This is a genomic window from Lysobacter sp. P5_C4, from assembly GCF_054049695.1.
Genome location: NZ_JBFULX010000001.1, coordinates 226,058 through 932,063, shown reverse-complemented (window position 1 = coordinate 932,063; position 706,006 = coordinate 226,058). Strand labels below are relative to the sequence as shown.

Sequence of the window (706,006 nt, the reverse complement as noted above, 5' to 3'; positions counted from 1 at the left end):
GTGTACGTGCTGTCGAAGGACGAAGGCGGCCGCCACACGCCGTTCTTCAAGGGCTACCGCCCGCAGTTCTACTTCCGCACGACGGACATCACCGGTGCCGTGACCCTGCCCGAAGGCGTGGAAATGGTCATGCCGGGCGACAACATCAAGATGGTGGTCGAGCTGATCAACCCGGTCGCGATGGACGACGGCCTGCGCTTCGCGATCCGCGAAGGCGGCCGTACGGTCGGCGCCGGCGTGGTGGCGAAGATCCTCAAGTAATGCGGGTGTGATTTCCGGGAGGAATGGGTTGCCATTCCCCCCGGAGACCCACTAGAATGCAAGACCCTCGCGGCCAACCTTCAACGGATGGCCCAGGGACCAGCGAACTGAGGGGCAGGATGCACCTCGTTTTCGCCAGACAGGGATATGTCGCGCGGTGGTGCTCCGCCCGTTCCGAAGTTCTTCGGGACACTCATGGCGGGGCCGCTTGCGCGTTCACGACTCCGTCTGGGCGGACCGGGAAACCGGCCCGCCCTTGATTTTGCAGGGACGCTTTCGCAACACGCTCCACCGCTCCAAAAGAACCCCGGGGCCGGCACACCAGAGGCCGACCCTCCGCTCTTTCCAGAGGAATTCCCGTCATGGCGGACCAGAAGATCCGGATTCGGCTGAAGGCATTCGATCATCGTTTGATCGACCGCTCGGCCAGCGAGATCGTCGAAACGGCCAAGCGGACCGGCGCGCAAGTGCGCGGCCCGATCCCGCTGCCGACCAAGCTCGAGCGCTTCACGATTCTCACGTCGCCGCACGCTGACAAAGATGCGCGTGACCAGTACGAAACCCGCACGCACAAGCGCGTGCTCGATATCGTCGACCCGAACGACAAGACCGTGGACGCGCTGATGAAGCTCGAACTCGCGGCTGGCGTCGACGTGCAAATCAAGCTGACCTGAGGCCTGCCACCATGACCGCGAAGAAGCATTCGTTGGGCATCGTCGGCCGCAAGGCCGGCATGAGCCGCGTGTTTACCGAAGATGGCAAGTCCATCCCGGTGACCCTGATCGAAGCCACCCCCAACCGCATCACCCAGGTGAAGACGGTCGAGACCGACGGCTACAGCGCCGTGCAGGTCACCGTCGGCGTCAAGCGCGCCGCCCTGGTGAACAAGCCGGCCGCCGGCCACCTCGCGAAGGCGAAGGTGGAATCCGGTCGCGGCCTGTGGGAACTGCGCGTGGCCGACGACAAGATCTCCGACTTCCAGGTGGGCGGCGAAATTCGCGCCGACATCTTCGAAGTCGGCCAGGCCGTCGACGTCCAGGGCATCACCAAGGGCAAGGGCTTCCAGGGCACGATCAAGCGCTGGAACTTCACCATGGGCGACGCGACGCACGGCAACTCGCTGTCGCATCGTTCGCCGGGTTCGATCGGCCAGCGCCAGACGCCGGGCCGCGTGTTCCCCGGCAAGAAGATGTCGGGCCACATGGGCGCCGAAACCCAGACCACGCAGAACCTGCGCGTCGTCAAGGTCGATGCCGAACGCGGCCTGATCGCCGTGCGCGGTGCCGTTCCCGGTGCGCCGGGTGGCGACGTGATCGTGCGTCCGACGAGCAAGGGAGTCTGACGATGGAACTGTCCATCAATAACAGCAAGAACACGTTGTCCGTTTCGGACGCCGTGTTCGGCCGCGAGTTCTCCGAAGACCTGGTCCATCAGGTCGTCGTCGCCTACCGCAACGCGGGTCGCGCCGGCACCAAGGCGCAGAAGACGCGCTCGGAAGTCAACGGCACCACGAAGAAGTCGAAGAAGCAGAAGGGCGGCGGTGCGCGTCATGGCGCGCTGACGGCTCCGATCTTCGTCGGCGGCGGCGTGACGTTCGCGGCCAAGCCGCGCAGCTTCGCGCAGAAGGTCAACCGCAAGATGTATCGCGCGGCGATCGCCGCGATCCTGTCGGAACTCAACCGCCAGGGCCGCATCACCGTCGTCGAGTCGTTCGACCTCGACGGTCCGAAGACCAAGGGCCTGATCTCCAGGCTCAAGGATCTCTCGGTCGGTCGTCGTCCGCTGATCGTCACCGAAGACGCGTCGGAATCGCTGTACCTGTCCGCGCGCAACCTGCCGTACGTCGAAGTGCGCGACGTGCAGGGTCTCGACCCGGTCGCCCTCGTCGGCGCCGATTCGGTCGTGATCACGGCCGATGCGGTCAAGAAGATCGAGGAGTGGCTGGCATGAGCGCGATCACCAACAACGTGTACGAAGTAATCCGCGCGCCGCGCGTGTCCGAAAAGACCGCGCGCCTCCAGGAAGTGTCGAATCAGTACGTTTTCGAAGTCGCGAAGACCGCCACCAAGGCTGACATCAAGGTCGCGGTCGAGCAGATTTTCGACGTCAAGGTCGAAGCGGTGAACGTGGTGAACGTGAAGGGCAAGAACAAGTCCTTCAAGTTTCGCCAGGGTAAGCGCGGCGACTGGCGCAAGGCGTACGTCCAGCTGGCCGAAGGCCAGTCGATCGACGTGATGATGGCCAAGGCCTGAGGACAGACCCATGGCATTGATGACTTTCAAGCCCACCTCGCCCGGTCGCCGTTCGGCGGTCCGTGTCGTGACGCCGGACCTCCACAAGGGGGCGCCGTTCGCCGCGCTGGTCGAGAAGAAGAGCAACACCGGCGGCCGTAACCACCATGGCCGCATCACCACGCGCCACATCGGCGGTGGCCACAAGCAGCATTACCGCATCATCGACTTCAAGCGCGACAAGGAAGGCATTCCGGCGCGCGTGGAGCGGATCGAATACGATCCCAACCGCACCGCGCACATCGCGCTGCTGTGCTACGTCGATGGCGAGCGTCGCTACATCATCGCCCCCAAGGGCCTGAAGAGCGGCGACCAGGTGATCGCGGGCCGCGACGCCCCGATCAAGGTCGGCAACACGCTGCCCCTGCGCAACATCCCCGTCGGCTCCACGGTGCATTGCATCGAGATGAAGCCCGGCAAGGGTGCGCAGCTCGCCCGTGCCGCCGGCGCCGGCGTGCAGTTGATCGCCCGCGAATCCGGTTACGCCACCCTGCGTCTTCGCTCCGGCGAAATGCGCAAGGTGCCGGCCGAATGCCGCGCGACGATCGGCGAAGTCGGCAACGTCGAGCACAACCTCGAAAAGCTGGGCAAGGCCGGTGCGAAGCGTTGGCGCGGTATCAAGCCGACCGTCCGCGGCGCCGCCATGAACCCGGTCGACCACCCGCACGGTGGTGGCGAGGCGAAGGCTGGCCAGGGCAACCCGCATCCGGTCACCCCGTGGGGTGTCCCGACCAAGGGTTACAAGACGCGCAAGAACAAGCGCACCACGCAATTCATCGTGCGCGATCGCAGGGGTTAATCGGCCATGGCACGTTCACTCAAAAAGGGTCCGTTCGTCGACCACCACCTGATGAAGAAGGTGGAGACCGCGGGCAACAACAAGAAGCCGATCAAGACCTGGTCGCGTCGTTCGATGGTCATGCCGGAAATGGTCGGCTTCACCATCGCCGTGCACAACGGCAAGAACCACATCCCGGTCCTGGTCAACGAAAACATGGTTGGCCACAAGCTCGGCGAATTCGCACTGACCCGGACGTTCAAGGGTCATGGCGGCGACAAGAAGAGCGGGAAGTAAGGAGATGACCATGGAAGCGAAAGCCATCCTGCGCTCTGCGCGCATCTCCGCCCAGAAGGCCCGCCTGGTCGCCGACCAGGTGCGCGGTCTCTCGGCCGAGCGCGCCGTCAACCTGCTGAAGTTCTCCGACAAGAAGGCCGCCGGCATGATCCGCAAGGTCGTCGAATCGGCGATCGCCAACGCGGAGAACAACCAGGGCGCCGACGTCGACGACCTGCGCGTCACCTCCATCATGGTCGACGAAGGTCCCACGCTGAAGCGCTTCATGGCGCGTGCGAAGGGCCGCGGCACCCGGATCCTCAAGCGCACCAGCCACATCACTGTGGTTGTCGGTGCCGGCAAGTAAGGCGGAGATAAGACGATGGGTCATAAAGTTCATCCGACCGGTATCCGCCTGGGCATCGCCAAGGACTGGAACTCCAAGTGGTACGCCGGCAAGAAGCATTACGCCGACTACCTGATCGCCGACCTCAAGGTCCGCGACATGCTGCGCAAGAAGCTTGCGCAGGCCGGTATTTCGAAAATCCTGATCGAGCGTCCGGCGCAGAACGCGCGCGTGACGATCCACACCGCCCGCCCGGGCGTGGTGATCGGCAAGCGTGGCGAGGACATCGAAAAGCTGCGGAAGGAAGTCAGCGACCTGATGGGCGTCCCGGCGCACATCAACGTCACCGAAGTCCGCAAGCCCGAACTCGATGCGCAGCTGGTCGCCGAATCGATCGCGCAGCAGCTCGAGCGCCGCATCATGTTCCGCCGTGCGATGAAGCGCGCGGTCGGCAACGCGATGCGCCTCGGCGCGCTGGGCATCAAGGTCAACGTGGCCGGCCGCCTCAACGGTGCGGAAATCGCCCGTTCGGAGTGGTACCGCGAAGGTCGCGTGCCGCTGCATACGCTGCGCGCCGACATCGACTACGGCTTCGCCGAAGCGAAGACGACCTACGGGATCATCGGCATCAAGGTGTGGGTCTACAAGGGTGAAGTGTTCGACTTCAGCCAGGTCGGCCAGGAAAAGCAGGACGACACGCCGCGTGCGGAACGTGGTGAGCGCGGCGATCGCGCCGACCGCCCGCGTGGTCCGCGTCGTGAACGTGAGGCGAGGGATTAATCATGTTGCAACCCAAGCGAACCAAATACCGCAAGATGCACAAGGGCCGTAACGACAGCCTGAGCTGGAGCGGCAATGCCGTTTCGTTCGGCGAGTTCGGCCTGAAGTCCACTGCATTCGGCCAGCTCACCGCGCGCCAGATCGAAGCGGCCCGCCGCTCGATCAGCCGCTACGTGAAGCGCGGCGGCAAGATGTGGATCCGCGTGTACCCCGACAAGCCGATCACCAAGAAGCCCATCGAAGTTCGAATGGGTTCGGGCAAGGGCAACGTCGAGTTCTGGGTCGCGCAGATCCAGCCCGGCCGCATGATTTATGAAATCGAAGGCGTCAGCGAAGAAGTCGCACGCGAGGCGTTCCGCCTGGCCGCGGCCAAGCTGTCGGTCACCACCACTTTCGTTACCCGGACGGTGCGCTGATGGAACTCAAGGCCCTGCGTCAGAAGAACGCCGGCGAACTGAAGGCCCACCTGGTGGACCTGCAGAAGGAGCAGTTCGCGCTCCGCATGCAGAAAGCCACGGGCCAGCTGCCCCCGGCCAAGACCCATGAAGCCCGCCGTGTCCGCCGCGAAATCGCGCGCGTGAACATGCTGCTCGGCAACGTGGCCAGCAAGTGAAGGACTCGACGATGAACGAGACAACCAAGAAGCTGCACACGGTCGATGGCCGCGTCGTCAGCAACAAGATGGACAAGACCATCACCGTGCTCGTCGAGCGCCAGGTCAAGCATGCGCTGTACGGCAAGTACATCCGCCGCTCGACCAAGCTGCACGCGCATGACGCCGAGAACGCCTGCAAGGAAGGCGATCTCGTGCGCATCGCCGAATGCGCGCCGATGTCGAAGACCAAGAACTGGCGTGTCGTCGAAATTCTGACGCGCGCAGCCGAGTAAGGAAGGAGAGACAGCCATGATCCAGATGCAGAGCTATCTCGATGCCGCCGACAACTCGGGCGCCAAGGAACTGATGTGCATCAAGGTGCTTGGTGGTTCCAAGCGCCGCTATGCCCACATCGGCGACATCATCAAGGTGACCGTCAAGGACGCGATCCCGCGCGGCAAGGTCAAGAAGGGCGACGTCTACGACGCCGTCGTGGTCCGTACCCGCAAGGGTGTGCGCCGCGCCGACGGTTCGCTGATCCGCTTCGACGGCAACGCCGCCGTGCTGCTCAACAACAAGCACGAGCCGATCGGCACGCGCATCTTCGGGCCCGTGACCCGCGAGCTGCGTTCCGAGAAGTTCATGAAGATCGTCTCGCTCGCGCCCGAAGTGCTCTGAGCGAAGGAACCCATATGAACCGTATCCGCAAGGGCGACCAGGTGGTCGTCATCTCCGGCAAGGACAAGGGCAAGCGTGGTGACGTGGTGCGCGTGGCCGGCGACAAGGTCGTCGTGTCCAACATCAACGTCATCAAGCGCCACACCAAGCCGAACCCGCAGCTCGGCCAGGCCGGCGGCGTGATCGAGCGCGAAGCGCCGATCCATATTTCGAATGTCATGCTGTTCAACCCTGCCTCCGGCAAGGGCGAACGCATCGGCTTCAAGGTCCTGGAGGATGGACGCAAATTGCGTGTGTTCCGCTCCAGTGGTGAATCGATCGACGGCTGATAGGCCGTCCGAGGAAATGTCATGACCCGGCTTGAAAAGATTTACAAGGACGAAGTGGTGCCGAAGCTGATGAAGCAGTTCGGCTACACCAATCCGATGCAAGTGCCGAAGCTCTCCAAGGTCACGCTCAACATGGGCGTGGGCGAGGCGGCGGCGAACAAGAAGATCCTCGAGAACGCGGTGGCCGACATGGCCAAGATCTCCGGCCAGAAGCCGTTGGTCACCAAGTCGCGCATCTCGGTGGCGTCCTTCAAGATCCGCGACGGCTGGCCGATCGGCTGCAAGGTCACCTTGCGCCGCGCCCGCATGTTCGAGTTCCTCGATCGCCTGATCAACATCTCGCTGCCGCGCGTCCGCGACTTCCGCGGCGTGTCGGGTCGTTCGTTCGACGGCCGCGGCAACTTCAACATGGGCGTCAAGGAACAGATCATCTTCCCGGAGATCGATTTCGACCAGGTCGACGCCATGCGCGGCATGGACATCGCGATCACCACCACGGCGAAGACCGATGCGGAGGCCAAGGCCCTGCTCGAAGCCTTCCGCTTCCCGTTCCGCAACTAAGGGCACGACATCATGGCAAAGACCTCGATGGTCAACCGCGACGTCAAGCGCGCCAAGCTGGCCAAGCAGCATGGTGCGAAGCGTGCTGCGCTGAAGAAGATCATCTCCAGCACGACCGCGTCGTACGAAGACAAGATGGAAGCCGTGGTCAAGCTGCAGAAGCTGCCGCGCGATTCCTCGGAAAGCCGCCAGCGCACGCGTTGCGCGATCACCGGCCGTCCGCGTGGCGTCTACCAGAAGTTCGGCCTGGGGCGGAACATGCTCCGCAAGGCGACGATGAACGGTGACGTCCCGGGCCTCCGCAAGGCGTCCTGGTAATCCGTTCCAAGCTCCAACAGAAGTATTCGCATTCCGCGGATATCGGTGCACTCAAAGGTAATATTCAATGAGCATGACTGATCCCATCGCCGACATGCTGGTTCGCATCAAGAATGCGGCCGCCGTCGGCAAGCCGGCTGTTTCGATGCCGTCGTCCAAGATCAAGGTCGCGATCGCGAAGGTCCTCGAAGACGAGGGTTACATCGCGTCGTCGCGCGTGACCAAGGACGGCGCCAAGTCGGTCCTCGAAATCGCGCTGAAGTACTACGAAGGCAAGCCGGTCATCGAACGCCTCCAGCGCGTTTCGAAGTCCAGCCTCCGCCAGTACCGCGGCAAGGACGCGCTGCCCAAGGTCCTCGGTGGCCTCGGTGTCGCGATCATCTCCACGTCCAAGGGCATCATGACCGACTCGCAGGCGCGCCAGCAGGGCGTCGGCGGTGAAGTCCTGTGCGTCGTGGCCTAAGGGAGTAACGACTATGTCGCGCGTCGCCAAGCAACCGATTGCCCTGGCCAAGGGCGTCGAAATGAACATCCAGGCCGAGAACGTGACCGTCAAGGGCCCGAAGGGCACCCTGTCGATCGCCAAGCCGGCCGGCGTCGAAGTCAAGGTCGAAGACGGCAATGCGCTGCTCTCGGCCAACGATCCGTCGCTCCTTCCGATGGCGGGTACGCTCCGCGCCATCCTCGCGAACATGGTGCAGGGCGTCAGCCAGGGCTTCGAGCGCAAGCTCGAGCTGGTCGGCGTCGGTTACCGTGCCGCGATGCAGGGCGCGGACCTGAACCTCTCGCTCGGTTTTTCCCACCCGGTGCTGTTCAAGGCGCCCGAAGGCATCACCATCGCCACGCCGACGCAGACGGAAATCGTCGTGTCCGGCGCCGACAAGCAGCGCGTCGGCGAAGTGGCGGCGAAGATCCGCGGTTTCCGTCCGCCGGAACCGTACAAGGGCAAGGGCGTGAAGTACGCCGGCGAGAACATCATCCGCAAGGAAGCCAAGAAGGCCTAAGCGGCCTTCAGCTTTCGGAGACATACGCATGAACAAGAAACCCGCCCGCCTGCGCCGCGCCAAGTCGACCCGCGCGCACATCCGCGAACTCGGCGTCCCGCGCCTGTCGGTGCTGCGCACCGGCCAGCATCTGTACGCCCAGGTCTTCACCGCCGACGGCTCCAAGGTCCTGGCTTCGGCCTCCACCGTGCAGTCCGACGTCAAGGAAGGCCTGAAGAACGGTCGCAACGCCGACGCCGCCGCCAAGGTCGGTCGCATGATCGCCGAAAAGGCCAAGGCTGCCGGCGTCGAGAAGGTCGCGTTCGACCGCTCGGGCTACCGCTACCACGGTCGCATCAAGGCGCTCGCCGATGCGGCGCGCGAAGGCGGCCTGCAGTTCTAAGCAAGCACTTTTCAACCGTCGATACGGTCGGTATCGGACGCGGGCGGGAGTTCTCCCGTTCGCGGTGCACCCGCGGCATACCAACAACTCCAAGCGGCCAAGAGCCGTAATTCCCTTTACTACCGAGACAAGACAATGGCAGAACAACGTGAATCCCGGGGGCGCGATCGCCGCGACCGCGAGGAAGTCGATGACGGCATGATCGAAAAGCTGATCGCGGTCAATCGCGTCAGCAAGACGGTCAAGGGCGGTCGCCAGTTCACCTTCACCGCGCTGACGGTGGTGGGCGACGGCAACGGCAAGGTCGGCTTCGGTTACGGCAAGGCGCGCGAAGTGCCGGTCGCGATCCAGAAGTCGATGGAATATGCGCGCAAGAGCTTCATCCAGGTCGACCTCAACAACGGCACGCTCTGGCACGCCGTGAAGTCGGGCCACGGTGCGGCGCGCGTGTTCATGCAGCCCGCCTCCGAAGGTACCGGCGTGATCGCCGGCGGCGCGATGCGCGCCGTGCTCGAAGCGGTCGGCGTCAAGAACGTGCTGGCGAAGGCCGTCGGTTCGCGCAATCCGATCAACCTGGTGCGCGCCACGCTGCGCGGCCTGGGTGAGACGAGCTCGCCGAACAAGATCGCGGCCAAGCGCGGCAAGAAGGTCGAGGACTTGAACCATGGCTAAGTCGCCCGCAAACACCGGTGGCACCGTCAAGGTGCGCCTCGTCAAGGGCCTTCGCGGCACGCAGGCGCGTCATCGCCTGTCCGTGCGCGCCCTCGGCCTCAACAAGCTCAACGATGTGCGCGAGCTGAAGGACAGCCCGCAGGTGCGTGGCCTGATCACGCAGCTGCACTACCTCGTTCGCGTGGAGGATTGACCACATGCGTATGAATACCCTCAAGCCCGCCGACGGCGCCCGCCAGGAACGCACCCGCGTCGGTCGCGGCATCGGTTCGGGCCTCGGCAAGACCGCGGGCCGCGGCCATAAGGGCTCGTTCGCCCGTAGCGGCAAGGGCAAGATCAAGGCCGGCTTCGAAGGCGGCCAGATGCCCATGCAGCGTCGCCTGCCGAAGATCGGTTTCCGTTCCAAGATGCAGAAGGACGCCGCCGAAGTGCTGCTGTACCAGCTGGACAAGCTGGACGCCGGCACGATCGACATCGCCGCGCTGCGCGCCGCCAAGCTCATCCCGCAGGCCGCCCGCAAGGTGAAGGTCGTGAAGAAGGGCGAAGTGACCAAGAAGTTCGTGCTCCAGGGCCTGATGGCCACGGCGGGCGCGAAGGCCGCGATCGAAGCGGCCGGCGGCCAGGTCGGGGAGTAAGCGACGCATGGCGCGAGGCGCAGCTGCGAATCTCGGTGGCGGGCTCGGTAAATTCACCGAGCTCCGCCAGCGTTTGTTCTTCGTCCTTGGCGCGTTGATCGTCTATCGCATCGGTTGCTACATCCCGGTGCCGGGCGTCAACCCGCAAGCGATGATCCAGCTCATGGAGTCGCAGAAGGGCACCATCGTGGACATGTTCAACATGTTCTCCGGTGGCGCGCTCCAGCACTTCAGCCTGTTCGCGTTGAACGTCGTCCCGTACATCTCGGCATCGATCGTCGTGCAGTTGATGACGCAGATCCTGCCGAGCTGGAAGGCGATGTCGAAGGAAGGCGAGTCCGGTCGCCGCAAGATCACGCAGTACTCGCGCATGGGCGCGGTGTTCCTCGCGGTCGTGCAGGCCGGTTCGATCGCCTGGGCGTTGCAGCACCAGGTGGCTTCCGGCGGCATGCCGGTGGTCTACAACCCGGGCCCCGGGTTCGTGTTGACCGCAGTGGTTTCGTTGACCGCGGGCACCATGTTCCTGATGTGGCTGGGCGAACAGGTCACCGAGCGCGGCATCGGCAACGGCGTGTCGCTGATCATCTTCGCCGGTATCGTCTCCGGCCTGCCGGGCGCGGTGCTCACCACGTTCGAACAGGCGCGCAACGGCGACATCTCCGCGTTGCAGGTGATGTCCATCGCCCTCATCGTGATCGCCTTCACCTTCCTCGTCGTGTTCGTCGAGCGCGGGCAGCGCCGGGTGACGGTCAACTACGCGCGCCGCCAGGGTGGCGGTCGCAACGCGTACATGAACCAGACCTCGTTCCTGCCGCTGAAGCTCAACATGTCGGGCGTGATCCCGCCGATCTTCGCGTCGAGCCTGATCATGTTCCCGGCCACGGCATCGACCTGGTTCGGCCAGGCGGGGCAGGCCAACTGGCTGCAGCGCGCGGCGCAGTCGCTGGCGCCGGGCGAGCCGCTGCACATGATCCTGTTCGCGGCGCTGATCATCGGCTTCGCGTTCTTCTACACCGCGCTGGTCTTCAACTCGCAGGAAACGGCCGACAACCTCAAGAAGTCGGGCGCGCTGATCCCGGGCATCCGTCCCGGCAAGGCGACCGCCGACTACATCGACGGCGTGCTGACGCGCCTGACCGGTGCGGGTGCGGCCTATCTGGTGCTGGTGTGCTTGCTTCCTGAAGTGATGCGCACGAAAATCGGCGCCTCGTTCTACTTCGGTGGCACGTCGCTGCTGATCGTGGTGGTGGTGGTGATGGACTTCATGGCGCAGATCCAGGCGCACCTGACGTCCCACCAGTACGAAAGCCTGCTGAAGAAGGCGAACCTCAAGGGGTCGCGCGGCCTGAGCGGCCGCTGATCGAAATACACCGCGGCACCGGCCCAGCCGGTTCCGCACCCGACCCGGGTTTCGCCCGGGTCGACCAGGGCGACTCGCGCGGCGGTCTCGTGCGCGGGTGGGTCCGGACCAGACCGCGCGCCGGAGTAGCGCGCGGGGCAAGGGCAGGGCGGGGTTCGCCGTCATGTCCGGGCAGTCCGGAATCCGTCGCCGGAGCATGGGCACACTCCCCATGCCGGGTTCAGGGCCTTGCTGGCCCGGGGCTTCCAAGTTCCACGAGACCACGCTAAACTTTCTTGTTCCCTTGCCGGCTCGAACTCGTCCGGCGGCCATCAGTTTTGGAGATCGCGTCATGGCGCGTATTGCGGGCGTCAACCTGCCTGCCCAGAAGCATGTCTGGGTCGGGCTGCAAAGCATCTACGGCATCGGCCGTACCCGTTCGAAGAAGGTCTGCACCGCTGCGGGCGTTGCTTCGAACATCAAGATCCGCGACCTGTCCGAACCCGACGTCGAGCGCCTGCGCGCCGAAGTCGGCAAGTTCGTGGTCGAAGGCGACCTGCGTCGTGAAGTCGGCATGGCCATCAAGCGTCTGATGGACCTGGCCTGCTATCGCGGCCTGCGTCACCGCCGTGGTCTCCCGCTGCGTGGCCAGCGCACCCGGACCAATGCACGCACCCGCAAGGGTCCGCGCAAGGCCATCAAGAAGTAAGGAACCCACACCATGGCCAAGCCGGCAGCTGCCGCAAAAACGAAGAAGAAGATCAAGCGCGTCGTCACCGACGGCGTTGCGCACGTCCACGCTTCGTTCAACAACACCATCGTCACGATCACCGACCGCCAGGGCAACGCGCTGTCGTGGGCGACTTCGGGCGGCGCGGGCTTCCGCGGTTCGCGCAAGTCCACCCCGTTCGCCGCCCAGGTTGCCGCCGAAAAGGCCGGCCGTGCTGCGCTCGACTACGGCGTCAAGTCGCTGGAAGTCCGCATCAAGGGTCCCGGTCCGGGTCGTGAGAGCGCCGTGCGTTCGTTGAACAACGTCGGCTACAAGATCACCAACATCATCGACGTGACGCCCATCCCGCACAACGGGTGCCGTCCGCCGAAAAAGCGCCGCGTCTGAGGAGCTGAAGAAAAATGGCTCGTTATATTGGTCCCACCTGTAAGCTCGCCCGTCGCGAAGGCGCCGATCTCGGCCTGAAGTCGCCGGCGCGCGCGCTCGATTCCAAGTGCAAGCTGGAGCAGAAGCCCGGCCAGCACGGCGCCACCGCCCGCAAGGGCAAGCTGTCCGACTATGCGACCCAGCTGCGCGAAAAGCAGAAGGTCAAGCGCATCTACGGCCTGCTGGAGCGTCAGTTCCGCAACTACTACAAGAAGGCGTCCACCAAGAAGGGCAACACGGGTGAAAACCTGTTGCAGCTCCTCGAGACGCGCCTGGACAACGTCGTCTATCGCATGGGCTTCGCCGTCACCCGCCCGGCCGCGCGCCAGCTGGTTTCGCACCGCGGCGTCACGGTCAACGGCAAGCCGGTGAACCTGCCGTCGTTCGCCGTCAAGGCTGGCGACGCGATCGCGCTCTCTGAGCGCGCGCAGAAGCAGCTTCGCGTGCAGGAATCGGTCACCGTCGCGCAGCAGATGGATCTGTCGCCGGCATGGGTCGAAGTCGACGCGAAGAAGTTCGCCGGCGTGTTCAAGACCGTGCCGGACCGCGCCGAGTTGCCTGCAGACATCAACGAAGCGCTGATCGTCGAGTTGTATTCGAAGTAACGGTTCGCAAGTTGCATCAGACATGCGATCAGACGTGGTCGCATGTCGCCCTATTGGAGACGTTACAACATGACGGTTACCGCAAACCAAGTCTTGCGCCCCCGCGGTCCGCAGATCGAGCGTATCGCTGAAAACCGCGCCAAGGTCGTGATCGAACCGCTGGAACGCGGTTACGGCCACACGCTCGGCAACGCGCTGCGCCGCGTGCTGCTGTCCTCGATCCCCGGCTTCGCGATCACGGAAGTCGAGATCGACGGCGTGCTGCATGAGTACACCACGGTCGAAGGCCTGCAGGAAGACGTGCTCGAGGTGTTGTTGAACCTCAAGGACGTGGCGATCCGCATGCACACCGGCGATTCGTCCACGCTGAACCTTGCCAAGCAGGGTCCTGGCGTCGTCACCGCCGGCGACATCAAGACCGACCACAACGTCGAGATCCTGAATCCGGCGCACGTGATCGCGCACCTCACCAAGGACACGGCGCTGAACATGCGCCTGAAGATCGAGCGGGGTTTCGGCTACCAGCCGGCCGCCGCGCGTCGCCGTCCGGACGAAGAGACCCGCGCGATCGGTCGCCTGATGCTGGATGCCTCGTTCTCGCCGGTTCGCCGCGTCGCTTACGCGGTCGAAGCCGCGCGCGTCGAGCAGCGCACCGACCTGGACAAGCTCGTCCTGGACATCGAGACCAACGGCACGATCGACGCCGAGGAAGCCGTGCGCACCGCCGCCGACATCCTCAGCGACCAACTGTCGGTGTTCGGCGATTTCACCCACCGCGACCGCGGTGCGGCGAAGCCGCAGGCGAGCGGCGTGGATCCGGTGCTCCTGCGCCCGATCGACGACCTCGAGCTGACGGTGCGTTCGGCCAACTGCCTCAAGGCCGAAAGCATCTACTACATCGGCGACCTGATCCAGAAGACGGAAGTCGAACTGCTCAAGACGCCGAACCTCGGCAAGAAGTCGCTCACCGAGATCAAGGAAGTGCTCGCCCAGCGCGGCCTTTCGCTCGGCATGAAGCTCGAAAACTGGCCGCCGGCAGGCATCGCCTCGCACGGGATGATGGGCTAGGCAGCATCGATGCCTGCGCGGTTTTCCGCGCAGGCATCGGTTTGAAACAAGCAACACAACCGACGCGGCTTAAGTCGCGCGGCGCGCCGCCCACGGAGGGTCGGCCAGGGCCAACGCAGTCCGAGTTCGAACGCCAGGATGGCGACAACGAAATCCAACGACACAAGATTCGAAAGGAAACCAACCCATGCGCCACAAGAAAGCCGGACGCAAGTTCAGCCGCACCAGTGCCCATCGCGATGCGATGTTCAGCAACATGGCCGCCTCGCTGTTCAAGCACGAATTGATCCGCACCACGCTGCCGAAGGCGAAGGAACTTCGCCGCGTCGCAGAGCCGCTCATCACGCTCTCGAAGATCGACGGCGTCGCCAATCGCCGCCTTGCCTTCTCGCGCCTGCGCGACAAGGAAGCGGTCGGCAACCTCTTCACCATCCTCGGTCCGCGCTACGCCTCCCGTCCGGGCGGTTACCTGCGCATCCTCAAGTGCGGCTTCCGCGCCGGCGACAACGCGCCGATGGCGTATGTCGAACTGGTCGACCGTCCCGAGGCGGCCACCGAGTAATCGGTCGCCCCATGCGATACCTGGAACCCCGGCCTCGTGCCGGGGTTTCTTTTTTTGGCGACGCAGGACGCGCGCCACTTCCCATCGGGCCCAAGCTCAGCCACGCTTGCGCGCATGAACGACAACGCCGCCACCTTCCGCCTCCGTTTCCTGCTCGGGTTCGTCGCATGCGCGGCGCTGATCGGGTTCGCGCTGTTTTCGCAAACCCACTGGCATCTCAACCCGTGCCCGCTGTGCATCTTCCAGCGCATCGCCTTTGCGGCGCTGGGCCTGGCCTTCCTGGTCGGCGGCGTATTTGCCCCGCGCGGCACGACGGGGCGCCGCATCTTCGGTGTCATCGCGATGATTCCCGCGCTCGCCGGTGTCGGCATCGCGGGGCGCCACGTGTACCTGACGCACCTTCCGCCGGACCAGGTGCCGGCCTGCGGCCCGCCGCTCGAATTCATGATGGACGCCAGCCCCTTCGCCGACGTCGTGCGCCAGGTCCTGACCGGCTCGGGCGAATGCGCAAAGGTCGACTGGCACTTCCTTGGTCTGTCGATGCCGGCCTGGGCGTTGCTGTGGTTCCTGCTGTTGACGGGCCTGATTGCGATGAGCGCATTCCGCCGCCGCTGAACGGTGCATTCCGGCGGTTGCGGGCGCTCCGTCCCCGGCCCATGATGCGACGACGCACTGCAACAATCGGCGTCGTCCCATGGCAAATCCAGATCGCTCGCTGCTTCCCGTGAACCTTCCCGTCGACTGGGCGCCCGACAGCTGGCGCGCGCGCCCGGCGACGCAGATGCCCGTGTATCCCGATGCGGACGCATTGAACGAAACGCTGCGCGAACTGCGCGGCCTTCCGCCGCTGGTCACGTCGTGGGAAATCATCGCGCTCAAGCAGCATCTGGCCGACGCGCAGGAAGGCAGGCGCTTCCTGCTGCAGGGCGGCGACTGCGCGGAGAATTTCGCCGAGTGCAACTCCGACGTCATCTCCAATCGCCTGAAGGTGCTGCTGCAGATGAGCCTGGTGCTCGTTCATGGCCTGCGCCTGCCGGTGGTACGCGTCGGTCGCTTCGCAGGGCAGTACGCCAAGCCGCGTTCGACCGACGATGAAACGCGCGACGGCGTGACGCTCCCGAGCTACCGCGGCGACATCGTCAACGCCCCCGGCTTCACCGCCGCCGAGCGCACGCCCGATCCGCGTCGCATGATCAAGGCGCATGCGCGCTCGGCGATGACGATGAACTTCGTGCGCGCGTTGATCGATGGCGGTTTCGCCGACCTCCACCATCCCGAATACTGGGACCTGCGCTGGGTGGGCCATTCTCCGCTCGCCGACGAATACCACCGCATGGTCGCGAGCATCGGCGACGCCGTGCGCTTCATGGAAACGCTGTCCGGTTCGCAGGTACACAACCTCAACCGCGTCGACTTCTACACCGCGCACGAAGCGCTGCTGCTGCCATACGAAGAAGCCCAAACGCGCCAGGTGCCACGCCAGTGGGGGTGGTTCAACCTGAGCACGCACTTCCCGTGGATCGGCATGCGAACGGCTGCGCTCGATGGCGCGCACGTCGAATACTTCCGCGGCATCCGCAATCCGATCGCGGTGAAGATCGGGCCCAGCACGACGCCGGATGGTTTGATGAAACTGATCGACGTGCTGAACCCGGAAGACGAACCGGGCCGCCTGACGCTCGTGCATCGCATGGGTGCCACGCAGATCGGCGGCAAGCTGCCGGCGCTGCTCGACGTCGTACGGCGCGAAGGCCGCCGCGTCCTCTGGGTCTGCGACCCGATGCACGGCAACACCGAAAGCACGGCCAACGGTTACAAGACGCGCCGCTTCGGCAACATCCGCAACGAGTTGGAACAGGCCTACGAACTGCATGCCGTCGCCGGCACGCGCCTGGGTGGCGTGCATCTGGAGCTGACGGGCGAAGACGTCACCGAATGCCTCGGCGGCGCGCGTGAGCTCACCGAGAGCGACCTGGTGCGCGCCTATCGCTCGACGGTCGACCCGCGCCTGAATTACGAACAGGCGCTGGAAACCGCGATGCTGATCGTGCGCAAGCAGGCGCAGTTGATGGCACCGGTGCACGCGTGAGGCGTTCGTTGATCGCCATCGCCGCGGCGGGTTTCGCGGCGAGCGCTTTCGCGGCCAATCCGACCATCGAAACGCAGGACAGCGGCGTGAGCGTGCGCCTGCGCGGCATTTCCGCGGTCGATCAAGACATTGCATGGGCGAGCGGGCGCGAAGGCACCGTACTCCGCACCGTCGATGGCGGCGCACATTGGATCAACGTGTCGGTGCCGGAGGCGAAGGCGCTCGATTTCCGCGATATCGAAGCGTTCGACGCGAATACGGCCGTCGTGCTGAGCATCGGGCCGGACGAACAATCGCGCGTCTATCGAACGGAAGACGCGGGCAAGTCGTGGAAGCTCGCATTGAAGAACGACGACGAGCGCGCGTTCTTCGATTGCATGGTGTTCGAAGGACAAAAGGGTTGGATGCTCGGCGATCCGGTCGACGGGCGTTACCAGGTTCGCGAAACGCACGATGGCGGACGCACGTGGGCGTTGCGACCCGATGGTCCCGAAGCGCTGCAAGAGGAAGCCGCATTTGCGGCGAGCGGCACGTGCATCGCGCGCGGCATGAAGGACCAACTGTACGTCGCGGGCGGTGGCGCCGCTTCGCGCATCCACGCGACGCGTGCGCAATCCCCGGCGTGGAAACCGTATCCCACCGACATGCCGCATCGCGTTCCCGCGGCCGGCATCTTCTCGATCAGCAACGCCGTTGGAGCGCGTTCGCTGCTCGTCGGCGGCGACTTCGAACATGAAGCGCAAGGCAGTGCAGCCTTCCTCGACCACGGTGCCGACGGCTTGGTGGTCACCTTGTTGCCACCGCCGCCCGGCTATCGCTCGGGGGCGGCGTGTTTTTCCATGTCGCTGTGCATCGCAGTGGGCCCGACTGGCGTCGAGGCGGTCGATGCGCCGCCGGGCGGCACGCCAACGTGGCGGCCGCTGTCGAAGGCCGGCTACGACGCGATCGATCGCGCCGGCATGACCGCCTGGGCGAGCGGCGACAAGGGCCGCATCGCCCGCATCACTTTTTCGTCGAAGCAGCCGCAGGCAACGTCGCCGTCGAATCCGTAGCCGGCGCCGTGGTCCACACCGGCATCGCGTTCGCCTTCGACGAGGGCAACGCAGTCTTCCCCAACACCACCGTCGGAAGGAACGTCGGCGCACGCCGCAGCTTGCTGCGCTGCTCGTACGCATACCCGACCGACAGCAGCTTCGATTCGCTCCACGCCGGCCCGATGAACACCACGCCGATCGGCAAGCCGTGGCTTTCGCCCATCGGCACCGTCAGGCTCGGATAACCCGCCACCGCGGCGACACCGTAACCGGCACCGACGAAGTGATCGCCGAGCACCTGGTCGGTCGGCCACGCCGGCGACATCGCCGGCGCGATCAGCACCTCGACGTTCGATTGCTTCAGCGCCGCATCGATGCCATCGGGGCCTGCGAGGCGCCGCGCTGTCGCTTTCGCCTCCAGATACGCCGGATCGCCGAGCGATCCCTTGGCGTTCGCCTTCTCGAAGATCTCCTGCCCAAAGTAGGGCATCTCTTCGGCGACATGCTGGTTGTTGAATTCGATCAGTTGCGCGAGCGTCTTCGGCCCTGCATCGTGCTTGCGCAGGTAGTTCTCCACGCCCGCCTTGAACTCGAACAGCAGCACTTCGAATTCCGGATCGTCCCACTTGCCCTTGGTCGCGATCTCCGCATCGACGACCTGCGCGCCCGCGGATTTCAGCGTGGCGACCACGCGCTCCATCGCTGCATCGACGTCGGGATGCCAGCCCATTTCCTTGCGCAGGATGCCCACGCGCAGGCCTTGCAGCGCGTTTGCGTCGAGCCGCTTCTCGTAGTCGAACACCGCCTTGCCGACGTTGTTCGCCGTCGCCGAGTCGCCATCGTCGCGCCCGACCATCGCCGACAGCATCGCAGCCGCATCCGACACCGTGCGCGTCATCGGGCCCGCGGTGTCCTGGCTGCTCGAGATGGGAATGATGCCGTCGCGGCTCACCAGGCCCACTGTCGGCTTCAACCCGACCAGGCCGGCGACCGACGCCGGGCAGATGATGCTGCCGTCCGTTTCCGTGCCGACGCCGACGACGGCGAGGTTCGCCGCGATCGCGGTGCCCGTGCCCGCGCTGGAACCGCAGGGGTTGCGATCGAGCGCGTACGGGTTCTTCGTCTGCCCACCACGGCCGCTCCAGCCCGAGCTCGCACGCGTCGAGCGGAAGTTGGCCCACTCGCTGAGATTGGTCTTGCCCAGGATCACCGCACCCGCGGCGCGCAGGCGTTGCACGAGGAAAGCGTCGCGCGAGGGCTTGTTGTCCGCGAGTGCGAGCGAGCCGCCGGAGTTCACCATCGGCACCGCGTCGATGTTGTCCTTCAGCAACACGGGAATGCCGTGCATCGGGCCGCGCACCTTGCCGGCCTTGCGCTCGGCGTCGAGCGCATCGGATTCCGACAGCGCCCGGGGATTGAGTTCGATCACCGAATTGAGGGCCGGCCCGGCCTTGTCGATCGCCGCGATGCGATCCAGGTAGGCCTGCGTCAGCGCGTGGCTCGTGAGATCGCCCTTCGCCATGCGCTGTTGCAGGCCGGCGATGTCGGCTTCATCGAAGGCGAAGGCGGGCACCGTCGATGCAGCCGGCGCACCGGGTTTCGCGGTCGATGGCGTGGCGGTCTTTTCGGCAGGCCCACGCGGCTGRCAGCCCGTGGCCGAGAGGAGGGCGAGGGCGAGCAAGGCAAGGCGCATGGCGAGGTCCCCTTGGCGGCGGCGTGCCGCGAAGGCGGAGCATCGCGCGGCTGGGGAGCCGGGGCAACCGCAGCGCGGCTCAGCGGCGTCGCTTGAGCAGGTCGCGTGCGAGAACCCAGACGACCAGCACATTGATGGCCAGCACCGCGACCGACACCCACCCCGGGTGGCGGATCAATGCGTAGAGGTCGAAAGGCAGATAGATCGACGCGGCAAGGCAGCCGAGCAACGAAGCCCATCCCTTGTCGCGCCACAGCCCCCACGCTTCGATCACATGCAGCACGCCGTAGATGCACACGGCCGCCGCGGCGAAGTGCACCGAATGCGGGTTGATCGCGTTGGCGAGCCACGCCATCGCGCCGTGGTTCGGCTCCAGCTGGAAGCGCGTGATCAGCTCGTGCACCCAGCGCTTGAGCGGGATGGGGCCGATCAATTCCAGGCCACTCGCGGCAGACAGCGCGAGCAACCCCTTGATCCCTTCGATGACCGCGATCATCCGCAGGCCCGGATGGGCCCGCGGATCGTGCACGTAAACCGTTGTCGAGCGCTCCGCTTCCACGCGTGGCGCCGACTCCTGCATCACGCAGCGCGCGAAGCGCGCTTGCGGTCGGTTTCGGTGCGCGACTTCTTGCGCAGTCGGATCGCCTTCGGCGTGATCTCGACGAGTTCGTCGTCGTCGATGAATTCCAGCGCCTGCTCGAGCGAGAACTTGATCGCCGGGATCAGGCCTTCATCGTCGTCCTTGCCGGACGCGCGGAAGTTGGTGAGCTGCTTGCCGCGCAGCGCATTGACCGTCAGGTCGTTGTCCTTCGAATGGATGCCGACGATCTGGCCTTCGTAGATCTCCTCGCCCGGTTCGATGAACAGGCGGCCGCGTTCCTGCATCGCCATCTGCGCGTAGGCAGGCGACGGGCCGGTGCCGTTGGAGATCAGCACGCCGTTCTGGCGCTGGCCGATCTGGCCTTCCGCCTTCGGGCCGTAATGGTCGAAGACGTGGAAGAGCATGCCGGTGCCGGCGGTGATCGTGCGGAACTCGGTCTGGAAACCGATCAGCCCGCGCGCGGGAATCAAATAGTCCAGGCGCACGCGGCCCTTGCCGTCGGGTTCCATGTTCTGCAGCAGCGCCTTGCGCTCGCCGAGGCGGCCCATCACGCCGCCCTGGAATTGTTCTTCCATGTCGACGACGAGCGATTCGAACGGTTCGGACACCACGCCGTCGATCGTCTTGATGATCACTTCCGGGCGCGAGACCGCGAGCTCGTAGCCTTCGCGACGCATGTTCTCGATGAGGATCGACAGGTGCAGTTCGCCGCGGCCGCTGACCTTGAACTTGTCCGCGTCGCCCGTGTCCTCGACCTTCAGCGCGACGTTGTGCTGCGTTTCGCGCGTGAGGCGGTCGCGCAGCTGGCGCGAGGTGAGGAACTTGCCGCCGCTGCGGTCCTTGACGCCCGCGAACGGCGAGTCGTTGACCTGGAAGGTCATCGAGATCGTCGGTTCGTCGACGGTGAGCACCGGGAGTTGTTCGACGGCCGTGGGATCGCACAGCGTGTCGGAGATGCCGAGGTTTTCGATGCCCGAGAACGCGATGATGTCGCCGGCCTGCGCTTCGGGCACTTCCACGCGCTCAAGGCCCATGAAGCCGAGCACCTGCACCACCTTGCCGTTGCGCGTCTTGCCGTCGCGGTCGATGACGGTGACCGTCTGGTTCGTCTTGACCTTGCCGCGCTGGATGCGGCCCACGCCGATGATGCCGACGTAGTTGTTGTAGTCCAGCGAGGTCACGCGCATCTGGAACGGGCCGTCCGGATCGACCGGCGGCGCGGGCACGTGCTCGCAGATCGCTTCGAACAGCGGCGTCATGTCGCCGTCGCGCACACTTTCGTCCATGCCGGCGTAGCCCTGCAGGCCCGAGGCGTAGACGGTGGTGAAGTCGAGCTGGTCGTCGGTGGCGCCGAGGCGGTCGAACAGATCGAAGGTCTGGTCGAGCACCCAGCTGGCGCGCGCGCCGGGGCGGTCGACCTTGTTGACCACGACGATCGGCTTGAAGCCCATCGCGAACGCCTTCTGCGTCACGAAGCGCGTCTGCGGCATCGGGCCGTCCATCGCATCGACGAGGATCAGCACCGAATCGACCATCGACAACACGCGTTCCACTTCGCCGCCGAAGTCGGCATGCCCCGGGGTGTCGACGATGTTGATGCGCCACACCTCGCCCGTCTTCGGGTGGGTCCAGCGGATCGCGGTGTTCTTCGAAAGGATCGTGATGCCGCGTTCCTTTTCGAGGTCGTTGCTGTCCATCACGCGGTCCGGGACCACGGCGCGCTCGCTGAGGGTGCCGGACTGCTTCAGCAGCTGGTCGACGAGGGTGGTCTTGCCATGGTCGACGTGGGCGACGATGGCGATGTTGCGGAGGCGTTCGACGGAAACGGACATGATGAATGCGCGCCGGGGGCGGCGCGAGGTCGCTTGAGAGAGCCGGCGAGTATACCCGTGCGCGGGGACGAAACGCTGACTGGAGTATCCTCGGCGGCTTTCCCGCAGGAGCCTCCCGCATGTCCCTGGTCGCCGTTTTCGAAACCGCCCGTGGCCCCATCCGCATCGAACTGGCCCCCGACAAGGCCCCGCTGACGGTCGCCAATTTCGTCAACCTCGCCAAGCGTGGCTTCTACGACGGGCTCGACTTCCACCGCGTCATCGCCGATTTCATGGTCCAGGGCGGCTGCCCCGAGGGCTCCGGCCGCGGCGGCCCGGGCTACCGCTTCGAGGACGAGACCGGCAACGGCCTGCGCCACGACCGCGGCGTGCTCTCGATGGCCAATGCCGGCCCGAACACCAACGGCAGCCAGTTCTTCATCACGCACGTCCCGACCCCGTGGCTCGACGGCAAGCACACCGTCTTCGGCAAGGTCGTCGAGGGCATGGACGTGGTGGATGCCGTGAAGCAGGGCGACAAGATCGAGCGCGTGCGCATCGAAGGCGATGCCGATGCCGTGCTGGCCGCGAAGGCCGACCGCGTGGCGGAGTGGAACAAGATCCTCGCCGCCTGAGGATTACCCCTCCCAGCGAAGCGTGTCGAACATCCTCGACACCTTCGCCCCATCGCGCGGGAAGTAGTACTCGCGCGGTGCGATGAAGATCGCCAGGGCCAGGCCCTTGTCGTGTTCGAACATCGCGACCAGGCCCTGGTACTGCAGGCCTTCGGAGGTCTGCAGGTCGACGTCGAACCGCAGCCCCGCATGCGTGCCGAACGTCGCCGGCCGCAGGTTGCTCGGCGTCACCCCGACGAAGCCTGCGCTCAGCAGGCCGTCCGCGACGAGGTCGCGCAGTTCGTCCTCGCGCATGCCCTTGTGGTAGTACGGCGCGTCCGGCCGGCGCTTGCTCTCGCGCTGGCCGAGGAAGATGTAGTCGCCTTCCTTCACCGTGTGGATCAGGTAGAGCAGGTTGAGCAGCTCGCCGTCGATCGTCCACAGTTGCGAACGATTGGACGTCGCGCGCGTCCATTCCATTTCACTGTTCAGCACGAGTTTGCCGGCGCGCACTTCGCCCGGCGTGACGAGCCGGCTGGTGCTGCTGCCGGTGGCGCAGGCGGCGAGCATCAACGCGGTCGCCAACGCCACCAACGCATTGCGGATGAATGTCATGCGATGCATCAACGCGTGCCTCCGAGTTTGTCGAGCGCGCGCTGCACGAAGGCGCGATCGTCGGCGTTCGGTGCGTGGTCGAGGTAGGTCTGCAATGCAGCGCGCGCCTCGTCGGTGCGTCCGGCTTGCGCCAATGCATACCCGTGTTCGCGCCACGCACCGGCCGGCGTGCCGGGCAGGGTGATCGCGGTTGCGAACAGTTGCGCGGCCTTCGCGTCATCGCCGGGCTGGTCGTGTCGGCGATACGCTTCGCCCAGGTAGAAGGTCAGCATGCCTTTGTCTTCCCTTGGCGCGTCGTCCAGCAGTTCCTGGATCACCAGTTGCGAGCTTGCATAGCGACGCTGCGCGAGTTCGGCGACCAGCCAACCCTCGAGGAAGGGCCGCGTCGCTTCGCGGTACTGCGCCTTGTTGCGCACGTCCGGCGGATCGGGCACGGCCGCGGCGGCGGCGCGCACGTCGGCCAGGCGTTCCTCGGTGGCCGGGTGCGAGGCGAACACCGTGCTGCGGCTGATGTATTTCAGCGTGTTTTCCTCGCGCAACATGCGCGCCCACACGTCGGCGCCGGCGCGCGGATCCCAGCCCTGCGCAACGACGGCCTCGAAGCCGAGCTTGTCGGCCTCGCGTTCCATGTCGCGGCTGAACTTGAAGATCGTGGCGTAGATGCCGAGCGAGCCGAACATCGCGGTATTCGGGAAGCCGGCGCCGTAAGCGAGCACCTGGAAGGCGCTGAGGAATGCGCTGGTGTCCTTCATGCGCCGCCATTGGCGCAGCGTGTGCTGCGCGCGGAAGTGGCCGGCTTCGTGGCCGAGCACGAAGGCCAGTTCGGCTTCGTCGCGAATGCGCAGCAACGCGCCGGTCCACACGATCATGGTGCCGTTCGGCGCCATGCTCGCGTTGAAGGCGGGCACGTTCATGATGTAGACCCGCAGGTCCTTGCAGTACCCGGCCGATGCGCGACAGGCGACGTCCTTGACGTAGGCGTTGAGCGCCGGATCGCGCACGCGGATCGGCGAGCGCTGGAGGTCTTCCTCCGACTTCTCCATCGCGTACCAGAGTTCGTCCTCGTCGGTGCCCGCCACCGGGCGCGAACCGGGTTCGCTCTTGCGCATCGGTTGCTGCGTGGCGCAGCCCGCGAGCACGACAAGTAGTGCGACCGCGATTGCGACGCGCGCGACCGGGCGGCTCATCGCTGGATGCCCTCGAGCAGGTCGCCCGCGGTTTCCTGTGCGCCGGCCTGGTCGCGCAGGTCGCCGGTCTGGTCGACGAGGAGGTTGTGCCAGACGACCTGCCCGGTGCGCAGGTCGACCAGGGACGCCAGGCCCATCTGCTGTCCGCCGCCGATGTCGCCGCCGAGCAGGAGGAAGCCGATGACGCGCATGGCCGCACGCCCGCCACTGGTGTAGCTGTCTCGCACGTAGGTGAACAAGGCGTAGTCCGCGCCCGTGGCTTCGCGCAGGGTCGACACGCCCGGGCCGAGGGTCCAGTCGAACTTGTCGTGCTTGTTGCGCAGCGTGCCGGGCCGCCCGTAGTTGAGGATGCTGATCGACACCGCCTGGTTCAGCAGGTACAGCTGCCGCAGCCGGGTTTCGGGGCCGGCGTCCTTCGGCAGGTAGAAATCGGGCTTGAGCGTGAAGCCGACCGCCTCCAGGCGCTGGCGCGCGGCATCGGGGAAGTTCTTCCGCGCCGCCTCGGTCCAGGCCTTGCGCGGTTCGGCCATGCCGCCGGCGCCGACGGCGTAGAGCTCGATGTCCGGCTCCACGAGGACCACGGTGGTGCCCGACATGACCACGGGCTTGCCGCGCGCATCCTCGACCTGCCGCACCTGCGTCGACATGCAGCCCGGCAGGCCTGCAACGACCAGGACCAGGAGGGCGAAAACGATGGAAAACCTGCGTGCGACTGGCCGGTGCACTGCGGCCGACAGCGTCCCCTGTGCTAGCATTTCCGGCTTCCTTGAAGAGGTTTTCGCGATGCCTGAGCTCGCCCGGCGCATTGGTCGCGCCAAGCCTAGCGCAATCATGGTGGTGGCCGAAAAGGCCAAGCGATTGAAGTCCGAAGGTCGCGACATCATCAGCTTTTCCATCGGTGTACCGAACTTCCTCCCGGGTGACCACGTCTATGCCGCTGCTCGTGAAGCGTTGGCGAAAGACAGCGGCCAGTACGGCAGCAACCGCGGCAGCGATGCGCTCCTCGACGCTTTCCTCGCTCACATCGCGCAGATCGGCCTGAATGGATACGAACGCGCGAACGTCGCCACCGGCATCGGCGCCAAGCACGTGATCTTCAACCTCGCCGAGGCCCTGCTCGACGAAGGCGACACCATCTGCTTCGCGACGCCCTACTGGACCAGCTACTTCGACATCGCGGAGATCGTGAACGCGAAGATCGACCTGCTTCCGTGCCCTGCGTCGCAGGACTACAAGATCAGGCCCGCCCAGCTCGACGCCGCCCTGGCGAACAAGCCGAAGGTCTTCCTGTTCAACAACCCGTCCAACCCGACGGGCATGGTGTACTCGAAGGACGAGATCTCGGCGCTGGCCGACGTCGTCGCGAAGTATCCCGACACCTGGGTGATCACCGACGACATCTACAACCGCATGGTGTTCGACGGCCTGGGTTACCACAACTTCGTGCACGCGCGCCCCGAGCTGCGCGATCGCGTGATCTTCCTCGACTCGCTGTCGAAAACCTACGGCATGCCCGGCTGGCGCGTCGGTTTCCTCGCCGGCCCGAAGAATGTCGCGAATGCCGTCGCGACGATGAACTCGAACCACATCACCAACATCCCGGAAGTGGTCACCGCCGCGGCGATCGCTGCGCTGAGCGGTCCGCAGGACATCCCGGCGCAGAAGAACGCCGAATTCTCGGCCAAGCGCGACCAGGTGCTGGCGATGCTGGCCACGCTGCCGGGTGTCGTGTGCCCGCGTCCGCAAGGCGCGTTCTACGTCTTCCCCGACATCAGCGTCGCCTTCGGCAAGACGCACGGCCCGACGGGCCAGAAGATCGGCAACGACGTCGATTTCTGCAACGCGCTGCTCGAAGCCAAGGGCGTGGCCTGCGTGCCGGGCTCGGCCTTCGGCGAACCGCGCGCGCTGCGCATCAGCTACACCTGCCCGACGCCGCAACTCGCGCCGGGCCTGGAACGCTTCAAGCAGTTCTTCGAAGAGCTGCAGTGACACCGCACGCACCATCCCCACAGATTTCCGGAGCCACCGCACCATGAAGACCCCCGTCCGTGTTGCCGTCACCGGCGCCGCCGGCCAGATCGGCTACGCCCTGCTGTTCCGCATCGCCTCCGGCGAGATGCTTGGGAAAGACCAGCCGGTCATCCTGCAGATGCTGGAGCTGCCGCTCGACAAGGCGCAGGCCGCGCTGAAGGGCGTGATGATGGAGCTCGAGGACTGCGCGTTCCCATTGCTCGCCGGCATGGTCGGCACGGACGATCCGCGCGTCGCATTCAAGGATGCCGATGTCGCGCTGCTCGTCGGCGCGCGTCCGCGCGGCCCGGGCATGGAGCGCAAGGACCTGCTGCTCGAGAACGCGAAGATCTTCACCGAACAGGGCAAGGCGTTGAACGACGTCGCCTCGCGCAACGTCAAGGTGCTCGTGGTCGGCAACCCGGCCAACACCAACGCCTACATCGCCATGAAGTCCGCGCCGTCGCTGCCGGCGAAGAACTTCACCGCGATGCTGCGCCTGGACCACAACCGCGCGCTGTCGCAGCTGGCCATCAAGGCCGGCGTGCAAGTCGCCGACATCGACAAGCTGGTCGTGTGGGGCAACCACTCGCCCACGATGTATCCCGACTACCGCTTCGCCACCGTCGGCAATGCATCGTTGAAGGACAAGATCAACGACGCCGACTGGAACGCGAACGACTTCATCCCGAAGGTCGGCAAGCGCGGCGCCGCCATCATCGAAGCGCGCGGTCTGTCCTCGGCCGCTTCGGCCGCGAACGCCGCGATCGACCACGTGCGCGACTGGCTGCTCGGCAGCAACGGCAAGTGGGTGACGATGGGCATTCCCTCCGACGGCAGCTACGGCATCCCGAAGGACGTGCTGTACGGCTTCCCGGTCACCACGCAGGGCGGCGAGTACACGATGATCCGCGACCTGCCGATCGACGACTTCAGCCGCGAGCGCATGGACAAGACGCTCGCCGAGCTCGAGGAAGAGCGCGCCGGCGTGGCGCACCTACTTTGATTCCTACGAGGCGGCCGCAAGGCCGCCTCGTCACTTGTGGATGCATGACATGACGCAACTTTCCGCCGGTGCCCGCTTCCGCAGCGCCGTCCGCGACGAAATCCCGCTGCAGGTGATGGGTGCCATCACCGCCTACGCCGGCCTGATGGCCAAGCGCACGGGTTACAAGGCCCTGTATCTCTCCGGCGGCGGCGTCGCCGCCAATTCGCTCGGCGTGCCGGACCTGGGCATCAGCACGATGGAAGACGTGCTCGTCGATGCACGGCGCATCGTGGATGCCACGCAACTGCCGCTGCTCGTCGACATCGACACCGGCTGGGGCGGCGCGTTCAACATCGCGCGCACCATCCGTTCCTTCATCAATGTCGGCGTCGCCGCCGTGCACTTGGAAGACCAGGTCGGGCAGAAGCGTTGCGGGCATCGCCCCGGCAAGGAAGTGGTGACGAAGGACGAGATGGTCGATCGCATCAAGGCCGCGGTGGACGCGCGCACGGACGAATCGTTCGTGATCATGGCGCGCACCGACGCCGCGGCGGTCGAAGGCGTCGATGCGGCGATCGATCGCGCGTGCGCCTACGTCGAAGCCGGCGCGGACATGATCTTCCCCGAGGCGATGAACACGCTCGCCGACTACAAGCGCTTCAAGGCCGCGGTGGAGGTGCCGATCCTGGCCAACCTCACCGAGTTCGGGTCCACCCCGTTCTTCACCACCGATGAGCTGCGCGGTGCGGACGTCGACATCGCGCTGTATTGCTGCGGCGCATATCGCGCGATGAACAAGGCCGCGCTGAACTTCTACGAAACCGTGCGCCGCGAAGGCACGCAGAAGAACATCGTCGATACGCTGCAGACACGCGCGCAGTTGTACGACTTCCTCGGTTACCACGCGTACGAAGACAAGCTCGACGCATTGTTTTCGCAAGAAAAGAAGGGATGACCATGAGCGAACAAGTGCTCCCCAAGGCCAAGAAGTCCGTCGCACTGAGCGGCACCGCCGCGGGCAACACCGCGCTGTGCACGGTCGGCCGCAGCGGCAACGACCTGCATTACCGTGGCTACGACATCAAGGACCTGGCGACGAAGTCGACCTTCGAGGAAGTCGCGCACCTGCTGGTGCACGGTGCGCTGCCGACGACATCGCAGCTCAAGGCCTACAAGACCAAGCTTGCGCGCCTGCGTGGCCTGCCGGCCATCGTGCAGGAAGCGCTGGAGCTCGTTCCCGCCAATGCGCATCCGATGGATGTCATGCGCACCGGTTGTTCGGTGCTCGGTACCGTGCTGCCCGAGCGCGAAGGCCACCCGGCGCCGGAGGCGCGCGACATCGCCGATCGGCTGATCGCCAGCTTCGGGTCGATGCTGCTGTACTGGTGGCACTTCACGCGCAACGGCCGCCGCATCGACGTGGAAACCGACGACGACAACGTCGCCGGCCACTTCCTGCACCTGCTGCACGGTGAGCCCCCGTCGAAGCTGCATGCCGATGCGCTCGACAAGTCGCTGATCCTGTACGCCGAGCACGAGTTCAACGCCTCGACGTTCACCGGTCGCGTGATCGCAGGCACCGGTTCGGACATGTACTCGTGCATCACCGGTGCGATCGGCGCGCTGCGCGGCCCGAAGCACGGCGGCGCGAATGAAGTCGCGATGGACATCATTTCGCGCTATGCGACCGCCGATGAGGCGGAAGCCGACATTCGCGCGCGCGTGGAGCGCAAGGAAATCGTGATCGGCTTCGGCCACCCGGTCTACACCGTGGGCGACCCGCGCAACCCGATCATCAAGGAACTCTCGCGCAAGCTGTGCGCGGAGGGCGGCAACCCGACCTTGTTCGACGTCAGCGAGCGCATCGAAACGCTGATGTGGGACATGAAGAAGATGTTCCCGAACCTGGATTGGTACAGCGCGTCGGCCTACCACATGATGGGCATCCCGACGCCGATGTTCACGCCGCTGTTCGTCGTCGCACGCACGACCGGTTGGTCGGCGCACGTGATCGAGCAGCGCGAGGACGGCAAGATCATCCGCCCGAGCGCGAACTACATCGGGCCGGACGATCGCGACTACGTGCCGATCGAAAAGCGCTGATCGAAGAAAGCAAAAGGCCGCGCGATTGCGCGGCCTTTTTTCATGCCAGTCCCTGCGTCTCCATCGCCTTCCGCACGCCCGGATCCTTGTGCATGCGGTCGAAGTGCGCGTGCAGGTTGTCCAGGCCCGACAGATCGACGCCCGTCGCCTTCGCCCAACGCGTCGTCACGAACAGGTAGGGATCGGCGATCGAGCGAGCGCCCGCCAGCCATTGCTTGCCGTCGAGCTGCGCGTCGATGCGCTCGTAAAGTTTCCGCAGGTTCTTGCGCGAGTTGTCCTGGAGCGCTTCGATCGCCTTCGCATCGCCGAGGAAATCGTATTTGCCGAAGAAGGCATGGAACTGCGGATGCACGTCGGCATTGACCATCGAGAGCCACTGATTGACCGTGGCGCGCGATTCGGGCGAACCATCGCCGCCCAATTTCGCCTCGGGGAATGCATCGGCGAGGTAGTTCAGGATCGCGACGTTCTGCAGCAACACCTTGCCGTCATCCAGCTTCACCGCAGGCACCGCGCCCGCGGGATTGATCGCGAGATATTCGGGTTGCCCGCGTTCCTCCCGTGTCACCAGTTGCGCCGTGAAGGGCTGGCCGATCCACTCCAATGCGATGTGGTCGGACAGTGCGCACGTGCCGGGCGTGTAGTAGAGCTTCATGGCGACTCCTTCAAGGCAGGCCGCCATGATCCCCAGCGTTGCATCAAACGGCAATCACGCGCGCGGCAACAGTGTGGCCGCCTGCATGCAACAACAACTCAACCGTGGCGCGGCTTGAGCGTCTGCACGCGATAGAAGGTGTGATCGCCGATCTTTGCGACCTGGAACGCATTGCTCCACACGGGCGTGGCGATGTCGTGCGCGGCGAAGTGGCTCGCGCCGGGCACGATTTCGTGGCGCTGCGCGAGCGGCAGTGCCCAGTTGCGTTGCGCTTGCAGCGAGACGTTCACCGCGTTCGACCACGCTTGCCCACCACGCAGCCGCGTGTCGGCGGGCACGATGGTCGGTGCGAACTGCTTCTTCGCGGTCACCACCGAGCAGAGGTTGTCGCCCCAGAGGCCGCTGTCGCGGCGGCGCAGGGCCACTTCGGCGACAGCCTGCTGCCCGAGGGGCGACTGGTCGCGCGCCTCGAGGTACACGGTCGTACTCAGGCACAGCGAGTCGGCGGCAGGCTGCGGCAACACGTGCGACAGCCAGAGGATCCATGCCAGCTTCATTCGTCGGACTCCTTGCTCCGTTGCGCCGCCGGCCCGGGAGGGCCCTGCGACATGGCGTACTGGGGAGGGCGGCGGCTCTAATGGCTGCCTTTGCCCGAACGCGGCCCTTGGGAAGGCGGGTCGCGAGGGTGCCCCGCATCTGACGGCGGGGCGTGAAAGTGTGCGCACGTTAACGATCGCGTTCCCAACGAACCCTGAACCGATTTCGTAAGTTGCGGATTTGCTTGTGTTTTTAATGTGAATGCGCTAGCTCAAAGTGACACGAGCGGCTTGAACCCGCCCCAGAACATGCGTTTGCCGTCGAAGGGGAGATTCTTCGGATTCGCGAATTCGGCCAGGCGTGGATCTTTCATGACCTTGGCGTTGATACGGTCGCGCTGGGCTTTCGACTTGTAGACGATCCACGAGAACACGACGAGCTCGCCGGGCTTGCGCTTCACCGCCTGCGGGAAGCTGGTGTGCTTCCCGGGCTGCACGTCGTCCTCGATGTTCTCCCGATACTCGAGCGCGCCGTATTCCATCCAGATCGCACCGCCCTTGCGGGCCATCCTGCGGTAGGCGGCCAGGTTCTCTTCGGGCACGGCCAGGACATAACCATCGACGTACATGGGGCGGCACTCCTGCGGTCGGGGGCAGGCCGCGAAGCCTACGACGCGCAGTGTTAAAGCTTCGCTGCCAGCGCCGTGCCCTGTGCGATCGCGCGCTTGGCGTCGAGTTCGGCCGCGACATCGGCGCCACCGATGACATGCACGTTGCCCGAAGCCTGCGGCAACGCATCGAACAAGGTGCGACGCGGCTCCTGCCCCGCGCAGACCACGACATGGTCCACCGGCAACAAGCGTTCTTCACCATCGATGCGAATGCGCAGGCCCGCGTCGTCGACGCCGAGATAGTCGACACCGCCCAGCATGTGCACGCCCTTGGCCTTTAACGTGGCGCGATGTATCCACCCGGTCGTTTTACCGAGCCTTGCGCCGGGGCGGCCTTCCGTTCGCTGGAGCAGCCAGACTTCGCGCGCCGGCGGCTGCGGATGCGCAGGCGTGAGCCCGCCGCGCGTTTCGAATGTCGGATCGACGCCCCATTCGCGCATCCACCGATGCGGATCGAGCGAAGGCGACGCGCCTTCGTGCACGAGGAATTCGGCGACGTCGAACCCGATGCCTCCCGCGCCGATGAGTGCGACGCGCGGACCGCAAGTCACCCGTCCTTCGATCACGTCCGCATAGCCGACGACCTTCGCGTGATCGGCGCCGGGGAACGACACCGCGCGCGGAAGCACGCCGGTGGCGACGACGATGGCGTCGTAATCCTTCAACGCATCTGCGTCGACATGCGTTTGCAGATGCAAGGCCACGCCCGTCTCGGCGATGCGATTGCGGAAGTAGCGCAGCGTCTCGGCGAACTCTTCCTTCCCCGGAATGCGCCGTGCGAGATTGAACTGCCCGCCGATCGCATCGCTGGCATCGAACAGGTGTACGGTGTGCCCGCGCGCGGCCGCTTCCGTCGCGCATGCAAGCCCCGCTGGCCCCGCGCCGACGACGGCGATGCGGCGTGGAACCACCGCGCGCGCAGGCACCAGTTCGGTCTCCGCGCACGCGCGCGGATTCACCAGGCAACTTGCGCGCTTGTTTTCGAACACGTGGTCCAGGCACGCCTGGTTGCACGCGATGCAGGTGTTGATCGCATCGGCGCGCCCCGCACGCGCCTTGTTCGGCCATTGCGGATCGGCGAGCAGCGGGCGCGCCATCGACACCATGTCGGCGCCGCCCGCCGCGAGCACGGCTTCGGCGACATCGGGCATGTTGATGCGATTGGTGGCGATCAACGGCAGGCGCACGTGCGGGCGCAGTTTGGCGGTGACGCTGGCGAACGCTGCGCGTGGCACGGACGTGGCGATCGTCGGAATGCGCGCTTCATGCCAGCCGATGCCGGTGTTGAGGAGCGTCGCACCCGCGGCTTCGATCGCCTGCGCCTGCTGCACGATCTCGCGCCAATCGCCGCCGCCGTCAACGAGGTCGAGCATCGAGAGGCGATACACCAGGATGAAATCGGGGCCGCACGCTTCGCGCACGCGTCGCACGATTTCCACCGCGAAGCGCATGCGTTGCGCCGCATCGCCGCCCCAGCGGTCTGCGCGCTTGTTGGTGCGCGCAACGGTGAACTGGTTGATCAGATAGCCTTCCGATCCCATCAGTTCCACGCCGTCGTACCCCGCTTCGCGTGCGAACACCGCCGCGCGCACATACGCCGCGATCTGCCGTTCGACACCACGTGCAGACAACGCACGCGGCGTGAACGGATTGATCGGTGCCTGCAGTTTCGACGGCGCGACCGACAGCGGGTGGTACGCGTAACGCCCTGCGTGCAGCAACTGCAGGCAGATGTGCGCACCGTGCGCGTGCACGGCCTGCGTGACCTGGCGGTGCGGGCGCACTTCATGGCGCCACGACAACTTGCCGGCGAAGGGCTTGAGCCAACCCACGATGTTCGGCGCGAAGCCGCCGGTGACGATCAGCCCCGCGCCGCCGGCAGCGCGCTCGGCGAGGTAGGCCGCGAGCTTCGGGAAATCGCGCGCGCGATCCTCCAGGCCCGTGTGCATCGAGCCCATGAGGATGCGGTTGCGCAGCGTCGCGAACCCGAGGTCGAGCGGGCGGAAGAGCTGTGGGTAGGCGCTGGCCTCGACGGCGGGCGGGAACTCGGAGGGCAGGGCGGACATGCGCATACGCCGGCGTACGGGATGGGCGAACCATGCCCGCATTCGTCGTACCGCTCAAGTCATTCGAACGCGAACGCGTCCAGGGCCAGCGTCCCGAGCTCGTGCGACTGGTGCAGGTGACGCATCGTCGGGGCCCCGCCCGCGGCGCCGAGGGCGACGAACAGCGGCATGAGATGTTCGACCGTCGGGTGCGCGCGCCTCGCGTTCGGCGCGCGTTCCTCCCAATCGGCGAGTGCGTCCGGGTCGTTGGCGCGCAGGCGTTCGCGCATCCAGTCGGCGAACGCCGCCGCCCACGGTGCGAGCGGTGCGTCGGGCCGGTGCCAGTCCAGGTCGCCCAGGTTGTGCACGAAGCCGCCGGAACCGATCACCAGCACGCCGTCGTTCCGCAGCGGCGCCAACGCGCGACCCAGCGCGATGTGCGCCCGCGCATCGCCGCGCGGATCCACCGAGATCGGCACGACCGGGATGTCGGCCTCCGGGAACATGCGCAGCAGCGGCACCCAGGCGCCGTGGTCGAGGCCGTGGTCGGAGGCGATGCGAACCGGAAGGCCGGCGGCGTTGATCGTCTTCGCGATCGCCTGCGCGAGGACCGGCAAACCCGGTGCCGGATAGCGCAATGCATACAGTTCGGGCGGGAAGCCGCCGAAGTCGTGGATGGTGCGCGGCAGCGCGGCGGCGCCGACGTGCGTGGGCGCGGCCGTGAAGTGCGCGGACGCGACGACGATCGCACGTGGCGTCGGCAATCGTTGGCGCAGGCCATCCAGGAAGCGACCGGCGGGCGAATCCTGCACGGCCAGCATCGGCGAGCCGTGCGAGAGAAAGAGTGTCGGCAAGGGCTTGTCCATGCGTTCGAAGATGCGCGCGCAAGCGCCTCCGACCAACCCGGGCGGCTGCGTCGGTGCGTTGCATCCCTGCAACGCGGGGCCGCCCAGACCGATAGTCGGGCCGTGAAACGCGTCGCCGTCTGGCAAAATGCCCGGCTTCCCTCCGCCGACCGCCTACGCATGAGCCACTTCGACGTTCGTTCCGCCGTTCGCCCGAATCCCGACCAGCCGATGGTCGACATCGCCGACTACGTCATCGATTACACGATCGGCTCGCAGGAGGCGTACGACACCGCACGCCACATGCTGCTCGACTCGCTCGCCTGCGCGATGCTCGCGATGAAGTTCGAGGGCTGCGTGAAGCACCTCGGCCCCATCGTGCCGGGCGCGACGCTCCCCGGCGGCGCCGTGGTGCCGGGCACCGGTTACGAGCTCGATCCGGTCCAGGCGGCCTTCAACATCGGCACCCTCGTGCGCTGGCTCGACTTCAACGACACCTGGCTGGCGGCCGAATGGGGCCACCCGTCCGACAACCTCGGCGCCATCCTCGCCGTCGCCGACTGGTTGAACCGCAAGGCCCTGCGCGAAGACTCGGGCAAGAAGATCACCGTGCGCGACGTGCTCGGCTGGGCGATCAAGGCGCACGAAATCCAGGGCGTCTATGCCTTGCAGAACTCGTTCAACCGCGTGGGCCTGGACCATGTGATCCTCGTGCGCCTGGCCTCCACCGCGGTCGCCACCGCGATGCTCGGCGGCACGAAGGACGAAATCATCACGGCGGTCTCGCATTCGTGGATCGACAACGGCGTGCTGCGCACTTACCGCCACGCGCCGAATACCGGCCCGCGCAAGAGCTGGGCCGCGGGCGATGCCTGCCGCCGTGCCGTCACCCACGCGCTGAACGCAGTGGAGAAGCAGGTCGTCGGCTACCCCAGCGCGCTCAGCGCGAAGACCTGGGGCTTCTACGACGTCGCCTTCAAGGGCAAGGCCTTCGAGTTCGAGCGGCCCTTCGGTAGCTACGTGATGGAGAACGTCCTGTTCAAGATCTCCTTCCCCGCCGAATTCCACGCGCAGACCGCGGTGGAATGCGCGATGCAGTTGCATCCGCAGGTGAAGGGCCGGATCGAGGACATCGAGCGGATCGAGATGGAAACCCAGGAAGCCGGCGTCCGCATCATCGACAAGACCGGCCCGCTGGCCAACTACGCCGATCGCGACCACTGCCTCCAGTACATGGTGGCCGTCCCGCTGATCTTCGGGCGCCTGACCGCCGACGATTACAACGACGACGTCGCGGCCGACCCCCGCATCGACGCGCTGCGCGCGAAGATGGTGGTGAAGGAGAACCCGCAGTTCACGAAGGACTACTTCGACCCCGAAAAACGCTACATCGGCAACTCGGTGCAGGTGTTCTACAAGGACGGCTCGAGCTCGGAGAAGGTGTCGATCGATTTCCCCATCGGACACCGGAAACGTCGTGCCGAAGGCATCCCCGTGTTGATGGCAAAGTTCCAGGCCGCCATCCGGGCGCACCTCCCGGCGGCGTCGGCGGACCGGCTGATGGCCCTGGCCGGGAAGCCGGCGGAACTGGAAGCGATGTCCATCTCGGACTTCATGAACCTTTACCGGGTGTAAGATTCGGCCGCCTCGCAGAGGGTTGGCACCCACCAACTGTTATGCTAGCGTTAACAAGGCCTTCATGCGCCCCGAATTAAGTTGGCCTGGATGCCGTGCGGATCGCGGCCGTCTTGAATTGAAAAAGCGATTGGTTTCTTTACCCTGATCAAGGAGCTGAACATGAACAAGAAACTCCTCTGCGCCGCGCTTCTGTGTGGCCTTGGCGTCGCGCAGGCGGCCGCCGCGCAGTCCTTCGACGACCGTTGGTACGTCGCAGGTTCCACCGGCGTGAACTTCCAGGACACGGACCGTGACACCGAAGACTCCATCTTCGGCACCCTCGGCTTCGGCAAGTTCCTGAACCCGAATTGGTCGGTCGACTTCGAACTGAACTACCAGAACCCGGACAAGCAGTCGAATCCGAACCTCTGGTGGAGCCAGTACGGCGCCTCGGCCGATGCCCGTTACCACTTCCGCAGCGCCGACGCGAAGTGGTGGCCCTACGTCCGCATGGGCCTGGGCTGGCAGCGTCATGAAGAAGAGTTCATCCGCGACCCTGCGTTCGGTACGCCGGACGGCGGTTTCCCGGCCGAGCATTCGGACAACAACGCCGCGCTGAACCTCGGCGCCGGCCTGCAGTTCGATTTCGGCCGCGTCGACCTCCGCACGGAAGTCGGTACGCGCATCGATTTCGACGACATCCAGGCGCGTCCGGCCCAGCAGCAGGAAGACTACTTCACCGATATCCTCGCTTCGGTCGGCCTGACCGTGGCCCTCGGTCCGGAGCCGGCAGCGCCGGTTGCCCCGGCCCCGGCGGCCCCGTCGTGCGCCGATGCGGACGACGATGGTGACGGCGTCAACAACTGCGACGACAAGTGCCCCGGTTCGCAGGCTGGCCAGACCATCGGTCCGGACGGCTGCCCGGTGCCGGTCACGATCGACCTGAAGGGCGTCAACTTCGACTTCGACAAGTCGACGCTGCGTCCGGACGCCGTCGCGATCCTCGGCGAAGCCACCGAAATCCTGAAGCGCTATCCCGAACTGAAGGTTGAAGTCGCCGGCCACACCGACTCCGTCGGTTCCGACGCCTACAACCAGAAGCTCTCGGAGCGTCGCGCCAAGGCGGTGTACGACTACCTGACGAGCAACGGCGTCGATGCCGCTCGCCTGGTCGGCCCGAACGGTTTCGGCGAAAGCCGCCCGATCGCGCCGAACACGAACGACGACGGTTCGGACAATCCGGAAGGCCGTGCGCGCAACCGCCGCACCGAGCTGAACGTCCAGAACTAAGTTCGACGCGTTCCACGCAACACGAAGAAGCCCGGCTAACGCCGGGCTTCTTTTTTTTCTACGCCGATCACACGCGATGTGTCCTGATCCGGTTGTTCCACACCGACGGGGTGCCTACACTCCGATGGAACTGACGGAGATGGCCATGCGATACACACTCGTTGCCTTGGGATTGTTCGCGTTGTCGGGCATGGTCCACGCGCAGAACAACTGCACCCTGGCCTCGGCGCCGCGTGCGCTGCCCATCCAGCCGACGGTGTTGCCTGCGCTCGCCCCCGAACTCACCGTACCGAGCCACCAGCTCGGCGCGCCGACCGGCGTGCTCGCGCAGGCCTACGATGAGTCGCAGACCGTCGACAACGTGCTGTTCCGGCTCAAGCTCGAAGGCTGCCGCAGCATCGCGAACGCAGCGCCCGCCGCATCCCCGGCCAGTGGCGTGATCGATCCGTCGACTTACAAGCCGGCCACGCAATTCGACAACACGCCGTGGCGGTTCGACATGAACCAGAACGGCAAGCGCATGACGGCCGAAGAATTCGACCAGTGGATGAAGGCGCGCGGCGTGCGCGTCGCGAAGGGCGGCAGCGCCGCCCCTGCCGCCGCGCCTGCCCCCGCATCGTCGACCGCTGTGCCTGCGACGACGACGCCCGATCCCGCGACGCCGAACGCAACGCCTGCGGGCACGCCGCCCGGCACGCCTCCCGGCACGACGTCGCCGCCGCCCGCCACGCCCTGATCGCAGCCGCCCGACATCCCGCTGGCCAATCCCGCGACCACCCGGCACGGACTCGCACGCGCGCTCTCAAAGCGCGGCGTGTGTTCGCGCACGCAAGCCGCTGAATGGATTCGCGCAGGCCGCGTGAGCGTCGACGGGCGCATCGTGCGCGACCCCGAGTTCCCCACGATCGCCGGCCGCCATCGCATCGCGCTCGACGGTCGCGCGCTGGACGAATCACCCGCGCGCCGCGTCGTCGTACTCAACAAACCCCGCGGCCTGGTCACCACCGCGCGCGACGAGCGCGGGCGCGATACGGTGTATCGGTGCTTCGACGGCGCGGACTTGCCCTGGCTCGCGCCCGTCGGCCGGCTCGACAAGGCGAGTGAAGGGCTGCTGCTGTTCACCAACGATCCCGCGTGGGCCGCGCGCATCACCGATCCGGCGACGGGCCCGGACAAGCGCTATCACGTGCAGATCGATGCGATCCCCGATCAGGCGTTGCTGACGGCGCTCGATGACGGCGTCGAGGACGAAGGCGATACCCTGCGCGCGAAATCCGCGACGGTGCTCCGAACCGGAGAACGCACCGCGTGGCTGGACATCGTCCTCGACGAAGGCCGTAACCGCCAGATCCGGCGGATGCTGGCGGTTTTGAACATCGACGTGTTGCGATTGGTGCGCGTCGCAATCGGCCCACTCGAACTCGGCGAATTGGCCAAAGGCGCCTGGCGCGAATTGACGCCCGCGGAAATCGACGCCCTTATCCCTTGAGGACGCTCAGTTCCTTGCCGATGCGAACGAACGCATCGATCGCACGATCCAGGTGTTCGCGCGTATGCGCCGCGCTGATCTGCGTGCGGATGCGCGCCTTGTCCTTCGGCACGACGGGGAAGAAGAAGCCGATCGCGTAGATGCCTTCCTCGAGCAGCCGTTGTGCGAACTTCTGCGCAAGCGGCGCGTCGTACAGCATCACCGGTGCGATGGGGTGCACGCCCGGCCTGATGTCGAACCCGGCCTGCGTCATGCGTTCGCGGAAGTAACGCGTGTTCTCCGCCAATCGATCGCGCAGTTCGCCTGCCGACGACAGCATCTCGAAGGCCTTGATCCCCGCGGCCACCACGTGCGGCGGCAACGAATTCGAGAACAGGTAGGGCCGCGAACGTTGGCGCAGCAGTTCGATGACTTCACGCTTCGCGGTGGTGAAGCCGCCGAGCGCGCCACCCATCGCCTTGCCCAGCGTGCCGGTGAAGATGTCGATCTTCTCCAGGACACCCTTCACCTCGGCCGAACCCCGGCCCGTCTGGCCGAGAAACCCGGTGGCGTGGCATTCGTCGATGTGCACCAGTGCGCCGTAGTGTTGTGCGAGCGCCGTGATCTCGTCGAGCGGCGCGATGAAGCCGTCCATCGAGAACACGCCGTCGGAGGTGATCATGATCGTGCGCGCGCCGTCGGCCTTCGCCTGCTTGAGCTGGACTTCCAGGTCGGCCATGTCGCAGTTGGCGTAGCGATAGCGCTTGGCCTTGCACAGGCGCACGCCGTCGATGATCGAGGCGTGGTTGAGCGCGTCGGAGATGATGGCGTCGTTTTCGTCGAGCAGTGGTTCGAACAAGCCGCCGTTGGCGTCGAAACATGCGGCGTAGAGGATCGTGTCTTCGGTGCCGAAGAAGTCCGCGATCGTCTTTTCGAGCTGCTTGTGCAGGTCCTGCGTGCCGCAGATGAAGCGCACGCTGGCCATGCCGAAGCCGTGCGTGTCGAGTGCGTCCTTGGCCGCGGCGATCACGTCGGGATGGTCCGCCAGTCCGAGGTAGTTGTTCGCGCAGAAATTCAGAACGGTGCGCCCGTCGGCGAGCGTGATCTCCGCCGACTGCGGGCTGGTGATGATGCGCTCGGACTTGAAAAGGCCGGCGTCGCGGATTTCGTCGAGGGTGCGGACGTAGCGATCGGTTAACGACATTACGGCTTTCCTTGGAAAGTCCGCACATGGATGTGCGGGCTCGTGCGAGGGACTCGCATGAAGATCAGTTCCAGCTCAGCACGACCTTGCCGGCCTTGCCCGATTCCATCAATTCGAAGCCTTCCTGGAAATCGTCGATCGGCAACTGGTGCGTCAGCACCTTGCCGAGCGGGAAACCGCCGAGCACGAGCTGCGTCATCTTGTACCAGGTCTCGTACATGCGACGGCCATAGATGCCGTGCAGCACCAGGCCCTTGAAGATGATCTTGTCCCAGTCGGCACCTGCGCCCCTGGGCATGATGCCCAGCATCGCGATCTTGCCGCCGTGGTACATGCAATCGAGCATGTCGTTGAACGCGCGCGGGTTACCGCTCATTTCCAGGCCCACGTCGAAGCCTTCCATGTGCAGGTCGGCCATCACGTCCTTGAGGCTGGTGTTCGACACGTTGACCACGCGCGTGGCGCCCATGTCGGCGGCGAGCTTGAGGCGATAGTCGTTGACGTCGGTGACCACCACGTTGCGCGCGCCGATGTGCTTGCAGATGCCCGCGGCGATGATGCCGATCGGGCCCGCGCCGGTGATCAGCACGTCCTCGCCGACGACATCGAACTCCAGCGCGCAATGCGCGGCGTTGCCGTAAGGGTCGAAGAACGCGGCGAGTTCGCTCGGGATCTGATCGGGGATCGGCCACAGGTTGCTGGCCGGCATCACGATGAATTCGGCGAACGCGCCATTCCGGTTGACGCCGATGCCGACCGTGTTCGGGCACAGGTGCTGGCGGCCCGCGCGACAGTTGCGGCAATGGCCGCACACGATGTGGCCTTCGGCCGACACGCGCTGGCCGATCTTGTAACCGGTGACGCCCGGGCCGAGGTCGACGATGCGGCCGACGAATTCGTGGCCGATCACCAGGCCGGGCTTGATGTTGCGCTGGCTCCACTCGTCCCACAGGTAGATGTGCAGGTCGGTGCCGCAGATCGCCGTTTTCTCCAGGCGGATCAGCACCTCGTTGGGGCCCGGGGTCGGCACCGGCACCTGTTCCATCCAGATGCCCTTGCCGGCTTCGCGCTTCACCAGCGCTTTCATCATCGTCATGTCGAGCCCGCAACCGTACGGAAGAAGGCTGGAATTATAGGCCGCCGGACGGCCGCTTATACTCGCGGACCGTTCACCCGCCAGGATCGCCTTGCCGATGCGCCGTCGCTTGCTTGCACCCCTGCTGCTCTGCGCAGCAACCGCCCAGGCCGACGAAGGCATGTGGATGCCCTCGCAACTGCCCGACATCGCCACGCAGCTCAAGGCCGCGGGCTACAAGGGCGATCCCGCGCAACTGGCCGACCTCACCCGCGCGCCGATGAACGCGGTGGTGAAGGTGGGCGGCGCCACCGGCGCCTTCGTGTCGAAGGACGGCCTGGTGCTGACCAACCACCACGTGGCGTTCGGCGTCATCCAATACAACGCCAAGCCCGATCGCGACCTCATCCACGACGGCTTCATCGCGGCCGACCGCGCCGGCGAACTTCCGGCCAATCCCGACTTCCGCGTGCTGGTGACCACCGGGTTCGACCGCATCACCGATCGCATCCTCGGAAACGCGCGCGGCAAACAGGGCCGCGCGTATTTCGACGCGATCGACGCCGCCACCAAGGCCGTCGTCGCCGATTGCGAACGCGAGGCCGGCACGCGCTGCAGCGTCGCGAACATGGATTACGGCAGCGACTTCTACCTCATCAGGCAACTCGAACTGCGCGACATCCGCCTCGTGTACGCGCCGCCCGACGCCATCGGCAACTACGGCGACGAGGTCGACAACTTCATGTGGCCGCGCCATTCGGGCGATTTCACGTTGTTGCGCGCCTACGTCGGCAAGGACGGCAAGCCGGCCGATTACGCGCCGGACAACGTGCCCTACGCGCCGCCCGCGCACCTGCAGGTGTCCACGCGCGACGTGCAACAGGGCGACTTCGCGATGCTCGCCGGCTACCCGGGCATCACGTATCGCCATCGCATGGCCTCGGAGTTCAAGAACCAGATCGAATGGCAACTGCCTTCGCGCGTGGCGCTGTTCGACGGGCTGATCGACACGATCGACGCCGCCGCGAAGGGCGACAAGACCGCGCAGGTCGCGTACGCCTCGCAGGTGCAGTCGATGAAGAACAACCTCAAGCGCGCGCAGGGCGAACTCGACGGCCTGCGCCGCAGCGACGCGGTGCGCGTGCGCAATACCGAGGAAGCCGCGTTGCTCGCCTGGTTGGACAAACAGCCCGACGGTGCGACCGCACGCAAGGACATCGATGCCGCGCAGTTGCTGCTGGCCGATGCGATGGCCACGCGCGACCGCGACCAGCTCGTTTCCTCGATCCGCGGTTCGACGCAACTGCTGCGCGCCGCGCTCACCGTGCAACGCCGCGCCATCGAACGCGCCAAGCCCGATGCGGAGCGCGAATCGGGTTACCAGGAACGCGACGAAGCCTTGATCGTCGGCGCCTTGAAGCAAGTGCAGCGCCGCTACGACGCAAAGGTGGAGAAGGCGATCCTCGCGCACCTGCTCGCGCAATATCGCGCGCTGCCGGCCGCGCAGCGCCTGCCGGAAATCGACGAGGTCTTTGGCACGACCGACGCAATCGCGACGGCGAAACTCGACGCGCTGTACGCCGGCACGAAGCTCGGCGACGAAGCGCTGCGACTGGGCACGCTGCAGGACGCGAACGTCGCGGCGAGCACCGACCCGCTGCTCGTCGCCGCGAAAACGCTGTTGCCGGCATACCTGCGCATCGAAGATGAGGGCAAGCAGCGCGAAGGCGAGCTGTTGCGCCTGCGACCTGCCTACATGCGTGCGCTGAGTGCCTACAGCAAATCACAGGGCCGCGCGGTGTACCCCGATGCGAACTCCACGCTGCGCGTGAGTTACGGCAAGATCACGCCGATGTCGCCGCGCGACGGCGTCGACTATCGTCCGCTGACGACGGTGCAGGGCATCGTCGAGAAGCACACCGGAAAGGCGCCGTTCGATGCGCCCAAGCCGCTGCTCGATGCGATCGCGAAAGGCGATTTCGGAACCACCGCCGACCCCGTCCTCAAGACGCAGACGGTCGACCTGATGACCAACCTGGACACCACGGGCGGCAACTCCGGCTCGCCGGTGCTGGATGCGGACGGAAAACTCATCGGCCTGAACTTCGACAGCAACTGGGAGGCGGTGAGTGCGAGCTGGTATTACGACCCGCGTTACAAGCGTGCGATCCACGTGGACATGCGCTATCTGCGCTGGCTCCTGGCGAAGGTCTATCCCGCGCCCGGTTTGTTGCAGGAAATGAACCTTCCGGCCGAGTAGGCATTCAAGAAAGTTCTGCTGGAGCGCGCCCCCGGGGCGCCTCCAGTCTTCTCGCACGGGCCATCCGGCCCACGACGAGGAGCACCCCATGCGCCTGTTACGAATCGCAGTGGCCGCCGGCCTGCTGCTTCCGCTCGCGGCGCATGCCGCGAAGCCGGTGACCTGCGCGAAGATCGACCGGGCGCAGGTCGTCGCACTGTTCGAGACATGGAACGCGACGGCCATGAAGGGCACGCCCGCGCAATTGGCCGCGCTGTACACCGACGACGCCGTCCTGCTGCCTGCCGTGTCGAACAAGCCGCGCTACACCAGGGCCCAGCGCATCGAATACTTCTCGAAGTTCGACCAGAAGCGGGCCGTCGGCCGCGTCGACGAACACCACGTGCAGTTGGGTTGCAACGCCGCGATCGACTCCGGCGTGTACACCTTGGCGCTCGCGCAGGGCGGGCACGTCAAGGCGCGTTACACCCTGGTGTACGTCCACGACGGCAAGCGCTGGCTGATCGCCAACCACCCATTCTTCGGCGATGCCCTCGATCCACGAGCCGGAGTGAACCTCAGGCGTCGGGCAGGCTGTAATCGAAGGTGTAGAAGTGCTGGTCATCGACGATGTCGATGGCCATGCGCCCCTGCAATCCCGCGAGGCCGTCGGTGCCCGAGTCGGGGACCACGGCCAGGTCGAGCGACGGCGTGCCGCGCGCCATCACGCCCAGGTGGCGGAAGAGGAACGTGCCGCCGCGGCCTTCGAGCGTGGCGACGACGCGTTCGATCGCGACATAACACCCCGAGCCCGGCGTGGCGGTCATCGCCGCCATCATGTGCACGACGCTGGTGGCTTGCAGCGGGCCTTCGAAAGTCTTGTCGAAACGGAAATGCCCGGCCTCCACGCCATCGCCCATGTCGACGGCCGGTTGTGCACTGCGCTTGACCTCGAACGTGCCTTTCGCCTGCGTCATCGGAGTTGCTCCGTGGAGGGAAGCGCATGTTAGGCTGCGGGCGTCGCGGATTCCCATGCCAGCCGGCCCCGTTTTCCGACACGCGTCATCGCAACTGGTCCCACCGGGCGCACCGCGCCCGATCCCGCAATCCGTTCCGCCGGCTCGCAAGGTTGTCCGCGCTCCTTCCACACCCGGAGCGTGCGAATGAAAGTCCTGGCCTGCGATGGCATCCATGAAGACGGTTTGGCGCTGTTCCGGCTCGCGGGCTGGGATGTCGCGGTCGCCGAACCCATCAAGAATCCCGACGACCTCGCCGCGGCCCTCGCCGACGTCGATGCCTTGCTCGTCCGTTCGGCAACGCCGGTACCTGCCGCGGCGCTCGAACATGCGCGACGCCTGCGCGTGATCGGCCGCGCCGGCGCGGGCGTGGACACCATCGACGTCGACGCCGCCACGGCCAGGGGCATCGCGGTGATGAACGCACCCGACGGCAACACGCTCGCTGCGGCCGAACATGCGCTCTCGCTGTTGTTCGCGCTCGCACGCCACATCCCGCGCGCCGACGCGGGCATGAAAGCCGGGCAATGGCCGAAGGCGGGCCTCACCGGTTTCGAACTCGAGGGCAAGCGCCTGGGCGTCGTCGGCCTGGGCCGCATCGGCGGCACCGTTGCGCGCAAGGCGCAGGGCATCGGGATGGAAGTCGCGGCCTACGATCCCTTCCTGCCCGCATCGGCGGCGGGGAAGGGCAGCGTGCCGCTGAAGTCGCTCGACGACCTGCTCGCGTGGGCCGACATCGTCACGCTGCACATCCCGCGCACGAAGGAAACCACGCACCTGCTGTCCGAAGCGCGGCTGCGCGCGATGAAGCCCGGTGCCTACCTCATCAATGCCGCGCGCGGTGGGCTCGTCGACGAAGCTGCGCTGTTGCGCCTGCTCGACGAAGGTCACATCGCCGGCGCGGCGCTCGACACCTTCGCGACCGAACCCTTGCCGAGCGATTCACCGCTTCGCCCGCATCCCAAGCTCATCCTCACGCCGCACCTGGGTGCATCGACCAGCGAAGCCCAGCAGGCGGTCAGCACGATCCTCGCGCGGCAGGTGATCGATTTCGTCGCCACCGGCGCCGTCGCCGGTTGCGTCAACCTTCCGCCGCTCACCGCGGAGGCCGCGCGCGAAGTCGGCCCGTGGATGCCACTGATGTCGTCGCTGGGCCGCCTCGCAGCGCGCCTGGTGCGCGCGCCCACCCAACTGACCGTGACCTATGCCGGACGCACCGACGCGCTCGACACGCGCCCGCTCACGCGCCTGCTCGTGGCCGCGTTGCTCGGCCAGCACTCCGGCCGGGTCACGCCCGTCAACGCGCTGCAGGAAGCCCATGCGCGCGGCCTGGTCGTGGCCGAAACGATCGGCGGCGACGGCGATGGGTTCGACCGCCTGCTGCGCATCCGCGTGGAAGGCGCAGACCGCGTGCGCGAGATCGAAGCGACCCTGCACCGCGGCCCGCGCGTCGTGCGCCTGGATGGCGTCGAGATCGAATTCGATCCGCAAGCCCATGTGTTGCTGCTGCGCAACGAAGACCGGCCGGGCATGATCGGCATCGTCGGTTCGCAACTGGGCGCCGCGGGCATCAACATCGTGAACTTCGCGCTCGGTGCGGCCGGCGACGGGCAGGCGCGCGCCGCCATCACCGTCGACCAACCGCTCGACGACGCGCAATTGGCCACCCTGCGCGCCACGCCCGGCGTGCTTTCGCTGCAACAGGTCTGACAAAAATGAAAATCCTGCTCGCCCGCCACGGCGAAACCGCGTGGAATGCCGAAGGCCGTTACCAGGGCCAGGAAGACATTCCGTTGTCCGACGTCGGCGAAGCGCAGGCGCGTTCGCTCGGCGAACGCCTGCGGCACGTCCACATCGATCGCGCGGTCGCATCCCCATTGAAGCGCGCGCTGCGCACGGCCGAACTCGCGCTGGGCGAAGATCGCGTCGCGAAACTCACCACCGACGCCGGGCTGATGGAAATCGCGCACGGCACGTGGGAAGGCCTGCTCGCCGCGGAGATCCGCGAACGCGACCCCGACCGCCTGCACGCATGGCGCCACGCCCCGCACGAAGTCCTGATGCCCGAAGGCGAATCGTTGCAGCACGTCGTCGACCGCGCGTGGCCCGCGTTGCAACGCGCCGCCGAAGGCCTCGGGGCGCAGGACACCCTGCTCGTCGTCGCGCACGATGCGGTGAATCGCGTGCTGTTGTGCAAGGTGATGGGCCTGCCGCTGGCGCGCCTGTGGACCTTCCGCCAGGCGCCGACGACGCTGAATCTGCTCGAAGGCGACGACATCGATCACCTGGACATCGTGCGCATGAACGATGCGACGCATCACACGGCATTGTTCGGCGAAGCCGTGCACCGGGCGCTGTGATGGCGCTGCAGCGCACCTTGGACGACTGGCTCGACTACATCGAGCGCCAGCATCCGAAGTCCATCGAACTCGGGCTAGAACGCGTGCGCGCAGTTGCGCAGCGCATGGAACTAGTCGCCCCGGCGGAGAAATCGATCCTCGTCGCCGGTACGAACGGCAAAGGCTCCACGGTCGCCTTCCTCGAAGCGATCGCGCGCGCGTCTGGCCTGCGCGTCGGCACCTACACCTCGCCGCATCTGCTGCGTTACAACGAACGCGTGCGCATCGACGGCGCGGAAGCGGACGACGCGCACCTGGTCGATGCCTTCGAAGCCGTCGAAGCCGCGCGCGGCGACACTCCGCTGACGTATTTCGAATACGGCACCCTCGCTGCGTTGTGGTTGTTCGATCGGGAACGCCTGGATCTCGCAATCCTCGAAGTCGGCCTCGGCGGGCGCCTGGATGCGGTCAACATCGTCGATGCGGATGTCGCAGTGATCACGACGGTGGACCTCGACCACCAGGATTGGCTCGGCAACGACCGCGAAGCGATCGGCAAGGAGAAAGCCGGCATCGCGCGTGGCTGGAAGCCGCTGGTATTGGGCGAAGACGATCCGCCGTCGAGCGTGCTCGGCCACGCGTATCGCATCGGCGCCTCCGCGATCCGCGCGAATTGCGATTTCTTCTTCGAACCCAACGATGACGGAAGCTGGCGCTGGCGCGAAGTCAATTTCGCGATCGACCTGCCAATGCCGGCGCTCGCCGCGCCGGTGCAGATGCGCAACGCGGCGACGGCCATCGCGGCCTTGCGGGCGCTCGATGTCCCGATGACGCGCGAGGCGCTCGGCGAAGGGGTGGCGGGCGCGCACCTGGCCGGTCGCCTGCAATGCTTGCGCAAGGACGGCATCGACATCGTCCTCGACGTCGGCCACAACCCGCAGGCCGCGCGCGCACTGGCGCAATGGCTCGCCGCTACGTCCGTCGAAGGTCGCACGCTGGCGGTCTACGCCGCGCTCGCAGACAAGGATGCGGCGGGTGTGGTCGCGGCGCTGGCCCCGCACATCGATGCCTGGTGGCTCGCCGGAATCGGCGACGCAGGGCCGCGCGGCACCGATGTCGAGGCCTTCGCCGCACGCCTTGCCGGCACGCAGGCCGCGGAAGGCGCGCGCCACGCCACGGTTTCGGCGGCGCTCGCGGCCGCGCTGGCGGAAGCGAGACCGGGCGATCGGATGTTGGTCTTCGGTTCGTTCCACACCGTCGCCGATGCGATGCGTGCCCTGGGTTCAGAAGGCGGCGCGGGGCGAAGGCTATAATTGCCGCCGGCAACATCGCCCGGTCGCCGTGGTCCAAGCCCTCTCGATGGAACCCGCACTGAAACAGCGCCTCGTCGGCGCAGCCGTGTTGGTCGCGCTGGCCGTGATCTTCCTTCCCATGCTGATCCAGGGGCCCGCGCCCGAAAGCGGCGTGGCCGATGTCCCGCTGGAAGCGCCGGCCGCACCGCAAGGCGAGTTCGAAACCCGCGACCTCCCGCTGGTCGCGCCCGAAGGCGAGCCGGCCGAAGGTGCGCTCGGGATGGAGAGCACGCCGGCGCAGCCCGCGATCGCGAGCGCGGCGAGCGTGAAGCCCGCAGCACCGGCGACGGTCGTGAGCGCCCCGCTCAAGGATGCCGCGACGGCCACGACCACCCAGACGCTCCCCGAAGACGCCGCACCGCAGGCGCCCGCGGCGATCTACCCCGCGCCGACCGCGGGCGGCAACTACGCGGTGAACGTCGGCAGCTTCGGCAGCGCCGGCGCCGCCGACACCCTCGTCGGTTCGATGCGCACCGCCGGGCTGGCCGCGTTTCGTGAAGCGGGCAGCGTCGATGGCAAGACCGTGCAGCGCGTGCGCGTCGGTCCCTTCGCCACGCGTCCGCAGGCAGAAGAGGCGCGCTTGCGCGCGGCCAAGGTCAAGGGCACCGCGACGCCGCGCGTCGTGGCGCTCGATGCCGAAGTCGCTGCCGCCACGCCGCCGAAGACGGTCGCCACCGCCGCCAAGCCGACGACCAAGCCTCCCGCGCCGCGCACCATCGCCCCGAAACCGACGGTCGCCTCAGTGCCCGCCGCTTCCGGGACCGGGTTCGCCGTCCAGCTCGCCGCGTTCAGCAAGTCGGCCGATGCCGACGCCCTGCGCGACAAGCTGCGCGCCGCCGGATTCAGCGCCTTCACCGAAGCGGTGTCCACCGACAAGGGAACCCTCACCCGCGTCCGGGTGGGCCCGGTGTTGAATCGCGCCGAAGCGGACCAACTCAAGGCGCAGGTCAAGAGCAAAGTCGGCCTGGATGGCGTCGTCCGTCCGCATCCCTAAAGCGTCAGGAATCCCCAATCCATGTGCGGCATCGTCGGAATCGTCGGAACCTCGGAAGTCGCAGCGCAGCTCTACGACGGCCTCACCGTGCTGCAGCACCGCGGCCAGGACGCTGCGGGCATCGCCACCACCGACCGCCACCGGCTGCGCGTGCACAAGGGCAACGGCTTGGTGCGCGACGTCTTCGACGCGCAATCGATGTCGCTGCTCGAAGGCCGCGTGGGCATCGCGCACTGCCGCTACCCCACCGCCGGTTCCGAAGGCGCGGACGAATCACAGCCCTTCTACGTCAACTCGCCCTACGGCATCGCGCTGGCGCACAACGGCAACCTCGTGAACACCGACGCGCTGCGCCGCGAAGTGTTCGAACAGGACCGTCGCAACGTCAACACCGAATCCGATTCCGAAGTCCTGCTCAACGTCTTCGCGCATGAGCTCGACACCCAGAAGGCGCTGACACCGCAATCGGTGTTCAAGGCCGTCGAAGGCGTGAACCGTCGCGCGAAGGGCGGCTACGCCGTCGTGTGCGCGGTCCTCGGCCTGGGCCTGGTCGCCTTTCGCGATCCGCACGGTATCCGCCCGCTGGTGCTCGGCAAGCGTTCGTCCGCCGGCGGCGACGAATACTGCGTTTCCTCCGAATCGGTCGCGCTGGACATCCTCGGCTTCGAACGCGTGCGCGACGTCGCGCCCGGCGAAGCGGTCGTGATCACCGCGCGCGGCGAATTGTTCACGCAACAGACCGCGCCGTCCGACCTGACGCCGTGCATCTTCGAGTTCGTGTACTTCGCACGCCCCGACTCGATGATCGACGACATCTCGGTGCACAAGGCGCGCATGCGCATGGGCGTGACGCTCGGCGAGAAGATCCTGCGCCTGCGCCCGGACCACGACATCGACGTCGTGATCCCGATCCCCGACACCTCGCGCGATGCCGCACTGGAAATCGCGAACACGCTCAACGTGAAGTACCGCGAGGGCTTCATCAAGAACCGCTACGTCGGCCGCACCTTCATCATGCCGGGGCAGGGCGAGCGCGCGAAGTCGGTGCGTCGCAAGCTCAATCCGATCCCGCTGGAATTCCGGGGCCGCAACGTGCTGCTTGTCGACGACTCCATCGTCCGCGGCACCACCTCGCGCCAGATCGTGCAGATGGCGCGCGACGCCGGCGCGAAGAAAGTGTATCTCGCCTCCGCCGCGCCGCCGGTGCGCTATCCGAATGTCTACGGCATCGACATGCCTTCCACCGACGAACTCGTCGCGCACGGCCGAACCGAGGCGGAGATCGAACAATTGCTCGGCTGCGACTGGTTGATCTACCAGGACCTCGCCGATCTCGAGACCGCCGTCGCCGGGCCGAAGCATGTCGGCCGCAAGTTCGACAGCTCGTGTTTCAGCGGCGAATACGTGACGGGCATCGACCCCGACTATTTCGAACGCATCCGCCAGTTGCGCTCGGACGACGCGAAAAAGAAACGCCGCATCGCGTCCTGACGCCATGGCCTCGCTGTTCGATGCAGCGCGCGCGTGCCTCGACGCGGACACGCCCGAGGCCAAAGTCGCATTGACCGCGCAGGCCGCGGCGGATTTCGCCGACGGCATGTTCGCCACGCTGGAAGACGAGCGCGAACCCGATCCGATCCGCATGCCCGGGCGCCCGCAGCGCCCGCGCCTCGTGCATCCGCGCGACCTCCCGCGTCGCGGCTTCGGCAGCGACGAAGGGCGCGCAGCCTTCATCCACGCCGTCGCGCACATCGAATTCAATGCGATCGACCTGGCGTGGGATGCGGTGTATCGCTTCCGTCATTTCCCCGCCGACTACTATCGCGATTGGGTGGGCGTCGCCGCCGACGAAGCGCGCCATTTCGCGATGCTGCGCGAACGCCTGCAGGCGTTCGGCCACGACTACGGCGATTTCGATGCGCACAACGGCCTGTGGGAAATGGCGGAGAAGACCGCGCACGATGCACTGGCGCGCATGGCGCTCGTGCCGCGCGTGCTCGAAGCGCGCGGACTCGACGTCACGCCCGGCATGATCGACAAACTCCGTTCGCTCGGCGACGACAAGACCGCCGACATCCTCGTCGTCATCCTGCGCGAGGAAGTCGCGCACGTCGCCGCGGGCTCACGCTGGTATCGCTGGTGTTGCCAGGTGCACGACATCGAGCCACACGCGATGTTCCGCGAGCTGCTCGCCGAATACGCACGCCCGGTGCTGCATGGCCCGTTCAACCTCAAGGCGCGCAGGGCGGCGGGCTTCGATGACGAGGAACTGGCGTCGCTGCAGCAACTCGACGCCGAATCGAAGCGGTAACTCAGCCCAGCGCGGACAATTTCGCGCCGTCGCGATCCACGCGCAACACCGAACCCTGTTCATACCAATCGCCGAGCACGATCCGCGTGCCGTGCTTCTCGTCGTGCACGTTCGGCCGATGCGTGTGCCCGTGGATGAGGCGCGGAATCCCGAATCGGCCCATCGCCGCGTCGACCGTCGCCGGCGCGACATCGGTGATCGCTTCCATCAACCCCTCGCGCTGCAACCCCGACTGGTGCGCCTGGCTCGCAGCGCGTGCTTGCTGCGCGAACGCGATGCGGCTTTCCAAGGACTGCGACAGGAATTGCGCCTGCCACTTCGGATCGCGCGTCTGCGCACGGAACGCCTGGTAGGCCGTGTCGCCCGTGCACAAGGTATCGCCGTGCATCAACACCGCGGGCGTGCCTTCGATCACCACGACGGCGGGATCCGGGAGAATGCGCATGCGCGCACGCGCCGCGTAATCCTCGCCGAGCAGGAAATCGCGATTGCCACGAATGAAGTACGACGGCGTGCCGGAACGTGCAAGCGCTGCGAGGCGATCGGCCACGAACGCGCCGACCTCCGAAGGATCGTCATCGCCCACCCACGCCTCGAACAGATCGCCCAGGATGTAGAGCGCATCGGCCCCACGGGCTTCACTTTCCACGAAATCACCGAACAACGCGGTCATCGCGGGTCGTTCGGCGTCGAGGTGGAGGTCGGAAATGAAGAGCGTGGTCATCGCGGGCATTCTAAGCGGCCGAGGCGTAAAATCGCGGACTTTCCGATTCGTCACCTGCGACCCCCATGGCCGTCCGCACCCGTTTCGCCCCGAGCCCCACCGGTTACCTCCACATCGGCGGCGCGCGCACCGCGCTGTATTGCTGGCTGGAGGCGCGCCGCCACGGTGGCGCCTTCATCCTGCGCGTGGAAGACACCGACCGGGAGCGCAGCACGCAGGCGGCGATCGACGCGATCCTCGAGGCGATGGAATGGTTGGGCCTGGATTACGACGAGGGCCCGGTCTACCAGACGCAGCGCCTTGCGCGCTACCGCGAAGTCGCCGAGCAGATGGTGCGCGAAGGCACGGCGTACTACGCCTATGAGACGAAGGAAGAACTCGAGGCGATGCGCGAAGCGGCGATGGCCGCCAGCGAGAAGCCGCGTTACAACGGCGCGTATCGCGAAGCGAATGCGGGCTTCCGCGACGACCGCAATCGCGTCATCCGCTTCAAGAACCCCGTCGATGGCACCGTCGTGTGGGACGACAAGGTCAAGGGACGCATCGAGATTGCCAACGGCGAGCTCGACGACCTGGTGATCTTCCGTTCCGACGGCTACCCGACGTACAACTTCGCGGTCGTGGTCGACGACATCGACATGCAGGTCAGCGATGTCGTGCGCGGCGACGACCACGTCAACAACACGCCGCGGCAGATCAACATCTATCGCGCGCTCGGCAAGCCGGTGCCGCATTTCGCGCACCTGCCGATGATCCTCGACGAGCAGGGCGCCAAGTTGTCCAAGCGCACGGGCGCGGCGGACGTCATGCAGTATCGCGACGCCGGCTACCTCCCGCACGCGCTGCTGAATTACCTCGCGCGCCTGGGTTGGTCGCATGGCGACCAGGAGATCTTCTCGATCGCCGAACTGATTTCGCTGTTTGACCTGAAGGACGTCAACGCGAAGGCCTCGCGCCTGGATTCGCAGAAGCTGGGCTGGCTCAACCAGCAGTACCTGAAATCCGACGATCCGGTCGAAGTCGGCAAGCACCTCGAATGGCACCTGCGCAAGGCCGGGTACGACCTCGCACAGGGGCCGAGGCCGGCCGACATCGTCATCGCCATGCGCGACCGCGTGCAGACCCTGAAGGACATGGCCGAGCGCGCAGCGGTGTGGTTCGGTCCCCTCACGACCTACGACGATGCCGCCGTCGCCAAGCACCTCACCGCCGGTGCGCGTGCGCCGCTCGCCGACGCGCGCGATCGCCTCGCCGCGCTGGCGCAATGGTCCGCCGAGGGCGTGAGCCAGGCCCTGCATGCGTGCGCAGAAGCGCTCGGCATCGGCATGGGCAAGGTCGCGCAGCCGATGCGCGTGGCGATCACCGGCACGCAGGTCAGCCCCGACATCTCGCATACCGTGTACCTCGCCGGGCGCGACCAGGCGCTGGCCCGCATCGACGCGGCCCTTGCAAAGCTGCCTGCCGGGGACTAATTCAAGACGATGGGCATCCACGCTTCCTGCACCGACCCCAAGCATCACGTCCACGATGGCGACGCCTTCGTGCACGAGGTCGAGCGGGCGTGCGAGGTGCGCGGGCTGAACCTCACGCCCATCCGCGCCACCGCGATGCGGCTGATCGCCGACGCGGGCCGCCCGATGAAGGCCTACGAGTTGCTCGATCGCATGAAGGCCACGCACGAAGGCGCCGCGCCGCCGACGGTGTATCGCGCGCTCGACTTCCTCGTCGAAAACGGGTTCGTGCACAAGCTGGCGTCGATCAACGCCTTCGTGGGTTGTCACCACCCGGGTGGGGAGGCACACGCGGTGCCCTTCCTGATCTGCGACGCGTGTCATTCGGCAACGGAGCTGGAGGACGACAGCATCGTCTCTTCGCTCGACGCCTCGGCGCGCGCGCTGGGCTTCGCGCCGCAGGCCCAGACGCTGGAAGTGCACGGCATCTGCGGCGCCTGCCGGGGCTGAACAGGGCAGGGAGCTCCCCCGTTCGGGGGTGTTCCCCTTGTTGGGGAATGTTATATTGTTTCACCGATGTCGCCCGCCCAAGCCTCCCATCGCTTCCTCGACCGCCTCGGCGCCGCCGGTTCGCTGGTGTGCGCCGTGCATTGCGCGTTGCTGCCGCTGGCGATCGCGGCCTTGCCGGCGCTTGGGCTCGCGTCGGCCAAATACGACGGATTCGAGCGGGCGTTCATCGCCTTCGCGACCCTGGTCGGCTGCTTCAGCGTGTTCTGGGGCTACCGCCGACACGGCGGGGTCCGCGCGTTGGGCCTGCTGATCCCGGGCCTGGCTGCGCTCTGGTCCGGCATCCTGCTTCCGCTGGTGCATCACAACCTGGTCTTGCACGCACTGGTGATGACCGCCGGCGGCACGCTCGTGGGCCTGGCGCACCTGGCCAACCTGCGGCTCGTCCACATCCACAACGCCAGTTGCGTCCATTGATCTGCTAGGCTTTGCGCCCTCGCGCGCAACCTGCGCGCAGATTTCGATACCGCATACCAGGAGCATCACGATGGGCAAGGGCGACCGCAAGACCGCCAAGGGCAAGCGTTACAACGCGAGCTACGGCAACGCGCGTTCCAGCGCGGCCACCAAGGCGACGGGCACGGGCGCCGCGCCGGCCGTGAAGAAGACCGCGACCAAGACGGCGGCTGCCGCCAAGGCCCCGGCGAAGAAGGTCGTGGCGAAGAAGACCGCTTCGAAGGAGTAATCCTTCGGCGCAAGCGTCAACGAAGAAGCCCCGCGATTGCGGGGCTTCTGCTTTTCCGGCCTTGCGCGGCGTGGTCAGTGCTTTCCGGCGTGCGCCTCGATCTCCCCCCACGCGCGCAGCAGGTTCCCGCCGAGGATCTTCCGGACATCGGCTTCCGAATACCCGCGCTTGAGCAAGCCATCGACGAGCACCGGATAGTCCTTCACCGACTTCAGGTCGACGGGCAGTTCGCCCGACACGCCATCGAAGTCCGAACCGATGCCGATGTGGTCCACGCCGACCAGCTTGACGCCGTAATCGATCTGGTCGAGCACCGCATCCACGTGCAACACCGGCGCCGGATGCGCCTTCGTGAACTGCTTTTCGAACGCGTCGATTTCCTCCGACGTCTTGCCGGCCTTCTTCATCGCCGCCATCTGCGCACGCTTGTCCGCCCACTCGCGCGACTGCTTGTCGGACAGGAACACCGTGCCGAAGGACACCTGGATCACGCCGCCTTCCTTCGCGATCGCTTTCGCCAGATCGTCGGGCAGGTTGCGATGCCAGGTCGGCGTGAAGTGGCGGAAGCCCGAGTGGCTCGCGATCACCGGGACGTCGGTGACACGCAACACGTCGCGCACCGCATCGTCGGAGACATGCGAGACATCGACGATGATGCCCAGGCGATTCATTTCGGCGACCACCTTTTCGCCGAACGGGCTCAGCCCGCCCCACTTGTGCGTTTCGACGTACGACGAGTCCGCGATCCGGTTGTCCGCGCCGTGGCACAGCGTGATGTAGCGGATGCCTCGGTCGAAGAAAAACTGCAGCTTGCCCAGGTCCTCGCCGATCGGGCCGCCGTTTTCCATGCCCATCGGCAACATGACCTTGCCGACGTTCTTTTCGACCTCCTTCGGCGAGAGCAGCAGCGCGAACTTGTCGGGCGCGCGCGCGATGAGCGAGCGCACCGCGTCGATCTGCAGGTTCGCGATCGTCCACGCCTTTCCGGCTTCGTCTTCCTCGGCCGAGGTGTAAATGGACATCCACGGCACGTCGAGGCCGCCTTCCTTCGCGCGCGGGTAATCGAACTCGCGCTTGGGCGCCAGCACGGTCAGGTCGTTCCAACTGTCGATCAGGTTTTCCGGTGCATCGATGTGCGTGTCGACGATGAGCGCGTCCTGCGCGAGCTTGCGCGCGGCAGCGGACGGTTCGGCGGCGTGCACGACACCGGCCAGGCACAACGGAAGAAGGGCCAAAACGTAACGACGCATGCAACGCACTCCCCGGACGAAGACAAGGTCACGCAATGCGGGCACCGCCTGCGTGGACGGAATGAACCAGATTCCCGCCGAGCCAATAGCACAACTCGGACGGATGGCGCACGTGCCAGGCGACGAAGTCGGCGCGCATTCCCACGCGCAACTGGCCGCGATCGTGCAGGCCGAGCGCACGCGCACCATGCATCGTCGCGCCGCGCAGCGCTTCCTCGGGCGTGAGGCGGAAGTGCGTGCACGCCAATTGCATCGCCTGGCGCAGCGACAACAAGGGGGACGTGCCCGGATTGCAATCGGTCGCCACGGCCATCGGCACACCGTGTGCGCGGAACAGATCAAGCGGCGGCAAGGTCGTGTCGCGCAACACGTGGAATGCGCCCGGCAGCAGCACGGCGACGGTGCCGTTTTCCGCCATCGCGCGCACGCCGGCGTCGTTGGTGTGCTCGACGTGGTCCGCGGACAGGCCGCCGAATTCCGCCGACAACTGCGCGCCACCCAGATCGCTCAACTGGTCGGCATGCAGCTTCACCGGAAGGCCCAGCGCCCGTGCCGATTCGAAGACACGCCGCGTCTGCGCGGGCGTGAACGCAATGCGTTCGCAGAAGGCGTCCACGGCATCGACGAGGTCTTCGGCATGGAGGTCCGGCAGCCAGGCGCACACGGCCTCGATGTATCCGTCGGCGTTGTCCTTGAACTCCGGCGGAAGTGCGTGCGCCGCCAGGTAGGTCGTGCGCACGGTGATGCCGAGCGTCCTGCCGATCTCGCGCGCAACACGCAGCATGCGGCGCTCGCTTTCGAAATCCAGTCCATATCCCGACTTGATTTCCAGCGTCGCCACGCCGTCGCGCAACAAGGCCTGCGCGCGCGGCAGCGACTGTTCGAGCAACGCAGCCTCATCGGCCTCGCGCACCGCACGCACGGTCGAAATGATCCCGCCACCCGCGCGAGCGATCTCTTCGTACGTCGCGCCCTGCAACCGCATTTCGAACTCGCGCGCGCGATCGCCCGCGAACACCAGGTGCGTATGCGCATCGACCAATGCCGGCGTGACCCAACCCGACGCACGGATCACCTCGCGCGCGAGTGCGTCGGGCGAACCCGGCAGTTCCGCGCGCGGCCCGACGAATGCCAGCACGCCATCCTTCCACGCGAGCGCGCCATCGCTGATCTCGCCGTAGCCCGCGGGGCCGGAGAGCGTCGCAAGGTCGGCGCCGAGGAGCAGGCCGTCGAAGGGGAGGTTGGCGTCGGGCATCCCCGTGGATTGTAGGGTCACGGCCGCGGGGCGAGAATGCCTGCATGGAGACCCTGCACGCGGAACGCCTCTGGACCCCCGGCGGCTGGCGCATCGACGCCGGCTTTACCCACGACGCGGGGCGCATCGTCGAATGCACCGGCGCGCAACCCAGCGAAGGCGCGGCGTGGGTGGTGCCCGGCCTGGCGAACCTGCATTCGCACGCGTTCCAGCGTGCGATGGCGGGGCAGGCCGAGCGACAGACCCACCCGCAGGATTCGTTCTGGACCTGGCGGGAGACGATGTACCGCTTCGCCGCGCGTTTCTCGCCCGACACGCTGCAGGCCGTCGCCGCGCAGTTGTATGTCGAAATGCTCGAAGCCGGTTACACGACGGTCTGCGAGTTCCACTACCTCCATCAATCGCCCGATGGCCGCCCGTATACCGATCCGGCCGCGATGTCGCACGCGCTGATCGCCGCCGCGCGCGAAACCGGGATCCGCCTCACGTTGCTCCCTGTGTTGTACATGACCGGCGGCTTCGACGGCCGCGCGCTCACGCAACGCCAGAAGCGCTTCGGCAATGACCTGGATGGGTTCGTCCGCCTGTTCGAAACCCTGCATGGCGAGCAGGATCAAACCCTGCGCGTGGGCATCGCGTTGCACAGCCTGCGTGCCGTACCGCCGGACGCGATGCAGCTGGTGATCGAGCAACTTCCCGACGAGACCCCGGTGCACATCCACATCGCCGAGCAACTGCCTGAAGTCGTCGACTGCGTGGCATTGCGCGGCGCGCGCCCTGTCGAATGGCTCCTCGCGAACGCGAACGTCAATCGCAACTGGACCCTCGTCCACGCAACCCACATGGCGCAAGCGGAAATCGAAGGCGTCGCGCGCAGCGGCGCAACGGTGGCCATCTGCCCGACGACCGAAGCCAACCTCGGCGACGGCCTGTTTCCGTTGCGCGCCTTCCTCGAGGCCGGGGGCTCGTGGGGCATCGGCTCGGATTCGCACGTGTCCGTGTCGCCGGTGGAAGAGCTGCGCTGGTTGGAATACGGGCAGCGCCTGGTCACGCACCACCGCAATGTCTCCGTCGGCACCACGACGACGAGCGCCGGCGAATCATTGCTGCACGATGCGCTGGCGAGCGCGGAGCCCTCGACCGGCCACGCGGTCGGCTGCTTCTACAACGGCGCCTGCGCCGATTGGCTGGTGCTCGATCGCGACGCACCGCAGTTCATCGGCGCCACCACGGACGATGCGATCGATCGCTGGCTGTTCGCCGGCAACGCGCCGCACATTCGCGAAGTGCATGTCGCCGGCAAGCAAGTCGTGCATGAAGGCAGGCACCGCGGGCGCGAGGCGATCTTCACGCGGTTCAAGGCGGCGATGCATACGCTGCTGGCGTGACGCAAGGCGATTCCAGGGCGAAGACCGGTTGGCGCACGCGTTCGCGACGCGTGTTCGAGAGCGCGATCATACGCGGCGACGATTGGGTCGACGCCGCCTTCGATCGTTTGAACACGCGTTTCGGGCGGCATCGGCCGCAGCACATCGCCGCGTATCGCGGATTCGCCGATGCACGGGGCGTCGAGCTGCTCGGCCGCGTGCTCGCGCAGAAACCGCTCGGCGGGCCGGGCGAACGCGACGATTGGTGGGACAACCTGCTCAACACGTATCGGCGCTTCGATACCGATGAAGTGCCGCGCGTGCCGATCGCGGCCACGTTCCGCGAGATGCGCCAGGACACGGTGACGGACCAGGAGGGCTACTACGCCGCAAGTTTCGTACCGACGGCCCCGGCAAGCGACACGTTGTGGTCGGAAGCACGCGTCGCATTGCAGGACGGCACGCTCGACACTGCGCAGCCCGTCCTGCAAGTGCTGCCATCGGCGCGCTTCGGCATCATCTCCGACATCGACGACACCATCCTGCAAAGCAGCATCACCGATTGGAAGATCGCCGCGCAGCTCACCTTCCTCGGCAACGCGCGCACGCGCAAGCCGCTGCTCGGCGTGGCGAAGTTGTACGCGGCATTGCAGGCGGAGACGAACCCGCTGTTCTATGTCTCCAGCTCGCCGTGGAATCTGTACGACCTGCTCGAGGACTTCCTCGAACTCAACGCGATCCCCGCCGGCCCGATCTTCCTGCGCGACATCGGCACCGACACCGGCAAGTTCATCAAGACGCCGGGGCATGGGCACAAGCTCGAGCGTGCCCGCACCCTGATCGCGCGCAACCCGCAATTGCGCTGGGTGTTGTTGGGCGACTCGGGCCAGGCGGACGCGGAGTTGTACGCGCAAGCGGCGCAGGAATTCGGCGACCGCATCGCCGCGATCTACATCCGCGATGTCGATCCCGATGCCGACAGCCCACTGGATGTCGGCGTCGACGCCTGGATCGGGACGGTCGCCGGAACCAAGGTACCGATGTTGCGCGCGAAGGATAGCGTCGCCATCGCCGAACACGCTGCGACATTGGGGTTGATCGCTCCGGCGGCGATACCGACGATCGTCGCGGAAGTGCGCAAGGACGCCGCACGACCGACGTTGACGGAGGCTGCGGTCCAGGAAGCCGTGGCGTCGCCACCCGGATCCACATGATCGTCGGCGACCGCCGAGCGCGATCCCTCGCGTTGGTTCCAGTGGTGCTCGCGCATGCGGAGGCGACATGGCCAGGATCCAAACGCGTCGACGTCTGCTTCGACAACTCGGCGGCGCCGGCGTCCTCGCGCTGGCATCGCCCTGGCGGACGGCCATCGCCGCGCTTGCGGCCACGCCCGCACAGACGGCGGGTCCATTTCGCCCAGAGCCACTGCCCCTGGAGCGCGACGCGGACCTCACGCTCGTCAAGGGCGCGAAAGCCCCTGCGGAAGGACACATCATCCAGGTGGCCGGTCGCGTGCTCGACGTGGACGGCAAGCCCATCCGCGGCGCGGTGATCGAGATCTGGCAGGCGAACACGCATGGGCGCTATGCCCATCCGCGCGACGTCAACCCTGCGCCACTGGACCCGAACTTCCAGGGCTATGCGCGCTTGATCACCGATGCGGACGGACGTTACCGCTTCAAGACCATCAAGCCCGGCGCGTACCCGATGAACCCGATGAATCCGGTCGCGGTGCGAACGCCGCACATCCATTTCGACGTCGCAGGCAAACGCACGCACCTGGTGACGCAGATGTATTTCCCCGGCGAAGCGCTCAACAAGGGCGATCGCATCTTCAGCGCGCTGGGTGCGAACGGCAGCGCCGCGGTGGCGACGTTGCTCCCGCCGACCGACGACATGGCCTCGAGCGAGTTGCTGTTCGGTTGGGACATCGTGCTCGCCTGAGCGTGCGCACACGGCGTCCGTGAGGCGAGACGCGGGCGCAAGACGCTGCAGAAGCGTCTGCTCGCCAACTCCGTCGGCAATGCGATCGCGCGCAGTGGTTAGTCTGCGGGCATGCGATTGCTGCTGCTCCTGTTGTTCTGGTTTGCGACGCCTGCCGGCGCGATGGTGGGGCGTGTCGATGCATTGCTGATCGACGACGTAGGCCTGGCCCGGACGAAGGTCGCGCTCGATGCGATGGTCGACGGCACCGTCGATGTCGCGTCGGTGCTGCGCGCGGTGGAGGAGATGGAGCGCGTCGTCGTCGTGGAGGTCGGCGTGGACGCTTCGGTCCGTGCGCGGGTCGACGGGTTGCTGCGTGTATTGCACGTCGCCGGCCCATGGAACGCGCATCGCCCGTTCGCGTACGACTTCGACGATCCCTTCGCGCGGGTGCCACGCAATCGCTTGCTCTCGACATATCTGGAAGCGCGGCGCGGCAACTGCGTCACGATGCCGGTGCTGTTCGCGATCCTCGGGCGGCGGCTCGGGCTGACGGTCGCGCTCGCCAAGGCCCCGCACCATTTGTTCGCAAAGGTGCGCAATGAGGACGGCACGTGGCTCAACCTCGAAGCGACGGGCGGCGGATTGAAGTCGGACGCGGGATACGTGCGCGACACCGGCATTTCCGAACGCGCCCTGGCCCACGGCGTGTACCTGCGACCACTCACGCGGGAAGAGGAGATCGCGGCGCTCTCCGCCGACGTCGCGGCAGCCCTGGAACGGCGTGGCGCGTTCGAAGACGCCATCGCGATCGCCGAACGCATGCTGCAGATCGATCCGAAGGATGTCGACGCGATGGTGCGCCTGGGCTCCCTCCACGGCCGCATCCTCGATCGCGACTTCCACGATCGATGGCCCGATCCGGCCGACGTACCAGGCGCGCGACACGCCGAATACCGCGAACGCAGCGCGGCAAACGCTGCATGGTTCGCGAAAGCGGAGGCCCTGGGCTGGCGCCAGCCCATGCCGGAAGAGGAAGCGGCTTACTTGCGTGCGACCGAACGCGCGCGCTTGCCCGCGCTGCCCCTCATCCCGCCTTCGTGACGATCCGGATCTGGCTGTGCAAGGTCCGGTGGACCGGGCACTTGTCGGCGATCTGCATCATGCGTGCGCGCACCTTCTCGTCGATGTCGCCTTCGATCCAGACCGTGCGCGAAAGGCAATCGACTTTCGCATTCGGGTCCAGTTCGCAATTCTCGCAGTCGACCTCATGCACCTTGTCGTGTCGCACGTGCACGCGGATGTCGGTCACCGCCAGGTGCTTCGCCTTCGCGTAGGCGTGCAAGGTCATCGTCGTGCACGCCGCGAGCGCGCCGGACAGCAAGCCGTAGGGCGAGGGACCCGCGTTCGTGCCGCCGACGGAGACCGGTTCATCCGCCAGCAGCGGATGCCCACCGATGTCGAGTGTCGTGCGGAAGCCCGTGTTGTCGGAATGCGCCCGGGCCTGGCCTTCTTCCTGGCCGGCAGGCAGCGTCGCGTCGTCAGCCATGTCGAACTCCTCGCGCGCCGTGCACGCTCAAACCATCGGCAGCTTCAGGCCCTGTTCCCTGGCGCATTGCTTCGCGATCTCGTAACCGGCATCGGCGTGGCGCATCACGCCGGTGCCGGGGTCGTTCCACAACACGCGTGCGATGCGCTGGTCGGCGGCTTCGCTGCCATCGCACACGATCACGACGCCCGAGTGCTGCGAGTAGCCCATGCCCACGCCGCCACCGTGGTGCAGCGACACCCACGTCGCGCCACCGGCGACGTTGAGCATCGCGTTGAGCAGCGGCCAGTCGCTGACGGCGTCGCTGCCGTCGCGCATCGCTTCGGTTTCGCGGTTGGGCGAAGCCACGCTGCCGCTGTCCAGGTGATCGCGGCCGATCACGATCGGCGCACTGAGTTCACCGTTGCGCACCATTGCGTTGAAGGCGAGCCCGAGCTTGTGGCGCAGGCCCAGGCCGACCCAGCAGATGCGCGCGGGCAGGCCCTGGAAGCTGATGCGCTCCTTCGCCATGTCGAGCCAGCGGTGCAGGTGCGCGTCGTCGGGAATGAGTTCCTTGACCTTCGCGTCGGTCTTGTAGATGTCTTCCGGATCGCCGGAGAGCGCGACCCAGCGGAACGGGCCGATGCCGCGACAGAACAGCGGGCGCACGTACGCCGGCACGAAACCCGGGAAGTCGAACGCGTTCGCGCAGCCTTCGTCCTTCGCCATCTGGCGGATGTTGTTGCCGTAGTCGAACACGGGGATGCCCATGTCTTCGAAGGCGAGCATCGCTTCGACGTGCACGCGCATCGATTTCTTCGCGGCATCACGGACGCGGCCCGGATCTTCGCTCTGCATGCGCAGCCACTGCTCGACCGTCCAGCCGATCGGCAGGTAGCCATGCACCGGATCGTGCGCGGACGTCTGGTCGGTCACCGCATCCGGGCGCACGCCGCGTCGCACGAGTTCGGGCAGGATTTCCGCGGCGTTGCCGAGCAGCGCGATCGACTTCGCAATACCGGCAGCCGTGTACTTCTCGATGCGTGCGAGTGCGTCGTCGAGATCGGTCGCCTGTTCGTCGACGTAGCGCGTGCGCAGGCGCATGTCGATGCGCGACTGCTGGCACTCGATGTTGAGCGAGCTCGCACCGGCGAGCGAGGCGGCCAGCGGTTGCGCGCCGCCCATGCCGCCGAGGCCAGCGGTCAGGATCCACTTGCCGGTGAGGTCGCCGTCGTAATGCTGGCGGCCCATCTCGACGAAGGTCTCGTACGTGCCCTGCACGATGCCCTGCGACCCGATGTAGATCCACGAGCCGGCCGTCATCTGGCCGTACATCATCAGGCCCTTCTTATCGAGCTCGTTGAAGTGTTCCCACGTTGCCCAATGCGGCACCAGGTTGGAATTTGCGAGCAGCACGCGCGGGGCATCAGCGTGCGTCGGGAAGACGCCGACGGGCTTGCCCGACTGGATCAACAGGGTTTCGTCGTCGCGCAGGGTTTTCAGCGCCGCGAGGATCGCGTCGAAGCATTCCCAATCGCGCGCCGCACGGCCGATGCCGCCATAGACCACGAGTTCGGCGGGATTCTCGGCCACTTCGGGGTCGAGGTTGTTCTGCAGCATGCGGAACGGCGCCTCCGACAGCCAGGACGGGCAGGACAACTGGCTGCCGCGCGGGGCGCGAATCGTGCGGCTGTAATCCTTGCGGGTCGACATCGAGCGCTCCGGCGCGTGGGGACCCGCGATTATCCCTCAGCCCTGCGGGCAGGTCTTGCGCCCGGCACGGAAGTCGGCGACTTCGGCATCGGTGGCGGGCCTGGGCGCAGCACCGCCATCGAGCAGCACGCGCCAGGTGCCGTCGCTGTCGCGATGCCAGGTCGAGACGAAGGTGGAGAGCGAAACGCGCCGGGGCGTCTTGCCGGCGGGCGATTCGAGCAGGGCGCGGCCGGTCGAATACGCGATGTCGCCCTCGCCGCCGATGGCGACGGCCGTGGGATACCACGACAACACGAGCGCCGAGCCATCGACGATGCCCGCCCAATCCTTCACCACCGCGGCGCGGCCGCGCACCGGGGCGCCCGAGCCCACGCCGAACACCGCGCCGGTGTTGACGAAATCGGCGAAGGCTTTCGCATCGTGCGCCTTGACGCTGTCGGCGAACGCGAGTTCGCGCGCCCAGACCGCGCATTCGGCCTTGCTGAAGGTCGGCGACCTCGCGGCTTCCTGCGCCAACACCGGCGAGGAGACAGGCAGGCCGGCAAGGATTCCGACAACGAGGGCGATGCGCATGACCGACTCCATGGTGGGCGAAAGTCGCCACCTTGCGCCTGCCGGTGGCTGCAGGCCAGCGACTTAAGTCATGCGATTGCGGTCACGGGGTCGACGCGGGCCCGCCGTATCATCGCGCGATGGGGATCCTGTTCCGGGCCGCGCTCGCCCTGCTGCTGAGCTTCGGACTCGCGTCCTGCGCCGCCACCCGGCCGGGGGACGCGCCGCCCGTGCTGCTGGTCTCGATCGACGCGTTTCGCGCCGATTACCTGGATCGCGGCGTGACGCCCAACCTGGTGCGAATCGCGAACGCAGGGGTCCGCGCCGACGGCATGCGCCCGTCCTATCCCTCGCTGACGTTCCCGAACCACTACACGCTGGTCACCGGCCTGCGCCCGGATCGCCACGGTCTGGTGCACAACACGATGCACGATGCACGGCTGGGCGAGTTCCGGGCGGCCAACGAAGACAACGCAAGCGACGCACGCTGGTGGAACGGTGCCGAACCGATCTGGGTGACGGCGGAAAAACACGGACTGGCGACGGCGACGATGTTCTGGCCCGGCTCGCAGGCGCCGATTCGCGGCGTGCGCCCCACGCATTGGCGCGCGTACGACAGCGCATTCCCCGACGACGCGCGTGTCGACCAGGTCGTCGCGTGGCTCGCCGAACCCGCGCCGCGCATCCGCCTGGCGACGCTGTACTTCGAACGGCTCGACAAGACCGGGCACGACTACGGCCCCGATTCGCCGCAGATGCTGGAGTCGTTCGCGCGGATCGATGCGTCGATCGGCCGCCTGCTCGATGGTTTGCAGGCGAACGGCCTGCGGGATCGCGTCAACCTGGTGATCGTCTCCGATCACGGCATGGCAGAAGTGGCGCCGGGGCATGTTGTCTCGATCGAGGACATGGTCGATCCGCGGGACGCAGGCGTGGTGTCGACCGGGCAGGTCGTCGGCTTCGCGCCACAACGCGGGCATGCGGACGCTGCGGAGCGCGCATTGCTCGGCCGCCACGGCCACGCCGAATGTTGGCGCAAGTCGCAACTGCCGCCACGGTGGAAATTCGGCACGCATCCGCGCGTGCCGCCCATCGTGTGCCAGATGGACGAAGGCTGGGACGCGATCCTGCGCGACGCAGTCGCCAGGCGTCCCGCGCATCCGCGCGGTTCGCACGGCTACGATCCAGCGTTGCCTTCGATGCGCGCGTTGTTCATCGCGCAGGGCCCGGCATTCGTGCCGGGCGTGCGGTTGCCGGTGTTCGACAACGTCGATGTGTATCCATTGTTGGCACGCTTGATCCACGTGCCACCGGGCGAACACGATGGCAGCACGGACGTGTTCACGCCCGCGCTGCGTTGAACGCCATCAGCGGCGCGAATGGCCCGCTTCAAGCTCGGCACGCGACAGGAAACCGTCGCGATTCTCGTCGAGCCACGCGAAGCGGTCGGCCATGCGCGGCATCTTGTCCTGCACTTCGACGCGGCCGAGTTTGCCATCGCGATTCAGATCGGCTTCCTTGAAGCGCGCATCGAACTCGGCACGGCGCTCCGCCTCGCGCAGCGGGCGCATGCGCTCGTGGTACGCAGTCGCTTCGGAACGGACGATGTAACCGTCGCGGTTGGCGTCGAGCGCGGCGAAGGCCGGTTCGTCATGCTTGCGCTTTCCCGCACGCGCGGCGCGCTCGGGATGCTGCGCGCGCGTGGCGTCGCGTTGGGCGCGGCCGGCATCGAATTCGGTGCGGCTGATGCGGCCGTCGTTGTCGGTGTCGAGACGTTCGAGGCCGCCGTGGTGCATGCCGCGATGGGCGCCGGCGGTGCCCGCGGGCGTTTGTGCAAAAGACAGCGCGGGCAGCAGGAGCAGCGCCGCGGCGAGGGCATGGATCTTCATCTGGACTCCGTCGTGCACGGCAGGGGCGCCGCGCGTGGTTCCGGTAACGCCTGCCGCTTGTCGCAGTTGACGCGGCGCTTATGCCATTCAGTCGGCATCCGGATTCGCGAAAACGCGTGTTCAGGCTGAATATCAGTCGCTTACGTCGCTTTTTTCTCACTTCGCTATCACCGCGCGATTCCTAGGATTCCACCCCAGCAGCAGCCGACGATCCATTTTCCATGTCGCCGACCGATTACGAATATCTCTTCATCCTCGACGCCCTGGAGCGGAAAGAACCCATCTTTCCGTTCATCGTGCAGGCGTTGTCCGAGTCGGGCCTGGTCGACGTCAGCGAGCAGGGCATCAGCCTCACGCCTGCGGGCGAGTGCCTGATGCAGCAGGTCGCCGAAAAAGAGGCCGACCCCGCGCACTGAGTGCAGTCGCGCGCGCAGGGTTTCGCGCACCGCCACCGGCGCTCAACCGAGCGCTACCGGTAGGACATGAATCCATTCAGCCCAAAGCGTGCGTGCGCGCACAGTTGCCGTGGCAAAACGTGCGCCAGTGCACGAATGTACAAAGTCACGGGACACGCTTCGACGCATCCACGCAAATCGAACGGGACACTATGCCGGCGCGATCGCCTGCAGGGGGTGGGTGGTGCGCCTGCAGGGGTTTTGCCATGCCGCACGAAGTCGAGGTCAACCAGTACCTGGGACTGACCGTGTTAACGCTTTGGGGCCTGGTCTGGGTGGAAGAACGCCAGGCCGCGCTCGATGAAGTCATCGCACAGATCGAAGAGGGACGGCCGTATCGCATCCTCGTCGACATGATCGGTGCCAGTTGCGCGAACGATTCGCTGGAAACCAGTGCCGCGTTCGCGCGCCGCCTTTCCACCGAGCGCAAGCTCAAGGGCTGCCGCATCGCGTACCTGTATCCGGACAACGCGCGCATCAACCTGGCGGTCGAACGCCTGGCGCAAGCGCGCGATTTCCGTTTCCGCCGCTTCACCACCACGACCGAAGCGCTCGACTGGCTGCTCTCGCCGCCAACGCGCATCAAGCCTGCGCTCGTGATCGAATCGCAGGCCGAGCCCGACGCGTTGACACTCCTCGCCGGCCTGCGCAACGGCCGCTGGGTCGCCTGACGCTCAACCCGCCAGGCGAATCACCGCCTGCGTTGCGCGGTCCACTTCTTCGGGTGTGTTAGCGAGGCTCCCCGCGAGCCTCGCGTACGTGACGGCATACGGGCTCGTACTCGCGACGACCTTCTGCTCGCGCAGCCGCTTGACGATGTCTTCCGGCTTCATCCCGTCGATTTCGAACGCGACCAGGCCGGCCGACAACGCCGGCGTTTGCGGCGTATGCACGTGGATCTTCGGGTGTCCGGCAAGTTGTTGCTTGATGCGCGTGTTGAGTTCGGCGATGCGGTTGGCCACGCGCGCGCGGCCCATCGCCTCGTGCATTTCGAACGCCGCCGACGCCGCCCATTGATGTTCGAACGCATGGAAGCCGCCGGGCGCGACACGTGATGCATTGGTCGGGCCATTCACCGGGCGTTCTTCGGCCCACGCGTTGTACGACTCCCATTCGGTGAAGTTCGGCACCGTCGGGCGCAGGCGTGCCCATCCTTCGGCGTTGGACCACAACAGGCCGGTGCCGCGCGGCGCGAACATCCACTTGTGCGTGCCGGCCGTGATGTAATCCGGCCCGAGTATCGCGAGCGATTCATCGACCGCGCCGATGCCGTGCACGCCGTCCATCACGAGCAGCACGTCGGGATGCTTCGCCTTCAAGGCCTGCGCCATCTCTCGGATCGGCAACCGCATGCCGGTGCTCGAATGCACCCACGTCAATCCGACCACGCGCGTCTTCGGCCCGATGCCGGCGAGCAGGTTCGACACCAGACTGTCGACGCTCGCATCCTTGGCATCGTCGTACAGCTTGATCCTGCGCGCGCTCGCGCCGCTGCGTTCGTTCGCCAGGCGGATCGCTTCGTGGTGCGAGTAGTGATCGTGCGTGGTGACGACGACTTCGTCGCCGGCCTTCAGCGGCAGGCCGTGGTAGATCAGCGCAAGGCCTTCGGTCGTCGAGCGCGTCAGCGCGACATCCTCCGCGCGGCCGCCGATGTACCTGGCGATCGCCGATTGCACCTTGAGGGGCACGTTCGCCGACTCCTCTTCGAACATGCCGTGTTCGATGACGTGGAACGGGTCGCGGTCCATCGCGCTGCGCCAGGTCTCGATCGCATCGCGCACGGGCGCCGGATGGCTGGCGATGAAGAACGTGGCGAAATGCGCCCAGGCCGGGTCGAGCGCGAACTGCGCGCGCACCGCGCCCCAGGTCGACAGATCGGGCAGGGGCTTGCTTCCCGCCTCCAGTGCCGCAAGCAGGGAGCCGGCGGCCAGCGTGCCCGTGAGGGCGACGGGCGCGGCGAGGAAGCGACGGCGGGTGAGGTCCATGAACGCGCTCCGGCGGCGGATGACCTCCGGGGCAACGCATGCCCGGTTCCGGAACGGACAATTCTTCCCGCGGTTCACTCCCGATTCGATCCGCGGCGGCGCCCAACGCCTACACTGGGCCGCAACATTTCCCGTGTTGCAGTCCGTCATGCGCCTGACCTGGCCCGCCTTGTTTTCCGCCGTCCTCGCCGCCGCCCTGGTGGTGGCGGGCTGTACGGCCGAGCAAGCCGGGTCGCCGAAGACGCCGAACACGCAGACCAGCGCCGACAACAGTGCGGATTTCGGCGCGGTGTCCGTCGATCCCCCGCCGCCCCCGAAGAAGAAGGCGAACATCGCCAGCACGACCGAGTGGCCCGAAGCGAAGCTGGAGTCGGGCACCGCATCGATCAGTTGCAGCACCGAGTACGTCGAACAGGGCGACGGCGAGACCTTCTCCGACCTGTCGTTCTTCTCCGTGCTCGACGCGATGCTGCCGTGCAAGGACGCGGGCGTGGTGCGCCTGCGTTATCGCGGCCGCGTCGCCGGGGATTTCACCAACCTGATCGAGCGCGTCGGAAACATGGCCGCGCGCATGGACATCCCGCAGCGCATCCTCGACATCGATTCCAGCGGCGGCCAGGTCGAAGACGCGATCCGCGCCGGCGACATCATGGCCGAAGGCGGCTGGACCATCTGGGTGCGCGAAAACGCGGTGTGCCACAGCGCGTGCGTGCTGTTGCTCGCCGGCGGGGACGACCGCGTGATCTCCGGGGCGGTTGGCATCCACCGCATCATCCGCATCCAGTCCGAAGCCTCTTCGCGCGCGGAGTTGAGCGCCGAGCTGCACGAAGTGCACGAAGCGATGAAGGATTACCTGCAGCGCAACGGCGCGGGCGTGGCGGTCGCCGACTTCATGATGACGGTGCCCAACCGCAGCCTGCGCCTGCTCACGCAGGACGAACTGAGCGAGTTCGGCCTCACCGGGCGCAACGCCGCGCAGGAAGACCTGGACCGCATCCGCCTCGTGCGCCGCTGCGGCCTGGACTTCGCCCGCCGGCTCGACGGCTTCTATCGAACGTACGAGCAAAAGTGCGCCACGCTCGACACCGGCGTCGACGCGATCAACGACTGTGGCCGCGCGCTGCGGCCGAAGTTCGGGTTCCCCGACGACAAATGCCCGGCCGACAGCCCGCTCGCGGCGCTCGACGCCAAGCCGGTCGAAGGCGCGGTGGACAAGGACGCCGAAGACAAGGCGTTGGAAGTCGCGACCAAGGCTGAGGATGTGAAGGAATCGGAAGCCACGCCCGCCAAGCACCGTGAATAGGTGCTAGCGTGTGCCCCGTTCCGGGGGGAACGGGGGACGATCGATGGGGCGCAAGACGAACAAGAGCGCGCGCGCCGGACGCGGGCGCTGGATCCTGCTCACGGGTTTGCTCGCACTCGGCGGCGCCGGATGGCTCGTGCACGCGCAGGCGCAGCAATTCGCGGCACGCAGCCTCTCGCTGGTATTCACCGGCGCCGGGGACACGACGATGGGCCGGGTCTGGTTCGACCCCAACGGCGACGTGGTCGTCAACGACGTCGCCGTCTACCTGAGCACGCCCACCCTCGCGCCCGATACGACGTCCGAGACCTGGGCCGGCGACACCAACACGCTGCGCTTCGAACGCATGCGCGTGCACGCGCCGGGCGGCTGGATGTTCTACGTCCGCAACCTGCTCGACCCCAAACTCGACAAAGCGCAACTCGACGAATGGCACATCGCCTTCGAAGGGTTCACCACCCGCGCGGGGTTCGATCCTTCGCTCGGCACGCTCGGGCCGATCGGCGCGATGAGCGCCTCGCCCTTCGAAAGCGAAGGCTGTTCGCGCCACGCCTTCTTCGTGCGCGAGGAACTGGACACCATGGGCCTGCAGGCCGGCCCCGCGACGTTCGACATCTCGCTGCGCGAAGCGGACAGCCGCGTGGACACGCGCCTGGTGCTCAACACGCCGGGCGCTTCGCGGCTGCAATACGACCGCGTCGAGACGCTCGCGGCGCCGACGAGCCTGTTGGCGATGGCGCAGGCGGCTACATCGACCGTTTCGGAGCGTTGGGACGTCAGCGACCAGGGCTTCGTGCGCGCGCGCAATGCGTTCTGCGCGCGGCAGGACGGGATCGATGAAGCGACGTTCGTGTCGCGCCACGTGATGTCGGTGCAGCGCTTGCTGGAAACGCGCGGGCTGCAGGCGGACGCGCGGACGGTCGCGGCCTATCGCGATTTCGCCGCCAATGGCGGTCAGCTTGCGTTCGGCGGCACTTATGCCACGCCGCTCCACAGCAGCGAGCGTGCACAGGCGCGGCGCAACGGCAGCGCGTTGTTGCGCCTGTCCGCCCGGCTCGAACACGGCAGCCAGCAAGGCGACGTGCAATTCAGCGGCACGGCGCCACGCCCGCTCGACGCAGGGGACGGCGCCACGTTCGCGGCGATGACGAAGGAAAACGGCGGCACGGTGCCGTCGGTCGGGAGCGTGTCGACGTCGAAGTCGGCGATCCTCGCCTCGCCGGTGGCGAGCGATGCGGCCGCGCACGCGCAGCCGCAATATGCTTCGTCCTTGCCGACCGCAACGCCGGCAATGGCGCCGGGCGGCCGGTTGGAATGGGACGATCTGCCCGCGATGCAGGGCCACATGCTGCAGGTGTTCACGATGCACAACGCACCGCGCACGGCATTGCTGATTTCCGTCGACGCCAACGAAGCGCACGTGCGTGCGCGCATGCCGGGCGGGAGTGCGGATTACCGCATTTCGCGCGAGGCGTTCCTGCGGGCGACCCTGATCCAGTAATCAGGCGACGACGTCGATCCCGACGTCGCCGACCACCACGCGCGACCCCGCGCGGATCTTGCAGCTCTTGCGCAGCTCCACGACCCCATCGACCTGGACGGCGCCTTCGGCGACCAGGTGTTTCCCCGCGCCGCCGCTGTCGACCACCCCGACGAGTTTCAGCAGTTGGTGCAGTTCGGCGAAATCGTGGGCATCCAGGGTGAATTCGAGGCGTTGCATGGGGGTCCTGAAGATGGGGAAGGCGCTGTCACGGCCAAGGGCGCACAATAGCGCCCCCCGTTGAGGCCGGAGTGCCCATGTCGACCCCTGCCGGCGAAGCCGCCCCGTCCCTGCGATTCGCCGATCTCGGCCTGCCTCCCGCCGTGATGGCGGCGGTGGATGCTGTCGGTTATGAGTCTCCCTCGCCGATCCAGGCGGCCACGATCCCCGCGCTGCTGCAAGGCCGCGACGTGCTGGGCCAGGCCCAGACCGGCACCGGCAAGACGGCGGCCTTCGCGCTGCCGATCCTGGCGCAGGTCGATCTCACCCAGACCAAGCCGCAGGCCCTGGTGCTGGCGCCGACGCGCGAGCTGGCGATCCAGGTTGCCGAGGCCTTCCAGAAATACGCTGCCAAGTTGCCGGGCTTCCATGTCCTGCCGATCTACGGCGGCCAGAGCTACCAGCCGCAGTTGTCGGCGCTACGCCGTGGCGTGCATGTCGTCGTCGGCACGCCGGGCCGCGTGATCGACCACCTGGACAAGGGCACGCTCGATCTGTCGAACCTCAAGTCGCTCGTGCTCGACGAAGCCGACGAGATGTTGCGCATGGGCTTCATCGACGATGTCGAGGCGGTGCTGAAGAAGACGCCGCCCGGCCGCCGCATCGCACTGTTCTCCGCGACGATGCCCTCGCAGGTGCGTCGCATCGCGCAGACCTACCTGCGCGACCCGGTCGAGGTCACCATCGCCTCGAAAACCAGCACCGCGGCGAACATCCGCCAACGCTATTGGTTCGTCGCCGGCATGCACAAGCTCGATGCGTTGACGCGCATCCTGGAAGCCGAGAAGTACGACGCGATGATCGTGTTCGCGCGCACCAAGATGGCGACCGAGGAACTCGCGGAGAAGCTGGCCGCGCGTGGCCTGGCCGCCGCCGCGATCAACGGCGACGTCGATCAGAAGATCCGCGAGCGCACGATCCAGCGGTTGAAGGACGGCGATCTCGATGTGCTCGTCGCGACCGACGTCGCCGCGCGCGGCCTGGACGTCGAGCGCATCAGCCATGTGCTGAATTACGACATTCCGTACGACACGGAAAGCTACGTGCACCGCATTGGTCGCACGGGACGTGCCGGGCGCAGCGGTGACGCGATCCTGTTCGTGACGCCGCGCGAGAAGGGCATGTTGCGCTCGATCGAGCGCGCGACGCGGCAGCCGATCGAAGAAATGCAGTTGCCGAGCGTCGAGGCGGTGAACGACAAGCGTGTCGCGAAGTTCCTCGATCGCATCACCGATGCGTTGAAGGTCGAGGGGAACGAGCTCGATTTGTTCCGCGACCTGATCCTGAAGTACCAGCGTGAGCACGATATCCCGGTTGGCGATATCGCAGCGGCGTTGGCGAAGATGGTGCAGGGGCGTTCGCCGTTGTTGCTCGCGCCGGAGAAGGCGCGTGCGGCGCGCGAGGAGCGGCCTGCGTTCGATCGCGGGGAGCGCGGCGAGCGTCCGCAGCGTCCTGCGTTCGAGCGCGGGGATCGTCCGGAGCGTGCGCCGCGCGAGAAGCGCGACGTCGGTCCGCGCCAGGCGCCTTCCGAGGGCATGGAGACGTATCGGATCGAGGTCGGTCATCGCCACGGGGTGAAGCCGGGCAACATCGTCGGTGCGATCGCGAACGAGGCGGATCTGGAGAGCAAGTTCATCGGGCGGATCGATATCCACGATGATTTTTCGTTGCTGGATCTCCCGGAAGGCATGCCGCCGGAGTTGATGACGCATCTGCAGAAGGTGCGGGTGGCGGGGCAGATGATGCGGTTGTCCAAAGCCGGGGATGCGCCGTTGCCTGCGCATCGGCCTGCGCCGCGGCCGCATCGGAAGGGGCCGCCGACTCGGCGCTGAGTCCTGCTGAAAAGCGGGTGCGCTGAAAGCTGACTTCGTTCGTTGCGTTCGCCTGCACCAGGGCGGCGCAGCGGCGCGCCGCATTGAAGGCCACATTGCTCCGCAAGAGCGCACGCTCCGCAATGTGGCCTTCAACGCGACGTCCGCTGCGCACCACGCTTCAGGTTTGCTCGACACCCGTGCGTGAGTGCGTTCGCCATGACTGATGGGTGCGCGCCTATTGCCAGCACACCAGAAGGGCGGCGCCTTGCCCGTCGAGGGCATCGCGGAGCCGAGCTCCAGTCGCGCGTTCTCCTCGATGCCCTCTCTCGGGCATCGGCGCCTTCGCGGCGAGCTGCATGTACATGGGATTCGGAATGTGCGGCGACGGGTGCTCCGACTGGCGAGCAATGCATCTTTCCCGGAGGGCGAGGTTCCGTCCCTCTGGTGGCAACAAAAAAACCCCCGCTTTCGCGGGGGTTTTTGATCATCAAGCAACCGCCAGCGACTCATTGGCGGCTTCCGCCACCGCAGGAGGTGGAGCAGCCTTCGGCACCTTCACCACCGTGCGCTCGACCGTATCGCGCGCCAGCGCCGACAACCCGTAGAGGCGCGCGACACGCCCCCACGCGATTGCCATCACCACCAACTGCACCAGCAGGAACCCGAGCACCATCCCGCCGACCGACGCCGCACTCACGCGCGTACGCGCCAGGCCGAGCGCGATCGCCAACCCTTCGCCGACCAACATCGTGCCGAGATACACCACCAGCACCGCCACCGGCCGACGGAAGAACACCTTCACCCCGCGCCACCAAGCCTTGACCGCCGAACGACGCGCCGGATCGATCGCCAACATCGCGCGACCCGATTCCACCGTCGCATGCGCCAACACCACCAACACCGCCAACACGATCGTGACGATCAGCGATGCGTTGTCGGCGTTGGACTCGAGGATCGCCGTCTCGCCCTGGTGCTGCGCCCACTTGCTCAACGGCGCACTCAGCGCGAACGCGACACCCATCGGCACGATCGCCCACGCCAACATCCGCGCCATGCGCCCGTACTCGCGCAACCCGAACTGCAACAGATTGCCGAAACGCAACGACTGCCCCGCGCGGATCGAGGCGACCACCATGCCCGTCAACCACGGCGACAACAGCAACGCGATCACGACGCCCGTGATGCCCGCGGCGTCGATGGCCGCACCCTGGTACTTCATGATCGGCGAGAACACTTCGATCATCCATGCCAGGTCGAACCGCTCCGCGATCTCCTTCGCATGCACCGAATAATCCAGCCGCTCGGACAAGGCCATCGAAATCGGCAGCACCGCCACCAGCGTCGGCAACAACAGGCCGACGGCCCACAGCAACAGCAAACGCCATTGCAACGCGCGGCCCAGGCCGCCGACCAGGGCGCTCAATGCGCCCAGCTTGCGATCGTTCGTGTTCATACGGTCACCAGGAGGGCGAGGAGGGACTGGAAGAAGCCGGCGATGTCCGCCGTCCAGCGGCGCGTGGCCGAGCTGTCGGGTTCCCGCAATCGACTGTCGTCGAGCCGGTCCTTGTCGAGGAACACCCGATGCTCCGGATCGATTTCGACCGACGCCGCCTGGCTCTTCGTCACCAGGCGCCAGCGCGCCCAGCGTTTGTCGCCGTTACCCGGCAGGCGCAAGGTCTGCGACGTACCGTCTTCGAAACGCACCAGCACCGTCTGCGGCACCACGGCGCCCGCGCGACGAACGACGATGTACGTGGCGTACTCGAACGGGCCTTCCCCATCCTTCGCCTTCGGATGCGCCTTTTTCCACGCATCGCGCGCGTCGGAGATGGACTTGTCGATTTCCGACGGCTTGCGCTCGACCACCTTGCCCTTGACTTCGACCAGGCCCGGTTCTGGCAGGATCTCGTCGCTCTCGAACTCGGTCACGCGGTCGTCGACCTTGCGCACGTTGTAGACCTGCTCGGCGAACACCTTCTCCACCAGCGCGCGCTGCCCCGTGCCTTCGGCCATCGATTCACGGAAGTCGGCGATCGAAGGGTGGCGGAACTTCCACTGCGCGTAGTACTGCTTGAACGCGCGTTCCAGCGCGTCCTTGCCGACCTGCTGTTCCAGGTCGTGCATCACCGTCGCCGTGCGCGCGTACACCGTGCCGTAGCTGTTGCTCGACATGCGGTCCCACGCGCTGTTGCCGATCGGGTCGGCGGGCTCGCCCGTCATCGCGCCGAGGCGCTGCTGCTCCCACTCGCCCAGGCCGACGTCCACGCCGACCAGTTTCGTCAGCCACGTCTGCGCGGTCGCGTGCTGGTTGGCGGCGACGATCTGGCGGTGGTCCCAGTATTCGTTCAGGCCTTCGTCGAGCATCGGTTCTTCGAATTCGTTCGAACCGAGGATGCCGTAGAAGTACCCGTGGCCGAACTCGTGGATCGTCACGAAGTCGAGCGCGTACTGTTCCAGCCGCCCCTTGGTCACGTCCTTGTAGCTTTCCGAGGTGAAGAACGTCGGATATTCCATGCCGCCGGCTTCGCCCGCGTTGTAGGGCGGGATGACGGCGGTGACGGTCTTGTACGGATAGTCGCCGAGGGTCTTCGAGAAATACGTCAGCGATTCGATCGTCGCGTCGAGCACGGGCTTTGCGTTGCTCGCGTATTCCGGGTGATAGAGCACGCGCACTTTCACCGGGCCGTTCGCGCCGTTGTACACGCCGTCGAGCGGCCTGGCGTAGCGGTTGTCGGCGGTCCATGCGAAGTCGTGCACGTCGCCCTGCACGTAGCGATGCGTCGTCATGCCCTTGTGTTCGACCGGCGTGCCCTGCAACTCGCCGGTCGCGCCGACGGTGTAGTCCTTCGGCACGGTGATCGACACGTCGTACAGGCCGTAGTCGGCGTAGAACTCGCTGTGCAGGTGGAATTCGTGCACGTTCCAGCGCGGCGCGGTGGCACCACGCTCGCCCGGCAATTCCAGCACGCCGATCTTCGGGAACCACTGGCCCACCAGGTGGAAGGTGCCGAAGTAACCGGTGCGCGCAACCACGCGCGGCAGCTGGTTGAAGAAGTCCATGTCGATCGTCGTGGAAGCGCCGGCGGCGACGGCTTCGGGCAGATCCAGGCGCACGACGGTGCGGTCGGTCGACGGGCCATTGTCGGGATGCACGTAGGACCACGGCACCGTGGCGCCGTTCTGCACGACCTTCGTCAGGCGCGTGTAGCCGTAGCCGCCTTCCTCGGTTTTCACTTCGCTGCGGAACCCGAAGTGGTTGTTGCGCTCTTCGGTGTTGAACGTGCTGCCCGGGCCTTCGAACGCGTTGAGGTACAGGTGCAGGTAGACGGCTTTCACCGGGCGGTCGCTGCGGTTGCGCCAGGTGAGTTGCTGCTTGCCGTCGATGGTGTGTTTCTTCGGATCGAGCGTCGCTTCGATCTTGTATGTCACCACGCGGTCGGACAAGGTTTCTTCGGCGCCGGTGCGCGCGCCGCCCCAGGCGTTCGGTGCGCTGGGCACCGTGACGGCAGTGGGGTTGGCTGAAGCGAACGGAATGTCATCAAGCACGGGTGCCGCGGTTGCGGGCGCGACCGGCGCCGTCGCGACCTGCGCGGTGGCGACGAGCACGCACGCGCTTGCGAGCGCCAGGCCGACGGCCCAGCGCGGGAGACGAATGGATGGATTCATGTGTGTGCGCCTCTCAGCGGCCGTTGACGCTGTACCGCCCGGGCCCGAGCAGGGCCAGCGCGATCGCGGTGAACAGGTACATGCCCTGCAGTTCGAGCGCCCAACCGCCTTGCTCGTTGAGGTGCCCGATGTCGCCCATGTGCACCAGGGCGAAGGCGAAGAGCATGTTGGCTGCGACAAGCAGCGCGCCGATGCGGGCGTAGAAGCCGGCGACCAGCATCAGTGCGCCGACCACTTCGCCGAGCAGCACGCCGTAACCTAGGACTCCCGGCAGTCCATGCGATTCGACCAGGCCTACGATGCCGCCCATGCCGCCGCGCAGTTTCGCGATGCCGTGCAGCAAGATCAGCAAGCCGAGTGCGACGCGCAGGATCAATCGCCCGAAATCGTTCTGGGTGTTCTGGTTCATTACTCCCCCTTGGATTGAAATGTCAGGTGCCGATCCCGACGCCCCTGTCGGATCGGCCACTCGCCGAGCATAGCCCCGCCCGCGCCCGCTGTCGCATGCACCGGGCCTCGACGGGAGGTGCGGGATCGTGGTCGCCTGTCCAGGACAGGAAGCCGCAATGCGCACGAAGCGTTTGAAGTTCGCCGAAGGCTTCCGGGTCGCGTTCGAAGTGCGCAAGGCGCAGGCCGCGGAAATGGTCATTGCGCCGGGTGATTCGGAAGGTGGGCCGGACAACCGCCATCGCGGCGCGGACCAGTGGTTGTTCGTGGTGGAGGGGCGTGGGCAGGCGATCGTGGAGGTCGAAGGCCGCAAGCGTCGGGTCGCGCTGGAACCGGGCATGTTGATCGTGATCGAGCGGGGTGAGCAGCATGAGATACGCAACACGGGCCGCCGGTTGCTGCGCACGTTGAACTTCTATTACCCGCCGGCGTTCGCGAAGGACGGGGATCCGAAAGGCCCGGGGAAAACGCGTTAGTTCAACGGCAACCTGAGCGCCCGACCGTTCCAGTCCAGCAGCACGCCATCGGGCTGGATGTCGGCGATGACGAGCGCGCCGAGGCGGTCGCCGACGCGCAGGCGCGTGCCGTCGATGATCACGAACCGCTGCGATGCAACATCGTTCCACATGTGCATGCTGAGTTTCAGCGGGGGAAGTTGTTTGCGTTCTTCGGCCCCGAGGTCCGACACGCGTTGGGTCATGTCGATCGCGACGGGCGCGGGCGCCGGCGTGCGTTCGATGCGCGGCGGTTGTGCGATCACCGGCGGCGGTACATCCGCGATCGGCGCAGGTTTCGCGGGTGCCGGCGGCGCGACCACGATCGGCCGACGCAACGCAGGCGCCGCGCGTTGCGTGTCCGTCGGCATCGCTGCTGCAGGCGCGGGCTGCGCGAGCACTGGCGTGTCGCTCTCCGGCACCACGCTGATCGGCGCAGGCCCGCGGTCGCGCATCGCGAACCACGCGAGCACCGCGGCGATCGCCAGGGCGCCGGCGATCCACGGCCACCGTTGCGGCGGCGTCGCCGCGATCGGCGCGGCCACCGCGGGTTCGGCCAGCAGATCGGGCACGACCGCGCGACGGCGTTCGGCTTCGGACTTGCGCAGCGCTTCGAGGATCAGCGACATCGGCGTTCAGTCCAGGGTCGTGCGAAGGCGGGGGCCGGGGTCGCGCGCGGCGAGGGCGAGCAGCGTTTCCGGCCCGACCACGCCATCGGGCGCGAGCCCGCGCGATTGCTGGAAGCCACGCACGGCCTCGCGCATCGCGTCGTCGAGCAGTGCCGGGCCGGTGTATCCGGGAAGATGCGCATGCACCCAATCGACGGCGGGGCCGCGGCCGTCGGAGGACGGCACGTCGACGAGCGTTTCGGGCCCGCGCCACAAGGCCGCGTATTCGCCCGTCCATGCGTCCTGCAGGGCGACGCGCTCGATGTCGAACGTCTCGTTGCCCAGGCGCACGCGTGCGCGCACTGCATCGGCGCCGAGCAACAACGCCCACGTCGACGCGCGATTGGCGCGCAAGCGCAGCAACGCCGGCCGCCCTTGCGCGAACAACTTGTCCAGGCTCGCCGTGCCGCGCAGGCAATACAGGCCGGGCTCGACCGCAGGTGGGCACGCCGCGGCGAGCGTCGCTTCGGCCGTCGACTGCCATTGCGAAAGCAAGGCCTGCCACGCGGACACATCCTTCGCGTCGGTCGCCTGCACGCGCGCGGCGAGCGCATCGGCCGCGAGCGTGGGGACCGCGATGGGCTTGAACGGCGACTTCGCGGGCACGGGTTTCGCGACCACCGCCTTCGCCACGGGCGTCGCACGTGCTTCGGCCGGTGGTGTGCGCGGCCAGAAGAACCACGCTGCGGTGGCCGCAAAGAGAACGCTTGCTGCAGCGACCCAGCGCAACGGATGCGCATCGCGTCGCCTCGGTGCCAGCGCCTCGCGTGCCGCGCGATCGATGTCCTGCGCTTCGATCGCCAGCGTGTCGTGCGCATATCCACCGAGCAACGCGCGCTCGGCGATCACGTTGACCAGGCGCGGCACGCCACCGGAATGCTTGTGGATGCGCGCGACCGCATTCGCCGAGAAGGGCGAATGCAACCCGCCCGCGACGCGGAAGCGATGCCGCACGTACGCCGCCGTTTCATTGGCATCCAGCGGCATCAGGTGGTAGCGCGCGGTGATGCGTTGCGCGAGCTGGCGCATGTCGCCGCGCGCGAGGATCTCGCGCAGTTCCGGTTGCCCGAGCAGGATGATCTGCAGCAACTTCTGCGTATCTGTTTCCAAGTTGGTCAGCAAACGCACCTGTTCGAGTGCGTCGACCGACAGGTTCTGCGCTTCATCGACGATCAGCACGACGCGCAGGCCCTTGGCATACGCATCGAGCAGGTACGCATTCAATGCATCGACCAGCGCCTTCGTGCTGCCGCGCGCATGCGCGATGTCGAGGTGCAATTCCTCGCACAGGGTTTCGAGCAACTCGATCGCCGACAGGCGCGGATTGAGGATCAGCGCGACGCGCGTGTTCTCGGGCAGTTGCTCCATCAGCAGGCGGCACAGCGTGGTCTTGCCCGTGCCCACTTCGCCCGTGAGTTGCACGAATCCGCCGCCACCGCCCTGGCCGATGCCGAACAACAGGTGCGCCAGTGCGTCCCGGTGGCGCTCGCTGAGGAACACGAAGCGCGGGTCGGGCGTGATCGAGAACGGCGGTTCGCGCAGGGACCAATGCTCGAGATACATGCCGCGCAGCGTGCCAGAAACCAGGCGGGGTGCGCTATTCGGCCGCGCCCTTGGATTCGGAGGCCGCGAGGACTTCCGGGTGCGACAGCGGCCTGGGCTTGCCCATCAGGGGATGGATGAACACGGCCGCCAGGATGATGGCCACGCCGGCGTAGAAGGCCGGTGTGAGTTCGCGTTGTTCGCCCAGCAGGAGGATCGCGAGCACGATGGCGTAGACCGGTTCGAGGTTGACCGCCAGTTGCTGCGCGAACGCGCTCATGTGCCGCAGCGCCGCCAGCGAGAGCGCGAAGGGCAGCAACGTGCAGGCCAGCGACAGGGCGAGCAGCAGGCTCAGGTCGCGCCCGCCCGGCAGCGCGAAGACCTCGCCGGCGAACGCACCGGCCGTGCCCGGGATCAGCGGCAACACCGGGATGAGCGCGGTCAACGCGATCGTGCCAGCGCCGAGTTCGAGCGTGGTGACGGTGAGCGGATCGCCATGTTCGACCAGCCGCTTGTTGAGCGCGCCGAAAATCGCGACGAAGAAGGCCGACAGCGCGCCCACGGCGATGCCCGCGCGCATCCCGGCCGGCACGCCGCCGACCACCAGCGCCACGCCCGGCAGGACCGCGACGCCGAGCAGCAGGTCGCGCTTGGAAAACCGCGTGCGCGCGACCAGCGGTTCGATCAACGCGACGAACACCGTCGCCAGCGCGATGCAGGTTGCGCCCACCGATGCATTCGACAACTTGATCGAACCGTAGAACGTCAGCCAGTGGAGCGCGACGAGCACGCCGATGCCCGCATACGCGCCGCGCAGGCGCCACGACAGCGCGCGAATGCCGCGCCACACGCGCGGGATCAACAACAGCGCGGCGACCACCAGCACCATGCGCCACCACACCAGCGGCAGGGCCGGCAGCGTGATCGCCTTCCCGAGGATCGCGGTGAAACCCCACAGCACCACGCACAGGTGGATCTGGAAGAAGGCTTTCGAACGCGCGGCACGCGCTTCGGGCGACAGGGCGGGGGCGTTGGGCATGCGGCTATTATGGCGGCGTGAGCGACGACTTCCTCGACTATCTCCACGAGCTGTCCGCGGACTTCGGCCCGATCTCCACGCGCGCGATGTTCGGCGGGCACGGCGTGTATTTCGAAGGCCGCATCATCGGCATCGTGATCGACGATGCGTTGTACGTGAAGGTCGACGACATCACGCGGCCGTCGTTCGAAGCACAGGGCTGCGCGCCCTTCGTCTACGAATCCCGCGGAAAGACCGTGCCGATGTCCTATTGGTCGCTTCCCGCCGAGGCGATGGACTCCGCGCAGTCCTTCCTGCCGTGGGCGCGGCGCGCGAACGAAGCGGCGCTGCGCAAGCCCATCAAGCGTGCACGCAAGCCACGCGCGAAGAAGCCTTAGTCGGGCGCCACCGACAGCAACCAGTCGACGAACACCTGCGCCGCCGGCCGCAATCGCCGGTGCGCGGGATACACGATGTGATAGCCCCAACGCGCCGCCATGCGCGGGCCGGGGAGTTCGACCAGGCGCCCGTCGCGCAAATACGGCACGACGATGCGTTCGCGCGCGAGCGCCGCACCCATCCCGTTCGCGGCGGCGAGCAGCGCGTCGGTCGTATCGCTGAAGCTGTAACGCTCGTCGAGCGCGGCGCCGTGCACGCCGGCGAAGCGGAGCCAGTCGTGCCAGCCTTGGCGCGCGTGGTCGAGGAGCAGCGGCACGCGCGGGATGTCGGCGGGCGTGGCGATGCCTTCGATGCCCGCCATGCGCGGCGAGGCGACGGGGAACAACACCTCGTCCATCAATCGATGCGACGACAGGCCCGGCCAGTGCCCGGGCCCATGGCGGATGCCGAGATCCAGGCCACCCTCGTCGAAGCGGGCCAGCGCGGTTTCGGTATCGAAGGCCAGGCGGATGTCCGGGTGTTTCGACGCGAAGCCGGGCAGGCGTGGCAGCAGCCACGTATAAGCGAGCGAGTGCAGGGTGGTGATGCGGACGCGGTGTTCTTCGTCGCGGTCGCCGCGCAGCGTGCGCAGCGCGCCTTCCATGTCGGCCAGTGCGCTTCCCGATGCATCCGCAAGGCGCCGTCCTTCGGCGGTGAGGGTCACCCCGCGCGCGTGGCGTTGGAAGAGCGCGACCCCCAGGCGCGATTCGAGCTTGCGCACGTGGTGGCTGATTGCGCTGGCCGTGAGGTTCAGTTCCTCGGCCGCGTGGGCGAAATTCTGGTGGCGGGCGGCCGATTCGAAGGCCGAGAGGGCGGGGAGCCAATCGGGGCGCAGGACCATGGGAGCCTCAAATCTGGTTTGTGTCTGGCGTCGAAAGTATGCGCTTGTACGGGCTACGGGGAAGCGGACAATGCACCGCCTGCCAAGAGCCATTTTTGAGGCTACCCCGGATGAACACGCTCGCGTCTTCCCCCGTTATCGATGCGCGCACCACGCCGGCCTGGATCACCCCCGCGGAGATCGGCCTGCTCGGTGCCGTCTGGGGCGCCTCGTTCTTGTTCATGCGCGTCGCCGCGCCCGAATTCGGCGCCGCCGCGCTGGTCGAGGTCCGGCTTGCATTGGGCGCGCTGGTGCTGTTGCCGTTCCTGTGGCGGGCGCGCGCGCAATTCCCGAAGCGGATCTGGCCGAAGCTCGCGCTGATCGGCGCGATCAACTCGGCCGTGCCCTTCGTGTTGTTCGCGTGGGCGGCGCAGCGTTCGCCGGCGGGCGTCGGCGCGATCTGCAACTCGATGACGGTGCTGTTCACCGCGCTGGTCGGGTTCCTGTTCTTCCGCGAAAAGATCAGCCTGCGGCGCACGATCGCCTTGTTGGTCGGCTTCGCCGGCGTGGTCGTGCTGGCGAGCGGAAAAACGGAAGGCGCGAGCATCGGGTGGGCCGTCGCCGCGGGCACGGGCGCGGCGGTGCTCTACGGATTCGGCATCAACCTGGTGCGTCGCCACGTGACCGGATTGCCGGCGGCGGCGGTGGCTGCCTCGACGATCGGTGCGTCGGCGTTGCTCGTCCTGCCGTTCGCGATCGCGCAATGGCCGGACCATGCGATTTCCACGAAGGCGTGGGGCGCTGCCGCCGGGCTGGGCGTGTTGTGCACCGGTTTCGCGTTCGTCTTCTACTACCGGCTGATCGCGCGCGTGGGTCCTGCGCGCGCTGCGACCACCACTTACCTCGTGCCGTTGTTCGCGGTGGTGTGGGCGTGGCTGCTGCTCGGTGAAGCCGTGACCGGGACGATGCTCGCCTCCGGCGCGTTGATCCTCGGCAGCGTGGCCTTCAGCCAGAAAGCGAAGTGATCAACGCACCGGTGGCTTGCGCAACAGCGTGATCGCGAAGCCTGCGACCACTGCGGCACCCACGATCAGCAACACCCACAACATCCAGTGTTTCCAATCTTCGGGCGTCGTCCGCCGCTCCAGAGCGGCGGTGCCCTCGCGCTGCGTCGGCTCGCCGAGCGAGGCGGGCATCGGTTGCCAGTCCTCGCCCTTCGACGCACGCATCGCGTCGACCAGGCGCGGCAAGGGCGCATCGCCGCGCATCGCGCGCGCGCTGCCCGCCACGAGCGCATACGGCGGCGTGCCCTGCGCCAGGAACACGACGACTTCCGGCCGATAACCGAGTTTCAGCGCAGGCGGCGAGGAGGGCGTGCCCGATTCGGCGACGAGCCGCCATTGCCGATCGCGCACCGGTGCCCCACCGATCGACGCGGGCGCAGAGGTCGTCGCGCCATCGCGCGCCGCGACGCGGAAGGCCACCCACGGGCCGGCGCGCCAAGTCCACGGCGCATCGTCGTCGTCGCGACTCTCCAGCCGCCATTCCACCGCCGCGTTGCCGCCAGCGATCACGTCCGCACGCTCCACCGGAAAGCGCCCGGGCGATTGGAACGCATACGTCACGCGACCGTGTTCGCGTCCTTCGCGGCCCTGCACGGTTTCCCACGCCCAGTTGCGTTCGCCCGCGGGCATCGCGATGCGCGCACGCACGTCGTCGAACGCGAACGCCTCGTCGCCGAGCGGCACCAGTCGCACGTACTTCGCCGGCATGCCGAGCGGAACATCGTTCTTCGCAAGCCGACTTCCCGACTGCTGCAGATCCAGGAACTGCAGGCGCGGATGCAGCGTGCGCCACACCTGCAGGTCGTCGCTGGTTTCCACGCGGAAGGCCGCCTGCACGTCGGCGCCCATCGGGAAATCGAAGACGAGCGCTTCCACGCCTTCGGGCCAACGGCTCAGGTCGAGCAGGAACGCACGCGGCGCCGGCGCATCGCCATTGCCTGGCGTGACCTGCGCTTCGATCGACAGGATGCGGCCGGTCGTATCGCGTCGCGCGATCAGCGAAAGCCCGCCGTCATCTTCGCCGCGCGGCGCGCGCACGACGAACCACGGCACCGATACGAATCGCGGCGGCGAGGCCAACGGCGCATCCGGCCCGAACACATCGGCGGCCACCGACCGGCCTTGCGCATCGACGACATCCACGTCCCGCAGGGCAGGCGAGGTGATCGCGCGATAGACGTTCGCATCCAGCTCGACGCGATACGCACCCGCGTCCGCCTCCGGCAAGGCGATCGACCATTGTTCCGCGTAATCCCCGCGCACCTGCGCCACGGCGAGCGCCGGCAGCAATGCGATCACGAACGCCCAACGCTTCATGCCGTCGCCTCCGAAGGCTGCGCGCGCGGCGGCGCCGGCGCGAAGTAACCCACCACCGTGCACAGCAGGCCGAAGGCGATGAACGAGCCGATGCCGAGCGCATTGCCGAGATTGTGCCGATCCACGAGCACCAGCTTGAGCAACACCACGCCCATCAGCAACGCACCGGCGAGCCACAGGGATCGCTGGCCGCGCTTGGAACCCAGCACCCAGGCGATCACGCCGAGCACGCTCCAGGTCACCGTCAGCGAGGTCTGCGCCAGGCTCGTGCCGACCAGGTGCGCATCCCACGCCACGCCCCCCCAGGCGTGCACCGCGTGCAACACTACCGAGGTGATCCACGCGAAGCCGGCGAAGGCCGTCAGCAGCACGCGCACGCGCGCGAGCCACTCCGGCGCCGTGCCCCAGGCACACCAATGCCACAACAGGGCGAGCGCTGCGAATTGCACGACTTCCATCGGGTTCAACACGGGGAGCCACGGCAACGGACTGCTGCCGCCGGGCAGCGCGAGGCTGCAGACCCACCCGATCGCGAGCACGAGGAAGACCAGGCCCGGCAACAACGTCGCCATCTCGTCGAAACGCTCGTGCAGGGGCGCGGCGAGCCATTGCCAACGCCATTGCGCGATAGTCGCCATCGCCAGCCATGGCAGCGCGATCGCCGCCACGCCCCAACCCTGTGCCAGATGCAGCGTATCGACGACCCAATACAGCGTGAGCGATGCGACGAACGGCCACACCAGCCACCACAGCAACTGTGCCCACGATGCGAGGCGATGCTCGCCCGTGCGCAGGCAATGCAGGCTGCGGATGCCGAACACCGCGTAGGCGATCCATGCCAGCCCGCCCGCGTCGCCGAAGGGTTGGTCGTGCAGGATCGTTTGCGCAATCGCCATCGGCACCGCGGAGGCGATGGCGAGCAATGCCGTGCCGATGAGCAGCGTCGTCGGGCGGCGACGGTGCGCTTCGGCCGCGAACCAACCGGTGGCCGCGTATGCGGCGAGCAGGAAGTCCGGTTCGGAATTGCCGGGCGCGAATTCGAGGACTTCACGCGTGATCGCGCCGATCCACCACGCCAGGCCCCACGCGTAGTAGAGGGAGAATTGCGGGATTTGTTCGTTGCGGCGATACACCCACGCCGTCGCCAGCGCGCCGACCGCAACGATCAGCAGGCCCATGAACTGGCCATTCGCGATGGCGGGCCCGACGACGCCGTGATCGTTGCCGAATGCAGACAGACATGCACCCGCTGCGATCACGTGCAACACGAAGGCCGCGATTTGCGGAACCACGCGTTGCTGCCGTACGCCCAGCCAGGCGAGGGCGGCGCCTTCCAGTGCGAACACGCCAGCCGTCGCGCGCGCCGACAAGGCAAGCGGCACGGACAATGTCGCGAAACCGACCGCGAGCAACGCGTACGCATCGCCGAGCACGCGGTTGGCGCCACGCCGGAAGACGAACCACGAAAGCCCCGCGTAAATCCCCGCCAACGCGAGCGCGTCGAATGCCAGCGGCATCCGTGCCCCGCGCATCAGCGCGGCCTGCAATGCGAAACACACCAGCGGCGTGGCGAAGACCAGCGTGCCGTCGACGAAATCGCGCCGCTCCATCGGCTGCCGCATCGCGTGCACGAGCGGAATCAGGAGATAGAACGCGAAGAACAGCAGCAGGAAAGGTTCGGTGGTGCGGAACTTGTCCGGCGCGTAGTCCAGCACGCCCCACGCCCCGCCGATGCCGAAGGTGAACACGAAGCCCAGCAGGTTGAGCACGCGCCACGACTTCCACCACGCGATCGCGAAGATCGCCGCGTTGAGCACCGCGTAGTAGGTGAACAAGGCGACGTGATTCCCGCCGCCGGTCGAGAGCCACAACGGCGAGAGGAAACCGGCGAGTACCGCGAAGAACGCCAGCGCCTTGGCATCCTGCACCACCGCGAGCACGCCCGCGCCGAACACCAGCACGACCGTGAGTGCGAACGCCGCGTTGCCGGGCACCAGGTCGTACAACTTGAAGGCAGCGAAGACGGCCATCATCAGGATGCCGATCGCGCCGCCCTGGAGGCTCAGGGCGAACACGCGATTGGTTTCGCGCTTGCGCCACGCGAAGACGAGCGCGGCGATCGCGACGCCGGCGACAACGGACAGGCGCAGCGAGATCGGCGCGTTGAGCCAGCCCTGGTCGGTCGCGTACTTCAGCAGGGCCGCGACACCGGCGAACAACACCAGGACGCCGATCTTCACCGGCACGTTGCCTTCGGTGAACCAGCGTTTGATCCGGTCGATGCCCTGGCCGATGACGTCCGGCGCCGGTTGGGCGCGTTCGAACGCGGGGCGCGGGGTTGGCCGGGACTTCGGCGGCGGAGGCGGGGCTTCGCGCGGTGCGATCGGCGCCGCGACCGGCGGCGCCTGCGGTTGCTGCGAAGCTGCCGCGGGCCGCTGCGAAAGCAGGTCGCGCAGCCGTTGCAGCTCGCGTTCGAGCGCCGACATGCGCTTGTTCGCGTTGCCGTTGTTACTAATGGCGATGATGGCCAGGACGAGCGCGGCCAAACCCAACAGACTTTCCACGGACGTCCCCTTCCCCTGGATGACCCGCGCATTCGATCAGCGCGCGGGCCGGAAGGCAAATCGGGCTCAACCCTTGGCCAGCAGCTCGATCAGGGTGGTCGCCGCCGCGGGGTTGCGTTCCTTGTCGGCGTTGATGAAGAACACGAACACGTCGCGGTGTTTCGCCTTCGGCGCGGCGCCTTGCAGGCGCGGCAGGTCTTCGGGGTCGCCCCCGTTCGCCCAGGTGCGCGCGCGTTCGGCCCAGGCGAGGAGTTCGGGCCGCGTGTATCCGGTCACGAGGTTCGAACGTGCGCGCATCAGGCGCGCGTAGACGAAATCCGCGGTGACGTCGGCGAACGAGGGCCACTCCGTGGAATCGGTGAACACCAGCGCCGCGTTTTTCTCGCGCGCCAGGTCCACGAGCGTCGCGTCCACCGACGCGGCGTCGCGCACTTCCAGCGCGTGCCGCACGGGTCGGCCGTCGGCCGATGCCGGCAAGGCATCGACGAAACGCGCGAAATCCTCGCGATCGAGCTTGCGTTCGAATTGCCACGAGATCGCGCCGAGCTTCGCGCCCAGCGTCGCGATGCCGCCAACGAAGGCGTCGACCTGGCCCGCCGTGTTCGCCAGCACCTTCGCCTGCACGATGCGCATCGGCGCTTTGGCCGTGAACAGGAAGCCGTCCGGCGTTTCGTCGCGCCAGCGGGCGTAGGTGTCGGGTTTTTGCGCGCTGTAATAGGTGCCGTTGATTTCGATCGCGCTCAGGCGCCGGCTCGCGTATTCGAGCTCGCGGCGCTGGACCAGGCCTTCGGGGAAAAAGGTTTCGCGCCACGGGGCGTAGGTCCATCCCCCGACGCCCACGCGGATCCCGTCGATCGCGCCGGGGGCGGTGAGACCGAGGTCGGCATCCTTCGCGCGCGGGGCAGCCATGCCCATGAGGGTAGCGCGACATGACGACCGGGACATCGACGCGGCCTCCACGCTGCGGGAAACTCGGTCTTTCCGTTCCGGACCCTCGCCCCATGCCCCGACTGACGACCCGCTCGACCCTGTGCCTGGCGCTGTTCGCCGCGCTCGCGCTGCCGACCCTGGCGCATGCGCAGGCCGCCGCCGCGCGGCCCGCAGCCGCGGCACAGGCCGAAGACGCGCGACTTGCGGGGTTCGATGCCTACGTCGAGGCGGTGCGCAAGCAGTTCGAGGTGCCGGGCATCGCGGTGGCCATCGTCGAAGACGGGCGCATCGTCTACGAACGCGGCTTCGGCCCGCGCGAGCTGGGCAAGCCGGCGCCGATCGACGCACACACGATGTTCGCGATCGCCTCCAACACCAAGGCCTTCACCTCGACCTCGCTGTCGATGCTGGCCGACGAAGGCAAGCTCTCGCTCGACGACCGCGTGATCGACCACCTGCCGTGGTTCCGCATGAGCGATGCGTACGTCACGCGCGAAATGCGCATCAAGGATCTGCTCGCGCACCGCAGCGGACTGACGCTCGGCGCGGGCGACCTGCTGTACTGGCCGACCACGACGTACACGACCGAAGAAGTCGCGCATCGTTTGAAGGACGTACCGCTGGGCGGTTCGTTCCGCGGCCAGTATGCGTACGACAACATCCTGTTCGGTGTCGCGCAGTTGGTGATCGAAGAGGCCAGTGGCATGAAGTACGAAGACTTCCTGCGCCAGCGCATCTTCGCGCCGCTGGGCATGGACGAAACGCGCTTCAACAGCGACACGCTCGAGGCGGGCGACAACGTCGCCACCGGTTACGCGCTCGCGGACTTCAAGACGCTCGAACCGGCGCCGCGCATGACCTGGCACAACGTCTCGGGGGCAGGCGGCATCTATTCGAGCGTCCACGACTTGAGCAAGTGGATGAACATGCATCTTGCCGGCGGCACGTACACCGACGCGAACGGCAAGGAACACCAACTCGTCAGCAAGAAGCGCCAGCAGGGCATGTGGACGATCGTCACGCCCATCCCGGTGAACGAGCCTTCCGTTCCCGAACTGCGCCCCGGCAAGCCGAATTTCCTGGGTTACGGGGAAGGCTGGCAACTGTCCGACTACAGCGGCAACAAGCTGGTGTGGCATACCGGCGGTTGGCCGGGCATGGTCTCGCGCCTGACGCTGGTGCCCGACAGGAAGATCGGCGTGATCGTGTTGACGAGCCAGGAAGTCGGCGCGGCCTTCAACGCAGTGACGATGCAGGCGCTCGACGCGATGTTGCGCACGCCGAAGCACGATTGGCTCGACGCGTACGGCAAGGCGGTCGCGAAGTCGAAGGCGAAAGCCGACGAAGACATGGAAAAGCACGTGGCCGCGCGCAACGCGAACGCGAAGCCTTCGTTGCCGCTCGCCGCCTACGCCGGGACGTATCGCGACCCGTGGTACGGCGATGTGGCCATCAAGAACGAAAGCGGCAAACTGGTGCTGCGTTTCACGAAGACGCCGGACCTTGTCGGCGACATGACGCCGTGGCAGCACGACACGTTCGTCGTGCGCTGGCGCCAGCGCTGGTTGAACGCAGACGCGTTCGTGAACTTCAACCTCGATGCCGACGGCAAGATCCGGGAAGTGCGCATGGATCCGATGTCGCCGATGACGGACTTCAGCTTCGACTTCCAGGATCTGCGGCTGAAGCCCGCCGAGCAGGAGTAACGCCTGCCGACGCGCGTCTTACTGGATCGGCTCGTCCAACATCAACTCGCGCACGAACCGCACCGGCGGGGCCCCGTACGACAACACCTGGTCGTGGTAGGCCTTTGCGTTGAACTTGGCGCCTTGTTTCGCTTCCCACGCCTTGCGCAGGTCGAAGTGTTCCTGCGCACCGACGAAGTACGTCGGCAATTGTGCGGAAGTCAGTTGCGCGCGCACCCATTTGCCTGCCGCTTCGCGTTCCTGCTGGAAGGTCTGGCGCGTCATCAGGTCCATCGCCTGCTCGCGCGACCAGTTTTCCACGTGCACGCCCTGGTCGAGGATCGCGTTGCCGATGGTGCGCAGGTAGAACTTCAGTTGCACGAGGCGGAACAAGGGATCGTTATTCATGTATCCCGCGTCGGCCATCATGTCTTCGGTGTAGACGGCCCACCCTTCGGCGAACAAACCCGAGCGCAACACACCGCGCAACAGGTCCTTGTTCTCGCCCGAATGCGCGCCTTCCAGGTAGTGGCCCGGCATCGCCTCGTGGATCGACAGCAGGTGGATCATGCGGCTGTTGTATTCGCGCAGGAACGAATCGACCTGCGCGGGCGTCCAGTCGTCCGGGATCGGCGAGATCGCGTAGTACGTGTCCAGGCCCTTGTCGAGTGGGCCGGGGGAGTCGCAATACGCGACAGACACGCCGCGCTGGAATTCCGGCATCAGGATGACCTTCACGGGCGCATCGGGCACGGTGACCAGTTCCTCCTCGCGCGTGAACTTCGTCGCGTCGGCCAGCGTCTGCTTGGCGAAGGCGACGACGTCCTCGCGCTTCGGGCGATCGGCATATGCCAGTTCCAGCGCGGCTTCGATCGCTTTCTGTTGTTGATCGCCGGTCGGCGATTCCGGCAGCGCCGGCGCATTCGCCTTGTCCTTCAGCACGGTGCGCGCGATGCCGTACATCTGCGCGCGCACGCGCTCGAGTTCGGACTCCGCACGTTGTTTGATGTCCGCGCGCGAAAGCGACGACATCAACGCGAACTTCAACTTCTGGTCGTACAGCTTCGCGCCGATGCGGAAATCGCCCTTCGCATTCGGCACCAGCGTGCCGTCGAGCCACTTCTGTTGTTCGCCGACGGCCTTGCGCAGCCCGGCGATGGCGGCGTCGAGGCGCTTGCGGTCTTCGCCCTGCAACTGGCCGGCGGCAGGCACGATGAACTGGTCGACGAGGCCGACGACGCCTGCGTTCTGTTTCGACACGGTTTCCGCATGGATCTTCGGCACACGCGCCGGATCGAGGTTCTCGCGCATCTGCGCGAACAACGCCGGCAGCCTCTCCATGCGCGCGGTCGCCGACTTCAGGCGCTCGGGCATGGGGGCGAAGTCGCGCGCCATCAGGTTGTAGAGCGCGCCGCCGGCGAGGCTGTTGTAGAGCTGCGGATCCCACGCCCAGGATTGCAGCGTCTGGAGCGCGAAGAGATCGCCGCGCACCTGGTTCGTGAGCAGGAGCAGATCGACTTGTTTCTCGCGCGACAGGGACGCCTGGTCGATCGCATCCAGTTCGCCGAGCAGCTTGGTGTTGAATTCGACCTGCGCCTTGCGGCCCACGGCGGAGTAGTCGTCGACCGTCGCGTCGAAACGGTGGTCGCCGATCTGCGTCGCGCTCACCGGGTTCAGGCGCATCCATTCGTCGAGCCATTGCCTGGTCACCGCGTCGAACTTCGCGTCGGCCTGTTCGGTGGACGCGGTGGCGGCGGTTGCGCCCTCGGCCGGCGCCGTGGGGGCTTGCCCCTGGCAGGCGGCGAGCGTTGCGGAGAGGACGGCAGCGGCGAGCAGACTGTGGCGCATGGGGTCAGGCCGGCGAGGAGGAGGGGCCGAGCATAAAGGCCCGCGCGTCGGCGCGCATGGGCCTGCTAGGCTGCGACCACTCATCGGGGAGCCTTCCATGCGCGCATTGCTGGCCGTCGTGTTGTTGCTCGGGATTTTCAGTGCGCCGGCGCGCGCGGCCTGTCCGCCCGAGGGCAAGACGCGCGAGCAACTCGAGGCGCTCAAGCTCCTGAAATGGACCGTGCCCGATGCGGTCGATCGACAGGGGCTGGCCGAAGGGCTGGTGGATTGCCTTGGCGATGCGGATCCGACGTTGCGCGACGGCATCGCGTATGAAGCGCTTGCGCACTGGATGCGTGCAGGCGAGATCGACGAAGCCGGATTGCGTTCGCTGCGCGACCGCTTGTACGCAGGGCTGGAGGCCGGCGATCCCGATGGTTTCCGTCGCCCGTTCGATGCACTCGTGCTCTCGGAAGTTGCGCGCACCGATCGCATCAAGCCGTGGATGACGCCGGAGGAACGCGGGGCGATGGTCGAGACCGCGTCGCACTTCCTGGAATCAGTGACCGACTACCGCGGCTTCGATGACAAGCAAGGCTGGCGCCACGGCGTGGCGCACGGCAGCGATTGGTTGATGCAGCTCGCGTTGAATCCCGCACTCGATCGCGGGCAGCTCGATCGGATGCTTGCGGCGATCGCGACGCAGGTCGTGCCGTCGACGTCGCATGCGTATGTCTACGGCGAACCGGGACGGCTTGGGCGGCCGGTGATGTTCATCGCCAAGCGCGAATTGCACACGGCAGCGGAGTGGGAGACGTGGTTCGTCGCGCTTGCACCCAAGCTCGGTGCGTCGAAGGACTACAACGACAACGGATGGTTGCTGCGACGGCACGATCTGCTGGCGTTCCTGACCGGGTTGTACCTCGAAGCGGACCGCAGCGACGATCCGCAACTGCAAGCGCTCGAAGCACCGGTCGTCGCGGGATTGAAAGCGGTGCCGTGATGCAAGGGACGAATCGCGTGATTCGCGAGACGTGAGCGAATTGAGCGAGTGATGCGATCTTCCGCACGATGTGTGCATCCCACGCATCGTCACGGAGAGATCGATGAAACGCATTGTGCTTTTGGTCGTGCTGGCCCTTGGGCTGGCGCCGCTGTTTGCCTCGCAGGCGCAGCGGATGTGCTTCCAGGATCGCCGCGTCAAGGAAGTCAAGATCGGTTACGTCGATGTCTGGGGCAAAGGCCCGGACGGCGGCGACGCGGTCTATTTCACGCTCGATAACGGTGCATTGTTTCCGCTCAACGCCTCCTACAACCTGGATTGGGCGCGCGGCCAAGCCTTGTACAAACTGCTCATGACTGCAATGGCCGGCCAGTACAAGGTCAGGGGTTACGACCACTTCGGGACGTCCTGCGACGACATCGACGAGTTGCACATCTACCGGTGAGTCGGGCGGCGTGCGCTCTTCGCGGGCTGCGCGCTCATCGACGCATTGCAAAATGCGACGCAACATCGCCGATGCGACGCCCGCCAGGCTTCAAAAGCTGCTCAACGACTGACGCTCAGTCGTCTTCGGCGTCGAACTCGGCGAGCACATCCAAGTCGAAGGCCAGCGCCTCCACCGTTTCGCGCACCTTGCGCGCGGTCGAGTCGTTCGGCGCCTCGATCTCGACCTCGTGCACGTCCGCGCCGCTGCGCAGGTCGCTCAGGCCGGCCGAACTGGAGTCGGCATCGTCCATGTGCGGCATCAGGTCCGCCACCTCCTCGACGTGCTCGATGCCGTCGAGGCTTTGCAACAGGTTGATGATCGCGCGCGCGTCGTCTTCGCTTCCGGTGACACGCAGTCGCAGGGTAGGCATCGCGGGTTCTCGGCGGTGGGGGACGCCGATGAGGCTAGGGAGACGGAAGCTAAAAACGCGTGACGAACCGCTGACTTCGCCAGCCGCACCGGTAGCGGCGCGGGACGAATCGCGCGATCTGCGAGACGCGAACGAATTGAGTGCGTGATGCGGTCTTCCGCACGATGTGTGCATCCCAAGCATCGTCACGGAGAGATCGATGAAACGCATTGTGCTTTTGGTCGTGCTGGCCCTCGGCCTGTCGCCGCTGCCTTCGGCGAAGGCGCAGCAGATGTGCTTCCAGGATCGCCGCGTCGCCGCGGTCAACATCGGCTACGTCAACGGCGACATGGGTCCCGACGGGGGCGATGCCGTGTACTTTCGTCTCGTCGAAAACCCGAACCGTTGGTACGCCCTCAACAAGAGCTACAACCTGGACTGGAATCACGGCGAGGCGCTGTACAAGATGCTGATGACGGCGATGGCGGGTGGCTTCAGGATTCGCGCCTACGACCACTTCTACCCATATTGCGACGACATCGACCAGATCGAAATCTACCGCTGACGGCAGGCCGCACATGTCTCGCATCCTTTCGATCCTGCTGACGGCGGCCTGCCTGCTGCTGCCCGCTCTCGACACCGCCGCGCAACCGATCACTCGCGTCTATCGCGCAGACTCGCGGCCGCCGCACGAGATCTTCGCCCACGGCTTCCAGGGTCGCGGCGCCAACATGGACCTGCTCGCCCACACGCTGGGGGAGTCGTGCGAGGAAACCAGCATCGCACGCGCAAGTACCTGGGTGAGCACGAGCGCCCGCCGGGAGACCGCCGTCGGCTTCGCGATAGGCCATCTGGAAGGCATCCCCGGCCACGGCCCGCAGAACGCGATGTACATCTACACGATCCGCCCCGACCACTCCTATGTCGATGTGCGTGCCGTGATGCGTCGCGCCGCAGCCGCCGGCCGTGCCGGCCAGGATGGGTACACGGCCGCGCAAGGGCAGACACTCGAGCATCTGATTTACACCACCGTGATCGGCGGCGAGGAAGAAGTGGTGACGCACCACGTCGATCCAGGCAACATCCTCAGCGCGGACATCGTGTTCTTCGACGCGAACGACGACTTCATCGAAGAGGCGACGGTCGTGAACGACGATTATCGCCAGCTCGACAGCGAGGCGAGCGATATCGTCGCCGACCTGCAGGCGTTCGTTCCCGCGGCATCGATTCGCGTCGGGTACGGCGAGGACTCCGACAGCGACAGCTCGTGCTCCATGACCTGTGATGGTGCGGGGCTCGGCATCGGATCGCGCTCAGTCCTCGACCATGCGCCGCCACCGGCGCATTGCAACGTGCGTAGCGGGTTCTCGCCGATGCTTCTCGACGTCATCAACGACTGAGGATCTCGCGTGAACATGCATTTCATCCTTCGCGCGTTCCTGGCGCTCGCCCTGTGCGCGATGGTCTTGCCGTCCGCCGCGCAGCTCAATCCCGGCCTCGACGCCTCGACGCCGATCCGCGTCGTCTACCGCGTCGATACGGTGCACCCGCTCACGGCTTTCATCACGGGGTTCACCACGCGCGGCATGAATGAAGACCTGCTCGCGCTGACGTCGGGCGTCCCGTGCAACCCCCAGAACCCATCGCCGGGCCCGGGATGGGTGGTCATGACGGCGGACCGCGGACAGGCGGTACGGTTCGCGCAACAGGTGCTCGAACAGCTACAGGCGACCGGGGCGAATCGTCGCGTCTATCTCTTTGCCATTCGGGCCGATGCGGACTTCATCAGCGTGCCGGGGGCCTTCTACAGCGCGATCGACGCCGGGCGCGCGAATCGCGCCCCCTACACGCCGGAACTTGCCAACGCGCTGGAGTACCTGCTTTACACGCGCCCGATCCTGGGTGACCAGTTCGTCGTTGCGTCACGCAACTTCATCAATGCCACGTCGCTGTGGATCGAGGGCGGCGAGGTTGTGGAGAACGGCTCGCCGACCACAAACGCCGGCTACATCCACGATCCCTCGACGGCGGCGACGACCGACGTCCCCGATGGGCGTCTGCCAGCCCTGCTGCCGCCGTACGCGATTGCGTCGAGCGAAGCAGCGGCCACGGGCACTTGCGCCATGTCCTGCGATCGCGCCACGTCGGCGAGCAGCTTTTCGCTGGACGGCGAGATCGACTACGCCACCCAATGCAGCCGGAGCGACGCAATGACGCCGCTGCTGTTCGACATCATCAACGGCTGACGATCAGTTCTCGTCCTCGTCGAATTCGGCGAGGACGTCCAGGTCGAACGCCAGGGCCTCCACCGTTTCGCGCACCTTGCGCGCGGTCGAGTCGTTCGGCGCCTCGATCTCGACTTCGTGCACGTCCGCGCCGCTGCGCAGGTCGCTCAGGCCGGCCGAACTGGAGTCGGCATCGTCCATGTGCGGCATCAGGTCCGCCACTTCCTCGACATGCTCGATGCCGTCGAGGGATTGCAGCAGGTTGATGATCGCGCGCGCGTCGTCGTCGCTTCCGGTGACACGCAGTCGCAAGGTAGGCATCGCGGCGCTCTCGGCGGTGGGGACGCCGATGAGGCTAGGGAGCCGGAAGCTAAAAACGCGTGACGAAAAGACTACTTCACCGCCCGCACCGGCAAGGGCACGTTGCACAAATCGATGTGGCCCGCGGGGCGCTTGTACCACTCGTCCTTCCGGTTGCGGCGCGATTCGACCAGGGTGCCGAAGGTCTTGCTGTCGGTACGCAACAGCTCGAGCTTGGTGCGGTCGGCTTCGGGCACTTGGCTGGCGAGTTTCACCGAGGCGATCGGCACGTATTGCTTCGGGTCTTCGTAGAAGCCGAGCGCGCCGGTGCCGCGCGGCAGCACGCTCAGCAACTCGATGCCCTGCACGACGCGGCCCACGAGCGTGATGTTGCGGTCGAGCATGCGTGGCGACTGCCCGGTGACCGCATAGAGCGACGTGCCGTCGCTACTGTCGGCCGCGACATCGCGCCCGGCACCGACCATGCCATAGCAATGCGCGAGCCAGGCCTTGCCCGCTTTCGGGTCGCGCGCAGCGGGGAAGCCGTCGGAGAAACCGACTTGCGGCGCCCACCCGTCGCTGTCGGGGAGCCGCACGAACGGGGCACCGTTCGCGTTGCGTTCGAACTCGGCCGGCAATTTCAGCTTCGCCGTTCCCCGCTTGCGCTGCTTCGCCGCATCTTCTTCCGGGTCGCCCCATTGCGCGACGTAGTTGTCCTGCGAACGAATGACGAACAGGCCGTCCCAGTAACCTTCCTTCGCGAGCGTGCGGATGTTGGCGACATGCTCGGGCGCGAAGGTCGGCGCGAGCTCGATGATCACGCGGCCGGCGGGCAGCTGCATGTAGAGCGTGCGATCCGGATCGAGCGTGCGCCAGTCGGACTTCGGCGACGCATCCAGGATCTCCTGCATCGACGGCACCTTGGGCTTCTCGTCCGCTGCGAGCGCTGCAACCGAGGCGAGAGCGAAAGACAGTGCGAGGGCGAGCGAGCTGACGTGCGAGCGCATGTGGAACTCCGTCGTGACGTATGCGACGGAGTCTGAAGCTATTGCTGCAGTTCCCGCAACACGACCGAGGGCGGGACGTCGACCACGCGTCGCGTCGCAATCAGGCCCGTGACCAGCGCGGCGACCAGCCCGATGCCGCCGCCGGCCGCGGCCAGCGCCCAGTTCGGTTCCCACGGCAGCCCGAAGACCCGTTCGGAGAGCACGCCCGCCAGCACCGATGCCGCGATCGCCGCCACCAGGCCCGACAACAACCCGATGGCCGCGAACTCCGAGGCCTGCGCCAATCGCAATTGCCTGCGGCTTCCGCCGAGCACGCGCATCACGCCGCCTTCGAGCAGGCGCTCGTCCTGGCTCGCGCTGATGGCGGCGAGCAACACGAGGATGCCGGCCGCCAGCGAGAACCAGAACACGACCTGCACAACCGCCGACACCTGGTCGGCGGTGGCGCGCACCTGCGCGAGGGTCGCTTCGATATCGATGACGGTCAGGTTCGGGAAACGTTCGACGAGTTGCGCGGTGAAGCGAGGCTCGGTTTTCGGCACGCTGACTGCCGTGATCCAGCTCGCCGGATAGCCGTCCAGTGCACCCGGGGAGACGAGCACGAAGAAATTCGGGCGGAAGCTGTCCCAGCTGACTTCGCGGAAACTGGTGATCTTCGCTGCGAAGGGTTGGCCGGCGATGTCGAAGGTGATGCGGTCGCCGAGTTGCCATCCGAGCGAATCGGCGAACTTCCGCTCGACCGACAACTCCGGCGACTTCGGCACGCGATCGCCCCAGAAGGTGCCGGCCGAAAGGCGATTGTCCTCGCGCAGTTCGCTGCCGAAAGACAGATTGAACTCGCGTTCGGCGCGGCGCTGCATCTGCGGGTCGTCGGGATAGTCCTTCGCGGTGACCGCCTTGCCGTTGCGATCGAGCAAACGCGCGCGCACCATCGGGTACAACGTCGGCGCAGCAAGCCCGTTGGACGTGACGAATTCGCGCACCGGTGCGAGCTGGTCCTGCTGCACGTTGAGGATGAAACGATTCGGCGCATTCTCGGCGAGCGAGAGTTGCCAGCGATCGAGCAGGTCGGTGCGCACGAAGGTCAACAACAACAGGGCCATCAGCCCGAGACCCAGCGCCGACACCTGTGCGACCGCGGTCCCCGCGCGTCGTCCGACATTCGCCAGCCCGTAGCGCAGGCTGCCGCGCAAACGCGTGCGAACTTTGCGAACGACGAGGATCATCGCCCAGGCGAGCAAGGCCAGGACCAGCAACGTCCCTGCGATGCCGCCGAGCATCGCGGTGGCCGGCGTCGGCGATTCGGCCTTCCACCACAGCAGCGCCGCAAGACCCGTGAATGCGGCGACGCCGACGATCCACGCACTCGGTTCGGTCGGATCCAGGTCGCGCCGCAACACACGCAACGCCGGCACGCGGCGCAATGCGAGCACGGGCGGCGCACCGAAGGCGATCAAGACGACGAGGCCGACCGCATAACCTTGCAACGCCGGCAACCACCCGGCCGGCGGGATCGAAATCGCAAGCACGCGTGCGAGCCATTCGCCGATCGCCCATTGCAGCGCAAAGGCGATCGCGACGCCCACCGTGCACGCGATCAACCCGAGCCACGTCAATTCACCGAGATGCACGGCGACCAGCGTGCGCTGCTGCGCACCCAGGCAACGCATGACGGCACTGCCGTCGAGATGACGCGCACTGTGGCGACGCGCCGCCATCGCCACCGCGATCGATGCAAGGATGACGGACACCAGCGCCGCAAGCCCGAGGAAACGCCCCGCGCGATCCAGCGCCGAACGCATTTCCGGCCGCGCGTCCTCGATCGTTTCGATGCGCTGTCCGCGCCCGCGTTGCGTGCGCGCGGTGTCGAGGAACCGCGCGACCGCCGGGCCGTCGCCTGCGACGACGAGTCGATAGCCGACACGGCTGCCTTCCTGCACCAGGCCGGTCTTCGGCAGGTCGGCCAGGTTGATCGCCACGCGCGGCGCGGTGTTGAAGTAATCGAAGGCCGCGTCGGGTTCCTGCGCAATCAGGGCGGCGATGCGGAAGTGCGCATCGCCGATGACGAGGGCATCACCGGCCTTCGCATCGAGCGTCTGCGCCCCGGCGACGGTCATCCAGGCAGTGCCGGATGCCGGTCCTCCGCGCGCATCGCGTTCGACACCGCCGATGCGATCGACCAGGCGGAACGTGCCGCGTAACGGGAAATGCGCATCCAGCGCGCGCAGTTCGCCGAGCTGCAGGCGTTCGCCCACGCGCACCATGCTGCGCAGTTCGACGGTGTCGGCGTGCTGCAGTGCCGGCGCGTTCGCGGCATGGCGCACCGCACCGGCGATGGGCGAATCCGAACGCACCACGGCATCGCCGCCGAGCAGGCGGTTCGCTTCCTGCGCCAGTGCGCGGCCAGCGCGATCGGTGACGAAACCGACGGAGGTGATCGCGACAACCGCGAGGACGAGCGCGACGAACAGGATGCGCACGTCGCCGGACGCGAAGTCGCGGCGCAATTGCCGCCATGCGAGCACCAGCGGATTCATGCGACGCGGCGACCGCTGTCGAGCCGGATCTGGTGCCTGCAGCGCGCCGCGAGGTGTTCGTCGTGCGTCACGAGCACCAGCGTCGTACCGGCGTCGGCGTTGAGCGAAAACAACAGGTCGATGATCGCCTGGCCGGTGTGCGTGTCGAGGTTGCCCGTCGGTTCGTCGGCGAACAGCAGCGCCGGTTGCGTCACGAATGCGCGCGCAAGGGCGACGCGCTGTTGCTCGCCGCCGGAGAGTTGCCGCGGGTAATGCCCGAGGCGCGCGCCGAGGCCGACCTTCTCCAGGATGCGTCGCGCAGGCGCCTGCGCATCGGCATCGCCGCGCAATTCAAGCGGCAGCATCACGTTTTCCAGCGCCGTCAGCGTCGGCAGCAACTGGAAGCTCTGGAACACGAAGCCGACCTTTTCGCCGCGCACGCGCGCGCGGCCGTCTTCGTCGAGCGTCGACAGCGATTGGCCATCCAGGTGCACGCTGCCGGAACTCGGCGTGTCGAGGCCCGCAAGCAAAGAAAGCAGCGTGCTCTTGCCCGATCCCGACGCGCCGACGATGGCCACCGCATCGCCGCGTTCGACCGTGAAGGCCACGTCCTCGAGGATCGTCAGCGCGCCGTCGGGCAGCGGGACGGTCTTGCCGAGGCCACGGACATCGAGCGCGACGGGGGAGGTGGGGGCATGCATGCGGCTTTCAGCGCGCAGTCCAACGGAATCGGCCATGCTGGGGGCGAACCATGCGAAGGAGCGGGGGATGTTCCAAGCTTATGCGGGAGCCACGGGCGTGAATCAATGGGCCATCGGTCGCTTGCGCGCCTTCGCCCGCGTGTTCGCGACATTGGCGATGTGCCTGGGATTGTTCGCGCCGCTGCATGCCGCGGTGCCCGCGAAGGCGCCTGCAACTGCGCAGCGCACGGTTCTGGTCATGGGCGATTCGCTCTCCGCCGCTTACGGCCTGGCCGCTTCGCAAGGTTGGGTGGCGTTGACTGCCGGCCGCATCGCGCAGGAGAAACCCGCCTGGCGCGTGGTGAACGCGAGCATCAGCGGTGAGACCACCGCCGGCGGCGCCGCGCGCATCGACGGCGAACTCAAGCGTGTGCAGCCCAAGCTCGTCCTCATCGCGCTGGGCGGCAACGACGGCTTGCGCGGGCTACCGCTGGCGCAGACCAAAGCCAATCTCGAACGCATGATCAAGGCCTCGAAGACCGCCGGCGCCCAGGTGCTGCTGGTCGGCATGCGTATCCCGCCGAACTACGGCCGCGAATACACGCAGGGCTTCGAAGGCAACTACAGCACGCTTGCGAAGCAATACACGGTGCCGCTGATTCCCTTCCTGCTGGAACCCATCGCCCGCGACCGCGCGAACTTCCAGGACGACAACCTCCACCCCGTGGCGGGCGCGCAGCCCAAGCTGCGGGACCATGTGTGGAAGACCCTGGGGCCAATGTTGAAGTAATCCTGTGTCCCCCAAGCCGGGGTGACTAGTGGCACATTCACTAGATCGAACTGCGTACTAGTCTGCGCTTCAACCTAGTGACCACCGGCCAGCGATGGACACCCCCGACCGCGATGCCCTCGACCAAGCCCTGCGCAAGTTCCAGCGCGAGCTGAGCGCGGGCACCGTTTCGCTCGCCCTGCTGGCCGTGCTCGCCACGGCGCCGGGGCCGATGTACGGCTACCAGATCGCCAAGACCCTCGAACGCAGCGGGGAGGGCGTCCTCAGCGGCAAGCAGAGTGCCCTGTACCCGGTGCTGCGCAATCTCGAGAACGCCGGCTTCCTCGGCAGCCACGTCGAACCCTCGATCGCCGGCCCGCCGCGCCGCTATTACGCGATCACGCCCGCCGGGCGCACCGCGCTTTCCGAATGGACCGCCGCCTGGCGCGCCACCCGTACTTCCGTCGACTCCGTCCTCGAAGGACTCCTGCCATGAACGCGTTCGACAACAGCGTCCGCCTTCCACACTCGATCCCCGAATACCTCGAGCAACTGCGCGAAGCGCTCGCCGGCTCCGACCCCGCGCTCGTGCAGGACGCGCTCTACGACGCCGAGGAATACCTGCGCTCGGAGCTGGCCGAAAACCCCGGCATGCCCGAAGCCGACGTCATCGCATCGGTCGCCGGCAGCTACGGCGCGCCGCACGAAGTCGCGGACATCTATCGCGACACGGAAGTGCGCGTGCAGACCGCATTGCGCCAGCCGCGACCGGCGCCGCGCGAATCGGCGCTGGGCAAGTTCTTCGGCGTCGCCGCGGACCCGCGCACGTACGGTGCGTTGTTCTACTCGGTGCTCGCCCTGGCGACCGGCATCTTCTACTTCACCTGGGTCGTGGTCGGGTTGTCGCTATCGGCGGGCCTGTCGATCCTGATCATCGGCATCCCGGTCGCGATCCTGTTCCTCGGCTCGGTGCGCATCCTTTCGCTGGTCGAGGGCCGCATCGTGGAAACCATGCTCGGCGAACGCATGCCGCGCCGGCCGTTGTATTCGGCGCGCGGCAAGGGATGGGTCGATCGGATCAGCAACATGTTCTCCGACCCGCGCACGTGGTCGACGCTGCTCTACATGGTCGCGATGTTGCCGCTGGGCATTCTCTATTTCACGCTGATGGTGACGTTGTTGACGGTGGCGGTGTCGCTCGTCGCCGCGCCCGTGCTCATGGGCTTCGGCGCGTTCGATGGTTGGTGGCTCAACCACTACGACGTCGGGCCGATCGTGCTCAACGACTTCTACGTCGGCTCGACGCTCGGTTGGTGGTCGTATCCGTTCGTGTTCGTCGTCGGCGTCCTGCTGCTCTTCGGCACGCTGCACCTGGCCCGTGGCATCGGCAAGATGCACGGGCTTCTCGCCAAGCACCTGCTCGTGAAGAGTGCGCAGTACGCGTGAGCATCGGAAAGCGGTTTTTCAAAAGGGTTTCGCGAGCACCAGGAACACGATGCCGACCAGCAGCAGGACCGGCACTTCGTTGAACCAGCGCAACGCGGTCGGGGAGGGCAACGGATTGCCCTTCTCGACGCCCTTCAGCCAGCGCCCCGCCAGCGTGTAATGCACCAGCATCAACGCGACGAGGGTGAGCTTGGCGTGCAACCAGCCACCGCTCATGTGGAAGTGCAGCCACAACACCAGGCCGAATGCGAAGGCGAACCCGAACATCACGTGCCCGAAGCGGTAGAGGCGCTTGCCCATCAGCACCAGGCGCGCGCGGACTGCGGGCACGTCGCCGGCTTCGGCGATGTTGACGAGGATGCGCGGCAGGTAGAAAACGCCGCCCATCCAGGCCATGACGAACACCAGGTGCGCGGTCTTTGTCCAGAAGTAGGCCATGGGCGTTAGCATCTCGGAATGGAAAAGAATTACGACCAAGCATACTTCGACCGCTGGTACCGCCGGGGCGGCATCGGCGACCGCGCCCGCCTGGCGCGCAAGGTGGCCATGGCCGTCGCGGCGGCCGAATACCATCTCGAACGGCCGATCCGCACGGTGCTCGACATTGGCGCCGGCGAAGCCGCCTGGCGCGCACCGTTGCTGAAACTGCGGCCCGGCCTGCGTTACCTCGCCTTCGATTCGAGCGAATACGCGGTGCACCGTTACGGGCGCAGCCGCAACCTGCACTTGGCGCGCTTCGGCGATTTCGAACATCTGCGACCCTGCGCGCCCGCCGATCTGCTGGTCTGCAGCGACGTGCTGCATTACCTGCCCACGCGCGAGCTCGACCGCGGGCTGCAGGGCCTGGCGGACCTGTGCGGCGGCGTCGCCTTCCTCGAAGCCTTCGCACGCGAAGACCACGCGGTCGGGGACGAACACGACTTCCAGGCGCGGCCGGCGGCCTTCTACCGCAAGCGGTTCGACGCGGTGGGCTTCGCGCAGGTCGGCTCGCATCTTTGGTTGTCGCCGGCGCTCAGGGAGCGCGCGACGGCGCTGGAAATCGGTTAGCGCGCGGGCTTGAAATCCGCGGGCTTCGGCAATTCGACCGGCACACCGTCGGCATTGCACGTCTTCGCCGCGCACAACCGCGCGCGCAACACCGGCGTGGCCTGTACGAGGAAGTGGAACAACACGTTTTCCTCGACACTGCCGCGCACGGCCTCCGCACCCGGGCCCTTCGCCCAGACGCCGACATCGTCGCCGCCGTGGGTTTCCGCGCCCATCGGGACCAGCGCTTCCTGCAGGTAGTCGACGGCTTGCGTATCGACATCGTCCAGATCAGGGCGCCTCGCACCGGGTTTGGGCGCCACGTAGCCCGGGCCGTTCGCGTAGCCAAGCGTGGTGTAGGGCTGGCCATTCCTGTCGACCGCGTATTCGCTGCCCGACGAATCCTCGCCGCTGATGCCGCGCACCTTGTCGAGGATCGGATTGCCGCGCTTCGGATAACCGGCGAAATACATCGTGTGCGCGTGATCGGCGGTGACCAGGATCAGGGTGTCGTCGCTGGTCGCTTCGTCGGCGGTGCGCACCGCATCGGAGAACGCGATGGTTTCCTCGAGCGCGCGCCGCGCGTTGCCGTCGTGGTGCGCGTGGTCGATGCGGCCGCCTTCGACCAGCAGCACGTAGCCCTTCGCATTGCGTTGCAGGTGCGTGATCGCGGCACCCGTCATCTCCGCGAGCGTCGGCTCCGGCGTATCGGCCTTGCGATCGGCCGTGTACGACAGATGCTGCGGCGCGAACAGACCGAGCACGCGCGGCGCATCCCTTGCTTGCGCCAGTTGCGTCGCATTCGTGGCATACGCCCCGTCCTGATACTTCGCCTGCCATTCGGCGACGAGATTCCGGCCGTCCTTGCGCATGCCCTTCGCGGAGGGCGTGCCGACGTCGGCCTGCGTGTTCGGCGTGAACTTCGCGCGACCGCCGGCAAGTGCGACATCGATGCCGTCGCCGAAACCGAAGTCGACGAACTGCGCAGCCAGATCGCGACACCCCGCCGCCGCCTTCGCCGCGGGCAGGTAGCTGTCGTCTTCCCAATTGCGATCGGGCCCGTGCGCGAAGACGGAGGCCGGCGTGGCATGCGTGAGTCGCGTGGTGGTGACCACGCCGGTCGACAGCCCCGCCGATTCGCCGAGTTCGACGATGCTGAGCAAGGTGTTGTCTTCCACCGCTCCGCAATCGCCGCGTGCATTGCCCGGCCCGATGCCGATCACGCCCAGTCGCGTTTTCACGCCGGTCGCGATGGCGGTCATCGTCCCCGCCGAATCCGGTGTCTGGTAGTCGGTGTTGTACGTCCGGCTGAGCGCGGTGTTCGGGAACGCCTCGAACGCCAGCAGCGTTTCTTCGCCCGGATTGCCAGCGCGCTGGCCGGCGAGGATGCGCGCGGCCGCCACCGTCGGCAAGCTCATGCCGTCGCCCAGGAAAATGATCACGTTGCGCGCGTGGCCCTGCATCGCGCCGTTGCCCGCCGCGCGCGCGGCGCCGGCGCGGTACCACCAGGCGGCGGTTTCGCCGTCGGGGTGGTGGACCTGCGGGACGACGATGGCGTGGGGCGGCGCGGAGATCGCCGCCGGTTGCGTGCCGGGCGCGCTGGCGCAGGCGGTGAGGAGCGCGGCGAGGGCGACGGGCGACAAGCGCATGGGGCCACCGGTGGAGAGGGAAGGGCGATGATACGGAACGCCGCTGTTCCGCCCATGCACTCGCGACCACGACGGCCGCTCGGCTAAGGTCGGCGTTCGACTTTCCGTGGATGGTGCGATGGCATTGGTTGCAGGCTGGTTGCGGATTCCCTTCTGGCAGCGCGTGCTCGCCGGTTTCGTGCTGGGCGCGCTCGCAGGCTGGTTGATGGGTCCCGCGGCCGAGCGGTGGTTCCAGCCGCTGGGCGATGTGTACGTCAACCTGATCAAGATGATCGCGATCCCGCTCGTGTTGTTCGCGGTGATCAATGCGGTCGGCGCATTGCACGGTCAGAAATCGATCGCCGCACTCGCGGGGCGCACGTTCGCGTGGTTCGCGGTCACGGCCGTGCTTGCGGTGTGCGTGGGCCTTGCCGTGGGCTGGATCGTGAAGCCGGGCGTCGGCGTCGGCGCCTTGGCGATCGCATCGGACTACACGCCGAAGAACGTGCCCGGCCCGCTCGACGTGCTGCTCAACATCGTCCCGCAGAATCCCTTCCGCGCGTTGTCGGCGACCGCCGCGGGCAAGACGGCCGACGGCACGAGCGTCATCGTGCCGAGCAACTCCACGATCCTGCAGGTGATCTTCTTCGCGGGCCTGATCGGCTTCGCGTTCGTGAAGCTCGGCGAAAAAGCCACGAACCTGCGCCTGCTGGCACGCGAAGCGAACGACACGATGATCCAGGTCACGCGCTTCGTGCTGGAATTCACGCCGCTGGGCACGTTTGGTTTGATTGCGGGCCTGGTCGGCGCGTACGGCTTCGAGAAGCTGTTGCCGCTGGGCAACTTCGTCATCGCCTTGTTCATCGCGTGCATCGTGCAGATCGTCGTCGTGTATGGCGCGTTGTTGCTGATCCACGGCCTCAATCCGCTGAAGTTCTTCCGCGGCGCGGCGCCGGCGATGCAGGTCGGCTTCGTCGCCTCCAGCAGTTTCGCGGCCATGCCCGTTTCGTTGCGCGCGGTCGAGCACAACCACGGCGTCGACAAGGATTACGCCGCCTTCGCCGTGCCGCTCGGCGCAAGCATCAAGATGGACGGCTGCGGCGCGATCTATCCGGCGCTGGCCGCGGTGTTCATCGCGCAGTATTCGGGCATCGAGTTGCACGCGGGCACGTACGTGACGATCGCATTGGCGTCGGTGCTCGGCAGTTTCGGCACCGCGGGCGTGCCGGGCACGGCGGTCATCATGGCGACGGTGGTGTTGAGCGCCGCGGGCTTGCCGCTGGAGGCGATCGGGTATCTGTACGCGATCGACCGGGTGCTCGACATGATGCGCACGATGACCAACGTCACCGGTCAAATGTTGGTGCCGGTCCTGGTCGCGAAGGAAACCGGGTTGCTCGACCGCACGGTGTACGAGGCGGCATCGAGCAATGTCGGGGTGGAGCATGCGAGGGAGCCGGCATGAGCGAGATCGTTCTGGTCGAGCGTTTCCCGGCGGTCGATGATTACTTGCGGGTGCGCACCGCGGCCGGCATGCATCCGATTTCGCGCGAGTGCGCCGAGCGTGGTTTGCCCAACACCGTCTACGGCGTGCGGTTGGAGCGCGATGGCGAGGTCGTCGGCATGGGGCGAGTGGTTGGCGACAACGGTTGTTTCTTCCTGATTGTCGACATTGCGGTCGTACCTGGGTTGCAAGGACAGGGCCTGGGCAAGCGTGTCGTTGCGGCGCTCGATGCCTGGTTGTTGGCGAATGTTCCGCCGTCTGCTTATGTATCGTTGGTGGCCGATGGCGACGCCAAACACCTCTATGCGAAGTTCGGGTTCGTCGAAAGCGCGCCTGTCGCTGTGAACATGGAGTACGTGATGGGTCCCGCTGGCGAGAAAAGTGTCGCGCATTTGGGTTTGTAGTAGAGCGCGCCACGAACCTATCAGCGCGCCGCCCGAACGTGGGGAGTTCCAAATTTTTTTGGGAAAAAAATTTGAAACTCCCCACGCTGGGGCATCACCTTGCGGGTCGCTTCGATCAACGGGCTTTCGCCCGAGCTGTCATTGGGGGCTGCAAAGCAAGCTTTGCAGGGAGCCGATCGTTTTCAACAGCGATGGTGGAAGCCGCCTTGGCCATCTCCCTACGGGGGAGATGGACGGCGGTGTTAGGCCTTTGGCACGGAATTGGCATTTTGCAGGGAGTCGACGCTTTTCCAGGTAACGCGAACGAACCAAAGCGTGCCAATCGTCCCGGCGACCATGAGCAAAACCGAGCCGGCTCCAATCAGGACTGAAACGATGTTTGGCACGGGCCAAGGCTCCCAACCGCGACTGACCAGCAGTTCCTTGTAGTAAAAGGCTTGGAAAGCGGCGCTGCAGAATCTGAGTATTTGTATGACGGACGCGAACGCATACAGGCCCGATACCAGCAGATACATGGGCTTATCGAATCGCTTACTCGCGACGTATGTGGATACGATTACGGCAAATGTAAGCGTCAGCCAGATTTGAAGAATTGAATTCGTAAGATCGAGCGCGGAATAAAGCGCGCCATAGATCAGCTCTTGGGTCAGCGAATGCGGTATGGGCATGTCCAAAGGCCTGACACCTGGATTTGATTCGTGTGACGCCGAAAGGTAGCAAGTATGCCTCCTGCCAGGCGTGTTCAACTTTCGGAACGCACGTACGTCGACCCCTTGGCGCACGACAGAATGCTGCTCAGGTTGACGATGGCCCCATCAAGCGCATGTCCGCTTTGTCGAGGCGGATGCAGTGCCTCCCACTAATCTGCGGGGCTTTCAGCCCTGCCCTTCGCGAAATTGATCGGATTCCTGCAAAGCTTGCTTTGCAGCCCCCAATGACGCCTAGAGCGGAAGCCCTTGATCGAAGCGACCCGAATGGTGACGTTCGGGCGGCGCGCCAATGACGAAGAGCGACGCTCTTAGCGAATGGCAGCCCGCTGCTTCGCAAGCTCGGCATCGAACTTCGCCTCGGCCCCATCCGCGTACGCGACGCACGTCATCGGCGACGGATGCGGGTTCGCAGCATCATTCGGCGTCCACCCATTGCATCGGCATGCGGCGTGATCAACACATCGCACGGTAGCTTCCGCACGACATCGAACGTGTGCTTGTACGCCTCCACGATCCGCGGAAACCGCGCATTGCCGATCAACTTGTAGCCCGGTGCACTGAGGCTATCGACGTAAGCGATGCGCATCGGCTTGCCGTCCTTCGTGTCCGTCCACGTCCAACTCGTGCTGCCAGGCGTGTGGCCCGGCGTGAAATGACCCGTGAGGCGCATCGCACCGAGTTCGACGACTTCGGCGTCCTGCAATAACGATCGACCTGCGCAGGCGGAAAGGTGATGCCGTCGCCGAAATGAATGTCGTCGGTGCCGCCCCTGGCGAGCATCGCCGCGGATTCGGCGTTGGCGACGACGCGCGCACCCGTCGCGCGTCGCAACGCAGCGACCGGGCCGGCGTGATCGGCGTGCGCGTGCGAGACGAGCAGCCAGCGCAACTGGTTCGGCGCGACGCCGATCTTGCGCATGTTCGCCAGCAACATCTCCGCGGCCTGCGGCATGCCGCCGTCGATCAGCAACGCGCCTTCGGGCGTCACGACCAGGATCGCGCTGATCGATTCTGTGCCGATGTACCAGGTGTGGTCGGCCAATTGCAGCGGCGCGATCGGCTGGCGCCATGCGTCGGGCACCTCGTAGGCACCGGATTGCGGCAAGGGCTGCTCGCGTCGCGGTGCATCGGCGGCGAAGGAAGAGAGCGCCGAAAGCGACAACAAGGCGACGGCGACGCGCGTCGCGCGAAATGGCAGATGCATGGCGGACCGGGTCAGTTGACGGAAACGGCGCGCGTCGGCCGCGCGAGCCGCGCGCCGAGCAAGGCCATGGGGACGGGCAGCACGACCCCGAGGATCGCGACCCACGTCGGATGATTCGGCACGATGAGGATCATCCCGATCACGCCCAGCAAGACGAAGAGTGCGACGACGATCGCCGCGGTGCGTGGCCATGCGCGCGAGATCTTCGCGGCGACCCAACCGCCGGCGAACGCGCCGGCGACCCAGGCGAGCACGAGCATCGCCAGCGCGGCGAACGGCGCGGCGGCGAGGATGGCGGCGAGGTTGGCGGTCTCCTTCGGATCCAGGCCCGGCGGCGGCGGATACAGCAGGTGGCTGGCGTATTCGATGCCGGCGATGACGATGTACATCACGACCAGGCCGGCGAGCACGCCGAGCACGCATTGCAGGATCGCCTTGCCCATCGTGTGTCGCTCCGTGGTGTTCGCATCAGGATGCACTTGCGCGCGCGCACGCTGCAAGGCGTCCTTCGCACCGGCGGCGTAGACTCGCCGGCGTCTCCGTCGTCGGATCCCGCGCCCATGGCCGGACACCAGCGCAACCTCAACCTGCGGTTCCTCGCCGAACCCTCCGACGTCAACTACGGCGGCAAGGTGCATGGCGGCGTCGTCATGAAATGGATCGACCAGGCCGGGTATGCGGCGGCGGTCGGATGGAGCGGGAAGTACTGCGTCACCGTCGCGGTCGGCGGCATCCGCTTCGTCGCCCCGGTACGCATCGGCGACCTGGTGACGGTGTCGGCGACGCTCGCGCGCACGGGTACCAGTTCGATGCAGTTCGCCGTCGACGTCCGCGCCCGCGACCCCATGGGCGGGGAAGGGCGGCTGTGCACGCATTGCATCATCGTGTTCGTGGCGCTCGACGGCGTCGAAGGCAAACCGGTGCCGGTCCCGCCCTGGGTGCCGTTGACCGACGAGGACCGCGCGATGGCCGAGGAAGCCGACCGGATGATGCAGGCCGTGCGCGACCCGGCGGCCCCCTGAAATGCAGAAGGCCGCCTTTCGGCGGCCTTCGAATGCATGCGTCGCAGCGGCGACTACATCGCGACGCGGCGGCCCTGCAGGTAACGACCGGACCAGTAGCTCGACGCCAGGCTGTCCACGCGCACGTCCTTGCCGCGGCTCGGCGCATGCAGGAAGCGGCCTTCGCCGACGTAGATGCCGACGTGGGTCACGCGGCCGCGCAGGCCGAAGAAGACCAGGTCGCCCGGCGCCAGGGCCGAGCGGTCGACGGCTTCGCCGGTCGTCGCCATCTGGCGCGAGACACGCGGCAGTTCCATGCCGAGCACACTGCGGTAGACGTAACCGACCAGGCCACTGCAGTCGAAACCGTCGGTGGACTCCCCGCCCCAGCGATAGGGCGTGCCGAGGAGCGACATGGCCTTGCTGAGGACGCCGGAGATGCGCTCGGTCAGCTTGGGCTTCTGCTGTTGGTCGAGGACGGCATTGGGATCGAGCTCGGCCAGGTCGCCGAAGATCGGGCGCACCTTGAGGTGCGCGGCCATCGTGTCCGGCGTGTCGAGCTGCACGGCGGACTGCGTGCCGGCCGCCACGACGGTGGCGTCCTGGGCGAAGGCATTGGTGGCGGCGACGCACAGCGCGGCGGCGCAAATCAGTCGGAACGCGCCCGCGCGCATGCGCTGGGCGGTGGTGGCGGGCTGGGCGGTTGTTGCGTTGGTCGTCACGAAGCCATCACTGAATCGAGGTCCGGGCGACCTTACCGGCTGACGACGGGGTGAAGGTTCAAAAAGCGTTAGCGCCGCGTGAACCCATGCAAGATTCGTGACCGTCCTTCGTATTCATGCGCCCGCAATGGCCGCTTGATTTTCTGAATGCGCTCTATCGGAGGACCCGTCGGGCGCCGGCGTAGTGCTGGGCCCAATACGGGCCATCGAGATGGTCCAGCCGCACCGTCCCGCCCGTGCTCGGGGCATGGACGAAGCGCCCTTCGCCGACATAAATGCCCACGTGCGTGACCGCGCTGCCGCTGGAGAAGAACACCAGGTCGGCTGCGGCCAGGCGGTCGACGGCGACCTTGGGGCCACCCGATGCAGCAAGATCCCGCGAGGTGCGGGGCAACTGCACCGCCGCCATGTCGTGGAAGACGTAGTTCACCAACCCGCTGCAGTCGAAGCCACCCTCGGGCGTGTTGCCGCCCCAGCGATAGGGCGTGCCGACCAGGCCGATGGCGCGCATCAGCACTGCGTTGGCGCGCGCCGGGTCGGCTGGCTCGATCACGGGCCAGGCGCGCGGCATCGCCACGCGCGCGCTCGGCGCGGGCGCGCGCACCTCCGGCCCGCCGCCGCAGGATGCGAGCAGCACGGTGGCGACCATTAAAAGGAGAAGGCGCGCCCGCGCTGGCGCGGGTGCCGCGATGCCCGGATAATGCGCGACCCCGCGGGCCGTGCTGCGATCGACTTTCATCGTCGTCGAGTGTGGCCGCTTTCACGCGGCGCTAGCAAGCGCCCCCATCGTGCCTGCGCATCGCAAGGCCACCGGAACCCCGATGAAGATCGAAAAAGACCGCGTCGTCCGCTTCCATTACACCGTCAACGAGCGTGCCGCCCATGAAGCCGGCGAGACCGCGATCGAATCCTCGACCGACCGCGAGCCGCTCGCCATCCTGATTGGCCACGGCAACATCATCCCGGGCCTGGAGACGGCAATGGAAGGCCACGAGGCCGGCGACAAGTTCGGCGTCGACGTCGCGGCCACCGATGCCTACGGCGAAATCAAGGAAGGCCTGAGCCAGCGCGTGCCGAAGAAGCATTTCGGCAACCAGCGCCTGGCCCCCGGCATGCAGGTCGTGCTGAACACCAACTTCGGCCCGCGCGCGGTGACGATCCAGAAGGTCGGCATGAGCGTGGTCGACGTCGACCTCAACCACCCGATGGCCGGCAAGGACCTGCACTTCGACGTCGAGATCGTCGAAGTGCGCGAAGCCACCGCCGAAGAGCTGGAGCACGGCCACGTGCACGGCGATGGCGGGCATCACCACTGACAGGGAACCGGCCTGTCGTCCCACTGACTTCCGGCCCTGACCGACCGGCCCTCCGCGTGGCGTAATCCCGCCACACGGAGGGCACCATGACCGAAACACGCTTCACGCCGATCGCAACGCACGACCGCATCACGACGCTCGACGTCATCCGCGGGGTCGCGCTGTTCGGCATCCTCCTGATGAACGTCGAGTTCTTCAATCGGCCGATCAGCCAGCTCGACATCGGCTTGCCGGGGGGCATCACCGGCATCGACTACTGGGCCGGCTGGTTCGTCCACGTTTTCATCCGCAGCAAGTTCTGGACGATGTTCTCGCTGCTGTTCGGCATGGGCTTCGCGGTCATGCTGTCGCGCGCGCAGGCCGCGGGACGGCCGTTCCTCGCGCCTTACATTCGCCGCACGCTCGCGCTCGCGCTGTTCGGTTTCCTGCATTGCGTGTTCATCTGGAACGGCGACATCCTGTTCGATTACGCGATGGCGGCGGCGTTCCTGCTGATCGTTTTCCACGGCAATCCGAAGCGATTGTTGTGGATCGCGGTGATCGCGTTCATTGCGGCGGCGGCATCGGGCATCGCATGGGTCGCGGGCTGGCACCAGATGATCTGGGCGCCGGCGCTCGCGTTCGGCGGCGTGTTGCTCCTCCTCGGCCTCCCCGCCTGGGCAATCGGCAAGTGGCCCGTCAACGGATTGCGCAATGCAGGGCTCACGCTGTTCCTGTTGCCGTGCATGGGCATGCTGGTCATGGGCCTGGTCACGCCGCAGGCGACGCAGGCCGAACGCGACCGCGCCGCGCGCGTGGATGCCAAGACGCCGGCCGAACGCACCGAATTGATCAAGTCGCTCGCCGAGCGCGCGAAGGCCTACAAGGAACACGACGACAAGGTCGCGACCGAGCGCCGCCTCAATGCGATGGGTTCATACGCGGACAACGTCGCGTTCCGCCTGGGCGAATGGCCGAAGGATGCGCTGAGCCACATTCCGTTCTCGCTGAGCTTCGTGCTCGGCATGTTCCTGCTCGGTGCGTGGTTCATCCGTTCGGGGCTGATGACGCAGCCTGCCGCGCACCTGGACTTCTACAGGAAACTCGCGCTGTTCGGCATTCCCTTCGGCATCGGGCTGTCGGTCGTCGGCGCGGCGATCGCCACCACGCACGTACGCGGCATCAACGATGCCTTGTTCACCTTCTCGCAGGGCCTGATGTTGATCGCGTCGCTGCCTGCGTGCCTGGGCTACGTCGCCGCGATCGTGCTGCTGTTCCATTCGCCGCGCCTGCGCGGGTTCGTCGCACCCTTCGCGCAGGCCGGGCGCATGGCGCTCAGCGTTTACATCGCGATGTCGGTGATCGGCACGCTGTTCTTCTACGGGTATGGACTGGGCTACTACGGCATGGGGCGGGCGTGGCAGTTGCTCTGGTGCGTCGCGGTGTTCGCGGTGTTGCTGGTGCTGGCGAACCTGTGGCTCAAGCGCTTCCGCTACGGCCCGCTGGAATGGGCGTGGCGTGCGGTCACCTACCTGCGCGCGCCGTTGATGCGCCAGGAACGATTGCAACCGGCATGAAAAGAAAACGGCCCGCACTGCGGGCCGTTTCCGTTTTGTCGCGCGAAGGTCAGTTGACCGAAACCGCGCTCCACGCACGCGCGACGGCGTTGTATTGCGTCGAACCCGACCCATACAGATCGGCCGCCGCCTTCAACGTATCGGCACGCGCCTTCGGATAGGTCTCGGTGGAGGTGAAATACACCGTCAGCGCGCGATAGTAGATGCGCTGCGCGGCGTCGCGGCCGATGCCGGTCACGCCGGTGTCGCCGTTGCACACCAGTTGCGAAGGCGTGTAGTTGAAGCCCGGGGGATTCACCGCGCCTTCGGCCAACAGGTAGAAGAAGTGGTTGCCAGGGCCCGAGGAGTAATGCGGATCCACGCCGGTCAGCCCGCCCGCCGGATAGCAGTTGTACGAACGACCGCCGTCCGCATCGCCGGGGCGGAACATGTAGCGCAGCGCCGTATGGCCCGTCGGGTTGGAGCGGTAGATCTTCTCGCCGATCATGTAGTCCGGCACGTCGGCGGCGTTGTTGGCGAAGTACTCGACCATCGTGCCCATGATGTCCGAGGAGGATTCGTTGAGGCCGCCGGCGTCGTTGGAGTAGGTCAGGCCCGCCGTCGCTTCGGTCACGCCATGCGTCATCTCGTGGCCCGCGACGTCGATGGCGACGACCGGGAACCAGCTCGAGGTCCCCAGGCCATAGGCCATGAACTTGTACGGCGCGCCGTACCACGCCGCGTTGCCGCCCGTCGCCGGGCCGCCATTGCGGAACATGATGTTGACCACGCTCTTCACGCCGACGCCGTCGTTGTAGATGCCGCTCCGGTTGAAGATCGTCTTGTAGAAGTCCCAGGTGGTGGCGACGCCGTAGTGCGCGTCCGAGGCTTCGGAGGCGACCGACGACTCGCTGTTGTTGCCCCAGTTGTTGTCGGCGTCGGTCATGATCGCAGCCGTGTTGTAGACGGTGTCGATGACCTTGCCCTTGCCGTCGCGCGTGTTGCCGCCGCCGCGCGTGGGATCGACCAACTGGTAGCCGCTGCCGGTCGAATCGGCGACGATCGACACGTCGCCGAGGAACAGCGTCTGGCCTACGCCCGTTGCCGCGGTCGTCTGGATCCGGTTCCACTTGTCGAGCACCTTGCCGGACTTCGCGTCGATGAAGTAACGCATGTCGGCGTCACCGTCGCGCTTGGAAACACCGCGGACGCGGATTTCGTAGGCCAGCGCGGGGCGCGCGCCGCCCGCATAGATCACCAGGCCCTGGCTGCCGATGTCGTGCAGCGTGCCGTTGAAATCGGCGCCGGCGGCGAGGATGGCATCGTCCGCGCTGCGCGTGGCGCGCAGGAGCGGGCGTTCGCGGGTCTTCATGCCAAGCGAGGCCGACTTGAACTGCCCGTTGCGCGAATGCACGACCACGTCGCCGCCGATGACCGGCAGACCGCGGTAGGTGCGGTCGAAGCGGACGTGTTCGGTGCCGTCGGCGTCGACGATGGTGTCGCGCACGACGAAGGCATCGCCGGTGGCGCGTTGCGCAGCGGCGCCGTGCGTGGCCAGCAGATCGTTGGCGCGCTGGGTGGCGGCGGGGTTGGATTTGCCGGCGATCGCCGGGGCGGAGAGGACAGCGAGGCCAGCGAGCACGGCCATGTGCAGTACACGAGCGTTGGAATGCATTCGAATGGAACCCCTGAGTCGGTGGTAGGTGGCCCGGTTCGTGGTCCGGGCCTGTGCTCCCCGGCCTTGCCATGCACCGGGTCAGGCGACTCTGTTGTGCAACGCGCAGGAATGTCATGCTGCGCCACAACAGGACGCTGAACGGCTTCATGTCGGTCAACGCCACTTCACGCGATTCCGCTGAGTCACGCACAGATGCAGGACACGACGACTGTCGAAACCCTCATCGTCGGGGGAGGGGCCGTAGGGCTATGCTCCGCGATCGCCTTGCGCGAGGCGGGCCGTCACGTCGTGTTGATCGAAGCCAGGCACGTCGGCGCGGGCGCATCCCACGGCAACTGCGGCACGATCACGCCCAGCCACGCGGGCCCGCTCGCGCAACCGGGCATGATCCAGAGCGCACTGCGCATGATGTTGCAGCCCGATGCACCGCTGTATATCCGTCCGCGTATCGATCCGCTGTTGTGGCGCTGGCTGCTGCGCTTCGCCGCACGTTGCAACGTGCGCGACTTCGAACACAGCGCGCGCGCGAAGGGCGCGTTGCTCAATGATTCGCGCGTGCGGTTGGGCGAATGGATCCGCGACCTCGCGCTGGAATGCGAATTCGTCGAATCCGGCGAGGACTACGTGTTCCGCGACGCGCGGCGCATGGCGCACGACTACAGCGAAGCGCCCTTGCTGCGCGATCTCGGCGTGCAGGTCGAGGTGTTCGACGGCGCCGAGTACGAAGCGCTCGAACCGGCGTTGAAACCCGGTGTCGCCGGCGCGATTCGTTTCGCCGGCGACGCCGCACTGCGCCCCGATCGCTACGTGGACGAACTCGCGCGCGCATTCCGCGGAAAGGGCGGGCAGATCGTCGAAGGCTGCGCGCTGCAAGCGATCGAACGCGACGGCGATGCATGGCGCGTGCGCACCTCCACCGGCACCTGGCGTGCGCGCGAAATCGTGTGCGCGCTCGGCGCATGGACGCCGCGCCTGGCCGAAGCGATCGGGCTCGCCGGTTTGCGCGGCGCGATGCAGCCGGGCAAGGGCTATTCGATCACCTACGATCCGCCGGCGCGCGTGCCGAAGCATCCGCTGGTGTTGCGCGAACGCCAGGTGTGCGTGACGGCGTGGCCGAGTGGGTATCGGCTCGGCAGCACGATGGAGTTTTCCGGCTTCGACGACACGCTCAATGCGCGGCGCCTGTCCGCGCTCGAACGCGGCGCGGCGGAATACCTGCACGAACCCGTTGGCCCGGTCGTACGCGAGCGCTGGTTCGGCTGGCGCCCGATGACCTGCGACGACATCCCGATCATCGGCCCGGTGCCGCGCCGCGAAGGCATCTGGCTCGCGACGGGCCACGGCATGATGGGCATCGGCATGAGCACCGGCACCGGTCAACTCATCGCCGACCTGGTCACCGGGCGCACGCCTGCGATTGATCCTGCGCCCTACGCACCTTCACGGTTCGCTTGAGAATAAACTCCGGCGTCATGGACGCCATCTTCGAGCTGCATCGCGGCACCGCGCCGCTCCTGGTCAGCCTGCCGCACGACGGCAGCGCCATTCCACCCGCGCTAGCAGCGCGCATGGTCGAACGGGCGCGCATCGCACCCGACACCGATTGGCACGTGGCGCGACTGTACGAAGTCGCGCGCGCACTCGGTGCGTCGATCCTGCGGCCGCGCCATTCGCGCTACGTCGTCGATCTCAATCGACCGCCCGACGACACCTCGCTGTACCCGGGCCAGAACACGACGGGCCTGTGCCCGGCGGTGCAATTCACGGGAGATCCGGTGTATCTCGAAGGGCAGGCGCCGGACGAAACCGAAATCGCGCAACGCGTGGAGACGTACTGGCGCCCGTATCACGAAGCGCTGCAAGGCGAGTTGCGTCGCCTGCGCGATGCGCACGGCCGCGTCGTGTTGTGGGAAGGCCACACGATCCGCGGCAGCGACTTGCCGTTCCTGTTCGACGGGCGCTTGCCGGATCTCAATCTCGGCACGTCCGGCGGCGCGAGTTGTTCGCCCGCGTTGCAGGCGAAGCTGGAAAGCGTGCTCGCTGCGCAGAGCGAATTCGACTGGGTGAGCAACGGGCGCTTCAAGGGCGGGTACATCACGCGCCACTACGCCGCGCCCGGCGACGGCATCGACGCCGTGCAACTCGAAATGAGCCAGCGCCTTTACATGGACGAGGATTCGTTCGAGTACGACGCGGTGCGTGCGGCCCGCGCGCAGGATGTGATCCTGCGATTGCTCGCGGCAGCGATCGCCCGATGATAAAAAAAGGGCGGCCCGGAAGCCGCCCTTCTTCGTGTCGCCATCGCGCGCGCGTTACGGCGCGCCCGCAACCTTCGCGTTCGGACCGATGTACTTGTCCAGGAACGTCTGCATGCGGCGGTAAAGCTCCGCGATGTTCTGCGGATTGGCGAACCCGTGGCCTTCACCGTTGCCCAGCATCACTTCCGGGGTCTGGCCGGCGTCCTTGAGCGCGCCTTCCATCGCACGGAACTGGTTCATGCCGACGTTGTCGTCGGCCTTGCCGTGGACCAGCATCACCGGCACCTTGATTTCCTTCGCGCGCTTGGCGGGCGACTGCGTGGCCAGCGCCGCCATGTCGGTACCGAGCGAACGCGCGTACCACCGTTCGATGTCCTCGGATTCGGTTTCCTTGCTCCTGCTGAGCAGCGGCAGGTCGTACACGCCTACGTAGCCGATGGCGCACTTGTACATGCCGGGGTTGAGGATCGGCTGCATCAACGCCGAGTAGCCGCCGAAGGAGGCGCCGTACATGCAGATGCGGTTCGGATCGGCGAGCTTCTGGTCGATCGCGTACTGCACGCCGTCGGTGATGTCGTTCTGGATCATCCCTCCCCACTGCTTGAAGGCCTGGTTCGAGAATTTGTCACCGCGGCCACTGGAGCCGCGATAGTTGACCTGCAGCACCGCGTAGCCGCGGCTGGCGAGGAACTGCACGTCGTCTTCCCAGCCCCAGGTGTCGGAAACACCGAACGGGCCGCCGTGGGGCATGACCACGAGCGGCTGCGGGCCGGGCGCCGCACCGACCGGTGCGGTGTAATAGCCGTACACCTTCGCGCCATCGCGGGTGGTGAACTCGACCGGCTTCATCTGCGCGACCTGCTTGCCTTCCAGCCAGGGCCTGCGCGCGCCGATCTGGACGATCTTGTTGCCGTTGGCGCGGTCGAGCACGTAGTAGTCGCCGGGCGCGCGGTCGCTGGCCGTCCAGAACAACAGCTTCTGGTCGTCGCGCGTGAACTGCAGGAAATACACCATCCGGCCCTTGAAGCGCTGCATCAGGCCCGCGTGCAACTTTGCCCACTCGCTGTTCGGGTCGAAGTACTGCACGGCGGGGCCCGGCGAGGTGTAGGTCACGCCGAAGGGCACGCCCTTGCGGCCGCCCGTCATGATCGTGCCGACATCCACGCCGTCGCGGCCCACGATCTTGGTGCGCGTACCGGCGGCCAGATCGATCTTGTAGAGCGTCGTGGCTTCCTGGTCGTCCGAGACGCGCGCATAGAGGGTGTTGTTGTCTTCGGCGATGTATCCGCCTTCGATTGCGTAGCCGGCGATCGACTTCGGGAGCGGCGTCCACGGCGAGGAAGGCGTCGGGCGGTACGACATGCGCGGCACGCCATCCTTGGACTGCGAGTAGGCCACGCGCGCGATGCCGTCGTGGTCCCAGACCAACTGGCTGTCGACGTCGCCGTCCTTGATGCGTTCGATTTCCTGGCGTGCGCCGGTGCGCGTGTCCACCTTGAACACGACGGTGTCGCCGTCTTCGCCGCACTGCGAGGGCCAGCAGTAGAACTTGACCAGCGCCTTGCCCGGCTCCTTGTCGAGCGCGCCGGCCATGATGGCCCAGCCCATGTCCTTGTTGCGGCCGGTGCGTGCACCGTCGTCCGGGATGAAGGCGAACAGAGTGCGCTGCTTCTTGCCGGTGATGTCGGTCGACATCAGTTCGCCGAGGTTGCTCTTGAACTGCTCGAGCGGGAAGCGCTTGGCGCGCTGCACGGTGACCTGGTCGTCGTCGGTCCAGGTCACGTCCATCACGTGCGAGTTTTGGCCGAAGCGCAGCGTCTGGACGGTCGAGCCATCCTTGACGCGCGCGATCTGCAGGTTGGTTTCCTTGCCGTCCACGGACGGCACGGCCAGGGCGATGTATTCGCCGGTGGGCGACAGCGCGACCTCGTCGAGGTCGGGATACCTTGCGAAATCCTCGACCGGAATCTGTTGGGCCATCGCGGGTGCGGCGACGAACGCGAGCGCGCCGAGCCAGCGCGCAAGTGTGGTGCGATGCATTGCGGACTTCCTGTGCTGAGCCTCTCCCCGAGGCGAGCGCAAGGTTACCGAACCGACGGGCGGCGCACCATGGTGGTGCGCTTCCGGTAGCGGATCACACCTCGAGGGTGGCGAGATCGCCCTTGGCTTCGAGCCAAATCTTGCGATCGCCAGCGCGTTTCTTGGCCAGCAACATGTCCATGAGCGAGCGCGTCTCGCCGTCGTCATCGACCGTGAGCTGCACCAGGCGGCGCGTGTCGGGGTGGATGGTCGACTCGCGCAACTGCTGCGGGTTCATTTCGCCCAGGCCCTTGAAGCGGGTGACGTGCACCGCGCCCTTGAGCTTCTCGCGTTCGATGCGTTCCAGCAGCAGGCGCTTTTCTTCTTCGTCCAGTGCGTAGAACACCTGCTTGCCCACGTCGACGCGGAACAATGGCGGCATCGCGACGAACACGTGTCCCGCGCCGACCAGCGCGGGGAAGTGCTTGAGGAACAGCGCGGTGAGCAGCGTGGCGATGTGCAGGCCGTCGGAGTCGGCGTCGGCGAGGATGATGACCTTGCCGTAGCGCAGGCCCGTGATGTCGTCCTTGCCCGGATCGCAGCCGATGGCGACCGCGAGGTCGTGCACTTCGGTGGACGCCAGCACGCTGCCGGAGGCGACTTCCCAGGTGTTGAGGATCTTGCCGCGCAGCGGGAGGATCGCCTGGAAATCCTTGTCGCGTGCCTGGCGCGCGCTGCCGCCCGCCGAATCGCCTTCGACCAGGAACAGCTCGGTGCGCGAGAGATCCTGCGAAATGCAGTCGGCGAGCTTGCCGGGCAGGGCGGGGCCCTGCGTGACCTTCTTGCGGACGATCTGTTTCTCGGTCTTCAGGCGCGCGCTGGCGCGTTCGATCGCCAGCTGCGCGATGCGCGCGCCCATTTCGGTGTGCTGGTTCAGCCACAGCGAGAACGCATCGTGCGCGGCGCCTTCGACGAAACCGGCGGCCTGGCGCGACGACAAACGTTCCTTGGTCTGCCCGCTGAACTGCGGGTCGGTCATCTTCACCGACAGCACGAAGGCCACGCGGTCCCACACGTCTTCCGGCGCGAGCTTCACGCCGCGCGGCAGCAGGTTGCGGAAATCGCAAAACTCGCGCAGCGCATCGGTGAAGCCGGTGCGCAGGCCGTTGACGTGCGTGCCGTGCTGCGCGGTGGGAATCAGGTTGACGTAGCTTTCCTGCACCAGCTCGCCCTCGGGCAGCCATGCGACGGCCCAGTCGACGACCTCGGTGTCCTTCTTCAGCGAACCGACGAACAACTCCGGCGGGAGGATCTCGCGCTGGCCTTCGGCGTTGAGCTCACCGCGCAGGTAATCGCGCAGGCCATCTTCGTAGAGCCATTGCACGCGTTCGCCGGTGGCTTCGTCGAACAGGCCGACCGTCAAACCGGGGCACAACACGGCCTTCGCGCGCAGCAGGTGCTTCAGCGAGCGCAGGTTGAATTTATTGGTGTCGAAATACTTCGCGTCGGGCCAGAAGCGCAGGCGCGTGCCCGTGTTCTTCTTGCCGACCGAGCCGACGACTTCCAGCTTTGACGTGCGATCGCCGTTGGCGAAGCCCATCTTGTATTCGTTGCCGTCGCGTTTGATGAAGACTTCGACCTTCTTCGACAGCGCATTGACCACGCTCACGCCCACGCCGTGCAGGCCGCCGGAGAAGGTGTAGTTCTTGTTGCTGAACTTGCCGCCCGCGTGGAGGCGCGTGAGGATCAGCTCGACGCCCGGGATCTTCTCCTCGGGGTGGATGTCCACCGGCATGCCGCGGCCGTTGTCGGAGACCTCCGCGCTGCCGTCGCTGAACAACACGACTTCGATGGTGTCGGCGTGGCCGGCCAGGGCTTCGTCGACGGCGTTGTCGACCACTTCCTGGGCGAGGTGGTTCGGGCGCGCCGTGTCGGTATACATGCCGGGGCGGCGTTTGACCGGATCGAGCCCGGACAGGACTTCGATGTCGGCGGCGTTGTAGCGGGAATTCATCGCGTGCGGGGGTTCCGGTCGTTCGTCACGCAGGATAGCGTGAACGGCCCGGCGCAGGCCGGGGTCGCGGGTCGGGCCCGCTACCGGTAGACTACGGCTTTCCGGAAGCCCGCTTTCCCATGACGCCTCCAGTTTCCAGGACGCCGCTCGTATTCGTCACGGGCGGCGTGGTCTCCTCGCTCGGCAAGGGCATCGCCGCGGCCTCGCTGGCCGCCATCCTCGAAGCGCGCGGCCTGCGCGTGACGATGATGAAGCTCGACCCCTACATCAACGTCGATCCGGGCACGATGAGCCCGTTCCAGCACGGCGAGGTGTACGTCACCGACGACGGCGCCGAAACCGACCTCGACCTCGGCCACTACGAGCGCTTCATCCGCGTGCGCCTGTCGCGGAAGCACTCGGTCACCACCGGCCGCATCTACGAGAACGTGATCCGCAAGGAGCGCCGCGGCGACTACCTCGGCGGCACCGTGCAGGTCATCCCGCACATCACCGACGAGATCAAGCGTTGCATCGACGATGCGACCGCCGGGTTCGACGTGGGCCTGGTCGAGATCGGCGGCACGGTGGGCGACATCGAGTCGCTGCCCTTCCTCGAAGCGATCCGCCAGATCCGCACCGAACGCGGCCCCGAGGGCGCGCAGTTCATGCACCTCACCCTGGTGCCCTACATTGCCGCTGCCGGCGAGCTGAAGACCAAGCCGACGCAGCACTCAGTGAAGGAACTGCGCTCCATCGGCATCCAGCCCGACATCCTGCTGTGCCGCAGCGAGCAACCGCTGCCCGACGGCGAGCGCCGCAAGATCGCCTCGTTCACGAACGTGCCGGAGAAGGCGGTCATCTCGGCCGTCGACCTGGACAACATCTACAAGATCCCGATGTGGCTGCACGCCCAAGGGCTCGACAGGATCGTCGTCGAGCGGCTGGCCCTGTCGGGCAAGGCGAAGGCCGAGGCCGACCTCTCCGAATGGGAAGCCGTCGTCGATGCCGCCGAGCATCCGGTCGACGATGTCACCATCGCGGTCGTCGGCAAATACGTCGACCACCAGGACGCGTACAAGTCGCTCGCCGAGGCGCTCAAGCACGGCGGCCTGCGCCAGCGCACGCGCGTGCGCCTGAAGTGGATGGAATCCTCGGACGTCGAGAAGGACGGCGCGAAGGCGCTCGAAGGCGTCGACGGCATCCTCGTGCCCGGTGGCTTCGGCGATCGCGGCTTCGAAGGCAAGGTGATGACCGCGCGTTACGCGCGCGAGCACCAGGTCCCGTACTTCGGCATCTGCTACGGCATGCAGGCGGCGGTGGTCGACTACGCACGCCACGTGCTCCACCTGTCCGACGCCAATTCCACCGAGAACGACAAGCGCAGCGAACATCCGGTGATCGGCCTGATCACCGAATGGCGCACGGCGACGGGCGATGTCGAACGCCGCAACGAAGAAAGCGATCTTGGCGGCACGATGCGCCTGGGGTTGCAGGACCAGCGCGTCAAACCCGGCACGCTCGCGCACAAGCTGTACGGCAAGGATGTCGTCGGCGAACGCCATCGCCATCGCTACGAGTTCAACAACCGCTATCGCACGCAGCTCGAGGACGCGGGCCTGGTCATCAGCGCGAAATCGATGGACGACCTGCTCGTGGAGATGGTCGAACTGCCGCAGGCCACGCACCCGTGGTTCCTTGCGTGCCAGGCGCACCCGGAATTCCTGTCCACGCCGCGCGACGGCCATCCACTGTTCGTCGGCTTCGTCCGCGCCGCGCGCGAACACAAGGCCGGTGGCCGGCTGTTGAAGGAGGCGAGCGCATGAAGCTCGCGCATTTCGAGGTCGGCCTCGACAAACCGTTCTTCCTCATCGCCGGTCCGTGCGTCATCGAATCGATGCAGTTGCAGCTCGATACCGCGGGCACGCTGAAGGAAATCACCAGCGAGCTCGGCATTCCCTTCATCTTCAAGTCCAGCTTCGACAAGGCCAATCGCACGTCCGGCACGAGCTTCCGCGGCCCCGGGCTGGAAGAAGGTTTGAAAGTCCTGGCCGAAGTAAAGCGCCAGCTCGGCGTGCCCACGCTGACCGACGTCCACGAATACACGCCGATGAATGAAGTGGCGAGCGTGGTCGACGTGCTGCAGACGCCGGCCTTCCTGTGCCGCCAGACCGATTTCATCCGCAATGTCGCCAGCGCCGGCAAGCCGGTGAACATCAAGAAGGGCCAGTTCCTGTCGCCGTGGGAAATGAAGCACGTCGCCAACAAGGCGAAGGAAACCGGCAACGAACAGATCATGGTCTGCGAGCGCGGCGCGAGCTTCGGCTACAACAACCTCGTCAGCGACATGCGTTCGCTGTCGGTGATGCGCGACACGCATTGCCCGGTGGTGTTCGACGCCACGCATTCGGTGCAGTTGCCCGGCGGCGCGGACGGCAAGAGCGGCGGGCAGCGTGAATTCGTGCCGGTGCTCGCGCGCGCGGCGATGGCCGTGGGCATCGCGGGCATCTTCATGGAAACGCACCCCGATCCGGACAAGGCGCTCAGCGACGGTCCCAACGCGTGGCCGCTGCCGAAGATGCGCGCGTTGCTCGAAACGCTGCTGGAAATCGACCGGATCACGAAGAAGAACGGATTCCTGGAAAACACACTGACCCAATGACAACCATCGCAAAGATCCACGCGCGCGAAATCCTCGACAGCCGCGGCAATCCCACCCTCGAAGCGGAGGTCACGCTCGCCGACGGCAGCTTCGGCCGCGCGATGGTGCCTTCGGGCGCCTCGACGGGTACGAAGGAAGCGGTCGAACTGCGCGACGGCGACAAGACGCGGTACCTCGGCAAGGGCGTGAAAACCGCGGTCGCCAACGTCAACACCGCGATCGCCAATGCGCTGCACGGTTTCGAAGGCGACCAGGAAGCGCTCGACCGCCGCCTGATCGACCTGGACGGCACCGAGAACAAGGGCCGCCTGGGCGCGAACGCGCTGCTCGCTGTGTCGCTCGCCAATGCGCATGCGGTCGCCGCGTCGCGCAAGCTGCCGCTGTGGCAGTCCTTGTCCAACGGCGCAGCCGTCGAGCTCCCCGTGCCGATGATGAACATCGTCAACGGCGGCGCGCACGCCGACAACAACGTCGACCTGCAGGAATTCATGGTGTTGCCCGTCGGCTTCGATTCGTTCGCCGAATCCCTGCGCGCCGGAACCGAGATCTTCCACGCGCTGAAGTCGGTGCTGAAGGGCCGCGGCCTGAGCACGGCGGTCGGCGACGAAGGCGGCTTCGCGCCGGACCTGCGTTCGAACGAGGAAGCGCTGGAAACCATCCTCGAGGCGATCGGCAAGGCCGGTCATCGCGCCGGCGAAGACGTGGTGCTCGGCCTGGATGTCGCCTCCAGCGAATTCTTCGAGAACGGCAAATACAACCTCACCGGCGAAGGCAAGCGCCTGACGTCGGAACAGTTCGTCGATTTCCTCGCCGGCTGGTGTGCGCAGTATCCGATCATCACGATCGAAGACGGCATGGGCGAACACGACTGGGCCGGCTGGAAGCAGCTCACGCAGCGCCTGGGCGAGAAGGTGCAGCTGGTCGGCGACGATCTGTTCGTCACCAATCCGCGCATCTTCAAGGACGGCATCGAGCAGGGCGTCGCCAACGCGATCCTGATCAAGGTCAACCAGATCGGCACGCTGACCGAAACCCTGGAAGCCATCGCGATGGCCGACAAGGCGCGTTACGCGGCCATCGTCTCGCACCGTTCGGGCGAAACCGAGGACACGACGATCGCCGACATCGCGGTGGCCACCACCGCGACGCAGATCAAGACCGGTTCGCTGTGCCGCTCCGATCGCGTGGCCAAGTACAACCAGTTGCTGCGCATCGAAGAGCAGCTCGGCCCCGCGGCGCGTTACGCCGGCCGCAACGCGTTCGTGTCGCTGAGGCGCTGAGGCCGCGATGCGCGCCGGCGGCACCTCGCGTGTGATCGCGGCGCTCATCGTGCTGCTGGCCGTGCTGCTTGCGTGGCTGCAGTACAAGCTGTGGTTCGGGCAGGGCGGCGCGGGCCAGGTGCAGGCGCTGTCCACGCAGGTGCAACACCAGGCGCGCGACAACACCGGCCTGCGCCAGCGCAATGCCGAGGTCGCGGCGGAAGTCGAGGATCTGAAGTCGGGCGAGGCCGCGGTGGAAGAGCGCGCGCGCAGCGAGCTGGGGATGATCAAGCCGGGCGAGACTTTTTATCGCGTGGTGGAACCGAGTTCGGCGTCGAGCGCCCCCGCAACGCCGGCCGCGGCCGAAGACGGCGAGCAGGAAAAGCAAGACGAGGACGGCCAGTGATCTGGGCGATCGTGCCTGCCGCCGGGCGCGGCACGCGTTACGGCGGCGCCGTTCCCAAGCAATATCTCGACATCGCCGGCGTGCCGCTGATCGCGTATTCGCTCAGTGCGGTGCTCTCGCACCCGTCCGTCGGCGGTGTGATGGTGGTGCTCTCGGAAGACGACACCGCGTGGCCGGGCTGGACGGAAATCGATGGCAAGCCCGTGCGTACGTGCGTGGGGGGCAGCGAGCGCTGCGATTCGGTGCTCGCGGGCCTGGCGGCATTGCCCGACGACGTGCGGCCCGACGATTTCGTACTCGTGCACGATGCGGCGCGCCCGCATTTGCGCGCGTCCGACCTGGAGCGCTTGCTGGACCTGGGCCGCGGCGACCCTGTCGGCGCCATCCTCGCCGCGCCCGTTCGCGACACGCTGAAGCGCGCGGGCAACGATGGCGGCATCGATGCCACCGAATCGCGCGATCGTTTGTGGCGCGCGCTGACACCGCAATTGTTCCGTCGCCTGCAACTCACGCGCGCCCTGGAAGCGGCGCGCAACGCGGGCCTGGTGGTCACCGACGAATCGATGGCGATGGAGCGCCAGGGCCATCGCCCCCTGCTGGTCGAAGGCAGCGACGACAACCTGAAAGTCACGACGCCCGCCGACCTGCCGCTCGCCGAATTTCTCCTGCGCCTGGCGCGCGAACGTCGCATGCCCGGGGCCACGCCATGAATGTCCGCATCGGCAGCGGGTTCGACGTCCACGCCTTCGGCCGCGGCGATCACGTGATGCTCGGTGGCGTGCGCGTTCCGCACGATCGCGGCGTGATCGCGCATTCCGACGGCGATGTCGTGCTGCATGCGCTGTGCGATGCGATGCTCGGCGCGATGGCGCTGGGCGACATCGGCAAACATTTCCCGCCGAGCGACGCGCGCTGGAAAGACGCCGACAGCCGCCTGTTCCTCCGCCATTGCCGCGCGTTGCTAGCGCAACATCGCTGGACGCTCGGCAACGCGGACATCACGGTGATCTGCGAGCGTCCGCGCATCGGGCCGCACGCAGGTGCGATGCGCGGCCTGATCGCCGCCGATCTCGGCGTGGCGGTGGACGCGATTTCGATCAAGGCGACGACCACCGAAACACTCGGCTTCACCGGCCGCGGGGAAGGCATCGCCGCGCAGGCGGTGTGCCTGCTCGTGCGCGAGTGAGCGTGCACGCATTCGGCGCGCCCGTGCTGCGGGCGCGGATGCGCGCGACGCCGGAGGATTTCCGCGTCGACGAACTCGATGGCTTCGAAGCGAGCGGGGCCGGCGAACATCTTCTGCTGACCATCGAGAAGCGCGGCATGAACACCGCGTTCGCCGCGAAACGGTTGGCGCAATGGGCGGGCATCGCCGAACTCGGCGTGAGCTACGCGGGCCTCAAGGATCGCAACGCGGTGACGACGCAGCGCTTCAGCGTGCACCTGCCGAAGAAGATCGCGCCGGACCTGGCCGCCCTGGAATCCGACGACATGCACGTGCTGCAGTCGACCTGGCATTCGCGCAAGTTGCCGCGCGGCGCGTTGGCCGGGAACCGCTTCGTGCTGACGTTGCGCGACATCGACGGCGAACGCAGCGCGATCGAAGGCCGCCTGCGCGCGATCCAGGCGCGCGGCGTGCCGAACTTCTTCGGCGAACAACGCTTCGGCCGCGAAGGCGACAACGTGGCGCAGGCGCTGCAGATGTTCGCGGGGCGTCGCGTGAAGCGCGAGCAACGCACCATGTTGCTGTCGGCGGCGCGTTCGGCGTTGTTCAACGACGTGCTCGAACGGCGCGTGGCGGAGGAAACCTGGGACCGCGCGATCGACGGCGATGTGTGGATGCTCGACGGTTCGCGCAGTGTCTTCGGGCCGGAACCCCTCGACGATGCGCTGGCCGCCCGTCTGGCCGCGTTCGACATTCATCCGACCGGGCCGCTGTGGGGGGAAGGCGAATTGCGCACGACCGGTGCGGCGCGTGCCTTGGAAGAAGCCGCATTGGACGACGCGAAGTCGCGCGAAATACGCGCAGGCCTCGAAGCCGCCCGACTGAAACAGGAGCGGCGCGCGCTGCGCCTGCGACCGCAGGCGATGGCGTGGGACTGGATCGCGAACGACGGATTGCGGCTGACCTTCGAATTGCCGCCGGGCAGTTACGCGACGACGGTCCTCGGGCAGATCGGCGACATCGCCTAACGCTTCGGCGCCAGCAACACCAGCACCGCGCCGGTGCCGCCCTGGTTCGTCGGCGCCGATGCGAACGCCAGGACCTCCGATCGATGCCGCAGCATCCGATCGACCAGGTTCTTCAACGCCGGCGTCTTGCTGTCGCTGTTCAGGCCCTTGCCGTGGATCACCTTCACGCAGCCGAACCCATGCTGCCGCGCATGGACCAGGAACTCGCGCAGCATCGCTTCGGCGTGCTTCGCATCGGTCCAATGCAGGTCGAGTTCCTCCTGCGCCGCGTATTCCCCGCGACGCAACCGCTGCAACGTGCGCGCCGGCACCGAGTCCCGCCGATACGACAGCGCATCCCCCGCTTCCAGCGCATCGGCGGACATCGCGCGTCGGAACTCGCTCAACGCCTGCGCTTCGTCACGCGCGGCCATGCGCGCGGCGGGGCGGGGCCGCGGCTTCGGCGGCGGCGCGGGCTGCGTCGGCAATTCGCGCACGGGGCCGATCGCGTCGCGGAACAACGCGGCGTCGTCGACCGGTTCGGGCGGCGGCTCGGGATGCGACTTGCGGACCATGCCGCAAGCCTACTTCAGTCATCGGCTATGATGCGGTGGACGCCGGAAGGACAACTGCTTTGCGCGTATTGGTCAGCAACGACGATGGTGTCGACGCCCCCGGCATCCGGATCCTCGCCCAGGGGCTACGCGATGCAGGGCATGCCGTCACCGTGGTCGCGCCCGACCGCGACCGCAGCGGCGCCAGCAATTCGCTCACCCTGGACGGCCCCGTGCGCGTGGTCGCGATGGAAGACGGTCGCTTCAAGGTCTACGGCACGCCCACCGACTGCGTGCACGTGGCCATCACCGGCATGCTCCAGGAAGAGCCGGACATCGTCGTTTCCGGCATCAACACCTCGGCGAACATGGGCGACGACGTCATCTATTCGGGCACCGTCGCCGCCGCGATGGAGGGCCGCTTCCTCGGGCTGCCCGCGGTCGCGATGTCGCTCGCATCGTCCGACCACGATGGGCGCCATTACGAAACCGCCGCGCGCGCCGCGGTCGAGATCATCGCGCGCCTGGCCACCGACCCGCTGCCGGCCGACACGATCCTCAACGTGAACGTGCCCGACCTTGCGTGGGAGGACGTGCGCGGTTTCGAAGTCACGCGCCTGGGCAACCGCCATCGCGCCGAGCCCTGCGTGCCGCAACAGGATCCGCGCGGCCGCACGTGGTGGTGGATCGGCGCCGCCGGCCCCGAACAGGACGCAGGCCCGGGCACCGACTTCCACGCCGTGCGCACCGGCCATATCTCCATCACGCCGATCCACGTCGACCTCACGCGCTACCAGGCGCTGGAACAGGTCGCGAGCTGGGTGGGCGGTCTTGCCGCTTCCCTGGAGGAGGATCGCACGTGACCGCGCGCATCCGCCTGCAGCCCGAGGCGATCGGCATGGGCATGACCTCGCAGCGCGTGCGCGATCGGTTGATCGAACGCCTGCAGGCCACCGGCATCTCGGACGACCGCGTACTCAATGCGATCCGCGCGGTACCGCGCCATCTGTTCGTCGATGAAGCCCTCGCCACGCGCGCCTACGAAGACACCGCGCTGCCGATCGGCCACGGGCAGACGATTTCGCAGCCGTGGGTCGTCGCGAAGATGACCGAAACCTTGCTAGAACATCCCGATCGGAGCGGGGGGCGCCCCCCGGGTTCGCCGCCGATGCGCGTGCTGGAAATCGGCACGGGCTCGGGCTACCAGGCCGCGATCCTCGCCGCGCTGGGCCTGGAAGTGTTCACCGTCGAGCGCATCGGCGAATTGCTGCGCACGGCGCGCAAGCGCTTCCGTTCGCTCGGCTTCAACATCCGCAGCAAGCACGACGATGGCCGCATCGGCTGGCCGGAACTCGCGCCGTTCGACGCGATCATCGTCACCGCCGCCGCGCCCGCGCTCGTCGATGCGCTCACCGCGCAGCTAGCGCCGAATGGCACGCTCGTCTGCCCGGTCGGCGGCAGCAGCGGGCAAACCCTGATCCGCCTGCGCAAGGATGAAGCCGGCATCGTCGACGAAGCGCAGCTCGCGCCCGTCGTATTCGTGCCGCTGTTGCCAGGGATGGTGGACTGACGCATGAAGCTGTTCGGTCCGCTCTACGAACGCACGCTCGCGCTCGCACGCCACAAACGCGCGACGACGTGGCTCGTCGTGCTGAGTTTCTTCGAAGCGATCATCTTCCCGGTCATGCCCGAAGTGATGCTGCTGCCGATGTGCGTGGCGGCGCCGCGGCGCGGGTTCTGGTTCGCGGGGCTGAGCCTGGCCGGTTCGATGGTCGGCGCGGTGCTCGGTTATTACCTGGGGCACTACGCGTTCGAAGCGCTCAAGCCGATGTTCGCCTCCCTCGGCATGTTGCACGGCATCGAATCGGGCATCGCGCTGGTGCACGCGAAGATGATCGAATCGCCATGGGCGGTGTTCTGGATGCTGGTACTCGCCGGCTTCTCGCCGATTCCGATGAAGGTGTTCACCTGGTCCTCTGGCGTGGTCGGCGTGCCGATGCTGCCGTACCTGGCGAGCATGTTCGTCGGCCGCGGCAAGCGCGTGTTCCTGCTGGCGTTGCTCATCCGCCTGGGCGGCGAGCGCGCCGAACGCATGTTGCACAAATACATCGAGCCCATCGGCTGGTTCGCGCTGGTGCTGCTCGCAGGCCTGGTCGGTTTCCTGGTGTGGAAGGCGCGCGGCGGATGAAACCCTCGATCCTTCGAATCGGAATGATGGCGGGCTGCGCGCTCGCGCTCGCCGCGTGCGGCAGCAGCACCGTGTACCGCACGAATGCGCCGGCGTCGCCGCCGCCCCGCGTGTCGACGCCCAAGCAGGGCCAGTCGGTCGTGGTGAACCGCGGCGACACGATGTACGGCATCGCGTTCCGCAACGGCATCGACGTGCGCGATCTCGCCGCGTGGAACGGCGTCGGCGCGCCCTACACCATTTATCCCGGGCAGCATCTGCGCCTGTATCCGAAGGGGGCTTCGTCGGTGGTCACGACGAAGCCTTCGCGGCCCGTGACGCCGACACCGACGTCACCCAAGCCCGCCGCGCCCGCACCGCGCCCCGTGCCGCCGCCGCCCGCGGCGAGCCCGATCGCATGGACGTGGCCGGCCAATGGCCAGATCCTCAACGGTTACGTCGCGGGCGAACCGACGAAGCAGGGCATCGACATCGCCGGCAGCGGCGGCGATCCGGTGCGCGCGGCGGGCGATGGCGTGGTCGTGTATTCGGGTGCCGGGCTCGTCGGTTACGGCGAGCTGATCATCGTCAAGCACAACGACGCCTGGCTCTCGGCGTACGGCCACAACCGCAAGCGCCTGGTCAACGAAGGCCAACTGGTGAAGGCGGGGCAGCAGATCGCGGAGATGGGCCGCACGGGCGCGGCGCGCGAAATGGTGCACTTCGAAATTCGCTACAACGGCAAGCCCGTGGATCCGCAAACGTACTTGCCCAAGCGCTGAGCGCTCAACGCGGGAACACGAACCCCGCGACCACCCGCCGCCCTTCGCCCGCCAACACGCTGTACGTGCGCGCGACCGCGGCGTTGTCCATGACTTCGAAACCGATGCCCTGCGACAGGCAAGCATGCAGCACGGCCGCCGACGGAAACACCTGGCGCGGGCCCGTGCCCAGCAGGATCAACTCCGGTTGCAGCGCGAACAGCGGCGCCAGATCGCCGGGTTCCATGGCCGTCGCATCGGTGACGGGCCAGTCTTCGACCAGCGCCTCGGGCGCGATCACGAAGCTGGCGCTGATCTCGCGCTCGTTGACGAGCGCGTGGCGGCCATCGGCGCCGCGCAGGTAGAAGGTGTAGTCGGGTCGTTCGAGATTCAGCTGCATGCCGGGCGAACCTGGATCAGCCCCGCGGCAGCACGATCTGCCGCTTGTCCTTGCTCGGGCGGTACAGCACGGCGGTGTGGCCGATGCGCTGGACCAGCGCGGCGCCGGCGCGTTGCGCCAGGTCGGCGATCATCGCGTCGCGGGTTTCACGGTCTTCCGCGCCCACTTTCACCTTGATCAGCTCGTGCTGTTCGAGGGCGTTGATGACTTCCGTCACCAAGGAATCGGTGATTCCCTTGCCCCCGACCTGGAGTATGGCATTCAGGTCGTGCGCCTGGCCACGGAGGAAACGGGTCTGCGCGCTGGTCAACTGAACTGCGGACGGCATTGGACAATCGCGGGGGATGAACGGGGGAGGGGCAGGGTATCATGGCGACCCAGAGGACCCCCGCGCATGGCAACCCGCAGCAAGTCCAGCCAGCGCTGGTTGAAGGAACACTTTTCCGACCCCTTCGTGAAGAAGGCCCAGGCCGAAGGGCTGCGCTCGCGCGCGGCCTACAAGCTCGAGGAACTGGTCGAACGCGACCGCCTGCTGAAGCCCGGCATGGTGGTGGTGGACCTCGGCGCGGCGCCCGGCGGCTGGTCGCAATGGGTGCGCGCGGAGCTCGACCGGCTGTCGCACAACGGCACCCAGGACCCCGGCCGCGTGATCGCGCTGGACATCCTGGAGATGCCCGGGCTCGCCGGCGTGGAGTTCCTTCATGGCGATTTCAGGGAGGATGCCGTGTTATCGGCACTGGAAGACGCCCTTGGCGGGAAGCCGGTCGACCTTGTGTTGAGCGACATGGCCCCCAACAAGAGTGGCGTGGATGCGGTGGACCAACCGCGGGGCATGCACCTGGCCGAGCTGGCGATGGAATTCGCCGACGGCCACCTCAAGCCCGGCGGTACGTTCCTGATCAAGCTGTTCCAGGGCGTGGGGTTCGACGAATACGTAAGGCAGCTGCGGCGGCGTTATGCCAAGGTGGCGATTCGCAAACCGGCGGCCTCGCGCAAGCGGTCGCCGGAGGTTTACGCCCTGGCGCAGGGCAAGCTGGCCGGAAGGCCGGCCAACTGAATGATGTGATCGCGACCCCGTCGCGGAGTACAGGATGAACGACTTGGCCAAGAATCTGATGTTGTGGGTGGTCGTCGCCGTCGTGCTGATGGTGGTGTTCCAGAGTTTCAGCCCGAAGATGGGCGGCGGCCAGGAAGTCGTCTATTCCCAGTTCCAGTCGGATGTCGTGAACGACAAGATCAAGTCGGTCGACATCGGCGAGGACGAGAAGACGATCGAATTCGAGCGCAAGGACAGCACGAAGGGCAAGACCATTGCCCCGCGTCGCGACGAGCGCCTGGTCGACGATCTGATCAACCACAAGGTCGACATCAAGCAGGCGCCGCCATCCAGCGGCATCTCGCTGCTCGGCATCCTGATCAACATCGGTCCGTTGCTGCTCTTCATCGGCATCTGGATCTACTTCATGCGCCAGATGCAGCAGGGCGGCGGCAAGGGCGCGATGTCCTTCGGCCGTTCGCGCGCCAAGCTGCTCAACGAAGACCAGACCAAGGCCACCTTCGCGGACGTCGCCGGTTGCGACGAGGCGAAGGAGGAAGTCGCCGAACTCGTCGAGTTCCTGCGCGACCCCGGCAAGTTCCAGAAACTCGGCGGCAAGATCCCGCGCGGCGTGCTGATGGTCGGTCCCCCGGGCACCGGCAAGACGCTGCTCGCCCGCGCGATCGCTGGCGAAGCCAAGGTGCCCTTCTTCTCGATCTCCGGTTCGGACTTCGTCGAAATGTTCGTCGGCGTCGGCGCGAGCCGCGTGCGCGACATGTTCGAACAGGCCAAGAAGCACGCGCCGTGCATCATCTTCATCGACGAAATCGACGCGGTCGGCCGCCATCGCGGCGCGGGCCTCGGCGGTGGGCACGATGAGCGCGAGCAGACGCTCAACCAGTTGCTGGTCGAGATGGACGGGTTCGAGGGCGGCGAAGGCGTGATCGTGATCGCCGCGACCAACCGTCCCGACGTGCTCGATCCGGCGCTGCTGCGCCCGGGCCGTTTCGACCGCCAGGTCACCGTCGGCCTGCCCGACGTGAAGGGCCGCGACCAGATCCTCCGCGTGCACATGCGCCGCGTGCCGCTGGCCGACGATGTCGAAGCGATGACCATCGCGCGTGGTACGCCGGGCTTCAGCGGCGCCGACCTCGCCAACCTCGTGAACGAAGCGGCGCTGTTCGCCGCGCGCGAGAACGCGAAGGACGTGCGCATGGAGCACTTCGACCGTGCGCGCGACAAGATCCTGATGGGCACCGAGCGCCGTTCGATGGCGATGAGCGAGCAGGAAAAGACGCTCACCGCGTATCACGAGGCCGGCCACGCCATCGTCGGGCGCCTGATGCCGGAACACGATCCGGTCTACAAGGTCACGATCATTCCGCGCGGCCGCGCGCTGGGCGTGACGATGTACCTGCCCGAAGGCGACAAGTATTCGTACAACCGCACGGCCATCGAATCGATGCTGTGCTCGCTGTACGGCGGCCGCGTCGCCGAAGAGCTGATCTTCGGCAACGACAAGGTCACCACGGGTGCCTCGAACGACATCGAGCGCGCGACCAAGATGGCGCGCAACATGGCGACCAAGTGGGGCCTGTCGGATGAACTCGGCCCCATCGCGTACGGCGAGGAAGAAGACGAAGTGTTCCTGGGCCGCTCGGTCACCCAGCACAAGAACGTTTCGGACGACACCGCGCGCAAGATCGACGAAGTCGTGCACGGCATCCTCGACAAGGCCTACGCCCGCACCAAGCAGATCCTGACCGAGAACCTCGACAAGCTGCACGTGATGGCGAAGACGCTGCTGGAGTACGAAACCATCGACGTGCCGCAGATCGACGCGATCATGGAAGGCCGCGAACCGCCGCCGCCGATGGGCTGGACGCGCAACAACAAGGGCGAAGCGCGCCCGCTGCCGCCGATCGGCGGTCCGGCGGCGCAGACCTGAACCCGGTGCGGCCGCAGTGCTACGGCAAATGCGTTGATTGAACGACAGGGCTCCCTCGGGGGCCCTCGTCGTTTGTGGATCGTCCAGGGATCGATTGTTGTAGCTTCAGTCCCGACCGTCGCGGAGTTCGCATGCCCGACATCACTGCCCGCCTGCGCACCACCTTGTCGGAGTTCCGTCGCCGACGCGTCTTCCGTGTCGCCGCGGTGTATCTCGTCGTCGGGTGGGTGCTGGTGCAGGTCGCGGATGCGACGTTCGAACCGTTGGGTTTCCCGGCGTGGGCGCCCCGCCTGCTGATCGTGATGCTCGCGCTGGGGTTCGTGCTTGCGCTCGCGCTGGCATGGATCTACGACATCCAGCCGCATGGCATCGAACGCACGCCCGCCTTGCCGGATGCGGACGATGCGCAAACGCCCGCGCGCCGCGCGAGCGACCAGGCGCCGACGCAACCGGTGGCGCCGCCGCCGGACGCCTCCGTCGCGATCCTCCCGTTCTCCGACATGTCCGAGGCGGGCGACCAGGATTATTTCTGCGATGGCCTGGCCGAAGAGATCCTCAACGCGCTCGCGAAAGTGCGCGGCCTGCACGTCGCTTCGCGCACGGCGTCGTTCCGCTTCCGCGACGGCAGCGCGACGCCCGCCGACATCGGCCGCGAACTGCACGTCGCCGCGATCATGGAAGGCAGCGTGCGCAAGGCCGGGGACCGCGTGCGCGTCACCGCGCAACTGGTCAACGCGTCCAACGGCTACCACCTGTGGTCGGAGAACTTCGACCGCAACCTCGCCGACATCTTCGCGATCCAGGAAGAGATCGCACGCAACGTCGTCAATGCCGTGCGGCCGACCCTGCAGGCGCCGGTCGCTTTCGACCTGCAGAAACGCGCGCCGCGCGACATGCGCGCTTACGAGTTCTACCTGCGCGGCCGCCAGGCCAGCGCGCGCATGACCGAAATCACGATGAAGCAGGCACCGTCGATGTTCCGGCGCGCGATCGAACTGGACCCCGAATACGGGCAGGCCTACGCGGGCCTCTCCGATTCGCTGTGCGAGCTGATGCTCTGGCGCATGGTGAATCCCGACAGCGGTGCACTGGAAGAAGCGCGCGCGGCCGCGCACAAGGCGCTGGACCTCGACCCGGACCTCGCCGAGGCGCACGTCGCCAAGGGCCACTCGCTGATGATCGCCGGCGACCACGACGGCGCGACGGAAGCCTTCGAACATGCGCTGAAACTCGACCCGGAACTCTACGTCGCGTATTACTTCTATGCGCGCCACTGCTTCACGCAGGGAAATTACGCGCGCGCCGTCGACCTGTTCGTCGCCGCGCACCGCGTGCAGCCCGATGAATTCCAGGCCCTCGCGCTCGCGGTCAACGCAGCCGAAGCAGGCGGCGACCAGGAGCGCAAGCAGAAGCTCGCCATCGAAGGCCTGGCGTGCGCCAGCCACCAGGCGCACATCGACCCCGAGAACGCACGCGCGCACTACATGACCGCCGGCCTGATGCAGCACCTGCGCGTCGGCGACAACGGGCACGCGGAGATGGCGTATGCGTTGCGCATCCGCCCGAACGACTTCGACGTGCTCTACAACGGTGCCTGCTTCCATGCGCTCGACGGCGACGCGGAGCGGGCGATCGAGTTGCTGGAGCGGGCCGTGGAGCACGGCGAAGGCTCGCTGGACTGGATCGAACACGACTCCGACCTGTGGACGCTGCGGCCGTATCCGCGCTTCGAGGCGATCGTGGCGCAGTTGCGCGCGAGCGGTTGAGCCTTTAAAAACGTTCCATGTTCGACACCACTCCGCAACTGGATTGCAACGGCCGCGTCGTGCGCTTCGACCGCACGCGCGTGATGGGCATCGTCAACGCCACACCGGATTCGTTTTCCGATGGCGGCGAGCATGCGAGCCCGCAGGCGGCAATCGCGCATGGCATCCGCCTGGCGGAGGAGGGCGCCGACATCCTGGATGTCGGGGGTGAATCCACGCGCCCCGGCGCCGACGAAGTGCCGCTCGAAGAAGAATTGCGCCGCGTGATCCCGGTGATCGAAGGGTTGGTACGCGCGACGTCGCTTCCGATCAGCATCGATACTTCGAAGCCCGAGGTCATGCGCGCCGCGGTCGCCGCGGGTGCGGGCATGATCAACGATGTGTACGCGCTGCGTCGCGAAGGCGCGCTGGAGGCCGCCGCATCGCTCGGTGTGCCGGTCGTGCTCATGCACATGCTCGGCGAGCCGCGGTCGATGCAGGAAGCGCCGGTGTACGACGACGTCGTGGCCGACGTGCATCGCTTCCTCGCCGAGCGCATTTTCGCGGCAGAAATGGCGGGGATCGCGAAGTCGCGCATCGTGGTCGATCCGGGGTTCGGGTTCGGCAAGAACCGCGACCACAACCTGGCGTTGCTCGCGCGGCTGGAGACGATCGCCGAACTCGGCGTGCCGGTGCTTGCGGGCCTGTCGCGCAAGAAGACGATCGGCGATCTGACCGGTCGTGCGGATCCGCACGAACGCGTTGCAGGCTCGGTGGCCGCGCACCTGCTGGCCGCGCAGCGGGGTGCGCAACTGGTGCGCGTGCACGACGTGGCGCCGACGGTGGATGCGTTGAAGGTCTGGGCGGCCGTCGCTGCGCAGCCGGCGGTGCGGGCGCGGGAAGCGAAGCCTGCGATTCGTTGGCCCGACGAAGATTGAGCAGTTCCCGGCGTTCCGGCGAAAAAAGCCGCTGTAATCGCTTCCGACCCTTGCGTGCGCGGGCGCGCGCGGCCTAGTCTCGGGCCTTCACCCGGTTGGGGGTCGCATGTCCACGGTCGAAGCATGACACCCGCGCAAGAGCCGACGGCCTCGGTCGACGCCGCGCTGGCGCACGCTTCGCGATTGCTGGCGACGGATCCGGCGCTCGCCGGCCGCCAGGCCGCGGAGATCCTGCGCGTCGTCGACGGCCATCCGGTTGCGCTCCTGCTGCTCGGTGCGTCGCACAACGCCTGCGGCGATGCCGCGGCGGCCACGCGCATCCTCGAACCGCTCGCGCGCGAACAACCCAAGTCGCCGGCGGTGCAGTTCGAACTGGGCATCGCGCTCGGGCGTGGCGGCCGCGGCGACGATGCGGTTGCGGCGCTGCGTCGCGCGGTTGCCCTCAAGCCGGAATTGCCGCGCGCCTGGCTCGCGCTGGGCGACCACCTTTCCGCGGTCGGCGACCTCGCCGGCGCGCAGGAAGCCTATGCCACGCACCTCGTGCATTCGGTGCGCGAGCCGAAACTCATGCAGGCCGCCGCCGCGTTGCAGGCGAACCGGATTCCTGAAGCCGAAGCGTTGCTGCGCGACCACCTGCGCAGCGCGCCCACCGACGCACCTGCGCTGCGCATGCTCGCCGAAACGCAGGCGCGCATGGGTCGCATCGAGGATGCCGAGTCGCTGCTCGCGCGCTGCCTGGAACTGGTGCCGGGTTTCGACGCCGCCCGCCATCACTACGCGATGGTGTTGCATCGCGCGAACAAACCGGTCGAAGCGCTGGTCCAGGCCGACGCGCTGCTCGCGAAAGATCCGGCCAACGCCGGCTATCGCAACCTGCGCGCGGTGGTCCTGTGCCGCACCGGCGACTACGAGACCGCGATTCCCCTCTACGAAGCGCTGGTGCGCGAATACCCGCATCAGGCGCGCCTGTGGCTCAGTTTCGGCCACGCGCTGAAAACCGCCGGCCACGCTGCGCGCGCGGTCGAGGCGTATCGCGAAGCCGCGCGCCTGGAACCACGCTTCGGCGATGCGTGGTGGAGCCTGGCGAATCTCAAGACCTTCCGCTTCGCGCCCGAAGACCTCGCGACGATCCGCGCGCAACTCGCGCGCGGCGACCTCGCCCCCGAGGACCGCCTGCACCTGGACTTCGCGCTCGGCAAGGCGCTGGAAGACGCCGGCGAATACGCTGCGTCCTTCGAACATTATCGCCGCGGCAACACGCAACGCGTCGCGATGATCCCGTGGGTGGCGGAGGACAACACCGCGCGCGTGCGCAAGGCGATCGCAACCTACACGCCGGCATTCTTCGGCGAACGCGCCGGCAGCGGGAGCCCGGCGCGGGACCCGATCTTCATCGTCGGCATGCCGCGCGCCGGTTCCACGCTGGTCGAGCAGATTCTCTCCAGCCATCCCGACGTCGAAGGGACGATGGAGTTGCCCGACCTGCTGTCGATGACCAAGGACTTGCGCCGTCGCGGCGAAGCGATGGGCGCGCGCCATTACCACGACGTCGTGTCGTCGCTGGACATCGGGGAATTCCGGGACATCGGCGACGAATACCTGGATCGCACGCGCATCCACCGCAAGGCCGGCGCGCCGTTGTTCATCGACAAGATGCCGAACAATTTCCAGCACGTGGGCCTGATCCACCTTGCGTTGCCCAATGCGCGGATCATCGACGCGCGCCGGCACCCGCTGGCCTGCGGGTTCTCGATCTTCAAACAGCAATTCGCGCGCGGGCAGGACTTCAGCTTCCGGTTGGCAGACATCGGCCTGTACTACCGCGACTACGTCGCGCTGATGGCGCACTTCGATGCGGTGCTGCCCGGTCGGGTCCATCGCGTGCATTACGAGACGATGGTCGAGGACACCGAGCAGGAAGTGCGTCGCCTGATCGATTACTGCGGCCTGGCGTTCGACCCCGCGTGCCTGCGCTTCTTCGAGAACGACCGCCCGGTGCGGACGGCGAGTTCGGAGCAGGTGCGCCAACCGATCTATCGCGAAGGCCTGGACCAGTGGCGTCACTACGACGCCTGGTTGGGCGAGCTTAGGGAAGCCTTGGGACCGGTGCTGGCGGCGTATCCGTCGGTGCCGCCGCGGCTGCTCGACTGAGTCAGTTCACACCAAAGGGAGGAAAGGGGAAATGGGAATTTCGAACACGTCTCGCGTGACAGCGCGCCGGCCGCTTGCGAGGCATGCACTCGCCATGGCGGTGATCATCGGGTGCCAGTCGGGCATCGCATTCGCGCAGGATGCGCCAGCATCGGCGCCGGCAGCGCCGGCCGACCAGGCGGCGCAAACCACGCCGCCCGCACCGGGCAAATCGCGCACCGCGACGCTGGAAACGGTGACCGTCACCGCGCAGAAGCGCGCAGAAGACCTGCAGAAGGTGCCGATCAGCATCCAGGCCATCAGCAGCGAGACGCTGGAACAACACCAGGTCTCCAACTTCCAGGATTACGTGAAGCTGCTGCCCAGCGTCACCTTCGGCACGGCCGGCGGCGGCGTGTTCTCCGGCCCGGGCTTCCTGCAGGTGTACATGCGCGGCGTGGCCAGCGGCGGCGACGGTAACCACTCCGGTCCGCAGCCGAGCGTCGGCGTGTACCTCGACGAGCAGCCGATCACCACGATCACCGGCGCGCTCGACGTGCACATGTACGACATCGCGCGCGTCGAGGCGCTCGCCGGGCCGCAGGGCACGCTGTATGGCGCGAGTTCGCAGGCGGGCACGCTGCGCATCATCACCAACAAGCCCGATGCATCGGCGTTCGCAGCGAGCGCCGCGGCCGAAGTCAGCGTGATCGAGGAGGGCGGGCTCGGCCACGTGCTCGAAGGCATGGTCAACGTGCCGATCGCGAAGAACGCCGCCGTGCGCGTCGTGGGCTGGAACCGCCACGATGCGGGGTATGTCGACAACCGTCCGGGCACGCGCTTCTTCCCCGCGGCGGGCATCACGCAGAACAACGACATTCTTGCCCGGGACAACTACAACGAAGCCAACGCCACGGGTGCGCGTGCCGCGCTGAAGTGGGACATCACCGATGAATGGACGATCACGCCGTCGATCATGGGGCAGCGGCAAACCGCGACGGGCAGCACCGGTTGGGATCCGAGCGTCGGCGAGTTGCAGGTCAACCACGCCTATCCCGAATCCTCGCGCGATGTCTGGAACCAGGCCGCGCTGACGGTGCAGGGCAAGATCGGCAACTTCGACATCACCTATGCCTTCGGCCACCTCAACCGCAACGTCGAATCCGAAGCCGACTACAGCGACTACGGTTTCTGGTACGACACGCTGGCCGACTACACGTTCGTCGACGACAACGGCAACTTCGTCAACCCGTCGCAGTACATCCAGGCGAAGGACGCCTACCGGATGACCAGCCACGAATTGCGCGTGGCCTCGCCCGGCGACAACCGCCTGCGCTTCGTCGGCGGCCTGTTCTGGCAACAGAACAAACACGACATCGAACAGCGTTACCGCATCGACAACCTGGCGGCCGATTCGGAAGTCGGCGGCTGGCCCGACACGATCTGGCTGACCGAGCAGGACCGGCAGGACAAGGATGAAGCGGTGTTCGGCGAGTTGACTTTCGACATCACCGATGCCTGGCACGTCACCGCGGGCGGCCGCTGGTTCCGCGCGCGCAACAGCCTGAAGGGCTATTACGGCTTCGGCTTCGGCTACTCCGACGGCGGCGATCCGCCGTACGGCGAAGGCGCGTGCGTGGCCCAGTACGGCGCCGACCGCTCGAACTGGGTGCCGTACGAAGGCGCGCCCTGCCTGGTCAACGACCGCGAAGTGCGCGAGTCCGGTTCGCTCGGACGCTTCAACGTGACCTGGGACATCAGCGACACCAAGCTGGTGTACGGCACGTATTCCGAAGGTTACCGGCCCGGCGGCATCAACCGCCGCGGCACGGTGCCGCCCTACGTCTCCGACTACCTGAAGAACTATGAGCTGGGTTGGAAGACGATGTGGCTCGACAAGCGCCTGGCCTGGAACGGCGCGGTGTTCCGCCAGAATTGGGACAACTTCCAGTTCTCCTACCTCGGCGCGAACGGGCTGACGGAAATCCGCAACGCGGGCGCCGCACGCATCGACGGCCTGGAAATGGAACTGCAGTGGGCGATGACCTACAACTTCATGCTCACCGGCGGCGTCGCCTGGTACGACGCGAAGTTGTCGGAGGACTACTGCGGTTACGGCGATGTCGCAGGCAATCCGATCAGCGTCTGTCCGGTCGGTTCGATCATCCCGGTCACGGGCGAGATCAACACCATCGGCCCGCAGGCGGTGAAGGGCGATCGTTTGCCGATCACGCCGCGCTTCAAGGGCAACCTCACGGGTCGTTACACGTGGGACGTCGGCGAATACGAGGCCTACGCGCAAGCTGCGGTCTTCCACGTCGGCGATCGCACGGTCGACCTGCGCGACCTCGAACGCGGCATCCTCGGCGACCCCAGCATCAACTACACGCCGTACCAACACCTGGATGCCTACACCACGCTCGACGTGTCGGCGGGCTTCCAGCGCGGTGCGTGGAAGCTGGACTTCTTCGTCAGGAACGCGACGAACGAGCTGGGCGACCTGACGCACTTCGCCGAGTGCAACATCGGCACCTGCGGCGGCCAGCCGTACACGGTGAGTACGCCGCCGCGCACCTTCGGCGTGCGGTGGTCGCGCGACTTCTGAGTTGAGTCCCCGGTCCCCGCCAGCCGCGCTGGCGGGGCTCCGGCTACACTCCCCGCACCACAGGGGAGTCCCGCATGACCGCCAGCACGCCGCTCGTCGTCACCTTCGCCATCTATCTGCTCGCGATGGTCGCCATCGGCGTGATCGCGTGGCGCTCGACCAAGAGTTTCGACGACTACATCCTCGGCGGGCGTTCGCTGGGCAGTTACGTCACCGCCTTGTCCGCCGGTGCCTCCGACATGAGCGGTTGGCTGCTCTTGGGCCTGCCGGGTGCCTTGTATCTCGGCGGATTGTCCGAAGGCTGGATCGCCGTGGGCCTGATCCTCGGTGCATGGGCCAACTGGAAATTCGTCGCCGGCCCCTTGCGCGTCTACACCGAGCGCACGAAGAACGCGCTCACGCTGCCCGATTACTTCACGCATCGCTTCGACGATCGCTCGCGCATCCTGCGCGTGTTGTCGGCGCTGGTGATCCTGGTGTTCTTCGCCGTCTACTGCGCGAGCGGCATCGTGGCCGGCGCGCGCCTGTTCGAAAGCGTGTTCGGCGTGCCGTATGCGCAGGCGCTGTGGTGGGGCGCGGCGGCGACGATCCTCTACACGCTGGTCGGCGGCTTCCTGGCGGTGAGCTGGACCGACACCGTGCAGGCTTCGCTGATGATCTTCGCCCTCGTGCTGACGCCGGTCGTGGTGATCATCGGCACGGGCGGGTTCGACGAATCCCTGGCGCTCATCCGCTCGATCGATCCGGCCAAGCTCGATCCCTTCAAGGGTGGTGCGATCGGCTTCGTCGGCATCGTTTCGCTGCTGGCATGGGGCCTGGGCTATTTCGGGCAGCCGCACATCCTGGCGCGCTTCATGGCCGCCGACGACCTGCGCACGATCCCCAAGGCGCGCCGCATCGGCATGACCTGGATGGTGCTGTGCCTGTTCGGTGCGATGGCGGTCGGTTTCTTCGGCGTCGCGTATTTCGCCCACCACCCGGGCGTCGAGCCGGTGACGGCGAATCCAGAACGCGTGTTCATCGTGTTGTCGAACCTGTTGTTCAATCCGTGGATCGCGGGCGTGCTGTTGTCGGCGATCCTCGCGGCGATCATGAGCACCCTGTCGTGCCAGCTGCTCGTGTGTTCGAGCGCGCTGACCGAAGACTTCTACAAGGGCTTCCTGCGCCCGAAGGCCTCGCAGCGCGAACTGGTGTGGTTCGGCCGCGCGATGGTGCTTGCGGTCTCGCTGCTCGCCATCTGGATCGCGCGCGATCCGGACTCGCGCGTGCTCGGCCTGGTCAGCTACGCGTGGGCGGGTTTCGGCGCGGCGTTCGGGCCGGTCGTACTGTTTTCGCTGTTCTGGTCGCGCATGACGCGCAACGGCGCGCTCGCAGGCATGGTGGTGGGCGCGGTCACGGTCATCGCGTGGAAACAGATCGCGGTGGATCAATACGGCAGCGCGCTGTACGAAATGGTGCCGGGCTTCGCCGCGGCATCGGTCGCGATCGTGCTCGCGAGTCTGCTCGACCGCCTGCCGGTGGAATCGGTGCGCGCCACGCACGCGCAGGTGCACGCCGCACTCGGCGAGAACGGCTACTGAGCGATGGAGGACCGTCGCCCGCGCGCGCTCGCCATCGCGGGGCCGACGGCGTCGGGCAAGACCGCGTTCGCGCTGGAATGCGCGGCGCGGTTCGACGGCGAAATCGTCAGCGTCGATTCGGCGCTGGTTTATCGCGGGCTCGACATCGGCGCGGCCAAGCCGACCCGCGATGAGTGCGCGCAGGTCGCGCATCACCTGATCGACGTGCGCGATCCGTGGGAAACCTATTCGGCCGCCGATTTCGCGCGCGATGCGCGGGCGGCGATCGACGACATCCTCGCGCGCGGCAAGACGCCGATCCTTGCCGGCGGCACCGGCCTGTATTTCCATGCCTTGCTGCACGGCCTGGCGCCGATGCCCGAGGCCGATCCGCTGTTGCGCGCGGCGATCACCGAGGAAGCCGCGCGCGTGGGGTGGCCGGCGATGCACGACGCACTGGCGCGTGTCGATCCCCAAGCCGCGCGCCGCATCCACGCCACCGACCCGCAGCGCATCCAGCGCGCGCTGGAGGTGTATCGCGCGAGCGGGCGTCCGATCTCCGAATGGCAGCGCACGCATGTCCGCGACCGCCTGCCCGTGCGCGTGTTCAAGCTGGTGCTGGCGCCTCGCGATCGCGCGGTCTTGCACGAACGGATCGCGCGCCGGTTCGACGCGATGCTACGGGCCGGTTTCCTCGACGAAGTGCGCCGACTTCGCGCGCTGCCGGGACTGCGGAACCATGCCGCGCCGCTCGACCTGCCCGCGATCCGCGCCGTCGGCTACCGCCAGGCATGGGAATTCCTGGCGGGGCAGGGCGACGAAACCGCCTTCCGCGATCGCGCCATCGCCGCCACCCGCCAACTCGCCAAGCGCCAGTGGACCTGGCTGCGCGGCGAACTCGACGCGGTATGGCGCGATCCGGCGACAGACCAGCGGGATCTGCGCGTGCTCGCGGAAAATTTCCTCGCCTGAAGCCCGGGGGGCCCTGATCCGGGACCTCCGTCATGCGCGCGCCAACCGGCTGTCCGTGTACGATTCAGGCTGTCGCCGCCGCGGGGAGTTGCGGGTCGGGCGATGCGCGGTGGCCTGCCGCGTTCGGCACACACACAACAACAATTGGGGAAACACCCATGTCCAAGGGCCAATCATTGCAGGATCCTTTCCTGAACGCGCTGCGCCGTGAACGCGTCCCGGTCTCCATCTACCTGGTCAACGGCATCAAGCTCCAGGGTACGATCGAGTCCTTCGACCAATTCGTCGTCCTGCTGCGCAACACCGTCAGCCAGATGGTCTACAAGCACGCGATCTCCACCGTCGTGCCGGCGCGCAACGTGCGCGTGGGCCCGGGCGGCGGCTACGTGCAGGCCGGGGACGGCGCCGCGGAAGACACCGGCGCGGACGAGGAACAGTAAGCACTTCCGTGCCTTTCGCACGCCGTGGTGTAAAACCCCTGCATGTTCGAACGTAGCAAGAAGGGCGAGACCGCCCTGCTGATCCAGCCGCACGCCGGTGGGCCGCCCGACGATGGCGCCGTGGAAGAGTTCGCCGACCTGGCGCGCTCGGCCGGCGCCAGGGTCGCGCACATGCTCACCGCGCGCATCGATCGGCCCAACCCCGCGACCCTCATCGGCAGCGGCAAGCTCGAAGAAGTGAAGGCCGCGGCCGACGCCACCGGCGCCGACCTCGTGCTCGTCAACCATCCGCTGACGCCCGGGCAAGAGCGCAATTTGGAAAAGGCGCTGGAGCGGCGGGTCGTCGACCGCACCGGCCTGATCCTGGACATCTTCGCCCAGCGTGCGCGCAGCCACGAAGGCAAGCTGCAGGTCGAACTGGCGCAGTTGCGCCACATGGCCACGCGCCTGGTGCGCGGGTGGACCCACCTGGAACGCCAGCGCGGTGGCGCGATCGGCCTGCGTGGTCCCGGCGAAACGCAGCTGGAAACCGACCGCCGCCTGCTACAGAAGCGCGTCGAACAATTGCAGCGGCGCCTGGAAAAAGTGGAAGTGCAGCGCACGCAGATGCGTCGCGCGCGCGTGCGCAGCGAACTGCCGCGCGTCGCCCTCGTCGGCTACACCAACGCGGGCAAGTCGACGCTGTTCAACGCGCTCACCGGCGCCGATGCGTACGCGGCGGACCTGTTGTTCGCCACGCTCGATCCCACCGTGCGCCGCATCGCGCTGCCGGGTGGTTCGGTGGTGCTGGCCGACACCGTCGGCTTCGTGCGCGACCTGCCGCACGAACTCGTCGCCGCGTTCCGTTCGACCCTCGCCGAGGCACGCGAAGCCGACTTGCTGCTGCACGTGATCGACGCCGCCGACCCCCTGCGCGACGAACGCATCGCGCAAGTCGATTCGGTTCTCGAAGAAATCGGCGCGGGCGAGATCCCGCAATTGCTCGTCTACAACAAGATCGATCGCATCGAAGGCGCGCAAGCACGCCACGATCTGCCGACCGATGGCCACGATCACGCGCATCCCCGCGCCCCGCGTGAACGCGTGTGGCTTTCCGCGCGCGACCGCGATGGACTGGACCTGCTGCGCGACGCCCTCGGGGTGCGCCTCGGCCTGCGGCGCGTGTCCGGCGAAGTGCAACTGCCCGCGGGCGCCGGCCGACTGCGCGCGCGCCTGCACGAGCTCGGGGCGGTCCTCGCCGAACATCACGACGAACACGGCTGGACCCTCAGCCTGGACCTCGCGCAGGCCGATGCCGAGCGCATCGTGGCCCACGCCTACGGGGAACCGCTACGGCCGCTCTTGCTTGAGGGCACCACGGCCCCAACCTGATACTGGTCCGATAGAATCCGCCGGTTCGCGCGCTCAAAACGTGCGCCGGCCTCCGGCGGGGGAGTCTCCCCGCGGCCCACAGGAGCGTGCATGGCCTGGAATACCCCCGGCGGTCCGTCGAACAAGGACGGTCGCAATCCCTGGCAGAAGCGTGGCGGCGGTGGTTTCGACCGCTACCTCGAACCCCTGCGCGGCCTCTTCGGGGGCAATGGCGGCGGCATCGGCCGATGGGTCGCCGTGCTGCTGGTCCTGTGGCTCGCCTTCAACACCTTCGTGCTGGTGACCGAGCAGCAACGCGGCGTGGTGCTGCGCTTCGGCCAGTTCACCCGCGTGCTGCAGCCGGGCCCGCACTTCAAGTGGCCCTGGCCGATCGAACGCGTCACCAAGGTCGAGGCCACGCAGATCCGCACGTTCAACGAGACCGTGCCGGTGCTCACGCGCGACGAGAACATCGTGCGCGTGGAAATCAACGTGCAGTACACCGTCGCCGATCCTCAGCAGTACCTGTTCAGCAGCCGCGATGCCGGGCGCGTGCTCGAACAGGCGGCGCTCAGCACCGTGCGCGAACAAGTGGGCCGCTCCACGCTCGATACCGTGCTCGGCGCGCGCGGTGCCTTGTCGGTGACCTCCAAGCAGCGCCTGCAGGCCTCGCTGGATGCCTACAAGACGGGCTTGTTCGTTTCCGAGCTCAACCTGCCCAACGCGCGTCCGCCGGATGAAGTGAAGCCCGCATTCGACGACGTCAACAGCGCGCAGCAGGACAAGGACCGTACGACCAGCGAAGCGCAGGCCTATGCGGCGAAGGTCGTGCCCGAAGCGCGCGGCCAGGCCGCGCAGATCCGCACCGGCGCGCAGGGTTATCGCACCGCGATCATCGCGCGCGCCACGGGTGATGCCACGCGCTTCTCGCTGCTCGTCGACCAATACAAGGGCGCGCCCGACGTGACGCGCAAGCGCCTGTGGCTGGAGACGCTGCAGGAGGTCTTCTCGAAGAACCGCAAGATCGTCGGCGACGGCCGCCAGCTGCTCTACGTGCCGCTGGGCGCGCAGAACGCGGGTGCCGGTTCGGCGAATGCGCCGGCTGTCGTGCCGATGGAATCGGTGGCGCCCACCGTCGAAACGCTCGGCCCCGAGGGCCGCCCGACGCGCAATCCGCGCACCGCCGGCGAGGAGGAGTCGCGATGAAGTTCCCCATCTGGATCCCGCTTGCCGTCGCCGCGCTGCTGGCGCTGCTCGGTTCGGTCTTCACCGTGCGGGAAGGCGAGGGCGCGATCGTGCTCAACCTCGGCCGCGTCGTGCGCACCGACATCGGCCCCGGCCTGCATTTCAAGTGGCCGCTGGTCGAATCCAAGCTCGTCTTCGACCGCCGCCTGACCGTGTTCGACTCCGACCCGGAGCGCTACCTCACCGCCGAGAAGAAGGACATCAGCGTCGACTTCTTCGCGATCGGCCGCATCGAGGACCTGCGCACCTTCTATCGATCGACCAACGGCGACGAGCAGACCGCCGTGCTGCGCCTGGCGCCGATCATCCGCGACTCGCTGCGCAACGAGATCAACGCGCGCACGCTGTCGCAGGTGGTTTCCGGCGACCGCGCGCAGATCGTCGACAAGCAGCTCGCGGCGATCAACCGCGGCGCGGCCTCGCTCGGCGTGCGCATCGTCGACCTGCGCATCAAGAAGATCGACCTGCCCACCGACAGCGAAGTCATCGGCAACGTCTACAGCCGCATGCGGGCCCAGCGCCAGCAGGTCGCCAGCCGCCTGCGCGCCGAGGGCGAGGAGCAGGCGCGCCAGATCCGTGCCAACGCCGATCGCGACCAGGTGGTGATCGTGGCCGACGCCGAGCGCGATGCGCAGAAGCTGCGCGGCGAGGGCGATGCCGAGGCCGCCCGCCTGTATGCCGAGGCGGCCAACCGCGACCCGGGTTTCTTCGCGTTCCAGCGCAGCCTGGAGGCCTACCGGGCCGCGTTCCGCGACGGCTCGACGGTGATCTCCCTCGACAAGGACGACCCCTTCCTGCAGTACATGAAAGACGATCGTTAAGTCGCCTTCACGAATCCGGGGTTACGGCGAGCCGCCGAATCCCGGATAATCCACAAAAGCCGGACGGGCCCACAGCCCTCCGGCTTTTTCCGTGAATGCATGCCAGAAAACCAGGAGCAAAGCCGTGGGCCAGTCAGTTGTCGTACTCGGGGCGCAGTGGGGCGATGAAGGCAAGGGCAAGATCGTCGACCTGCTGACCGAGAACATCGGGGGCGTCGTCCGCTTCCAGGGGGGCCACAACGCCGGCCACACGCTCGTCATCAACGGCAAGAAGACCGTCCTGCACCTGATTCCCTCCGGCATCCTGCGCCCGGATGCGCTGTGCATGATCGGCAACGGCGTCGTGCTGCACCCCGGCGCACTGCGCAAGGAAATCGACGAACTGGAAGCCACGGGCGTCGACGTGCGCTCGCGACTGAAGATCAGCCCGGCGACGCCGATCATCATGCCGTACCACATCGCGCTGGACCAGGCGCGCGAGAAGGCCGCCGGCGGCAAGGCCATCGGCACCACCGGGCGCGGCATCGGTCCTGCGTATGAAGACAAGGTGGCGCGTCGCGGCATCCGCGTGGCCGACCTGAGCTATCCGAAGGAACTCGCGGAGAAGCTGCGCGAAACCCTCGACTATCACAACTTCGTGCTGACGCAGTACCTGAAGGTCGACGCCGTCGACTTCCAGAAGACGCTCGACGAAGCGCTCGAATTCGGCAAGTACATCGAGCCGATGAAATCCGACGTCGCCGGCATCCTCCACGAGCTGCGCAAGCAGGGCAAGCGCGTGATGTTCGAAGGCGCGCAGGGTTCTCTGCTCGACATCGACCACGGCACGTATCCCTACGTCACCTCGTCGAACACCACCGTTGGCGGCGCGCTCGCCGGCACCGGCGTCGGCGCCGATGCGATCGACTACGTCCTCGGCATCGCGAAGGCTTACGCAACGCGCGTCGGCGGCGGACCGTTCCCGACCGAACTGGACGACGCCGTCGGCCAGGGCATCCGCGACCGCGGCCAGGAATACGGCGCCACCACCGGCCGCCCGCGTCGTTGCGGCTGGATGGACATCGTCGCGCTCAAGCGCGCGGTGGCCATCAACGGCATCACCGGCCTGTGCATCACCAAGCTCGACATCCTGGACGGGATGGAGAAGCTGAAGATCTGCATCGCGTACGAATACCGCGGCAAGCGCACCGAATACGCGCCGCTCGACGCCGCCGGCTGGGAAGAATGCACGCCGGTCTACCTCGAGTTCCCCGGCTGGAGCGAGAACACGCACGGCATCACCGAGTGGGACAAGCTGCCCGCCGCCGCACGCGCGTACCTGCGCGCGCTGGAAGAACTGGCGGGTTGTACGCTGGCCATCGTTTCCACCGGCCCGGACCGCGACGCGACGATCGTGCTGCGCGATCCCTTCGCCTGAACTGATCACGGCGCATCGACCGGTCCATCCCCGAAGCTCGGCGGATGGACCTGAAGTCGGGCTATCCCTACTGGGCCGTCAAGAACGGCCTGATGGCGACCTTTCCCGCGTTGCAGCGCGACGTGCGCTGCGACGTCGCGATCATTGGCGCGGGCATCACCGGTGCATTGATCGCACGCGTGTTCGCCGCGAACGGTTACGACACCTGCATCGTCGAACATCGCGACGTGGCCTGGGGCAGCACGGCCGCGAGCACGGCGCTGCTGCAGTACGAGATCGACACGCACCTCACCGAGTTGGCGAAGCGCTACGGTGAAGACGACGCCGCGCTCGCGTACCACGCCTGTGTGCAGGCGGTCGACGAAGTCACCGACATCGCGCGCGAGATCCGCGACGTGGGGTTCGCGCGCACCAAGTCCCTGTACTACGCGAGTAAGTCCCGGCACGTGCGAGGCCTGCGCGAGGAACTCCATGCACGGCGCCGCATCGGCATCGACGTGCGGTGGCTGTCGCAGGATCGCCTGCTGACCGGCTACGGCATCGACGCACCCGGCGCGCTATTGAGCGGCAATTCGGCGCGCGTGGATCCCTATCGCATGGCCTCCCGGCTGCTGCGACGCCTCGCGGGCCAGGGTGTGGCGATCTACGACCGCACCTCCGTGACTCAACTGCATCCGACTTCGCGGCGCGTCGTGCTGGAAATCGCGAACGGCACGCGCATCACCGCCGACCACGCCATCGTCGCCGCGGGCTACGCCGCGCAGCAGTGGATCCCGCAACGCGTGGCGAGCAACCGCAGCAGCTATGCCTTCATCAGCGATCCGCTGGACGACGACGGGCTGGGGTGCATCGCGGACACGGTCGTCTGGGAAACCGCGCGGCCGTATCTCTATATGCGCAGCACCGAGGACGGCCGCGTGCTCGTCGGTGGCGAGGATGATCGCGTCGACATCCCGCAGCGTCGCGATGGTCGCGTCGATGCCAAGGCGCGCAAACTCGTGAAAGGCGTGGAAGCCGCGATGCCGGGGCTCCCGACACTCGTGCCCGCATTCGCGTGGGCCGGCACGTTCGCAGAAACGAAGGATGGCCTGCCGTTCTTCGGCCCGCACGCGTCGCTCGGTCCGCGCGTGCAATTCGCGATGGCTTACGGCGGCAACGGCATCACGTATTCGACGCTGGGCGGTGCGTTGTTGCGTGCGCATGTCGAACGTCGCGCGCATCCGCTGAAGCGTTTGTTCGGGTTCGAACGGTTGGGTTGAGAGCGGTCGCCAAGCTCGGAAGAAATCTCCTCGGGGTGTGGTCGAAGGTTGGTAGCGACAATGCGGCTCCAGTTCTTCATCGGAGTCGTGAAATGCGCCCATCAGTGATCCTGCTGGCTACCCTCGCCGCCGGTCTCTCTGCGCCGGCGAGCGCAATCGTCGTCAACGAGAATCTGTTCGCGTCGCATGGCGGCCAGGTCTCCAATATTCACGCGACCATCGCCACGGCGTTCGCGCCGATGCAGGCGACCAGTCGCGCAAATCCGTTCTACACCGTCGGCGATCTCGGCCATTGCAGCGCGACGTGGCTCGGTGATCGCGATGGCTACGCGTGGTTCCTGACCTCCGCGCAATGCGTCGCGGATAGCAACGTGCCGATGCAGGCCGTCGTCATGCGCTTCGTCGACTGGCAAGGGACCGTCATCGCCGACGGACAGGGCTGGCGTTACCTGCCGCCCGCGCGCATCGATCCTGCATCGGGCTTGCCACTGGCCGCGACCGACATCGCGCTGGTCCGGTTGCCTTCGAAGGCGGCGATCCGCGATGCGGCCGGTCATGCCGTCGAGCCCGCTCGCCTGTACGCGGGTGCGAATGAGCGGACACGGCCGACGACCTTCATCGGCCACGGCGCCTGGGGTGTCGGCTCCCAGAATAATTCCCATTGGACCGCCCTCGATGGCAGTCGCCGCGTGCTCGGACGTTCGATCACCGACGCCTACCGCTATAGCGATCACACGCTCGTGGCGGGCTATTCCGCGAAAGGCGCGACCACCCGCAGCGCGCGGACCACGGCGAGCGACGGCGGGGCGCCCTGGTGGCAGCACCAGGAGGGTGTCTGGGCGATCGTCGGCACGACGCACGGCAATACGAACACGCAATCGCACGCAACGCGCGTGTCTCCATATGTTGCGTGGATCAAGAGCGTCTTTCCCGATGCGCGCTCGGATCTGGACCCCGCCGCGAAGCTGACTGACCTGGCGCCGTACGTCTCGCGCGCCGACGCGCACCTCGCATGGTCCGTTCCGTCGGGACAACCCGGCGTCACGGGTCCTGTCGGTAACATCCAGTCAAGTGTAGCGATCCTGGTGGACGCGACCGATCAGGTGACCGGCGTCAAGCGGACTGTCCATCTCCGGGCGGGACGTCCCGCAGGCGGTTCGCTGGACGTGCGCTTCGATCCTGCGGATAACCCGGGGCTGCCGAGCGGCGCCTATCGCGCAACCTTTGCCGTCGACGCGACAACGAGCCAGGTTCTGCAAGAGCGCGTGCGGATCGCGATGGACGTCGTGCGCGGTGTGCGCGGTCGCGTCACGCACTCGTCCCATTACGTGTCGCCCAATTGGTCGCCGATCGCCAATGGCGCAGTGTATTTCGTCGTGCCTGCCGCACAGGGCATCGCTTCCGGGCCAACGGGTTCCACCTTCTACGGGGACCATGACACGCACTCGATTATCCGCGTTCAGGTGACGCGAGACGGCACGTCGCAGCCTGTGACGCTCACGCTGCGAGGCGAGCGCACGAATGGTTGCAGGTGGCGCTCGATGAACTCGCATATCCATTGCACCGTGTACACCGTCTACCAATACACGGGCATATTGCGTGCGTCGTATCACGCCACGGACAACGCTGGCCTGGCACCGGGTCGCTATCGCGGCACGGCCTACATCGAAGCCAAGGGCTGGCAGCGTACGCTCCGTGACGTGATCGCACTCGAGGTCGACATCGACACGCGCTGATCCGCTGACCGCGGCAACGGCTGCGCCTGCGGCAGGCCCTTCACGGCGCCTGCCGCTGCCGCCGGGTCAAATCCGCGCAACATGAAGCCCTCCGCGCGTTCCCCTGAAGACTTCGTCCGCGTCCGCGGCGCACGCGAACACAACCTCAAGGACATCGACGTCGATGTGCCGCGCGATGCGCTCGTCGTGTTCTCCGGGGTCTCGGGTTCGGGCAAATCGTCGCTTGCGTTCGGCACGTTGTATGCCGAGGCGCAGCGGCGCTATTTCGAATCGGTCAATCCGTATGCGCGGCGTTTGATCGACCAGGTCGGCATTCCCGACGTCGACAGCATCGAAGGATTGCCGCCTGCAGTCGCGTTGCAGCAGCAGCGCGGCACGCCGAGCGTGCGTTCTTCGGTCGGCAGCGTCACGACGTTGTCGAGCCTGGTGCGCATGCTGTATTCGCGCGCCGGCGAGTATCCGTCGAAGCAGCCGATGTTGTACGCCGAGGATTTCTCCCCGAACACGGCGCAGGGCGCATGCCCCGAGTGCCACGGGCTCGGCAACGTCTACGCCGTGACCGAAGCATCGATGGTGCCGGATCCGGCGCTCACCATCCGCGAGAAAGCGATCGCCGCATGGCCGCCTGCATGGCACGGGCAGAACCTGCGCGACATCCTGGTCACGCTCGGCTACGACGTCGACATCCCCTGGCGCGATCTGCCGAAGAAAGACCGCGACTGGATCCTCTTCACCGAAGAACAACCGACCGCACCGGTGTATCCCGGCTTCACGCCGAAGGAGACGCGCGCTGCCGTGCGCCGCAAGGAAGAGCCCGCCTACATGGGCACCTTCATGGGCGCGCGCAAATACGTGCGGCATACCTTCGCGACGACGCAAAGCGGGACGATGAAGAAGCGCGTCGCGCGCTTCATGGTGGGCAGCGTTTGTCCCGTGTGCGAAGGCAAGCGCCTGAAGCGCGAAGCGTTGTCGGTGAAGTTCGCCGGCCTGGATATCGCGGAGCTCACGGCGTTGTCGCTGGATCGCATGTCCGACGTCCTGCGGCCTGCGTCGGAAGGCCGCTTCGGCGATGCGAAGAAAGTGGCGACGCTGGATCGCAGATCCGCCAAGGCCGACACCGCGCGCCGCGTCGCCGCCGGCGGCTCCGCGCACGCGGCCGCGCCCGACGTGYGGCGCACGCCCAATCTGTCGGAAGAAAAACGCATCGCCGCGCAGCGGCTCGCCGAAGACCTGGTAGATCGCATCGGCACGTTGCAGGCGCTCGGCCTGGGGTATCTGGCGATGGATCGCACGACGCCCACGCTGTCGCCCGGCGAATTGCAACGTTTGCGCCTGGCCACGCAGATCCGCTCGCACCTGTTCGGCGTCGTCTATGTGCTCGACGAACCGTCGGCGGGCCTGCACCCGGCGGACAGCGAAGCCTTGCACAAGGCGCTGGACCAGTTGCGTGCGGCCGGCAACACGATCTTCATCGTCGAACACGACCTCGACATGATGCGCCGCGCGGATTGGCTCATCGATGTCGGCCCGGATGCCGGGCAGCACGGCGGCCGGATTCTCTACAGCGGGCCGCCGGAGGGCCTTGCGCAGGTCAAGGCGTCGCACACGCGGCGCTATCTGTTCGGTCAAGCGCTGCCCGTGCATCGCGAACGCCGAACGCCGCAGGCCTGGCTCGAACTTGCGCACGTCTCGCGCAACAACCTGCACGCGCTCGATGCGCGTTTTCCGCTGGGGGTCTTCACCGCGGTGACCGGCATCTCCGGTTCCGGCAAATCCAGCCTGGTGAGCCAGGCCCTGGTCGATCTGATCGCCGCGCATCTGGGCAGCGCGCCCGAAGCGGAGGAAGAAGAAAGCGAAGTGCCCACCGTCGTGCAACAGACGGCGGGCCGCATCGCTTCAGGCGCCGACGCGATTCGCCGCCTGGTCAACGTCGACCAGAAACCCATCGGCCGTACGCCGCGTTCGAACCTCGCCACGTACACCGGATTGTTCGACCATGTCCGCAAGATGTTCGCTGCAACCAAGGCCGCGAAGGCGCGCAAGTACGATGCCGGCCAGTTTTCCTTCAACGTCGCCAAAGGCCGTTGCCCGACCTGCGAGGGCGAGGGCTTCGTCAGCGTCGAGTTGCTCTTCATGCCCAGCGTCTTCGCGCCATGCCCCACCTGCCATGGCGCGCGCTACGACAAGAAAACGCTGGAGATCCAGTGGCAGGGGAAGAACATCGCGCAAGTCCTCGGCATGACCGTCGACGAAGCCCTCGCATTCTTCGAGGACGAACCGGTACTGCAACGGCCGCTCGCCTTGCTCCACGACATCGGCCTGGGCTACCTGCGCCTCGGACAACCGGCGACTGAACTCTCCGGTGGCGAAGCACAACGGATCAAGCTCGCGACCGAACTGCAACGCGCCCAGCGCGGTGACACGCTGTATGTGCTCGACGAACCGACCACGGGGCTGCATCCGGCCGACGTCGATCGCCTGATGCGCCAACTGCACGGGCTCGTCGATGCGGGCAACACCGTCATCGTCGTCGAGCACGAAATGCGCGTGGTCGCCGATGCCGATTGGGTCGTCGACGTGGGGCCGGGGGCGGGGGAGGCAGGCGGGCGGATCGTCGCGGAAGGCACGCCCGAGGCGGTGGCGAAGGCCCGGCGCAGCCGTACCGCGACGTATCTCGCGCACGCGCTTGCGAGGTAACAAGGACTTACGGGTCAACGGCGCGTGAAACATGACTTCCGGCGGTGGGGCGCGCACGCCGCGAACCCTCAACATCGACAAGTTCCGCCCGCAGGGGGCGGCCACGAATCCCAAGGATCCACGCATGCGTCGTCTTCTTGTTTCCGCCATCGCGATCGCCCTGGCCGGCGCCACCCTCGACGCCGCCGCGCAAACCGCCGCGCCGCATGTCGCGCCGCCCGTCGTCGATGCGACGACGCAGCTTCCGCGCAACGTGCGCCCGACGCACTACACCATCGCCATCGTGCCGCACGCGGAGAAGATGACGTTCGACGGCAAGATCTCGATCAGCGTCGATGTCCTGGAGCCGACGAACAAGATCGTGCTCAATGCCGTCGACATGACGTTCGCCAATTCCGTCCTCAACCCGGCCAACGGCAAGGTGCAGAAGCCCAAGGTCAGCATCGATGCCGCGTCGCAGACCGCGACGTTCACCTTCGACGAGCCGCTGCCCGCCGGCCAGTACGCGCTCTCGACCGACTACACCGGCAAGATCGGCACGCAGGCCAACGGCCTGTTCGCGATTGACTACGAAAACAAGGATGGCAAGCAGCGCGCGCTGTACACGCAGTTCGAGGCCTCCGATGCCCGCAAGTTCATCCCGTCCTTCGACGAACCGAACCACAAGGCGGTGTTCGATCTGTCCGCCGACGTGCCGGCCGGGCAGATGGCCGTCAGCAACATGCCGGCCGCCGATTCGAAGGACCTGGGCAACGGCCTGAAGCGCGTGAAGTTCCAGACTTCGCCGAAGATGTCGACGTACCTGTTGTTCTTCGGCGTGGGCGACTTCGATCGCGCGACCCGCATGGAGGGCGCGACCGAACTGGGCGTGGTCACGCAGCGCGGCGTCTCCGACCAGGCGAAGTTCGCGCTGGATTCGGCGGCCCACGTGCTGAAGGAATACAACGACTACTTCGCAACCCCGTATCCGTTGCCGAAGCTCGACAACGTCGCCTCGCCGGGCCGCAGCCAGTTCTTCGGCGCGATGGAAAACTGGGGCGCGATCTACACCTTCGAATACGCGTTGCTGCTCGACCCGTCGATCTCCACGGCGTCGGACAAGCAGGGCGTGTTCTCCATCGCCGCGCACGAGATGGCGCACCAGTGGTTCGGCGACCTGGTCACGATGAGCTGGTGGGACGACCTGTGGCTCAACGAAGGCTTCGCCACCTGGATGGCCGCGCGCACCACGCAGAAGCTGCATCCGGAATGGAACACGGTGCTCGAGAAGGTCGGGCAGCGTGAAGCGGCGATGGGCCTGGACGCGGTCGCGACGACGCACCCGGTGGTGCAGAAGGTCGAAACGGTCGAACAGGCCGCGCAGGCCTTCGATTCGATCACCTACCAGAAGGGCAGCGCCGTCATCGGCATGCTCGAAGGCTACGTCGGCGGCGACAAGTGGCGCGACGGCGTGCGCTCGTACATCAAGACGCACGCCTACGGCAACACCAAGTCCGACGACCTCTGGCACGCGGTGCAGGATGCATCGGGCGTGCCGATCGTCGACATCGCGCACGACTTCACGCTGCAGCCGGGCATCCCGCTGATCCGCGTGGAATCGGCGACGTGCAAGGGCGGCAAGACGACGCTGCAACTCAAGCAGGGCGAGTTCACGCGCGACCGCGCCGACAAGCAGTCGCTGGCGTGGCGCGTGCCGGTGATCGCACAGAGCCTGGGTGGCCAACCGGTGCGCACGCTCGTGCAGGGTGGCGCGGCGTCGCTGGAAGTGCCGGGCTGCGGCCCGGTGGTCGTCAACGCAGGGCAGAGCGGCTACTACCGCACCTTGTACACGCCGCAGCAGTTCGCGCAGTTGCGCGACGGATTCACCAAGATCGCGCCGATCGACCAGCTCGGTGTCATGGGCGATGTGTGGGCGCTGGGCATGGCGGGCCTGCAGGCCTCGTCGGATTACCTCGACCTGGCGATGCGCGTGCCGGCCGACGCCGACCCGCAGATCTGGGGCGATGTCGCCGACAGTCTGGCGTCGCTCGATCGTTACTACATGGGCGATGCGCAGCGACAGGCGCGCTTCCGCAAGTTCGCGATCAAGACGCTGCGCCCGGAAATGGAACGCGTGGGCTGGGAAGCGAAGGCGGGCGAAACCGATCCGGTCGCGATCCTGCGCACCGAGTTGATCGGGACGCTCTCGCAGTTGGGCGACGAGCAGGTCGTCGCCGAAGCGCGTCGTCGTTTCGCCGCTTCGGAAAGCGATCCGAACGCGATGCCGGCCCCGCTGCGCCGCACGATCCTCGGCGTGGTCGCCACGCACGCCGATGCCGCGACATGGGACAAGCTGCATGCGATGGCGAAGACCGAGAAGACGCCGCTCGTGCGCGACCAGCTCTACACGATGCTCTCGATCGGCCAGGATCCGGCGATCGCGCAGCGTGCACTGGACCTGGCGCTCACCGACGAACCGGGCGAAACCAACAGCGCCGGCATGATCTCCGCCGTCGCGCGCCAGCATCCGGACCAGGCCTTCGATTTCGCGCTGAAGAATTCGGCGCAGGTCGGCAAGCGCGTGGACTCGACCTCGCAGAGCCGCTACTACCCGGGCCTTGCGAGTTCGTCGCTGGATCCTGCGATGGTCGGCAAGCTGCGCGCCTACGCCGAGAAGAACCTCGCGGCCGGCTCGCGCCGCCCGACGGACACGGCGATCGCGAACATCGAGTACCGGATGAAGATCCGAAAGGATCGCCTGGCCCAGATCGACGCCTGGCTGGCGAAGAACGGCGGGTAAGGGGTCCTGCGGGAGCGGTATTCCCTCGAGCGCGCGCTGCGCGCTCGATCCCTTGGGAAGGGGATGAAAACCGAGGGGCCCGGCCGGAGTGGCGGTCGGGCCTGCGTTGGACGATAAATAGCCAATCCGTTCTGGTCGGGCCCCACCCTTCCTGTCATGAACGCCATGCTCCGTCGTCTCGTGTTTCCGGCGCTGCTTTGTGCCGGCCTCGCGCATGCGCAGGCGCCGCAGCCGGCGTCCACGCGCGCGCTCGCCGCGCAAGCGCAGGCAATTCGGGCGCAACTCGGGCCGACAAGCGACACCATCGGCGAAGACCGCGCCGGTTTCCTCCGGCGCCAGTTGCTCGCATCCCTCGAACGCCGCCAGGACATGGTGCGCGCGATGCGCGACGTCGAGCGCCTGTCCGGCAAGCCCGGCGCCGTGGCGCCGCCCGACAGCCTGCTCGCGCTCGACGACCTGCGGCGCGAAATCCAGCGCCTCGACGCCGATCTCGCCAGCGGCCGGCGCCGCACTGCGTTGCTCGAACAGGAGCGGACCTCCAACGCCGCGCAGCTGACCGACAAGGTGGCCGCCGAACGCACGTTGATCGAGGCGCGCGCCGACGTCGATTCCATCGCGTTGGCGAAATTGGAAACGGCGCTGACCGAATCGGCGACCGCCGAAGTCGACCAGATGTTGCACCTGCTCGCCCTGCAGCAGAAGTTCGCGCAGGCGCAACGCGATGCGATCGCCGCCGCGTTGGCCGCGTCGAACAAGAACAACGTCGCGGTGACGCCGCACGACGCGGCGGCGGTCGACGCGCGGCTGCGCGCATCGGGCGAGGCGTTGCGCCGTCGCATGGCCGCGGCGACCACCGAACGCGAGCTTGCACGCGCCAACCTCGCGGCGGCCGGCCCCGGCGCGTCGGCGTTGGAACTCGAGGCGTTGAAGGAGCGCGTCGCGAATGCCGACATCGACATCGAACTCACGCGCGAAGCACGCACCAACCTCGCGACCGAACAACTCGCCCGGCAGATGGCGATCCGCATCTACCGCGACCACGACGAAAGCGCGATCGTCGAAGCCCGCCGCTACGGCCCCATCCTCGTCGAGCGCCTGGAGCGGCGCCGCGATTTCCTCGCGGCCATGTCCGACCAGGTGCTCGCACGCAGCGGTGGCTTGTCGACCGAGCTTGCGCAAAACCCCGGCGCACCGGATGCGGCCGACAAGCGCGCGCTGCGCGATGTGTTCGATCAACGCCTGCAGGTGGTCCAGCGCGCGCGCTTCGACGAATCACGGCTGATCGACCTCATCGCACGCATGCGCGAGGACTTCGACGCACGCGCCAGCGCCTACGGTTGGCGCGAACGACTGGGCCTGGCGTGGGCCGTCGCGCGCGATGCGATCTCGCGCGCATGGAACTTCGAGGTGTTTACCGTCAACGAGACCGTCGACGTCGAAGGCCGCAAGACCCAAGTGCCGCGGGGCGTTACCGTCGGCAAAGTGGTGCAGGCCCCGCTGCTGCTGGTGATCGGTTTGTTCCTCGCGGCGAAACTCACGTCATGGTGGGAGCGCTGGTTGCATCGCCGGCGTGGAATGGACGAAGGACGCGCGCGCCTGTTGCGGCGTTGGGCGCTCGCCTTGCTCGTCGCGGCCTGCGTTCTCGCGAGCCTGGCGATCGCCGGCATTCCGCTGGCGGCGTTCGCCTTCATCGGCGGCGCCGTCGCGATCGGCATCGGCTTCGGCATGCAGGCATTGTTCAAGAACCTGATCAGCGGCGTGCTCGTGTTGGTCGAGCGCCCGTTCCGCCTGGGCGACGTGATCGAAGTGGGGACGCTGCGCGGCATGGTGGTCGACATCGACCTGCGCACGTCGGTGGTGCGCGACGCCGACGGCGCCGACACGCTGATCCCCAATTCCGTGCTGATGGAAGAGAACGTCAAGAACATCACCTATCGCACGCGCATGCAGCGCCAGGCGCTGAGCGTCGTCCTCGATGGAGGCTCCGATCCGCGCGCGGTCGTCGATGCGATGCGCGTCGCCGCGCAGCGCCACGGGCAGCTGGTGGAAGATCCCGAACCGACGGTGCTGCTCGACGATTTCGCGGACAACGGGCTGCGTTTCACGCTGCATTACTGGATCGAACTCGTGCCCGGCATGGACCGCCGGCGCGTCGCGAGCGACCTGCGCATGATGTTGCTCGGCGCGTTCGAAGACGCCGGTATCAAGATGGCGCCGCCGCCCGTCGGGCCGCCCGTCGTGCGTTAGGGCGTATGATCGCAGCAGGTCTCCAGGGAGGCCACGCCGATGCCGCTCGCCAAACTCACGCGCCCGAAGTTGCACCAGGTGTTGCCGCGGGAACGCCTGTTCTCGCGCATCGAACAAGCCGCCCGGCCCATCGTGTGGGTCGTCGGCCCGCCGGGCGCCGGCAAGACCGCACTCGTCGCGAGCTGGCTGCAACAGCACAAGGTGGGTGGCGTCTGGTACCAGGTCGATGCCGGCGATCGCGACCTCTCGACCTTCTTCCATTACCTCGACCGCGCCGCGCCGCCCGCGCGCAAACGCGATGCGCCGTTGCCGACGTACACACCGGAACACGGTGCCGATCCGGCGGCCTTCGCGCGGCTGTATTTCCGCGCGTTGTTCGAACGCTTCAAGCCGCCGGCGGCGCTGGTTTTCGACAACTACCACGAGCTTCCCGCAGGCGCGCCCCTGCATGCCTTGCTGGAAGCGATCGCGCGCGAAACGCCGGAGCGCGTCGTCATCGTCGCGACCAGCCGCGGCGAACCACCCCCGGAATGCGCGGCGCTGCGCGCGATGGACCGCGTCGCATTGCTCGACTGGGACGAGCTGCGGCTGACCTTCGATGAAACCCGTGGCATCGCGCAGATGCGGCAACACCTGGACGATGCGACATTGCGCGCGGCACACGCCCAATCCGATGGCTGGCCGGTCGGACTGGTGCTCACGCTGGAACAAGTGCGGGGCGGCCACGCAGACACGGCGCTCGCGCAGGCGCAGGGGCGCGAGGTGTTGTTCGGCTACTTCGCCGGCCAGATCCTGGATGCACTGCCGGCGGCGGTGCAGGTGCAGTTGATGCGCATCGCGCTGCTGCCGCGCGCGACCGCGGCGCAGGCGGCGTTGATCGCGGGCGATCCGGGCGCGGGCCACTTGCTCGATTCGCTGTATCGCAAGCGCCTGTTCGTCGAGCGGCGCGGCGAGGCATGGCAATTCCACGATCTGTTCCGCGCGTTCCTGCTCGAACGACTCGAGCATGCGATGCCCCCCGACGCCCTCGCCGCCGTGCGACGCGATGCCATTGCGCTGCTCTCGCAGGGCGAACAGGTGGAGGCCGCGTTCGACATCGCGGCGACGGCGAAGGATTGGCCGGCTGCGACGCAACTCACGCTGCGCTTCGCGCCGCTGTTGCTGGAACAGGGGCGCCTGGCCACGCTCAAGGGCTGGTTCGACGTGTTGCCGCAGCAGGTGGAAGACGCCTCGCCGTGGATGGCGCTCTGGCGTGGCCTTGTCGCCGTTCGCCGCACTGCAGGCGCGGGCGCGGTTCGAAGCGGCACATGCGGGTTTCGGCGACACCGAGCCGATGGGCCGCATTCTCGCCATCGGCGCGATCCTCGCGACGCATTACCTCGAATTCGACCACGGCCAGGTCGACCGGTGGATCGACTTGTTGCTGCCGCAGTTGGAACACCCGCCGCCGTATCCCGCGCCCGCGGCGGAATTGCGTGTCAACGCCGCGCTCCTGTTCGCACTGAGCTTCGCGCGCCCGCGCGCGGACCTGACCGATGCGTGCGTCGCCCGCCTGCGCACGCTGTTGCAACGCGACGACATCCCGGTCAACGCGCGCGTCGATGCGGCCACGCTGATGCTCGCCTACCACCAGATCAACGGCGAGTTCGACGAAAGCGATCGCATCGTCGCGATGGCCTCGCCGTGGGCCGCCGATCCGCGACTCACGCCCAGCTATCGCGCGTTGTGGCTGCTGCAACTCGCGCATTTCCGCGACAAGCAGGGGAACGATGCCGAGGCATTGAAGATCTACGACCAATCGCAGGCGATCGCGAACGACAACGCGCTGATGCTGCCGCCGCTGCGCATCTTCGCGCATCTCGGGCGTGCGATCGCTGCGCTGTGCGCGGGCGATGCGGAGACGGCCGAAGCCGAGCGCGTGCGTGCCGAAGCGTACTGGACGTTCGCACGCAAACTCGATCGCGCGCTCGATGGCGCGATCCGTACGTGGATCGCGCTGCTGCGGCACGAGTACGAAACGGCGCGGAAGATCGCGCGGGAAGTCGTCGTGGGCATGGACGACTTCGGGCCCGTGTGGCTGCGTCTTGGTAGCCGCCTGTTGTTGGCGATCGCCGAATTCGAGGTCGATCCCCGGGCGGACCTGGCACCGATCCTGGAGGAAGCGCGCGCGTTCCTGCCCGGATCGTGCCTGCGGCACCACATCCACGCCGTCGAAGCGGTGGAGGCGTGGGTCCAGTTGCGCCGCGGCGGTCCGAACGCTGCACGCGCCGCGATCGAACGCAGCGTCGCCGGCCTCAATGCGCACCACGGGCAGTTCATGTTGCGCATGCATCCGACCTTGTTGTCGGAAGTGTATGGGGCGGCGCTGCAGCTGGGTGTCGCCGAAGGCGATGCGCGGCGCGCGATCCGCGAGTACGCGCTGCGCGCCCCCGATGCCGACACGCCGCGCTGGCCGTGGTTGTTCGAAGTGCGCACGCTCGGGCGGTTCGAAGTGTTGCGCGAAGGCCAGCCGCTCGCGTTCTCGCGCAAGGTGCCGAAGAAGACGCTGGCGCTGCTCAAGGCGATCATCGCGCTCGGTGGGCGCAGCGTGTCGGAACAGCGCCTGCTCGACGCCTTGTGGCCCGACGAGGAGGGCGATGCCGGCGCGCGTGCGCTCGATGCGACGGTGCTGCGCCTGCGTACGCTGCTCGGCGATTCGGCAGCGGTCGTGCAGCGCGGCGGGCGCGTGACGCTGGATCCGGAACGCGTGTGGGTCGACGTGTTCGCGTTCGATCGCGCCCTGGCCGCAGCCGACGAGGCGGCGCATCGCCACGAACCCGATGCCGAAGCCCAACCACTGCAGCGTGCGCTCGAACTCTACAGTGGCGCATTCCTCGTCGAAGACGAAGGCGAACCCTGGCCGGTCGCAGCCCGTGAACGCCTGCGCGGGCGTTTCATCCACGCACTGGCGCGCCAGGCCGAACGCCACGAAGCGGCCGGCGATGACACCGCCGCCATCGCGCTGTACATGCGCGGCATCGATGCCGATCCGGCGATCGAATCCTTCTACCAAGGCCTGATGCGCTGCTACGAGCGCAGCGGCCGTCGCAGCGAGGCGATCGCGGCGTACCAGCGCCTGCGGCAGATCCTCTCGATCACGCTTGGGCTGCAGCCCTCGGCGAGCAGCGAGCGGCTGTACCAGGCCCTGAAGGGCTGACGCGAGCCCGTCCTCGGCGATCCGTAGGCAATAAATCGGCGGCCCCGGTCGATCCTCTCCGTGTCCCCCACGGAGTCCCGCGTTGACCGCTCCCATCCGCTCTTTCGTCGTCCGCATCTACCGCCGCAATGGGCGCGGTGGACTCGACGGCGTCGTCGAGGACGTGTCGACCGGCCGTAGCAGGCCGTTCCACTCCATCGCCGAGCTGTGGGCAGCACTGCGTGGCACCCGACGCTCCCCTGGGCGCAAGGACGCGCCGACTGCCCCCCTTGCCGATTGATTCCCACGGATTCCCCCCATGCGCCGCATCCCCCGTTCCCCCATCGTCCGCCTGCTGCCGGCTGCATTGGCCGTTGTCCTTCTCGCCGCATGCTCGCGCGCCGCCACCCCCACCGAGGACGCGCCGCGCCCGGTGCGCACGCTGCGCGTGGGTGCATCGAACGATGGCTCCGATGCGCTGTATTCCGGTGAGATCCGCGCACGTCGCGAAGCCGCGCTGGGGTTCATGGTCGGCGGGCGCGTCCAGTCGCGCGCGATCGAAGTCGGCGACACGGTCGTCGAAGGCGCGGTGCTCTTCCGCCTGGATCCCACCGATGCTGCGTTGAACGCCAACGCCTCGCGCAGCCAGGTGGCCTCGGCGCGCAGCCAGTACGAACAGGCGAAGGGCGATTACGCACGTTTCTCGCAACTCTCGGCAATGCAGTACGTCTCGCGGTCGGAACTCGACAAGGCGCGCATGAACCTGCAAACCGCGCAGGAGGCGCTGCGCGCGGCGCAGGCCAACAACGGCGTGGTGGCGAACCAGGCGAACTACACGACGCTGCGTTCGACCGCCGGCGGCGTGGTCACCAGCATCGAAGCCGAATCGGGGCAGGTCGTTTCCGCGGGGCAGGTCGTCGCACGCGTCGCCGAAGACGGCGAACGCGAATTGATCGTCAGCATTCCAGAATCGCGCGTGGACGAATTGCGCACCGCGCGCTCGCTCGGCGTCGAACTCTGGGCCGATCCGCGCCATCGTTACACCGGTCGCCTGCGCGAACTGGCGCCCGATGCCGATGCGGTCACCCGCACCTACAGCGCGAAGATCACCGTCGTCGGCGCCGACGCCGCGGTCCGCCTGGGCATGACGGCAAAGCTGCACGTCGCGCTGCCGACCAAGGGCACGCTGCGCCGCCTGCCGCTCACCGCGATCTTCGACCCGAGCGGCAAACCGCATGTCTGGATCGTCGACCCGAAGACCGCACGCGTGCGCTTGCGTCCGGTGACGCTCTCGCAGGCGCAGGGCGACGGCGTACTCGTCAGCCGTGGGCTGCGCGACGGCGAGATCGTGGTCACCGCGGGCGTGAACCTGCTGCACGCAGGCCAGAAGGTGCGCATGGACGTGGCCTCGTGAAAGATTTCAACCTCTCGCGGTGGGCCATCGCGCACCCGCAGTTCGTGTTGTTCCTGATGCTGTTGTTCGCGGCCGGTGGCATCTTCGCCTGGCGCAACCTCGGGCAGATGGAAGACCCGAACTTCACCGTCAAGGCGATGGTCGTGCAGGCGAAGTGGCCGGGCGCCGGCGCCGATGCGATGTCGCAACAAGTCACCGACCGCATCGAGCGCAAGCTGCAGGAAGTCGCCGAAGTCGATTACCTGAGCAGCTTTTCGAAGCCGGGCTTCACGCAGATCACCGTCGCGCTGCGCGACGAACTGCCGGCCTCGAAGGTGCCGGATGTCTGGTACCAGGTGCGCAAGAAGCTCGCCGACATCCAGCATGAATTCCCCGAAGGCGTGCAGGGACCGATGTTCAACGACGAATTCGGCGATACGTTCGGGAATCTGTACGCCTTCACCAGCGACGGCTTTTCGAACGCCGAGTTGCGCCGCTTCGTCGACCAGGCACGCGACGAATTCCTGCGCGTGCCCGACGTGAGCAAGGTGCAATACATCGGCGTGCAGGACGAAAAAATCTTCGTGGAGACCTCGTCGGCGAAGTTGGCGTCGATCGGCTTGGACCCGCAGATCGTCGAGGACACGTTGAAGGCGACCAACGCGATGGTGCCTGCCGGCGTCGTGCAGGCCGGCCGCCAGCGCGTTGCGTTGAAGATCACCGGCGAATTCGATTCGGTCGAGGCCATCAAGGACATCGGCCTGGATGCGAACGGGCATACCGTGCGCCTGGGCGACATCGCGCGCGTGTATCGCGGCTACACCGATCCGGTCGACACCAAGATGCACTTCGACGGCAAGGACGCGATCGGCCTGGCGATCGCGATGCGCTCGGGCGGCGACGTGATTCGCATGGGCCGCGACCTGGATGCCGCCGTCGCGCGCGTGCAGCAGGCGCTGCCGGTCGGCGTGGAGATCCACGCCGTGTCCAACCAGCCCAAGGTCGTCCACGAATCGGTCCACGAGTTCACCAAGAGTCTGGCCGAAGCGATCCTCATCGTGCTGGCCGTGAGCTTCCTGTCGCTCGGGTGGCGCACGGGCATCGTCGTCGCACTGTCGATTCCCCTGGTGCTGGCGATGACCTTCCTGGTCATGTATTTCCTCGGCATCGACCTGCAGCGCATCTCGCTGGGCGCCTTGATCATCGCGCTCGGCCTGCTCGTCGACGACGCGATCATCGCGGTGGAGATGATGGCGCTGAAACTCGAACAAGGCTGGGACCGCGTGCGCGCGGCGAGCTTTGCCTACACGGCGACCGCCTTCCCGATGCTGACCGGCACGCTGATCACGGCCGCGGGCTTCCTGCCGGTCGGCATGGCGAAATCCAGCGCGGGCGAATACACGATCTCGATCTTCCAGGTCGTCGGCATCGCGCTGATCCTGTCGTGGCTGGTGGCGGTGTTGTTCACCCCGTACCTCGGCTACAAGTTGCTTCCCGAACGCAAGGCGGGCGCCGAACACGCGCACGAGATCGATACCACGCGCGGCTTCTACGGATTGTTCCGCCGCCTGCTGGAGGCGTGCCTGCGCCGTCGCGGGCTGGTGCTGGGGTGGACCGTCGCGATGTTCGTCGGTGCGATGGCGCTGTTCCAGACGGTGCCGGAGCAATTCTTCCCGGCCTCGAGCCGCCCGGAACTCATGGTCGACCTGTGGTTGCCGGAAGCGGCGAGCATCAAGGCAACGGATGAAGCCGTTTCGCGGCTGGAACACGCATTGCGCAACGATCCCGATGTCGAAGCGGTGACCGGTTACATCGGCGGCGGCAGCCCGCGCTTCTATCTGCCGCTCGACGTGCAATTGCCGAACACCAACTTCGGCCAGGTGATGGTGATGACGAAGGGCGAGGCGGCGCGCGAGCGCGTGTACGCGCGCATCGAAGCCCTGTTCCGCAACGGGTATTCCAACGTCCGCGGGCGCGTGTCGCGCCTGGAAAACGGACCGCCCGTGGGGTATCCGATCAAGCTGCGCGTTTCCGGGCCCGATCCGGCGCAGCTGCCCGCGGTCGTCGCGCGGGTGCAGGCCGCGCTGCGCAAGGATCCGGCGATCCGCGACGTCAACTCCGATCTCGGCGAGCGCTTGCAAACCGTCCGGTTGATCGTCGACCAGGACAAGGCGCGCGCACTGGGCGTGTCGTCCAAGCAGATCGCCGACACGACGCAGAACTCCTTGTCGGGTCACGCCACCACGCAATATCGCGAAGGCGACCGCCTCATCGATGTCGTCACGCGGCTGGAAGGCGCCGAGCGCACGGATCTGTCGAATATCAAGGATGCCAAGCTCTACACGCGCGAGGGCAAGTACGTGGCGCTTTCGCAGGTCGCGCGCATCGAACTGGGCAGCGAAACGAGCATCCTGTGGCGTCGCAATCGCATCCCGACGGTCACCGTGCGCGCGGACGTCGAAGGCGCCGAAGCGCCGGAAGTCACCAAGCGCACGTGGCCCGCGGTGCAGGCCATCGCCGACAGCCTGCCGCTCGGTTATCGCATCGAGATCGGTGGTGCGGCCGAATCCAGCGAAGACAGCCAGAAGTCGATCGGCGCGGTGGTCCCGCTGGCGATCGCGGTGATCCTGGTATTGCTGATGATGCAGTTGCAGGACATGAAGAAGACCGCGCTGGTCGTGGCGACCGCGCCGCTGGGCATGATCGGTGTGGCGTTGATCCTCGCGGTGTTCCGCGTGCCGTTCGGGTTCGTGGCGCTGCTCGGCACGATCGCGCTCGCCGGCATGATCATGCGCAACTCGGTGATCCTCATCGACCAGATCGACCAGGACCTCGCGCAGGGCCTCGCGCCCTGGGATGCGATCGTCGGCTCGACCTTGCGCCGCTTCCGCCCGATCGTGCTGACGGCGATGGCGGCCATCCTCGCGATGATTCCGCTCACGCGTTCGACCTTCTGGCGCCCGATGGCGTGGGCGATCATGGGCGGCTTGTCGGTGGCCACGTTGTTGACGCTGATCGTGTTGCCGACCTTGTATGCGTGGGCGTATCGGGTGCGATGCGAGACGCCGGTTACAACCGCTCCGTCGGTTCCAGCGCCCCGACTTCAGCCGGCGAACACTCCCGCATCCGCGAGTTGACGTGCATCTCCCAACGCCAGATCGCCCATCCAAGCAATGAAAACGCCGCTGCGCCCAACGCCAGGTGTACTGCGTGATGGCTCAACAACGGAGACAGCACGCCGGCGATCACCGCGTTCGAGACCAGGCCGGTGAACGCCTGCAGGGACGAGGCACTGCCGCGCTGCCGCGGGTACATGTCGAGGATCGCGAGGGTCAGGATCGGAAACACCAACGCGATGCCGAAGGAGTTGAGCATCATCGGCAACACGGCCCACGGCACGGTCGGCACGTCGAAGGCGAGGTTGTAGGCGATGTTGAGTGCCGCCGCCAGGCCGCAACACGCAAACCCGATGCGCACCTGCGTCGTGCCGTTGACCTTTCCGGCAATGCGGCCGGAGGTGAACGCGCCGAGCATCATGCCGCCGATCATCGGCACGAAGAACCACGCGAAGCTGCGTTGGTCCAGCTTCAGCAGATCGAGCACGAAGGCCGGCGCGGAGGCGATGTAGAGGAACAGCGCGCCGAAATTGAACGTGCCTGCCGCCGCCAGCCGCTGGAAGCGCGGGTTGAGGAAGATCGCGACGTAGTTGCGCAGCAAGGGCCGGGCGCGCAAGGGCAGGCGCGCCGGTTGCGGATGCGTTTCCGGCAGCGCGGCGAGGGTAGCGAACCACAACACGATCGAGAACGCGACGAGGAACCAGAAGATCACCGGCCACGCCGACCAGCCGAGGATCCAGCCGCCGATCACCGGCGCGATGGCGGGCGCGATGCCGAAGATCATCGACACCTGGCTCATCAGGCGTTGCGCGTCGTTGCCCTGCAGGACGTCGCGGATTACCGCGCGCCCGACGATCAGGCCGACCCCGGCACTCAATCCCTGCAACGCGCGAAACCACAGCAGCGTCGTCAGGTCGCTGGACAACGCGCAACCGGCGGATGCGATCGCGAAGACGAACAGGCCGGCGAGGATCACGCGCCGGCGGCCGATCGCATCCGACAACGGCCCGTGCACGAGGCTCATGAGTGCATAGGCGATGAGGTAGACGGAGATCGTCTGCTGCATCGCGACCTTGTCGGCCGCCAGCTGCGCGCCCATTTGCGGGAACGCGGGGAAGATCGTGTCGATCGAGAACGGGCCGAACATCGCCAGCCCGCCCAGCAGGACCGCCAGGCGTCGCGTCGAAATCGCCTTCCCTGGCGCTGCGTCCACGATCAGCGGTCCTCTTCTTCCTCGTGCTGCTCATCGCGCACGGCAACATCCAGCGTGCACGACTGCGCGCCGGCCGCGGCGGTACAGGTGCACTTGCCGTCGTCGAGCAGTTCGCGCGCGCGACCCTGCGACTTGCCTTGCTTCGTCCAGTCGCGCGCCTGCTTGTTGGCGGCGGCACAGGCGGCTTTCTCGTCCGCGCCCTGGGCGGTGAACGACTTGCGTGCGTCCTGCGCGTGCGCGATGGGCGCGGCGAGCAGGACGGCGGAGATGGCGAGGGAAACGGCGGTCAGGCGCATGGGCGACACCCCTGGTTGGAACCAAACGCTGGCGATCCAGCGCCGCGCATTCTACGAATCGCCCGCGTGCCGCGACATGAACGCCGTCACGCGCCCCGCAGCGGCGCGGGTTTCACGCCCCGTCGCGGTAGGTCGCGCGCAGCAATTCGTGGAAGTGGTGCACCGCGTTCTCGCGCAACGGGTTGAGGCGACCGGCCACGTACGAGCCCGAGGACAGCCCGCGCTGCACGTCCTCGCAGATGGTCAGATCCTCGACCTGCACTTCATCGCTGAAGCTCAGATCCGCGGTGCGCCGCGCCTGGCCGGCGGCGCTGTCGTCCATCGCGTAGTAGAAATCGAACTCGACGCGGCAACGGTCGACGCCCAGCGGCACCACGCGATTGGTCTGCAAACGACCGGGCACGATGTTGAGCATCGTGTTGGGCCACATCCAGTAATACAGCGCATCGCCGTTGCCGTAGAGCTCCTCGCCACTTTCCAGCGGGCTCCACTGGAACGAATACCAGCGCGCGGTCTGCGTGACGTAGCTGCGGTAATCGAGCAGCTTGTTCAACCCGGGGTGCACGTGCGGGACGTGGTAACCCTCCAGGTAGTTGTCGATGTAGACCTTCCAGTTGCAGCCGACGTCATAGGCGACGCGATGATGGTGGCCGTAATGTTCGAGCCCGCGTTCGGCACCGATGCGCGCATCGATGCCTTCGACGAACGCATCGAATTCCGGCGCGCGCTGCGCATCCACGCATGCGAACACCAGGCCCTGCCACACGCGCACGGCGAGCTGCGGCAGCTTCACGTCGGCGACATCGAAGTCCGGCGCATCGCCCATTTCCGGCGCCGAACGCAGCGTGCCGTCGAGCGTGTATGTCCAGCCGTGATAGCGGCAACGCAAGGCCTTCGCACCCAGGCCGTCGCACTGCGCGAGCGGGCCCGCGCGATGGCGGCACACATTGTGGAAGACACGTACGACGTCGTCCGCACCGCGCACCGCGATGACGGGCAAGCCTGCGAAGTTGCCGATCGCGTGGTCGCCCGCATTGCGCAATTGGCACACGTGCGCGATCAACTGCCAACCGCGATCGAAGATCAGCGCACGCTCGACGCCGACATAGGCCGGGTCGGCGTAGAAGCGCGCGGGCAGGGCGGTGGCGTGGTCGAGCGGCTGCGGGGCGAGGTCCGCGGGCGGTGCCGGGACATGAAGACGGGGGGCGGTCTCGTTCATCCGTGCAGAATACGCCCGGCACCGGGGCGGGTCACGTCGCTTCGACCCTGCGCTCGTTAGGGTTGTGGCGAATTGCGACGTTCATGCACGGGGTGCGCATGCCGGATTTCGGCCCCCAACGCGAGTCCATGGTCCGGCGGCAGATCGCCGCGCGGGGCATCGACGACCCCGCCCTGCTGGCCGCGATGCGCAGCGTGCCGCGCGAGCGCTTCGTCGATGCGACCCTGCAGGACTTCGCCTACGACGACGGGCCGCTGCCGATCGCGGCGGGGCAGACGATTTCGCAGCCTTACATCGTTGCGCGCATGATCGAAATCGCGCGCGTTTCGCAGGGTGATCGCGTGCTCGAGATCGGCGCGGGTTCCGGCTATGCGGCCGCGGTGATGGCGCAGATCGCCGCGCGTGTGTACGCCATCGAACGCCATGCGCAATTGACGCAACTGGCGCAGGCGCGCTTTGTGGAATTGCATTGCGACAACATCGAAGTGCGCACCGGCGACGGTACGCATGGATGGCCGGAGGCTGCGCCCTTCGACGCGATCCTCGCCGCCGCGGGCGGGCCCGATGTGCCGGAGACATTGAAGGAACAACTCGCGATTGGCGGGCGCCTGGTGATGCCGGTGGGACGGACCTTGCATCATCAGCGCCTGGTGCGCGTCATCCGCACCGATGCATCCGGGTTCGAAACGCGGGAGTTCGACGATGTCGCGTTCGTACCGCTGATCGGCACCTACGGGTGGGCCGAGGATGGTTCGCGCCCGATGCCGTCGCCGCCGCACGATCGCGAAGATGCGCCCGTCACCACCTTGCCCGAGAGGATCGCGCAGGCCGCCGAAGCCTTGCCCGCGTTGGACGATCCGGCGTTCGGCGCGTTGTTTGACCGGTTCGCCGATGCGCGCGTGGTGCTGCTCGGCGAAGCGAGCCACGGGACCTCGGAGTTCTATCGCGCGCGCGATGCGATCACGCGGCGTCTGGTCGAACACCATGGCTTCCGCATCGTCGCCGCCGAAGCGGATTGGCCGGACATGGCATCGCTGGATCGCTACGTTCGCCATCGCCCCGCGCGCGAGAACGAAGACACGCCATTCCAGCGCTTCCCGACCTGGATGTGGCGCAATCGCGAATTCGAAGCGCTGGTGCAATGGTTGCGCAGCTACAACGCGGACAGGCCGGCGGGCGATCGCGCCGGCCTGTTCGGCCTGGATCTCTACAGCCTCGGCGCCTCGATGCGCGCGGTGATCGATTATCTCGACGGCGTCGACCCCGACGCCGCCCGCCTGGCCCGCGAGCGTTATGCCTGCCTCACACCGTGGACGCGCGACCCCGCCGAATACGGGCGTGTGTCGATCACCGCCGGCCACGCGTCGTGCGAGCCGGCGGTGTTGAACAACCTCATGGCGCTGCTGGAAAAGCGCGCGGAGTACATCGCCGAAAACGGGCCGGGCGAAGCGTCGGCGTGGTTCGATGCAACGCAGAACGCGCGCCTGGTGCGCAACGCCGAGAAGTACTACCGCACGATGTACGAAGGCGCGGCGCAATCCTGGAACCAGCGCGACGAACACATGTTCCAGACCCTGGCGCAATTGCTGGTCGCAGGCGGCGCGAACGCGCGCGCCGTGGTATGGGCGCACAACGCGCACATCGGCGATGCGCGTGCCACCGAGATGGGCATGCGCGGGGAGCTCAACCTCGGCCAGTTGTGCAAGGAACGCTGGGGCGGGGAGGCGGCGACGATCGGGTTCGGTACGCACGCGGGCACCGTTGCGGCGGCCTCGGACTGGGATGCACCGATGCAGGTGATGAACGTGCTGCCGTCGCTGTCGGAGAGCCACGAGCGCTTGTGCCACGAGGCAGGACGCGAGGGCGCAGGCGGGTCGCGCTTCCTGCTCGACCTGCGCGAAGGCGTGCATGATGCATTGCGCAAGGCATCCAGCGAGCCGCGCCTGGAGCGCTTCATCGGCGTGGTCTATCGGCCGGAGACCGAACGCTTCAGCCATTACGCGCAGGCAGTGTTGCCTGCGCAGTTCGATGCGTACGTGTGGTTCGATACGACCAGGGCGGTCAGGCCGCTGGGCGCCGACCGCTTTTCGAAGGACGCCGTGCCCGATACGTATCCGTTCGGCCTGTAGATCAACCCGCCTTCTTCGTCGGCGCCGCCGTGGCGGGCGTCGCATTCCAACCGCAGGTCTTCCCTTCGTTCTGCTTCTTCAGCCACGCCTGCAGTGGCGCGAAGTATTCGAGCACGGGCGCGGCATCCATCTTGTCGCTGCCGGTCATCTCCTTGAGCGTCGCCTGCCAGGGCTGGCTTGCGCCGCGCGCGAGCATCGCCTCGAACCTGGCCCCCGCGACCTTGTTGCCGTAGAAGCTGCACGCGTGCAGCGGGCCCTTGTAACCGGCCGCGTCGCACAAGGCCTTGTAGAACTGGAACTGCAGCACGTGCGAAAGGAAATAGCGCGTGTAAGGCGTGTTGCCCGGCACGTGGTACTTCGCGCCGGCGTCGAAGAATTCCTCGCCGCGCGGCGTCGCCGGTGCAACGCCCTGGTACTTCGCCTTCAGGTCCCACCACGCCTTGTTGTATTGGTCGGGCTTGATCGAACCATCGAACACGCCCCAACGCCAACGGTCGATCATCAGGCCGAAGGGGAGGAACGACACTTTCGCCAGCGCCATGCGCATCTGCGCATTGATCAGGGCCTGGTCGCTCTGCTGTTGTTCGCCGACCAGCCCGATCGACTGCAGGTACTGCGGCGTCATCGCGAGCACGATCGTGTCGCCGATCGCTTCGTGGAAACCATCGTGCGCGCCACTCTGGAAAATCGGCGGCAGCTGCTTGTACGCGGTGTAGTAATAGACGTGGCCGAGCTCGTGGTAGATCGTCGTGAAATCTTCCTCGTTCGGCTTGATGCACATCTTGGTGCGCACGTCGTCGGCCATGTCCATCGGCCAGGCGCTCGCATGGCACACGACGTCGCGATCGCGCGGCTTGATGAACTGCGACTTCTCCCAGTACGACGCCGGCAACTTCGGCATGCCGAGCGAGGTGTAGAAGTCTTCCGCGCGCTCGGTCATGTGCTTGGCAGTGGCGAGCTCGCCGATGACGCGCATGTCGGCGAGGTCGTCGGCGGTCGGCGAGCCGTCATGCTGTGCGAGTGCGAGGTTGTAGTCCTGCGTGGCCAGTTCCTGCAGTTTTTCGGTGACGTTGAGGTCGCCGCCATCGGGATACGGCTGCAGGATGTCCCACAGATTGCTCCAGTCCTGCTGCCACATGTTCCCCATCAGGTGCGCGGGCAGCATGCCGCCGGCGACTTCGCCACGGTCGCCGTACTTCGCATCCAGTTGCGTGCGCGCGTAGCAATGCAATTGGTCGTAGAGCGGTTTGACCTGGCCCCAGAGGCGGTCGGTTTCCGCGGCGAATTGCGCGGGCGTCATGTCGTAGCCCGAGCGCCACAACTCGCCGGTGTCGGCGTAGCCCATGTCGCGCGCGCCGGTGTTGGACAGGTCGACGAACTTGACGTAGTCCTGCTTCATCGGCTGCGCGATGCCGTGCCAGCCCTGCCAGGCGTCGAGTTGTTCGTCGTAGTCGCGGCTGGTGCGCAGGACGTCTTCGAGTTCGCCGAGTTGGCGGCAGGACTTCGTGGTGCCGCTGCCCTTGCAGTACGTGCCCTTGCCGTACATGCCTTCCAGCTTGCTCGCCAGCTTCGTCAGCGCTTCGAGCTGCGCAGGATCCTTCGGCGGCGGGAGGTCGGCCTGCAGTTTGAGCAGCTGGATCGCGCGCGCGGTCTGCGGCGAGAGTTGTTCGCCTTCGTACTTGCGGGATTGCTCGATCCAGCCGCGCAGTTGCGTAAGGTTGCGTTCTTCGGCCTTCGCCGACACCAGTTCGCTGTCGCTGTTGATGTAGGTCGAGGAGAGCCATTGCGCGGAGGCGAGTTCCGGGTAGCCCTTTTTCATCTCGGCATTGACGCGCGCGACGAACTGATCCGCCGTTTCGCCCTTCGGCGCCGGCGCGACGCCCGCATGGCCCGGCGTTTCTTCGGCGGGCTTCTTGCAGCCGGCGACGGCTAGCACGCCCGCGGTGACGGCGACGGCGAGCAGGAGGTGGCGTGGCTTCACGGGGCGATCCTGAGGCGGGCGCCGGGCGGGCGCGAAGACGGCAGGCTAGCAAAGCGGCTGTTACGGGAGTAGAGCCCGCCTGAAACCTATCAGCGCGCCGCCCGGATCGTGGTTGGTCGCCGAACCTTCTCCGGCGACACAGAGAAGTAGCAGCACGCAGTGCGTTGGCGCGATGCGGAACATTGCACATCCCTCGAACCAGAGAGATCGCTCATGCATCAATTCCTCAACAAGCTCCTGCCGGTCGCGTTGCTTGCGATCACGGCTCCCGCGGCGATGGCGCAGAGTTCCGGCGACGTGGCGATCGGCGGCACGCTTGTACCGGGTTCCTGTACGCTCACTCTGGTGAACGGCGGTGTCCTCGACCTCGGCCAGATTCCGACGTCGACTCTGCCCGAGAGCGGCTACTCTGCCAACATGGATCGAACCATGTCGGCTTCGGTCGGATGCAGCGGTGCAACCCGGGTGATGTTCACGATCTCCGACAACCGGATCGCGACGCTTCCGGATCCGTCACAAAAGTTCCGCATGGGGTTGGGTCTCACGTCGACCGGCAAGCCCATCGGCTATTACAACGTGTGGTGGAGTTCGGCGACGCGAGACGGCTTCGCTGCCACAGTCATTTACAGTGACAACGGGACGAGCTGGAGCAATGACTTCAGCACACAGTGGGGCAAATCGAATATTGCCAGTCCAAGTATCCCGTACCGCGCAATCGGCAACGGCACCTTCGCTGACGGACCGATCGCTCTCAACACAGCCACGTTCGAGATGACGGTGAGAACCAAGCTCCTCGGCAGGAACGACCTGCAACTCACCAGCGATGCATCGATCGACGGCAGCAGCACGATTGAGATCGTGTACCTCTGAGGTCAGACCGTCGGATCCACCAGCGATTTGGATTCGGCGTCCACCAAACCACGACGCGCCAGCCACTCCCAAGCTTCCGTCGCATCCTGCTCGACATAAGCACGCGCAGAACCCAGGCGGAACGTGTACCCCCACGCATCCATGTCGGCGAACACGCGCGCGGCGCCGACGCCCGGGATCGCGTCGCCCAGCAGGGATTGCAGGACGCAGACCGCATCTTCTTCGGCGACCGAATCGGTGGCGTCGGTGTGTACGGCCGAACGTTTTTCCGGCGGCAACACGATCAGGTGCGCGGCTTCGTGCAGCAGCGAATGCACGGGCGTGTCGGCGCGCGCATAGACGGTCGCGCCGACGAGCCCGGCTTCGGGCTCGCCCCAGTAACTGCCGGGAATGGGTTCGCCGTCGTCGACGTGCACGAGTTGCAACCCGTACGCGCCGAGCAACGCGGCGACGTGGCCGTGTTCGATGTCGGAGAGCGTGAGCACCGACACCGCGTCAGCCCATCGCGGCGCGTTCCTCCGGCAGGGCCACCGAGATGTCCAGCACGTCGTGTTCGCCGTCCTTGACCACGTCGACCTTCACTGCATCTGCGTCGACGTTGACGTACTTGCGGATCACCTCGAGCAACTCGCGTCGGAGGAGGGGCAAGTAATCGGGGCCGCCGTGGGCGCTGCGTTCCTGCGCGATGATGATGCGCAGGCGGTCCTTCGCGACGGCGGCGGTGTTCTTCTTGGGCTTGAGGAAATCGAAGATCGACATGCGTCAGCCCCCGAACAACTTGCTGAAGAATCCCTTCTTCTCGGCAGTGATGAAACGCATGGGCCGCTCCTGGCCCATCAGGCGCGCGACGGCATCGTCGTAGGCCTGGCCTGCATTGGATTCGAGGTCGAGGATCACCGGCTCGCCCTTGTTCGAGGCGTTGAGCACGTCGCCGGATTCGGGGATCACGCCGATCGTCTTGAGGCCGAGGACTTCCTCGACGTCGGTGATCGACAGCATTTCGCCGGTTTCCACGCGGTTGGGGGCATAGCGCGTCAGCAGCAGGTGTTCCTTCACGCGCTCGCCGTTCTCGGCGCGGCGCGTCTTGGAGGCCAGCAGGCCGAGGATGCGGTCGGAGTCGCGCACCGAGGAGACTTCCGGATTCACCACGACGATCGCCTGGTCGGCGAAGTACATCGCGAGGAAGGCGCCCTTCTCGATGCCGGCCGGCGAATCGCACACGATGTAGTCGAAGCCGTCTTCGGCAAGATCGTTGAGGACCTTCTCGACGCCTTCCTTCGCGAGCGCATCCTTGTCGCGCGTCTGCGAAGCGGCCAGCACGTGGAGCGTGTCGAAACGCTTGTCCTTGATCAGCGCCTGCTTCAGCGACGCCTCGCCGTGGATCACGTTGACGAAGTCGTACACCACGCGGCGCTCGCAACCCATGATCAGGTCGAGGTTGCGCAGGCCGACGTCGAAGTCGATGACGGCGACCTTCTTGCCCTGGCGCGCCAGGCCGCAAGCGATGCTTGCGCTGGTCGTGGTCTTGCCCACGCCGCCCTTGCCGGAGGTGACTACGATGATTTCGGCCAAGTGGAAACTCCCTCGATTCTTGTTGTTGTTGTCAGTCCAGCGCCGCGATGCGGAGCTGCCCCTGGTCGAGCCAGACCTGCACGGCCTTGCCGCGCAGTTCCTTCGGAATGTCTTCCAGCACCTTGTAGTGGCCGGCGACGGCGACGAGTTCGGCGTGGAATTCGCGGCAGAAGATCCGCGCCTTTTCGTTGCCTTGCGCGCCGGCGAGTGCGCGACCGCGCAAGGCACCGTAGATGTGGATGGAGCCGTCGGCGATCACTTCGGCGCCTGCACCGACCGTGGTCAGCACGGTGAGGTCGCTGTTCTCCGCGTACACCTGCTGGCCACTGCGCACGGGCGCGGCTTGCATCATGCCCGGAGCGGCGGCCGCTTGCGCAACCGGCGCGGGTTTGGGTTCAGCAGCGGGTGCGGTCTTCGACGCAGCGCGCGCTGCGGGCGCCGGTTCGGCCGGCGCTTCTCCGGCGCGTTCGTATTGCGCGCGGAACTTGGCGAGCAACGGAAGCCCGAGTGCAGCCGACAGTTCTTCGATCTCGCGCGTGCCGTAGGCCAGCGCCACCGGGAGCACGCCGGCTTCGCGCAGGCCTTCGACGAGCTTGCGCGCGGTGTCGACGTCGGGCGTCTTCGACAAGCCGCCGAAATCCAGGATCACCGCGGCGCGTTCGAACAGCTTGGGGGCGCGCTGCACGCGGTCGCGCATTTCGGCCGCCAGCTGCGCGACGTCGAGCGTGCGCACACGCAGGTTGGCGATGCCGACCTGGCCGATCTTGAGTTCGCCTGCCTGTTCGTAATCGATGGCCGTGCTCACGCGCACGTCCCGGTCGGACGGTGCGCGAGCGTGCGCGACTGCGGGCGCGGCATCGGCAACCACGGCGCGGCGGGCAGGGCATCGCCGTAGGTGTCGCGCACCCAGGCGAAGCTGCACAGGTCTTTCATCAGCATCGCGGCGCGGTGGCCGTTGTGCATGACGTTCTGGCCGACTTCCCGGAAGCCGAAGCTGCCGTGGAAGAGCAGGGCGTGGTCGGTGCCCGGCTCGAGCAGCACTTCGCAACACAACTGCGGATAGCGCAGTTCGGCGTAGCTCTGCACGTCAGCGTACAGCGCGCGGCCCACGCCGCCGCCACGGCGGCGCGAGGCCACCACGATGCGGTCGATGTAGAAGAACGCGGGCTGGCGCGCGCGGAACCAGGCGAAGTTGTCGCTGTCGTGCGCGGTGTCCGACCCGAACCCGACCAGGAACCCGGCGATCGTCCCGTCGCGCTCGGCGACGCGGAAGTATTCGGCGGAATCGAAGAAGCTGCGGAGCTTTGCCGCGTCGAGCGGCAGGATGGCGGGGCCGGCGGCGTTGTTGAGGGCAAGGACGGAATCCAGCTCGTGCTCTCGCACGTCGCGGACAACAATCGACATTGACGGCTCCGTTCTTTTCTCTGTTACGGGCGAGGAGGGACGCGCTGTCCCCGGCGCTGGCGCGGATTATCGCACGCGATCCGGTGGCCGGGGCATGACTTTCGGCCTCCCGCACCTGCCGCCCGGGAGGGCTAGGATTGGGCATGTTCGCCCGATTCGGCCACGACCGCCTCCTGCGCTATGCCGGCCTGTTCACCTGGGCCGTCGTCAGCCTGCCCCTCGTCTATTCCTGGCTCGTGCCCTTGCTCGGCGACGGGGCCGATGCGCAGCTCGCGCTGCGCCCGATGCCCTGGCAAGGCTGGCTGTCCTACTTCGCCTTCGGGGTGAGCTATGCATGGCTCACGCGCGGGCTGGGCGTGCGCCGGCGCACGGTCGGCGATTTCGCGCTGTTGCTGATCCTCACCCTGGCCGCGGTCGGCGTGAGCTACTGGAACGAGAGCGGCCTGGGCAGCGTGTTGCTGATGGTCGCCGCGTGCGTGCTGCCGTGGCTGTTGCCGCTCCCGCTCGGCGTGGCGTGGCTGGTCCTGAGCCAGCTCGCGGTGGTGCCGGTGTTCGTGCACGGGCTGAACTTCCCGCTGCTCGAAGCGCTGATGCAGTCGGTGCTGTACGCGGGCTTCTCGGGGTTCGTGTTCGTCACCAGCCTGGTCGCGCGGCAGCAGGCGCAGGCGCGCGAGGAGCAGCGACGGCTGAATTCCGAATTGCGCGCCACGCGGGCGTTGCTCGCCGAAAGCGCGCGCGTCAACGAGCGCACGCGCATTTCGCGCGAACTGCACGACCTGCTCGGCCATCACCTCACCGCGCTGAGCCTCAATCTCGAAGTCGCGGGCCACCTGTCCGACGGCCGGGTGAAGGAGCACGTGCAGCAGGCGCATACGCTCGCGCGCCTGTTGCTGACCGACGTGCGCGAGGCGGTGAGCCAGTTGCGCGAAGGCGGGGCGATCGATCTCGCGGCGGCGCTGCGCCCGCTCGCGGAAAACGTGCCGTCGCTCGCGATCCACATGGACCTCGAAGAGCCGCTGACGCTCGACGATCCCGAACGCGCGCACGTGTTGCTGCGGTGCACGCAGGAAATCATCACGAACGCCGTGCGCCATGCGGGCGCACGCAACCTGTGGATCGACGCGCGCCGCGTCGACGGCGGCATCGTCATCCAGGCGCGCGACGACGGCACCGGCGCCGAAGCGCTCGTACCCGGCAACGGGCTGCGCGGCATGCGCGAGCGCCTTGCCCAGCACGGCGGCGACCTGCAGGTCGAATCGGGCTCCGGCGCGGGGTTCGCGCTGCGCTTGCGCTTGCCTGCCACCATGCTGGGCGTGCCCCTGGCGAACGCCGCGGCCGCTTCGGTGTCCAACCCCTCGCAACTCCCGCCCGAGCAGGGGCAGACCACCCCCGAAGGAGCCACCGCGTCATGAACACCGCCACCATCCGCATCTGCCTGGTCGACGACCAGACCCTCGTGCGGCAGGGCATTCGTTCGCTGCTGGCCCTCGCACCGGGGATGGAGGTCGTCGCCGAGGCCGGCGACGGGCGCCAGGCCGTCGAGGTCATTCCCCAGGTCCAGCCGGACGTCGTCCTGATGGACATGCGCATGCCGGTGATGTCGGGCCTGGAAGCCCTGCAGGCACTGGGCCGCGCCAACACGCTGCCGCCGACGATCATCCTCACCACGTTCGACGACGACCAACTCGTCCTTGCGGGCCTGAAGGCCGGCGCGAAGGGCTACCTGCTGAAGGACGTGACGCTCGAACAGCTGGTCGGCGCGATCCAGACGGTCGCCGCGGGCGGATCCCTGGTCCAACCGGCCGTGACGCAGCGGCTGCTGTCGGGCCTGGAACACATGCGCAACGACTTCGTCAGCCTCGACCGTCCCGACCCCCTGACCGATCGGGAGACGGAGATCCTGCGGCTGATGGCAAGCGGCTTTTCGAACAAGGAGATCGCCAATTCGCTGGGCGTGGCCGAAGGCACGATCAAGAACCACGTGTCCAACATCCTGTCCAAGCTCGGCGTTCGCGATCGCACCCGCGCCGTGCTGAAGGCCTTCGAACTGCAATTGGTGTGACGGCGGCCCGGTGTGGCGAGGGGCCGCATGCGCCCCCGCATGCCGGCGGCTCGCAAGCACGGCCGCTCACCTGCTAGCATCGCCGGTCTGTGCGGGCCGCCCGGCGGCGGCCCGGTCTGGAGACCTTCCGAATGACCCGTTTGATCGAGATCCTGATTTCCCTGGCGATCGTCGCCGTGCTGTTCGTCGTCGTCGGCATCGCGCTGCCGTCTTCGCGCCACGTGTCCGAAAGCATCGAGACGAACCGCAAGATGGTCATCGTGCGCGACACGCTCACGAGCCCGCGCCGTTTCAAGGAATGGAACACCCTGGCGCTGCGCGACCCGCGCATGGAGTGGAAGTTCTTCGGTCCCGACACCGGCGTCGGCGCCGGCTTCGAATACAACTCGACCAACAAGATGGTCGGCTCGGGCAAGTGGACGCTCACCAAGAACGAGCCCAACCGCATCGAATACGACATCGTCGACCGCAGCCGCGGCAGCGACAAGAAGACCGTGTTCTACCTCAAGCCGACGGGCCGCAACAATCGCAACGTCGAAGTGATGCAGACCTACGACGTGGATTACGGCTTCGACCTGTTCGGCCGCTACTCGGGCCTGTACGTCCGCGCGATCGGCGACGACATCAAGCTGGGCCTGGGCAAGTTCACCAACATGCTCGCCGGCGTGCCGAACTACGACTACAACGCCGACTTCGGCCGCAAGACCCAGGCCGACCTGCCGAAGGTCGTCGAACTCCCGGCGGAGAACCTGTTGTTCGCGCCGGCGACCGTCGAACGCGACCCCGACAAGATCCAGCAGGCGATGAACGCCAACCTGCAGTGGATCCGCAAGGTGATGGACGCCAACGGCCTGGAATCGGCCGGCCCGATCCGCGTGATCACCACCGAGTTCGCAGCCGACGCCTACTCCTTCGACACCGCGATGCCGGTGCGCAAGAAGGGCCAGACGGGCCCGGCCGCCGAAATCCCGGCGCCGAAGCTCGAGCAGCAGGTGCAGTTCATCCGCACGACGCCCGCGCGCTATGCGAGCGCCGGCTTCACCGGCCACATGATCAACCTGGCGAAGGTCCGCGACTCGCTGCGCGCCTGGACGATGACGCGCGGCTACGAGACCACCGGCCGCCCGTTCGAAGCGTGGACCAACGGCGTGGACCAAGGCTTCACCGACGAGGGTCACTACCAGTTGTACTGGCAGTTGAAGTAAGCCTTCGACAGTGCTGTGAAAGTCGGACGCCGCGCTTGCGGCGTTCGTCGTTTTGGAGGAACGCAATGCGCACGGGAGACCGCACGATCACGATCCGCCTGGCCGGTTTCGCCGGCGGTCTGTTCGCCGCGTGCGCGGTGGCGCTGTCCGCGTATGCGATGCACGCGACCCTCGCGCCGCACGCGCGGGAACAACTGATCATCGGCGCGGCGTTCGCCTTCGGCCAGGGCATCGCCCTGGCGGCACTGGCGCGCCACGGCGCGCATTGGCTCGGCGCGGTGTCGCTGCTGGCGCTGCTCGCGGGCGTGCTGTTGTTCGCCGGCAGCCTCGTCGGCGCCGCGGTGTTCCAGACACCCACGACATTCGCGCCGCTCGGCGGCATGATCACGATCGCGGGCTGGCTGCTGTTCGCCCTGCATTGCCTGCGACGCTGAAGGAGACACGATGGCGCGACGCACACGGGGATTCGACACCGATGCAGCCTGGTCGCACCTGACCAGGCGTGACCGCAAGCTCGGCAAGTGGATGGAGAAGCTCGGCCCCATCGCGCCCGATCCCCGCTGGCGCAAAGCGTTCGACCCGGTCGACGCGCTTGCGCGCGCGATTCTCTACCAGCAGTTGAGCGGCAAGGCCGCGGCGACGATCGTCGGCCGCGTGGAAACCGCGATCGCCAGCGACCGCTTCCATTGCGACACGCTCGCGCGCATCGACGATGCGGCGCTGCGTGCCTGCGGCGTTTCGGGCAACAAGTCGCTTGCATTGCGCGACCTGGCCTTGCGCGAGGAACGCGGTGAGCTCCCCACGCTGCGGCAGATGGCGACGATGGACGAGGACGCGATCATCGCCGCGCTCGTCCCGGTGCGCGGCATCGGCCGCTGGACGGTGGAGATGATGCTCATGTTCCGCCTCGGCCGCCCGGATGTATTGCCCGTCGATGACCTCGGCATCCGAAAGGGCGCGCAGGCCATCGACAAACTCGACGAAATGCCTGCGCCGAAGGTGTTGCTCGCGCGCGGCGAAAAGTGGGGGCCGTACCGCACCTACGCGAGCCTGTATCTCTGGCGCATCGCCGATCTGGCGAATGCGCCGAAGGCGAAGGATGCCAAGCCGGTGAAGCGTTCGCAGGGGTGAAGCCCGTCAGGCGTGCGTCGGACGCGCCGGCGATTCCACGGGCGTGCGCGTGCCGAAGCGACGTTTGAATTGCAGTGCAGGGCGCTCGACGAGGAACCAACTGGCCGCCGCGAAGGCGAACGCCAGCACACTCGCCCAGAGCACGTTGTGCATCGGCGCCCCCGGCGAGAAGGTTTGCACGAGCTGCGCCGAAGGCCAGCCGTACAGGTAGAGCCCGTACGACAGGTCGTGATGCACCAGCTTCGAAGGCACCTGCGCGAACGCGAGCCACAACGTGCCGTACGCCACGAGCGCGAAGTAGGGCGCGGCGAACCAGGGCGTACCGCGCAACACGGCCGCCAGGACCACCAGCGCGAGGAGCGGCATCCACGACAACCGGAGGCGATCGCGCCACAGCCACGCGGCCGTGCCGCTGGCGAAGAACGCGACGCACCACAGGTCATTCGCCAACCAGTCCGGCAGCGGCGCGCGGAACCAGGCGAACGCGGCGATCCCGGCGAGCAAGGCCAGCCACGGCAACAGGTATCGCTTCGCCGTCAACACGCCGACCAGCGAAGCACCGAGCAACAACAGATACAACCGCGCTTCCACCGGCAGCGTCCACAACGACCCATTGACTGCGGTCTGCGGCAGCGTCGCGAACACGCCGGGGAGATGGAACTCGGCACGCCACAAGGTCGCGTTCGACCACAGGTAACGCCACGTTTCCACCGACCAGTAGTTCGCCGACGTGGTCATCCACGGGCCCAGTACGAACACGCTCAGCAGCACGCAGACGACCAACGCCGGCAGGATGCGCAGCGCGCGCGACCCCAGATACCCGCGCACGCTGTTGCGTTGCAGGCTCGCGGCGATCAGGAACCCGCTGATCACGAAGAATATGTCCACCGCGATCGCACCGGCGAACTTCACCTGCGTCGCACGTGCCAACAGATCCCCGCCCGGCGTCCCCGTGATGGCCCATGCGTGGCCGTAGATCACGAGCCAGGCGGCAATCAGGCGCAGGACATTGAAGTGGTTGTGGCCGGAGGTCCAGGCGGACGCCAGCGTGCGTTCACCCGCCACGCCAACACCAATGCCAGGGCTCGTAGACGATGCCGTGCGGGTTGTCGCGCGGGTAACTCAGCACGAATCCATGGCCTTCGGCGTTGTCCTGCAACCACGCGAACGCGCGCGTCTTCTCGAAGGTTTCTTCGGCCGGCGGTTCCTCCGGCGTGCCGATGTCGAGCGCGCGGCCGCCGTGGTGTTCGCTGAATCCGGGTGCCGCGTTGACGGTGAGGATTTCGTCGATCGTCTGCCCGCGTGCGAGCTTCCGTTCGAAGATGCCGAGCTGGTAATCGTGCGAGCGCCAGCCGCTGATCGATTCGAGCACGATGTCCTCGCGCAGCGCTTCGGCCTGCAGATGCAACCACGCGCGCGCCGCGCCGGGGCGCAGCCACAACGGACGGCGGAAGCGGTCGAAGCCCGCGAAGTCTAGGCGATCGGGTTCGGCGACGAGCGACAGGCCGGTGCGTTCCGCGTAATCGTCTTCTTCGATGTCGAGCTGGTCGAGGCGCTCATGCAGGCGGGCGAGGGGAAGTTCGTAGACGCGCTCCAGGCCCGAGCGTTCGTGCGGCGAGAACGAATCCAGTGCGTCGAGCGCTTCGCCGATGCCGTCTTCGCGCTGCAAGGACGGCACCAGCGGCATCAGGCCTTCGGGCAACTCGGCGGCGAGAAAGCGGCCGTCGCGCTTTCGGCGCAACACGCGCAAGGCGCGCGAAAGGACGCGCGCATCGTGGTTGCTGCGCGCGCGGAGCAAGCCGCCGGGCCACAGTTCGATGTCCGGCGTGTTGAGCAAGACCCTGGCGATGCGTCGCATGCGCCAAGGTTACCCGACGCGGTCAGCGCGTGCGCCAGCCCCATGCGGCCAGGCCACCTGCGAAGAGGGCTGCGATCCACGAGGCCGCGACCGGAACCGCCTGGCCTCCGATGTCCACCGGCGCGCCGACCAACGCGCGCCAGGCCTGCAACAACGCAACGACGGTGAACACGATCGCCGAAGCAGTGACATATCCACGATGCGACGTCGCCATGGCGCTCTCCTCAGAGGGGTTTCTTGAGATACAGCTGCACGGGCTTGAAGGGGTGCGTCTGCACGACGCTCACCAATTCCCAGCCCTGCAGGCCCAGTTGCACCAACTTTTCCTGGATCGCCTCGCGCGAGCGGCCCATGAAACCGGGCTTGACGTCCACGACCTGGTAATTCCAGCGGTCACTCGCCATCGTTCTCGTCCTCTTCCTTCGCCGGCGGCGGCGCCGGCAGGCGCCCCGCTTTGCGCAATGCATCGCGCAACACGTATTCGATCTGCGCGTTGAGCGAGCGGATCTCGTCGTCGGCCCATCGCTGCGCGGCGTTCAGCACGTCGGCGCTGATGCGCAGCGGATAGGCCTTCTTCTCACCCATCAGTAGAGCGTGCCCGCGTTGACGATGGGCTGCGTGGAGCGCTCGCCGCACAGCACGACCAGCAAGTTGCTGACCATCTGCGCCTTGCGTTCCTCGTCCAGGTGCACGACGCCGTTCTTCTGCAATTCGGCCAGGGCCATCTCGACCATGCCCACCGCGCCGGCGACGATGCGCGTGCGCGCGGCGATGATCGCGTTGGCCTGCTGGCGCTGCAGCATCGCCTGTGCGATTTCCGGTGCGTACGCCAAGTGGCTGATGCGCGCGTCGATCACCTGCACGCCGGCATCGGCCAGGCGTTCGGACAGTTCCTGCGAAAGATGCGTGCTGATTTCGGCGGCGTGGCTGCGCAGGGAAAGCTGGCCTTCCTCGTGCTGGTCGTAGGGATAGCTGGTGGCCATCGCGCGCAGCGCGGACTCGGACTGGATCTGCACGAAGCTTTCGTAGTCGTCGACGTTGTAGACCGCTTCGGCAGAATCCACGACCTGCCACACGATGACCGCCGCGATCTCGATCGGGCTGCCGTCGAGCTCGTTGACCTTGAGCTTGCCGCTCTCGAAGTTGCGCACGCGCTGGCTCACCTTCCGCTTGGAATAGAAGGGGTTGTTCCAGCGCAGGCCGTTCTCCTTGACCGTGCCGACGTACTTGCCGAACAGGCTCAGCACCGCGGCCTTGTTGGGCTCGACCATGTACAGGCCGAACAGGCAGAAAAATGCGAGCAGATCGGCCAGCAGGCCGCCGATGATCCACGCCGGGGCTTCCATGCGGATGCCGTTGAACATCAGGGATCCGCCGACCAGCAGCACCGCCAGCAGCAGGAGCAGCACGGGGATGCCCGCGGCGGAACGGATGGGGTTCTCTTTCATCGAAGGCCTCGCAAGCCCCGGGATTGGGGCGCAGCGATGTGATATCACTCTGATATCAGCTCCGCAAGCGGCGGGCGACGAATGGCGCTTTCAGGGGTTCGCAGGGAGCCAAACCAGGGGCGCCGGGCTGAACTCGCCGGTCGCGATCAACCCCTTGCCGTCCGGCAGCCACGCAACCGCTTCGGCCTGGTGCAGCCAGGGCAGCGGCTGCGTGGCGGGCTGTCGTGCGACCGCGCGCGACCAAGATTCCCCGGGGGTGCGCGCATAGAGCAGCAAACGGTCGTAAGTCAGCACCGCGAGCGTCAGCCCATCGGGCGAGAGATCGGCCGCCGTGACCTGGCGGCCGAGCGCGACGCGCCGCGCACCGGAGGCATCGCCGCCGGAGTGCGCCGGGGCTTCGGCCAGCGTGCCGATGCGGCGTGCGACGACGACGCCCCGCGCCGGGCGCAGGGGCACCGAGAACAACTGCGCCGGTTTGCGCTTCTTCGAGATCAGCAGCACTTCGCCGGCCTGCACATCCACCGCGACGGCCTCGCAATCGCGCGGGCCGTCGGGCCAGCGGAAGGCGATCGACCACGCCGCCGACACCACGCCGCCGTCGACCAGCGGGTCGGGTTCGGGAACCACATGCAGTTGCACCGTGCGGCGCAGCCCGCCGTTGTCCCCCGTGTCGCCGATCAACAGCCAGTGGCGCCCCTGCAGCACGAATGCGTCGAGGTCTTCCCAATCGGTGTTGCGCACGCCCGCCACGCGCACGCTCGCGATGCGCGAACCGCGCCGCGAGATCGCATGCAACATCGGCCCGTTGCCGCCGTCCTGCAGCAACCACAGCGTGTCGCGATGCAGCGTGGACGTCGCAAGGCCGCTGGTTTCGTCGATCGAGCCGTCGAGGATCACGCCGGCCAGGCGCGGCTGCGGGCCTTCGCCGTCGCACGCGGCAAGGAGCGCGCAACAGGCGAAAGCGGACAGGGCACGGGGCAGGCGCATGAGGCGCGCAGGATGGCATGGCCGGCGCGGGTACACTACGCGCCCCGTCTTTCGGCACCTGTTCGATGCCCACGATCGGTACGCCCCTGTCGCCGCACGCCACGCGCGTGCTCCTGCTCGGCTCGGGCGAACTGGGCAAGGAAGTGGCGCTCGAACTGCAACGCTTCGGCGTGGAAGTCATCGCCGCCGACCGTTACGCCGACGCCCCCGCGATGCAAGTCGCACACCGCAGCCACGTGCTCGACATGCTCGACGGCAACGCAGTGCGCGCGCTGATCGAACGCGAGCGTCCACACATCGTGGTGCCCGAGATCGAAGCGATCAGCACGCCGACACTCATCGAGATCGAGGCCGAAGCCAAGGGCGACCTGCGTGTCATCCCCACCGCTCGGGCAGCGCGGCTGACGATGGATCGCGAGGGCATCCGTCGCCTTGCCGCGGAAACACTCGGCCTTGCGACCTCCGCGTATCGCTTCGTCGACACGCTCGACGATTATCGCGACGCGGTGCGCGCCGTCGGGCTGCCGTGCGTCGTGAAGCCGGTGATGTCCTCTTCCGGCAAGGGCCAGAGCCTGGTGCGCACGCAAGCCGACGTCGACGCCGCGTGGGACTACGCGCAGACCGGCGGCCGCGCCGGCGCGGGCCGCGTCATTGTCGAAGGCTTCGTCGACTTCGATTACGAAATCACGCTGCTCACCGTGCGCCATGCCGGCGGCACGCATTTCTGCGAACCGATCGGACACCTGCAGCGCGACGGCGACTATCGCGAAAGCTGGCAGCCGCAACCGATGTCGCCCAGGGCGCTCGAGCGTTCGCAACACATCGCCAAAGCGGTCACCGACGACCTCGGTGGCTGGGGCGTGTTCGGCGTCGAGCTTTTCATCAAGGGCGACGAGGTGTGGTTTTCCGAAGTCTCCCCGCGCCCGCACGACACCGGCCTGGTGACGCTCGCATCGCAGGACCTCAGCCAGTTCGCGCTGCATGCGCGCGCGATCCTCGGCCTGCCCATACCGGCGATCCGCCAACTCGGCGCCACCGCGTCGTGCGCGATGCTGGCGCAAGGCCACGGCGTTCCCGTGTTCGACAACGTCCAGGGCGCATTGCGCGAACCCGACACCGCGCTGCGCCTGTTCGGCAAACCCCGCGTGGAAGGCCACCGCCGCGTCGGCGTGACGCTCGCACGCGGCACCGACATCGACGATGCCCGCGCCCGTGCGCGCGATGCCGCCGCCGCCATCACCATCCGTTTGGAACAATGACGCGATGAACGAATCCGAAGGCTACGCCGTCTACTTCTTCCCGCAGGCGCTCGAAGCGTTGGGCGAGGCGATCAAACCCTACCTGCGCGAGGGGCCGGGCGGCGAACATGTGCTCTGCCACGAAATCGACACGGCGGGCGCGTTGCTCGAAATGACGATCCAGGCGCAGTCCAACGACGGCCGCACCGTCGCCCTGGAATTGATGGTGCCGCAGTCGATGGTGCGGATGGTCGTCTCGGCGCACAGCGAAGCGGGCTTCGGTTTTTCGCAGCGCGTCGCGCCGGCGTTGATGGCCTCGCTGCCGCCGGTGTCCGCGGCGGCGCCGGCGGCACAGGCGCCGACGCAGGCGGTTCCGCAAGCGGTCGAAACGCCGAAGGCCGAAAGCACGCAGTTGCCGCCCGAAGGCTGAGGCTTAGGCCAGCGCCTGCCAGGCACGCCCGTCGAAGGATTCCAGCGGACGGAAGCGCCGCTTGTAATCCATCTTGTCGTGCCCTTCGATCCAGTACCCGAGATACAGGTGCGCGCGATCGTCGCGCTGCGCCCACGCGATCTGCCGCAACAACGACAAGGTCCCCAACCCGCGCTCGGGCAGGTCGGGATCGAAGAACGTATAGACCGCGGACAACGCATTCTCGACGACGTCGGTGATCGCCACCGACAACAACTGCCCGGGCCCCTTGCCCTGGCTGCGCTCGCGCAATTCCATGAAACGCCCGTGCGACCAACTGCCGATCAGGAATTGGTCGAATTCGATGCCGCCATGCTCGTCCATCCCGCCACCGCGATGCCGCGCACGCAGGTAGCGCTGATACAACGCCAATTGTTCTTCCGTGCGCTCGGCCGGCACGATGCGCGCCTCGATGTCGGCATTGCGCGCAAGGCAACGGCGCTGGCTACGACTGGGCACGAACTGCGCGACGGGAATGCGCACCGCGACGCACGCGCGGCACCCCTGGCAATGCGGCCGATACACGATGTCGCCGGAGCGGCGGAATCCCCAACCCAACGCGAGCGGATACAGATTGGGCATGCGCGGATCGCGCGGATCGAGCACGAGGTCGCGGGCGATGCGCGTGGGCCAGTAACCGCACGCGTGGTCGCCGGTGTGGAAGACGCGGAGCTCGTCCTGGTCCGGGGTGTTGTTCGCGCCCATGGGTCGAGCATACCGCCATCGAATGCGAAGACGTTGTCGCGCCGTCGTCACGCGGCGTCGTGAAATCCGCGTCAGAACGTAATGCGGCCCGCCGCCACCAGGCCGGCGATCAGCCCGCCGAAGCCGCCCAGCGAACCGACGACCAGGCCGACGCGGCACAACATGCGCTCGCGGCGCCTGCGCCTGGCCGCGCCTTCGGGGTCGACGCGCGCTTCGACGGCGAAACGACGCGCTTTCGCGCGCGGCTGCACGACACCGGTCTGCCAGAACACGATGGACATGAACACGCAGGTCGCCACCGTCGCCGGTACCCACCCGCGGGTGGAGGTCGTGGTCAGCAGCATGGATACCAGGTAACCGATGATCGCCAACACGTTCACGATGGCCGAACGGGTGAGTTCGCGCCGTTCTTGCGCGTCCATCGCTTCGCCCATCTGCTTGCGCCAGCCCCAGAAGACGCTCGCGCTCGCCGCCACCAGCCCGATGCCGATGCCGGTCGCGGCGCCGAGCAACACCTGGCCGATCGTCTTCGCACCCAGGCCGGCGCCGCCGATCATCGTCGCGGCGGCAGCCGATGGACTCGCCACCACGAGCGCACTGGTCACAATGGTCGCGAACGCGGCGGCCGGGGCCGAACCTTTCGCGAAATCGGCGAACCGCTCGAGCAAATCTTCCTGGACCTGTTGGCGCGCGCGCGACAGGCGCTTGCGCACCGCGGCGTCCGACAAGCCGAGCAGCGCGGCGACCTGCCTGGAACTCTGTCCTTCGCGGTAGAACAGCAACAAGGTTTCGCGGCTGTCCTCGGGCAAGGCGGAAATCACGTCGGCGGCGGCGCCGTGCCGCTCGGCGTCGATCAATGCGTGCAAAGGCGAAGGCGCGGGATCGGCGGCGGCGGCGATCGCGGCTTCCATGTCGTCGACCGGGAAGGGGCCACGCACTTTCGCGCGCAGGTGATCGCGCGCCAGATTGCGCGTGATCTGCCGCAGCCATGGCAGGAAGCTGTCCGCATTCTGCAGTCGGCGCAAGTGTTGCCACGCGCTCAGGAACGCGTCCTGCGCGATGTCCTCGCTGCTCGGCACGTCGCGCACGATCGCCAGTGCGATCGCGGTGATCGTGTTCTGGCAGGCGACGACGATGCGCCCGTAGGCAGCGCGGTCCCCGTCGCGCGCGGCGGGGAGTTCGAGGCGGATCAGCTGGTCGACGGTGGTGTCCATGCGTATCCAGACGTGGGCGCGCGCCCGATGTGACTCAACGCACCGAAAGGACGCGCAGCACGCGCCAGGTGGCCTCGGTGCGCCGGACCAGCAGTGTACGGACCTGCGTGGCCTGCGCGCCTGCGCTGGTGACCGCAAGCTCCACCGTGCCGGTGCCCGAGCCGTCGGTGCGGTAGCCGCGGATGTCGATCAACACCGATGCCGTCGCCGTGGTGTCCGTGCAATCCATGCGTGCCGTCGAAGCAGGAAGGGCGGCAAGCTGCGACTTCGTGGCCACGACGCCATCGATGCGCAGGCAAGCCACCGCCGGTGTGTCCGTGGCCAGCTCGACGCCGGCCAGCATCGTCGCAAGCGCGGGCGGCGTTTCGACGGGATAGGCCCCCGGCACCGGTTCGGCGGGCGCCATGGAACGCGCAGCCGCGGGGGCGCGCGCATCGGGCCGATGTTTGTCGACGACCGCGGGCGCGACGGCCGCCGCCGTATTCGCCCGATGCGCCGCAACCCACGCAAGCCCGACCGCGACGACGATCAGGACCAGCAACCCGATCTTGTAACGGAAGGCGCGCTTGGTCGGCGCCGCCGCGGCGCGCACTTCGAAATTCCCAATCGCAGACTCGGGCAGGAAACTGTCGCTCCCGCCGCGCGTGGAATCGAGCAGGCCCGCTTCGCGCAGGATCTGCCGTGCCCGCGGTTGGTCTTCCGAGCGCACCACCCACACTGCGGGAATGGGCGACCCCATTTCGGATTCCTTGTACGTGCGCCGCCCGCTCCACGCGCTCTTGTAGGACCGCCCGTGCGTGATGCGCACCTCGATGCCTTCGTCTTCCAGCAGCTTCGCGATGCCTTCGACGTTGTGGATGCGCGGGCTGGAAAAGACCTGCCGCATCTCAGCCCTTCGCTTCGTCGACGACGCGGATCAGGCCTTCCTGCGCCGTGCTCGCGACCAGCTTGCCGGAGCGATCGTAGATCTGGCCGCGGGCCAGGCCGCGCCCCTCCTGCGCCGTCGGGCTGTCGATGGAATACAGCAGCCATTCGTCCGCGCGGAAGGGACGATGGAACCACAGCGCGTGATCCAGCGAGGCCATCAACACATTCGGTTGGTAATAGCTGATCCCGTGCGGGAAGGTCGCGGTGCCGAGCAGATGGAAGTCAGACGCATACGCCAGCAATGCGCGATGCAACTCCGGCGCATCGCCGACACGCTCGCCCAACCGGAACCACACGTGCTGGAAGGGCGGGCGCTTGGGCGGATTGAGCTCGTCGCGCGGATACACGTGGCGGAATTCGAACGGCCCCTGGCGCGACAACCAGCGCTGCACCTTCGAGGGCAAACGTGCGAGATGGTCGGGCGTGAGATCGGCCGTCGGCGCGATGTCCTCGGGCATGGGCACGTCGGGCATCGAGAGTTGATGCTGGCCCTGGCCTGCTTCGGCGCGCTGGAAGGAGGCGGCGAGGAAGAAGATCGGCTGGCCGTGCTGCACCGCGGTCACGCGGCGAACGGAAAAGCTGCCGCCGTCGCGCGTGCGGTCGACGAGATAGACGATCGGTGCATCGATGTCGCCCGCGCGCAGGAAATACGCATGCAGCGAATGCGCCGCGCGCGCTTCCTTCACTTCATCCATCGTTGCCTGCGCGGCCGAGAGCGCCTGCCCGAGCACTTGCCCGCCGAACACGTACTTGGTGCCGATGTCGCGGCTCTGGCCGCGGAACAGGTTGTCCTCGAGGCGTTCGAGGGACAGCAGTTCGATGAGTTCGGAAACGGGAGGCGCGGTCATGGGCGCAGTATAGACGGCGCCTCTTGCCTCAAGGCTCGAACCGCTTCAAGCGGACCGCGCGCAGCACGCGATCCCAGGGAAACAACGGCCCGGGATCGCGCTTGCGATGCACCAGCTTCGTCGGGTCGTCTTCAGCAGGCACGGTCGTCGTGTCCAGATCCTCGTGCCCCGTGATGAATTGCAGCGCCGGATAGTCTTTCGCCAACACGTTCAGCAGGGCGATCAACGCGATGATCTGCGCATCGGTGTACGGCTCGTCCATCGCCTGGTGGGTCGCATCCAACCAGTTCGGGTAGCGCCCGGTGTTCACCAGTTCGATGCCGATCGAACGCGGGTTGTAACCGCGCGTGTGGTTCGCCACGCGCTCGAGCGACACCCACAGGTGCACCGTGCCGTCCCGGTCGATGTAATAGTGGCCGCTGTTGCCCTGGCCCGAATCGGGATAGCGCACGCGCTCCCCATAGTCACGCGCGGTCGCCAGGTCCGGCAGTTCCGTGCAATGGATGACCACCAGGTCGATCTGCGCACGCGGGCGCGCGTCGAGCTGGGCTTCGTAGGGCAGGGGCGTGGTTTCGACCGGAAGCTCCGGCGGCGGCATGGGCACCATGGCCACGATGCTAGCATCGCAACGTTTCCTCCCCCGAACGTCAGAAATGCCTGCCATCCCGCCCCCCGGTTCCGCGCTCGGCCGCCTCATGGCGACACTGCCGCGCGCCGGCCGCGTGGAATGGATCGGCGTGCGGCCCAAGCGCGACGTGCCGATGGCGCCCATCGACGCGGTCGAAGCACGGGCGGGCAAGGGCCTGGTCGGCGACCGTTACACCGGCGGTAGCGGCAAGCGCGGCGTCACGCTCATCCAGGCCGAACACCTGCCCGCGATCGCGTCTCTGGCGGGCCACGAATCGGTGTCGCCCGTCTTGCTCCGCCGCAACGTCGTGGTCTCCGGCATTCCGCTGATCGCGTTGAAGGGCCGGCGCTTCCGTATCGGCGACGTGGTGCTCGAAGGCACCGATACGTGCGATCCGTGCTCGCGCATGGAGGAAGCCCTGGGCCCCGGTGGGTTCAACGCGATGCGCCACATGGGCGGGTTGTGCGCGCGCATCGTGGAAGGCGGGCAGTTCCGCATCGGCGACGCGGTGTCGGCGATCGAAGACAAGGACGGTTGATGCGCGGTCATTGCATTTTGTCGCACGGGTTCGAAAGCGGACCCGATGCCACCAAGGTCACGGCGCTCGCCGAGGTGGCCGAACGTTTCGGCTGGAGCCACGAACGACCGGATTTCACCGACCTGGATGGAAAGCGCGAGGTCAGCGATCTCGGTGATGTCGCGGCGCGCGTGAAGCGTTTGCTGCGCATCGCTTCCGAAGCCGCGGCGAACGGCCCGATCGTGCTCGCCGGTTCGAGCCTCGGCGCATGGATCTCCGGCCACGTGTCCTTGCAGGTGCCGGTCGCCGGTTTGTTCCTGATGGCGCCGCCGATCCATTTGCATGAGGCGCATCCGTTCGATGCCGCAGGCGTGCCGACGTCGATCATCCACGGTTGGGAGGACGAACTGATTCCTCCGCGCGATGTCGTCGCATGGGCGCAATCGCGTCGTGCCTCGCTGCTGATGGTCGACGACGGCCATCGCCTCACCGCGCATGTCCAGGCCAGCGCCGACGCGTTCGCTGCCCTGCTTGCGAAGCTCTGACATGAAGTTCTTCGCCAGCTGCGGCAAGGGTCTCGAATATCTGTTGACGGACGAGTTGCTCGCGCTGGGTTGCGCGCGCGCGACCGCGACGATGGCAGGCGTGAACGTCGAAGGTGAACTGCTCGACGCGCAGCGTGCCGTGCTGTGGTCGCGCCTGGCCAGCCGCGTGCTGTGGCCGATCACCGAATTCGATTGCGCGGACGAACATGCCTTGTACGCGGGCGTGTCCGCAGTCGATTGGGAAACACACCTCGGCCCGGGCCACACGCTCGCCGTGGACGCGCACGTTTCGGGCGAAGCGCTGACGCACGCGCGTTACGCCGCGCAACGCGTGAAAGACGGCGTCGTCGACGTGCTGCGCCAGAAAACCGGCGCGCGCCCCGATGTCGACATCGAATCGCCGGACGTGCGCCTGAACCTCGTCGTGCGCAAAAACCGCGCGATCCTGTCGATCGATCTGGGCGGCGGTCCGCTGCATCGCCGCGGCTGGCGCAGCGCGCAGGGCGAAGCGCCGTTGAAGGAAAACCTCGCCGCCGCGGTGTTGATGCGTGGCCAATGGCCGGCGATGTATCGCGATGGCGCGGGGCTGCTGGATCCTATGTGCGGCAGCGGTACGTTGCTCATCGAAGGCGCACTGATGGCGGGCGACGTGGCGCCCGGCCTGCAGCGTCACGGTGCCGCGATGCCGACGCGCTGGCGCGGGTTCGATGCCGCCGCATGGAAAACGCTGGTGGAAGACGCGCAACGCCGCCGCGATGTCGGGCTGCTTGCGCTACGCCCGGCGTTTTTCGGCAGCGACGCCGACGCACGCATCCTCGAAGCCGCACGCGGCAACGCGCAGGCGGCTGGCGTCGGCCATGTGCTCGACCTGCACCCGACATCCGTCGAATCACTCGCGCGCGCAACCGACTTCGGCCCGCGTGGCCTCGTCGTCTGCAATCCGCCCTACGACGCGCGCCTGGCGGCCGATCCCGCGCTCTATCGCGCACTCGGCGACGCACTGCGCCGCAACGCGCCGGAGTGGCGTGCCAGCCTGCTGTGCGGCGACGACGAACTCGCACGCGCCACCGGCCTGCGCGCGAACAAGCGCTACCAACTGTTCAACGGCGCGATCGAATGCACGCTGATCGTGTGTGACCCGATCGCGCCTCCGCAGCGTTCGGTCGATGCACCGCCGCCCGTTTTGTCGGAAGGCGCGCAGATGGTCGCCAACCGCCTGCGCAAGAATTTGAAGAAGCTGAAGACCTGGCGCGAGCGCGAAGGCATCGACAACTTCCGCGCCTACGATGCGGACCTGCCCGAATATGCCGCCGCGATCGACGTCTATACCGACGCCGATTCGCGCGAGCAATGGCTGCACGTGCAGGAATACGCGGCGCCGGCGGAGATCCCGGAAGAGACCACGCGCAAGCGCCTCAATGCATTGCTGGCCGCCGCGCGCGACGTGTTCGGTATTCCGAAAGAGCGCATCGCACTCAAGACGCGCAGCGTCGGCAAGGGCGGCAGCAAGTACGGCCGCTTCGACCGGCGGGGTGAATATCTCGTCGTGCGCGAAGGCAATGCGCGCCTGCGGGTGAACCTGTTCGATTACCTCGATACCGGCGTGTTCCTCGACCACCGCCCGCTGCGCCTGCGGATCGCGAGCGAAGCGCGCAACAAGCGCTTCCTCAATCTGTTCTGTTACACGGGCGCGGCAACCGTGCAGGCCGCGCAGGGCGGGGCGTCGAGCACGACGAGCGTCGACTTGAGCGGCACTTACCTGCAGTGGTTGACCGACAACCTGTCGGAGAACGGGATCGGCGGCGGCCGTCACCGCCTCGTACAGGCCGACGCGATCCAATGGCTCCTCGCCGACCGCGGGGACTACGATCTGATTTTCTGCGACCCGCCCACGTTCTCGAACTCCGCGCGCGCGAACGACTTCGACGTGCAACGCGAACACGTGCGCTTGCTGCGCGCCGCGCTGATGCGGCTGGCACAAGGTGGCTCGCTGTATTTCTCGAACAACTTCCGCCGCTTCAAACTCGACGAAGTGGCCCTGTCCGATATCGCGTCGATCGAAGACGTCACCCCGTCCACGATCCCGCCGGACTTCGCACGCGACGCCCGCATCCACCGTTGCTGGCGCTTGCGGCGCCTGGGCATGGACGCGCGGGGATGAACGCGCGGGCTGGCTGGTTGGCGCTGTTCGGACAGTGGTTGCGCAATCCGCTGCAGACCGCGTCGATCGCGCCCTCCAGCCGTGATCTTGCGCAGGCGATGGTCGATGAATTGCCGCACGACACGCGACGCGTCATCGAACTGGGTGGCGGCACCGGCTCGGTCACGCGCGCATTGATGGCACATGGATTGCGTGGCAACGACCTGCTGGTCATCGAGCTCAGCGAATCGCTGCACGCACATCTGCGCAAACGCTTCCCCGCGGTGCGCGTCGCGTTGGGCGATGCGAGCGACCTGCCGCAGATCGCCGCGCATTGCGGATTCCTTGCGGGCGGTTTGGCCGATGCGATCGTGTCGAGCCTCGGTTTGCTCGCGATGCCCGAAGATCTGCAGCAACGCATCCTCGCCGCGTCCTTCGCCTGCCTGCGCCCCGGCGGACGATTCATCCAGTTCACGTATGGCCCGCAGGCACCGGTTTCCGAATCGGTGCAGCAGGCGTTGCGTTTGAAAGTGCGGCGGGGCGGCTTCGTCCTGCGCAACGTGCCACCGGCGACGGTGTACGTTTACGAGCGTAGCTGAGCGGCTACAGGCGCCGATATGTCGGTGGATTGATCTGACTCCCGCCTTTCCAAACCCTGCGTTCCACCCACGGCACTGGCATCCCCCGGCGCCCGCCTCCATCGTTCCGGCATCGCAACGAAGGAGGTTCCCCATGTCCACCACTTCCCGGTCCACGGCGCGCGTCGCCCGCAAGCTGCGCGGCCAGCCGACGTCCGACGGCGCCGGCGTGAAGCTCACGCGCGTGATCGGCACGCCCCAGCTCGACATGCTCGACCCCTTCCTGATGCTCGATGAATTCGGCACCGACAAGGCCGAGGATTACCTCGCCGGGTTCCCCGACCATCCGCATCGCGGGTTCGAGACCGTGACCTACATGCTCGACGGGCGCATGCGCCATCGCGACAACCACGGCAACGAAGGCCTGCTCGTGCCGGGCAGCGTGCAATGGATGACGGCCGGCCGCGGCCTGGTGCACAGCGAGATGCCCGAGCAGCAGGAAGGCCGCATGCGCGGGTTCCAGTTGTGGGTGAACCTGCCGAAGGCCAACAAGATGGACGCGCCGCAGTACCAGGAGTTCGCGCCCGATCGCATTCCGGTGGCGCAGCCCGCGCCGGGCGTGTCGGTGAAGGTGATCGCCGGCAGTGTTGGCGAGGTGCGCGGCCCGATCGTGCAGCCTGCGACATCGCCGGTGTATCTGGACATCGAACTCGCGCCCTCGACCACGTGGTCGTATGCGTTGCCGGAAGGGCACAACGCGTTCGCGTATGTATTCGAAGGCGATGCGTCGATCGGCGAAGGCGAGGACGCGCGTGCGCTTGCGAAGCAGGAACTCGCGGTGCTCGGCGGTGGCGATACGCTCGTTGCCTCGTCGGGTGCCGAGGGTGCGCGTTTCATCCTCGTGGCCGGTCGCCCGTTGCGCGAGCCGGTCGCGCGTTACGGCCCGTTCGTGATGAACACGAAGGAAGAGATCATGCAGGCCTTCGCCGATTTCCAGGGCGGCCAGTTCTGAGTCTTTCGCGCCGTCGTCGCGCGATGACGGCGCGGTTCAGGAATGCGTCCTAGACTTGCGGCCACACCCATGCAAACGGAGTTGCCCATGCTTCGCACGACCCTCGCCGCGCTGCTCGCGGCCTGCACCCTGACCGCCTGCGCCAGCAACGCGTCGGGCGGTGGCGGCACGACTTCGCAGGAGACCACGATGCGTTCGATCACTGCCGGCGCGTCCGAGAAGCTCGCGCCGAAGGAAACCGTCCGCTTGCCCGACGGTGCGACGTTGCAGTACGTGTCGGTGACGCAGGATTCGCGTTGCCCGCCGAACGCGCGCTGCATCCGCGCGGGTGATGCCGACATCGAGTTCGTGTTCGCCAATGGCGCGCAGGCGACGGTGAAGGCGAACCTGCCCGAAGCGCCGTCGAAGAACATGGGTGCGTGGCGGTTGACCGTCGAAGCGCTCGAATTCACCGAGAACCCGGCCGTCACGATTCGCGTGGACGCCGCACAGCAAGGGTAGAAAGATGACCACGATCGTTGCGCCGCGTGTCCATGATCTCGGCGGTTTCCAGGTGCGGCGCGCCGTGCCGTCGATCCAGGCGCGCAGCGTGGGGCCGTTCGTGTTCGTCGATCACATGGGCCCGGCGTTGTTCGAGCCGGGCCGCGGCATCGACGTGCGTCCGCATCCGCACATCGGCCTGGCGACGGTGACCTTCCTGTGGGCAGGCACGATTTCGCATCGCGACACCTTGGGCAGCGTGCAGGACATTCGTCCGGGCGATGTCAACTGGATGACGGCGGGGCGTGGCATCGCGCATTCGGAGCGCACGCCGCCGGGCACGCGCGAGGCCCCGCATCCGGTGCATGGGATGCAGACGTGGGTGGCGTTACCGAAGTCGCATGAAGAAACCGAACCTGCGTTCTATCACCACGCGGCGGATGCGTTGCCGTTGATCACGCAGCCGGGCGTCACCTTGCGCGTGATCGCGGGGCGTGCGTTCGGCGAGGAGTCGCCGGTGGCGGTGTTCACCGATACGTTCAACGTCGCGGTCGACATGGCGCCGGAGGCGGAGTTCGAGGTCGACGCGCGTTCGGTCGAGCGTGCGTTGTACGTGCTCGAGGGGAAGGTGCAGTTGGATGGCACCGACATTCCCGAGCAGCACCTGGTCGTGCTGGATCGCGGTGTGAAGCATCGCGTGCGTGCGCTCGGCATCGTCAAGGCGATGTTGTTGGGCGGTGATCCGCTGGATGGGCCGCGGCACATGTGGTGGAACTTCGTGTCCTCGTCGAAAGAGCGCATCGAGCAGGCGAAGCAGGATTGGCTGGACGACAGGTTCGGGAAGATCGCGGGCGAGACGGAGTTCATTCCGTTGCCCGAGCGTTGACCGGTTGCGCCCGAACGGGCGCCGTCCGTCCGAAATGCCTGCGCCCGGCGCACGGCGCGCGAATCAGGTCCATATTCATCGCTGCCCGACGACTGGACGGCTTTCCCGACCAGCGAACTTCGAATTTGGTGGTGATGTCCCCTTGAACGCCCTGACTGCCGTTGAACTGGAAATCGCGTCCTTCTCCGCAATCCTTCGCCGTTGCTTCCGCGGCGCGAGTTGGGAGGCTGTCAGCTACTACGCGGAAGATGCGTGGTCGGCGGCACCCGACAGGGCCATTTCACGGTGGCAGGACGTTGAAGCGCGCGTCCGGACAGCATGGGAAGCCGCGGAAGCCGTGGCCCGATTGCGCCGCGCGGATGACGCCCCGAAACCGCCCAACTAAACGCGCATCCCCCGCGCCCCCAGATGCTGCGCCATCTGCACCGGCTCGGGCATCCGCTCTTCGGCAACGAACCGCTTCACCAGATCCGCAGCCGACGCCATCGCAACCCGATGCCCCGGCGAGACGATGATCGGCGTGACCTCGGGCTTCGAACGCAACACCCAACCGATCTGCTCGCCGTGATCGCGCAGCGCCGTATACGCCCCACGCACCTGCTGCAGGTCCGCCGCCGTGCCCAGCAACAACTTGTTGCCGATGCCGATCGTCGGCAACCCCGACACCACGCCGAAATGCGATGCGATCCCGAAGCGCTGCGGATGCGCGATGCCATCGCCGTCGAACAACACCAGGTCCGGCGCCTGCGGCAACATGTCGAGCACGCGCAACAACGCCGGCATCACCTGGAACGACAGGAACCCGGGGACATACTTCGTCGACGCCGACACATGCGCCACCTGCGCATCGATCAAGTCCAACGACTCCGCGTCGATCAACACCGCGACCGCGCGCGTCCGCGTCCCCTCGTCCTCCATCGCCACCGCGAACCCGGCGACGGCACGCAACGGCGAACGGAAACCATCGCGCAGCAACACGCGCCGCGCCATCAGGTCCTGCATGGCGCGCGCCTGCGCGACACTGCCGTCCCAAGGGTCGAGGGGATTGGGTTCGAGATTGGCCATGGGTCAGAGCATACCGGCCGCGCGCGAAGGTGCCGGCCAAGCGGCCGTCACGCCAGCGCCGCCCAGGCCCAGCCGCACAGCGCGGCCAGCACCAACAAGGTGGCGAGCGCCACGATGTTCCCCGTGCCGCTGCCCGGGATCATGACCGCACGGCCTGGCCGCGCCGGGTCGTAATACACGTCCACCATGCTCCCCCTGCGCAGCCCGTGCATCACCTCGAGCGCCTCGCCGAAGGCCAATAGCGCCATCGGGCGATAACTCAGCCGCCGCCCACGGTAAGCGCGGCCGTCGACGGCGTAACTGTAATGCGCGAACACCGAATGCCGGCCCTCGCTCTGGGGATCGCCGATGTCGCTTTCCTGCCAGATGCGCTCGAGCGTGCCCGTCGTATGCGACCAGTGCAGCGAATCCAGGCCGAGCCGGATGTGCCACGCCTCGCGCGCGGCGAGGGCGAGCAAGGCCAGGATGATGCAGGCCATCCATGCATTCACGACGTCCCCCTCGGCCGATCAGGCCGCCCGCTGCAATGCCGTCAGCAGTCCCCGCGCAGCCTGCACCCGCGCGGCGGCATCGGGCAAGTCCAGCTTCAGGCGCAGCTTGTCGGGGCCGTCCATCGCGTAGTGCTGCGGCTGCTTCTGGATCATCCGGATGACCGTCATCGGGTCGACATCGGGCTTGGACTCGAACTGCAAACGCCCGCCCGCCGGCCCCAGGTCGATCTTGCGAATGCCGATGCGCGTGGCCTGCAACTTCAGCTCCGCGATCGCGAACAGATGCTTGGCAGCGTCCGGCAACAGGCCGAAACGATCGATCATCTCGACCTGCAGGTCGCGCAGTTCATCGGCCGAACGCGCGCTGCTGATGCGCTTGTACAGCGTCAGGCGCGCGTGCACGTCCGGGAGATAATCGTCGGGAATCAGCGCCGGCACGTTGAGCACCACTTCGGCACCGCGATGTTCGAAGTTGGGATCCTCGTCGGGCAGCTTGCCTTGCCTGATCGAACGTACGGCGCGTTCGAGCAGTTCGGTGTACAGGCTGAAACCGACTTCCGCCATCTGGCCGCTCTGGTCTTCGCCGAGCAGTTCGCCTGCGCCGCGGATTTCGAGATCGTGCGTGGCGAGCGTGAAGCCCGCGCCGAGTTCGTCCATCGACGCGATCGCTTCCAGGCGCTTGCGCGCATCGGCGGTGATGCTGCGGTTGTCGGGCGCGACCAGATACGCATACGCACGATGGTGCGACCGCCCCACGCGCCCGCGCAGCTGGTGCATCTGCGCCAGGCCGAGTTTGTCGGCGCGGTTCATGATGATCGTGTTCGCGTTCGGGATGTCGATGCCCGACTCGATGATGGTCGTGCACAGCAGCACGTTGAAGCGTTGCTTGTGGAAGTCGAACATCACGCGTTCCAGCTCGCGCTCGGGCATCTGGCCGTGTGCGATGCCGATGCGCGCCTCGGGCACCAGGTCCTGCAGGTCGCGCTGCATGCGGCCGATCGTTTCGACGTCGTTGTGCAGGAAATACACCTGCCCGCCGCGCGCGAGTTCGCGCTGGTGCGCTTCGCGCAGCAAGGCGCCATCCCACGGCGTGACGAAGGTCTGTACCGCAAGGCGATGCGCCGGCGGGGTGGCGATGATCGACAAGTCGCGCAAACCCGCCATCGCCATGTTGAGCGTGCGCGGGATGGGCGTGGCGGTCAGCGTGAGCAGGTGCACGTTCGCACGCAACGCCTTCAAGGCTTCCTTCTGGCGCACGCCGAAGCGCTGCTCTTCGTCGACGATCACCAGGCCCAGGTCCTTGAAGCGCACGTCCTTCTGCAGCAGCCGATGCGTGCCGACGATCACGTCGATCTTGCCTTCGGCGAGTTTGTCGAGTTCGGCCTTGATTTCCTTCGTGCTCTTGAAGCGCGAGAGCACCTCGACCTTCAAGGGCCAATCGGCGAAACGATCGCGGAAGTTGCGGTAATGCTGTTCGGCGAGCAGCGTCGTCGGCACGAGGACGGCGACTTGCTTGCCGCCGGTCGCCGCGACGAACGCCGCGCGCACCGCGACTTCGGTCTTGCCGAAACCCACGTCGCCGCACACGACGCGATCCATCGGCTGCGACGAGGCGAGATCGCGGATGACCGCTTCGATCGCCGCGTGCTGGTCGGGGGTTTCCTCGAAGGGAAAGGTGGCCGCGAACGGTTCGTACAACGCGCGATCCACGTCGAGCGCGATGCCTGCGCGCGCCTGCCGCCTGGCCTGGATCTCGAGCAGTTCGGCGGCGACGTCGCGCACCTTTTCGGCGGCCTTGCGCTTGGCCCTGGTCCACTGCTCGCCGCCGAGGTTGTGCAACGGCGCGGTTTCCGGCGACGCGCCGGAGTAACGCGAGATGCGATCCAGTTGCGCGACCGGCACGTACAGCCGATCGCCCTTCGCGTACTCGATTTCTAGGTATTCGGCGGGCGTGCCGCCGGCTTCGAGCGTGACCAGGCCCCGATAACGGCCGACGCCGTGGTCTTCGTGGACGATCGGCGCGCCTTCGCTCAACTCCCCGAGGTCACGGATGATCTGTTCGGGTTCGCGGCCCGCGCGCTTGCGGCGACGCGGTTGCGAGGCGCGTTCGGGGAAGAGTTGGCGCTCGGTGAGCAACGCGATCGGCGTGCCACCGACGAGTTCGCCGTCGAGTGCGAAGCCGTCTTCCAGCGGTGCGACCGCGATGGCGAAGCGCATTGTGCCCGCAAGGAACGCGTGCCAGTCGGCGACGGTTTCGGGCTTCACGCCGGCGGCGTGCAGCACATCGAGCAAGGCCTCGCGACGGCCCGCGGAATCGGCGGCGATGAGCACGCGGCCGGGATACGTCGAGAGGAAGGACTGCAGCGGGCCTGCGCCGGCTTCGCGGGCCGCGATCGGCACATCGGGCGCGGGTTGATCGCCGAGCGCCAGGGCTTTCGCCGACTTCGCATCCTCGCCGCCAACCACATCCACGCGCGGGCGCGCATTCAATGTCTCGCGCAATTGATCGGGCGTGAGGTACAGCTCGTTCGGCGGAAGCAGCGGGCGTTCGATGTCGTGGCGGCGTTGCTCGTAGCGTTCGGCGGTTTGCGCCCAGAACACATCCGCGCACGCGAGCGCGCCTTCGGTGACGATCGGCAACATCCGATCGCCGAGGTAATCGAACAGCGTCGCCGTCGTGCCTTCGTTGCGCGTGGCCTCGAAGAACAAGGGCAGGTAGTACTCGATGCCCGCGGGCGCCAGGCCGACCTTCAGGTCCTGGAACAGCGCGCTGCGGCGCGTGTCGATGTCGAAGCGCTCGCGCAGTGCATCCATCGCACGCTTGCGTGCCTCGTCATCGAGCGGAACTTCGCGGCCCGGCAGCAGTTGCACCGCATCGACCTTCTCGAGCGAGCGCTGCGATTCGGGGTCGAACGCGCGGATCGAATCGATCGCGTCGTCGAACAGCTCCACGCGATACGGCTCGTGCGCTCCCATCGGATACACATCGAGCAGGCCGCCACGCACAGCGAAGTCGCCCGGATCGAACACCTGCGGCACGTTGCGATAGCCGGCGCTTTCCAGGCGGCGCTTTTCCGCGTCGAGATCGAGCACCTGGCCGACGCGCACGTCGAAAGTGTTGCCGACGACGTAACGCATGGGCGCGACGCGTTGGAGCAGCGTCTGCACCGGCACGACCACGATGCCGCGCTTGAGCGTCGGCAGTCGCAGCAGCGCGGCCAGGCGCTGCGACACGATGTCGGCGTGGGGGCTGAACTGGTCGTAGGGCAGCGTTTCCCAGTCGGGGAAGGGCAGCACCGGCAGGGCGGCGTCTTCGCCGAGCAACGTGCGCAGGTCCGATTCCAGCTGGTGCGCCCCGTGGTTGTCCTTCGCGACGGCGAGCACCGGACCGTCGTGCACGCGGGCGGCGCGCGCGATGTGGAAGGCAAGCGCGGAGGCGGAGGCAGGTGCGCGCCACCAGGTGCGCGATTGTCCGGCACGGGGGAGGGGCGGGGCGTTGTTGCCGGGGTCTTGCGGGGTATCGTTCATGCGCTCGCAAATAGCTGGCACCGCCGGGCGCGCGATGCGCCCAGCGGAGGGAGCGCAATTCTATCGGAAGCGCATGTCACGGCCGCGCTTCGCGCACCGGAACAACCGACTACGCGGCGCGCGGTTCGTCGTGCGCGTGTTCGCCGCGACCGGGTTGCAAATCGAGCACGACGCGCACCAGTCCCGGTTGCTGCGTTGCCTCCCGACGGAAGCCCAGGGACTGCGCGAGCGCAAGCATCGGTTGGTTGTGCTCGAGCACGTCCCCCCACAGGCGTTCCAGGCGGCGGCCCTTCGCCCAGCGCACGAGGCGGCGCATCAGGTGCCGTCCCAGGCCCAGGCCCGAGATGTAGTGGCTCACTAGGATGGCGAATTCGGCTTCGCGGCCGCTGTCGGAGATCGATGCACGCGCCACCGCGCCGACCAGGGCTTCGCCCGGCGGCAAGGGCTCGGCGGCGACGAGTGCGAATTCGCGCTTGGCGTCGGGACGCGCGAGCTTTTCCGCCATTTCGGGCGTCAGCTCGCGCACCGCGTGCAGGAAGCGCTGGCGGATCTCGTCGGGTTCCAGCAGCGCGAAGCCTTGGCGCAGCGGGTCGGCGTCTGCCGGCCGGATCGGCCGGATGAGCACCTCACGGCCATTGCTGAGCCGGATTTGCTCGTGCCACGGGGGAAGTCGGTTGCGGGCCGCCATTCAGCGACATTGCCAGAGGTCAGGTGAAGCCCAGCTCTAGACGGGTGGCTAGCAGGCCGCCAACACCGGGTTTAACGGGGGCAATTGTTATCCTGCGGGCTCCCCTGTTCATGTACAGAAACGCCAATGGCCGGTAGCGGCGACTCCAATCGCGCAATTCTCTTCGCCCTCGGGGCCAATTTCGCCATCGCCTGCGCCAAGGGCGTGGCGGCGTACTTCACCAACTCCAGCGCGATGATCGCCGAAACGGTGCATTCGCTGGCCGACTGCGGCAACCAGTTGCTGTTGTTGCTGGGCCTCAGGCAGGCCAAGCGCCCGCCGAACAAGGACTATCCGCTCGGCTACGGCAAGGCGATCTATTTCTGGTCCTTCCTGGTCGCGCTGATGCTTTTCTCCGTCGGCGGCATGTTCAGTCTCTACGAAGGAATCCACAAACTGCATAACCCCCAACAGATCGAGCACTGGTGGTGGGCGGCCGGCGTGTTGACCTTCGGCATCGTCGCCGAAGGCATCTCGATGCGTGCGTGCATGCAGGAAGTGAACAAATGCCGCGGCGATCGTTCGTTGTGGCAGTGGTTCCATGAGAGTCGGCAGGCCGAACTCGTCGTGATCTTCGGCGAAGATCTCGCGGCCTTGCTGGGCCTGGTGTTCGCACTGATCGCGATCGGGCTCTCGGTGGCCACGGGCGACCCGACATGGGATGCGATCGGCACGATCGGCATCGGCGTGTTGTTGATCGTCGTCGCGGTGTTCGTGGCCGTCGAAGTCAAGGCGCTGCTGATCGGCCAGAGCGTGGATGTCAACGTGCAGGCCGACATCCGCGCCTTCCTCGAAGCGCGCCCGGAAATCGCGCGCGTGCTCAGCCTGATCACGCTGCAGCTGGGCAACGAGATGATGGTGTCGGTGCACGCGGAGATGCACGAAACCGACACGTCGCGTGCGTTGATCGACGGCATCAACGCGATCGAAAAAGACCTGAAGGCGCGTTTCCACACCGTCCGCTGGAGTTTCTTCGAACCGGAGATGCCGGGCTGCGGCACGGCCGACCAGGATTACGGGCCGGCGATGTAAGCATCAGGCCGGCGCGCGCAACCATTCCATGTGCGCGTTGCCGCCGGTCGGTTCCTGCAAGGCATTGCGCAGGGCATTCAGGGTCGGCTTGAACTGCCTGTCGAATTGCCAGGGCGCATTCAACAGCAGCAAGCCGCTGCCGTTCATGCGCAGGGGCGAGTCGTCGGGCCGCACCAGCAACTCGATGACGAGCGCCGATCTGGCTTCGATCGCCGCGGCCCGCCGATAGAAGGGTGGCAACGAGCGACGCAACTTGATCGGATACCAAAGCGCGAACATGCCTTGCGGCCAACGCTGCAAACCGTCGCGCAAGGCGGCGATCGCGAGATCGAATTCCTCCAGTTGCGCTTCGTACGGCGGGTCGATCAGTACCAGGCCGCGCGAAAGGCGCGTCTGCCCCGAACGCGGCGGGAGCAGCGCTTTCATCGCCGCGTAGCCGTCGGTGCGTTGGTGCACGATCACGCGCGGATCGTCGCGGAACTCGATATTCAGGATCGAGGCTTCGTCGGGCTGCAATTCGCAGCAGGCGATGCGGTCCTGTTCGCGCAGCGCATGGGAGAGCAGCCACGGGGAACCGGGATAGGCCCGCGGGCCATGCGCCGCGCGGCAGGCATCGATGGCGGACAGGTAGCGGCTGATGTTCACGTCGCCGGTGGCGCGGAGCCTGGCGACGCCGCCCTCCGACTCGCCCGTTTTCTGCGCGGCTTTCGCATCGAGGGAGTACAGCCCGCGCCCGGCGTGGGTATCGAGCGCGAAGCACGCGCCCGGCTTGGCGCGCAGGGACTCGCACAGCGCGAGCAGGGCGACGTGCTTGAGCACGTCGGCGTGGTTGCCGGCATGGAAGGCGTGGCGATAGTTCATGGTGCGCAGGATAGCCGGTGGGCGGCTATGCTCCGCGCATGCGCCTGCTGCTTGTGGAAGACGAGACCGCCATCGCCGACACCGTGGCCTATGCCCTGCGCGAGGACGGTTTCGACGTGCGCCATTGCCTGACCGCCGGCGACGCGCTCCGCGCCTCGGCCGAAGGGCGTTTCGACCTGGCGATCCTCGACGTCGGGCTGCCGGACCTCGGCGGTTTCGCGCTCTGCCGCGAGTTGCGGCGCGGTGGCGACCTGCCCGTGATCTTCCTCACCGCGCACGCGGCCGAAGCCGAGCGCGTGCTGGGCTTCGAACTCGGCGCCGACGATTACGTCACCAAGCCCTTCTCGCCCCGCGAGCTGGTGGCGCGCGTGCGTGCCGTCCTGCGGCGCGTGGCCGCGCACGCGGCGCCGGCGCCGGGGCACGGCTTCGCGCACGATGCCGAAGGCCACCGCATCCGCTGGCGCGGGCGTTGGCTGGACCTGACGCGCTACGAATACGGCCTGCTCGCCGCGCTGTTGCAGCGCCCCGGCGCCGTGCTCACGCGTGCGCAATTGATGGACCGCGTGTGGGGCGATGCGCTGGAGAGCGGCGACCGAACGGTGGACACGCACGTCAAGACCCTGCGCGCGAAATTGCACGCCTTCGACCCTTCCTGCGACCCGATCCGCACGCATCGCGGCATGGGCTATTCGATCGACGCCTGAGGCCGCATGCGCATCGGCCTTCGCGTTTTCCTGGGGTACTTCGCGATCGTCGCGCTCGCGGCCCTGCTGCTCGCGCGCGTGTTCGTCGCCGAGGTGAAGCCCGGCGTGCGGCAGGCGATGGAAGATACGTTGGCCGAAACCGCCAACCTGCTTGCCGAGATCGCGACCGACGATTTCCTCGCCGGCCACATCGCCGACGGGCGCTTCGCCGAGCGCGTGGAGGCGGTGAAAGCGCGCGACCCGGGCGCGCAGATCTGGGGCTTCCAGAAGCGCGCGGTGACAACGCGCATCTACGTGACCGATGCGCGCGGCATCGTCGTGTTCGACAGCGCCGGGCGCGATGTCGGCAGGGATTATTCGCGCTGGAACGACGTGTATCGCACCTTGCGCGGGCACTACGGCGCGCGTTCGACGCGCAGCGATCCCGATGATCCTAATTCGACCGTGATGCACGTGGCCGCGCCCTTGCGCGATGCGAGCGGGCGCATCGTCGGCGTGCTGACCGTGGCCAAACCGAACCAGACGCTCGCGCCCTTCATCGCACGCAGCCAGGCCAAGGTCATGAAGTGGGGCTGGTTGCTGATGGGCGTGGCCTTGTTCATCGGATTGGCGACGGCGTGGTGGTTCGCGCGACAACTCGGCGCATTGCAGCGTTACGCGCACGCGGTGACGGCGGGCGAGCGCGCAACGCTGCCGAACGCCGCCGGCGAGTTCGGCGAGCTGGGGCAGGCGCTGGAAACGATGCGCACGCGGCTGGAAGGCAAGCAGTACGTCGAGCAATACGTGCATACGCTGACCCACGAGATGAAGAGCCCGCTCGCCGCCATTCGTGGCAGTGCCGAGTTGCTGGAAGGGCCGATGGCCGAAGCGGACCGCGCGCGGTTCGCCGGCGCCATTCGTGCGCAGAGTGAACGCCTGGCGCAGATGATCGACAAGTTGCTGGCGCTGGCGGCGGTGGAGCACCAGCAGACGCTCGAAGTGCGCGAGCGCCTGTCCTTGAACGACGTCGCCGCCGATGCGATCGCGCATTGCGCGAAAGGCGACGTCGAGATCCGCCACAACGGTGGCGAATGCCACGTGGCAGGCGACCCGTTCCTGTTGCGGCAGGCCATCGTCAACCTGCTCGACAACGCCGTGTCGTTCTCGCCGAAGGGCCGCCTTGTCGATGTCGACGTCGCTTCCGATGGACAGGGCCGGTGCCACGTGCGCGTGATCGATGCCGGCCCCGGCATCCCGGACTACGCGATGCCGCGTGTCTTCGAGCGCTTCTACTCCTTGCCGCGTCCGGAAGGCGGCAGCCGCAGCAGCGGCCTGGGCCTGTGTTTCGTGGCCGAGGTGGCCGCGTTGCACGGCGGCCGCGCGACACTCGGGAACGTCCCGAACGGTGGGGCGATCGCGACGCTCGAACTGCCCGAGGCCTGACTTCACCCACGCCACACACGCCCGCCATCGGCGCTGCACCCGACGGCGCGAGGCTGCGCGCATCCCGGCCAGGAAAGGACCCTGCCATGCGCTTCGCCTTCAAAGCGGTCATCGTTTTCTTCCTCACGCTCGGCTTGTTGATCCCCTTGATGCTCATCCACGGGACCATCCAGGAGCGCGAGGCCTATCGGGAGCAGGCGATCGCGAACGTCGCGGCCACCAGCGCCGGCAAGCAGGCCGTGTTGGGGCCGGTGCTGGTCGTGCCTTATGTCGAACTCGTCGAGCAGGACGAAGTCACGCCGCAGGGCACGCGCAAGGTATTGCGCGAGCAGGCGGGCAAGTGGACCTTCTTCCCCGAAACACTCGCGATCGACGGCACGATGAAGCCCGACACGCGCAGGCGCGGCCTGTATCGCGTGCCGGTGTACGAACTGGACATGCATGCGGTCGCGGCGATTCGCGCGCAGATTCCCGCCGATGGCGTGCGTCCGCGGCGCATCGGGCGGCCCTTCCTCAGCGTCGGTGCCTCGGATGTGCGCGGGTTCGTCGGGACGCCGGCGTTGAAGGTCAATGGCAAGCCGGTGGCATTGAAGGCGGGCTTCGGAAGCCAGCCGATCGGCGGCGTGCACGCACGACTGGACGCGCCGGCCGCAGGGCAGGCGCTGGCGCTGGACCTGGCGTTCGATGCGGTGATCGGCGGGACCGAAGCGCTCGCCCTGGTGCCGATCGCGCGCGACAACCGGTTCGCACTGAAATCGTCGTGGCCCGATCCGATTTTCGGCGGCAGTTTCCTGCCGCGCACGCGCACGGTGGATGCCAACGGGTTTCGCGCGCAGTGGGAGATCTCCTCGCTGGCGACGAGTGCGCAAACCTCCTTCGTCGAGGCGAACGAACCGGCGAGCCTGCTGCGACTGGCTTCGATGCGCGGCGCGGATACGGCGACCTCGGGCATCGCGACCTCGGGCATCGACGCGGTGGGCGTGACCTTGTTCGATGCGGTCGACAGCTATACGTTCGCCGATCGCGCGACGAAGTACGGGATCCTGTTCGTGCTGCTGACCTTCGTCGGCTTCTTCATGTTCGAGCTGATCAAGCAGTTGCCGATCCACCCCATCCAGTACGGCCTGGTGGGCCTGGCGCTGGCGATCTTCTTCCTGTTGCTCGTGAGCCTGAGCGAGCACATCCCTTTTGGTTCGGCCTACCTTGCGTCGGCTGCAGCGTGCATCGGGTTGCTCGGGTTCTACCTGAGCGCGGTGTTGCGGAGCGTGCTGCGCGGCATGGGGTTCGCGGGGATGTTGGCGCTGTTGTATGCGGCGTTGTATGGCGTCCTGGTATCGGAAGACAACGCGTTGGTCCTTGGCGCCGGCCTGCTGTTCGTCGTGCTCGCGACGGTCATGGTGGTGACGCGCAAGGTGGATTGGTACGCGTTGCAGCGCTGAGCCTGGTCCAGGGCGCGGTGATCCCGCGCCCTTACGTCTTCAGAACAGCGTCGCGCCCGGTACGCACCACAACGACAACGAAGCGATCGCGGTGCCGATGGCCGTCGCCGCCAGTAAATCGCTCGGATAATGCAACCCGAGCACGACGCGCGACACCGCGACTGTCGAGGCGAACGGAACAAGCACCCACGCAAGGACCGGGTAATACGCCAACGCAACCAACGTGAACGCCACCGCGTGCAACGTATGCCCCGACGGAAAACTGAACTCGTCGAGCGGCGCGACCCACGCATGGATGCGCGCATCGGATGCGAACGGGCGGGGGCGTTTCGTCCAGCGTTTGAGCAACGCATACAGGCCGACCGCGATCGCACCGGTCACCGCCAGATGCGCTGCAGCCAACACGCCATGGCGTCCATCGAAGAGCACCATCGCCGCCATCAACGCATACCAGGCCCCGCCGTCGCCCAGTCGGCTGACCCACGCGAACACCGTGCGAACGCCGCGGTGTTCGCACCAGTGATTGGCCTTCAGGCACCAGGCCGAGTCAATCCGGGGCAAGCTGGGCATCGGCGATCCTCCTGCGTGCGGCGAGCATCTGTAGCAGGGCGTCGAACTGCGCGGCGACCTGGTCGGGGTGCAAGTGTTCGATGGCACCGCGCGCGGCGACGCGCATGCGGCGCAAACCGATCTCGTCTTCCGCCAGGCGCACGGCCGCGGCAATGAACGCGGCGGCGTCGCCATCGGGCACGCGCAGGCCGTGTTCGCCGTGGCGCAGGTGTTCGCGTGCGGCGCCGTAATCGAAGGCAATCGTCGCCACGCCGCTGGCCATCGCTTCGAGCGTGACATTGCCGAAGGTTTCGCTGCGGCTCGGGAAGAGGAAGATGTCGCCGCTCGCGAAATGGCTCGCGAGGTTTTCCCCGCGCTGCAGGCCGGCGAAGATGATGTCTGGGTTGGCTTGCGCGAGCGGTGCGCGCAAGGGGCCGTCGCCGACGAAGACCATCCGCGATTCCGGCCGCACGCGTTGCAGCGCACGAAACGCGGCGATCGCCAGCGCGAGATTCTTTTCCGCGGCGATGCGGCCGACGTGGATCGCGACCAGCGTGCCGTCGCCCGCGCCCCATGCGCCGCGCAATCGCGCATCGCGTTTGACGGGATGGAAGAGCGCGCCGTCGACCGCGCGCGCCAGTCGCAGCGGGTTGGCGAACTGGCGTTGCGCCAGGTAGTCCTGCAATTCGCGCGTGGCGACGAGGGTGACGTCGCCCGCGTTGTGGAAGCGCCGCATCCAGCGCAACGCGATCGGTTCGAGGAATCCGAATCCGTAATCGCGCATGTAGTGATCGAAGCGCGTGTGCAAGCCGGTGGCGACCGGCACGCCGAGGCGACGCGCGACGCGCCGCGCGGCCCAACCGAGCGGGCCTTCGGTCGCGATGTACACCGCGTCCGGGCGACGCGCGCCCCAGTGGCGCGTGAGCGCTCCCAATGCGGGCGCACCGAATCGCAAACCCGGGTAGCGCGGCAACGGGAAGCCGCGGACGAGGAGGGTGTCGTCTGTCGTTGCGCCGTCGCAGGGCTGGCGTGGACGCACCAGGTCGATGGCGTGGCCGCGCGCGCGCAGGCCCAGCGCGAGGCTCTCGACAGTCAGCGCGACGCCGTTGATTTCGGGCGGCCAGGTTTCGGTGACGATGGCGTAGCGCATGTCGGGCAGGGTCGTTCGCGTCGATGACCGGCCGGTTGCGCGTGCGTGACAGTTCCGCGGAGTCGAGCCGCCTGCCTTCGCAGTGGGCGGCAGGCCGTTCGTCGGGACGGCGCTTGACACCGGGTTGGTGTTCGTACTGTACTAGTCATCACAGTACACGTAGGACACCCAATGCCCCGCACCCAGGCCCTGATGCTGCAGATCGCCACCGGCGACCCCCGGCCGATCAGCAAGCAGATCGTCGACGCCGTGCGCATGAAGATCGCCACCGCCGAGCTCTCGGCCGGCGACCAACTCCCCAGCGTGCGCGGGCTGGCCCAGCAGCTGACCGTCAATCCGAACACGGTCGCAAAGGCCTACGCCGAGCTCACCGCCGAAGGGTGGGTGGAATCGCGGCAGGGCCTGGGGCTGTACGTCGCGCCGCCTCGTCAGCGCTTGAGCGATGCCGAGCGAAGTCGGCGCCTGGACGAAGCGATCCAGCGATTCCTGCACGACGTGATCGCGCTCGACTTCGCGCCTGACGAGGTGCAGGCGCGCCTGATCCACGAATTTCTCGCGCTTGCGCCCCGCAAGTCCGCCTGACCTGCCTCCGAGTTGAGTACGACCCCCATGGCTTCCAACGAATACGTCATCGAGACCAGTGCGCTGAGCAAGCGCTACGGCCGCAAGCTCGCGCTCGACCATCTCGACCTGCGCGTGCCGCGCGGCCGCATCCACGCGGTGGTCGGCGCCAATGGCGCCGGCAAGTCCACGCTCTTCCGCATCCTGCTCGGCTTCCTGCCGCCGACGGCAGGCACCGCGCGCATCCTCGGCCGCGATTGCGAGCGCCTCACGCCCGAGGACCGCGGCCGCATCGGCTTCGTCAACGAAGAACACACGCTGCCGGGCTGGATGCGCATCGCCGCGGTGATCGACATGCATCGCCGCCAATACAAAGCGTGGAACGAGGCCGCGTTCCAGAGCGTGCTCGGCCACTACCACGTGTTGCCCGAACAGAAGGTTGCGCAACTCTCGCGCGGCGAACGCGCCGGCTTCAACCTCGCACTCGCGCTCGCGCAGCGGCCGGAACTGCTGGTGCTCGACGAACCGACGCTCGGCCTGGACGTCGTCGCCAAGCGCGCGTTCCTCGAATCGCTGATGTACAGCAATGCCACCGACGAATGCACGGTCATCTATTGCTCGCACCAGATGGAAGAGATCGAGCGCGTCGCCGACAACCTGATCATCCTCGAACGCGGGAAGTTGATGCACATGTCGGCGCCCGACGATTTCTGCGCGCGCGTGACGCACTGGGTGGCCGACATTCCGTTCAAGGGCCCGGATCCCCAATCCGTGCCGGGCCTGCTGCAACTGCAGCGACTCGACGGTTTGCACCACTACCTCGTGCTCGACCAGGACGAAGACTTCGCGCAATTCCTGCGTGCGAGCGGTGCGCGCTCGGTGCAGAGCATGCCGGTGAGCCTGGACCGCGCCGTCAACGGCTTCCTCGCCAAGAACCACGCCGCGCCGACGCAAGCGCACGCATGAAGTCACCGGAAATCATCGCCATGATCGACATTTTCAAAGCCGAACTGCTCCGCTTCCGCTGGTGGGCAGCCGGATGCCTCGTCCTCCAGCTCATCGTGCTGGGCTTCCTCACGCGCCTCATCGACCTGGCGCAACAACCGGACATGGTCTACCAGGTGTTCACCGTCGCGTACGGCGCGCTGGGCCTGTTGCTCGGCCTGTACCAGATGGGCGGATATCGCCGGCCGAACACGTGGCTCAACCTGCTGCATCGTCCGATCGCGCCATGGAAGATCGCACTGGCGCTGACCGGTGCGGGTGCGGTGCTGCTCGCCGTCGGCATCGCGCTGCCGGCGCTGGTGGTCGCCGGATGGCAGGAGTGGATGACGCCACGCGTGGTCGATGCGCGCCACGTGTTGCTGATCGTGGCGGCCTGGTTGGTCGCGAGCTGCGCCTATCTCGCCGGGTGTTACGTGATGCTGTCCGACCGCCGCGTCGGCTTCAGCGCGGGCGTGTTCCTCGCCTTGTTCGCGGCCTCCGAAGCGACGGGGCGCGGCGCGCTGTTGCTGCAACTGTTGGCGCTCGCGTGGTTGGCGGCAATGGTGTTCGCGGCGTTCAAGCCCGATCTGAGCGCGGCACCGCGTGGCCTGGCGCGGACGGTGATCGTCGCGGCGCCGCTGCAGGTCGCGATGTGGATGGCGCTGGTGCTGGTCGGCTTCGGTGTCGAGTTCCTGTGGATCGCGCAGGGCTCGCATCCCAACAACGTCGAGGTGCCGAGGGCCGGCGGCGAGAAGGAATTGGAAAATGCCGAAGGCAAGGATGTGTTCCGCCTCGGCCTGGCCAACAGCAAGGATCCGGAAGCAGCGCTGTGGCGCGAGCAGGCGCGCATTTCGGAGATCTTCGAAGTCGGGCCCGGCATGCGCACCGTGCCCGCGCGCGGGCAGCTGATGAACCTGGCGCCGATGGAGTTCGATGCGAAGGCGCCGGACAGCGAGCGCAACATCCGCTGGGTCTTCAGCCACGACACGATGCATTTCGAAGGCTACGGCACGAGCGATCATCGCCGGGCGGGCACGCTCGGCGTCGCCGGCGACGCGCCGTTCCCCGCGCCGGTAATGCCCGGTCCGAAGAACCTCCTGTTCGACCGCATGACGGTGTATCAGTACGACGAAGATGCACGGCTCGTGCTGCCGCGCGTGCGCCTGCCGCAGGGCGAACGCTTGGCGGGTTTCGGTGAGGCCGGCGACGACGTCGCGGTGCTCAGCGATCGCGCGCTGTACTTCTACGATGCACGCGAGCTGGAGAACGACGACGGCGTGCTCGTGCCGCGCCAGCGCGTTCCGCTGCCAGGTGCGCCCGGCGACCTGCAACGCGTGGATGCGATGGAACTGCTCGATGGCTGGCTGCTTTCCTTCTCCTTCGTGCGCTCGTCCTACAACGCCGAAGGGGCGCTGCCGTTCCAGGAGATCGTGCGGGTGGACGACGACGGCCGCGTGCATGCGGTCGCGCGTCGCGACGTTGATCGCGACTACTTCGATGCGTGGCGCTATCAGGATTGGTTCCCGTCGCCGGTGGTGTATGCGGTGCAGAAGGCGGCGAAGAATGCGTTCGCCGGCGGCATGGCGCCGCTGCCGAAGCACGCGGCGCCCGTGCCGGACGCGATGAAATGGCTCGCGGGGTTGTTGATGCTCGCATCGCTGCTCGGCGCGGCGTGGCGCACGCGGCAGACCGCATTGTCGACACGTGCGCGCATCGCCTGGCTCATCGTTTGCGGCATCGTGAGCCTGCCTGCGTTGATGGCCCTGTGGCTGCTGTATCGAAAGCGCGAGACGGTGGACGACATCGACGTCGTGGCGCAGCCCGCCATCGCCTGAGCCCGGAGAACACACGATGATCAGGTTCCCGAAGTGGTTCAGGCAGGCGCTGCTCGCCCTCGCGATGGCGGGGTGCGGCAGTGCGGTGGCGCAGGACGCGCTCGACGTGCACGCGCTGCAGGCGGCCGTCGCCGCCGAACGCGCGCAGCCGCGCGCGCCGCAACTCCCGCGCATCGCGTTCCTCGCCACGTCCAGTCTGGACGGCGCGTGGTTGTCGGCCGATGGCCGCCGCGTCGCCTGGCTGCGCGAGGAAGGGCGGAATCGTTCGCTGTGGATCGCATCCACCCTCCGCGGCGCACCGGTCCGCACCTTGGCGAATACCGATGCGCAGGCACTGGCGTGGTCGCGCGACGGGCGCTGGTTGTTCCTGCAGTCGGCGCGCCAGGTGTTCGCGCTGGCGATGACGGGGCAGGGCGGGTCGGGCGCGATCGCAAAGCTCGGCGGACGTTGGCCGCGCACGCTGCTCGGCGCCGATCCGGTGATGCCGGCGGCCATCCTCGTGCTGGAGAGTCCCCCGGTCGTGTCGCGCCTGGACAAGCGCTGGCGCGTGTTCCGCATCGATGCGCACGGCCATCAGGCGCTGGTGCGCGAAGGCAGGCGGCAGATCGTCGACGTCGCCTTCGATGCGCGCGGTCGCCTGGCGTTCTTCACCGACGTCGCCGATGCGCGCTATACGGTGTTCCGCGTGCGCGGCGCGAGGACGACGCCTGCGCTGCAATGCATCGACCTCGCGCGCTGCACCTTGCTCACCGCTTCGGCCGATGGGCGGACCGCCACGCTGCTCACGGATGTCGGATCCAACCTCCGCCGCCTCGCGCGCCTGGAAGCAGACGACACGCTGACCACGCTCCACGTCGATCCGCGGGGCGCGGCCGACCTGCAGGATGTCGCGATCGATCCGCGCACGCAGCAGCCGGTGATCGCCGGCTACCGCACGATGACCGCGGTCAACCACGGGCTCACGCCCGACGCGCAGCGCCATGTCGCACGCATCCAGGCGCGTTGGCCGCAGCGGAACCTGCGCATCGATGTCGGGACCACGCGATGGCTCGTGCGCGAACGCGCGGGCACGATGAAGGGCGAGCGCCTGCACGTTTACGATCCCGCGACGGGCGCGTTCGTCGCTCTGTTGAACGACGTCGATACGCGCTGGCGCGGCAAGCCCGCGCCCGCGCTGGCCGAACGCGCGCTGTCGCGCAAGATTCCCTTCGCCTATCGCGCCGCCGACGGCATGGCCATCCACGGCTACGTGCTCGTGCCGCATGGCGTGGATCCTGCGCACGCGCCCATCGTCGCGAACGTGCACGGCGGGCCGTTCGCGCACGTCGGGCCGGAATTCTCGAGCGTCTCGCAACTGTTGGCCAATCGCGGCTACGTGGTGTACGAGCCCAACTTCCGCGGTTCGACCGGTTTCGGACGCGCCTACATGCGCGCCGGCAAAGGCGACTTCGGCAACGGGCGCGTGCAGCAGGACATCGTCGAAGGCGTGCGGTTCCTCGCAGCGCAGGGCATCGGCGATGCCTCGCGCGCGGGAATCGTCGGGGCATCGTTCGGTGGCTACTCGACGTTGTTGGGCGTGACTTTCCAGCCCGAGCTGTTCCGCGCCGGCGTCGCGGCGGTGCCGCCCGCCGACCTGGGTTGGGTGTTGCGCTGGTATTCGCGCACGATCGACCAGATGGCGCCGGGAATCCCGATGTCGACCAGCATGCGCCTGCTCGAGATGGATCCCGCGGACCCGACGGTGGCCGCGCGCCTGCGCGCGCAATCGCCGATCGCGCATGCAGCGGAATTGAACCGCCCGGTCTTGTTGCTGGCCGGCGGCGACGACGAACGTGTCCCCATCCGTAGCGTGCTGCACTACGCGGCGGCGTTGGAATCGCATGGCAAGGACGTGAGCCTGTTCGTCGACGAGGACGCGCGCCATTCGGTCGCCGACCCGCGAACCCGCGAGGCGTATCTGTATCTCATCGAACGCATGCTGCACCGCCGATTGGGCGGCGCTTCGCCCGAGGCGCCGGATGCCGGGCTGCGCGCGACGCTGGCGAAACGGATGCGGCTGAAGGGCAGTGACTTCCGCGATTGAGCCGGGGCTTCAATCCGCGGTGATTTTCAGCGCGATGCCGAGGTCGGCCGCATCCTTGGGTTCACCGCTGATGTCTTCGCGCAACAACGGGCGCTGGTCAATCCAGCGCTTGTCGAGCGTGAGCAGCAGGTTGTCACCGTTGGCGACGGCTTCCACGCGCGGGATTTCGTCGGGTTCGTGCGAGCGGTGCAGCAGCACGGCCAGGCGAAGCAGCGCCGCGCCGCGTTTCGTGCGAGCGAGCAGGCGATCGGGGATCGCGTCGAACGCCGATTTCGGAATGCCGCGCCGATGCGTGCGCACCAGCGATGCGAGCACGCGTTGTTCCTGTTGCGAAAAGCCGGAGATGTCGGAATGTTCGAGCACGTACGCGCCGTGCACGTGGTATTGGCTATGCGCGATGGCCAGGCCGAGTTCATGCAATTGCGCCGCGCGCGAAAGCATTGCGCGCGCTTCGGCGGGCAAATGCCATTCCGCGGCGACCTGGTCGAACAGGCTGAGCGCCGTCTGTTGTACGCGCGCCGCCTGTGCGGGATCGATACCATAGCGTTGCATCAGTGCCGCGACCGAGGCATCACGCGGATCGTCCGCGCCGCCGCGACCGAGCATGTCGACCAGCACGCCTTCGCGCAGTGCCGCCTTGCTCACCGCCATGCGTTCCAGGCCGAGCACGCCGAAGGCCGCCTCGAGCACGAGCAACCCGCCGGCGATGATCGGCTTGCGTTCGGCCGACAACCCCGGCAGGTCGATCTGGTCGATCGTTTCGGCCTGCAGCAAGCGATCGCGCACTTGGGGCAGCGCTTGCGCGGTGACCGCGCCCTTCGTCAGTTTCATGGCCGCGCAGATATCGCCGATCGCCTTGTTGGTACCCGACGAACCGAGCGCTTCGTGCCAACCCAATGCGCGATAGGTGTTGGAGAACTGCTGGAACTCCGCCGCGACTTCGGTCAGCGCCTTGTTCCACCGCTTGCGCGAAAGCTTGCCGTCGGGAAAGAAGCGCCGCGTGCTTGCGACGCAACCGGCCTGCAGGCTTTCGCGTTCGATCGCTTCCATGCCGCTACCGATGATGCATTCGGTGGAACCGCCGCCGATGTCGATCACCAGCCGCAACTCGCCGGGATTGGGCGGCTGCGCATTGGCGACGCCGAGATACACCAGGCGCGCTTCTTCGCGGCCGGACACGACTTCGATCGCATGGCCCAGCGCGGTTTCCGCCGGCAGCAGGAACACTTGCGGCATGGCGAGTTGGCGCACGGTGTTCGTCGCGATCACGCGCACGCGCTGCGGCGGAATCTCGCGCAAGCGCTGGCCGAATTTCTCCAGGCTGACGAGCGCGCGCCGCAGCACGACCGGATCCAGGCCGCCCTTTCCGTCGAGGCCTTCGGCGAGCCGCACCATGTCGCGGATGCGGTCGACTACGCGCAATTGGCCGAGTACGTAACGCGCCACGACCATGTGGAAACTGTTGGAACCCAGGTCGATGGCGGCGAGCAGATCGCCGTCCTGCAACGGCAACGCGGTGGCGCGCGGGCGGGCGAGGATCTCGTTCACGTGCAGATTTTCGCCAGCAACCAGTTCTGCGCCGAATGCGGCATCTCGTCGCCGGTGGGGACCACGCGTTCGTAACGGCCGTCGGCGTCGAGCGACCACGCGTTGCAGTTGTCGGCCAGGTAGTTGACGAGCGCTTCCTCGCGCACGCGTTCGGACAGCTCCGGCGCAAGGATCGGAAAGCCGGTCTCGATGCGGCGCAGCAGGTTGCGCTCCAGCCAGTCGGCGCTGGAGCAGAACAATTCGGGATCGCCGTCGTTGGCGTACCAGTAAACGCGGTGGTGTTCGAGGAACCGCCCGACGATCGAACGCACGCGGATGTTCTCCGACACGCCCGGCACGCCGGGCCGCAACGCGCACGCGCCGCGCACGATCAGGTCGATTTCCACGCCCGCCTGCGATGCGACATAGAGCGCGCGGATGACCTGCGGCTCGTTGAGCGCGTTCATCTTGGCGATGATGCGCGCAGGCTTGCCGGCGCGCGCATGGCGCGTTTCGCGATCGATGCGTTGCAGCACGCCCGCATGCAAGGTGAAAGGCGACTGCAGCAGGCGCTTGAGTTTGACCGCGGGCGCCAGGCCGGACAGCTGGCGGAAGATCAGGTCGACATCGTTGCCGATGTCGGGATCGGCGGTGATCAGGCCGAAGTCGGTGTAGGCGCGCGCGGTGCCCGAATGATAGTTGCCCGTTCCCAGGTGCACGTAGCGCCGCAGCTTGCGGCCTTCGCGACGCACCATCAGCAGCATCTTCGCGTGCGTCTTGTAGCCGACCACGCCGTAGACCACCTGCACGCCCGCGTCCTGCAGGCGATCGGCGAGACCGAGGTTGGCTTCTTCATCGAAGCGCGCGCGCAACTCGACGACGACGGTGACGTCCTTGCCGTTGCGCGCGGCCTGCACGAGCTGGTCGACGATCGGCGAGTCCTTGCCCGCACGGTACAGCGTCTGCTTGATCGCGAGCACGTTCGGGTCTTCGGCCGCCTGCTTGATCAACTCGAGCACGGGCGCGAAAGAATCGAACGGGTGGTGCAGCAGCACGTCGGATTCGGCGACGCGTTCGAACATGCCGTCCATGTCGCGCAGGTTGCGCGGCTGGAAGGGCATGTATTTCAGGTCGGGGCGCTGCACCAGGTCGTAGACCTGGATGACGCGGTTGAGGTTGACCGGCCCGTTGATGCGATAGACCGCGTTCTCCGGCAGGTCGAAGTTCACCAGCAGCGTGCGCACGATTTCCGTCGGGCACTGCTCGGCGATCTCCAGGCGCATCGCGCGCAGGTAACCGCGGCCGACGAGTTCGTCGCGCAAGGCCAGCGCGAGGTTTTCGACTTCCTCTTCGTCGACGATCAACTCGGAGTTGCGCGTGACGCGGAACTGGTACGCGCCTTTCACCTGCATGCCGGGGAACAGCTCGTCGACGAACGCCGACAAGACGGCGGACAGGAACACGAAGTCGGTCGGGCCGCCGGAGACCTCCGGCGGAATCTGGATGATGCGCGGCAACGATCGCGGTGCGCGCACGATCGCCAGGTGCCCCGCACGGCCGAAGGCGTCCTTGCCCTTCAACACGACGACGATGTTGAGCGACTTGTTGAGGATCTTCGGGAAGGGATGCGCCGGATCGAGCCCGAGCGGCGAGAGCACCGGCAGGATTTCGTCGCGGAAGTAATCGCGCAGCCAGCGCGTCTGTCGCGCGCTCCACGCATCGCGCGGCGCGATGCGCACGCCTGCCTGCGTGAGTTGCGGGCGCAGTTCCTCGTTCCAGCAGCGGTATTGCGCGTCGACCAGGTCCTGCGCGCGCGCGTGGATTTCCTTCAGCACCGTCGCCGGCGCCATGCCGTCGGGGCCCGGCGGCACGCCGAAGTCCTGCGAATGGCGCACGGTGGCCGCGCGGATCTCGAAGAACTCGTCGAGGTTGGTGCAGGAGATGCACAGGTAACGCAGGCGCTCGAGCAGCGGCACCTGCGGGTCGCGCGCCTGCGCGAGGACGCGGAAGTTGAAGTCCAGCTGCGAGAGCTCGCGATTGAAGTACATCGCGGGGTCGCGGAGCGGGTCGACGTCCTGGGGTGTTTCGATGGCGGCGTTCATGGTTGCGTCGACGGGGCGTCCGTGGATTCTGCCTCAGCCGGGGCAGGGAAGCCGTCGCAAGGGTCGCGCGGCAGGACGCGATCGGTGGGGAAATGACCGGCGAAGGTGCTGCCCTGGCCGACTTCACTGTCGATCGACAGGCGCGCGCCATGCAGGTTCAGCACGTGTTTGACGATCGCAAGGCCGAGGCCCGTGCCGCCGCTTTCGCGCGAACGGCTGGTCGACACGCGATAGAAGCGTTCGGTGATGCGCGGCAGGTGCGCGGCGGGGATGCCGTAGCCGGTGTCGTTCACCGCCAGCACCGCGCCGGCGCCTTCGGGGGCGAAACGCACGGTGATCGTGCCGCCGACGGGCGTGTAGCGCACCGCGTTGCTGACGAGGTTGGAGAAGGCGCTGTGCAATTCCTTCGTCGAACCGCGCAGGTCGAGCGGCGTGCCGCGCGCAAGGGTCATGTCGTCGACGACGACGCGATGGCGGCCCTGGCTCAGGGCTTCGGCTTCGCGACGCAAGGTGGCGAGCATCGAGGCCATCGACACCGGGTCGTCGACGACGCCGTCCTGCGCTTCCAGGCGCGAGAGCGTCAGCAGGTCTTCGACGAGCTGCGTCATGCGCTGCGATTGACGCTGCATTTCGGCGAGCATCGGCGCCCATTCGGGCTGGTCGGCGGGATCGAGCAGATCGAGGTAACCGTGCACGACGGTCAGCGGCGTGCGCAGTTCGTGCGAAACGTTCGCGACGAAATCGCGGCGCATGTGTTCCAGCCGCATCAGCTTGGTGACGTCGCGTGCGACGAGCAGCCATAGTTCTTCGGAATAAGGGATCAGGCGCAGGCTCAGGCGCGTGGCCGCATCCACGGGCGAGGGCGTGTCGTGCAGGGGCTCGGCGTTGCGGCCGGCGGCGAGCCAGCGCGAGAGCGACATCGAATGGAGGCGTTCGCCCAGCGGCGCGCCCGCATCGCGCGGATAGCGCAGGCCCAGCAGCGTGGTCGCCGCGGGATTGAACCATTGCACGCGCTGGCTGTTGCGTTCGATTACCACCACCGCATCGGGCAATGCCATCGCCGCGGCGCGGTACGCGCGCAGCATCGCAACCAGGCGGCGCTTGCGCGCGCGCACGTCGGATTGGCTGCGGTGCAGCAGGCGGTCGAGTTCGTTCCAGACCCCATCGCCTTCCGGCGACGGGATGCGGTTGCCGGCGGAGAGGCGCGCGAGCACGCCGTGCAGGCGCGCGTAATGCCACGCGACGATCCCCAGCGCCGCCACGGTCACCACCGGCCACGGATACCCGACGAGCAGCCCGACGACCACGGCACCGCCGAGGACGGCGGCGAGCTGGCCGAGCGTGCGGGTCCAGGTCTGTCGTGCGCGCGGTGGCATGCCCGCCAGTCTAGACCGCGGCGGAGAAGCGGTAGCCTGCGCCGCGCACGGTCTGGACCATCGGGTCGAGCTGGTGCGGTTCGAGCGTCTTGCGCAGGCGGCGGATGTGGACGTCGACGGTGCGCTCCTCGACGTACACGCTGCCGCCCCACACGTGGTCGAGCAGTTGCGAGCGGGTGTACACGCGCTCGGGATGGGTCATGAAAAAGTGCAGCAGGCGATATTCGGTGGGGCCGATCTGCACCGGTGCCTCGTCGGCGAACACGCGATGCGCCGCGCCATCGATGCGCAGGCCGCCGACCTTGACGCTGCCGTCCTCGTCGTCTTCGCGCGAGCGGCGCATGACCGCGCGGATGCGGGCCAGCAGTTCGCGCGCGGAGAACGGCTTGACGACGTAATCGTCCACGCCCGCTTCCAGGCCGCCGACGCGATCGTTTTCCTCGCCGCGCGCGGTGAGCATGATGATCGGCACTTCGCGCGTGAGGTGTTCCTTGCGCCAGCGGCGGGCGAGTTCCAGGCCACTGGTGCCGGGCAGCATCCAGTCGAGCAGGATCAGGTCCGGGACCTTGTCGGCGATGGCGGACTGGGCTTCGCGGGCATCACCGGCATGGACCGGTTCGAACTCGGCCTTGCGCAGGGCGAAGGCCACCATGTCGCGGATGGCCGGTTCGTCGTCGACGATGAGGATGCGTTTGAGCATGGCGGTGGCGTCGGGGCCCATGGAGCCCGCGTCTTGCGGGCCATGGTGCCAGTAGACGACGGTTTTGTGACCGTGGGGTGACACGGTCAAAAGTGCGCTGCCCGGGCTAGTTCCTGTCGACCTTGTCGTCCTTGACCCCCTGGCGGTGCAACTCGAGCACTGTCGGGGTGATCTGCGCGATGCGCGCGTCGATACGGGAGCGGGCGTAATAGTCGAGGTCGCCGCGCTTCTTCAGGTTCTCCAATTGCACCAGCGCGCGTTCCGGTCGACCGTTCAGGTATTCGGCTTCGGCGTGGGCTTCGCCGGCGCGGATGGGGTCGCCGGCCAGGTCGCTCGCGCGGGCGAAGGTCTCCTGGTAGACCGGGTCGTCCGCGGCCTGCGACGCCAGCGCGCGCAGGATGCCCTGGGCCTTCTTGCCCGAGGCCGCATCGCCGCGTTCGCCCAGGACCTGCGCGTAGGTCAGCACCACCGCGCGATTGCGCGGCATGCGGTCGACCAGGCGTTGGAAGCGTGCATCGGCATCGGCCTTCTTGCCGGCGCGGGCTTCCATTTCGCCCATCGCGAGCTGCAGCCAGGTGTCGTTCGGGGATTTCTTCAGCACGGGGTCGAGATCGGAGATCGCCGCCGTCGCCTGGTTGGCCTGCAGGCGCGCGAGCGCCAGGCCGTATTGCTGCGCATCGTCCAGCGGTGCCTTGTTGCGCATCTGCTCGTATTCGCGCACGGCTTCGGCGGGCGTGTTGGCGCTCAGCACGCGCATGCGCTCCCTGGCCCAGCCGAAGTTGCCCGTGCCCGCCGCGGCGAGCGAGGCCTGCGGCAGGCGGATGTTGCCGGGCAGCATCGGGTTGGCGGTGGTGGGCGCGGCGAAGTTGTTGGTCGCCTTCATCGTCGCCGCGCGTTCCTTCGCTTCGCTGATGCGCGTGACGGTGATCGGATGCGTTTGCAGATAATCGGGCGTGCGTTCGCGCGAACCGCCCTGGTTGGCGCGCACCCAGCCCTGCAGCGTGGTGAAGAATTCGGCCATCGCCTTCGGGTCGTAGCCGCTGCGCCAGAGCGTCTGCATGCCGACGCGGTCGGCCTCGGCTTCGTTGTCCCGCGTGTAGTCGATCTGGCGCTGGTACATCAGCCCCTGGCCCACGGACAGCGCGGCCATCGTTGCATCGTCGCTCGAATTCCCGCCGGCCTGTTGCGCGACGAGGATCGCGCCCAGCATCGCGAGCAGGATCGGCACGCTTTCGCGCTGCGCGCGTTCGACGCCGCGCAGCACGTGGTCCTGCGTGACGTGCGCGATTTCATGCGACAGCACGCTGGCGACCTGGTCCTCGCGCGTGGCGGCGAGCACGAGGCCGGCGTTGGTGCCGACGTAACCGCCGAGCGTGGCGAAGGCATTGATCTGCCGGTCCTTCATCAGGAAGAAGGTGAAGGATTGGCGCGGCCGGTCGCTGTTGGCGGCGAGCTTGTGGCCGACCGCCTGCAGCCAGTCCTCGAGGAGGGGGTCGTCGAGGATGTAGCCGTAGTGGCGCAACTGGCTGAGCGTCATCGCGCCGTATTCGGCCTGTTGCGAGGGGCCGAGCACTTCGCCGGCCGACGAGCCGATGTCGGGCAGGCGCGACTTGTTGTTGGCGTTCTGCGCCAGCAGGGGCGCGGACAGGGCGAGGGTGGCCAGCACGGCGAGGGCGAGCGGGGCCAGGCGTCGGGGAGATCGATGGGTGGATTGCACGCAGGCTTCCTCGCACGGGGCCGGTGAACCACCGGTTAATTCATATAACCACGCTTCGAATACGCAGCGCCTACGCAGTGTTGCACCCATGGTCCCCCGAAGGGGTGGAAATGCGCCGCGCCGCGTCCCATATTCCCGACCATCGCACGCGCCACAAGTTTCCGGAGCCACCATGACCCACCCCATCATCACCATCTACAGCACGGCGATCTGCCCGTACTGCGTCGCCGCCAAGAACTTCCTGAAGAGCAAGGGCCTGGCCTGGAACGAAGTCCGCATCGACACCGCACCCGGCGAGCGCGACAAGATGGTGGAGCGCACGCGTCGCACGTCGGTGCCGCAGATCTTCGTCGGGGACACGCACGTCGGCGGCTACGACGACATGATGGCGCTGCATCGCGCGGGCAAGCTCGAGCCGCTGCTGGTGGGCGCATGAGTGCCGGGAGCGAGGAAGACCGCGTCCGCGAATTCACCGAGTTCCGCAAGCGGATGAACGAGCGGATCCTGGCCGAACCCAACCAGGTCGTCCGCCGCTTCTTCGCGCTCGATACGCAGACCTACCAGGCCGGCGCGCTCGACGTGAAGACCAAGGAATTGCTCGGCCTGGTCGCCTCGCTGGTCCTGCGGTGCGACGACTGCATCAGCTACCACGTGGCGCAATGCCGCGAGGCCGGCGTGAACCGCGACGAGATGTTCGAAACCTTCTCCGTCGGCCTGGTGGTCGGCGGCTCGATCGTGATCCCGCACTTGCGGCGCGCGGTGGATTTCCTCGACAAGCTCGAGTCCGGGCAAAGCGCGTCCGCGTCCGCCCACGATCACGGCTGACCCTACGCCCCCGGACGGCGCCACGCGCCGGTCTGGCATAATTGCGGGCTCCCACACCCCGACGGCACGCGGCTGCGTGCCGTCCGCACGTCCGGAACGCCTTCAATGACGCAGACCCCCGCACCGCACACCATCACCGTCCTTCGCGGCGACGGCATCGGCCCCGAGATCATGGACGCCGCCTTGTTCGTCCTGGACACGATGGACCTCGGCCTGCAGTACGAGTACGCCGATGCGGGCATGACGGCGCTGGAGAAGGTCGGCGAACTGCTGCCGGCGGCGACGATGGATTCGATCCGCAAGAACCGCATCGCGCTCAAGAGCCCGCTGACCACGCCGGTCGGCGAAGGCTTCAGTTCGATCAACGTCGAGCTGCGCAAGCGTTTCGACCTCTACGCCAACGTGCGTCCGGCGAAGAGCTTCCCGAACACGAAGTCGCGTTTCCCCACGGGCGTGGACCTGGTCACGGTGCGCGAGAACACCGAAGGCGCGTACATCGGCGAAGGCCAGATGCTTTCGGAGGACGGCGAGACCGCCGTGCTCACGCAGAAGGTCACGCGCCGCGGTTCGGAGCGCATCGTGCGTTACGCGTTCGAACTCGCGCGCCGCACCGGCCGCAAGAAGGTCACGGTGGTGCACAAGGCGAACATCCTGAAGTCCACGTCGGGCCTGTTCCTCAAGACCGCGCGCGCGGTGGCCGCCGAATATCCCGACATCCAGTGCAACGAGATGATCGTGGACAACTGCTGCATGCAGCTGGTGATGAAGCCCGAGCAGTTCGACATCATCGTGACCACCAACCTGTTCGGCGACATCATTTCCGACCTGTGCGCCGGCCTCGTCGGCGGCCTGGGCCTGGCGCCGGGCGCGAACATCGGCACGGACGCGGCGATTTTCGAAGCCGTGCACGGCTCGGCGCCGGACATCGCGGGCAAGGGCGTCGCCAACCCCTGCGCGCTGCTGCTCGCCGCGGCGCAGATGCTCGACCACCTCGGCATGGTCGACAAGGCGGAGAAGCTGCGCGGCGCGATCATCGCCACGCTGGAAGCAAAGGATTCGCTGACGCCGGACCTGGGCGGCGAGGGGAACACGATGTCGTTCGCGAAGGCGATCGCAAAGCGCGCTTCGGTGTAAACGCAATCGGTTCGGGAGCGAAAAAAAACGGCGCCCCGGGGCGCCGTTTTCGTTTCGGGGTGCGCGCGCGTCAGTCGCGCAGCTTCGACAGCAGGCGCAGGAACTCGATGTACAGCCACACCAGCGTGAGCATCAGGCCGAACGCGGCGTACCACTCCATGTACTTCGGCGCGTTTGCATCCACGCCCGATTCGATGAAGTCGAAGTCGAGCACCAGGTTCATCGCGGCCACCACCACCACGAACAGGCTGAAGCCGATGCCGATCACGCCGGATTCGTGGATATACGGGATGTCGGTCCCGAACAGGCGCAGCACGATCGTCGCCAGGTAAATCAGCGCGATGCCGCCCGTGGCCGCCACGACGCCGAGCCTGAAGTTTTCCGTCGCGCGGATCAGGCCGGAGCGATACGCCATCAACAGCGCGAACAGCGTGCCCATCGTCAGCAGCACTGCCTGCATCACGATGCCCGGATAGCGCGCTTCGAAGACCGCGGAGATCGCACCGAGGAACAGTCCTTCGGACAGCGCGTACAGCGGCGCGGTGACCGGCGCCCAGGTCTGCTTGAAGATCGTCGCCAGCGCGAACACCAGCCCGCCGACGGCGCCGCCGATCAAGAAGATCGGCAGGTTGGGCGAAACGCCGGCCGCGGTGGGGGCGACGCTGTTCCAGGCATACGCGCCCGTAAGCACCGCGAGCAGGAGCAGCAGACCGGTCTTGTTGACCGTGCCGTTGAGAGTCATCGCCTGGCCGTCGCGCGTGACGACCGAGCCGCTGCCGATGTCGAGGAACGTGGATTCCTTGAGCGCCGGATTTCCCGTGCGAAGCATGGTGCTGCCCCTTGTGCGAATGATTCGGGGAGCATAGCGTGGACCGCCCGCGTTGACAGGCGGGGCCGCAGGTTCCCAGAATCCCGCGTCCCGGCACGCCCGGGGACCGGAAAACACCGGGGTATAGCGCAGTCTGGTAGCGCGCCTGCTTTGGGAGCAGGATGTCGGGGGTTCGAATCCCTCTACCCCGACCACATCGAAGCGCCCGTAGCTCAACTGGATAGAGCACCGGCCTTCTAAGCCGGCGGTTGCAGGTTCGATTCCTGCCGGGCGCGCCACGAGGCGCGCAGCGCCTCGGGCGCCGAACTTTTGCGGAGGCAAAAGTTCGTAACGGGCGTCAGGCCAAATACCCGCGCTGTCGCGCGCCCCTTTTACTAAAAGGGGCTACTTCGAAACCTGCGTTCTACCTGGGCGGATGGATGATCAAGGGCGCATTGGTCTTGGTTTGGGTGGTGGTTTTCGTTGCGCTGGATCTGTACGCCAATCTCGTGCCGCTGTGGTGGGCCGACGCGCCTGCGCGTTGGTTCGTTTACGCGGGCGCGTTCTTCGTGCTCGCATGGCTCGCCGGGCGATTCGCGTTGGGTGTGCAGTCGCTGGCGGGGTTCGGGCTCGGGCTTGGGCGGGCGTGGGGTCGGGAACTCGGGATCGGATTCGCGCTGGGCGCGGGCGTCTGGTTGCTGAAGAACGCCGTGTTCTTCGCGATGGGCAAGTTCCAGGTCGCTGGCTGGATGGACGGCGCGGACATGGCGAAACTCATGGCGCAGGCGGCGATCGGCATGTTGCTGGCCTCTGCGATCAACGATCTGCTGATCCGCGGGTACTGGTTCGCGTGGTGCAGGCGCGCGGGTCGCTTGCGGTGGTTCGTGGTGGTCGCCACGGTGCTGTACGTGCTCGACGACGGGTGGAACGCAGGCTTCGCGCCGCTGGATCTCGCCTTTTCGACCGTGCTCGGCATCGCGCTTGCGTGGACGGTGCTGAAGACCGGCCGCATTTGGATGTCGATCGGCATCCACTGGGGCGGCAACATGGTGTACCGGGCGATGTCGGGGTTCGATGGGCACGGCGTGATTGCGCTGTCGGATGTCCGGCAGGGCGAACGTTACGAACTGGTCGCGATCGCGATCACCGCGCTGCTGATGCCCGCGGTGTGGTTTCTCCTGCGTGAACGCCGGGACGTCGCGCCGATTGCCGAAGCGGCCTGAATTGGACCGGCGGCTTGCATCCCCACGCCGAGTCCTGAAGAATAGCCGGCCGCTCGCAGGTGATCGCAAGCGCCGTGGTGGCTGTAGCTCAGTTGGTTAGAGTACTGGATTGTGATTCCAGATGTCGGGGGTTCGAGTCCCCTCAGCCACCCCATTCCGTTTCGCAGCCCGCACGTTTACAATGCGCGCCGCACGGGCCGTTAGCTCAGTTGGTAGAGCAGTTGACTCTTAATCAATAGGTCCAAGGTTCGAATCCTTGACGGCCCACCAATAAGAAGAGGGATCTGGCAGCAATGCCAGGTCCCTTTTTCTTTGGCGCCTGCGGGTACGATCCGCCGACGGCCCAAACCTCGCCAGCGCTCCGCGACCGCCGCCACCGGTAGCTTGCGTAGGAAGTTCATGAGCGCCCCCGTGCGCGTGTCGGAGTTTCCCATGCGCCGATCCTTCCTCCTCCTCGCCTTGATGCTCCTGGCGGCCTGTTCCGACGGACGACGCTTCTCGCCGGAGGCCTGGGCGCAGGAGGACCGGTTCGATCGGCATGTCTTCACCTCCGACCTCATCGCGCGGCGGCTGTTGATCGGAAAGGGCTGGGGGGAAGTGCACCACATGCTCGGCCAGGGGCGCACGCTGGGGCAGGAGGCGTCGACCTGGGACGTGGGCGTGGACGCCGACACCGGGGCGCCGATCGTGCTGCAGGTCGATTTCAAGGACGGCGTCGCCACGCACGCGGCGGTCCATCGCGAATGACCGCCGGCCTGCCGTGGCGCGGGAGCCTGCGCGCCGGGCACAATGCGCCCTCGCGAGAGTGGCGGAATTGGTAGACGCACTGGATTTAGGTTCCAGCGCCGCAAGGCGTGCGGGTTCGAGTCCCGCCTTTCGCATGTTGGAACGGCCGCCGGGTGGCGGCCCGGGCTGCTTTCGGCCAAACTACCCCGTTCCGCCGCCGCGCTTCCGTGGCCGGCCTGCCACCCTCAAGAAGAGCTCCCAGCAATGCAAGTCTCGGTCGAAACCCTCGGCAACCTCGAACGCCGCATGACCTTCCGCCTGCCGGCGGAGCGAATCGACACCCAGGTCGGTGGTCGCCTCAAGGAAATCGCGCGGACCGCGCGCATCAAGGGCTTCCGCCCCGGCAAGGTGCCGACCAAGGTCATCGAGCAGCGCTACGGCGACCAGGTCCGCCAGGAAATCCTCGACGGCATGCTGCGCGAAAGCTTCGACGGCGCCGTGCGCGAAAACGAACTCCGCCTGGCCGGCGCCCCGCGCATCGAGCCGAGCAGCGACGTGGCCGGCGAAGGCGAGCTGGCGTTCGTCGCCACGTTCGAAATCGTGCCGGACTTCGGCGACGTCGACGTCACCGGCCTGGAAGTCGTGCGCCACACCGCCGAAGTCGAAGACGCCGACATCGATCGCATGATCGACAACCTGCGCATGCAGCGCCAAAGCTGGAACCGCGTCGAGCGCGCGGCGAAGGAAAACGACCTGGTGACGATGGAGAACTTCTCCGAAGTCGACGGCGTTCGCCGCCCGCCGGAAGGCGCCGAAAAGGGCAGCACGGTCGTCGGTTCGGGCGCGATGCTCAAGGAAATCGAAGCCGCCGTCGTCGGCATGTCGCAGGACGAAGAGAAGACCGTGCAGGTCGACTTCCCGGCCGACTGGCGCATCCCCGAGTTCGCCGGCAAGACCGTGTCGATCACCGTCAAGGTGCTCGAAGTCTCCGAGCCTGTGCTGCCGGAAGTCGATGCCGCGTTCATCCGCAGCTTCGGCGTGAAGTCGGGCGAGGCCGAGCAGTTCCGCGCCGAGATCCGCAGCAACCTGGCGCGCGAGCTCAAGGGCGCGCTGATGCAGCGCCTGCGCAAGGAGGTCGGTGAGCAGCTGATCGCCAAGTACGCGTCGGTCGAGATGCCGCCGCGCCTGGTCGAAAACGAAGCGCGTTCGCTGGCCAACGGCATGGCCGACCAGGCCCGTCGCCAGGGGCAGCAGGTCGCCGTCGACCAGTCGCAGTTCATGGAGCCGGCGCGCAAGCGCGTGCTGGTCGCCCTGCTGGTGGGCGAGATCGCCCGCCGCAACGAGCTGCGCCTCGACCAGCGTCGACTGAACGAAACGATGCGCTTGATCGCATCCACCTACGAACAGCCAGAGCAGGTCATTGAGTTGTATCGCAACGACCCCCAGCTCATGGCTGGCCTGCAGAATCGCGTGATGGAAGAACAGGTGATCGATTGGATCGCCGAACGCGCGACGCACACGGAGCAGGCGCTATCCTTCCAGGATGCCATCCGCCAGTGACGGAAGGCGCCGCCAACGAGAACCGGACACCATGAGCCTCGAAACGAAAGCCCTGAACCTCGTGCCGATGGTGGTCGAACAGACCAGCCGCGGCGAGCGCGCGTACGACATCTATTCGCGGTTGCTCAAGGAGCGGGTGATCTTCCTCGTGGGCGGCATCGACGACCACGTCGCCAACGTGATCGTCGCGCAGATGCTCTTCCTCGAGGCCGAAAACCCCGAGAAGGACATCAGCCTCTACATCAACTCGCCGGGCGGCATCGTCACGGCAGGCATGGCGATCTACGACACCATGCAGTACATCAAGCCGGACGTGAGCACGATCTGCGTCGGGCAGGCCGCCTCGATGGGCGCGCTGCTGCTGGCCTCGGGCGCCAAGGGCAAGCGGTATGCGCTGCCCAATTCCCGCGTGATGATCCACCAGCCGCTGGGCGGCTTCCAGGGCCAGGCCACGGACATCGACATCCATGCCCGCGAAATCCTGACCCTCCGCCAGCGCCTGAACGAGATCCTGTCCCGCCATACGGGCCAGGCCCTCGAGACCATCGCCCGGGACACCGAGCGGGACAACTTCAAGAGCGCCGAGGCTGCGCGTGAATACGGCCTGGTCGACTCGGTCCTCGAGCGCCGGCCGGACGAATCGATCCAGGCGGCGTAAGTTGGGCTTCAGCCTCCTGATCGTGGAACCAAATCACTGCACCTTCGGCTCGGTGGACAACCGGGCCGCGGATGCTATTCTCGGGCCGCTTCCGTGTGGCCGCAGCAGGTGTGGGGAATGAGCGAAGACCGTCAAGGCCGAACCGGCGACAGCAACAAGATCCTGTATTGCTCGTTCTGCGGGAAAAGCCAGCATGAGGTCCGCAAACTGATCGCGGGCCCGAGCGTGTTCATCTGCGATGAATGCGTCGAGCTGTGCAACGACATCATCCGCGAGGAACTCGAGGAGAAGGCGCAGTCGGCGCGTAGCCACCTGCCCAAGCCCCGCGAGATCCTCGACGTGCTGGACCAGTACGTCATCGGCCAGTCGCGCGCGAAGAAGACGCTCGCCGTGGCCGTGTACAACCACTACAAGCGCATCGAGAGCCGGCAGAAGAACGACGACGTCGAACTGGCGAAGTCGAACATCCTGCTGGTCGGTCCGACCGGTTCGGGCAAGACGCTACTGGCCGAAACGCTGGCGCGCCTGCTCAACGTGCCGTTCACCATCGCCGATGCGACGACGCTCACCGAAGCCGGCTATGTCGGCGAGGACGTCGAGAACATCATCCAAAAGCTCCTGCAGAAGTGCGACTACGACGTCGAGAAGGCGCAGCAGGGCATCGTCTACATCGACGAGATCGACAAGATTTCGCGCAAGAGCGAAAACCCCTCGATCACGCGCGACGTGTCGGGCGAGGGCGTGCAGCAAGCGCTGCTGAAGCTCATCGAAGGCACCGTCGCCAGCGTGCCGCCGCAGGGCGGCCGCAAGCACCCGCAGCAGGAATTCCTGCAGGTCGACACGCGCAACATCCTGTTCGTCGTGGGTGGTGCGTTCGCCGGCCTGGACAAGATCATCCAGCAGCGTTCGACGGAAGCCGGCGGCATCGGCTTCGGCGCGAAGGTCAAGAGCGCCGAGCGCAAGACCGACATCGGCAAGGTGTTGTCGGAAGTCGAGCCCGAAGACCTGATCAAGTTCGGCCTGATCCCCGAGTTCGTCGGCCGCCTGCCGGTGGTCGCCACGCTCGAGGAACTCGACGAGCCGGCGCTGGTGAAAATCCTCACCGAGCCCAAGAACGCGATCAGCAAGCAGTTCCGCAAGCTCTTCGAAATGGAAGGCGTGGAACTCGAGATCCGGCCCGACGCGCTCACCGCGATCGCCCGCAAGGCGCTCAAGCGCAAGACGGGCGCGCGCGGCCTGCGCACGATCGTGGAATCGGTACTGCTCGACACGATGTACGAACTGCCGTCGCTGGAAAACGTCAGCAAGGTCGTCGTCGACGAGTCGGTCATCGAGCACAAGTCCGAGCCTTACCTGATCTACCAGACGCCGCCCGCCACGCCCAAGGCCGCAGGCGCCGAATGAGTCCCCGGACCGGCGTGGAACCCGCCGGTCCCTCCCGCCGCTGCATGAGTTCGCCCATTCCCCGGATGGGCGGCGAAGCCGCTTGTCCGGACAGCTGCGTGAACGCGTTCGGACACGGTCACGATTGCGCCTACGGGCGCTTGCATCCCCGTCTTTTGCGCCCCATAACCGAGGCTACGGCGTGCGGTGTGCACCGCGTTGACTCGCCCCCCGGTAAGGTCCGGGGAAGGTCGCGCCGAATTTCGTCCAACCCAGTTTCGACCCACTGAAATTCCAGCCGGAGATCCCATGACCCAGACCGCCGAAACCTTCGACCTGCCGGTGCTGCCGCTGCGCGATGTCGTGGTGTTTCCGCACATGGTCATTCCCCTGTTCGTCGGCCGCGACAAGTCCATCCGCGCCCTCGACCAGGCGATGGAAGCCGACAAGCGCATCCTCCTCGTCGCGCAGAAATCCGCCGACACCGATGCGCCGGGTGCGAAGGACCTGCACGAGATCGGCACGCTGGCGCAGGTGCTGCAACTGCTGAAGCTGCCCGACGGCACGATCAAGGTGCTGGTCGAAGGCCTCTCGCGCGCACGCGTCACCGAAGTCGAGGAACACGACGGCGCCCTGAAGGGCACCGGCGCCGTGGTCGAATCCGAATCCGCGCGCGAAACGCGCGAAGTGGAGGCGATCGCGCGCTCGCTGCTCTCGCTGTTCGAGCAGTACGTCAAGACCAACCGCAAGCTGCCGCCGGAATTGCTGCAGACCCTGAGCGGCATCGACGATCCCAGCCGCCTGGGCGACACGATTTCCGCGCACCTGGGCGTGCGCATGTCGGACAAGCAGAAGCTGCTGGAAGCACTCGACATCGGCGGCCGCCTGGAATTGCTCGTCGGCCTGGTCGAAGGCGAGATCGACGTGCAGCAGCTGGAAAAGCGCATCCGCGGCCGCGTGAAGTCGCAGATGGAGAAGAGCCAGCGCGAGTACTACCTCAACGAACAGATGAAGGCGATCCAGAAGGAACTGGGCGAGATCGACGAGGCGCCCAACGACCTGGACGAGCTCGCGCGCAAGATCGCCGAAGCCGGCATGCCCAAGCCGGTCGAAGCCAAGGCGAAGGCCGAACTGGGCAAGCTCAAGCAGATGTCGCCGATGTCGGCCGAGGCCGCGGTGGTGCGCAACTACCTGGAATGGCTGCTCGGCGTGCCGTGGAAAAAGAAGACCAAGGTGCGCAAGGACCTCAAGGTCGCGCAGGAAGTCCTAGACGCCGATCACTACGGCCTGGAGCGCGTCAAGGAACGCATCCTGGAATACCTCGCGGTGCAGGCGCGCGTGCAGAAGTTGCGCGGCCCGATCCTGTGCCTGGTCGGCCCGCCCGGCGTGGGCAAGACCTCGCTCGGCCAGTCGATCGCGAAGGCGACCAACCGCAAGTTCGTGCGCATGTCGCTCGGCGGCGTTCGCGACGAAGCGGAAATCCGCGGGCATCGCCGCACCTACGTCGGTTCGATGCCGGGCCGCATCGTGCAGAACCTCAACAAGGTCGGCAGCAAGAACCCGCTGTTCGTGCTCGACGAAATCGACAAGATGTCGATGGACTTCCGCGGCGATCCTTCGTCGGCGTTGCTCGAAGTGCTCGATCCCGAACAGAACAGCGCGTTCAACGACCACTACCTCGAAGTCGACCTCGACCTGTCCGAGGTGATGTTCGTCGCCACGTCGAACTCGCTCAACATCCCGGGCCCGCTGCTCGATCGCATGGAAGTGATCCGCATCCCGGGCTACACCGAGGAAGAGAAGCTCAACATCGCCCTGCGTTACCTCGTCACCAAGCAGCTGAAGGCCAACGGCCTGAAGGAAGACGAGCTGAAGATCTCCGAGAACGCGATCCGCGACATCGTGCGTTACTACACGCGCGAATCGGGCGTGCGCAACCTCGAACGCGAAGTCGCGAAGATCTCGCGCAAGGTGGTCAAGGAACTCGCGCTCGCCGGCCCGAAGAAGAAGTCGAGCACGGTCACCGTCACCTCGAAGAACCTCGACAAGTATCTCGGCGTGCGGCGCTTCGATTACGGCCGCGCGGAGCAGGAAAACGAGATCGGCCTGGTCACGGGCCTGGCGTGGACGGAAGTCGGCGGCGACCTGCTGCAGATCGAATCCACGCTCGTGCCGGGCAAGGGCCAGCTGATCCTCACCGGCCAGCTCGGCGATGTCATGAAGGAATCGGCATCGGCGGCGTTGTCGGTGGTGCGCGCGCGGACCGATCGCTTCGGCATCGACTTGGACTTCCTGACCAAGTTCGACGTCCACCTGCACGTGCCCGAAGGCGCGACGCCGAAGGACGGCCCGAGCGCAGGCATCGCGATGGCGACCGCACTGGTGTCGACGCTGACGAAGATCCCGGTCAAGGCGGATGTCGCGATGACCGGCGAGATCACCCTGCGCGGCAAGGTGCTGGGCATCGGCGGGCTGAAGGAAAAGTTGCTGGCCGCGATGCGCGGCGGCATCCGCACCGTGATCATCCCCGAGGAGAACCGCAAGGACCTCACGGACATCCCGAAGGCGGTGACCTCGGGCATGAAGATCGTGCCGGTGAAGTGGATCGACGAAGTGCTCGATCTGGCGCTGGAGCGCCCGCTCTCGCCCATCGGCGCCGCGAACCCCGCCGACGCGAAGGGCGAGGTGGCGCCGCCCGCCACGCCGCCGGCACAGCAGCACGACGTCACCCACTGAAGGCACTGAACGGTCGCGCCCAAGGCCCGGCACTGAACGCCGGGCCACTGAACATCGGTTCACCAATTGGCCATTGACAATCGAAGTATCCCGGAAACCGCGCAGTTGCGCGGTTTTCCGGTTGCCCGGGCCATACCCCGCTGGTATAACGACCGCGTCCGCCGCCAATGCGTGAAGCGCATTGCGGCTCGTCGACCGGGGAACGCCAGCCAGGATGCCCGCGCCAACCGCGCGCGCATCGGCCTGCCCCGGTCCCAATCCGCGGTTTATCTCCGGGAGTTCCCAACGCATGAACAAAGCCGAATTGATCGATGCCGTCGCCGAAGGCGCAGAACTGACGAAGGCCGATGCCGGCCGCGCGGTCGATGCCGTCATCGCTGCGATCACCAAGGCCCTGAAGAAGGGCGATACCGTCACCGTCGTGGGCTTCGGCACGTTCGCGGTGCGCAAGCGCGCCGCGCGCGAAGGTCGCAATCCGCGCACGGGCGAAACGATCAAGGTCGCCGCGTCGATGAACCCCGCGTTCAAGGCCGGCAAGGCGCTGAAGGATGCGGTCAACTGACCACCGGTGCAGGATCGATCGGGACGGGTGCTTAGCTCAGCGGTAGAGCGTCTCCTTTACACGGAGAGGGTCGGGGGTTCGATCCCCTCAGCACCCACCACCCGATGCCGATTTGCAATGAAGTTCCATCGAAGTGTTGCAGGAGCGAACTCAGCTCTTGTATGATTTCGGGCTCAGCGGAGTGGTAGTTCAGTCGGTTAGAATGCTGGCCTGTCACGCCGGAGGTCGCGGGTTCGAGTCCCGTCCACTCCGCCACTTGTTCCATGCAAAAGCGCCCGAAAGGGCGCTTTTGTTTTTTCCGGCGCGCGCGCGCCGAAGCGGCTAAACTGCCGGGCTCACGAATTCGTCACCGCCGCCCATGCTGCAGAAACTCCGCGACAAAACCTCCGGCTGGATCGCTTCGGTCATCCTCGGCCTGCTCACGATTCCCTTCGCCTTCTTCGGCGTCGAGCAATACATGCAGCAGCAGAATGAAGACTGGGTCGCAAAGGTGGAAGCTCCGCCGACGTGGTGGGAGGGCGCGCCCAACGTCTGGCCCGTCTCCTATCTGTGGACGAAGGACGAAATCAATTCGCGCGACTGGCGCCAGCAACTCGAGCGCGCCCGCGCCGAGCAACGCCAGCAGCTCGGCGAGAATTACGACCCGCAGGTGTTCGATACCGCCGAGAACAAGCGCGCGATCCTCGAACAACTCATCGACCAGCGCGTGCTGAAGATGGCCTCCGGCCGCGCCGGCGTCGCAGCGAGCGATGCGCAGGTCAAGCGCGCGATCCTGGAGATGCCGGTGTTCCAGGTCGACGGCAAGTTCAGCCCCGAGCGTTACCAGATCGCGCTCGCGTCGCAGAACCTCACGCCCAAGGGTTTCGAGAACGAAGTGCGCGAAGGGCTGGCGGTGGACACCTTGCCGCAGGGCCTGGCGGCATCGGCGTTCGTCACGAATTCCGAAATGGACCGCCTGCTCAGGCTGCTCGCCGAAGAGCGCAGCGTGGCGTGGGTGCAGTTGCCGGCCCCCCCGCCGGACAACGGCCCGGTCTCGGGCAAGGAAATCGATGCGTACTGGGCATCCCATCGCGACGAATTCCGCGCGCCCGAACAGGTGACGATCGAATACGTCGACATCGACGCCAATGCACTCACCGTGCCGCCGGCGGACGAAGCCACGCTGCGCCAGCGCTTCGACAAGGAAAAGAGCGGCTTAGGCAGCGGCGGCGAACGCCTCGTTTCGCACATCCTGGTCGCGGTCCCGGCCGACGCCACGCCCGCGCAGCAGCAAGCTGCCGAAGCAAAGGCGAAGCAGCTCGCAGCGCAAGCGAAGGCACCCGGTGCGGACTTCGCGGCGCTCGCGGCCGCCAACTCCGATGACGGCCTGTCGAAGGGCAAGGGCGGCGACCTGGGTTGGGTCGGCAAGGGCGTGATGGAAAAGCCGTTCGAAGACGCCGTGTTCGCGATGCAGGGCGGCCAGGTCGAAGGGCCGGTGCGCACGCAGTTCGGCTGGCACGTGTTGCAGGTGCGCGAAGTCAAGGGTGCGACCGAAGCGAACTTTGACGACGTGCGCGCCCGCCTTGCCACCGAGCAGGCCGACGCCGATCGCGAACGCATCTTCAACGACATCTCCACCAAGATGGTCGACCTGGTCAACAAGAACCCGACCGCGCTCGATCCGGCCGCCAAGGCCGCGGGCCTGGCGGTGAAGACGCTCGGCCCGTTCCCGCGCGGCGGCGGTCCCGGCATCGCCGGCAACCGTGCGGTGCAGCGTGCGGCGTTCGCCGATTCGGCGATCCAGGATGGTTTGGTCAGCGACACCATCGAAGTGGGCCCCGACCACGTGGTCCTGTTGCGCGTCACGCAGCACACGCCTGCGCGGGAACTGCCGCCGGCGCAGGTGCGCAACCAGATCGTCGCGGCAATCCGCGTCGAGCGGACGCAGAAGGCCGCGCAGGCCCTCGCCGATGCGATGGTCGCCAAGCTCAAGGCCGGCACCCCGCTCGCTGCCGTCGCCGCCGAACGCGGCCTGGCCCCGACGTCGATGCCGAACGTCCAGCGCGGCGCGCCGCTGCCGTCGCGCGAAGCGACGGAAGCCTACTTCTCCGTGCCGGCGCCGGCCGCTGGCAAGGTCTCGCCCGGCAGCGTCCGCCTGGGTGACGGCAGCCACGTTGTGTTCGCCGTGGACAAGGTCGTCGCGGGCGATCCGGCGAAGGCGACGGCCGAAGAACGCGCACAGTTGCAGCGCCAGCTCGCGCAATCCGGCGGTACCGACGATGCCAAGGCCTACGTCTCGACGATGCGCAAGTCGATGAAGGTGCAGGTGGCGGAAGAGCGGATGTAAGCGCGCCGCAAGCTGCAACAAAAAAGCCCGGCATCGCCGGGCTTTTTTTTCCCACGCTGCGGTCGGATCACTCGATCCCGGTCATCCCGAGAATGTTGTACCCCGCGTCCACGTACGTCACTTCCCCGGTCACGCCCGCGGCGAGATCCGAACACAGGAAGGCAGCGACGTTGCCGACGTCCTCGATCTTCACGCTGCGGCGCATCGGTGCATACGCTTCCACGTGGCCGAGCATCTTGCGGAAGTTCGCGATGCCGGCGGCGGCGAGCGTCTTGATCGGGCCGGCGGAGATCGCGTTGACGCGCGTGCCTTCCGGACCGAGGTTGAGCGCGAGGTAGCGCACCGTGGCTTCCAGGCTGGCCTTCGCCACGCCCATGACGTTGTAGTTCGCCAGCGCGCGCTCGGCACCGAGGTAGCTCAGCGTGACGATGGCGCCGTTGCGATGGGCCATCATCGGGCGTGCGGCGTTGGCCATCGCGGCGAGCGAGTAGGCGGAGATCTCATGCGCGATGTTCCAGTTCTGGCGCGTCAGGCCGTCGAGGAATTCGCCTTCGATCGCTTCGCGCGGCGCATAGGCGATCGCGTGCACGAGGATGTCGAAGGAATCCCAGTGCTGCTTCAGCGCATCGAAACAGGCGGTGATCTGCGCGTCGTCGGCGACGTCGAGCGGAATGACGATGTCGCTGCCGTATTCCTTCGCGGCGTCTTCCACGCGCGATTTCAGTTTTTCGTTCTGGTAGGTGAAGGCGAGTTGCGCGCCTTCGCGGTGCATCGCCTCGGCGATGCCGCTGGCGATGGAGCGCTGGCTGGCGACGCCGGTGATCAGCGCGCGTTTGCCCTGCAGGAAACCCATGGAACCTCCGATGTTGCGGCGCGCCGGCGGGGCGGCGGGGGCGACAAGTGTGCCTGCGCCGCGCCTCAGGGGCCAGCCGCCGCGGAGGCCGATGCGTCTTCGGCATCGATGCGCAGCACCATGCCCGGGCGTATCTTCGCGCCCTTGTCGAGCTTGTTGCGCGCGATGAGTTCGCGGGTCGCCACGCCATAACGATGGGCGATGACCGAGAGGGATTCGCCACGCGCGACCTTGTGCGAACGCGGCTGCGCGCCCACGGCCAGCACTTCGCCGACGACGGGGGAGGGCAGCGTTTGACCGGCCGGTTTGACGGGCGCATCCAGCGCGACACGCACGCCGTCGTCCATCGGCACCGGTGCGAGCACGCGCAGGGCGCCCTCCTTGCGCGCGACGACGCGGCCGCCTTCGAACGCAGGATTGAAGCGGCGCAACTGTGCCGCATCCAGGCCCCGCATCTGCGCGAACGCATCCAGCGACTTCACCCCGGAGGGCAGCACCTGCGCGTCGAGGTGCGCGACCGGCCGATCGAGCGAACGCATCCATTCTTCGCGGTCGTCGGCCTGTTCGAGCAGGCACGACAACGCGCGCAACTTCTGCACGTAGGCATGCGTGATCGGCGAGAGGCCGGGCAGCGTTTCGGGTTTGGCGTTGCGTGCGTTCTGGCCTGCGCGGCGCAGCGAAGAAAGCACGCGATATTCGCCCGCGTTGTATGCCATCACCGCCAGGCGCCAATCGCCCGCGAACATGCCGTGCAAGGTCTTGAGGTAACGCACCGCCGCGCGGGTGGAATCCACCGGCGACAGGCGACCGTCGTAACCGGTGCGCATCGCGACGTCGTGGTTGCGTGCGGTGGTCTGGATGAACTGCCACAGGCCGGCCGGGCCGCTCGGGCTGCGCGCGCCGGCCTTGTAGCCGCTTTCGACGAAGGGGATCAATGCGTATTCGGTCGGAAGGTCGGCTTCGCGCACGGCATCGACGACGTAGCCGAACAAGGGCAGGACATCGTCGTTCGCGCTGGCCATGCGGCGTGGTGCATTCGCGAAGTGCTGCTTCCAGCGCGCGTTGCCGCCGGACGGGCAGGTGGGGTCGGCGAGGCCTTCGCGGAAGCTGGCGTAGATGTCGCGGCCGCTGCGCGTGTTGCGTGTTGCGAGGATGTCGTCGACCGGCGCCTGTTCGGCGCCCGGTGGCGTCTTGGGGATTTCCTGCGAGCCCGCCGATGCGATCGGCGCCGCGAGCGCGAGGCTCGCGGCAAGTCCGAACGCGAGGCGCCGGCGCAAGCTCATGCGCGGAACCCGTCTTTCCAGCGCCGCAATTCGGCGAATGCATCCACGCGATCGAGCAACCCTCGGCCGACGTGTTTCGAGACCGCACCGCGCACCTCGGGCACGTCGATGCGCAGGAAGGGATTGCACGTGCGTTCGTCGTCGAGCGTGGTGGGCACCGTGGGCTGCGATGCCAGGCGCAGGCGCTGCGCTTGCGTGCTGCGATCCTGCAAAGCCGCATTCGACGGGTCGACCGTCAGCGCGAACGCTGCGTTCGCGACGGTGTACTCGTGCCCGCAGCAAACCCGCGTCGAACCCGGGAGTGCGGCAAGGCGGTCCAGCGAGTCCAGCATTTGCATCGGGCTTCCCTCGAACAACCGGCCGCACCCGAGGCTGAAGAGGGTGTCCCCGCAAAACAAGACTTGATGGCCGTGGAATGCGATGTGGCTCACGGTGTGGCCCGGAATCTCATGGACCTCGAAGACCCAGTCGTCGATGCGCGCGGTGTCCCCGGCGCCGACGCGCTGCGTGGCGGTAGCGATCCGGTCGTCTCGCGGCCCGATGACCGGCAGGTCGGGTCGCTCGGCGAGGAGGGCGGGCACCCCGCCGATGTGATCGTGGTGGTGGTGCGTCAGCAGGATGCCGCGCAGCGACAGGCCTTCGCCCATGGCGCGCAGGACCGGGCCCGCTTCTCCCGGATCCACGACAAGCGCCGCCCCGTTCTCGTCGACGAGCGCCCAGATGTAGTTGTCCTCGAACGCCGGAAGCGGTCGCAATCGCATCGATGGCCTCTCCACGCGGAAGGGGGCATCCCGCAGAATAGGGACCATGCCGCTCCCCGGAACGCCCCGTCAACCTGAACAAGCCCCGCTCGCGGGCGCCTGGTTCGCCACCGTTGCAGGTCGCGCCGTGCTCGACAGCGAGGACGAGATCGTTCGCAAGGCCGCCTCCGAGCGGCCGGGCCAGCCCTGGCTGCGCCTGATGCCGGTGGAAGGCCTGGCGGCGCTCGGCGAACGCGAGCTCCCGTTCCATGTCGCCGGCGGCGCGTTCCACGGCCCGGTGCGCTGCGCGTTGCCGTTGCCGTTCGCCTCCGACTCGATGGGCACCGCCGTCCTCCAGCACGTCGCCGATGGCGCGGTGCTTCCCTCGGCGCTGCTGGAGGAAGTCGCGCGCGTCCTCGTGCCTGGCGGTCGCCTGTGGCTGCTCACGCTGAACCCGCTCGCGCCCTATCGGATGCGCTGGCTCCGCCAGGGACCCACTGCTTCCGAACCCGTCCGCTGGCGTCGCCGCCTGCGCACCGCCGGCCTCGAGCCCGAAGCGGTGTCGCAAGGCGTGGGACCCCGTTGGAATCCCATTCCCAACGCGTCCCTGCAACAGGGCGCAGGCATGCGCGCCGCCTTCCTGCTGCGCGCGGAAAAACGCGTCGTGCCCCTGATCCCGATCCGCCCCCGTCCCCTCGTGCGTCTGTCCAACGGCGTGCCCGCCGCATGACGGGCAAGCAGGTGGAAGTGCATACCGACGGCGCGTGCCTCGGCAATCCCGGTCCCGGCGGATACGCGGCGTTGCTGCGTTACAAGGGGCGCGAGCGCGAAGTCGTCGGCGGCGAAGCGCACACGACGAACAACCGCATGGAACTCATGGCCGCGATTTCCGGCCTGGAATCGCTCAGCGAAGCCTGCACGATCGTCCTGTTCACCGACTCGCAGTACGTTCGCCAAGGCATCTGCGACTGGATGCCGAACTGGGTGCGCAGGAACTGGAAGACAGCGGCAGGCGATCCGGTCAAGAATCGCGACCTGTGGGAGCGCCTGCACGCCGCCACGCAGCGCCACACCATCGACTGGCGTTGGGTGAAGGGGCACAGCGGCGATCCGGACAACGAGCGCGTCGACCAACTCGCGCGCGACCAGGCACTGAAGTTCAAGGGGATGGCGACGCAATGAGGCAGGTGGTGCTCGATACCGAAACCACGGGCTTGTCCTGGGACAAGGGCAATCGCGTGGTGGAAATCGGTTGCGTCGAACTCGTGGAGCGCCGCCCGACCGGCCGCACGTTCCAGCGTTACCTCAAGCCCGATTGCATCTTCGAACCCGGCGCGCAGGAAGTCACCGGCCTGACGCTGGAGTTTCTGGCCGACAAACCGAAGTTCGAAGAGATCGTCGATGAATTCCTCGCCTTCATCGAAGGCGCGGAACTCGTGATCCACAACGCCGCCTTCGACCTGGGCTTCCTCGACTACGAACTGTCGCGGATCGGCGCGCACCTGGGGTGCGTGCGCGATCGCTGCAACGTCGAAGACTCCCTCGCACTGGCGCGCCAACGTTTCCCCGGCCAGCGCAACTCGCTCGATGCGCTGTGCCGCCGCCTCGGCGTAGACAACTCGCATCGCCAGTTGCACGGCGCGCTGCTCGACGCCCAACTGCTCGCCGAGGCCTACCTTGCGCTGACCTCGGGGCAGGGCGAGATCGGCTTCGCCGCCGCCGAGGATCCGGCGCGCGCTGTGGTCGCCGAATTCGCCGCCAGCGGCGGACCGCGCCCGCGCATCACGGCCACCGTCGACGAACTGGCCGCGCACGATGCGCGGCTGGCCACCCTTCGGAAGAAAGCCGGCCGCGCGGTCTGGGATGTCTTGCTGGAAGAAGACGAACCGGCCGTGCTCCTGCCCGCGTAACACCGGGTGGAGTAGCCCCTTCGCAGAGCGAATCAGTGGCGCCGGACCAGCACCACGGTCACGTTGTCCGATCCACCGCCGTCCAGCGCCGCCGCCACCAGCGTATCGACGCACTCCTGCGCGCTACATTCGTCGTGACCGAGCACGTCGGCGATGTTGCCGTCCTCGACTTCCTCGGTCAGCCCGTCGCTGCACAACAGCAATTGCATGCCCGGGCGCAATTCGCCGGTCATGGTTTCGACGTTGAGCTGGTTCGGATCGGTCACGCCCAGCGCCTGCGTCACCACGTTGCGATGCGGATGGCTGCGCGCCTGTTCGGCGGAGATCGCGCCCTGCGCGATCAACTCCTGCACGTAGGAATGATCCTGCGACAACTGCGCCAGGTGCCCTTCGCGCCAGATGTACACGCGGCTGTCGCCGACCCAAGCGACTTCGAAACGATTGCCGGAAATCCGCGCGGCGACGACGGTGGTGCCCATCGGCAGCGCGTCGTTGCGACGGCGCGAAGCGCGGATGATTTCTTCGTCGGCGATGCGGATCGCCTGCGCGAGCGGCGTGCCGTCGCGCACTTCGCGCACGATCGTCTCGCGCGCCAGCGCACTGGCGACCTCGCCGTATTCGTGGCCGCCCATTCCGTCGGCAACGAGCCACAACCCCAGCTCGCTGTCGCCGTAGTAGGTGTCCTCGTTCAATTCCCGACGCAGGCCGACGTGGGTCAGGTGTCCGAATTCGATCATGGCGGAAGACGAGGAGGGAGGGCCCGCGAGGGGAGTTGCATTCATCAACGGCATGATCGTTGCGATCCGGCCGTGCATGCCACGCGAACCTCCCGAACCGCGGAGGCCGTCACGTTGTCCGTACGCCACCCCACGGAGCCGGCGCCTTCAGGGCGCGGCGCCGGAGCGGTAGTCCTGGTACGACTTCTCCTCGACGTAGGCCGAGCCCAGCGCGAGGTTGATGTCCTTCTTGATGCGGGCGCGTTCGTCGTTCTCGAAATACACGCTGCGCGCAAGGCGCACGAATTCGGCGTCGAAGGCCTGGTCCTTCTCCTTCACCCGAATGTCATCCTCGATCACCCAGAGCCGTTCGTTCACGGCCTTGAGGTCGGCGCGCAACTTGGCGACGTCGCCGCCGGCGGCCGGATGCGCCATCCAGGTCTTCTCGAGTGCGGAGAGTTCGTTACGGACGTTCGCCAGCTTGGCGGGGTCGGTCATGCGCTCGGACTTGATCTGCAGGATCGCGATCTTGTCGAGGAGTTCGCCGTAGGAGACCGGGACCAGGAGTTCGGACATGGGCGCGCCGCGATGAGGGAACGGGGGCGCACAGTCTACCCGCGCTTGTCCCGCGCGAGGCACACGCTTATCATGCACGCCCCGCAGCCCGGCGGCTTTTGCAGAAACGCCCGGGCACGCCCGCTTCCAGGAGAGGTGGCAGAGCGGTTGAATGTACCTGACTCGAAATCAGGCGTGCGTTTATAGCGCACCGAGGGTTCGAATCCCTCCCTCTCCGCCATAAAAGAAAACGCCCCTGAACGGGGCGTTTTTTTTATGCCAAAGCAACAGCCGCACTCGGTCTGACGCCTCGCCACGTGACGTGGTGTGGTGCCCTTGTCGCTCCACGGACGCGGCATCCTGCCCACCGAGTCGCGAGCGCGCGGCCATCCATGGCCGCGCTCCAGTGCACCACACCACGTCACGCAGCGAGGCTCACCGAGATTCAGTTGTCGTCCTCTTCGATTTGCCAGGACGACGATCCGGCCAGTGCGAAGCTTGCTTCGCACCCACGGATGAAGGCTCGGGCGAAAGCGGAGGGGAGCGCCTCAGAAAGCGACGGCTAATACCGCCCAGCCCGCCGATCCGCGCAAAACCGTTCGAACGCCTGCACCGCATCGTCCACGGTGATCAGGTCCATCGCGCCTTCGCGTTCGATCTTGGTTCCCCACGGCAGTTCGTCGGCCGATTTGCCGAGGAACTTGCGCGCGGCGGCGTCGTAACGATCGACGCAATAACGCAGGTCCGAATACGGCCCGCTGCGGCGCGGATTGCTCGGCGCGTGCAGCCCCAGCACCTTGGTGCCCATTGCATTGGCGATGTGCGTCGGGCCGGAGTCGGGTGTCATCACCAGGTCCGCGCGAGCGAGCAGCGCCGGCAACTGTTTCAAGGTGTCCTTGCCCACGAGGTCGAGCGCGGGGGACTGCATCGCAGCGAGGATCGCGTCGGCGACCGAACGTTCCAATGCACTGCGCCCGCCGCAGAGCACGACGCGCCACCCTTTCGAGACCGCGTGATCGGCCACCGCCGCGTAACGCTCCGCGCGCCAGTTACGCAGCACGTGGCTCGAACACGGCGACACGACCAATGTCGGCGCCCCGTCTTCGTCCCATTGCGCCCGCGCCCAGTCGTGCGCCGACTCGGGCACCGGCATGTTCCAGACCACTTCGTTCTGCACGATGCCCAACGGCTCGCAGAAACTCCCGATCGCATCGAGCACGTGGATGCCCGGGCGATCGGCGATGCGTTCGTTGACGAACAAACCGTGCAGATCCTTCGAACGCGCGGCGTCGTACCCGATGCGACGCTCGGCCGGGATGCAAGCCGAGAGCAGGTTCGCGCGCATCGCCACCTGCATCAGCAGCAGCGCATCGAACTTCCGGCCGGCCATTGCCCGGCGCAACGCCAACATGCCACCGAGCCCGCTGCGCTTGTCGTAGACGAGGAACTCCACGCCCGGCAGCCCCTCCAGCAACTTGAACTCGCCCGTACCCACGACCCAGGTGATCGCCGTCTCCGGCCAGGCCTGGCGCAGCGTGCGGACCAGCGGAACGACATGGGTCACGTCGCCCAGCGCCGAAAGGCGCAGCAGGCACAGCGAGCGGGGAGGGGGCGACGTTGCAGGCACGTTGCTTGCTAGACTCGTTGGGACATGGCCGCGTTCGACGCAAATGAAAGCCTGACGCCGTTCCGCGAGGGACTGGGGTATGGGGCGATTCTGTTCGACCGCACGCACCTGCGGCAAGCAGGCGTGGAGCACGCGGTGCCCGAATGGTTCGATCCACAGCACTGGGGCAGCCACGCCCACCCGGTTTCATCGGGCGGGCGCGGGGCGGCGTGGTTCGTCGACGGGCCCTTCGGCGGCGCGGTGTTGCGGCATTACCTGCGCGGGGGCCTGGCCGCGCGCATCAGCCGCGACCGCCACCTCTGGCGCGGCAACGACCGCGTGCGCAGCTTCGCCGAGTTCCGCCTGTTGCGCGCACTGCGCAAGAAGCAGTTGCCGGTGCCTGCACCGATCGCCGCGTATTACGTGCGCAAGGGCCACCGTTATCGCGCGGCGATCCTGCTCGAACGCATCGAACACGTGCATTCCCTCGGCCACCGCGCGAACACCCCCGGCGACACCGCCCCATGGGAAGCGGCCGGACGCCTGGTCGCGCGCTTCCACCGCGCCGGCCTCGACCACGCCGACCTCAACGCCCACAATCTGCTCTTCGACGACGCGGGCAATGGCTGGATGATCGACCTGGACCGCTGCGTGCTGCGCATCCCCGCCACGAAATGGCGTGAACGCAACCTCGCGCGCCTGAAGCGTTCACTGCTGAAACTGCGCGGCGAGCGCGGCACCGACGACGTCGAGCGGGACTTCGATCGCTTGCGCGAGGCCTACGAAGCGCAATGGAACAAGGGCTACTGAAATGACCGCCGCGGCTTGGTCCCTGCGCCTGCAGGGCGTCGGCAACGCCTTCGCCACCGAACTGGGTTCGGCGATGGCGACGATCGAACGCGACGGCGCGCCGTGGCTGGCGATCGACTGTGGCCACGACGGTCTCACGCACTACTTCGCGCACTACGGGCAGGCGCCGCGCGCGGTGTTCGTCACGCATGCGCACCTGGACCATGTCGGCGGGTTCGAACGCCTCTTCGGCGCGAGTTATTGGGACGATGCGCTGCGCGGTCGCGTCGCGCTGTATGTCCCCGCGCCGCTGGTGCCCGTGTTGCAGCAACGCATTGCCTCCTACCCCAACGTGCTTGCCGAAGGCGGCGCCAATTTCTGGGATGCCTTCCACCTGGTGCCCGTCGGCGATCACTTCTGGCACGACGGCGTGCGCATGGAAGTGTTCCCGACGCGCCACCACTGGCCCGACACCAGCTTCGGCCTGCGCCTGCGCGGCAGCATGGTGTGGACGGGCGACACGCGGCCGATCGCGGAGCAACTCGCGAAGTTCGCCGACGCCGGCGAGATCGTCTTCCACGATTGCGCCTTGCACGGCAATCCCTCGCACAGCGGCATCGAGGATCTGGAACGCGAGTATCCGCCGCAGCTGCTCGCACGCTGCTGCCTGTATCACTACGCGAGCGAAACCGACGGCGCGCACCTGGAAGTGCGCGGGCATCGCATCGCGCACGCCGGCGAAGTGTTCGCGCTGGCACCGACGACGGCCGCGATGGCGCCGATGCGATGAGCGCGCAGGTGCCTTTCGTTCCGATGCGTGCGCACCCGCTGGATGCGCTCGGCCGCCCGTTACGCGACCTGCGCCTGTCGGTGATCGACGCATGCAACTTCCGTTGCCCGTACTGCATGCCGGCCGATCGCATTCCCGACGATCATGGGCTGGATGCGGCCGCGCGCCTGTCCTTCGACGAAATCGAAACGCTGGTGCGCGGCTTCGTACGCGTGGGCGTGCGCAAATTGCGCTTGACCGGCGGCGAACCGCTGTTGCGCAAAGGCCTGCCGGATCTCGTGCGGCGCCTGGCGCGCATCGACGGTCTGGATGATCTTGCGTTGACCACCAACGGCAGTCTGCTGACGGCGCATGCGCAGGCCTTGCGCGAAGCCGGCCTGCATCGCATCACGGTGAGCCTGGATGCGTTGTCGCCGGAGATGTTTTCCGCGATGTCCGGTGGACGGGGCCGCATCGAAGCGGTGCTTGCGGGGATTGCCGCGGCGCGGGCAGCGGGCTTCGCACCGATCAAGCTCAATTGCGTCGTGCAGCGCGGCGTGAACGAAGGCGAGGTGTTGCCGCTCGCGGAATTCGCGCGCACGCACGGTCACGTGCTGCGCTTCATCGAATACATGGACGTGGGCACGTGCAACGGGTGGCGTCGCGAGAACGTCGTGCCATCGGCCGAACTGCGCGATCGCCTGCATGCGCACTGGCCGCTGCGCGCGCTCGATCCGAATTACCGCGGCGAAGTTGCAGCACGTTACGCCTATGAAGACGGCGCGGGCGAAGTGGGTTTCGTCAGTTCGGTCACCTTGCCGTTCTGCGGCGACTGCCACCGCGCACGCGTGTCGGCGGACGGCACGCTGTACACCTGCCTGTTCGCCGCCGAGGGGCAACCGTTTCGCACGCTCGCGCGGCAGGGCGAGGCTGCCGTGGTGGAGGCACTCGCGCAAGCGTGGGCGCGCCGCGCGGATCGCTACAGCGAGATCCGCGGCGCGGCGACGACCTCGCGACGCCATGTCGAGATGTACCTGGTGGGCGGCTGAAGATGGCGCGCAAGAAGACACTCACGCATGTGTCCGCCGAAGGCCGCCCCGCGATGGTGGATGTCGCCGGCAAGGCGATCACCGCGCGCGCCGCGAGCGCCGCGTGCCGCGTGAAATTCCCCGCCCACATTGCGCGCCAACTGCGCGCGAGCGGCCTGCGCAGCGCGAAGGGCGCGATCGTCGACACCGCGATCATCGCCGGCACGATGGCGGTGAAGAAAACCTGGGAGCTGATCCCGTTCTGCCATCCCCTGCCGATCGATGCTTGCAAGATCACGATCGACTGGTCGGGCGAACGCGAACTCACCATCGCCTGCACGGTGCGCACGACCCACCGCACGGGCGTGGAAATGGAAGCGCTGACCGGCGCGACCGTCGCGGCGCTCACCGTCTACGACATGTGCAAGGCGCTGACGCACGCGATCGTCCTCGGGCCCGCGAAGCTGACGGGCAAACGCGGCGGCAGGCACGACGTCGGTGACGTGCGATGAGCGCGCGGGTGACGGTGCTCTACTTCGCCTCGCTGCGCGACGTGGCCGAAATCGAACACGAGACGTTCGATACCAACGCGCCCGATTTGCGCGTGCTGTACCTGGAACTCCGCGCGCGTTACGGCTTCGCGCTCACCGCGGACCGATTGCGCGTCGCGGTCGACGGACGATTCGCGCGCTGGGAAGACGCGCCGCGCGACGGCAGCGAGATCGCCTTCATCCCGCCGGTGTCGGGCGGTTGAAATGAATCGGTTCGCGCTGTCCGATCAAGCTTTCGACGTGGCGCCGCTGCGCGCGCAATTGCTCGACGCGCGCGGGGGCGGGTACGCGAGCTTCGAAGGTTGGGTGCGCGACCACAACGCCGGTCGCGCAGTGACCGGCCTGCGCTACGAGGCCTACGCCGCGTTGGCGCAGGCCGAAGGCGAGCGCGTGTTGGGGGAGGCCTGCGAGCGTTTTGCGATCCTCGACGCGCGCTGCGTCCACCGGACGGGCGAGCTGGCGATCGGCGAACTCGCCGTTTGGGTCGGCGTGGCCGCCGCGCACCGCGACGCCGCCTTCGCCGCCTGCCGGTGGATCATCGACGAAGTGAAGCAGCGCGTCCCCATCTGGAAGCATGAACGCTATGCGCAAGGCGATGCGGATTGGCTGCATCCGGAGTGAATCCGGGACGCCCGCGCTTGTTCGGCGCAGGGGCGGGGGCTAGAATTCGCGGCCCGAACGTCGGCCGCAAGCCGCCCCAGGGGTTCCAGCGGAGAGGTGTCCGAGCGGTTGAAGGAGCACGCCTGGAAAGTGTGTAAGCGGCTAAACCCCGCTTCGCGGGTTCGAATCCCGCTCTCTCCGCCACATTCCGCGACGGCCCGCCAAGGCGGGCCGTCGCGCTGAAACAGTCCATGGTGGCCCCGCCGGCCCCTCGCGACGCTAGATCGAAAATCCCGCCAGGGCCGGAAGGCAGCAACGGTATCGGTCGATGCGGGTGCCGAGGTCAGTCGGCGGGGTCATCGCCATTCCGGCGACGTGGCATCATTCACGCATGTCTTATCTCGTCCTTGCGCGGAAATGGCGGCCCCGGCGGTTCGCGGAGCTCGTCGGTCAGGAACATGTCGTGCGGGCGCTCACCAATGCGCTCGATTCCGGGCGGGTGCACCACGCCTTCCTGTTCACCGGCACGCGCGGGGTGGGCAAGACGACCATCGCGCGCATCTTCGCCAAGTCGCTGAATTGCGAGCGCGGCACGTCCGCCGAACCGTGCGGCGAGTGCAACGCGTGCCGCGACATCGACGCGGGCCGCTTCGTCGACCTGCTGGAGATCGACGCGGCCAGCAACACCGGCGTGGACGACGTCCGCGAGCTGATCGACAACGCGCAGTACATGCCGAGCCGCGGCCGGGTGAAGGTCTACCTGATCGACGAAGTCCACATGCTGTCGAAGTCGGCCTTCAACGCGCTGCTCAAGACTCTGGAGGAGCCGCCGGGCCACGTGAAGTTCCTGCTGGCGACGACCGACCCGCAGAAGCTCCCGGTCACCGTCCTTTCGCGCTGCCTGCAATTCAATCTCAAGCGGCTGGACGAGGCGCAGATCACGGGCCAGATCGCGAAGATCCTGGACGCCGAAGGGATTCCCGCGCAGCCCGGCGCCATCCGCCAGCTCGCGCGCGCCGCCGACGGCAGCCTGCGCGATGGCCTCTCGCTGCTGGACCAGGCCATCGCCTACACCGGCAGCCAGCTCGACGATGCCGCCGTCGCCGCGATGCTCGGTACCGTGGATCGCACACAGATCGCCGGTTTGCTCGACGCGCTCGCCGAGGGTGACGGCGCGCGGATGCTCGGGATCGTCGGCACGCTCGCCGACTTCTCGCCCGACTGGAACGGCGTGCTCGATGCGCTGGCCGATGCGCTGCATCGCGTGCAGGTGCGCCAGCTCGTTCCGAACGCCGAAATCGACGAGGACCCTGTTCCGGTCGATGCGCTCGCCGCGAAGTTGCGGCCCGAACTCGTGCAACTCTGGTACCAGATGGCATTGAACGGCGGCCGCGACCTCGCGCTCGCGCCGAGCGCGCGCGCCGGATTCGAGATGACGGTGTTGCGGATGTTGGCGTTCAGGCCGGGCGCAACCGCGGCGGACACGGGAAGCGGCAAGCCAGCTGCCGCGACGGGGGGTGAGGTGCGTGGTCCGAAGGCCGCGCGCGAAGCGCTCTCGATGGATGCGCCGCCGCCGCGTGCCCCGCAGGCAGCGCCACCTGTTCCACCGGTTCGCGACGCCGCGCCGCAACCCATCGCCCCGGTGCGCGAGCCCGAACGCCGCGTGGCGCCTGCGCCACCGATTTCCCAACCCGCTTCGCAGCCCGTTACGCAGGCCGCGACGTCCAGCACGATCCTCGACGCCACCACCTGGCCCGAAATCGCGGCCAATCTCGGTCTCGGCGGCCCCGCGAAGGAACTCGCGGCGCACGCCGGTTTCATCGCCTACGACGACGGTGTCCTGCGCCTTTCGCTGTCGCCGGGCGACGATCACCTGAAGGCCGATGGCCTGGTGAAACGGCTCGCCGACGCGCTCGCGCGCACGCTCGGCGCGACGCCGCAGATTCGTTTCGAATCCGAAGTGGCGCGCGGCGAAACGCTGCACCAGCGCACCGCGCGCGAACGCGACGCGCGCCAGGTCGCCGCCGAACAAGCCTTCCTCGGCGACCCCGACGTGCAGCGCCTGATGCAGCGCCACGGCGCGAGCGTCGTGCCCGATTCCATCCGCCCCTTCGACGAGGCCTGACCGCCCCGTCGCCCCACACGAGAGAACGCCCCCATGAAGGGAAACATCGCCCAGCTCATGCAGCAAGCGCAGAAGATGCAGGAAAACATGCAGCGCGCGCAGGAAGAACTCGCCAAGCTCGAAGTGACCGGCCAGTCCGGCGGCGGCATGGTGAACGTGACGATCAGCGGCCGCATGGAATGCCGCAAGGTCCGCATCGATCCCTCGGTCATGGCCGATCCGGAAATGGCCGAAGACCTGATCGCCGCGGCCTTCAACGACGCGGTCAACAAGGTCAATGCCGAATCGCAGTCGCGCATGTCCGCGGCGACCGCCGGCATGCCGATTCCCCCGGGCATGAAGATGCCGTTCTGACCGGCGCCGATTTCACGCCGTGGCATTGATCGATCAACTCATCGAAGCGCTGCGCGTGCTGCCGGGCGTCGGCCCGAAGTCGGCGCAGCGCATGGCCTACCACGTGCTCGAACGCGAGCGCGTCGGCGGCAAGCGCTTGGCGGACGTGCTCGCGCAAGCGGTCGAGCAGATCCGCCATTGCGCGCGCTGCCGCGACTTCACCGAAATGGAGTTGTGCGCGATCTGCGCGAGCGCCTCGCGCGACGCGCACCTGCTCTGCGCGGTGGAGTCGCCGGCCGATCGCCTGGCGATCGAACAGGCGACGGGTTATCGCGGGCTTTACTTCATCCTGCAGGGAAAGCTCAGCCCGCTCGACGGCATCGGCCCGCGCGAACTCGGCCTGGATCAACTGGACGCGCGCATGGGCGAGGGCGAGGTGCAGGAACTCATCATCGCCACCAACCCGACGGTCGAAGGCGAAGCCACCGCGCATTACCTGGCGCAACTCGCGCGACGCCACGGCGTGCGGCCGAGCCGGCTCGCGCACGGCGTTCCGTTGGGTGGCGAACTGGAATACGTGGACCGTGGCACGCTGTCGCATGCGTTCGGGACGAGGAGTGAGATGACATGAACAACGACGACACCATCTTTCATCGCATCGCGCGTCGCGAGATCCCGGCCGACATCGTCTATGAAAACGACGACGTCTTCGCGTTCCGCGACATCGCGCCGCAAGCGCCGGTGCACGTGCTGTTCGTACCGAAGGAAACCGTGCGCACGCTGGATGCGATGAAGCCCTCGCAAGCGCAGATCGTCGGCAAGCTGGCCTACGCCGCCGCGGAATATGCGCGGCAGGAAGGCTTCGCCGAAGACGGGTATCGCGTGGTGATCAACTGCAACGCCAATGGCGGGCAGACGGTGTTCCAGTTGCACCTGCACTTGCTGGCAGGTGCGCCGTTGGGGCGGTTCGGAACGCCGAAGTAAGCGCGCTCGCTTACCAGTAACCCCACCACGGCCACGGCGCCGGATACGTCAGCACATCCACGCGTTCCCGGATCGGCCACAGATAGACGACGTCCGCGGCGACGCGCGGGAAGCGGTAGTCGTGGTCGCCGATCTTGCGCGTGTCGAACGCCTCGATGCGGCCGGTGAAGGTCACTTCGCGGTTGGGTTCGAACACCGCCGGGTCGTAGAACCCGTTGCGGCATGCGATGAAACGGCCGTCGTCGGTGTCGGAGTTGTAGTGCGGGCGCGCGCTGGAATCCAGCGGCGTGGCCAACACTTCGAAACACGTGTTGTCGTCGCGGGGCAGCGTCTGCACGATGCGGCCGCCCCAGCGCACGACCGAACCGGTCTGCTGCGCCGCCGCGGCATCGCGCGGCGTCATCGCCAGATAGTCGCCCTGCAAGGGCACCGGTTGTGTCACGCAGGCGGCGAGCAGGACACTCGCCACGGCCAGCGCCGCGTATCGGAACGTTGTCATGGCACGTCTCCCAAGGGTGCGTCCCGCCAGGGCTTCAATGATGCACAAGATACGCGCAGCCGGCGTTACGGGCGGTGCGCGCGCAGGTCCCGGAGCAGGGCGTTCAGCGATTCGTCGGCTTCCCCCGGACCGATCCCGTACCGCCACCGGCTGAATCGCAGGCCGAGGCCGCGCAGCGCCTCGTCGCCCTCCGCCCGCGCGCGGTGGACCCGCTCGGCCCAGTCCAGCGCGGGCTCGTGCGGCGCGCGCGCCAGGCCCAGTTTTCCGTAACGGCCCCCGAGGCGGTGCCAGGCCCGCAGCAGGGGGTCGCGCTCCCGCGCATCGCGGCTCAGGAGCCAGACCGTCGCGGCCAGGCACGACAGCGCGACGAGCGCGAACAGCATCAGCAGCATCTCGGTGTCGATGTCGCCCAGGCCGAAGGGACGGAACAAGGCCCGCTGGCGATCGGCGTTGAAGCCGAGCACGAACTCGTTCCACCCGCTCAACATCCAGTCGCCGACATTCCACATCGGTTGCAGCGAGGCCAGCAGGTCGCCCGCGGCCGCGCGGTCGGCGAGCGTGTCGAACACGCGCTCCGGCGCCACTGCCGCGGTCGGATCCATGCGCACCCACCCGCGGCCGGCCAGCCACACTTCGGCCCAGGCGTGCGCGTCGGAGCGACGCACGATCCAATAGTCGCCGACCGGGTTGTAATCCGCCCCCGCATAACCGCCGACCACGCGCGCGGGAATCCCCGCCGCGCGCATCAGCACGACGAAGGACGAGCTGAATTGCTCGCAATACCCGCGCTTGTCGACGAACAGGAACTGATCGACCGCATTGCGCCCCGCGAGCGAGGACGCCAGCGTGTAACCGAAGTCGCGGCCGAACCAGTCGAGCGCGCGACGCGCGATCGCCGCATCGTCGTTCCCCGCGGCTTGCCGCCATTGTTGCGCTAGCGCAATCGTGCGTGGATTGAAGCCCTGCGGCAATTGCAGGTTGCGGGCGCGGAGGAACGGCGCGAGCGCCTGCGCGCCGAAGTGCGCCACGTTGCCCGACCGCATGCGCCAGCGCGTCACCGCATCCAGCGGACGTTCGACCCGCAAGGCGCGATCTTCGCCGAAGAATGCGTTGGGGGGCGCCGACAGCGGAACGTCCAGCGCGATGAGCTGCCGACGGTCGGTCGGCTCCATCGACAACTCGTAGTCCCACTGCACGCGCGCGCCCTCCACGGGCGCGACCGGATAGGCCGAGGACCAGGGCCCGCGCGACCACGTGCGACCATCGAAATCGCTGAACACCGGGCCGCGGAAATACATTTCATCCGTCGGCGGCGTGCGCCCGAAGAAGCGCACGCGCGCGGCGGGCGTATCGTCGAACATCAGCTCTTCCCATCGCCCCGGCGACATGCTGTCGGCCAGGCCCGGGCGCGAGATCGCGCGGTCCGGCACGCCCCACAAGGGCGAGGCCAGGCGCGGGAACAGCCAGAACGCCGCCAACGCGATCGGCAGCCCGAGGCCGATCATCCGGCCGGTACTCGCCAGCCGTCTCCACCACGGCGTGTCGTCCGCCAGTTCGCCGGATTCCAGGTCCGACAGGCGCTGCATCGCGATCAATGCGCAGACCACGGCGACCAGGCCCATGCCGAGCGACAACGGGCCCTGGTCGAGGAGGAAGGTCGCGAATGGCGCGAACAACGCGAAGCCCAGCAGGCTGCGCGCGTCGCGCACGCTGTCGGTTTCGGCGGGCTTGACCGCGAGCATCGCGGCGAGGATCGCGCAACCGGTATCGCGTCCGAAGTTGACGCCCATCGATGCGAACACCACGCCGGCCATGCCGAGCGCGAGGACGGCGCGCAACCACGCCGCCAACGGACGCCGCCATGACCCCAGCGCGACGGCGATGCAGGCGACCGCGATCCCGGTCGCGAGTTTCGGTTCCAACCGCAACAGCAAGGGCGTCACGCACGCGGCGCCTGCGACGAGCACCATCGCGCGCGAGCGCGGATCCAGGCGGATGCGCGTGGTGGACGGCGTCGCGCTCATGCGTGCCCCGGCAGCAGGGCGAGCGCGCGCAGGCACGCATGGCGATGCGCGGGCCCGTGCGCCGGGCCGATCGGCGCATGCCCCGGCACCACGAGGCGATAACGCCGCGCATCGCGTTCGGCTTCGTCGACCCAGCGTGCGAGGCGACGAATGCGCGCCTCGGTTTCAAGGCCATGCAACGCTTGCCAGTCGAGCACGATGTCCGCCGATTGCGGGCGCTCGTATTCGCGCACCAGCAGGTTGCCGTGGCGCGCCGTGGGTTTCCACGCGATGGTGCGCGGCGGATCGCCGCGACGGTATGCGCGCAGATGATGCACGTCGTCGCCGAGCGGATGCAGGCGCGCGGCCGCGGCTTCGCCCGCGCCTTCGGGCAGCGGTGGGCCATCGGCTTCGGGATGCGGATACACGAGCAGGGGTTGCTCGGGCCAGATCCACGACCACGCGCGCACGATGCCGAGCGGGCGCGTGGTCGACACGCGCAGCCGCGGCACGTCGAACCAGCCGCGTTGCGCCGTCGGCAGCGCGATTTCCACGTCGCCGGCGCAATTGTCCAACGACAACTTGCCGGCGCCGCCGCCGCAATCCACGCGCAAGCCGCGGCGCGCGCGGCCGCGCCGATCGGCGCGCGCGTGGATGCGGACGAGGATGGGCGTGCCGGCCGGCACGGGGTCGCCGCCGACGGCGACGAAGCGCATGCCGCTCAACTGCAGGTGCGCGCTGAGCAGGCTCGTCATCGCCGCGCCTGCGAGCAGCAGCATCAGCAACAAGGCCGGATTGTTGTTGTAGTTGAGCGCACCCAGGCCCATCGCCATCAGCGCGGCGGAAAAGAACAGGCCGAAGCGCGTGGGCAGCACGTAGATGCGGCCGCGGTGGAGTTGGATCGGCACCGCTTCGGGCCCGCGCGGGCGCGCGAAGGCCTCCAGCCGTGCGCGCAGCGCGTGCAGCGGCGCGCGCATCGTCAGTCGACGGGAACCGCGTGCAGGATCGCGCGCGCCAGCGATGCCCCATCGCCGGCGTCGGCGTCCGCAGCCAGGCGATGCGCGGCGACGGGCGCGAACAAGGCCTGCACGTCTTCGGGGACGACGTGTTCGCGACCGAGCAACAACGCGTACGCACGCGCCGCACGGAGCAAGGCCAGCCCCGCGCGCGGCGAGAGCCCGACGCGCACGCCCGGATGGCGCCGGCTGCGCGCGAGCAAGGCCTGCACGTACGACACCAGGGCCTCGCCGGTGTGCACGTCGCTCGCGGCGGTGCGCAGCGCGAGCACGTCGGCATTGCCGAGGACGGGTTTGGCCTGCGCGATCAGTTCACGGCGGTCGGTGCCGGCGAGCAGTTCGCGTTCGGCCTCTTCGCCGGGATAGCCGAGGGTGAGGCGTAGCAGGAAGCGATCGAGCTGCGAATCGGGCAGTGGATACGTGCCCGCCAGATCCACCGGATTCTGCGTGGCGATCACGAAGAACGGCGAGGGCAGGGCATGCGTGCGCCCGTCGACGGTCACCTGGTGTTCGGCCATCGCTTCGAGCAGCGCGCTCTGCGTGCGCGGCGGCGCACGGTTGATTTCGTCGGCGAGCAGCACGTGCGCGAAGATCGGTCCGGGATGGAAATCGAAGCGCCGGGATTGCGCATCGAACACCGATACGCCGAGGATGTCGGCCGGCAGCAGGTCGGAGGTGAACTGCACGCGTTGGAATCCGAGGCCGAGCGTGGCCGCCATCGCGTGGGCGAGCGTGGTCTTGCCCAGGCCCGGCAGGTCTTCGATCAACAGGTGACCATCGGACAACAGCGCCACGAAGGCCAGGCGGACTTCCTGCGCCTTGCCCAGCATCAGCGTGTTGACCTGGCCCTGGGCATCCCCGAGGGCCTGGCCGAGCGCATCGGGTAGCATCTTCGCGGCCGGGAGTGCAGACATACGCTTCCTGCTGGGTTGGGCACGATGTTCGATGGAGTGTACGAGTTCGAGTCTAACGAGGCCGGGGTCGATGCGGAACGAAGAAGACGCACGACGCGCACGACGCGCGTTCGGGTGGACATGGGCCGCGGTGGCTGCGATCAAGTTGCTGGTCGCGGTGCGCCTGCCGCCGTTCGTCGACGAAGCCTTCTACTGGCAGGAGGGCCGGCACCTCGCGCTCGCCTATTCCGACGTGCCCGGCCTGACGGCGTGGCTCGCGCGCCTCGGGACGGCCGTTGCAGGCACCAATGTCTTCGGTTTGCGCTGGCCGTTCCTGTTGATCGGCATGGTCCTGCCATGGCTGATCGTGCGCATCGCGCGGCAAGCGTGCGCGCCCGAGGAGGGCGACCGCACCGGCGAAGTTTTCGCATGGCAGGCCGGTTTGCTTGCGGTGCTGTTGCCGTTGGGAGGCACGCTCGGGTTGCTCGCGGTGCCCGACGTGCCGCTCGCGCTGGCGACGTTGTTGTGCGTGGATGCCGGTGCGCGCCTGTTGCGCAAGGTCGACCCCGCCGGCGCGCTCGAACTCGCCGCGGGCCTGGCCATCGGCGCATTGAGCCACTATCGCTTCGCGGCCGTGATCGGCGTCGGGCTTGTCGCGTTGCTCATGATTCCGCGCGGGCGGCACGTCCTGAAGGACGTGCGCACGTGGGTCGCGCTGGCGATCGGCGCGGTCGCATGGACGCCGCTCATCGTCTGGAACCTCGACAACGCCGACGCGGGGCTGCGCTTCCAGCTCGTCGATCGCCATCCCTGGGATTTCCATTTCGACGGCGCGTGGTTCTTCGTTATCCAGGCGCTGCTCGCCACGCCGCTGTTGTTCGCCGCGATGGCGCATGCGGCGGTGCGCGGCTGGCACGGGCAGGGCGCGGACGATCGCAACCATGCGAAGTACTTCGCGTTGCTCGGCGGCGGCACCGTGGTTGCGTTCTGCCTGCTCGGGTTCTTCGCGGACAACGAACGCATCAGTTTCCACTGGACGCTCGCCGGCCTGTACGCGTTGGTGCCGCTCGTGCCGGCGACGCTCGCGCAATGGCCGCGTGGCTGGCGCCGCGCGACGTGGGCGCTCGCGGTGGCGGGGTTGGTCGCGATCCTCGGGTATTACGTCGTCGTGTCGAGTTCCGCCGCGCGCGCGCGGTTCGCGGCGGCGAAGTGGTATCCGGCCAATTTCGCCGGCTGGGATGCGCTGGCCGAAGCGGTGCGCGAGGAGCGCGCGAAGATGCCGCGCGATGCGCGCATCGTCGCCGACAACTTCAAGGTCGGTTCGGAGCTGGGGTTCGCGCTCGACGCGCCGGACATCGCGGTCCTGCCGCATGCCCTCAACGTGGCCCACGGGCGCGCGCCGCAACTGGCGTTGTGGAAGCTGCGCGTGGACGATCGCGCGTCGCTTGGCGAGCAGCCGCTGCTGCTCGTCGTCGGTGCGTCCGAAGTGCGGTACCGCGATTTGCTGCAGCACTATCACGCGCTGTGCGACATGCTTGGCCCGTTGCCACCGCCGCGCGTGGTGAACATCGACCACGGGCGCCAGCGTTTCCTGTTGTTCCGCATGCCGTCGCAACGCGCGACCGGCGAATGCACGGCACCGGCGATGGCGTACATCGATTCGCCGCTGGCCAAGGCGCGCGTTTCGCGCAATTTCGAAGCAGCCGGCTGGGCGTTCAAGGATGGCGTCGGCATCGCGCGCGTGGAAGTCACGCTGGATGGCGAAGTGGTGGGACTGGCCGATTACGGGCAGCAGCACGTCGGCATTCGCGGTTACTGGCGCGAATCCAACGATCCGCAGCACCCCTACGTCGCCTGGACCGCGCGCGTGCGCGTTGGCGCCGTATCGCCCGGCGTGCATTGGCTCGGGTTGCGCCTGACCGGGCGCGATGGCAGCGTCGAGCAATGGTCCGAACAACCCTTGCGGATCGTCGACTGACCCTCAGGGCAGCGCGAAGCCTGCGGCGCGGAGCATGCGCGCCGTCGCGATCATCGGCAGGCCGATCAATGCGGTGGGATCGTGCGTTTCGATCGCATCGAACAGGGCGATGCCGAATCCTTCGGACTTGAAGCTGCCTGCGCAATCGAAGGGTTGTTCCGCATCGACATAGCGTTCGACTTCCTCGCGCGACAAGCGCCGGAAGCGCACGCGCGTGCAATCGACCGAATCGAACGCGACATCGCCGCGCCGCACGCTCACCGCGGTGCGGAACACCACGGTGCGCGCGGACATCGACAGCAGTTGCGCGATGGCGGTGTCGCGATCGCCCGACTTGCCCAGCGGCGTGCCGTCGCGGTCGGCGACCTGGTCCGAACCGATGACCCAGGAATGCGGATGCGCGGCAGCGACGGCTTCGGCCTTGGCGCGCGCCAGGCGCAGGACCAGCGAAGCCGGGGATTCGCCCGGCGCCGGGGTTTCGTCGACGTCGGGCCGCACCACGTCGAAGGGCAGGCGCAGCCGGCCGAGCAACTCCCGCCGATAGGGCGAGGTGGAGGCGAGGATGAGCCGCAACGGTGCTGGGTGCATCGCGTCAGGCTTGCGGCGCGCGGGCGCGCTCGATGCGGGCCAGTTGGGTCTCGATCTGGGCGCGGGCGGCGTCGATCGACGCGCGCACGGCCTGCAGCTCGTCCAGCGAGGCCGCCTGGCCGTGCTGCTGGAGCCACAGCCGCTGGCGAAGCATTTCGCGCAGGGCTTGCTGGACCGGGTTGTCGTCGTCGCCGGCGACGGCCTCGATCTCGGCCCGGGCCACGCGCAGGCGCGCCTCGAGGGCGTCGGCGGAGTCCAGCAGCGCGGCCATGGCCCGCTGGCGGCCCCGGCCGGCCTGGCGTCGCATCAGCAGGATGAACAGGGCCACGAGGACCACCGCGGCGATGAGGAGGACAAGGGTGGTGGTCACGCAGGCTTCCGTGGACAATCTCCGCATCAGTCTGCCGTCCGATTCCCTGCCTTATCAAGCAGTTCGAAGTCCGGCGGTTTGACACCGATGGGGTGCGTGCCTAACAATTCCCGGCTTATGTCCGCCGATACGCCTAACCAATTGGCCGGTCACCCGCGAGGGCTCCCGGAACAACTGGACGCCTGGCGCATGGTCGCCGCGCAACGCACCTTCGAAGGCGCGCTGCCGCTGGCCGGCATGCCCCGGTTGAAGGGCGCGCTCGCGGACACCGAAGGCAGTGCACGCGTCGAGGTCGAATTCGGCCAGGACATGTTGCGCATCCCCTTCGTCGAATTGCGGATCGACGCGAAGCTCCCGCTGGAATGCCAGCGCAGCCTCAGGAAGTTCGCACTGCCGGTACAGATCGTGCAACGGCTCGGTCTGATCCGCGACGAGGAAGGGGAGAACGCGTTGCCGGAAGGCTACGAGGCGCTGTTGATCGGCGACGATGGCCTGCTGCGGCTCGCGGAGCTGGTGGAGGACGAACTCATCCTCGCCGTCCCCGTGGTCCCCGTGGCGCCCGGTACCGAGGCGGTCGAGCGCGACTGGACCGCATCGGAAGAAGAAATACAGCGCGCAAGCCCGTTCGCTGGGCTGTCCGCGCTGAAGGACAAACCGAAGGGCTGATACCAGCCCCTCGACAATTCAAAAAGCTTTCATCGGAGCAAGACCATGGCTGTCCAGAAGTCCCGTGTTTCCCCGTCCAAGCGCGGCATGCGCCGCTCGCACGACGCCTTGACGGCCAAGCAGCTGTCGACCGATCCGACCACGGGCGAAACGCACCTGCGCCACCACGTGACCGCCGACGGCTACTACCGCGGCAAGAAGGTCGTGCCGTCGAAGAACCGCATCGTCGAAGAGTGACGATCGCGGCGCCGGCGCCCAAGCGCGCCGGCGTCCCCAGGCCAACCCATCCAGGGCAGGGGCATGACCCAAGTGTTCGCGCGCATCGCCGGTACCGGTAGCTACCTGCCGGAAAAGATCCTCACCAACGACGATCTCGCCAAGCTCGTCGATACCAGCGATGAGTGGATCACCTCACGCACGGGCATCCGCGAGCGCCATATGGCGGCCGAGGGCGAAACCACCGGCGATCTCGCGTACCACGCCGCCGTTCGCGCGCTTGAAGCCGCGGGCGTGCAGGCCTCCGAACTCGACCTGATCATCCTGGGCACGACGACGCCGGACCTCGTGTTCCCGTCGACCGCGTGCCTGGTGCAACACCGCCTGGGCGCGCTCGGCTGCCCGGCGTTCGACGTCAACGCCGCCTGCTCGGGTTTCATCTACGCGCTCACCGTCGCCGACAAGTTCATTCGTTCCGGTGCGGCGAAGACGGCGTTGGTGATGGGTTCGGAAACGCTGACCCGCATGGTCGACTGGACGGACCGCACCACGTGCGTGCTGTTCGGCGACGGCGCGGGCGCGGTCGTGCTCAAGGCGGACACCGACACCGGCATCCTCAGCACGCACATGCACGCCGACGGCAGCAGGAAGGAATTGCTGTGGAGCCCGGTCGGCGTCTCGGTCGGCTTCAAGGCCGAGGAGAACGGCGGCGTGCGCATCCAGATGGCGGGCAACGACGTGTTCAAGCACGCGGTGAAGGCCCTGGATTCGGTCGTCGAGGAAGCCCTCGAGGCCAACGGCCTGGATCGCCACGACATCGACTGGCTGATCCCGCACCAGGCGAACCTGCGCATCATCGAAGCCACGGCCAAGCGCCTGGACATGCCGATGGAGCGCGTGGTCGTCACCGTCGACAAGCACGGCAATACCTCTTCGGGTTCGGTGCCGCTGGCGCTGGACGAAGCGGTGCGCGCGGGCAAGGTGCAGCGCGGGCAACTCGTGTTGCTGGAAGCCTTCGGCGGCGGCTTCACGTGGGGCTCGGCGCTGATTCGCTACTGATCGTTCGCGCCGCGCCCGCGGCGTGTCGAACTCCGCAGTCCACGCGCGACATTCGCGCTCCACAACATACGTCGTCGTACAGACGCCCCGCGGCGAACGCACTTATCATGCCGCCCTCTTCGCAACGGGTGACCGCGTGAGCAATCCCCAACTCGCCTTCGTTTTTCCCGGACAGGGTTCGCAATCGGTCGGCATGCTCGCCGAACTGGCCGCGGGCGATGCACGCGTGCGCGCGGCGTTCGACGAAGCCTCCGAAGGCGCGGGCGCGGATCTGTGGTCGCTTTCGCAGCAGGGCCCGGAAGACCAACTCAACAAGACCGAATTCACGCAACCGGCGCTCCTCGCCGCCGGCGTCGCCGCATGGCGCGCATGGCTGGGTCGCGGTGGTGCACAGCCGGCGCTGTTCGCCGGGCACAGTCTCGGCGAATACGCGGCGCTCGTCGCCGCCGGTGCGCTCTCGCTTCACGACGGCGCGAAGCTCGTCCGCCTGCGCGGCCAGCTGATGCAGGACGCCGCGCCTGCCGGCACCGGCGCGATGGCCGCCGTGCTCGGCGCGGAAGACGCACTCGTGCTCGAAGTGTGCAAGGAAGCCTCGGGCGACGAGATCGTCGTTCCCGCGAATTACAACTCGCCGGGCCAGATCGTCATCGGTGGCCACGCGGCCGCGGTGGATCGCGCGCTCGAACTGCTCGCCGCACGCGGCGTGCGCAAGGCGGTGAAGCTCGCCGTCAGCGTGCCTTCGCATACGCCGCTGATGCGCGAAGCGGCCAATCGTTTGTCCGAAGCGATGAACGCGCTTGCGTGGTCCGCGCCGGATCGACCGGTCGTGCAGAATGTCGATGCCGAAGTGCACGACGGCGCGCAATCCATCCGGGACGCACTCGTGCGCCAGCTCTACCTGCCGGTGCAATGGACCGGTTGCGTGCAGGCGCTCGGCGCGCGCGGCGCAACGCGCATCGCCGAATGCGGGCCGGGCAAGGTGTTGACGGGCCTGGTCAAGCGCATCGACAAATCCTTCGACGCGCGTGCCATCGGCACGCCCGCCGAAATGGAATCGGCGTTCAACGAATGGAGCCAGGCATGAGCGAACAACCGTTGAAAGGCGAAGTCGCGTTGGTGACCGGCGCAAGCCGCGGCATCGGTGCGGCGATCGCCGAAGAACTCGCCACGCTCGGCGCGACCGTGATTGGCACGGCAACCACCGATGGCGGCGCCGCCACCATCGGCGAGCGTCTTGCCCGCAAGGGCGGCCACGGCCGCATGTTGAACGTGACCGATGGCCCGTCGGTCGAAGCGCTGATCGATGCGATCGGCAAGGAATTCGGCGGCGTCTCCATCCTCGTCAACAATGCCGGCATCACGCGCGACAACCTGCTGATGCGCATGAAGGACGAAGACTGGCAGGCGATCCTCGACACCAACCTGACCAGCGTCTACCGCACCTCGAAGGCCGTCATGCGCCCGATGATGAAGGCGCGCAAGGGCCGCATCATCAACATCGCATCGGTCATCGGCGTCACCGGCAATGCGGGGCAGGCGAACTATGCCGCCGCGAAGGCCGGCATCATCGCCTTCAGCAAGTCGCTCGCGAAGGAAATCGGCAGCCGCGGCATCACCGTGAACGTGGTCGCCCCGGGCTTCATCGCCACCGACATGACCGCGAGCCTGCCCGAGGACGCCAGGTCCGCGCTCGTCGGCCAGATCGCGCTGGGCCGCCTCGGCGAACCGACGGACATCGCCCGCGCCGTAGCCTTCCTGGCCGGGCCGTCGGCGGCCTACATCACCGGCGAGACCCTGCACGTCAACGGCGGCATGTACATGCCCTGACGGCAGGCCCGCCGCCAAACCCGCTCAACCCCACCGGCTATCCGGGATCGGCCTCCACGCGCCGCCGCCCGGCTTCCACTACACTACCCGCCTGAACAGACTCCCTGGAGGAGCACGATCCATGAGCAGCATCGAAGAACGCGTCAAGAAGATCGTCATCGAACAGCTTGGCGTCAAGGAAGAAGAAGTGACCAACAGCGCTTCGTTCGTCGACGACCTCGGCGCCGACTCGCTCGACACCGTCGAACTGGTGATGGCGCTCGAAGAGGAATTCGAGTGCGAGATCCCGGACGAAGAGGCCGAGAAGATCACCTCGGTGCAGCAGGCCATCGATTACATCAAGGCGCACGTCAAGGCCTGAAGCAAGGCCTGACGTCGCAGCCACGGGGCCGCTTTCGCGGCCCTGTGTGTTTCTGCGATTGCATTCGCCGCCGTACGTGACCATTTCGTCCGGCGGGTTCAAAGATTCGAGGAGCACTCTATGCGTCGCGTCGTCGTAACGGGAATGGGCATCGTCTCGCCGCTGGGCAACGACCTGGCTAGCACGTGGGACGGCATCGTCAACGGGCGGTCGGGCATCGGCCCGGTGACGCACTTCGATGCGTCCAACCTGACCACGCGCATCGCCGGCGAAGTGCGCGACTTCGACGTCACCCGCTGGGTGTCGACGAAGGAAGCGAAGAAGATGGATGAGTTCATCCATTACGGTGTCGCCGCCTCGCTGATGGCGCGCGATGACGCCGGCCTGGTCATCGACGAATCCAATGCCGAGCGCATCGGCGCGATCATCGGCTCGGGCATCGGCGGGCTGCTCGGCATCGAAGAGCAAACGATCAAGGCGCACGAAGGCGGCCCGCGCAAGATCTCACCCTTCTACGTGCCCAGCACGATCATCAACATGGTCCCGGGCCAGGTGTCGCTGCTCACCGGCGCCAAGGGTCCCAATTTCTCCGCGGTCTCCGCGTGCGCCACGTCGAACCATTCGATCGGCATCGCCATGCGCATGATCCAGCATGGCGACGCCGACGTGATGTTCGCCGGTGGTGCGGAGCGCGGTTCGACGCCGACCTCGATGGGCGGATTCTGCTCGATGAAGGCGATGTCCACGCGCAACGACGATCCGACGCGCGCCTCGCGCCCGTGGGACAAGGACCGCGACGGCTTCGTGCTCGGCGACGGCGCCGGCATCCTCATCCTCGAGGAATACGAATTCGCGAAGGCGCGCGGCGCGCGCATCTACTGCGAGCTCGCCGGTTTCGGCGCCAGCTCCGACGCCTTCCACATGACCGCGCCGAGCGAAGACGGCGACGGCCCCGCGCGTTGCATGGCCGCGGCCTTCCGTGACGCAAAGATCAACGCCGACCAGGTGCAATACCTCAACGCGCACGGCACCTCCACGCCGCTGGGCGACGTGGCCGAAACGCTCGCGATCAAGCGCGCGCTCGGCGAGCACGCCTACAAGACGATGGTCAGCTCCACCAAGTCGATGACGGGGCATCTGCTCGGCGCCGCCGGCGGTGCCGAAGCGGTGTTCTCGGTGATGGCGCTGCACGCGGGCATCATTCCGCCGACGATCAACCTCGACAATCCCGGCGAAGGCTGCGACCTGGATTACGTGCCGAACGTGGCCCGCGAGAAGACCATCGACATCGCGGTGTCGAACGGCTTCGGCTTCGGCGGCACGAACGGCACGCTGGTGTTCCGCCGTATCTGATGGCCTGACGGCACGCGCAGGAAACTGGCCCGTGCTCGTCACGCACCCACTCGATTCCACCCTCGACCTGCTGGCCCTGCACCGGCAGGCGCCGGCGCGTTACCCCGTGCTGCTGGAATCCAGCGCGCACGGCACCGCGCAGGGGCGTTGGGACATGTTGTTCGTCGATGGCGGACAAACGGTGCGGCTGGAGCGCGATGGTGTCGTGCGCGACCAGGCCGGGCGCGCACGCGACGGCGATTTTCTTTCCGTGCTCGATGATGCGTGGCGCGCCGCGCGCGTGCCGCGCGACGAGCCGCGCTGGCCGTTCCGCGGTGGCTGGGTGGTGTTCCTTGCCTACGAACTGGCGGGGCAAGTGGAACCGGTGCTGCGCTTGCCGCAGGCCGAAGGCCGCGTTCCCGTTGCCTACGCGATGCGTAGCCCCGCCGCGGTGTTGCGCGATCACGCCACGGGCGAGGTGTTCGCGATCGCCGAAGCGGCGCAGCGCGCATGGATCGATACGATCCTCGCCGATGCGCACGCTGCTTCCACCTTGTCGCAACTCCCCGACTGGCGCGCACCGGCGAGGATCGAAGAAGACGAACCCGCGCGCTTCATTGACGGCGTCGAACGCGTCATCGAGCACCTCGCCGCCGGTGATGTATTCCAAGTGAATCTCTCGCGCGGTTGGCGTGCGCGTTTCGATGCGCCCTTGCCGGCGGCCGAATTGCACCAGCGTTTGCGCACCGCCAATCCCGCACCGTTCGCCGGGCTGTTCGCGGGACCGGACTGGGCGGTCGTCAGCTCGTCGCCCGAGCGCCTGGTTTCGATTCGCGGCGATGCGGTGGAAACGCGCCCGATCGCCGGCACGCGCCCGCGGTTGCCCGGCGACGATGAAGCCGCGCGCATCCGCGAACTCGTCGGTCATCCGAAAGAACGCGCCGAACACGTGATGCTCATCGACCTGGAGCGCAACGACCTCGGTCGCGTGTGCACGCCGGGCAGCGTGGAGGTCGACGAGTTGATGACCGTCGAGAGCTACGCGCACGTCCATCACATCGTGAGTAACGTGCGCGGTCGCCTGCGTGCCGATGCCACGCCCGGCGACGTGATCCGCGCGGTGTTCCCCGGCGGCACGATCACCGGTTGCCCCAAGGTGCGCTGCATGCAGATCATCGCCGCGCTGGAAGGGCAGGGGCGCGGCGCGTACACCGGCGCGTTCGGCTGGTTGAACCGCGATGGCGACCTGGATCTCAACATCCTGATCCGCAGCGCGGAGCTGGAAGGCGACACGCTGCGTTTCCGCACGGGGGCAGGCATCGTCATCGATTCGGTCCCGCAGCGCGAACTCGACGAAACACGCGCGAAGGCGCGCGGGCTGTTGCGCGCCCTGGGTGCCGGCGAATGAGCGGACGCTCGTTCATCGGCGAGGTGCGCATCGATGCGTTGCCGGGCGACGCGCGCGGATTCTCGTACGGCGACGGCGTGTTCGAAACGATGCGCGTGCATCAGGGCACGGTTCCGTGGTGGGCCGCGCATCGCGCGCGCCTGGCGACGGGCGCCGAGCGATTGCGGCTGTCGATGCCGTCGGCGAACGCGATCGACGCCACGCTCGCCGAGTTGTTCGACGATTCCGGCGACGGTGTCGCGAAACTGATCGTCACGCGCGGCGGTGGCGGCCGCGGTTATGCGCCGGACGTCGATGCACCCCCGGTCTGGCGGCTCTCGCGCCATCCGCTGCCCGCGCCCGGGCGCGAAGGCGGCCTGGTCGTGCGCTGGTGCGAGACCCGGCTCGCGGTGCAGCCTGCGCTGGCCGGGCTCAAGCATTGCAATCGCCTCGAACAAGTCCTCGCCCGCGGCGAATGGCAGGACCCGTCGATCGACGAAGGCCTGATGCGCAGCACCGAAGGCGACGTGGTCTGCGCGACGGCGGCGAACCTGTTCGTCCTCCACGGCGATCGCTGGTCGACGCCGCGCATCGACCGTTGCGGGGTGGCCGGCACGTGCCGTGCGTGGCTCCTGTCGCAGACCGGTGCGGCGCAAGACCGCCTGGCCGCGGCCGACGTCGAAACCGCCGACGCTGTCCTGCTCTGCAACGCCGTGCGCGGTATCCTGCCCGTGGCCCGGCTGGGCGAGCGCACGTTCGCGCCGCATCCGGCCGTGGCGGACCTCGTGCAATGCCTGGCGCTCGCGCACCCCGGCTTCGCTGCAGGACCGACGCAATGACCCTGGAGGTGGCGTGACACGCAGTCGACGCAGCCGGCGCCAGCCCGGCCCACGCCGCAGCCGCGGCATGTCCAAACTCTTCGTTCTCGTCGTGCTGCTCGCACTGGCGGCAGCGGCCTTCTGGGCGTGGCAGCGCTACACGGGGTTTGCCGATGCGCCGATGGCGGGAATCGAGCAGGGGGAAACTCTCGTCGTGAAGCCCGGCGATTCCCTGGCCAAGGTCGTCGCGCGTTTGCGCGAATCGGGTGTCGAAACCGGTCATCGGGTCGAATGGCAGGCGCTCGCGCGCGAGCTCGGCGCCGCCAACAAGCTCCAGGTGGGCGAATACGCGCTCGATCCGGGGACGTCGCCGCGCGACCTGCTGAAGGCCTTGCGCGACGGCCGGGTGATCAGCCGCGGCTTCATGATCGTGCCCGGCTGGACCATGCGCGACGTGCGTGCCGCGCTCGCGCGCGACCCCACGTTGCAGCACGAAACCGGCGAGATGACCGACGCCGCGCTGATGGCGAAGCTCGGCCACGCGGGCGAACATCCCGAAGGGCGCTTCCTGCCGGAAACCTACCAGTACGTGCGCGGCGACAGCGACCTGGACATCCTGCGTCGTGCGCACGAAGCGATGGCCCGCGCGCTCGATGCGGCGTGGGACGCACGCGCCAGGGACACCGTGCTCAAGTCGAAGGAGGAAGCGCTGATCCTGGCTTCGATTGTCGAGAAGGAAACCGGCGTGGCCGACGAGCGTCCGCAGATCGCGGGTGTATTCGCGCGGCGCCTCAAGCTCGGCATGCGCCTGGAAACCGACCCGACGGTCATCTACGGCATGGGCAGCGCGTACGCCGGCAACATCCGCAAGGCGGACCTGCAGGCCGACTCGCCCTACAACACCTACAAGATCGCCGGCCTGCCGCCCACGCCCATCGCGATGCCCGGCATCGACGCGTTGCGCGCGGTCGCCAATCCCGCGGGCGGCGAGGCCCTGTACTTCATGGCGGTCGGCGACGGCAGCGGGCGGCATGTTTTCAGCAAGAATTACGCCGACCACCAGGCCGCGTGGCGTGCGTACATGGCGCGGTATCGCGCAAGAACGCGGGCGCAATGAACGGCCTGGTGACGCAACCGCGCTTGATCACGCTGGAGGGCGGCGAGGGCGCGGGCAAGTCCACGGTCCTCAACGCCCTGCGCGATGCGTTGATGGCCACCGGTGCCGAAGTCGTCTGCACGCGCGAACCGGGCGGCACGCCGCTCGCCGAGCGCATTCGCGCGCTGCTGCTGGATCCCGCGCACGAGCCGGCATCGGCGGAGACCGAACTGTTGCTGATGTTCGCCGCGCGCGCGCAGCACGTGCGCGAGACGTTGCTGCCTGCGCTGCAACGCAATGCGTGGGTGTTGTCGGATCGCTTCACCGATTCCAGCTTCGCCTATCAAGGGGGCGGGCGCGGGCTCGATCCCGCGCTGATCGCCGACCTGGAACGCCGCTTCGTCGTCGTGCGCCCGGGGCTGACGCTGTTGCTCGACCTCGGCGTGCTGCAGGGCCGCGAACGCACGCGCGGGCGCGACCTCGTGCCCGACCGCATCGAACGCGAGCGCGACGAATTCTTCGAGCGGGTGCGCGCGTCCTACCTCGCGCGCGCCGGGGCGGAGCCTGGACGCATCCGCGTGATCGATGCATCGGCCTCCGCCGAAGACGTGGCGCTGCGCGCGACGACGCTGTTGCAGCACTACATCGAGCATGCGCTGTGACACCGCTTCCGCCCTGGCAACAGCGCATCTACGAACACCTGCTGTCGGTGCACGAAGCCGGGCGGCTCGGCCATGGCGTGTTGTTCGTCGGGCCGGCGGACATCGGCAAGCGCGCCGTCGTCGAACGCCTCGCGCAACGCGTGCTGTGCCGGCAACCACCCCCGTCGGGCCTGCCGTGCGGTGCGTGCAAGAGTTGCCAGTTGTTCGTGGCCGGCACGCATCCCGACTACAACCTCGTGAGCTTCATCCCGAACACCGAAGGCACGAAGCTACGCACCGAGATCATCATCCAGCAGATCCGCGATCTCTCGCAGCGCCTTGCGCTCACGCCGCAGTACGACGGTGCGCAGGTCGCACTCATCACGCCGGCGGACGCGATCAACCACGCCGCGGCGAACGCGCTGCTCAAGACGCTCGAAGAACCGCAACCCGGTCGCTATCTGTGGTTGCTCACCGCGCATCCCGCGCGCCTGCCCGCGACGATCCGCAGCCGCACGCATCGCGTCGAATTCCATCTGCCGCCGCGCGCCGAAGCCCTGGCCTGGCTCGGCATGCAAGGCCACAAGCCCGCGGCCGCCGAGGAAGCGCTCGATGCCGCGCGCGGCCATCCGGGCCTGGCGGACGACTGGTTGCGGAACGACGGGCTCGCGTTGCGGCGGCAGGTCGCCACCGACCTCGACAAACTGGAGCAGGGCACCGCCGGCGCGCTCGCGACCGCGCAAGCATGGGTGGCCGATGAATACGCCGGACTGCGTCTAAGACATGCGGCGGACCTTGCTTTGCAACGGGCCACGCGCTTGACCGATCCGGGGCGAACCCGCAGTCTGGCCGCGTGGTTCGATGCTGCGAACCGCACCCGCGAGCTGCTGCGCACCACGGTGCGCGCGGACCTCGCGGTCACGGAATTGTTGTTGGCCTGGCGCGGCGATGCGCCGGCGCCGGTCGCACGAGGGGACAGGAGATGAGCGCAGTGGCAGGGGCAGGCGGGGCACGGCAGGGCATCCTGTCGCTCGCCATCAAGGACAAGGCGGCGTTGTACAACGCGTACATGCCGTACCTGAAATCCGGCGGCATCTTCGTGCCGACGCCCAAGCGTTACTTCCTCGGCGACGAGGTCTTCCTGCTCCTGACCTTGCTCGAAGAAAAAGATCGCCTTCCGGTCGCCGGCAAGGTCGTGTGGGTCACGCCGCCGGGTGCGCAAGGCAATCGCGCCGCCGGCATCGGCGTCCAGTTCGCCGACAGCGCCGAAGGCGAAGCGGTGCGCCACAAGATCGAGACCGTCCTCGCGGGCACGCTGACCGCGGACAAGCCGACGCACACGATGTAGTTGCGTCAGCGCAGCGCGGGCGAATCCCACCCCGCGCGCGGCGCGAAGCGCGCACCGTACTTGCTTTCCAGCGCCTTCAACTTCGCGACGAGCACGTCCGCGCCCACCGCACGAACATGCTGGATCGGGCCGCCGCGGAACGGTGCGAACCCCGTGCCGAAGATCACGCCCGCATCGAGCAGGTCGGCATCTGCGACGACACCATCGTGCAGGGCCGCGACCGATTCGTTGAGCATCGGCAGGATCAGGCGATCCTCGAGATCGTCCGGCGCCCTGTAATCCTTCGGCAACTCCGGCTTGCGCGGTTTCCCTTCTTCCCAGGTGTAAAACCCCTGACCGTCCTTCTTGCCGCGCTTGCCGGACTCGAGCTTGTTCGCAAGGCCCGCGGGAATCGGCAACCCGAGGAAGGGCGCAAGTTCGCGCCCCACGCCCGCCGCGACATCCAGGCCCACGGTGTCGACCAATTCGATCGGCCCCATCGGCATGCCGAACTTCACGGCCGCCTTGTCGATCGCCGGGCCCGGGATACCCTCGGCGTAAGCGGCCATCGCTTCGAGCATGTACGGGAACAACACGCGGTTGACGAGGAAGCCCGGCGTGCCCGCGACCGGCACCGGCAGTTTGTCGATCGCGCGGCAGAACGCCGCGAGGCGACGCTCGGTGTCATCCGCCATGGCCTCGTGCCGGATGATTTCCACCAGCGGCATCAACGCCACCGGATTGAAGTAATGCAGGCCTGCGAAACGCGATGGCCGCGCCAGGCCCTCGCGCAATTCGCCCAGCGGAATCGACGAAGTGTTCGTCGCCAGCAATGCATCGGGTTTGAGGTGCGGTTCGACTTCCGCATACAACGCACGCTTCGCCTCCGGCTGTTCGATGATCGCTTCGATCACCAGGTCGGCGTTTTGCACGCCTTCGCCGAACAGATCGCCGCGCAGGCGCGCCGACACCGCCGGGCGTTTGCTTTCCTCCTTGACGCGTTTGGCGAACATCTCCTGCGCACGCGCAAGCGCGCCGTCGATGAAACGCTGCTCGCGATCGGCCAGCGTGACTTCGAAGCCCTTGTAGGCCGACCACGCCGCGATGTCGCCGCCCATCACGCCCGCACCGACGACGTGCACGCGCGCGATGCCGTGATCCTTGCCGCCCAGGCCCTTCAGGCGTTCCTGCAGGAAAAACACGCGCGTGAGATTGCGTGCGGTCGGCGTGGACGCGAGTTTCATCACCGACTTGCGTTCGGCGGACAGCAGCGACTGCACGCCGCCACTCGCGCGACGCCAGGTTTCGATCAACGCATACGGCGCCGGGTAGTGTTCCCTGCGCGCCTTGCGTGCGACTTGCTTGGCGAGCATCGGCGCGAGCGCCTGTCGAACCAGCCAGGTGTTCGTCAGCCACGCGAGCGCGCCCTGTTTGAACGGACGCGCCGTGCCCTTGCGTGCGAGTTCGATCGCGGCGTCGGTGAGCATCGCCGGCTCGACCACCCTGTCGACCAGGCCGATCGCCTTCGCTTGTTTGGCCGACAGCGCACGGCCGGTCAGCATCATGTCGAACGCCGCGGGCGCACCGACCAGGCGCGGCAGGCGCACGCTGCCGCCCCAGCCCGGATAGATGCCGAGCTTCACTTCGGGCAAGCCCATGCGCGTGGACGGGTCGCTGGAGGCCACGCGGTAACGGCAGGCGAGCGCCAGTTCCGTGCCGCCGCCCATGCAGTGGCCGTGGATCGCAGCGACCGTGGGACACCGCAATTCCGACAGCCGCTGGAAGACTTGCTGCCCGCGACGCAGCGCATCGCCCACGACGCCCTTCGCGTCGAAGGCCGCGAATTCGCGGATGTCGGCGCCGGCGATGAAGCCCGCCGGTTTGGCTGAGCGCACCACCAGGCCCTTCGGCGGGTCCAGCGCGAGGCGTTCGAGGATGCCGTCGAGTTCCAGCAGGACATCCTGCGCGAGCGTATTCACGCTTTCGCCCGCGCGGTCGAAGCTGAGCACGACGATGCCGTCGGCAGCGGATTCGGCACGCCAGTGGCTGAAGCGCAAACCGTCGAGACCAGCAAGCATGCGGCCACCATTCGTCGAGGTACGGGAGAGGGGTCTATGATCCCGGCGACGTTTGGATGCCGTCAATGCCGCCCCCATTAGTCTCTCGTGTCGGACGAAGGCGAGGGTGAAGCCCGAACCGACGCGCGGCGGGCCCAGTGAACTTTCCCGCCACCGACTTGTCCCAATGCCCGGCCTCGGCCGAGCTGAGCATCCAGGAGTCCCCGGCGCGGCCATGGCCACCGAAAACGAATCGCAAGAACTGGACCAGGCGCTCGTCGCGCGGGTGCAGCGTGGTGACAGCGTCGCCTTCGACCTGCTGGTGCGGAAGTACCAGCATCGCGTGCAGGCGTTGATCGCGCGTTACATCCACGACTGGAGTGAAGTCCAGGATGTCGCACAGGACACGTTCATCCGCGCGTATCGCGCGATCGGGAACTTCCGGGGCGATGCGCAGTTCTACACCTGGCTCCACAGGATTGCAGTCAACACCGCCAAGAACCACCTTGTCGCGCACAACCGCCGCCCGCCGACAGACGACATCGACGTCGCCGACGCCGAGCAGTTCGATTCCGGCATCCGGTTGCGCGACACCGACACCCCGGAGCGCGAGCTGATGCGGCAGGAAATCGAACGAACGGTGATGCGTGCGGTGGAGCGCCTGCCCACCGAACTGCGCGAAGCCATCACCCTGCGCGAAGTGGATGGATTGAGTTACGAAGACATCGCCGAACGGATGCAATGCCCGATTGGCACGGTGCGCTCGCGGATCTTCCGCGCGCGCGAGGCCATCGACGCGGAACTGCGCCCCGTGCTCGACACCGAACCGAAACGCGAGCGTGCCACCCGATGAACACCACGATGACCCACGACCCCGGCTCGAGCCAATACGATTCCGATCGCGAAGCGCTGAGCGCATTGTTCGACGGCGAACTCGTCGGCGACGTCGCACGTTTCGCACTCAAGCGCCTCGACCACGACCAGAATTGGCGCAACACCTGCGACCGCTGGCAACGCATCGGCGATGCACTGCGCGCGCAGAGCGCCGCGTTGCCGCTGTCCTTCCCCGAGCGCGTACGGGATGCCTTGCGCGATGAAGCCGCCGTCGCGGCAGTGCCCGCGCGTCGCGCCGCCGGTGGTGGCATCCGTTGGGGCAGTGTCGGCATGGCAGCCTCCGCCGCGCTGGTGGCCTTCGTCCTGGCGCGCATGCCGTTCGGTTCGGACGCCGCGCACGAGGCTTCGCCGGCACAGGTGGCCGCGCACTTGCAGCAACCGGCACCGGCGCAATCGCCCTCGACGCCGGATCCCGGCTTGCAGCAGGCCTCCGCCGCCGTGGCGATCGCCGCCGTCGCGCGTCCGTTGTCGGAGCGCGTCGCGCAACGTTCGCGGAATGTCGAACGCGGCCGCGCCGCGACCGATCGCGTGGTGAGTACCGCCGTCGGCGCGCATTCGGGTGTGTCGAATTCCGCTGCGCAGATCACCGGCGAAGCGCCGCAACCCGCGACCGCCATCGCCACGAACCTTGTCGCCGATGTGCCGGAATTGCCCGCGAGTGCGGCATTGCACGCCGGCACGTTGCACACCGGGTTGATGCAAAGCGAATCGCTCCAGGTCGAGCCCGCGCGTCCGTGGCCGCGCGCCGTCCTGCCGCGGCTCAATGGCGGCGGCACGTTGTCGGCCGATTACGCGGCCGGCCCGTCGTTCTACCCGTTCTCGCCCGGGCCGACCTTGCAGCCCGCGAATGACGACACCGCGCCCGCGGCGCCGCCGGAACCCTGACGGCACGCCGGCACGCACCCTTCCGTTCACGCCACTTCGAGGCCCCGGTCCCGATGCGCAACCTGCTCCGCAACATCCCCCTCCGCAACGCCTTCCTGGTCGCGATGACCGCGACCGCCACGTCCGCCGTCCTGCTGTCGACCGACCTGGCCGCGCAGACCGCGCCGCCCCCAACCGCGCCCGCGGCGGCGCCCGCGCCGCAGATGGTCACGGGCTTGCCCGACTTCACCCATCTCGTCGACCAGGTCGGGCCCGCGGTCGTCAACGTCACCGCCAACCTCGGCGCTGGCCAGGGCGACCAACCGGCGATGGACGACGAGGAGGAAATGCCGGAGTTCTTCAAGCGCTTCTTCGGCCCGGGCATGCCGATGCCGCAGATGCCGCCCGGTGGGGGCGGTGGCCAGGAACGTGGCGTCTCGATGGGCACCGGTTTCATCATCTCCAACGACGGCTACGTGTTGACCAACCACCACGTCGTCGACGGCGCGGATGAAGTCACGGTGCGCCTGTCGGATCGCCGCGAGTACAAGGCCAAGGTGGTCGGCAGCGACGAGCAGTCCGATGTCGCGCTGCTCAAGATCGCCGCGACCAACCTCCCGTTCCTGCGCATGGGCGATTCGCGCACGCTGCGTCCGGGGCAGTGGGTCGTGGCGATCGGTTCGCCCTTCGGGCTCGACCATTCCGTGACCGCGGGCATCGTCAGTGCAGTGGGCCGTTCCAATCCCTACGCCAACCAGCAGTACGTGCCCTTCATCCAGACCGACGTCGCGATCAACCGCGGCAACTCCGGCGGTCCATTGCTCGATACGCGCGGGCAGGTGGTCGGCATCAATTCGCAGATCTTCAGCAACTCCGGCGGCTACATGGGCGTGAGCTTCGCGATTCCCATCGATGTCGCGATGAACGCGGTCGACCAGCTCAAATCCAAGGGTCGCGTGAGCCGTGGCCTGCTGGGCATCGGGCTGGAAGGCATCGACAACGACCAGGCGCGCGCGCTGGGCCTTCCCGACACGCGCGGCGCACTCGTGCGTGAAGTGCAGCCCGACAGCGGCGCGGCCAAGGCCGGCGTGCAGCGGCTCGACGTCATCCGCGCGTTCAATGGCACGCCGATCGAGGATGCCTCGTCGCTGCCGCCGCTGGTGGGCGCCCTGCCGCCGGGTGCGAAGACGACGCTCACGATCATGCGCGACGGCAAGGCACGCGACGTGACCGTCGTGCTGGGCGAACTCGCCACGGCGCAGCCGCGCGTGATCCCGACCTCCGCCACGCCGGCACCGACCTACCGCAACCCGCTGGGCATCGTCGGCGAAGACATCGACTCGGCGCAGCGTCGCCGGCTCGGCCTGGACAACAACGAGGGCGTGGCGATCGCCCGCATCGAAGGCCTGGCCGCGCGACGCGCAGGGCTGCAGCCGGGCGACATCATCCTGGCGGTCGGGCGCAATTCCGTCGGTTCGGCGGCACAGCTGGATCGCGAACTGACCACCGTGAAGCCCGGCGACACCGCCATGCTGCTGGTGCAGCGCGGCGGGTCGAGCCGTTACATCGCCGTCTCCCCCCGCCCGGCGGCCGAAACGCAGTAACTTCTGGCCGCATCGCGCGGTCTCCGCGCCCGTCCCGGACCCGGGACGGGCCGCGGGCGCCGGTCAATCAATGCGATAATGCCGCGCTTTTTTCCCGGCCCAGGCTCGATGCAGCATATTCGCAACTTTTCCATCATCGCCCACGTCGACCACGGCAAATCGACGCTGGCCGACCGCATCATCCAACTCTGCGGCGGGCTCGAAGCCCGCGAGATGGAAGCGCAGGTCCTCGACTCGAACCCCATCGAGCGCGAGCGCGGCATCACCATCAAGGCCCAGTCCGTCTCCCTCCCGTACACGGCGAAGGACGGCATCACCTACCAGTTGAACTTCATCGACACGCCGGGCCACGTCGACTTCTCCTATGAAGTCTCCCGTTCGCTCGCCGCGTGCGAAGGCGCGTTGCTTGTCGTCGACGCCGCGCAGGGCGTGGAAGCGCAGTCGGTCGCCAACTGTTACACCGCGGTGGAGCAGGGGCTGGAAGTCGTGCCGGTCCTGAACAAGATCGACCTGCCGACGGCCGACGTGGACCGCGTCAAGAAGGAAATCGAAGCGGTCATCGGCATCGACGCCGAGGACGCGGTGGCCATCAGCGCGAAGACCGGCCTGAACGTCGCCGACGTGCTCGAGGCGATCGTGCACCGCATCCCGCCGCCGAAGCCGCGCGACAGCGACAAGCTGCAGGCGCTGATCATCGACTCCTGGTTCGACAACTACCTCGGCGTCGTGAGCCTGGTGCGCGTGATGCAGGGCGAGATCGTGCCGGGCGCGAAGATGCTGGTGATGTCCACCGGCCGCACGCACCAGGTCGAAGGCGTCGGCGTGTTCACGCCCAAGCGCAAGCCGCTGAAGAAGCTCGGCGCGGGCGAGGTGGGTTGGATCACGGCGTCGATCAAGGACGTGCACGGCGCGCCGGTCGGCGACACGCTCACGCTGGCCGCCGATCCGGCGACCCAGCCGCTGCCGGGCTTCCAGGAAATGCAGCCGCGCGTGTTCGCCGGCCTGTTCCCGGTGGATGCCGAAGACTATCCGGCGTTGCGCGAAGCGCTCGAAAAACTGCGCCTCAACGACGCCGCGCTGCGCTTCGAACCGGAAAGCTCCGAGGCGATGGGCTTCGGTTTCCGCTGCGGCTTCCTTGGCATGCTGCACCTGGAGATCGTGCAGGAACGCCTGGAGCGCGAGTACGACCTCAACCTGATCACCACCGCGCCGACGGTGATCTACGAAGTGCTGAAGACCGACGGCACCGTACTGTTGCTCGACAACCCGGCCAAGCTTCCGCCGACGAACTACATCGAGGAAATCCGCGAGCCGATCATCCGCGCCAACGTGCTCACGCCGCCGGACTACGTGGGCAACGTGATCACGCTGTGCGAGGAGAAGCGCGGTTCGCAGGTCGGCATCACGTACATGGGCAGTCAGGTGCAGATCAGTTACGAGCTGCCGATGGCCGAAGTGGTGCTCGATTTCTTCGATCGCCTCAAGTCCGTCTCGCGCGGTTACGCCTCGCTGGACTATCAGTTCGTGCGCTTCCAGGCCGGCCCGTTCGTGCGCGTGGATACGCTGATCAACGGCGACAAGGTCGATGCGCTGTCCATCATCACCCACCGTGCGCACTCCGAACGCCGGGGCCGCGACCTCACCGAGAAGATGCGCGAGTTGATCCCGCGGCAGATGTTCGACGTGGCGATCCAGGCCGCGGTCGGCGCGCAGATCATTTCGCGCAGCACGGTCAAGGCGCTGCGCAAGAACGTGCTGGCCAAGTGTTACGGCGGCGACGCCTCCCGCAAGAAGAAGCTCCTCGAAAAGCAGAAGGCGGGCAAGAAGCGGATGAAGCAGGTCGGTCGCGTGGAGATTCCGCAGGAAGCCTTCCTCGCCGTCCTGCAGGTCGATAACAAGTAAGCTTGCCCCGGCACGGACCGGCAACAAGGAGCTGGCATGGTGTGGTTCGAAACGATCCTGGTGGTGTTGACCCTGCTCACCGGGATCATCTGGCTTGGGGACAAGCTGTTCTTCGCGAAGCGTCGCAAGGAGGACGCCGGCCTGCTCGACGAGAAAGAGCCACTGCTCGTCGACTACTCGCGCGCGTTCTTCCCGGTGCTGGCCATCGTGCTGGGCCTGCGCAGCTTCGTCGCCGAGCCCTTCCGCATCCCGTCCAGCTCCATGATGCCCTCGCTGCTGATCGGCGACTTCATCCTGGTCAACAAGTTCGCCTACGGCCTCCGCCTGCCCATCAGCAACAAGAAGTTCGTCGCCATCGGCGAGCCCAGGCGTGGCGACGTGGTGGTCTTCAGGCCGCCTCACCACCCCGACCAGGACTGGATCAAGCGCGTCATCGGCCTGCCGGGCGACACCATTGCCTACCGCGACAACACCGTGTTCGTGAACGGCGTCGCGCTGAAGTACCAGCAGATCGGCGAATATGCCGGCAAGGGGCAGGGGATGGACATGACCGGCGCGGACCTGCGGCAGGAAGGCCTGCCGGGTCGCCCGCACCCCGTCCTGGAACGCGAGGACTCTCCGTTCTCCATGCAGGGGGAAGGGGAATGGGTGGTCCCGCCCGGTCACTATTTCGTGATGGGCGACAATCGTGATAATTCTGAAGACAGCCGTTTCTGGGCGGTGCACTTCCTGCCGGAGGAGAACCTCCGCGGCAAGGCATTCCTGATCTGGTTCAACTGGGACAAAGAGGCCGGTGGCGTGGATTTCTCGAGGATCGGCTCGAACATCCCGTAGCCGTCGCCGCACTTGAATCGACCCGAGGGGAAGGGGACAACATGAAGCGTTCGCAAAGCGGCATCTCGATGTTGGGATTCATCATGATCCTCGCGGTCGTGGGCGTCGGCGTGTACGTGGGAATGAAGGTCATCCCGATGTACACCGAGTTCTACGCGGTGAAGAAGTCCCTTGAGGGCGTGGCGCTCGAGCCGGGCGTCAACAACGCGCCGCCGGATCGCCTCAAGACGATGTTCTTCCGCCGCCTCGACGTGAACTACTCGGAAAACGTGAAGCCCGAGAACGTCGCGGTCGAGCGCATGGAAGGCGGCTGGCACATGACCGTGTCGTATGAAGTGCGCCGTCCGATGATCGCCAACCTGGATGTCGTCGGCAATTTCGTCGCGGAAAAGGACATGACCCACGGTGGTCCGGCCGACTGACGCCCTCCGCCTGCCCGGATACGACTTCGTCGATCCGGGCCTGCTGGCGCAGGCGCTCACGCACCGCAGCGCCGCGCCGCTGCACAACGAGCGGCTCGAATTCCTCGGCGACGCGCTCGTCAACCTGTTCGTCGCCGAAGCCCTCTACAAACGCTGGCCGCGCGCCGACGAAGGCACGCTGACGCGCGCGCGCGCCGAACTCGTTCGCGAGTCGTCGCTCGCCGCCATCGCCCGCACGCTCGACCTCGGCACGCACCTGGTGCTCGGCCCCGGCGAGATGAAGTCGGGCGGCCATCGCCGCGATTCGATCCTGGCCGACGCGGTCGAAGCCATCGTCGGCGCGATCCATCTGGATGCCGGGTTCGATGCCTGTCGCGCCGCGGTCCTGCCGTGGTTCGAAGCGGCCATCGAGGCGCTGCCGCCGCCGAACAAGATCGGCAAGGACGCGAAGACGCGCTTGCAGGAGTGGTTGCAGGGGCGCGGGAAACCGCTGCCCGTGTATCGCCTGGTCTCCGAGAGCGGCGACGAACACGCGAAGATCTTCCGCGTCGCCTGCACCGTGGCCGATCCCGCCGTCGAAAGCGAAGGCGAAGCCACGTCGCGCCGCGCAGCGGAGCAACTGGCGGCCGAGGGCGTGCTGCAGAAAATCGATCCGGCCTGAGCCATCGGCGTTGAATCAGCGCGGCTTCGACAACCGCCCCAGTTCCGCCAGCATCTCCCACGACTTCAACCCGCGCGCCCCCAGGTGATACGCGAGCACCTCGCGCATCGTGCGGCGCAGGCTCGCAAGATCGTCGGACTCCGGTTGCACGTCGCCGGCCAACGCCAACAACGCGCTTCCGGTTGCGGCCATGTCGCGATCGGTCTGTCCCCGATCGTGACGAACGCGCCGCGCCCCTTGTTCGGGATCGAGGCGATAGCGCGCTGCAGGATCCAGCGGCGTGCCGTCGGTATCGGCATCCAGGACCAGGCCGAATCCGAGCGCTTCGAGCAGGTCGCGTTCGAACCGGCGCAGCGTCCACGCCAGCGGTGCGTCGCTGGCCAGGTGCGTGCGTACTTCGCCGTACGCGTCGAACAATTCGGGGAGCGCATCGCCGCGTGGCGCCAGGCGCAGGACCAGTTCGTTGACATAGAACGCGGCGAGCGCGGCGTCGCCTTGCAGCAGGGGCGCGGCATCGAGCGCTTCGGCACCGCGCAATTGCGCGAGTTCACCGCGCAGCACCGCATCCAGGCGAATGTGTTGCATCGGCTGCAGCGCTGCGCGCAGCACGTGTCGCTTCGGTCCCTGCACGCCGCGCGCGATCAGGCCCATGCGGCCCTGTTGGTCGGCGAGGACTTCCACGAGCAGACTCGTCTCGCGCCACGGGCGCGCGTGCAGCACGTACGCGGCTTCGCCGGTGATGCGCACGCGTCAGTCGTGGTATCCGAGCGTACGCAACGCGGCTTCGTCGTCCGACCAGCCCTCGCGCACGCGCACCCAGGTCTCCAGGAACACCTTGCCGTCGAACAGGCGTTCCATCTGTTCGCGCGCACGCGTCCCGATCTCGCGCAGGCGCTCGCCCTTGTTGCCGATCACGATGGCCTTCTGCCCGTCGCGTTCGACCCAGATCACCGCGTTGATGCGCCACATCCGGCCGTCGAGTTCGAACTTCTCGATCTCCACGGTCGTTGCGTACGGCAGTTCGGCCCCGAGCTGGCGCATCAACTGTTCGCGCACGAGTTCACCGGCGAGGAAGCGCTGGCTCTTGTCGGTGATCTCGTCTTCGCCGTACAGCGCGGCCTGTTCGGGCACGAGCTTGAGCAGGTCGTCGACGAGCGCCTCCAGGCCTTTCTTCTTCAGCGCGGAAATCGGATGCACCGCGGCGAATTCGCGTTCGGCCGCGACCTTCGCGAGGAAGGGCAGCAGCGTGGTCTTGTCCTTGATGCGGTCGACCTGGTTCACCGCGAGCACGACGGGCACGCCGGCTTCCTTCAGCGCTTCGTAGGCCAAGGTGTCTTCGTCGTCCCAGCGTCCGGCTTCGATCACCAGCAAGGCTGCGTCCACGCCTTCCAGCGCACCGCGCGCGGCGCGGTTCATCCAGCGATTCATCGCGCGCTTCTGCTCGCGATGCAGGCCGGGGGTATCGACCAGCATCAGTTGCCCGTGCGGGAACGTGGCGATGCCGAGCAGCCGGTGGCGCGTGGTCTGGGGGCGGTTGGAGGTGATGCTGATCTTGAAACCGACGAGCGCGTTGACGAGGGTCGACTTGCCCACGTTCGGGCGGCCGATCACGGCAACGTGGCCGGCGCGGAAAGGTTGGGTATCCATGGGCGGGGATTGTAGTCCCCCGGCGGTTCCGGGGCCCGTCATCCGCAATGACGAGGTTGCCGCTATCCTCCCGCCCCAATGACGCGCGCACTGATCACCGTCTGCCTCCTGGCCCTCGCGGCCAACGCGCACGCGCGCACGCTGGAGGCGGACATCGCGAAGATCACCTTGCCGATCGGCACGCTCGAAGGCGTCCACGTGCAACTGGACTGGCCCGCGGACGCACCGCAAGGCACCTTGCGGCTGCGCACGGCGCACCTGGCGGCCCCGGACCTCGGCGTCGACGCGCGCAACCTCGCGTGGACCTGCCCGTTGCAGCGCATCGATGCACACGGCTGGGGCTGCGACGGCGAATTGCGCGCCGGCAAACACACCTTCCGCCTCGGCATCGCCTTCGACGAAGCCGGCCTGTCGGGCAGCCTGCGACAAGGCCGCGGCACGATGGCCGTCCAGCGCGGCACCGCGACGCCCGACCTCACGCGCATCGATCTCACCCGCGTTCCGATCGCATGGGCGCAAAGCCTGTTGTCGAAAAGCTGGGCCGACGCACGCCTGCAAGGCGGCACGCTCGATGGACGCGTCGATGTCGCCGCGCCGAAGCAAGCCCCGCTGCGCATCTCCGGGAAGTTGCAGGCCGCAGGCGTCAAACTCGAAACCACCGATGCGAGCATCGCCACCGAAAATCTTGGCGGCACGTTCGATTTCGACTATCGCATCGACGAGGCGCCACGCCCGTCGCTGCTCACGCTCGACGGTACGCTGCACGGCGGCGAACTCCTCGCGGGCAGCGCCTACATCGCTTTGCCGACGACGCCCGTGCGCCTGTCGATCAGGGGCGAACATCGCGACGGCGCGGGTTGGTCCTTGCCGTCGATCGCGTGGATCGACGGCGACACGCTGACCGTGCGCGGCCGCGCCGCGTTCACGGAGGACGCCACGCTGCGCCTGCTCGATGTCACGTTGCACAGCGGGGACCTCGCCCCCGTGCGCGACCGTTATCTCTCCGGTCCGCTCGGCACCGCGGGCCTGTCCGATCTCCGGCTGGCCGGCGCGCTCGATGCGCAATTGCACTATGAAGGCGAGGCGCTGCAATCCTTCAGCGTCGTGCCGCGTGCGGTCGACATCGAAGACGGCGATGCACATCGCTTCGCCTTCATCGGCCTGGGCGGCGACCTGCGTTATTCGCGCACGACACCGGTGGAGAGCGCGCTGACCTGGCGCGAGGGATCGCTGTACGAATTGCCCTTCGCACAGGCGCGCTTGTCGATGCGCAGCGCAGGCGGCGCGATCGCGCTCACCGACGCCGTGCCCGTGCCTTTCCTCGGCGGCACGCTGCGCTTCGAAAACATGACGCTGCGTCCGCCGTCGGGCGGGCAGGGCGCCGATGCGGTGTTCGGCCTCGGCGTCGAACACCTGGACATCGGCAAACTTGCGACGACCTTCGGCTGGCCCGCCTTCCGCGGCGAACTCACCGGACGCCTGCCGCGCGCGCATTACGCGAACGAACGGCTCGACTTCGAAGGCGGTCTGTCGATGGCGATGTTCGACGGGCGCATCGACGTCTCGTCGCTGTCGATGGAACGCCCCTTCGGCGTCGCGCCCACGCTCGCGGCCGACCTTGCGATCGAAGACCTCGACCTGCTCGCGCTGACGGAGGTCTTCGACTTCGGCAGCATCAGCGGGCGGCTCGACGGGCGCATCGATGCCCTGCGCCTGGTCGACTGGGCCGTGACCGCCTTCGACGCCGACCTGCACACCGACCCCACGCACAAGACCCGCCAGCGCATCAGCCAGCGCGCCGTACAGAGCATTTCCAGCGTCGGCGACAGCTCCATCGTCTCCAGCCTGCAGGGGAAACTGATCGGGCTGTTCGACGACTTCGGGTACAAACGCATCGGCATCGGCTGCCAGCTGGCCAACGAGGTGTGCCGCATGCGGGGCATCGGTTCAGCCGGCGACGGATTTACTATCGTCCAGGGCGCGGGCCTCCCGCGCCTGACGGTCGTCGGCATCCACGACAACGTGGATTGGCCTACGCTGGTGGAGCGCCTTGCGGCGGTCGCCGGCGGCGAGGTGACCCCCGAGGTCCGCTGATGGACGATGCCACCCAACCTACCCGAGGAGTGTTTCGATGTCCGGCAAAGCCCGCAGCAAGTTCGCGCCGACCGCGGCGAGTTTCGCCGCCATGGCGCTGCTCAGCGCCTGCGTCACCATCAACGTCTATTTCCCCGCGGCCGAAGCGAAGGAAGCGGCGAAGGAATTCGTCGAGAAAGTGATCGGCGATGAAATGCCCGGCGCGAAGCCGGAAGCCAAGCCGGAAGAGAAGAAGCCGGGCGGTGGCGGCGGCATGGCCAGCCTGCTGCGGCGCATCGATCCGCTGAGCCTGGTCGGCATCGGCAGCGCCTACGCGCAATCGCAACCGGACATCACGATCAAGACGCCGGCGATCCAGGCGATCCAGTCGCGCATGGCGGCGCGCTTCGATGCGTCCTTGCGCAAGGGTTTCGACCTCGGCGCGCTCGGCTTCAGCAAGGATGGCCTGGTGGTGCTGCGTGATGCGGCGTCGCTGGAGTTGAAGGACCGCGTCGGCATGCAGAAGGCCGTGGCCGACGACAACCGCGACCGCGAAGCGGTCTACAAGGAAATCGCGGTCGCCAACGGCCATGCCGATTGGGAAAAGAACATCCGCAGCGTCTTCGCAAAACAGTGGGTCGACAGCGCCCGCGGCGGCTGGTGGTACCAGGACGCCTCGGGAAGCTGGAAGCAGAAATAAGACGCAGGGGGCGGGCCGGGCGATAATGCCCGGCCCCATCCCCGCAGTCTTCGCATTGGCCCGCCTCGACCAGACCCCATTCGAAATCCGGATCACCGGCCTCACCCACGACGGCCGCGGGGTCGCCCGCCGGGCCGATCCCAAGGTCCCCGGTGCAGGCAAGGCGATCTTCGTCGCAGGCGCGTTGCCCGGCGAGACCGTCATGGCGCAGCAGACCGCGCGCCATAAAAGTTTCGATGAAGGCAAGACCCTCGAGGTGCTCGTCGCCGCGCCCGAACGCGTGATCGCGCGATGCCCGCATTTCGGCGTCTGCGGCGGTTGTGCGTTGCAGCACCTCGACGAAGGCCAGCAGATCCACGCCAAGCAGCGCGTGTTGATGGAAAACCTCGAACGCATCGGCCACGTCACGCCCGACACGGTGTTGCCGCCGTTGGTCGATGCGGCCTGGGGCTATCGCCGCAAGGGCCGCTTCTCCGTGCGGCGCGTGGAGAAGAAGGACAAGACGCTCGTCGGTTTCCGCGAACAGGACCCGCGCTTCGTCGCCGACCTGCGCGAGTGCCACACGGTGATTCCGCAGATCGGGACGAAGATCGCCGCGCTCTCCGCGTTGGTCGATGGGATGGATGGGCGTCGCGAGATACCGCAGATCGAGTTCATCGCGGGCGACGACACGATTGCGTTGGTCTTTCGTCATCTTGCGCCGTTGTCGCCGCGCGATACGCAAGCCTTGGAAGACTTCGCGAAGGAACACGATTTCGCCATCTTCCTGCAGCCCGGCGGCATCGATTCGGTGCACGCGCTGTGGCCGCATCAACCGAAGCTGGCTTTCACGCTGCCGGCCTGGGACATCGAACTGCAGTTCCGTCCGCTCGACTTCATCCAGGTCAACGCGGGCCTGAACCAGCACATGATCGCCAACGCATTGGCGTTGCTCGACGTGCAGCCGGGGGATCGCGTGCTCGATCTGTTCTGCGGCCTGGGCAACTTCACGCTGCCGCTGGCGCGCACCGCGGCCGAAGTGGTGGGCGTCGAAGGCGACGCCGGCCTGATCCGCCGCGCGCGCGAGAACGCGACGCACAACCAGCTCACGAACGTCGACTTCCACGCCGCCGACCTCGCGCAGGACCTGTCCCAACACGCCTGGATGCGCGCCGGTTTCGACCGCCTGCTGCTCGATCCGCCGCGTTCGGGCGCCGATGTGGTGTTGAAACAACTTTCCCTCGACGGCCTCGAGCGCATTGTCTACGTCAGCTGCCATCCGGCCTCGCTGGCGCGCGATGCCGGGTACCTGGTGAACGAGCGCGGCTGGAAGTTGCGTGCCGCCGGCGTGATGGACATGTTCCCGCACACGGCGCACGTGGAGAGCATCGCGATGTTCGAACCGCGCTGAACGTATGATCCGTCGAAAGACCAAGGAGTCCCCCGCATGCTCGTGATCGGCGTCGCCGGCACCGAACTCACCGCACAGGAACGCGATTGGCTGCAGCACGACGCCTGCGCCGGCGTGATCCTGTTCACCCGCAACTTCGCTTCGCGCATGCAAATCGCCGAGTTGTCGCAGGCCATCCGCGAAGCCGCGCCGCGGCCGCAGCTGATCTGCGTCGACCAGGAAGGCGGCCGCGTGCAACGGTTCCGCGACGGTTACAGCGCGCTGCCCTCGCTGGAACAATTCGGCAAGCTCTACGGCAGCCTCCCCGACCGCGCGATCGCGTTGGCGAAGGAACATGCATGGGTGATGGCGAGCGAAGTGCGCGCCAGCGGCGTGGATCTGAGTTTCGCGCCGGTGGTTGATCTCGGCCGCGGCAACCGCGCCATCGGCGACCGTGCATTCTCCGCCGATCCGCAGATCGTCGCCGAGTTCACGCGCGCCTATGTCGAAGGCATGCACGCGGCGGACATGGCCGCGACGCTCAAGCACTTCCCGGGCCATGGCTCGGTGCTGGAAGACACGCACTTCGACGATGCGGTCGACAACCGCACGCTCGACGAAATCCGCGCGCTCGACCTGATGCCCTTCGTCGCCGGCATCGACGCCGGCGCCGACGCGGTGATGATGGCGCATGTGGTCTATCCGAAGGTCGCGCCCGAACCGGCGGGCTACTCGCCGCTGTGGATCGAAGACATCCTGCGCAAGGAGATGGGCTTCAAGGGCGTGGTGTTCTCCGACGACATCGGCATGGCCGCGGCGTTCTCGGCCGGTGGCGTGAAGGCGCGCATCGATGCGCACCTGGATGCCGGCTGCGATGTCGTGCTCGTCTGCCATCCCGAACTCGTCCCCGAGTCGCTCGCCGCCGTCGAAGGCCGCAAGCTCAACACGATGGCGCTCGCCGGTTTGATCGGTCGCGGCCCGCTCGCATGGGAAGGCCTGCTTGCCGATGCGCGCTATACCGACGCGCACGCGCGCTTCGGCGGCGACCTGGCATGAACGCAGCGCCGCTGGCCGATGCCTTGAAGCGTTCGGTCGTCGTGCACGACCGGCAGGCGATCGAGGAAGCGATCGCGCGCATGTCGGTACGCATTCGCAACGATTTCGCGGGCAGCGTGCCGGTGTATCTCACGGTGATGCACGGCGGATTGCCGTTCGCCGCGCAGCTTGCGCTCGAACTCGGCGCGCGCGGGCTCGACCTGGAATTCGATTACCTGCATGCAACGCGTTATCGCGGCGCGCAGTCGGGCGGCACGCTGCACTGGAAGCATCGGCCTGCCACGCCCTTGCGGGGTCGGCGCGTGTTGCTGGTCGACGACATCGTCGATGAAGGCCATACGTTGTCCGAAGTGCGCGCGTGGTGCCGCAGCGAAGGCGCCACCGACGTGCGCATCGCCGCGCTAGCGGTGAAGGCGCACAACCGCTGCGTGCCCGGCCTGACGGCCGACTACTCGGGCCTGGTCGTGCCGGATCGCTACGTGTACGGCTACGGCATGGACTATCACGAACAGGGCCGCAACCTGCCGGCCATCTACGCGCTGGAGTGACGATGCACCACGCCGACCTCGCCCTCGCGGTCATCGGCGGCACCGGTGTGTACCGGATCGCCGAACTGGAAGACGTCGAAAGCCACCTGCCCGAAACGCGTTACGGGTTTCCTTCGGGGCCGGTGCGGGTGGGGCGCATCGCCGGCAAACGCGTTGCGTTCCTCGCGCGCCACGGGGAAGAACACGGCGTGCCGCCGCACAAGATCAACTACCGCGCCAACCTCGTCGCGTTGCAGAGGGTCGGTGCCACGCGCGTACTCGCGCTCAACACGGTCGGCGGCATCACCGACCGCTTCGGTCCCACGGTGCTCGCCTGCCCGGACCAACTGATCGACTACACCTGGGGCCGCATTTCGACCCTGTCCGAGGAACCCGGCACCGACGTGTTGCACGTCGACTTCGGCGATCCCTATACGCCGGCGTTGCGCGCGCAGGTCATCGCTGCAGCGCAGGGTGCGGGGGTCGCGCTGGTCGAGGGCGGTTGCTATGGCGCGACGCAGGGCCCGCGCCTGGAGACGAAGGCCGAGATCGCCCGCATGCGCCGCGATGGCTGCGACCTCGTCGGCATGACCGGCATGCCGGAAGCCGGCCTGGCCCGCGAGCTCGGTCTGTCGTACGCGTGCCTGGGGATCGTCGCGAACTGGGCCGCCGGATGCGGCGATGCAGCAGAGATCACGATGGCCGAAGTGCTGGCCAACGTTGAAACCGCTTCCAACGGGATCCCACCCCTGCTGAGGGCGCTGCTGGGCGGTTTGGGCAGCTGAACGGCTGTTGCCATCCGTTCATACTCATGCATACTCGCGCCGTGCGCGGAGGCCCCCGCACCCGGCGCACGCACACGCAACCGCACCCAGACGAGGTCACACAGGTTATGCAGTACGGCACCGTGAAGTGGTTCAACGACGCGAAGGGTTTCGGGTTCATTGCCCCGGAAGACGGCAGCGCCGATGTGTTCGTGCATTACTCGGCGATCAACAGCAAGGGCTTCCGTAGCCTCCAGGAAGGGCAGCGCGTGAGCTATGACGTCGTCCAGGGCCCGAAGGGTGCCCAGGCCGCCGGCGTGGTGCCCGTCGCCTGAGCCTGAAGCGCATCGTTTCGCTCGGAAAGCCCCGCGCATAGCGGGGCTTTTTTATTGGGGCCGATGCTATCGTCGATCGCGTGAGCTCGGACAACCAGCCGCCGGAATTCGCCCCGCGCGACCTGTGGCGCGACGATGTCGCCCTGCGCGAGTCGATGGCGCGCGAAGGCGCCGCGGCGTTCGCCGATCGCGTCGCCGCCTACGCGCGGCTCGCCGGCGACACCCTGTACGCACTCTCCTTCGACGCACATCGCGACCGCCCGCGCCTGCGCACGCACGACCGCTTCGGTGCGCGCATCGATCGCGTCGAGTTCCATCCGAACTACCACGCGCTCATGCAGGCGGCGGTCGAACACGGTGTCGCCGGTCTGTCCTGGCGCACGTCCGCGCCGGGCGCGCACGTCGCGCGCGCTGCGCTGAGTTACCTGCACCACCAGGTCGAACCCGGCACGAGTTGCCCGCTGACGATGACGCATGCGGCGGTGCCCGCATTGCGTCGTGCACCGGCGCTGGCGCAGTGGGCCGACAAGGCGGCCGCGCCGCATTACGATCCGCGCGAGCTACCGATCGCCGACAAGCGCGGCGTCACGCTCGGCATGGGCATGACCGAGAAGCAGGGCGGCTCGGACGTGCGTGCCAATACCACGCGTGCGCAAGCGATCGGCGGCGAGGAGTACGCGCTGACAGGCCACAAGTGGTTCTTCTCCGCGCCGATGTCCGACGGCTTCCTCGTGCTCGCGCAAGCGCCGGGCGGCTTGACGTGTTTCCTGTTGCCGCGGCGCCTGCCCGACGGTTCGAAGAACGCCTTCACCCTCACGCGATTGAAGGACAAGCTCGGCGATTGGTCCAATGCTTCATCGGAAGTCGAATTCCAGGCCGCACGCGCCACGCGCGTCGGCGAGGAAGGACGCGGCATCGCCACGATCCTCGACATGGTGATGCTCACCCGCCTGGATTGCATGCTCGGCTCGGCGGCCGAAATGCGCATGGCGCTGGCGCAGGCCCTGCATCATGCGCGGCATCGCCTGGCGTTCGGGAAGCTGCTCGCCGATCAGCCGTTGATGCGCAACGTGCTCGCCGACCTGGCCATCGAATCGGAAGCCGCGCTCGCGCTGTCGATGCGCGTTGCGCGCGCGGTGGATGCAGCGGCGCAGGACGCGCGCGAGGCCGCGTTCGCCCGCATCGCGACGGCGATCGGCAAATACTGGATCTGCAAGCGCGCGCCGGCCTTCGTCAACGAAGCCCAGGAGTGCCTGGGCGGGAACGGATACGTCGAGGAATCGCTGCTGCCGCGGCTGTATCGCCAGGCGCCGCTGAATTCGATCTGGGAAGGTAGCGGCAACATCCAGTGCCTCGACGTGTTGCGCGCATTGCATCGCAAACCGGAAACCGGCCAGGCGTTCTTCGCCGAACTGGGCGAAGGGCTGCATCCCGCGCTCGATGCGGCGATCGCGCGCCTGCGCACGATGCTGCACACGCCGGAGGAAGCGGGCGCACGCCTCCTGGTCGAACGGATGGCGCTGGCGTTCAGGCCTCGATCCTGCTGCGCGCGAATGCGGCCATCGCGCCGATGTTCTGCGAAAGCCGCCTCGCCGGTACGCACGGCCTTGCGTTGGGCACCTTGCCCGTCGACGACGCGGCGTTCGAAACGATCCTGTCGCGCGCGTTGTAATCAGTCGGCGAAAAAGCCCCGGCCGCGCGCGGCTTCCAACTGCGGCGCAAGCCACGCCCACAGCGCCGGGCAACCGGCCTGGATCGGCGGACCGACCTTGCGGATCACGCGCTCGTACACGATCCCGTTCTCGACCCAGCTTCCGCCCCCGTTGGCGAGGTTGAGCAGCACGGGCATCGCACGATCGGCCGCGTGCGCGAAACGCGCTTCGGGCGTCCCGCCGTCTTCGAACTCTTCCCACAACGCGAGGAAACGCGCGCCGTGTGCATTGGGCAGCATCCCGAAGATCCGCTCGACCGCGACGCGTTCGGCCGCCTTGCGTTCGGCCAGGCCCGTGTCGTCGTAGACGATGGTGTCGCCGGTGTCGATCTCGCCGATGTCGTGCACCAGGAGCATCTGCATCACGCGGTGCACGTCGACACCAGGGTCTGCGAATTCGGCCATGGCACCGGCAAGCATCGCGATCTGCCAGCTGTGTTCGGCCGAGTTCTCGTAGCGGTCCAGGCCGATGGGCCTGGACTTGCGCGTCACGCCCTTCAGGCGATCCAGTTCGAGGATGAAGTCCACGACATGTTGCATGCGGTCAATCCAGGAATTGCAGGCGGGCGAGATCGGCGTAGAGCCCGCCCTGCGCGAGGAGTTGCGCGTGCGTGCCTTCGGCCACGATGCGGCCGCGGTCCATCACGACGATGCGGTCGGCCTTCAGCACGGTGGCCAGGCGGTGCGCGATCACCAGCGTGGTGCGGCCCTGCATGAGGTTTTCAAGCGCATGTTGCACGGCGCGTTCGCTCTGCGCGTCGAGCGCGGAGGTCGCTTCGTCGAGCAACAAGACCGGCGCGTCCTTCAGCAAGGCGCGCGCGATGGCGATGCGCTGCTGCTGTCCGCCGGACAGGCGCGCGCCGCGTTCGCCGAGTTCGCTTGCGTAGCCCTGGGGCAGGGCGGCGATGAAGTCGTGCGCTTCGGCCGAGCGCGCGGCCTGTTCGACGTCCGCATCGGTGGCCTCCAGGCGGCCATAGCGGATGTTGTCGCCCGCGGTCGTGGCGAAGATCGTCGGCGCCTGCGGCACGAGCGCGATCGATTCGCGCAGGCGCGCGGGATCGAGCCTGCGCAGGTCGATGTCGTCGATGGCGATGCTGCCGCGTTGCGGATCGTGGAAGCGCAGCAGCAACGCGAACACCGTGCTCTTGCCGGCGCCCGACGGCCCGACCAGCGCCACCGTTTCGCCGGGGCGAACGTGCAGCGAGACGCCTTCCAGTGCCGGGGCATCGGCGCGCGAGGGATAGTGGAAGACGACGTCGTCCAGGCGGATGTCGCCGCGCAAGGGCAGGGGCAACGGCGTCGGATCCGCAGGCGCGACCAGCAAGGCGCGTTCCATCAACAGGTCGTTGATGCGGCCCATGCCGCCGGCCGCGCGCTGCACGTCGTTCCACACTTCGGCGAGTGCGCCGACCGAACCGCCGCCGAGCATCGCGTACAACACGAACTGCCCCAGCGTGCCCGCGCTCATGCGCCCGGCCACGACGTCGTGCGCGCCGGACCACAACACGATGATGATCGCGCCGAAGAAGGCGGTGATCGCGATCGCGGTGACGATCGCCTGCATGCCGATGCGGCGGCGCGCGGTGGCGACGGCGCGCGCCACCGCGTCGACGAACCGACCGCGTTCATAGGGTTCGCGCGCGTGCGATTGCACCGTGCGCACGTTGCCGAGCACCTCGCTGGCGAGCGCATTGGCATCGGCCACGCGATCCTGGCTCTGGCGCGACATCTTCTGCAGGCGCCGGCTGCCGATCACGATGGGCGCGACGAACAGCGGGATGCCGACCATCGTGTACGTCGCAAGCCGCGGGCTGGTGACGAACATCATCGCGATGCTGCCGAGCACCATGATCAGGCTGCGCAGTGCGACGGAGATGCTGGAGCCCACGAGGCTGCGCAGCAGTTCGGTGTCGGCCGACAGGCGCGAGACGAGTTCGCCGCTGCGCGTGGATTCGAAGAAGGCCGGATCCAGCCCGAGCAAGTGGCTGTACAGGCGCTGCCGGAGATCGGCGACGACGCGTTCTCCCAGCAACGAGACGAAATAGAAACGCGCCGCGGTGGCCAGCGCGAGTGCAGCCGTCACGCCGAACAGCAGCGCGAAGGTCGCGTCGATGTTGCTTGCGCTGTGGAAGCCGTCGTCGATCATGCCGCGCACCGCGACGGGCAGCGCGAGCGTCGCGGCGGAGGACGCGCACAGCGCCAGCAACCACGCGGCGAACAACCCGCGCTGGCGATGCACGAAGGGCCACAGCCCGCGCAGGCTGACGACCTTGCCCTTGGCCTGTGCGGTTTTCTCGATCTGTGCGGATGCGTCGGCCATCAGCCATTGTCCCCGATGCGCGCGCGATTGCGCGTGGCGTCGCGCAATTGGGCGGCCAGGGCGTCCACGCGATCGGCGGGAAGGCGGACGCGCAGGCGCAAGCCATCGGCATCGAAGCTTTCCGCGAGTCGCTGCGCCCCATGCGCCGCAAGCGCGGCATGCACCGGTCCGGTGTCGTCGAAGCCGGCAAGGATGTCGAGTTCGCGCCAGTCCACCAGGGCTTCGCGCGGTGCGATTCGAAGGCATTCGGCCGCGGCACCACCATAGGCGCGCACCAGCCCGCCGGGACCGAGCTTCACTCCGCCGTACCAGCGCGTGACCACCACCATGACGCGATCGAAACCCTGGCCGTCGATGGCCGCGAGGATGGGCCGGCCCGCCGTACCCGCGGGTTCGCCGTCGTCGCTGGAGCGGTAGTCGCCGCCGATGCGCCAGGCCCAGCAGTGGTGCGTCGCGGGCGTGCGCGCGATGTCATCGAGGAAGGCGAGCGCTTGCGCGGGTGTTTGCACCGGCGCGGCCTGCGCGAGGAAGCGGCTGTGCCTGACCTCGATGGCGTGCGAGGCGGGTGCGGCGAGCGTGTCGGTCATTCGCCGAGCGCGCGCAGGTCCTCGGGCAACGGCTGGCCCGGGTAGCGCGCGCGGAAGGCATGCAGGCTTTCGCGCGCCTGGTCGAGTTGGCCGGCGTGCACGAGTTCGCGGATGCGCAGCAGCCAGGCATCGCGCACGGCCGGGTCGTTCGCCGTGGCGGGAGGCACGACTTCTTCGTCGGCTTCGGCGGACGCGGGTTCTTCGGCGCGGGCGGCTTTCGCGGCGACGTCGGCGGCCGTGGCCTGGCGGCGGCGTTCGAGGGCAGCGTCGGCCTGGTGTTGGGCGGGCGCGGCTGCGGCCGCGGCCGGCGCGGCGCTGCCGCGCGCGTCCGCCTCGCGCGCGATGTGTTCGGCGTTCGGAACCGTCGTGCTTTCGAAGGTCGTGACTTCCCTCGGTGTCGGCGCGGCCGGCGCGGGATGCACCGCCTCGTCGAGCACGATCGCCGGCTTGTACCCGAAGGCCTGCGGTTCGGGTTCGACTTTCGCGCGCGCCGGTGCGCGCGGGGGCGATCGCGGTTGCGTCGCCACCGATTCCTCCGGCGGCGGCGCCGGCACGTTCATCGGCCGGCGTGGCACGACGCGCGCGGACATCGACGGCGGCGGGGGCGGGCGATATTCGACCGCGTCTTCCGCGGGCGCCTGCACCACGGGGGCGGCCGCCGGCGTACCGGGCATCTCGCGCAGGTTCCAGGCGATACCGCAGGCGATGGCGAGCGATGCGGCGAAGCCGAGCGTCGTGACCCACGCCTGCGGCCTGCGCTTGCGGATCGGCGTGACCTGCGCAGGCCCCGCATGGACGGTTTCCGACGCGGCCGCATGCGCCATCGCGAGGATGCGCGCATCCAGCGAAGGCGACGGCTCGCCCTGCGGCCCGACCTTCGCCAGGCGCTGCGCGAGCGCGCGCTCTTCAGCGGTCAATCCGCCCTGGTCGCGCAAGTTGTCGTCGCGAGTGTTCATGACGCTTCCGCTTCCCGATCCGTACCCGGCTTTTCGCCGGCAAGGCCCGTGCGCAACTTGTCCATCGCGTAACGCAACCGCGATTTCACCGTTTCGCGCCCGACACCCGTGATCGTGCCGATCTCCTCCAACGACAGTTCCTGTTCCAGGCGCAGCAACACCACCTCGCGTTGTTCCGGCGGCAGCGCATCGAGTGCGAGCTGCAAGCGCCGGCGTTGTTCGAATTCCGACAGCTGCCGCTCCGGCGTGTCGGGGTCCGGAATGCGGGCCGCGCGCTCGTCGCCATCCTCGGGCGCCGCTGGGCGGTATTTCATGGCCCGCCAATGATCGCCCAGGCGGTTGTGTGCGATGCGATACAGCCAGGTCCCGAAGGGCGCGTCCGGCTTCCACCCGGCGCGCGCGGCGATCACCTTCTGCCAGACGTCCTGGAAAAATTCGTCCGCCAGGGCCGGGTCCCGCAAGTGGCGGAGGAAATAGCGATACAGGCGGGTCCGGTGGCGGCCGTACAGTTGCTCGAACGCAGCGCCGTCGCCCGATACCCAATCGAGCATCAGCTTCTCGTCGCTGGCCTGTACCCCGTCTTCCATGGCGCGCAGCGTACGGGCTGGCGCGAGGGCGGGGAAGCGGCCGTCGAGGGCAAGGGCGGCGGTCACGTGACTTTCCAACGGCCCGGGTGGCCGCGCGGGGTTCCGGGGCGGGCGCGGATTTCCGTTCATCGGGTTCATGGAGCCTCGCAACACCCTCGCCCGGACCGGCCGTTGCCGATGGCACGAAGCATGTATCCTCGACCCCATGTCTGGGGGGACGAAGTAACGTGCGCAGCCCGGAGTTGGCTGGAGCGACAGGGGTCGCGGCATCGTCCGCAGGGCCGGCACTCGTGCGCGCGGTCCGCGAGGTGTTGCCGACGGACGCCCGCATCGTGGTGTGCTGGCGTGACGCCGGCGGCGACGCCTACTCGGCGGACGACGCGGCACCGGCGGCCTTGATCGCGCGCGCCCTCTCCACGCTCGGCACCAAGGGCCGTGCACGCGACGCCGAACTCCTCGATCACTGGACCACCGAGGTGGGCACCGAGATCGTGCTCGCCGCGCAAAGCGTTTCGGGTGTCGTCACGCCCTTGCGCGATGTCTGGCAGGCGATGGCCCGTCGCACCGTCGCCGCTTCGCTGGAAGCCTGGCAAGCGCGCAATCGCATCGCGACGCTCGAAAAGAGCGAGCGCCTCCAGCAGGCCCTGTACGAAATCGCCGACCTGGCCGGGTCGAGCCTCGAGATGCACGAGATGCTCCGCCGCATCCACGCGGTCGTGGGCTCGCTGATGTATGCCGAGAACTGCTTCATCGTGTTGTACGACGAAGTGCGGCAGTCGCTGCGCTTCCTCTACTTCGCCGACCGCCACGACCCCTACATCGCCGACCCCTCGCACGAGATCCCGGTCGCGGAAGTGCCGACGAGCCTGACGATGGCGCTGCTTCGCCATGGCGAACCCATGCTGGGTCCATCCGCCGCCTTGCGCGCGAAGTTGCTGATTCCGCCCGATCCCGTGCATGGCCCCGATTCGGAAGACTGGCTTGGCGTTCCGATGCGCCGCGAAGGCACCGTGTGCGGCGCGATCGTCGTGCAGTCCTACGAACACCGCGCCAGCTACAGCGACGAAGACCGCGCGCTGCTCAGTTACGTCGCGCAGCACATCCTCACCGCGCTCGACCGCCGGCAGGCACGCAGCGAGCTCGAACGCCGCGTCGAAGAACGCACGCACGCGCTGCAGGAAGCCAACCGCGTGTTGCAGGCGGAGATCGTCGAGCGCCAGCGCGCCGAACGCTTGCAACGCGCGCTGTTCCGCATCGCCGAGTTGTCGATCACCTCCGAAACCCTGGAGCGCTTCTACGCCGAAGTGCACGATGTCGTCGGCGAACTGCTGTACGCGCGCAACTTCTACATCGCGCTGCTGGCGGGCGAAGGCGACGAACTCGAATTCCCGTACTCCATCGACGAACGCGACCCCAACCGCCCGCGCCGCAAGTTCGGCATGGGCATGACCGAATACGTCATCCGCACCGGCCGCGCCGTGCTCGCCGACCGCAACGCCATCGAAGCGCTGGATCGCGAAGGCAAGGTCAAGACGATGGGTACGCTGTCGCACAACTGGCTCGGCGTGCCGCTGTTCCGCGATGAATCGGTGGTCGGCGTGATCGCGGTGCAGAGTTACTCGCCCGCGGTGGCGTTCACGCCGCGCGACCAGGAGCTGCTGACCTTCGTCGCGCACCACATCGGCGCCGGTTTGCAACGCAAGCAAGCGCAGGAAAACCTCAAGGCCGCGCACGCCGAACTCGAAGGCCGGGTGGAAGAACGCACGCGCGAACTGGCCGCGGCGAACGCCGAGCTGATGGCGCAGATCGGCGAGCGCATGCACGCCGAGCGCCGCCTCACGCACCAGGCGCAGCACGACACGCTGACCGGCCTGCCCAATCGCGCGCAGTTGCTCGAACGCCTGGGCCACGCGATCCAGCGCGCACGCAGCGGGACCGACGAGGGGCGTACGTTCGCGGTGCTGTTCCTCGACCTGGACCGTTTCAAGCTGGTCAACGATTCGGTCGGCCACGCGGTCGGCGACGAATTGCTGATCGAAGCCGGGCGCCGCATCGTCGCGGCAGTGCGCGCGGGCGATACCGTCGCGCGCCTGGGCGGCGACGAATTCGCGATCCTCGTCGAACAGATCGACGGGCCGGGCATGGCCGAGGAACTCGCCGGCCGCGTGCTCGGCGCGCTCGGCGCGCCGGTGTGGATCGCGGGCCGCGAATTGTTCCCGACCGCCTCGATCGGCATCGCACATTGGATCCCGCGCTATCGCAGCGGCGAAGACATGCTGCGCGACGCGGACGCGGCGATGTACCGCGCCAAGGGCGCCGGCCGCGACCGCAGCGCGGTGTTCGACGAAGCGATGCGCGACGAAGCCACGCGCATCCTGGACCTGGAAGCCGACCTGCGCCGCGCGATCAACGCCGACGCCTTCGAACCGCATTACCAGCCGATCGTGCGCATCGCCGACGGCACCGTGCTCGGCCACGAAGCGCTGTTGCGTTGGCGCCACGAGAAGCGCGGCGTCCTCTCGCCCGCCGAGTTCATCGGCGTGGGCGAGGACAGTGGCCTGATCGAACAGGTCGACTGGCTGCTCTACGCGCGCGTGATCCAGGACATGGCCACGTGGAATAACGATGGCTACGTGTCCGTAAACGTTTCGCCGCGCCACTTCCGTTCGGCGGACTTCGCCGAACGCCTGCTCGGGCTGCTCGAAGGATCGAACGTCGATCCGGCGCGCCTGCGCATCGAGATCACCGAAGTGGCGCTGTTCGACGATGCGCCGCGCGCGTTGCGCACGCTGAGCGACCTGCGCCGCCACGGCGTGCTTGCCTTGCTCGACGACTTCGGCACCGGCTTCTCGGCGCTGTCGTATCTGCACCACTTCCCGATCGAGTGCCTGAAGATCGATCGCAGCTTCATCAACGGTCTGTCGACCGCCCAGCCGGAAAGCCTTGCGGTGATTCGCGCGATCCTCGCGCTGGCGGGCACGCTCAACATCGACACGATCGCCGAAGGGATCGAGACCGAAGCGCAACGCGATGCGCTGATCGGTTTGGGGTGCGAAAGCGGGCAGGGGTATTTGTTCGCACGGCCCGCGGCGCGTTCCGCCTGATCCATCCGGGAATCGTCTGCTAGTCGCCCTGCGCGCTGACTCGCGAAGGTAAGGCCTTCGCGCGGCCGCGCGCACGCAAGGTTTCGGACGATGACGGCACAGGGAAGGGCGCGCGTTGCGCTGCTTGCGGGCGCATTCGCATTCGGTTCGGCGGCGCAAACGCCGCGCCATGAAACGACGACGTACGCCGACGACCTCGATGCCTGGGTGCTGGGGCAGGTGGCGTCGTCGAAGACCTTCGATCCGGCGACGAATGCCTGGATCGAAACCGAGCGCACCGACTACGACGCGACGACCGCGCTTCCCGTGCGTCACTACGCGTTCGGCGCGCTGCAGCAGACGCTGGCGCACCACGCCGACGGCACGCTCGCAAGCGTTTCCGACGCGCGCGACAGCGCCACGTTCGATTCGACGGTGCGCTATCTCGACTGGTACCGCGGGACGCCGCGGCGCGTCGAGTATCCGGATGGCACGCAGGTGCGTTCCGGCGTCAATGCCGATGGCACGATCGCCTGGGTCATCGACGAAACAGGTGCCAAGACCTGCCAATCCTGGGATGCGACGGGGCGTTGGGCGGGGACGACGTTTCCGTCCGAAGCACAGCCCGGCGTGTGCGATGCGAGCACGTGGCGGCCGACGGTAGCCTCCTTCGTCCCATCGACGCACGCACAGATGGGCCTCCCCGCGGGGCATTGGCGCCGCACGGTGCAGACCGGCGATCGCCGCGAGATCACCTATTTCGATGCGCTCTGGCGGCCGGTGCTCGTCGATCTCCACGACACGACCGATATCGGCAACACGGCGCGCCGGACCGTTCGGCGCTTCGATGCGCTGGGGCGCGAGACCTTCGTGTCGTATCCGGTGCATGCCTTGCACGGCGTCGACGACATCACGTTGGGGTCGCGCACCACCTACGACGCACTCGGCCGCGCGACGCGGGTGGAGCAGGACAGCGAGCTCGGGGTCCTCGCCACGCGCCATGCTTACCTGGCAGGCTTCATCACGCTGACGACCGATCCGCGCGGGCACGCCACGCGAACCGGTTACCTGGCCTGGGATACGCCGTCGCATGACTTGCCGACGGTGCTGCTGCATCCCGAAGGCGCGCGCACCGACTTCGCGCGCGACATCTTCGGCAAGCCGACCACGATGTCGCGCAGCGGCGGCACGCATAACGCATGGAACGGTCGCTATTACGTCTACGACGCGCAGCAACGGCTGTGCAAGCGCGTGGAGTTGGAGACCGGCACGACGTCGATGCAGTACGACGCCGCCGGCAACCTGGTGCGCGAAGCGACGGGCCTGCCGTGGTCGGACACGGCATCGTGCGCGGTGGATGCGACGGCGTTCGATGCCCGTGCCGTCCATCGAACGTGGGACAGACGCAATCGCCTCACCGCACTCGCGTTTCCCGACGGATCGGGCGACCAGGCCTGGGCGTACACGCCGGATGGCCAGCCCGCGCGCATCGAGACGCGCAACGGCACGACGCTCGCCGTCAACACCTATGCCTACAACGCGCGCCGCCTGCCGGCTGCCGAAACACTCTCCCAACCGGGCTGGTACGCGTGGACCTTTGCGACGCAGTACGACGCGCTCGGGAACATCGCGGCGCACGTCTATCCGAAGGAGACCATCACCTACCAGCCCAATGCGCTGGGGCAACCGCGGCAGGCCATCGGCGCGCACACCTACGCGACGGACGTTCGTTTCCACACCAACGGCGCGCTCAGGAGCTTCGCTTACGGCAACGGAATCGCGCACTCCGTGGCGCAGGGCGCGCGCAAGCTGCCGGAACGTGCGCGCGACTTCCACGGCGGCACGGTCGTGCTCGACGAGAGCTACGACTTCGATGCGGCCGGCAACCTCGCCGCGATCAGCGATGCCAGGCCGGGCGCCCGCGGCGATCGCACGATGGAATACGACGGCCTGGACCGCCTCGTGGCGACGCAGTCGCCGATGTTTGGCAGCGCGCACTACACCTACGACGCCCTCGACAACCTCACGCACGTTTCCATCGGCGGCGCACACGCCCGCGACCACCACTACTGCTACGACGCGAAATGGCGCCTGACGAATGTCATGGTCGGCGGTTGCACCGGCCAGAGCGTGGTGGGCCTGGGCTACGACGCGCAAGGCAACCTCGAAAACCGCAACGGCCAGGCCTACCGATTCGATTTCGGCAACCGCCTGCGCGAAGCGACGGGGCAGGAACACTACCGCTACGACGGCCACGGCCGCCGCGTGCTGGCATGGAGCCCGACAGCCGGCAATATCCTCTCCTTCTACGACCGCGACGGCGTGCTGCGTTACCAGGAGGACACGCGCCGCGGAATCCACGCGCGCCACGTCCACCTCGCGGGGCGGTTGATCGCGACGCGCGAAACGACGCCCGCGACCGGCGCGTCGATCGTTCGTTTCCAGCACACCGACGCACTCGGCAGCCCGGTCGCGGTGACCGACGGCAATCGCGCGGTCGTGGAGCGCAGCGAGTACGAACCCTACGAGTTGCTGCTCAATCGGCCCGTCTCCGATGGGCCCGCATATACGGGCCACGTCAGCGATGCCGCGACCGGGATGCTGTACATGCAGCAGCGCTATTACGACGCGGAGATCGGGCGGTTCTTGAGTGTCGATCCGGTGGTCGCGGATGGTTGGAAGGGCGGAAACTTCAATCGGTATTGGTATGGGGCAGCAAGCCCGTACACGAACTACGACCCCGATGGCCGCTTCGCGTTTCTGATACCTGTTGCCTATGCCGCGTATCGGGCGTACTCGGCGCACGACACGGCGACGTCGACAATCGGCAATGCTCGGGTGCTGGCCGACTCGTCGGCGACCGGCGCACAAAAACTTACGGCAGGCGCGGAAATCGTTGGCGGCCTACTCGGCGGCAAAGCTGGCCGACAGGCTGCGGGGAGCGTCGCACGAGCAGCGCCGACCAAGCCCGACTTCGTTGTGACCCCTTCAGGGAACGCGATGGCGACCAACCGTAACTACGACCTGGTTGATTCGAACAATGCCGGAGGGGATTGGATGCAGATCCACAACAAGCACCAACACGGCAACCAGACAGGCGTTTCACATACCCACGTCCCCGTGCAACATAACGGCAGCCGTGAACGCCATTCGCGCGACACGACCGGCCCCGATATCGACACGGCCGACGCCAAATTGCGAGCGGGCGATCTACGCGAACGAACCAATATGAAGGACAGGGGAGGGCCGCTGCCATGACCGAGTTTTGCGTTCTGTCGCGTCGGAATGGAATCGAACGTTCCACCAAGTCATTGTCATTGCGCCCGTTGGTCGAAGCCTCGTTCGAGGCGGAAGTCGCAGGTCGGCTCTCCATCCCGATCGCGGGGCTTTGGATTCCCGCGTGGCGAGGTGACGCGGTGGACGATGTTCTGGTCAAGTCCAGATTGGCGATGCTGGATGGCACACGGTTCGAAGACACGGACGCGTACGCGATGTTCCTGGAGCTCGGTCGAGTTGGAAGCCGCGTCGTATGCTGGTACGCAGACTATTTCCAAGAGTTGCCGCGTGTTGAACGCTCGGATGGAATTTTGGACTTGGTAAAATCGGCCATCGGCACGGAAGAGTGCGAGCTTTATCTCGACGCGATCCTGGACAGCGCGGACGCATGATTAGGCTCAAACATCCCGCACCACCAACAATCGCGGTGAATCACACGTGTCCGAAAGTCGGAAACGCTCACTACCACGGCACCACTCAATCAGGGGAAGCCAGCCGAGTCCACCATGGATACGACCGCTGAATACGGGTACTGGTCCGGCATCGCAGAGATCATTCCGATGCCGGGTAACCTCGTGCTGGAAGGAGCATGCGGGGCGTATGTCTATGTCGTCGGACTTGCGCGCTCGGAAACGGAGTTCGTCGCGAACGTCGAGGCAGCGTTGTCTGCGATGGATTTCGACCTGTTGGAAATGACGGAAAGAGAGGTGATTCCCACATTGGAGCGTTGGTCCGGCGCGGATGACGGTCTTCGCGAAAGGTGCTCAAGCCTGAGTCTGGAGCACCCAATCGAGCTCGGAACGTTTCATGCCTTCAGGGACTGATGCATGAAGAAACGGATGCGTTCGCGGTTGGATGGGAACAAGATTCACGTTGCGGAACCCGCTGAAGGTAGCTGTGGCTAGCTGGAAGCGACTTCGTCAAACATCCCGCACCACCAACAACCGCTCCTCCGTCATATCCAGGATCGCACTCCGCACGCCTTCCCGCCCCAGCCCGGAGTGCTTCACGCCGCCATACGGCATGTTGTCCACCCGGAAGCTCGGCACATCCCCCACGATCACCCCGCCGGCTTCGATGCCGTCCCAGGCACGCATCGCATGCGCGATCGAGCCGGTGAAGACACCGGCCTGCAAGCCGAAGTCGCTCTCGTTGACCAGGGCGATCGCCTGGTCGAAATCGTCGAAGGCCTCGATCAACGCCACCGGTCCGAACGCTTCCTGCCGATACAGGTCGCTGTCGTGCGGCACTTTTTCCAGCAACGCCGCGGGAACGAGATTGCCTTTCCGCTTCCCACGCACGAGCGCCTTCGCGCCGCCTGCGATCGCCGCATCCATCCAAGCATCGACGCGCTTGGCCGCGGCTTCGTCGACCATCGGGCCGATGAAGACGCGTTCGTCCTTCGGATCGCCCATGCGCAGTTTGGCGACGGCATCGGCCATCTTCTTCTTGAACTTCGCGTACTGCGCGCGGTGCACGAAGATGCGCTGCACGCTGATGCAGCTCTGGCCGGATTGGTAGTACGCGCCGAAGACCATGCGTTCGACGACGGCGTCCAGCGCTTGCCCGGGGTCTTCGTCGACGATGCAGGCCGCGTTGCCACCCAATTCGAGCGTCACCTTCTTGCGGCCCGCGCGCGCCTTGAGGTCCCAGCCGACGAGGCCGCCGGTGAAACTCAGCAGCGCCAGACGTTCGTCCTCCACCAGCAGCGACGCGTCTTCGTTGGAACAGGGCAGGATGGAGAACGCGCCGCGTGGCAGGTCGGTTTCGGCCAGCACCTCGCCGATGATCAGCGCGCCGACCGGGGTCTTCGCGGCGGGTTTCAACACGAACGGGCAACCCGCCGCCAGCGCAGGCGCCACCTTGTGTGCGACGAGATTGAGCGGGAAGTTGAACGGCGTGATGAACGCGCAGGCGCCGATCGGTACGCGCTTGACCATGCCGCGATAACCGCGCGTGCGCGGCGAGATCTGCAGTTCGAGCACTTCGCCGTCGATGCGCGTGGCTTCGCCGGCCGCGATGCGGAAGGTATCGACCAGGCGCGTCACTTCGCTGCGCGCATCCTTGATCGGCTTGCCGGCTTCGATGCACAGCGCGAGCGCGAGTTCTTCCTGGCGCTCGGAGAATCGCCGCACGCAGTGTTCGAGTACGTCGCGGCGCTGGTCCGGGGCGAAGGCGGCCATCGCCCCGCGCGCCTTGTGCGCTGCCACGATCGCCTTGCGCACCAGCGCGGCATCGGCGAATCCCACGCGCGTGGCGCGCTTGCCGGTGAACTTGTCGAGCACGTCGAGTTCCGACGTGCCCGGAATCGGCGCATTGGCGAGATAGCAGGGGTAGTGCTTGGCAAGTGCGGGCTTCGACAAACCTAGCTTCGCCATGGCGGTCTCCTTCGTGCCTTCACTCTTCCGGTTCGATCACCCGCAACGGCAGCGTGCCGTCGCCCAGTCTTGCCCGCACGCGCTGGCCGGCCTGCACATCGTGCACGCTGCGGATGACGTGGCCGTCGTCGCGCTGGAGGATCGCGTAACCGCGCGCCACGGTGGCGAGTGGGCTCACCGCTTCCAGCGAACGTGCCAGGCCCCGCAGGTGCACCTGGTCGTGGCGCAGGCGGCGGATCATTGCGGCCTGCGGGCGCGGGCGCAGCGCCTCCAGGCGTTGATGGAGCAGGGCGATGCGCCGCCTGGGCGCCATCGTGCGCAGCACTGCGTCGGCGTGTCGCATGCGTGCGCGCAGGCGTTCCAGTTGCTTGCCGAACGCATGTTCGAGACGACGCTGTGCTTCGGCCTGGCGACGACACAACAGATCCAGGCGCGCGCGCGGCCGCAGCGCATGCAGGCGCAAGGCAGCACGATCGGCGCGCTGCGCATCGCGATGCAGGCGATGCGACATCAAACGCGTCGCGCGGCGTTGCAGGCCCTGCAGGCGCAGCGCGAGATCGTGGCGGCTCGGCGCCAGCAACTCGGCGGCGACGGACGGCGTGGGCGCGCGCAGGTCGGCGACGAAATCGCTGAGGCTGAAGTCGGTTTCGTGGCCGATCGCGGAAACGACCGGGACGGGGGATTGCGCGATCGCGCGCACGAGGCGCTCGTCGTTGAAGGCCCACAGGTCTTCGAGCGAACCGCCGCCGCGCGCGAGCAGGATCGCGTCGTAGCGCGCCGAGCGATACGCACGTTGCAGCATCGAAACGATCTGCGCCGGCGCGGCCTCGCCCTGCACGGGGACGGGCAGCACGTCGACGTGCATCAACGGGAATCTGCGGGCGAGCACACTCAGCACGTCGCGCACCGCGGCGCCGGAGGGGGAGGTCACCACCGCGAGGCGCCGCACGAAGGCCGGCAGCGGCCGCTTGCGCTCCGTTTCGAACAGGCCCTCGGCCGTGAGCTTTTGTTTCAGTTCTTCGAACGCGCGGCGCAGCGCGCCTTCGCCGGCTTCCTCCAGCGAATCCAGGATCAGCTGGTAGTCGCCGCGCGCTTCGTAAAGCGTGAGGCGGCCGCGCGCGAGCACGCGCAGCCCTTCGCGCGGGACGAAGTTCAGCCACTGGCTCTTGGGCTTGAACAACGCGCAGCGCACCTGGGCGCGTGCGTCCTTCAGCGTGAAATACAGGTGCCCCGACCCGGGCCGCGAGAGGTTGCCCAGCTCGCCTTCGACCAGGACCGACGGGAACGACCCCTCCAGCAGGTCGCGGGCCAGCGTGTTGAGCTGGCTGGGCGAGAGAATCCGGCGGGCGTCGTCGCGGGACATGCGGGGGCGGGAGGCGGTGGGACACGGTAGCGCAGGCAGGGCCGTGGGTCACGCACGGTAGAATGCGGGCATGTCGATCGATACCCGCACGCCCGCCGCCAACGACCATTTGCCGTGCCACGCCACGCGCTTCGGCCCCATGCCGCGCCGCGCGACGCGGCAGGTGTACGTGGGCGGCATCGCGGTCGGTGGCGCCGCGCCCGTCGTCGTGCAATCGATGACCAACACCGACACCGCGGATATCGCCTCGACGACCCGGCAGGTCGCCGAACTCTGGCGCGCGGGTTCCGAACTCGTCCGCGTCACCGTCAATACGCCGGAAGCCGCCGCCGCCGTCCCGCGCATCGTCGAGAAGCTCGGGATGATGGGCGTGCAGGTGCCGATCATCGGGGACTTCCACTACAACGGGCACCAGTTGCTCGCCGGTGAGCCGGCCTGTGCGCGCGCACTCGCGAAGTACCGCATCAATCCGGGCAACGTGGGTTTCGGCAAGAAGAAGGACCTGCAGTTCGCGCAGTTGATCGAATTCGCGATCGCCAACGACAAACCCGTGCGCATCGGTGCGAACTGGGGCTCGCTCGACCAGGCGCTGGCCGCGCAACTGATGGACGAGAACCACTTGCGCGCCGACCCGTGGGACGCCGGCCGCGTGCTGCGCGAAGCCCTGATCCGCTCGGCGCTGGATTCTGCGCATCGCGCCGTCGAACTCGGCCTGCCCGCCGACCGCATCGTGCTCAGCGCGAAAGTCAGCGGCGTGCAGGAACTCATCGCGGTGTATCGGGAACTCGCCACGCGCGGGGACTTCGCGCTGCACCTGGGCCTCACCGAAGCGGGCATCGGCAGCAAGGGCATCGTCGCCAGCAGCGCCGCGCTCGCGGTGTTGTTGCAGGAAGGCATCGGCGACACGATCCGCATCTCGCTGACACCCGAACCAGGTGCGTCGCGCACGCAGGAAGTCATCGTCGCGCAGGAATTGCTGCAGACCCTCGGCCTGCGCGCGTTCACGCCGATGGTCACCGCATGCCCGGGTTGCGGCCGCACGACTTCCGAATTCTTCCAGGAACTGGCGAAGACCGTGCAGAACCACGTGCGGGACAAGATGCCGGAGTGGAAGGTCACGCATCCCGGCGCGGAGAACCTCACGCTGGCGGTGATGGGCTGCGTGGTGAACGGGCCCGGCGAATCGCGCCACGCCAACATCGGGATTTCGTTGCCGGGTACGGGCGAGGCGCCCGCCGCGCCGGTGTTCATCGATGGCGAGAAGGCGAAGACGTTGCGCGGTGACAACATCGCGCAGGAGTTCGTCGGGATGATCGACGACTACGTCGAGCGCAAGTTCGGGCGGTCGGCGCTGGCCTAGCGCGCCTTGTAGGCGGTGAGCGCCGCTTCGCGCGCGCTCGCCAGGTCGACGATCGGCGTCGGGTAATCCTGCGTTCCCAATTCCGGCACCCATCGGCGCACGTACGCGCCGTCGGGATCGAAACGCTTCGCCTGCAACAAGGGGTTGAAAATGCGGAAGTAGGGCGCCGCATCGGCGCCGGTGCCGGCGACCCATTGCCAGCCGAGCGTGTTGTTCGCCAGGTCGGCATCGACCAGCGTGTCCCAGAACCAGCGCGCGCCTTCGATCCAATGCGTGCGCAAATGCTTGGTCAGCAGGCTCGCGACAAGCATGCGCACGCGGTTGTGCATCCAGCCGGTTTGCCACAGTTGGCGCATGCCGGCGTCGACGATGGGGATGCCGGTGCGCCCGGACTTCCACGCATCCAGTTGCACGTCGTCGATGCGCGCCCAGGCGAAATCGTCGAAGCGCGGATCGAGGTTGTGGTTCGTCGTGCGTGGAAAATGATGCAACAGGTGGTGCGCGAACTCGCGCCAGAACAATTGCCGCAGGTAGGCGATGCGTGCCTCTTTCGGTGCGTCGCATCGGGCGATCGTCGCGTAGACGCGCTGGATCGAGATTTCCCCGAAATGCAGGCGCGGCGATAGTGAGGAGGTGCCGTCGATCGCGGGCAGATCGCGCGCTTCGGGATAGGCGGCGACCTTCGCGACGAACGCGTCCAACGCTGCGCGCGCGCCGGCTTCACCCGGTGTCCGCTGTGTCCAGAAGCCGCGATCCCAGGCAGGAGAGGGCGACGGCAGCAACGCATCGAGCGATGCGCCTTCGATCGTCACCGCCGGCAAGCGCGCAGGCGCGTCGAACGTCCGCGGCGTGCGCAGGCGCGCGGCCGCCGCCTTCCAGAATGGCGTGAACACCTTGTACGGGTCGCCGGCTTTCGTCGCGACGTCCCACGGTTCCATCAGCAGCGCGCCATTGTGGCTTTCGGCGGACAGGCCCGATCGGCGCAGCGCGCGTTTGAGTGCGGTGTCGCGTTGTTCGATGGCCGGTTCGTAACGCCGCGTCCAGAACACCGCCTCGGCTTGCGTGTCGTGCGCGAGGCGTTCGATCGCGGCCTGCGTCGGCCCGCGCACGCAGACCAAGCGCGACCCGCGCGCCCGCAGCGACATATCGAGCGCGATCAGCGACCGACGTCGCCACGCATCGGATGCCGCTCCCGGCCCCCATTCTCCTTCCTCTTCCGGCGCATGCACGTACACGGGAATCGGCGCGTACCCCTGCGCAAGCGCCGCCTGTAGCGCGGGCTGATCATCGAGGCGGAGATCGTCGCGGAACCAGATCAGGGCGGTCGGCATGCGCGCAGTATCGCCGGCGCGCGTCGAAGGTGGCGTCACTGCACGTCGAAGGCGTAACGCAGCTGCAGTCGGAAGGAGAGCAGCGGATCGCTGTCGGCCGAACCGTCGGGCGTGCGCAAGGTCGTCAGCGGCATGTACAACACTTCGACCGCGGCGCCCCAGCCCTTGCGCAATGTACGGCCGACGCCGAATGCGACATAGCCGACATCGTCCGTCGCCGTCAGCCGCGAGTAATCGCGCAATCCGTAGGTGACCGCGTCGACCTGGACTTCGTTCTCCATGCGCACCGCGCCGCCGCCCAGGTGCCACGTCCACGGGCCCTGCTGCAATGCAGCCGTTGTTTCCAGGCCGTAGTAATTCAGTTGGAGCGTATCGCTCGAGGGCGCTTCGCAGCCGTAGGGATTGCGGGTGTAGTCCTGCACGCCGGCCAGTTCGGACGGGCAGGTTACGTCGCCGACCACCGCACCGTGTTGCCCGAACGCCCGCAGCGACACGACCACGCCATGCGCATCCACCACGCGCCGCGCGATCGCGGCGGCCCACAGGTCGCGCGCTTTCGCGCCCTGGATCTCGACCGGCGGCGTCCACGCCAGCTCGGCCACGAAGCCGCCCGGCAGCCCGATCCAACCCCGCACGCGCCCGAACACCGGCGACTTGTTGAGGTCTTCGTTCTTCTGTCCGTTGAACCCGATCGCGCTCTTGCGCGCAGGAATGTGCGGCACGTCGCCAAGTTCGACCGCCGCTTGCCAATGGCCGGGGGCGAGCGCAGGCGACGGCCCGAAGGACGTCATCAACGTCGAAGCAGTCCGGTAATGCATGGCCCAGGCTTCGGGCCGGTCGCCGTCGAGCGCCTCGTCCGCGCGAAGCACCTCCTGCGCGGCAGCGGGCAAGGATGCGATGGCCAACAGGCCGGCGACGAGGGAAGGCAGGTGCGAGGGCATGCGCACCAATACTGGCATGCGCCCTCGCCGGTTCAAGCGGCGTCGCCGCCAGGCGCGCCCGGACGCGTCATGCGCCCGGGCCCGGCGTCATTCCCAGTCGTGGCCGCCCGGGGCCGGCGCCAGCGCAGGCACGCCGAACGAGGCCTGGATACGTGCCACCAGGTCGTCGGTGATCGCTTCGGCGATGCGGGCTTCCCAGTCGCGGAGCGTGCGTTCGTCGGCGTGGTTGGCCTGGCGCATTTCGTCCAGGACCTTCTCGAGTGTCTTGATGTTCATGGCCTTCCCCCTGTGAAGCGTGGCCTGCCAAGGATGAGCTACTTCGGTGAATGCGGGGTGAGATTCGCGCGATCTCCCGGCCCGGCGGCTCGGGGAAGGCGCCGGGCGGCGAACCGGCTTTTGCTACCGTGGCAAAAAGCTTCGGAAAAACTGCATGCGACCCGGCCAACACGCGTTCCTCTCCCTCGTCGCCCTGCTCGCCACCGCTTGCGCAACGCAACAAAGCGCTGCGCCGCCCCTGTCCCCGGCAACCACCCCGGAAGAGGCGGACCTCGTCGACATCCGCACCCTGCTGCCCGACATCGACCTCGACATCCGCTACGCGGGCGCGAACAATTTCACCGGTGCCCCGGTCGAAGGCTACGAGGCGCCGAAATGTTTCCTGCTGCGCCCGGCGGCCGAAGCGCTCGCCCGGGTGGAACGCACGCTGCGCGACGACCACATGCGCCTGCGCCTCTACGATTGCTATCGCCCCGTGCGCGCCGTGCGGCGCTTCGTCGACTGGGCGCACGCGCCGGAAGACGGGCGCACGAAGGCCGCGTATTACCCGGGGTTCGACAAGCCGGCCTTGCTCGGCGATTACATCTCGCCGACCTCGGGCCACAGCCGCGGCGCGACCGTCGACCTGGACCTGCTCGAATGCGACGACACCGGCGTTGCGTGCGCGCCGCTGGACATGGGCACGCATTTCGACTTCTTCGACACGCTCGCGAACACCGATTCGAAGAAGGCCACCCACGCGCAACGCGCGAACCGACATCGTTTGCGCGATGCGATGGCCGCGGGCGGATTTCGCGCCTATCCGATGGAGTGGTGGCACTTCACGCTGGACCCCGAGCCCTCACCGCGCGTGGCGTTCGACATCCCCGTGCGTTGAATCCAGATACAGCGCGGCGATCTTCTTCGCCGTCGCGTAAGGCTCGGGCTCATTGCGATTGGTCAGCACCACGACGGTGAGATGCCGTTGCGGGTAACGCACGATCACGTTGCGGAAGCCCACCGTTTCGCCGGAATGCCAGAGCGTTTCGCCGGTGATGCGCCAGCCGAAGCCGTATTCGACCGTCGGATCGTCGGTCTTCGTCGCGGGCGTGAACGCCAGCTTCCACACCGATTGCGGGAGCAGGCGATCGTCGTAGAGCGCGGCGTCCCAGCGTGCCAGGTCGTCGATGGACGAGTAGATGCCGCCGTCGCCCAGGACGGCGCTGGTGGTGCTCTGGTCGGTGCGCGTCCAGGCCCCGTTCTCCAGCGTGTAACCGAAGGCGCGGTGCGCGACGGTCGAGATGCCGTTTTCGTAGGCGACGGTGTCGTGCATCCCGAGCGGCTGGAAGATGCGCGTGCGCAGGAAATCCGCGTAATGCTGGCCCGAAGCGCGCTCGACGATCAACGACAGCAGCGCGTAGCCGCTGTTGCTGTAGCGATAGCCGGTGCCGGGCGCGAAGTAATGCTTCGGTTCCTTTTCCAGCAACTGCAACACGCCGATGTCATGGATCTGCGCCGTGTCCTTCGGATCCATCAGGTCTTCGTAATCGATCAGGCCCGAGGTGTGCGTGAGCAGGTGGCGGATCGTGATCGCATCGTCTTCCGGCGGCAGCGTGGGGAGGAAGCGTTTGATCGGATCGTCGATCGACAGCTTGCCGTCCTGCGCGAGCAGCAGGATCGACGCGGCGTTGAACTGCTTGCTGACCGAGGCGAGGCGGAAATTGGTCTGCGGCGTGACCGGGGTTTTCGCTTCGAGATCGGCGAAACCGTAGCTGCGGCGTGCGATCGCCCGGCCGTCGCGAAGCACCAGCACCGATGCACCCGGGCCATTGCCGGCGTAGGCGTGCATCAGGGTGTCGAGGCCGTCGGACATGGCGGGTTCGTTCGAAGTGGCGCAGCCCGCCAGCAGGACGGCGGCTCCCAGCAACAGGCTCTGCATGATGGCGCGCTGCGGCATGGCATGGCTCCCCCTCGGATCGCCGGAGTGTACGGCGACTTCTTCCCCGCTTCACAAACGCGCCATCGGCGGCTCACCGAACATGGACAGGCTGGCGCCACTTTCATCGCAGGAGCACCGTCATGGCAGAAGACCTCCGTAGCGCCGGCAACCGCTGGAGCCTGGCGATCTGGACCGGCGCAGCCGCACTGCTGGCCGTGCCCGCGATCGCGATGCGCTTCACGCGGGAGGTGCAATGGACCACGCTCGACTTCGTCACCTTCGGCATCATGCTGGCCGCCGCCTGCGGCAGCTATGAGCTGCTCGCGCGCAAGAGCGCCAGCCTGGCGTATCGCGCAGGCGCCGCCGCGGCGGTGGGCACCGCGTTCTTCCTGGTGTGGGTGAACCTCGCCGTGGGCGTGATCGGCGACGAGCACAACCCCGCCAACCTGATGTACGCCGGCGTGTTGCTGGTCGCGATCGCCGGCGCGGTCTTCGCGCGCTTCCGCGCACGGGGCATGGCGCGCGCGATGGTCGCCGCGGCCGTCGCGCAGGCCCTGGCCGGCGTGATCGCGATCCTCGGCAGGCTCGACGTGCCGGTGACGATGCTGGGCATCACGGCCATGTACGTGGTGCTGTGGATGGTGGCGTCGGCGTTGTTCGCAAAGGCGGCGAACGCGTGATGCGTTCGTTGCGGTCGGCCTAGACTCCACCGCGTTCCGGCGAATCCTGCAACAAGGTCTTCGCCAGGCGCACCGCATCGATGCGCTTTTCGTAGTAATGCGCGAACACGCCCTGCACGCGATAGCCCCGGTGGCGGTAGAACGCGATCGCACCGGGGTTGTCCGAGCGGCATTCGACATCGATGCGTTCGATGCCGGCGATGCGCGCCGCATCTTCCAGCCAGGTGAGCAATCGACCGCCCAGGCCTTGGCGCCGTTGCGTGGATTGCACGCCGAGCAGCACCAGGTGCGCGGTCGTATCGCCGTAATCCATGATCGCGAAGGCGTGCAAGCCGCCGTGCGCGTGGATGACGGCGACGTTGGCCGTGCGACTGCGGATGGCGGCGAGGATGCGCGCGGGCGTGTAGCGCCAGCGCAGGCCGTGTTCGATTGCCTCGCGCGAGAGCGTCGCGATGGCTTGCGCATCGTCCGGTGTCGCGAGACGGATGGTGGGAAGGCCCAGCACGAGCGGAGTCTATGCCCGTCGGCGCGACGATTCCAACGCGATTTGCAGCGTCGGCGATCGCATCGGCGGATGCGTCGCGCACCCGCAGTCACTGCGCGCGCCGTCTACTGACGCATTCATCGCGCGTCGCGGGAGCCGGTATGCGGAAGTGGACAGGGGCAATCGCCATCGGGTGTGTTTCGTTCGCCGCCGCGGCGCAGGTCACGATTCCCGAGGAATACGGCAAGACCGTCAAGACCGCCGAGGTGGTTGCGGCGCTCGGTGAGGATCTGTTCGGCGATGCCACCAGCCTCTACACCGGCGCAACCACGTTCACCGCCACCGACGTGAGTCTGCCGGGCAACAACGCGTTGCCGGTTTCGATCGGGCGCAGGTTCGTCGTGCAATCCCGCGTGGCCGGCGAGCGCAACGATCTGCTGTCGCGCGATGGCGGCTTCGCCGATTGGGAACTCGACATCCCGCACCTGCATGGCGTGTTCGCGAAAGGGAAGGGCTGGCAGGTCGATGGTTGGAATGAAGCGGGGAAGGATCTGCGCTGCGCGCTGAGCCAGGCCAACACCGCGGAGGCGCCCGAGGCGCAGGGGAAACCCTTCGGCGGCTGGGAGGGTTTTACGTATTGGAGCGGGAACTCGCTTTACGTCCCGGGCATTGGCGACCAGGAGATGTTGACCGTCGACGCGGCGGCCAATCCCCACATGCCGAAAGATGGCAAGCACTACCGTTGGGTCACGAACAACCAGTGGTATTTTTCCTGTCTGTCGAACACGGCCAACGGCGTGGCCGGCGATGCGTTTCTTGCGGTGGCACCGGACGGCACGCGTTACCACTTCGATTGGTTCGTTACGCAGTTCGCGCCGTGGATCACGCGCAACGTCGAGGAAGGCGGCGGCACCGGCGATCGGGCCGTCCCCAGGGCGCCCGTGAGCACCAACGCGTCGGTGCTTGATCGCGAAGAGGTGCGCATTCTGCCCACGAAGATCGTCGACCGCTTCGGCAACACGGTGACCTACACCTACGATCCGGCGAACCCGCGCCGGCTCACCCGCATCGCCGCCAGCGACGGCCGTGCATTGACGGTGACCTGGAGCGGAGCACGCATCTCCGCGGTCAGCGACGGGACGCGCACGTGGCGTTACGTGTATGGCAATGGCCTGACGGAAGTGCTCCTGCCGGATCAGTCGAAGTGGCGCATCGACTTTGCGAACCTGCGCGAGGCCTACACCAGCCCCGCCGCCAGGAATGCGGAGCTCCGGTGTTCGCAACAAACCGCCTCGACCTCGCAGAACGCGTACACGGGCACCCTCACGCATCCGTCGGGCGCGGTGGGCGAGTTCGCGTTCGGCTCGCAGATGCACGGTCGGTCTTACGTCGACAAACAATGCCCCTCGACGCCCGGGTCGAACGTCGAAGGCGTCGTATCGCTGCAACCGTTCTATTTCGAAGTCGTCGGCTTGACCAGCAAGACGATCAGCGGCCCGGGATTGACGACCGCGCAATGGACCTACGTCTTCGGCCCGGTCAATCGCAGCTGGGCGCAGAACTGCGCAGCCAACGCGTGCCCGGAAACGAAGGTCCTGGAGGTCACGGGGCCTGGCGATTACCGTCGTTACACCTTCGGCAATCGCCACCGCGTCTCGGAGGGGAAGCTGTTGACGACGGAGGTCGGGACCGGGCCGTCGAACATCCTTCGCGCCGAGGTCAACACTTACCAACTCGATCCCACGGGCCAGGCCTACCCGGCGATCATCGGTCGATCGCCTTACCCGCGTAGCGACCAGACCGCGACGAAACACACACCCCTATGGAAGCGCGTGATCACGCAGCAGGGGCACGCGTTTACGTGGGAGGTTGCGAAGACGTGCGGGGCGAGCGGTAAGGCGCTGTGCTTCGATGTGTTCGCGCGGCCGACGAGTGTCGTGAGATCGAGTGCGCCTGCTGCACCGTGAGCAGCACAAGAAAAGGGCGCCTTTCGGCGCCCTTTTCAATTCATGGTGGAGCGGAGGAGGATCGAACTCCCGACCTTCGCATTGCGAACGCGACGCTCTCCCAGCTGAGCTACCGCCCCACGAAGTCGCGCAGTATACGGAGGCGCCGGACGACTGCCAAGCGGGAACGGGCGATCCGCACCGCGTCGCGGATTCGAAAAGGCCCGTTCAGTTCCCGACCGTCGCCAGCAGCGGCTTGAGCCGCGCTTCCAGTTGCTCCCGCCGCCATCCCGACAACGCGCCGGGCCAATCGTGGCCATCCAGCAGCGTCTCCAGCCAACGCCGCGAGGCGAGGACGCCATCGGGCAGGCCGAGTTCGCGTGCGACTTCCGCGGTCGTGTCCTGCAGTTTGCGCAGGGCGGCCTTGTCGCGTTCCTCGCTGCGCGGGGGCGGGGCGTCTGCTTCGTCGGGGAGCGGGGTGGTCAGCGCGGTCCAGATGGCGTCGACCAGGCTGCGCGGGGATTTGGGGATCGCGTCGAGTTGACGCTTCAGACCGTCGCGGTCGATCGGCGGGGTGCGCGCGAGCGTGGTCGCCAGTTCGTTGTCGAGGATCCAACTGCGCGGGCGGTCGCTGATGCGGGCGTAGGCATCCCGCCAGCGCAGCAGGCGCAGAAGGCGGTGTTGTCCCGCGGTATCGAGGAATTGCGCCGAACGCATCGACAGGTGCGGCCAGCGTTCGCCGGCTTCGTCGACGCCTTGCGCCAGGCGCGCGCTGTCTTCGTCGAGCCATGCGCGGCGGCCGAGGGAATCGAGTTGTTCGGACAGGCCGCGATACAACGCGTCGAGGTGCACGACGTCGTCGGCCGCGTATTTCAGTTGCGAATCGGTGAGCGGTCGGCGCAGCCAGTCGGAGCGTTGTTCGCCTTTTTCCAGCGTCACGCCGAGCAGTTCCTGCACCAGGCGCTGATAGCCCATGCCTGCGCCGACGCCCGCGAGCCCGGCGGCGATCTGCGTGTCGAACAACGGCGTCGGCGCCACGCCGCACGCGCGCTTGAACGCCACGATGTCTTCCGATGCGCTGTGCATCACCTTCAGCACGTCGGGGTCGGCGAGCATCGGGGCGAGCGCGTCGCACATGCCGTCCTTCAGCGTGTCGGCCAGGAGGATCTGCGGCGTGCCGTCGGCGTCGTCGAGCGCGATCTGCACGAGCGCCAGTTGCGGCCAGTAGGTGCGTTCGCGGATGAACTCGGTGTCCAGTCCCACGCGGGTGGGGCGGTGCGCAAGGCGCGCCGCGAGGTCGGTGGGGTCGGTGATCCAGTGATGCACGAGGGGTCTTGCTGGAAGGACAAGGCACCAGACTAACCGGGCGGGCGCGCCCACGTCACGGTTGCCCCCGATGGCGGGGATGGCCCACCATCGTCGCGTCACGGCCCCACGGACGTTCATGACGCCTCCACGGACCCGCTCGCCCCGCCTGCTTGCCTTCGCGTGCGTTCTCGCGCTCGCCGCCTGCGATGGCAAGCGCGCGGACCAAGCCGCCACCCCGGAAGCCGAACGCAACCCGCTGGTGACCATCACCGGCGAGGAAGCCGTCGTCGTTCCCGCATGGCAACCGCCGCCGGTGATCATCGCCCCCGGCGAAGAAGCCGCCGTGCTGGCCGAAGCGAAGCAGGCGCTCGCCGAAGGCCGCCTCTTCGGCGGTCCGCGCGACGCCGTGCCCCTGTTGCTGGAATTGCACGCGCGCCAGCCCATCGACGCCGATGTCCAGAAAGCGCAGGCGCGCGCGATCGCGCTGTTGATCGCGCAGGGCGATGCCGCGCTCGGCCGCATGGACGAGGATCCGAACGGGCTCATCCGCGCGCATGAAGTCGGCGAAGTGGGGCGCACCGCCGCGCCGGACGATGCGTCGATGCGCGACTATCTTTCGCGCGTGGATCGCGCCGATCAATCGGTGCAGCTGGACCATCGCGGCGAGCGCGAACTGCAAGCCGGCCGCCTGGGCGAAGCGCCGGGCGACCGCGGCGCGCTGGATTATTTTCGCGAGGCGATGGAGCGTCGCCCCGGCGATGCGCGCGCCTCGCAAGGCATCGCGGCGGTCGAAAGCGCGCTGATCCGCCGCGCGGAAGAACGGGCGTCGCAAAGCGATTTCGCAGGCGCGGAACAGTGGCTGGTCCTCGCCGATCGCGTGCGGCCGGGCATGACGACGGTCGACGACGCGCGCGCGCGGATCCTGTCGCAACGCCGTGCCCGCGCCGATGTCATGCGCGACAAGGGTATGGCGGTGCTGATGCGCGAGAACGGTTTGCCCGAAGCGCGGCGCACCTTGTCGGAGATGTTGCGCATCGCGCCGCCGGGCGATCCGGCCGCGGCGGAGTTGCGCGCGCGCATCGACCAGGTCGCGCATTACGGGTTGTTCCGCGTCGGCCAGGTGTTCACCGATGCCTTGCGCAGCGGTGCGCGCGGGCCGCAGATGGTGGTCGTGCCCCACGGCGGTTTCCGCATGGGCGCGCGCGATGGGGAAACCGATGCGTCCCCGTCGGAGCGTCCGCTGCATTACGTGCGCTTCGAACGCGGGTTCGCGATGGCGCGCACCGAAACCACGGTCGGCGAATTCCGCCGCTTCGTGGAGGCCACGCAGTACAAGCCGCGCGCGTTACGACGCGGGCACTCGATCGTCTACGACGAGCGCAGCGGGACGCTGGTGCGCCGCAGCGGCGTGGATTGGCGGCACGATTATCTCGGCGAACTCGCAGCCGATACGATGCCGGTGCTGCACGTCAGCGCGCGCGACGCCGAAGCCTATGCGCACTGGCTCTCGCAGCAGACCGGCGAACGTTATGCCTTGCCGAGCGAGGCGCAGTTCGAATACGCCGAGCGGGCGGGCAGCGAAGGCAGCCTGGCGTGGGGCAGCCGGATACCGCCGCGCTTCGCGGGCAACGTGACCGGGGCGAGCGATCGCTCGCCGACGGGCCGCGTCTGGCGCAACGCCTTCCCCGGCTACTCGGACGGGTACTGGGGGCCGGCGCCGACGGGCCGTTATCCGGGCAATGCATTCGGTCTTCACGACCTGAGCGGCAACGTCAGCGAGTGGGTCGCCGACTGCTGGCACGTCGGGTACCGGCGCGCCCCCGCGGACGGACAGCCTTGGGTCAATCCCGGCTGCCGTCGGCGCGTCATCCGCGGCGGGTCGTGGGTGAGCGCACCGGCACAGGTGCGCTCGGCCTGGCGTTTGTCCACGGATGGCGACACCACCAATGCGCGGCTCGGCTTCCGCCTCGTGCGGGAACTGTAGGGCGCAAATCACCTTCGAGGAGCGGCGATGAACAGTCCCTACGGCAACCAGGCGTCAGGACGGCGCGGTATCGGGTTCGGCGGGATTCGCTGGTGGGTGTTGTTGTTGTTCGCTGGCTACGCGGCGTATTACTGGTTCTCCAATCGCGTCGACGATCCGCTCACGGGCGAAAAGGTGCTCATCGACCAGAGCATCACGCCCGACGACGAGAAGGCGCTCGGCCTGCAGGCCTGGAACGAATTGCAGCAGACCGAGCAGATCGTCCCGCCGAGCGATCCGAATGCCGCGGCGGTTCGCCAGATCGCGCAACGCCTGATCGCGAAGATTCCCGAGGTCTCCGACGCGCTCGCCGCCGAGCACAACATGCAGGCGCCGCACATCGAAAAGAGCTTCGATTGGGACGTGAACCTGATCCAGTCCGACCAGGTCAACGCGTTCTGCCTGCCGGGCGGCAAGATGGCGGTGTACACGGGGCTGATCCCGGTCGCGCAGAACAACGACGCGATGGCGGTCGTGATGGGCCACGAGATCACGCACGCGTTGTTGCGCCACGGTGCGCAGCGCATGTCGGAACAAAAACTCGCGCAGATGGGCCAGATGGCCGGCGCGATGAGCGGCATGGACGCGCAGCAGATGCAGGCGGTGATGGCCGTGTACGGCTACGGCCGCGCGCTGCCCTATGCGCGCAAGCAGGAAACGCAGGCCGACGAAATGGGGCTGATGCTCGCCGCCGCGGCGTGCTTCAACCCGGAAGAAGCGATCCCCTTGTGGCAGCGCATGGAGCAGGCGAGCGGCGGACAGGCGCCGCCCGAATTCTCCAGCACGCACCCGAACCCGGGCACGCGCATCCAGAACCTGCAGGCCTTGATGCCGAAGGCGATGGAATATCGGAAGAAGTTCTGCGAGACGGCGCACTGAGCGCCGTCTTCGGTCAGAAGCTCATGAACAGGCCGCCGTTCACCGGGATGTTGGCGCCGGTGATGAAGCCCGCTTCGTCGTTGGTGAGGAATTCCACCGTGCGGGCGATTTCGCTCGGCTTGCCCAGCCGACCGACCGGCACGCCTTCGACGATCTTGACGCGCACGTCTTCCGGTACCGCCATCACCATCGCGGTTTCGCAGTAACCCGGCGACACGCTGTTGACGGTGACGCCCTTGCGCGCGACTTCGCGTGCAAGCGCCATCGTGAAGCCGTGCATGCCGGCCTTGGCCGCGGAGTAATTGGTCTGGCCGAACTGGCCGGTCTGGCCGTTCACCGAGCTGATGTTGACCACGCGGCCGAAACCGCGCGCCGTCATGCTGTCCACCACGTGGCGGCACATGTTGAACACGCCGTCGAGGTTGATGTTCAGCACGGCGTCCCAGTCGGTGCGCTCCATCTTGCGCAGCGTGCCGTCGCGCGTGATGCCGGCGGCGTTGACGAGGATGTCGATCGGGCCGCGTTCGGCTTCGACCTTGCGGACGAGCGCGCCGCAGGCGTCGAAGTCGCCGACGTTGCCGGATTCGAAATGCACGTCGAGGCCGTCGACGTCCTGGCGGAATTGCGCGATGCGCTCCTCGCGCGCGCCGAGGTCGGCGGCGACGACGGTGCGCCCTGCGCGGGCGAGGGTCTTGCAGATCTCGGTACCGAGACCACCGATGCCGCCGGTCACGACGGCCACGCGCTTGCTCATGGGAATCCTGATGATTGGTGCACTGCAACAGCCGGCAGCGTGCCAGCGGCAGGAGGGGCCGTCAACGCACGCCGGTCACATTCGCGGCGTGTCACCGTGGGGATCAGGCCTTCGTCTTGTCCTTGGCGTCCTTCTCGTCCCGGGCCGGCGTGGCGCGGGGCGCCGCGGGGCGGCCCATGCCGCCGACCAGGCCGTTCTGGAAGTCCTTCCACATCTCGAGGTTCTTCTCGGTCAGCTGGTTGAGCATCGTCCACGGCGCCTGGCCGATCAGGCCGCTCATCTGCTGCCGGAACTGTTGCTGCTGCTCGAGGAACATCTGCATCGAGCGCTCGAGATAGTTGCCCATGAAGCCCTGCAGCGAATCCCCGTAGAACCGGATGATCTGGCTGAGCAACTGGGTGGAGAGGATCGGTTCGCCGTCCTGTTCGTGCTCGGTGATGATCTGGAGCAGCACGCAGCGGGTGAGGTCCTCGCCGGTCTTGGCGTCGCGCACCTCGAACTCCTCGCCATCGACGATGAGCTGGCGCACGTCCTCGATGGTGATGTAGCTGGAAATCCGCGTGTCGTAGAGACGGCGGTTGGGATATTTCTTGATGACGCGAAGTGGCATGCGGTCGACCCCCGAAGACGGCGTGCCCGAGCATGGCGCACCGCAACAGGGGATTGCAACAGGCCTGTCAAGACCCTCAGGTCATGAAGGTGAACCCGGTTTCAGGGGCCGGTCACCGATGCCGCCTCACCAGCCCATGTATTGGCCGCCGTTCGCCGAGAGGTTGGCGCCCGTGATCCAGCCCGCTTCATCGGGAATGAAGAAGGACACCGCGTACGCGATTTCGTCCGGTTCGCCGAGGCGGCCGGTGGGAATCTGCGCGACGATCTTGTTGCGCACTTCCTCCGGCACGGCCATGACCATGTCGGTGCCGATGTAGCCCGGGGACACGGTGTTCACGGTGATGCCGAACTTCGCATTCTCCTGCGCCAGCGAGATGGTGAAGCCGTGCATGCCCGCCTTGGCCGCGGCGTAGTTGGCCTGGCCGTACTGGCCCTTCTGCCCGTTGATCGAGGCGATCTGGATGATGCGGCCCCACTTGCGCGCCCGCATGCCTTCGATCACCGGGCGCGTGACGTTGAAGCAGGAATCCAGGTTGGTGCCGATGACTTCGCGCCACTGCAGCGCGCTCATCTTGTGGAAGGTGGTGTCGCGGGTGATCCCCGCGTTGTTGACGAGGATCTCGACGGGACCCAGCTGCGATTCCACCGCGCGGACCATCGCCTCCGCGTCCTGGTCGCTGGAGACGTCGCCGGGCGCGAGCGCGACCTCGATGCCGTCGGCGCGCAACCGTTCCTGCCAGGCGCGCGCCTTCTCCTCGTTGCGGTAGTTCGTCGCCACCCGATGCCCGCCCAGCGCCAGCCGCCGGCAGATCGCCGTGCCGATGCCGCCCGTGCCGCCCGTCACCAAAGCCACCCTGGATGTCATGTGCCTCTCCCTGGACTGTCGTGTGATGCAAAAAACGTCGGTCGGTCCAGTCTAGGACGCGATTGCGACACCTGTGTTGTGCAACGCAACGGATTCCGACGAAATGCGCGCTGGCGAGAAGGCGGCCAGCGCCGCGGCGAGCGTTCCAGCCACGTCGGTGCACGATTCCAACGCCGCCGGCGCCTGGCCCAGTGCGCGCCACGCCATGCGCAGCGCGGGCAGGGGGTTGGCGTCGTCGATTGGCGCGGCGTCCGTTGACTTCGAGAGCTTGCGCCCCTGCGCGTCGACGATCAGTGGCAGGTGCGCATAACGCGGCGTGGGCAGGCCCAGCGCGCGCTGCAGGAGGATCTGGCGTGGCGTGGAGTCGAGCAGGTCGGCGCCGCGGACGACATCGGTGATCGCCTGCGCCGCATCGTCGACGACCACCGCGAGCTGGTAGGCCCAGAAGCCGTCGGCGCGCCGCAGGACGACATCGCCGACCTCGGCGCCGACATCCTGCGCCACGCGCCCGTGGATCGCATCGTCGAAGGCCACGGTCTCTCCGACCGGAACACGCAGGCGAATCGCCGGCACGCGACCGGGTTGCGGCCCGGAGACGCAGGCGTGGTGCAGGCCGCCGCTGCCGGCCAGATCGCCGCGGCTGCACCAGCATTCGAATGCCGCGCCGCTGGCGAGCAGGCGATCGAGCGCATCGCGATAGGCCGCGTCGCGCGCGCCCTGGCGCAGGATCGGGCCGTCGGAGCGCAGGCCGAAGGCTTCGAGCGTGCGGAGCTGGCGTTCGATCGCGCCGGGTTGTTCACGCGGCGGATCGAGGTCTTCCACGCGCACCCACCATTCCGCGCCTACGTGGCGGGCGAGCAGCCAGCTCCCGAAAGCGGCGAGCAGGGAGCCCGGATGCAGCGGCCCGGTGGGCGATGGCGCGAAGCGTCCACGTCGCGCTTCGGGATGCCGGTGGTGCTCGGTCGGGTCGGTTCGCATCGACATTGCGCTTGAATTTAAACGAACATCGCCTCACTTCCCCAATACGGCCGCTTTTTCCGGCGGCGCGGATGAGACGACCCATGTTCAAGCGCCTCGTGTTGTTCCTTGCCACCAACCTTGCCGTCCTTGGCCTGTTGAGCGTGGTGATGGCGGTCCTCGGCATCAACCCGCAGTCGGCCGCCGGCCTGGTGATGTTCGCCGCCGTCTTCGGTTTCGGCGGCTCCATCATCTCGCTGCTGATTTCCAAGTGGATGGCCAAGCGCGCCACCGGTGCCCACGTCATCGAGCAGCCGCGCAACGAAACCGAGCGCTGGTTGTTCGACACCGTGCAGCGCCAGGCGAAGGCCGCCGGCATCGGCATGCCGGAAGTGGCGATCTACGACGCACCGGAAATCAACGCCTTCGCCACCGGCGCCAACCGCAACAAGGCGTTGGTCGCGGTGTCCACCGGCCTGCTGCGCGCGATGGATCGCGATGAAGCAGAAGCCGTCCTCGGCCATGAAGTCAGCCACGTCGCGAACGGCGACATGGTCACGATGGCGCTGCTGCAAGGCGTGCTGAATACCTTCGTGATCGTGCTGGCGCGCGTGGTCGGCCGCGTCGTCGACGGTTACATCAGCGGCAATCGCGAGGGCAGCGGCGGTGGCTTCGGCTACTACATCATCGTGTTCGTGCTCGACCTGGTGTTCGGCCTGTTCGCGAGCATGATCGCGATGTGGTTCTCGCGACACCGCGAGTTCCGCGCCGACGCGGGCGGCGCCACGCTCGCCGGCCGCGACAAGATGGTCGCTGCATTGCAGCGCCTGTCGCTGACCTACGGCGAAAGCACGCTGCCCAAGCAGGTCGCCGCGTTCGGCATCAGCGGTGGCGTCGGTGTCGGCATGCGCCGCTTGCTGATGTCGCATCCGCCGCTGGAAGAGCGCATCGAAGCGCTACGCAATTGGCAGCCCTCCACGAATGCGGTGCGACAGAACGTCGTGACCTGATAGCGGGTAGCCCCCTTTTGGTAAAAGGGGGCGCGGCGACAGCCGCGGGGAAATTGGAAGGTGATAAGCCCAGGGTCCAGAGTTCGCATCGCGAACTCTGGAAGTTTTCGCGCATGCGAAAACTACTGGAAGTCGTAGTCCATGTCCGGGCCGGCGGCGGCCAGGAAGTGCCCCTGCACGTAGTCGACGCCGCTGGTGAACAGGAATGTCATCGCCGCCGCGTCCTGCACGAATTCGGCGATCGTTTTCGCACCCTGTTCGGTCGCACGCGCGCTGAATTCCCGGATCTTCGCCTGGTTGTCCGGGTTCTGCGCGAGTTCCTGGATGAAGGCACGGTCGATCTTCACCATCGCCGGCTCGAAGTGCTGCATCAGCTGGAAGGAATTGAGGCCCGTGCCGAACTGTTCCAGGCCCACGCGGCAACCGAACTGCTTCACCGTCGCACGGAAGGCCTGGGCCTGCTTGAGGTGCGTGAACACCTTGGATTCCGGCAACTGCAGCACCAGGCGATCGCCCGGCACCTTGTGCAGGGCCAGTTGCTCGCCGATGAACTTCGCCAGCGTGTCGTCGCCCAGGGAGGCCTGGGTGATCTTGACCAGCAGCGTGGTGTCCTTGCGCTGGCGTGCGCGTTCGGCGATGACCTGCACCGCGCGGCCGGCGACCCAACGGTCGATTTCCCACAGCAAGCCGTGTTCCTCGGCCACCGGCAGGAACATCTGCGGCGCGACGAGCTCGCCTTCGGCCGCGCCGCGCAGGCGCAACAGGGCTTCGTAGGTCTCGCCCGGTTCGCCATGCAGGCTGATGACCGGCTGGTAGTGCAGGACGAAGCCATCGCCGTCCACGGCTGCGCGGATGCGCTCGACCCACGCGCGAACGCGTTCTTCCTCGGCGCGGTCCACCGCACCCGGATCGAAGATCTCCGCGCGATTGCCGCCGACCGCGACCGACGACTGCACGCCCTGGCTGGCCTTGGCGAGCACCTGCGTGACCGAAGCGATCTTCTCGCCGATCTGCACGCCGCCGATGCTCACCGTTGCAGACAGCGAACGCTCGCCGACTTCGAACACGTGGCCTTCGAACGCCGCGCGCACGCGCTCGGCGAGCGCGACGGTGCCGACGTGGTCGCTGTTCCTGGACAGCACCGCGAATTGATGTTCGCCGAAACGTGCCGCGACGTCGTCGGGGCCCAGCGCGGTGCGCAGGCGCCCGGCGAGACCGGCGACGAGGTCGTCGGCGGCATCCAGCCCGATTTCCTGCAACAGCCGCACGAAGTGGTCCGGCTCGATGAGCACCAGGCCGAGGTGCGTGCCGCCCTGCGCGGTGCCGCCGACGGCGGATTCGAGTTGCTGCAGGAACGTCGGGCGGTTGAGCAGGCCGGTGACCTGGTCGCGCTGGCGCAGTTCCTCGACTTCGCGGGCCAGTTCCGGGTCGGTTTCCTGGCGGCGGAAGACGATCTGGATGCACGCCTCGCCTTCGTAGAAGGCCGAGGTGAATTCCATGGTCGCGGGGAAGCGGTTGCCTTCCTGGTCTAGCGCTTCGAGCTCGTAGCGCGGCGGCGGGACGTCGCCCTTCGACAGGCCCTTGAGCAGCGTCTTGAAGTTGGCGACATGGCTCGGCGCGACGAGGTCGAGCAGCGACATGCCTTCGATGTCTTCGAAGGAATCGAAACCGAACATCTCCAGGTAGGCCTGGTTCGCGCGGATATGCATGCCTTCGTGCACGTAGGCGATGGGTTCGCGCGAGGAGTCGATGAGGGCATCGCAACGGCGCTCGGTCTCGCGCACCTGCGCTTCGAGCAGGCGCTGCGCGCGGCGGGCCTCGAGGTCTTCCCATTCGGCGCGCACGGTGGCGAGCACGTGCGGCATGCGGCCGCGCAGGATCAGGCCGCGCACGCCGCGCTCGCTGGCCTGCAGCAGGGTGTTGTCGTCGACGGTGTCGACCACCATCAGCAAGGGGATGTCCTTGCCGCTGGCGTCGATGGCCTGCATCGCGGCGGCCATCGTGGGCTGCCTGGCATCCTTCGCCGCGATCACGAGGTCGAGCGCGCCACCGACGAGGGCGGGCAGCGATTCCTCGTTCTCGGGGCGCGACACGCGCACGGCGATGCCGGCGTTGCGCAATCCGCTGACGATGGCTTCGGCCGCCTCGACACTGTCGTCGACGATCAGCAATCGCAGCACGCTGTCCTGTTTGGCTCGCATCCGGGGCTCTCTGGGTCGTGCGGTCGACCGGGGAGGGGAAACGGTTCCGGCGACGGACGGTTGACCTTATGGCACGAATGGTGGGCGCAGGTCCATGCGCCACCCACTCAAACGAGGGGTCGCTTGCCCGGATCGCCGGGGAGTTCACGGACCAGGCGTGGGACCAGGTACCCCGACAACCGGGCCGCGAGTGCGCGATGCAGGAGGATGGCCCGCGCGTCGTCGACTTCGAAATGGGCCGTGCCCTGCACGCGGTCGAGCTGGTGCAGGTAGTAGGGCAGCACGCCGGCGCGGTGGCCGCGTTCGCTCAAGGCCGCGAGCGCATCGACGGAGTCGTTGACCCCGCGCAGCAGCACGGCCTGGTTGAGCAGCATCGCGCCGGCCGCGCGCAGGCGGGCCAGGGCCGAGTCGACGGCGGCGTCGAACTCGTTCGCGTGGTTGGCGTGTACGACCACCGTCACCGGCCACGGCAATGCCCGCAACCACGCGAGCAAACCGTCGTCGACGCGGTCCGGCAAGACGATCGGCAGGCGGGTGTGGATCCGCAGGCGCTTCAGATGCCCGATGCCGGCCAGCGCGTCCGTGAGTTCGGCGAGCTTCGGCGTGGCCAGGGCCAGCGGGTCGCCGCCGCTGAGCAGGACTTCATCGAGGGTCGGGTCGCCTGCAATGTGCGCGATCGCCAGCGTCCATGCGCCGGCCGCGGCGGTGTCGCCCGCGTAATCGAAGTGGCGGCGGAAGCAATAGCGGCAGTGGATCGCGCAGCTGCCGGTGGCCACGAGGAGGGCGCGGCCGCGGTACTTCTGCAGCACGCCGTGCGCGGTGCGCGCCGCCGTATCGCCCACCGCGTCGAACCCGAAGCCCGGCACGAGGCGGTCCTCGTCGTCCAGCGGGAGCACCTGCCGAAGCAGGGGATCGGCCGCGTCGCCATGCCGCATGCGCGCGACGAAGGCACGCGGGACGCGCAACGGGAACTGCGCGGCGGCGGTTTCGGAAATGCGCGCGGCCTCCGCATCGAGGCCGAGCAGTTCGAGCAGTTCACGCGGATCGCGCACGGAATCGCGCCACTGGTGGCGCCAGTCCGGCGCGGGCAGCGGCGGGAGGGGAAGGGGTTCGGCTATCATGGCGAGCTCGACATTCTAGCCGGCCCCGTCGCGGGTCGGCCGGCAAGCAGACAACGTTTAACAGGAGCGACACCGTGGCCAGCCTCGGCATGAACGACGTCAAGACCGGACAGAAGATCCTGGTCAACAACGACCCCTGCGTCATCATCGACACCGAATACGTCAAGCCGGGCAAGGGTCAGGCGTTCACGCGCGTGAAGTACCGCTCCATCAAGTCCGGCCGCGTCGTCGAAATGACGATGAAGGCGACCGACAGCGTGGAACAGGCCGACGTCGTCGACACCGACATGCAGTTCCTCTACGCCGACGGCGAGTACTGGCACTTCATGAACCCCGAGTCCTTCGAGCAGGTGCAGGCCGACAAGAACGGCATGGGCGGCGCGGACAAGTGGCTTAAGGGCGAGGAAGAATGCGTGGTCACGCTGTTCAACGGCACGCCGATCATGGTGACGCCGCCGAACTTCGTCGAACTGAAGATCACCGAAACCGATCCGGGCGTCCGCGGCGATACCTCGGGCGGCGGCGGCAAGCCGGCGACGCTGGAAACCGGCGCGGTCGTGCGCGTGCCGTTGTTCGTCGGCCAGGAAGAAACCATCAAGGTCGACACGCGCTCGGGCGAGTACGTCAGCCGCGTGAAGTGATGGACCCCTCCGCCCTCCTCCAGCTCGTGGTCTGGTTTGTCGGCGTCATCGTCGCTGCCGGCGCGGTGCTGTGGCTCTGGAACACGACGCTGCCGCGCGTGTTCCCCGGTCGCGTGCGCGGCCTGCGTTACGGCGAAGCGCTGCGCCTGATGCTGCTGGCGTGGCTGCTGTTCGGCGCCGGCGCCTTCGGGCTCACCTACGCGCTCGGCGCGGGCCTCTGGTAAGGATGGCGCCGGAAGCCTGCGACCTGCTGATCGAAGCCGGCCACGTGGTGCCGGTGGAACCGCACGGCGTCGTCCTGGCCGACTACGCGGTGGCGGTGCGCGGCGGCGCGATCGTCGCGGTGCTGCCGATCGCCGATGCCCGCGCGCGTTTCACCGCCGCGCAGACCGTCTCCCGGCCCGACGGCGTCCTGGTCCCGGGCCTCGTCAACRCACACGTGCACAACCCGATGACGCTGCTGCGCGGCGTCGCCGACGACCTGCCGCTCATGCAATGGCTGCAGGGCCACATCTGGCCGATCGAAGCGGCGGTCGTCGCGCCCGATTTCATCGCCGACGGCGTGACGCTCGCCATCGCCGAAATGCTCCGCGGCGGCACCACCTGCTGCAACGAAAACTACTTCTTCCCCGACGTGCAGGCGGCGACGTACCGCAAGCACGGCTTCCGGGCGCGCGTCGGCTTGCCGGTCATCGATTTCCCGACCGCGTGGGCCCGCACGGCCGACGAGTATTTCGATCGCGCGGGCGAAGTGCACGATCAGTGGCGCAACGATCCGCTCGTCGCCACCGCGTTCGCACCGCATGCGCCCTACACCGTGTCGGACGCGAACTTCGAACGCATCCGCATGCTCGCCGACCAGCTCGACGTGCCGGTGCATTGCCACGTGCACGAGACCGCGCACGAAGTGAGCGAAGCGCGCAAGAACCTCGGCCAATCGCAGATCGCGCGCCTGGATCGCCTCGGCCTGGTGAACGACCGCCTGATCGCGGTGCACATGACGCAACTGACCGACGCCGAGATCGCGCTGTGCGCCGAGCGCGGCGTGAGCGTCGCGCATTGCCCCGAATCCAACCTCAAGCTCGCATCGGGGTTCTGCCCGGTGGCGAAGCTCGCGGCCGCGGGCGTGAACCTGGCCATCGGCACGGACGGCGCGGCCAGCAACAACGACCTGGACATGTTCGGCGAGATGCGCACGGCCGCGTTGCTCGCCAAGGCCGTCGGCGAAGACGCTTCCGCATTCGATGCGTTTTCCGCGCTACGCGCGGCGACGCTGGGCGGTGCCAAAGCACTGGGCTTCGAGGACACGATCGGTTCGATCGAAGCGGGCAAGCAGGCCGACTTGGTGTGCGTGGATCTTGCAGCGCTCGAAACGCAGCCGTTGCACCACGTGGTCTCGCAACTGGTCTACGCCTGCGGGCGGCACCAGGTGAGCGACGTCTGGATCGCAGGCCATCGCAAGCTCGAGAACCGGATCCTGGTCGACATGGACGTGGACGCCATCGTCGCCAACGCGCGCCAGTGGCGCGACCGCATCGCCGCGGTGCGCACGGCATAGCCATCGGTCGAATCCAATGACGCAAGCCCAATCGAACGAAGAAAACTTCCGCCAGGCCGAGCTCGACCGCTTCAACGAGCTCGCGCATCGCTGGTGGGATGCCAATGGCCCGCAGAAGGCATTGCACGCGCTGAATCCCGCGCGCCTGGGCTACATCACCGATCGCATGCCGCTGCAGGGGGCGCGCGTGCTCGACGTCGGCTGCGGCGGCGGATTGCTGAGCGAGGCGATGGCCGCGGCCGGCGCCGAGGTCACGGCGATCGACCTGGCACCGGACCTGCTGAAGATCGCGCGCCTGCACGGCATGGAATCGGGCGTGAAGGTCGACTATCGGCAAGTCGCCGCCGAGGCCCTCGCCGAAGAATTGCCGGCGACCTTCGACGTCATCGCCTGCATGGAAATGTTGGAACACGTGCCCTCGCCGCCGTCGGTGCTCGCCGCGTGCGCGACGATGCTCAAGCCCGGCGGCCGCCTGTTCCTCTCCACGCTCAGCCGCACGCCGGCGGCGTTCGCGTTGGCGATCGTGGGCGCCGAGTACATTGCCCGCATCCTGCCGAAGGGCACGCACCAGTACCGCGACTTCATCAAACCGTCCGAACTCGCAGCGTGGCTGCGCGAGGCAGGGTTCGAACTCGAGGATGTCAGCGGCCTGGTGTACGAGCCCTGGCGCAACGCCGCACGCATCGGGCGCCGCACCGACGTGAACTACCTCGCCTGCGCGCGCAAGCCAGCGTGAGTGCAGTGACGTTTCCCAAGGCGGTGCTGTTCGATCTCGACGGCACCTTGCTCGACAGCGCACCGGACATGCTCGCCACCGTCGATGCGATGCGCGCCGCGCGCGGACGCGGGCCGATGGAGATGGCGGTGTTGCGGCCCGTCGTTTCCAAGGGCGCGCGCGCGATGACGGCCGCGGCATTCCCCGACATCGCCGCAGACGAGCGCAACGCGTGGATCCCCGAATTCCTCGCGACCTACGAGCGCGAACTCGGCCGCCATGGCGCGCTGTTCGATGGCATCGAGGCGATGCTGCGCGCACTGGAAGACGCCGGATGCCGCTGGGGCATCGTCACCAACAAACCCGAATATCTCGCGCGCGCCCTGATGCCGATGCTCGGCTGGGAAACGCGCTGCGCGGTGCTGATCGGCGGCGACACGCTGCCCGAACGCAAGCCGCATCCGCTGCCGTTGTTGCATGCGGCGCAAGCGATGGGCTTGGCAGCCTCCGAAGTCGTCTACGTCGGCGACGACGAACGCGATATCCAGGCCGCACGCGCCGCCGGCATGAAGTCGGTCGTCGCCCTGTGGGGGTATCGCCTGGACGAGGACGATCCGGTCGCTTGGCAAGGCGACACGATGGTCGAGCGCCCCTCCGAACTCTGCGCGCCGGGCCGTTGGCCGTGAGCGCCGTGCGCGATCCCTCCGTCGACACGACGCTGGCGAAGTGGCGCGAACGCTGGCCCGAATGGCCGCTCGCCGAACCCTTCGTCGCGCCACTGCATCGCGAACGCGCGGTGGCCTGGTTCGCGCTGCGCGACGAGCTGATGCATGCAGCGTGGTTCGGCAGCGATCCGCGCCCGGGCGAAGCGAAACTCGCGTGGTGGGCCGAAGAGCTGCACGGTTGGGCGAAGGGCGTTCGCCGCCATCCGCTCGGCATCGTGTTGCAACGCGAGCCGTCCGCGTGGCCCGTGCTGGCCGCGACCTTGCCCTCGTTGCTCGCGACCCGGGAGCGGGCGGCGAGCATCGACGATGCATTCGCAGGGCTCGAACCGTTCGCGCAAGGCGTCGCGACGATCGCCTCGACCTTGTTCGGCAGCGGCGACCCTGCACCCGCGCGCAGCGTCGTCGCGGGCCTGCTGGGCGAACACGCACTCGCCGGCGGGGATGCGGCCGCGCCGCTGCAATCGCTCGCGAAAGCGGGGCAGGGTGCGCAACCCGGCGTCGCATCGCGCCTGTGGGCGCGCACCTTGCTCGAGCAATGGCCCTCGCCGCACGGCGGCACGGTGCCCGGGCGCCTGCACGCCGCGCTGGTGCGCGAGCGCCTGCGCCGCTATGCCGCCGGCAGCGCGCCCGATCGTCCGCTGCCCGGCTGGCGCGCGCTGCTGACTTCTTGGCAAGCCGCCCGCCGCTGAACGCACCGTTGCACCGATTTCGTCACGACCCCCGCCCGGCGCTGGCTACAATGCGCCCCTCATGACCGCCTCCCGCCCTCCCGCGCAACTCCCCGACGTCGCGTTCGAAGCGGCGGCGCTGGCGCGTCCGCTGGACTGGGTCGGCATGGACCGCATCGCGATCCCGGTGCGCATCCACGACGCCGACGGCCAATCGGTGCAGGTGGCGGCCGATGTCGACGTCGCCGTCGACCTGCGCGACGGACAGGCGCGCGGCATCCACATGTCGCGGCTATACCTGCAACTGCAGCAGGCCTTCGCAAGCGAAGCGATCACGCCCGGCGGCCTGCGCCGCGTGTTGCAGGGCTTCATCGAATCGCAGAAGGGCGCCTCCACCCGCGCCCGCCTGCACATCCGTTACGAACACCTGCTGCAGCGTCGCGCGCTGGCGAGCGACAACGTCGGCTGGAAGCGCTACCCGGTGACGATCGAAGCCGAACTCGCGGACAGTCATCTGCATCTCGCGCTGGGTTTCGCGGTCGAATATTCGAGTACGTGTCCCGCGTCCGCGGCGCTTTCGCGACAGGTCAACGCCGATCGTTTCGCCACCGATTTCGCTGCCGCGCGGCCAATCTCGGCGCAGGTCGTGAGCGATTGGCTCGCGTCGGAGCGCGGTTTGGCGGCCACGCCGCACGCGCAACGCAGCCGCGCCGACGTGCGCGTGGTGTTGCGCCCCGCGTTCGATGAGCTGCCGTTGTTGGACCTCGTCGACGCGGTGGAAGCGTCCCTCGGCACGCCCGTGCAGACGGCCGTGAAGCGCGAAGACGAACAGGCCTTCGCCGAACTCAACGCCGCCAACCTGATGTTCTGCGAAGACGCCGCGCGCCGCGTCGCCGGTGCGTTGTCGCGCGACGAACGCGTCGACCGCTATGAAGTGCGCGTGGCGCATTTCGAGAGCCTGCATCCGCACGACGCGGTCGCCCGCGTGTCGGGCAGCAACGCGGCGCCCTGAGGCGCTACTCGCGCGCGAACTCCAGGCGCTGCCCGTTCGGCGCGCCCACCAACTGGCTGCCGTCATACGCCAGTACGCCGTTGACCCACGTCGCCCCGATGCGCGAATGGAAGGTGCGGCCCTCGAACGGCGACCAGCCGCACTTCGACAGCACATCCTCGCGGCGCACCGTGAAGGGCACATCGTCGATCAACGCCAGGTCCGCCATGTAGCCCTCGCGCAGGAAGCCGCGTTGCGCCACATCGAACAGCTGCGCCGGTGCGTGGCACACCTTCTGCACCACCTGCGCATTCGTCAGCCGGCCTTCGTGCACCAACTCCAACGCGGCGACCAGCGCGTACTGCACCAACGGCAAACCGCTCGGCGCCCCGGTGTACGGGCGCGCTTTTTCTTCCAGCGTGTGCGGCGCGTGGTCCGTGGCGAGGACGTCGATCACGTCGTCGGCCAGCGCAGCGATCAGGGCTTCGCGATCGCTCGCTTCCTTGATCGAGGGATTGCACTTGATCAGGTTGCCCAGCGTCGCGTAATCGGCGCGGTCGAAGCGCAGGAAATGGATGCAGGTTTCGGCGGTGATTTTCTTGCGCGTGCCATCGGCGCGGATGAGCGGGCCGCGTTCGAACAGCGCGAGCTCGTCGGCCGTGGAAATGTGCAGCACGTGCAGGCGCGTGCCGTTGCGGCGCGCCAGTTCCTGCGCGAGCATCGTGGACTTCATGCAGGCCTGCCGCGAACGGATGTCGGCGTGGAACTCCGGCGGGATGTCGTCGCCGTACTTCGCCTTGTAGCGCGCCAGTTCGGCGTCGATCATCGGCGTGTCTTCGCAATGCGTGATGATCGGCGTGGGCGCGTCGCGGAAGATCGCGTCCAGGGTTTCGGGGTTGTCGACCAGCATGTTGCCGGTGGAGGCGCCCATGAAGACCTTGATGCCCGGCGCGCGGAGCGGGTCGAGCGCGCGAATGGCCTCGATGTTGTCGTTGCTCGCGCCCATGTAGAAGCCGAAGTTGGCGTGGGCGCGCCCGGTCGCGCGCTTGTATTTGTCTTCCAGCGCCGCGCTGTCGAGCGTGGGCGGGTTGGTGTTGGGCATGTCCATGAAGCTGGTCAGCCCGCCGGCGACGGCCGCTGCCGATTCGGTCGCCATGTCCGCCTTGTATTCCATGCCCGGTTCGCGGAAGTGCACCTGGTCGTCGATCATGCCCGGCAGCAGGCGGCGCCCGGCGGCGTCGACGACGTGCTCGCCCTCGCGCGCGGACAGCCCCGTCCCGATCTGCGCGATGCGGCCGTTCTCGATGCGCAGGTCGCCTTCGACCTCGCGGCCTTCGTTCACCAGGCGGGCGTTGACGATCAGCGTGGGCTTCGATGTCGCGGGCATGGGCGGTCCTTGGCGATGCGAACTTGGCGGTGCGACGCATTCACGTGCGTGCGCGGGGTGGCGTTCATTTTGACGAAGCGGGGGGGCACGGGGTCGTGTCCGCCCGGGTGGAACGGGTGGCAGCGCGCGACGCGGCGCGCGGCGAGCCAGGTGCCGCGCAAGGCGCCGAAACGCGCGATGGCCTGCATGGCGTACTCCGAGCAAGTAGGCGCGAAGCGGCAACGCGGACCCAGCAGTGGGCTGATCCAGCGCTTGTACGCGCGCAGGGCCCGAATGAGCAGTCGATCGATCACGATTGGTGAAATGCGGCCTCTCACGAAGGGTTTCGCGGGTTGCCGCCCTTGTCGGGGCAGGGTATAACAGCGCGCTTTCCCGCCTCAAGGGAACGAGGGACGTACCGCTCGTGGCAGCGAAGAAACCAGCGAAGAAGGCCGCCAAGGCCGCGAAGAAGGTCGCCAAGCCGGCGGCGAAGAAGATTGTGGCGAAGAAGCCCGTCGCCAAGCCCGTAGCCAAGAAAGCCGCGCCGGCCAAGAAACCGGTCGCGAAGAAGGCTGCGCCTGCGAAGAAGCCTGCGGTCGCGAAGAAGGCTGCTCCGGCGAAGAAGGCACCGGTCAAGGCCGTGAAGCCCGTCGCCAAGCCCGTCGTTGCGAAGAAGGCAGCTGCGCCGGTCAAGCCGGTCGCCAAGGCCGCTCCCGCCAAGGCCGCGCCGCCCGCGAAGCAGCCTGTCGCGAAACAGCCCGTCGCAAAACAGCCCGAAGTGCGCGTCGCCGCGGTCAAGAAGCCCGCCGCGAAGCCCGCGACGAAGAGCGCGCCGGTGACGCCCGCGAGCAAGCCCGAAGCCAAGGCGCCCGCCCCGCAGGCGGCGACGAAGTCGGCGAAGCCATCGCTCGCCACTTCGCCCAAGCCGGCCTCGTCGGCAGCGCCCGCCGTCACGTCGCGCCCACGCCCGGAAGGCAAAGTGGCAGTTGCAGTGGCCGCCAAGCCGGCCGCACCAGCACCCCGGGGCAAGGTGAAAGTCGTCGAATACAAAACGGATGAGGCCACGGGCCGCCCGATCATTCCGCCGGGCTACAAGCCCGCGCAGGATGAGGAATACATGAGCACGCTGCAGGTGGAATATTTCCGCCAGCGCCTGCTCAGCTGGCGCGCCGACCTGGTCGAAGAGTCGAAGCAGACCATCGAGAACCTCAAGGACGAAGTGCGCGACGTCGGCGACGAAGCCGAACGTGCGACGCGCGAGACCGAGAACTCGCTGGAACTGCGCACCCGCGACCGTTATCGCAAGCTGATCGGAAAGATCGACAGCACCCTCAAGCGCCTGGACGCCGGCGAATACGGCTACAGCGTGGACTCGGGCGAAGAAATCGGCCTGGACCGCCTGGAGGCGCGCCTGACCGCCGAACGCACGATCGACGAGCAGGAACGCTGGGAACACCTGCAAAAGCAGATGGGCGATTGACCGAATGAAAAAACCCCGCGAAAGCGGGGTTTTTTTTGGGTCAGTGCAGGTCCTTCAAGTTCAACCTGCGCAACTTCGGCGCGAACCGCGCCGTGATCCCGACGATCGAAATCGTCATGCACCCACCCAGGATCACGCTCGGCACCAGGCCGAGGAACTTCGCCGCGAGCCCCGATTCGAACGCGCCCAGTTCGTTCGACGAGCCAATGAAGATGCCGTTGATCGCCGACACCCGCCCGCGCATGGCGTCGGGCGTGGCGAGTTGCAGGATGGTCGAGCGCAACACGACCGACACGCCGTCGCACAGGCCGGACGCGAACAACATCGCCACCGACAGCCACAGATGCTGCGACAGCGCGAAGCCGATGATGCACAGCCCGAAGCCGGCCACCGCGAGCAACAAAACGCGCCCCGCATGTTGCTCCAGCGGCTTGCGCGCCATCCACAAGCCCACCAGGACCGCGCCGGCCGCTGGCGCACCGCGCAGGATGCCCAGCGCTTCGGGGCCCGCGTGCAACACGTCCTTGATGAAAGCCGGCAACAGCGCGACCGCGCCGCCGAACAACACCGCGAACATGTCCAGCGCGAGCGCGCCAAGCAGGATCTGGTGGCCGAAGACGAAGCGCAGCCCTTCGCCGATGCTGGCGAAGATCGGCGCGCGTTCGTGCGGAATGTGCGGCTCCTCGATGCGCAGCGTGGTCAACAACACGGCCGCGGCGACCGCGAACACCACCGCGATGCCGTACGCCGACGTCTTCCCCGCAAAGGCCACCATCGCACCGCCGAACGCCGGGCCGAGCACGAGGCCGAGCTGGAACACGACGCTGCCGAGCCCGGCGCCGCGCGCGTACTGCTCGCGCGGCAACACGCGCGCGAACAAGGTGTTGTAGACCGGCGTGAGAAACGAACGCACGCTGCCGGTCAACGCGATCGCCGCGTACATCAGCCACGTGCCCGCCACGATCCATCCGGCGGCGATGCAGGCCAGGATCACCGCCGTGATCGCCAGGCCCATGCACGCGAACGCACCCAGGCGCCGGCGCCGCAGATGGTCGACGAGATAGCCGGCGAAGGGCGCCACGCAGAAATACGGAATGACTTCCGCCAGGCCCACCAGGCCGAGCGCCAGCGGATCGCGCGTGAGCTCGTAGATGTGCCAGCCGACGGTCACGGCGACCATCTGGTAGGACAACATCGTGAGGATGCGATAGCTGAGCAGCCCCAGGAACGCGCGATTGCGCAGCGGCGAGTCCGCGGCGGTCAGTGCACTCACGCGGCGGCCTGCGCGCGCTCGCGGATGAAGGCGAGCAGCGCGGCGTGGCCGTTGCTGCGGGTGGGCGAAAGATGTTTGGCGAGGCCGACGTTGGCGACGTAGTCGGGTTGCGTGCCCAGGATTTCCCGCGCCGATCGTCCCGAATACACGCGCAGCGCGAGGAAACACAGCCCCGCGACGATCGCCGAATCGCTGGTGGCCACGAAGTCGAGCCGTTGCGCATCGCCTTCGCCGACGATCCACACCATCGACTGGCACCCCAACAGGCGATGGTCCTCGGTCTTGAACGCATCGGGGAATGGCGGCAATTTGCGGCCCAGGTCGATCAGGTACTGGTAGCGCTCCGACCAGTCGCCGAAGAAGGCGAACTCCTCCGCGATCGCCGCCTGTGCGTCGGCGGCGGTGGGCTCCAGCGGAAACACGCGGTGGTCGGCGACGGTGTTCATGCGCGTTTCCACCGTACGCCCTGCGGCGTGTCTTCCAGGAGAATGCCGTCGTCGGCCAGTTGCTTGCGGATGGCGTCGGCGCGGGCGAAGTCCTTCGCGGCTTTCGCCGCGATGCGCGCATCGATCAGGCCCTGGATGCGTGCGTCGTCGTCGTTCGACGTATCGCCCGCGATCCACTCGGCGGGCGCGCGTTGCAACAGGCCCAGCGCAAGGCCCGCACCCAGCAGCGCGGATTTGGCTTCGCGACGCGCGTCGGCGCCTTCGGCCTTGCGCGCATCGCCGGCAAGCCGCGCGATTTCGGCCAGCGCCTGCGGCGTATTGAGGTCATCGTCGAGCATGTCTTCGATCGATTGCGGAATCACCGCCGTTGCCTCGACATCCGCCAGGTCGCGCAACGTCCCGTACAAACGATCGAGCGTGCGGATCGATTGCTCGACCAGCGCCGGCGTCCAATCCAGCGGCTGCCGGTAATGCGCGGACAGCAACGCAAATCGCAGCGCCTCGGAACGACCGGGGTAACGTTCGAGCAAGGTGTGGATGCGCTCGACGTTGCCGAGCGACTTCGACATTTTCGAACCACCGAACACCAGCATGCCGTTGTGCAGCCAGAAGCGCGCGAACGGCTTGCCACCGTGCGCGCATTCGCTCTGCGCGACTTCGTTTTCGTGGTGCGGGAACTGGAGGTCGATGCCACCGGCGTGGATGTCGATGGTCTCGCCGAGGTGCGCTTCGGCCATCGCCGAGCATTCGATGTGCCAGCCCGGCCGACCGCGGCCCCAGGGCGACTCCCAGCCGGGGAGATCGTCGGACGAGGGCTTCCACAGCACGAAGTCGCCGGCGTCCTGCTTGTACGGCGCCACGTCGATGCGTGCGCCGGCCAGCATGTCCTCCGGCGATTGGCGCGAGAGCTTGCCGTATCCGGGATAGCTGCCGACCGAAAACAGGACGTGGCCGTCCGCGGCGTAGGCATGGCCGGATTGGATCAGTCGCTGGATCATCGCGATGATCTGCGGGATGTGCTCGGTCGCCTTGGGTTGCAGCGACTGCGGTTGCACGCCCAGCGCCGCCATCTCCTCCAGGTACACCGCGGTGTAGCGCTCGGTGATCGTGGCAATCGGGACGCCGGCCTCGCGCGCGGCCGCGTTGATCTTGTCGTCGACGTCGGTGATGTTGCGCGCGTAGCGCAGCGCACCGTAGCGGCGGCGGAGCAGGGCGGCGAGCACGTCGAACACCACCGGGCCACGCGCATTGCCGATGTGGACGTAGTTGTAGACCGTCGGGCCGCACAGATACATCGTGGGGCCGGCGACGGGGTCCAGCGGCGCGAAGGGCTCGACCCGGCGCGTCAGGGTGTTGTGGAGGCGAAGGGCCATGGGGCGGCAAATGGGGGAATCGCGCCATTCTAGCCGTCGGGAATGCCTTGATTCAGGCCCGAGCCCGAGTCCGGCCCTTACACTGAATGCGTGCGACTCCTTGCCCCCCTCCTGAGCTCCATTGCCCTGGCCACTGCCCTGGCTGGCATGCCCGTGCATGCACAGGATGCGGGGACCACGGTCCTGCAGAACGAAAACGTGCGGATGGACTTCGCGCAGGTGATGCGCGTGCAGCCGATCTACCAGGTGCTGCGCGCCACGCGCATGGAGCCGCGTTGCGCCGCCGGGGATGCGGACGACGAGAAGGGATTGGCCAAGATCGTGGGCGCGGTGAAGGGCGCGGTGTCGCGCAAGCCCGATCCGCCCGAGCAGCCGGCCAATTGCGAAATGATCCCGGTGCAGCGTGAATTCCGCCGCCCCATCGCCTACGACGTGGATTACGTCTATCGCGGCACGAAGTACCGCTCGCGCCTGCCCTACGACCCGGGCAACCGCCTGCGCGTGCGCGTGAGCGTCGTCCCGTATATCCCGCCGAGGAAGCCTTAGCCGCGGCGCATGCGCGCGGAAGCATTTGCAACCTCCGGCCTCCGATGCGACCATGCGCGCCCGATGCAGACCCTTCGCGCCGACGCCGACATCCTCACCTCCGCCTACATGGCGGCGGGCATGACCTCGCGCGCGCGCCGACCGCTCCCCCACATTTTCGCTGGGTAGCGCGCGCCGTCGTATCGGATCCGCCGGAAACCCAGCCCTCGCGCTGGGTTTCTTCGTTCATGGCCCGGCGATTTCCTCCCCACAGGACGCTCCATGAAACAGGTTCCGCTCCGCCATTTCCTCAACACCCAGGATTGGAAGCGCGAAGAGCTCGACGCCGTGCTCGCGCTCGCCGCCGCGTACAAGCAGGCGCCGCTCGGCCTGCGTGCGCTGGAAGGCAAGTCGATCGCGCTGGTGTTCTTCAATTCCTCCCTGCGCACGCGCACGAGCTTCGAAATCGGCGCCTTCCAGCTCGGCGGCCATGCCGTGGTGCTGCAGCCCGGCAAGGATGCATGGCCGATCGAATTCGACCTCGGCACCGTGATGGATGGCGAAGCCGAAGAGCACATCGCCGAAGTGGCGCGCGTCCTGTCGCGCTACGTCGACCTCATCGGCGTGCGCGCCTTCCCGAAGTTCGTCGACTGGTCGATCGATCGCCAGGACCGGGTATTGAAGGGCTTCGCGAAATATTCCGCCGTGCCGGTGATCAACATGGAGACGATCACCCATCCCTGCCAGGAACTCGCGCACATCCTCGCGCTGCAGGAACACTTCGGTACGTCGGACCTGCGCGGCAAGAAGTACGTGCTCACCTGGACCTACCATCCCAAGCCGCTCAACACGGCCGTCGCCAATTCCGCGCTCACCATCGCCACGCGCATGGGCATGGACGTGACGTTGCTCTGCCCGACGCCCGAGTACATCCTCGACGAGCGCTACATGGGATGGGCGCAGCAGAACGTCGCCGAGAGCGGCGGCTCGCTGCAGGTCAGCCACGACATCGAAGGCGCTTACCGCGGCGCGGACGTCGTGTACGCGAAAAGCTGGGGCGCGCTGCCGTATTTCGGCAACTGGGCGCCGGAGAAGCCCATCCGTGATGCGAACACGCACTTCATCGTCGACGAAGCCAAGATGGCGCTGACCAACGACGGCGTGTTCTCGCACTGCCTGCCGCTGCGCCGCAACGTGAAGGCCACCGACGCGGTGATGGATTCGCCGCGTTGCATCGCGATCGACGAAGCCGAGAACCGCCTGCACGTGCAGAAGGCGGTGATGGCATCGCTCATCGGCCAGCGTCGCTGATTCCCCAGGATTTCCGGAATGCCAATGAACAACAAAGACATCGTCCTCGCTTTTTCCGGCGGCCTCGACACCTCCTTCTGTGTGCCCTACCTGCAGGAACAAGGCTGGAACGTGCACACGGTGTTCGCCGATACCGGCGGCGTCGACGCCGAGGAACGCGCGACGATCGAAGCGCGCGCCGCCGAACTGCGCGTGGCCTCGCACGTCACCATCGACGGCGGCCCTGCGATCTGGGACGGCTTCGTCAAGCCCTTCGTCATGGCAGGGGAGGGCTACCAGGGCCAATATCCGTTGTTGGTGTCCGACCGTTACCTCATCGTCGACGCGACGCTCGCACGCGCCCATGCACTCGGCACGCGCGCCATCGCGCATGGCTGCACCGGCATGGGCAACGACCAGGTGCGTTTCGATCTCGCGGTGAAAGCCAGCGGCGACTACACCATCGTCGCGCCGATCCGCGAAATCCAGAAGCAACACACGCAGACGCGCGCCTACGAGCAGGCCTACCTGGAAGAACGCGGCTTCGCCGTGCGCGCCAAGCAGAAGGCCTACACGATCAACGAAAACCTGCTGGGCCTGACGATGTCGGGCGGCGAGATCGACACGTGGGAGGCCCCGGGCGAAGGCGCGCGCGGTTGGTGCGCACCGCGCGAACAATGGCCCGACGAGGCGTTGCAAGTCACGATCGCCTTCGTCAAGGGCGAAGCGGTCTCCATCGACGGCAAGCCGATGCCGGGCGCGCAGTTGCTGGCGAAGCTCAACGCGTTGTTCGCGCCCTACGGCGTGGGCCGCGGCATGTACACGGGCGATACGACGATCGGCCTGAAGGGCCGAATCGTGTACGAGGCACCGGGCCTGGCCGCGTTGCTCGCGGCGCACCGCGCGCTGGAAGAAGCAGTGCTCACCAAGCAGCAGAACCGCTTCAAACCCGATGTCGCACGCAAGTGGGTGGAGCTGGTGTACGAAGGCTTCTACCACGATCCCCTGAAGACCGACCTCGAAGCCTTCCTCGCCTCGAGCCAGCGCATGGTCAATGGACAAGTCGTGCTCGAAACGCGCGGCGGCCGCGTCGATGCGGTGGCCGTGCGCTCGCCGCACCTGCTCCATGCGAAGGGCGCCACGTATGCGCAATCGGCCGACTGGGGCGTGGAAGAAGCCGAAGGCTTCATCCGCCTGTTCGGCATGAGCAGCACGTTGTGGGCCCAGGTGAACGAAAAGGATCGCTGAGGTGCTCGACCACGTCCTTCGCCATCTCGAAGCGCTCGTGTCCTTCGACACGCGCAATCCCCCGCGCGCGATCACCACCGGCGGCATCTTCGACTACCTGCGCGCGCAACTGCCGGATTTCCGCTGCACGGTCACCGATCACGGCGAAGGCGCGGTGTCGCTGCTCGCCGTGCGCGGCACGCCGCGCCGCGTGTTCAACGTCCACCTGGACACCGTGCCGAACGCCGCGGGCTGGACACGCCCGCCGCATCGACTGTGGGTGGCGAAGGGCCGCGCGATCGGCCTGGGCGCATGCGACATCAAGGGCGCGGCGGCGGGCTTGATCGCCGCGGCCAATGCGACGAAGGGCGATGCCGCGTTCCTCTTCAGCAGCGACGAAGAGGCGAACGACCCGCGCTGCATCGACGCCTTCCTCGGGAGCGAACACGGTTTCGCCGAAGCGATCATCGCCGAACCGACGCAGTGCGAAGCGGTGCTCGCCCATCGCGGCATCAGTTCGGTCGTGCTGCGTTTCCAAGGCCAGGCCGGCCACGCCTCCGGTGCCGATGCGCTGCATACCAGCGCGTTGCATCACGCGATGCGCTGGGGCAGCCGCGCGCTGGATTATGTCGAGTCGCAATCGCACCAGCGCTTCGGCGGGCTGACGGGGCTGCGGTTCAATGTCGGTCGCGCCGAAGGGGGCATCAAGGCGAATGTCATCGCACCGAGCGCGGAAGTGCGCTTCGGCTTCCGTCCGTTGCCGTCGATGGCCTTCGAGCAGTTGCACGATGCTTTCGGCCGCCTCGCAGAACCGGGCGCGCTTGCGCGATACGAAGAAACCTTTCGTGGTCCGTCCTTGCCTGCGGGCGATGTCGCGGCCGCCGAGGCGCACCGCCTGGAAGCACGCGATCTCGCCGATGAACTCGGCCTGCCCATCGGCAACGCGGTCGACTTCTGGACCGAAGCCTCGCTGTTTTCGCGCGCGGGCATGACCGCGTTCGTCTACGGTCCCGGCGACATCGCGCAGGCGCACACCGTCGACGAATGGGTCGCCCTCGACCAGTTGCAGCGTTACACCGATTCCATCGTGCGCATCCTCCAGGCATGAACATCATGCACATCCACGACCCGCAGACCCGCCAGACCATCGTCCGACTGCTTTCGAGCATGGCCGGTGCGAAGGAAATCTCGCAGTACCTCAAGCGCTTCTCGCAACTGGATGCGGCGCGCTTCGCCGTCGTTAAGGTCGGCGGCGCGGTGCTGCGCGACGACCTCGAAGCGCTGACCTCCTCGCTCGCCTTCCTGCAGGACGTGGGCCTGACGCCCATCGTGCTGCATGGCGCGGGCCCGCAACTGGACGCAGCGCTCGCCACCGCCGGCATCGAAAAGCGCACCGTGCACGGATTGCGCGTGACTTCACCCGAAGCCCTGGCCATCGTGCGTCGCGTGTTCCATGCGCAGAACCTCAAGCTCGTCGAAGCGCTGCAGGCGCAGGATGCGCGCGCGACGTCGATCGTCAGCGGCGTGTTCGAAGCCGACTATCTCGATCGCGACACCCTGGGCCTGGTCGGCGAAGTGAAGCGCGTCGAGCTCGCACCGATCCAGGCCAGCCTGCAGGCGGGTTCCATCCCGGTGATCGCGAGCCTGGGCGAAACCGCGGGCGGGCAGATCCTCAACATCAACGCCGACTTCGCCGCCAACGAACTCGTGCAGAAACTGCAGCCGTACAAGATCGTGTTCCTCACGGGCACCGGCGGCTTGCTCGACGATGCGGGCAATGTCATCGATTCGATCAACCTGTCCACCGAGTACGACCATCTCATCGCGCAGCCATGGATCCATGGCGGGATGAAGGTGAAGATCGAGCAGATCAAGGCCTTGCTCGACACCTTGCCCTTGTCCTCGTCGATCTCGATCACGCGGCCGGCGGAACTGGCGAAGGAACTGTTCACGCACACCGGTTCGGGCACGCTCGTGCGGCGCGGCGAACGCGTGCTCACGGCCACGCACTGGGGCCAACTGGACCTGCAACGCCTGCGCACGCTCATCGAATCGGCGTTCGGTCGCAAGCTGCTGCCGCAATACTTCGAGACCACGCAGCTGCACCGTGCCTACGTGAGCGAGAACTACCGCGTCGCGGTCATCCTCACGCAGGAAGACGCGGGCGTGTATCTCGACAAGTTCGCCGTGCTCGACGAGGCGCAGGGCGAGGGCCTCGGGCGCGCGGTGTGGAGCGTGATGCGCGAAGAGAACCCGCGCCTGTTCTGGCGCTCGCGCCGCGGCAACCCGGTGAACGCCTTCTATTTCGCCGAAAGCGACGGCTGCCTGAAGCAACCGCGCTGGGATGTGTACTGGTACGGAGTTGACGCACTCGACGCCATCGCGCGCTGCGTCGATCATTGCGCGGGCCGCCCCGCCACCCTGGAGGACGCAGCATGACGACCGCCGATTGGACGACGCCGCCCACGCTGCGCGGCCGCCATGTTTCGCTGGAAGCGCTGGTGCCCGCGCACGCCGAGGGCCTGCGCGCCGCGGTGGAAGACGGGCGCCTGTACGCGCTGTGGTACACGAACGTGCCGGAGGCGAAAGATGTCGAGGCCTACATCGAAGGCGCCTTGGCGAAGCAGGCGAAGGGCGAGCAGCTCGCCTTCATCGTCCGCGACGGCGCGGGCAGGGTGGTCGGCACCACGCGTTACTACGAACTCGCGCCCGACGTCCCGCGCCTGCAGATCGGTTACACCTGGTATGCGGCGAGCGTGCAACGTACGGGGCTGAATACCGAGGCCAAGCTGTTGTTGCTGGGCCACGCGTTCGAAACGCTGCACTGCGCATCGGTGGGTTTGCAGACGAGTTGGTTCAATCTCGCGTCGCGCACCGCCATCGCGCGCCTCGGCGCGAAGGAAGAGGGCATCACGCGCAACCACGTCCGCCATCGCGACGGCACGCTGCGCGACACGGTGAACTTCTCGATCATCGATGCCGAATGGGCCGCGGTGAAGCAGAACCTGATCGGCCGTTTGGGGCGTTACGCATGAGCGGCAAGGCGACCATCGGGATCGTCGGCGCGCGCGGCCACGTCGGCACCGAGTTGATCAAGCTGATCTGCGGGCATCCGCGCTTCGATCTGGCCTATGTGTCTTCCCGCGAGCGCGCCGGGCGCCTGGTCTCCGAATTCGAACCGGCGTATCGCGGCGCCTTGCGTTACAGCGCACCCGCGACCGAAGACTTGCCGACGCTGGGTGCGGACGCGGTCGTCCTCGCGTTGCCGAATGGCAAGGCCGCGGCGTGCGTGGCGGCTTTCGATTTCGCCGACGTCGATCCGGCCATCGCCGATCCCGTCATCATCGATCTTTCGGCGGACTTCCGATTCGATCCCGCCTGGTACTACGGCTTGCCCGAACTCACGCGCGCGCGCCATGCGGGGCAGCGCCGGATCAGCAACCCGGGTTGTTACGCAACCGCGATGCAACTCGCGATCGCGCCGATGCGCGAATATCTCGACGGCCCGGTGCAATGCTTCGGCGTCTCGGGATATTCCGGTGCCGGCACGACGCCGTCGGACAAGAACGACCCCGACACGCTGCGCGACAACCTCATCCCCTATGCGTTGACCGGCCACGTGCACGAGCGCGAGGTCAGCGCGCAGATGCAGCATCCGGTCGAATTCATGCCGCATGTCGCCCCGCACTTCCGCGGATTGACCATCACGGCGAACCTGCATTTGCGGACGGCCTTCGATCGCGAAGCGGTCCTCGCCCGTTACCGCGAGGCTTACGCCGGCGAAGCGCTCGTGCGCGTGCGTGATGCGGCGCCCTGGGTGAGCCGCATCGCCGGCCGGCAACACGTCGAACTCGGTGGATTCACGCTTTCCGAAGACGCGCATCGGCTCGTCGTCGTCGCCACCGAAGACAATCTGCTCAAGGGCGCGGCGACGCAGGCGCTGCAGAATCTCAACCTGGCGTTCGGCTTCGACGAATTCGCCGGCATCCCCATCGACACGCACGCGGAGGCGGCATGAGCGACCTGTTGTGGCAGAAGCCGGGCGTCCAGGTGGATGCGCAGATCCAGGCCTTCCTCGCAGGCGACGACGTGCTGCTCGATCGCGCCTTCTTCCTGTACGACATCGCCGCCAGCCGCGCGCATGCGCAGGGGCTGGCGAACATCGGCATGCTGACGGCGGAGGACCTGGCGGCATTGGAACACGCGTTGTCGGTGCTGGCCGAAGACTTCCGAAGCGGTGCATTCGTGCTCGACGAACGTTTCGAGGACGGGCATTCGGCGATCGAAGCGCGCCTGACCGAACGCCTCGGCGATGCGGGTCGCCGCATCCATGCCGGCCGCAGTCGCAACGATCAGGTGCTGGTCGCGACGCGACTGTGGCTCAAGGAAAAACTCGACACCGTGCAGTTGCTCTGTCGCGAAGTCGCTGGCGTCGCGCTGGACCGCGCACAGGCGGAAGCCGCCCTTCCCATGCCGGGCTACACGCACCTGCAGCGCGCCGTCGTCTCCTCGGCAGGCATGTGGTGGGCCGGATGGGCGGAAGCCTTCATCGACAACGCGCAGCGTGCGGCCGATACGCGCGCGTGGGTCGATGCCAACCCGCTCGGCACGGCCGCCGGTTACGGCGTGAACCTGCCGCTGGATCGCACGCACACCACGCAAGCGCTTGGCTTCGCCCGCATGCAGGTCTCCCCGATGTACGCGCAACTCTCGCGCGGCAAGTTCGAACTCGCCGCACTGGAAGCCCTCGGCAGCGCGATGGGCGACCTGCGTCGCCTGGCCTGGGACCTGAGCCTGTTCACGACCGCCGAATACGGTTTCCTGCGGTTGCCTGCGCAATACACGACGGGCAGTTCGATCATGCCGAACAAGCGCAATCCCGACGTCGTCGAGTTGATGCGCGGGACCTACGCAAGCGTCGCTGCCGCGCGCAGCGAGATCGAACACCTGTTGTCCTTGCCCGGTGGCTATCACCGCGACCTGCAGATCACCAAGGGCGCGTTGTTCCATGGCTTCGGCAAGGGACTGGCCGCGCTCGCGCTGTTGCCGGACCTGTTGCGCAACCTCGACTGGAACGTGGCGCGCATGCGCGAAGCGATCGATCCGTCGATGTATGCCACCGATCTTGCCGTCGATCTGGCCCGGCAGGGCATGCCGTTCCGCGATGCCTACAAACAGGCCGCCGATCCGGCGCAATGGGCGCAGGGCGACCCCGCAACGAGTCTCTCGGTGCGTCTCTCGCCGGGTGGCGCAGGCGACATGCAGTTGGACGCGTTGCGCAAGCGACTGGGTTGAGCCGGCCTCACTCGCGGGTGAGCACCACGTTCCCCATGTCCACCGCAAACACCCCTTCGTCCAGGTGCACTTGCCGCGTCAGCGGCCGATAGCCGGCGCACGCGATCACGACCTCGTAGTCGCGCACGTTCTTGTCGATGGGAAAGGATTCCTGGAACAGCGTCGCGTTGACTTTGCGCGTGTAATCGCCTTCGTCCGGCGTGCCCTTGAACTGCGGCAGCGACAGCCGGCATTCGCTCTGGCGCGGTGTCGGAACGAGCAGGGCCCCGCGGAAGGTGACATAGCCATTGTTGGAACACGCGGCGAGCCAAACCGCCGACAACACCAGCATCGATCCCCGAAGTCGCATGATCCCGGCCTCCTTTGCGTGCCGCCAGCAATACGCCGCCGGGGGCCGGGCACGCAAGCGGGAAACGATCCGACGAGAGGGTATTGACGCTCACCGGCTTTTCATATCAATTAGATAGGAAATGCTGACCAACCGGGCCAGGTATGGAATTCGAGCGATGTGCGCGCTGGCGGGCGCGCGCGGCGAATCCTTGCAGGCCAAGGCCATCGCGGCCCGTGCGGACGTCCCGGTGAAGTTCCTCGAAGCCATCCTGGTCGACCTGCGCCGCGCCGGTTTCGTGCGCAGCGCGCGCGGCAAGGCCGGTGGGCATGCGCTGGCGCGGCCGGCGGAGGAGATCGTGGTCGGCGATGTGATTCGTGCGATCGATGGGCCGCTCGCACCCGTGCGCTGCGCCAGCGTCACCGCTTATGCGCCATGCGCCGATTGCAAGGACCCCGAAAGCTGTGCGGTGCGCGGCCTGATGCGCGAAGCGCGCGAAGCGCTCGCCTCGGTGCTCGACACCTGCACGTTGCAGGCGCTGCACGACCGCGCGCATCCCCTCCACGCAGTCGAGTTCTCCGCATGAATCACGCCACGCCATCACGCCCAGCGAATGACCCGCAGACGAACCTGCCCGACCCTGAAGCCGAAGTGCTGCGCGCCATCCGCGACACCGCGTTCGGCACCGTCGAGGTGACCGTGCACGGATCGCGCATCGTCCAGATCGTCCGCAGTGAGAAGACCCGATTCGACCAGCGTTGACGCGCTGCCCACAACCGGCCGACCGGACCACCGGAGGCGATCCCACCCCGCAGGGGAGACACCCGATGGTCCGTGCTTTGGTTCCGCTATCCCTCGCGCTTGCCTGCGGCTTCGTGATGCCGCAAGCGCGCGCCGCCGATCCGCCGACACCGCAAGACCCGCAAACCCTGCAGGACATCGAAGCGCGCGTGCGTCGCCTCGAAGCCCTGCTCGGGCAAACACCGCCGGCGTCGCAACCCCCCGCCGACCTGTCCTCGCTCGACCAGCGCCTGCGCGTGCTGGAGCGGAAACTCGCCGCGCAGCCTGCAGCCGTGCCCGCAACGCCATCGCCATCGCCGACGCCCGCGAAGGAAGCCAAGGCTGCGGACACGCCCACGGTTTCCTTCGACGACAAGGGCCTGTCGTGGAAGTCGTCGGTCGGCGGGGGTTCCGAATTGCGCCTGCGCGCCTTGTTCCAGTACGACGGCCGCCACTGGTTCGACGACAACATCGTGCAGGACGACACCTTCCTCCTGCGCCGCCTGGAACCGACGATCGAAGGCAACTTCGGTCCGTTGCTCGCGTATCGCTTCACCGGGCAATTCGCCGGCGATTCGGCAAGCACGGTCGATGCCTACGTCGATGTCCGGCTGGATCCGCGCGCGACGGTGCGCGTGGGCAAGACGAAGGTGCCGCTCGGGTTGGAGCGCTTGCAATCCAGCGCGACGACAAGCCAGGTCGAAAACGGGCTGCCCTCCGAACTCGCGCCCGGCCGCGACGTCGGCGTGCAATTGCAGGGCAAGTTCGACGGCCCCGGCTTGTCCTACGCATTGGGCGTGTACAACGGCACGGTCGACGGACGCGATGGTGCATCGACGAACCCCGACGGCGATTTCGAACTCGCCGCGCGCGTGTTCTTCGAGCCGTGGAAGGGCGGGGACGGCGCGTTGTCCGGCCTCGGCTTCGGCCTGGCGGCCACCCACGGCGACAAGAACGGCACCGGCACCGACTTTCTTCCCCGCTACCGCACGCCGGGGCAACTGACGTTTTTCAGCTATCGCAGCGACGTCGCCGCCGCCGGCACGCAGGACCGCTGGTCGCCGCAACTGTATTGGTACGCCGGTCGCTTCGGCGTGCTGGGCGAATACATCGCCTCGCAGCAGGAGGTTGCGCGCAACGGCGTGACCGATGCGATCGACAACCGCGCCTGGCAGATCAGCACGAACTTCACGCTCACAGGCGAACCCGCAACCTACCAGGGCGTCGCCAAGCCCGACAATCCCTTCGCCCTCGGCGAAAGCGGCTGGGGCGCACTCGAACTCACGGCGCGTTACGGCGAACTCGACATCGACGACCGCGCATTCCCGCTCTACGCCAACCCACTCACGGCCGCGGCCGGCGCGCGAAGTTGGGGCGCCGGTTTCAACTGGTATCTCAACTCGCACCTCAAGCTCGTCGCCGATTACCTGCATACGACTTTCGACGCGGCACCCGGCGGCATCGAACGCGATGCCGAAGATATCCTCCTGACCCGCGCGCAATTCTCCTTCTGAGGCCCCCGCCATGACGAAGCCCTTTTTCGCGACGCTTGCGCTTGTCCTCCTCGCCGGTGTCGCGTCGGCGAAAACCACGTTGCTCAACGTGTCCTACGACCCCACGCGCGAACTCTACGAAGACGTGAACCTCGCTTTCGCCGCGCAGTGGAAACGGCAGACCGGCGAAGAGGTCAACCTGCGCACCTCGCACGGCGGTTCGGGCAAACAGGCGCGCGCGGTGATCGACGGCCTCGGTGCAGATGTCGTCACGCTCGCGCTCGCCGCGGACATCGACGTCATCGCCGAGAAGGCCAGACTCCTTCCGGCGAACTGGCAAACGCGCCTGCCGCACAACAGCGCGCCGTACACCTCGACCATCGTGTTCCTGGTGCGCAAGGGCAATCCGAAGAAGATCAAGGATTGGAACGACCTCGCGCGCCCCGGCGTCGCCGTGATCACGCCGAACCCGAAGACCTCCGGCGGCGCACGCTGGAATTATCTCGCCGCGTGGGCGTGGGCCTCGCGCGAATATCGCAGCGGCCCGAAGGTCGTCGACTACATGGGCAAGTTGTTCCGCAACGTGCCCGTCCTGGACACCGGTGCGCGCGGCGCGACGACGACCTTCGTCGAACGCGGCATCGGCGATGTGTTGATCGCGTGGGAAAACGAAGCCCTGCTCGCGCAGGCCGATGCGCAGACGCGCGGCAAGTTCGAGATCGTCGTGCCGACGCTCAGCATCAAGGCTGAACCGCCGGTCGCGTGGCTGGATGTCAACATCGACAAACACGGCACGCGCCAGCAGGCCGAGGCGTACCTGAAGTTCCTCTACACGCCGCAGGGCCAGCAGATCGTGGCGAAACATTTCTATCGCCCGGCCGAACCGGAAGGTGTGTCGGCCGCGGCCCTCGCGCGCTTCCCGAAGGTGCCGATGGTGACGATCGACAACGCCTTCGGCGGCTGGAAGAACGCGCAGAAGGCGCACTTCGCCGACGGCGGTTTCTTCGACCAGATCTATCGCACGGGCCGCTGAGCGATGTCGGTCGTCGCAACACGGCTGTCGCGGCGGATGCGCAATCCGCTCCCCGGTTTCGGATTGAGCCTGGGCCTGGGCATGGCGTGGCTCGGGCTGATCGTCTTGCTGCCGCTGGCCGCACTCGTCCTGCGGTCGGCAGGATTGGGCGGCGAAGGCTGGATGCGCGTGCTCGAGGATCCGCGGGTCCGTGCGTCGCTGGTGTTGAGCTTCAGTGCATCGGCGGTCGCGGCGGTGATCGCTTCGCTCGCCGGCGCGCTCGTCGCCTGGGTGATCGTGCGTTACCGGTTCCCCGGTCGCCGACTGATGGATGCGCTCGTCGATTTGCCGTTCGCGTTGCCGACGGCCGTCGCCGGCATCGCGCTGACGGCGATCTATTCGGCGAACGGTTGGGTCGGGCGCTTCGTCGAACCCTACGGCTACAAGATCGCGTACGCGCCCGCTGGCATCGTGATCGCGCTGGTGTTCATCGGATTGCCGTTCGCGGTTCGCACGCTGCAACCGGTGCTGGAGGTTCTCGGCCGCGACCAGGAAGAAGCGGCGGCATCGCTCGGTGCGAGCCGCTTCACCACGTTCCGCCGCGTCGTGCTGCCCGAACTCGCGCCCGCGATGCTCACCGGTTTCTCGCTCGCCTTCGCGCGCGCGCTCGGCGAATACGGATCGGTGATCTTCATCGCGGGTAACCTGCCGTTCAAGACGGAGATCGCACCGCTGCTGATCACGATTCGCCTGGAGGAATACGACTACGACGGTGCGGTCGCGATCGCGGCCTTGTTGTTGGCCGCGTCGTTCGTGTGCCTGATTGCGATCAACACCTTGATTCCCGCCTTGTTCGCGAGGAAGCGCGATGTTTGAGAAGGGCGCCCCCGTCGATCCCTTGCAGGCACCGCGCTGGCTGCGTTGGGGCCTCACCGCGCTGGCCGTGCTCGTCATGGCCTTGCTGCTGGTGATGCCGCTGGCGATGGTGCTCGGCGCGGCATTCTCGCAAGGGGTGAAGGTGTGGTTCGCCGCGCTGATCGAACCCGATGCGCGTTCGGCGCTCGAATTGACACTGATCACCGCGGCCGTGGTCATTCCGCTCAACGCCTTCTTCGGCCTTGCGACCGCGTGGGCCGTGACGCGTTTCGAGTTCCGCGGCAAGCGCATCCTGCTCGCGCTGATCGACCTGCCATTCGCGGTCTCGCCGGTCGTGGCGGGCTTGTGCCTTGTGTTGTTGTTCGGGCGGACCGGCTGGTTCGCGCCGCTGATCGATCACTACGGCGTGCAGATCCTGTTCGCGCGGCCGGCCATCATCCTGGCGACGATGTTCATCACCTTTCCGTTCGTCGCGCGCGAATTGATTCCGCTGATGGAACAGCAGGGCACGGAAGAGGAACTCGCGGCACGTTCGCTGGGCGCAGGCCCGTGGCAGATGTTCCGGCGCATCACCTTGCCGAACATCAAGTGGGCGCTGCTGTATGGCGTGCTGTTGTGCAGCGCGCGCGCGATGGGCGAGTTCGGCGCGGTGTCCGTAGTCTCCGGCCATATTCGCGGGCTGACCAACACCTTGCCGCTGCACATCGAAATCCTCTACAACGAATTCAATTCGACGGCGGCCTTCGCGGTCGCCTCACTGCTCGCGGGCCTGGCGCTGGTGACGCTCGTCGTGCGCTTCTGGCTGGAAGCGCGCCACGGCGATGCGCTCGCGCGCGCCCATCGGAGACACTGAGCCGGCATGGACCTGCACCTCAACGGCATCGCCAAACATTACCCCGGGGTGGCGGCCCTGGACGCGGTCGACCTGGACATCGCGTCGGGCGAGCTCGTCGCGTTGCTGGGTCCCTCCGGATCGGGCAAGACGACCTTGCTGCGCGTGATCGCGGGCCTGCTGCATCCGGATGCGGGGCGCTTGCATTTCGGCGACACCGACGCGACGTCGATGCGCTTGCGCGAGCGCAACGTCGGCTTCGTGTTCCAGCAGTACGCGCTGTTCCGCCACATGACGGTGGCCGAGAACATCGCCTTCGGCCTGCGCAGCCGGCCACGTGCGCAACGTCCCTCGCGGCCGGAGATCGCGAAGCGCGTCGACGAATTGCTCGCGCTGATCCAGTTGCCGGAACTCGGCGGGCGATATCCCGACCAGTTGTCCGGCGGCCAGAAACAACGCGTCGCATTGGCGCGTGCACTGGCGATCAAGCCGAGCGTGTTGTTGCTCGACGAACCCTTCGGCGCGCTCGATGCGAAGGTCCGCGTGGAATTGCGTCGCTGGTTGCGGCGCCTGCACGAGCAGACCGGCCAGACGACGGTCTTCGTCACGCACGACCAGGAAGAAGCGCTCGAACTCGCCGACCGCGTGGTCGTGATGCGCGACGGCCGCATCGAGCAGGTGGCATCGGTCGACGAGATCCACCGCGCGCCCGCCTCGCCCTTCGTCTTTGAATTCATCGGCCGCGCGAACCGCCTGGAAGGCGAAGTGCGCGAGGGGCGATTCCACATGGCAGGCCATCCGCTCGCCTTGCCGATGGAAGGCGATTACGCCGGTCCCGCCGTGCTGATGACGCGGCCGCACGATCTGGCCATCGTCAACGCAGGCGAAGGATTCGCCGCGAAGGTGGTCGACCTGTTCCGTCGCGCCGACCGCATCACTGCCGAACTCGAGTGTGCGGGCCAGGCGCGCACGATGGAGCTCGACTTGCCCGACACGCAGGATGCGCAGGTGCCGCGCGTGGGCGATGTGGTGCGCGTGCGCCCCGTGCGCGCGTCGGTCTATCCGAACGACCGGCCCGGCTAGGGCGTCTTCGCGGGGGCGACTTCGATCGCTTCGAGCGCCAGCCATTCCAGCGCCTGTGCGCGCGTCTCGAACATGCGCGCCGGAATGTGCCGGATCTCGCACGCGAGTTGCGCCGGAAACGCGAAGACGCTCGGCACGCCGACCAGGGCGACGCGCGCAGTCGGAATGGCCAGGTGCGTGATCGTGCGCGCGATGAAGTCCGCGCGATTGGCCTTGTCTTCCTCGACGGGCGTGGCGTGCGTGAAGTCGACGAGCAGCCGGTCGGCCTTCGCTTCGCGCAGTTCGCGCGCGGCACGTTCGACGGCCTGCGCACGCTCGAAGTAGCCGACCACGCCCGTGTAACGCACCTCGATGGTGCGCGCGTCCAGGGATTGAATCGACCAGGGCATGGATTTCCTCCTCCGGCTCAGGGCGTGCCGCCGGCTTGCCGGGCGGGGGCGTCGTGGGAGGACCGCGTTTCGGGCAGTTCGAGAGACACAGTCTGCAGCAATTCGCGGTAGGCGTGTTCGGACATCGCGACCGGCGAATAGACCGCGCGGCGATTGCCATCGGCGGACTGCCACCGGCATTGGTACAACAGCGCCGAGCCATTGGGCAGGTCGCGCCAGAGCTGCGCCGGTGGCGCATCCAGGACCTGCTGCAGGCCGTGCAGGGGGCCGCCGACGAAGGTGACGATGACGCGGGTATCCGGTGGGGTCATACGCAAGGGTAGGCGGCGGGTTTCGGGGAATTCTGCCAAAGGCCGCTGTGCGAAAGCACAGATCGCCGCCGCCGCATTCAGCGACGTCGAGGCAATGCGTTCGCCGCGTGAAGGTTCACGCCGGTTTAGCAAAACGCGTCCCAGAATTTCCCTCCCCCGAAGAGCTGGCGAGCGGAACCATGCGGTGCAGCGTCTACACCGGGCGCGGGGAATTGGTGCTGGTGCCCGATTGCATGAAAGCCTCGCGCGAGGCCGAGCGCGGGCATGGACCGCTGCGCCATTGCGGGACCTTCGAAACCGACGGGTTGACGCCCGACCTGGCAGAGCGCATCGAGCAAGCCGTGGACGATCGCTTTTATGCCGTGTTGCAACCGGACCTCGCGTTGCGCCTGGGTTACGACCCGGGTTGCGGATTGCCGCTTCCGCAAGGTTTCGAATGGTCGCTGGCTGATTTCTGGGCGCCCCATGTCGGCGCGACGCTTTACTACAACAACGGCAGCGCCCGCGTGCCGGTGGCCGAAGTCACGCCCGACGACGCCGAACGCGGTTGGTACGCGATCACACGCCTGTTCCGACCGTGGCCGTTCCGCGGCACGCGCGTGACGAACACGCGCGCGGCCGCCGTGCATTACCTCTCGATGTGGGCCGACGCGAACGCTGAAGTCCTCCGCGCCGAAATCGCGATGGTGTCCCGCTAGCTGCGCGTGCCGCGATCGCCTGACAGCAGGCCGGCGATCGCGTGGGAAATGGCTTGTGCCGAATAGGGTTTCTGCACGACCGGCACACCGCGGAATTCCGCCGGCAAGCCGGATGCGCCGTAGGCCGACGCGAACACGAACGGCACGCCGCGTTCGTGCAGCGTGCGCGCCACCGGATACACCAGGTCGCCGCCGAGATTGATGTCCAGGATCGCCACGTCGAAGCGTTGGGTTGCGACGCGTTGTGCGTCGGCGAGGCGGCCGGCAGAGACCACCTCGTAACCTTCGTCTTCCAGCAGGTCGCTCAGCACCATCGCCAGGCACATCTCATCCTCGACCATCAGCAGGCGAGGGCGGTGGGCACCCGGCTCGGGCAAGGGAGCCGTGTCGATCACGTCATGGCGCCTTCCTTGAGCGGAAACTCGATCATGCATGACAAGCCTGTGGGGACGAAGTCGAGAGTGACGTTGCCCCCCAATTCATGGCGAATGCCGTCGTTCAGCAAGCGTGTGCCGAAGCCGCGGCGTGAAGGCGTCGCCACGGCGGGCCCGTCGCGCTCTTCCCAATGGACCTGGAGCCATCGGACCGCGTCGCGCGGGCGGACTTTCCACCGCACGCGGACGTTGCCGCCGGAGAGCGAGAAGGCGCCATGCTTCGCGGCGTTGGTCGCCAGTTCGTGCAGCGCCATGCCCAGCGCGAGCGCTTCGCGCGCGGAGAGGCGCACCGTTTCCCCCGCCAGGTCGGGCGCTGCGTCGCGGCCGGAAGCGTAGGGCGCCAGTTCTTCAAGCAGCAGCGCCCCCAGGTCGGCACCTCGCCAGCTTTCCTTCGCCAGCAGATCGTGCGACCGCGACAGCGCGTGCAGGCGGGCGAAGAAATCGCCTTTGAATGCTTCCAGGTCGTTCGCGTTCGCCAGCGTCTGCGTGGTGATCGCCTGCACCGTGGCGAGCGTGTTCTTCACGCGATGGTTGAGTTCGCTCAACAACCGTTCGCGATCGGTCACGTCGCGCGCGATGGTGGAGCCGCCGATCACCACGCCGTTCGGATCCAGCACCGGCGAACTGCGCACCGACACCGCGAGTTGCGAGCCGTCCTGGCGCTGCCAGGTCATCAGGCGTTCTTCCGCCGGTTCGCCTGCACCTGCCACCACCAGGGCCTGTTTGTCGTCTTCGGCCTCCGACCGCAGCAATGTCCCGAGCGATTGCCCGATCGCGCGGGCGGCCGGATAGCCGAACATCCGTTCGGCGCCGGCATTCCAACTGGTGACCGTGCCGTTTGTTGAGTGCCCGATGATTGCGTCCTGCGAAGAGAGGACGATCGCCGCCAGGCGCCCGCGTTCGTATTCGAGCTGCTGGCGTTCGGTGATGTCGATGAACGTGAGCACGACACCGTCGATGACGTTGTCGGTCGTGCGATACGGGCGCATGCGCAACAGGTATACCGCGCCGTCGACGCCGCCGGGCAACACGCGCTCGACCATCGCCAGCGTGCGCAGCACCTGTTTGACGTCCGCCTTGAGCTGCGCGTACGGAATGCGCGCGGTGATCTCGGTGATCGGGCGGCCGTGGTCGCCTTCGCGCAGATGGAACAGGTCGCTGATCGCGGGCGTGAACCCGCTGACGTGCAGCGAGGAATCGAGGAAGAGGGTGGCGATCTGCGTGCGTTCCAGCAGGTTCTGCAAATCGCTGTTGAGGCGGCCTAGCGCCTCGTTCTTGCTGTTGAGCTCGACGTTGACCGTCTGCAGTTCCTCGTTGATCGACTGCATTTCCTCCTTCGAGGTTTCCAGTTCCTCGTTGGAGGATTGCAATTCTTCGTTGACCGACTGGTATTCCTCGTTGGCGGACTTCATCTCCTCGTTCGCTGTCTCGAGTTCGTCGATCGCGGTGTGGAGTTGGTCGCGCGTGGTCGCCAGTTCGAGGTCCAGTTCCTGCACCCGACGCACATCGCCGCGGGCCGCGCGCTTGCCTTCGGCCGCGGTCGGCGGCTCGCCGGGCTTCACCGCGGGCGCGAGTTCCTTGAAGATCAGCACGAACAGGTTCGAACCGCGGTCATCGCGCTGTTCGTCCTGTTCGTGGATGGGCTCGGCGATCAGGCGCACCGGGATGCGCTCGGTGCCGCGTCCGCTGATCGCGCCCTCCTGCATCACCGAGGCCTGGCGCGCGGCGGCCTGTTGCAACGCCGTGCGTGCGGGCGCGCGCAGCCCCTTGTGCAGCAGCACGAACAGGTTGAGGCTCGCCGTGCCCGACGTCGGCCCGAGATAGCGACCGGTATCGCCGAAGAATCGGAGCACGTCGTGGTTGGCATCGACGACCACGTACGCGGGCGCATGCCGCTCCAGCGCGCGGCGCGCATTGCGATCGATGATGTCTTCCGTCCCGCCGGTGCGCATGCTCGCGAACGAACGCGCGCCGCTGTCCACCGATGTCAGCCTGCGCGAGGCGATCACCGGCAGCGCGCCGTGGCTGTCGTCGCGCCGGACGTAGAGTCGGTGCTTCTTGTCGAGCACCGAGAACAGCGTGGTGTTGCGACCGAGGCTCTCCGACGGGCCGAGCATCAACACGCCTGCCGAACGCAGCGCGTAATGGAAGGTGCGGATCACCTGCTCCTGCAGTTCGCTGTTGAGGTAGATCAGCAGGTTGCGGCAGGAAATCAGGTCCACGCGCGAGAACGGCGGATCCTTGATCGCGCTGTGCGGCGAGAAGACGATCATTTCGCGGATCGGCTTGACGACCACGTAGTAGTCGCCGTCCTGCACGAACCAACGTTCCAGCCGCTCGGCCGACACACCCGGCAGCGGCCCGCGGAAACGCCCGGCGCGCGCACTGTTGATCGCACGGTCGTCGATGTCGGTGGCGAAGATCTGCACCTTCGGCCCGCCACGGCGATGGGCGATCGCCTCGGACAACGCGATCGCGATCGAGTACGCCTCCTCGCCCGTCGCGCATGCGGGGATCCAGACGCGCAGCGTGTCGGCCGCGGTGCGGTCGGCGAGCAGCATCGGGATCGCCTGGTCCTGCAGCACCTCGAAGGCTTCGGGATCGCGAAAGAATTCGGTCACGCCGATCAGCAGTTCGCGGAACAGGTTGTCGAGTTCGCGCGGGTTGTCCTGGAGGAAGGCGATGTAACCCTCGACCGTATCGGTCTGCGCCACCTGCATGCGCCGCTGGATGCGGCGCACCAGCGTCTTTTCCTTGTACTGGCTGAAATCATGGCCGACCTGCGCGCGCAACATGCCGGCGATGGTCTGCAAGTGCGCGGCCAGGTCCTGACGCGTGCCGTCGGGGCCTTTGTTTGCGCGCGTGCGGCGCAAGTGTTCCAGGTGCGCGGCCAGCCGGTCGGGCATCGCTTGCACGGGCAGGACGTCGTCGACCATGCCGGTCGCCGCTGCGCTCGCCGGCATGCCGATCATCGCGACGTGGTCGACGCTCGCCTGGGCGAGGGCAAGACCGCCGCGCTCCTTGATCGCACGCAAACCGCGCGCGCCGTCGCTGCCGCTGCCGGAGAGCACGATGCCTACCGCGTTGTCGCCCTGGTCTTGCGCAAGCGACTCGAAGAAGCTGTCGATCGGCCAACGATATTGCCGCGGCGGCGCAGGCTTGCTCAGCTGCAGCAGCCCGTCGTGGATCGTGAGCGTGGCGTCGGGCGGGATGACGTAGATGTGTCCGGCCAGCACGGCGGTGCCATCGGTGGCTTCGTGTACCGGCACCTGCGTGTGGCGCTGGATCAGTTCGCCCAGGATGCTCGAGTGGTCGGGCGAGAGATGCTGCACCAGCACATAGGCGATGTTGCCGCCGGGTTGCACGTGGTCGAAGAAGGCGCAGAAGGCCTCCAGTCCCCCGGCCGACGCGCCGAGGCCGACCACCAGCGGAAGCTCCGGTTCGCGCGGGCGTGCCTCGTCGGTGGTGCCCTTCGCCTTCGCAATGGGCTTGCTGGTGGTGCGAGGCTTGTCGGGCGAAGTCGTCATCGAGGCGTCGGGCCGAAGCGGATGCCCCAGTATCCGCCGCTGATACGCGGCTGGGCAAACCGCTGCGAAGCTCAGGCGGGGGCGTTCGCCGCGAGCGTTCCCGCCGTGTACGCATGCCCCGTGTGGCAGCGATACCGACGCGGATGCTGGTCGCGCAGTTCAAACAACACGCCGTTGCAATCCGGGCAGGTGATCCTGGAGGGCGTCGCGATGGCCTCCAGATGTTCCATGGCATTGCCCTCCGATACGCTGAGGTGATGTTCGCGAAGCAGCGCGTCCGGGACGGGCGTTGCGTTCGTGTCGACCAGGGGCTGCGTGACGAGTGACGTCAGCAATCCCGCCAGGCCGGTGCGCGTGGTGACGTGATCGATCGCGACGTTGGCCACCGCGCTGGCGGGCATGTCGCGTTCTTCGGCTTCGTCGGGGTCCTGCACGACGGTTTGCCCGCCGCAAGCCTTGATCGCCTGCAGCCCGGCCGTCCCGTCGTCGAGCCTGCCGGTCAACACGACGCCGATCACGCGCGGGCCGTAAGCGATCGCCGCCGAACGGAACAACGGATCGATCGCGGGCCGCGCGTGGTTCTCCTTGGCGCCATGCCACAGCGCGATCCGTCCGCGGTGGAGCATCAGGTGACAGTCGGGCGGCGCGACGTACATGCGGCCATGTTCGAGTCGTGCGTCGTTGGTCGCATGCGCGGCGGGGTTCGGCCCGGCGCGCGCGAGCAACTCCGGCAACGTACTGGGGTGCGCGCCGATGTGCATGACGATCAGCACACTCGCGGGAAATGCCGGCGGCAAGGAGGCGGCGAACTCCAACAAGACCTGGAGACCGCCGGCCGAAGCGCCGATGGCGACGATGTCGCGCCGCGCGGCAGGGTGGTCGTTCATGCGCGCATCGTCCACGCGTGGGAACCAAGCTGAGGACCCCATTGCAACCCACAACCGGGACGCCGCTCCGCCCACGTCCGGAGCGGCGTCCCGACCCACGACATCAATCGATCAGCTGTTGTTGCGACCGCCACCACCGCGATCTTCGCTGGTGAACTGGCCTTGCTCGTCGCGCTCCTGGTCCTGGTTGTTGCCACCACGATTGCCACCGCCCTGCGAGCGGGATCCACTGGCCTGCATGTCGCGATCGCTGTCCGAACCACCGCGATTGCCGCCCCCACTGGCCTGGCCACCCTTGCGACCGGCTTCGCGCGCTTCTTCCGACGTGAATTCGTGCGCGTTGCCGCTCTCGTGCGCCGCACGCCCGCCTTCTGCCGCGATCGCGCGCTGCTTGTCCTCGTCCATCGAAGCGAAACCGCGCTCGCTGCTGCGATCGCCCTGGTTTCCGCCCTGGTTCTGTCCGCCCTTGCCCTGCTGGTTGTTGCCCGACTGCTGGTCCTGACGTGCCATTTTCGAATCCTCCGTGAGTTGTTTGCGTTGCAACGACCGCGCACTGGTTTGTCGTTCGTCATCGCGGGCGTTGGAGCCGATCGTGCAATGCGCGTTGTCAACGCAAGAACAAGCCAGCCGTAGATACCTGAATCAATGCGGACGCAACACCACCTTGCGGCAATCGTCCTCGGCCTTGTCGAAAATCTTGTAGGCCTGCGCCGCGTCTGCAAGCGCCATGCGATGGGAGATGATCACGTTCGGCGCGAGCTTTCCTTCCATGATGAATTCGAGCAGCGCCGGCATGTATTGCTGCACGTGCGTCTGGCCCATGCGGAATGCCAGGCCCTTGTCGAATGCATCGCCGAACAGGAAGGCATGGATGAAGCCCGCGTAGACGCCCGGCACGCTGACCGTGCCGCCGCGCCGCGTGGCCGCGATGCACTGCCGCAAGGCCTTGCCGCTGCTGCCTTCCAGCTTGAGGTTGGTCATCGTGGTCTCGATCACGCTGCCCTTGGCTTCGAAACCGACGGCTTCGATGGACGCATCCACGCCGCGGTTGTTGGTCCGCTGCACGATGACCTGCGCGGGGTCGTCGTCGACTTCGAAATTGATCGGCTCCACGCCCCACGTCTGTTTCGCGAACTCCAGCCGATAGGGATGTTGGTCGACCATGAAGATGCGTTCGACACCGAGCAGGCGAGCGCATGCGGCCGACATCATCCCGACGGGGCCCGCGCCGAAGATCGCCAGGGTCGAGCCTTCGCCCACTGCTGCATTCAGCACGGCCTGGTAGCCCGTGGGCAGGATGTCGGAAAGGAACAGCACTTCCTCGTCGGAGATGCCTTCCGGAATCTTGAGCGGGCCGACGTTGGCCTTCGGCACGCGAACGTACTCGGCCTGGCCACCGGCATAGCCGCCGTACAGGTGCGTGTAGCCGAACATGCCCGCGCCGGAACGGATGTCCTTCTTGTTGAGGATCGCGCCACGGTCGGGATTGGTGGTTTCGCATGCGGCGTACAACTGCTTCTGGCAGAAGAAGCAGTCGCCGCAGGAGATGGTGAAGGGCACGACGACGCGGTCGCCCTTCTGCACGCGCTTCACGCCGGGCCCCACTTCTTCGACGACGCCCATGAACTCGTGGCCCAGGATGTCGCCGTCTTTCATGCCCGGCACCTTGCCACGGTACAGATGCAGGTCCGATCCGCAGATCGCGGTCGCCGTGACGCGCAGGAGGATGTCCTCCGCATCGCGGATGGTCGGGTCGGGGACGGTTTCCACGCGCACGTCGTGCGTGCCTTGCCAGGTCAGTGCTTTCATTGTCGGCTTCCTCGAGGGGCCGGCTTCGACAATGCACGGCGCGATATCAAACTCGCGAAACAGCGGCCGTCGTTCAGTCTGTCGGTTCAGGAACTGCGTAGCTGTGCAAAATGGCCTCGATCGCGACCGCGTTGCGCTCGAGCGCGCGATCCAGTTCGCGGCGCAGGGTCGCATCGGTCTTGCGCACGCCCATCGAGACATCGAAGCGCATCGGCCATTGCGGGCCGTCGAGCCACGGCGTGACCGGCGCGATGTGCAACGGGACACGCGCCTGTTTCGCGAAGTAGCCCGCGGTCGGGCCCCACGCCACGGCGACATCGATGTCGCCCGCGGCCACCGCATCCACGATCGCGCGCTGCGGCGCGGTGCCCGCATAGTCCCCGTAGAGCATGTAGCCGCGGACGTTGGCGACCAGGCCGCGACGGGAGAGCGCATGGGCGGGCGGCGTGTTTGCACCATCGTCCCCGATGAGCTGGACGCCGATCGTGGCCGTCGCCAATCGCGGATCGTCCAATGACACCAGGTCGTGCAGCGCGCCGTTCTCGCGAACGACGAAGACGTAACCGGATCGGTAATACGGGCGCGTGGTGGCGATGCGCTCCATGCCGCTCGCGATGCCGGGGATGATGTCGCAATCCTGCGTATCCAGCGTATTGCGGATCGCGCCACGGCGTTGCGGCCACCACAGGTAGGTCACCGTCGCATGCAGATCGCGTGCGAGCACCTCGACGATCTTGTTTTCGAAACCCTCGCCCGCGCGGTTGGAAAAGGGCAGGTTGTTGGGGTCGGCGCAGACGCGCAGCTCGCGGCCGAACGCGGGCGCGCAGCAGAGCAGGAGTGCGAGGACGATCAGGCGTTTCATGGTCCCACCGCCACGCCCCACGGCTTGCCACCGGTGCGGATCGTCGCCAGCGTGCGTCGTGTCTTCGTATCGATCACGGTGACATCCCCGGACAATCCGCTCGCTGCATAGACGCGGGTCGCGTCGCGCGACAGGTCGATGCCCCAGTTGCGGTGACCGACCGGGTGGTAGCGCAGGATCTGGCCGCTGCGCGCGTCGATCTCCGCCACGTGATCGCCGCGGCCCAGCGCGACATAGGCGCGCGTGCCATCGTCGGTCAGCGCGATGCCGACCGCCTGCACGGTATCGGGCGCGCGTGGATCGCGGTCGAAGTCGATCGTCCGCACGACGCGGCGCGTGCGCATGTCGAATACGGCGACCGTGGCGCGCGCTTCGGACGACACCCACAGCCACCGCCCATCCTCCGTGAACACCGCGTCGCGCGGGCGCGTGCCGACGGGGATATTGTCGACGACTTCGCGCGTCTTCGCATCGATGAAATGCACGAGGCTCGCGGTTTCCGACGTGCAGACGACCCAACGGCCGTCGGGACTCGCGGCGATGCCTTCGGGTTCGGCGCCCACGGGCACTTCGGCCTGCAATTTGCCCGTGGCGATTTCGACGAAGGACACGAGCGCATCGTTTTCGTTGGCGATGTAGATCGTCCTCCCGTCCGGGCTCAACGCGAAGCGTTCCGGATCGGGGCCGGAAGGCACATGCGCGACGACCTTGCGCGTCGCCAGGTCGATCACGTCGATGCGATCGTCGTCGCTGACCGCCACGTACAGGCGTTTGCCCGCGCGGTCGATCGCGATGCCGCGCGGCCGCGCGCCGACGGCGATGTTCGCCTGCACGCGCCAGTCGGGTGCCTGGATGACGTGGACGACATTGGCTTCTTCGTCACTGACATACACGGTCTCCGCGCGCACCGCCGGTGCGATGGCGACCAGCGCGACGAAGGCCGCCACGCGCGGATTCAAGCCGCGCGCAAGCAGGGCGACACCGGCCGCGGCGTGCACCAATCCGCCCGGCACCCACATGAGCAGGCCCGCGAGTTGCTGGTCTTCGACCGGGCTCAAGCCATAGGCATCGAGCCCGAGACGCGCGTAGCCGACGTACCAGGGACTGGTCGACAAGGCCATCAATGCACCGAGGGCGCCGGACACGACCGCGGTGAAGAACAGGCAGCCGACCGCCATGCCCACGTTCGCACGGTGCGCACGCAACACTGCCCACCAGAACAACAAGGCGGTGACCAGGAAACTCAGGTGTTGCGCGACGTGCCAGCCGGGCGAGGCGAGAGCGAGGTCGAATGCGGCCGGCGCATGCCACCCCCACAATGCGACGGCCTGCAACAGCGTCGCGACGACAGGTGCAGTGATCGTGCTCCACACACGTTGCCAGCCGGGGTTCAATCCCGCTTCGCCGAGCCTGAAACGCCAGCGTTGCGGCAAGGCCCACAGTGCGATGCCGAGCGGGCGCGACAGCACCAGCAAGGGCGCCGCGATCAACATCAACAACTCGTGCTCGATCATGTGCGCGGCGAAGGAACGTTCACCCGCCGCGTGCAAGGGACTCACCAACGCCCCTGCGAGCACGATCCAGCCAAGCCCGAACCACACCGCCTGCTTCGAACCCGTGCGCACCGAACGCGCGCGCAATCGCGCGAACCCGATGGCGAACCACGCCAGGCTGATGAGCAAAGGCACGACGACCCAGGCATCGAACGTCCATCCAGGGCGCGGTCCTCCCTTGTCGCCATGCGCGAACGCGGCCAATGGCGCGAAAGCCAGGCCGACCAGCAACGCGCCCCGCAACGTCTTCAGGTGCCGCATGCCGGCACCACGTAGCCCGCGAACGTCTGCCACGCGACCGCGATCGACATCAGCAGCGCCGCCAACATCCCCAGGTGCGCGATGAATCGGCGCCCGCCGCTGCGTGCCTCCGCGGCATCCAGCGCGCGGACCGCACGCCACGAGAGCACGCATCCAAGCGCCATCCACACGAGCACGCCGACAGCCGCGAGCAGGAACAGACGTCCGTCGCCGAGCCGGCAGTCGAACCGCAACATGTCCGACAACACCTGGTGGTGCAGCGCATAACCGCTCAGCGCGGCGAACAGCGCCGCCCACGGGGCGTATCGCGACGCACCGGGCGGACGCGGGGCAGGGCGCGTCACACCCATCGCGGCGTCCAGTAGATCGTGAAGTAGAGGATGACCCAACTCCATACGATGAAACGCCAGTACAGGGCGTTATCCATCACGTCGGAGAAGCGGCGCCCGTCGATCTTCTTCGGCACCAGGATGGCGGCGAGCACGCAACTGTCGTACACGTCGGTAATCGTGTGGAAGGTGTGCAGCGCAAGCAGCGCCCACACGATCGAACCATAGGCCGTGATGTCCCACCGCACGTTCATCGCATGCATTTCGAGCCCGCGCAGCACGATGAGCGCGAGGCCGAACGCGATCATGACCAGGAGGCCGATCCGCACCGCGCGTGCATCCTGGAGCTGCGCCTTCTTCTCGAGCCACCAGTTCGGGATCTCGCTCAGCACGGCCACCACCGTGAACGCCGTGGCCCAGAACAGGGGCGGTGGCGCGCTGTGCGGCGGCCAGTGCGCTTCGTTGCGCAACAGGTAGAAGTAAACGCCGAGCGCCAGGATGAAGCCCATGCCCTCGATCAGCATGAAGCCGATGACGCCCCAATAACCCATCGACGTCGCGCCGAACGCGTAGTCCGGCAACTCCGAGACATCCCCCGTCGGCAGCCAGCGGCGCTTCGTGGTGCCAGCGTCGATCATGCGGGCTCTCCCTCTTCATCGGAGGCCTGCGTTTCCGGTTGCGACTTGCGCGGCCAGAACCAGATCGTCATCGCGATGCCGGCGGGGATCGCGCCCCAGATGAAGCCCCACTGGTCGAAGATCGACCACACGAATGCGATGGTGATGGCGATCGCCGAGAAGAACGGCCAGATGTCCGGGCCAGGCAACTTCCAGCGATTGACGGGGAAGGCATCGATCGGCGTGGTGAGCAAGACTTCGCGTTCGTCCTTGCGCGTGCCTTGCAGCGAAGGCAGGTCGCCGCGGGGCGCACCGACGTCGTTCGCCCAAAGCGGATGGCGATTCTCGACGACCGGAATCGCGGCGAAGTTGTACGGCGGCGGCGGGGACTCGGTGGCCCATGTGAGGTCCGGCGCGCCCCAGGGATCGGCGGGCGCCTTTTCGCCGCGCAACACGCTGCGGACCACGTTGACGACGAACAACAGGACGCTCAGCGCGATCAGGTACGAACCCGCGGTCGCGATCAGGTTCCACAGATCCCAGCCCAGGCCGGCCTGGTAGGTGTAGACACGCCGCGGCATGCCGATGATGCCGAGCCAGTGCATCGGGAAGAAGGTCACGTTGAAGCCGATGAAGAACAACCAGAACTGCCACTTGCCCAAGGTTTCGGACAGCATGCGGCCGGTGAACTTCGGGAACCAGAAATACAGCGCGCCCATCAGCGGGAACACCGCGCCGCCGATGAGCACATAGTGGAAATGCGCGACGACGAAGTAGGTGTCGTGCACCTGCAGGTCCAGCGGTACGGAAGCAAGCATCACCCCGGTCATGCCGCCGAGCACGAACAGGACGAAGAAGCCGAGCACGAACAGCATCGGCACGCGCAACGACACCTTGCCCGTCGCCATCGTGGCGATCCAGCAGAACACCTGCACGCCGCTGGGCACCGCGATCAACATGCTCGCCGCGGTGTAGAAACTGTTGCCGAGCGGCGGCAGGCCGGTGGCGAACATGTGGTGCACCCACAACCCGAAGGACAGGAAGCCCGTCGCGACGAGTGCCAGCACCATCGGCGTGTAACCGAAGATCGGGCGGCGCGAGAAGGTTTCCACCAGCATCGACAGCATCCCGAGCGCCGGCATGAAGATGATGTACACCTCCGGGTGCCCGAAGAACCAGAACAGGTGTTGCCACAACAACGGGTCGCCGCCTTCGGCCGGGTTGTAGAACTGCGTGCCGATCAGGCGGTCGGTGATCAGGAAGGTGCTGCCCAGCATCACCGACGGCATCGCGAAGATCACCATCAGTGCGGTGACCAGCATCGCCCAGGCGAACAACGGCATGCGCGCCAGCGTCATGCCTGGCGCGCGCATCGTCATGGTGGTCGCGACGATCTCCACCGCGATGCACAGCGCGGAGACCTCGGTGAAGGTGATCATCTGCGCCCAGAAGTCGGTGCGCTTGCCGGGCGAGAAGTCGGAAGAAGACAGCGGTACGTACCCGGTCCATCCCGCTTCCGGGCCGATGTCCATCGCGAAGGCGATGAAGATCATGATGCCGCCGAACAGGTACACCCAGTAGCTGAACGCGTTGAGTCGCGGGAAGGCGATGTTGCGCGTGCCGAGCATGATCGGCAGCACGAAGACCGCGACGGCCTCCATGATCGGCACGGCGAACAGGAACATCATCACCGTGCCGTGCATCGAGAACACCTGGTCGTAGGTGTCCGGCCCGAGCAGTTTGTTTTCGGGAATGGCCAGCTGCGTGCGCATCGCCAATGCCATCAGGCCGGCGAGTGCGAAGAACACGAGGGCGGTCGCGATGTAGCGCCGGCCGATGCGTTTGTGATCCACGGTCTTGAGGAAACCGATCAAGCCGGGGCGATCGCTCCAGGTGTTGAGCAACGCGACATCGCGATTGTCGGGGCCGTCGAACGCGAGCATCAGTGCAACCCCATCAGGTAATCGACGACGGCGGTGGTTTCCGCAGGCGTGAGCGGAACGGCGGGCATGTTCGAACCGGGTTTGAAGTGTTGGGGATCGGTGATCCATGCGGCCATGTCGCCGCGCCGCATCGGCAGGGTGCCGGCGGCGAGCGTGCGGCGGCTGGCGACGTGCGTCAGGTCGGGGCCGAGGAGGCTGTTCGCGTTGGTGCCGCGCACCGCATGGCAACTCGCGCATGCGGTGCTTGCGAATGTACGTGCGCCCATTTGCGCAACCGCGGTGGCGGGCGCGACCGAAGGCGCACGCTGGCGCGCCTGCCACGCTGCGAAGTCCGCCGCCGATTCCACCTGCACGTCGAGCGCCATGTGCGCGTGCTGCAAGCCGCAGAACTCCGCGCACTGCCCGCGGAAGCGACCCGCGACGCGCGGCGTCAACAGGATCGCGTTCGCATGGCCGGGAATCAGGTCTTCTTTCCCGCTCAGCGACGGCACCCAGAAGCTGTGGATCACGTCGCCTGCGCGCAATTCGATGCGCGCGGTGCGGTCGCGCGGCAAGTGCAGCTCGTTCGCGGTCGTGAACTGTTTCGACGGGTCGGGATCGAGGTAATCGATCTGCCACCACCATTGCTTCGCGGTGATGCGCACGGTGAGTGCGTCGTTGCCGGCGTGCAGGCGGCGGTCGGTGAGGTAGCTCGCGGCCACCAGCCAGGTGAGCAGGCCGACGACGAGGATCGCGAAGGCGATCAGCGCCTTGTGCAACAGCGGGTCGCGTGCCTGGCCGGTCGAGGTCGCGCGCACGCGCGTGATCAACACGTAGCCAAGCCATAGCAGGATCAGCACGTACACGGTGCCGCAGATCCACAGCATCAACGTCCAGACATCGGCGATCGCCGAGCCCTGGTCGGCCGCCGAGGCGAGCATCGAATGTGCGTCGGGCCCCGTCATGGCTGCGGCGGATTTGCGGCGGAGGGATCACCGCCGACCGGAGGTTGCTTCGGCAGTTGCGTCATTGGTGGCGCGGCGGACATGCCTTCGCGACGGCTCGGTGCTGCGTCCTTGCCCACGTTGCCCGACATCGCGCGGATGTACGCGGACAATTGCCAGATCTGCGCATCGGTGAGCTTGCCGCGCCACGCGGGCATGCCGTTCGGCCGCCCTTCGACGATGGTCGCGTGGATCTGGTCGATGTTGCCGCCGTAGCGCCACTGATCGTCCATCAACGCCGGGCCCATGCCGCCGCCACCGCCCGCGGCATGGCAGCCGGAGCAGTTGAAGGCCTTGTACCAGCGGCCACCTTGCGAAATGTCGAACGCGTTGCGTTCGTAATGTTTGCCGATGTCGCTGACGGCCTCGGGCAGGCGGTCCCCGGGTTGCAACGTGGTGAGGGACGGATGCGCGACGGGCTGCTCCGGCGCTGTCGCGTATTCGCGCTTCTCGCGCTCGCACCCGCCGCACAGTGCGGCGAGAATCGCGACCACCGCGCACAGCTCACTTCGGAAGCGCGAATACATAGAGCGTGCCTCCGGGCGAAGTGCGTGACTTGAGATCCTTCACTGCGTTGGCGAAGCCGCCGCCCGCCGTCTGGTCGCGCGCATCGAGGTTGCCGACGACGATCGCGCCCGCCCATCCGCCGATGCCCGACAGGATCGCGATGTATTGGCGACCGTCCGGCCCGCGATAACTGATCGGTTGCCCGATGATTCCGCTGTCGGTCTTGAACCGCCACAGCAGCTTGCCGCTGCGTGCATCCAGCGCCTTGAACCAGCCATCCATCGTGCCGTAGAACATCACGTCGCCACCCGTCGCGAGTGCGCCGCTCCACACCGGAAGGTCTTCCTTCACTTCCCACGCCGCCTTGCCGGTCACCGGATTCCACGCGGTGACGACGCCCCGATTGCCGCCGGGCCCCGCATACATTTTCACGTCGGCACCGACGTAGGGCGTACCGGCGATGTAGTTGACTTCGTTGGGCATGAAATCCATGCACAGGTTGATGTGCGGGATGTAGAGCAGCCCGGTGCGCGGCGACCATGCCGACGGATTCCAGTCTTTCGCACCCGGCGAAGCGGGGCAGACCTGGCGCACCACGCGGCCCGTCTTCGGCTGTTTCTCCATGTTGTAGGCAGGCCGGCCCGTCTTCAGATCGATGTGCTTGATCGAATTGACCGGGAAGAACGGCGTCGCAGACAAGACCTGGCCCGTCGCGCGATCCATCACGTACACGAACCCGTTACGTTCGGCGCGCACGAGCACCGTGCGCTTCACGCCGCCGATGGGCAGGTCGAGCAGCAGGTTTTCATTGACCGCGTCGTAGTCCCACAGATCGTGCGGACTGAACTGGTAGAACCAGCGCGCGCTGCCGTCGTCCGGATCGCGCGCGAAGATGCCCGCGCTCCACTTGTTGTCGCCGGGGCGTTGCTCGGCATTCCACGGGCCGGGATTGCCCGTGCCGTAATAGATGAGATCGAGCGCGGGGTCGTAGGAAATCCAGCCCCACGGATTGCCGCCGCCGATCTTCCAGGCTTCACCGGGCCAGGTGTGCACGCCGAGGTCGCGACCGCGATCGCTTGCGTAGTAGGGCTTGAACGACGGACCGATCAGCACGTCCTTGTCGGGGCCGGTGCTCCAGGCCTTCCACGCGATCTTGCCGGTGTCGACGTCGAGCGCGACGAGCCAACCGCGCACGCCCATCTCGCCGCCCGCGTTGCCGACGAGCACCTTGCCCTTCACCACCATGGGCGCCATCGTCACGGTTTCGCCCTTGTTGATGTCGCCGAGTTTCGTGCGCCATACGGGCTTGCCGCTGTCCGCATCGACCGCGATGGTGTCGCCGTCGAGCGTGTTGATGATCACCTTGCCCTGCCAGAACACCGCCCCGCGGTTCACGACGTCGCAACACGCGACGCCTTGCGAAGCCGGGTCGGGCTTGGGGTCGTACATCCATTTCTGCGGCGCGCCCGGCTTGGCCAGGTCGAGCGCGATCAGCCGATTGGGGAAGGGCGTGACGATGTACATCGTGCTGCCGACGACGATCGGCGCCGCTTCCTGTCCGCGATTGATGCCGGTGGAAAAGGTGAAGGCGACCTGCAATTTGCCGACGTTCGCGGCCGTGATCTGCGCAAGCGGGCTGAAGCGCGTGCTCGCGTAATCGCCCGGCGCCATCGTCCACTGACCATCGGGTTGTTTCGGCGGCTGCGGTTGCGCTGCCTGCGCACAGGCGCACGCCGCCGCGAGCGCAATCATCAACACGGACTTCATTCGATGGAGGCCTCGCCTGATGTCTTCCATGGGGGTCCAACCGGTGCCGCGCAGGATCGTGGGCCGGTGGAAGTGGACGCGGCGTCAAGCGACACGACCACGACAGGCGAGCTGCTAAGAACGTGGTCATGATCAAGCGCACGCGCGTCATCGGCTACCACGCATCCCATGAGCAGTTCGGTCCGGCGCAACTGCTGGACCACGTCAGACACGCGCAAACCGCCGGGTTCACCGCGGCGATGTGCTCCGACCATTTCCATCCCTGGAGCGACGCGCAAGGGCAGTCGGGCCATGCATGGACCTGGCTCGGCAGTGCGATGGCGACCACCGATTTGCCATTCGCCGCCGTGACAGCACCGGTCGGGCGCTATCACCCGGCGATCGTTGCGCAGGCGGTTGCGACGCTCGGCGCGATGCACGGCAACCGCTTCACGCTGCTCGCCGGCAGTGGCGAAGCACTGAACGAAGCGATCACCGGCCGTCGATGGCCGGCGAAGGACGAACGCAACCGCCGCTTGCGCGCCGCCGTCGAAGCGATGCGTGCGTTGTGGCGAGGCGAAACGGTCACCGTCGACGATCCGCGCGCCGGTTTCCGCATCGCGCAAGCTCGCCTGTACACCTTGCCGCCGGCGATGCCGAAGGTGTTCGTCGCCGCGATGAGCGAAGCCACCGCGCGGTGGGGCGGGGCGTGGGCCGACGGGCTTGTCACGCTCACGATGCCCGACGATCGCCACGGCAAGATCCTCGAAGCATTCCGGGAAGGCGGCGGAAAGGACAAACCCGCGTGGCTCCAAGTCAAACTTGCCTACGACGAGACCGACGACAAGGCGCTCGACGGGGCGCACGCGCAGTGGCGGACGAACGTGCTTGCGGGCGAGGTGTCCCAGGAGTTGCGCACGCCGAAACAGTTCGAGGACGCGGCGTCCACCGTGACGAAGGACGACATCCGCAAGGCCGTGCGTGTTTCGGCCGACCTCGCGCGTCACATCGCATGGCTGAAGGCCGACAGCGCGATGGGCTTCGACACCTTGATGCTGCACAACGTCAACACTGCGCAGACACGCTTCATCGAAGACTTCGGGCGGGTCGTCATTCCGGCGTTGGAGAGTGCCGATGCGTGAAATTTATCCGGAGGTGCGGCTGCGCGTGCGCGCGGAGTCCGCCCTGACCTCGCGCGGCGATACGGTGCTTTCGACCCGGCTCGACGGTTCGATCGACGGCGACGAAGAACAGGGGTTGTTCGTCCACCAGACGCGACTGGTCAGCCGCCATCGCATCACGCTGGCCGGGCGTCGCCCCTTGCTCGCGACCGGGTCCAACTCGCGGCAGGACCGATGGGACGGCTACCTGATCGTTCCGCCGCCGGGTGGCGAGGGAGAAGAAGCCTCGCTGCCGCAGACCGCGTCGCAGGAGACCTTGGAACTCGCACTCACGCGCGTGGTGGGCGAGGGGATGCACGAGGATCTCGATGTGCACAACTACACGCGCGAGCCGGTCGAAACGACGCTCGTCCTGGAACTCGACGCGGACTTCGCGGACCCCGAGGAAACCAAGGGCGATCGCAAGCACCACGGCGCGATCACGCGCACGTGGACGAAGGACGCCGCTGGCGCGCACGTCCTGGAGATCGCCTACAAGGTGCGTCGTCGCTATGCGCATGGCAGCGAGCGGGGCACCGCGACGCTGGACCGATCGGTTCGCATCCGCATCCTGCATGCCACGTCGCCACCGCGACGCCAGGGAAAGAAGCTCGTTTTCGATATCGCATTGCCGCCGCGCGGCCATTGGCATGCGTGCATCGAGTATGGCGCCCGCATCGAAGACAAGGTGCTGCCCGCGCCCGACTGCATGTTGCGCAGCGGCATGGCCGAGACAGACCGCACGCACGCACCGTTCCTGGAGGAGGCGACGTCGTTCGAGTCCGCGGAAAGCGAGACCCTCGCCCCCGAAGTGATGGCGATGCTCGAGCAGGCGCGCCACGACATCAGCGCGCTGCGCCTGCATCGACTGGATCGCGGGCCGCGCGCATGGACGGTGGTCGCCGGCGTGCCGATGTACATCGGCCTGTTCGGCCGCGACACCTTGGTGGCGGCCTGGCAGGCCGCGCTCTGCGGGCCGGAGTTGTTGCGCGGCACGCTGCCGGTCCTCGCCGACCTGCAGGGAACGCGCAACGACCCATGGCGCGACGAACAACCCGGCCGCATCCTGCACGAAGCGCATGAAGGCCCGCTCGCGCACCTGCAGTTCAAATCCAAGGGGCGCTATTACGGTTCGATCAGCAGTTCGGCCCTGTTCCCTTATTGCGTGGCGCAACTGTGGAGTTGGACGGCCGATCGCGAAGCCGTCGGGCCGTTGATCGATCCCGCGATGCGCGCGCTCGAATGGCTCGACCGCGTCGGCAACGAAGGGTGGAAGGGTTTCCACGCCTACAAGACGCGCGCGAAGGAGGGGCTCGAGAACCAGAGTTGGAAGGATTCCAGCGATGCGCTCGTCGATGAAGACGGGCGGAAGGTGGGCCAACCCTCCGCGGTGTGCGAAGAACAGGCGTCCGCATTCGCCGCCAAGGTCGCGATGGCCGAAGTGCTGCATGCGTTCAACCGCAAGGCCGAGGCCAGGCGTCTGTTCCGCGAAGCGATGGAGTTCCGCAAGCGGTTCAACGAAGCGTTCTGGCTGGAGGACCTCGGCACCTTCGCGATGGCGCTGGACCCGAAGGGAAAGCCCGTGCGTTCGGTCGGGTCCAATGCGCTGCATTGCCTGTCCAGCGGCATCGCCGACGAAGCCCTGGCGCCGCGCACGCTGGATCGCCTTTTCCAGGCGGACATGTTCAGCGGGTGGGGCATCCGGACGCTCTCGTCGGACCACCCGGCCTACAACCCCTACGCCTATCATCGCGGCACGGTCTGGCCGGTCGAGCACGGGCCGTTCGCCATCGGCGCCTATCGCGCGAACGCGCGCGAGCGCGTCGACCAGGTGGCGCGTGCGATGTTCGAAGTCGCCACGCTGTTCGATTCGGCGCGGCTGCCGGAATGCTTCAGTGGCCATCCGCGCGACCCCGCGCATCCGTTCCCGTCGCTGTATCCACCGTCGAACGCGCCGCAAGCCTGGTCGGCGACGACGCCCTTCACGCTCGTGCAGGCGCTGCTGGGCCTGCAGCCGTATGCGCCGCAGGGCTTGTTGCTGGTCGATCCGCGATTGCCGCATTGGTTGCCGACGTTGCGGCTGAAGGGCTTGCGCGTGGGCGATGCCGTGGTGGACCTGCGCTTCTTCCGCAAACCCGATGAAACGACGGACTTCGAGATCGAGCAGCAGCGGGGTGAATTGCGCGTCGTGCAACGCGCGACCCCCTGGGCGACGACGCTGCAGTTCGGCGATGCGCTGCAGCAGTTGCTTGCCGCCTGAGAGCTAGTCGGCGGGCCAGGCGATGGTCGTCATCAGGGCATTCTCGGCCTGGCGCGAATCCAATCGGGAATGTTGCACGATGATCGGGCCGTCGGCTTCGATCACGCTCGCGTAGGGCGTGTCCGTCGGTACGGGTTCGGGATCGGTGAGGTCGTTGAAGCGCAGATGCTTGGTGCGCTGGCCATCGAGCGTCAGCACGTAGGGCCCGACCGGCGCGCGATCTTCGAAGTACAACGTGATCTCCACGCGCACGGCCGACGCGCCGGTGTTGAGCAGGCAACAGGTTTCATGGCTCGCCAGCTGCGGTTCGGGCCCGTTGCTCCATGCGGGCAGGTAGCCCTCCGCGATGACCCAGCGTGTACGGCCGAGCGCCGGCATCTCGCGGGCGCCCGAACCTGCATTCGATGGTGTCGCCATCCGACGTCGTCAGTTCGACAACGCGGAGGCCGACAACGCCTCCGACAACCAACTTCGCACGTTTTCAGCATGCCGCTGTTCGGTCGTCAGGGCTTCCGAGAAGCGCTGGACGAGCTTGGCCTGCATCAGGCCCATGCTTTGCACTGCGGTCATGTCCGCGCAGGGCGTCTGCGTGGTCGGATCGCCGCCCATCTGTTCGATCGCCTCGACCAGCAAGGCGTAATGCCCGGCCTCTTCGTCGCGCTGCAGACGGACCTCGGCGAACGTCATGTCGCCCGGGAAAGTGTCCTTCTGCAGGTCCCCGTTCATGCGTGCGCATGCGTGCTGGAAGCGCTGGGCCTCCAATTCCAAACCGTCCAGCAGGATGATCCGCACGCGCGTAAACGCATCGTCGTCCAGCTTGCTGATGGGTTGTTGCACCAGGGCGCGCCAGGTGAAGCGTTGCTTGTCCAGCGAGCATCCCTTGATGTCTTTGAGGCTCAGAGTCATTGCGTTGCTCCCGGATGCGCGTGCGGCGGACATGCGGCGCAACATGGCGAACACGTTGTGTCGGTGATGTACAAGCGACAGCAAGAAACGCGCGCTGTCGCTCTCACCGATGGACGAGCGCCCGCGCTGCACGCCGGGGCTGCGCTTCTATCAATGGATGATGGAGAAGGCGACGTGCGCGAGTTCGAAGCGCTCGCCGGCCGCGCCGCGGGCGATCCGGCGAGCGCTGCCGACGCCGATCAACTGTTCTCGCCGCCGCAGACAACCCATCGTTCGCCCCAGGCCACGATGCGGTTGTGATAGTCGACGCGATTGCTGGGCCGGCCCCGTTCGGCTTCGGCGTGCGTGCTCTGCGGATACAGCACGAGTTCGACCGGCGTGCGCGTGTAACGGATGAGATGCGCGAACACTTCCTCGGATTGGCCGCGCGGGCACCGCCCGTCGTTTTCGCCCTGCAGCAGTAGCGTCGGCGTGCGCGCGTTCGGGAGCGCGTCGAGGACGGACACGTCGTGCCAGCGCGCGCGGTGATCGGTCGCTTCGCCGTCCATCAGCCACGGGGTGACGTAGTGCCCGGTGTCCGAGGTACCGAAGTGCGACTCGAGGTTCGCGACCGGGGCACAGACGACCGCCGCGCGAAACAGATCGCTGTGGCCGATGGCCCACGCCGAAAGAAAGCCGCCGTAGGATTTCCCGGCGCAGGCGACGCGGTCGTCGCACACGCCTTGCGCTTGCAACCGACGAACGACGGCCTCGTATTGCGGCAGGTCGAGCGCGCCCCAGCGACCGCGCAGCCGGCGTGCGAATGCGGTGCCATATCCGGAGGAGCCCACGGCATCGGGTGCGACGATCGCCCAACCCTTCTGCAGGAACAGGTACCAGTAGGTGTGCGCCGCGAAATCGACGAGCACGTTGCTGTGCGGCCCGCCATGCATGTCGACCAGCAGGGGAAAGGGGCCTTTGCCCCGGGATGGCGTCAGTACCCAGGCGCGGATCGACTCGATGCCCCCATCGCCATCGGGCACATCGAAGCGCCGACGCACCACCTTCGGTCGCGGCCGCTTGCGGAACCAGCGGTTGAATCGGGTGTGCCGGCGTTCGTCGGTGCCGTCCCACCGCATGCTGTGCACTTCTTCCAGGCGACGCATGCTGGTCGAGACGAACGCCAGGCGATCTCCCCAGGCGGCGCACAGGTTCACCGCGCGCAGCGCGCGATCGATGACCCGGACCGCACCGTCGCGCATCGTCACCACCGCGAGGCGCATCAATCCCTGGTCGATGCAGACCATGGCGATGCGGTCGCCGTCCGGGTGCCAACCGATCTGCGTTCCCGGCTCCAGTTCGAAATCCTCACCGCCCAGTTGCACCGGTGCGTCGTCGCCGTGCACGTCGACGCACCACAGCCGCGATCGCGAATCGCCCGGTTCGACCGAGCCGGAGAACAGGATGCGCCGATTGTCCGGCGACCACGTCACGGAGGAAATCGAGGAGATCGTCGACACGCGACGTCGCGCATTGCCGCCATCGGCGTCGGCGATCCAGAGATCGGCATGGCACCGTTCGCGCTCGGGGCGATCGCGCACGTAGGCCAGATGCCGGCCATCGCCGGACCATCTTGCGGAGGCGATGTCGAAGTCGCCCTTGGTGAGCCGCGTGGCTTCGCCCGTTTTCGCATCGATGCTGAACAGGTGTGTGCGCTCGCCGACGAGGATGCCGCTGCCGTCGCGCTTGTACGGCAGGTAGCAGACAACGGCGGGGGAGCGCTTGCCGTTCGGCGCATCGGGGTCGTGGTCCTCGTTCCAGTTGCAGGCCGCACTGACGAGGAGCGCACTGTCGTCGGGCAGCCAACCATGCAGCGTCGAGACGGCTTGATGCAGATTCGAAAGCCGGCGCGCTTCGCCGCCGTCGCCGGGCATCAGATGCACCTGCGATCCGCCGTCGCCGCGCTTGGAGATGAAGGCGAGCAAGGTGCCATCGCTGTTCCACTTCGGCGTGCCGACACTGAACTCGGCGGAGGTCATCGGCCGGGGGGCCTCGTCGACGTTCGACAGGCACCACGCCGTCGTTTCGTAGTCGTCGTCCTGTTCCTTCGCGCGCGTGAGGTTGAAGACGAGTCGGTCGTGCTGCGTCGACCCGTTCAGTTCAGCCAGCGTGCGGTGTTTGAAGACGTCGGTGGCTTCGAACGCTTTCATCCTTTCGCGGTGCTCCTCGTGGCCCTGCCCGAGTCTGGAACGCTGCTCGTGAACGCGTCGCGCATGGAAAAGCGTGTCGCGTGCCAGAAATTCTTTCCGTGCCGAGTCTTTTCGATGACGCACCGTTGACTTGGGTGCGTGCACGTTCCGCTCACCAGACAACGGAGTCGCCACAAATGAACAGCAGGACGCGCACCGCGCTGATTTCCACGATCCTCGCCACCGCGTGTGCGGTGGTGGTGCCCGCCGCCATGGCGCAGGAAAAGGCCGCCGCCACGAAGGATGCGATGCAGGCGTCGACGAAGGATTCGGGAGATGCCACCGCGCTCGCCGTCGTCGCCACGGTCGACAAGGACGAGATCGCCGCGGCGAAGCTCGCGCTCACCAAGAAGATGAGCAAGGGCGCCGAAGACTACGCGCACATGATGGTCAAGGACCACGAAGCCAACCTGGCCGAGACGAAGAAGCTGAAGGCCTCGTCGGGCATGAGCCACGACCCCGCAGCCGAAGCGCAGAAGAAAGACGACGAAGCGATGATGGCCAAGCTCAAACCGCTCGAAGGCAAGGCATTCGAAAAGGCCTACATCGACGGCATGGTCGCCGGCCACACCAAGGTACTGGGCAAACTCGACACCGAGTTGCTGCCGAAGGCCTCGGACGCCAAGGTCAAGGCGCACCTGACGAAGACGCGCGCCGCGGTCTCCGCGCATCTGGATGCCGCGAAAGCACTGCAGGGGCAGGGTTGATCCCTGCGCCGTTCGAAGGTCCGCGAAGATGGGCACCGAACAACTGCTGAGTCACGACCTGCTTCGCCAAAGCGAGCAGGTCGCCACCTTCGTCAGGGCGCTGCATGTCGTCGCCAGCCAGTACGCGTGGGACGACGTGGAGCCCTATGCCGAGGAAGCGTGGACGCAGATCTCCGATGGGTTGCGTTGGCCCGAGATCCGCGAGTTCGTCCGGGAGGCGTGGGTCGGTTGACCTACGCCGCGGCGTCTCGCATCAGTGTTGCGAGGCAGTGACGACCTGGTTGTCGAGTGTCTTGTGTGTTGCCATGTGTCAGGTTCCTGTTTGCGAGTGCGGTGCTTCCAGCGGTTTGGATTGCGTCGAATTCTTCTGCCGCAACCAGATGCTGAGAAGCACGATCGAGAGAACGGCGAGGAATTCGCTCTGCCAGTTCTGGAAGGACTCGAACCAGAAATCCGCGGAGACCAGATAGCCTTTCAAGTCGATGGGCGACTCTCCCTTGGCCGCGCGCTCGACGAGGTCGCGGTGCCAACTGCCTTCGGCATGCAGGCCGAAGGACAGGACGAACAACGCCATGAAGGCCATCGCAAGCGAGTGGCTGTACAGCGCCTTCCAGATTCCACCCGCGCGCACGGGCCAGGGCGGCGGACCGGGATCGATGCGGGGATCTTCTTCGGCCTCGGTCATCGGCCGCGATTCCGCCGATCCCTTCTGCCGCAGGACGACGGTGAGGAGGACGTACATCCCCATCTGAAGGAACTCGCTTTCCCAATTCTCGAACGTGGCGGACATCGCGTGGCCGCTGACGAAGTAATGCGGGAAATCGAGCGGCTGCAATCCGAGTTCGCGCCGTTCTTCGTTGTAAACCGACTGGCCGGTCACGAATTGACCGGCCAGTGCGCCCAACATCAGGAATGCCGCGACAAGCGACAGCCCGTTGCGGCGGAAGAACGAAGGCGGGTGCCGACGGTTGTCCTGCCCCATGCCTTACTGGCGCGTGGTTTCGCGCGACATGCCGCTGGCGGCCTTCGCCTTCTCGTTGACCACCATCTTCATGGCGTCGTCCGAGCCCTTCCAGCTTTCGTACTCCTCGTCCATGTGTGCGCGTTCCTCGGCGCTGAACATCTCGCGCGCCATCTTGAACATCGTCTTCTCTTCTTCCTTGGCGTGATGGTCGATGAACTCGCCGAACACCTTCACGCGGCCAGCGAACTCGGGCGTGCCCGGCTCGGCCTGGTGCACTTCGGGGATCACCGAGTTCTCGACGGCGTGGTGCTCGGCGAGAGCTTCGGCATGCGTCTGCAGGCCCTCGCGGTCCGCACGTTCCTTGAACGCCGGGTAGAACACCTGCTCTTCCCACTTCGCGTGCGGGATGAGGCTGTCTTCGATCTGCTCCAGCAGATCCACCCGCCCCTTCACGGCGCGGTCGGTTGTGTCCTTGATCTGTTCGAACAACGCGCGCAGGGCGTCGTGTTCTTCTTTCAACGTCTTCAGGATATCGCGTGCCATCGGGGTCCTCCGGTTGAACTGCAAGCGGCGATGCTGGACCCTCGGCGGTCGACACAGCGTCAATGCAACGGCTTTTACGCAACGTTGGCGCTCCTCAATCGACGGTCTGGTGCATGCCACGCACGCATCGAACCCATCGGCGAAGACCGCGCTGGTGACGGCGCCTTCGCTCTAAACCTGCGCGCCCCAGGCATGCGCGCGCGCTGGCATCCACGGACGGCGTGCGTTCGCCATCGCCCAACGCTCGAGCGCCGCCATGGCATCTTCAGGCGACGCCGCGCGTTCCGTCGTCCACCCGAAGCCGGCATTGCTGGGGTGCGAGAGATAGCAGATGTGGTCGAGCGTGCTCACGATGCCGACAGGTTGTCCGTTCGCGACAAGCCAGGACGCGGTGCCCCAGGACGAAGACTGCCGCTGCCATTGGAATCCTTTCGGGAGCATGGAAGATCTCGCTTGCAGTGACTGCGCCGGAGGTTCGCGCAGCGCATGTGTATGCGGCGCATGTTGGACGTGGGTGTGGATAACCGATTCAGAAATCGGTCAGGCGACTCGCTCGGCGTCCGCAAACTCTCAGTGGCGACGATCGCTGACGACCTTGACGACGGCCCTGGCGCCTGCCTTCGTCTTTTCCATCACCATCGCACCGGCAGCGCCCACTGAGGACTTCCACTCTTCGTACTGCACGTCGAGTTCCGCGCGCTCGGCCGCGGTGAACAGCTTCCGCGCCATCTTGAACATGGTGGTCTCTTCTTCGGTCGCGTGATGATCGATCAACTCGCCGAAGACCTTGACGCGCCCCGCGAACTCGGGCGTATCGGGCATGGAGGCGTGGACGTCGGGGATCACGGAGGTTTCCACCGCGCGGTGCTCGGCCATCGCCTCGGCGAAGGTCTTCTGCCCGTCGCGGTCCGAACGTTCCTTGAAAGCCGGATAAAACACTTCCTCTTCCCACTTCGCGTGCGGGATCAGGTTGGCTTCGATCTTTTCCAGCAACTGCACGCGGGACTTCTTGGCGCGATCGGTGGTCGCATTCATCTGATCAAACAGATCGCGCAGGAGGTCGTGTTCGGTTTGCAGCGTCTTGAGGATGTCGCGTGCCATGGCTGTGTTCTCTTGCATCGGGTGATGCCACTGTCGGGTGTGGTGAGTGGACAGCGCGTGCATGTCCGCGTCACGACGCGCTTCGTAACGTGCTTGATCCACGCATCGAGATGACTCCATGGCACGTCGCAAGCCGCCGTCTTCCACGCCCGCTTCACGAACCGGCGGCCGCGCCGCCGCACGCAACACCGACAGCGGCGGTGCCCGCGGCGTTCCCAAGGGCACCGGCGATCGCATCGCCGAGCGAGCGGCGGATGTCGACGCGACGGTGGAAGCGATGCCGTTCAACGCCAACAAACCGTTGGAGTACGGCTACGACAACGCCCATGCGCCGCAGGAAGGCGAAGGCGTCGAAGCACCGAGCCCCGACGTGGGTGCCAGTACGCTGACCGAGGTCAACACTTCCGACAAGCTCGGCACGCGCGCAAGAAGCGGCGAACCCGTCGACGTGGGCCCGCTCGATCCCGTGCGCACCGATGCCACCGCGCGCCGCCTGACGACCAACCAGGGCGTGCCCATTTCCGACAACCAGCATTCCCTGAAGGCCGGGCTGCGCGGGCCGGCGTTGCTGAAGGATTTCATCCTCCGCGAAAAGATCACCCACTTCGACCACGAACGCATTCCCGAACGCATCGTGCATGCGCGCGGCAGCGGCGCGCACGGCTTCTTCGAGAGCTACGCATCGTTGACCGACATCACGCGCGCGGCGCCGTTCCGCGAAGAGGGCAAGCTCACGCCGGTCTTCGCGCGTTTCTCCACCGTGCAGGGCGAGCGCGGTTCGAAGGACACCGCGCGCGATGTGCGCGGCTTCGCGGTGAAGTTCTATACCGACGAAGGCAACTGGGACCTGGTGGGCAACAACATCCCGGTGTTCTTCATCCAGGATGCGATCAAGTTCCCCGATCTGGTCCACGCAGTGAAGCCCGAGCCGCACCACCAGATGCCGCAGGCCGCGTCGGCGCACGACACGTTCTGGGACTTCGTGTCGCTGATGCCCGAAAGCACGCACATGCTCATGTGGTTGATGTCCGACCGCGCGATCCCGCGCTCGTACCGCATGATGCAGGGCTTCGGCGTGCATACCTTCCGGTTCGTCAACGCGGACGGCGAAGCCCGCCTCGTCAAGTTCCACTGGACGCCGAAACTCGGCACGCACGCGCTTGCCTGGGAGGAAGCCGTCAAGATTTCCGGAGCCGATCCCGACTATCACCGCCGCGATTTGTGGGAAGCCATCGAAGCGGGCGAATACCCGGAATGGGAATTGGGCGTGCAGGTCTTCACCGAAGAGGACGCGGCGCGTTATTCCTTCGACATCCTCGACTCGACCAAGCTCATTCCGGAAGAGTTGGTGCCCGTGCAGCCGATCGGGCGCATGGTGCTCAACCGCAATCCCGACAACTTCTTCGCCGAGACCGAACAGGTCGCGTTCTGCACGGCGCACGTTGTGCCGGGCATCGACTTCACGAATGATCCCTTGCTCGCAGGTCGCATCCACTCGTACGTGGATACGCAGCTCACGCGCCTGGGCGGTCCGAATTTCCACGAGATCCCGATCAACGCGCCGATCGCGCCCGTGCACAACAACCAGCGCGACGGTTTCCATCGGCAGGCGATCAATCGCGGTCGGGTTTCGTACGAACCCAACAGTCTTGCCGGCGGTTGCCCGTTCCAGGCCGGGCCCGCGGGTTTCGTTTCATTCCCCGAGCCGGTGAAGCAGGACGAGCTGCGCGGTCACCCTGAAAAATTCGCCGAGCACTACAACCAGGCGACGCTGTTCTTCAACAGCCAGACGCCGGAAGAGCAGGCGCACATCGCCGGCGCGTTCCGCTTCGAGTTGAGCAAGGTGACGGTGCCCGCCGTGCGCGCGCGCATGCTCGCGGGATTGGTGAACGTGTCGGTGGATCTCGCCGGCCAGGTGGCGAATGGACTCGGCATGGAACTGCCCGAAGCATTGCCGCGCGCCATCGCCCGCGTGCCGAAGCCGGAAGTGAAGGCATCGCCCGCGTTGTCGATGTTGTTCCGTCCGGGCGAGGCCGGCGTGCGCACGCGCAAGTGCGCGATCCTCGTCGCCGATGGCGTGAACGGCAAGACGGTCGAGACGGTGCAGCGCGCGTTACTCGACGCCGGCGCGGTTCCCCGGCTGATGGGCGTGCGCATCGGCCCGTGCACCACCGACGCGGGCGAGATGCTCGATGCCGACGTCTCGCTGGAGAACGAGCCGGGGGTCCTGTTCGACGGCATGATCGTGCCGGACGGCGTGGACCGCATGGGCGAGCTGCGCATGGATGCGCGCACGCTCGACTACCTCAAGGAACAGTTCCGGCACTGCAAGACGCTGCTGGTGTTCGGCGATGGCGAATCGTTGCTGGCGTCGGCGGGAATTCCGCGCGCGCTGCCGGATGGCTCGCCGGATGGAGGCGTCATCGTCGGCGCCGATGCGCGAAGCGCGGTGCGGGCCTACATCGAGGCCGCGGGCCGCAGGCACTGGGAGCGGGAGACCGATCCGCCGCGGGTTTGATCCGGGCACAAAAAAAGGCCCGCACTGCGGGCCTTTTTTACTTTCGGCGAGAAATTGGTCGGGGAGACAGGATTCGAACCTGCGACCTCTACGTCCCGAACGTAGCGCTCTACCAGACTGAGCTACACCCCGACAGCCGAGCCGCGAATTCTAGCGGGAGGCCCGAGGCCGAGGCAAGCCTCGGATGCTGCGGATGTGGGCGGGGCAGGGGCGCGGCGCCCAGCCGCTAGACTATGTCGCTTGCGGCCGACCGCGGCGGATTGCCCGGCGCCGGCGCCCTTCGACTCCTGGAGCCTGTTTTGAGCACGCCGATCAAGCCCCGCACGCCGTCGGGCGTCATGGAATTGCTGCCGCGCGACCAGATCGCCTTCCAGCGCATGCTGGACACGATCCGCCGGACGTTCGAGCAGTTCGGCTTCCTGCCGGTGGAAACCCCGGTGATGGAGCTGTCCGACGTGCTGCTGACCAAGTCCGGCGGCGACACCGAGCGCCAGGTGTACTTCGTCCAATCCACCGGCGCGCTCGAAAACGCCGGGCGCGAGGGCCGGCCGGAGCTGGCGCTGCGCTTCGACCTGACGGTCCCGCTCGCGCGCTACGTGGCCGAACATGAACACGACCTCGCCTTCCCCTTCCGCCGCTACCAGATGCAGCGGGTCTATCGCGGCGAGCGTGCCCAGAGCGGGCGTTATCGCGAGTTCTACCAGTGCGACATCGACGTGATCGGCAAGGATTCGCTGTCGCCGCGCTTCGACGCCGAGATCCCGGCGGTCATCGCCTCGGTGTTCGAACACCTGGCGATCGGCGATTTCACGATCCATTTCAACCATCGCAAGTTGCTGCGTGGCTACTTCGAAGGCCTGGGCATCGGCGATGGCGAGCAGCAGTCGGCCGTGTTGCGTGAACTCGACAAGCTCGACAAGCGTGGGCCCGATGCCGTGCGCACGACCTTGCTGGGCGAAGGGCACGCGTTGGCGCAGGACGTGGTCGACGCGCTGATGGCGTTCTCGCAGGTGCGTTCGAACGGACACACCGATGCGCTGGCGAAGCTGGATGCCTTTCCGCAGGGCACGGCGTTGTTCGAAGAAGGACGTGCGGAACTGCGCGCGATCCTCGCGCAACTGCAGGCGCTCGGCGTTCCCGAACACCGCTACGCCCTGAACCTCTCGATCGCGCGCGGCCTGGATTACTACACCGGCATCGTCTACGAAACCTTCCTCGACGCGCATCCGCAGATCGGTTCGATCTGTTCGGGCGGCCGTTACGACAATCTCGCGAGCCATTACACGAAGTCGAAGTTGCCCGGCGTCGGTATCTCGATCGGCCTGACGCGCCTGTTCTACCAGTTGCAGAAGGCGGGGCTGGTGTCGACGGCCGCAAGTTCGGTCGACGTGCTCGTCGCGCTGATGGACGATGCGCTGTTGCCCGATGCGCTCGCGCTCTCGCAGCGCCTGCGTGCGGCGGGGCTCAACGTGGAAACGCAACTCGAACCACGCAAGCTGGCCAGGCAGTTGCAATACGCCGATCGCGCCGGTATCCGCTTTGTCGCCATTGCCGGCGAAGACGAGATCGTGCGCGGCGTCGTCGCCGTGAAGGACATGCGCAGCGGCGACCAATTCGAACTCGCCGAGGCGGACTTGCCGGCGAAGCTCCAGGAGACCGTGCAATGAGACCCGTTCGCCTCGATGGCCGTTCGCTGACGCAACGCATGCTGGTGGAAGTCGCGCATGGCGCGATCGTGGAGCTCGACGCGGTTGCGTTGAAAGCCGTCGCGCGCGCGGCGGAATTCCTCGCCGAACAAGTGGCGCGTGAAGAACCGATCTACGGTGTATCGACGGGGTTCGGCAGCAATGCCGACAAGTTGCTCGGCGGTCATCCCTTGCGCGAGGCCGACGTCAGCCGCTCGTTGCACCACGAATTGCAGAACAACCTCATCGTCACGCACGCGGTGTGCGTCGGCGATCCCTTCCCGCGCGAAGTGGTGCGCGCGATGCTGTGCATCCGCATCAATACGCTGCTGCGCGGGCATTCGGGCATTCGCGTGGACACGCTGCAGGCGCTGGCAGCGATGCTCAACGCGGGTGTCGTGCCCGTGGTGCCGCAGCTGGGTTCGGTCGGTGCGTCGGGCGATCTTGCGCCGCTCTCGCACCTGGCCATCGTGCTGCTCGGCGGGGGCGAAGCGTTCGTCGACGGTGAGCGTGTCTCCGGCGGCGAAGCGTTGAAGCGCAAGGGCCTGCACCCGGTGTCGCTGTCGTACAAGGAAGGGCTCGCGCTCAACAACGGGACGGCGCAGATGCTTGCGTGCGGTTCGCTCGCGTTGCAACGCCTGGAGGAATTGCTTGACACGGCCGACATCGCGGCGGCGATGACGATCGACGCGTTCGCCGGTCGCCTGGGCGCGTTCGCCGAACAGGTGCATGCGTTGCGCCCGCATCCGGGGCAGGTGCATGCCGCTGCGCATTTGCGGCAGTTGCTCGAAGGTTCGACGCTCGCCAACATCCCGTACCACCTCGTGCCGAAGTTCTGCAGTTGGACGCCGGACGCGTGGGACGACGCGGCCTCGCACGCGCAGCCCTTCGACATCGGCTGGCAGTGGGTGCCGTTCACGGCGCGCCACGGCCGCGAGAAGTTCTACACGCGCTTCCGCCCGTTCCGTGGCGGCAAGAAGCACCAGCCGCAGGACAGCTATTCGCTGCGCTGCGTGCCGCAGGTGCACGGCGCGGTTCGCGATGCAGTGGAGCAGGCCAGGCGCGTGTTCGACGTCGAACTCAATGCGGTCACCGACAACCCGCTCGTGTTCCCCGACGCGCAGGCCGAACACGTGGAGGAGCAGGTGATCTCCGCCGGCCACTTCCACGGCATGCCCCTCGCGCTGGCGATGAGCTACGTGAAGGCGGCGATCCCGGTGCTCGCCTCGATCAGCGAGCGCCGCCTCAACAAGTTGCTCGACCCCGCGACCAACGATGGCCTGCCGGCTTTCCTCATCGGCAACGAGGACGGCACCGAATCGGGCCTGATGATCGTGCAATACACCGCTGCGGCCATCGTCAACGACCTCGCCAGCCGCGCAATGCCGGCGTCGGTGTATTCGATCCCGACCAGCGCGAATGCCGAAGACCACGTGTCGATGGGTGCGAACGAAGCGCGCCACGTGCTCGCGATGGTTGCCGACCTGGGCAAGGTGCTGGGCCTGGAACTGATGACCGCCGCGCAAGCGCTGGACTTGCGCCGCGACATGATCAACGCCGCGCGTGCGCTCGCCGAACGTGCGGATGCCGAGGGATTCGCGGCGAAAGTGCAGGGCGCGCCCCCGAAGGACAGCGCGGAACGCGCGCGTTTCCTTGCGGAAGTCGATGGGCTGCGCAAGGAACTCGAACAAGCGGTGGAATTCCGTCCGGGCCGCGCAGTGGAAGCCGCCCATGCGGCGATCCGCACGCGCATCGCACCGATGGAGCGCGACCGTGCGCTCGATGGCGATGTCGCGATGGCGGTGCGGCTGGTGACGGAGAACGTCGTCCTCGATGCCGCGCGCGCGGCGTTGAACGACTGACATGCGGGCGAACCGCTGGTGCGCGCTGGCCCTGGCAACGGGCTTGGTCGCGCCGGCGCATGCCGCGGAGCCGCAGCGCTTCCTCGTCTTCGGCGATCCGCAGCCGAAGTCGGACGCCGATGTCGATTACTTCATTCGCGACGTCGTCGCGTCGGCGCGCCCGGTTGCGAAAGGCAGCGCCGCCACGATCATCCTCGGCGACATCGTCCAGGACAAACCGGCGCTGTATCCCGGCATCAAGGCTGCGACCCGGCGCCTGGGCATCCCCATCCTTTTCGCGCCCGGCAACCACGACATGGATGCCGGCGCTGAATCGGACGCCTCGGCGCTCGGCCATTGGCACAAGGCTTTCGGCGCGGATACGTACCTGCGGAGGTTCGCGTCCGCGAATGTCATCGTGCTCGACGATGTCGTCGCGCTGCCGGGCACGACGCCGGGTTACGTCGGCGGGTTGCGCGAGGATCAGTTCGCGAAGATCGAAGCCTGGTTGCGCGACCTGCCGCGCGACAAGCTCCTGGTCCTCGGCGCGCACATCCCGTTCTTCGAGACCTCGACGGTGCAAGGGGTCGAAAGCTTTCGCTCGGCCGATCGCAAACGTCTGTTCGCCTTGTTGCGTCCGTTCCCGCATGTGCTGTTGCTGAGTGCGCACACGCACAACCAGCAACAGTTCTTCCACGATGCGAAGGACGGGTGGCAGGGCGCGCAGCCCCTGCATGAGTACAACGTGGGTGCGGCGTGCGGTGCGTTCTGGTCGGGCGCGCCCGATGCGCAGGGCATTCCCGACACGACGATGAGCGACGGCACGCCGAACGGATTCGCGACGCTCGATGTGCAGGCCGACGGCAGTTACGCGCTCGCCTGGCATCCCGCGCGCGACCCGGCGGACACGCAGATCGCCTTGCACGCGCCGAAGGTGCTGCGTCGCGGCGCCTGGCCCGCGTGGGGCTTATACGCGAACGTGTACATGGGCCATGCCGGCACGCGCGTGGAATATCGCGTGGACGACGGCGACTGGATGCCGATGCAACGCGTGGCGCAGCCCGATCCGCGGCTGGTCGAGGAGAACGTGCGGGACGATGCGGCCGAAACGCTGCGCGGGTTCGATCGCTCGCCGGAGGCGACGCCGTCGACGCATCTGTGGCGCGGTACCTTGCCGACGAAGCTCGATGCAGGGCAGCACAGCGTCGAAGTGCGGGCCTTCGATATAGGGCGCGGCGAAACGCGCACGACGACCACGTACCGCCTCGACGACCGCTAGGGCGTGATGTCCGCGAAGGATTCCACGCGCGCGTGGCCGTGCGTCGCTTCACCCGTGCGGGGCGTCGGGTAGTCCTCCCGCCGATCCAGCAACACCGTGCGCATGCCCGCATCGCGCGCGGCATCGAGTTCCTCGACGATATCCGACAGGAACACGATGTCGCCCGCATTCCCGCCGTAGTCGGCCGCGATCCGGCGATAGCTGTCCGCATCGCGCTTGTGCCCGACTGCCGTATCGAACCAGGCGGTGAACATCCCCGCCAGGTCGCCCGCATCGGTGTGTGCGAACAACAACTTCTGCGCCGGCACCGAGCCCGACGAATACACCGCGAGCGGATGTCCCGCATCGTGCCAGGCGCGCAACGCCGGCGCGACATCCGGATACAGCGGTGCGGTGAAGTCGGCGTTGCGATAGCCCGCGTCCCACACCATGCCTTGCAACGCCTTCAGCGCAGTGTGTTTGCGGTCTTCGTCGATCCAGCCCTGCAGCGTCTCGACGATCATGTCGTCGCTGCACACGCCGCCGTTTTCCATCGCGACCTGGTCGAGCCAGCGGCGCACTTCCGGTTCGTTGCCGTGTTCGCGCACGAAGCCCGGCAGCGCGCGGCGCGCGTACGGGAACAACACGTCGCGCACGAAGGAGATGCTGCTGGTGGTGCCTTCGATGTCGGTGAGGATGCGCGTCACTCGCGCGCCTGCCCTACTTCGAAACGTGGGAAGCGCGTGGCGATATCCGCGCCGGTGAAATGACCGACCCAGCCATCGGGCTCGGTGAAGAAGCGGATCGCGACGAAGCGCGGCTCCGGCCCCATGTCGAACCAATGCGTCATGCCATCGGGGACGGCGACGAGGTCGCCCGCTTCGCACAGCAACTCGTAGACGCGCCCCTCGACGTGGAGCGTGAACAACCCCGAGCCGTCGACGAAGAAGCGCACTTCATCTTCCTTGTGGAAGTGTTCGTCGAGGAACTTCTTGCGCATCTCGCCGCGGTTCGGATTGTCGGGGGCGATGCTCACGACATCGACCGTGCGGAAGCCGCGGTCGGACACCAGGCGATCGATGTCGGCCTTGTACGCGGCCAGGATCGCCTCGGGTGGATCGCCGGCCTTCACCGGCTGCGTGGCCTCCCAGCGTTCGAAGGAGACGTTGATCGGCGCCAGTTCGCGCGCGATGTCCTCGAGCGTGCGCGCGACGACGACGGGCTGGTCGGGGTGTTCTTCTTCGAAGATGCGCAGGCGGCTCATCGTTGCAGTTTCCTCAGTTCCAGTTCGCAGCCGATCAGGAATTCGAAGGCTTCCAGGTGGCGGCGCGCTTCGGCCATGTCGGTGCCCCATGCGTAGAGCCCGTGCCCGTCGATGAGGTAGCCACACATCGGGCGGCGGTCGAGCAGGGCGTCGACCTGCGCGGCGAGCGTATGCATGTCCTGCGAATTCGGCAGCACGGGCACGACGATTTCCGTTTCGTGCGTGTCGTTGCCGCGGAAGGCCTTCAGCAGTTCGTAGCCGTCCAGGCGCACCTGGCCCGCGCCGGCGAACAGGCGCGAGGCGATCGTCTGGTTCTGCGAATGCGTGTGCAGGATGCAGCCGACGTCCGGGAAGCGCTTGTAGAGCTGCGTGTGCAGCAGCGTTTCGGCCGAAGAGCGACGGTCGGTGGCGACCGGCTGGCCGTCGAGGTCGACGACCATGATGTCGTCCTCGGTGAGGTGGCCCTTGTCCTTGCCGGACACCGTGATCGCGGCGTGTTGCGCATCGATGCGGCGCGAAAAGTTGCTGCTGGTGGCCGGCGTCCACCCGCGCGCCGCGAGTTCGGTGACGTTGGCGACGATCTCGGCGGCCGCGCGATGCAGCGCTTCGCGGTCGAAGGGGAGGGGGGCGTCCATGCGGGGGAGTTTACCCGCTGCTTGTTCAGCCGCTGCAAACGCCGCGCCCCAAAAGGAAACGGCGCGGTTGCCCGCGCCGTTTCGTGTGTCGCCTGTCGCCGGTTACGGGCCCGGATTCGGGCCTTCGTGCACCAGCGGATCGGCCACGAGCGGGTCGGCGTAACCGTGCAGCAGCTTCTCGTTGCCCGGTGCCAGGTGGCTGCGGCCACGCGCGTAGACGAAGTACACGATCAGGCCGAGGACCGCCCAGATGCAGAAGTACTTGATCGTCGGGTTCCAGCCGAGGCTGAAGAACAGCAGCACGCAGCCGGCCATCGCGAGCGGGCCGACGATCCAGATCAACGGCGTGCGGAACGGACGGTGGCGGCCCGGATCGGTCTTGCGCAGCACCATCACGCCGGCGGCGACCATGAAGAACGCGAAGAGCGTGCCGGAGTTCGAGATGTCGGCCAGCATGCCGACCGGGAACATCGCCGCGAACAACGAGACGAACACGCCCGTGATCCAGGTCACCACGTGCGGCGTGTGGAAGCGCGGATGCACGCGGGACAGGCGCTCCGGCAGCAGGCCGTCGCGGGCCATGGTGAACAGGATGCGCGTCTGGCCGAAGATCATCATCAGCACGACCGACGGCAGCGCGACGATGGCGGCGATGGCGACCCAGTTGCCGACGCTCGGCCAACCGATGTGGCGCAGCACGAAGGCCAGCGGTTCCTTGCTCATCGACAGCGGGCCACCCGGCTGCGCGCCGACGGCGCCGACGGCGGCGTAGGCGACCAGCAGGTAGAACACGGTGCAGACGGCGAGCGAACCGATCAGGCCGATCGGGATGTTGCGGTTCGGGTTCTTCGTTTCCTCGGCGGCGGTGGAGACCGCGTCGAAGCCGACGTAGGCGAAGAAGATCGACGCCGCGGCGCCCAGCACGCCGACGCCCGAGAGCGGGGTGCCCCAGCCGTTCGGAAGCATCGGGACGAAGTTCGCGTGGCTGACCGCCGGAATGGCGAGTGCGATGAACGCGGTCAGCGCGATGATCTTGACGATCACCAGGATGGCCGTGAACTTCGCCGACTTCGACGTACCGATCACCAGCAGCCAGGTGATGAGCAGCGAGAGCAGGAAGGCGATGAGGTTGAACGAGCCGCGCGCGACGGTGCCGTCGGCCAGCGTGATCGTGTCGCCCGGGCCCGCCGTCAGCGCGACGGGCAATGGCATGCCGACCGCATTGAGGAACCCGTTGGCGTACCCCGACCAACCCACGGCGACCGCACCTGCGGCGACCGCGTACTCGAGGATCAGCGCCCAGCCGACCATCCATGCGATGAGCTCGCCCAGGACAGCGTAGGAGTAGGTGTAGGCGGAGCCGGAGACCGGCACCATCGCCGCGATCTCCGAGTAGATCAGCGCCGTCAACGCGCAGACGAAGCCTGCGATGACGAACGAATACATCATGCCCGGGCCGGCCTTGTTGGCTGCCACCGCCGTCAGCACGAAGATGCCGGTGCCGATGACCGCGCCGATGCCGAGCATCGTGAGGTCGAATGCGCCGAGCTGGCGCGTAAGCGACCGCTTGGCGGCGGTCTCCAGGATCAGGTCCAGCGGTTTCCTGCGTTCGAACAACATTGCGAGCTCCCCAAGGCGAGTCGGTAGTCCCAGATAGGCCGGGTGGGTGGGGCCACCGCGAACCGTCGGAACATACAGTGCGCCGCCTTCACGGCACAAGGTCCGCACGTTTGGTTGCAGGGATAATGCTCCCCCTCCCGTCAGGAATCCGCGAATGAACAGGTCGGAACTCGCCCCCCAGCGCGCAATGCTCGCCCGCTACGCCGCGCGCTGGCCGGCCGAAGCGGCGACCGTGGCGCGGTTCGCGGCCCTGCTGGACGACGCGCAGGACCCGTTCCTGCGCGAACGGCTGGCCGGCCATTTCACCGCTTCGGCCTGGTTGGTCGATCGTGCGGGTGCGCGCGTGTTGCTCACGCATCATCGGAAGCTCGATCGCTGGCTGCAGCTCGGCGGCCACAGCGACGGCGAACGGGATTTCGCGCGCGTGGCCCTGACCGAAGCCGAGGAGGAATCGGGCCTGACGGGCTTGTCGGTGGAGGCGGAGATCTTCGACCTCGACGCGCACGAAATTCCGGAACACAAGGGCGTGCCGGCGCACATCCACTACGACGTGCGATTCATCGTGCGCGCCCAAGAGAACGAAGCATTCGTTGTCAGCGACGAATCGCACGCGCTGGCATGGCGTGCGATCGCGTCCTTGCCGGCCGACCCCTCGATGGATCCGTCGGTGCGGCGGATGGCGGAGAAGTGGCTGTCGCGCTGAACCTCAGTCCGCGCGACCGCCGAATTCGCCGGTGGTGGTGTTGACCCACACCTTCTCGCCGGTGCCGATGTATTCGGGAACCATGATCTCGATGCCGGTGGTCAGCTTCGCCGGCTTCGGGCGCTTGGTGGCCGTGCCGCCCTTGAGTTCGGGCGGGGTTTCGATCACTTCCATCGCCACGCTCTGCGGCAACTGGATGGCGACCGGCGCGTCGTCGATCAGCTGCACGTAGATGCCCGTGAGGTCCTCGACGATGTAACCGGCGGCGTCGCCGATCGCGTCCGCGTCGAGCGTGTACGGCGTGTAGTCCTCGTCGTCGAGGAACACGAACGCGTCGCCGTCCTTGTACGAATACGTCGCCTGGCGCCGGCTCATGTCGACTTCGCGCAGGTCGTCGTCGCCGTCGAAGCTCGCATCGAGCTTGGTGGCGCCCGGGATGCTGTACATCACGAAGCGGAAACGCACGTTGCCGCCGCGGCCCTGCGGCGAACTGCGTTCGATGTCGCGCACTTGATAAACGCCGCCGTTGTGTTCGACGACGTTGCCTTTCTTGATGTCGTAAGCCTTCATGGGATCACTTCGGTGCGAGGCGCGTGGCGCCGTCGAGGCGGATCGTTTCGCCGTTGAGGTAGGTGTTGCCGAGGATGTAGGCGACGAGGTCGGCGAACTCTTCGGGCTTGCCCAAGCGCGAGGGGAAGGGGATCGAAGCGGCGAGGGCCTGCTGCACGTTGTCCGGCATGCCGTCGACCATCGGCGTCCAGAACACGCCCGGGGCGATGGTCATCACGCGGATGCCGAAACGCGCGAGTTCGCGCGCCATCGGGAGCGTCATGCCGACCACGCCGCCCTTCGACGCCGAATACGCGGCCTGGCCGATCTGTCCTTCGTACGCAGCGACCGACGCGGTGTTGATGATCACGCCGCGCTCGCCGTCGGTGCCGGGGTCGTTGTGCTGCATCAGGTTCGCCGCGGCCTTCGCCACGTTGAAGCTGCCGACGAGGTTGACCATGACGGTCGTCGAGAATTGCGACAGCGGCATCGGCGCTTCCTTGCCGAGCACGCGGCCCGCACCGAGGATGCCGGCGCAGTTGATCGCGACGTTCAGGCCCCCGAGGAAATCCTTTGCGGCGGCGACGTTCGCGGTGACGCCCGCTTCGTCGCTGACATCGGTCTTGAAGAAGGTTGCTTTGGCGGCACCGAGTTGTGCAATGGCGGCCGCGCCCTTTTCTTCGTTGACATCGAACAGCGCGACCTTCGCGCCGTTGGCGACCAGGTGCTGCGCGACCGCGAAGCCCAGGCCGGAGACGCCGCCGGTGACGATGGCGCGGGTGGAAGACAGTTGCATGGGTCAGTCCCTGCGGGCGGTAAAGAGCCGGGGATTTTAGCCTATGGCGCGGCCGCGTCCGGCCGGCGGGCGACCGCGCCGTCCTTCATCACGAAGACCGGATGGCGCAAGGCGCCGATGTCCTGCGTCGGGTCGCCGGTGAAGGCCGCCAGGTCGGCGCGCAAGCCGGTGCGGATCGCGCCGAACTTCGCGTCCTGGCGCAGCACCTTCGCCGCCACTGTCGTGCAGGCCTGCAGGGCTTCCACCGGCGTCATGCCCAGGCGGACCAGCCATTCGGGCTCGCGGAAGTTGTCGCCATGGGCGAACACGCCGACGTCGCTGCCGCAGGCGATCGTCGTGCCGGCCTTGCGCGCGCGGGCGAAGGCGGCGGCGACCTCGCGCATTTCCTGCGTCGGCTGCGATTGGCCGGGGACGTAATGTTCGAAGTATTCGCCATAGGCTTCGGTGGCGGTCAGCGTCGGCAGCCATGCCACGTTGTGCTCGCGCATGCGGCGGAACGTTTCGTCGGAGACTTCGTAACCGTGTTCGATCGTGTCGGCGCCCGCGTCGACGGCCATCCGCACGGCCTTGTCGGTCATCGCGTGCACGGCGACGGGGCGGCCGGAGAGGTGCGCGGCTTCCACCATCGCTTTCAACTCGGCGGGCGTGAATGTCGGTTGCGTGCTGCCGTCGGTGCCGATGCGGTAGTCGCCGTAAAGCTTGATCCAGTCCGCGCCGTGACCCGCCTGGTCGCGCACGGCGGCGATGCCGGCGTCGACGCCGCTGACTTCCTGCGCGCCGCGCGGCAGGTTCAGATCGTCGCGAAAACCACGCGGGCCGGGGCCGTAGCTGGCCGTCGCGACGATCGCCTTCGTCGCGACGAACAAGCGCGGACCATCGGTCAATCCGTTTTCGATCGCATGCTTCATCGCGACATCGTCGTAGTTCGCGCCTTCGGTGCCGAGGTCGCGCAGGGTGGTGAAGCCGGCCTGCAACGTGTCGTGTGCGTGGCGCGCCGCGCGCAGAACGCGTTCGGCCTCCGGCTCTTTCAGGACCTGGTCGTTCCAGAGCGTCTCGTTGTAGGGATGCAGGAAAATGTGCGAGTGCAGGTCGATCAATCCCGGCACCACCGTCGCGCCGGGGAGGGCGATGCGCTGCGCATCGGCAGGTGCGCCGATGGTTTCCGCATCACCGACGGAGGCGATCGCGCCGTCGCGCACGAGCACGACCCACCCGGCGTGTGCCGCGCCTTCGCCGGTCCACACGCGATCGGGTTGCAGCAAATAGGTGGGCTTCGGCGCCTCCGCGGCGAAGGCCTGCAACGACACCAACGCCAGCAACGCCAGCAACGCACCCAGCCATGCACGCATCGTCAGAGCTCCAACAGATAGAACGTGTTGCAGCCGCCGTGGCCGGTGGCGCCCATCGGTTTGTCGATGCGCCGGAAGCCGGTGCGTTCGTACAGGCGCATCGCCGCATCCATCCCCGCAAGCGTTTCGAGATAGCAGCGCTTGAAACCGAATGCGCGCGCTGCGTCGAGCGACAGGCGCATCACTTCGGCACCGGCGCCCAGGCCGCGCAACGACGACAGGAAATACATCTTGCGCAACTCGCAGGTATCCGCATCGCCGCCTTCCAGCGGCGCAACGCCGCCGCCGCCTTCCACGATGCCGTCGCGTTCGACCACCCAGTACGCGCTGCGTGGCTGCGCGTAACTGCGGCTCATCCAGTCGACTTCGGGATCGTTGATCGCGAACCCCGCGCCGCTCGCGCCGAATTCGGGCATCACGGTGCGGATGATTTCCGCCATGCGCGCATCGTCGCGCGCTTGTATGGGACGTACGGACACTTCAGGCATGGGCTTTCGTGGGGACGTGGCGCGCGATGCGCAGGGCGAGTTCTTCCGGCATCAGGCCCGGGGCGAAGAGGAACCCCTGGCCGATCTTGACGCCCAGGCGGATGAGGAATTGACGTTGCGCATCGCTCTCGACGCCTTCGGCGACGAGGCCGAGGCCCAGGCTTTGCGCGATGCCGGCGACGGCCTGGCAGATCGCGACGTCGGAGGTGTTGTGCGGCACGCCCGAGAGGAATTGCTGGCTGAGTTTCAGGCCATGGATCGGCAGGCGGCGCAGGTAGTTGAGCGCGCTGTAACCTTCGCCGAAATCGTCGATGCTCAACAACACGCCGAGCATGCGCAGCCCCGCGAAGGTCGTCAGCGTATCGGGTGCATCTTCGATCAACACGCGCTCGGTGAACTCCAGTTCCAGCGCGTCGCCGGGCAGGCCGGCGCTTGCGAGCGCTTCGGACACGGTTTCGGCGAGGTCTTCGGCGAGGAACTGGCGGTAGGAAACATTCACCGCGACGCGTTCGATCGACAGGCCTTCGTCGCGCCAACGCCGCATCTGCTGGCACGCCTCGCGCAACACCCAGCCGCCGATGCGCACGATGTCGCCGGTGTTCTCCGCGTGCCCGATGAAATGATCGGGGCGCATTTCGCCGAGCGTGTCGTTGCGCCAGCGGATCAAGGCTTCGGCGGCGACGATGCGGCCCGTCGCCAGTTCGACCTGCGGCTGGTAGACCAACTTGAATTCGCGATTGTCGACCGCGCGCCGCAGGTGCGTTTCCATCTGCAGGCGTTGCAACTGCTGTTCGGCCAGCGCGGGGCTGAAATCCTGCCAGCCGTTGCGCGCGCGGCGTTTGCTGTCGTACATCGCGACGTCGGCGTTCTGGATCAACCCTTGCGGGCGATCGCCATGTTCGGGCGCGCGCGCGATGCCGATGCTCGCGGTGATCGTGAATTCCTCGCCGGCCATGCGGAAGGCATCGCCGAACGCCTCGAGGATCGCAGCCGCCAGCCGTTGCGGACGCTCGGGATCATCGCCGGTCTGGCACACGACGAGGAATTCGTCGCCGCCGAAGCGCGCGATCAAACCTTCGGTCGCAACCGCGCGCTGGATGCGGCGCGCGGCGCTCGCGATCACCTGGTCGCCGGCGGCGTGGCCGAGGACATCGTTGACGACCTTGAAGCGATCCAGGTCGATGTAGAGCACGGCGACGTCGGAATGCGAGGGGTCGGACAATCGCGCCTGGAGTTCCTCCAGCACCGCGTCGCGGTTGAACAACATCGTCAGCGGGTCGGTGCGCGCCTGCACGCGCAGGGTTTCCTCGGCCTGCTTGGTTTCGGTGATGTCCTGGAACGTGCCGGTCAGGCGCGTGCCCGTCGGGTCGGCGGCTTCGGCTTCGCCGATGATGCGGATCCACAGCGAGTGCCCGTCGGCGCGGATGCCCTGCAGGTCCATCTCGAAGCCTTCGCCGTGTTCCACCGCGCGCGTCAGCGCTTCGTGGAAGCGCTTGCGTTCGGATTCGCGCAGGCACGCCTGCAACTCGCCCATGCTCGCCGACGCGCGCGCCAGCCCGAGCATGCGTTGCGCTTCGCCGGTGAGATACACGTGCTCGTTGTTGGCGTCCCATTCCCAACCACCGACGTGCGCGAGGTCCTGCACGCGATCGAACAGCGTGATGTCGCGCTTGAACCCGGTGACGTCGGAAAACAGCGACAACACCTGCATGGGGTGATCCTGCCCCGGCGCGAACTGGGGCACCGAGGTGATCGACAGCCAGGTCAGGCGGCGTGTGCGCAGGTTCAGGAAACCGAGCACGGTACTCGGCGAAATCGTGCCGGTGCGCAGTGCGCGGAACGAGGGAAGGTCCTGGTCGTCCAGTTGCTTGCCGTGTTCGTCGAAGACACGCCAGTGATCCAGCGCGAGTTCTTCCACCAGGCTGGCGCCTTTCGGGATCCCCAGGATGCGCATCGCTGCCGGATTGGCGTACGCGACGCGGCCATCGGCCTTGCGCACGAGGATGCCCTTGTCGATCACTTCCATCAGCTCGCGATAGCGGACTTCCGCTTCGTGTCGTTTGCTGAGGTCGCGGGCGACGGCGACGATGCGGGTCTCGCCGCCATCGTCGAACCCGGCCGAATGCACCTCGACGGGGAAGCGCGTGCCGTCGGCACGCATGTTGGTGACTTCGACGACGTAGGTGCCGCCGCGATTGAGCACTTCCCACACCGGCGCGAGATGGTCGCGCGGAAGATCGGGATTGAGGATGTCGATGTTCTTGCCGATGATGTCGCCGCGCGGGCGGTTGTACGCCGCAATGCCCGCGGTGTTGAGGTCGAGCACCGTGCCTTCCCAGTCCAGGATGCTGACCGGGTCGGGCACCGCGTCGAACAATGCGCGGAAGCGATTGCGTTCCACCTCGAGCGCCGCGCTGGCGGCTTGCAGCGCAGCCTGCGCGTCCGCGAGTTTCCGGCGGAGCGCGTCGTCTTTCACGCCACTGCCCGCGCCTGGGTGACCTTGCTGCTGCTCGAGCGACCGAGGAGATCGGCGAGCCAACGGCCGGTGTCGACGAGTCTGTCCAGGTCGATGCCGGTCTGCATGCCCATGCCGTGCAGCATGTAGACGACGTCTTCGGTCGCGACATTGCCGGTCGCGCCCTTCGCGTAAGGGCAGCCGCCCGTGCCGGAGACTGAAGCGTCCGCCACGCGCACGCCTTCTTCCAGGCAGGCGAGCAGATTGGGAAGCGCCTGGCCGTAGGTGTCGTGGAAATGCACGGCGAGCGCACGCATCGGCACTTCCTGCGCGACGGCGCGCAACATCGCGCGCGCTTTCGCCGGCGTGCCGACGCCGATCGTGTCGCCGAGCGAGATCTCGTAACACCCGAGCGCATGCATGCGCTTGGCGACGCGCACGACGTCCGCGACCGCCACTTCGCCCTGGTATGGGCAGCCGAGCACGGTGGAAACGTAGCCGCGCACGCGCACGCCTTCGTGGTTCGCACGTTCGAGGACGGGGCGGAAGCGTTCGATCGATTCATGGATCGTCGCGTTGATGTTCTTTTGGTTGAAAGCCTCCGATGCCGCGGTGAACACCGCGACTTCGTCGGCGCCGACGGCGCGCGCGCGGTCGTAGCCCTGTTCGTTCGGCACCAGCACCGGATAACGCACGCCGTGCTTGCGCGTGATGCCCGCGAACACTTCGGCGGCGTCGGCCAGTTGCGGCACCCACTTCGGGCTCACGAAGCTCGTCGCTTCGATCGTCGACAGCCCGGTGGCGGTCAGGCGATCGATCAGTTCGATCTTCGACGGCGTGGGGACCAGCGTTTTTTCGTTCTGCAGCCCGTCGCGCGGGCCGACTTCGACGATGCGGACGTGGTCAGACATCAGCTTCAAGCGTCACGAGGACGGCGTCGGCGTCGACGAAATCGCCGGCAGCCGCACGCACTTCGCCGATGCGCCCGTCGCGCGGCGCCTTGAGGCTCAATTCCATCTTCATCGCTTCGATCACGAGGACCTCCTGCCCTGCGCGGACGGCGTCGCCCGCGCGCGCCTTCACGACCACAACGCGACCGGGCATGGGCGCGAGGACACGGTTGCCGCCATCGCCGGCCGCAGCCGCATCCCGACGATACACCCCGACCGGCTCCAGGCGCAGGCGGCGCTGGCCGTCGTGGGCCACGGTGCGCTGGGCGTCGAGATCGATCGTGAAACGGCGGCCCTCGCCGTCGATGCGCGCGCTCAGCGCGCTGCCTTCGAGGCGGGCACCGGAGACCACGTGCGCCGCGCCCGCATGTTCGATGCGGTAGTCGCCGCCGCTGCCGTGCGCGGAAAGCACCAGGCGCTCCCCGCGATGCAGGAAGGCGAGATCGCGCTTGCCCGCGTGGCCCAGGCGCCAGCCGTCGGCGATGGCCCAGGGCGACGTCGGATCGCTCGACGCAGCGGCCGCTTCACGCGCTGCGCTTTCCTGCGCGAGCAATTGCGAGGTCGCGGCGGCGAGCAGCAGGCCCCGGTCGACTTCCGTCGGCGGCATGAATTCGTCGAGGTGGCGATCCAGGTACGCGGTGTCGATGGTGCCGTCCACGATCGCCGGATGGCGCACGAGGCGTTCGAGGAACTCGATGTTCGACTTCGGCCCGCCGATCTCGCATTGCGCGAGCGCATCGCGCAAGCGGGCGAGGGCAGACGCGCGGTCGGCGTCATGGACGATCAGTTTCGCGATCATCGGGTCGTAGAAGATCGTGACGGTGTCGCCGGCGACGACGCCCGAATCGATGCGCACATGGCCGTTGGTTGCCGGAAAGCGCAGGCGTTCGAGCTTGCCCGAGCCCGGCAGGAAGCCGGCTTCCGGATCTTCGGCGTACAGGCGCACTTCGATGGCGTGGCCGTCCTGCGCGATGTCCTCCTGCGCCAGCGGCAATGCTTCGCCGGCGGCGACGCGGAGTTGCCATTCGACGAGGTCCAGGCCCGTGACCATTTCGGTGACCGGGTGTTCGACCTGCAGGCGCGTGTTGATCTCCATGAAGTAGAACCCGGTCGGCACGCCGTCTTCGCCGGATTCGACGATGAATTCGCAGGTGCCGGCGTTGACGTAGTCGATCGCGCGCGCGGCGGCGACGGCGGCGTCGCCCATCTGCTTGCGCAATGCGGGCGTCAGTACGACCGAAGGCGACTCTTCGAGCACCTTCTGGTAGCGACGCTGCGCCGAACACTCGCGTTCGTTGAGATGCAGCGTGTGGCCGTGCGTGTCGGCGAAGACCTGGATTTCGATGTGGCGTGGGCGCGTGACGTAGCGTTCGAGCAGCACGCGGTCGCGGCCGAAGGCGTTGCGCGCTTCGCGCTGGCAGGATTCGAGCGCGGGCAGGAATTCATCGAGCACGCGCACGATGCGCATGCCCTTGCCGCCGCCGCCGTGCGCGGCCTTGATCATCAGCGGGAAGCCGATGCGCGCGGCTTCGCGCGCGAGCACGTCGGGCGATTGGTCTTCGCCCGTGTAACCGGGCACGACGGGCACGCCCGCTGCCTGCATCAATTCCTTTGCGCCGGCCTTGCTGCCCATCTTGCGCATCGATGCTGCGTGCGGGCCGATGAACACCAGGCCGGCGGCTTCGACCGCATCGGCGAAGTCGGCGTTTTCGCTCAGGAAACCGTAGCCGGGGTGGATCGCCTGTGCGCCGGATTTTTTCGCGACTTCCAGGATCGCATCGCCGCGCAGGTAACTGTCCTGCGGACGCGGGCCGCCGATCGGATACGCGGCATCGGCCAGGCGCACGTGTTGCGCATCGGCATCGGCTTCCGAGAACACCGCGACGGTGCGGATGCCGAGGCGGCGACAGGTGCGGATCACGCGGCAGGCGATTTCGCCGCGGTTGGCGATGAGGACCGTATCGAACATCAGGTTTCCGTCCAGGCGGGTTTGCGCTTGCCCAGGAAGGCCGACAGACCCTCCTGGCCTTCGGGCGAAACGCGGAGGCCGGCAATGAGCGCCGCATTCTCCGCATCGATTGTGTGGGCGTCGTGTGCGTTCGCAACGCGGCGGACGAGTGCCTTGGCGGTCGACGCGGCCACCGGGCCGGCTTGCATCAGCAAGGCGACCTGGTGCTGCACGGCGGTGTCGAGCGCCGCTTCGTCCGCGACGACTTGGTGCACCAGGCCGATGCGATGGGCTTCGTTCGCGTCGAACCGCTCGGCGGTGGCGAACCAGCGCCGCGCCTGGCGTGCGCCGATCGCGGCGATCACATAGGGTGATATCACGGCAGGCAGCAGGCCGAGGCGGGCTTCGGTGAGGCCGAAGGTGGCGTTGGCGCTCGCGATCGCGATGTCGCAGCAGGCGACCAGACCGACGCCGCCACCGAAGGCCGCGCCGTGGACGCGGGCGATGGTCGGCTTCGGGAGTTCGTCGAGCGTGCGCATCAGGCGCGCCAGCTTCAGCGAGTCCTCGCGGTTGTCCGCCTCGGTGGCCGCCGCCATGCCACGCATCCAGTTCAGGTCGGCGCCTGCAGAGAACGAGGCGCCGTCGCCTTCGAGCACGAGGACGCGGATGGCGGGGTCGCCGCCGATCTCGTCCAACGCCGCCGTGAGATCGGCGATCAGGTCGGCGTCGAAGGCGTTGTGCAGCTGCGGCCGGGCCAGGCGCAGGCGGGCGAGGGCGCCCTCGCGGAGCAACTGCAGGCTGTCGCGCATCGGGCCGTCCGTCAGGGAAAGAAGCCGAATGATAAGCCGGCCGGCCGTAGTGGTATTCTTGAGAACAATTCCTATTCGCCCGGCCACTGCCCAGTGAGTACCCGCCCGTGAGGCTGACCGACCTGCCGCGCCGCATCGCCGCCGCCGTCGAACGCGTCGAAGACCACGCGCCCAACGACGCCATCGCGCGCCGCCTGCGCGAACTCGGCTTTGTCGCGGGCGAATTGGTGGAAGTGGTGGCCGCTGGTCCGCTCGGCGCCGAACCGTTGCTCGTGCAAGTGGGCTTCACGCGATTCGCGCTGCGTCGCGCCGAAGCGCAACGCATCGTCGTGCGTCGCCACGAGGTCGTTGCATGAGCGCTGCCCTCGCAACGCCGCTGCGCGTCGCACTCGTCGGCAATCCCAATTGCGGGAAGACGGCGCTGTTCAACCTGCTCACCGGCAGCCGCCAGAAAGTGGCGAACTACGCCGGCGTCACCGTCGAACGCAAGGAAGGCCGCTTCCATGCGCCGTCGGGCCGCTCCTATGCATTGCTCGATCTTCCGGGCGCCTACAGCCTGCACGCCGCAAGCCTGGACGAAGCGATCACGCGCGATCTTTGCCGCGGCTTCTATCCCGGCGAACCCGCGCCCGACGTCATCGTCTGCGTCGTCGACGCCACCAACCTGCGCTTGCACCTGCGCTTCGCGCTCGAAGTGCGCGCGCTCGGCAAGCCGATGGTGCTCGCGGTCAACATGATGGATGCGGCCAAGCGTCGCGGCATCGAAGTGGATCTGGCGAAACTCGAAGGCGAACTCGGTGTCCCCGTCGTGCCGACGATCGCCGTGCGCCGCGATGGCGCACGTGCATTGGTCTCGATGCTCGATGCGATGTCGTCGAACATGCAGGCGCCTGCATCGACGCCCACCGATGTCGACCCCGAAGCACTGCACAAAGAGACGCGCCGCCTGCTGTCGCTCGCCGTGACGATGCCGCGCCGCACCGCGGAGATCGACGACGCGCTCGATCGCTGGCTGCTGCATCCGATCCTCGGGCTGGTCGCACTCGGCGTGGTGATGTTCCTGATCTTCCAGGCCGTGTACGCGTGGGCAACGCCGTTGATGGACGCCATCGACGCCGGCACGTCCTGGCTGGCCGAGTTCACCCGCACCACCTTGCCCGCGGGACCGCTCAACAGCCTGCTCGCCGACGGCATCATCTCGGGCGTCGGCGGCGTGATCGTGTTCCTGCCGCAGATCCTGATCCTGTTCCTCTTCATCCTCGCGCTCGAGGAGTCCGGTTACCTGCCGCGCGCGGCGTTCCTGCTGGATCGCACGATGGCGAAGGCGGGTTTGTCGGGGCGTTCGTTCATTCCGCTGTTGTCGTCGTTTGCATGTGCGATCCCCGGGATCATGGCGACGCGTTCGATCCAGGATCCGCGCGATCGCCTGGCGACGATCATCGTCGCACCGCTGATGACGTGTTCGGCGCGTTTGCCCGTGTATGCGTTGCTGATCGGCGCGTTCATCCCGAAGCGCGACATCGGCTGGTTCAACATGCAGGGCCTGGTGCTGTTCGCGCTGTACGCCGCCGGCATCCTCAGTGCGCTCGCCGTGGCGTGGGTGATGAAGAAATGGCGCCGCGACAAGAGCGAGCATCCGCTGATGCTGGAGCTGCCGTCGTACCGCATGCCGCACCCGCGCGACCTCGCGCTCGGCCTGTCGGAGCGCGCGATGATCTTCCTCAAGCGCGTGGGCGGCATCATCCTGGCGATGACGGTGCTGCTGTGGGTGCTGCTGTATTTCCCGCACGGCGGCACGGACGTCACCAACAGTTTCGCCGGCCATATCGGACGCGCGATGCAGACGGTGTTCGCGCCGATCGGCTTCAACTGGCAGATCTGCATCGCGCTGATTCCCGGCCTGGCGGCGCGCGAAGTGGCGGTGTCGTCGCTCGCGACCGTGTATGCCTTGCAGGCGGCGGACGATGCCGCGGCGTCGGCCGCGTTGTCGCCGATCATCGCCAGTGGCTGGTCGCTGGCGACGGCGCTGTCGTTGCTCGTCTGGTACATCTACGCGCCGCAATGCCTGTCGACGCTGGCGACGATCAAGCGCGAGACGGGGTCCTGGAAACAGATGGCGATCAGCGCCGGCTATCTGTTCGCGCTGGCGTATCTCGCGTCATTGGTGACCTACCAGGTCGCGGTCGCGATGGGAGGCGGGTGATGCACGCCGGGCTCCTCGCGCAGTACGTCGTGGTCGGTGCCGTGGTCGTCGCGAGCGGTGCATTCGTGTTGCATTCGCGCTGGCCTGCAGGCGTGCGCAAGTTTCGCGTCGCGTGCGCCGTGCCGCTGGTGCGCGAGGCACGGCCGAAGTGGGTGCGGAAGGTCGGCCTGTGGGTCGCGCCGACAGTGCGCAACGCCGCCGCATGCGGCGACGGCGGTTGCGACGGGTGTTCCTCGCACTGAGGATCAGTGGCGACGCTTGCCCTTCGCGCCGGTGGCTTCGATCATTTCGACGACCACCGAGAAGGTGCGCTTCTCATCGGGTTGCAACGCACCCACGCCGACGACCTGCCGCGTGACTTCCTCGCCGCGATCGTTCCGGATCGAAAGCACCATCGAATACTCGAACACCGTGTCGCCGTCGGGCGGCGAGATCGTGCCTTCGACCTGCAAGGGCTGGATCGCTGTCTTCGCGCGCGCGAGTGCGGCCTCGTCGTAACGCAGGTGGCCCCGGCACGCGGGGCACACGCTGGCGCTTTCGAGGATCGTCGCCTTGCAGTGCGGGCAGGTGCGCGTGGCACCTGCCGTTCCAGGGCGCGCGGCGCTCATGCTCAGGCGTCGTCGCCCTTGCGGCCCTTGTCGTCCCAACCGAATTCGACCGCACCGCGCATGCGCGAGCCGGCGGCGACGGTGAACGACTGGGCCTTGAGATCGCCATTGAGCACGCCGGTTTCCAGCAGCTCGACGCGCTGCGCCATTTCGACGTTGCCGTCGAGTTCGCCCGCGATGATGATCTTCTGCGCCTTGACGCCGCCGGTGAGCTTGGCGCCCTTCTCGATGGTCAGGTCGCCTTCGACGTTGACGTCGCCCTTGAACTGGCCGGCGATGCGCACATGGCCGGTGCCGTGGATCTTGCCTTCGATGGTGAGCTCGGCGGCGATCACCGATTCACCGACCTGGCGCGCGGCCGGGCGCGGGGCTGCCTGCGTCGGAGCCGGGGTGGGGGTGGCGGCAGCAGGCGTCGGCACAGCCGTGACCTCGGGCTGGAAGCGGGCCGGTTCCGACGACGGGGGCGGGTTGCCGGTGGCGGGCTTGGTGGGGGCCTGATCTTTCCAAAGGGCCATGGGCGGGAAATCCTGCTGCATTGAGGGAAACCGAGGCTAGCACCCGTCACGCGGTTTTGACGCTGCCTCGGAGGGCATTTCCTTCAGGCGGCGGACAGCTTGATTTCACGGTTTGGCGTATTCATCGGTGCATGCATCACATTCGGAAAATCCCGAAACGGCCCTTTTCGATCGGTGCGTTGAGCGCTGCAGCGAGCCCCAGCCCAAGCACGCGACGCGTATCGGCCGGATCGATGATGCCGTCGTCCCACAAGCGCGCACTCGCGTAATACGGATTGCCCTGCGACTCGTATTGGTCGCGGATCGGCGCCTTGAACGCTTCTTCCTCGTCGGCAGACCAGGCCTTGCCCGAGGCTTCGATGCCATCGCGCTTCACCGTCGACAGCACGGAGGCCGCCTGCTCGCCGCCCATCACGCTGATGCGCGCGTTCGGCCACATCCACAGGAAGCGACCGCCGTACGCGCGGCCGCACATCGCGTAGTTGCCCGCGCCGAAGCTGCCGCCGATGACGACGGTGAACTTCGGCACGTGCGAGCACGCCACCGCCGTCACCATCTTCGCGCCGTCCTTCGCGATGCCCGCGTTCTCGTACTTGCGGCCCACCATGAAGCCGGTGATGTTCTGCAGGAACACCAGCGGGATGTCGCGCTGGTTGCACAGTTCGATGAAATGCGCGCCCTTGAGCGCGCTTTCCGAAAACAGGATGCCGTTGTTGGCGATGATGCCGACGGGATACCCATGGATGTGCGCGAATCCGCACACCAGCGTCTTGCCGTAGCGTGCCTTGAACTCCTGGAATTCGCTGCCGTCGACGATCCGCGCGATCACCTCGCGGATGTCGAACGGGCGGCGGGTGTCCTTCGGCACGATGCCGTACAGCTCTTCGCTCGCGAACAAAGGCTCACGCGCGGGCTGCGTGGCGACGGGCACCGTCTTGCTTCGATTGAGGTGCGCCACGAGGTTGCGCGCGATCTGCAGCGCATCGCGGTCGTCTTCGGCGAAGTGATCGGCGACGCCGGAAACCGACGTGTGCACGTCGGCGCCGCCGAGCGATTCGGCATCGACGACTTCACCGGTCGCGGCTTTCACCAACGGCGGACCGCCGAGGAAGATCGTGCCTTGCTCGCGCACGATGATCGATTCGTCGCACATCGCCGGCACATACGCGCCGCCCGCCGTGCACGAGCCCATGACGACGGCGATCTGCGGAATGTTTTCCGCGCTCAACCGCGCCTGGTTGTAGAAGATGCGGCCGAAGTGTTCCTTGTCCGGGAAGACTTCATCCTGCAGCGGCAGGAACGCGCCGCCGGAATCGACAAGGTAGACGCACGGCAACTGGTTCTCGCGCGCGACTTCCTGCGCGCGCAAATGCTTCTTCACCGTCATCGGGAAATACGTGCCGCCCTTGACCGTCGCGTCGTTGGCGACGATCACCACTTCCTGGCCGTGCACGCGGCCGATGCCGGCGACGATGCCCGCGGCGGGCGCGGCGCCGTCGTACATGCCTTCGGCGGCGAGCGGTGCGATCTCGAGGAAGGGGGAACCCGGGTCGAGCAGGGCGGTGATGCGGTCGCGCACCAGCAACTTGCCGCGTTCGGTGTGCTTGTCGCGGGCCTTGGGGCCGCCGCCTTCGGCCGCGCGCTGCAGGCGTGCATCGAGCTCATCCACGAGTCCGCGGTGATACGCCGCGTTGTCCTGGAAGTCCTGCGAGCGGGGGTCGAGGCTGGAGGCGAGTGCGGGCATGTTGCGTCGCTTGCGGTCGAATGGTCCGCAGGATAACCGGCGGTGGGTTGCTGAGCCCAAAAAGAAGCCCGCCTTGCGGCGGGCTTCGGGTCTTGCAGGAAAATCGAAGAATTACTTCTTCGGCTCTTCCTTGGCTTCCGTCGCGGCGGCGTCGGCCTTGGCGGCGACGTCCTTGGCGGTGTCGGCGGTCGCGGCGGCGGCGCTGGTGGCAGCAGCAGCGGCGGCGTCGGTGGCCTCGGTCACGGCGGCGCCGGTTTCGGCAGCGGCTTCACCGGTGGCGGCAGCAGCGGCGTCGACGCCTTCGGCGGCGGCGGTGCCGGCAGCGTCGGCAGCCTGGGCGGCCTGGTCGCCAGCGGCGGCGGTGGCGTCGGCGGCCTGGGCGGCTTCGGTCTGGGCGGTCGGGGTTTCGTTCTTGCAGGCGGCGAGAGCGAGGACGCCGGCGGCGAGGAGGACAGCGAGCTTCGTGTTCATGGAATCTCTCCTGAGGAGTTGTCTGAAGGATGCTAACGGGTCAGGCAACGCCAGTGCGCGTGGCAGTCCGGTCGCGTTGCGGCCGGCTTCATTCGTTCACTGACTACGGCTGCGTGTTCGGTTTGACAAGAAAAGGCCGCCGGCAAACCGGCGGCCTTCGCATTGTAACCACAATTCAGCCCCGTGAAGGCGGGCGTGAATGCGGTGTCGACGTGCCTGCCGGATTACTTCTTGGCGGGGGTCGCGCCGTCGTTGTTGGTCTTCGCATCGGCGGCGGCAGCGGCTTCTTCAGCCGAGTCCTGCGCCTGTGCAGCGGCGTCGGCCGAGTTCTCGGCGGCGTCGGCAGCGTCATCAGCGCCCGTAGCGGTCGGGTTGGCCGAAGCAGCGTCGGCCTGGGTGGCAGCGGCGTCGGCAGCGGCAGCGGCCGTGTCGGCGGCGGCCTGGGCGGAGTCGGCGGTGGCCGCATCGCCCGTGGCGGCGGCGTTGTCGGCAGCCTGCTGGGCTTCACCGGAAGCCTTCTGCGCTTCGGCGGCCGAGTCGGCAGCCTGCTGGGAGTTCGTGCAAGCAGTCATGGCAAGACCCAGGGCCATGGCGAGCAGTGCCTTATTGATGGACATGTCGTTCTTCCTCGTCGTTAGGATGGCAACGCGCTTCTGCGCGCCAATATCAATCTCAACCGGCGGTTGTCGCGTGTCAAGTGTCTTGGCCGGAACCTTTCAGCTTCGTCGTTATGCTCTTCACGCAAGTTCGACGGCGATTGCGGTCGCTTCGCCACCACCGATGCACAGTGCAGCCACGCCACGCTTGCCTCCGCGCGCTTTCAACGCATGCAACAAGGTGACGATCAAACGCGCGCCACTGGCACCGATCGGATGACCGAGCGCAACCGCGCCGCCGTTGACGTTCAACTTTTCGTGCGGGATGCCGAGCTCGCGCATCGGCGCCATCGCCACGCACGCGAACGCTTCGTTGACTTCGAACAGATCCACCTCCTCGGCCTTCCAGCCGGCCTTCGCAAGTACATTCGCGATCGCAGTCACCGGCGCGGTGGTGAACCATTCCGGCGCCTGCGAGTGCGTAGCGTGCGCGACGATCCGTGCGAGCGGCGTGAGGCCCCGTTTAACGGCTTCTTCAGATGACATCAGCACCGTTGCGGCGGCGCCATCGTTGATGGACGAGGAGCTTGCGGCCGTGATCGTGCCGTCTTTCTTGAACGCAGGTTTAAGCGTGGGGATTTTCGCGACGTCGATGCGGCCCGGGCCTTCGTCCGTATCGATGCTGACATCGCCCTTGCGGCCGGCGACGACGACGGGAACGATTTCGTTCTTGAACGCGCCCGACTGCACCGCGCCCTGCGCACGACGCACGCTCTCGGCGGCGTAGGCATCCTGTTCTTCGCGCGTGAACCCGTACTTGTCGACGCAGGTTTCGCCGAACACGCCCATCGCCAACCCGTCGTAGGGATTGACCAGGCCGTCGGTCTGCATATGGTCGAGCATCTGCATCGCACCGAACTTCGTGCCGACGCGCGAACCATTGAGCAGATGCGGCGCGTTGGTCATCGACTCCATGCCGCCGGCGACGACGACCGTGGCGGAACCGGCCTTGATCAGGTCGTGCGCGAGCATCACGGCCTTCATGCCCGAGCCGCAGACCTTGTTGATGGTCATGGCGCCGGCGGAGGTCGGGATCTTCGCGCCGATGGCCGCCTGGCGCGCGGGCGCCTGGCCGAGGCCGGCGGGGAGCACGCAGCCCATGATGACGTCGTCGACCTGGTCGGGCGCCACGCCCGCATGGTCGAGCGCGCCGGTGATGGCGGCGGTGCCCAGGGTCGTGGTCGGAACGCCGGTGAACTGGCCCAGCAGGGAACCGATGGCGGTGCGCTTGGCACCGACGATGACGATGTCGGACATGGAAAGGACTCTCGGGAGGTCAGTCGGGCCGGCAAAGATGGTGCCGGGTCGCCCCCGATTCTAGGTCCGTTTGTTGCAGTGCCGCAAACCTCACGGCCGGGTCAGGACTTCCCGTCGAACAACTCCCGTCCGATCAACATCCTGCGGATCTCGTTGGTCCCCGCGCCGATGGCGTAAAGCTTCGCATCGCGCAGGATCCGACCCGTCGCGTACTCGTTGATGTAGCCGTTGCCGCCGAGGGCCTGGATGGCCTCCAGGGCGACCTGCACCGCGGCCTCGGTCGCATGCAGCAGGCACGCGGCCGAATCGATGCGCGACTTGTGCCCCGCGTCGAAATCCCGACCCACCTGGTAAGCGAACGCGCGCGAAGACTGCAGCGCCGTATACATGTCCGCGATCTTCGCCTGCATGATCCCGAAGGTGCCGATGGCTTCGCCGAACTGCTTGCGCTCGCGCACGTAGGGCAGGGCGATGTCCATCGCGGCCTGCATCAAACCGATCGGGCCGCCGGTGAGCACCAGGCGCTCGGTGTTCAACCCCGACATCAACACCTTGACGCCCTTGTTCACTTCACCGAGGACGTTCTCCTTCGGGATCTCGCAATTCTGGAACACCAGCTCGCACGTGTTCGAACCACGCATGCCCAGCTTGTCGAGCTTCTGCGCGGTGGTGAACCCCTTCATGCCCTTCTCGACGAGGAAGGCCGTCATGCACGCGCTGCCGCTGTCCTTGCCGGCGGTGCGCATGTAAACGATCAGCACGTCGGCTTCGGGGCCGTTGGTGATCCACATCTTGTTGCCGTTGGCGACCCAGACATCGCCGCGCAACTCGGCCTTGCACTGCATCGAACCGACGACGTCGGAACCGGCGCCCGGCTCGCTCATCGCAAGCGCGCCCTTCCACTCGCCGCTGCACAGCTTCGGTAAATATTTCTCGCGCTGCGCCTGCGTGCCGTTGGCGTAGAGGTTGCTCACGCACAGGTTCGAATGCGCGCCGTACGACAGGCCGATCGAACCCGACGCCCGCGAGATCTCTTCCATCGCGACCAGGTGCGCGAGATACCCCATGTCGCTGCCGCCGAGTTCGCCCGGCACCGTGAGGCCCAGCAAGCCCATCTGCCCGAGCTTTGGCCACAGGTCCTGCGGGAAGACATTCTCCTCGTCGATCTTCGCCGCGCGCGGCGCGATTTCGGCGTCCGCGAAACGGCGGACCGTCTCGCGCAGTGCATCGATGTCTTCACCCAGCGGAAAAGCGCGCATCACGACTCCGGCATTCTTGTTTCGGAAAAGCAGAACGGGGCCGAAGCCCCGTCCTGAATCTACAACTTAGTGACCGCGGATTCGACCCTGGAAGCGCGGCTGCGCCCGGCCCAGCGGCAGCTTCAGCTTGCCGATCGCGCTGATGCGCTCTTCGGCGAGGCGGTCGGCGGCCTTGTAGGTCGGGATGCCGTCGCGGTCGCTGATCTCGTAGATGCGCGCGAGGTTGTGATAGATCGTGCGCATCATGCGCATCGCGCGTTCGCGGTTGTAACCGTCGATCTCGAGCGAGACGTTCATCACGCCGCCCGCGTTCACCGCGTAGTCCGGCGCGTAGACGATGCCGCGCTTCTCGACTTCATCGCCGATCTGCGTGTTCGCCAGCTGGTTGTTGGCCGCACCGCAGATGACCTTGGCCTTCAGGCGGGGCAGCGTCTGCTCGTTGACCGTCGCACCCAGCGCGCACGGCGAGTAGACATCGGCCGGCACGTCGTAGATCTCGTCCAGGCCCACGGCTTCGGCGCCGTATTCGCTGACGGCCTTGTCGACCAGTGCCTTGTTGATGTCGGTGACGAAGATCTTCGCGCCGCGCTCCTTGAGCAGCTTCACGAATTCCATGCCCACGTGGCCGAGGCCCTGCACGGCGTAGGAATACTTGCCGACTTCCTCGTCGCCGTACTTCTTGTTGAGCGTGGCCATCAGGCCCTGCAGCGTGCCGTAGGCGGTGAACGGCGAGGGGTCGCCCGAACCACCGTGCACCTGGTGCACGCCGGTGACGTACTCGGTCTCGCGGTACACGTATTCCATGTCGTTGACGTCGATGCCGACGTCCTCGGCCGTGATGTAACGGCCGCCGAGGGATTCGACGAACTGGCCGAACGCGCGGAACAGCGCTTCGGACTTGTCCTTCGCGGGGTCGCCGATGATGACGGCCTTGCCGCCGCCGATGTTCAGGCCCGCCACCGCGTTCTTGTACGTCATGCCGCGCGACAGGCGCAGCACGTCGTTGAGCGCCTCGGCCTCGGTCTTGTACGGCCACATGCGCGTGCCGCCCAGCGCGGGGCCGAGCACGGTGTTGTGGATCGCGATGATGGCCTTCAGGCCCGCATCCTTGTTGTGGCAGAACACGACCTGTTCGTGGCCGTAGGTATCGAGCGTTTCGAAAATCATCGGTTGCTCCGGTCGAGCGCGCCTTCGATGCGCGTGATGCGCATCACAGGGGCGACGACAAGTCGAGGTAAGTCGTTGAGAATGTTGGCCACTGCGGTCGGGGGGCGCATCGAGGCGCCCTCCGCAGGCGGCGCAGTCTACTCCAAACCCCCGGCGGGGTCGTGTGCGGCGCCGTAACAATCGGCCTTCACGCCGTGAAGCCCGCCCGGTGCTTGTCCCCTCTACCGGGGGGAGCGGACTCAGCGTTCGAGCGCTGCTTTCAAGGCGGCCAATCGACTCGTGATCTCGTCAGCGTCGATCACCCCATATCCGAACACCACCGCCGGCGCGGCCAGGGGCGCCATCGCGTACTCGGCGATCGACTGCGCCCCGGGCGTGTGCTCCCGCATCAACTGGAAGAACCGCTGCGCGCCCTCCGGATCCCGCAAGCGCGCCGCCGAATGCATGCCGGCCTCCGACGGAATCGGATCCAGCCACTTGTCCAGCGACTTCAACCCCGCGAACAACGCCTCGCGCCGCTCCGCATAAATCCCGCGCATCTTCCGCACATGCCGCGCCATGTGCCCGTCGCGGATGAACTGGGCCAGCACCGTTTGCGTGATCGCATCGCTGTGTGAATCCACGCAGTTCTTCACCTGCGCCAACGGCCCCCGCGCCCACGGCGGTGCGACGATGAAGCCCTTGCGCAAGGCCGGGAACAAACTCTTCGAAAACGTGCCGACGTAAAACACGATCCCGTCTCGATCCAAGGTCTGCAACGCATCCAGCGGCCGACCACCGAACCGGAACTCCCCGTCGTAGTCGTCTTCGATGATCACCGCATTGCGCGACCGCGCGTAATCGAGCAACGCCATCCGCCGACGCAGCGACAACGCCGCACCCGTCGGCGATTGATGCGACGGTGTCACCATCACGATGTCGACATCGTTGTCGCCCAGGCACTCGACGCACAGCCCTTCATCGTCGACGCGCATCGGCACCAACGCCGCGCCGACCGCCGCGAACGCCGCGCGCAACGACGGATAGCCCGGATTCTCCACGGCCACCCGCGTCTTCCCCGGCGTGACCAACAAGCGCGCCAAGAGATCGAACGCCTGCTGCGCGCCCGACGTCACGATCACATCGTCCGCCGTGCACGCCACCGCACGTGCGAACGCCACGTGCTGCGCGATCGCCGTACGCAACGGCGGCAAGCCTTCCGACGGCGCATACCGAAACGGTTGCTTCGAAAACGCCTGCAACGCCTGCGCCGTCAACCGACGCCACAATGCATGCGGGAAATGCCGGTGATCCCCGACGCCCAATCGAAAACTGCACTCGGGCAGCGCGCGCACCGGCTCCGCCGGCAGGAACGGCATCCGCCAGAACGGCGCGAGCCGCGCATCCTCCACCGGCAACGGCGCATCGGGCTTGCGCATCGCCCGCCCGCGCACATCGGCGACGATCGCCTTCGCGCCGGGCCGCGGCATGACGTAGCCCTCGGCCACCAGCAAGTCATACGCACCGACGACCGTGTTGCGTGCGACACCCAGTTCGACCGCCAGGGTCCGCGACGAGGGCAGGGCGGCCCCGGCAGCCAGGCGCCCGTCGAGGATCGCCGCGCGCAACTGCTGATGCAGCGAACCGGCCAGATGACCCGCTGACCCCGTCAAATCGGGGGCGAAGGGCAGAACTGGTTCCATGAACTCTCTCCGAACTGGCCCGGATGCTGGGCCAGATTAGCGCGACCCTAGGCCCACGGACACCATCGGAGGAACCGATGCTCGACCTCTACTACGCCAAGTCGCCCAACGGCATGAAGTTGAAGCTTTTCATGGAAGAACTCGCCGACATCGGCGGCCCGCAGCCTGCGCACCGCTGGCACCTCGTGCGCCTGTCGCGCGGTGAACAGCGCAAGCCGCCGTTCCTCGCCATCTCGCCGAACGGCAAGATCCCCGCGATCGTCGACCACGCGCCCGCCGACGGCGGCGCACCGTTGCCGTTCTTCGAATCGGCGGTGATCCTGGAATACCTCGCCGACAAGACCGGTCATTTGCTTTCGCGCGACCCGCGCACGCGCATCGAAACGATGCAGTGGGTGGTCTGGCAAGTCGCGGGCCTGGGCCCGATGGCCGGCCAGTCCGGCTGGTTCCGCCAACACGCGCAGCAACGCGACGTGTATGCGATGGAACGCTATACCAAGGAAACCCACCGCCTCTACGGCGTGCTCGACCAACGCCTCGAAGACCACGCCTACATCGCTGGCAATGCGCACTCCATCGCCGACATCGCCTGCTACCCGTGGATCGTTTCGCACTCCGGCCACGGCCAGAACCTCGACGACTTCCCGAACCTCAAGCGCTGGTTCGCAGACGTCGGCGCACGCCCTGCAACGCAACGCGCATTCGCCGACTACGAAGACGTCTACGCCCACCCGAAGTTCACGCTGGACGACGAGGCCCTCGCATGAGCACCGCCTGGATCTGCAACACGTGCGCGACGCAGTACGCACCAAGCGACACGCCGCCCACGCATTGCCCGGTGTGCGAAGACGACCGCCAGTACGTCGATTGGCAAGGCCAGCAGTGGACGACGCTCGAAACCCTGCAACGCGAACACACCCTGCGCATCGCCGACGACGACGGCCTGCTCGGCATCGACATGCCGGGCTACGCCATCCCGCAGCGCCTCCTGCACCTGCGTACCGACGGCGGCAACATCCTGTGGGAATCCCTCGGCCTGGTGACCGATGAAGCCGTGAACACACTGCAAGCCGCCGGCGGCGTCGACTGCATCGTCATCTCGCACCCGCACTTCTATGCGTCGATGGTCGAATGGAGCGAAGCGCTCGGCGGCGTTGGAATCCTGCTGCATGCAACCGACCGCGAGTGGGTGCGCCGTCCATCGAATGCGATCCAATTCTGGAAAGGCGACACGCTCGCGCTGTCGAACGACATCACCCTGATTAACGTTGCCGGCCACTTCCCGGGCAGTACTGCGCTGCACTGGAAAACCGGTCCCCGGGGCAACGGTGTCCTGCTCCCGGGCGATGCACCGCACGTCGGCCAGGACCGCAAACAAGTCAGCTTCATGCACAGCGTGCCGAACTTCACCCCGATGAAGCCGAGCGCCGTGCGCCGCATGCGCGCGTTGCTCGCGCCGTACGACTACGAAGACGTGTACGGGTTCTCCCGCGGCCGCAACATCCTCGGCAACGGGCGCGCGGCGGTGGAGGCCTCGTTCGACCGCTTCCTGCAACTGGTGGCGGCATGAATGCCTTCATGCACGATGCGTTGCGCGGCGCGATTCCTTCGCGCGCTGTAGCGACGGCGGATCTCCCGTGGGTGCCTGCGTCGGAGCCCGGCAAATGGGCGAAGCCGCTGCGCTTCCTCGGCGACCGCGGGTTCGTCGAACTGCTGCGCATGTCGCCCGGCACCGTGATGCCATTGCATCGCCACACCGGCGAAGTGCATGTGCATCAACTCACCGGCCAGCGGCAACTGTGCACCGGCGAGATCTTCGGCCCTGGTGATTACGTGCACGAACCAGCGGGCCACGTGGATTGGTGAAAGATCGTCGGCGACGAAGATTGCGTGGTCTTCGTCGTGGTGATGGGCGAAGTGGAGTTCATCGGCCCGGGTGGTGAAGTGCGTGCGGTGGCGAATGCTTGTACGCAGCGCGCCGACTACATTCGTTACTGCGAAGCCGAAGGGATTCGTCCACGCGACCTGGACGCGATTGGTGGGGCTGCGGTAGTAGAGCCCGCCTGAAACCGATTAGCGCGTCGCCCGGAACGTGGGTAGTTCCAAATTTTTTTGGGAAAAAAATTTGAAACTACCCACGCTGGGGCATCACCTTGCGGGTCGCTTCGATCAAGGGGCTTTCGCTGGGGCAGTCATTGGGGGCTGCAAAGCAAGCTTTGCAGGTAGCCGATCGTTGCCGGGAAGCGAATTGGTAGCTCCCTTCCGCCGGGAGAGGGTCGGCGAAGTGGGTGTCCGCTATCGGAGAGAAGCGGACGTTCAAATCACGAACGTAAGACAGGCCAATCCTGTCCTGGGACCACCCCTTTCAACCCTATCAAGCGGTCAGGGTTTTGGTGCGCTGAGGACCCGCATCAGCGGTTCAGTGTTGGTGACCTCCCAGTCGGCGACCAGCTTCCCGTCGCGGACTTCGTGGGTGATCGAGATTGGCAGGGTCACCACTCGGCCCGTTACCGGTTCACCGGACAGCGAACCGCGGTGCGTTCCCGTGCCAATCATGGTCAACGACACAAACGTCCCGTCTGCAACGATACGAACAGGCGTGCTCTTCCAGTCCGGGAACGCTATGCGGGCTGCGGCATTACCCCGCTTGAAAGCGTCCCACGAGAGCGGCCTGAAACCGTCGGCGGATACGACATAGTGTTTGTATCCGGCGGCAAGCATGGTTTCGGCTTGCGCATAATCGCCACGCGCGACCGCATCATGGAACGCGAGGACGAGTTGTCGATTGGCGGCCGCCTGATCCGCCGTGGCTGCTGGCGCATGCGTCGCACAAGAGGACAGGAGGAAGGCCACTGCGGCGAATGCGAACCTGAGCGTCATGGCCATCTGCCTTATAGGGTGAGGGCCACTTTGCCATATCTCGCGTTGCACAAAAAACGGAGTTCGGTCGGAAGCGGTCATTGGCGGGTGCAAGGCCCCCGCAGGCGCTTGCGTCCGCTATCGGCCAAAAGCGGACTCCGAATGCGGCGGTTACGCCGAGTCGCGAAGCGGCTGCGGCTGCTGCTTGAAGGAATTGTCAGGCCGCTCGCGGCGTGGCCAGTAGTCCAAGGCGACGGCTGCAAAGCACGCGATGAGTAAGGCGCTGAACTCCCAACCGCCTTCACCGGGACCGATGATGAAGAATCCGAGTTGCCAGTGAATCAGCGCAATACCCGTCGCAAAAATGACGACGAGCAAGGCACATAGGGTGCGCACGAGAATGCCCAAGACGATCAGCAAGACGCCACCGGTCTCAGCCAGGTTGACGAGCTGCGCCTGGGCGTACGGGAATGGGAATCCAAAATGCGCGAGCGCCTCGCCGAGCGGACCGACCTCGCCGTACAAGTAGCGGTGCACTCCATGGGTAAAGATGATCGCGCAGGCGGTGAGCTTGACGAGATCAACGGCGACGTGGCCACTACGAATGATCTGGATGTGCGGCTTCATGACTCCCCCTAGTCTCAAAGTGCGGCCTTGTTCGATTTGGGTCGAAAGCGGACGCTCCGGTTCGATGTCCGCTATCGGCCAGAAGCGACATTCGCTAACGCCTGAATTGAGCCGCCCCGCGAAGCGGCTTCGGCTTCAATCCGTTCGCTGCCACCATTGTTAGGCGGCCTCCAGGATCGAGATGCCTGCGCCGGTGTCAATCTCACGATTGAAAGAGAAGCCTGCCGCATCAAAGAGCGCCTCGTATTCCCGGCGGGTGCGTTGCTTTCCGCCGATTAGGGCGAGCATATGGATGTCCAGCATCTTCGACCAGGCCGGGCCGGGGTCGTCAGGGACCATTTCTTCAATCAGCAGGAGCTTGGCGTGCGACGGCGCCGCCCGCCGGATCGCTTTCAGGATGGAGACGGACTCGACGTCGCTCCAGTCGTGGATGACTTCCATCACCAGATAAGCGTCGCAGACCGGCAGTTGGTCCTTGAAAAAATCTCCGGCCTGCCGTGTAAGCCGCGATGACACCGCGCCAACCTTGTCCTCCACTACATGCGGGAAATCGAACAGCACACCCGTTGCGCTCGGCACACGCTCGAGCAAGGCGCTCAACAGGTGGCCGCGCCCACCGCCGATGTCGCCGATCACCTTGAACTCCGAGAAGTCGTATGCGCCAAGAATGCCGGCGATCTGGGCGTGTGCTTTAGTCACCATTGTTGCGTTGAATATGGTGTTCGCATCCGGGTGCTGTGCCAAGTAAGCCCAGAGTCCGCCAGGGGTGACCTTCTCCCCGACCTGCAGGCCGGTGCATACGGACTGCTCCATCTCCCCGAACGTCGCCCAGAAGGGTGGCAAGCCGAACATCCGCACGTAATCGCGCATGGACTGTGGATGATCGGTGCGCAACATCCGAGACGCCGGCGAATGGCGGAACTTGCTATCGAAAGATTCGAACACGCCGTGCGCGGAAAGAAGCCGCAGGACGCGGCCCAATGCCTCCGGGTGGGCGCCGACCGACACTGCCAGCTCGGCGGCTGTTCGAGGGGTCTCGTCGAGCTTGTCGGCGACGGCGAGATTCGCGACGACATGCAGGCTCCGCGACAGACAGTACCCGCCCGCGATCTGTCGCAGCGTTTCGAACGGATTGGCTTCGATCATCGGAACTTCTCCTGATCTAGATGCCGTAGACGTTGAATTGCTGGCAACGTCGTCCGCGCTTCCGGGAGGCCAGCCGCGCGCCTTCCGGACCGCGTCGGCGCGAACGGCAGGCGGAATGTCCGCTTTGGGTCGGAAGCGGTCGCTCAGGCGCGATGTCCTCTATCGGCCAGAAGCGGACGTTCCTACTACCTGCCGGCACCTCTAGCAACTTCTCGAAAGTTCACAAGCGCCAGCCACAGAAACCCAGCTCCACCAACCAGCCAAAACAGGACGCATGCGAGGAACGCCTTTGGAGAGGTGGCGCGAAGGACCTCGATGGATTGCCCCTTGCTAGGAAACTCCACGGAGCCGTCGAGAACTCCCGTGATGCAAAAGTAAAAGCAGGTGCCCGCTAGGAACAGGATCATCGCTGCCATGAGGATTTGAAAGGACGGTCTCATTTCCCTGGTCCTGCCGGAACGAAGAGAGAACACAGCGTAACGAATGTCCGCTTTGGGTCGAAAGCGGTCACCCAGTGGCAGCTTCGGGCACAAGCGCGCACTTGCATCCCACTGTGCCCCTCTACCATTGCCGGATGCCGGACCAACTTCTGAAAATTGTCTTCTACGGTCTTTGCATCGCGCAGGGGCTGGTGGGATGGCTCGCTTTCGGTGTGTCAGCCGACGGTCGGTTCGATAGGCTCGTGCAAGGCGGTTACACGCTTCCAACAGTCGCGTCGGTTCGCCGTCTGCTGATGTCCGTCATGGCGTGGTCCTTGATGTTCGCGTGCGTCCTGGCTTGGATCGCGCCAATGTGGACGGTCGCGTTGACCTGGACTGCGTTCTCTTTTGCGGCCGCCAATCTCTTCGTCCCCGCAGTCATGCAAAACGGCTTGAAAGGCTCCCTATGGCTGGGGCGCAATGCGTGGGCTTCGTTGGGCGTACGGGCGGCGGCTGCGGCTTACCTAACGTGGCAGGCGCCGCGAATGCTTTAACGATGGCCGCCGGCGCGGATCCATTCAAATGTCCGCTTTGGATCGAAAGCGCACGCCGCGCGCTGTCCCGAGATCGATCGGCTCCCTGCAAAGCTTGCTTTGCAGCCCCCAATGACTGCCCCAGCGAAAGCCCCCTGATCGAAGCGACCCGCAAGGTGATGCCCCCACGTTCGGGCGGCGCACCAATAGGGCGCGAGCGGGCTTCACTACCCGCCGCCCGACGCCACCCCAATGCGATACGCTCCCCCCACGCACCCAAGGGGAAGGGACCAATGCGCACCATCGCACTCGCCATGTCGCTGACGATGCTCACCGCCTGCGCGTCGCAACCCGACGCACCCGCGCCCGGCACCGGCAACGCAACCGCCGTCCACGACGACCGCCTCGACATCGCCGAACAAATCTTCCGCTCCCTCCTGGGCAAGAACGAATCCACCGACCCTGCGAACCAGAAACCCGCCGTCCTCTGCTTCGACCGCGAACGCAACCCGGACGACGCCTTCATGGCCCGCTTCCACGACTTCGCCCCGCGCGTGCACCGCTGCTCGGAAGGCAAGGTTGGAACGCTCAATGGCGGGCGCGGCATGTCGGAATTCCAGCTGCGCAAGACCAACACCCCCGCACTGCGATTCAACGTCGGCGACATCAAACTCGTGTCGTCCACGCACGCCACGGCGAAAGCGGGCTACTTCGAAGCCGGCCTGAGCGCCGGCGGCTGGACCTTCGAGCTCGACAAAACCGCCTCGGGCTGGGTGGTCACGAAGCGCGAAATGAACTGGATTTCGTAGAAAGTGATCGGCTTCCTGCAAAGCTCGCTTTGCAGCCCCCAACGACTGCCCGGGCGGCAGACCCGATCGAAGCGACCCGCAAGGTGATGCCCCAGCGTGGGGAGTTTCAAATTTTTTTCCCAAAAAAATTTGGAACTTCCCACGTTCGGGCGGCGCGCCAACAGGTTCCGAGCGGGCCCTCCCGAGGACCAACCGGGCTCTCCCGGGGGGAAGAGGGCCTTTAACGCCCCCAGCGCTACAATCCGGAATCAGCCGAATCCGTATTGAGCGCCGCCCATGAGCACCCCTGCGACCGAAGTCGTCACGTCCCCCCAGACCGAGACCAGCCCCCTCCGCTTCGTTACCGCAGCCAGCCTCTTCGACGGCCACGACGCCGCGATCAACATCATGCGCCGCCTCATCCAGGGCCAGGGCGCCGAAGTGATCCACCTGGGCCACAACCGCTCCGTCGAAGACGTCGTCCGCGCCGCCCTCCAGGAAGACGCCGACGCCATCGCCCTGAGCTCCTACCAGGGCGGCCACGTCGAATACTTCAAATACATGGTGGACATGCTCCGCGAACGCGGCGCCTCCCACATCCGCGTCTTCGGCGGCGGTGGCGGCACCATCACCCCCGAAGAAATCCGCGAACTCCAGGACTACGGCGTCGAACGCATCTACCACCCCAACGACGGCATGCACATGGGCCTGGTGGCGATGATCGAAGACGTCGTCCGCCGCGCCGAAGCCGCACGCCAACCGGTGGAGACCCCGCACCAGGTCGACCTCTCCAACGAAATCGCCATCGGCGCGATGCTCAGCGCCATCGAAGAAAGTGCCCTGGAGGAAACCGAGCTGGCCCACCTGCGCAAACAATGGCAACTGGCCGGCGGCAAGACCCCCGTCATCGGCATCACCGGCACCGGCGGCGCGGGCAAATCCTCGGTGACCGACGAACTCCTCAACCGCTTCCTCGCCTCGTTCCCCGAGATGCGCATCGCGGTGATCTCCGTCGACCCCACGCGCCGCCGCACCGGTGGCGCGCTGCTCGGCGACCGCATCCGCATGAACTCGCTGCGCAGCAAGCGCGTCTTCATGCGCTCGATGGCCACCCGCCGCCAGCACATGGCGACGAACATCGTGCTGAAGGACTGCATCGCGTTCCTCAAGTCCCTCGGCTACGACATGGTGATCGTCGAAACCGCGGGCATCGGCCAGAGCGATTCGGAAATCGTCGACCTCGTCGACTTCCCGATGTACGTCATGACCAGCGACTTCGGCGCGCCGAGCCAGCTGGAAAAGATCGACATGCTCGACTACGCCGAACTCGTCGTGCTCAATAAGTTCGACAAGCGCGGCGCCGAAGACGCCCTGCGCGACGTGCGCAAACAGTGGAAGCGCAACCGCGTCGCCTTCCAGACCAAGGACGAAGACGTCCCCGTCTACCCGACCATCGCCAGCCAGTTCAACGACCCCGGCATCAGCTGGATGTTCGCGAACTTGATGCGCCTGCTCCGCGAGAAGCTGCAGCTGCCGGAAGACAAGTGGACCCCGACCGTCGACACGACGATCAAGGAACCGCGCGCCACCGTCCTGATCCCCGGGGCACGGGTACGCTACCTCGCCGAAATCGCCGAACAGGGCAGGGGCATCAACGCCCGCATCGAATCGCAGAGTGAGATCGCCGACCGCGCGCAGGCCTATTGGCAATCGCTGCACGCGCTGGAAGACAACGCACTGCCGAAGGCGCTCGACCTCTACGCCACCGACGCCGTCATGGACGGCGACAAGACACTCGCGACGCTCCGCCAGCGCTACCAGGACGCCATCCATTCCCTCAGCAGCGATGCGATCAAGCTCCTGCGCGAATGGCCCGCACGCCTGAAGTCGATCACCGACGAATTCAACGAATACAAAGTCCGCGACAAGGTGATCCGCGTCGACAACTACCGCGAATCCCTCTCGCACCAGAAGATCCCCAAGATCGCCGCGCCCACCTACAAGAGCTGGGGCGAGCTGCTGACCTTCCTGCAGAAAGAAAACCTGCCGGGCGACTACCCCTACACCGGCGGCGTGTACCCCTACCGCCGCACCGGCGAAGACCCCATCCGCATGTTCGCCGGCGAAGGCACGCCCGAACGCACCAATCGCCGGTTCCATTATTTGAGCGTCGGCCAGCCCGCCGCGCGCCTGTCCACCGCGTTCGACTCGGTCACCCTGTACGGCGAAGACCCTGCCGTGCGCCCGGACATCTACGGCAAGATCGGCAACTCCGGCGTCAACATCGCCACGCTCGACGACATGAAGAAGCTGTACTCCGGCTTCGACCTCTGCGCGCCGACCACCAGCGTTTCGATGACGATCAACGGCCCCGCGCCGATCATCCTCGCGATGTTCATGAACACCGCGATCGACCAGCAAGTGGAAAAACACCTGCGCGCCGAACAATCCCGCTGGGACGAAGCGCACGACAAGATCGAAAAACTGTTCGAAGGGCGCAAGCGCCCCGAATACAGCGGCATGCTCCCCGAGACGAACGACGGCCTGGGCCTCGGCCTGCTGGGCGTCACCGGCGACCAGGTCGTCGATGCGGAAACCTACGCACGCATCAAGGAACACACCCTCAAGACCGTGCGCGGCACCGTGCAGGCCGACATCCTGAAAGAAGACCAGGCGCAGAACACCTGCATCTTCAGCACCGAGTTCGCCCTGCGCATGATGGGCGACATCCAGCAGTACTTCGTCGACAAGCTGGTGCGCAACTTCTACTCGGTGTCGATCTCGGGTTACCACATCGCCGAAGCCGGCGCGAACCCGATCTCGCAACTCGCCTTCACCCTGAGCAACGGCTTCACGATCGTCGAGTACTACCTGGCGCGCGGCATGAAGATCGACGACTTCGCGCCCAACCTGTCGTTCTTCTTCAGCAACGGCATGGACCCCGAATACACCGTGATCGGCCGCGTCGCCCGCCGCATCTGGGCCCGCGCGATGCGCGAACGCTACGGGGCCGGCCCCCGCAGCCAGATGATGAAGTACCACATCCAAACGAGCGGACGCTCACTACACGCCCAGGAAATCCAGTTCAACGACATCCGCACCACGCTGCAGGCGCTGTACGCATTGTTCGACAACTGCAACAGCCTGCACACCAACGCCTACGACGAAGCGATCACCACGCCGACCGAAGAAAGCGTGCGCCGCGCCGTGGCGATCCAGATGATCATCAACAAGGAACTGGGCCTCAACTTCAACGAGAACCCCTGGCAGGGGAGCTTCATCGTCGACAAGCTGACCGACATCGTGGAAGAAGCGGTTTACAAGGAATTCGAAGCGATCAGTGAACGCGGTGGCGTGTTGGGCGCGATGGATACGATGTACCAGCGCGGGAAGATCCAGGAAGAGTCGTTGTACTACGAGCACAAGAAGCACGATGGGTCGTTGCCGTTGATTGGCGTGAATACATTCCTGCCGAAGGATCATGGCGGGGACATCGTTACGGAGATCGAGTTGATTCGGTCGACCGAGGGGGAGAAGGGGCAGCAGATTGAGAATGTTGCGAATTACCAGGCGTTGCGGAATGGCGACAAGGGCCTCTCGTTCTTGCAGAAGACTGCACGCGACCGTCAGAACGTCTTTGCCTCGCTGATGGAAGCGGTGAAGACGCATAGCTTGGGGCAGATCAGTCACGCCCTTTACGATGTGGGCGGCGAATACCGGCGGAACATGTGACCCGTTTTGTGCGCTGCACGAGTGACAATTGGTCACCAGCGTCCGTCAGGGCTTGCTATCTCTTTGATTTCTTGATGGATTACTAATGATTGGAGCTTGGCCCCCGCGTCACCTGTGGAACGTTATTCTTACAAATATGGTTCACCGAACTGACAAGCTAAAAACAAGGCACTCGAATCTTGATTAAGCGAGAGCTAAAGAACCTGTCGCTAGCGAGAGACGACTCCCATCGCTACGTTTATAGCGCGCAGGAGATTGAGGAAACTTTTGATTCACCCCTTCTGCATGACGTAATTGGCTCTCCAGCATTTAATAGGTTGAAGTCAATTAATTTTCTTGGAGCAATTGACTATCTCCTTCCAGAGAAGGGCAAGCGCCCTTCAAAGCGTCACTCTAGATATCAGCATAGTTTGGCGGTAGCGGGCCTCGCTAAGCTTTACTGTGAATTGATGGACTACGAAGGAAGCGACTTCAATTACTTTGTCGTTTCTGCGCTCTTGCATGACATCGGGCACGCTCCCCTTTCGCACAGTTTAGAACCTGTGTTTCGGTCCCGATTTGAAATCGATCACCATGTCTCCGGCGAGAAAATAATTCGAGGAGATGTGGAGATTGGGAGAAAACTCGCACGAACGCTCGTACATCATGACATCAACAATTTTCGCGTTATGTCAATCATTGCGGGCGTCGATGAGCCGAAATTTAACGATCTGTTTTCTAGATCAATCAACGTAGATACGATCGAGGCAATTCTTCGCTCGAACTCCTACATCTACGAAAACGATTTGCAGCTCACCGCTCCACGGGTGATTCAAGCGCTTGTGGAGGGAGGCAGTTGGGGCGAAGAAGTGCTTGATGCGTTCTGGGAGCGGAAAGAAGACGTATATGGAACTCTTATTCAAAGCCGTATGGGGTTTATGGCGGACTATGTCTGCAAGCGCTACATGGAGGTTCACGCAAGCAACTTCCGAGAGAGTTACTACTACGGCACTGAGGCTGAGCTGAAAGCCGACCACGGAGAGCTGTTTGGAATACTTGAGCGGCTAGGTGAGCATCAAGTTATTCCTGATTATCTCGTGCCAGACGGTCAAGAGATTGCGTGCACGAGGCGTACTTTTTACATCGATCCGAAGGTCAAGCTCACAGATGGCCAGAGCATTAACCTCAGATATCGTCAAAAGAAGCGTCCAATGAAGTTCGAATTCAGAAAGGTAGGGGGCTGGAATGAATTTGGAGAAATTGGGGAACATCAGGGAAGCCTTGGCCTACTCTGACGAGAGACTCACCGAAATCCGCGCAGCGGTTTCCGGAGTGCTTGGCAACAGGAATGACGTCTGCGTTGTCACTGTGGGGTCCCTCGCCAGGCGCGAGGCAAGCGCTCAGTCGGACTTGGACTATTTTGTAATTGCCAACAATGGGTCGGATGCCAAGGCGCTAGTCGATGAGGCGTTGCGACGGTTGGACGTTAAACCACCCTCTGCGGGCGGGCCGTTCGGGAAAACAATTGAGCCAGACGAGTTGACGGGGACAATTGGCGGCCTCGATGACGATAACGACCGATTGACGAGGAGAATGTTGTTTCTTCTTGAGTCGGATTGGCTATACAACGACGATCTTTACTTGAAGCATTTCGCTGATTTGATCGACCGTTATGTCAAAGACACGATCACCGAAAGTCAGCTTGCTAGGTTCCTTTTAAACGACTTGATTAGGTATTACCGCACGATCGCTGTCGATTTCGAGCACAAGACGACTGATGGAGGAAAGACTTGGGGCGACCGGAACATCAAATTGATGTTCTCCAGGAAAATGATCTACTTCAGCGGAATTCTTGCTATCGCGGAGACAGCTCAACGGACGCCTGCTTCCAAGCGTGAGGTGCTGCAAAAGTACCTGCGGATGACGCCGCTACAGCGTGCTAGCGAAATTTGCGGCCTCGGAGCCGATAGCATTCTTGCGCGATACGACGCATTTCTCGGCAAGATGAAAGACCCGGACGTCCGCGGATTGCTGCAACGTACGAAAGACCTGGCATCGGGTCATTCGCCGGAGTTCCGCGATTTTAAGAACGACGGGCACCACTTCTCTTGGGAGCTCTATCGCGTCCTTTCGACGATTTACGATGTTGCGCATCCAATTCATCAAGCGATTGCCTTTTGATGTCACGGCGTCCAGGAATAGCGCTCGATTTTGATGGAGTAATTGCCGACACGGGGCGACAAAAGGTCGATTGGTTAAGAGCCAACATTTCTAGAGACTTGTGTCCCGGCTCGACTGATCGAAGCACCTTAGTTCCGATGATTGGTGAGACGGCATACGACCAAATGCAGGCTTCGGTCGGCTTCGAATCGACTCTCTCGGCGCTTCCTGTAGAGGATGCCGTTCAAGGCGTTATGCGGCTTGCGGGTCGATATGAAGTCCACATTCTGAGCTTTCGGATCGAGGAAAAGCGTTTGTGGATGGTGCGGTGGCTTGAGATTCATGGGCTGTTTGATGCCGTCAAGAGTGTTCATTGCGGGACTGCGGCCGCAAAGGTGAAGCAGGCTGCCGCAATTGGATGCCAGATTCTCGTGGATGACGATGTGCGACATTTTGAGATGGCGGAGGGGTATGGGATTACGCCCATCCTATTTGCTGCCTCGCACACGCTTGAGGGGCAACATCGCCATGTTGCAGGCTGGCGACAGCTCCTTAAATTGCTTGAGTTGGATTGACGAGCGAGGCCTGACCTCATGGATTTTGCGAGCGCCCTAAAGCCCGATATATATCGGGTTGTTGCAGTAAATCTCGTGCCCGGGTTCGTTGGGACGGCGCCTTGGATTGCAGGTGTCTTTTGGACGCGTCTCCAAGACTCTGCTACCTGGCAACAGGATGGGCTCCTCATTCCTATTGGGATCACACTGGCTGCCACCGTCATGGCAGCCGGACTCCTATTTGAAGACATAGGTTCCCGCATCGAGGTCCATTGGGCTGATCGATGGCTATTAAAAAATTATCCTCGGTTGGCTCGCGGATGGCGCACCTATCTTTCGACGAAGCGTGACAACGAGTTAATCGCCCAAGGCTACCTGCGGGCAATTCTATTGCGATTCAAATTTGAGCTGTCGATGATTCCGGCACTGCTTTGTAGCGCGTCTGGCTTGATCGCTGCGCATAGCTGTGGCGATGGACTAGGCCGAGGTCAAACACAGATTTTGTCGATGACGCTATTACTCTTGATGGCCTTGCTGCTGCAGGAGGTTCGAAGTGGAGCCGGTGTTTTGGCAAAGACACGTCATGTGATCATTCGTGCGGCGCGAATGGACACGCAATCTGCTGTGCGCTAAGACTATTCTCATGATTGCAGGCGACGTAAGCCGCGCGTCTAGCGACAAATGCTGTTGGATTCCGGTGCGACGTGGGGCGAGACTCGGTGTTGGGAGTTTAGAAGCTCCGTGCACAGTTATCGTTGTCGCGTTTCTGCTCTGATGCGGTTCGCCGCGTCGGGAGGGTGGCCAATAAAACACCCATTTGGGGAATACGCCCACCGTCTGTGCACGGCTTCTAACCTCCCGACACCCTTGCCAAGCGCAACGCCTGGCAAGCGTCCCCCCACATGGAGGTCATCATGCGCACCAAGTCCCCGCGCGCCCGCGCCAAGCCCGCGATTCCCAACGTCATCATTCCCCCCGCAGCGCACCTGTGCCTGATCCAGATGCGCGACCACCTGCGCCTGCTGGCGTCCCTCACCGACCACGGCACCGTCGCCAACGATCTCGCCCACAGCGTGCGCCCCGACGCGATGGCGTGGTGCTTCTCGTCCCTGGCGCGCGATCTCGACGCGATCATCGTTGCGTCGAGACCGCAACTGAACTGAAGCGACGACCGCTCGTCGGCATTGCCCCGTGGTGCGGATGCACCAAGTGTCAATGGTCGCCGCGCGCAGCGCATGCGATGACTTCCGCACACAAACAACGCGGAGTCGTCGCATGTCGCAAAACCTCGTTTCGATCACCGTCACCCCCGAGCAGGCGGCCACCGTCATGCAGGCGCTCGCGCAGATCGAGGCGGTGCTGAAGGACTGCATCACGCTCGAACCTGCGCAGCGCAAACGAATGACCTTCGCGGGCCCGAAGACCGTGGACTTCATGCGCACCACCATTCGTGCCGCGTCCAACAACCCGGACGTCATCCCGCCCAACCTCGACATCGCCGCGGCCCAGGCGGACGTGGCCGCACTGGACGCGTTGCTGCCGATCCTGGAGCGGGTGGGGCAGTTGCGGCAGCGGCTCGACGACACCATTGCCGCGCTCGGTAGCGATTCGTATGCGACGGCGCGTACGGCCTACGCCCAGCTCAAGTTGTCCGGGCTTGCGGCGGGCCTGGAGGAGCTGGTCAAGGGCCTGGGTGGCACGTTCGCGAGCAGGGGCCGGAAGAAGAAAAAGTGAGCCGGCATGCTCGCGGAGGATGTCGACATACGTCGCGAGGATGTCGAGATCGGAAATTTCCCAATTGAGATCCTTTCAACGGATGTCGGAGGGGGAAATTTCCATCTCGGCTTCCTCCAAACGCATGTCAGTTGGGAAAATTCTGATCATGAGATGCGTTTGGAGGATATCAACGGACAAAGTCTGTCCGTCGAGATGCTTGTTCCTCATGTAGGAAGACGAATTTGCGTTGCCGCAATTCCTTCAGATCGCAGCAGATGGAGGAATCACATCGAGATATCCCTCAAGGGATTCAGGCCACCAGCGCCCCTTTGCCATCCGGCGGAGCACAAATGACCTGTAGGTCTCGGGAGGAGACGGGTTCTTGCGCTTGTGTCGACGCGCATTGCACAGCCTGCAGGCGGCCGCGATGTTCTTGCGCGTGTCCCGCCCTCTGTCTTTTCGCGCCACCAGATGCTCGGCGGTGCACTGGAACGGGCGGGCCGTGCGTGGGCGCAGCCCCAGCTCGGAAGGAGAACGCAGCCACATCCGCACGGTGCAGTAATAGCAACGTCCGGACTGGGTGCGAAATGCGATTGCTCTAAGGTGTTGGCGCTTTTGCATAGGAAGGTCCTCTGGCTTGGGGTACCCCGTCGCCTTTCAAAAGGACAATCGGGCACCTGGAGCCAAGGGCTATGCAGGCCTAAAACCGGGACTGAGAAGCCACCGGCAAGCTGTTATAGCGCCGACGAAGCACGAGTGCAACGGTGCGCTTGCAACTATGGCTGTTCGCCGAAATTGGGTTTCGGCGTTTCCGGGCGCGCGCTTCCACCGCGAGATCACGCCTTTACTTGTCCAGGAAGATTGATCCGAGCCCAACCTTGTTCTTGAACTGCCACGCAAGTTGCAGACCGAGACCCTGTGAATCGGGATAGACATGGAAGTGATCGATGCCATATTTGAACAGTCTGCGTCGATAGTCTTTAACCACGGCCGCCTTGATGCGAAAGCTCTTGAGTCCTTTTGGATTGAATAGCTTTGTCGGCTCAGGATGAATTGTGAAGATTCCGCGTTGCGCTCGAATGCGGTCAAAAGCGAGGGGCGCTGTGAACCTTCCTTCCGACTTGTTTGTGAAAGGGCTCATGTTGCGGTGATCCACCTCGTGGACGTACCGAGAATATTGGACTGCGTAGAGAATGCGATCCGACTCGGTATCCGACTCAAGTGCGAAATACAACGCGACCAGTGGACTAACCGACCAGTCAAGCAGGCGGGTTGGAACTCCGATGTGCTGTGCGTATGCGAGCCAGTCCCAATCGTCGAAGCGGTGGTTGTTGATCAGCGAGATTGCCCTGTTCTTGAACTCATCAAGAAGACGCTGTTCTTGCGCCAGCTTGTAAGGGCCATAAACGGCTTCGCGGCCAATGCTCGGAATCAAGTAATGCTCGGGGGATGAGACGCCTCGAAATATCCAGCCTGTGTCTCGCATCGCCTCTAGCTTGCCATGGAGATCCGTCCAGCTCTTGATCTCGATGTGCGAGGCGTCAATCTGAGCCTTAATTGCTGCCTTGCTGGAAGATTTTTTTGCGGTCACCACAAAACTCCTTTTTTGCTGCAGCGGTTGTATTACTGTCCCCGCACTTGACCAGGTCGACCTTCGTACAACTCCGGTGTGTTGGCTTCGAGGACCTTGATCGATTCCTCTGTCCTACGTTGCTGTTCGCGAATTTCCTCGGGTGTCGGATCGTGCCGCGTGTAGGCGGGCGGGGCAGCTTCGGCGTTCTCGATCACGAACGCGTGCGCCTGCGCCGGTTGTGGCTGGGCGATGGGGCGCTGCGGTTGAACGGGGGCGGCCGCGGTCGGTGGGCGGGGCATCCAGTTCTGCGGCAGAAACGCGTGCTGCATCCAAAACATGAAGGCCAGCACGATGAGGATGGGCACGAGCAGGGCGAAGGCTGCTTTGAAGATCAAGACCTTCGCCGTTACGCCGGCCGTCCTGTACATCGCCGAGCTCCGCCTCCCACCGCGAATCCGATCTTCCGCCGCCCTGAGCAACCGCTCGCCGACATAGGCGGCAGCGCCCTTTGCGTTGGCCCGGAGATTCGACGGGTTCGAGCCAGCGACCCGAGAGCTCGGTGATTCCGGCGGCTCAGGCAACGGCCCCAACATCGCGCGCAAATCGTCACCGTCGACCAACTGCACGTGGCCTTGCTTCGTCGCCGCTTCGATCGCCGCGCGCGTGAACTCGCCGCTCGTGACGAGAATCGCGCCGGTCGCGCCTTCATTGACCATCACACCGATCAACTGATGCACGTCGTTATGCGGCACCTTCATCGCGTTCCAGTGCTTGCACTGGACGATGATGTACTCCTCGTTGCGACGCAGCTTGAGGTCTATGCCGCCGTCATAACGAGTCGCACCGCTGCCAGTACCGCAGTGGTCGACTTCGTAGCCGGCGTAGCCGTAATGCTTGGCGAGCAAGCGCTCGACTTCCGCCCAGTCTGTACGGGCGAGCGCATCGTCGCGCCTTTGGGAAACACGTTTGAGAGACATCCTGCCCCCTGCAGGATCGAACGACGTCGATCCTACCAAGACGCCGCGACATGGGTCGCGGGTTCGCCTTCAATGTCCGCAAGTGGTATCGGCTAGAGCCTTCGTGTGCACCGCCGGTCACCAACGGGCGCACTCCAACTCTTGTTCTGCGAAGAGAGCCATGTTCAGCGAGCGGGCGGGTTCCGATAAACGGTTGTCCGACCGCGCAAATTCCGCTCGTTTCGCTGATTGGGGCACATGCAGGCGGGCTGAAGCAAGGCTTGTTGAAGCCGATCGAGTGAGCGAATGGAAACTGCTGACAGGCGTACCGTTTTGCTTGGCCTTCTGGGCGGATTTGCAATGGCGGCAACGCATTGCGCCCATTGTCAGGACTTCTTCCCCCAGTCCAGTAGGAAGCCAAAATCAACAACGTCGCCAAGCGCAGCAACGGGTGACGATGACATCTTCCCCCAGTCGACCAGGCGGAGTGGCGGCTCCCGTTCTGCTTTGGAGAGTTCAATCGCCTGTGCGGACTTCTCATCTTTCGACAACGCGGGCGGTATGCCCGCTGCCATGTCCAGGCAATCAGGCATTCCTTGGCTGGACCAGGTGCTGTCGCAAGAGCTCTACGTGATGATGCATGTCTACAACCTGATGCCCGGATTCCTGTTCTTCAATGAGCCTGGCGGAAGTAACGCCATGGCAACACCGCAGCAGTTGGGCGGACCGCCTTTTAGGAATGGGACTGTCTTGGTTGGACGCAATTTGACGGCCGAGTTGCTGAGCAAGTACAGCGGGCGTTCCCCGATCTCGTCAGGCGATCACGCGCTCGGTGCCGTCGTCGCGCACGAGTGGGCGCACATCGCGCAGTTCAATAGCGGCGTGAATTTCGGGGGTGGTAAGAGCCCAGAACTGCATGCCGACTTCGTATCGGGCTGGTATCAGGCCGGACGCGTGATATCGGGTCGAGGGCTGATCAACCTCAACTTCGCGGAAGCCGCCGAAGAACTGTTCAACAGGGGTGATTTCGCGTTCAACTCCCCTGACCATCATGGTGTTCCGCAAGAGCGAGTGGCGGCTTATGCGGCCGGTATGCAAACGGCTCAACAGGGGATTCTCAGTTTCGGGGCCGCATTCAACGCGGGAATCAACTATGTCAGCTGAGGAAGCCTTCATGAGAAAGAATGCGCTGGTGGTCGGTCTGTCACTCTTCTTTGTTCCGCATCTCGCGTTTGCAGACGACTGCTCTTCCATCAAGAACGTCGTCGAAATGTTGAAGCAGAATCCGGAGGCACTATCAAGAGCACAGGACACGCGGGGTGAGCCCTTGCCGGATGACCCAGGTGAGAAGAAATTCTTTCCAACGGTCACGCTTTCCGGTGCGCATGTGTGCAAGTACAYGATTTACAAAGAGGATGAAACATCTCCCTCATTCCAGACAGCTGACATGCTTGTGTACAGCTGCGAATGGGCCCTTTCCAGTGGCGAGGAAGGAATGGAGATGGCGGCCAGCATCAGAGATGCAACGGAATCATGCCTGGACATGAAGCCAGAAGCAGTCGACAGCAGTGATAGCGGATCCGTAAATTTTGCTCGCTTCAGGTTCAAGGAAGATGGGGCGGCAACGCAGCGCGGTCCTGGGAACCTTGCTATCAACGTATCGAGCACTGAGCGCACCCGAGGAAGACATGCAGGGGAGGCGCGGATGAAGTACTCGATAAAGCTTTCCTACGATGAGGATTGATTCGTCTGCAAGACGTCTAGCTTGGTGGTAGAAAGATTGAAGAACGTCAGTCCTTTGAGGAAGGGCTGTCGCGAGTGCCTTCCGGCATCGTGGAATCCACGCCGGAAGACGACAAGTCCTGGCGGTCCGCATGGCGGGTCACGGCATCGACCAGTTCAGCCGTCCAATCCTCAGCAAACGCCTGGATTTGCTGCGTAAGCCATTCGCTGGCACGAATCCCGGCCGGCAGCGCGCACCCGGCGGCGCCGCCATCTGCGCGGAGCTCGCGCCAGTGTTGCAACAGCGCCGCCGGCTCGGGGTGGCTTTGTATCAAGGCACGTAGGGCCATCTGCTGCGCCGCCAGTTGCGCCTGCACGATCGCGACTTCTTCGCGCCAGTTGTCCATGGATTGGTCACTCACCCGCGCATAAGGCAAACGCCCCGCACGGATGCGGGGCGCGTGGGTCAGCCATTGAACGTCGAACCCACCTGGATGCGCCGCGGGGTCGTCTCGGGGCGCTTCGGAATCACGATCTGCAACACGCCGTTGTGACCGGTCGCCGTGATGCCTTCCGGGTCCGCACTGTCGGGCAGCGCGAACCGGCGATGGAAGCCGCCGTGTTGGCGCTCGACACGCGAGAAGCGCTCGCTGTCGTCGATGTCGCTCCTTCGCTCGCCCTTGATGGTGAGCAAACCCTTGTCCATCTGCACGTCGATGTCGGCGGGGTCCACGCCGGGGATATCGGCATACAGGACAAAGCGATTCGGCTCCTCCTTGATGTCGACCAGGGGAATCCACTGGCTGGTGACGACCGACGACTCGTCCTTGGAGCCGCCTTGCAAGAAACTGCCTTCGAAAAGCCGATCGATGATTTGGCGGACCGGGTCCGTGGTTCCCTGTCCGCCCCACTGCGGATAGCGAGCCATCACGTTCATCGCATGTCTCCATTCAAGCTGTTGGTGTGGGGATGGGCCAGCCCATCCGCGCGGGAAAATAGCGCTGCTGGCCGTGTTTTCAAGATGGGGCGGCGGGTCGTTGGCGATTTTTAAGGGATGTAAAGGCGCCATAACAATGGCCTCGCGGACGAGGCCGGGTGCTGCGAATGTGCGCGCGTTGGCGGGGTGACGGGGCGCGAGGATGCAACGCACTCGCGTAGACGAAGCTGGCGGTTTTTTAGCTTGCTCCGTTACGCCTGCGGCAAGAACTTTGCTACGTCGATCTTCAGGCCCTTCCCGGGCAAGGCCATCAGGGTCGAGGTGCCGTGCGCAATCAGTTCGCCGGCTTCGTCGAACACACTGGCCTCGGCGTAGCTGATCTGCCGGCCCGCCCGTAGGCAGCGTCCGTCGGCGCGCAGCTTGCCGCCCGCTACTGCCTTGAGGTAGTTGAGCTTGAGGTCGACGTTCACGAGGCCGGCGTCCTCAGGCAGGCGCATGAACCCGGCCCAGAACGTCGCCGTGTCGATCAGTGTGGCGAGCACGCCCCCATGCACGATCCCGAACGGCTGCATATGGCGCTCGCCCAGCGTCAGCTCGATCCGGCAGCTGTCGAAGGCGAGCGCGGCGATCGTCATTCCGATGAGGTGGGGATAGGGCGCTCCGTGCACGCTGTCTTGGACGGCGGCGACGTACGCAGGATTGGGAGTCATGGGCAAGTCCATATCGGGTCGGTTCGCGAACAGCGTTGGCCTGGACCACAGCCGCCGTCAAGCGTCCGCTGTCGGCCAGAAGCGGACATTCACTCGCCGGACCTACGGTGGCGCGCCAAGTCTTAGTAGAGCATCGGGGCAAACTTAAGAATCACCACGTCATTTCGAATCAAGGCATAAAAATCTGTGCCCGTCGTTTCCTCGACTCCGGAGCAATTTACATACCGCAATTGATCTCCTTCCCGAAATTCGGCGCTCATGGTTATCCACCCGCCATGCGTTTCTGGAGAGGGGTTGCCCATCAGCTTGGAGCCTTCGATAACTTGGTTCGAGGTTAAAGGGACCGATATCGCACAGCCATGCATCCCCATTCGGTCAGCAATCGACGAAGGCTCATAATTCCAGGTGAATCCGTAGACCGACGCGCAACTCGTTAAAGCCAAGATCACGCCAAAAGGGAGCACGCGCGAAATGGTCGAGAGCAGCGCGAGGGCCTCGGCGCCTAGCGCCGCCAAGGAAGATTCATCGAGTTGGCTGTCGGCAATCTGCATGGCCGGCCGATCGTGCCAGATGGGCACGCCAAGATGAAAGCGCGAATATCCGCTTTGGGTCGAAAGCGGCCCCAAGCAACTTTCAGCTGCACCCGCTCTTCGCAGTCCCAATAACGATCGGCTACCTGCAAAGCTAGCTTTGCAGCCCCCAGTGACGGCGCGAGCGCCCCCCGATCGAAGCGACCCGCAAGGTGATGCCCCAGCGTGGGGAGTTTCAAATTTTTTTCCCAAAAAAATTTGGAACTCACCACGTTCGGGCGGCGCGCCAATGATGGAGTGGCGCTACAGCGGCTGGAGATGACTCTCTCGGGCGCTTGACTCAGAAAATCCACAGGTGTACGAAACTTTTTGGGGTTCCATTTGTCTTGAGCCCTACGACTTCTGCACGCCCTAGCCGAATCGGCGAGGAGTTGCCATGAAGCGCACCATCGGTCCAGCCGCGTCCCTCCTGGCGTTGGCCATCGTTCTATCTGCCGGCGAAGCCCGCGCCGCCTCCGTCACCAGCACCGACCTGCATGTTCATGCCGGCCTCAACTGCGTGCCCAGGCCCGGCGACTCAGCAAAGCTGGCCTACAACCTGTCGGAAGGCGTGCGCAACATCAGCACGACCACGACCGCGACCGTCTACTGCCCAGCGGACACCGTGCCCGTGAAGCAGGGCGCGAACTACGCCGGTGCTCCCCAGGCCGTTCGCGTGTTCGTCATCGACCGCAGCAGCACCGCGAGCGTCAGCTGCACGCTGAAGGCGATCGTCGAGAACAACGGCTTCGCCAGCACCAACACCTACCCGGTGAAGTCCTCGGTCGGCTCCTTCCCGGGCATTCAAGTGCTGCAGTGGACCCAAGCCGACGGGATGATCGCCATCGCCAACTACACCTTCCGGGTGAGCTGCACGCTGCCGAGGGCCACGGACGCAAGCCACCAGTCGGCAGTGCAGCAGACCGAAGTCGAGGTGCTCAGCAGCCTGCTCGTCCAATGACGAGTGTGCCGTCGCCGAAGGCATGCTCGCAGCGTTGAATGACTGACCTAAAGCAAGCCTGCGGCACGCGCGGCTTGCACCTGCGCGGCCGCCTTTGCCCGGGCGGGTGCGATCGTGCGGCCGTAACGGGGGTCCTTGCGCAACGCGGCGAGCAACGGGTCGCAGTCGAGGTCGGCGATCCCCTGGAAGAATCCGGCGTCCACACCCTGCCGCAAGGCGCGCAAGGCCGCCTCGTGATTGCCCAGGTGCTGGTTCCCTTCCACCTGCGTCCATGCGCGACCCCCGATCACGGCCGCGTAGGGACGATTCGCAACCGTTGCCATCGCCGCGCGCACCAAGCCTTCGCCGCGCACGCGATCCCCGCCCAGCAGCATCGCGTTCCCAGTCTCCAGCGCCTCGTTCGCCTCGGTTGGGTAGACACCGCCCGGCGGCGCGTCGAACCACCGCGGGTGCTGCCTGCGCTCGAGCCCGATCAGCGTCGCATGATCCCCCATGCGCATGGCGAAGGCGGCGGCGTACGCATCGCCCGCGCCGTCTGGCAGCCGCGCAACGAGCGCATGCGCTGTCTTCCAGTCTCCGCGCAGGGCCGATAGCCGCGCTTGCGCGACCCCGACCGCCGGGTGGTTCGGCACGCGCGCGGCCAGTGGTCGCAGGCACGCGTCGGCCGCATCCAGTGCACCGAAGTTCATGAGCGTGAAGCAACGATCCACGCGCAGGCCGAAGGCCTCTGGCGCAATCTGCTCGAGGCGCTGGAAATCGTGCAGGGCCGATACGAGATCGCCGCGCGCGACGTGGATGGCGCTGCGATTGCCATAGCTCCGCGCCATGTTCGGCTCTTCGGCGATGAGCTGGTTGATCTCGGCGAGTGCTTCCTCCAGGCGTCCTGCCGAGCCGAGTGCAAAAGCGTGCGTGCTGCGTATGATCGGGGAGAGTGGGTCGAGCGCGCGCGCCTGGTCGAAGTACCGCATGGCCTCCTCGCAGCGTCCCATGCGATACGAGAGCAATTCGGCAAACCGCTGCCAACCGGTCGCGTAACCCGGCGCAAGCGCCAGGCCGCGTCGATACGCGCGTTCCGCGCCTTCCAGATCGTTGTCCATTTCCAGCGAGGCGCCCCGGGCGACTTCTGCCTCGCCCAGATCCGGGGCAAGTTGCAGCGCGCGCTCGAGATAACCCTGCCGCGCGCGACGCTCTGCCTCGCTGATGTCGCCGTAGATCTCGAGCAGGAGCAGGGCATCGTGCGCTCCGACGTACGCGCGCGCGAACGTCGGGTCGACCCGGATCGCGTGTTCGAAGTGTACGAGCGCTCGCCGCATTTCGGGAACGTCGCGTCGCGGCAGCAAAGCCATGCCTCTCAGGAAAGCATCGTAAGCGGCGAGGCTGTCGGTGCGCCTGCGCACGAGCCGCTTCTGCGTCGAGGCCGGCAACTGGAGCGACAGCGCTTCGACGACCGATGCGGCGATCTCATCCTGGATCTGGAATACGTCGTCGAGACGCCTGTCGTAACGCTTCGACCAGATTTGCGCATTGTCCTTCGCGCGGACCAACTGCACGGTGATGCGCACCTTCCCGCCCACCTGTTGAACGCTGCCCTGGAGCAGATGCGCGGCGCCCAGTTGCCGGCCGATCTCTCGCATGTCGGTCGTCTTTCCCTTGAACGCGAAGGACGAATTTCGCGCGATGACCTTGAGGTCGGGAACCTGAGCGAGCATGTCGAGCGTCGTCTCCGCCAGGCCGTCGGAGAAATACTCGTTCGTGGGATTGCCGCTCATGTTGACGAAGGGCAACACGGCGACCGATCGCTCGGCCATCGTGCGCCCGTTGCGCAGCGCGGGTTGTCCGTAGAAGTACCAACCGAGCGCCAGCACCACCAGCCCGAGGCTGATACCGACGATCCGTTTGTTGCCAACCGAGCTTGTGGCGAGCTTGACGCCCTCGGGCGTCAAATCGAACGCCCATGTCAGCAAAAGGGCGAACGGAAGGCCGAGTGCGAAGAGGAGAATGACGACGCGCAGCGTCCACGCCGGTGCATCGAACGCGGGCAACGCGATCGAAGCCGCCTGGATCGCCACCCAGGCGACGACGAGGTAGACCATGGCCACGCGAACGACCCGGCGTTGCTTCAACTCTGCGAGGAAGGACATGGGCGGCTCCATCGTCCACTGGGGGAGCAAACGTGGAGGGGGCCTGTGCAAGGTCAGCCGCCGCAGCAAGGCCATTTCACCCATTCGGCCTTCGCCGGATGCGCGCGCCCCTGGCGTTGACGGCGGGCCGGCGATTTATCGGCAACGGTACTCACGCGCTGCAACCCGCGTGCACGCATCCGGTGCACCGTACTGCTCCCATGCATCCACCCACCCGATGCGCCGAGCCACCTCGGGAAACGCCGGCAAGCGACGCATGGGTGCATCTTCCGGCGACCAGATGCGGAAGACGATGCCCGTATCGTCCTGCGACACAGGCCCGGCGAACAACGCCAGCCCCTTCGCGTATTCCCCAAGCCGGATGAGCGAAACGACAGTCCATGCGGGCACGATCGCGGGCTTCGTTGCGAGGCAGTCTTCGATGATCCGCAGCGCGCGCGCCCGGGCATTGCCGTCACCGCCGATCACACCCGCAAGCAGCGCGTCGTACTTCTCCGGCGCAGGGTTGCCGCACGTCGTCGGGTTCTGTTTCAGCGCGACGGCCATCAACCGCCGGGCTGCGGCGATGTCGCCGCGCTGCCGCATGACTTCGCCGAGGCCGGACTTGGCGAGCGACAGGCCGAGCGCATCGGTCTGCGTGAACAGCACCTCCGCTTTGGCGAGATCGCCGGCGTACATGTACTGATAGGCGCGCCAGTTGACCGCGTTCGGCAACATCGGATCGATCGCGATCGCGCGGTCCAGTGCCTGGATCCCTTGCCGCGTGTAACCGGTGACGATCAGCCATTGCCCCAGGTACATGTGGGCCGACGCATCCTGCGGCTGCATCTGCACTGCGCGATCGAGGAACGCGCGTGCCTCCGCGAAGCGCCGCTCGTAGCGCCACATTTCGAGGCCGAGCGCGTAGACCGGTTCGGCCAACGTGGGGTCCAACACCATCGCAGAACGCGCGTGCCGCTCGGCTTGAACACCACGCTGCGGGTCGCGGACATTCACCACCATCTGCACCAGCGCGAGCCGCGCGTGCGCACGCGCGAACTTCGGATCCAGCGCGATGGCACGTTCCAGCCAGTCGATCGCGTCCTTCGCGTGCGCGTAGTCGCGCTTGTTCATGACTTGCGTGGCGCGCAGGTACAACTGGTAGGCCTCGGGACTGGTCGTGGATTCAGCGACCAGACGGGACTTTTGTTCGCCGATCAACGTCACCTGCAGCTCGTCCGCGATCGCATGCGCGATCTGGTCCTGCAACTTGAAAACATCCGACAGGTCGCCGTCGTACTGCTTCGACCATAAATGGATGCCATCGGCGCTGCGAACGAGTTGCGCGGTGATGCGAACGCGATCGCCCTGCGTGCGCACCGAGCCTTCGAGCACATGGGCGACACCGAGCGACTTGCCGATGGTACGCAGGTCGACGTTGCGGCCCTTGTAGGAAAACGACGACGTCCGCCCGGCCACCCGTAGATCCCGGATCTGCGCAAGCGCATTGAGGATTTCCTCCGACATGCCGTCGGAAAAATATTCCTGGTCGTGCTTCGGGCTGAGGTCGGTGAAGGCGAGGACTGCGATCGACTTGTCGTCGAGCGCCGGTGCCGCATTCGCGTCGACGACGGATTGACCGGGCCGCACGCTCGGCTGGCCGACAAAGTACCAACCCAACGCCAGCACGCTCAGGCCGATGGCAACCGCGAGGACGCGCTTGTTCCCGACCGGCGATGCGTCGAGCCGCATCCCCTCGGGCGTGAGATCGAGCGCCCACGTCAGCACGAGCACGACCGGGAAGCCGAGCAGCGCCACGAGAATGAAGACGCGCAGCGCCCACGACGGAGCGTCGAAGGCGGGGAATCCGATGCTTGCGGCCTGCACGGCCAGCCAAGCAGACACCAGGTAGACGGCGCCGACCTTGATGACCTTGCGCCGCTTCAGTTCGGCGAACAGATTGCCGCTCATGCGTCCGACTGCCCCCTGTTGGCGAGCCCCCTGCACACGGGAGGTACCTTACAGCAAGGGGTAGGGGGCTCTGGTGGGCTTGCCCAACCGGGGTCAAGTCAGACGCGGCGACACGGTGCGGTTGTTGCAACGCAACCGGCACCCTGCCTCTAGCAACCGCTGCGGGCAGGCGCAACGACGGCAAGTCCCTTTGCCGCATCCTGCACAGTTGGCGGCGTGAGGCTGAGGCTGACGTGCCCCTTGTAGTCGAACTTGAAGTTGACGACGTCGTCCTTGAAGTTGATCGAACCCTTGGCGTCCGCAAAGTCCCCGGTGCCGCCCACGATGGGGTGATGGCAACGACCGTGGATTTCCTCCGCGAACGTGTCGTCCGTGTACTTCGCCGTGAAGGTGTAGGTCGTCTCGAATGTTCCGCACGCCGTGCCGTTGAGGCAGCCGACGAAGATCTCGGATCCTTGCTCGACATACGTGCCGCTCGGGTTGAACCTGGAGGCGGAGACGTACGTGTACCAGCAGCCATCCAGGCTCCCGGAGAGATCGATCGGAGGGTAATCCCCCGGATTGGCGGGTGGACTCCCGACCGGCGGTTGACACGCGCTGTTGAACACGCCGATGCCGGAGACCTGCGTGGTTCCCGCACTCGCGGGCATCACAAGCACGGCGAACACCACTGCCGCCACGAATGACGTGAGGACATGTGGGTGGGTTCTCATGACGGTTCTCCAGGGAGCGGGTGTGATCGCATCCCACCGCCGGCAACCCCGTCCGCGGAAGTGACACGGGGTAAAGTCACCGTGACCTGCGCAGCCGCTTCGCGGCGTTACCAATGAGGCGCGTGGCGGCGGAGCGACATGAACAAGCAGCCCGGCATGGCCTCACACGACGATGGGGAACCGGACCAGGAGGCCATCCGCCTGCAGCTGGCGAAGATCCTGGCCAGCCCGCTGTTCTCGAATGCCCCGAGCCAGGAACGGATGCTGCGTTACGTGGTCGAGCACGCGCTTGCCGGCGAGGCGGGCCGGCTCAAGGAATACACCCTCGGCGTGGAAGTGTTCGACCGTGGCGGCGACTTCGATCCGCGCCAGGACACGATCGTGCGCGTACAGGGTCGGCGCCTGCGCGACCGGCTCGCCGACTATTACCGCGAGCAGGGTATCGATGACCCGGTCGGGATCAGCCTGCCCAAGGGGCACTACGTTCCCACCTACCATTGGCGGCAGGTCGGGCCCCCATCCGCATCCGACACGGACGGCCGCAAACGCCACTTCGTCATCATCGGCTTGCTCGTGCTCGTCCTTGGCGGAGTTGTCTGGGGCAAGTTCGGCACCGGGCGACCGGATGTCGGGCGCACGTCACCGGACGCGTCGATCGCCGTGCTGCCGTTTGTCGACATGAGCGCCGACAAGGACCAGGAGTACCTTGCCGACGGCCTGTCGGAGGAGATCACCAACCTGCTGGCCGGCGTCCGCCAGCTCAAGGTCACCGGGCGGACCTCGGCGTTCTCGTTCAAGGGCACCAACACGCCGATCGTGGAGATCGGCCGCAAGCTCGGCGTGGCGCACGTGCTGGAAGGCAGCGTGCGCAAATCCGGCGACCGGCTGCGGGTCACCGCACAGCTGATCAAGGCCGACGACGGCTTTCACCTGTGGACGAAGACTTACGACACGGAACTGAAGAACATCTTCGCGATGCAGGACCAGGTCGCCCGCGACGTGACGCAGGCGCTGTCCGTCAAACTCGACGCGGTCATGCTCAACCGCGCGCAGGGCGGCACCACCAACGTCGATGCCTACGACCGCTTCCTGCGCTGGCGCCAGCTGTTCCTCTCCGACAACTTCGACGCAGAACACGACCGCCAGCGCATTGCGCTGTCGCGTGAGGCGGTGACGTTCGACCCGAATTTCGTCCTTGGCTGGGATGCGCTGGCGACATCGTTGCGTGGCCTCGCCGACGATGTCGACGATGTGCAGGCTGCGCAACTGCGCGATGAAGCAGATCAAATCTATCTGCGCATCGCCAAAATGGCGCCGGAGAGCTGGATCGCGAAGCGCGAACGCGCCTACCGCCTGTGGCGCGAGGGCAAGCGGGCGGAAGCCATCGCCGTCGCCAAGGAAATCATGGACGGCGGACCATTGACCTACGAGCACTGGTTTCCCTACATCAACCTGATCTTCGCCGTGGGCCACCTCGAGGAGACCATGGAGTTGGTCGAGCGATTGCGGACCATCGAGCCGCAGATGATGTTCCTTTCCCGCGACCTGCAGTACGACTACATCGCCGCTCGCCGCTTCCCGGAATCGGCAACCGAGTACCGGCGCAGCCTGGCGCTGGAGGGCAACCCCGTCGGACCCGCCGAAGTCGCCTTCGCGCGCACGCTGGCGGGCAAGGACGCTGCGCCCGAAGCGCTGGAGGATCTCCATCGCCAACTGCTGCACAGTGACGACAAGATTTACCGTCTGCCGTTCTTCCGCGATCTGCGCCCCGTGCTGCACGACCGCGACGCCATGCTGGCCATCCTGCGCAGGGCGGCCAAAGATCCGGTCTATGGCGGTGACGGCGCGTCGGTGTTCCTGCAAGCGTTCCTGGCCGATGCACTGGGCGACGCCGACCTGGCCGCGGTTGCGCTGCGCAGATCCCTGGAAAGCCGCGAGGGCTTCCGGAACGGCAGCATGGTTTACACGGATTACTTCAATTTGTGGATCGAGCCGTATTCCCGGCTGCGCAGCCACCCCGAATTCAAGCGCCTGCTGATCGAGATGGGCGTGGTCGATTACTGGCGGAAAACGGGCAAGTGGGGCGACGGCTGCAGGCCGGTGGGCGCCGACGATTTCGAGTGCCGGTGAACGGGATGCCGTGCCTTCGGGCGAGTGCATGAACCGGTCGTTTCCCAACGGCTTTTTCAGCTGCCGCTACAGGACGTTCGTTGCAGCGTTCACCGCCGCGAATCTGTTGTTGTTCGGATGGCCGCTGTATTCCTACGCGCTGTCCACGCTGCATGCCGACACCTGGTCGGGGATATTGGATGTGCTGGTCCTGACCGTCGTGCAGGCGGTGCTCATGGTGATGACGCTGACCGCGGTGTCGCTGCTGTCCCTCAGGGCGATGAAAGCGGTGTGCATCGTCCTGCTCGTCGGCAATGCCCTCGCGTTGTATTTCATCGACACCTACAACGTCATGCTCGACAAGACGATGATGGCCAACGTCTTCGACGTCGACCGCGGGGAGGCCTTCGATCTCTTCCATCCCAAACTCGTCGCTTACCTGCTCGTGTTGGGTTTGCTCCCCGCATGGATCGTCGCCAGGACGGCGATCTTCGATTACACCCGGCCCAGGCGCCTGCGCTTGCTGGTGATCGCCGGCGTGCTCGGATGCATCGTGGTGTATGCAGGTTCGTCCACATGGTTCTGGTTCGACAAACATGCCAGGCCACTGGGCGGGTTGATGTTGCCGTGGGCCTACCTCGCAAACTCGGCCCGCATGTGGGAAGACACGGCAACTGCCAATCGTAAGCAGGCGCCATTGCCGCCACTACACTTCGCCGACGCCCATCCCGGGCGCAAGACGATCGTCGTGCTGGTCATCGGCGAATCGGCGCGCGCGAGCAACTTCTCCCTCTATGGCTACGGCAGGGACACGAATCCCGAACTCGCCAGGGCCGGCGTGATCGCGCTGCCCGACGCGCACACATGTGCCACGTACACGATCGCGGCGATCCGCTGCATGTTGTCGTCCATGGGGCGTGATGCGCCGGCGCGTGTCACCCAGGAAACCCTGCCGAATTACCTGCAGCGCCACGGCGTGTGGGTCATCTGGCGGTCCAACAACTGGGGCGAGCCGCCGGTGAAAGTCGGGCTGTACCAGCGTGCGGACGACATCCGCAAGACCTGCACCGGCACTGGTTGCGAGTCCCTCGACCATGACGAGGTGCTGCTTCATGGCCTCCAGGACATGCTGACGGACGCCACGTCGCGGCGCATCTTCGTGGTGCTTCACCTGGCAGGCAGCCACGGCCCGACTTACTACCGCAAGGTCCCGCCGGCATTCGCGCGATTCCAACCGGTCTGCCAATCGGTGGACCTGGGCGCGTGCAGCCAGGCCTCGCTGGTCAATGCCTACGACAACACGATCCTCTACACGGACCACGTGCTGGCCGAAACGATCAAGCTCTTGCGGGAGATTCCGGAAAGCGCCTCCACCATGCTCTACATCTCCGACCACGGCGAGTCCTTGGGAGAACACGGCCTTTACCTGCATGGTGTCCCCAATGCGATAGCGCCCGATGTCCAGCGCGTCGTGCCGTTGATCGTATGGATGTCTCCCGGGTTCAGTGCATCCAGGCAGGTGTCCGCCGAGGACATGCGCGCAAAGGCGCCCTTCGGCGACGACAACATCTTCCACAGCGTCCTGGGTGCCTTCGGCGGCAGCAGTGCTGTCTACAAGCCCGGTTTGGACTTGTTCGACCCTGCGAACCAAGCCAATGATGGAGGCACGCTTCCGCCCCGAAGCCACTACGGAATCAGCAACACTTTCCCGGCACTCCCGCGCCCTTCCAGAATCGCATGCCCCCGCGCCCCCTCGCGCAACGGAACACGCGCTGCGATCGCCACGCGCAATTGCCCCGCGCGCACCGCAGCGAACAACCGATCGGCGCGCTGCTGCCGCACCTGCGCCGTCGTCAACACGTTCCACAAATCCCCGCCGACCAACGTCAACGAACGATCCATCAACACCCGTGGCTCCACCGGATCCGGATCGCCCGCCGCCATGCCATAGAACACCACCGTGCCGCCGATCCGTGCCAGCGCCATGCTGTCCCCGAGCGTGCGCCCGATCGAGTCGTACACCACGTCGACGCCGTCGGGCACCAGGGCGCGCACGCGCTCCACCCACCCAGCGCCAGAATCCAGCGCATGCAGCGCACCGCCCGCGAGCGCGGAACGACGCTTGTCCTCAGACGAAGCGAGCGCGATCACACGCGCCCCCTTCGCATTCGCCAACTGCACCAACAACTGCCCGACACCGCCACCGGCCGCGTGCACCAACAACGTCTCGCCGGCCTGCACGGCATGACTGTCTTCGAGCAGGAACTGCGCCGTCAGGCCTTGCAACAACAACGCGGCCGCCGTCTCCGCATCGATGTCGTCGGGCAACGCGATCAACCGCTCCAGCGGCACCGCCACCTGCTCGGCGTTCGCGAAGGCACAGTCGGCGAACGCGACACGCTGGCCGACGGCAAATGCGCCGCCGATATCCTGCGCGTGCAGCGCCGCGATCACCCCCGCGCCCTCGTAACCGGCGATCCACGGCGGCGACCCGGCCAGATGGTAGCGGCCCTGGCGGCGATAAATGTCGGCGAAGTTGAGCCCGATCGCTTGCGTGCGCACCACGGCCACGCCGGGCCCGGGCTGCGGGTCGGGCAGGGCGGTCCATTCCAGGACCTCGGGTCCCCCGAATCGCGAGAATGTCAGTGCGTGCATGGCGGGCCTTCGCAGGAAATGTATCGCCGATCAGCCAGATGAAGATGTTATCGGGTTCCCCCCGCCTAAAATGCGGGCCACCGACCCCGCCTTCGAATGCACCGCATGCTGCGACTGACCGACCTCAAGCTGCCGCTGGACCACCCCGAGCCGGCATTGCGCGAGGCGATCCTGGCGCGACTCGGCATCGCCGCGGACGAGTTGACCGGCTTCACCGTCGCCAGGCGCAGTTACGACGCGCGCCGGCGCGGCGCGATCGTGCTGATCTATTCGGTCGACGTCGACACCCCGCGCGAAGCCGACATCCTGCGGCGCCTGCAACGCGATGCAGAATCCGCGCAGTTCGCGCACGCCGGGGAAAGCGGCAAGGTGATGCCCACGCCGGACACGCACTACAAGTTCGTCGCGCGCGCACCCGACAACCTTCCCCTCCGCCCGCTGGTCATCGGCATGGGCCCGTGCGGCCTGTTCGCCGGCCTGGTGCTCGCGCAGATGGGCTTCCGGCCCATCATCCTCGAGCGCGGCAAGGCCGTGCGCGAACGCACCAAGGACACCTGGGGCCTGTGGCGCAAGAAGGTGCTCGACCCCGAGTCCAACGTGCAGTTCGGCGAAGGCGGCGCAGGCACGTTCTCCGATGGCAAGTTGTGGAGCCAGATCAGCGACCCGAAGCATTACGGGCGCAAGGTGATCGACGAGTTCGTCAAGGCGGGCGCGCCGGAGGAAATCGCCTACGTCAGCAAACCGCACATCGGCACGTTCCGCCTGGTGGCGATGGTGGAGCAGATGCGCGCGACGATCGAATCGCTGGGCGGCGAAATCCGTTTCAGCCAGCGCGTGGATGATCTGCTGGTCGACACCGACTGCGATGGCACGCGCCACGTGCGCGGCGTGACGCTAGAGAGCGGCGAACAATTGCGCGCCGACCACGTGATCCTCGCGCTGGGCCACAGTGCGCGCGACACCTTCGCGATGCTGCATGCACGCGGTGTGTTCCTCGAAGCCAAGCCGTTCTCGATCGGCTTCCGCATCGAACATCCGCAATCGCTGATCGATACCGCGCGCTTCGGCCCGCAGGCCGGGCATCCGCTGCTCGGCGCGGCCGATTACAAACTCGTGCACCACTGCCGCAACGGGCGCTCGGTGTACAGCTTCTGCATGTGCCCCGGCGGCACCGTGGTCGCCGCGGCCAGCGAGCCCGGGCGCGTGGTCACCAATGGCATGAGCCAGTATTCGCGCAACGAGCGCAACGCCAATGCGGCGATCGTGTGCGGCATCACGCCGGAGGATTACGCGGCGTACGGCGAAGGCCCGCTCGCCGGCATCGAACTGCAACGGCACTGGGAAGCGCGTGCGTTCGAACTCGGTGGCGGCGAATATGAAGCACCGGGGCAACTGGTGGGCGACTTCCTCAAGGGCCGCGCCTCGAGCGCATTCGGCGGCGTGCTTCCTTCTTACAAACCCGGCGTGCGCCTGGGCGACCTTGCGCCCTCGCTGCCGGACTACGCGATCGCCGCGATCCGTGAAGCGCTACCGGCCTTCGACAAACAGATCCGCGGCTTCGCGATGCACGACGCGGTGTTGACCGGCGTCGAAACCCGCACGTCCTCGCCGGTGCGCGTCACGCGCGGCGAGGACGGGCACAGCCGTAACACGCGCGGGTTGTTCCCCGCGGGCGAAGGCGCAGGGTATGCGGGGGGCATCCTGTCGGCCGGCGTGGATGGCATCCGCACGGCCGAAGCGGTCGCGCTCGATATCATTTCGCGCAGCGCGCGCGCGGCCTAGCGCGCCACGCGCACTGCCCGGATGCGCAACCGTCCTCCCACCCTCGATGGATTGCCCGCAAGCACCCTGCAACTACCGCCGGGTCCATGGCCGACCGTGCTGGATTGCCTGTGCGAGCGTTTCCCGGCGGTCACGCGCGCCCAATGGCTGGAGCGCATGGCGCGCGGGCGGGTGGTGGACAGCGCCGGGAACTCGCTGACGCCGGAAACCCCGTATCGCGTCGGGCGCGAAATCCATTACTACCGTGAAGTTCCGGACGAGGCGCCCATCCCATTCGAAGACGTCGTGCTGCATGCCGACGCCGACCTGCTCGTGGCTGACAAACCGCATTTCCTGCCGGTCGCGCCCACCGGTGCGCATGTCCACGAAACCTTGTTGGGGCGCCTGATCCGTCGAACCGGGAACGCTGCATTGGCGCCACTGCACCGCATCGACCGCGAGACCGCGGGTTTGGTGTTGTTCTCGACCAACCCGAAGAGCCGCGCCCGTTACCAGGCGCTGTTTCGCAAGCACCTCATCGAAAAACACTACGAGGCAATCGCGCCAGCGCTGCCCGATGTTCAATTCCCATGCACACGTTCCAGCCGCATCGTCGCCGGCGACCCGTTCTTCCGCATGCAGGAGATCGAAGGCCCGGCGAACAGCGAAACCCGGATCGACGTCATCGCGCGCGGCGATGCGTACTGGCGTTATGCATTGACACCGATCACCGGCCGCAAGCACCAGTTGCGCGTGCACATGGCCGCGCTGGGCGCGCCGATCGCCAATGACGCGCTCTATCCGTCACTGCGCCACCGCGCGAAAGGCGATTACGCGGCGCCCTTGCAACTGCTGGCGAAGCGCCTTTCGTTCGTGGATCCGCGCAGTGGCGTCGAGCGCAGCTTTTCGAGCCATTTTCGACTTCAGGGCTGATCGACTGCGCGCCAATGATGGTGGAACGCCCTTTGCCAGGACTTACTCACGCACATAACGCAAATGCGTAGCGCCCGAACCCTCGGTCACCTTGTCGATGCGAAACCTGGGCACCGGCCCCGAAAGGTTTTCGAAAAGCCGCCTGCCCCCGCCGAACATCACCGGCGCCAACGCGATCTCCAGCTCGTCGACCACGCCCAGGTTCAAGTACTGCTGCACGACGTCTGCGCCGCCCGAGATGCGAATGTCTTTTCCACCCGCAGCTGCCTTCGCCTGCGCAAGCGCACGCTCGGGTCCCTCGTTGACGAAATAAAACGTCGTCCCACCTGGCCGCACCCATGGCGCGCGCTTCTCGTGCGTCAGCACATAAACCGGCGTGTGGAACGGCGCCTCCTCCGGCCATGACGCCTCGCCCTGCTCGAACATCCGCTTGCCCATGATGTTGGCGCCGATGCGCTCCATGGTCTGGTGCACCAGGTCATTGACCGGACCGGTCTCTCCGCCGGGCCCGAACCCGTGGCTCTCGCGGAAGGCCTGCTGTTTGAGCAGCCAGCCCATCAACGCACCCCACTTCGCGCCCCAGAGCTCCGGCTTCTGCCAGTTCTCCAGGGTCATTCCTTCCGGCGCCATGTAGCCATCGAGGCTCAGCCCGATGTTCACGAAAACCTTGGCCATGACTCTCCTTTTCACGACTTTGCAGATCCGACCGCGCAAAGATCGCTGACAACGGCGACTTCACGCAATGCCGCCGCAACGCACGCGCGGGCTTGCGTCCGGCGGCCAGGACGGCCCATTTGCGCCGCCGGTTGCGTTTCCTTCCCTGATCCCCCAAGGAGCCTCGCGATGAAAGAGACCCACCTGGGCGGGAGCGGGGACGTGTTGCCCGAATGAGCCATCGGGCAACCACATGTTGAGCATCCGCCAGTTGCGCAAACGCAAGGTCGCGCAATGGGTGCTCGGCTACACGGCGGTCGCGTGGGCCTTGTTGCAGGGTGTCGGCCTGCTGGCCGGCACCTACGGCTGGTCGGCCGTGCCCATGCGCGTGGGCGTGGCGCTCGCGGTCCTCGGGTTCTTCCTCACGCTGGTCATCGCCTGGTTCCAGGGCGAGCGCGGCCAACAGAAAGTCACGCGCGTGGAGGTCATGCTGATCGCGATCCTCGTGATCGTGGGCGGCGCGTGGCTCTGGCAGACCGTGCGCACGACGTCCGAAGCCGTCGCCTCCGTGGCGACCCAGGGCACCGACATCCCGACGATCGAAAAGGACCCTTCGATCGCCGTGCTGCCGCTGGAGAACTTGAGCAGCGACAAGCAGCAACAGTATTTCTCCGACGGTATTTCCGAAGAACTGCTCAACGTGCTGAACAAGGTGCCGGAATTGCGCGTGATCGCGCGCACCTCGAGCTTTGCCTTCAAGGGCCAGGACCTGCCCGTGCCGGAGATCGCGCGCCGCCTCCACGTGGCCTCGATTCTGCAGGGCAGCGTACGCAAGGCGGGCAGCCGCGTGCGCATCGCGGTGCAATTGGTCCGCGCCACCGACGGCGCGCAACTTTGGTCGGAGAACTACGATCGCAACCTCGACGACATCTTCCAGGTGCAGGACGAGATCGCCGCGTCGGTCGTGGACCAACTGAAGATCAAACTGCTCAAGGCGCCCACCGTCACGCCCGTGGATCCGCGGGTCTACGCGCTGGTCCTCCAGGCGCAGGCGCTGCTCGACCAGCAGAGCAAGGAAGGGCGCGCGCAGGCGCTGCTCGTGTTCAAGCAGGCACTGTCCATCGCGCCGAACGAAGCGCGCGCGTGGGCGGGCCTGGGGCGCGTCTACATCAACCAGTCCATCTACAGCGAGATGCCGCCGGCGGATGCGGCGAAGCTGGCGCGCGAGGCGCTGGACAAGGCGCTGCGCATCGACCCGCGCAACGTCATTGCCATCACCGGCCTGGCGCGCCTGGCCGCGGACTTCGACTTCGACGCGCAGGCCGCCGCCGATTACAACAAGCGCGCCTTGCAGATCGAACCGAACAACCTGGTCGCCATCAACACGCTCGGCATCCTGCTCAGCAACGTGGGTCGCTTCGAAGATGCGCTGCCGCTGTACGACTACCGCGTCGCGCACGATCCGGCGAACCCGACCGCCTACAACAATCGCGGCATCACCCGTTACTACGCGCGGCAATGGGACGCGGCGATCGACGACTTCCGCACCGCGCTGCGCCTGAGCCCCGCCTTCGTCGGCGCACGCAACGGCATCGCCGTCTCGCTGCTGGTGGGGAAGGGCGACGCGGCCGGCGCGTTGCGCGAGATCGCCGGCGAGCCGGATGAAGCCTCGCGGCTCCAGGTGCGCGCGCTGGCCTTCCACGCCCTCGGCCGCACGAAGGAATCCAATGCGGCCCTGCAGGGGCTCATCAGGGCGTATGGGGACCAGCAACCCACGCTGGTCGCGTTGGCGTACGCCTATCGCGTCGACCGCGACGCCGCCTTCCAGTGGCTGGACAAGGCCGCGGAACTCCACGACCCCGCGGCCACGTCGGTGGCCTTCGACGTCCTGACCGACTCGCTGCGCGACGATCCGCGTTGGCTGCCGTTCCTGCGCCAGATCGGTTACGCACCCGACCAGCTTGCGAAGATCCGGATCGACGTGCCGAAGCCGGGCACGTGACGCGGGGTTAGTCACACCGCTTTGGGGGAGTCGAACCGCGCGATTTCGTCGTTCTATCTGGTTGGTAGCCAACGGAGGACGAAATGCAGATCAAACGTACGCCATGCCTGATCGGCCTGGCCCTCATCGCGACGGTGGCCCTCGCCGGCAACCCCAAGTTCCTGCGCGCCCCCAGCGCTTCGCTCGGATCGCCCAAGGTCATCGTGCGATGGACCGAAGTCGGCCTCGGCAGCGTCGACAGCGTCAGTTACACCGCGAGCGCCACGGCCGGCGCCCGCTACCAGTGCGTCAATCGCGGCAACAATTGCCCGGCCGCGTCGAACAAGGCGGACGTGTTGGGCAACGTCTCCGTGGGCGGCACCTTCGACGTCGACAAGAACGGAAGGATCTCCGAATCCCTGATCATCCCGGCCCCGCCCTCCAACCTGGTGTGCCCGAGCGGTCAGGTCGTGGGCGTGGTCTCGGTCGTCTTCACCAACATCACCTTGACGGATGTGACCAATGGTCTGTCCTCGCCGACCAACCCGTCGGCCCTGACGTACAACGCGTCCGAGTGCCCGTGACACACGCGGCGTAACGACGAAAAAGCAGGCAAACCCACCCGGGTCGGGTTAACCCCACCCGGTTGGGGGAGTCGCGCGGCGCGATCCCGTCGTTCTATCTGTTTGAAGCCGCCTTCCGGCGCGGCAACGGAGGACGACATGCAGACCAAACTCAGGCTGTGCCTGCTTGCAATGACCGTCGTCGCGACGGCAGCCGTGGGCGGCGGCCGCCCGCACTTCCTGCGCGCGCCCAGCGCCAGGCTCGGATCGCCCAAGGTCATCGTGAACTGGGCGGAAGTCGGCCTGGGCAACACCGGCAACGGCATCACTTACGTTGCGAGCGCAACAGCCGGCGCCCACTACCAGTGCGTCAAGAGCGGCAACGTTTGCCCGCGCCCGGGCGCCAAGGAAGAAGTGTTGTACAACGTGCACGTCAGCGGCACCTTCAGCGTCGACAAGAACGGGAAGATCAGCGACACCCTGATCATTCCGGCACCCGAAAGCTCGCTGGTCTGTCCGAAGTACCAGCACGTGAGCGTGGTCTCCGTTGTCTTCACCGACATCAAACTGACGGATGTCAGCAACGGCGTGTCGTCGCCGGCCAATCCGTCGGCGTTGTCGTACAACGGGCCCGAATGTCCCTACTAGACGCGTTGCCGCGAGCGAAGCAGTCCACCGGGTGACCCATTGCCGGGATGCGCAATCGCCTCCCGGCACCGATGGACTGCCTGCCAGCACTACTGCAATCCAGCGGGCGCGTGACCCGTCATGCGCGGCTCACGCGAGGAACGCCATCGTGGCGATGGTGCATCGCACCAATACCGCCACGTCCTGGAATCCCATTGTCTTTTCTCAGCAAGCTTTTCGCCCGCAAATCAGCCACGCTCGCCCGGCCCGACCCCGATGCATTGCAGGCGCAAATCGGCAAAACGATCGACGATGCGCTGGCTGCCGCCGGCCTTTCGGGCTTGCCTGCGACCGCGCCTCCCGGGCGAGCCGAGCGCGCGCCTCGACACGAGCGCGCCACACCACTGCCAGGGACATTCCTGGAGCATGCATTCGTCCATACGGCCGGAAAGCGCCGCTACAAACTCTACGTGCCGACGCAATACCGCGCGGATGCGCAAATGCCGCTGTTGTTGATGCTCCACGGCTGCACGCAGTCGCCCGATGATTTTGCGGCCGGCACGCGCATGAACGCGCTCGCCGAGCAGCATGGATTCCTGGTGGCCTATCCGGCGCAAAGCGCGAATGCCAACGGTTCCAAATGCTGGAACTGGTTCCGGCCGGGCGATCAAACACGGGAGGGTGGTGAGCCCGCGCTGCTCGCCGCCCTGGCCCAGGACATCGCGCGCAACTACGCCGTCGATACCGAACGCGTGTACGTGGCCGGTCTGTCGGCGGGCGCTGCCATGGCGGTGATCCTCGGCGCGACCTATCCGGATGTCTTCGCAGCTGTCGGCTCCCACTCCGGGCTGCCGTATCGCGCGGCCCATGATGTCCCTTCCGCCTTTGCGGCCATGGGCGGACGCGATGTCGCCTACGCCTCCAACGACGACGTACCCCCGCGAACACCGGCCGCGGTCACCCCGCTGATCGTGTTCCAGGGCGACAGCGACATAACCGTGGCCCCGCGCAATGCCGACACGCTCGTGCGGCAGGCCATCGGGGAAGCGGCGGTGCTCGCGCCGGAGAAACATGTGAGCGAGGGCGAGGGCGCCGGCCGGCGCTATACGCGCTCCACTTACACCACGACGCGTGGCGATGTGCTGGTCGAGTCCTGGCAGATCCATGGTGCAGGGCACGCATGGTCGGGCGGAAGCGTCGAGGGGACTTACACCGATCCGCAGGGGCCCGATGCCTCCGCGGAAATGGTGCGGTTCTTTCTGCACACCGCGTCGGCTGCTAGTGCAAGGATTTGAACGCCGCGCGCATTTCCGACGCGAACAGTAGCGGCTCTTCCCACGCTGCGAAGTGCCCGCCCTTCTGCGCCTCGTTGAAGTAGGCCAGGCTCGGATAGCCGCCCTCCGCCCAACGCCGCGAGGGTTGGTAGATCTCGCCGGGGAAGACCGTGAACGCCGCCGGGATCGAGAATTTCTTCGGACCGAAATACGGCGGCTTGTTGTCCCAGTAGCTACGCGCCGAAGAGACCCCGGTGCCCGTCAGCCAATACAGCGTGATGTTGTCGAGCACGTCGTCGCGCGTCAGCCGCTCCGGCGGCTGTCCCGCGGTCGGCGTGCGCATCGCCGCGAGCACCGTCGCTGCCGGCTGGTCGTCGCCGTCGCCATGGTCGATCAGCCACGCCGCGAGCGCGACGGGAGAATCGGCAAGTCCGTAAAGCGTTTGCGGGCGCGTCGCCATTTCGATCGCATAGCCGGCGTTCTTGACGAAAAAGCCCTGCAGCTTCGCGAGCGCGCTCCGCTCCTGGTCGGTGATGTCCGACGGCGGCGGTGCGCCGGCCTGGATCGTGTTCGAAATGGTTTCCGGAAGCGCGAACAAGAAGTTGGTGTGCATCCCGACGAGTTCTTTCGGCGCCTGGACCGCCATGGCGTCCGTGATCTGTCCGCCGACGTCGCCGCCCTGCGCGACGAATCGCGTGTATCCCAGTCGCTTCATCAACTCGACCCATGCGCGCGCCATGCGGGCGTGATCCCAGCCGGTCGTCGTCGGTTTGCCCGAAAATCCGTAACCGGGAATCGACGGAATCACGACATCGAAGGCATCGTCCGCGCTGCCGCCGAAGGCCGTCGGGTCGGTGAGCGGGCCGATGAGTTTGATCTGCTCGATGATCGAGCCGGGCCATCCGTGCGAAATGATGACGGGCAGCGCGCCGGCGTGTTTCGAACGCACGTGGATGAAGTGGATGTCGAGCCCGTCGATCTGCGTCATGTACTGGGGCAGGGCATTGAGCTTGGCCTCGCACTTGCGCCAGTCGTAGTCGGTGGCCCAGTAGCGCGCCAGGTCCTGGAGCGGCGCGAGCGGCACGCCCTGCGAAGTGTCCGCCACGGTCTCCTGCGCGGGCCACTGGGTCGCGTTGATGCGACGCTTCATGTCCGCCAGTTCGGTGTCCGAGGCCTCGTAACGGAAGGGACGAATGGCTGGATCGGCGTTCGTGGTGGTTGCCTGTTGGCCCATGGCTGCAGTCCTCTTCGAGGAGACGCACGCCGGGTACGCGACCGAGCGGCCGCGCACGTCGCACGGTGGATTGAACTGCGTACGATCTGCTTTCCGCGGTGCGTGAGCCATCCCCTGCTCGGTGCATCGGCGACAGGTCGACGCGATGGCTGTCGTGAGAAAGACTGTTTCCGCTCGCGGCATTGCCCCTTGGTGCTGATTGCACCAAGGCGCAATGGTCGCGCTGCACCGCGCATGCGATGAGTGCAGCACCTCCATCGACGCGGAAGTTTCGCATGTCACAAAATCTCGAATCGATCACCCTCACTCCGGAGCAGGCGGCGACGCTCATGCAGGCGCTCGCGCAGGTGGAGGCGGTGTTGAAAGAGCTGCCGCTGGCGCCCGTGCAGTGCGAGATGCGGTTCATGGGCACGAAGCGTGTCGAAGTGGTCGATGTCGCCGCGCCGGAAACGTTGCCGCCGGTCGCCAGCGTGGAGGAACGTGCGCCAGCACGTACGCCAGCACCTGGAGGTCGCCCTCTCCGCCTTCGGCAGCGGCTCCAGCGCCACCGCACGCGACGCCTGCACGCCACTGCGTCGACGAAGCAACTCGAACAGGAAATACCGGCCGCATTCCACGTTTGAATGGCGTCGGCAGATCAGTCGTTGCTTTCCGCCGCTTCCCGCCCCTGTTGGCGAATCACGGCCTCCTGTCGCGCATCCTCGATCGACATCAGCACCGCGCCCACGTCGGCCTCGTGCGTGCTGAAGTGGAACTTGCCGGTGAGCGCGGTGTCCGGTTGCAGTTCGCCGGCCTCGTACAGCGCCCACATCTCCTCGCCGTAATGCAGCATGTCGAGGTCCGGCGCGAAGAACGCGAGCGCCGAACGGAGCTTGTTGACGTCGCGCAACAGCATCGCGCGCGCGTGGTTGTTGCCCGCGGCGCTGACGGCCTGCGGCAGGTCGATGATCACCGGGCCGTGCGCATCCACCAGCACGTTGTACTCGGACAGGTCGCCGTGGATCATGCCCAGGCACAGCATGCGTACGACCTGGCGCACCAGGAAGACGAAGTATTCGCCTGCACGCTGCGCATCGAGTTCCACTTCGCTCAAGCGCGGCGCGCTGTGGCCTTCGCCGTCGACCACCAGTTCCATCACCAGCACGCCGTTGAAATAACCGAACGGCATGGGCACGCGCACGCCGGCCGCGCTGAGTTGGTACAGCGCATCGACTTCGGTGTTCTTCCAGGCTTCTTCCAGGGCTTTCTTGCCGTATTTGCTGCCCTTGTCCATGGCGCGTGCCTGGCGGCTGCCGCGGACCTTGCGGCCTTCCTGGTATTGCGCGCGCGCCTGGAAGCTCCGCTGGGCCATGTCTTTGTAGACCTTGGCGCAGCGCAACTCGTCGCCGCAGCGCACGACGTAGACCGACGCTTCCTTGCCGCTCTTGAGTTGGCGCAGGACGGCGTCGATCACGCCATCGTCGAGCAGGGCTTGCAGGCCGGCAGGGGTTTTCATAAGCGCGTGGCCTGGAACGGGCACGCATTATCGCCCACCCTCACAAGGAGAACGGCGACCCTTTCGGGCCGCCGTTGTCTTTACCTGGAACGAGGACGCTTACGGCGCGGCGCAAACCGCGGGCACCGCGAACGATTCGCGGATCACGACCTTGGTTCCGCGCGCCGAGCCATGCGCACCGACGCCGACACCGTATTTGGCGAACGCACGCCACACCAGGCATTCCTGGCCCACGTTGGTCAGCGAGGCGAGGATGCCATCGCGCATGTCTTCGAACGTCGGCTCGGCCGGCGTGTAGTTCATGCCATCGACGAGGACCGCCAGCGTCTGGTCGGCAGTGAAGCCTGCCTGCTGGAAGTTCGTCCACACCTGCCAGCCGATCGCGCCGTACACCTCGCCGTCGAAGTGCACTTCACTCCCCGTGATGTCGCCGTAGGTGCGCGAGTAATTCGTATACGGCTCGGTGCGCAGGCCGTTCGCGATGCCCGTGGAGTATTCGGCGACGACGTCGTTGTTGTTGACGATGACCGCGAGCACGTCGCTCATGCCTTCGCCGATCGCGCCGCCCAACGGGCCTTCCATGCGGCCGATCATGCGCCAAGTCAGGCCGTGGCCGTATTCGTGCCACACGATGTCGGAGTCCAGGTCGCCGTCGCGGCGGATCAGCGGCGGATCGATCACGCGGATGGTCGCTGCGATCGGCGAGGCAGCGCGGAGCGTGGCGCCCGCCGCCTGCGTCACCATGACCGCGGGAATCTGCGGCTCCGTGCCGCCCATGACGACCGGATCGCCGGCGCGGTTGTTCGCGACGATCAGGCCGACCGCGCCCGCCGCCACGGCGTTGGCCGCCTTGACGACGAAGTCGCACGTGCCGCGGTCGACCAGTGCGATGCGCCCGGCGACATTGGTGGTCAGTGCCTCGCAACCATCGGCGTTGCTGGCACCGCCGCCATCGAGCGCGGCGACGACCGTGCCCTGGAAGCCCGCAGGCGTGAACGGCGGCGAGAACTCCGCGCGACGCGCTGCGAACGTATTGCCGCCGGCGATCACTTGATGGTCCGGTTGCGGCGAAGACCACAGGTACATCTGCATGCGCGGATTGCGGCCGTCGCGTGGCGTCGCGAAGTTGGCGTTGTCGGTGCTGCCGCCGTCCTGCGCTTCGGCGTTCACGGAGTCGTTGCCCGTGCCTCCCAAGCCAAAATTGTTTTGTTGGAAGTTGCCCGCCGCTTCGTCGAAGCCGGCTGCATACAGGCGATCGTGGATCACGTTGTTGAGGTAAAACAGGTTCTGCACCGCGACGTCGGGGTTGTTGCCGACCGACGGCTGCACGCTGGGATCCAATGTCGCGAGGAAGCGGCGGTCCGACACGCGCGTGCCGCCGGCATCGGGCAGGCCGTTGTTGTCGGTGTCCAGATAGGCGTGGACGTTGTTGCCGGTGATGTTGTCGCTCAGGTGGCTGCCGTTGAACAACCAGTTCGTCGGTCCGCTGATGATCGCCTGCGGCGTCTTTTCCGGGTCCACCGTGAAGACGCGATAGTCGTCGCGCGCGGTGCGGTGGCTGGTGTCGAGCACGCGGCCGTCGCCGGAGACCAGCGTTTCGACGAGGTCGTTGCCGGCGTCGCGCCAGGTTTCGACGAGGAAACCGACTTGCAGGCCGCCATCGGACAGGGGCACGGCAACGCGCGTGACGATCGGCCCGTCGTGGAAACCCTTCGCTTTCGCGAACTTCGTTGCCGCGCCGATCTTCTGCAAGCGCGCGGGCGCAGCGCCGGGGATGTTGCGCGCGACGAGGGCGACGCGCAGCGCTGCGGCTTCGTCGACATTCGCGGCCTTCAGGCCCGTTGCCGGAATCGACGCAAGGTTTTCGATGACGCTCACCAGCGCGCCGTTGCGGCCGACGGCAGCCTTCACGTAAGCGCCATACACCCGCAGGCCACCGACTTCCTGCTGCATGCGCAGTTGGCGGACGCCCTTGCGGTCGGGCTTGTCCGAAAGCACGCGCAAGGCGTTGACGGCCCCGGCGCCGTGGCCCTTTCCACGCAGGAAGTTCGAGACGATGGTCGAAGGCGCGGCCTGCGACGGCGCGGTCAGCGCTTGTCCGTTGCCGGCGCGGGTGATGTGGGTGGCGGCGCGTTCGTCGCGCGATGTCGGGGTGGCGGCGGCCGCCTGGACAGCGAGGGCGACGGCAGCGGACAGCAGGCCGACCGCGCAGGTCGTTGCGAGGACTTTCATGCAGGGTAACTCCCGGAGTGGTGGGGGGAAGCACGGAGAACGCGAACATCGCCCCTTGCTCGCGTCGCCCGATTGGGCGACCGGGCTCGTTCGTTCCGGGTGAAAAACGCTCTACGGTCGCTTGGGTTCCTGAAGCCCGTGCAGAATCCTCACCATTGGCGCGGAGGGGATCAGGGTTCCGTCACCGGTCCCCACCGCATGTGGAAGTCGACGTTTTCGACGTTGTCGGGTTTCCCGCATCCACCGGCGACCAAGCCTTGGCAGGTCAGCACACGCCATCGGACTTTCGCGGGCGGCGGTAATGGCGAGCTGTCCGTCGTGAGTACGTGTGGCTTGTCGTATTCCAGGCGATCCAGTTTGGATCGGTAGCAAGGATCGGACGTGGGGCTGAACCAACAGGTGCCCGTCGGGGCGGCGGTGGCGCTGTAGTCGCAATAGGCAGAACCGGCCGCAGCGGGCTTGTGGCTGTCGCACTCCGGCCCTTGCGCCGTGCAGGAGAACTGCTCGTTCGCATCCTGGAACACCAGGCATCCACCGCCCGTCACGCCCGGTTTCCCATCCGGCATCAGGGCTTCCAGGTCGCCATCCGGTGCGCCGACGAGTCGAAACGATCCGGAGGCGGTTTGTTGTTGCACGTCCACCGGCCCCGGCTCGACTTTGAAGGATGTCGTGCCGAACGCACCGGCGAAGAATGCAGCGATCGCGAGCAACGCAGTCCGGCGCATCGGCATTCCCTGTGCAGGCCCACCCGAGCCAACGACGCGAGGTCGCCGTTGCCGGCCATGTCGGCGCCGGGCGGCCACGGACCGCTGCCGCGATCCGTGGCGCCGTGATCACCACTCCCAGGGATTCCGTTCGAACTCGCCGACGGCTGCAACGATCCATGCGGGGTTGGCGACCGTCGCCAATGGGAACTGCAATGCCGCGTTGGCCGACGGCCAGATCACGTTGCGTCCGCCGACTGCATCGCGCCACAGCACATCAGCGGTTCGGTCACCGTCGAAATCGCCGACGCCGACGACCTGCCAGCTCAGCCTGGACACCGTCGCGAGCGCCACGGCACGTGTCGCGAGCCCCCGATGCCAGACGACGTTCCGGCCGGTCGTGGAATTCCGCCAGAGAATGTCGGCCATCCTGTCGCCATCGAAATCACCCACGCCCGCGACCTCCCACGCGAGATTCGTGATCGCGGTCATTGCCCGAGGGGCGTGCGAGTCCGCGCGCAGCCAGATCGTATTGGCGCCCGTCGCCTGGTTGCGCCAGAGGACGTCGGCGTACATGTCGCCGTCGAAGTCGCCGATGCCCACGACTTTCCAAGCCGGAGGGACCGTGGCAAGGACGTCGTTGTAGCGGCCGTTGTTGCCCGTGCGCCACATCACGTTTCTTCCGGTCGCGGTGTCCCGCCACAGCAGGCTGTAGTGATCGTCGAAGTACCCGCCCCCCGCGAACGTCCAGGTTTGTTTGGGGATCGTCGGCAAGTCGTAGGCGGCCTCGACCTGTGCCGACACCCATTCCAGGTTGCGGCCGTCCGCCCGATTGCGCCAGATGACGCCCATGGCGCCGTGCAAGCCGGTCACCTTGGTCCCGACCACCTGCCAGTCGAGAGTCATGCTCGCGACCGGCTTGGTCTGCAGATGATTTCCACCTCTCCAGACCACGTTCGCACCGGTTGCGGTGTTGCGCCACAGGATGTCGGCCGTGTCTTGTGCAAACGCTGCCGGACAGGCGCAGCCAAGTGCGACTGCGATGCAGCATGCGAATTTGGTGTTCATGGCATCGCTCCGCGCTACTGCCGGGTGGAAACCGCGTGGCCGCACAACTCGCCCATGACGCTGCCGTCCGCCGCGAATCGCACGGCGTGGACCGGGCCGGCGACGCGCTTGCCGTCGTTGCTCATCAGGAACAGGCGGTCGACGGTCTGGTGGCCGTCGTAAGTTCCATCGGGCAGGTACCAGTCGAAGAGCAGGTGCATGCGGTATTGCCTGGTGTCGGCGTTGTATTTCCAGGTGCCGAGGCCTTCGACGCGCACGGGGTTCGGCGGCACGCTCTCGAGCATCGTGCCGCCTGCGTGGAACTGGAGGGTGTTCCGGATCTGGATCGGGTACTGGCCGCTGCCACAGGGGCCGACGGCCGCCTGGGTGCGCCAGATCCCGACGATCTTGTTGGCCGGGGTGTTGGGGCACCCGTTGGTCCAGGGGTCGACGGCGACCGCAGTGCTCGTCGCTGCGATGGCCGCGAGTCCGATGAGGAGGCCTTTCATCACCATGATCTTCTCCATTGGGGGCAGGGGCGCCTTGCGGCGCGGGGCGACCGTCCCCCTGCGATGGCCTGCCACGCCATCGATTTCCGGTGAAAGAATCTGAAATCTGGTGAATCCATGCCCCCTGCGGCCGCCCGGCGTTACCGCTTCACGACGTACCGCCTCGACACCCGGTCCCGGGAACTGCGCGAGGGCAACGGCGCGCCTCTGCCATTGACGGCGAAGGCCTTCGACACGCTGGCCTACCTGATCGAGCACCGTGACCAAGTCGTCTCGCGCGATGAATTGCTCAGTGCGGTCTGGCCCGGGCGCGTCGTCGAGGAAAACACGCTGACGCAGGCGATCGCGGCCCTGCGCCGCGCCTTCGGCACGCAAGGCGGCGAGCACCGTTTCATCGTCACCGTACCGGGGCATGGGTATCGGTTCGTCGCGGATGTGCAGGAAGACGACGCAACGGCAACGCCGAGTCCCGCGATCTCTGCCGTACCTCCGCCACCAAAACGATTGCGGCGCCCGATGCTCGTCGGCTTCGTCGCGCTGCTGGTGGTCGTCGCAGGCGGCGTCGCCGCGTGGCGCTCGCGCACGCCCGACGTGGAACCTGCGCAGGCGAACGCGACCTTGGCGGTGCTGCCGTTCCGCTCGCTCTCGAGCGGTCCGCAGGACGAGATGCTTTCGCTCGGCCTGGCCGATGCGCTGATCACGCGCATTGGCAGTTCGACATCGCTGCAGGTGCGCTCGCTGGCGTCGAGCCGGCGTTTCGACGACGCCGATCCGCTGGACGCCGGGCACAAACTGGGCGCGCGTTACGTCGTCGAAGGGACGACGCAGCGCGGTGGCGATCGCATCCGGGTCAGCGCGCGACTGATCGATGTGCAGAAGAGCCGGACACTGTGGTCCGGCACGTTCGACGAACGCTCCGGCAATGTGTTCACGCTGCAGGACACGCTGGCATCGGCGATGACCGACGCGCTCGCACTCACGCGCACCGACGTGGCGGTGCACAGCCCGTGCGATGGTGAAAACGCGGTGGCCTATCGCGCGTATCTCGCGGGTCGTTACCAACTGGATCGACCGAGCGGGCCGCGCATGCGCCAGGCGCTGGCGTCGTTCGCCCGCGCCATCGACCTCGATCCGACCTGCGCCCGCGCTTACGCCGGCATGGCGTATGCGTATCGTGCGTCGGTCATGACAGGCGACGCGGATCCGCGCGTGGCGTTTCCCCTCGCGCAAGCCGCCATCGCGCGTGCGCTGGCCATCGACCCACGGCTCGCCGAAGCGTATTCGTCGCGCGGCTTCGTGCAATTCTGGTACGACTGGGATTGGGAAGCGGCCGAAGCGTCGCTCAAGCACGCGATCGAACTCAATCCCAGCCTGGCCGAAGCGCACCTCGCGTATGCGCACCTGCTGGCGAACATCGGCCGCCACCAGGAATCCGCGGTGCAGGCACGGCAGGCCTACGCGCTGAATCCGCTGTCGCCGTTGGTGTGCATGCTGGTGTCCTCCTTCCTCGAAGAAGCCGGCTATGCGGACGAGGCGCAACGGATCCGTGCAAGCGCGCTCGCCATCGAACCGGACTTCTGGGTCACCTCGATGGCGCGCGGCCTGATGAAGATCCGGAAGGGCGACCGCGCGGGCGGGCTGGCGCAGATTCGCCGCGCAACGACCCTGTGCGGCGACTGCTCCCTCGCCCTTGCGTCGCTGGTGCAGGGTGAACTGGCTGCGGGAGACCGGGCCGCTGCCGAGCGCATCCGCGATGCACTCGACCGTCGGTCGCAAACCGGCTACGTCCCCGGAAGCAACCTCGCGCTTGTGTACAACGCGCTTGGCGATCGCGACGGAGCGTTGGCACAGCTCGAGCGGGGGTATCGCGAACGCGACGTCCGCATGACCTTCATCGAAGTCGATGCGAACTGGGACAACCTGCGCAAGGACCCGCGGTTTGCCGCATTGCGCGCACGCATGAACTTCGCAGGCCCACGCGCGGTGGATCCGCCGCCGACGCCGGCCCCGGATCAGAAGGAATACGTGATCGACAGTGCCAAGGTGCGCGGCGCGCCGTAGTAGGCAGTGGCCAGGCCGACGAATTCAAACCAGAAGCTCCCCGTTCGGTACACCTTGTCGGAGAGGTTCTGTCCGATCAGCGCGACTTCCCAATCATGCTTCGGCGATGCCCACGTCAGCGAGGCGTTCCACACCGTGTGCCCAGGCTGCAGGACGATGGGAGCGACGTCGGTCGTCGGGTACAGCGCGCCCTGGAAGCTGACGTCGAGTCGCGCGTCGAAGGCGCTGCCGCCCGGGAGTGCCCATTCGCCGATCGCGCTTGCGCCCGCCGTCCAGTCCGGTGCGTTCGGGAACCGCGCGGTCGCGGCGATGTCGGTGCCTCCGCTGATGTATTCGCCGTATCTCGTGTCCAGGTAGGCGACGTGTCCGAGCAGGCGCAGGTGTTCGCCCGTTCGCGCCGAAGCCTCCAGCTCGACACCCTGCATCGTGCCCTGGCCGGCATTGCGGAAATCCCCGAACGTATCGTCGTCGATGCCATTGCCATCGGTGTCGATGGGCACCGCGGCGCTGAGCTGGATGTCGCTGTAGTGGGTGTGGAAAACCGCGGCGTCCAGGGTGATGCGCCCGTCGCGCCATTGCGCTTTGGCGCCGAGCTCGAGCGACGTGGCGGTTTCATCCTGCAAGGGCAGCGCGGACGCAGGCACGGCAACCGTGTCGGCACGAATGTTGTAGGTGCCGCCCTTGAAGCCACGCGTGGCCTGAAGGTAATACATCGCCGTCTCGGTCGGTTTCCAGGTCAACGCGATGCGCGGCGAGAAGGCGCTGAACGTCGTGGTGTCCGTGAAGTACGCGCGAAAGGCAAACGTGTGCAGGAACGTCGGATCGGTGAATCGCGAGATCACGGATGCGCGCTTGTCCTCATGTGTGTAACGCAGGCCGAGTTCCGCGGTCGCCTGCGCGGTCATGTCCCAGGACACATCTGCGTACAGCGCGTTGGTGCGCGTCCAGACGGCGCCGCTGGTCACGGCGAAAAACACGCCGCCGTTGACGACGTTCCCGGCACCGGCGGCTTCGCCGTCCGACCAGTAAAGGCCTGCCACCGCGTGCGTGTTTCCGCGGTTCCATTGCAACTGGAATTCCTGCGAGGTCTGTTCGTCGTGGAAATCCCGGTTGAGTGTCGCCACCGGTTGCGGGAGTGTGTCGAAGTCCACGTAGCCGAACGAATCCCCCGTGCGCCGCGCGGTGACCGATTTGAACCGCCAGACCTCGTCGATCGCCCAGTCGACGGTGAGCGAGCCGCCTTCGGCATCGGTGTCGTCCCGGTTCGGCGCATCGCTGCGGACATCGAAACGGCCGGGGTCGGGGGGCGTGTACGGTGGGAACGGGCTGGTCAGCAGGCGATGCGCCCCGATGACATGGGAACGGTCGCGATAACGATCCCAGGCGAGGCGTACATCCACGCTTTCTGCCGGCAGCCAGTCGAAGGTGGCGCGCATCACGCTCGCGTCGCGATCCGAGACGTCTTCGCCCGTGACGAGGTTCCTCCCGTAGCCATCGCGCGTGTAGCGACCGAAGGCGAATCGCGAAAGGAAGGTGTCGCTGAAGGGAATGTTGATCAGCGCCTTTCCGTCGAGGCGACCGTAGTCCCCCGCCGTGACGGATACGCTGCCGGAAAAGTAGGGTTCCGGCGACCGCGTGATGTATTTGATCGCGCCGCCGATGGTGTTCTTGCCGTATAGCGTGCCCTGCGGTCCGCGCAGCACTTCGATGCGTTCGACGTCGAGGATGTCGAGCAACGCCGCCTGCGGACGCGCGAGATACACATCGTCGATGTAGATCGCCACGGCCGGCTCCACGCCCCAGACCGGGTCGTACTGGCCCACGCCGCGAATGGTGGCCGTCACGGCGCTGTTGAACGCGCGCGCGTTGTAGAGCACGAGGTTCGGCGTGGCTGCTGTCAGCGCTGTCAAGTCGTCGGCCGCGCGCGACTTCAGCTCGCTTCCATCCAGGGAGGTCACCGCGATGGGCACATCCTGCAGAGCTTCGTCGCGACGCCGTGCAGTGACGATGACGCGGTCGAGCTCGGTGGGCGTTGCGCTCTCCGCGCTCGGTGCCGGGAAGGAATCCTGCGCGAACGCCACGCGCGCAAGCGCCATCGCCAGGAGCGGCGACGCGCTGCGTGCGGCAGTCCAGCCACGTGTGCGCTCCGGCACCGGAGTTCCTCCGAACGCCGGCGTTGGCGGCCGACCCAGTCAGGAACGCGGGGCGGGGTGGGTCTCGGCCAGTGCGCCGCCGCACTTCGTTGCTCACATTCGGACGTAGGAATAGATCCCGAAGATCCAGGAGAACACGACCAGCAAGATCCCGACCGAACACACCATCTGCACCTTGCGGCTTTTCGACAATGCCGCGATGAAGCAGAGCACCGCCATGCCCAGGTTCGTAACGAGATAGCCGGGACCCAGGCTCCTGAAATGCGCGATCCCTTTCAACCGCGTATCCACCAGGTCGAGCAAGGGGTAGAACGCGAGTAGTCCGAAAATAAGCCGGTGGTTCCTGTGGTACATCGCGTGGATGTCCAGCGGCCTTTCGTCCCAATCGGGCGGAAGCAGTTGTGCGGCCATCGTCACGAGCAGTGGATTGAGCAATACGAACCACGTCGTCGGATAAGACCAGTTGGTGGTGTCGCGCCATGAAAAGACGCCCCACCAGCAATCGACGAGGACAACGAGGATGATCGCGTTGCAAAGCAGGTAAGCCGCGTCGAATTGATGGCTGCCGCGCCTCCTGAGCAGCTGCCCGAATCCGAACAGGACCTGCGAGATGCTCAGGCCGACGACGATCGAGACCAGTACGCCGAGGTGTCCGAATGCGAGCATGGTTCGTGCGCCTTCAGTCAGCGACGGGCGGACGCGGCGTCGGATGGGCCTGTTATCCGGGTCCGGTTAACAAGCCGACGCAGAAGTGGGCGGGAACGGGCCAACGCATGCCAAGCTGACGGCATGCCACCGCGTCCACGCGCCATCGTCGTCATCGGAGTCGCGGGCAGCGGCAAGACCACGGTCGCGCGCGCACTGGCCGCGCACTACGGCGATGTGTTCCTCGACGCCGATGATTTCCACACCCACGATGCGAAGGCGCAGATGGCGGCTGGGGAGCCGTTGAACGACGCGCAGCGCGCGCCGTGGGTCGGTGTACTGGAACGTGCATTGCGCGAGCACGCGGGCCGGGGCCGCTCGATCGTGCTGGCGTTCTCGGGTCTGCGTGCCGCGCATCGGCAATGCCTGCGCGAGAGTGGCATGCCGACGCGCTTCGTGTTCCTTCACGCGTCGCCGTTGGTGATCGCGGAACGACTGGCCGGGCGCACCGGTCATTTCATGCCCCTGCATCTGTTGGCCAGCCAGCTCGATGCGCTGGAGCCGCCGACCGGGGAGCAGGACGTCGTCGTCGTGGATGTCGCAGGTCCGCATGCGCAGGTGCTCGAGCAGGTCATTGCGGCATTGGACGCCACGACGGTCCCCGCAGCGTCACCGCCAAGCGACTAGACTCCGCATCCCGTTCCCGCAAAGCACCCGACCCATGGCGCTCAAGGCCACCGTCATCAAGGCCGAGCTTCAGCTCAGCGACCTGGACCGACATCACTACGCGACGTACCCGCTCACCCTGGCCCAGCATCCCTCGGAAACGGACGAGCGGCTGATGGTGCGGTTGGTGGCCTTTGCGCTGTTCGCCGACGAGCGCCTGGAATTCGGCAGGGGCCTGAGCAACGAGGAAGAGCCCGATCTGTGGCGGCGCGATTACACCGGGCAGATCGAGCAATGGATCGACCTCGGGCAGCCCGACGAGTCGCGCATTCGCAAGGCGTGCGGCCGCGCGCGGCAGGTCATCGTCGTGAATTACGCCGGGCGCGCCGCCGATCTTTGGTGGGAAAAAATTGCAGGTGGCCTTTCGCGCCTGGGCAACCTCACCGTCATCGACATCGACGGGGCGACGGTCGATGCGCTGGCCGCGATGTTCCAGCGCAGCATGCAGCTCAACGCGCTGCTCCAGGACGGCGAGCTGCAGTTGATGGGCGACGGCGGAACGGTCGCCTTCCACCCGCGCATCCGCATGGCGGCGGCCGCGAAAGCGGCCTGATCGCGGAGCCCGCGGATGAGTGCGCATTTCGACGCCGTGGTCATCGGCGGAGGTGCCGCCGGGCTGATGTGCGCGTTGACCGCGGGCCGGCGCGGCAAGCGCGTGCTGGTCGTCGAACACGCCAACCGCGTCGGCAAGAAGATCCTGATGTCCGGCGGCGGGCGCTGCAATTTCACCAACACCGGCGCCTCGCCCGACAACTACCTGTCCGCCAATCCGCACTTCTGCAAGTCGGCCCTGGCGCGCTACACGCCGTGGCAGTTCATCGCCATGGTCGAGCGCCACGGCATCGCGTATCACGAGAAAGAGTTGGGGCAGTTGTTCTGCGATGTCTCGTCCAAGTTGATCGTCAAGATGCTGCTGGACGAGTGCGACGCCGCCGGCGTGCGCGTGGAAACCAGCTGCAGCATCGAGCGCGTGAACCACGGCGACAGCGAGGAGGCGCGGTTTCGTTTGCATACCACGCACGGTGTGTTTTCTGCGCCGGCGTTGGTGGTTGCGTGTGGCGGGCTGTCGATTCCCAGCATGGGTGCGACGGGATTCGGCTATGAACTGGCGCGGCAGTTCGGTCACGCCGTGTTGCCCACTCGCGCGGGGCTCGTGCCGCTCACGCTGAGCGGCAAACATCAGGAGCGCCTCGCCGACCTCAGTGGCGTGGCATTGCCCGTGACCGCGCGATGCAACGGCGCCAGTTTCAGCAACTACTTGCTGGTCACGCATCGCGGCGTCAGCGGTCCGTCGATCCTGCAGATCTCTTCGTTCTGGCAACCGGGCGATGAACTCCGCCTGGATCTGCTGCCCGGCCAGGATGCTTTGGAAGCCTTGCAGCAGTGGCAACGCGATCGCCCGGCGGCCGAGCTCAAGACGGTGCTCGGCGACGTGCTGCCCAAGCGCTTCGCCCAACGACTGTGCGAACACTGGCTACCGAATCGGCCGATGAAGCAATACAACGCGCCGCAACTGCGCGAGATCGCGCAAGTCCTGGGCGACTTCTTACTGGTGGCGAGTGGCACCGAGGGGTATCGCACCGCGGAGGTCACGTTGGGTGGCGTCGACACGGACGAGCTGTCTTCCAGCACGATGCAGTCCAGACGCGTGCCCGGGCTGCATTTCATCGGCGAAGTCGTCGACGTCACCGGTTGGCTGGGGGGCTACAACTTCCAGTGGGCGTGGGCCTCGGGGCATGCCGCCGGAAACGCGATCTAGGCGCCGGGGCCGCAGGCCCGTGCGGGCGATTCCCCCGCTTTCACCTCGGCTTCCCAAGCTCAGCGGAACAGTACGGGCCTCTGAATTGCCCTCGGACGTCCCGCATGCCGGCTCGCCAGCCCCGTCGCCGCTTCCTCGCTGTTCGCCTCGCAGCCGCCCTGGCCCTCGTTCCCGCGGTGGGGCTGCTCACCGCAGCCACGCCGGTCGACGGGTTCAACGGGGACCCCGACCGCCTGGTCCTGGTCACGGTGCACTGGGCCAACCGGGCGCAGTTGCAGCAGATCGCCGGCCGCTTCGACCATTTGCGGATCGACGAAAAGCGCCACACCGCGCAGGTGGAGGCCAACGCCGCGGACCTGGCGATGCTGCGCGGCATGGGCCTGCGCGCGGAAATCGACGACGCGGCCACGCAGCGGATGCGCAAGGGCGAATCGCRGATGGCGAAGGCGCTCGCAGGGCAGGCCAGCCTGACCGCGCAGAACGCGATTCCCGGCTTCGTCTGCTATCGCACCGTCGAGGAAACCTATTCGACGATGGACCAGCTCTCGGCGAAGTACCCGTCGCTGGCGAGCGTGGTCGACATCGGCCCGACCTGGGCATGGGCGAAGACCGGCGGTGCGCAGGGCTATCGCATGCGCGTGCTGCGGTTGAACAACGCCGCCACCGACGCCACGGTCCCCAACAAGCCGAACATGGTCGTGCTCGCCGCCATCCATGCACGCGAATACACGACCGCCGAACTCACCACGCGTTTCGCCGAGTGGTTGGTCAAGGGCTACGGCACCGACCCCGATGCGACGTGGATGCTCGACAACTTCCGGTTCCACTTCTTGCTCCAGGCCAATCCGGACGGGCGCAAGAAAGCCGAGTCCGGCTTGTCCTGGCGCAAGAACACCGACACGGACAACGGGCCGTGCAGCGCCAACGCCTACGGCGTCGACCTCAATCGCAATTTCGGTTGGCGCTTCGGCACGGTGGCGAACGGATCGAGCCCCGATCCGTGCAACGTGACCTACCGCGGGCCAGCCGCGCAGTCGGAAAACGAAGTGCAGAACGCGGTGCGCTACATCCTCGGCACGCCGGGGGCGGGCGGCACGTACAGCGGTGGCATCCTTCCCGACCGTCGCACCGACACGGGCGTGGCGCCGGCCGACTATCGCGGGATGTTCCTCGACATCCACAGCTTCTCGCAGCTGGTGTTGTGGCCGTGGGCGAACACGCAGACCAACGCGCCGAATGGACCGGCGCTGCAGACCCTCGGTCGCCGCCTGGCGTATTTCAACAACTACAAGCCGGTGCAATGGATCGGCCTGTACGCCGCCGATGGCACGAACACCGACACCGTGTACGGCGTGAGCGGGGCGCCGAGTTACACCATCGAATTGGGGCAGGAATTCTTCGAGGATTGTTCGACCTTCGAGTCCACCACGTATCCGCAGAACTTCAACGCGCTGAAATACGCGGCGCGCAACCTGATGAATCCCTACACCTCGCCGGGCGGGCCGGACACGACCGCGGTGCGGGGTTCGGCGATCTCGGTGGAACGCGGGCGGGCCCTCGCGGTCTCGGCGTGGTTCGACGACTCGCGTTACAACCAGAGCAACGGCACCGAGTCCGTGCAGGCCGTCACGAGCGCCGCCGCCTACCTGGATGCCGCGCCCTGGGCGAGCGGCGCGGCGCCGATCGCCATGCGCGCGTCCGATGGTGCGTTCAACGCCGCGCGCGAACTGTCGGTCGTCAACATCGACACGAGCACGCTCGCCTACGGGCGCCACGTGGTGTACGTGCGCGGCACCGATGCCTCGGGGCAGGTCGGCACGCCGAGCGCGGTCTACTTCACCGTGCGCCGGCACGTCCCCGACGACGACTACGACGGCGACCGCCGCTCCGACGTGTTCTGGCACAGCAACACGGGCCAGAATGTGATCTGGCGCCGCGCGAACAAGGCCACGACCACCGCCGTCTCGGCCACCGCCGCCGGCTGGCGCGTTGCCGGGCAGGGCGACTTCGACGGCGACGGGCATTCCGATCTGTTCCTGCGGCAATCCTCGTCGGGCCAGAGCGTGATATGGCGTTCGGGGAACAGCGCGGCCACGATCGCGGTGAAGACGGTCGGCGGCGGTTGGGAGCCCGCGGGCTTCGGCGATTTCAACGCCGACGGACGCACGGATGTGTTGTGGCACAACCCCAATGGGTCCAACAGCCTGTGGTTGTCGGGGAATGCCGCGACACCACGCGCGGTCGCGTCCGTCGCCGCGGGCTGGACGGTCGCCGGCGTCGGCGACTTCAACGGCGATGCCATCGCCGACATCCTGTGGCGCAACACGGGCACCGGGGCGAACGTGATCTGGCGGTCGGCCAACAGCGGCGCCGCGCAGGGCGTGGCGGCAACGGACCTGGATTGGAAGGTGGTCGGCATCGGCGACTTCGACGCCGACGGCACGTCCGACATCCTCTGGCGCAACACCGCCAACGGCGGGAATACGATCTGGCGCGCGGCCAACAACGCGACCACGATCGCGGTCGCCAGCGTGTCCACGGCGTGGCGCGTGGCGAACGTGGGCGACTACGATGGCGACGGCTTCGCCGACATCCTCTGGCGCCACCCGCAGAGCGGGCAGAACGTGATCTGGCGGAAAGGCGCGAACGCCACGACGCAGGCGGTTGCGGTGGTCAACCCGGCCTGGTCGGCGGTGCCCTACGAAAACCAGGCGTACTGATCGCGCTCAGAGCGTTCCTTTCAACCACGCCAGCGCATGCTGGCGTTCATGGAACCGCCGGAGGGTGAAGTGCGCGGCTTCGCCGGCCTGCACCATCGGCCCGTCGTAATCGTCGGGCGGATTGAGCAGCGCGATGCGTGCGCCGCGCGGGAACGTGGATTGCTGCCACGCTTCGCGAACCGCCTCGGCGTGCTCGGCGTCGACCGGGCCGGTCGGCATCGCGCGCGTGAAGTCGATCAGCAGTTGCTTGACCCAACCATCCTTCAGGCGCTGCTGCATCTCGTGTACCGCGCGCACGCGCACGCGATGGTCGATCTCGCCGATGTAGCAGACCTCGAACAACGTGGCGTCATCGGACAGGCGCAGCAGCGTGGTCATCAAGGAAAGGTTACCGAAGGAGACTGAACCTCTCCATTCGACGTAAGCGGCCGGAGCGAGCGGCCATTGCGCCGCGCGCCGTCAGAGTCGTCCGCGCAACCAGGCCAATGCATGCGACCGGTCATGGAAACGACGGCCCACGAAATGCGCCGCCATACGCCCCACCTGGATCGCGTCGTGGTCGTACTGCGCGGGCGGGTTGAGGAAGGCGATGCGCGAGCCGCGCGGATAGGTCGCGCGCGAAAGCGTATTGCGGAATCGCTCCACCTCGGCGGGGTCGGGCGTGTCCACCGTCCAGGAATCGCTGAAATCGATCAGGATCTGCTTCACCCAACAGTCCTTCAGCCGCCGCTGCGTGGCTTCCACCGCGCGCGTGCGCATCGCGTAGTCGAGTTCGCCCACGTAGCGCACTTCGAACATGCGTGCGTCGTCGGAGAGGCGGCAGAGAATGGTCACCCCGGCATTTTAGGGGCTTGCGGCGAGCCGGCCGAGGTGATGGATGGCATTGGCCACGGTTTCGTTCAGCGGATGGCCGCAGTTGATGCGGACGCAGTCCACGAAATTGCGTGATGCGCTGAACAGCGGGCCCGGTGCGAGGCTGATGCCGGCGGCCATGGCCTGGCGCGCCAGGCGCATGGCATCGGTGCCTGCGGGCAGTTCCACCCACAGGAAGTAACCGCCGCCCGGGCGGCTGATGCGCGTGCCCGCGGGGAAGGCCGCCCCGATCAGTTCGGCATAGGCATCTCGCTGGCTGCGCATGCGTGCGCGCAGCGCGCGCAAGTGGCGTTCATAGTGGCCGCGCGCGAGATAGTGGGCGAGCGCTTCCTGCGCGGGCACCGACGTGGCGAGCGACGCGGCGAGTTTCTGTTGCGCCACCTCGCGCGCGAAGCGGCCCGCGGACACCCAACCCACGCGCAACCCCGGCGCCAGCGATTTCGAGAACGAGCTGCAGTGCAGCACCCAACCATCGCGGTCGAAGGCTTTGGTTGATGCGGGGCGTTCGTCGCCCGCGTACAACTCCATGTAGGCGTCGTCTTCCACCATCGGAAGCGCGTGTTTGTGCAGGAGTTCGACGAGTGCGCGTTTCTTCCCGGCATCCATCGTGGCGGTGAGCGGGTTCTGGAAGTTCGTCATCAGCCAGAGCGCCGCGGGCTGGTGATCGACGATCGCCTGTTCGAGCGCGGCCAGGTCGATGCCGCTGCGCGGATCGGTCGCGACTTCGATCGCGCGCAGGCCGAGGCGTTCGATCGCCTGCAGGCAGGCGTAGAAACAGGGCGATTCCACCACCACGGCGTCGCCGGGTTTGCTCACCGCCGCCAGCGCGAGGTTCAAGGCTTCCATCGCGCCATTGGTGACGATGATGTCGTCCACGTGCGTGCTGACACCGTCGAGCAGATAACGCGTGGCGATTTGCCGGCGCAGTCCTTCGTGGCCGGGCGTCAGCGATTCGACGCTGCTCCACGCATCGAGCCTGGTCACCGTTTGCGCCATCGTGCGCGCTAGTTGCTGCCACGGAAACAACGCAGGGCTCGGGAATGCGGAGCCGAGCGGAATGACGTCGCGCGAGGCGGTGGCCTGCAAGGTCGCGTAGATCAGGTCGGTGATCGCGACGGCGCGCGGGGCAGTATCGGGATTGGAGGGCGTGCGCGGTTCGGCGGGCACATGCGCGGGCGCTTGCGCGACGTAGTAACCCGAGCGCGGTCGCGCACGCACCAGGCCCCGTGCTTCCAGCAGGTAATAGGCCTCGAAGACGGTCGCCGGGCTGACGTGCCGGCTGGCGGTGAGCTGGCGGACGGAGGGCAGGCGATCGCCCGGGCGCAGCGTGCCGTTGGCGATGGAGGCGGCGATGTCGCCGGCCAGCGCGGCGTAAAGCGTACGACCATCTGATCCGGTCGAATCGGCCGCGTCTGAGTCTGTCGGCCCCGGCGGGCCCTGCCTATCCTTCCGGGCCATGAAAACCCTCGTGATCGTCGCGTTCCTGGCCGTGATCCTCTACAACCTCGGCGCGGGCCTCTATTACATGCTCGTCGACGACGCGACCAGCAAGCGCACGGTCAACGCGTTGACGAAACGGATCGCATTGTCGGTCATGTTGATCCTCGGCGTAGTGATCGCCGGGGCCCTGGGGGTGATCGATCTGCATGGAGTCAATCCGGGGTGAGCCCCGTTTCGTAGCTTTACCAGCGCAGCCCGAAAGCCCCTCCCCGAATCAGAGAGGGGCTTGAGCCACTCAGCTCTTGAAGAACGCCAGCAGATCCTTGTTGATCACGTCCGCATGCGTCGTCGCCATGCCGTGCGGGAATCCTTTGTAGACCTTCAGCGTGCCGTTCTTCAGCAACTTGCTCGAGAGCAACGCCGAATCAGCGATCGGCACGATCTGGTCGTCGTCGCCATGCATCACCAGCGTGGGGACGGTGATGCTCCTGAGGTCCTCGGTGAAGTCGGTTTCGGAGAACGCCTTGATGCACTCGTAGTGCGCGTTGGTCGCGCCCATCATCGCCTGGCGCCACCAGTTCTGGCGGATGGCTTCGTCGATCGGCGTGCCTTCGCGGTTGAAACCGTAGAAGGGCATCGGGACGTTCCAATACAAACCCGCGCGATTGGCGGCCAGGTCCTTGCGGAAGCCGTCGAACACTTCGATCGGCGTGCCGCCGGGATTCTTGTCGGACTTCACCATGATCGGCGGCACGGCGCCGAGGATGGCAAGTTTCGCGACGCGGTCCTTGCCGTGTTTCGCAACGTAACGCACGGCTTCACCACCGCCGGTGGAATGGCCGACGTGGATGGCGTCGCGCAGGTCGAGCTTCTGCACGAGGGCGGCGACGTCGGCGGCATAGGTGTCCATCTCGTGGCCACCGGAGGTCTGCGTCGAGCGGCCGTGCCCGCGGCGGTCATGGGCGATGACGCGATAACCCTGCTGCAGGAAAAACTGCATCTGCGTGTCCCAGTCGTCGCCGGACAGGGGCCAGCCGTGGTGGAAGACGATGGGTTGGCCCTGGCCCCAATCCTTGTAGAAGATCTGGGTGCCGTCTTGCGTGGTGATATGGGACATGTGCGTTTCCTTGGGTTGGTCGCGTGGGGCGACCCGGATAACGTAGTCCCGCGGGGTGACCAACGGTAGACATGGCGGATGATGCAATGCGTTGCGCATTGCGCATCAATGAAACGGATGAGTGAAACTCAGGCGACCTGCAGCGAGCGGTGCGCGCGGATGCGGGCGAGTTTCTCCGGATTGCGCTGCACGTAGACGCGCTGGATGTGTTCGCCGTCGCTGACGAAGGATTGCGCGGATTCGAGTTCGCCGTCCAGGTAACGCAGGATGCCGATCGCGCCGTTGATTTCCACCAGCTCGATGCGCAGGTGGTTTTCTTCGCGGCGCAAGGTGGGCGCGAAGAGCAGTTGCGCGACGCGCTCGCCGCCGACCAGCGGCTTGGGGAAACTGTTGACGAAGCCACCGCCGTCGCCGACGAGCTCCGCCGATTCGGACATCATCGACCTCAGGCCGGTGAAATCGCCGCGCGAGAGGGCATCGGCGAAACGGCGCATCAGGCGCTGGTGCGCTTGCTCGGTGACGAGGTAACGCTTGCGGTCTTCGGCGAGTTGCCGCTTGGCGCGATGCACGATCTGGCGCGTCGCCGCCTCGGTCTTGCCGAGGGTCTTCGCGATGTCCGCGTAATCGGCTTCGAAGACCTCATGCAGCAGGAAGGCAGCGCGCGCGTCGGGCGCGAGGCGTTCGAGCACCGTGAGGAAGGCGATCGACAGGTCGTTGGAGATTGCGTTGACTTGCTCCGGCGTTGCCGGGCCATCGGTGAGGACGGGCTCGGGCAGCCACATGCCGACGTACTGCTCCCGCTGCGCATGCGCCGAGCGCAAACGGTCGATCGCGCGGCGCGTGGTGGTCGCGATCAGCCAGGCTTCGGGGTTGTCGATCGCGGCCTTGTCGGCCTCGTGCCAGCGCAGCCAGACATCCTGCACGGTGTCTTCCGCTTCCGCGGACGACCCGAGCATGCGATAGGCCGCGCCCAACAGGCGCGGCCTGAGTTGGCCAAAGATCTCGGTGGCGTCTTCCATATCGAAACGACGATTTGGAAAGACGCATTGTGACATCCGCCGCGCGTAGCGGGGGCCTGGCCTCAATCCACGGGAATGCGCGCCGGCTTGTTCCCCGCTCAGGACAGGTTGGCGCGCGTCAGACCGTAGGCCTTGTCCATCGACCCGGGCACCGCCGTGAAGCCGACGCTGATGCGGTTCCAGGCGTTGATCGCCACGATGCAGAACGTGAGGTCGGACAACTCTTTTTCCGACAGGTGTTCGCGCACTGCGTCGAAGGTCGCCTGCGGCACGCCGTGCGGCGGCAGCGTGGTGAGCGCTTCGGTCCATTCCAGCGCGGCACGTTCCCGCGGGGAGAACAGGTTGGACTCGCGCCAGATCGCGAGGTGATACAGGCGCAGCGGCCGTTCACCGTGGATCGTCGCTTCCTTGCTGTGCATGTCGACGCAGAACCCGCATCCGTTGATCTGCGAGGCGCGGATATTGATGAGGTCGATGATCGACGTCTCGATCGCGCCCTTGTGGGCGAGAAGGCTGAACTCGACGAACTTCTTCACCAGTTCGGGCGAGGTGGCGTTGTAATCGATGCGCAGGGACATGGGGCGTGGTTCCGCGTTGAAGTTGCCAGGCAATCTAGGCCCGGTGGCCCGCGAGCGGTAGCCGTTCGTCCGGATACGGGCTGTTGCGCGGGGCGCATCAATCGCCTGTCACAGGGGCGGGCGCCCATTCGTCTTCGAGGCATGGACCAGCCTCCTTCCACCCGCGTGTGGTCCGAATTCCTCGCGGTGCTGGCGCAATTGCCGCCGACCACGCGCGCGGTGTTCCTGCTGCACGCGGTGTTCGATGCGAGCGATACGGATGTCGAACGCCTGACCGGCGTGCGTAGGGATGCATGCGCGCAGCACCTGGAGCAGGCGCGAGATGTCGTGCGTGCGCATGCACGCGCGGAAACCGATTCGAAAGGTGAGATCCCATGAGCCCATTGCTGCAGGCGCACACCCCGGCGCACGATCTGCTCACCCATAGCCTGTCGACGAGCTACGCCGGCGTCGTGGCCTTCCTCGCGGTCGCCACCGAAGGCAGCTTCGCGCGCGCGGCCGACCGGCTCGGCATCGGCCGCTCGGCGGTCAGCCGCAGCGTGCAGAAGCTGGAAGGCCAGCTGGGCGCGCGCCTGTTTTCGCGCACCACGCGTTCGACGTCGCTGACCGCGGAAGGCGAACGGTTCTACGACGGCTGCCGGCCCGGGGTCGAACGCATCCTGCTGGCGATGGAGGAAATGCGGGACCTGCGCGAAGGCGCACCGCGCGGGCAACTGCGGGTGTCGGCGACATGCGGCTTCGGTCGCAAGGTCGTCGCGCCGCTGCTGTCGCGGTTCCGCGCGTTGTACCCGGACGTCGAAGTGGAACTGGTGCTGGACGAGCGGCCACTGGACCTGGTCAACGACCGCATCGACGTCGCCTTTCGTGAAGGCTCGCTCGAAGACAGCCAGGTGATCGTCAAGAAGCTGATCCCGATGCAACTGGTGGTGTGCGCATCCTCGGAGTACGCCGCATGCCAGGGCTTGCCCGAGACGATCGACGAACTCGCGCAGCACCCCTGCATCAACCAGCGCGCCGCCAACGGGCGCCTGCAGCCGTGGGGGTTCAAGGTCGACGGCAAGCCGATGTCGGCAACTCCGCACGGCGGGCTCACTTTCAACGATGCCGAACTCACGCTGGACGCCGTGCTGCGCGGCGACGGTCTCGCGCAACTGCCGGCCTACCAGGCATGCGATGCATTGCACGACGGCCGACTGGTGAGCTGCCTGCGCCAGTACGCACCCGACGACCGCGGGCATTACCTCTGCTATCTCAGCCGGGATCAGTTGCCCAAGCGCGTGCGCGCGTTCATCGATTTCATGACGACGGAGATCCGCCGGATCGACCTCGACACCCTGCCGCGCGATTGGTGCGCGGAGAGCAACACGCTGGCGCCGATGGCGGGCCTACTCGCCAGCGCCAACGATTCCTAGCATCGACCTCACGAACTACACGGAGTGCGCACATGAAAATCCTCGTCATCGGTGGCACCGGCCGCATCGGCAGCAAGGTGGTGCAGCGGTTGCGCGACCAGGGGCACGACGTTACGGCGGCGGCGCCGCAGACGGGCGTCGACATTCTGACGGGCGACGGGCTCGACGCGGCGATGCAGGGCACGAACGTCGTCGTCGATCTGTCGAACTCGCCGGCATTCGACGAAGCGTCCGCATCGTCGTTCTTCGAAACGGCTGGCAAAAACATCGTGGCCGCGGAGAAGCGCGCCGGCGTCGCGCATCACGTCGCGCTGTCGGTCGTCGGCACCAGCACGCGCGCAAATGGCTACTTCCGTGCGAAAGACAAACAGGAAGGGCTGATCCGCGCTTCGGGCATTCCGTACACCATCGTGCATTCGACGCAGTTCTTCGACTTCCTGCCGGGCATCATCCAGTCGGCGACCGAGGGCAACACCGTGCGTCTGCCGTCGGCGCTCGTCCAGCCGATCGCGGCGGACGATGTCGCCGACGCCGTGGCGCGCACCGCATTGCAACCGCCGGCGAATGCGAGCCTCGACATCGCCGGACCGGAGCGGGCGCCGCTGTCGGAGCTGGCGCATCGCTTCATGGAACGGGTGAAGGACTCGCGCGACGTCATTGCCGATCCGCATGCGTTGTATTTCGGCGGCGCGTTGTCGGAAGAGACGCTCGTGCCCGCGGGGCAAGCGTGGCAGGGCGCGCTCGATTTTGATCGTTGGTTCGCGCAGTCCGACTACGGCCGGAGTCCATCGGCCAACGCATGACACGGCTCGCGCCCCCGTCGACGCAGTTGCTGGACAAGTTCTTCGGCGATCAAGCGCAGCCGTTGTACACCGGGCGCGTGGTCGTCACCGGCGGCGAGGCGGCGCATGGGCGTGCCTCGGGCGTCGTGCGCACCGGCGACGGCGCGCTGTTGGCGCAACTGCGCTTGCCGGTCGAACTCGGTGGCCCCGGCGGCGGCAGCAATCCTGAAGAGCTGCTGGCCGCGGGCTACGCGGCGTGTTTCCACGGCGTCATGAGTTTGCTCGCCACGCGTTGTGGCCTGGTGGTGCACGACGCGAGCGTGGAGGCGTCGGTGACGTTCGCACGCGACCCGATCGACGGCCTGTTCCTGCTGTCGGCGGAGCTGCACGCGCACCTGCCGGGTGTCGAACCCGGCCTGGCCGCAGAACTCGTGCGTCAGGCCGAGCGCTTTTGCCCGTACGCAAAGATGTTCCGCCAGGGCATCGAACACATCGTGGTCCTGGCGCCTGAAACCCAGGTGTCGTCATGACGTTGTATTACGAGAAGATCCGTTCGTCCAAACGACTGCTCGCCTGGGTCGAGGACCGCATTCCGCTGCTGTCCTTCACCGCCGCGCACACGGCCGACCACTACGCGCCGAAGAACTTCAAAGTCTGGTGCGGTGGGGTGTACACCGCGTTCGGCATTGAGCGCACCAAGCCGGTGCCGCGGCGCGTGACCGCGTCGACCTGACGCGCACCCACTGGATTCCTGTTTACGCGGCCGCGATCTTCGCGGCCGCTTTGCTGTGCGCGTGCAATGCGCTCACATCGTTCACATAAAAAACGCTTTCGCAGCAGAGCGAAACATCGCGTGCCCCGTGCGAACGGTCATGAATGCGCGCAGTTGCGCACTACGCATGCCACGTTGCCCATGAAGGCAATTTTCCGCGCATACCTTTTCGATCACGATGTCGAACATCGCGTTGTTGCCAATGCGATAAGCGAGTGATTCATTAGCGGCACGTCAGGCAGGGGTCGACACGGCTTGATGCAATGCATGGGGTGATGCGTGATGCAGGAAGCGCAACGTAATTTTTCGCGCGAGAAGTTTCCCTCAACTCTCCAGTCGTTTCGAGTGGGGCGACAGCGGATTGAGCAGATACCTTTGCCGCCGCTGACCGCGACCGAAGGGCGAACAGTCATGCAGTTGTAAACGGAAAGAACTCGCTGTCCACGTGCGATCCATCCGGTCGCGCGGTGCTGGCGTATCCCGGGGTCAGTCCCCTTTTTTCTCTCGTTGTCACTCGTTTGGAGATTTCTCATGAAGCTGCGTAACAACCTCCTGACTGCGGCGTTGCTCGCAGTCGCCGCCCCGGCGGCCTTCGCTCAAAGCACGGGCGATGTCAGCATCAGCGGCAGCATCGTGCCGGGTTCGTGCACCGTCACGTTGGCCAATGGTGGCGTCGTGGATCTGGGCCAGATCAACACCAGCGCGCTGTCGCTGGGGACCCCCACGTTCCGGCCTCCGCAAACCGTAGCGGCCAACGTTGTCTGCACTGCGCCGACGGTCATTGCCATGACGGCCTTCGACAATCGCATTGCGACCTTGCCTGTGTTCCACGCGAATTCCACGACGCGCTTCGGCTTGGGCCTTTCGAACGGCGCCACTGGCAACCCGCTCGGCACGTTCCTGATCCAATTGAACACGCCGGTGGCCGATGGCGCAGCCTCATCGTTCATCCAGAGCACCGATCTGGTCTCGTGGGTCGCCGCCGCCGGCGATTGGCAGAAGAGCAATGTGGCCACGAATACCCGGTATCGCGCGTACGGCACGGCGGGCAGCGGTCCGGTGGCGATCACGACGGGCGACTTCAACCTCCAGGTCACGGCCGCGATCGAGCCCACTTCGCTGATGAACCTGACGGCGGATGCTCTGATCGATGGTAGCGCGACGCTGGAAATCACCTACATCTGACGACCGTTCGCCAGCCCTGCGCTGGACGGCCCCTCTTTCGATTCTTCGGAGACATCCCATGAAGCTGCGTTATTCCTTCCTCGCTGCCACGATGCTGGTAGCCCTCTCGCCAATCGCCATGGCCCAGAGCACGGCCGACCTGTCGGTTGTCGGCACTATCGTTCCCGGTTCGTGCACGCTCACGCTCTCCAATGGCGGCAATGTCGACCTGGGTCAGATCGATCTCGCATCGCTGGATCCGCTGGCCCCGACGCCGCTGCCGGAGCGGGTGGTGTCGGTCGGTATCGCATGCGCCGCGGCCACGCGTTTCGCCACGCAGGCCACCGAGAATCGTACCGGTACGCAGTTTGAGGCGGGCGCCTCGTTCTTCGGTCTCGGCGAGACTACGGGTGGCAATCCGATCGGCTCGTATGAGCTCGTGGTGAGCAATCCCAAGGCCGACGGCGTCGCCGCGAACGCCATCGCTAGTGCTGCCGGCTCCAACTTGTGGACGGTGCCGGCGGGTGGCGTCAAGGTGGAGCACGGTGCAGGCAACCAAATCCTGACCGGTGTTCGCACGGGCGCGAGCGGTGGCCCGACCGTAATGACGAGTGCCAGCTGGGATCTACGCGTGCTGCCATCGATCGCGCCGACCGACACGCTCGCGCTGACGTCGATGGAAAGCATCGACGGTTCGATGACCCTGGACATCGTCTACCTGTAACTGCGTTGCAGCAGCCCGGTTTTCCGGGCGGCTGGTTTCTGCCTCCCCGGATCCGCCGGGGAGGCCTCTGGCTCTCTCGATTGCGCGTCTTCGGACGAGGAGAATTTCCGTGTTTCAGGTTTCCCGTGTGGGCTTGGTCGGAGCGGCGTTCGCCGTCCTGTTTGCGGCGACGGCCAGTTCGGCACGCGCTGACGGCATGGTGCCGCAGACCTCCGTCGTCATCGTCAACGAGGCCGACAGGGAGGCCAGCCTCATCGTCACCAACAGCGACAAGCGAGCCTCGCTGCTACTGGTAACCCTGCAGGACATTCCCGAAGACAAGGACAAGCTGCTCCGCGTCGAACCGATGGTGACGCGCGTCGAACCGGGAAAAACTCAAATGGTGCGCTTCATCCTGCAGACCAAGGAGCCGTTGAAGACACAGCGACTCAAGCGCGTCCTGCTGGAAGGCGTGCCGGACCGTGACAACAGCAAGCCCGGGCAGATGCGTATCGGCATCGGCGTACGCCAGAACCTGCCGGTGATCATCAATCCCGCGGGTCTGCCGAGGCGGGACGACCCGTGGACGCTGCTGTCCTGGTCGCGCGCGGGCAACGAATTGACGGTGCGCAACGACAGCCCTTACGTCGTACGCATGAGTCAGGAAGTGCACCTGCTTCCGGGTAACGCAACCGCGACGCTGCCGCGCGCGTACGTGCTTCCCGGCGAACACCTGAAGATGTCGCTGAAGGACGCGGCATCCTCCGCCGCCGCGAACAAAGTGCGCATCCAGCCCGCCACTGTCTACGGCTACATCACCGACAACTACGAAGCGCCGCTGAAGTGACCCTTGCCGACCACCTTTAGCCGAGCGCAATCAAGCAATGGATGTCGAGGTTCTCTCGCACCGGGAGGGCTTGCCGAGGAACCCTCTGTCATAGGCGCGCGGTACGCCGTCAGTGGCATCACGATGCATATGGATGACCGTTGTGACCATTCTTGAACCTACCGATGTCCGTTCCTGCGCACTGCCGCGCCGCCATCGCCTTGCGCTGGGCCTCGCCGTCGTCCTGACCTCGTCCAGCCTTGAGGCACTCGCGGCGGACACCGGCGACAACGACGGCATCGCGTTGACGGGCACCGGCGCCGCCAGCGGCATCGCCAACTTCGATTCGGAATTGCTGAAGCAGCGCGGCTTCGATCCCAAGCTCGCCGATTACCTCAAACAGGCGCAGCGCTTCACACCAGGCGTCCACCAAGTGTCGCTGGTCGTCAACGGCGTCAAGCGCGGCAAGACCATCGCGAGCTTCGATTCTGCGGGCGATTTGTGCCTCGACGCGACGGTGGCGGATGCCGCCGGGCTCAAGGCGCTCCCGAGTGGCAGCGCCCAGGCCGCGTGCCTGAGCCTCAAGGACGCGCACCCGTACGCACAGATCGACTTGCGCCCGGAAATCGGCGAAATCGGCCTGGTCGTGCCGCAGGATGCGCTGGTGCCGGAGAAGCGCGCCGCCATCCCGTTCGCACGCGGCGGCACCGGCGCCTTGTTGAATTACGAAGTGTTCGGCAGCCGCGCCGATTTCGCCGGAAGCAGCAGCGACAACCTGGTCGCGAATACCGAAGTCGGCCTGAACGCCGGCGACTGGATGGTGCGCAGCGCGCAGTCCTACAGCGATTCCAACGGCGTTAGCAACTTCGAACGGCGCCATACCTACGCGCAGCGCACGTTGATCAACGCGCGCTCGCTGCTGCAGATCGGCGACGTGACGATGGACAACGCCGTGCTGCCGGGCGCACTCGTCACCGGCGTGCAGTTGCTGCCTGAAACCTACCTGTCGCAAGGCGCGTCCGGCAGCGTCGACGGTATCGCGCAGAGCCAGGCGCGTGTCGACGTGCGCCAGTCTGGCGTGCTGATCTATTCGACGGTTGTGCCGCCGGGCCCATTCTCGCTGTCGAACCTGCCGCTGCTCGACAACATCTCGACGCTGCAGGTCACGGTGACCGAGGCCGACAACTCGGAGCGCCAGTTCTCCGTGCCCGCGGCCTCCGTTGCGAGCACGGCGACGGCGACTCCCACCGGCTACTCGCTGACCGTCGGCGAAGTGCGCGACACCAATGGCTACGGCGACAAGAAGCCCTGGGTGATCAGCGGCAGCGGCACGTGGCCGATGAAGAAATTCGGCACCGTGTCCAGCGGCGCGATGGTGGGCGAGGGCTACGGCGCGTTGGGCGTGGGCGCATTCGCACGCCTCGGCAAGGCCACCTCGCTCAACGGGCAAACGATCTTCACGCGTGCAACCGGCGAAGGCGTGTCGGGCGGACAGGTCAACCTGTCGATCCAGCAGCAGATCGTGGACCGCTTCAGCATCAATGCTTCCGTGCTCGAACGTTCGAAGCACTATCGCGACCTGCTGGACACGACGGTCGACCCGACCGTGCCTCCGGCCGATCGCAGCGAGTCGAGCTACAGCGTCGGCGGCAACTGGTCCGACCCGCGCCTGGGCAGCCTGGGCCTGGCATATACCAGTACGACGAGCTACCAGAACATCGACTACCAGCGCCTCACCGCGTCGTGGGGCAGGCAGTTCGGTCGCGTCTCGGTGTCGGCGAACGCCGAATGGAACCTCGACCACGCGTCCACTGCGAACGACAACGCCTTCTACATCAACGTGCGCATCCCGCTGGGGTCGACGAGCCGTTACATGACCACGACCATGAACCGCCGCGGCAGCGACGACCGCTATACCGTGAGCGTCGACGATCGCGTCAGCGACACCCTGCGCTATCGCGTGTCGGCGGAACACAACACGCGTTACGAGGCGACCAACACGCGCGTCGACGTCTCGATGCTGCCGCGCTACACGCAGCTGGATCTCGGGTACTCGCGCGGCTCCGACGGCGACAGCGGCAGCAATTACGGGCTGCGCGGTGGCGTGGCGCTGCACGGCGACGGCGTGACCTTGTCGCCGTATGCGATCCAGGACAGCTTCGCCATCGTGTCGGTGGGCGACGTGGCCGGCGTCAAGGTCAACACGCCTGCCGGCCCGGTGTGGACCGACTGGCGCGGGAAGGCCGTGGTGTCGCAACTCAACGCGTATCGCGTGAGTGCGATCGACCTGGTGCCGAAGACCTTGCCGCGCAACATCACGGTGGACAACGGGCGCCAGGAAGTCGAAGCCGGCCGCGGTTCCGTGCAGTACCTTCCGTTCGCGGTCGAAAGGGCACGCCGCGTGCTCCTGCTGGCCACGCTGCCGGACGGCAAGCCCGTGCCCCAGGGCGCGTCGGTGCTCGACAGCAAGCAGCAGCTCGTCACGATGGTCACCGACGGTGGCGAAATCTTCCTCACCAAGGATCCGGCGGGCGAAGCCTTCGAAGTGCATACCGTCGACGGCGGCGTCTGCACGCTCGAGTTCACGCTGCCTCAGACGCCGAACCTGGACGACTACTACGAGACGGCGAAGGCGCTGTGCCGCCCGGGCCGGCTGGACAAGAACAAGTTCGCGATCGGCCAATTGAGCGCGATCAGCCAGGTCACCACCGAAAAACAGAGTGACCACTAAGAGGGGATGCGAATGCGCGTTTCAAGAATGATGCAGTTTCCGCCGTTCGCGGCCTGTCTTGCGTTGCTGGGCTTGTTGATCGTCGCGGGCAACGCCGCGGCGCAAGCACCGGAATGCACCATGCGCGTGAGCGAGCCGGTCGTCGATTACGGCAAGTTGTATGGCGGCGACGCTACCCGCACGCTTCCCGCGCGATCGGTGCAACTGACGGTAGTGTGCCCGACGCCGATGGATCTCACGGTGTTCTACCGCGGCGTCACCGCGAGCCAACCGGAGCGCTTCCAGCTCGCCGACAAGGGCGCGTTTGCGCTCCGCGTGCGCGATGCGACGGTCGACGGGCAGCCGGTCGATCTCGGCGACGTGCCATCGACGGGCGCACGGCCCTCGCAGATCGGTCCGGTGCAGCCGCTGCTGCCCGGGCGCGGGCTTGCGCCGTATCGCGACGGGCAATCCGTCCATGGCATGACGCTATCGGCCACGGTGGACGTGGACACGCGGGTGGATCAACGCGCAGGAAGGCGCGTCTCGAAGGATGTGCCGATCGAAGCCCACGGCTTCTTCGAAAGTCCGGCCGCACCGGCGAAGGCCGCTTTCGGAATCGTCGCCGCCGCGGCGCCGGGCCCGTGCACCATCCGTTTCCCGAACGGCGGGGGGAACATCGATGTCGGCGATATCCCCCTAGCCAGTCTGTCGCCCACGGCAACGACCACCCTGTCTCGCAGAGACGTAGACGTACGCATCGACTGCAGCGCGCCCGCTGCCGTCGCGATGCTTGTGATCGACAATCGGCGCGGCACGGCATTGGGCGGCGCAATTCCGGAGTATTCGTTCGGCTTGGGCACCACGGCTGCAGGCAAGCCGATCGGCTACTACATCGTGACGGCCGACGTGCCGACGTTGGACGCCTCGCCGACCAATATCATCCAATCCACCCAGCTCTCCGGTCCCTACGCGGCCATCGGTGGGCGACCGTGGGCCGTGCCACACACCGGTGCCAACTACTTGGCCTTTGGTCCGACCACGGGGCCGCCCGCGATCGTGAGCATTTGGGCGACAGCAACGCTCTCCTTCAGCATTACGTTAGCGCCGCGCAACAATCTCGAAGTGAGGGGCCCGGAAACGATCGATGGCAGCATGACGTTGGAACTCGTCTACCCCTGAGTGGCCGCTTGTTTCGGGTTCTTCGGTTTCCATGGTGTGCCGCCATGATCCGGAGAGGGCGCCATGCTGATCGAACGCTCCTACACGGTCGCCGAGTTCCTGATGTGGACGCGGCGCAGCATCTACGTGCTGACCGTGCTCAGCACGGTGCCGGTATTGCTGTATGAAGTGGCGGGGCTGCATTTCCTGCAGATCCCGTTCCCCGTCGTCTTCCTGCTCGGCACCACGGTCGCGCTGTCGGCCGGGTTCAAGAACCAGCAGACCTACGGGCGCATGCAGGAGGCGCAAGCACTGTGGGCTTCGATCGCGAGTGGCAGCCGCGCGTTCGGCACGAGTTGCCGCGACTTGCTGCCCGATGCGGACGCCGCGCGGGTGCTGATCAACCGCCAGCTCGCCTGGCTGGCAGCGCTGCGCCATGCATTGCGCGAACCCAAGCCTTGGGAGCAGACGGAGAAATCGAACTTCGTCGAATGGCAGAAGTACTACAAGGTGCCGGAGCGCGAGAAGCCGCTTCCCTCCGAACTTTCGCGGTTCATCGTGGCGGACGAAGCGGCGCAGGTCCTCGCGTCGCGCAACCCGCCATGGCAGGTGCTGGCGCTGCAGAGTGCCGATGCGAAACGGTTGGCGGACGCCGGCACGATCCCTGCGAATGCGTTCGCCGAAGTGCAACGCGCGCTGCGCGAACTTGGCGACCTGCAGGGCAAGGTGGAGCGCATCAAGAACTACCCGTATCCGCGGCAGTTCGCCTTCATCCACTCGATGTTCGTCAGGATCCTGTGCGTGTTGCTGCCCTTCGGCATGATCAGCGAACTGGCGCGCCTGAACGCGGTGGTCGGGGAGTGGGCGAGTGGCTACATGGTGTGGCTGGCCATTCCGCTGAGCCTGCTCATCTCCTGGATGTACGTTTCGCTCGACGAGGTCGGCTCGAGCACCGAAAACCCGTTCGAATGCGGCGCGAACGACGTGCCGATCACGCAGATCTGCGAGGAGGTCGAACTCGACCTGCGTCAGATGTTGGGCGAGGTGCAACCACCCGCGCCATCGCGCCTGGAGAGCGGGATCGCGATGTAGGGCCCGGGCGCGTGCTAAAACAGCACCGCCATGCGAACTGTGCTCCCCCTCGGCGTCATGGGCCACTCGGTCCGCCACCAGGCGACGGCCGACATCGCACTCGCGCAATTGCGGCCGACGATCCCGGAACACGCGATCCATCGCCACCAACACGACGACATGCATCTCGTGCTGTTGCTCGCCGGGCCGTACGCGAGCGAGGCGCGCGGGATGCCGGCGGTGTGCGTCGAGCCGGCGCTGATCCTCAATCCGCCGGGCACCGAGCATCGCGATCGCTTCAAGTCGCTCGATGGCTTGTTCCTCACGCTGACGATGCCGCGCGATGCGTGGCGGCGGTTCACCGACGGGATCGAAACATCGGATGTGCCCGTGCGGCTCGATCGTCGCGCGCTCGGCCGGGCACTGCGCCTGATGCCCGAGTTGTGGCAGTGGGAGGCGTCTTCGCCGCTGGCGGTCGAAACGATCGTGAGCGAACTGCTCGTGGATCGATACAGCGAGCGCGCGAGCGAGCGGGGCGATGCAGTGCTCGATCGCGTGGTCGAACGCCTGGAGGATGCTGACGCCGATCCGCCCTCGATTCGCGAACTCGCCGCGCTGGTCAACCTGCATCCGGTGTATCTCGCGCGCATGTTCCGGCGTCGGTTCGGGCAGGCGCCGAGCGATTGGATTCGGCAGCGTCGCCTGCATCGTGCGTTGTCGGCGATCGCGCGCGGGCGCCCGGTGGCGGACGCTGCATCCGCGCTCGGGTTCGTCGACCAAAGTCATCTGCATCGCTGCTTCGTCGCCGAGTTCGGCATGACGCCGGGGGCATTCCGGCGCCTGTCGCTGGGCCGCAGCGAGGTTGCGCGGATACAAGAACGGTTGCTGCGGCGGTGCTAGCCTGCGATCTCCCCTGGAGGAGATCGTCGATGTCGCGTTGGTCCCTGGTGGCGATGTGCGTGTTGGCTCCGATGGCCGCGCAGGCGCAGGACGCGTTCGCGCCCGCGACCCGCGCGGTCGAACATGGCGACTTCAAGGCGATCACGAGCGTGCTCGTGGCGCGGGACGGGAAGATCGTCTACGAACATTACTTCGACGACGACGGCGGCGCGGACGCGCGGCGCAACACGCGCTCGGCGACGAAGACCGTCGCGGGCGTCCTCGCGGGCCTGGCGATCGAAGACGGCAAGATCCAGGGCAAGGATGCGCGCGTCTTCGACCTTCTGCCGCCCGCGCGTCGGGAGCGCATGCAGAACCCCGATCCGCGCAAGGCCGCGATCACTGTCGAGGATCTGCTGACGATGTCGGCGATCGTCGAATGCGACGACGAGAACCAATTTTCGCGCGGCAACGAAGAACGCATGTACCTGGTCGAGGATTGGGTGCAGTTCTGGGTGGATCTGCCGATGCAGGGCTTCCCCGCGTGGATCCCGAAGCCGAAGGATTCGCCGCACGGGCGCAGCTTTCGCTATTGCACCGCGGGCGTGACGACGCTGGGCGAAGTAGTGCAGACCGCCGTCGGCGAACAACTGCAGGACTACGCACAGCGGCGCCTGTTCGATCCGCTGGGGATCGAAAAACCGGAGTGGCAATTCTCGCCATCGGGGCTGGCGCAAGCGGGCGGCGGGCTCGGGTTGCGTACGCGCGATTTGTGGAAGATCGGGCAGCTGTATCTCGACGGCGGGCGTGCGAACGGCAAGCAGGTCGTGCCGGCCGCGTGGGTGCAGGCGTCGCTGTCCGCGCAGGCCACGGCGCGGGAGGAAGCCGACTACGGTTACCTGTGGTGGCTGATGAAGGTGCCGGTGGGCAAGCAGGTCCGCACGTATCCGGCGATGGCGGGGTCGGGCGGCAATACCGTCTTCCTCCTGCCCGACAAACACGCGGTCGTCGTGATCACCACGACCAACTACAACGAACGCCAACCGCATCTGCTGACGTTCAAGCTGTTCACGGAGAAGCTGTTGCCTGCCTTGAAGTAGGGCGGTCACATTCGGCCCCGGTGGGCGTCCCTGTCATCGACGCCCGACAGGAACACCGCACATGCCCTGGCTCCGCTGGTTGCTCGCCGCCTTCTCCGTCGCCTTCCCGGTGATTCTCGTGTCGCATGTGCTGCGCGATCGTCCGCTGCACTATGCCGTCAGCGAGGCGCTGATCTGGGGCGGGATCAGCGCGTGGATCTACATGGTCGGCCGGATCTACAACGTGCGCCGCGGGCGGCAGTGCGCGCTGTGCGTGGGGCCTTCGCGCGCCGGGAAGTAAGATCAAGCGCGCGTCCGCCGTGCACTAGGATTCGTCCTACCCAGTCAACTTCATTCGGCTTGCACTGGGTTGCCCCAAGGGACGACTGACGCGGCTGCATTCCAGGCGCACCGTCGAGTCTCCCCCGACGGAAGCGATCTGCCATGCAAGACCTCGATACCCGCACCGATTTCGCCTGCGCCAGCGACAGCGCGCTCAAGAGCCTGCGTGCCGTGTTCCTGCTCACGGCCCGTTCCTCCGAGGAGGCGCTCGCGGCCGCGGCGTCGGTCGTGGCGACCCTGCTCGATCACGGCGGCGCCGGGTGGATCGAGCGATTGATCGAATCGCAGACCTCGGAGTGGTTGCGCGAAATGGCGCGGTTCGCCGCGCGCGACATGGACGCACGCGACGTGGATGCGCAGACGCGCGCACGGACCTTGCTGGTGTGCCTGGCGCGGCAGGCGCTGGCGTCGGAGGTCTTCGACGCCGTTGCCGCGCAGTCGAACTGAGGGCGCGGTCGTGTGTGGTGTCGACGCGGTGGATGTCGCGCAGGTGTGTTGGGCGTTGCGCCGGGGACATGCGGCGCGCGTGGGGCGCGTGGTGCTGCGACCCGACCTCCTGCGCGACATCATCTGGCTGCGCGACCCCATGGGCGACGTCGAGATCGCCGCGACCGCCATCGATGACGCCGGGTGTTTGGCGGCGCTGCAGGGTGCGGTGCGATATTGCCTCGACGGGCCTTGCGGATGCGGGGAGTCCTTGCGGCCTGCGGTGCGGTTGCGGTAGCGGGGCGCGCCGCGTTGCGCGGATGCGAAGGCGGCATCGGGAAGATCACTGCATCGAGTGCAGCCCGATCATGTTCCCTTCGGTGTCGTAGCCGAGCGCGATGAAGCCGTAGCCGCCGATCGAGAACTTCTCCTTGTGGATCTTGCCGCCCTGGTCGACCAGGCGTTTGGCTTCCACGGCGCAGTCCTCGCACATGAAGTACACCAGCGTGCCCATGCCGCCGGAAGGGACGCCCGGCATGCGGACGAGCGCGCCGGCCGCGCCCGGCGCCGCCTGTTGCTCCATCGGGAAGGCCCACATCTCGCCTTCGTCGCCCGCTTTGAGTTGCTCGAGCTTCCTCCCGAACACGCCTTCGTAGAAAGCCTTCGCGCGCGGAAGATCCTGCACGTAGATTTCGAACCATCCGACGGGATTGGTCATGTTGCTCTCCTGTTGCGCGGGGAATGCATCAGTCGAATATTTCGCTCAGCCAGTGCTTCTTCTGCTTGTAATAGGGCTTGCCATGGGGGTGTTGCGGGTGCGGGGCATGCGCTGGCTGCGCAGCCTGCGGGGAGGGCGCGGCGGCGGTGCTGGATGCGCGTTCCAGAAGCTTGTCGAGTTCGCCGCGATCCAGCCACACGCCGCGGCATTGCGGGCAATAGTCGATCTCGATGCCTTGCCGGTCGGTCATCAGGAGGGTGGCGTCGGGGCAGTGGGGACAACGCATGCGAAGAGCCTGTTGCGGGGGAGGCTCGACGTTAACGGGTTTGGAGCCCGCGGGTATCAGGGTTTTGGAAAGTCTCGCGTAGGACAAGTGCGCGCGATGACGCAGGCAATTCGGGTGCGGACGTTCCGCGGATCAACCGGCGTTCGCGCTGAAGATCAGGCGCGTTGCGGCCTGGTCGCCGAGCACGGGTTGCAGGCGGATCTCGACGTGTTCGCCGCCGCGTTCCCAATGCAGCCGAACGACATCCTCGCGCGCGTCGTCGGCCAGCACGCGGTAGCCGCGTTGCGCCATGGCGTCGCGGTAGAACGCGGCGGTGGTCTCCAGCGCCACGGGCACGTACCAGCTGCCGCCGAAGTCGTCGGCGGTGAGCCGTTGGCTGCGCGCGGGCACGGGGAAGTCGGCTTGCGCCTGCACCGCGGGGCGGTGGGACACGACGGTGGCGCCGACCGAGAGCGCGCCGTTGCCCGCCAGCGCGGGCACGCAGGCGCCGCTCGCGAACAACACACCGGCGATGAGAGTGCGGACGAACATGCGACGCTCCATGACGGCGTGCAGGATCGTGATTCGCGATGGCCACGATTGCGGACCGGGTCACAGTCCGCCGAAAGTCATGCCGTCGCTGCGGGTGAACGATTCAGCGCCGGCACACGTGGTGTCCACGTGAATGCCCGGCGCGGGTTTCGCACGGTGGCGGATTGCTGTAGAGCTTGCGGCGCCGGCTTGCGACCTGCGCGACCTGGCGACGACACGCATCGGGTGAGGATCGACGCATGCGCAGGTTCGTGCAGTCCTTTTCCGAAGACAGCCTTCCGCGTGGCGTGCCCGCCGCGTTGGTCGCGGCGCTTGCCGCATGTCCGGACCGTTTCAACATCGCGGTGCGCAAACCGGCGGCCGTCATGCTCGATCGCGGCGAAGGCCTGGTCATCGAAGACTTCGACTGGGGGCTGATCCCGAGTTGGTCGAAACTGCCGGAGACCAAGTACACCACCGTCACCGCCCGCCTGGATCGCGCGCCGCGCAGCCGGATCTTCAAGCGCCCGTGGGAACAGCGGCGCTGCGTCGTGCCCTTGAACGGGTACTACAAGTGGGATCGCGGCGTGTCGCCGCCGCAGCCGTATTTCATCCAGTCGCAGGCGGGCGAAGTGCTGTTCGCGGCGGGGCTGTGGGATCACTGGCATCGCGAGGAACCGCACGTGTATTCCTTCGCGGTCCTGACCGCCGGCAACGTTGCGATCCCGCCACCGCTCGTGCCCGATGGGCCGGTGTTCGTCGAAGCGTCGAAGATCGCCGACTGGATCGAAGGGCCCTGGATTCCGCAACGCTTCCTTGCGCGCATGCCGCAGCCGGCGCTGGAGGCGTATCCGGTGTCGCGCCGCATCCGCTCACGCGAAGAAGACGACTACACCCTCCTGGATCCCGTGGATCCGCAGGAGGATGCAGTCGCCATCGTGGGCTTCGACGACATCGACGGCATGGACGACGAGGACGACTGACCGTCAGTACTGCTGCAGGCCGAGGATCGACTGCAGCACGCTGGTGAGGATCACCGCGATGTTGTCGTTGCCGTTGTCGTTTTCGTTGTAGTTGTAGTTGTCGACGCCATTGTAGGTCCCGTAACGGTAGTCGTTACCGTACGAATCCTGGTAGCCGCGCTGGAAGCCTTCGCGGAAGTAGTGGTTGTATTCGGTGCGATCGACGTAGTAGCCGTTATAGCCGTAGCTCGCATCCTGGTAGGCGAAGTTGTTGCGCCAGTCGCTGCGCCACCCGTCGCGGCGGTCGGCCATGCCGGCGCGCACGCCCATCCGGTAGCCCTCGCGGACCGCCTGCTGCAACTGGTCGGCCTGGTAGCGGTTGGCATCGTAGTAGCGGCCATCGCGGACGTAGCGATAGGACACCGGCGCGTTGTAGTACGCGTCGCGCGCGTAGTTCTGCGCCGCCAGGCGCTGCTGCTGCGCGAGCTGCTGCTGCCAGTACCACTGCTGGTAGGCGTACTGCTGCGAGCGGCGTTGTGCCTGCAGGGCGGCGATGCGGTTCTGCTCGGCCACGCGACGCTGCGCCATGTAGTTGCGATAGTCGATTTCGCGCTGGCGTTGCATCTGGATCCGCTGCTGGCGCTGCGCTTCGGTGACGCGGCGCTGGTGGTCGGCGTTGCGGTTCTGCGCGTCGCGGCGATCGGCATCGCGCTGGAGTTCGGCACGATGCTGCGCGTCGCGGCGGGCGTCGGCCTGGCGGCGTTGCGCCTCCTGACGTTCCTGCGCCTGGCGACGTTCGGCAGCGTTGCGTGCGTCGGCCTGGTGGCGTGCATCGGCCTGGCGACGCTCGGCATCGCGCCGCGCATCGGCCTGGCGCTGCTGTGCCTGACGATGCTGCGCCTGTTCGCGCTGCTGCGCCTGGCGCTGCTGTGCCTCGCGGTGCTGCGCCTGTTCGCGCTGCTGCGCCTGGCGTTGCTCGGCCTGTTGGTGCTGTTGCGCCTTTTGGTGCTGCGCCTCGCGTTGCTGCGCCTGCGCGCGTTGCTGCGCCTGATGCTGCGCTGCCTGCTGGCGCGCGGCGTCTTCGTGCTTCTGCGATTCCGGCTTCGCCTTCTGATGCTTGGCCTTTTCCGCGTCCTGCTGATGCGGATCGTTCTGGCGCGCCGATGCGTCGGGCGAGATCAGGCCACCGGCGAGGACGAGGCCGATGGCGCCTGCGAGGATGACATTCCGTTCGAAACGCATGGCACACCTGTGGGGTTGGTGGAACTGTGTGCAGTTGGCGGCCGTAGCGCTGAATCGATTCTGAGAATTCGCGTGAAGCCTTTGTCGCGTTCAGGTTGTAGAGTCGTAGGCCGCGTGAGTCGCGCGTGAACCGAGGATCCCCTGCACGATGCCCCATGGCCTGACACTCATTTCGACGCTGGCGACCGCCTTCGGCGCGGCGTTGATCCTCGGTTTCATCGCCGCGCGCCTGCGCTTGCCGGCGCTCGTGGGGTACTTGCTCGCCGGTGTGCTCATCGGGCCCTTCACGCCGGGTTTCGTCGCCGATACGGGCCTTGCGGCCGAGCTCGCCGAAATCGGCGTGATGCTGCTGATGTTCGGCGTGGGCCTGCACTTCTCGCTGCAGGACCTGCTCGACGTGCGCAAGGTCGCGCTGCCCGGCGCGGTGCTGCAGATCGCGGCGGCGACGGGGCTCGGCGCGCTCGTCGCGCATCAATGGGGCTGGTCGTGGGGTGCGGCGATCGTGTTTGGGCTGGCCTTGTCGGTCGCCAGCACCGTGGTGTTGTTGCGCGCGCTGGAGGCTCGCGGCGTGCTCGATTCGATGAACGGCCGCATCGCGGTGGGCTGGCTCGTCGTCGAGGACCTGGCGATGGTGCTGGTGCTCGTGCTGCTGCCACCGATCGCCGGCGCGATGGGCGGCACGGCGACGCCGGAGGGCGGCGCCAATCTGTGGCTCGCGCTCGGCACGACGCTGTTGAAGGTCATCGCATTCCTCGTGGTGATGCTGGTCGCGGGCCGCAAGATCCTCCCGCGCATGCTGTGGTGGGTGGCGCAGACCGGATCGCGCGAGTTGTTCACGCTGGCGGTGGTGGCGTGCGCGGTGGGCATCGCGTTCGGTGCGGCGGAGTTGTTCGGCGTGTCCTTCGCGCTGGGCGCGTTCTTCGCGGGCATGGTGCTGCGCGAATCGGAGTTCTCGCATCGCGCGGCCGAGGAGTCCCTGCCGCTGCGCGATGCCTTCGCGGTGTTGTTCTTCGTGTCGGTGGGCATGTTGTTCGATCCGATGGTGATCGTCGAGGAACCGCTGCGCGTGCTGGCGGTCGTGGCGATCATCGTGTTCGGCAAGACGCTCGCTGCCGCGTTGCTCGTCCTGTTGCTGCGCTATCCGCTCAATACCGCGCTGACCGTCTCCGCGAGCCTGGCGCAGATCGGCGAGTTCTCCTTCATCCTCGCCGGCCTCGGCGTTTCGCTCGGTGTCTTGCCGAAGGAAGGCAACAGCCTGGTCCTCGCGGGCGCGATCATTTCGATTGCGCTCAATCCGTTGTTGTTCGCCACGATCGAGCCGTTGCAACGGTGGATCCGCAAGCGCTCGGCGCTTGCGCGGCGCCTGGAGGAACCCGTCGACCCGCTGGCCGCGCTCCCGACGACCACCGATGCGAAATACCTGTCCGGTCACGCCGTGCTCGTCGGCTACGGCCGCGTCGGCAAGCGCATCGTGCAGCAGTTGACGGCGAGCGGGATTCCCGTCGTCGTCGCCGAACAGAACCGAGAGCGGGTGGAGCAGTTGCGCGCAGAGGGGTTCGCGGCGGTCTCGGGCGATGCCTCCGAAGCCACGACGCTCGTGCAGGCGCACATCACCGGCGCGCGTTGGCTGGTCGTCGCGACGCCCGATACCTTCAGCGTGCGGCGGATGTCCGAGGTCGCGCGCACCCTGAACCCCGGCATCGACATCATCGTGCGCAGCCACAACGCCGAAGAGGCCGCGCTCCTCGCGCAGGCACATGCGGGCAAGGTGTTCCTGGGCGAGATCGAACTGGCGGACGGAATGAGCGATCATGTGATCGCGCATGCCAAGGGATAGCACCATGTCTGCGGGCTACGACGAACTCCTTTCACGCGCCCACGCGCACGCCCTGGACTATCTCCACGCGTTGCCCGACCGTCGCGTGGGTTCGACGGCGACACGCGACGAGTTGATGGCGGCATTGCGCTCGCCGCTGTCCGCCGAAGGCGAAGCCCCGGAAGCCGTGCTCGACCTGCTCGCGGCGCAAGCGCCGCGCGGCGCAGTCGCCTGCAACTCGCCGCGTTACTTCGGATTCGTGATCGGCGGCGCCACCCCGGTGTCGCTCGCGGCCGACTGGCTCGTGTCGACGTGGGACCAGAACGCCGGCATCTATGTCATCTCGCCGCTGGTGTCGGTCCTGGAGGAAGTCGCGGGCGAGTGGTTGCTCGAGGTGTTCGACCTGCCGGGCGATTGCGGCGTCGGCTTCGTCACCGGCTGCCAGATGGCGAACCTGACGTGCCTGGCCGCCGCGCGACACGGCGTGTTGCGGCGCGTGGGCTGGGACGTGGAAGCCGATGGTCTGCAGGGCGCGCCGCGCATCAACGTCGTGGCCTCCGCCGAATCGCACATCACCATCGACGTCGCCTTGCGTTACCTGGGGCTGGGCACGAAGTGCATCCGGCGCATCACCTCCGACGCGCAGGGCCGCATGCAAGCCGACGCATTGCGCGCGCTGCTCGCCACGCTCGAAGGCCCGACCATCGTCTGTGCGCAGGCGGGCAACGTGAACACCGGTGCATTCGATCCGTTGCGCGAAATCGGCGAGATCTGCAACGCGCACGGCGCCTGGCTGCACATCGACGGCGCCTTCGGCCTGTGGGCGCGTGCGAGTGCGGACGCAGCGACCCGCGCATTGGTCGACGGCGTGGAACTCGCCGATTCCTGGGCCACCGACGCGCACAAATGGCTGAACGTGCCCTACGACTGCGGCGTGGCGCTGGTGAAGTCGCGTCAGGACCATCGCGCGGCGATGACCACGGCGGCGGCGTACCTGGTGCAGACGCAAGGCGTCGAACGCGACGCCGTCGACTGGGTGCCCGACTTCTCGCGGCGCGCGCGCGGCGTGCCGGTGTACGCCAACCTGCGCGCGCTGGGCCGCGCAGGCATCGCGCGCTTGGTCGATCGCCTGTGCGCACGCGCGCGGCAGATGGCCGAAGGGCTCGCGAAGGAAGACGGCGTGCGCATCCTCGCCGACGTCGTTCTCAACCAGGTCCTGGTGCGCTTCGGCGACGACGACGAAATCACCCGCCAGGTGATCGCCGGCGTGCAGCAGGAAGGGACCTGCTGGCTCGCGGGCACCACCTGGCAGGGCAGGGGCGCCATGCGCATTTCGGTTTCCAACTGGGCTACGTCCGAAGACGATGCCGCCCGGAGCGCCGCGGCCATCCTCGGGGTCTGGCGACAGGTCCGGGGCTGAAAAAAGTTTTCGGGTGCGTGTCGATCCGCGCCGCGCTCGTTCGTCGAAAGGGGTGAAGCGGGCAACACCGCCCGGTTTCCATCCCCAAAACGAGGAGTTCCACCATGCGATTCTTTTCCGTCGTCCGCGTGCAGGAAAACAACGGCCAGGTCCCCAGCGAGCGCCTGATGGCCGAGATGGGCAAGCTCATCGAAGAGTTCATGGCCAAGGGCGTATTGCTCGACACCGGCGGCCTGCGCCCCACGGCCGAAGGCGTCCGCCTGCGCAACAACCACGGCAAGCTCAGCCGCACCGATGGCCCCTTCACCGAAACGCGCGAAGTAATCGGCGGCTACGCCATCCTCAAGGCCGATTCGCTGGACGAAGCGCTCAAGTTGACCGAGCGCTTCCTCCAGGTGCACGGCGAGGAATGGAACGTCGAGTGCGAAGTGCGGCAGATGGAAGAGATGGGCGCCGATTGCGGCGAAGCCGCAGCGGCGTGATCAGGGCTTCCCGCCCGCGCTAGAACTTGCCACTGAACGTGATGCTGTAGATCGGGCCGATCGTCCGGTTGCGCATCTCGTGGAAATCGATGGGGCCCGTACGGCGATCGACGTACACCGTGCGGTCCCACATCGACATCGCATCGCCCAGGTTGCTCGCCTGCAGGCGGATGGTCATGCCCAGGAGGTTCTTGCGCTCGACGAACAGGTTGCCCCAGATCGGGCCTTCCCACTGGCGGCCGACTTCCGTCAGGCGATAGTCGAGTTCGTAGTAGGAGTAATCGATCGCGCCGCCCCAGGCCCAGTCGGTGTTCGGAATGTCGTGACGCAGTGCGACGGACGCCAGCTCGGCAAGGTTGTTGCTGATCGGCCGGTCTTCGAACGTCAGCGGGTCCTGCACGTTGCTGTGTTCCATCTGCCAGGTCAGGTCGAATTTCGCGCCCTTCCAGCCGAGCGGATCCATGTTGATGGTGCCTTTCCACTCGAAGCCGTACAGCGTCGCCTCTTCGAGGTTGCCCGGGCTTTCGCCATCGATGCCGATCGGGATCGTGTCGACGATGTCGTCGATGCGCTGGCCGTACACGCGCAGCGTCGTCGTCCCCCACGCGCCGAGCTTGCGGTTGCCTTCGACCGACAGCTCCCAGGTCTGCGGCGGCACGAGATCGGGATTGCCCGCGTTGGCCTGGTCGTTGGTCAGGTTCACCGACGCGATGAAGTCGTAGAAATTCAGCTGTCCCACGCGGCGCTCGAGCTTGAAGTTCCAGTCCATGTTCTCCGACTGCTTCCACGCGAAGGACACCAGGCCCTTCGGCCTGCGGAACGTGCGCGTGAGCCCGCCCGCGCCCACTTGTTCCAGGCGCGAGTACTCGCCGCCGAGGTTCACCTGCAACTGCAGGTCGGGCGTGAGCGCGCGGCCGTAGCTGGTCATCAACTCGTAGCGATCTTCCTGCACGGTCGCGGTGCCGTTTTCCAGCGGCACGACGACGAAGTCGCCATTGGCGTCTGCCGTCGACAACGTCGAGGCGCTTTCGAGCTTGTTGAACGCGTACTCGCCCGACACCTGCAGGTCGCCGCCGAACCCTTTCCAGCGGTATTCGCTGCGCGCGATGCGTTCGGTCTCGTTGCCGATGCGGCGGAAGCGGACGCCGTCGGTGGGTGTCAGATCGCCATCGAGGTAATCGTCGAACACGGTGTCGACCAGCGGATCGTGCGTGTAGCGGTCCAGGCCGATGAATTTCAGGCGCCCCGGGCCGAGCTTGAACTCGTAGTCGCCGCCCAGTTCCCAGTTGTAGCCGCCTTCGTCCTCCAGCACGGTGCGGAAGCGATCGGGCACGGTGGGGTCGCCGACGCGGATGCCTTCTTCGACGTAATCGAAGATCAGGCGCTGGTAACGCCCGTTGAAATTGCCCTTGCCGCCGCTCTCGGTCGTCCACGCCAGTTGCGTGCTGAGCGTCGGCGCATCGCTTTCGCCCGTCCATTCGTCATTGCGGTTTTCGCGCACCGTGCCGTCGGCGTTGGTGATCACCGTGGGACCGCCCGCGCCGCTGTGGTTGGCGTTGTTGGTGAAGCCGACCGTCCAGTCCATGCGTCCGGCGGCGCCGCTGACCGAAACGTTGCCGCGCGTGAGCTGCGGATTGGTGAAGTCGCGGCGGATGTCGGGGCGCCATTCCCATTGCCCGCTGATCCCGGCGGCCTTGGTGACGACGTTGGCCACCTGGCCGGACAGGCCGGGGATGTCGAGCGTCGCGCCGTCGACGATCTCGATGCGCACGACGTTGCCCGAAGGAATGCGTCCCAACTGGCTGAGCACGTCGTTGGATTTGGCCGAGATGCGCTGGCCATTGATCAGCACGTTGCCCGTCGCCTGGCCCAGGCCACGTTCGACCACCTGCGTGCGGATGACGAAGCCGGGCACCTGTTCCAGCATGTCCAGCGCGTTGTTGGGGGCGAAGCGCTTGAAGTCGTCCGGGGTGTAGGTGCGCGTGGCGTTTTCGACGGTCGGCTTGTCCGGCGGGGCGGCGGCCTCCTGCGCGAGCGCATTGGCGATCGACAACGGCAACAGGGCCGCGCACAACATGGCGCCACGCAGGCGATTCGGAACACCCATCGGAAAACCCCCGGAAAATTGCGAAGAATGCAAAGCCAAGGGCACGGCGCACCGTGCCATCGGTCCCGGAGATGGATGATTCGTCGTGAGGTTTGGTTTAAGCGGCGCGCGCGACCCTGCCGTTAGTCATGGTGATTGCGTCAACTCGTTCGCTTCTGCATGTCTTCCAGCCACGCCTTGCTGCGGCGCTCCATTTCGTCCGGCGGCACTTCTTCCTTGTGCGTTCCCAGCATCCACTTGTGGCCGAACGGATCGACCACCGTGCCCATGCGGTCGCCCCAGAACTGGTCTTCGACAGGTTGCACGACGGTGGCGCCGGCCTTCACGGCCCGGTCGATGGCCGCGTCCGCGTCCTTGACGTAGACCATCATCCCGCCGGTGGCGCCGCCGCGCGACTTGGGCGACAGCGCGCCCCATTCGGGGAATTCGTCGGAGAGCATGAAGCGCGAGCCGTCGATGTCCATCTCGGCGTGCGCGAGCTTGTCGCCCATCGGCAGGCGCATGGTTTCCTTCGCGCCGAAGGCGTCGGCATAGAACTGCATCGCCTTGTTCGCGTCGTCGACGACGACCGAAGGCGTCAGGGCGTGATAGCCGGAAGGCATGTAGGGAACGGCCATGGCGGGCTCCGCTGCGTGGGGGAGGCGTGAAGATGCATGGACGGTCGTTACGCGGCGATCACGGGCGCGTTGCATTCATGGGTCCGCGCGTATTCTTTCTTGCTTGCGATGCGAAGGAGCGGTGCATGGCCACCGGTTGGGCCGGCGAGAACGCCGTCAACGAGCAGATCGACGCAACCGTGAAGGATGGCGTGCAGCGCGTGCGCGATCGCATGCCGAAAGGCCCGTCGCTCGAACAGTGCGAAGAATGCGGCGCACGCATTCCCGAGGCGCGTCGCGAAGCGGTCCCCGGCGTGCGGCTGTGCGTGCCGTGCCAGGAAGCCGCCGACGAAGAAGCGCAGGCCTTCAGCGGCTACAACCGCCGCGGAAGCAAGGACAGCCAATTGCGGTGACGGGGAAGGGGATGGCCAGGGAGGCACGCAAGCGCAAGGGGCTCAGGCGAACGTTGTTCGCATGTCTGGTCGTGGGGCTCGCGCTCCTGGCGTGGACGAAGCTGTCGCCGTGGCCTTCTGCGCTCGCGATCCGCGCGGTGTTCGACATCGGCGGCGCGACGATCGCGCGCAAGCTGGAAAAACACGCGCCCGCCGCGGGCGTCAACGAATTGCGCGACGTCGGATACGACGAACGCGACCCCGACGCGAAGCTCGACCTGTTCGTTCCTGCCGGCAAACCCCCGCGCACGACGATCGTCTGGATCCACGGCGGCGGCTTCGTCGCGGGGCGCAAGTCGGAGGTCGCCGATTACGCGCGCATCCTCGCGTCGAAAGGCTACGGCGTGGCGAGCATCGAATACACGCGCGCGCCCGAGGCGCACTATCCGGTGCCGGTCGAGCAGGCCAACCGCGCGCTCGCATGGTTGTCGGCCAATGCGCCGCGTTACGGCATGGGGCGCGGCCGCTTCGTGCTCGGCGGCGACTCGGCGGGTGCGCAGATCGCCGCGCAGGTCGCCAACCTCACGACGTCGCCGGGCTATGCACGCGATCTGGGCATCCGGCCCGCGGTCGCACCCGCGCACATCGTCGGCGTGCTGCTGTTCTGTGGGCCCTACGATGCGGCGTTGACGCGCACCTCCTCGGGTGCGAAGCCCACCTGGTTCATCCGCTCGGTGATGTGGGCCTACATGGGGCGCAAGGATTTCTGGCGGAACCCGCGCATGGCGTCGTACTCGGTCGCGCGGTACGTGACGAAGGATTTTCCGCCGGCCTTCATTTCGGTCGGCAACGACGACCCCTTGCAAGCGCATTCCTACCTGCTCGCCGATGCCCTGCGCGCGCAGGGCGTGGACGTCGACGCCCTGTTCTGGCCGGCCGACCTGGCACCGGGGCTGCCGCACGAATACCAGTTCGACCTCGACACCGCGCAAGGGCGCGAAGCGCTCAGGCGGACGGAACAGTTCCTGGCATCCCTTCCCTGAGGGCCGCGTCCAGGCGGTCGAGCAACACGCACTGCGCGTCCAGCAACTTGACGCGCGCTTCGTCGAAGGTGAACCACGTGGCGCGGTCGACTTCCGGATAGTGCTGCACGCGCCCGCTGCGCGGCGGCCACTCGCATTCGAACGTGTTGCTACGCAGGCGCGCGACGTCGAAATCGCCTTCGACGGCGAAGGCGTGCACGCGCTTGCCGCCGCGCTGCGTGATCTGCCCCAGCGGAAACAGGCGTCCATGCAGCGGCGAGCCGAGTTCTTCTTCGAATTCGCGCAACGCGGTTGCCTGATGCGTTTCGCCGTCCTCCGGCCCGCCTTTCGGAATGGTCCACGCACCCTCGTCGCGATTGCGCCAGAACGGACCCCCCGGATGCGTGAGCAACACGCGCACGGCATCGTCGTCGCGACGCCACAGCAGGATCCCGCAGCTGGTTTCGGGCATCGCGCCGCTCAGGCGGCCACGGGCATCACCGCGGCGATCCGGCGTTCCTTGTAGAGCAGGCGTACTTCGAGCAGGTTGCGCACGCGCAACAGCAACTCCTCCGGATCGAAGGGCTTGCGCAGGAAATCCTTGGCGCCGTAGCGCAGCGCCTGGGTGCGATGGCCCGGTTCGGCGGTGAGCGCGAGCACGGGCAGGTAACCGTCGCGCTCGCAGGGCTTGAGCGCTTCCATCACTTCGAAACCGTCCATGCCCGGCATCAACACGTCGAGCAGGACCGCGTCGAAATCCTGTTCGCGATGCAGGTCCAGCACGGCGTGCGGGTCGGTCGTGCACGTGACCGATGTATAGCCGGCGCTCGTCAACACCTGCTGGAGCGTGCGCAGGGCATCGAAGTCGTCGTCGACGACGAGGATGCGGGCGGAAAGGATGTCGGCAGCGCTGATCATCGGTCGGATCCGTGGGTGGAGCGTGCCGCCGAACATCGAACCTCGACAGTGAAATCCCGATGAAGCGGCCGTAGAGCCGAGGGGCCTACTGCTGAGTCCGCCGCCTGGGGTGCATGTCCGCTACGGTTGCTTGCCCGCGTTGAGGCTGGCGTCAGGGGTTTGCGCACCACAGGAGAGGACACATGAAACGCCGGATCGCCTGGCTGTTCGCCACGCTGCTGTCGCTCGTCGCCATTCCCGCCTTCGCGCAGGAGAGCGCGTATTCCGAAGGTACGGTCACCAACGTCTCCGCCATCAAGGTGGTCGACGGGCAGTTCGAAAACTACATGGACTATCTGAGCAAGAACTGGAGGCCGGTGATGGAAGAGGCCAAGAAGGCCGGCTACGTCCTGGAGTACCACGTTTACGGCGCGCAGGCACACAACCCGCAGGAAGCGGACCTCTACCTGGTCGTGACCTATCCGAACATGGCCATGCTCGACGGCATGGACAAGAAGATGCAGCCGATCCAGGAAAAGGTGACCAAGTTGAACGTGCGGCAGGCCGACGAAGCCTCGGGCAAGCGCGTGGTGATGCGCACGTTGCTGGGCGACGAGTTGCTGCGGGAACTCAATTTCAAATAGCAGGATGGCCCTCCCTTGCGCGGAGCGGGGGAGGGTCAGGCTTTTTTCTTCGCGACCTTCTTGGCGGCCTTCTTCACGACCTTCTTCACGGCCTTCTTTACGACCTTGCGGGTCGCTTTCCCCGTGGCCTTCTTCGCGCCGAGCTCCACCCACGTCGGCGCATGGTCGCTCGCGCCTTCCAGGTCGCGCACCCAGCGATCGACACCCGCCGCCTTCAACCGCGGCGCGAGTTCACGGCTCAGCAACAGATGATCGATGCGCAGCCCGGCGTTGCGCGGCCAGTGATTCCGGAAGTAATCCCAGAACGTGAAGATCTTCTCGTCCGGATACAGCGTGCGCAGCGCATCGGTCCAACCCTGCGCGAGCAAGGCCTCGTAGCGTTCGCGACTTTCGGGTTGCAGCAGCGCGTCCTTCTTCCAGTGTTTCGGGTCGTAGATGTCGAGCGCATCGGTGGGCACGACGTTGTAGTCGCCGGCGAGCACCACCGGATGCTTGCTGTCGAACAGTGCCTGCGCGTGTTCGAGGAATCGGTCGAACCACTGCAGCTTGTAGTCGAACTTGGGGCCGGGCCGCGGATTGCCGTTGGGAAGATAGAGGCAGCCGACGATGACGCCATGCGCGGCCGCTTCCAGGTAACGGCTGTTCGGATCGGCGCGCATGCCCGGCAAACCGCGGCGGCTCTCGATGGGGTCGCTGCCGCGCGACAGGATCGCCACGCCGTTCCACGAGCGCTGCCCCATCCAGAGCGCTCCGTAACCCGCCTGGCGAATCGCATCGATCGGAAAGCCTTCGTCGGCGGCCTTCAATTCCTGCAGGCACGCGATATCCGGCGCTTCCTGCGCCAGCCATTGCAGCAGGTGCGGCAACCGCGAACGGATGCCGTTGACGTTGAACGTCGCGATGCGAAGGGGTGCGTCCTTGCGTGCCGCCATCAGGAACTCGGTTGCGGGGGCGCGTTGCCGCGCGGTCCGGCCAAGGGTTCCAGATCGAATGTCGCGGCATCGTGGTGGACCACGTCCAGGCCCGTCGCGGCCCGCGAAGGCGTGGGTTCCTGCACCGTGGCGCCCGCCCGTTTGCGGACGATCTTCTCGACGTAGGGATCGCGCGCCAGCGGCGTGATCGGGTCGGCGGGCAAGTGCGCGGCGCGCCCGGCCAGGCGTTCGAATTCGCGCGGGTCCTTCGCGCAATTCAGGATCACGTCGGGATGCTTGCAGTGCATCAGGCGCAGGCGCTGCTGCGATTGTGCGAAGGCGACTGGGTCGGTGGCGGTCAGTTTCTCGTAGAGCTGCATGCCCAGGCGGCCATGCGGATCGACATCCATCTCCCGTGCATCGGCGTACGCATCGCCGCAATGCAGGTGCCAGCCGTTCTCCGCACTGATGGCAACGCCGACGTGTCCGGGCGTGTGGCCGTGCAGCGGCAGCAAGACGATGACATCCGGCGGCAGGCCGACGAGGTCGCGCACGCAGGGCATGCCTTTCCACGGTGTTTCGGACAGCGCGTCGTACTGGATCCAGCGCGTACGCGTGGACCATTGCATCGGCCGGTAGCGTTGTTTCGCACGCCAGTTGCCCTGTGCGGTCGCGTAGTGCACTTCCTTTTCGAACACGTGGACGCGGGCGTGCGGGAAATCGTCGAGGCCGCCGGCCTGGTCGAAATCCAGGTGCGTGAGCACGATGTCGCGCACGTCGTCGGCGCGGAAGCCCATCGCCTCGACTTGTCGCACCGCCGTCATGCCGGCGAGCAGCTCCGGCGCGAAGAGCCTGCGCGCGGCGGACGAGAGGCGACGCTCGGGATCCATGACATCGCCCATGCCCAGGCCCGTGTCCACCAGCAACAGGCCTTCGCCGGTCTCGACCACCAGGCAATGGCTGACGCAGCGTCCGCGCGTGAGCACGCCGCGCGTGGTGCCATCGATGAGTCGCCCGCCGAACGGGCGCGTGCTGATGCAATTGAGGCGATGGATGCGCACGGGGGGCTCGCGCGTGATGGGAGGCAGACTTAACGAAGGAACGGGGTTGTCGACGCGTTGCGGCCGTCGACTTGCATGAGGGCGTTGCGTGCTCTGCAATACGCGCGCGGCTTGAACCAAGCAGCATCAAGCGACGGCACGGATGTTGCGGTGCACGAGATCCGGTGTGAAAAAAACGCCTTGGAAAAGCGGTCGAAAGTTATGTGCGTGTTAATCGAAAACGCCTTAATGCGCCGTCTTCGTCATTCGTCTGAACCGCTACCAACATGAATGCGAAGATCGTGTTTGGATGAGTGATGAGTGGGTGAAACGTTTGTCGCGACGTGTACAGTCCGTCCACGCCATCACGAGACGTCGACAAACACAACGACGCTCCAGCGTGATCGGTTGCGTACCTTCTTCACCTCCATTGACTTGGTCGACCTGCTTCTTTTTGAGCGCAATTGTCGACCCGCCAACGTAAGGGGCTCAGACCTTGAACAACACGAATCTCGTGCACGCCGTGCGCGAGGCAGACATGCCTCGTCGCGAATTCCTCCGCAACTCGCTGGTCCTTGCAGTGCCGCTCGCCATCGGCGGCGTCTCCATGCCGGCCTTCGCGCTCACCACGCCTCCGACGCGTGCTCGTGGCACCGCCACGCGCAACGTCAAGAACTATGGCGCGCTCGGTAACGGCAGCCACGACGATACGGCCGCCATCCAGGCCGCGATCAACTCGCTTCCCACCACGGGCGGCACGGTCACCATCCCGGCCGGCACGTACATGATCGATACGTCGAAGAAGATCCGCATGCGCAGCAGGATGCGCCTGTCGCTCTCTTCGGGTGCCATCCTCAAGGCGAAGACCTCGTCGCTGTCGCGCCACTACCTGATCCAGATCAGCGGCGGCTCGGACATGGAAATCACCGGTGGCCAGCTCGTCGGCGACCGCGAGACGCACCACTACGGTTCCGGTACCCATGAGTGGGGCCACGGCATCTCCATCGGCGGCGGCGCGACCCGCGTGACGATCCGTGACCTGCGCGTGTCGAAGTGCACCGGCGATGGTGTCTGCATCGGCGGCGCGGCGAACGACATCGTCATCGCGAACATCATCTCGACCAACAACCGTCGCCAGGGCCTGTCGATCACCAACTGCCACAACATCAAGGTCTTCGACTCGGAGTTCAGCTACTCGAAGGGCACGTCCCCCGAGTGCGGCATCGACATCGAACCGGATGAAGGTGGTTCGGCGAAGACGATCCTCATCCAGAACTGCCGTTTGAACAACAACGCCAAGTACGGCCTGAACATCTGGAAGCGCACCACCGGCGTCACCATCACCGGGTGCACCCTGGAGCGCAACGGCAGCCTGGGCATGGGCACGAACGGCGTGAGCTCGCTGAAGGTCCTCAACAGCACGTTCCGCTACAACTCGGCGACCGGCGTGGTCTACAACTCCGGCACCTCCGGCGTGACCCACAGCGCCAACCTGTCCTACCAGAACTACACGCGCCTCGGCGCCCGTAGCCGCTCGCCCTTCACGCTGACCGGTTGGTCCAGCAAGATCGAGCGCGACATCCTCTGGAAGAGCGGGTCCACGCGGACCATCGGCACCAACAAGTACCAGTAAACCGGTATCGAATACCCGGCGAAGAACCGGGTTTCTGAAGCGGCGCCCTCCGGGGCGCCGTTTTTTTTTGCGCCCGATGCCGGATTCGGGCCGCCTGCCGTGTTAAGGTTCGCCCCGCTCGCGCACGGCCGTAGCGTTTTCCCGGCCCCCGGGTCCCATCTTGGCGGACCCAACTCCGTACCTCTTTCGTCGCGCGACACGCGCCGGCTACCTGCCGGGGCGCACAAACTGACTCGACAGCGCGGTATCAGGGAAAGCTTCGAGTGCACGCCGCCATTGCGCGGCGTGCTTCACATCGGAGCTCCACCAATGACGTTCGAAACCCTCGGGCTTTCGCCCGCGCTGCTGCGCGCGCTCGCAGACAACGGTTACACCACGCCCACGCCGATCCAGGCCGAGGCCATTCCCCTCGTCCTCGCCGGCCAGGACGTGCTCGGCGGCGCACAGACCGGTACCGGCAAGACCGCCGCGTTCGGCCTGCCGCTGCTCCAGCGCCTGTCGGAAGGCAAGCCCGCCGCCACCACCGGCCCGCGCAAGCCGCGCGCGCTGATCCTCGTCCCCACCCGCGAACTCGCGGTGCAGGTCGGCGACAGCATCAAGGCCTACGGCCGCCACCTGCGCCTCAACGTGACCACGCTGTACGGCGGCGCCGGCATGCAGCCGCAGATCGATGCGTTCCGCCGCGGCGTCGACATCCTCGTCGCGTGCCCGGGCCGCTTGCTCGACCATCTCGAGCGCGGCACCGCCAAGCTCGACGCCGTCGAACTGCTCGTCCTCGACGAAGCCGACCGCATGCTCGACATGGGCTTCCTGCCGGCGATCAAGCGCGTGCTCGCGCGCGTGCCGTCGACCCGCCAGACGCTGCTGTTCTCGGCGACCTTCGAGTCCAACATCAAGCAGCTGGCGCTGGAGTTCATGAAGTCGCCGCAGCAGGTGCAGGTGGCGGCGCAGAACACGATCGCCGAGACGATCGTGCATCGCGCGCATCCGGTAGACGGCGCGAAGAAGCGCGACCTGCTGATCGACATCCTCGCCAAGCGCCACACCGAGCAGGTGCTGGTGTTCGGCAAGACCAAGCACGGTTGCAACCGCCTGGCCGAACAGCTCGTGCAGGCCGGCCTGTCGGCGGTCGCGATCCACGGCAACAAGAGCCAGGCCGCGCGCCAGCGCGCGTTGAACGAGTTCAAATCGGGCAAGGCGCGCGTGTTGGTGGCCACCGACGTCGCCGCGCGCGGCCTGGACATCCCGAACCTGCCGCTGGTGATCAACCACGACCTGCCGATGGTTGCCGAAGACTACGTGCACCGCATCGGCCGCACCGGCCGCAATGGCGCCACGGGCGAAGCACTCTCGCTGGTCTCGCCGGACGAAGGCGGTTTGCTGCGCCAGATCCAGCGCATGTTGAAGGCGGAAATCCAGATGGATGCGGTGAAGGGCTTCGAGCCCAGCCGTCCGATCCGCCTGGATGCCGCGCCGTTCAACGCAGGCAAGCCGACGCAGCGCCCGCAGCGCGGGCATCGTCCGCACGGCAAGCCGGCGACGGCGCAGCCGCGCCATGCGCACGCCGGTCCGAAGCAGCATCGTAGTGCCGCTGCGAAGCCCGGTGGTCGCCGCGATTCGCGCGCGTGATAGCGCGGACGTGTTGAACGAAAAACGCCAGCCTCGCGGCTGGCGTTTTTTTTTTGCCCCGTGGGAGGGCGTCGCGCGTTATTGCGCCGAGCGTGCGAACGGTGCGGGCTTCGCCAGCCCCTTGTGCATCGCTTCGCCGATCAGGCCGTCGAGTTCCTTCTCTGCCTTCTTCGCCAGCGTTTCCTGCTGCTTTCCCAGTTCGCCCATCTGCTTGCCCAGGGCATCCATCGGCTTGGACGCTGCTTCCATCTGCGCGCCGAGGCGCTCCATCGGTGCCTGGTTGCGTTCCATCTTCTGCGACTCGCGCTCCATGATCTTGCCTTGCGCTTCCATCTGGTCGCCGATGGCGTCCATCTGGCGGCCCAGGTCGTCCATCTGTTTGTCCAGCGCGTCGCTTTCGGCGTCGTTGTCCGTCTTGCGTTGCTTCATCGCGAGCAGCTGCTGGCGGCCGGAGAGTTCCATCTGCTGTTGTCCCAACGCGCCCATGCGTTCCTGCGCGGCCTGCATTGCGGGCGAGGGCATGTGCGCCTTCGACAGCGTTTCCATTTGCGCGCCGAGCGCTTCCATCTTCTTGCCGTGCACGTCCATCGCATCGCCCAGCGCGGACATGCGGGTACCGAGCGCGTCGCTGTCTTTCCACGCGGCCTGGGCGCGGCCGACGATGGACGGATCGTCGATCACGTAGGCCTTGCCGTCGCGGCGGAACCAGATGAAATCGCGCTGCAGGCTCCGCTTGGCGAGGTCGATGTCGTCCATGTCGTCGGTCGAGCCCGACATCGAATACCCATCGCGGCCCTTGCGGACCAGGGCCCACGCATTGTCGTCGTGGCCCAGGCGCGTGACCTGCGCGAGCGGCGCGGATTGCGCCGGCGCCGCGGGGGCGGCAGGCGCGGCCGCATCCGCCGGCGACACCAGGGCGGCAGGCGCAGCCGCATCCGCGGGCGACGCCACGGCGGCAGGCGCCACGGGCGCCACGTCCAGGGCCGGTGCGGCCAACGGTGCCGCAGCGGCGGCCGGCGCGGCCGCAATCACGGGCGCGGCGGCGGACACGTGCGCTGCAAGCGGCGTCGCTTCCGGCGCCTTGCCGATCTGCGCCTGTGCGTAGAAGGCGATGCAGGCCGCGGCGATGCCGATCACGGGCAACGCGATCCGCCCGGCGGGCAGGCGATGGCGCGGTTGCGGGCGAAGCAATTGCTGGATGCGGGACATCAGGTGGCCTCCGTGGGCGGCGTGTGCGAGGTGGGGCAGGGCGGGACGCGCGGCGTGCAGATCCGACAGCGTGGCGAGCGCGACGGCGAGTCGGCGCCCGTCGCCGATGACTTCGGCCGCGATCGCATCGGCGACGAGCTCCCGTTCCACGCGGATGCGATGCGACAGCCACCACGTCGCGGGATGGAAGAACAGCAGCGCTTCGGCCGCGCGCTGAAGCAGGTTCACGAGATAGTCGTGGCGACGCACGTGCGCGAGTTCATGCGCGAGCAGGGCCTCGACGAGTTCGGCGGGCATGCGCAGTGCGACCGACATCGGCAGCAACACGACCGGCCGCCAGAATCCGGCGACGACCGGCGAATCGAGCGATTCGACCAGGCGTAACGCGACGCCGCGCATGTCGAATCGCGTGGCGAGCGCATCGAGCGCCGCCTGCCAGCGCGCCTGCAGCGGCGGCTGCCGCGCCAGGCGCATGCGTTGCACCCACGCAACGCCGAACAGTGTGCGCAGGCAGAACACGCTCGCGCCCGCGGCCCACAGCGCGACGATCATCGGCTGCATGGCGGCCAAACGGGATGGCCAGTCGAGCGATGCGTTTTCGCTGCCGATCGTACGCACGGTCGCATCGGCGACATAGGCCTGGAAGGCGAGCGACGCCGGCGCCGGATCGCGCAATGCGAGCAACACGCTGGCCAGGGGCACCACCGCGTACGCGAGCAATGCGAGGCAGGCGATCGCGTAACGCACCTGCGGTTTCGCATGGCGCGCACCGCGCAGCAGCAGCGCTGCAACGGCGCCGATCAGCGCGCCTTGCCACGTGAAGTCGACAAGGGCCTGCCCGATCGCGGGAATCAGTCGTTCGATGACCTCATGCATCGTGCGTGCCCTCGTCGTTCGTGGCGTCCAGCAACTTGCGGATCTCGTCGCGCTCGGCTTCGGAAACGTGTGCGCTCAGCGCGGCCAACACCAGGCCCTTGCCGGAACCGGCGAAGGCCTTCTGGATGAAGTCGTTGAGCAGGTGCGTTTGCAGCGCGTCCTGCGCCTGTGCGGGGGCGTAGACGTGCGAGCGCTGCGTTTCGTCGCGCACCAACAGGCCCTTGCCGTGCATCACCTGCGCAAGGCGCAGCACGTTGGCGTAGGTGACGGTCGGCTTCTCGTCCTGCATCGCCTGGTGGACGTCCTTCACGGTCGCCGGACCGAGGCGCCACAGCGTGTTGAGCAGGTCGAGTTCGGCTGCGGTGGGCTTGCGGTCGGTCATCGGCTTGGGTGCATGCGTTGGAGCGATGGTGGGCACGCTACGCCGACTAGACAACGTTGTCTAGACCAGTTTGTCTATGAAGGAAGTCATGGGGCGGATCGGGCTAGGTGACGCTGGCGGGGTGCGCGATTTCCATGAGTTTCAACGCCTTGCCGAGCGTGTCTCCACTCTCGGCGTCGAGCTTGAGGGTGGCGAGGCCATCGGCGCGCGTGGTGCCGGAGGTGAGGATCGCGAGCGGCAGGCCGGCGTCGCGGGCACGCACGGCGAAGCGGAAGCCCGAATACACCATCAGCGAGGAGCCGACGACGAGCATGGCATCGCTCGCCTGCAATGCCGCCTGCGCATCGAACACGCGATCGCGCGGCACGTTCTCGCCGAAGAACACGACGTCGGGCTTCAGCAAGCCTTCGCATGCGTCGCAATGCGGCGCAACGAACGCGGTCGTATCGATCGCATCCAGATCGGCGTCGCCGTCCGGTGCGATCGCCGCATCGACGGCCTGCGTCCATTCGGGATTGCGTGCGACGAGCTGTTGCTGGACCTCCTCGCGCGCGAACACTGCGCTGCACGCCAGGCAACGCACGGCATCGATGCGCCCGTGCAGATCGATGACATCGCGGCTGCCCGCGCGTTGATGCAGGCCGTCGACGTTTTGCGTCACCAGGCGCGCGATGCGGCCGTCGTGTTCGAGCGCGGCCAGCGCGCGATGCGCGGCGTTCGGCCGCGCGCGCGCCACCATCGGCCAACCCGCGTGGCTGCGCGCCCAATAGCGCGCGCGCGTTGCGGGCTCGTGCAGGAACGCCTGGTAGGTCACGGGCGGCTTGCGCTTCCAGTCGCCATTGCGATCGCGATAGTCGGGGATGCCCGAGGCGGTGCTGCATCCGGCGCCCGTCAGGACGAACACGCGCGGATGCGCGTGGAGCCAGTCGACGAGAGCGTGGGCATCGGAGGTCATGTGGAATCCCGGTGTGGACGGAGTGTCGCGCGCGCGCCGTGAGCGTGGCCGCAACGCGCGCTGCGGCATGATCCGGAGGCCTTCCTCCCGCGAGCCCGCCGAATGGCCCAGCGCCGTCGATCCCTGTTGCGCTCGCGCGACGCCGCCGACAGCGGCAAGGTGGGGATGGTCGAGCTGTTTTTCGACCTCGTCTTCGTCTTCGCGGTGACGCAGCTCTCGCACACGCTGGTCGGTGCGTTGTCCCTCACGGGCCTGGTGCAGGTCGCGCTGTTGCTGCTCGGTGTCTGGTGGGTGTGGATCGACACCTCCTGGGTGACCAACTGGCTCGATCCCGAGCGCATCCCGGTGCGTCTTGCCCTGCTGGCGCTGATGCTCGCAGGCCTGGGGATTTCCATCGCGATTCCGAAAGCCTTCGACTCGCGCGGATTGTTGTTCGCCTTGTCGTACACCGTGCTGCAGATCGGTCGCACGCTCTTCTTCCTGTGGGCCGTGCGCGCCGAACCGCTGCACCGCCGGCGCAACTTCCAGCGCATCCTGGTCTGGACCCTCGTGTTCTCGGCCTGCTGGATCGCCGGCGCGACGACGACGCACGATGCGCGCATGGCGTGGTGGGCGCTGGCCCTGGCGATCGAATCGCTCGCGCCGATTTCGTATTTCTGGGTGCCGGGCCTCGGCCGTTCGTCGATCGAGGACTGGGATGTCGAAGGCGCGCACCTGGCCGAACGCTGCGCGTTGTTCATCATCATCGCGCTGGGCGAATCGCTGCTGGTCACCGGCATGACCTTCGCCGCGCGCGAATGGGACTTCGCAACGTCCACCGGTTTCGCCAACGCGGTGCTGGGCACGATCCTGATGTGGTGGATCTATTTCGACACCGGCGCCAAGCGCGCGACCAAACGCATCGAACGCGCGGACGATCCCGGCCGCGAAGCGCGTTCGGCCTACACCTACGTGCACGCACTCATCGTCGGCGGGATCATCGCGTGCGCGGTGTCCGACGAGTTGGTGATCGCGCATCCGCAACACGGCGAGCCGCTCGGGTTGGCGATCGTGCTCGGCGGGCCGATCCTGTACCTCCTCGGCAATGCCACGTTCAAATGGATCACCAACGACCGCCGCGCGCCGCCGCTGTCGCACCTGGTCGGGCTGGCGCTGCTGGTGTTGCTCGCGTGGCCGACGGCCGCGCACGTGCTGGCGCCGCTGCATCTGGCGATGCTCGCGAACGGCGCACTGCTGGTCGTTGCGGTCTGGGAATCGCTGGCAGTGCGCAAGGTCGTGGGCACCGAGGCCTTGCTCGATACCGAATGAGGGCGTTGCACCTGGCGTGCGGCGCCGCGTAGCCGCTGGTCGAACCTCGCTCGCCATGGCGGCGACCGACGCACGGCGGCAGAGCCTGGCGGCGCTGGCGCTGGTCGTGGTTGCGCAATCGCACCCGATCTGCCGCGCGAACTGCGCCGCCAGTGCGGTCAAACGGGCCGGACCGACGTCCTGGACGACATCGTGCGGATCGCCGGGCCGTTGACCGCTTCGGACTTCGGCCCGTTCCTGGCGCAGGCGGTGGAAGGCACCGGCGATTTCGACATTCGCCCCGCGTTTTCCGCGCTCGGGCTGCGCATGGACAGCTTCGTCGAAGAGCGGTACGTCGGCCGCGAGCCGACCGCCGGGAGGGGCGCAATGCATGCGATTCGATGCGATTTGTTCGCCGGAAGGGGCCGAAGTCGCCAAATAGTGGGGGGAGGGGGATTACAAATGCGCGCGGATTCATGCAGGATGCGCGCCGGCCGCTTACCTTGTGCCCGCCGATGCGCTTACGTGTGTTGTCGTTCCTGGTCGTTGCGTCCCTCGCCTGCGGTTGCGCTCATCAGCGCGGCTGGACCGGCGAAGGCGCCACGCCCTTCGACACCGCGCAGGCCGATTGTGATGCGAAGACCCGTGACCTCGATGCCGGTAAACCGCGCGAGGATGCGTTCGACGCTTGCATGGCCGGGCATGGGTGGAAGCGGCCATGACCCGCGGGGGACAACGCGAACATCACGACAGATCCCGTATTCCTGCAAGATTGACCCTCGGGCAACGTGCCCGGACGAGGAGGACGCATGCGTACTGAAATGAAGACCAAGCTCGCCCTGGCCTGTGGCGCGCTGCTCGCCGTGGCCCTGGTTGGCTGCAAGAAGAACGACGACGCCGCCGCCACGGCTGCTTCGGCCACCGTCGCTGCCCCGGCCACCATGGCCGCCCCGGCTGCGCCGATGACCCCGGCGATGCCGTCGACGGCCATGCCGGCCGCTTCGATGACGGCTCCGGCCGCGTCGACCGCCGCTGCTCCGGCCGCCGCTTCGACGGCTGCCGACGCCGCTGGCGCCCCGGCGACCAACTGATCGGTCGTTCAGGCAACAAGCGACATCGGGACGGCGGCCGCAAGGCCGCCGTCTTTTTTTGTGGTCCCATGTCGATCCGCATCGCCGCCGTTCGTCGTCCTTGTCGTCACCCCCAACAAGGAGTCCGCTCATGCGCGTCATGGTCATCGTCAAAGCCACCCCCGGTTCCGAAGCCGGCGTCCTGCCCACCGAAGAATTGCTGCGCGAGATGACCGCGTACAACGAGGCGCTGGTCCAGGCCGGCATCCTCCTCGCCGGCGACGGGCTCAAGCCTTCGAAGGACGGCGCGCGCGTCCGGTTCTCGGGTAAGAACCGCACCGTCACCGACGGCCCGTTCGCCGAAACCAAGGAACTCGTCGCCGGGTTCTGGGTATGGCAGGTTCGGTCGATGGAAGAGGCGATCGAGTGGGTCAAGCGTTGTCCCAACCCGATGATGCGCGAAGACTCCGACGTCGAGATCCGCCCGTTGTTCGAAGCCGAAGACTTCGGCGACGTGATGCCGCAGGAATTGCGCGATCGCGAGAAAGAATTGTTCGAGCAAGCGGCCGCGCGCAACGCGCAACGCCAGTAACCGGAAAACGGGACCCCGCATGCAACTCGATGCCCGCCGCCGCTGGATCGCCCTGATGGTGTTGTGCCTGGGCGTGTTGATGATCGTGCTCGACTCGACGATCGTGAATGTCGCGCTCCCGTCGATCAAACAGGATCTGCAGTTCAACGATGCATCGCTGGTCTGGGTGGTCAATGCCTACCTGTTGACCTTCGGCGGGTTCCTATTGCTGGGCGGGCGGCTGGGCGATCTGTACGGGCACCGGCGCTTGTTCCTGGCCGGCATCGTGGCCTTTACGCTGGCTTCGTTGTGGTGCGGGCTGTCGTCCTCGCGGACCGAATTGGTGATCGCCCGCGCCGTGCAGGGCTTCGGCGGGGCGGTGGTCACGTCGGTTGCGCTCTCGCTGATCATGATGCTGTTCCATGCACCTGCCGACCGCGCGAAGGCGATGGGCGTCTACGGTTTCGTGTGCGCCGGCGGCGGCAGCGTCGGCGTGTTGCTCGGCGGACTGCTCACCAGTGCGCTCGACTGGCACTGGATCTTCCTGGTCAACATTCCGATCGGCGCGCTCGTGTTCGCGCTGTGCCTGCGCCTGTTGCCCGGCGGAAGCGGGCACGAGGCCGGCGGCAAGCTCGATGTCGCGGGCGCGCTCACCGTGACCGTCGGCATGATGCTCGCGGTGTACGCGATCGTCGGCGGCAACGACGCCGGCTGGACCTCGCCGACGACGCTCGGCCTGCTCGCCGCCGCGCTCGCGTTGCTCGGCGCCTTCCTCGTCATCGAAGCGCGCGTGCGCGAACCGCTGATGCCGCTGGCGATGTTCAAGTTGCGCAACGTGGCCACCGCCAACGTCGTGGGCGTGTTGTGGGCCGCGGCGATGTTCGCGTGGTTCTTCCTCTCCGCGCTCTACATGCAACTCGTGCTCGGCTACGGGCCGATGCAGGTGGGCCTGGCGTTCCTGCCGGCCAACCTGATCATGGCCGCGTTCTCGCTCGGGCTGTCTGCGAAGATCGTCATGCGCTTCGGCATCCGCGGGCCGCTCGCGGTCGGGTTGCTGCTCGCGGCAGCGGGGCTGGCGTGTTTCGCAGCCGCACCGGTCGAAGGGGACTTCACCACGCACGTGCTGCCGGGGATGGTGTTGCTCGGCGTCGGCGCGGGGCTCGCGTTCAACCCGGTGCTGCTGGCGGCGATGAGCGATGTCTCGCCGGCCGATTCGGGCCTGGCCTCGGGCCTGGTCAACACGTCCTTCATGATGGGCGGGGCGCTCGGGCTCGCCGTGCTTGCGAGCCTGGCCTCGGCGCGCACCGCTTCGCTGCAGGCCGCAGGCCTCGACGCGGTCGCCGCACTCAACGGCGGATACCACCTGGCCTTCGTGATCGGCGCGGCTTGCGCGGCGACTGCGGCCGGCATCGGCTGGGTCGTGCTACGAGTCCGGACGCCCGTCACGGATTCACATGAATCGGGAATGCCCGCGTCCGACCAAGCGGCCGTTGAGTGACGAACGGTCGTCACAGGACTGATCAATGGAGCCGCGAGCTCTTCCATTCGGGACGATGCCGCAGGCTTAATAGGCCCCACTAGCTCGCCTAAGGGGAAGGCAGCGTGGGGGATCTCTTTATGGCACGTCGACGTTCGTCGGCCGCGCGATTGCGCGCGGTGTCCGGCTTCACGTTGCTCGAACTCATGGTCACGGTGGTGTGCGCGGCGATCATCGCCGCGGTCGCCGTGCCGAGCTTCGAGTCGACGATCAACAACTCGCGCCTGGCCTCGGCCTCCAACGAGCTGCTCGTCTCGCTGCAGACCGCGAAGATCGAAGCGATGCGCTACAACCGGCGCGCCGTGGTGTGCCTGAGTACGAACCCGACCGCGGCCAACCCCACATGCGCGGCGGCCAACGCCACCAACGCGACGGGCTGGATCACCTTCCTCGACGCCAATCGCGACGCCGCGTTCAACGCGGGCGACTCGCTGCTGCGCCGTTCGACGCTGCCGGCGAAGGTCAGGGCGATCGCGAGCAGCAACGTCCCGAACGGCGTCGCCGTGACCTTCCGTTCCGACGGTTTCGTGCGCAACGCGACCAACCAGACCTACCTGGGCGCCATCGACCTCTGCATGGAGGTCAGGCGTCCGGCCGAACACATCCGCCGGCTCAACCTGGGCCGCGCGGGCCGCGTCGCCGTCGAGCGCACGTCCAGGGCCAATCGTCTCTGCACCGCACCGGGCAACCCCATCAATTGAGGCCGCTGATGTTCATTTCCCGCCAACGCCTTCATGCATCCGGCCGCAGCCAGCGCGGCGTGGGCCTCGTCGAAGTGCTCGTCGCGGTCGTCGTGCTCGCCTTCGGGCTGCTCGGCATCGCCGCGATGCAGCTGACCTCGCTGAAGAACAGCCAGGGCGCGCTTTCGCGCAGCCAGGCGATCGCGCAGACCTACGCGATGCTCGACGCGATGCGCGCCAACCGCGGGGTCGCGTTGATCGGCGGCTACAACGTCAACAACGTGTGCACCGCCGCCAACGGCGCCTCGCTCGTCGCCAACGACCTCGCCCACTGGATCAACACCATGCACACGCCCACCGTGCTCGGCCCGTCGGCCTGCGGTTCGATCAATTGCGGCGCGGCCATCTGCACCATCAAGGTCACGTGGGACGACGTGCGATCGGTCAACGGCCAGGCCGGCGAAGGCCAGGAAACGACGGCGCCGATGTCCGTCGAAACGAGCACGCTGCTGTGATCCGCCGCGCTCCCCGCATGTCCGCCCCGCGTCGCCGCATCGGTGGCTTCACGCTCATCGAACTGATGGTCTCGCTGTTGCTCGGCCTGATCGTGACGTCCGCCGCGATCGCGATGTTCCTCAGCAACAAGCGCGTGTACGCGACCACGGAAAACCTCTCGCGCACGCAGGAGTCGGTCCGCACCGCCTACGAGCTGATGTCGCGCGACATGCGCGAGTCGGCCGCGACCGAATGCGAGGCCGGCCTGCCGATCGTGGATCTGCTGGTGAACCCGGGCACGCGGTGGTACTCGAACCTGGACTCGCCGGTGCGTGGTTACGACGGCAACCAGGCCTTCATCCTGCCGGCCGAGGCCTTCGGCACGGCGTTCGGCAACCGCATCGCCAACACCGATGCGATCGAGGTCAAGTCCGCGGTCAACGACGCCGTGGCGATCACCGCGCACAACCAGGGCGCGGCCACGATCACGCTCAACACCGCCGCCCATGGTTTCAACACCGGCGACATCGTGGTGGTGTGCGACTTCGACCACGGCGCGCTCCTGCAGCTGCGTTCGGCTTCCAGCGCGAGCGCGACGGTGAGCCACGGTACCGGCGTCGTCACCCCGGGCAACTGCTCCACGGGCGTGGGTTTCGCGGCGCCCGCGAACTGCGCCGGCGCGGGCAACCCGTACACCTTCGCCAACAATGCATTCGTCGCGCGCCTGAAGGCCGGCCGCTGGTACATCGGCAACGGGCGCTCGGGACCGGCGTTGTTCTATGCGCAGATGCTCAATGACGGCGCGACCGGCGTGACCGTCACGCCGCAGGAAATCGCGCCGGGCGTGACCGACATGCAGGTCCAGTACCTGCTGCAGGGCGCGACCAATTACGTCGATGCCTCGGCGGTGCCCGCCGCGACCTGGAACAGCCAGCTCGTGCTCGCCGCGCGCATCCAGCTGACCGTCGTGGGCAACGACACCAGCAACAGCGGCGACCCCGTCACCCGCCTGCTCGAACACACCGTGACCCTCCGGAACCGCGTGCCATGACCCAAGCCCATCCCCGCGGCCAGCGTGGCATCGCGCTCGTCGTCGTCCTGATCCTCCTGGTCGTGATGTCGCTGCTGGCCATCGTCAGCCTGCGCAGCACCCTGATGGAAGAGCGCATGACCGCGAACATGATGGACCGCAGCCTGAGCTTCCAGGCTGCGGAAGCGGCGCTGCGCGAAGGCGAGACGGCGGCCGCCGCCGCCAAGTCAGGCACTTCGCCGAAGGGCGATGCCGCGTGCACCAACGCCGTGTGCAACCAGCCCGTCGCCACCAGCCTGCCGCGCTGGACGGGCAATGTCTGGAACAGCGCGAAGAACACCAGCGTCAACCTCGGCGGCAAGACCGCGCAGGCGCAGTACTACATCGAGTACCTCGCCGACAACGTCCCCGCACGCGGCACTTGCACCACCACCGAAGACGTATCGCCCGACGCCACGTGCACCACGCTCGAATGGCGCTACCGCATCACCGCGCGCAGCACGGCAGCAGGACGCGCGACCGTGATGCTCCAGACCACCTACGCAGTGCCCTGATCGGAGTCAGGACCATGCCTACCCAATCTTCCACGCACGCTCGCCTCTGGGCCGCCGTCGCCGCATTCTGCGCGACGCTCCTCTCGCTGCCCGGTTCGGCGGTCACGATCCCCGACAACCCGTTGCAGACGGGCACGGCCTATCCACCGCCGAACATCATGTTCATCCTCGACGACTCGGGGTCGATGTCCTACGACTACATGCCCGACGACCTGGTGGCGATCTCGCAGGTGAACATCGCCGAGTTCACGTATGTCCGGAACATGCTGGCGTACAACCCGGCGGTCGATTACACCGCGTGGATGCAGTCGAACAACGTGCGCAGGACGGACGGGACCTCGTACCGGGCCGCATGGGCCGACGACAGCCTGCCCGCAACCGCGATCGACCTGTCCACCCAGGACAACTTCTTCTACGTGCCGCTCGCCCCGCCGAGCACCCCGGCGCCGGCCGGCTGGTACGACACGGCCGCGAACTATCGCCTCTACAAGATTCCCGTGGGCGGCACCGAGATCCAGTACGTCGACTACGGCGGCACGATCTCCATGCCGACGCGGAATTTCACCGGCTTCCCGCAGACGATCAGCGCGGCGGGGACGTGGACGATCGCGGTGCCCAAGACGACCACGTCGATGACGATCAGTACATCGGGCGGCACGAAGTCGAAAGGCCAGGGCGCCGACCTCCAGGTCCTCAACCCCAGCAATGGCGTCGCATGTACCCAGGGTGGTGGCGGCAACAACGAAAGCTGCACCATCGCCAATCCCGTGGACGGCAACTGGAAGATCGTGGTCACGGCCGCCTCGGCGTTCACCGGCGTCACGCTGGCCGCCGTCTATACGACCGACAACCACTGCAAGCCCGGTGAGCCCTCCACCAACGGCAACAAGGGTTTCACCACCTGCAGCACGGCAGACGCGGCGCACATGCCGTCCGCGCGCGGCCTGTCGGCCGAGTTGACGAACTACGCGACCTGGTACTCGTACTACCGCACGCGCATGAAGACGGCCAAGGGCGGCGCGAGCGAAGCCTTCAGCCGCCTCAACTCGAACATGCGCGTGGGATTCGACACCATCTGGGGCCTCAGCGGCGGCGCCAGGTTCATTCGCTACCCGATTCCCGTCACCAACAATTCCGGCCTGTTCCAGGGCACCAACCGCGACACCTGGTTCACGAAGATGACCGGCGCCGTCGCGTCGGGCAACACGCCGCTGCACGGCGCGCTCGCGCGCACGGGCCAGTACTACCAGAAGACCGATGCCGACGGCCCGTGGGGCCCGGAAACGGGGGCCAACCAGATCAGTTGCCGCCAGAACTTCGCGCTGCTGACGACCGACGGCTACTGGAACAACCAGGCCGGCTACCCGAGCACGGACGCAAACGGCGTGGCCGACTTCGCCAAGGTCGGCGACTCGGATGCGGCGGCGGGGCCGACCCACACGTCCGCCGACGGCAAGACCACCGGCCAATACACGCCGGACATGCCGTACATCGACAACGCCACCACTGCGCGCGCCGACACGCTGGCCGACGTCGCCAACTTCTACTGGAAGAACGACCTGCGCGGCGGCACGACCAGCAGCGCGCTGCCCAACAACGTGCCGACCTCCACCGCCGATCCGGCGTTCTGGCAGCACATGACCACCTTCGGCATCTCGATCGGCCTGAAGGGCAACCTGGATCCCAAGGCCGACCTCAACGCGATCACCACCGGCGCCAAGCGTTGGGGCAATCCGCTCGACACCGAGGACGAGGACCGCATCGACGATCTGTGGCATGCCTCGATCAACGGCCACGGCAGCTTCGTGGTCGCCCGCGACCCGACCGAATTCGCCCGCGCGTTGATCGAAGCGCTGGCGACGGTGGAAGAGCGCGGCGGTTCGGCGTCCAACGTCACCGCCAACTCCACCTCGTTCATCAGCGGCGCGCGCATCTACCAGGCGCGTTACGTCTCGGGCAAGTGGACCGGCGAACTGGCGGCGTTCGACGCTTCGGCCAGCGGGGCGAGCGACACGGCGACCTGGAAGGGCTCGCAGGGCATCGCGCTGACCGGCCGTCGCGTGTACACGTGGACGGGCACGGCGGGTGCCACTTTCCCGACGGCGAACCAGATCACCGCACTGGCGCGTTCGACCGGCGTTGCGCCGGTCAACGGCACCGACAACGCCGCCTACATCAAGGGCGACCGCAGCAAGGAAATCCAGAGCGGCGGCAGCCTGCGCAACCGCGCTGGCCTGCTGGGCGACATCGTCAACTCCTCGCCGATGTACGTCGCCGACACCAATACGATCTATGTCGGCGCCAACGACGGCATGCTGCACGCCTTCGACGCCGGCGACGTGGACACCGCGACGACCTCCGACGGCAAGGAGCTGTGGGCCTACGTGCCGGGCGGCATCAACTTCACGCAGCTGTCCACCTACAGCGATCCGCAGTACGCACACCGCTACTTCGTCGACGGCTCGGTCGTGGTGTCCACGCGCAAGCAGACGCCGGCGCAGAACATCCTGGTCGGCGCGCTGGGCCGCGGCGGCAAGGGGCTGTACGCGCTCGATGTCACCACTCCCAGCACGTTCGACAGCACGAAGGCCAAGTGGGAAATCGGCGGCGCCGATGCGGACATGGGCATGGTGCTGGGCGATCCGCTGATCGTCACGCTCAACGATGGCACCAAGGCCGTGATCGTCAGCAACGGCGTCAACAGCACCAACGGCAATTCGGTGTTGTTCGTCATCAACCTGCAGACCGGCGCGTTGATCAAGAAGATCGACACCGGCGTGGGCAGCGACAACGGCCTGTCCGAACCGCGCGGCCGCGACATCGACGGCAACGGCACGGTGGACTACGTTTACGCGGGCGATCTCAAGGGCAACCTCTGGAAGTTCGACCTGACCGCGACGGCCAGCACGAGCTGGGGGATCGCCGGCAACCGTCCGCTGTACAAGACCCGCAGCGGCCAGGCGATCACCGCCGGCGTGGCGATCGCGCGCAACCCGCTCGACGGCCGCGCCTGGGTGTTCTTCGGCACGGGCCGCTACCTGGAGTACGCCGACAACGCCGACAACACCGTGCAGGCCATGTACGGCGTGCAGGATCTCGGCGACGGCCTGACCGTCGGCGAATCGGAGCTGCAGAGCCGCGCGATCGTCACCTACAAGGACGTGCCCAATTCCGACCGCGACCTGCGCACCTTCGAAAAGACCGGCCCCTTGCCGGCCGGCAAGAAGGGCTGGTTCATCAATCTCAACAAGCCCGACATCGGCGAACGCATCATCGTGCGCCCGCAGATGCGCGGTTCGACCGTGGTGACCTCGAGCATGGTGCCCCCGGTGGCCTCCACCTGCGACGCGGGCGGTTCGGGTTGGCTCAATGCCGTCGATGCCTTCACCGGCACGGCGACCGCCGAGGCCTACTTCGACGCCAACGGCGACGGCGTGTTCAACAACCTCGACAAGCTGGCCGATCCGACCGGCACCATGGTCGGCGTCGGTTCGGTGTCCACCGGTGGCGGCGCGCCGACCAAGGGCGTCTTCATCGAGAACACGATGTTCTACAGCAAGACCAATGGCGATGATGGTTCCGAAAAGACCAACGGCGGCGGCGGTCTGGCCCGACGCGTCCAATGGCGCGAAATCCTCCAGGACTGATCCATGCAAACCAACCGCAACAAGCAGCGTGGTTTTACGCTGCTCGAACTGATGATCGTCGTGGGGATCGTCGCGATGCTGGCTGGGTTGGCCATCGCCGGTTACGGCTTCGCCACGAAGAAGACGCGGCGGTCGGCGGCGAAGGCTTGCCTGGTCGAAGGAGCGCAGCAGGTGGAGCGCTACTACACGTCGAACATGACCTATGTGGGCGCTGGCGTTCCCGTGTGCTCGGCCGACGTGACCACGTACTACACCATCCGCTTCAACGGCACCCCTTCGGCCAGCGCCTACAAGCTGGAGGCGGTGCCGCAGGGGCCGCAGGCGCCCGACAAGTGCGGCACGATGTCGGTGGACTCGCAGAACCAGAAGACGCCGACGACAGACGACTGCTGGTGATTCGGGCATGAGAGCGAAGCGGGGCGTGTCGGTGCTCGACGTCGTGATCGTCGTTGTGATCATTGCGGCGCTGGGCGGCCTGGCCTCCGGCGGTTACGACTACGCCGTGCGCATGCATCGGCGCGGCGCCGCGCAGGATTGCCTGCGCGCGGCCGCCGAGGCCATGCAGCGCGCCCACGCGATGACTTCGACCTACCAGGGCGCGGCGATTCCCTCGTGCCCGGCGAGCGTCGCGCAGTACTACACCGATCCCGCGTTCGCCGCCGGGCCTTCCGACGACGCGTACACGTTGCAGATCGCGCCCCGGCCCGGTACGGACCAGGCGAAAGATGCTTGCGGCCGGATGACGATCGACGAAACGGGACGACGCGGGGCGGACGACGACCAGTTGTGCTGGTAGCCGCCGGTTGCGCCGGCGTGGCTGCGATGGTGTCATCGCCGGCCATGGACACCCTCGACACCGGCCACGTCCGCCGCACCATCGACGCGGTGTGGCGGATCGAATCGACCCGGCTCATCGCGGGGCTGGCGCGCATGGTGCGCGACGTCGGCCTCGCCGAGGAACTCGCGCAGGACGCCTTCCTCGCCGCGCTCGAACACTGGACGACCAATGGGGTGCCCGACAAACCCGGCGCGTGGCTGATGGCGACCGCCAAGCGCCGCGCGATCGACCGCGTGCGCCAACGCGATCTGCACACACGCAAGCAGGCGACGATCGATCACGACGAGGACTGGCAACCCGCGCTGCTCGCCGCCGACCCCGAAACCGCGGCCGACGACCTGATCGGCGACGACGTGCTGCGCCTGGTGTTCACCGCGTGCCATCCGGTGTTGTCGAGCGACGCGCAGGTCGCGCTCACGCTGCGCCTGCTCGGCGGCCTGACGACGGAGGAAATCGCGCGCGCGTGTCTGGTGCCCGAAGCGACCATCGCGCAGCGCATCGTGCGCGCCAAGCGCACGCTGGGCGAAGCGAATGTTCCCTTCGAAACGCCGAGCCGCGATGAACTCCCGCAACGCCTCGCCGCCGTGCTCGGCGTGGTCTACCTGATCTTCAACGAAGGCTACGCCGCCACCAGCGGCAGCGACTGGATGCGCCCGGCCTTGTGCGACGAGGCCTTGCGGCTGGGCCGCATCCTTKTCGCGCTCGCGCCGCTGGAACCGGAAGTGCACGGCCTGCTCGCGTTGATGGAGTTGCAAGCCTCGCGCATCGGTGCGCGCACCAAACCCGATGGCACGCCGATCCTCCTGCTCGAGCAGGACCGCACGCGTTGGGATCGCCTGTACATCCAGCGCGGCCTGGCATCGCTGCGCCACGCCGAACGCCTCGGCGGCGCGGAAGGTCCGTACGCACTGCAGGCGGCGCTCGCTGCTTGTCACGCGCGCGCACCGACCGCGCAGGCCACCGACTGGCCACGCATCGCCGGCCTGTACGACGTGCTGGCCGCGCGCATGGGCTCGCCCGTGGTCGAACTCAATCGCGCGGTGGCCTTCGCGATGGCCTACGGGCCGCAAGCGGGGCTGGACCTGGTCGATGCGATCGTCGATGCGCGCGAACTGCGCGACTACCACCTGCTGCCGAGCGTGCGCGGCGACCTGCTGCAACGGCTCGGCCGCTTCGATGAAGCGCGCGCCGAATTCGAGCGCGCCGCCACGCTGGCGCGCAACGAGCGCGAAGCCGAATTGCTGCGCCGACGCGCGGCATCGACCACGCCCTGACGCCGCGTCCATGGGCGCCGCGCGAGCATCGCGCCATGCCCATCGACCGCCGCGATCCCGCGGGCCGCACGCAAAGCCGCGGCCGCTGCCATCTGTACGTCCTGCCGGTCGTGGTCGAGGACCTGTTGAAGCTCGGGTTCTCGCGCGATCCGCTCGCGCGCCTGCAGCAGTTGCATCCACGGTGGTACGAACAGTTCGACCTGGATCGCGCTTTCACGATCGAAACCGAATCGGTGCCCGATGCACGCCGCCTGGAACTGCGCTTCCGACGTGAACTCGACGCGCACAACGCACCGCGCCCGCTAACGATGCGCGAGGACGCGGGCGGGGCACGGGAGTGGTATCGCGGCGCGTACGATCGCCTCGAAGCCGCGGCACGGGACCTGGAAGGCGAGGGTTACACGCGTCACGCGCCGTTGCGGCCGTGGCTGCGCGCGGCGCTTCGAACGCACGCCGAGCTGCTGTACGACTGGACCGCTGCACTCGGCCCCGACGACCGCGAGACGCCGCGCCCCGGCGGTCTCGGCGCGACCGCCGCGCAGACGGCCGTGCGCAACGCGCTCGGCGCCTTCGATGCGCTCGACATCGATTTGGCTCCCTGGTTGCCCGAAGCGGTGCTGCGCTGGCATCGTGCATCGCGATGAGCGACGCCTTCGCCCTTTTGCCCTTCACGCTGCCGCCCGCGCAGGCCGCGGCGATCGCGCAGGCCTACGCCGCGCCGCCGCGCGCTTACCACGACCTGCATCACGTGGGCGAAGTGCTGCGGCATTACGACGATGTCGCGCGCGGCCCCGGTTGGATCCATCCGCGTGAAACCGCCTTCGCCGTGCTGTACCACGATGCGATCTATGTCGCCGGCGCGAAGGACAACGAAACGCGCTCGGCGGATCTGGCGCGCGAGGCACTCGCGCAATGGCCGATGGACGGGCTCGACGTGGATCGCATCGCGCACCTGATCGACCTCACCGCACGGCATGGCACCCTGTCTCCGCAGGATGTGCCGGAACAAGACACGCGCCTGTTCCTGGATTGCGACATGGCCATCCTCGGTGCCGAACCGGCGGTGTTCGATGCCTACGACCGGGGCATCACGGCGGAATATCGCGGCGTCGTGCCGGCCTGGTTGTTCACGATCAACCGCAAGCGCTTCCTGAAAGGTCTGCTGGCGCGCGAGCGCATCTATCTCAGCGATTTCTTCCACGCGCGGCTCGACGCCAGCGCCCGCAACAACCTGCGGCGGGCGATCACCACCAAGCGTTAGGGCGGGGACAGGGCGCTTCACGCCGCCCCCACGGCCGCTCCCCGAATCTGCCTCCCCAGTGCCACAGGGGCTTGATCCGCATGACTCGTCGACTCAACCGCAGGCTCCGCGTCATCGCCGCACGCGCCACGCTCTGCGCCGTGTTGGTGGCTGCATTGGGTGCCACCGGGTTCCGCACCGCCGACGAAGTCCGGGACGCCGACGCGCAACAGGCCGGTTTGTTCCAGCCCTGAGGCGCGCTTCACCCGTTTGTGACTAGCGGCAGGGTCCCTTGCGGCCCGCACTGTGGCATCGTCGCGCGATCCCATCGCTTCACGAGCCTGCGCATGTCCCTTCGCGTCGCCCTGCTGCCCTGCGCCCTGATTGCCGCCCTAGCGTCCCCGGCCTTCGCCGCGGACAAGGCGCCCGCCAAGCAACCCGACCTCACGCCCCTCACCCTGCAGACCGGCGTGCCGCGCGCACCCGAACAGGAAGCGGTCGTGTTCGAAACCGCGAGCCTGAAGTTCAAGGTCGATCCGGCGCGCAAACATCTCGATGGCGATGCGACGCTCACGTTCCGCGCGATCAAACCGGTCGACGCGCTCGTCGTCGACCTGGATCGCAATTACAAGGTTGCGTCCGTCGAAGTCGATGGCGTGAAAGCCGATTGGAAGAATCCCGAAGGCCGCATGACGGTGCCGCTCGCCAAGCCGTTGGCCGCAGGTGCGACCGCGGTGTTGCGCATCGTCTACGACGGCTTCCCGCACGTGGCCGAGCGCGCGCCGTGGGACGGTGGTTTCGTCTGGTCCAAGGCGCCGACCGGCGAGCCGTGGATCGCCAGCGCGGTGCAGGGCAACGGGTGCGACTTGTTCTGGCCGTGCATCGATCATCCGCAGGCCGAGCCCGGCGTGGTCGATCAGTTCGTCACCGTGCCCGCGCCGCTGGTGTCGGCCGGCAACGGCGTGCTGGTCGGCGTGGACGAGAAGGACGGCTGGCGCACGTATCACTGGCGCACGAAGAACCCCGACACCTACGCGATCGCCCTGAACATCGGGCCCTACGAATTACTGTCGGCCGACTACAAGTCGCGTTACGGCAACACCATTCCGCTGCGCTACTGGTACCTCAAGAGCGACGGCGACAAGGCAAAGGGCCTGTTCGCGGAGTTCGCGCCGATGCTCGACTTCTTCGAAGAAGTCATCGGCCCGTATCCCTTCGCCGACGAAAAGATGGGCGTGGTCGAAACCCCGCACCTGGGCATGGAACACCAGACCATCAATGCCTACGGCAACGAATACAAGAAGTCCGAATACGGTTACGACTGGCTGCTCGAGCACGAATTCGCGCACGAGTGGTTCGGCAACCAGCTGACCAACAAGGACTGGGACGACATGTGGCTGCACGAAGGCTACGGCACCTACATGCAACCGCTGTTCATGCAATGGCTGCGCGGCGACATGGAGTACAAGGCCAACCTGATGAAGCAGCGCGCGACGCTCGCCAACAAGCATCCGATCGTCGCCGGCCGCCCGATGCTCGAAGAGGACGTGTACAGCGACGAAAAGGGCCCCGGCCACGACATCTATTACAAGGCCTCGCTGGTCATGGATACGCTCCGCCACCTGCTCGGCGACAAGCAATTCTTCGATGTCACGCGCCAGATCGTCTACGGCCGCACCGACCCGCGGCCGGGCAACTTCAAGCCCCTGTACGCGAGCACGCCGGATTACATCGCGGCCGTGAAAAAGGTGACAGGCAAGGATTACCAGTGGTTCTTCGACGTGTATCTGTACCAGCCGGCGTTGCCGGACCTGGTCGCCACGCGTGAGGGCAGTACGCTGAAGCTCGCATGGAAGACGGGCGGCAAGCCGTTCCCGATGCCGGTGGAGGTGCGCGTCGGCGACGAAGTGAAGACGGTCGCGATGACGAACGGGCAGGGCAGCCTGTCGATCCAGCCCGACCAGAGCTTCACGCTCGATCCGCAGTCGAAAGTGCTGCGCCAGTTGCACCACATCGACGCATTCCAGCAGGACAAGAGCGACCGCGAGAAGGCTGAAGCCCGCAAGAAAGCCGCGGCAGGCTGAACCTGCGGTTTTAAGCTGGCTGAACGACGCAACGCCTGCGCGTCTCACGACCTGAGACGCGCCGGGCGACAATGCCCGTCATGCATGCGGCGCATTTTGCGGACGACCTGTTCAGCCAGGGCCCGCGCACCCTCATCGACGACGCGGAAGGCGGGTGCTGGTACCACCCGGGCTTCATTGATCCCGCGCGCGCGGCCGATTGGTTCGAACAGCTACGCGATGCGATCCAATGGCGCCAGCAACGTCGTCCCATGTACGACCGCGTCGTCGACGTCCCGCGCCTTACCAGCGGCTATGCACTCGATGGCACGGCGGTCCTGCCGGCGGCGCTCGCGCAAGCGCACGCCGCGATCGCCGAACACACCGGCGTGCCCTTCACGCATGTCGGCTGCAACTACTATCGCGACGGCAACGACAGCGTCGCCCCGCACAACGACAAGATTGCGACGTTGATTCCCGGTCATCCGGTCGTGCTGCTGTCCCTCGGCGATCCGCGCCGCATGGAAATCCGCGCGAAACAACCGCCGCGCAACGTGGTGCGCATCGACCTGGAAGCGGGCAGCCTGCTGTCGATGAGCCACGCGATGCAATACGCCTACGACCACGGCATCCCGAAAACGAAACACGCCGTCCGCCCGCGCATCAGCCTGGCTTTCCGCGTGCGCCCGCCGAAGGACAGCGTATGACCCGTCGCGGCGGCAGCGCCGATCTTCCGCTGCATGGCGGCCGCGTGCCGCAGTGGCTCGCTTCGCGCATGACCGCGCTCGGTTCCGTGATGACGCAGGCGATCGTGCACGAATACGGCCGCGACGAATTCCTGCGGCGCATGGCGCATCCCTTCTGGTTCCAGTCCTTCGGCGCGGTGATGGGCATGGACTGGCATTCCTCCGGCATCACGACCAGCGTCATCGGCGCGCTGAAGCGTGGGCTCGCGCCGATCGCGGGCGAACTCGGGCTGCATGTGTGCGGCGGGCGCGGCAAGCATTCGCGCGCGACGCCGGCGGAGTTGCAGGCCATCGGCGAACGCGTCGGCATCGACGGCGGCGCGCTCGCGCAGGCCAGTCGGCTGGTCGCGAAAGTGGACAGCGCCGCGGTGCAGGACGGCTTCGACCTGTACCTGCACGGCTTCATCGTCGCCGACGACGGCAAGTGGACGGTCGTGCAGCAAGGCATGCACGGCGAGCGCGGGCAAGCGCGGCGCTATCACTGGTTGTCGGAAGGGCTCACGAGTTTCGTCGACGCACCGCACAGCGCGATCGACGGGCCGGGGCAGGGCCGCATCGTGAATCTTGCCGATCGGCGCGCGGCGGCCTCGCGCGATGCGCAGGTCTTGTTGCTGCAGGACATCGGTGCGCAGGCGATCGCGGAGGAATTCGCGCGGCTCGAGCCTTCGCGCGCACGACCGGCGTCTCCACAGGGCGAGCTCCTTCCGCATCTGTCGATGCCCGATCACCACGACGTGCGCGGCGCAAACGTCGTCGTCCGCCGCCTCCACGGTGCGCTCGCCGCCGCGCAGGAAAACGGCCCGCAGGATTTCGCGCAACTGCTGCAGGTGCCCGGCGTCGGCGCACGCACCGTGCGCGCACTGGCGATGGTCGCCGAAGTGCTGCACGGCACGCCGTGCCGTTTCACCGATCCGGCGCGGTTCTCGCTTGCGCATGGCGGCAAGGACCGTCATCCCTTTCCGGTTCCGACGAAGGTCTACGACCACACGATCGGCGTACTCAAGTCGGCGATGCGCAACGCCAAACTGGGCCGGGAAGAGGAACTGCAGGCGATCCGCCGCCTCGACGCGCAGGCACGCGCCCTGGAGGCCAGCGCCACGGGCCCGTCGGTGGAGGCCTACATCGCCGACGAGCGCCGCCATTCGCACGACTACGGCGGGCGCAGCATCTTCGGCTGGGAACCGCCCGCGACGGATGCAGCCACCGCGCCTGCTAAGCTCGGCGGCAATCGCAAAACGCGGAAGTCGGCATGACCTGGGTCGGGATCCTGATATTGATCGTCTGCATCTGGCTGGCCTTCAAGGTCGCCGGCGTCCTGTTCAAGATCGTGCTGTGGGGCGCGATCATCGTCGGCGTCTGGTGGCTGGCGGCGCCTTACATGGGGTTGCCGCGGCCGTTCTGACGCCGCCTTTCACCCGCGCGGGCACAATGCCGCGATGCACGCCCTGACGTTCGACAACCAGTTCCTCGCGCGATTGCGCGGCGACCCGCGGGAAGGCCCCGGCATCCGCGAGGTCGAGGCCGCGTGGTCGCGCGTCAAGCCAACCCCCGTCGCCGCGCCGCGCGTGGTGGCGTATTCGCGCGAAATGGCGCAGACGCTGGGCTTCAGCGAGGCAGACGTGCGTTCCCCTGAGTTCGCGCAGGTTTTCGGCGGCAATGCACTGCTGCCGGGGATGGATCCGTTCGCGGCGAACTACGGCGGCCACCAATTCGGCCATTGGGCCGGCCAGCTCGGCGACGGCCGCGCCATCACGCTCGGCGAGACCCTCGACGCACAAGGCCAGCGCTGGGAACTGCAACTCAAGGGCGCGGGCCCGACACCCTACTCGCGCAGCGCCGACGGCCGCGCCGTGTTGCGCTCGTCGATCCGCGAATTCCTGTGCAGCGAAGCGATGCACCACCTGGGCATTCCGACCACGCGCGCGCTGAGCCTGGTCGCCACCGGCGAGTCCGTCGTGCGCGACATGCTGTACGACGGCAATCCGAGGGAGGAGCCCGGCGCCATCGTGTGCCGCGTCGCGCCCTCGTTCATCCGCTTCGGTCATTTCGAATTGCCGTACACGCGCGAAGACCTCGAGGGCCTGCGCGCGCTCGCCGACTTCTGCATTGCGCGCGATTTCCCCGAATTGCGCGGGCAGGGCACGACCTTGTACGGCGATTGGTTCAGGACGATCGCGCAACGCACCGCGACGCTGATGGCGCACTGGATGCGCGTGGGTTTCGTGCACGGCGTGATGAATACCGACAACCTGTCGATCCTCGGACTGACCATCGACTACGGCCCTTACGGGTGGATCGACGATTTCGATCCGGAATGGACACCCAACACCACCGATGCCGGTGGCCGGCGCTATCGCTTCGGATGGCAGCCGAAGATCGCGTACTGGAACCTCACGATGCTCGCGCACGCGGTCTCGCCCTTGTTCGGCGAGGACGTCGCGCCGTTGAACGAAGGCTTGCAGCACTTCATGGATGCGTATGTCGCCGCGGATCGTGCGAATACCGCGGGCAAGCTGGGTTTGCGCGAAGCCCGCGACAGCGACATCGAGCAGCACCAGATGCTCCAGGACCTGCTGCGCGTGGGCGCGTTCGACATGACGTTGTTCTATCGCGCGCTGTCGCGTTTCGACCCCGATGCGGACATCGAAGCGCAACTGCACGGCCCGGGCGATCTGTTCGCCCATGCGTCCTACGACCCGATGTATCACGAGGAAGCGTTGCCCAAGTTGTGGGAGTTCTTCGACCTTTACGCGGCGCGCTTGCAGGAAGACCGGATGCCTGCGGCCGAACGCCGCGCAGCCATGAACGCCGTCAACCCCAAGTACGTGCTGCGCAACTATCTCGCGCAGGAGGCCATCGAGCTGGCCGAGCAGGGCGACGACAGCCGCGTCGTGGAATTGCTGGAGGTGATGCGCAAACCCTACGACGAGCAGCCCGGTTACGAACGTTTCGCACAGAAGCGGCCGGAATGGGCGAAGACGAAGGTGGGATGTTCGATGCTCAGCTGCAGCTCCTGAGGGGCGCAGCCACTACAATTGCCCGATGCCCCTGATCGCCCTCCAGAACGTCGACTACAGCGTCGGCGGCCCGCTGCTGCTCGACCACGTCGAGCTGTCCATCGAACCCAACGAGCGCATCGCGCTCATCGGCCGCAACGGCGCCGGCAAGTCCACGCTGCTGAAGTTGCTCTCCGGGGACCTCAAGCCCGACGACGGTGAAGTGCGCCTGGAAGGCGGTCGCCGGGTCGCGCGCCTGGAACAGGAAGTGCCCGGCGATGCGGTGGGCACCGTGTTCGATGTCGTTGCGGCAGGCCTGGGAGAGGCGGGCGCATTGCTGGCGCAGTTCCATCACATCGCCCACGCCGAGGTGGTCGACGCGCGCGCGCTCGCGAACATCCAGGCGAAGGTGGAGGCCGCGCATGCCTGGTCGCTCGACCAGAAGGTCGAAGAAACGCTCACGCGCCTGGGCCTGGATGGCGACGCGCAATTCGCGCGCCTGTCGGGCGGCATGAAGCGGCGCGTGCTGCTGGCGCGTGCGCTCGTCTCCGCGCCGGACCTGCTGCTGCTGGACGAACCGACCAACCACCTGGACATCGAGTCGATCGACTGGCTCGAACAATTCCTCAAATCCTGGAACGGCGCGCTGGTCTTCGTCACCCACGATCGCCGCTTCCTGCGCGCGCTCGCCACGCGCATCGTCGAAATCGACCGCGGCCGCGTGACCAGCTGGCCCGGCGATTTCGACAACTACCAGCGCCGGAAGGACGAACGCGCCAATGCCGAAGCGCAGGAGAGCGCGCGCTTCGACAAGCTGCTCGCGCAGGAAGAAACCTGGATCCGCCAGGGCATCAAGGCGCGTCGCACGCGCGACGAAGGGCGCGTGCGCAGGCTCGAATCCATGCGCGTCGAACGCGCGGCACGGCGCGAGCAGATGGGGCGCGTGAAGATGGAGGTCTCGCAGGGCGAGTCCTCCGGCAAGAAAGTCATCGAGGCGCGCGATGTCGATTTCGACTATGGCGACCGCGCGCTCGTACGCGATTTCTCGACGACGATCCTGCGCGGCGACCGCGTCGGCCTGATCGGTCCCAACGGCAGTGGCAAGACCACGTTGCTCAAGTTGTTGCTGGGCCAACTCGCGCCGCAGCGTGGCACCGTCAAGTCCGGCACCAACCTGGAAGTTGCGTACTTCGACCAGCAGCGTGCCGCGCTGCGGGAAGACTGGAGCGCGATGGAGAACGTTTCGGGCGGGCAGGATTTCGTCGAGATCGGTGGCAGGCGCAAGCATGTGCTCGGTTACCTGCAGGATTTCCTGTTCACGCCCGAACGTGCGCGCGCGCCGATCACGCGGCTGTCGGGCGGCGAGCGCAATCGCCTGTTGCTCGCGCGCTTGTTCGCGCAGCCTTCCAACCTGCTGGTGATGGACGAACCGACCAACGACCTGGATGTCGAAACGCTCGAATTGCTGGAAGAACTACTCGCCGAATATCCCGGGACCTTGCTGATGGTGAGCCACGACCGCGACTTCCTGGATCACGTCGTGACCTCGACGCTGGTCATGGAAGGACAGGGTCGGGTGGGGGAGTTCGTGGGCGGGTATACCGATTGGGTGCGGCAGCGCGGGCCGCAGGTCGCGTCCGTTCAATCGGCGAAGAGCGCCCCTGCGCGGCCGTCGCAGGGCGGCCAGACCAAGCGTCGCATGTCCTTCAAGGAACAGAAGGAACTGGAACAGTTGCCGGCACGCATCGAGCAGCTCGAAGCGCAGATCGCGCAGTTGACCGAAACGATGCACGACCCGGCCTTCTACCAGCGCGACAGCGCGGCGATCGTCGCGCACAACACGCAACTGGCCGATGTGCAGGCGCAGCTGGACACGGCTTACGGCCGATGGGTCGAACTCGACGCGGGTTGAGCGTTATTCCGACGCCTGCGCGTCGATCTCGTCGAACACCGATTCGGGCAGCGCGATGAACGACCAGAACGGCAGGTCGCGCTGGGCCCAGTCTTGCCCGGTTTCCTCGAGGATCTCCAGCAGCGTGTCGAACGCATCGCCGGTCGACTGTTGCAACGCACCGCCGTTGTCGAACAACAGGGCCACCCCCGCATTGGGCAGCCACGACAGGTCGCGCAAACTGTCGGACAAGGCGTCCCAGTTGTGGCCGAAGGTGCGCGGGAAATCGAGCGCGGTGGCGATGCGCAGCAGGATCTGGTGCTTGTCGCCGCCTTCCAGGTCGACGCGCCGCACCTGCAGGCCCGCGTCGCGCGCGGCCACGCCGAGCGTGTCGAGGTCTTCGCTGGTGACGAAGTAGACGCCGGCGTTGTCTGCATCGGCCAGGCCGAGTTCCCAGCCCGATTCACTCATTGCACATTGCCCGCCACGTCGAAGGAACGAAACGAATCATAGTGATCGTCCGTGTAATACCACGTGGACGGCGGCTGGCCGCCGGTGATGATGCGGCGCGCGCCGCGGTTGCCGGCGCCCGGCGTTTCCACCGTGTATTCGCGATAGTAGCCGCGCGGCATGTCGGGCAGGTGGCGTTCGCGGTTCTGGAACACGCTGCCGTCCTGCGCATGCGGATAGGGCCCGCCGCGCCGGATCAGCGCGACGGTCTGGCGCGCTTCGGAAGGAAGGAAGGCAGGGAGGGCAGGCGCGTGATCGCGCGCAAGCTCGACAGCACCGCCGCCGGCCGCCGGTGCGCTCGTCGAAGGGGGCGTTTCGCCCGGCGCCGGCGAATTGACGGTGCGCGGCCAGAACAACCACACCGCGAAGAGCAGCGCGGCCACCACCCAGATCCACGGATTGCGCAGATGTCGCCGCATGCGGTCTCCGAGCTTCCATTGGCGTCGTTTCGGAAGATACTCCTTCCATGCCGCTGACGCGCAACCTCTTCTTCGCCATCGCGCCCGACCCGTCGCTGCGCGACGCGCTCGCCGCGCACGCGCAGCGCCTGCATGCCGGATGGGGCGGCCGCATGACGGCGCCGGTGAAGTTGCACATGACGTTGTTGTTCCTCGACGCGCTGCCCGCGCCGATCGAACCCACGCTCGTGGAGGCGGCGCGCGCCGCGGGTGCGTCGATCGCACTCCCCGGATTCGAGCTCGTCGTGGATCGCGCGGATCGCTTCGGCGACCGCGTCGGCTGGCTCGGCTGTTCGCGGGTGCCGCCGGCGCTGAAAAGCCTGCACGACGCCCTCGTCGACGCGTGCTTCGCCACCGGCGCGCCGGTGCGACGCGAAAACCACTACACGCCGCACGTCACCGCCTTGCGCGACCCACGCACCACTGCGCCGCACGCGATCGATCCCCTGGCCTGGCGCGTGCGCGACTTCGCGTTGATGGCCAGCGACGAAGGCGCTTACGAAGTCCTCGGCACCTGGCCCCTGCACGCATGACCCGCGATCCCCGCATCGACGCCTACATCGACCGGCAGGCCGACTTCGCGCGGCCGATCCTCGAACACGTGCGCGCGCTGGTCCACGAAACGTGTCCCGACGTCGAGGAAACGATCAAGTGGTCGATGCCCACCTTCGTGTACGGCGGCGGCATCCTCTGCGGGATGGCGGCGTTCAAGCAGCACGCGTCGTTCGGTTTCTGGAAGCACGCGCTCGTCGTGGGCGATGGGCAAGCGCGCGACGGGATGGGCAGCTACGGCAAGATGACGTCGCTGAAGGACCTGCCGCCGAAGAAGACGCTCATCGCGCATCTGCGCAAGGCGATGCAACTGAACCTGGAGAAGGCACCGCCGGTTCGCAAGGCCGCTGCGCCGAAACCGCCGCCGCAGATGCCGGACGACCTGGCGACCGCGCTGAAGAAAAACGCGAAGGCCCGCAAGGCCTACGACGCATTCCCGCCGAGCGCGCAGCGCGATTACGTCGAGTGGATCACCGAGGCCAAGCGTGAAGCGACGCGCGCCACGCGCCTTTCGCAAGCCGTGGAATGGATGGCCGAAGGCAAGCGCCGGAACTGGAAGTACGAGAACTGCTGAAGCCGCGGCGTTGCGCGCGGCTTCATTCCGACAGGAAGCGCCCGCAACCCCGATAGGACGTGCCGCCGACGTCGATCATCGCGTCGACCGGGTAGATCGCGTCGCTCATGCCGTCGTTGCAGGGCTTGCGGTCGAGCACGACGCGCACCTTCGTCCCATCGGCCGTCGCGCCGGCGTAACCCATCAGGCCGGAAAGCGAATCGGCCTTCGCGACCTCCAGCGTGCGCGCGCCGTAATCGAGTTCCGCATGCAAGCGCGGTGTATCGCCGGGCCCGACTTCGAGCAGCCAGCCCGGCTCGTTGCCGATGGCGCGGAACGCGATCCCGCGTCGCTTCGCCGCTTCCCACGGCGAGCCCGCCTGCGGGGGCGCATCCTGCTGCACGCATTCGACTTTCGCGCCGCCCTGGCGCGTGAGCGTGCCTTCCGCACCCTTCGTCCAGAACTCGTTGCCGAGATGATCGGCATAGCGCGCACCCGAGGCGGACTGCGCCAGTGGCAGCGACACCGCGCCGCTCGGCAAGGCCAGGTCCACGCGTTCTCCCGGAATGTCGAAGACGGCTTCGAACGTCATGTCCTCGCAGGTCCACGTCGACCGCGTGGTTTGCGTGGGCGGTTGCGGCGCATCGCCGCTGCGCACGCGCACCATGCGGAATTCGACGACCTTCTGATCCCCGGGCGTGACCGCGATGCGCGTCGGCGTGTTGAACAACAGGCCGCCATCCACGCCGCGCAACACCGCACGCAGGCCGTAGCGGCCGTTGGCGCGGACCTTCGCGGGGTCGTATTGCAACGCGAAGTCGTACGGCGGCCCCGCGACATCCTCCAGCGTCGTCGTCGCGATCACCGCATCGGGCGTATCGGCGCGCTGGTCGTCGACCAACTCCACCGTGAAGTCCGCGCCCGGCGGGATCTTGATGCGTTCCAGATACGTGGCGCGCCCATGGATGAAGTTGGATTCGGTCGGCACCGGCGCATCGGCGGCAGGGGCCGCCTTGTCCGGGCAGCCCGCCAGCATCGCCACCAACGCCATCGCCAACATGCAACGCAACACGTTCATCGCAGGCTCCTTGTCGAATCAGGGCGTGGTGTCGACGCGCAACACCGGATAGAGATTGAAGCGTTCGTCCCACGAGGCATGCCGCTTCGCGAAGAAGGCCAGGCGCGCTTCGGGGTCCTTCGCGAACGCCGGGTCCTTCAACGCGGTGTCGAACTCGGCCCGCACCTTCGGATCCTTCAGCATGGTCTTGGCGACTTCCTCGGCGACGTAAGCTTCCATGTATTCCTTCTGTTCGAAGGCGTTGTTGAATTCACCCCACGCGGCCAGCGCATCGGGCGCCTTCGGCTCGAGCAGTGCCATCACCAGGCGGGCTTTCGGCTGATCGATCGGCACGAACAACGCGCCCTTGCCGACGCCGCGTGTTTCCGGCTTCCACGCGCCTTCCACCGTCAGGCGCTGGTGGCCTTCGACCGAATTGCCGGCGAACTTCGTGCTCGTCGCGCGGAAGGTTTGCACCGCGAGCTTGTCGTGCCCTTCGATCGGATGGAACTGCACGCCGTGCAGCTTCAATTTCTCGCCGACCCACGCCGCATGCGCCGCCGGCACGATGTAGCCCGCGCGCGGCGCATCGACCACCTGGTCGGGCACGATGTCGTCGCGCAACGGCACCTTCCACACCTGCGGTTTGGTTTCGTCGTAACGCGTCATCAGCGTGCCCGACACGTCCGACTGCGTGCGTGTGTACGCGTAGCCGCGGAAATCGATCGTGCGCACCTTCTCGCTCGCCTTGTAATCAAGCGGCACGGGCTTGCCTGCCAGATCGGCGGCGTCGGCGGCCTTCGCGATACGCATCCAGTCCGCGCCATCGTCGGCGACGTGCCGCATCACCGAGAGCACGATGTCGTGCGTGGTCTTGACGCGATGCGCATATGGGCGCCAGGAATGCGTTTCCACCAGCATCCCGAAGCGATTGCGCAGTTGGAAATAGCCGGTCGAAAAGCGCGGCGGCGACACGCCGTCGACGAAACCCGACGTCGGATCGTCGAACTGCACGAAGGAGGGATAGAACGCGACCGGCAGCGCGCCCTGCTTCCGGACATCGGCGATCACGCCGTCGCGGAAGGCGCGGCCCGCGGCCTGCAACGCGGCATCGCCGGCGTGCACCGGCTCCACCTGCACGGCGACGTCCTGTTCGAACTTCGCGCCGTCGGTGACATGCAGGTCGATGTAGGCGATCGGGTCCCACGCATCGACCAGGCGCAGCATCGCCTGCATTTCCGGCGCGTCGGCCTTCACGTAGTCGCGGTTGAGGTTGTAGTTCTGCGCGGTGGTGCGCCATCCCATCTGTTCGGGGCCGCGCTGGTTCGGGCGGTTCCATGCGCCGAAGCGCTCGTGGCCGTCGATGTTGAACACCGGGACGAAGACGAGCACTTGCTTGTCGAGCACGCCCTTGTCCTGTTCGCCGTCGAGCACCTGGCGCAACGCCTGGAAGCCCGCGTCCTTGCCGTCGATCTCGCCGGCGTGGATGCCACCCTGCACGAGCAGCACGGGCAGGCCCTTCGCACGCGCAGCCTCCGGCGCCAGCGCGCCGGTCCGCGTGGCGATGAGCGCGAGCATCGGGCGGCCTTCGGGGGTGGTGCCGAATTGCGTGCAGCGCACGGCGTCGGGATACGCCTTCTCGAATGCGTGGCACAGCGCGATGGTTTCGTCGAAGCGACCCGTGCGCACGAAGCCGGAACGCTCGGATTCGGTGACCAGGTCCGCGCGCGGCGTGGCCGCGAAGGCGGGGCCCAGGCAGGCGAGGGCGACGGCGGAGGCGAGCAGCGTGCGGATCGGCGTCATGGGTGGCTTGGTTGAAAGGGGGAGCGGCCGATCTTAGACGACCGATATGATGTGCGCCTCTCCCAGAGGGAACACCCATGGACGTCCTGTATTACTCCCCCGGTGCCGCGAGCCTGGTCGTGCATTGGCTGTTGATCGAACTCGACGCGCCGCATGCGCTCCACCTGATCGACACGTCCACGGGTGCGCAACGCTCCCCCGAATACCTCATGCTCAATCCCAACGGCGTCGTGCCCACCCTCGTGCTCGATGGCTTGCCGCGTTTCGAAGCCGCCGCGCTGCTGGTGACGCTCGCCGATCGCGATCCGCAGCACCGCTTCGCACCCGCGCACGACGACCCGCAGCGCGCCGAGTACAACCAGTGGATGTTCCACCTCGCCAACGCAGTGCAGCCGCTGTTCCGCCAGTGGTGGTATCCGCACGAGCCGGCCGGCGAGGCGAACGCGGACAACGTGCGCGCGAACATCGCGCCGCGCATCGCCGCCGCGTGGGATCGGCTGGATGCGCGCATCGCCGAACACGGGCCCTACCTGCTCGGCGATCGCCTGACTGCCGCGGACTTCTATCTCACGATGCTGCTGCGCTGGTCGCGCAACATGCCGCGCCCGGCGACCGATTGGCCGCACCTGCGCGCCTTCGCCGATCGCATGCGAGCGCGACCGTCCTTCGCCACGTTGTACGAACGCGAAGGCTTGTCCGAATGGCGCCTTGCGCCCGCGACGGCGGCGGTCTGACGCGATGGGTTCCCCGCAGACGCTGATCCTGATCGCCCTCACCGTGGTGGTGTCGTGGCTCGCGTTTTCGCGCCCGCGATTGCTCGACCGCCTGACGTTGTGGCCGCCGGCCATCGACCGCAGGCACGAGTACGACCGGCTGGTGACGCACGGCTTCGTGCACGCCGACTGGATGCACCTGTTCTTCAACATGTTCACGCTGTACTTCTTCGGCCCGCTGGCCGAGCGGTTCTACGCGAACGCGATCGGGCCGCTGGCCTACCCGGTGTTTTACCTGGCGGCGATCGTGGTCGCGATCCTGCCGACCTACCTGCGCCATCGGAACGACGGCAGCTATCGCAGCCTGGGTGCGTCGGGTGCGGTTTCGGCCGTGTTGTTCACCTACATCCTGTTCAATCCGTGGGGAATGATCGGGATCATGTTCATCCCGTGCCCGGCGATCGTGTTCGGCGTGGTCTATCTCGCGTACTCGGCCTGGGCCGATGCGCGCGGTGGACATGGCAACGTGAATCACAGCGCCCACTTCTGGGGTGCGGCCTTCGGCATCGTGGTTGCGCTGGTGGTCGAACCGCGGCTGATCGAGGTGTTCACGCAGCGGCTGCTCGCGCCGCTGCAGTGAGCGATCACCCCGATTGAATCTCCGCCGTGGTATCCGGGCGCTCTGGTCCTGACGAGGAAGCACCATGGCGACCCGGAAACCTGCGAAGCGAGCGGCGGCGAAGAAAGGCGCGAAGAAGGCCGCCCGGAAGGCGGGCGCGAAGAAGGCCGTGAAGAAGACGGCGAAGCAGGCCGCCGCGAAGAAAGCCGGGTCCCGCACGGTTGCGACGAAGGGTGCTGCTTCGAAAAAGACCGCGGTGAAGAAGGCTGCGGTCAAGAAGACCGCGGGCAAGAAGACTGCGGTGAAAAAGGCCGCGGCGAAGAAGACCGCGGCGAAAAAGACGGCGGGCAAGATGCCTGCGTTGAAACAGGGCGCGGTGAAGAAGACCGCAGTGAAGAAGGGCGCGGCGAAGAAGCCGGTCGCGACGCAGGCCGCGCCGACGAAGGCCGTTTCGAAGAAGACGACTTCCCATCGCCCCGCAGTCGCGAAGACTCCGATGAAGCAGGGCACCGCCCGGAAGTCGACGCGCAAGTCCACGGCCACCTTCGCCTCGGCCATCACGCCCGAACAGGCGCTGGAAAACACGCGCCGCCTGCTCGCCGAAAAACAGCAGCACGACCGCGAAACGCCGCCGTGGCAGGCGATCGGCGGAGACGGTGGCCAGCCGGCCACGCACGAGGGCTTCCAGTCGGACCAGGCGCGCGACCGCGCGGTCGGCCGCGAGCAGGAAGAAACGCGCTCGCAGGGCACCGCGGGCAGCAGCGGCACCAGCGACCGGCACGGGCAAGGCAAGCGCGATGCGGGCGAGTGATGGGAGCGTCGGCCCATGACTGAAACGCCGCGCGAGATCGCCGCCCGCATCCGCCACGAAGCGGATCGCGGGCCGCATTCCGAAGGCCGCTTCGCCGTCGATGTCGACGGTGTGGAAGCCCAACTCGCCTACAGCCGCGACGATGCGGGTCGGATCACCATCCTCCACACCGGCGTGCCGCAGGCGATCGGCGGGCGCGGGATCGCCGGGGAACTCGTGCGCACCGCCCTGGAGTGGGCGAAGGCCCAAGGCCTCAAGGTGCACCTGGCCTGCAGCTATTCGAAGGACTGGGTCGGCAAACACCCCGAGTATCAGGCGCTTACCGTTTAAACTGGCGGGATGCGCCTCAACAAGTTCATCAGCGACACCGGCGCCTGCTCGCGCCGCGAAGCCGACCGCCTCATCGCCGAGGGCCGCGTCCAGGTCAACGGCATCCGCGCCCGCGTGGGCGCCGAAGTGGGCGAGGAGGATGCGGTCCTCGTCGACGGCCAACCGCTGCGCGCCCGCGCCGCGGCGGCGCCCGGCAAGCGACGGCACGTCTACATCGCGCTCAACAAGCCGATCGGCATCACCTGCACGACCGAAACGGGCGTCAACGACAACATCATCGATTTCATCGGGCACCAGGAACGCATCTTCCCGATCGGGCGCCTGGACAAGGAGTCCGAAGGCCTGATCCTGCTGACCTCCAACGGCGACATCGTCAACGAGATCCTGCGCGCCGAAAACAAGCTGGAGAAGGAATACCTCGTCGCGATCAACCACCCGGTCACCGACGAGTTCCTGCGCGGCATGGCCCGCGGGGTGCCGCTGCACGGGGAGACGACGCTGCCGTGCAAGACCGGCAAGCTCGGCCGTTTCGGTTTCCGCATCGTGCTGGTGCAGGGGCTCAACCGGCAAATCCGCCTGATGGCGGCGCATTTCGGGCACCGCGTGAAGCAACTGATGCGCGTGCGGATCGGGTCGGTGAAGTTGGGCCACCTGAAGGTCGGCCAGTGGCGCAATCTCACGGAAGCCGAGCTCCGGGCGCTCCTGCCCAATCGCACCGAGTGGTGAGGCCCAGCCTCGCGGTGGGACGTTCGTCGGGAAAATGAACTTCGTGCTCCCGCATTCACACTTTGCCGTGAAAGTAGGGTAAGGTGCGCCCACTGTTTCAAGCGGGATCACGGTACATCGTGGCCCGATGCGGTAGATCTGAAGGCGTCAGCCCGCGGTCCGCTACATCGTTCGCTCATTACCCCTTGCTGGACAGTCTCGGTGCGCAAAGTGCGCACCGTGCACCAACCATCTGTTTTTCAAGGAGTAGTTTATGTCCGATCGTCAGACCGGTACCGTCAAGTGGTTCAACGACGCCAAGGGCTTCGGCTTCATCACGCCGGAATCCGGCCCGGACCTCTTCGTGCACTTCCGTTCCATCCAGGGCACCGGCTTCAAGTCGTTGCAGGAAGGCCAGCGCGTGTCGTTCAAGGTCGTGCAGGGCCAGAAGGGCCTGCAGGCCGACGAAGTCCAGGCCGTCTAACGTCCACGACATCGCGGTATGCCCGGTGCGGAAACGCACCGGACGCACCTTCGAAAACCCGGCTTCGGCCGGGTTTTCTTTTGGGTGGAACAAAAATGCGCGCCCGCATGTCGGATGCGCACGCAGCGAGTGTATTCAGGCCTCACGCCGCTGGCGATAATTTGCACCGCGACCCTCGAGCCAATGGATTGCCTCAATGAAGCGCCGCCTGCTGTTCGTCCTCCTGATTGCCGTGGTCGCGCTCCCGGCATGCCGCCGCGAGGCGCCGACGCCTGCGCCCGGCGCGAAGCCCGCCGGCGGCGCAACCGCCACGATGCCCGCCAGCGCTTCCACCGCGGTGGCTCCGCTCAAGGATGTGGTGGAAACCACGCCGCGTTACGTCATCGGCATCACGTATCCGAAGGAAGCCGCGCCGTACCCGGGCCTGGTGTCCGCCTTGATGGCGTATGCCGCCAATTCGCGCAAGGACCTGCTCGGCGCCGTCGATGCGCTCGGCAACGACACGCCCACCGCGCCCTACGAGTTGAGCCTGTCCTACACCACGCTCGTGGATTCGCCGGACCTCGTCGCGATCGCCGCCGACGGCAGCCTGTACACCGGCGGCGCGCATGGCTCGCCGCTCATCGCGCGCTTCGTTTGGTTGCCCAAACGCAACACGATGCTGCGTGCCGACACGCTCGTGCCCGATGCGAAAGGCTGGCAGGCGATTTCCGATTTCGTGCGTGAACAATTGCACACCGCGCTGTCGCAGCGCATCGACGCCGACGCCGTGCCCGCCGAGGAACGCGCCGACATGCTGAAGAATGCCGGCGAAATGATCGACGACGGCACGCAACCCAAGGCCGACGCGTTCTCCGAATTCGAACCGCGCATGGGCGCCGATGGCCGGATCGCCGCGCTGCGCTTCGTCTTCGCGCCCTACCAGGTGGGGCCGTACGCCGATGGCACGCAGACCGTCGACGTGCCCGCCGAAGTGCTGCTGCCGCACGTGGCGCCGGCATACCGCGCCTTGTTCCGCGGCGGCTGAGTCCACGCGCAACGCAGGCCGACGCCATGTCGCCGCATCCGTTCCGCCAACGGGTCGAAAGCCTGTTCCACGACGCGGGCCTGTGCTTCGACGATACGCGCGCCGGCGGCAGCGCACTGTCGGATCCGCGCGTGCATGACCAGCGTTTCTTCCGCCGCGTGCTCGCGCAAGGTTCGCTCGGGCTCGGCGAGTCGTACATGGACGGCTGGTGGGATGTCGACGATCTCGACGGGATGCTGTTCCGCCTGCTTGCCCACGATGTCGACAAACGCGTGCGCGGCGTCGGCGAAGCCTGGGATGCACTCCGCGCGCGCTTGATGAACGCGCAGAGCGAAGCGCGCAGTTTCGAAGTCGGGCAACGGCACTACGACCTGGGCAACGACCTGTACCGCGCGATGCTCGGCAAGCGCATGGTCTACAGCTGCGCCTACTGGCGCACCGCGACCGACCTCGACGCCGCGCAGGAAGCAAAGCTCGACCTCGTGTGCCGCAAGCTCTTGCTGCGCCCGGGCCTGCGCGTGCTCGACATCGGTTGCGGCTGGGGCGAGGGGCTGAAGTTCGCGGCGGAGCGATACGGCATCCGCGGCGTCGGCGTGACGGTTTCGCGCGAGCAGGCCGATTACGCGCGCGACCTGTGCGCAGGCCTGCCGATCGAGATCCGCCTGCAGGATTACCGCGAACTCGACGAAGGCTTCGACCGGGTGTTTTCGCTCGGCATGTTCGAGCACGTCGGCGTGCGCAATTACGAAACGTATCTCGATATCGCGCGGCGTTGCCTGTCCCCCGATGCGCCGGACGGTGGATTGTTCCTGCTGCACACGATCGGCAGCACGACCTCGTCGGACCACACCGATCCGTGGATCGAGCGTTACATCTTCCCCAACTCGATGCTGCCTTCGGCCAGGCAGATCGCCACCGCCATGGAAGGGCGCTTCGTGTGCGAGGACTGGCACAGCTTCGGCGCCGATTACGACCGCACGCTGCAGGCATGGCGCGCGAACGTGGAGGCGGCATGGGATCGGCTGCCGGCGCGCTACGACGAACGATTCCGGCGCATGTGGCGGTTCTACCTGGCCGGGTCGATGGCGGGCTTCCGCTCGCGGCACCTGCATTTGTGGCAACTGGTGTTGTCGCCGAACGGCGTGCCCGGCGGGTATGTGGCCCCGCGGTAGGCGTCGCACGACGTGAGACGGGCCGGGCGGAGCCTTCGCCCCATGCCCGTTCAGCCCGCCCTTGCATCCCTGGCGGATAATCCGTCGGCCATGTCGGCGCCGTCCCCCGTCCTCGAGCTCTTCCATCCGGCCGTCGCGGCGTGGTTCGCGCGCGCGTTTCCGGGCCCCACGGAAGCGCAAGTGCAGGCCTGGCCTTCGATCGAAGGCGGGCGCCACACGCTCGTCGCCGCGCCCACCGGATCGGGCAAGACGCTGACCGCGTTCATGGCCGCCATCGACGCGCTCATTCGCCAGGGCCTGTCGCCCGAAGGGCTGCCCGAAGCGACGCAGGTCGTCTACGTCTCGCCGCTCAAGGCCTTGTCGAACGACATTCATCTCAACCTGGAAGCGCCGCTCGAAGGCATCCGCAACGAGCTTGCGCGCATGGGCCTGCCCGACGTCGCCCTCCGCACCGCGGTCCGTACCGGCGACACGGCGCAAAGCGAGCGCGCGCGCATGCGCAAGTCGCCGCCGCACATCTTGGTCACCACGCCCGAATCGCTGTTCGTGCTGCTCGGTTCGGATTCGGGCCGGGCAATGCTGGCCACCGCGCGCACCGTGATCGTCGACGAAATCCACGCGGTGGCCGCGAGCAAGCGCGGCAGCCATCTCTCGCTGTCGCTGGAGCGCCTCGATGCGCTGTGCGGCCGCCGCCTCACGCGCGTGGGCTTGTCGGCGACGCAGAAGCCGATCGAGGACGTCGCGCGCTTCCTCGTCGGCGCGAGCCATGTCGAGGGCGGCGTGGCCGATTGCGACATCGTCGACATCGGTTACGCGCGCGAACGCGACCTCGCGCTCGAAGTCCCGCCCACGCCGCTGCAGGCGGTGATGTCGAACGAACAGTGGGAGCAGGTGTACGCGCGCATCGCGCAGCTGGTCCAGCAACACAAGACGACGCTCGTCTTCGTCAACACGCGTCGCATGGCCGAACGCGCCGCGCGCCACCTGGGCGATCTGATCGGCAGGGAACACGTCGCCGCACACCACGGCTCGCTCGCGAAGGAGTTGCGCCTGGCCGCCGAGCAACGGCTGAAGACCGGCCAGTTGAAAGTGCTGGTCGCGACTGCGTCGCTGGAGCTCGGCATCGATATCGGCGATGTCGACCTCGTGGTGCAACTCGGTTCGCCGCGCGCGATCGCGGCCTTCCTGCAACGCGTGGGCCGCTCGGGCCATTTCGTGGGCGGGGTGCCGAAGGGGCGCCTGTTCCCGCAATCGCGCGACGACCTGGCCGAATGCGCGGCCTTGCTCGATTGCGTGCGCCGCGGCGAACTCGACGCGCTACGCATGCCGAAGGCCCCGCTGGATGTGCTCGCGCAGCAACTCGTCGCCGAAGTCTGCGCGCAGGAATGGGAAGAGGATGCGTTGTTCGCGCTCGTGCGCAACGCGTGGCCGTACGCCGAACTTCCGCGCAAATCCTTCGACGACATCGTGGAAATGTTGGTCGAAGGCTTCACCACGCGCCGCGGCCATCGTGCCAGCTACCTGCATCGCGACGCCGTCCACAAGCGGCTGCGTGGTCGCGCAGGCGGGCGCCAGATTGCGGTGATGTCGGGCGGCACGATCCCCGATACCGGCGATTACAGCGTCATGCTCGAACCGCAGTCGACCAACATCGGCACGGTCAACGAAGACTTCGCGATCGAGAGCCTCGCCGGCGACATCTTCCAGCTCGGCAACACCAGCTACCGCATCCTGCGCGTCGAGCCCGGCCGCCTGCGCGTCGAGGATGCGCAGGGCATGCCGCCGAGCATCCCGTTCTGGCTGGGCGAAGCGCCGGGCCGCACCGACGAGCTCTCGTCCGGCGTGTCGCGTTTGCGCAGCGTGTTGTCCGAACATGTCGAAGCCGGCGAAGACCCGCTGCCGTTCCTCACCCGGGACATCGGCCTCGACGAAGCCGCCGCGCGCCAGCTCGCCGACTACTTCACGCGGCAAATCACTGCGCTCGGCACGATGCCGACGCAGCAGCGCATCGTGCTGGAGCGCTTCTTCGACGAATCCGGGGGCACGCAGCTGATCCTGCATTCGCCCTTCGGCTCGCGCGTGAATCGCGCCTGGGGCCTGGCGCTGCGCAAGCGGTTCTGCCGCAAGTTCAATTTCGAGCTGCAGGCGGCGGCGACCGAAGATGCGATCGTCCTGTCGCTCTCCACCAGCCACAGTTTCCCGCTGATCGAGGTCGCCTCCTACCTGCATCCGAATTCGGCGATCGACATCCTCGTGCAGGCGCTGCTCGATGCGCCGCTGTTCGGCGTGCGCTGGCGCTGGAATGCGACGACGGGGCTCGCGCTACCGCGCTTCGTCGGCGGCAAGAAGGTCGCGCCGCAATTGCAGCGCATGAAGTCGGAGGATCTGCTGGCGACCGTGTTCCCCGACCAGGTCGCCTGCGCGGAGAACCTGGTCGGTGAGCGCGAGGTGCCCGAGCATCCCCTCGTCGCGCAGACGCTCGAGGACTGCCTGCATGATGCAATGGATGCCGAAGGCTGGCTCGCGGTGTTGCGCGGCATGGTGTCGGGCGAAATCGAAGTCGTCGCGCGCGATCTCACCGCGCCGTCGCCGTTCGCGGCCGAAGCCCTAAACGCGCGCCCCTACGCGTTCCTGGACGACGCGCCACTGGAAGAACGCCGTACGCAGGCCGTCATGGCGCGCCGCTATGCGGAAGACGACACGGCGGGGGACCTTGGTCGCCTGGATCCGGATGCGATCGACGAGGTGCGCGCGCAGGCTTGGCCCGACGCGCGCAACGCCGACGAGATGCACGAAGCCCTCATGGGCATCGGGACCGTCACCGAGGCCGATGCGCGCGCGAATGCCTGGCTGCCCTTGCTGCAATCACTGGCGAAGGACATGCGCGCGACACGCGTGGCGGTGGGCGAGGGCCAATGGTGGGCAGCCGAACGCCTGCCGCAGTTGCAGGCGCTGCATCCCGGGGCGCGCTTTGCACCGAAGATTGCCACGCCCGAGGTCTACCTCCGCGAATGGCCGCGCGACGAAGCCGTGCTCGCCCTGGTGCGGGCGCGCCTCACCGGCGTCGGGCCGATCACTGCGGACGCGCTCGCGACGGCATTGTCCTTGCCGCGCAGCGATGTGGACCTCGCCCTTGCCGCGCTGGAAACCGAAGGCTTCGCGATGCGCGGCATTTTCAGTTCGGGGGAACGCGCCACGCGTGAGGACGAGTGGTGCGAACGCCACCTGCTCGCGCGCATCCATCGTTACACCATCGGCCGCTTGCGGCGCGAAATCGAACCGGTCGAGCCGCGCGATTTCATGCGCTTCCTGTTCGGCTGGCAGCGCGTGGCGCCGTCGGCGCGCGTCAGCGGGCCCGAAGCGCTGGCGGGCGTGGTGGCGCAACTGGAAGGCTTCGAAGCCCCCGCGGCCGCGTGGGAATCGGACCTGCTGCCCGCGCGCGTCAACGACTATTCCATCGCGTGGCTCGACGATCTGTGCACCGCCGGCCGCACGACCTGGGCGCGCCTGCGCAATGCGCCCTCGGACGCGCAGGGCGGCCGCACCGCGCCCGTGCGCGCCACGCCCATCGTGTTGTTGCCGCGCAAGCAACTCACGACGTGGACGCAGGTCGCCGCGCAACGCAACGACGAAGAGCCAGCGCTGTCCTCACGCGCGGAAAAGGTCGCCGATCATCTCCGCGAGAATGGCGCGTCGTTCTTCGACGAACTCACGACCGGCGCGCACCTGCTGCGCACGGAACTCGAGGATGCGCTCGCCGAACTCGTCGCACGCGGGCGCGTGCATTGCGACAGTTTCGCCGGCCTGCGCGCGCTGCTCGTACCGCAATCCAAACGCCCGCACGCATTCGGTGCGCGCCGCGGGCGGCGTGCGGCCTTGTTCGGCATCGAAGATGCGGGCCGCTGGACGCTGACACGCAAGCCATCCCAAGCGCAAGCCGTCGCGCCGGAATCCGTCGAGCACATCGCACGCACGTTGCTGCGGCGTTATGGCGTCGTGTGCTGGCGCCTGCTCGAACGCGAAGCGGCGTGGTTGCCGCCGTGGCGCGAGTTGTTGCGCGTCTACCACCGGCTCGAAGCCCGCGGCGAAATCCGCGGCGGGCGCTTCATCGCCGGGCTGTCGGGCGAACAGTTCGCGCTGCCCGATGCGATCGGCGCGCTGCGCGCGGTACGCAAGCGCCCGCATGACGGCGCATTGGTCAGCCTGTCCGCGCTCGACCCGCTGAATCTCGTCGGCACCGTCCTGGCCGGCGACAAGGTGCCGCGCCAACTCGGTGCGCGCGTGCTGTATCGCGACGGCATCGCGGTCGCGACGTGGATCGCCGGCAAATTGGCCTTCCACGTGGAGACCACGCTCGACGAGCAACGCGCCTGGCGCCGTGCGCTGTTGCGCGAACCAGAGCCGGTTTTCCACGGCGAAGAAGCGCGCGCTGGTGGATTGATCACGCGGCCGCGGTGACGCGGACGGGCATCTCCTTGTAAAGCGGTGTGCGGCTGCCGGCGGCGTAGACGCTCGAGGCGATCAGCCCACTGGCCTCGGGGAAATACGCTGCGCAGCAACCCGGCGGGATGTCCCATTCGCGCGCAGTGAATCCGGCGACACGCCGTTCGTGCCCATCCTCGACCAGACATTCGATATCGACGCGATCGCCATCGCGCAGCCCGCGCCTGTGCAGGTCCTCGACGTTGAGGAACACCACGCGCCGATCGCCGTCGACGCCGCGATAACGATCGTCGCCGCTGTACACGGTGGTGTTGAATTGATCGTGCGCACGCATCGTCATCAGCGTCAGCGCAGCCTGCCCGTGCGTACGGCGCGCCTGTTGCACCGGCGTGTCGTCGTGCAAGGCGTGCGCCATGAAGCGCGCCTTGCCGTTGGCGGTATTCCATTGCCGATGCGAGGCCGCATTCGGGAGCATGAAGCGCCCGTCCTGCAGCAGGCGATCGTTGAAGCGCTCGAAGCCGTCCGTCACGCCGCGCTGGCAGCGCTCGATGCGATCCCGGATCGCCGCATAGTCGTCGGCGAATTCGAGCCAGGGGACATTCGGCGCGCAACCGACCGCATGTGCGAGTTCGGCAACGATGGCTGGTTCACTGCGTTGCAGTTCGCTGATCGGCGCCTGCACGCCGCGCGAAGCGCGCACGGTGCTCGACGAATCCTCGGTGGAAATGCACTGCTCGCCGCCGGGGCGCAGGTCGCGGTCGGTGCGGCCGAGCGTCGGCAGCAACAACCCGATTTCCCCGGGATGGCAGTGCGTGCGATTGAGCTTGGTCGCGATGTGCAGGGTGAAGCGACAAGCCTCGAGCGCGGCCAGCACGCGCGGCGCATCCGGGGCGGCGACACCGAAGTTGCCGCCGAGCGAAAGCACGGCGCGCACGTTGCCGTCGAACAGCCCGTCGATCACGCCGGCCGCATCGCGCCCTGCATCGCGGCACAGGCGCACGCCGGGAAAGGTGTGCTCGATGTTGTCGAGCCATGCGTCGGTGACTTGCGAGGTCGCCCCCATCGTGCGGTCGCCCTGCACGTTGGAATGACCGCGCACGGGCATCGCGCCCGCACCGGGGCGGCCGATGTTGCCGCGCAACAGCAACAGGTTGACGACTTGCTGGATCGTCGCCACCGCATCGGGATGATGGGTCAGGCCCATGCACCAGGTGATCATCGTCGAACTGGCGCGCGCGTAATGCATTGCGATCTCGCGCATCTGCGCTTCCTGCAATCCGGCGCGTGCAACGAGCGTTGCCCAGTCGCAGGCATCCAGGTCGGCGATCAATGCATCGAAGCCTTCGGTGTGTTGCGCGATGAACGTGGTGTCGAACACCGTGCCCGGCGCTGCGCGTTCCATCTCCAGCAACGCCTTCATCACGCCCTTGAGTGCCGCGAAGTCGCCCCCGATGGTGACCTGGTAAATCGCATCGGCCACTGCGATGCCCTTGTCGCGCGCGAGTTCGCCGAGGTTCTTCGGATCGGAGAAATGCGTGAATCCGCGCTCGCGCAAGGGATTGACGACGAGGATCGTGGCGCCGCGCTTCTTCGCCTCGTACAAGGCCGTCATCATGCGCGGATGGTTGCTGGCCGGGTTCTGGCCGATGACGATGAACAACTGCGCGTGTTCGAAATCTTCCAGCGTGCAGGTACCCTTGCCTGTGCCGATGCTCTGCTTCAGTGCATGACTCGACGCTTCGTGGCAGAAGTTCGACGAATCGGGGAGGTTGGGGCTGCCGTAACCGCGCGCGGCGAGTTGCCAGAGGAATGCGGCCTCGTTGCTGCTGCGGCCGGACGCGTAAAACGCCACCGCTTGCGGCGGCAAGGCCCGCAACTCGCGCGCAGCGATGGCATACGCCTGGTCCCAGTCGATCGCGCGAAACGTGCCGACACTTGCCTCGTACAACACCGGCGTGGTCAGCCGCCCCTGGAATTCCAGGTCGAAATCGCCGAGCGCCCGCAGTTGGGCGGGTGTCTTGCCGTCGAAGAATTCCGCGCCGACCGCCTTGCGCGTCATCTCCCACGCGATCGCCTTCTGCCCCTGCTCGCAACTGTCGACGAGCGGATGGCCGACCTTGTCGGGGAAGGCGCAACCCGGGCAGTCGAAGCCACCCACCTTGTTGGCCGTGAGGAAGGAGCCGACGAGTTTCAGCGGAATGCCCTGGCGCGACCAGGCGCGCACGGTGGCGCGCAGGGCGCCGCGGCCGCCGGCGGGAGAGGGTGTGCGGTGCGAGGTCATGGCACGGGTTTAACCCGCCACAGGCCCAGCCGCAAGCCTCCATAAGCAGCGGTACGGGTCAGCTTTCACCCGGTTGTTACACAGCAGTGCGCACATTGCGCGGCATCCCCCGCGTAACCCAGGTCCAGCCCCAATGGTCATCCACCTCCATGCCGCCCCGCGCGACATCGACGAAGTCACCTCCGCGCGCGCCCGGGCCCTGGGCGAATTGGCGACAGGTTTCTATCCCGACATGACGTGGCAGAAGGTCGAACCGCAGATGGCGAGCGACTGGGCCCGCGTGCGCGGCGATTCGCAACTGGGCTGGACGGAAGTGCGCGAGGAAGCGCATTCGGCCTGGCAAGTCGCGAAGCTGAGCAAGGATGTGTGCTGCTGCGACGACAAGCCGGTGCGAGTGCAGTCGGCGGCCTGATCGTCACCTCCAGCGAATGCAAAAGGAAAGGGCCGCGCTGCGGCCCTTTCGCTTTTTCGACGATGGCTTCGAAAGATCAACCGCCCGCGGCGGTCTTCTCCTGCGACTTGGCTTCGCCCTCGGGCTTCTTCGAATCATCGGCCGACCCATCCAGGCCACGACGCTTCAGCAGCGGACCGATTTCCGGCGCACGACCGGCGAAATCCTTGAACAGCTGCAGCGCATCCTTGCTGCCGCCACGCGAGAGCAGCGTGTCGCGGAAGTGGTCGCCATTGGCGCGCGACAGGCCGCCGTGCTGCTTGAACCATTCCACCGTGTCGGCATCGAGCACTTCCGACCAGATGTAGGCGTAGTAGCCCGCCGAGTAGCCGCCCATGATGTGGCTGAAGTACGGCGTCTTGTAACGCGGCGGCACCGCGGCGAAGTCCACGCCGTCCTTCTTGAGCGCGGCGGCTTCGAAGGCCATGACATCCGATGCGGGCGGCACCTGGTCGGGCGTGATCTGGTGCCACTTCTGGTCGAGCAGCGCTGCGCCCAGGTATTCGGTCGTGGTGAAGCCCTGGTTGAACTTGCCCGCGGCCAGCACCTTGTCGAGCAGTTCCTTCGGCATCGGCTTGCCGGTCTGGTAGTGCTTGGCGTAGTTCGGCAACACCGTCGGCCAGTCGGCCCACATCTCGTTGACCTGCGAGGGATATTCGACGAAGTCGCGCGGCACGCTCGTGCCGGTGAAGTAGGGGTACTGCACGTCCGAGAACATGCCGTGCAGCGCATGGCCGAACTCATGGAACATCGTGGTCACTTCATCCCACGTCAGCAGCGTCGGCTGGCCCGCCGGCGGCTTGGTGATGTTGAGGTGGTTGGCCACGACCGGCAGGAAACCGGTGAGCGCGGACTGGTCGACGTAGGAGTTCATCCATGCGCCGCCCTGCTTGGAATCGCGCGCGTACATGTCGGAGATGAAGATGGCGAGTTGCTTGCCGTCCTTGTCGAACACGTCGAACACGCGCACGTCCGGCTCGTACACCGGCAGGTCCTTGCGTTCCTTGAACGTCAGGCCGTATTCCTGGTTCGCGGCGTAGAAAACGCCGTTCTGCTGCACGTTGTCGAGTTCGAGATACGGCTTGAGTTCGTTTTCGTCGAACGCGAACTTTTCCTTGCGCACCTTCTCCGAATAGAAGGACCAATCCCACGGCTCGAGCTTGAAGGTCGGCTGGCCCTTGGCCTTCTGTTCCTTGTCGATCATCGCCTGCAGGTCGGCCGCTTCGCGCTTGGCATTGTTCACCGCCGGCGGGGCGAGCTTGGAGAGCATGTCGTTGACGGCCTGCGGGGTCTTCGCGGTTTCGTCTTCGAGCACGAACGCCGCCCAGTTCGGATAGCCGAGCAACTGCGCCTTCTGCGCGCGCAGCTTGACGACCTTCGAAATGATGGCGGTGGTGTCGAACTCGCCGCCGTCGCCGCGCGCCATCGAGGCGCGATACAGCTTCTCGCGCAGTGCGCGATTGGTCAGCTGCGCAGCGGGGGGCTGGCCGGTGGTGTTGAGGATGGTCAGGACGTACTTGCCGTCGAGCTTGCGCGCCTTGGCCACGTCGGCCGCCGCGTCGATCTGCGCATCGGAAAGGCCGTCGAGTTCGGCGCGCGTGTCGACGACGACCGCCGCGGCGTTGCGGCCGGCGATCAGCTTCTGGTCGAACTGCGTGCCCAGCGTGGCGAGCTGGCCGTTGATGTCCTTGAGCTTGCCCTTGTCGGCCTCGCTCAGCTTGGCGCCGGCGCGGACGAAGTCCGTGTAGTAGCGCTCGACCAGGCGCGTCTGCTGCGCGTCCAGGCCCAGCGCCGCGCGGCGGTCGTACAAGGACTGGATGCGCGCGAACAACTTGGGGTTCAGGCGAATGGTGTCGCGGTGCGCGGCGAAGATGGGCGAATACTTCTCGTCGATCTTTTCGCGCGCGTCGTTCTTGTCGGCGCCGAGCAGGTTGTAGAAGACGGTGGCGGCGCGCGTGAGCGTGCGGCCGTTCTTCTCCATTGCCAGGATGGTGTTGTCGAAGGTCGGCTCCGAGGTGTCGTTGGCGATGCGCTCGATCTGCGCGAGCTCTTCCTTCATGCCCTGGTCGAAGGCCGGGCCGAAGTCGGTGTCCTTGATCTTCGCGAAGTCGGGGTAGTGCAGGGGGAGCGTGCTGTCGGCGAAGAACGGATTGGAGGCGGAGTTCTGCACGGCGGATCCTTGGGTCTGCGCGGCCGCGGCGGGCGCATACGTCAAAGCAGGCGTGCCTGCGGCGAGGGCGAGCGCCAGGGCGCAGGCGAGCGGGTGCTTCATGGATGGGTACTCGTCGGACGGAATCGCCGAATTTACCCGAGCCGGGGGCAGGCTACGCATGACGAAAGCCATGGCGGGTGAATGCGGCCGTTTCCGGTGCCGCCTGGAGGCCGGTTCACGTGCGCACAACGGCGCATGGCAACAATCGGAGTCCCCCCTCAGTCGGAGGCCCCCATGGCCAACGTGACCTCGGTGATGACCGCCAACCCCGCGTCCGCCTCGCCCGAGACGCCCCTGCGCGACGTGGCCCGCCTGATGATCGAGAACGACTGCGGGCAGATCCCCGTCGTCGACACGCAGGGCGCCCTGGTGGGCGTGGTCACCGACCGCGACATCGCCGTGCGCATCGTGGCCGAAGGCCGCGACACCATGGGCGCCACCGCTTCCGATGCGATGAGCGTCCCCGTGCAGAGCGTGCGCGAGGACAGCAGCCTCAAGGACGCGACCGCGCTGATGGAAGCGGCGAAGATCCGCCGCGTGCCCGTGGTCGATGCGAAGGGCAAGCTCACGGGCATCGTGTCGGTGGCCGACATCGCGCTGGCCGGCAAGGACGTGCAGACCGCCAAGGTCGTCAAGGAAGTCTCCGAGCCCGACCGCAAGTCGTGAGCTAGACTCCGGGCGACCCCAACGTCGCCCGGATCGCAAATGACCACTGCCTTCGACTTCACCGCGCAGGACATCGACGGCCAGCAACGTTCGCTCGCCGACTGGCGCGGCAAGGTGCTGCTCATCGTCAACGTCGCGTCCAAGTGCGGGTTCACCCCGCAGTACACCGGCCTGGAAAAGCTCTGGAAGGACTACGGCGACCGCGGGCTCGTCGTCCTCGGGTTCCCGTGCGACCAGTTCGGCCATCAGGATCCCGGCGACGAGAGCGAGATCCGGAATTTCTGCTCGCTCACCTACGACGTCGACTTCCCGCTGTTCTCGAAGATCGACGTCAACGGCGCCCAGGCCCATCCGCTCTACAAGTGGTTGAAGGAAGAGAAGGGCGGGTTCCTGGGCATCGATGCGATCAAGTGGAACTTCACCAAGTTCCTCATCGGCCGCGACGGCAAGGTGCGCAAGCGCTACGCCCCCACCGACACGCCCGAGTCGCTCGCGAAGGACATCGAAGCCGCCCTGGCCTGACGGCGCTTGATGCCGAACAGCGGGCGCAGCACCGGCACGCGCCGGATCACCGCGAACAACAGCGCGCAACCGGCGACGGTGCCGGCCAACACGAGCGCCGGTTCGACGATCGGCCCCAGGTGCATCGGCACGAGCACGAAGGCGAAGCCCACGATCAGGCTCTGGTGCAGCACGTACCACGGGTAGACGGCCTCGTTCGCCCACGGCAACCATGCGAAGGGACGATTCAGATACCGGTGCCCGTAACCGAGGATCGCGCAGAGCATCCACCAGATGTACAGGCTGCGCAGGACCCAGATGGCGGCCTGCAGCGTGTCGGAGACTGCATCGGGCAGCACGAATACACACGCGGCATAGAAGGCGAACAAGGCGACGGCGCTGATCAGCGCGCGACGGCGCAGGCGCGCGAGCTCCGACCAGACCGCCTCGTTGACGCCGAGCCACCAACCGTACAGAAACATCGTGAAGTACACGCTGTTCCGGTACCAGTCGTGCACGAGGTCGCCGGTGTCTTCGAAATGCGGCTGCAGCAACAGCGTGAACACCGCGATCGGCAGCGCGGGCACGATCAGCAGCCAGATGCCGCGCAACTTCGTGAACGGATTGGGCAGGCGGCGCAGCAACGGCAGCAGCAGCGCGAAGACCATCGTGTAGGTCCACAGGTACGCCAGGTACCACAGGTGGTTCCAGGTAAAGCCGTGTTCCCAGCCGGCGAAGGCGCCTTCGGGCCACGTCGTGTGGCCGTAGTAGCGCACGAGGAAGGAGAGGAAGCCTGGCTCGACGAGCCCGTTCGACACCCCTTCGACATAAGGTTGGATCGGCACGACGACCCACATGCCGAAGGTCAGCGGGAGCAGCAGGCGCCAACTCCGCAGTGCGACGAAGCGTCCGATGCGGGTGTCGCGGAGCAGGAAGTGCACCGACAACCCCGAGATCAGGAAGATCAGGTCCATGCGCCAGCGGTTCACCGCGAGCATCGGGAGCTGGATCGCTTCGGTGGTGTAGGTCGACTTGATGTGCCAGCCCCAGTCGCCGCCGACGTAAAGCATGGCCCAGTGATAGAGGATCAACATGCCGAAGGCGATGGCGCGCAGGGCGTCGATGTCGTGGCGGCGCGTGCTTTGCATGGCGGTGGTCCGTTGATCGGGAGCCCCACGCTCGGCCCGCCCGTGCGCGAATGACAGCGCCAAGTGATTGATTCGCCTCTCCCGGGGACGAACCGCGGGAGGCAGGGACGAACCGGTACCGCGCACCCGCGCCCCTCCGCCACAATGCGCGGCATGTCGACCAATGCCTCCCTGGTGACCCCGACCGCGTGGGATCGCTTCCGCCCTTGGCGCCGCACGTTCGAGGCCGGCTTCTGGGTCGCGATGTATTGCCTCAACGCGACCGCCAACAGCGCGGTCACCTGGCTCGACATCCAGCGTGCGCACCTGGGCTTCCACGCATGGGAACCGGCCGTGTGGGAATGGTCGAGCGCGATCGTCTGCCTGGCGCTGGTGCCCGCCGTCGCCTGGTTCACGCGCTTCAACCCGGTGCGCTTCGACACCTGGCGGCGCGCGCTGCCCCTGCACATCCTCGGCAGCGTGGCCTGGTCGATCGCCCATGTCGTGGCCATGGTCGCCATCCGCAAGGCCGTGTACGCCGCGCAGGGCGAGACCTACGACTTCGGCCCGGTCCTGCGCGAATGGGGCTACGAATACCTGAAGGACATCCGCAGCTATGCCTCGCTGGTCGTGACGATCGAAGCGTGGCGCTGGTTCCTGCGCCGCTGGCAGGGCGAGGCGAGCGTGCTCTCGCAACCCGACGACGCGCCTGCGACGGTGCTCGCGGAGCGCCCCGAACGTTTCCTGGTGCGCAAGCTCGGCAAGGAATTCCTGATCGCCGCCAACGATGTCGAAGCACTGCAGGCCTCGGGCAACTACGTGAACCTGCGCGTGCGCGGCCATGAATACCCGTTGCGCAGCACGATGTCGACCATCGAGCAGCAGCTCGATCCCAGCCGCTTCGTACGCGTGCACCGCAGCCACATGGTGAACCTGGATTGCATCGCGCAGATCGAACCGCTCGATACGGGCGATGCACGCGTCGTGTTGCGCGACGGCACGATCGTGCCGTGCAGCCGACGGTATCGCGACGCGTTGCGCCCGGCGAACGCCTAGGCTTCGGACACCTGCATGCGGTCGCGGCCCGCGGCCTTGGCTTCGTACAGCGCGAGGTCCGCGCGCCGCATGTGCTGGCCCATGCTCTCGGCCGGGATGCGGTGCGCGACGCCCGCGCTGACGGTCACGCTGGTGTCGTGCGCCGCGTCCTGGAATTCACGGCGCACGCGCTGCACGAAGCCTTCAACCGATTCGGGTGCCTGGTCGATCAGCAGCACGACGAACTCCTCGCCGCCCAGCCGCGCGCACAGGCAACGCTCGCCGGCGCGCTCGCGCAGGATCTGGCCGAGTTGCTGGATTACGCGGTCGCCGGTGGCGTGCCCGAAGGTATCGTTGACGCGCTTGAAGTGGTCGATGTCGAGGAACACCACGCTCGCGCGTCGCCCGCGCTTGATCGCGTCATCGTAGGCATCGCCGGCTTCGCGGTTCCACCCCGCGCGATTGCGCAGGCCTGTGAGCTCGTCGGTGGTCGCCTGTTCGCGCAACTTCTGGCGGATGCGGTACGCGCCGACCGCAAAATCGGTGCGGTAGCCGCCGAGCATGATCCCGAAGCCGATCGAAACCGCGACAGTCAGCCAATACAGCGCCGCGCCGGCCGGCGGATTGCCGTGCAGGCCCACGCGCATTGCGGCGAGCGCGAGCATGGCCGCGGAAATCGCGAGGATCGACACGCGGCGCGCCATCAGCGCGAGCAACGCGATCGGCATCAACTGGAACAGGCCCGTGCGCCCGGCAATGATGGTCCCGATGCCCGGCATCGGCACCGACAGGAAGATCCCGACCAACAACACGCTCAAGACCGTCAGCAGCAAGCGCGGGCGCCAATCGTTGAGATGCCAGATCGCCAGCGCGCAGGCCCCGGCCGTCAGCGCGACCAGTTCCACCGCCCACCAGGGCCAGCCGATGTCGGGCGTGATGCCGGCGAATTCGAACATCCCCGTCAGCGCCAGGATCATCGCGCCGCTGGCGACCACGCCGCTGACGATCGGGCGCGTGGATTGCACCTGTGCTTCGACCACCTTGGTGCGCTCGGCGTCGGTGAGCGCGCGCAAGGAGCGGCGCGTGAAGAAGCTGGCGATCGAAATCGGTGGCGCCGGCAGAACGCCGGGGAGGGGGTGGGGAGCAGCTTTCCGCGTCGTGGCCATCGGCAAAAACGGTAACGCACCGGCGATTGTTTGCGGTCAAGAACAAGTGAATGCGGCCTTGCCGATCTTCCGCGGGCACAGGCGGCGTTTCGCCTTGTCGCACCCGGGCGCGAACGCGCGTGATGGAGGCCCCCGCACGTAACGGAGCAACCATGGAACGGCGCATCTTCGGCTGGTGCTTGGGCCTGTTGTTGTTCGGCGCCGCGCAGCCGGCGTCGGCGCGATTCGTGTCCATCGATCCGCTGCCCACCACGGGCGCCCGCCATGCCTACGCCGACGGTGATCCGTTCTCGCGCATCGATCCGGATGGGCGCCAATCCGTCGCGTGGATGGCCGCGCACGGGCAGGCGCCGCCGCCCGGGCGCGCGGAAGAAATGGCCCGCGTGCATCGCGAAGGCCAGTTCGGCGGTCTCCGCTTGCTCGGGCGCCTGTTCGTTACACAGTTCCAGGACGGCCCCGGCGGCTTCGCCAGCAGCCCGGCCAACCTCATCCGTGGCATCCGCGCCGAGGCCCGCATCCTCGCAGCGCTCGGCGAGACGAAGAACACGCGGCCGGTGGCGAACCAACACGGGCGAACGATCCCCGATTTCGAGAACGCCACGCAGGTGGGCGAGATCAAGGATGCCAAGCGCGTGACGATGTCGCCGCAACTGCGCGCGCAACGCGAGCATGCGCAAGCCACGGGCCGCGCGCATGTCGTCGTCACGGGCACGCGCACGCACGTGACCTCGACCGTCGAGGCCGCAACCACCGTCATCCGGCGCGATGACCTGGGGCCGCAACCATGACGCCCGAATGCGACCTGCTGCGCGACGAACTCCTGGCCTTCGCGCGCACGATGCTCGACCGCTTCGGCGAATTCCAGGCGTTCGGCGGCTACGTCGTCGCGCCGGGTCGGCTGGTCCACGTGGGGTTCGGGCCCGCAGTGCCGATGCGGCCCCTGTGCCAGCGCGCGTTGGCGCGGGAGGTGGCGGAGATCGATGCCGCCGCGGTGGCGCACGCGCTCGTGTTCGACATCCACCTGCACGTACCGCGCGACGGGATGGACACTGCGATCCGATTGCATCTTTCGCACGTCGGCGGAGGATGCATGGACCTGTTCATTCCGTATCGCGCGCGGAAGGCGACGCCGACGCTCTACGGCACGTCCTTCGTGCTCGAAGGCACCTCGATCGGCTTTCCGCGGCGGTGAGGCGGATGCTACTTCTCGACGAAGGCCCGCTCGAATACGTACTGCCCCGGCACGCCGATGCGCGGCGCGGCGGTGAACCCGCGGCCGTCGAGCAGTGCGCGGAAGTCCGCAAGCATCTGCGGGCTGCCGCAGACCATCGCGCGGTCGTGCGCGGGGTCGAGCGGCGGCAGGCCCAGGTGTTCCATCATCCGGCCGCTGTCCATCAATGCGGTCAGGCGCCCGCACTGGTCGCGGCCGTCGTTGGAGAAGGCCTCGCGCGAGACCGCCGGGTAATACAGCAATTGCGCGCGGATCTGTTCGCCCAGGAATTCGTGCTGCGGCAGTTCGTTGACGATGTAGTCGCGATACGCGAGATCCGCGGCGTTGCGCACGCCGTGGCAGAGGACCACCCGCACGAAACGTTCGTACGTGGCCGGGTCCTTGATCACCGCAAGCCACGGTGCGAAGCCGGTGCCGGTGCCCAGCAGATACAGATTGCGGCCCGGGTGCAGGTCGTGGATCAGCAGCGTGCCCGTGGGCTTGCGGCCGATCAGCACGGTGTCGCCGGGGCGGATGTGTTGCAGGCGCGAGGTCAGCGGGCCGTCGGCCACCTTGATGCTGAAGAACTCGAGCTGCTCTTCCCAATTCGCGCTGGCGATCGAATACGCGCGCAACAGCGGGCGCGTCGAGCCGTCGGGCTGCTTCACCGGCAAGCCGATCATCACGAACTGGCCGTTCTCGAAGCGGAAGCCGTCGTCGCGCGTGGTGGTGAAGCTGAAGTAGGCGTCCGTCCAGTGACGGACATCGAGCACGGTTTCAGTGCCGAATGGGGAAGACATCGCGGGCAGGGTGGAGCGTGGGGAGGCGAATTCTAAGGGATGGGGAACCCAGGCTTCACCGCGTCCCGCGCTCTTCCTTCGGCCGCGCCCTGTGATCCCGCCGGAACGCACTCCAGATCAGCAGCAGGCCCAGGACCGTGCCGATCAGGAACAACACCAGCGCCAGCGCCGGGTAACCGAACAGGCGCGCGCCCGCCGTGTCCACCCGCATCAGCATCGCCGAGGACAGGATCAGCGCGGCGGTGATCACGCCGGCCGTGATGCGGTTGGCGATCTTCTGCAGGTTCTCCATCAGCTGCGAGTCGTCCAGGCCGCCGAGCTGCACGGTCAGCCGGTTCTCCGCCAGCAGCGAGAGGATGTCGGAAATCTTGCGCGGCGATTCGCGCAGCAGCGATTGCACTTCGAGCACTTCGCCGGCGATGTTGGCCGGCGAGAAGGACTGCCGCATCCGCTCGCGCATCACGTGCTGGATGTGGTCCTCGGTGATGGTCTTCACGTCCAGGTGCGGGTCGAGCGCGAAGGCCACCTGTTCGAGGTTGAGCATCGTCTTGCCCAGCAGGCTCAGCTCCGGCGGCGTGCGCAGGTTGCAGGCCGTGGAGATGCGCACCAGTTCGATGACCAGGCGGCCTTCGGACGTGGACTTCGACCCCGTGTGCGCTGCGTAGCGCGCGACCAGTTGGCCGATTTCGCGCTGGAAGCGCTCGTGTTCGAAATCCTCCAGCCGCGTGCCCATCGCGATGGCTTCGTTCGCAACTTCCTCGCCCCGCCCGTCGACGGCGGCGAACAGCAACTTCAACAAACGCTCCCGCTGCTTGGGGGGCACGTGCGCGATCATGCCGAGGTCGAACAGGCCCAGCCGCCCGTCATCGGTGACCAGCATGTTGCCCGCGTGCGGATCGGCGTGGATCTCGCCGTGCACGAACATCTGGTCCAGGTAGCCCTTCATGAGCGCAGTGCCGAGCTGGCCCATGTCCTGTTCGGTGCGGCGCACGCCGGAGATCGCGGTCACCTTGACGCCGCGCACCAGGTCCATCGTGAGGACGCGCGGCGAGCACAGGTCGCGCACCGGCTGGGGGACGAACAATTCCGGATACGCCTCGAAGTGCTCGGAAAAGCGTTCGAGGTTTTCGGCTTCGACGCGATAGTCCAGTTCGGCGAACAGCGTCTTGCGGAACTCGTGCACCCAGTCGGCGAAGCGCAGGCGGCGCCCGATATCGGTAATGCGGTCGGCCTTGTCGGCGAAGGAGGCGATGGTGTCCAGGTCCATCCGCACTTGTTCGGCGACAGTCGGCCGCTGCACTTTCACCGCGACCTCGCGCCCGTCGCGCAACACAGCGCGGTGCACCTGCGCCAGGGACGCACTGCCGATCGGCACTTCGTCGACCGAGGCGAACACCTTGTTCATGCGCGCGCCGATGTCGTTCTCGAAGACCGCGCGCACGATTTCGAAGGGCACGGGCGAGACTTCGTCCTGCATGCGCTGCAACGCGGTGATGTAGGCCGGCGGCACCATGTCCGGTCGCGTCGACAGGGCCTGGCCGATCTTGATGAAGGTCGGGCCGAGTGCTTCGAGGTCGTCCACGAACTGCTCGGCATCGCCCTCTTCGATCGGGTCCATTCCCTCCATGCCGGCGGCGGCCTTGTCGAGATCGATGCCGCTGAAGACGCCGGCGCTGCGATATTTCAGCAGGAAGGCGATGATCTGTGCGCTGCGGGCGAGGCTCACGGGCGTATTTCCATTCATGCGAAGCAGCCTAGTCGCGGCGGCGTCAACGGGATTTCACTCGGCGGGGCCGTGGCCGAGTCGTCGCACGAGTCCGCCCCCGATTCCCCGTAACCAATGCGACCTTTCGCATGGTTGTGCGCGGAGCGACTCACGACCATGGGCGCCCCTGTTTCGCTGGCTGCCGCCATGTCCTTTCGCAACCTTCGCCTTTTCGCACTGAAGCCGCGCGCTGCGCACCAACGCTTCGCATTCCAGTGCATGGCCGTGGCGTTGTTCCTCGTCGCGCTCGTCGCGATGGGCATCACGGGCAGCAGGGCATGGAATGTCCAGGCAGCGCCCGGCCAACCGGGGATCCTGCCGACCAAGCCGGCAAACCCGACGAACTTCCCGACGATCGAAGCATTGCTGCGGCAGTCGCCGCACGACACGGTTGTCCTGTTGAAACACGTCGAGCACGGGGACCACGCCAGCCGCTCGCCCAAGGCACAGCAGCGTTTCGATAGCTTCGTCAAGTTCATGGAGTTCGTCGACGACAAGGACGTGCGCGTCGCGGTTCTCGCGCAACTGCAGCCGGGCGCTTCGTCGATCGACCCTGACTACGTCCTGCCCGACGAAATCAACGCGGTGTTCAAGAACGTGACGCCGCGGTACATGGCCTTGACCGGAGGAAAGGATGGGGTGGCGTATCTCACCCGGAAGGCGAATGGCAGAACGATGCTGGAGACGGAATTTCCCGGTGTTCGGAATATCGTGATGGTGTCCTCCGGCATGGATTGGGATCTGCATGTTCCCGTCTTCGAAGCGCTTTGGAACCGGATCACTGTCTATCGCAACGTGAACCTGGACCCGTTGATCGATGAAACGCAGGATCGCACCTTCCTCATGCGGTACGTCGATCGCCTGGACGCTCCCCGGCACTTCGAGACAGCGGCGCCGCTCGAGCTGCCCACGGTCATGGCGCTGGATCCGCATCTGCACTACGTCCCCATCGGCAACATCCCGGGTGTGCTCGCCACGTTGCCGAATGCCGATTACAAGGGCAGCTTCGCGCCCAATGGCGTTCCCTATCCGCATGCATTCACGCCTGGGACGAAGCCGCGCGCCGGATTGGGCGCGTTCGCGGAGACGCAGCAGTTCGATGCCCAAATCCGGCTCTCGCTGACTGAGATGAGTTACTTCGTCGATGACCAGGAATATGCGGGCAACCCGCACCGCACTGCATTGGTGAAGGTGCCACAGGCGACCGTCAAGGCGTACGCAGATCACACCGCTGGCATGTCCATCACGCAGATGCGCCAGGCCGTGGTGGACCTGGGCGTTGCCCAAGCAAGTGGCGGGGTCCCGCTTCCGCCTCGCGTGGCCCGACAGGCGCTGAAGAGCGGCGCGGTGGAACTCACGGTCACCGGGCATGGCGGTTTGGACGGCAGTGGATACGAAGTCGGCGACCTGGCGCCGACGCAACTCGCGGCGCTGATCGTCGCGCACCCTGACCTCGCAGTCGGCACAACCCTCGCCGGGGGCGATGCGCCGAGGATCAAGCATTTGCGAATGCTTGCGTGCGGCGTGCGTTGCCGGTCCGACTATGTCGCCGGGACAGGTGGCGATCAGACGAAAGATGAAGTCGAGTATGCGCGGGAACTGGTTCGCCAGTTGCACAACGAGGGCGTAAGCATTGATCGAATCACGGTCCACAACGCCAGCGTCGTGCCTTATGCCTTGAATGGGCCGGGCGCGGTCGGTACCTGGTTCAGGCTGCAGGATGTGGACGCCGGTGTGCGCGGCTGGGCGTACGAGTCGAACGTGCTCAGCACGTCGATGGCCTACGACGCGTCGACCGACAAGTTCGTCGAAGATCCTGACTTCAATCTGGACAGCGTCGCCATCAAGCACACGCGTGCGCTTCCTGTCGCGCTGCATACCGATGTTCCGCACGCGTCCAAACCAGGTGGACAGGTGCCGGCGTGGAGCGACGCCAACGTCGGCACCGCCATCGCCTCGCCGGGTTACGCACGCGCGACGACGTCCGCGGCAGTGATCGATGTGGCACCCGCACCGGATGTACAGCCGCGACTCGAAGCGCCGTCCAGGGTCAATGGCGTGGCGTGGGCAGCGATGCGGCCCGCGGTCGGCGTCAGCGGCACCATCGTCACCATGGCCGACCTCAACGCGATCGCCGCGGGTTCGCGCCCCGATGCAGGCAAGGTCGTCGTCGTCGATACCGATCCGTCAAGTCTGGAAGGCGTTCGCCGCGCGGTGCATCTGGCCGGCGAGTCGACCGACATGATCGACTGGATTGCGAAGCTGCGTGCGAACGCACTGGACACGGCAGGCACCACGTTGGTGGATATGTGGAAGTCGATCGCGACCAACCGATCGGACGTCGAAGCCGACCTGTTCCGGGACACGCGCGTCGTCGAACACTTCAATGCATTCAAGGCGCGCGCGCTCGCGGGGGACTATTCCTTCCACGGCGCAGATCTGACGACCCGCGATGGCGGCGCCGTGGTCAATGTGCATCTGGGGCAGGAGCCAGTGCTGTTGCTGTGGTTGCCGAGCGACGAGATGTTCCTCGCACGCAATGCGCTGCTTGGTGCGACCGCCACGCGCGGCGAGACGCTCTACCAGTTGCGCCTCAACCTGGCGTTGCTGATGGGCCCGGACACGACGCTGTGGCAGCAGCAGGGACTTGCCAAGGTGACATGGAAGGGCGAGCAAGCCTTCCGCGATCATTTCCAGTTGCCAGGTGCGGACAAGGCTTCCAACGCCGCCAGTACGGACCAGGGCGCGGTCACCGCCGAGTCGCGCGACGAAGCGCTCGTCGACGATCTCGACAAGGAACTCGAACACGCCGCCGCGAACGTCGGTGACCGCGACCGCGTCCAGGACGCAATGCGAGATCGCGAAGAGGGCCGCCTGCACGACTGGTGGACGCGCGCGCGCGAGACGCTCGGTTCGGTCGCCTCGTGGATTCGCGGCCGATTTGCCGCGCTGATGCAGGCGCTGGGTTTGTGGGAAGGCCCGGCGGTGCAGACGCCGGCAGAGGCCGTCGAGATGCAGCGTCGCGACGCCGCGACGCTACGCATCGATGCGCAGCAGCTGGGAACCGAGTTGGTGCAGACCAGTCATGCCGTGCTGGTCGCCAACGCCATCGACCCGCACGCCTATGTACCGGTGTTCCACTCCGTGCGTGAGCTCGACCCTGCACCGTGCGTGCAGTCGGGCTGCACCACGCGCACGGCCGAGCCGGAGTACGAGATCCGCTGGTTGCACGAGACGACGGGCGAGGAGCGCATCGTGCGCACGCGCGATCCGGTGTTCGCCAAGGTGCGCGATTTCCTCGACACGCACGTGGTGCAGGCCAATGCGGATGCGGCGGGTGGGCACGTTTCGAGCATGAACGCAGCGTTCGCGCTGATGGGGTTTGCGCAGATACTGCAAAGCAAGCGGCAACTGGAACAGCCGGATGGGTTGTCGGCGAACCTGGCCACGGGCCTGCAGGTGCAGATGTACATGGGTGAGGCGCAGGCGGTGCTGGGCGTGACCGGGGATGCGTTGAAGCTGGTGCAACTGGCGCGCGAAGGCATGCGCGAGGCGGCGCAGGTAGTCGCCACGGTGGGGCAGGCGGCGCGTCTGGAACTGCGCTTGCTGCAATCGCTGACGACCCTGGTGGAGACCGGGAACACCGCGCTGTCGGCCGCCATGGTCGGCGTGGACATCTACAACCTGGCCAATGCCACGACCGACACGCAACGCACCGTGGCCGGCGCGCGCCTGGGGATCGACAGCACCGGGGCCGCGCTGACGGCCGGTGCGATCGTGGCGGAGGCCGCAGGCGCGGCGACCGCCTCGGCGGTGATGGGTTCGTTGGCGGTGCCGCTGGCGGGACTGGGCATCGGGATCGCGGGGTTGGTCGAAGCGTTCATGGCGGTGGCCGAGGATGTGGATGCATCGGCGGCCAAGTTCGACAAGTTCGCCGATCTGTATCCGCGCATTCCCTGGTACTGGGCGGAGGAATACCTGCCCGATGTCGATCCCACGCACGCGGTGGACAAACGCCAGGTCTACACTTGGGAGAGCACCTCGCAGATGCTGCAGCCGGTGCACGGCATCGCCTTCGACAAGGTGGACCTGCGCACCCGCAATGGCCAGGGCGAGCGCATGGCGCACTTTGCCCAGAGTTACGTCGATCGCGCGGACCCGTCCAAGCAGGGCTCGCAGGCCATCTGCTGCAGTCGTCCGACGCTGACCGGCGGCAACGTGCCTTCGCCCGATCCGCATGCGGCGCCCATTCCGATCCTGGGATCGCGCACCGGCATCTTCGAGGAGCGCTCGCTGCCGTTGAAGACGACCGATGTGGTCACGACGCTGGTGGCGCCGGCGACGCCGGCCTCGCATTTCCACGGCTACGCGTATCAGAACCTGCCTTTCGCCAACAGCCGTCACCTGCTGGAAGCGGGGTTCATGGGCTATGAGGTGCTGCGCCGGTTGGAGAGCACCGACTGGAACGCGGGCTTTTTCCTCTTCGACTTCGACCTCAACGCGATCGAGACGATCCTGCGCACGATCCGCGAGGACTGGCGCCCGACCACGGTGGATCTGCTGCTCGACGATGCGGTGCAGACGATTGCCTGGCCGGAGTTCGTGATCCCGAAGAACACGACCTGGACGCCGGCGCAGCAGCAGGCTTACCGCGCCAGCACCCGGCAGATGCTGGGCAACATGCACTATCGGTTGAGCCCGAGCGGGCGCGTCGCGCCTTACCTGCTGGCGCTGCAGGACGGCTACGGCACGATCGAGTTGCAGGCCGCATCGGCGGGCAAGGCGACGACGTGGATGCTGGATGCACGGCATCTGGCGAACGGCGATGCGATCACGGTGGCGGTGGGCGCGCGGGCCGGTGGCCCGGGCCAACACGGCGTGCTGCGCATTTCCGGCAACGAGATTCGCGCGGCCGGCGTGAGCGGCACGACGCCGGTGGCCGGGGAAGGCACGGCGGAGGTCTATGTCGTGCTCGCGCACGGGGTCTGGCACGTGGACTTCGCCAAGGGCGAACTGGTGTCGAAGGATGTGCTGGCGGCGACCGACCTGGTGCACGACCAGCGTGTGCAGGAGGCGCTCAAGCGCCACGGGTTCTCCTGGCGCAGCGATGGCTTCATCGAGATCGCCACTAGGGGCGATGCCCCGACCGATCGCTTCCCGCTGTTCGGGGGGAACGTGAAGCGCTACTACCAATCGGTGCGCGACGAAGCGCTGGCGTACGCGATCGAATCGCGTTACCCGAAGGCAACGCTGGTGTTCGGGGATGCGCACGAGGCGCTGTTCCATGATCCGGACAGCGGCCTGCTGTTGCGCGTGCCGCGCGGCAGCCTGCTGCCGACGCGTGCGTATCGCATCGGTCAGGACAGCAAGGACATTCCGCATACGATCAAGCGCGTGGATCGGCTGGATGGCGATTCGTTCTTCGTGCTGGTGGAGTACGGGCGCAAGCGTCCGGCGTATTGGGAGGTCGACGTCAACACGCCGGAGGTCAACGGCGGGATGACGATCGCCTACCGGGTCGGCGCGGACGCGTTGCAACTCGTGGCGCTGATGAACCATGCACACCTGAGTGCCTATCTGGAGGCATTCGGTCGGGTGGTGCCGCCCGGCGTGCCCTACGGGGACTTCATGTCGTGGCTGGGCACCGTGGCGACGGTGGACTACGCGACCACTTCGCCGATTCCGACGGGGGATCTCACGGCGGTGGTCCCGGTGCCGGCCGAGTGGGTCTCGTTGAGCGGGATGGTGAACGTGCCGGCGGGCGATGTGTTGCGCCAGTACTGGATCCGCGCATCCGACGGCAACCTGCTCCAGCCCGTCTTCATTGCCCCGTCGGCGACATGTCGTGTCGGGGGCGGTGCGGTGGACGGCAGCATCAACGGCCTTGGCGTGCGCGATGCGGTGCCCAGCGCCGGCTGCACGATCGCGCATCCGGGCGATGCGGTGATGCTGGATACGTTTACGACCGCGGGCGGCGGACCGGCCAACACATGGCGGCATTTCTACTCCCCGAGCCTGGGCGCGACGTTCCGCGCGCGTGCCTACGACTTCGAAGGGACCACCGCGGTGGTGTATCCGCGCACGGAGTTGGTGGCCGTGGGCAAGAGCGGCGCCGCGCCCGAAGGCGAGGACATCGACGGACTGGCATGGCGCTTCCACGCCGATGGCACGCGCCAGCTGATCGGCGTTGGAGCGCCGTGGGTGGGTGCGCGTCCGGCGAGCTTTGTCACGGACCTCACCACACTCGTCGACGCGCAACCGAGCAACTTGCCAGCGCTTTCGCCGCTGCCGGTCACCGGCTTGAAGGATCAGGACGGCACTGCGATCCAAGCCTGGTATTTGGCCGATTCGCGGCGCTGGGTGTTGGCGCGCGCGGGCATGCGTTTGATCGATGACGGCGCGCAGCCACCGTATCGGGCCACTGTGCAGGATGCAGCGAAGGCGTTGTTCACTTCCGCCACGCTGCCGGCGCCCAGCTTCGCCAAACTGTTCGACGGTCTCACGCTGCGCGGCAAGGTGCAGCTGGATGCGCTGAACGCCCTCGCAAGCCTGGGCACGCCGGTGGCGCTGACCTCGCGGCGCGATGCGCAGTGCCAGGGCACGGTCGCGCTCTACGGCGAGGGCACGGCCATGTGTCTGTCAGCCACGGGCAAACCGCGCGTGCTGGAGATGGCGTGGTGTCCGGCGCAGCCCACGCCCGTGCGTCCGGCGGGCACCGAAGCGGACTACGTGCAGCTGACCTGCCCGACACCGGGCACGGACACGCGCGCGCGCAGCGGTTGGCTTGCGCCCAGTGGCGTGCGCATCGCCGCACCCAAGCCCGACGCGCTGGCCAACGCCGCCGATTACCGCCTGCTCGGGTTCAACGCGCAGGTCACGGAGGCGTACTTCTTCCACCCCGGCCACGAGATCCTGTACGTGACCAACTGGTCGGGCGATCTGAAGCGTCGCCATTGGGTGGCCGATGCCAACGTGGTGGGCGAGACCTTGTTCGTGCAGCAAGCGCGCAACGGCCTGGCCGCGGCGCAGATGCCGCGCATCGACGGCCTGACCACGCTGGCCCTGGCGAGCACCAGTCACTACACGACCGAGTACGGCATCGATGCGGCGACCTGGCTGCATTACGCACGCATCGTGGTCGACATGGGCGCGGCCCCCATCGGCCCGCATCGGCAACACGCGATGCAGTTGTTTTTCAGCGAGGCGAGCAAGTTGGTCGTGCAGGGCTGGCCCGGCGGCTGGCGCGTTTACGACCCGGACATGGGCAAGCAGATCGAACTGCGCGGCACCGGCGGCAACAAGACGGTTTACTTCGGCGACACAGGCACATCGCTGGACCTGTCGGACGTGCGTCCGCTGAGCTTCCTGGAATTGCCGAAGACCGGCTTCACGCCGCCGGCGGCGGAGGTTCCGTTCACCGATCGAATCGACGTCGACGGCGACAACATCGCCGACCTTTCGTGGGTGGTGCACGAAGGCGGCCATGGTCGCCTGCGCTGGATGTCGCGACGTGCCGATGGCAGCGTCTCGGGCGTGGAAACACGCAGCGACGTGCAGGTGCCATGGACGACGAAGCCGGAGCGTTATCGCCTGACCACGCGGGCGGGCACCGCGTTGTATTGCGCGTGGGTGGAGACCGCCACGCTCGCCGTGGGTCGCACCGGCGTGAACTGCTACGCCATCGATCGCGAAGGCGTGCGTGCGTTCGGGCATCAGCCGGCTGCGGGCGGTCCGCCGCCGCCGCCGGCGGCCTTCGACGCGGCGATCGACGCGACGGCGAACGCGGCGCGTTACCTGCAACTGGAGGCAATGCCGCTGGGCGAGCTGGTGTTCTTCGACGGCACCGACTTCCAGTGCGTCCGCGATGGGGCCGCGAATGCGTGCCTGCGCGCCGATTCGGCCGGCGCGGCCAAGCCGGGGCAATCCTTCCTGGCCTGCCCGGCGACAACGCCGAACAGTGACGCGCCGGCGTGGTGTCAAACCGCACGCAGCCGCCAGGTGCAATCGACCGTGGTCGGCCCGTGGCGATCGGATGCCAGCATCCTCAATGGCGGGTATTGGATGCGCCTGAACCAGGGCCTGGTCGAATGTCTGGCGTTCGACGGCCGCGCCTGCGTGGCGAAAACCAGCGTCGTGCCGGACTTCGCGAAGGCGATCCCGCTCACCTGCGGCGCGATGATGCGGATCGCGTACGGCTTCCAATTCGCGTGGTGTCAATCGCTGCGCGCCCCGCGCGGTGATTCGAGTGCGACCTCGCCACCGGTCAGCGGCCTCGTGCCGATGGTGGCCAACCTGCGTATCGACGGCACGCTGCGCGTGGGCAACACCCTGCATGCGCGCTACGACTTCGCGCACGCCGGTGGTGCCGGCGAAGGCGCGAGCCAGTACCAGTGGTCGCTGATCGACGCGATCACCAACAAGGCGACGCCGATCAATGGCGCCAAGCAGCGCACCTACACGTTGACGCCGAAGGATCAGGGCGCCTACCGCGTGCGCTTCACCATCGAACGTCTGGTCGCCTCCACCGGCGATATCGCGCCGGGGGCCTATGCGGTGACCACGCAGGACGCGGTGATCAACGGCAGGCCGCCCGAGGCGCGCAACCTGCGCATCGAAGCAGCGACGATCCAGGGTCGGGCGCTCGATGCCCCGCCGAGCCCCGGCCAGACGTTGAAAGCCGTGCACGATCCGCATGATCCCGATGGCGATGTGTTCGACGGTTCGACCACCCACCAGTGGTGCGAATACGCGCCCGACAGCGACACCGCGCTTGGCTGCACCGCATGGAGCACCGGCGATACGCATGCAGTGCCGGTCAGCGCCCAGGGCAAGCGCATCGCGGTGAAGGTGATTCCGCGCACCACAACCGGCATGCCGAACGTGGGCGCGGAGGTCACCTCGGCGAAGACCGCCGTGGTCCAAGGCATGGCGCCGGAGGCGCGCAATCTGCGCATCGTCGGCGAGGCGAAGTCCGGCGTGCCGCTGAAGGCCGTGTTCGATGCCTTCGACGCGGACAACGACACGTTCGGCGGTACGTCGTATCAATGGTGCGAGTACCCGACCAACAGCGACACGGCGATTGGCTGCACTGGTTGGATGACCAGCGATACCTGGACACCCGGGGCGTACCACGTCGGCAAGCGCCTGGCGGTCAAGGTGATCCCGCGTACTACAACCGGTTCGCCGAACGTAGGCGTGGAAACGCTGTCGGCGAAGACCGTCGCGGTCACCTCCGACACGGCGCCCGAAGCCCGCAATGTGCGCATCGAGAGCACGAAGTTGCGGGCAGGCTACCCGCTCACGGCGATATTCGATCCCTATGACGCGGAGAACGACCCGTTCGGTGGAACCACGTACCAGTGGTGCAGGTACCCCGCCGCGAGCAACACGCCCGAATGGTGCTCGGCGTGGTCGACCTCCAACATGTGGATCCTCGACACGCCGGACGTGGACAAGCGCATGGCCGTGAAGGTGATCCCGCGCACGACGAGAGGCACGAAAAACGTCGGCGCGGAGGCCACCTCGGCGGAGACCAGCGTGATCGCCAAGCTGGGTTCCAAGCCGGTGGCCGTAGCGCTGGGCATCGAGGGCGAAGCGGCCCTCGGCAAGACGCTGAAAGCCAATTTCCATGTGAGCGACAACGAAGGCGATCGGGTCGGCGACCACACCTATCAGTGGTGCGCCTTCGCGTTGGGGTCCGACAAGGCAATCGACTGCACCTACCCGAGTTCGAGCGCGTTGCACGTCGTGCGTTTAATCGATGTGGGCAAGCAACTGCGGGGATTTATCGTTCCGCGCACGCCCGACGACTTTCCGCGTCTCGGGGAGACCGTGCGGACGGAAAAGACACAGGTCGTCCAGGCGAACAGCGGGCCGCGCGTCTACGCAAATTACACCCTCCTGCCGATTCCAGATACGGGCGAGTGGGTGGAGAGCACGATCGACGTGCCCGACAACGGCACGTTCAACGACTTCCGCCTCAGGGTGAAGATCGCGCATCCCTGGACCAGCGACCTGCAGGTCTTCCTCGTCAGCCCGCAAGGCGTATCCCACCTCGTGCAGCAGTGGAAGTCCGGCAAAGACGTGGATCAGGAGTTCCGGATCTCGCTTCAGACCACACAACAGCGCGGCCTGTGGAAACTGCGTATCCAAGATGCCATTCGCAGCGATGTCGGGACGCTCAAGAGCTGGAGCGTGTCGTTCGAATCCACACAGTAGTGGTGTCGCGTGGGCGCTCGATCTAGGAGCGCCCACGCGGCGGCAATCTGCCTTCACTCTCGCCGGCACCGGCGTGCATCTACCATGCGATGCAATGAAAACGCTGTGGACCTCCGGCCATTCGACCCGCGACTGGGAAACGTTCGCCGGCATGCTGCGCGACGCCGGGATCCGTACGCTCGTCGATGTGCGTCGGTTCGCGGGGTCGCGTCGGCATCCGCAGTTTTCCGGCGACGCGATGGCGATCGCGTTGCCGCAGGCGGGCATCGCCTATGTGCCGATGCCCGGGCTCGGCGGGCGTCGCACGCCGTCGAAGGCGTCGCCGAACACGCGGTGGCGTAACGCGAGTTTCCGTGCGTACGCCGATTACATGGCGACGCCGGGATATCGCGAGGCGCGCGATGCGTTGGCCGCAATCGCGTCCGAATCACCCACCGCCGTGATGTGCGCCGAGGCGATGTGGTGGCAATGCCATCGCGGTTTGATTTCTGACGACTTCAAGGCCGATGGGTGGGCAGTCGTGCATCTGCTTTCGCCTGGTCGTAGCGAGGTGCATCCGTATACGGGGGCGGCTTTGATCGTCGATGGTCGGTTGACTTATGCGGAGCCGTCGACTGGTACGTTGTTTTGAGGTTGCGCTGGTGAAGCCCGCTCGAAACCGATTGGCGCGTCGCTGGCGCATCTCCTTGCGGGTCGCTTCGATCAGGGGGCTTTTGCTGGGGGCCGCCATTGGGGGCTGCAAAGCAAGCTTTGCAGGTAGCCGATGGTTTTCAAGTGCGGAGTCCCTCTCCCTCCGGGCGATAGGTTGGGCGAAGCTGCGCAACTTGCAGGCGATTTTGGTTTGGAATCGAGAGCTTCAGGTCCTTTGACTCCGAACGATTGGGTTGTCGGATTCAAGGCGCTATCGTCCCCAATCTGAAGTGCCGGGTGCCCCATTCGAAGCGCCACGTCGTCAACCCGAGGCGCCACGTCGTCGCATTCGAAGTTCCACGTCCCCAACCCGAAGCGCTAGGTCGTTCTATTCGAAGCACCACGTCGCCGACCCGAAGTGGAGGACGACGCACTCAAAGTGCCACGTCGCCAAGCCGAAGCTTCGAATTTCGGACTCGAAGAGTCGAGTAGGCAACCCGATGGAACTAGTCAAGGATTCGACCCGAGCAATCCCGACAGCCTTCGCAGTCCACGGATTTGTCCGCCGAGAAAAGGGCAGTCGTCTGCTTGGCCGCACGCCAGGACAATTGCAGGATCGCCCTCGGAGTGGAAGAACTCCATACGAGTGGTCGCTTCGGCGACCGACCTCGACGGGTTTCCTGCGTCGGGAGGGGGCTGAATATTGCGGCCTTTCTTGATTAGGGGCGATGCCGCATTCGGCGACCCTGGCGAACTTCGGTGAATGGGGACTACATGTATAAGGCTCTATCCGCGCTGCTGCTCGTAGCATGCGTCGCGTTGCTTCCTACGGCGTCCGCTCAGGACATCACCCTCCCGCGGGAATACGGAAAGGTCGTCAAATCGGCGGAGGTCGTGGGTGCGTTGGGCGCCGACCTGTTCGGCGAGGAGACCAGTTTCTTTACGGGTACCACCGAGTTCAAGGTGACCGACGTCAGCCTGCCGGGCAACGGGCTGGTCCCTGTCAGGTTCGGACGTCGTTACGAGGTGACCGACAAGACGGGGTCCTATGGGGCCGCGCAGGTTCGTCCTGCCCTCCCGTTCGGCGACTGGGAATTCGACATTCCCCGCCTGCATGGCGTGTTCGGGCAGACCGGCTGGATCAGCAGCATCGGCGATGGCAGTCAGCGATGCACGGTGTCGACTCCCGAAGAAGGCGCGCCGCCCTATCTCACCGGCGGGCAAGGCGGCACGTTTGCACCGAGCGAGTACTGGCACGGCAACAGCATGTACGTGCCTGGTGCCGGCGACCAGGAAATGCTGGTCGTCACGTCAGACAACCCAAACAGGCCGACCGACGGCAAGAGCTATCGTTGGGTGACCCAACAGCAGTGGTATTTCTCGTGTCTGCCGACCACTGCGGTGAACAACAACATTGCGGGTGAGGCCTTCCTGGCCACGGCACCGGATGGCACGCGTTACTGGTTCGACTGGATCGTGGAGCGGGCCCAACCGCAAATCACCAAGGCTGTAGGGATGCCGCCGATCGATGGCGGATTCGCAGCCGCGGCGGCCGGACGCGCCAGCGCACAAAACAGCGGTGCCACGACGATGGCATTCAACGGCTACCTCCTTCGTCGAAAATCCGTCTCGATCTATCCCACTCGAATCGAGGATCGCTTCGGAAACTCGGTTGTCTATAACTGGGATCCTGCCGTCAGGAGCCAGCTGAGCTCGATCGTAGCCAGCGATGGTCGTCGCATCGACCTGGCGTGGGTGGATGGTCGCGTGGCATCGATGACGGATGGGACACGCACCTGGACCTACGGCTACAGCCAGACTGGCTCTACGTTGCTGTCCGTCACGTTGCCGGACGCGTCGAAGTGGCAATACAACATCGGAAGCCTCGCTGGCGTTCACGCCGCCGACGATCAGGCTGAACCCCAGTGCTGGGGTTCGCCGATGAATCCGCAACAATCGACGTACACCGGCTCGATCACGCATCCGTCCGGAGCGGTCGGCACCTTTACGTTCAAGCCTACTTTGCATGGTCGATCGTACGTGGCCAACGCAGCTTGTGCGTGGGTCGGCAAGGGCCAGGGCCAGGGCGCTGTCTGGATCGCTCTGCATCCGATCCTGTACAGCAGCATCTCGATCATTTCCAAGCGGATCGAGGGCCCCGGCATTACCACGCCGTACACGTGGACATACGCTTACGGTGCGGCCAATGGCAGCTATTCCAAGGACTGCCCCGGAACCACCTGCCCGTCTACCAAAACGGTCGAAACCAGCGGTCCGGACAATCAGTGGACGCGCTACACCTTCAGCAACAAGTTCCGGCAAGGCGAAGGCAAGCTCGTCAAGACCGAAACCGGAACCGGTCCGACCAACATCCTTCGCACCGAAAGCACGACCTACCTGCTGAACCCAGCGAACCAGGCGTTCCCTGCACGCATCGGGGCGAGCCCGTACGCGCGAGGAGACCGCTCGGCCGAACAACATGGGCCGGTTCTGCAACGTCAGGTAATCCAGCAGAGCACCACCTTCACCTGGCAAGTCAATCAGGCGAATGGCATTTACGCATTCGACGCGTACGCCAATCCGCTGAGCGTGACGCGCTTCAGTTCGCTGGGCTACAGCAAGGTGGATGCGACCGAATACAACAACAACACGAGCAAATGGGTGCTCGGACAGGTCAAGCGCCAGACCACCGATGGGATCGAGACCTCGCGTGCCGACTATCACGCGGTCACTGCACTGCCCACGGCGACCTTCAAGTTCGGCAAGCCGGAATACACGGCGGGTTACAACGCCGACGGCACGCTTCGCCAGCTGATCGACGGCCGTGGCATCGGAACCAAGTTTTCGAATTGGAATCGGGGCGTCCCCCAACTGATCGAATACCCAGGCACGCCTGATCAACCGCAGGGCGCCAGCATTACGGCTGGTGCCAATACGCTCGGTCTGATCGACTGGGCCGAGGACGAGAATGGCTATCGGACGTGCTACAGCTACGACCCGATGGGTCGCCTGGCGAGCATCTCCCATCCTTCGGAAACCGTCGATCACGCGTGCGATACGCCGGAACTGCTGCAGCCGAAAAAATGGAACCAGACCACGCAAGCCTTCGCGTGGGTCCCCACGGGCGAGTACGGCATCGTGGGTGGGCATTGGCGGCAAACAATCAGCACTGGCAATGCGCGCAAGGTGATCTATTTCGACGCATTGTTGCGTCCGCTCGTGACGATGACTTACGACAATGCCGACATCAGCAAAACGCGAAGCGTTCAGGTGTCGCGCTACGACGCTGGCGGCAACGCCATCTTTCAGTCGTACGCATTGCCCACTTTGGCGGATTACACGGCGATATCAGTTGGGAAATCCACTGCATATGACGCATTGGGTCGCGTCACACAGATCAAGCAGAACTGGGAAAGCGACGCGACGGGTCTCCTGACGACGAAGATCGCCTATTTGGCCGGCTTTCAAACCAAGACCACCAACCCGCGTGGCCAGTCGACGACCACCTCGTACTACGTGTACGACCAGCCGACGCAGGACTTTCCGAAGGTCATGCTCCTCCCCGAAGGCGCGCGCACCACGATCTATCGCGACGTGTTCGGCAAGCCGACTTCGCTCGTGCGCAGCAACGCCGACAGTTCGGAATGGAGTGGTCGCTACTACGTCTACGACGTCAATCAACAGCTGTGCAAGCGCGTAGAGCTGGAGACCGGCTCAACGGCCATGGGATATGACGCCGCGGGCAATCTCGCCTGGTCGGCCGCCGGACTGCCGTGGTCGAGTACCACGGACTGCGCGATCGATACTACCGGCCGCCGCGCTGATCGGACGTACGACGCGCGCAATCGATTGAAGACTCTGCGCTTCCCTGATGGCGTCGGCGACCAGGTTTGGACCTACACGCCGGATGGGTTGCCCGAGCAGATCACGACATACAACGCCGTCAACGACGGCGCCCCGGTGACTAATTCCTACAACTACAATCGGCGCCGGTTGTTGGACGGGCAGGGGGAGTCGATCAGCCAGCCCGGTTGGTACACGTGGGGCCTTGGTTACGGTTACGACAACAACGGCAATCTGTCGACACAGGTCTATCCCAACGGTGTCACAGTTGATTACGCCCCCAATGCGCTAGGCCAGGCAACCCAGGTCGGGACCTACGCGACTGGCGTGAGCTATTTCCCGAACGGTTCTGTTGCCCGGTTCACCTATGGCAATGGCATCGTGCATGCGTTGACCCAAAACGCGCGGCAGTTCCCCGACCGTAGAAAGGACGCGTACGGCGTAAGCGTTACGCTTGACGACAGCTACGACTACGACGGCAATGGCAACGTGGCTGCAATCAGCGATGGCCTTGTCGGCGCGCGCGGCAACCGAACCATGACCTATGACGGGCTGGACCGCCTCAAGTCCGTGGACTCGCCGATGTTCGGCGGGACGATTACGTACGGGTACGATACGCTCGACAATCTTACGGCCCTCGTAGATCCGACGCGAAACCTGCGCTACTGCTACAGCGCAGCGAACCGCCTGGAATTCGTCCGCAGCAACGCGGCCAACTGCAACGACGGACTCGCGACAACCTCGTTGATGTACGACGTGCAAGGAAATCTCGACAACAAGAACGGGCAGGACTTCGACTTCGACTTCGGCAATCGCCTTCGAGCCGTCACCGGCAAGGAAAGCTATCGCTATGACGGCCACGGCCGCCGAGCCATGGCTTGGGCGCCGGGGTATTCGAACGGCAACATCCTGTCGCAATACGATCAGGGCGGCGTGCTGCGTTACCAGCACGATTCACGTAAAAACAAGCTATATGCCTATTTCTATCTGGGCAGCAGACTTGTGGCTATTCGAGAAACGCCGATTGGGACGAGCAACCATGTCGTCAAGTACCAGCACACCGATGCGCTGGGAACCCCAGTCAAGGTCACGGATGCGAATCGCGCCCTGTTGGAGGCTACCGAGTATGAGCCTTACGGCAAGGTGCTGAATCGGCCGACGCACGACGGGCCTGGATTCACGGGGCATATAGAGGATGCGGCCACCGGGCTGACGTATATGCAGCAGCGCTATTACGATCCGATGTGCGGGTGTTTTTTGTCGGTCGATCCGGTGGTCGCTGATCCGTCGAGCGGATGGAACTTCAATCGATTCAATTACGCGGCGAACAACCCGTACAAGTATCGCGATCCTGATGGGCGGGTGATCGATACAGTCTTCGACGTCGGTTTTGCGGCCTACAGCGCATACACGCTGGCTACCCAGCCCAGTTGGACGAATGCTGGCGCGCTTGCGGCGGACCTTGCCGGGATCGCCATTCCGGGCGTCACGGGATTGGGCGCGGGTGTCCGGGCCGCAGCTCACGCCGGTGACGCAGCAAGAAGCAGCCGCTCGGCAAATGAACTTGGACTTCCCGGTAAAGGTGCTGCCGCCGGGAACAGCGTGCAACTAAGCAAGGGCCTCGCAAGTCAACAGCAACTTGGGGAGTTAGCATCTGGTTTGGGGACGGTAACCCACGGAGTTGCTGCGCACAAACCCTTGAGAGCGGCGGAAAATCTCGCGAGTCAACATGGTGGACAGGCGGCAGATTATCAGAAGGTTTCGAGTTCATCGTACGACGCAGCGGATGGTTCGCATGTCGAAACGCATGCATTTCGTAACTCGACTACCGGGCAGATAATCGAGCCAAAGACCGTAATCAATCCATGACGAGGTCACGAAATGAGAGTTAAGGCGATCCAAACGCAGATTAACGATGAACAGCGCGTAGCTATGGGCGTCAGACCGGAATACATGCCGGTCTTCCCCTTGACACTGGGAAAGGAATACACGGTCTATTGCCTTGCATGCATTCCCGACTCCGGAATCTATGGGATGGTCACGTTGTACTGGATCGTCAGCGACAACGACCGGCTCATCCCCGTGCCGTCCTGCCTGTTCGAAATCACGGACTCCCGACCCTCCAGGTTCTGGGTGATCAGATACCAAGGCCTGACGCTCTCAATGGATCCCGTCGAATTCCTGGAGAACCCGTATCTGTCGGAGGACATCTTCGATCACGAAGACGATGCGATGGTCGTGTTCGCGGAAATGAGAAGACGTTTCGAATCGGAGTGAGCCACGATTTTCCGAAAGGGTTCAAATGAAAGTTCAAGCTATCCAGACGCAGCTTGCTCCGGAGCAGCGTTCAGCGATGGGCGTGGAGCCGGAATATATGCTGGGCATTCGCGGGCCTTGTTACTTCTGTGGCTTCGTTGTAATCGGCGCGGCCATTCCGGCGCAGTATGGCCGGCCCTCGCTGGGTCTCATGAATACAAAAGGCACGACTACCGTTGATTTCGTCGCCAAGGGGGTAACTCCTGACGAATGGAGGGTGGTTCTCGTAGAAGAAGGCCCTTGGTCTCGCTCCGTCGAGGCGGAGCTCAGGCGCGTTCAAGAACGCCTTTATGAGTGCATCGATGCTGCATTGGATGGGCAGTTTGCTAAAAAGTTTCCTGAGTCAAACGGCGCGAAAATTGTAATTCAGCTGGACTGCTACAACGTGCCTGGGGCCGAAGTTGCGGATTTCTTCGACACTTTCTCAAAAGGCGTTTTTTTTACCAACGATTACAAAGACGCACTTGTGCAATGCCGATTTGTAAAAGGCATTTCTTTTGAGGTCAATTTTGACTCAATTCACTAAGTAATAATTGCGAAGCGACTCACCATGACCTTACGCCATGCCTGGAGAAGCGAAAATCAAGCCATGATCGATAGTGCAATAATTGCATTCATCAACGTCTTGAATGCCAACTGGCGTGCGCTTGCTGAAGAAGAGGCGCGTGGCACTCAAGAAGGGCTGCTTTGGGATTGGAGTCAAGCGAATTGGGAGGTGCTGGTTGAGGCATCCCTGAACATTCGACCTAGTGGTCTTAGATTGTCCGTATATGGGGAAGGCGCTGATTGCCGTGGAGGAAGTAGCCGTTTCTCATTCCCTGACGACCAGCCTACCCACGAAGTTCGTTGCCAGCCGACTCATGATCTTGTGATTGACGCCCTATCGGGAAATCAAATTCGAGCAGTGGCTGGAGGCTATGCGCTCGATCGTTTTGTATCGGTGCATGAAGGATGGTATTTCGATAGACCTGCGTTCAATTACGCGTTAATTGAAATCGACGGGCGGCAGTGCGCTCTTCCTGTCGATGAATTGAACTGGAGCGTTGCAAAGCTCGAATAATTCGCGCTTCGCGGCGCTTCGTTGGCACCTGCCTTCTACATGTGGCCGTTTGGCTGACGCGGTAGTCACACTGGTCCTCGGACCGATATCCAGGTTTACTTCTTCGATCCGCACAGCCCTGGGCAGCGAAACGAGAAGCCCAATGGCCCGCTACGCCAGTACTTCCCCAGGTCATTAACTTGTCGATGTTTTCCCAAGGAAATGATCTTCTGACCGATCAAACCTGCCGACGCGACCTTTACTGGCGGGCGTGCGCCGGGCGTTTCCCATCGCTGCCTTGCGCAGTCCCGCGACTGTGCACGAACTCCGGGAATATCTCTTCCAGCGGCGCCGTGTCCGGCAAGATGTAGAACACGCCACCCCGCTCGAACGTCGGACGGATGATCTGCTCGTAGAACTCCGGCGAGACGTTGATGCAGCCATGCGTGACGCGGTTGTCGTCCGGCGAAGGCGATGCAAGGCGTTCGGCGCGTCTCTCGGCCGGGACGCCGGTCGCCGTAGGGTGCATGGAGACCGAGGAATCGTAGTCCACCCACAGGACGCGCCCCGCGTCGGTGGATGGTCCGAAACCACCCACGAAGCGACCGGCAGGCGTCGTGCGATCACGGCCAGGAATTTCGCGAAGCGCGAGACCGGCGATGCCGGGGGCCGAATGATCGCCGATCGCCGAGCCAAAGAGCCCCGGTGCCGCGCCGCGAAGCCGGCCGTCGCCGCCGAACACCAGGATCTGTGCGGCGGCCTTGTCGATGACCGCGAACGGATAGCCTTGGGTGTCTTTTGCTGCGACAACCCAGCCCGCGAGCTCAATCACCGTGCCGGACACATCCTGGCCTGGCGGAAGCTGGTCGACGGCGGCGTCGGGTTGCGCGACTTGCGCGACGGCATCCTGGGCGCTGGCTACGCCCACACTTGCGAACGCCAGCGCCAGCGCCAGCGCAACGGGAACGGCCCGGATCGCAGGGGATATGCACATACGGAGGGGACGGTTCCTTGGAACGAGGACTGGGTGAAGAAAGTTGACCGGTGGCCGGCAGAGGCCACCAGTCCTTGGTTCAAACACTTCGTCGCGAACTGTGCGAGAGCGATTAACCGCGCGGCTTGCGGCTTGGCGCCGCTTCGAGCTGCTGGACGCGGCTCTCTATTTGATCCAGCCGTTGGTTGGCCTGCTGCGCGGACTGATTGGCGGATTCGGCGCTCTGGGCTGCGCCCTGCACCTTCGTGTCGAGTTGATCGAGGCGGGAGTTGATCGTTGCAAACTCGTCATCATAGGTGGCGCAGCTGGCAAGGGCCAAGGTGGCGACGATCGCCCCGCCCAGCGTACGCGCCATCGCCAGAGATTGTTTGGTCAGAAACATTTCCTATGCTCCTTCGTCGGGGGTATTGAAATATAGCGGCCTTTTCGTCGGAGTCATGGCCCGCACTCAGCTGCCGTTTGAATACGTGGAAGGATTGTGAAGACGCCGCAACCAGATAACGGTTGCAGCTCGAATCGGCCCCCCAACCGGGGGAGTGGGCTGGATTTCACTCCCGCGCAATCGTCTCGCGCATCGGCATCCGCCCGGGCCAACCACCGGCCAGCGCGCGATACAACGCCACCACGCTCACCGCACTGCGCGTCCGCGCATCGGCGAATGCATCCTGCGCCTGCAGTTGCGCGCGTTCTGCATCCAGGACTTCGAACAGATCCACCGCACCGGCGTCATAACGCACACGCGCCAGACGCGCCGCATTCGCGCTGTCGAGTGCCGCCTGTTCGCGATGCCCGTCTTCCACGCGCGCGCGGTTCTGGCGAATCAATGCATTTTCGGTGTCTTCCAGTGCCAGCAGCACCGTCTGCCGATACCGCGCGAGTTCGCCCTCGGCATTGGCATCCGCCGCGGCGATGCGTGCGCGCACGCGGCCCACGTCGAGGAAGGACCAATCGATGCCAAGCGCCACGACGCGCGTTTCGCTGTCCCGTTCGAACAGGTTGCCGGCGTCGATCGACTGACTGCCGATCAAACCGCCGAGGGTGAAGCGGGGGAACAGGTCCGCGGTCGCCACGCCGATGCGGGCGGTCGAGGCGTGCAAGCGTTCTTCCGCGGCGGCGACATCGGGACGGCGGCGTACGATTTCGCCCGGTGTCCCGGCGTCGATCTGCTCGGGCAAGGCGGGCAGGGGCGCCGCTTGGTCAAGTTGTGCGATCAGCGCCTCGGGCACGCGGCCGGTGAGCACCGCGATGCGGTGTTCGGCGAAGGCGACCTGCGCTTCGAGTTGGGGAACGATCGCGAGCGTGCTTTCCAATTGCGCACGCGCGCGCGAGGTATCGAACTCCGTGCCGCGACCGGCGTCCATGCGCGCCTGCACGATGCGCAGTGTGCCTTGCTGGTTCTCCGCGTTCTCGCGGGCGACGCGCAGGCGCTCCTGCAGGCCGCGCAGTTCGAAGTAGCTGCGTGCGACGTCGCCGACGATCGCGACCTGCATCGCCGCCAGGTCGTTCGCGCCGGCTTCGACACCCGCGCGATTGGCCTCGACGTTGCGGCGCACGCGGCCCCACAGGTCGAGTTCCCAACCGGCGACGACGCCGACGTCGTACGAATCCACGTCATCGCGCGCATCCCGCGACACGCCCGGCGCCTGGTCCGTGCTGAGCCGCGAACGACTCGCGTTGCCCTGCGCGGTGATGGTCGGGATCTGGTCGAACTTCGCATTGCGCAACAAGGCGTTGGCCTGGTCGTAACGCGACAACGCGATGCGCAGGTCGTGGTTGGCGGACAACGCTTCCTCGACGAGCGCGGTGAGCTGCGCATCGCCGAAGCGTTCCCAGAAGGCATCGTCGGCGGGGGCGGCGACGGCGGTGGCGTCGGTGCGTGCGAACGTCGCCGGTTCGACCGACGTGGGCCGCACGTAATCCGGGCCCACCGCGCAGGCGGCGAGCACCGCCGTCGCGAGCACGGTCATCGCGAGACGAACGGGGCGACTCACCACGGGAGCGTCTCCTCGAAATGCACGAAGCCACCGGTCGGGCCATCGGCGTCGAGCAACGCCATGCGCACGCTGGTGCGCGCGCCGTCGGCCACGTCGATGTCGCCGGCGGAATTCATGTCGGTCTTCACCGAACCCGGATGCACCGCGTTGACCTTGATCGCCGTGTCCTTCAACTCGTGCGCCAGTTGCACGGTCCACGCGTTCACCGCGCTCTTGGACACGTTGTAGGCGGGAATCTTGATGTCGTAGATCGGCGAGGCCGGGTCGTTGTTCGCACCGACCGAACCGAGCAGGCTGGACACGTTGACGATGCGCGCGGCCGGCGCCTGCTTCAGCAACGGCAGGAAGGCCTGCGTGGTGGCGACCACGCCGAAGACGTTGGTGTCGAACGTCTCGCGCCACGTGGCGAGCGACTGCTCGGACGGCTTGCGCTGCCAATCGTCGATCAGCACGCCGGCATTGTTCACCAGGATGTCGAGGCGTCCGTGCCGGCGGGTCACTTCCTGCGCGGCCTGCGCGATGCTGTCGTCGTTGGCCACGTCGATCGCGATCGCCTCGACCTGCAAGCCTTCGGACTGGAGTTTCAGCGCGGCGGCGACGGCCCTGTCGCGGTCGCGGCCGCCGAGCAGCACATGGATGCCGGCGTTGGCGAGCTGGCGGGCGGTTTCGAACCCGATGCCGCGCGTCGCGCCGGTGACCAGCGCGACCTTGTCGCTGTTGCGGGGAGTGGGGGCAATGGCAGTCATGTCAGTTCTCCGATGGGGGAGCGAATCAGGCTTGCGTCGTCGCGAGTGCGGCGGCGGGATCGGCTTTGCGCGTCACGAGCTTGCGCAGCGCGACGTAGAAGACCGGGGTGAGGAACAGGCCGAACAGCGTCACGCCGAGCATCCCGGAGAACACCGTGATGCCGGTGACCGAGCGCACTTCCGCGCCCGCGCCGTGCGAAAGCACCAGCGGCACCGTGCCGGCGATGAAGGCGATCGACGTCATGACGATCGGGCGCAGGCGCAGGCGGCACGCTTCCAGGGCGGCCTCCACGATCCCCTTGCCCTGCATTTCGAGCTCGCGGGCGAATTCGACGATCAGGATCGCGTTCTTGCACGCCAGGCCCATCAGCACGACCAGGCCGACCTGCACGAACACGTTGTTGTCGCCACCGGTGAGCTTCACGCCGACCAGCGCGGAGAGCAGCGTCATCGGCACGATCAGGATCACGGCCAGCGGCAAGGTCCAGCTTTCATACAACGCGGCGAGCACGAGGAAGGCGAGCAACACGGCCAGCGGGAACACCACGAGCGCAGCCTTGCCCTGCGTGGCCTGCTGATAGCTCAGGTCGCTCCAGTCGAAGCCCATGCCGTTCGGCAAGACCTGTCCGGCGATTTCGGTGATCTTCTCCATCGCTTCGCCCGACGACATCGCCTTCGGGTCGTAGCCACCGAGCAGGTCGGCCGCGGGATAGCCGTTGAAGCGCAACACCGGGTCGGGGCCGTAGGACTGCTTGATGGTGACCATCGAACCGATCGGCACCATCTCGCCGTTGACATTGCGCGTACGCAGCTTCGCGATGTCTTCCACGTTGTCGCGGAAGGGACCGTCGGCCTGCGCGACGACCTGCCAGGTGCGGCCGAACATGTTGAAGTCGTTGACGTACGCCGAACCCAGGTAGGTCTGCAGCGTGTCGAACAGCTCCGTCAGCGGCACGCCCTGCGCCTTGGCCTTCACGCGATCGACTTCTGCATCCAGCTGCGGAACGTTGGCCTGGTAGCTCGTGATCGGATAGCCCATGCCCGGCGTCTGCGCGGCGGTGCCTTGCACGGCCTGCACCGCGTTCTGCAGCGCACCGTAGCCGAGGTTGCCGCGGTCTTCGACGAACAGCGAATAGCCCTGGCCGTTGCCCAGGCCGAGGATCGGCGGGGGCATCAGCGCGAAGGCGAAGCCTTCCTGGATGTTCGCGATCTTGGCGTTGAGCTCGTCGTTGATTTCCTTCGCCGACTTGCTGCGCTCGCTGAAGGGCTTGAGCGGGAAGAACACGACGCCGCTGTTCGGGGTGTTGGTGAACTGCAGCGGGTTCAGGCCGGGGAAGGCGACTTCATGCGCGACGCCATCGATGCTGCGTGCGGCGTCGGCGACCTTCTTCAAGGCCGCATCCGTGCGTTCGATCGAGGCGCCTTCGGGCAACTTCACGCCGGCGATCAGGTACAGCTTGTCCTGGGTCGGAATGAAGCCGGCCGGCACCCACTGGAACACGAAGCCGGCGGCGATGAGCAGCACCGCGTAGACGCCGAACACGCGGCCACGATGGCCGAGCATGCGGCCCACGCCGGTCTGGTAGCGCGCCGAGTTCTTGTTGAAGAAGCGGTTGAACGGACGGAAGATCCAGCCGAATCCACGCTCGATGCCGCGCGAGAGCAAGTCCTTCTTCGCCCCGTGCGGGCGCAGCAGCTTGGCGGCGAGCGCCGGCGAGAGCGTCAGCGAGTTGATCGCCGAGATCACCGTGGAGATCGCAATGGTGACGGCGAACTGCTTGTAGAACTGGCCGGTCACGCCCGAGAGGAAGGCCATCGGCACGAACACCGCGCACAACACCAGCGCGATCGCGATGATCGGGCCGGAGACTTCCTTCATCGCCAGGTGCGCGGCCTGCAGCGGCGTTGCGCCTTCCTCGATGTGGCGTTCGACGTTTTCCACGACGACGATCGCGTCGTCCACCACGATGCCGATCGCGAGCACAAGCCCGAACAAGGTCAGCGTATTGATCGAGAACCCGAGCAAGTGCAGCGCGGCGAACGTACCGACCACCGACACCGGCACCGCGATCAAGGGGATGATCGACGCACGCCAGGTCTGCAGGAACAGGATCACCACCAGAACGACGAGCAAGGTCGCTTCCAGCAGGGTGCTGACGACGGCCTTGATCGAGTCGCGCACGAAGATCGTGGTGTCGTACACCGTGCGGTATTCCACGCCCGGCGGGAAACGCGACTGCAACTGGTCCATCTTCGCGACCACCTGGTCGCGAATCGCGAGCGCGTTCGCACCCGGCGCCTGGAACACGCCGATGGCGGCGGCGTTTTGGCCATCCAGGCGTGCCCGCAGCGTGTAGTCGCCGGCGGCGAGTTCGACGCGCGCCACGTCGCCCAGACGCACGACTTCACCGTCTTCGCCGGACTTCAGCACGACATCCTTGAACTCTTCGACCGAGCGCAGGCGGCCCTGCGCATTGATCGGCGTGAGGAAGTCGCTGCCGTTGGGCATCGGTTCGGCGCCGAGCTGGCCGGCGGAGACCTGGATGTTCTGTTCGCGCACCGCGCGCAGGACGTCGCCCGCGGTCATGCCGCGCGCGGCGATCTTGTCGGGATCCAGCCACAGGCGCATTGCGTAATCGCCGCCGCCGAACTGGTGCGCTTCGCCGACGCCCGGGATCTTCGAGAGCTCATCCTTGACGTGCAGGCGCATGTAGTTGCGCAGGTACAGCGTGTCGTACTTGCCGTCGGTGGAGACCAGGTGCACGACCATCAGGAAGGTCGGCGACTGCTTCTGCGTCGTCACGCCCTGGCGCCGCACGTCTTCGGGCAAGCGTGCCAGTGCCTGCGCGACGCGGTTCTGCACCTTCACCGCGGCGTCGTCGGCGTCGGTGCCGGGCTTGAAGGTGATGGTCATCTGCAGCACGCCGTCGGAACCGGCGACGGACTTGAAATACATCATGTCCTCCACGCCGTTGATCGCCTCTTCCAGGGGCGTGGCCACGGTTTCGGAGATCACCTTCGGGTTCGCACCGGGATACACCGTGCGCACGATGACCGACGGCGGCACGACTTCGGGGTACTCGCTGATGGGCAACAGCGGGATGGCGATCAGGCCCGCGGCGAAAATCACGATCGACAGCACGGCGGCGAAGATCGGCCGGTCGATGAAGAACTTGGAGAAGTCCATGAGGGGTTCCTCAGGCAAAAGGGGCTCTGCACCTCCCCCTGCGAATGCAGGAGGAGGCCGGGGAGAGGTGCGTTGTCTGGTTGCGAGCCGTTACTTCATCGCGACTTTGTCGCCCGCAGGCTGCGCACCCATCGCGATCGCCTTCGGCGACACCGGCATGCCGGGCATGAAGACCTTCTGCACGCCGTGGACGATGACCCTGTCGGTGGGCGCCAGGCCCGAGCGCACCACGCGCAGGCCGTCGATCATCGGGCCGGGCACGATGTCCTTGCGCGCCGCGGTGTTGTTCGGGCCGAGCACGTAGACGTACTTGCGGTCCTGGTCGGTGAGCACGGCCTTGTCGTCGACGAGCAGCGCCTTGAACTTGCCGGTGCCCTTCAACTGCACGCGGGCGAACAGGCCGGGCGTGAACACGCGGTCGGGATTGGCGACCACGGCGCGCGCGCGGATCGTGCCGGTCTTCGGATCGACCTGGTTGTCGATGAAGTCGACCGTGCCGTCGTGCGGATACCCGTCCTCGTCGGCCAGGCCGATGCGGACCGGGTTGCGCACGCCATCGCGTTCGCCCTTGCGGGCCAGCGCGGCGTAACGCAGGAAGGCCTGTTCGTCGCTTTCGAAGTAGACGTACATCGGATCCTGCGAGACCAGCGTGGTCAGCAACGTCGAATCGGTCTGCGCCAGGTTGCCTTCGGTGACCAATGCACGGCCGGCGCGGCCGTCGATCGGCGAACGGACTTCGGTGAACTGCAGATCCAGTCGCGCGGCCGCAACGGCCGCTTCGGCAGCGCGCACGCCGGCGGTGCCCTGCGACGAGGCGGCCCTGCGGATTTCGAACTCTTCGCGCGAGATCGCCTTGGCGTCGATCAACGTCTGTGCGCGCTTGTCCTGCATCTGCGCGAGCGACTGTTCGGCGCGGGCTTTCTCGAGGTTGGCCAGTGCCTGGTCGAGTGCGGCGCGGTAAGGACGCGGATCGATCACGAACAACAGATCGCCTTTCCTGACGTCCTGTCCTTCGTGGTACGCCACGTTTTGCACGTAGCCGCTCACGCGCGGACGCAGGTCGACGGTTTCCACCGCCTGCACGCGGCCGGTGAACTCGTCCCACTCCGCGACATCCTTGCTCAGCACGGTGGCGACGCTGACTTCCGGCGGCGGCGGGGCCGCGGGCGCGGCTTCGCTGGTGCAAGCGGACAGGGCGATCGGCAGGAGCGCTGCGAGCGCCAGCGTGCCGAGCACCACGCGGTTGACGAGGGGCAATCGATTATCGGCGGGTTGGCGGGTCATGGGCGTCTTCCTTGGAGGGGAGGGGAGAGGAGAGATCGTTGTTGTTCTTTTTCTTCGATGGCGAGAGCGCACCGAGCAGGCGGCGCGCGTCGTCGTGACAGCGTGCGGCGAGCGCCGCGTCGCCGCCATCCGATCCTTGCGATTGCGCGTGGCATGGGCCCTTGCAATGCACGATCGGGTCGATGGCCGCACGGTCGTTGCGATCGAGCAACGCGATCGCGCGCTGGCCGACGCCCACGGCGTCGGGCCACTGGTCGCAGGCGTGTTTCGCGTTGGCGTCGGTCTTCACCGGCCAATCCAGTGCGAGCAACTGCACGCGCACACCGCGCGGGCGCGCTTCCTCATGCAACACGCGCGCAAGCATGCGCAACGCGGCCGCGCCGACCGAACGATGGCCATAACCGGCCCAGGGGTTTTCGCCGCCGGGACCGTCGACGATCACCCAACCCCCGGCACGACCGCCTTGCGCGAGCAGCGGAAACAGGTGCCGCGCAAGCGCAAGGTGGGCGACGACGTTCTGGTCGATCGATTCGCGCAGATCGTCGGCCGAGGCGTCGAGCAGGCGGCCGCGTTCGCGATCGCTGCACAGGGCCACGACGACGCCGTGGATCGGCCGGTCGAGGCTGCGCAGCGTGCGTTCGAGCGAGGTCGCGTCGCGTTCGCTGCCGAGCATGGCCGGAACGATGGAAAGGTCGGCGTGCGCATGCAGTCCCTGCAGTGCGCGCAACCCGTCGGTGTCGGGGGAGACGGCGATGACGGGCCGACCGGCGTCGAGCGCGGCGCGGACCACGCCCCGCCCGATGGCGCCGGTCGCGCCGAGAACCAGGAGGGCAGCCGCTGGGCCGGCCGTATGACGGAACGTGGTTTTCATTGCCCCGCTCCCGGGATAGTTTCTCCCGGATGTGGGACGAAAGCGCGGATCAGGTCATGGCGTTGCATCGCGCCGGCCACGGCGAGGCCAAGGACGAGCAGCGGCATGCCGACGAGGAAGGCGACCACCACGACCATCAGCCAGGCCGGACCGGCGCCATGTGCGGCCGTTTCACCGATCGCGAGGAACCCCAACGCTACCAGCACGATCAGTCCGATCGGCAGAAGCGGCAGGAGGGCGAGGCGGGTGCGTTGCTGGGTCGACATGGTCGTAGGGGGTCAGGCGGGAATGGCGTGCAAGGTACGCCGCGCATCGGCACTTGATTAGCTGGCAAAACGGGGAATAATTGTCCCGGCCCCGGTCCAATGTTCCTCCCCCTATGAGATCGCGGCCCACAGGAGCCACGCATGGCCCGCGATCTCAACGACACCCTGATCTTCGTCAAGGTGGTCGAGCACGGCAGTTTCATTTCCGCGGCGCGCGCGTTGCGGCTTCCGAAGACCACGGTCAGCCGCAAGGTGCAGGACCTCGAGACGCGCCTGGGCGCGCAGTTGCTCCACCGCACCACGCGCAAGCTCGGGCTGACCGAAGCGGGCAACGTGTATTACGAGCATTGCCAGCGCATCGCGCGCGAGCTGGACGAAGCCGAAAGCGCGGTGGGCCAGTTGCAGGGTGGTCCGCGCGGTTGGTTGCGCATCACCACGCCCTATTCGATGGGCATCGAATGGATCGCGCCGCTGCTCGGCGAGTTCCACCAGCGCAACCCCGAAGTGCGCGTCGAATTGGTGCTCAACAACGAGCCGCTCGACATCATCGACAAGGAAATCGATGTCGCGCTGCGCGTGGGCAACTTGCCCGATTCCAATCTCATCGCGCGCCGCCTTGCGACGCTGCGCACGCAGGTGTACGCGAGCCAGCGCTATCTCGAAGGCCACGGCGAGCCACTGCATCCCGACGACCTGCAACACCACCGCACGCTCGCGATGAACAAGCAACGCAAGAATGGCGCGGGCTTCAGCTGGCCACTCCACGACGGCACCAAGAGCACCGAGTTCCGCATCGATCCGGTCTTCGTCGCCAACGATCCGGCCGGCCTGCGCGGCGCGTTGATCACGGGCGAGGGCTTGATGCTCGGAACCGACATCATGATGCGGCCGTACGTCGAAGCCGGTTACGTCCGGCGCGTGCTGCCCGCCTGGAACGGACCGGAGTACGAAATGAACGCGGTCTTCCCGCGTGGTCGCGTGCAATCGCCGAAAGTGCGCGCGTTCGTCGACTTCCTCGTCGAACGCCTGGACTTCGATGCCGGCGTGATGCAGGGCGTCTGCCCGGGATCGAGCTGCACCGAAGTCGGCAAGAAACCCGAATCGATCGCCAACGCCTATCGCCTCGCGCTGCGCAAGGTGGCGGACGAGACGCCTGCGGCGCAAGCCGCGGAAGCCGAGGAGCGCGTCGAGGCTTAGGGCGCCCGTTCGATCCGCACGTCGGCGATCCAGCGCGATCGCCGGCGGGCGAGGCGGGCGTCCACGGTTTCGCCTTCGACGTCGCTGTCGCCGCGGTCGAAACGCGCGGCATCCACGTGTTCGAACGTGTTGATGTTCACCACGGCGTAATCGCGGCCGTCGATGCGGCATGTCGCCGCGACCACCACGCCGCAATGCATGCACACATGGAAATCCGCAGTGCGCGTGCCGAAGGCGTAGCGCTCCACGCGCGCCGCATCGGCGATGCGCAGCACCAGCGATGCTTCCGGATGCGAAGTCCACGTCGCGCCGTGCTTGCGGCAGAACGTGCAACCGCACGCACGCGCAGGGATCCGCGCCGCATCCGCCGGCCAATCCAGCAGCAGGCGCACGTTGCCGCAGTGGCAGCCGCCTTCGATCATTTGCGCGGCGGTGGCGTGAGGCGCAGCAACTTGCCGTCCTGTTCGTCCGTCAGCACGTAGACCTTGCCGTCGTTGCCGACGCGCACATCGCGGATGCGCGCATCCTGGTCCTGCAACAGGCGTTCTTCGGCGACGATCGCGTTGCCCTTCAGCGACAGGCGGATGAGGTTGGATTCGGCGAGCGAGCCGAGGAACAGGCTGTCGTTCCACGCGTTGCCCGGGCGCCCGGTGAAAAACGCCATGCCGCTGAGCCCCGGCGATTTTGCCCAGTAGTGGTGCGGCTGCTCCATGCCCGGCGCGGCGGTGCCGATGGATTCGGAAATCTTGTAGCCCGGGTAATCGATGCCCCAGGTAATGATCGGCCAACCGTAATTCTTGCCGGCCTGCGGCAGGTTGATTTCGTCGCCGCCGCGCGGGCCGTGTTCGCTTTCCCACAGCGTGCCGGTGCGCGGATCCAGCGCGAGGCCCTGCATGTTGCGATGGCCGTAACTCCAGATTTCCGGGCGCGCCCCCTTGCGGCCGACGAAGGGGTTGTCGCGCGGCACGCTGCCGTCCAGGTTCAGGCGCACGAGCTTGCCCTGCAGCATGTCCAGTTGCTGCGCCTTCATCCGCTCCTCGCGCTCGCCCTGGGTGATGAACACGTGGCCGTGGCCGTCGAAGGCGATACGCGAACCGAAGTGGTTGGCGCCGGTGAGTTTCGGTTGCTGGCGATAGATCACGCGCACGTCGTGGAGCGCGGTGTCCACGAGCGTTGCGATCGAGACCGCGGTGCCGGCGGTGTCGTCCTCGCCCGGTTCGGCGTAGCTGAGATACAGCTTTTTCGACGTCGCGAAGTCCGGCGCCAGCGCGACATCGAGCAACCCACCCTGGCCTTGCGCGAACACGGCCGGCACGTTCGCGATGGGCTCGCCGAGCGTGCCGTCGGGCGCCACGCGACGCAGGCGGCCCGGGCGTTCGGTGACCAGGAAGTTCCCGTCGGGCAGCAGCGCGACCGACCAGGGATGTTCGAGGCCATGCGCGATGGTTTCCACGCGCATGCCGTTTGCGGACGTCGTGGCCGTCGCCGTTCCACCGCCCGCCGCGGCCGTCGCGCTCGCCGAAGATTGCTGCGAACTGCATCCGAAGCTCGCAAGCGACGCAACCACCGCGACCGCCCTCCATGCCTTGCGTGCCATGCCCATCTCCGGTGGAGCGCGTCGAGGCCTAACGGTACCCCGCCGCCTGCAGTTCGAACAGTTCCGCGTATCGGCCGCCCTGCGCAAGCAGCTGCGCGTGCGTCCCGCTGGCTTCCAGGCGCCCTTCGTCCAGCACGAGGATACGGTCGGCCATGCGCACGCTCGAGAACCGGTGCGAGATCAGCACCGCCGTGCGCCCGTGGGAGAGTTCCTTGAAGCGCTGGAAGACTTCGAACTCGCTGCGTGCATCGAGCGCGGCGGTGGGTTCGTCCAGGATCATGACCTGCGCATCGCGCATGTAGGCGCGTGCGATCGCGATCTTCTGCCATTGCCCGCCGGAGAGGTCCACGCCCGTGCGGAAGCGGCGGCCGATCACCTGGTCGTAGCCGTTGGGCAACCCGGAGACGACCTGCTCGGCGAACGCGCGCCGCGCTGCTTCTTCGATGCGCGCGCGATCGTCCATCGCGTCGATCTGGCCGACACCGATGTTCTCCGCCGCGGTGAGGTGGTAGCGCACGAAGTCCTGGAAGATCACGCCGATGTTCGCGCGCAGGTCGTCCAGGTCGTAGTCGCGCAGGTCGCGGCCGTCGAGCAGGATGCGGCCCTCGTCGGGGTCGTACAGGCGCGCGAGCAGTTTGACGAGCGTGGTCTTGCCCGCGCCGTTTTCGCCGACGAGCGCGAGCACTTCGTCTGCGCGCAATTCGAAATCCAGGCCGCGCAAGGCCCAGCGCTCGGCATCGGGGTAGCGGAAGCCGACACCTTCGAAGACGAAGCCGTGCGCGATCGGTCGCGGGATCGGGATGGCGCCCGGCCCCGAACGGATTTCCGGTTCGATCTCGAAGAACGAATACAGATCGTCGAGATACAGCGCTTGCCCCGCGACCTGCGAAAACCCGACGAGCAACCCTTCGAGCAATTGCCGCAGCCGGCGGAAACTGCCGGCGAGGAAGGTCAGGTCGCCGATGCTGAAATCGCCCTTCACCGTGCGCCAGGCGATGTAACCGTAGGCGAGGTAGTAGCCGAGCGTGCCGAAGGCCGCCAGCAGCGTGCCCCACAAGGCGCAGCGGCGCGCGAGGCTGCGGTTCGCCACGAGGAAGTGCGAGGACAGCGCCCGGTACCGCGCGATGAAGTAACGGTGCAGGTTGAAGATCTTCACTTCCTTCGCGGTCTCGACGCTCGCGCCCATCTGGCGGAGGTATTCGAGCTGCCGGCGCTCCGGCGTCCACTGGAAGTTGAGTTGGTAGTTGAGCGCGTTGAAGTGCGACTCGCCGACGAACGCCGGAATCAACGCGACACCGAGCAACACGATCAACCACGGTGCGTAAACGACCAGCCCCGCGATGAAACTCGCGACCGTCACCGCGTCCTGCACCTGCCCGAACAACTGGCTGAGCAGGTTCATGCGGCCCATCGTCTGGCGGCGCGCCCGATCCAGGCGATCCTGCAGTTCGGGGTCCTCGAAATCCTCCAGGTCCAATGTCGCCGCGTGTTCCATCAGGCGCACGCTGGTGGCGTTGGTGAACATCTCCGAGAGCACCGAGTCGGCGTAACTCACCAGGCGGCCGAGCAGGTCGGAGGCGATGGCCAGGCCGAATTCCAGGAGCAGCAAGGTGAGCAGGTGATCGATCGCGCCGCCGTGCCATGCGGCGGGGAGGGATTCGAACGCCAGGCCCTGGCCGACCAGGCGCACCGCCTCGTCGATGATCAGCTTGCCGACGTAGAGCGTGGCGATCGGCAACAGCGCGCGTACCAGGCGCAGGCCCAGGCTGGTGATCGTCAGCGGGCGCGAGGTCGCCCAGATTTCGCGCAGGAACGGCGGCAGGTTGCGCAGGGCGCCGACGCGTTGGCGCAGCGTTGGGTTCTCACCCTGTCTGGGGGCGGGCGGGCGAACAGGCTGAGCCATTCCCGCCAGTGTCGCGGCCCGCGGGTGATGGCGGAAAAAAGATAGGGGGCGCGGCCTTGCACCGCGCCCCCCGAGGGACGAAACCGGGGAGGGGAGACCCGGCTGCGTACTGGTTACGACCCCTTACTCGAAGACAAGTTCCGCATCGCCCGAGAAGGTCTCGATGCGGATCAGGCCGTTGCCCGAGCCGTAGCGGTGCTCGAAGCTCGCACCCGGGCCGTACTTCGGACGTTCGATCTTCGCGCCCGGCGCGGTGAGGTCGCCGCTGAAGGTTTCGCCCGAGGCTTGCGCCGAGGTGTTCTTCGGGAGAATCAGGTGCAGGTCGCCGCTGACCGATTCGGACTTGAACTCGCCGCCGTTCTGCAGGCCGGCGCGGACCTTGGCGTCGCCGGAGACGGTGGAGACCGAAATGTGGCGCAGCAGCTTGCCGTTGGAGTCGGCTTCGATGTTGCCCGAGACGGTTTCCACCGACATCTCGCCGTCGAGCTTGCCGCGCAGGCTGAGGTCGCCGCTGACCGACGAGGCTTTGACATCGCGGGTGTTCAGCGTAAGCGTGAGATCGCCGCTGACGCTTTCGATGTCGGCTTCGCGCGGCGCGCCGGCGACGGTGACATCGCCRCTCACGCTGTCGATCTGCAGCGACTCGCCCGCGGTACCGACGACGTCGACGGTCGCCGAGACCGAATCGATCTCCAGCTCGGCGAGCACCGGCACGTTGAGGATCAGGTCGGTCGGCTCGGTGTTGTCGTTGTTGCGAAAGCCGCTGCGGCCGCGCGGATATTCCACGCGCACGACCAGGTCGCTCTCGTCGCCGTCGATCACCAACTTCTCGACGCCCTTGCCGAGGCTGCCGCCGATGTGGACTTCCTTCTTGTCCCACGTGCGGACCTGGATGCGGCCCTTGAGGTTTTCAATCTCGATGTGGCCGCGCGCGTCGAGCGCGCGGGTTTCGTTGATCGGCGTGGCGGCCCACGCCGAGGGTGCGGCCACGCAGGCCAGGAGGGTGAGTGCAATCAGCGAGCGGGTCATCGAGGTGTCTCCGAAAAAATGGTGCGGGCGCGCGCCGGTCAGCTGGCGAGCGACGTGCGGGCCAGGCGCTGGGTGAGCTCCAGGCGCCGCGTGTAGGTGCGTTGCAGGCGATCGAGCAGGAACCGCGCGTCCGGGTCGCGCGCCAGCGCGGTGCGAATCTGCGCGGCGCTGCGGTCGAGCACCTTGAGTGCGGGGGTGCCCTTCGCCGGCGGCGGCGTGTAGGCGTCGATTTCCTTCAGTGCCGCCTGGTATTCGCGCGTCATCGCTTCTGCTTCGACGGCGATGATGCGGCCGTGCACGCTGTCGCCGATGGGCGCGGTTTCCGGTGCCACGGGGCGCACCTGCCAGGCGATGCCGAGCGCCAATGCGAGCGAGGCCGCGGTGGCGAGCGGAAGGAGGGGACGCCAGGACTTGCGGACCGGCGTCCGCGCGACTTGCGGCGTCGCGGCGATGCGCGCGGCGATCGAAGGCCAGAGGTCGGCGGCCGGTGCCACGTCCTTGCGCAGTGCGCGCAATTCCCATCGCAGTGCGTCGGGAAGCATGCTGTCGAAGAGCGGGCGGTCTTGATTGTCGATGTCATGCGTCATGGGAACCTCCGAGACGCGTGCGCAGCAATCCGCGCGCGCGATGCAACTGGGCCTTCGAACTGCCGACCGCCATGCCGAGTTCGGTGGCGATCTCTTCGTGCTTCCAACCTTCCACGTCGTGCAGGACCAGCACCGCCCGCGCCCGTGGAGGCAACGTGGCCACGGCGCGCTCCAGGTCCATCGTCAGCGCAGTGCCATGGCCGGCGGAATCGGGCGTGCCGAGCATGTCGAGCGCGTCCTCGTCGTCGCTGGCCTGCGGCCGGCTCCGGCGCGCGCGCAGCTCCATCAGGGCGGTGTTCACGGCCAGGCGATGCAGCCAGGTGGTAAACGCACTTTCGAACCGATACCCCGGCAGCGCCTGCCAGCACCGCACGAAGGCTTCCTGTGTGAGGTCTTCCGCGCGGCCGGCATGCCCTCCCACCAGGCGCATGATCACGCCGTGGACCCGGGCGTTATGGCGCCGGTACAGCGCCTCGAAAGCGCTCGCGTCGCCACGCCCCGCCGCGCGCACCAACGCGCCATCCACGTCCTCGCCGGGTTCGGCGGACGGGAGCGCTGCTGGGGCGGGTGATGTCCATGCGGTCACGGCGGAGGTCAGCATAACCACACTGATGCACGTTCCGCCGGCAAGGTTTAGAGCCGCTCGTGAGGCGCCGTCGGGCTAGAATCCGCCCTTTCGCACGCCCCCCGGTTGTCCCGTGACCCAGGTTTCGCCGTCCGTTCGTCCAGCAGGCCCCAGCTCGATCCGCCAGGAAGACCTGATCCAGTCGGTCGCCGACGCCCTGCAGTACATCTCCTACTACCACCCGGTCGACTACATCCGGAACCTGTCCGCCGCGTACGAGCGCGAACAGAGCGTCGCCGCGAAGGACGCCATCGCCCAGATCCTGATCAATTCGCGCATGTGCGCCGAAGGCCACCGCCCGATCTGCCAGGACACCGGCATCGTCACGGTGTTCCTGACCATCGGCATGGACGTGCGCTGGGACGACGCAACGATGGGCGTGGAGGAGATGGTCCACGAAGGCGTGCGCCGCGCCTACAACCATCCCGACAACAAGCTGCGCGCCAGCGTGCTCGCCGATCCGGCGGGCAAGCGCACCAACACGAAGGACAACACGCCGGGCGTGGTCAATGTCCGCGTCGTGCCGGGCAACACGGTCGAGGTGATCGTCGCGGCCAAGGGCGGTGGATCGGAAGCCAAGTCGRAGTTCGCGATGCTCAACCCGTCCGATTCCATCGTCGACTGGGTGCTCAGGACCGTGCCGACCATGGGCGCCGGCTGGTGCCCGCCGGGCATGCTCGGCATCGGCATCGGCGGCACCGCCGAGAAGGCGATGCTGCTGGCGAAGGAAGCGCTGATGGAGCCGATCGACATCGTCGAGTTGCAAGCGCGCGGCGCATCCAACCGCGCAGAAGAACTGCGCCTGGAACTCTACGACAAGGTCAACGCGCTCGGCATCGGCGCGCAGGGCCTGGGTGGCCTGACCACCGTGCTCGACATCAAGGTGAAGGATTACCCGACGCACGCGGCGAACCTGCCGATCGCGATGATCCCCAACTGCGCCGCCACGCGCCACGCGCACTTCGTGCTCGACGGCAGCGGGCCGGTGATGCTCGAACCGCCCTCGCTCGAAGATTGGCCGAAGCTCACCTACGACGCGAGCAAGGGCCGTCGCGTGAACCTCGACACGCTCACGAAAGACGATCTCGCATCCTGGCAACCTGGCGAAGTGCTGCTGCTCAACGGCAAGCTGCTCACCGGCCGGGATGCCGCGCACAAGCGCATCGTCGAGATGCTGAACCGCGGCGAATCCTTGCCCGTCGATTTGCGCGGCCGATTCATCTACTACGTCGGCCCGGTCGATCCGGTGCGCGACGAAGTCGTCGGCCCCGCCGGCCCGACCACGGCCACGCGCATGGACAAGTTCACCGAACAGGTCCTCGCGCAGACCGGCCTGCTCGGCATGGTCGGCAAGGCCGAACGCGGCCCGGCCGCGATCGAAGCGATCCGCAAGCACGGCTCGGCGTACCTGATGGCAGTCGGCGGCGCGGCGTATCTCGTCTCGAAGGCGATCAAGGCATCGAAGGTCGTCGCCTTCGAAGACCTCGGCATGGAAGCGATCTACGAGTTCACCGTGCAGGACATGCCGGTGACGGTTGCGGTCGATTCGAAGGGCGCGTCGGTGCACGAGACCGGCCCGAAACAATGGCAGGCGCGCATCGGGAAAATCCCGGTGGTCGTCGCGTGATCGCCCCCATCCTGGTCGAACACCACGCGCACGGCCAAGCCTTCAAGGTGCGATTCGAACAGCACCACGGTTACGTGCGCGCCTATGTGCACGAAGGCCGCGACTGCCTGGCAGTCTCCATCGCGATGTGGCAATTGCTCGGCGAACATTGCCGCGCACATGGCGCGACGCGCCTGCTGGTGGTCGAAGACCTCGACGGCACGGTGCCGCTGGAACAAGTGGACACCGTCATCGCCGCGATGGCCGACGCCGGCTTCGGCGCAATCCGCACCGCCTTCGTCGAACTGCAGGACGACCTGCAGGGCAGCGAGCACGGTTCGATCCTCGCCAGCGAACGCGGCGTGCAGGTCTACGTCACCAACGACGAATTCGTCGCGCGCCACTGGCTGATGTACGGCGAGTAGCCTTCAGCTTGGCGACGCGGGATTCTTGTCGTCGAGCAGGTTCACGTCTTCGGACTTGCGCTGCGCCTCGGCGAGCTGCGCGTCGATCTCCTTGTCTTTCGACGTGTCGACATGCATCGCGTGTTCCACCGGCGGCACGGACGGCGCCATCGCCGGCGCGGGCGTGCCGGCGCGGCGCACGCCGCCCTTGTCGAGCGCGGACTTCACCGCGCGCATGGCTTCGCTGCGCACACGCGGCACGCTGTTTTCGCGCTGGTCCACCCAGCCGAGGAATTGCGCCTTCAATTGGTCGTGCAGGTATTCGACGATCAGCGCGTTGGGCTGCGGATCTTCGAGCACGCCCTTGATCCCGCGCAGCCGCTCCAGGCCGAACTTCAGCGCATCGCCCACCGAGGCGCCCGGATCGAGCGGCACGATGAAATCGAAACGGCGCTTCGGGTTCTCCGAGTAATTGAGCACGACCGACCGGAATACCAGCGCGTTCGGCAACGCCACCTGGTTGCCGTCGAGCGTCATGAGCAGCGTCGTGCGCGACGTGAGCGCGACCACCTTGCCTTCGTGCACGCGATCCACGACGACGTGGTCGCCTGGCGCGAACGGCCGGCGCAGGCTGAGCAGGATGCCGGCGATGTAATTCTCGGCGATGTCCTTGAACGCGAAACCGAGCACCAGGCCGATGACGCCCGCCGACCCGAGCACCGCGCCGACGAGCGAGGAAGCACCCAACAGGTCGAGCGCGACCAGGATGCCGATCAGGGTGATCGCGCCCTGCACTGTGCGGCGGAGCAGGGCTTCCATGTAGGGGTTGTTGCTGTGCACGCGCGCCATCCAGCGCATGCGGCGCGACAGGCCGCGGCCGATCCAGGCGGCCAGCAGCACGATCGCGAATGCGATGACCAGCAAGGGCGTCGCCGCGACCAGGCGCACGAGCTTTTCGGTGACGGCCTGCATCGCGACCTGGAAGCGGTCGGACAACTTCGTGCTGAGCTCGACGCGGTTCTCGACGCCCGTCACCCCGGCTGTCTGCGAGGCGATGGCGCCCGCCATGTCGATGTCGGCCTTCGTCACCGCTTGGCCACGCAGCATCGCGACGCGATTGATCACGCTCGCTTCGACATCGCGCAGTTGCGGTTGCGAGGCCAGGCGGGCTTCCACGCGCTTGCCCAGCGCGCGGTCGGTCGCATCGACGGCGACCGAGGACGCCGCCGCAGGCACCGTCGTGGCGGGCGCGCCGGCATGCGAGGCGAAGGACAACAGGAGCAACAGGGGCGCAATGCGCGCGGCGATCGATCGGGTCATTCGCACCGTCGTGGCGTCGGAGAGGCCCCGCCAGTCTACAACTGCGAGCGGATCGGCAGGATCACGCGCTCGATGAACTTCTCCTTCAGCGGTCGCTTTTCCCACATCTGGTAGGTGTAGCCCTTCGACTTGGCCAGGTCCTGCTCGAAGATATGCGTCATGCGGTCGGCGAAGCCCGCGTCGTACACGTTGAGGCTCGCCTCGTCGTTGAGGCGGAAGCTGCGCAGGTCGAAGTTGGTCGAACCCACCGACGTCATCTCCTTGTCCACGATCAGCATCTTGTTGTGGAACATGGTCGGTTCGTATTCGCTGATCGCGATGCCGGCCTTGAGCAACGGGCCCCAATCCATGCGCGAAGCGTGGCGCGCGGCGTCGGAGTCGGTGTTCTTGCCCGGCACGATCACGCGGATGCGCACTCCGCGCTTGCGCGCCGCGAGCAGCGCACCGGTGATCAGTTCGTCGGGGATGAAGTAGGCCGCTTCCAGGTCGATCGTGTGCTCGGCCGCGGCGATGGTCATCAGGTACATCAGGTGCATGCTCTCGCTGCCGCCATTGGGCGAGCTGATGAACATGTGCGCGTCCATGCCGTCGGCGCTTTCGAGTTTCGGGAAATTGTCGGCGCCGTTGAGCACCTCGCCCGTCGTCTTGATCCAGTTGTCGTTGAACGCGGCCTGGAATTGCGCGACGACAGGGCCTTCGACGCGGAAATGCATGTCGCGCCAATGGTCCTTGTCCTGCCCATGGCCCCGCCACGGGTCGCCGATGCCCACGCCGCCGGTGAATCCCACGCGCCCGTCGATGATCAGCAGCTTGCGATGCGTCCGGTTGTTCATGCGCGCCAGGTTGTACCAGTGCAGCGGGCGATAGCGCACGACGTGCACGCCCGCCTGCTTCATCTGGTCGAGCAGCGAGGCTTCCATGTTGTAGCTGCCGGCCCAGTCGATGGTGACGTGCACTTGTACGCCGGCCTTCGCGCGCTCGCACAGGGCGGCGGCGAACTCGCGGCCGATCTGGCCTTCCCAGTAGATGTAGGTTTCGAAGCTGATCGTCTTCTTCGCACCGCGGATGCCTTCGAGCATCGCGGGGAAGATCTCGTCGCCGTTCTGCAAATCCTGGATCACGTTGTGCGAAACGATCGCAGGGCCGAGCAGCACGCCCATTTCGCGACGGAACTGCGGGTCGGACACCGCGTACCGGTGTTCGACCTTCTTTTCGATCTGTTTTTCGGGCTTGACGAAGTTGAGGCCGAGGACGACGACCAACCCTGTCACGAGCACGGTGACGATCACGACGGTCAGCATTCGGGTCTTGCTCCAGCGCATCGCGCGCCCCGGGTCGAAGGAACACCGACGTTAAAGAAGCGGCCGCAGCCCCCGCGTGAATGGGGTGGGGCGCGCTAGAAGAACCACGCGAAGGCGAACACCCCGAGCATCGCGAAGGCGAGCCCCAGCTTGAGGACGATGCCCAGCACGATGCCGAGCCACGTGCCGAAGCCCACCTTCGCCGCCTGGCGGATTTCCCGGCCATGGATCAACTCGCCGATGAGCGCGCCCACGAAGGGCCCGACGAACAACCCCAGCGGCGGCATGACGAACAGGCCGGCGAAGGTGCCGAGCACCGCGCCCCAGATCGCCTGCTTGCTGGCGCCGACGCGCTTGGCGCCGTGCGCGGTCGCCCAGAAATCGATCACGAACGACACCGCGGTCATCAGGCCGAGCACCACAAGCGTGACCCAGCCGATCTCCTGGAAACCGCCGGCCCACGCGGCCACCAACATGCCGGCGAACACCAGCGGCAGGCCGGGCAAGGCGGGCAGGACGACGCCGACGAGGCCGACGAGGACGAGCAGGGCGGCGATGGCGTAAAGCAGGGCTTGTTGGGTCATCGGCATCCTCGTGGGGGCATGAAAAACCCGGCCTTTCGGCCGGGTTTTTGTTTTGCATCTTGCCTCAGTTCTGCGACGGATTGTTCTCCGCGAAGTATTCGTGGCTGTCCGCGTTGTCCAGTGCCGAAGCCGGATCGGTGATCGCCAGGTTCTTCGCGCCCGCCTGCCCGTACACGTGGTCGTCGGTGCCGGCGGTGACGTTGAAGTGGCTCATCTCGTGCACCAGCGTACCGGCCTTGGAATCGGTGCCCGTCAGCGGTGCGCTCCAGAACGCGCGGCACACGAAGATTTCGTACGGGCGCGTCGGATAGACGTAGGCGTAGTAGTTCTGGTTGCAGCCGCAGTTGATCTTCACCTGCCCGGCGCTCTGGTCCATTGCCGCATCGATCGAAGTGAAGTGCGATTTCGCCGTGCTGTAGCGCGCCGAGGTATAGCTGCCGAACCACGTCGTGTAACGCGGGCCCGCGGTGCCGGCGTTGAGATAGCCCTTCGCGTTTTCGGTGTAGGTGCGCGCGCTGTTCACCGCGCTGCCCGCGGTGCTGATCTGCGAGGTCGTGCAACCGACGTAGCTCACGCCGTTGACGACGGTGCCGCCGCCGGACGGCGGCTTGGCCCTGCTTCCGCCGGCCTTGCCGAGCAGTTGGTCGCGGCCGTCCACCCACAGGCGCAGTGGCGCGGAGCGCGCGATCATCGGCGCGCCGGTGGCCTGGCGCAACATCGCGCCGGTCGAGAGCGAAGCGTGTTGCAGGGGGGATGCGAAGGTCACGGTGTATTGGCCGGACTGCGCGAGGTCGTAGGCAGCCGAGAGATCCACCTTCGCGACATAGGTATCGCCCGGGCGGATGATCGCGAAGTCCGCGGCGGTCGGCAGGCCGCGCTTCACCAGCGGGCCTTCGTACTGCACCGGCTTGCCGTCGCGGCTCACCTGGAACAGGCGCGCTTCGAGGAAGTCCGACGGGAGTTGCCACTTCGGCACCCGGACCGTGTTGCGGCTGGTGTTGGTGATGCGCACTTCGACGGCGCCCAGGAAGTCGCTGGCCTTGCCGGTGGCGGCGACCATGCTGACTTGCAACGGGTTGTTGCGCGCCGAAGGCGGTGCGGCGGTCGAGACCGCGGCGATCGAACCGGCGAGGAGGGCGGATGCGACGACGGTCTGGCTGACGGACAGTTTCATGCGAGTGGAACCCCCGGAAGTGGTTGGAAGCGCGATGTCCGCTCTGCGGCGGACTGGCCGACCTTAGGCCCGGGCAGCCTCGCCCGCATTCTGCGCTGCAGCAGTGCGCCGCCCGCGGCATATGCGCGAAGCGGGCGTGACGAGGGCGAAAAAAAGGAGGCTGCCCGGGGGCGGCCTCCATCAAGACGATCAGGGGCTGGGACGACCAGGCTGGTCGTACTGATCAGTTTGTCCAGGCGCGACCGTTGTAGACCCGCACGTAGGAGCCTTCACGGATCCCGCCGACATCGGCCTGGTTGAGCGTGACCGTGTTGCCGTTGTCCATGCGCACGTAGACGTTGTAGCTCTGCGCCTTGTTCATGTTCTTCTGGATCGCCGAGCCGGCCACCGCGCCGCCGACCGCACCTGCGACCGTCGCGGCATTCTGTTTGCCATCGCTCGAGTTCTTCGCAAGCTCGTGGCCCGCGACTGCGCCGACCACGCCACCCAACACTGCGCCGGTGGCGCCGTTGGTCTGCTGCCCGCCGATTGCGTCGATGCGGGTGACGGTGCCGCAGTCGTAGCAACTCTGTGCCGGCGGCGGCGTGTTGTAACCGGTGTTGCCGTTGTAGGACGGCGACGTCGATGCGCAGCCCGCGAGCGCGAGGGTGGCGACGGCGGCTGCGGCAAGCATGTGCATCTTCATGCGACTCTCCTGTCGGTGTTGGTCCGCCACCGATGCTGTGAGCCGCGCGGTGAACAGGGCATCAAGCGCGCGGGTTTTCCCGCGCGCGCATCAGCGCGTGTTCAGTTGCACAATCTTCAGTCGATCAATCGCGGAAATCCTGGTGGCATGCCTTGCACGCGTTGCCGATGGATTCCATCGTCTTGCCCAAAGCGGGACAGTTGAGCGGCGGATTCGCGCGCGCGGCATCCAGCGCCGCGCGGAAACCACTTGCGGCCTTGGTGAAGCGCGCGTCGTCGCGCAGGTCGGGGAAGGCGGACTCGATGTCGTCGGCGGTCACGCGCAACGCACTGAAGTGCGGCAGCGTGTCGGTCGCGTTGCAGCGGTTGGCCTCGAGGTTGTTCTTCAGTTGCACCGCATGCCATTGCTGCACGTGCATCAACGCATCGGGGAATGGGTCCTGCCGCGCCTGCCAGGTCCGTATGCCCATCACGGTAAGGACGGCGCCCACCACCAGGCCGACGAGGAAGAGGAAGAAGTAACGCGCCCCGGTGCCTGCCATGTCCGTGCTCCTGCGTGGATGGTGTGGCGGCGAGGGTAGCAGAGGGCCGGGCCCACGCGCGTGGTTCGCTAGAATGCGCGCCATGCGACAGGACTTGCGGGACCGCTTCGCCGGCATCGACCGGCTCTATGGGCGCGGCGCGGTGGAACGCCTCGACACGCGCCGCGTGGCCGTCATCGGCCTGGGCGGCGTCGGCGCGTGGGCGGCCGAGGCGCTCGCGCGTTCGGGCGTCGGACATCTGACGCTGGTCGACGCGGACGATCTGTGCGTGTCGAACACCAACCGGCAGCTCCCCGCACTGACCGGCAACTACGGTCGCAACAAGGCCGAGGTGATGGCCGAACGCATCCGTGCGATCCATCCGCAGATCGACGTCGATCCGGTGCAGCATTTCCTCACGCAGGCCAACCTGGACACGTTGCTCGATCGCAAGTTCGATCTGGTGCTCGATGCATGCGACAGTTTTCGCACCAAGGTGACGTCGATCGCCTGGTGCCGCCGCCGCAAGCTGCCGATGATCACCGTCGGTTCCGCCGGCGGCCGCACCGACCCCACCCAAGTGCGCGTGCGCGATCTGTCGCGCACCGAACACGATGCGATGTTGTCGTTGATCCGCAAGAAGCTGCGCGGCGAGTTCAATTTTCCGCRCAGCAAGGATCGTTACTTCGGCATTTCGGCGGTGTATTCGCTGGAGAACGTGCGCTATCCGCAGCCCGATGGCAGCGTGTGCGGATTGCGGCCGCAGCTCGAGGCCGATGCGGCGTTGAAACTGGATTGCGGCGCCGGCCTGGGCGCGGCGACGCATGTCACGGGCGCGTTCGCGTTCGCGGCGGTGGGGAAGGCGATGGAAGTGTTGTTGAAGGCGAAAGCCGTCGCGGTTTGAGGTGTTTCCACCAGATGGGCGCATTGGCAGTTGAGTGCGTTGGCACCAGACGGGCGCATCGGCAGTTGAGTGCGTTGGCACCAGACGGGCGCATCGGCACGCCGCATTGGTGGCCTCATTGCTCCGCAAGAGCCCACGCTCCGCAATGAGGCCCCCAACGCGACGACCGCTGCGCACTACAGCGGATGGCTGCGCGACAGCACTGTGTTGAATGGGCGCGTCGGCGCTGGAGTGATTCGCGCCAACTGCCAGCACACCAGACGGACGGAACGTCACCCACCTCGGCGCGCGCACCGTCGTGCTGCGTCACCGTGTGGCAGGCGACGTTCCTCGCGGCGATCTGAGCGCGGCGCCCCTCTCCCTGCGGGAGACGGGTTGGGGCGGGCGGTGGCTTCAGCGCGCGCGCTTCTGTATCTCAGCGGACCAATACGTCGACTCAAGTACACGGTCAATGGCGAGACCGACGCGCTTGAATACCCATGCGAAGGAATGTGGACGTAGCAGCTTGTCGTACCCGCTGGCAGCCTCCGTCCCAGGCTCTGCAAGCCTGCCCATCACTCGCATGTGTTCGCGCAACTCGACCAGCTCGCGATGCGCTTTTTTTATTGAGCCACCCTCCCGACGCAGATTCGCGTCGCTGCCACTGAGGTGAGCGTGTGTTCGGCGCGAGTGTTCCTGATGAGTACTTGGAAGGTCTTGCAGCGTGGCCGGAACAGCGCTGAAGCGACGCGGCAACGTCACAATCGAAGCCAGGTCACCCGCCATCGGACTCGACTTTGTTCTCAGCCGACTCCAGTCGGGCACCGATTGAACGCAGTCCCTTTTCGAAAGAACCAGCCCTGTCGTCCATTGAACTCCGGCCCCGGGAAATCGGACTCAAGTCGGTCGCGGGTGGAACTGGGTTCATTGCAAACGGCCCTGGTTCCGCTGCCGGCTGAACTGAGTCCGTTGCAATCGGACTCGGGCGCGTTGCCAATTGAACTGAGTCCGTTGCAAACGCACCCAAGTGTTTTGCCGAAGCAAGCGAGTCCGTTGCGGACCGAGTCAAGACCGCCTAACCCCCGCCCAGAAGGGCAGGATCCTCACTCAACCCCTCTCCCGCAGGGAGAGGGGTGCCGCTCTCAGATCGCCGCGAGGAACGGCGCCTGCCACACGGTGACGCAGCACGCCGGTGCGCGCGCCGAGGTGGGTGACGTTCCGTCCCTCGGGTGTGCTGGCAGTTGGCGCGAATCAATCAAGGATCGACGCACCCATTCCCCACAGTGCTGTCGAGCATCCCAAAGCGCCCGTCTGGTGTAACGCCTCAAACCAGCCGGAACAACCGCTCCGCATTCCGCGTAGTCGCCTCGGCGATCACCGCCGGATCCTCATCGCGCAAAGCCGCGATCGTCTCCAACACCCGCACGATGCGCGCCGGTTCATTGCGTTGCCCGCGATGCGCGCAATCCGGTTGATCCGGTGCATCGGTTTCCAGCAGCAGCGTTTCCAGCGGCACCGTCGCCGCAACGCGACGCACACGTTTTGCGCGCTCGTACGTCACCGGTCCGCCGATGCCGATGAGGAAGCCCAGGTCTGCCAGCTGTCGCGCCTGTTCCTCGCTGCCGGCGTAACTGTGGATCACGCCGCGCAGGTTGCCGACGCGCTTGATCGCCGCCATTACCGCATCGACCGCACGCCGCGCATGCACGACGACCGGCAGGTCGTATTCGCGCGCCAATGCGAGCTGCCCGTCGAAATACGTTGACTGCACGTCGTGATCGAGGCCTTCCACCCAATAGTCCAGGCCGCACTCGCCGACGGCGACGGGACGCTCGCGTTCGATCCAGTCGCGCAATTCGCGCAAATGCGCCGCGCGATGCGCCGCGATCATCATCGGATGCATCCCGTAAGCCGGGAACAGGCCGTCGTCGCGTGCACACGCATCCCGCAACGCCGGCCAGGTGTTCGCTTCGATGGCCGGAACGATCTGCCGCGTAACGCCGACTTCTCGCGCTCGTGCGACGACGGCGTCGCGGTCGGCGTCGAATTCGGGAACGTCGAGGTGGCAGTGCGTATCGACCAGCGCGTGCATCAGCGGCGCGGGGTGTCGATGACGTCGGGCGTCTTGCGCCTGCGCAGGCCCGCGAACAGCAGCGTGCCCAGGCCGAGCAGGATTTCGTCGGCGAAGGGAATGAAGTCCGGAATCAGGGTATCGAGGACGAACAGCGCCGCGGTGATGACGAACAGGCGGGGGAAACTCAATTTCGACAGAAACCCGAGCACCCGGTTGGTGATGGGGTTGGGCATGTCCGATGCGCTCCTGAATGCTGCGTTCATCCAACGCTAGCACGCAGCATGCAGCGAGCGTGCCGTGCTTCACGATTCGGTTAAGAACTCGTCAAATTGCGGGGTGGCCGTTCAGGAAGGAAGTGTTGGAATCCGTTCCGACGCCGGCGCTCGTGCCGCCGAAGCAAGTACGAAGGCCCAGGAGGCCACGCCATGTTGAAGAACAACACACTCGCCATTGCCCTAGCCGCGCTGCTCGTGGGCGGCGTTGCCACTGCCGCCTTCATGAACAACCGCGGCAAGGCCGACGTCGCCGCCGACGTGCAGGCCTCGCCGTCGCTGGCCGCCAACCCGGCCGATGCGGCCGCCGACCAGCCGCTCGACGACACCGGCGTGCAGGCCAGCCCCAAGGTCGAATACGCCGACGTGATCGGCGTGCAGCCGATCAAGAAGTCCGAAAAGCTCTACGCGCAGGTCATCGGCACCGAGCCGATCAAGGAAACCAGCACCACCTCTTCGCCGCACGAGGTCTGCCAGGACGTCGTGGTGCAGGAACGCGCCCCGGAACGCGACGGCAACGTCGGCGGTACCGTCGTCGGTGCGGTCGTGGGCGGGTTGCTGGGCAACCAGGTCGGCAGCGGCAACGGCAAGAAGGCCGCGACCGTCGCCGGTGCGGTGGCTGGTGGCTTCGCCGGTCGCGAGATCGACAAGCGCCACGTGGGCGGCAAGGTCGTCGACAAGACCGAGCGCCAGTGCCACACCGAGACCTCGACCTCGCAGTCCTCGCGCACCGTCGCGTGGAACGTGACCTACCGCAACCCGGACGGCACCACCGGCACGATGCGGACCGGCGACAAGCCGGGCAGCCGCATCTCGCTGGGCAGCGAGTCCAGGACCGTGGGGTACGACGTGACCTACCGCTACGAGGGCCAGGAACACACCGTGCGCATGGACGAGAAGCCGGGCCAGCGCCTGCCGGTGGTCGACGGCCAGGTGATGACGCAGGTGGCCACCGCGTCGGGCAGCAACGACAACGGCTAAGCCCCAAGGCAAGCGGAAACCGTTACCAGACGGGGCCGGAGCGATCCGGCCCCGTTTTTTTTACCTACAATGCCGGGCTTCCGTCCGCATCCAAGCCCCCAATGGCCCTGCATCCCTACGATCTGTACGACGTCCGCTCCCTGCTCAGCGAAGAGGAGCGCGCCGTCCAGGATACGGTCGCGCGCTTCACCGACGAACGCGTCATCCCGATCATCGGCGATGCCTTCGACCAGGGCCGCTTCCCGCGCGAGCTGGTAAGTGAAATCGCCGAACTCGGCCTGCTGGGTTCCTCGCTGCCCGAACAATACGGCGGCGGCGGCCTCAACGCCGTCAGCTACGGCCTGATCTGCCAGGAACTGGAACGCGGCGACAGCGGCATCCGCAGCTTCGTCAGCGTGCAGTCCTCCTTGTGCATGTATCCGATCTACGCCTACGGCTCGGAAGAACAGCGCACGCGCTGGCTGCCCGACATGGCCGCCGGCAAGGTGATCGGTTGCTTCGGCCTGACCGAACCGCAGGGCGGCTCCGATCCGGCCAACATGAAGACCAACGCGCGCCGCGACGGCGACGACTGGGTCCTCAACGGCTCGAAGATGTGGATCACCAACGGCAACCTCGCCGACATCGCGATCGTGTGGGCGCAGACCGACGAGGGCATCCAGGGCTTCATCGTCGAGAAGGGCATGGCCGGCTTCGCCGCGCAGGAAATCAAGCACAAGATGTCGCTGCGCGCCTCGGTGACCAGCGCGCTGTTCTTCGACAACGTGCGCGTGCCCGATTCCAGCCGCCTGCCGAACGTCAAGGGCCTCAAGGGTCCGCTCGGTTGTTTGACGCAGGCGCGTTACGGCATCACGTGGGGCCCGATCGGCGCGGCCATCGCGTGCCTGGACGAAGTGCTGCACTACACCAAGGAACGCATGCTGTTCGGCCGTCCCGTCGCGGCCACGCAGAGCGCGCAGATCAAGATGGCCGAGATGGCCCGCCGCATCACGCTCGCGCAGATGCTGGTGCTGCAGCTCGGCCGATTGAAGGACGCCGGCAAGATGCAGCCTTCGCAGGTCAGCCTCGCGAAGTGGAACAACTGCCGCATCGCCATCGACATCGCGCGCGAATGCCGCGACCTGCTCGGCGGCGCGGGCATCACCACCGAACACGCGGCGATCCGCCACGCGCTCAACCTCGAGTCGGTCATCACCTACGAAGGCACGGAGACCGTGCACCAGTTGGTGATCGGCCGCGAACTCACGGGCATCAGCGCGTTCTGACGCCCGTGTCGCGCCTGGACACCCAAATCGAAACGCCGCGCCTGCTCCTGCGCGTGCAGCGCAAGGAAGACTTCGAGTATTTCGCGGAGTTGCAGCGCGACGAGGAAGCGTGCCGCTACATCGGCGGCACCGCACCCCGCGCCGCGGCCTGGCGCAAGTTCCTGCAGATGCCCGGTGCGTGGGCCGTGCAGGGCTTCGGCATGTTCGCCGTGATCGAGAAGTCGTCCAACCAATGGGTCGGCAACATCGGCCCGTGGTATCCCGAAGGCTGGCCCGGCACCGAAGTGGGCTGGGCACTGCGTCGCTCGGCGTGGGGCAAGGGCTACGCGTACGAAGCCGCCGTCGCCGCGATCGACTGGGCCTTCGACGAATTGGGTTGGACCGAAGTGATCCATTCGATCGACCTGGACAATGTGGGTTCGCAGCAACTCGCCACGCGCCTGGGTGCGCGCAATCGCGGGCGCGGGCAACTGCCGGCGCCGTTCGAAGACGTCGTGATCGACATCTGGGCCCAGTCGCGCGAGGACTGGCGCGCGCGCGACCGCTGATGGGCACGCTCACCGTCCACGGCTTCTCGCCTTCGGGCAACTGCCACAAGGTGCGGTTGCTGCTCGAACAACTGGGCCGCCCGTATCGCTGGGTGGAAACGCGCAGCGACCAGGGCGCGACGCATTCGCCGGAATTCCTCGCGTTGAACCCGAACGCGAAGGTCCCCGTGCTCGTGCGGGAAGACGGCGCGGTGCTGACCGAATCCAACGCGATGCTCTGCTGGCTCGCCGACGGCACGTCCTTCCTGCCGGCCGATGCGTGGGAACGCGCGCAGGCACTGCGCTGGATGTTCTTCGAACAGTACAGCCACGAGCCTTACGTCGCGGTCGCGCGCTTCATCTGCGGGTGGACGCCGCTGGATTCCCCGCGCCGCGCCGAGCTGCCGCGCTTGCGCGAACGTGCGCACGACGCGCTGCGCGTGATGGAACGTCATCTGTCCGGACACGCATGGTTCACCGGCGCGCAGTACGGCATCGCCGACATCGCGTTGTTCGCGTACACGGCCGTGGCGGACGAGGGCGGCGTCGCGCTCGAGGACTATCCGATGCTGCGCGGCTGGCTCGATCGCGTGCGCGCGACCGATCGCTTCGTCGCGCTGCCGGGGAACGATGCGGACGTGCGCGAGCGCCTGGCGGCCTCACCGTGATGTTGCGCCGCGTCCTGCTCGCGATCCTGTTGTGTTGCCTGGCGCTGCCCGCGTTCGCCGTCGATTACCGCTTCGCGCCCGCACCGGCCTGGGTGAAGGACGCCGCGCTGCCCGACGCCGGAGATGCGCTGCCCACGGGCGACGGCACGCGCTATTTGTTGCTGGACGACCAGGTCGACGTGCGCGGCCCGCAGCACGTCGCCTACCGCCGCATCGCCACGCGGATGGACAACGCGCGCGCGCTGTCCGATGGCGGGCAGATCGAAATCTGGTACCAGCCCGAATACCAGCGCGTCGAGATCCATGCGATCGAAGTCCGCCGCGGAGGGCAGGTCACCGATCGCCGTGATGCGGCGCGCATCGAAGTCCTGCGCCGCGAAGAGGATCTCGACGATGCGATGTACGACGGCGAACACACGCTGAGCATCACCTTGCCCGACCTGCGCGTGGGCGACATCGTCGACTACAGCTACAGCGTGGTGGGCGACAACCCGGTGTTCGGCGGCGATTACCACGGCAGTTACACCGCGCGCTTCAGCTCGGCGCTCGCGTATCGCCGCGTGCGCGCGTTGTATCCGGCCGCGCGCCCCTTGCACGTGCATGCGCCGGGGGATTTCGCGCGGCAGGACGGGGCGATCGGCGATGCGCGCTTCGTCGAGTTCTCCGCGCGCCGCCTGCCGCGCACGCGCACCGAGCCCGATACGCCGTCGAGCTTCGATCCTTATGGCGACATCGCACTTTCGAGCGCGTCCACCTGGTCCGACGTCGTGCACTGGGCCCTGCCGATGTACAACCCCCGCCTGCGCGATCGCGCGCTCGCGGCCGATCTCGTGCAACGCCTGCAACTGAACGACACCGACAAGCGCGCGGCGCTGCTGCGCGCGATCGCGTTCGTCGAAGGCGAGATCCGCTACACCGCGCTGGACATGGGCAAGAATTCGCACGAGCCGAACCTGCCCGAAACCGTGGTCGCGCGCCGCTTCGGCGACTGCAAGGACAAGGCCGTGCTGCTGTCGGCGCTGCTGCACGAAGCAGGCATCGTCGCTGAACCCGTGCTCGTCGATACCGAAGGCCGCGAGTCGCTTGCAACCCGGCAACCGAGCGCGGTTGCGTTCGACCACGTCGTCGTCCGCGCGCACCTGGACAACAAACCGGTCTGGATCGACCCCACGCGCGACCCCGAGACCGGCGCGCTGGAAGATCGCTCGCCGCTGCCCTTCCGCCTCGGCCTGCCGATCTGCGCGCGGTGCGACCGCCTCGTCGACATCCCGCAACCCGCGCCGCGCGCGCCGCTGGTGGATGTCGGCCAGCGGGTCGACCTCGCGACGACCGCAGCGGGTTACCGCGCCGATTTCACCATCGTCACCGACTACCGCAACGAGAAGGCCGACGGCATCCGCGACACCTTCGCCGACGGCGAGGACGCGTTGGGCGCGCAATACGTCAGCTACATGCGCAAGTATTACGACGACTTGCAGAGCGAACGCGCGCCGACTTTGCACGATCGCGGCGCAGGCGCGGCACGCGCCATCGAACGTTACGTGATGCGGTGGCCGACGAAAGACGGCAACAACTTCGACATCGTGCTGTTCCAGCTGCTCGACTGGATGCCGGACTTCGACCTCGACAAGCGCACGACACCGATGGCGCTCGAAGGCCCGGCGTATGCGCGACAGACCATCCGCACGCACCTGTCGGGCGGCTGGGACATCGACGCGGACGATGACACGGTGGCCAATGCGTACTTCCGTTTCCACCGCATGGTGCGCGTGGTGGGCGACAAGCTGGAGATCGTCGGTGAATGGCGCCGTCTCGCCGACCAGGTCCCCGCGCGCGATTACGCGAAGGTCCGCGCCGACGTCCGGCGCGTGCGCGAACTCATGGAATACAGCGTCGCGATCGGCGAGGACGCCGACGAAGCCGCAGGCCAGGCCGACACCGCTTCGGTGCACCGGTGGCGCCTGATCGCCGCCGCGCTCGCCGGCCTGCTGCTGTTCTTCGCAGGCCTCGCCTACCGGCAGGAATCCCAGTTGCGTCGCCTCCGTACCGCAGGCGCCGCGCCCCAGAATCGTCCACGAGACAATGCCCCATGAACGCCGCCAAGCCGATTCCCGCCCGCATGAAGGGCCTCAACCGCGCCGAAATCTGCGACGTCAACTTCCAGGAGTTCGTGCGCGATTGGGACGGACGGCGCGACGTCGCCCCCGCGCCGCACGAAGCGATCCTCGAGGGCAGCGCGCTCGATGCCAGGGGCTTCCGCGAACTGTTCGAATCCCAACTGATCTCGCGTCACCTGGACCTGATGGCACGCGTGCTGCGCGTACAGAACAAGGTCTTCTACACGATCGGTTCCAGCGGCCACGAAGGCAACGCGATGGTCGCGCGCCTGACGCGCCACACCGATCCTGCGTTCCTGCATTACCGCTCGGGCGGCTTCATGGCCGAGCGCTTCCGCAAGTTGCCGGGCATGGACCCGATCATGGATTCGGCGCTGTCGTTCGCGGCCAGCAAGGACGATCCGGCGAGCGGCGGCCGTCACAAGGTGTGGGGCAGCAAGCCCTTGTGGGTGTTGCCGCAGACTTCGACGATCGCCTCGCATCTGCCCAAGGCCCTGGGCACCGCGCTTGCGATCGAGCAGGGACCGCGCATCGGGCATGAATTGCCGATTCCGAAGGACAGCATCGCCATCTGCTCCTTCGGCGATGCCTCGAGCAACCACGCCACCGCGCAGACCGCGTTCAACGCCGCCGCGTGGACCGCGTACCAGAAGCTGCCCGCGCCGGTGTTGTTCGTGTGCGAGGACAATGGCATCGGCATTTCGGTGAAGACGCCGAGCGGTTGGGTGGCGCGCAACTTCCAGCAGCGCCCGGACCTGGATTACTTCTACGCCGACGGCCTCGACCTGTCCGAAGGCTACGGCCAGGTGCAGGCCGCGGTCGAGCATTGCCGACGCACGCGCCGCCCGACATTCCTGCACCTGCGCACGACGCGCATCATGGGCCACGCGGGCACCGACTTCGAAATCGAATGGCGTTCGATCGAAGAGCTGTGCGCGGTGGAAGCGACCGATCCCTTGCTGCGTTCGGCGGCAATCGCGCTTGAGTCGGGCCTGATGTCGAAGGACGAAATCAACGCGTTGTATGAGGACACGCGGAAGAAGTGTTTCGCGGCAGCCGAGGACGCGGACAGCCGCCCGCGCTTGACCGAACTCGCGGACGTGATGAAACCGCTCGCGCCGTACACGCCCGATGCCGTGCGCAAGGAAGCCGCGCGCGTGCCGGAGACTGCGCGTCGCGAGCAAGCCTTCGGTGGCGAAGCGAAGCTGCCGGAGAAGCAAGCGCCGCGCCACCTCGCGATCCAGATCAACAACGCACTGCACGATTTGTTCGCCAAGTACCCGCAGGCCTTGTTGTTCGGCGAAGACGTCGCGCTCAAGGGCGGCGTGTACACCGTGACCAAGGGGCTGCAGAAAGCCTTCTCCGGCAAGCGTGTCTTCAACACGCTGCTCGACGAGACGATCATCCTCGGCCTGGCGCAGGGCTACGCGAACATGGGGATGCTGCCGTTCCCCGAGATCCAGTACCTGGCGTACTTCCACAACGCCTGCGACCAGATCCGCGGCGAAGCGGCGAGCCTGCAGTTCTTCAGCAACGGCCAGTACCGCAATCCGATGGTGATGCGCGTGGCCTCGCTCGGCTATCAGCGCGGCTTCGGCGGGCACTTCCACAACGACAATTCGATCACCGCCTTGCGCGACATCCCGGGGCTCGTCGTCGGTTGCCCGTCGCGCGGAGATGACGCAGCGACGATGTTGCGCACGCTCGCCGCGCTGGCGCAGGTCGACGGGCGCGTGTGCGCGATCCTCGAACCGATCGCGCTGTACATGACGAAAGACTTGTACGAACCCGGCGACGGCCAGTGGCTCACCGAATATCCGGCGCCGGACGAAGCGATGGAACTCGGCGAAGGCCGCGTCTACGGAGACGGTGAGGACCTGGTGATCTTTACCTTCGGCAACGGCGTTCCCATGTCGCTGCGCGCCGCGAAGCAGATCGAAGCCAGACACGGCTGGAAGATCCGCGTCGTCGACCTGCGCTGGCTGGTGCCGCTCAACGAATCCTTCATTCGGGAACAGGCGAAGAACGCGAAGCGGATCATCATCGTCGACGAAGGCCGCAAGAGCGCAGGCGTGGGCGAGGGCGTCGTGACCGCGATCGTCGAAGGCGGTTACGGTGCGCGTCCGTTCCAGCGCGTGGTCGGCGCCGATACCTTCACGCCGTTGGCGGGGGCAGCCTTCCTCGTGATTCCGTCGGACGAGGACATCGTCGCGGCGGCCGACCGGCTCGCCGCGACGGTCTGATCAGCGCGCGAGGCCTGCAAGCAACGCGCGTTCGCGCAGCGTTTCGCCGTTGCTCGTCACCGGCACATCGGGGCGCTCGACGGGCAACACCGCGAGCGCGACCCAGCCCTCGCCGTTGCGCGCGGTGCTGACGATCTGGCCCAGGGCGGCGGCGCCAACGTCGACGTTCGCGCCGGCTTCGGGCTCGCTCCGGCATTCGAACAGCGTGAGCCCGCGCTTGACCTGGCCGAGGAAGTGCGTGCGCGCCACGATCTCCTGTCCGGGATAGCACCCCTTTTTCACGCTGAAAGCGTGCAGGCGATCGAGCGAGAGCATCTGTGGCGTCCATTGCTCTGCCTGTGAGGGCGGCAGTCGCGGGAAGCCCAGCCGCAGGTCGGCCGCGCGCCAGCGTGCTTCGGCCTCGACATCGCGCGGGGAATCGCCGAGCGGTGCGATGCGCAGCGTGCGCTTGAGTCCGAATCCGCCGAAGTCGAATTCGATCCCGTCGGCCGGCGTGCCGGCAAAGCTCGCGCCCGCGGCCTTCGACGGCGCTTCGAACGTGCCGCTGGCGTGAAGGTCCTCGCGCACCGTCACCTTCAACTGGCGACGCAGGACGAAGCGCTGCAGTTGCGCGGCCAATGCGTCGGCATCGGCGTCGGGCACGATGAGCCACGCCGCGTCCTGGGCCACGCGGGCCAGTGCGAACAGCGCGACGACGCGGCCTTTCGGGGTCAGCCACCCGTTCCATTGCCAGCGCCCGACGGGCGCGGCCTCCACGTCGTTCATGCACTGCGCTTGCGCGAAGGCGATGGCGTCGCGCCCTTCGAGCGCGATCACGCGGTGGCCGGGGAGGGCGAAAGCCGGGGCGGGCGGGGGCGCTAGGTTGTGGGACATCCGGTGCGGACTTAAACTTCGGGGGTTGTGACGCCGCGAATCATAGGTCAATCCGAACCCGACACCGACGCCGGAACGCTGCCTGATGGTGCAGCGACGCCGCGCGAGGGCACGCAGGTTGTCCCGGCCGACGACACGCTCGCCCCCCAAACGCCACCGGTGGAGATCGGCGGTCGCAAGGGATTGGACCCGGTTCGCTACGGCGACTGGGAAAAGAACGGCCGCTGCATCGATTTCTGACGCCGGCACTCGCTGACATCACGTAAGGAAGGACGCGCCGATGGCGACGCAACGCCCCCTGTCACCGCATCTGCAGGTGTATCGCTGGCAGATCACGATGACGATGTCGATCCTGCATCGCGTCACCGGCGTGGGTTTGACCGTCGGCGCATTCGCGTTGGCGTGGTTCCTGGTGATGCTCGCGATGGGGCCCGAGGCCGGTGCGCGCGCGATGGCGTGCGTGGCCTCGCCGATCGGGCTGTTCTTCACCTTCGCCTTCTCGCTGTGCCTGGTCTACCACCTGTTCAACGGACTGCGGCACCTGCTGTGGGATACGGGCCATGGCTACGACATCCCTTCGGTCTACAAGACAGGTTGGACCGTTTTGGCGCTGACGGTGGTCGTCACCGCCGCGCTGTGGTTCTTCGCACTGGGAGTCGCTTGACCATGACCGACCTGCGTACACCGCTCGCACGCGCCCGCGGCCTGGGCTCGGGTAAAACCGGCACCGGCCACTTCTGGGTGCAGCGCGTCACCGCCGTTGCGCTCGCGATTCTCGTCCCGTGGCTGGTGTGGGTGCTGCTTTCGATGGTCGGCGGCGACTACGCGCACGCCATCGACATCCTGCATCGCCCCTGGAACGCGATCCTCATGGGTGCGTTCCTCGTCGCGATGTTCTGGCACGCCAAGCTCGGCATCCAGGTGGTGATCGAAGACTACGTCCACACGCGCGGTTGGGAAGTCACGCTCCAACTGCTGAACCTGTTCCTGTGCACCCTCGGCGCGATCGCGTCGTTGTTCGCGATCGTCCGCATCGCGCTGCTGGCCTGAGCCCAAATGACCGCCTACAAGATCCAGGAACACAAGTACGACATGATCGTCGTCGGCGCCGGTGGCGCCGGCCTGCGCGCCACCTTCGGCCTCGCGCAAAAGGGGCTGAAGACCGCGTGTTTGACGAAGGTCTTCCCCACGCGTTCGCACACCGTCGCTGCGCAGGGCGGCATCTCCGCCGCGCTCGGCAACATGGGCGAAGACGATTGGCGCTTCCACTTCTACGACACCATCAAGGGGTCGGACTGGCTGGGCGACCAGGACGCGATCGAATACATGTGCCGCGAGGCCATTCCCGCGATCATCGAACTCGAACACCAGGGCGTGCCGTTCTCGCGCACCGAAGACGGCCGCATCTACCAGCGTCCCTTCGGCGGCATGACCACGCATTACGGCAAGGGCATCGCGCAGCGCACGTGCGCGGCCGCCGACCGCACCGGCCACGCGATCCTGCACACGCTGTATCAACAGTCGCTCGCGCACAAGGCGCAGTTCTTCATCGAATACTTCGCGCTCGACCTGATCATGGACGAGGAGGGCGCCTGCCGCGGCGTGCTTGCGCTCGACATGGCCGAAGGCACGCTGCACTTGTTCCGTTCGCACGGCGCGGTGCTCGCCACCGGCGGCTACGGCCGCGCGTATTTCTCGGCGACTTCCGCCCACACCTGCACCGGCGACGGCGGCGGCATGGCGCTGCGCGCGGGACTGGGCATGCAGGACATGGAATTCGTGCAGTTCCATCCCACCGGCATTTACGGCGCGGGCTGCCTGATCACCGAAGGCGTGCGCGGCGAAGGCGGCATCCTGCGCAACAGCAACGGCGAGCGTTTCATGGAGCGCTACGCGCCGAACGCGAAGGACCTCGCCTCGCGCGACGTCGTCTCGCGTTCGATGACCATCGAGATCCGCGAAGGCCGCGGCGTCGGCCCGCAAAAGGACCACATCAACCTGGACCTGACGCACCTGGACCCGAAGGACATCCACGAAAAGCTTCCCGGCATCGCCGAGAGCGCGCGGATCTTCGCGGGCGTGGATGTCGAGAAAGAGCCGATCCCCGTCATTCCGACCGTCCACTACAACATGGGCGGCATCCCCACCAACTATCACGGCGAAGTCGTGCAACTGCGCAACGGCGATCCCGACGCGGTGGTGCAGGGCCTGTACGCGATCGGCGAAGCGGCGTGCGTTTCGGTGCACGGCGCGAATCGCCTGGGTTCCAACTCGCTGCTCGACCTGGTCGTGTTCGGCCGCGCGGTTGCCAACCGTTGCGCGGAGACGATCAAGCCCGGCATGCCGCACAAGGACCTGAAGCCCACGGCGTGCGATCAATCGCTCGCCAACTTCGACCGCCTGCGCAACGCCAACGGCTCGCTGCCGACGGCCGAGATCCGCAACAACATGCAGCGTGCGATGCAGGCCGACGCCGCGGTGTTCCGCACCGGCGAAACGCTGGCCGAAGGCGTGGCGAAGGTCCGCGAGATCCACGCATCGTTCGCCGATGTCCGCGTCAGCGACCGCTCGCTGGTCTGGAACTCCGACTTGATCGAAACCCTCGAGCTGCAGAACCTGCTGGGCCAGGCGTTGACGACGATCGTGTCCGCGGAAAACCGCACCGAATCGCGCGGCGCGCATGCGCGCGAGGACTTCCCGGAACGCGACGACGCGAACTGGCACAAGCACAGCGTGTGCTGGGTGGACGATGCGGGCAACACGCGCATCGACTATCGCCCGGTGCACATGTACACGCTCAGCGGCGACGTCGAAGTCGTGCCGCCCAAGCCGCGCGTCTACTGACCCGGGGAACGAGAAACCATGGCTGAATTCACGCTCCCGAAGAATTCGAAGATCGGCAAGGGCCGCCACTTCCCGGCGCCTGCCGGCGCGAAGAAAGTGCGCACCTTCAAGGTGTATCGCTGGAATCCGGACGATGGCAAGAACCCGAGCGTCGATACGTACGATGTCGATCTCGCCACCTGCGGTCCGATGGTCCTTGACGCGCTGATCAAGATCAAGAACGAGATCGACCCCACGCTGACCTTCCGCCGCTCGTGCCGCGAAGGCATCTGCGGCTCGTGCGCGATGAACATCGACGGCACGAACACGCTGGCGTGCACGCGCGCGATCTCCGACTGCACGAAGGCCGAAGTGCCGATCTATCCGCTGCCGCACATGGCGGTGGTGAAGGATCTGGTGCCGGACATGACGCACTTCTACGCGCAATACGCGTCGATCAAGCCGTGGATCCGCACGCAGACCCCGGCGCCGGACCGCGAACGCCTGCAGTCGAAGGAAGACCGCGCGCTGCTCGACGGCCTGTACGAATGCATCCTTTGCGCGTGCTGCTCGACGAGCTGCCCGAGCTACTGGTGGAATGGCGATCGTTACCTGGGCCCGGCGATCCTGTTGCAGGCGTACCGCTGGATCGTCGACTCGCGCGACGAAGACACCGGCGCGCGCCTGGACGACCTGGAAGACCCGTTCAAGCTCTATCGCTGCCACACGATCATGAACTGCGCGCGGACCTGCCCGAAGGGGCTGAATCCGGCCAGGGCGATCGGCGAGATCAAGAAGTTGATGCTGGCAAGGCGCGGCTGATCGCGATGGGCAGCGCGGAGATGCTCAAGCCCGCGTTTGCCCTGGTCGGCCTCACGGCCGTCGTTTTCGTCCGCATGTACTGGGTGCGCATCGCCCAGATGCGACGCGGGCGCATCGATGCGCAGGCCGTTGCCACCTCTTCGGAAATGGCGCGCCTGCTGACCGACACGCGCGCCTCCGACAACTTCCGCAACCTGTTCGAAGTGCCGGTGCTGTTCTACGCGGCCGTGTTCGTGGCGATGTGGGCCGACCGCGTCACGCCCGTTTCCATCGCGCTCGCCTGGGCCTTCGTCCTCCTGCGCGTCTTGCACAGCGCCGTGCACTGCACCTACAACCGCGTGATGCACCGCTTCGCCCTGTTCGTCACGGGCGCGTTGGTGCTGTTTGCGTGGTGGGCCTATCTCGCGGCGGGGCAGGCGTGGTGAACGACGACATCGAAATCCGCAAATTGAAATGGCGCTGCCGCCGCGGCATGCGCGAACTGGATCAATTGCTCGAGCGCTGGCTGGATGCCGCGTGGCGCCAATCGAACCCGGCCGATCGCGCGACATTCCTGCGCCTGCTGGACAGCGAGGACGACCGCTTGTGGAAGTGGTTCCTCGGGCATGAAGTCGCGCCTGATGCCGAGCTGCAGTCGCTCATCGAGCGCATCCGCAATTTGCCGAACGCCTGACCGTCAGATCGCGCGCCCGTCGAAGTCGTGCACGGGAATCGCGGAGAGATCCACGTCGTCCAGCACGCGCAGGTTCACCGCCGCGACGGGGTTGCCCTTCGGATCGTTCGCCTCGCCGAAGACATGGATGCCGCAGTTGTCGCAGAAGCGATGCTGGATGTGGTGCTTGTTGAACGTGTAGGTCGCCATGTCGGCTTCCGGCGTGCGCAGCACGAGCTTTTCGCGCGGCACGAACCACAACAGCGACCCACGCTTGCCGCACATCGAACAATTGCAGGCCAGCCCGCTGTCGATTTCCCCTTCGACATCGAAGGCGACCTGGCCACATTGACAGCTACCGGTGTAGTTCATCGCGCGCACTCCTGGGGGGATCGGCGCATGCTGCGGCGAATGCCCGCTTCGTTCAAGTACCGCCTCCCTGCAGTCCCTCAATCGCGCGCAGCGCGATCGAGGGGGACGAAGATCGCCGCGACCCCGATCGCCAACCCTGTCCCCACGATCTGCGCAATCACGAACCCCGGCACATCGACTGGCCGGATCCCCGCGAAGGATTGGGTCAAGGACCGCGCCAGCGTCACCGCCGGATTCGCGAACGAAGTGCTGCCCGTGAACCAATACGCGGCGAAGATGTAGGCGCCGACCAGCGCAGGGACCGCCGCGGGCCGATGCGCGAGGCCGAACAGGATCGTCAGCAACAAGCCGAACGTCGCGACGCCCTCGCTCAACCATTGCCCCGGGCCTGCGCGGACATGCGTGCCCGGTTGCAGCAACGCCTGGTCGAACATCGCATGCGCGAGCGCGACGCCGAGGATCGCCGCGATGACTTGTACCGCGATGTAGGCCAGGGCCGTGCGCGTATCGAGTGCGCCGCGCAAGCGCATCGCCAACGTGACCGCCGGGTTGAAGTGTGCGCCGGAAACGGGGCCGAAGATCGCGATGAGCACGTACAGGATCGCAGCCGTCGCACTGGCGTTGGCGAGCAACGCGATGCCGTCGTTGCCGTGCGACAGCGCCACACCCATGATGCCTGAGCCGACCACCGCCGCCAGCAACGTAGCGGTGCCCAAGGCTTCAGCCAACAACGCACGCGGCAAATGATTCACAGCGACGCCAGCAATGTGCGCACGCGCGCGGCGATGTCGTCGCGAACGGCGCGATACCCCGCGTCGTCCATGTGTTTCGGATCCTGCAGCGCCCAATCCTCGCGGCGTTTGGCCGGCACCCACGGGCATTGGTCGCCGCAGCCCATCGTCACCACCGCATCGAACTCGCCTTCGACCTCGTCCAGGGATTTCGAACGATGCGTGGCGAGGTCGTAGCCGACCTCCGACATGAAACGCATGGCTTTCGGATTCACCACGCCGGAGGGGCGCGAACCCGCGCTCTGTGCGTCGACCTCCTCGCCGCCGATCATGCGGGCGAACGCCTCCGCCATCTGGCTGCGATTGGCGTTCTCGACGCAGACGAACAGGACGCGTTTCATCGGCAGCACGCCACGTTTCCTTTTGAAGCGCCTTTCTTGCGCGGCTTGCAGTCGGTGGACACCGGGTCGCACGCGCCAGAGCCGGCGCAGCAGTTCTCGGTGAGATAGGCGATGAGGTCGTTCATCCGGTCGTAGTTCGCACGCACGCGGATGACGCGGCCCTCCCGCTGGTCGAGCACCAGGCCGGCCGAGCGCAGGACGTTGAGGTGCGCAGTCAGCGTCGCGGGCGGCAGGTCGAGAGATTCCCGAAGCTCCCCGACCGGCAGTCCGTCGGGACCGGCTTCGACGAGCCGTCGGAAGGCGCGCAGGCGGGATTCGTGGCCGAGTGCCGCCAGGCACGCGAGGGAGGAGGGCATTTCCATAATTCCAACATTATGGAATTAATGGTCCGTGTCAACCGTGGACCATTGCGGACGGTTATTGATCCAGGCCCTCGTGCGCGTTTGGCCCTTTAACCCTTTCTTATCCACTCCACGCTACGGTCGGCGATTCGCCCACCCCCAAGGCAAGCCCATGGCCCCGAAGATCCAGCCCTGCCTGTGGTTCGACAAGAACGGCGAGGAAGCCGCGCGCTTCTACGCCGACACGTTTCCCGACTCGGAGATCAAGGACGTGGCGCGCGCCCCCGGCGACTATCCGGCCGGCAAGCAGGGCGATGCACTCGTCATCATGATGACGATCTTCAAGATGCCTTTCATGCTGTTGAACGGCGGGCCGCAATTCAAGTTCGACGAAGCGGTGAGTTTCCAGGTCGCCACCGACGACCAGGAAGAAACCGATCGCTACTGGAATGCCATCGTGGGCAACGGCGGGCAGGAAAGTGAGTGCGGCTGGTGCAAGGATCGTTTCGGCCTGTCCTGGCAGATCACGCCGCGTCGACTGACCGACCTGATGAGCGCCGGCGGCGAAACGGCGCAGCGTGCGTTCCAGGCCATGATGACGATGCGGAAGATCGACATCGCGGCGCTCGACCGCGCGGTGGAAGGCGCGAAGGCCTGAGGAAACCGCGACGCGTGACGCAGGGCAAGGCGTCGCGCGCAGCTGAACCATTCATGCGTCATCTCACGCATTGAGACCGCACGTGGCCACGCTCTCGCGCGTGGACACCCTCACCAAACTCGGCATCCTCGCCGACGCCGCGAAGTACGACGCGTCCTGCGCCTCCTCGGGCGCCGGCAAGCGCGATTCGATGAAGACCGGCGGCATCGGCAGCACCGAAGGCATGGGCATCTGCCACTCGTACACGCCCGACGGCCGCTGCGTGTCGCTGCTGAAGATCCTGCTCACCAACTTCTGCATCTTCGATTGCGCCTATTGCGTCAACCGCGTGTCGAGCAACGTGCGCCGCGCGCGCTTCTCCACCGATGAAGTCGTGCGACTGACGCTGGATTTCTACAAGCGCAACTACATCGAAGGCCTGTTTCTCTCCAGCGGCATCATCCGCGACAGCGATTACACGATGGAGCGCCTGGTGGAAGTCGCGCGCTGCCTGCGCGAAGACCATTGTTTCGCCGGTTACATCCATCTCAAGACGATCCCGGATGCCGCGCCCGAATTGCTCGCCGCCGCCGGCCGCCATGCCGACCGCCTGAGCATCAACGTCGAACTGCCGACCGAAACGGGCTTGTCGACACTCGCACCCGAGAAGAACCTCCCGCGCATCCGCAGTGCGATGGGCGACCTGCGCTGGCGCATCGAGGAAGGCCAACAAGCGCGCAAGACGGCGAAGGTCAACAAGCCGCCCAAGTTCGCGCCCGCCGGCCAGAGCACGCAGATGATCGTGGGCGCCGACGGTGCCGACGACCGCGCGATCCTCCTTGCCAGCGACAACCTCTACGGCAACTATCGCCTGCGTCGCGTGTACTACTCGGGCTTCAGCCCGATTCCCGATGCGTCGTCGAAACTGCCGCTGCAGGCACCGCCGCTGCAACGCGAACACCGGCTGTACCAAGCCGATTGGCTGCTGCGCTTCTACGGATTCGGCGTCGACGAAATCGCGCCGCCCCAAGCGTCGACCACGATGCTGGACCTGGACATCGATCCGAAACTCGCATGGGCGCTGCGCAATCCCGAGCGCTTCCCCGTCGACCTCAACACCGCCCCGAAGGAACTGTTACTGCGCGTGCCGGGCCTGGGCACGCGCAATGTCGCGCGCATCGTGCAATCGCGTCGCCACGGTCGATTGCGCGTCGCCGATCTGACGCGCCTGCGTGCACCACTGGCGAAAGTGTTGCCGTTCGTCGCGCTGCTGGATCATCACCCGCATCGCAAGCTGGACGATCCGGCGGCCTTGCGCGCGCACCTGGCACCGAAGCCGCGGCAGCAGGACCTCTTCGCCGCATGAGCGATCGCTGGTCGGCGACCGTCGATCCCCCCTGGGATTTCGATGCATGGCGCGAACAGGCGCGCGCCGCGTTGCGCGCGAACATCACGCCCGAGGCGATCGACTGGCGCGGCGACGCGCAAGGCGCGCTGCTCGCGGGACGCGCCGTCGCGTCCGCGTCGCCCGTTCGCCAAGTCCCCGCCATGCCGCGCGACTTCTTCGAACTCGGCGCACGCGTCGCCTGCCATCGCGGCACCGATGCGCACGCGTTGCTCTATCGCATGGCTTACCGGATCGCGAATGGCGAACGCCACCTGTGCACGCTGGCGACGGATGAAGACACGCACCGCGCGATGCGCCTGGACCAATCCGTTCGCCGCGACCTGCACAAGATGAAAGCCTTCGTACGCTTCCGCGAAGTGCCGGGCGTGCGGGATGGTTTCATCGCCTGGTTCGAACCGGAACATCGGATCGTCGACCGTGTGTCCGGCTTCTTTGCGCGGCGCTTCGCCGGCATGCGGTGGTCGATCCTCACGCCGTATCGCAGCGTGCACTGGAACGGCGAAGCGCTCGCCTTCGCGCCGGGCGCCCTGCGCAGCGACGCGCCCGCGGACGACGCGCAGGAATCGCTGTGGCGCACCTATTACGCGCACATCTTCAATCCGGCGCGTCTCAATCCGCGGATGATGCGCCAGGAGATGCCGCAGAAGTACTGGAAGCACCTGCCGGAAGCGCACGTGCTGCCGACGCTCCTGCGCGAAGCGGGCGCCCGCGTGGAATCGATGGCTGGCCGTGCACCGGAACCGCCGCGCCGGCGCATCCCGGCGCAGTCGCCGGCAATCGAACGCCCCGCCAGTGACCTGGACAAAGTGCGCGCGCGCGCCCGCGATTGCCGCGCATGCCCCCTGTGGGAACCGGCGACGCAAACCGTCTTCGGCGAAGGCCCGCACAACGCGCGCATCGCACTGGTCGGCGAGCAACCCGGCGACGAAGAAGACCTGAGCGGCCGTCCCTTCGTCGGCCCCGCAGGGCGCATGCTGCAACGCGCACTCGACGAGATCGGCCTGGCGCGCGACTCGCTTTATCTGACCAACGCGGTGAAGCACTTCCGCTTCGAACGCCGCGGCAAGCATCGCCTGCACAAGGCGCCCGAACCGGGCCATGCGCACGCGTGCCGCCGGTGGCTGGCGGAGGAACTGGAATTGCTCAAGCCCGACATCATCGTGTGCCTGGGCGCGACCGCTGCGCACAGCGTGTTCGGTGGCGATTTCCGATTGCTGGAACAGCGGGGGCAGTGGGGGCGATTGCCGGACGACACGCGCGCATTCGCCACCGTGCACCCGGCGTGGGTGTTGCGGCAGCCGCAGGCGGATCGCGAGGCGGCGTATCGCGGATTCGTGGACGACCTGCGTTTGCTTGTCGACCCAGGCTGAATTGTTCAGCCTGGAACCTGGCCCGCAAGCCGTGCCGGCCGCACCGGCCCTAGACTCCAGCGATGAAAATCGATCAATACCCCAACGAATCCCTTCGCAGGAAGCTGGTTGTCGCCGGCATTCCGGAGTCGGAGCAAGCCCTGGAATCGATGTTGACCAAGATGGCCGAGCTCGACGCGCCGCTGCTCAAGGGTCTGTCCGCCGACATGACGGCCGAACTGCTCCTGTATCTGATCTCCAAGGGCGTCGTCACGCTGCCCAAGGCGAGCGACAAGGCCCTGCTCGATCTGCCATGGGGCTCGCATGTCTGCCAGTTCTACGACACCAAGCAGGACCAGCTCGACATGCTGGTGCCGTACTTCAAGCAGGGGCTGGAAAACAACGAGGCCTGCGCGTGGCTCGTCGGTGACCTGACCGTCGATGAAGCGCGCGAAGCGCTCGCCGCCGCCGTGCCCGATCTCGCCGACCGCATGGCCGGCGGCCAGATGCAGATCGTGCACTACAGCGAGTTCTACACCGACCCGAACGGAACGGTGAAGGCACCCGAGCAGTTGAGCTACCAGTTCGCCGCGTTGGGTGCGGCTGCCAAGGCCGACGGTTACGAAGGACTCCGCGCTTCGGGCAGCGTCAGCTTCGTCAGGGACGCCGAAAGCATGTCGCGCTTCATGGCGTACGAAACGCGCGTGAACGTCGCGATCCAGGACGCCAAGATCATGGCGGTCTGCACGTACCCGGCCGGGTCCGCGGCCCTGTGCGCGTGCCGGGAACTCATTCACAACCACGGCAATTTCTTCGTCAAGCGCGGCGAATGGGTGCACGACAAGTCCAGGGACGCCGAGCGGATCGAAGCGGTCTTCGCGAGCCTCGCCGGCGCGTAGGCGCGCCGCCGTCCGGCTTTCACCGCGGCAACCACCCGCCGCCGCTACCCTGCGGCGGGTTCGTTCCGCGAAAGGAGGCCGCCATGTCCACGGACAGCAAGACTCCCCTGGACCACGTGCACGACACGCTGCTGCAACTCAAGGAGATGCGGCACTACTCCAAGAACAACGTCGAGATGCTGACGACGCAGTGGCTGTTGTTCGATGGCGAGCTGTCCAAGCTCAAGCGTGCGGAAAAATTCGAAGACCTCATGACGCGGCAGGGCGAGTTTTACGACTCGGTCGAAGCCGCAATCACCGACCTGGAAGCCTTGGCTGTGGAATTGACGCCGGCGCCTGAAGAAGACGGGGCGCCAACGTAGCGGAGACGCACATGTCGAAGGTGCCGGCGGTCTACAAGAGCACGCACAGGATCAAGTTCTCCGACCTCGATCCGTACAAGCACATGCGCACTGCGATGTATTCCGCGTACTACGTGGACCACCGCATGGATGCGTTGCGCGAGCAGGCGGGGTGGGATCTTCCGACGCTCGAGCAATTGCCGTTCATGACGTTCGTCAAACGGCTCGACATCGAATTTATCCGGCCCGTGGTCGGCGACAAGGAAATCGGCATCCGCCAACGCATCGTTGCCGCGCCCGTGTTGAATTCCAGTCACGCAGACGGCACGGGTATCCCCCGGCATTTATCCGCCGGGCGGTCGCCCAATCGTGGCCGCCGTCCTCCGGTGTTACGCGTTCGGCCTCAGTGAACCCGGCACGACGCCGCCATCCCGCGCGGCGAAGCGAGGATCACGATGGCTGCGAAGAAGCAGGCGCGCGCGCGTCGGCCCGCCACGAAAAAGACGCAACGTGCGAAGGCGATGCCCCTGCCGGACTTCGGCCCGCCGAACGTCGTGGACTTCCAGCCCCTGTTCGATTCGGGGATGGCGAGCAAGGCCATCAAGGAAGTCGGCGCCGATCCGACGAAGGCGCGCACGGCGGTCTACATCCACGGTATCGGCAACCATCCCGAAGAACAGGTCCTCGTCATCCGATGGGACCGCGCGCTGTTCGGGAAAGACATGGGCGATCGCACGCGCATGGCCTATTGGGTCAATCGCGCGCGCTATCCGCAACCGTCGAGTTGCGAATGCATCGATCCCAAGTGCGCCTGCCACGATCCGGAAGAAGCCTTCCGCACGAAACGGGTGCTCGCCGCCGGCACGCCCGATCCCTGGCGCGAACTCGATGAAGCGGTGAAGGCGATCACCCCGGACCCCGCGCAACAGGCGTTCCTGCGCGAGATCGGGTCGGAGATGCTGGTTCGCGCCGAGAAAGAGGCCGCGGAGCAATCAAGGGGCAACGCACTGACGTTCGAAGCGGTCGGCGGGAGCAAAGGCGTATTCGGCCTGCAGACAAAGGGCTTCGGCGACGCGCTGTTGCGCAAGCTGACGGACCTGGTCACCGGCATGGCGCTGCCGGACGTGCAGGACTTCCTCTTCGAATTCGACCACCGCAAGCAGATGGAAGACCTCTTCCAGCAGCGCCTGGCCAGCGGTGGCGCGCCCTTCATCGTGGTCGCGCACAGCCAGGGGACGATGATCGCGTACGACGTGCTCCGCCAACTCAGCAAGGACCAGGTGGACGTGCGGCTGTTCGTGACGATCGGATCGCCGCTCGGGCTTCCACCCGTGCGGACGGTGTTCGAGAAATGGACGAAGAAGAAAAAGCTGCCGTTCCCGCCGTGCGTCACGAACTGGGTCAACGTCGCGAACGTCGGGGATGTCGTCGCATTCGACAAGGACTTGACCGACGACATCGAGCCCCTGCCGGCCGGTACGTCATTCAGGAACTTCCAGATCACCCGCGCAGAGCGCGACGCCAATCCACTGTTCACCGGCAACGCCCATTCGGCGATGGGCTACCTGTCGACGCAGATCGTCCGGGAGACCGTCTACGCCGCCGTCGGGCGCGACTTCGCCAGCAGCATGGCGAACCAACGCATCATGTCCGACCTGGTCGAACGCATCGAAACCAAGGACGAGGCGTTCCGCCACAAGGTCATGATCGAGGTGATGGACCTCAAGGACAAAGGACAGAGCACCATCGAAGCGGGGCGCCTTGCGATCGATGCGCGCCTGCGCACCTTCGCCAAGCGCAGCAAGACCAACATCGATCTGCTGCAGATCCAGCATCATTCGCGATTCATGTCGGCCAGGTTGAACCGCTCGGAGATCGAAGTCCTGCGCACCGAGTTCAACGGCTTGCAGATCAACCGCGTCTGGCGGAATGCGGATAAAAAGGCCTTGATCTGCCGCTCGGTGCAGATGGTGCAGGCCGCGCCGGCGCATCAGGCGTATTCCGCGCATGGCCACGGCATCGAATGGGCCTTGCTCGACACGGGCATCAACCACCTGCATCCGCACTTTGCGATGCACGAGAACATCGCCAGCTTGTGGGACTGCACGGAAAGCACGCGAACCGGTACCGGGATCAACCAACCCATCGGCGGTTTCGTCACGTACGACAAGGGAAAGCCGGTTCTGCCGACAGGCGCGGACGGCTTCATCGATCGGTTCGGCCACGGCACGCACGTGGCCGGCATCATCGCCGGCGAGTTCCCGCATCCGCTGAGAGACGAGAAGGAATTGCTTCCCTTCTCGGGCATGGCCCCGCGTGCGAAGCTGCATTCGTTCAAGGTCTTGAACAACAGCGGCGAGGGCGAGGACGCGTGGATCCTCGTTGCGCTGGACAAGATCGCGCAGATCAACGAGCAATCCCAGGAACTGCGCATCCACGGCATCAACCTGAGCCTGGGCGGCAACTTCGACCCGAGCGTCTTCGGCTGCGGGCACACGCCCTTGTGCATGGAACTGCGGCGCCTGTGGCGCCAGGGCGTGTTGATCGTGCTCGCGGCAGGCAACGAAGGCTTCACGGTGCTGCAGACATTGAACGACGGGCCGTGGCAAGCGAACCTGGACCTGTCGATCGGCGATCCGGCCAACCTCGAAGAATCGATCGCGGTTGGTTCAGTGCATCGCACCAATCCGCACACCTATGGCGTGAGTTATTTTTCCTCGCGCGGGCCGACCGCCGATGGCCGGCCGAAGCCCGACGTGGTGGCGCCGGGCGAGAAGATCCTGTCGGCGCGCGCCGACTTCAAGGACTTGCTCCCGAAGGGCATGACGGCCGGTGCGCTGAAGCCGGACCAGCTCAAGAAACTGACGGCCGAACAACTCTACGTCGCCGAATCGGGCACCAGCATGGCTGCGCCGCATGTTTCCGGCGTGCTCGCTGCATTCCTCTCGCAACGCAGGGAGTTCATCGGTTATCCCGATCGCGTGAAGCAGATCCTCCTGGAGCAGTGCACCGACCTGGGGCGCGACGCTTACGCACAAGGCAAGGGCATCCCGAACCTGGTGAAGATGCTCGCCAGCACCTGAGGCCGTCGCATGATCGAGTTCGACAAGGGTCCGACCCAACGCTTCGCCAAGCTGTTCGCGCAATGCCCCGATTACGGCGCGTTGAAGCCGCACTTCTGGTACGACTGGGGCCCGGTGTTCTACCGCGGCCGCGTCGATGGCTCGGCGCGCGTGTTGTGCATCGCGTCCGACCCGGGCGCCACCGAGCGCATCGCGGCGCGCACGCTGGTCGGCGACGCGGGCCAGCGCGTGCAGGGCTTCCTGCGCAAGCTCGGGATCACGCGTTCGTATCTCTGCCTCAACGCGTATTCCTATGCGTTGATTCCTTCGCACGCGAGCCAGGGCGATGCGCTCCTGGACGATCCGGTGCACAAGAAGTGGCGCAATCGCGTTTTCACTGCGGCGCATACGCCGAAGACCCAGGCGATCATCGCCTTCGGCGAGCAGGCACAACGTGCGGTGGGTTCGTGGGCAGGCAAGGGCACGACGCCGGTCTTCGAACTGCCGCACCCCAGCAGCCACGACGAGGCCAAGCTGGCCACGCAATGGCGGCAGGCGGTAAGCGACCTGCGCGGCATCGTGACGCCCGACGGCGACGGCGAAACCGGCCTGCCCAATTACGGCGCGACACTGGGCGAGAGCGACTACGCGCCGATTCCGCGTCGCGACTTGCCCTACGGTGTTCCGGCCTTCCTCGGCGACGATGCCGCCGGCCGCAACGCCACGCCCAGGCACCGATCCAGCGTGTCGCGCCCGAATCCGGACGACCGGCACACGCTGATCTGGATCGCACCCACGGGAGCGTGAAATCGTGGCGGCGATCAAGCGTCATGCATTGCGCGGCCGAATCGTCACCATGGATCGCAAGCGCATGGTCCTGGCCGACGGCGTGGTCTACGTGCGCGGCGATGCCATCGCCGCCGTTGCGCCGGCGAGCGCACCGCCGCCGGACGATTTCGCCGACGTGACGCCGCAAAAGACGAACGGCACGGTGTTCCCCGGCCTGATCGATCTCCACAATCACCTGAGTTACAACATCCTGACGTTGTGGGACGTGCCGAAGCTGTACACGAACCGCGACCAGTGGGGCGATCACCCCGACTACCGACGCCTGATCAGCGGACCATTGAACGTGCTGGGTCGCACGAAGGGCTACCCGGAAGCGATCGCGCGCTACACCGAATGCAAATGCCTGCTGGGCGGCGTGACCACTTCGCAGGGCATCAAGCTCGCCAGCAACAGTGGCATGAGTACGTTCTACAAAGGCTTCCTGCGCAATCCGGAAGTCTCGGAGGGCGAGGGATTCCCAGCGGCGCATGCGCGCATCGCCGATGTCGCCGCGCACGATCGCGAAACCTTCCTTGCGCTGTTGAAGCACAGCTCCGCGGTGCTGCTGCACCTGAGCGAAGGCACGGACGAGCGCGCCCGCGCGCATTTCGAATCGCTGTGTCCCAAGGGCGTCGAACCCGCCTTGGCCCCTTCGCTGGCGGGCATCCATTGCGTTGCGCTCAAGGCGACGGACTTCCGGAAGATGAAGGCGAACGGCGCCTCGATGGTGTGGTCGCCGTTGAGCAACCTGTTGCTCTACGGGCAGACGGCCGACATCGCGGCCGCGAAGAAAGCAGGCGTCCGCATGGGCCTGGGCGCGGACTGGGCGCCCAGTGGCAGCAAGAACCTGCTCGGCGAGATGAAGGTCGCGTTCGCGGTCGCGCAACACTTCGGCAAAGTGTTCTCCGATGCGGACATCGTTGCGATGGCGACGAGCAACGCCGCCGGCATCATCCAGTGGGACACGCGTGTGGGTAGCCTGGAAGCCGGCAAGCGCGCCGACCTGATCGTCGTGCGCGGTCTGGACAAAGCGCCGTATCGGCAATTGCTGGAAGCCAGCGAGACCGACATCGTCCTGGTGGTCGTCGACGGCGTGCGTCGCTATGGCCTGCGTCGCCTCATGGGCGGGGCGAAGAAAGCCGAAGCGTGCAAGGTGGGCGGCAGTCCGCGCCTGCTGGATTTGTCCGGTGTCACCACGGCGCCGCTGAAACCCGTCTCGTTGAAGGCGGCGACGAAGACGCTGCAAACCGGGTTGCGCGACTTGGTGAAGCTTGCCGAACAACTGGAACACCCGCGATCGGTGCGCGCACTGGCGCAGGTACAGCCGGAGTGGACACTGGTGCTTGAGGAAGAGGAGCCGACCGGCACGTCGATTCGTCCCCGGTTCCTCGAAGGGCAGGGCGTTGCGATGCCGATACGCGCGCTGGGCATGGAGGCTCTCGGGAACCTCGTGCTCTCGGAATTGTTGCAGCCGATGACGCTCGACAAGTTGACCGCGGTCGACGACAGGGCGTTCGTGAAACGTATCTCGAGCCACCCGAACGTCCCCGCGGCGATTCGCAAGCGCCTGGCGAAGGCATTCGCGCGCTGAGCGGCGCAACACCGATACCACGCCTCTCTGGAGAGACCGCGCGTCACTACCGTTCGTCCTATTCCATGGCCGCTCGACGCATCCGGACGCGTCGCTTGCCAGCAGGTGCGCACTGCAGAGGAAGCGTTCGCCTCATGCGCGGATGGAGTCACTGCTCAGTTGCGATGTGCAGCGTGTTGGCGTTGCTGGCGCTGTGCGGCGCGTCCGATGCCGCGCAGGTCGCGGCGCAAGGGAGCGTCGTTCCACCCGCCGCGGCCACGGTGGTGCGACTGCCGAAGATTTCCGGCGAGGATTATTTCGCAACAACCCCGCAATTGGCCGATCCACTGCGGCCTCTCGCGAACCTCTCCAGCAGGCGGGTCCGCGTGCGCGCCATGGTCGCCACGATTCCGGACCCGGTGGAAACGCACCTCGGGCGATCGTTCGACATGGCGCTGCAGGCGACCATCAGCGGGTTCCAGTCGCAGAACTACGTGCTGAGTGGCTACGCATTTCCGTGGAGGCCCCCGGCACCGATCAAGCCCGGTGCGCAGGAGAGAAGCGATCCGAACGACGCGCGTACGTATCGCAGGGCGCCCGGCGTGCTGCTGTTCCGTCGCGATGCGTGGCGCGTTTCCAAATACGGCAGGGCGCCTGACTATGCGCTCGTCTTCCTGGTGGGAGAGTCGCCGAGCTACGGCGTGCAGCGCGACGCGTTCGACGTGGCTGCACGTTGCGCCATGCACTTCGACATGCTGGGTCCCACCGACGTCGCGGTGCTACGCACCGGCGAACGGTGCGATGCGCGGTCGACCGACACGCGAGCGGCCAGGCTCGACATCCTCGGTCCTGCGTTCTCGGGTTCGATGCAATCGCTCGCCCTGGGCATCCGGGCCCTTCGCAACGGCAGCAGCTTCGCCCGCATCGATGCGCTCCTGTTGAGTGCATCGGCGACGGTGAATTCGAACCGCAACATCGACAGTTTCCTGACGATCGATCCGACGCGGGCCCATGCGCGCGGTGGGAACACCTACGTGCCGCTCGCCTGGCCGCTCATCGAGCAATACCTGGCACTGCGCAGTTATCTCTGCACGTTGCCCTCCAAGGCGAGCGGGCGGAAGATGATCGTCCTCGCCGAGGAGTCGTCGTTCGGGCGGGACGCCGAACAATTCACCCTGTTCGACAGCCGTCCCGAGTTCAGGTGCCCGAACCAGGACAAGTCGACGTCGCTGCGCGTCGACGTTCGCTGGTTTCCGCCGAACATTGCCTCGATCCGTGCGGAGCACTCGATCGAACGGAATGAAGACGAGTCGCAGATGCAGGGCATGCCGAAGTCGCGCGGTCGCCTGCTCGAACTGGACATGACCTCGGCGCGCGAAGGGATGGATCGTCCGACGATCTACGAACCGAGCCTGACCTCGCGCTCGGACGAACTCATGCTGTACCGGATGTTCGACTCGCTGAGCATGCACGTGCATCCGGATGTCGTGGTGATCGTTGCCACGGATGTGCGCGATCGCCTGTTCCTGCTCAGCCAGGTGCGGCAGCACTTGCCCGACGCGCTGCCGGTGATGATGGAACTGGATTTCCTCGCGATCCATCCCGATTACCGCCGGGGCAGCCGGGGTGCGGTCTTCGTTCCTGCGGGCGACGCGATCGTCTGCACGGACGAAAGGAACACTCCGATTGCGTGCGTGCGGGGCAAGGCGCAAAAAGAGTGGCCACGGACGTATTCGTTCGCCACCGACTTTGCCGCCAATGTTTTCCGCGCCGCTTCCCTGCTGTTGCGTTGGCACGAGCGGCGAGCGGTGAGTAACACCTCCTTCCTTGCGTTCGCGGCACCTGAGATCCACGCGTCGTCACGCGCCTCACCCTGCCTGTATGTCGCGACGCTCGCGGGTTTCCAGGAGCTGGATTTCCCCCGCCTCGCAGGATGGACGCCCGCTTGCCGCCACGCGCTTCGAGATGGCGCAAAACCACGTAGCGCGATGGCCGCGGCGGAAACACGCGTGGTCGCGCAAATGCCGTCCTTCGTCGCCATGACCCTGTTCTCTGCGTATTTCATGTTGGTGGCGCTTTGGGTCATCGCCGGCGTCGGCCGGGGCCGGGTGTTCCTGTCGGCGATGCGTTACGTGGTGTTCGATGGCCGATGGATCAAAGGGGCCTGGGACCGGTTCCGCGCGGAGGTCCGAAAGAAAACCGCGCCGCCGGGGCAGCCCACGGAGGCTGTTGCCCATGTGCCGAACCGCCAGCCGAATGCGTCGCTGTCGCCGCACCGGGTGGTGGTCCTGATGCTCCTGTTGTGGTTGGTGTCGAACACTGCGTTCGCCGTGTCGCTCAAGCGCCTGGTCGAGGTGGTCGACGGCGACAAGGCGCTGGCGCACGGGCGCGACCTGCATGCGCTGGTCGCCATCTGGTTGATCTACATGTGCGTATGCATCCTGGGCTTCGCGCGGCTGAAAGTCGCCGACCATCGCCTCGGCAAGTACGTGGCCCAGTTCGTGAAGAAGATCTCGCGGCCCGACCCCTACAAACACCCCACGCTCGCGTGGTTCCTGCCCGTGCTCATCGCCGTGATCGCGCTGCTCGTCATCTTCCGGCAGAACGTCTTCCTCCTGTTCGAACTCAATCCCAGCGGCCTGCCCTTGAGCGTGGATTCGGGCCTGCCCTGGTTGGTCGCGCTGCTGGTGCTAGCTTTCGGCGTCGCCTTCCTCGTCAACGCCGCCAGGCTGTTGCGCCTGATTTGCCGCATCACCTTGTTCGTGTCGGGCGCGATGCCGGGCATCCGCGCTTACCTGCGGGAAAAGAATTGGCCAGCGCCGCAGGTCATCCACCAGGCGCCGCAGACGCCGTTCAACCTCAGTCTCAATCGCGTGAGCGACATCGACGCGTTGTCCTACGAGGCGCCCGATGCATGGGCCGCGCTGACGTGCGAACTCGTCGACCGCGGTGCGAAGACGATGGCGCTCCACGAGGCGTTGGATCCCGAACGTTTCGAAAAATGGCAGGCCCAACTGGTGGCCGAACTCAAACTGCACGTCGTCGCCATGCGCACCTGCGTGTGGTGCGCGATGTTGGCGCCGATCGCCGTGCTGATGGCGATGTCCACGTATCCGCCGCTGCTGGAACCGCGCATGACGATGATCGCGATCGTGCAACTGGTCGCCAGCTTCGGCTACGGGGTGTACCTGGTCCTGCGCATGGAGCAGGACATGATGCTCGGCCCGATGTTCACGCGCACCGGCGACCAGCTGACCTTCGGCGGCAGCCTGCGTGCCCTGTGGCCGAAGTTCCTGGCCATGGGCGTCGTGCTGGTGCCGCTGGTGATGCCGGATGTCTGGCGCTGGCTGCTGGGCATCGTGCGCTCGATCAACTCCTTCACGTAGGAGAACCGCAAAATGCCGAAGAACACCGCGCAATTGCGCCGCCTGTGGAAAGCCTTCGAATGCGCCGAAGACGAGATGGTGTTGATCCCGTTCGGCCCCGACAAGATCCGCGTCGCACCACCGACGACGCGGGCCTTCGAAGCACTCGCCGCCGTGCTCCACCACCATGGCTACACGGTGCGCACGCAGGACACCGACAGCTACAACTGCCGCCCGATCACCGGCGGCACGGGCAAGAGCCTGCACGGCTACGGCATCGCGCTCGACGTGAACTGGGAAACCAACCCCTACAACAACCATGCAGGCACGCGACGGGTGCGCTATTCGGACAAACAGACGCAAGCCCTGCGCGCACTCGATGTCCGCGCCGGCGTGGCCGACACCGACATGACGCAGGCGATGATCGACGACGTCCGCAAGATCCGCACGCGCGACGGCGTGCCCGTCTTCGAATGGGGCGGCAGTTGGAGCGACCGCAAGGACTGCATGCACTTCGAGATGGACGTCGGGCCGGACGAGCTGGCCGTGGGCCTGGATCCGGCGTCCATCGTGGGCCTCGATGCCTACCTGGCAAGCCTGCACCTGCCTGCATTCGAAGCACCGCCGAGCCTCGTGCCGACGCAGCCGCGCGTCGCCGACCGCCAGGAAGTGATCGCACGCAGCGGCCTGCGCTTGCGCAGTGGACCCTCGGCGGACAGCGACGTCCTTCGCGTCGTGCCCGCCGGCACGCAGGTGGACGTGCTGGCACGCCACGACGGATGGGCGCTGGTCGACTTCATCGGCGACAGCCTGGCCGACGGCTTCATGAGCGCGGCATTCCTGCGGCCAGTCTCCGATGCATTGCACATCGCGCGGGGGATGGCGGAGCGGGGCGCGGAGCTCGTGCACGCGGTGGGCGACATCACCGGCAACGTGACGCCGGACCTCGTTGCGACGATGTTCCCGAACACACCCAGGCCGAACATCGTCAGGCACCTGCCTTCGGTGCTCGCGGGCCTGCGCGAATGCGCACTGGGCGATCGCGAAATGGTGTTGATGGCATTGGCGACGATCCGTGCGGAGACCGAAGGCTTCGTTCCGATTCCCGAAGGCCCCAGCGGCTTCAACACACGGCACCATCCATTCGATCTTTACGAGCCGGGCACTTCCGCGGGCGACGGCGTCGGCAATACACAACCCGGCGATGGCGCACGCTTCAAGGGCCGCGGCTTCGTGCAACTGACCGGACGCGAAAACTACGACAAGGTCGGACGCCAGGTGGGCGTGGATCTGCTGGGCAATCCCGACCTTGCGATCGACGGCCCGCTGGCCGGTCGCATCCTCGCGCAGTTCCTCAAGAACAAAGAAGCGCGTGTGCGAGCCGCGGTTGCGGCGGGGAACCTGCTGAAGGCACGTCGATTGGTCAACGGCGGGTCGCACGGGATGGAGCGCTTCCGGAGTGCGTGGGAGCTGGGGGAGATTGCGTTTCCCGGGTGAGCGCAGACCCACGACCCCGGAAGGCGGACTCGACTTCGCCAGATGGGCCCGCCGCCCTCCGTCCGGTAACGTGTCGGCCTGCGCTTGAATCGTTGGTGGCGGATCGGGTTCGCGAAGGAGTGAAGGACGTTGGGGTAGTCGGAGTAGGCGCCGACAGCTTCAAACCGCCAATCCGGCATCCCCTTCCAAAACCGTCTGCCGCATCCGCGGTTGTTCGCCCGCGCGCCAGAGCGGCACCGCGTGGCGAACGCGATAGCGCAACGGGCCGCCATCCACGCCGGCGCTGCGTTCGATGGGCCGCGGGATGCAGACGAAGTCGGTCACCATCGCGGTGCCGTCGACCCGCACCGTGCCGTAGCCGTGCCCGCCCATGTCGACGAACGACAGATGCGGCGCCATTTCCGGATTGCGCACGGCGTGCGCCTTCGCCAGGTCGCCACTGCTCGCGTATTCCAGCGCCGAACGGAGGCCGTGGTGCAGCAGCAGGTTCACGGTGGGCTGCGGCGGCCCGCCGCCGGGATTGGCGACGAACAGCGGGCGCAACGGATCGTCCTGCTTGAGGTTGTGCTCGTTGGCTTCGGCCGCGCCCACGGCCGAAATCGAGCCGACGACGAAGGTGACACCCACCGGTTCGAACTGCGCGGGCGGCAAGGCCTTGGCGGCCAGGCCCGCCCAGAAGCTGTGGCGATCGCCCGACAGGATGGCGAATCCGGTGATGCCGGCATCGCGCACCGCATCGAAGATCTGCGCGCGTTCGTGATACATGCCGCCCCAGTCGTAATTGGCCATGACGGCGTACCCGTCGATCCATTTCCCCATCGCAGCGGGCAGTTGTTGCGGATCGATGCGCCAATCGGGCGTGCCCAGCGAATTGCCCCAGATCTTCCACGTGGCTTGCGCGGTGCGCAAGCGCTCGAGGAACCAGGCCTTCTGCTTCGCGCCCAACATCGACTGCGGGGGTTCTTTCGCGCGGAAGTTGGCGATGGACTTCCCGCCGAAGGACAGCTGCGCCGGCGGGTGGCCATCGGCGAAGTCGCGGCCGCTGTCGATGTGCATCGCCAGCGCCTCGGGAAAGAAGCTGAAGGGCGTGTTCTCGAACAGCGGCCCGAGCTCGTCGCGATTGGATGGGTCGGGCGAGCGGAAGCTGCGCTGATCGGTGATCATCAGGTCGATGTGCCGGCCCCAGCGCAGCGCGCGATACGCGATCAGGCTTTCGATCGCAGCGAGGTTGTTGGGTTCGCGTCCCAGGCCGTCGTCGTCGAACTCGGTCACCGTTGTGTCGACCACATGCGGTGCATCGAAGCTGGCCAACGAGCGGCCCGGCGGCGTGACGCGCATCGGCTGGTATTCGAACCAGGCCTGGTTCGCCGCGACCTTCAGCGTCTGCGCAGGTATCCGGCCCTCGCCGTATTCCACAATTGACTGCCAGCCCTGCCATGAGAATTCGTGGTTGTCCCACATCGCCACGAACGGAAAGCGGGCACGTGCGTCCTGGATGTCGGGATCGCGCAGGTAGGCGTGGTAGAGCGCGCGATAGTCGTCCAGCGACCCGGGCACGGTGAAGCGGTTTTTGGCGACTTTCTTGCCGTGCTCGAACTTGACCGGGAACTTGACGACGCGGTCGTAGCGTTTGCCGTCCTTGACCTGGTCCGGGTATTGCACGACTTCGTAAATGAAGTCGCCCAGATGCAGCACGAATCCGAGTCGTTCGTCCGGCGCCGCCCGTTCGTCTTCGAAGATCATCTTGCGATAGGCGTTTTGTGCGCCCTCGCAAATGGTCTGGCAACTGACGAAGGCGAAGCGCGCCGGGCGCGCATCGTCGGGCGCGGGTGCCGTCAGCGTGCGGCCGATGCGGCTGCCGCTGCCTTCCTCGTCGATGAAGCGATACCAGTATTCGCCGGCCGGCGGCAGATCGCCCACCAGCACGCGACAGGTCCAGTCGGCCGCCGCCAGCACCGGCGCCGCCGTAGTCGCGATCACGCGCGTGAATGCCGGATCGTCCGCGACTTCGACGATCAGCGTGGCGCGGTCGCGGGCATCGGCATACGGGCGTCGCGTCCACAGCAGCACGCTGTTCTCGTCGGGATCGCCCGAGGCAACGCCCTGCGGATACAGGCCGCGGCGCTCGCGCCATCCACTCGACGAAGGGCGCACGTGCGCGCAGCCAAAGGCGACGGTCGCGCCCAGCGCGGCGGCGAGCTTCAGGAATTGTCGACGGTCGAGTGCCGGCATGTCGATCCGGATTGACGATGATCAATGTGCCGCAACGCTGATCCGAACACCGCGCCGGTGAGCGTGCCGGAAGTACCGCGATGAGACCACTTGTCGGCGCGTACGCATCATTGAAGAGTGTCATCTGCACGACGGGATGGACGATGCGCCCGCGCGCGGTGTCGGCGGCCCGCCGTGCGGCGTGGGTGACCAAGGTTCACCACAAGGATGCAAGTTGCGCGGATGCTGAGTGACCGCCATCGCCTGCGGTTAACGTAGAACCTACGAATGCAGGACTGCGAGCATCGCGCCGCTGCATATCCGGACGGTCGACAGTGGGGGACTTGCAATGAGAACTGGAACCATCGCCCTGGCGGCGATGTGGCTCGCGCTGGTCGTGACTTCGCGCGCTGCCGAGCCACCTGCCAAGCCCACCTACGTGCAGAGTGAAAACCCGACCACGCCGATTGCGGCCCAAACCCGCGCAATCTGGGATGCGTTGCCGACCGGGAAGGTACCGACGGCGCCGTCGACGCCGCTCAAGGTCGTACGCCCCGCCCAGTTTTCCTACATGCCGCCCGTCACGGAAGTGGAGTCACAAGATCGCCGGCAAGTGGCGGGCACGCAAGACGGCAATCTCTACGTACGTTCAAGAACAAGCGAGGCCGTTCGCGTGCTGGCACCTGCCGACGACGCCGGCCACTGGGACATCGAGGGGGCGCTCTGGTCTCCCGACGGCAAGTCGCTGGCCGTCAAGAAGATCGACGACGCCAAGGTGCCGCTGATCACGCTGACAGGCGATCAGTTCGGCCCGACGAAAACGCGACAGGTACGTTATTCGCGAGTCGGCCAGCCTTTGCCGAAGACGCAACTGTACGTGGTCGACGTCCGCACGGGCCGGGCGACGCCCATCCTGCATGATCCTGCCCAACCGTATCTCCAACTCCTGGAATGGCGACACGATTCTCGGCAGTTGCGGCTGTTGCGGGCGGATCGTTACCAGACCCACCTGGATCTGCTGGTCGCCGATCCTCGCAATGGAAAGGTGCGTGTGCTGCTGGCGGAAAGCAAACCGATCTCGCTGATCGGTTTGAACATGCTCGATGGTTACACCCAACCCTTGCTCGCGCAGAAGATCGTCACCTTTCTCCCCGACGACTCGTTCGTCTGGACCAGCGACCGCACCGGTTTCCGACATTTGTATCACTACAAGGCAGACGGCAAGCTGCGCAAAGCGTTGACCGAGCAACGCATGGAAGGTTGGGTGGACCGCGTCATCGAAGTGGACGTGCCGAACCGGATCGTCTACGCGAAGGCCAATGGCCACGCCCGCAATCCCTATTTCGATCGGCTGATCCGCATCGAGTTGGACACCGGCAAGCTCACCACGATCGCCGAAGCCGATCACATTCCGTCGATCAAGTTTTCCGCGGACAAGTCCCGGCTCTGGTTGATCCGCGCAGGGTTTCCGCAAACCCGTCGCATCGAGGAGATCACCAGCACGGGCACCGCGGTCAAGACGGTGTGGGAAGCCGATTGGCGCGAGGCCATCGCGAATGGATACGCGGCCCCAGAGACCGCGCTGGTGCCCGCGGCGGACGGCAAGACCCTGCTTCGCGCCATCGTGGTTGCTCCGCATCCGCTCGAACCCGGCAAACGATACCCGGTCATCCAGAACATCTACGGCGGCCCGAATGCCAGCGTCGTGCCGCCCAGCCCGACCAACCAGAACCTCGCCCAGATGCGCCGGATCGCACAGCAGGGCTTCGTGGTGGTGATGCTCGATGGCCGCGGCACGCCCGGCCGAGGGCGAGATTTCCAGAACTTCGGATATGGGCGTTTCGGACAAGTCGAGCCGGCGGACCAGGTGGCGGGACTGCGCAACCTGGCTAAGGACCGCCCATACATGGATCTGGCGCGCGTTGGCGTCATGGGCGGAAGTTGGGGCGGCTATTTCGGACTGCGCACCATGCTGCAAGCACCGGAGCTCTACAAAGCCGGCGTGTTTGCAGCCGGTGCGTTCGAATTGTCGACGATGCGCGTCGCCGCCGAACCGTACATGGGATGCGCGCCGGATGATTGCGCGGGCGCGTATGCGGCCGGATCGAACCTGGCGTTGGTGGGGCGACTGCAGGCGCCGCTCCTGATTCTCCACGGAACCGCCGACGACGACGTGCCTATCGAAGAATCCAGGCAACTGGTCCGCGCACTCGAACGCGCGGGCAAGCCGCATACGTTCGTCGCGTTGGACGGCGCGACCCACGCGATGTGGGAGCAACCGGAAGCCGACCAGGCGCGCATCGCGTTCTTCCGGCAGCACCTGGTGGACGCGAGCGGGAAGCCGCCTGAATCCATCACCACGACGCAGACCGCCGGAGAGTGACGGAGACGGCACCTCGCCGCACCATGTGGACGGTGAACCTCCTTTGCCCGATCGGCTGATTGTCGAAGCGGACGTCCGCTTCTGGCCGATAGCGGACACGCGGCGCGGAGTGGCCGCTACGAACCGAATTCGCCTCCAAGGCTTGCCGCGCACCGCCCGCGGCGCAACGTGCAAGACGAATGCGAGCGGCCAAGCTTACTCACCTGCACGAGTGGCTCACCTGCACGAGCGATTCCTGCAAGCGACAGTCGGGAAGATGCTCCGCGGGCCGTCGCCGGTCCCCGCGGTTTTCCGGCTACGTCCTACTTCGAAGGGAGTTCGGTCATGGCCACCCACACGCGAAGCACTCGAAAGAATGCCGGTCGCATCCTCGCGGTGCTCCTCGCGGGCGCGGGCGTAGCGATTCCCCTAATCGCCTTGTCGGTCAACGACGCGACCATCTTCGAACTCGAAGGTGACGCCGTAGATGGCGCGCCGACCGGTGACGACTGGGAAAACATCGCAGACGATCGTCCGGGTGGCCCTGGACTGATCGCGCAAAACAACGCCAACGTCCAGACGTTCATCACCGATGGCCTCGACGCCACGGACACCGCGTTCACGGGCGGGGGATCGAAGGACGTCAACAACGTCAATCAATGGCAACAGGTCACGTCCGCGGTCTCACCGATCAAGAACGAAATCGGCCATGCCTTCGCAGCGGCATACACCGATCCTTCGAACGGCCATCTGCTGGTCTATTTCGGTCTGGATCGCTCTGGCGCCGGCGGCACGGCCGCGACAGGCTTCTGGTTCTTCAAGGACAAGATCAGCATCGGCGCCAACGGAGCGTTTACCGGCACCCACACCATCGGCGACATCCTGGTCACCTCCGACTACGTCGTCGGCGGCAAGATCGGCGAGATCAACGTCTTCCGGTGGGTGGGTGGACAGAAACCCCTGCAGGTCGTGGGTTCCACCTCGACGGGCGGCGGCAACACCGTCGGCGATCGGTACTGCCTGAACAACGCTACGGGCCAGACGACGCCCATGGCATGCGCGGCGTCGAACAGCAATTCCGAAAGCGTGCCTTCTTCCTGGTCGAACTACTTCTTCAAGTCCGGCGGCTCGTTCGATCAGACGAATACGTTCCCCGCGCGCACCTTTTTCGAAGGCGGGGTCGACCTCACCCAGATCTTCGGCACCGGATCGACGTGTTTCGCTTCGTTCATGGCGATGACCCGCACGTCGGCCTCCACCTCCGCCCAGTTGAAGGATTTCGCGCTCGGCGACTTCGCCTTGTGCGACATGTCCGTGGCCAAGGCCTGCAAGGTCGAAGCCGGCGTGAGCCCGGTGGTGAATTCCGATGGCGTCAGCATCCACACCAACTTCACCGTGACGTTCTCCAACCCGAGCGGTGGCACGTTGCGTGACGTGCAACTGGTCGAGAAGATCGGCCTGGGCGGCACGACCGGGAACGCCTGCAAGATCACCGCCGTCAACCTGGGGTCGGGTGGCACCGCCGCAAATCCGGCGCTGTCGTTGAACACGAACCTGGTCAAGGACACGGCGTATGAAATCGCCAACACCATCGCGGGCCACTCGTCGGTCGGCGTGACGCTTTCCTGCGATAGCCTGGACAACCCGTTACTCAACCAAGTCGAGGCGCGCGCGAAGACGTTTGTCGGAGCGGGCGATCCCGACCTGGTCCGGACGTATCAAATGAAGTCCGACGACGATGTCCTGGACGAGTGCGTCGCCCCCACCAACACGGCGATCGACGTCACCAAGGACTGCGTCGGCGACAAGGTGACGCTGGTCAACACGACAGGCGGCATGAAGGCGCACGCCTGCTTCAGCATCGAAGTCACCAACAAGGGTAACGTCGCATTGAAGAACCTCGTGGTGGCCGACCCGAAGATCAGCGCCAGTTCGCTGGTGCCGACGGGGACGACGCTGGGACCCATGGGGTCGGCGACGGACTCGATCCTGCTCGGTGACACCGATGGCAACGGCACGATCGAAGACGACGAAGGCCTGTGCTTCAACGCGGTGGCGCCCGACAACGGCGAAACCGATACGGAGGTTGCGGTGTTTGGAAACCGGGTGGACGTGAGCGCCGATACGGCCATTCCGGTCACGGGCTCCCCCAACCCGCAGACCGACTACGCCACCGACAGCTGCCCGCTTTGCCGATGACGGCAAGCCACTGATCGGTTGAATTCGGGGCGACGGAAAGGACCGTCGCCCCTTTTCTTTGCCGACGACGCTGACCGATGCGCGCCGATTGCCGCGTTCGCGCCACCAAGGGAGACTTCTGCCATGCGCACACGCCGTGTCGTCGTCTGGTTGCTGCTGGCGCTGGTGGTATGTGCCTCCTGCGGGCGGCAGGGCGACGGCACGGCGTCTGAGGACGCGCAGGCCAGCGACCCATTGCCGGAGCGCTATCGGCCCAATGTGTTGTCGTCCGTGGCCGTGGTGCCCAGGCCCGGGAGCATCACCGTCACCTACCTCGGCACGTCGATGCTGCTGTTCGACGACGGGGTAACGCAGCTCCTGGTCAATCCGCTCGTCAGTCGATCCGATGGCCCGGCCGCGCGCGCGGACACCAAGCGCATCGACGAAACCCTGCGGTTGCTGCAAGCCAAACGCATCCGCGCGATTTTGGTGGCCGACGATCGCATCGCAGACGCGATCTACATCGCGCGCAAGACCGGCGCGGTGCTTTACGGCCCAAGCGGTGCGCTCGACGTCGCGCGTGCCGACGGCATGCCGCAACGGCAACTTGCTTCGTACACGCCGGGTACCACCATCGCGGTCGGGAAATTCCGCGTCGAGCAGATCGCTTCCAAGGCGGCGCCATTGCCGAAGGACGCGTCGGGTCGAACGCGTCCGGGTGGGAGTTCCATCGACTTCCTCATCCGCAAGGGCAGTCGTTCGATCCTGGTCAAGTCGGCGACGAACTTCCTGCCCGGCGCGCTCGATCACGTCAACGCCGACGTCCTGTTCCTTCCCACCGGCCGCCTGGCCGAGCAGAGCGAATACTTCCAGGACCTGTATTACCGGCAGACCGTCGACCAGGTGCATCCGGAACTTGTGATCCCCCTGCAATGGGACGATGCCACGCGCCCCCTCGGTCGCAACCTCGTGCCGGCGGACGGAACGCCGGAAGCGTTCGATTTCCTGTTCGATCGCCTGCGACGGGACAAGATCAAGTTCGGCCTGCTGCAGGGCTATCAAACCACGGAGCTGTTCGACGCCAAGGCTTGCGCTTTTCCCATCTCAGCCGAACCGCTGACTCCGGCGCCGCCTCGTAAGGGCGCGCGCCTTTGAGGACCCGCCACGGATGCCCGGATCGGAGTACGGAGCCGGCGCCTTCTGCGTTTTTGCGCACGAGCTCTGCGGTTTCCGTTCCTGTCCGCGTCGCACGAATGCATACGTTAGCCCCCGTACAAGAACCCACGAGGTGGCCCATGGACAATTCGTCGAACAAGGTGCGTCGCGCGCTCACGGCAACGCTATTCGCTGCGACCCTGCTGTCGGGCGCGGCATTCGCGACCAATTACGACACCGGCAAGATCGTGGTGAAGAAGTACTACGACAGGAATGCCAACGGCGTTTACAACACGGGCGAGCCGTACCTGTCGGGTTGGCCGATGACGCTCGGACCGTCCGACATCACCCAGAGCACCAATTCCGAAGGATGGACGTCGTTTCCCGGCCTCGCGCCCGGCAGCGGCTACTCCGTGCTGGAAGGCACGCCGAATGAAGCGAACTGGATCCAGTCCGCGCCACGCGTGAACGGCGTGGTGGTCAATCCGCTCACGGGCATCCGTGTCTACGCCGGTTACACGACCACCGTGAAGTTCGGCAATTACTGCAAGAAACCCAGCGGCGGCAAGACGCCTGGGTTCTGGAGCAACCGGAACGGCGAGGCGAAGTTGCTCGACGGTAGCCCGCCGAGCCTGTTGCCGGAACTCAATCTGCTCGTCGCGCTCAACCTGGTAGACGCGAACGGCGGTGTCTTCGATCCCGTCGACTACCCGTCCTTCCGCACCTGGCTGCTGGCCAGCGACGCAACGAACATGGCCTACAAGTTGTCATCGCACCTGGCCGCGATGCGACTCAACGTGGAAGCCGGTTACGTCAATGGCAATGCGTTCTACATCCCGTTCGGCGGCACCATCAACAGTCTGATCGCTGCAGCGGATGCCGCCTTGGCGGCCGATCCATTTACGCCGACCGGCGACGCCAACCGCGCAACACAGGAACAATTGAAGAACGCGCTCGATGCCCTCAACAACGGGGCGCTCGTGGTTCCGAGTTCGCCGTGTCGGCGCTCATTCCCTTCGCAGTACTGAAACAAAAAAAGGCCCCGCGATCGCGGGGCCTTTACGTTTTCGCGAAACCCGAACGGCTTACCGCCGCTTTCCCATTGGCTGAACCAGAGTGCTTCCGTCGCGTAGCCCGGCATGCGCTGGTCGAACGCCCCGTCATGCGTCACCAGGCACTTCCACGGCCGACTTCCATCAGCATCGGCCCAGTTCCGGCGATCCACTTGACCATGAGGCCGCCGTAGACGCGCCGAGCGCGCGGGCCTTCTCGCCGTCGGGGAAATTGAACTGCTGCTGCGCCGCGCCGACGCGCTCGGTTCGGTAGCCTTCGCCACGGCTAACGACGGAACGCCGGGACGCGTTCGCGTGCGCTCGCCACGGATCGATCCGTGCGAAGAGGCTGCGTCTACTTCGCTGTGTGCGCGACAACTTCCCCAGCAGTGATCTGCGGCGGGTTCGGAAGCAATGGCGCCATGTTCTGGCGCACCCAATCCGCAGCCTGTCGGTTGGATTCTTCAACACCGGCCCGGTCCTGGAAGACGCTCGTTGAAACCATCACGCCACCCCCGGCGTCCGCCCAATAGTAGGCAACGAACCCCGGCATCTTGCTGATGAGTTGCACGAAGCCTTCGTTGACCCGCCGCGCCGCCTCGCCAGGATCGGTCACGCCTTCATACCGTCGTGTCGTTGCATACATTTCGCATCTCCTTCCGAGCGCGGACGTAAAACCAACGCAACGGTTTGACCGATCCAACCCGGCCAAGCGGACATCATGCGTCGACTTGGATCGATTCTCCACATATGACAAGACCCGTAAACAGTACCGAGAGACGCTTGCTTACCTGCGTTGCTGAAAGGCTTGCGCCTGATCAAGGGAAGCAGTTGCTTCGCGATCTCAATGCGGCATTTGTGGAGGCGGAACCGCCTTCTCTGGTCGCGTTCGGCATCAATGGGTATCACCGGCCTCTTCTGGCAGGACAGAGACAGTGCCCGGTGGAAATGCGCGGATACGATTCGGATGGCGCCGCCGTTACGATCATCCTGTTCGCCGACCCGAACGATCGGCTATTGGAGCTTGAAGTGATCCGTTGGGGTGACGGCGAGCCGCGCGCACCCACTTACCAAACCAGGTCGTCGGGTACCTGGAACTGCGCGTAATACGCATCGTCTTCGGAGGTTCCCGCGGAGGGCTCGGCGCCCGCGTCCTCGCCGTGATCGAGCACGATCATGCTGGCGTCGCGTTCGCGGACCTTGTCGCCGGCCGCACGCGGCAGCAGCTCGTAACGGTCGCCCAGGCGGGCGATCACCAGCGCTCCGGAAGACAGCTTCTTGCGCAGGTCGTCGTTGACGAGCAGGGTGCGGATGGCGCCATCGGCAGTGAAGCGGTACTCGCTTTCCCCGGAGCGCGGCACTTTCCTGTCTTCGATGATCTGCCGTGCCTGCGCGCGGAGTTCAGTGATGCGCGACTGTGCTTTGCGCTCGGCGGCAAGCTCGCGGTCACGCTTGGCCTTTTCGGCCCTCGCGCGCTCGGCCTCGCGCTGGATCTCGTTGGGCTCGGGCTGGCCTTTGCCATGCCGGGCCTTGTTTTGCTCGCGCGCCACTTCGGCCAGCTTGGCCTTCTTGACCAGGCCGGCCTTGAGCAATTGTTCCTGGAGCGGGTTTGCCTTGGCCATATCGCAGTGTCTTACCGGGGGTTTTCGGCCCATGATACTTGCCGTCCCCGATGCCCGCCGTCGTCGCCTTCTGATGGATCCGTTGAAGTACCTCGCAGGCTATCCGGAACACGTGCACGCGCGGGTGCACGCGCTGATCGAACAGGGCCGGCTGGGCCCGATGCTGGCCGACAAGTACGGCCAGTCCCACGCCGTGCGCAGCGACAGCCAACTGTACGATTACGTCCAGGCCCTCAAGGACGAGCACCTGCGCAGGGCCGTGCCGCTGGGCAAGGTGATTTACGACAGCAAGCTGCAGGTGATGAAGCAGGCGCTCGGCACGCACACCGCCATCTCGCGGGTGCAGGGCGATCGGCTCAAGGCCAGTCGCGAGATTCGCATCGCCACGGTTTTCCGCGATGCGCCCGCGGAATTCCTGAAGATGATCGCCGTGCATGAACTGGCGCACTTGAAGGAAGCCGAGCACAACAAGTCTTTCTACCAGTTGTGCACGCACATGGAGCCGGACTACCACCAGCTGGAATTCGACTTGCGCTTGTACCTGACGCATCTTGATGTTGCGCAGCGTGTATCGGCTTCTGGTGGATAGCGGACCTGCGGAGCCATCGCTAATGCTGAGCCATTCAAGGACAGTGGTTCGAGAACCGTAGTTTTACGGTGCCGTTCCCAGTTCTTTTTCGGGTGCGCTGATCCATTCGGGGGCGCAAAATCGTATGGCCGCCATGAAGCCGAAACTCGCCAATCTGGAAGACGTGACCCTTGCCTGGGTGCTGGGCGCCAGGGCGGTTCGCGCGAGCGACGGCGCCACCTCCCAGGTGTTATGGGAGAACCCGGATTCCGGCGCAACGACGGACGACCTGTGTATCCGCGTCCGGCAGGTGTCCCCGGCGTACGTGGGGCCGGTGCTTGATGAGTTGCATCGGATGTTGATCGACTCGCCCGCGCTACGCCAGTTCGTAGCTGCCAAGCCACTCTGAAGACTGAGGAGACATCGATGAAAATCGGTTTGCTCAACATTGCGGCCATTGCTTCCCTGGCACTCCTGTCGGTGCCGGGTGCGATGGCAAAAGACCAATGGTTCTCGCTGGGCCAACAAACCATCCAGGCCGCCAATCCGAGCGTGGAGATCAAGAGCCAGGGCGGGCGCTGGGACAAGGATGTCAAGCAGGTCAAGATCGCTGTCGAAGGCGCGGACGTCACGATCAGCAAGCTCGTGCTGCATTGGGACAAYCGGCCCGAYGACACGATGGAGAATGTAGGCACGCTGAAATCCGGCGGCGAAACCGCACCGTACAACGCGCCGGGCCTCAAGGGACGTCTGAAGTCGACGACGATCTCCTACACGATCGGCGGCGGCAAGACGAGCGCGACGATCAAAGTGATGGGATACGACTGATCGATCAGCGGTTGGGACACGGTACGCCCACGCAGGACAAGGAGCTGAACATGAAGCGTCTGACACAACTGTCCATGGCGATCCTTTCGGGGGTTTTGTTTGGCGCATTCGCCCAGTCGTCGTTRGCGATCGAAGTGCTCACCAAGGAGGATTTCGCCAAGAACGTCGTGAAGAAGGAACAACTGGTCAAGGTCGCGGACAACGCGATCTTCCTTCTCGACACATCGTCGTCGATGAACGAGAAGTTCGCGGGAACGGACACGCCGAAGATCAAGGTGATGAAGGACGTGCTGGAGGGGCGCAACGCGTGGTTCCCGGATATCGGGCACCACATCGGCATCTACACGTACACGGACTGGCAGGACAACTATCCGGTGCAGCTGTACAACCGCGAAAAGGTCGCCGCCGCGCTCGCGTCGGTGCGCGACAAGGGCAAGGGCCCTACGGCGTTGAATAGCGGGCTGCAGAAACTCGAGCCRATCCTGAAGCAGTTGACGGGGCGCACCGCGGTYTTCGTGTTCTCAGACGGCGAGTACACGGGCGCAGATCCCGGCGGAACCGCCMGGCGCCTGGCGAAAAACCATGACATCTGCTTCTACGTGATCAGCACCGCCACGCCCAAGCGCGAAGCCGCGCTGCGCGACGACATCGCATCGCTCAACAACTGCTCGCGCCTGATTCCGCTCGCCGATTTCGTCAATCGCCCCGAGTACACGTCGGGCGCGCTTTTCGACGTCAAGGTGACCGAACAAGTCGTCACGACCACCCAGCAACGCATCACCGGCTTGAAGACCGACGACATCAACTTCGCCACCAACAAATCGGAACTCGCCGCCGACGACAAGGCGGAACTGGACAAGATCGCGGAGTTCATGAGCATGAAGCCCGATGCGTTTGCGGTCGTCGCCGGCTACACCGACGACGTCGGTGGCCGCGACCACAACGAAGGCCTCTCGCGCCGCCGCGCCGAAATGGTCGGGCGCTATCTGAAGGAAGCCCACGGCATTGCCAGCGACCGCATCGTGCTGTTCTGGTACGGCCCGAACAACCCGCTCGTGCCGAACGACTCGGCGGAGAACCAGGCGAAGAACCGACGCGTGGAGATCCGGGTGGGGTTGCGGGGGGCGACTTGATCTGCGTGCGCTGAAATACGAGGCGTACGCGAAGACGGAAAAGGCCACCTCGAATGGGTGGCCTTTTCTATGAGAACGAGAACTCGCTTGGGTGATCGAAGCCAAGCGCGACGAGTCGGGTCACAACTCGAGCGTGCTTCCGCTAATTCGACTATCAAGCCTTGGACTATCAAGCCTTGATTGCGCAAGACAAGGCGAGCTTGGACATCTTCTGGCTCAAGGACGACAGCTTGGACGGCCTCGACACTCTTCCACCGCAGATGTTTTGGCGCAGGAAATCATCGAGCACCTGGAGTCTGCGCTGCAGACCTTTCGTGATATCGCTGCGTCACTTCCCACACGGAGTGACAGCAACGTCGACTAGCGCTGCGCAAGCGGACCCATCGCTGCGCCTCGTAAGCGAGTCAGGCGACAGTCACCCTGCCGCGCCACTCGCATCACCGCTTCCCTAGCCTCTCCCGCACCGCATCAGCAGAAACGCCCGCACCACTCACCGCATCACGCAGCTCCTGCTCCGTGACACCAAACTCCTTGCTCCAATAACGCACTTCGTGTTCTTCGTTGACGTTGATTCGTGAGCGGTCCTGCGGGCCGCGGTTGTTCAGATCGTCGGACATCAGAATTTTTCTCGGATGAATCGCCGCGAGGCGGGGAGCCGACTGTCGCATTCCTCGTGACTGGCGAACGTGTACGGAGTGGCCGCTTCGATGGACCGGTTTGATCCCCCATCCGCGTTACCCCCAGTAAGAGGCAGCCATTCCCCGCGTCCCGGCCGCTTCCATTAACGATTCAAGCTTCCGCACACTGGTGACTCCCGCTGGCCCCGCCACCGACAGCCACCCCGCAGTACCCTCGTTCCCGGGGGTCGCCAACCGGACACCATGGATGAAGAGCAAGGATTTCCTCGACCTCAACCTGCGCGATCTTCGCGAGTCGATGCCGCACCTGCTGGCCAACAGCACGGGTGCGCGGCATTTCCTCGGGATCTTCGGGGGCGTGGCCGGTGCGATCGTCAACGCGGCCAGGGAAATCGGGCCCGATGCGGAGATCTACGCCACGTACAACGTCGGCAAGATGCTGGTTGACTTCGCCGCTGAATGCGAAGCGCAGCGTGCGGCGGCCGAGCAGCCGTCGATCATCGTCGATCCCTACGCGCGCAGCGGGGAAGACTTCGAACGGCCGCTCGATCGCCTGGTGCGCCGGAAGAAGGAGCTGGAGCGGGTGGAGAAGTCGTCGATCTGACGGGTTAGGGTGGGCGGGCCGCCGCCGGCGCGCCCGATGACATTCTGGATGGACGCAGTTCCCTCGCCGACTGAGGTCAGTCTGTGGCCGTCGGCACCGAATGCATCGCCGACGCAGATCCATTTCGCCGCCGACGCAACGCACTGCGCTCCCGACTGACGCCGCTGCATTCCCGGCGGACAGCGCTCTGTCGCCAGCGAACGCGGGTCTGTCCGTGGCGAACGTCGTTCAATCACGCACGCACGCGATGCCGTCGGCGACTGACTCGATGCAGTCGCCAACGTAATCAGTCGATGTCGCCGATGGCATCGCGTCCATCGCTGACGGCATCGCTGGCAGCGCCGACGGAACCGGGTCCGTCGCCGATGGCGCTGAGTGCGTCGCCAACCCACGCGCGCCCGTCATCGTCCTGCGCGCGTACGTGCGAAATCCCCTCATCAGACTTCGCACCGATCTGCCCCAAAGCACAATGCCTTTCGTGCTCGCGCAAGCGAAAACTCGAGTCTCCTCTAACGGAGATTTCGCATGTCACAGAATCGTGCTTCCCTCGTCATCAGCGAAGAAGACGAGCGCACTGTCCTCGCCGCGATCGCGCAGATCGAGGCGGTCCTCAAGAAACTGGTCGCGTTCGAGGCCGGCGAACGCAGGACGATGAACATGATGGGCCAGCGGAACGAGCCGTTCGCGCGCGAGACGCACCAACTGCTCGAACAGAATCGCGCCCTGGTGCCGCCGTCGCTGGACGTCGACGAAATGCGCGCCGATCTCGAAGCCTACGACCGCATGAAGCGCATCAACGTCGCGCTGCAGCGGCTCACCACGCTTTGCGCCGACACCGAGGCTGCCCTCGGCAGCGATGTGTTCGAGGCCGCGCTCGCGGGTTACACCATGTTGAAGGTGTTCGGCCCGTCGCACGGCCTGGAGGAGTCGGTGAAGGGCTTGTCCGAGCGCTTCGCCAAACAGGGCAGGCGAAAACCGAAGCCCTCGGGCGCAGCTTGATCGCGCGTCGATTTCGGCCTCGCGCGTTCATCGTGTAGGACAAATCCGACACCAATTCGCGGTTTTGCCTGATATCCCCGCATGGGCGCGCTTCGGCATTCTTCGTTCCGGAGTTTGAAAGCTCCTCAAACAGTCGGCGCCAAGGAACGCGCCAAACGTGTATCCCCTGCGTCGGGAGGGGACCCAATACAACACCCCGCGAGGGGGAATACGTTCGACCGTCTGTTTGCGGCCTTTCAACCTCCCGACACTCCTTGCGCCGATCCGCGGCGCAAGGTTTCTTCCGATCGAAGGAGGTTGCCATGCAACACGCCCCCGGCGCGCCCAACGAGCGCGCGCCCACCGTCTACGCCCTGCCCGAACACGCGCACGTCGAACTCGTCCAGCTGCGCGAGCACCTGCGCCTGATGGCGCAACTCACCGATGTCGGCACCGTGGCCAGTGCATATGACGCGAGGCTGCGGCCGGATGCGTTGGCGTGGTGGTTCCTGCGCCTGTCGCGGGACATCGGGGCGATCGTGGAGTCGACGTATTGGTCGGAGGCCGTTGCGGCGGCGGCACCTGTGCGCACCACGAAGAAGAGGAACGCCCGATGACAAGACACGACTTCTCGCTGCGCTTCCGCTTGCCGGATGCTGCTGCCGATGCGGACCAGTACATCGATGCGCTCGCCGAAGCGGGTTGTCTGGACGCGCTGGTGGGGATCGGACGTCGAGGACAGATCTCGTTGGACTTCAGCCGGGAGGCGGCGTCGGCTTCCGAAGCGATCGAATCGGCGACTCGGGATGTCACGTCTGCAATTCCCAATGCCGAACTCGTGCAGACATGGCTGCATGAAGAGCGATCTTTGCGCTAGCTGAAACCCAGTGCTGCGCCATTGGCGAGGTAGCACGAAATCAACAAGGACGTGATGCATGGATGCATCGAATTTGCACGGTCAAGTGCATGACATAGGCAACGCGTGAAGACGCTCACGCGCCTGCCGATTTCGCCAAGCCCACCTCCAACCGACCTCGCCCGTTTTCCATGGCGCAATCCATCGCAATGGGCGTTCTGGCGAGATAGGCGAATCGATGGAGAGGCGGTCTCCTTTTCGCACTTGTGGCCTTTCGACATGAAGTTGAGCAGGGCGGCGCGCGGCGAACTCCCTCCCTTGTCCATCGACATCCGCGTCGTCTTCGATTGTCACGTATGCACCGAAGCATACGTGCCGGGGGCGCATCAGATCGCGGACGGGTCGGAACGCCTCTGGCTTGATGCGGGGCGCAGCGTGCGCGTATTCCAACCGCAACGCTATACGCTTTCAAAGCAACTGCCATCGATGATCAGAGGGCTGGCAGATGGCAAGACCAGGTGTTACGGGGCAGGGCGCCACAACTACATGGTGTGGAAACCACATGGCACGAGCCGCGACGCAGCGCACTATCAGGCGTATTTCGACTTGTACCGAACGGATGAAGCAAATCCACGCTTGGTGATGTACGTCCAAAGCGCCTACCTCAAGGATCGGCCGATGGGTGTGCAGCGCAAACGAGCTCTTGTTTTCGCAACCGTTTGCGCAAACACCTTGGGATCACCCCGTCCGCATCGATGACCCAAGACGGCGATTGAAAAAAAAGCCCCGCGTGAGCGGGGCTTTTGTCGAGCGGTCCGGAATCCTCTTATCAGCACGTGCTGGACCACCTTGCGGTGGCGGGCAGTTCCTTGCACCGGCTAGGGAACTTGGAGTTAGCGTAGTCATCCGCCAATCCACTGTCAACGCGTTCTCCAGGTTGCGGGATGTTTCGGTTCGCAACCCGTGAGACATCGCGTTCCCATCTTGCCGTCATTCCATAACGGGAGAAAGGGACATGCGCAATTTCCATGCATGGCAGCGCCGCACGATGCGGCGTGCGGACAGGCAGTTCTGGGGCGGCTTGCTTTTGATTCTGGCGACGTCGGTCGGCGTTGCGTGGATCGCAAATCTCTTGGAACGCGCGGGGCCGCTAGCGGCGGCCGTGTCTTCGATCCTGCGCTACCTGGCTGCGCCAGTGCTCGTCGCTGGTGCAGTGTCCCTCGCCATCGGCGCATGGACCCTGTGGCGCCTACATCGCGATCCCATCCTGCTGTACTACCGGCGGGACGGGCGCTGAAGCAACACGCTACGATCCCCCCATGCGCGACATCCACCAACTCGTCACCGACTGCTTCACGGCCCAGGGCCTGATGCATACCCTCGGCACGCGCCTGGTCTCCGTCGAACCCGGCGAAGTCCACATTGCGCTGACGCCATCCCCCGCACTCACGCAGCAAAACGGCTTCCTCCACGCCGGCGCGCTGACCACCATCCTCGACAGCGCCTGCGGCTACGCAGCGATGACCGTCGCCCCGGAGGGTTGCAACGTGCTCACGGTGGAATTCAAGGTGAACCTGCTGCGCCCCGCGCTCGCCGATGAGTTCGTGGCTATCGGGAAAGTCGTCAAAGCCGGCCAAACGCTCACGGTGTGCACGGCCGAAGTGATCGGCACGCGCAATGGCGGAGCGAAGACCATCGCCCTGATGCAGGCGACGATCGCAAACATGCGCGAGTCGGGCTGACGCACGTTCGCAACCCGCGCGACGCGCGCCCGTACGCTCGCATCGCATGGCCTTCCGCTACGTCGCCCCCACGCGCCCGCTACCACCCGCCTGCCGCTGGCTGCTGCAGGAAGGCTCCGCGCACCTGCTGTGGAACGCCGGCTGCATCGCGATGGTGATGCGCGATCGCACCGGGCGCTGGCACACGCAAATCCAATGGCGCATGGCGGTGTTGCAGGCGCGGTGTGGGTCGCAGGCGCAGGGGATGTGGTGGATCGAGCGGTGGATGGAGAAGCGGGGCGGGTTGCCGGGGAGTGGGGCGCGCAGGGAAGTGCGGCGGCCGGCGTGGATGGCGGCGTGTGCGCGGATGTCATCGAAACCGCGGCGCGAAGGCGGTCACCTGTCGGGTTAGGCTAAGGCTCGATTCCATTTGCAGGCGACGTGGCCCCATGACCCAACCGCCCACCGCCGAAACCCTGCACCACCACTTCCGCCCCATGCGCGGGCGCGATCCCGACGAGCCGCATCGCGTCGCCACGCCACTCGAACTCCTCTTCGACCTCACTTTCGTCATCGCCTTCGGCACGGCCGCCGCGCAATTCGCGCATGCGCTTGCCGAAGGCCACTACGCCAATGCCTTACTCGGTTTCGGCTTCGCGTCGTTCGCGATTTGCTGGGCGTGGAGCAACTTCACGTGGTTCGCGTCGGCGTACGACACGGATGATTGGTTGTTCCGGCTCGCCACGATGGCGCAGATGAGTGGCGTGCTGGTGTTCGCGCTCGGCTTGCCGCGGATGTTCGCCTCGCTGGAAGTCGACGATGGGCGCCTGGACATCGGGATCATGGTCCTCGGTTACGTGATCATGCGCATGGCCATGGTGTTCCAGTGGTTGCGCGCGGCGCGGCAGGACCCGGCGCGGCGCCAGACCTGCCTGATGTATGCGCTCACCATCTCCGTGGCGCAGGCGGGGTGGTTTGCGATGATTTTCGCCGCGTTCCCGCCGGCGTTGACGTTCGTGGCGATCCTTGCGCTCATCGGCATGGAACTCGCGTTGCCGTGGATCTCCGAACGCCTGCACGGCGGCACGCCGTGGCATGCGCACCACATCGCCGAGCGCTACAGCCTGTTCGCGATCATCGCGATGGGCGAGGGCATCGTGGGGACGGTCGCCTCGTTGTCGGCGGTCGTCGATGTCGAAGGGTGGTCGCTCGATGTCGCCTTGGTGTGCATCGCGGGGGTGGGGCTCACGTTCGGGATGTGGTGGATGTATTACATCCTGCCGTCGGGCTTCGTGCTGCACGTGCATCGCCGGCGCGAGTTCAAGTGGGCGTACACGCAGTTGCTGATCGTCACGAGCATCGTGGCCACGGGCGCGGGGCTGCACGTGGCGGGGTATTACCTGCAACACAAGGCGCACATCAGTGCGCTAGCCACGTTGCTGGCGACGGCGATCCCGGTCAGCGTTTACATCCTTGCGATCTACGGGTTGTATACCTACCTGGTGCGCCGCGTGGATCCCTTCCACATCGGGTTGTTGGCCGCGACAGTTGCGGTGATGGTGGGCGCGATCGCGGCGGCTGCGGCCGGGGTGGACATGACGATCTGCCTGTGCCTGTTGATGCTCGCCCCGGTGGTGACGGTGATCGGCTACGAGTGGCGCGGACATCGGCACGAGGCGGCGTCGCTGGGCGGATAACGGTTACGGTTTTTGCCGGAGATATCCATGTTGAAATTGATCTGGAAGTACTACATCCCTTTGCTGGTATTCGGCATCGGCGCAACGACGTTATTGGGCGATCCGAACGAGCGCATCCTGAAAAAGCATTCCCATCATTCCCGGTGAGCATCAAACGCTGATCGCCGCAGCGTTGATGGGGTTTGGCTTGCTCCTCTCGGTGTGATCGTCTACCTCAAGGGTAAGGAAGGTACGTGAGCGGTGGGGCTGGGGGTTCTTTCTTCCCGCGCCGCAACAACGCATTCGCTCGCACATCGCGGTCATTTCACAACGGATGAGTCATCCGTTCGTCGGCACATCCGTCGGTTCACCAACCTTTGTCATTTGTTTACGGCCGCATGCATGTCAATGATCGAGGCTCGGACCCAGGACGACAGGCCGTCGTCCGCCGAATCGGAAGGAGACGCGCATGCGTTACGCCCCTGTAGTCGCGCTTTCCGTCGTGTTGTTCGCCAGCGGTGCCGCGCTGGCGCAGGAAGCGCTCGGTTCCATCGAGGTCAAGGCAGAAGACTCGGACCGCACGATCACCATCGCGTGCAGCGATCCTGCACAGCCCACGCTCAAGGAAGTCGAGGCGGTGCTGAGCATCAATGATCCTACGCAGACCAACAAGCTGCGCGAGAAGTTGATGAACGCAGCGGCCGAGGCCTGCACGCAGAAGGTGGCGAAGATCCTCGTCATGCGTTCTGCAACGGGCTCGCTGACCTGGAAGCCGATGCAATAGCGCAATCGCGGGGCCCCCGCCCTGCGTGGTGCGTCCCGCGGCCCCGTTCAGAGCGGGGCCGCGCGGGCGGGTATGCGGTCGGCTACAGTGCGGGTTGACGTCCCGACGCCCGCCCCATGACGACGACTCCCGGCGACACCCTCGCATCGCCTGCGCGCCTGCCGCGCCAGGTTCCCTACATCATCGGCAACGAAGCCTGCGAGCGTTTCTCGTTCTACGGGATGCGCAACATCCTGGTGCAGTTCCTGATCTCGAGCGTCATCCTGGCCTACGTGCCGGAAGGCGATCGCGACGGCGCGGCGAAGGACATCTTCCACAGCTTCGTCATCGGCGTGTATTTCTTCCCGCTGCTCGGCGGGTGGTTGTCGGATCGCTTTTTCGGCAAGTACAACACCGTGTTGTGGTTCTCGCTGATCTACTGCGCGGGGCATGCGTGTCTTGCGTTGTTCGAGGACGATCGCAACGGGTTCTACACCGGGTTGTTCCTGATCGCGCTGGGGTCGGGCGGGATCAAGCCGCTCGTGGTGTCTTTCGTCGGCGACCAGTTCACGCGCGAAAACAAGTCGATGGCGAAGGTGGTGTTCGACGCCTTCTATTGGGCGATCAACTTCGGGTCGTTCTTTGCCTCGCTGCTGATGCCGTTGTTCCTGCGTTCCTATGGGCCGGCGGTGGCGTTCGGGATCCCCGGCGTGTTGATGCTCATCGCGACGATCATCTTCTGGATGGGGCGCAAGCAATACGTGCGCGTGCCGCCGGTGGCGCACGATCCGCATTCCTTCATGCACGTGGCGAAGACGGCGTTGACGTCGACCAACGGTGCCGGGCGCCCGGGGTTGTATGTCGCCGCATTCGGCGGCGCGCTCGCCGTGTTCCTGCTGATGGCGTGGGCGGTCGGGCCTGCGTGGTGGCCGGCGGATTTCGGATTCGTGATCACCGCGTGTCTCGCGCTCGGGGTGTTGATCGCGTCGGGCGGCATCGGAACGTCGTTGCAGTTGGAACGCGCGCGTGGGCGGCATCCGGATGCGACGGTCGACAGCGTGCGCGCTGTCTTGCGCATCCTGATCGTGTTCGCGCTGACCACGCCGTTCTGGTCGTTGTTCGACCAGAAGGCGTCGACGTGGGTCATCCAGGGTCGCGAGATGGTCATTCCGCATACGGCGTGGTGGTGGCCGAGCTTCCTGGTGAAGGATGCCGGTCAGATGCAGGCGCTGAACCCCGCGCTGATCATGCTGATCATTCCATTCAACAATCTCGTGCTGTATCCCGCGCTGCGGCGCATGGGGCTGGAGCCGACGGCGTTGCGACGCATGGGCACGGGCATCGTGTTCGCGGGCGTGGCGTGGATCGGCGCGGGCATGTTGCAGTTGTGGATCGATGGCGGTTCGCAGGTCTCGCTGGCGTGGCAGATCGCGCCGTATCTGTTGCTCACCTTCGGTGAAGTGCTGGTCTCCGCGACAGCGCTCGAGTTCGCCTACAGCCAGGCCACGCAGGCGATGAAGGGCGTGATCATGGCGTTCTGGTACCTCACCAGTACCTTCGGCAGCCTGTGGGTGTTGCTGACCAATGCCGGCGTGCGCAACGACGCGGTCACAGCGCACATCGCAAATACCGGGCTGAGTGAGAACGCGTTCCTGATGTTCTTCTTCGCGGCGTTTGCATTCGCCGCGGCGGCGGGGTTCGCGTGGTATGCCAGGCGCTACAAGATGCAGGACAACTACCGCGCCGCTTGATCCGCATCAGCGCACCACGCTCTCCGCCGGTGCGAGCCATTTGCACAACACCGCACGCAGCGCGTCGGGTTCGAAGGGTTTGCCGATGAAGTCGTCCATGCCCGCGTCGCGGCAGCGCTGGCGGTCGTGTTCGAGGACGTTGGCGGTCATCGCGATGATGGGCAGCTCGCGCAGGCGCGCATCGGCGCGCAGGGTCCGCGTGGCCTGGAGGCCGTCGAGCACGGGCATCTGCATGTCCATCAGGATCAATGCGTAGTCGTTGGCGCGCGCACGTTCGATCGCCTGCGCGCCATCGTCCACGACATCCACTTCGATGCCGAGTTCTTCCAATTGCGCGCGCGCCACTTCCTGGTTGAACAGGTTGTCTTCGGCCAGCAGGATGCGGCGTCCACGCAGTTGCGAGAGGTCGATGTTCGCCACGGCTTCGTGCGCGTCCGCTGGCGCGTCGGTGATGTCGAAGGGGAGTTGAAGCCAGAACGTCGCGCCGCGCCCGGGCACGCTTTCGACGCCGACGTCGCCGCCCATCGCTTCGGCGATCTTGCGCGAGATCGACAGCCCCAGGCCCGTGCCGCCGTAGCGGCGCGTCGTCGATGCATCCGCCTGGTGGAAGGATTTGAACAGCTGTTCCTGCACGTGCCCGGGAATGCCGACGCCGGTGTCGCGGACGTGGAAGCGCAGGCGCACGCGATCGCCGTCCATCTCCAGCACGCGCGCGCCGATCGCGATTTCGCCGGCGTCGGTGAACTTGATGGCATTGCTGACGTAATTGACGAGGATCTGCTCGATGCGGAAGGCGTCGCCGAGCAGCCACTGCGGCACATCGTCGGCGACATGCAGCGTGATCTCCAGCCCCTTCGCCGCCGCGCGCTCCATTGCCATGACCATGACGTTGCGCAGCGATTCGCGGACGTCGAAGGCGACGTGTTCGATTTGCAGCATCCCCGCATCGATCTTCGATACGTCGAGCACATCGTTGATCACGCGCAACAGGAAGCCGCCGGCCTGGTGAATGCGGTCGGCGAAGCCGCGTTGCCGCGGCGCGAGGTCGCTTTTCAGCAGCAGGTGCGACATGCCGATGATCGCGTTCATCGGCGTGCGGATCTCGTGGCTCATGTTGGCGAGGAAGGTGGACTTGGCATCGTTGGCTTCTTCCGCCGTGCGGCGTGCGCGTTCGAGTTCCTCTAGGGCGTGCGCGAGTTTGACCTGCGTGTCGTGCTGTTCGGTGATGTCGAGCACGTGGCCGCGGAACAACACGCCTTCGGGCACGGCCGTGGGAATGCCGAATGCGGTGAGCCAGCGGCGTTCGCCGGTTTGCGCGTGCGTGATCGGATATTCGACGCGGACCGGCGTGAGCGCCATCGCCGCGGCACCGACCTGCATGCGCACGGGGACCACGTCCTCGGGGTCCATCAGTTTTTCGAAGTTGCCGTAGTCGGCGATCATGCATTCCACCGGCAAGCCGGACAGCGTCCCCGCCGGCGTGCTGGCGAACAGCAACGCCGTCGTTCCGTCGAAGCGGACCAGGAACTCGATGATCGCGCCGGGCACGCTGTTGGCCACTTCGTCCAGGCGGGCGCGGCGCGCTTCGGACTCGGCCAATTGCATTTGCACTGCACGCATGGACCACGCGAGCCACGCTGCCACCGCGATGGCGAGCAACGCGATCCCGACCAGCGCGCTAGCGAGCAGCGGTGTCATGTGCGGCAACGTACGCTTCCACGGCGTCTGCGAGTTCGGCGACGCGCACGGTGGCATCGTCGACGAGCGAAGCAACAAGCGATGGCGACGAGCCCATCGTTGCAGCGTCTTCCAGCGTTTCCAGGAGATCGGCGGTCACCGAATCGTCGACCTGCGCGCACGCCGACTTCAACTTGTGCGCGACTTCGGCGATGCCACGCAGGTCCAGGCGCATGCGCGCCTGCCCGAGCGTGCGCAGATCCTCGCGTGTCGCCGCGCCGAATGCGCCGAGCACGCGCACGAGCGTGCGCTCGTCGGGGAACAACCGACGCAGCGTCGAGAAGCGTTCGCCTTCCACGTTCACGCGCAGCCTTTCAAAACCGCGAAAAACGGCGCCATCGTGCGCCCGGAAGAACGGCCGCGACAAGGAGAGGGCGCATTGTCCCGACGACCGGCAGTGGCGCGCTTGTTGAATGCGCGGACCGCTAGGGCCCGACGCGGGCTTACCCGGCGGCGGTTTTGACCGCGGTCGACTGCAACGCGGGCCAGCGCGCCAGCACCGATGCGCGAATGCCGGCGACGTCGAGTCCCGCTTCGGCGAGCAACTGTTCGCGGCTCGCGTGATGCTGGAATGCATCGGGCAGGCCGAGATGCAGCACCGGGTGCGCGAGGCCTTCGGCGGCAAGCAGTTCGGCGACACCGGAACCCGCGCCGCCTGCAACGACGTTGTCTTCCAGCGTCACGAAGCCTTCGTGCGACTTGGCCAGTTCGAGCAACAGCGCGCGGTCCAACGGCTTCACGAAGCGCATGTTGACGACGGTGAGGCCGAGTTGTTCGCCCACCTGGTCGGCCGCCGGCACGATCGCACCGAAGGCGAGCAGGGCGATGCGCGCGCCCTTGCGACGGACGTCGGCCTTGCCGATCGGCAGCGTGTCGAGCGCTTCCAGCACGGCCGCGCCGGGGCCGGTGCCGCGCGGATAACGCACGGCTGCGGGACCGATGTGCCTGAAACCGGTCGTGAGCATCTGCCGGCATTCGTTTTCGTCGGCCGGCGCCATGACCACCATGTTCGGCACGCAGCGCAGGAAACTGAGGTCGAGGTTGCCCGCGTGCGTCGCGCCGTCGGGGCCGACCACGCCACCGCGGTCGATCGCGAACAACACGTCGAGGTCCTGGATCGCGACGTCGTGCACGAGCTGGTCGTAACCACGCTGCAGGAACGTCGAGTAGATCGCGACGACAGGTTTCGCACCTTCGCACGCCATCCCGGCGGCAAGCGTCACCGCGTGTTGTTCGGCGATGGCGACATCGAAGTAACGATCGGGGAATTCCTTGCTGAAGCGCACCAGGCCCGAGCCTTCGCGCATCGCCGGGGTGATGGCGAGCAGCGTTTCGTCGGCGGCCGCCATGTCGCACAGCCAATCGCCGAAGACGTCGGTGTAGGTCGGCTTCTTCGCGCCGGGCTTGCTGACCAGGCCTTGCGCGGGGTCGAACGGGCCGACCGCGTGGTAACCGATCTGGTCGCCTTCGGCGAGTTCGTAGCCTTTGCCCTTCGTCGTGATGATGTGCAGCAGCTGCGGACCCTTGAGGGTCTTGAGCGTCTTCAGCGTGGCGACGAGCGCGTCGACATCGTGGCCGTCGATCGGGCCGGTGTAGTGGAAGCCCATCTCTTCGAACAACGTGGACGGCACGAACATGCCCTTCCAGTGTTCTTCCCAGCGGCGCACGAAACGCGCGGTCGGGTTGTTCTTGTCGCCGAGCAGCTTCTTGCCGCCTTCGCGCAAGGCGTTGAGCGTCTTGCTGCCGGTCATGCGGCCGAGCATCTTGGTCAGGCCGCCGACGTTCTCGGAGATCGACATGCGGTTGTCGTTGAGGATCACGAGCAGGTCCGGCTCGGGGTCCATGCCGCCGGCGTGGTTCAACGCCTCGTAGGCCATGCCCGCGGTCATCGCGCCGTCGCCGATGACGGCCACCACGCGGCGCGCGTTGCCGGCGCGCGCGTTGGCGATCGCCATGCCGAGCGCGGCGGAGATCGAGGTGGAGGAATGGCCGACGCCGAAGGTGTCGTATTCGCTTTCCTCGCGCTTCGGGAACGGCGCGACGCCGTCCTTCTGCTTCACCGTGTGGATGTCGTCGCGGCGGCCGGTCAGGATTTTGTGCGGATAGCACTGGTGGCCGACGTCCCAGACCAGGCGGTCGTCGGGCGTCTCGTAGAGCCAATGCAGGGCGACGGTGAGTTCGATCACGCCCAGGCCGGCGCCGAAGTGGCCGCCGCTGCGGCCCACCGATTCGATCAGGTAGGCGCGCAATTCCTCGGCGATGGCCGGCAGTTCGTCTTCGGCGAAGGTGCGCAGGTCGGCCGGCGTGGAAATCCGGCACAGGCGCGGGTAGCGCGTGGAGTCGATCATTTTGGGGGGCTGCGACAACAAGGCGGCAATTGTAAGCCGCCGGCCGTCATTTGCCCCGCAAGCGCCCGAACAGCCCGCCCTTCTGCGGCTCCGCGGGTTCAGGCTCGTCGGAGACCACTTCGGCGAAGCCCGTGGCGAGATTGGCGTTCACGAAATCCACGACGTCCTCGAACGGCACGCCGCTCGCGGTGGCGACCTCGTCCAGCGAGGCCGGGCCTTTCATCATCGCGGTGGCGATGCGGAAGTGCTTCGGGAATTCGCGCTCGGTCTGCGGCCACTTGGTCAGGCGGTATTGCGCCGAGGGGTCGAAGCCCGGCGACAACTGGCCCTGGCCGGCGAGCAGGCCGCCGTACCACTGCAGGCGCGCGAGCGGTTGCGCGGCACCGAGCGCGGTGGCTTCGCGGGCGAAGGTGGCATCGTCGATCGAGCCGAAATGATCGCGCTTCACCGCGCCTTCGAAATAACCGGCCAGCGGCTTGAGCGCAGCGGGGCCGTGGTACTGGCGTGCGTCTGCGTCGATCAGCACTGCCGGGCCGTTGCCGAGCTGGTAGCGCAGCTTGCCCTGGAGTTCGCCGGGGGCGAACCAGTCGCCGAGCCGGCGTTCGCGCGGCGGCGCGACGGTGGCCACCTGTGCGGGCGCGGGCGCAGGCGCAGGCGCAGGTTCGATCGTGGTCGGCTTGAGCGAGCCGGCCTGCACGGAATCGGGCAGCTTCGGCGCGGGCGAGGGCGCGCGCAGGTCTTCGCGCGGCTTGAGCGGCATTTCTTCCGGCAACTGGTCGTTCGGCACCGGCGAGGGGCTCATGCCGGAGGGCACGGCCTGGGCGACGGGTTCGGAAGGCGCGCTCACGCTGCCGCCGCCGGAAATCTGGTCGAGCATCGCCGCCACGCCGGCGCTGTTGATCGGGCGCTCCAGGCGGAAGTCGGTCTGCGTGCGCGGCGCGGAGGTCAGGCCGATGACCTGCTTGCCCGCGGCATGCAGGCGCAGCCAGCTCATGGGGCCGTACATGCTGTCCATGTCGACGACGACGTAGTCGGCCTCGGCTTCCGGGACGAGCTTCCAGCGGCCACCCTGGGTTGCGTTGGCCTGCAGGAATGCGGCGCGGAGTTCGGCCTCCGTGGCGGAGTCCATGCCGGTGGTGCCGAGCGTCAAAGCCATCTTTCGCGAATCCGGGACAGGAAAGTCCGGAGTGTACAGCGGCGGTTCACGCGATTGAACGCGCTCGCTTCGGCAAGTGCGATTTCAGGAACGCCATCTGGTCGGCGAGGATGTGGCGGTTGGAGAGGATCAGGTGTTCGATCCAGCTCGGGCGGAAGGGGACGGCGAGCAAGGGCATGCCGGCCTGCTGCGGCGTGCGGCCGCCCTTGCGCGAATTGCAGTGGAAGCACGCCGAGACGACGTTCTCCCACGTATCGCGCCCGCCCTTCGACAAGGGCATGACGTGGTCGCGCGTGAGGTGCGGGCGCGGGAATTCGTGGCCGCAGTACAGGCACAGGTGCTGGTCGCGCGCGAACAATGCGGCATTGGTCAGCGCAGGCGTGGGATCGAGCGCCTGCGGGCGTGCATGGCCCTTGGCGGCAACGATGGGATGCAGGTCGAGCACGCTCTGCGCGCCGGTCGCGCGACACAGGCCGCCGTGCACGGTGATGCAGGGATCGCCGAGCGTCCAGGCGACGGCGCCGCGCGCGTAGAGGCACGCCGCGTCCTGCCAGCTCATCCAGTCGAGTACGCGGCCGTGGGCGTCGAGCGAGAGCAGGCGCACCGCGTGGATGCGGGCGGCCTGCATGTCGACGACCTTGCGGTCTTCGATAGCTGCGGGTTCCGCGACAGGCGGAACAACGAGGCGAAGGGGCGCTCTATCGGTCTCCATCGAGAGTCGAGGTTATACCCCTTCGATGACCGGAGGAATACCCAACCCAGCCATATCCGGACCCCTTTTGCGCACTCAGTCTCCGAAACGCTCGGCCGGCATCGCCATCAGCGCCGCCGCGCCGCTTGCGATCGCCGCTGCGTGCGCGCTCGTGCGTGGCAGCAGGCGCGCGAAAAAGAAGCGTGCCGTCTCGCGCTTGCCCGCCTTGAATGCAGCCGATTGCGAGGAGGCTTCGGCCGCCGCGACGCTGCGTGCCCACCAATACGCGAGCGCGACATACCCCGAATAGAAGAGGTAGTCGTAGGCCGCGGCGCCGACTTCATCGGCATCGCCCACCGCCCGCTGTCCGACCTGCATCGTGAGCGCCTGCCATTCGGCAGCCTTCGCACGCAGCGGCTCGACGAACTCGGCAAGCGAGGCATCGTCCGCGTGTTCCTTGCAGAACGCTTCGATCATGCCAAGGAACACCTGCAATCCGGCGGCCTGCTGCTGCATCACCTTGCGGCCCATCAGGTCGAGCGCCTGGATGCCGGTGGTGCCTTCGTACAAGGTCGTGATGCGTGCATCGCGCGCGAGTTGTTCCATGCCGTGCTCGGCGATGTAACCGTGCCCGCCGAAACATTGCAGTGCGTGGTAGGTGCATTCCACGCCCCACTCGGTGAGGCAGGCCTTGACGATGGGCGTGAGGAAACCGAGCAGCGCGTCGGCCTGTTTGCGTTCGCCTTCGTCGCTCGCATGGGTCGTGAAATCGACCAGGGACGCGGCGTGGTAGCCGAGCACGCGGCCGCCTTCGATGAGCGCCTTGCACGTGAGCAGCATGCGGCGCACGTCGGGGTGCACGATGATCGGGTCGGCCGGTTTGTCTGGGAACTTCGCGCCGGTGAGCGAACGCATCTGCAAGCGTTCGCGCGCGTAGTGCAATGCGTTCTGGTAAGCGCGATCCGAAATCCCGAGGCCCTGCAGGCCGACGGCCAGGCGCGCGGTGTTCATCATCGTAAACATCGCCAGCAGGCCTTTGTGCGGCGCGCCGATCAGGTAACCCTGCGCGCCGTCGAAGTTGATGACGCACGTCGCCGACCCATGGATGCCCATCTTGTGTTCGAGCGCACCGCAACGCACCGCGTTGCGTTCGCCCATCGCACCGTCGCGGCCCACGCGCATCTTCGGCACGATGAACAGCGAGATGCCCTTGGACCCCGCAGGCGCGTCGGGAAGCCGCGCGAGCACCAGGTGCACGATGTTCTCGGTGAAATCGTGTTCGCCGGCGGTGATGAAGATCTTCGTGCCGGTGATGTCATGGCTGCCGTCGTCGCGCGGTTGCGCGCGCGTCTTCAGCAGGCCGAGGTCGGTGCCGCAGTGCGCCTCTGTCAGGCACATCGTGCCGGTCCAGCGTCCTTCGATGATCGGTTTGAGGAAGGCCTCCTGCTGCCACGCTTCGCCGTGATGCAACAGCGCTTCGGTCGCACCGTGCGAGAGCAGCGGGAAGTTGCCCCACGCCAGGTTCGCCGCGTCGATCATTTCCTTCAGCGGCAAGCCCGCCAGGTGCGGCATGCCCTGTCCGCCGAATTCCACCGGCGAGACCAGCCCGCTCCAGCCGCCGTCGACGAATTTTTCGTATGCCTCGCGGAAGCCCGGCGGCGTACGCACCTCGCCCGTCGCCTTGTCGTAGGTGCAACCGATGCGATCGCCGATCTCGTTGAGCGGGGCGAGCACCGTTTCGGTGAAACGTGCGCCTTCCTGGAGGATCGCGTCGACGACATCACGCGTGGCTTCGTCGAAGCCGAGTTTCGCGAACAGGGGTTCGGCCCCGAGGACGTCGTGAATGACGAAACGCATGTCCTCGAGCGGCGCGCGGTAACTGCTTCCCATCGACCCGGCCCTCAGCGCAGCACGCCGGGCAGGCCGGGCACGGGGTTGAGTTGGTTCTTGCGTTCGAGCTTGAACGTGCGCGCCTTGCCTTCGGCCGAGGCGTTGACGGTGCCATCGAGCGAATACGAGATCGCATGGCCCGAGGCCAGCGCGTCGGCCATCGCGATCCGGGCAGGCGAGGTCGGGGTGAGCCTGATCGTGGCGATGTCGGCCGATTCGGGCCCGATGGGCAGGGCAGGCGACGCACTGAGCGTGCCGGCGGCTTCATCGCCGATCTTGATCGCGAGCGAGACGGTGTCGAAGGTCATCGGGACGCTGCTGTAGTTGTCGATGCGCACGTCCACCGACCAGCTGCCATCTGCCTGCACGGTCAATTGCTGGATGCCCACCGCCGGCTCGGACACGCGCTTGACCATGCCGTTGCCGCCGCACGCCGACAACAGGGCGGTCAAAGCGACCGCGCACACCACCATCAACCCCTTCGACCGCATGACTGCCTCGTGTGCATTTGGAGTGCGGGCGAGCATACACGGAGCGGCTGGAACCGTTCCCGGGCCCGCGCCAGGGGTGATTGCGCCGTCCTTTTCTCGGGCAAACGCGATTCGTGCGTCTTTTCCCGACGAACGGCCGCTTTCGGTAGCCGGTCCGTCGTGTACGGCGCGTTAAATCACACACAGGGCCAGGCTCTGCCATTCGTCTTCACAGGAGGACCGGCGACGCAGGGAGCGTTTCCGGTGGAGAACACGTCGATGAAGCTGTCCGTGTACGAACAGGGTGGAACGGTCGCGTTCCTTCCTGCCTGTTGTCTTCCGCCGCGGGAGATGTATCGGAAGATGCCCGAGTCGCGTCTATGCGGCACGGTCGAGGTGCCGGATTCGGGGCCCGGCGATTGGTGCCACATCCTGGAAGGCGTGGACCACGCGCTGTTTGTCTTCATGCCCATCGAAAAGGCCATCCTCCTGTTGACCAACGGGCGCTTTCCGCGCTGAGTGCGGGCTCCCAAAAGGGCAATACCCGGCCCGGGGGCAGTTCGCCAAACTTCGCGTGTCCCCACGAGGAGTGTTCCCATGGACCGTCGCACCCCGCTTCGTCCCACGCTTGTCGTTGCCTGCCTGGCCGCCGTGCTCGCCCTGCCGGCCTTCGCCCAGCAACCGCAGACCACCGACGCCCCCCGCTCGATGGAGCAGACCATCGAGAAGACCGCCACCGTGACCGCCATCGACAAGGCCAAGCGCGAGGTGACGCTCAAGACCGAAGAGGGCGAATCGCAGACCATCGTGGTCGACCCGGAAGTGAAGCGCTTCGACGAAGTCGCCGTCGGCGATACGGTGCGCGCGAAATACACCATCGGCATCACCAGCGAATTGCGTGCGGCGACCGAGGAAGAAAAGAAGGATCCGCTCGTCGCCGTCGAAGGTGCCGGAAAGGCGCCGGGCGACGAGGCGCCTGCTGCAGGCGTGGGGCGCATGGTCCGCGTCGTCGCGACCATCGAAGCGATCGACAAGACCAACCAGACCGTCACGCTCAAGGGGCCGCAGGGCAACTTCACGACGGTGAAGGTGCAGGACCCCGCATTGCTGGCCAAGCCGCACGTCGGCGACACCGTCGTGATCACCGCCACCGAATCGGTCGTGCTCTCGCTGGAAAAAACCGACAAGAAGTAGAGCGATGCATCCGTGGTTGCCAGCGCTGTTCGGCGGCGTGCTCATCGGGCTCGCCGCCACGTGGTTGTTGTGGGCGAACGGGCGAATCGCCGGCGTCAGCGGCATCGTCGACAACCTCGTGAAGCGTTCCACGCTCGCCGAATGGGGCTGGCGTGCCGCCTTCGTCTTCGGCCTGATGCTCGCCGGCGGAATCGCGATGCACGCGAACGGGCAACACGCGTTGTCGCCGTATCGTTGGCCGATGTTGATCGTGGCGGGCTTGTTCGTGGGTTACGGCACCACGCTCGGCGGCGGATGCACCAGCGGCCACGGCGTGTGCGGCCTGGGGCGCGTGTCGAAACGGTCCTTCGTCTCCGTCGTCGTGTTCGTCGCCACCGCGATGGCGACGGTGTTCGTCGTGCGCCATGTCATCGGCGTGGCGAGATGATGCGCATCCTTTCAGCGTTCCTCGCAGGCGCGGTGTTCGGCATCGGGCTGGTCGTCGGGGGCATGAGCGATCCGAACGTCGTGCTCGGTTTCCTCGACGTCGCAGGGGACTTCAATCCCGCGCTGCTGTTCGTGATGCTCGGCGCGACGGGCACGACGTTGCTGCTGTTCCGCTTCGTGTTGCGCCGCGATCGTCCGCTGCTCGATGCCGATTTCCATCTCCCGACCAATCGCCTCGTCGACGGCAAGCTCGTGGCCGGCGCGATGCTGTTCGGGATCGGCTGGGGCCTCTCGGGCTATTGCCCCGGGCCGGTGCTGGTCGGCGCCGGCGGAGGCATGTGGACGGCGTGGGTGTTCCTTCCGGCGATGCTCGTCGGCGGGCTGTTGCAACGCAGGATCGCCGCGGCGCGGGCGCGCTGATCAGGCACGCAGCGTTTCCAGGTCCGCGAGTTGCCGTTCGACGTCCGCCAGCGGCCCGTCCATCGCGAGCTTCGCGAACCAGGCCGGCCTGCGCCACATGACGAACGCAGCCGCCGCTGCGAGCACCACGCCAACGCCAAGATTGCCCAACACGAACCACGGATTGACGCGCCACGCGTCGAAGTGGATCCCGCGCAGCGCCATCATCATGATCGGCACCCACATCACCGCGCCCGCGATCCACAGCACGCGTTCGCAGCGAATGCGCGTGCGGCGCAAGCACAGCAACCGGTGCTGCACCTCGGCGACGGGCAGCGCGTAATCGACACGCGCCAGGCGCACCAGCAACACGATCGCCGTCGCCAGCAAGGCGATGCCGTAAGCATGCACGGCGAGCCCGTAGGCGACCAGGTGCGGCGTGCCGAGGTGATCGAACCAATAGCCGCCGCCCCACACCGCGAACAGCAATCCGATCGCGATCTGCGCCCACTGACCGAACGAAGCACGCGCGAGTTTGCCCTTGGTGCGCAATTGCGTGAGTTCGACCGCCTGCCGCGCGACGCGCGCATCCAGGGTCTTCCACGCCGATTGAAGTTCGTGCAGTTCCATGTCCGTCTCCGTCATGCGTCGGCGACTTCGCGCCGCAGGTGGGTCTTGATCCGGTTCAGTCGCGTAGCGACATTGCCTTCGGTGGTGCCGAGCACCTCCGCGCTTTCGCGGTGGCTGCACCCTTCCAGGTGGAGCAGCAGCAATGCGCGGTCGACGTCGCCCAGGCGCGCCATCGCGCGCTGCACCAGGTCGAGTTGCTGGCGTGTTTCCACATCGACGTCGAGGGCGCCAACGCCTTGCGCGTCATCCGCCTCGAGGGTGTCATGTCGACGATGCCGCTCGCGGCGTTGCCAGGAAATCGCGACGCGATACATCCATGTCGGGAAAGCACGCGCGGGATCGTAGGCGGGCCACGCTTGCCACAATTGCATCGCGATGTCCTGCGCGAGGTCCGCGCGATCTTCCGGCGAGCGCGCATACGTGGCGGCGACCTTCAGCACGATCCCGCGATGGGCGGCGAGCAGTGTCTGGAAATCCGGGGAGAGGGCGAGGGTGGCGGTCACGTCGGCGTGTGGGAAGGGCTTGCCGGGGTGATACGCACGAGGGCGCGGAACATCACGGTGGCGCCGCCACGGCCGCGCGTCAGCCGGCCAGGGGTTCGCGCGCCTGGAACACGTTGCCTTCCGGGTCGCGGCCGTCGCAGGCGCGGAACCCGCGGGATTCGGACTCCCACTCGCGCTCGGCCGGCCAGACTTCGCCGCCCAGTGCTTCGGCCTCGCGCCGCACGTTGGCGAGGCTGTCCACGGGGAAGCACAGCTTCACGTACGTGTCCTCGCGCGTGGCGCCCGTGGCCGCCGGCGCGCCGCGCAATCCATGGACCGTGAGTTGGAACCCGTCGCGCTCGAGGACCGCGTACGTCGCGTCGCCTTCCACGTGGCGCATGCGGAAGACAGCGCGATAGAACGCCGCGACCCGCGCGACATCGGCGACGAACACGACGGCTGCAGGCGAGGGCATGCGCATGGCCGAAGACTACACTGCCCCGGGCCGCCTTCAACCGAAGGCGAACCCCGTGCATCCAACCGCGACAGCCTCGAGCCAGTCCGTCATGACGACACGCCGCACACTCGCCCTCCTGGCCGTCCTGCTTTGCCTCTCCGCGCAGGCCGCCGAACGCACGACGATCGCCGTCCAACTCGATCCGGCCGCAACCACTGCGACCGACGGCCGACTCATCGTCTTCGCCGTCCCCGAGGCCGATGCGCAGAAGGACAAGGACGGCAAGGTGACGAACGTCGACGTGGACGGCTTCGCACCGGACAAGGTCACCATCGCCGCGCAGGAAGTGACGCACCTGGCCCCGCGCGCGTCCATCGTCGCCGACCTCGACACGCTCGCCTTCCCCGCGTCGTTCTCGAAGCGCGCACCCGGCCGCTACTACGTGCAGGCGGTGCTCGACGTCGACCACGACTACAACTACAGCGGGCGCGAAGCCGGTGACTGGGCGAGCGCCGTCGTACCGGCGACGCTCGGCGCGGGCGCGACGCTTCCGAGGCTGACCTTGTCGAAAGTCGTCGACACGCGCGACCCCTGGGACCTCTCGCATCCTTTCATCGCCGCGGCCACCCGCGCCGCAGGCCCGGAAGCGCGCACGCATGCGACGCACATCGATTTCGAAAGCGCCGTCGTCTCGCGCTTCTACGGCCACCCGATGAAGATTCCGGGATGGGTGCTCACGCCGCCGGGTTACGAAGCGGGGAAGGCCCACTATCCCACCGTCTACATGACGCTGGGTTGGAACGGCAACGTCGACAGGTCGCAGGCGACGCTCGCCGGCCTGTACGCGGAAATGCGCGATGGCCGCTCGCCGAAGATGATCTGGGTGCTACTCGGGATGGACATCGCGACCGGCGCGCACGAGTTCACCGATTCGGTGAACAACGGTCCGTGGGGCGAAGCCCTGGTGCGCGAGTTGATCCCGGACCTGGAGCGTCGCTTCCGCATGGACGCACGCACGAACGGGCGCTTCACGTTCGGCCATTCCTCCGGCGGATGGGCGGCGCTGTCGATGCAGATCCTGTATCCGGCGACGTTCGGCGGCGCGTTCGCGACCTCGCCAGATCCCGCGGACTTCCGCGACTTCATGGGCCCCGACCTGTACGCACCCGGCGTCAACATGTATCGCAGGCCTGACGGCAGCGCGTGGCCGGCGATGCGCGACGACAGCGGCCAGGACAAGGCATCCGCCGAAGACCTGGCGAAAACCGAGCGCGTGTTCGGCGATGTTGGCGGGCAGCTGGCCTCTTTCGAAGCGGTCTTCTCACCCCGCGGCGGTGACGGGCGCCCGATGCCGTTGTTCGATCGCGACACCGGCGCGGTCGATCCGGTCGTCGCGAAGTATTGGTGCGCGCATTACGACCTCGCGCAACGCCTGCGCACGCAATGGCCGCTATTGCGGCGCGACCTCGACGGCAAGCTGCACGTCTGGGTCGGCACCGCGGATACATTCTTCCTCGACGGGCCCGCGCACCGGTTGCAGCAGACACTCGATGGGCTCGGGGCGAAGTCGGAGTTTCATTTCCTCGAAGGCCGCACCCACGGCGACGTGTACACCATCGGCGAGGACCGCAACGGGCTGCGCCCACTGATCGCGCGTGCGATGTACAAGCTTGCGCGGCCCTGAGGGCCTCACTGCGCAAGGAGCGCAGCCGTCCACCGCAGTACGTCGTCCGCGCACTCGCGATGCGGCACGTGTCCGCACGGATGCAGGATCATGCGGCCATCGCGCACGCCTTGCGCGATGCGCCTGGGGAACGCGACTGAACCGAACTCGTCGCGTTCCCCATGGATCGCGAGGACGGGGCAGCGGATGCGCGGCAACGCGTGGTCGATCGACCAGCCGGCGAACTCCGGCGACAACCAGACTTCCGTCCACGCCTCGAGCACCCAGCGCGCCTTGTCGCCGTGCCATTTCGCCAGGCGCGCGAACTGCGCCGGATCTTCGAACGCGGTTCGTGCTGCGCGAATGCCGTCCAGGGTCCGCGATTCCACGAACGCCTGCGCCGATTCTGTGATCACGGCTTCGCAGCGGGTGTCGAGTGCGGCGATCGCGAGCGCCATTGCACCCCCGACGCTGTGGCCGAACAAGACGAATCGCGCCAGCCCCAGCGCGTCGGCAAGCGCGGGGAAATACACCGTCGCTTCTTCCTCGATGAAATCGCGCGAAGGCCGCGCAGCGCGCGCATCGGATCGGCCGAAACCCAGGCGGTCGTACGCGATCACATCGCGATGCGTCGCGCGTGCGAGCGCTTGCGGGAATTCGCGCCACTGTTCGACCGAGCCGAGCGAATCGTGCAGCAGCACGATCGGTGCGCGTTCGCCGCCGCCCGCCCATCGCCGCACGAAGATGCGGCCGCCGGGGATGGCGATTGCGTTGTCCTGGTGAATTCCGGTCACGGCCCGCCGAGTCTAGACGACCGCGTCAGGGCCCATCGGCGACCAACCACGCAACCGCGTCGGGCCGCTCGCGGAACTTGCGCATGCGATAGCCGAAGCCCGCCGCCACCGGTTCGGACGCGACCATGTGCGGCTCGGGCTGGTTGAGGAACGCGATGCGCGCGCCGCGCGGAAACGACAACGCGGTCAGTTTGTCGAGGAAGGCGACGGCCATCGACGGTGGCTCATCCGCCGGCCATGCCGAGGTGTAGTTGACGAGCACGCGCTTGAAGCCATTGCGGCGGTAGCGATCTTCCAGGTCTTCGAGCGCGGCCATGCGCGCAGCGTGGTCGACCTCGCCGGCGTAGCGCAGTTCGATGATGTCCGTGCCCGGAATCACCTTGATCGTGCTGGGCATCGATCGCTCTCCACGTGCCGTCCCCTGGTCGCCGGTGGTGGTCCGGCGCAGCCGTGAGGGCGGACTGTAGCAGGGACGCGCCGGCCCGGAAGGTGCCGGGAGTCGCAACCCATCAGGCCGTCGACTCAAGTCGTTGAATACAGCGTCAGGACGAACAACGACAGGCGATAGCCAAGCACGATGAGCAGCACGCAGAGCGTGAGTGCTGCAGTGCGCACGATCCTGCCCGGTCCGTTGGCGCCGTACACCCGGCCGATCGCGAAGTACACGAAAACGGCGCAAGCCGTGAGATGCAGCGCCGTCAGCACGTGGTCGACGCGCGTGGATGCCAGGCCCGCACCGCCGAGCATGCGGTCGGCGATGCCCAGCAGGAGTGCCAGCGAAAACACGGTCAGCAGGAACGCCCAGGTATGCAGCGCGAAAGCCGCATGCAACAGGAACGGCCGATCCCTGCGGTGGAACAGCCCCCATGCCAGGAACGCGAATGCCGCCGCCATCACGATGATCAGCGACTTGGCATTCGCTTCGGCGACGCCATCGAACTTCGGCGCGTATTGCGCGAGCGTCATCGAGGTGTGCGACAGGCGCGCGTGCACCTGTTGCGTCGCCCACTCGCGCCAATCCTGCACGCCCATGTGCGATGCCAGCGAGGCACCGAAGACGTTGATCGGCGAGAAGGTCTGCACCGCGAAGAACACGACGTTCGCGAGGAGGAAAATCTGCAGCGGGCCGATATAGGGCTTGCGACAGCCGGTGATGTACGCAACCGTCAACGCGCCGGGCCGGCGCAACAAGGTCCAGGCGGTGCGCACCACCCGCTTGTCGACATTCGTCAATGCATGCGCGATGCGTTTGATCAATCCGCGCAGCGTGAGGTCGGAGGCATCGAGCCGGCGTTCCCCGCACTGCGGGCAGAAGGGCGTACTCGCCGTCGTGCCGCAAGTCGGGCAGGACCAGGTCGCGGGCGGCGTCGCGTGCATGTCGCGATCCGGCGGATCAGGTCCGGCGCGTGAGGCGCTCGATGAGGCCCATCTTCCGCACGCCACCGGCGGGTTCATAAGCCGGGATGCTGGCCTTGCCGGTCATCGAGTGGCTCGGCGGCACCATCGGGCGTTTTTCGATGGCCACCACGCTGTCGTAGAAATGCATGGAATGTGCGGTCTTCGTGAACGCGTCGATCTCGAATTTCTTCGGTTCCATGGAATGCCAGGCGTTCAACTGGTCGATCAGCGCCTTGGTGTATTCGACGAACGAGCCGGGCTTGCGCCAGCCGCCATTCCAGTCGGGCCAGTACGAGGTGTGCATGTCTTCGCAAAGATAGACGCCGTTGGCGTCCACGTGCGGGAACAGTTCCTCGAAGGTCGCGATCTGCTGGCCCATGGTGTGGCCGCCGTCGTCGATGAGGATGTCGATTTTCAGGATGCGTCGCGCCAGTTCGCGCAGGAAGCCGCGATCTTCCTGGTCGCCGATGAAGATATCGACGCCGTCCTCCTCGAACTGCTTGCAGTGCGGATTGATGTCGACGCCGTAGATCTTCGCGCCGGGGCCGAAGTAGTCGCGCCACATCCGCATCGAACCGCCCTGCGAGACGCCGAACTCCACCACATGCGGCGCCTGTCCGCGGAACCGCGCGAAGTGGCGGTCGTAGATCTCGAAGTAATGGCGCCACTTGTGGATCAGGCGGTCTTCGTTGGCTTCGAAGAAGCGTTCGAGGTCGTTCATTCGGCGCCTTGCGGGAAGATTTCCGCGGATGATACCTCCGGCGGCATGGCCGCCGCCGCCAACTCTACGCCTCGTCGGCGAGCTTGAACCGGTTGTAGGCCAGGTTGAGCCGCTCGCCCAGCATCACGCCGATCCGGGCGCAACTGGCTTCCATGTCCGCGAGGACTTCGCGGTCGGGTTGCGCAAGCGCGTCGCTCGAGCGCAGCAGGTACAGGCCGGTGACGACGGGTTGCAACAAGTCGCGGATTTCGCGTTCGGTCGCGGTGACGAGTTCTTCGCGCGATGCGTTGTCGTTCTGCGCATCCTGCAGGCGGGACATGCTGGCGCTCAGGTCGTCGGCGATGTCGAGTTGATGTCCGACCAGCCGGGCGAACAAGGTGATCGTCTTGAGTTTCACCGGATCGGCGTCGACGTCGCTGCGCGCGCTGTCGATCGCGCAGAGCGTGCCGAAGAAGTCGCCGTTGCGGCGGAAGATCGGCACGGAGACGTAGCTTTCCAGTCCGTACTGCAGTGGCGTGTGGTGCGTGCTGAAGATCGGGTGCGCGCTGGCGTGGCCAAAGATGACCGGCTGGTGGTGCTGCCGGATCTCGTTGCAGAGGGTGGTTTCCAGGACGAGATCGCTGCCCGGCTTCAGGCCGAATCCCAGGTGGTCGCGCACCGCGCACGCGGTCCAATGGGTGTCCGACACGCGGGCCACCGCGGCGAATCGCAGCCCGGTCAGCTCGATGACCGCATCGAGGATCGTCGGCACGGAAACGCAGCGGGAGATTTTCGCGACGTCGCTTTCGATCGCGAGTCGGTTCCGGGGGAGGGTCACGAGCCGAGTCTACAGTCGGGGTGAAACGGGTCATCACCCGCCTGAACGGCCGGATTCATCTTGTTGAACCGGCCGCGGTTAAGCGCGCCTTCGCCGCGTCGGCGTACCCTGTCGCTTCATGGAAACCCCGATCCCCGATGCGGCACCCACGTCTTGCGAGGGTGCCGTCGAGACTTCGTGCGCACCCGCCCACTGCAGTCGCTGTGATGCGGTGTGCTGCCGACTGACCGTCGTGGTCATGCCCGAGGACCGCATCCCGTCGCACCTGCTCGACACGCGCAATGGCCTGACGGTCATGGCGCACGATGAAGAAGGCTGGTGCGTGGCGCTGGATTCGGCGCGCATGTGCTGTTCCATCTACGAGTCGCGGCCCGAGGTGTGCCGGCGCTTCGTGATGGATGGGCCGTATTGCCGCAGCGTGCGCGAGGAGTATTCGCAGCGACGCGCGCTGGGGATCGAGCTCGTCGCGTACTGACCTCCCGCGCGTACCGTAGTTTTACTTAGGCGCGAATACGTGGAAGCTCCGACGCGCCGTCGCCGGCCGGTGGGCATGATGGCGACTCGCCGTGCATCGGATCGAGGCCATATGAATCGCATCGCCTGGATGTCGTCTCTTGTCGCATTGACGTTCGTGCCTGCCGCGTGTAATCGCGCGCCGACCGAAGCGACGCCTGCCACCGCATCGACCACGGCCTCGACCGCGGCGCCCGCCGCAGCGAAAGCCGCCGCCTACACCGACCAGGACATCAGCGACGCGTGGATCTACCTGCTCGGCCGGATGCTCGTGCTGCGCCAGCAGAAGGCCGATCTCGCCGAAGGCTTCAAATGGAACACGATGGTCCACCGCAAGCCCGGCGCGGTCGATTGGCCGAATCCGAACCTCGACGTGGCGTATTCCGAAGCGTGGGTCGCCGTCGACGAGAAGAGCTGCACGCTCGTCAGCGTGCCGAAAGTGACCGGCCGCTATTACACCGTGCAGTTCCTCAACGGTTGGGGCGAAACGGTCGCGAACATCAATGAGCGCACGCAGGCCGCGCGACCCGCCGGCGAATTCGCCGTGTGCCTGAAGGGCGCGAACCCCACGCTGCCGCCGGGTACGACACGCATCGACGTGCCGGTGAAGTTCATGCGCGTACTCGCACGCGTCGAACTCGGCGACAAGTGGGACGAGGCCGTCGCGTTGCAGCACAAATTCGCGATGCGCTCGACCGACACCCCCGCGCCCCCGACGCTGCCCGCGTTCCCGGATTTCGACGCGCAGCATCTGCCCGGCGTGGAAGCTTTCGAAGCCGCACCAGGCATTCTCGACAGCGAACAGGACATCAACCCGGGCATGGAAGGCGTCGCCGCGAAGGCGCGTGCGATCGCCGAAGGCGTGCGCGATCCGGCCGAACGTGCGCGCGTCGACAAAGTGATTCGCGAAAAGGGGCAGGCCGATCTCGGCAAGGCTGGCGCCCTCATCGGCCACGGCACGACCAAGGGCGGATGGGTGCGCCCGGCGGTCGCAGGCACCTACAACAACGATTGGCTGGGCCGCACGCTCGTCAACATGGGCGGGATCTGGGCGAACCGGATGGACGAGGTCGTCTACTACAAGGCGAGCCTGGATGGCGCCGGTGTGCAACTCAACGGGGACCACGTCTATACGCTGACGTTCCCGAAGGATGACCTTCCGCCGAAGTACGCGAATTACTTCTGGTCGGTGATCGCGGTGGATCCGGTCTTCGCACGCGTGTTGCCGAACCCGAAGAACCGCTTCCTGCTCAACCGCGAAACGAATCCGAAGAGCAACGCCGATGGTTCGCTGACCCTGTACTTCGCCGCGGAAAAACCTGCCGCCGCGCCCGACGGAAACTGGCTGCCCACGCCGAAAGGAAAGGACTATCGCCTGACCTTCCGCTTCTACGGGCCGAAGGGCGGCGTTGCGGATGGCACCTACTTCCCGCCACCGCTGATGAAGCAGTCCTGATGCGCGCGCTGCAAACAGGCGTGGCGACCGCACTCGCCGCCGCGTTGGCGGCGTGCGCGGGAAGCGCGGTCGTCAGCAGCCCCCCTGCCGTCGCCGTTCAAAACGTGCCGGAATTGAAGCCGGGCGTCCCCGCCGGATATCTGGGCCGCGCCTTGCCCGACAGCCTGGCGTTGGTTCCACCGCCACCGGCCGCCGATTCGCCCGCGTTCGCGCAGGACGAAGCAATCCACGCGGCGGCGCAAGCCTTGCGCAACGGACCGCGCGGCACCTTGGCGACCTCCGATGCCGATCTGCATTTCCCGCATGCGCCGACCGCGTTCGACTGCGCACTCGGCACATCGATCACGCAGGCAGGAACGCCGCGCCTGTACATGCTCCTGCAACGCACGCTGGTCGACGCCGGCATGGCGACGTACCGCGCGAAGGACCACTACAAGCACGAACGCCCGTTCGTGCACTACAACGAATCGACCTGCGCACCGGCCGACGAACCCGGCTTGCGCAAGGATGGGTCGTATCCATCCGGGCACACGGCGATCGGATGGACCTGGGGCCTGATCCTCGTGGAGATCGCTCCCGAGCACACCGATGCCTTGCTGGCGCGCGCGCGTGCGTTCGGCGAAAGCCGCCTGGTGTGCAATGCGCATTGGCAGAGCGACATCCTCGCCGGGCGGACGGTCGCGGCGGGAACGGTCGCGCGCCTGCATGCCGATCCGACGTTCGTCGCCGWTGTTGCGGCGGCGCGTGCGGAAGTGCAGGGCGCCGCGCCCGCGGATCAGGCGAAGTGCGAAGGCGAATCGGCGCTCGTGGCGCCGATCGCAGGAACGCTCTGAGGCCCGAAGCGCGCCGATGCGCGCTTCGCGGCCGACTTCGATCATTCCGTGAAGCCGATGGCGCTCCAGGTTTGGCTGGCGACGGAATTGACCACTTGCGGCGTTGCCGAATTCGCCGAACGCCAGATCGTGTTCCCGCCCGTGGTCGTGTTGCGCCACAGGATGTCGGCGCGGCCATCCTTGTTGTAATCGCCCGCGCCGGCGACGATCCACGACGTCGCAACGCTCTTGACCGCCTGTGTGGTGGCGGAATTGCCCGAACGCCAGATCACGTTTGCGCCATTGGCGAAATTGCGCCACAGGATGTCGGCCTTGCCGTCTCCGTCGAAGTCGCCCGAACCGACGACATGCCACGCCTGGCTGGCGACGGCGCCCACGGCTTGCGGCGTGGCGGCATTGCCCGAACGCCAGATCGTGTTGCCGCCCGTCGTCGTGTTGCGCCAGAGGATGTCGGCGTTTCCGTCGCCGTTGTAGTCGCCCGAGCCCACGACGCTCCAGGCGGTTGCGACGGCCTTGAGGGCCACCGCGGTCGCCGCGTTCGCCGAACGCCAGATCACATTCGCGCCCGTCGTGGTGTTGCGCCACAGGATGTCGGCGCGGCCATCGCCGTTGTAATCGCCCGACCCGGCGACACGCCAGGCTGCGCTCATCAACGCCGTCACGCCCTGCGGCGTGGCAGCGCTGCCCGAACGCCAGATCACGTTCGCGCCGCTGCTGTTGCGCCACAGGATGTCGGAGCGGTCGTCGCCGTTGTAATCGCCCACGCCCACCGCCTGCCAGGCGATGGCGACGGTATTGGTCGCCTGCGGCGTGGCCGCGTTCGCCGAGCGCCAGATCACGTTGCCGCCCGAAACACTGTTGCGCCACAGGATGTCCGAACCGCCATCGCCGTTGAAATCGCTGCGATGCGCCACCGGGGTCACCGGCGCGGTGACGGTGATCCGGCCGGACATGCCGATGCCACCCGCGGCCCCGTGCTCCTGGCAGAAATAATTGATGGTGCCGGCGTTGTTGAAAGTCACCGTCGCCGACCAGGCGGCATTGCTGATCGTCCCGTTGCCGCCCGCGCCGTCGCAGCCGTTCGCGCATCGGAACATCGTCACCGACCCGGGATCGGACGTGACGTTGTGGAAGCCGCCGCCGTTGCGGAAGGTCACCGTGTCGCCGGCCGCGATGGTCAGCGTACTGGGCGTAAAGGTCATGTTGCCGTTTGCGGTCACCAGGTGGTCCGTCGCGAGCACCGGCGCGGCGAAGGACAAGCCCAGGATGGCCGCCGGGCACGTGATGCTCAGCAGTAATGCATCGGCAACTGCGTTCGACTTCGCGCGCATGGCAGGCTCCGTTGGCGGCCGGGACCGGCCGGACGCCGGCCGATCTGTGGTCCTCGGTATTGCCGGGTAGAACGAGGTTGGTTCAATCGGCAGGCCGCGCGGGCCGCTCGATCCGGATGCGAAACGCGGCCGCGAACGGCTGCCCGGGCCGGGCGAAGGGCACGGATTCACCCGTCACCAGCGCGTCTGTCGGCGCCGTCATCGGCTCGATGCAGATGTAATCGTGTTCCACCGGCGCATAGACCTGCAGGTAAGGGAACCCCGAGAGGAAATCGAAGTGCAGGGCATGGGCTCCCATCGACAGGGAAAAGGTGTTGGGACCGTCGGGCAGGTCGAAGCCATCATCGAAGAACAAGGACGACAGCGGTGCATGCATTTCGAACGGGTCGTCGCCACCGGCCGGCAGCAGCAGCCGATCCAGGCGGCGTTTGCGCATCGGCGGCGTGTCCAGCACCCAGGCATTGCGCGGGCCCTGCGGCAAGCCGACGCACGGGTGGAAGCCGAATGCGATGGGGACCACCGTCTCCCCGATCGCATCCACGCGCACGCCGATCTCCAGGCGGTCGGCCGCGAGCGTGATGCGCATCGTCAGGCGGTGGGGGAAGGGGAAGACGGCGAGTAGCGCCGCGTCGGTCCAGTCCAGCGTGCCTTCGATCGACCTTGCATCGACGGCCGCTATCGCGAAGGGCAGGCGCGACCAATGCACGCCATGGATGATCGTGCCGTTCCAGTCGCGCATGATCAGCGGCGAGCTCGCATCGATGCGCGCGACGTGGCCCTCGTGCACGATCCGCGCCGCCGACAGCCGGTTCGCCCACGGATGCAGCAAGGGAATGCCGATGCTGCGCCGGCTTTCGACCGCTTCTTCGACATCGTCGACCAGGCGCAACCATTCGATGCCGCCCCCTCGCAACGAAGTCACCAACATGCCCTGTTCGGGCAACACGTCGGCGACGAGATCGCCTGCACGCAGGGTGACCGTCATGGCGGCGGCACCAGCACGCGGCCGTTGAAGCCGCGCGATTCGTAGCGCGGCAGGACATCGCGGGCGACCGCGTCCGCCCGGCCCGCGCGACACAACGCAACGCAAGCACCGCCGAAACCGGCGCCCGTCAAACGCGCCCCATGCACGTCGGGGTGCGCCTGGAGCAGCGCGACTAGCGTATCGAGCGCCGGCACCGACACTTCGTAATCGTCGCGCAGGCTGGCGTGGGAGTCGTTCATCAGTGCTCCGAACACCGCGGCGTCCCGCGTTTGGATCGCCTGCAACACGCGCGCGTTTTCGGTCACCACGTGGCGGACGCGGCGATCCAGCGGCGCGGGCAACTGCGCGGCCAGGCGCAGGTCCTCGACATCGCGCAGCGCGAAGACACCCAGCAACGCGGCCGCCTGTTCGCATTCGGCGCGCCGCGTGTTGTAGCCGCTGCCGGCCAGCGTGCGCGCCGTGCCCGAGTCGAGGACGAGCAACTCGGTGTCGGCCGGTACGGGAAGGACGCGCGTTTCCAGCGTCCGCGTATCCAGGAAGAGCATCTTCTCGACGCTCGCCAGGCTCGCCGCCATCTGGTCCATGATCCCGCACCGCACGCCGGCATACGCCATCTCGATGCGCTGGCCCAGCACCGCGAGGCTCGCGTCGTCCGACGCGAAGCCGAGCAGGGCGCGCAGCGCGCGCAGCATCGCGATCTCCAGCGCCGCGCTCGAGGACAGGCCCACGCCGATCGGGACATCGGATGCGATGTCGATCTGCAAGCCGGGCACCGCGACGCCGAGTTGCGCCACTTCGCGCACGCAGCCGTACACGTAAGCGGCGAATGCGCGGGTCGGTGCGTGGTCCAGCGTGAAGGTGTCGGTTTCGCCGAGTGCGGCCGCGGTCACGGTGAATCCCGCGCCGCCCGTACGATGCAACGTGACCGTCGTCTGCTGCGGGATCGCAGTCGGCAATACGAAGCCATCGTTGTAATCGGTGTGTTCGCCCAGCAGGTTCACCCGGCCATGGGCGCTTGCGACCGCGTCGGGCGCGCGCATCATTGCAGCTCCACCGGGACGCCCTGCAGCTCGACGGCCTTGGCTTCGGGCAGCGCATCCATTGCGAACCAGCCCGCCGCGAGCTCGGTACCGGCGAGATACTTCAGGCGATCGCGCGTGCGATAGGGTGGGTACAACTCGGCGTGGAGGTGCGATTCGGGGTGCGGCTTGCCGTCGGTGGGCGCCTGGTACCACGCCATCAGGTAAGGAAAAGGACGCGACCACAGCCCGTCGTATTGCAGCAGGACGGTCTTGAGCGCGCGCGCGAGATCCGCGCGTTGCGCGTCATCCAGGTCGGCGAACGTCGCGACCGGCGCGATCGTCGCCACCCACGTTTCGTACGGATAACGCGCGCACGCCGGCACGAAGGCGACGGCATGCGCACCGCGATACAACACGCGCGCGCCTTCGGCGAGTTCGCGCGCGATGTGGTCCGCCAGGATGCCGCGCCCGTGCGTCTGGTAATGCCGGCGCGCGACTTCCTGCATGCGCGCAGGCACGGGCGGCACGGCGGGATACGCGTAGATCTGGCCGTGCGGGTGATGCAGCGTCACGCCCACTTCGGCGCCGCGGTTCTCGAACGGAAGCACGTATTGGATGGCCGGATCGTCGCCGAGTTGCCGCGTGCGATCGCCCCACACGCGCAAGAGCAGTTCGATGTGGTCCAGCGGGAGTCGACCGAGCGAGGACAGCCGATCCTGCGTGAACACCACGACTTCGCATTTCCCCTTCGCCGGCGCGGTCGCCACGATGCAATCGGGCGCTTCGTCGGCAGCCAGGCTCAGCGACGGAAAGCGATTGTCGAAAACCGCGACATCCCAGTCGCCGGCGGGTAGTTCGGTGGGGTTGTTCGGATCGGTCGTGACCGCCAGCGGGTTGTATTCCGGCGGCGGCAGGAACGTTCGATCCTGGCGATACGCCGCGTAGGTGATCCATTCGTCGCGCAGGGGATGGTGGCGCAGGTGCGGTTGCGCGCGCAGCGGCGTGTCGAAGGGGCTCGGTGCGGCCGCCGCCGCGGCGATCGCCGTCCGCGAATACAAGGTCAGCGATCGCCCATCGGGTTTGACCATGTCCAGGCGATGCACTACACGCCCCCGGCGATATGCATGCGCGTGATGGCGGTTGCGCGTGCGATGTCCTCGATGGGGATCTTCGGCACGCGATCGGCGGTGAGCAGGCCGTTGGCTTCCTGGAAGGTGTCGGCGAACTGGGTGTAGCAATAGCCGCTGAACAGCGCGGTGTTCGACACGATGTGCAACAGCGCGTGGAATTTGTCCGCGAACTCCTGCTCGCCTTCCGCCTTCGAATAACCCCAGACATCGCCACCCTCCGCATCGGTGCGCTTGTCGAAGGCGATGCCGCCGAATTCGGTCAGCACGATGGGTTGGCCGCGATGCGGGTGGCCATCGAGCGTCAGCAGCCGCCCGCCGGGGCGGCGGCGATCGAACAACTGCTGCGGATTGACCTCGGGCCCGTAGCGCGCACGCAGGTGATCGACGTTCGCGTCGTAATCGTGGATGCCGATGATGTCCGTCGCGCTGCTTTCCCAACCGTCGTTGCCGATCACCGGGCGCGTGGGATCCAGCGTTTTGGTGAGGTGGTAGAGCGCTTCGACCGCATGTTGGTGCGCGCCGACCGACGTCAGCTCCGGCACGCCCCACGACTCGTTGTAAGGCACCCACGTCACCACGCAGGGATGGCTGTAGTCGCGCTCGATCGCGTCGCCCCATTCGCGCACCATGCGTTTGATCGCGGTGCGGGTGAAGCGGTAGGCGCTGGGCATCTCGCCCCAGACCAGCAGGCCCAGGCGATCGGCCCAGTAGAGATAGCGCGGATGCTCGAGCTTCTGGTGCTTGCGCACGCCGTTGAAGCCCATGGCCTTCGCCAGTTCGACATCGCGCCGCAAGGCGGCATCGTTGGGTGCCGCCATCAGCGTCTCCGGCCAATAGCCCTGGTCGAGCACCATCTTCAGCAGATACGGACGCCCGTTGAGCATGATGCGATCGCGCAGTACGCCGATCGAGCGCAACGCGGTATACGAGAGGAACTCGTCGAGCACCGTGTCGCCATCGAGCAAACGCACGCGCGCTTCCAGCAATTGCGGATGCTCCGGGCTCCACAGCAGCTCGTTGCGATAGTCATCGATGCCCGGGTCGGACAGGATGATGCGACGGTCGACCTCGGCGTCGATGACCAGGTAACGATCGTCCGCGAGCACGCGGTCGTTGTGGGTGACGCGCACTTCGATCGCCAGGCCGGGCTTGGGATCGCCGACGACGCGCGCCTCGAAGGTCAGCGCGAAACCCTCCACGTGCGGCGTCCAGCGCACTTTTTGCACGTAGGTGCGCGACACCGGTTCGATCCAGACGTCCTGCCAGATGCCGGTCGTGCGTGGGTACCAGATCGAATGCGGATCCAGCTGCCAGTCCTGTTTCCCGCGCGGCTTGGTCAGGTCGTGGGGATCGTCTTCCGCCTGCACGGTGAGGGTGTTCGTGCCCGAGGGGTCGAGCGCGTGCGTGACATCGACGCTGAAGGGCGTGAAGCCGCCTTCATGCGTGGCGACGTACGTGCCGTTCACCCAAACGCTCGCCTTGTAATCCACCGCGCCGAAGTGCAGCAGCAGGCGTTGCCCGCCCGGCGAGCCTTCGAACTCGCGCTGGTACCAGCACGCCCGGTGAAACCCGCGATCGCCGATGCCGCTTGCGTCGGATTCCACGGGAAAAGGCACCTGGATGCGCATCGGCCAGTCGTCGATGTCGCGCGGATTCCGGAAGCGGGCCTCGTTGTCGAAGCGGAAGCGCCACTCACCGTTCAACGACGTCCAGTGTGCTCGCCGTAGTTGCGGACGCGGATACGGATCGGCATCCGACGCCCATGCCTCAGGTTCCTGAAGACTGTTTTTCATCGAGGTTTCGGGATTTCACTGTGTGGATGAATGCCAATGGAGGAGAGTGGCAGTCGAATCATCAAGCGAGAGTGACATGGAAAACAAAGAGAGCCGTCGCGCAGCGACACCCGACACCGTACTACGCGCGCACGGGCTCCAAGCTCATCCGCAGCAACCCATCGCCGCCGAACGCGCATGGGCCGAACATTTTCCCTTGATCGTCCATTGCCACCTGCGCTGGGACTTCGTATGGCAGCGGCCGCAGCAGATCTTTTCGCGCCTCGCACGCTCGCACCGCATCCTCTTCATCGAAGATGCGCTGGAGGGTGAAGGCGACGGTTGGCTGGACATCACGCAGCCGCATCCGAACGTCGTGCGCGTCGTGCCGATGCTGCCCACCGGCCTGGATGTCGACGCGCAGAGCCAGGCCGTGCTGGCGATGCTGCGCCGCGCGATGGATGCGCATCCGCTGCTCTCCGGCCGCTTCGACGAAGCGGTGCAGTGGTTCTATTCGCCAATGACCGCGCCCGTGTTCCTCGGCCAGTTCGGTGCGCGCGGCATCGTGTACGACTGTATGGACGAACTCGCCAACTTCCGTTTCGCGCCGCCGGAGTTGCGCGAACGCGAAGCCTTCGTCCTCTCGAAGGCCGACGTCGTGTTCACCGGCGGCTACCAGCTCTACGAATCCAAGTCGCGACAGCACGACAACGTGCATTTCTACGGCTGCGGCGTCGATGCGACCCACTTCGGCCAGGCACGCCTGGCGGAGACGACCGTGCCGCAGAGCCTGGCCCAACTCACCAAGCCCGTCTTCGGCTACTTCGGCGTCATCGACGAGCGCCTCGACTACGCGCTAATCGAAGCACTGGCCGATCGTTTCCCGGAAGCGTCCATCGCGATGGTCGGGCCGCTGGCCAAGGTCGATCGCGCCCAGTTGCCGCAGCGCGCGAACATCCACTGGCTGGGCCAGCAGTCCTACGAAGCGCTTCCGTGCATCGTGAAGGGGTTCGATGTCTGCCTGATGCCCTTCGCGCTCAACGAAGCGACGCAATACATCAACCCGACCAAGACGCTCGAATACATGGCGGCCGGCAAGCCGATCGTGTCGACCGCCGTCGCCGACGTCGTGCGCAACTTCACGCCCGTCGTGGAGATCGCACGGTCCCAGGACGCCTTCTGCGATGCGGTCGAACGCGCATGGTTGTCGCCGTCGCAAGCGCTGCTCGACGAAGGCATCGCGCGCGCCGCGGGTTCGACCTGGGACGCCACCGTCGCCTCCATGGCGCAGGACATCCGCGAGGCAGTCGCGCCGCAACAGGTGTCCAGCGCCAAGGCTTCGGCATGAAGACGGACGTCCTCGTCGTCGGTGCCGGTTTTTCCGGAAGCGTGGTTGCGCGCCAGTTGGCCGAACAGGGATACGAAGTCCTGGTCATCGACAAGCGCGACCACATCGGCGGGAACGCGCACGACCGCGAGGACGCCCATGGCGTCCTGATCCATCCCTACGGTCCGCACATCTTCCATACCAACAGCGAGCGCATTGCCGAGTATCTGTCCCAGTTCACCCGTTGGCGCCCCTACGAGCACCGCGTCCTGGCGCAGGTCGACGGCCAGTTGGTGCCGATTCCGATCAACATCGACACGGTGAACAAGCTCTACGGGTTGCAGCTGGACGAAGACACGATCCAGGGCTTCTACGACAGCGTGCGCGAGCCGCGCGATCCGATTCGCACGAGCGAGGACGTGGTCGTCAACGCGGTGGGCCAGGATCTGTACGAGAAGTTCTTCCGCGGATATACGCGCAAGCAGTGGGGCCTGGACCCGTCCGAGCTCGCCGCTTCCGTGGCGGCGCGCATCCCCACGCGCACCAATCGCGACGACCGCTATTTCACCGATACGTTCCAGCAGATGCCGGCCGACGGGTACACCGCGTTGTTCGAGCGGATGCTCGACCATCCGCGCATCCGCGTCGAAACCGGCGTGGACTATTTCACGCTCGATGGCAGGATCGACGCGCGCCATGTCGTCTACACCGGGCCGATCGATGCGTTCTATGGACATGTGTACGGGCGCCTGCCGTATCGCTCGCTGCGGTTCGAACACACGCACCTGCCGGAGACCGCGCGCTACCAGGACGTCGGCACCGTCAACTATCCGATGGACTTCGACTACACGCGCATCACCGAATTCAAGCACCTCACCGGCCAGTCGCATGCCGGCACCTCGGTCGTCCGCGAGTTCCCGCAGGCCGAAGGCGAGCCGTATTACCCCGTGCCGCGTCCGGAGAACGAAGCGCTGTTCAAGCGTTACGAGGCGCTGGCCCACGAAGAGCGCGACGTGACCTTCGTCGGCCGCCTCGCGCAGTATCGTTACTACAACATGGACCAGTGCGTCGGTGCCGCGCTCAAGGCCGCCGAATACGTGCTGGAAAAGCTGGGCGCGACCCGGGCACATGCAGTCCAGGGACGCTAACGCGCCGCTCGCGTTGTGGGGCGGGATCGAGTGCACCGTCAACCGGGTCGGCGATGCATGGCTGAGCCAGATCGATCGCGATCCCGGTCTGCTTTCGCGCGAGCACATCGAACGCATCGCCGCACTCGGGATCCGCACGCTGCGGTTTCCGATCCTCTGGGAGCGCACGTGCCCCGATGGCGGCGAACCCGATTGGACCTGGGCCGATGCGCGCATGGGTTGGCTGCGCGAGGCGGGGATCACCCCGATCGTCGGACTGGTGCACCACGGCAGCGGGCCGCGCGGTACCAGCCTGGTGGATCCGGCGTTTCCGGCAAAGCTCGCGAAGTTCGCGCACGCCGTTGCATCACGCTATCCGTGGGTGACGCAGTGGACACCGATCAACGAACCGCTGACGACCGCGCGGTTCTCCGGGCTGTATGGCGCGTGGTATCCGCATGGTCGCGATGAACGCACGTTCAAGACGGCCTTGCTCGGGCAATGCCGCGCGATCGTGGAAGCGATGCGTGCCATCGAACGCGTCGTTCCCGGCGCCCGGCTCGTGCAGACCGACGACCTGGGCTCGACGGAGTCGACGCCACGGATGGCATACCAGGCGCGCTTCCAGGATCAGATGCGTTGGCTCGCGTGGGACTTGCTGTTCGGACGCGTCGATCGCGAACATGCGATGTGGGGATGGCTGACGAACATGTGCGGCGCCAGCGAAGCCGAACTGTTCTGGCATCGCGACAACCCGCGTCCCCCGGACCTGATCGGCATCAACCACTACGTCACGAGCAACCGGTGGCTCGACGAGCGCCTCGACCGCTATGCCGAAAGCCTTCATGGCGGCAATCATCGCGATCGCTACGCCGACGTCGACGCCGTTCGCGTGCCGGAGGCGAACGGACACGACATCGTTCCGCTCCTGCAGGCCGCCTGGGCCCGCTATCGCACGCCGGTCGCCATCACCGAAGCGCACATCGATGCGCCGCGTGAAGACCAATTGCGGTGGCTCATGCACATCTGGACCGGCGCGCACGCGGCACGCGCGGCGGGCGCGGACATTCGCGCGGTCACTGCATGGGCGTTGTTCGGCGCGTGGGACTGGAACTGCCTGGTCACCGAAGCGCGCGGCTATTACGAGTCGGGTGCATTCGATGTCCGGGGCGGGCGGCTCAGGCCGACGGCGGTTGCGCGCCTGGTCGAAGCACTCGCGCACGACGGCCAGCCGCACGCGCATCCTGTGTTGCAAGGCCTGGGTTGGTGGGGACGGCCGACGCGTTTCCTGCACTGCGAGCCCGTGCCGGGCAACGACGATGCCTTCGAATCGCTGTTGCCCTCCGAGCCGCATCCGCTGCTGATCACCGGCGGAAACGGCACCCTGGGCAGCGCCTTCGCGCGCGTGTGCGCCGAACGACACATTCCGTACCGCTTGCTGTGCCGGCGCGACATGGACATCGCCGATGCCGATGCCGTGCGGCGCGTGCTCGCGGCCGTGCAGCCCTGGGCGGTCATCAATGCGGCCGGTTACGTGCGCGTCGACGACGCCGAGCACGACGCCGAACGATGCTTCCGCGAAAACACGCTCGGCGCGGAAATACTTGCGGCTCAATGCGCGCGCCATGCCTGCGGCCTGCTCACGTTTTCGTCCGACCTGGTGTTCGACGGCGAAAAGCGCTCCCCGTACGACGAAGGCGATGCGACCGCGCCGCTCAACGTGTACGGCCGCAGCAAGGCCGCGGCCGAATCCAGCGTGCTCGCCAAGCATCCCGGTGCGCTCGTCGTGCGGACCAGCGCGTTCTTCGGTCCGTGGGACCGATACAACTTCGTGAGCACGGCGTTGCGCACGCTGGGGGATGGGGGCTGCGTCGAAGCGGCATCGGACGTCTTCGTTTCTCCCACTTACGTGCCCGATCTGGTGAACGCGTGCCTGGACCTGCTCATCGACGGCGAGTCCGGCCTGTGCCATCTCACGAACGGCGAATCCGTCAGCTGGGCTGAACTCGCGGCCCGCGCCGCGGCCTTCACGCGCATCAAGGCCACGCGGTTGATCCCGCGGCCTGCCAGCGATCTGGGGGCACGCGCTCCGCGACCGGTGTACAGCGCGTTGCAGACCACGCGCGACTTCGCGATGCCGACGCTGGACGATGCGCTCGCGCGCTACGCCGGATCGATGGCATCGACATTCACGCTCGCTGTCGACGACGCTTTGCTTTCACGCCCGGCCCAGCGCTAGCATCGCCGCCAGGGTAGTGGGAGTGCGGACGTGGTGGAACAGGTTTCCGTTGTGGCGCTCACGCGGGCGTTGGCCGATTGTTTTGGATTCGAGGATCTCGTTGCGAAGGTGGCCGTCAGCGCGCGTTCGCTGATCGGTTGCGATGGCGCGACGGTCGTCATGCGCCGCGAGGGCAAATGCCATTACGTCGAAGAAGACGCCATCGGCGCATTGTGGAAGGGACAGGCGTTCCCGCTCGGCGATTGCGTCTCGGGCTGGGCGATGACGCACCGCCAGCAGGTCGTCATTCCCGACATCCGAAGCGATCCCCGCGTGCCGCTGCAACTGTACCTGGCGACGTTCGTGCGCAGCATGGCGATGACGCCCATCGAGCGCGGCGGCGAAGCGATCGGCGCGATCGGGGTGTACTGGGCGTCGTACCACCATGCCAGCGAGAGTGAACTGCTCGCGATGCGCGCGATGGCGGAGAGTGTCGCGCCCTGCCTGTTGTCGGAACGCGCGGCCGCGGTTTCCTGACGGGCCGCTCAACCCTCGATGGCGAGCGCGGGGTGCCCGCCCTGGACAACCGGCAGGGTGACGAGGAACAGGCTGCCCTTGCCGGGGCCGTCGCTTTGCGCCTGCACCGTGCCGCCATGCAGTTGCACGATCTGTTGCACCAGCGACAGGCCGATGCCCAGTCCGCCGAGCGTCTTGGTCTCCTTTGCCTGGGTGAACATTTCGAACAGGTGGGCGAGCGTCTCCGACGTGATGCCCATGCCCGTGTCTTCGACTTTCACCACGACCTCGTCTTCGCGAAGGACGGCCGACACCCAGGCGCGACCGTCTTCCGGCGTATACCGCACGGCGTTGGAGACGAGGTTCACGAAGACCTGGTGCAGGCGTTGCGCGTCGGCTTGGATGTGGAGCGGGGAGGGCGGCAGGAGCAGATCGATCCGGCACGCCTTGCCCGATGCCCGGGCCTGCGCCACGCCGATCGCGTCGCGCAACAGTGCGCCCAGGTCGACGTCGGCGCACTTGAGCGACAGGCGTCCCGTCGATGCGCGCGTGGTGTCGACCAGGTCGTCGACCAGGCGCGTGGCGAAGTCGAGGCTTCGGCGCAGCGCGGCGACGGTCGCTTCGATGCGCGGATCGCCGGGCGGCAGGCGGTCGACCAACTCGGCGGACTGCATCATGGTCGCCAGCGGGTTCCGTAGCTCGTGGGCCAGCGTGAACATGGCCCTCTCGCACTTCTCCGCATGGGTGGCGCGGTCGGCGACCTGGTTGCGCAGCGCCTCGGTTCCCATCTTGTGCGTCGTGCGGTTACGCAGGATTTTCAAGTAGCCGACGAAGACTTCGTCGTCGTCGAAGAGTGCGACCGTCGCGCCTTCCGCCCAGAAGCGCGACTTGTCGGCGCGTCGCATCCAGCGATCGTTTTCCATCGCCCCTGTCGTGCGCGCCACATCCAGCTCGAACACGGGCACGCCGTGCGCGATGTCCTCTTCCACGAAGCAATGGGAAATATGCTGGCCCGCCAGTCCGGGGTCGTCGAAGGTTTCGGCGGCGCACGCATTGGCCCAGCGGATCGTGCCGTCTTGCGCCAGCACGAAGGCCGCGTGTTCGGGCGTGGAACGTAGGAACAACCAGGCGTGATCCCGGAGAGCGTCGTGTCGCAAAGGGCCGGCGCCGTCATGCATCGCCGCATGGTTTCACGTCGGGAGCACCCGATTCGTGAAGAATGTGGGCAGCCGTGCCTGCGGCGCGACTGAATGCGGCCGGCGGTGACGCGACGACCGCCTGGCGGTTCTCATCAAGCATTCCGTGCGGGTCACCGCATTGCGCGTATAAATCAATTGCACGACGGCGAGAGCAATGCGCCGCAGAGATGGGCCTCCGTGCAGCTCCGACGGGACGGCCAAAATGAACTTTCCAGACCTCGACTCGGGGACACCCGAGCTCGGTACGTTCGTTGCCGCATTGAAACAGGTCTTCCATGGCGAAGCATGGGACGAGATCGAACGCTATGCAGAGCGCGCTTGGCGCGCGTGCGGCCTCGAAGAAGAGACCGCGTGGACGAACGTCAGGGACCAGGTGAAAGCGCGGTGGCCGAACGCGCCGCGGGAATAGCGGCGATCGTTCCGCTCCGGACCGATCCGCTCAGGTCGGAGTGAAACCGCGCGTCGCCTTCTTTTCGTTCTTGGCGTCGCGCTTTTCCTTCTTGGTTTTCTCCGGCTTCTTCTTCGTCTCTTTCTTACGGTCCATGCCTTTCATTTTCGACTCTCGGTAGATCGGCCCTGCGGATGCGCCGGGCGGGCCGCCGTGGTTGGGGTTGAGGCCGGTTGGAGCTTTTGCAGCACATGGGTCGTGCCCAGTTTCTCGATCATACCGCCACGCTCGCGGAAGCTGGCGAGGTCGGCGGCCAGTTGCTCGTGCGTGATCGAACCCTTGGTGGTCTTGCGGTCGAACGTCCGGGGCATCGCGTTTTGCGAAGCAGTCATGCATGGCTCCTGTGGGGCGGAGCTGCACGGAGGCTCGGGTCACGACGCGGAAAACCCGCCATCGAGTGCAGGCCATCATAGCCGCTTGGGCGGCAAGGATCGTGAAGCCCGGTTGTGCCCCGGCCATGCGCCCTTGGGCCAATAGACGCCACGAATCGAGCGCCCAATGCTTCCTCGCGGCCACCAAGGCCCGAGGAGCGTCCCATGGTCCGTCGCCCGATCGTCGATGCGGTCCTCGCCGGATTGACGCTGGCGCTCGCCGCGGGGTGCACGCGACAACCGGACAGCCCCGCACCGCCCGCAACCACCAGCGCAGCGGCGCCCGCGGCAGCGAGCACCACGGCTTCGGCCTGGCCGACGCACGTGTTTTTCGGCGACACCCACCTGCACACGGCCTTGTCGCTGGACGCCGGTGCGGCCGGCACCTTGATCAAACCCGCCGATGCCTACCGCTTCGCCAAGGGCGAGGAGGTCATGGGGGCGAGCGGCCAGAAAGCGAAACTCTCGCGGCCGCTGGACTTCCTGGTGGTGGCCGACCATTCCGACCAGATGGGGCTGGTCACCGACCTCAAGGCCGGCAAGCCGGAGTTGATGGCCAACCCGATGGCGAAGCAGTGGTACGAGGAGATCAAGTCGGGGCACGGCGGCGAGGCGATGATGAGCATCGTGACCGCATTCGGCCAGGGGAAATTCCCGAAGGAGATCATGTACAACCCCGGCACGAAGGCCTACCACGACACGTGGCTCGGCATCATCCAGGCCGCCGAAGAAGCCAATGCACCCGGCCGGTTCACCGCCTTCATCGGCTACGAATGGACTTCGCTGGTCACGGGCAACAATCTCCACCGCAACGTGATCTTCCGCGACAACGGCGAGAAGGCCCGCCAGGTCGAACCGTTCACCAACTACGCGCCCGGCAGTTCCAACCCGCGCGACCTGTGGAAATGGATGACGGCCTACGAAAAGAAGACCGGCGGCCAGGTCCTCGCGATTGCGCACAACGGCAATCTCAGTAACGGGATGATGTTCCCGCTGATCGAATCTTTCACGGGCAAGCCGTTGGATCGCGCGTACGTCGAAGAGCGCGCCCGGCGCGAACGCATCTATGAAGTCACGCAGATGAAAGGCGATGGCGAAACCCATCCGGCCATGTCGCCGAACGACGAGTTCGCGAACTTCGAGCGCTGGGACAAGGGCAACCTGGACATGACGGCGAAGAAACTGCCGTCCATGCTGGAGTTCGAATACGCGCGCTCGGCGCTGAAGAACGGCCTCAAGGTCGAAGCGCAACTGGGCACCAATCCCTACAAGATCGGTTTCATCGGAAGCACCGATGCGCACACCGGCCTGTCGACGGCGGACGACAACAACTTCTGGGGCAAGATCGCGCCGAACGAACCCAGCCCCGAGCGCTGGAAGCATCCGTTCATCCAGACCAAGAACGGCACGATCATGGGCTGGGAACAGACCGCGTCAGGCTATGCGGCGGTGTGGGCGACCGCGAACACGCGCGAAGCCTTGTTCGATGCGATGCAGCGTCGCGAGGTGTACGCCACCACCGGCCCGCGCATGACGGTGCGCTTCTTCGGCGGGTGGGACTACGTTGCAGCCGACGCCACGAGCGATCTGGCGAAGATCGGTTACGCCAAGGGCGTGCCCATGGGCGGCGACCTGAAGTCCGGCACGGCCGGCAAATCGCCGACGTTCCTCGTCGCGGCGATGAAGGATCCGGAGGGCGGCAACCTGGATCGCATCCAGATCATCAAGGGCTGGATGGATGCGCAGGGCGCGCTGCAGGAGAAGGTGTACGACATCGTCTGGTCCGGTGATCGCAAGGCGGGCCCAAACGGCAAGCTGCCGCCAGTCGGCAACACCGTCGACGTAGCCAATGCGACGTGGACGAACTCGATCGGCGCGCCCGCGCTCATGAAGACATGGACGGACCCGGACTTCGACCCCGCATTGCGCGCGTTCTACTACGTGCGCGTGCTCGAAATCCCCACGCCACGCTGGACCGCATACGACGCCAAGCGCTTCAAGATCAAGATGGATGCGAAGGTTCCGATGACCACGCAGGAGCGCGCCTACACATCGCCGATCTGGTACACGCCGGCGGCGGCGCTGGCTGCGGATGCGGCGAAGCAACGTGCGCCGCGCACGATACCCGACGCCGCAACGACGCAGAAGACGCCGGAAACCTTCAAGCCGGACGTGGACTGAGACATGGCCAGGCGTCGCCTTGCGTTCCTGCGCGAGCCGCTGCTGCATTTCCTGCTGATCGGCGCGGGTCTGTTCGCCTTGCATGGTTGGTTGAACGAGACGGGCGTGCTGTCGACGAAGACGATCGTCATCGACCGCGGCCGCATCGACCAACTTGCCGCGGGCTTCGCGCTCCTGCACCAACGGCCACCGACGGCGAACGAGTTGGACGGGCTCGTCGACGATGCGGTGAAGGAAGAGATCTTCTATCGCGAAGCATTGGCGCAGGGACTGGACCGCGACGATGTCATCGTGCGTCGGCGCATGCGGCAGAAACTCGAATTCATCTCCGAAGACATCGCGCCGGTCCCCGAGCCGACCGACGCGCAACTGCAATCGTGGCTCGACGCGCATCGCGCGCAATTTTCCCTCGCGCCGCGTTACACGTTCGAGCAGGTGTTCCTCGACCCGGCCAGGCGCGGTGCCTCGCTGACGGGCGACACCGACGCACTGCTCGCGCGTTTGCGCGGGGGCGATGTCGCGGCCGTGGGCGACGCGCTGCTCTTCGCACGGCGGATCGACAACGCATCGGCCGACGATCTCCGATCCCAATTCGGCGCGTCGTTCGCCGCGAGGCTCGGCACGCTCGCGCCGGGAACGTGGCAGGGCCCGGTCCGGTCCGGCTTCGGCGTGCACCTGGTGCGTTTGCTCGGTCGCGACGCAGGCCGCACGCCGACGTTGTCGGACGTGCGCGCCGATGTCCGCGCAGATTGGTTGCACGCCCGGCGCGATGCGGCGAATGCCGCGTTCTATGCCGGCTTGCGCAAGCGGTACGACGTCCGCATCGAACAACCCGAGCCGCCATCCCCCGTCGCGCCCGCAAACGCCATCGCAGGGCTCCGCCCTTGATGCGCGCCTGGTCATGGGCGTTGTTGCTGTGCATCGCGGTCGCATGGCCCGCGCATGCGCACGAGGTGCGGCCGGCCTACCTGCAGTTGCGCGAAGTGGATGCCCAAACCTGGGACGTGGTGTGGAAGGTGCCCGCGACCACCGATGACCGCCGGCTCGCGCTGGACGTGGTCTTCGACGCCGGCACGCGCGTCCTGGGCAGCCGTGAAGCGCGCTTTTCGAATGCCACCTTCCTGCAGCACTGGCGCGTGCGCCGTGCGGGCGGACTGGAAGGCACCCACATCGGCATCGACGGGCTCCGCGCCACGTTCACCGACGTGCTGGTGCGCATCGAACGCCGCGACGGGTCGTCGCAGACAGTGCGCATCACGCCGGCCGATCCCGGGTTCACGCTCGAAGCCTCGCCCGGCCTGCCGACCGTCGCCAGGACCTATCTCGCGCTGGGCGTGGAACACATCCTGACGGGCATCGACCATTTGCTTTTCGTCTTCGCCCTGATCCTGCTCGTCCGCAAGGGCGCGACGCTGTTGTGGACCGTTACCGCGTTCACCGCGGCACATAGCCTCGCCCTGGCTGCCGCGACCCTCGGCTTCGTGCACGTTCCGGCGCCGCCGGTGGAAGCGAGCATCGCGCTGAGCATCGCGTTCCTCGCGAGCGAGCTGGTGCGCGAACGCACCCGAACGCCGGGACTCACCGCACGCTGGCCTTGGCTTGTCGCCTTCGCGTTCGGGTTGCTGCACGGCCTGGGTTTCGCCGGTGCGCTCAGCGAAGTGGGGCTTCCGCAGAACGCGATCCCGCTGGCGCTGCTGTTCTTCAACCTCGGCGTCGAAGCGGGGCAGTTGGTCTTCATTGTCTTCGTGCTGGGTACGCTTGCGGTCCTGAGACGACTGCCGGTGCAGGCCCCCTGGCTGCGGACGGCCTCGGCGTACGCCATCGGCGGCGTCGCCATGTGCTGGACCCTGCAGCGCATCGCGCAGTTCTGAGACGCTGGTCCGTCCCTGCACGCGATGTTGACAAGCACGTCACGGAAAATCCCCGGAGCATTCAGCCGGCCGCGTCATGTCTTCCACATCCTTTTCGCTTCCCCCTCCGATCCGGACGGGGGTGGACGGTCTCGACACCATCCTCGCCGGCGGCCTGACGCCGCATCGGCTGTACCTCGTCGAGGGCGTGCCCGGCTCGGGCAAGACCACGATGGCGCTGCAATTCCTGATGGCCGGCGTTGCGGCGGGTGAGCGCGTCCTGTACGTGACGCTGTCGGAAACCGAGCGCGAGTTGCGCGAAGTCGCGCACGCGCACGGATGGTCGCTCGAAGGCATCGCGATCCACGAGTTGTTCCCGATCGGCGACCAGCTCGATCCCGAATCTCAATACACGATGTTCCATCCTTCCGAAGTCGAACTGGCCGAGACCACGCGCCGCGTGCTGGATGAGGTGGAACGGCAGAAGCCCGATCGCGTGGTGTTCGATTCGCTTGCCGAGCTGCGCCTGCTGGCCGGTTCGATGCTGCGCTTTCGGCGGCAGGTGTTGGCGTTGAAGCAATATTTCGCGGGGAAGGGCACCACGGTCCTGATGCTCGACGAAAGCCAGGTCTCCGACCAGGGCTTGCACGTGCACACCATCGTGCATGGCGCCATCCAGCTCGATCACCAGACACTGGACTTCGGCGGCGACCGGCGTCGCCTGCGCATCAGCAAGATGCGCGGGCGTCCGTTCCGGTCGGGTTTCCACGACTACAAGATCGAGACCGGCGGGGTGCGCGTGTATCCGCGCCTGATTGCCGCCGACTATCGACGCGACGGCGTGAACACCCCGGTCGCCAGCGAGCTGGCCGAACTGGACCTGCTGCTCGGCGGCGGCCTGGACCGCGGCACGAGCACGTTGCTGATCGGCGCGGCCGGTGCCGGCAAATCGTCGCTGGCCTCGCACTTCGTGCGGGCCGCGGCGAAGCGCGGCGAACGGTCGGCGCTGTTCCTGTTCGACGAAAGCCAGCGCGCGATGATCACGCGCTCCAAGGGCATCGGGTTCGACGTGGAGCGTTGCATCGACGCAGGCACCGTCGACCTGCAGTCGATCGACCCGGCGGAGCTTTCGCCCGGGGAATTCATCCAGCGCATCCGCACCGCGGTGGAAGTGCACGGTGCGAAGTTGGTCGTGATCGACAGCATCAACGGGTTCCTCAATGCGATGGTCGAAGAGCATCACGTCCTCAACCAGCTGCACGAATTGCTTTCCTACCTGGCGCAGCTGGACGTCACGACGATCCTGATCGCCTCGCAGGTGGGCCTGATCGGGCAGTTGCAGAACACGCTGGACGTCAGCTACCTGGCGGACACGGTGGTGTTGCTGCGTTACTTCGAAAGCCGTGGCGAAGTGAAGCAGGCGATCTCGGTGCTGAAGAAGCGCACCGGTCCGCACGAACGCACCATTCGCGAAATGCGGATCACCGCGGACGGGTTGCAGATCGGCGAACCCCTGCGCCACTTCCGCGGCGTGCTGACCGGCGTGCCGCAGGAAGATCCGCCGAGCGACCCCACCGTGAGCGAACCCGTCCGCGCCGGCGCCACGGGATGAACGCGCTCGCACCAGGCGCGAGCCTGCGCGTGCTGCTGTTGCTCCCGACGGCACGCGACGCGGACCTCACGTGCGGCATCCTCGAAGACAACGGACTGGACTGCCATGTCTGCCACAGCGCAACCGAACTGACCCAGGCGTTGGCGCTGGGCGCGGGTGCAGTCCTGGTCGGCGAAGAGCTGCTGATGGCCGACGGCGTGCACGCCGCACTCGCGCAAGTGCTCGGGGACCAGGGCGCCTGGTCGGATCTTCCGATCCTGCTCCTGACGGGCCGCGGCGCCGACTCGCTCGCGGTCGGCGATGCGGTCGCCGCCCTCGGCAACGTGACGCTGCTCGAACGCCCGCTGCGCGTGTCGGCGCTGCTCAGTGCGCTGCGGACTGCGCTGCGTGCGCGTGCGCGCCAGTACGAGATCCGAGACCACCTCGAAGCGCTCGAACGTGCGCGCGATGCCGAAGCGGATGCGGTGCGCCGCAAGAACGAGTTCCTCGCCATGCTCGCGCACGAACTGCGCAATCCGCTCGCGCCCATCCGCAACGCGCTGCACGTGCTTTCGATGGAAGAGGCCGACGCGTCGCGCCGCAAGGCCCTGCACGCGACGATGAGCCGCCAGGTCGACCACATGGTGCGCCTGATGGACGATTTGATGGAGGCCTCGCGCGTCTCGCGCGGACGCATCGAATTGCGCCGTCGTTCGATCGACCTGCGCCACGCATTGCGCAGCGCGTTGGAGTTGAGCGCGCCGCTGGTCGAAGCCGGCGGCATCCACTTGCACGTGGACATGCCCGATCGCCCGTTGGTGGTCGACGCCGACTCGGTCCGCCTGACGCAGGTCTTCGGCAACCTGCTCAACAATGCGGCGAAATACGGCCACCCCGGTGGACGCATCTGGGTGCGCGCTTCCGCGGCCGGCGATGCGGTCGTCGTCGAAATCCGGGACGACGGGATCGGCATCGAGTCCGGCGTGTTGCCGCACGTGTTCGAACTCTTCACCCAGGGACGCCGCGATCGCAATCGCTTGCAGGACGGTCTCGGCATCGGCCTTGCGTTGGTGAAGCAGTTGGTCGAGTTGCACGAAGGTCACGTCGAGGTCGACAGCGAAGGCGTCGATACCGGCACCCGCGTGACCGTGCGTCTGCCGCGCATCGCCGATGTCCATGGCACGCTCGAAGCGCAGGAAAACAGCCTGCTCGTCTCGCCCAGACCGCTGGGCCGCGATGCCATGCGCGTGCTCGTCGTGGACGACAACGAAGATGCCGCGCGCACGCTTGCGATGCTGCTGGAATTGCTCGGAATGGACTTCCGCATCGCCGCCGACGGTCCACGCGCACTCGCCATGGCCGCGGATTTCGAACCGCACGTGTGCCTGCTCGACATCGGCCTGCCCGGCATGAACGGTTACGAGCTTGCACGTCGCCTGCGCGCCGACCCGCGCCACGCCGATGCGGTGTTGATCGCCATCACCGGTTGGGCCGGGCCGCAGGACAAGGCGCAGGCCTACGCGGCAGGGTTTACCGACCACTTCCGCAAGCCCGCGGATGTCACGCGCCTGTCTGCGCTGCTGGAAGCGACGCGTGCGAACCTGGTGCGCCCGGCGAATCCGAAACGATCGACGGCCTGACGGCATCCGTCAGCACCTGAATGGAATCTCGTGTGAGCACCCCAGATTACAGCGTCGTATTTTCGCGCCCCCGCGGCGGTTTGATGGCCACCGTCACCGGCGAGCGCACGCTGGCGAACACGGTCGCCTACTGGGAACGGATCCTCGGGGAGATCGCGGTCCAACGCCCCGCATGGCTGTTCGTGTGCGATCTCCTCACCGGAGATGAGTTGGCCATCGCCGAATGGCGCAACCTGGTCCACGCGATGATGGGCCGTGGCCTCGAAGGCCTGCGCATCGCGCACGTCAAACCCAGTGGCATGGACCATCTGGAATATTGCGAGATCTTCGCCCGGGAGGCGGGGATCGACGCACGTGCGTTTTCCGATGCGGGCGTTGCGGACCGGTGGTTGCGCTACGGCGCCGACGAGGAGTAAACCGGCGCCGCGCCTTGCGACCGGCGGCCGAACACGCGTTTTGCCTGCGTGACGCTGGGGTGGTCTTCATCGTGGTACAGCACCACGCCGTCGAGGACGACGGGGCAGTCGCTTGCGCAGAAGTCGCCCGACACATCCCAGACCTCGCGAAGACGCAACCGCCACTTGCGCGCCTACGCAGACGCAAACGCTGCGCGCGCGCTTCGATGGACGCGCGTATCGGCTGCCATCCGATGGCGCGCAGGCGCGCTGAAGATCACACGTCCGGCGCAGTTTCCAGCGAAGCCAGCAACTTCAGGAGGACCGGCAGGGCGATGGGTTTGACCAGGTGGTGGTCGAACCCGGCGTCGAGGGCGCGCTTGCGCTCGGCTGCCTGGCCCCAGCCGGTCAGCGCAATGAGCGGCACGTCGATTCCGCGCGAGCGGAGCGTGCGCGCGACGTCGTATCCCGTCACGCGCGGCATGCCGATGTCGAGGATCACGACCGATGGCGCGACGCGATCGAATGCTGCGATCGCGTCGGTGCCGTTGTCGACGACATGGACTTGCGCGCCGAACAGACGCAGCGCTTCGGCCAGGCTGTTGCCCACGTCCTGGTTGTCGTCGGCAAGCAGCACGCGCAGGGAAAGCTTGATCGCATCGGCCCTGCCGGCCTGGGCAGCGCCATCCGGGGCGTCGGACTGCAGCGGCAGGCGCAGGTTGAAAACACTGCCCTTGCCGAGCCCCTCGCTTTGCGCATCGAGCGAACCCCCGTGCAGCGTGGCCAGGCGACGCGCGAGCGCCAACCCGATGCCAAGGCCGCCCTGGTGCGACGACCTCACCCGGTCGCCCCGCGTGAACATCTCGAACAGGTGCGGGATTTCCTGCGGATCCATCCCCATCCCGGTATCGCTGACGGAGAGCGACAGCGTGTCGTCCGATGCAACGGCGCGCAGTGCGATGTCGCCGCCCGGTTCCGAATAGCGGGCCGCATTGTTCAACAGGTTGACCAGCACCTGCGCGAGGCGGACGCCGTCGCCCTGCAACACCACGCGCGATGCCGGTAAGTCGATCGACAACCGATGCCGGCCTGCATCGATCGCCGGCCGTGCGGCCTCGACCGCGCTCTCCACCACGGTTTGCAGGTGCACCGATTCCAGTTGCAACGACACGTTCCCGCGCGTGATCCGCGAGACTTCCATCAAGTCGTCGACCAGTCGCACCAGGTGGTCGACCTGGCGTTCCATCATTGAATGGATCCGGAGGTGCGTGCCGTCGCCGCCCGGCGTGCGTCGCAGGATTTCCAGACCGTTGCGAAGCGGGGCGAGCGGGTTGCGAAGCTCATGCGACAGCGTCGCGAGAAACGCGTCCTTGGCGCGGTCGGCTTGGGCCAGGCGCTCGGCATGTTCCCGAGTGACTTGTTCGGCGGCCTTTCGGTCGGTGACGTCGCGGGTGGTTCCGGCGACGGCCACCACGTTGCCCGCGGGATCGAAGACCGGCGCGAAGATGTAGTCGTAGATCCTGCGCCCGTTCGTGCCGGTGAAGGGAATTTCCCCGCGAATCGGCGCCCGGGTCTGGATCACCGTGGCGAGCTCGCGATCGTGCATGTCCGCATGCCATTGCTCGTAGCCCAGGTCCATCCAGGTCTTGCCGCGCACGTCCTGGACGCCCCACACCTTGCGCAGGGACTCGTTGGCATAGATCGCCCGGTGGTCGGTGCCGAAGATGTAGACGAAGTCGGGCGTGTTGTTCAGCGCTGCTTCGTAGATCCGACGCTGTTGTTCGGATTCCTGGGCCAGCCGCTCGCGGTCTTGTTCGGCGATCTTCCGCGTGGTCACGTCCCGGAAGTAGACCGAGATGCCTTCGGGCGCCGGGTAAGCGGTCACCTCGTACCAACTGTTGGTGCCGGGATAGAAGGCGGTGAACGCACTCGACGCGCGCTCGTCCATCACGCGGCGATAGTGTTGGCCGAATTCGGAATCTTCGATCCCCGGATACTTGTGCCAGATGACCTGTCCGAGCAACGCGCCCGGCGCTTCATCGAGGATCTGGTGCGCCTTCGGATTGACGTAGCCGAAACGCCACTGCCGGTCGAGCGTGAATACACCCTCGGACATCGCATCCAGGATCGCCATCGAGCCGTGGCGCCGCTCCGTCGCCGCATCCTCGGCCTGGTGCAGGATGAATTCCACCTGCCCGGCGTCGTCGAACACCGGGCTGTTGGTCGCGGCCCAATAGCGCTCCTCGAACCGGCCGCTCGCCGGATCCCGGATGTCGAATCGTTGCTCGTGGCGTTCGGCCGTGCGGGTGCGGACCACGCGCTCGAAGGAGGCGGCCAGGGCCGCGATGCTGCCCGGCGCATCCGGCGACTCCGGAAACAGGTCGAACAGCGGGCGGCCCAGCGCATCGTCCGGATCGATCGAGATCGCCCGGAGGCTCGCGCTCATCGCCACGACGGGAAACCCCGGGACAGCCCGGAGGAGTGCCACGTTGCCGGGGAAATGTGCGAGGACGCGGTTGAGGTCGCGTGGATTCATGGTGTGGGAACGAGGGCTGGATGCCTAGATTAACCAGCGACCGGTCCACGCAGCTTCACCACGGGATGGCCCGGGCCGACGCCGTGCCATATAGTCCGCCGCATGGGGATCTACGTATTCGGCGCAGGTGGTTTCGGGCGGGAGGTCGTGGGCCTGGCGCGCGATGTCGACCGCTTCCGGCAGCAGGATTCCGCGCCATCCTTCGTCGTCGACGATGCCTACTTCGACGCCGCGGAAATCGCGGGAATCCACGTGTTGCGCCGTTCGGAATGGACGCCGGCGCTGGGCGAGGTCACCGTCGCGGTCGGCGACCCCACGGCGCGCAGGAAGATCGTCGCAGGCCTTCCGCCGGAGACGCGGTTCGCGACCCTGATCCATCCCTCGGCGGTCATCGGCAACGACGTCGCGCTCGGGCCGGGCGCGATCGTCACCGCCGGCTGCATCCTGACCTGCAACATCCGCATCGGCGCGCACGCGCACCTGAATCTGCAATCGACCGTTGGACACGACTGCGAGATCGGCGATTACTTCACCACCGCGCCGGGCGTGAAGATCAGCGGCAGTTGCAGGATCGGCGAGGCGGTCTACATCGGGACGAACGCGAGCGTTCGCGAGAAGGTGGCAATCGCCGGCGGCGCGGTCGTCGGCATGGGCGCTGCCGTCGTGCGCAACATCACCGAGCCCGGCATCTACATCGGCGTCCCGGCTGTTCGCCAGGCAGCAGGGCCCTAGCCGAAGCGATACGCCTGCGCCGTCATTCGCAAGGGGCCCAGGCGGCCTCGAAATTCGCCTGGCCTTCGAGAATCAGATTGTGCCGGGTCGCAACAAAACGTTTGAAGTCACGCGCACCGCCGGGAACATCGCTCCACGCCACCCGGCCGCAGGTGAGGGCGCCGAACTTCTGCGTATTGACCGTGCGCACGCCATCGAAGCGCAACTCGCGTGGCTGGCGCAGGCGCGTGGCCACCAGGCGTCGCAAGCGTGGCGCGGAAGCCGGTGGCGGCATCGCGGGCATGGGGGATGCCGGAACGGGTTTCGATGTCCGTTCGGGAATCGGCTCCGGCGTCGGCTCGGCCGGGGAACGCGATGTCGACCACGTCAGGGTGAGGATCGTGGCTGCGCCCAGCAGTGCTGCGCTTGCGAGAAGAAATCGGACGCGCATGGAAAAAAGCGGCTGCGCACGGATGCGCAGCCGCCGGGACCTCAGTAGTTGCCGTAGGTGGCGTCGCAGTTCTGCGTCCAGTTCACGGCACGCAGGTAGTTGTCGAAGCAGCTGCTCGTGCTGTCGGACGTGAAGATGCCGACTTCGCCCGGCGCGCCCGTGCCCGTGATGTGGTTGTCGCTCAGGCGGTTGTGCTGGCCGCCGACATACACGCCGTACGCGACCTTGCCGGTCGCCGCGGTCGTGCCGGCGACGCCGTTGTCGAGGAAGGCCGCGCCGATCGAGCCGTCGCTGAAGATGCCGTACGCCGCCGAGTAGGGCGAGTTCGTGCCGATGACGGTGTTGTCGCGCACGACCTGCATCTTGAAACCGTTCGCCACGCTCGAACCGCCCACGCGGATGCCGATGGCGTACTGGTTCAACTGGCCGCCGATGTCGTAGACCTTGTTGCCGGTGACTTCGACCGCGCTGCCGTACGCACGGATGCCCATCCAGAAGGGGCCGGCAACGTAGTTGTCCTGCACCTGGATGTAGTAGTTCTTGTTGGCGACACTCAGGTTCTGGAAAACGTCGATGCCGGTCTGGAACCCGCCGATCACGCGGCAGTGCTGGATCGTCACGTTGTTGCGGCTGTTGAGGAAGATGCCGGCGGAGGAACCGGCGTTGGAGGTCGCCGTGTTCTTCAGCATGTGGCCGCGGCAATCCAGCGTCACGTCGTTGGTATTGATCGTGATCGCTTTCGCGGTCGTCGAGTTGATGGTGAAGTCCTTCGCCAGGCAGTACTTGCCCGGTGCGCTGATCGTGGCAGGCACTGCGGCGATCTCGGTGCAGTCCTGCGCGAAGGCCACGGCCGGGCTGCCCAACAGCACGGCGGCTGCCAGCAAATACAGATGCTTCATTGAATCCCCCTGGAATTTTGGATTGGAACGGCGCCCACGCCCCCCTGCTGCAAGGCGCAGTGGGTGCGGCGCGAGCTTACGGCATCGGGCGCGTGGGCCACACCCGAATAATTCCTAGGTGCAAAACGCCCGCGGCCCGTCCTTTTTCCAATTCAGTCAGCCTGGGTCCTTCAGCAACCAAGCCACGGCGTCCGCGCGTTCTTCGAAGTTCCGGTATCGAAAGCCCCTTGCCGTTGCCAGCACCTGCAAGTGATCGGTTGCCGTCAAAGGGCGCGCCCCAACCAGTGCCAGCCGTCCGTTTCGGAGATCGGGTAGCTTGTTGACGATTTCCATGTATTCAAGCCGCGCGGCCGGGTCATCGCTCAACATCGTGGCCTGGGAAAAGTCCGCCAGTACCAGCGGTCCTTGACCTTGCACGAATGACAAAGATTCACACAGTGTCTGGACTCGCTCGGCATCGGTAATCACACCGGCATACCGAACTTCGATGACCGAGGGGTTTTCTGGCAGCGATGCTACGTAGTGCATGGTTGCTCCACGAGTGCATGGTCGGCGATGAGATCAGAGCATGCATTCTGCGGACAGCGGTTCCAAGGGCGCGTAAATTCAATCGCGCTCCTGGAGCGCAAGGAGCAGGCTCGCGTGCTCCTTCTCGGCTTCCTCATTGGAGCTATACGCGAAGGTGTGGGTATGGTTGCCCAGGATCACGATCGAGAATCCGAACCCGCCACGACTCCCGATGAGCGGGCTCACCAGTGAGATGTGCTCCAGGCGAATATGGAAGTCACTGAGCAGATGCATTGTCGTTCCCACTTGGGCCTCGCGCCGTTGTCGATGCAGACTGCTACTCAGCGCTGCACATCGGATCCACCGCTCGAACCATCGGTTCGTTGACCGCTGCTTCCAAAGTCGGGCGCAATCGAGCCACGGCTTCCGCCGCTTCCCATGCGGTCCGAACGCGAGCTTCAACGTCCTGCCATTTCGCGTTGGCCCTGTCGGTCGTGGCCGACCAGGCGTCTTCTGCGTAGTAGCTGACGGCATCCCAACTTGCACCGCGAAAACACATGCGCAGCGCGGCGGAGAATGACTGGATTTCCAATTCGACTGCGGTCAAGGTGTTCAAGGGGCACCGTTAGCATCGTTTCCACTGGTCGGGCGGACCGCTCAAATGCCAATGTGGAGCGTCTGTCGTCCGTCGTCGCAGCAGGGGTATTTCCGATAAGGCAGGCCAACCAGTTCGCTCGGGCGCCGGTTGGGGCGTGACTGTTTTGAGCACGACGCTCGCGCGTCGGCGAAAGTTTCGACTCGGTGACTTCATGCCGCCTCTCTCCAAGTCCGCCAATCGCGCCTCAGTGGCGGTGCGGATAAAGCGCGGCTGAGTGCCCGCGGGAGATTACGTCGCTTGGGCGTCGATCAATATGACCCTCTTTTGCTCCTTGCGCGTAAAGCCGATGCATTTCAGACAGACGGTCGCCGTTGGGCGTGGCCCTTGAAAATCCGGAGTTGAAATGGGTACTCCGGGCTGCCGTGTGGAAGCGCTGCTTTCGCCGCCAGATGGCGATTGCCGTTGGATGGAGTTTCCGAGCCGTATCGGCACACGCAACGATGAGTGGTGGGTTCTCCTGTCCGGGACCTACCGCCACCCGCGTTGCCAAACGTGTGCTTGAAGGTCGCGACATCGCCGAACCCGGGCTTGCCGCGGCGGAGGCAGCCAGCCGTGAATCTCCCAAAATGGATCGTAGGTACAAGTGCCGCGCAGGACGGAGTTCCTGTCGCCGAATTGAAATCTCCGGGTTGCCGTGTAGCGGTCGCCATCCTGTTCGCGATTGCCGCATCGCAGACCACAGCGGCGACCCGCGACCTGGATGGCGATAAGCGCGACGACGTGGTGTGGCGGCATGCGACCATCGGCAGCAACGTCAACTGGCGATCCGGTGACCCGGCGAGGGCCATCGCGTTGATTCCCGTCCGGGACCTCCGATGGAACATTGTCGGCATCGGCGACTTCGACGGTGACGGGAGCGCAGATCTGCTTTGGCGGCACTCCGCCACCGGCGGGAACACGATTTGGCGCTCAGGGAGTGGGGCGACGCAGCAGCGTGTCGCGGCGGTCGCTGACACGCGATGGCAGGTGATCGGAATCGGCGACTTCGACGGCGACCGTCGTTCGGATGTGTTGTGGCGGCATCCGACGTTGGGCTACGCGATTTGGCCCGCTGCGAACGCCTCGGCCAGCCGCGCGGTGCGCGGCCCGCAATTTGTCGCGATCGCTGATCTGGATGGTGATCGGCGCGATGATCTTGTCTGGCGTACCGGCGTGTATCCCCCATCGGGTCTTCACTTCTTTGCATGGTCCGCTGCCGACGAGATGCACACGTTCGATCTCGGTATCGTGTCGACCTACGAGATGGCGAACTGGCAGCTCCAAGCCGTCGGCGACTTCGACGGCGATCGTCGCGCTGACCTGTTCTGGCGAAACATGCGCGACGGACGCAACGTCGCCTGGCGGGGTGGCTCTCCCGCGGCCAGCATGCCGATCGTGCGCGTGAATGACCCGGCGTGGCGGGTCGCCGCGACCGGCGATTACGACGGCGACGGGCGAAGCGACTTGTTCTGGCGACACACCGTTGGCGGAAACACGAGCGTGTGGCCGGCAGCGAACGCCAGTCAGGGCCGCGCACTCGCGCGACCTTCGACGCTGTGGGTCGTGGTGCCGTAAACGGCGCGGACCGCGTTGTCCCGATTTGCTAGCGTTTCAACAACGCAGCGGGCTTGGCGATGGTGAGATCGATCGGACGCGCGTCGGCGAGATGCACCCGGACGAGCTCTGACTGCGGTGTTCCCGGTGTGGCGAATGGATCACCCGTCGGCGACAGCTTCGCGACGACGTCCACGTCCTCGATCGCAGAAAGGCGGTAGGTGGGCATCGGGCTGTCATCGTCGTCGAGCGTGGCATCGAACGGCACTTCCGACAGTGCGTGCTTCTCCACGGCGATGGGCATGCCGCCAGCATCGGGCCTGCGCGCGAACAGGTAGACGGCCGCTTCAGGCCGATTTCCAGCGAGCGCGGTCGCCTCCTTGGACATTTGCACGTGTACGTGGATCGCGTGCCTGCCCGGGTTCACCGTGCTGGCGGAGGCGCCGTCCGCCGAACGTCGCGCAGCCGCGATCTGGGCACGCAACGCACGCTCGGTGGGGGCGTCTACCTGGCCGATCAACGACTCCCACAACAGGGCCGCCTTCGCAGCATCGCCTGCCTGCCGGTGTGCGACGCCGAGGAACCAGCGCGCGCGCTCGTGGGCCGGTTCGACGCGCAATGCAGATTCGAGCAAGGCGATCGCATCGGCGTCGAACCGCTTTTGCGGATGGTCCAGCGCAACCGCCTTCGCGGCCTCGACGAGGATGTCGGCGTCTTCGGGCGCGAGCTCGGCCGCACGGATGAGCGCCTTGCGTGCACCCGCGAAATTCCGGTTATCTGAATGTCGTTGCCCAAGTGCCAGCCAGGCTTCGACGTCACGTTCGTCTTTCACGACCCTGGCTTCCAGTTGCGCGATCGCATCGATCGCCGACCCATTCGTCGCCGCCCGGCCCGCCGATGCAGGCGTGCGCGCAACGAAATAGAAGG

General features: G+C 66.5%; 688 protein-coding genes, 11 tRNA genes, 1 other RNA gene and 7 pseudogenes (1 of these 707 only partly in view). 419 read left to right on the top strand and 288 right to left on the bottom strand.

Annotated elements, in window-relative coordinates:
• From ACXJJ8_RS04505 to ACXJJ8_RS04355, 31 genes are all read left to right on the top strand, one after another.
• On the top strand, positions 1 to 261 hold a 261-nt coding region (locus ACXJJ8_RS04505), incomplete at its 5' end, for an EF-Tu C-terminal domain-related protein (protein ID WP_499027174.1).
• A gap of 362 nt (positions 262 to 623) precedes the next feature.
• Positions 624 to 935, top strand: a complete 312-nt coding sequence (rpsJ, locus tag ACXJJ8_RS04500; RefSeq protein WP_156641283.1) for a 30S ribosomal protein S10 — start codon at positions 624 to 626, stop codon at positions 933 to 935.
• An 11-nt stretch (positions 936 to 946) separates the two neighbouring features.
• Positions 947 to 1,603: a 50S ribosomal protein L3 gene (gene rplC, locus ACXJJ8_RS04495; RefSeq protein ID WP_499027173.1), complete on the top strand. Its 657-nt coding sequence runs from the start codon at positions 947 to 949 to the stop codon at positions 1,601 to 1,603.
• A 2-nt stretch (positions 1,604 to 1,605) separates the two neighbouring features.
• Positions 1,606 to 2,211, top strand: a complete 606-nt coding sequence (gene rplD, locus ACXJJ8_RS04490) for a 50S ribosomal protein L4 (protein ID WP_499027172.1) — start codon at positions 1,606 to 1,608, stop codon at positions 2,209 to 2,211.
• Positions 2,208 to 2,513, top strand: a complete 306-nt coding sequence (gene rplW / locus ACXJJ8_RS04485) for a 50S ribosomal protein L23 (protein ID WP_499027171.1) — start codon at positions 2,208 to 2,210, stop codon at positions 2,511 to 2,513. Before rplD ends, rplW begins: the two co-directional genes overlap by 4 nt.
• 10 nt (positions 2,514 to 2,523) lie before the next feature.
• On the top strand, positions 2,524 to 3,351 hold the full coding sequence (gene rplB, locus ACXJJ8_RS04480) for a 50S ribosomal protein L2 (RefSeq protein WP_498964672.1): 828 nt from the start codon (positions 2,524 to 2,526) through the stop codon (positions 3,349 to 3,351).
• Between the two features lie 6 nt (positions 3,352 to 3,357).
• Complete coding sequence (gene rpsS / locus ACXJJ8_RS04475; RefSeq protein ID WP_036167751.1) at positions 3,358 to 3,627, top strand: 30S ribosomal protein S19; 270 nt, start codon at positions 3,358 to 3,360, stop codon at positions 3,625 to 3,627.
• A 10-nt stretch (positions 3,628 to 3,637) separates the two neighbouring features.
• Positions 3,638 to 3,973: a 50S ribosomal protein L22 gene (rplV, locus tag ACXJJ8_RS04470; RefSeq protein WP_498964674.1), complete on the top strand. Its 336-nt coding sequence runs from the start codon at positions 3,638 to 3,640 to the stop codon at positions 3,971 to 3,973.
• Between the two features lie 15 nt (positions 3,974 to 3,988).
• Positions 3,989 to 4,732, top strand: coding sequence for a 30S ribosomal protein S3 (rpsC, locus tag ACXJJ8_RS04465; protein ID WP_036167748.1), 744 nt, complete (start codon positions 3,989 to 3,991; stop codon positions 4,730 to 4,732).
• Positions 4,733 to 4,734: 2 nt separating this feature from the next.
• Entirely contained in the window at positions 4,735 to 5,148 is a 414-nt protein-coding gene (rplP, locus tag ACXJJ8_RS04460) for a 50S ribosomal protein L16 (protein WP_499027170.1), read from the top strand.
• Positions 5,148 to 5,345 carry a 50S ribosomal protein L29 gene (gene rpmC, locus ACXJJ8_RS04455; protein WP_499027169.1) on the top strand — a complete coding sequence of 66 codons (198 nt, stop codon included), beginning with the start codon at positions 5,148 to 5,150 and terminating at the stop codon, positions 5,343 to 5,345. The genes rplP and rpmC overlap by 1 nt, the downstream gene beginning before the upstream one ends.
• A gap of 11 nt (positions 5,346 to 5,356) precedes the next feature.
• A complete protein-coding gene (gene rpsQ / locus ACXJJ8_RS04450; RefSeq protein WP_499027168.1) occupies positions 5,357 to 5,620 on the top strand; it encodes a 30S ribosomal protein S17 in 264 nt (87 codons plus the stop codon).
• Positions 5,621 to 5,636: 16 nt separating this feature from the next.
• The gene (gene rplN / locus ACXJJ8_RS04445) at positions 5,637 to 6,005 is read left to right on the top strand and encodes a 50S ribosomal protein L14 (protein WP_036167737.1); all 369 of its coding nucleotides are present in this window, start codon (positions 5,637 to 5,639) and stop codon (positions 6,003 to 6,005) included.
• A 14-nt stretch (positions 6,006 to 6,019) separates the two neighbouring features.
• Positions 6,020 to 6,334: a 50S ribosomal protein L24 gene (gene rplX / locus ACXJJ8_RS04440; RefSeq protein ID WP_498964684.1), complete on the top strand. Its 315-nt coding sequence runs from the start codon at positions 6,020 to 6,022 to the stop codon at positions 6,332 to 6,334.
• A gap of 21 nt (positions 6,335 to 6,355) precedes the next feature.
• Positions 6,356 to 6,895: a 50S ribosomal protein L5 gene (rplE, locus tag ACXJJ8_RS04435; protein WP_156641292.1), complete on the top strand. Its 540-nt coding sequence runs from the start codon at positions 6,356 to 6,358 to the stop codon at positions 6,893 to 6,895.
• Positions 6,896 to 6,907: 12 nt separating this feature from the next.
• A complete protein-coding gene (gene rpsN / locus ACXJJ8_RS04430) occupies positions 6,908 to 7,213 on the top strand; it encodes a 30S ribosomal protein S14 (RefSeq protein ID WP_499027167.1) in 306 nt (101 codons plus the stop codon).
• Positions 7,214 to 7,280: 67 nt separating this feature from the next.
• Positions 7,281 to 7,676, top strand: coding sequence for a 30S ribosomal protein S8 (gene rpsH, locus ACXJJ8_RS04425; RefSeq protein ID WP_499027166.1), 396 nt, complete (start codon positions 7,281 to 7,283; stop codon positions 7,674 to 7,676).
• 13 nt (positions 7,677 to 7,689) lie between these two features.
• Positions 7,690 to 8,217, top strand: a complete 528-nt coding sequence (gene rplF, locus ACXJJ8_RS04420) for a 50S ribosomal protein L6 (protein ID WP_499027165.1) — start codon at positions 7,690 to 7,692, stop codon at positions 8,215 to 8,217.
• Between the two features lie 28 nt (positions 8,218 to 8,245).
• Positions 8,246 to 8,599, top strand: coding sequence for a 50S ribosomal protein L18 (gene rplR / locus ACXJJ8_RS04415; RefSeq protein ID WP_498964694.1), 354 nt, complete (start codon positions 8,246 to 8,248; stop codon positions 8,597 to 8,599).
• A gap of 135 nt (positions 8,600 to 8,734) precedes the next feature.
• Positions 8,735 to 9,271, top strand: a complete 537-nt coding sequence (gene rpsE, locus ACXJJ8_RS04410; protein WP_499027164.1) for a 30S ribosomal protein S5 — start codon at positions 8,735 to 8,737, stop codon at positions 9,269 to 9,271.
• Positions 9,264 to 9,464 (top strand): 50S ribosomal protein L30, encoded by a 201-nt coding sequence (rpmD, locus tag ACXJJ8_RS04405; RefSeq protein WP_036167722.1) that lies wholly within the window; start codon positions 9,264 to 9,266, stop codon positions 9,462 to 9,464. The genes rpsE and rpmD overlap by 8 nt, the downstream gene beginning before the upstream one ends.
• A 4-nt stretch (positions 9,465 to 9,468) precedes the next feature.
• Positions 9,469 to 9,906, top strand: a complete 438-nt coding sequence (rplO, locus tag ACXJJ8_RS04400) for a 50S ribosomal protein L15 (RefSeq protein ID WP_499027163.1) — start codon at positions 9,469 to 9,471, stop codon at positions 9,904 to 9,906.
• Positions 9,907 to 9,913: 7 nt separating this feature from the next.
• A complete protein-coding gene (secY, locus tag ACXJJ8_RS04395) occupies positions 9,914 to 11,266 on the top strand; it encodes a preprotein translocase subunit SecY (protein ID WP_499027162.1) in 1,353 nt (450 codons plus the stop codon).
• Positions 11,267 to 11,597: 331 nt separating this feature from the next.
• Positions 11,598 to 11,954, top strand: coding sequence for a 30S ribosomal protein S13 (gene rpsM / locus ACXJJ8_RS04390; protein WP_499027161.1), 357 nt, complete (start codon positions 11,598 to 11,600; stop codon positions 11,952 to 11,954).
• A 12-nt stretch (positions 11,955 to 11,966) separates the two neighbouring features.
• A complete protein-coding gene (gene rpsK, locus ACXJJ8_RS04385) occupies positions 11,967 to 12,362 on the top strand; it encodes a 30S ribosomal protein S11 (protein ID WP_036167714.1) in 396 nt (131 codons plus the stop codon).
• 14 nt (positions 12,363 to 12,376) lie between these two features.
• Positions 12,377 to 13,006 carry a 30S ribosomal protein S4 gene (gene rpsD, locus ACXJJ8_RS04380; RefSeq protein WP_499027160.1) on the top strand — a complete coding sequence of 210 codons (630 nt, stop codon included), beginning with the start codon at positions 12,377 to 12,379 and terminating at the stop codon, positions 13,004 to 13,006.
• 69 nt (positions 13,007 to 13,075) lie between these two features.
• A complete protein-coding gene (locus ACXJJ8_RS04375; protein WP_156641302.1) occupies positions 13,076 to 14,074 on the top strand; it encodes a DNA-directed RNA polymerase subunit alpha in 999 nt (332 codons plus the stop codon).
• A gap of 187 nt (positions 14,075 to 14,261) precedes the next feature.
• Positions 14,262 to 14,636 (top strand): 50S ribosomal protein L17, encoded by a 375-nt coding sequence (rplQ, locus tag ACXJJ8_RS04370; RefSeq protein WP_156641303.1) that lies wholly within the window; start codon positions 14,262 to 14,264, stop codon positions 14,634 to 14,636.
• A gap of 114 nt (positions 14,637 to 14,750) precedes the next feature.
• Positions 14,751 to 15,251 carry a disulfide bond formation protein B gene (locus ACXJJ8_RS04365; protein WP_499027159.1) on the top strand — a complete coding sequence of 167 codons (501 nt, stop codon included), beginning with the start codon at positions 14,751 to 14,753 and terminating at the stop codon, positions 15,249 to 15,251.
• 79 nt (positions 15,252 to 15,330) lie between these two features.
• Positions 15,331 to 16,725 carry a class II 3-deoxy-7-phosphoheptulonate synthase gene (locus ACXJJ8_RS04360; RefSeq protein ID WP_499027158.1) on the top strand — a complete coding sequence of 465 codons (1,395 nt, stop codon included), beginning with the start codon at positions 15,331 to 15,333 and terminating at the stop codon, positions 16,723 to 16,725.
• Complete coding sequence (locus ACXJJ8_RS04355; RefSeq protein ID WP_499027157.1) at positions 16,722 to 17,777, top strand: WD40/YVTN/BNR-like repeat-containing protein; 1,056 nt, start codon at positions 16,722 to 16,724, stop codon at positions 17,775 to 17,777. Before ACXJJ8_RS04360 ends, ACXJJ8_RS04355 begins: the two co-directional genes overlap by 4 nt.
• Here ACXJJ8_RS04355 and ACXJJ8_RS04350 read toward each other — a convergent pair.
• From ACXJJ8_RS04350 to typA, 3 genes are all read right to left on the bottom strand, one after another.
• Positions 17,728 to 19,452 carry an amidase gene (locus ACXJJ8_RS04350; protein ID WP_499027156.1) on the bottom strand — a complete coding sequence of 575 codons (1,725 nt, stop codon included), beginning with the start codon at positions 19,450 to 19,452 and terminating at the stop codon, positions 17,728 to 17,730. The genes ACXJJ8_RS04355 and ACXJJ8_RS04350 overlap by 50 nt on opposite strands.
• Positions 19,453 to 19,531: 79 nt before the next feature.
• Positions 19,532 to 20,032, bottom strand: a complete 501-nt coding sequence (locus tag ACXJJ8_RS04345) for a DUF2127 domain-containing protein (RefSeq protein ID WP_499027203.1) — start codon at positions 20,030 to 20,032, stop codon at positions 19,532 to 19,534.
• Positions 20,032 to 21,885, bottom strand: coding sequence for a translational GTPase TypA (gene typA / locus ACXJJ8_RS04340; RefSeq protein WP_499027155.1), 1,854 nt, complete (start codon positions 21,883 to 21,885; stop codon positions 20,032 to 20,034). Before typA ends, ACXJJ8_RS04345 begins: the two co-directional genes overlap by 1 nt.
• A 119-nt stretch (positions 21,886 to 22,004) precedes the next feature.
• Here typA and ACXJJ8_RS04335 point away from each other — a divergent pair, with 119 nt between their 5' ends.
• Entirely contained in the window at positions 22,005 to 22,499 is a 495-nt protein-coding gene (locus tag ACXJJ8_RS04335) for a peptidylprolyl isomerase (protein ID WP_499027154.1), read from the top strand.
• A gap of 3 nt (positions 22,500 to 22,502) precedes the next feature.
• Here the strand turns inward: ACXJJ8_RS04335 and ACXJJ8_RS04330 are convergent, their stop codons facing one another.
• Genes ACXJJ8_RS04330 through ACXJJ8_RS04320 form a run of 3 tightly spaced genes read right to left on the bottom strand, consistent with a single transcriptional unit; the run spans position 22,503 to position 25,035 of the window.
• Positions 22,503 to 23,102 carry a hypothetical protein gene (locus ACXJJ8_RS04330; RefSeq protein WP_499027153.1) on the bottom strand — a complete coding sequence of 200 codons (600 nt, stop codon included), beginning with the start codon at positions 23,100 to 23,102 and terminating at the stop codon, positions 22,503 to 22,505.
• On the bottom strand, positions 23,102 to 24,280 hold the full coding sequence (locus ACXJJ8_RS04325) for a M48 family metalloprotease (protein ID WP_499027152.1): 1,179 nt from the start codon (positions 24,278 to 24,280) through the stop codon (positions 23,102 to 23,104). Before ACXJJ8_RS04325 ends, ACXJJ8_RS04330 begins: the two co-directional genes overlap by 1 nt.
• Positions 24,277 to 25,035: a hypothetical protein gene (locus ACXJJ8_RS04320; protein ID WP_499027151.1), complete on the bottom strand. Its 759-nt coding sequence runs from the start codon at positions 25,033 to 25,035 to the stop codon at positions 24,277 to 24,279. The genes ACXJJ8_RS04325 and ACXJJ8_RS04320 overlap by 4 nt, the downstream gene beginning before the upstream one ends.
• A 28-nt stretch (positions 25,036 to 25,063) precedes the next feature.
• Here ACXJJ8_RS04320 and ACXJJ8_RS04315 point away from each other — a divergent pair, with 28 nt between their 5' ends.
• Genes ACXJJ8_RS04315 through prpC form a run of 4 tightly spaced genes read left to right on the top strand, consistent with a single transcriptional unit; the run spans position 25,064 to position 29,381 of the window.
• Entirely contained in the window at positions 25,064 to 26,269 is a 1,206-nt protein-coding gene (locus tag ACXJJ8_RS04315) for a pyridoxal phosphate-dependent aminotransferase (protein ID WP_499027150.1), read from the top strand.
• Between the two features lie 43 nt (positions 26,270 to 26,312).
• Positions 26,313 to 27,296 carry a malate dehydrogenase gene (locus ACXJJ8_RS04310; RefSeq protein ID WP_499027149.1) on the top strand — a complete coding sequence of 328 codons (984 nt, stop codon included), beginning with the start codon at positions 26,313 to 26,315 and terminating at the stop codon, positions 27,294 to 27,296.
• Positions 27,297 to 27,345: 49 nt separating this feature from the next.
• Entirely contained in the window at positions 27,346 to 28,233 is an 888-nt protein-coding gene (prpB, locus tag ACXJJ8_RS04305; protein ID WP_499027148.1) for a methylisocitrate lyase, read from the top strand.
• Positions 28,234 to 28,235: 2 nt separating this feature from the next.
• Positions 28,236 to 29,381 carry a bifunctional 2-methylcitrate synthase/citrate synthase gene (prpC, locus tag ACXJJ8_RS04300; protein WP_499027147.1) on the top strand — a complete coding sequence of 382 codons (1,146 nt, stop codon included), beginning with the start codon at positions 28,236 to 28,238 and terminating at the stop codon, positions 29,379 to 29,381.
• 40 nt (positions 29,382 to 29,421) lie between these two features.
• Here the strand turns inward: prpC and ACXJJ8_RS04295 are convergent, their stop codons facing one another.
• The 5 genes from ACXJJ8_RS04295 to ACXJJ8_RS04275 all read right to left on the bottom strand — a co-directional run bounded on the left by ACXJJ8_RS04295 (position 29,422) and on the right by ACXJJ8_RS04275 (position 34,154).
• On the bottom strand, positions 29,422 to 30,036 hold the full coding sequence (locus ACXJJ8_RS04295) for a glutathione S-transferase family protein (RefSeq protein ID WP_499027146.1): 615 nt from the start codon (positions 30,034 to 30,036) through the stop codon (positions 29,422 to 29,424).
• Positions 30,037 to 30,134: 98 nt separating this feature from the next.
• A complete protein-coding gene (locus tag ACXJJ8_RS04290) occupies positions 30,135 to 30,593 on the bottom strand; it encodes a cell wall hydrolase (protein WP_499027145.1) in 459 nt (152 codons plus the stop codon).
• Between the two features lie 251 nt (positions 30,594 to 30,844).
• The gene (locus ACXJJ8_RS04285; RefSeq protein WP_499027144.1) at positions 30,845 to 31,201 is read right to left on the bottom strand and encodes a DUF1428 domain-containing protein; all 357 of its coding nucleotides are present in this window, start codon (positions 31,199 to 31,201) and stop codon (positions 30,845 to 30,847) included.
• A 53-nt stretch (positions 31,202 to 31,254) separates the two neighbouring features.
• Positions 31,255 to 33,309, bottom strand: coding sequence for a 2,4-dienoyl-CoA reductase FMN-binding domain-containing protein (locus ACXJJ8_RS04280; protein ID WP_499027143.1), 2,055 nt, complete (start codon positions 33,307 to 33,309; stop codon positions 31,255 to 31,257).
• Positions 33,310 to 33,368: 59 nt separating this feature from the next.
• Complete coding sequence (locus ACXJJ8_RS04275) at positions 33,369 to 34,154, bottom strand: DODA-type extradiol aromatic ring-opening family dioxygenase (RefSeq protein WP_499027142.1); 786 nt, start codon at positions 34,152 to 34,154, stop codon at positions 33,369 to 33,371.
• Positions 34,155 to 34,313: 159 nt separating this feature from the next.
• On the opposite strand from ACXJJ8_RS04275, the gene ACXJJ8_RS04270 reads away from it, so the two are divergent.
• The 4 genes from ACXJJ8_RS04270 (at position 34,314) to ACXJJ8_RS04255 (ending at position 38,529) form a co-directional block, all read left to right on the top strand.
• Positions 34,314 to 35,768 carry a bifunctional 2-methylcitrate dehydratase/aconitate hydratase gene (locus tag ACXJJ8_RS04270; protein ID WP_499027141.1) on the top strand — a complete coding sequence of 485 codons (1,455 nt, stop codon included), beginning with the start codon at positions 34,314 to 34,316 and terminating at the stop codon, positions 35,766 to 35,768.
• A 162-nt stretch (positions 35,769 to 35,930) separates the two neighbouring features.
• Entirely contained in the window at positions 35,931 to 37,040 is a 1,110-nt protein-coding gene (locus tag ACXJJ8_RS04265; RefSeq protein WP_499027140.1) for an OmpA family protein, read from the top strand.
• A gap of 139 nt (positions 37,041 to 37,179) precedes the next feature.
• Positions 37,180 to 37,776: a hypothetical protein gene (locus ACXJJ8_RS04260; RefSeq protein ID WP_499027139.1), complete on the top strand. Its 597-nt coding sequence runs from the start codon at positions 37,180 to 37,182 to the stop codon at positions 37,774 to 37,776.
• Positions 37,777 to 37,791: 15 nt separating this feature from the next.
• Positions 37,792 to 38,529 (top strand): pseudouridine synthase, encoded by a 738-nt coding sequence (locus tag ACXJJ8_RS04255; protein WP_499027202.1) that lies wholly within the window; start codon positions 37,792 to 37,794, stop codon positions 38,527 to 38,529.
• Here the strand turns inward: ACXJJ8_RS04255 and kbl are convergent.
• Together kbl and tdh are read right to left on the bottom strand one after the other, a co-directional pair.
• Positions 38,519 to 39,712, bottom strand: coding sequence for a glycine C-acetyltransferase (gene kbl, locus ACXJJ8_RS04250; RefSeq protein ID WP_499027138.1), 1,194 nt, complete (start codon positions 39,710 to 39,712; stop codon positions 38,519 to 38,521). The two genes, ACXJJ8_RS04255 and kbl, sit on opposite strands and share 11 nt — an antisense overlap.
• A 64-nt stretch (positions 39,713 to 39,776) precedes the next feature.
• Complete coding sequence (tdh, locus tag ACXJJ8_RS04245) at positions 39,777 to 40,799, bottom strand: L-threonine 3-dehydrogenase (RefSeq protein ID WP_499027201.1); 1,023 nt, start codon at positions 40,797 to 40,799, stop codon at positions 39,777 to 39,779.
• A 106-nt stretch (positions 40,800 to 40,905) separates the two neighbouring features.
• Between tdh and ACXJJ8_RS04240 the strand changes: the two genes are divergently transcribed.
• Positions 40,906 to 43,047, top strand: a complete 2,142-nt coding sequence (locus ACXJJ8_RS04240; RefSeq protein WP_499027137.1) for a S46 family peptidase — start codon at positions 40,906 to 40,908, stop codon at positions 43,045 to 43,047.
• Positions 43,048 to 43,135: 88 nt separating this feature from the next.
• A pseudogene (locus tag ACXJJ8_RS04235) lies at positions 43,136 to 43,501 on the top strand (DUF4440 domain-containing protein); the annotation flags it as partial.
• Between the two features lie 103 nt (positions 43,502 to 43,604).
• Here the strand turns inward: ACXJJ8_RS04235 and ACXJJ8_RS04230 are convergent.
• Complete coding sequence (locus ACXJJ8_RS04230; RefSeq protein WP_499027136.1) at positions 43,605 to 44,003, bottom strand: DUF3224 domain-containing protein; 399 nt, start codon at positions 44,001 to 44,003, stop codon at positions 43,605 to 43,607.
• 186 nt (positions 44,004 to 44,189) lie between these two features.
• Between ACXJJ8_RS04230 and serA the strand changes: the two genes are divergently transcribed.
• The 6 genes from serA to ACXJJ8_RS04200 are packed head-to-tail and all read left to right on the top strand — an operon-like array spanning position 44,190 to position 51,038.
• Entirely contained in the window at positions 44,190 to 45,752 is a 1,563-nt protein-coding gene (gene serA, locus ACXJJ8_RS04225) for a phosphoglycerate dehydrogenase (RefSeq protein WP_499027135.1), read from the top strand.
• A gap of 5 nt (positions 45,753 to 45,757) precedes the next feature.
• Positions 45,758 to 46,402, top strand: coding sequence for a histidine phosphatase family protein (locus tag ACXJJ8_RS04220; RefSeq protein ID WP_499027134.1), 645 nt, complete (start codon positions 45,758 to 45,760; stop codon positions 46,400 to 46,402).
• The gene (folC, locus tag ACXJJ8_RS04215; protein ID WP_499027133.1) at positions 46,402 to 47,694 is read left to right on the top strand and encodes a bifunctional tetrahydrofolate synthase/dihydrofolate synthase; all 1,293 of its coding nucleotides are present in this window, start codon (positions 46,402 to 46,404) and stop codon (positions 47,692 to 47,694) included. The genes ACXJJ8_RS04220 and folC overlap by 1 nt, the downstream gene beginning before the upstream one ends.
• A gap of 46 nt (positions 47,695 to 47,740) precedes the next feature.
• Positions 47,741 to 48,727 carry an SPOR domain-containing protein gene (locus ACXJJ8_RS04210; RefSeq protein WP_499027132.1) on the top strand — a complete coding sequence of 329 codons (987 nt, stop codon included), beginning with the start codon at positions 47,741 to 47,743 and terminating at the stop codon, positions 48,725 to 48,727.
• Positions 48,728 to 48,748: 21 nt separating this feature from the next.
• The gene (gene purF / locus ACXJJ8_RS04205) at positions 48,749 to 50,218 is read left to right on the top strand and encodes an amidophosphoribosyltransferase (protein ID WP_499027131.1); all 1,470 of its coding nucleotides are present in this window, start codon (positions 48,749 to 48,751) and stop codon (positions 50,216 to 50,218) included.
• A 4-nt stretch (positions 50,219 to 50,222) separates the two neighbouring features.
• Complete coding sequence (locus ACXJJ8_RS04200; RefSeq protein WP_499027130.1) at positions 50,223 to 51,038, top strand: ferritin-like domain-containing protein; 816 nt, start codon at positions 50,223 to 50,225, stop codon at positions 51,036 to 51,038.
• A gap of 1 nt (position 51,039) precedes the next feature.
• Here ACXJJ8_RS04200 and ACXJJ8_RS04195 read toward each other — a convergent pair whose 3' ends face one another.
• Entirely contained in the window at positions 51,040 to 51,762 is a 723-nt protein-coding gene (locus tag ACXJJ8_RS04195; RefSeq protein ID WP_499027129.1) for a UDP-2,3-diacylglucosamine diphosphatase, read from the bottom strand.
• Between the two features lie 65 nt (positions 51,763 to 51,827).
• On the opposite strand from ACXJJ8_RS04195, the gene gltX reads away from it, so the two are divergent.
• The 4 genes from gltX (at position 51,828) to ACXJJ8_RS04175 (ending at position 54,465) form a co-directional block, all read left to right on the top strand.
• On the top strand, positions 51,828 to 53,234 hold the full coding sequence (gltX, locus tag ACXJJ8_RS04190; protein WP_499027128.1) for a glutamate--tRNA ligase: 1,407 nt from the start codon (positions 51,828 to 51,830) through the stop codon (positions 53,232 to 53,234).
• Positions 53,235 to 53,243: 9 nt separating this feature from the next.
• Complete coding sequence (locus ACXJJ8_RS04185) at positions 53,244 to 53,723, top strand: transcriptional repressor (protein ID WP_499027127.1); 480 nt, start codon at positions 53,244 to 53,246, stop codon at positions 53,721 to 53,723.
• Positions 53,724 to 53,789: 66 nt separating this feature from the next.
• On the top strand, positions 53,790 to 54,197 hold the full coding sequence (locus ACXJJ8_RS04180; RefSeq protein WP_499027126.1) for a MerC domain-containing protein: 408 nt from the start codon (positions 53,790 to 53,792) through the stop codon (positions 54,195 to 54,197).
• The gene (locus ACXJJ8_RS04175) at positions 54,193 to 54,465 is read left to right on the top strand and encodes a 30S ribosomal protein THX (protein ID WP_499027200.1); all 273 of its coding nucleotides are present in this window, start codon (positions 54,193 to 54,195) and stop codon (positions 54,463 to 54,465) included. The genes ACXJJ8_RS04180 and ACXJJ8_RS04175 overlap by 5 nt, the downstream gene beginning before the upstream one ends.
• A 74-nt stretch (positions 54,466 to 54,539) precedes the next feature.
• Here ACXJJ8_RS04175 and ACXJJ8_RS04170 read toward each other — a convergent pair whose 3' ends face one another.
• Positions 54,540 to 55,715 carry a dipeptidase gene (locus tag ACXJJ8_RS04170; protein ID WP_499027125.1) on the bottom strand — a complete coding sequence of 392 codons (1,176 nt, stop codon included), beginning with the start codon at positions 55,713 to 55,715 and terminating at the stop codon, positions 54,540 to 54,542.
• 28 nt (positions 55,716 to 55,743) lie between these two features.
• On the bottom strand, positions 55,744 to 56,970 hold the full coding sequence (gene hutI / locus ACXJJ8_RS04165) for an imidazolonepropionase (RefSeq protein ID WP_499027124.1): 1,227 nt from the start codon (positions 56,968 to 56,970) through the stop codon (positions 55,744 to 55,746).
• Between the two features lie 44 nt (positions 56,971 to 57,014).
• Between hutI and ACXJJ8_RS04160 the strand changes: the two genes are divergently transcribed.
• From ACXJJ8_RS04160 to ACXJJ8_RS04145, 4 genes are all read left to right on the top strand, one after another.
• The gene (locus tag ACXJJ8_RS04160) at positions 57,015 to 58,358 is read left to right on the top strand and encodes a formimidoylglutamate deiminase (RefSeq protein WP_499027123.1); all 1,344 of its coding nucleotides are present in this window, start codon (positions 57,015 to 57,017) and stop codon (positions 58,356 to 58,358) included.
• A complete protein-coding gene (locus ACXJJ8_RS04155) occupies positions 58,355 to 59,551 on the top strand; it encodes an App1 family protein phosphatidate phosphatase (protein ID WP_499027122.1) in 1,197 nt (398 codons plus the stop codon). The genes ACXJJ8_RS04160 and ACXJJ8_RS04155 overlap by 4 nt, the downstream gene beginning before the upstream one ends.
• Before the next feature lie 67 nt (positions 59,552 to 59,618).
• The gene (locus ACXJJ8_RS04150) at positions 59,619 to 60,281 is read left to right on the top strand and encodes a dioxygenase family protein (protein WP_499027121.1); all 663 of its coding nucleotides are present in this window, start codon (positions 59,619 to 59,621) and stop codon (positions 60,279 to 60,281) included.
• Positions 60,282 to 60,392: 111 nt separating this feature from the next.
• Complete coding sequence (locus ACXJJ8_RS04145) at positions 60,393 to 61,364, top strand: transglutaminase family protein (protein WP_499027120.1); 972 nt, start codon at positions 60,393 to 60,395, stop codon at positions 61,362 to 61,364.
• On the opposite strand, the gene ACXJJ8_RS04140 is transcribed toward ACXJJ8_RS04145, so the two are convergent.
• From ACXJJ8_RS04140 to ACXJJ8_RS04130, 3 genes are read right to left on the bottom strand one after another with little or no spacing between them, the layout of a single operon-like run.
• Positions 61,348 to 61,809 (bottom strand): OsmC family protein, encoded by a 462-nt coding sequence (locus tag ACXJJ8_RS04140; RefSeq protein ID WP_499027119.1) that lies wholly within the window; start codon positions 61,807 to 61,809, stop codon positions 61,348 to 61,350. The two genes, ACXJJ8_RS04145 and ACXJJ8_RS04140, sit on opposite strands and share 17 nt — an antisense overlap.
• A gap of 27 nt (positions 61,810 to 61,836) precedes the next feature.
• Positions 61,837 to 63,501, bottom strand: a complete 1,665-nt coding sequence (gene hutU / locus ACXJJ8_RS04135) for a urocanate hydratase (protein WP_499027118.1) — start codon at positions 63,499 to 63,501, stop codon at positions 61,837 to 61,839.
• A gap of 36 nt (positions 63,502 to 63,537) precedes the next feature.
• A complete protein-coding gene (locus ACXJJ8_RS04130) occupies positions 63,538 to 64,074 on the bottom strand; it encodes a YybH family protein (RefSeq protein WP_499027117.1) in 537 nt (178 codons plus the stop codon).
• Positions 64,075 to 64,193: 119 nt separating this feature from the next.
• On the opposite strand from ACXJJ8_RS04130, the gene ACXJJ8_RS04125 reads away from it, so the two are divergent.
• Positions 64,194 to 65,414, top strand: coding sequence for an alkaline phosphatase family protein (locus ACXJJ8_RS04125; RefSeq protein ID WP_499027116.1), 1,221 nt, complete (start codon positions 64,194 to 64,196; stop codon positions 65,412 to 65,414).
• 6 nt (positions 65,415 to 65,420) lie between these two features.
• Here the strand turns inward: ACXJJ8_RS04125 and ACXJJ8_RS04120 are convergent, their stop codons facing one another.
• Positions 65,421 to 65,942 carry an EF-hand domain-containing protein gene (locus ACXJJ8_RS04120; protein WP_499027115.1) on the bottom strand — a complete coding sequence of 174 codons (522 nt, stop codon included), beginning with the start codon at positions 65,940 to 65,942 and terminating at the stop codon, positions 65,421 to 65,423.
• A gap of 221 nt (positions 65,943 to 66,163) precedes the next feature.
• Between ACXJJ8_RS04120 and ACXJJ8_RS04115 the strand changes: the two genes are divergently transcribed.
• Both ACXJJ8_RS04115 and ACXJJ8_RS04110 read left to right on the top strand, forming a co-directional pair.
• Entirely contained in the window at positions 66,164 to 66,358 is a 195-nt protein-coding gene (locus ACXJJ8_RS04115; RefSeq protein WP_499027114.1) for a hypothetical protein, read from the top strand.
• A 245-nt stretch (positions 66,359 to 66,603) separates the two neighbouring features.
• Positions 66,604 to 67,068 carry a hypothetical protein gene (locus ACXJJ8_RS04110; RefSeq protein WP_499027113.1) on the top strand — a complete coding sequence of 155 codons (465 nt, stop codon included), beginning with the start codon at positions 66,604 to 66,606 and terminating at the stop codon, positions 67,066 to 67,068.
• A gap of 3 nt (positions 67,069 to 67,071) precedes the next feature.
• Here ACXJJ8_RS04110 and ACXJJ8_RS04105 read toward each other — a convergent pair whose 3' ends face one another.
• A complete protein-coding gene (locus tag ACXJJ8_RS04105) occupies positions 67,072 to 68,382 on the bottom strand; it encodes an aminotransferase class V-fold PLP-dependent enzyme (RefSeq protein ID WP_499027112.1) in 1,311 nt (436 codons plus the stop codon).
• A 133-nt stretch (positions 68,383 to 68,515) separates the two neighbouring features.
• On the opposite strand from ACXJJ8_RS04105, the gene ACXJJ8_RS04100 reads away from it, so the two are divergent.
• A complete protein-coding gene (locus ACXJJ8_RS04100; RefSeq protein WP_499027111.1) occupies positions 68,516 to 69,685 on the top strand; it encodes a COG3904 family protein in 1,170 nt (389 codons plus the stop codon).
• A 43-nt stretch (positions 69,686 to 69,728) separates the two neighbouring features.
• Positions 69,729 to 71,186 (top strand): hypothetical protein, encoded by a 1,458-nt coding sequence (locus tag ACXJJ8_RS04095; RefSeq protein ID WP_499027110.1) that lies wholly within the window; start codon positions 69,729 to 69,731, stop codon positions 71,184 to 71,186.
• On the opposite strand, the gene ACXJJ8_RS04090 is transcribed toward ACXJJ8_RS04095, so the two are convergent.
• Complete coding sequence (locus ACXJJ8_RS04090; RefSeq protein ID WP_499027109.1) at positions 71,187 to 71,405, bottom strand: RNA-binding S4 domain-containing protein; 219 nt, start codon at positions 71,403 to 71,405, stop codon at positions 71,187 to 71,189.
• Positions 71,406 to 71,482: 77 nt separating this feature from the next.
• On the opposite strand from ACXJJ8_RS04090, the gene ACXJJ8_RS04085 reads away from it, so the two are divergent.
• Positions 71,483 to 73,276 carry a DEAD/DEAH box helicase gene (locus ACXJJ8_RS04085; protein ID WP_499027108.1) on the top strand — a complete coding sequence of 598 codons (1,794 nt, stop codon included), beginning with the start codon at positions 71,483 to 71,485 and terminating at the stop codon, positions 73,274 to 73,276.
• Positions 73,277 to 73,745: 469 nt separating this feature from the next.
• Here ACXJJ8_RS04085 and ACXJJ8_RS04080 read toward each other — a convergent pair whose 3' ends face one another.
• From ACXJJ8_RS04080 to ACXJJ8_RS04070, 3 genes are read right to left on the bottom strand one after another with little or no spacing between them, the layout of a single operon-like run.
• A complete protein-coding gene (locus ACXJJ8_RS04080; protein ID WP_499027107.1) occupies positions 73,746 to 74,711 on the bottom strand; it encodes a hypothetical protein in 966 nt (321 codons plus the stop codon).
• Positions 74,708 to 76,924 (bottom strand): M1 family metallopeptidase, encoded by a 2,217-nt coding sequence (locus ACXJJ8_RS04075; protein WP_499027106.1) that lies wholly within the window; start codon positions 76,922 to 76,924, stop codon positions 74,708 to 74,710. The genes ACXJJ8_RS04080 and ACXJJ8_RS04075 overlap by 4 nt, the downstream gene beginning before the upstream one ends.
• Positions 76,925 to 76,937: 13 nt before the next feature.
• Positions 76,938 to 77,333, bottom strand: coding sequence for a DoxX family protein (locus ACXJJ8_RS04070; protein WP_499027105.1), 396 nt, complete (start codon positions 77,331 to 77,333; stop codon positions 76,938 to 76,940).
• Between the two features lie 157 nt (positions 77,334 to 77,490).
• On the opposite strand from ACXJJ8_RS04070, the gene ACXJJ8_RS04065 reads away from it, so the two are divergent.
• On the top strand, positions 77,491 to 77,847 hold the full coding sequence (locus ACXJJ8_RS04065) for a cupin domain-containing protein (RefSeq protein ID WP_499027104.1): 357 nt from the start codon (positions 77,491 to 77,493) through the stop codon (positions 77,845 to 77,847).
• Here the strand turns inward: ACXJJ8_RS04065 and ACXJJ8_RS04060 are convergent.
• Genes ACXJJ8_RS04060 through ACXJJ8_RS04050 form a run of 3 tightly spaced genes read right to left on the bottom strand, consistent with a single transcriptional unit; the run spans position 77,844 to position 81,114 of the window.
• A complete protein-coding gene (locus ACXJJ8_RS04060) occupies positions 77,844 to 78,494 on the bottom strand; it encodes a general secretion pathway protein GspB (protein WP_499027103.1) in 651 nt (216 codons plus the stop codon). The two genes, ACXJJ8_RS04065 and ACXJJ8_RS04060, sit on opposite strands and share 4 nt — an antisense overlap.
• Positions 78,495 to 78,500: 6 nt before the next feature.
• Positions 78,501 to 80,096, bottom strand: coding sequence for an AAA family ATPase (locus ACXJJ8_RS04055; RefSeq protein ID WP_499027102.1), 1,596 nt, complete (start codon positions 80,094 to 80,096; stop codon positions 78,501 to 78,503).
• A gap of 34 nt (positions 80,097 to 80,130) precedes the next feature.
• The gene (locus ACXJJ8_RS04050; RefSeq protein ID WP_499027101.1) at positions 80,131 to 81,114 is read right to left on the bottom strand and encodes an EamA family transporter; all 984 of its coding nucleotides are present in this window, start codon (positions 81,112 to 81,114) and stop codon (positions 80,131 to 80,133) included.
• Positions 81,115 to 81,131: 17 nt separating this feature from the next.
• Between ACXJJ8_RS04050 and ACXJJ8_RS04045 the strand changes: the two genes are divergently transcribed.
• Positions 81,132 to 81,491: a TfoX/Sxy family protein gene (locus tag ACXJJ8_RS04045; RefSeq protein ID WP_499027100.1), complete on the top strand. Its 360-nt coding sequence runs from the start codon at positions 81,132 to 81,134 to the stop codon at positions 81,489 to 81,491.
• Here ACXJJ8_RS04045 and ACXJJ8_RS04040 read toward each other — a convergent pair.
• Complete coding sequence (locus ACXJJ8_RS04040) at positions 81,488 to 82,372, bottom strand: LysR substrate-binding domain-containing protein (protein ID WP_499027099.1); 885 nt, start codon at positions 82,370 to 82,372, stop codon at positions 81,488 to 81,490. The two genes, ACXJJ8_RS04045 and ACXJJ8_RS04040, sit on opposite strands and share 4 nt — an antisense overlap.
• Positions 82,373 to 82,482: 110 nt before the next feature.
• Between ACXJJ8_RS04040 and ACXJJ8_RS04035 the strand changes: the two genes are divergently transcribed.
• A complete protein-coding gene (locus tag ACXJJ8_RS04035; RefSeq protein WP_499027098.1) occupies positions 82,483 to 83,376 on the top strand; it encodes a DMT family transporter in 894 nt (297 codons plus the stop codon).
• Here the strand turns inward: ACXJJ8_RS04035 and ACXJJ8_RS04030 are convergent, their stop codons facing one another.
• The 3 genes from ACXJJ8_RS04030 to ACXJJ8_RS04020 all read right to left on the bottom strand — a co-directional run bounded on the left by ACXJJ8_RS04030 (position 83,377) and on the right by ACXJJ8_RS04020 (position 88,205).
• Positions 83,377 to 84,732: a DUF3999 domain-containing protein gene (locus tag ACXJJ8_RS04030; RefSeq protein WP_499027097.1), complete on the bottom strand. Its 1,356-nt coding sequence runs from the start codon at positions 84,730 to 84,732 to the stop codon at positions 83,377 to 83,379.
• Positions 84,729 to 87,296 (bottom strand): DUF2339 domain-containing protein, encoded by a 2,568-nt coding sequence (locus ACXJJ8_RS04025; protein WP_499027096.1) that lies wholly within the window; start codon positions 87,294 to 87,296, stop codon positions 84,729 to 84,731. Before ACXJJ8_RS04025 ends, ACXJJ8_RS04030 begins: the two co-directional genes overlap by 4 nt.
• Before the next feature lie 66 nt (positions 87,297 to 87,362).
• Entirely contained in the window at positions 87,363 to 88,205 is an 843-nt protein-coding gene (locus ACXJJ8_RS04020; RefSeq protein WP_499027095.1) for a DUF72 domain-containing protein, read from the bottom strand.
• Between the two features lie 92 nt (positions 88,206 to 88,297).
• Between ACXJJ8_RS04020 and ACXJJ8_RS04015 the strand changes: the two genes are divergently transcribed.
• On the top strand, positions 88,298 to 89,932 hold the full coding sequence (locus ACXJJ8_RS04015) for a serine hydrolase (protein WP_499027094.1): 1,635 nt from the start codon (positions 88,298 to 88,300) through the stop codon (positions 89,930 to 89,932).
• An 18-nt stretch (positions 89,933 to 89,950) separates the two neighbouring features.
• Here ACXJJ8_RS04015 and ACXJJ8_RS04010 read toward each other — a convergent pair whose 3' ends face one another.
• On the bottom strand, positions 89,951 to 91,759 hold the full coding sequence (locus tag ACXJJ8_RS04010) for a DUF885 domain-containing protein (RefSeq protein WP_499027093.1): 1,809 nt from the start codon (positions 91,757 to 91,759) through the stop codon (positions 89,951 to 89,953).
• 97 nt (positions 91,760 to 91,856) lie between these two features.
• On the opposite strand from ACXJJ8_RS04010, the gene ACXJJ8_RS04005 reads away from it, so the two are divergent.
• Positions 91,857 to 92,741, top strand: coding sequence for a DUF2785 domain-containing protein (locus ACXJJ8_RS04005; protein WP_499027092.1), 885 nt, complete (start codon positions 91,857 to 91,859; stop codon positions 92,739 to 92,741).
• 103 nt (positions 92,742 to 92,844) lie between these two features.
• Entirely contained in the window at positions 92,845 to 93,186 is a 342-nt protein-coding gene (locus ACXJJ8_RS04000; protein ID WP_499027091.1) for a hypothetical protein, read from the top strand.
• 115 nt (positions 93,187 to 93,301) lie between these two features.
• On the opposite strand, the gene ACXJJ8_RS03995 is transcribed toward ACXJJ8_RS04000, so the two are convergent.
• Entirely contained in the window at positions 93,302 to 93,598 is a 297-nt protein-coding gene (locus ACXJJ8_RS03995; protein WP_499027090.1) for a hypothetical protein, read from the bottom strand.
• A 199-nt stretch (positions 93,599 to 93,797) separates the two neighbouring features.
• Here ACXJJ8_RS03995 and ACXJJ8_RS03990 point away from each other — a divergent pair, with 199 nt between their 5' ends.
• From ACXJJ8_RS03990 to ACXJJ8_RS03980, 3 genes are read left to right on the top strand one after another with little or no spacing between them, the layout of a single operon-like run.
• Complete coding sequence (locus ACXJJ8_RS03990; protein WP_499027089.1) at positions 93,798 to 94,142, top strand: hypothetical protein; 345 nt, start codon at positions 93,798 to 93,800, stop codon at positions 94,140 to 94,142.
• Positions 94,143 to 94,155: 13 nt separating this feature from the next.
• A complete protein-coding gene (locus ACXJJ8_RS03985; protein WP_499027088.1) occupies positions 94,156 to 94,977 on the top strand; it encodes a hypothetical protein in 822 nt (273 codons plus the stop codon).
• A gap of 9 nt (positions 94,978 to 94,986) precedes the next feature.
• The gene (locus ACXJJ8_RS03980; RefSeq protein ID WP_499027086.1) at positions 94,987 to 95,823 is read left to right on the top strand and encodes a hypothetical protein; all 837 of its coding nucleotides are present in this window, start codon (positions 94,987 to 94,989) and stop codon (positions 95,821 to 95,823) included.
• Positions 95,824 to 95,826: 3 nt separating this feature from the next.
• On the opposite strand, the gene ACXJJ8_RS03975 is transcribed toward ACXJJ8_RS03980, so the two are convergent.
• From ACXJJ8_RS03975 to ACXJJ8_RS03960, 4 genes are all read right to left on the bottom strand, one after another.
• Positions 95,827 to 96,123 (bottom strand): hypothetical protein, encoded by a 297-nt coding sequence (locus ACXJJ8_RS03975; RefSeq protein WP_499027084.1) that lies wholly within the window; start codon positions 96,121 to 96,123, stop codon positions 95,827 to 95,829.
• 71 nt (positions 96,124 to 96,194) lie between these two features.
• Entirely contained in the window at positions 96,195 to 97,109 is a 915-nt protein-coding gene (locus tag ACXJJ8_RS03970) for a peptidylprolyl isomerase (RefSeq protein WP_499027083.1), read from the bottom strand.
• 38 nt (positions 97,110 to 97,147) lie between these two features.
• Positions 97,148 to 99,646 (bottom strand): ABC transporter permease, encoded by a 2,499-nt coding sequence (locus ACXJJ8_RS03965; RefSeq protein ID WP_499027082.1) that lies wholly within the window; start codon positions 99,644 to 99,646, stop codon positions 97,148 to 97,150.
• Positions 99,643 to 100,326, bottom strand: a complete 684-nt coding sequence (locus ACXJJ8_RS03960) for an ABC transporter ATP-binding protein (protein WP_499027080.1) — start codon at positions 100,324 to 100,326, stop codon at positions 99,643 to 99,645. The genes ACXJJ8_RS03965 and ACXJJ8_RS03960 overlap by 4 nt, the downstream gene beginning before the upstream one ends.
• 67 nt (positions 100,327 to 100,393) lie before the next feature.
• Here ACXJJ8_RS03960 and ACXJJ8_RS03955 point away from each other — a divergent pair, with 67 nt between their 5' ends.
• From ACXJJ8_RS03955 to ACXJJ8_RS03945, 3 genes are all read left to right on the top strand, one after another.
• Positions 100,394 to 101,095, top strand: coding sequence for an arylesterase (locus ACXJJ8_RS03955; protein WP_499027079.1), 702 nt, complete (start codon positions 100,394 to 100,396; stop codon positions 101,093 to 101,095).
• Between the two features lie 94 nt (positions 101,096 to 101,189).
• The gene (locus ACXJJ8_RS03950) at positions 101,190 to 101,570 is read left to right on the top strand and encodes a PadR family transcriptional regulator (protein WP_499027078.1); all 381 of its coding nucleotides are present in this window, start codon (positions 101,190 to 101,192) and stop codon (positions 101,568 to 101,570) included.
• Positions 101,567 to 102,520, top strand: coding sequence for a sensor domain-containing protein (locus ACXJJ8_RS03945; protein WP_499027076.1), 954 nt, complete (start codon positions 101,567 to 101,569; stop codon positions 102,518 to 102,520). The genes ACXJJ8_RS03950 and ACXJJ8_RS03945 overlap by 4 nt, the downstream gene beginning before the upstream one ends.
• Before the next feature lie 18 nt (positions 102,521 to 102,538).
• Here the strand turns inward: ACXJJ8_RS03945 and ACXJJ8_RS03940 are convergent, their stop codons facing one another.
• On the bottom strand, positions 102,539 to 102,958 hold the full coding sequence (locus ACXJJ8_RS03940) for a CopD family protein (RefSeq protein WP_499027074.1): 420 nt from the start codon (positions 102,956 to 102,958) through the stop codon (positions 102,539 to 102,541).
• An 18-nt stretch (positions 102,959 to 102,976) separates the two neighbouring features.
• On the opposite strand from ACXJJ8_RS03940, the gene ACXJJ8_RS03935 reads away from it, so the two are divergent.
• On the top strand, positions 102,977 to 103,567 hold the full coding sequence (locus ACXJJ8_RS03935) for a methyltransferase (RefSeq protein ID WP_499027073.1): 591 nt from the start codon (positions 102,977 to 102,979) through the stop codon (positions 103,565 to 103,567).
• Here the strand turns inward: ACXJJ8_RS03935 and ACXJJ8_RS03930 are convergent.
• Complete coding sequence (locus tag ACXJJ8_RS03930; protein WP_499027071.1) at positions 103,564 to 105,195, bottom strand: alkaline phosphatase; 1,632 nt, start codon at positions 105,193 to 105,195, stop codon at positions 103,564 to 103,566. The genes ACXJJ8_RS03935 and ACXJJ8_RS03930 overlap by 4 nt on opposite strands.
• A 118-nt stretch (positions 105,196 to 105,313) precedes the next feature.
• Between ACXJJ8_RS03930 and ACXJJ8_RS03925 the strand changes: the two genes are divergently transcribed.
• Together ACXJJ8_RS03925 and ACXJJ8_RS03920 are read left to right on the top strand one after the other, a co-directional pair.
• Positions 105,314 to 106,639, top strand: coding sequence for a dicarboxylate/amino acid:cation symporter (locus ACXJJ8_RS03925; RefSeq protein WP_499027069.1), 1,326 nt, complete (start codon positions 105,314 to 105,316; stop codon positions 106,637 to 106,639).
• Positions 106,636 to 107,082 carry a GNAT family N-acetyltransferase gene (locus ACXJJ8_RS03920; protein ID WP_499027068.1) on the top strand — a complete coding sequence of 149 codons (447 nt, stop codon included), beginning with the start codon at positions 106,636 to 106,638 and terminating at the stop codon, positions 107,080 to 107,082. Before ACXJJ8_RS03925 ends, ACXJJ8_RS03920 begins: the two co-directional genes overlap by 4 nt.
• 242 nt (positions 107,083 to 107,324) lie before the next feature.
• On the opposite strand, the gene ACXJJ8_RS03915 is transcribed toward ACXJJ8_RS03920, so the two are convergent.
• From ACXJJ8_RS03915 to ACXJJ8_RS03905, 3 genes and pseudogenes are all read right to left on the bottom strand, one after another.
• Positions 107,325 to 107,750: a hypothetical protein gene (locus tag ACXJJ8_RS03915; protein ID WP_499027067.1), complete on the bottom strand. Its 426-nt coding sequence runs from the start codon at positions 107,748 to 107,750 to the stop codon at positions 107,325 to 107,327.
• A 350-nt stretch (positions 107,751 to 108,100) separates the two neighbouring features.
• Positions 108,101 to 108,995, bottom strand: a pseudogene (gene bla / locus ACXJJ8_RS03910) (subclass B3 metallo-beta-lactamase).
• 11 nt (positions 108,996 to 109,006) lie between these two features.
• Positions 109,007 to 109,438 (bottom strand): hypothetical protein, encoded by a 432-nt coding sequence (locus ACXJJ8_RS03905; RefSeq protein WP_499027066.1) that lies wholly within the window; start codon positions 109,436 to 109,438, stop codon positions 109,007 to 109,009.
• Between the two features lie 117 nt (positions 109,439 to 109,555).
• On the opposite strand from ACXJJ8_RS03905, the gene ACXJJ8_RS03900 reads away from it, so the two are divergent.
• On the top strand, positions 109,556 to 110,017 hold the full coding sequence (locus tag ACXJJ8_RS03900) for an acyl-CoA thioesterase (RefSeq protein ID WP_499027065.1): 462 nt from the start codon (positions 109,556 to 109,558) through the stop codon (positions 110,015 to 110,017).
• A gap of 53 nt (positions 110,018 to 110,070) precedes the next feature.
• On the opposite strand, the gene ACXJJ8_RS03895 is transcribed toward ACXJJ8_RS03900, so the two are convergent.
• Positions 110,071 to 110,670: a C40 family peptidase gene (locus tag ACXJJ8_RS03895; RefSeq protein WP_499027199.1), complete on the bottom strand. Its 600-nt coding sequence runs from the start codon at positions 110,668 to 110,670 to the stop codon at positions 110,071 to 110,073.
• A 202-nt stretch (positions 110,671 to 110,872) separates the two neighbouring features.
• Positions 110,873 to 111,457, bottom strand: a complete 585-nt coding sequence (locus ACXJJ8_RS03890; RefSeq protein WP_499027064.1) for a C40 family peptidase — start codon at positions 111,455 to 111,457, stop codon at positions 110,873 to 110,875.
• A gap of 82 nt (positions 111,458 to 111,539) precedes the next feature.
• Here ACXJJ8_RS03890 and ACXJJ8_RS03885 point away from each other — a divergent pair, with 82 nt between their 5' ends.
• Both ACXJJ8_RS03885 and ACXJJ8_RS03880 read left to right on the top strand, forming a co-directional pair.
• Positions 111,540 to 112,034 carry an FKBP-type peptidyl-prolyl cis-trans isomerase gene (locus ACXJJ8_RS03885; protein WP_499027063.1) on the top strand — a complete coding sequence of 165 codons (495 nt, stop codon included), beginning with the start codon at positions 111,540 to 111,542 and terminating at the stop codon, positions 112,032 to 112,034.
• 86 nt (positions 112,035 to 112,120) lie between these two features.
• Positions 112,121 to 113,590, top strand: coding sequence for a DUF418 domain-containing protein (locus tag ACXJJ8_RS03880; RefSeq protein WP_499027062.1), 1,470 nt, complete (start codon positions 112,121 to 112,123; stop codon positions 113,588 to 113,590).
• Positions 113,591 to 113,639: 49 nt separating this feature from the next.
• On the opposite strand, the gene ACXJJ8_RS03875 is transcribed toward ACXJJ8_RS03880, so the two are convergent.
• The gene (locus tag ACXJJ8_RS03875) at positions 113,640 to 115,244 is read right to left on the bottom strand and encodes a M4 family metallopeptidase (RefSeq protein WP_499027061.1); all 1,605 of its coding nucleotides are present in this window, start codon (positions 115,242 to 115,244) and stop codon (positions 113,640 to 113,642) included.
• 195 nt (positions 115,245 to 115,439) lie between these two features.
• Between ACXJJ8_RS03875 and ACXJJ8_RS03870 the strand changes: the two genes are divergently transcribed.
• Positions 115,440 to 116,702: an NAD(P)/FAD-dependent oxidoreductase gene (locus ACXJJ8_RS03870; protein WP_499027059.1), complete on the top strand. Its 1,263-nt coding sequence runs from the start codon at positions 115,440 to 115,442 to the stop codon at positions 116,700 to 116,702.
• 17 nt (positions 116,703 to 116,719) lie between these two features.
• Positions 116,720 to 117,505, top strand: a complete 786-nt coding sequence (gene hutG / locus ACXJJ8_RS03865; protein ID WP_499027058.1) for an N-formylglutamate deformylase — start codon at positions 116,720 to 116,722, stop codon at positions 117,503 to 117,505.
• A 54-nt stretch (positions 117,506 to 117,559) separates the two neighbouring features.
• Here hutG and ACXJJ8_RS03860 read toward each other — a convergent pair whose 3' ends face one another.
• Positions 117,560 to 119,545 (bottom strand): alpha/beta hydrolase family protein, encoded by a 1,986-nt coding sequence (locus ACXJJ8_RS03860; protein WP_499027056.1) that lies wholly within the window; start codon positions 119,543 to 119,545, stop codon positions 117,560 to 117,562.
• Positions 119,546 to 119,639: 94 nt separating this feature from the next.
• Positions 119,640 to 121,538, bottom strand: coding sequence for a DNA topoisomerase IV subunit B (gene parE / locus ACXJJ8_RS03855; RefSeq protein WP_499027054.1), 1,899 nt, complete (start codon positions 121,536 to 121,538; stop codon positions 119,640 to 119,642).
• Positions 121,539 to 121,657: 119 nt separating this feature from the next.
• Between parE and pyrG the strand changes: the two genes are divergently transcribed.
• From pyrG to truD, 7 genes are read left to right on the top strand one after another with little or no spacing between them, the layout of a single operon-like run.
• Entirely contained in the window at positions 121,658 to 123,343 is a 1,686-nt protein-coding gene (gene pyrG / locus ACXJJ8_RS03850) for a CTP synthase (protein WP_499027052.1), read from the top strand.
• Positions 123,340 to 124,179, top strand: a complete 840-nt coding sequence (gene kdsA / locus ACXJJ8_RS03845; RefSeq protein WP_499027050.1) for a 3-deoxy-8-phosphooctulonate synthase — start codon at positions 123,340 to 123,342, stop codon at positions 124,177 to 124,179. The genes pyrG and kdsA overlap by 4 nt, the downstream gene beginning before the upstream one ends.
• Entirely contained in the window at positions 124,176 to 125,459 is a 1,284-nt protein-coding gene (eno, locus tag ACXJJ8_RS03840; protein ID WP_499027049.1) for a phosphopyruvate hydratase, read from the top strand. The genes kdsA and eno overlap by 4 nt, the downstream gene beginning before the upstream one ends.
• Positions 125,460 to 125,466: 7 nt before the next feature.
• Positions 125,467 to 125,844, top strand: coding sequence for a cell division protein FtsB (gene ftsB, locus ACXJJ8_RS03835; protein WP_499027048.1), 378 nt, complete (start codon positions 125,467 to 125,469; stop codon positions 125,842 to 125,844).
• Entirely contained in the window at positions 125,841 to 126,554 is a 714-nt protein-coding gene (gene ispD / locus ACXJJ8_RS03830; protein WP_499027046.1) for a 2-C-methyl-D-erythritol 4-phosphate cytidylyltransferase, read from the top strand. Before ftsB ends, ispD begins: the two co-directional genes overlap by 4 nt.
• Positions 126,551 to 127,030 carry a 2-C-methyl-D-erythritol 2,4-cyclodiphosphate synthase gene (ispF, locus tag ACXJJ8_RS03825; protein ID WP_499027044.1) on the top strand — a complete coding sequence of 160 codons (480 nt, stop codon included), beginning with the start codon at positions 126,551 to 126,553 and terminating at the stop codon, positions 127,028 to 127,030. Before ispD ends, ispF begins: the two co-directional genes overlap by 4 nt.
• On the top strand, positions 127,027 to 128,037 hold the full coding sequence (gene truD / locus ACXJJ8_RS03820) for a tRNA pseudouridine(13) synthase TruD (protein ID WP_499027042.1): 1,011 nt from the start codon (positions 127,027 to 127,029) through the stop codon (positions 128,035 to 128,037). Before ispF ends, truD begins: the two co-directional genes overlap by 4 nt.
• Here the strand turns inward: truD and ACXJJ8_RS03815 are convergent.
• Entirely contained in the window at positions 128,034 to 128,591 is a 558-nt protein-coding gene (locus tag ACXJJ8_RS03815) for a Smr/MutS family protein (protein WP_499027041.1), read from the bottom strand. The two genes, truD and ACXJJ8_RS03815, sit on opposite strands and share 4 nt — an antisense overlap.
• A gap of 59 nt (positions 128,592 to 128,650) precedes the next feature.
• On the opposite strand from ACXJJ8_RS03815, the gene surE reads away from it, so the two are divergent.
• Genes surE through ACXJJ8_RS03795 form a run of 4 tightly spaced genes read left to right on the top strand, consistent with a single transcriptional unit; the run spans position 128,651 to position 131,519 of the window.
• Positions 128,651 to 129,433 (top strand): 5'/3'-nucleotidase SurE, encoded by a 783-nt coding sequence (surE, locus tag ACXJJ8_RS03810; protein WP_499027039.1) that lies wholly within the window; start codon positions 128,651 to 128,653, stop codon positions 129,431 to 129,433.
• Positions 129,430 to 130,140: a protein-L-isoaspartate(D-aspartate) O-methyltransferase gene (locus ACXJJ8_RS03805; protein ID WP_499027037.1), complete on the top strand. Its 711-nt coding sequence runs from the start codon at positions 129,430 to 129,432 to the stop codon at positions 130,138 to 130,140. The genes surE and ACXJJ8_RS03805 overlap by 4 nt, the downstream gene beginning before the upstream one ends.
• A 3-nt stretch (positions 130,141 to 130,143) precedes the next feature.
• A complete protein-coding gene (locus tag ACXJJ8_RS03800; protein ID WP_499027036.1) occupies positions 130,144 to 130,758 on the top strand; it encodes a YqaA family protein in 615 nt (204 codons plus the stop codon).
• The gene (locus tag ACXJJ8_RS03795; protein WP_499027035.1) at positions 130,755 to 131,519 is read left to right on the top strand and encodes a peptidoglycan DD-metalloendopeptidase family protein; all 765 of its coding nucleotides are present in this window, start codon (positions 130,755 to 130,757) and stop codon (positions 131,517 to 131,519) included. Before ACXJJ8_RS03800 ends, ACXJJ8_RS03795 begins: the two co-directional genes overlap by 4 nt.
• Before the next feature lie 4 nt (positions 131,520 to 131,523).
• Here the strand turns inward: ACXJJ8_RS03795 and ACXJJ8_RS03790 are convergent, their stop codons facing one another.
• Both ACXJJ8_RS03790 and yhbY read right to left on the bottom strand, forming a co-directional pair.
• Positions 131,524 to 131,898: an Mth938-like domain-containing protein gene (locus ACXJJ8_RS03790; protein WP_499027034.1), complete on the bottom strand. Its 375-nt coding sequence runs from the start codon at positions 131,896 to 131,898 to the stop codon at positions 131,524 to 131,526.
• A gap of 16 nt (positions 131,899 to 131,914) precedes the next feature.
• Positions 131,915 to 132,226 (bottom strand): ribosome assembly RNA-binding protein YhbY, encoded by a 312-nt coding sequence (gene yhbY, locus ACXJJ8_RS03785; RefSeq protein ID WP_499027032.1) that lies wholly within the window; start codon positions 132,224 to 132,226, stop codon positions 131,915 to 131,917.
• Positions 132,227 to 132,292: 66 nt separating this feature from the next.
• On the opposite strand from yhbY, the gene rlmE reads away from it, so the two are divergent.
• From rlmE to ACXJJ8_RS03675, 22 genes and pseudogenes are all read left to right on the top strand, one after another.
• Positions 132,293 to 132,955: a 23S rRNA (uridine(2552)-2'-O)-methyltransferase RlmE gene (rlmE, locus tag ACXJJ8_RS03780; RefSeq protein WP_499027030.1), complete on the top strand. Its 663-nt coding sequence runs from the start codon at positions 132,293 to 132,295 to the stop codon at positions 132,953 to 132,955.
• Positions 132,956 to 132,989: 34 nt separating this feature from the next.
• A complete protein-coding gene (gene ftsH, locus ACXJJ8_RS03775; protein WP_499027029.1) occupies positions 132,990 to 134,882 on the top strand; it encodes an ATP-dependent zinc metalloprotease FtsH in 1,893 nt (630 codons plus the stop codon).
• Positions 134,883 to 135,013: 131 nt separating this feature from the next.
• Positions 135,014 to 136,648 carry a TPR end-of-group domain-containing protein gene (locus ACXJJ8_RS03770; RefSeq protein WP_499027028.1) on the top strand — a complete coding sequence of 545 codons (1,635 nt, stop codon included), beginning with the start codon at positions 135,014 to 135,016 and terminating at the stop codon, positions 136,646 to 136,648.
• Positions 136,649 to 136,665: 17 nt separating this feature from the next.
• Positions 136,666 to 137,565 carry a dihydropteroate synthase gene (folP, locus tag ACXJJ8_RS03765; RefSeq protein WP_499027026.1) on the top strand — a complete coding sequence of 300 codons (900 nt, stop codon included), beginning with the start codon at positions 136,666 to 136,668 and terminating at the stop codon, positions 137,563 to 137,565.
• Between the two features lie 123 nt (positions 137,566 to 137,688).
• The gene (locus ACXJJ8_RS03760; RefSeq protein ID WP_499027025.1) at positions 137,689 to 139,716 is read left to right on the top strand and encodes a tetratricopeptide repeat-containing sulfotransferase family protein; all 2,028 of its coding nucleotides are present in this window, start codon (positions 137,689 to 137,691) and stop codon (positions 139,714 to 139,716) included.
• Positions 139,717 to 139,810: 94 nt separating this feature from the next.
• Positions 139,811 to 142,300, top strand: a complete 2,490-nt coding sequence (locus ACXJJ8_RS03755; RefSeq protein ID WP_499027023.1) for a TonB-dependent receptor — start codon at positions 139,811 to 139,813, stop codon at positions 142,298 to 142,300.
• Positions 142,301 to 142,374: 74 nt separating this feature from the next.
• Positions 142,375 to 143,880, top strand: coding sequence for a sodium/proline symporter PutP (putP, locus tag ACXJJ8_RS03750; RefSeq protein ID WP_499027021.1), 1,506 nt, complete (start codon positions 142,375 to 142,377; stop codon positions 143,878 to 143,880).
• Between the two features lie 3 nt (positions 143,881 to 143,883).
• Positions 143,884 to 144,831: a tRNA (adenosine(37)-N6)-dimethylallyltransferase MiaA gene (gene miaA / locus ACXJJ8_RS03745; RefSeq protein ID WP_499027019.1), complete on the top strand. Its 948-nt coding sequence runs from the start codon at positions 143,884 to 143,886 to the stop codon at positions 144,829 to 144,831.
• A gap of 158 nt (positions 144,832 to 144,989) precedes the next feature.
• Positions 144,990 to 145,271 (top strand): RNA chaperone Hfq, encoded by a 282-nt coding sequence (gene hfq, locus ACXJJ8_RS03740; RefSeq protein WP_499027017.1) that lies wholly within the window; start codon positions 144,990 to 144,992, stop codon positions 145,269 to 145,271.
• A 42-nt stretch (positions 145,272 to 145,313) separates the two neighbouring features.
• A complete protein-coding gene (gene hflX, locus ACXJJ8_RS03735; protein WP_499027015.1) occupies positions 145,314 to 146,642 on the top strand; it encodes a ribosome rescue GTPase HflX in 1,329 nt (442 codons plus the stop codon).
• Between the two features lie 90 nt (positions 146,643 to 146,732).
• Positions 146,733 to 147,827 carry an FtsH protease activity modulator HflK gene (hflK, locus tag ACXJJ8_RS03730; RefSeq protein WP_499027013.1) on the top strand — a complete coding sequence of 365 codons (1,095 nt, stop codon included), beginning with the start codon at positions 146,733 to 146,735 and terminating at the stop codon, positions 147,825 to 147,827.
• A complete protein-coding gene (gene hflC, locus ACXJJ8_RS03725; RefSeq protein WP_499027011.1) occupies positions 147,824 to 148,687 on the top strand; it encodes a protease modulator HflC in 864 nt (287 codons plus the stop codon). The genes hflK and hflC overlap by 4 nt, the downstream gene beginning before the upstream one ends.
• 124 nt (positions 148,688 to 148,811) lie before the next feature.
• Positions 148,812 to 150,104, top strand: a complete 1,293-nt coding sequence (locus tag ACXJJ8_RS03720) for an adenylosuccinate synthase (RefSeq protein WP_499027009.1) — start codon at positions 148,812 to 148,814, stop codon at positions 150,102 to 150,104.
• A 44-nt stretch (positions 150,105 to 150,148) separates the two neighbouring features.
• Entirely contained in the window at positions 150,149 to 151,363 is a 1,215-nt protein-coding gene (locus tag ACXJJ8_RS03715; protein WP_499027007.1) for an NAD(P)/FAD-dependent oxidoreductase, read from the top strand.
• Between the two features lie 104 nt (positions 151,364 to 151,467).
• A complete protein-coding gene (locus tag ACXJJ8_RS03710) occupies positions 151,468 to 153,099 on the top strand; it encodes a trypsin-like serine protease (RefSeq protein WP_499027005.1) in 1,632 nt (543 codons plus the stop codon).
• A gap of 81 nt (positions 153,100 to 153,180) precedes the next feature.
• Positions 153,181 to 155,796 (top strand): excinuclease ABC subunit UvrA, encoded by a 2,616-nt coding sequence (locus ACXJJ8_RS03705; RefSeq protein ID WP_499027004.1) that lies wholly within the window; start codon positions 153,181 to 153,183, stop codon positions 155,794 to 155,796.
• A 124-nt stretch (positions 155,797 to 155,920) separates the two neighbouring features.
• Positions 155,921 to 158,575, top strand: a complete 2,655-nt coding sequence (locus tag ACXJJ8_RS03700) for a M1 family metallopeptidase (RefSeq protein ID WP_499027002.1) — start codon at positions 155,921 to 155,923, stop codon at positions 158,573 to 158,575.
• A 156-nt stretch (positions 158,576 to 158,731) separates the two neighbouring features.
• Positions 158,732 to 160,822 carry a mechanosensitive ion channel family protein gene (locus tag ACXJJ8_RS03695; protein WP_499027000.1) on the top strand — a complete coding sequence of 697 codons (2,091 nt, stop codon included), beginning with the start codon at positions 158,732 to 158,734 and terminating at the stop codon, positions 160,820 to 160,822.
• Positions 160,823 to 160,861: 39 nt separating this feature from the next.
• Positions 160,862 to 161,782, top strand: a pseudogene (locus ACXJJ8_RS03690) (winged helix-turn-helix domain-containing protein); the annotation flags it as partial.
• Positions 161,783 to 162,074: 292 nt separating this feature from the next.
• On the top strand, positions 162,075 to 164,018 hold the full coding sequence (locus ACXJJ8_RS03685; protein ID WP_499026998.1) for an AfsR/SARP family transcriptional regulator: 1,944 nt from the start codon (positions 162,075 to 162,077) through the stop codon (positions 164,016 to 164,018).
• 298 nt (positions 164,019 to 164,316) lie between these two features.
• Positions 164,317 to 165,411 carry an efflux RND transporter periplasmic adaptor subunit gene (locus ACXJJ8_RS03680; RefSeq protein WP_499026997.1) on the top strand — a complete coding sequence of 365 codons (1,095 nt, stop codon included), beginning with the start codon at positions 164,317 to 164,319 and terminating at the stop codon, positions 165,409 to 165,411.
• Positions 165,408 to 168,527 carry an efflux RND transporter permease subunit gene (locus ACXJJ8_RS03675; protein WP_499026995.1) on the top strand — a complete coding sequence of 1,040 codons (3,120 nt, stop codon included), beginning with the start codon at positions 165,408 to 165,410 and terminating at the stop codon, positions 168,525 to 168,527. The genes ACXJJ8_RS03680 and ACXJJ8_RS03675 overlap by 4 nt, the downstream gene beginning before the upstream one ends.
• Here ACXJJ8_RS03675 and ACXJJ8_RS03670 read toward each other — a convergent pair.
• From ACXJJ8_RS03670 to ACXJJ8_RS03660, 3 genes are all read right to left on the bottom strand, one after another.
• Positions 168,460 to 169,680 (bottom strand): multidrug effflux MFS transporter, encoded by a 1,221-nt coding sequence (locus ACXJJ8_RS03670; RefSeq protein WP_499027198.1) that lies wholly within the window; start codon positions 169,678 to 169,680, stop codon positions 168,460 to 168,462. The genes ACXJJ8_RS03675 and ACXJJ8_RS03670 overlap by 68 nt on opposite strands.
• Positions 169,681 to 169,721: 41 nt before the next feature.
• On the bottom strand, positions 169,722 to 170,015 hold the full coding sequence (locus ACXJJ8_RS03665; protein WP_499026993.1) for a hypothetical protein: 294 nt from the start codon (positions 170,013 to 170,015) through the stop codon (positions 169,722 to 169,724).
• A 112-nt stretch (positions 170,016 to 170,127) separates the two neighbouring features.
• Entirely contained in the window at positions 170,128 to 171,234 is a 1,107-nt protein-coding gene (locus tag ACXJJ8_RS03660; RefSeq protein WP_499026992.1) for an aromatic ring-hydroxylating oxygenase subunit alpha, read from the bottom strand.
• 83 nt (positions 171,235 to 171,317) lie between these two features.
• Here ACXJJ8_RS03660 and ACXJJ8_RS03655 point away from each other — a divergent pair, with 83 nt between their 5' ends.
• A complete protein-coding gene (locus ACXJJ8_RS03655; RefSeq protein ID WP_499026991.1) occupies positions 171,318 to 173,363 on the top strand; it encodes a protein-L-isoaspartate(D-aspartate) O-methyltransferase in 2,046 nt (681 codons plus the stop codon).
• Position 173,364: 1 nt separating this feature from the next.
• Here ACXJJ8_RS03655 and ACXJJ8_RS03650 read toward each other — a convergent pair whose 3' ends face one another.
• Entirely contained in the window at positions 173,365 to 175,344 is a 1,980-nt protein-coding gene (locus ACXJJ8_RS03650) for a M2 family metallopeptidase (RefSeq protein WP_499026990.1), read from the bottom strand.
• Positions 175,345 to 175,557: 213 nt separating this feature from the next.
• Here ACXJJ8_RS03650 and ACXJJ8_RS03645 point away from each other — a divergent pair, with 213 nt between their 5' ends.
• Positions 175,558 to 176,214 carry a DUF1120 domain-containing protein gene (locus tag ACXJJ8_RS03645; RefSeq protein ID WP_499026988.1) on the top strand — a complete coding sequence of 219 codons (657 nt, stop codon included), beginning with the start codon at positions 175,558 to 175,560 and terminating at the stop codon, positions 176,212 to 176,214.
• A gap of 2 nt (positions 176,215 to 176,216) precedes the next feature.
• Here the strand turns inward: ACXJJ8_RS03645 and ACXJJ8_RS03640 are convergent, their stop codons facing one another.
• Genes ACXJJ8_RS03640 through ACXJJ8_RS03620 form a run of 5 tightly spaced genes read right to left on the bottom strand, consistent with a single transcriptional unit; the run spans position 176,217 to position 179,190 of the window.
• Positions 176,217 to 176,705, bottom strand: coding sequence for a hypothetical protein (locus tag ACXJJ8_RS03640; RefSeq protein WP_499026986.1), 489 nt, complete (start codon positions 176,703 to 176,705; stop codon positions 176,217 to 176,219).
• Positions 176,706 to 176,709: 4 nt separating this feature from the next.
• A complete protein-coding gene (minE, locus tag ACXJJ8_RS03635; RefSeq protein ID WP_499026984.1) occupies positions 176,710 to 176,973 on the bottom strand; it encodes a cell division topological specificity factor MinE in 264 nt (87 codons plus the stop codon).
• Positions 176,974 to 176,976: 3 nt separating this feature from the next.
• Positions 176,977 to 177,786: a septum site-determining protein MinD gene (gene minD, locus ACXJJ8_RS03630; RefSeq protein ID WP_499026983.1), complete on the bottom strand. Its 810-nt coding sequence runs from the start codon at positions 177,784 to 177,786 to the stop codon at positions 176,977 to 176,979.
• Positions 177,787 to 177,817: 31 nt separating this feature from the next.
• A complete protein-coding gene (gene minC, locus ACXJJ8_RS03625; RefSeq protein ID WP_499026982.1) occupies positions 177,818 to 178,597 on the bottom strand; it encodes a septum site-determining protein MinC in 780 nt (259 codons plus the stop codon).
• Positions 178,588 to 179,190, bottom strand: coding sequence for a GNAT family N-acetyltransferase (locus ACXJJ8_RS03620; RefSeq protein ID WP_499026980.1), 603 nt, complete (start codon positions 179,188 to 179,190; stop codon positions 178,588 to 178,590). The genes minC and ACXJJ8_RS03620 overlap by 10 nt, the downstream gene beginning before the upstream one ends.
• A gap of 143 nt (positions 179,191 to 179,333) precedes the next feature.
• Between ACXJJ8_RS03620 and ACXJJ8_RS03615 the strand changes: the two genes are divergently transcribed.
• From ACXJJ8_RS03615 to ACXJJ8_RS03595, 5 genes are all read left to right on the top strand, one after another.
• Entirely contained in the window at positions 179,334 to 180,602 is a 1,269-nt protein-coding gene (locus ACXJJ8_RS03615; RefSeq protein ID WP_499026979.1) for a sensor histidine kinase, read from the top strand.
• Positions 180,599 to 181,252, top strand: coding sequence for a response regulator (locus tag ACXJJ8_RS03610; protein WP_499026978.1), 654 nt, complete (start codon positions 180,599 to 180,601; stop codon positions 181,250 to 181,252). The genes ACXJJ8_RS03615 and ACXJJ8_RS03610 overlap by 4 nt, the downstream gene beginning before the upstream one ends.
• A gap of 131 nt (positions 181,253 to 181,383) precedes the next feature.
• On the top strand, positions 181,384 to 182,457 hold the full coding sequence (locus ACXJJ8_RS03605; protein WP_499026976.1) for a polyketide cyclase: 1,074 nt from the start codon (positions 181,384 to 181,386) through the stop codon (positions 182,455 to 182,457).
• Positions 182,458 to 182,522: 65 nt separating this feature from the next.
• Positions 182,523 to 182,891 carry a DUF423 domain-containing protein gene (locus ACXJJ8_RS03600; protein WP_499026974.1) on the top strand — a complete coding sequence of 123 codons (369 nt, stop codon included), beginning with the start codon at positions 182,523 to 182,525 and terminating at the stop codon, positions 182,889 to 182,891.
• Positions 182,892 to 182,901: 10 nt separating this feature from the next.
• Positions 182,902 to 183,588: a DNA-3-methyladenine glycosylase family protein gene (locus ACXJJ8_RS03595; protein ID WP_499026972.1), complete on the top strand. Its 687-nt coding sequence runs from the start codon at positions 182,902 to 182,904 to the stop codon at positions 183,586 to 183,588.
• Between the two features lie 6 nt (positions 183,589 to 183,594).
• Here the strand turns inward: ACXJJ8_RS03595 and ACXJJ8_RS03590 are convergent, their stop codons facing one another.
• From ACXJJ8_RS03590 to ACXJJ8_RS03560, 7 genes are all read right to left on the bottom strand, one after another.
• A complete protein-coding gene (locus ACXJJ8_RS03590; protein WP_499026970.1) occupies positions 183,595 to 184,653 on the bottom strand; it encodes an acyltransferase family protein in 1,059 nt (352 codons plus the stop codon).
• Positions 184,643 to 185,446: a M15 family metallopeptidase gene (locus tag ACXJJ8_RS03585; RefSeq protein WP_499026968.1), complete on the bottom strand. Its 804-nt coding sequence runs from the start codon at positions 185,444 to 185,446 to the stop codon at positions 184,643 to 184,645. Before ACXJJ8_RS03585 ends, ACXJJ8_RS03590 begins: the two co-directional genes overlap by 11 nt.
• A gap of 22 nt (positions 185,447 to 185,468) precedes the next feature.
• Positions 185,469 to 185,660 carry a hypothetical protein gene (locus ACXJJ8_RS03580; protein ID WP_499026967.1) on the bottom strand — a complete coding sequence of 64 codons (192 nt, stop codon included), beginning with the start codon at positions 185,658 to 185,660 and terminating at the stop codon, positions 185,469 to 185,471.
• A gap of 10 nt (positions 185,661 to 185,670) precedes the next feature.
• On the bottom strand, positions 185,671 to 185,850 hold the full coding sequence (locus tag ACXJJ8_RS03575) for a DUF4177 domain-containing protein (RefSeq protein ID WP_499026965.1): 180 nt from the start codon (positions 185,848 to 185,850) through the stop codon (positions 185,671 to 185,673).
• On the bottom strand, positions 185,840 to 186,031 hold the full coding sequence (locus tag ACXJJ8_RS03570; RefSeq protein ID WP_499026963.1) for a type II toxin-antitoxin system antitoxin: 192 nt from the start codon (positions 186,029 to 186,031) through the stop codon (positions 185,840 to 185,842). The genes ACXJJ8_RS03575 and ACXJJ8_RS03570 overlap by 11 nt, the downstream gene beginning before the upstream one ends.
• On the bottom strand, positions 186,031 to 186,894 hold the full coding sequence (locus ACXJJ8_RS03565; protein ID WP_499026961.1) for an SPFH domain-containing protein: 864 nt from the start codon (positions 186,892 to 186,894) through the stop codon (positions 186,031 to 186,033). The genes ACXJJ8_RS03570 and ACXJJ8_RS03565 overlap by 1 nt, the downstream gene beginning before the upstream one ends.
• Before the next feature lie 90 nt (positions 186,895 to 186,984).
• Entirely contained in the window at positions 186,985 to 187,881 is an 897-nt protein-coding gene (locus ACXJJ8_RS03560) for a hypothetical protein (protein WP_499026959.1), read from the bottom strand.
• 65 nt (positions 187,882 to 187,946) lie between these two features.
• On the opposite strand from ACXJJ8_RS03560, the gene purT reads away from it, so the two are divergent.
• On the top strand, positions 187,947 to 189,140 hold the full coding sequence (gene purT, locus ACXJJ8_RS03555) for a formate-dependent phosphoribosylglycinamide formyltransferase (protein ID WP_499026957.1): 1,194 nt from the start codon (positions 187,947 to 187,949) through the stop codon (positions 189,138 to 189,140).
• 4 nt (positions 189,141 to 189,144) lie between these two features.
• The gene (locus ACXJJ8_RS03550; protein ID WP_499026956.1) at positions 189,145 to 189,549 is read left to right on the top strand and encodes a hypothetical protein; all 405 of its coding nucleotides are present in this window, start codon (positions 189,145 to 189,147) and stop codon (positions 189,547 to 189,549) included.
• Between the two features lie 3 nt (positions 189,550 to 189,552).
• Here ACXJJ8_RS03550 and ACXJJ8_RS03545 read toward each other — a convergent pair whose 3' ends face one another.
• From ACXJJ8_RS03545 to ACXJJ8_RS03525, 5 genes are all read right to left on the bottom strand, one after another.
• Positions 189,553 to 190,293, bottom strand: coding sequence for an arginyltransferase (locus tag ACXJJ8_RS03545; protein WP_499026954.1), 741 nt, complete (start codon positions 190,291 to 190,293; stop codon positions 189,553 to 189,555).
• A 71-nt stretch (positions 190,294 to 190,364) separates the two neighbouring features.
• Positions 190,365 to 191,507, bottom strand: coding sequence for an RNA polymerase sigma factor (locus ACXJJ8_RS03540; RefSeq protein ID WP_499026952.1), 1,143 nt, complete (start codon positions 191,505 to 191,507; stop codon positions 190,365 to 190,367).
• Between the two features lie 34 nt (positions 191,508 to 191,541).
• A complete protein-coding gene (locus tag ACXJJ8_RS03535; RefSeq protein WP_499026951.1) occupies positions 191,542 to 192,393 on the bottom strand; it encodes a putative signal transducing protein in 852 nt (283 codons plus the stop codon).
• A gap of 1 nt (position 192,394) precedes the next feature.
• Entirely contained in the window at positions 192,395 to 193,282 is an 888-nt protein-coding gene (locus tag ACXJJ8_RS03530; protein ID WP_499026950.1) for an acyl-CoA thioesterase, read from the bottom strand.
• Between the two features lie 28 nt (positions 193,283 to 193,310).
• Positions 193,311 to 193,880 carry an N-acetylmuramoyl-L-alanine amidase gene (locus tag ACXJJ8_RS03525; RefSeq protein ID WP_499027197.1) on the bottom strand — a complete coding sequence of 190 codons (570 nt, stop codon included), beginning with the start codon at positions 193,878 to 193,880 and terminating at the stop codon, positions 193,311 to 193,313.
• A gap of 55 nt (positions 193,881 to 193,935) precedes the next feature.
• Between ACXJJ8_RS03525 and ACXJJ8_RS03520 the strand changes: the two genes are divergently transcribed.
• The 7 genes from ACXJJ8_RS03520 to ACXJJ8_RS03490 all read left to right on the top strand — a co-directional run bounded on the left by ACXJJ8_RS03520 (position 193,936) and on the right by ACXJJ8_RS03490 (position 200,068).
• The gene (locus ACXJJ8_RS03520) at positions 193,936 to 194,448 is read left to right on the top strand and encodes an MOSC domain-containing protein (protein WP_499026949.1); all 513 of its coding nucleotides are present in this window, start codon (positions 193,936 to 193,938) and stop codon (positions 194,446 to 194,448) included.
• Entirely contained in the window at positions 194,445 to 194,972 is a 528-nt protein-coding gene (locus ACXJJ8_RS03515; RefSeq protein ID WP_499026948.1) for an alpha/beta hydrolase, read from the top strand. Before ACXJJ8_RS03520 ends, ACXJJ8_RS03515 begins: the two co-directional genes overlap by 4 nt.
• A 1-nt stretch (position 194,973) precedes the next feature.
• Positions 194,974 to 197,133, top strand: coding sequence for a bifunctional 23S rRNA (guanine(2069)-N(7))-methyltransferase RlmK/23S rRNA (guanine(2445)-N(2))-methyltransferase RlmL (rlmKL, locus tag ACXJJ8_RS03510; RefSeq protein WP_499026946.1), 2,160 nt, complete (start codon positions 194,974 to 194,976; stop codon positions 197,131 to 197,133).
• Positions 197,130 to 197,711 carry a class I SAM-dependent methyltransferase gene (locus ACXJJ8_RS03505; RefSeq protein ID WP_499026945.1) on the top strand — a complete coding sequence of 194 codons (582 nt, stop codon included), beginning with the start codon at positions 197,130 to 197,132 and terminating at the stop codon, positions 197,709 to 197,711. The genes rlmKL and ACXJJ8_RS03505 overlap by 4 nt, the downstream gene beginning before the upstream one ends.
• Before the next feature lie 133 nt (positions 197,712 to 197,844).
• Positions 197,845 to 198,702 carry a pirin family protein gene (locus ACXJJ8_RS03500; RefSeq protein WP_499026944.1) on the top strand — a complete coding sequence of 286 codons (858 nt, stop codon included), beginning with the start codon at positions 197,845 to 197,847 and terminating at the stop codon, positions 198,700 to 198,702.
• 87 nt (positions 198,703 to 198,789) lie between these two features.
• Positions 198,790 to 199,203, top strand: a complete 414-nt coding sequence (locus ACXJJ8_RS03495) for a hypothetical protein (RefSeq protein WP_499026942.1) — start codon at positions 198,790 to 198,792, stop codon at positions 199,201 to 199,203.
• Between the two features lie 4 nt (positions 199,204 to 199,207).
• Entirely contained in the window at positions 199,208 to 200,068 is an 861-nt protein-coding gene (locus ACXJJ8_RS03490) for a pirin family protein (RefSeq protein ID WP_499026940.1), read from the top strand.
• 381 nt (positions 200,069 to 200,449) lie between these two features.
• Here the strand turns inward: ACXJJ8_RS03490 and nfi are convergent, their stop codons facing one another.
• The 4 genes from nfi to ACXJJ8_RS03470 form a co-directional block, all read right to left on the bottom strand.
• On the bottom strand, positions 200,450 to 201,133 hold the full coding sequence (gene nfi / locus ACXJJ8_RS03485) for a deoxyribonuclease V (protein ID WP_499026939.1): 684 nt from the start codon (positions 201,131 to 201,133) through the stop codon (positions 200,450 to 200,452).
• 47 nt (positions 201,134 to 201,180) lie between these two features.
• Positions 201,181 to 201,612: a DUF3592 domain-containing protein gene (locus tag ACXJJ8_RS03480; protein WP_499026937.1), complete on the bottom strand. Its 432-nt coding sequence runs from the start codon at positions 201,610 to 201,612 to the stop codon at positions 201,181 to 201,183.
• Positions 201,613 to 201,642: 30 nt separating this feature from the next.
• Positions 201,643 to 205,152 (bottom strand): transcription-repair coupling factor, encoded by a 3,510-nt coding sequence (gene mfd, locus ACXJJ8_RS03475; protein ID WP_499026935.1) that lies wholly within the window; start codon positions 205,150 to 205,152, stop codon positions 201,643 to 201,645.
• Positions 205,153 to 205,261: 109 nt separating this feature from the next.
• Positions 205,262 to 205,840, bottom strand: coding sequence for a GNAT family N-acetyltransferase (locus tag ACXJJ8_RS03470; RefSeq protein WP_499026933.1), 579 nt, complete (start codon positions 205,838 to 205,840; stop codon positions 205,262 to 205,264).
• Positions 205,841 to 205,966: 126 nt separating this feature from the next.
• Between ACXJJ8_RS03470 and ACXJJ8_RS03465 the strand changes: the two genes are divergently transcribed.
• The gene (locus tag ACXJJ8_RS03465) at positions 205,967 to 206,911 is read left to right on the top strand and encodes a cation diffusion facilitator family transporter (protein WP_499026931.1); all 945 of its coding nucleotides are present in this window, start codon (positions 205,967 to 205,969) and stop codon (positions 206,909 to 206,911) included.
• 3 nt (positions 206,912 to 206,914) lie between these two features.
• Here the strand turns inward: ACXJJ8_RS03465 and ACXJJ8_RS03460 are convergent, their stop codons facing one another.
• Positions 206,915 to 207,772 carry a 23S rRNA (adenine(2030)-N(6))-methyltransferase RlmJ gene (locus ACXJJ8_RS03460; protein ID WP_499026930.1) on the bottom strand — a complete coding sequence of 286 codons (858 nt, stop codon included), beginning with the start codon at positions 207,770 to 207,772 and terminating at the stop codon, positions 206,915 to 206,917.
• A gap of 38 nt (positions 207,773 to 207,810) precedes the next feature.
• Between ACXJJ8_RS03460 and creB the strand changes: the two genes are divergently transcribed.
• The 3 genes from creB to creD all read left to right on the top strand — a co-directional run bounded on the left by creB (position 207,811) and on the right by creD (position 211,337).
• On the top strand, positions 207,811 to 208,476 hold the full coding sequence (gene creB / locus ACXJJ8_RS03455; protein WP_499026929.1) for a two-component system response regulator CreB: 666 nt from the start codon (positions 207,811 to 207,813) through the stop codon (positions 208,474 to 208,476).
• A gap of 6 nt (positions 208,477 to 208,482) precedes the next feature.
• A complete protein-coding gene (gene creC / locus ACXJJ8_RS03450) occupies positions 208,483 to 209,898 on the top strand; it encodes a two-component system sensor histidine kinase CreC (protein WP_499026928.1) in 1,416 nt (471 codons plus the stop codon).
• An 86-nt stretch (positions 209,899 to 209,984) separates the two neighbouring features.
• Complete coding sequence (gene creD, locus ACXJJ8_RS03445; protein ID WP_499026926.1) at positions 209,985 to 211,337, top strand: cell envelope integrity protein CreD; 1,353 nt, start codon at positions 209,985 to 209,987, stop codon at positions 211,335 to 211,337.
• Between the two features lie 39 nt (positions 211,338 to 211,376).
• Here creD and ACXJJ8_RS03440 read toward each other — a convergent pair whose 3' ends face one another.
• The gene (locus ACXJJ8_RS03440; protein WP_499026924.1) at positions 211,377 to 211,907 is read right to left on the bottom strand and encodes a phosphatase PAP2 family protein; all 531 of its coding nucleotides are present in this window, start codon (positions 211,905 to 211,907) and stop codon (positions 211,377 to 211,379) included.
• The gene (locus tag ACXJJ8_RS03435; RefSeq protein WP_499026923.1) at positions 211,885 to 213,036 is read right to left on the bottom strand and encodes a glycosyltransferase family 4 protein; all 1,152 of its coding nucleotides are present in this window, start codon (positions 213,034 to 213,036) and stop codon (positions 211,885 to 211,887) included. Before ACXJJ8_RS03435 ends, ACXJJ8_RS03440 begins: the two co-directional genes overlap by 23 nt.
• A 171-nt stretch (positions 213,037 to 213,207) precedes the next feature.
• Here ACXJJ8_RS03435 and ACXJJ8_RS03430 point away from each other — a divergent pair, with 171 nt between their 5' ends.
• The 4 genes from ACXJJ8_RS03430 to ACXJJ8_RS03415 are packed head-to-tail and all read left to right on the top strand — an operon-like array spanning position 213,208 to position 218,499.
• The gene (locus ACXJJ8_RS03430; RefSeq protein WP_499026922.1) at positions 213,208 to 213,618 is read left to right on the top strand and encodes a GntR family transcriptional regulator; all 411 of its coding nucleotides are present in this window, start codon (positions 213,208 to 213,210) and stop codon (positions 213,616 to 213,618) included.
• Between the two features lie 27 nt (positions 213,619 to 213,645).
• Positions 213,646 to 214,563, top strand: coding sequence for an ABC transporter ATP-binding protein (locus tag ACXJJ8_RS03425; RefSeq protein WP_499026921.1), 918 nt, complete (start codon positions 213,646 to 213,648; stop codon positions 214,561 to 214,563).
• A gap of 20 nt (positions 214,564 to 214,583) precedes the next feature.
• Positions 214,584 to 216,416 carry a hypothetical protein gene (locus tag ACXJJ8_RS03420; protein WP_499026919.1) on the top strand — a complete coding sequence of 611 codons (1,833 nt, stop codon included), beginning with the start codon at positions 214,584 to 214,586 and terminating at the stop codon, positions 216,414 to 216,416.
• Positions 216,417 to 216,432: 16 nt separating this feature from the next.
• Positions 216,433 to 218,499 (top strand): S9 family peptidase, encoded by a 2,067-nt coding sequence (locus ACXJJ8_RS03415; RefSeq protein WP_499026918.1) that lies wholly within the window; start codon positions 216,433 to 216,435, stop codon positions 218,497 to 218,499.
• A 9-nt stretch (positions 218,500 to 218,508) separates the two neighbouring features.
• Here ACXJJ8_RS03415 and ACXJJ8_RS03410 read toward each other — a convergent pair whose 3' ends face one another.
• The 5 genes from ACXJJ8_RS03410 to ACXJJ8_RS03390 form a co-directional block, all read right to left on the bottom strand.
• Positions 218,509 to 219,951 (bottom strand): Ppx/GppA phosphatase family protein, encoded by a 1,443-nt coding sequence (locus ACXJJ8_RS03410; protein ID WP_499027196.1) that lies wholly within the window; start codon positions 219,949 to 219,951, stop codon positions 218,509 to 218,511.
• Positions 219,952 to 220,043: 92 nt separating this feature from the next.
• Positions 220,044 to 222,128 carry a polyphosphate kinase 1 gene (gene ppk1 / locus ACXJJ8_RS03405; protein WP_499026917.1) on the bottom strand — a complete coding sequence of 695 codons (2,085 nt, stop codon included), beginning with the start codon at positions 222,126 to 222,128 and terminating at the stop codon, positions 220,044 to 220,046.
• Positions 222,125 to 223,504: a phosphate regulon sensor histidine kinase PhoR gene (gene phoR / locus ACXJJ8_RS03400; RefSeq protein ID WP_499026916.1), complete on the bottom strand. Its 1,380-nt coding sequence runs from the start codon at positions 223,502 to 223,504 to the stop codon at positions 222,125 to 222,127. Before phoR ends, ppk1 begins: the two co-directional genes overlap by 4 nt.
• Positions 223,505 to 223,514: 10 nt before the next feature.
• The gene (gene phoB / locus ACXJJ8_RS03395; RefSeq protein ID WP_499027195.1) at positions 223,515 to 224,204 is read right to left on the bottom strand and encodes a phosphate regulon transcriptional regulator PhoB; all 690 of its coding nucleotides are present in this window, start codon (positions 224,202 to 224,204) and stop codon (positions 223,515 to 223,517) included.
• Positions 224,205 to 224,310: 106 nt separating this feature from the next.
• Positions 224,311 to 225,891: a M48 family metalloprotease gene (locus ACXJJ8_RS03390; protein WP_499027194.1), complete on the bottom strand. Its 1,581-nt coding sequence runs from the start codon at positions 225,889 to 225,891 to the stop codon at positions 224,311 to 224,313.
• A gap of 202 nt (positions 225,892 to 226,093) precedes the next feature.
• Between ACXJJ8_RS03390 and grxC the strand changes: the two genes are divergently transcribed.
• The 3 genes from grxC to ACXJJ8_RS03375 all read left to right on the top strand — a co-directional run bounded on the left by grxC (position 226,094) and on the right by ACXJJ8_RS03375 (position 227,880).
• Positions 226,094 to 226,357: a glutaredoxin 3 gene (gene grxC, locus ACXJJ8_RS03385; RefSeq protein WP_499026914.1), complete on the top strand. Its 264-nt coding sequence runs from the start codon at positions 226,094 to 226,096 to the stop codon at positions 226,355 to 226,357.
• Entirely contained in the window at positions 226,354 to 226,746 is a 393-nt protein-coding gene (locus tag ACXJJ8_RS03380) for a carboxymuconolactone decarboxylase family protein (RefSeq protein WP_499026912.1), read from the top strand. The genes grxC and ACXJJ8_RS03380 overlap by 4 nt, the downstream gene beginning before the upstream one ends.
• 105 nt (positions 226,747 to 226,851) lie before the next feature.
• Positions 226,852 to 227,880, top strand: a complete 1,029-nt coding sequence (locus tag ACXJJ8_RS03375) for an isocitrate dehydrogenase (RefSeq protein ID WP_499026910.1) — start codon at positions 226,852 to 226,854, stop codon at positions 227,878 to 227,880.
• A gap of 70 nt (positions 227,881 to 227,950) precedes the next feature.
• On the opposite strand, the gene ACXJJ8_RS03370 is transcribed toward ACXJJ8_RS03375, so the two are convergent.
• Positions 227,951 to 228,709: a Bax inhibitor-1/YccA family protein gene (locus ACXJJ8_RS03370; RefSeq protein ID WP_499026908.1), complete on the bottom strand. Its 759-nt coding sequence runs from the start codon at positions 228,707 to 228,709 to the stop codon at positions 227,951 to 227,953.
• Positions 228,710 to 228,826: 117 nt separating this feature from the next.
• Between ACXJJ8_RS03370 and ACXJJ8_RS03365 the strand changes: the two genes are divergently transcribed.
• The 15 genes from ACXJJ8_RS03365 to ACXJJ8_RS03295 all read left to right on the top strand — a co-directional run bounded on the left by ACXJJ8_RS03365 (position 228,827) and on the right by ACXJJ8_RS03295 (position 239,862).
• Positions 228,827 to 228,903, top strand: a tRNA-Pro gene (locus ACXJJ8_RS03365).
• Positions 228,904 to 228,910: 7 nt separating this feature from the next.
• Positions 228,911 to 228,987, top strand: a tRNA-Arg gene (locus ACXJJ8_RS03360).
• 141 nt (positions 228,988 to 229,128) lie between these two features.
• On the top strand, positions 229,129 to 229,911 hold the full coding sequence (locus tag ACXJJ8_RS03355; protein WP_499026907.1) for a CPBP family intramembrane glutamic endopeptidase: 783 nt from the start codon (positions 229,129 to 229,131) through the stop codon (positions 229,909 to 229,911).
• Between the two features lie 77 nt (positions 229,912 to 229,988).
• Positions 229,989 to 230,065: transfer RNA gene (locus ACXJJ8_RS03350), tRNA-His, on the top strand.
• Between the two features lie 40 nt (positions 230,066 to 230,105).
• Positions 230,106 to 230,181 (top strand) — tRNA-Lys (locus ACXJJ8_RS03345).
• A gap of 162 nt (positions 230,182 to 230,343) precedes the next feature.
• Entirely contained in the window at positions 230,344 to 230,658 is a 315-nt protein-coding gene (locus tag ACXJJ8_RS03340) for a hypothetical protein (RefSeq protein WP_499026906.1), read from the top strand.
• Positions 230,659 to 230,710: 52 nt separating this feature from the next.
• Positions 230,711 to 230,792, top strand: a tRNA-Leu gene (locus ACXJJ8_RS03335).
• Positions 230,793 to 230,901: 109 nt separating this feature from the next.
• Complete coding sequence (gene tig, locus ACXJJ8_RS03330) at positions 230,902 to 232,197, top strand: trigger factor (protein ID WP_499026905.1); 1,296 nt, start codon at positions 230,902 to 230,904, stop codon at positions 232,195 to 232,197.
• A 31-nt stretch (positions 232,198 to 232,228) separates the two neighbouring features.
• Positions 232,229 to 232,855: an ATP-dependent Clp endopeptidase proteolytic subunit ClpP gene (gene clpP, locus ACXJJ8_RS03325; RefSeq protein ID WP_499026903.1), complete on the top strand. Its 627-nt coding sequence runs from the start codon at positions 232,229 to 232,231 to the stop codon at positions 232,853 to 232,855.
• A gap of 117 nt (positions 232,856 to 232,972) precedes the next feature.
• A complete protein-coding gene (gene clpX, locus ACXJJ8_RS03320) occupies positions 232,973 to 234,259 on the top strand; it encodes an ATP-dependent Clp protease ATP-binding subunit ClpX (RefSeq protein WP_499026902.1) in 1,287 nt (428 codons plus the stop codon).
• Between the two features lie 288 nt (positions 234,260 to 234,547).
• Positions 234,548 to 236,974, top strand: a complete 2,427-nt coding sequence (gene lon / locus ACXJJ8_RS03315) for an endopeptidase La (protein ID WP_499026900.1) — start codon at positions 234,548 to 234,550, stop codon at positions 236,972 to 236,974.
• Between the two features lie 289 nt (positions 236,975 to 237,263).
• Entirely contained in the window at positions 237,264 to 237,536 is a 273-nt protein-coding gene (locus tag ACXJJ8_RS03310; protein WP_156641506.1) for a non-specific DNA-binding protein Hbs, read from the top strand.
• Positions 237,537 to 237,561: 25 nt separating this feature from the next.
• A tRNA-Val gene (locus tag ACXJJ8_RS03305) sits at positions 237,562 to 237,636 on the top strand.
• A gap of 78 nt (positions 237,637 to 237,714) precedes the next feature.
• Positions 237,715 to 237,791 (top strand) — tRNA-Asp (locus ACXJJ8_RS03300).
• A 103-nt stretch (positions 237,792 to 237,894) separates the two neighbouring features.
• Positions 237,895 to 239,862 carry a SurA N-terminal domain-containing protein gene (locus tag ACXJJ8_RS03295; RefSeq protein ID WP_499026899.1) on the top strand — a complete coding sequence of 656 codons (1,968 nt, stop codon included), beginning with the start codon at positions 237,895 to 237,897 and terminating at the stop codon, positions 239,860 to 239,862.
• Positions 239,863 to 239,929: 67 nt separating this feature from the next.
• Here ACXJJ8_RS03295 and ACXJJ8_RS03290 read toward each other — a convergent pair whose 3' ends face one another.
• From ACXJJ8_RS03290 to gloB, 3 genes are all read right to left on the bottom strand, one after another.
• Positions 239,930 to 240,715, bottom strand: a complete 786-nt coding sequence (locus ACXJJ8_RS03290) for an enoyl-ACP reductase FabI (protein WP_499026897.1) — start codon at positions 240,713 to 240,715, stop codon at positions 239,930 to 239,932.
• 65 nt (positions 240,716 to 240,780) lie between these two features.
• A complete protein-coding gene (locus ACXJJ8_RS03285; RefSeq protein WP_499027193.1) occupies positions 240,781 to 241,992 on the bottom strand; it encodes a lytic transglycosylase domain-containing protein in 1,212 nt (403 codons plus the stop codon).
• A gap of 2 nt (positions 241,993 to 241,994) precedes the next feature.
• Positions 241,995 to 242,759, bottom strand: coding sequence for a hydroxyacylglutathione hydrolase (gene gloB, locus ACXJJ8_RS03280; RefSeq protein ID WP_499026896.1), 765 nt, complete (start codon positions 242,757 to 242,759; stop codon positions 241,995 to 241,997).
• Between the two features lie 46 nt (positions 242,760 to 242,805).
• On the opposite strand from gloB, the gene ACXJJ8_RS03275 reads away from it, so the two are divergent.
• From ACXJJ8_RS03275 to dnaQ, 3 genes are read left to right on the top strand one after another with little or no spacing between them, the layout of a single operon-like run.
• Positions 242,806 to 243,468 (top strand): class I SAM-dependent methyltransferase, encoded by a 663-nt coding sequence (locus ACXJJ8_RS03275; RefSeq protein WP_499026894.1) that lies wholly within the window; start codon positions 242,806 to 242,808, stop codon positions 243,466 to 243,468.
• On the top strand, positions 243,465 to 243,920 hold the full coding sequence (gene rnhA, locus ACXJJ8_RS03270; protein WP_499026892.1) for a ribonuclease HI: 456 nt from the start codon (positions 243,465 to 243,467) through the stop codon (positions 243,918 to 243,920). Before ACXJJ8_RS03275 ends, rnhA begins: the two co-directional genes overlap by 4 nt.
• Positions 243,917 to 244,648, top strand: coding sequence for a DNA polymerase III subunit epsilon (gene dnaQ / locus ACXJJ8_RS03265; protein WP_499026890.1), 732 nt, complete (start codon positions 243,917 to 243,919; stop codon positions 244,646 to 244,648). The genes rnhA and dnaQ overlap by 4 nt, the downstream gene beginning before the upstream one ends.
• A 32-nt stretch (positions 244,649 to 244,680) precedes the next feature.
• Here the strand turns inward: dnaQ and ACXJJ8_RS03260 are convergent, their stop codons facing one another.
• Both ACXJJ8_RS03260 and ACXJJ8_RS03255 read right to left on the bottom strand, forming a co-directional pair.
• On the bottom strand, positions 244,681 to 245,385 hold the full coding sequence (locus ACXJJ8_RS03260) for a PP2C family protein-serine/threonine phosphatase (RefSeq protein WP_498963931.1): 705 nt from the start codon (positions 245,383 to 245,385) through the stop codon (positions 244,681 to 244,683).
• Between the two features lie 147 nt (positions 245,386 to 245,532).
• Positions 245,533 to 245,940 carry a DUF6165 family protein gene (locus ACXJJ8_RS03255; protein ID WP_499026889.1) on the bottom strand — a complete coding sequence of 136 codons (408 nt, stop codon included), beginning with the start codon at positions 245,938 to 245,940 and terminating at the stop codon, positions 245,533 to 245,535.
• 129 nt (positions 245,941 to 246,069) lie between these two features.
• Between ACXJJ8_RS03255 and ACXJJ8_RS03250 the strand changes: the two genes are divergently transcribed.
• A tRNA-Ser gene (locus tag ACXJJ8_RS03250) sits at positions 246,070 to 246,160 on the top strand.
• 321 nt (positions 246,161 to 246,481) lie between these two features.
• Here the strand turns inward: ACXJJ8_RS03250 and ACXJJ8_RS03245 are convergent.
• Positions 246,482 to 247,546 (bottom strand): glycosyltransferase family 9 protein, encoded by a 1,065-nt coding sequence (locus ACXJJ8_RS03245; protein WP_499026887.1) that lies wholly within the window; start codon positions 247,544 to 247,546, stop codon positions 246,482 to 246,484.
• A gap of 24 nt (positions 247,547 to 247,570) precedes the next feature.
• Here ACXJJ8_RS03245 and ACXJJ8_RS03240 point away from each other — a divergent pair, with 24 nt between their 5' ends.
• From ACXJJ8_RS03240 to ACXJJ8_RS03185, 12 genes are all read left to right on the top strand, one after another.
• A complete protein-coding gene (locus ACXJJ8_RS03240; protein ID WP_499026886.1) occupies positions 247,571 to 248,335 on the top strand; it encodes a 3-deoxy-D-manno-octulosonic acid kinase in 765 nt (254 codons plus the stop codon).
• A gap of 1 nt (position 248,336) precedes the next feature.
• Positions 248,337 to 249,104, top strand: a complete 768-nt coding sequence (locus ACXJJ8_RS03235; RefSeq protein WP_499026885.1) for an MBL fold metallo-hydrolase — start codon at positions 248,337 to 248,339, stop codon at positions 249,102 to 249,104.
• Entirely contained in the window at positions 249,101 to 250,132 is a 1,032-nt protein-coding gene (gene moaA, locus ACXJJ8_RS03230; protein WP_499026883.1) for a GTP 3',8-cyclase MoaA, read from the top strand. The genes ACXJJ8_RS03235 and moaA overlap by 4 nt, the downstream gene beginning before the upstream one ends.
• Positions 250,133 to 250,134: 2 nt before the next feature.
• The gene (gene moaC, locus ACXJJ8_RS03225) at positions 250,135 to 250,623 is read left to right on the top strand and encodes a cyclic pyranopterin monophosphate synthase MoaC (RefSeq protein WP_499026882.1); all 489 of its coding nucleotides are present in this window, start codon (positions 250,135 to 250,137) and stop codon (positions 250,621 to 250,623) included.
• The gene (locus ACXJJ8_RS03220) at positions 250,620 to 250,865 is read left to right on the top strand and encodes a MoaD/ThiS family protein (protein WP_499026881.1); all 246 of its coding nucleotides are present in this window, start codon (positions 250,620 to 250,622) and stop codon (positions 250,863 to 250,865) included. The genes moaC and ACXJJ8_RS03220 overlap by 4 nt, the downstream gene beginning before the upstream one ends.
• A gap of 1 nt (position 250,866) precedes the next feature.
• The gene (locus ACXJJ8_RS03215; RefSeq protein ID WP_499026880.1) at positions 250,867 to 251,283 is read left to right on the top strand and encodes a molybdenum cofactor biosynthesis protein MoaE; all 417 of its coding nucleotides are present in this window, start codon (positions 250,867 to 250,869) and stop codon (positions 251,281 to 251,283) included.
• A gap of 90 nt (positions 251,284 to 251,373) precedes the next feature.
• Positions 251,374 to 251,466: transfer RNA gene (locus ACXJJ8_RS03210), tRNA-Ser, on the top strand.
• Between the two features lie 56 nt (positions 251,467 to 251,522).
• An RNA gene (gene ffs, locus ACXJJ8_RS03205) (signal recognition particle sRNA small type) lies at positions 251,523 to 251,619 on the top strand.
• Positions 251,620 to 251,653: 34 nt separating this feature from the next.
• Complete coding sequence (gene dnaX, locus ACXJJ8_RS03200) at positions 251,654 to 253,387, top strand: DNA polymerase III subunit gamma/tau (protein ID WP_499026879.1); 1,734 nt, start codon at positions 251,654 to 251,656, stop codon at positions 253,385 to 253,387.
• Positions 253,388 to 253,420: 33 nt separating this feature from the next.
• Complete coding sequence (locus ACXJJ8_RS03195; protein WP_499026877.1) at positions 253,421 to 253,741, top strand: YbaB/EbfC family nucleoid-associated protein; 321 nt, start codon at positions 253,421 to 253,423, stop codon at positions 253,739 to 253,741.
• Between the two features lie 19 nt (positions 253,742 to 253,760).
• Complete coding sequence (gene recR, locus ACXJJ8_RS03190; RefSeq protein WP_499026876.1) at positions 253,761 to 254,351, top strand: recombination mediator RecR; 591 nt, start codon at positions 253,761 to 253,763, stop codon at positions 254,349 to 254,351.
• On the top strand, positions 254,348 to 254,704 hold the full coding sequence (locus tag ACXJJ8_RS03185; RefSeq protein ID WP_499026875.1) for a histidine triad nucleotide-binding protein: 357 nt from the start codon (positions 254,348 to 254,350) through the stop codon (positions 254,702 to 254,704). Before recR ends, ACXJJ8_RS03185 begins: the two co-directional genes overlap by 4 nt.
• 10 nt (positions 254,705 to 254,714) lie before the next feature.
• Here the strand turns inward: ACXJJ8_RS03185 and ACXJJ8_RS03180 are convergent, their stop codons facing one another.
• The 4 genes from ACXJJ8_RS03180 to ACXJJ8_RS03165 all read right to left on the bottom strand — a co-directional run bounded on the left by ACXJJ8_RS03180 (position 254,715) and on the right by ACXJJ8_RS03165 (position 259,136).
• Positions 254,715 to 255,203: a Slp family lipoprotein gene (locus ACXJJ8_RS03180; RefSeq protein WP_499026874.1), complete on the bottom strand. Its 489-nt coding sequence runs from the start codon at positions 255,201 to 255,203 to the stop codon at positions 254,715 to 254,717.
• A gap of 65 nt (positions 255,204 to 255,268) precedes the next feature.
• Positions 255,269 to 257,227 carry a transglutaminase TgpA family protein gene (locus tag ACXJJ8_RS03175; protein WP_499026873.1) on the bottom strand — a complete coding sequence of 653 codons (1,959 nt, stop codon included), beginning with the start codon at positions 257,225 to 257,227 and terminating at the stop codon, positions 255,269 to 255,271.
• Complete coding sequence (locus ACXJJ8_RS03170) at positions 257,224 to 258,183, bottom strand: DUF58 domain-containing protein (RefSeq protein ID WP_499026872.1); 960 nt, start codon at positions 258,181 to 258,183, stop codon at positions 257,224 to 257,226. The genes ACXJJ8_RS03175 and ACXJJ8_RS03170 overlap by 4 nt, the downstream gene beginning before the upstream one ends.
• 2 nt (positions 258,184 to 258,185) lie before the next feature.
• Entirely contained in the window at positions 258,186 to 259,136 is a 951-nt protein-coding gene (locus ACXJJ8_RS03165; protein ID WP_499026871.1) for an AAA family ATPase, read from the bottom strand.
• A gap of 70 nt (positions 259,137 to 259,206) precedes the next feature.
• Between ACXJJ8_RS03165 and ACXJJ8_RS03160 the strand changes: the two genes are divergently transcribed.
• Positions 259,207 to 261,093, top strand: a complete 1,887-nt coding sequence (locus ACXJJ8_RS03160) for an ArnT family glycosyltransferase (RefSeq protein WP_499026870.1) — start codon at positions 259,207 to 259,209, stop codon at positions 261,091 to 261,093.
• Positions 261,094 to 261,096: 3 nt separating this feature from the next.
• Here ACXJJ8_RS03160 and ACXJJ8_RS03155 read toward each other — a convergent pair whose 3' ends face one another.
• On the bottom strand, positions 261,097 to 261,681 hold the full coding sequence (locus tag ACXJJ8_RS03155; protein ID WP_499026869.1) for a Maf family protein: 585 nt from the start codon (positions 261,679 to 261,681) through the stop codon (positions 261,097 to 261,099).
• Positions 261,682 to 261,685: 4 nt separating this feature from the next.
• Positions 261,686 to 262,051 (bottom strand): hypothetical protein, encoded by a 366-nt coding sequence (locus ACXJJ8_RS03150; protein WP_499026868.1) that lies wholly within the window; start codon positions 262,049 to 262,051, stop codon positions 261,686 to 261,688.
• Between the two features lie 117 nt (positions 262,052 to 262,168).
• Here ACXJJ8_RS03150 and ACXJJ8_RS03145 point away from each other — a divergent pair, with 117 nt between their 5' ends.
• From ACXJJ8_RS03145 to ACXJJ8_RS03085, 13 genes are all read left to right on the top strand, one after another.
• Positions 262,169 to 262,717, top strand: a complete 549-nt coding sequence (locus ACXJJ8_RS03145; protein ID WP_499026867.1) for a YceD family protein — start codon at positions 262,169 to 262,171, stop codon at positions 262,715 to 262,717.
• A 45-nt stretch (positions 262,718 to 262,762) separates the two neighbouring features.
• Positions 262,763 to 262,954 (top strand): 50S ribosomal protein L32, encoded by a 192-nt coding sequence (gene rpmF, locus ACXJJ8_RS03140; RefSeq protein WP_499026865.1) that lies wholly within the window; start codon positions 262,763 to 262,765, stop codon positions 262,952 to 262,954.
• 63 nt (positions 262,955 to 263,017) lie between these two features.
• Positions 263,018 to 263,992, top strand: a complete 975-nt coding sequence (locus ACXJJ8_RS03135) for a beta-ketoacyl-ACP synthase III (RefSeq protein ID WP_499026863.1) — start codon at positions 263,018 to 263,020, stop codon at positions 263,990 to 263,992.
• A gap of 136 nt (positions 263,993 to 264,128) precedes the next feature.
• The gene (fabD, locus tag ACXJJ8_RS03130) at positions 264,129 to 265,076 is read left to right on the top strand and encodes an ACP S-malonyltransferase (RefSeq protein WP_499026861.1); all 948 of its coding nucleotides are present in this window, start codon (positions 264,129 to 264,131) and stop codon (positions 265,074 to 265,076) included.
• The gene (fabG, locus tag ACXJJ8_RS03125; RefSeq protein WP_499026860.1) at positions 265,073 to 265,819 is read left to right on the top strand and encodes a 3-oxoacyl-ACP reductase FabG; all 747 of its coding nucleotides are present in this window, start codon (positions 265,073 to 265,075) and stop codon (positions 265,817 to 265,819) included. The genes fabD and fabG overlap by 4 nt, the downstream gene beginning before the upstream one ends.
• Positions 265,820 to 265,940: 121 nt before the next feature.
• A complete protein-coding gene (gene acpP, locus ACXJJ8_RS03120) occupies positions 265,941 to 266,180 on the top strand; it encodes an acyl carrier protein (protein ID WP_036169052.1) in 240 nt (79 codons plus the stop codon).
• A 120-nt stretch (positions 266,181 to 266,300) separates the two neighbouring features.
• Positions 266,301 to 267,533, top strand: coding sequence for a beta-ketoacyl-ACP synthase II (gene fabF / locus ACXJJ8_RS03115; protein WP_499026859.1), 1,233 nt, complete (start codon positions 266,301 to 266,303; stop codon positions 267,531 to 267,533).
• A 31-nt stretch (positions 267,534 to 267,564) separates the two neighbouring features.
• The gene (locus ACXJJ8_RS03110) at positions 267,565 to 268,920 is read left to right on the top strand and encodes an aminodeoxychorismate synthase component I (RefSeq protein WP_499026858.1); all 1,356 of its coding nucleotides are present in this window, start codon (positions 267,565 to 267,567) and stop codon (positions 268,918 to 268,920) included.
• Positions 268,917 to 269,738 carry an aminodeoxychorismate lyase gene (gene pabC, locus ACXJJ8_RS03105; RefSeq protein WP_499026857.1) on the top strand — a complete coding sequence of 274 codons (822 nt, stop codon included), beginning with the start codon at positions 268,917 to 268,919 and terminating at the stop codon, positions 269,736 to 269,738. Before ACXJJ8_RS03110 ends, pabC begins: the two co-directional genes overlap by 4 nt.
• A 67-nt stretch (positions 269,739 to 269,805) precedes the next feature.
• On the top strand, positions 269,806 to 270,834 hold the full coding sequence (gene mltG, locus ACXJJ8_RS03100; RefSeq protein ID WP_499026856.1) for an endolytic transglycosylase MltG: 1,029 nt from the start codon (positions 269,806 to 269,808) through the stop codon (positions 270,832 to 270,834).
• Positions 270,831 to 271,475, top strand: a complete 645-nt coding sequence (gene tmk, locus ACXJJ8_RS03095; protein WP_499026855.1) for a dTMP kinase — start codon at positions 270,831 to 270,833, stop codon at positions 271,473 to 271,475. Before mltG ends, tmk begins: the two co-directional genes overlap by 4 nt.
• Positions 271,472 to 272,440 carry a DNA polymerase III subunit delta' gene (locus ACXJJ8_RS03090; RefSeq protein WP_499026853.1) on the top strand — a complete coding sequence of 323 codons (969 nt, stop codon included), beginning with the start codon at positions 271,472 to 271,474 and terminating at the stop codon, positions 272,438 to 272,440. The genes tmk and ACXJJ8_RS03090 overlap by 4 nt, the downstream gene beginning before the upstream one ends.
• Positions 272,437 to 272,802, top strand: a complete 366-nt coding sequence (locus ACXJJ8_RS03085) for a PilZ domain-containing protein (RefSeq protein ID WP_499026852.1) — start codon at positions 272,437 to 272,439, stop codon at positions 272,800 to 272,802. Before ACXJJ8_RS03090 ends, ACXJJ8_RS03085 begins: the two co-directional genes overlap by 4 nt.
• Before the next feature lie 5 nt (positions 272,803 to 272,807).
• On the opposite strand, the gene ACXJJ8_RS03080 is transcribed toward ACXJJ8_RS03085, so the two are convergent.
• A complete protein-coding gene (locus tag ACXJJ8_RS03080) occupies positions 272,808 to 274,859 on the bottom strand; it encodes a 3-hydroxyacyl-CoA dehydrogenase NAD-binding domain-containing protein (RefSeq protein WP_499026851.1) in 2,052 nt (683 codons plus the stop codon).
• A gap of 214 nt (positions 274,860 to 275,073) precedes the next feature.
• On the opposite strand from ACXJJ8_RS03080, the gene rpoE reads away from it, so the two are divergent.
• From rpoE to rnc, 7 genes are all read left to right on the top strand, one after another.
• Complete coding sequence (gene rpoE, locus ACXJJ8_RS03075) at positions 275,074 to 275,691, top strand: RNA polymerase sigma factor RpoE (protein WP_499026850.1); 618 nt, start codon at positions 275,074 to 275,076, stop codon at positions 275,689 to 275,691.
• Between the two features lie 8 nt (positions 275,692 to 275,699).
• Positions 275,700 to 276,617 (top strand): sigma-E factor negative regulatory protein, encoded by a 918-nt coding sequence (locus ACXJJ8_RS03070; protein ID WP_499026848.1) that lies wholly within the window; start codon positions 275,700 to 275,702, stop codon positions 276,615 to 276,617.
• Between the two features lie 53 nt (positions 276,618 to 276,670).
• Positions 276,671 to 278,200, top strand: a complete 1,530-nt coding sequence (locus ACXJJ8_RS03065) for a DegQ family serine endoprotease (protein ID WP_499026847.1) — start codon at positions 276,671 to 276,673, stop codon at positions 278,198 to 278,200.
• Between the two features lie 108 nt (positions 278,201 to 278,308).
• Positions 278,309 to 280,102 (top strand): translation elongation factor 4, encoded by a 1,794-nt coding sequence (gene lepA / locus ACXJJ8_RS03060; RefSeq protein WP_499026846.1) that lies wholly within the window; start codon positions 278,309 to 278,311, stop codon positions 280,100 to 280,102.
• A gap of 36 nt (positions 280,103 to 280,138) precedes the next feature.
• Positions 280,139 to 280,936 (top strand): signal peptidase I, encoded by a 798-nt coding sequence (gene lepB, locus ACXJJ8_RS03055; RefSeq protein WP_499026845.1) that lies wholly within the window; start codon positions 280,139 to 280,141, stop codon positions 280,934 to 280,936.
• Between the two features lie 41 nt (positions 280,937 to 280,977).
• On the top strand, positions 280,978 to 281,358 hold the full coding sequence (locus ACXJJ8_RS03050) for a DUF4845 domain-containing protein (protein WP_499026844.1): 381 nt from the start codon (positions 280,978 to 280,980) through the stop codon (positions 281,356 to 281,358).
• On the top strand, positions 281,342 to 282,019 hold the full coding sequence (rnc, locus tag ACXJJ8_RS03045) for a ribonuclease III (RefSeq protein ID WP_499026843.1): 678 nt from the start codon (positions 281,342 to 281,344) through the stop codon (positions 282,017 to 282,019). The genes ACXJJ8_RS03050 and rnc overlap by 17 nt, the downstream gene beginning before the upstream one ends.
• 15 nt (positions 282,020 to 282,034) lie before the next feature.
• On the opposite strand, the gene recO is transcribed toward rnc, so the two are convergent.
• Together recO and era are read right to left on the bottom strand one after the other, a co-directional pair.
• Complete coding sequence (recO, locus tag ACXJJ8_RS03040) at positions 282,035 to 282,766, bottom strand: DNA repair protein RecO (protein WP_499026841.1); 732 nt, start codon at positions 282,764 to 282,766, stop codon at positions 282,035 to 282,037.
• A 3-nt stretch (positions 282,767 to 282,769) separates the two neighbouring features.
• Entirely contained in the window at positions 282,770 to 283,666 is an 897-nt protein-coding gene (gene era / locus ACXJJ8_RS03035; RefSeq protein WP_499026840.1) for a GTPase Era, read from the bottom strand.
• A 78-nt stretch (positions 283,667 to 283,744) separates the two neighbouring features.
• On the opposite strand from era, the gene ACXJJ8_RS03030 reads away from it, so the two are divergent.
• The 8 genes and pseudogenes from ACXJJ8_RS03030 (at position 283,745) to ACXJJ8_RS02995 (ending at position 292,162) form a co-directional block, all read left to right on the top strand.
• On the top strand, positions 283,745 to 285,760 hold the full coding sequence (locus ACXJJ8_RS03030; RefSeq protein ID WP_499026839.1) for a hypothetical protein: 2,016 nt from the start codon (positions 283,745 to 283,747) through the stop codon (positions 285,758 to 285,760).
• Positions 285,761 to 285,797: 37 nt separating this feature from the next.
• A complete protein-coding gene (locus tag ACXJJ8_RS03025) occupies positions 285,798 to 286,439 on the top strand; it encodes a YdbL family probable chaperone protein (RefSeq protein ID WP_499026838.1) in 642 nt (213 codons plus the stop codon).
• 25 nt (positions 286,440 to 286,464) lie between these two features.
• On the top strand, positions 286,465 to 287,829 hold the full coding sequence (gene rlmD, locus ACXJJ8_RS03020; RefSeq protein WP_499026837.1) for a 23S rRNA (uracil(1939)-C(5))-methyltransferase RlmD: 1,365 nt from the start codon (positions 286,465 to 286,467) through the stop codon (positions 287,827 to 287,829).
• A gap of 36 nt (positions 287,830 to 287,865) precedes the next feature.
• On the top strand, positions 287,866 to 288,864 hold the full coding sequence (nagZ, locus tag ACXJJ8_RS03015) for a beta-N-acetylhexosaminidase (protein ID WP_499026835.1): 999 nt from the start codon (positions 287,866 to 287,868) through the stop codon (positions 288,862 to 288,864).
• On the top strand, positions 288,861 to 289,412 hold the full coding sequence (locus ACXJJ8_RS03010) for a hypoxanthine-guanine phosphoribosyltransferase (protein WP_499026833.1): 552 nt from the start codon (positions 288,861 to 288,863) through the stop codon (positions 289,410 to 289,412). The genes nagZ and ACXJJ8_RS03010 overlap by 4 nt, the downstream gene beginning before the upstream one ends.
• A gap of 2 nt (positions 289,413 to 289,414) precedes the next feature.
• The gene (locus ACXJJ8_RS03005; RefSeq protein WP_499026832.1) at positions 289,415 to 290,176 is read left to right on the top strand and encodes an S-methyl-5'-thioinosine phosphorylase; all 762 of its coding nucleotides are present in this window, start codon (positions 289,415 to 289,417) and stop codon (positions 290,174 to 290,176) included.
• A 107-nt stretch (positions 290,177 to 290,283) separates the two neighbouring features.
• Positions 290,284 to 290,490, top strand: coding sequence for a cold-shock protein (locus tag ACXJJ8_RS03000; protein ID WP_036169005.1), 207 nt, complete (start codon positions 290,284 to 290,286; stop codon positions 290,488 to 290,490).
• 53 nt (positions 290,491 to 290,543) lie between these two features.
• Positions 290,544 to 292,162: pseudogene (locus ACXJJ8_RS02995) on the top strand (acyl-CoA dehydrogenase family protein).
• Here the strand turns inward: ACXJJ8_RS02995 and ACXJJ8_RS02990 are convergent.
• The 5 genes from ACXJJ8_RS02990 to ACXJJ8_RS02970 are packed head-to-tail and all read right to left on the bottom strand — an operon-like array spanning position 292,163 to position 296,651.
• The gene (locus ACXJJ8_RS02990) at positions 292,163 to 292,741 is read right to left on the bottom strand and encodes an HD domain-containing protein (protein ID WP_499026831.1); all 579 of its coding nucleotides are present in this window, start codon (positions 292,739 to 292,741) and stop codon (positions 292,163 to 292,165) included.
• A gap of 4 nt (positions 292,742 to 292,745) precedes the next feature.
• Positions 292,746 to 294,521 carry an ABC transporter transmembrane domain-containing protein gene (locus ACXJJ8_RS02985; protein WP_499026830.1) on the bottom strand — a complete coding sequence of 592 codons (1,776 nt, stop codon included), beginning with the start codon at positions 294,519 to 294,521 and terminating at the stop codon, positions 292,746 to 292,748.
• Positions 294,521 to 295,108, bottom strand: a complete 588-nt coding sequence (locus ACXJJ8_RS02980) for an IMPACT family protein (RefSeq protein WP_499026829.1) — start codon at positions 295,106 to 295,108, stop codon at positions 294,521 to 294,523. Before ACXJJ8_RS02980 ends, ACXJJ8_RS02985 begins: the two co-directional genes overlap by 1 nt.
• Positions 295,105 to 296,064: a hypothetical protein gene (locus ACXJJ8_RS02975; protein WP_499026828.1), complete on the bottom strand. Its 960-nt coding sequence runs from the start codon at positions 296,062 to 296,064 to the stop codon at positions 295,105 to 295,107. Before ACXJJ8_RS02975 ends, ACXJJ8_RS02980 begins: the two co-directional genes overlap by 4 nt.
• On the bottom strand, positions 296,061 to 296,651 hold the full coding sequence (locus tag ACXJJ8_RS02970) for an RNA polymerase sigma factor (protein ID WP_499027192.1): 591 nt from the start codon (positions 296,649 to 296,651) through the stop codon (positions 296,061 to 296,063). The genes ACXJJ8_RS02975 and ACXJJ8_RS02970 overlap by 4 nt, the downstream gene beginning before the upstream one ends.
• A gap of 290 nt (positions 296,652 to 296,941) precedes the next feature.
• Here ACXJJ8_RS02970 and ACXJJ8_RS02965 point away from each other — a divergent pair, with 290 nt between their 5' ends.
• The 4 genes from ACXJJ8_RS02965 (at position 296,942) to ACXJJ8_RS02950 (ending at position 303,834) form a co-directional block, all read left to right on the top strand.
• Positions 296,942 to 299,755: an EAL domain-containing protein gene (locus tag ACXJJ8_RS02965; RefSeq protein WP_499026826.1), complete on the top strand. Its 2,814-nt coding sequence runs from the start codon at positions 296,942 to 296,944 to the stop codon at positions 299,753 to 299,755.
• Between the two features lie 90 nt (positions 299,756 to 299,845).
• Positions 299,846 to 302,992, top strand: coding sequence for an RHS repeat domain-containing protein (locus tag ACXJJ8_RS02960; protein WP_499026825.1), 3,147 nt, complete (start codon positions 299,846 to 299,848; stop codon positions 302,990 to 302,992).
• Positions 302,989 to 303,402: a hypothetical protein gene (locus tag ACXJJ8_RS02955; RefSeq protein ID WP_499026823.1), complete on the top strand. Its 414-nt coding sequence runs from the start codon at positions 302,989 to 302,991 to the stop codon at positions 303,400 to 303,402. The genes ACXJJ8_RS02960 and ACXJJ8_RS02955 overlap by 4 nt, the downstream gene beginning before the upstream one ends.
• 114 nt (positions 303,403 to 303,516) lie before the next feature.
• A complete protein-coding gene (locus tag ACXJJ8_RS02950) occupies positions 303,517 to 303,834 on the top strand; it encodes a hypothetical protein (RefSeq protein WP_499026821.1) in 318 nt (105 codons plus the stop codon).
• Positions 303,835 to 303,930: 96 nt separating this feature from the next.
• On the opposite strand, the gene ACXJJ8_RS02945 is transcribed toward ACXJJ8_RS02950, so the two are convergent.
• Together ACXJJ8_RS02945 and xseA are read right to left on the bottom strand one after the other, a co-directional pair.
• Complete coding sequence (locus ACXJJ8_RS02945; RefSeq protein ID WP_499026820.1) at positions 303,931 to 305,388, bottom strand: aldehyde dehydrogenase family protein; 1,458 nt, start codon at positions 305,386 to 305,388, stop codon at positions 303,931 to 303,933.
• Between the two features lie 19 nt (positions 305,389 to 305,407).
• Positions 305,408 to 306,751, bottom strand: a complete 1,344-nt coding sequence (gene xseA, locus ACXJJ8_RS02940) for an exodeoxyribonuclease VII large subunit (RefSeq protein WP_499026818.1) — start codon at positions 306,749 to 306,751, stop codon at positions 305,408 to 305,410.
• Between the two features lie 139 nt (positions 306,752 to 306,890).
• Here xseA and ispG point away from each other — a divergent pair, with 139 nt between their 5' ends.
• Positions 306,891 to 308,111: a flavodoxin-dependent (E)-4-hydroxy-3-methylbut-2-enyl-diphosphate synthase gene (gene ispG / locus ACXJJ8_RS02935; RefSeq protein ID WP_499027191.1), complete on the top strand. Its 1,221-nt coding sequence runs from the start codon at positions 306,891 to 306,893 to the stop codon at positions 308,109 to 308,111.
• Here the strand turns inward: ispG and ACXJJ8_RS02930 are convergent.
• The 3 genes from ACXJJ8_RS02930 to ACXJJ8_RS02920 all read right to left on the bottom strand — a co-directional run bounded on the left by ACXJJ8_RS02930 (position 308,108) and on the right by ACXJJ8_RS02920 (position 310,659).
• The gene (locus tag ACXJJ8_RS02930; RefSeq protein ID WP_499026816.1) at positions 308,108 to 309,442 is read right to left on the bottom strand and encodes a cryptochrome/photolyase family protein; all 1,335 of its coding nucleotides are present in this window, start codon (positions 309,440 to 309,442) and stop codon (positions 308,108 to 308,110) included. The two genes, ispG and ACXJJ8_RS02930, sit on opposite strands and share 4 nt — an antisense overlap.
• A gap of 35 nt (positions 309,443 to 309,477) precedes the next feature.
• Entirely contained in the window at positions 309,478 to 310,401 is a 924-nt protein-coding gene (locus ACXJJ8_RS02925; RefSeq protein WP_499026815.1) for a hypothetical protein, read from the bottom strand.
• Positions 310,402 to 310,470: 69 nt separating this feature from the next.
• Complete coding sequence (locus tag ACXJJ8_RS02920; RefSeq protein ID WP_499026813.1) at positions 310,471 to 310,659, bottom strand: hypothetical protein; 189 nt, start codon at positions 310,657 to 310,659, stop codon at positions 310,471 to 310,473.
• Between the two features lie 154 nt (positions 310,660 to 310,813).
• Between ACXJJ8_RS02920 and ACXJJ8_RS02915 the strand changes: the two genes are divergently transcribed.
• Positions 310,814 to 311,536, top strand: coding sequence for a M15 family metallopeptidase (locus tag ACXJJ8_RS02915; protein ID WP_499026811.1), 723 nt, complete (start codon positions 310,814 to 310,816; stop codon positions 311,534 to 311,536).
• Here ACXJJ8_RS02915 and ACXJJ8_RS02910 read toward each other — a convergent pair.
• Entirely contained in the window at positions 311,501 to 312,580 is a 1,080-nt protein-coding gene (locus tag ACXJJ8_RS02910) for a serine hydrolase domain-containing protein (RefSeq protein WP_499027190.1), read from the bottom strand. The two genes, ACXJJ8_RS02915 and ACXJJ8_RS02910, sit on opposite strands and share 36 nt — an antisense overlap.
• A gap of 137 nt (positions 312,581 to 312,717) precedes the next feature.
• On the opposite strand from ACXJJ8_RS02910, the gene ACXJJ8_RS02905 reads away from it, so the two are divergent.
• On the top strand, positions 312,718 to 313,257 hold the full coding sequence (locus ACXJJ8_RS02905; RefSeq protein ID WP_499026810.1) for a hypothetical protein: 540 nt from the start codon (positions 312,718 to 312,720) through the stop codon (positions 313,255 to 313,257).
• A 19-nt stretch (positions 313,258 to 313,276) separates the two neighbouring features.
• Here the strand turns inward: ACXJJ8_RS02905 and ACXJJ8_RS02900 are convergent, their stop codons facing one another.
• Complete coding sequence (locus tag ACXJJ8_RS02900; RefSeq protein ID WP_499026809.1) at positions 313,277 to 313,762, bottom strand: GNAT family N-acetyltransferase; 486 nt, start codon at positions 313,760 to 313,762, stop codon at positions 313,277 to 313,279.
• A gap of 140 nt (positions 313,763 to 313,902) precedes the next feature.
• Between ACXJJ8_RS02900 and ACXJJ8_RS02895 the strand changes: the two genes are divergently transcribed.
• A complete protein-coding gene (locus tag ACXJJ8_RS02895) occupies positions 313,903 to 315,708 on the top strand; it encodes a hypothetical protein (RefSeq protein WP_499026807.1) in 1,806 nt (601 codons plus the stop codon).
• Positions 315,709 to 315,751: 43 nt separating this feature from the next.
• Here ACXJJ8_RS02895 and ACXJJ8_RS02890 read toward each other — a convergent pair.
• Both ACXJJ8_RS02890 and rnd read right to left on the bottom strand, forming a co-directional pair.
• Positions 315,752 to 315,827, bottom strand: a tRNA-Ala gene (locus ACXJJ8_RS02890).
• Positions 315,828 to 315,915: 88 nt separating this feature from the next.
• Entirely contained in the window at positions 315,916 to 317,013 is a 1,098-nt protein-coding gene (gene rnd, locus ACXJJ8_RS02885) for a ribonuclease D (RefSeq protein ID WP_499026806.1), read from the bottom strand.
• A gap of 118 nt (positions 317,014 to 317,131) precedes the next feature.
• On the opposite strand from rnd, the gene ACXJJ8_RS02880 reads away from it, so the two are divergent.
• Together ACXJJ8_RS02880 and ACXJJ8_RS02875 are read left to right on the top strand one after the other, a co-directional pair.
• A complete protein-coding gene (locus ACXJJ8_RS02880) occupies positions 317,132 to 318,979 on the top strand; it encodes a formylglycine-generating enzyme family protein (RefSeq protein WP_499026805.1) in 1,848 nt (615 codons plus the stop codon).
• A 27-nt stretch (positions 318,980 to 319,006) separates the two neighbouring features.
• Positions 319,007 to 319,897, top strand: a complete 891-nt coding sequence (locus ACXJJ8_RS02875; protein ID WP_499026804.1) for a M48 family metallopeptidase — start codon at positions 319,007 to 319,009, stop codon at positions 319,895 to 319,897.
• 13 nt (positions 319,898 to 319,910) lie between these two features.
• Here ACXJJ8_RS02875 and phbB (ACXJJ8_RS02870) read toward each other — a convergent pair whose 3' ends face one another.
• From phbB (ACXJJ8_RS02870) to gluQRS, 4 genes are all read right to left on the bottom strand, one after another.
• On the bottom strand, positions 319,911 to 320,651 hold the full coding sequence (gene phbB, locus ACXJJ8_RS02870) for an acetoacetyl-CoA reductase (protein WP_499026803.1): 741 nt from the start codon (positions 320,649 to 320,651) through the stop codon (positions 319,911 to 319,913).
• A gap of 103 nt (positions 320,652 to 320,754) precedes the next feature.
• A complete protein-coding gene (phaR, locus tag ACXJJ8_RS02865) occupies positions 320,755 to 321,261 on the bottom strand; it encodes a polyhydroxyalkanoate synthesis repressor PhaR (protein ID WP_498964078.1) in 507 nt (168 codons plus the stop codon).
• Between the two features lie 126 nt (positions 321,262 to 321,387).
• Positions 321,388 to 322,128, bottom strand: a complete 741-nt coding sequence (gene phbB, locus ACXJJ8_RS02860; protein WP_499026801.1) for an acetoacetyl-CoA reductase — start codon at positions 322,126 to 322,128, stop codon at positions 321,388 to 321,390.
• Between the two features lie 51 nt (positions 322,129 to 322,179).
• The gene (gene gluQRS / locus ACXJJ8_RS02855; RefSeq protein ID WP_499026799.1) at positions 322,180 to 323,106 is read right to left on the bottom strand and encodes a tRNA glutamyl-Q(34) synthetase GluQRS; all 927 of its coding nucleotides are present in this window, start codon (positions 323,104 to 323,106) and stop codon (positions 322,180 to 322,182) included.
• Positions 323,107 to 323,189: 83 nt separating this feature from the next.
• On the opposite strand from gluQRS, the gene htpX reads away from it, so the two are divergent.
• Positions 323,190 to 324,095 (top strand): protease HtpX, encoded by a 906-nt coding sequence (gene htpX, locus ACXJJ8_RS02850; RefSeq protein WP_499026797.1) that lies wholly within the window; start codon positions 323,190 to 323,192, stop codon positions 324,093 to 324,095.
• A 122-nt stretch (positions 324,096 to 324,217) separates the two neighbouring features.
• On the opposite strand, the gene ACXJJ8_RS02845 is transcribed toward htpX, so the two are convergent.
• On the bottom strand, positions 324,218 to 326,296 hold the full coding sequence (locus ACXJJ8_RS02845) for a GGDEF/EAL domain-containing response regulator (protein WP_499026796.1): 2,079 nt from the start codon (positions 326,294 to 326,296) through the stop codon (positions 324,218 to 324,220).
• A gap of 107 nt (positions 326,297 to 326,403) precedes the next feature.
• A complete protein-coding gene (gene epmB / locus ACXJJ8_RS02840) occupies positions 326,404 to 327,417 on the bottom strand; it encodes an EF-P beta-lysylation protein EpmB (RefSeq protein ID WP_499026794.1) in 1,014 nt (337 codons plus the stop codon).
• A gap of 74 nt (positions 327,418 to 327,491) precedes the next feature.
• On the opposite strand from epmB, the gene efp reads away from it, so the two are divergent.
• From efp to folE2, 7 genes are all read left to right on the top strand, one after another.
• Positions 327,492 to 328,058, top strand: coding sequence for an elongation factor P (gene efp / locus ACXJJ8_RS02835; RefSeq protein ID WP_499026793.1), 567 nt, complete (start codon positions 327,492 to 327,494; stop codon positions 328,056 to 328,058).
• Positions 328,058 to 328,282: a hypothetical protein gene (locus tag ACXJJ8_RS02830; protein WP_499026791.1), complete on the top strand. Its 225-nt coding sequence runs from the start codon at positions 328,058 to 328,060 to the stop codon at positions 328,280 to 328,282. Before efp ends, ACXJJ8_RS02830 begins: the two co-directional genes overlap by 1 nt.
• 2 nt (positions 328,283 to 328,284) lie before the next feature.
• Positions 328,285 to 329,616: a TRZ/ATZ family hydrolase gene (locus ACXJJ8_RS02825; RefSeq protein WP_499026790.1), complete on the top strand. Its 1,332-nt coding sequence runs from the start codon at positions 328,285 to 328,287 to the stop codon at positions 329,614 to 329,616.
• A gap of 16 nt (positions 329,617 to 329,632) precedes the next feature.
• Positions 329,633 to 330,352: a bifunctional 2-polyprenyl-6-hydroxyphenol methylase/3-demethylubiquinol 3-O-methyltransferase UbiG gene (ubiG, locus tag ACXJJ8_RS02820; protein ID WP_499026789.1), complete on the top strand. Its 720-nt coding sequence runs from the start codon at positions 329,633 to 329,635 to the stop codon at positions 330,350 to 330,352.
• Positions 330,331 to 331,017, top strand: a complete 687-nt coding sequence (locus ACXJJ8_RS02815) for a phosphoglycolate phosphatase (RefSeq protein WP_499027189.1) — start codon at positions 330,331 to 330,333, stop codon at positions 331,015 to 331,017. The genes ubiG and ACXJJ8_RS02815 overlap by 22 nt, the downstream gene beginning before the upstream one ends.
• Positions 331,014 to 331,745, top strand: a complete 732-nt coding sequence (locus ACXJJ8_RS02810; RefSeq protein WP_499026787.1) for a phytoene/squalene synthase family protein — start codon at positions 331,014 to 331,016, stop codon at positions 331,743 to 331,745. The genes ACXJJ8_RS02815 and ACXJJ8_RS02810 overlap by 4 nt, the downstream gene beginning before the upstream one ends.
• Before the next feature lie 61 nt (positions 331,746 to 331,806).
• The gene (gene folE2 / locus ACXJJ8_RS02805) at positions 331,807 to 332,736 is read left to right on the top strand and encodes a GTP cyclohydrolase FolE2 (protein ID WP_499026786.1); all 930 of its coding nucleotides are present in this window, start codon (positions 331,807 to 331,809) and stop codon (positions 332,734 to 332,736) included.
• A gap of 4 nt (positions 332,737 to 332,740) precedes the next feature.
• Here the strand turns inward: folE2 and ACXJJ8_RS02800 are convergent, their stop codons facing one another.
• Together ACXJJ8_RS02800 and yidD are read right to left on the bottom strand one after the other, a co-directional pair.
• Positions 332,741 to 334,102: a dihydroorotase gene (locus tag ACXJJ8_RS02800; RefSeq protein WP_499026784.1), complete on the bottom strand. Its 1,362-nt coding sequence runs from the start codon at positions 334,100 to 334,102 to the stop codon at positions 332,741 to 332,743.
• Complete coding sequence (gene yidD / locus ACXJJ8_RS02795; RefSeq protein WP_499026783.1) at positions 334,075 to 334,395, bottom strand: membrane protein insertion efficiency factor YidD; 321 nt, start codon at positions 334,393 to 334,395, stop codon at positions 334,075 to 334,077. The genes ACXJJ8_RS02800 and yidD overlap by 28 nt, the downstream gene beginning before the upstream one ends.
• Positions 334,396 to 334,505: 110 nt before the next feature.
• Here yidD and dksA point away from each other — a divergent pair, with 110 nt between their 5' ends.
• Entirely contained in the window at positions 334,506 to 335,561 is a 1,056-nt protein-coding gene (dksA, locus tag ACXJJ8_RS02790; RefSeq protein ID WP_499026781.1) for an RNA polymerase-binding protein DksA, read from the top strand.
• Between the two features lie 40 nt (positions 335,562 to 335,601).
• On the opposite strand, the gene ACXJJ8_RS02785 is transcribed toward dksA, so the two are convergent.
• Genes ACXJJ8_RS02785 through cysS form a run of 3 tightly spaced genes read right to left on the bottom strand, consistent with a single transcriptional unit; the run spans position 335,602 to position 338,653 of the window.
• Positions 335,602 to 336,834: an MFS transporter gene (locus tag ACXJJ8_RS02785; RefSeq protein WP_499026780.1), complete on the bottom strand. Its 1,233-nt coding sequence runs from the start codon at positions 336,832 to 336,834 to the stop codon at positions 335,602 to 335,604.
• On the bottom strand, positions 336,831 to 337,280 hold the full coding sequence (locus ACXJJ8_RS02780) for a SufE family protein (RefSeq protein ID WP_499026778.1): 450 nt from the start codon (positions 337,278 to 337,280) through the stop codon (positions 336,831 to 336,833). The genes ACXJJ8_RS02785 and ACXJJ8_RS02780 overlap by 4 nt, the downstream gene beginning before the upstream one ends.
• A complete protein-coding gene (gene cysS, locus ACXJJ8_RS02775) occupies positions 337,277 to 338,653 on the bottom strand; it encodes a cysteine--tRNA ligase (RefSeq protein ID WP_499026777.1) in 1,377 nt (458 codons plus the stop codon). The genes ACXJJ8_RS02780 and cysS overlap by 4 nt, the downstream gene beginning before the upstream one ends.
• 147 nt (positions 338,654 to 338,800) lie before the next feature.
• Between cysS and ACXJJ8_RS02770 the strand changes: the two genes are divergently transcribed.
• From ACXJJ8_RS02770 to argH, 8 genes are all read left to right on the top strand, one after another.
• Positions 338,801 to 339,199 (top strand): hypothetical protein, encoded by a 399-nt coding sequence (locus ACXJJ8_RS02770; protein ID WP_499026776.1) that lies wholly within the window; start codon positions 338,801 to 338,803, stop codon positions 339,197 to 339,199.
• A 261-nt stretch (positions 339,200 to 339,460) separates the two neighbouring features.
• Positions 339,461 to 340,489 carry an N-acetylornithine carbamoyltransferase gene (locus ACXJJ8_RS02765; protein WP_499026775.1) on the top strand — a complete coding sequence of 343 codons (1,029 nt, stop codon included), beginning with the start codon at positions 339,461 to 339,463 and terminating at the stop codon, positions 340,487 to 340,489.
• Between the two features lie 24 nt (positions 340,490 to 340,513).
• On the top strand, positions 340,514 to 341,716 hold the full coding sequence (locus ACXJJ8_RS02760; protein ID WP_499026774.1) for an argininosuccinate synthase: 1,203 nt from the start codon (positions 340,514 to 340,516) through the stop codon (positions 341,714 to 341,716).
• A gap of 1 nt (position 341,717) precedes the next feature.
• A complete protein-coding gene (locus ACXJJ8_RS02755) occupies positions 341,718 to 342,803 on the top strand; it encodes an acetylornithine deacetylase (protein ID WP_499026772.1) in 1,086 nt (361 codons plus the stop codon).
• Entirely contained in the window at positions 342,800 to 344,134 is a 1,335-nt protein-coding gene (locus ACXJJ8_RS02750) for an acetylglutamate kinase (RefSeq protein ID WP_499026771.1), read from the top strand. The genes ACXJJ8_RS02755 and ACXJJ8_RS02750 overlap by 4 nt, the downstream gene beginning before the upstream one ends.
• Positions 344,131 to 344,730, top strand: coding sequence for a GNAT family N-acetyltransferase (locus tag ACXJJ8_RS02745; protein ID WP_499026770.1), 600 nt, complete (start codon positions 344,131 to 344,133; stop codon positions 344,728 to 344,730). The genes ACXJJ8_RS02750 and ACXJJ8_RS02745 overlap by 4 nt, the downstream gene beginning before the upstream one ends.
• On the top strand, positions 344,727 to 345,713 hold the full coding sequence (argC, locus tag ACXJJ8_RS02740) for an N-acetyl-gamma-glutamyl-phosphate reductase (RefSeq protein WP_499026769.1): 987 nt from the start codon (positions 344,727 to 344,729) through the stop codon (positions 345,711 to 345,713). The genes ACXJJ8_RS02745 and argC overlap by 4 nt, the downstream gene beginning before the upstream one ends.
• The gene (gene argH / locus ACXJJ8_RS02735; RefSeq protein ID WP_499026768.1) at positions 345,710 to 346,990 is read left to right on the top strand and encodes an argininosuccinate lyase; all 1,281 of its coding nucleotides are present in this window, start codon (positions 345,710 to 345,712) and stop codon (positions 346,988 to 346,990) included. Before argC ends, argH begins: the two co-directional genes overlap by 4 nt.
• A gap of 7 nt (positions 346,991 to 346,997) precedes the next feature.
• Here the strand turns inward: argH and ACXJJ8_RS02730 are convergent, their stop codons facing one another.
• On the bottom strand, positions 346,998 to 347,339 hold the full coding sequence (locus ACXJJ8_RS02730) for a hypothetical protein (RefSeq protein WP_499026767.1): 342 nt from the start codon (positions 347,337 to 347,339) through the stop codon (positions 346,998 to 347,000).
• 121 nt (positions 347,340 to 347,460) lie between these two features.
• On the opposite strand from ACXJJ8_RS02730, the gene ACXJJ8_RS02725 reads away from it, so the two are divergent.
• The 7 genes from ACXJJ8_RS02725 (at position 347,461) to ACXJJ8_RS02695 (ending at position 353,394) form a co-directional block, all read left to right on the top strand.
• Positions 347,461 to 347,904, top strand: coding sequence for an RrF2 family transcriptional regulator (locus ACXJJ8_RS02725; protein WP_499026766.1), 444 nt, complete (start codon positions 347,461 to 347,463; stop codon positions 347,902 to 347,904).
• Positions 347,901 to 348,080, top strand: coding sequence for a YezD family protein (locus tag ACXJJ8_RS02720; RefSeq protein WP_499026765.1), 180 nt, complete (start codon positions 347,901 to 347,903; stop codon positions 348,078 to 348,080). Before ACXJJ8_RS02725 ends, ACXJJ8_RS02720 begins: the two co-directional genes overlap by 4 nt.
• Before the next feature lie 116 nt (positions 348,081 to 348,196).
• Complete coding sequence (locus tag ACXJJ8_RS02715; protein ID WP_499026764.1) at positions 348,197 to 349,612, top strand: OprO/OprP family phosphate-selective porin; 1,416 nt, start codon at positions 348,197 to 348,199, stop codon at positions 349,610 to 349,612.
• Between the two features lie 10 nt (positions 349,613 to 349,622).
• The gene (locus tag ACXJJ8_RS02710; protein ID WP_499026762.1) at positions 349,623 to 350,624 is read left to right on the top strand and encodes a sulfate ABC transporter substrate-binding protein; all 1,002 of its coding nucleotides are present in this window, start codon (positions 349,623 to 349,625) and stop codon (positions 350,622 to 350,624) included.
• Positions 350,625 to 350,660: 36 nt separating this feature from the next.
• Complete coding sequence (cysT, locus tag ACXJJ8_RS02705) at positions 350,661 to 351,479, top strand: sulfate ABC transporter permease subunit CysT (RefSeq protein WP_499026760.1); 819 nt, start codon at positions 350,661 to 350,663, stop codon at positions 351,477 to 351,479.
• Positions 351,472 to 352,332, top strand: coding sequence for a sulfate ABC transporter permease subunit CysW (gene cysW / locus ACXJJ8_RS02700; RefSeq protein WP_499026758.1), 861 nt, complete (start codon positions 351,472 to 351,474; stop codon positions 352,330 to 352,332). Before cysT ends, cysW begins: the two co-directional genes overlap by 8 nt.
• A 6-nt stretch (positions 352,333 to 352,338) precedes the next feature.
• On the top strand, positions 352,339 to 353,394 hold the full coding sequence (locus ACXJJ8_RS02695) for a sulfate/molybdate ABC transporter ATP-binding protein (RefSeq protein ID WP_499026757.1): 1,056 nt from the start codon (positions 352,339 to 352,341) through the stop codon (positions 353,392 to 353,394).
• Here the strand turns inward: ACXJJ8_RS02695 and ACXJJ8_RS02690 are convergent.
• On the bottom strand, positions 353,391 to 353,783 hold the full coding sequence (locus ACXJJ8_RS02690; RefSeq protein WP_499026755.1) for a hypothetical protein: 393 nt from the start codon (positions 353,781 to 353,783) through the stop codon (positions 353,391 to 353,393). The two genes, ACXJJ8_RS02695 and ACXJJ8_RS02690, sit on opposite strands and share 4 nt — an antisense overlap.
• A 17-nt stretch (positions 353,784 to 353,800) precedes the next feature.
• Complete coding sequence (locus tag ACXJJ8_RS02685; RefSeq protein ID WP_499026754.1) at positions 353,801 to 354,094, bottom strand: hypothetical protein; 294 nt, start codon at positions 354,092 to 354,094, stop codon at positions 353,801 to 353,803.
• A gap of 179 nt (positions 354,095 to 354,273) precedes the next feature.
• Here ACXJJ8_RS02685 and ACXJJ8_RS02680 point away from each other — a divergent pair, with 179 nt between their 5' ends.
• A complete protein-coding gene (locus ACXJJ8_RS02680) occupies positions 354,274 to 354,792 on the top strand; it encodes a hypothetical protein (protein WP_499026752.1) in 519 nt (172 codons plus the stop codon).
• On the opposite strand, the gene ACXJJ8_RS02675 is transcribed toward ACXJJ8_RS02680, so the two are convergent.
• From ACXJJ8_RS02675 to ACXJJ8_RS02615, 13 genes are all read right to left on the bottom strand, one after another.
• On the bottom strand, positions 354,789 to 355,187 hold the full coding sequence (locus ACXJJ8_RS02675) for a response regulator (RefSeq protein ID WP_499026751.1): 399 nt from the start codon (positions 355,185 to 355,187) through the stop codon (positions 354,789 to 354,791). The two genes, ACXJJ8_RS02680 and ACXJJ8_RS02675, sit on opposite strands and share 4 nt — an antisense overlap.
• Positions 355,184 to 358,753 (bottom strand): chemotaxis protein CheB, encoded by a 3,570-nt coding sequence (locus ACXJJ8_RS02670; RefSeq protein WP_499026749.1) that lies wholly within the window; start codon positions 358,751 to 358,753, stop codon positions 355,184 to 355,186. The genes ACXJJ8_RS02675 and ACXJJ8_RS02670 overlap by 4 nt, the downstream gene beginning before the upstream one ends.
• A gap of 71 nt (positions 358,754 to 358,824) precedes the next feature.
• The gene (locus tag ACXJJ8_RS02665; protein ID WP_499026748.1) at positions 358,825 to 359,640 is read right to left on the bottom strand and encodes a chemotaxis protein CheB; all 816 of its coding nucleotides are present in this window, start codon (positions 359,638 to 359,640) and stop codon (positions 358,825 to 358,827) included.
• 111 nt (positions 359,641 to 359,751) lie between these two features.
• Positions 359,752 to 360,045 carry a KGG domain-containing protein gene (locus tag ACXJJ8_RS02660; protein ID WP_499027188.1) on the bottom strand — a complete coding sequence of 98 codons (294 nt, stop codon included), beginning with the start codon at positions 360,043 to 360,045 and terminating at the stop codon, positions 359,752 to 359,754.
• Positions 360,046 to 360,282: 237 nt separating this feature from the next.
• The gene (locus ACXJJ8_RS02655; RefSeq protein WP_499026745.1) at positions 360,283 to 361,449 is read right to left on the bottom strand and encodes a zinc-dependent alcohol dehydrogenase; all 1,167 of its coding nucleotides are present in this window, start codon (positions 361,447 to 361,449) and stop codon (positions 360,283 to 360,285) included.
• 73 nt (positions 361,450 to 361,522) lie between these two features.
• Complete coding sequence (locus tag ACXJJ8_RS02650; RefSeq protein WP_499026744.1) at positions 361,523 to 362,311, bottom strand: substrate-binding domain-containing protein; 789 nt, start codon at positions 362,309 to 362,311, stop codon at positions 361,523 to 361,525.
• Positions 362,308 to 364,125 carry a PQQ-dependent catabolism-associated beta-propeller protein gene (locus ACXJJ8_RS02645; protein ID WP_499026743.1) on the bottom strand — a complete coding sequence of 606 codons (1,818 nt, stop codon included), beginning with the start codon at positions 364,123 to 364,125 and terminating at the stop codon, positions 362,308 to 362,310. Before ACXJJ8_RS02645 ends, ACXJJ8_RS02650 begins: the two co-directional genes overlap by 4 nt.
• On the bottom strand, positions 364,113 to 364,475 hold the full coding sequence (locus ACXJJ8_RS02640; protein ID WP_499026742.1) for a hypothetical protein: 363 nt from the start codon (positions 364,473 to 364,475) through the stop codon (positions 364,113 to 364,115). Before ACXJJ8_RS02640 ends, ACXJJ8_RS02645 begins: the two co-directional genes overlap by 13 nt.
• Positions 364,466 to 365,092 (bottom strand): cytochrome c oxidase subunit 3 family protein, encoded by a 627-nt coding sequence (locus ACXJJ8_RS02635; RefSeq protein WP_499026740.1) that lies wholly within the window; start codon positions 365,090 to 365,092, stop codon positions 364,466 to 364,468. Before ACXJJ8_RS02635 ends, ACXJJ8_RS02640 begins: the two co-directional genes overlap by 10 nt.
• Complete coding sequence (gene ctaD, locus ACXJJ8_RS02630; RefSeq protein WP_499026739.1) at positions 365,089 to 367,014, bottom strand: cytochrome c oxidase subunit I; 1,926 nt, start codon at positions 367,012 to 367,014, stop codon at positions 365,089 to 365,091. Before ctaD ends, ACXJJ8_RS02635 begins: the two co-directional genes overlap by 4 nt.
• A complete protein-coding gene (locus tag ACXJJ8_RS02625) occupies positions 367,014 to 367,958 on the bottom strand; it encodes a cytochrome c oxidase subunit II (RefSeq protein WP_499026737.1) in 945 nt (314 codons plus the stop codon). Before ACXJJ8_RS02625 ends, ctaD begins: the two co-directional genes overlap by 1 nt.
• A complete protein-coding gene (locus ACXJJ8_RS02620; RefSeq protein ID WP_499026736.1) occupies positions 367,955 to 368,524 on the bottom strand; it encodes a c-type cytochrome in 570 nt (189 codons plus the stop codon). Before ACXJJ8_RS02620 ends, ACXJJ8_RS02625 begins: the two co-directional genes overlap by 4 nt.
• Positions 368,502 to 370,271: a methanol/ethanol family PQQ-dependent dehydrogenase gene (locus tag ACXJJ8_RS02615; RefSeq protein ID WP_499026735.1), complete on the bottom strand. Its 1,770-nt coding sequence runs from the start codon at positions 370,269 to 370,271 to the stop codon at positions 368,502 to 368,504. The genes ACXJJ8_RS02620 and ACXJJ8_RS02615 overlap by 23 nt, the downstream gene beginning before the upstream one ends.
• A gap of 128 nt (positions 370,272 to 370,399) precedes the next feature.
• On the opposite strand from ACXJJ8_RS02615, the gene ACXJJ8_RS02610 reads away from it, so the two are divergent.
• Both ACXJJ8_RS02610 and ACXJJ8_RS02605 read left to right on the top strand, forming a co-directional pair.
• Positions 370,400 to 371,392: a TIGR03885 family FMN-dependent LLM class oxidoreductase gene (locus tag ACXJJ8_RS02610; RefSeq protein ID WP_499026734.1), complete on the top strand. Its 993-nt coding sequence runs from the start codon at positions 370,400 to 370,402 to the stop codon at positions 371,390 to 371,392.
• Entirely contained in the window at positions 371,385 to 373,670 is a 2,286-nt protein-coding gene (locus ACXJJ8_RS02605) for an amylo-alpha-1,6-glucosidase (protein WP_499026733.1), read from the top strand. The genes ACXJJ8_RS02610 and ACXJJ8_RS02605 overlap by 8 nt, the downstream gene beginning before the upstream one ends.
• Before the next feature lie 3 nt (positions 373,671 to 373,673).
• Here the strand turns inward: ACXJJ8_RS02605 and ACXJJ8_RS02600 are convergent, their stop codons facing one another.
• The 3 genes from ACXJJ8_RS02600 to ACXJJ8_RS02590 all read right to left on the bottom strand — a co-directional run bounded on the left by ACXJJ8_RS02600 (position 373,674) and on the right by ACXJJ8_RS02590 (position 376,765).
• Positions 373,674 to 374,087, bottom strand: coding sequence for a sensory rhodopsin transducer (locus tag ACXJJ8_RS02600; RefSeq protein WP_499026731.1), 414 nt, complete (start codon positions 374,085 to 374,087; stop codon positions 373,674 to 373,676).
• Positions 374,088 to 374,096: 9 nt separating this feature from the next.
• Positions 374,097 to 374,576: a hypothetical protein gene (locus ACXJJ8_RS02595; protein ID WP_499026730.1), complete on the bottom strand. Its 480-nt coding sequence runs from the start codon at positions 374,574 to 374,576 to the stop codon at positions 374,097 to 374,099.
• A gap of 239 nt (positions 374,577 to 374,815) precedes the next feature.
• On the bottom strand, positions 374,816 to 376,765 hold the full coding sequence (locus tag ACXJJ8_RS02590) for a S9 family peptidase (protein ID WP_499026729.1): 1,950 nt from the start codon (positions 376,763 to 376,765) through the stop codon (positions 374,816 to 374,818).
• A gap of 176 nt (positions 376,766 to 376,941) precedes the next feature.
• On the opposite strand from ACXJJ8_RS02590, the gene ACXJJ8_RS02585 reads away from it, so the two are divergent.
• Both ACXJJ8_RS02585 and ACXJJ8_RS02580 read left to right on the top strand, forming a co-directional pair.
• Positions 376,942 to 377,511, top strand: a complete 570-nt coding sequence (locus ACXJJ8_RS02585; RefSeq protein ID WP_499026727.1) for a DUF4142 domain-containing protein — start codon at positions 376,942 to 376,944, stop codon at positions 377,509 to 377,511.
• A gap of 28 nt (positions 377,512 to 377,539) precedes the next feature.
• Entirely contained in the window at positions 377,540 to 377,743 is a 204-nt protein-coding gene (locus ACXJJ8_RS02580; RefSeq protein ID WP_499026726.1) for a hypothetical protein, read from the top strand.
• 78 nt (positions 377,744 to 377,821) lie between these two features.
• On the opposite strand, the gene ACXJJ8_RS02575 is transcribed toward ACXJJ8_RS02580, so the two are convergent.
• From ACXJJ8_RS02575 to ACXJJ8_RS02560, 4 genes are all read right to left on the bottom strand, one after another.
• Positions 377,822 to 378,493 carry a DUF6766 family protein gene (locus tag ACXJJ8_RS02575; RefSeq protein WP_499026723.1) on the bottom strand — a complete coding sequence of 224 codons (672 nt, stop codon included), beginning with the start codon at positions 378,491 to 378,493 and terminating at the stop codon, positions 377,822 to 377,824.
• A 3-nt stretch (positions 378,494 to 378,496) separates the two neighbouring features.
• A complete protein-coding gene (locus tag ACXJJ8_RS02570; RefSeq protein ID WP_499026722.1) occupies positions 378,497 to 379,018 on the bottom strand; it encodes a hemerythrin domain-containing protein in 522 nt (173 codons plus the stop codon).
• Between the two features lie 171 nt (positions 379,019 to 379,189).
• Positions 379,190 to 379,459, bottom strand: a complete 270-nt coding sequence (locus ACXJJ8_RS02565) for a hypothetical protein (protein WP_499026721.1) — start codon at positions 379,457 to 379,459, stop codon at positions 379,190 to 379,192.
• 129 nt (positions 379,460 to 379,588) lie between these two features.
• Entirely contained in the window at positions 379,589 to 380,119 is a 531-nt protein-coding gene (locus ACXJJ8_RS02560; protein ID WP_499026720.1) for a hemerythrin domain-containing protein, read from the bottom strand.
• Between the two features lie 118 nt (positions 380,120 to 380,237).
• Here ACXJJ8_RS02560 and ACXJJ8_RS02555 point away from each other — a divergent pair, with 118 nt between their 5' ends.
• Positions 380,238 to 382,637 carry a catalase gene (locus ACXJJ8_RS02555; protein WP_499026719.1) on the top strand — a complete coding sequence of 800 codons (2,400 nt, stop codon included), beginning with the start codon at positions 380,238 to 380,240 and terminating at the stop codon, positions 382,635 to 382,637.
• Between the two features lie 55 nt (positions 382,638 to 382,692).
• On the opposite strand, the gene ACXJJ8_RS02550 is transcribed toward ACXJJ8_RS02555, so the two are convergent.
• Positions 382,693 to 382,769, bottom strand: a tRNA-Pro gene (locus ACXJJ8_RS02550).
• Between the two features lie 167 nt (positions 382,770 to 382,936).
• Between ACXJJ8_RS02550 and hisS the strand changes: the two genes are divergently transcribed.
• From hisS to ACXJJ8_RS02535, 3 genes are read left to right on the top strand one after another with little or no spacing between them, the layout of a single operon-like run.
• Positions 382,937 to 384,304, top strand: a complete 1,368-nt coding sequence (gene hisS / locus ACXJJ8_RS02545) for a histidine--tRNA ligase (protein WP_499026717.1) — start codon at positions 382,937 to 382,939, stop codon at positions 384,302 to 384,304.
• Positions 384,301 to 386,184, top strand: coding sequence for an HAL/PAL/TAL family ammonia-lyase (locus tag ACXJJ8_RS02540; protein ID WP_499026715.1), 1,884 nt, complete (start codon positions 384,301 to 384,303; stop codon positions 386,182 to 386,184). Before hisS ends, ACXJJ8_RS02540 begins: the two co-directional genes overlap by 4 nt.
• A gap of 1 nt (position 386,185) precedes the next feature.
• Positions 386,186 to 387,442 carry a calcineurin-like phosphoesterase C-terminal domain-containing protein gene (locus ACXJJ8_RS02535; RefSeq protein ID WP_499026713.1) on the top strand — a complete coding sequence of 419 codons (1,257 nt, stop codon included), beginning with the start codon at positions 386,186 to 386,188 and terminating at the stop codon, positions 387,440 to 387,442.
• Here the strand turns inward: ACXJJ8_RS02535 and mtnC are convergent.
• From mtnC to ACXJJ8_RS02515, 4 genes are all read right to left on the bottom strand, one after another.
• Positions 387,439 to 388,128, bottom strand: a complete 690-nt coding sequence (gene mtnC, locus ACXJJ8_RS02530; RefSeq protein ID WP_499026710.1) for an acireductone synthase — start codon at positions 388,126 to 388,128, stop codon at positions 387,439 to 387,441. The genes ACXJJ8_RS02535 and mtnC overlap by 4 nt on opposite strands.
• Entirely contained in the window at positions 388,125 to 388,685 is a 561-nt protein-coding gene (locus ACXJJ8_RS02525) for a 1,2-dihydroxy-3-keto-5-methylthiopentene dioxygenase (protein WP_499026709.1), read from the bottom strand. The genes mtnC and ACXJJ8_RS02525 overlap by 4 nt, the downstream gene beginning before the upstream one ends.
• Positions 388,682 to 389,320, bottom strand: coding sequence for a methylthioribulose 1-phosphate dehydratase (locus ACXJJ8_RS02520; RefSeq protein ID WP_499026707.1), 639 nt, complete (start codon positions 389,318 to 389,320; stop codon positions 388,682 to 388,684). The genes ACXJJ8_RS02525 and ACXJJ8_RS02520 overlap by 4 nt, the downstream gene beginning before the upstream one ends.
• Positions 389,321 to 389,422: 102 nt before the next feature.
• Entirely contained in the window at positions 389,423 to 390,940 is a 1,518-nt protein-coding gene (locus ACXJJ8_RS02515) for an amino acid permease (RefSeq protein WP_499026706.1), read from the bottom strand.
• Positions 390,941 to 391,094: 154 nt separating this feature from the next.
• On the opposite strand from ACXJJ8_RS02515, the gene ACXJJ8_RS02510 reads away from it, so the two are divergent.
• Entirely contained in the window at positions 391,095 to 391,643 is a 549-nt protein-coding gene (locus ACXJJ8_RS02510) for an NUDIX hydrolase (RefSeq protein ID WP_499026705.1), read from the top strand.
• A 3-nt stretch (positions 391,644 to 391,646) separates the two neighbouring features.
• Here ACXJJ8_RS02510 and yeiP read toward each other — a convergent pair whose 3' ends face one another.
• The 8 genes from yeiP to ACXJJ8_RS02470 are packed head-to-tail and all read right to left on the bottom strand — an operon-like array spanning position 391,647 to position 400,987.
• Positions 391,647 to 392,213, bottom strand: coding sequence for an elongation factor P-like protein YeiP (gene yeiP, locus ACXJJ8_RS02505; protein ID WP_499026704.1), 567 nt, complete (start codon positions 392,211 to 392,213; stop codon positions 391,647 to 391,649).
• A 4-nt stretch (positions 392,214 to 392,217) separates the two neighbouring features.
• Positions 392,218 to 392,988 (bottom strand): SDR family NAD(P)-dependent oxidoreductase, encoded by a 771-nt coding sequence (locus ACXJJ8_RS02500; protein ID WP_499026703.1) that lies wholly within the window; start codon positions 392,986 to 392,988, stop codon positions 392,218 to 392,220.
• 41 nt (positions 392,989 to 393,029) lie between these two features.
• On the bottom strand, positions 393,030 to 394,337 hold the full coding sequence (locus ACXJJ8_RS02495; RefSeq protein WP_499026702.1) for a metal-dependent hydrolase family protein: 1,308 nt from the start codon (positions 394,335 to 394,337) through the stop codon (positions 393,030 to 393,032).
• Between the two features lie 2 nt (positions 394,338 to 394,339).
• The gene (locus ACXJJ8_RS02490) at positions 394,340 to 394,825 is read right to left on the bottom strand and encodes a GNAT family N-acetyltransferase (protein ID WP_499026700.1); all 486 of its coding nucleotides are present in this window, start codon (positions 394,823 to 394,825) and stop codon (positions 394,340 to 394,342) included.
• Positions 394,818 to 397,301, bottom strand: a complete 2,484-nt coding sequence (locus ACXJJ8_RS02485; protein ID WP_499026699.1) for a sensor domain-containing protein — start codon at positions 397,299 to 397,301, stop codon at positions 394,818 to 394,820. The genes ACXJJ8_RS02490 and ACXJJ8_RS02485 overlap by 8 nt, the downstream gene beginning before the upstream one ends.
• Entirely contained in the window at positions 397,298 to 398,191 is an 894-nt protein-coding gene (locus tag ACXJJ8_RS02480; RefSeq protein ID WP_499026698.1) for a hydroxymethylglutaryl-CoA lyase, read from the bottom strand. Before ACXJJ8_RS02480 ends, ACXJJ8_RS02485 begins: the two co-directional genes overlap by 4 nt.
• Positions 398,184 to 400,199, bottom strand: coding sequence for an acetyl/propionyl/methylcrotonyl-CoA carboxylase subunit alpha (locus ACXJJ8_RS02475; RefSeq protein ID WP_499026697.1), 2,016 nt, complete (start codon positions 400,197 to 400,199; stop codon positions 398,184 to 398,186). The genes ACXJJ8_RS02480 and ACXJJ8_RS02475 overlap by 8 nt, the downstream gene beginning before the upstream one ends.
• Complete coding sequence (locus ACXJJ8_RS02470; RefSeq protein WP_499026695.1) at positions 400,199 to 400,987, bottom strand: enoyl-CoA hydratase-related protein; 789 nt, start codon at positions 400,985 to 400,987, stop codon at positions 400,199 to 400,201. Before ACXJJ8_RS02470 ends, ACXJJ8_RS02475 begins: the two co-directional genes overlap by 1 nt.
• Positions 400,988 to 401,094: 107 nt before the next feature.
• On the opposite strand from ACXJJ8_RS02470, the gene ACXJJ8_RS02465 reads away from it, so the two are divergent.
• The 3 genes from ACXJJ8_RS02465 to ACXJJ8_RS02455 are packed head-to-tail and all read left to right on the top strand — an operon-like array spanning position 401,095 to position 403,432.
• The gene (locus ACXJJ8_RS02465; RefSeq protein ID WP_499026694.1) at positions 401,095 to 401,343 is read left to right on the top strand and encodes a FeoA family protein; all 249 of its coding nucleotides are present in this window, start codon (positions 401,095 to 401,097) and stop codon (positions 401,341 to 401,343) included.
• Positions 401,340 to 403,190 (top strand): ferrous iron transport protein B, encoded by a 1,851-nt coding sequence (gene feoB / locus ACXJJ8_RS02460; protein ID WP_499026692.1) that lies wholly within the window; start codon positions 401,340 to 401,342, stop codon positions 403,188 to 403,190. Before ACXJJ8_RS02465 ends, feoB begins: the two co-directional genes overlap by 4 nt.
• The gene (locus ACXJJ8_RS02455) at positions 403,190 to 403,432 is read left to right on the top strand and encodes a DUF6587 family protein (RefSeq protein ID WP_499026691.1); all 243 of its coding nucleotides are present in this window, start codon (positions 403,190 to 403,192) and stop codon (positions 403,430 to 403,432) included. Before feoB ends, ACXJJ8_RS02455 begins: the two co-directional genes overlap by 1 nt.
• Before the next feature lie 3 nt (positions 403,433 to 403,435).
• On the opposite strand, the gene ACXJJ8_RS02450 is transcribed toward ACXJJ8_RS02455, so the two are convergent.
• From ACXJJ8_RS02450 to pdxR, 9 genes are all read right to left on the bottom strand, one after another.
• Positions 403,436 to 403,798 carry a hypothetical protein gene (locus tag ACXJJ8_RS02450; protein WP_499026690.1) on the bottom strand — a complete coding sequence of 121 codons (363 nt, stop codon included), beginning with the start codon at positions 403,796 to 403,798 and terminating at the stop codon, positions 403,436 to 403,438.
• 2 nt (positions 403,799 to 403,800) lie between these two features.
• Complete coding sequence (locus ACXJJ8_RS02445) at positions 403,801 to 404,313, bottom strand: bactofilin family protein (RefSeq protein WP_499026689.1); 513 nt, start codon at positions 404,311 to 404,313, stop codon at positions 403,801 to 403,803.
• Positions 404,314 to 404,449: 136 nt separating this feature from the next.
• Complete coding sequence (locus ACXJJ8_RS02440) at positions 404,450 to 406,057, bottom strand: carboxyl transferase domain-containing protein (protein ID WP_499026687.1); 1,608 nt, start codon at positions 406,055 to 406,057, stop codon at positions 404,450 to 404,452.
• Between the two features lie 111 nt (positions 406,058 to 406,168).
• Positions 406,169 to 406,528, bottom strand: a complete 360-nt coding sequence (locus ACXJJ8_RS02435; RefSeq protein WP_499026686.1) for a hypothetical protein — start codon at positions 406,526 to 406,528, stop codon at positions 406,169 to 406,171.
• Positions 406,529 to 406,752: 224 nt separating this feature from the next.
• Positions 406,753 to 407,145, bottom strand: coding sequence for a hypothetical protein (locus ACXJJ8_RS02430; protein ID WP_499026685.1), 393 nt, complete (start codon positions 407,143 to 407,145; stop codon positions 406,753 to 406,755).
• Positions 407,146 to 407,265: 120 nt separating this feature from the next.
• A complete protein-coding gene (locus ACXJJ8_RS02425) occupies positions 407,266 to 408,441 on the bottom strand; it encodes a thiolase family protein (protein ID WP_499026682.1) in 1,176 nt (391 codons plus the stop codon).
• Positions 408,442 to 408,542: 101 nt separating this feature from the next.
• On the bottom strand, positions 408,543 to 409,700 hold the full coding sequence (locus ACXJJ8_RS02420) for an isovaleryl-CoA dehydrogenase (protein ID WP_499026681.1): 1,158 nt from the start codon (positions 409,698 to 409,700) through the stop codon (positions 408,543 to 408,545).
• Positions 409,701 to 409,766: 66 nt separating this feature from the next.
• The gene (locus ACXJJ8_RS02415) at positions 409,767 to 410,867 is read right to left on the bottom strand and encodes a Glu/Leu/Phe/Val dehydrogenase dimerization domain-containing protein (protein ID WP_499026679.1); all 1,101 of its coding nucleotides are present in this window, start codon (positions 410,865 to 410,867) and stop codon (positions 409,767 to 409,769) included.
• A 239-nt stretch (positions 410,868 to 411,106) separates the two neighbouring features.
• On the bottom strand, positions 411,107 to 412,549 hold the full coding sequence (gene pdxR, locus ACXJJ8_RS02410) for a MocR-like pyridoxine biosynthesis transcription factor PdxR (RefSeq protein ID WP_499026678.1): 1,443 nt from the start codon (positions 412,547 to 412,549) through the stop codon (positions 411,107 to 411,109).
• Positions 412,550 to 412,626: 77 nt separating this feature from the next.
• On the opposite strand from pdxR, the gene ACXJJ8_RS02405 reads away from it, so the two are divergent.
• The 4 genes from ACXJJ8_RS02405 to ACXJJ8_RS02390 are packed head-to-tail and all read left to right on the top strand — an operon-like array spanning position 412,627 to position 414,616.
• The gene (locus tag ACXJJ8_RS02405) at positions 412,627 to 413,316 is read left to right on the top strand and encodes a glutathione binding-like protein (protein ID WP_499026676.1); all 690 of its coding nucleotides are present in this window, start codon (positions 412,627 to 412,629) and stop codon (positions 413,314 to 413,316) included.
• Complete coding sequence (locus tag ACXJJ8_RS02400; protein ID WP_499026675.1) at positions 413,313 to 414,119, top strand: MBL fold metallo-hydrolase; 807 nt, start codon at positions 413,313 to 413,315, stop codon at positions 414,117 to 414,119. Before ACXJJ8_RS02405 ends, ACXJJ8_RS02400 begins: the two co-directional genes overlap by 4 nt.
• The gene (locus tag ACXJJ8_RS02395) at positions 414,116 to 414,415 is read left to right on the top strand and encodes a cupin domain-containing protein (RefSeq protein WP_499026674.1); all 300 of its coding nucleotides are present in this window, start codon (positions 414,116 to 414,118) and stop codon (positions 414,413 to 414,415) included. The genes ACXJJ8_RS02400 and ACXJJ8_RS02395 overlap by 4 nt, the downstream gene beginning before the upstream one ends.
• 24 nt (positions 414,416 to 414,439) lie before the next feature.
• On the top strand, positions 414,440 to 414,616 hold the full coding sequence (locus tag ACXJJ8_RS02390) for a hypothetical protein (RefSeq protein WP_499026673.1): 177 nt from the start codon (positions 414,440 to 414,442) through the stop codon (positions 414,614 to 414,616).
• Positions 414,617 to 414,931: 315 nt separating this feature from the next.
• Here ACXJJ8_RS02390 and ACXJJ8_RS02385 read toward each other — a convergent pair whose 3' ends face one another.
• From ACXJJ8_RS02385 to ACXJJ8_RS02375, 3 genes are all read right to left on the bottom strand, one after another.
• Complete coding sequence (locus ACXJJ8_RS02385; RefSeq protein ID WP_499026672.1) at positions 414,932 to 415,429, bottom strand: ester cyclase; 498 nt, start codon at positions 415,427 to 415,429, stop codon at positions 414,932 to 414,934.
• Positions 415,430 to 415,579: 150 nt separating this feature from the next.
• Entirely contained in the window at positions 415,580 to 416,035 is a 456-nt protein-coding gene (locus tag ACXJJ8_RS02380) for a DoxX family protein (RefSeq protein WP_499026669.1), read from the bottom strand.
• A gap of 159 nt (positions 416,036 to 416,194) precedes the next feature.
• Positions 416,195 to 417,181 carry a methyltransferase gene (locus ACXJJ8_RS02375; protein WP_499026668.1) on the bottom strand — a complete coding sequence of 329 codons (987 nt, stop codon included), beginning with the start codon at positions 417,179 to 417,181 and terminating at the stop codon, positions 416,195 to 416,197.
• A gap of 1,245 nt (positions 417,182 to 418,426) precedes the next feature.
• On the opposite strand from ACXJJ8_RS02375, the gene ACXJJ8_RS02370 reads away from it, so the two are divergent.
• The 8 genes from ACXJJ8_RS02370 (at position 418,427) to ACXJJ8_RS02335 (ending at position 427,080) form a co-directional block, all read left to right on the top strand.
• Positions 418,427 to 418,942, top strand: coding sequence for a hypothetical protein (locus ACXJJ8_RS02370; RefSeq protein WP_499026667.1), 516 nt, complete (start codon positions 418,427 to 418,429; stop codon positions 418,940 to 418,942).
• A gap of 276 nt (positions 418,943 to 419,218) precedes the next feature.
• Entirely contained in the window at positions 419,219 to 422,653 is a 3,435-nt protein-coding gene (locus ACXJJ8_RS02365) for a methylmalonyl-CoA mutase family protein (protein ID WP_499026666.1), read from the top strand.
• A 179-nt stretch (positions 422,654 to 422,832) separates the two neighbouring features.
• Positions 422,833 to 423,927 (top strand): HD domain-containing protein, encoded by a 1,095-nt coding sequence (locus ACXJJ8_RS02360; protein ID WP_499026664.1) that lies wholly within the window; start codon positions 422,833 to 422,835, stop codon positions 423,925 to 423,927.
• Positions 423,878 to 424,813 carry a hypothetical protein gene (locus tag ACXJJ8_RS02355; RefSeq protein ID WP_499026663.1) on the top strand — a complete coding sequence of 312 codons (936 nt, stop codon included), beginning with the start codon at positions 423,878 to 423,880 and terminating at the stop codon, positions 424,811 to 424,813. Before ACXJJ8_RS02360 ends, ACXJJ8_RS02355 begins: the two co-directional genes overlap by 50 nt.
• Before the next feature lie 164 nt (positions 424,814 to 424,977).
• Positions 424,978 to 425,367, top strand: a complete 390-nt coding sequence (locus tag ACXJJ8_RS02350) for a hypothetical protein (RefSeq protein ID WP_499026662.1) — start codon at positions 424,978 to 424,980, stop codon at positions 425,365 to 425,367.
• An 18-nt stretch (positions 425,368 to 425,385) separates the two neighbouring features.
• A complete protein-coding gene (locus ACXJJ8_RS02345) occupies positions 425,386 to 425,979 on the top strand; it encodes a hypothetical protein (protein WP_499026660.1) in 594 nt (197 codons plus the stop codon).
• Between the two features lie 281 nt (positions 425,980 to 426,260).
• A complete protein-coding gene (locus ACXJJ8_RS02340; RefSeq protein WP_499026659.1) occupies positions 426,261 to 426,509 on the top strand; it encodes an XAC0095 family protein in 249 nt (82 codons plus the stop codon).
• A gap of 52 nt (positions 426,510 to 426,561) precedes the next feature.
• Entirely contained in the window at positions 426,562 to 427,080 is a 519-nt protein-coding gene (locus ACXJJ8_RS02335) for a hypothetical protein (RefSeq protein WP_499026658.1), read from the top strand.
• A 243-nt stretch (positions 427,081 to 427,323) separates the two neighbouring features.
• Here ACXJJ8_RS02335 and ACXJJ8_RS02330 read toward each other — a convergent pair whose 3' ends face one another.
• The 3 genes from ACXJJ8_RS02330 to ACXJJ8_RS02320 all read right to left on the bottom strand — a co-directional run bounded on the left by ACXJJ8_RS02330 (position 427,324) and on the right by ACXJJ8_RS02320 (position 429,612).
• The gene (locus ACXJJ8_RS02330; RefSeq protein ID WP_499027187.1) at positions 427,324 to 427,608 is read right to left on the bottom strand and encodes an HNH endonuclease; all 285 of its coding nucleotides are present in this window, start codon (positions 427,606 to 427,608) and stop codon (positions 427,324 to 427,326) included.
• Positions 427,609 to 427,906: 298 nt separating this feature from the next.
• Complete coding sequence (locus tag ACXJJ8_RS02325; protein ID WP_499026656.1) at positions 427,907 to 428,653, bottom strand: FRG domain-containing protein; 747 nt, start codon at positions 428,651 to 428,653, stop codon at positions 427,907 to 427,909.
• Positions 428,654 to 428,685: 32 nt separating this feature from the next.
• Positions 428,686 to 429,612 (bottom strand): restriction endonuclease, encoded by a 927-nt coding sequence (locus ACXJJ8_RS02320; protein ID WP_499026655.1) that lies wholly within the window; start codon positions 429,610 to 429,612, stop codon positions 428,686 to 428,688.
• A gap of 285 nt (positions 429,613 to 429,897) precedes the next feature.
• On the opposite strand from ACXJJ8_RS02320, the gene ACXJJ8_RS02315 reads away from it, so the two are divergent.
• Together ACXJJ8_RS02315 and ACXJJ8_RS02310 are read left to right on the top strand one after the other, a co-directional pair.
• Positions 429,898 to 430,755 (top strand): hypothetical protein, encoded by an 858-nt coding sequence (locus ACXJJ8_RS02315; protein ID WP_499026654.1) that lies wholly within the window; start codon positions 429,898 to 429,900, stop codon positions 430,753 to 430,755.
• A gap of 10 nt (positions 430,756 to 430,765) precedes the next feature.
• Positions 430,766 to 431,335, top strand: coding sequence for a hypothetical protein (locus ACXJJ8_RS02310; RefSeq protein WP_499026653.1), 570 nt, complete (start codon positions 430,766 to 430,768; stop codon positions 431,333 to 431,335).
• Positions 431,336 to 431,381: 46 nt separating this feature from the next.
• Here the strand turns inward: ACXJJ8_RS02310 and ACXJJ8_RS02305 are convergent, their stop codons facing one another.
• The 4 genes from ACXJJ8_RS02305 to ACXJJ8_RS02290 form a co-directional block, all read right to left on the bottom strand.
• Positions 431,382 to 431,720 (bottom strand): hypothetical protein, encoded by a 339-nt coding sequence (locus ACXJJ8_RS02305; RefSeq protein WP_499026652.1) that lies wholly within the window; start codon positions 431,718 to 431,720, stop codon positions 431,382 to 431,384.
• Positions 431,721 to 431,779: 59 nt separating this feature from the next.
• A complete protein-coding gene (locus ACXJJ8_RS02300) occupies positions 431,780 to 432,250 on the bottom strand; it encodes an Hsp20/alpha crystallin family protein (protein ID WP_499027186.1) in 471 nt (156 codons plus the stop codon).
• 251 nt (positions 432,251 to 432,501) lie between these two features.
• Complete coding sequence (locus ACXJJ8_RS02295) at positions 432,502 to 432,960, bottom strand: PaaI family thioesterase (RefSeq protein ID WP_499026651.1); 459 nt, start codon at positions 432,958 to 432,960, stop codon at positions 432,502 to 432,504.
• Between the two features lie 122 nt (positions 432,961 to 433,082).
• The gene (locus ACXJJ8_RS02290) at positions 433,083 to 433,511 is read right to left on the bottom strand and encodes a hypothetical protein (protein WP_499026649.1); all 429 of its coding nucleotides are present in this window, start codon (positions 433,509 to 433,511) and stop codon (positions 433,083 to 433,085) included.
• Positions 433,512 to 433,926: 415 nt separating this feature from the next.
• On the opposite strand from ACXJJ8_RS02290, the gene ACXJJ8_RS02285 reads away from it, so the two are divergent.
• Entirely contained in the window at positions 433,927 to 434,490 is a 564-nt protein-coding gene (locus ACXJJ8_RS02285) for a hypothetical protein (RefSeq protein WP_499026648.1), read from the top strand.
• Positions 434,491 to 434,537: 47 nt separating this feature from the next.
• Here ACXJJ8_RS02285 and ACXJJ8_RS02280 read toward each other — a convergent pair whose 3' ends face one another.
• From ACXJJ8_RS02280 to ACXJJ8_RS02270, 3 genes are all read right to left on the bottom strand, one after another.
• A complete protein-coding gene (locus tag ACXJJ8_RS02280; RefSeq protein ID WP_499026646.1) occupies positions 434,538 to 436,631 on the bottom strand; it encodes a hypothetical protein in 2,094 nt (697 codons plus the stop codon).
• Between the two features lie 135 nt (positions 436,632 to 436,766).
• Entirely contained in the window at positions 436,767 to 438,581 is a 1,815-nt protein-coding gene (locus tag ACXJJ8_RS02275; RefSeq protein WP_499026644.1) for a tetratricopeptide repeat protein, read from the bottom strand.
• A 149-nt stretch (positions 438,582 to 438,730) separates the two neighbouring features.
• Complete coding sequence (locus tag ACXJJ8_RS02270; protein WP_499026643.1) at positions 438,731 to 439,294, bottom strand: hypothetical protein; 564 nt, start codon at positions 439,292 to 439,294, stop codon at positions 438,731 to 438,733.
• A 138-nt stretch (positions 439,295 to 439,432) separates the two neighbouring features.
• On the opposite strand from ACXJJ8_RS02270, the gene ACXJJ8_RS02265 reads away from it, so the two are divergent.
• Together ACXJJ8_RS02265 and eptA are read left to right on the top strand one after the other, a co-directional pair.
• Positions 439,433 to 441,424: a hypothetical protein gene (locus ACXJJ8_RS02265; RefSeq protein ID WP_499026642.1), complete on the top strand. Its 1,992-nt coding sequence runs from the start codon at positions 439,433 to 439,435 to the stop codon at positions 441,422 to 441,424.
• A 28-nt stretch (positions 441,425 to 441,452) separates the two neighbouring features.
• Positions 441,453 to 443,030: pseudogene (gene eptA / locus ACXJJ8_RS02260) on the top strand (phosphoethanolamine--lipid A transferase EptA); the annotation flags it as partial.
• 59 nt (positions 443,031 to 443,089) lie between these two features.
• Here eptA and ACXJJ8_RS02255 read toward each other — a convergent pair.
• Complete coding sequence (locus ACXJJ8_RS02255) at positions 443,090 to 444,058, bottom strand: quinone oxidoreductase family protein (RefSeq protein ID WP_499026641.1); 969 nt, start codon at positions 444,056 to 444,058, stop codon at positions 443,090 to 443,092.
• Positions 444,059 to 444,163: 105 nt separating this feature from the next.
• Between ACXJJ8_RS02255 and ACXJJ8_RS02250 the strand changes: the two genes are divergently transcribed.
• Both ACXJJ8_RS02250 and ACXJJ8_RS02245 read left to right on the top strand, forming a co-directional pair.
• Complete coding sequence (locus ACXJJ8_RS02250; RefSeq protein WP_499026639.1) at positions 444,164 to 445,840, top strand: NAD(P)/FAD-dependent oxidoreductase; 1,677 nt, start codon at positions 444,164 to 444,166, stop codon at positions 445,838 to 445,840.
• Positions 445,841 to 445,861: 21 nt separating this feature from the next.
• Positions 445,862 to 446,752, top strand: a complete 891-nt coding sequence (locus ACXJJ8_RS02245; protein ID WP_499026638.1) for a pseudouridine synthase — start codon at positions 445,862 to 445,864, stop codon at positions 446,750 to 446,752.
• A gap of 42 nt (positions 446,753 to 446,794) precedes the next feature.
• On the opposite strand, the gene ACXJJ8_RS02240 is transcribed toward ACXJJ8_RS02245, so the two are convergent.
• Positions 446,795 to 447,427: a dihydrofolate reductase family protein gene (locus ACXJJ8_RS02240; protein ID WP_499026637.1), complete on the bottom strand. Its 633-nt coding sequence runs from the start codon at positions 447,425 to 447,427 to the stop codon at positions 446,795 to 446,797.
• A 232-nt stretch (positions 447,428 to 447,659) separates the two neighbouring features.
• Here ACXJJ8_RS02240 and ACXJJ8_RS02235 point away from each other — a divergent pair, with 232 nt between their 5' ends.
• From ACXJJ8_RS02235 to ACXJJ8_RS02220, 4 genes are all read left to right on the top strand, one after another.
• On the top strand, positions 447,660 to 449,408 hold the full coding sequence (locus ACXJJ8_RS02235; RefSeq protein WP_499026636.1) for a tetratricopeptide repeat protein: 1,749 nt from the start codon (positions 447,660 to 447,662) through the stop codon (positions 449,406 to 449,408).
• A gap of 83 nt (positions 449,409 to 449,491) precedes the next feature.
• Positions 449,492 to 449,971, top strand: a complete 480-nt coding sequence (locus ACXJJ8_RS02230) for a hypothetical protein (protein ID WP_499026635.1) — start codon at positions 449,492 to 449,494, stop codon at positions 449,969 to 449,971.
• Between the two features lie 138 nt (positions 449,972 to 450,109).
• On the top strand, positions 450,110 to 450,598 hold the full coding sequence (locus tag ACXJJ8_RS02225) for a hypothetical protein (protein ID WP_499026633.1): 489 nt from the start codon (positions 450,110 to 450,112) through the stop codon (positions 450,596 to 450,598).
• A gap of 194 nt (positions 450,599 to 450,792) precedes the next feature.
• Entirely contained in the window at positions 450,793 to 451,872 is a 1,080-nt protein-coding gene (locus ACXJJ8_RS02220; protein WP_499026632.1) for an extracellular catalytic domain type 1 short-chain-length polyhydroxyalkanoate depolymerase, read from the top strand.
• Here the strand turns inward: ACXJJ8_RS02220 and ACXJJ8_RS02215 are convergent.
• A complete protein-coding gene (locus ACXJJ8_RS02215; RefSeq protein WP_499026630.1) occupies positions 451,856 to 453,085 on the bottom strand; it encodes an epoxide hydrolase family protein in 1,230 nt (409 codons plus the stop codon). The genes ACXJJ8_RS02220 and ACXJJ8_RS02215 overlap by 17 nt on opposite strands.
• 275 nt (positions 453,086 to 453,360) lie before the next feature.
• Between ACXJJ8_RS02215 and ACXJJ8_RS02210 the strand changes: the two genes are divergently transcribed.
• Positions 453,361 to 453,708, top strand: a complete 348-nt coding sequence (locus ACXJJ8_RS02210) for a hypothetical protein (RefSeq protein ID WP_499026628.1) — start codon at positions 453,361 to 453,363, stop codon at positions 453,706 to 453,708.
• Positions 453,709 to 453,722: 14 nt separating this feature from the next.
• On the opposite strand, the gene ACXJJ8_RS02205 is transcribed toward ACXJJ8_RS02210, so the two are convergent.
• The 5 genes from ACXJJ8_RS02205 to ACXJJ8_RS02185 all read right to left on the bottom strand — a co-directional run bounded on the left by ACXJJ8_RS02205 (position 453,723) and on the right by ACXJJ8_RS02185 (position 459,072).
• On the bottom strand, positions 453,723 to 454,580 hold the full coding sequence (locus ACXJJ8_RS02205; RefSeq protein ID WP_499026627.1) for a PA4780 family RIO1-like protein kinase: 858 nt from the start codon (positions 454,578 to 454,580) through the stop codon (positions 453,723 to 453,725).
• Between the two features lie 99 nt (positions 454,581 to 454,679).
• Positions 454,680 to 456,812 carry a M36 family metallopeptidase gene (locus ACXJJ8_RS02200; protein WP_499026625.1) on the bottom strand — a complete coding sequence of 711 codons (2,133 nt, stop codon included), beginning with the start codon at positions 456,810 to 456,812 and terminating at the stop codon, positions 454,680 to 454,682.
• Between the two features lie 170 nt (positions 456,813 to 456,982).
• The gene (locus tag ACXJJ8_RS02195) at positions 456,983 to 457,537 is read right to left on the bottom strand and encodes a hypothetical protein (RefSeq protein WP_499026624.1); all 555 of its coding nucleotides are present in this window, start codon (positions 457,535 to 457,537) and stop codon (positions 456,983 to 456,985) included.
• 108 nt (positions 457,538 to 457,645) lie between these two features.
• Positions 457,646 to 458,584 carry an FG-GAP repeat domain-containing protein gene (locus ACXJJ8_RS02190; protein WP_499026623.1) on the bottom strand — a complete coding sequence of 313 codons (939 nt, stop codon included), beginning with the start codon at positions 458,582 to 458,584 and terminating at the stop codon, positions 457,646 to 457,648.
• A 14-nt stretch (positions 458,585 to 458,598) separates the two neighbouring features.
• On the bottom strand, positions 458,599 to 459,072 hold the full coding sequence (locus ACXJJ8_RS02185; protein ID WP_499026621.1) for a hypothetical protein: 474 nt from the start codon (positions 459,070 to 459,072) through the stop codon (positions 458,599 to 458,601).
• 117 nt (positions 459,073 to 459,189) lie between these two features.
• On the opposite strand from ACXJJ8_RS02185, the gene ACXJJ8_RS02180 reads away from it, so the two are divergent.
• Positions 459,190 to 461,133: a winged helix-turn-helix domain-containing protein gene (locus ACXJJ8_RS02180; protein WP_499026619.1), complete on the top strand. Its 1,944-nt coding sequence runs from the start codon at positions 459,190 to 459,192 to the stop codon at positions 461,131 to 461,133.
• Here the strand turns inward: ACXJJ8_RS02180 and ACXJJ8_RS02175 are convergent.
• Positions 461,085 to 463,286, bottom strand: coding sequence for a TonB-dependent receptor (locus ACXJJ8_RS02175; protein ID WP_499026618.1), 2,202 nt, complete (start codon positions 463,284 to 463,286; stop codon positions 461,085 to 461,087). The genes ACXJJ8_RS02180 and ACXJJ8_RS02175 overlap by 49 nt on opposite strands.
• 93 nt (positions 463,287 to 463,379) lie before the next feature.
• On the bottom strand, positions 463,380 to 463,952 hold the full coding sequence (locus tag ACXJJ8_RS02170; protein ID WP_499026616.1) for a hypothetical protein: 573 nt from the start codon (positions 463,950 to 463,952) through the stop codon (positions 463,380 to 463,382).
• Between the two features lie 123 nt (positions 463,953 to 464,075).
• Here ACXJJ8_RS02170 and ACXJJ8_RS02165 point away from each other — a divergent pair, with 123 nt between their 5' ends.
• From ACXJJ8_RS02165 to ACXJJ8_RS02150, 4 genes are all read left to right on the top strand, one after another.
• On the top strand, positions 464,076 to 464,618 hold the full coding sequence (locus ACXJJ8_RS02165; protein ID WP_499026615.1) for a gluconokinase: 543 nt from the start codon (positions 464,076 to 464,078) through the stop codon (positions 464,616 to 464,618).
• A gap of 34 nt (positions 464,619 to 464,652) precedes the next feature.
• Positions 464,653 to 465,210 (top strand): YaeQ family protein, encoded by a 558-nt coding sequence (locus ACXJJ8_RS02160; protein WP_499026614.1) that lies wholly within the window; start codon positions 464,653 to 464,655, stop codon positions 465,208 to 465,210.
• A gap of 15 nt (positions 465,211 to 465,225) precedes the next feature.
• Entirely contained in the window at positions 465,226 to 466,416 is a 1,191-nt protein-coding gene (locus ACXJJ8_RS02155) for a BaiN/RdsA family NAD(P)/FAD-dependent oxidoreductase (RefSeq protein ID WP_499026613.1), read from the top strand.
• Between the two features lie 104 nt (positions 466,417 to 466,520).
• Complete coding sequence (locus ACXJJ8_RS02150) at positions 466,521 to 469,136, top strand: M14 family zinc carboxypeptidase (protein WP_499026611.1); 2,616 nt, start codon at positions 466,521 to 466,523, stop codon at positions 469,134 to 469,136.
• Between the two features lie 6 nt (positions 469,137 to 469,142).
• Here the strand turns inward: ACXJJ8_RS02150 and ACXJJ8_RS02145 are convergent, their stop codons facing one another.
• The 3 genes from ACXJJ8_RS02145 to ACXJJ8_RS02135 form a co-directional block, all read right to left on the bottom strand.
• Positions 469,143 to 469,514, bottom strand: a complete 372-nt coding sequence (locus tag ACXJJ8_RS02145) for a hypothetical protein (RefSeq protein ID WP_499026610.1) — start codon at positions 469,512 to 469,514, stop codon at positions 469,143 to 469,145.
• An 81-nt stretch (positions 469,515 to 469,595) separates the two neighbouring features.
• Positions 469,596 to 469,970 (bottom strand): hypothetical protein, encoded by a 375-nt coding sequence (locus tag ACXJJ8_RS02140; protein ID WP_499026608.1) that lies wholly within the window; start codon positions 469,968 to 469,970, stop codon positions 469,596 to 469,598.
• Between the two features lie 9 nt (positions 469,971 to 469,979).
• On the bottom strand, positions 469,980 to 471,467 hold the full coding sequence (locus tag ACXJJ8_RS02135) for an aminotransferase-like domain-containing protein (RefSeq protein ID WP_499026607.1): 1,488 nt from the start codon (positions 471,465 to 471,467) through the stop codon (positions 469,980 to 469,982).
• Between ACXJJ8_RS02135 and ACXJJ8_RS02130 the strand changes: the two genes are divergently transcribed.
• Positions 471,466 to 471,675, top strand: coding sequence for a DUF2909 domain-containing protein (locus ACXJJ8_RS02130; protein WP_499026606.1), 210 nt, complete (start codon positions 471,466 to 471,468; stop codon positions 471,673 to 471,675). The genes ACXJJ8_RS02135 and ACXJJ8_RS02130 overlap by 2 nt on opposite strands.
• 69 nt (positions 471,676 to 471,744) lie before the next feature.
• Here ACXJJ8_RS02130 and ACXJJ8_RS02125 read toward each other — a convergent pair whose 3' ends face one another.
• The 3 genes from ACXJJ8_RS02125 to ACXJJ8_RS02115 all read right to left on the bottom strand — a co-directional run bounded on the left by ACXJJ8_RS02125 (position 471,745) and on the right by ACXJJ8_RS02115 (position 474,163).
• Positions 471,745 to 472,566 (bottom strand): alpha/beta fold hydrolase, encoded by an 822-nt coding sequence (locus ACXJJ8_RS02125; RefSeq protein WP_499026605.1) that lies wholly within the window; start codon positions 472,564 to 472,566, stop codon positions 471,745 to 471,747.
• A 128-nt stretch (positions 472,567 to 472,694) separates the two neighbouring features.
• Entirely contained in the window at positions 472,695 to 473,585 is an 891-nt protein-coding gene (locus ACXJJ8_RS02120) for an RNA polymerase sigma-70 factor (RefSeq protein ID WP_499026603.1), read from the bottom strand.
• Positions 473,586 to 473,683: 98 nt separating this feature from the next.
• A complete protein-coding gene (locus ACXJJ8_RS02115) occupies positions 473,684 to 474,163 on the bottom strand; it encodes a carboxymuconolactone decarboxylase family protein (RefSeq protein WP_499026601.1) in 480 nt (159 codons plus the stop codon).
• 141 nt (positions 474,164 to 474,304) lie between these two features.
• On the opposite strand from ACXJJ8_RS02115, the gene ACXJJ8_RS02110 reads away from it, so the two are divergent.
• The 16 genes from ACXJJ8_RS02110 (at position 474,305) to ACXJJ8_RS02035 (ending at position 487,788) form a co-directional block, all read left to right on the top strand.
• The gene (locus ACXJJ8_RS02110) at positions 474,305 to 474,541 is read left to right on the top strand and encodes a sigma factor-like helix-turn-helix DNA-binding protein (protein WP_499026600.1); all 237 of its coding nucleotides are present in this window, start codon (positions 474,305 to 474,307) and stop codon (positions 474,539 to 474,541) included.
• The gene (locus ACXJJ8_RS02105) at positions 474,538 to 475,575 is read left to right on the top strand and encodes a LysR family transcriptional regulator (protein WP_499026598.1); all 1,038 of its coding nucleotides are present in this window, start codon (positions 474,538 to 474,540) and stop codon (positions 475,573 to 475,575) included. Before ACXJJ8_RS02110 ends, ACXJJ8_RS02105 begins: the two co-directional genes overlap by 4 nt.
• Positions 475,576 to 475,607: 32 nt before the next feature.
• On the top strand, positions 475,608 to 476,378 hold the full coding sequence (locus tag ACXJJ8_RS02100) for an SDR family oxidoreductase (RefSeq protein ID WP_499026597.1): 771 nt from the start codon (positions 475,608 to 475,610) through the stop codon (positions 476,376 to 476,378).
• Entirely contained in the window at positions 476,375 to 476,887 is a 513-nt protein-coding gene (locus ACXJJ8_RS02095) for an Ohr family peroxiredoxin (RefSeq protein WP_499026596.1), read from the top strand. The genes ACXJJ8_RS02100 and ACXJJ8_RS02095 overlap by 4 nt, the downstream gene beginning before the upstream one ends.
• The gene (locus ACXJJ8_RS02090; protein ID WP_499026595.1) at positions 476,884 to 477,090 is read left to right on the top strand and encodes a hypothetical protein; all 207 of its coding nucleotides are present in this window, start codon (positions 476,884 to 476,886) and stop codon (positions 477,088 to 477,090) included. The genes ACXJJ8_RS02095 and ACXJJ8_RS02090 overlap by 4 nt, the downstream gene beginning before the upstream one ends.
• 570 nt (positions 477,091 to 477,660) lie before the next feature.
• Positions 477,661 to 478,314 carry a DUF1120 domain-containing protein gene (locus ACXJJ8_RS02085; protein ID WP_499026594.1) on the top strand — a complete coding sequence of 218 codons (654 nt, stop codon included), beginning with the start codon at positions 477,661 to 477,663 and terminating at the stop codon, positions 478,312 to 478,314.
• Between the two features lie 58 nt (positions 478,315 to 478,372).
• On the top strand, positions 478,373 to 479,017 hold the full coding sequence (locus ACXJJ8_RS02080; protein ID WP_499026593.1) for a DUF1120 domain-containing protein: 645 nt from the start codon (positions 478,373 to 478,375) through the stop codon (positions 479,015 to 479,017).
• Between the two features lie 109 nt (positions 479,018 to 479,126).
• Complete coding sequence (locus ACXJJ8_RS02075) at positions 479,127 to 479,843, top strand: fimbria/pilus chaperone family protein (protein ID WP_499026592.1); 717 nt, start codon at positions 479,127 to 479,129, stop codon at positions 479,841 to 479,843.
• Positions 479,844 to 479,976: 133 nt separating this feature from the next.
• Positions 479,977 to 482,553 (top strand): fimbria/pilus outer membrane usher protein, encoded by a 2,577-nt coding sequence (locus ACXJJ8_RS02070; RefSeq protein WP_499026591.1) that lies wholly within the window; start codon positions 479,977 to 479,979, stop codon positions 482,551 to 482,553.
• A gap of 27 nt (positions 482,554 to 482,580) precedes the next feature.
• A complete protein-coding gene (locus ACXJJ8_RS02065; RefSeq protein WP_499026590.1) occupies positions 482,581 to 483,714 on the top strand; it encodes a DUF1120 domain-containing protein in 1,134 nt (377 codons plus the stop codon).
• Between the two features lie 63 nt (positions 483,715 to 483,777).
• A complete protein-coding gene (locus ACXJJ8_RS02060; protein ID WP_499026589.1) occupies positions 483,778 to 484,785 on the top strand; it encodes a bestrophin family protein in 1,008 nt (335 codons plus the stop codon).
• A gap of 30 nt (positions 484,786 to 484,815) precedes the next feature.
• Positions 484,816 to 485,664: a helix-turn-helix transcriptional regulator gene (locus ACXJJ8_RS02055; RefSeq protein WP_499026588.1), complete on the top strand. Its 849-nt coding sequence runs from the start codon at positions 484,816 to 484,818 to the stop codon at positions 485,662 to 485,664.
• Positions 485,665 to 485,693: 29 nt separating this feature from the next.
• Positions 485,694 to 486,743, top strand: coding sequence for a serine hydrolase domain-containing protein (locus ACXJJ8_RS02050; RefSeq protein WP_499026587.1), 1,050 nt, complete (start codon positions 485,694 to 485,696; stop codon positions 486,741 to 486,743).
• Between the two features lie 61 nt (positions 486,744 to 486,804).
• Positions 486,805 to 487,023: a hypothetical protein gene (locus ACXJJ8_RS02045; protein ID WP_499026586.1), complete on the top strand. Its 219-nt coding sequence runs from the start codon at positions 486,805 to 486,807 to the stop codon at positions 487,021 to 487,023.
• A 143-nt stretch (positions 487,024 to 487,166) separates the two neighbouring features.
• Entirely contained in the window at positions 487,167 to 487,511 is a 345-nt protein-coding gene (locus ACXJJ8_RS02040) for a hypothetical protein (protein WP_499026585.1), read from the top strand.
• Between the two features lie 10 nt (positions 487,512 to 487,521).
• Positions 487,522 to 487,788 (top strand): hypothetical protein, encoded by a 267-nt coding sequence (locus ACXJJ8_RS02035; protein ID WP_499026584.1) that lies wholly within the window; start codon positions 487,522 to 487,524, stop codon positions 487,786 to 487,788.
• A gap of 45 nt (positions 487,789 to 487,833) precedes the next feature.
• Here the strand turns inward: ACXJJ8_RS02035 and ACXJJ8_RS02030 are convergent, their stop codons facing one another.
• The 3 genes from ACXJJ8_RS02030 to ACXJJ8_RS02020 all read right to left on the bottom strand — a co-directional run bounded on the left by ACXJJ8_RS02030 (position 487,834) and on the right by ACXJJ8_RS02020 (position 489,025).
• The gene (locus tag ACXJJ8_RS02030) at positions 487,834 to 488,208 is read right to left on the bottom strand and encodes a VOC family protein (RefSeq protein WP_499026583.1); all 375 of its coding nucleotides are present in this window, start codon (positions 488,206 to 488,208) and stop codon (positions 487,834 to 487,836) included.
• Positions 488,209 to 488,236: 28 nt separating this feature from the next.
• Positions 488,237 to 488,494 (bottom strand): TFIIB-type zinc ribbon-containing protein, encoded by a 258-nt coding sequence (locus ACXJJ8_RS02025; protein ID WP_499026582.1) that lies wholly within the window; start codon positions 488,492 to 488,494, stop codon positions 488,237 to 488,239.
• A 132-nt stretch (positions 488,495 to 488,626) separates the two neighbouring features.
• Entirely contained in the window at positions 488,627 to 489,025 is a 399-nt protein-coding gene (locus ACXJJ8_RS02020) for a hypothetical protein (RefSeq protein WP_499026581.1), read from the bottom strand.
• 239 nt (positions 489,026 to 489,264) lie between these two features.
• Between ACXJJ8_RS02020 and ACXJJ8_RS02015 the strand changes: the two genes are divergently transcribed.
• Entirely contained in the window at positions 489,265 to 489,987 is a 723-nt protein-coding gene (locus ACXJJ8_RS02015) for an SOS response-associated peptidase (RefSeq protein WP_499026580.1), read from the top strand.
• 3 nt (positions 489,988 to 489,990) lie between these two features.
• On the opposite strand, the gene ACXJJ8_RS02010 is transcribed toward ACXJJ8_RS02015, so the two are convergent.
• Positions 489,991 to 490,590, bottom strand: a complete 600-nt coding sequence (locus tag ACXJJ8_RS02010) for a hypothetical protein (protein WP_499026579.1) — start codon at positions 490,588 to 490,590, stop codon at positions 489,991 to 489,993.
• Here ACXJJ8_RS02010 and ACXJJ8_RS02005 point away from each other — a divergent pair.
• The 4 genes from ACXJJ8_RS02005 to ACXJJ8_RS01990 all read left to right on the top strand — a co-directional run bounded on the left by ACXJJ8_RS02005 (position 490,585) and on the right by ACXJJ8_RS01990 (position 494,926).
• Positions 490,585 to 491,337 (top strand): hypothetical protein, encoded by a 753-nt coding sequence (locus ACXJJ8_RS02005; protein WP_499026578.1) that lies wholly within the window; start codon positions 490,585 to 490,587, stop codon positions 491,335 to 491,337. The two genes, ACXJJ8_RS02010 and ACXJJ8_RS02005, sit on opposite strands and share 6 nt — an antisense overlap.
• Before the next feature lie 19 nt (positions 491,338 to 491,356).
• A complete protein-coding gene (locus tag ACXJJ8_RS02000; RefSeq protein ID WP_499026577.1) occupies positions 491,357 to 493,045 on the top strand; it encodes a cation:proton antiporter domain-containing protein in 1,689 nt (562 codons plus the stop codon).
• 4 nt (positions 493,046 to 493,049) lie between these two features.
• Positions 493,050 to 494,444, top strand: coding sequence for a pyridoxal phosphate-dependent decarboxylase family protein (locus tag ACXJJ8_RS01995; protein ID WP_499026576.1), 1,395 nt, complete (start codon positions 493,050 to 493,052; stop codon positions 494,442 to 494,444).
• Positions 494,445 to 494,548: 104 nt separating this feature from the next.
• On the top strand, positions 494,549 to 494,926 hold the full coding sequence (locus ACXJJ8_RS01990) for a YciI family protein (RefSeq protein WP_499026575.1): 378 nt from the start codon (positions 494,549 to 494,551) through the stop codon (positions 494,924 to 494,926).
• Positions 494,927 to 494,945: 19 nt separating this feature from the next.
• On the opposite strand, the gene ACXJJ8_RS01985 is transcribed toward ACXJJ8_RS01990, so the two are convergent.
• Together ACXJJ8_RS01985 and ACXJJ8_RS01980 are read right to left on the bottom strand one after the other, a co-directional pair.
• Positions 494,946 to 497,033 (bottom strand): TonB-dependent receptor plug domain-containing protein, encoded by a 2,088-nt coding sequence (locus ACXJJ8_RS01985; protein WP_499026574.1) that lies wholly within the window; start codon positions 497,031 to 497,033, stop codon positions 494,946 to 494,948.
• 140 nt (positions 497,034 to 497,173) lie between these two features.
• Positions 497,174 to 497,650: a VOC family protein gene (locus tag ACXJJ8_RS01980; protein WP_499026573.1), complete on the bottom strand. Its 477-nt coding sequence runs from the start codon at positions 497,648 to 497,650 to the stop codon at positions 497,174 to 497,176.
• Between the two features lie 125 nt (positions 497,651 to 497,775).
• Between ACXJJ8_RS01980 and ACXJJ8_RS01975 the strand changes: the two genes are divergently transcribed.
• Both ACXJJ8_RS01975 and ACXJJ8_RS01970 read left to right on the top strand, forming a co-directional pair.
• Complete coding sequence (locus ACXJJ8_RS01975) at positions 497,776 to 498,042, top strand: DksA/TraR family C4-type zinc finger protein (RefSeq protein ID WP_499026571.1); 267 nt, start codon at positions 497,776 to 497,778, stop codon at positions 498,040 to 498,042.
• A gap of 11 nt (positions 498,043 to 498,053) precedes the next feature.
• Positions 498,054 to 499,064, top strand: a complete 1,011-nt coding sequence (locus ACXJJ8_RS01970; RefSeq protein ID WP_499026570.1) for an alpha/beta hydrolase — start codon at positions 498,054 to 498,056, stop codon at positions 499,062 to 499,064.
• Here the strand turns inward: ACXJJ8_RS01970 and ACXJJ8_RS01965 are convergent.
• Entirely contained in the window at positions 499,027 to 499,515 is a 489-nt protein-coding gene (locus ACXJJ8_RS01965) for an NUDIX hydrolase (protein WP_499026569.1), read from the bottom strand. The two genes, ACXJJ8_RS01970 and ACXJJ8_RS01965, sit on opposite strands and share 38 nt — an antisense overlap.
• 8 nt (positions 499,516 to 499,523) lie before the next feature.
• On the bottom strand, positions 499,524 to 499,961 hold the full coding sequence (locus ACXJJ8_RS01960) for a response regulator (protein ID WP_499026568.1): 438 nt from the start codon (positions 499,959 to 499,961) through the stop codon (positions 499,524 to 499,526).
• 182 nt (positions 499,962 to 500,143) lie between these two features.
• Between ACXJJ8_RS01960 and ACXJJ8_RS01955 the strand changes: the two genes are divergently transcribed.
• The gene (locus ACXJJ8_RS01955; RefSeq protein ID WP_499026566.1) at positions 500,144 to 500,584 is read left to right on the top strand and encodes a hypothetical protein; all 441 of its coding nucleotides are present in this window, start codon (positions 500,144 to 500,146) and stop codon (positions 500,582 to 500,584) included.
• A gap of 35 nt (positions 500,585 to 500,619) precedes the next feature.
• On the opposite strand, the gene ACXJJ8_RS01950 is transcribed toward ACXJJ8_RS01955, so the two are convergent.
• Both ACXJJ8_RS01950 and ACXJJ8_RS01945 read right to left on the bottom strand, forming a co-directional pair.
• Positions 500,620 to 501,516 (bottom strand): exodeoxyribonuclease III, encoded by an 897-nt coding sequence (locus tag ACXJJ8_RS01950; RefSeq protein WP_499026565.1) that lies wholly within the window; start codon positions 501,514 to 501,516, stop codon positions 500,620 to 500,622.
• On the bottom strand, positions 501,516 to 502,556 hold the full coding sequence (locus tag ACXJJ8_RS01945; protein WP_499026564.1) for an MBL fold metallo-hydrolase: 1,041 nt from the start codon (positions 502,554 to 502,556) through the stop codon (positions 501,516 to 501,518). Before ACXJJ8_RS01945 ends, ACXJJ8_RS01950 begins: the two co-directional genes overlap by 1 nt.
• 517 nt (positions 502,557 to 503,073) lie before the next feature.
• Between ACXJJ8_RS01945 and ACXJJ8_RS01940 the strand changes: the two genes are divergently transcribed.
• Together ACXJJ8_RS01940 and ACXJJ8_RS01935 are read left to right on the top strand one after the other, a co-directional pair.
• Entirely contained in the window at positions 503,074 to 504,168 is a 1,095-nt protein-coding gene (locus ACXJJ8_RS01940; protein ID WP_499026563.1) for a right-handed parallel beta-helix repeat-containing protein, read from the top strand.
• 309 nt (positions 504,169 to 504,477) lie between these two features.
• A pseudogene (locus ACXJJ8_RS01935) lies at positions 504,478 to 505,782 on the top strand (DEAD/DEAH box helicase); the annotation flags it as partial.
• 93 nt (positions 505,783 to 505,875) lie between these two features.
• On the opposite strand, the gene ACXJJ8_RS01930 reads toward ACXJJ8_RS01935, so the two are convergent.
• The 3 genes from ACXJJ8_RS01930 to ACXJJ8_RS01920 form a co-directional block, all read right to left on the bottom strand.
• Positions 505,876 to 507,882 carry a M56 family metallopeptidase gene (locus ACXJJ8_RS01930; RefSeq protein WP_499026562.1) on the bottom strand — a complete coding sequence of 669 codons (2,007 nt, stop codon included), beginning with the start codon at positions 507,880 to 507,882 and terminating at the stop codon, positions 505,876 to 505,878.
• Positions 507,875 to 508,264: a BlaI/MecI/CopY family transcriptional regulator gene (locus ACXJJ8_RS01925; RefSeq protein WP_499026561.1), complete on the bottom strand. Its 390-nt coding sequence runs from the start codon at positions 508,262 to 508,264 to the stop codon at positions 507,875 to 507,877. The genes ACXJJ8_RS01930 and ACXJJ8_RS01925 overlap by 8 nt, the downstream gene beginning before the upstream one ends.
• A gap of 103 nt (positions 508,265 to 508,367) precedes the next feature.
• Positions 508,368 to 509,219, bottom strand: coding sequence for an NAD-dependent protein deacetylase (locus ACXJJ8_RS01920; protein WP_499026559.1), 852 nt, complete (start codon positions 509,217 to 509,219; stop codon positions 508,368 to 508,370).
• Between the two features lie 102 nt (positions 509,220 to 509,321).
• Between ACXJJ8_RS01920 and ACXJJ8_RS01915 the strand changes: the two genes are divergently transcribed.
• A complete protein-coding gene (locus ACXJJ8_RS01915; protein ID WP_499026558.1) occupies positions 509,322 to 510,527 on the top strand; it encodes a low temperature requirement protein A in 1,206 nt (401 codons plus the stop codon).
• A gap of 500 nt (positions 510,528 to 511,027) precedes the next feature.
• Here the strand turns inward: ACXJJ8_RS01915 and ACXJJ8_RS01910 are convergent, their stop codons facing one another.
• On the bottom strand, positions 511,028 to 511,210 hold the full coding sequence (locus tag ACXJJ8_RS01910; protein ID WP_499026557.1) for a hypothetical protein: 183 nt from the start codon (positions 511,208 to 511,210) through the stop codon (positions 511,028 to 511,030).
• Between the two features lie 117 nt (positions 511,211 to 511,327).
• Here ACXJJ8_RS01910 and ACXJJ8_RS01905 point away from each other — a divergent pair, with 117 nt between their 5' ends.
• From ACXJJ8_RS01905 to ACXJJ8_RS01810, 20 genes are all read left to right on the top strand, one after another.
• A complete protein-coding gene (locus ACXJJ8_RS01905; RefSeq protein ID WP_499026556.1) occupies positions 511,328 to 511,597 on the top strand; it encodes a hypothetical protein in 270 nt (89 codons plus the stop codon).
• 130 nt (positions 511,598 to 511,727) lie between these two features.
• A complete protein-coding gene (locus tag ACXJJ8_RS01900; protein ID WP_499026555.1) occupies positions 511,728 to 512,168 on the top strand; it encodes a YciI family protein in 441 nt (146 codons plus the stop codon).
• A gap of 19 nt (positions 512,169 to 512,187) precedes the next feature.
• Positions 512,188 to 513,645 (top strand): DHA2 family efflux MFS transporter permease subunit, encoded by a 1,458-nt coding sequence (locus tag ACXJJ8_RS01895; protein ID WP_499026554.1) that lies wholly within the window; start codon positions 512,188 to 512,190, stop codon positions 513,643 to 513,645.
• A 119-nt stretch (positions 513,646 to 513,764) separates the two neighbouring features.
• Positions 513,765 to 514,385: a GspH/FimT family pseudopilin gene (locus ACXJJ8_RS01890; RefSeq protein ID WP_499026553.1), complete on the top strand. Its 621-nt coding sequence runs from the start codon at positions 513,765 to 513,767 to the stop codon at positions 514,383 to 514,385.
• 8 nt (positions 514,386 to 514,393) lie between these two features.
• Positions 514,394 to 514,879: a type IV pilus modification protein PilV gene (gene pilV, locus ACXJJ8_RS01885; protein WP_499026551.1), complete on the top strand. Its 486-nt coding sequence runs from the start codon at positions 514,394 to 514,396 to the stop codon at positions 514,877 to 514,879.
• Positions 514,880 to 514,896: 17 nt separating this feature from the next.
• On the top strand, positions 514,897 to 515,910 hold the full coding sequence (locus ACXJJ8_RS01880; RefSeq protein ID WP_499026550.1) for a PilW family protein: 1,014 nt from the start codon (positions 514,897 to 514,899) through the stop codon (positions 515,908 to 515,910).
• Positions 515,907 to 516,443 carry a pilus assembly PilX family protein gene (locus tag ACXJJ8_RS01875; RefSeq protein WP_499026548.1) on the top strand — a complete coding sequence of 179 codons (537 nt, stop codon included), beginning with the start codon at positions 515,907 to 515,909 and terminating at the stop codon, positions 516,441 to 516,443. The genes ACXJJ8_RS01880 and ACXJJ8_RS01875 overlap by 4 nt, the downstream gene beginning before the upstream one ends.
• A 14-nt stretch (positions 516,444 to 516,457) precedes the next feature.
• Positions 516,458 to 520,090: a pilus assembly protein gene (locus tag ACXJJ8_RS01870; RefSeq protein ID WP_499026547.1), complete on the top strand. Its 3,633-nt coding sequence runs from the start codon at positions 516,458 to 516,460 to the stop codon at positions 520,088 to 520,090.
• Positions 520,091 to 520,093: 3 nt separating this feature from the next.
• Positions 520,094 to 520,486 carry a type IV pilin protein gene (locus ACXJJ8_RS01865; RefSeq protein WP_499026546.1) on the top strand — a complete coding sequence of 131 codons (393 nt, stop codon included), beginning with the start codon at positions 520,094 to 520,096 and terminating at the stop codon, positions 520,484 to 520,486.
• Positions 520,487 to 520,493: 7 nt separating this feature from the next.
• A complete protein-coding gene (locus ACXJJ8_RS01860; protein ID WP_499026545.1) occupies positions 520,494 to 520,886 on the top strand; it encodes a type IV pilin protein in 393 nt (130 codons plus the stop codon).
• Between the two features lie 44 nt (positions 520,887 to 520,930).
• Positions 520,931 to 522,202, top strand: coding sequence for an RNA polymerase sigma factor (locus ACXJJ8_RS01855; protein WP_499026544.1), 1,272 nt, complete (start codon positions 520,931 to 520,933; stop codon positions 522,200 to 522,202).
• Positions 522,203 to 522,237: 35 nt separating this feature from the next.
• The gene (locus ACXJJ8_RS01850; RefSeq protein WP_499026543.1) at positions 522,238 to 522,846 is read left to right on the top strand and encodes a GIY-YIG nuclease family protein; all 609 of its coding nucleotides are present in this window, start codon (positions 522,238 to 522,240) and stop codon (positions 522,844 to 522,846) included.
• On the top strand, positions 522,843 to 523,463 hold the full coding sequence (locus tag ACXJJ8_RS01845) for an HD domain-containing protein (RefSeq protein WP_499026542.1): 621 nt from the start codon (positions 522,843 to 522,845) through the stop codon (positions 523,461 to 523,463). The genes ACXJJ8_RS01850 and ACXJJ8_RS01845 overlap by 4 nt, the downstream gene beginning before the upstream one ends.
• Positions 523,464 to 523,543: 80 nt before the next feature.
• Positions 523,544 to 523,696: a hypothetical protein gene (locus ACXJJ8_RS01840; protein WP_499026541.1), complete on the top strand. Its 153-nt coding sequence runs from the start codon at positions 523,544 to 523,546 to the stop codon at positions 523,694 to 523,696.
• 93 nt (positions 523,697 to 523,789) lie between these two features.
• Positions 523,790 to 525,526 carry a M1 family metallopeptidase gene (locus tag ACXJJ8_RS01835; RefSeq protein ID WP_499026540.1) on the top strand — a complete coding sequence of 579 codons (1,737 nt, stop codon included), beginning with the start codon at positions 523,790 to 523,792 and terminating at the stop codon, positions 525,524 to 525,526.
• A gap of 80 nt (positions 525,527 to 525,606) precedes the next feature.
• Complete coding sequence (locus tag ACXJJ8_RS01830) at positions 525,607 to 526,212, top strand: alpha-ketoglutarate-dependent dioxygenase AlkB (protein WP_499026539.1); 606 nt, start codon at positions 525,607 to 525,609, stop codon at positions 526,210 to 526,212.
• Positions 526,209 to 527,504, top strand: a complete 1,296-nt coding sequence (locus tag ACXJJ8_RS01825) for a DUF763 domain-containing protein (RefSeq protein ID WP_499026538.1) — start codon at positions 526,209 to 526,211, stop codon at positions 527,502 to 527,504. Before ACXJJ8_RS01830 ends, ACXJJ8_RS01825 begins: the two co-directional genes overlap by 4 nt.
• Positions 527,501 to 527,653, top strand: coding sequence for a hypothetical protein (locus ACXJJ8_RS01820; protein WP_499026537.1), 153 nt, complete (start codon positions 527,501 to 527,503; stop codon positions 527,651 to 527,653). Before ACXJJ8_RS01825 ends, ACXJJ8_RS01820 begins: the two co-directional genes overlap by 4 nt.
• Before the next feature lie 34 nt (positions 527,654 to 527,687).
• Positions 527,688 to 529,268, top strand: coding sequence for a protein adenylyltransferase SelO (locus ACXJJ8_RS01815; protein ID WP_499026536.1), 1,581 nt, complete (start codon positions 527,688 to 527,690; stop codon positions 529,266 to 529,268).
• Positions 529,269 to 529,293: 25 nt separating this feature from the next.
• A complete protein-coding gene (locus ACXJJ8_RS01810) occupies positions 529,294 to 531,159 on the top strand; it encodes an ATP-binding cassette domain-containing protein (protein WP_499026535.1) in 1,866 nt (621 codons plus the stop codon).
• Between the two features lie 3 nt (positions 531,160 to 531,162).
• Here the strand turns inward: ACXJJ8_RS01810 and ACXJJ8_RS01805 are convergent, their stop codons facing one another.
• Entirely contained in the window at positions 531,163 to 531,609 is a 447-nt protein-coding gene (locus ACXJJ8_RS01805; RefSeq protein ID WP_499026533.1) for a barstar family protein, read from the bottom strand.
• Positions 531,606 to 532,055: a guanyl-specific ribonuclease gene (locus ACXJJ8_RS01800; RefSeq protein ID WP_499027185.1), complete on the bottom strand. Its 450-nt coding sequence runs from the start codon at positions 532,053 to 532,055 to the stop codon at positions 531,606 to 531,608. Before ACXJJ8_RS01800 ends, ACXJJ8_RS01805 begins: the two co-directional genes overlap by 4 nt.
• A 59-nt stretch (positions 532,056 to 532,114) precedes the next feature.
• Between ACXJJ8_RS01800 and ACXJJ8_RS01795 the strand changes: the two genes are divergently transcribed.
• Together ACXJJ8_RS01795 and ACXJJ8_RS01790 are read left to right on the top strand one after the other, a co-directional pair.
• A complete protein-coding gene (locus tag ACXJJ8_RS01795; protein WP_499026532.1) occupies positions 532,115 to 532,639 on the top strand; it encodes a 2'-5' RNA ligase family protein in 525 nt (174 codons plus the stop codon).
• Positions 532,636 to 533,232, top strand: coding sequence for a YdeI/OmpD-associated family protein (locus ACXJJ8_RS01790; RefSeq protein ID WP_499026531.1), 597 nt, complete (start codon positions 532,636 to 532,638; stop codon positions 533,230 to 533,232). Before ACXJJ8_RS01795 ends, ACXJJ8_RS01790 begins: the two co-directional genes overlap by 4 nt.
• Before the next feature lie 22 nt (positions 533,233 to 533,254).
• On the opposite strand, the gene ACXJJ8_RS01785 is transcribed toward ACXJJ8_RS01790, so the two are convergent.
• Together ACXJJ8_RS01785 and ACXJJ8_RS01780 are read right to left on the bottom strand one after the other, a co-directional pair.
• Complete coding sequence (locus tag ACXJJ8_RS01785; protein WP_499026530.1) at positions 533,255 to 534,289, bottom strand: YbaY family lipoprotein; 1,035 nt, start codon at positions 534,287 to 534,289, stop codon at positions 533,255 to 533,257.
• 18 nt (positions 534,290 to 534,307) lie between these two features.
• The gene (locus tag ACXJJ8_RS01780; protein WP_499026528.1) at positions 534,308 to 536,071 is read right to left on the bottom strand and encodes a M14 family metallopeptidase; all 1,764 of its coding nucleotides are present in this window, start codon (positions 536,069 to 536,071) and stop codon (positions 534,308 to 534,310) included.
• 77 nt (positions 536,072 to 536,148) lie between these two features.
• Between ACXJJ8_RS01780 and ACXJJ8_RS01775 the strand changes: the two genes are divergently transcribed.
• The 9 genes from ACXJJ8_RS01775 (at position 536,149) to ACXJJ8_RS01735 (ending at position 546,390) form a co-directional block, all read left to right on the top strand.
• Positions 536,149 to 536,805: a glutathione S-transferase family protein gene (locus ACXJJ8_RS01775; protein ID WP_499026527.1), complete on the top strand. Its 657-nt coding sequence runs from the start codon at positions 536,149 to 536,151 to the stop codon at positions 536,803 to 536,805.
• A gap of 4 nt (positions 536,806 to 536,809) precedes the next feature.
• Positions 536,810 to 537,424 carry a rhomboid family intramembrane serine protease gene (locus tag ACXJJ8_RS01770; protein ID WP_499026525.1) on the top strand — a complete coding sequence of 205 codons (615 nt, stop codon included), beginning with the start codon at positions 536,810 to 536,812 and terminating at the stop codon, positions 537,422 to 537,424.
• Positions 537,425 to 537,488: 64 nt separating this feature from the next.
• Positions 537,489 to 538,214 (top strand): hypothetical protein, encoded by a 726-nt coding sequence (locus ACXJJ8_RS01765; protein ID WP_499026523.1) that lies wholly within the window; start codon positions 537,489 to 537,491, stop codon positions 538,212 to 538,214.
• A gap of 15 nt (positions 538,215 to 538,229) precedes the next feature.
• Positions 538,230 to 538,544: a GNAT family N-acetyltransferase gene (locus tag ACXJJ8_RS01760; RefSeq protein ID WP_499026522.1), complete on the top strand. Its 315-nt coding sequence runs from the start codon at positions 538,230 to 538,232 to the stop codon at positions 538,542 to 538,544.
• 9 nt (positions 538,545 to 538,553) lie between these two features.
• Positions 538,554 to 539,270, top strand: coding sequence for a pseudouridine synthase (locus ACXJJ8_RS01755; RefSeq protein ID WP_499026520.1), 717 nt, complete (start codon positions 538,554 to 538,556; stop codon positions 539,268 to 539,270).
• Between the two features lie 253 nt (positions 539,271 to 539,523).
• The gene (locus ACXJJ8_RS01750) at positions 539,524 to 539,733 is read left to right on the top strand and encodes a cold-shock protein (RefSeq protein WP_036164817.1); all 210 of its coding nucleotides are present in this window, start codon (positions 539,524 to 539,526) and stop codon (positions 539,731 to 539,733) included.
• A gap of 196 nt (positions 539,734 to 539,929) precedes the next feature.
• Positions 539,930 to 540,760 carry a DUF3298 and DUF4163 domain-containing protein gene (locus ACXJJ8_RS01745; RefSeq protein WP_499026519.1) on the top strand — a complete coding sequence of 277 codons (831 nt, stop codon included), beginning with the start codon at positions 539,930 to 539,932 and terminating at the stop codon, positions 540,758 to 540,760.
• A 26-nt stretch (positions 540,761 to 540,786) separates the two neighbouring features.
• Positions 540,787 to 541,932, top strand: coding sequence for a cyclopropane fatty acyl phospholipid synthase (gene cfa, locus ACXJJ8_RS01740; protein WP_499026518.1), 1,146 nt, complete (start codon positions 540,787 to 540,789; stop codon positions 541,930 to 541,932).
• Between the two features lie 90 nt (positions 541,933 to 542,022).
• A complete protein-coding gene (locus ACXJJ8_RS01735) occupies positions 542,023 to 546,390 on the top strand; it encodes an Lhr family helicase (RefSeq protein WP_499026516.1) in 4,368 nt (1,455 codons plus the stop codon).
• On the opposite strand, the gene ACXJJ8_RS01730 is transcribed toward ACXJJ8_RS01735, so the two are convergent.
• On the bottom strand, positions 546,374 to 548,656 hold the full coding sequence (locus tag ACXJJ8_RS01730) for an FdhF/YdeP family oxidoreductase (protein WP_499026514.1): 2,283 nt from the start codon (positions 548,654 to 548,656) through the stop codon (positions 546,374 to 546,376). The two genes, ACXJJ8_RS01735 and ACXJJ8_RS01730, sit on opposite strands and share 17 nt — an antisense overlap.
• A gap of 133 nt (positions 548,657 to 548,789) precedes the next feature.
• Between ACXJJ8_RS01730 and ACXJJ8_RS01725 the strand changes: the two genes are divergently transcribed.
• Positions 548,790 to 549,068, top strand: a complete 279-nt coding sequence (locus ACXJJ8_RS01725) for a hypothetical protein (RefSeq protein ID WP_499026513.1) — start codon at positions 548,790 to 548,792, stop codon at positions 549,066 to 549,068.
• 76 nt (positions 549,069 to 549,144) lie between these two features.
• Here the strand turns inward: ACXJJ8_RS01725 and ACXJJ8_RS01720 are convergent, their stop codons facing one another.
• Positions 549,145 to 551,379 carry a M3 family metallopeptidase gene (locus tag ACXJJ8_RS01720; protein ID WP_499026512.1) on the bottom strand — a complete coding sequence of 745 codons (2,235 nt, stop codon included), beginning with the start codon at positions 551,377 to 551,379 and terminating at the stop codon, positions 549,145 to 549,147.
• Between the two features lie 174 nt (positions 551,380 to 551,553).
• On the opposite strand from ACXJJ8_RS01720, the gene ACXJJ8_RS01715 reads away from it, so the two are divergent.
• Both ACXJJ8_RS01715 and ACXJJ8_RS01710 read left to right on the top strand, forming a co-directional pair.
• Positions 551,554 to 551,985: a CBS domain-containing protein gene (locus ACXJJ8_RS01715; protein ID WP_499026510.1), complete on the top strand. Its 432-nt coding sequence runs from the start codon at positions 551,554 to 551,556 to the stop codon at positions 551,983 to 551,985.
• Between the two features lie 39 nt (positions 551,986 to 552,024).
• Complete coding sequence (locus tag ACXJJ8_RS01710) at positions 552,025 to 552,507, top strand: glutathione peroxidase (RefSeq protein ID WP_499026509.1); 483 nt, start codon at positions 552,025 to 552,027, stop codon at positions 552,505 to 552,507.
• Here the strand turns inward: ACXJJ8_RS01710 and ACXJJ8_RS01705 are convergent.
• Positions 552,447 to 553,634, bottom strand: a complete 1,188-nt coding sequence (locus tag ACXJJ8_RS01705; protein ID WP_499026508.1) for an acyltransferase family protein — start codon at positions 553,632 to 553,634, stop codon at positions 552,447 to 552,449. The genes ACXJJ8_RS01710 and ACXJJ8_RS01705 overlap by 61 nt on opposite strands.
• Positions 553,635 to 553,787: 153 nt before the next feature.
• Between ACXJJ8_RS01705 and ACXJJ8_RS01700 the strand changes: the two genes are divergently transcribed.
• Entirely contained in the window at positions 553,788 to 554,669 is an 882-nt protein-coding gene (locus ACXJJ8_RS01700) for a LytTR family DNA-binding domain-containing protein (protein ID WP_499026506.1), read from the top strand.
• Here ACXJJ8_RS01700 and ACXJJ8_RS01695 read toward each other — a convergent pair.
• A complete protein-coding gene (locus ACXJJ8_RS01695) occupies positions 554,666 to 555,721 on the bottom strand; it encodes a GGDEF domain-containing protein (RefSeq protein WP_499026505.1) in 1,056 nt (351 codons plus the stop codon). The genes ACXJJ8_RS01700 and ACXJJ8_RS01695 overlap by 4 nt on opposite strands.
• 10 nt (positions 555,722 to 555,731) lie before the next feature.
• Here ACXJJ8_RS01695 and ACXJJ8_RS01690 point away from each other — a divergent pair, with 10 nt between their 5' ends.
• From ACXJJ8_RS01690 to ACXJJ8_RS01680, 3 genes are read left to right on the top strand one after another with little or no spacing between them, the layout of a single operon-like run.
• A complete protein-coding gene (locus ACXJJ8_RS01690) occupies positions 555,732 to 555,956 on the top strand; it encodes a hypothetical protein (RefSeq protein ID WP_499026504.1) in 225 nt (74 codons plus the stop codon).
• Between the two features lie 10 nt (positions 555,957 to 555,966).
• The gene (locus ACXJJ8_RS01685) at positions 555,967 to 556,602 is read left to right on the top strand and encodes a putative toxin (protein WP_499026503.1); all 636 of its coding nucleotides are present in this window, start codon (positions 555,967 to 555,969) and stop codon (positions 556,600 to 556,602) included.
• Positions 556,599 to 557,006: a hypothetical protein gene (locus tag ACXJJ8_RS01680; protein ID WP_499026502.1), complete on the top strand. Its 408-nt coding sequence runs from the start codon at positions 556,599 to 556,601 to the stop codon at positions 557,004 to 557,006. Before ACXJJ8_RS01685 ends, ACXJJ8_RS01680 begins: the two co-directional genes overlap by 4 nt.
• An 8-nt stretch (positions 557,007 to 557,014) precedes the next feature.
• Here ACXJJ8_RS01680 and ACXJJ8_RS01675 read toward each other — a convergent pair whose 3' ends face one another.
• Complete coding sequence (locus ACXJJ8_RS01675) at positions 557,015 to 557,824, bottom strand: ferredoxin--NADP reductase (protein WP_499026501.1); 810 nt, start codon at positions 557,822 to 557,824, stop codon at positions 557,015 to 557,017.
• A gap of 55 nt (positions 557,825 to 557,879) precedes the next feature.
• The gene (locus ACXJJ8_RS01670) at positions 557,880 to 559,550 is read right to left on the bottom strand and encodes an ABC1 kinase family protein (RefSeq protein ID WP_499026499.1); all 1,671 of its coding nucleotides are present in this window, start codon (positions 559,548 to 559,550) and stop codon (positions 557,880 to 557,882) included.
• A 186-nt stretch (positions 559,551 to 559,736) separates the two neighbouring features.
• Between ACXJJ8_RS01670 and ACXJJ8_RS01665 the strand changes: the two genes are divergently transcribed.
• The 6 genes from ACXJJ8_RS01665 (at position 559,737) to ACXJJ8_RS01640 (ending at position 577,656) form a co-directional block, all read left to right on the top strand.
• Entirely contained in the window at positions 559,737 to 569,807 is a 10,071-nt protein-coding gene (locus tag ACXJJ8_RS01665; RefSeq protein WP_499026497.1) for a TcdA/TcdB pore-forming domain-containing protein, read from the top strand.
• 94 nt (positions 569,808 to 569,901) lie between these two features.
• Positions 569,902 to 570,438 carry a DUF488 domain-containing protein gene (locus tag ACXJJ8_RS01660; protein ID WP_499026496.1) on the top strand — a complete coding sequence of 179 codons (537 nt, stop codon included), beginning with the start codon at positions 569,902 to 569,904 and terminating at the stop codon, positions 570,436 to 570,438.
• Positions 570,439 to 571,196: 758 nt separating this feature from the next.
• Entirely contained in the window at positions 571,197 to 576,149 is a 4,953-nt protein-coding gene (locus tag ACXJJ8_RS01655) for an RHS repeat domain-containing protein (protein WP_499026495.1), read from the top strand.
• A 165-nt stretch (positions 576,150 to 576,314) separates the two neighbouring features.
• Positions 576,315 to 576,557: a hypothetical protein gene (locus ACXJJ8_RS01650; protein WP_499026493.1), complete on the top strand. Its 243-nt coding sequence runs from the start codon at positions 576,315 to 576,317 to the stop codon at positions 576,555 to 576,557.
• A gap of 25 nt (positions 576,558 to 576,582) precedes the next feature.
• Complete coding sequence (locus ACXJJ8_RS01645; RefSeq protein ID WP_499026492.1) at positions 576,583 to 577,122, top strand: hypothetical protein; 540 nt, start codon at positions 576,583 to 576,585, stop codon at positions 577,120 to 577,122.
• 24 nt (positions 577,123 to 577,146) lie between these two features.
• Positions 577,147 to 577,656, top strand: coding sequence for a hypothetical protein (locus ACXJJ8_RS01640; protein WP_499026491.1), 510 nt, complete (start codon positions 577,147 to 577,149; stop codon positions 577,654 to 577,656).
• Positions 577,657 to 577,894: 238 nt separating this feature from the next.
• Here the strand turns inward: ACXJJ8_RS01640 and ACXJJ8_RS01635 are convergent, their stop codons facing one another.
• The 8 genes from ACXJJ8_RS01635 to ACXJJ8_RS01600 form a co-directional block, all read right to left on the bottom strand.
• Positions 577,895 to 578,584, bottom strand: coding sequence for a hypothetical protein (locus ACXJJ8_RS01635; protein WP_499027184.1), 690 nt, complete (start codon positions 578,582 to 578,584; stop codon positions 577,895 to 577,897).
• A gap of 157 nt (positions 578,585 to 578,741) precedes the next feature.
• Positions 578,742 to 579,011 carry a hypothetical protein gene (locus tag ACXJJ8_RS01630; protein ID WP_499026489.1) on the bottom strand — a complete coding sequence of 90 codons (270 nt, stop codon included), beginning with the start codon at positions 579,009 to 579,011 and terminating at the stop codon, positions 578,742 to 578,744.
• Between the two features lie 166 nt (positions 579,012 to 579,177).
• Entirely contained in the window at positions 579,178 to 580,620 is a 1,443-nt protein-coding gene (locus tag ACXJJ8_RS01625; protein ID WP_499026488.1) for an efflux transporter outer membrane subunit, read from the bottom strand.
• A complete protein-coding gene (locus ACXJJ8_RS01620) occupies positions 580,617 to 581,369 on the bottom strand; it encodes an SDR family oxidoreductase (RefSeq protein ID WP_499026486.1) in 753 nt (250 codons plus the stop codon). The genes ACXJJ8_RS01625 and ACXJJ8_RS01620 overlap by 4 nt, the downstream gene beginning before the upstream one ends.
• Positions 581,370 to 581,394: 25 nt before the next feature.
• The gene (locus ACXJJ8_RS01615; protein ID WP_499026484.1) at positions 581,395 to 584,556 is read right to left on the bottom strand and encodes an efflux RND transporter permease subunit; all 3,162 of its coding nucleotides are present in this window, start codon (positions 584,554 to 584,556) and stop codon (positions 581,395 to 581,397) included.
• Positions 584,557 to 584,646: 90 nt separating this feature from the next.
• Positions 584,647 to 585,840, bottom strand: coding sequence for an efflux RND transporter periplasmic adaptor subunit (locus tag ACXJJ8_RS01610; RefSeq protein ID WP_499026483.1), 1,194 nt, complete (start codon positions 585,838 to 585,840; stop codon positions 584,647 to 584,649).
• A complete protein-coding gene (locus tag ACXJJ8_RS01605; protein ID WP_499026482.1) occupies positions 585,818 to 586,711 on the bottom strand; it encodes an SDR family NAD(P)-dependent oxidoreductase in 894 nt (297 codons plus the stop codon). Before ACXJJ8_RS01605 ends, ACXJJ8_RS01610 begins: the two co-directional genes overlap by 23 nt.
• The gene (locus ACXJJ8_RS01600; RefSeq protein WP_499026480.1) at positions 586,708 to 586,977 is read right to left on the bottom strand and encodes a hypothetical protein; all 270 of its coding nucleotides are present in this window, start codon (positions 586,975 to 586,977) and stop codon (positions 586,708 to 586,710) included. Before ACXJJ8_RS01600 ends, ACXJJ8_RS01605 begins: the two co-directional genes overlap by 4 nt.
• A gap of 141 nt (positions 586,978 to 587,118) precedes the next feature.
• On the opposite strand from ACXJJ8_RS01600, the gene ACXJJ8_RS01595 reads away from it, so the two are divergent.
• The gene (locus ACXJJ8_RS01595; RefSeq protein ID WP_499026479.1) at positions 587,119 to 588,174 is read left to right on the top strand and encodes a LysR family transcriptional regulator; all 1,056 of its coding nucleotides are present in this window, start codon (positions 587,119 to 587,121) and stop codon (positions 588,172 to 588,174) included.
• On the opposite strand, the gene ACXJJ8_RS01590 is transcribed toward ACXJJ8_RS01595, so the two are convergent.
• The 6 genes from ACXJJ8_RS01590 to ACXJJ8_RS01565 all read right to left on the bottom strand — a co-directional run bounded on the left by ACXJJ8_RS01590 (position 588,171) and on the right by ACXJJ8_RS01565 (position 593,891).
• On the bottom strand, positions 588,171 to 588,596 hold the full coding sequence (locus ACXJJ8_RS01590) for a GFA family protein (protein WP_499026478.1): 426 nt from the start codon (positions 588,594 to 588,596) through the stop codon (positions 588,171 to 588,173). The genes ACXJJ8_RS01595 and ACXJJ8_RS01590 overlap by 4 nt on opposite strands.
• Entirely contained in the window at positions 588,593 to 589,771 is a 1,179-nt protein-coding gene (locus ACXJJ8_RS01585; protein WP_499026477.1) for a PQQ-dependent sugar dehydrogenase, read from the bottom strand. The genes ACXJJ8_RS01590 and ACXJJ8_RS01585 overlap by 4 nt, the downstream gene beginning before the upstream one ends.
• A gap of 28 nt (positions 589,772 to 589,799) precedes the next feature.
• A complete protein-coding gene (locus ACXJJ8_RS01580; RefSeq protein WP_499026476.1) occupies positions 589,800 to 591,674 on the bottom strand; it encodes an ABC transporter ATP-binding protein in 1,875 nt (624 codons plus the stop codon).
• A 123-nt stretch (positions 591,675 to 591,797) separates the two neighbouring features.
• Complete coding sequence (locus tag ACXJJ8_RS01575; protein ID WP_499026475.1) at positions 591,798 to 592,703, bottom strand: DUF4097 family beta strand repeat-containing protein; 906 nt, start codon at positions 592,701 to 592,703, stop codon at positions 591,798 to 591,800.
• 38 nt (positions 592,704 to 592,741) lie between these two features.
• Positions 592,742 to 593,290, bottom strand: a complete 549-nt coding sequence (locus ACXJJ8_RS01570) for a hypothetical protein (RefSeq protein WP_499026473.1) — start codon at positions 593,288 to 593,290, stop codon at positions 592,742 to 592,744.
• The gene (locus ACXJJ8_RS01565; protein WP_499026471.1) at positions 593,280 to 593,891 is read right to left on the bottom strand and encodes an RNA polymerase sigma factor; all 612 of its coding nucleotides are present in this window, start codon (positions 593,889 to 593,891) and stop codon (positions 593,280 to 593,282) included. The genes ACXJJ8_RS01570 and ACXJJ8_RS01565 overlap by 11 nt, the downstream gene beginning before the upstream one ends.
• Before the next feature lie 97 nt (positions 593,892 to 593,988).
• Here ACXJJ8_RS01565 and ACXJJ8_RS01560 point away from each other — a divergent pair, with 97 nt between their 5' ends.
• Complete coding sequence (locus ACXJJ8_RS01560) at positions 593,989 to 595,542, top strand: fumarate hydratase (protein ID WP_499026470.1); 1,554 nt, start codon at positions 593,989 to 593,991, stop codon at positions 595,540 to 595,542.
• A complete protein-coding gene (locus ACXJJ8_RS01555) occupies positions 595,539 to 595,946 on the top strand; it encodes a hypothetical protein (protein ID WP_499026469.1) in 408 nt (135 codons plus the stop codon). Before ACXJJ8_RS01560 ends, ACXJJ8_RS01555 begins: the two co-directional genes overlap by 4 nt.
• A 3-nt stretch (positions 595,947 to 595,949) precedes the next feature.
• Here the strand turns inward: ACXJJ8_RS01555 and ACXJJ8_RS01550 are convergent, their stop codons facing one another.
• From ACXJJ8_RS01550 to ACXJJ8_RS01525, 6 genes are all read right to left on the bottom strand, one after another.
• A complete protein-coding gene (locus ACXJJ8_RS01550; RefSeq protein WP_499026468.1) occupies positions 595,950 to 597,245 on the bottom strand; it encodes a mechanosensitive ion channel domain-containing protein in 1,296 nt (431 codons plus the stop codon).
• Between the two features lie 35 nt (positions 597,246 to 597,280).
• On the bottom strand, positions 597,281 to 598,546 hold the full coding sequence (locus ACXJJ8_RS01545) for a phospholipase D-like domain-containing protein (RefSeq protein ID WP_499026467.1): 1,266 nt from the start codon (positions 598,544 to 598,546) through the stop codon (positions 597,281 to 597,283).
• A gap of 95 nt (positions 598,547 to 598,641) precedes the next feature.
• Positions 598,642 to 599,130: a DUF456 domain-containing protein gene (locus ACXJJ8_RS01540; protein WP_499026466.1), complete on the bottom strand. Its 489-nt coding sequence runs from the start codon at positions 599,128 to 599,130 to the stop codon at positions 598,642 to 598,644.
• Positions 599,131 to 599,194: 64 nt separating this feature from the next.
• Positions 599,195 to 600,304 carry a M35 family metalloendopeptidase gene (locus ACXJJ8_RS01535; RefSeq protein WP_499026465.1) on the bottom strand — a complete coding sequence of 370 codons (1,110 nt, stop codon included), beginning with the start codon at positions 600,302 to 600,304 and terminating at the stop codon, positions 599,195 to 599,197.
• 223 nt (positions 600,305 to 600,527) lie between these two features.
• Positions 600,528 to 600,989: a glycine zipper 2TM domain-containing protein gene (locus tag ACXJJ8_RS01530; protein ID WP_499026463.1), complete on the bottom strand. Its 462-nt coding sequence runs from the start codon at positions 600,987 to 600,989 to the stop codon at positions 600,528 to 600,530.
• A gap of 124 nt (positions 600,990 to 601,113) precedes the next feature.
• Positions 601,114 to 601,530, bottom strand: coding sequence for a hypothetical protein (locus ACXJJ8_RS01525; protein ID WP_499026461.1), 417 nt, complete (start codon positions 601,528 to 601,530; stop codon positions 601,114 to 601,116).
• A gap of 82 nt (positions 601,531 to 601,612) precedes the next feature.
• Here ACXJJ8_RS01525 and ACXJJ8_RS01520 point away from each other — a divergent pair, with 82 nt between their 5' ends.
• Entirely contained in the window at positions 601,613 to 602,413 is an 801-nt protein-coding gene (locus ACXJJ8_RS01520) for a tRNA threonylcarbamoyladenosine dehydratase (RefSeq protein ID WP_499026460.1), read from the top strand.
• Positions 602,414 to 602,806: 393 nt separating this feature from the next.
• Here the strand turns inward: ACXJJ8_RS01520 and ACXJJ8_RS01515 are convergent, their stop codons facing one another.
• The 3 genes from ACXJJ8_RS01515 to ACXJJ8_RS01505 all read right to left on the bottom strand — a co-directional run bounded on the left by ACXJJ8_RS01515 (position 602,807) and on the right by ACXJJ8_RS01505 (position 604,699).
• Positions 602,807 to 603,178, bottom strand: coding sequence for an XAC0095 family protein (locus tag ACXJJ8_RS01515; protein ID WP_499026458.1), 372 nt, complete (start codon positions 603,176 to 603,178; stop codon positions 602,807 to 602,809).
• A 538-nt stretch (positions 603,179 to 603,716) separates the two neighbouring features.
• Positions 603,717 to 604,484 carry a TatD family hydrolase gene (locus tag ACXJJ8_RS01510; RefSeq protein ID WP_499026457.1) on the bottom strand — a complete coding sequence of 256 codons (768 nt, stop codon included), beginning with the start codon at positions 604,482 to 604,484 and terminating at the stop codon, positions 603,717 to 603,719.
• Positions 604,484 to 604,699: a DUF6116 family protein gene (locus tag ACXJJ8_RS01505; protein WP_499026455.1), complete on the bottom strand. Its 216-nt coding sequence runs from the start codon at positions 604,697 to 604,699 to the stop codon at positions 604,484 to 604,486. Before ACXJJ8_RS01505 ends, ACXJJ8_RS01510 begins: the two co-directional genes overlap by 1 nt.
• A gap of 195 nt (positions 604,700 to 604,894) precedes the next feature.
• On the opposite strand from ACXJJ8_RS01505, the gene ACXJJ8_RS01500 reads away from it, so the two are divergent.
• From ACXJJ8_RS01500 to ACXJJ8_RS01475, 6 genes are all read left to right on the top strand, one after another.
• The gene (locus ACXJJ8_RS01500; protein ID WP_499027183.1) at positions 604,895 to 605,719 is read left to right on the top strand and encodes a glycine zipper 2TM domain-containing protein; all 825 of its coding nucleotides are present in this window, start codon (positions 604,895 to 604,897) and stop codon (positions 605,717 to 605,719) included.
• Between the two features lie 101 nt (positions 605,720 to 605,820).
• Entirely contained in the window at positions 605,821 to 606,984 is a 1,164-nt protein-coding gene (locus tag ACXJJ8_RS01495; RefSeq protein ID WP_499026453.1) for an acyl-CoA dehydrogenase family protein, read from the top strand.
• Between the two features lie 5 nt (positions 606,985 to 606,989).
• Positions 606,990 to 607,532 carry a GNAT family N-acetyltransferase gene (locus ACXJJ8_RS01490; protein WP_499026452.1) on the top strand — a complete coding sequence of 181 codons (543 nt, stop codon included), beginning with the start codon at positions 606,990 to 606,992 and terminating at the stop codon, positions 607,530 to 607,532.
• Positions 607,511 to 608,179: a glutathione S-transferase family protein gene (locus tag ACXJJ8_RS01485; protein ID WP_499027182.1), complete on the top strand. Its 669-nt coding sequence runs from the start codon at positions 607,511 to 607,513 to the stop codon at positions 608,177 to 608,179. The genes ACXJJ8_RS01490 and ACXJJ8_RS01485 overlap by 22 nt, the downstream gene beginning before the upstream one ends.
• Positions 608,179 to 610,272, top strand: coding sequence for a DUF3857 domain-containing protein (locus ACXJJ8_RS01480; RefSeq protein ID WP_499026450.1), 2,094 nt, complete (start codon positions 608,179 to 608,181; stop codon positions 610,270 to 610,272). The genes ACXJJ8_RS01485 and ACXJJ8_RS01480 overlap by 1 nt, the downstream gene beginning before the upstream one ends.
• Complete coding sequence (locus ACXJJ8_RS01475) at positions 610,269 to 612,539, top strand: thiamine pyrophosphate-dependent enzyme (RefSeq protein WP_499026449.1); 2,271 nt, start codon at positions 610,269 to 610,271, stop codon at positions 612,537 to 612,539. Before ACXJJ8_RS01480 ends, ACXJJ8_RS01475 begins: the two co-directional genes overlap by 4 nt.
• Here the strand turns inward: ACXJJ8_RS01475 and ygfZ are convergent, their stop codons facing one another.
• Complete coding sequence (gene ygfZ, locus ACXJJ8_RS01470) at positions 612,540 to 613,355, bottom strand: CAF17-like 4Fe-4S cluster assembly/insertion protein YgfZ (protein ID WP_499026448.1); 816 nt, start codon at positions 613,353 to 613,355, stop codon at positions 612,540 to 612,542.
• 84 nt (positions 613,356 to 613,439) lie between these two features.
• Between ygfZ and ACXJJ8_RS01465 the strand changes: the two genes are divergently transcribed.
• From ACXJJ8_RS01465 to ACXJJ8_RS01435, 7 genes are read left to right on the top strand one after another with little or no spacing between them, the layout of a single operon-like run.
• A complete protein-coding gene (locus tag ACXJJ8_RS01465) occupies positions 613,440 to 613,652 on the top strand; it encodes a DUF1674 domain-containing protein (protein ID WP_499026447.1) in 213 nt (70 codons plus the stop codon).
• 40 nt (positions 613,653 to 613,692) lie between these two features.
• A complete protein-coding gene (gene sdhC, locus ACXJJ8_RS01460; protein ID WP_499026446.1) occupies positions 613,693 to 614,076 on the top strand; it encodes a succinate dehydrogenase, cytochrome b556 subunit in 384 nt (127 codons plus the stop codon).
• A 2-nt stretch (positions 614,077 to 614,078) separates the two neighbouring features.
• Positions 614,079 to 614,462: a succinate dehydrogenase, hydrophobic membrane anchor protein gene (sdhD, locus tag ACXJJ8_RS01455; protein ID WP_499026445.1), complete on the top strand. Its 384-nt coding sequence runs from the start codon at positions 614,079 to 614,081 to the stop codon at positions 614,460 to 614,462.
• Between the two features lie 6 nt (positions 614,463 to 614,468).
• Complete coding sequence (gene sdhA, locus ACXJJ8_RS01450) at positions 614,469 to 616,256, top strand: succinate dehydrogenase flavoprotein subunit (RefSeq protein ID WP_499026444.1); 1,788 nt, start codon at positions 614,469 to 614,471, stop codon at positions 616,254 to 616,256.
• An 18-nt stretch (positions 616,257 to 616,274) separates the two neighbouring features.
• A complete protein-coding gene (locus ACXJJ8_RS01445) occupies positions 616,275 to 617,057 on the top strand; it encodes a succinate dehydrogenase iron-sulfur subunit (protein ID WP_499026443.1) in 783 nt (260 codons plus the stop codon).
• Positions 617,058 to 617,062: 5 nt separating this feature from the next.
• Entirely contained in the window at positions 617,063 to 617,482 is a 420-nt protein-coding gene (locus tag ACXJJ8_RS01440) for an MAPEG family protein (RefSeq protein ID WP_499026442.1), read from the top strand.
• On the top strand, positions 617,479 to 617,730 hold the full coding sequence (locus ACXJJ8_RS01435; protein WP_499026441.1) for an FAD assembly factor SdhE: 252 nt from the start codon (positions 617,479 to 617,481) through the stop codon (positions 617,728 to 617,730). Before ACXJJ8_RS01440 ends, ACXJJ8_RS01435 begins: the two co-directional genes overlap by 4 nt.
• Before the next feature lie 3 nt (positions 617,731 to 617,733).
• Here ACXJJ8_RS01435 and ACXJJ8_RS01430 read toward each other — a convergent pair whose 3' ends face one another.
• From ACXJJ8_RS01430 to ACXJJ8_RS01415, 4 genes are all read right to left on the bottom strand, one after another.
• Positions 617,734 to 618,081, bottom strand: a complete 348-nt coding sequence (locus ACXJJ8_RS01430; protein ID WP_499026440.1) for a GFA family protein — start codon at positions 618,079 to 618,081, stop codon at positions 617,734 to 617,736.
• A gap of 77 nt (positions 618,082 to 618,158) precedes the next feature.
• Complete coding sequence (locus ACXJJ8_RS01425; protein ID WP_499026439.1) at positions 618,159 to 618,809, bottom strand: aquaporin; 651 nt, start codon at positions 618,807 to 618,809, stop codon at positions 618,159 to 618,161.
• A gap of 20 nt (positions 618,810 to 618,829) precedes the next feature.
• On the bottom strand, positions 618,830 to 619,213 hold the full coding sequence (locus ACXJJ8_RS01420; RefSeq protein ID WP_499027181.1) for an arsenate reductase ArsC: 384 nt from the start codon (positions 619,211 to 619,213) through the stop codon (positions 618,830 to 618,832).
• Positions 619,210 to 619,569: an ArsR/SmtB family transcription factor gene (locus ACXJJ8_RS01415; RefSeq protein WP_499026438.1), complete on the bottom strand. Its 360-nt coding sequence runs from the start codon at positions 619,567 to 619,569 to the stop codon at positions 619,210 to 619,212. Before ACXJJ8_RS01415 ends, ACXJJ8_RS01420 begins: the two co-directional genes overlap by 4 nt.
• A 157-nt stretch (positions 619,570 to 619,726) precedes the next feature.
• On the opposite strand from ACXJJ8_RS01415, the gene ACXJJ8_RS01410 reads away from it, so the two are divergent.
• The 11 genes from ACXJJ8_RS01410 to ACXJJ8_RS01360 all read left to right on the top strand — a co-directional run bounded on the left by ACXJJ8_RS01410 (position 619,727) and on the right by ACXJJ8_RS01360 (position 634,510).
• Positions 619,727 to 620,212, top strand: a complete 486-nt coding sequence (locus ACXJJ8_RS01410; protein WP_499026436.1) for a VOC family protein — start codon at positions 619,727 to 619,729, stop codon at positions 620,210 to 620,212.
• Positions 620,213 to 620,312: 100 nt separating this feature from the next.
• Positions 620,313 to 621,557 carry a putative DNA modification/repair radical SAM protein gene (locus tag ACXJJ8_RS01405; protein ID WP_499027180.1) on the top strand — a complete coding sequence of 415 codons (1,245 nt, stop codon included), beginning with the start codon at positions 620,313 to 620,315 and terminating at the stop codon, positions 621,555 to 621,557.
• Positions 621,554 to 622,969, top strand: a complete 1,416-nt coding sequence (locus ACXJJ8_RS01400) for a UdgX family uracil-DNA binding protein (RefSeq protein WP_499026435.1) — start codon at positions 621,554 to 621,556, stop codon at positions 622,967 to 622,969. Before ACXJJ8_RS01405 ends, ACXJJ8_RS01400 begins: the two co-directional genes overlap by 4 nt.
• A 62-nt stretch (positions 622,970 to 623,031) precedes the next feature.
• Complete coding sequence (locus tag ACXJJ8_RS01395) at positions 623,032 to 623,847, top strand: MEDS domain-containing protein (protein WP_499026434.1); 816 nt, start codon at positions 623,032 to 623,034, stop codon at positions 623,845 to 623,847.
• Between the two features lie 83 nt (positions 623,848 to 623,930).
• The gene (locus tag ACXJJ8_RS01390; RefSeq protein ID WP_499026433.1) at positions 623,931 to 624,209 is read left to right on the top strand and encodes a hypothetical protein; all 279 of its coding nucleotides are present in this window, start codon (positions 623,931 to 623,933) and stop codon (positions 624,207 to 624,209) included.
• Positions 624,210 to 624,220: 11 nt separating this feature from the next.
• Positions 624,221 to 624,598 (top strand): acyl-CoA thioesterase, encoded by a 378-nt coding sequence (locus ACXJJ8_RS01385; RefSeq protein WP_499026432.1) that lies wholly within the window; start codon positions 624,221 to 624,223, stop codon positions 624,596 to 624,598.
• 45 nt (positions 624,599 to 624,643) lie between these two features.
• Positions 624,644 to 627,271, top strand: coding sequence for a S8 family serine peptidase (locus ACXJJ8_RS01380; protein ID WP_499026431.1), 2,628 nt, complete (start codon positions 624,644 to 624,646; stop codon positions 627,269 to 627,271).
• A 9-nt stretch (positions 627,272 to 627,280) separates the two neighbouring features.
• Positions 627,281 to 628,057, top strand: a complete 777-nt coding sequence (locus tag ACXJJ8_RS01375; RefSeq protein ID WP_499026430.1) for a uracil-DNA glycosylase family protein — start codon at positions 627,281 to 627,283, stop codon at positions 628,055 to 628,057.
• 49 nt (positions 628,058 to 628,106) lie between these two features.
• Complete coding sequence (locus ACXJJ8_RS01370; RefSeq protein ID WP_499026429.1) at positions 628,107 to 629,669, top strand: amidohydrolase family protein; 1,563 nt, start codon at positions 628,107 to 628,109, stop codon at positions 629,667 to 629,669.
• A gap of 173 nt (positions 629,670 to 629,842) precedes the next feature.
• Positions 629,843 to 633,034 carry a hypothetical protein gene (locus ACXJJ8_RS01365; protein WP_499026428.1) on the top strand — a complete coding sequence of 1,064 codons (3,192 nt, stop codon included), beginning with the start codon at positions 629,843 to 629,845 and terminating at the stop codon, positions 633,032 to 633,034.
• 12 nt (positions 633,035 to 633,046) lie between these two features.
• Entirely contained in the window at positions 633,047 to 634,510 is a 1,464-nt protein-coding gene (locus ACXJJ8_RS01360; protein WP_499026427.1) for a M15 family metallopeptidase, read from the top strand.
• A gap of 159 nt (positions 634,511 to 634,669) precedes the next feature.
• Here ACXJJ8_RS01360 and ACXJJ8_RS01355 read toward each other — a convergent pair whose 3' ends face one another.
• A complete protein-coding gene (locus ACXJJ8_RS01355) occupies positions 634,670 to 636,742 on the bottom strand; it encodes an alkaline phosphatase D family protein (RefSeq protein ID WP_499026426.1) in 2,073 nt (690 codons plus the stop codon).
• 328 nt (positions 636,743 to 637,070) lie between these two features.
• Between ACXJJ8_RS01355 and ACXJJ8_RS01350 the strand changes: the two genes are divergently transcribed.
• The 4 genes from ACXJJ8_RS01350 (at position 637,071) to ACXJJ8_RS01335 (ending at position 643,444) form a co-directional block, all read left to right on the top strand.
• Positions 637,071 to 639,104: a S9 family peptidase gene (locus tag ACXJJ8_RS01350; protein WP_499026425.1), complete on the top strand. Its 2,034-nt coding sequence runs from the start codon at positions 637,071 to 637,073 to the stop codon at positions 639,102 to 639,104.
• A 324-nt stretch (positions 639,105 to 639,428) separates the two neighbouring features.
• Positions 639,429 to 641,282: a hypothetical protein gene (locus ACXJJ8_RS01345; RefSeq protein ID WP_499026423.1), complete on the top strand. Its 1,854-nt coding sequence runs from the start codon at positions 639,429 to 639,431 to the stop codon at positions 641,280 to 641,282.
• Between the two features lie 123 nt (positions 641,283 to 641,405).
• Positions 641,406 to 642,416 (top strand): hypothetical protein, encoded by a 1,011-nt coding sequence (locus ACXJJ8_RS01340; protein WP_499026422.1) that lies wholly within the window; start codon positions 641,406 to 641,408, stop codon positions 642,414 to 642,416.
• A gap of 140 nt (positions 642,417 to 642,556) precedes the next feature.
• Complete coding sequence (locus tag ACXJJ8_RS01335) at positions 642,557 to 643,444, top strand: hypothetical protein (RefSeq protein WP_499026421.1); 888 nt, start codon at positions 642,557 to 642,559, stop codon at positions 643,442 to 643,444.
• A 50-nt stretch (positions 643,445 to 643,494) separates the two neighbouring features.
• On the opposite strand, the pseudogene ACXJJ8_RS01330 reads toward ACXJJ8_RS01335, so the two are convergent.
• Together ACXJJ8_RS01330 and ACXJJ8_RS01325 are read right to left on the bottom strand one after the other, a co-directional pair.
• A pseudogene (locus ACXJJ8_RS01330) lies at positions 643,495 to 643,720 on the bottom strand (prolyl oligopeptidase family serine peptidase); the annotation flags it as partial.
• Between the two features lie 103 nt (positions 643,721 to 643,823).
• Positions 643,824 to 644,114 (bottom strand): hypothetical protein, encoded by a 291-nt coding sequence (locus ACXJJ8_RS01325; protein ID WP_499026420.1) that lies wholly within the window; start codon positions 644,112 to 644,114, stop codon positions 643,824 to 643,826.
• 104 nt (positions 644,115 to 644,218) lie between these two features.
• On the opposite strand from ACXJJ8_RS01325, the gene ACXJJ8_RS01320 reads away from it, so the two are divergent.
• Entirely contained in the window at positions 644,219 to 644,575 is a 357-nt protein-coding gene (locus ACXJJ8_RS01320) for a DUF6984 family protein (protein ID WP_499026419.1), read from the top strand.
• On the opposite strand, the gene ACXJJ8_RS01315 is transcribed toward ACXJJ8_RS01320, so the two are convergent.
• Positions 644,536 to 645,090 carry a DUF2058 domain-containing protein gene (locus tag ACXJJ8_RS01315; protein WP_499026418.1) on the bottom strand — a complete coding sequence of 185 codons (555 nt, stop codon included), beginning with the start codon at positions 645,088 to 645,090 and terminating at the stop codon, positions 644,536 to 644,538. The two genes, ACXJJ8_RS01320 and ACXJJ8_RS01315, sit on opposite strands and share 40 nt — an antisense overlap.
• Positions 645,091 to 645,163: 73 nt before the next feature.
• Between ACXJJ8_RS01315 and ACXJJ8_RS01310 the strand changes: the two genes are divergently transcribed.
• The 4 genes from ACXJJ8_RS01310 (at position 645,164) to ACXJJ8_RS01295 (ending at position 647,619) form a co-directional block, all read left to right on the top strand.
• On the top strand, positions 645,164 to 645,679 hold the full coding sequence (locus tag ACXJJ8_RS01310; protein WP_499027179.1) for a YgjP-like metallopeptidase domain-containing protein: 516 nt from the start codon (positions 645,164 to 645,166) through the stop codon (positions 645,677 to 645,679).
• 133 nt (positions 645,680 to 645,812) lie between these two features.
• Positions 645,813 to 646,067, top strand: coding sequence for a hypothetical protein (locus ACXJJ8_RS01305; protein ID WP_499026417.1), 255 nt, complete (start codon positions 645,813 to 645,815; stop codon positions 646,065 to 646,067).
• A 17-nt stretch (positions 646,068 to 646,084) separates the two neighbouring features.
• The gene (locus ACXJJ8_RS01300; RefSeq protein WP_499026415.1) at positions 646,085 to 646,486 is read left to right on the top strand and encodes a DUF2541 family protein; all 402 of its coding nucleotides are present in this window, start codon (positions 646,085 to 646,087) and stop codon (positions 646,484 to 646,486) included.
• Positions 646,487 to 646,536: 50 nt separating this feature from the next.
• The gene (locus tag ACXJJ8_RS01295) at positions 646,537 to 647,619 is read left to right on the top strand and encodes an OmpA family protein (RefSeq protein ID WP_499026414.1); all 1,083 of its coding nucleotides are present in this window, start codon (positions 646,537 to 646,539) and stop codon (positions 647,617 to 647,619) included.
• A 437-nt stretch (positions 647,620 to 648,056) separates the two neighbouring features.
• On the opposite strand, the gene ACXJJ8_RS01290 is transcribed toward ACXJJ8_RS01295, so the two are convergent.
• Positions 648,057 to 648,236, bottom strand: a complete 180-nt coding sequence (locus tag ACXJJ8_RS01290) for a DUF3606 domain-containing protein (protein WP_499026413.1) — start codon at positions 648,234 to 648,236, stop codon at positions 648,057 to 648,059.
• 268 nt (positions 648,237 to 648,504) lie between these two features.
• Between ACXJJ8_RS01290 and ACXJJ8_RS01285 the strand changes: the two genes are divergently transcribed.
• On the top strand, positions 648,505 to 648,861 hold the full coding sequence (locus tag ACXJJ8_RS01285; RefSeq protein ID WP_499026412.1) for a hypothetical protein: 357 nt from the start codon (positions 648,505 to 648,507) through the stop codon (positions 648,859 to 648,861).
• Between the two features lie 286 nt (positions 648,862 to 649,147).
• Here ACXJJ8_RS01285 and ACXJJ8_RS01280 read toward each other — a convergent pair whose 3' ends face one another.
• Complete coding sequence (locus ACXJJ8_RS01280; protein ID WP_499026411.1) at positions 649,148 to 649,351, bottom strand: hypothetical protein; 204 nt, start codon at positions 649,349 to 649,351, stop codon at positions 649,148 to 649,150.
• 35 nt (positions 649,352 to 649,386) lie between these two features.
• Between ACXJJ8_RS01280 and ACXJJ8_RS01275 the strand changes: the two genes are divergently transcribed.
• The 10 genes from ACXJJ8_RS01275 to ACXJJ8_RS01230 all read left to right on the top strand — a co-directional run bounded on the left by ACXJJ8_RS01275 (position 649,387) and on the right by ACXJJ8_RS01230 (position 656,606).
• Entirely contained in the window at positions 649,387 to 649,860 is a 474-nt protein-coding gene (locus ACXJJ8_RS01275; RefSeq protein ID WP_499026409.1) for a hypothetical protein, read from the top strand.
• Between the two features lie 302 nt (positions 649,861 to 650,162).
• Positions 650,163 to 650,456 (top strand): XAC0095 family protein, encoded by a 294-nt coding sequence (locus ACXJJ8_RS01270; RefSeq protein ID WP_499026408.1) that lies wholly within the window; start codon positions 650,163 to 650,165, stop codon positions 650,454 to 650,456.
• Positions 650,453 to 650,716: a hypothetical protein gene (locus ACXJJ8_RS01265; protein ID WP_499026407.1), complete on the top strand. Its 264-nt coding sequence runs from the start codon at positions 650,453 to 650,455 to the stop codon at positions 650,714 to 650,716. Before ACXJJ8_RS01270 ends, ACXJJ8_RS01265 begins: the two co-directional genes overlap by 4 nt.
• Before the next feature lie 105 nt (positions 650,717 to 650,821).
• Positions 650,822 to 651,454, top strand: a complete 633-nt coding sequence (locus ACXJJ8_RS01260) for a YjaZ family protein (protein WP_499026406.1) — start codon at positions 650,822 to 650,824, stop codon at positions 651,452 to 651,454.
• A 256-nt stretch (positions 651,455 to 651,710) separates the two neighbouring features.
• Positions 651,711 to 651,992 carry a hypothetical protein gene (locus ACXJJ8_RS01255; RefSeq protein ID WP_499026405.1) on the top strand — a complete coding sequence of 94 codons (282 nt, stop codon included), beginning with the start codon at positions 651,711 to 651,713 and terminating at the stop codon, positions 651,990 to 651,992.
• A gap of 22 nt (positions 651,993 to 652,014) precedes the next feature.
• Entirely contained in the window at positions 652,015 to 652,437 is a 423-nt protein-coding gene (locus tag ACXJJ8_RS01250) for a PaaI family thioesterase (RefSeq protein ID WP_499026404.1), read from the top strand.
• Between the two features lie 46 nt (positions 652,438 to 652,483).
• The gene (locus tag ACXJJ8_RS01245) at positions 652,484 to 652,828 is read left to right on the top strand and encodes a hypothetical protein (RefSeq protein WP_499026403.1); all 345 of its coding nucleotides are present in this window, start codon (positions 652,484 to 652,486) and stop codon (positions 652,826 to 652,828) included.
• A 37-nt stretch (positions 652,829 to 652,865) separates the two neighbouring features.
• A complete protein-coding gene (locus ACXJJ8_RS01240) occupies positions 652,866 to 654,113 on the top strand; it encodes a low temperature requirement protein A (protein ID WP_499026402.1) in 1,248 nt (415 codons plus the stop codon).
• A gap of 448 nt (positions 654,114 to 654,561) precedes the next feature.
• Positions 654,562 to 654,876 carry a hypothetical protein gene (locus ACXJJ8_RS01235; protein WP_499026401.1) on the top strand — a complete coding sequence of 105 codons (315 nt, stop codon included), beginning with the start codon at positions 654,562 to 654,564 and terminating at the stop codon, positions 654,874 to 654,876.
• 116 nt (positions 654,877 to 654,992) lie between these two features.
• Positions 654,993 to 656,606, top strand: coding sequence for a POT-type proton-dependent oligopeptide transporter (locus ACXJJ8_RS01230; RefSeq protein WP_499026399.1), 1,614 nt, complete (start codon positions 654,993 to 654,995; stop codon positions 656,604 to 656,606).
• A gap of 6 nt (positions 656,607 to 656,612) precedes the next feature.
• Here ACXJJ8_RS01230 and ACXJJ8_RS01225 read toward each other — a convergent pair whose 3' ends face one another.
• From ACXJJ8_RS01225 to ACXJJ8_RS01195, 7 genes are all read right to left on the bottom strand, one after another.
• Positions 656,613 to 658,304 (bottom strand): ATP-binding protein, encoded by a 1,692-nt coding sequence (locus tag ACXJJ8_RS01225; protein WP_499026398.1) that lies wholly within the window; start codon positions 658,302 to 658,304, stop codon positions 656,613 to 656,615.
• Positions 658,285 to 658,647 (bottom strand): Hpt domain-containing protein, encoded by a 363-nt coding sequence (locus tag ACXJJ8_RS01220; RefSeq protein WP_499026397.1) that lies wholly within the window; start codon positions 658,645 to 658,647, stop codon positions 658,285 to 658,287. Before ACXJJ8_RS01220 ends, ACXJJ8_RS01225 begins: the two co-directional genes overlap by 20 nt.
• A gap of 139 nt (positions 658,648 to 658,786) precedes the next feature.
• Positions 658,787 to 660,691: a 1-deoxy-D-xylulose-5-phosphate synthase gene (dxs, locus tag ACXJJ8_RS01215; RefSeq protein ID WP_499026396.1), complete on the bottom strand. Its 1,905-nt coding sequence runs from the start codon at positions 660,689 to 660,691 to the stop codon at positions 658,787 to 658,789.
• Between the two features lie 46 nt (positions 660,692 to 660,737).
• Positions 660,738 to 661,847: a hypothetical protein gene (locus tag ACXJJ8_RS01210; protein ID WP_499026395.1), complete on the bottom strand. Its 1,110-nt coding sequence runs from the start codon at positions 661,845 to 661,847 to the stop codon at positions 660,738 to 660,740.
• A gap of 46 nt (positions 661,848 to 661,893) precedes the next feature.
• A complete protein-coding gene (locus ACXJJ8_RS01205) occupies positions 661,894 to 662,559 on the bottom strand; it encodes an HNH endonuclease (protein ID WP_499026394.1) in 666 nt (221 codons plus the stop codon).
• Between the two features lie 75 nt (positions 662,560 to 662,634).
• Entirely contained in the window at positions 662,635 to 664,428 is a 1,794-nt protein-coding gene (locus ACXJJ8_RS01200) for an acyl-CoA dehydrogenase C-terminal domain-containing protein (RefSeq protein ID WP_499026393.1), read from the bottom strand.
• Positions 664,429 to 664,439: 11 nt separating this feature from the next.
• On the bottom strand, positions 664,440 to 664,919 hold the full coding sequence (locus ACXJJ8_RS01195) for an LEA/WHy family protein (protein ID WP_499026392.1): 480 nt from the start codon (positions 664,917 to 664,919) through the stop codon (positions 664,440 to 664,442).
• A gap of 258 nt (positions 664,920 to 665,177) precedes the next feature.
• Between ACXJJ8_RS01195 and ACXJJ8_RS01190 the strand changes: the two genes are divergently transcribed.
• From ACXJJ8_RS01190 to ACXJJ8_RS01175, 4 genes are all read left to right on the top strand, one after another.
• A complete protein-coding gene (locus ACXJJ8_RS01190; protein ID WP_499026391.1) occupies positions 665,178 to 665,417 on the top strand; it encodes a hypothetical protein in 240 nt (79 codons plus the stop codon).
• A 78-nt stretch (positions 665,418 to 665,495) separates the two neighbouring features.
• Entirely contained in the window at positions 665,496 to 666,092 is a 597-nt protein-coding gene (locus ACXJJ8_RS01185; protein ID WP_499026390.1) for a hypothetical protein, read from the top strand.
• Between the two features lie 4 nt (positions 666,093 to 666,096).
• Positions 666,097 to 666,519, top strand: a complete 423-nt coding sequence (locus ACXJJ8_RS01180) for a YeeE/YedE family protein (protein ID WP_499026389.1) — start codon at positions 666,097 to 666,099, stop codon at positions 666,517 to 666,519.
• Complete coding sequence (locus ACXJJ8_RS01175; RefSeq protein WP_499026387.1) at positions 666,519 to 666,938, top strand: DUF6691 family protein; 420 nt, start codon at positions 666,519 to 666,521, stop codon at positions 666,936 to 666,938. Before ACXJJ8_RS01180 ends, ACXJJ8_RS01175 begins: the two co-directional genes overlap by 1 nt.
• Here ACXJJ8_RS01175 and ACXJJ8_RS01170 read toward each other — a convergent pair whose 3' ends face one another.
• The 3 genes from ACXJJ8_RS01170 to ACXJJ8_RS01160 all read right to left on the bottom strand — a co-directional run bounded on the left by ACXJJ8_RS01170 (position 666,939) and on the right by ACXJJ8_RS01160 (position 668,504).
• Complete coding sequence (locus tag ACXJJ8_RS01170; RefSeq protein ID WP_499026386.1) at positions 666,939 to 667,547, bottom strand: hypothetical protein; 609 nt, start codon at positions 667,545 to 667,547, stop codon at positions 666,939 to 666,941.
• An 11-nt stretch (positions 667,548 to 667,558) separates the two neighbouring features.
• A complete protein-coding gene (locus tag ACXJJ8_RS01165) occupies positions 667,559 to 668,050 on the bottom strand; it encodes an RNA polymerase sigma factor (protein WP_499026384.1) in 492 nt (163 codons plus the stop codon).
• A 79-nt stretch (positions 668,051 to 668,129) separates the two neighbouring features.
• The gene (locus ACXJJ8_RS01160) at positions 668,130 to 668,504 is read right to left on the bottom strand and encodes a VOC family protein (RefSeq protein WP_499026382.1); all 375 of its coding nucleotides are present in this window, start codon (positions 668,502 to 668,504) and stop codon (positions 668,130 to 668,132) included.
• 91 nt (positions 668,505 to 668,595) lie between these two features.
• Between ACXJJ8_RS01160 and ACXJJ8_RS01155 the strand changes: the two genes are divergently transcribed.
• Complete coding sequence (locus tag ACXJJ8_RS01155) at positions 668,596 to 670,170, top strand: alpha/beta hydrolase-fold protein (RefSeq protein WP_499026381.1); 1,575 nt, start codon at positions 668,596 to 668,598, stop codon at positions 670,168 to 670,170.
• A gap of 5 nt (positions 670,171 to 670,175) precedes the next feature.
• Here the strand turns inward: ACXJJ8_RS01155 and ACXJJ8_RS01150 are convergent, their stop codons facing one another.
• From ACXJJ8_RS01150 to ACXJJ8_RS01130, 5 genes are all read right to left on the bottom strand, one after another.
• Positions 670,176 to 670,943, bottom strand: coding sequence for an alpha/beta fold hydrolase (locus tag ACXJJ8_RS01150; RefSeq protein ID WP_499026380.1), 768 nt, complete (start codon positions 670,941 to 670,943; stop codon positions 670,176 to 670,178).
• Positions 670,944 to 670,968: 25 nt separating this feature from the next.
• Entirely contained in the window at positions 670,969 to 671,340 is a 372-nt protein-coding gene (locus ACXJJ8_RS01145) for a hypothetical protein (protein ID WP_499026378.1), read from the bottom strand.
• Positions 671,341 to 671,465: 125 nt separating this feature from the next.
• Positions 671,466 to 672,320, bottom strand: a complete 855-nt coding sequence (locus tag ACXJJ8_RS01140) for a DUF3667 domain-containing protein (protein WP_499026377.1) — start codon at positions 672,318 to 672,320, stop codon at positions 671,466 to 671,468.
• Between the two features lie 16 nt (positions 672,321 to 672,336).
• Complete coding sequence (locus ACXJJ8_RS01135; protein WP_499026376.1) at positions 672,337 to 673,062, bottom strand: class I SAM-dependent methyltransferase; 726 nt, start codon at positions 673,060 to 673,062, stop codon at positions 672,337 to 672,339.
• Between the two features lie 64 nt (positions 673,063 to 673,126).
• Entirely contained in the window at positions 673,127 to 673,879 is a 753-nt protein-coding gene (locus tag ACXJJ8_RS01130) for a GAF domain-containing protein (RefSeq protein ID WP_499026375.1), read from the bottom strand.
• Between the two features lie 118 nt (positions 673,880 to 673,997).
• Between ACXJJ8_RS01130 and ACXJJ8_RS01125 the strand changes: the two genes are divergently transcribed.
• The 3 genes from ACXJJ8_RS01125 to ACXJJ8_RS01115 all read left to right on the top strand — a co-directional run bounded on the left by ACXJJ8_RS01125 (position 673,998) and on the right by ACXJJ8_RS01115 (position 676,681).
• Entirely contained in the window at positions 673,998 to 674,354 is a 357-nt protein-coding gene (locus tag ACXJJ8_RS01125; protein WP_499026374.1) for a YkgJ family cysteine cluster protein, read from the top strand.
• Between the two features lie 111 nt (positions 674,355 to 674,465).
• On the top strand, positions 674,466 to 675,848 hold the full coding sequence (locus ACXJJ8_RS01120) for a DUF1214 domain-containing protein (RefSeq protein WP_499026373.1): 1,383 nt from the start codon (positions 674,466 to 674,468) through the stop codon (positions 675,846 to 675,848).
• A complete protein-coding gene (locus tag ACXJJ8_RS01115; protein WP_499026372.1) occupies positions 675,848 to 676,681 on the top strand; it encodes an acid phosphatase in 834 nt (277 codons plus the stop codon). The genes ACXJJ8_RS01120 and ACXJJ8_RS01115 overlap by 1 nt, the downstream gene beginning before the upstream one ends.
• 41 nt (positions 676,682 to 676,722) lie before the next feature.
• On the opposite strand, the gene ACXJJ8_RS01110 is transcribed toward ACXJJ8_RS01115, so the two are convergent.
• The 5 genes from ACXJJ8_RS01110 to ACXJJ8_RS01090 form a co-directional block, all read right to left on the bottom strand.
• A complete protein-coding gene (locus tag ACXJJ8_RS01110; RefSeq protein WP_499026370.1) occupies positions 676,723 to 678,012 on the bottom strand; it encodes an FG-GAP-like repeat-containing protein in 1,290 nt (429 codons plus the stop codon).
• Positions 678,013 to 678,094: 82 nt separating this feature from the next.
• Positions 678,095 to 678,997, bottom strand: a complete 903-nt coding sequence (locus ACXJJ8_RS01105; protein ID WP_499026369.1) for an aldose 1-epimerase — start codon at positions 678,995 to 678,997, stop codon at positions 678,095 to 678,097.
• Positions 678,994 to 680,037, bottom strand: a complete 1,044-nt coding sequence (galK, locus tag ACXJJ8_RS01100; protein WP_499026367.1) for a galactokinase — start codon at positions 680,035 to 680,037, stop codon at positions 678,994 to 678,996. Before galK ends, ACXJJ8_RS01105 begins: the two co-directional genes overlap by 4 nt.
• On the bottom strand, positions 680,037 to 681,122 hold the full coding sequence (gene galT, locus ACXJJ8_RS01095) for a galactose-1-phosphate uridylyltransferase (protein ID WP_499026366.1): 1,086 nt from the start codon (positions 681,120 to 681,122) through the stop codon (positions 680,037 to 680,039). The genes galK and galT overlap by 1 nt, the downstream gene beginning before the upstream one ends.
• Entirely contained in the window at positions 681,122 to 682,942 is a 1,821-nt protein-coding gene (locus ACXJJ8_RS01090) for a glycoside hydrolase family 2 protein (RefSeq protein WP_499026364.1), read from the bottom strand. The genes galT and ACXJJ8_RS01090 overlap by 1 nt, the downstream gene beginning before the upstream one ends.
• Before the next feature lie 76 nt (positions 682,943 to 683,018).
• Here ACXJJ8_RS01090 and ACXJJ8_RS01085 point away from each other — a divergent pair, with 76 nt between their 5' ends.
• Genes ACXJJ8_RS01085 through ACXJJ8_RS01070 form a run of 4 tightly spaced genes read left to right on the top strand, consistent with a single transcriptional unit; the run spans position 683,019 to position 688,130 of the window.
• Positions 683,019 to 684,269, top strand: coding sequence for a glycosyltransferase (locus tag ACXJJ8_RS01085; protein ID WP_499026363.1), 1,251 nt, complete (start codon positions 683,019 to 683,021; stop codon positions 684,267 to 684,269).
• Positions 684,266 to 685,396, top strand: coding sequence for a UDP-galactopyranose mutase (gene glf, locus ACXJJ8_RS01080; RefSeq protein ID WP_499026362.1), 1,131 nt, complete (start codon positions 684,266 to 684,268; stop codon positions 685,394 to 685,396). Before ACXJJ8_RS01085 ends, glf begins: the two co-directional genes overlap by 4 nt.
• Positions 685,377 to 687,614 carry a sugar nucleotide-binding protein gene (locus ACXJJ8_RS01075; RefSeq protein ID WP_499026361.1) on the top strand — a complete coding sequence of 746 codons (2,238 nt, stop codon included), beginning with the start codon at positions 685,377 to 685,379 and terminating at the stop codon, positions 687,612 to 687,614. Before glf ends, ACXJJ8_RS01075 begins: the two co-directional genes overlap by 20 nt.
• 51 nt (positions 687,615 to 687,665) lie before the next feature.
• Complete coding sequence (locus ACXJJ8_RS01070) at positions 687,666 to 688,130, top strand: GAF domain-containing protein (protein WP_499026360.1); 465 nt, start codon at positions 687,666 to 687,668, stop codon at positions 688,128 to 688,130.
• An 8-nt stretch (positions 688,131 to 688,138) separates the two neighbouring features.
• Here the strand turns inward: ACXJJ8_RS01070 and ACXJJ8_RS01065 are convergent, their stop codons facing one another.
• On the bottom strand, positions 688,139 to 689,233 hold the full coding sequence (locus ACXJJ8_RS01065; RefSeq protein WP_499026358.1) for a PAS domain-containing sensor histidine kinase: 1,095 nt from the start codon (positions 689,231 to 689,233) through the stop codon (positions 688,139 to 688,141).
• A gap of 277 nt (positions 689,234 to 689,510) precedes the next feature.
• Between ACXJJ8_RS01065 and ACXJJ8_RS01060 the strand changes: the two genes are divergently transcribed.
• A complete protein-coding gene (locus ACXJJ8_RS01060) occupies positions 689,511 to 689,717 on the top strand; it encodes a hypothetical protein (RefSeq protein ID WP_499026357.1) in 207 nt (68 codons plus the stop codon).
• A gap of 140 nt (positions 689,718 to 689,857) precedes the next feature.
• Here the strand turns inward: ACXJJ8_RS01060 and ACXJJ8_RS01055 are convergent, their stop codons facing one another.
• Positions 689,858 to 690,088 (bottom strand): hypothetical protein, encoded by a 231-nt coding sequence (locus ACXJJ8_RS01055; RefSeq protein WP_499026355.1) that lies wholly within the window; start codon positions 690,086 to 690,088, stop codon positions 689,858 to 689,860.
• 204 nt (positions 690,089 to 690,292) lie between these two features.
• Between ACXJJ8_RS01055 and ACXJJ8_RS01050 the strand changes: the two genes are divergently transcribed.
• The 6 genes from ACXJJ8_RS01050 (at position 690,293) to ACXJJ8_RS01025 (ending at position 697,805) form a co-directional block, all read left to right on the top strand.
• Positions 690,293 to 692,308 (top strand): DUF3604 domain-containing protein, encoded by a 2,016-nt coding sequence (locus ACXJJ8_RS01050; RefSeq protein ID WP_499026353.1) that lies wholly within the window; start codon positions 690,293 to 690,295, stop codon positions 692,306 to 692,308.
• Between the two features lie 3 nt (positions 692,309 to 692,311).
• Entirely contained in the window at positions 692,312 to 693,196 is an 885-nt protein-coding gene (locus ACXJJ8_RS01045) for a peptidyl-prolyl cis-trans isomerase (protein WP_499026352.1), read from the top strand.
• Positions 693,196 to 694,179 (top strand): HupE/UreJ family protein, encoded by a 984-nt coding sequence (locus ACXJJ8_RS01040; protein WP_499026351.1) that lies wholly within the window; start codon positions 693,196 to 693,198, stop codon positions 694,177 to 694,179. The genes ACXJJ8_RS01045 and ACXJJ8_RS01040 overlap by 1 nt, the downstream gene beginning before the upstream one ends.
• Positions 694,180 to 694,255: 76 nt before the next feature.
• Positions 694,256 to 695,770: an ATPase domain-containing protein gene (locus ACXJJ8_RS01035; RefSeq protein WP_499026350.1), complete on the top strand. Its 1,515-nt coding sequence runs from the start codon at positions 694,256 to 694,258 to the stop codon at positions 695,768 to 695,770.
• Positions 695,767 to 697,389 carry an ATP-binding protein gene (locus ACXJJ8_RS01030; RefSeq protein ID WP_499026349.1) on the top strand — a complete coding sequence of 541 codons (1,623 nt, stop codon included), beginning with the start codon at positions 695,767 to 695,769 and terminating at the stop codon, positions 697,387 to 697,389. Before ACXJJ8_RS01035 ends, ACXJJ8_RS01030 begins: the two co-directional genes overlap by 4 nt.
• Before the next feature lie 83 nt (positions 697,390 to 697,472).
• Positions 697,473 to 697,805 carry a hypothetical protein gene (locus ACXJJ8_RS01025; protein WP_499026348.1) on the top strand — a complete coding sequence of 111 codons (333 nt, stop codon included), beginning with the start codon at positions 697,473 to 697,475 and terminating at the stop codon, positions 697,803 to 697,805.
• On the opposite strand, the gene ACXJJ8_RS01020 is transcribed toward ACXJJ8_RS01025, so the two are convergent.
• Positions 697,784 to 697,963, bottom strand: coding sequence for a hypothetical protein (locus ACXJJ8_RS01020; protein ID WP_499026347.1), 180 nt, complete (start codon positions 697,961 to 697,963; stop codon positions 697,784 to 697,786). The genes ACXJJ8_RS01025 and ACXJJ8_RS01020 overlap by 22 nt on opposite strands.
• 98 nt (positions 697,964 to 698,061) lie before the next feature.
• The gene (locus ACXJJ8_RS01015) at positions 698,062 to 700,230 is read right to left on the bottom strand and encodes a hybrid sensor histidine kinase/response regulator (protein ID WP_499026346.1); all 2,169 of its coding nucleotides are present in this window, start codon (positions 700,228 to 700,230) and stop codon (positions 698,062 to 698,064) included.
• 192 nt (positions 700,231 to 700,422) lie between these two features.
• Here ACXJJ8_RS01015 and ACXJJ8_RS01010 point away from each other — a divergent pair, with 192 nt between their 5' ends.
• On the top strand, positions 700,423 to 701,052 hold the full coding sequence (locus ACXJJ8_RS01010) for a NeuD/PglB/VioB family sugar acetyltransferase (RefSeq protein ID WP_499026345.1): 630 nt from the start codon (positions 700,423 to 700,425) through the stop codon (positions 701,050 to 701,052).
• Positions 701,053 to 701,074: 22 nt separating this feature from the next.
• On the opposite strand, the gene ACXJJ8_RS01005 is transcribed toward ACXJJ8_RS01010, so the two are convergent.
• The 5 genes from ACXJJ8_RS01005 to ACXJJ8_RS00985 all read right to left on the bottom strand — a co-directional run bounded on the left by ACXJJ8_RS01005 (position 701,075) and on the right by ACXJJ8_RS00985 (position 703,504).
• Positions 701,075 to 701,287: a hypothetical protein gene (locus ACXJJ8_RS01005; protein ID WP_499026344.1), complete on the bottom strand. Its 213-nt coding sequence runs from the start codon at positions 701,285 to 701,287 to the stop codon at positions 701,075 to 701,077.
• A 236-nt stretch (positions 701,288 to 701,523) separates the two neighbouring features.
• Positions 701,524 to 702,381 (bottom strand): right-handed parallel beta-helix repeat-containing protein, encoded by an 858-nt coding sequence (locus tag ACXJJ8_RS01000; RefSeq protein ID WP_499026343.1) that lies wholly within the window; start codon positions 702,379 to 702,381, stop codon positions 701,524 to 701,526.
• 156 nt (positions 702,382 to 702,537) lie between these two features.
• Positions 702,538 to 702,909, bottom strand: coding sequence for a hypothetical protein (locus ACXJJ8_RS00995; RefSeq protein ID WP_499026342.1), 372 nt, complete (start codon positions 702,907 to 702,909; stop codon positions 702,538 to 702,540).
• Between the two features lie 78 nt (positions 702,910 to 702,987).
• A complete protein-coding gene (locus ACXJJ8_RS00990; protein ID WP_499026341.1) occupies positions 702,988 to 703,182 on the bottom strand; it encodes a hypothetical protein in 195 nt (64 codons plus the stop codon).
• A 43-nt stretch (positions 703,183 to 703,225) separates the two neighbouring features.
• Positions 703,226 to 703,504 carry a hypothetical protein gene (locus ACXJJ8_RS00985; protein ID WP_499026339.1) on the bottom strand — a complete coding sequence of 93 codons (279 nt, stop codon included), beginning with the start codon at positions 703,502 to 703,504 and terminating at the stop codon, positions 703,226 to 703,228.
• Positions 703,505 to 704,098: 594 nt separating this feature from the next.
• On the opposite strand from ACXJJ8_RS00985, the gene ACXJJ8_RS00980 reads away from it, so the two are divergent.
• Positions 704,099 to 705,100 (top strand): FG-GAP repeat domain-containing protein, encoded by a 1,002-nt coding sequence (locus ACXJJ8_RS00980; protein ID WP_499026338.1) that lies wholly within the window; start codon positions 704,099 to 704,101, stop codon positions 705,098 to 705,100.
• 28 nt (positions 705,101 to 705,128) lie between these two features.
• Here ACXJJ8_RS00980 and ACXJJ8_RS00975 read toward each other — a convergent pair whose 3' ends face one another.
• A protein-coding gene (locus tag ACXJJ8_RS00975) for a tetratricopeptide repeat protein (protein WP_499026337.1) crosses the window boundary here: on the bottom strand, positions 705,129 to 706,006 show its 3' portion. Its footprint extends 331 nt past the window's final position; only the last 878 of its 1,209 coding nucleotides appear in the window; the start codon falls outside the window, past its right edge; the stop codon is at positions 705,129 to 705,131.

Excerpts from the sequence above, each read along its gene's own strand:
- rpsJ (WP_156641283.1), top strand. The coding sequence starts at position 624 with ATGGCGGACCAGAAGATCCGGATTCGGCTGAAGGCATTCGATCATCGT.
- rplC (WP_499027173.1), top strand. The coding sequence starts at position 947 with ATGACCGCGAAGAAGCATTCGTTGGGCATCGTCGGCCGCAAGGCCGGC.
- rplD (WP_499027172.1), top strand. The coding sequence starts at position 1,606 with ATGGAACTGTCCATCAATAACAGCAAGAACACGTTGTCCGTTTCGGAC.
- rplW (WP_499027171.1), top strand. The coding sequence starts at position 2,208 with ATGAGCGCGATCACCAACAACGTGTACGAAGTAATCCGCGCGCCGCGC.
- rplB (WP_498964672.1), top strand. The coding sequence starts at position 2,524 with ATGGCATTGATGACTTTCAAGCCCACCTCGCCCGGTCGCCGTTCGGCG.
- rpsS (WP_036167751.1), top strand. The coding sequence starts at position 3,358 with ATGGCACGTTCACTCAAAAAGGGTCCGTTCGTCGACCACCACCTGATG.
- rplV (WP_498964674.1), top strand. The coding sequence starts at position 3,638 with ATGGAAGCGAAAGCCATCCTGCGCTCTGCGCGCATCTCCGCCCAGAAG.
- rpsC (WP_036167748.1), top strand. The coding sequence starts at position 3,989 with ATGGGTCATAAAGTTCATCCGACCGGTATCCGCCTGGGCATCGCCAAG.
- rplP (WP_499027170.1), top strand. The coding sequence starts at position 4,735 with ATGTTGCAACCCAAGCGAACCAAATACCGCAAGATGCACAAGGGCCGT.
- rpmC (WP_499027169.1), top strand. The coding sequence starts at position 5,148 with ATGGAACTCAAGGCCCTGCGTCAGAAGAACGCCGGCGAACTGAAGGCC.
- rpsQ (WP_499027168.1), top strand. The coding sequence starts at position 5,357 with ATGAACGAGACAACCAAGAAGCTGCACACGGTCGATGGCCGCGTCGTC.
- rplN (WP_036167737.1), top strand. The coding sequence starts at position 5,637 with ATGATCCAGATGCAGAGCTATCTCGATGCCGCCGACAACTCGGGCGCC.
- rplX (WP_498964684.1), top strand. The coding sequence starts at position 6,020 with ATGAACCGTATCCGCAAGGGCGACCAGGTGGTCGTCATCTCCGGCAAG.
- rplE (WP_156641292.1), top strand. The coding sequence starts at position 6,356 with ATGACCCGGCTTGAAAAGATTTACAAGGACGAAGTGGTGCCGAAGCTG.
- rpsN (WP_499027167.1), top strand. The coding sequence starts at position 6,908 with ATGGCAAAGACCTCGATGGTCAACCGCGACGTCAAGCGCGCCAAGCTG.
- rpsH (WP_499027166.1), top strand. The coding sequence starts at position 7,281 with ATGAGCATGACTGATCCCATCGCCGACATGCTGGTTCGCATCAAGAAT.
- rplF (WP_499027165.1), top strand. The coding sequence starts at position 7,690 with ATGTCGCGCGTCGCCAAGCAACCGATTGCCCTGGCCAAGGGCGTCGAA.
- rplR (WP_498964694.1), top strand. The coding sequence starts at position 8,246 with ATGAACAAGAAACCCGCCCGCCTGCGCCGCGCCAAGTCGACCCGCGCG.
- rpsE (WP_499027164.1), top strand. The coding sequence starts at position 8,735 with ATGGCAGAACAACGTGAATCCCGGGGGCGCGATCGCCGCGACCGCGAG.
- rpmD (WP_036167722.1), top strand. The coding sequence starts at position 9,264 with ATGGCTAAGTCGCCCGCAAACACCGGTGGCACCGTCAAGGTGCGCCTC.
- rplO (WP_499027163.1), top strand. The coding sequence starts at position 9,469 with ATGCGTATGAATACCCTCAAGCCCGCCGACGGCGCCCGCCAGGAACGC.
- secY (WP_499027162.1), top strand. The coding sequence starts at position 9,914 with ATGGCGCGAGGCGCAGCTGCGAATCTCGGTGGCGGGCTCGGTAAATTC.
- rpsM (WP_499027161.1), top strand. The coding sequence starts at position 11,598 with ATGGCGCGTATTGCGGGCGTCAACCTGCCTGCCCAGAAGCATGTCTGG.
- rpsK (WP_036167714.1), top strand. The coding sequence starts at position 11,967 with ATGGCCAAGCCGGCAGCTGCCGCAAAAACGAAGAAGAAGATCAAGCGC.
- rpsD (WP_499027160.1), top strand. The coding sequence starts at position 12,377 with ATGGCTCGTTATATTGGTCCCACCTGTAAGCTCGCCCGTCGCGAAGGC.
- ACXJJ8_RS04375 (WP_156641302.1), top strand. The coding sequence starts at position 13,076 with ATGACGGTTACCGCAAACCAAGTCTTGCGCCCCCGCGGTCCGCAGATC.
- rplQ (WP_156641303.1), top strand. The coding sequence starts at position 14,262 with ATGCGCCACAAGAAAGCCGGACGCAAGTTCAGCCGCACCAGTGCCCAT.
- ACXJJ8_RS04365 (WP_499027159.1), top strand. The coding sequence starts at position 14,751 with ATGAACGACAACGCCGCCACCTTCCGCCTCCGTTTCCTGCTCGGGTTC.
- ACXJJ8_RS04360 (WP_499027158.1), top strand. The coding sequence starts at position 15,331 with ATGGCAAATCCAGATCGCTCGCTGCTTCCCGTGAACCTTCCCGTCGAC.
- ACXJJ8_RS04345 (WP_499027203.1), bottom strand. The coding sequence starts at position 20,032 with ATGCAGGAGTCGGCGCCACGCGTGGAAGCGGAGCGCTCGACAACGGTT.
- typA (WP_499027155.1), bottom strand. The coding sequence starts at position 21,885 with ATGTCCGTTTCCGTCGAACGCCTCCGCAACATCGCCATCGTCGCCCAC.
- ACXJJ8_RS04335 (WP_499027154.1), top strand. The coding sequence starts at position 22,005 with ATGTCCCTGGTCGCCGTTTTCGAAACCGCCCGTGGCCCCATCCGCATC.
- ACXJJ8_RS04330 (WP_499027153.1), bottom strand. The coding sequence starts at position 23,102 with ATGCATCGCATGACATTCATCCGCAATGCGTTGGTGGCGTTGGCGACC.
- ACXJJ8_RS04325 (WP_499027152.1), bottom strand. The coding sequence starts at position 24,280 with ATGAGCCGCCCGGTCGCGCGCGTCGCAATCGCGGTCGCACTACTTGTC.
- ACXJJ8_RS04320 (WP_499027151.1), bottom strand. The coding sequence starts at position 25,035 with ATGCTAGCACAGGGGACGCTGTCGGCCGCAGTGCACCGGCCAGTCGCA.
- ACXJJ8_RS04315 (WP_499027150.1), top strand. The coding sequence starts at position 25,064 with ATGCCTGAGCTCGCCCGGCGCATTGGTCGCGCCAAGCCTAGCGCAATC.
- ACXJJ8_RS04310 (WP_499027149.1), top strand. The coding sequence starts at position 26,313 with ATGAAGACCCCCGTCCGTGTTGCCGTCACCGGCGCCGCCGGCCAGATC.
- prpB (WP_499027148.1), top strand. The coding sequence starts at position 27,346 with ATGACGCAACTTTCCGCCGGTGCCCGCTTCCGCAGCGCCGTCCGCGAC.
- prpC (WP_499027147.1), top strand. The coding sequence starts at position 28,236 with ATGAGCGAACAAGTGCTCCCCAAGGCCAAGAAGTCCGTCGCACTGAGC.
- ACXJJ8_RS04295 (WP_499027146.1), bottom strand. The coding sequence starts at position 30,036 with ATGAAGCTCTACTACACGCCCGGCACGTGCGCACTGTCCGACCACATC.
- ACXJJ8_RS04290 (WP_499027145.1), bottom strand. The coding sequence starts at position 30,593 with ATGAAGCTGGCATGGATCCTCTGGCTGTCGCACGTGTTGCCGCAGCCT.
- ACXJJ8_RS04285 (WP_499027144.1), bottom strand. The coding sequence starts at position 31,201 with ATGTACGTCGATGGTTATGTCCTGGCCGTGCCCGAAGAGAACCTGGCC.
- ACXJJ8_RS04280 (WP_499027143.1), bottom strand. The coding sequence starts at position 33,309 with ATGTCCGCCCTGCCCTCCGAGTTCCCGCCCGCCGTCGAGGCCAGCGCC.
- ACXJJ8_RS04275 (WP_499027142.1), bottom strand. The coding sequence starts at position 34,154 with ATGGACAAGCCCTTGCCGACACTCTTTCTCTCGCACGGCTCGCCGATG.
- ACXJJ8_RS04270 (WP_499027141.1), top strand. The coding sequence starts at position 34,314 with ATGAGCCACTTCGACGTTCGTTCCGCCGTTCGCCCGAATCCCGACCAG.
- ACXJJ8_RS04265 (WP_499027140.1), top strand. The coding sequence starts at position 35,931 with ATGAACAAGAAACTCCTCTGCGCCGCGCTTCTGTGTGGCCTTGGCGTC.
- ACXJJ8_RS04260 (WP_499027139.1), top strand. The coding sequence starts at position 37,180 with ATGGCCATGCGATACACACTCGTTGCCTTGGGATTGTTCGCGTTGTCG.
- kbl (WP_499027138.1), bottom strand. The coding sequence starts at position 39,712 with ATGTCGTTAACCGATCGCTACGTCCGCACCCTCGACGAAATCCGCGAC.
- tdh (WP_499027201.1), bottom strand. The coding sequence starts at position 40,799 with ATGAAAGCGCTGGTGAAGCGCGAAGCCGGCAAGGGCATCTGGATGGAA.
- ACXJJ8_RS04240 (WP_499027137.1), top strand. The coding sequence starts at position 40,906 with ATGCGCCGTCGCTTGCTTGCACCCCTGCTGCTCTGCGCAGCAACCGCC.
- ACXJJ8_RS04230 (WP_499027136.1), bottom strand. The coding sequence starts at position 44,003 with ATGACGCAGGCGAAAGGCACGTTCGAGGTCAAGCGCAGTGCACAACCG.
- serA (WP_499027135.1), top strand. The coding sequence starts at position 44,190 with ATGAAAGTCCTGGCCTGCGATGGCATCCATGAAGACGGTTTGGCGCTG.
- ACXJJ8_RS04220 (WP_499027134.1), top strand. The coding sequence starts at position 45,758 with ATGAAAATCCTGCTCGCCCGCCACGGCGAAACCGCGTGGAATGCCGAA.
- folC (WP_499027133.1), top strand. The coding sequence starts at position 46,402 with ATGGCGCTGCAGCGCACCTTGGACGACTGGCTCGACTACATCGAGCGC.
- ACXJJ8_RS04210 (WP_499027132.1), top strand. The coding sequence starts at position 47,741 with ATGGAACCCGCACTGAAACAGCGCCTCGTCGGCGCAGCCGTGTTGGTC.
- purF (WP_499027131.1), top strand. The coding sequence starts at position 48,749 with ATGTGCGGCATCGTCGGAATCGTCGGAACCTCGGAAGTCGCAGCGCAG.
- ACXJJ8_RS04200 (WP_499027130.1), top strand. The coding sequence starts at position 50,223 with ATGGCCTCGCTGTTCGATGCAGCGCGCGCGTGCCTCGACGCGGACACG.
- ACXJJ8_RS04195 (WP_499027129.1), bottom strand. The coding sequence starts at position 51,762 with ATGACCACGCTCTTCATTTCCGACCTCCACCTCGACGCCGAACGACCC.
- gltX (WP_499027128.1), top strand. The coding sequence starts at position 51,828 with ATGGCCGTCCGCACCCGTTTCGCCCCGAGCCCCACCGGTTACCTCCAC.
- ACXJJ8_RS04185 (WP_499027127.1), top strand. The coding sequence starts at position 53,244 with ATGGGCATCCACGCTTCCTGCACCGACCCCAAGCATCACGTCCACGAT.
- ACXJJ8_RS04180 (WP_499027126.1), top strand. The coding sequence starts at position 53,790 with ATGTCGCCCGCCCAAGCCTCCCATCGCTTCCTCGACCGCCTCGGCGCC.
- ACXJJ8_RS04170 (WP_499027125.1), bottom strand. The coding sequence starts at position 55,715 with ATGCGTCGTTACGTTTTGGCCCTTCTTCCGTTGTGCCTGGCCGGTGTC.
- hutI (WP_499027124.1), bottom strand. The coding sequence starts at position 56,970 with ATGCCCGACGCCAACCTCCCCTTCGACGGCCTGCTCCTCGGCGCCGAC.
- ACXJJ8_RS04160 (WP_499027123.1), top strand. The coding sequence starts at position 57,015 with ATGGAGACCCTGCACGCGGAACGCCTCTGGACCCCCGGCGGCTGGCGC.
- ACXJJ8_RS04150 (WP_499027121.1), top strand. The coding sequence starts at position 59,619 with ATGGCCAGGATCCAAACGCGTCGACGTCTGCTTCGACAACTCGGCGGC.
- ACXJJ8_RS04145 (WP_499027120.1), top strand. The coding sequence starts at position 60,393 with ATGCGATTGCTGCTGCTCCTGTTGTTCTGGTTTGCGACGCCTGCCGGC.
- ACXJJ8_RS04140 (WP_499027119.1), bottom strand. The coding sequence starts at position 61,809 with ATGGCTGACGACGCGACGCTGCCTGCCGGCCAGGAAGAAGGCCAGGCC.
- hutU (WP_499027118.1), bottom strand. The coding sequence starts at position 63,501 with ATGTCGACCCGCAAGGATTACAGCCGCACGATTCGCGCCCCGCGCGGC.
- ACXJJ8_RS04130 (WP_499027117.1), bottom strand. The coding sequence starts at position 64,074 with ATGCGCATCGCCCTCGTTGTCGGAATCCTTGCCGGCCTGCCTGTCTCC.
- ACXJJ8_RS04125 (WP_499027116.1), top strand. The coding sequence starts at position 64,194 with ATGGGGATCCTGTTCCGGGCCGCGCTCGCCCTGCTGCTGAGCTTCGGA.
- ACXJJ8_RS04120 (WP_499027115.1), bottom strand. The coding sequence starts at position 65,942 with ATGAAGATCCATGCCCTCGCCGCGGCGCTGCTCCTGCTGCCCGCGCTG.
- ACXJJ8_RS04115 (WP_499027114.1), top strand. The coding sequence starts at position 66,164 with ATGTCGCCGACCGATTACGAATATCTCTTCATCCTCGACGCCCTGGAG.
- ACXJJ8_RS04110 (WP_499027113.1), top strand. The coding sequence starts at position 66,604 with ATGCCGCACGAAGTCGAGGTCAACCAGTACCTGGGACTGACCGTGTTA.
- ACXJJ8_RS04105 (WP_499027112.1), bottom strand. The coding sequence starts at position 68,382 with ATGGACCTCACCCGCCGTCGCTTCCTCGCCGCGCCCGTCGCCCTCACG.
- ACXJJ8_RS04095 (WP_499027110.1), top strand. The coding sequence starts at position 69,729 with ATGGGGCGCAAGACGAACAAGAGCGCGCGCGCCGGACGCGGGCGCTGG.
- ACXJJ8_RS04090 (WP_499027109.1), bottom strand. The coding sequence starts at position 71,405 with ATGCAACGCCTCGAATTCACCCTGGATGCCCACGATTTCGCCGAACTG.
- ACXJJ8_RS04085 (WP_499027108.1), top strand. The coding sequence starts at position 71,483 with ATGTCGACCCCTGCCGGCGAAGCCGCCCCGTCCCTGCGATTCGCCGAT.
- ACXJJ8_RS04080 (WP_499027107.1), bottom strand. The coding sequence starts at position 74,711 with ATGAACACGAACGATCGCAAGCTGGGCGCATTGAGCGCCCTGGTCGGC.
- ACXJJ8_RS04075 (WP_499027106.1), bottom strand. The coding sequence starts at position 76,924 with ATGAATCCATCCATTCGTCTCCCGCGCTGGGCCGTCGGCCTGGCGCTC.
- ACXJJ8_RS04070 (WP_499027105.1), bottom strand. The coding sequence starts at position 77,333 with ATGAACCAGAACACCCAGAACGATTTCGGGCGATTGATCCTGCGCGTC.
- ACXJJ8_RS04065 (WP_499027104.1), top strand. The coding sequence starts at position 77,491 with ATGCGCACGAAGCGTTTGAAGTTCGCCGAAGGCTTCCGGGTCGCGTTC.
- ACXJJ8_RS04060 (WP_499027103.1), bottom strand. The coding sequence starts at position 78,494 with ATGTCGCTGATCCTCGAAGCGCTGCGCAAGTCCGAAGCCGAACGCCGT.
- ACXJJ8_RS04055 (WP_499027102.1), bottom strand. The coding sequence starts at position 80,096 with ATGTATCTCGAGCATTGGTCCCTGCGCGAACCGCCGTTCTCGATCACG.
- ACXJJ8_RS04050 (WP_499027101.1), bottom strand. The coding sequence starts at position 81,114 with ATGCCCAACGCCCCCGCCCTGTCGCCCGAAGCGCGTGCCGCGCGTTCG.
- ACXJJ8_RS04040 (WP_499027099.1), bottom strand. The coding sequence starts at position 82,372 with ATGGTCCTGCGCCCCGATTGGCTCCCCGCCCTCTCGGCCTTCGAATCG.
- ACXJJ8_RS04035 (WP_499027098.1), top strand. The coding sequence starts at position 82,483 with ATGAACACGCTCGCGTCTTCCCCCGTTATCGATGCGCGCACCACGCCG.
- ACXJJ8_RS04030 (WP_499027097.1), bottom strand. The coding sequence starts at position 84,732 with ATGAAGCGTTGGGCGTTCGTGATCGCATTGCTGCCGGCGCTCGCCGTG.
- ACXJJ8_RS04020 (WP_499027095.1), bottom strand. The coding sequence starts at position 88,205 with ATGGCTGCCCCGCGCGCGAAGGATGCCGACCTCGGTCTCACCGCCCCC.
- ACXJJ8_RS04015 (WP_499027094.1), top strand. The coding sequence starts at position 88,298 with ATGCCCCGACTGACGACCCGCTCGACCCTGTGCCTGGCGCTGTTCGCC.
- ACXJJ8_RS04010 (WP_499027093.1), bottom strand. The coding sequence starts at position 91,759 with ATGCGCCACAGTCTGCTCGCCGCTGCCGTCCTCTCCGCAACGCTCGCC.
- ACXJJ8_RS04005 (WP_499027092.1), top strand. The coding sequence starts at position 91,857 with ATGCGCGCATTGCTGGCCGTCGTGTTGTTGCTCGGGATTTTCAGTGCG.
- ACXJJ8_RS04000 (WP_499027091.1), top strand. The coding sequence starts at position 92,845 with ATGAAACGCATTGTGCTTTTGGTCGTGCTGGCCCTTGGGCTGGCGCCG.
- ACXJJ8_RS03995 (WP_499027090.1), bottom strand. The coding sequence starts at position 93,598 with ATGCCTACCCTGCGACTGCGTGTCACCGGAAGCGAAGACGACGCGCGC.
- ACXJJ8_RS03990 (WP_499027089.1), top strand. The coding sequence starts at position 93,798 with ATGAAACGCATTGTGCTTTTGGTCGTGCTGGCCCTCGGCCTGTCGCCG.
- ACXJJ8_RS03985 (WP_499027088.1), top strand. The coding sequence starts at position 94,156 with ATGTCTCGCATCCTTTCGATCCTGCTGACGGCGGCCTGCCTGCTGCTG.
- ACXJJ8_RS03975 (WP_499027084.1), bottom strand. The coding sequence starts at position 96,123 with ATGCCTACCTTGCGACTGCGTGTCACCGGAAGCGACGACGACGCGCGC.
- ACXJJ8_RS03970 (WP_499027083.1), bottom strand. The coding sequence starts at position 97,109 with ATGCGCTCGCACGTCAGCTCGCTCGCCCTCGCACTGTCTTTCGCTCTC.
- ACXJJ8_RS03965 (WP_499027082.1), bottom strand. The coding sequence starts at position 99,646 with ATGAATCCGCTGGTGCTCGCATGGCGGCAATTGCGCCGCGACTTCGCG.
- ACXJJ8_RS03960 (WP_499027080.1), bottom strand. The coding sequence starts at position 100,326 with ATGCATGCCCCCACCTCCCCCGTCGCGCTCGATGTCCGTGGCCTCGGC.
- ACXJJ8_RS03955 (WP_499027079.1), top strand. The coding sequence starts at position 100,394 with ATGTTCCAAGCTTATGCGGGAGCCACGGGCGTGAATCAATGGGCCATC.
- ACXJJ8_RS03950 (WP_499027078.1), top strand. The coding sequence starts at position 101,190 with ATGGACACCCCCGACCGCGATGCCCTCGACCAAGCCCTGCGCAAGTTC.
- ACXJJ8_RS03945 (WP_499027076.1), top strand. The coding sequence starts at position 101,567 with ATGAACGCGTTCGACAACAGCGTCCGCCTTCCACACTCGATCCCCGAA.
- ACXJJ8_RS03940 (WP_499027074.1), bottom strand. The coding sequence starts at position 102,958 with ATGGCCTACTTCTGGACAAAGACCGCGCACCTGGTGTTCGTCATGGCC.
- ACXJJ8_RS03935 (WP_499027073.1), top strand. The coding sequence starts at position 102,977 with ATGGAAAAGAATTACGACCAAGCATACTTCGACCGCTGGTACCGCCGG.
- ACXJJ8_RS03930 (WP_499027071.1), bottom strand. The coding sequence starts at position 105,195 with ATGCGCTTGTCGCCCGTCGCCCTCGCCGCGCTCCTCACCGCCTGCGCC.
- ACXJJ8_RS03925 (WP_499027069.1), top strand. The coding sequence starts at position 105,314 with ATGGCATTGGTTGCAGGCTGGTTGCGGATTCCCTTCTGGCAGCGCGTG.
- ACXJJ8_RS03920 (WP_499027068.1), top strand. The coding sequence starts at position 106,636 with ATGAGCGAGATCGTTCTGGTCGAGCGTTTCCCGGCGGTCGATGATTAC.
- ACXJJ8_RS03915 (WP_499027067.1), bottom strand. The coding sequence starts at position 107,750 with ATGCCCATACCGCATTCGCTGACCCAAGAGCTGATCTATGGCGCGCTT.
- ACXJJ8_RS03905 (WP_499027066.1), bottom strand. The coding sequence starts at position 109,438 with ATGGGCAAGGCGATCCTGCAATGCGTGCTCGGCGTGCTCGCCGGCCTG.
- ACXJJ8_RS03900 (WP_499027065.1), top strand. The coding sequence starts at position 109,556 with ATGGCCGGACACCAGCGCAACCTCAACCTGCGGTTCCTCGCCGAACCC.
- ACXJJ8_RS03895 (WP_499027199.1), bottom strand. The coding sequence starts at position 110,670 with ATGCGCGCGGGCGCGTTCCGACTGATTTGCGCCGCCGCGCTGTGCGTC.
- ACXJJ8_RS03890 (WP_499027064.1), bottom strand. The coding sequence starts at position 111,457 with ATGAAAGTCGATCGCAGCACGGCCCGCGGGGTCGCGCATTATCCGGGC.
- ACXJJ8_RS03885 (WP_499027063.1), top strand. The coding sequence starts at position 111,540 with ATGAAGATCGAAAAAGACCGCGTCGTCCGCTTCCATTACACCGTCAAC.
- ACXJJ8_RS03880 (WP_499027062.1), top strand. The coding sequence starts at position 112,121 with ATGACCGAAACACGCTTCACGCCGATCGCAACGCACGACCGCATCACG.
- ACXJJ8_RS03875 (WP_499027061.1), bottom strand. The coding sequence starts at position 115,244 with ATGCATTCCAACGCTCGTGTACTGCACATGGCCGTGCTCGCTGGCCTC.
- ACXJJ8_RS03870 (WP_499027059.1), top strand. The coding sequence starts at position 115,440 with ATGCAGGACACGACGACTGTCGAAACCCTCATCGTCGGGGGAGGGGCC.
- hutG (WP_499027058.1), top strand. The coding sequence starts at position 116,720 with ATGGACGCCATCTTCGAGCTGCATCGCGGCACCGCGCCGCTCCTGGTC.
- ACXJJ8_RS03860 (WP_499027056.1), bottom strand. The coding sequence starts at position 119,545 with ATGCATCGCACCACACTTGCGCGCTGGCTCGGCGCGCTCGCGTTCGTC.
- parE (WP_499027054.1), bottom strand. The coding sequence starts at position 121,538 with ATGAATTCCCGCTACAACGCCGCCGACATCGAAGTCCTGTCCGGGCTC.
- pyrG (WP_499027052.1), top strand. The coding sequence starts at position 121,658 with ATGACGCCTCCAGTTTCCAGGACGCCGCTCGTATTCGTCACGGGCGGC.
- kdsA (WP_499027050.1), top strand. The coding sequence starts at position 123,340 with ATGAAGCTCGCGCATTTCGAGGTCGGCCTCGACAAACCGTTCTTCCTC.
- eno (WP_499027049.1), top strand. The coding sequence starts at position 124,176 with ATGACAACCATCGCAAAGATCCACGCGCGCGAAATCCTCGACAGCCGC.
- ftsB (WP_499027048.1), top strand. The coding sequence starts at position 125,467 with ATGCGCGCCGGCGGCACCTCGCGTGTGATCGCGGCGCTCATCGTGCTG.
- ispF (WP_499027044.1), top strand. The coding sequence starts at position 126,551 with ATGAATGTCCGCATCGGCAGCGGGTTCGACGTCCACGCCTTCGGCCGC.
- ACXJJ8_RS03815 (WP_499027041.1), bottom strand. The coding sequence starts at position 128,591 with ATGGTCCGCAAGTCGCATCCCGAGCCGCCGCCCGAACCGGTCGACGAC.
- ACXJJ8_RS03800 (WP_499027036.1), top strand. The coding sequence starts at position 130,144 with ATGAAGCTGTTCGGTCCGCTCTACGAACGCACGCTCGCGCTCGCACGC.
- ACXJJ8_RS03795 (WP_499027035.1), top strand. The coding sequence starts at position 130,755 with ATGAAACCCTCGATCCTTCGAATCGGAATGATGGCGGGCTGCGCGCTC.
- ACXJJ8_RS03790 (WP_499027034.1), bottom strand. The coding sequence starts at position 131,898 with ATGCAGCTGAATCTCGAACGACCCGACTACACCTTCTACCTGCGCGGC.
- yhbY (WP_499027032.1), bottom strand. The coding sequence starts at position 132,226 with ATGCCGTCCGCAGTTCAGTTGACCAGCGCGCAGACCCGTTTCCTCCGT.
- rlmE (WP_499027030.1), top strand. The coding sequence starts at position 132,293 with ATGGCAACCCGCAGCAAGTCCAGCCAGCGCTGGTTGAAGGAACACTTT.
- ftsH (WP_499027029.1), top strand. The coding sequence starts at position 132,990 with ATGAACGACTTGGCCAAGAATCTGATGTTGTGGGTGGTCGTCGCCGTC.
- ACXJJ8_RS03770 (WP_499027028.1), top strand. The coding sequence starts at position 135,014 with ATGCCCGACATCACTGCCCGCCTGCGCACCACCTTGTCGGAGTTCCGT.
- folP (WP_499027026.1), top strand. The coding sequence starts at position 136,666 with ATGTTCGACACCACTCCGCAACTGGATTGCAACGGCCGCGTCGTGCGC.
- ACXJJ8_RS03760 (WP_499027025.1), top strand. The coding sequence starts at position 137,689 with ATGACACCCGCGCAAGAGCCGACGGCCTCGGTCGACGCCGCGCTGGCG.
- ACXJJ8_RS03755 (WP_499027023.1), top strand. The coding sequence starts at position 139,811 with ATGGCGGTGATCATCGGGTGCCAGTCGGGCATCGCATTCGCGCAGGAT.
- putP (WP_499027021.1), top strand. The coding sequence starts at position 142,375 with ATGACCGCCAGCACGCCGCTCGTCGTCACCTTCGCCATCTATCTGCTC.
- miaA (WP_499027019.1), top strand. The coding sequence starts at position 143,884 with ATGGAGGACCGTCGCCCGCGCGCGCTCGCCATCGCGGGGCCGACGGCG.
- hfq (WP_499027017.1), top strand. The coding sequence starts at position 144,990 with ATGTCCAAGGGCCAATCATTGCAGGATCCTTTCCTGAACGCGCTGCGC.
- hflX (WP_499027015.1), top strand. The coding sequence starts at position 145,314 with ATGTTCGAACGTAGCAAGAAGGGCGAGACCGCCCTGCTGATCCAGCCG.
- hflK (WP_499027013.1), top strand. The coding sequence starts at position 146,733 with ATGGCCTGGAATACCCCCGGCGGTCCGTCGAACAAGGACGGTCGCAAT.
- hflC (WP_499027011.1), top strand. The coding sequence starts at position 147,824 with ATGAAGTTCCCCATCTGGATCCCGCTTGCCGTCGCCGCGCTGCTGGCG.
- ACXJJ8_RS03715 (WP_499027007.1), top strand. The coding sequence starts at position 150,149 with ATGGACCTGAAGTCGGGCTATCCCTACTGGGCCGTCAAGAACGGCCTG.
- ACXJJ8_RS03700 (WP_499027002.1), top strand. The coding sequence starts at position 155,921 with ATGCGTCGTCTTCTTGTTTCCGCCATCGCGATCGCCCTGGCCGGCGCC.
- ACXJJ8_RS03695 (WP_499027000.1), top strand. The coding sequence starts at position 158,732 with ATGAACGCCATGCTCCGTCGTCTCGTGTTTCCGGCGCTGCTTTGTGCC.
- ACXJJ8_RS03680 (WP_499026997.1), top strand. The coding sequence starts at position 164,317 with ATGCGCCGCATCCCCCGTTCCCCCATCGTCCGCCTGCTGCCGGCTGCA.
- ACXJJ8_RS03665 (WP_499026993.1), bottom strand. The coding sequence starts at position 170,015 with ATGCGCCTGACCGCCGTTTCCCTCGCCATCTCCGCCGTCCTGCTCGCC.
- ACXJJ8_RS03660 (WP_499026992.1), bottom strand. The coding sequence starts at position 171,234 with ATGAACGAGACCGCCCCCCGTCTTCATGTCCCGGCACCGCCCGCGGAC.
- ACXJJ8_RS03655 (WP_499026991.1), top strand. The coding sequence starts at position 171,318 with ATGCACGGGGTGCGCATGCCGGATTTCGGCCCCCAACGCGAGTCCATG.
- ACXJJ8_RS03645 (WP_499026988.1), top strand. The coding sequence starts at position 175,558 with ATGCATCAATTCCTCAACAAGCTCCTGCCGGTCGCGTTGCTTGCGATC.
- minE (WP_499026984.1), bottom strand. The coding sequence starts at position 176,973 with ATGTCGATCTTCGATTTCCTCAAGCCCAAGAAGAACACCGCCGCCGTC.
- ACXJJ8_RS03620 (WP_499026980.1), bottom strand. The coding sequence starts at position 179,190 with ATGTCGATTGTTGTCCGCGACGTGCGAGAGCACGAGCTGGATTCCGTC.
- ACXJJ8_RS03615 (WP_499026979.1), top strand. The coding sequence starts at position 179,334 with ATGTTCGCCCGATTCGGCCACGACCGCCTCCTGCGCTATGCCGGCCTG.
- ACXJJ8_RS03610 (WP_499026978.1), top strand. The coding sequence starts at position 180,599 with ATGAACACCGCCACCATCCGCATCTGCCTGGTCGACGACCAGACCCTC.
- ACXJJ8_RS03605 (WP_499026976.1), top strand. The coding sequence starts at position 181,384 with ATGACCCGTTTGATCGAGATCCTGATTTCCCTGGCGATCGTCGCCGTG.
- ACXJJ8_RS03600 (WP_499026974.1), top strand. The coding sequence starts at position 182,523 with ATGCGCACGGGAGACCGCACGATCACGATCCGCCTGGCCGGTTTCGCC.
- ACXJJ8_RS03595 (WP_499026972.1), top strand. The coding sequence starts at position 182,902 with ATGGCGCGACGCACACGGGGATTCGACACCGATGCAGCCTGGTCGCAC.
- ACXJJ8_RS03585 (WP_499026968.1), bottom strand. The coding sequence starts at position 185,446 with ATGCGACGCATCGCCAGGGTCTTGCTCAACACGCCGGACATCGAACTG.
- ACXJJ8_RS03580 (WP_499026967.1), bottom strand. The coding sequence starts at position 185,660 with ATGGCGACGTCGCATCGTGGATATGTCACTGCTTCGGCGATCGTGTTC.
- ACXJJ8_RS03575 (WP_499026965.1), bottom strand. The coding sequence starts at position 185,850 with ATGGCGAGTGACCGCTGGAATTACCAGGTCGTGGACGTCAAGCCCGGT.
- ACXJJ8_RS03570 (WP_499026963.1), bottom strand. The coding sequence starts at position 186,031 with ATGGGTGAGAAGAAGGCCTATCCGCTGCGCATCAGCGCCGACGTGCTG.
- ACXJJ8_RS03565 (WP_499026961.1), bottom strand. The coding sequence starts at position 186,894 with ATGAAAGAGAACCCCATCCGTTCCGCCGCGGGCATCCCCGTGCTGCTC.
- ACXJJ8_RS03560 (WP_499026959.1), bottom strand. The coding sequence starts at position 187,881 with ATGCGCCTGCCCCGTGCCCTGTCCGCTTTCGCCTGTTGCGCGCTCCTT.
- purT (WP_499026957.1), top strand. The coding sequence starts at position 187,947 with ATGCCCACGATCGGTACGCCCCTGTCGCCGCACGCCACGCGCGTGCTC.
- ACXJJ8_RS03550 (WP_499026956.1), top strand. The coding sequence starts at position 189,145 with ATGAACGAATCCGAAGGCTACGCCGTCTACTTCTTCCCGCAGGCGCTC.
- ACXJJ8_RS03545 (WP_499026954.1), bottom strand. The coding sequence starts at position 190,293 with ATGGGCGCGAACAACACCCCGGACCAGGACGAGCTCCGCGTCTTCCAC.
- ACXJJ8_RS03540 (WP_499026952.1), bottom strand. The coding sequence starts at position 191,507 with ATGGACACCACCGTCGACCAGCTGATCCGCCTCGAACTCCCCGCCGCG.
- ACXJJ8_RS03535 (WP_499026951.1), bottom strand. The coding sequence starts at position 192,393 with ATGCGGCAGGTCTTTTCCAGCCCGCGCATCCACAACGTCGAAGGCATC.
- ACXJJ8_RS03530 (WP_499026950.1), bottom strand. The coding sequence starts at position 193,282 with ATGACCGCGCCTCCCGTTTCCGAACTCATCGAACTGCTGTCCCTCGAA.
- ACXJJ8_RS03525 (WP_499027197.1), bottom strand. The coding sequence starts at position 193,880 with ATGCCGCCGCCGGAGCTTCCGGTCGAAACCACGCCCCTGCCCTACGAA.
- ACXJJ8_RS03520 (WP_499026949.1), top strand. The coding sequence starts at position 193,936 with ATGCCTGCCATCCCGCCCCCCGGTTCCGCGCTCGGCCGCCTCATGGCG.
- rlmKL (WP_499026946.1), top strand. The coding sequence starts at position 194,974 with ATGAAGTTCTTCGCCAGCTGCGGCAAGGGTCTCGAATATCTGTTGACG.
- ACXJJ8_RS03505 (WP_499026945.1), top strand. The coding sequence starts at position 197,130 with ATGAACGCGCGGGCTGGCTGGTTGGCGCTGTTCGGACAGTGGTTGCGC.
- ACXJJ8_RS03500 (WP_499026944.1), top strand. The coding sequence starts at position 197,845 with ATGTCCACCACTTCCCGGTCCACGGCGCGCGTCGCCCGCAAGCTGCGC.
- ACXJJ8_RS03495 (WP_499026942.1), top strand. The coding sequence starts at position 198,790 with ATGCTTCGCACGACCCTCGCCGCGCTGCTCGCGGCCTGCACCCTGACC.
- ACXJJ8_RS03490 (WP_499026940.1), top strand. The coding sequence starts at position 199,208 with ATGACCACGATCGTTGCGCCGCGTGTCCATGATCTCGGCGGTTTCCAG.
- nfi (WP_499026939.1), bottom strand. The coding sequence starts at position 201,133 with ATGGCCAATCTCGAACCCAATCCCCTCGACCCTTGGGACGGCAGTGTC.
- ACXJJ8_RS03480 (WP_499026937.1), bottom strand. The coding sequence starts at position 201,612 with ATGGCCTGCATCATCCTGGCCTTGCTCGCCCTCGCCGCGCGCGAGGCG.
- mfd (WP_499026935.1), bottom strand. The coding sequence starts at position 205,152 with ATGAACGATACCCCGCAAGACCCCGGCAACAACGCCCCGCCCCTCCCC.
- ACXJJ8_RS03470 (WP_499026933.1), bottom strand. The coding sequence starts at position 205,840 with ATGGCGGCCCGCAACCGACTTCCCCCGTGGCACGAGCAAATCCGGCTC.
- ACXJJ8_RS03465 (WP_499026931.1), top strand. The coding sequence starts at position 205,967 with ATGGCCGGTAGCGGCGACTCCAATCGCGCAATTCTCTTCGCCCTCGGG.
- ACXJJ8_RS03460 (WP_499026930.1), bottom strand. The coding sequence starts at position 207,772 with ATGAACTATCGCCACGCCTTCCATGCCGGCAACCACGCCGACGTGCTC.
- creB (WP_499026929.1), top strand. The coding sequence starts at position 207,811 with ATGCGCCTGCTGCTTGTGGAAGACGAGACCGCCATCGCCGACACCGTG.
- creC (WP_499026928.1), top strand. The coding sequence starts at position 208,483 with ATGCGCATCGGCCTTCGCGTTTTCCTGGGGTACTTCGCGATCGTCGCG.
- creD (WP_499026926.1), top strand. The coding sequence starts at position 209,985 with ATGCGCTTCGCCTTCAAAGCGGTCATCGTTTTCTTCCTCACGCTCGGC.
- ACXJJ8_RS03440 (WP_499026924.1), bottom strand. The coding sequence starts at position 211,907 with ATGCCCAGCTTGCCCCGGATTGACTCGGCCTGGTGCCTGAAGGCCAAT.
- ACXJJ8_RS03435 (WP_499026923.1), bottom strand. The coding sequence starts at position 213,036 with ATGCGCTACGCCATCGTCACCGAAACCTGGCCGCCCGAAATCAACGGC.
- ACXJJ8_RS03430 (WP_499026922.1), top strand. The coding sequence starts at position 213,208 with ATGCCCCGCACCCAGGCCCTGATGCTGCAGATCGCCACCGGCGACCCC.
- ACXJJ8_RS03425 (WP_499026921.1), top strand. The coding sequence starts at position 213,646 with ATGGCTTCCAACGAATACGTCATCGAGACCAGTGCGCTGAGCAAGCGC.
- ACXJJ8_RS03420 (WP_499026919.1), top strand. The coding sequence starts at position 214,584 with ATGATCGACATTTTCAAAGCCGAACTGCTCCGCTTCCGCTGGTGGGCA.
- ACXJJ8_RS03415 (WP_499026918.1), top strand. The coding sequence starts at position 216,433 with ATGATCAGGTTCCCGAAGTGGTTCAGGCAGGCGCTGCTCGCCCTCGCG.
- ACXJJ8_RS03410 (WP_499027196.1), bottom strand. The coding sequence starts at position 219,951 with ATGGTCGTGGCGCGTTACGTACTCGGCCAATTGCGCGTAGTCGACCGC.
- ppk1 (WP_499026917.1), bottom strand. The coding sequence starts at position 222,128 with ATGAACGCCGCCATCGAAACACCCCAGGACGTCGACCCGCTCCGCGAC.
- phoR (WP_499026916.1), bottom strand. The coding sequence starts at position 223,504 with ATGCCACCGCGCGCACGACAGACCTGGACCCGCACGCTCGGCCAGCTC.
- phoB (WP_499027195.1), bottom strand. The coding sequence starts at position 224,204 with ATGCTCAAACGCATCCTCATCGTCGACGACGAACCGGCCATCCGCGAC.
- grxC (WP_499026914.1), top strand. The coding sequence starts at position 226,094 with ATGACCCACCCCATCATCACCATCTACAGCACGGCGATCTGCCCGTAC.
- ACXJJ8_RS03380 (WP_499026912.1), top strand. The coding sequence starts at position 226,354 with ATGAGTGCCGGGAGCGAGGAAGACCGCGTCCGCGAATTCACCGAGTTC.
- ACXJJ8_RS03375 (WP_499026910.1), top strand. The coding sequence starts at position 226,852 with ATGACGCAGACCCCCGCACCGCACACCATCACCGTCCTTCGCGGCGAC.
- ACXJJ8_RS03370 (WP_499026908.1), bottom strand. The coding sequence starts at position 228,709 with ATGCTTCGCACGGGAAATCCGGCGCTCAAGGAATCCACGTTCCTCGAC.
- ACXJJ8_RS03355 (WP_499026907.1), top strand. The coding sequence starts at position 229,129 with ATGATCAAGGGCGCATTGGTCTTGGTTTGGGTGGTGGTTTTCGTTGCG.
- ACXJJ8_RS03340 (WP_499026906.1), top strand. The coding sequence starts at position 230,344 with ATGCGCCGATCCTTCCTCCTCCTCGCCTTGATGCTCCTGGCGGCCTGT.
- tig (WP_499026905.1), top strand. The coding sequence starts at position 230,902 with ATGCAAGTCTCGGTCGAAACCCTCGGCAACCTCGAACGCCGCATGACC.
- clpP (WP_499026903.1), top strand. The coding sequence starts at position 232,229 with ATGAGCCTCGAAACGAAAGCCCTGAACCTCGTGCCGATGGTGGTCGAA.
- clpX (WP_499026902.1), top strand. The coding sequence starts at position 232,973 with ATGAGCGAAGACCGTCAAGGCCGAACCGGCGACAGCAACAAGATCCTG.
- lon (WP_499026900.1), top strand. The coding sequence starts at position 234,548 with ATGACCCAGACCGCCGAAACCTTCGACCTGCCGGTGCTGCCGCTGCGC.
- ACXJJ8_RS03310 (WP_156641506.1), top strand. The coding sequence starts at position 237,264 with ATGAACAAAGCCGAATTGATCGATGCCGTCGCCGAAGGCGCAGAACTG.
- ACXJJ8_RS03295 (WP_499026899.1), top strand. The coding sequence starts at position 237,895 with ATGCTGCAGAAACTCCGCGACAAAACCTCCGGCTGGATCGCTTCGGTC.
- ACXJJ8_RS03290 (WP_499026897.1), bottom strand. The coding sequence starts at position 240,715 with ATGGGTTTCCTGCAGGGCAAACGCGCGCTGATCACCGGCGTCGCCAGC.
- gloB (WP_499026896.1), bottom strand. The coding sequence starts at position 242,759 with ATGCGATTGCGACCGCTTCCGGCGTTCGAGGACAACTACATCTGGGCG.
- ACXJJ8_RS03275 (WP_499026894.1), top strand. The coding sequence starts at position 242,806 with ATGCCGCTCCCCGGAACGCCCCGTCAACCTGAACAAGCCCCGCTCGCG.
- rnhA (WP_499026892.1), top strand. The coding sequence starts at position 243,465 with ATGACGGGCAAGCAGGTGGAAGTGCATACCGACGGCGCGTGCCTCGGC.
- dnaQ (WP_499026890.1), top strand. The coding sequence starts at position 243,917 with ATGAGGCAGGTGGTGCTCGATACCGAAACCACGGGCTTGTCCTGGGAC.
- ACXJJ8_RS03260 (WP_498963931.1), bottom strand. The coding sequence starts at position 245,385 with ATGATCGAATTCGGACACCTGACCCACGTCGGCCTGCGTCGGGAATTG.
- ACXJJ8_RS03255 (WP_499026889.1), bottom strand. The coding sequence starts at position 245,940 with ATGTCCGAACTCCTGGTCCCGGTCTCCTACGGCGAACTCCTCGACAAG.
- ACXJJ8_RS03240 (WP_499026886.1), top strand. The coding sequence starts at position 247,571 with ATGGCCGCGTTCGACGCAAATGAAAGCCTGACGCCGTTCCGCGAGGGA.
- ACXJJ8_RS03235 (WP_499026885.1), top strand. The coding sequence starts at position 248,337 with ATGACCGCCGCGGCTTGGTCCCTGCGCCTGCAGGGCGTCGGCAACGCC.
- moaA (WP_499026883.1), top strand. The coding sequence starts at position 249,101 with ATGAGCGCGCAGGTGCCTTTCGTTCCGATGCGTGCGCACCCGCTGGAT.
- moaC (WP_499026882.1), top strand. The coding sequence starts at position 250,135 with ATGGCGCGCAAGAAGACACTCACGCATGTGTCCGCCGAAGGCCGCCCC.
- ACXJJ8_RS03220 (WP_499026881.1), top strand. The coding sequence starts at position 250,620 with ATGAGCGCGCGGGTGACGGTGCTCTACTTCGCCTCGCTGCGCGACGTG.
- ACXJJ8_RS03215 (WP_499026880.1), top strand. The coding sequence starts at position 250,867 with ATGAATCGGTTCGCGCTGTCCGATCAAGCTTTCGACGTGGCGCCGCTG.
- dnaX (WP_499026879.1), top strand. The coding sequence starts at position 251,654 with ATGTCTTATCTCGTCCTTGCGCGGAAATGGCGGCCCCGGCGGTTCGCG.
- ACXJJ8_RS03195 (WP_499026877.1), top strand. The coding sequence starts at position 253,421 with ATGAAGGGAAACATCGCCCAGCTCATGCAGCAAGCGCAGAAGATGCAG.
- ACXJJ8_RS03185 (WP_499026875.1), top strand. The coding sequence starts at position 254,348 with ATGAACAACGACGACACCATCTTTCATCGCATCGCGCGTCGCGAGATC.
- ACXJJ8_RS03180 (WP_499026874.1), bottom strand. The coding sequence starts at position 255,203 with ATGACAACGTTCCGATACGCGGCGCTGGCCGTGGCGAGTGTCCTGCTC.
- ACXJJ8_RS03175 (WP_499026873.1), bottom strand. The coding sequence starts at position 257,227 with ATGAGCGCGACGCCGTCCACCACGCGCATCCGCCTGGATCCGCGCTCG.
- ACXJJ8_RS03170 (WP_499026872.1), bottom strand. The coding sequence starts at position 258,183 with ATGCGCGCGCCGCTGCACGCGCTGCGCGCACGGCTGGAGGCCTTCGCG.
- ACXJJ8_RS03165 (WP_499026871.1), bottom strand. The coding sequence starts at position 259,136 with ATGTCTGCACTCCCGGCCGCGAAGATGCTACCCGATGCGCTCGGCCAG.
- ACXJJ8_RS03160 (WP_499026870.1), top strand. The coding sequence starts at position 259,207 with ATGCGGAACGAAGAAGACGCACGACGCGCACGACGCGCGTTCGGGTGG.
- ACXJJ8_RS03155 (WP_499026869.1), bottom strand. The coding sequence starts at position 261,681 with ATGCACCCAGCACCGTTGCGGCTCATCCTCGCCTCCACCTCGCCCTAT.
- ACXJJ8_RS03145 (WP_499026867.1), top strand. The coding sequence starts at position 262,169 with ATGTCCGCCGATACGCCTAACCAATTGGCCGGTCACCCGCGAGGGCTC.
- rpmF (WP_499026865.1), top strand. The coding sequence starts at position 262,763 with ATGGCTGTCCAGAAGTCCCGTGTTTCCCCGTCCAAGCGCGGCATGCGC.
- ACXJJ8_RS03135 (WP_499026863.1), top strand. The coding sequence starts at position 263,018 with ATGACCCAAGTGTTCGCGCGCATCGCCGGTACCGGTAGCTACCTGCCG.
- fabG (WP_499026860.1), top strand. The coding sequence starts at position 265,073 with ATGAGCGAACAACCGTTGAAAGGCGAAGTCGCGTTGGTGACCGGCGCA.
- acpP (WP_036169052.1), top strand. The coding sequence starts at position 265,941 with ATGAGCAGCATCGAAGAACGCGTCAAGAAGATCGTCATCGAACAGCTT.
- fabF (WP_499026859.1), top strand. The coding sequence starts at position 266,301 with ATGCGTCGCGTCGTCGTAACGGGAATGGGCATCGTCTCGCCGCTGGGC.
- pabC (WP_499026857.1), top strand. The coding sequence starts at position 268,917 with ATGAGCGGACGCTCGTTCATCGGCGAGGTGCGCATCGATGCGTTGCCG.
- mltG (WP_499026856.1), top strand. The coding sequence starts at position 269,806 with ATGTCCAAACTCTTCGTTCTCGTCGTGCTGCTCGCACTGGCGGCAGCG.
- tmk (WP_499026855.1), top strand. The coding sequence starts at position 270,831 with ATGAACGGCCTGGTGACGCAACCGCGCTTGATCACGCTGGAGGGCGGC.
- ACXJJ8_RS03085 (WP_499026852.1), top strand. The coding sequence starts at position 272,437 with ATGAGCGCAGTGGCAGGGGCAGGCGGGGCACGGCAGGGCATCCTGTCG.
- ACXJJ8_RS03080 (WP_499026851.1), bottom strand. The coding sequence starts at position 274,859 with ATGCTTGCTGGTCTCGACGGTTTGCGCTTCAGCCACTGGCGTGCCGAA.
- rpoE (WP_499026850.1), top strand. The coding sequence starts at position 275,074 with ATGGCCACCGAAAACGAATCGCAAGAACTGGACCAGGCGCTCGTCGCG.
- ACXJJ8_RS03070 (WP_499026848.1), top strand. The coding sequence starts at position 275,700 with ATGACCCACGACCCCGGCTCGAGCCAATACGATTCCGATCGCGAAGCG.
- ACXJJ8_RS03065 (WP_499026847.1), top strand. The coding sequence starts at position 276,671 with ATGCGCAACCTGCTCCGCAACATCCCCCTCCGCAACGCCTTCCTGGTC.
- lepA (WP_499026846.1), top strand. The coding sequence starts at position 278,309 with ATGCAGCATATTCGCAACTTTTCCATCATCGCCCACGTCGACCACGGC.
- lepB (WP_499026845.1), top strand. The coding sequence starts at position 280,139 with ATGGTGTGGTTCGAAACGATCCTGGTGGTGTTGACCCTGCTCACCGGG.
- ACXJJ8_RS03050 (WP_499026844.1), top strand. The coding sequence starts at position 280,978 with ATGAAGCGTTCGCAAAGCGGCATCTCGATGTTGGGATTCATCATGATC.
- era (WP_499026840.1), bottom strand. The coding sequence starts at position 283,666 with ATGGATACCCAACCTTTCCGCGCCGGCCACGTTGCCGTGATCGGCCGC.
- ACXJJ8_RS03030 (WP_499026839.1), top strand. The coding sequence starts at position 283,745 with ATGACGCGCGCACTGATCACCGTCTGCCTCCTGGCCCTCGCGGCCAAC.
- ACXJJ8_RS03025 (WP_499026838.1), top strand. The coding sequence starts at position 285,798 with ATGTCCGGCAAAGCCCGCAGCAAGTTCGCGCCGACCGCGGCGAGTTTC.
- rlmD (WP_499026837.1), top strand. The coding sequence starts at position 286,465 with ATGCCCGGCCCCATCCCCGCAGTCTTCGCATTGGCCCGCCTCGACCAG.
- nagZ (WP_499026835.1), top strand. The coding sequence starts at position 287,866 with ATGCTCGTGATCGGCGTCGCCGGCACCGAACTCACCGCACAGGAACGC.
- ACXJJ8_RS03010 (WP_499026833.1), top strand. The coding sequence starts at position 288,861 with ATGAACGCAGCGCCGCTGGCCGATGCCTTGAAGCGTTCGGTCGTCGTG.
- ACXJJ8_RS03005 (WP_499026832.1), top strand. The coding sequence starts at position 289,415 with ATGCACCACGCCGACCTCGCCCTCGCGGTCATCGGCGGCACCGGTGTG.
- ACXJJ8_RS03000 (WP_036169005.1), top strand. The coding sequence starts at position 290,284 with ATGCAGTACGGCACCGTGAAGTGGTTCAACGACGCGAAGGGTTTCGGG.
- ACXJJ8_RS02990 (WP_499026831.1), bottom strand. The coding sequence starts at position 292,741 with ATGCAACATGTCGTGGACTTCATCCTCGAACTGGATCGCCTGAAGGGC.
- ACXJJ8_RS02985 (WP_499026830.1), bottom strand. The coding sequence starts at position 294,521 with ATGGCCGACGCATCCGCACAGATCGAGAAAACCGCACAGGCCAAGGGC.
- ACXJJ8_RS02980 (WP_499026829.1), bottom strand. The coding sequence starts at position 295,108 with ATGACCGACACGCTCGCCGCACCCGCCTCGCACGCCATCGAGGTCAGG.
- ACXJJ8_RS02975 (WP_499026828.1), bottom strand. The coding sequence starts at position 296,064 with ATGAACACTCGCGACGACAACTTGCGCGACCAGGGCGGATTGACCGCT.
- ACXJJ8_RS02970 (WP_499027192.1), bottom strand. The coding sequence starts at position 296,651 with ATGGAAGACGGGGTACAGGCCAGCGACGAGAAGCTGATGCTCGATTGG.
- ACXJJ8_RS02960 (WP_499026825.1), top strand. The coding sequence starts at position 299,846 with ATGACGGCACAGGGAAGGGCGCGCGTTGCGCTGCTTGCGGGCGCATTC.
- ACXJJ8_RS02955 (WP_499026823.1), top strand. The coding sequence starts at position 302,989 with ATGACCGAGTTTTGCGTTCTGTCGCGTCGGAATGGAATCGAACGTTCC.
- ACXJJ8_RS02950 (WP_499026821.1), top strand. The coding sequence starts at position 303,517 with ATGGATACGACCGCTGAATACGGGTACTGGTCCGGCATCGCAGAGATC.
- ACXJJ8_RS02945 (WP_499026820.1), bottom strand. The coding sequence starts at position 305,388 with ATGGCGAAGCTAGGTTTGTCGAAGCCCGCACTTGCCAAGCACTACCCC.
- xseA (WP_499026818.1), bottom strand. The coding sequence starts at position 306,751 with ATGTCCCGCGACGACGCCCGCCGGATTCTCTCGCCCAGCCAGCTCAAC.
- ispG (WP_499027191.1), top strand. The coding sequence starts at position 306,891 with ATGCCGCGCCGCGCGACGCGGCAGGTGTACGTGGGCGGCATCGCGGTC.
- ACXJJ8_RS02930 (WP_499026816.1), bottom strand. The coding sequence starts at position 309,442 with ATGCCGACCGCCCTGATCTGGTTCCGCGACGATCTCCGCCTCGATGAT.
- ACXJJ8_RS02925 (WP_499026815.1), bottom strand. The coding sequence starts at position 310,401 with ATGCCAGTATTGGTGCGCATGCCCTCGCACCTGCCTTCCCTCGTCGCC.
- ACXJJ8_RS02920 (WP_499026813.1), bottom strand. The coding sequence starts at position 310,659 with ATGAACATCAAGACACTCGAGAAGGTCCTGGACGAAATGCGCCAGGCC.
- ACXJJ8_RS02915 (WP_499026811.1), top strand. The coding sequence starts at position 310,814 with ATGCGACCCGGCCAACACGCGTTCCTCTCCCTCGTCGCCCTGCTCGCC.
- ACXJJ8_RS02905 (WP_499026810.1), top strand. The coding sequence starts at position 312,718 with ATGGCAGAAGACCTCCGTAGCGCCGGCAACCGCTGGAGCCTGGCGATC.
- ACXJJ8_RS02895 (WP_499026807.1), top strand. The coding sequence starts at position 313,903 with ATGCGGAAGTGGACAGGGGCAATCGCCATCGGGTGTGTTTCGTTCGCC.
- ACXJJ8_RS02880 (WP_499026805.1), top strand. The coding sequence starts at position 317,132 with ATGACGCCTCCACGGACCCGCTCGCCCCGCCTGCTTGCCTTCGCGTGC.
- ACXJJ8_RS02875 (WP_499026804.1), top strand. The coding sequence starts at position 319,007 with ATGAACAGTCCCTACGGCAACCAGGCGTCAGGACGGCGCGGTATCGGG.
- phbB (WP_499026803.1), bottom strand. The coding sequence starts at position 320,651 with ATGAGCAAGCGCGTGGCCGTCGTGACCGGCGGCATCGGTGGTCTCGGT.
- phaR (WP_498964078.1), bottom strand. The coding sequence starts at position 321,261 with ATGCCACTTCGCGTCATCAAGAAATATCCCAACCGCCGTCTCTACGAC.
- phbB (WP_499026801.1), bottom strand. The coding sequence starts at position 322,128 with ATGACATCCAGGGTGGCTTTGGTGACGGGCGGCACGGGCGGCATCGGC.
- gluQRS (WP_499026799.1), bottom strand. The coding sequence starts at position 323,106 with ATGCGAACCGACCCGACCGAGCACCACCGGCATCCCGAAGCGCGACGT.
- htpX (WP_499026797.1), top strand. The coding sequence starts at position 323,190 with ATGTTCAAGCGCCTCGTGTTGTTCCTTGCCACCAACCTTGCCGTCCTT.
- ACXJJ8_RS02845 (WP_499026796.1), bottom strand. The coding sequence starts at position 326,296 with ATGCGAGCCAAACAGGACAGCGTGCTGCGATTGCTGATCGTCGACGAC.
- epmB (WP_499026794.1), bottom strand. The coding sequence starts at position 327,417 with ATGATAGCCGAACCCCTTCCCCTCCCGCCGCTGCCCGCGCCGGACTGG.
- ACXJJ8_RS02830 (WP_499026791.1), top strand. The coding sequence starts at position 328,058 with ATGGACCCCTCCGCCCTCCTCCAGCTCGTGGTCTGGTTTGTCGGCGTC.
- ubiG (WP_499026789.1), top strand. The coding sequence starts at position 329,633 with ATGACGCAAGCCCAATCGAACGAAGAAAACTTCCGCCAGGCCGAGCTC.
- folE2 (WP_499026786.1), top strand. The coding sequence starts at position 331,807 with ATGACCGCCTCCCGCCCTCCCGCGCAACTCCCCGACGTCGCGTTCGAA.
- ACXJJ8_RS02800 (WP_499026784.1), bottom strand. The coding sequence starts at position 334,102 with ATGCCCGCGACATCGAAGCCCACGCTGATCGTCAACGCCCGCCTGGTG.
- ACXJJ8_RS02780 (WP_499026778.1), bottom strand. The coding sequence starts at position 337,280 with ATGAACACCGTCGCCGACCACCGCGTGTTTCCGCTGGAGCCCACCGCC.
- cysS (WP_499026777.1), bottom strand. The coding sequence starts at position 338,653 with ATGGCCCTTCGCCTCCACAACACCCTGACGCGCCGGGTCGAGCCCTTC.
- ACXJJ8_RS02770 (WP_499026776.1), top strand. The coding sequence starts at position 338,801 with ATGCCCGTGCATGCACAGGATGCGGGGACCACGGTCCTGCAGAACGAA.
- ACXJJ8_RS02765 (WP_499026775.1), top strand. The coding sequence starts at position 339,461 with ATGAAACAGGTTCCGCTCCGCCATTTCCTCAACACCCAGGATTGGAAG.
- ACXJJ8_RS02760 (WP_499026774.1), top strand. The coding sequence starts at position 340,514 with ATGAACAACAAAGACATCGTCCTCGCTTTTTCCGGCGGCCTCGACACC.
- ACXJJ8_RS02750 (WP_499026771.1), top strand. The coding sequence starts at position 342,800 with ATGAACATCATGCACATCCACGACCCGCAGACCCGCCAGACCATCGTC.
- ACXJJ8_RS02745 (WP_499026770.1), top strand. The coding sequence starts at position 344,131 with ATGACGACCGCCGATTGGACGACGCCGCCCACGCTGCGCGGCCGCCAT.
- argC (WP_499026769.1), top strand. The coding sequence starts at position 344,727 with ATGAGCGGCAAGGCGACCATCGGGATCGTCGGCGCGCGCGGCCACGTC.
- argH (WP_499026768.1), top strand. The coding sequence starts at position 345,710 with ATGAGCGACCTGTTGTGGCAGAAGCCGGGCGTCCAGGTGGATGCGCAG.
- ACXJJ8_RS02730 (WP_499026767.1), bottom strand. The coding sequence starts at position 347,339 with ATGCGACTTCGGGGATCGATGCTGGTGTTGTCGGCGGTTTGGCTCGCC.
- ACXJJ8_RS02725 (WP_499026766.1), top strand. The coding sequence starts at position 347,461 with ATGCTGACCAACCGGGCCAGGTATGGAATTCGAGCGATGTGCGCGCTG.
- ACXJJ8_RS02720 (WP_499026765.1), top strand. The coding sequence starts at position 347,901 with ATGAATCACGCCACGCCATCACGCCCAGCGAATGACCCGCAGACGAAC.
- ACXJJ8_RS02715 (WP_499026764.1), top strand. The coding sequence starts at position 348,197 with ATGCCGCAAGCGCGCGCCGCCGATCCGCCGACACCGCAAGACCCGCAA.
- ACXJJ8_RS02710 (WP_499026762.1), top strand. The coding sequence starts at position 349,623 with ATGACGAAGCCCTTTTTCGCGACGCTTGCGCTTGTCCTCCTCGCCGGT.
- cysT (WP_499026760.1), top strand. The coding sequence starts at position 350,661 with ATGCGCAATCCGCTCCCCGGTTTCGGATTGAGCCTGGGCCTGGGCATG.
- cysW (WP_499026758.1), top strand. The coding sequence starts at position 351,472 with ATGTTTGAGAAGGGCGCCCCCGTCGATCCCTTGCAGGCACCGCGCTGG.
- ACXJJ8_RS02695 (WP_499026757.1), top strand. The coding sequence starts at position 352,339 with ATGGACCTGCACCTCAACGGCATCGCCAAACATTACCCCGGGGTGGCG.
- ACXJJ8_RS02690 (WP_499026755.1), bottom strand. The coding sequence starts at position 353,783 with ATGCCCTGGTCGATTCAATCCCTGGACGCGCGCACCATCGAGGTGCGT.
- ACXJJ8_RS02685 (WP_499026754.1), bottom strand. The coding sequence starts at position 354,094 with ATGACCCCACCGGATACCCGCGTCATCGTCACCTTCGTCGGCGGCCCC.
- ACXJJ8_RS02680 (WP_499026752.1), top strand. The coding sequence starts at position 354,274 with ATGCGGTGCAGCGTCTACACCGGGCGCGGGGAATTGGTGCTGGTGCCC.
- ACXJJ8_RS02670 (WP_499026749.1), bottom strand. The coding sequence starts at position 358,753 with ATGACGACTTCGCCCGACAAGCCTCGCACCACCAGCAAGCCCATTGCG.
- ACXJJ8_RS02665 (WP_499026748.1), bottom strand. The coding sequence starts at position 359,640 with ATGAACGACCACCCTGCCGCGCGGCGCGACATCGTCGCCATCGGCGCT.
- ACXJJ8_RS02660 (WP_499027188.1), bottom strand. The coding sequence starts at position 360,045 with ATGGACGAGGACAAGCAGCGCGCGATCGCGGCAGAAGGCGGGCGTGCG.
- ACXJJ8_RS02655 (WP_499026745.1), bottom strand. The coding sequence starts at position 361,449 with ATGAAAGCACTGACCTGGCAAGGCACGCACGACGTGCGCGTGGAAACC.
- ACXJJ8_RS02650 (WP_499026744.1), bottom strand. The coding sequence starts at position 362,311 with ATGAAACGCCTGATCGTCCTCGCACTCCTGCTCTGCTGCGCGCCCGCG.
- ACXJJ8_RS02645 (WP_499026743.1), bottom strand. The coding sequence starts at position 364,125 with ATGCGGCACCTGAAGACGTTGCGGGGCGCGTTGCTGGTCGGCCTGGCT.
- ACXJJ8_RS02640 (WP_499026742.1), bottom strand. The coding sequence starts at position 364,475 with ATGGGTGTGACGCGCCCTGCCCCGCGTCCGCCCGGTGCGTCGCGATAC.
- ACXJJ8_RS02635 (WP_499026740.1), bottom strand. The coding sequence starts at position 365,092 with ATGATCGACGCTGGCACCACGAAGCGCCGCTGGCTGCCGACGGGGGAT.
- ctaD (WP_499026739.1), bottom strand. The coding sequence starts at position 367,014 with ATGCTCGCGTTCGACGGCCCCGACAATCGCGATGTCGCGTTGCTCAAC.
- ACXJJ8_RS02625 (WP_499026737.1), bottom strand. The coding sequence starts at position 367,958 with ATGACGGGGCCCGACGCACATTCGATGCTCGCCTCGGCGGCCGACCAG.
- ACXJJ8_RS02620 (WP_499026736.1), bottom strand. The coding sequence starts at position 368,524 with ATGTATTCGCGCTTCCGAAGTGAGCTGTGCGCGGTGGTCGCGATTCTC.
- ACXJJ8_RS02615 (WP_499026735.1), bottom strand. The coding sequence starts at position 370,271 with ATGAAGTCCGTGTTGATGATTGCGCTCGCGGCGGCGTGCGCCTGTGCG.
- ACXJJ8_RS02610 (WP_499026734.1), top strand. The coding sequence starts at position 370,400 with ATGATCAAGCGCACGCGCGTCATCGGCTACCACGCATCCCATGAGCAG.
- ACXJJ8_RS02605 (WP_499026733.1), top strand. The coding sequence starts at position 371,385 with ATGCGTGAAATTTATCCGGAGGTGCGGCTGCGCGTGCGCGCGGAGTCC.
- ACXJJ8_RS02600 (WP_499026731.1), bottom strand. The coding sequence starts at position 374,087 with ATGGCGACACCATCGAATGCAGGTTCGGGCGCCCGCGAGATGCCGGCG.
- ACXJJ8_RS02595 (WP_499026730.1), bottom strand. The coding sequence starts at position 374,576 with ATGACTCTGAGCCTCAAAGACATCAAGGGATGCTCGCTGGACAAGCAA.
- ACXJJ8_RS02590 (WP_499026729.1), bottom strand. The coding sequence starts at position 376,765 with ATGAAAGCGTTCGAAGCCACCGACGTCTTCAAACACCGCACGCTGGCT.
- ACXJJ8_RS02585 (WP_499026727.1), top strand. The coding sequence starts at position 376,942 with ATGAACAGCAGGACGCGCACCGCGCTGATTTCCACGATCCTCGCCACC.
- ACXJJ8_RS02580 (WP_499026726.1), top strand. The coding sequence starts at position 377,540 with ATGGGCACCGAACAACTGCTGAGTCACGACCTGCTTCGCCAAAGCGAG.
- ACXJJ8_RS02575 (WP_499026723.1), bottom strand. The coding sequence starts at position 378,493 with ATGGGGCAGGACAACCGTCGGCACCCGCCTTCGTTCTTCCGCCGCAAC.
- ACXJJ8_RS02570 (WP_499026722.1), bottom strand. The coding sequence starts at position 379,018 with ATGGCACGCGATATCCTGAAGACGTTGAAAGAAGAACACGACGCCCTG.
- ACXJJ8_RS02565 (WP_499026721.1), bottom strand. The coding sequence starts at position 379,459 with ATGCTCCCGAAAGGATTCCAATGGCAGCGGCAGTCTTCGTCCTGGGGC.
- ACXJJ8_RS02560 (WP_499026720.1), bottom strand. The coding sequence starts at position 380,119 with ATGGCACGCGACATCCTCAAGACGCTGCAAACCGAACACGACCTCCTG.
- ACXJJ8_RS02555 (WP_499026719.1), top strand. The coding sequence starts at position 380,238 with ATGGCACGTCGCAAGCCGCCGTCTTCCACGCCCGCTTCACGAACCGGC.
- ACXJJ8_RS02540 (WP_499026715.1), top strand. The coding sequence starts at position 384,301 with ATGAGACCCGTTCGCCTCGATGGCCGTTCGCTGACGCAACGCATGCTG.
- ACXJJ8_RS02535 (WP_499026713.1), top strand. The coding sequence starts at position 386,186 with ATGCGGGCGAACCGCTGGTGCGCGCTGGCCCTGGCAACGGGCTTGGTC.
- ACXJJ8_RS02525 (WP_499026709.1), bottom strand. The coding sequence starts at position 388,685 with ATGAGCCGCCTGCGCATCTTCGAAGAAGAACACCCCGACCAGCCCGTC.
- ACXJJ8_RS02520 (WP_499026707.1), bottom strand. The coding sequence starts at position 389,320 with ATGGACGCCCCCCTCCCCTTCGACCGCGAAGCGCTGCATCGCGCGGCC.
- ACXJJ8_RS02515 (WP_499026706.1), bottom strand. The coding sequence starts at position 390,940 with ATGTTGTTCGAACGCAGGAAACCGCTGGACCTGATCCTGGAGACCGCC.
- ACXJJ8_RS02510 (WP_499026705.1), top strand. The coding sequence starts at position 391,095 with ATGAACAGGTCGGAACTCGCCCCCCAGCGCGCAATGCTCGCCCGCTAC.
- yeiP (WP_499026704.1), bottom strand. The coding sequence starts at position 392,213 with ATGAAGGCTTACGACATCAAGAAAGGCAACGTCGTCGAACACAACGGC.
- ACXJJ8_RS02500 (WP_499026703.1), bottom strand. The coding sequence starts at position 392,988 with ATGCAACTGTCTTCCACCCGCGCCATCGTCACCGGCGGCGTCTCCGGC.
- ACXJJ8_RS02495 (WP_499026702.1), bottom strand. The coding sequence starts at position 394,337 with ATGCGTGCATGGCTGGGTGCGTTGCTGGCGTTGCTGGCGTTGGTGTCG.
- ACXJJ8_RS02490 (WP_499026700.1), bottom strand. The coding sequence starts at position 394,825 with ATGCCTGAAGTGTCCGTACGTCCCATACAAGCGCGCGACGATGCGCGC.
- ACXJJ8_RS02480 (WP_499026698.1), bottom strand. The coding sequence starts at position 398,191 with ATGTCTGACCACGTCCGCATCGTCGAAGTCGGCCCGCGCGACGGGCTG.
- ACXJJ8_RS02475 (WP_499026697.1), bottom strand. The coding sequence starts at position 400,199 with ATGTTCGATACGGTCCTCATCGCCAACCGCGGCGAAATCGCCTGCCGC.
- ACXJJ8_RS02470 (WP_499026695.1), bottom strand. The coding sequence starts at position 400,987 with ATGCGCGACAGCCTGCAGTTGCTCCGCGAGGGCGCCCTCGCCCGCCTG.
- feoB (WP_499026692.1), top strand. The coding sequence starts at position 401,340 with ATGAGCGCTGCCCTCGCAACGCCGCTGCGCGTCGCACTCGTCGGCAAT.
- ACXJJ8_RS02455 (WP_499026691.1), top strand. The coding sequence starts at position 403,190 with ATGCACGCCGGGCTCCTCGCGCAGTACGTCGTGGTCGGTGCCGTGGTC.
- ACXJJ8_RS02450 (WP_499026690.1), bottom strand. The coding sequence starts at position 403,798 with ATGAGCGCCGCGCGCCCTGGAACGGCAGGTGCCACGCGCACCTGCCCG.
- ACXJJ8_RS02445 (WP_499026689.1), bottom strand. The coding sequence starts at position 404,313 with ATGGCCCTTTGGAAAGATCAGGCCCCCACCAAGCCCGCCACCGGCAAC.
- ACXJJ8_RS02440 (WP_499026687.1), bottom strand. The coding sequence starts at position 406,057 with ATGCCCGCACTCGCCTCCAGCCTCGACCCCCGCTCGCAGGACTTCCAG.
- ACXJJ8_RS02435 (WP_499026686.1), bottom strand. The coding sequence starts at position 406,528 with ATGAACACGAAGCTCGCTGTCCTCCTCGCCGCCGGCGTCCTCGCTCTC.
- ACXJJ8_RS02430 (WP_499026685.1), bottom strand. The coding sequence starts at position 407,145 with ATGTCCATCAATAAGGCACTGCTCGCCATGGCCCTGGGTCTTGCCATG.
- ACXJJ8_RS02425 (WP_499026682.1), bottom strand. The coding sequence starts at position 408,441 with ATGTCCGACATCGTCATCGTCGGTGCCAAGCGCACCGCCATCGGTTCC.
- ACXJJ8_RS02420 (WP_499026681.1), bottom strand. The coding sequence starts at position 409,700 with ATGCGCGCTTTTCCGCTGGGTGAAGACATCGATGCACTGCGCGAGACG.
- ACXJJ8_RS02415 (WP_499026679.1), bottom strand. The coding sequence starts at position 410,867 with ATGATTTTCGAAACGCTCGATACCTACGGCCACGAACAGGTCGTGTTC.
- pdxR (WP_499026678.1), bottom strand. The coding sequence starts at position 412,549 with ATGGAACCAGTTCTGCCCTTCGCCCCCGATTTGACGGGGTCAGCGGGT.
- ACXJJ8_RS02405 (WP_499026676.1), top strand. The coding sequence starts at position 412,627 with ATGCTCGACCTCTACTACGCCAAGTCGCCCAACGGCATGAAGTTGAAG.
- ACXJJ8_RS02400 (WP_499026675.1), top strand. The coding sequence starts at position 413,313 with ATGAGCACCGCCTGGATCTGCAACACGTGCGCGACGCAGTACGCACCA.
- ACXJJ8_RS02395 (WP_499026674.1), top strand. The coding sequence starts at position 414,116 with ATGAATGCCTTCATGCACGATGCGTTGCGCGGCGCGATTCCTTCGCGC.
- ACXJJ8_RS02385 (WP_499026672.1), bottom strand. The coding sequence starts at position 415,429 with ATGACGCTCAGGTTCGCATTCGCCGCAGTGGCCTTCCTCCTGTCCTCT.
- ACXJJ8_RS02380 (WP_499026669.1), bottom strand. The coding sequence starts at position 416,035 with ATGAAGCCGCACATCCAGATCATTCGTAGTGGCCACGTCGCCGTTGAT.
- ACXJJ8_RS02375 (WP_499026668.1), bottom strand. The coding sequence starts at position 417,181 with ATGATCGAAGCCAATCCGTTCGAAACGCTGCGACAGATCGCGGGCGGG.
- ACXJJ8_RS02370 (WP_499026667.1), top strand. The coding sequence starts at position 418,427 with ATGCGCACCATCGCACTCGCCATGTCGCTGACGATGCTCACCGCCTGC.
- ACXJJ8_RS02365 (WP_499026666.1), top strand. The coding sequence starts at position 419,219 with ATGAGCACCCCTGCGACCGAAGTCGTCACGTCCCCCCAGACCGAGACC.
- ACXJJ8_RS02355 (WP_499026663.1), top strand. The coding sequence starts at position 423,878 with ATGAATTTGGAGAAATTGGGGAACATCAGGGAAGCCTTGGCCTACTCT.
- ACXJJ8_RS02350 (WP_499026662.1), top strand. The coding sequence starts at position 424,978 with ATGCAGGCTTCGGTCGGCTTCGAATCGACTCTCTCGGCGCTTCCTGTA.
- ACXJJ8_RS02345 (WP_499026660.1), top strand. The coding sequence starts at position 425,386 with ATGGATTTTGCGAGCGCCCTAAAGCCCGATATATATCGGGTTGTTGCA.
- ACXJJ8_RS02340 (WP_499026659.1), top strand. The coding sequence starts at position 426,261 with ATGCGCACCAAGTCCCCGCGCGCCCGCGCCAAGCCCGCGATTCCCAAC.
- ACXJJ8_RS02335 (WP_499026658.1), top strand. The coding sequence starts at position 426,562 with ATGGTCGCCGCGCGCAGCGCATGCGATGACTTCCGCACACAAACAACG.
- ACXJJ8_RS02330 (WP_499027187.1), bottom strand. The coding sequence starts at position 427,608 with ATGTGGCTGCGTTCTCCTTCCGAGCTGGGGCTGCGCCCACGCACGGCC.
- ACXJJ8_RS02320 (WP_499026655.1), bottom strand. The coding sequence starts at position 429,612 with ATGTCTCTCAAACGTGTTTCCCAAAGGCGCGACGATGCGCTCGCCCGT.
- ACXJJ8_RS02315 (WP_499026654.1), top strand. The coding sequence starts at position 429,898 with ATGGAAACTGCTGACAGGCGTACCGTTTTGCTTGGCCTTCTGGGCGGA.
- ACXJJ8_RS02305 (WP_499026652.1), bottom strand. The coding sequence starts at position 431,720 with ATGGACAACTGGCGCGAAGAAGTCGCGATCGTGCAGGCGCAACTGGCG.
- ACXJJ8_RS02300 (WP_499027186.1), bottom strand. The coding sequence starts at position 432,250 with ATGAACGTGATGGCTCGCTATCCGCAGTGGGGCGGACAGGGAACCACG.
- ACXJJ8_RS02295 (WP_499026651.1), bottom strand. The coding sequence starts at position 432,960 with ATGACTCCCAATCCTGCGTACGTCGCCGCCGTCCAAGACAGCGTGCAC.
- ACXJJ8_RS02290 (WP_499026649.1), bottom strand. The coding sequence starts at position 433,511 with ATGCAGATTGCCGACAGCCAACTCGATGAATCTTCCTTGGCGGCGCTA.
- ACXJJ8_RS02285 (WP_499026648.1), top strand. The coding sequence starts at position 433,927 with ATGAAGCGCACCATCGGTCCAGCCGCGTCCCTCCTGGCGTTGGCCATC.
- ACXJJ8_RS02280 (WP_499026646.1), bottom strand. The coding sequence starts at position 436,631 with ATGTCCTTCCTCGCAGAGTTGAAGCAACGCCGGGTCGTTCGCGTGGCC.
- ACXJJ8_RS02275 (WP_499026644.1), bottom strand. The coding sequence starts at position 438,581 with ATGAGCGGCAATCTGTTCGCCGAACTGAAGCGGCGCAAGGTCATCAAG.
- ACXJJ8_RS02270 (WP_499026643.1), bottom strand. The coding sequence starts at position 439,294 with ATGAGAACCCACCCACATGTCCTCACGTCATTCGTGGCGGCAGTGGTG.
- ACXJJ8_RS02265 (WP_499026642.1), top strand. The coding sequence starts at position 439,433 with ATGAACAAGCAGCCCGGCATGGCCTCACACGACGATGGGGAACCGGAC.
- ACXJJ8_RS02255 (WP_499026641.1), bottom strand. The coding sequence starts at position 444,058 with ATGCACGCACTGACATTCTCGCGATTCGGGGGACCCGAGGTCCTGGAA.
- ACXJJ8_RS02250 (WP_499026639.1), top strand. The coding sequence starts at position 444,164 with ATGCTGCGACTGACCGACCTCAAGCTGCCGCTGGACCACCCCGAGCCG.
- ACXJJ8_RS02245 (WP_499026638.1), top strand. The coding sequence starts at position 445,862 with ATGCGCAACCGTCCTCCCACCCTCGATGGATTGCCCGCAAGCACCCTG.
- ACXJJ8_RS02240 (WP_499026637.1), bottom strand. The coding sequence starts at position 447,427 with ATGGCCAAGGTTTTCGTGAACATCGGGCTGAGCCTCGATGGCTACATG.
- ACXJJ8_RS02235 (WP_499026636.1), top strand. The coding sequence starts at position 447,660 with ATGTTGAGCATCCGCCAGTTGCGCAAACGCAAGGTCGCGCAATGGGTG.
- ACXJJ8_RS02230 (WP_499026635.1), top strand. The coding sequence starts at position 449,492 with ATGCAGATCAAACGTACGCCATGCCTGATCGGCCTGGCCCTCATCGCG.
- ACXJJ8_RS02225 (WP_499026633.1), top strand. The coding sequence starts at position 450,110 with ATGCAGACCAAACTCAGGCTGTGCCTGCTTGCAATGACCGTCGTCGCG.
- ACXJJ8_RS02215 (WP_499026630.1), bottom strand. The coding sequence starts at position 453,085 with ATGGGCCAACAGGCAACCACCACGAACGCCGATCCAGCCATTCGTCCC.
- ACXJJ8_RS02210 (WP_499026628.1), top strand. The coding sequence starts at position 453,361 with ATGTCACAAAATCTCGAATCGATCACCCTCACTCCGGAGCAGGCGGCG.
- ACXJJ8_RS02205 (WP_499026627.1), bottom strand. The coding sequence starts at position 454,580 with ATGAAAACCCCTGCCGGCCTGCAAGCCCTGCTCGACGATGGCGTGATC.
- ACXJJ8_RS02200 (WP_499026625.1), bottom strand. The coding sequence starts at position 456,812 with ATGAAAGTCCTCGCAACGACCTGCGCGGTCGGCCTGCTGTCCGCTGCC.
- ACXJJ8_RS02195 (WP_499026624.1), bottom strand. The coding sequence starts at position 457,537 with ATGCGCCGGACTGCGTTGCTCGCGATCGCTGCATTCTTCGCCGGTGCG.
- ACXJJ8_RS02190 (WP_499026623.1), bottom strand. The coding sequence starts at position 458,584 with ATGAACACCAAATTCGCATGCTGCATCGCAGTCGCACTTGGCTGCGCC.
- ACXJJ8_RS02185 (WP_499026621.1), bottom strand. The coding sequence starts at position 459,072 with ATGAAAGGCCTCCTCATCGGACTCGCGGCCATCGCAGCGACGAGCACT.
- ACXJJ8_RS02180 (WP_499026619.1), top strand. The coding sequence starts at position 459,190 with ATGCCCCCTGCGGCCGCCCGGCGTTACCGCTTCACGACGTACCGCCTC.
- ACXJJ8_RS02170 (WP_499026616.1), bottom strand. The coding sequence starts at position 463,952 with ATGCTCGCATTCGGACACCTCGGCGTACTGGTCTCGATCGTCGTCGGC.
- ACXJJ8_RS02165 (WP_499026615.1), top strand. The coding sequence starts at position 464,076 with ATGCCACCGCGTCCACGCGCCATCGTCGTCATCGGAGTCGCGGGCAGC.
- ACXJJ8_RS02160 (WP_499026614.1), top strand. The coding sequence starts at position 464,653 with ATGGCGCTCAAGGCCACCGTCATCAAGGCCGAGCTTCAGCTCAGCGAC.
- ACXJJ8_RS02155 (WP_499026613.1), top strand. The coding sequence starts at position 465,226 with ATGAGTGCGCATTTCGACGCCGTGGTCATCGGCGGAGGTGCCGCCGGG.
- ACXJJ8_RS02145 (WP_499026610.1), bottom strand. The coding sequence starts at position 469,514 with ATGACCACGCTGCTGCGCCTGTCCGATGACGCCACGTTGTTCGAGGTC.
- ACXJJ8_RS02130 (WP_499026606.1), top strand. The coding sequence starts at position 471,466 with ATGAAAACCCTCGTGATCGTCGCGTTCCTGGCCGTGATCCTCTACAAC.
- ACXJJ8_RS02135 (WP_499026607.1), bottom strand. The coding sequence starts at position 471,467 with ATGGCCCGGAAGGATAGGCAGGGCCCGCCGGGGCCGACAGACTCAGAC.
- ACXJJ8_RS02125 (WP_499026605.1), bottom strand. The coding sequence starts at position 472,566 with ATGTCCCATATCACCACGCAAGACGGCACCCAGATCTTCTACAAGGAT.
- ACXJJ8_RS02120 (WP_499026603.1), bottom strand. The coding sequence starts at position 473,585 with ATGGAAGACGCCACCGAGATCTTTGGCCAACTCAGGCCGCGCCTGTTG.
- ACXJJ8_RS02115 (WP_499026601.1), bottom strand. The coding sequence starts at position 474,163 with ATGTCCCTGCGCATCGATTACAACGCCACCTCGCCCGAACTGGTGAAG.
- ACXJJ8_RS02110 (WP_499026600.1), top strand. The coding sequence starts at position 474,305 with ATGGACCAGCCTCCTTCCACCCGCGTGTGGTCCGAATTCCTCGCGGTG.
- ACXJJ8_RS02105 (WP_499026598.1), top strand. The coding sequence starts at position 474,538 with ATGAGCCCATTGCTGCAGGCGCACACCCCGGCGCACGATCTGCTCACC.
- ACXJJ8_RS02100 (WP_499026597.1), top strand. The coding sequence starts at position 475,608 with ATGAAAATCCTCGTCATCGGTGGCACCGGCCGCATCGGCAGCAAGGTG.
- ACXJJ8_RS02095 (WP_499026596.1), top strand. The coding sequence starts at position 476,375 with ATGACACGGCTCGCGCCCCCGTCGACGCAGTTGCTGGACAAGTTCTTC.
- ACXJJ8_RS02090 (WP_499026595.1), top strand. The coding sequence starts at position 476,884 with ATGACGTTGTATTACGAGAAGATCCGTTCGTCCAAACGACTGCTCGCC.
- ACXJJ8_RS02085 (WP_499026594.1), top strand. The coding sequence starts at position 477,661 with ATGAAGCTGCGTAACAACCTCCTGACTGCGGCGTTGCTCGCAGTCGCC.
- ACXJJ8_RS02080 (WP_499026593.1), top strand. The coding sequence starts at position 478,373 with ATGAAGCTGCGTTATTCCTTCCTCGCTGCCACGATGCTGGTAGCCCTC.
- ACXJJ8_RS02070 (WP_499026591.1), top strand. The coding sequence starts at position 479,977 with ATGACCGTTGTGACCATTCTTGAACCTACCGATGTCCGTTCCTGCGCA.
- ACXJJ8_RS02065 (WP_499026590.1), top strand. The coding sequence starts at position 482,581 with ATGATGCAGTTTCCGCCGTTCGCGGCCTGTCTTGCGTTGCTGGGCTTG.
- ACXJJ8_RS02060 (WP_499026589.1), top strand. The coding sequence starts at position 483,778 with ATGCTGATCGAACGCTCCTACACGGTCGCCGAGTTCCTGATGTGGACG.
- ACXJJ8_RS02055 (WP_499026588.1), top strand. The coding sequence starts at position 484,816 with ATGCGAACTGTGCTCCCCCTCGGCGTCATGGGCCACTCGGTCCGCCAC.
- ACXJJ8_RS02050 (WP_499026587.1), top strand. The coding sequence starts at position 485,694 with ATGTCGCGTTGGTCCCTGGTGGCGATGTGCGTGTTGGCTCCGATGGCC.
- ACXJJ8_RS02045 (WP_499026586.1), top strand. The coding sequence starts at position 486,805 with ATGCCCTGGCTCCGCTGGTTGCTCGCCGCCTTCTCCGTCGCCTTCCCG.
- ACXJJ8_RS02040 (WP_499026585.1), top strand. The coding sequence starts at position 487,167 with ATGCAAGACCTCGATACCCGCACCGATTTCGCCTGCGCCAGCGACAGC.
- ACXJJ8_RS02030 (WP_499026583.1), bottom strand. The coding sequence starts at position 488,208 with ATGACCAATCCCGTCGGATGGTTCGAAATCTACGTGCAGGATCTTCCG.
- ACXJJ8_RS02025 (WP_499026582.1), bottom strand. The coding sequence starts at position 488,494 with ATGCGTTGTCCCCACTGCCCCGACGCCACCCTCCTGATGACCGACCGG.
- ACXJJ8_RS02020 (WP_499026581.1), bottom strand. The coding sequence starts at position 489,025 with ATGTTCGTCCGCACTCTCATCGCCGGTGTGTTGTTCGCGAGCGGCGCC.
- ACXJJ8_RS02015 (WP_499026580.1), top strand. The coding sequence starts at position 489,265 with ATGCGCAGGTTCGTGCAGTCCTTTTCCGAAGACAGCCTTCCGCGTGGC.
- ACXJJ8_RS02010 (WP_499026579.1), bottom strand. The coding sequence starts at position 490,590 with ATGCAACGCCAGCGCGAAATCGACTATCGCAACTACATGGCGCAGCGT.
- ACXJJ8_RS02000 (WP_499026577.1), top strand. The coding sequence starts at position 491,357 with ATGCCCCATGGCCTGACACTCATTTCGACGCTGGCGACCGCCTTCGGC.
- ACXJJ8_RS01995 (WP_499026576.1), top strand. The coding sequence starts at position 493,050 with ATGTCTGCGGGCTACGACGAACTCCTTTCACGCGCCCACGCGCACGCC.
- ACXJJ8_RS01990 (WP_499026575.1), top strand. The coding sequence starts at position 494,549 with ATGCGATTCTTTTCCGTCGTCCGCGTGCAGGAAAACAACGGCCAGGTC.
- ACXJJ8_RS01985 (WP_499026574.1), bottom strand. The coding sequence starts at position 497,033 with ATGGGTGTTCCGAATCGCCTGCGTGGCGCCATGTTGTGCGCGGCCCTG.
- ACXJJ8_RS01980 (WP_499026573.1), bottom strand. The coding sequence starts at position 497,650 with ATGGCCGTTCCCTACATGCCTTCCGGCTATCACGCCCTGACGCCTTCG.
- ACXJJ8_RS01975 (WP_499026571.1), top strand. The coding sequence starts at position 497,776 with ATGGCCACCGGTTGGGCCGGCGAGAACGCCGTCAACGAGCAGATCGAC.
- ACXJJ8_RS01970 (WP_499026570.1), top strand. The coding sequence starts at position 498,054 with ATGGCCAGGGAGGCACGCAAGCGCAAGGGGCTCAGGCGAACGTTGTTC.
- ACXJJ8_RS01965 (WP_499026569.1), bottom strand. The coding sequence starts at position 499,515 with ATGCCCGAAACCAGCTGCGGGATCCTGCTGTGGCGTCGCGACGACGAT.
- ACXJJ8_RS01960 (WP_499026568.1), bottom strand. The coding sequence starts at position 499,961 with ATGATCAGCGCTGCCGACATCCTTTCCGCCCGCATCCTCGTCGTCGAC.
- ACXJJ8_RS01955 (WP_499026566.1), top strand. The coding sequence starts at position 500,144 with ATGAAACGCCGGATCGCCTGGCTGTTCGCCACGCTGCTGTCGCTCGTC.
- ACXJJ8_RS01950 (WP_499026565.1), bottom strand. The coding sequence starts at position 501,516 with ATGGCGGCACGCAAGGACGCACCCCTTCGCATCGCGACGTTCAACGTC.
- ACXJJ8_RS01940 (WP_499026563.1), top strand. The coding sequence starts at position 503,074 with ATGCCTCGTCGCGAATTCCTCCGCAACTCGCTGGTCCTTGCAGTGCCG.
- ACXJJ8_RS01930 (WP_499026562.1), bottom strand. The coding sequence starts at position 507,882 with ATGCATGAGGTCATCGAACGACTGATTCCCGCGATCGGGCAGGCCCTT.
- ACXJJ8_RS01925 (WP_499026561.1), bottom strand. The coding sequence starts at position 508,264 with ATGACCGACCGCAAGCCCACCGCAGCCGAACTCGACCTGCTCAACACG.
- ACXJJ8_RS01920 (WP_499026559.1), bottom strand. The coding sequence starts at position 509,219 with ATGACCTCCGATGCCCACGCTCTCGTCGACTGGCTCCACGCGCATCCG.
- ACXJJ8_RS01915 (WP_499026558.1), top strand. The coding sequence starts at position 509,322 with ATGGCCCAGCGCCGTCGATCCCTGTTGCGCTCGCGCGACGCCGCCGAC.
- ACXJJ8_RS01910 (WP_499026557.1), bottom strand. The coding sequence starts at position 511,210 with ATGCCCGGCCATGCAAGCGTCGAACGCATCCTCGCGCGGTTTACCGGC.
- ACXJJ8_RS01905 (WP_499026556.1), top strand. The coding sequence starts at position 511,328 with ATGAAGACCAAGCTCGCCCTGGCCTGTGGCGCGCTGCTCGCCGTGGCC.
- ACXJJ8_RS01900 (WP_499026555.1), top strand. The coding sequence starts at position 511,728 with ATGCGCGTCATGGTCATCGTCAAAGCCACCCCCGGTTCCGAAGCCGGC.
- ACXJJ8_RS01895 (WP_499026554.1), top strand. The coding sequence starts at position 512,188 with ATGCAACTCGATGCCCGCCGCCGCTGGATCGCCCTGATGGTGTTGTGC.
- ACXJJ8_RS01890 (WP_499026553.1), top strand. The coding sequence starts at position 513,765 with ATGGCACGTCGACGTTCGTCGGCCGCGCGATTGCGCGCGGTGTCCGGC.
- pilV (WP_499026551.1), top strand. The coding sequence starts at position 514,394 with ATGTTCATTTCCCGCCAACGCCTTCATGCATCCGGCCGCAGCCAGCGC.
- ACXJJ8_RS01880 (WP_499026550.1), top strand. The coding sequence starts at position 514,897 with ATGTCCGCCCCGCGTCGCCGCATCGGTGGCTTCACGCTCATCGAACTG.
- ACXJJ8_RS01875 (WP_499026548.1), top strand. The coding sequence starts at position 515,907 with ATGACCCAAGCCCATCCCCGCGGCCAGCGTGGCATCGCGCTCGTCGTC.
- ACXJJ8_RS01870 (WP_499026547.1), top strand. The coding sequence starts at position 516,458 with ATGCCTACCCAATCTTCCACGCACGCTCGCCTCTGGGCCGCCGTCGCC.
- ACXJJ8_RS01865 (WP_499026546.1), top strand. The coding sequence starts at position 520,094 with ATGCAAACCAACCGCAACAAGCAGCGTGGTTTTACGCTGCTCGAACTG.
- ACXJJ8_RS01860 (WP_499026545.1), top strand. The coding sequence starts at position 520,494 with ATGAGAGCGAAGCGGGGCGTGTCGGTGCTCGACGTCGTGATCGTCGTT.
- ACXJJ8_RS01850 (WP_499026543.1), top strand. The coding sequence starts at position 522,238 with ATGCCCATCGACCGCCGCGATCCCGCGGGCCGCACGCAAAGCCGCGGC.
- ACXJJ8_RS01845 (WP_499026542.1), top strand. The coding sequence starts at position 522,843 with ATGAGCGACGCCTTCGCCCTTTTGCCCTTCACGCTGCCGCCCGCGCAG.
- ACXJJ8_RS01840 (WP_499026541.1), top strand. The coding sequence starts at position 523,544 with ATGACTCGTCGACTCAACCGCAGGCTCCGCGTCATCGCCGCACGCGCC.
- ACXJJ8_RS01835 (WP_499026540.1), top strand. The coding sequence starts at position 523,790 with ATGTCCCTTCGCGTCGCCCTGCTGCCCTGCGCCCTGATTGCCGCCCTA.
- ACXJJ8_RS01830 (WP_499026539.1), top strand. The coding sequence starts at position 525,607 with ATGCATGCGGCGCATTTTGCGGACGACCTGTTCAGCCAGGGCCCGCGC.
- ACXJJ8_RS01825 (WP_499026538.1), top strand. The coding sequence starts at position 526,209 with ATGACCCGTCGCGGCGGCAGCGCCGATCTTCCGCTGCATGGCGGCCGC.
- ACXJJ8_RS01820 (WP_499026537.1), top strand. The coding sequence starts at position 527,501 with ATGACCTGGGTCGGGATCCTGATATTGATCGTCTGCATCTGGCTGGCC.
- ACXJJ8_RS01815 (WP_499026536.1), top strand. The coding sequence starts at position 527,688 with ATGCACGCCCTGACGTTCGACAACCAGTTCCTCGCGCGATTGCGCGGC.
- ACXJJ8_RS01810 (WP_499026535.1), top strand. The coding sequence starts at position 529,294 with ATGCCCCTGATCGCCCTCCAGAACGTCGACTACAGCGTCGGCGGCCCG.
- ACXJJ8_RS01805 (WP_499026533.1), bottom strand. The coding sequence starts at position 531,609 with ATGAGTGAATCGGGCTGGGAACTCGGCCTGGCCGATGCAGACAACGCC.
- ACXJJ8_RS01795 (WP_499026532.1), top strand. The coding sequence starts at position 532,115 with ATGCCGCTGACGCGCAACCTCTTCTTCGCCATCGCGCCCGACCCGTCG.
- ACXJJ8_RS01790 (WP_499026531.1), top strand. The coding sequence starts at position 532,636 with ATGACCCGCGATCCCCGCATCGACGCCTACATCGACCGGCAGGCCGAC.
- ACXJJ8_RS01785 (WP_499026530.1), bottom strand. The coding sequence starts at position 534,289 with ATGAACGTGTTGCGTTGCATGTTGGCGATGGCGTTGGTGGCGATGCTG.
- ACXJJ8_RS01780 (WP_499026528.1), bottom strand. The coding sequence starts at position 536,071 with ATGACGCCGATCCGCACGCTGCTCGCCTCCGCCGTCGCCCTCGCCTGC.
- ACXJJ8_RS01775 (WP_499026527.1), top strand. The coding sequence starts at position 536,149 with ATGGACGTCCTGTATTACTCCCCCGGTGCCGCGAGCCTGGTCGTGCAT.
- ACXJJ8_RS01770 (WP_499026525.1), top strand. The coding sequence starts at position 536,810 with ATGGGTTCCCCGCAGACGCTGATCCTGATCGCCCTCACCGTGGTGGTG.
- ACXJJ8_RS01765 (WP_499026523.1), top strand. The coding sequence starts at position 537,489 with ATGGCGACCCGGAAACCTGCGAAGCGAGCGGCGGCGAAGAAAGGCGCG.
- ACXJJ8_RS01760 (WP_499026522.1), top strand. The coding sequence starts at position 538,230 with ATGACTGAAACGCCGCGCGAGATCGCCGCCCGCATCCGCCACGAAGCG.
- ACXJJ8_RS01755 (WP_499026520.1), top strand. The coding sequence starts at position 538,554 with ATGCGCCTCAACAAGTTCATCAGCGACACCGGCGCCTGCTCGCGCCGC.
- ACXJJ8_RS01750 (WP_036164817.1), top strand. The coding sequence starts at position 539,524 with ATGTCCGATCGTCAGACCGGTACCGTCAAGTGGTTCAACGACGCCAAG.
- ACXJJ8_RS01745 (WP_499026519.1), top strand. The coding sequence starts at position 539,930 with ATGAAGCGCCGCCTGCTGTTCGTCCTCCTGATTGCCGTGGTCGCGCTC.
- cfa (WP_499026518.1), top strand. The coding sequence starts at position 540,787 with ATGTCGCCGCATCCGTTCCGCCAACGGGTCGAAAGCCTGTTCCACGAC.
- ACXJJ8_RS01735 (WP_499026516.1), top strand. The coding sequence starts at position 542,023 with ATGTCGGCGCCGTCCCCCGTCCTCGAGCTCTTCCATCCGGCCGTCGCG.
- ACXJJ8_RS01730 (WP_499026514.1), bottom strand. The coding sequence starts at position 548,656 with ATGACCTCGCACCGCACACCCTCTCCCGCCGGCGGCCGCGGCGCCCTG.
- ACXJJ8_RS01725 (WP_499026513.1), top strand. The coding sequence starts at position 548,790 with ATGGTCATCCACCTCCATGCCGCCCCGCGCGACATCGACGAAGTCACC.
- ACXJJ8_RS01720 (WP_499026512.1), bottom strand. The coding sequence starts at position 551,379 with ATGAAGCACCCGCTCGCCTGCGCCCTGGCGCTCGCCCTCGCCGCAGGC.
- ACXJJ8_RS01715 (WP_499026510.1), top strand. The coding sequence starts at position 551,554 with ATGGCCAACGTGACCTCGGTGATGACCGCCAACCCCGCGTCCGCCTCG.
- ACXJJ8_RS01710 (WP_499026509.1), top strand. The coding sequence starts at position 552,025 with ATGACCACTGCCTTCGACTTCACCGCGCAGGACATCGACGGCCAGCAA.
- ACXJJ8_RS01705 (WP_499026508.1), bottom strand. The coding sequence starts at position 553,634 with ATGCAAAGCACGCGCCGCCACGACATCGACGCCCTGCGCGCCATCGCC.
- ACXJJ8_RS01700 (WP_499026506.1), top strand. The coding sequence starts at position 553,788 with ATGTCGACCAATGCCTCCCTGGTGACCCCGACCGCGTGGGATCGCTTC.
- ACXJJ8_RS01685 (WP_499026503.1), top strand. The coding sequence starts at position 555,967 with ATGGAACGGCGCATCTTCGGCTGGTGCTTGGGCCTGTTGTTGTTCGGC.
- ACXJJ8_RS01680 (WP_499026502.1), top strand. The coding sequence starts at position 556,599 with ATGACGCCCGAATGCGACCTGCTGCGCGACGAACTCCTGGCCTTCGCG.
- ACXJJ8_RS01675 (WP_499026501.1), bottom strand. The coding sequence starts at position 557,824 with ATGTCTTCCCCATTCGGCACTGAAACCGTGCTCGATGTCCGTCACTGG.
- ACXJJ8_RS01665 (WP_499026497.1), top strand. The coding sequence starts at position 559,737 with ATGTCCTTTCGCAACCTTCGCCTTTTCGCACTGAAGCCGCGCGCTGCG.
- ACXJJ8_RS01660 (WP_499026496.1), top strand. The coding sequence starts at position 569,902 with ATGAAAACGCTGTGGACCTCCGGCCATTCGACCCGCGACTGGGAAACG.
- ACXJJ8_RS01650 (WP_499026493.1), top strand. The coding sequence starts at position 576,315 with ATGGTCACGTTGTACTGGATCGTCAGCGACAACGACCGGCTCATCCCC.
- ACXJJ8_RS01645 (WP_499026492.1), top strand. The coding sequence starts at position 576,583 with ATGAAAGTTCAAGCTATCCAGACGCAGCTTGCTCCGGAGCAGCGTTCA.
- ACXJJ8_RS01640 (WP_499026491.1), top strand. The coding sequence starts at position 577,147 with ATGACCTTACGCCATGCCTGGAGAAGCGAAAATCAAGCCATGATCGAT.
- ACXJJ8_RS01630 (WP_499026489.1), bottom strand. The coding sequence starts at position 579,011 with ATGTTTCTGACCAAACAATCTCTGGCGATGGCGCGTACGCTGGGCGGG.
- ACXJJ8_RS01620 (WP_499026486.1), bottom strand. The coding sequence starts at position 581,369 with ATGACTGCCATTGCCCCCACTCCCCGCAACAGCGACAAGGTCGCGCTG.
- ACXJJ8_RS01615 (WP_499026484.1), bottom strand. The coding sequence starts at position 584,556 with ATGGACTTCTCCAAGTTCTTCATCGACCGGCCGATCTTCGCCGCCGTG.
- ACXJJ8_RS01610 (WP_499026483.1), bottom strand. The coding sequence starts at position 585,840 with ATGACCCGCCAACCCGCCGATAATCGATTGCCCCTCGTCAACCGCGTG.
- ACXJJ8_RS01605 (WP_499026482.1), bottom strand. The coding sequence starts at position 586,711 with ATGAAAACCACGTTCCGTCATACGGCCGGCCCAGCGGCTGCCCTCCTG.
- ACXJJ8_RS01600 (WP_499026480.1), bottom strand. The coding sequence starts at position 586,977 with ATGTCGACCCAGCAACGCACCCGCCTCGCCCTCCTGCCGCTTCTGCCG.
- ACXJJ8_RS01595 (WP_499026479.1), top strand. The coding sequence starts at position 587,119 with ATGGCCCGCGATCTCAACGACACCCTGATCTTCGTCAAGGTGGTCGAG.
- ACXJJ8_RS01590 (WP_499026478.1), bottom strand. The coding sequence starts at position 588,596 with ATGATCGAAGGCGGCTGCCACTGCGGCAACGTGCGCCTGCTGCTGGAT.
- ACXJJ8_RS01585 (WP_499026477.1), bottom strand. The coding sequence starts at position 589,771 with ATGGCACGCAAGGCATGGAGGGCGGTCGCGGTGGTTGCGTCGCTTGCG.
- ACXJJ8_RS01580 (WP_499026476.1), bottom strand. The coding sequence starts at position 591,674 with ATGGCTCAGCCTGTTCGCCCGCCCGCCCCCAGACAGGGTGAGAACCCA.
- ACXJJ8_RS01570 (WP_499026473.1), bottom strand. The coding sequence starts at position 593,290 with ATGACGCATGACATCGACAATCAAGACCGCCCGCTCTTCGACAGCATG.
- ACXJJ8_RS01565 (WP_499026471.1), bottom strand. The coding sequence starts at position 593,891 with ATGCTGACCTCCGCCGTGACCGCATGGACATCACCCGCCCCAGCAGCG.
- ACXJJ8_RS01550 (WP_499026468.1), bottom strand. The coding sequence starts at position 597,245 with ATGACCCGATCGATCGCCGCGCGCATTGCGCCCCTGTTGCTCCTGTTG.
- ACXJJ8_RS01545 (WP_499026467.1), bottom strand. The coding sequence starts at position 598,546 with ATGCTGACCGTCGTGATCGTCACCGTGCTCGTGACAGGGTTGGTCGTC.
- ACXJJ8_RS01540 (WP_499026466.1), bottom strand. The coding sequence starts at position 599,130 with ATGACCCAACAAGCCCTGCTTTACGCCATCGCCGCCCTGCTCGTCCTC.
- ACXJJ8_RS01535 (WP_499026465.1), bottom strand. The coding sequence starts at position 600,304 with ATGAAACTGTCCGTCAGCCAGACCGTCGTCGCATCCGCCCTCCTCGCC.
- ACXJJ8_RS01530 (WP_499026463.1), bottom strand. The coding sequence starts at position 600,989 with ATGAAGATGCACATGCTTGCCGCAGCCGCCGTCGCCACCCTCGCGCTC.
- ACXJJ8_RS01525 (WP_499026461.1), bottom strand. The coding sequence starts at position 601,530 with ATGGCAGGCACCGGGGCGCGTTACTTCTTCCTCTTCCTCGTCGGCCTG.
- ACXJJ8_RS01515 (WP_499026458.1), bottom strand. The coding sequence starts at position 603,178 with ATGGCGGGTGACCTGGCTTCGATTGTGACGTTGCCGCGTCGCTTCAGC.
- ACXJJ8_RS01510 (WP_499026457.1), bottom strand. The coding sequence starts at position 604,484 with ATGCACGCGCTGGTCGATACGCACTGCCACCTCGACGTTCCCGAATTC.
- ACXJJ8_RS01505 (WP_499026455.1), bottom strand. The coding sequence starts at position 604,699 with ATGCCCAACCCCATCACCAACCGGGTGCTCGGGTTTCTGTCGAAATTG.
- ACXJJ8_RS01495 (WP_499026453.1), top strand. The coding sequence starts at position 605,821 with ATGGCCCTGCATCCCTACGATCTGTACGACGTCCGCTCCCTGCTCAGC.
- ACXJJ8_RS01480 (WP_499026450.1), top strand. The coding sequence starts at position 608,179 with ATGTTGCGCCGCGTCCTGCTCGCGATCCTGTTGTGTTGCCTGGCGCTG.
- ACXJJ8_RS01475 (WP_499026449.1), top strand. The coding sequence starts at position 610,269 with ATGAACGCCGCCAAGCCGATTCCCGCCCGCATGAAGGGCCTCAACCGC.
- sdhC (WP_499026446.1), top strand. The coding sequence starts at position 613,693 with ATGGCGACGCAACGCCCCCTGTCACCGCATCTGCAGGTGTATCGCTGG.
- sdhD (WP_499026445.1), top strand. The coding sequence starts at position 614,079 with ATGACCGACCTGCGTACACCGCTCGCACGCGCCCGCGGCCTGGGCTCG.
- sdhA (WP_499026444.1), top strand. The coding sequence starts at position 614,469 with ATGACCGCCTACAAGATCCAGGAACACAAGTACGACATGATCGTCGTC.
- ACXJJ8_RS01445 (WP_499026443.1), top strand. The coding sequence starts at position 616,275 with ATGGCTGAATTCACGCTCCCGAAGAATTCGAAGATCGGCAAGGGCCGC.
- ACXJJ8_RS01440 (WP_499026442.1), top strand. The coding sequence starts at position 617,063 with ATGGGCAGCGCGGAGATGCTCAAGCCCGCGTTTGCCCTGGTCGGCCTC.
- ACXJJ8_RS01430 (WP_499026440.1), bottom strand. The coding sequence starts at position 618,081 with ATGAACTACACCGGTAGCTGTCAATGTGGCCAGGTCGCCTTCGATGTC.
- ACXJJ8_RS01420 (WP_499027181.1), bottom strand. The coding sequence starts at position 619,213 with ATGAAACGCGTCCTGTTCGTCTGCGTCGAGAACGCCAATCGCAGCCAG.
- ACXJJ8_RS01415 (WP_499026438.1), bottom strand. The coding sequence starts at position 619,569 with ATGCCCTCCTCCCTCGCGTGCCTGGCGGCACTCGGCCACGAATCCCGC.
- ACXJJ8_RS01410 (WP_499026436.1), top strand. The coding sequence starts at position 619,727 with ATGGCCCCGAAGATCCAGCCCTGCCTGTGGTTCGACAAGAACGGCGAG.
- ACXJJ8_RS01400 (WP_499026435.1), top strand. The coding sequence starts at position 621,554 with ATGAGCGATCGCTGGTCGGCGACCGTCGATCCCCCCTGGGATTTCGAT.
- ACXJJ8_RS01395 (WP_499026434.1), top strand. The coding sequence starts at position 623,032 with ATGAAAATCGATCAATACCCCAACGAATCCCTTCGCAGGAAGCTGGTT.
- ACXJJ8_RS01390 (WP_499026433.1), top strand. The coding sequence starts at position 623,931 with ATGTCCACGGACAGCAAGACTCCCCTGGACCACGTGCACGACACGCTG.
- ACXJJ8_RS01385 (WP_499026432.1), top strand. The coding sequence starts at position 624,221 with ATGTCGAAGGTGCCGGCGGTCTACAAGAGCACGCACAGGATCAAGTTC.
- ACXJJ8_RS01380 (WP_499026431.1), top strand. The coding sequence starts at position 624,644 with ATGGCTGCGAAGAAGCAGGCGCGCGCGCGTCGGCCCGCCACGAAAAAG.
- ACXJJ8_RS01375 (WP_499026430.1), top strand. The coding sequence starts at position 627,281 with ATGATCGAGTTCGACAAGGGTCCGACCCAACGCTTCGCCAAGCTGTTC.
- ACXJJ8_RS01370 (WP_499026429.1), top strand. The coding sequence starts at position 628,107 with ATGGATCGCAAGCGCATGGTCCTGGCCGACGGCGTGGTCTACGTGCGC.
- ACXJJ8_RS01360 (WP_499026427.1), top strand. The coding sequence starts at position 633,047 with ATGCCGAAGAACACCGCGCAATTGCGCCGCCTGTGGAAAGCCTTCGAA.
- ACXJJ8_RS01355 (WP_499026426.1), bottom strand. The coding sequence starts at position 636,742 with ATGCCGGCACTCGACCGTCGACAATTCCTGAAGCTCGCCGCCGCGCTG.
- ACXJJ8_RS01350 (WP_499026425.1), top strand. The coding sequence starts at position 637,071 with ATGAGAACTGGAACCATCGCCCTGGCGGCGATGTGGCTCGCGCTGGTC.
- ACXJJ8_RS01345 (WP_499026423.1), top strand. The coding sequence starts at position 639,429 with ATGGCCACCCACACGCGAAGCACTCGAAAGAATGCCGGTCGCATCCTC.
- ACXJJ8_RS01340 (WP_499026422.1), top strand. The coding sequence starts at position 641,406 with ATGCGCACACGCCGTGTCGTCGTCTGGTTGCTGCTGGCGCTGGTGGTA.
- ACXJJ8_RS01335 (WP_499026421.1), top strand. The coding sequence starts at position 642,557 with ATGGACAATTCGTCGAACAAGGTGCGTCGCGCGCTCACGGCAACGCTA.
- ACXJJ8_RS01325 (WP_499026420.1), bottom strand. The coding sequence starts at position 644,114 with ATGTATGCAACGACACGACGGTATGAAGGCGTGACCGATCCTGGCGAG.
- ACXJJ8_RS01320 (WP_499026419.1), top strand. The coding sequence starts at position 644,219 with ATGACAAGACCCGTAAACAGTACCGAGAGACGCTTGCTTACCTGCGTT.
- ACXJJ8_RS01315 (WP_499026418.1), bottom strand. The coding sequence starts at position 645,090 with ATGGCCAAGGCAAACCCGCTCCAGGAACAATTGCTCAAGGCCGGCCTG.
- ACXJJ8_RS01310 (WP_499027179.1), top strand. The coding sequence starts at position 645,164 with ATGGATCCGTTGAAGTACCTCGCAGGCTATCCGGAACACGTGCACGCG.
- ACXJJ8_RS01305 (WP_499026417.1), top strand. The coding sequence starts at position 645,813 with ATGAAGCCGAAACTCGCCAATCTGGAAGACGTGACCCTTGCCTGGGTG.
- ACXJJ8_RS01290 (WP_499026413.1), bottom strand. The coding sequence starts at position 648,236 with ATGTCCGACGATCTGAACAACCGCGGCCCGCAGGACCGCTCACGAATC.
- ACXJJ8_RS01285 (WP_499026412.1), top strand. The coding sequence starts at position 648,505 with ATGAAGAGCAAGGATTTCCTCGACCTCAACCTGCGCGATCTTCGCGAG.
- ACXJJ8_RS01275 (WP_499026409.1), top strand. The coding sequence starts at position 649,387 with ATGTCACAGAATCGTGCTTCCCTCGTCATCAGCGAAGAAGACGAGCGC.
- ACXJJ8_RS01270 (WP_499026408.1), top strand. The coding sequence starts at position 650,163 with ATGCAACACGCCCCCGGCGCGCCCAACGAGCGCGCGCCCACCGTCTAC.
- ACXJJ8_RS01265 (WP_499026407.1), top strand. The coding sequence starts at position 650,453 with ATGACAAGACACGACTTCTCGCTGCGCTTCCGCTTGCCGGATGCTGCT.
- ACXJJ8_RS01255 (WP_499026405.1), top strand. The coding sequence starts at position 651,711 with ATGCGCAATTTCCATGCATGGCAGCGCCGCACGATGCGGCGTGCGGAC.
- ACXJJ8_RS01250 (WP_499026404.1), top strand. The coding sequence starts at position 652,015 with ATGCGCGACATCCACCAACTCGTCACCGACTGCTTCACGGCCCAGGGC.
- ACXJJ8_RS01245 (WP_499026403.1), top strand. The coding sequence starts at position 652,484 with ATGGCCTTCCGCTACGTCGCCCCCACGCGCCCGCTACCACCCGCCTGC.
- ACXJJ8_RS01240 (WP_499026402.1), top strand. The coding sequence starts at position 652,866 with ATGACCCAACCGCCCACCGCCGAAACCCTGCACCACCACTTCCGCCCC.
- ACXJJ8_RS01235 (WP_499026401.1), top strand. The coding sequence starts at position 654,562 with ATGCGTTACGCCCCTGTAGTCGCGCTTTCCGTCGTGTTGTTCGCCAGC.
- ACXJJ8_RS01230 (WP_499026399.1), top strand. The coding sequence starts at position 654,993 with ATGACGACGACTCCCGGCGACACCCTCGCATCGCCTGCGCGCCTGCCG.
- ACXJJ8_RS01225 (WP_499026398.1), bottom strand. The coding sequence starts at position 658,304 with ATGACACCGCTGCTCGCTAGCGCGCTGGTCGGGATCGCGTTGCTCGCC.
- dxs (WP_499026396.1), bottom strand. The coding sequence starts at position 660,691 with ATGATCGACTCCACGCGCTACCCGCGCCTGTGCCGGATTTCCACGCCG.
- ACXJJ8_RS01210 (WP_499026395.1), bottom strand. The coding sequence starts at position 661,847 with ATGGCTTTGACGCTCGGCACCACCGGCATGGACTCCGCCACGGAGGCC.
- ACXJJ8_RS01205 (WP_499026394.1), bottom strand. The coding sequence starts at position 662,559 with ATGGAGACCGATAGAGCGCCCCTTCGCCTCGTTGTTCCGCCTGTCGCG.
- ACXJJ8_RS01200 (WP_499026393.1), bottom strand. The coding sequence starts at position 664,428 with ATGGGAAGCAGTTACCGCGCGCCGCTCGAGGACATGCGTTTCGTCATT.
- ACXJJ8_RS01195 (WP_499026392.1), bottom strand. The coding sequence starts at position 664,919 with ATGCGGTCGAAGGGGTTGATGGTGGTGTGCGCGGTCGCTTTGACCGCC.
- ACXJJ8_RS01190 (WP_499026391.1), top strand. The coding sequence starts at position 665,178 with ATGAAGCTGTCCGTGTACGAACAGGGTGGAACGGTCGCGTTCCTTCCT.
- ACXJJ8_RS01185 (WP_499026390.1), top strand. The coding sequence starts at position 665,496 with ATGGACCGTCGCACCCCGCTTCGTCCCACGCTTGTCGTTGCCTGCCTG.
- ACXJJ8_RS01180 (WP_499026389.1), top strand. The coding sequence starts at position 666,097 with ATGCATCCGTGGTTGCCAGCGCTGTTCGGCGGCGTGCTCATCGGGCTC.
- ACXJJ8_RS01175 (WP_499026387.1), top strand. The coding sequence starts at position 666,519 with ATGCGCATCCTTTCAGCGTTCCTCGCAGGCGCGGTGTTCGGCATCGGG.
- ACXJJ8_RS01170 (WP_499026386.1), bottom strand. The coding sequence starts at position 667,547 with ATGGAACTGCACGAACTTCAATCGGCGTGGAAGACCCTGGATGCGCGC.
- ACXJJ8_RS01160 (WP_499026382.1), bottom strand. The coding sequence starts at position 668,504 with ATGCCCTCGCCTGCAGCCGTCGTGTTCGTCGCCGATGTCGCGCGGGTC.
- ACXJJ8_RS01155 (WP_499026381.1), top strand. The coding sequence starts at position 668,596 with ATGACGACACGCCGCACACTCGCCCTCCTGGCCGTCCTGCTTTGCCTC.
- ACXJJ8_RS01145 (WP_499026378.1), bottom strand. The coding sequence starts at position 671,340 with ATGCCCAGCACGATCAAGGTGATTCCGGGCACGGACATCATCGAACTG.
- ACXJJ8_RS01140 (WP_499026377.1), bottom strand. The coding sequence starts at position 672,320 with ATGCACGCGACGCCGCCCGCGACCTGGTCCTGCCCGACTTGCGGCACG.
- ACXJJ8_RS01135 (WP_499026376.1), bottom strand. The coding sequence starts at position 673,062 with ATGAACGACCTCGAACGCTTCTTCGAAGCCAACGAAGACCGCCTGATC.
- ACXJJ8_RS01125 (WP_499026374.1), top strand. The coding sequence starts at position 673,998 with ATGGAAACCCCGATCCCCGATGCGGCACCCACGTCTTGCGAGGGTGCC.
- ACXJJ8_RS01120 (WP_499026373.1), top strand. The coding sequence starts at position 674,466 with ATGAATCGCATCGCCTGGATGTCGTCTCTTGTCGCATTGACGTTCGTG.
- ACXJJ8_RS01110 (WP_499026370.1), bottom strand. The coding sequence starts at position 678,012 with ATGCGCGCGAAGTCGAACGCAGTTGCCGATGCATTACTGCTGAGCATC.
- ACXJJ8_RS01105 (WP_499026369.1), bottom strand. The coding sequence starts at position 678,997 with ATGACGGTCACCCTGCGTGCAGGCGATCTCGTCGCCGACGTGTTGCCC.
- galK (WP_499026367.1), bottom strand. The coding sequence starts at position 680,037 with ATGCGCGCGCCCGACGCGGTCGCAAGCGCCCATGGCCGGGTGAACCTG.
- ACXJJ8_RS01090 (WP_499026364.1), bottom strand. The coding sequence starts at position 682,942 with ATGAAAAACAGTCTTCAGGAACCTGAGGCATGGGCGTCGGATGCCGAT.
- ACXJJ8_RS01085 (WP_499026363.1), top strand. The coding sequence starts at position 683,019 with ATGGAAAACAAAGAGAGCCGTCGCGCAGCGACACCCGACACCGTACTA.
- glf (WP_499026362.1), top strand. The coding sequence starts at position 684,266 with ATGAAGACGGACGTCCTCGTCGTCGGTGCCGGTTTTTCCGGAAGCGTG.
- ACXJJ8_RS01075 (WP_499026361.1), top strand. The coding sequence starts at position 685,377 with ATGCAGTCCAGGGACGCTAACGCGCCGCTCGCGTTGTGGGGCGGGATC.
- ACXJJ8_RS01060 (WP_499026357.1), top strand. The coding sequence starts at position 689,511 with ATGAACTTTCCAGACCTCGACTCGGGGACACCCGAGCTCGGTACGTTC.
- ACXJJ8_RS01055 (WP_499026355.1), bottom strand. The coding sequence starts at position 690,088 with ATGACTGCTTCGCAAAACGCGATGCCCCGGACGTTCGACCGCAAGACC.
- ACXJJ8_RS01050 (WP_499026353.1), top strand. The coding sequence starts at position 690,293 with ATGGTCCGTCGCCCGATCGTCGATGCGGTCCTCGCCGGATTGACGCTG.
- ACXJJ8_RS01045 (WP_499026352.1), top strand. The coding sequence starts at position 692,312 with ATGGCCAGGCGTCGCCTTGCGTTCCTGCGCGAGCCGCTGCTGCATTTC.
- ACXJJ8_RS01040 (WP_499026351.1), top strand. The coding sequence starts at position 693,196 with ATGCGCGCCTGGTCATGGGCGTTGTTGCTGTGCATCGCGGTCGCATGG.
- ACXJJ8_RS01035 (WP_499026350.1), top strand. The coding sequence starts at position 694,256 with ATGTCTTCCACATCCTTTTCGCTTCCCCCTCCGATCCGGACGGGGGTG.
- ACXJJ8_RS01030 (WP_499026349.1), top strand. The coding sequence starts at position 695,767 with ATGAACGCGCTCGCACCAGGCGCGAGCCTGCGCGTGCTGCTGTTGCTC.
- ACXJJ8_RS01025 (WP_499026348.1), top strand. The coding sequence starts at position 697,473 with ATGGCCACCGTCACCGGCGAGCGCACGCTGGCGAACACGGTCGCCTAC.
- ACXJJ8_RS01015 (WP_499026346.1), bottom strand. The coding sequence starts at position 700,230 with ATGAGCGCGAGCCTCCGGGCGATCTCGATCGATCCGGACGATGCGCTG.
- ACXJJ8_RS01010 (WP_499026345.1), top strand. The coding sequence starts at position 700,423 with ATGGGGATCTACGTATTCGGCGCAGGTGGTTTCGGGCGGGAGGTCGTG.
- ACXJJ8_RS01000 (WP_499026343.1), bottom strand. The coding sequence starts at position 702,381 with ATGAAGCATCTGTATTTGCTGGCAGCCGCCGTGCTGTTGGGCAGCCCG.
- ACXJJ8_RS00995 (WP_499026342.1), bottom strand. The coding sequence starts at position 702,909 with ATGCACTACGTAGCATCGCTGCCAGAAAACCCCTCGGTCATCGAAGTT.
- ACXJJ8_RS00990 (WP_499026341.1), bottom strand. The coding sequence starts at position 703,182 with ATGCATCTGCTCAGTGACTTCCATATTCGCCTGGAGCACATCTCACTG.